The 922,746-nt window shown below is 61.8% G+C and carries 797 protein-coding genes, 17 tRNA genes, 1 other RNA gene, 21 pseudogenes and 2 riboswitches (2 of these 838 only partly in view); of the genes and pseudogenes, 415 read left to right on the top strand and 421 right to left on the bottom strand.

Going from position 1 to position 922,746, the window contains the following annotated elements; genetic code table 11:
* The 4 genes from I6L45_RS15455 to I6L45_RS15440 form a co-directional block, all read left to right on the top strand.
* Positions 1 to 801 carry the 3' portion of an ABC transporter permease subunit gene (locus I6L45_RS15455; protein WP_043761004.1) on the top strand. It extends 159 nt beyond the left edge of the window, so 801 of the gene's 960 nt are visible here — the last part of the coding sequence; its start codon lies beyond the left edge, outside the window; it ends in the stop codon at positions 799 to 801.
* An 86-nt stretch (positions 802 to 887) separates the two neighbouring features.
* Complete coding sequence (locus I6L45_RS15450) at positions 888 to 1,781, top strand: ABC transporter permease subunit (RefSeq protein WP_134694970.1); 894 nt, start codon at positions 888 to 890, stop codon at positions 1,779 to 1,781.
* 79 nt (positions 1,782 to 1,860) lie between these two features.
* Positions 1,861 to 2,859, top strand: a complete 999-nt coding sequence (locus tag I6L45_RS15445; protein WP_043761006.1) for an oligopeptide/dipeptide ABC transporter ATP-binding protein — start codon at positions 1,861 to 1,863, stop codon at positions 2,857 to 2,859.
* 82 nt (positions 2,860 to 2,941) lie between these two features.
* Complete coding sequence (locus tag I6L45_RS15440) at positions 2,942 to 3,727, top strand: ABC transporter ATP-binding protein (RefSeq protein ID WP_043761007.1); 786 nt, start codon at positions 2,942 to 2,944, stop codon at positions 3,725 to 3,727.
* A gap of 141 nt (positions 3,728 to 3,868) precedes the next feature.
* On the opposite strand, the gene miaE is transcribed toward I6L45_RS15440, so the two are convergent.
* On the bottom strand, positions 3,869 to 4,627 hold the full coding sequence (gene miaE / locus I6L45_RS15435) for a tRNA-(ms[2]io[6]A)-hydroxylase (RefSeq protein ID WP_043761008.1): 759 nt from the start codon (positions 4,625 to 4,627) through the stop codon (positions 3,869 to 3,871).
* A gap of 103 nt (positions 4,628 to 4,730) precedes the next feature.
* On the bottom strand, positions 4,731 to 5,741 hold the full coding sequence (locus I6L45_RS15430; protein WP_216982542.1) for a LacI family DNA-binding transcriptional regulator: 1,011 nt from the start codon (positions 5,739 to 5,741) through the stop codon (positions 4,731 to 4,733).
* Between the two features lie 253 nt (positions 5,742 to 5,994).
* On the opposite strand from I6L45_RS15430, the gene ascF reads away from it, so the two are divergent.
* Both ascF and I6L45_RS15420 read left to right on the top strand, forming a co-directional pair.
* The gene (gene ascF / locus I6L45_RS15425) at positions 5,995 to 7,446 is read left to right on the top strand and encodes a PTS cellobiose/arbutin/salicin transporter subunit IIBC (protein WP_216982541.1); all 1,452 of its coding nucleotides are present in this window, start codon (positions 5,995 to 5,997) and stop codon (positions 7,444 to 7,446) included.
* Between the two features lie 30 nt (positions 7,447 to 7,476).
* Positions 7,477 to 8,907, top strand: a complete 1,431-nt coding sequence (locus I6L45_RS15420) for a 6-phospho-beta-glucosidase (RefSeq protein WP_216982540.1) — start codon at positions 7,477 to 7,479, stop codon at positions 8,905 to 8,907.
* A gap of 105 nt (positions 8,908 to 9,012) precedes the next feature.
* On the opposite strand, the gene purF is transcribed toward I6L45_RS15420, so the two are convergent.
* The 7 genes from purF to lrp all read right to left on the bottom strand — a co-directional run bounded on the left by purF (position 9,013) and on the right by lrp (position 18,150).
* Complete coding sequence (gene purF / locus I6L45_RS15415; RefSeq protein ID WP_043761014.1) at positions 9,013 to 10,533, bottom strand: amidophosphoribosyltransferase; 1,521 nt, start codon at positions 10,531 to 10,533, stop codon at positions 9,013 to 9,015.
* Positions 10,534 to 10,551: 18 nt separating this feature from the next.
* A complete protein-coding gene (locus tag I6L45_RS15410; protein WP_043761016.1) occupies positions 10,552 to 11,043 on the bottom strand; it encodes a CvpA family protein in 492 nt (163 codons plus the stop codon).
* A 188-nt stretch (positions 11,044 to 11,231) separates the two neighbouring features.
* Positions 11,232 to 12,527: a serine--tRNA ligase gene (gene serS, locus I6L45_RS15405; protein WP_043761019.1), complete on the bottom strand. Its 1,296-nt coding sequence runs from the start codon at positions 12,525 to 12,527 to the stop codon at positions 11,232 to 11,234.
* Between the two features lie 342 nt (positions 12,528 to 12,869).
* Positions 12,870 to 14,213, bottom strand: coding sequence for a replication-associated recombination protein A (locus I6L45_RS15400; RefSeq protein WP_302054801.1), 1,344 nt, complete (start codon positions 14,211 to 14,213; stop codon positions 12,870 to 12,872).
* 70 nt (positions 14,214 to 14,283) lie between these two features.
* On the bottom strand, positions 14,284 to 14,892 hold the full coding sequence (lolA, locus tag I6L45_RS15395) for an outer membrane lipoprotein chaperone LolA (RefSeq protein WP_043761112.1): 609 nt from the start codon (positions 14,890 to 14,892) through the stop codon (positions 14,284 to 14,286).
* A gap of 71 nt (positions 14,893 to 14,963) precedes the next feature.
* The gene (locus tag I6L45_RS15390) at positions 14,964 to 17,468 is read right to left on the bottom strand and encodes a DNA translocase FtsK (protein ID WP_216982538.1); all 2,505 of its coding nucleotides are present in this window, start codon (positions 17,466 to 17,468) and stop codon (positions 14,964 to 14,966) included.
* A 190-nt stretch (positions 17,469 to 17,658) separates the two neighbouring features.
* A complete protein-coding gene (gene lrp, locus I6L45_RS15385; protein WP_005300047.1) occupies positions 17,659 to 18,150 on the bottom strand; it encodes a leucine-responsive transcriptional regulator Lrp in 492 nt (163 codons plus the stop codon).
* 150 nt (positions 18,151 to 18,300) lie between these two features.
* On the opposite strand from lrp, the gene ald reads away from it, so the two are divergent.
* The 3 genes from ald to I6L45_RS15370 all read left to right on the top strand — a co-directional run bounded on the left by ald (position 18,301) and on the right by I6L45_RS15370 (position 21,848).
* Positions 18,301 to 19,416 (top strand): alanine dehydrogenase, encoded by a 1,116-nt coding sequence (gene ald, locus I6L45_RS15380; protein ID WP_216982537.1) that lies wholly within the window; start codon positions 18,301 to 18,303, stop codon positions 19,414 to 19,416.
* Between the two features lie 183 nt (positions 19,417 to 19,599).
* Positions 19,600 to 20,550 (top strand): thioredoxin-disulfide reductase, encoded by a 951-nt coding sequence (trxB, locus tag I6L45_RS15375; protein WP_043761031.1) that lies wholly within the window; start codon positions 19,600 to 19,602, stop codon positions 20,548 to 20,550.
* Positions 20,551 to 20,606: 56 nt separating this feature from the next.
* Positions 20,607 to 21,848 (top strand): diguanylate cyclase, encoded by a 1,242-nt coding sequence (locus I6L45_RS15370; protein WP_216982536.1) that lies wholly within the window; start codon positions 20,607 to 20,609, stop codon positions 21,846 to 21,848.
* A 97-nt stretch (positions 21,849 to 21,945) separates the two neighbouring features.
* On the opposite strand, the gene I6L45_RS15365 is transcribed toward I6L45_RS15370, so the two are convergent.
* On the bottom strand, positions 21,946 to 22,416 hold the full coding sequence (locus tag I6L45_RS15365) for a glycine zipper 2TM domain-containing protein (RefSeq protein WP_216982535.1): 471 nt from the start codon (positions 22,414 to 22,416) through the stop codon (positions 21,946 to 21,948).
* A 17-nt stretch (positions 22,417 to 22,433) separates the two neighbouring features.
* Here I6L45_RS15365 and aat point away from each other — a divergent pair, with 17 nt between their 5' ends.
* The 3 genes from aat (at position 22,434) to infA (ending at position 24,141) form a co-directional block, all read left to right on the top strand.
* Complete coding sequence (gene aat / locus I6L45_RS15360) at positions 22,434 to 23,141, top strand: leucyl/phenylalanyl-tRNA--protein transferase (RefSeq protein ID WP_216982534.1); 708 nt, start codon at positions 22,434 to 22,436, stop codon at positions 23,139 to 23,141.
* Complete coding sequence (locus I6L45_RS15355) at positions 23,138 to 23,854, top strand: arginyltransferase (protein WP_216982533.1); 717 nt, start codon at positions 23,138 to 23,140, stop codon at positions 23,852 to 23,854. Before aat ends, I6L45_RS15355 begins: the two co-directional genes overlap by 4 nt.
* A 68-nt stretch (positions 23,855 to 23,922) precedes the next feature.
* Positions 23,923 to 24,141 carry a translation initiation factor IF-1 gene (gene infA / locus I6L45_RS15350; RefSeq protein ID WP_005300033.1) on the top strand — a complete coding sequence of 73 codons (219 nt, stop codon included), beginning with the start codon at positions 23,923 to 23,925 and terminating at the stop codon, positions 24,139 to 24,141.
* 70 nt (positions 24,142 to 24,211) lie between these two features.
* On the opposite strand, the gene clpA is transcribed toward infA, so the two are convergent.
* On the bottom strand, positions 24,212 to 26,467 hold the full coding sequence (gene clpA, locus I6L45_RS15345) for an ATP-dependent Clp protease ATP-binding subunit ClpA (protein ID WP_043761039.1): 2,256 nt from the start codon (positions 26,465 to 26,467) through the stop codon (positions 24,212 to 24,214).
* Positions 26,468 to 26,527: 60 nt separating this feature from the next.
* The gene (clpS, locus tag I6L45_RS15340) at positions 26,528 to 26,845 is read right to left on the bottom strand and encodes an ATP-dependent Clp protease adapter ClpS (protein ID WP_005325410.1); all 318 of its coding nucleotides are present in this window, start codon (positions 26,843 to 26,845) and stop codon (positions 26,528 to 26,530) included.
* 228 nt (positions 26,846 to 27,073) lie between these two features.
* Between clpS and cspD the strand changes: the two genes are divergently transcribed.
* Positions 27,074 to 27,292 (top strand): cold shock-like protein CspD, encoded by a 219-nt coding sequence (gene cspD / locus I6L45_RS15335; protein WP_010674510.1) that lies wholly within the window; start codon positions 27,074 to 27,076, stop codon positions 27,290 to 27,292.
* A 117-nt stretch (positions 27,293 to 27,409) separates the two neighbouring features.
* Here the strand turns inward: cspD and asd are convergent, their stop codons facing one another.
* A complete protein-coding gene (asd, locus tag I6L45_RS15330) occupies positions 27,410 to 28,522 on the bottom strand; it encodes an aspartate-semialdehyde dehydrogenase (protein ID WP_043761043.1) in 1,113 nt (370 codons plus the stop codon).
* A 336-nt stretch (positions 28,523 to 28,858) separates the two neighbouring features.
* Between asd and sugE the strand changes: the two are divergent.
* Positions 28,859 to 29,171, top strand: a pseudogene (gene sugE / locus I6L45_RS15325) (quaternary ammonium compound efflux SMR transporter SugE).
* A 138-nt stretch (positions 29,172 to 29,309) separates the two neighbouring features.
* Here sugE and I6L45_RS15320 read toward each other — a convergent pair.
* Positions 29,310 to 29,999 (bottom strand): B3/4 domain-containing protein, encoded by a 690-nt coding sequence (locus tag I6L45_RS15320; protein ID WP_210548529.1) that lies wholly within the window; start codon positions 29,997 to 29,999, stop codon positions 29,310 to 29,312.
* Positions 30,000 to 30,354: 355 nt separating this feature from the next.
* On the opposite strand from I6L45_RS15320, the gene ycaO reads away from it, so the two are divergent.
* From ycaO to pflB, 3 genes are all read left to right on the top strand, one after another.
* The gene (gene ycaO / locus I6L45_RS15315) at positions 30,355 to 32,115 is read left to right on the top strand and encodes a 30S ribosomal protein S12 methylthiotransferase accessory factor YcaO (RefSeq protein ID WP_216982532.1); all 1,761 of its coding nucleotides are present in this window, start codon (positions 30,355 to 30,357) and stop codon (positions 32,113 to 32,115) included.
* Positions 32,116 to 32,496: 381 nt separating this feature from the next.
* Positions 32,497 to 33,345 (top strand): formate transporter FocA, encoded by an 849-nt coding sequence (focA, locus tag I6L45_RS15310; protein ID WP_043808422.1) that lies wholly within the window; start codon positions 32,497 to 32,499, stop codon positions 33,343 to 33,345.
* Between the two features lie 41 nt (positions 33,346 to 33,386).
* Positions 33,387 to 35,669 carry a formate C-acetyltransferase gene (gene pflB / locus I6L45_RS15305; RefSeq protein ID WP_010674504.1) on the top strand — a complete coding sequence of 761 codons (2,283 nt, stop codon included), beginning with the start codon at positions 33,387 to 33,389 and terminating at the stop codon, positions 35,667 to 35,669.
* A 121-nt stretch (positions 35,670 to 35,790) separates the two neighbouring features.
* Here pflB and phnX read toward each other — a convergent pair whose 3' ends face one another.
* The 3 genes from phnX to phnW are packed head-to-tail and all read right to left on the bottom strand — an operon-like array spanning position 35,791 to position 39,186.
* Positions 35,791 to 36,630, bottom strand: coding sequence for a phosphonoacetaldehyde hydrolase (phnX, locus tag I6L45_RS15300; protein WP_216982531.1), 840 nt, complete (start codon positions 36,628 to 36,630; stop codon positions 35,791 to 35,793).
* A complete protein-coding gene (locus tag I6L45_RS15295) occupies positions 36,623 to 38,047 on the bottom strand; it encodes an aspartate aminotransferase family protein (protein WP_216982530.1) in 1,425 nt (474 codons plus the stop codon). The genes phnX and I6L45_RS15295 overlap by 8 nt, the downstream gene beginning before the upstream one ends.
* Positions 38,044 to 39,186: a 2-aminoethylphosphonate--pyruvate transaminase gene (gene phnW, locus I6L45_RS15290; RefSeq protein WP_216982529.1), complete on the bottom strand. Its 1,143-nt coding sequence runs from the start codon at positions 39,184 to 39,186 to the stop codon at positions 38,044 to 38,046. The genes I6L45_RS15295 and phnW overlap by 4 nt, the downstream gene beginning before the upstream one ends.
* A 241-nt stretch (positions 39,187 to 39,427) precedes the next feature.
* Here phnW and phnR point away from each other — a divergent pair, with 241 nt between their 5' ends.
* The 5 genes from phnR (at position 39,428) to I6L45_RS15265 (ending at position 45,784) form a co-directional block, all read left to right on the top strand.
* The gene (gene phnR, locus I6L45_RS15285; RefSeq protein WP_216982528.1) at positions 39,428 to 40,135 is read left to right on the top strand and encodes a phosphonate utilization transcriptional regulator PhnR; all 708 of its coding nucleotides are present in this window, start codon (positions 39,428 to 39,430) and stop codon (positions 40,133 to 40,135) included.
* Between the two features lie 105 nt (positions 40,136 to 40,240).
* Positions 40,241 to 41,260, top strand: coding sequence for a putative 2-aminoethylphosphonate ABC transporter substrate-binding protein (locus I6L45_RS15280; protein WP_216982527.1), 1,020 nt, complete (start codon positions 40,241 to 40,243; stop codon positions 41,258 to 41,260).
* 271 nt (positions 41,261 to 41,531) lie between these two features.
* Positions 41,532 to 42,626 carry a putative 2-aminoethylphosphonate ABC transporter ATP-binding protein gene (locus I6L45_RS15275; protein ID WP_216982526.1) on the top strand — a complete coding sequence of 365 codons (1,095 nt, stop codon included), beginning with the start codon at positions 41,532 to 41,534 and terminating at the stop codon, positions 42,624 to 42,626.
* Entirely contained in the window at positions 42,623 to 44,359 is a 1,737-nt protein-coding gene (locus I6L45_RS15270; RefSeq protein ID WP_216982525.1) for a putative 2-aminoethylphosphonate ABC transporter permease subunit, read from the top strand. The genes I6L45_RS15275 and I6L45_RS15270 overlap by 4 nt, the downstream gene beginning before the upstream one ends.
* A gap of 18 nt (positions 44,360 to 44,377) precedes the next feature.
* Positions 44,378 to 45,784, top strand: a complete 1,407-nt coding sequence (locus I6L45_RS15265) for an FAD-dependent oxidoreductase (protein WP_216982524.1) — start codon at positions 44,378 to 44,380, stop codon at positions 45,782 to 45,784.
* Between the two features lie 116 nt (positions 45,785 to 45,900).
* Here the strand turns inward: I6L45_RS15265 and I6L45_RS15260 are convergent, their stop codons facing one another.
* The 10 genes from I6L45_RS15260 to sdhC form a co-directional block, all read right to left on the bottom strand.
* On the bottom strand, positions 45,901 to 46,356 hold the full coding sequence (locus I6L45_RS15260; RefSeq protein WP_045524731.1) for a YcgN family cysteine cluster protein: 456 nt from the start codon (positions 46,354 to 46,356) through the stop codon (positions 45,901 to 45,903).
* Between the two features lie 278 nt (positions 46,357 to 46,634).
* Complete coding sequence (locus tag I6L45_RS15255) at positions 46,635 to 47,702, bottom strand: hypothetical protein (protein WP_216982523.1); 1,068 nt, start codon at positions 47,700 to 47,702, stop codon at positions 46,635 to 46,637.
* A gap of 184 nt (positions 47,703 to 47,886) precedes the next feature.
* Positions 47,887 to 48,759: a succinate--CoA ligase subunit alpha gene (sucD, locus tag I6L45_RS15250; RefSeq protein ID WP_005300222.1), complete on the bottom strand. Its 873-nt coding sequence runs from the start codon at positions 48,757 to 48,759 to the stop codon at positions 47,887 to 47,889.
* Complete coding sequence (gene sucC / locus I6L45_RS15245) at positions 48,759 to 49,925, bottom strand: ADP-forming succinate--CoA ligase subunit beta (protein WP_043761071.1); 1,167 nt, start codon at positions 49,923 to 49,925, stop codon at positions 48,759 to 48,761. The genes sucD and sucC overlap by 1 nt, the downstream gene beginning before the upstream one ends.
* A gap of 104 nt (positions 49,926 to 50,029) precedes the next feature.
* Positions 50,030 to 51,223 (bottom strand): 2-oxoglutarate dehydrogenase complex dihydrolipoyllysine-residue succinyltransferase, encoded by a 1,194-nt coding sequence (gene odhB, locus I6L45_RS15240; RefSeq protein WP_134697330.1) that lies wholly within the window; start codon positions 51,221 to 51,223, stop codon positions 50,030 to 50,032.
* A gap of 90 nt (positions 51,224 to 51,313) precedes the next feature.
* Complete coding sequence (gene sucA, locus I6L45_RS15235; protein WP_216982522.1) at positions 51,314 to 54,124, bottom strand: 2-oxoglutarate dehydrogenase E1 component; 2,811 nt, start codon at positions 54,122 to 54,124, stop codon at positions 51,314 to 51,316.
* A 119-nt stretch (positions 54,125 to 54,243) separates the two neighbouring features.
* On the bottom strand, positions 54,244 to 54,960 hold the full coding sequence (locus I6L45_RS15230; RefSeq protein ID WP_043761077.1) for a succinate dehydrogenase iron-sulfur subunit: 717 nt from the start codon (positions 54,958 to 54,960) through the stop codon (positions 54,244 to 54,246).
* Positions 54,961 to 54,977: 17 nt separating this feature from the next.
* Positions 54,978 to 56,744 (bottom strand): succinate dehydrogenase flavoprotein subunit, encoded by a 1,767-nt coding sequence (gene sdhA / locus I6L45_RS15225; RefSeq protein ID WP_043761079.1) that lies wholly within the window; start codon positions 56,742 to 56,744, stop codon positions 54,978 to 54,980.
* A gap of 1 nt (position 56,745) precedes the next feature.
* Complete coding sequence (gene sdhD / locus I6L45_RS15220) at positions 56,746 to 57,090, bottom strand: succinate dehydrogenase, hydrophobic membrane anchor protein (RefSeq protein WP_043761081.1); 345 nt, start codon at positions 57,088 to 57,090, stop codon at positions 56,746 to 56,748.
* Positions 57,084 to 57,473: a succinate dehydrogenase cytochrome b556 subunit gene (sdhC, locus tag I6L45_RS15215; protein ID WP_043761083.1), complete on the bottom strand. Its 390-nt coding sequence runs from the start codon at positions 57,471 to 57,473 to the stop codon at positions 57,084 to 57,086. The genes sdhD and sdhC overlap by 7 nt, the downstream gene beginning before the upstream one ends.
* A 423-nt stretch (positions 57,474 to 57,896) precedes the next feature.
* Here sdhC and I6L45_RS15210 point away from each other — a divergent pair, with 423 nt between their 5' ends.
* From I6L45_RS15210 to I6L45_RS15200, 3 genes are all read left to right on the top strand, one after another.
* The gene (locus tag I6L45_RS15210) at positions 57,897 to 59,183 is read left to right on the top strand and encodes a citrate synthase (RefSeq protein WP_043761085.1); all 1,287 of its coding nucleotides are present in this window, start codon (positions 57,897 to 57,899) and stop codon (positions 59,181 to 59,183) included.
* Positions 59,184 to 59,278: 95 nt separating this feature from the next.
* On the top strand, positions 59,279 to 59,602 hold the full coding sequence (locus tag I6L45_RS15205; protein WP_043761087.1) for a DUF4377 domain-containing protein: 324 nt from the start codon (positions 59,279 to 59,281) through the stop codon (positions 59,600 to 59,602).
* 53 nt (positions 59,603 to 59,655) lie between these two features.
* Positions 59,656 to 60,159 carry a GNAT family N-acetyltransferase gene (locus I6L45_RS15200; RefSeq protein ID WP_043761090.1) on the top strand — a complete coding sequence of 168 codons (504 nt, stop codon included), beginning with the start codon at positions 59,656 to 59,658 and terminating at the stop codon, positions 60,157 to 60,159.
* A 65-nt stretch (positions 60,160 to 60,224) separates the two neighbouring features.
* On the opposite strand, the gene fabB is transcribed toward I6L45_RS15200, so the two are convergent.
* On the bottom strand, positions 60,225 to 61,436 hold the full coding sequence (fabB, locus tag I6L45_RS15195) for a beta-ketoacyl-ACP synthase I (RefSeq protein ID WP_043761092.1): 1,212 nt from the start codon (positions 61,434 to 61,436) through the stop codon (positions 60,225 to 60,227).
* Between the two features lie 90 nt (positions 61,437 to 61,526).
* On the opposite strand from fabB, the gene mnmC reads away from it, so the two are divergent.
* On the top strand, positions 61,527 to 63,542 hold the full coding sequence (gene mnmC / locus I6L45_RS15190; RefSeq protein ID WP_216982521.1) for a bifunctional tRNA (5-methylaminomethyl-2-thiouridine)(34)-methyltransferase MnmD/FAD-dependent 5-carboxymethylaminomethyl-2-thiouridine(34) oxidoreductase MnmC: 2,016 nt from the start codon (positions 61,527 to 61,529) through the stop codon (positions 63,540 to 63,542).
* A gap of 69 nt (positions 63,543 to 63,611) precedes the next feature.
* Here mnmC and I6L45_RS15185 read toward each other — a convergent pair whose 3' ends face one another.
* The gene (locus I6L45_RS15185) at positions 63,612 to 64,217 is read right to left on the bottom strand and encodes a DUF922 domain-containing protein (protein WP_043761126.1); all 606 of its coding nucleotides are present in this window, start codon (positions 64,215 to 64,217) and stop codon (positions 63,612 to 63,614) included.
* Positions 64,218 to 64,536: 319 nt separating this feature from the next.
* On the opposite strand from I6L45_RS15185, the gene dcuC reads away from it, so the two are divergent.
* The 5 genes from dcuC to I6L45_RS15160 all read left to right on the top strand — a co-directional run bounded on the left by dcuC (position 64,537) and on the right by I6L45_RS15160 (position 71,074).
* Positions 64,537 to 65,889 (top strand): anaerobic C4-dicarboxylate transporter DcuC, encoded by a 1,353-nt coding sequence (dcuC, locus tag I6L45_RS15180; RefSeq protein WP_134696882.1) that lies wholly within the window; start codon positions 64,537 to 64,539, stop codon positions 65,887 to 65,889.
* A 126-nt stretch (positions 65,890 to 66,015) separates the two neighbouring features.
* Entirely contained in the window at positions 66,016 to 67,674 is a 1,659-nt protein-coding gene (locus I6L45_RS15175) for a bifunctional UDP-sugar hydrolase/5'-nucleotidase (protein ID WP_216982520.1), read from the top strand.
* A gap of 292 nt (positions 67,675 to 67,966) precedes the next feature.
* On the top strand, positions 67,967 to 69,610 hold the full coding sequence (locus I6L45_RS15170; RefSeq protein WP_216982519.1) for a hypothetical protein: 1,644 nt from the start codon (positions 67,967 to 67,969) through the stop codon (positions 69,608 to 69,610).
* A 124-nt stretch (positions 69,611 to 69,734) separates the two neighbouring features.
* Positions 69,735 to 70,238: a M48 family metallopeptidase gene (locus I6L45_RS15165; protein ID WP_216982518.1), complete on the top strand. Its 504-nt coding sequence runs from the start codon at positions 69,735 to 69,737 to the stop codon at positions 70,236 to 70,238.
* A gap of 23 nt (positions 70,239 to 70,261) precedes the next feature.
* Positions 70,262 to 71,074 (top strand): DUF2927 domain-containing protein, encoded by an 813-nt coding sequence (locus tag I6L45_RS15160; RefSeq protein ID WP_216982517.1) that lies wholly within the window; start codon positions 70,262 to 70,264, stop codon positions 71,072 to 71,074.
* A gap of 156 nt (positions 71,075 to 71,230) precedes the next feature.
* On the opposite strand, the gene I6L45_RS15155 is transcribed toward I6L45_RS15160, so the two are convergent.
* Complete coding sequence (locus tag I6L45_RS15155) at positions 71,231 to 71,485, bottom strand: DinI family protein (RefSeq protein ID WP_043761136.1); 255 nt, start codon at positions 71,483 to 71,485, stop codon at positions 71,231 to 71,233.
* Positions 71,486 to 71,719: 234 nt separating this feature from the next.
* On the opposite strand from I6L45_RS15155, the gene I6L45_RS15150 reads away from it, so the two are divergent.
* Both I6L45_RS15150 and ykgO read left to right on the top strand, forming a co-directional pair.
* Positions 71,720 to 71,989 (top strand): type B 50S ribosomal protein L31, encoded by a 270-nt coding sequence (locus I6L45_RS15150; protein WP_216982516.1) that lies wholly within the window; start codon positions 71,720 to 71,722, stop codon positions 71,987 to 71,989.
* Entirely contained in the window at positions 71,986 to 72,111 is a 126-nt protein-coding gene (ykgO, locus tag I6L45_RS15145) for a type B 50S ribosomal protein L36 (protein WP_025326720.1), read from the top strand. The genes I6L45_RS15150 and ykgO overlap by 4 nt, the downstream gene beginning before the upstream one ends.
* A 66-nt stretch (positions 72,112 to 72,177) precedes the next feature.
* Here ykgO and araC read toward each other — a convergent pair whose 3' ends face one another.
* The 4 genes from araC to I6L45_RS15125 all read right to left on the bottom strand — a co-directional run bounded on the left by araC (position 72,178) and on the right by I6L45_RS15125 (position 76,817).
* On the bottom strand, positions 72,178 to 73,089 hold the full coding sequence (gene araC / locus I6L45_RS15140; RefSeq protein ID WP_216982515.1) for an arabinose operon transcriptional regulator AraC: 912 nt from the start codon (positions 73,087 to 73,089) through the stop codon (positions 72,178 to 72,180).
* 133 nt (positions 73,090 to 73,222) lie between these two features.
* Entirely contained in the window at positions 73,223 to 74,221 is a 999-nt protein-coding gene (gene araH / locus I6L45_RS15135; protein ID WP_043761144.1) for an L-arabinose ABC transporter permease AraH, read from the bottom strand.
* Between the two features lie 49 nt (positions 74,222 to 74,270).
* A complete protein-coding gene (gene araG / locus I6L45_RS15130; protein ID WP_216982514.1) occupies positions 74,271 to 75,767 on the bottom strand; it encodes an L-arabinose ABC transporter ATP-binding protein AraG in 1,497 nt (498 codons plus the stop codon).
* Between the two features lie 66 nt (positions 75,768 to 75,833).
* The gene (locus tag I6L45_RS15125) at positions 75,834 to 76,817 is read right to left on the bottom strand and encodes an arabinose ABC transporter substrate-binding protein (RefSeq protein ID WP_043761146.1); all 984 of its coding nucleotides are present in this window, start codon (positions 76,815 to 76,817) and stop codon (positions 75,834 to 75,836) included.
* A 359-nt stretch (positions 76,818 to 77,176) separates the two neighbouring features.
* Between I6L45_RS15125 and I6L45_RS15120 the strand changes: the two genes are divergently transcribed.
* From I6L45_RS15120 to araA, 3 genes are read left to right on the top strand one after another with little or no spacing between them, the layout of a single operon-like run.
* Positions 77,177 to 78,853, top strand: a complete 1,677-nt coding sequence (locus I6L45_RS15120) for a ribulokinase (protein ID WP_216982513.1) — start codon at positions 77,177 to 77,179, stop codon at positions 78,851 to 78,853.
* Entirely contained in the window at positions 78,850 to 79,548 is a 699-nt protein-coding gene (locus tag I6L45_RS15115) for an L-ribulose-5-phosphate 4-epimerase (protein ID WP_216982512.1), read from the top strand. Before I6L45_RS15120 ends, I6L45_RS15115 begins: the two co-directional genes overlap by 4 nt.
* Before the next feature lie 15 nt (positions 79,549 to 79,563).
* Positions 79,564 to 81,063 carry an L-arabinose isomerase gene (gene araA, locus I6L45_RS15110; RefSeq protein WP_216982511.1) on the top strand — a complete coding sequence of 500 codons (1,500 nt, stop codon included), beginning with the start codon at positions 79,564 to 79,566 and terminating at the stop codon, positions 81,061 to 81,063.
* 60 nt (positions 81,064 to 81,123) lie between these two features.
* Here araA and I6L45_RS15105 read toward each other — a convergent pair whose 3' ends face one another.
* Positions 81,124 to 82,014 carry a LysR family transcriptional regulator gene (locus I6L45_RS15105; protein WP_134696873.1) on the bottom strand — a complete coding sequence of 297 codons (891 nt, stop codon included), beginning with the start codon at positions 82,012 to 82,014 and terminating at the stop codon, positions 81,124 to 81,126.
* Between the two features lie 115 nt (positions 82,015 to 82,129).
* Here I6L45_RS15105 and I6L45_RS15100 point away from each other — a divergent pair, with 115 nt between their 5' ends.
* The 4 genes from I6L45_RS15100 to I6L45_RS15085 all read left to right on the top strand — a co-directional run bounded on the left by I6L45_RS15100 (position 82,130) and on the right by I6L45_RS15085 (position 85,831).
* Positions 82,130 to 83,281, top strand: coding sequence for a methionine aminotransferase (locus I6L45_RS15100; protein WP_134696872.1), 1,152 nt, complete (start codon positions 82,130 to 82,132; stop codon positions 83,279 to 83,281).
* A gap of 8 nt (positions 83,282 to 83,289) precedes the next feature.
* Positions 83,290 to 84,105: a carbon-nitrogen hydrolase family protein gene (locus I6L45_RS15095; protein WP_216982510.1), complete on the top strand. Its 816-nt coding sequence runs from the start codon at positions 83,290 to 83,292 to the stop codon at positions 84,103 to 84,105.
* A 51-nt stretch (positions 84,106 to 84,156) separates the two neighbouring features.
* Positions 84,157 to 84,927 carry an ABC transporter substrate-binding protein gene (locus I6L45_RS15090; protein WP_134696870.1) on the top strand — a complete coding sequence of 257 codons (771 nt, stop codon included), beginning with the start codon at positions 84,157 to 84,159 and terminating at the stop codon, positions 84,925 to 84,927.
* 193 nt (positions 84,928 to 85,120) lie between these two features.
* Positions 85,121 to 85,831 carry a metallophosphoesterase gene (locus I6L45_RS15085; protein WP_216982509.1) on the top strand — a complete coding sequence of 237 codons (711 nt, stop codon included), beginning with the start codon at positions 85,121 to 85,123 and terminating at the stop codon, positions 85,829 to 85,831.
* 517 nt (positions 85,832 to 86,348) lie between these two features.
* Here the strand turns inward: I6L45_RS15085 and I6L45_RS20105 are convergent.
* A complete protein-coding gene (locus tag I6L45_RS20105) occupies positions 86,349 to 86,990 on the bottom strand; it encodes an ADP-ribosylglycohydrolase (RefSeq protein WP_254204333.1) in 642 nt (213 codons plus the stop codon).
* 6 nt (positions 86,991 to 86,996) lie between these two features.
* A complete protein-coding gene (locus I6L45_RS15075) occupies positions 86,997 to 87,287 on the bottom strand; it encodes a DUF4258 domain-containing protein (protein WP_005300164.1) in 291 nt (96 codons plus the stop codon).
* Positions 87,288 to 87,387: 100 nt separating this feature from the next.
* On the opposite strand from I6L45_RS15075, the gene I6L45_RS15070 reads away from it, so the two are divergent.
* The 3 genes and pseudogenes from I6L45_RS15070 (at position 87,388) to I6L45_RS15060 (ending at position 91,027) form a co-directional block, all read left to right on the top strand.
* Positions 87,388 to 88,311, top strand: coding sequence for a WYL domain-containing protein (locus tag I6L45_RS15070; RefSeq protein WP_216982508.1), 924 nt, complete (start codon positions 87,388 to 87,390; stop codon positions 88,309 to 88,311).
* 176 nt (positions 88,312 to 88,487) lie between these two features.
* Positions 88,488 to 89,636 (top strand): annotated as a pseudogene (locus I6L45_RS15065) (IS3 family transposase).
* 1,232 nt (positions 89,637 to 90,868) lie between these two features.
* On the top strand, positions 90,869 to 91,027 hold the full coding sequence (locus tag I6L45_RS15060; protein WP_162901958.1) for a hypothetical protein: 159 nt from the start codon (positions 90,869 to 90,871) through the stop codon (positions 91,025 to 91,027).
* A 137-nt stretch (positions 91,028 to 91,164) separates the two neighbouring features.
* Here the strand turns inward: I6L45_RS15060 and I6L45_RS15055 are convergent, their stop codons facing one another.
* The 9 genes from I6L45_RS15055 to I6L45_RS15015 form a co-directional block, all read right to left on the bottom strand.
* Positions 91,165 to 92,229: a hypothetical protein gene (locus tag I6L45_RS15055; protein WP_216982507.1), complete on the bottom strand. Its 1,065-nt coding sequence runs from the start codon at positions 92,227 to 92,229 to the stop codon at positions 91,165 to 91,167.
* Positions 92,230 to 92,943 (bottom strand): M48 family metallopeptidase, encoded by a 714-nt coding sequence (locus I6L45_RS15050; protein ID WP_216982506.1) that lies wholly within the window; start codon positions 92,941 to 92,943, stop codon positions 92,230 to 92,232. It abuts the gene before it with no gap.
* Positions 92,943 to 96,047, bottom strand: a complete 3,105-nt coding sequence (locus tag I6L45_RS15045; protein ID WP_216982505.1) for a type I restriction endonuclease subunit R — start codon at positions 96,045 to 96,047, stop codon at positions 92,943 to 92,945. Before I6L45_RS15045 ends, I6L45_RS15050 begins: the two co-directional genes overlap by 1 nt.
* Before the next feature lie 17 nt (positions 96,048 to 96,064).
* Positions 96,065 to 101,800, bottom strand: coding sequence for a DUF4011 domain-containing anti-phage protein Hhe (hhe, locus tag I6L45_RS15040; protein WP_216982504.1), 5,736 nt, complete (start codon positions 101,798 to 101,800; stop codon positions 96,065 to 96,067).
* A gap of 253 nt (positions 101,801 to 102,053) precedes the next feature.
* Positions 102,054 to 104,141 carry a DUF262 domain-containing protein gene (locus tag I6L45_RS15035; RefSeq protein ID WP_216982503.1) on the bottom strand — a complete coding sequence of 696 codons (2,088 nt, stop codon included), beginning with the start codon at positions 104,139 to 104,141 and terminating at the stop codon, positions 102,054 to 102,056.
* The gene (locus I6L45_RS15030) at positions 104,134 to 105,591 is read right to left on the bottom strand and encodes a DUF262 domain-containing protein (protein ID WP_216982502.1); all 1,458 of its coding nucleotides are present in this window, start codon (positions 105,589 to 105,591) and stop codon (positions 104,134 to 104,136) included. The genes I6L45_RS15035 and I6L45_RS15030 overlap by 8 nt, the downstream gene beginning before the upstream one ends.
* A complete protein-coding gene (locus I6L45_RS15025; RefSeq protein WP_216982501.1) occupies positions 105,591 to 106,967 on the bottom strand; it encodes a restriction endonuclease subunit S in 1,377 nt (458 codons plus the stop codon). The genes I6L45_RS15030 and I6L45_RS15025 overlap by 1 nt, the downstream gene beginning before the upstream one ends.
* A complete protein-coding gene (locus I6L45_RS15020) occupies positions 106,967 to 109,429 on the bottom strand; it encodes a class I SAM-dependent DNA methyltransferase (protein WP_216982500.1) in 2,463 nt (820 codons plus the stop codon). The genes I6L45_RS15025 and I6L45_RS15020 overlap by 1 nt, the downstream gene beginning before the upstream one ends.
* Positions 109,430 to 109,568: 139 nt before the next feature.
* Positions 109,569 to 110,015 (bottom strand): hypothetical protein, encoded by a 447-nt coding sequence (locus I6L45_RS15015; protein WP_254204332.1) that lies wholly within the window; start codon positions 110,013 to 110,015, stop codon positions 109,569 to 109,571.
* 243 nt (positions 110,016 to 110,258) lie between these two features.
* On the opposite strand from I6L45_RS15015, the gene I6L45_RS15010 reads away from it, so the two are divergent.
* The 3 genes from I6L45_RS15010 (at position 110,259) to I6L45_RS20195 (ending at position 111,919) form a co-directional block, all read left to right on the top strand.
* Positions 110,259 to 111,041: a Sir2 family NAD-dependent protein deacetylase gene (locus I6L45_RS15010; RefSeq protein ID WP_216982499.1), complete on the top strand. Its 783-nt coding sequence runs from the start codon at positions 110,259 to 110,261 to the stop codon at positions 111,039 to 111,041.
* A 29-nt stretch (positions 111,042 to 111,070) separates the two neighbouring features.
* Positions 111,071 to 111,403, top strand: coding sequence for a cyclic-phosphate processing receiver domain-containing protein (locus tag I6L45_RS15005; protein WP_216982498.1), 333 nt, complete (start codon positions 111,071 to 111,073; stop codon positions 111,401 to 111,403).
* A gap of 336 nt (positions 111,404 to 111,739) precedes the next feature.
* Positions 111,740 to 111,919 (top strand): AlpA family transcriptional regulator, encoded by a 180-nt coding sequence (locus I6L45_RS20195; protein WP_216982497.1) that lies wholly within the window; start codon positions 111,740 to 111,742, stop codon positions 111,917 to 111,919.
* A gap of 38 nt (positions 111,920 to 111,957) precedes the next feature.
* Here the strand turns inward: I6L45_RS20195 and I6L45_RS14995 are convergent, their stop codons facing one another.
* Positions 111,958 to 113,151, bottom strand: coding sequence for a site-specific integrase (locus I6L45_RS14995; protein ID WP_216982496.1), 1,194 nt, complete (start codon positions 113,149 to 113,151; stop codon positions 111,958 to 111,960).
* A gap of 188 nt (positions 113,152 to 113,339) precedes the next feature.
* Here I6L45_RS14995 and sbcB point away from each other — a divergent pair, with 188 nt between their 5' ends.
* The gene (gene sbcB / locus I6L45_RS14990; RefSeq protein WP_216982495.1) at positions 113,340 to 114,755 is read left to right on the top strand and encodes an exodeoxyribonuclease I; all 1,416 of its coding nucleotides are present in this window, start codon (positions 113,340 to 113,342) and stop codon (positions 114,753 to 114,755) included.
* A gap of 171 nt (positions 114,756 to 114,926) precedes the next feature.
* The gene (locus tag I6L45_RS14985; RefSeq protein ID WP_245155493.1) at positions 114,927 to 115,409 is read left to right on the top strand and encodes a hypothetical protein; all 483 of its coding nucleotides are present in this window, start codon (positions 114,927 to 114,929) and stop codon (positions 115,407 to 115,409) included.
* A gap of 75 nt (positions 115,410 to 115,484) precedes the next feature.
* On the opposite strand, the gene I6L45_RS14980 is transcribed toward I6L45_RS14985, so the two are convergent.
* Entirely contained in the window at positions 115,485 to 117,200 is a 1,716-nt protein-coding gene (locus tag I6L45_RS14980; protein WP_216982494.1) for a glycoside hydrolase family 36 protein, read from the bottom strand.
* 129 nt (positions 117,201 to 117,329) lie between these two features.
* Here I6L45_RS14980 and I6L45_RS14975 point away from each other — a divergent pair, with 129 nt between their 5' ends.
* From I6L45_RS14975 to cdd, 3 genes are all read left to right on the top strand, one after another.
* On the top strand, positions 117,330 to 117,689 hold the full coding sequence (locus tag I6L45_RS14975) for a CidA/LrgA family protein (protein WP_216982493.1): 360 nt from the start codon (positions 117,330 to 117,332) through the stop codon (positions 117,687 to 117,689).
* Positions 117,686 to 118,372 (top strand): LrgB family protein, encoded by a 687-nt coding sequence (locus I6L45_RS14970; protein ID WP_210548496.1) that lies wholly within the window; start codon positions 117,686 to 117,688, stop codon positions 118,370 to 118,372. Before I6L45_RS14975 ends, I6L45_RS14970 begins: the two co-directional genes overlap by 4 nt.
* Before the next feature lie 234 nt (positions 118,373 to 118,606).
* Complete coding sequence (gene cdd, locus I6L45_RS14965; RefSeq protein ID WP_216982492.1) at positions 118,607 to 119,488, top strand: cytidine deaminase; 882 nt, start codon at positions 118,607 to 118,609, stop codon at positions 119,486 to 119,488.
* Between the two features lie 72 nt (positions 119,489 to 119,560).
* Here cdd and I6L45_RS14960 read toward each other — a convergent pair whose 3' ends face one another.
* The 3 genes from I6L45_RS14960 to I6L45_RS14950 all read right to left on the bottom strand — a co-directional run bounded on the left by I6L45_RS14960 (position 119,561) and on the right by I6L45_RS14950 (position 122,827).
* Complete coding sequence (locus I6L45_RS14960) at positions 119,561 to 121,225, bottom strand: AMP-binding protein (protein WP_216982491.1); 1,665 nt, start codon at positions 121,223 to 121,225, stop codon at positions 119,561 to 119,563.
* A 99-nt stretch (positions 121,226 to 121,324) separates the two neighbouring features.
* Positions 121,325 to 121,603 carry a YfcL family protein gene (locus tag I6L45_RS14955; protein WP_043761173.1) on the bottom strand — a complete coding sequence of 93 codons (279 nt, stop codon included), beginning with the start codon at positions 121,601 to 121,603 and terminating at the stop codon, positions 121,325 to 121,327.
* Between the two features lie 108 nt (positions 121,604 to 121,711).
* Positions 121,712 to 122,827 carry an ATP-NAD kinase family protein gene (locus I6L45_RS14950; RefSeq protein ID WP_216982490.1) on the bottom strand — a complete coding sequence of 372 codons (1,116 nt, stop codon included), beginning with the start codon at positions 122,825 to 122,827 and terminating at the stop codon, positions 121,712 to 121,714.
* Between the two features lie 117 nt (positions 122,828 to 122,944).
* On the opposite strand from I6L45_RS14950, the gene I6L45_RS14945 reads away from it, so the two are divergent.
* A complete protein-coding gene (locus I6L45_RS14945; protein ID WP_210548494.1) occupies positions 122,945 to 123,667 on the top strand; it encodes a TerC family protein in 723 nt (240 codons plus the stop codon).
* Positions 123,668 to 123,753: 86 nt separating this feature from the next.
* Here I6L45_RS14945 and aroG read toward each other — a convergent pair whose 3' ends face one another.
* The 5 genes from aroG to I6L45_RS14920 all read right to left on the bottom strand — a co-directional run bounded on the left by aroG (position 123,754) and on the right by I6L45_RS14920 (position 129,558).
* A complete protein-coding gene (aroG, locus tag I6L45_RS14940; RefSeq protein ID WP_216982489.1) occupies positions 123,754 to 124,809 on the bottom strand; it encodes a 3-deoxy-7-phosphoheptulonate synthase AroG in 1,056 nt (351 codons plus the stop codon).
* Between the two features lie 199 nt (positions 124,810 to 125,008).
* Positions 125,009 to 126,292: a 3-phosphoshikimate 1-carboxyvinyltransferase gene (gene aroA / locus I6L45_RS14935; RefSeq protein ID WP_043761179.1), complete on the bottom strand. Its 1,284-nt coding sequence runs from the start codon at positions 126,290 to 126,292 to the stop codon at positions 125,009 to 125,011.
* A gap of 170 nt (positions 126,293 to 126,462) precedes the next feature.
* Positions 126,463 to 127,551 (bottom strand): 3-phosphoserine/phosphohydroxythreonine transaminase, encoded by a 1,089-nt coding sequence (gene serC / locus I6L45_RS14930; protein ID WP_216982488.1) that lies wholly within the window; start codon positions 127,549 to 127,551, stop codon positions 126,463 to 126,465.
* A 224-nt stretch (positions 127,552 to 127,775) separates the two neighbouring features.
* Positions 127,776 to 128,705, bottom strand: a complete 930-nt coding sequence (locus I6L45_RS14925) for an electron transfer flavoprotein subunit alpha/FixB family protein (RefSeq protein WP_134696193.1) — start codon at positions 128,703 to 128,705, stop codon at positions 127,776 to 127,778.
* Between the two features lie 103 nt (positions 128,706 to 128,808).
* Entirely contained in the window at positions 128,809 to 129,558 is a 750-nt protein-coding gene (locus I6L45_RS14920) for an electron transfer flavoprotein subunit beta/FixA family protein (RefSeq protein WP_043761422.1), read from the bottom strand.
* Between the two features lie 126 nt (positions 129,559 to 129,684).
* Here I6L45_RS14920 and I6L45_RS14915 point away from each other — a divergent pair, with 126 nt between their 5' ends.
* The 3 genes from I6L45_RS14915 to I6L45_RS14905 all read left to right on the top strand — a co-directional run bounded on the left by I6L45_RS14915 (position 129,685) and on the right by I6L45_RS14905 (position 133,326).
* Positions 129,685 to 131,328, top strand: a complete 1,644-nt coding sequence (locus I6L45_RS14915) for an electron transfer flavoprotein-ubiquinone oxidoreductase (RefSeq protein ID WP_216982487.1) — start codon at positions 129,685 to 129,687, stop codon at positions 131,326 to 131,328.
* A gap of 452 nt (positions 131,329 to 131,780) precedes the next feature.
* The gene (corA, locus tag I6L45_RS14910) at positions 131,781 to 132,728 is read left to right on the top strand and encodes a magnesium/cobalt transporter CorA (RefSeq protein ID WP_043761189.1); all 948 of its coding nucleotides are present in this window, start codon (positions 131,781 to 131,783) and stop codon (positions 132,726 to 132,728) included.
* Positions 132,729 to 132,864: 136 nt separating this feature from the next.
* Positions 132,865 to 133,326, top strand: a complete 462-nt coding sequence (locus tag I6L45_RS14905; RefSeq protein WP_216982486.1) for a DUF2919 domain-containing protein — start codon at positions 132,865 to 132,867, stop codon at positions 133,324 to 133,326.
* A 3-nt stretch (positions 133,327 to 133,329) separates the two neighbouring features.
* Here I6L45_RS14905 and I6L45_RS14900 read toward each other — a convergent pair whose 3' ends face one another.
* The gene (locus tag I6L45_RS14900; protein WP_216984223.1) at positions 133,330 to 134,082 is read right to left on the bottom strand and encodes a hypothetical protein; all 753 of its coding nucleotides are present in this window, start codon (positions 134,080 to 134,082) and stop codon (positions 133,330 to 133,332) included.
* A gap of 224 nt (positions 134,083 to 134,306) precedes the next feature.
* On the opposite strand from I6L45_RS14900, the gene I6L45_RS14895 reads away from it, so the two are divergent.
* From I6L45_RS14895 to I6L45_RS14875, 5 genes are all read left to right on the top strand, one after another.
* Complete coding sequence (locus tag I6L45_RS14895) at positions 134,307 to 135,542, top strand: MFS transporter (protein ID WP_216982485.1); 1,236 nt, start codon at positions 134,307 to 134,309, stop codon at positions 135,540 to 135,542.
* 59 nt (positions 135,543 to 135,601) lie between these two features.
* Positions 135,602 to 137,575, top strand: coding sequence for a siderophore amonabactin TonB-dependent receptor (locus I6L45_RS14890; RefSeq protein WP_216982484.1), 1,974 nt, complete (start codon positions 135,602 to 135,604; stop codon positions 137,573 to 137,575).
* Between the two features lie 77 nt (positions 137,576 to 137,652).
* On the top strand, positions 137,653 to 138,669 hold the full coding sequence (locus I6L45_RS14885; protein WP_216982483.1) for an amonabactin ABC transporter permease subunit 2: 1,017 nt from the start codon (positions 137,653 to 137,655) through the stop codon (positions 138,667 to 138,669).
* 11 nt (positions 138,670 to 138,680) lie between these two features.
* Entirely contained in the window at positions 138,681 to 139,751 is a 1,071-nt protein-coding gene (locus tag I6L45_RS14880) for an amonabactin ABC transporter permease subunit 1 (RefSeq protein ID WP_216982482.1), read from the top strand.
* A gap of 43 nt (positions 139,752 to 139,794) precedes the next feature.
* On the top strand, positions 139,795 to 140,619 hold the full coding sequence (locus I6L45_RS14875) for an amonabactin ABC transporter ATP-binding protein (RefSeq protein WP_216982481.1): 825 nt from the start codon (positions 139,795 to 139,797) through the stop codon (positions 140,617 to 140,619).
* A gap of 48 nt (positions 140,620 to 140,667) precedes the next feature.
* Here the strand turns inward: I6L45_RS14875 and I6L45_RS14870 are convergent, their stop codons facing one another.
* Positions 140,668 to 141,399 (bottom strand): 4'-phosphopantetheinyl transferase, encoded by a 732-nt coding sequence (locus tag I6L45_RS14870; RefSeq protein ID WP_216982480.1) that lies wholly within the window; start codon positions 141,397 to 141,399, stop codon positions 140,668 to 140,670.
* A 185-nt stretch (positions 141,400 to 141,584) separates the two neighbouring features.
* Here I6L45_RS14870 and I6L45_RS14865 point away from each other — a divergent pair, with 185 nt between their 5' ends.
* The gene (locus tag I6L45_RS14865; protein ID WP_216982479.1) at positions 141,585 to 142,523 is read left to right on the top strand and encodes an iron-siderophore ABC transporter substrate-binding protein; all 939 of its coding nucleotides are present in this window, start codon (positions 141,585 to 141,587) and stop codon (positions 142,521 to 142,523) included.
* Between the two features lie 85 nt (positions 142,524 to 142,608).
* On the opposite strand, the gene amoH is transcribed toward I6L45_RS14865, so the two are convergent.
* The 7 genes from amoH to I6L45_RS14830 form a co-directional block, all read right to left on the bottom strand.
* Positions 142,609 to 144,153 (bottom strand): amonabactin biosynthesis glycine adenylation protein AmoH, encoded by a 1,545-nt coding sequence (gene amoH / locus I6L45_RS14860; RefSeq protein ID WP_216982478.1) that lies wholly within the window; start codon positions 144,151 to 144,153, stop codon positions 142,609 to 142,611.
* Positions 144,150 to 150,485, bottom strand: a complete 6,336-nt coding sequence (amoG, locus tag I6L45_RS14855) for an amonabactin biosynthesis non-ribosomal peptide synthetase AmoG (RefSeq protein WP_216982477.1) — start codon at positions 150,483 to 150,485, stop codon at positions 144,150 to 144,152. Before amoG ends, amoH begins: the two co-directional genes overlap by 4 nt.
* Before the next feature lie 14 nt (positions 150,486 to 150,499).
* Positions 150,500 to 151,249 carry an amonabactin biosynthesis protein AmoA gene (gene amoA, locus I6L45_RS14850; RefSeq protein ID WP_216982476.1) on the bottom strand — a complete coding sequence of 250 codons (750 nt, stop codon included), beginning with the start codon at positions 151,247 to 151,249 and terminating at the stop codon, positions 150,500 to 150,502.
* Between the two features lie 20 nt (positions 151,250 to 151,269).
* On the bottom strand, positions 151,270 to 154,395 hold the full coding sequence (amoF, locus tag I6L45_RS14845) for an amonabactin biosynthesis non-ribosomal peptide synthetase AmoF (protein WP_216982475.1): 3,126 nt from the start codon (positions 154,393 to 154,395) through the stop codon (positions 151,270 to 151,272).
* Positions 154,392 to 155,309, bottom strand: coding sequence for an amonabactin biosynthesis bifunctional protein AmoB (amoB, locus tag I6L45_RS14840; RefSeq protein ID WP_216982474.1), 918 nt, complete (start codon positions 155,307 to 155,309; stop codon positions 154,392 to 154,394). The genes amoF and amoB overlap by 4 nt, the downstream gene beginning before the upstream one ends.
* Before the next feature lie 23 nt (positions 155,310 to 155,332).
* Positions 155,333 to 156,994: a (2,3-dihydroxybenzoyl)adenylate synthase gene (locus I6L45_RS14835; RefSeq protein WP_216982473.1), complete on the bottom strand. Its 1,662-nt coding sequence runs from the start codon at positions 156,992 to 156,994 to the stop codon at positions 155,333 to 155,335.
* Between the two features lie 76 nt (positions 156,995 to 157,070).
* On the bottom strand, positions 157,071 to 158,258 hold the full coding sequence (locus tag I6L45_RS14830; protein ID WP_216982472.1) for an isochorismate synthase MenF: 1,188 nt from the start codon (positions 158,256 to 158,258) through the stop codon (positions 157,071 to 157,073).
* 319 nt (positions 158,259 to 158,577) lie between these two features.
* Between I6L45_RS14830 and I6L45_RS14825 the strand changes: the two genes are divergently transcribed.
* Positions 158,578 to 159,129 carry a lipoprotein gene (locus I6L45_RS14825; protein WP_216982471.1) on the top strand — a complete coding sequence of 184 codons (552 nt, stop codon included), beginning with the start codon at positions 158,578 to 158,580 and terminating at the stop codon, positions 159,127 to 159,129.
* Between the two features lie 148 nt (positions 159,130 to 159,277).
* Positions 159,278 to 161,275, top strand: a complete 1,998-nt coding sequence (locus tag I6L45_RS14820; RefSeq protein WP_216982470.1) for a hypothetical protein — start codon at positions 159,278 to 159,280, stop codon at positions 161,273 to 161,275.
* 62 nt (positions 161,276 to 161,337) lie between these two features.
* On the opposite strand, the gene glgC is transcribed toward I6L45_RS14820, so the two are convergent.
* Positions 161,338 to 162,612 (bottom strand): glucose-1-phosphate adenylyltransferase, encoded by a 1,275-nt coding sequence (gene glgC / locus I6L45_RS14815; protein WP_043761225.1) that lies wholly within the window; start codon positions 162,610 to 162,612, stop codon positions 161,338 to 161,340.
* Positions 162,613 to 162,800: 188 nt separating this feature from the next.
* On the opposite strand from glgC, the gene I6L45_RS14810 reads away from it, so the two are divergent.
* Entirely contained in the window at positions 162,801 to 164,438 is a 1,638-nt protein-coding gene (locus tag I6L45_RS14810; RefSeq protein ID WP_216982469.1) for an EAL domain-containing protein, read from the top strand.
* Here I6L45_RS14810 and I6L45_RS14805 read toward each other — a convergent pair.
* The 9 genes from I6L45_RS14805 to recR form a co-directional block, all read right to left on the bottom strand.
* Positions 164,401 to 164,895 carry a hypothetical protein gene (locus tag I6L45_RS14805; protein ID WP_216982468.1) on the bottom strand — a complete coding sequence of 165 codons (495 nt, stop codon included), beginning with the start codon at positions 164,893 to 164,895 and terminating at the stop codon, positions 164,401 to 164,403. The genes I6L45_RS14810 and I6L45_RS14805 overlap by 38 nt on opposite strands.
* Positions 164,896 to 165,061: 166 nt before the next feature.
* A complete protein-coding gene (locus I6L45_RS14800) occupies positions 165,062 to 165,424 on the bottom strand; it encodes a DUF2750 domain-containing protein (RefSeq protein ID WP_010674427.1) in 363 nt (120 codons plus the stop codon).
* 124 nt (positions 165,425 to 165,548) lie between these two features.
* Positions 165,549 to 167,177, bottom strand: coding sequence for a methyl-accepting chemotaxis protein (locus I6L45_RS14795; protein WP_254204331.1), 1,629 nt, complete (start codon positions 167,175 to 167,177; stop codon positions 165,549 to 165,551).
* Between the two features lie 159 nt (positions 167,178 to 167,336).
* A complete protein-coding gene (locus I6L45_RS14790; RefSeq protein WP_043761234.1) occupies positions 167,337 to 168,641 on the bottom strand; it encodes an inosine/guanosine kinase in 1,305 nt (434 codons plus the stop codon).
* Positions 168,642 to 168,825: 184 nt separating this feature from the next.
* The gene (locus tag I6L45_RS14785; RefSeq protein ID WP_134696172.1) at positions 168,826 to 169,218 is read right to left on the bottom strand and encodes an MAPEG family protein; all 393 of its coding nucleotides are present in this window, start codon (positions 169,216 to 169,218) and stop codon (positions 168,826 to 168,828) included.
* A gap of 67 nt (positions 169,219 to 169,285) precedes the next feature.
* The gene (gene hemH / locus I6L45_RS14780) at positions 169,286 to 170,260 is read right to left on the bottom strand and encodes a ferrochelatase (protein ID WP_043761238.1); all 975 of its coding nucleotides are present in this window, start codon (positions 170,258 to 170,260) and stop codon (positions 169,286 to 169,288) included.
* 87 nt (positions 170,261 to 170,347) lie between these two features.
* Complete coding sequence (gene adk, locus I6L45_RS14775) at positions 170,348 to 170,992, bottom strand: adenylate kinase (protein WP_043761240.1); 645 nt, start codon at positions 170,990 to 170,992, stop codon at positions 170,348 to 170,350.
* A 237-nt stretch (positions 170,993 to 171,229) separates the two neighbouring features.
* Positions 171,230 to 173,143 carry a molecular chaperone HtpG gene (gene htpG / locus I6L45_RS14770; protein WP_210548469.1) on the bottom strand — a complete coding sequence of 638 codons (1,914 nt, stop codon included), beginning with the start codon at positions 173,141 to 173,143 and terminating at the stop codon, positions 171,230 to 171,232.
* A gap of 293 nt (positions 173,144 to 173,436) precedes the next feature.
* Complete coding sequence (recR, locus tag I6L45_RS14765; RefSeq protein WP_134696169.1) at positions 173,437 to 174,036, bottom strand: recombination mediator RecR; 600 nt, start codon at positions 174,034 to 174,036, stop codon at positions 173,437 to 173,439.
* 901 nt (positions 174,037 to 174,937) lie between these two features.
* Between recR and kup the strand changes: the two genes are divergently transcribed.
* Both kup and alr (I6L45_RS14755) read left to right on the top strand, forming a co-directional pair.
* Positions 174,938 to 176,806 carry a low affinity potassium transporter Kup gene (gene kup / locus I6L45_RS14760; protein WP_216982467.1) on the top strand — a complete coding sequence of 623 codons (1,869 nt, stop codon included), beginning with the start codon at positions 174,938 to 174,940 and terminating at the stop codon, positions 176,804 to 176,806.
* A gap of 813 nt (positions 176,807 to 177,619) precedes the next feature.
* The gene (gene alr / locus I6L45_RS14755; RefSeq protein ID WP_216982466.1) at positions 177,620 to 178,732 is read left to right on the top strand and encodes an alanine racemase; all 1,113 of its coding nucleotides are present in this window, start codon (positions 177,620 to 177,622) and stop codon (positions 178,730 to 178,732) included.
* 329 nt (positions 178,733 to 179,061) lie between these two features.
* Here alr (I6L45_RS14755) and I6L45_RS14750 read toward each other — a convergent pair.
* Positions 179,062 to 179,149: transfer RNA gene (locus I6L45_RS14750), tRNA-Ser, on the bottom strand.
* A gap of 270 nt (positions 179,150 to 179,419) precedes the next feature.
* The gene (gene dauA / locus I6L45_RS14745; protein ID WP_216982465.1) at positions 179,420 to 181,156 is read right to left on the bottom strand and encodes a C4-dicarboxylic acid transporter DauA; all 1,737 of its coding nucleotides are present in this window, start codon (positions 181,154 to 181,156) and stop codon (positions 179,420 to 179,422) included.
* Between the two features lie 515 nt (positions 181,157 to 181,671).
* On the opposite strand from dauA, the gene I6L45_RS14740 reads away from it, so the two are divergent.
* The 19 genes from I6L45_RS14740 (at position 181,672) to I6L45_RS14650 (ending at position 201,448) form a co-directional block, all read left to right on the top strand.
* A tRNA-Asn gene (locus I6L45_RS14740) sits at positions 181,672 to 181,747 on the top strand.
* A 2-nt stretch (positions 181,748 to 181,749) separates the two neighbouring features.
* A tRNA-Asn gene (locus I6L45_RS14735) sits at positions 181,750 to 181,825 on the top strand.
* Positions 181,826 to 181,998: 173 nt separating this feature from the next.
* Positions 181,999 to 183,009 carry an AraC family transcriptional regulator gene (locus tag I6L45_RS14730; protein ID WP_216982464.1) on the top strand — a complete coding sequence of 337 codons (1,011 nt, stop codon included), beginning with the start codon at positions 181,999 to 182,001 and terminating at the stop codon, positions 183,007 to 183,009.
* A 10-nt stretch (positions 183,010 to 183,019) separates the two neighbouring features.
* Positions 183,020 to 183,685, top strand: a complete 666-nt coding sequence (locus tag I6L45_RS14725; protein WP_216982463.1) for an NAD(P)H-binding protein — start codon at positions 183,020 to 183,022, stop codon at positions 183,683 to 183,685.
* A gap of 2 nt (positions 183,686 to 183,687) precedes the next feature.
* Positions 183,688 to 184,722: a patatin-like phospholipase family protein gene (locus I6L45_RS14720; protein WP_216982462.1), complete on the top strand. Its 1,035-nt coding sequence runs from the start codon at positions 183,688 to 183,690 to the stop codon at positions 184,720 to 184,722.
* 166 nt (positions 184,723 to 184,888) lie between these two features.
* Positions 184,889 to 185,728 carry an oxidoreductase gene (locus I6L45_RS14715; protein ID WP_216982461.1) on the top strand — a complete coding sequence of 280 codons (840 nt, stop codon included), beginning with the start codon at positions 184,889 to 184,891 and terminating at the stop codon, positions 185,726 to 185,728.
* Between the two features lie 359 nt (positions 185,729 to 186,087).
* Positions 186,088 to 187,524, top strand: coding sequence for a circularly permuted type 2 ATP-grasp protein (locus tag I6L45_RS14710; RefSeq protein ID WP_134696790.1), 1,437 nt, complete (start codon positions 186,088 to 186,090; stop codon positions 187,522 to 187,524).
* A complete protein-coding gene (locus I6L45_RS14705; protein WP_043761259.1) occupies positions 187,518 to 188,444 on the top strand; it encodes an alpha-E domain-containing protein in 927 nt (308 codons plus the stop codon). The genes I6L45_RS14710 and I6L45_RS14705 overlap by 7 nt, the downstream gene beginning before the upstream one ends.
* Positions 188,441 to 189,241, top strand: coding sequence for a transglutaminase family protein (locus I6L45_RS14700; protein ID WP_134696791.1), 801 nt, complete (start codon positions 188,441 to 188,443; stop codon positions 189,239 to 189,241). Before I6L45_RS14705 ends, I6L45_RS14700 begins: the two co-directional genes overlap by 4 nt.
* Positions 189,242 to 189,269: 28 nt before the next feature.
* Positions 189,270 to 189,971 (top strand): peptidase, encoded by a 702-nt coding sequence (locus I6L45_RS14695; protein WP_210548461.1) that lies wholly within the window; start codon positions 189,270 to 189,272, stop codon positions 189,969 to 189,971.
* Between the two features lie 83 nt (positions 189,972 to 190,054).
* The gene (locus I6L45_RS14690; protein ID WP_043761265.1) at positions 190,055 to 190,540 is read left to right on the top strand and encodes a YqhA family protein; all 486 of its coding nucleotides are present in this window, start codon (positions 190,055 to 190,057) and stop codon (positions 190,538 to 190,540) included.
* Positions 190,541 to 190,657: 117 nt separating this feature from the next.
* On the top strand, positions 190,658 to 191,107 hold the full coding sequence (locus I6L45_RS14685; protein WP_216982460.1) for a hypothetical protein: 450 nt from the start codon (positions 190,658 to 190,660) through the stop codon (positions 191,105 to 191,107).
* A gap of 4 nt (positions 191,108 to 191,111) precedes the next feature.
* Complete coding sequence (locus I6L45_RS14680) at positions 191,112 to 194,081, top strand: YncE family protein (RefSeq protein WP_216982459.1); 2,970 nt, start codon at positions 191,112 to 191,114, stop codon at positions 194,079 to 194,081.
* Entirely contained in the window at positions 194,081 to 194,917 is an 837-nt protein-coding gene (locus tag I6L45_RS14675; protein WP_216982458.1) for an FTR1 family protein, read from the top strand. The genes I6L45_RS14680 and I6L45_RS14675 overlap by 1 nt, the downstream gene beginning before the upstream one ends.
* 57 nt (positions 194,918 to 194,974) lie before the next feature.
* Positions 194,975 to 196,396 carry an FAD-dependent oxidoreductase gene (locus I6L45_RS14670; protein WP_216982457.1) on the top strand — a complete coding sequence of 474 codons (1,422 nt, stop codon included), beginning with the start codon at positions 194,975 to 194,977 and terminating at the stop codon, positions 196,394 to 196,396.
* Positions 196,397 to 196,444: 48 nt separating this feature from the next.
* Entirely contained in the window at positions 196,445 to 197,020 is a 576-nt protein-coding gene (locus tag I6L45_RS14665; RefSeq protein ID WP_216982456.1) for a hypothetical protein, read from the top strand.
* 179 nt (positions 197,021 to 197,199) lie between these two features.
* Positions 197,200 to 198,447 carry a hypothetical protein gene (locus I6L45_RS14660; protein WP_216984221.1) on the top strand — a complete coding sequence of 416 codons (1,248 nt, stop codon included), beginning with the start codon at positions 197,200 to 197,202 and terminating at the stop codon, positions 198,445 to 198,447.
* Positions 198,448 to 198,524: 77 nt separating this feature from the next.
* A complete protein-coding gene (locus I6L45_RS14655; RefSeq protein ID WP_254204330.1) occupies positions 198,525 to 200,201 on the top strand; it encodes a hypothetical protein in 1,677 nt (558 codons plus the stop codon).
* 50 nt (positions 200,202 to 200,251) lie between these two features.
* On the top strand, positions 200,252 to 201,448 hold the full coding sequence (locus I6L45_RS14650; RefSeq protein WP_216982455.1) for a Bcr/CflA family multidrug efflux MFS transporter: 1,197 nt from the start codon (positions 200,252 to 200,254) through the stop codon (positions 201,446 to 201,448).
* A 73-nt stretch (positions 201,449 to 201,521) separates the two neighbouring features.
* On the opposite strand, the gene I6L45_RS14645 is transcribed toward I6L45_RS14650, so the two are convergent.
* The 3 genes from I6L45_RS14645 to I6L45_RS14635 all read right to left on the bottom strand — a co-directional run bounded on the left by I6L45_RS14645 (position 201,522) and on the right by I6L45_RS14635 (position 204,149).
* Positions 201,522 to 202,088 carry a pyridoxamine 5'-phosphate oxidase family protein gene (locus I6L45_RS14645; RefSeq protein WP_216982454.1) on the bottom strand — a complete coding sequence of 189 codons (567 nt, stop codon included), beginning with the start codon at positions 202,086 to 202,088 and terminating at the stop codon, positions 201,522 to 201,524.
* 27 nt (positions 202,089 to 202,115) lie between these two features.
* Positions 202,116 to 203,543: a sodium:proton antiporter NhaD gene (nhaD, locus tag I6L45_RS14640; RefSeq protein WP_216982453.1), complete on the bottom strand. Its 1,428-nt coding sequence runs from the start codon at positions 203,541 to 203,543 to the stop codon at positions 202,116 to 202,118.
* Positions 203,544 to 203,678: 135 nt separating this feature from the next.
* Complete coding sequence (locus I6L45_RS14635; RefSeq protein WP_216982452.1) at positions 203,679 to 204,149, bottom strand: DUF4357 domain-containing protein; 471 nt, start codon at positions 204,147 to 204,149, stop codon at positions 203,679 to 203,681.
* Between the two features lie 152 nt (positions 204,150 to 204,301).
* Between I6L45_RS14635 and I6L45_RS14630 the strand changes: the two genes are divergently transcribed.
* From I6L45_RS14630 to I6L45_RS14615, 4 genes are all read left to right on the top strand, one after another.
* On the top strand, positions 204,302 to 204,982 hold the full coding sequence (locus tag I6L45_RS14630) for an ABC transporter ATP-binding protein (RefSeq protein ID WP_216982451.1): 681 nt from the start codon (positions 204,302 to 204,304) through the stop codon (positions 204,980 to 204,982).
* 21 nt (positions 204,983 to 205,003) lie between these two features.
* The gene (locus I6L45_RS14625; protein ID WP_216982450.1) at positions 205,004 to 207,460 is read left to right on the top strand and encodes an FtsX-like permease family protein; all 2,457 of its coding nucleotides are present in this window, start codon (positions 205,004 to 205,006) and stop codon (positions 207,458 to 207,460) included.
* Positions 207,457 to 208,524, top strand: coding sequence for a lipocalin-like domain-containing protein (locus I6L45_RS14620; RefSeq protein WP_216982449.1), 1,068 nt, complete (start codon positions 207,457 to 207,459; stop codon positions 208,522 to 208,524). The genes I6L45_RS14625 and I6L45_RS14620 overlap by 4 nt, the downstream gene beginning before the upstream one ends.
* A 573-nt stretch (positions 208,525 to 209,097) precedes the next feature.
* A complete protein-coding gene (locus I6L45_RS14615; RefSeq protein WP_216982448.1) occupies positions 209,098 to 209,799 on the top strand; it encodes a cold shock domain-containing protein in 702 nt (233 codons plus the stop codon).
* 128 nt (positions 209,800 to 209,927) lie between these two features.
* On the opposite strand, the gene I6L45_RS14610 is transcribed toward I6L45_RS14615, so the two are convergent.
* Genes I6L45_RS14610 through I6L45_RS14590 form a run of 5 tightly spaced genes read right to left on the bottom strand, consistent with a single transcriptional unit; the run spans position 209,928 to position 217,296 of the window.
* A complete protein-coding gene (locus tag I6L45_RS14610; RefSeq protein ID WP_216982447.1) occupies positions 209,928 to 212,720 on the bottom strand; it encodes an FAD-binding and (Fe-S)-binding domain-containing protein in 2,793 nt (930 codons plus the stop codon).
* Entirely contained in the window at positions 212,720 to 213,364 is a 645-nt protein-coding gene (locus I6L45_RS14605) for an LUD domain-containing protein (RefSeq protein ID WP_216982446.1), read from the bottom strand. The genes I6L45_RS14610 and I6L45_RS14605 overlap by 1 nt, the downstream gene beginning before the upstream one ends.
* Before the next feature lies 1 nt (position 213,365).
* Positions 213,366 to 214,802 carry a LutB/LldF family L-lactate oxidation iron-sulfur protein gene (locus I6L45_RS14600; RefSeq protein ID WP_216982445.1) on the bottom strand — a complete coding sequence of 479 codons (1,437 nt, stop codon included), beginning with the start codon at positions 214,800 to 214,802 and terminating at the stop codon, positions 213,366 to 213,368.
* On the bottom strand, positions 214,795 to 215,586 hold the full coding sequence (locus I6L45_RS14595) for a (Fe-S)-binding protein (RefSeq protein ID WP_216984220.1): 792 nt from the start codon (positions 215,584 to 215,586) through the stop codon (positions 214,795 to 214,797). Before I6L45_RS14595 ends, I6L45_RS14600 begins: the two co-directional genes overlap by 8 nt.
* Before the next feature lie 12 nt (positions 215,587 to 215,598).
* Positions 215,599 to 217,296 (bottom strand): L-lactate permease, encoded by a 1,698-nt coding sequence (locus I6L45_RS14590; RefSeq protein WP_216982444.1) that lies wholly within the window; start codon positions 217,294 to 217,296, stop codon positions 215,599 to 215,601.
* A 63-nt stretch (positions 217,297 to 217,359) separates the two neighbouring features.
* Between I6L45_RS14590 and I6L45_RS14585 the strand changes: the two genes are divergently transcribed.
* On the top strand, positions 217,360 to 218,337 hold the full coding sequence (locus I6L45_RS14585; protein ID WP_216982443.1) for a LysR family transcriptional regulator: 978 nt from the start codon (positions 217,360 to 217,362) through the stop codon (positions 218,335 to 218,337).
* Positions 218,338 to 218,361: 24 nt separating this feature from the next.
* Here I6L45_RS14585 and I6L45_RS14580 read toward each other — a convergent pair whose 3' ends face one another.
* Positions 218,362 to 219,159 carry an alpha/beta fold hydrolase gene (locus I6L45_RS14580; RefSeq protein WP_042075237.1) on the bottom strand — a complete coding sequence of 266 codons (798 nt, stop codon included), beginning with the start codon at positions 219,157 to 219,159 and terminating at the stop codon, positions 218,362 to 218,364.
* A 107-nt stretch (positions 219,160 to 219,266) separates the two neighbouring features.
* Between I6L45_RS14580 and I6L45_RS14575 the strand changes: the two genes are divergently transcribed.
* Genes I6L45_RS14575 through I6L45_RS14565 form a run of 3 tightly spaced genes read left to right on the top strand, consistent with a single transcriptional unit; the run spans position 219,267 to position 220,529 of the window.
* Positions 219,267 to 219,638, top strand: coding sequence for an MmcQ/YjbR family DNA-binding protein (locus I6L45_RS14575; protein WP_216982442.1), 372 nt, complete (start codon positions 219,267 to 219,269; stop codon positions 219,636 to 219,638).
* A gap of 3 nt (positions 219,639 to 219,641) precedes the next feature.
* A complete protein-coding gene (locus I6L45_RS14570) occupies positions 219,642 to 220,181 on the top strand; it encodes a GNAT family N-acetyltransferase (protein ID WP_216982441.1) in 540 nt (179 codons plus the stop codon).
* 12 nt (positions 220,182 to 220,193) lie between these two features.
* Positions 220,194 to 220,529: a DUF3802 family protein gene (locus tag I6L45_RS14565; RefSeq protein WP_043761304.1), complete on the top strand. Its 336-nt coding sequence runs from the start codon at positions 220,194 to 220,196 to the stop codon at positions 220,527 to 220,529.
* A 303-nt stretch (positions 220,530 to 220,832) separates the two neighbouring features.
* Here the strand turns inward: I6L45_RS14565 and msrA are convergent, their stop codons facing one another.
* On the bottom strand, positions 220,833 to 221,465 hold the full coding sequence (msrA, locus tag I6L45_RS14560; RefSeq protein WP_216982440.1) for a peptide-methionine (S)-S-oxide reductase MsrA: 633 nt from the start codon (positions 221,463 to 221,465) through the stop codon (positions 220,833 to 220,835).
* Between the two features lie 252 nt (positions 221,466 to 221,717).
* Between msrA and argA the strand changes: the two genes are divergently transcribed.
* The gene (gene argA / locus I6L45_RS14555; protein ID WP_043761436.1) at positions 221,718 to 223,046 is read left to right on the top strand and encodes an amino-acid N-acetyltransferase; all 1,329 of its coding nucleotides are present in this window, start codon (positions 221,718 to 221,720) and stop codon (positions 223,044 to 223,046) included.
* A gap of 111 nt (positions 223,047 to 223,157) precedes the next feature.
* Positions 223,158 to 223,380, top strand: a riboswitch (Lysine riboswitch).
* A gap of 86 nt (positions 223,381 to 223,466) precedes the next feature.
* On the top strand, positions 223,467 to 224,819 hold the full coding sequence (lysC, locus tag I6L45_RS14550; RefSeq protein WP_216982439.1) for a lysine-sensitive aspartokinase 3: 1,353 nt from the start codon (positions 223,467 to 223,469) through the stop codon (positions 224,817 to 224,819).
* 71 nt (positions 224,820 to 224,890) lie between these two features.
* Here the strand turns inward: lysC and I6L45_RS14545 are convergent, their stop codons facing one another.
* On the bottom strand, positions 224,891 to 225,973 hold the full coding sequence (locus I6L45_RS14545) for a hypothetical protein (RefSeq protein WP_216982438.1): 1,083 nt from the start codon (positions 225,971 to 225,973) through the stop codon (positions 224,891 to 224,893).
* Between the two features lie 250 nt (positions 225,974 to 226,223).
* Here I6L45_RS14545 and I6L45_RS14540 point away from each other — a divergent pair, with 250 nt between their 5' ends.
* Complete coding sequence (locus I6L45_RS14540) at positions 226,224 to 228,485, top strand: LTA synthase family protein (RefSeq protein WP_216982437.1); 2,262 nt, start codon at positions 226,224 to 226,226, stop codon at positions 228,483 to 228,485.
* A 75-nt stretch (positions 228,486 to 228,560) separates the two neighbouring features.
* Here the strand turns inward: I6L45_RS14540 and I6L45_RS14535 are convergent, their stop codons facing one another.
* Positions 228,561 to 229,574, bottom strand: coding sequence for a S66 peptidase family protein (locus I6L45_RS14535; RefSeq protein WP_216982436.1), 1,014 nt, complete (start codon positions 229,572 to 229,574; stop codon positions 228,561 to 228,563).
* A gap of 232 nt (positions 229,575 to 229,806) precedes the next feature.
* Positions 229,807 to 230,124 (bottom strand): heavy metal-binding domain-containing protein, encoded by a 318-nt coding sequence (locus I6L45_RS14530; RefSeq protein WP_043761315.1) that lies wholly within the window; start codon positions 230,122 to 230,124, stop codon positions 229,807 to 229,809.
* A 254-nt stretch (positions 230,125 to 230,378) separates the two neighbouring features.
* On the opposite strand from I6L45_RS14530, the gene I6L45_RS14525 reads away from it, so the two are divergent.
* Positions 230,379 to 231,569, top strand: a complete 1,191-nt coding sequence (locus tag I6L45_RS14525) for an OmpP1/FadL family transporter (protein WP_216982435.1) — start codon at positions 230,379 to 230,381, stop codon at positions 231,567 to 231,569.
* A gap of 91 nt (positions 231,570 to 231,660) precedes the next feature.
* On the opposite strand, the gene I6L45_RS14520 is transcribed toward I6L45_RS14525, so the two are convergent.
* From I6L45_RS14520 to I6L45_RS14500, 5 genes are all read right to left on the bottom strand, one after another.
* Positions 231,661 to 232,953, bottom strand: coding sequence for an NAD(P)/FAD-dependent oxidoreductase (locus I6L45_RS14520; RefSeq protein WP_043761317.1), 1,293 nt, complete (start codon positions 232,951 to 232,953; stop codon positions 231,661 to 231,663).
* Between the two features lie 74 nt (positions 232,954 to 233,027).
* Positions 233,028 to 233,567 (bottom strand): alpha/beta hydrolase YcfP, encoded by a 540-nt coding sequence (ycfP, locus tag I6L45_RS14515; RefSeq protein ID WP_010674358.1) that lies wholly within the window; start codon positions 233,565 to 233,567, stop codon positions 233,028 to 233,030.
* A 171-nt stretch (positions 233,568 to 233,738) separates the two neighbouring features.
* Positions 233,739 to 235,547: a M3 family oligoendopeptidase gene (locus tag I6L45_RS14510; protein WP_216982434.1), complete on the bottom strand. Its 1,809-nt coding sequence runs from the start codon at positions 235,545 to 235,547 to the stop codon at positions 233,739 to 233,741.
* Between the two features lie 118 nt (positions 235,548 to 235,665).
* Positions 235,666 to 237,444 (bottom strand): M3 family oligoendopeptidase, encoded by a 1,779-nt coding sequence (locus I6L45_RS14505; RefSeq protein WP_216982433.1) that lies wholly within the window; start codon positions 237,442 to 237,444, stop codon positions 235,666 to 235,668.
* Positions 237,445 to 237,606: 162 nt separating this feature from the next.
* Positions 237,607 to 238,521: a DUF808 domain-containing protein gene (locus I6L45_RS14500; RefSeq protein ID WP_216982432.1), complete on the bottom strand. Its 915-nt coding sequence runs from the start codon at positions 238,519 to 238,521 to the stop codon at positions 237,607 to 237,609.
* A gap of 191 nt (positions 238,522 to 238,712) precedes the next feature.
* On the opposite strand from I6L45_RS14500, the gene I6L45_RS14495 reads away from it, so the two are divergent.
* A complete protein-coding gene (locus I6L45_RS14495) occupies positions 238,713 to 239,315 on the top strand; it encodes a DUF924 family protein (RefSeq protein ID WP_210548429.1) in 603 nt (200 codons plus the stop codon).
* 49 nt (positions 239,316 to 239,364) lie between these two features.
* Here the strand turns inward: I6L45_RS14495 and I6L45_RS14490 are convergent, their stop codons facing one another.
* From I6L45_RS14490 to hinT, 10 genes are all read right to left on the bottom strand, one after another.
* On the bottom strand, positions 239,365 to 240,984 hold the full coding sequence (locus I6L45_RS14490; protein WP_216982431.1) for a methyl-accepting chemotaxis protein: 1,620 nt from the start codon (positions 240,982 to 240,984) through the stop codon (positions 239,365 to 239,367).
* Between the two features lie 301 nt (positions 240,985 to 241,285).
* A complete protein-coding gene (gene secF, locus I6L45_RS14485; protein WP_216982430.1) occupies positions 241,286 to 242,200 on the bottom strand; it encodes a protein translocase subunit SecF in 915 nt (304 codons plus the stop codon).
* A gap of 109 nt (positions 242,201 to 242,309) precedes the next feature.
* Positions 242,310 to 244,112 (bottom strand): protein translocase subunit SecD, encoded by a 1,803-nt coding sequence (gene secD / locus I6L45_RS14480; RefSeq protein WP_216982429.1) that lies wholly within the window; start codon positions 244,110 to 244,112, stop codon positions 242,310 to 242,312.
* 147 nt (positions 244,113 to 244,259) lie between these two features.
* Positions 244,260 to 244,754 carry a hypothetical protein gene (locus I6L45_RS14475; RefSeq protein WP_216982428.1) on the bottom strand — a complete coding sequence of 165 codons (495 nt, stop codon included), beginning with the start codon at positions 244,752 to 244,754 and terminating at the stop codon, positions 244,260 to 244,262.
* 109 nt (positions 244,755 to 244,863) lie between these two features.
* The gene (locus tag I6L45_RS14470; RefSeq protein ID WP_216982427.1) at positions 244,864 to 245,724 is read right to left on the bottom strand and encodes a DUF6279 family lipoprotein; all 861 of its coding nucleotides are present in this window, start codon (positions 245,722 to 245,724) and stop codon (positions 244,864 to 244,866) included.
* 51 nt (positions 245,725 to 245,775) lie between these two features.
* Positions 245,776 to 246,636, bottom strand: a complete 861-nt coding sequence (locus I6L45_RS14465) for a phosphotransferase (RefSeq protein WP_254204329.1) — start codon at positions 246,634 to 246,636, stop codon at positions 245,776 to 245,778.
* Positions 246,626 to 247,222, bottom strand: coding sequence for a penicillin-binding protein activator LpoB (gene lpoB, locus I6L45_RS14460; RefSeq protein WP_216982425.1), 597 nt, complete (start codon positions 247,220 to 247,222; stop codon positions 246,626 to 246,628). Before lpoB ends, I6L45_RS14465 begins: the two co-directional genes overlap by 11 nt.
* On the bottom strand, positions 247,222 to 247,620 hold the full coding sequence (locus I6L45_RS14455) for a YcfL family protein (protein ID WP_216982424.1): 399 nt from the start codon (positions 247,618 to 247,620) through the stop codon (positions 247,222 to 247,224). The genes lpoB and I6L45_RS14455 overlap by 1 nt, the downstream gene beginning before the upstream one ends.
* A gap of 69 nt (positions 247,621 to 247,689) precedes the next feature.
* Positions 247,690 to 249,114, bottom strand: a complete 1,425-nt coding sequence (locus tag I6L45_RS14450) for a COG3014 family protein (protein ID WP_216982423.1) — start codon at positions 249,112 to 249,114, stop codon at positions 247,690 to 247,692.
* A complete protein-coding gene (gene hinT / locus I6L45_RS14445) occupies positions 249,114 to 249,464 on the bottom strand; it encodes a purine nucleoside phosphoramidase (protein WP_210548419.1) in 351 nt (116 codons plus the stop codon). The genes I6L45_RS14450 and hinT overlap by 1 nt, the downstream gene beginning before the upstream one ends.
* A gap of 257 nt (positions 249,465 to 249,721) precedes the next feature.
* On the opposite strand from hinT, the gene I6L45_RS14440 reads away from it, so the two are divergent.
* Positions 249,722 to 251,734, top strand: coding sequence for a methyl-accepting chemotaxis protein (locus tag I6L45_RS14440; RefSeq protein WP_216982422.1), 2,013 nt, complete (start codon positions 249,722 to 249,724; stop codon positions 251,732 to 251,734).
* A gap of 67 nt (positions 251,735 to 251,801) precedes the next feature.
* Here the strand turns inward: I6L45_RS14440 and I6L45_RS14435 are convergent, their stop codons facing one another.
* Positions 251,802 to 252,677, bottom strand: coding sequence for a 6-carboxytetrahydropterin synthase (locus tag I6L45_RS14435; protein ID WP_216982421.1), 876 nt, complete (start codon positions 252,675 to 252,677; stop codon positions 251,802 to 251,804).
* Between the two features lie 79 nt (positions 252,678 to 252,756).
* Here I6L45_RS14435 and I6L45_RS14430 point away from each other — a divergent pair, with 79 nt between their 5' ends.
* The 4 genes from I6L45_RS14430 (at position 252,757) to I6L45_RS14415 (ending at position 256,466) form a co-directional block, all read left to right on the top strand.
* On the top strand, positions 252,757 to 254,100 hold the full coding sequence (locus I6L45_RS14430; RefSeq protein ID WP_134696008.1) for a dihydroorotase: 1,344 nt from the start codon (positions 252,757 to 252,759) through the stop codon (positions 254,098 to 254,100).
* Positions 254,101 to 254,322: 222 nt separating this feature from the next.
* A tRNA-Pro gene (locus tag I6L45_RS14425) sits at positions 254,323 to 254,399 on the top strand.
* 176 nt (positions 254,400 to 254,575) lie between these two features.
* Positions 254,576 to 255,001 carry a hypothetical protein gene (locus I6L45_RS14420; RefSeq protein ID WP_216984219.1) on the top strand — a complete coding sequence of 142 codons (426 nt, stop codon included), beginning with the start codon at positions 254,576 to 254,578 and terminating at the stop codon, positions 254,999 to 255,001.
* Between the two features lie 205 nt (positions 255,002 to 255,206).
* Positions 255,207 to 256,466 (top strand): dicarboxylate/amino acid:cation symporter, encoded by a 1,260-nt coding sequence (locus I6L45_RS14415; protein ID WP_216982420.1) that lies wholly within the window; start codon positions 255,207 to 255,209, stop codon positions 256,464 to 256,466.
* 88 nt (positions 256,467 to 256,554) lie between these two features.
* On the opposite strand, the gene I6L45_RS14410 is transcribed toward I6L45_RS14415, so the two are convergent.
* Positions 256,555 to 257,001: an isoprenylcysteine carboxylmethyltransferase family protein gene (locus I6L45_RS14410; RefSeq protein WP_216982419.1), complete on the bottom strand. Its 447-nt coding sequence runs from the start codon at positions 256,999 to 257,001 to the stop codon at positions 256,555 to 256,557.
* Positions 257,002 to 257,173: 172 nt separating this feature from the next.
* On the opposite strand from I6L45_RS14410, the gene alr (I6L45_RS14405) reads away from it, so the two are divergent.
* Positions 257,174 to 258,400 carry an alanine racemase gene (gene alr, locus I6L45_RS14405; protein WP_216982418.1) on the top strand — a complete coding sequence of 409 codons (1,227 nt, stop codon included), beginning with the start codon at positions 257,174 to 257,176 and terminating at the stop codon, positions 258,398 to 258,400.
* A 57-nt stretch (positions 258,401 to 258,457) separates the two neighbouring features.
* Here alr (I6L45_RS14405) and I6L45_RS14400 read toward each other — a convergent pair whose 3' ends face one another.
* From I6L45_RS14400 to I6L45_RS14370, 7 genes are all read right to left on the bottom strand, one after another.
* Complete coding sequence (locus I6L45_RS14400) at positions 258,458 to 259,414, bottom strand: TerC family protein (protein ID WP_216982417.1); 957 nt, start codon at positions 259,412 to 259,414, stop codon at positions 258,458 to 258,460.
* A gap of 296 nt (positions 259,415 to 259,710) precedes the next feature.
* Positions 259,711 to 260,706, bottom strand: a complete 996-nt coding sequence (gene oppF, locus I6L45_RS14395; RefSeq protein WP_043761358.1) for a murein tripeptide/oligopeptide ABC transporter ATP binding protein OppF — start codon at positions 260,704 to 260,706, stop codon at positions 259,711 to 259,713.
* The gene (locus I6L45_RS14390; protein ID WP_042863654.1) at positions 260,707 to 261,687 is read right to left on the bottom strand and encodes an ABC transporter ATP-binding protein; all 981 of its coding nucleotides are present in this window, start codon (positions 261,685 to 261,687) and stop codon (positions 260,707 to 260,709) included.
* Between the two features lie 94 nt (positions 261,688 to 261,781).
* A complete protein-coding gene (gene oppC, locus I6L45_RS14385; protein ID WP_010674331.1) occupies positions 261,782 to 262,693 on the bottom strand; it encodes an oligopeptide ABC transporter permease OppC in 912 nt (303 codons plus the stop codon).
* A gap of 14 nt (positions 262,694 to 262,707) precedes the next feature.
* The gene (gene oppB, locus I6L45_RS14380) at positions 262,708 to 263,628 is read right to left on the bottom strand and encodes an oligopeptide ABC transporter permease OppB (RefSeq protein ID WP_216982416.1); all 921 of its coding nucleotides are present in this window, start codon (positions 263,626 to 263,628) and stop codon (positions 262,708 to 262,710) included.
* Between the two features lie 97 nt (positions 263,629 to 263,725).
* Positions 263,726 to 265,345 carry an ABC transporter substrate-binding protein gene (locus I6L45_RS14375; RefSeq protein ID WP_216982415.1) on the bottom strand — a complete coding sequence of 540 codons (1,620 nt, stop codon included), beginning with the start codon at positions 265,343 to 265,345 and terminating at the stop codon, positions 263,726 to 263,728.
* A gap of 281 nt (positions 265,346 to 265,626) precedes the next feature.
* The gene (locus I6L45_RS14370) at positions 265,627 to 266,262 is read right to left on the bottom strand and encodes a YchE family NAAT transporter (RefSeq protein ID WP_043761370.1); all 636 of its coding nucleotides are present in this window, start codon (positions 266,260 to 266,262) and stop codon (positions 265,627 to 265,629) included.
* 838 nt (positions 266,263 to 267,100) lie between these two features.
* On the opposite strand from I6L45_RS14370, the gene adhE reads away from it, so the two are divergent.
* From adhE to I6L45_RS14345, 5 genes are all read left to right on the top strand, one after another.
* Positions 267,101 to 269,776 carry a bifunctional acetaldehyde-CoA/alcohol dehydrogenase gene (gene adhE / locus I6L45_RS14365; protein WP_134696015.1) on the top strand — a complete coding sequence of 892 codons (2,676 nt, stop codon included), beginning with the start codon at positions 267,101 to 267,103 and terminating at the stop codon, positions 269,774 to 269,776.
* Positions 269,777 to 269,886: 110 nt separating this feature from the next.
* Positions 269,887 to 271,119 (top strand): HD-GYP domain-containing protein, encoded by a 1,233-nt coding sequence (locus tag I6L45_RS14360; protein WP_216982414.1) that lies wholly within the window; start codon positions 269,887 to 269,889, stop codon positions 271,117 to 271,119.
* 353 nt (positions 271,120 to 271,472) lie between these two features.
* Positions 271,473 to 273,164, top strand: a complete 1,692-nt coding sequence (locus I6L45_RS14355) for a sensor histidine kinase (RefSeq protein ID WP_216982413.1) — start codon at positions 271,473 to 271,475, stop codon at positions 273,162 to 273,164.
* Positions 273,161 to 273,865 carry a two-component system response regulator BtsR gene (gene btsR / locus I6L45_RS14350; RefSeq protein ID WP_216982412.1) on the top strand — a complete coding sequence of 235 codons (705 nt, stop codon included), beginning with the start codon at positions 273,161 to 273,163 and terminating at the stop codon, positions 273,863 to 273,865. The genes I6L45_RS14355 and btsR overlap by 4 nt, the downstream gene beginning before the upstream one ends.
* Positions 273,866 to 274,005: 140 nt before the next feature.
* Positions 274,006 to 275,427: a carbon starvation protein A gene (locus I6L45_RS14345; RefSeq protein WP_134696018.1), complete on the top strand. Its 1,422-nt coding sequence runs from the start codon at positions 274,006 to 274,008 to the stop codon at positions 275,425 to 275,427.
* Between the two features lie 62 nt (positions 275,428 to 275,489).
* Here the strand turns inward: I6L45_RS14345 and I6L45_RS14340 are convergent, their stop codons facing one another.
* Entirely contained in the window at positions 275,490 to 277,115 is a 1,626-nt protein-coding gene (locus I6L45_RS14340) for a mechanosensitive ion channel family protein (RefSeq protein ID WP_216982411.1), read from the bottom strand.
* A gap of 245 nt (positions 277,116 to 277,360) precedes the next feature.
* Here I6L45_RS14340 and I6L45_RS14335 point away from each other — a divergent pair, with 245 nt between their 5' ends.
* From I6L45_RS14335 to I6L45_RS14315, 5 genes are all read left to right on the top strand, one after another.
* Positions 277,361 to 277,693 (top strand): DUF3302 domain-containing protein, encoded by a 333-nt coding sequence (locus tag I6L45_RS14335; RefSeq protein WP_216982410.1) that lies wholly within the window; start codon positions 277,361 to 277,363, stop codon positions 277,691 to 277,693.
* Positions 277,694 to 277,703: 10 nt separating this feature from the next.
* Positions 277,704 to 278,741: an HlyD family secretion protein gene (locus tag I6L45_RS14330; protein ID WP_043761388.1), complete on the top strand. Its 1,038-nt coding sequence runs from the start codon at positions 277,704 to 277,706 to the stop codon at positions 278,739 to 278,741.
* A gap of 115 nt (positions 278,742 to 278,856) precedes the next feature.
* Positions 278,857 to 280,617, top strand: coding sequence for a DEAD/DEAH box helicase (locus tag I6L45_RS14325; RefSeq protein ID WP_216982409.1), 1,761 nt, complete (start codon positions 278,857 to 278,859; stop codon positions 280,615 to 280,617).
* Between the two features lie 88 nt (positions 280,618 to 280,705).
* On the top strand, positions 280,706 to 282,139 hold the full coding sequence (dacB, locus tag I6L45_RS14320; protein ID WP_216982408.1) for a D-alanyl-D-alanine carboxypeptidase/D-alanyl-D-alanine-endopeptidase: 1,434 nt from the start codon (positions 280,706 to 280,708) through the stop codon (positions 282,137 to 282,139).
* A gap of 516 nt (positions 282,140 to 282,655) precedes the next feature.
* Complete coding sequence (locus tag I6L45_RS14315) at positions 282,656 to 282,913, top strand: GrxA family glutaredoxin (protein ID WP_216982407.1); 258 nt, start codon at positions 282,656 to 282,658, stop codon at positions 282,911 to 282,913.
* 57 nt (positions 282,914 to 282,970) lie between these two features.
* On the opposite strand, the gene I6L45_RS14310 is transcribed toward I6L45_RS14315, so the two are convergent.
* Positions 282,971 to 283,180 carry a DUF1653 domain-containing protein gene (locus I6L45_RS14310; protein WP_216982406.1) on the bottom strand — a complete coding sequence of 70 codons (210 nt, stop codon included), beginning with the start codon at positions 283,178 to 283,180 and terminating at the stop codon, positions 282,971 to 282,973.
* Between the two features lie 345 nt (positions 283,181 to 283,525).
* Between I6L45_RS14310 and I6L45_RS14305 the strand changes: the two genes are divergently transcribed.
* Positions 283,526 to 284,740, top strand: a complete 1,215-nt coding sequence (locus I6L45_RS14305; protein WP_216982405.1) for a pyridoxal phosphate-dependent aminotransferase — start codon at positions 283,526 to 283,528, stop codon at positions 284,738 to 284,740.
* Between the two features lie 61 nt (positions 284,741 to 284,801).
* On the opposite strand, the gene I6L45_RS14300 is transcribed toward I6L45_RS14305, so the two are convergent.
* Together I6L45_RS14300 and fabV are read right to left on the bottom strand one after the other, a co-directional pair.
* Positions 284,802 to 286,277, bottom strand: coding sequence for a YfcC family protein (locus I6L45_RS14300; protein WP_216982404.1), 1,476 nt, complete (start codon positions 286,275 to 286,277; stop codon positions 284,802 to 284,804).
* A gap of 162 nt (positions 286,278 to 286,439) precedes the next feature.
* Positions 286,440 to 287,633 (bottom strand): enoyl-ACP reductase FabV, encoded by a 1,194-nt coding sequence (fabV, locus tag I6L45_RS14295; protein WP_216982403.1) that lies wholly within the window; start codon positions 287,631 to 287,633, stop codon positions 286,440 to 286,442.
* 270 nt (positions 287,634 to 287,903) lie between these two features.
* On the opposite strand from fabV, the gene I6L45_RS14290 reads away from it, so the two are divergent.
* Positions 287,904 to 288,200 (top strand): DUF4124 domain-containing protein, encoded by a 297-nt coding sequence (locus I6L45_RS14290; protein WP_216982402.1) that lies wholly within the window; start codon positions 287,904 to 287,906, stop codon positions 288,198 to 288,200.
* Positions 288,201 to 288,686: 486 nt separating this feature from the next.
* Positions 288,687 to 289,985 carry a PAS domain-containing methyl-accepting chemotaxis protein gene (locus I6L45_RS14285; protein ID WP_043761405.1) on the top strand — a complete coding sequence of 433 codons (1,299 nt, stop codon included), beginning with the start codon at positions 288,687 to 288,689 and terminating at the stop codon, positions 289,983 to 289,985.
* A 72-nt stretch (positions 289,986 to 290,057) separates the two neighbouring features.
* On the opposite strand, the gene I6L45_RS14280 is transcribed toward I6L45_RS14285, so the two are convergent.
* Complete coding sequence (locus I6L45_RS14280; protein ID WP_202040978.1) at positions 290,058 to 290,255, bottom strand: hypothetical protein; 198 nt, start codon at positions 290,253 to 290,255, stop codon at positions 290,058 to 290,060.
* A gap of 57 nt (positions 290,256 to 290,312) precedes the next feature.
* On the bottom strand, positions 290,313 to 291,209 hold the full coding sequence (locus tag I6L45_RS14275; protein ID WP_134696079.1) for a DMT family transporter: 897 nt from the start codon (positions 291,207 to 291,209) through the stop codon (positions 290,313 to 290,315).
* A 111-nt stretch (positions 291,210 to 291,320) separates the two neighbouring features.
* On the opposite strand from I6L45_RS14275, the gene rsxA reads away from it, so the two are divergent.
* The 8 genes from rsxA to gloA all read left to right on the top strand — a co-directional run bounded on the left by rsxA (position 291,321) and on the right by gloA (position 298,508).
* Positions 291,321 to 291,902, top strand: coding sequence for an electron transport complex subunit RsxA (gene rsxA / locus I6L45_RS14270; RefSeq protein WP_201957128.1), 582 nt, complete (start codon positions 291,321 to 291,323; stop codon positions 291,900 to 291,902).
* Positions 291,903 to 291,906: 4 nt separating this feature from the next.
* Positions 291,907 to 292,473, top strand: coding sequence for an electron transport complex subunit RsxB (gene rsxB, locus I6L45_RS14265; protein ID WP_043761413.1), 567 nt, complete (start codon positions 291,907 to 291,909; stop codon positions 292,471 to 292,473).
* A gap of 14 nt (positions 292,474 to 292,487) precedes the next feature.
* Complete coding sequence (gene rsxC / locus I6L45_RS14260; RefSeq protein ID WP_216982401.1) at positions 292,488 to 294,845, top strand: electron transport complex subunit RsxC; 2,358 nt, start codon at positions 292,488 to 292,490, stop codon at positions 294,843 to 294,845.
* Between the two features lie 3 nt (positions 294,846 to 294,848).
* Entirely contained in the window at positions 294,849 to 295,901 is a 1,053-nt protein-coding gene (rsxD, locus tag I6L45_RS14255) for an electron transport complex subunit RsxD (protein ID WP_216982400.1), read from the top strand.
* A 34-nt stretch (positions 295,902 to 295,935) separates the two neighbouring features.
* Positions 295,936 to 296,568: an electron transport complex subunit RsxG gene (rsxG, locus tag I6L45_RS14250; protein ID WP_043808852.1), complete on the top strand. Its 633-nt coding sequence runs from the start codon at positions 295,936 to 295,938 to the stop codon at positions 296,566 to 296,568.
* A 16-nt stretch (positions 296,569 to 296,584) separates the two neighbouring features.
* Positions 296,585 to 297,343, top strand: a complete 759-nt coding sequence (locus I6L45_RS14245) for an electron transport complex subunit E (RefSeq protein WP_216982399.1) — start codon at positions 296,585 to 296,587, stop codon at positions 297,341 to 297,343.
* A 14-nt stretch (positions 297,344 to 297,357) separates the two neighbouring features.
* On the top strand, positions 297,358 to 297,999 hold the full coding sequence (nth, locus tag I6L45_RS14240; RefSeq protein ID WP_043761462.1) for an endonuclease III: 642 nt from the start codon (positions 297,358 to 297,360) through the stop codon (positions 297,997 to 297,999).
* Between the two features lie 95 nt (positions 298,000 to 298,094).
* Complete coding sequence (gloA, locus tag I6L45_RS14235; protein WP_216982398.1) at positions 298,095 to 298,508, top strand: lactoylglutathione lyase; 414 nt, start codon at positions 298,095 to 298,097, stop codon at positions 298,506 to 298,508.
* A 73-nt stretch (positions 298,509 to 298,581) separates the two neighbouring features.
* On the opposite strand, the pseudogene I6L45_RS14230 reads toward gloA, so the two are convergent.
* Positions 298,582 to 299,169 (bottom strand): annotated as a pseudogene (locus I6L45_RS14230) (methyl-accepting chemotaxis protein); the annotation flags it as partial.
* Positions 299,170 to 299,325: 156 nt separating this feature from the next.
* On the opposite strand from I6L45_RS14230, the gene I6L45_RS14225 reads away from it, so the two are divergent.
* Complete coding sequence (locus tag I6L45_RS14225) at positions 299,326 to 300,255, top strand: ZIP family metal transporter (protein ID WP_216984218.1); 930 nt, start codon at positions 299,326 to 299,328, stop codon at positions 300,253 to 300,255.
* Between the two features lie 28 nt (positions 300,256 to 300,283).
* On the opposite strand, the gene I6L45_RS14220 is transcribed toward I6L45_RS14225, so the two are convergent.
* A complete protein-coding gene (locus tag I6L45_RS14220; protein WP_216982397.1) occupies positions 300,284 to 300,439 on the bottom strand; it encodes a hypothetical protein in 156 nt (51 codons plus the stop codon).
* 46 nt (positions 300,440 to 300,485) lie between these two features.
* Here I6L45_RS14220 and mtnN point away from each other — a divergent pair, with 46 nt between their 5' ends.
* Genes mtnN through I6L45_RS14205 form a run of 3 tightly spaced genes read left to right on the top strand, consistent with a single transcriptional unit; the run spans position 300,486 to position 302,981 of the window.
* Positions 300,486 to 301,178, top strand: coding sequence for a 5'-methylthioadenosine/S-adenosylhomocysteine nucleosidase (gene mtnN / locus I6L45_RS14215; protein ID WP_043156394.1), 693 nt, complete (start codon positions 300,486 to 300,488; stop codon positions 301,176 to 301,178).
* 59 nt (positions 301,179 to 301,237) lie between these two features.
* Positions 301,238 to 302,137 carry a cobalamin biosynthesis protein gene (locus tag I6L45_RS14210; protein WP_216984217.1) on the top strand — a complete coding sequence of 300 codons (900 nt, stop codon included), beginning with the start codon at positions 301,238 to 301,240 and terminating at the stop codon, positions 302,135 to 302,137.
* Complete coding sequence (locus tag I6L45_RS14205; RefSeq protein WP_216982396.1) at positions 302,130 to 302,981, top strand: cobalamin-binding protein; 852 nt, start codon at positions 302,130 to 302,132, stop codon at positions 302,979 to 302,981. The genes I6L45_RS14210 and I6L45_RS14205 overlap by 8 nt, the downstream gene beginning before the upstream one ends.
* A gap of 69 nt (positions 302,982 to 303,050) precedes the next feature.
* Here I6L45_RS14205 and fliB read toward each other — a convergent pair whose 3' ends face one another.
* From fliB to I6L45_RS14170, 7 genes are all read right to left on the bottom strand, one after another.
* A complete protein-coding gene (gene fliB / locus I6L45_RS14200; RefSeq protein WP_216982395.1) occupies positions 303,051 to 304,226 on the bottom strand; it encodes a flagellin lysine-N-methylase in 1,176 nt (391 codons plus the stop codon).
* A gap of 151 nt (positions 304,227 to 304,377) precedes the next feature.
* Entirely contained in the window at positions 304,378 to 305,037 is a 660-nt protein-coding gene (locus tag I6L45_RS14195) for a hypothetical protein (protein ID WP_216982394.1), read from the bottom strand.
* 151 nt (positions 305,038 to 305,188) lie between these two features.
* Positions 305,189 to 305,503: a hypothetical protein gene (locus I6L45_RS14190; RefSeq protein WP_216982393.1), complete on the bottom strand. Its 315-nt coding sequence runs from the start codon at positions 305,501 to 305,503 to the stop codon at positions 305,189 to 305,191.
* On the bottom strand, positions 305,503 to 305,925 hold the full coding sequence (gene fliS / locus I6L45_RS14185) for a flagellar export chaperone FliS (protein ID WP_216982392.1): 423 nt from the start codon (positions 305,923 to 305,925) through the stop codon (positions 305,503 to 305,505). The genes I6L45_RS14190 and fliS overlap by 1 nt, the downstream gene beginning before the upstream one ends.
* 28 nt (positions 305,926 to 305,953) lie before the next feature.
* Complete coding sequence (gene fliD / locus I6L45_RS14180; RefSeq protein WP_216984216.1) at positions 305,954 to 307,339, bottom strand: flagellar filament capping protein FliD; 1,386 nt, start codon at positions 307,337 to 307,339, stop codon at positions 305,954 to 305,956.
* 25 nt (positions 307,340 to 307,364) lie between these two features.
* Positions 307,365 to 307,808 (bottom strand): flagellar protein FlaG, encoded by a 444-nt coding sequence (locus I6L45_RS14175; protein WP_254204328.1) that lies wholly within the window; start codon positions 307,806 to 307,808, stop codon positions 307,365 to 307,367.
* A 36-nt stretch (positions 307,809 to 307,844) separates the two neighbouring features.
* Positions 307,845 to 308,804 carry a flagellin gene (locus tag I6L45_RS14170; RefSeq protein WP_216982391.1) on the bottom strand — a complete coding sequence of 320 codons (960 nt, stop codon included), beginning with the start codon at positions 308,802 to 308,804 and terminating at the stop codon, positions 307,845 to 307,847.
* Positions 308,805 to 309,222: 418 nt separating this feature from the next.
* Here I6L45_RS14170 and I6L45_RS14165 point away from each other — a divergent pair, with 418 nt between their 5' ends.
* Positions 309,223 to 309,855: a trimeric intracellular cation channel family protein gene (locus I6L45_RS14165; RefSeq protein ID WP_216982390.1), complete on the top strand. Its 633-nt coding sequence runs from the start codon at positions 309,223 to 309,225 to the stop codon at positions 309,853 to 309,855.
* A 101-nt stretch (positions 309,856 to 309,956) separates the two neighbouring features.
* Positions 309,957 to 310,349, top strand: a complete 393-nt coding sequence (locus I6L45_RS14160) for a hypothetical protein (RefSeq protein ID WP_216982389.1) — start codon at positions 309,957 to 309,959, stop codon at positions 310,347 to 310,349.
* 67 nt (positions 310,350 to 310,416) lie between these two features.
* On the opposite strand, the gene thiI is transcribed toward I6L45_RS14160, so the two are convergent.
* Complete coding sequence (thiI, locus tag I6L45_RS14155; protein ID WP_216982388.1) at positions 310,417 to 311,865, bottom strand: tRNA uracil 4-sulfurtransferase ThiI; 1,449 nt, start codon at positions 311,863 to 311,865, stop codon at positions 310,417 to 310,419.
* A 164-nt stretch (positions 311,866 to 312,029) separates the two neighbouring features.
* Here thiI and I6L45_RS14150 point away from each other — a divergent pair, with 164 nt between their 5' ends.
* A complete protein-coding gene (locus tag I6L45_RS14150) occupies positions 312,030 to 312,989 on the top strand; it encodes a hypothetical protein (RefSeq protein ID WP_216982387.1) in 960 nt (319 codons plus the stop codon).
* 93 nt (positions 312,990 to 313,082) lie between these two features.
* On the opposite strand, the gene pbpC is transcribed toward I6L45_RS14150, so the two are convergent.
* Both pbpC and I6L45_RS14140 read right to left on the bottom strand, forming a co-directional pair.
* A complete protein-coding gene (gene pbpC, locus I6L45_RS14145) occupies positions 313,083 to 315,302 on the bottom strand; it encodes a penicillin-binding protein 1C (RefSeq protein WP_216984214.1) in 2,220 nt (739 codons plus the stop codon).
* A 73-nt stretch (positions 315,303 to 315,375) separates the two neighbouring features.
* Positions 315,376 to 320,232, bottom strand: a complete 4,857-nt coding sequence (locus tag I6L45_RS14140; protein WP_254204327.1) for an alpha-2-macroglobulin — start codon at positions 320,230 to 320,232, stop codon at positions 315,376 to 315,378.
* A gap of 541 nt (positions 320,233 to 320,773) precedes the next feature.
* On the opposite strand from I6L45_RS14140, the gene I6L45_RS14135 reads away from it, so the two are divergent.
* From I6L45_RS14135 to I6L45_RS14115, 5 genes are read left to right on the top strand one after another with little or no spacing between them, the layout of a single operon-like run.
* Positions 320,774 to 321,811 carry an AI-2E family transporter gene (locus I6L45_RS14135; protein WP_254204326.1) on the top strand — a complete coding sequence of 346 codons (1,038 nt, stop codon included), beginning with the start codon at positions 320,774 to 320,776 and terminating at the stop codon, positions 321,809 to 321,811.
* 4 nt (positions 321,812 to 321,815) lie between these two features.
* On the top strand, positions 321,816 to 323,327 hold the full coding sequence (locus I6L45_RS14130) for an efflux transporter outer membrane subunit (RefSeq protein WP_216982384.1): 1,512 nt from the start codon (positions 321,816 to 321,818) through the stop codon (positions 323,325 to 323,327).
* A complete protein-coding gene (locus I6L45_RS14125; protein WP_210548377.1) occupies positions 323,320 to 324,414 on the top strand; it encodes an HlyD family secretion protein in 1,095 nt (364 codons plus the stop codon). The genes I6L45_RS14130 and I6L45_RS14125 overlap by 8 nt, the downstream gene beginning before the upstream one ends.
* A 23-nt stretch (positions 324,415 to 324,437) precedes the next feature.
* Positions 324,438 to 325,466 carry a DUF2955 domain-containing protein gene (locus tag I6L45_RS14120; protein ID WP_216982383.1) on the top strand — a complete coding sequence of 343 codons (1,029 nt, stop codon included), beginning with the start codon at positions 324,438 to 324,440 and terminating at the stop codon, positions 325,464 to 325,466.
* 1 nt (position 325,467) lies between these two features.
* Entirely contained in the window at positions 325,468 to 325,896 is a 429-nt protein-coding gene (locus I6L45_RS14115; protein ID WP_043761533.1) for an ion channel, read from the top strand.
* Positions 325,897 to 325,993: 97 nt separating this feature from the next.
* Here I6L45_RS14115 and I6L45_RS14110 read toward each other — a convergent pair whose 3' ends face one another.
* Positions 325,994 to 327,679 (bottom strand): FAD-dependent oxidoreductase, encoded by a 1,686-nt coding sequence (locus I6L45_RS14110; RefSeq protein WP_216982382.1) that lies wholly within the window; start codon positions 327,677 to 327,679, stop codon positions 325,994 to 325,996.
* A gap of 134 nt (positions 327,680 to 327,813) precedes the next feature.
* Here I6L45_RS14110 and I6L45_RS14105 point away from each other — a divergent pair, with 134 nt between their 5' ends.
* From I6L45_RS14105 to I6L45_RS14095, 3 genes are all read left to right on the top strand, one after another.
* Positions 327,814 to 330,753: a GGDEF and EAL domain-containing protein gene (locus tag I6L45_RS14105; protein ID WP_216982381.1), complete on the top strand. Its 2,940-nt coding sequence runs from the start codon at positions 327,814 to 327,816 to the stop codon at positions 330,751 to 330,753.
* A 75-nt stretch (positions 330,754 to 330,828) separates the two neighbouring features.
* A complete protein-coding gene (gene pflA / locus I6L45_RS14100; protein ID WP_081843780.1) occupies positions 330,829 to 331,671 on the top strand; it encodes a pyruvate formate lyase 1-activating protein in 843 nt (280 codons plus the stop codon).
* 97 nt (positions 331,672 to 331,768) lie between these two features.
* Positions 331,769 to 332,410, top strand: a complete 642-nt coding sequence (locus I6L45_RS14095) for an energy-coupling factor ABC transporter permease (RefSeq protein ID WP_216982380.1) — start codon at positions 331,769 to 331,771, stop codon at positions 332,408 to 332,410.
* A gap of 57 nt (positions 332,411 to 332,467) precedes the next feature.
* Here the strand turns inward: I6L45_RS14095 and I6L45_RS14090 are convergent, their stop codons facing one another.
* The 4 genes from I6L45_RS14090 to I6L45_RS14075 all read right to left on the bottom strand — a co-directional run bounded on the left by I6L45_RS14090 (position 332,468) and on the right by I6L45_RS14075 (position 335,622).
* Complete coding sequence (locus I6L45_RS14090; RefSeq protein WP_216982379.1) at positions 332,468 to 333,160, bottom strand: ABC transporter permease; 693 nt, start codon at positions 333,158 to 333,160, stop codon at positions 332,468 to 332,470.
* Between the two features lie 3 nt (positions 333,161 to 333,163).
* Positions 333,164 to 333,904 (bottom strand): ABC transporter permease, encoded by a 741-nt coding sequence (locus I6L45_RS14085; RefSeq protein WP_043761556.1) that lies wholly within the window; start codon positions 333,902 to 333,904, stop codon positions 333,164 to 333,166.
* Between the two features lie 109 nt (positions 333,905 to 334,013).
* Positions 334,014 to 334,787, bottom strand: coding sequence for an ABC transporter substrate-binding protein (locus I6L45_RS14080; RefSeq protein ID WP_043808824.1), 774 nt, complete (start codon positions 334,785 to 334,787; stop codon positions 334,014 to 334,016).
* A 64-nt stretch (positions 334,788 to 334,851) separates the two neighbouring features.
* On the bottom strand, positions 334,852 to 335,622 hold the full coding sequence (locus tag I6L45_RS14075) for an ABC transporter ATP-binding protein (protein ID WP_043761558.1): 771 nt from the start codon (positions 335,620 to 335,622) through the stop codon (positions 334,852 to 334,854).
* A 532-nt stretch (positions 335,623 to 336,154) separates the two neighbouring features.
* Between I6L45_RS14075 and I6L45_RS14070 the strand changes: the two genes are divergently transcribed.
* The gene (locus I6L45_RS14070) at positions 336,155 to 337,057 is read left to right on the top strand and encodes a lysine exporter LysO family protein (protein WP_043808820.1); all 903 of its coding nucleotides are present in this window, start codon (positions 336,155 to 336,157) and stop codon (positions 337,055 to 337,057) included.
* Between the two features lie 92 nt (positions 337,058 to 337,149).
* On the opposite strand, the gene iadA is transcribed toward I6L45_RS14070, so the two are convergent.
* Together iadA and I6L45_RS14060 are read right to left on the bottom strand one after the other, a co-directional pair.
* Positions 337,150 to 338,280 (bottom strand): beta-aspartyl-peptidase, encoded by a 1,131-nt coding sequence (gene iadA, locus I6L45_RS14065; RefSeq protein ID WP_216982378.1) that lies wholly within the window; start codon positions 338,278 to 338,280, stop codon positions 337,150 to 337,152.
* 58 nt (positions 338,281 to 338,338) lie between these two features.
* Entirely contained in the window at positions 338,339 to 339,121 is a 783-nt protein-coding gene (locus I6L45_RS14060; protein ID WP_216982377.1) for an ABC transporter substrate-binding protein, read from the bottom strand.
* A 405-nt stretch (positions 339,122 to 339,526) separates the two neighbouring features.
* Between I6L45_RS14060 and I6L45_RS14055 the strand changes: the two genes are divergently transcribed.
* Complete coding sequence (locus I6L45_RS14055; RefSeq protein WP_210548352.1) at positions 339,527 to 340,126, top strand: ACP phosphodiesterase; 600 nt, start codon at positions 339,527 to 339,529, stop codon at positions 340,124 to 340,126.
* Between the two features lie 39 nt (positions 340,127 to 340,165).
* Here the strand turns inward: I6L45_RS14055 and I6L45_RS14050 are convergent, their stop codons facing one another.
* The 3 genes from I6L45_RS14050 to arsC all read right to left on the bottom strand — a co-directional run bounded on the left by I6L45_RS14050 (position 340,166) and on the right by arsC (position 342,218).
* Positions 340,166 to 341,236: a linear amide C-N hydrolase gene (locus I6L45_RS14050; RefSeq protein ID WP_216982376.1), complete on the bottom strand. Its 1,071-nt coding sequence runs from the start codon at positions 341,234 to 341,236 to the stop codon at positions 340,166 to 340,168.
* Positions 341,237 to 341,496: 260 nt separating this feature from the next.
* Positions 341,497 to 341,871: a DUF2069 domain-containing protein gene (locus I6L45_RS14045; protein ID WP_216982375.1), complete on the bottom strand. Its 375-nt coding sequence runs from the start codon at positions 341,869 to 341,871 to the stop codon at positions 341,497 to 341,499.
* The gene (arsC, locus tag I6L45_RS14040) at positions 341,868 to 342,218 is read right to left on the bottom strand and encodes an arsenate reductase (glutaredoxin) (protein WP_043761564.1); all 351 of its coding nucleotides are present in this window, start codon (positions 342,216 to 342,218) and stop codon (positions 341,868 to 341,870) included. The genes I6L45_RS14045 and arsC overlap by 4 nt, the downstream gene beginning before the upstream one ends.
* 58 nt (positions 342,219 to 342,276) lie before the next feature.
* Between arsC and I6L45_RS14035 the strand changes: the two genes are divergently transcribed.
* Positions 342,277 to 342,765: a TlpA disulfide reductase family protein gene (locus I6L45_RS14035; RefSeq protein WP_216982374.1), complete on the top strand. Its 489-nt coding sequence runs from the start codon at positions 342,277 to 342,279 to the stop codon at positions 342,763 to 342,765.
* Between the two features lie 72 nt (positions 342,766 to 342,837).
* Here the strand turns inward: I6L45_RS14035 and I6L45_RS14030 are convergent, their stop codons facing one another.
* The gene (locus tag I6L45_RS14030) at positions 342,838 to 344,292 is read right to left on the bottom strand and encodes a M48 family metalloprotease (protein ID WP_231557897.1); all 1,455 of its coding nucleotides are present in this window, start codon (positions 344,290 to 344,292) and stop codon (positions 342,838 to 342,840) included.
* A 127-nt stretch (positions 344,293 to 344,419) separates the two neighbouring features.
* Between I6L45_RS14030 and I6L45_RS14025 the strand changes: the two genes are divergently transcribed.
* From I6L45_RS14025 to I6L45_RS14015, 3 genes are all read left to right on the top strand, one after another.
* Positions 344,420 to 344,656: a sulfurtransferase TusA family protein gene (locus I6L45_RS14025; protein ID WP_043761567.1), complete on the top strand. Its 237-nt coding sequence runs from the start codon at positions 344,420 to 344,422 to the stop codon at positions 344,654 to 344,656.
* A gap of 21 nt (positions 344,657 to 344,677) precedes the next feature.
* Complete coding sequence (locus I6L45_RS14020) at positions 344,678 to 345,748, top strand: AI-2E family transporter (RefSeq protein WP_134696556.1); 1,071 nt, start codon at positions 344,678 to 344,680, stop codon at positions 345,746 to 345,748.
* Between the two features lie 230 nt (positions 345,749 to 345,978).
* Positions 345,979 to 346,788: a MipA/OmpV family protein gene (locus I6L45_RS14015; RefSeq protein ID WP_210548349.1), complete on the top strand. Its 810-nt coding sequence runs from the start codon at positions 345,979 to 345,981 to the stop codon at positions 346,786 to 346,788.
* Positions 346,789 to 346,869: 81 nt separating this feature from the next.
* On the opposite strand, the gene I6L45_RS14010 is transcribed toward I6L45_RS14015, so the two are convergent.
* Complete coding sequence (locus I6L45_RS14010; RefSeq protein WP_216982373.1) at positions 346,870 to 347,670, bottom strand: alpha/beta fold hydrolase; 801 nt, start codon at positions 347,668 to 347,670, stop codon at positions 346,870 to 346,872.
* 176 nt (positions 347,671 to 347,846) lie between these two features.
* Between I6L45_RS14010 and ppk2 the strand changes: the two genes are divergently transcribed.
* Positions 347,847 to 348,674, top strand: a complete 828-nt coding sequence (ppk2, locus tag I6L45_RS14005) for a polyphosphate kinase 2 (RefSeq protein WP_043761575.1) — start codon at positions 347,847 to 347,849, stop codon at positions 348,672 to 348,674.
* Positions 348,675 to 348,740: 66 nt separating this feature from the next.
* On the opposite strand, the gene I6L45_RS14000 is transcribed toward ppk2, so the two are convergent.
* Both I6L45_RS14000 and I6L45_RS13995 read right to left on the bottom strand, forming a co-directional pair.
* Positions 348,741 to 349,814, bottom strand: coding sequence for a succinylglutamate desuccinylase/aspartoacylase family protein (locus tag I6L45_RS14000; protein WP_216982372.1), 1,074 nt, complete (start codon positions 349,812 to 349,814; stop codon positions 348,741 to 348,743).
* Between the two features lie 9 nt (positions 349,815 to 349,823).
* The gene (locus tag I6L45_RS13995; protein ID WP_216982371.1) at positions 349,824 to 350,585 is read right to left on the bottom strand and encodes a transporter substrate-binding domain-containing protein; all 762 of its coding nucleotides are present in this window, start codon (positions 350,583 to 350,585) and stop codon (positions 349,824 to 349,826) included.
* A 111-nt stretch (positions 350,586 to 350,696) separates the two neighbouring features.
* Between I6L45_RS13995 and I6L45_RS13990 the strand changes: the two genes are divergently transcribed.
* Positions 350,697 to 352,091 carry a PLP-dependent aminotransferase family protein gene (locus I6L45_RS13990; RefSeq protein ID WP_216982370.1) on the top strand — a complete coding sequence of 465 codons (1,395 nt, stop codon included), beginning with the start codon at positions 350,697 to 350,699 and terminating at the stop codon, positions 352,089 to 352,091.
* A gap of 111 nt (positions 352,092 to 352,202) precedes the next feature.
* Here I6L45_RS13990 and I6L45_RS13985 read toward each other — a convergent pair whose 3' ends face one another.
* The 5 genes from I6L45_RS13985 to yejK all read right to left on the bottom strand — a co-directional run bounded on the left by I6L45_RS13985 (position 352,203) and on the right by yejK (position 358,681).
* On the bottom strand, positions 352,203 to 353,339 hold the full coding sequence (locus tag I6L45_RS13985; RefSeq protein WP_043761584.1) for an ABC transporter ATP-binding protein: 1,137 nt from the start codon (positions 353,337 to 353,339) through the stop codon (positions 352,203 to 352,205).
* A 69-nt stretch (positions 353,340 to 353,408) separates the two neighbouring features.
* Positions 353,409 to 354,299 carry a maltose ABC transporter permease MalG gene (malG, locus tag I6L45_RS13980; protein WP_010674251.1) on the bottom strand — a complete coding sequence of 297 codons (891 nt, stop codon included), beginning with the start codon at positions 354,297 to 354,299 and terminating at the stop codon, positions 353,409 to 353,411.
* A gap of 12 nt (positions 354,300 to 354,311) precedes the next feature.
* Positions 354,312 to 355,967, bottom strand: a complete 1,656-nt coding sequence (malF, locus tag I6L45_RS13975) for a maltose ABC transporter permease MalF (RefSeq protein ID WP_134696568.1) — start codon at positions 355,965 to 355,967, stop codon at positions 354,312 to 354,314.
* A 75-nt stretch (positions 355,968 to 356,042) separates the two neighbouring features.
* Positions 356,043 to 357,224 (bottom strand): maltose/maltodextrin ABC transporter substrate-binding protein MalE, encoded by a 1,182-nt coding sequence (gene malE / locus I6L45_RS13970; RefSeq protein WP_043761590.1) that lies wholly within the window; start codon positions 357,222 to 357,224, stop codon positions 356,043 to 356,045.
* 395 nt (positions 357,225 to 357,619) lie between these two features.
* Positions 357,620 to 358,681, bottom strand: coding sequence for a nucleoid-associated protein YejK (gene yejK, locus I6L45_RS13965; protein ID WP_043761592.1), 1,062 nt, complete (start codon positions 358,679 to 358,681; stop codon positions 357,620 to 357,622).
* Between the two features lie 73 nt (positions 358,682 to 358,754).
* Between yejK and I6L45_RS13960 the strand changes: the two genes are divergently transcribed.
* From I6L45_RS13960 to hdfR, 10 genes are all read left to right on the top strand, one after another.
* A complete protein-coding gene (locus tag I6L45_RS13960) occupies positions 358,755 to 358,982 on the top strand; it encodes a YejL family protein (protein ID WP_043761594.1) in 228 nt (75 codons plus the stop codon).
* 43 nt (positions 358,983 to 359,025) lie between these two features.
* Positions 359,026 to 360,873, top strand: coding sequence for a DUF3413 domain-containing protein (locus I6L45_RS13955; RefSeq protein ID WP_216982369.1), 1,848 nt, complete (start codon positions 359,026 to 359,028; stop codon positions 360,871 to 360,873).
* A 257-nt stretch (positions 360,874 to 361,130) separates the two neighbouring features.
* Positions 361,131 to 363,296, top strand: a complete 2,166-nt coding sequence (locus tag I6L45_RS13950) for a TonB-dependent hemoglobin/transferrin/lactoferrin family receptor (protein WP_216982368.1) — start codon at positions 361,131 to 361,133, stop codon at positions 363,294 to 363,296.
* Positions 363,296 to 365,317, top strand: coding sequence for a prolyl oligopeptidase family serine peptidase (locus I6L45_RS13945; protein WP_216982367.1), 2,022 nt, complete (start codon positions 363,296 to 363,298; stop codon positions 365,315 to 365,317). Before I6L45_RS13950 ends, I6L45_RS13945 begins: the two co-directional genes overlap by 1 nt.
* A 35-nt stretch (positions 365,318 to 365,352) precedes the next feature.
* Positions 365,353 to 367,779, top strand: coding sequence for a proprotein convertase P-domain-containing protein (locus tag I6L45_RS13940; protein ID WP_216982366.1), 2,427 nt, complete (start codon positions 365,353 to 365,355; stop codon positions 367,777 to 367,779).
* A gap of 36 nt (positions 367,780 to 367,815) precedes the next feature.
* A complete protein-coding gene (locus I6L45_RS13935) occupies positions 367,816 to 369,183 on the top strand; it encodes a DUF1566 domain-containing protein (protein WP_216982365.1) in 1,368 nt (455 codons plus the stop codon).
* Entirely contained in the window at positions 369,180 to 369,737 is a 558-nt protein-coding gene (locus tag I6L45_RS13930) for a DUF1566 domain-containing protein (protein WP_216982364.1), read from the top strand. The genes I6L45_RS13935 and I6L45_RS13930 overlap by 4 nt, the downstream gene beginning before the upstream one ends.
* 192 nt (positions 369,738 to 369,929) lie before the next feature.
* Complete coding sequence (gene eco, locus I6L45_RS13925) at positions 369,930 to 370,412, top strand: serine protease inhibitor ecotin (RefSeq protein WP_005328180.1); 483 nt, start codon at positions 369,930 to 369,932, stop codon at positions 370,410 to 370,412.
* Positions 370,413 to 370,705: 293 nt separating this feature from the next.
* On the top strand, positions 370,706 to 371,065 hold the full coding sequence (locus tag I6L45_RS13920; RefSeq protein ID WP_216982363.1) for a DUF413 domain-containing protein: 360 nt from the start codon (positions 370,706 to 370,708) through the stop codon (positions 371,063 to 371,065).
* Positions 371,065 to 371,955 (top strand): HTH-type transcriptional regulator HdfR, encoded by an 891-nt coding sequence (gene hdfR / locus I6L45_RS13915; protein ID WP_216982362.1) that lies wholly within the window; start codon positions 371,065 to 371,067, stop codon positions 371,953 to 371,955. The genes I6L45_RS13920 and hdfR overlap by 1 nt, the downstream gene beginning before the upstream one ends.
* A gap of 87 nt (positions 371,956 to 372,042) precedes the next feature.
* Here the strand turns inward: hdfR and tyrA are convergent, their stop codons facing one another.
* From tyrA to glpT, 6 genes are all read right to left on the bottom strand, one after another.
* Complete coding sequence (gene tyrA, locus I6L45_RS13910; RefSeq protein ID WP_216982361.1) at positions 372,043 to 373,182, bottom strand: bifunctional chorismate mutase/prephenate dehydrogenase; 1,140 nt, start codon at positions 373,180 to 373,182, stop codon at positions 372,043 to 372,045.
* 70 nt (positions 373,183 to 373,252) lie between these two features.
* Positions 373,253 to 374,326 (bottom strand): 3-deoxy-7-phosphoheptulonate synthase, encoded by a 1,074-nt coding sequence (locus tag I6L45_RS13905; protein WP_043761614.1) that lies wholly within the window; start codon positions 374,324 to 374,326, stop codon positions 373,253 to 373,255.
* A gap of 362 nt (positions 374,327 to 374,688) precedes the next feature.
* A complete protein-coding gene (gene glpQ / locus I6L45_RS13900; RefSeq protein WP_216982360.1) occupies positions 374,689 to 375,768 on the bottom strand; it encodes a glycerophosphodiester phosphodiesterase in 1,080 nt (359 codons plus the stop codon).
* A 102-nt stretch (positions 375,769 to 375,870) separates the two neighbouring features.
* Positions 375,871 to 377,358, bottom strand: a complete 1,488-nt coding sequence (gene glpD / locus I6L45_RS13895; RefSeq protein ID WP_216982359.1) for a glycerol-3-phosphate dehydrogenase — start codon at positions 377,356 to 377,358, stop codon at positions 375,871 to 375,873.
* Positions 377,359 to 377,796: 438 nt separating this feature from the next.
* Positions 377,797 to 378,555 (bottom strand): DeoR/GlpR family transcriptional regulator, encoded by a 759-nt coding sequence (locus I6L45_RS13890; RefSeq protein ID WP_042077039.1) that lies wholly within the window; start codon positions 378,553 to 378,555, stop codon positions 377,797 to 377,799.
* Positions 378,556 to 378,656: 101 nt separating this feature from the next.
* Complete coding sequence (gene glpT, locus I6L45_RS13885) at positions 378,657 to 380,012, bottom strand: glycerol-3-phosphate transporter (protein WP_043761624.1); 1,356 nt, start codon at positions 380,010 to 380,012, stop codon at positions 378,657 to 378,659.
* 486 nt (positions 380,013 to 380,498) lie between these two features.
* Between glpT and I6L45_RS13880 the strand changes: the two genes are divergently transcribed.
* Positions 380,499 to 381,347 carry an MIP/aquaporin family protein gene (locus I6L45_RS13880; protein WP_216982358.1) on the top strand — a complete coding sequence of 283 codons (849 nt, stop codon included), beginning with the start codon at positions 380,499 to 380,501 and terminating at the stop codon, positions 381,345 to 381,347.
* 43 nt (positions 381,348 to 381,390) lie between these two features.
* A complete protein-coding gene (glpK, locus tag I6L45_RS13875) occupies positions 381,391 to 382,893 on the top strand; it encodes a glycerol kinase GlpK (RefSeq protein ID WP_043761721.1) in 1,503 nt (500 codons plus the stop codon).
* A 178-nt stretch (positions 382,894 to 383,071) separates the two neighbouring features.
* On the opposite strand, the gene I6L45_RS13870 is transcribed toward glpK, so the two are convergent.
* Positions 383,072 to 383,974, bottom strand: coding sequence for a LysR family transcriptional regulator (locus I6L45_RS13870; RefSeq protein WP_216982357.1), 903 nt, complete (start codon positions 383,972 to 383,974; stop codon positions 383,072 to 383,074).
* A gap of 169 nt (positions 383,975 to 384,143) precedes the next feature.
* On the opposite strand from I6L45_RS13870, the gene I6L45_RS13865 reads away from it, so the two are divergent.
* From I6L45_RS13865 to I6L45_RS13845, 5 genes are all read left to right on the top strand, one after another.
* On the top strand, positions 384,144 to 384,530 hold the full coding sequence (locus I6L45_RS13865; protein WP_216982356.1) for a DUF6404 family protein: 387 nt from the start codon (positions 384,144 to 384,146) through the stop codon (positions 384,528 to 384,530).
* Between the two features lie 40 nt (positions 384,531 to 384,570).
* Positions 384,571 to 384,933 carry a VOC family protein gene (locus tag I6L45_RS13860; RefSeq protein WP_216982355.1) on the top strand — a complete coding sequence of 121 codons (363 nt, stop codon included), beginning with the start codon at positions 384,571 to 384,573 and terminating at the stop codon, positions 384,931 to 384,933.
* Positions 384,934 to 385,116: 183 nt separating this feature from the next.
* Positions 385,117 to 385,407, top strand: coding sequence for a putative quinol monooxygenase (locus I6L45_RS13855; protein WP_134695972.1), 291 nt, complete (start codon positions 385,117 to 385,119; stop codon positions 385,405 to 385,407).
* Between the two features lie 81 nt (positions 385,408 to 385,488).
* Complete coding sequence (dkgB, locus tag I6L45_RS13850) at positions 385,489 to 386,292, top strand: 2,5-didehydrogluconate reductase DkgB (protein ID WP_216982354.1); 804 nt, start codon at positions 385,489 to 385,491, stop codon at positions 386,290 to 386,292.
* 217 nt (positions 386,293 to 386,509) lie between these two features.
* On the top strand, positions 386,510 to 387,682 hold the full coding sequence (locus I6L45_RS13845; RefSeq protein ID WP_216982353.1) for an MFS transporter: 1,173 nt from the start codon (positions 386,510 to 386,512) through the stop codon (positions 387,680 to 387,682).
* A 64-nt stretch (positions 387,683 to 387,746) separates the two neighbouring features.
* On the opposite strand, the gene I6L45_RS13840 is transcribed toward I6L45_RS13845, so the two are convergent.
* The 3 genes from I6L45_RS13840 to I6L45_RS13830 are packed head-to-tail and all read right to left on the bottom strand — an operon-like array spanning position 387,747 to position 390,581.
* The gene (locus I6L45_RS13840; RefSeq protein ID WP_043761643.1) at positions 387,747 to 387,860 is read right to left on the bottom strand and encodes a CydX/CbdX family cytochrome bd oxidase small subunit; all 114 of its coding nucleotides are present in this window, start codon (positions 387,858 to 387,860) and stop codon (positions 387,747 to 387,749) included.
* Positions 387,861 to 387,882: 22 nt separating this feature from the next.
* Positions 387,883 to 389,010, bottom strand: a complete 1,128-nt coding sequence (cydB, locus tag I6L45_RS13835; RefSeq protein WP_216982352.1) for a cytochrome d ubiquinol oxidase subunit II — start codon at positions 389,008 to 389,010, stop codon at positions 387,883 to 387,885.
* Entirely contained in the window at positions 389,010 to 390,581 is a 1,572-nt protein-coding gene (locus I6L45_RS13830) for a cytochrome ubiquinol oxidase subunit I (protein ID WP_216982351.1), read from the bottom strand. Before I6L45_RS13830 ends, cydB begins: the two co-directional genes overlap by 1 nt.
* Before the next feature lie 120 nt (positions 390,582 to 390,701).
* Between I6L45_RS13830 and I6L45_RS13825 the strand changes: the two genes are divergently transcribed.
* Entirely contained in the window at positions 390,702 to 392,129 is a 1,428-nt protein-coding gene (locus I6L45_RS13825) for a PLP-dependent aminotransferase family protein (protein WP_216982350.1), read from the top strand.
* 45 nt (positions 392,130 to 392,174) lie between these two features.
* Here I6L45_RS13825 and I6L45_RS13820 read toward each other — a convergent pair whose 3' ends face one another.
* Positions 392,175 to 392,822, bottom strand: coding sequence for a tellurite resistance TerB family protein (locus I6L45_RS13820; protein ID WP_216982349.1), 648 nt, complete (start codon positions 392,820 to 392,822; stop codon positions 392,175 to 392,177).
* Between the two features lie 62 nt (positions 392,823 to 392,884).
* Here I6L45_RS13820 and I6L45_RS13815 point away from each other — a divergent pair, with 62 nt between their 5' ends.
* The 5 genes from I6L45_RS13815 to I6L45_RS13795 all read left to right on the top strand — a co-directional run bounded on the left by I6L45_RS13815 (position 392,885) and on the right by I6L45_RS13795 (position 395,250).
* Positions 392,885 to 393,739: a DMT family transporter gene (locus I6L45_RS13815; RefSeq protein ID WP_216982348.1), complete on the top strand. Its 855-nt coding sequence runs from the start codon at positions 392,885 to 392,887 to the stop codon at positions 393,737 to 393,739.
* Positions 393,736 to 394,035, top strand: a complete 300-nt coding sequence (locus tag I6L45_RS13810) for a hypothetical protein (RefSeq protein ID WP_134695964.1) — start codon at positions 393,736 to 393,738, stop codon at positions 394,033 to 394,035. The genes I6L45_RS13815 and I6L45_RS13810 overlap by 4 nt, the downstream gene beginning before the upstream one ends.
* Positions 394,036 to 394,063: 28 nt before the next feature.
* Positions 394,064 to 394,534 (top strand): acyl-CoA thioesterase, encoded by a 471-nt coding sequence (locus I6L45_RS13805; RefSeq protein WP_043761657.1) that lies wholly within the window; start codon positions 394,064 to 394,066, stop codon positions 394,532 to 394,534.
* Between the two features lie 68 nt (positions 394,535 to 394,602).
* A complete protein-coding gene (gene rsmS / locus I6L45_RS13800) occupies positions 394,603 to 394,758 on the top strand; it encodes a pleiotropic regulatory protein RsmS (protein WP_216982347.1) in 156 nt (51 codons plus the stop codon).
* A gap of 24 nt (positions 394,759 to 394,782) precedes the next feature.
* Entirely contained in the window at positions 394,783 to 395,250 is a 468-nt protein-coding gene (locus I6L45_RS13795) for a GyrI-like domain-containing protein (protein ID WP_216982346.1), read from the top strand.
* A gap of 27 nt (positions 395,251 to 395,277) precedes the next feature.
* On the opposite strand, the gene I6L45_RS13790 is transcribed toward I6L45_RS13795, so the two are convergent.
* Positions 395,278 to 396,138 carry a LysR family transcriptional regulator gene (locus I6L45_RS13790; RefSeq protein WP_134695962.1) on the bottom strand — a complete coding sequence of 287 codons (861 nt, stop codon included), beginning with the start codon at positions 396,136 to 396,138 and terminating at the stop codon, positions 395,278 to 395,280.
* A 120-nt stretch (positions 396,139 to 396,258) separates the two neighbouring features.
* Here I6L45_RS13790 and I6L45_RS13785 point away from each other — a divergent pair, with 120 nt between their 5' ends.
* Positions 396,259 to 396,762 (top strand): nucleoside deaminase, encoded by a 504-nt coding sequence (locus tag I6L45_RS13785; protein ID WP_216982345.1) that lies wholly within the window; start codon positions 396,259 to 396,261, stop codon positions 396,760 to 396,762.
* Entirely contained in the window at positions 396,755 to 397,993 is a 1,239-nt protein-coding gene (locus I6L45_RS13780; RefSeq protein ID WP_216982344.1) for a cyanate transporter, read from the top strand. Before I6L45_RS13785 ends, I6L45_RS13780 begins: the two co-directional genes overlap by 8 nt.
* Before the next feature lie 102 nt (positions 397,994 to 398,095).
* Here the strand turns inward: I6L45_RS13780 and rluF are convergent, their stop codons facing one another.
* On the bottom strand, positions 398,096 to 399,115 hold the full coding sequence (gene rluF, locus I6L45_RS13775; protein ID WP_216982343.1) for a 23S rRNA pseudouridine(2604) synthase RluF: 1,020 nt from the start codon (positions 399,113 to 399,115) through the stop codon (positions 398,096 to 398,098).
* A 528-nt stretch (positions 399,116 to 399,643) separates the two neighbouring features.
* Here rluF and gdhA point away from each other — a divergent pair.
* Entirely contained in the window at positions 399,644 to 400,990 is a 1,347-nt protein-coding gene (gene gdhA, locus I6L45_RS13770; RefSeq protein WP_216982342.1) for an NADP-specific glutamate dehydrogenase, read from the top strand.
* A 161-nt stretch (positions 400,991 to 401,151) separates the two neighbouring features.
* Here the strand turns inward: gdhA and I6L45_RS13765 are convergent, their stop codons facing one another.
* Both I6L45_RS13765 and I6L45_RS13760 read right to left on the bottom strand, forming a co-directional pair.
* Positions 401,152 to 401,520: a VOC family protein gene (locus tag I6L45_RS13765; protein WP_216982341.1), complete on the bottom strand. Its 369-nt coding sequence runs from the start codon at positions 401,518 to 401,520 to the stop codon at positions 401,152 to 401,154.
* A 109-nt stretch (positions 401,521 to 401,629) separates the two neighbouring features.
* Positions 401,630 to 402,097: a hypothetical protein gene (locus I6L45_RS13760; protein ID WP_216982340.1), complete on the bottom strand. Its 468-nt coding sequence runs from the start codon at positions 402,095 to 402,097 to the stop codon at positions 401,630 to 401,632.
* 530 nt (positions 402,098 to 402,627) lie between these two features.
* Between I6L45_RS13760 and I6L45_RS13755 the strand changes: the two genes are divergently transcribed.
* Both I6L45_RS13755 and I6L45_RS13750 read left to right on the top strand, forming a co-directional pair.
* Positions 402,628 to 404,532: a DUF3578 domain-containing protein gene (locus tag I6L45_RS13755; protein ID WP_216982339.1), complete on the top strand. Its 1,905-nt coding sequence runs from the start codon at positions 402,628 to 402,630 to the stop codon at positions 404,530 to 404,532.
* 10 nt (positions 404,533 to 404,542) lie between these two features.
* Complete coding sequence (locus I6L45_RS13750) at positions 404,543 to 406,951, top strand: DUF2357 domain-containing protein (RefSeq protein ID WP_216982338.1); 2,409 nt, start codon at positions 404,543 to 404,545, stop codon at positions 406,949 to 406,951.
* Between the two features lie 30 nt (positions 406,952 to 406,981).
* Here the strand turns inward: I6L45_RS13750 and I6L45_RS13745 are convergent, their stop codons facing one another.
* Positions 406,982 to 407,569 (bottom strand): histidine phosphatase family protein, encoded by a 588-nt coding sequence (locus tag I6L45_RS13745; RefSeq protein WP_216982337.1) that lies wholly within the window; start codon positions 407,567 to 407,569, stop codon positions 406,982 to 406,984.
* A gap of 548 nt (positions 407,570 to 408,117) precedes the next feature.
* Here I6L45_RS13745 and I6L45_RS13740 point away from each other — a divergent pair.
* Together I6L45_RS13740 and I6L45_RS13735 are read left to right on the top strand one after the other, a co-directional pair.
* A complete protein-coding gene (locus I6L45_RS13740; protein WP_254204325.1) occupies positions 408,118 to 410,220 on the top strand; it encodes a bifunctional diguanylate cyclase/phosphodiesterase in 2,103 nt (700 codons plus the stop codon).
* 164 nt (positions 410,221 to 410,384) lie between these two features.
* A complete protein-coding gene (locus I6L45_RS13735) occupies positions 410,385 to 410,675 on the top strand; it encodes a hypothetical protein (protein ID WP_216982336.1) in 291 nt (96 codons plus the stop codon).
* A gap of 257 nt (positions 410,676 to 410,932) precedes the next feature.
* Here I6L45_RS13735 and speA read toward each other — a convergent pair whose 3' ends face one another.
* Positions 410,933 to 412,834: a biosynthetic arginine decarboxylase gene (gene speA / locus I6L45_RS13730; RefSeq protein ID WP_134695952.1), complete on the bottom strand. Its 1,902-nt coding sequence runs from the start codon at positions 412,832 to 412,834 to the stop codon at positions 410,933 to 410,935.
* A 1,057-nt stretch (positions 412,835 to 413,891) separates the two neighbouring features.
* Between speA and pepT the strand changes: the two genes are divergently transcribed.
* Both pepT and I6L45_RS13720 read left to right on the top strand, forming a co-directional pair.
* Entirely contained in the window at positions 413,892 to 415,118 is a 1,227-nt protein-coding gene (gene pepT / locus I6L45_RS13725) for a peptidase T (protein WP_216982335.1), read from the top strand.
* Positions 415,119 to 415,223: 105 nt separating this feature from the next.
* Positions 415,224 to 416,969 carry a GNAT family N-acyltransferase gene (locus I6L45_RS13720; RefSeq protein ID WP_216982334.1) on the top strand — a complete coding sequence of 582 codons (1,746 nt, stop codon included), beginning with the start codon at positions 415,224 to 415,226 and terminating at the stop codon, positions 416,967 to 416,969.
* Positions 416,970 to 416,999: 30 nt separating this feature from the next.
* Here the strand turns inward: I6L45_RS13720 and I6L45_RS13715 are convergent, their stop codons facing one another.
* The 4 genes from I6L45_RS13715 to I6L45_RS13700 all read right to left on the bottom strand — a co-directional run bounded on the left by I6L45_RS13715 (position 417,000) and on the right by I6L45_RS13700 (position 419,908).
* On the bottom strand, positions 417,000 to 417,311 hold the full coding sequence (locus tag I6L45_RS13715) for a SelT/SelW/SelH family protein (protein WP_043761744.1): 312 nt from the start codon (positions 417,309 to 417,311) through the stop codon (positions 417,000 to 417,002).
* A complete protein-coding gene (locus I6L45_RS13710; RefSeq protein WP_210548292.1) occupies positions 417,308 to 418,429 on the bottom strand; it encodes an adenosylhomocysteinase in 1,122 nt (373 codons plus the stop codon). The genes I6L45_RS13715 and I6L45_RS13710 overlap by 4 nt, the downstream gene beginning before the upstream one ends.
* Positions 418,430 to 418,613: 184 nt before the next feature.
* Positions 418,614 to 419,348 carry a hypothetical protein gene (locus tag I6L45_RS13705; protein ID WP_216982333.1) on the bottom strand — a complete coding sequence of 245 codons (735 nt, stop codon included), beginning with the start codon at positions 419,346 to 419,348 and terminating at the stop codon, positions 418,614 to 418,616.
* Complete coding sequence (locus tag I6L45_RS13700; RefSeq protein WP_043761750.1) at positions 419,348 to 419,908, bottom strand: YceI family protein; 561 nt, start codon at positions 419,906 to 419,908, stop codon at positions 419,348 to 419,350. Before I6L45_RS13700 ends, I6L45_RS13705 begins: the two co-directional genes overlap by 1 nt.
* Before the next feature lie 109 nt (positions 419,909 to 420,017).
* Between I6L45_RS13700 and I6L45_RS13695 the strand changes: the two genes are divergently transcribed.
* Positions 420,018 to 420,920: a LysR family transcriptional regulator gene (locus I6L45_RS13695; protein ID WP_043761752.1), complete on the top strand. Its 903-nt coding sequence runs from the start codon at positions 420,018 to 420,020 to the stop codon at positions 420,918 to 420,920.
* Positions 420,921 to 420,942: 22 nt separating this feature from the next.
* Here the strand turns inward: I6L45_RS13695 and I6L45_RS13690 are convergent, their stop codons facing one another.
* A complete protein-coding gene (locus tag I6L45_RS13690) occupies positions 420,943 to 421,350 on the bottom strand; it encodes a hypothetical protein (protein ID WP_216982332.1) in 408 nt (135 codons plus the stop codon).
* Positions 421,351 to 421,416: 66 nt separating this feature from the next.
* Here I6L45_RS13690 and I6L45_RS13685 point away from each other — a divergent pair, with 66 nt between their 5' ends.
* Entirely contained in the window at positions 421,417 to 423,147 is a 1,731-nt protein-coding gene (locus I6L45_RS13685) for a formate--tetrahydrofolate ligase (protein WP_216982331.1), read from the top strand.
* A gap of 128 nt (positions 423,148 to 423,275) precedes the next feature.
* Here the strand turns inward: I6L45_RS13685 and I6L45_RS13680 are convergent, their stop codons facing one another.
* Together I6L45_RS13680 and folE are read right to left on the bottom strand one after the other, a co-directional pair.
* Positions 423,276 to 424,925, bottom strand: coding sequence for a methyl-accepting chemotaxis protein (locus tag I6L45_RS13680; RefSeq protein WP_043761756.1), 1,650 nt, complete (start codon positions 424,923 to 424,925; stop codon positions 423,276 to 423,278).
* Positions 424,926 to 425,206: 281 nt separating this feature from the next.
* Complete coding sequence (gene folE / locus I6L45_RS13675; RefSeq protein WP_216982330.1) at positions 425,207 to 425,863, bottom strand: GTP cyclohydrolase I FolE; 657 nt, start codon at positions 425,861 to 425,863, stop codon at positions 425,207 to 425,209.
* Between the two features lie 377 nt (positions 425,864 to 426,240).
* Between folE and moeA the strand changes: the two genes are divergently transcribed.
* Together moeA and moeB are read left to right on the top strand one after the other, a co-directional pair.
* A complete protein-coding gene (gene moeA, locus I6L45_RS13670; RefSeq protein ID WP_043761848.1) occupies positions 426,241 to 427,467 on the top strand; it encodes a molybdopterin molybdotransferase MoeA in 1,227 nt (408 codons plus the stop codon).
* Positions 427,464 to 428,219: a molybdopterin-synthase adenylyltransferase MoeB gene (gene moeB, locus I6L45_RS13665; RefSeq protein ID WP_216982329.1), complete on the top strand. Its 756-nt coding sequence runs from the start codon at positions 427,464 to 427,466 to the stop codon at positions 428,217 to 428,219. The genes moeA and moeB overlap by 4 nt, the downstream gene beginning before the upstream one ends.
* 64 nt (positions 428,220 to 428,283) lie before the next feature.
* Here the strand turns inward: moeB and I6L45_RS13660 are convergent, their stop codons facing one another.
* The 18 genes from I6L45_RS13660 to moaA form a co-directional block, all read right to left on the bottom strand.
* The gene (locus I6L45_RS13660) at positions 428,284 to 429,099 is read right to left on the bottom strand and encodes a hypothetical protein (protein ID WP_254204324.1); all 816 of its coding nucleotides are present in this window, start codon (positions 429,097 to 429,099) and stop codon (positions 428,284 to 428,286) included.
* Complete coding sequence (gene parM / locus I6L45_RS13655; RefSeq protein ID WP_254204323.1) at positions 429,092 to 430,135, bottom strand: plasmid segregation protein ParM domain-containing protein; 1,044 nt, start codon at positions 430,133 to 430,135, stop codon at positions 429,092 to 429,094. The genes I6L45_RS13660 and parM overlap by 8 nt, the downstream gene beginning before the upstream one ends.
* 113 nt (positions 430,136 to 430,248) lie before the next feature.
* A complete protein-coding gene (locus I6L45_RS13650; protein WP_042017457.1) occupies positions 430,249 to 431,025 on the bottom strand; it encodes an alpha/beta fold hydrolase in 777 nt (258 codons plus the stop codon).
* A 67-nt stretch (positions 431,026 to 431,092) separates the two neighbouring features.
* Positions 431,093 to 432,148, bottom strand: coding sequence for a molybdenum ABC transporter ATP-binding protein (modC, locus tag I6L45_RS13645; RefSeq protein ID WP_210600196.1), 1,056 nt, complete (start codon positions 432,146 to 432,148; stop codon positions 431,093 to 431,095).
* Entirely contained in the window at positions 432,145 to 432,825 is a 681-nt protein-coding gene (gene modB, locus I6L45_RS13640) for a molybdate ABC transporter permease subunit (protein WP_010674165.1), read from the bottom strand. Before modB ends, modC begins: the two co-directional genes overlap by 4 nt.
* 124 nt (positions 432,826 to 432,949) lie before the next feature.
* Positions 432,950 to 433,678, bottom strand: a complete 729-nt coding sequence (modA, locus tag I6L45_RS13635) for a molybdate ABC transporter substrate-binding protein (protein WP_216982328.1) — start codon at positions 433,676 to 433,678, stop codon at positions 432,950 to 432,952.
* Positions 433,679 to 433,738: 60 nt separating this feature from the next.
* Positions 433,739 to 434,218, bottom strand: coding sequence for a molybdopterin synthase catalytic subunit MoaE (gene moaE / locus I6L45_RS13630; protein ID WP_134695938.1), 480 nt, complete (start codon positions 434,216 to 434,218; stop codon positions 433,739 to 433,741).
* A gap of 2 nt (positions 434,219 to 434,220) precedes the next feature.
* Positions 434,221 to 434,466: a molybdopterin synthase sulfur carrier subunit gene (gene moaD / locus I6L45_RS13625; protein WP_216982327.1), complete on the bottom strand. Its 246-nt coding sequence runs from the start codon at positions 434,464 to 434,466 to the stop codon at positions 434,221 to 434,223.
* Positions 434,463 to 434,957, bottom strand: coding sequence for a cyclic pyranopterin monophosphate synthase MoaC (moaC, locus tag I6L45_RS13620; protein ID WP_043761777.1), 495 nt, complete (start codon positions 434,955 to 434,957; stop codon positions 434,463 to 434,465). Before moaC ends, moaD begins: the two co-directional genes overlap by 4 nt.
* 49 nt (positions 434,958 to 435,006) lie before the next feature.
* The gene (gene moaB / locus I6L45_RS13615) at positions 435,007 to 435,513 is read right to left on the bottom strand and encodes a molybdenum cofactor biosynthesis protein B (protein WP_134695935.1); all 507 of its coding nucleotides are present in this window, start codon (positions 435,511 to 435,513) and stop codon (positions 435,007 to 435,009) included.
* A gap of 192 nt (positions 435,514 to 435,705) precedes the next feature.
* Positions 435,706 to 436,296, bottom strand: coding sequence for a cytochrome c3 family protein (locus tag I6L45_RS13610; protein ID WP_134695934.1), 591 nt, complete (start codon positions 436,294 to 436,296; stop codon positions 435,706 to 435,708).
* Positions 436,297 to 436,307: 11 nt separating this feature from the next.
* On the bottom strand, positions 436,308 to 436,763 hold the full coding sequence (locus tag I6L45_RS13605; RefSeq protein ID WP_043761781.1) for a nitrate reductase cytochrome c-type subunit: 456 nt from the start codon (positions 436,761 to 436,763) through the stop codon (positions 436,308 to 436,310).
* Positions 436,763 to 437,638 (bottom strand): quinol dehydrogenase ferredoxin subunit NapH, encoded by an 876-nt coding sequence (gene napH / locus I6L45_RS13600; protein ID WP_216982326.1) that lies wholly within the window; start codon positions 437,636 to 437,638, stop codon positions 436,763 to 436,765. The genes I6L45_RS13605 and napH overlap by 1 nt, the downstream gene beginning before the upstream one ends.
* Complete coding sequence (gene napG, locus I6L45_RS13595; protein ID WP_216982325.1) at positions 437,635 to 438,369, bottom strand: ferredoxin-type protein NapG; 735 nt, start codon at positions 438,367 to 438,369, stop codon at positions 437,635 to 437,637. Before napG ends, napH begins: the two co-directional genes overlap by 4 nt.
* A 13-nt stretch (positions 438,370 to 438,382) precedes the next feature.
* Positions 438,383 to 440,872, bottom strand: a complete 2,490-nt coding sequence (gene napA / locus I6L45_RS13590; protein ID WP_210548266.1) for a nitrate reductase catalytic subunit NapA — start codon at positions 440,870 to 440,872, stop codon at positions 438,383 to 438,385.
* 192 nt (positions 440,873 to 441,064) lie between these two features.
* The gene (locus I6L45_RS13585) at positions 441,065 to 441,349 is read right to left on the bottom strand and encodes a chaperone NapD (protein ID WP_231557822.1); all 285 of its coding nucleotides are present in this window, start codon (positions 441,347 to 441,349) and stop codon (positions 441,065 to 441,067) included.
* A gap of 8 nt (positions 441,350 to 441,357) precedes the next feature.
* A complete protein-coding gene (gene napF, locus I6L45_RS13580) occupies positions 441,358 to 441,867 on the bottom strand; it encodes a ferredoxin-type protein NapF (protein WP_216982324.1) in 510 nt (169 codons plus the stop codon).
* A gap of 250 nt (positions 441,868 to 442,117) precedes the next feature.
* Positions 442,118 to 443,113 carry a GTP 3',8-cyclase MoaA gene (gene moaA, locus I6L45_RS13575; RefSeq protein ID WP_216982323.1) on the bottom strand — a complete coding sequence of 332 codons (996 nt, stop codon included), beginning with the start codon at positions 443,111 to 443,113 and terminating at the stop codon, positions 442,118 to 442,120.
* Positions 443,101 to 443,240: riboswitch (molybdenum cofactor riboswitch) on the bottom strand. It overlaps the preceding gene by 13 nt.
* Before the next feature lie 78 nt (positions 443,241 to 443,318).
* Between moaA and narQ the strand changes: the two genes are divergently transcribed.
* From narQ to I6L45_RS13555, 4 genes are all read left to right on the top strand, one after another.
* Positions 443,319 to 445,031, top strand: coding sequence for a nitrate/nitrite two-component system sensor histidine kinase NarQ (gene narQ, locus I6L45_RS13570; protein WP_043761788.1), 1,713 nt, complete (start codon positions 443,319 to 443,321; stop codon positions 445,029 to 445,031).
* The gene (gene narL, locus I6L45_RS13565; RefSeq protein WP_043761789.1) at positions 445,031 to 445,669 is read left to right on the top strand and encodes a two-component system response regulator NarL; all 639 of its coding nucleotides are present in this window, start codon (positions 445,031 to 445,033) and stop codon (positions 445,667 to 445,669) included. Before narQ ends, narL begins: the two co-directional genes overlap by 1 nt.
* Before the next feature lie 287 nt (positions 445,670 to 445,956).
* A complete protein-coding gene (locus I6L45_RS13560) occupies positions 445,957 to 446,382 on the top strand; it encodes a globin domain-containing protein (RefSeq protein WP_216982322.1) in 426 nt (141 codons plus the stop codon).
* Positions 446,383 to 446,693: 311 nt separating this feature from the next.
* Complete coding sequence (locus I6L45_RS13555) at positions 446,694 to 447,269, top strand: LON peptidase substrate-binding domain-containing protein (RefSeq protein WP_043761791.1); 576 nt, start codon at positions 446,694 to 446,696, stop codon at positions 447,267 to 447,269.
* A 258-nt stretch (positions 447,270 to 447,527) separates the two neighbouring features.
* On the opposite strand, the gene I6L45_RS13550 is transcribed toward I6L45_RS13555, so the two are convergent.
* Positions 447,528 to 449,609 carry a PAS domain-containing hybrid sensor histidine kinase/response regulator gene (locus I6L45_RS13550; protein WP_216982321.1) on the bottom strand — a complete coding sequence of 694 codons (2,082 nt, stop codon included), beginning with the start codon at positions 449,607 to 449,609 and terminating at the stop codon, positions 447,528 to 447,530.
* Positions 449,610 to 449,627: 18 nt separating this feature from the next.
* A complete protein-coding gene (locus I6L45_RS13545; RefSeq protein ID WP_167576731.1) occupies positions 449,628 to 450,806 on the bottom strand; it encodes an FIST signal transduction protein in 1,179 nt (392 codons plus the stop codon).
* Positions 450,807 to 450,922: 116 nt separating this feature from the next.
* Between I6L45_RS13545 and yvcK the strand changes: the two genes are divergently transcribed.
* Positions 450,923 to 451,846, top strand: a complete 924-nt coding sequence (gene yvcK / locus I6L45_RS13540) for a uridine diphosphate-N-acetylglucosamine-binding protein YvcK (protein WP_216982320.1) — start codon at positions 450,923 to 450,925, stop codon at positions 451,844 to 451,846.
* A gap of 12 nt (positions 451,847 to 451,858) precedes the next feature.
* Here yvcK and I6L45_RS13535 read toward each other — a convergent pair whose 3' ends face one another.
* From I6L45_RS13535 to lpcA, 3 genes are all read right to left on the bottom strand, one after another.
* A complete protein-coding gene (locus I6L45_RS13535) occupies positions 451,859 to 452,194 on the bottom strand; it encodes an Hpt domain-containing protein (RefSeq protein ID WP_043761795.1) in 336 nt (111 codons plus the stop codon).
* Positions 452,195 to 452,486: 292 nt separating this feature from the next.
* Positions 452,487 to 453,284 carry a class II glutamine amidotransferase gene (locus I6L45_RS13530; protein WP_216982319.1) on the bottom strand — a complete coding sequence of 266 codons (798 nt, stop codon included), beginning with the start codon at positions 453,282 to 453,284 and terminating at the stop codon, positions 452,487 to 452,489.
* A 120-nt stretch (positions 453,285 to 453,404) separates the two neighbouring features.
* On the bottom strand, positions 453,405 to 453,983 hold the full coding sequence (lpcA, locus tag I6L45_RS13525; RefSeq protein ID WP_216982318.1) for a D-sedoheptulose 7-phosphate isomerase: 579 nt from the start codon (positions 453,981 to 453,983) through the stop codon (positions 453,405 to 453,407).
* A 254-nt stretch (positions 453,984 to 454,237) separates the two neighbouring features.
* Here lpcA and fadE point away from each other — a divergent pair, with 254 nt between their 5' ends.
* Complete coding sequence (gene fadE, locus I6L45_RS13520; protein ID WP_216982317.1) at positions 454,238 to 456,694, top strand: acyl-CoA dehydrogenase FadE; 2,457 nt, start codon at positions 454,238 to 454,240, stop codon at positions 456,692 to 456,694.
* Positions 456,695 to 456,866: 172 nt separating this feature from the next.
* A complete protein-coding gene (locus tag I6L45_RS13515) occupies positions 456,867 to 458,384 on the top strand; it encodes an HD domain-containing phosphohydrolase (RefSeq protein WP_216982316.1) in 1,518 nt (505 codons plus the stop codon).
* A gap of 67 nt (positions 458,385 to 458,451) precedes the next feature.
* On the opposite strand, the gene I6L45_RS13510 is transcribed toward I6L45_RS13515, so the two are convergent.
* Entirely contained in the window at positions 458,452 to 459,708 is a 1,257-nt protein-coding gene (locus I6L45_RS13510) for a TIGR03503 family protein (protein ID WP_134695977.1), read from the bottom strand.
* Positions 459,705 to 460,439: a DNA polymerase III subunit epsilon gene (gene dnaQ / locus I6L45_RS13505; protein ID WP_216982315.1), complete on the bottom strand. Its 735-nt coding sequence runs from the start codon at positions 460,437 to 460,439 to the stop codon at positions 459,705 to 459,707. Before dnaQ ends, I6L45_RS13510 begins: the two co-directional genes overlap by 4 nt.
* A 75-nt stretch (positions 460,440 to 460,514) precedes the next feature.
* On the opposite strand from dnaQ, the gene rnhA reads away from it, so the two are divergent.
* Positions 460,515 to 460,979 carry a ribonuclease HI gene (gene rnhA / locus I6L45_RS13500; protein WP_043761804.1) on the top strand — a complete coding sequence of 155 codons (465 nt, stop codon included), beginning with the start codon at positions 460,515 to 460,517 and terminating at the stop codon, positions 460,977 to 460,979.
* Between the two features lie 6 nt (positions 460,980 to 460,985).
* Here rnhA and I6L45_RS13495 read toward each other — a convergent pair whose 3' ends face one another.
* On the bottom strand, positions 460,986 to 461,708 hold the full coding sequence (locus tag I6L45_RS13495; RefSeq protein ID WP_043761805.1) for a class I SAM-dependent methyltransferase: 723 nt from the start codon (positions 461,706 to 461,708) through the stop codon (positions 460,986 to 460,988).
* Positions 461,709 to 461,789: 81 nt separating this feature from the next.
* On the opposite strand from I6L45_RS13495, the gene gloB reads away from it, so the two are divergent.
* The gene (gene gloB, locus I6L45_RS13490) at positions 461,790 to 462,554 is read left to right on the top strand and encodes a hydroxyacylglutathione hydrolase (protein WP_216982314.1); all 765 of its coding nucleotides are present in this window, start codon (positions 461,790 to 461,792) and stop codon (positions 462,552 to 462,554) included.
* A gap of 87 nt (positions 462,555 to 462,641) precedes the next feature.
* Here gloB and I6L45_RS20100 read toward each other — a convergent pair whose 3' ends face one another.
* The gene (locus I6L45_RS20100) at positions 462,642 to 462,914 is read right to left on the bottom strand and encodes a hypothetical protein (RefSeq protein WP_231557823.1); all 273 of its coding nucleotides are present in this window, start codon (positions 462,912 to 462,914) and stop codon (positions 462,642 to 462,644) included.
* Here I6L45_RS20100 and I6L45_RS13485 point away from each other — a divergent pair, their 5' ends adjacent.
* On the top strand, positions 462,915 to 464,171 hold the full coding sequence (locus tag I6L45_RS13485) for a LysM peptidoglycan-binding domain-containing protein (protein ID WP_245155476.1): 1,257 nt from the start codon (positions 462,915 to 462,917) through the stop codon (positions 464,169 to 464,171).
* Positions 464,172 to 464,240: 69 nt separating this feature from the next.
* On the opposite strand, the gene I6L45_RS13480 is transcribed toward I6L45_RS13485, so the two are convergent.
* Complete coding sequence (locus tag I6L45_RS13480; protein ID WP_216982313.1) at positions 464,241 to 465,086, bottom strand: endonuclease/exonuclease/phosphatase family protein; 846 nt, start codon at positions 465,084 to 465,086, stop codon at positions 464,241 to 464,243.
* Between the two features lie 111 nt (positions 465,087 to 465,197).
* Here I6L45_RS13480 and I6L45_RS13475 point away from each other — a divergent pair, with 111 nt between their 5' ends.
* Positions 465,198 to 465,422: a hypothetical protein gene (locus I6L45_RS13475; RefSeq protein WP_210548255.1), complete on the top strand. Its 225-nt coding sequence runs from the start codon at positions 465,198 to 465,200 to the stop codon at positions 465,420 to 465,422.
* A 6-nt stretch (positions 465,423 to 465,428) separates the two neighbouring features.
* Here I6L45_RS13475 and yciA read toward each other — a convergent pair whose 3' ends face one another.
* The 5 genes from yciA to I6L45_RS13450 form a co-directional block, all read right to left on the bottom strand.
* The gene (gene yciA / locus I6L45_RS13470) at positions 465,429 to 465,827 is read right to left on the bottom strand and encodes an acyl-CoA thioester hydrolase YciA (RefSeq protein ID WP_029314261.1); all 399 of its coding nucleotides are present in this window, start codon (positions 465,825 to 465,827) and stop codon (positions 465,429 to 465,431) included.
* Between the two features lie 143 nt (positions 465,828 to 465,970).
* Entirely contained in the window at positions 465,971 to 466,783 is an 813-nt protein-coding gene (locus I6L45_RS13465) for an NAD-dependent epimerase/dehydratase family protein (RefSeq protein WP_216982312.1), read from the bottom strand.
* A gap of 246 nt (positions 466,784 to 467,029) precedes the next feature.
* Positions 467,030 to 468,028 (bottom strand): LacI family DNA-binding transcriptional regulator, encoded by a 999-nt coding sequence (locus tag I6L45_RS13460; protein WP_216982311.1) that lies wholly within the window; start codon positions 468,026 to 468,028, stop codon positions 467,030 to 467,032.
* Between the two features lie 178 nt (positions 468,029 to 468,206).
* The gene (locus tag I6L45_RS13455; protein ID WP_216982310.1) at positions 468,207 to 470,123 is read right to left on the bottom strand and encodes a transglycosylase SLT domain-containing protein; all 1,917 of its coding nucleotides are present in this window, start codon (positions 470,121 to 470,123) and stop codon (positions 468,207 to 468,209) included.
* 84 nt (positions 470,124 to 470,207) lie between these two features.
* A complete protein-coding gene (locus I6L45_RS13450) occupies positions 470,208 to 472,718 on the bottom strand; it encodes a bifunctional diguanylate cyclase/phosphodiesterase (RefSeq protein ID WP_216982309.1) in 2,511 nt (836 codons plus the stop codon).
* Positions 472,719 to 473,106: 388 nt separating this feature from the next.
* Here I6L45_RS13450 and raiA point away from each other — a divergent pair, with 388 nt between their 5' ends.
* Positions 473,107 to 473,445 carry a ribosome-associated translation inhibitor RaiA gene (gene raiA / locus I6L45_RS13445; RefSeq protein ID WP_134695504.1) on the top strand — a complete coding sequence of 113 codons (339 nt, stop codon included), beginning with the start codon at positions 473,107 to 473,109 and terminating at the stop codon, positions 473,443 to 473,445.
* Between the two features lie 76 nt (positions 473,446 to 473,521).
* On the opposite strand, the gene I6L45_RS13440 is transcribed toward raiA, so the two are convergent.
* Complete coding sequence (locus I6L45_RS13440) at positions 473,522 to 474,046, bottom strand: VC2046/SO_2500 family protein (RefSeq protein ID WP_216982308.1); 525 nt, start codon at positions 474,044 to 474,046, stop codon at positions 473,522 to 473,524.
* 126 nt (positions 474,047 to 474,172) lie between these two features.
* Here I6L45_RS13440 and I6L45_RS13435 point away from each other — a divergent pair.
* Both I6L45_RS13435 and I6L45_RS13430 read left to right on the top strand, forming a co-directional pair.
* Positions 474,173 to 474,257 (top strand) — tRNA-Tyr (locus tag I6L45_RS13435).
* Positions 474,258 to 474,288: 31 nt separating this feature from the next.
* Positions 474,289 to 474,373 (top strand) — tRNA-Tyr (locus I6L45_RS13430).
* Between the two features lie 132 nt (positions 474,374 to 474,505).
* On the opposite strand, the gene I6L45_RS13425 is transcribed toward I6L45_RS13430, so the two are convergent.
* On the bottom strand, positions 474,506 to 478,384 hold the full coding sequence (locus tag I6L45_RS13425) for a translocation/assembly module TamB domain-containing protein (protein WP_216982307.1): 3,879 nt from the start codon (positions 478,382 to 478,384) through the stop codon (positions 474,506 to 474,508).
* A gap of 76 nt (positions 478,385 to 478,460) precedes the next feature.
* Entirely contained in the window at positions 478,461 to 480,161 is a 1,701-nt protein-coding gene (locus I6L45_RS13420; RefSeq protein ID WP_281705668.1) for an autotransporter assembly complex family protein, read from the bottom strand.
* Between the two features lie 610 nt (positions 480,162 to 480,771).
* On the opposite strand from I6L45_RS13420, the gene I6L45_RS13415 reads away from it, so the two are divergent.
* The 10 genes from I6L45_RS13415 (at position 480,772) to mltB (I6L45_RS13370) (ending at position 490,466) form a co-directional block, all read left to right on the top strand.
* The gene (locus I6L45_RS13415; protein WP_216982306.1) at positions 480,772 to 481,146 is read left to right on the top strand and encodes a hypothetical protein; all 375 of its coding nucleotides are present in this window, start codon (positions 480,772 to 480,774) and stop codon (positions 481,144 to 481,146) included.
* Positions 481,147 to 481,224: 78 nt separating this feature from the next.
* Positions 481,225 to 481,503, top strand: a complete 279-nt coding sequence (locus I6L45_RS13410; RefSeq protein ID WP_043761819.1) for a peptidylprolyl isomerase — start codon at positions 481,225 to 481,227, stop codon at positions 481,501 to 481,503.
* Positions 481,504 to 481,675: 172 nt separating this feature from the next.
* Positions 481,676 to 482,386: a DUF1499 domain-containing protein gene (locus I6L45_RS13405; protein ID WP_216982305.1), complete on the top strand. Its 711-nt coding sequence runs from the start codon at positions 481,676 to 481,678 to the stop codon at positions 482,384 to 482,386.
* A complete protein-coding gene (locus tag I6L45_RS13400) occupies positions 482,376 to 482,963 on the top strand; it encodes a carboxymuconolactone decarboxylase family protein (protein ID WP_216982304.1) in 588 nt (195 codons plus the stop codon). Before I6L45_RS13405 ends, I6L45_RS13400 begins: the two co-directional genes overlap by 11 nt.
* Positions 482,960 to 485,110 (top strand): FAD-dependent oxidoreductase, encoded by a 2,151-nt coding sequence (locus I6L45_RS13395; protein WP_216982303.1) that lies wholly within the window; start codon positions 482,960 to 482,962, stop codon positions 485,108 to 485,110. The genes I6L45_RS13400 and I6L45_RS13395 overlap by 4 nt, the downstream gene beginning before the upstream one ends.
* Positions 485,111 to 485,127: 17 nt before the next feature.
* Entirely contained in the window at positions 485,128 to 486,312 is a 1,185-nt protein-coding gene (locus I6L45_RS13390; protein WP_216982302.1) for an ABC transporter substrate-binding protein, read from the top strand.
* Entirely contained in the window at positions 486,312 to 487,985 is a 1,674-nt protein-coding gene (locus I6L45_RS13385; RefSeq protein WP_216982301.1) for an ABC transporter permease, read from the top strand. Before I6L45_RS13390 ends, I6L45_RS13385 begins: the two co-directional genes overlap by 1 nt.
* Before the next feature lie 16 nt (positions 487,986 to 488,001).
* Positions 488,002 to 488,655 (top strand): ATP-binding cassette domain-containing protein, encoded by a 654-nt coding sequence (locus I6L45_RS13380; protein ID WP_216982300.1) that lies wholly within the window; start codon positions 488,002 to 488,004, stop codon positions 488,653 to 488,655.
* Between the two features lie 2 nt (positions 488,656 to 488,657).
* Positions 488,658 to 489,260, top strand: coding sequence for a CDP-alcohol phosphatidyltransferase family protein (locus I6L45_RS13375; RefSeq protein ID WP_134695514.1), 603 nt, complete (start codon positions 488,658 to 488,660; stop codon positions 489,258 to 489,260).
* 108 nt (positions 489,261 to 489,368) lie between these two features.
* Positions 489,369 to 490,466: a lytic murein transglycosylase B gene (gene mltB, locus I6L45_RS13370; RefSeq protein ID WP_134695515.1), complete on the top strand. Its 1,098-nt coding sequence runs from the start codon at positions 489,369 to 489,371 to the stop codon at positions 490,464 to 490,466.
* A gap of 46 nt (positions 490,467 to 490,512) precedes the next feature.
* Here mltB (I6L45_RS13370) and I6L45_RS13365 read toward each other — a convergent pair whose 3' ends face one another.
* On the bottom strand, positions 490,513 to 490,995 hold the full coding sequence (locus I6L45_RS13365) for a MarR family winged helix-turn-helix transcriptional regulator (protein ID WP_216982299.1): 483 nt from the start codon (positions 490,993 to 490,995) through the stop codon (positions 490,513 to 490,515).
* A gap of 94 nt (positions 490,996 to 491,089) precedes the next feature.
* On the opposite strand from I6L45_RS13365, the gene I6L45_RS13360 reads away from it, so the two are divergent.
* Positions 491,090 to 491,971 (top strand): DMT family transporter, encoded by an 882-nt coding sequence (locus I6L45_RS13360; RefSeq protein WP_216982298.1) that lies wholly within the window; start codon positions 491,090 to 491,092, stop codon positions 491,969 to 491,971.
* A 73-nt stretch (positions 491,972 to 492,044) separates the two neighbouring features.
* Here the strand turns inward: I6L45_RS13360 and pgm are convergent, their stop codons facing one another.
* On the bottom strand, positions 492,045 to 493,694 hold the full coding sequence (pgm, locus tag I6L45_RS13355) for a phosphoglucomutase (alpha-D-glucose-1,6-bisphosphate-dependent) (RefSeq protein ID WP_216982297.1): 1,650 nt from the start codon (positions 493,692 to 493,694) through the stop codon (positions 492,045 to 492,047).
* A 53-nt stretch (positions 493,695 to 493,747) separates the two neighbouring features.
* Positions 493,748 to 494,257: a replication initiation negative regulator SeqA gene (gene seqA, locus I6L45_RS13350; protein ID WP_216982296.1), complete on the bottom strand. Its 510-nt coding sequence runs from the start codon at positions 494,255 to 494,257 to the stop codon at positions 493,748 to 493,750.
* 290 nt (positions 494,258 to 494,547) lie between these two features.
* On the opposite strand from seqA, the gene I6L45_RS13345 reads away from it, so the two are divergent.
* The 4 genes from I6L45_RS13345 to fldA are packed head-to-tail and all read left to right on the top strand — an operon-like array spanning position 494,548 to position 496,471.
* Complete coding sequence (locus I6L45_RS13345; RefSeq protein WP_216984210.1) at positions 494,548 to 495,312, top strand: alpha/beta fold hydrolase; 765 nt, start codon at positions 494,548 to 494,550, stop codon at positions 495,310 to 495,312.
* A gap of 55 nt (positions 495,313 to 495,367) precedes the next feature.
* Complete coding sequence (locus I6L45_RS13340) at positions 495,368 to 495,589, top strand: DUF2788 domain-containing protein (protein WP_043761836.1); 222 nt, start codon at positions 495,368 to 495,370, stop codon at positions 495,587 to 495,589.
* Between the two features lie 20 nt (positions 495,590 to 495,609).
* Positions 495,610 to 495,906 carry a LexA regulated protein gene (ybfE, locus tag I6L45_RS13335; RefSeq protein WP_005325670.1) on the top strand — a complete coding sequence of 99 codons (297 nt, stop codon included), beginning with the start codon at positions 495,610 to 495,612 and terminating at the stop codon, positions 495,904 to 495,906.
* A gap of 40 nt (positions 495,907 to 495,946) precedes the next feature.
* Positions 495,947 to 496,471, top strand: a complete 525-nt coding sequence (gene fldA, locus I6L45_RS13330; RefSeq protein WP_134695517.1) for a flavodoxin FldA — start codon at positions 495,947 to 495,949, stop codon at positions 496,469 to 496,471.
* Positions 496,472 to 496,538: 67 nt separating this feature from the next.
* On the opposite strand, the gene I6L45_RS13325 is transcribed toward fldA, so the two are convergent.
* Positions 496,539 to 497,018: a DUF4442 domain-containing protein gene (locus I6L45_RS13325; protein ID WP_167576649.1), complete on the bottom strand. Its 480-nt coding sequence runs from the start codon at positions 497,016 to 497,018 to the stop codon at positions 496,539 to 496,541.
* A 232-nt stretch (positions 497,019 to 497,250) separates the two neighbouring features.
* Here I6L45_RS13325 and fur point away from each other — a divergent pair, with 232 nt between their 5' ends.
* Positions 497,251 to 497,679, top strand: a complete 429-nt coding sequence (fur, locus tag I6L45_RS13320) for a ferric iron uptake transcriptional regulator (protein ID WP_042077333.1) — start codon at positions 497,251 to 497,253, stop codon at positions 497,677 to 497,679.
* A gap of 102 nt (positions 497,680 to 497,781) precedes the next feature.
* On the opposite strand, the gene glnS is transcribed toward fur, so the two are convergent.
* The 3 genes from glnS to nagE all read right to left on the bottom strand — a co-directional run bounded on the left by glnS (position 497,782) and on the right by nagE (position 504,021).
* Positions 497,782 to 499,443, bottom strand: a complete 1,662-nt coding sequence (glnS, locus tag I6L45_RS13315) for a glutamine--tRNA ligase (RefSeq protein WP_216982295.1) — start codon at positions 499,441 to 499,443, stop codon at positions 497,782 to 497,784.
* Between the two features lie 339 nt (positions 499,444 to 499,782).
* Positions 499,783 to 502,446, bottom strand: a complete 2,664-nt coding sequence (locus I6L45_RS13310; protein ID WP_216982294.1) for a beta-N-acetylhexosaminidase — start codon at positions 502,444 to 502,446, stop codon at positions 499,783 to 499,785.
* A 120-nt stretch (positions 502,447 to 502,566) separates the two neighbouring features.
* A complete protein-coding gene (gene nagE, locus I6L45_RS13305) occupies positions 502,567 to 504,021 on the bottom strand; it encodes an N-acetylglucosamine-specific PTS transporter subunit IIBC (protein WP_043761842.1) in 1,455 nt (484 codons plus the stop codon).
* A gap of 271 nt (positions 504,022 to 504,292) precedes the next feature.
* Here nagE and nagB point away from each other — a divergent pair, with 271 nt between their 5' ends.
* From nagB to I6L45_RS13290, 3 genes are read left to right on the top strand one after another with little or no spacing between them, the layout of a single operon-like run.
* Entirely contained in the window at positions 504,293 to 505,093 is an 801-nt protein-coding gene (gene nagB, locus I6L45_RS13300; RefSeq protein ID WP_042077325.1) for a glucosamine-6-phosphate deaminase, read from the top strand.
* 9 nt (positions 505,094 to 505,102) lie between these two features.
* Positions 505,103 to 506,248 (top strand): N-acetylglucosamine-6-phosphate deacetylase, encoded by a 1,146-nt coding sequence (nagA, locus tag I6L45_RS13295; RefSeq protein WP_216982293.1) that lies wholly within the window; start codon positions 505,103 to 505,105, stop codon positions 506,246 to 506,248.
* Between the two features lie 4 nt (positions 506,249 to 506,252).
* On the top strand, positions 506,253 to 507,467 hold the full coding sequence (locus I6L45_RS13290; RefSeq protein WP_043761844.1) for an ROK family protein: 1,215 nt from the start codon (positions 506,253 to 506,255) through the stop codon (positions 507,465 to 507,467).
* Between the two features lie 71 nt (positions 507,468 to 507,538).
* On the opposite strand, the gene I6L45_RS13285 is transcribed toward I6L45_RS13290, so the two are convergent.
* From I6L45_RS13285 to aspS, 3 genes are all read right to left on the bottom strand, one after another.
* Positions 507,539 to 509,164 carry a phosphoethanolamine transferase gene (locus tag I6L45_RS13285; protein WP_216982292.1) on the bottom strand — a complete coding sequence of 542 codons (1,626 nt, stop codon included), beginning with the start codon at positions 509,162 to 509,164 and terminating at the stop codon, positions 507,539 to 507,541.
* Positions 509,165 to 509,472: 308 nt separating this feature from the next.
* Positions 509,473 to 510,213 (bottom strand): YebC/PmpR family DNA-binding transcriptional regulator, encoded by a 741-nt coding sequence (locus tag I6L45_RS13280; RefSeq protein ID WP_042077319.1) that lies wholly within the window; start codon positions 510,211 to 510,213, stop codon positions 509,473 to 509,475.
* A 104-nt stretch (positions 510,214 to 510,317) separates the two neighbouring features.
* Positions 510,318 to 512,084 carry an aspartate--tRNA ligase gene (aspS, locus tag I6L45_RS13275; protein WP_216982291.1) on the bottom strand — a complete coding sequence of 589 codons (1,767 nt, stop codon included), beginning with the start codon at positions 512,082 to 512,084 and terminating at the stop codon, positions 510,318 to 510,320.
* Positions 512,085 to 512,513: 429 nt separating this feature from the next.
* Here aspS and I6L45_RS13270 point away from each other — a divergent pair, with 429 nt between their 5' ends.
* From I6L45_RS13270 to I6L45_RS13235, 8 genes are all read left to right on the top strand, one after another.
* Complete coding sequence (locus I6L45_RS13270) at positions 512,514 to 513,362, top strand: DUF72 domain-containing protein (protein ID WP_216982290.1); 849 nt, start codon at positions 512,514 to 512,516, stop codon at positions 513,360 to 513,362.
* Between the two features lie 334 nt (positions 513,363 to 513,696).
* Positions 513,697 to 514,440 carry a carboxy-S-adenosyl-L-methionine synthase CmoA gene (gene cmoA / locus I6L45_RS13265; RefSeq protein ID WP_216982289.1) on the top strand — a complete coding sequence of 248 codons (744 nt, stop codon included), beginning with the start codon at positions 513,697 to 513,699 and terminating at the stop codon, positions 514,438 to 514,440.
* Positions 514,437 to 515,414 carry a tRNA 5-methoxyuridine(34)/uridine 5-oxyacetic acid(34) synthase CmoB gene (gene cmoB, locus I6L45_RS13260; protein ID WP_216982288.1) on the top strand — a complete coding sequence of 326 codons (978 nt, stop codon included), beginning with the start codon at positions 514,437 to 514,439 and terminating at the stop codon, positions 515,412 to 515,414. The genes cmoA and cmoB overlap by 4 nt, the downstream gene beginning before the upstream one ends.
* 82 nt (positions 515,415 to 515,496) lie before the next feature.
* Positions 515,497 to 516,255, top strand: coding sequence for an ATP-dependent zinc protease (locus tag I6L45_RS13255; protein ID WP_209279878.1), 759 nt, complete (start codon positions 515,497 to 515,499; stop codon positions 516,253 to 516,255).
* A 3-nt stretch (positions 516,256 to 516,258) separates the two neighbouring features.
* A complete protein-coding gene (locus I6L45_RS13250) occupies positions 516,259 to 517,797 on the top strand; it encodes an inactive transglutaminase family protein (protein ID WP_134695527.1) in 1,539 nt (512 codons plus the stop codon).
* A 3-nt stretch (positions 517,798 to 517,800) separates the two neighbouring features.
* On the top strand, positions 517,801 to 518,766 hold the full coding sequence (locus I6L45_RS13245; protein WP_134695528.1) for an alpha-L-glutamate ligase-like protein: 966 nt from the start codon (positions 517,801 to 517,803) through the stop codon (positions 518,764 to 518,766).
* Between the two features lie 302 nt (positions 518,767 to 519,068).
* On the top strand, positions 519,069 to 519,983 hold the full coding sequence (locus I6L45_RS13240) for a hydrogen peroxide-inducible genes activator (RefSeq protein ID WP_134695529.1): 915 nt from the start codon (positions 519,069 to 519,071) through the stop codon (positions 519,981 to 519,983).
* A gap of 110 nt (positions 519,984 to 520,093) precedes the next feature.
* Positions 520,094 to 520,543, top strand: coding sequence for a C40 family peptidase (locus I6L45_RS13235; protein ID WP_043761862.1), 450 nt, complete (start codon positions 520,094 to 520,096; stop codon positions 520,541 to 520,543).
* 51 nt (positions 520,544 to 520,594) lie between these two features.
* On the opposite strand, the gene I6L45_RS13230 is transcribed toward I6L45_RS13235, so the two are convergent.
* Complete coding sequence (locus tag I6L45_RS13230) at positions 520,595 to 520,888, bottom strand: hypothetical protein (RefSeq protein ID WP_043761953.1); 294 nt, start codon at positions 520,886 to 520,888, stop codon at positions 520,595 to 520,597.
* Positions 520,889 to 521,088: 200 nt separating this feature from the next.
* On the opposite strand from I6L45_RS13230, the gene I6L45_RS13225 reads away from it, so the two are divergent.
* From I6L45_RS13225 to I6L45_RS13210, 4 genes are read left to right on the top strand one after another with little or no spacing between them, the layout of a single operon-like run.
* A complete protein-coding gene (locus tag I6L45_RS13225) occupies positions 521,089 to 522,513 on the top strand; it encodes a coniferyl aldehyde dehydrogenase (protein WP_216982287.1) in 1,425 nt (474 codons plus the stop codon).
* 8 nt (positions 522,514 to 522,521) lie between these two features.
* Positions 522,522 to 523,112, top strand: coding sequence for a TetR/AcrR family transcriptional regulator (locus tag I6L45_RS13220; RefSeq protein ID WP_043761865.1), 591 nt, complete (start codon positions 522,522 to 522,524; stop codon positions 523,110 to 523,112).
* Complete coding sequence (locus I6L45_RS13215; RefSeq protein ID WP_216982286.1) at positions 523,102 to 523,614, top strand: SCP2 sterol-binding domain-containing protein; 513 nt, start codon at positions 523,102 to 523,104, stop codon at positions 523,612 to 523,614. The genes I6L45_RS13220 and I6L45_RS13215 overlap by 11 nt, the downstream gene beginning before the upstream one ends.
* 17 nt (positions 523,615 to 523,631) lie before the next feature.
* Positions 523,632 to 524,837: an iron-containing alcohol dehydrogenase gene (locus tag I6L45_RS13210; protein ID WP_216982285.1), complete on the top strand. Its 1,206-nt coding sequence runs from the start codon at positions 523,632 to 523,634 to the stop codon at positions 524,835 to 524,837.
* A 24-nt stretch (positions 524,838 to 524,861) separates the two neighbouring features.
* Here the strand turns inward: I6L45_RS13210 and cysM are convergent, their stop codons facing one another.
* Positions 524,862 to 525,752: a cysteine synthase CysM gene (cysM, locus tag I6L45_RS13205; protein WP_216982284.1), complete on the bottom strand. Its 891-nt coding sequence runs from the start codon at positions 525,750 to 525,752 to the stop codon at positions 524,862 to 524,864.
* A gap of 153 nt (positions 525,753 to 525,905) precedes the next feature.
* Between cysM and I6L45_RS13200 the strand changes: the two genes are divergently transcribed.
* From I6L45_RS13200 to I6L45_RS13175, 6 genes are all read left to right on the top strand, one after another.
* Positions 525,906 to 526,163, top strand: a complete 258-nt coding sequence (locus tag I6L45_RS13200; protein WP_043761869.1) for a GNAT family N-acetyltransferase — start codon at positions 525,906 to 525,908, stop codon at positions 526,161 to 526,163.
* Complete coding sequence (locus tag I6L45_RS13195; protein ID WP_216982283.1) at positions 526,153 to 526,734, top strand: nucleotidyltransferase family protein; 582 nt, start codon at positions 526,153 to 526,155, stop codon at positions 526,732 to 526,734. Before I6L45_RS13200 ends, I6L45_RS13195 begins: the two co-directional genes overlap by 11 nt.
* Positions 526,735 to 526,804: 70 nt before the next feature.
* Positions 526,805 to 528,628, top strand: a complete 1,824-nt coding sequence (locus I6L45_RS13190) for a SulP family inorganic anion transporter (RefSeq protein WP_216982282.1) — start codon at positions 526,805 to 526,807, stop codon at positions 528,626 to 528,628.
* A gap of 131 nt (positions 528,629 to 528,759) precedes the next feature.
* On the top strand, positions 528,760 to 530,106 hold the full coding sequence (locus I6L45_RS13185; protein ID WP_043761872.1) for an MATE family efflux transporter: 1,347 nt from the start codon (positions 528,760 to 528,762) through the stop codon (positions 530,104 to 530,106).
* A gap of 11 nt (positions 530,107 to 530,117) precedes the next feature.
* A complete protein-coding gene (locus tag I6L45_RS13180) occupies positions 530,118 to 530,708 on the top strand; it encodes a hypothetical protein (RefSeq protein ID WP_134695538.1) in 591 nt (196 codons plus the stop codon).
* Positions 530,709 to 530,993: 285 nt separating this feature from the next.
* On the top strand, positions 530,994 to 531,209 hold the full coding sequence (locus tag I6L45_RS13175; RefSeq protein ID WP_043761874.1) for a YdcH family protein: 216 nt from the start codon (positions 530,994 to 530,996) through the stop codon (positions 531,207 to 531,209).
* Between the two features lie 72 nt (positions 531,210 to 531,281).
* On the opposite strand, the gene I6L45_RS13170 is transcribed toward I6L45_RS13175, so the two are convergent.
* Complete coding sequence (locus tag I6L45_RS13170; protein ID WP_216982281.1) at positions 531,282 to 532,397, bottom strand: AraC family transcriptional regulator; 1,116 nt, start codon at positions 532,395 to 532,397, stop codon at positions 531,282 to 531,284.
* Between the two features lie 187 nt (positions 532,398 to 532,584).
* Here I6L45_RS13170 and I6L45_RS13165 point away from each other — a divergent pair, with 187 nt between their 5' ends.
* Together I6L45_RS13165 and I6L45_RS13160 are read left to right on the top strand one after the other, a co-directional pair.
* Positions 532,585 to 535,089: a penicillin acylase family protein gene (locus I6L45_RS13165; protein ID WP_216982280.1), complete on the top strand. Its 2,505-nt coding sequence runs from the start codon at positions 532,585 to 532,587 to the stop codon at positions 535,087 to 535,089.
* 227 nt (positions 535,090 to 535,316) lie between these two features.
* Positions 535,317 to 537,119 (top strand): hybrid-cluster NAD(P)-dependent oxidoreductase, encoded by a 1,803-nt coding sequence (locus I6L45_RS13160; protein WP_216982279.1) that lies wholly within the window; start codon positions 535,317 to 535,319, stop codon positions 537,117 to 537,119.
* An 82-nt stretch (positions 537,120 to 537,201) separates the two neighbouring features.
* On the opposite strand, the gene htpX is transcribed toward I6L45_RS13160, so the two are convergent.
* The 5 genes from htpX to bioB all read right to left on the bottom strand — a co-directional run bounded on the left by htpX (position 537,202) and on the right by bioB (position 542,072).
* Entirely contained in the window at positions 537,202 to 538,074 is an 873-nt protein-coding gene (htpX, locus tag I6L45_RS13155; RefSeq protein ID WP_043761880.1) for a protease HtpX, read from the bottom strand.
* 114 nt (positions 538,075 to 538,188) lie between these two features.
* Positions 538,189 to 538,869, bottom strand: a complete 681-nt coding sequence (gene bioD, locus I6L45_RS13150) for a dethiobiotin synthase (RefSeq protein ID WP_216982278.1) — start codon at positions 538,867 to 538,869, stop codon at positions 538,189 to 538,191.
* Between the two features lie 128 nt (positions 538,870 to 538,997).
* A complete protein-coding gene (gene bioC, locus I6L45_RS13145) occupies positions 538,998 to 539,801 on the bottom strand; it encodes a malonyl-ACP O-methyltransferase BioC (protein WP_216982277.1) in 804 nt (267 codons plus the stop codon).
* Positions 539,791 to 540,987 carry an 8-amino-7-oxononanoate synthase gene (gene bioF / locus I6L45_RS13140; RefSeq protein ID WP_216982276.1) on the bottom strand — a complete coding sequence of 399 codons (1,197 nt, stop codon included), beginning with the start codon at positions 540,985 to 540,987 and terminating at the stop codon, positions 539,791 to 539,793. Before bioF ends, bioC begins: the two co-directional genes overlap by 11 nt.
* Complete coding sequence (gene bioB, locus I6L45_RS13135; RefSeq protein WP_216982275.1) at positions 540,984 to 542,072, bottom strand: biotin synthase BioB; 1,089 nt, start codon at positions 542,070 to 542,072, stop codon at positions 540,984 to 540,986. The genes bioF and bioB overlap by 4 nt, the downstream gene beginning before the upstream one ends.
* A gap of 189 nt (positions 542,073 to 542,261) precedes the next feature.
* Between bioB and bioA the strand changes: the two genes are divergently transcribed.
* Positions 542,262 to 543,536 (top strand): adenosylmethionine--8-amino-7-oxononanoate transaminase, encoded by a 1,275-nt coding sequence (gene bioA / locus I6L45_RS13130; protein ID WP_216982274.1) that lies wholly within the window; start codon positions 542,262 to 542,264, stop codon positions 543,534 to 543,536.
* Positions 543,537 to 543,681: 145 nt separating this feature from the next.
* The gene (locus I6L45_RS13125; RefSeq protein ID WP_043761890.1) at positions 543,682 to 544,503 is read left to right on the top strand and encodes a HAMP domain-containing protein; all 822 of its coding nucleotides are present in this window, start codon (positions 543,682 to 543,684) and stop codon (positions 544,501 to 544,503) included.
* On the opposite strand, the gene I6L45_RS13120 is transcribed toward I6L45_RS13125, so the two are convergent.
* Positions 544,491 to 544,850 carry a hypothetical protein gene (locus tag I6L45_RS13120; protein WP_134695565.1) on the bottom strand — a complete coding sequence of 120 codons (360 nt, stop codon included), beginning with the start codon at positions 544,848 to 544,850 and terminating at the stop codon, positions 544,491 to 544,493. The two genes, I6L45_RS13125 and I6L45_RS13120, sit on opposite strands and share 13 nt — an antisense overlap.
* Before the next feature lie 183 nt (positions 544,851 to 545,033).
* On the opposite strand from I6L45_RS13120, the gene asnS reads away from it, so the two are divergent.
* The 8 genes from asnS (at position 545,034) to I6L45_RS13080 (ending at position 552,151) form a co-directional block, all read left to right on the top strand.
* A complete protein-coding gene (gene asnS, locus I6L45_RS13115) occupies positions 545,034 to 546,434 on the top strand; it encodes an asparagine--tRNA ligase (protein WP_043761892.1) in 1,401 nt (466 codons plus the stop codon).
* Between the two features lie 297 nt (positions 546,435 to 546,731).
* A complete protein-coding gene (locus I6L45_RS13110) occupies positions 546,732 to 548,075 on the top strand; it encodes an anaerobic C4-dicarboxylate transporter (protein WP_124813852.1) in 1,344 nt (447 codons plus the stop codon).
* A 131-nt stretch (positions 548,076 to 548,206) separates the two neighbouring features.
* Positions 548,207 to 548,863 (top strand): adenine nucleotide alpha hydrolase, encoded by a 657-nt coding sequence (locus I6L45_RS13105; RefSeq protein WP_216982273.1) that lies wholly within the window; start codon positions 548,207 to 548,209, stop codon positions 548,861 to 548,863.
* A 381-nt stretch (positions 548,864 to 549,244) separates the two neighbouring features.
* Positions 549,245 to 549,559 (top strand): hypothetical protein, encoded by a 315-nt coding sequence (locus I6L45_RS13100; RefSeq protein ID WP_197068409.1) that lies wholly within the window; start codon positions 549,245 to 549,247, stop codon positions 549,557 to 549,559.
* A 206-nt stretch (positions 549,560 to 549,765) separates the two neighbouring features.
* A complete protein-coding gene (locus I6L45_RS13095) occupies positions 549,766 to 550,116 on the top strand; it encodes an ArsC family reductase (protein ID WP_216982272.1) in 351 nt (116 codons plus the stop codon).
* 22 nt (positions 550,117 to 550,138) lie between these two features.
* Positions 550,139 to 551,266, top strand: coding sequence for a succinyl-diaminopimelate desuccinylase (dapE, locus tag I6L45_RS13090; RefSeq protein WP_216982271.1), 1,128 nt, complete (start codon positions 550,139 to 550,141; stop codon positions 551,264 to 551,266).
* A 52-nt stretch (positions 551,267 to 551,318) separates the two neighbouring features.
* Positions 551,319 to 552,005 (top strand): M15 family metallopeptidase, encoded by a 687-nt coding sequence (locus tag I6L45_RS13085; protein ID WP_216982270.1) that lies wholly within the window; start codon positions 551,319 to 551,321, stop codon positions 552,003 to 552,005.
* Positions 552,005 to 552,151, top strand: a complete 147-nt coding sequence (locus I6L45_RS13080; protein WP_010674048.1) for a hypothetical protein — start codon at positions 552,005 to 552,007, stop codon at positions 552,149 to 552,151. The genes I6L45_RS13085 and I6L45_RS13080 overlap by 1 nt, the downstream gene beginning before the upstream one ends.
* 98 nt (positions 552,152 to 552,249) lie before the next feature.
* On the opposite strand, the gene I6L45_RS13075 is transcribed toward I6L45_RS13080, so the two are convergent.
* Entirely contained in the window at positions 552,250 to 553,521 is a 1,272-nt protein-coding gene (locus I6L45_RS13075; RefSeq protein WP_254204322.1) for a GGDEF domain-containing protein, read from the bottom strand.
* 355 nt (positions 553,522 to 553,876) lie between these two features.
* On the opposite strand from I6L45_RS13075, the gene I6L45_RS13070 reads away from it, so the two are divergent.
* Genes I6L45_RS13070 through I6L45_RS13060 form a run of 3 tightly spaced genes read left to right on the top strand, consistent with a single transcriptional unit; the run spans position 553,877 to position 557,995 of the window.
* Entirely contained in the window at positions 553,877 to 555,604 is a 1,728-nt protein-coding gene (locus I6L45_RS13070) for a potassium/proton antiporter (protein WP_216982269.1), read from the top strand.
* 45 nt (positions 555,605 to 555,649) lie between these two features.
* Positions 555,650 to 556,753 (top strand): beta-N-acetylglucosaminidase domain-containing protein, encoded by a 1,104-nt coding sequence (locus I6L45_RS13065; protein ID WP_216982268.1) that lies wholly within the window; start codon positions 555,650 to 555,652, stop codon positions 556,751 to 556,753.
* Between the two features lie 36 nt (positions 556,754 to 556,789).
* On the top strand, positions 556,790 to 557,995 hold the full coding sequence (locus tag I6L45_RS13060; RefSeq protein WP_216982267.1) for a cation:proton antiporter: 1,206 nt from the start codon (positions 556,790 to 556,792) through the stop codon (positions 557,993 to 557,995).
* 62 nt (positions 557,996 to 558,057) lie between these two features.
* Here I6L45_RS13060 and I6L45_RS13055 read toward each other — a convergent pair whose 3' ends face one another.
* Positions 558,058 to 558,690, bottom strand: a complete 633-nt coding sequence (locus I6L45_RS13055; RefSeq protein WP_043761907.1) for a LysE family translocator — start codon at positions 558,688 to 558,690, stop codon at positions 558,058 to 558,060.
* A 167-nt stretch (positions 558,691 to 558,857) separates the two neighbouring features.
* Between I6L45_RS13055 and I6L45_RS13050 the strand changes: the two genes are divergently transcribed.
* From I6L45_RS13050 to I6L45_RS13040, 3 genes are all read left to right on the top strand, one after another.
* Positions 558,858 to 560,480: a methyl-accepting chemotaxis protein gene (locus I6L45_RS13050; RefSeq protein WP_216982266.1), complete on the top strand. Its 1,623-nt coding sequence runs from the start codon at positions 558,858 to 558,860 to the stop codon at positions 560,478 to 560,480.
* A 169-nt stretch (positions 560,481 to 560,649) separates the two neighbouring features.
* Positions 560,650 to 561,180: a DUF1523 family protein gene (locus I6L45_RS13045; RefSeq protein ID WP_043761911.1), complete on the top strand. Its 531-nt coding sequence runs from the start codon at positions 560,650 to 560,652 to the stop codon at positions 561,178 to 561,180.
* Positions 561,177 to 561,473, top strand: coding sequence for a helix-turn-helix domain-containing protein (locus I6L45_RS13040; RefSeq protein ID WP_043761913.1), 297 nt, complete (start codon positions 561,177 to 561,179; stop codon positions 561,471 to 561,473). Before I6L45_RS13045 ends, I6L45_RS13040 begins: the two co-directional genes overlap by 4 nt.
* Positions 561,474 to 561,565: 92 nt before the next feature.
* Here I6L45_RS13040 and I6L45_RS13035 read toward each other — a convergent pair whose 3' ends face one another.
* Positions 561,566 to 562,042: a hypothetical protein gene (locus I6L45_RS13035; protein ID WP_043761918.1), complete on the bottom strand. Its 477-nt coding sequence runs from the start codon at positions 562,040 to 562,042 to the stop codon at positions 561,566 to 561,568.
* Between the two features lie 29 nt (positions 562,043 to 562,071).
* Positions 562,072 to 563,007, bottom strand: coding sequence for a pyrimidine-specific ribonucleoside hydrolase RihA (gene rihA / locus I6L45_RS13030; RefSeq protein WP_216982265.1), 936 nt, complete (start codon positions 563,005 to 563,007; stop codon positions 562,072 to 562,074).
* A 197-nt stretch (positions 563,008 to 563,204) separates the two neighbouring features.
* Here rihA and I6L45_RS13025 point away from each other — a divergent pair, with 197 nt between their 5' ends.
* The gene (locus I6L45_RS13025; RefSeq protein WP_216982264.1) at positions 563,205 to 563,900 is read left to right on the top strand and encodes an RluA family pseudouridine synthase; all 696 of its coding nucleotides are present in this window, start codon (positions 563,205 to 563,207) and stop codon (positions 563,898 to 563,900) included.
* A gap of 127 nt (positions 563,901 to 564,027) precedes the next feature.
* On the opposite strand, the gene udp is transcribed toward I6L45_RS13025, so the two are convergent.
* Positions 564,028 to 564,783 carry a uridine phosphorylase gene (udp, locus tag I6L45_RS13020; protein WP_216982263.1) on the bottom strand — a complete coding sequence of 252 codons (756 nt, stop codon included), beginning with the start codon at positions 564,781 to 564,783 and terminating at the stop codon, positions 564,028 to 564,030.
* Positions 564,784 to 565,175: 392 nt separating this feature from the next.
* On the opposite strand from udp, the gene yiaY reads away from it, so the two are divergent.
* The 3 genes from yiaY (at position 565,176) to I6L45_RS13005 (ending at position 567,551) form a co-directional block, all read left to right on the top strand.
* On the top strand, positions 565,176 to 566,327 hold the full coding sequence (yiaY, locus tag I6L45_RS13015; RefSeq protein ID WP_216982262.1) for an L-threonine dehydrogenase: 1,152 nt from the start codon (positions 565,176 to 565,178) through the stop codon (positions 566,325 to 566,327).
* 132 nt (positions 566,328 to 566,459) lie between these two features.
* Positions 566,460 to 566,798: an outer membrane protein assembly factor BamE gene (locus I6L45_RS13010; protein WP_005325779.1), complete on the top strand. Its 339-nt coding sequence runs from the start codon at positions 566,460 to 566,462 to the stop codon at positions 566,796 to 566,798.
* A gap of 117 nt (positions 566,799 to 566,915) precedes the next feature.
* Positions 566,916 to 567,551 carry an NAD(P)H-binding protein gene (locus I6L45_RS13005; RefSeq protein ID WP_210548208.1) on the top strand — a complete coding sequence of 212 codons (636 nt, stop codon included), beginning with the start codon at positions 566,916 to 566,918 and terminating at the stop codon, positions 567,549 to 567,551.
* Positions 567,552 to 567,629: 78 nt separating this feature from the next.
* Here the strand turns inward: I6L45_RS13005 and I6L45_RS13000 are convergent, their stop codons facing one another.
* Positions 567,630 to 567,989 carry an RnfH family protein gene (locus I6L45_RS13000; protein ID WP_216982261.1) on the bottom strand — a complete coding sequence of 120 codons (360 nt, stop codon included), beginning with the start codon at positions 567,987 to 567,989 and terminating at the stop codon, positions 567,630 to 567,632.
* Positions 567,982 to 568,416, bottom strand: coding sequence for an SRPBCC family protein (locus tag I6L45_RS12995; RefSeq protein WP_043761925.1), 435 nt, complete (start codon positions 568,414 to 568,416; stop codon positions 567,982 to 567,984). Before I6L45_RS12995 ends, I6L45_RS13000 begins: the two co-directional genes overlap by 8 nt.
* A 168-nt stretch (positions 568,417 to 568,584) precedes the next feature.
* Between I6L45_RS12995 and smpB the strand changes: the two genes are divergently transcribed.
* The 3 genes from smpB (at position 568,585) to I6L45_RS12980 (ending at position 571,054) form a co-directional block, all read left to right on the top strand.
* Complete coding sequence (smpB, locus tag I6L45_RS12990; protein ID WP_017766150.1) at positions 568,585 to 569,073, top strand: SsrA-binding protein SmpB; 489 nt, start codon at positions 568,585 to 568,587, stop codon at positions 569,071 to 569,073.
* A 177-nt stretch (positions 569,074 to 569,250) separates the two neighbouring features.
* Positions 569,251 to 569,610, top strand: a transfer-messenger RNA (tmRNA) gene (gene ssrA / locus I6L45_RS12985).
* Between the two features lie 172 nt (positions 569,611 to 569,782).
* Positions 569,783 to 571,054 (top strand): integrase domain-containing protein, encoded by a 1,272-nt coding sequence (locus I6L45_RS12980; RefSeq protein WP_104452560.1) that lies wholly within the window; start codon positions 569,783 to 569,785, stop codon positions 571,052 to 571,054.
* A gap of 170 nt (positions 571,055 to 571,224) precedes the next feature.
* Here the strand turns inward: I6L45_RS12980 and I6L45_RS12975 are convergent.
* The 3 genes and pseudogenes from I6L45_RS12975 to I6L45_RS12965 all read right to left on the bottom strand — a co-directional run.
* A pseudogene (locus I6L45_RS12975) lies at positions 571,225 to 572,255 on the bottom strand (IS630 family transposase).
* Between the two features lie 570 nt (positions 572,256 to 572,825).
* Positions 572,826 to 574,184: a virulence-associated E family protein gene (locus I6L45_RS12970; protein ID WP_223931104.1), complete on the bottom strand. Its 1,359-nt coding sequence runs from the start codon at positions 574,182 to 574,184 to the stop codon at positions 572,826 to 572,828.
* 759 nt (positions 574,185 to 574,943) lie between these two features.
* Positions 574,944 to 575,888: pseudogene (locus I6L45_RS12965) on the bottom strand (IS630-like element ISAhy2 family transposase); the annotation flags it as partial.
* Between the two features lie 3 nt (positions 575,889 to 575,891).
* Here I6L45_RS12965 and istB point away from each other — a divergent pair.
* A pseudogene (gene istB / locus I6L45_RS12960) lies at positions 575,892 to 576,185 on the top strand (IS21-like element ISAs29 family helper ATPase IstB); the annotation flags it as partial.
* 179 nt (positions 576,186 to 576,364) lie between these two features.
* Here the strand turns inward: istB and I6L45_RS12955 are convergent.
* Both I6L45_RS12955 and I6L45_RS12950 read right to left on the bottom strand, forming a co-directional pair.
* Positions 576,365 to 577,630 carry a diguanylate cyclase gene (locus tag I6L45_RS12955; protein WP_059169929.1) on the bottom strand — a complete coding sequence of 422 codons (1,266 nt, stop codon included), beginning with the start codon at positions 577,628 to 577,630 and terminating at the stop codon, positions 576,365 to 576,367.
* 69 nt (positions 577,631 to 577,699) lie between these two features.
* Positions 577,700 to 578,467, bottom strand: a pseudogene (locus tag I6L45_RS12950) (IS1595-like element ISKpn3 family transposase); the annotation flags it as partial.
* 88 nt (positions 578,468 to 578,555) lie between these two features.
* Here I6L45_RS12950 and I6L45_RS12945 point away from each other — a divergent pair.
* The 3 genes and pseudogenes from I6L45_RS12945 to I6L45_RS12935 all read left to right on the top strand — a co-directional run.
* A pseudogene (locus I6L45_RS12945) lies at positions 578,556 to 579,930 on the top strand (IS1634-like element ISAs25 family transposase); the annotation flags it as partial.
* Positions 579,931 to 579,991: 61 nt separating this feature from the next.
* Positions 579,992 to 581,145, top strand: a protein-coding gene (locus I6L45_RS12940; RefSeq protein WP_216982260.1) for an IS3 family transposase whose coding sequence is annotated in 2 segments (ribosomal slippage) — positions 579,992 to 580,229 and positions 580,229 to 581,145 — 1,155 coding nt in all. Because the reading frame shifts where the segments join, the coding sequence is not laid out codon by codon here.
* 17 nt (positions 581,146 to 581,162) lie between these two features.
* Positions 581,163 to 581,408: pseudogene (locus I6L45_RS12935) on the top strand (IS1634 family transposase); the annotation flags it as partial.
* 19 nt (positions 581,409 to 581,427) lie between these two features.
* On the opposite strand, the pseudogene I6L45_RS12930 reads toward I6L45_RS12935, so the two are convergent.
* Positions 581,428 to 581,619: pseudogene (locus I6L45_RS12930) on the bottom strand (transposase); the annotation flags it as partial.
* Between the two features lie 471 nt (positions 581,620 to 582,090).
* On the bottom strand, positions 582,091 to 582,531 hold the full coding sequence (locus tag I6L45_RS12925) for an antitoxin Xre/MbcA/ParS toxin-binding domain-containing protein (protein ID WP_042019807.1): 441 nt from the start codon (positions 582,529 to 582,531) through the stop codon (positions 582,091 to 582,093).
* A 270-nt stretch (positions 582,532 to 582,801) separates the two neighbouring features.
* Here I6L45_RS12925 and I6L45_RS12920 point away from each other — a divergent pair.
* Positions 582,802 to 582,894: pseudogene (locus I6L45_RS12920) on the top strand (IS5/IS1182 family transposase); the annotation flags it as partial.
* A 94-nt stretch (positions 582,895 to 582,988) separates the two neighbouring features.
* On the opposite strand, the gene I6L45_RS12915 reads toward I6L45_RS12920, so the two are convergent.
* Complete coding sequence (locus I6L45_RS12915) at positions 582,989 to 585,145, bottom strand: bifunctional diguanylate cyclase/phosphodiesterase (protein WP_254204321.1); 2,157 nt, start codon at positions 585,143 to 585,145, stop codon at positions 582,989 to 582,991.
* Positions 585,146 to 585,600: 455 nt separating this feature from the next.
* Here I6L45_RS12915 and I6L45_RS12910 point away from each other — a divergent pair, with 455 nt between their 5' ends.
* Both I6L45_RS12910 and I6L45_RS12905 read left to right on the top strand, forming a co-directional pair.
* Positions 585,601 to 586,512: an IS5 family transposase gene (locus tag I6L45_RS12910; RefSeq protein WP_069785382.1), complete on the top strand. Its 912-nt coding sequence runs from the start codon at positions 585,601 to 585,603 to the stop codon at positions 586,510 to 586,512.
* Between the two features lie 374 nt (positions 586,513 to 586,886).
* Positions 586,887 to 587,522 (top strand): annotated as a pseudogene (locus tag I6L45_RS12905) (IS630 family transposase); the annotation flags it as partial.
* Positions 587,523 to 587,567: 45 nt separating this feature from the next.
* Here the strand turns inward: I6L45_RS12905 and katG are convergent.
* Positions 587,568 to 589,742: a catalase/peroxidase HPI gene (gene katG / locus I6L45_RS12900; protein WP_069785383.1), complete on the bottom strand. Its 2,175-nt coding sequence runs from the start codon at positions 589,740 to 589,742 to the stop codon at positions 587,568 to 587,570.
* 238 nt (positions 589,743 to 589,980) lie between these two features.
* Between katG and I6L45_RS12895 the strand changes: the two are divergent.
* Positions 589,981 to 590,895 (top strand): annotated as a pseudogene (locus I6L45_RS12895) (IS4-like element ISAeme3 family transposase); the annotation flags it as partial.
* A 57-nt stretch (positions 590,896 to 590,952) separates the two neighbouring features.
* Here I6L45_RS12895 and I6L45_RS12890 read toward each other — a convergent pair.
* On the bottom strand, positions 590,953 to 591,870 hold the full coding sequence (locus I6L45_RS12890; protein ID WP_024946304.1) for an IS5 family transposase: 918 nt from the start codon (positions 591,868 to 591,870) through the stop codon (positions 590,953 to 590,955).
* A 76-nt stretch (positions 591,871 to 591,946) separates the two neighbouring features.
* Here I6L45_RS12890 and I6L45_RS12885 point away from each other — a divergent pair.
* Positions 591,947 to 592,309: pseudogene (locus I6L45_RS12885) on the top strand (IS4 family transposase); the annotation flags it as partial.
* 33 nt (positions 592,310 to 592,342) lie between these two features.
* Here I6L45_RS12885 and I6L45_RS12880 read toward each other — a convergent pair.
* The 11 genes from I6L45_RS12880 to I6L45_RS12830 all read right to left on the bottom strand — a co-directional run bounded on the left by I6L45_RS12880 (position 592,343) and on the right by I6L45_RS12830 (position 604,317).
* Positions 592,343 to 592,831: a TIGR00645 family protein gene (locus I6L45_RS12880; protein WP_109422348.1), complete on the bottom strand. Its 489-nt coding sequence runs from the start codon at positions 592,829 to 592,831 to the stop codon at positions 592,343 to 592,345.
* Positions 592,832 to 593,083: 252 nt separating this feature from the next.
* A complete protein-coding gene (locus tag I6L45_RS12875; protein ID WP_139700491.1) occupies positions 593,084 to 594,031 on the bottom strand; it encodes an IS30-like element ISAs2 family transposase in 948 nt (315 codons plus the stop codon).
* A 313-nt stretch (positions 594,032 to 594,344) separates the two neighbouring features.
* Entirely contained in the window at positions 594,345 to 596,615 is a 2,271-nt protein-coding gene (locus tag I6L45_RS12870; protein ID WP_216982259.1) for a hypothetical protein, read from the bottom strand.
* A 963-nt stretch (positions 596,616 to 597,578) separates the two neighbouring features.
* On the bottom strand, positions 597,579 to 598,850 hold the full coding sequence (locus I6L45_RS12865) for a VWA domain-containing protein (protein ID WP_216982258.1): 1,272 nt from the start codon (positions 598,848 to 598,850) through the stop codon (positions 597,579 to 597,581).
* A gap of 27 nt (positions 598,851 to 598,877) precedes the next feature.
* Positions 598,878 to 599,531, bottom strand: a complete 654-nt coding sequence (locus tag I6L45_RS12860; RefSeq protein WP_149153937.1) for a hypothetical protein — start codon at positions 599,529 to 599,531, stop codon at positions 598,878 to 598,880.
* Between the two features lie 71 nt (positions 599,532 to 599,602).
* On the bottom strand, positions 599,603 to 600,181 hold the full coding sequence (locus tag I6L45_RS12855) for a TerD family protein (protein ID WP_113721944.1): 579 nt from the start codon (positions 600,179 to 600,181) through the stop codon (positions 599,603 to 599,605).
* 209 nt (positions 600,182 to 600,390) lie between these two features.
* On the bottom strand, positions 600,391 to 600,975 hold the full coding sequence (locus I6L45_RS12850; protein WP_113721943.1) for a TerD family protein: 585 nt from the start codon (positions 600,973 to 600,975) through the stop codon (positions 600,391 to 600,393).
* A 32-nt stretch (positions 600,976 to 601,007) separates the two neighbouring features.
* Positions 601,008 to 602,057 carry a TerC/Alx family metal homeostasis membrane protein gene (locus I6L45_RS12845; RefSeq protein WP_113721942.1) on the bottom strand — a complete coding sequence of 350 codons (1,050 nt, stop codon included), beginning with the start codon at positions 602,055 to 602,057 and terminating at the stop codon, positions 601,008 to 601,010.
* Between the two features lie 16 nt (positions 602,058 to 602,073).
* Positions 602,074 to 602,529, bottom strand: coding sequence for a tellurite resistance TerB family protein (locus I6L45_RS12840; RefSeq protein ID WP_113721941.1), 456 nt, complete (start codon positions 602,527 to 602,529; stop codon positions 602,074 to 602,076).
* Between the two features lie 25 nt (positions 602,530 to 602,554).
* Positions 602,555 to 603,718, bottom strand: a complete 1,164-nt coding sequence (locus I6L45_RS12835; RefSeq protein WP_113721940.1) for a TerD family protein — start codon at positions 603,716 to 603,718, stop codon at positions 602,555 to 602,557.
* Positions 603,718 to 604,317, bottom strand: a complete 600-nt coding sequence (locus I6L45_RS12830; RefSeq protein WP_113721939.1) for a TerD family protein — start codon at positions 604,315 to 604,317, stop codon at positions 603,718 to 603,720. The genes I6L45_RS12835 and I6L45_RS12830 overlap by 1 nt, the downstream gene beginning before the upstream one ends.
* Before the next feature lie 517 nt (positions 604,318 to 604,834).
* Here I6L45_RS12830 and I6L45_RS12825 point away from each other — a divergent pair.
* From I6L45_RS12825 to I6L45_RS12795, 7 genes are read left to right on the top strand one after another with little or no spacing between them, the layout of a single operon-like run.
* A complete protein-coding gene (locus tag I6L45_RS12825; RefSeq protein ID WP_113721938.1) occupies positions 604,835 to 605,923 on the top strand; it encodes an ATP-grasp domain-containing protein in 1,089 nt (362 codons plus the stop codon).
* Positions 605,920 to 607,053, top strand: a complete 1,134-nt coding sequence (locus I6L45_RS12820; protein ID WP_216944559.1) for a phosphoribosyltransferase domain-containing protein — start codon at positions 605,920 to 605,922, stop codon at positions 607,051 to 607,053. Before I6L45_RS12825 ends, I6L45_RS12820 begins: the two co-directional genes overlap by 4 nt.
* 7 nt (positions 607,054 to 607,060) lie before the next feature.
* Complete coding sequence (locus I6L45_RS12815) at positions 607,061 to 607,843, top strand: hypothetical protein (RefSeq protein WP_254203870.1); 783 nt, start codon at positions 607,061 to 607,063, stop codon at positions 607,841 to 607,843.
* A 3-nt stretch (positions 607,844 to 607,846) separates the two neighbouring features.
* On the top strand, positions 607,847 to 608,929 hold the full coding sequence (locus tag I6L45_RS12810) for a cysteine protease StiP family protein (protein ID WP_216982257.1): 1,083 nt from the start codon (positions 607,847 to 607,849) through the stop codon (positions 608,927 to 608,929).
* Complete coding sequence (locus I6L45_RS12805) at positions 608,930 to 609,886, top strand: HpcH/HpaI aldolase/citrate lyase family protein (RefSeq protein WP_216944562.1); 957 nt, start codon at positions 608,930 to 608,932, stop codon at positions 609,884 to 609,886. It begins immediately after the preceding gene.
* Positions 609,887 to 609,891: 5 nt separating this feature from the next.
* On the top strand, positions 609,892 to 611,106 hold the full coding sequence (locus I6L45_RS12800) for a DUF4236 domain-containing protein (protein ID WP_113721933.1): 1,215 nt from the start codon (positions 609,892 to 609,894) through the stop codon (positions 611,104 to 611,106).
* A 32-nt stretch (positions 611,107 to 611,138) separates the two neighbouring features.
* Positions 611,139 to 611,570: a helix-turn-helix domain-containing protein gene (locus I6L45_RS12795; protein WP_113721932.1), complete on the top strand. Its 432-nt coding sequence runs from the start codon at positions 611,139 to 611,141 to the stop codon at positions 611,568 to 611,570.
* Positions 611,571 to 611,673: 103 nt separating this feature from the next.
* On the opposite strand, the pseudogene I6L45_RS12790 reads toward I6L45_RS12795, so the two are convergent.
* Positions 611,674 to 612,117 (bottom strand): annotated as a pseudogene (locus I6L45_RS12790) (IS5 family transposase); the annotation flags it as partial.
* 714 nt (positions 612,118 to 612,831) lie between these two features.
* A complete protein-coding gene (gene vapB / locus I6L45_RS12785) occupies positions 612,832 to 613,059 on the bottom strand; it encodes a type II toxin-antitoxin system VapB family antitoxin (RefSeq protein ID WP_118854742.1) in 228 nt (75 codons plus the stop codon).
* A gap of 131 nt (positions 613,060 to 613,190) precedes the next feature.
* Here vapB and umuD point away from each other — a divergent pair, with 131 nt between their 5' ends.
* Positions 613,191 to 613,613 carry a translesion error-prone DNA polymerase V autoproteolytic subunit gene (umuD, locus tag I6L45_RS12780; protein WP_010676201.1) on the top strand — a complete coding sequence of 141 codons (423 nt, stop codon included), beginning with the start codon at positions 613,191 to 613,193 and terminating at the stop codon, positions 613,611 to 613,613.
* Between the two features lie 3 nt (positions 613,614 to 613,616).
* A complete protein-coding gene (umuC, locus tag I6L45_RS12775; RefSeq protein WP_180911179.1) occupies positions 613,617 to 614,888 on the top strand; it encodes a translesion error-prone DNA polymerase V subunit UmuC in 1,272 nt (423 codons plus the stop codon).
* On the opposite strand, the gene I6L45_RS12770 is transcribed toward umuC, so the two are convergent.
* The 8 genes and pseudogenes from I6L45_RS12770 to I6L45_RS12735 form a co-directional block, all read right to left on the bottom strand.
* Entirely contained in the window at positions 614,871 to 615,278 is a 408-nt protein-coding gene (locus tag I6L45_RS12770; protein ID WP_201934208.1) for a hypothetical protein, read from the bottom strand. The two genes, umuC and I6L45_RS12770, sit on opposite strands and share 18 nt — an antisense overlap.
* 42 nt (positions 615,279 to 615,320) lie before the next feature.
* Positions 615,321 to 616,040 (bottom strand): hypothetical protein, encoded by a 720-nt coding sequence (locus I6L45_RS12765; protein WP_216982256.1) that lies wholly within the window; start codon positions 616,038 to 616,040, stop codon positions 615,321 to 615,323.
* A 22-nt stretch (positions 616,041 to 616,062) separates the two neighbouring features.
* Complete coding sequence (locus I6L45_RS12760; RefSeq protein ID WP_216982255.1) at positions 616,063 to 617,430, bottom strand: relaxase/mobilization nuclease domain-containing protein; 1,368 nt, start codon at positions 617,428 to 617,430, stop codon at positions 616,063 to 616,065.
* Positions 617,427 to 617,843, bottom strand: a complete 417-nt coding sequence (locus I6L45_RS12755; protein WP_216982254.1) for a hypothetical protein — start codon at positions 617,841 to 617,843, stop codon at positions 617,427 to 617,429. The genes I6L45_RS12760 and I6L45_RS12755 overlap by 4 nt, the downstream gene beginning before the upstream one ends.
* 433 nt (positions 617,844 to 618,276) lie before the next feature.
* Positions 618,277 to 618,576, bottom strand: a complete 300-nt coding sequence (locus I6L45_RS12750; protein WP_134697308.1) for a hypothetical protein — start codon at positions 618,574 to 618,576, stop codon at positions 618,277 to 618,279.
* Between the two features lie 141 nt (positions 618,577 to 618,717).
* Positions 618,718 to 619,125, bottom strand: a complete 408-nt coding sequence (locus I6L45_RS12745) for an H-NS family nucleoid-associated regulatory protein (RefSeq protein WP_069785062.1) — start codon at positions 619,123 to 619,125, stop codon at positions 618,718 to 618,720.
* Between the two features lie 3,577 nt (positions 619,126 to 622,702).
* Positions 622,703 to 622,996 (bottom strand): AlpA family transcriptional regulator, encoded by a 294-nt coding sequence (locus I6L45_RS12740; protein ID WP_223949428.1) that lies wholly within the window; start codon positions 622,994 to 622,996, stop codon positions 622,703 to 622,705.
* Between the two features lie 439 nt (positions 622,997 to 623,435).
* Positions 623,436 to 623,787: pseudogene (locus I6L45_RS12735) on the bottom strand (transposase); the annotation flags it as partial.
* Between I6L45_RS12735 and I6L45_RS12730 the strand changes: the two are divergent.
* The 3 genes from I6L45_RS12730 (at position 623,731) to I6L45_RS12720 (ending at position 626,040) form a co-directional block, all read left to right on the top strand.
* Positions 623,731 to 623,886 (top strand): hypothetical protein, encoded by a 156-nt coding sequence (locus I6L45_RS12730; protein WP_154670442.1) that lies wholly within the window; start codon positions 623,731 to 623,733, stop codon positions 623,884 to 623,886. The pseudogene I6L45_RS12735 and the gene I6L45_RS12730 overlap by 57 nt on opposite strands.
* Before the next feature lie 200 nt (positions 623,887 to 624,086).
* A complete protein-coding gene (locus tag I6L45_RS12725) occupies positions 624,087 to 624,869 on the top strand; it encodes a hypothetical protein (RefSeq protein ID WP_216982253.1) in 783 nt (260 codons plus the stop codon).
* A gap of 8 nt (positions 624,870 to 624,877) precedes the next feature.
* Positions 624,878 to 626,040 (top strand): IS3 family transposase gene (locus I6L45_RS12720; protein WP_216982252.1). Its coding sequence is split into 2 segments (ribosomal slippage): positions 624,878 to 625,133 and positions 625,133 to 626,040, totalling 1,164 coding nucleotides; the frame shifts between segments, so codons are not numbered across the junction.
* 127 nt (positions 626,041 to 626,167) lie between these two features.
* On the opposite strand, the gene I6L45_RS12715 is transcribed toward I6L45_RS12720, so the two are convergent.
* The 5 genes from I6L45_RS12715 to I6L45_RS12695 form a co-directional block, all read right to left on the bottom strand.
* A complete protein-coding gene (locus tag I6L45_RS12715) occupies positions 626,168 to 626,473 on the bottom strand; it encodes a hypothetical protein (protein ID WP_216982251.1) in 306 nt (101 codons plus the stop codon).
* Between the two features lie 154 nt (positions 626,474 to 626,627).
* Positions 626,628 to 627,185: a recombinase family protein gene (locus I6L45_RS12710; RefSeq protein ID WP_216982250.1), complete on the bottom strand. Its 558-nt coding sequence runs from the start codon at positions 627,183 to 627,185 to the stop codon at positions 626,628 to 626,630.
* A 234-nt stretch (positions 627,186 to 627,419) separates the two neighbouring features.
* Entirely contained in the window at positions 627,420 to 628,013 is a 594-nt protein-coding gene (locus I6L45_RS12705) for a hypothetical protein (protein ID WP_216982249.1), read from the bottom strand.
* 409 nt (positions 628,014 to 628,422) lie between these two features.
* Positions 628,423 to 629,484, bottom strand: a complete 1,062-nt coding sequence (locus tag I6L45_RS12700; protein ID WP_216982248.1) for an HNH endonuclease — start codon at positions 629,482 to 629,484, stop codon at positions 628,423 to 628,425.
* Positions 629,468 to 630,094 carry a bifunctional 2-polyprenyl-6-hydroxyphenol methylase/3-demethylubiquinol 3-O-methyltransferase UbiG gene (locus I6L45_RS12695; protein ID WP_254204320.1) on the bottom strand — a complete coding sequence of 209 codons (627 nt, stop codon included), beginning with the start codon at positions 630,092 to 630,094 and terminating at the stop codon, positions 629,468 to 629,470. The genes I6L45_RS12700 and I6L45_RS12695 overlap by 17 nt, the downstream gene beginning before the upstream one ends.
* 291 nt (positions 630,095 to 630,385) lie before the next feature.
* On the opposite strand from I6L45_RS12695, the gene I6L45_RS12690 reads away from it, so the two are divergent.
* The gene (locus tag I6L45_RS12690) at positions 630,386 to 631,771 is read left to right on the top strand and encodes an FAD-binding oxidoreductase (RefSeq protein WP_216982246.1); all 1,386 of its coding nucleotides are present in this window, start codon (positions 630,386 to 630,388) and stop codon (positions 631,769 to 631,771) included.
* Positions 631,772 to 631,994: 223 nt separating this feature from the next.
* Here the strand turns inward: I6L45_RS12690 and I6L45_RS12685 are convergent, their stop codons facing one another.
* On the bottom strand, positions 631,995 to 632,435 hold the full coding sequence (locus I6L45_RS12685) for a GNAT family N-acetyltransferase (RefSeq protein ID WP_216982245.1): 441 nt from the start codon (positions 632,433 to 632,435) through the stop codon (positions 631,995 to 631,997).
* A gap of 182 nt (positions 632,436 to 632,617) precedes the next feature.
* Here I6L45_RS12685 and I6L45_RS12680 point away from each other — a divergent pair, with 182 nt between their 5' ends.
* A complete protein-coding gene (locus I6L45_RS12680; protein WP_043761930.1) occupies positions 632,618 to 633,118 on the top strand; it encodes an SRPBCC domain-containing protein in 501 nt (166 codons plus the stop codon).
* A 375-nt stretch (positions 633,119 to 633,493) separates the two neighbouring features.
* Complete coding sequence (locus tag I6L45_RS12675) at positions 633,494 to 634,534, top strand: GGDEF domain-containing protein (protein ID WP_167576852.1); 1,041 nt, start codon at positions 633,494 to 633,496, stop codon at positions 634,532 to 634,534.
* 76 nt (positions 634,535 to 634,610) lie between these two features.
* Here I6L45_RS12675 and I6L45_RS12670 read toward each other — a convergent pair whose 3' ends face one another.
* The 5 genes from I6L45_RS12670 to I6L45_RS12650 form a co-directional block, all read right to left on the bottom strand.
* Complete coding sequence (locus tag I6L45_RS12670; protein WP_043761935.1) at positions 634,611 to 635,132, bottom strand: GNAT family N-acetyltransferase; 522 nt, start codon at positions 635,130 to 635,132, stop codon at positions 634,611 to 634,613.
* Positions 635,133 to 635,276: 144 nt separating this feature from the next.
* Complete coding sequence (locus I6L45_RS12665) at positions 635,277 to 636,476, bottom strand: GNAT family N-acetyltransferase (protein WP_216982244.1); 1,200 nt, start codon at positions 636,474 to 636,476, stop codon at positions 635,277 to 635,279.
* Positions 636,477 to 636,622: 146 nt separating this feature from the next.
* Positions 636,623 to 637,261 carry a pyridoxamine 5'-phosphate oxidase gene (gene pdxH, locus I6L45_RS12660; RefSeq protein WP_210548195.1) on the bottom strand — a complete coding sequence of 213 codons (639 nt, stop codon included), beginning with the start codon at positions 637,259 to 637,261 and terminating at the stop codon, positions 636,623 to 636,625.
* Positions 637,262 to 637,414: 153 nt separating this feature from the next.
* Complete coding sequence (locus I6L45_RS12655) at positions 637,415 to 637,738, bottom strand: hypothetical protein (protein ID WP_216982243.1); 324 nt, start codon at positions 637,736 to 637,738, stop codon at positions 637,415 to 637,417.
* Complete coding sequence (locus I6L45_RS12650; RefSeq protein WP_216982242.1) at positions 637,735 to 639,723, bottom strand: reprolysin-like metallopeptidase; 1,989 nt, start codon at positions 639,721 to 639,723, stop codon at positions 637,735 to 637,737. Before I6L45_RS12650 ends, I6L45_RS12655 begins: the two co-directional genes overlap by 4 nt.
* Before the next feature lie 210 nt (positions 639,724 to 639,933).
* On the opposite strand from I6L45_RS12650, the gene I6L45_RS12645 reads away from it, so the two are divergent.
* Entirely contained in the window at positions 639,934 to 641,145 is a 1,212-nt protein-coding gene (locus I6L45_RS12645) for an RsmB/NOP family class I SAM-dependent RNA methyltransferase (protein ID WP_216982241.1), read from the top strand.
* A gap of 67 nt (positions 641,146 to 641,212) precedes the next feature.
* On the opposite strand, the gene I6L45_RS12640 is transcribed toward I6L45_RS12645, so the two are convergent.
* The gene (locus I6L45_RS12640) at positions 641,213 to 641,557 is read right to left on the bottom strand and encodes a Grx4 family monothiol glutaredoxin (protein WP_010673955.1); all 345 of its coding nucleotides are present in this window, start codon (positions 641,555 to 641,557) and stop codon (positions 641,213 to 641,215) included.
* A 287-nt stretch (positions 641,558 to 641,844) separates the two neighbouring features.
* Here I6L45_RS12640 and sodB point away from each other — a divergent pair, with 287 nt between their 5' ends.
* Complete coding sequence (sodB, locus tag I6L45_RS12635) at positions 641,845 to 642,429, top strand: superoxide dismutase [Fe] (protein WP_010673954.1); 585 nt, start codon at positions 641,845 to 641,847, stop codon at positions 642,427 to 642,429.
* 111 nt (positions 642,430 to 642,540) lie between these two features.
* On the opposite strand, the gene I6L45_RS12630 is transcribed toward sodB, so the two are convergent.
* The 42 genes and pseudogenes from I6L45_RS12630 to I6L45_RS12430 all read right to left on the bottom strand — a co-directional run bounded on the left by I6L45_RS12630 (position 642,541) and on the right by I6L45_RS12430 (position 680,424).
* Positions 642,541 to 643,350, bottom strand: coding sequence for a VacJ family lipoprotein (locus tag I6L45_RS12630; RefSeq protein WP_210548191.1), 810 nt, complete (start codon positions 643,348 to 643,350; stop codon positions 642,541 to 642,543).
* Positions 643,351 to 643,429: 79 nt separating this feature from the next.
* Entirely contained in the window at positions 643,430 to 644,728 is a 1,299-nt protein-coding gene (gene ccmI / locus I6L45_RS12625; protein ID WP_216982240.1) for a c-type cytochrome biogenesis protein CcmI, read from the bottom strand.
* Entirely contained in the window at positions 644,725 to 645,207 is a 483-nt protein-coding gene (locus tag I6L45_RS12620) for a cytochrome c-type biogenesis protein (RefSeq protein WP_043761948.1), read from the bottom strand. The genes ccmI and I6L45_RS12620 overlap by 4 nt, the downstream gene beginning before the upstream one ends.
* Positions 645,208 to 645,217: 10 nt before the next feature.
* Positions 645,218 to 645,748 (bottom strand): DsbE family thiol:disulfide interchange protein, encoded by a 531-nt coding sequence (locus I6L45_RS12615; RefSeq protein ID WP_043761950.1) that lies wholly within the window; start codon positions 645,746 to 645,748, stop codon positions 645,218 to 645,220.
* On the bottom strand, positions 645,745 to 647,700 hold the full coding sequence (locus tag I6L45_RS12610; protein WP_216982239.1) for a heme lyase CcmF/NrfE family subunit: 1,956 nt from the start codon (positions 647,698 to 647,700) through the stop codon (positions 645,745 to 645,747). The genes I6L45_RS12615 and I6L45_RS12610 overlap by 4 nt, the downstream gene beginning before the upstream one ends.
* Before the next feature lie 70 nt (positions 647,701 to 647,770).
* On the bottom strand, positions 647,771 to 648,262 hold the full coding sequence (ccmE, locus tag I6L45_RS12605) for a cytochrome c maturation protein CcmE (protein ID WP_210548187.1): 492 nt from the start codon (positions 648,260 to 648,262) through the stop codon (positions 647,771 to 647,773).
* A complete protein-coding gene (gene ccmD, locus I6L45_RS12600) occupies positions 648,259 to 648,465 on the bottom strand; it encodes a heme exporter protein CcmD (protein ID WP_043808445.1) in 207 nt (68 codons plus the stop codon). Before ccmD ends, ccmE begins: the two co-directional genes overlap by 4 nt.
* 2 nt (positions 648,466 to 648,467) lie before the next feature.
* Positions 648,468 to 649,208, bottom strand: coding sequence for a heme ABC transporter permease (locus I6L45_RS12595; RefSeq protein WP_216982238.1), 741 nt, complete (start codon positions 649,206 to 649,208; stop codon positions 648,468 to 648,470).
* A 165-nt stretch (positions 649,209 to 649,373) separates the two neighbouring features.
* Positions 649,374 to 650,042, bottom strand: coding sequence for a heme exporter protein CcmB (ccmB, locus tag I6L45_RS12590; protein WP_210548184.1), 669 nt, complete (start codon positions 650,040 to 650,042; stop codon positions 649,374 to 649,376).
* Between the two features lie 3 nt (positions 650,043 to 650,045).
* Entirely contained in the window at positions 650,046 to 650,681 is a 636-nt protein-coding gene (ccmA, locus tag I6L45_RS12585; protein WP_216982237.1) for a cytochrome c biogenesis heme-transporting ATPase CcmA, read from the bottom strand.
* 214 nt (positions 650,682 to 650,895) lie between these two features.
* Entirely contained in the window at positions 650,896 to 651,282 is a 387-nt protein-coding gene (locus I6L45_RS12580) for a DUF2802 domain-containing protein (RefSeq protein ID WP_043761963.1), read from the bottom strand.
* Between the two features lie 72 nt (positions 651,283 to 651,354).
* Positions 651,355 to 651,843: a chemotaxis protein CheW gene (locus tag I6L45_RS12575; RefSeq protein ID WP_010673942.1), complete on the bottom strand. Its 489-nt coding sequence runs from the start codon at positions 651,841 to 651,843 to the stop codon at positions 651,355 to 651,357.
* Positions 651,844 to 651,912: 69 nt separating this feature from the next.
* Positions 651,913 to 652,788, bottom strand: a complete 876-nt coding sequence (locus tag I6L45_RS12570; protein WP_216982236.1) for a chemotaxis protein CheW — start codon at positions 652,786 to 652,788, stop codon at positions 651,913 to 651,915.
* Complete coding sequence (locus tag I6L45_RS12565) at positions 652,785 to 653,579, bottom strand: ParA family protein (protein WP_134696609.1); 795 nt, start codon at positions 653,577 to 653,579, stop codon at positions 652,785 to 652,787. Before I6L45_RS12565 ends, I6L45_RS12570 begins: the two co-directional genes overlap by 4 nt.
* Before the next feature lie 4 nt (positions 653,580 to 653,583).
* Positions 653,584 to 654,492: a flagellar motor protein MotB gene (locus I6L45_RS12560; RefSeq protein ID WP_216982235.1), complete on the bottom strand. Its 909-nt coding sequence runs from the start codon at positions 654,490 to 654,492 to the stop codon at positions 653,584 to 653,586.
* A gap of 2 nt (positions 654,493 to 654,494) precedes the next feature.
* Entirely contained in the window at positions 654,495 to 655,232 is a 738-nt protein-coding gene (locus tag I6L45_RS12555; RefSeq protein ID WP_043761967.1) for a flagellar motor protein, read from the bottom strand.
* Positions 655,233 to 655,234: 2 nt separating this feature from the next.
* Entirely contained in the window at positions 655,235 to 656,347 is a 1,113-nt protein-coding gene (locus I6L45_RS12550; protein WP_043761968.1) for a chemotaxis response regulator protein-glutamate methylesterase, read from the bottom strand.
* 31 nt (positions 656,348 to 656,378) lie between these two features.
* Complete coding sequence (locus tag I6L45_RS12545; protein WP_216982234.1) at positions 656,379 to 658,532, bottom strand: chemotaxis protein CheA; 2,154 nt, start codon at positions 658,530 to 658,532, stop codon at positions 656,379 to 656,381.
* An 11-nt stretch (positions 658,533 to 658,543) separates the two neighbouring features.
* Positions 658,544 to 659,284: a protein phosphatase CheZ gene (locus tag I6L45_RS12540; protein WP_043761972.1), complete on the bottom strand. Its 741-nt coding sequence runs from the start codon at positions 659,282 to 659,284 to the stop codon at positions 658,544 to 658,546.
* Positions 659,285 to 659,296: 12 nt separating this feature from the next.
* Positions 659,297 to 659,680: a chemotaxis response regulator CheY gene (gene cheY, locus I6L45_RS12535; protein WP_010673934.1), complete on the bottom strand. Its 384-nt coding sequence runs from the start codon at positions 659,678 to 659,680 to the stop codon at positions 659,297 to 659,299.
* 110 nt (positions 659,681 to 659,790) lie between these two features.
* A complete protein-coding gene (locus tag I6L45_RS12530) occupies positions 659,791 to 660,507 on the bottom strand; it encodes an RNA polymerase sigma factor FliA (RefSeq protein WP_042076843.1) in 717 nt (238 codons plus the stop codon).
* A complete protein-coding gene (locus I6L45_RS12525; RefSeq protein WP_197068439.1) occupies positions 660,500 to 661,375 on the bottom strand; it encodes a MinD/ParA family protein in 876 nt (291 codons plus the stop codon). The genes I6L45_RS12530 and I6L45_RS12525 overlap by 8 nt, the downstream gene beginning before the upstream one ends.
* 1 nt (position 661,376) lies before the next feature.
* Positions 661,377 to 662,879 (bottom strand): flagellar biosynthesis protein FlhF, encoded by a 1,503-nt coding sequence (gene flhF, locus I6L45_RS12520; RefSeq protein ID WP_216982233.1) that lies wholly within the window; start codon positions 662,877 to 662,879, stop codon positions 661,377 to 661,379.
* A 16-nt stretch (positions 662,880 to 662,895) separates the two neighbouring features.
* Positions 662,896 to 664,998 carry a flagellar biosynthesis protein FlhA gene (gene flhA / locus I6L45_RS12515; RefSeq protein ID WP_043761979.1) on the bottom strand — a complete coding sequence of 701 codons (2,103 nt, stop codon included), beginning with the start codon at positions 664,996 to 664,998 and terminating at the stop codon, positions 662,896 to 662,898.
* A gap of 224 nt (positions 664,999 to 665,222) precedes the next feature.
* Positions 665,223 to 665,351 (bottom strand): annotated as a pseudogene (locus I6L45_RS20190) (flagellar biosynthesis protein FlhB); the annotation flags it as partial.
* A 44-nt stretch (positions 665,352 to 665,395) separates the two neighbouring features.
* A complete protein-coding gene (gene flhB / locus I6L45_RS12510; protein WP_216982232.1) occupies positions 665,396 to 666,526 on the bottom strand; it encodes a flagellar biosynthesis protein FlhB in 1,131 nt (376 codons plus the stop codon).
* Positions 666,519 to 667,316, bottom strand: a complete 798-nt coding sequence (fliR, locus tag I6L45_RS12505; RefSeq protein ID WP_043761982.1) for a flagellar biosynthetic protein FliR — start codon at positions 667,314 to 667,316, stop codon at positions 666,519 to 666,521. Before fliR ends, flhB begins: the two co-directional genes overlap by 8 nt.
* Before the next feature lie 91 nt (positions 667,317 to 667,407).
* Positions 667,408 to 667,677, bottom strand: a complete 270-nt coding sequence (gene fliQ / locus I6L45_RS12500) for a flagellar biosynthesis protein FliQ (RefSeq protein ID WP_043761984.1) — start codon at positions 667,675 to 667,677, stop codon at positions 667,408 to 667,410.
* Positions 667,678 to 667,702: 25 nt separating this feature from the next.
* Positions 667,703 to 668,458: a flagellar type III secretion system pore protein FliP gene (fliP, locus tag I6L45_RS12495; protein WP_043761985.1), complete on the bottom strand. Its 756-nt coding sequence runs from the start codon at positions 668,456 to 668,458 to the stop codon at positions 667,703 to 667,705.
* Entirely contained in the window at positions 668,445 to 668,825 is a 381-nt protein-coding gene (fliO, locus tag I6L45_RS12490) for a flagellar biosynthetic protein FliO (RefSeq protein WP_043808438.1), read from the bottom strand. Before fliO ends, fliP begins: the two co-directional genes overlap by 14 nt.
* Entirely contained in the window at positions 668,822 to 669,217 is a 396-nt protein-coding gene (gene fliN / locus I6L45_RS12485) for a flagellar motor switch protein FliN (RefSeq protein WP_043761987.1), read from the bottom strand. The genes fliO and fliN overlap by 4 nt, the downstream gene beginning before the upstream one ends.
* Positions 669,218 to 669,260: 43 nt before the next feature.
* Positions 669,261 to 670,331, bottom strand: coding sequence for a flagellar motor switch protein FliM (gene fliM, locus I6L45_RS12480; protein ID WP_043761989.1), 1,071 nt, complete (start codon positions 670,329 to 670,331; stop codon positions 669,261 to 669,263).
* A 10-nt stretch (positions 670,332 to 670,341) separates the two neighbouring features.
* Positions 670,342 to 670,848 carry a flagellar basal body-associated protein FliL gene (fliL, locus tag I6L45_RS12475; protein WP_210548175.1) on the bottom strand — a complete coding sequence of 169 codons (507 nt, stop codon included), beginning with the start codon at positions 670,846 to 670,848 and terminating at the stop codon, positions 670,342 to 670,344.
* Positions 670,849 to 670,905: 57 nt separating this feature from the next.
* Positions 670,906 to 673,053: a flagellar hook-length control protein FliK gene (locus tag I6L45_RS12470; RefSeq protein WP_216982231.1), complete on the bottom strand. Its 2,148-nt coding sequence runs from the start codon at positions 673,051 to 673,053 to the stop codon at positions 670,906 to 670,908.
* Positions 673,054 to 673,129: 76 nt separating this feature from the next.
* Complete coding sequence (fliJ, locus tag I6L45_RS12465; protein WP_216982230.1) at positions 673,130 to 673,570, bottom strand: flagellar export protein FliJ; 441 nt, start codon at positions 673,568 to 673,570, stop codon at positions 673,130 to 673,132.
* 26 nt (positions 673,571 to 673,596) lie between these two features.
* On the bottom strand, positions 673,597 to 674,928 hold the full coding sequence (gene fliI, locus I6L45_RS12460; protein WP_042076983.1) for a flagellar protein export ATPase FliI: 1,332 nt from the start codon (positions 674,926 to 674,928) through the stop codon (positions 673,597 to 673,599).
* 59 nt (positions 674,929 to 674,987) lie between these two features.
* Entirely contained in the window at positions 674,988 to 675,791 is an 804-nt protein-coding gene (fliH, locus tag I6L45_RS12455) for a flagellar assembly protein FliH (protein ID WP_216982229.1), read from the bottom strand.
* A gap of 69 nt (positions 675,792 to 675,860) precedes the next feature.
* Positions 675,861 to 676,922, bottom strand: coding sequence for a flagellar motor switch protein FliG (gene fliG / locus I6L45_RS12450; RefSeq protein WP_043761994.1), 1,062 nt, complete (start codon positions 676,920 to 676,922; stop codon positions 675,861 to 675,863).
* A complete protein-coding gene (gene fliF, locus I6L45_RS12445; RefSeq protein WP_167576850.1) occupies positions 676,915 to 678,618 on the bottom strand; it encodes a flagellar basal-body MS-ring/collar protein FliF in 1,704 nt (567 codons plus the stop codon). Before fliF ends, fliG begins: the two co-directional genes overlap by 8 nt.
* 55 nt (positions 678,619 to 678,673) lie before the next feature.
* Positions 678,674 to 678,991 (bottom strand): flagellar hook-basal body complex protein FliE, encoded by a 318-nt coding sequence (gene fliE / locus I6L45_RS12440; RefSeq protein ID WP_043761998.1) that lies wholly within the window; start codon positions 678,989 to 678,991, stop codon positions 678,674 to 678,676.
* Between the two features lie 121 nt (positions 678,992 to 679,112).
* Complete coding sequence (locus I6L45_RS12435) at positions 679,113 to 679,499, bottom strand: hypothetical protein (RefSeq protein ID WP_043761999.1); 387 nt, start codon at positions 679,497 to 679,499, stop codon at positions 679,113 to 679,115.
* Between the two features lie 148 nt (positions 679,500 to 679,647).
* A complete protein-coding gene (locus I6L45_RS12430) occupies positions 679,648 to 680,424 on the bottom strand; it encodes a hypothetical protein (RefSeq protein WP_134696592.1) in 777 nt (258 codons plus the stop codon).
* Positions 680,425 to 680,723: 299 nt separating this feature from the next.
* Between I6L45_RS12430 and rimO the strand changes: the two genes are divergently transcribed.
* From rimO to I6L45_RS12375, 11 genes are all read left to right on the top strand, one after another.
* Positions 680,724 to 682,052, top strand: coding sequence for a 30S ribosomal protein S12 methylthiotransferase RimO (gene rimO / locus I6L45_RS12425; RefSeq protein WP_216982228.1), 1,329 nt, complete (start codon positions 680,724 to 680,726; stop codon positions 682,050 to 682,052).
* A gap of 544 nt (positions 682,053 to 682,596) precedes the next feature.
* Positions 682,597 to 684,279: an ABC transporter substrate-binding protein gene (locus I6L45_RS12420; RefSeq protein WP_134696945.1), complete on the top strand. Its 1,683-nt coding sequence runs from the start codon at positions 682,597 to 682,599 to the stop codon at positions 684,277 to 684,279.
* A 117-nt stretch (positions 684,280 to 684,396) separates the two neighbouring features.
* Complete coding sequence (locus I6L45_RS12415; protein ID WP_043762006.1) at positions 684,397 to 685,380, top strand: ABC transporter permease; 984 nt, start codon at positions 684,397 to 684,399, stop codon at positions 685,378 to 685,380.
* Between the two features lies 1 nt (position 685,381).
* Positions 685,382 to 686,293, top strand: coding sequence for an ABC transporter permease (locus I6L45_RS12410; RefSeq protein WP_043762008.1), 912 nt, complete (start codon positions 685,382 to 685,384; stop codon positions 686,291 to 686,293).
* Between the two features lie 106 nt (positions 686,294 to 686,399).
* Positions 686,400 to 687,422, top strand: a complete 1,023-nt coding sequence (locus I6L45_RS12405) for an ABC transporter ATP-binding protein (protein ID WP_216982227.1) — start codon at positions 686,400 to 686,402, stop codon at positions 687,420 to 687,422.
* A gap of 11 nt (positions 687,423 to 687,433) precedes the next feature.
* The gene (locus tag I6L45_RS12400; protein ID WP_216982226.1) at positions 687,434 to 688,432 is read left to right on the top strand and encodes an ABC transporter ATP-binding protein; all 999 of its coding nucleotides are present in this window, start codon (positions 687,434 to 687,436) and stop codon (positions 688,430 to 688,432) included.
* Positions 688,433 to 688,538: 106 nt separating this feature from the next.
* Entirely contained in the window at positions 688,539 to 690,278 is a 1,740-nt protein-coding gene (locus tag I6L45_RS12395; protein WP_216982225.1) for a glycoside hydrolase family 9 protein, read from the top strand.
* On the top strand, positions 690,271 to 691,143 hold the full coding sequence (locus I6L45_RS12390) for a BadF/BadG/BcrA/BcrD ATPase family protein (RefSeq protein ID WP_216982224.1): 873 nt from the start codon (positions 690,271 to 690,273) through the stop codon (positions 691,141 to 691,143). Before I6L45_RS12395 ends, I6L45_RS12390 begins: the two co-directional genes overlap by 8 nt.
* On the top strand, positions 691,128 to 692,984 hold the full coding sequence (locus I6L45_RS12385; protein WP_216982223.1) for a beta-N-acetylhexosaminidase: 1,857 nt from the start codon (positions 691,128 to 691,130) through the stop codon (positions 692,982 to 692,984). Before I6L45_RS12390 ends, I6L45_RS12385 begins: the two co-directional genes overlap by 16 nt.
* 195 nt (positions 692,985 to 693,179) lie before the next feature.
* Positions 693,180 to 694,733, top strand: coding sequence for a PAS domain-containing methyl-accepting chemotaxis protein (locus tag I6L45_RS12380; protein ID WP_216982222.1), 1,554 nt, complete (start codon positions 693,180 to 693,182; stop codon positions 694,731 to 694,733).
* Between the two features lie 65 nt (positions 694,734 to 694,798).
* On the top strand, positions 694,799 to 695,149 hold the full coding sequence (locus I6L45_RS12375; protein WP_216982221.1) for an MGMT family protein: 351 nt from the start codon (positions 694,799 to 694,801) through the stop codon (positions 695,147 to 695,149).
* Positions 695,150 to 695,179: 30 nt separating this feature from the next.
* Here the strand turns inward: I6L45_RS12375 and I6L45_RS12370 are convergent, their stop codons facing one another.
* Both I6L45_RS12370 and topA read right to left on the bottom strand, forming a co-directional pair.
* Positions 695,180 to 695,350, bottom strand: coding sequence for a hypothetical protein (locus tag I6L45_RS12370; RefSeq protein ID WP_167332234.1), 171 nt, complete (start codon positions 695,348 to 695,350; stop codon positions 695,180 to 695,182).
* Between the two features lie 114 nt (positions 695,351 to 695,464).
* The gene (topA, locus tag I6L45_RS12365; protein WP_216982220.1) at positions 695,465 to 698,086 is read right to left on the bottom strand and encodes a type I DNA topoisomerase; all 2,622 of its coding nucleotides are present in this window, start codon (positions 698,084 to 698,086) and stop codon (positions 695,465 to 695,467) included.
* A 360-nt stretch (positions 698,087 to 698,446) separates the two neighbouring features.
* Between topA and astB the strand changes: the two genes are divergently transcribed.
* Entirely contained in the window at positions 698,447 to 699,784 is a 1,338-nt protein-coding gene (astB, locus tag I6L45_RS12360; RefSeq protein ID WP_216982219.1) for an N-succinylarginine dihydrolase, read from the top strand.
* A gap of 71 nt (positions 699,785 to 699,855) precedes the next feature.
* Here the strand turns inward: astB and sohB are convergent, their stop codons facing one another.
* Positions 699,856 to 700,863, bottom strand: a complete 1,008-nt coding sequence (gene sohB / locus I6L45_RS12355) for a protease SohB (protein ID WP_216982218.1) — start codon at positions 700,861 to 700,863, stop codon at positions 699,856 to 699,858.
* Between the two features lie 254 nt (positions 700,864 to 701,117).
* Here sohB and I6L45_RS12350 point away from each other — a divergent pair, with 254 nt between their 5' ends.
* Both I6L45_RS12350 and I6L45_RS12345 read left to right on the top strand, forming a co-directional pair.
* Positions 701,118 to 701,873 carry a YciK family oxidoreductase gene (locus tag I6L45_RS12350; RefSeq protein WP_043762022.1) on the top strand — a complete coding sequence of 252 codons (756 nt, stop codon included), beginning with the start codon at positions 701,118 to 701,120 and terminating at the stop codon, positions 701,871 to 701,873.
* An 87-nt stretch (positions 701,874 to 701,960) separates the two neighbouring features.
* Positions 701,961 to 702,845 (top strand): LysR family transcriptional regulator, encoded by an 885-nt coding sequence (locus I6L45_RS12345; RefSeq protein WP_043762023.1) that lies wholly within the window; start codon positions 701,961 to 701,963, stop codon positions 702,843 to 702,845.
* 45 nt (positions 702,846 to 702,890) lie between these two features.
* On the opposite strand, the gene I6L45_RS12340 is transcribed toward I6L45_RS12345, so the two are convergent.
* Positions 702,891 to 704,063 (bottom strand): MFS transporter, encoded by a 1,173-nt coding sequence (locus I6L45_RS12340; protein WP_043762024.1) that lies wholly within the window; start codon positions 704,061 to 704,063, stop codon positions 702,891 to 702,893.
* A gap of 164 nt (positions 704,064 to 704,227) precedes the next feature.
* Between I6L45_RS12340 and I6L45_RS12335 the strand changes: the two genes are divergently transcribed.
* Both I6L45_RS12335 and I6L45_RS12330 read left to right on the top strand, forming a co-directional pair.
* The gene (locus tag I6L45_RS12335) at positions 704,228 to 705,364 is read left to right on the top strand and encodes a MalY/PatB family protein (RefSeq protein WP_216982217.1); all 1,137 of its coding nucleotides are present in this window, start codon (positions 704,228 to 704,230) and stop codon (positions 705,362 to 705,364) included.
* A 138-nt stretch (positions 705,365 to 705,502) separates the two neighbouring features.
* Positions 705,503 to 706,822 carry a TAXI family TRAP transporter solute-binding subunit gene (locus tag I6L45_RS12330; RefSeq protein ID WP_216982216.1) on the top strand — a complete coding sequence of 440 codons (1,320 nt, stop codon included), beginning with the start codon at positions 705,503 to 705,505 and terminating at the stop codon, positions 706,820 to 706,822.
* Positions 706,823 to 706,900: 78 nt separating this feature from the next.
* Here I6L45_RS12330 and I6L45_RS12325 read toward each other — a convergent pair whose 3' ends face one another.
* The gene (locus tag I6L45_RS12325; protein WP_216982215.1) at positions 706,901 to 707,806 is read right to left on the bottom strand and encodes a LysR family transcriptional regulator; all 906 of its coding nucleotides are present in this window, start codon (positions 707,804 to 707,806) and stop codon (positions 706,901 to 706,903) included.
* 188 nt (positions 707,807 to 707,994) lie between these two features.
* Here I6L45_RS12325 and I6L45_RS12320 point away from each other — a divergent pair, with 188 nt between their 5' ends.
* Positions 707,995 to 709,251 (top strand): adenylosuccinate synthetase, encoded by a 1,257-nt coding sequence (locus I6L45_RS12320; RefSeq protein WP_134696961.1) that lies wholly within the window; start codon positions 707,995 to 707,997, stop codon positions 709,249 to 709,251.
* 427 nt (positions 709,252 to 709,678) lie between these two features.
* Positions 709,679 to 712,159, top strand: coding sequence for an alpha-glucosidase (gene ygjK, locus I6L45_RS12315; protein ID WP_216982214.1), 2,481 nt, complete (start codon positions 709,679 to 709,681; stop codon positions 712,157 to 712,159).
* Positions 712,160 to 712,237: 78 nt separating this feature from the next.
* Here ygjK and tyrS read toward each other — a convergent pair whose 3' ends face one another.
* Complete coding sequence (gene tyrS, locus I6L45_RS12310; protein WP_216982213.1) at positions 712,238 to 713,437, bottom strand: tyrosine--tRNA ligase; 1,200 nt, start codon at positions 713,435 to 713,437, stop codon at positions 712,238 to 712,240.
* Between the two features lie 114 nt (positions 713,438 to 713,551).
* Here tyrS and I6L45_RS12305 point away from each other — a divergent pair, with 114 nt between their 5' ends.
* Both I6L45_RS12305 and I6L45_RS12300 read left to right on the top strand, forming a co-directional pair.
* Complete coding sequence (locus tag I6L45_RS12305; RefSeq protein WP_043762032.1) at positions 713,552 to 714,865, top strand: peptidoglycan DD-metalloendopeptidase family protein; 1,314 nt, start codon at positions 713,552 to 713,554, stop codon at positions 714,863 to 714,865.
* A gap of 197 nt (positions 714,866 to 715,062) precedes the next feature.
* The gene (locus I6L45_RS12300) at positions 715,063 to 716,166 is read left to right on the top strand and encodes an anhydro-N-acetylmuramic acid kinase (protein ID WP_216982212.1); all 1,104 of its coding nucleotides are present in this window, start codon (positions 715,063 to 715,065) and stop codon (positions 716,164 to 716,166) included.
* A gap of 234 nt (positions 716,167 to 716,400) precedes the next feature.
* Here I6L45_RS12300 and hchA read toward each other — a convergent pair whose 3' ends face one another.
* Positions 716,401 to 717,264, bottom strand: a complete 864-nt coding sequence (gene hchA / locus I6L45_RS12295; protein ID WP_216982211.1) for a glyoxalase III HchA — start codon at positions 717,262 to 717,264, stop codon at positions 716,401 to 716,403.
* An 817-nt stretch (positions 717,265 to 718,081) separates the two neighbouring features.
* On the opposite strand from hchA, the gene I6L45_RS12290 reads away from it, so the two are divergent.
* The gene (locus I6L45_RS12290; RefSeq protein ID WP_216982210.1) at positions 718,082 to 719,347 is read left to right on the top strand and encodes a RidA family protein; all 1,266 of its coding nucleotides are present in this window, start codon (positions 718,082 to 718,084) and stop codon (positions 719,345 to 719,347) included.
* Positions 719,348 to 719,426: 79 nt separating this feature from the next.
* On the opposite strand, the gene I6L45_RS12285 is transcribed toward I6L45_RS12290, so the two are convergent.
* From I6L45_RS12285 to tkt, 3 genes are all read right to left on the bottom strand, one after another.
* On the bottom strand, positions 719,427 to 720,275 hold the full coding sequence (locus I6L45_RS12285) for a hypothetical protein (protein ID WP_216982209.1): 849 nt from the start codon (positions 720,273 to 720,275) through the stop codon (positions 719,427 to 719,429).
* 12 nt (positions 720,276 to 720,287) lie between these two features.
* The gene (locus tag I6L45_RS12280; protein ID WP_216982208.1) at positions 720,288 to 720,632 is read right to left on the bottom strand and encodes an ATP-binding protein; all 345 of its coding nucleotides are present in this window, start codon (positions 720,630 to 720,632) and stop codon (positions 720,288 to 720,290) included.
* A gap of 318 nt (positions 720,633 to 720,950) precedes the next feature.
* Positions 720,951 to 722,942, bottom strand: a complete 1,992-nt coding sequence (tkt, locus tag I6L45_RS12275; protein WP_216982207.1) for a transketolase — start codon at positions 722,940 to 722,942, stop codon at positions 720,951 to 720,953.
* Between the two features lie 340 nt (positions 722,943 to 723,282).
* On the opposite strand from tkt, the gene metK reads away from it, so the two are divergent.
* The 8 genes and pseudogenes from metK to ruvX all read left to right on the top strand — a co-directional run bounded on the left by metK (position 723,283) and on the right by ruvX (position 728,951).
* A complete protein-coding gene (gene metK / locus I6L45_RS12270) occupies positions 723,283 to 724,434 on the top strand; it encodes a methionine adenosyltransferase (protein WP_216982206.1) in 1,152 nt (383 codons plus the stop codon).
* 68 nt (positions 724,435 to 724,502) lie between these two features.
* Entirely contained in the window at positions 724,503 to 725,030 is a 528-nt protein-coding gene (locus I6L45_RS12265; RefSeq protein ID WP_216982205.1) for a SprT family zinc-dependent metalloprotease, read from the top strand.
* 73 nt (positions 725,031 to 725,103) lie between these two features.
* The gene (locus I6L45_RS12260) at positions 725,104 to 725,796 is read left to right on the top strand and encodes an endonuclease (protein ID WP_216982204.1); all 693 of its coding nucleotides are present in this window, start codon (positions 725,104 to 725,106) and stop codon (positions 725,794 to 725,796) included.
* A 62-nt stretch (positions 725,797 to 725,858) separates the two neighbouring features.
* A complete protein-coding gene (gene rsmE / locus I6L45_RS12255) occupies positions 725,859 to 726,590 on the top strand; it encodes a 16S rRNA (uracil(1498)-N(3))-methyltransferase (RefSeq protein ID WP_216982203.1) in 732 nt (243 codons plus the stop codon).
* A 51-nt stretch (positions 726,591 to 726,641) separates the two neighbouring features.
* Positions 726,642 to 727,592, top strand: coding sequence for a glutathione synthase (gene gshB, locus I6L45_RS12250; protein WP_043762046.1), 951 nt, complete (start codon positions 726,642 to 726,644; stop codon positions 727,590 to 727,592).
* Between the two features lie 205 nt (positions 727,593 to 727,797).
* Positions 727,798 to 728,352: a YqgE/AlgH family protein gene (locus tag I6L45_RS12245; RefSeq protein WP_216982202.1), complete on the top strand. Its 555-nt coding sequence runs from the start codon at positions 727,798 to 727,800 to the stop codon at positions 728,350 to 728,352.
* Positions 728,352 to 728,459: pseudogene (locus tag I6L45_RS12240) on the top strand (YqgE/AlgH family protein); the annotation flags it as partial. The gene I6L45_RS12245 and the pseudogene I6L45_RS12240, both read left to right, overlap by 1 nt.
* A gap of 69 nt (positions 728,460 to 728,528) precedes the next feature.
* Positions 728,529 to 728,951, top strand: coding sequence for a Holliday junction resolvase RuvX (gene ruvX / locus I6L45_RS12235; RefSeq protein WP_043762048.1), 423 nt, complete (start codon positions 728,529 to 728,531; stop codon positions 728,949 to 728,951).
* Positions 728,952 to 729,016: 65 nt separating this feature from the next.
* On the opposite strand, the gene ampC is transcribed toward ruvX, so the two are convergent.
* Positions 729,017 to 730,159, bottom strand: coding sequence for an FOX/MOX family class C beta-lactamase (gene ampC / locus I6L45_RS12230; RefSeq protein ID WP_216982201.1), 1,143 nt, complete (start codon positions 730,157 to 730,159; stop codon positions 729,017 to 729,019).
* A gap of 191 nt (positions 730,160 to 730,350) precedes the next feature.
* On the opposite strand from ampC, the gene I6L45_RS12225 reads away from it, so the two are divergent.
* The 3 genes from I6L45_RS12225 to I6L45_RS12215 are packed head-to-tail and all read left to right on the top strand — an operon-like array spanning position 730,351 to position 734,226.
* Complete coding sequence (locus I6L45_RS12225; RefSeq protein WP_216982200.1) at positions 730,351 to 731,271, top strand: MoxR family ATPase; 921 nt, start codon at positions 730,351 to 730,353, stop codon at positions 731,269 to 731,271.
* A complete protein-coding gene (locus tag I6L45_RS12220; RefSeq protein ID WP_216982199.1) occupies positions 731,271 to 732,260 on the top strand; it encodes a DUF58 domain-containing protein in 990 nt (329 codons plus the stop codon). The genes I6L45_RS12225 and I6L45_RS12220 overlap by 1 nt, the downstream gene beginning before the upstream one ends.
* Positions 732,247 to 734,226 (top strand): transglutaminaseTgpA domain-containing protein, encoded by a 1,980-nt coding sequence (locus tag I6L45_RS12215; RefSeq protein ID WP_216982198.1) that lies wholly within the window; start codon positions 732,247 to 732,249, stop codon positions 734,224 to 734,226. Before I6L45_RS12220 ends, I6L45_RS12215 begins: the two co-directional genes overlap by 14 nt.
* 46 nt (positions 734,227 to 734,272) lie before the next feature.
* On the opposite strand, the gene I6L45_RS12210 is transcribed toward I6L45_RS12215, so the two are convergent.
* Positions 734,273 to 735,703: a sodium:alanine symporter family protein gene (locus tag I6L45_RS12210; RefSeq protein ID WP_043762056.1), complete on the bottom strand. Its 1,431-nt coding sequence runs from the start codon at positions 735,701 to 735,703 to the stop codon at positions 734,273 to 734,275.
* A gap of 725 nt (positions 735,704 to 736,428) precedes the next feature.
* On the opposite strand from I6L45_RS12210, the gene tal reads away from it, so the two are divergent.
* Together tal and I6L45_RS12200 are read left to right on the top strand one after the other, a co-directional pair.
* A complete protein-coding gene (gene tal / locus I6L45_RS12205; RefSeq protein WP_216982197.1) occupies positions 736,429 to 737,379 on the top strand; it encodes a transaldolase in 951 nt (316 codons plus the stop codon).
* Between the two features lie 191 nt (positions 737,380 to 737,570).
* Positions 737,571 to 737,750 carry a DUF3545 family protein gene (locus tag I6L45_RS12200; protein ID WP_043762059.1) on the top strand — a complete coding sequence of 60 codons (180 nt, stop codon included), beginning with the start codon at positions 737,571 to 737,573 and terminating at the stop codon, positions 737,748 to 737,750.
* A 94-nt stretch (positions 737,751 to 737,844) separates the two neighbouring features.
* On the opposite strand, the gene I6L45_RS12195 is transcribed toward I6L45_RS12200, so the two are convergent.
* Positions 737,845 to 738,390 (bottom strand): hemerythrin domain-containing protein, encoded by a 546-nt coding sequence (locus tag I6L45_RS12195; RefSeq protein ID WP_043762060.1) that lies wholly within the window; start codon positions 738,388 to 738,390, stop codon positions 737,845 to 737,847.
* 184 nt (positions 738,391 to 738,574) lie between these two features.
* A complete protein-coding gene (ung, locus tag I6L45_RS12190) occupies positions 738,575 to 739,264 on the bottom strand; it encodes a uracil-DNA glycosylase (RefSeq protein ID WP_134696352.1) in 690 nt (229 codons plus the stop codon).
* Between the two features lie 631 nt (positions 739,265 to 739,895).
* On the opposite strand from ung, the gene grcA reads away from it, so the two are divergent.
* Entirely contained in the window at positions 739,896 to 740,276 is a 381-nt protein-coding gene (grcA, locus tag I6L45_RS12185) for an autonomous glycyl radical cofactor GrcA (protein WP_043762063.1), read from the top strand.
* A gap of 83 nt (positions 740,277 to 740,359) precedes the next feature.
* Here grcA and I6L45_RS12180 read toward each other — a convergent pair whose 3' ends face one another.
* The 7 genes from I6L45_RS12180 to hemA form a co-directional block, all read right to left on the bottom strand.
* Positions 740,360 to 741,643 carry a dicarboxylate/amino acid:cation symporter gene (locus I6L45_RS12180; RefSeq protein ID WP_216982196.1) on the bottom strand — a complete coding sequence of 428 codons (1,284 nt, stop codon included), beginning with the start codon at positions 741,641 to 741,643 and terminating at the stop codon, positions 740,360 to 740,362.
* 290 nt (positions 741,644 to 741,933) lie between these two features.
* Positions 741,934 to 742,788, bottom strand: coding sequence for a 3-deoxy-8-phosphooctulonate synthase (kdsA, locus tag I6L45_RS12175; RefSeq protein WP_043762065.1), 855 nt, complete (start codon positions 742,786 to 742,788; stop codon positions 741,934 to 741,936).
* Between the two features lie 97 nt (positions 742,789 to 742,885).
* A complete protein-coding gene (locus I6L45_RS12170) occupies positions 742,886 to 743,686 on the bottom strand; it encodes a SirB1 family protein (RefSeq protein ID WP_134696350.1) in 801 nt (266 codons plus the stop codon).
* Between the two features lie 11 nt (positions 743,687 to 743,697).
* Positions 743,698 to 744,081 carry a SirB2 family protein gene (locus tag I6L45_RS12165; protein ID WP_134696349.1) on the bottom strand — a complete coding sequence of 128 codons (384 nt, stop codon included), beginning with the start codon at positions 744,079 to 744,081 and terminating at the stop codon, positions 743,698 to 743,700.
* Between the two features lie 43 nt (positions 744,082 to 744,124).
* Positions 744,125 to 744,958, bottom strand: a complete 834-nt coding sequence (gene prmC / locus I6L45_RS12160) for a peptide chain release factor N(5)-glutamine methyltransferase (RefSeq protein WP_216982195.1) — start codon at positions 744,956 to 744,958, stop codon at positions 744,125 to 744,127.
* Positions 744,958 to 746,046 carry a peptide chain release factor 1 gene (prfA, locus tag I6L45_RS12155; protein WP_043762070.1) on the bottom strand — a complete coding sequence of 363 codons (1,089 nt, stop codon included), beginning with the start codon at positions 746,044 to 746,046 and terminating at the stop codon, positions 744,958 to 744,960. Before prfA ends, prmC begins: the two co-directional genes overlap by 1 nt.
* A 50-nt stretch (positions 746,047 to 746,096) precedes the next feature.
* The gene (gene hemA / locus I6L45_RS12150; protein WP_210550164.1) at positions 746,097 to 747,356 is read right to left on the bottom strand and encodes a glutamyl-tRNA reductase; all 1,260 of its coding nucleotides are present in this window, start codon (positions 747,354 to 747,356) and stop codon (positions 746,097 to 746,099) included.
* 125 nt (positions 747,357 to 747,481) lie between these two features.
* Between hemA and lolB the strand changes: the two genes are divergently transcribed.
* The 14 genes from lolB (at position 747,482) to I6L45_RS12080 (ending at position 754,617) form a co-directional block, all read left to right on the top strand.
* Positions 747,482 to 748,060: a lipoprotein insertase outer membrane protein LolB gene (lolB, locus tag I6L45_RS12145; RefSeq protein WP_043762073.1), complete on the top strand. Its 579-nt coding sequence runs from the start codon at positions 747,482 to 747,484 to the stop codon at positions 748,058 to 748,060.
* On the top strand, positions 748,060 to 748,959 hold the full coding sequence (gene ispE / locus I6L45_RS12140) for a 4-(cytidine 5'-diphospho)-2-C-methyl-D-erythritol kinase (RefSeq protein WP_254204319.1): 900 nt from the start codon (positions 748,060 to 748,062) through the stop codon (positions 748,957 to 748,959). Before lolB ends, ispE begins: the two co-directional genes overlap by 1 nt.
* Positions 748,939 to 749,013: transfer RNA gene (locus tag I6L45_RS12135), tRNA-Gln, on the top strand. The genes ispE and I6L45_RS12135 overlap by 21 nt, the downstream gene beginning before the upstream one ends.
* Before the next feature lie 185 nt (positions 749,014 to 749,198).
* A complete protein-coding gene (locus I6L45_RS12130; RefSeq protein WP_010673845.1) occupies positions 749,199 to 750,146 on the top strand; it encodes a ribose-phosphate pyrophosphokinase in 948 nt (315 codons plus the stop codon).
* Between the two features lie 362 nt (positions 750,147 to 750,508).
* Entirely contained in the window at positions 750,509 to 751,105 is a 597-nt protein-coding gene (pth, locus tag I6L45_RS12125) for an aminoacyl-tRNA hydrolase (protein ID WP_216982194.1), read from the top strand.
* A gap of 91 nt (positions 751,106 to 751,196) precedes the next feature.
* The gene (ychF, locus tag I6L45_RS12120; protein ID WP_043762075.1) at positions 751,197 to 752,288 is read left to right on the top strand and encodes a redox-regulated ATPase YchF; all 1,092 of its coding nucleotides are present in this window, start codon (positions 751,197 to 751,199) and stop codon (positions 752,286 to 752,288) included.
* 1,496 nt (positions 752,289 to 753,784) lie between these two features.
* Positions 753,785 to 753,861, top strand: a tRNA-Met gene (locus I6L45_RS12115).
* A gap of 8 nt (positions 753,862 to 753,869) precedes the next feature.
* Positions 753,870 to 753,944 (top strand) — tRNA-Gln (locus I6L45_RS12110).
* Between the two features lie 41 nt (positions 753,945 to 753,985).
* Positions 753,986 to 754,060, top strand: a tRNA-Gln gene (locus I6L45_RS12105).
* Between the two features lie 41 nt (positions 754,061 to 754,101).
* Positions 754,102 to 754,176: transfer RNA gene (locus I6L45_RS12100), tRNA-Gln, on the top strand.
* 38 nt (positions 754,177 to 754,214) lie between these two features.
* Positions 754,215 to 754,291 (top strand) — tRNA-Met (locus tag I6L45_RS12095).
* A gap of 46 nt (positions 754,292 to 754,337) precedes the next feature.
* Positions 754,338 to 754,412, top strand: a tRNA-Gln gene (locus tag I6L45_RS12090).
* A gap of 36 nt (positions 754,413 to 754,448) precedes the next feature.
* Positions 754,449 to 754,525: transfer RNA gene (locus tag I6L45_RS12085), tRNA-Met, on the top strand.
* A gap of 8 nt (positions 754,526 to 754,533) precedes the next feature.
* Positions 754,534 to 754,617, top strand: a tRNA-Leu gene (locus I6L45_RS12080).
* Positions 754,618 to 754,789: 172 nt separating this feature from the next.
* Here I6L45_RS12080 and I6L45_RS12075 read toward each other — a convergent pair.
* A complete protein-coding gene (locus I6L45_RS12075) occupies positions 754,790 to 756,622 on the bottom strand; it encodes an SLC13 family permease (RefSeq protein WP_210550161.1) in 1,833 nt (610 codons plus the stop codon).
* Positions 756,623 to 756,888: 266 nt separating this feature from the next.
* Here I6L45_RS12075 and pnuC point away from each other — a divergent pair, with 266 nt between their 5' ends.
* The 6 genes from pnuC to I6L45_RS12045 all read left to right on the top strand — a co-directional run bounded on the left by pnuC (position 756,889) and on the right by I6L45_RS12045 (position 760,806).
* A complete protein-coding gene (gene pnuC, locus I6L45_RS12070; RefSeq protein ID WP_216982193.1) occupies positions 756,889 to 757,611 on the top strand; it encodes a nicotinamide riboside transporter PnuC in 723 nt (240 codons plus the stop codon).
* On the top strand, positions 757,608 to 758,333 hold the full coding sequence (locus I6L45_RS12065; RefSeq protein WP_216982192.1) for a nucleoside phosphorylase: 726 nt from the start codon (positions 757,608 to 757,610) through the stop codon (positions 758,331 to 758,333). The genes pnuC and I6L45_RS12065 overlap by 4 nt, the downstream gene beginning before the upstream one ends.
* 127 nt (positions 758,334 to 758,460) lie before the next feature.
* Entirely contained in the window at positions 758,461 to 759,132 is a 672-nt protein-coding gene (locus tag I6L45_RS12060) for a Crp/Fnr family transcriptional regulator (protein ID WP_216982191.1), read from the top strand.
* Positions 759,133 to 759,175: 43 nt separating this feature from the next.
* A complete protein-coding gene (gene yqfB, locus I6L45_RS12055; protein WP_216982190.1) occupies positions 759,176 to 759,496 on the top strand; it encodes a N(4)-acetylcytidine aminohydrolase in 321 nt (106 codons plus the stop codon).
* Between the two features lie 128 nt (positions 759,497 to 759,624).
* A complete protein-coding gene (locus I6L45_RS12050; protein ID WP_216982189.1) occupies positions 759,625 to 760,047 on the top strand; it encodes a DUF1622 domain-containing protein in 423 nt (140 codons plus the stop codon).
* A 210-nt stretch (positions 760,048 to 760,257) separates the two neighbouring features.
* Positions 760,258 to 760,806 carry an HAD family phosphatase gene (locus I6L45_RS12045; RefSeq protein WP_043762086.1) on the top strand — a complete coding sequence of 183 codons (549 nt, stop codon included), beginning with the start codon at positions 760,258 to 760,260 and terminating at the stop codon, positions 760,804 to 760,806.
* A gap of 39 nt (positions 760,807 to 760,845) precedes the next feature.
* On the opposite strand, the gene I6L45_RS12040 is transcribed toward I6L45_RS12045, so the two are convergent.
* The 6 genes from I6L45_RS12040 to I6L45_RS12015 form a co-directional block, all read right to left on the bottom strand.
* The gene (locus tag I6L45_RS12040) at positions 760,846 to 761,097 is read right to left on the bottom strand and encodes a hypothetical protein (protein WP_043808550.1); all 252 of its coding nucleotides are present in this window, start codon (positions 761,095 to 761,097) and stop codon (positions 760,846 to 760,848) included.
* 181 nt (positions 761,098 to 761,278) lie between these two features.
* A complete protein-coding gene (locus I6L45_RS12035) occupies positions 761,279 to 762,076 on the bottom strand; it encodes a DUF1338 domain-containing protein (protein ID WP_043762087.1) in 798 nt (265 codons plus the stop codon).
* A gap of 68 nt (positions 762,077 to 762,144) precedes the next feature.
* The gene (gene astD / locus I6L45_RS12030) at positions 762,145 to 763,614 is read right to left on the bottom strand and encodes a succinylglutamate-semialdehyde dehydrogenase (RefSeq protein ID WP_216982188.1); all 1,470 of its coding nucleotides are present in this window, start codon (positions 763,612 to 763,614) and stop codon (positions 762,145 to 762,147) included.
* 61 nt (positions 763,615 to 763,675) lie between these two features.
* Positions 763,676 to 764,695, bottom strand: a complete 1,020-nt coding sequence (gene astA / locus I6L45_RS12025; protein ID WP_042078978.1) for an arginine N-succinyltransferase — start codon at positions 764,693 to 764,695, stop codon at positions 763,676 to 763,678.
* A gap of 75 nt (positions 764,696 to 764,770) precedes the next feature.
* Entirely contained in the window at positions 764,771 to 765,988 is a 1,218-nt protein-coding gene (locus I6L45_RS12020; RefSeq protein ID WP_134697130.1) for an aspartate aminotransferase family protein, read from the bottom strand.
* Positions 765,989 to 766,266: 278 nt separating this feature from the next.
* Entirely contained in the window at positions 766,267 to 766,848 is a 582-nt protein-coding gene (locus tag I6L45_RS12015; RefSeq protein ID WP_134697129.1) for an aminodeoxychorismate synthase component II, read from the bottom strand.
* 465 nt (positions 766,849 to 767,313) lie between these two features.
* On the opposite strand from I6L45_RS12015, the gene kduI reads away from it, so the two are divergent.
* The 3 genes from kduI (at position 767,314) to I6L45_RS12000 (ending at position 769,573) form a co-directional block, all read left to right on the top strand.
* Complete coding sequence (gene kduI, locus I6L45_RS12010) at positions 767,314 to 768,150, top strand: 5-dehydro-4-deoxy-D-glucuronate isomerase (protein ID WP_216982187.1); 837 nt, start codon at positions 767,314 to 767,316, stop codon at positions 768,148 to 768,150.
* An 82-nt stretch (positions 768,151 to 768,232) separates the two neighbouring features.
* The gene (gene kduD, locus I6L45_RS12005; RefSeq protein ID WP_043762093.1) at positions 768,233 to 768,994 is read left to right on the top strand and encodes a 2-dehydro-3-deoxy-D-gluconate 5-dehydrogenase KduD; all 762 of its coding nucleotides are present in this window, start codon (positions 768,233 to 768,235) and stop codon (positions 768,992 to 768,994) included.
* 63 nt (positions 768,995 to 769,057) lie between these two features.
* Positions 769,058 to 769,573, top strand: a complete 516-nt coding sequence (locus I6L45_RS12000; RefSeq protein ID WP_134697128.1) for a YgjV family protein — start codon at positions 769,058 to 769,060, stop codon at positions 769,571 to 769,573.
* A gap of 78 nt (positions 769,574 to 769,651) precedes the next feature.
* On the opposite strand, the gene kdgR is transcribed toward I6L45_RS12000, so the two are convergent.
* Entirely contained in the window at positions 769,652 to 770,449 is a 798-nt protein-coding gene (gene kdgR / locus I6L45_RS11995; RefSeq protein ID WP_043762096.1) for a DNA-binding transcriptional regulator KdgR, read from the bottom strand.
* A gap of 303 nt (positions 770,450 to 770,752) precedes the next feature.
* On the opposite strand from kdgR, the gene I6L45_RS11990 reads away from it, so the two are divergent.
* From I6L45_RS11990 to I6L45_RS11965, 6 genes are all read left to right on the top strand, one after another.
* Positions 770,753 to 771,724: a sugar kinase gene (locus I6L45_RS11990; RefSeq protein ID WP_216982186.1), complete on the top strand. Its 972-nt coding sequence runs from the start codon at positions 770,753 to 770,755 to the stop codon at positions 771,722 to 771,724.
* A complete protein-coding gene (locus tag I6L45_RS11985) occupies positions 771,708 to 772,328 on the top strand; it encodes a bifunctional 4-hydroxy-2-oxoglutarate aldolase/2-dehydro-3-deoxy-phosphogluconate aldolase (RefSeq protein WP_134697126.1) in 621 nt (206 codons plus the stop codon). Before I6L45_RS11990 ends, I6L45_RS11985 begins: the two co-directional genes overlap by 17 nt.
* Before the next feature lie 90 nt (positions 772,329 to 772,418).
* Entirely contained in the window at positions 772,419 to 772,892 is a 474-nt protein-coding gene (locus I6L45_RS11980) for a YhcH/YjgK/YiaL family protein (protein ID WP_216982185.1), read from the top strand.
* Between the two features lie 318 nt (positions 772,893 to 773,210).
* Complete coding sequence (locus I6L45_RS11975; protein WP_216982184.1) at positions 773,211 to 774,221, top strand: TRAP transporter substrate-binding protein; 1,011 nt, start codon at positions 773,211 to 773,213, stop codon at positions 774,219 to 774,221.
* 52 nt (positions 774,222 to 774,273) lie between these two features.
* Complete coding sequence (locus tag I6L45_RS11970) at positions 774,274 to 774,834, top strand: TRAP transporter small permease (protein WP_216982183.1); 561 nt, start codon at positions 774,274 to 774,276, stop codon at positions 774,832 to 774,834.
* Between the two features lie 2 nt (positions 774,835 to 774,836).
* On the top strand, positions 774,837 to 776,144 hold the full coding sequence (locus I6L45_RS11965) for a TRAP transporter large permease (protein WP_043762104.1): 1,308 nt from the start codon (positions 774,837 to 774,839) through the stop codon (positions 776,142 to 776,144).
* 252 nt (positions 776,145 to 776,396) lie between these two features.
* Here I6L45_RS11965 and I6L45_RS11960 read toward each other — a convergent pair whose 3' ends face one another.
* The 13 genes from I6L45_RS11960 to tapM form a co-directional block, all read right to left on the bottom strand.
* On the bottom strand, positions 776,397 to 776,612 hold the full coding sequence (locus I6L45_RS11960) for a hypothetical protein (protein WP_043762105.1): 216 nt from the start codon (positions 776,610 to 776,612) through the stop codon (positions 776,397 to 776,399).
* A gap of 123 nt (positions 776,613 to 776,735) precedes the next feature.
* Positions 776,736 to 777,740: a tryptophan--tRNA ligase gene (trpS, locus tag I6L45_RS11955; protein ID WP_210550146.1), complete on the bottom strand. Its 1,005-nt coding sequence runs from the start codon at positions 777,738 to 777,740 to the stop codon at positions 776,736 to 776,738.
* Between the two features lie 17 nt (positions 777,741 to 777,757).
* Positions 777,758 to 778,423, bottom strand: coding sequence for a phosphoglycolate phosphatase (locus I6L45_RS11950; RefSeq protein ID WP_216982182.1), 666 nt, complete (start codon positions 778,421 to 778,423; stop codon positions 777,758 to 777,760).
* Positions 778,413 to 779,084 carry a ribulose-phosphate 3-epimerase gene (gene rpe, locus I6L45_RS11945; protein ID WP_216982181.1) on the bottom strand — a complete coding sequence of 224 codons (672 nt, stop codon included), beginning with the start codon at positions 779,082 to 779,084 and terminating at the stop codon, positions 778,413 to 778,415. Before rpe ends, I6L45_RS11950 begins: the two co-directional genes overlap by 11 nt.
* A gap of 215 nt (positions 779,085 to 779,299) precedes the next feature.
* Positions 779,300 to 780,172 (bottom strand): Dam family site-specific DNA-(adenine-N6)-methyltransferase, encoded by an 873-nt coding sequence (locus I6L45_RS11940; protein WP_216982180.1) that lies wholly within the window; start codon positions 780,170 to 780,172, stop codon positions 779,300 to 779,302.
* A 70-nt stretch (positions 780,173 to 780,242) separates the two neighbouring features.
* On the bottom strand, positions 780,243 to 781,820 hold the full coding sequence (locus tag I6L45_RS11935; RefSeq protein ID WP_216982179.1) for an SPOR domain-containing protein: 1,578 nt from the start codon (positions 781,818 to 781,820) through the stop codon (positions 780,243 to 780,245).
* Positions 781,810 to 782,892, bottom strand: a complete 1,083-nt coding sequence (aroB, locus tag I6L45_RS11930) for a 3-dehydroquinate synthase (protein WP_134697118.1) — start codon at positions 782,890 to 782,892, stop codon at positions 781,810 to 781,812. Before aroB ends, I6L45_RS11935 begins: the two co-directional genes overlap by 11 nt.
* Positions 782,893 to 782,909: 17 nt before the next feature.
* Positions 782,910 to 783,428, bottom strand: a complete 519-nt coding sequence (gene aroK / locus I6L45_RS11925; protein ID WP_043762117.1) for a shikimate kinase AroK — start codon at positions 783,426 to 783,428, stop codon at positions 782,910 to 782,912.
* A 191-nt stretch (positions 783,429 to 783,619) separates the two neighbouring features.
* Positions 783,620 to 785,845: a type IV pilus secretin PilQ gene (locus tag I6L45_RS11920; protein WP_216982178.1), complete on the bottom strand. Its 2,226-nt coding sequence runs from the start codon at positions 785,843 to 785,845 to the stop codon at positions 783,620 to 783,622.
* Positions 785,846 to 785,861: 16 nt separating this feature from the next.
* Positions 785,862 to 786,389: a pilus assembly protein PilP gene (locus I6L45_RS11915; protein ID WP_043762127.1), complete on the bottom strand. Its 528-nt coding sequence runs from the start codon at positions 786,387 to 786,389 to the stop codon at positions 785,862 to 785,864.
* Between the two features lie 2 nt (positions 786,390 to 786,391).
* Positions 786,392 to 786,991, bottom strand: a complete 600-nt coding sequence (gene tapO, locus I6L45_RS11910) for a PilO family type IV pilus biogenesis protein TapO (protein WP_216982177.1) — start codon at positions 786,989 to 786,991, stop codon at positions 786,392 to 786,394.
* Complete coding sequence (gene tapN / locus I6L45_RS11905) at positions 786,988 to 787,557, bottom strand: PilN family type IV pilus biogenesis protein TapN (RefSeq protein ID WP_043762121.1); 570 nt, start codon at positions 787,555 to 787,557, stop codon at positions 786,988 to 786,990. The genes tapO and tapN overlap by 4 nt, the downstream gene beginning before the upstream one ends.
* Positions 787,545 to 788,606, bottom strand: a complete 1,062-nt coding sequence (gene tapM / locus I6L45_RS11900) for a PilM family type IVa pilus assembly protein TapM (RefSeq protein WP_043762122.1) — start codon at positions 788,604 to 788,606, stop codon at positions 787,545 to 787,547. The genes tapN and tapM overlap by 13 nt, the downstream gene beginning before the upstream one ends.
* A 298-nt stretch (positions 788,607 to 788,904) precedes the next feature.
* On the opposite strand from tapM, the gene I6L45_RS11895 reads away from it, so the two are divergent.
* On the top strand, positions 788,905 to 791,394 hold the full coding sequence (locus I6L45_RS11895) for a penicillin-binding protein 1A (protein WP_216982176.1): 2,490 nt from the start codon (positions 788,905 to 788,907) through the stop codon (positions 791,392 to 791,394).
* 64 nt (positions 791,395 to 791,458) lie between these two features.
* Here I6L45_RS11895 and oxyR read toward each other — a convergent pair whose 3' ends face one another.
* The 3 genes from oxyR to I6L45_RS11880 form a co-directional block, all read right to left on the bottom strand.
* A complete protein-coding gene (gene oxyR, locus I6L45_RS11890) occupies positions 791,459 to 792,355 on the bottom strand; it encodes a DNA-binding transcriptional regulator OxyR (RefSeq protein ID WP_216982175.1) in 897 nt (298 codons plus the stop codon).
* 144 nt (positions 792,356 to 792,499) lie between these two features.
* The gene (locus I6L45_RS11885; RefSeq protein ID WP_216982174.1) at positions 792,500 to 793,135 is read right to left on the bottom strand and encodes a DsbA family protein; all 636 of its coding nucleotides are present in this window, start codon (positions 793,133 to 793,135) and stop codon (positions 792,500 to 792,502) included.
* Positions 793,136 to 793,214: 79 nt separating this feature from the next.
* Positions 793,215 to 794,072, bottom strand: a complete 858-nt coding sequence (locus tag I6L45_RS11880) for a Vmh family MBL fold metallo-hydrolase (protein WP_216982173.1) — start codon at positions 794,070 to 794,072, stop codon at positions 793,215 to 793,217.
* Between the two features lie 121 nt (positions 794,073 to 794,193).
* Here I6L45_RS11880 and I6L45_RS11875 point away from each other — a divergent pair, with 121 nt between their 5' ends.
* Complete coding sequence (locus I6L45_RS11875) at positions 794,194 to 795,096, top strand: LysR family transcriptional regulator (RefSeq protein WP_216982172.1); 903 nt, start codon at positions 794,194 to 794,196, stop codon at positions 795,094 to 795,096.
* Positions 795,097 to 795,145: 49 nt separating this feature from the next.
* Here I6L45_RS11875 and I6L45_RS11870 read toward each other — a convergent pair whose 3' ends face one another.
* From I6L45_RS11870 to I6L45_RS11845, 6 genes are read right to left on the bottom strand one after another with little or no spacing between them, the layout of a single operon-like run.
* A complete protein-coding gene (locus I6L45_RS11870) occupies positions 795,146 to 795,925 on the bottom strand; it encodes a BPSS1780 family membrane protein (RefSeq protein WP_134695410.1) in 780 nt (259 codons plus the stop codon).
* 40 nt (positions 795,926 to 795,965) lie between these two features.
* A complete protein-coding gene (locus I6L45_RS11865) occupies positions 795,966 to 796,997 on the bottom strand; it encodes a fimbrial protein (RefSeq protein ID WP_216982171.1) in 1,032 nt (343 codons plus the stop codon).
* A complete protein-coding gene (locus tag I6L45_RS11860; protein ID WP_216982170.1) occupies positions 796,990 to 797,715 on the bottom strand; it encodes a molecular chaperone in 726 nt (241 codons plus the stop codon). Before I6L45_RS11860 ends, I6L45_RS11865 begins: the two co-directional genes overlap by 8 nt.
* The gene (locus I6L45_RS11855; RefSeq protein WP_216982169.1) at positions 797,712 to 800,258 is read right to left on the bottom strand and encodes a fimbria/pilus outer membrane usher protein; all 2,547 of its coding nucleotides are present in this window, start codon (positions 800,256 to 800,258) and stop codon (positions 797,712 to 797,714) included. The genes I6L45_RS11860 and I6L45_RS11855 overlap by 4 nt, the downstream gene beginning before the upstream one ends.
* A gap of 59 nt (positions 800,259 to 800,317) precedes the next feature.
* Positions 800,318 to 801,067: a fimbria/pilus periplasmic chaperone gene (locus I6L45_RS11850; protein ID WP_216982168.1), complete on the bottom strand. Its 750-nt coding sequence runs from the start codon at positions 801,065 to 801,067 to the stop codon at positions 800,318 to 800,320.
* 9 nt (positions 801,068 to 801,076) lie between these two features.
* Positions 801,077 to 801,616, bottom strand: coding sequence for a fimbrial protein (locus I6L45_RS11845; protein ID WP_043762134.1), 540 nt, complete (start codon positions 801,614 to 801,616; stop codon positions 801,077 to 801,079).
* 248 nt (positions 801,617 to 801,864) lie between these two features.
* Between I6L45_RS11845 and I6L45_RS11840 the strand changes: the two genes are divergently transcribed.
* Entirely contained in the window at positions 801,865 to 802,692 is an 828-nt protein-coding gene (locus I6L45_RS11840; RefSeq protein ID WP_216982167.1) for a M23 family metallopeptidase, read from the top strand.
* A gap of 162 nt (positions 802,693 to 802,854) precedes the next feature.
* Here I6L45_RS11840 and I6L45_RS11835 read toward each other — a convergent pair whose 3' ends face one another.
* Positions 802,855 to 804,192 (bottom strand): MATE family efflux transporter, encoded by a 1,338-nt coding sequence (locus I6L45_RS11835; RefSeq protein WP_216982166.1) that lies wholly within the window; start codon positions 804,190 to 804,192, stop codon positions 802,855 to 802,857.
* A gap of 153 nt (positions 804,193 to 804,345) precedes the next feature.
* On the opposite strand from I6L45_RS11835, the gene mscM reads away from it, so the two are divergent.
* The 3 genes from mscM to I6L45_RS11820 all read left to right on the top strand — a co-directional run bounded on the left by mscM (position 804,346) and on the right by I6L45_RS11820 (position 810,654).
* On the top strand, positions 804,346 to 807,621 hold the full coding sequence (gene mscM / locus I6L45_RS11830; protein WP_216982165.1) for a miniconductance mechanosensitive channel MscM: 3,276 nt from the start codon (positions 804,346 to 804,348) through the stop codon (positions 807,619 to 807,621).
* A gap of 321 nt (positions 807,622 to 807,942) precedes the next feature.
* Positions 807,943 to 808,620, top strand: a complete 678-nt coding sequence (locus I6L45_RS11825; protein ID WP_216982164.1) for a glycerophosphodiester phosphodiesterase family protein — start codon at positions 807,943 to 807,945, stop codon at positions 808,618 to 808,620.
* A 156-nt stretch (positions 808,621 to 808,776) separates the two neighbouring features.
* Positions 808,777 to 810,654: a methyl-accepting chemotaxis protein gene (locus I6L45_RS11820; RefSeq protein ID WP_043762143.1), complete on the top strand. Its 1,878-nt coding sequence runs from the start codon at positions 808,777 to 808,779 to the stop codon at positions 810,652 to 810,654.
* 149 nt (positions 810,655 to 810,803) lie between these two features.
* Here the strand turns inward: I6L45_RS11820 and I6L45_RS11815 are convergent, their stop codons facing one another.
* Positions 810,804 to 811,148, bottom strand: coding sequence for a hypothetical protein (locus I6L45_RS11815; RefSeq protein ID WP_134695404.1), 345 nt, complete (start codon positions 811,146 to 811,148; stop codon positions 810,804 to 810,806).
* Positions 811,149 to 811,170: 22 nt separating this feature from the next.
* On the opposite strand from I6L45_RS11815, the gene frdA reads away from it, so the two are divergent.
* The 4 genes from frdA to frdD are packed head-to-tail and all read left to right on the top strand — an operon-like array spanning position 811,171 to position 814,464.
* Positions 811,171 to 812,955, top strand: coding sequence for a fumarate reductase (quinol) flavoprotein subunit (gene frdA / locus I6L45_RS11810; RefSeq protein ID WP_216982163.1), 1,785 nt, complete (start codon positions 811,171 to 811,173; stop codon positions 812,953 to 812,955).
* Positions 812,948 to 813,682, top strand: coding sequence for a succinate dehydrogenase/fumarate reductase iron-sulfur subunit (locus tag I6L45_RS11805; protein ID WP_017781598.1), 735 nt, complete (start codon positions 812,948 to 812,950; stop codon positions 813,680 to 813,682). The genes frdA and I6L45_RS11805 overlap by 8 nt, the downstream gene beginning before the upstream one ends.
* 16 nt (positions 813,683 to 813,698) lie before the next feature.
* On the top strand, positions 813,699 to 814,097 hold the full coding sequence (locus tag I6L45_RS11800) for a fumarate reductase (RefSeq protein WP_043762146.1): 399 nt from the start codon (positions 813,699 to 813,701) through the stop codon (positions 814,095 to 814,097).
* 10 nt (positions 814,098 to 814,107) lie between these two features.
* Positions 814,108 to 814,464, top strand: coding sequence for a fumarate reductase subunit FrdD (gene frdD / locus I6L45_RS11795; RefSeq protein WP_043762147.1), 357 nt, complete (start codon positions 814,108 to 814,110; stop codon positions 814,462 to 814,464).
* 67 nt (positions 814,465 to 814,531) lie between these two features.
* Here the strand turns inward: frdD and I6L45_RS11790 are convergent, their stop codons facing one another.
* Both I6L45_RS11790 and I6L45_RS11785 read right to left on the bottom strand, forming a co-directional pair.
* Positions 814,532 to 815,752 (bottom strand): winged helix-turn-helix domain-containing protein, encoded by a 1,221-nt coding sequence (locus tag I6L45_RS11790; RefSeq protein ID WP_216982162.1) that lies wholly within the window; start codon positions 815,750 to 815,752, stop codon positions 814,532 to 814,534.
* A 74-nt stretch (positions 815,753 to 815,826) separates the two neighbouring features.
* Positions 815,827 to 816,468 (bottom strand): class I SAM-dependent methyltransferase, encoded by a 642-nt coding sequence (locus I6L45_RS11785; RefSeq protein ID WP_216982161.1) that lies wholly within the window; start codon positions 816,466 to 816,468, stop codon positions 815,827 to 815,829.
* A 182-nt stretch (positions 816,469 to 816,650) separates the two neighbouring features.
* On the opposite strand from I6L45_RS11785, the gene I6L45_RS11780 reads away from it, so the two are divergent.
* The 7 genes from I6L45_RS11780 (at position 816,651) to I6L45_RS11750 (ending at position 823,143) form a co-directional block, all read left to right on the top strand.
* The gene (locus I6L45_RS11780) at positions 816,651 to 817,310 is read left to right on the top strand and encodes a thermostable hemolysin (RefSeq protein ID WP_216982160.1); all 660 of its coding nucleotides are present in this window, start codon (positions 816,651 to 816,653) and stop codon (positions 817,308 to 817,310) included.
* On the top strand, positions 817,307 to 818,788 hold the full coding sequence (locus tag I6L45_RS11775) for an AMP-dependent synthetase/ligase (protein WP_216982159.1): 1,482 nt from the start codon (positions 817,307 to 817,309) through the stop codon (positions 818,786 to 818,788). The genes I6L45_RS11780 and I6L45_RS11775 overlap by 4 nt, the downstream gene beginning before the upstream one ends.
* Positions 818,785 to 819,441, top strand: a complete 657-nt coding sequence (locus I6L45_RS11770) for a TenA family transcriptional regulator (RefSeq protein ID WP_216982158.1) — start codon at positions 818,785 to 818,787, stop codon at positions 819,439 to 819,441. The genes I6L45_RS11775 and I6L45_RS11770 overlap by 4 nt, the downstream gene beginning before the upstream one ends.
* Positions 819,438 to 820,280 (top strand): SDR family oxidoreductase, encoded by an 843-nt coding sequence (locus I6L45_RS11765; RefSeq protein WP_216982157.1) that lies wholly within the window; start codon positions 819,438 to 819,440, stop codon positions 820,278 to 820,280. The genes I6L45_RS11770 and I6L45_RS11765 overlap by 4 nt, the downstream gene beginning before the upstream one ends.
* Before the next feature lies 1 nt (position 820,281).
* Positions 820,282 to 820,929 carry a tetratricopeptide repeat protein gene (locus I6L45_RS11760; RefSeq protein ID WP_216982156.1) on the top strand — a complete coding sequence of 216 codons (648 nt, stop codon included), beginning with the start codon at positions 820,282 to 820,284 and terminating at the stop codon, positions 820,927 to 820,929.
* Between the two features lie 82 nt (positions 820,930 to 821,011).
* Positions 821,012 to 821,704: a response regulator gene (locus I6L45_RS11755; protein ID WP_216982155.1), complete on the top strand. Its 693-nt coding sequence runs from the start codon at positions 821,012 to 821,014 to the stop codon at positions 821,702 to 821,704.
* A complete protein-coding gene (locus I6L45_RS11750; protein WP_216982154.1) occupies positions 821,701 to 823,143 on the top strand; it encodes an ATP-binding protein in 1,443 nt (480 codons plus the stop codon). Before I6L45_RS11755 ends, I6L45_RS11750 begins: the two co-directional genes overlap by 4 nt.
* A gap of 55 nt (positions 823,144 to 823,198) precedes the next feature.
* Here the strand turns inward: I6L45_RS11750 and I6L45_RS11745 are convergent, their stop codons facing one another.
* The gene (locus tag I6L45_RS11745) at positions 823,199 to 823,690 is read right to left on the bottom strand and encodes a RimK/LysX family protein (protein WP_216982153.1); all 492 of its coding nucleotides are present in this window, start codon (positions 823,688 to 823,690) and stop codon (positions 823,199 to 823,201) included.
* A gap of 380 nt (positions 823,691 to 824,070) precedes the next feature.
* On the opposite strand from I6L45_RS11745, the gene I6L45_RS11740 reads away from it, so the two are divergent.
* The 3 genes from I6L45_RS11740 (at position 824,071) to efp (ending at position 826,984) form a co-directional block, all read left to right on the top strand.
* Positions 824,071 to 825,114 (top strand): GMP reductase, encoded by a 1,044-nt coding sequence (locus tag I6L45_RS11740; protein WP_134695393.1) that lies wholly within the window; start codon positions 824,071 to 824,073, stop codon positions 825,112 to 825,114.
* Positions 825,115 to 825,193: 79 nt separating this feature from the next.
* The gene (gene earP, locus I6L45_RS11735) at positions 825,194 to 826,372 is read left to right on the top strand and encodes an elongation factor P maturation arginine rhamnosyltransferase EarP (RefSeq protein WP_216982152.1); all 1,179 of its coding nucleotides are present in this window, start codon (positions 825,194 to 825,196) and stop codon (positions 826,370 to 826,372) included.
* A gap of 45 nt (positions 826,373 to 826,417) precedes the next feature.
* Complete coding sequence (gene efp, locus I6L45_RS11730; protein WP_010673788.1) at positions 826,418 to 826,984, top strand: elongation factor P; 567 nt, start codon at positions 826,418 to 826,420, stop codon at positions 826,982 to 826,984.
* Between the two features lie 94 nt (positions 826,985 to 827,078).
* Here the strand turns inward: efp and I6L45_RS11725 are convergent, their stop codons facing one another.
* From I6L45_RS11725 to I6L45_RS11710, 4 genes and pseudogenes are all read right to left on the bottom strand, one after another.
* On the bottom strand, positions 827,079 to 827,750 hold the full coding sequence (locus I6L45_RS11725) for a methionine ABC transporter permease (RefSeq protein ID WP_216982151.1): 672 nt from the start codon (positions 827,748 to 827,750) through the stop codon (positions 827,079 to 827,081).
* Between the two features lie 107 nt (positions 827,751 to 827,857).
* Positions 827,858 to 828,526: pseudogene (locus I6L45_RS11720) on the bottom strand (methionine ABC transporter ATP-binding protein); the annotation flags it as partial.
* Complete coding sequence (locus tag I6L45_RS11715; RefSeq protein ID WP_134695389.1) at positions 828,523 to 829,338, bottom strand: MetQ/NlpA family ABC transporter substrate-binding protein; 816 nt, start codon at positions 829,336 to 829,338, stop codon at positions 828,523 to 828,525. The pseudogene I6L45_RS11720 and the gene I6L45_RS11715, both read right to left, overlap by 4 nt.
* Positions 829,339 to 829,360: 22 nt before the next feature.
* Entirely contained in the window at positions 829,361 to 830,398 is a 1,038-nt protein-coding gene (locus I6L45_RS11710) for an isopenicillin N synthase family oxygenase (RefSeq protein ID WP_216982149.1), read from the bottom strand.
* Between the two features lie 335 nt (positions 830,399 to 830,733).
* On the opposite strand from I6L45_RS11710, the gene I6L45_RS11705 reads away from it, so the two are divergent.
* Both I6L45_RS11705 and I6L45_RS11700 read left to right on the top strand, forming a co-directional pair.
* Positions 830,734 to 831,504, top strand: a complete 771-nt coding sequence (locus I6L45_RS11705; protein ID WP_216982148.1) for a DUF3530 family protein — start codon at positions 830,734 to 830,736, stop codon at positions 831,502 to 831,504.
* A gap of 104 nt (positions 831,505 to 831,608) precedes the next feature.
* Positions 831,609 to 832,565 (top strand): D-2-hydroxyacid dehydrogenase, encoded by a 957-nt coding sequence (locus I6L45_RS11700; protein ID WP_216982147.1) that lies wholly within the window; start codon positions 831,609 to 831,611, stop codon positions 832,563 to 832,565.
* An 81-nt stretch (positions 832,566 to 832,646) separates the two neighbouring features.
* Here the strand turns inward: I6L45_RS11700 and I6L45_RS11695 are convergent, their stop codons facing one another.
* Together I6L45_RS11695 and I6L45_RS11690 are read right to left on the bottom strand one after the other, a co-directional pair.
* The gene (locus I6L45_RS11695) at positions 832,647 to 833,129 is read right to left on the bottom strand and encodes a glycine zipper domain-containing protein (RefSeq protein ID WP_043762168.1); all 483 of its coding nucleotides are present in this window, start codon (positions 833,127 to 833,129) and stop codon (positions 832,647 to 832,649) included.
* 254 nt (positions 833,130 to 833,383) lie between these two features.
* On the bottom strand, positions 833,384 to 834,916 hold the full coding sequence (locus tag I6L45_RS11690; protein ID WP_216982146.1) for a diguanylate cyclase: 1,533 nt from the start codon (positions 834,914 to 834,916) through the stop codon (positions 833,384 to 833,386).
* 278 nt (positions 834,917 to 835,194) lie between these two features.
* Between I6L45_RS11690 and I6L45_RS11685 the strand changes: the two genes are divergently transcribed.
* Positions 835,195 to 835,797 carry a nitroreductase family protein gene (locus tag I6L45_RS11685; protein WP_134695384.1) on the top strand — a complete coding sequence of 201 codons (603 nt, stop codon included), beginning with the start codon at positions 835,195 to 835,197 and terminating at the stop codon, positions 835,795 to 835,797.
* A gap of 108 nt (positions 835,798 to 835,905) precedes the next feature.
* Entirely contained in the window at positions 835,906 to 837,369 is a 1,464-nt protein-coding gene (locus tag I6L45_RS11680; protein WP_216982145.1) for a GGDEF domain-containing protein, read from the top strand.
* A gap of 73 nt (positions 837,370 to 837,442) precedes the next feature.
* Here the strand turns inward: I6L45_RS11680 and I6L45_RS11675 are convergent, their stop codons facing one another.
* Positions 837,443 to 837,661, bottom strand: coding sequence for a hypothetical protein (locus I6L45_RS11675; RefSeq protein ID WP_216982144.1), 219 nt, complete (start codon positions 837,659 to 837,661; stop codon positions 837,443 to 837,445).
* Positions 837,662 to 837,775: 114 nt separating this feature from the next.
* On the opposite strand from I6L45_RS11675, the gene I6L45_RS11670 reads away from it, so the two are divergent.
* Both I6L45_RS11670 and I6L45_RS11665 read left to right on the top strand, forming a co-directional pair.
* Complete coding sequence (locus I6L45_RS11670) at positions 837,776 to 838,681, top strand: LysR family transcriptional regulator (RefSeq protein ID WP_216982143.1); 906 nt, start codon at positions 837,776 to 837,778, stop codon at positions 838,679 to 838,681.
* Positions 838,682 to 838,764: 83 nt separating this feature from the next.
* Positions 838,765 to 838,992 carry a DUF333 domain-containing protein gene (locus tag I6L45_RS11665; protein WP_216982142.1) on the top strand — a complete coding sequence of 76 codons (228 nt, stop codon included), beginning with the start codon at positions 838,765 to 838,767 and terminating at the stop codon, positions 838,990 to 838,992.
* A gap of 113 nt (positions 838,993 to 839,105) precedes the next feature.
* On the opposite strand, the gene I6L45_RS11660 is transcribed toward I6L45_RS11665, so the two are convergent.
* Positions 839,106 to 840,269 (bottom strand): FAD-dependent monooxygenase, encoded by a 1,164-nt coding sequence (locus I6L45_RS11660; RefSeq protein WP_043762176.1) that lies wholly within the window; start codon positions 840,267 to 840,269, stop codon positions 839,106 to 839,108.
* A gap of 256 nt (positions 840,270 to 840,525) precedes the next feature.
* Here I6L45_RS11660 and miaB point away from each other — a divergent pair, with 256 nt between their 5' ends.
* The 5 genes from miaB (at position 840,526) to lnt (ending at position 846,212) form a co-directional block, all read left to right on the top strand.
* Positions 840,526 to 841,959 (top strand): tRNA (N6-isopentenyl adenosine(37)-C2)-methylthiotransferase MiaB, encoded by a 1,434-nt coding sequence (gene miaB / locus I6L45_RS11655; RefSeq protein WP_134695378.1) that lies wholly within the window; start codon positions 840,526 to 840,528, stop codon positions 841,957 to 841,959.
* A gap of 44 nt (positions 841,960 to 842,003) precedes the next feature.
* Positions 842,004 to 843,056, top strand: coding sequence for a PhoH family protein (locus tag I6L45_RS11650; RefSeq protein WP_043762178.1), 1,053 nt, complete (start codon positions 842,004 to 842,006; stop codon positions 843,054 to 843,056).
* Entirely contained in the window at positions 843,053 to 843,520 is a 468-nt protein-coding gene (ybeY, locus tag I6L45_RS11645) for an rRNA maturation RNase YbeY (RefSeq protein WP_043762179.1), read from the top strand. The genes I6L45_RS11650 and ybeY overlap by 4 nt, the downstream gene beginning before the upstream one ends.
* Before the next feature lie 94 nt (positions 843,521 to 843,614).
* On the top strand, positions 843,615 to 844,496 hold the full coding sequence (gene corC / locus I6L45_RS11640; protein WP_043762180.1) for a CNNM family magnesium/cobalt transport protein CorC: 882 nt from the start codon (positions 843,615 to 843,617) through the stop codon (positions 844,494 to 844,496).
* Between the two features lie 186 nt (positions 844,497 to 844,682).
* Entirely contained in the window at positions 844,683 to 846,212 is a 1,530-nt protein-coding gene (lnt, locus tag I6L45_RS11635; protein WP_216982141.1) for an apolipoprotein N-acyltransferase, read from the top strand.
* Between the two features lie 228 nt (positions 846,213 to 846,440).
* Here lnt and I6L45_RS11630 read toward each other — a convergent pair whose 3' ends face one another.
* On the bottom strand, positions 846,441 to 846,923 hold the full coding sequence (locus I6L45_RS11630) for a zinc ribbon-containing protein (protein ID WP_043762182.1): 483 nt from the start codon (positions 846,921 to 846,923) through the stop codon (positions 846,441 to 846,443).
* A gap of 235 nt (positions 846,924 to 847,158) precedes the next feature.
* On the opposite strand from I6L45_RS11630, the gene leuS reads away from it, so the two are divergent.
* The 15 genes from leuS (at position 847,159) to I6L45_RS11555 (ending at position 862,440) form a co-directional block, all read left to right on the top strand.
* Positions 847,159 to 849,738: a leucine--tRNA ligase gene (gene leuS / locus I6L45_RS11625; protein WP_216982140.1), complete on the top strand. Its 2,580-nt coding sequence runs from the start codon at positions 847,159 to 847,161 to the stop codon at positions 849,736 to 849,738.
* 117 nt (positions 849,739 to 849,855) lie between these two features.
* Positions 849,856 to 850,338, top strand: a complete 483-nt coding sequence (gene lptE / locus I6L45_RS11620) for an LPS assembly lipoprotein LptE (protein WP_216982139.1) — start codon at positions 849,856 to 849,858, stop codon at positions 850,336 to 850,338.
* 73 nt (positions 850,339 to 850,411) lie between these two features.
* A complete protein-coding gene (holA, locus tag I6L45_RS11615) occupies positions 850,412 to 851,446 on the top strand; it encodes a DNA polymerase III subunit delta (RefSeq protein WP_216982138.1) in 1,035 nt (344 codons plus the stop codon).
* Positions 851,440 to 852,123 (top strand): nicotinate-nucleotide adenylyltransferase, encoded by a 684-nt coding sequence (gene nadD / locus I6L45_RS11610; RefSeq protein WP_216982137.1) that lies wholly within the window; start codon positions 851,440 to 851,442, stop codon positions 852,121 to 852,123. The genes holA and nadD overlap by 7 nt, the downstream gene beginning before the upstream one ends.
* 172 nt (positions 852,124 to 852,295) lie before the next feature.
* Positions 852,296 to 852,634, top strand: a complete 339-nt coding sequence (gene rsfS / locus I6L45_RS11605; protein ID WP_043762188.1) for a ribosome silencing factor — start codon at positions 852,296 to 852,298, stop codon at positions 852,632 to 852,634.
* A 24-nt stretch (positions 852,635 to 852,658) separates the two neighbouring features.
* A complete protein-coding gene (gene rlmH / locus I6L45_RS11600) occupies positions 852,659 to 853,126 on the top strand; it encodes a 23S rRNA (pseudouridine(1915)-N(3))-methyltransferase RlmH (protein ID WP_005298242.1) in 468 nt (155 codons plus the stop codon).
* A gap of 105 nt (positions 853,127 to 853,231) precedes the next feature.
* Positions 853,232 to 855,148, top strand: a complete 1,917-nt coding sequence (gene mrdA / locus I6L45_RS11595; protein ID WP_134695371.1) for a penicillin-binding protein 2 — start codon at positions 853,232 to 853,234, stop codon at positions 855,146 to 855,148.
* Positions 855,141 to 856,244: a rod shape-determining protein RodA gene (rodA, locus tag I6L45_RS11590; RefSeq protein ID WP_043762191.1), complete on the top strand. Its 1,104-nt coding sequence runs from the start codon at positions 855,141 to 855,143 to the stop codon at positions 856,242 to 856,244. Before mrdA ends, rodA begins: the two co-directional genes overlap by 8 nt.
* On the top strand, positions 856,244 to 857,242 hold the full coding sequence (gene mltB / locus I6L45_RS11585) for a lytic murein transglycosylase B (protein WP_216982136.1): 999 nt from the start codon (positions 856,244 to 856,246) through the stop codon (positions 857,240 to 857,242). Before rodA ends, mltB (I6L45_RS11585) begins: the two co-directional genes overlap by 1 nt.
* A complete protein-coding gene (locus tag I6L45_RS11580; RefSeq protein ID WP_043762194.1) occupies positions 857,184 to 858,107 on the top strand; it encodes a septal ring lytic transglycosylase RlpA family protein in 924 nt (307 codons plus the stop codon). The genes mltB (I6L45_RS11585) and I6L45_RS11580 overlap by 59 nt, the downstream gene beginning before the upstream one ends.
* Positions 858,108 to 858,272: 165 nt before the next feature.
* On the top strand, positions 858,273 to 859,502 hold the full coding sequence (locus I6L45_RS11575; protein ID WP_216982135.1) for a D-alanyl-D-alanine carboxypeptidase family protein: 1,230 nt from the start codon (positions 858,273 to 858,275) through the stop codon (positions 859,500 to 859,502).
* A 277-nt stretch (positions 859,503 to 859,779) separates the two neighbouring features.
* Positions 859,780 to 860,043, top strand: coding sequence for a DUF493 family protein YbeD (ybeD, locus tag I6L45_RS11570; protein WP_010673756.1), 264 nt, complete (start codon positions 859,780 to 859,782; stop codon positions 860,041 to 860,043).
* Between the two features lie 94 nt (positions 860,044 to 860,137).
* On the top strand, positions 860,138 to 860,830 hold the full coding sequence (gene lipB / locus I6L45_RS11565) for a lipoyl(octanoyl) transferase LipB (protein WP_043762197.1): 693 nt from the start codon (positions 860,138 to 860,140) through the stop codon (positions 860,828 to 860,830).
* Positions 860,827 to 861,792 carry a lipoyl synthase gene (lipA, locus tag I6L45_RS11560; protein ID WP_043762198.1) on the top strand — a complete coding sequence of 322 codons (966 nt, stop codon included), beginning with the start codon at positions 860,827 to 860,829 and terminating at the stop codon, positions 861,790 to 861,792. The genes lipB and lipA overlap by 4 nt, the downstream gene beginning before the upstream one ends.
* A 147-nt stretch (positions 861,793 to 861,939) precedes the next feature.
* Positions 861,940 to 862,440, top strand: coding sequence for a GNAT family N-acetyltransferase (locus tag I6L45_RS11555; RefSeq protein WP_216982134.1), 501 nt, complete (start codon positions 861,940 to 861,942; stop codon positions 862,438 to 862,440).
* Between the two features lie 93 nt (positions 862,441 to 862,533).
* Here the strand turns inward: I6L45_RS11555 and recJ are convergent, their stop codons facing one another.
* Complete coding sequence (gene recJ, locus I6L45_RS11550) at positions 862,534 to 864,264, bottom strand: single-stranded-DNA-specific exonuclease RecJ (protein WP_216982133.1); 1,731 nt, start codon at positions 864,262 to 864,264, stop codon at positions 862,534 to 862,536.
* Between the two features lie 102 nt (positions 864,265 to 864,366).
* A complete protein-coding gene (locus I6L45_RS11545; protein ID WP_254204318.1) occupies positions 864,367 to 865,707 on the bottom strand; it encodes a sigma-54 dependent transcriptional regulator in 1,341 nt (446 codons plus the stop codon).
* 445 nt (positions 865,708 to 866,152) lie between these two features.
* Between I6L45_RS11545 and I6L45_RS11540 the strand changes: the two genes are divergently transcribed.
* From I6L45_RS11540 to I6L45_RS11530, 3 genes are all read left to right on the top strand, one after another.
* Complete coding sequence (locus I6L45_RS11540; protein ID WP_216982132.1) at positions 866,153 to 867,841, top strand: hypothetical protein; 1,689 nt, start codon at positions 866,153 to 866,155, stop codon at positions 867,839 to 867,841.
* Between the two features lie 327 nt (positions 867,842 to 868,168).
* On the top strand, positions 868,169 to 868,579 hold the full coding sequence (gene mscL, locus I6L45_RS11535) for a large-conductance mechanosensitive channel protein MscL (RefSeq protein WP_043762205.1): 411 nt from the start codon (positions 868,169 to 868,171) through the stop codon (positions 868,577 to 868,579).
* Between the two features lie 692 nt (positions 868,580 to 869,271).
* Positions 869,272 to 871,755, top strand: a complete 2,484-nt coding sequence (locus I6L45_RS11530; protein ID WP_216982131.1) for a hypothetical protein — start codon at positions 869,272 to 869,274, stop codon at positions 871,753 to 871,755.
* 74 nt (positions 871,756 to 871,829) lie between these two features.
* On the opposite strand, the gene xerD is transcribed toward I6L45_RS11530, so the two are convergent.
* Positions 871,830 to 872,729 (bottom strand): site-specific tyrosine recombinase XerD, encoded by a 900-nt coding sequence (xerD, locus tag I6L45_RS11525; RefSeq protein WP_216982130.1) that lies wholly within the window; start codon positions 872,727 to 872,729, stop codon positions 871,830 to 871,832.
* Between the two features lie 182 nt (positions 872,730 to 872,911).
* Here xerD and fldB point away from each other — a divergent pair, with 182 nt between their 5' ends.
* From fldB to I6L45_RS11505, 4 genes are all read left to right on the top strand, one after another.
* On the top strand, positions 872,912 to 873,430 hold the full coding sequence (gene fldB / locus I6L45_RS11520; protein WP_134695363.1) for a flavodoxin FldB: 519 nt from the start codon (positions 872,912 to 872,914) through the stop codon (positions 873,428 to 873,430).
* A gap of 316 nt (positions 873,431 to 873,746) precedes the next feature.
* Positions 873,747 to 875,147, top strand: coding sequence for a TldD/PmbA family protein (locus I6L45_RS11515; protein ID WP_216982129.1), 1,401 nt, complete (start codon positions 873,747 to 873,749; stop codon positions 875,145 to 875,147).
* On the top strand, positions 875,147 to 876,487 hold the full coding sequence (locus I6L45_RS11510) for a TldD/PmbA family protein (RefSeq protein WP_216982128.1): 1,341 nt from the start codon (positions 875,147 to 875,149) through the stop codon (positions 876,485 to 876,487). The genes I6L45_RS11515 and I6L45_RS11510 overlap by 1 nt, the downstream gene beginning before the upstream one ends.
* A gap of 144 nt (positions 876,488 to 876,631) precedes the next feature.
* On the top strand, positions 876,632 to 877,009 hold the full coding sequence (locus I6L45_RS11505; protein ID WP_216982127.1) for a VOC family protein: 378 nt from the start codon (positions 876,632 to 876,634) through the stop codon (positions 877,007 to 877,009).
* Between the two features lie 67 nt (positions 877,010 to 877,076).
* Here I6L45_RS11505 and I6L45_RS11500 read toward each other — a convergent pair whose 3' ends face one another.
* Entirely contained in the window at positions 877,077 to 878,003 is a 927-nt protein-coding gene (locus I6L45_RS11500) for a L,D-transpeptidase family protein (RefSeq protein WP_043762211.1), read from the bottom strand.
* A gap of 559 nt (positions 878,004 to 878,562) precedes the next feature.
* Here I6L45_RS11500 and I6L45_RS11495 point away from each other — a divergent pair.
* The gene (locus I6L45_RS11495) at positions 878,563 to 879,810 is read left to right on the top strand and encodes a hypothetical protein (RefSeq protein WP_216982126.1); all 1,248 of its coding nucleotides are present in this window, start codon (positions 878,563 to 878,565) and stop codon (positions 879,808 to 879,810) included.
* A 631-nt stretch (positions 879,811 to 880,441) separates the two neighbouring features.
* Here the strand turns inward: I6L45_RS11495 and I6L45_RS11490 are convergent.
* A pseudogene (locus I6L45_RS11490) lies at positions 880,442 to 881,041 on the bottom strand (IS1595-like element ISKpn3 family transposase); the annotation flags it as partial.
* A 1-nt stretch (position 881,042) separates the two neighbouring features.
* On the opposite strand from I6L45_RS11490, the pseudogene I6L45_RS11485 reads away from it, so the two are divergent.
* Positions 881,043 to 881,219: pseudogene (locus I6L45_RS11485) on the top strand (transposase domain-containing protein); the annotation flags it as partial.
* A gap of 116 nt (positions 881,220 to 881,335) precedes the next feature.
* Positions 881,336 to 882,967, top strand: coding sequence for a methyl-accepting chemotaxis protein (locus I6L45_RS11480; RefSeq protein ID WP_202041380.1), 1,632 nt, complete (start codon positions 881,336 to 881,338; stop codon positions 882,965 to 882,967).
* A gap of 303 nt (positions 882,968 to 883,270) precedes the next feature.
* Here the strand turns inward: I6L45_RS11480 and repC are convergent, their stop codons facing one another.
* The 5 genes from repC to I6L45_RS11455 all read right to left on the bottom strand — a co-directional run bounded on the left by repC (position 883,271) and on the right by I6L45_RS11455 (position 888,459).
* A complete protein-coding gene (gene repC, locus I6L45_RS11475) occupies positions 883,271 to 884,170 on the bottom strand; it encodes a replication protein C, IncQ-type (RefSeq protein WP_216982125.1) in 900 nt (299 codons plus the stop codon).
* 15 nt (positions 884,171 to 884,185) lie between these two features.
* Positions 884,186 to 885,085, bottom strand: a complete 900-nt coding sequence (locus I6L45_RS11470) for a helicase RepA family protein (protein WP_216982124.1) — start codon at positions 885,083 to 885,085, stop codon at positions 884,186 to 884,188.
* Positions 885,086 to 885,129: 44 nt separating this feature from the next.
* The gene (locus tag I6L45_RS11465; protein ID WP_216982123.1) at positions 885,130 to 887,145 is read right to left on the bottom strand and encodes a relaxase/mobilization nuclease domain-containing protein; all 2,016 of its coding nucleotides are present in this window, start codon (positions 887,143 to 887,145) and stop codon (positions 885,130 to 885,132) included.
* Between the two features lie 425 nt (positions 887,146 to 887,570).
* Positions 887,571 to 888,062 carry a hypothetical protein gene (locus I6L45_RS11460; RefSeq protein ID WP_216982122.1) on the bottom strand — a complete coding sequence of 164 codons (492 nt, stop codon included), beginning with the start codon at positions 888,060 to 888,062 and terminating at the stop codon, positions 887,571 to 887,573.
* Positions 888,049 to 888,459, bottom strand: coding sequence for a hypothetical protein (locus tag I6L45_RS11455; protein WP_216982121.1), 411 nt, complete (start codon positions 888,457 to 888,459; stop codon positions 888,049 to 888,051). Before I6L45_RS11455 ends, I6L45_RS11460 begins: the two co-directional genes overlap by 14 nt.
* Before the next feature lie 1,009 nt (positions 888,460 to 889,468).
* Between I6L45_RS11455 and I6L45_RS11450 the strand changes: the two genes are divergently transcribed.
* Entirely contained in the window at positions 889,469 to 891,025 is a 1,557-nt protein-coding gene (locus tag I6L45_RS11450; protein WP_216982120.1) for an LA2681 family HEPN domain-containing protein, read from the top strand.
* A 351-nt stretch (positions 891,026 to 891,376) separates the two neighbouring features.
* On the opposite strand, the gene I6L45_RS11445 is transcribed toward I6L45_RS11450, so the two are convergent.
* From I6L45_RS11445 to I6L45_RS11435, 3 genes are all read right to left on the bottom strand, one after another.
* Complete coding sequence (locus I6L45_RS11445; protein ID WP_024946304.1) at positions 891,377 to 892,294, bottom strand: IS5 family transposase; 918 nt, start codon at positions 892,292 to 892,294, stop codon at positions 891,377 to 891,379.
* Between the two features lie 186 nt (positions 892,295 to 892,480).
* The gene (locus I6L45_RS11440) at positions 892,481 to 892,657 is read right to left on the bottom strand and encodes a hypothetical protein (RefSeq protein WP_216982119.1); all 177 of its coding nucleotides are present in this window, start codon (positions 892,655 to 892,657) and stop codon (positions 892,481 to 892,483) included.
* 161 nt (positions 892,658 to 892,818) lie between these two features.
* A complete protein-coding gene (locus tag I6L45_RS11435; protein WP_216982118.1) occupies positions 892,819 to 895,305 on the bottom strand; it encodes a BsuBI/PstI family type II restriction endonuclease in 2,487 nt (828 codons plus the stop codon).
* 520 nt (positions 895,306 to 895,825) lie between these two features.
* Here I6L45_RS11435 and yegQ point away from each other — a divergent pair.
* Positions 895,826 to 897,190 (top strand): tRNA 5-hydroxyuridine modification protein YegQ, encoded by a 1,365-nt coding sequence (gene yegQ / locus I6L45_RS11430; RefSeq protein WP_216982117.1) that lies wholly within the window; start codon positions 895,826 to 895,828, stop codon positions 897,188 to 897,190.
* 1 nt (position 897,191) lies between these two features.
* Positions 897,192 to 897,440, top strand: a complete 249-nt coding sequence (locus I6L45_RS11425; RefSeq protein ID WP_043762214.1) for a YfhL family 4Fe-4S dicluster ferredoxin — start codon at positions 897,192 to 897,194, stop codon at positions 897,438 to 897,440.
* Positions 897,441 to 897,505: 65 nt separating this feature from the next.
* On the opposite strand, the gene I6L45_RS11420 is transcribed toward I6L45_RS11425, so the two are convergent.
* Positions 897,506 to 897,898 (bottom strand): DUF1090 domain-containing protein, encoded by a 393-nt coding sequence (locus I6L45_RS11420; RefSeq protein ID WP_210549177.1) that lies wholly within the window; start codon positions 897,896 to 897,898, stop codon positions 897,506 to 897,508.
* 163 nt (positions 897,899 to 898,061) lie between these two features.
* Here I6L45_RS11420 and I6L45_RS11415 point away from each other — a divergent pair, with 163 nt between their 5' ends.
* On the top strand, positions 898,062 to 898,415 hold the full coding sequence (locus tag I6L45_RS11415; RefSeq protein WP_216982116.1) for a DsrE/DsrF/TusD sulfur relay family protein: 354 nt from the start codon (positions 898,062 to 898,064) through the stop codon (positions 898,413 to 898,415).
* Between the two features lie 3 nt (positions 898,416 to 898,418).
* Here I6L45_RS11415 and I6L45_RS11410 read toward each other — a convergent pair whose 3' ends face one another.
* From I6L45_RS11410 to rlmE, 16 genes are all read right to left on the bottom strand, one after another.
* Positions 898,419 to 899,636 carry an MFS transporter gene (locus tag I6L45_RS11410; RefSeq protein WP_216982115.1) on the bottom strand — a complete coding sequence of 406 codons (1,218 nt, stop codon included), beginning with the start codon at positions 899,634 to 899,636 and terminating at the stop codon, positions 898,419 to 898,421.
* Between the two features lie 142 nt (positions 899,637 to 899,778).
* Positions 899,779 to 901,926 carry a polyribonucleotide nucleotidyltransferase gene (gene pnp, locus I6L45_RS11405; protein ID WP_134695355.1) on the bottom strand — a complete coding sequence of 716 codons (2,148 nt, stop codon included), beginning with the start codon at positions 901,924 to 901,926 and terminating at the stop codon, positions 899,779 to 899,781.
* A 180-nt stretch (positions 901,927 to 902,106) separates the two neighbouring features.
* A complete protein-coding gene (gene rpsO / locus I6L45_RS11400; protein ID WP_043762221.1) occupies positions 902,107 to 902,376 on the bottom strand; it encodes a 30S ribosomal protein S15 in 270 nt (89 codons plus the stop codon).
* Positions 902,377 to 902,510: 134 nt separating this feature from the next.
* Positions 902,511 to 903,461, bottom strand: a complete 951-nt coding sequence (gene truB / locus I6L45_RS11395; protein ID WP_216982114.1) for a tRNA pseudouridine(55) synthase TruB — start codon at positions 903,459 to 903,461, stop codon at positions 902,511 to 902,513.
* 1 nt (position 903,462) lies between these two features.
* Positions 903,463 to 903,897 (bottom strand): 30S ribosome-binding factor RbfA, encoded by a 435-nt coding sequence (rbfA, locus tag I6L45_RS11390; protein WP_043762225.1) that lies wholly within the window; start codon positions 903,895 to 903,897, stop codon positions 903,463 to 903,465.
* A gap of 55 nt (positions 903,898 to 903,952) precedes the next feature.
* Positions 903,953 to 906,655, bottom strand: a complete 2,703-nt coding sequence (gene infB, locus I6L45_RS11385) for a translation initiation factor IF-2 (RefSeq protein WP_043762227.1) — start codon at positions 906,653 to 906,655, stop codon at positions 903,953 to 903,955.
* Positions 906,656 to 906,675: 20 nt separating this feature from the next.
* Positions 906,676 to 908,178 (bottom strand): transcription termination factor NusA, encoded by a 1,503-nt coding sequence (nusA, locus tag I6L45_RS11380; RefSeq protein WP_043762228.1) that lies wholly within the window; start codon positions 908,176 to 908,178, stop codon positions 906,676 to 906,678.
* A 14-nt stretch (positions 908,179 to 908,192) separates the two neighbouring features.
* A complete protein-coding gene (gene rimP, locus I6L45_RS11375; protein ID WP_025326064.1) occupies positions 908,193 to 908,651 on the bottom strand; it encodes a ribosome maturation factor RimP in 459 nt (152 codons plus the stop codon).
* A 166-nt stretch (positions 908,652 to 908,817) separates the two neighbouring features.
* Positions 908,818 to 908,894 (bottom strand) — tRNA-Met (locus I6L45_RS11370).
* A gap of 92 nt (positions 908,895 to 908,986) precedes the next feature.
* Positions 908,987 to 909,071 (bottom strand) — tRNA-Leu (locus I6L45_RS11365).
* A 7-nt stretch (positions 909,072 to 909,078) separates the two neighbouring features.
* Entirely contained in the window at positions 909,079 to 909,405 is a 327-nt protein-coding gene (secG, locus tag I6L45_RS11360) for a preprotein translocase subunit SecG (protein ID WP_010633113.1), read from the bottom strand.
* Positions 909,406 to 910,170 carry a triose-phosphate isomerase gene (tpiA, locus tag I6L45_RS11355; protein ID WP_216982113.1) on the bottom strand — a complete coding sequence of 255 codons (765 nt, stop codon included), beginning with the start codon at positions 910,168 to 910,170 and terminating at the stop codon, positions 909,406 to 909,408.
* A gap of 131 nt (positions 910,171 to 910,301) precedes the next feature.
* Positions 910,302 to 911,636, bottom strand: coding sequence for a phosphoglucosamine mutase (gene glmM / locus I6L45_RS11350; RefSeq protein ID WP_216982112.1), 1,335 nt, complete (start codon positions 911,634 to 911,636; stop codon positions 910,302 to 910,304).
* An 18-nt stretch (positions 911,637 to 911,654) separates the two neighbouring features.
* Positions 911,655 to 912,500, bottom strand: coding sequence for a dihydropteroate synthase (folP, locus tag I6L45_RS11345; protein ID WP_216984206.1), 846 nt, complete (start codon positions 912,498 to 912,500; stop codon positions 911,655 to 911,657).
* An 84-nt stretch (positions 912,501 to 912,584) separates the two neighbouring features.
* Positions 912,585 to 914,537, bottom strand: coding sequence for an ATP-dependent zinc metalloprotease FtsH (gene ftsH / locus I6L45_RS11340; protein WP_043808622.1), 1,953 nt, complete (start codon positions 914,535 to 914,537; stop codon positions 912,585 to 912,587).
* A 45-nt stretch (positions 914,538 to 914,582) separates the two neighbouring features.
* Positions 914,583 to 915,212, bottom strand: a complete 630-nt coding sequence (gene rlmE, locus I6L45_RS11335; protein WP_043762243.1) for a 23S rRNA (uridine(2552)-2'-O)-methyltransferase RlmE — start codon at positions 915,210 to 915,212, stop codon at positions 914,583 to 914,585.
* Positions 915,213 to 915,309: 97 nt separating this feature from the next.
* Between rlmE and yhbY the strand changes: the two genes are divergently transcribed.
* Both yhbY and I6L45_RS11325 read left to right on the top strand, forming a co-directional pair.
* Positions 915,310 to 915,606: a ribosome assembly RNA-binding protein YhbY gene (gene yhbY / locus I6L45_RS11330; protein WP_010675376.1), complete on the top strand. Its 297-nt coding sequence runs from the start codon at positions 915,310 to 915,312 to the stop codon at positions 915,604 to 915,606.
* A gap of 105 nt (positions 915,607 to 915,711) precedes the next feature.
* Complete coding sequence (locus tag I6L45_RS11325) at positions 915,712 to 916,305, top strand: PilZ domain-containing protein (RefSeq protein ID WP_216982111.1); 594 nt, start codon at positions 915,712 to 915,714, stop codon at positions 916,303 to 916,305.
* 47 nt (positions 916,306 to 916,352) lie between these two features.
* Here I6L45_RS11325 and greA read toward each other — a convergent pair whose 3' ends face one another.
* The 3 genes from greA to pomA form a co-directional block, all read right to left on the bottom strand.
* Complete coding sequence (greA, locus tag I6L45_RS11320; RefSeq protein ID WP_042078863.1) at positions 916,353 to 916,829, bottom strand: transcription elongation factor GreA; 477 nt, start codon at positions 916,827 to 916,829, stop codon at positions 916,353 to 916,355.
* A gap of 146 nt (positions 916,830 to 916,975) precedes the next feature.
* Entirely contained in the window at positions 916,976 to 917,875 is a 900-nt protein-coding gene (locus I6L45_RS11315; RefSeq protein WP_216982110.1) for a flagellar motor protein MotB, read from the bottom strand.
* Between the two features lie 10 nt (positions 917,876 to 917,885).
* A complete protein-coding gene (gene pomA, locus I6L45_RS11310; RefSeq protein WP_043762248.1) occupies positions 917,886 to 918,644 on the bottom strand; it encodes a flagellar motor protein PomA in 759 nt (252 codons plus the stop codon).
* Between the two features lie 234 nt (positions 918,645 to 918,878).
* Between pomA and xseB the strand changes: the two genes are divergently transcribed.
* The 3 genes from xseB to dxs are packed head-to-tail and all read left to right on the top strand — an operon-like array spanning position 918,879 to position 921,908.
* Positions 918,879 to 919,130: an exodeoxyribonuclease VII small subunit gene (gene xseB / locus I6L45_RS11305; RefSeq protein ID WP_043762294.1), complete on the top strand. Its 252-nt coding sequence runs from the start codon at positions 918,879 to 918,881 to the stop codon at positions 919,128 to 919,130.
* The gene (gene ispA, locus I6L45_RS11300) at positions 919,131 to 920,021 is read left to right on the top strand and encodes a (2E,6E)-farnesyl diphosphate synthase (protein WP_216982109.1); all 891 of its coding nucleotides are present in this window, start codon (positions 919,131 to 919,133) and stop codon (positions 920,019 to 920,021) included.
* Positions 920,022 to 920,042: 21 nt separating this feature from the next.
* Positions 920,043 to 921,908, top strand: coding sequence for a 1-deoxy-D-xylulose-5-phosphate synthase (dxs, locus tag I6L45_RS11295; protein WP_216982108.1), 1,866 nt, complete (start codon positions 920,043 to 920,045; stop codon positions 921,906 to 921,908).
* A gap of 132 nt (positions 921,909 to 922,040) precedes the next feature.
* On the opposite strand, the gene I6L45_RS11290 is transcribed toward dxs, so the two are convergent.
* A protein-coding gene (locus I6L45_RS11290) for an ABC transporter permease (protein ID WP_043762252.1) crosses the window boundary here: on the bottom strand, positions 922,041 to 922,746 show its 3' portion. The gene runs 236 nt beyond the window's last position; 706 of the gene's 942 nt are visible here — the last part of the coding sequence; the start codon falls outside the window, past its right edge — the gene reads right to left on this strand; its stop codon occupies positions 922,041 to 922,043.

Here is a 922,746-nt window from a genome sequence, read left to right as displayed (position 1 = left end):
GGCCTCTCCAGCGTCTCCGGCCAGCCCGTGCTGGACGAGATCCGCCGCTACTTCCCGGCAACCCTGGCGCTCTGTCTCGCGGCCTTCGCCATTTCGCTGCTGGTGGGGATCCCCCTCGGCACCCTGGCCGCCCTCTACCAGGGCCGCAGCCTGGATCTCTCCATCATGGCCGCCGGCCTCCTCGGCTACGCCGTGCCCGTCTTCTGGCTGGCGCTCCTGATGGTGATGTTCTTCTCGCTGGATCTCGGCTGGCTGCCCTCCTCCGGCCAGATCAGCCTGCTCTACGACGTCCCCTCCATCACCGGGGTCGCCATCGTCGACGTGCTGATGAGCCAGGAGCCCTGGCGGGAAGAGGCACTGCACGATGCCCTGCGCCATCTGGTACTGCCCTCCCTGGTGCTGGCCGTGGTGCCCACCACCGAGGTGATCCGCCACGTGCGCAGTTCCCTCATCGACGTGATGAAGCAGAACTACATCAAGGCAGCGGCCAGCCGCGGCCTCTCCCGCCGCCAGATCGTCTGGCGCCACGGCCTCAAGAACGCCCTGCCCCCCGTGCTGCCCCTGCTCGGGCTGCAACTGGGCAGCGTGCTCACCTCCGCCATGATCACCGAGGTGGTGTTCGACTGGCCCGGCATCGGCCGCTGGCTGGTGAGCAGCATCGCACTGCAGGACTATGCCGCCATCCGCGGTGCTTCCCTGGTGGTGGCCAGCTTCGTCATCTTCATCAGCGTCAGCACCGAGCTGCTGACCACCATCATGTACCCGGCAAGGCGCAAGGAACTCTATGCACGACAAGACTGACCGCGCGCCCCAGGCCCTTCGCGGGGTAACGTACGCCATGCAACACCCTGTTGACGACCCTCGCAATCAGGGCGGGAACCTGCATCATGCACGATAAATCGAACATCTATCCGGAGCTCAAGATCCTCTCTCCCCTGGAGCAGACCTGGGCCTCCTACCGGCGAAATCCGCTGGCCATGGCCGGGCTCTGGTGCTTCGGCCTGCTGCTGCTGATCACCCTCATCGGCCCCCTGGTGATCCCCTACGGCATCGACGATCAGCACAGCGACCACCTGCTGCTCGCCCCCTCCTGGGCCAGCATCGGCAACATCGACTACTTCCTTGGCACCGACGATCTGGGGCGTGACATCCTCTCCCGCCTCGTCGCGGGCGCCCGCCTCACCTTCGGCAACGCCCTGGTGGTGGTGGTCATTGCCCTCGTCGTCGGCTCGGCCATCGGCATCCTGGGTGGCATGAGCAAGGGGGTGAAATCGAGCGTGCTCCATCACCTGCTCGATACCCTGCTCTCCATCCCCTCTTTGCTGCTGGCCATCATCGTCGTGGCCATCCTGGGGCCCGGCCTCTTCAACACCCTGATCGCCATCACGCTGGCGCTGATCCCCCCCTTCATCCGGGCGACCTACAACGCGGTCCACGCCGAGATGCAGAAGGAGTACATTATCGCGAGCCGCCTCGACGGCTCACCGCCCTTGCGGATCATGCGCCTGGCCATACTGCCGAACATCGTCGAAACCCTGGTGACCCAGACCACCCGTACCCTCTCGGCGGCCATCCTGGACATCTCGGCGGTGGGCTTCCTCGGCCTCGGGGCCCAGTCCCCCCAGCCGGAGTGGGGCGCCATGCTGGCGGATTCGAGCGACCTCATCTACCTGGCACCCTGGACCGTGACCCTGCCGGGCATGGCCATCCTGTTCAGCGTGCTGGTCACCAATCTGGTGGGTGAAGGTATTCGCGAAGCGCTCAAAGAGGGGAATGATTGATGATGCCCCTGCTCAATACCGGCCATATCCACCAGGGCGCGCGCCGCCCTCCCCTGAGCCACCATGAGGAGCGCCACTGATGCCGTTACTCGACATACGCAACCTCACCATCGAAATCGACACGCCCCAGGGCAAGGTCAAGGCGGTGGACAGGGTCAGCCTGACCCTGAACGAGGGGGAGATCCGCGGCCTGGTGGGGGAATCGGGCTCGGGCAAGAGCCTGGTCGCCAAGGTGATCGTCGGCATCCAGAAGGACAACTGGACGGTGCGCGCCGACCGGATGCGCTTCAACGACATGGATCTGCTGACCATGGCCCCCAAGGAGCGACGCCGCATCATGGGCCGGGAGATCGCCATGATCTTCCAGGACCCCATCAGCTGTCTCGACCCCTCCGAGGAGATCGGCACCCAGCTCGAAGAGGCCATTCCCACCAGCGCCTTCGCCGGCAAGTTCTGGCAGCGCTTCCAGTGGCGCAAGAAGCGGGCCATCGCCCTGCTGCACCGGGTGGGGGTCAAGGATCACCGCAAGGTGATGCGGGCCTATCCCCACGAGCTGTCGGACGGCATGTGCCAGAAGGTGATGATCGCCATGGCCATTGCCAACCAGCCACGCCTGCTGGTGGCGGACGAACCCACCAGCGCCATGGAGTCCACCACTCACTCCCAGATCCTGCGGCTGCTGGACAAGATGAACAAGCTGGGCAACACCACCATCCTCATCATCAGCAACGACATCGCCGCCATCGCGAACCTGACCGACACCCTCAACATCATGTATTGCGGCCAGATGGTGGAGGTGGGCACCCGGGACCAGATCCTCGAATCCCCTCACCACCCCTATACGGATGCCCTGCTCAAGTCCATCCCGGACTTTGACAAGCTGGTGCGCCACAAGTCCCGGCTCGAGACCCTGCCCGGGGTGATCCCGCCGCTGCAGCACCTGCCCATCGGCTGCCGCCTCGGCCCCCGCTGCCCCTACGCCCAGAAGCAGTGCGTGCAGACGCCGCTGATGAGCAAGGTCAAGGGACATCAGTTCAGCTGCCACTTCCCGCTCAACATGGAAGACCCGAAGAAATGAACCGGCACCAGACCCTGATCCGGGGCACCTGCCCGCCCTGTCAGCCCCTTTTCCCGGCGACCACACGCAAGGAGACCACGTCGTGACCGAACCTTCCCTGTTGCAGGTCAGGGGCCTGTGCAAGACCTACCAGAACCGCACCGGCCTGTTCCGGCGCCGCGCCGTGGAGGCCATCAAGCCGCTGTCGTTCGATCTCGGGGTGGGCCAGACCCTGGCCATCGTCGGGGAGGCGGGCTCGGGCAAGAGCACCCTGGCGCGCATCCTGGCCGGCATGATAGAGCCGAGCGGCGGCGAGATCGCCATCGAGGGGCAGCCCATGGTCCACGGCGACTACCAGACCCGCTGCAAGCTGCTGCGGATGATCTTCCAGGATCCCAATACGTCTTTGAACCGCAAGATCCGGGTCGGCCAGATCCTGGAAACGCCGCTGCGGCTCAACACCGAGATGACCGAGGAGGAGCGCCGGGAGAAGGTGATCCAGACCCTGCGCATGGTGGGCATGCTGGCGGATCACGCGCTCTTCTACCCCCAGATGCTCTCCGCCGGCCAGCAGCAGCGGGTGGGGCTGGCGCGGGCGCTCATCCTCAACCCCAAGATAGTGGTGGCCGACGAGGCTCTCTCGACCCTGGACATCTCGGTGCGCTCCCAGATCATCAACCTGCTGCTGGAGATGCAGGAGACCATGGGGCTCAGCTACGTGCTGGTGGCCAACGATCTGGGCATCGTCAGCCACATCAGCGACGAGGTGCTGGTGATGCACGAGGGCCGGGTGGTGGAGCGCGGCAAGACTCTGCGGGTCTTCGCCGATCCCCAGCACGAGGTGACCCGCCGTCTCATCCAGAACTACAACAACGAATACCGCCGCTGATCCCGGCGGCATCCCTCTCCCCCTTCTCGCAGACATAAAAAAACCCGGCCTGATGTGGCATCAGTCGCCGGGGGATTGCGCTCAAAAGTGATTGCGTCGCTCGTAGTAGGAACAGGGCAATGGTAGGCAGCCCCCACTACCTCAACAACTGTCAGATCTGACAGGCAGTCCGCTATGGAACCTGAACTGCGAGTCCGGCGAACGGATGAGTTCCGCCTCCAGGCGCCCGAAGAAGGCGATGCGCTCGCTGATGTCCTCCTGTGCGAACTCCTCTGCCAGGGCCAGATAGTCCTGGTAGTGGCGCGCTTCAGAACGCAGCAGGGAGACGTAGAAGCGGCCCAGCTCCTCGTCCAGGTGGGGGGCAATCTTCGCGAAGCGCTCGCAGGATCGCGCCTCGATGTAGGCGCCGATGATCATCTTGTCCACCACGGCCGCCGGCTCGTAGGTGCGCACGTGGGTCAGCAGGCTGCGGGCATAGCGGGAGGCCGTGACGGGCCCGTAGGGGATGCCGCGCGCGGCCATGATCTCCAGCACCTGCTCGAAGTGGTGCAGCTCCTCCTGGATGAGGCGCACCATGGGAAAGAGCAGGGGGTTGCGCTCCAGCTCGGCGAACACGCTGCGCTCCGACTCCCCCATGGTCCGCTTGCCGAGGATCTCCGCCTTCTCGGGTATGGCGTCCAGCTCACGGTAAAATTCAAGCTTGGGCAGCAGGTGGCGCTTCTCCTTTGGCAGGCAGTAGCGGCGCACCAGGCTGTGGGCCGTCAGGGCCGCCTTGTTCTCGCAGTTGGCGTGATCGATGAGCAGGGTCGGCAATTGGGCGGGATCCCGCGCCATCTCCACCCACTCATCCGGGGTCTCACAATGCAGGAACTGGCGAACGGGGGCTAGCAGGTCATCCATCTGAACTCTCATCTGTTGATACAACACGCGGCGCCGGAGCGCCGGGGGCGCCTATGCTAACGGATCCCGCAAAGCCTGCCCACCTCCCCGGTGCAATTGCCGATCAGGCATTCCGCTCCCGCAGGGAGTCCCGTCGCACCAGCTCCCCGGCGAAGGGCACGCCGGCCACGGGCCTTGCCTCCTCCAGCATGGCGATGAGTCGTCCTATGGTCTCCTTGATCATCTCGGTCACCGGCATCTTGACGCTGGAGAGGGAGGGAATGGTGTAGGGAGCCACGGCGATGTTATCGAACCCGATGACGGAGATCGTCTCCGGCACCCCTATGCCCTGCTGGTGCAACTGCTTGATGGCGCCGATGGCCATGTCGTCGTTGCTGGCCACCAGGGCGCTGAAGCGTACGCCCCGCGCCAGCAGGGTCGATACCCCCTGCGCGCCGCAGGCAGGGGTCCAGCGTCCGGCGACGATCCGCTCCTCGCAAGGGGGAATACCGTGGCGCTGCAGGGCCTGGCGATAGCCGGCCAGCCGCTCGATGCCGGTGGGGGACTCCGCCGCCCCGGTGATGAAGGCGATCTCCCTGTGCCCCATCGCCACCAGGCTGTCCACCACGGCCTCGGCCGCTCCCTGCTGATCCGCATAGACGCAGTGGGCAGGGTGACGGGGCAAGCGCCGGTTGAGCACCATGATGGGCTGGTCATACTGCTCGATGATCTCGTCCATCTCCTCGACACTGAGAAAACGCGGATAGATGATGATGCCGTCGCAGCGTGAATCGAGCAGGTACTGGATGGCCTGGCGCTCCTCGTCGGCGCTGTGCTTGCCGTCCGCCAGGATCAGCTGGCGTCCCCGCGCCTCCGTCATCCGCGCAGCGTGGGAGAGCAGCTCGCCGAAGTAGCCGCCGTGATAGAGGGTGTTGGTCACCACCAGCCCCAGAGTCTGGTTGTGCCGGGTCGCCAGCTGTCTGGCCAGCAGGTTGGGGCGATAGCCGCTCTCCTGGATGGCCTGGAACACCCGATCCCGGGTCTCCTGGCTGGTGTATCCATTGCCCGACAGCACGCGGGAGACCGTCGCCTTTGACACCCCTGCCCGCTTTGCCACCTCCAGCATCGTCGTCATATGTTCCCCCTTTATTCGACGGGCCGCAGTGTACTGCACCCTCCCCCGCTTGTCGTAGCAAGAATGGCGATGCAGCCCCCCTTCAGTGATCCCATTCACGGATCTGCACAATGTCGGCCCCGGGGACTTGTGTCGCCAACGTAAAGCTCGCACTCTATGTGAAACCGGTTCCACACGCAGTTTCATCCCCCTTCTCTCGCCATCAGCTGTGGTGAACAGAAGCAGGACCCACTTGGTAAAAGGATCAACCTCGATGTCAAAGAACTATGCGGCTCTGGCCAGTACTGTCATCACCGCCCTCGGCGGCGCCGACAACGTCGTCGCCGTCACGCACTGCATGACGCGCCTGCGCTTCGTGCTGAGAGACCCGGCCCGGGTCGACGGCCCCGGGCTCAAGGCAACCCCGGGGGTGCTCGGCGTGGTACAGGCCGACAACCAGTGCCAGGTGATCATCGGCAACACCGTCTCCCACGCCTATCGCGAGGTCATCGCCCTGCTGCCGGCCGATATCCAGCCCGCACCGGTGCAAGGCAACACGGGGTTCAGCTCGCGCCGCATCGGTGCCGCCATCCTTGACGCCCTGATCGGCACCATGTCGCCGCTCATTCCGGCCATCATCGGCGGTTCCATGCTCAAGCTGCTGGCCATGGTGCTGAGCATGAGCGGTCTGGTGGAGGCCACCTCCCCCAACTACATCATCCTCAATGCCATCGGCGACGGTGCCTTCTTCTTCCTGCCCCTGATGGTGGCGGCTTCCGCCTCGATCAAGTTCAAGACCAACATGTCGCTGGCCATCGCCATCGCAGGCGTTCTGGTGCACCCGAGCTTCATCGATCTGATGGCCAGGGCCGCCCAGGGAGAGCAGGTGACCTTCGCGTTCATTCCGGTGACCGCAGTGAAATACACCTACACCGTCATCCCCGCCCTGGTGATGACCTGGTGCCTCTCCTATATCGAGCGCTGGGTCGATCGCATCACCCCGGCGGTGACCAAGAACTTCCTCAAACCCATGCTGATCGTGCTGATCGCCGCGCCGCTGGCCATCCTGTTCATCGGCCCCGTCGGCATCTGGATCGGGACCGCCATCTCCGGCCTGGTCTACACCGTCCACGACTACCTGGGCTGGCTGTCGGTGGCCATCATGGGTGCGCTCTGGCCCCTGCTGGTGATGACCGGCATGCACCGCGTCTTCACCCCGACCATCATCCAGACCATCGCCGAGACCGGCAAGGAAGGCATGGTGATGCCCTCCGAAATCGGTGCCAACCTCTCCCTCGGCGGTGCCTCCCTCGCGGTCGCCTGGAAAACCCGCAACCCGGAGCTGCGCCAGACCGCCCTGGCCGCCGCAGCCTCCGCCATCATGGCCGGGATCTCCGAGCCCGCCCTCTACGGCGTCGCCCTGCGTCTCAAGCGCCCGCTCATCGCGAGCCTCATCAGCGGCTTCATCTGCGGCGCCGTCGCCGGCATGGCGGGTCTCGCCAGCCACTCCATGGCGGCCCCCGGCCTCTTCACCAGCGTGCAGTTCTTCGATCCGGCCAACCCCATGAGCATCGCCTGGGTGTTCGGCGTGATGGCGCTCTCCGTGGTGCTCTCCTTCGTGCTGACCCTGCTGATGGGCTTCGACGACATACCGGCAGAGAACACCGAGCGCCAGACCGACGCCTCCCAGGCCCTCGCGGGCGCCCGGGCACAGGCCAGCGCGTGATCCCATTTCAGACATGACAAGAGGTAACCAATGTCGTTAGCAAGATTTCCCCAGGGCTTCCTGTGGGGGGGGGCCCTGGCCGCCAACCAGGCGGAAGGCGCCCATCTCGAGGGGGGCAAGGGGCTGACCACGGTGGACATGATCCCCCATGGCCCGAGCCGCATGGCGGTCAAACTCGGCCAGGAGACGCGCTTTTCCCTGCGGGAGGACGAGTTCTACCCGAGCCACGGGGCCATCGACTTCTATCACCGCTATCGGGAAGACATTGCCCTGATGGCCGAGATGGGCTTCACCGTGTTTCGCACCTCCATCGCCTGGGCCCGTCTCTACCCCAGGGGGGACGAGCACGAGCCCAACCCCGAGGGCATCGCCTTCTATCGCGCCCTGTTCGAGGAGTGCAAGAAGCACGGTATCGAACCCCTGGTGACCCTGTGTCACTTCGACGTGCCCATGCACCTGGTGACGGAGTACGGCTCCTGGCGAAGCCGCCAGATGGTCGGGTTCTTCACCCGCTATGCCCGCACCTGCTTCGAAGCATTCGACGGCCTGGTGAAGTACTGGCTCACCTTCAACGAGATCAACATCATGCTGCACAGTCCCTTCTCCGGGGCCGGGCTGGTGTTCGAAGAGGGGGAACACCAGGATCAGGTGAAGTACCAGGCGGCCCACCACGAACTCATCGCGAGCGCCCTGGCGACCCGGATTGCCCACGAGGTGAACCCGGCCAACCGGGTGGGCTGCATGCTGGCGGGGGGCAACTTCTACCCCTACTCCTGCAAGCCGGCCGATGTCTGGACTGCCCTTGAGAAGGATCGCGAGAACCTCTTCTTCATCGACGTGCAGGCGAGAGGCGCCTACCCGGCCTATGCGGCCCGCGTGTTTCGCGACAAGGGGGTGACCCTGGTCAAGGAGCCGGGGGATGACGAGATCCTCAAGCACACCGTCGATTTCGTCTCTTTCAGCTATTACGCCTCCCGCTGCGCCGCCGCCGACATGAACCAGGGCAACACCAGCGAGGCCAACGTGGTCAAGTCCCTGCGCAACCCCCACATCGAGGTCAGCGAATGGGGCTGGGGCATCGATCCCCTGGGCCTGCGCATCACCATCAACACCCTGCACGATCGCTACCAGAAGCCGCTGTTTCTGGTGGAGAACGGCCTGGGGGCGGTGGACGAGGTGAACGAACAGGGGGAGATCGAGGACGACTACCGCATCGCCTACCTGCGGGAACACATCCAGGCCATGGGGGACGCCATCGCCGACGGCATACCGCTCATGGGCTACACCAGCTGGGGCTGCATCGATCTCGTCTCCGCCTCCACTGGCGAGATGAGCAAGCGCTACGGCTTCGTTCATGTGGACAGGGACGACGCCGGCCATGGCACCCTGGCCCGCAGGCGCAAGAAGTCGTTCTGGTGGTACAAGAAGGTGATCGCGAGCAACGGGGAGGATCTGGCCTGAGCGCCCCTTGCCCGGGTTATCACCAGGCACTGCGCCGGGTGCACAAACACAAGATGGGGGCCTAGGCCCCCATCTTGTTTCATCGCGATGACAATCTGAAAACGTTTAACTGCCTTCGTTGAAAATTTCCAGGTTGCTGGTCCCTTCCTGCCACTCGCGCACCGCCTTGTTGTCGTCGCTGCGCAGGGCGTTCAGGTGGTCCAGGTAGCCCTGATCCACGTCGGAGGTCACGTAGTGGCCGTTGAACACCGAGGTCTCGAAGTGGCGCAGCTCGGGGTTGATCTCCCGCACCGCCGCTTCCAGATCTTCCAGATCCTGGAAGATGAGACCGTCGGCCCCGATCAGCTTGCACACCTCCTCCACTTCACGGCCATGGGCGATCAGCTCGTTGGCGGTGGGCATGTCGATGCCGTAGACGTTGGGGAAGCGAATTTCCGGCGCCGCCGAGGCGAAATAGACCTTGGCAGCACCCGCTTCGCGGGCCATCTGGATGATCTGCTCGGACGTGGTACCACGCACGATGGAGTCGTCCACCAGCAACACCTTCTTGCCCTTGAATTCGGAGCTGATGGCGTTGAGCTTGCGGCGCACCGACTTCTTGCGCTGGGTCTGGCCCGGCATGATGAAGGTACGGCCGATGTAGCGGTTCTTCACGAAGCCCTGGCGATACGGCAGGCCCAGGGTGTGAGCGATCTCCAGCGCCACGTCGCAGGAGGTCTCGGGGATGGGGATGACCACGTCCACATCGAGATCGTCCCACTCGCGGGCAATTTTCTGGCCCAGCTTGCGACCCATGTTGAGGCGGGCGGCGTAGACGGAGACCTTGTCGATGAAGGAGTCGGGACGGGCGAAGTAGACGTACTCGAAGATGCAGGGGCTCATCTGCGGGTTGTCCGCACACTGCTCGGAGAAGAGCTGGCCCTGCTCGGTGATGTAGATGGCCTCGCCCGGCGCGACGTCACGCACCGTCTCGAAACCGATGGCGTCGAGGGCCACGCTCTCGGAGGCGAGCATGTACTCCACCTGGCCCTGCTCGTCCTGACGACGGCCCAGGATCAGCGGGCGGATGCCGTTCGGGTCACGGAAACCGATGAGACCGTGGCCGATCACCAGGGAGACCACGGCGTAGGCGCCGCGGATCTGCTGATGCACCTTGCGCACCGCGGCGAAGATGTCCTCCGGACGCAGCGCCATCTTGTCGCACAGATCCAGCTCGTGGGCCAGCACGTTCAGCAGCACCTCGGAGTCCGAGGTGGTGTTGATGTGGCGACGGGCCACCTTGAACTGCTGCTCCTTGAGCTCCTTGGCGTTGGTGAGGTTGCCGTTGTGGGCCAGCACCATGCCGTAGGGGGAGTTGACGTAAAAAGGCTGGGCCTCTGCGGCGCTGGAGCTGCCGGCGGTGGGATAGCGGACGTGTCCGATGCCGATATTCCCTTTCAGCCGCTGCATGTGGCGCACTTCAAACACATCCTTCACCAGACCGTTGGCCTTGCGTTGCCGGAAGTTTCCACTGTCAATGGTCACGATCCCGGCGGCATCCTGTCCCCTGTGCTGCAACACCGTCAAGGCGTCGTAGAGGGCCTGATTGACGGGGGTGGTGCCAACTATACCGACAATACCGCACATGTCTTTGCTACCTCGATGTCACTGTACCTGTTGAAGAAAACTGGACGAGTTCATCATGAACCCGAAGAACCACTGGATCACCGGCTTGAACTCGGGAACCAGTCTGGATGCCGCCCACCAGTCGCTCTGGGAGAGACTGGTGAAGGTATCCATGAAAAACAGCAGGGCGCTGACGATCAGCACCCCGCGGATCGCACCGAAGCAGACCCCCAGCACCCGATCGGTACCGGACAGCCCCGTCTTTTCCACCAGCAGGCCCACCACGTAGTTGACCACGCTGCCGAGGATCAGGGTCGCCACGAACAGGGCTGCGATGGCGAGACCATTGCGCACCATGGCGTCGGAGAAGGAGGTGAAATAGACGGCGAGATCGGAATAGAAATGGCTGGCGATGAAGAAGGCGACGAACCAGGTGACGAGTGACATGGCTTCCTTGAGGAAGCCGCGCACCAGGCTGATGAGGGCGGAAAAACCAACGATGCCCATGATGGCGTAATCAATCCAGACCATAGAAAAAGATGTCCTGCGAAATTGCGGCGCAGTCTAACAAAAACGATTGCGCAATGCTTGATAAAATTGTGTTAAACGCGGAACCGGCGTGCCGAGGGAGACGATTCGGCCCCCCTTGTCACCCCGTGACCGGCGCCAGAATGCACAACGCCATGGCATGCCATGGCGTTGTCGTCTGCAACAAAGGCTTACCCGATGTGGGTCAGTCCGCCCATGTAGGATTGCAGCGCCGCCGGGATGGCGATGCGGCCGTCTGCCTGCTGGTAGTTCTCCAGCACGGCCACCAGGGTGCGACCCACCGCGAGACCGGAGCCGTTCAGGGTGTGCAGCAGCTGCGGCTTGCCGTCGACCCGCACGCGAGCCTGCATGCGGCGCGCCTGGAAGTCGGTGCAGTTGGAGACGGAGGAGATCTCGCGGTAGGTGTTCTGGGCCGGCAGCCACACTTCCAGATCGTAGGTCTTGGCGGCGCAGAAGCCCATGTCACCGGTAGAGAGCGCCATCACGCGGTACGGCAGCTCCAGCAGCTGCAGCACCTTCTCGGCGTGACCGACCATCTCTTCCAGGGCGTCCCAGGATTTCTCCGGGTGTACCAGCTGCACCATCTCGACCTTGTCGAACTGGTGCATGCGGATGAGACCGCGGGTGTCACGACCGTAGGAGCCCGCCTCGGAGCGGAAGCAGGGGCTGTGGGCGGTCATCTTGATGGGCAGGTCCTGCTCGTCGAAGATCTCGTCCCGGGCCATGTTGGTGAGCGGGACTTCGGAGGTCGGGATCAGGGAGAACTTGCGCACCTTGCCCTCTTCTTCCCCTTCTCCTTCGATACCGGTGTTGAAGAGATCCTGGGAGAACTTGGGCAGCTGGCCGGTACCGTACAGGCTGTCCGGGTTCACCAGATAGGGCACGTAGCACTCGGTGTAGCCGTGCTGCAGGGTGTGCAGGTCCAGCATGAACTGGGCCAGGGCGCGGTGCAGGCGGGCAATCTGCCCCTTCATCACCACAAAGCGGGAACCGGAGAGCTTGACGCCGTTCTTGAAGTCGATGCCCTTGGCCGCTTCACCCAGATCGATGTGATCGCGCACCTGGAAGTCGAATTCGCGCGGGGTGCCCCAGCGGCGCACTTCAACGTTGTCGTTCTCGTCGCGGCCCACCGGGGTGGAGTCGCTCGGCAGGTTGGGGATCATGTCGGCGATGGTCTTGAGCTCGGCCAGCAGGGCCTCCAGCTCGACCTTGCTGGTCTCCAGCTCCTCGTTGATCTTGGTCACTTGTGCCTTGAGGGGGGCCACATCTTCACCGCGGCGGGCCGCCTCACCGATGGACTTGGAGCGGGCATTACGCTCGGCCTGCAGCTCCTGGGTACGGGACTGCAGATCCTTGCGTTTCTCTTCCAGAGCGTTGACAGCCGCTACGTCCAGAACGTAGCCACGTGTCGCCAGACGAGCGGCGGCATCGTCGATGTCGCTGCGCAGATATTTGGGATCCAGCATGGTTTACCTACTTTTTTAATGGGATCTGGGCCCGGGTCATCGTGACAGGGCTGAAGAACAGATCCGGAAGTTAACATCGGTTGGCACACCCCTGCCCTCTTTTGCATCGGGCCGACAAGATCGAGCCTTCGAAATCAAGAAGATGGCGCCAGGCCAAGACGAGCGGGGTCAGACGGGCAGTGTAGCAGACCGCCCCCCCGCCCGAACAGGGAGTAATGCGCCCGTTTTGCCCTGTTTTCCGGGCGGTGACGACCAGGATCAAATCCGCTGGCCAATTAACGCGCAATCGACCCGGATTGGTCTGGCAGGGGGGGCACCATGGCGCTCCCCTGCCCCGTCCGGTTATTTCTCCCGACGGCGCGGGCCCTGTCTGTCCAGTTCGCGCAGATAGTCGAGCTTCTGGCCGATCTGCTTCTCAAGGCCGCGATCGGTGGGCTGATAGTACTGCTTGCCGGCCAGCTCCGGCGGGAAGTACTCCTCACCAGCGGCATAGGCCCCCGGCTCGTCGTGGGCGTAGCGGTACTCGGCGCCGTAGCCGAGCTCGCTCATGAGCCTGGTCGGGGCGTTGCGAAGGTGGGGCGGCACCTCGAAATCCGGCAGGTTCTTGGCGTCCGCCAGCGCCGCCTTCCAGGCGGTGTAGACCGCATTGCTCTTGGGGGCGCAGGCGAGGTAGACGATCGCCTGGGCGATGGCCCGCTCCCCTTCCGCCGGGCCGACCCGGTGGAAGCAGTCCCAGGCCGACAGGGCCACCTGCATGGCGCGCGGATCGGCGTTGCCCACGTCTTCCGAGGCGATGGCCAGCAACCGGCGGGCGATGTAGAGAGGATCGCAACCGGCGCTCACCATGCGGGCATACCAGTAGAGGGCCGCATCCGGCGCAGAGCCGCGAATGGACTTGTGCACCGCCGAGATGAGGTCGTAGAAGTGATCGCCCCCCTTGTCGAAGCGCGCCACGTGCTCCCCCACCACGGCGGCGAGCAGGGCGCTGTCGATCTGCTTGTGGCCGCTGCCGTCGAGCTGGGCCATGTCGGCCAGGAGCTCCAGGTAGTTGAGGGACTTGCGCCCGTCCCCGTCCACGGCTTTTGCCAGCGCTTCCTTGACCCCGGGGGCAAAGGCGAGGGCCGGATCATTGAGACCGCGGGCGTCCGTCATCGCCTGATCGATCATGGCGAGGATGTCGCTCTCCTCCAGCCGTTTGAGCAGATAGACCCGGGCCCGGGAGAGCAGCGCGTTGTTGAGTTCGAACGAGGGGTTCTCGGTGGTGGCGCCGATGAAGGTGATGGTGCCATCTTCGATGTGGGGCAGGAAGACATCCTGCTGGCTCTTGTTGAAGCGGTGCACCTCGTCCACGAAGAGGATGGTGCGTACCCCGCGCCAGCTGTTCTCCTTCGCCTTGTCGATGGCGGCGCGGATCTCCTTGATGCCGGAGGTGACGGCGGAGACCCGCTCCACCTCCGCCTGGCAGTAGTGGGCCACCAGTTCTGCGAGCGTGGTCTTGCCGGTACCGGGTGGCCCCCACAGGATCATGGAGTGGCAGTGGCCGGCCAGAATAGCCTTGCGAAGGGGCTTGTCGGGCCCGAGGATATGCTGCTGACCGATGTACTGGTCGAGGGTTTGCGGCCGCATCCGGGCCGCCAGCGGACGAAAGTCCGACGAGAAATCCAGCGATAAATTGCTCATCTGCATTGACCGTCAGGAAGGATGCGGGCCGCCGTTGCCGGGCGGCCCGCCAACAAGGTCAGCGCCTGCCCGGGCATCAGCGCTGATCGTCCAGCTCGACCCCCTTGGGGATCTTGAACACGAACTCGTTGCCCTTGAGCACCGGCTTGCGGTTGAAGCTGCCCAGGGTGAACTCGCTCCACTGCCCCTGTGCCTCTTTCACGTCGAAGCGGCTGATGTTGTTCTGCCTGTCGAAGGTGATGCGGAAGGAGGCGATGAGCTCGTCCTTGTTGCGGCTGGTGACGGTGTAGACATCCCCTTCCTGGGTCACGTCGTAGTTCTTCCAGAGGCTGTTGTCGTTACCGGCGATGAGCACGAAGGGGGTGTTGAGCACCGCATCCTTCATCTTGAGGGCGGTGACCTGCTCGACGAAGGGGTCATACACCCAGACATCCTTGCCATCGGCCACGATCAGGCTCTCGTCCGGGGAGGTGGTGTGCCAGTTGAAACGATTCGGGCGCTGCACCACCAGGGAGCCGCTCGCCTTCTGCAGCTCCTTGCCCTTGCTGTCATAGACGGTCTGGGCAAACTTGGCGGAGAAGAGGCTGACGCCCGCCAGTTTCTGCTTGAGATCGCTGGCTGCATCGGCCCACACCTGGCTGCTGGCGACCAGCAGCATGGAACCCATCAACAGTTGTTTTTTCATCAGGCTCTTCATAGGGAGGTTCTCGATAAAAGGCCACGCCCGCAGAGGGCATGGCCAGGATGATGTGAGGCTCAGTCACGCACCGGGGGCGGTGCCAGCACGTCGCGCTGGCCGTTGCCGCCCGGGGAACTGACGATGCCCTGGTTTTCCATCTGCTCGATGAGACGGGCCGCCCGGTTGTAACCGATCTTGAACTTGCGCTGCACGCTGGAAGTGGAGCCGCGGCGGGATTCCACCACGAAGGCGACCGCCTCGTCGAACAGGGGGTCGAGCTCCTCGTCACCGCCGCCGCCGTATTCACCGCCGCTCCCCTCGCCGTCCGACTCGCCGGAGAGGATCTCCTCGATGTAATCCGGCTCGCCACGCAGTTTCCAGTCCGCCACCACCTTGTGTACCTCGTGGTCATCCACGAAGGCACCGTGGACCCGGGTGGGGTTGGAGGTGCCGGCCGGCATGTAGAGCATGTCACCCATGCCGAGCAGGGATTCTGCGCCCCCCTGATCCAGGATGGTGCGCGAGTCGATCTTGCTCGACACCTGGAAGGAGATCCGGGTCGGGATGTTGGCCTTGATGAGGCCGGTGATCACATCCACCGACGGACGCTGGGTCGCGAGAATGAGGTGAATACCGGCCGCCCGCGCCTTCTGGGCGATACGGGCAATGAGCTCTTCCACCTTCTTGCCGACGATCATCATCATGTCGGCGAACTCGTCCACCACCACGACTATGTGGGGCAGTTTTTCCAGCTCCGGCGGCATCTGATCCATGGAGTCGCTCGGGCGCCACAGGGGATCCAGCAGGGGATCACCGGCCTCGATGGCGGCCAATACCTTGTCGTTATACCCCTTGAGGTTGCGCACCCCGACCGCGGACATCAGCTTGTAGCGGCGCTCCATCTCGCCCACGCACCAGCGCAGGGCGTTGGCTGCGTCCTTCATGTCGGTGACCACCTCGGTCAACAGGTGCGGAATGCCTTCGTAGACCGAGAGCTCCAGCATCTTGGGGTCAATCATGATGAAGCGCAGGTCTTCGGGCGAGGACTTGTAGAGCATGGAGATGATCATGGTGTTCACCCCCACCGACTTGCCCGAGCCCGTGGTACCGGCCACCAGCAGGTGGGGCATCTTGGCGAGGTTCACTACCACGGGTTCGCCGGCGATGTCCTGGCCCAGCCCCATGGTCAGCGGGTTGCGGCTATCACGGAACGCCTCGCAGTCCAGGGTCTCACGCAGGTAGACGGTCTGGCGCACCCGGTTGGGCAGCTCGATGCCGACATAGGTCTTGCCGGGGATCACTTCCACCACCCGCACGCTGCTGGCGGAGAGGGAACGGGCGAGATCCCGCGACAGGTTGGTGATCTTGCTCGCCTTCATGCCCGGTGCCAGATCCAGCTCGAAACGGGTGATGACGGGGCCCGGATAGACGCCGACCACCTTGGCCTGCACGTTGTAGTCGGCGAGTTTCGCCTCCACCAGCCGGCCCATGCGCTCCAGCTCGTCCTTGCTCATCATCTGGGTCTTGGCGGGCGGCCTGTCCAGCAGTTCGATGCTCGGCAGGGGGGCCAGATCGGCCTGGGGACGGCGCTTCGCCTTGACCGGCGCCGGGGCGACCGGGGCCTCGGGAGCCTCCTCCCCTTCCGCCCAGGGCAGATCGAGATCGTCCTCTTCCTGGCTCACCACGGGGCGCTGACGGCCATTGGCCACGCGCTTGCCCTTGGCGGCAGGCGCCGGGGCGTCGTCATCCTCATCGTCAAACTGCGGATCGAACTGGAAGGTGTCTTCGTCAAGCTCCGGCAGCCATTCGTCAGATTTTGTCTTCTGAGCCCGATTTTTAGCCTTGGGATTGCGTGTCCAGCTGCTGTGGGGCTCGTCTTCGTCCTCCTCCTGGTCGAAGCTGCCCACCCCACCTTCCAGCAGGGGATCCGGCCCCTCGTAGCGGGGCTGGCGCCAGCCGCCGGTCAGCCAGCGACCCAGGGTGGTGGGGAAATGGTAGATGGCGCTGATGCTACCGGTGCAGGCGGCACCGATACGCTCGACGATGGTGAGCCAGGACCAGCCGGTAAACAGGGTGATGCCGGTCGCCACGAAGCAGAGCAGCATCAGGTTGGCCCCCACGCCACCAAACAGGGGCACCACGGCGGAGGCGATCACGTCTCCGACCAGGCCACCGGCGGAGAAGTTCTGCAGATCGTTGAAGTTCATGCTGGCGATGGCGGACATGCCGAGCACGGTGAGGATGAAACCGATGATCCGCACCGACAGGGTGAGATAGTCCACTTCCAGCAGCTTGCTCGGGCGCCAGAACAGGCTCCAGCCGAGCAGGACCACCAGGGGGGGCACCAGGTAGGAGAAGGCCCCGAAGGTAAACATGGTGATGTCCGCGAGCCAGGCCCCCGCGCTACCAGCGAGGTTCTTTACCTCTCCCTGCCAGGAGGTCTGGGACCAGCCGGGATCGGCGGGGTGATAGGTCAAGAGGGCAAGCAAGAGATAGGCAGCCATCAGGGTGATGGCAATCAAGACGGCCTCGAAGATCCGTTGTGTACCTGATAAAGGAGTAAACAGCTTTTTATCGGCCAAACTCCGGCTCCTTTCTGAAAACATGAATGCGGGGATAGGGGGCCTAGTATCCCTGAAAAGCCCACCGATTGTCAGCCAGTGCCTGAAGGCGGGCCATGAAACAGTAAATAAGAAGAAACGAGCGGACCGGCCGCTCGTTTCTGACTATCGTGACTCGTCATGGTACTTGCAAGTCACAGCACAACCCCGCTTATCGGGTGCTGATCACCAGACGACTGCTCTGTTTGACCTCTTCCATCACCACATAGGTGCGGGTGTCATTGACGCCCGGCAGACGCAGCAGGGTTTCACCCAGCAGTCGGCGGTAGGCGGACATGTCGCTGACGCGGGTCTTGAGCAGATAGTCGAAATCACCGGATACCAGATGGCACTCCTGGATCTCTTCGAGTACCTGAACAGCCTTGTTGAACTGCTCGAACACGTCGGGTGCGCCACGATTGAGGGTAATTTCCACGAATACCAGCAGAGACGCGTCAAGATAATGAGGATTCAGAATGGCGGCATACCCTTCGATATACCCTTGTCGCTCCAGGCGACGAACCCGTTCCAGACACGGTGTGGGACTCAGGCCAACTCGTTTGGACAACTCAACGTTCGAAATCCTGCCATCCTTTTGCAGTTCATTAAGAATGTTGCGGTCAATCCTGTCCAAATCCTTTAGCCGACTCTTAGCTTCCATCATTTAATTCCATCCTTTGGCTATTTTTTGGTAAGAATCACCAGTCATTTTATAATAATGGTCACAAATCCTGTCAATACCTGAATATACTAGGCGCATATGTCGCTTAACAATTAGGCAACATAAACCACCAATCGATAGACGAGGGATAGCATGATTATCGGTGTACCTAAGGAAATAAAAAACCATGAATATCGCGTAGGCATGGTTCCGGCCAGTGTACGTGAACTGACAGCACGAAACCATACTGTTTTCGTCCAAAGCGGCGCAGGAAATGGCATTGGCTTCAGTGATGCAGATTATCTGGCTGCCGGAGCCGAGATCCTGGCCTCTGCGGCAGACGTTTTCGCCAAGGCGGAGATGATCGTCAAGGTCAAGGAGCCGCAGGCGGTCGAACGCGCCATGCTGCGCCCGGGCCAGACCCTCTTTACCTACCTGCACCTGGCGCCAGACCTGGCCCAGACCCGGGAACTGGTGGACAGCGGCGCCATCTGCATCGCCTACGAAACCGTCACCGACGGTCGTGGCGGCCTGCCCCTGCTGGCCCCGATGTCGGAAGTGGCTGGACGCATGTCTATTCAGGCGGGAGCCCAGGCGCTGGAGAAGTCCCGCGGTGGTAGCGGTGTGCTGCTCGGCGGTGTTCCGGGTGTGGAACCGGCCAAGGTGGTGATCATCGGTGGCGGTGTGGTGGGTTCCAACGCTGCCCGCATGGCCATCGGTCTGCGCGCCGACGTCACCATCCTCGACAACAACATCGATACCCTGCGTCGTCTCGACAGCGAGTTCCAGGGCGCAGCCAAGGTGGTCTACTCCAATCGCGAGACCCTGGAGCGTCACCTGCTGGCAGCGGACCTGGTCATCGGCGGTGTGCTGGTGCCCGGCGCCACTGCGCCAAAACTTGTCAGCCGTGACCACATTGCCCGCATGAAGCCGGGGGCGGCCATCGTGGACGTGGCCATCGATCAGGGCGGCTGCGTCGAGACTTCCCATGCGACCACCCACGAGGATCCCACCTTTATCGTCGATGACGTGGTGCACTACTGTGTCGCCAACATGCCTGGCGCCGTGGCCCGCACCTCCACTGTGGCCCTCAACAACGCCACCCTCCCCTTCATCATCAAGCTGGCGGAACAGGGCTATCGCAAGGCACTGCTGAGCGACCCCCACCTGTTGCACGGCCTGAACGTGATGGAGGGCAAGATCACCTGCAAGGAGGTCGCCGTGGCCCACAACCTGGCCTACACGGACCCCCTGACCCTGCTGAACTGATCGCTCCCCCGCAAGGGGGGCAGATGAGTGAAAATCCGCCCGCGATGGGCGGTTTTTTTTATCCCGCCTTCGGGGCTCCCGTCCCCGCCTGCGGCGATTGTGACAATCGAGGCGCTGGCCTTTGACCGCGGATCACGAATTACCTACAATCGCGCAAACTCATCACGTCTCGGAAATCACATCATGAGCCAAGTTACTCACAGCAAACTGCTGATCCTGGGATCCGGCCCCGCAGGCTACACCGCGGCCGTCTATGCCGCCCGCGCCAACCTCAATCCCCTGCTCATCACCGGCATGCAGCAAGGTGGCCAGCTGACCACCACCACCGAAGTGGAAAACTGGCCTGGCGATGCGGAAGGGTTGACCGGCCCGGCCCTGATGGAGCGCATGAAAGAGCATGCGGAGAAGTTTGATACCCGCATCCTCTTCGATCACATCAATGAAGTGACGCTGACCGAGCGCCCCTTCCGCCTCAAGGGCGACAACGGGGAATACACCTGCGACGCGCTGATCCTCGCCACCGGTGCCTCAGCCAAATACCTGGGCCTGCCCTCCGAAGAGGCCTTCAAGGGCCGCGGCGTCTCCGCCTGCGCTACCTGTGACGGCTTCTTCTACCGCAATCAGGAAGTGGCCGTGGTCGGCGGCGGCAACACCGCCGTGGAAGAGGCGCTCTATCTGGCCAACATCGCCAAGAAGGTACACCTCATCCATCGCCGCGACGAGTTCCGTGCCGAGAAGATCCTGATCAAGCGCCTGCACGACAAGGTCGAGAGCGGCAACATAGTGCTGCACACCCACCAGACCCTGGACGAAGTGCTGGGGGACGACATGGGCGTCACCGGCGTGCGCCTGCGCAGCACCCAGGACCAGTCCACCTCCGAGCTGCCGCTGATGGGGGTCTTTATCGCCATCGGTCATCAGCCCAACACCCAGATCTTCGAGGGTCAGCTGGCGATGGAAAACGGCTACCTCAAGGTGCGCGGCGGCCTGGAAGGGTTCGCGACCCAGACCAGCATCCCGGGCGTGTTTGCCGCCGGTGACGTGGCAGACCACGTCTATCGTCAGGCGATCACCTCCGCCGGTACCGGCTGCATGGCGGCCCTCGATGCCGAGCGATATCTGGACGCCCAGTAACCCTGAGGATATAAAGGGCATGCCAATCGGCATGCCCTTTTCTTTTGAGGAGAAGAATGAAACGGAAAATCATGATTGTGGAAGACAGCCTGACGGTTCGTCGCATGCTGACCCAGGCCATTGCCCAGCAGACCGGACTGGAAATCGATGCCTTTGATAGCCTTGAAGCTGCGCGCGACTGCCAGGGTGAGGAGTATGTGGTCGCCCTGGTGGATCTCACCCTGCCGGACGCCCCCTGTGGAGAGGCCGTCAATGTGCTGATGGAGCGCGGCTTGCCTGTGGTGATCCTCACCGCCGACATCAGCGAGGAGAAACGGGAAGCCTGGCTGGATGCAGGGGTGCTGGACTACGTGATGAAGGATTCGCGTCACTCCCTGCAGTATGCCGTCAGCCTGGTGCACCGCCTCTATTTGAACCAGGCCATCGAAGTGCTGGTGGTCGATGACTCGCGCACCTCCCGCCATCGCACTGCGGCCCAGCTACGCAAGCAGCTGCTGCAGGTACACGAGGCTGCCTGTGCCCGCGATGCCCTGGCCCTGCTCGAGCAGCACCCCGCCATCCGGCTCATGCTGGTGGACTACTACATGCCGGAGATCGACGGCATCAGTCTGGTGCGGATGCTGCGGGAGCGCTACAGCAAGCAGCAGCTCGCCATCATCGGCATCTCGGTGTCGGACAAGCACGGCCTCTCGGCCCGCTACCTCAAGCAAGGGGCGAACGACTTCCTCAACCAGCCCTTTGAGCCCGAGGAGCTGCAGTGCCGGGTCAGCCACAACCTGGAAGCGCTGGAGCAGTTCAACAGCATCCAGGAGTCGGCCAACCGGGACTACCTGACCGGACTCTACAACCGGCGCTACTGGTTCAACGAGGGACAGAAGTGGTTCGAGGAGCACCAGCACCAGCAGGCGCCGCTCTCCCTGTGCGTGCTCGACGTGGATCATTTCAAACACATCAACGATCACTGGGGTCATGCCATCGGCGATCAGCTGCTCTGCCACCTGACACGGCTGCTTACCCAGTTTTTCCCGGATGCCATGATAGCCCGCTTCGGTGGGGAAGAGTTTGCACTTATGGTGGCCCATTGCCCCGTCCCCGTGCTGCTCAAGCGACTGGAAGGGCTGCGCCAGCAGTTGCGCCAGCAGCCCTTGTCACGGGAGATACCGCTGTTTGTGCGCGCCAGTTTTGGCGTCATCAACGTTGGGCGGCTCTCCATGGACGAAGCGCTCTGCGAGGCAGATCGCCAGCTTTATCAGGCCAAGAACACCGGACGCGACAAAATCGTCGCCCAGGGCGCCTGACCGAGTCTCGCACAAGACACTCCGTGTAGTACCGCCCGGCGCCACCTTGGGTCAGCGCCGGGTTACTTTCCTTCTCCAGCCCCTCTGCCAGCCGGTCTCAGTACGTCTTGTCGACCCGCACGCCATCGTTGAAATAGAGAATGCGCACCTTGTCTCCCTGCGCGAACACCATGGCCGGATCGAAATCCTGGATCACGTTGATGAGCTTGTCCTGATCGCTCCTGATCAAAAGCTCCACCAATTTGCTTTCCACCACGCTGCCCCCCGACTGGTAATGCTGCACCGCAGCCGCCCCCGCCAGCGCCCCCACGGCCGTGGCGATTTCCCGCCCGTGACCGCCGCCAAACTGGTTGCCGAGCAACCCGCCGAGCACGGCGCCTCCCAGCGTCTTCCAGCCGCTCTGCTCGGACTCCACCATCTGGCTCTGGGTGATGTTGCGCACCGTGTCGACCTGGCCAAAGACCACCTGCTCCACGGGGCGCGCCGTGTTGCGCTCATACACGGCGCCCCAGGCGGGCGCCGTGACAAAGCCAAGCAAGCTGGATACTATCAGGATAATGGCCTTCATCTATGAACCTCTGCCTTATGTCTCGCTATCTTACCGAACTGGATGATGAGCTGTGTTGGTTTCCCTCCCCCAACCATGCGCTGGAAGAACCCAACGGACTGCTGGCGATAGGGGGGGATCTCTCCCCCGCTCGACTGCTGGCAGCTTATCACAGCGGGATCTTTCCATGGAATGAGCCGCACCAGCCGCTGCTGTGGTGGTCACCGGATCCCAGGGGGGTCATCGTGCCCGACAAACTCCATATTGGCCGCAGCCTGCAGAAAGCCATCCGCCGCACCCCGGTCGAGGTGTTCATCAATCGCGCCTTCGATGAGGTGATCGCGGCCTGCGCCGCCCCTCGTCGCAGTGCCAGCGGAACCTGGATCAGCCCCCCAATGATCGACGCCTACCGGCAGCTGCATCGCCTTGGCCATGCACACTCCGTCGAAATCTGGCAGGATGACCAGCTACAGGCAGGTCTCTACGGCCTCTCCCTCGGCCGCGTCTTCTGCGGCGAGTCCATGTTCAGTCGCATCGACAACGGCGCCAAGCTGGCCATGGTGGAGCTCTGTCGCCATTTCGCCCACCATGGTGGCGCCCTCATCGACTGCCAGATGCAAAACCCCTTTCTGGCTACCCTGGGTATCCAGGAGTGGCCAAGACAGCAATTCCTGAGTGCATTGACCACCCTGAGCCGGCAGCCCCTGCAGGATGGCTGCTGGCAGGCGAGGAGGATCAGCCCATGAGCGAAGAAGTGATCCTCAAGGTGGGGCTGACCCCCAGGCACCCGTGCAGCTATCTTGGCCACGAGCAGGAGCAGTTGCTGGTACTGATGGATCACGACCTGCTCAACGCCGCAGGGTATGAGCGGCTGCTGACCGCCGGGTTTAGGCGCAGCGGCAACGACATCTATCGTCCCCACTGCCCCGCCTGCAGCGCCTGCCAGTCCCTGCGCATCCACAGCGAGCGGTTCATACCGAGCCGCAGCCAGAAGCGCATTCGCCATCTCAACCGCGATCTCGAGCTGGTGCTGAGCTACGACGACAAGCCGGAGTACTACCAGCTCTACGAGCGCTATATCCGCGAGCGCCACCGGGATGGCAGCATGTATCCACCGAGCCGTACCCAGTACAAGGGATTCCTGCACTGCGACTGGATGCCGCCCCTCTACTTGGAAATACGCAAGGAGGGACGCCTCATCGGGGTCGCGACCACGGACCTGCTTCCCCATTCGATGAGCGCCATGTACACCTTCTTCGACCCGGACCACGCCGACCGCTCCCTCGGCACCTTTGCCATCATGAGCCAGTTGGAACTCGCCCGGCGCACCGGTCGCCAGTGGCTCTATCTGGGGTATCTGGTGGAGGAGTGCCGCAAGATGAATTACAAACGCCAATACCTGCCCCACGAGCTGCTGGTGCAGGGAGAATGGAAAAAATTCGACGCCAGGCCCGAGTAAACTTTACACATAGCCTTAAATCCGGCATGATCCAGCGGTTTTTTGTTGTGGCTTATCAAGAGGATTCAATGGCTAAAGAAGACAGTATTGAGATGCAGGGTACCATTCTCGAAACCTTGCCCAATACCATGTTCCGTGTGGAACTGGAAAATGGTCACGTGGTTATCGCTCATATTTCCGGCAAGATGCGCAAAAACTACATCCGTATCCTGACTGGAGACAAAGTAACGGTGGCTCTGACTCCGTACGATCTCTCCAAGGGACGTATTGTTTTCCGCTCTCGCTAAGCCAGGAATTCAGCAAAAAACCCCAGCCTCTCGGTTGGGGTTTTTTGTCATTGCTGGCATTCATGACCCATCAGTGGGAGACAGCTTCAACGTTGACCTGAAAATCAAAGCTGAGGCTGTTATTCACCAGCTCGACCCGCACCACGCCGCCATCGACCAGTGAACCAAACAGGATCTCGTTGGCCAGCGGCTTCTTGAGCTGTTCCTGGATCACCCGCCCCATGGGTCTGGCCCCCATAGCCCTGTCATACCCCTTCTCGGCCAGCCAGTGGCGCGCCTCTTCGGAGACTTCGAGCGATACCCCTTTCGCATCCAGCTGTACCTGCAGCTCGACGATGAACTTGTCGACGACCTGATGGATGATCGCCATGTCCAGGTGGTTGAACCAGATGATGTGATCCAGCCGGTTGCGAAACTCCGGGCTGAAGGTCTTGTTGATCACCGCCATGGCATCGTGGCTCATGTCCTGTTGCTGGAAGCCGATGGACTTGCGCTGTGTCTCCTGTACCCCCGCGTTGGTGGTCATCACCAGGATCACATTGCGAAAATCGGCCTTGCGCCCGTTGTTGTCGGTCAGGGTGCCGTTGTCCATCACCTGCAGCAGCAGGTTGAAGACATCCGGGTGTGCCTTCTCGATCTCGTCGAGCAGCACCACGGAGTGCGGATGCTTGAGGACGGAATCGGTCAGCAGCCCGCCCTGCTCGAACCCCACATAGCCGGGAGGAGCACCAATCAGGCGGGAGACGGTGTGACGCTCCATGTATTCGGACATGTCAAAGCGCAGAACCTCCACCCCGAGCGCCTTGCCCAGTTGCTGGGTAACTTCTGTCTTGCCCACCCCGGTCGGGCCGGCAAACAGGAAGCACCCGACGGGGCGACGCTCGTTGCCAAGGCCGGAGCGTGACAGCCGAATGGCATCCGTGAGCACAGTGATAGCCTTGTCCTGACCGAACACCACCATCTTGAGATTGCGCTCCAGATTCTTCAGCACCTCCTTGTCGGAAGAGGAGACGGATTTCTCCGGGATACGGGCGATCTTGGCGACAATGGCCTCGATTTCCGGCACATTGATCACTTTCTTGCGCTTGCTGGCCGGCAACAACCGCTGCCCCGCCCCAGCTTCGTCGATCACGTCGATAGCCTTGTCCGGCAGGTGGCGGTCGTTGATGTATTTGGCTGAGAGCTCCACCGCGGCACGAATGGCCTTGACGGTGTAGCGCACGCCATGGTGAGACTCATAGCGGCTCTTGAGCCCCATCAGAATACGCGTCGTGTCATCCACACTCGGCTCGACGATATCGATCTTCTGGAAGCGGCGAGCCAGGGCCCGGTCTTTTTCAAAGATCTGGGAATATTCCTGATAGGTCGTGGAGCCGACGCAGCGTAGCAACCCGTTGGAAAGCAGCGGCTTGATGAGGTTTGCGGCATCGAGCTGGCCACCGGACGCGGCCCCCGCCCCGATGATGGTGTGGATCTCGTCGATGAAGAGGATGGCCCCCTCCTGACGCTCGATCTGCTTGAGCAGCACCTTGAGGCGTTTCTCGAAGTCGCCGCGATATTTGGTCCCCGCCAACAGGGAACCCATGTCGAGGGAGTAGATGGTGCTGTTAGCGATCACCTCGGGCACATCGCCCTTGACGATGCGATAGGCCAGCCCCTCGGCGATGGCGGTCTTGCCGACCCCCGCCTCCCCCACCAGCAGCGGGTTGTTCTTGCGGCGGCGGCACAGCACCTGGATGGTACGGCTCAGCTCCTGATCGCGCCCGATGAGCGGGTCGATCCGTCCCTCCAACACCAGCTGGTTGAGGTTGGTGGCAAAGCTCTCTATCTGGGCGGAAGAGACCTCATCATCGGACTCTGCGTTATTGCCGCCGCCACTCTCGGGCTTGCTGTCTTTGCGCACCCCGTGGGAGAGGAAATTCACCACGTCCAGCCGGCTGACTTCCGCCTTTTTCAGGAAGTAGGCGGCCTGGGACTCCTGCTCGCTGAAGATGGCGACCAGGACATTGGCACCGCTGACCTCGGTATTGCCCGACGACTGGACATGGAAGACGGCGCGTTGCAGCACGCGCTGGAAACCAAGGGTCGGCTGGGTCTCTCTGTCTTCGTCATCACGGGGAATCAGCGGGGTTGTTTGATCGATGAATGCGCGGATCTCCTTGCGCATCTGCTCCACATCCGCACCACACGAACTCAGCGCCTCATGGGCTGAGCTGTTATCCAACAGGGCTAACAACAGGTGCTCGACGGTCATGAATTCGTGACGCTCGTCACGGGCCAGCTTGAAAGCCTCGTTCAGCGTCTTTTCTAGATCTTTGTTCAACATAGGCACCTCCCCTCAGTACAGCAACAATGCGGTGTCGTTATCGCCATCAAGTCATCAGCTTCAAGCCTTTTCCATGGTACATAGCAGTGGATGTTCGTTGTTACGTGAATAGGTGTTGACCTGGACCACCTTGGTTTCGGCAATCTCGGCGGTGAATGTGCCGCAGACTCCCTTACCACTATAATGCACGCTCAGCATCACCTGAGTGGCCTTCTCCAGATCCATACCAAAGAACCTTTGCAGCACCTCCACCACGAACTCCATCGGTGTATAGTCGTCGTTGTTCAGGACGACCTTGTACATGGGTGGCGGTTGCAGCTTCGTTTTCTCTGCTTCTGCAATCTCTTCATTAGCAAAGAGTTCTTTCTGCTTGCTCATAATTGCGCTTTGGTACCTCTAGATTACTACCGTCTCGTTCTCGATTGTCAATAGACTTGTTAACCAGATCACATCGGTTGTTAACAACTTCTTGACTCGCTTAAAAGTTGGACTAGATTGGTTACTTGCTAATCGGCGCCCGTCTGCTATGGGGTCATGCCCTAGTTATATAAGGCCGGCGCAGGTTACTCAACGACTTCAGGGTAATCAATAAAAGGATGTAGATGTATGGCAACCGGAACAGTCAAGTGGTTCAACAACGCAAAAGGATTTGGGTTTATCTGTCCGGAAGGCGGTGGTGAAGATATCTTCGCTCACTACTCCACGATTCAAATGGAAGGTTACAAGACCTTGAAAGCAGGTCAGGCAGTCAATTTTGAACTGCAACAGGGGCCGAAAGGAAATCATGCCTCTGTCATCGTGCCAAACGAAGCACAGAACATCTAAGAGTCAGACTGGATAAATTAAAAAACGGCATCCTGCAGGGATGCCGTTTTTTTATTGGGTTTGCAGCCCCGCAGAACAGGGAAGGCCAGACCTTCCCTGTTCTTTCGCAATATGCGCTCAGCGGGCCAGCAGGATGTTTAGCATGCGGCGCAGCGGCTCGGCGGCGCCCCACAACAGCTGATCGCCCACGGTGAAGGCGGCCAGGTACTCCGGACCCATGTTGAGCTTGCGCAGACGACCCACCGGGATGCTGAGAGTGCCGGTGACGGCCGCCGGGGTCAGCTCGCGGGCGGTGATGTCGCGATCGTTGGGGATCACTTTCACCCAGTCATTGTGGGCAGCCAGCAGGGCCTCGATTTCGGGGAGCGGCACGTCTTTTTTCAGCTTGATGGTGAAGGCCTGGCTGTGGCAGCGCAGGGCACCGATGCGCACACACAGACCATCCACCGGAATGGCGGCGCTTTCTAGCCCAAGGATCTTGTTGGTCTCGGCCTGACCCTTCCACTCTTCACGGCTCTGGCCATTGTCGAGTTTGGTGTCGATCCAGGGGATCAGGCCACCGGCCAGGGGCACGCCGAAGTTATCCACCGGCAGAGTGCCGGAGCGGGTCTTCTCGGTTATCTTGCGCTCGATGTCGAGAATGGCAGAGGCGGGATCCGCCAGCTCCACCGCCACTTCATCGCGCAGTATGCCCATCTGGGTGACCAGCTCGCGCATATGGCGCGCACCGCCACCGGACGCTGCCTGATAGGTGGCCACGCTCACCCACTCCACCAGATCGGCCTTGAACAGGCCGCCCAGAGCCAGCAACATCAGGCTGACGGTGCAGTTGCCGCCGACGAAGGTTTTGATGCCGTCATTCAGTGCCCGCTCGATGACGTCACCGTTGACCGGATCCAGAATAATGACCGCGTCCTTCTCCATGCGCAGGGAGGAGGCCGCATCTATCCAGTAACCCTGCCAGCCAGTGGCTTTCAGGCGCGGATAGACATCTTTGGTGTAATCGCCGCCCTGGGCGGTGATGATGATCTCCTGTGCGGCCAGCGCCTCGATGTCGAAGGCATCCTGCAGGGTGCCGGCATCGACGCCGAAGTTGGGGGCGGCCTCACCGGCCTGGGAGGTGGTGAAGAAGGTGGGTTGAATATGGGCGAAATCCTTCTCTTCCTGCATCCGGCTCATCAGGACCGAACCCACCATGCCACGCCAACCGACCAAACCTACTTTTTTCATAATGTCCTACCCTGGATAGCTGCTATAGAAACCGTGTGTTGCACCCGCCCCCCCTGTCCGGCAGCCGCCATTTACAAGGGGTTCACAATATGTGGGTTGCGAAGAATGTGTCTGTCCACATTACGGATTGTGGCGGCCGGTGCAAGTCGAATTGCGCAATATTCTGTGCCATTCGTTGCAATATCCGCCAGCCTGGCGTGTGGCCGAGCAAGCCGCTGGCATCCCGTATCGGCTTGGGGCATCATTGAGACCACTCGGCAGCCCTCTGCCCCTTGGGGACGACCTCAAGGACTCCCGATGTGCAGGGACGACCCTGCTTCCTGCGGAACCTTCTCTATGTCCTGGTTACTCCTGCTGCTGGCCGGTCTGTTCGAGGTCGCCTGGGCCATCGGCCTCAAGTACACCAACGGTTTCAGCCGTCCCCTCCCCACCCTGCTTACCCTGAGTGCCATGGCCGTGAGCGTGCTGCTGATCGCCATGGCAGTCAAGCAACTGCCCCTTGGCACCGCCTACGCAGTCTGGACCGGTATCGGTGCGGTAGGCACCGTGTTGATGGGGATCTGGCTGTTCAACGAACCGGCCACCCTGGCCCGGGTGCTCCCTGCTGCTGATCATCGGCGGCATCCTGGGGTTGAAAGTAATAGGTTAGCCACTTCCCTGAGTGGTCGGCCCACGACCTGCTGACTGGCAAGTGACAAAACAACCAATAAGACGTGAAAATCCCTTAAGATCGCTCGCGGCTTTCCAATCCTTCGCTCTTGCACGCCAGCGGCAAGCGTGCATGTCGTCATGCCCCGTCAGACGCCCCTATCAGGGTCGTCTCAATCCGGGCCTCCGGCATCATCTGCAACAGACCCGCCACCAGCCGATCGCCAGCCTCGTGCAGCGCCGCCAGCGGCATGGGAGGCAAGCTCTCCAGAATGAACCACATCTGGGTACACTCCACGCTGAGCCGGGTCCGGATCCCCTGACGCCAGTTCCAGCGGCGGCAGGTCACCCCCCTGTCATCCCGCCACACCACTTCCCCGGGTTCAGGCGCCTCGTGGGCCGGCTCCCCTTCCTTTATGGTGTCAAAAAGCTCGCTGCCATCGGCGATCACCAGGCGTGGCGCGCCCTCATAGGCCGTCAGATTTTCCCCACCCACGGGAATAGCGTACTCAATGCTGACGGCATTGTAGAGATCGACCACGGGGTCGATGCTGGGCATGGTGCCATCGCGCAGCACCCGTTTACGCAGGGCCTCTGCCGAGCAGGGGGTGCGCTGTGGCTTGGCGCCAAAGCGTTTGAACACCTCGCCCCACGCGGCCAGATGGGCATGAGCCCAGGGCGCAGGCTCGGTGTCGCACGCTCGTACCAGCGCTTCGGCGCCCACATGCGGGTTCGTCACGGGGGCCGCCGCCACCAGAATGCTGAGGGCTCTGAAACCGGGAGCCAGAGTGGCGATGTCGGGGTCAATACGGGGGATCATGAAGGGCATAACAACTCCCGGTCAGCCAGGGATGACCAATGTCAGTAATAAGGAGGGGTGAAGAGGCCAGATAAAGGCCGTGCAGCCGGCTTGGGCACGCGCTCTTCATCGAGCAGGGGCCATGATGGAAGAAGCCTTGGCACAATGACATCGACATTCTCTTAAGGGGGTTAAGCAAAACTGATACCCAGCCCTTCTCGCCCGCGTCGCAAGTTGCCCGAAATGCTCCTCTCTTTGCAAAGACCGAATCCCGGCCCCGGGTCTTTTCAAATACCTGCGCCGCCGTATTGCCCTGGCCGCTTTCCCCGTCACTCATGCTATTATCTGCGACCAAACATGAGCCCATTAAAATCAGGACATTGTGATGACCGACCACACCTTTATTCCCGGCAAGGACGCGGCGCTGGAAGACTCCATCGAACGCTTCCAGACCAAGCTGCAAGCCCTGGGGTTTGATATCGAAGAGGCCTCCTGGCTCAACCCCGTGCCGAACGTCTGGTCCGTGCACATCCGGGACAAGGATTGCGCCCTCTGCTTTACCAACGGCAAGGGTGCCAGCAAGAAGGCGGCGCTCGCCTCCGCTCTTGGCGAATATTTCGAGCGTCTCTCCACCAACTACTTCTTCGCCGACTTCTATCTGGGCGAGCAGGTAGCAAACGGCGACTTCGTGCACTACCCGAACGAGAAGTGGTTCCCTATCGAGGGGGATCAACTGCCGGCCGGTCTGCTCGACTCCTTCACCCGCAAGTTCTACAACCCGGACGGTGAAGTGACCGCCGACATGCTGGTGGATTTGCAATCCGGCAACGAGGAGCGTGGCATCGTCGCCCTGCCCTTCGAGCGCCAGTCCGACCACCAGACCGTCTATATCCCGATGAACATCGTCGGCAACCTCTACGTTTCCAACGGCATGAGCGCCGGCAACACCCGCACCGAAGCCCGCACCCAAGGCCTGTCCGAGGTGTTCGAGCGCCACGTGAAGAACAAGATCATTGCCGAGGCCATCAGCCTGCCGGAGATCCCGACCGAGGTCATCGCCCGCTACCCCGGCATCAAGGCCTCCATCGATGCGCTGGAGGCCGAAGGCTTCCCCATCTACAGCTTCGATGCGTCGCTCGGCGGCCGTTATCCGGTCATCTGCGTGGTGCTGCTCAACCCGAGCAACGGCACCTGCTTTGCCTCCTTCGGCGCCCACCCGCGCTTCGAAGTGGCCTTCGAGCGTACCGTCACCGAGCTGCTGCAAGGCCGTAGCCTCAAGGATCTGGACGTCTTCGTGCCGCCGTCGTTTGACAACGAGCAGGTGGCGGATCACCACAACCTGGAGACCCACTTCATCGACTCCTCCGGCCTCATCAGCTGGGATCTGTTCAAGCAGGAGTCCGACTTCGAATTTGCCGACTGGGACTTCCGCGGCACCTCGCAAGAAGAGTTCGACCACCTGATCGGCATCTTCCACGAGCTGGAGCAGCCGGTCTACATCGCCGACTACGAGCACCTGGGCGTCTACGCCTGCCGCATCCTGGTACCCGGCATGTCCGACATCTATCCGGTGGAAGATCTGCTGCTGGCCAACAACACCATGGGGGCCCACCTGCGGGAGACCATACTGGCGCTGCCATCCCTGGAGTGGGACGCAGAGCAGTACATGGCGCTGTTCGACCAGCTGGATGAAGAGGGTCACGACGAGCGGACCCGGGTGCGCGAGCTGCTCGGCATCGCCGCCGCCAAGGGCAGCGCCCTGCACACCCTGCGGGTCGGTGAGCTCAAAGCCATGCTGGCCCTGGCCGCAGGCGAGCTGGAGAGCGCGCTCGATCTCATCGACTGGACCATGGAGTTCAACCAGTCGGTGTTCCCGGCCGATCGCGCCGCGTACTACCGCGCCCTGCGCGCCTGCGTCGAGCTCTTCCTGGACGAGGATCGCGACCCAGAGCAATACCGTCCGGTGTTCGCCCGCATGTTCGGGGAGGAAACCCTGGCACAGGCCTGGGCCAACGCCCGCGGCGAGGCGCGCTTCCACGGTCTGGAGGCGGCTGATCTGTCACTCGAGCAGTTCCCGCTGCACCAGAAACTGCTGGCGGCCTACGAAAAGCTACAAAAAGCCAAACGAATCCATACGTGGAACTGATATGCTAGTGTGACGAAGGGGCCTTATGGCCCCTTCTGTTTTATGGTCTACGCTTTGGCTGGCCGTGCCACAAAGATGAAATAAAAGACAAAAAATACCTCTTAGGGGGTTGTTAATTTGGCACTCATGGTGCAGCGCCGCCGCAAAGATGCTTTGCCGGTACTTTTTTAGGGGCGCTCTTTATAAGTTCTTAAAAATCATGAAATTAATAACAGACCTATTTATGTTTCACCTGAAACCTGGTGTAAAGAAACGCTTCCGGATAGCAAAAAATCCTGTAGTAAAATTACATTCACAATCTGTAATTCTTGATCGGTGTCAATTTTGGGGATCTGCCCCTTTGTTATGATTTCCACAGGCAAAATATGCAGGTAACGAGAATTGAAAGCAGAATCTCCCTTTGATTGTCTGAAGCCCGAAGCCATCGCCGCACTGGCCGAAGACATTACCTATGCCAAGGCCACCAAGCCCGCATACAAGACTATCCCTCTGGCCATCACGGCAGGCGCCTTCATCGCCATCGCCTTCGTCTTCTACATCACCGTCACTACCGGCTCGAGCGGCATGTCCTGGGGCATGGCCAAGCTGGTCGGTGGTCTCTGCTTCTCCCTCGGCCTCATCCTCTGTGTGCTGCTCGGCGCCGAGCTGTTCACCTCCACCACCCTGACCCTGGTGGCCAAGGCGGCCAATCGAATCAGCTGGGCCCAGCTGCTCAAGAACTGGGGACTCGTCTACTTCGGCAACCTCATCGGCGGGCTCATCATCGTCGGCCTCATCATCATGTCGGCGGAATACATGGCGGCAGATGGTCAGTGGGGACTGAACGCCATGAAAGTGGCCCAGCACAAGATCCATCACACCTTCTTCGAAGCCGTGGCCCTTGGCATCCTCTGCAACCTCATGGTGTGCCTCGCCGTGTGGATGGCCTTCGGTGCCCGCAGTGCCACCGACAAGGTGATGGTGATGCTGCTCCCCGTCGCCATGTTCGTGGCCTCCGGTTTCGAGCACAGCATCGCAAACATGTTTATGATCCCGGTCGGTATCGCCATTCACAGCGTCGCGGGCCCGGAATTCTGGCAGGCCATCGGCCAGGACCCGGCGACCTTTGCCGACCTGACCGTATCCAATTTCGTCTTGCACAACCTGATCCCTGTCACCATTGGCAATATCATTGGTGGTGGCGTCATGGTAGGACTGACTTACTGGTTTATCTTCCGTCGCCATCATTAAGGATGGCGGCAGACACATAAATACCTTGAGAGGTAATGAAAATGGCAGAACTTAACGAACAGTTCCAAAAAGCATGGGAAGGCTTCGCAGCCGGTGAATGGCAGACCTCTGTCAACACCCGTGACTTCATCCAGAAGAACTACACCCCGTATGAAGGTGACGAGTCCTTCCTGGCTGGCGCGACCGAAGCCACCACCAAGCTGTGGGACAAGGTCATGGAAGGCATCAAGATCGAAAACCGCACTCACGCGCCTGTCGATTTTGATACCGACCTGCCCTCCACCATTACCGCTCACGATGCCGGCTATATCGACCAGAGCCTGGAGCAAATCGTCGGTCTGCAGACCGACAAACCGCTCAAGCGCGCCATCATCGCCAACGGCGGTATCAAGATGGTCAAGACCTCTTGCGAAGTGTACGGTCGCCAGCTTGACCCCATGGTCGAGAAGATCTTCACCGAGTACCGCAAGACTCACAACCAGGGCGTGTTCGACGTCTACACCAAAGACATCCTGAACTGCCGCAAGTCCGGCGTCATCACCGGTCTGCCGGATGCCTACGGCCGTGGCCGCATCATCGGTGACTACCGCCGTGTTGCCCTGTACGGTATCGACTTCCTGATGGCCGACAAACTGGCCCAGTTCAAGTCCCTGCAGGCTGACCTGGAAAACGGTGTCAACCTGGAAGCCACCATCCGCCTGCGCGAAGAGATCTCCGAGCAACACCGTGCCCTGGCCCAGATGAAGGTGATGGCTGCCAAATATGGCTGCGACATCTCCGTACCGGCCAAAACCGCGAAAGAAGCCGTACAGTGGACCTACTTCGCCTACCTGGCGGCCGTCAAGTCCCAGAACGGCGCGGCCATGTCCTTCGGTCGTACCTCCAGCTTCCTGGACATCTACATCGAGCGTGACCTGCAAAAAGGCCTGATCACCGAGCAAGAAGCCCAGGAGCTGATGGACCACATGGTCATGAAGCTGCGCATGGTTCGCTTCCTGCGTACCCCGGAATACGATTCACTGTTCTCCGGCGACCCGATGTGGGCTACCGAGACCCTGGCTGGTATGGGCGTTGACGGCCGTACTCTGGTCACCAAGAACAGCTTCCGTATGCTGAACACCCTGTACACCATGGGCCCGTCCCCCGAGCCGAACCTGACCATCCTGTGGTCCGAGAAGCTGCCGGTCGGTTTCAAGAAGTACTGCGCCAAGGTATCCATCGAGACCTCTTCCGTTCAGTACGAGAACGACGACCTGATGCGCCCGGACTTCAACAACGATGACTACGCCATCGCTTGCTGTGTGTCCCCGATGATCGTCGGCAAACAGATGCAGTTCTTCGGTGCCCGTGCCAACCTGGCCAAGACCATGCTGTACGCCATCAACGGCGGTATGGACGAGAAGCTCAAGATCCAGGTCGGTCCGAAAACCGAAATGGTCACCTCCGAGTACCTCGACTACAACGACGTGATGGACAGACTGGATCACTTCATGGACTGGCTGGCCAAGCAGTACGTCGCCGCCCTGAACATCATCCACTACATGCACGACAAGTACAGCTACGAAGCCTCCCTGATGGCGCTGCACGACCGTGACGTCTATCGCACCATGGCTTGCGGCATCGCCGGTTTGTCTGTTGCGGCTGACTCCCTGTCTGCCATCAAGTACGCCAAGGTCAAGCCGGTACGTGATGCCGATGGCGTCTCCATCGACTTCGAGATCGAAGGCGAGTACCCGCAGTTCGGTAACAACGACGCTCGCGTCGATGACATCGCCTGCGACCTGGTCGAGCGCTTCATGAAGAAGATTCAGAAGCTGAACACCTACCGTGGTGCCGTGGCTACCCAGTCCGTGCTGACCATCACTTCCAACGTGGTGTACGGCAAGAAGACCGGTAACACTCCGGATGGCCGTCGCGCCGGTGCGCCGTTCGGCCCGGGTGCCAACCCGATGCACGGTCGTGACCAGAAGGGTGCCGTTGCTTCCCTGACGTCCGTCGCCAAGCTGCCGTTCGCCTACGCCAAAGATGGTATCTCCTATACCTTCTCCATCGTACCGAACGCCCTGGGTAAAGACATGGAAGCCCAGAAAGCCAACCTGGCCGGCCTGATGGATGGTTACTTCCACCACGAAGCCAACCTGGAAGGTGGTCAGCACCTGAACGTCAACGTGATGAACCGTGAAATGCTGCTGGACGCCATGGAAAACCCGGAGAAATATCCGCAGTTGACCATCCGCGTATCCGGTTATGCCGTTCGCTTCAACTCCTTGACCAAGGAGCAACAGCAAGACGTCATCACCCGTACCTTCACCGCCTCTCTGTAATAGAGTCTCGGTGAACAAAAACCGGCGCCCAGGCGCCGGTTTTTTTATGCCTGATAGTCAGGGAGCATGGCCTGAAAACCTGCAGGCAAGGCCGGCACTCCCCTCCTCTCACCCGCCTTGTTCAGGGTCGCTCACCCGCAGTCAGACGGCGGTTGATATCGGCGATGACCGGGGCGATGTCGGCCAGGGTGTCGATGACGTAATGCGCTCCCGCCGCCCGCAGTTTGGCCTCCGCTGGTGCGCGCCTCTCGGCGATTTCGGCTTCGCTCATGGCGGCGAACGCCTCCCAGGTGGCGCCAAATTCGTTGCCGGAAACCGACAATCCCACGGTCCACATGCCCGCGTTCAACCCTTCGCTGATGCCGGGCACGGCATCATCCACCTTGATGCAGCGATGCACCGCGCTGATTCCGAGCTCAATCACATTGGCCTGTGCCATCCAGGGGCCGGGGCGGCCACCCGCCTTGAGGTCATCGGTGGCGACCCAGTGATCCGGCCGATAGCCATGCTCGGCCGCCGCCGGTACCAGCGCCTCCATCACCGGACGGGGGTAACCGGAGCAGGAGCCGATCCGCAGCCCTTGAGCTCGCAGAGCCTCCAGCACCGGCAGCACACCCGGGATGGGGGCGGCGAAGCGGGTCACGGCGGCAATCTGCAGCGGCATAAAGGTGTGATAGAGGTGGTCCACCTCGGCGTGGCTCATGGGGTGGCCAAAGCGAGCCTGCCAGCGCGCATCCACCGAAGGCAGACGGCCCAGCGCGGCGATATGATCCCACTTGCCCAACCCCATGGGCTGGCGCGCCTCATCCAGAGTAACGGGGAAGTCATAGGCGCGGGCGAACGCCTCGACGAAGATGGAGGTGGGGGCGAAGGAGCCGAAATCGACGACGGTGCCGGCCCAGTCGAGGATCAGCGCCTCCACGTCGGTGGTCGGGTCGATGGCAGTCTGCAAGTCAGTCATGGTGGTGTTCCTGTTCCGGTGAAAGCGCGATCTCGCCAAGGGCTCGATCAAGAATGGTGATGGCCCGCACCAGATCGGCGCGGGCGATATTGAGCGGTGGCGAGAGCTGGATAACGTTGCCCTGGGAGACCTTGAAGCTGAGCCCCAGTTCCAGACAGCGGTAGAGCAGCCGCTCGGCAGCCTGGCTATTGCGGGTACGACTCTGGTGATCGACCACCAGATCCAGCGCCCAGAGCAAACCAATACCACGCACCTGCCCGATCAGCGGGTGACGCTCGGCAAGCGACGCGAGCTCTACCGCCATAAAACGGCCATCCTCCCGCACCTTGGCCAGCAACCCCTCTTCACGGATGGTACTGATGGTGGCGAGGGCCGCAGCGCAGCCGATGGGGCTCTTCTCGTGGGTGTAGTGACCGAGCGAAATAGCTGCAGCCTGATTGAAACGGTCGCGGGTGATGAGCGCCGCAAACGGCACCACCCCACCCCCCAGCCCCTTGCCCAGGCAGATGATGTCGGGCTCGATGCCAAACGCCTCGAAGCTGAACCAGTGGCCGGTGCGACCCAGGGCGTTGGGGATCTCGTCGACGATCAGCAGCACCTGGTGGCGATCGCAGATCTCCCGCACCCGCTGCCAGTAGGCCTTCGAGGGCACCTGCACGTCGGTGTTGCGAATGGGCTCGGCGATAAAGGCACCGATTCCTCCCTCCTTCTCGATGACGTACTCCAGATAATCGGCGTAGTGCAGGTCATCCCCTTCCCCGCGATACCAGACGCCGCGATAACGGGTGGGGGGCGGGATGCGCTCCACTCCGGCCATCAGCGGGCCCATGCCGGCGCGAAAACAGGCCTCGCCACCGACCGAGATGGCGTCGAGGGAAGCGCCGTGAAAAGCATCCCAGAGGGATACTACCTTGCTGTTGCCGGTAATGAAGCGGGCGAGTTTCAGGGCAATGCCCACCACCTCGCTGCCACCGGGGGCAAACAGCACCCGGTTGAGATCGCCGGGGGCGAGTTCGGCCAAGGTGCGGGCGCAGTCGATGGCAACCCGATGGGTGTAGCGGCGTGGCGCAAACGGCAGATCCGCGAGTTGCTGCTGCACTGCGGCCACCACCCTGGGGTGGCCGTGGCCCAGCTGATGGACGCTGTTGCCGTGAAAATCGAGGTAACGCGCGCCCGATACGCTGGTCAACCAGCTCCCCTGCGCCCCCTCAATCAGATCCAGACAGGGGGTGGAGAGCGCCTGATGGAGGAAGTAGCGGCTATCTTCCGCCAATCCCGCCTGCACCGCCTCGCTCTGGTCGGCCCACCAGCGCGCCCGCCCCTCGCCGAGGTTGATATCCCCTTCGCTATCGGCGCGGCCGCTGCCGTGCAGCTTATGGTCATGCAGATCGCGACCGTGAAGCGCTTGGCTCGTCATCGTGCTTCCCCTTGCCAATAGCAGGCGCTGGCCATGGCGGCGAGCAGATCTCGCACCCGTTCTGGGGTCACATCACCGATATTGCCAATCCGGAAGCAGTCGGCCTGGGAGACCTTGCCCGGATAGATGACAAAGCCCTGCCCCTTGAGCCGCTGGTAGAAGTCGGCGAAGCGGTAGTCAGGGTGGGCCGGCGAGTAGAAGGCGGTGATGATGGGGGATTGCCACTCCTCTGGCAGCAACGGCGCAAAGCCGAGCTCGGCCATCCCAGCTACCAGGGTACGCTGGTTTTCGCTATAGCGCTGATGGCGGGCGGCGATGCCCCCCTCTTCATCCAGCTCGCGCAGGGCCTGGGCAAAGGCGAGCACGGTATGGGTGGGCGAGGTAAAGCGCCACTTGCCCCCCTGCTGCTCCATGGTCTGCCACTGGGCATGCAGGTCGAGGGAGACCGAGCGGGCACGACCGGCGCAGGCCGTGAGCGCGGCGCGGCGGGCGATGACAAAGCCAAAGCCCGGCACCCCCTGAATGCACTTGTTGGCGGAGCTGATGAGAAACTCGATGCCAAGGCGGCCCATGTCGATGGGGATGCCGCCAAAGCTGCTCATGGCATCGACGATCAGGCGAATACCGCGGCGCTGGCAGAGTGCTGCCACCTCCTCAAGCGGGTTGAGCATGCCGGTGGTGGTCTCGCAGTGCACCATGGCCAGATGGGTGATCTCGGGGTGACGTGCCAACATCGCCTCGATGGCAGCGGGTTCCGGGCGGGTTGTCTCGCCGCAGTCGAGCTCATGGTGGCGCAAGCCGAGACAGCGAGCCATCTCTCCCATGCGGGCACCGTAGGCGCCGTTGTTGATGATCAACAGACACTCATCGACACCTATCGCCGAGCCCAGCACGCTCTCCACCACATAGCTGCCGCTCCCCTGCAGCAATACTGCGCTGTAGTCACGTTCATATTCTGGGCCAGTGGCCAGGCGCACCAGCTCGCGGCGGATGGGCTCCACCACGCCCTGGTTGTAGTCCGCATCCCAGGTGCAGCTGTCTTGCAGCATGGCGGCACGCACCGTGGCGGTGGTCGAGAGGGGGCCCGGGGTCAGCAGCAGGTAATCGACGGCGGCAGGGGCCGCAGGAATATGGGTCATGACTTCGCTCCTTTTGGTATATACCAGAATGAGCGCATTGTGGGTAACAGCCCAGCCGAGGTCAAAGGGGTGCCCTTACGTGCAACAAAAAATTCATTTTCGGCGCCGTGATCGCGATAATCTAGGAAGCCAGAACCACAGGGGCAACACTGGTCTTTACCAATGTACTTTGACACCTCTGTTTAGCGACCGGATCGACGACCAGACCTGTGCCCAACCCATTGCACAACCAGGGACTTTCATGAGCAAACCCCAATACCTGCAGATCAAGGATGCCCTCGCCAACCAGATCCTGGCGGGGGGCCTGGCCCCCAACGACAAGCTCCCCTCCGAGCGGCTGCTGGGGGAACTCTACGGCACCACCCGGGTCACCATCCGCGAGGCCCTGGTGCAGCTGGAGGCCAACGGCCTTATCTATCGGGAGGATCGCCGCGGCTGGTTCGTCACGCCGCCGCGCTTTCGCCTCAATCCCAGACGCACCTCCAACTTTCACCAGATAGTGCGCGAACAAGGGGGTGAGCCACGCACCGAGCTGCTGGAAAAAAGCCGCCAGGCGGTGCCGCCGGCGCTGATGGCACGGCTGCAGCTCAAGCCATTTGACAGCCTGTTTCTGCTCAAGCGGCTGCGCTATGCCAACGGGCGCGCCATCTGCTATTGCGAGAACCATTGCCTGCCAGAGCGCGTACCCGGCCTGCTGGAGCTGGATCTCAACGGCAGCCTGACCGAGATCTATCAGGCCCATTACGATCTGCACTACGCCCGTATGCAGGTGCGCTTCTTCCCCACCGCCCTGCCGGACGAGGTGGCCAAGGCACTGGGGGCCACCGCGGGTCTGCCCGCCCTGCGCCTCGAGCGTCTCAACTTCGATCAGCACGGCCGGGTGCTCGACTTCGATCTGGAGTACTGGCGCCACGACAGCCTGGAGATCGAGGTGGATACTCAGGAGTGACGTAGGCAAAACGTCACGGGGCCGTCACAGGATCGTCATAAAGCTCCCCTAGCCTCTGCTTCGACCAATCTGGTTTATACCAATCCAACTTATATGGAGAAGAGGATGAAACAGGGAACCCATTTGCTGGCCGCCGCCGTGCTGGCCGCCATGACAGCCCCGGCACTGGCCGCGACCGATCTCACCGTCTACACCGCCTTCGAGCCGGAGCAGCTCGGCGAGCTGAAAACCGCGTTCGAGCGCCAACATCCGGACATCAACATCAAGTGGGTGCGCGACTCCACCGGCGTGGTCACCGCCCGCTTGCTGGCGGAAAAAGCCCAGCCCAAAGCGGATGTGGTGTGGGGACTGGCGGCTACCAGCCTGATGCAGCTCGATCAGCAGCAGATGCTCAATGCCTATGCACCGAAAGGGCTGGATAAACTCGACAGCCGCTTTCGCGACAGCAAGGCCGAGCCGCACTGGATAGGTCTGGATGCCTTCTTCAGCGCCATCTGCTTCAACAAGGTAGAAGCGGAGAAACAGGGGATCCCGGCCCCCACCAGCTGGGCCGATCTCACCAAGCCCGTCTACAAGGGCAAGGTGATCATGCCCAACCCCAGCTCCTCCGGCACCGGCTACCTGAGCGTCGCTGGCTGGCTGCAAACCATGGGCGAGCAGCAGGGCTGGCAATTCATGAACGGTCTGCACCAGAACATCGACCGTTACACCCACTCGGGCTCTGCCCCCTGCAAGCTGGCCGCCAGCGGCGAGACGGTGATCGGCATCTCCTTTGACTTCCCGGCCACCAGCCTCAAGGCCAAGGGCGCCCCCATCGAGGTGGTGTTCCCGAGCGAAGGTTCGGGCTGGGACATGGAGGCGGCCGCCATCATCAAGGGCACCCCCAAGCTCGAAGCCGCCAAGCAGCTACTCGACTTTGCCGCCACCGAGCAGGCCAATGCCCTCTACAACAAGTCGTTTGCAGTGGTCGCCATTCCCGAGGTCGCCCAACCGAGAGCGGGTTATCCGACGGACATCAAGAGCCAGATGATCGACAACGACTTTGGCTGGGCAGCCCGCGAGCGCAACGCCATCCTGGCCCAGTGGAGCGCCAGCTTCGACGGCAAGACCGAAGCCAAGCAGTAATCCCGCTGGGGGCTGGTTTGAGCAATGCCAATGCACCCAGGGCGATAAACAAACTGCCGAAGGCCAACCCAGGTTGGCCTTCTCTTTTTGGCATCGCCTCACTTGTTTGTGTCGTCCTCAATGGGTGGCACCTAACTCATCCACAAGCGACCAAGCTAGCTGCTGGCGACCCGATGTCATCTGACTGTCATCAAGCCGTCATCCCCCGATCACCTGACCGTCACACTTCACCCGCAAACTGGTATATACCAAATCAGTAGCGAGTCGCACCATGACCCAGCCCTATCTGGACATCCAACACCTCAACAAGCAGTTCGGCGCTTTTCAGGCCCTCAAGGGGATCTCCCTGACCATTGAGCCGGGAGAGTTTATCTGTTTTCTCGGCCCCTCCGGCTGCGGCAAGACCACCCTGCTCAGAGCCATCGCCGGGCTGGATCTGCCGGACAGCGGCGAGATCTGGCAAGGGGGGCGCAATATCTCCCAACTGCCGCCCCAGCAGCGCGATTTTGGCATCGTGTTCCAGTCCTACGCCCTCTTCCCCAACCTGACGGTGGCCCAGAACATCGCCTTCGGCCTCGAGAATCAGAGGCTGGCGCGGGATCTCATCAAGGAGCGGGTCGATCACTGGCTCGCTCTGGTGGGTCTCACGGCCCAGTCCCACAAGTACCCGAGCCAGATCTCCGGCGGCCAGCAGCAGCGGGTGGCGCTGGCCCGCGCGCTCGCCCTCTCCCCCGGTCTGTTGTTGCTGGACGAACCCCTCAGCGCGCTGGATGCGCTGGTGCGCACCCACCTTCGCAGCGAGATCCGCGCCCTGCAGCAGCGCCTTGGCATCACCACCATCATGGTGACCCACGATCAGGAAGAGGCGCTGACCATGGCCGACCGCATCGTGGTGATGGAGGGCGGTCGCATCGTCCAGGTGGGCACCCCGCAGGAGATCTACCACAGGCCTTCGAGCCGCTTCGTGGCAAGCTTTGTCGGCACCATGGACTTCCTCGAGACCCTGGTGCTGAGCCCCACCCAGGTGCGCCTCAATGAACACCCCCTGCCGCTCGCCAACCAGGCCAACCCTGGCAGCAAATTGCAGGTGGCGATCCGCCCCGAGGCGATCACTCTGGGTACGCCGAGCGAGCCCTGTCTTGGGCAACATGGCGTTGAAGCAACCATCGATCAGGTGGAGTTTCTCGGCGCCGCCCAGCGCCTTATCTGCATCGCCGACACCTATCTGGGCCCGCAGCAAATTCTGGTGGAGCGCCCCACCCACGAGCTGCCCAAACACGAGCAGGGTGGCTGGCGCAGCGGCATGCGCTGCTCCCTGCATTGGCCCGTCGCGGCGATGCAACTGTTTGAAGGAGAGCGCCCATGACTGCCCCCCTTGCGACCTCCTCCCTGTTGCCGCCAACGACAACCCGGCAAGACGCCCGCTGGCAGCGCCTCTGTTTCGGCTGGAGCCGGGATCAGCTGCTGCAACTGATCCTGCTGGTGCTCGGCATCGCCCTGCTGGTAGGGGGCCTCTTGCTGCCCCTGCTCACCATGCTGCAAAAGAGCCTGCAGGATGAGAACGGGCTCTGGGTGGGGCTTGCCAACTTCAGCGCCTACTTCGACTCCCCTCATCTGGGGCGTACCATCGGCAACACCCTCTGGCTCGGGGTGCTGATCACCGCGCTGGTGGTGACCATCGCCTTCGGCTACGCCTACGCCCTCACCCGTACCTGCATGCCGGGCAAGCCCCTGTTTCGCCTCATCGGCCTTATTCCGCTCCTTATGCCCTCCCTGCTGCCCGCCATCAGTCTGGTCTACTGGTTCGGCAATCAGGGAGTTGCCAAGGGGCTGCTCGGCGGCGAGAGCATCTACGGCCCCATCGGCATCGTCATTGGTCTGGGCTTCTGGTGCTTCCCCCACGCCCTGATGATCCTTATCACGGCGCTCGGTCAGAGCGATGCCCGCCTCTATGAAGCCTCCCGGGTGCTGGGCAGCAGCGGCTGGCGCACCTTTGTCACCGTCACCTTGCCCACCGCCCGTTATGGCCTTTTAAGCGCCGCCATCGCGGTCTTCACCCTCACCATCTGCGACTTCGGAGTGGCCAAGGTGATTGGCGGCCAGTACAGCGTGCTGGCCACCGACATCTACCGGCAGGTGATCGGGATGCAGAACTTCTCGCTGGGCGCCGTTGCCAGCGTCACCCTGCTGCTACCGGCACTGTTGAGCTTTGCCCTGGAGCACAGGGTGCGCAGCAAGATGCAGGAGCAGAGCAGCACCAAGGCGGTGCCCTATCAGCCCAAACCCCATCGGCTGCGGGATCTGCTGGCGCTCGGCTGGTGCACACTCTGGGCCCTGCTGTTTCTGGCGCTGGTGGGGATGGCGGTTTACGGCTCCCTGGTGCAGTTCTGGCCCTACAACCTCGGGCTGACGCTGGATCACTACGCCTTTGACAGCAACAGCGTCTATGGCTGGCAGCCCTTTACCAACACCTTGCAACTGGGCCTCTATACCGCGCTTATCGGCACCGCGCTGGTGATGGTGCTGGCCTGGGCACAGGAGAAGGGGCTCCACTTTGCGCCGCTGCGCCAATTGCTACATCTGCTTGCCATGCTGTCGCTGGCGGTGCCCGGCATGGTGCTGGGGCTGGGTTACATCTTCTTTTTCAACGGCAATCCGCTCTTTGGCACTCTCTATGGCACTCTGCCGCTGATGGTGCTCTCCTGCATCATCCACTACTACACCGTGGGTCATATGACCGCGCTGACCAGCCTCAAGCAATTGCCCAAGGAGCTGGAGCTGGTGGCCATCTCATTGCGAATCCCGCTCTGGAAGGCATTCTGGCGGGTCACCCTGCCCGCCTCCCTGCCCGCACTGCTGGAGATCTTCATCTATCTGTTCGTCAACGCCATGACCACCACCTCGGCGGTGATCTTCCTCTATTCCAGCGACAGCGTGCTCGCCTCCATCGCCGTGCTCAATATGGAGGATTCTGGCGATACCGCTGCAGCCGCCGCCATGGCCACCCTGATCCTGCTGGCCGCCGCCACCGTCAAGCTGGCTCAGCTTTTCCTTAGCCGCGCCCTGTTGGCCCGCACCCAGCGCTGGCGCCACCCATAACCATTTCGAGGAGTCACCATGTCCATTCTCCCCTTCTGGCTGGCCGAGGCCCTGGCCGCCGAACAGCCCGCGCCACCCACGCCCCTCGTCGGCCACCACGAGGCCGATGTCTGTATCGTCGGCGGCGGCTTTACCGGGCTGTGGAGCGCCATCGCCCTTAAACAGGCCGAGCCACAATTGCGCATCATGGTGCTGGAAAAAGATCGCTGCGGCAGCGGCGCCTCCGGGCGCAACGGCGGCTGCCTGCTCACCTGGTCGGCCAAATACCTGACCTTAAAGCGTCTCTTTGGCGAAGATCAGGCCGCCTGGCTGGTACAAAGATCCGAGCAGGCGGTACACGAGATCGCCCGCTTCTGCGAAACGCACCACATAGAGGCAGAGCTGAGGGTCGAGGGCACCTGTTACACCGCCACCAGCGAGGCCCAGCGCGGCCTGATGGAGCCGGTATTGCAGGAACTCAAGCGAGCCGGTCTTAACCAGTGGCAGGCTATTGAAGAGGGTGAACTGGCGAGCCAGAGCGGCTCCCACGTCCATCTGGAAGGGCTCTACAGCCCCCACGCGGGCTCGGTGCAACCGGCGCTCTTGGTGCGTGGCCTGATGCGGGTGGCGCGGGAGCTGGGGATCGAGGTCTATGAAGGCTCGCCGATGCAGCGCCTTGAGGCGGGTCAGCCTGCGCGGGTGCAAACACCACAAGGTGAGGTGCGTGCCCGCAAGGTGGTGCTGGCGCTTAACAGCGCCATGGTGCAGCACTTTCGCGAGTTTCGCCGCAGTATCGTGCTGGTCTCCTCCGACATGGTGATAACCGACCCGGCGCCACAGGCGCTTGCCGCCCAGCAGCTTGCGCACGGCCGCACCGTGGTGGATGGCCGCACCTTTGTCCACTACTACCGCTCCACCCCACAAGGGCGGCTGATGCTCGGCAAGGGGGGTAACACCTTCGCCTTTGCCAACCGCCATCTGGCCGAGTTTGATGCACCGAGCCGTTATCTTGCCCCCCTCACCCGCACCCTGCGCCGCTTCTTTCCGGCGCTCAAGGATGTGCCCATCGCCGCCAGCTGGTGCGGTGCCTCCGACCGCTCGGTGGATGGCCTTCCCTTCTTCGGCCACTGGCGAGGGCAGCCCAACGTTGTCTATGGCCTCGGCTACTCCGGCAACGGGGTGGCCCAGAGCTGGATGGGTGGCCAAATTCTGGCGGCCTTGGTGCGCGATGAAGTGCGGGAGGAGGACAAGCCGTGGCGCGAATGCGCCCTGGTGAGCGGCCCGCGCGGCTACTTTCCGCACGAGCCATTTCGCTGGCTGGGGGCCATGGTGGTGCGCAACGCTATCCGGCGCAAGGAGCGGGCGGAAGATGAAAACCGCCCGGTGGCCTGGTATGACAAACAACTGGCCAAACTCGCCGATGCGGCGGGCAAGGCGGATAAATAGGCGCCTTCGCAGCGCTTAGGGAAAAGCCAGAAAGCCGAAGGGGCAGGAGAGTGATGACTCCCCTGCCCCTTCGCAGTTGATACGGCTCGCGGCTGGCCCGATAGACGGGTCTGACGTTAGCTGGCCCAGGTGATGATATGGTCGGCCCAGTCGCCGGCATGTACCTCATGGATCACCTTGCCGCGCACCGACTGACCCGCCTGATGCATGGCGGAGCGACTGCCGGTGATCAGCGGATGCCATTCGGGCAGGGTCTGCCCCTCCGCCAGCAGGCGATAGGCGCAGGTGGAGGGCAGCCAGTTGAACTCGGCAATCTTGTCGTGGGTGATCTGCAGGCAGTCCGGCTCTTTCTTGAAGCGGTTGCCGTAATCGGAGCACTGGCAGGTCTTGGTATTGAGCAGGTTGCAGGCGACATTGGTGAACACCAACTCCTCAGTGTCCTCGTCAATGAGCTTGTTCAGGCAGCACTTGCCGCAGCCGTCGCACAGGGACTCCCACTCGGCCGTGGTCATCTGTTGCAGGCTCTTCACCTGCCAAAAGGGGGCGGTCTGCACGGGTTCACTCTGCTGCATAAAAGTTGGCTCACTCAACACACTGACAAGCGCGTGGTTATACGCCCTATGGCCCGATTTTTCAAGGTTGGTGGCTGTCTACGATAAGCGTTTGGCTTCGCATGCTCAGCACCAACCGACAACGCCTATAGGTTGTGGCTGGACTTGCGAAGCCCAACATACGAGATGATTTGACATACGCGGACAATGATCATAGGTGCCCCTCTCGACAGAGATCTCTCAAACCAAATTAATGTTTACACTACAGTCAAAAGGTGGTTCCCCAGATTTCCTACAACCTAGGATTTAATCGATTTTATGAAGTTTCCTATTTGTTCAACTCCATCAAACGTAGACGGCAGGTTTCCATCCTCGGTCACTATTCCAGAGAATATAATTCGTTCAAATTTATCCAACACATCGGCATCTTGGCTCTTTATCTTGCTAGCGTACTCAGAATAACTTTGAATAAACCTGCATAATGTTTTTCTAAGGTCTATTTGCAATAATTGTGACTTAACTGATTTGTAGTTAAAAAGAAGCACTCTAAAATAATAAATGGAAATTGCGACTAAAGAAAGTGTTGGAAAAATAGACGCTAACAAACCATCTCTGATGGCAGATATATTGTCGATGCTTCTGTAAATTACCAAAAACTCTGTAATGATTGGTAAGAAAATTATCACAGACAACAATTTCAACCAGAATAAAATCCCATCTCGCTCACTTTTCTTTTCATTTGCTAGATCATCAAAACCTTGATACAGACCAACAAAATTAAATCCATTCTCATATCTAGATAGAGATGCCTCTATTGCTTTTACTCTACCTTCCCTCTCATTTAAATCATGCTCCCATTCTTCTTTCAATTTTTTGGCTTTCGCTGCAACAGTCTCGAAATTCTTTAGCGTTTCGATTTCATCACTGTTTGCGACCTCTTTAAAAATACTGATAGGTAGGTCACGAATAGCGAATTCAATCTGTTCCCTTGCCATATCCTCAAATAAATTTACATTATCAAAAACGAAGCGCTTAGCAACTTCGAACTCCATTGAAAGATCATTTTTGTTTGAAAGGTACAACTCAAAAAGAAATCGAAAGCACATCGAGCAAATATCATCTAACCTATCTTTTGTCAGCTCTTTCTCATCAGCAAGCCTACTAATAAATTGATCTCCTATCCATTGTATATTTATCTGACAGAATGTATTCCATTCATCAGGTCTTTTCTCCATAGCATTCACAACTAAACGTATAAGACTATTCCTCTGTTTCTCGAAGTCGTTCGAAGGAATTAAGCTATCAATTTTGCTCTTAAACTTAGCAAGTACAGTTTTACTCTGATTTGTATCAAATAATTCCATCATAAATATTGCCGCCCACGAAATATTAAAAAATTATCATTTAGCCAACCGCTATCCTACGCAGGGATTTATTCAAGATCTAGCGGTAAATAGAAAAACTATTTTCAATATGCCAATCATCATATTCCATCCATAAAAAAGCCGCCCATTGGGCGGCTTTTTATCAGAGATAACGGGCTGAAAGGACTTACCAACCGGTTACTTCACGCAGGGCTTTGCCGATATCGGCCAAGGAGCGCACGGTTTTCACGCCAGCATCTTCCAGGGCGGCAAATTTCTCGGCCGCGGTGCCTTTGCCACCGGCGATGATGGCGCCCGCATGACCCATACGCTTGCCAGCCGGGGCGGTGACGCCCGCGATGTAGGAGACCACCGGCTTGGTGACGTGGGCCTTGATGTAGGCCGCTGCGTCTTCCTCGGCGTTGCCGCCGATCTCGCCGATCATCACGATGGCTTCGGTCTGCGGGTCGTTCTGGAACATCTCCAGGATGTCGATGAAGTTGGAGCCCGGGATGGGGTCGCCACCGATACCGACGCAGGTGGACTGGCCGAAGCCCTCGTCCGTGGTCTGCTTGACCGCTTCATAGGTCAGGGTGCCGGAGCGGGAGACGATGCCCACCTTGCCCGGCTTGTGGATGTGGCCGGGCATGATGCCGATCTTGCACTCACCCGGGGTGATGACGCCCGGGCAGTTGGGGCCGATCATGCGCACGCCGGTTTCCTGCAGCTTCACCTTGACGTCCAGCATGTCCAGGGTCGGGATGCCTTCGGTGATGGTGACGATGAGCTTGATGCCGGCATCGATGGCTTCCAGGATGGCGTCCTTGCAGAACGGGGCCGGCACATAGATGACGGAGGCGGTGGCGCCGGTGGCTTCCACGGCGTCACGGACGGTGTTGAACACCGGCAGACCCAGGTGAGTGGTGCCGCCCTTGCCCGGGGAGACGCCGCCGACCATCTGGGTACCGTAAGCAATCGCCTGTTCGGAGTGGAAGGTACCCTGACCGCCGGTAAAGCCCTGGCAGATCACCTTGGTGTCTTTGTTGATCAGAACGCTCATTATTTGGCCTCCGCTGCTTTTACCACTTGCTGAGCTGCGTCAGTCAGACTCGTTGCGGCGATGATATTGAGGCCGCTGTCGGCCAGTTTACGGGCACCCAGTTCGGCATTGTTGCCTTCCAGACGCACCACCACGGGCACTTTCACCCCGACTTCCTTCACGGCACCGATGATGCCTTCCGCGATCATGTCGCAGCGCACGATGCCACCGAAGATGTTGACCAGCACGGCTTGTACCTTGCTGTCGGACAGGATGATCTTGAAGGCCTCGGTCACGCGCTCCTTGGTGGCGCCGCCGCCGACGTCCAGGAAGTTGGCAGGGGAACCACCGTGCAGGTTGACGATGTCCATGGTACCCATGGCCAGGCCCGCGCCGTTGACCATGCAGCCGATGTTGCCGTCGAGGGCCACGTAGTTCAGCTCCCACTGGGCGGCGTGCGCTTCGCGGGGGTCATCCTGGGACGGGTCGTGCATCTCGCGCAGCTTCGGCTGGCGATACAGGGCATTGGCGTCGATGTTGATCTTGCCGTCGAGGCAGTGCAGGTTGCCCTTGTCGGTGATGACCAGGGGATTGATCTCCAGCAGGGCGAAGTCGCAGTCCAGGAACATCTGACCCAGGCCCATGAAGATCTTGGTGAACTGCTTGATCTGATCGCCGACCAGACCCAGCTTGAAGGCCAGCTCGCGCGCCTGGTAAGGCTGCGGGCCCACCAGCGGATCGATGGCGGCCTTGTGAATGAGTTCCGGGGTTTCGTGGGCGACCTTCTCGATCTCCACGCCACCTTCGGTGGAGGCCATGAAGACCACGCGGCGAGAGCCACGGTCCACGACGGCGCCCAGGTAGAGCTCCTTGGCGATGTCGGTGCAGGATTCCACCAGGATCTTGGTGACAGGCTGACCGTTGGCGTCAGTCTGGTAGGTTACCAGGTTCTTGCCGAGCCACTGCTGGGCAAAGGCGCGGATCTCGTCCTTGCTCTTGGCCAGCTTGACGCCGCCCGCCTTGCCACGGCCACCGGCGTGGACCTGGCACTTGACGACCCAGGTGTTGCCGCCAATCTTGTCGGCCGCTTCGGCCGCTTCCTGCGGAGTGGCGCAGGCATAACCTTCGGAGACCGGCAGGCCATACTCGGCAAACAGCTGTTTTGCCTGATATTCATGCAGATTCATAGATGCTCTATCCGTGTTGTAGGTATTTCCGTCCGGGGCTCGTGTTTCTCAATCCCCTGTGAATGGGGGCCTGGGCGGCCCCTCGTTATCTTTCAGTCAGTCGCTCAGACATCCAGCAGCAGACGGGTCGGGTCTTCCAGCAGCTCCTTGACGGAGACCAGGAATCCCACGGACTCGCGGCCGTCGATGATGCGGTGATCGTAGGAAAGCGCCAGGTACATCATCGGCAGGATCTCGACCTTGCCGTCGACGGCCATGGGGCGGTCCTGGATCTTGTGCATGCCCAGAATGGCGCTCTGGGGCGGGTTGATGATGGGGGTGGACATCAGGGAGCCGAACACACCACCGTTGGTGATGGTGAAGTTGCCACCGGTCAGTTCGTCCACGGTCAGCTTGCCGTCACGGCCCTTGCCGGCCAGATCCTTGATGGCCTTCTCGATGTCCGCCAGGCTCATGCTGTCGCAGTCGCGCAGGACCGGGGTCACCAGACCACGGGGGGTGGAGACGGCGATGCTGACGTCGAAGTAGTTGTGATAGACGATGTCGTCACCGTCCAGCGCCGCGTTCACTTCCGGGTAGCGCTTGAGGGATTCGACAACGGCCTTCACGTAGAAGGACATGAAGCCGAGCTTGATGCCGTGCTTCTTCTCGAAGATCTCGCCGTACTGCTTGCGCAGCTTCATGATGGGCGCCATGTTGATCTCGTTGAAGGTAGTCAGCATGGCGGTGGTGTTCTTGGCCTCCAGCAGACGCTCGGCGATGCGCTTGCGCAGACGGGTCATGGGCACGCGCTTGTCGGTGCGACCGGCCAGGGTCGCCACGGGCGCGGCAGCCACAGGGGCGGCGGCAGCCGGCGCAGCCACGGGGGCCTTGCCCAGGTTCTTGATGAAGGCATCCACGTCTTCCTTGGTGACGCGACCACCCTTGCCGGTGCCGGTCAGCTTGGCGACGTCGATGTCGTGCTCGGCCACCAGGCGGCGCACGGAGGGGCTCAGGCCCTCGGTCGCGTCATCGGCAACGACCTCTGCCGGCTTCTCGCTGGTCGCTTCACCGGCCACCGGAGCCGGCTTGAGCATGGCGATCAGCTGACGGGAGAGCACGGTGGCCCCTTCGCTTTGCAGGATATCGCCAAGCACGCCGGCTTCCGGCGCCGGCACTTCCAGCACGACTTTATCGGTTTCGATGTCAACCAGTACTTCGTCACGGGCAACCAGATCACCCGGTTTCTTGTGCCAGGTCGCGATGGTGGCGTCCGCCACGGATTCCGGCAGGTCCGGTACCTTGATCTCGATAGTCATGTAATCAGTTCCTTGTTACTTCTTGGCCAGCGGGCTGGTTCCAGGTCAGAGAGGGCCCGCCATCCGGCGCCCCTCTCATCCACAACTCGTTTATTCCAGGGTAAGCGCGTCTTCCACCAGGGCTTTTTGCTGCTTGGTGTGGACGGACATGTAACCGACGGCGGGTGAGGCCGAGGCCGGACGGCCGGCATAACGCAGGCGGGCATGGCTCGGCAGCACGCTGTCATAGTGATGACGGGTGCTGTACCAGGCGCCCTGGTTCTGCGGCTCTTCCTGACACCAGACGAAGTCGGTGACGTGGGCATAGTCGGCCAGGATGGCGCGCACTTCCTCTTCCGGGAAGGGGTAGAGCTGCTCGATCCGCACCAGGGCCACGTCCTGCTGCTCCGCCTTGCGACGGGCATCGAGCAGGTCGTAGTAGACCTTGCCGGAGCAGAAGACCACGCGCTTCACGCCCTTCGGATCCAGCGCATCGATCTCGCCGATGGCGTTCTGGAAGGTGCCTTCCGCCAGCTCTTCGAGCTTGCTCACCGCCAGCGGGTGGCGCAGCAGGGACTTGGGCGTCATCACGATGAGCGGACGGCGCATCGGACGCACCACCTGACGGCGCAGCATGTGGAACACCTGGGCCGGAGTGGAGGGCACGCACACCTGCATGTTGTGCTGGGCGCACATCTGCAGATAACGCTCCAGACGGGCGGAGGAGTGCTCCGGACCCTGCCCCTCGTAACCGTGAGGCAGCAGCATGGTCAGGCCGCACATCCGGCCCCACTTCTGCTCGCCGGAGGAGAGGAACTGGTCGACCACGACCTGGGCACAGTTGGCGAAGTCGCCGAACTGGGCTTCCCAGATGGTGAGGCCGGCAGGCTCCGCGGTGGCGTAGCCGTATTCAAACGCCAGCACCGCGTTCTCGGTCAGCACGGAGTCGTAGACTTCAAACGGACCTTGCTCGTCGTGCAGGTTGCACAGCGGGGTGTAGGTGCTGGCATCGCTCTGGTTGTGCAGCACGGCGTGGCGGTGGAAGAAGGTGCCACGGCCGGAGTCTTCCCCGGTGAAGCGGATGCGGGAGCCCTTGTCCACCAGGGTGGCGTAGGCCAGGGTCTCGGCAAAGCCCCAGTCCACCAGCTTCTCGCCGGCGGCCATCAGGCGGCGGTCTTCGTAGATCTTCTCGACCTGGCGCTGCAGCACGTGGGTAGCCGGGTACTGGCTCACCCGCTCGCCCAGGGCCTTCAGGTGATCCATCGGCACTGTGCTGTCATAGGGCATGGCCCAGTCGTGGCCCAGATACGGAGTCCAGTCGACGGAGTGCAGCTCCATCGGGCGCCACTCCTTGCTCACGCGCTCGCCCCGATCCAGGGTGTCGCGGTAGTCGTTGACCAGGGTGGTGGCCAGCTCCGGCGTGATGGTGCCTTCGGCGATCAGCTGATCGGCGTAGATCTTGCGCGGGGTCGGGTGCTGCTTGATCTTCTGGTACATCAGCGGCTGGGTGGCGCTCGGCTCGTCGGCCTCGTTGTGGCCGTGACGACGGTAGCAGACCAGTTCGATCACCACGTCGCGCTTGAAGGTGTTGCGGTAATCCAGGGCAATCTGGGTCACCAGCACCACGGCTTCCGGGTCGTCCCCGTTGACGTGCAGCACGGGCGCCTGCACCGCCTTGGCGATGTCGGTGCAATATTCGGTGGAGCGCAGGTCACGGATGTAGGAGGTGGTGAAACCGACCTGGTTGTTGATGACGATGCGCACCGTCCCTCCCACGCCATAGGCACGGGTCTGGGACATGTTGAAGGTCTCGGCAACGACCCCTTGCCCCGCGATGGCGGAGTCACCGTGGATGGTGATGGGCAGGACGCTGGAGCCGTCCTTGTCGCCACGACGATCCATACGGGCACGCACGGAGCCGATGACCACGGGGTTGACGATCTCGAGGTGAGACGGGTTGAAGGCGAGCGCCAGGTGGACGTTGCCACCCGGGGTGGCGAAGTCGGAGGAGAAGCCCATGTGGTACTTCACGTCACCCGTGCCCCAGGACTCGCCGTGCTTGCCGGCAAACTCGTCGAACAGATCCTGGGCGCGTTTGCCCAGCACGTTGATGAGCACGTTCAGGCGACCGCGGTGGGCCATCCCGATGACGGCCTCCTTGCAGCCCTGCTCACCGGCGCGACGGATCAACTCCTTGAGCATGGGCACCATGGCATCGCCCCCTTCCAGGGAGAAACGCTTGGCCCCCGGGAACTTGGCACCCAGGTATTTTTCCAGCCCTTCCGCAGCGGTCAGGCTCTCGAGGAAGCGGGTCTTCTCTTCGAGGCTGTAGGTCCCCTTCCCTTCGATGGATTCGAGCCTGTCTTGCAGCCAGCGCTTCTCCTCGGTGGAGGTGAGATGCATGTAGTCAGCGCCTATGCTGCTGCAGTAGGTCTTCTTCAGGGAGGTGTAGAGATCGGAGAGCACCATGGTCTCGCGACCGATGGCATAGGAGCCCACGTTGAAGGTGGCCTCCATGTCGGCCCCCTGCAGATTGTGAAACGCGGGGTCGAGCTCGGCGACCGGTTCACGCTGCCACAGGCCCAGAGGGTCGAGGTTGGCATTCTGGTGGCCACGGAAGCGGAAGGCGTTGATCAGTTGCAGTACGCGAACCTGCTTGGCATCCACCTGGGGATCGGAAACGGGGGCGCTGTAACGGGAGGGGTCCTTGGCCAGGCGGCGGAAATAGTCGCGAACCTGGGAATGGGGTTGTTCTACTGCATGTCCATTGACCTGGGGCAGCGACTGGAACAGATTGCGCCATTCGTCGGCCACGGACTCGGGGTTTTCCAGGAAGGATTCGTACAAATCCTCAATGTAGCTTGCATTCGCACCAGCCAGGTGAGATGACTCCAACCAGGCCTTCATCACGCCGTTATGCATTTCTATCCCTTTGTACATCTTGTTCGCTGCAGTGCAGCTTGTAGGGTCATAGCCATCCCACCAGAGACGGGATGGCTATCCAGAGGTCGGGCCCGGCGCGAGGCGTCCTGGCCCTGATACTAAACAGCCCGGTTGAGCAGCATCGACTTGATCTGGCCGATGGCCTTGGTCGGGTTCAAGCCCTTGGGACAGACGTTCACGCAGTTCATGATGCCGTGGCAACGGAACACGCTGAAGGCGTCGTCCAGGTTACCCAGGCGTTCGGCAGCCGCGGTGTCGCGGCTGTCCGCCAGCCAGCGGTAAGCGGCGAGCAGCCCGGCCGGGCCGATGAACTTGTCCGGGTTCCACCAGAAGGAGGGGCAAGAGGTGGAGCAGCAGGCACAGAGTATGCACTCGTACAGGCCATCCAGCTTGGCGCGCTCTTCGGGGGATTGCAGGTGCTCACGCACGGGCGGCAGTTTTTCCTCGTTGATGAGGAAGGGTTTGACCTTCTCCCACTGGGTGTAGAACTGGGTCATGTCGATCACCAGATCCCGGATCACCGGCAGACCGGGCAAGGGTCGAATGACGACCTTGCTGCCCTTCTTCAAGAGATCGGAGAGCGGGGTGATGCAGGCCAGACCGTTCTTGCCATTCATGTTGAGACCGTCGGATCCACAGACCCCTTCGCGGCAGGAGCGGCGGAAGGCAAGCGTGGGATCCAGCTCCTTGAGCTGGATCAGTGCGTCGAGCACCATCATGTCGGAACCTTCAGGAATATCAAGACGATAATCCTTCATATACGGGACGTTATCAACGTCCGGATTGTATCTGTAGACAGAGAATGTGACGTTCATTGTGCTTGGCTCCGCAATCAGTAAGTCCGGACCTTGGGCGGGAACGCCTCACGGGTCTTGGGTGACATGTTGACAGCGCGACGGGTCATGGACTCGGTGTCCGGATGATAGAGGCTGTGGCACAGCCAGCTCTCATCGTCACGCTCCGGGAAGTCGAAGCGGCTGTGGGCGCCACGACTCTCGGTACGGAAGTTCGCCGCCACCGCGGTGGCATAGGCGGTCTCCATCAGGTTGTCCAGCTCCAGGCACTCGATGCGCTGGGTGTTGAACTCCTTGGAGGTGTCGTCCAGACGGGCGTTCTTGAGGCGCTCGCGGATGAGTTTCAGCTCGGCCAGCCCTTCTGCCATGGCATCCCCTTCCCGGAACACGGAGAAGTTGTTCTGCATGCAGCGCTGCAGGTCCTTGCGGATCTGGGCCGGGTCTTCCCCGTCACGGTTGTTTTCCCAGCGGTTGAAGCGCTCGAGCGCCTTGGCGATGTCGGCGTCGGTGGCTTCCACGCCGTGCTCCATCGAGCCAAGGGTCTCCACCAGGTGCATGCCGGCGGCACGACCGAACACCACCAGATCCAACAGGGAGTTGCCACCGAGGCGGTTGGCGCCGTGCACGGAGACGCAGGCGATCTCGCCCACCGCGAACAGGCCGACCACCGGCACGTCGTTGCCATCCTTGTCCTGGGTCAGACACTGGCCGTTCACGCTGGTCGGCACGCCGCCCATCATGTAGTGGCAGGTCGGGATGATGGGAATGGGTTCCTTGACCGGATCCACGTGGGCGAAGGTGCGAGAGAGCTCGCAGATGCCCGGCAGGCGGGATTCCAGGACCTCTTTGCCCAGGTGATCCAGCTTGAGCTTGATGTGCGGGCCCCAGGGACCGTCACAGCCACGGCCTTCGCGGATCTCGATCATGATGGAACGAGCCACCACGTCGCGACCGGCCAGGTCCTTGGCATTCGGCGCATAACGCTCCATGAAGCGCTCGCCGTCTTTATTCAGCAGGTAGCCGCCTTCACCGCGGCAACCCTCGGTCACCAGCACCCCTGCCCCGGCGATGCCGGTCGGGTGGAACTGCCAGAACTCCATGTCCTGCACGCCGACCCCGGCGCGCAGCGCCATGCCGACGCCGTCACCGGTGTTGATGTGGGCGTTGGTGGTGGACTGGTAGATGCGACCGGCGCCGCCGGTGGCCAGCACGGTGGCCTTGGCCTTGAAGTAGACGACCTCGCCGCTCTCCATGTCGATGGCGGTACAACCGACGATGTGGCCGTCCTGGTTCTTCACCAGATCCAGCGCATACCACTCGGAGAAGACGGTGGTCTGGTTCTTGACGTTCTGTTGGTACAGGGTGTGCAGCAGGGCGTGGCCGGTACGGTCGGCAGCCGCCGCGGTACGGGCAGCCTGCTCGCCACCGAAGTTCTTGGACTGGCCGCCAAACGGACGCTGATACACGGTACCGTTCTCAAAACGGGAGAAGGGCAAGCCCATGTTCTCCAGTTCATAGATGGCCTCGGGGCCGGTCTTGCACATGTACTCGATGGCTTCCTGATCACCGATGTAATCGGAGCCCTTGACGGTGTCATACATGTGCCACTGCCAGTTGTCGTCGTGGGCATTGCCCAGGGCGACCGTGATCCCGCCCTGGGCGGAAACGGTATGGGAACGAGTCGGGAAAACCTTGGATAACAGGGCGCAGCTCTTGCCGGACTGGGCAATCTGCAGCGCGGCGCGCATGCCGGCACCACCGGCACCGATCACGACCGCATCAAATTCACGAGTTGGAATAGTCACCTTACACACCCCACAGCACGACGAAACCAGTCATCACATAGACAAACAGCACCACGATCAGCAGGAACTGCAGCGCACCGCGCAGCCCGACCGGCTTGATATAGTCGGTCAGCACCTGCCACAGACCGATCCAGGCGTGGATCAGGACGCACACGAGCGTCAGCAGGGTAAAGACCTTGGTGAAGGTTTTGGCGAAGAAGCCGGTCCACACCTCGTAGGTGATGTCATTGAAGGCGACAAAGCCCACCAGATAGAGGACGTAGCACGTCATGATGAGGGCGGTGGCGCGGATCAGGATGTAATCGTGAACGCCGCTACGCCCGAAAGTTGCAGAATTGGTTACCATACCAGCACCCCCGCCAAAACCGCCAGAACCGCAGTGATCACGAAGGCCACGCGGGCGCTCTGATTACCGGATTCCAGCTCTTCCCAATAGCCCATGTCCATGACCAGGTGACGCAGCCCGCCCACAATGTGGTAAGCCAGCGCGGTCAGGATCCCCCACAGCACGAATTTGACCAGGAAGTTGTCCATGATGGACACCACGGTTTCAAATCCTTCGGGAGAGGCGAGTGAAGTACCAAGCATCCACAGCAAGATGGCCAATGCCACAAAGGTGATGACCCCTGAGACACGATGCAAGATGGAAGCGATGGCGGTGACAGGAAAGCTGATCGTCTGTAGGTCGAGGTTTACAGGTCTCTGTTTGTTTTTCACGGCTTTGCCCACTCAGCTCCATTGAGCACGTTAGTTATTGTTTTCACACGCTTTGAGGGCTAGGAGTGGCATTTGTTAGGTTTTTGTTACCAAAACAACTCGGGAAAGCCAAAAATAGCATTTTTGATGTCACATCTGGCTTTGCGAAAGCGTTTCAAACACCGACGACCATCACCCACGTGGCGCAGTATATCGGCGGCCTTAACCAATGACAATCAAATAGCTACACAGAAAACCCAAAACCGTAAACCAGATCCCACAACAGCTTTAACAAGTCATTAATGATCATCCAGCAAAATTGACAAAGCTGTGAATCTCTGGTTCAAATAGGGCGCTCCAGCCGCCGTGGTACGGGTAAGAACCTTTGCCAGCGTTATGAAAGTCGTAATAAAGTAGGACTGGAACCAAATTATAAAAGAGCAAAGGAGACGTGCTATGGCTGATAAGATAGCCACCCTACACCTGCCCGGAAAAGAGCCGGTTGAACTACCGATCCTCTCCGGTACCGTTGGACCCGACGTGATCGATGTCAGAAAGCTGGGCACGCAAGGATATTTCACCTTCGACCCCGGTTTCATGGCCACCGGTTCTTGCAAATCATCCATTACCTACATCGATGGCGACCAGGGTGTCTTGCTGCACCGCGGTTACCCCATCGCCCAGTTGGCCACCCAGGCCAGCTACCTCGAAGTCTGTTACATCCTGCTGTACGGCGAAGCCCCGACCAAGACCCAATACGCGGAGTTCGAGCGTCTGGTGACTCGTCACACCATGGTGCACGAGCAGATCGCCTTCTTCTTCCGCGGCTTCCGTCGTGACGCCCACCCCATGGCCGTCATGTGCGGCGTGGTCAGCGCCCTGTCTGCCTTCTACCACGATGCCCTCGACATCAACAACGAGGAGCACCGCGAGATCTGCGCCTTCCGTCTGCTCTCCAAGATGCCGACCCTGGCCGCCATGTGTTACAAGTACTCCATCGGCCAGCCCTTCATGCAGCCGCGCAACGCCCTCTCCTATGCCGGCAACTTCCTGCACATGATGTTTGGCGTGCCGACCGAAGAGTACAAGGTCAACCCCATCGTCGAGCGCGCCATGGACCGCATCTTCACCCTGCATGCGGATCACGAGCAGAACGCCTCCACCTCCACCGTGCGTCTGGCGGGCTCCTCCGGTGCCAACCCGTTCGCCTGTATCGCCGCGGGGATCGCCTCCCTGTGGGGTCCGGCCCACGGCGGTGCCAACGAAGCCTGCCTCAAGATGCTCGAGGAGATCGGCTCCGTGGATCGCATCCCCGAGTACATTGCCAAGGCCAAGGACAAGAACGATCCGTTCCGTCTGATGGGCTTTGGTCACCGGGTCTACAAGAACCACGATCCCCGTGCCACCGTGATGCGCGAAACCTGCCACGAGGTACTGACCGAGCTGCAGATCAAGGATCCGCTGCTGGACGTGGCCATGGAGCTGGAGCGCATCGCGCTGTCCGACCCCTACTTCATCGAGAAGAAGCTCTACCCGAACGTGGACTTCTACTCCGGCATCATCATGAAGGCCATCGGCATCCCCATGTCCATGTTCACCGTGATCTTCGCCATCTCCCGCACCATCGGCTGGATCGCCCACTGGAACGAAATGCACTCGGATCCGGACCAGAAGATCGGTCGCCCGCGTCAGCTCTATACCGGTCAGGCGCAGCGTGAATTCACGCCCCTCGACCAGCGTTGATTGAAAGGGTCGACATGGTTTGTTACAAAGGCGGTCATTGACCGCCTTTTCATTTGCGGGTTTAATCGCGCCCCTTTACGCCAAGGACACCCATCATGAAATCTCCCCTGCTCCTCAGCACCGCCCTCCTGCTCAGCGCCTGCCAGAGCGCCCCGGCCCCCACGGCGGGCGAGACCCTCTACGTCAACAGCCAGCTGGTACACTGCGTCGGCGTCGGCCCCATGCAGTGCATGCAGGTGCGCAGCCAGCCAGGCGAGAGCTGGAGCCTCTTCTATCAGCAGATTGAAGGCTTCACCTTCGAACCCGGTTTCCGCTACCAGCTGGAAGTCAGCAAGGAGCGGCTCACCAATGTGCCGGCGGATGCGCCCTCCCTGCGCTACCAGCTGATCAAGGTGGTCAGCAAAGAGGCCGCTCGCTGAGCACGGCGCCAGTTTTTGTCACAGATTGACCCGGGGCCAGTCCCCTGAACACGATGATCACGATCCGAACCATCCGGGCCCCCGACTGGCCCGCCATCATGGCCATCCAGCGCGAGTGTTATCACCAGCTGGAGCCCGAGCCCCTCGAGGTGATGCAGAACAAGTCCGAGCTGGCCCCGGCCTCCTGCTGGGTGGCCGAACGCCGGGGCCGGGTGCTGGGCTACCTGCTCTGCCACCCCTGGCGTGCCCACCAGCCTCCGCCCCTCTCGGTGCCCATGCAGGTACTGGCCGGGCGTGACGAGTTCTATCTGCATGATCTCGCGGTCTCTGGCGAGGCCCGGGGCCTCGGGCTGGGTCGGCGGCTCCTGGCCAAGGCGCTGGATTTCGCGAGTCGCGAGGGGTATCGCCATGCCGGTCTGGTGGCGGTGCAGGATGCCCCCGCCTTCTGGCGCAAGCAGGGATTCCTCGTGGCGGAGACCCGCAAGTCGCTGGCGGAGTATGGGGATGGCGCCGTCTATATGCGCCTGCCTCTTGCCGAACCCGTTCAGGCTCAATGACATAGTCCAATAAAAAAGGCGCCTTGCGGCGCCTTTTTCTATTTCGCTTGTCTATCCCGAGGGCATCAAGCCTTGAACTTGCTGAACACCAGGGAGGCGTTGGTGCCGCCGAAACCGAAGCTGTTGGACATGACGGTATTGAGGTCAGCCTCTTCGTACTCGCGCACGATGGGCAGGCCTACCGCCTTCTCGTCCAGGTTCTCGATGTTGATGCTGGGGGCGATGAAGCCGTGTTCCATCATCAGCAGGGAGTAGACGGCCTCGTGCACGCCGGCAGCGCCCAGGGCGTGACCGGTCATCGCCTTGGTGGCAGACAGCTTGGGCGCATCCGCACCGAACAGGGTCTGGATGGCTTCCAGCTCCTTGGTATCACCGACCGGGGTGGAGGTGCCGTGGGTGTTGATGTAGTCCACCTTGCCGACACCCTGCATCGCCATCTTCATGCAACGCACGGCGCCTTCACCGCTCGGAGCCACCATGTCATAGCCATCGGAGGTCGCACCGTAACCGGTGATCTCGGCATAGATGTGGGCACCACGGGCCAGGGCATGTTCCAGCTCCTCGACCACCAGGATACCGCCGCCACCGGAGATGACGAAACCGTCGCGGTCGGCGTCATAGGTGCGGGACGCTTTTTCCGGGTTGTCATTGTACTTGGTGGACAGGGCGCCCATGGCGTCGAACTGAATGGTGGAGGACCAGTCCAGCTCCTCGCCGCCGCCGGCGAAGACGATGTCCTGCTTGCCAAGCTGGATCAGTTCCAGTGCGTGACCGATGCAATGGGCAGAGGTGGCGCAGGCGGAGCTGATGGTGTAGTTGACACCCTTGATCTTGAACGGGGTGGCCAGGCAGGCGGAGGTGGTGGAGGACATGGTGCGCGGCACCATGTAGGGACCCACGCGCTTGACCCCTTTCTCACGGGCGATGTCCGCGGACTCGGAGGTGTTCTTGCCGGAGGCGCCGCCGGAACCGGTCACGATGCCGGTACGCTCGTTGGAGACCTGATCTTCCGGCAGGCCGGCGTCTTCGATGGCCTGCTGCATGGAGAGGTAGGCATAGGCCGCAGCGTCACCCATGAAACGCATGACTTTACGGTCGATCAGTTCAGACGGATCGAGTTTGATGTTACCCCAGACACGGCTGCGCAGGTTGTACTGTTCAAACTGCTCGGAATAGGTGATGCCGGATTTGCCTGCTTTCAGGGAGGCCAGCACCTCTTCCTTGTTGTTGCCGATACTGGAGATGACGCCGATACCGGTGATCACTGCTCTTCTCATTAATTCATCTCGTCTGGAAAAACTGGCACCGAGTCTACCCGCTTTCGGCTGCCAAACTGGTCTGCTTTCACGTAGAATGCCCGCGATTTTGTGACGCGAGCCGAGGAAAACGTGAGTCAAACATCCTTACATCATGCCCGATTGGACTGGAATGAAGCGGGAACTCCAGTCTCCAGTGAGTTCGGGGATGTGTACTTTTCCAATGATAACGGTCTAAGTGAAACCCGCTACGTCTTTTTGCAGCAAAATCGGCTGCCAGCGCGATTTTCACACCATGATAGTGACAGTTTCGTGATAGGTGAGACAGGTTTCGGCACAGGTCTTAACTTTCTGGCGACAATGGCCGCCTTTCTGGAACAGGCGCCCCAAACTGGCAACGGCTCCCGGCTGCACTTCATCAGTTTCGAAAAATACCCCCTCACCCAGGCCGATCTGCGCAAGGCGCTCGCGGCCTGGCCCGAGCTCGCGCCCTTGAGCCAGCCTCTCATCGACCAATGGCCGCTGCCGGTCTCCGGCTGCCACCGCCTGCTGTTTGCTGGCGGTCGCATCCACCTCGACCTCTGGTTTGGCGATATCAAGGAGATGCTGCCCCAGGTGCCCCATCAGGCCGACGGTCTGGTGGACGCCTGGTATCTGGACGGCTTCTCGCCGGCCAAGAATCCCGAGATGTGGACCCAGGATCTGTTTGACGGCCTCGCCCGTCTCGCCCGCCCCAGTGCGACCCTCTCCACCTTTACCTGCGCCGGTTTCGTGCGCCGGGGGCTGATTGCCGCGGGCTTTGCCATGAAGAAGGTGAAGGGCCACGGCAGCAAGCGGGAGATGCTGGCGGGCGAGCGCGCAGACAAGCTGCCCCAGCAGACCATAGCCCCCTGGTATGCCCGCCCCGCCGGGCGGGAGGGTGAGGTGCTCATCATCGGCGGTGGCATCGCCTCGGCCATGACGGCGCTCTCCCTGGTGGAGCGGGGCCGCAAGGTTTGGCTGCTGTGCGAAGATGGTGAGCCGGCCGGCGGCGCCTCCGGCAACCGCCAGGGGGCGCTCTATCCCCTGCTCAACGGCGAGCACGACGCGCTCTCGCGCTTCTATGCGCTGGCCTTCGGCTTTGCCAGAAGCCGGTTGCTGGCCCTGGCCGAGCGCCACCCCGTCGCCTTCTCGCTGTGTGGCGTCACCCAGCTCGGGTATGACGACAAGTCCGCCGCCAAGCTGGCCAAGATGAGCCTGGGCCCCTTCCCCTCGGACCTGATGCGCCCCCTGAGTGCCGACGAGGTCGAGCAGGTGGTCGGCCTGCCTTGCGGCGTGGGGGGCGTCAGCTATCCGCTGGGAGGCTGGCTCTGTCCGGCGGATCTCACCCGCGCCGCCATCAAGGAGGCCCAGGCCAGCGGGCGACTGGAAGTGGAGTTCAATGCTTCTGTGACCCACATAGCCGAGCAGGACGGCGGCTGGCGGGTGGAGAGTCAGGACGGCCGCCACTGGCAGGCCCCCAATCTGGTGGTGGCCGCCGGGCACAGATTGCCCGCCCTCCTCCCCTTCGCCGAGCTGCCGCTCTACCCGGTGCGCGGCCAGGTGAGCCATGTGCCGACCACGGCTGGCTTGAGCCAGCTCAAGACCGTGCTCTGCTACGACGGCTACCTCACCCCGGCCCACAATGGCGCGCACTGCATCGGCGCCAGCTATGGCCGCAACCAGACCAGCCAGACATTCAATGCCGAGGAACAGGCCCAGAACCGGGCGCGGCTGCAAGCCTGTCTGCCAGCGCAGGCCTGGCCCGCCGAGGTGGATGTAAGTGGCGCTCAGGCCCGCGTCGGGGTGCGCTGCGCGAGCCGTGATCACCTGCCGGTGGCGGGGCCAATCGCCCGGTTGGCGGCGCTGGCGGATCACGACGTCAACGCCCCCGCAGATCAGCAGAGCGCCCTGCCCCTCTACCCCGGCCTCTATGTGCTGGGCGCCCTCGGCTCCCGGGGTCTGTGCTCGGCGCCGCTGTGCGGGGAGCTGGTCGCCAGCGAGATCTGCGGGGAGCCGCTGCCCCTGTCCAGCGATCTGCTGGAGGCGCTCCACCCGGCTCGCTACTGGGTGCGCAGGCTGCTCAAGGGCAAGCCCCTGCGCGACTAGGTTCGCCAGACCCAAACAAAAACGGGCTGCCCACAGGGGCAGCCCGTTTTTGTTGTCAGCCAGGGGGGATCAGCTGCGCATTGGCCAGATGACTCCCAGCTTGCGCCCCTGCTCGGTCTGTTTTGCCAGGGTGGCAAAGCGCTCACGGGTCGCCTCCAGGGCTGCCTGCCCCTCCTGCCAGCCCTGATGCTGCAAGGCCTCGCAGCTCGTGGTCACCGGCATCTGGGCGAGCCGGATACCGAGCTGGCTGACGCTCTCCAGCAGGATATCCTTGTGACGGCTCTCGTAGTCGAACATGGCCGCCACCAGCTTGTCCCACTTCTGCCGCTCCTTCTCGGGCGCTCTGGCCTTGTCCATCCAGTTCGGCACCCGGACCTTGATGCGGACCGTCACGTCGGCCTGATCCAGCTCGCAACGCGCCGGTGTCGGCCTGGTCTGCAGTTGCCAGGAGAGCTGGTAGCTGGCCCTGCCGATGTGTCCGTCCGCCTGGGCGGGAGACAGGGCGGTGATCTGGCGCATCACGGCGGCCACATCGGCCCCGGAGACCCGATAAAACTGAAAGTCGACCTTGATGTCGGGCACCACCCGAATACCGCTATAGTGAGATGGCGCTGCCCCGATTGAGGCGGCATACATGAGGGCCGCCACCACCCCTGTCTTGCTAAAGAGTCCCATCTGCTTGTGGCCTTGCCCCTTGTGAGTCCCAGCTTAATTTCAATTAATAATCAATGAATTAATAGTCAGAATGGAGAGTAACCGCGATCCCGGGCGCTGTCACCTGCTGTCGGTATCCGGGCGCGGCAAGCGTGCGAAATATCACACGGGCCGCATCGGGATTTGCAGGCGAGATCACAGGCAGCCATCGATGTCGTGGTTAAATACTCCTTATGAGGTAATAATCCTGGCGTTTTTGTTGGTGCATGTCGACCTAACCAGTGCAATCCCCGGTTATCCCGTGCAAGCCCAGCGTCACTACACACTCAGGAACCTGTTTATGATGGAACTCCTTATTGGCACCCTGGTCACCCTGGCCGTGGGTCGCTACATCTTCAAGGGCTATTCGGCCACCGGGGTATTGCTCAGCGGCGGTCTGCTGCTGCTGGCCATCACCGCCCTGATGGGCAAGGCCGTGCTGCCCGCCAGCGTCACCTCCACCGGCCACGTTGCCACCGACGTGTTCGAATACGTGCGCTTCCTGCTGGTGGATCGGGGCGGCGGCCTCGGCATGCTGATCATGGTGCTGTGCGGCTTCGCCGGCTACATGAGCCACATCGGAGCCAACACCATACTGGTGAAGCTCGCCAGCAAACCCCTTGGCATCATCAAGTCCCCCTACATCCTGCTGGTGGCCGCCTACCTGGTGGCCTGCGCCATGTCGCTCGCGGTCAGCTCCGCCACCGGCCTCGGGGTACTGCTGATGGCGACCCTGTTCCCGCTGATGGTCAACATGGGGATCTCCCGTGGCGCCGCGGCCGCAGTGTGCGCCTCCCCGGCCGCCATCATCCTCTCCCCCACCTCGGGCGACGTGGTGATGGCCGCCCAGGCCGCCAACATGGAACTCATCGAGTTTGCCTTCAAGCTGACCCTGCCCATCTCGCTGACTGCCATCGCCGCCATGGCGGTGACCCACTTCTTCTGGCAGCGCTATCTGGATCGGAAATCAGGTGAACACAACGCCGCTGTCGCCCCGAGCGATCTCGTCACCGATGCCCCCAGCTTCTACGCCATCCTGCCCTTCACCCCCATCATCGGCGTGCTGCTGTTTGACGGCAAGCTGGGCCCCAAACTCGACATCGTCACCATCATCGTCATCTGCCTGGTGCTGGCAGCCCTGCTGGAGCTGGTACGCAAACGCAACGGCCGCGAGCTGCTGGACGGACTGCAGGTGTGCTGGCGCAGCATGGCCGACGCCTTCGCCGGCGTCGTCATGCTGCTGGTGGGGGCCGGGGTATTCGCCCAGGGCCTGATGGGGCTCGGCTTCATCGCCAACCTCCTGGATCTGGCCCAGAGCTTTGGCACCGGCGGCATCGTCATCATGCTGATGCTGGTGGTCATCACCACCCTGGCCGCCTTCACCACGGGCTCGGGCAATGCCCCTTTCTACGCCTTTGTGGAGCTCATCCCCCACCTGGCCACCAGCCTTGGCGTCAACCCCGCCTACCTGGTGATCCCCATGCTGCAGGCCTCGAACCTCGGCCGGACCATCTCGCCGGTCTCCGGGGTGGTGGTCGCCTGTGCGGGCATGGGCAACCTCTCCCCGTTCGAGGTGGTCAAGCGCACCTCACTGCCGGTCGCCGTGGGCCTGCTGGTGGTGATCCTCGCCACCCAGATCATGGTGCCCGCCTGAGGCAACGGGCACCCGACCGGGTGCCCGTCCCTCTTTTCTCCCCTGTCGGCCCGGTGTTCGCCGGGCTGGCATCCCCCCCGCCCCATGCAGTAGACTCGGTGCTCTTTTTCTCTAAGGAGGACCGAAATGAGTATTACGGTTCAACTTGCCCACTTCAGCGATTGCCACTCCCATTTCGATGGCGCCCCCATGCGCTTCTCCCCCGTCGGCGAATCCGAGTGGCGTACCCAGTGCGGCGGCTATGGGCGCATCCTGAGCCGGCTCACCGCCCTGCGCCGGCAGGCCGGGGCGGCGGGCCAGACCTGCCTGTTCCTGCACGGCGGCGACACCTTCCAGGGCTCGCTCTATTTCAACCGCTTCAAGGGGCGGGCCAACGCCGATCTGCTCGGTCTGCTCAAGCCCGATGCCATGGTGATCGGCAACCACGAGTTCGATCTGGGCAACGGTCCCCTGGTGGAGTTCCTGCGCCAGCTCGATTTTCCCGTGCTGGCCGCCAACATCGACAGCCACCTGGAGCCCGCCGATACCCCGCTGCGGCTGCAGGGTCTGCCGCAGCTGTTTGACGCGAGCCGCCCCTGGCACAGGCGCGTCATCGACGGCGTCCCCTTCGCCCTGCTCGGCATCACGCTGCCACAGATGGCCGCCATCGCGAGCCCCGATCCCCACACCCGTTTCCACGGCATCGAGGAGACCCTCGGTGCCGCCCTCGCCGAGATCAAGGCTGCGGGGATCCACCACATCATCCTGCTCAGCCACCTGGGGCTCGAGCAGGACAAGCGGCTGGCCGCACGCTTCCCCGAGATCAGCCTCATCGTCGGCGGCCATACCCACAGCATGCTGGGGGATCTGGCGCCCCTCGGACTCGAGAGCGAGGGGGACTACCCCCTGATGGTGAACGGCGTCGCCATCCTGCACGCCGCCCACAGTGCCCTCTGTCTCGGGGTGTGCGAGCTGGAGTTTGATGCCCTCGGCCGGGTCAGCCGCAGCCGTGGCCAGCTGGAGTGGCTGCCCTGGCAGCCCTGGCCCTTTGCCTCCCAGCCGCCTGCGGGCCTGCACTTCTGCGAGCCGGCCCCCGAACTGGAGCAGCACCTGGCCAGGCGTTACCGACCCGAACTCGAGACCATGACCCGACGCGTGGTGACCCAGCTTGGCGGGCCCCTGCACCACCAGCGACTACCCGATGCCAGCCTGCCCGCCGGCAGCCAGGTCGCCCCCCTGGTGGCCGGCGCCATGCTGGCCGCCGCCCGCGAACAGGTCGGTCAGGTGGACTTCGCCCTGCACAACGCCGGCGGCGTGCGCTGCTCCCTCGAACCCGGGCCGCTGAGCGAAGCGGACATCGCCGGGCGCCTGCTGCCCTTTGCCATCCCCCTCACCCTCTACCGGGTGCACGGCCACGAGCTCGCCGAGGCGCTGGAGGGCGCCATCGACAACGCCACCAACAACGGCGTGGTCGGCAATGGCAGCGGCAGCTTCCCCTACACCGCCGGGGTGCGCTTCTGCTATTGCGCCGATCTGCCCAAGGGCAGCCGGATCACCCGCCTGGAGTGGGAGGCCAGCCCGGATAACTGGCAAGCGGTCGAGCCAGAGGCCATCTATCGTGGCGTCTCCAGCGCCTATACTGCCTCCGGCAAGGAGGGCTACACGGCCCTGGCCCGCACCCTGACCCAGCACAACCAGGAGCTCGGCATCACCCTGGCGGATGCCTTCATCCGCTGGGCCCGCCACCTGCCCGAGCTCGCCCCCCTGCCGCCGCTGGTGGAGTACCAGGGGCAGCCCGCCCACTGAGGGGGTGCCGGGGCCGCATCGGCACCGGGCATTCTCTTGTCAGAACACGGGCCGCACCTTCCCAAAGGCGCGGCCCGTCTGCCAGATCCGCCGGCCTGCACAGATCGCACAGTGGCACAAGGCATCAGGCCGGGACTCGGCAACCGGCCCCGCTGTTTCAGCGTGCCAGGCGTCTGAAAACGTTACTTTTACGAATTATTTCAAGCCCCTTCCCTTGCCCCATTGCATCATGGGGCCAGGGTCGGCAAGATAAGCCCGCTTTTTCAGTCTTTCCCGCAGGAACAGGTCACCCATGAATCACGCCATCCGTTTTACCCCGCAGCGCCACAATCCCGGGCTCAGGCCGCTGGTTATCCTGCTCACCGCCCTGATGGCGTTGTTGTTCTGCCTGCGCAACCCGCTATTTCACGGCATGGCGCCGGGATTCGATGCCTCACTGTTCGCGGTGATGGGCAAGATGTGGAGCGAGGGGGGCGTGCTCTACCGGGACATGATCGACATCAAGGGGCCCATGATCTTCGCCCTCGATGCCCTCGGTTACTCCCTCGGCGGCTTCTTCGGGATCTGGCTGCTGGAGTGGGGGCTCTGCTGGCTGGGGCTGCTGGCAAGCTGGCAGGCCTTCGCCCAGCTCGGGCTATCCCTGCGCGCCCGCCTCGGCAGCATGCTGGCGTTGCTGGCGCTCTACAGCACCCGCTACTACTACGGCAACATGACCGAGGACTGGACATTCCATCTCGCCCTCATCGCCCAGTGGGCCTTCATCACCCTGCTGCTGGACAAGCGTTTCAGTTGGGGGCCGGCCCTGGTGGCCGCGCTCACCTTCGCCATCGTGGCCTGGATGCGCACCAACAATGGCGCCTTCTGGGGCGCCTGGTATCTGGTGCTGTTCTGTCACTGGTGCCTGCGCGAGCAGTGGCGCGCAGCCTTCGCCCTGCTCTTCTCCAGCCTGCTGGGGCTGGCCCTCGTCGGCGGCCCCCTGCTCGCCTACTTCCAGCACCACGGGCTGCTGGAAGAGTTCAAGTACTATGCCTTCGGCATCTTCTTCGAAGGAAGCTACGGCAACGGCTTCTCACCGGAGGTGGGGGCCGTCGGCCTGCTGCGCACCGGCCTCATCATGCTGCTGCCCCCCTTCATCGTGCTGATGCTGGGCCGCCGCCAGGAGTGGTACCTGCCCGCCCTGTGCGCCACCCTGTTCGGTGTGCTGTTCACCCTGATCGCCAACTCGGTTTCGGGCCATGTGTTCGATCACTATGACGTGCTCTATCTGCAGCTGGCCCTGCTGCCGCTCGCCTGCCTGCTGGACAGAAGCGAACAGCGCTCCGATGCGCTGGGTCTGTTCTGCATCTCCCTGGTGGTGCTGACCGCCAGCTGGCTGCTGGCCCAGCAGCTCGGTTACGGCTGGAGTACCAAGGAGTGGTCCCTTGAGCGGGTGCGCGAGGTACTCGGCAACAGCCTGCTATGGGCCTTGCCTGTGCTGATCCTGGTGCCGCTCTGGCGCGCCTGGGACGTGCGCAGCGCCACCCCCTGGCTCGCCTCGCTGGCCATGCTGGCACTGCTGGTCAACAACGCCTGGGAGGGCAACCTCAAGGGCAGGCCGTTCAATCCGCCGGCCCAGGTGCGGGTGGACAGGATCAAGGCCGAGACGGCGCCGACCGACAGGATCTGGGTCGACGGCATCCAGCCCCAGTACTATCTGTGGACCGATCGCCAGCCGGCCTCTGCCTACCTGTTCTTTGCCAACGTCAACCCGCCCTATGACGTGCGTGAACGGGTGCTGGCGGATGTAAAACGTCAAGCTCCCAAGTTCATCATCGCCAAGCCGGAGCGGGTGGCAGAGGGGCTGAAGCAGCCGGCCTCCCCCTCCACCCTCGCCTTCTACCAGTATCTGACCGAGCACTATGAAGAGGTGGATCCCGGCCTCTATCGCCTGCGCTGAGCCAGAGGGTAATACTCATCGGGGCCGCCATGGATGACCATGGCGGCCCCGAACGTTTCGACGGTGTTCAAAGAGGCGCATCCTCTCTACAATGGCGCTCTTTTTCGTGGAGGAGGGAGCAATCATGGCGGAACTGACCTATCTGGGGGGCTACCCAGATCCGCTCAAGGCCCAGGTGCAGCAGTTGATCGCGGCGGGCAAACTCGGCGAGATGCTGGCCAAACGCTACCCGGAGACCCACCTCGTCCAGAACGACAAGGCGCTCCTGGCCTACACCATGGAGCTGAAGAACCGCTATCTCAAAAGCTCGGCACCGCTCTCAAAGGTGATCTTCGACGGCAAGATCAACATCATCAAGGATGCCCTCGGTCTGCACACCTACGTCAGCCGGGTACAGGGCAGCAAGCTCAAGGCCAAGAACGAGATCCGCATCGCCGCCCTGTTCAAGGAGGCCCACCCCGCCTTCCTCAAGATGATAGTGGTGCACGAGCTGGCCCACTTGCGGGAGAAGGAGCACAACAAGGCCTTCTACCAGCTCTGCCTGCACATGGAACCTGACTATCATCAACTGGAGTTCGATCTCCGGCTCTGGCTCACCTGGCGCGACCTCGAGCGCACCCGCCGCTGATCCCGCGTTTGCAAGGAGGCAACATGCGCCCATGGCAAAGCCGTTCCCGCTCTGCTCGCCCCCGGACTTGGCTCGTCCGGGGGCTGGCGCTCTGGCTCTTGTCCCTGCCGATTTGCGCGGCGGAGCGCTGGCAGCGCGAGGAGTACCTGATCCAGAGCTTCATGGAGATCGCCATGAAGCGGGAGTATGGCCACGAAAAGACGGTGCGTTTCTCCCGCTGGCATGCCCCCATCCGCTTGAAGCTCATCAACGAATTTGGCGACAAGCCGCTGCAGGCCGAGATGGTCAGGGTGCAGAGCCGGCACCTGGCCCGGATCACCGGGCATCCCATCGAGATGGTCAGCAGCAACCCCAATCTCACCCTCATCATGACCCGGCACCAGCAGATGCCGGAGTGGGCCCGCCGCACCATGCGCCAGGACGAATCGGTAAGCATCGCCCTCAAAGAGGGGATCTGCCTGGCCAACTTCGCCACCAATGATCGCCACGAGATAGCCCGTGCCACCATCATCATCCCGGTGGATTACAGTCGGGCCAAGGGCCGTTTCCTCGACTGCGTGGTGGAAGAGCTCACCCAGGTGATGGGGCTGCCCAATGACTCGGACAAGGTGTTCCCTTCCATCTTCAACGATCGCAGCATCGACAGCTTCCCGACCGGACTCGATTACCTGCTGCTCAAGCTTGCCTATCACCCTGCCCTCCATAGCGGCATGACGGCCGACGAGATACGCAAGGCCCTGCCTGCCGCCCTCAAGACGCTGCGCGCCAACGGTGACATCGCACAGGCCAGTCAGCGGGTCCAGGTCGACAGCCTCAGGCGCTGGGCAGGGCTGTGAATCCGGCCTTTACGCCCCACTTCCCCTAAACACAAGACGCAGCCTCTGGCTGCGTCTTGTTCATTATTCCACTCTTCAACTCTCTCCCCTCTCTTTCCACCCTGCTCGCTGGTGCGAAGCCCGGGGCCGAGGTGGACACTCATGGGGTGAGGCCGGTCAGGCTTCCTCGGTTTCCGCCTCCGGCATCCAGCTGTCGGCGTTCTCCCACACCTCCTGCACCATGGCTTCGGCCAGATCCTTGTCTTCCTTGCTGGCGCGGCTGACCGTCAGGGCCATGGCACTGCCCGGCGCCACCCGCACATGCAGATCGGGGAAACGCTCGCCCAGTTGCTTGAGCAACTCCTGGCGCAGCGCCTCCATGGTCGAGGTGGGGATCTGATGTTTTCTGTCGATGATGATTTCCAGGCGCATAGGGTACTTCTCCGTGACATTTACTGTATTTTTATACAGTAAAATTAAAAAGTAAAGACGGGTCCGCGCTTTGTCTGCCGCAACATCGCAGCCCCTCCCGACTTGTACCATCCCACTTTCCTGATGAGCCGGTGCTTTCGGCCTCTTCGCACGGTCAGGCGAGAAAAACAGTTGATATTGATTCTCATCCATTGCATCATTTGGTTATGTTACAACATAACAAACAAGGTCATCATGCGTCCCCATATTCACCCTGAATACCGCAAGGTTCTGTTCCACGATCTCGCCAGCAACACCTACTTTCTGATCGGCTCCACGCTGGCCACCGACCGCACCAAGGAGTGGGAAGATGGCAACACCTACCCCTATGTGACGCTGGATGTCTCCAGCGCTTCTCACCCCTTCTACACCGGCAAGCAGAAGCAGGTCGGCAAGGAGGGACAAGTCGCCCGCTTCGGCCAGCGATTCGGTCAATTCTTCAGCAAAGGAAAAGAGCAAAAATGAAGGTTCTCGCCTCCCTGAAATCCGCCAAGTCACGCCACCCGGACTGCCAGGTCGTGCGCCGGCGCGGCAAGCTGTTCGTCATCTGCAAGAGCAACCCCAGGTTCAAGGCCCGTCAGGGCTGATAGCCTCCCTCTGTCCCGAAACAACAAAGCCCTCATCACGAGGGCTTTGTTGTCTGAATGGCCGCCTCACAGCAGGGTGGCGCATTTGCGATATTCGGTGGGGCTGACCCCGACCCGCTTTCGGAACACCCTGGAGAAGTAGAGCTGATCGTCATAACCCACCTGCTGGCCTATGGTGGCCACCGACAGCGGCGTGGTCTGCAACAGCAGCTTGGCCCGCATGATGCGCTGATCCTCGCGCCAGCGCACTATGCTCACCCCCACCTGCTCGCGAAACAGGTGTGCCAGTCGCGAGGGGGACAAAAACACCTGCTCCGCCAGGGCCTCCACCGAGATCTCGGCCGAGAGCGACTCGCTCAGGATCTGGCACGCCTCGTGAACCCGGTGATCGATGGCGGGATAAGCGTCCTGGGAGGAGGCCTCGTAGCAGCGAATGAGCAGCCGCTCAAGCAGGTTCATGGCCAGCTGCTCCGACATGGGCCTCAGCTGCTTGTGGGTCTCCTCGATGTCGAGGAAAAGGGCATCGAACTCGGCGAGCAGCTGGCTGTCTGGCAGTTGCAAGCGCCCCACCCGCTCCGTCACCTGGGGCCACTTGAGCCAGTCTGCCCAATAGGCCCGCGGCCGGAAATAGACCCAGCGGTGATACCACTCCCGGGCATCCGGCGCCCGGCCGTAATGGTGCACGGCGGCGGGCGGGAACAGCAGCAGGTCGCCAGGCTCCACGGTGAAGGCCTGGCCCCCCTGGAAGATCTGCCCCTTGCCCCTGATGGTCAGATTGACGATGAACCCCTTCATGCCGTGGGGCCTGTCGATGGTGAAATCGAGCGCACTCCCCTGCTCGATGGGGGTCATGCCCGACACCAGAAAGACATCGAACGCGTAACCGGGCAGCAGGGGATTGAGTTGTTTCGGCTTCTCTTTTTGCATCGAGGACATGGCGGAAAACAGGGTTTCGGTAAAAAAGTCGACATGGGCCATTGTAGAGATCCGGGGTAGGAACCCCCTAAGTTCGCACGCAGCCTGTTGTGAAATTGTTGAACTGGCTCACAGCTTGCCCGAGGGGAGCACCAGGCCGGCGCACATCCGGCCTGGTGAGGAGGAGAAAAACCACTCAGAGACGGGCCTTGCGCACCTGCTTGTAGCGGTCGAACAGCACGGCGGCGAGCAGGATGAGACCGCGCACCACGTACTGGGCAAACGGGGAGATGTTGAGCAGGTTCATGGCGTTTTCCATTAGCCCCAAAATCAGCACCCCGGCGATGATGTAGGAGATCTTGCCGATGCCCCCCTTCATGGAGACGCCACCCAGCACGCAGGCCGAAATCACCACCAGCTCGAAGCCGATGGAGGTCATGGGCTGGCCCGAGGTCATGCGCGACGCGAGTATGATGCCCGCGATGGAGGCAATCAGCCCGGTCATGGTGAAGATGATGATCTTGGTGCGTACCACGTTGACCCCGGCAAGGCGTGCCGCCTCCTCGTTGCCCCCCATGGCCAGGGTATTGCGGCCGAAGGTGGTCTTGTTGAGCAGCAAGCCGAAGAGCACGAAGCAGACGGCGGTCAGCCAGATGGGCGTCGGGATGCCGAGCAGGGCGGAGTTGCCGAGCTCGAAGAAGCCCTCCTCGACGATGCCCACCGCCTTGCCGTCGGAGATGATGTAGCCCACCCCGCGCGCCATCTGCATGGTGGCGAGGGTGGTGATGAGGGCGTTGATCTTGAACTTGGCCACCACGATGCCGTTGATGAGGCCAAAGAAGACCCCCACGAAGAGGCCGGCCAGGATGCCGAGGGTGATGCTCTCGGTGGCGTTGATGCCCACCGCGCAGGCGACGCCGGAGCAGGCCACCACGGAGCCGACGGACATGTCGAACTCGCCGGAGGCGAGGCAGAACAGCATGCCGCAGGCCACCATGCCCGACATGGAGACGGCGAGCCCGAGCCCTCGCATGTTGATCAGGCTGGCAAAGTTGGGGACCAGCACGCAGGCCAGCAGGAACAGGATGGCGAAGATCACCAGCATGCCGTACTGATCCCAGATGCGGGCCAGTTGCAGCCGGGAGCCGCTGGCTGCCGCGGTGCCGACCTGGCCGGCAGAAGTCGTTGTAGTCATGGTATTTCTCCTGAAAATTCCGGGTGCTATCTCGTTGCGGTCAGAGGGGTCAACGGGCCGGCATGGCCAGATTGAGCGCCTTGACCTCGTTGGCGTCGTCGTGGGAAAGCTCGCCCGCGATCTCCCCCTCCCGCATGACCATGATCCGATCCGCGATGCCCAGCACCTCCGGCAACTCGCTGGAGACCACCACCACGGCGATGCCGACCCTGGCCAGATCGTAAATCACGTTGTAAATCTCGTTTTTCGCCCCGACGTCGATGCCGCGGGTCGGCTCGTCGAGCAAAATGACCTTCATGTCCTCCGACAGCCAGCGCCCCAGAATGGCCTTCTGCTGGTTGCCGCCGGAGAGATTCATGATGGCCTGATGGGGGGACGGGGTCTTGACCCTCATGTCGCGGATCCGCAGCCGCGCGTTCTCGTCCTCCCATTTCTGGTTGATCCAGAAGCCCCCCCACGCCTGGTGGCGGCGGGCGCTGATGTTGATGTTCTCCTGCACCGAGTGGATGGGGATGATGCCGAGGGCCTTGCGGTCTTCGGTGCAGAGCATGATGCCGCTGCGAATGGCGTCGATGGGGTTGCGAACGACCACCTCCTTGCCAAACACCGAAATCTCGCCGCCACGGGGCGTCTCGGCGCCGAAGATGAGCTTCATCAGCTCGCTGCGCCCGGCCCCCACCAGGCCGAAGATGCCGAGGATCTCCCCGCGCTTGACCTCAAGCGACACCGGCGCCTTGAGGCCGGGTCCCATCAGGTTCTTCACCCTAAGGCCCACCTCCCCGTGTGCTCTGGGGCTGTAGCCATAGATGTCGGTGAGCTCGCGCCCCACCATGGTCTTGACCAGCAGATCCCGGTCCACCTCGGCCATGGAGGCGAAGGTGCGCACGAACTGGCCATCCTTGAACACCGTGATGGCGTCGCACAGGGCGAAGATCTCGTCCATGCGGTGAGAGACGTAGAGGATGACCTTGCCCTCGTCCCGCAGCTGGCGGATGACCCGGAACAGCTGCTCAATCTCGCGCGACGACAGGCTGCTGGTCGGCTCGTCGAAGGCGATGACGCTGGCATCCCGGGTCAGGGCCTTGGCGATCTCCACCATCTGCCACTGGCCCAGGGACAGGTACTTGAGCGGCGTCTCGGGGGAGACGTCCATCCCCAGGCGCGCAAGCTGCTTCGTCGCATCCTGGTAGAGCTTCTCCCGATCGATGACGCCGCGCCGGGTCGGCAGCTGGCCGAGGTAGATGTTCTCGGCCACCGTCATCTCGGGCACCAGGTGCAGCTCCTGATAGATGATGGCGATCCCGCTCTCCAGGGCGTCGACCGTGTTCTGGAACACCTTCTCCTGGCCGGCCAGCTTCACCACCCCGCGGGTGGGCGCCTGAAAACCGCTCAGGATCTTGAGCAGGGTGGACTTGCCGGCACCGTTTTCCCCCATCAGGGCGTGCACCGTGCCCCGCTGGCAGGAGAAGGAGACGTTCTGCAGCGCCTTGACGCCGGGAAACTCCTTGCTGATGCCGCAAAACTCCAGATATGGAACGTGATTCATGGAATGACTCCAGTCAGCCGGCATGACGCGGGGCGCCATGCCGGCATGGGTACCAGGGGTGGGCGATTACAACCCTTTCTTCTGCAGCTCGGCCTTGAAGTTGTCGCGGGTGATGAGCACCACGTCGGTCACCTCGGTGAATTTGGCGGGCTCGGCGTCGTTGACAACCCAGTCATGAAGCATCTGGATGCTCTTGTAACCGTGCACGTCCGGGCTTGGCAGCAGGGAGCCGAGGAAGCCGGTGGCGCTGGACTTGGAGAGCTCGTTCACCGCATCCACCCCGTTGATGCCGATGCCGATGACGTTCTCCGGCTTGAAGCCCTGCCCTTCGGTGGCGCGCACGCCGCCGAGCACTGTGTTGTCATTCATGCCGACGATGAGCCAGTTCTTGACCTCGGGGTGCTGCACCAGCATGGAGTTGGCGGCATCCAGGGCCCCCGGAATGTCGTTGCTCTTGGTGGGGGCGCGGTGGATCTGGCCTTCGGGGAAGCCGGCGGCCTTCAGGGCACCGAGGGAGCCTTCAACCCGGCGACGGGCGGTATCCAGCTCGTCAGCGGTGATGGCGAGCACGGCGCTGCTCTTCGGATCCCACTGGCGCTTCTGCATCTCCTTGTAGAGCTCCTGACCCTGACGCTCGCCAATCTTGGTGGCGGCCATCATCACCAGGGGCACCTGCTCCATGGGCTGGCCCTTGGCATTGACGAACTGGTCATCCACGGTGATGACCTTCAGATCCATGCTCCTGGCCTTGGCCATGATGGCCGCACCCAGCTTGGGATCAGGGGTACAGATGACGAAGCCCTTGGCCCCGTTGGCCGCCAGGCTGTCGATGGCGTTGAGGGTCTTCTCCCCATCGGGCACGGCTATCTTGATCACCTCGAAGCCGAGATCCTTGCCCGCCTTGTCGGCGAAGTTCCACTCGGTCTGGAACCAGGGCTCTTCCGGCTGCTTGACCAGGTAGCCCAGCTTCAGCGTCTCGGCGGCGAAAGCAGAATTTGCCATACCAAGGGCGACGCCCATCGCGATCATGCCTTTAACGATTTTGTTCATGCGAATGTCTCCAACGGTTCTATCAATCCATGTATCCACGCAGTGCCACTCATTGAGCCAGTCAACTCGCAGCCTATAAAAACATGCTTAAACAGGACGTTATTGTTGTTGCTATGTAAGCGAACCAAGTTGTAATCGTTTTCACCATCAAAAATGGAGAGCAGGATCACGCCATGAAATTGCAGCCATTTCGTCCATGGAATTAGCAATTTCGTCACATATTGAATTTTCGATGGTCGTCACCCTCTCTTGCTGACAGCGTTAAAATCCATATTTACAGCAGCCGATGGCTAACCGCCCCTCCCCCCCATCTCCTATGGTTCCTCCCCAGTTACCCCCATTGATGGTCAGGAGCACTTATGTCTGAGCACATCGTCATCGGACTCGATTTCGGCAGCGACTCGGTCAGGGCACTCGCCGTGCGCTGCCAGGATGGCGCCGAGCTGGCGACCCACGTCGTCTATTACCCCCGCTGGCAGGCAGGTCTCTACTGCCAGCCGGTCAACAACCAGTTCCGCCACCACCCCCTCGACTACCTGGAATCCATGGAGCAGGCGGTGGTGGCGGTGGTGAGCCAGCTCACCCCGGGCCAGCGCGCCGCCGTGCGCGGCATCGGGGTGGACAGCACGGGCTCCACCCCCGCCCCCATCGATGAGGAGGGCCGGGTGCTGGCCCTGCGTCCGGAGTTTGCCGACAACCCCAACGCCATGTTCGTGCTGTGGAAGGATCACACCGCCATTGAGGAGGCGGAGGCCATCACCGCCCTGTGCCACGGCGGCCAGTTCCCCGACTACAGCCGCTACATCGGCGGCATCTACTCCTCCGAGTGGTTCTGGGCCAAGCTCCTGCACGTCTCTCGAGCCGATGCCGCCGTGCGCGCCGCCGCCTGCAACTGGGTCGAACTGTGCGACTGGGTGCCCGCCATCCTGAGCGGCACCCAGGCTCCGGCCACCCTCAAGCGCGGTCGCTGCGCCGCCGGCCACAAGTCCCTCTGGCACCCGAGCTGGGGCGGCCTGCCCCCCGCCGACTTCCTCAACGCCCTGGATCCGTTGTTGACCGAGGATCTCGACTATCCCCTCTTTACCGACAGCTGGACCGCCGATCTGCCGGTCGGCACCCTGACGCCCGAATGGGCGGAGCGGCTGCACCTCTCCTGCGAGGTGGTGATCGCCGGCGGCGCCTTCGACTGCCACATGGGGGCGGTGGGAGCCGGGGCCGGCAACAATGCCCTGGTCAAGGTGATAGGCACCTCCACCTGCGACATTCTGATCGCCGACGAAGCCACCATAGGCGATCGGGCCATTGCCGGGATCTGCGGCCAGGTGGATGGCAGCGTGGTGCCGGGCATGGTGGGGCTGGAGGCGGGACAATCGGCGTTCGGTGACATCTATGCCTGGTATCAGCGCCAGCTCGGCTGGCCCCTTGACAGCCTCGCCGCCCAGTATCCGGAGCTTCGCACCGCCATCGAGGCCCACAAGCGGGAGCTGCTACCCAGCCTCGCCGCCGCCTGGGAGCAGCAGCGCGATCTCGCCCACCTCCCGGTGGTGCTCGACTGGTTCAACGGCCGCCGCACCCCTTATGCCAACCAGCGCCTGCAGGGCACCCTCACGGGGATCAACCTCGGCACCGATGCCCCCGATCTCTTCGGCGCCCTGGTGGCCTCCACCGCCTTCGGCGCCCGCAGCATCATGGAGTGTTTGACCCACCAGCAGGTGCCGGTGGAGCAGGTGATCGCGCTCGGCGGCATCGCCCGCAAGTCCACCACCGTGATGCAGACCTGCGCCGACGTCATGAACAGGCCCATCCAGGTAGTGGCCTCGGATCAGTGCTGCGCCCTGGGGGCGGCCATCTTCGCCGCCGTGGCGGCCGGGATCCATCCCGATGTGGCCGAGGCCCAGCGCCACATGGCGAGCGCCGTGGAGCGCACCCACCAACCGCAGCCCGAGCGGGTCGCCGAGTACGAGCGCCTCTACCAGCGCTACCTCGCCTGGGGCGCCGCCGCCGAGCCCCTCTACAACCGGGGGGGACAGGCATGAACCTCAAGATCCTCAAGGAGCAGGTGCTCGCCGCCAACCTGGATCTGCCGCGCCACGGCCTGGTGACCTTCACCTGGGGCAACGTGAGCGGCATAGACCGGGAACAAGGCCTGGTGGTGATAAAACCGAGCGGCGTCAGCTACGAGCGGATGCGAGTCGAGGACATGGTGGTGCTGGATCTCGCCGGCAAGCAGGTTGAGGGGGACCTTCGCCCCTCCTCCGACACCGCCACCCACCTGGTGCTCTATCGCGCCTATCCCGAGCTTGGCGGCGTGGTGCACACCCACTCCACCCATGCCACCGCCTGGGCCCAGGCGGGGCGCCCCATCCCCATTTTCGGCACCACCCAGGCCGACTACTTTCACGGCGAGATCCCCTGCTCCCGCCTGCTCACCCCGGGAGAGGTCGAGGAGGACTACGAGGGGCTGACCGGTCATCTCATCGTCGAAACCCTCAAACAGACCCCCATCCTCACCATGCCGGGGGTGCTGGTGGCCAACCACGGCCCCTTCAGCTGGGGCAAGAGCGCCGAGGACGCGGTACACAATGCCGTGGTGCTGGAAGAGGTGGCCCGCATGGCCTGGCTCACCGGCCAGATCAACCCGGGAGCCCGCCCCCTGCCCGATTACCTGCTGGAGAAGCACTACCAGCGCAAGCATGGCAAACACGCCTATTACGGCCAGACAAAAGCCTAACGAGAGGACACCAAGATGGAATTGATGAAACAGCTGGAAGTGTGGTTCCTGGTCGGCAGCCAGCACCTATATGGCGCCACCACATTGAAGCAGGTGGCCGATCACGCCCACACCATCACCAGCCAGCTCAACGAGGGGGCGGGTTTGCCCCTCAAGATAGTGCTCAAACCCACCGGCACCACACTGGATGAAATCAGCGCGGTGGCCCGGGATGCGAACCACGACGAGCGCTGCGTCGGGCTCATGGTGTGGATGCACACCTTCTCCCCCGCCAAGATGTGGATCCCGGCCCTCAGCCAGCTGCAAAAGCCCCTGCTGCAGTTCCACACCCAGTTCAACCGGGATCTCCCTTGGAGCGAGATCGACATGGACTTCATGAACCTGAACCAGACCGCCCACGGCGGGCGCGAGTTCGGCTTCATGGGGGCCCGCCTGCGCCTGCCCCGCACCGTGGTGGTGGGTCACTGGCAGGAGGAAGAGGCCAGGCAGAAGATAGGCAACTGGATGCGGGTCGCCGCCGCCATCCACGACAGCCGCCACCTCAAGATCGCCCGATTTGGCGACAACATGCGCAACGTGGCGGTCACCGAGGGCGACAAGATTGAGGCCCAGATCCAGTTCGGCTATCAGGTGAACTACCACCCGGTGGGGGATCTGGTGAAGGTGATCGACGCCGTGCCCGACAGCGACATCGAGGCGCTGCTGGCCGAATATGAGGCGACCTACACCCTGACCGAGGCGGTGCAGGCGGGCGGCCCGCTGCGTGCCTCCCTGTATGAGGCGGCGCGCCAGGAGCTGGGGATGAAGAAGTTCCTCACCGACGGCGGCTTCGGCGCCTTCACCACCACCTTCGAGGATCTCTATGGCCTGCACCAGCTGCCGGGCCTCGCCTGCCAGCGCCTGATGCAGCAAGGCTTCGGCTTCGGGGCGGAAGGGGACTGGAAGACGGCGGCCCTGCTGCGCACCCTCAAGGTGATGGGGGCTGGCCTGCCGGGGGGCACCTCCTTCATGGAGGACTACACCTACCACCTGGAGACGGGCAACAACCTGGTGCTGGGGGCCCACATGCTGGAGGTCTGCCCCTCCATTGCCGCCGGCAAACCCGTGCTGGACGCCCAGCACCTGGGGATTGGCAAGAAGGCCGATCCGGCCCGCCTGCTGTTTGCGGCGCCAGCCGGCAAGGCGGTCAACGCCAGCCTCATCGACATGGGCAACCGCTTCCGTCTGGTGGTCAATCAGCTGGAGGTGGTGGACTTGCCACAGGCCATGCCGAAACTCCCGGTGGCCAGCGCCCTGTGGAAACCCCTGCCTGATCTGCAGACCAGCGCCGAAGCCTGGATCCTGGCGGGCGCGGCCCACCACGCCGTCTTCACCCAGGCGGTGGACATCGAGCAGCTGCGCACCTTCGCCGACATCCTGGGCATCGAGTTCGTGGTGATCGACGAGCACACTCGCATCCCCGTGCTCAAGGAGCAGCTGCGCTGGAACGAGGTCTACTACAAGATCTGCAACTGACCCCTTCCCGTCACCCCACGAAACAGCCCCGCCCGCGGGGCTGTCTCTTTTTCTGGCCTGTCAGGGCTGGGCGCCCCCCGCCAGCAGCCAGTGACAGACCCTCTCCACCCCGTGGCGCTGGCTGTCGGGGCGGGCGATCAGGGCGTATTCGTGATCCGTCTCCAGCACGGGGGCGAAGGGGGCCACCAGGGCGCCACTCTCCAGCTCCTCGGCCACTATGGTGGGATCCCCGAGGGAGAGGCCAAACCCCTGCAACGCGGCATTCATCGCCAAGTCCAGGGTATCGAACAGCTGCCCTCCCTGAGGCTGCCAGGGGGTCGCGATGAAGGTGGCAAACCAGTTGCGCCAGTCCCGGCGATCCACGCTGGCATGGATCAGGGGGAGCAAGGGGAGCTCCTCTAGGGAGCGCTCGAACAGACGGTGCTTGGCGGCAAACGCCGGGGCGCAGACCGGGGTCAACCGCTCCCGAAACAGAGGCTGGCTGTTGGGATAACGCCCCAGGCAGGGCTGGTAGACAATGGCGAGATCGAACGGCTCCCGGGAGAAGTCGATGCCGTGGTGGTGGCTGCCGCGCACCTCCACCGCCTCCCCCTCGAACGCCTGCAGCCGCCGCAGCAGCCAGCGGCTGGCGCAGGAGGGCACCTTGATGCTGATGGCCTGCTCGTGGGGCAGGGCCTGCAGGGCGCTGAGCCCCTCCCCCATGCGCACCAGCCCCTCCCGGATGAAGGGCAGCAGGCGCTCGGCGGCCGGGGTCAGGGTCAGGCTGCGGGTGCCGCGCACGAACAGCAGGTGTCCCAGTCGCGCCTCCAGCTGGGCGATCTGCTTGCTCACGGCCCCCTGGCTGACGCACAGCTCGTCGGCGGCCAGGGTGAAGCTCAAGTGACGGGCGGCGCACTCGAAGACCTGCAAACCGTAGAGGGGCAGCTGGGTGCGCGGCGGGGTGAACAACATGACAAGCCTCCATGCTTGAGAAAAACTCATGCATACCATGCCGAATAATCCGTTGTCCGGCAAGCGCTCAGGGGGCTAAAAAAGGACCTCATTCCCACACTCAGGTGACGGCGCCATGTCCATCCCCCAGGTTTCCAGCAAACTGCCCCAGGTGGGCACCACCATCTTCACCGTGATCGGGGATCTGGCCGCCCGCCACCCCAGCATCAACCTCTCCCAGGGGGCGCCGAGTTTCCCCTGCGATCCCGAGCTCATCCGGGTGACCCACGAGGCCATGCTGGCCGGCGAGAACCAGTACGCCCCCATGACCGGGCTGCCCGCCCTGCGCGAACAACTGGTGGCCAAGATTGCGACCAGCTACGGCCACCACTATGACGCGGGCGAGGAGATCACCATCACCGCCAGCGCCAGCGAGGCCCTGTTCTGCGCCATCACCGCCCTGGTTCACCCCGGTGACGAGGTGATCATGTTCGAGCCGGCGTTCGACAGCTACCGCCCCATGATCCAGCTGCAGGGAGCCACCCCTGTGGTGATCGCCCTCAAGGCACCGGACTTTGCCATCCCCTGGGACGAGGTGGCCGCCCGCATCACTCCGCGCACCCGCATGATAGTGCTCAACACTCCCCACAATCCGACCGGCACCGTCTGGCAGGCAGGGGATCAGGAGCACCTTGCCCGCCTGGTGCGCGGCACCGACATCCTGATCCTCTCGGACGAGGTCTACGAGCACGTGGTGTTCGACGGCGCCCTGCACCAGAGCGTCATCCGTTACCCGGAGCTGGTGGAGCGCTCGGTCGCCGTCTTCTCCTTCGGCAAGACCTTCCACGTCACCGGCTGGCGCGTGGGGTACTGCGTGGCCCCCCGTCCCCTGATGGAGGAGATCCGCAAGGTGCACCAGTTCGCCATGTTCGCCGCCGACACCCCCATGCAGTACGGCTTCGCCCACCTGTTGCAGCAACCGGCCCACTACCAGGGGCTGGCGGCCTTCTACCAGCGCAAGCGCGACTTGCTGGCCTCGGCCCTGGCGGATTCGCGCCTGACCCTGCTCCCCTCGGCGGGCAGCTTCTTCATGCTGGCCAGCTACGAGCGCATCAGCGACGAGCCGGACAGCCTGTTCGTGCAGCGGCTGATCCGCGATCACGGGGTCGCCACCATCCCCGTCTCCGCCTTCTATCACGACGGCACGGATCAACGTGTCATCCGCCTCTCCTTCTCCAAGGATGACGACACCCTGCTGGCGGGCGCCGAGCGCCTGTGCCGCGTCTAGGAGGCCACATGGACAGCGTACGCGTCGCCGTGCTGCAGATGGTCTCCGGGGATGACCTCGACCACAACCTGACCCAGGCCGAGGTGCTGCTGCGCCAGGCGGCGGCCGAGGGAGCCGAGTTCGCCCAGTTGCCCGAGTACTTCTACCTGATGCCAGAAGATGAGCGGGCACGGGTCGCCCTGGCCGCCCCCGTCGGCGATCACCCCCTGCTGGCCTGGGTACAGGGGCTGGCCCGGGAACTCGGGATCTGGATCCTGGCCGGCACATTGCCGCTGGCCAGCCACGAGCCCGGCAAGATGCACAACAGCAGCCTGCTCGTCGACCCCGAGGGCAACCTGGCCTGCCGCTACGACAAGCTGCATCTGTTTGGCTTTTGCACCGGGCAGGAGCAGTATGACGAGGCCGCGACCATGACCCCGGGGGAGGCGGTGGTGAGCCATCCCCTGCCCTGGGGGCTGCTGCGCCTCGGGATCTGCTACGACCTGCGCTTCCCGGAGCTGTTCCGGCTGGGGCCGGCCCCCGATCTCATCGCCCTGCCCGCCGCCTTCACCCACACCACGGGGCTCGCGCACTGGGAGCTGCTGCTGCGGGCCCGGGCAGTGGAGAACCTGGCCTTCGTGCTGGCCTCGGCTCAGGGGGGACACCACCCCGGTGGGCGGCGCACCTTCGGCCACAGCATGATCATCGATCCCTGGGGCCGGGTATTGGCCCGGGTCGAGGAGGGTCAGGGCATGGCCATCGCCACCCTGGATCTGGCGGCCCAGCGCACGGTGCGCAGCCAGCTGCCGGCTCTCGCCCATCGCAAGATAGCCGTCGGCCCCTAGGCCGACATCCGTTACGACCATCGACATGACGCCACACTCAAGGGACTGACTATGAAACTCAACACCGCAATGATGCTGGTGGCCCTGGCCACCACAGGCCAGGCCGCCGCCAAACCCCTGGTGATCGCCACCGACGCCACCTATCCCCCCTTCGAAATGGTCGACAGCAGCGGCAAGCTCGGCGGCTTCGAGGTCGAGCTGGCCTACGCCCTGTGCGAGGCCATGAAGACCGAGTGCGAGGTGATCAACCAGCCCTGGGATGCCCTGCTCCCCGGCCTGCAGGTGCGCAAGTACGACGCCATCATGTCCTCCATGAACATCACCGACGAGCGGCGCCAGAAGGTGGACTTCAGCCAGGTCTACTACATGATGCAGAACCGCTTCGTGGGGCGCAGCGACAAGGCCGCCGACTTCGCCGACGAGCCGGCGCACTTCAAGGACAAGGTGATCGCGGTGCAGGAGGGCACGCCCCAGGACAACTTCGTCACCGCCCGCTACGGCGACGTGGCCAAGATCAAGCGCTACGTCAACGCCCAGTCCCCCATGCTGGATCTGCAGTCCGGCCGCGCCGACTACACCTTCGGCAACATGGTGCAGTTGAAGGTCGGCTTCCTCGACAAGGAGATGGGCAAGCAGTTCGCCTTCGTCGGTCCCCAGTTCAACGGCACCCAGGACAAGATCCTGGGCGAAGGGGTCGCGGTGGCCCTGCGCAAGCACGACGACAAGCTCAAGGCTCGCTTCGATGCCGCCATCGACAGCGTCAAGGCCGACGGCACCTTCGACACCCTGCTCAAGAAGTACCAGCTCGAAGACCTGCTCTGATCCCGGAATCCGTCGTCCATCAAAAATGCCAGTCGACATCGACTGGCATTTTTTATCCCGGGTGTTCCGCTGACACAGGCCCCCCTCCCCTTCAAGGTTCTGGCAGAGCGTGCCATGCTCCCTGTATTCCTGCGCCGTTCACGCCGCGTCGCGCATCCGCGCTCCACACACTGCGCAGGCAAGGAGGCAAGCCATGACCCCGTCCCCCCTCATCCGCCGCTTTTCCCCCAATCTTCTGGGGCGCGATCTGGCGGTGGGCGATATCCACGGCTACTTTGCGCTGTTGCAGCAGGCACTGGACAGCATCGACTTCAACCCCGAGCGGGATCGCCTCTTCAGTGTGGGAGATCTGACCGATCGCGGGCCCGAGTGCGCCAAGGCCCTGGACTGGCTGGCACGCCCCTGGTTCCACCCGGTGTGCGGCAATCACGACGACTACGTCTGCCGCCATGAGAGCTGCGATCGGGAAAACTGGATCCAGAATGGCGGAGGGTGGTTTGCGCAGCTGAGCCAGGACAAGCAGGCCCTGTTCGCCGCCTGCTACCGCACCCTGCCCCTCGCCATCGAGGTGCAGACCCGCCGCGGGCCCGTCGGCCTGCTCCACGCCGATTGCCCCTTCCCCACCTGGCAAGGCCTGCTGGACCGGCTGGAGGCGGGGGTCGGCGGCGGGACGCTTCGGGCCATCAAGAACGTCAGCCTCTGGTCACGGCGCCGCATCGAGCTGCTGGACGAGAGCGGCATCGAGGATCTGGTCGCCCTGGTGGTGGGCCACACCCCGGTGAGCGTCCCGGTGCGCCTTGGCAATGTCTACTACATCGACACCGGCGGCTGGTATCCCCACGCGGGCGGCTATTTCACCCTGCTGGACCTGGACAGCCTGACCCCCCTCTTTCCCGAGCGGTAGAGGCCGGACCATCGCCAGGTCGCGCCACGCTGCTCGTTAAACCGCCAGGCAGGCGTACCGGACTTCGCTCTGCCTGCGCTATGGTTTACCATGCTAGCAACTGCGGTGCATGGCACCCCCACCTTGGCGCCTGACGCCTCCGTCACCGGATACCCCATCTCGAACAACATGAGCAACACAGCGCACCCGGGCAGCGGGCCCACCTTCTACTTCCATGTTTTGCAATATGTGTTTTTTAATGAACTGATTTATAAAGGTTTATGGTTCTTACGCTGATGAGCGCGGTACACAATTGGGACATGATGAAATTTGAGGACCATTGCTACAGATAGTAACGGTGTTCGTTTGAGCAACTGAACAGCCAGGACTTCATCCACTTTGGCCGCAAAAAACAAGTAAGGCCAGTCCAGCTGTTTCATGTGTGAAACACAACATGCAGAAGTTCGTGGTCATAAACTGCATAAGTTCAATTTACAGTTATATTTCAATACCTTGAAATAACATTCAAACAGCCTAATCAGCACCCAGCTGACTTGTTCATGTAGAAAGCCCCGGCCAGCAAACCATAGACCCCCCTTACTCGCTCATCCCGACCCAACAGCACGCCGAGCAATACTTCGCCGCTTTCCAAGGCGTCACCATGCCAGAAACACCAAAGGGCCGCTTCCACCACATCCAACCAACTGGCATGACCCAACTGATTACGTGACTTGCGCCGCCAGCTGCCGCGCACTACGGAACCGGTATTCGGGGATATGGCCGCCAGTGCCCGCTGCTCCATCACGCTAGGTGTGAGTCCATCCAGTTTGGTCTGACGGCTGTCACCCCCTCCCCGCAGCAATTTGTCGAGCAGCAGTGCCAGCAGGCGAAACGCGTCTTGATCTTCAAAACTTGCCTCTCTCCCCAGCAAGTCAGCAGCTCCGGCCATCAGTTGCTCACGCCCCTGGTATATGGGCAGTAACGTGCGATCCAGCCGATGTTGCTCGATATGGATCGCCAATGCGGTCACAACCGCCAGCGGTGATGCCCCACGAACTTGGTGAGCCCCCCTCTTGCCAAGTAAAGAGGTCAGTTCCGTGACTCGCTCAGCTGACAGCAGGCAAGCAATCCCCTTGATCAGGGGGGCATCCCCCTGACCCGGTACCAGATGTTGGTTCATAGTGCCTCAGTGGCGATCGCGTTTGAAATGGGTGGTTTTGTGGCCAACGGTGACAATCTCGCCGCCCTGCAGCACCAGATAGTGACGACGCAGACGCTGGCAGAATTCCGCTGGCAAGCCCCAGCTGGCTTGCAGCATTGCCAATCCTTTGCGATCGAGATAAACCAGTTCGCGCCCCTTGTGATAAGTAGAGCATCCGATGTTCAGGAGCACTTCTACAAGCTCGGGTGCGATGCCACGTTGCTGCATCCGGCATGACGCATGATGGCTATAGGTAGTATCCAGTTTACCGTTCATGACATTCTCCTTTGGTGCCGCTTTAGATGGACTCATTATATGTATCCTGTATACTCATGCCGATACTGGTTACATACACATGTCGCATTTTGGAGCACATATGACACCCAAAGAGCTCACCTGGGATCAAACCCTGCGTTTTCGCCTGCTGGAGATCGTCTTGTTGTGGGAAGGACGACTCACCACCAACCACCTGACAACCGTTTTCAATATCGGTCGCCAGCAAGCCTCGCGAGACATCAACCTCTACCTCAACGAATACGCACCTGACGGGCTGGTTTATGACAAGAGCCTGAAGGGATACAAACCAACCGACCAGTTTGTGCCCCGCTTTAGTGAAGGCAAGGTTGACGAGTATCTGATGCTGCTGCACCGGGAGAAGCAGCATCAGCGCCAGCACGAATCCGGGGTTCTGACCCTACCCTTGATGGATCTGCGCTACGGCCACATAGAGATCCTGGATGTGCCAAACCGACATATTGACCCGAAGATCGTACGTGGTTTGGTGCAAGCGGCTCGAGGCCAGTTACGGGTAGATGTGGACTATGTGTCACTGAGCTCAGAAGAGCAGAGCGGCCGCAATATCGTGCCTCATACCCTGGTTTATGACGGGATCCGCTGGCATGTGCGGGCCTATTGCGAGAAGAAAGGAGAATATCTGGACTTCGTGATGAGCCGCTTTCGTGGCGAACCTGACCTGCTGGATGCGTCACCCCATGGCAGGGAACTGGATCTGGAGTGGAACACCCAAGTCAGCGGCGTAGTCGTTCCCAATCCAAGTCTTAGTCAAGGTCAGCAAGCCATCATCGCCAGCGACTACGCCATGTCAGATGGCAAGTTATTGATCAGCCAGCGCATCCCTTTGATGCACTACGCATTGGAGCGGATGCAGGTGAGCTATAACGGCGAACACCAACAACATCCCCTGCTCTACCCGCTGGTGCTGGCCAATCGGGAGGAGCTCATCCAGCAAGGCTGTACCTTCAAACTCAAGAGTGCGGATTTGCAAGTGCTGCCACACTAGTGGCACTCCCTGTACTCATCACATCCGGCAAAGAGAACTCAACAAGAAGTGCTCCCGCCATGGCGGGAGCCTTTTCCAATCAAAGGCCCCAAACTACATAGTGCCAAGTGTAGTGGTCTAATCATCACGGACACCATTTTAGGTGGTACAGTCGCCACCATGACCAGAGGTGTTCAATGACAAGATTACGCCGCTCATTTACTGCTGAATTCAAACTCGAAGCCGCATCTCTGGTGCTCGACCAGGGATACTCCGTTCCCGAAGCGAGTCGTTCACTGGATGTCGGTGAAACCATACTTCGCCGCTGGGTTCAGCAGCTTCAATCCGAACGAACCGGCACCACCCCAATCAGCAAAGCGCTGATCCCGGAGCAGCAGAAAATCCAGGAGCTTGAAGCCCGCATCAATCGGCTCGAGCGCGAGAAGGACATTCTAAAAAAGGCTACGGCTCTCTTGATGACGGACGAGTTCACACGTACGTGCTGATAGACCGATTAAGAGAGCAAGCCCCCATCACTCTGGTCTGCTGCGCTTTCGATGTTCCAACATCCTGTTTTTACGACTATCTGACCTGCAAGCGGACGATTAACCGTGAGCGGATGCAGCAACGCAGCGAGTTGCGCCGTTTGTTAAAAGAAAGCCGCAACTCAGCGGGCAGCCGCGCCTTGATGTCGATGATGCGAGAGCTGGGGCATTAGATTGGCCGATTCAAAGTGCGCAGTCTGATGAAGGAAGCCGGTCTGGTATCCAAGCAACCGGGCGCTCATCGCTATCAGGTCGCCCGGTCTGAGCGACCGGATATCCCCAATCTGCTGGCCCGTGAATTTGATGTTCAGCAAGCCAATCAGGCGTGGTGTTGTGATATCACCTACGTCTGGGCCGCGTGTCGCTGGTATTACCTGGCTGCAGTGCTCGACCTACATACCCGGAGGGTCGTGGGCTGGGCGATGTCTGATAAGCCTGATGCAGAGCTGGCCATCAAAGCACTGGAGATGGCCTATCAGCAGCGGGGTTGCCCATCAGGCGTGCTGTGTCACTACGACCAGGGCAGCCAATATGGCAACTGGGCATTTCGGCAACGACTGTGGCGCTATCGCATGACCCAGAGCATGAGTCGGCGTGGCAACTGCTGGGATAACGCGCCGATGAGAGCCTGAAGTCAGAGTGGCTCCCGACAACGGGATATATGAACCTGCGGAAGACGAAGCGGAATATCAGCTATTACCTGATGGATGACTACAACTAGCGGCGACCGCATCAACACAATAAGGGGTATCGCCAGTGAAGGCCGAAAATAGGCTTAACCACGTGTCCGGATTTAGTTGACCACTACACATCCCTCTAAAAAAATATAACCAGACTACCAACCAATAAATATAAACAAGAAAATCGTGGGCTCCCTTCCCCATCGTGGACAAAATATTACGCAGCAATATAAAATCCATAAGCCACGCCATGACCATTAAAATACCATCCTCAATGCTGGCTAATGACAAGGTTTGCGTGATGGCATATGAAGGGGCATTGCCATAATATGGCAATTTTTATCGGAAATTTTTCTATGTTTTTGCATTCTTACATCTATGATTTTATCATGTACACAAACCCTACTAATTAAAAAATAGAACCTTAAAAAAACAATCTGTTAGGTTAATGAAACCACTATCTCAATGTCAAGAATCCGTGCCACAATATGGCAATTAGCATTTGGCGCTGCCATATAATGGCAGACACTTCTACACAACGCCTTGCTGAAGCTGCCTGCTACACAGATAACTCACGAAACCTATTAAAAGATGAGGTTAAAGTGAGTGTTTATGCAAAATACACCACTCCAACACTCACCTCCAAGCATTGTCCAACGAGAGTACAATGGGATACCATTAATTATAACCAGGCCACCCTGAAGGGTCTCAATGGAACCTTGTCATCATGGATGCTTTGCTATGCATAAGATGAAGTCTTCGACACCACCTTGATAGATGCTCAAAAAGCACATTTTTTCACTCCCCCCTTCATTTACGGCTTATACATCTTTATTTCAGGGTGATTAATCACCATATAGATAACCATATTAAATAATATTGAGAGATGGCTCACATGAACTTATTTGTTACAACCCGGCGGATAAGCATTTTATTTATCCATCAGATTAACGCTGACAGTTAAATAAAGTTAAGCTGGTTAGAAAACATAAATTCAACCTCTCTTTTTATTTTTAATAAAAATATAAACAAAACATAGTCATACCATGGAAAATAGATACGAAATTCATCAATACTGCATTCCCGTGAACACATTATCCAGACCTGTTAAACCTGGCGAACTCTTACGTAAACAGGCAAAAAGGTGGTGAACACAGGCCGCACAGATCTAGTTATCACCTGACATAGGCTAAACACATAGTCAATTTTTCGGCCACTACATCTCGGCATTCCAACTCCCCTCTGCACCATACCCTACAGAAATTTCCATTTTTTGCCCCCTGTCAGATGGCTTCATTTTTCATACATTGTCGTTATCCAGTACACCCACTGGAGATGACAAGGAGATCTATGATGAGCAACAGCAAAAAACCAATGACCACAGAAGCCGTATCTCGTATCCATAGTGCTGAAGCGCGGAGTAACGGAGGTGGTGTGAGTAAAGACAGTTTCACCGCTCGTGCACAAAAAACCGCTGCAGTCACCCCGCCAAAACCGGAAACTAAAAAGTAAGGAAACAACATGTCTAAAAAAGATGACGACGATAACCGCTCGCGTCAATTAAACCCCGAGCACGATGCCTACTGGCAGAGTCGGGGCTACGATGAGCACCCTGATGATGAAGATGATGAATGACTTTTTCAGGGAGCCTATGGCTCCCTGCTGCCTATAGCTTCATTATAAAATCGATTGTAATGGCTAAAACATGTAACAACTTCATGATCCAGTTCTGGATCACCCGTTACATGAATCCATCCAGATAATATATCCGCTACGCCCCACATCGGCTCACAATAGTGGAGAACTTCCTCGACATCAAAATCTTCTGTCTTGGCTAACTCTTCAAGTGCTCCACGTAACCATTCTCTAACCGTTTTAAATTTTATATTTCGTTTTCTTGCATAAAACTGACGTAAACTGGTTGCGATAGAATCTTCATTGCAACCCGCGTACTTGGCAAAAGCCTGATAGCCTATTGACTTGGATACAAAACGTTTCAGAAGAGGTTCAAACAATCCAGACCTATGAGGCACCCACTTATCTAGTGGGGATGTGGGCATCATTTTAAGAAATATCGATTGTTTGTGTTCCATCGACACATGGCGGTTAAAATCAGCATCAAACGCCGCTAGCATCTTAATAAAAAGATATATATTGAAATAATGTAGAGTTCTAAACAGGATCCTGTTTTGTTCAGGCCCCATGTTAAAATCTATATCATTGACTCGCAACTCTACATTCAACTCCATTAGACTAGTTCTCAGCCAGTCGTTCTCTAAAACTTTCTTGGCTCGACTTCTCCCACCAAGACCATCTAGGCTATCCAATAAAATCTGCAACTCACATAGGAAACATTCTGCTTGCGCACACGTTTGTGGGTAATAGCCTGTAATTTGAAGACCTTTGAATATGCTTGGCCATTTATAACGAATGGCAAATTGCGATATTAGTATGGGTTCAGATGGCGTATCAAAAAAATCAGCACTAACACCCCTAGCTACTGAGATATCCTTCAATCTTTGGATGAATTTTTCTGACTGAGTACTGTGGCACTCATCCCCTGATGATAAAAAATACTTGTTTAGTGTTTTGGCACATGGAGGATACAGCTTGTCTTTATTTATGCTAGGGGAAGTAAACACGCCTCGAAAAAATTCCCCTTGTGAAGGAAAACCAAGCCATTCGATAAACTGCGATGGGTCATAAAGAAACATTTAATACCCCCACCGGTTAAACGCCAGCGGCATTTTGTTTAGCTTCTCTCGGTGCTCTCTCCAATTTGGCAAGTGCAAATCCATCAGGGAGATAAATCGCTGGTTATGTTTTCGCTCTAAAAGATGCACCATCTCGTGAACAACAATAAATTCCAGACATTCAGGGGGCTTCTTGACCAACTCGAGGTTGATCCAGATGCGAGCAGTATCTGTTTTGCAGCTACCCCACATGGTCTTCATGCGTTTGATACCCACAAAGGAAGGTGACACCTTTAACGTCTCCTTCCACTTGGCGATAAGATCTGGCAAGCGCTGGCGTAGCAACTGGCGGTACCACTCAAGGAGCAACACCTCGCGGCGGTCTGCGTCATAGTGTGCAGGCACCCGCATACGGATCCAGCCACCCTGCAGCTTCACGCTGTGGGTGCCCTCGGTCGGGATCACATCCAATCGGTAGCCTCGCCCCCAAAGATAGTGAGTCTCTCCGCTACACATCTTGCGCTCGCTCTGACGCGGCTGTGCAACAAACGCAGCCTGCTGCTGCCGAATCCAGGCCAGTCTTCTCACCACTGCAACTCGAATGGCGGTATCTGACAAAGAAGCAGGAGCGGATACACGCACCCGTCCATCAGGGGGCAGCACATTGATGTGCAGATTTTTGATGCCTTTGCGCTGCAACTCGACAGTCAGCTCACCAAAGGTAACCAACGCCATCAATGGTACTCCGGCTGGGCTTTTACCAGAGTCATCACGTCTGCGACGGTCACATTGTACTCTTTGATCTCTTCGGCAATAGCAAAGGCAACCTCCCGCTCTTTGAAGCGATCACCGAGCCAGTCCGCCTTTTTGGTGTATCTGACGGCAGTATCGATCTTGGTCACCAGCACTTCATCACGGCCCAAATTGTCATATAGCGCACGCTTGGCCGAAGTATCGACACTCGCAGGATAGGTCTGTGCCCCCCCGCTGGCTGGACGTTTCACCTTCATGGCCAGCTCGCGCACCTTTTCCAGATACTCCTGGTAAGAGATAGCCTGAGAGCGACGCAGCTCAATCAGCTCATCGAGCAGCACCGACATCTTTTCGTAGTACTTGGGGTTAACCGGATTCTCGTCGACGATGGTCCGTCGCACGTTGTTTTCAATCGCCTCAGCCATGGCCTCGGGGTCTTTACGCAGCCCCTCGGGTGCCCCCTCAAGCCCTTCAGCACCCCGTTCGATGATCAGCTCCAACAGTCCCAGCTCTTCAAAGTCCATCAGGGTTTCACTGGGGTCGGCATCGATATAGAGATCCAGCATCTGCCGCATTGCCGGCTCGAACTGCTTCATATCGACGTGATCACTACTGGCTACTTTGATCATGTCGCGCACTTTGCTGTAGTGCTCCACCTCACGACGGATTGCAGCAACCTGGCTCGCGCTATAACCGGCCTCTTCCATCTCCCCCGCCAGCGCGGTAAACGCACGGATAAGCTTGGCGACGTATTGATAAAGGGTTAAACGCAGAGCCTCTTTGTCGAGCAGTTCATCCTCATCGGCTCCCGGAGCACAGCAGAAGTAATGCTGATAATCCAACTCTTCGCGGGGTGCCTTGACCGGTTCGCAGAGCGTTCGCACCGCCTCCAAGGCATCGTCAAGGTCTTGCTTCCCTTGTGCCAAGCGATCTTTCAGCAACCCAGCCACATCCTCCTTGTCATAACCCTCAAACGCCTCGGCCGTATAATCCTTGACGGTTTTCTCAAGAGAGCGGAACAAGTCCTTGTAATCGACGATATAGCCATACTCCTTATCGGCACCATCGAGCCGGTTGACCCGACAGATAGCTTGAAAAAGGTTGTGATCGGCCATCTTTTTATCGATGTAAAGGTAGGTCGCCGACGGCGCATCGAAACCGGTCAACAGCTTGTCCACGACAATCAGCAGCCGCATCCGACCAGGCTCCTTGATAAAGCGCTGTTTGACCGTTTTCTCAAACTCCTCCACCCGCTTGCCGGCCTCATCCTCGCTCTGGCTGAAAAAGTTCGCCAGCATCTTGCGATAGATATGGTATTTCGCCAGCTTTTCGGTCAACCCCGCACCGGTCGTCTGTCCTTTGATGTTACTGGCATTGGGCTGATAGCTGGTGATGATGGCACACTTGTCAGCAAATCCTGCCTGACTGAACAGCTCATAGCTTTTGCAAGCCTGATAGACACTGGAGCACACCAGCATGGCATTGCCACGACCATCCGCCAGGCGCTGTTTTCGGTCAAAATCGAGCAGGATATCGGCCACGATCTGCTCGAGTCGTGAGCGGCTCGAGAGCAGCTTCTGCATCGAGGCCCACTTCTCTTTTAACTGCTGGCGACCAAGTCGGGAGAGCGCCTTGGTCTTCACCTCGAACCATTCATCCACCTTGGCCTGGGACTTGACCCGTTGGTCAATGTCGCGGGCCTCATAACGCAAGTCCAGCACCACCCCATCGCTCACAGCCTCGTCAAACTTGTAGGTGTGGATGAAGGGGCCAAACACCTCTACCGACTTCTTCTTATCCTTCTTCATCAGGGGTGTGCCGGTGAAGCCAATAAAAAGTGCCTCGGGCAATATGCTCTTCATGGCCCCATGCAACTTGCCCGACTGGGTACGGTGGCACTCATCCACAAACACAAAGAGTTTGCCCTTGGCCGCAAAATCAGCCGGCAGGCTGGCTTTGAGCTCGGCGATAAATTCATCGTCATCTCGCTCAGCCGTCTCATCTTCTTCTTCCGTGTGTCGGCCAAATTTGTGTACCAAAGAGCAAAGCAGCCAAGGGTGTGCCTCGTTAAGACGGCGAACCAGATCGGCCCCACTCTTGGTACGCAGGATCTCCTCTTCAACCCCGGCAAATACCTTCTCTATCTGCTCGTCGAGCTCGGTACGGTCAGTGATGATCAAGACCCGACTGTCAGCGACATTCTCTCGGATCCACTTGGCCAGCCACACCATGGTCAGGCTTTTACCGCTGCCCTGGGTATGCCAGATGATCCCGCCCTCATGACGTTCAATAAACCGCTTGGCTGCCGTGATCCCGAAATACTGGTTATGGCGACAGGTTTTCTTAACCCCACTATCGAAGACAATAAAGTTGTGAATTAACTCAAGAAATCGCCCCTTCTCGCAGAGCTGGACCAGGTGGCGATCCAACGGATTTCCATCCTGCGAAGAGCCGGCCTCTTTCCACTCCAGATAATATTTCTCGGGGGTTTCGATGGTGCCGTACCGCAGGCCTTGGCTGTCGTTGCCTGCCATGAGCAACTGTTGGGTGGTGAAAAAATTGCGAATGAAATCCTGTTGCTGGTTATCGAGGTTTTGCCGGATCCCTTCACCGATAGAGACGGTGGATCGCTTGAGCTCGATCACCCCTAGCGCAATACCGTTGACGTAGAGCACCAGATCCGGCCGCTTGGTATTCTCCCCCGCGACCGTCACCTCCTCGGCGATGGCAAAGTCGTTAGCCTCAGGATTGGCCCAATCTACCAGCCAGACGGTCTGATTCTGCTCACCCGCCCCGACCTTCTCCTTCACGCCATAGCGCAACAGGCGGTAGACCTCTTTATTGGCATCATAGAGCTGACGCCCCTCCCCCAGGCTGGCCGCCCGCTCCAGCTGGCGCAGGACTCGGGGAATGAGCGCTTCATCCACCCCACTGCCCATCAACCAGTCAGTCAGCAGAGCAGGTTCGACATTGCGATTGTTGGGGCGGGTGTGCCAGTTACCCAAATAGCGATAGCCCAGATCCTCAATAAAAAACCTGACTACTCGTTGTTGGGTGGCGCGTTCACGTTGACCGACAGCTGTCACTGTTTAATTACCTCTGCTTATGCCAATCCAGGCTCGAACGTAGCATCATCAGCTTCAACATCAGCACCATCGATTAATGCCAGCACCTGATCAAGAAAACGTTGTGCTTCATGTACATCTGTTGCTTGCCGTAAGTAGTGTGGTATCCGCTCAACAAATTCGGAGCGTGATAGAGGCTGATGCTCAAGCAATGCCTCGAGCATGGCTGGCCGCAACAAACGGCGATCATCATCAACATCCGGTAGCGCAACAGCGATGACATGCTTGGCAAAATACCGAAGCTGTTCCTTGAGTCCCAGCTCTGGTATAGGAGATGTCTCTTGGTGATCCTCTGCCTCTGCAGAAGGCTCGCTCTCCTCCATATACTCATATGAAGGCATTGTAACCTCAGGCTCCAACGTCTTGAGCTGATGGAGTTTCCGGATAATCGGGGAGAGCACCTCGTCAGGATTACTGAACCAGTCTGTGGACCAGATGCGGCTAATTTTCCAACCTAAACGCTCCAGAACCTCCTGACGCAGCCGATCTCTGTCTCGGGCAGACTTGGCCGAGTGATAGGTAGCACCATCACACTCGATACCCATCAAGTACCGACCCGGACAGCCAGGGTCTTTCACCGCCAAATCAATAAAGAATCCGGCCACCCCGACCTGAGGCTCACACTCGAACCCGGCTTTCCTAAGCGCCGCCATTACGGCAACTTCGAAGTCGCTATCTGGTGCCTTCCCTGTATGGGTGATTTGTGAGTCCAGTGTTCCTTTTTCAGCAAACTGGAGGAAACCTCGCAAAGAAACGACTCCAAGTTTACTGGTCTCACTCGTCAGCACATCCTCTGAGCGCATCGAGCTGAAGACATGCATCCGCTTCTTCGAACGCGTGAAGAGTACGTTCAGACGGCGCCAGCCTACATCGGAATTTATTGGCCCAAAACGTTGATAAACCTTCCCACCATGTTCGGCAGGTCCATAGGTAAAGGAAATAAAGATCACATCGCGCTCGTCCCCCTGCACGTTCTCAAGGTTTTTAATGAAAAGCGGCTCTTCCATGGCATACAAACCATCGATAACACGATCGACTTCCGGCCTACTGCGGCGCAGTTCATCAATAGCACGTTCGATCTGGTCGCGCTGTTTTGAACTCATCGCAACTACACCGAGTGATTCACCCGGTCTGTGCTGCGCATGATGAAGCACAGCCTCTGCCACGGCCTGTGCCTCTTCGATGTTATGCTGGTTGGAGAAACGTCCTTTCGAAACATAGGTAAATTTGATCCCATACTCCGGAGACTCCGCATAAGGAGAGGGGAATATCACCAGATCGCTGTTATAAAAATGGCGGTTGGAGTAGGCGATCAGCTTCTCGTGCCGGGAACGATAGTGCCAACGCAAACGCCGCATGGGGAACAGCGGCAATGCGGCATCCAGGATACTGTCCGTATCGCTGAGCGCGGCGGCATCATCGTCATCCTCACTCTCCACACTTCGATCAAAGAAACTGGTTGGCGGCAACTGCTTGGGATCCCCCACCACCACCAATTGCTTGCCCCTGGCGATAACTCCCAACGCATCCTCTGGCTTTACCTGGGATGCTTCATCCATTACCACCAAGTCGAATTCCATCCGTCCAGGTTCAAGGTAATGAGCTGCGGACATTGGCCCCATCATGAAACAGGGCTTTATAGCAACCAGAGCACTACAGGCTCGGTTGACCAACTGCCGAATTGGAATATGTCTTGCTTTTTTGCCCAGCTCATTCTTGATCAGTGCCAGTTCGGTGTATTCACTCTTCTTACCTCCCGCGTTTCCCTCCGGGACATGGCGACGAGCAATCTGCGCAGCAATGCGCTGACGCTGCAACGTAATCAGCTTTTTGTCGTACTCCTTGAATGATGCTTGCAAGGCATTGCGTTGGGTACCAGAGATCCTCATCAATTCAGGATGGGCCTGAATAACCTCGCGGGCCAACTGGTCATGGAGTGCCAAGGCCAAACCCAGTTCAATTTTTTCCACAGGGAGCGTTCCGGCAAGGACTGCAGACCAGATCCGTTGCAATCCACGTTCCTGCATCTGTTCGTAGCAACGAATAAAGTTGACCCACCCATTCAACCAGCGAGGCTGTTGAATCGCCTTTTCGTTCCGCTCCAGCAATGCGTTCAGTGAACAGTCTGTCGACTTGAGCCACTGACCGTTATCCAACATTGTTTCTTGTGCAAATCGCACAGCATGCTGCTCCTGGTCATGCCATTTCAGGCCAACTTCAGCACCATCACGGCAAAGTAACGCATACTCGCTCGCATTATCCAGATGCCTGATCCTGGTGGCCAAAGAGGCACACTTTATGTCTCCAACCAGTTGATCAGCCAGATTCAGCGTGTCGCCGATAATGGTTAGTGCCTGTCGATTATCTTTATTCAACCCAAAAGCCAACGGGACTGATTGCGCAAAGACACCCAACTCCGGTTTCTTATTTTCAAGGTCAATCTGCAAGGCAGACATTTTTTGCAAGAGATCGGAGAAATGTGTCATCTGACCCAGTGATACATCCGTATTGACAAACCACCCCTGTAAAGCAGTCAGCGTCGCTTGCACTTGTTGGCAAGCCTGTCTCAATGCTCCTTGTTCACCTAGCCAGACAGGATGATCTTTCAGTTGGTGGGCAATGCGCGGCAGCAACTTGGTCTCATTTTCTGCCTGCTTCACCAAGGCCATTATTTTCGTGCTGAACTGTGACTTCTCAATCTGATGGACGCCTTTAATGATTTCGCCATCCAGAGCCATCACATCAGAGCCTATCGCAACCCGCTTTCCAAAGCCGATGCCGTAACAAGCGCGGACCTGCTTGTACCAATCGCGCAATTGCATCAACTGCACGCAATCCGTGTCCAGTCCACGGTATGCGCTGCCGAGTTGATTACCGAAGGCTCTTTGCTCAAACCGCTGCAGTAACTCCGTGTACTTCACCAGGTTAGTTGACCAACGTTTCAACTCGGTAAACTTGGTTCCTGGCTGTCGAGACAACCCTGTGAGCAAGGCCTTGGCATTACGCCAATCACTCTTGAACCATGAGAAGAAACCACCCTGCTGAATAATCGCAACAGCACGAGCAAGTTGCTCTTGGGACGGTAGTCTGTCCAACTGATACAGCTCGGACAAGTTATCCCTGAGGGGACGCAACTCTTCAATCTGCTGAACCAGCTCGAGCAGTACAGCATCGAGGCCATCATCATCAAACAGTGGATCACGTACCCTGATGAGCTCTGCCGGCAAGGCCCCCACAATAGACAGCAATTCTGCACAGAATACCAAGCCAGGTTGGGTATCATTGATGTGTGCAGAGAGGCTGCCAGGTAACGCACTCTTGAAGTCGCTCAGCTGACCAGAGAGGGATGACAACTCATCTTCGATGCATCGAACAGACTCGAGCCACTTGATCAAGTCACGAAGAGAGAAATGTTCAGCAACACCGTACTTTGCCAACTCCTCACTGGGAAAGTCGCATTGCTCCCCTCGCTCTAATAGACGGAGTTTCTCGGGTTCAATGGCTTGACTCAAGGTGTCATAGTAGCCTTGAAGGGTGTCAAATCTCGCCAGATAGTGACGAACGCGTGCTATCGCATCCGAGGTATCCATCCCGGGAAGTGCGGCGAATAATTCCGATCCGCTCAAGCTAGGTAGATGCTTCTGATCCTGTACCAGTTGCTCAATATGGGAGAGCGTATCGAGCCCCTCACCTTCCAGAGCCCATTTGTCTAAAAAACCTTGATAATGATGATGAAAATGGAGGATAGACGCCTGCCAAGCTTGTAACAAATCAACTATACGAGCGCTGTCAAACAGCTGGATTTGGGTGTTATTCACACCACTCCAAGGGTGCTCATATATTTCTGCATCGGCCCCCACCTGCTCCCGCACCTCCTTGTAGATACGGCTAAACTCCACCACTTGGTCGCTCAGTCGTAGCTGAGCCACCTTGTCCAGTTTTTTACCAGATAAGTTCTCAATATGGAGTGCTGTTGCATCTATATCCAATTTGTGGCGATAGCGCGTCGCACCACTCAGGATCTGATGGATAGTCCTTCCCGTGAGCTCCCAAGGGGTGTTTATCAATGCTGCATATTCATTGAGCTGCCTCTTGAGCTCTTCATAACGCGTAATCTGGGCGTCAATTTCTTCCGTCGTCGGCATTGTTGCCTGACGCATCATGCGGGCTTCAATATCCTCCAGCACCTTACGCTTATGCGTCTTGTGGCTGTGCAACTCCAAGCAGAACTCACCCAGACCGGCGCGATCCAGACGACGCTTGACGACCTCCAAGGCCGCCATTTTCTCTGCCACGAACAGCACCTTCTTGCCATTGAGCAGGGCCGCAGCAATCAAGTTGGTAATCGTCTGTGATTTGCCGCTGCCGGGAGGGCCTTCAATGACCAGATTCTTCCCATGGATGGCATCGATCAACGCACTGTGTTGCGAACTATCCGCATCATCGATCAGCGGGATCTTGTCATGGATCCCAGGGTAACTATCGATGCAATACTCATGTTGGCTTAATCCACCTGTTGAGTCGGCATTGTTTTCGCCGCCCCCCTGACTGGTGAAAAAGCGACGGATCACCTCATGAGACAAAATGTTGCGTTTGTCCTGAGGCCAACGAGCAGGATCGAGATCCAGATACATCATCATCTTGCCAAAGTTGAGCAAGCTCAGCGCCCCGTAGCGTTTCACCGACCACCTGGGTTTATGCTTCCCAACGACTTTGGTCACCGCTGCGAGATAGGACTCAGGTGTCTGCTCTTCGTCAAACATAGGAAGAGCCAGCCCAAAGTCAGCCTGTAATTTCTCCTTCAAGGAGAGATTGGGCAGGATATCTTCACCCGTGTAATGGATCTGGTATTTGTAGAGGCCATCCTTGGGATCCAGCTTGCCACGCTCACATCGCACAGGAATAGTGAACAATGGGGCAAAGCGTGCTTTATCCGAAGTATCGCTCTCGTACCATTCGAGGAATCCCAGCGCCAGATACAGGATATTGGCGCCACTCTCTTCTATGGCCGTTTGAGCCTTGTTGTGGATGGCCCGCAGACGCGCCTCGAGCTCTCCGGGGAAGAGCAGAACCTGTATCCGCTTATCGTCATGACCGGGGTAGGATGGCGATATAGTGAGCGCCTTACCTATCTTGGCCTGACGTTCAAACTCCTCAAGCCCTTCATAACCCGCCAGATTGCAGGCTGTGGTCAGTTCTGACAAATTGAGGCCTTGTTTAATGTACTGGGTCCGAATACCGGTCAGTTTTCCATCTCTGGCCTGGCCATATTGATAGATAAACTCATGGGCCTGCTCCAGCAGTGGCCGGTTTACTTCTGAGGTAGGCACCCGCTGGCCAGTGGGTAAATCGAATTCGGTGCTGACCCCCAAAACCTGTGCCCAATCCTTGGCCGTCGGAAGGGCCCTTAGCTGGACATCCTTACCATCCTCACCAACCTTCAGATAGCCATGCTCCAACAGTTGTTGGCGGGTTGGTTCAGGGACTGGCGCAAACTCCATTGCGACTTCCGCGCAGAGTGTTTCATAGAGCTGCTCTGGCAGCTCATCAACAATACGCAGTGCGGAACCTTTATTGGTGAGGGGAAAGTTGAGCAGACGATTGCGAGAGGTGAGATCCAATAACTTCTTTCGCATCGCCTCAAGGGAGGTTAATACAAAAGGATCCACCCCCTCTATAACTCCACCTGTGGATGATGCTTCTACAACCGACATACAGCTCTCCAATTATTTTTTGAACTCTCAACCCAGGTCAACAAAAAGGCCACATTGAGTCCTCACAAAATCTATTTTTCAGTAATACTTAGCGGCGCATGATCGCCACTGATAATACAACCATCAACAACAAGGTCTCGATATTGCGGTTTTTCTGAATGGCGTTCCAGTGCCACAGACAGTGACCCCCATACCGCTCACATAAACCGGACCATCCAATCTTGGGCAGCATGTTCTCGCTGTCCAACCGTACTCATGGTTGTTCCCTCATCTTGGCAGCCTCTGCAGCCAGCACGGCCAGCATCTGCTCCTGGTGTTCTTCGATCTCGGTTTCCTGCCAGCGACCTTTCTCTTTCATCAGCCGGACCATGGCGAGCAACTTGAGGCTATCAATCTGGTTGTTGGCAAGGCTCGCTTCGAAGTGCTCCTGCTTCTGTTGGGGCTGGAAGTTACTCAGGCGCGAGTTCTTGCTGTGGCTGATGAGGCAAAGGTTGCCAAACGAATGGAGTGCACTCTGCTCGACCAATTTATAACCATCCATCGGATGCTGGGGTGAGAAGTGTTCCACCGAACTGCGGAATGTAAACTCGAAACGGCGATACAACTCCATATCACGATCTTTATCTTGATTTCGATTCGTAACCCACAGCAGGTAGTCGAGGAAATTGAAGACAAAGTTGTTCACGATATGACCGAAACGCAGTCTGGTTTTAATCACCTCATGCCAGCTCTCATCCACATTGATGGCGGGCAACAGGGCGTTATCAAGGGAGAGCATCTGGTAATAGGAAGCCCCTTCACCAGGCGCCAAAAAGCGCTGGAAGACAAAGCGGCGAGCCTGACTCTCCAGATAGGACAGATAAGCCCCAGCCTCCACCGGTTGCTCAGGGTGACAATTGTCGAACAGATATCGTAGTGCACCATTCAGCCAGTGTTTGTAAACCAGAGTCGGGGTCGACACATGAAACGCCGATAGCAACATCAAGATCCGCCGGTTCACACCATCAAACCCGCCTTCGTTCTCATCGAAGGTATTGAGGTAGCCAACGGTATAGATTTTTTGGGTATCGCCTTTTGAGTACCCACGAAGTCGTTTCAAACTCCAGCCATCTTTACGATCGTAAAATTCGCGTTTGATGATGAAGTGATCAAACAGATACTTGCTCTTTAACAGGCCATAGATAAAACGCTGAACTGCCGCCACTGGGTCCGTCTGCCCGATCACCCGCAGCTCAAACTGATCGACCAGTTGTTTATCATCGAGCGGCACCCCTTCTGTATTCATGGGGTCGCGGCTAACGAGTCGCAGCACATGGAGCAAGAAGTTGGAGAAGTTGATGACGCTGTTAAAGCGCTCGGAGCCTGCACTCTCCTCCTCCACCTTCTGCTCTCCATCGAGATTGTCATCCTGCAAAATGGCCAACAAGGTGCGCCCCTGGCCGGCGTCAATCACATCACCATCGCTTTTATCTGCAGAAGGGGGGCAATAAGAGGGTGCCAGCAGATCAAGTAGATGGGCAAAATCCCGGGGAACAAACTGACCCCAGTCTTTCTCACCGAACAGGCGATGACGCTCATCCGGGGTAAAACCGTACTGGATATAGCGCTCCATATTGGCGCAGGCATCCCATACCCGGGTAAGTACATGAAGACTTTGGCGACGCGTCTCATCCTCGGGGATCTTGTTTAGCGTCGCCATCAGCTTCGCCTTGATCACCTCATGCTTTTCCAGCTGTTCACCGCGATTGTTCATCGCTTCGAAGAAGTGATTGAGATCGGTATCCTTGGGTACCTCGATACGAGAGATCTGCACATGCGTGAAGAGGTAGTCACAAAAGGCCGTCAGTTTAGCCCCCACCAAACCAAGATCAGCCAATGCCTTGCCAATCAGTTCAAAACCGTTCACCAGACCTTCATTGAAGGCACTTCCCCGCAAGTCGTGGGGTGCCACCCCCTGCCATAAGCGCTCGAAGGTATAACGCGATACCGGGCGACTTTCAAAATCGAGGTTGACAGCACGATACCAGCTCATATCCACTTCATTTTTTGTGTGGTGTTTGAGCCAATTCGCCAGCAGAGAGAGGGTAGTAAAGCGCTGCTGGCCGTCGATCACCTCGAAGCTGCTATCGCCCCGGGCAAAGACCACCAGGGTGCCGATATAGTAGGGCTGGTGTTTATCTTTGCTGTTTCGCTTGCCCTGATAATCCAGCACATCCTGCAGCAGTTGGGTGATCTCTCCCTCGCCCCAGGCATAGTTGCGCTGGTACATGGGCACCAGATAGCGGGCGCTGTCTTCGAGCAGTGCACGGATGGAAAAGGGGAAAACGCCTGCATCACTCATAGTATTTCATCTCCCGGAACAGCCCGACCAGTTCATCTTCGGCGCCGTTGCGATTGTTCTTGTTCTCTCGACTGCTCATGCTAGGCAAAGGGAAGCCGTGCAGGTCTCCCGGCAGACGGGCATCACGAATGGCACGGATCAGATTGTGCTCCAGCACGTAGTTATCCATGGTCGCGAGTTGCACCACCTGCTGGCGAATGCGGCAGCGATAGGCCCAGATAAAGCACTTCTCGATGGCCAGTGACAGCCCCTGGCTGCCGAACTTGTCGATATAGAAGATCAGGGCGCAGTCGAACATGGCCCGCACATAACGATCCCCGGTGCGGTGGCGGCGCTCGTAGCTGCCCAGGGTCGAGAGCACCTTGCTGGCCATCGGTGTCAGCGTTTCACCAAGCAGGGTGGCAGATGGCGTTTTGCCGGAATCAGACTCCTCGGCCACGATGGCGGCCACCCGCGTCTGGTAGTACTCGGCCATCTCGAAAAAGCGCCGGCCATTGATGATCATCTGGTCGAGATGAAAGGGAAACGTCATGCGTTGACCATCTATCTTGCGCTGGTACTGGCTGTTGTACTCATCGACAAAGTGGTGCGCGATACGCAGCGACTCCACGTAAGGGAAGTGCCCCACCCGGTCGAGGTTGACCCCCTTGAAGAGATCCACCTCCCCCTTGCCAAAGTAGCGGGCCGACTTGCCCTCGGCCCACTGGCGTACCCGGTAGAGATAGAGGGCGAACAGATTGGCCAGCTTATCGCTGGGCAGGCGCTCCCAATGGGCAACCGCTTCGGCCTTGAGGTTGGCCTCATGACCGGCAAACTCGCGCAGGTGAAATGCCTTGAGCAGATCGTGAGGAGCCAGATCGCGCCCCCGGGCATTTTGTGAATCGAAGAACTGGAACGCCTCCGAGATATCCTGCAGCACAAAGCAGACTACCTGACAGCGGTTGAGCAGAAAGTCGATTTGCTGCTCGTCAAACTCAGGACGGGCCACCAGCCGGCGCAACTCCAGATAGTTGCTCCTGAGGTTGTGCTCCGAATCCCGGCTGGGAAAGCATTGGCGTGCCATAAAGACATGGATGGGCTCCCTTAAGGCAGCCAGTTGTTGCCGCAGATCCTGGCGTTGAAAGCGGGTTGCTTTTTCCTTGCTCTCGCCGCTGCGGCTTTCGTCATCCAGCACCTCGATCAGCGCCTTGACGGTCAACATCAGGGTCAGGGTACGTTGCTGACCATCGACAATATCGAGGGTCTCGCCCCGCTTGCTATCGGTGTGCTGATGAAACACCACGGAGCCCAACCGGTAGGCACTCTTGTCCTGATGGGTCGCCAGATCGGTGAAGAGGTCCGAGATATTCTTGGCGCCCCAGCGATAGGGGCGCTGATAGCTTGGGATGGCCAGTTGGGGGATGGCCAGCAACTGGCGTACCGACCTTACCTGATTATTGATGCTCTCCATCACGCCTCCTTCGGCAGCGGCAGACGGATACGGCCGGTCAGCAACTGCTGCATCATTCCCTGTTTCAGGGAGCGGGCCTTGGCCAGCTTTTGCTCCAGCGCGGCGAGCTCGCTATCCATATCGGAGAGGATGGTGGCGATTGCAGTTTGTTCTTCAAGGCAAGAGGGGACCGCTACAAACATTTTCTCAAATGTTGCTCTTTTAATACCTTGTGCTGTTGAACCTGTCGCACTTTCTGAAATGTAGGATTGAAACATATCAGACAGAAAAACTTGAATAATGAACATTGGTAAAAATTTAGAGCATTCAAGCTGAAGCAATATGGTTCTTTGGCTAAGAATGTATTTATCCTCATTAGGAATCAAAGCGGCATTCCCTAGTGGAGCCTCCATGGTAAAAACAATATCACCTTTGCTTGCATCGCCAGATGTCATCCATTTTTTATATAGTTCATCTGAGCCGAAATAGCATTCAGCTTCATAATCAATGAAACCTTTCTTTACGTTACCTGCTGATAGTGCAAGAATATTACCACCGCCCCACTCTAATCCCAGCTTCCTTGGCGTACGCCCACGATAGTCAATGATATTACTCGTAATATCTTTAAGCGTTGGGGTAATCCAATCCTCTGGAATTTGTCCCAGCTCGCTGGTTTTATAACCTTTTGGGGTGCCATCAGCGCGCAGGGCGAACTGCGGCAGGCGGGTACGGCCAGTCAACAATTGCTGCATGGCGGCGGTCTTGATGGCCTGCTTCTTGGCAATCAACTGCTCTAGCGCATCGATCAGCGCATCGCTATCTGACAGTACATTGCCAATAGCAGTTTGCTCTTTAACATCAATGGGTAAAGCAATACTGAATCGCCTTAACGTCTCAATGGTTATTTCTTGGAGTGCCGAACCATTCATAGATGAGAGCAATCTATCTGCAGAACTACGATTAGATAGATATTGTTTTATGAATTCAGACGCATAGTCTTTTTGGGGAGCAATTAGTGCAACACCCCTTGTTAAATTCGCACCAACAAGATCGCCATCGACCAAGCCGACTTCACCAACTTTACCTCTAAGAGGGATAATCAGATCACCGTCTTTCAAAATAGTTCTTCGATATGAATCACTAATTTCTTTAGTGGTAGTAATCAGGTTGTCTTTTTTTATTTTTCCGTCAGATATATCAACAACTCTTATACATGGTACACCATTAACAATTAATGGTCCGGTTTGAACGATCCCATATGATATCGGCCGAGAATGTTCTGTTATTGCTGATAAATTGGCAACAGTCCAATCCTCGGGAATAATCCCCACCTCGGTCTGCTTATAGCCTGCCGGGATCACCTTGCCTGCTGCCTCTTGCATCATCTGCTCCGTCATTATGCCCACTCCAACCCCATAGCCTTCAGATGGCGAGCAACTTTAATCTCCAATTTACAGACATCTTTGGTCAGCTGTGGCAGAGAGCGGCTATAGCGCGCCTCCAGCTCCTTGACCCGGTTAGCCAGTTGCTGGGTAACCCGCTCAATCTCGGCTTCCAGCGCGCCGCGCAGGCTCGCCTGCCACTTGTCTTCCACCAGCAGGGTTTTAATCTCGTTATCCTGCAGCTTGGGGTAGTGGGCAAATACCGCTTTATCGAGGGCGTCGCTGGCCTCTTTGTGGGCCTTCTTGGCACGGGTCTCGGCGTCGAACAGCTGCTGCGCCTGCTTGAGCACAACCAGCTCCTCCTTGTCGGTGGCGACCTTGATGCGGGCCTTGACGCTGGCGGCGGTCACCTTCTCCTTGTCGTTCATGGCATCGACCAGTCCGCCCTCTTCCCCGCTCTGCTCCTCGATAAAGCTCTCCAATGCCTGGCTCGCTTCATCCAGTGCGACTTGCAGGTTATCGAGCTCTTTTTGCTCATTGGCAAAGAAGCGGGCCACCAGCAAGGCGGGGGGGATCAGCTCGGCCTTGTACTTGGCCTTGCCAATCACCAGATCCGGGCTCTCTTTGATTTTTTCGCCCTTGTCGGCAATCAGCTCGCACAGCACCCGACCCGCTGGCCAGCCATCCTGGGATAGGACATAGAGATCGTCTTGCAGTTGGTTCTGCCAGTAGTCCATCAGCAGCTGATAGATGGCGTAGGGGTCGAGCAGCTCACCGGTCGCCTCGGCAGCGGTGCGGTAGTGCTCCAGCAGTGCTTCACTCACCTCGTCAATCAACGCCTTGGGCGAGTCACCCTTGGCAAACTCGCCGAACTGGCACTCGCTAAACCACTGGGCGAACGGCGCCAGCGCCGCCTGTTTGAAGCGGGCAAACTCCTCACAGGCCAGTATGGTGCCTTTGACCTTGGCGGCGGCTACCCGCGCCTCACTGTAGCCGGGTCGCAGCGGTGCAAACAGGGTCGCCTTGAGGGTCGGGAATACCCGCCAGTAGGGGCCAAGCGCCGCGATATCGCGCTCGGGGATGCCCCCTTGCAGGTGACCGGCCAGATCGTGCAGATCTTCCCCTTCGCTGCCATCGATATAACGCGGGATATTGAGGTTGTAGTCGTTGCGGGCGATCTCGCTAAGTGGCACCCAGCGGCTGTAACCCTCCAGGGTCAGGCCACGGGTGAAGGTGTCGACAATCTTGTGGATGTCCTGCTCGCGCAGCCGGTTCTTGTTGCCATCTTTGATAAAGCCTTTACTGGCATCGATCATAAACAGCCCTTGCTCATTGCCAGCCAGAGCATTGAAGGCCCTGGTGTGGGCGCTCTCTTTGTCGATAACGATGATGCAGGCGGGAATACCGGTGCCGTAGAAGAGGTTGGCAGGCAGACCGATGATCCCCTTGATGTAACCTTGCTTCAGCAGGTTCTCGCGAATACGCGCCTCGGCATTGCCGCGAAACAGCACGCCGTGGGGCAGGATCACCGCCCCCTTGCCGGTGCTCTTCAGGCTCTTGATGATGTGCAGCAAGAAGGCGTAATCGCCATTTTTCTCTGGCGGCACGCCCCAGACAAAGCGCTCGAACTCGTCGTGTTCGGCATCGAGACCGCTGGTCCAGTTCTTGTTGGAGAAGGGCGGGTTGGCTACGGCGAAGTCAAAGGTCTTGAGCTGGTTGTTGCCCTCCTTCCATTGGGGGGCGGCCAGGGTGTTGCCCTTCCAGATCTTGGCGGTGGGATTGTCGTGCAGGATCATGTTCATCCTCGCCAACGCACTGGTGGCGTTGTCCATCTCCTGCCCGTAGATGGTCAGCCCCTTGGGACCGGCCTCGTCGCTCGCTTTGAGCAGCAAGGAGCCCGAGCCACAGGTGGGGTCGTAGACAGTGGCATCTTGCGGGGTCTGACGGCTGATGCCGATCACCTTGGCCAGAATGCGCGACACCTCGGCCGGGGTGTAGAACTGCCCCTTGGATTTGCCCGACTCGGTGGCGAAGTGGCGCATCAGGTATTCGTAGGCATCCCCCAGCAGGTCATCCCCTTCGGTGCGGTTGGCCGACAGATCCAGCCCCTCGAAGATGGCCACCAGCTTGGAGAGGCGGTCGATCATCTCCTTGCCCTTGCCGAGTTTGTCCTCGTCGTTGAAGTCGGCAATGGTGATCACCCCTTGCAGATCGTTGGCGGTCGCCAGCGCGCTGATGATGCGGTTGATCCCCTCGCCTATCTCCTTGCTGCCCTTGAGCGTCACCATGTCGTCAAAACTCGCCCCGGCTGGTACCTCGATCATGGCGTACGGGTTGCCCTTGGCCTTGTCGGAGACGTATTTCACAAACAGCAGGGTCAGCACATAGTCCTTGTACTGGGAGGCATCCATCCCGCCGCGCAGCTCATCGCAGCCAGCCCAGAGGGAGGAGTAGAGTTCGTTCTTCTTGATAGCCATGGAAAATCCGGTCTTTGAAACGGTAAAGGTGGCGCTAAAGCAGCGTGTTAATGCGGGTTAGTGTATCCAGTTGAGATTGGGCAGACTATGGCTTGCGCCTCAGAACCGTCGTCTGATGGTGCAGTTGCCTATAAAACCCTCACTCGGATTTAAAAACGGCGGGCGGCGTGCTGCCACCATCGCAACGCAGCGTGCCTAATGAATCGCTGCGGCACAGGGTGCCATCGGAGGCATGCAAGTTGCCGAGGCTGTCTTTGCGCCAGGTGACGTTCAGGCCACTCTTGCCGTTGCTGGCGCGCACATTGCCCAGGCTATCTTGCCGATAGGTGGTGCCGTCACTGCTTCTGACATTGCCCAACGAGTCTTTACGCCAGCTGGTGCCAGAACCTGAATCCCTGACGGTGCCAAGGCTGTCGATGCGCAGCGAACCATGGCGGCCATCCTGGCATTGATAGCGGGTGTGGCCGAGGCTGTCCTTGCGGTAGGTGCAATCCCCCGCGATTCCAAGTTGGGGGAACGCCCCGAGCAAGAGAACGGCTAGACAGGGCGAGCGGAACATTGACCAAAAGCTGGGGCGGACACTCATCGCATCTCTCCTCTGGATGTGAGCTCGACTGACTATACCGAGCGGACTGTACAGGTTCGATACTGGGGTTTTGCACATGTCGTGTTTTCAGGCGGATACAGTAGCAAACTGCCCACATCCCATCACAGCTCCCCTTTGTTGCCCAAACAGGCGTTGTCGCAAGGCTTCTAAATCGTCCTTACCCGAGTGGTATGGCGTCAACTAATTTGTCAATTTCAGCCGATGCTGACCAAAGGTAATCTTATGCAACCAATTTCTTCCCGTGCACGAAGACATCAGCGCCGTCATCGAAAAAAACGAGCGCAAGCCCTTACTACAGGCCAAGGTTATCGCCCCAATATCATCTTCTTCACCGGGGCTGGCTTGTCAGCGGAAAGTGGAGTACCCACGTTCAGAGGCAAGGAGGGTATTTGGCATCACGATGAAAACTGGCGCTATTCACACGCGAGCAGCCTGGACACGGATCTGGCTGGTTTCCTGGCCTTTCACAACCAGCGGCGTCAAACCATGTTGGAAGCCTCCCCCTCGCAAGCCCACTATCTGATCGCCCAGTTACAGCCGAAATATCGTGTCGGGATCATCACCCAGAATATTGATGACTTACATGAGAGGGCCGGTAGCCATGGTGTTATTCATCTGCATGGTTCAATCCGGTTTTTGGTACCCAAAGGCTTTCGTAATTCAAAATACCGGCAGCCGTGGTACAAGGATGTAAAGATGGGCGAGTGCTGCCCATGTACCCGCTCACAATTGCGCCCTGATATCGTGCTGTTTGGTGAGACGGTTTATGAGTATCAATACGCTCGTCGCTGGCTCTGCGAGGCCGATATTGTGATAATTATAGGCACCAGTTTACTGGTTGAACCTGCATTCTCTTTGCTGCAAAACATCAACCCAGGCGCATCTGTCTATTACATCGATCCCGACCCTGGGTTGTCATCCCGACTGCCGTTTCCCGGTGAGCAGATTGTTGATGGGGCTAATCGCGGTGTTGTTCGCCTATTGCAGAAAATATGTCATGACTGATGAGTCTGTAGTGACCAAGAGGAAGCAACATGAAATTGTATCTGGACGATGAGAGAGAAACACCGGCAGGGTGCGTTCGCGTATTCTGGCCAGACGAAGCGATTGCATGGCTAAAAACAGGAGCAGTGACAGAAATTAGCCTCGACCATGACCTAGGTGATGATAATAGAGGAACAGGCTACGACGTTATTCTTTGGATAGAAAAAGAGGTAATGACCAATCACTTCATCCCACCCCTTATTCGTGTTCACTCAGCGAATGTCTCCGCACGAAGAAAAATGGAATTGGGTATTATGGCTATTAATGATTTTCTGGCTAAGCCATCACGGATCGCCCCAGATGATACAAATTGTGCTCGCTGACTCAGTGACATGAGGGAGGGCCAATTGAATAAAGCAGTAGGGGTGCATGTTAGGCTGCGGTGGATTCAACTCTGAAGCAAAACCCTACCCTAAAGGCAACCAAGGAGATAGAACGAGCACTTCCGCCATTGAAATTTACATATCATGACCATGAGTCATATTGATACACGACCATTTTCATTGCTTTTATAATATACGAAAACAGTTTTAAAGTTCATTTTTATAGTATGAGCATGGCGACTTGCTTTTATATATCACAAAAGCAAGCCGCCTAAGAACAGAGCAAATTGACACATTCACCAATGATGTTTAACCTCCTAAAAAACAGGAGGCTATATGAATAAGAATGAACCAGCACTAATAAAAACCAAAGCACTATTAAAACAACTTGGCATATCCAGATCGACTCTGTACAGGTGGATTAAAGAACACAAGTTTCCACCGCCACACAATAAAGGTTTTTATTCTACCGCAGAGGTCAGTAGTTGGATATCAAGGGGAAATCGCTCATCTTAGATGATGAATTACACCACTATTTTATGACTCCATTATATTTACATTTCCTGAAAGGATTTCACTGCCTCCATTAATTTTTTATCCCATAACTCATATGCCTCACGTTGCTCATTGGTCCAATCATGAAGATTGTAGATGGCCATGACACCGGCCATCCTGTGACCAAGCATTTTCTCGGTTACCTGTGGCATGATGCGCTCTTCCGATAGACGCGTACTCAGCGTCCGACGCATATCGTGCATACGCCAATACGGAAGATCCAGTTTATCTCGCACCCGCTCTGCAAGCTGGATAAGAGACGCACTACTTAATGACATTTTTGGATTCACAGGTGAGCGACATACTGGGCCGCCCTTTAGCCGAGATTTCGCCGCCGCTTCTTGCAACAACATCATCACCCGGGTAGGAATAGGCCGACGTATTGGCGCCCCGCTTTTGGCTCGAGCAGCGGGAACCGTCCAAATTTGCTCCTCCAGATTAAACTCACTCCACTGCGCCCCCAATGCCTCGCCACTGCGACAGCCCAGCAGGATCACCAGTTTGGCGGCCAATTTTAATCCGCAGCTGGCCCTGCTCTGTTCAAATGCAATCCAAATCTGAGCGAGTTCACGCATGGTCAGCACACGAGTACCTCTCTCAGGTTGAGAACCCACATCCTCCGTGCGTAATTGCAACACCGGGGAGCCGCCAATGAGATTACGCCGAATACAAAAACTAAGAATGGACTTTAACCTGCGTAATAAATGACCGGCATTTTTGGGCTTTTTCTTGCCAATTTTATCAAACCACTCCAGCCAGCTGGAAAACGGGATCTGTTCAACCGGAATACCAATAAACAGAGGTTCGAAATAGCGCTGCATGGTATGCTCATAGAGCATGACCGTACGAGGCCGCAGCTTGGGCAGATGGTGCTCACGAAAATGCTCGCAGCACTGTTTAAGTGTGACATCATGCTTCTGGTGGAGCTTATCCCAGAAAACTCTGGGATGTTCATTACGCTCAAGTGCACCACGGATAGCAGGAATCAAAGCCCTGGCATCAGCGAGTTTAAGGTCGGGATAGCGTCCAATTTTGAGTCTCGCCGCTTTTCCTTGCCAGCGATAGCGATATTGCCATGAGATGGTGCCACGCTCGGTGACCCGAGCTGACAATCCATCACGATCTGACAATTCCGTCTTACCAAAGTAGGGCTTACCATACAGGGCACGTAGCTTCGCATCAGTAAGTGGCATATGACTCTCCTGTGATTGGCCATCTGATTTTTCACTGACACATTAACGCGCCCAGACGTGTACACAGATACGTACCAAACTGGTCTGAAACGGACTGAATCAAGATCGGACAAAGTGAGACAATCTGAGATAACACTCCGTATAACGACTTGTTTTTCAAGCATATAAACACAATTCAGAACCACGAAATGAGCCAGCAGACAAAGCCTACCTTCTATTTCCACGACTACGAAACCTTCGGCATCAGCCCGGCCAGAGACAGACCGGCGCAGTTCGCGGGCATTCGCACCGACGCGGATTTCAACGTCATCGGCGAGCCGCTGGTCATCTACTGCAAGCCGCCGGCGGACTATCTGCCGGAGCCGGAGGCCTGTCTCATCACCGGTATCACGCCGCAGAAGGCGATGAAGGACGGGCTGTGCGAGGCGGATTTCATCCGCCAGATCCACGGGGAGTTCGCCACCCCGGGTACTTGTGTGCTCGGCTACAACAGCATCCGTTTCGATGACGAGGTGACCCGCTATACCCTGTATCGCAACTTCTACGACCCCTACGCCTACGCCTGGCAGAACGGCAACTCCCGCTGGGACATCCTCGACATGCTGCGGGCCTGCTATGCCCTGCGCCCTGAGGGGATAGAGTGGGCCTTTGACGAGGAGGGCAAGCCGAGTTTCAGGCTGGAGAAGCTCACCGTCGCCAACGGCGTATCTCACGCCAACGCCCACGATGCGCTCTCCGACGTCCTGGCCACCATAGAGATGGCCAAACTGGTGAAAAAGGCCCAGCCCAAGCTGTTCGGGTATCTGTTTGACCTTCGCAACAAGAACAAGGTCAAGGCGCTCATCGACGTGGTGACCATGAAACCCCTGGTGCACGTCTCCGGCATGTTCTCCCCCTGGCAGGGCTGCGCAAGCTGGGTGTCACCGCTGGCCTGGCACCCCACCAACCAGAACGCGGTGATCATGGTGGATCTCACCCGCGACCCCACCCCGCTCATCGAGCTGTCCTGCGAGGAGATCAGAGAGCGCCTCTACACCAAAAAAGAGGAGCTGGGGGATCTGGCGGGCATTCCGGTGAAGCTGGTGCACATCAACAAGTGCCCCGTGCTGGCCCCGGCGGCCACCCTGACGGCGGAGCGCGCCGACGAGCTCGGCATCAATCGGGAGCAGTGCCGCAAGAGCCTGGATCTGCTGCGCGCCCACCCCGAGGTGCGGGAAAAGCTGGTGGAGGTGTTCAACCAGGAGTTTGCGGGCAACAACGAGAGCGACCCCGATACCCAGCTCTACGCCGGTTTCTTCGGTCACGGCGACAAGGCCACCATGGATCTGGTGCGCGCCACGCCGCCGGATCTGCTGGGGGAGCGGGAGTTTGCCTTCAGTGACCCCCGTCTGCCCGAGATGCTGTTCCGCTACCGTGCCCGCAACTGGCCCCACACCCTGAGCGAGGCGGAGCAGAAGCGCTGGCGCCTGCACTGCAGCGACTACTTCAGCAGCCGCCTGCCCGACTACGCTCCCCGCCTCGAGGCGCTGGCAGAGCAGAATCAGGGTAACGAACGAAACTTTGCGATTCTAAAGAGTCTCTACCACTACCTGGAAGATCTGTGAGATGTGAGCCGTTTCACAGTTAAACTCCTGTGCCCGCCCCGCGGGCACGACATAATGAGCAGGGAGCCTATGCTCCTGATAGTTTGATAATTATTCGCGCTATCGGCATGGATGCCGTGCTCTCGACTGTTGGGGATCTCTCGTCTTATGCGTTTAGCACTGCCTGCTGTCATGCTTGCCGCCGCTGCCTTGCTGCCTTCGCTCGCCCAGGCCGGTGTGCGTTTCGAGGTGCCGGACTATCTGCTGCGTCTGCCGGAGCAGACCTATCAGCTCATCGAACGCAATTTCAACACCCTCTACCAGCAGACCGACTTCACCCCCCAGATCACCAACAGTTACTTCAACCACTCGGATCTCTACCGCTTCGCCGGCATCCCCCTCGCCATCACGCCGCAGAACGGCTTCCAGATGGAGGTGTTCGGCCAGCTCTACAACAAGTCGTCCCAGATCTATGCCCAGATGAGCCAGGATCTCTCCCTCTACCGCACCCTGCGGGTCGACATGATGGGGGATCAGAGCGATGCCATCGCCATCGGCATGGGGCTCGGCATTCCCCTCAGCAACCGCCTGACCGTCAAGGCGCTGGCCTCCAGCAACGAGATACCGGGCTACGGCTCCGCCAACTACGCCGTCGGCGTGGAGTGGCACTTCTAACGAAGCACGCCCAGCTAGCTCCCTGCATACGACAAGGCTCCCGATGGGAGCCTTGTCGTTTTTGGCGAGGGAGGATCAACCGTAGCGGATCACTCGCCCCTGGCCCGCCTGCAGCACCAGCGCCTCTCCCAGGGGGGCGTCATTCCAGAAATCCGCGCCCCCCGCCGGCAGCGCGACCCGGGCCTCCTGCTCGCCCCAATTGAACAGGCAGAGCAACTCGCCGCCCCCGGGCAGGGCCACCCGCCCGCGCGCAAAGCCCATGTCGTCGAAGCGGGCCGCCGGGGCACGCCCCTCGCACAGGGCCAGCAGCTTGCGCAGCCTCCCGCCCTGACTCTCGTCCAGATCCTGCAGCCTGTCGCCGGCCAGCACCATGCCCCCGCTCGCCACCAGGGCGGCCAGGTGGAAGTCGTAGTCCGCGCGGCTGGCGTGCTGGCCAGGAATATCCCGCAGGCAGACGCAGTCGGGATCCAGCGCCCAGAGCCGGTCGTTCTGCCAGGCACGGCAGAACGCTTCCCTCGCTATCTGGCGAAAACGCGGGCCATGGCGCTCCACGTCATCGCTCACCCGCATGCCATGCACCAGGCCGAGGCTCGGCCAGATGGGCGCGTTGCAACCGAGCAGGAAGACCCCCTTCCCGGCACCGCGCAGGATGGCGGCCATGCCCCGGCGATAGGCCTCCACCCGGGTGGCGTCAGGGTCGTGGAAGCGGCCGCCGTGGATGGCCCCCCAGAAGTTGGCGTCCAGCTTGAAGTAGTGGATGCCCCACTGCTCGCGCAGGGTACGGAACAGCTGCTCGAAGTGCGCCTGCACCTCGGGGTGGGTACCGTCCAGCACGTACCAGGGGGTGCAGCGCCAGCCGCCATAGGTGACCCGCTCCGAGGGGAGCGGCAGGCCGTCCTCCCCCTTTACGAACCACTCCGGGTGCTGCTGGAACACTTGCGAGCCGGGCTCGGCGATAAAGGGGGCGACCCAGAGCGCGGGCTCGCAGCCGGCGGTGCGGATCTCCCGGGCAAGGGCCGCCACCCCCTCCTCGAACTTGGGAGACGGGGTGAGCCAGTCCCCCATCCTGGCCTGATAGCCGTCGTCTATCTGCACGTAGCGCAGGACGGGGAAGCGCTCGGCCCGCACCGCCAGGTTTTCGCGAATGTCGTCCGCGCTCACCTGGGCATAGTAGTGATACCAGGAGCACCAGCCGCTCGGACGCGCCGCCATCTGGTCCACCAGGGTGCCGTGCTCCCTCTCGATGAGGCGGGCCAGTTCGGCCAGCAGGGCCTCCCTGTCTGGCCCCTCCAGGCAGATCAGCGCCTCGCTCTGCCAGTGCGCCTGTGGTGCCAGCACCCGCCCCTCGGTGTTCATCACTATGGCCAGGCGACCATCCGGGTAGAGGCGAAACTCGCCGCCAAAGCGGTGGCAGCTCGCAAACGCCAGGAGCAGCCAGCCCCCCTCCTGTTCCACCAGCAAGAGGTTGTGGACGGTGTGATAGCCCTCGTCCTCGGTGATGCGATAGACACCGGCATCGGGGCAGCGCCCCACCGGCTGCGGCGATTGCCAGCTGCCCATGGTCTGGGCCAGCATCTGGAACCCCTCGCCATAGATGGCGGCGGCGGGCGAGAGGCCGAGAACCCCCTCGAACAGCCGCCAGTGGTGTACCGGCGCTGGTGTGCTCCCGGTGTTGTCGAGCCTCACCCGGCACAGGGGGCCGTCCCACTGGCGGGTCTGCAGCAGCTGGGGAGAGAGGGCGGGATCGGCGGGCAGCTGGCGCAGCCTGGCCAGGAGAGAGGGGTACGACATGGGATCTCCTACTTGTGGGGGAACGACGGGAAGCGCCATTGTATCCCCTGCGGGCCAGTTGACCCTGTTCCGTGCCCCCCGTGCCTGTTAAACTGCGACCTCGCTCACAGTTGCCAAGATGAGGCCCCCGTGCTGCTCCGACGCACTCTGCTCTACCTTCGTGATTTTCTGGTCATCATCGCCTGCCTGCTGGCGGGCAAGGCCCTGGCCGCCATCCTGCCTTTCGCCTTCCCCGGCAGCATCCTCGGCATGCTGCTGCTGTTCGTGCTGCTCTCCCTGCAGCTGATCCGTTTCTCCTGGGTCGAGCTGGGGGGCGGCCTGCTGCTGCGCCACATGGGGGTGCTGTTCGTGCCGGTGGCGGTCGGCCTGGTGGCCTGGCTCGAGCCCCTGCGCCAATCCTTCGGCCTCATCATGCTCTGCGTCGTGCTCGGCATCGTGCTCATTCTGGGTGCGGTCGGCCACCTCTATCAAAGGATGAACAAGCCATGATGTTCTGGTTTGCCCTGCCCCTGACCCTGACGCTCTATTTCATGACCCGGGCCCTCTATCGTCGCCTGCCCTGGCCCGTCATCAACCCCGTGCTGATCCCCACCGCCGCCATCATCGGCCTGCTGCTCTGGCTGGATCTGCCGCTGGATCAGTACCAAGGGGGCACTGCCCCCCTCACCGCCCTGCTGGAGCCGGCCGTGGTGGCCCTGGCCCTGCCCCTCTACCAGCAGGCGCGCCAGATCCGGGACAAGCTCAAGCCTATTCTGATCTGCACCCTCAGCGCGGTGTTCATCTCGGTCTGCACCACCCTGGGCATAGGGCACCTGATGGGGGCGGATCCGGCCCTGCTGGCCTCCATCGCCACCAAATCCATCACCACCCCGCTCGCCATGAGCGTCAGCCAGTCCCTCGGCGGCATTCCCGCCATCGCCGCCGCCGTGGTGGTGGTGGTGGGGATCCTGGGGGCCCTGGTGGGCTTTCCCCTGCTACGGCTGATGCGGGTGACCGACCCCGAAGCCCAGGGGCTCGCCATGGGGGCCTGCGCCCACGCCATCGGCACCGCCGCCTCCGCCGAACAGGGGATCACCCAGGGGGCCTTCTCGTCGCTCGCCATGGTGGTGTGCGGCGTGCTGACCGCCGCCGTCGCCCCCCTGCTGTTCGCCCTCTACCACTGGCTGACCTGAGCCTCGGCACACCCGGCCATGGCCCTCTGGGCCATGGCACCTTCCTTCCCTCTTCAATCATACCCAGGCGACACCGACGGTCCCGTCACGCTGCGAGCCCGCGCACAGATTGCGAAAGACAAACGTTTCCTTTACCATCCCCGGCCCTTTGCCCATCAAGGCGTGAGCGCGCTCACACATTTCACCGCGCTTGCTCCCTACAATGGCCCCCCAATTGGCCTTTGAGGACACAGTATGCATCCCCGCTTTGCCAAGCCATTCGAGACCCTTTCTGCCCCACTCCAGGACGCCCTGCGCCCCATGCTGGGGGACGATTTCCAGGCCCGTTTCACCCCCGCACAGGTGGCGACCCTGAAAGCCGCCACCGGGCTGGATGACAGGGCCCTGCGCCTGGCCCTGCTGCCGCTGGCGGCCGCCTGCTCGGTCGCCCCCATCTCCAAATTCTTCGTCGGTGCCATCGCCTGCGGCCTGAGCGGCACCTGGTACTTTGGCGCCAATATGGAGTTCGCAGGCCAGGGGCTGTTCCACTCGGTGCACGCCGAGCAGTCCGCCATCTCCAACGCCTGGCTCGACGGCGAGACCGGGATCTCCGAGATCACCGTGAACTACACCCCCTGCGGCCACTGCCGCCAGTTCATGAACGAGCTGAGCACCGCCAAGACGCTCAAGGTCTCCCTGCCGGACGACCTGAGCGAGCTGCAGGCCTTCCTGCCTCACTCCTTCGGCCCCGCCGATCTCGAGATCACGGACGCCCTGATGAGCCCGCAGGCCCACGACGAGCTGGTGCTCGAGAGCGACGATCCCCTGTGGCAGGCCGCCCTCGCCGCCGCCCGCCAGAGCTATGCCCCCTACAGTCAGGGCTATGCCGCGGTGGCGCTGCAGTTCGAAGATGGCCGCATTTTCTGCGGTCGCTACGCCGAGAACGCCGCCTTCAACCCGAGCCTCCCCCCCATGCAGATGGCCTGCGCCCATGCGGTGCTGAATGGCGAGGATCTCGCCACCGTCCGCCGCGCCGTGCTGCTGGAGAGCAAGGATGGCCAGATCAGCCAACGGGACTCCGCCCAGTCCACCCTGAGGGCCCTGGGCTCGGTCGAACTGGAATACAACGCCGTCTAACGCCGTGCAACGACCATAAAAAGGGGAGCCATCGGCTCCCCTTTTTCATCTGTCTTGCAACCCAGTCCCCTCTCAGGACTCCCACAGAATGCGTTGACTGCCTGACCAGCGCTCGCCGATGTCCGCATACTTCTGCTCCAGCAGGTGGCGACGGATCTTCATGGTGGGGGTCAGCACCCCGTTCTCGATGTTCCAGGGCGTCTTGACCACCAGGATGCCGCGCAGGCGGGCATGGGACTCCAGCTTGTCGTTGACCCGATTGAGGGCGCTCTCCAGCTGGGCGTCCACCCCGGCCCTGTCGGCCTTCATGGCGCTCTCGGCAAGCTGCACCAGGGCGACCGGCTGCGGCATGCCGTAGCCGATGACGCACAGCTGCTCGATGATGGGCTCCTGCCCGAGCATCCCCTCGATGGGCACCGGGGCCACGTACTTGCCCTTGGCGGTCTTGAAGACGTCCTTCATGCGGCCGGTGATGGTGAGGTAGCCCTCCCTGTCCAGCTTGCCCATGTCGCCGGTATGGAGCCAGCCGTCGGCGTCGATGGCCTCGCGGCTGTGCTCGGGATCCTTGTAATAACCCACCATCATGCCCTCGCAGCGACAGAGGATCTCCCCCTCGTCGGAGATGCGAATGGTCACCCCGGGCCCCGCCTTGCCGACGGTGCCAATCTTGTCGACCCTAAACGGGAAGTTCAGGGTGGAGAAGGCGTGGTTCTCGGTCATGCCCCAGGCCTCGGTGATCTCGAGGCCGATGCTGTGGTACCACTCCAGCAACGCCGGGGCCACGGGGGCCGAGCCGCAGCCCAGCACCCGCGCCTGATCCAGCCCCAGCCCCTGCTGCAGCTTGCGTTTGATGAGGCCGGAGACGAGGGGGATCTTGAGCAGCAGCGCCAGCTTCTTCTGGGGCAGCTTCTCGTGGATCTTGATGCGGAACATGGCCCAGAGCCGCGGCACCGAGATGAAGACGGTGGGCCGGCAGCGTTTGACGTCCTCGATGAAGGTGTCGAGGGACTCGGGGAAGGCGATGGTGGCGCCGCTGAACAGGCTGCCGCCGTAGATGTAGACCCGCTCCGTGATATGGGCGAGCGGCAGGTAGGAGAAACCGCGATCCTCCGCCGTGAGGGCAACCGCCTCCACCAGCTTCTCGCAAGACCAGGCGTAGCGCTCCACGCTCAGCATGGCCCCCTTGGGCTTGCCGGTGCTGCCGGAGGTGTAGACCAGGCTCAGCAGGGCATCCGGCGCCTGCACCGGGCTATCCGGAATGGGGTCGTATTGCGCCAGCAGATCGTCCCACTGGTGCGCCGCCGGCATGGTCTCATAGGGCAAGGCGATGCGCAGCAGATCGCCGGGCACCCCCGCCTCCTGGCTCTTCCAGTCGTCCAGCTTGCCCACGAAGATCGCCTTCGCCTCGCTGTGGCGCAGCACGTACTCTATGGTGTCGACGTTGGCGGTGGGATAGATGGGAACGCTCACGTAGCCCCCCATCTGCATCGCCAGATCGGCGATGAACCACTGGGCACAGTTCTTGGAGAGCAGGGCTACCTTGTCGCCGGAGACCAGTCCCAGCGCACGCAGTGCCGCCACCATGCGCCGCGCCTCGTCGGCGACCTCACCCCAAGTGAAGTCGACGTATTCGCGGTGAATGGTCTGACGAAGATAGATTCGGTCGGGACACTGCCGCTCCCAGTGATAGAGCATCTCGAGCGGCAGTCTGGTGGCAATGCGTGAGGAGGAGGCCATGGTTTAATCCCTGAAACAAAAGGCGAGCCTCATTATTAACCTTTTGATAACACTCAGGGAAGCAGAATACTTAAACTTGTGTTTGAACTGCGAATGGGATCAAGCTTCCGCCTCTTGCTGCAGACGCTTCCACATCTCCTGCACCAGGGCCTCGTCCTGCTCCGAGAGCTCTCCCTGCAGGATGGCCTCGTTCAGGCTGCGCAGCACATAGCTCTTCACGTCCCGCACCAGGGTCTTGCCCTCCAGCTCGGCCCGGGCGACCGCCAGCGAGATATGGCCACGCAGATAGCCGCCCGCAAACAGTTCGTCTTCGCTGGCCGTGGCGACCATGGCGTCGATCAGTCCCAACAACTTGTGTTCAAAATCGTGAATCGTCATTTAACGCAGCCTCATTTCCGGGGTTGCCGGCAAAAAATTCGGGGGAGTGGAACCGCGATCCGGTTGATCGCGGCTCTCTGGCGCCAGGCCAGCCGCATCCTTGATGTCCTATTCCGGGTTGGCCACCGGGTAGATGACCTGGTCCTTGTATCCCGTGGTTATGCGCAGATAACCACTTAACGACCGGTTCAGTGCAGGATCGTCGGTATCCACCAGCAGTGGACGGCCTTCTAGTGCCGCCAGCTTGGTCTTGGTGGCGAGCACCTGGATATGCTCTCGCCCGACGGCCCGGATCACGTCTGGACTCAATTGCTGATTTCCGCGCCCGAACAGATGTCCCTGACCGCCGATCAGGGTGATGATCAGCCGGCAGCGACGGCCGCGGATCCGGGTCAGGATCTCGGCGGCGGACAGATCCTGCCCGATAAGCCGGCCATTTTCCACCAGATCCACACCGAGCAATGTATTTTCGAGACCGAGCTCCGCCATGCAGGCCGCCACCGTGCTCCCCGACCCCATCAGGTAGAGGGTATCGGGTTCCATCTGCTCCACCACGCCGGCGGCGAGATCCGCCAGCACCAGCTCCTCGGACTCCTTGCCCCCCTGCTTGACCGCCTGTACATAGCGCAGATCCCCGGGCACCAGGAGCTGGCCGTAATGGCGGGCACGGACCTTGCCTGCCCGAAACGCCTCTTCGTCGATGTCCATCACCTCCGCATCCACCAGGCTCAGGAGCTCGCCGGCGATCATCCTGGCCGCCACCCGGCCGCTCGCCGCCGGCGTCACCCCATAGACCCCGGAGTGGATCTTGCACCCCGCCGGAATGCCGAGCACATGGCAGGACTCCCCCACGGCGGCGCAGATGTCACGGGCTGTGCCGTCGCCGCCGGCAAAGAGCAGCAGATCCACCCCGGCATCGCGCAGGGCCAGGGCGGCGGCACGGGTGTCCTCGGCGCTCGTCTGCACTGCGGCGGGTTGATGAACGATGCGGTGGGGCAGCGCCAGCTCGGCGGCAAGGTCGGCCCCCATCTCCCCGGCCACCGTCAGCAGCTCGAACGGCGTGGTCAGCTCGCACAGGGGCGCCAGCGCCTGACGGGCCCGCTCCCGAGACCTGGCCACGCCCCCTCGTGCCAGCGCTTCGGCCACCATGCCGTCGCTGCCCTTGAGACCGACGGCCCCGCCGATACCGGCGATGGGGTTGATGATAAGCCCTAATCGAAACATGTTGTCCTCCCGTTGACTGGTCACCATTTTTATCTTTTCCCGCCACTGGGACAAGGCATGACCCCCTGCTAAAATGCGCGACTTCAACCTCAACCAATGTTCAACCAAGGTTCAATCATGCTGGAATGGATTGCGGACCCCTCCGCCTGGGTCGCGCTCGCCACCCTGACCCTGCTCGAGATCGTGCTGGGTATCGACAACATCATCTTCATCTCCATCCTGGTGGGGCGACTGCCGGAAGCACAACGCCAGAAGGCGCGCATCCTGGGACTCGGCCTCGCCATGGGTACCCGCATCCTGCTGCTGCTCTCCCTGGCCTGGGTGATGCGCCTCACCGAGCCGCTGTTCAGCGTGCTGGGGGAAGCCATCTCGGGACGGGACCTGATCCTGCTGGTGGGGGGCCTGTTCCTCATCGCCAAGAGTACCCACGAGATCCACCAGAGCCTGGAAGGGGCCGCCGATGAGCAGAGCACGGTGAGCAAGACCGCCGGCTTCCTGTCGACCCTGGTGCAGATCGCCATCCTCGACATCATCTTCAGCCTGGACTCCGTCATCACCGCGGTCGGCATGGCGGATCACGTGCCCGTCATGGTGCTGGCCATCGTCATCGCCGTGGGCGTCATGATGTTTGCCGCCAAGGCGATCGGCGATTTCGTCGACACCCACCCCACCATCAAGATGCTGGCCCTCTCCTTCCTCATCCTGGTCGGGGTCGCCTTGATGGCCGAGGGGCTTGATCTGCACATTCCGAAGGGTTACATCTACTTCGCCATGGCCTTCTCGCTGGTGGTGGAGATGATCAACATCCGCCTGCGTGGCCACCAGGAGCGGGCCAAGTAAGCCCCCTCTTCAAGAGCCAACAAAAAGCGCGACCCCGGGTCGCGCTTTTTTATTGTGTTCATTGCCTGGGCGCACCGCCCATAGGCTCAGAGTGCGTTGCGGGTGGCCACCGCATCGGCCAGGTTGCGCAGCAACACTTCGGTATCGGCCCAGCCGATGCAGGCATCGGTGATGCTCTGACCGAAGGTGAGTTCGCACCCTTCCACCAGATCCTGACGCCCTTCCACCAGATGGCTCTCCACCATGACGCCGAACACCGCCTTGCTGCCGGCGCGCAGCTGACCGGCCACGTCCTCGGCCACCAGCATCTGGTTCTTGAACTGCTTGCTGCTGTTGGCGTGGCTGAAGTCGATCATCACCTTCTGGGGCAGACCGGCCTTCTCCAACCCCTTCACCACCTCACCCACGTGGGCTGCGCTGTAGTTCGGCTCGCGGCCACCGCGCAGGATGATGTGACAGTCCGGGTTGCCGGCGGTCGAGACGATGGCGGAGTGACCGTACTTGGTCACCGACAGGAAGTGGTGCGGCGCGCTGGCGGCACCGATGGCATCGATGGCCACCTTGATGGTGCCGTCGGTGCCGTTCTTGAAGCCCACCGGGCAGGAGAGACCGGAGGCCAGCTCGCGGTGTACCTGGGATTCGGTGGTACGGGCGCCGATGGCCCCCCAGCTCATCAGATCCGCCACGTATTGCGGGGTGATCATGTCGAGGAATTCGGAGGCGGTCGGCAGCCCCATGTCGTTGAGATCCAGCAAGAGCTTGCGCCCCAGGCGCAGGCCGTCGTTGATCTGGCAGCTGTTGTCGAGGTAGGGGTCGTTGATGAGCCCCTTCCAGCCCACCGTGGTGCGCGGCTTCTCGAAGTAGACCCGCATCACGATCTCCAGCTGATCTTTCAGCTCGTCGCGCAGCACCTTGAGGCGCTTGCCGTATTCCAGGGCGGCAACCGGATCGTGGATGGAGCAGGGGCCGATCACCACCAGCAGGCGCTGATCCTCACCGGCCAGGATGTTATGGATGGCCTGACGGGACTCAAACACGGTATTTGATGCGGTCTCGGTCGCCGGAAACTTCTCAAGCACCGCAACCGGGGGCAATAACTCTTTGATTTCACTGATACGTACGTCGTCGGTTTGATGCTGCATGACAAGATTTCCTGCTAGATGACTGCGATGAAGAGATCCCAATCTAGCCCTCTGCCGGGACGGTGTAAATAGAAAATTACATCATCATTAAAAGAATTTTGTTACTCGACCTTGCAAGTTTAAACAATGCTGCTAGTAGGGCGGGAGACAGGCGGGGAGCAGAAACGAAAAGGCCCGCACCAAGGCGGGCCCGACGGGCTTAAACGGCCTGGCTGATACTGGCCAGTTTGTCGAAGTAGTCCGGGAAGGTCTTGGAGGTACAACCCGGATCATTGATGGTGACCGGGGTGTCCGACAGCGCCACCAGGGAGAAGCACATGGCGATGCGGTGATCGTTGTAGGTGTCGATGGCCGCATGCTTGAGCTGCTCTGGCGGGGTGACGGTAATGAAGTCGTGCCCCTCCTCCACTTCCACACCCAGCTTGCGCAGCTCGGTCGCCATGGCGTGCAGGCGATCGGTCTCCTTCACCCGCCAGTTGTAGATGTTGCGAATGGAGGTGGTCCCCTTGGCAAACAGCGCCGTGGTGGCGATGGTCATGGCCGCATCCGGGATGTGGTTCATGTCCATGTCGATGCCCTTGAGCGGCCCCTGCTCCGCCTCGATAAAGTCGTCACCCCAGGTGATGCGGGCGCCCATCTTCTCCAGCACGTCGGCGAAGTGGATGTCCCCCTGGATGCTGTGCTTGCCGATGCCGGTGACCCGCACCTTGCCCTTGATGGCGCCCGCCGCGAGGAAGTAGGAGGCGCTGGAGGCATCCCCTTCCACCAGGAAGTCGCCCGGGCTGACATAGGTCTGGTTGCCCTTGATGTAGAACACCTTGTAGTCGTCGTGTTCGATGACCACCCCAAACTGCTTCATGATGTGCAGGGTGATGTCGATGTAGGGCTTGGAGACCAGCTCACCCTTGATGTGGATGCGGGTGTCGCCGGCCGCCATGGGGGCCGCCATCAAAAACGCCGTCAGGAACTGGCTGGAGACGGAGCCGTCCACGTGCACGTCACCACCCCAGAGACCCTTGGCATCCACCACCAGGGGCGGATAGCCGTCTTTCTTCAGATACTGGATATGGGCACCCGCTTCGCGCAAGGCATCCACCAGATGGCCGATGGGGCGCTCTTCCATGCGCGGCTCGCCGCCCAGGGTGTACTCGCCCGAGCCCAGGCAAAGGGCGGCGCAGAGGGGGCGCATGGCGGTGCCGGCGTTGCCGAGGAACAGATTGACCGGCTCTTTCACCGCGAAGCTGCGACCCAGTCCGTGCACGGTGCACTCGGTCTTGTCGGCGGAGAGCTTGTACTTCACGCCGAGCTGGGTCAGCGCCGCCAGCATGTGGCGGATGTCATCGCTGTCGAGCAGGTTGGTCAGCCGGGTGGTGCCGCGCGCCAGGGCGGCCAGCAGCAGGGCCCGGTTAGAGACACTCTTGGAGCCAGGCAGATTGACTACCCCGGCCACGCTAGAAATGGGTTCCAAACGCAACGAATTCATAGACTTCCTGTACGATCTCAAGTAAATCACCTGACCGGACGTTAACAGCCCGCGCCCCGCACGGCAAGTTCGGCGGTGGCACAACTGCGGGACCCGGGCGCCGGGGTCAGGATAGGCCTGAAAAACAGACGCCGGGGAGTCCCCGGCGTCTGGCAATGGGGAGACACGCCTCAACCGTGGCGTTTGGCAAACTCATCCATGAAGCTGACCAGCGCCTTGACCCCTTCCAGGGGCATGGCGTTGTAGAGGCTGGCACGCATGCCGCCGACGATGCGGTGTCCCTTGAGCGCCAGCAGACCGGCCGCTTCCGATTCCGCCAGGAACAGCTTGTCCAGGGCCTCGTTCTTCAACTGGAACGGCACGTTCATGCGGGAGCGGCAGGCCGCGTCCACCTTGTTGCCATAGAAGCTCGACTGATCGAGGTAGCCGTAGAGGAAGTCGGCCTTCTCCTTGTTGCGCGCTTCCATGGCCGCCAGGCCCCCCTGCTCTTTCAGCCACTCGAACACCAGGCCGGCCAGATACCAGGCGTAGGTGGGCGGGGTGTTGAACATGGAATCGTTCTTGGCGGTGAGCTGGTAATCGAAGATGGACGGCACGTCGGCACGAGCCTGGCTCAGCAGGTCGTCGCGCACGATGGCGATGGCCAGGCCCGAGGGGCCGATGTTTTTCTGGGCGCCGGCATAGAGGATGCCGAAGCGGCTCACGTCGAGGGGGCGGGAGAGGATGGTGGAGGAGAGATCCGCCACCAGGGGCACGTCGCCGGTGGCCGGGATGTCGAACATCTCGATGCCGTCGATGGTTTCGTTCGGGCAGTAGTGCACATAGGCCGCGTCGGCGCGAAACGCCGGGGTCGGCAACAGGTGGGAGACCCCCTGCTCGTTCTTGGCAACCCCTTGATAGGTCTGGATGTCACCATATTTCTGTGCCTCATCCACGGCGCTCTGGGCCCAGACGCCGGTCACAAGGTAATCGGCCTTCTTGTTGGCGCCACCCAGCAGGTTCATGGGCACGGCGGAGAACTGGCCGCGGCCGCCACCGTGCATGAAGAGCACCTTGTAGTTGTCCGGCACCGCCAGCAGATCCCGCAGATCGGCTTCGGCCTTCTCGGCGACCGCCATGTAGGGCTTGCCGCGGTGGGACAGCTCCATGACCGAGGCTCCCAGCCCCTGGAAATTACAAAATTCGCGCTGGGCGCGCTCCATGACTTCAACCGGCAACATGGCGGGGCCGGCGCAGAAGTTGTAAATCTGTTTGCTCATGACGCTTTCCGTGAATGGATGTGTGTGATCGGTGACTCGAACGTTTTTACACGACAGGCCCCCGTGGGGGCAAAGGCTTTTTGGGATCTGGCGCAAGCTTTTGCCCCGGTGCCACCGGGCACCATTCAGACAAAAGCCCTGAACGGGTCAGGGCTTGCAGAGAATATGCATGGAAACGGGGGAGAGACAGCACGGACGGCTTTCTTCGCCCCTTTGTAGCAAATTTACAGCTTGGCGGTGAGCTCAGGCAGCAGGGTGAAGAGATCCCCCACCAGGCCGTAGTCTGCCACCTGGAAGATGGGGGCCTCGGCGTCCTTGTTGATGGCGACGATCACCTTGGACTCCTTCATGCCCGCCAGATGCTGGATGGCCCCCGAGATGCCGACCGCGATGTAGAGCTCGGGTGCCACCACCTTGCCGGTCTGCCCCACCTGCAGATCGTTGGCCACAAAGCCCGCATCCACCGCCGCCCGCGATGCGCCGACCGCGGCCCCCAGCTTGTCGGCCAGGGCGTCAATCAGGGCGAACTGCTCTCTGGAACCGAGCGCCCGTCCGCCGGAGACTACCACCCGGGCCGCCGCGAGGTCGGGCCGTGCCGAGCGCACCGCGCGCCGCTCGATGAGCCGGGTGCGACACGCCACCTCGCTCACCGGCAGCCGCTCTATCTGTGCCTGTGTGCTGCCGGACGCCGCCTTGGCGAAGGCGGTGGACCGCACGGTGAGCACCTTGATGGGGGCCGAGCTCGCCACCCGGGCAATGGCGTTGCCCGCATAGATGGGGCGCAGGAAGGTGTCGGGCCCCTCGATGCCGGTCACCTCGGCGATCATCTCCACCCCGAGCCTGGCCGCCACCCGCGGTAGCAGATCCTTGCCCTGGCTGCTGGCCGCCATCAGGCAGTGCCGGTAGTCCTGCACCACGCTGACCAGCAGCTTGTCGACCCCGTCGTTCAACTCTTCCGCGAGCATGGGGTGTTCGGCCAGGAGCACCCGGCTCACCCCCTCGAGGGAGGCGGCCTGCTCCCCTGCCTCCGTCAGCCCCTGCCCCAGCAGCAAGACATGCACCTCGCCCCCCAGCAGACCCGCCGCCGTAACCAGCTGGGCCAGGTTGTCGGCGATCCGCCCCTGATGATGTTCCGCAATCACGAGTACGCTCATGGCAGCACCTTGATGTCATCCATTGATCCTGTCCCTCTCTGGGCCCTTGTTCCGCCCACGGCGGCGTTCCCTGTGGAGAGTTTCCTCTTCCAGCCCGTCCCCATCAGATCACCCCGGCTTCGTGCTTGAGCTTGTCCAGCAGCTCGTCCACCGAGCCGACCTTGATGCCGGCCCGGCGCACCGGCGGGGCCATCACCCCGAGCAGCCGGGTCTGGCCGGCCGGCTCGACCCCGAGGGCCACAAACGGCTGGCTCTCCAGCGGCTTGCGTTTGGCCTTCATGATGTTGGGGAGCGAGGCAAAGCGCGGCTCGTTGAGGCGCAGGTCCACGGTCACCACGGCAGGCAGTGCCATGCCGAGGGTCTCGAGGCCGCCGTCTATCTCGCGAGTCACCTGCAACTCCCCCTCCACCAGCCTGACAGCGGAGGCGAAGGTGGCGAGGGGCCAGTCATTGAGGGCCGCGAGCATCTGCCCCACCTGGTTGTTGTCAGAATCGATGGACTGCTTGCCGAGCAGCACCAGATCGGGCTGCTCCTGCCCGCACACCGTTTGCAGGGCCCGGGCCACAGTGAGCGGAGTCAGGGTTTCGTCGGTGATATAGTGCAGCGCCCGATCCGCCCCCAGGGCCAGGGCGTGGCGCAGCTGCTCGGCCGCGGCCTCGGGGCCGAAGGTCACCACCACCAGCTCGCTCGCCACCCCGGCTTCCCGCAGCCTGACCCCCTCCTCCACCGCGATTTCACAAAACGGGTTGATGCCCATCTTCACGTTGGCGAGCTCCACATCGGAGCCATCGCCCTTGACCCGGATCCTGACGTTGTAATCAACGACCCGTTTGACTGCGACCAGCAGCTTCATGGCGGTCATCCCTCGTACCTGTTGTGTGGGTCCACTTTGTCACCACTCACTTTTCTGCTGACAAAGTGGTTTACGTTTACGTAAACTACCGACACTACCCTAGGCCAAGTCGAGCGCAGAGGCAAGATGGAACGCGAAGCAATGGAATTTGATGTCGTCATCGTCGGTGGCGGCCCGGCAGGCCTGAGTGCCGCCATCGCATTGAAGCAGCAGGCCCCGGCCCTCTCGGTCTGTCTGCTGGAGAAGGGGGCCGAGATCGGCGCCCACCTGCTCTCCGGCGCCCTGCTCGACCCCGTCGCCCTCAAGGAGCTGCTGCCGGACAGCTGGCAGGAGGCACCCCTCGGCGTGCCGGTAACGGATGATCAGGTGCATCTGCTGCAAAGCGGCAGCCGCGCCCTGCAACTGCCCCACTGGGCGGTGCCGCCGCGCATGCACAACGACGGCAGCCATATCATCAGTCTCGGCAACCTCTGTCGCTGGCTCGGCAAGCAGGCCGAGGCCCTCGGCGTCGAGATCTACCCGGGCTTCGCCGCGAGCGAGCTGATCGTGGAAGCGAACAGGATAAGAGGGGTGGTGACCGGCGATCTTGGCCTCGACAAGGAGGGCAACCCCAAGCCGGATCACGTGCCCGGCATGGCGCTATATGGTCGCTACACCCTGTTTGCCGAGGGGGCCCGCGGCCACCTCGGCAAGCAGCTGATCGCCCGCTTCGACCTGGAGAGCGCCATCCAGCCCCAGCACTACGCCATCGGGTTCAAGGAGCTGTGGCAGGTACCCGCCGGCCAGTCCCACCCCGGCCGGGTGCTGCACGGCAGCGGCTGGCCCCTGGGAGAGGATAGGGGCAACAAGAGCCAGGGAGGCTTCTATCTCTACCACCTGGCGGAGGATCAGGTGGCGGTCGGCCTTATCGTCGATCTCAACTACCAGAATCCCTGGCTCAGCCCCTTTGACGAGTTCCAGCGCCTCAAGCATCACCCCCTGATCGCCCAGACCCTGCAGGGGGGCGAGCGCATCAGCTACGGCGCCCGCGCCATCGCCAAGGGGGGCTGGCACTCCCTGCCGCGCATGCACTTCCCCGGCGGCCTGCTCATCGGCTGCGACGCTGGCACCCTGGATTTCTCCCGCATCAAGGGGATCCACACCGCCATGAAGTCCGGCATGCTGGCAGCGAGCACGGTCGCCATGGCTTTGCGCGGCGGGGACGAGGGGGGACGGGATCTGGCCGAATTCAATGACGCGCTGCACCAGAGCTGGCTGGCGAGCGAGCTGAAGGCGGCCCGCAACTTCGGCGCGGCCCTGCACCGCTTCGGCCCCTGGCTGGGCGGTGCCTTCAACTGGCTGGAGCAGCGCCTCTTTGCCCGCACCTCCCCCTTCACCCTGAAGGATCGGGAGCCGGACTATCGCCAGCTGCGCATGGCAAGCCGCTGCGAGCCCATCGACTATCCCAAGCCGGACGGGCGGCTCAGCTTTGACAAGCTCTCTTCGGTCTATCTGGCCAACACCAGCCACGACGAGGATCAACCCTGCCACCTCACACTCCAGGACGCGCGCATTCCGGTCGAGGTCAACCTGCCCACCTGGGCCGAACCCGCCCAGCGCTACTGTCCGGCCGGGGTGTTCGAGATCCTGGATGGGGAGACGCGGCCAAGGCTGCAGATCAACGCCGCCAACTGCATTCACTGCAAGACCTGCGACATCAAGGATCCCAGCCAGAACATCGTCTGGACGCCTCCCCAGGGCGGCTCGGGCCCCAACTATCCCAATATGTAAAAGCACTGGGCCGGCCTGAGGCATCAGGGAGGGGGTCGGCCCTGTCAAGCATGCGCAGCCCCGGAACATCGTCTGGACCTCGCCCCAGGGCGGCTTCGGCCGCAACTATCCCAATCTGTGAAAGCAACTGGGCCCCGCGCCGTCCCGGGGTCTGGACTCAACCACGCCGCAGGCTGATGGTGGCGGCCAGGGAAGTGGAGAAAAGCGAGGGAAAGATCCGCGCTTTCGGGGCCGGATCCGCTGCTCCGACCTCGCCGCTTTTTTGAGCAAACAGGCTGAACCCCCGATGAATAGGCCCTGACAAGCGAGGCCCGCCCCTGTATAGTTCGCCGCATTCAGGTTGTCCATCGGCCTCGTTATGCTATTTCATGGGATCGCTTTCCGTGCGATCTAAGGCCGCATGAACCTGTGCAACCATCCCTGATTACCCATGACTTCTTAAGGGGGGACAGATGATCACCGCCTACATTCTCAACAACAAGGTGCTGGACATAGTCACGCTCGGGCCGGACGACATCGTCCCCGACAACACCGTCTGGCTGGACGCCTACAAGCCGGATACAGCGGAGCGAGAATGGTTGACGGGCCTGTTCCTGGAAGAGGTCCCCGACAAGGAAGAGCTGGATGACATCGAGGCATCCGCCCGTTTCTACTGGGACACCGACGGTCTGCACATTCACTCCCTGTTCCCCCAGCGCATCGGCCGCGACACCAAGGGTGTGCACGTCTCCTTTACCCTGCGCAACAACCTGCTGATCAGCATCCGCGAGGATGACATCGGTCTGGTGCGCCTGTTGCGCCACTACATGCGCCAGGACAGGCTGGAAGTCGAAGATGCCCTGGACATCCTGCTGGAGGTGCAGAACCTCAAGGTCGAATACCTCTCCGACCTTATCGAGGATGGGTACAAGACGCTGGAAAACACCGCCGATCAGATCTTCGAGCCGGACCAGATCAACCCCATGCTCAAGGAGTTGATGGCCCAGGAAGAGGCCAACGGCCAGATCCGCCTCTCCCTGCACGATACCCGCCGCGCCCTGCGGTTCTTGAAGCGCAGCCTGCGCCAGCGCATGACGAGCGAGCAGAACAAGTGGATCGACGAGATGCTGCACGACGTGGAGTCCCTGCTGCCCCACACCCAGTTCCTGTTCGACAAGATCAACTTCCAGCTGGAGGCCTCCATGGGGGTAACCAACCTGGAGCAGAACAAGGTGATCAAGATCTTCTCGGTAGCCGCCGTCATCTTCCTGCCGCCGACCCTGATCGCCAGCATCTACGGCATGAACTTCGGCCGCATGCCGGAGCTCGCCTGGGAGTACGGCTATCCGCTCTCCCTGGTGCTGATGGTGATGTCCTCCCTCGGTACCGGCCTCTTCTTCAAGCGCAGGGGCTGGCTGTAACGACCGCAACAGATATCCGGATTGGGGGGCTAAGCCCCCCGATTAATTCCCCTCTCCCCCCACGCCTTGCAAAGGGCCCGCTCCCGCCCCATATCCTTCCCACCACTTGCACTATCCAGGCGAAGACCGGGCAACCATGACTCTCTATCCCGAACACCGCTACGACGATCACGGCCAGCTGCGCCCGCCGATCTGGTTCTGGCCCATCGCCCTGCTGCTGACCCGCTCGGTATGGCTCTTCCTGATGGCCGGCGTCACTCGCGAGAGCGGCAGCGCCATCCTGACCCTCTTCTACCCGGACAGGATCACCCTCTACCTCAGCCTGCTGACCGACGTGCCCGCCATGCTGGCCCTGCTCGCCTGCGGTGGCACCTATCGCCAGACCCGAAGCCCGCGTGCCTGGCTCAGGCGCCACAGCCGCGCCCTGCTGCTCTGCTCCACCGCGAGCGGCCTGGTGATGCAGCTCCACAGCCTCAACGTGCAACACTGGTCGTTCAGCTGGCCCACCGCCCTGGTGCTCATCGCCAGCCTCTGGGCACTCTGGTACCTGCTAAGAAGCCGCCAGCTGCGTGACTACGCCGTGGACCAACCCCATTGAGGTTCACTGGCGCGTGACCCGGATCTGCAGGGTCTGGCGCTCGCTGTCACGGCTCACCCCGATGCCTGATGGATTGGAGAGCCCAGCTTCCTGATTTCCTCCGGTGGTGGAAAGCTCCCCCACCGTCAACCACTGGCCCGGCGCACCGCTCACCTCGGTGGCGCTCTGGCCGGTGCGTATGTTGCCCCGCTCCAGCCTCGCCTGCTCGCTGCTGAGCGCCACCAGCACCCTGTCTCCTATCAGGGTGGCGGTGGCGTAGAGACCGCTCACCAGCGGCATCATGCCTACCACCCGCCCCCCCTGCCACTGGTAGAAGGTGACCGGCTGATAAGAGCCCATCTGCAACAGCACGGGCCGCCCCGAGAGACCGCGCACCTGCCAGTTGTCCTGCTGGGTGCGCTGGTAATCCCGGGCCCCTCCCTCTATCAGCCACTGGCGTTTGCGATTGTCGTTGCCAATGCCTAACCCCGCCTGCCCGCTGCTGGAGGCACCGTCAACCCGCCATTCGATCAGCAGGCTCTGGGGGGGCTGGTTGAGCTGGTTCAGGGTCGCTTCCGCCTCCTGCAACTGAGCCGCGCTGCCGCTCAGCACCAGCTGGTTGCCCATGGCGCTCACCCCCAGATCCGGATACAGCTCCTTCAGGGTCTGCACCATGGCCTCGGCCTCGAAGACAGGCACCACCTTCACCTCGGCCCGCAGGGGCAGTGCCCAGAGCCCGCAGCAGTAAAGCACCCAGCACCCTCGCCAGACTCTCATCATCACCTCTCCCTCTTCGTCGTGATCGTTGCACCTTGCCATCATGGGCCATGACACCGCGAATGCAATGAGCGGTTCGAGAGCCCCTTCTTTGGGCCCTGAAGCAGCCCCGTGCGAAAGACTCATTGAGAAATCATTCAATACAAATAAAAATGGTTATCATTTGTTGTCACATCAAAAACCCTCGGATACAATTCGGACTCATTTTTTCGAGTCAGCCTCTGATGAAGCCAGAATCCGTCGTCTCCACCCCTGCAGCCATCCATCTGGCGCTGCTGATCAACATGCTCTCCATGGGCAGCATGATGATGGTGATGCCCCTTGGGCCGGATCTGGTGACGAGCCTGGGGATGCTGCCGGAGCAGACCGGAGACTTCAGCGGCGGCGCCACCCTGGCCGCGGCCCTGATGGGGCTCATCGCCGCCCCCTGGCTCGATCGGGTCAATCGCAAACCCGCCCTGCTGGCGCTGCTCACCCTGCGCTTCGTGCTCTTGATGGCCTGCGCCTGGGCAGAGGAGAGCCAGACCCTGCTGGTGCTCTTCATCCTGTCAGGCTGCGTGGCCGGGCCGCTCTCCGCCATCCTGATGGCGGCAGTGCTGGACCTGGTCCCCCCAAGCGAGCGCGGACGCCGCCTCGCCTACGTGGGCATGGCCTTCTCCCTGGCCGCCATCCTGGTGGTGCCCGTCGCCCTGACCCTGGCCCAGTGGCTCGGCTGGCAGAGCCCCTTCCTGCTGTTTGGCGCCTGCGGCCTGCTGCTGGCCCTGCTCTGCGCCATCTGGCTGCCGTCCCTGCCGGTCAGCCGCGCCCCCCAGGGCCAGGGGCTGCGCCAGCTGCTGGGTTCGCCGCTCTGCCAGGGCGCCCTCGTCATCCTCTGCTTGCAGATGTTTGGCCACTTCCTGCTGATCCCGCATTTTGCGAACTATTTCCAGTTCAACCTCGCCTTCCCCCGCGAGCAGATCGCCGCCCTCTATCTGTGCGGCGGCCTCGCCAGCATGGGGACCATGCGCCTGTGCGGCGGCTGGATTGACAGCGGCCGGGCCCAGGGGGCCATCCTCATCACCAGCCTGCTGCTGGCCCTGGTCACCCTGCTTGGCTTCGCCCTGCCGGCGGGCCTGCCCGTCTACCTGCTGTTCACCCTTTTCATGGCGCTGAGCTCGGCCCGCGCCAGCACCACCCTCGCGATCACGGCGGCCATTCCGGCCCCCCATCAGCGCGCCGCCTTCATGTCATTCCAGGGCACGGTCACCAATGTGGCGGCCGGGCTCGGCAGCCTGCTCTCCGCCCGATACCTGGTGTCGGACGAACATGGCGCCCTTCACGGCTTCGCCACCCTGGCCTGGACCAACATCGCCTGCGGCCTGCTGGCCTGCGCCGGCGTCTGGCTCCTCATCCGGGGTCTGAAGAGCACAAGAGATAACAACAATCCTGCCTCTGGCACTGCCAGACAAGGAAGTCAGTGAGCACCCGGGCCCACCTTGCCCAACCCCATAACCTCGGTTTTATTCATGGAGTTTTGACAATGCAGTTGCAGCATGGCGTATTTCGCTTGAACCCGATCCTGCTCTCCCTCGGCCTGATGGCCGCCCCGGGCCTGGCCCAGGCCGAATCGGTCAAGGCCAACGAGACTGTGGTGGTCACCGCCACCCAGACCAAGCACACCGAGCTCTCCGCCCCGGCCAGCGTCTCCGTGGTGACCCGCGCCGATCTGGACAAGATGAACGTCAACAACATCGGCGATGCCCTCAAGCACGTGCCGGGTGTCAACATCATTGCCACCAACCCCACCGGTCGCAACGAGATCAAGATCCGCGGCATGGGCGGTGACTACACCCTGTTGCTGGTGAACGGCAAGCGGGTCAACGCCCGCGAGACCCTGGGCAGCGCCTACGGCAACGACTTCGATCTCAGCTCCATCCCCATGGCCGCCATCGAGCGCATCGAGGTGATCCGCGGTCCCGTCTCCTCCCTGTACGGTGCCGATGCCCTGGGGGGCGTGGTCAACGTGATCCTGCGCCAGGCCAGGGAGAAGACCGAGGCGGCCGTCGGCTACACCCACACCATGCCCACCAAGGGGGATGGCGGTGACGCCAACCAGGGCAGCGCCTTCGTCTCCGGCGCCCTGATCGACAATACCCTGCTCGGCAGCGTGGTGGTGGAAGGCTATCAGCGCGACCGCTGGCACAGCGATCAGTCCAACAACCCGGACGCCGATGCCCTGGAGAAACGGGAAGTGGTCAACGTGCTCTCCAGCCTGAAGTGGCTGGTGGCCGACAACCAGGACATCGATTTCGATCTGGGCTACAACCAGAACGACATGGACAGCTACTTCAACAACGTGCCCCGCGCCGCGACCGCACCGGCCACTCCCCACAACGTGCAGAAGCTGGATCGCCTGAGCCTGGGGGTCACCCACAACGGCCGCTGGGAGCACTTCGACAGCCGGGCCCGCTACTACTTCGAGCAGACCGACCTGATGGACGACTCCCAGCTCAACGGTGGCGCCGCCGACATCACCCAGACCAACCACACCGTGGATGGCCAGGTCAGCGGCTACCTCGGGGATCACCTGCTCACCTCAGGCGCAGAGCTGCGCAAGACCGAGCTGGAGCACAGCCGCAACATCACGAGCGGCAGCGTGGATGCGAGCCAGAGCGCTCTCTACCTGCAGGACGAGTTCGGCTTCGGCGATCTGGCCCTGACCCTCTCCGGCCGCCTCGACCACCACGAGACCTATGGCAACGAGTTCAGCCCGCGCGCCTATGCCCTCTACACCCTGACCGACGAGTGGGTGCTCAAGGGTGGCGTCGGCAAGGCGTTCAAGGCACCGACCCTGGCCCAGTCCAGCGAAGGCTTCGCCACCACCGCCTGCCGCGGCGCCTGCAAGGTGATCGGCAACCCGGAGCTCAAGCCGGAAACCGCCGTCAGCTACGAGCTCGGCACCGCCTACGAGGCCGATCGCTTCGGCGCCGGGGTGACCGGCTTCCACAACGACATCGAGGATCTGATCCAGAGCGATCAGTGGGGCCCGGGCTACCGTCCGAGCGTGATGACCTACCTCAACGTCAAGAAGGCCCGCATCAAGGGGCTGGAGCTGACCGGCTGGGTCGACGTGCTGGACAACGTGCAGCTGACCGGCAACCTGACCCTGCTGGACTCCGAGGACAAGAGCACAGGCGACGATCTGGCCAAGACCCCGGATCACACCGGCAACCTCGGCCTGGACTGGCAGGCGAGCGACCTGGTCAGCGCCAACCTGGCCTGGCAGTACGTGGGCAGCCAAGTGATCAAGGTGCCGGCCCGCAACGCCCAGGCATTCACCTCCAAGCACTACCAGACCCTGGACGTGAACACCAAGTGGACCGTCACGCCGGCCCTGGACTTCAAGCTCGGCATCACCAACCTCACCAACACCCAGCGTGACGAGGTGGCCACCGACGCCGACTTCATCCTGGAAGGTCGTACCGTCTACGCCGGGGTCGATTACAAGCTGTAATCCCCCCCTGTACGGGAGCTCCGGCAACGGGGCTCCCTTTTTGCGTTTCTGCCTCCCCAAATTCAAGGAGTCATTGAGTGCTCGGATACCAAGCTCGGCTGTTCTGGCTCGGCATGCTGCTTCTCCTCCTGCTGATTTGTCTGTCACTGGCCACCGGGGCCGGTGTCTATGGTGGCCGCGAGGTCGCCGGTTTCCTGCTGGGCGACCCCGCCCTCGTGGCCGATGAAAAACTCGCCATGATAGTCCACACCCTGAGACTGCCGCGCACCCTGGCAGCCCTGGTGGTGGGGGTCTGCCTCGCGCTCGCCGCCTCCATGCTGCAGAGCGCCACCCGCAACCCCCTGGCCGAGCCCGGCCTGCTCGGGGTCAACGCCGGCGCCGTCTTCGCCCTGGTGATCGGCCTCACCTGGTTCGGGGTCGAGTCCGCCTATGGCTACCTGCTCTGGTCCGGCATGGGGGCCCTGCTCGGCAACCTCATCGTGCTCGGCCTCGGCCTCATGGTGGGGCGCTCCAACCCCCTCAAGCTCATCCTGGTGGGGGTCGCCCTCTCCGCCACCTTCGGTGGCCTCTCCAACTTCCTGCTGCTCTCCAACCGGGTGGTGCTGGAGCAGTTCCGCTTCTGGAACCTGGGGTCGCTGGCTGCCTCCAGCCTGGATTCGGTGCTGACCGTGGTGCCCTTCGCGCTGGCCGCCCTGCTGCTGACCCTGGCCCTGTGCCGCCAGCTCACCCTGATGCAGATGGGGGACAACCAGGCCCAGGCGCTCGGCATCCGGCCGACCCGGGTGCGCATCGGCGTGCTCCTGGCCGCCACCCTGTTCACCGCCTGCGCCATCGCCATCGCCGGTCCCATCGGCTTCGTCGGCTTCCTCGCCGCCTACTGCGCCCGCCTGGTGGAGCCGGTGCGCCTCACCATCCAGGTGCGCTTCTCCGCCCTGTTCGGGGTGCTCTTCCTGCTCGGTGCCGACATCCTGGCGCGCTGGCTGATCCAGCCGTTCGAGTTGCCCAACGGCGTCATTCTGGCGCTCATCGGCGCCCCCGTGCTCATCCTGGTGGTGCGCAGCGGCGGCTTCCGCTCCCTGCTGGCCGTCAAATAAGGTGACTTTCCATGCATGACTCCCAGATCCGTGCCCCTCATCATGACGCCCCCCCCAGCGGCACCCTCTGCCTGCGCCTCGGCCGCCACAGCCTGCTGCTGGAGCGCCGCGCCTGGTGGCTCACACTCGGGCTCATGGTCGCCCTCACCCTGCTCTCCCTGCTGGCCCTCACCCTGGGCTCGGGCAAGCTCACCATGGCCGGGGTGATCCAGACCCTGCTCGGGGAGGGGAGCCGCCTCGACCAGGTGACCGTGTTCAAGATCCGCTTGCCGCGCATCGTCGCCGTGCTGGTGGCGGGGGCCGCCATGGGCCTCTCCGGCTGCCTGGTACAGACCCTAGTGCGAAACCGCCTCGCCACCCCGGACATGATCGGGGTCAACGAGGGGGCCTCCTTGGCCATCATCGTCTTCTCCCTCTACCTGACCCTGGGCACCTGGCCCTGGTGGGCTGCCCCCTTCGGCGCCCTGTTTGCCGCCGCCGTGCTCTACGCCCTGTGCAACAAGCCGGGGGAGCAGGGCTACCTGTTCGTGGTGATCGGCATCGGCGTCTCGGAGCTGATGAACGCCGTCGGCCAGTTCGTCATGTCCACCCAGTCCCTGGTGCACCTCACCAGCCTCTACCTGTGGAACATGGGCAACTTCGTCGGCCAGGGCTACAACACTGTGCTGCCGGTGGGGATCCTGATCCTGCTGGTCTGCCCCTGGATCCTCTATCTCTCCCGCGCCCTCGGGGTGCTGCGCCTCGGCCCCGTCACCGCCAGGACCCTCGGGGTCAATGTGAACCGGGTACAGCTCGGGGTGCTGGCCCAGGCCATCGTCGTGGCGGCGCTCGGCACCGCCATCGGCGGCCCCGTGGTCTTCATCGCCATGGCCGCCCCCATCCTCGCCTCCTGGCTCAGCCGGGATCGCATCGTGCCGCTCTGGATTGCGGCCCTGTGCGGCGCCCTGATGCTGCTGGCCAGCGACACCCTGGTGCGGGTGCTGGCCAGCCCCCACGAGGTGGCCACCGGCATCATGACCCGCATTCTCGGCGGTCTGCTGCTGCTCTTCATCCTGGTCAAAGACCGCCAGAAGGCCGACTGACCATGCCATTTTTCCTTTTTCATCACAGACCGAGGGCCGCCTGATGACGCTCACCGTGAATCGCCTCCATTTCGGCTACCAGCACAAGACCATCTTCGAGGAGATCTCCTTCTCCCTCCCCCGGGGCAAGCTGGTGGGGATCGTCGGTCCCAACGGGGGTGGCAAGTCCACCCTGCTCAAACTGCTGGCGGGCCAGGAGCAGCCCAAATCCGGGGAGATCCTGCTCAAGGGCAAGCCCCTGTCGAGCTACGGCATGAAGGCCCTGGCCCGGGAGCTCGCCTACCTGCCCCAGCGCCCCCTGGTCCCCCCCGGCATCCGGGTCGAGCAGCTGGTGCAGTACGGTCGCCACCCCCACCAGGGCTGGTTCAATCAGTGGAGCGACGAGGATGCCCGCATGGTGCGCTGGGCCCGGGAGCGGATGCAGCTCGATGCCATCTGGCACCAGAGCGCCAGCTCGCTGTCCGGCGGCCAGGCCCAGCGGGTCTGGCTCGCCATGGTGCTGGCCCAGGACGCGGACATCATCTTGCTGGATGAACCCACCAGCGCGCTCGACATCGGCCACCAGACCGAGGTGATGGAGGCCATCCACAGAGTCGCCGCCGAAGGCAAGACGGTGCTGATCGTCATCCACGATCTCGCCACCGCCGCCCGCTACTGCGACGAGCTGATTGCCCTGGGGGATGGGGGCATCCAGGCCATGGGCCCGGCCCGGGAGGTGGTGACCAAGCCGTTGATTGACCGCCTCTACCAGACCGACGTGGACATACTGCACGCCCCCGGCGACGGGGCCCCGGTCATCGTGCCCCGCCGGCGCCATGGCCAAGAGGTGCACCTGGCGCACACCGGGGCGGACAGGCAACGGGCCTGAGACAGGCAGTAAAAAACCGCCATCAGGGCGGTTTTTTCTTTTGATGGCTCAGAGCGCCAGCAGGCTGATCACCCCTCCCGGCAGGGCTTGCCAGTGCAGGGTGGCGCGCCAACGGGCGGGCAGGGCCGGCGTCAGCGGGGTTTTTAGCTCCAGAGTGAGGGTCTGCGCCGTCATGGCGAGCCAGCGGGCGTCGAGAAAGTCAAAGTAGCGCCCCACCCGGGGATAGAGCCCCTTAAAGAGGCTCTCCTTGGCGGAGAACACCAGGGTGAGTCCCTCCGCCCTGCTCAGACCAACGGCGCGGGCGCTGGCCTCCAGCCTCCCCCACTCCTCCTCATCGACGATGCCGGGCCAGAGCGTGCATGCCTGCGCGTCCTCGAGCCAGGCTTCCAGATCCAGGCCCAGCCCGTCCTTGCCCGGGCGCACCGCGCACAGGGCCACCCCCTCCCCCGAAAGCACGCTGTGGCTGATGCTCCCCTCCAGCCCCGCGGGCCAGAGTGGCTCGCGGGCCGCCCCGATGGCCACGGGATGCTCCGCCAGATCAAAGGGGCGCAAGGCCTCCCGGGCCGCGAGACGCCCCGCCAGAAACTCCCCGAGGCGCTTGGGGGCGGCTCCCTGCAATGAAGGCGGCAGGGGGATGCCCTGCACCCCAAAGCCGTCCGGCGAGAAGGCGGCGGGATCGAAGCAGACGCGATGGAGAGTCAGCCCCTCCAGGCCTGGCAGGAAGAACCTATCGGTATGACGGATAAAATGCCTGACAGCAGGCGGCGAAGAGGGGGGCATAACGGGCTCCTGACAGGGGCCTGCGATGGTACCAAAGCTGTGCCCGCCGACGCCACAAATACAAATGACAACGCTTCTCACTTGCTTTGTGGTAGCATGTCCCCGCCCATTTGGGGCTGGCCGGGCGGCGCTCAGGCACTTTCCACAGGCTCCGGCCCACCGATTTCACCCATAAGGATGTCACCATGAAGATCTTCTCCCCGCTGGCCACCTTGCTGATGTTGGCCAGCCTGACGGGCTTCCAGGCCCAGGCGGACAGCCGCCAGGTCATCGATGCCAACGGCCAGCCCCAGACCGTCCCCGATGCGCCCCGGCGGGTCGTGGTGTTGAGCGAACTGGATCTCGACAGCGCCCTGACCCTGGGGCTGCAGCCGGTGGGCACCGTCAATGGCCGCGGCCAGCCCACCCTGCCCCGCTACCTGCTGGACAAGGCGGGCAAGGAGATCGCCGTGGTCGGGGATCTGGACAACCCCAACCTGGAGAAGCTGATCGATCTCGCGCCCGACCTCATCCTCACCGGCCAGACCAAGCCCGAGCTCCTGGCCCTGCTCAAGGAGATCGCCCCCACCGTCGTCACCGGCAACTGGGGCGAGCCCTGGAAAACCGTGTTTGGCCGCAGCGCCGACGCGATGAACCGCAGCGCCGAGGCCAAGGCCTTCCTCGCCCGGTATGACGCCCGCCTGGCGGAGGCCCGCAGCAAGCTTGCCCAGCATCAGGGGGAGCAGATGAGCATAGTGCGCTGGAACCCCAAGGGGCCGAGCTACATGCACGGCGGCACCTTCGCCAGCAGCGTGGTCACCGAGATGGGGCTCACCCGCCCGGCCCACCAGATTGGCGACCGTAGCCCCCACTCCCCGGCCCTGAGCCTGGAATCCCTCAACCTGCTGGATGGCGACTGGCTCGTGATCGGCACCCTCAGCACCAGCGGGGATGCGGTGGATGCCATGACACAGGCCGAGCAGACCCCGGCCTTCCAGCAGCTCGGCGCCATCAAGGGCAAGCGCTTCGGCGCCGTGGACGGGTCGCTCTGGACCTCCACCGGCGGCCCCCAGGCGGCCCTCAAGGTGATCGACGACGTCGAGCAGCTGCTGGCCAAACCGGATGCCGCCCCCATCGCTCACTAAGCCCCCCCTCGGTTGACGGCCAACAAGAAGCCCGCATGATGCGGGCTTCTTTTTTATCCATGGTTTTTACCGTCCGGCAAGGCGCCTACTCGGGCAAGGGCAACGCCTTTCTGTCCAGCTTGCCGCTGCCGGTCTTGGGTAGGGCATCCAGCAGCATGAGCCGCGCCGGCACCATGTAGTGCGGCAGCGTCGCCTGCAGCCCTTTGCGCAGGGCCAGCCGGTTGAGGGTCACCCCGCTTTTCGCCTCCACGTAGCCCACCAGCATGGCCTCATCCCCTTCGCCCACCAGACGCACCGCCGCCTCCTGCACCCCGGCCTGGCGGCGCAGTCCCGCCTCCACCTCGCCGAGCTCGATGCGAAAACCGCGTAGCTTGACCTGATCGTCGCGCCGTCCCAGATAAAGGAAGCAGTCCGCACCCAGTTGCCGCACTCGATCACCGGTGCGATAGAGGCGATGGGTGGCAAGGCGCAGGAAGGCCGCGCTGGTCAAGGCCGGCTTGCGCCAGTACCCCTCGCACAGGGCCGGGCTCTCGATGCAGAGCTCGCCGCACTCCCCCTCTGCCACCGGCTGCCCCGCCTCGTCCAGCACCCAGTGCCGATAGCCGGGCAGGCTGTGGCTGATGGTGATCTGGCCATCAGTCGGTGGCCAGCGCACCTCGCTCACCAGGGACCAGACGGTGGCCTCGGTCGGCCCGTAGCAGTTCCACAGCCGCCGGGTGCGGGCACAGAGCTGCTCGGCCAACCCTGGGTCCAGCGCCTCGCCGCCGCACAGGGCAGTGAGGGTATTGCGCCCCTGCCAGCCAGCCTTGAGCAGCATGCGCCAGCAGGCCGGGGTGGCCTGCAGCCAGTTGATGGAGGGGTCGGCCTCGAGTAGGGCCTGCATCCCCAGCGGATCCTTGTTGTGCTCGCCGCCGGCCACCGTCAAGCGGCCACCGCCCCAGAGCGGCCCCAACATCTCCAGCAGGGAGATGTCGAAGGCCGGGGTGGTGATAAAGAGCCAGTGGCAGCTCGGTGAGAGCCCGAGCCGCTCGCGGATCCCGTCGAGAAAGCAGAGCAGGGCCCGCCGGCTGATGACCACCCCCTTGGGCTCGCCGGTGGAGCCCGAGGTGAACATCATGTAGGCAGCCAGGGCGTCATCCACCTGGGGCCAGGAGACGGCCCCTGCCGCTGCGGGCCCATTGAGGGTGCGCAGCGGACAGCCGAAAGCGGGAGCCGGCCTGTCGCCGTCGCAGATCACCGCCGACAGGCGCGCCTGGCGGGCGATCCCCTGCAGCCGCTCCACCGGAAAATCCGGCTCAAGGGGCACGAAGGTGAGACCGAGGCGCAGGCAGGCCAGCAGGCTGGCCACCAGATCGGGGCTGCGGGAGAGATAGAGGCCGACCCGCTCACCCACCGCCAGCCCCTGCAACTGGGCGGCAATCCGGGTCACCCGATCATTGAGCACACCGTAGCTAAGCCACTGCTCATCTGAGCCGCCCTCACTGATGCCCTCCCCGCCCATACGGATGGCGGGGGCCAGCGGGGTGGCAGCGAGACAAGCCGCCAGCCGCGCCCCCAGGTTGGCCGCCCCCTTGGGGGTACCTCTCGGTGGTGACACGGCCGGGGCCTTATGCTTGATGGCCACCGTCATAGCGCGGCCTCCATTTGGCGCACCAGCCAGTGCCGATAGAGCCGGCTGGGGGATGGATGGGCCTTGAGGGTCTGCAGGGTGAGTGGCGCCCGCTCCTGGCCAAACGCCTCGTTGAGGGCCGCCAGCAGGGCGAGCTGCTGCACCGAATCCACCCCGAGTTCACACAGGGTCTGCTGCCAGATGCCGGGCACGCCGCACTGGCGCTCCCACAGGGCCACCAACGCGCGGGCCTCGGCCGGCGGCTGAGCCAGGCCGGACTCAGCCTTGGTGGCGGCCACCTGTGTGACAGTAGATGGTGTGGCTGTCGATGCTGTGGCTGCCGATAGTGTGGCAGCCCCTTGCGCTGGGAACGGCGCGGCCGCCGCCACGCTGGCCGGCTGGCCCAGATCCGCCTGCGCCAGCCAGTCGAGCTCGGCCAGCCAGTCAGCCAGCACCGCCTCTGCCCGGGCCTCGGGGATCTGCTCGCCGTCGAATTCGAGGCGCAACTGGAGCGTCTCTCCCCGGCTGCTGACTACGAGCGACAGAGGAAGCTCCACCTTCTCCACCACGGCGCCAAAGCGCGGCACCAGCTGGTGGGGTTCGGGGGCGACAGGGGCCACCGGCATGGGGTAGTTCTCGAACACGAACAGACTCTGGAACAGACGCGCCCGGCCTTTGGTCAGTGCCGCCAGCGACTGGGTGCCGTGCTCGTTGAGCGCCATCAGGTCGGCCTGCAACCGGGCGATATGCTCGGCCAGGCTCAGCTCAGTGCGCCACGCCAGAGCCAATGGCAGGCTGTTGATGTAGAGCCCGACGCTCGCGGTGATCCCCTCGATGGGATAGTCCCGGCCAGGGGTCACGTTGCCCACCAGGGTGACGGCATCGCCAGAGCGGCGAGCCAGCAGACGGTGCCAAGCATATTGGGCCAACAGTCCTGCGGTCACGCCAAGGTCGCGGGCACGATGGGCGAGCAAGGTCGCCACCTCGGCCGGCAGCGCCGTGGCGCACAGCGCCGGTCGCTGCTGGGTATGGCGCCCGCTTGCACCTACGTCCAGCGTCACCCCGAACAGGCAGGCGAGATCGTTGGGCTTGGCCAAGAGATCGCCCCGCCCCTGCCAGTAGGCGTCGGCGCTGCGGGTTTGGCTCGCGATATGGCGGCCAAATTCGAGCCAGGCGGTATCCGACTCGCCCTGCGGCAACAGGCCGTTCATCAGCGCCTGATAGCCGCGATGCAAGGAACCTAGCAACACGGGGCCGCTCCAGCCATCCAGCACGCCGTGATGGGCACTGAAGATCACCTTGTGGTGATCGGGGGCCAATTTGAAACAGGCAAGGCGCAGCAGGGGGGCCTGCTCCAGCGGGATCGGGCGGGCCAGATCCTGCTGGCGATAGGCCTGGACCCGTGTCTCTGCATTTTCCACTTCAGACAAATCCTCATAGAGGAATGGCAACTCGGCGCGCTTGAGGATGCGCTGCAGCGCTACCCCGTCAGCCAGCACCAGTTCGCTGCGAAGGGCCGGCCAGCGGGCGATCTGCCCCTGCCAGGCCTGACGGTAGACCGCCACGTCCAGCGGCTGGTGATAGTCAATCTCGGTCTGCAGGTGATAGGCGTGATCCCGGGGCAGCAACGCCCTATGATGGAACATGCTCTGCTGCAGCGAGGTCATCGGCAGCAGGGTCTCCACCTCGCGCCCGGCCAGCACCCCATCGAGCGCAGCTTGCGAGAGGTCAAGCCCCGGGAAGTCGCTCGGGGTATGGCGCGGAGCCTTCAGGTTGCAGCAGTGCTCCACCAGCGCCGTCAGGTTGTCCGCCAGCCGCGCCATCAGGGCATCGCTCGCCTGCTGGTTGAGGGCGCCGACCTGACGCAGGGTGAGGCGGCCATCAAACACGCCCCCGTGCAGGCTGACCAGCTCCCGCGGCAGGTTGTCAGGGGACGTGGGTGCCCCCGGTGCCATCGGCAGGGGCTGCCAGGGCTGAGCGGCCTCGCCCTGATGGCTGACCCCCAGGTAGTTGAAGACCACCAGGGCTTCGGGTAGTGCCCAGCCACGGGGGTGGTGCAGCCGCAAGGCGTTGAAGCCCACCCCCTTGTCCGGCACGGCGCGCAGCTGCTCCTTGGTGGCGCAGACCAGTGCATCCCACGCCCCGGCATCTTCCAGCGCCAGCGGATAGGTGCTGGTGAACCAACCCAGGGTGCGGCTCACGTCCAGTTCCGCATCGATGACCTCACGGCCGTGTCCTTCCAGCATCACGCAGTGACGGCTGCCGTAACCCTGCTCGCTCAGGGTACGGGTCAGGGCCGCCAGCAGCAGGTCGGGCACCCGGGTAAAGTAGGCCTGGTTGGCGGTGTCGATAAGACGGGCCGTGGTCTCCTGACTCAGTTGCAGCAGGCTGGCGGCCGCGCGGCCATCGGTGGCACGTCGCTCCTCCAGCAAGCCTGGCTTGCTGGCCTCCCCCTGAGCCAGCCAGAAGCCAAGCTGATCCTCTTCCCGTTTGGCGTAGGCCGCGAGCCCCTCGCCCCACTGGCGATAGCTGCTGCCCTTGGCGGGCAGCGGCTCGCCCCTGCTCACCCGTGCCAGATCCTCGGCCAGAATGCGCCAGGAGACCGCATCGATCACTAGGTGATGGAAGGCGAGGAAGAGCCCCTCCACCGTCTCGCGCTCGCCCTCCCGCTCACCTTCCAGGGAAAGATTGCGCAGGCGGGCCCAGGCCAGGGTGTGGCCGCTGGCAGGGTCGAAATCTCCCTGCAGCGCAGTCAGGCGTGCCTGCAGCTCGGCCTCATCGAGGCTGCCGGCATCCAGGGTCGGCAGCGGCGGCAATGGCAGTTCGGCCAGGTAGCGCTGGCCGGTCGGGGTCACCGCCAGGCGCAGGGCATCGTGGTGCTGGCGCAGGGCATTCAGCCAGCCGCGCAGAGCCTCATCGTCCACCCCGGCTGGCAGGCGCAGGATCACCCCCTGGTTCCAGTGACCGGGCTTGGCAAAGCCCTGCTCGAAGAACCAGTGCTGAATGGGGTGGAGCGGGAAGTCGCCGGTCAGGCTGCCCTGCTCGCTCCTGTGGCTGACCGCCTGCTGCTGGCCGAGCTGGCGACAGAGGCGGCGCACCGTCTTGGCTTCGAACACGTCCTTCACGCTGCAGTGCAGTCCCGCATCCCGCAGCCTAGTGGTGAGCTGGATGCTGAGGATGGAGTCACCCCCTAAGCGGAAGAAGTCATCCTCCACCCCGAGCGGCTGCTTGAGCACCCCTTGCCAGATGGCAAGCACGGTCTGCTCCAGTTCGTTTTGCGGCTCGCCCTTGCTCTGCTGCCAGACGGTAGCGGGCAGGCGGCGCAAGTCCAGCTTGCCGTTGGGGGTGAGCGGCATCTCGGGCAGCCAGCACAGGCGCGCCGGCACCATGTATTCGGGCAGACACTCGCCGGCTCGCTGCAGCAGGGCATCGCCGTCGGGCTCCCTTGCCCCGGCCTGCAAACAGGCGTAAGCCAGCAGACGACCCTCCTGCACCACCACCTTGATCTGGCGGATGACCGGGCACAATTCGGCGAGCCGGGTCTCTATCTCCCCCGGCTCGATACGATAGCCGCGCAGCTTGATCTGCTCGTCTATCCGGCCCAGATACTGGATGTTGCCGTTGCGGCGCAGCAGGGCCCGATCGCCGGTGCGATAGAGGCGATGGGTACGTTCCGCCAGCGCCAGTTCGATAAAGGCCTCCTGGGTGCGCTCTGGCAGATTGAGGTAGCCACGGGCCAGCCCCAGCCCTGCCAGGCAGAGCTCGCCGGGGACCCCCACCGGGCAGAGGTTGCCCGCCTCGTCCAGGATCAGCGCCTTCAGGTGGTTGATCGGTCGGCCGATTGTGATGGGCGCCCCCGGGGTGAGCCGCGCGCAGAGCGCGGTGACGGTGCACTCGGTCGGGCCGTACATGTTAAACAGCGCCACCCGCTCCCCCCAACGCTCCACCAGGCTGCTCGGGCACGCCTCGCCGCCAAAACCGATGGCCTTGAGGGAGCCGAGCTCCACCGGTGGCAGCAGGTTCGCGAGCAGGGCGGTCGGCAAAATCATATGGCTGGCACCGCAAGCGATGGCGGCGTCGATCACCCCCTCGCCCGGCTCGCCGAAGTGCAGGGCCGCGCCGCAGTAGAGGGGCAGCAAGCTGGTCATGTTGCCGGCATCAAACGAGAGGGACATGCAGTTGAACATGGCGCCACTCTGATCAAGGGTGATCCGCTCGCCATGATCCGCCATCAGGTTGACCAGGCTGCCCTGCTCCACCATGACCCCCTTGGGCAGGCCGGTGCTGCCGGAGGTATAGATGATCTGGGCCAGCATGGCGGCGTCCCGGGGCAGTGCGGGCGTGCTGGCTGGCATCTTGTCCAGCGCAAGCTGGTGCAGATCGTGATACGCGGCAGTCGTGCCCGCCAGCGCCTCGCCAAGCCGCGGGTCCGGCACGCCACCCAGCACCAGGCTGATGCCAGCATCGGTGAGGATATGGGCCAGCCGCTCGGCGGGATAGGCAGGGTCGAGGGGCACATAGGCAGCTCCCGCCTTCCAGCAGGCGAGCAGGGCGATGACGAAGGCGACATCGCGTCTGGCCTGGATGCCGATGGCGGCGCCCGGGGTGACCCCCTGAGCCTGCAGCCAGTGGGCCAGCCGGTTGGCTCGCACCTCCAGCTCGCCATAGGTCAACGATTGCGCGCCGTCGCTGACCGCCAGCGCGTCCGGCAACTGCGTGGCCCGCCGCTCGATATGACAGAGCAGGGTGTCGCGACTCGGGTAGCCCCGCGGCAAGTCGGCAAGCTGTGCGGCCAGCGCCGCCTGGTCGGTGCCCGCCTCCAGCGGCAGTTGCCAGATATCGGTCTCGGGGGCCGCCACCACGGCGCGCATCAGGTGCAGCAGGCGATCGGCATAGGCCTGGATGGTCTCTCGCTCGAACAGGGCGGTGGCAAACAGCCAGTCCACCCTGACGGAGTCCATCAGCTCGGTCACCTTGACCGAGATGTCGGTCTTGGCCGGCAGCACAGGCGAGGTCTCCTCCACCAGCTGGCAACCGGGGATGAGATCGTTGAAGTCCACCTTGGCCTGATAGACCAGCATGATCTGGAAGATGGGGTTGATGGCGGTGGTGCGATCGGCGCCGATGGCCTCGGCCAGCGCCTCGAAGCGGTAGAGCTGGTGATCGAAAGCCGCCAGATCTTCCTCCCGGCACTGCTGCAGATAGTCGACAAAGCTGGGCTTGCCGCTGAGTTGAGTGCGCAGCACCAGGGTATTGACGAAAAAGCCCACCAGGGACTCGATCTCGTGGCGCTCGCGATAGGCGAGCGGGGTGCCGATCACCACCTCCTTCTCGCCGCTCTGGCGCACCATCAGCAGGGCAAACAGGGCGTGCAGACCGATGAAGTTGGAGGTGCTGTGGCGCTGACAGAGGCGCTTGAAGCTCTCCCACAGCTCATTGTCGATGGTGGAGAAGACCAGCTCGCCGCCGCTGTCCTGATGGGCCGGGCGCGGCTTGTCGAGCGGCAGGCCGTGCACCTCGGGGCTGCCACCGAGCCGGTCGACCCAGAACGGTTTGAACTCGGCGTGATAATCGAGAAAACGCGGTGAGTTGAACCAGCGGGCATAGTCGATATAGGTGAGCGGCAGCTCGCTCACCTGCAGGGGTTCGCGGTTCTGATGAGCAAGAAAGGCGCGCTTGAGATCCGCGAACATGTTCTTGACCGACCAGCCGTCGGAGATGATGTGGTGCTGGGTGATCAGCAGCACGTGCTCGCGGCTGCCCAGCCGAATAAGATGCACCCGGCTCAGATCCCCCTGGGTCAGGGAGAAGGGGCGCCCTATCTCCTCGCGCACCCGCCTGGCCACATAAGCCTCCCGCTCGGCAATGGGCTCTGCGCTCACGTCCTCAATCTGCAGCGTGAAGGGCGTGTGGGGCAGGATCTCCTGCGCCCCCCTGCCCGCCTCGTCCTTGATGAAGCGGGTGCGCATGCTGGGGTGGCGGGCAAACAGGTGGTCGAAGGCAAACTCCAGCGCCGCCGTGTCCAGCTCTCCCTTGACGCGAAAATAGACCGGCATGTTGTAGAGGTGGGAGGACTCCTCGTACTGCTCGATAAACCAGAGTCCGCTCTGGGAGGACGAGAGCGGCCCCTGCCGGGCGCCCTCGGCATCACGTTGCGCAAGAATGGGCGCCTCGAAGGCGGCGCGGGCCGCCAGGCAGCGCACCAGCTCATCCTTGTGGGCCTTGATGGTGGCGCCGATGGCCGGCGTCACCGCCTCCTTGCTCGACTGGGAGATAAGCTGGCCCTTGTCGTTCAGCCCAAGCTTCACTCCCTGCCGCTCCAGCTGTTTCAACAGCAAAATCATATTGTTCATCTGTTTCTCAAGCCTCAGGCACTCAGGGTGGCGCCGCCGTCGACGACCAGATCCTGCAGCGTGATGTGGCTGGCCAGATCCGAGGCCAGGAAGAGGACGGTATGGGCGATCTCCGCCGGGGTGGCTACCTTGCGCAGGGGGATGCCGAGCTTGAACTGCTCCGGCAACCCGGCGATGGTGCGGGCCATGGCCTCCTCGCTTGGCAGCATGCCGCGCAGCATGGGGGTATCCGTCGAGCCCGGCGACACCAGGTTGGCGCGCACACCGAAGGGGGCCAGCTCCAGCCCCACCGTCTGGGTCAGGCTGGTGACCGCCGCCTTGGAGGCGCAATAGGCCGCCATCTGCATGCGCGGCACATGGGCGGCATTGGAGCCGATGGTGACGATGGCGCCGCGCTGTTGCCCCTTGAAGTGGGGCACCAGGGCTCGCAGCAGATAGAAGACACCGCTGGCGTTGACCGTCATGCAGTCGTGCCAGTCGTCATCGCTTAAGGTCTCGGTGGGGCCGAGGCGCAGCACCCCGGCCCCGTTGACCAGCACATCGAGCCCGCCGTCCGCCAGCAGCGCTGCGCAGCAGGCGTTGACCGCCTTCGAGTCGCCGATATCGAGCAGCCGGGTGGCATAGGGGTAATCGGCTTCGGGAAACGCCAGATCCAGCCCCACCACGGATGCGCCGGCCGCCACGAACTGCGTCGCCACCTCGCGGCCGATGCCGCGCCCGGCCCCGGTCACCCAGACCCGCTTACCAGTGAAATCAAAGGCCATTGCTTGTTGCTCCTTATCCATCACCACACCATCTCCACGCTCTCTTCGTCCTCGGCAAGCAGGCCGTCGAGGAAACGGCAGAAGTCGTCGAGGCGCGGGTGATCGAACACGTCGGAGACCTTGACCTGCACCCCGAACTCGGCGCCGAGCCGGTTGACGATCTGGATGGTCTGCAGGGACTGGCCCCCCAGTTCGAAGAAGTTGTCGGCGGGCGCCATGGTGGCCAGCCCCAGGATCTGCTGCCAGATGGTGCCGACCCGGTTCTCGGTCTCGCTGCCCAGGGTCAACGCCTCGCCGCCCGCCTGGTAGGCGGCCAGCAGGCCCTTGCGATCCAGCTTGTTGGAGCCGGTGCGGGGCAGTTGGTCATAGTGGCGATAGTCGGTGGGGATCATGGCGGCAGGCAGCACCCTGGCCAGCTGCGCCTTGATGACCCGGCTGTCGCGCTCCGGCCCCGCCACGAAGGCCACCAGCCGGCGCACGCTGCCGATGCTCACCCCCTGTACGCAGGCCTCGTCCACCCCCGGCAGGGCCAGCAGCTGGGCCTCCACCTCGCCGGGCTGGATGCGATAGCCGCTTATCTTGAATTCGTTGTCGCGCCGGCCGAGGTAGACCAGCCGGCCGGCCACCAGGCGCACCCGATCGCCGGTGCGATAGACGGGCAGATCCTCTTCGCCGATCCGCAGGGTGCCGAAACCGCCCTGCGCACTCTGCACATTCGCGCTCTGCGCGCTGCCCACATAGCCGTTGGCCAGTTGCGGGCCGAGCAGCACCAGCTCCCCCTCGCTGGCGGGTTGCTCCCCCGATCCCAGGATCAGCGCCTGCATGCCGGACAGCGGCAGACCGATGGGCAACTGGGCCTGACTCGGGTCTTCCTGCTGCAGCTCCTGGGTGGTCACCACCACGGTCGTTTCGGTGGGGCCATAGGTGTTGAACAGGCGCACATCGGAGCGGCCCTGACGCTGCCACTGGGCCAGCTGCTCGGGATAGACCGCCTCGCCGCCGATGATGACGGTGGTAAGCCCGGCAGGGATGTGGGCCTGACCCGCCGTCAGCGCCACCACCCACTCGTTCCAGAACGCGGTGGGCAGGTCGAGGTGGGTGATCCCCATCTGCTCCACCCCGGCCGCAAAGGCGGGCATGGATTCGAGCAGGGCGTCGGTGCGCAACACCAGGGTGGCGCCGGCGCTCAGGGTGGCGAACACCTCCTCGATGCTGGCGTCGAAGTTGAAGGGGGCGAATTGCAGCATCCGCGCCTCTTCATCCAGGTGATAACGGCAACGGGCGGCGGCGGCGAAGTGATCCAGCGCGCCGTGGCTCACTGCCACTCCCTTGGGCAGACCGGTCGAGCCAGAGGTGAACATCAGGTAGGCGACGGCGCGACCGGCGGCCGGCTGGTTCAAGCGGTTATCGCTTACCAGATCCCCCGCCAGCAGCGTGCGCCCCTCAAACAGGCTGGCCAGCTTGTGACGGTACTCGGCCTGGGTGATCAGGGTCTTGACCTCCCCCAGCCGCAGGATATGGCCCTGACGCTCCAGCGGCTGCTCGGGATCGAGCGGCACATAGACGGCGCCGGCCAGCAGCACCGCCAGCTGGGCGAAAATGGCCTGGGGGGTGCGGGCCAGCATGACCCCCACCTTGTCGCCGGGGGCGACGCCTGCTGCCTGCAGGGCGGCCGCCATCTGTTCGGCTCTGGCCAGCAGCGCCTCGTAGCTGAAGCGGGCCTCTCCCTGCGCCGTGCTCTGAATCAAGGCGATCTTGTCCGGGGTCTGGGCGGCGAAGTGACAGAGCGCGTCCAGCACCGGCCGCACCTGGAGAGCTTCATGGGCGGGGCCGGCGATCAGGGCGCTGGCCCGCTGCTCGGCCAGCCAGTCGGCCTTGAGCGTCCCCAGGGTCTGGGCGGGCTCGGTCAGCCAGCGGCCCAGCAGGGCAAACAGGGTATCGGCGATGGCCGCCAGATCTGCCTGACAGTAGCAGCCGGGGTTGGCGTCCAGATCCAGTCTGGGCTGGCCATCGACGCCGACCTGCACCTCGATGGTGAGATCCTCCACCGGGCCGGCGCTGATGTTGAGAATATGGGCAGATAGCGGCCCGAAGCGGCGAGCGTGATCAAACGGCATGATGTTGACCAGGGGGCCGAACAGGCGTTTGTCGCCCCCCACCAGGCCAAGGTCGCGGCGCAGCAGCTCGTAGCGGTAGTGCTGGTGTTTGCGCACCCCGCGCTTGGCCTTGGCCACGGCGCCGGCGGCGCCTGCCAGATCCAGTTCTTCACCCAGTGTCAGCGCCAGGGGGGTGATGTTCATCTGCATGCAGGGCACGGTCAACGATGCCGAGCCGATGCGGTTCATCATCATCAGGCCGAGCAGGGTCTTATCCTGACCGCTCGAAAGCGACAGCTGGGCAGAGAGGCCGGCCAGCAGCAGATCGGGCCAGCCCAGCTTGTGCTCGTCGGCAAAGCCGGCCAGGGATTGCCACAGCGCCGCCGGCAGAGGGCGGCTCTCGCGGATAAAGTCGGCGGCAATTGGGGCGCGGGTCTCGCCAAAGGATTTTACCTCGGGCCAGCCTTGCAGCTGCTCCTGCCAGAAGGCGCGGGCGGCGGCGTTCTTGCCGCTTAGCTCGCGGCTCGCCTCTTCGGCCAGCACATCCGCCAACGAGCCGAAGGGGGATGGGGAGTTCATCTCACCGGCCAGCCCCTCTGCATAGAGCTCGGCGATGCGCTGGAACAGCAGGGTGGTGCCAAAGCCGTCGAGGGCGATGTGGTGCACGCAGCTGTAGAGGTAATCGCGGCCAGGGCCGCGCAGCAGGGCAAAGCGGCAGGGCGCCTCTTGGGTCAGCTCGAACGGGCGGCGCAGATCGGCCCGGGCCCAGGCGCGGGCCAGCGTCTCGTCATCGCGCTCGAGGGTGACCTCTTCATAGGCCAGGGGCAGCTCGGCCGGGACAAAGCAGACCGCCTCCTTATCGTCTTCGAAGTGGCCCTTGAGCGCCTCGCACTCCCCCACCGCCTTGGCAAGGGCTGCGGCCAGCACGGCCGCCTCGACCTTGCCGTCGAAGGCGATGCACTCGGCGGTATTGAACATCGCCTTGTCGTCGTTGAGCAGATGTCCGGACCAGAGCCCCTGCTGGGGGATGGTCAAGGGGAAGCGGTTCATGGGGTCACCTCCAGCGCCTGGGCTGCCAGCCTGGCCTCGATGAGGCGCCACCAGCCGTTGAGGGTCGGCAGCTTGGCGAGATCCACGAAGCCCAGCTCCACCCCGGCGGCGCGCCACTCGGTGAGCAGAGCCATGATCCGCACCGAATCCAGACCGTAGTCGATGAGGTTCTCGTCGGGGTCAAACTCCCCTTCGTCCTCGTCGATGTGGCTCAGCAGCCGCGTCTTGAGCCCCTCATACGTCAGCAACGGATTGGCGGACAACGAATTGCTCTGGGCGGCAGAAGCCGGGGCGAGGGCCAGTACCTCCTCGCAGCGGATCACCTTGCCGCAGCGGGTCGCCACGTAGTCGAGCGCCATCTGGTGGTCGGCCAGGGAGAAGTCCGCCACCCCGTCCGCCAGGAAGAAGGGCTGGATGTCGCGCATGAAGGCGTCGCAGGCGGTCATCATGCAGCCGATATGGCCGTAGATGCCGCCGATGATCAGCTGATCCCGTCCCAGCGCTTTGAGCATCTGCTCCAGCTCGGAGCGCTGGAAGGCGCTGTAACGCCACTTGACCAGCACGGTGTCGTCACGCTCTGGGCAGAGCGCTGCCACCACCTGCTGCTGCTCGGGCCGTTTGTTGAGACCCGGGCCCCACATGTCGTTGAGCAGGGCGCGATCCTCAGGGGACTGATCCTTGGGCTGGGCGGTGTAGAAGACCGGGATGCCGAGGGCCTTGCACTGCTTGCGCACGGCGGCCAGGCGCTCGGTTAGGGCCGCGATCAACGGGCTGTTTTCGCCATAGAAGGCGGTGAAGTACTCCTGCATGTCGTGGATCAGCAGGGCGGCGCGTTTGGGATCCAGAGACCAGTTGACCTTGTTGGCCTTCCACTGGCTGGGCATGGCGTAATTGTTCAGGGTTGGGATAGCCATAACGTCATGATTCCTTTTTAGTTTTATGCTCTTGTCAGGGACTGGTTGGCGGCGATGGCGTGCGCAATGCGCGCCCGCAGCCCCTGCTTGTCAATCTTGCCCACCGCCGTCATGGGCAGGGCGTCCAGGGTTTCGAAACGGTCGGGCAGCTTGAAGTCCGCCACCCCGCGCTCGCGCAGAAACTTGCGCAAGGCCAGCGGCTTGAGCCCCGGCTCGGTGGTGACGATAAAGGCGCAGCTCTTCTCCCCCATGGCGCTGTCGGGCATGGAGACCAGGGCCGCATGGGTGATGGCCGGGTGGTGCAGCAGCTGGTTTTCCACCTCTTCCGCCGCGATCTTCTCGCCGCCCCGGTTGATCTGATCCTTCTGCCGCCCGACCACAGTCAGGTAGCCATCATGGTCTTGCACCACCAGATCGCCGGAGCAGTAGAAGCCCTCGGCATCGAACACCCGGGCGTTGTGGGCCGGGCTCTGGTAATAGCCGCGGAAGGTATAGGGGCCGCGGGTGTACAGGGCGCCAGGCTCCCCGGGGGCGACCGGATTGCCCGCCTCATCGAGGATGCGCACCTCGTCGTCCGGGCTCATGGGGCGGCCCTGGGTGTGAATGACCTTCTCGTCGGGATCAGAGAGCCGGGTATAGTTGACCAGCCCCTCCGCCATGCCGAACACCTGCTGCAACCGGCAGCCGAGCAGCGGCCCAATCTTGCTGGCCACCGCCTCCCCCAGCTTGGCGCCACCCACCTGCAGCAAGTCGAGGCTCTCGAGTTGGGTGCCCGCAGTGGGGTCCGCTTCCGCTGCCTGCAGCCAGAGCGAGACCGCCGGCGGCACCAGCGAGGTGAGATTGACCCGGTGGCGGGCGATCAGCGGGAAACAGCTGATGGGGCTGGGATCCGGCGCCAGCACCACTGTGCCGCCCGCCTCGAATACCCCCAGGGCGCCAGGGGAGCTCAGGGGGAAGTTGTGGGGCGCCGGCAGGGCGCACAGATAACGGGTGTGGGAGCCTAGGCCGCAGATCTCATTGCTGCGGCGCACGCTGTAGAGGTAGTCATCGTGGGTGCGGGGGATGAGCTTGGGGGTGCCTGTGCTGCCACCGGAGAGCTGGAAGAAGGCCACCTCGTTCGCCGGGGTCGGGCCAGATTTCATCGGTTCACTCTCAGCCACCTTCGTCAACCAGCGGGTCAGCCCCAGTGCCCCCCCATCGCCATCCAGCAGCACCAGCTCGGCGCCCATGGTTGTCAGCAGCTCGCTCTCACGACCCTTGGTCGCAAACAGCGGATGGGCCAGCGAGCCGATAAAGAGGCGCGGAGTGATCTGCTCGGCATAAGAGAGGAGCTCCAGCCGGTTGTGGCTAAAGAGCGCATTGACCGGTGCTATGCCGGCCTTGAGCAAGGCGAAGAACACCAGATAGAACTCGGCCACGTTGGGGAGCTGCACCAGCGCGGTATCTCCCACCCCCAGGCCGTGGCGGGCCAGATTTGCGGCCAGCCGGCTCGAGGCGGCGTCCAGCTCGCCATAGCTGAAGCGGCGCTCGCCGCAGAGAATGGCCTCGGCGTCTGGGGCAAGCTCGCACTGGCGCGCCAGCATGGCGGTCAACGGCTCGCCGCGCCAATAGCCCTTGGCACGGTACAGCTCCGCCAACTCTTCGGGCCAGCGGGTATAGGGCAGGAAGCGGTTGGTATCGCTCATTGCGCGACCTCCGGACTCAGGCCCAGGGCTTCCAGATTCGACTGCCCACTCTGCCAGCCCAGATATTGAAGCTGCGTCATTGCGCTACCTCCAAATCCAGGCCCAGCGCTTTGAGCATGGTCCCCAGCTTGGTGCCGGTCTCAGCCCACTCCATGGCGGGATCCGAGCCCGCAACGATGCCGGCGCCGGCGAACAGCTCCACCTGATGGCCATCGAGCACGCCGCAGCGGATCACCACGGCCCACTCGCCGTTGCCCTGGCTGTCGCACCAGCCAACGATGCCGCTGAACAGGGCGCGCCGGAAGGGCTCCTGCTCGCGGATGAACTGGCGGGCCAGATCGGTGGGATAGCCACACAGGGCCGGGGTGGGATGCAGCTGGCAGGCCAAGGAGAGCACCGACGCCTCGCCGCCATTGAGCCGGCCAGCGATGGGAGTGCCCAGATGCCAGAGGGTATCCGTGCTCATCAGCGAGGGATGAGCGGGGATCGCCAGCTCGCGGCAGTGGGGCGTCAACACCCGGCGGATCTCGTCGATCACCAGGCGGTGCTCATGCTGATCCTTGCGAGAGGCCAGCAGCTCCCGGGCGACCATTTCGTCTTGCGCTGGCTCGCTCGCCCGTCTGGCGGAGCCCGCCAACGGATGGGTGAACACCTCTCCCCCGCTGACCCGCAGCAGCAGCTCGGGGCTTGCGCCCAGCAGGCGGCGGTCCTGGCCGAGCGGCAGGGAGAAGTGGAAGGCGTGGGGATTCTGGGCCATCAAACGGGCCATCACCTGCTTAGGATCGGCAGGCTGGTGCAGGGTAAGGGTGAGTTTGCGCGACAACACCACCTTGGCGAGCCGGCCTTGTGCAAACGCATCCAGCGCCGCGCTGACCGAGGCCTGAAATTCGCTGGCCGGCGGGGTGCTCTGCACCGAGATGACCCGGTTGGCCTCGGGGGCCTGCTCAGCCGCTGTCACCGATGACGGCTCTGTCGGGGCCAGTTTCTCGCCCCGCTCATAGCGGCCGGGCACATAGAGGCAGGAGGCCTCCGCCGGGTCGAACGCAAAAGCACCGATCAGCAGAGGATTGCTCTGGCCGGCGGCGCTGGCCGCGGCTAAGGCGCTGGCAATCTGTTGTTCCAGCAGGGGCCATTCACAGGCGGGGGTGGTGATGGGTTGCCCCAGGTCAGTGGCACTGATCGTGCCCTGACCCGAGGTAAACAAGAAATCAGGCGACATCTTCGCCTCGGCAGGTGTGCCATTGTCCATTACTCGAGTATTCACGTTACACCCTCAAAGAAGATTCAAAATGATAATGATTATCAATTTGACTTTGTGCGGCGGTAAAATACTCGCTTTGAAATCACGGGGTCAATGGGATTTTACATCGATAAAACAGGATCTTGTCTGTGGATATACCCTTGAGGGCGCCAACGCTGGCTTGCTGGCGGTGGGCAGCAAAACCTACTCGAATGAAAACACATGTCCATCCCCATACGGGGATGCGACAGAAACGGGAGAAAAGCACTCCACTGGCGGCCAACCCGCTTTGCCTCTAAGATGGCGCCATCTCTTGTGACAGCCCCGATAACGGAACCCTCCCATGTTGAAACACCTGCTTCTGCTCCCCTTCGCCCTGCTGCTGGCGGCCTGCTCGCTCACCCAGTACAACGTCAGCGAGAGGGAGATCAACCAGTACCTCCAAGAGAGGGTCGCCTTCGAGAAACAGCTGGGGATCCCCGGCATCATGTCGAGCAAGATCCGCCTCGATGACATGGTGAGCCGCATCGGCCGCACCCAGGCCGACAAGGTCGAGCTGGATGCCGCCGGCGATCTGCAGGTGGCGAGCCCGCTCGGCAGCCAGCAGATGAAGATCCGCCTCTCCCTGCGCGCCCGCCCGGACTACGTGGCCGAGCAGGGGGCCATCTACCTGCGCGATCTGGAACTTCTCTCCGTCAAGACAGAGCCGGCCGACGTGGGCGCCGCCCTCACCCCGCTGCTGCCCACCTTCAACCAGTCCCTCTCCCTCTTCCTCTCTCAGACCCCCGTCTATCGTCTTGATGGCGCCCGCCAGAACGAGGCGCGGATCAAGGACAAGGTCGAGGCCCTCAAGGTAGAGCCGGGTCGTCTGGTGATCCCCTTCAAACTGATGTGATACCTGCCGCCGCGTCCCCCTCTCCCCCAACTCCCCGGGGCGCGGTTTTTTCTTCTCAAGCTTCCCCCTTTGCCCCATAATGCACACCATTCTCATTTAGATTCATGAGAAGCGTCATAATAAAATCAGATATATGGGTGAAAAGGACATGAGAAAAACCGTTCTGGTGCAGGCGATCGCCTGTGCGTTGCTTGGCAGTGCCGCGCACGCTGCCGTCAAAGTGGAAGACAAGACCTTCAACACCGCCGCCAACATGCTGGCCTACACCGAATTCGAGCTCTCCGGCGAGCCGCTGGCCGAGGCTCTCGGTCTGGATCTGGATGTGCTGGATGCCAACCGCGCCGACGAGCCGACGCCGTTCGACTTCGCCGCCGGCATCGAATCCTACGAATACTCCGAAGAGGCGATGTACGCCCTCAACTACCAGTCCGGCATGGGCCCGCACCTGGTGAACGGGCCGCAAAACCTGGCCCGTGGCGGCACCCTGGCCGACCTGGGCAAGCGGGTACTGGCCATGGCCGAGGCCGTCGGCTTCCCGGCCGATGAAGTGCCCCAGGGCATGTATCCCCTCTCCCTGCCGTACGCCTCCGCCAACCCCGAGTTTGCCCAGGCCGTGAACGCAGCCCCGGTCAATGGCGACCAGATCACCATCAAGACCGCCAAGGGCACCGAGAAGAGCGTCAAGACCCAGGTCCCTGCCTACTTCCGCGACTACGCCACCCTGCGCTGGAGCGGCAGTGACAACCTGCTGGTCCCTGCGGCCGTGGGCGGCATCCTGCTCAAGGAAGTGATGTGGTCCCAGGACTTCCTCGGCGGCATGCACGTGGCCGAGACAGATGAAGAGGTAGAGGCCGCGTCCGCCACCATGGATCAGGACGGCAAGCACAAGCTGGGCGTCTCCGCCGCCGACGGCTTCAACGGCATGATGCTGACCGAGCAGTCCATCGACAAGCTGGCCATCCTGCAGGGCCAGCTCGGCTTTGACGGCAAGACCCTGGGCGCCAAAATCACCCCGCAATACGATCCGGCCAAGGGCGTCGTCTACTTCCCCCATCAGGTGAAAGTGACCGAGACAGCCAAAAACGACGTCGGTGCCATCGGCAAGCTGGACGTGGTGGATGGCTCAGCCCAGTTGCGTGACGCCTGGATGCTGCTGTGGCCACTCTCCGAGTTCTACGCCTTCAGCGATCAGCGCAGCGCCAACACCAACCAGAACCCGGCCTTCCACGCCGTGTTTGACGGTGCCCCCTTCGCAGCAGCACCGGCCGCCAACAAGGGCAACGATCTGGGCAAGGCGGTGGCGGGCAGCGATGCCTTCTCCCTGGCCCTGAACCTCTCCAACCTGACCTTCAAGAACCTGCAGGCCCTGCACTTCGAGCCCAAGGCCGGCACCCTGGTGGACAGCTGGCAGGATGGCAAACAGGCCAAGCACGTCACCGCCTTCGACGCCGCCTACGCCCTGGTCGCCCTGCAGATCTTCCAGCGCGCCCAGGACGCCCTGCCGGTGGGCTACGCCGCCGGTGACAATGGCGAGCTGAACCTCAAGACCAGGCAGGGACAGGAGGCGCTGGCGCTCATCACAAGACAGGCCGACTTCATCCTGGGTCAGCTCAAGGGTAGCAATGGCCTCATCCATGACGGTATCACCCTGGGCGGCAAGCCCGATGCCGGCCAGTCGGTCGAGACCCAGTTCGCCGCCATCCGCGGCCTGACCGCCGCCTTCCTGGCCACCTCGGATACCAAGTACCGCACCGCGGCGCGCGAGCTGTTCATCGCCACCGACAAGGCCTACTTCAACCAGAAGGCCGGTACCTGGCTGGCGGGCAAGCAGGGTGAATACACCCCCTGGACCCAGGCCGCCATCTCCGGCGCCCTGCGCTCTGCCATGCTGAACCTGCGCAACGAAGGGGCCGAGAAGGCGCCCGAACTGGAACTCGCCACTCTGACCAAGCAGTACGTGAGCTGGTTCCGCGGCACCGTGAACGGCGGCATGCAGATGGCCGAATGGGTTGGCGACTCCGGCGAGAACCTGGTGGAAGGCGCAGGCCATGACACCGACGAAGACGGCGTGCCCCAGGTGACCGCCGCCGGTGGCAAGCACGGCACCGCCATGGTGATGGCTGGCAAGGCCGTGATCGGCGAGTGAACCCTGTAATACCCCATGAAAAAGGGAGCCTTTGGCTCCCTTTTTTTATCCTGCCGTCAAGCTCACACCAGCTTGGCCAGCATCGGCTTGGTCACCAGCACTATGCCCTGCTCGGAGCGGTAGAAGCGGCGTGCATCTTCGTCCGCATTCTCCCCCACCACCAGGCCATCCGGCAGCTTGCAGCCCTTGTCCACCACCACCCTGCGCAAGCGGCAACCGGCCCCGATCTCGACCCCGGGGAAGATCACCGCCTGATCCAGGGTGCAGAAGGAGTGCACCCGCACATTGGTGAACAACACCGAGTTCAGCACGAAGGAGCCGCTGACGATGGAGCCCCCCGCGAACATGGAGTTGATGGTCATGCCGTGCTGGCCGTTTCTGTCCTGCACGAACTTGGCGGGCGGCGACATGTTCTGGCTGGTCCAGATGGGCCAGCTCTCATCGTAGATGTCGAGCTCGGGCACCACGGACGCGAGATCCATGTTCGCCTCCCAGAACGAGTCCAGGGTCCCCACATCGCGCCAGTAGGGTTTCTGCCCCTCCTTGGCACCGACGCAGGACATGTTGAACGGGTGGGCGAATGCCTTGCCCTCTCCCACGATGCGCGGGATCACGTCCATGCCGAAGTCATGCTTGGACTCCTGGTTGTGAATGTCCTCCTCCAGCAGCTGGTAGAGGTAATCCGCCTCGAAGATATAGATACCCATGGAGGCCAGGGAAACGTTCTCGTTACCCGGCATGGCGGGGGGGTTGGCCGGTTTCTCCACGAAGGCGCGGATCTTGCGCTGATCGTCGATGTCCATCACACCGAAGGCGGAGGCCTCACAGCGCGGCACCTCGATGCAGGCCACCGTCACCTTGGCGCCGAGGCGCACGTGATCGAGCAGCATGGCGGCGTAGTCCATCTTGTAGATGTGGTCACCCGCCAGCACCACTATGTATTTGGGGCCGTAGTCGCGAATGATATCCACGTTCTGGTAGATGGCGTCTGCTGTCCCGCGATACCAGTGCACTTCGTCCACCCGCTGCTGGGCGGGCAGCAAGTCGATGAACTCGTTCATCTGGTAGCGCAGGAAGGACCACCCTGACTGCAGGTGGCGCAACAGACTGTGAGACTTGTACTGGGTCACCACACCCACCCGGCGGATGCCGGAGTTGATGCAGTTTGAGAGCACGAAGTCGATGATGCGGAATTTACCGCCAAAATGGACGGCGGGTTTGGCACGGTTGTCGGTCAGTTGCTTCAGGCGACTGCCTCGTCCCCCTGCGAGCACCAAGGCCATACTCTGATTCAATAGCTGCCGCGCTTTGGCTGTGTTTACGGGTTCTAGCGACATATCTACCTCTGCTCTGTTGGGGCTGTTTTCAACCCATCTTCGCTTTTTTTTTTTGCTGTGAAAGTGGTTTCACTCACATTTAATCGCATTCCTCACCCCCCTTTTCAAGGAGTTGCGTGAGCACAGATGTCATACGACAACGAGTTGGTTAGAATTTCTACATCACAAACATCATCAAGGATGAAACGATGTTGAATAAACATGAGGGGAACCTGCTGCTGGTCAGCGCTCTGGTCTGCATCCCCATGCTGTTGCTGCAGGGGATATTGCTCGCGCCCCCCGTCTCGCCGCTCACCCTGCTGCTGGTCATGCTGACCACGATAACGGGGTTTGCCCTGCTGCTTTTTCTCTCACGCAGCCTGCACCGGGGCGAACGAGAGAGACAGGAGCAGCGCTGGCTGCAAGCATTGCAGCAGCGGGATCCCGCCATGCTGGACAGCCTGCAGGCACAAACGACTCTGCGCCAGCTGCTCGCCTCCTTCAATGAGGCCGAGCTCGATGCCCACCGCCAGATCACCGAGCTGCACAACCAGGCAACCCGTGACGAGATGACGGGGCTGTGCAATCGCCACGCCTTCCGGCGCGATCTGACCGAGCTGCTGCAGCAGGAGAACACCCAGACCGCCATCCTGGTGCTGATCCGCGCCACCGAGCTCGGCAAGCTCAACGCCCAGCGCGGCTTCCAGTCCGGTGACGCCTATATCCGGGACATCGCCGCCCTCATCACCCAGACGGTGGGCCGCTTCCCCGGTCATCAGGTCTATCGCATCTCGGGGGCCGACTTCGCCGTCCTGATGCCGCCCCTGGCCCAGCTCCCCCCCCATCTGCTGGGGCGTGACCTGAAACTCGCCTTCGACAACTATCAGCACAACAACGGGCTGGAGAGTGCCGCCTACTCGGGCATGACCCGGCTCAGCAGCGAACAAAAGATAGAAGCCATTCTGGCCCGGGCGGACATGGCGCTGGCGCGCGCCCAGACGGAAGCGGTCAACGGCTGGGCCATCCAGCAGAGTGACGAGGTGGTCGAGGTGCAGGGCCAGCGCCACTGGACCCAGGTGCTGACCGAGCTGCTGGAGCAGGAGAACATCAGCTTCACCTGCCAGTCCATCCAGTCACTGCATCGCGGCATGATCACCTATCACGAGATCTACCCCCGCTTTCACAGCGCCGACGGCACCGTGCTGCCGAGCGACACCCTGCTCGCCATGGCGCAGCGTCTGGACATGGTGCTGCGCCTGGCGCAGATGGTGGTTCGCCACGCCATTCGCCAGTACCGGGCCTTCGGCGGCCAGAGCAGCCGCTGGGGCCTCAACCTCCCGGGCACCTTGCTGCAGAGCAGCGCCTTCCTGATCTGGCTCGACCATCAGTTGCAAAAGGATCCCGATATCAGCGCCAACCTAGTGTTCGAGATGGATGAAGATCATCTGGAGCGCAACCTGACGGGGGCCAAACGGCTGTTCGAGCTGCTCAGACGCCATGGCAGCCGCTCGGCCATCTGCAACTTCGGCAAGGGAATCGGCTCCTTCAGCCTGTTTCGCGAGCTCAAGCCCGACTACATCAAGCTGGATCCCGGCCTCATCACCGAGCTGGAGCAGGATCTCACCAATCAGCAGTTCGTGCGGATGATCGTCGACGTGTCACACCGCATGGGCTGCCTGGTGATCGCGGAAGGGGTGGAGCAGGTCGGGCAGAAGCAGATGCTGCAGAGCATGTATGTGGATGGCTTGCAGGGCTATCTGATCGCCCAGCCCCAGGAGATGGGGCCGGAGATGGGTCAGCAGACGCTCCTCACGGAGCACGCTTCAGTTTCAGCAGGGTCAGAATGATGTCGTTGAGCTGGCGATAGCGCTCCAGCTCCTTCTGGTCGTAACGGGTCGCCAGCATGGTCGGGTTGTGGCGATGCTTGAGGTAACGGTTGATCTGCAGGCGGTTGAAGCCGGCCACCTTGTAGACCTGACCCAACAGCGCGTTGAGCTCCTCGTCGTCCAACCCGGCCTTGGCCAGGTAATCGGCCTGGGAGGGGCTCTCCAGTCGGCAGCTCTGCTTGTCGAGGTGACCGCACTCCTGCAGGTAGGCGAGCCACTGCTCCACATAAAGCGGCTTGCAGCCGGCCAGCAGGTTGAAATACCCCACCGCATCGCAGCGACACCCCGACAGCAGCACCAGGGCCAGCTCGTCGCTGTCGCACTGGAAGCTCACCGGGCCGCTCTGGCTCCAGTCCAGCGCCTGCACCCGGATTTGGGCCCGTGCCCCCGCTCGTGTGGTCACGTCAAAGACAAACATGTCACCTCCCGATCGGCAAAGGGATCATGATGGCCCATCCCAGTCACGGGTGCAAAGCCAAATCACCCTTTCATACAGCGGCCGGCAAGCCCCATAAAAAAACCGACGGCCTTGCGGCTGTCGGTTTTCGGGGTGCTCGGGCCGACAGGCCCTCGCGACGAGAGGATCAGGCGTCCAGCTCCACCAGCGCCTTGGCCAACTCGATGGGTTCGAGCTCCTGACCTTCCAGATCGGCGTTCCAGTTCGGGCCGACCAGCACGTCGTCCTCGTCCAGATCGTTGATCCAGATGTCGAGAAACTCTTCCAGCTCGATCACTTCCGGCTCGTAGTCCGCCCACTCGTCCACGCAGTGCAGACGGGCATCCCCCTCGGCAGACCAGAGCGGCATCACGTCGGCGTCTTCGAACTCGGCGGAGCGGCACACCACCCAATCTTCACCGTAGCGCAGACCCCACACCTGACCCGACTCGCGGACTTCTTCGATAAACAGCTGGAAATTGGCGTCAAGATTGTCAGTTAGTTTGCTCATGGGGTCTCTCTCTTGCAAAGCAATGGCAGGCAGTCGGCCAAGTCTGGCCGAGAATGGGGCAGATGGTGTCCCAAAAGCCCCCCAGACTCAAGCCTTATCCCCAAAAAGGCGGGGATAAAGGCCGTCAGATGCGATATTGCGCCACCAGGGCGCTCAATTCGTCGCAGGCGAGCGCCAGTTGTCCGGACGCTTGCTCGGTGAGCCGGTTCTGGGCCAGGGCATCCGCCGCCAGCTGGGTGATGGCCACCAGCCGCAGGTTGATCTCCTCCGCCGCCCGGCTCTGCTCCGCCGCCGCCGTGGCGATCTGGCCGTTCATGGCGGTGATGGTGTGCACCGAACCATCGATGGCATGGATGGCTGCGTCCGCATCACCGGCCTTGTCCGCCGTCGAGCGGGAGAGCTGCTGCAACTGGGTGATCCCGCTCACCACCTTGCCCGCCCCCTCCTGCAGCCGCTGGATCATCTGCCGGATCTCGTCAGTGGAGCTGTGGGTGCGGGTGGCCAGGGTGCGCACCTCGTCGGCCACCACGGCAAAGCCGCGGCCCTGCTCGCCAGCCCGGGCGGCCTCGATGGCGGCGTTGAGGGCCAGCAGGTTGGTCTGCTCCGCTACCCCGCGAATGACGTCGAGCACGGAGCCTATCTGCTGGGTCTCCTCTTCGAGACGGCTCACCGCCTGCACCGTCTCCACCATCTCGTCCGCCAGCTGACCTATGGTCTCCCGGGTCCGGGCCACCACCTCGCGGCCATGCTGGGCGAGATTGAGCGCCGAGTCCGCCGCCTCCGCGGCCTGGGCCGCGTGCTGGCCCACTTCGCGGCTGCTCACCGTCATCTGCTCCATGGCGCTGGCCACCCGCAGGGTATCCTGCTCCTGACCGGTGACGATGGCGCCGGTACGCTCCACCACCTCGGCCAGTTGATGGGCGTGCGCCCTGTTCTGCTCCGCAATCTGCTGGCTGCGCGCCACCAGCTGCGCCATCTGGCCGGCAAAGAGGTTGAAGTTGACGCTGAGCTGGCTCAGCTCGTCACGCCCCGATTCGGGCAGGCGAACACGCAGATCCCCCTCCCCCCTGGCGATGTTGCCAAGGGCCGACACCGACCGGGAGAGCGGCACGACTATGCTGCGCACGATGAGACCGACCACGGCAAACAGCAGCAGCGCCAGCACCAGCCCGATCCCGAGCAGGGTGTGCAACACCTCCCGGTACTGGGCCTCCACGTCGTCCACATAGATACCGGTGCCGATGATCCAGTCCCAGGGGGCGAAACGCTTGACGTAGGAGATCTTGCGCACCGGCTCGTCCACTCCCGGCTTGGGCCAGTAGTAGGCGACCTCCCCCGCCCCCTGCGCCCGCGCCAGATCGGCGAAGGCGACGAACAGCTTGAGCCCCTGCTTGTCCTCCACCCCGGAGAGATCCTTGCCATCCAGCTCGGGTTTCATGGGGTGCATCACCATGGTGGGGTGGCTGTCGTTGATCCAGAAGTAGTCGTCATTGCCATAGCGCAGCCCCTTGAGCAGGGCCAGCGCCTCGGCCTTGGCGCGCGCCTCGTCGAGCTCCCCCTTGCGCACCCTGGCCTCCAGCCCCGCCACCAGGCTGTAGGCGGTCTCGACCTGGGCCCGGGTCTGGCGGCTCTTCTCCCCCATCAGCCCCTGGTGGTAGATCTGCAGGCTGAAGAACAGCAACAGCCCCAGAAGGACCAGCACCATCAGGGTCACCAGCGACAGGCGCCGGCCGATACTCCATTGTCTCAACATACCCTCATCCCGCAGCGGCTACATATCCTTAACACTATGTTGTTGCGGCGCGGGCTGTCCACGATGTCAGCAAAAGGGATGCCAAAAACATGATCCAGCCCCAAAAACAAGAAAGGGTGCCCAGTGGCACCCTTTCTTGTTGTCGACCGAATGACGGCATCACCGCTCCCAGTACACCTCTTCCAGGCTGTCTTCCTTCTCCGGCAGACCGCGGGAGAGGCGCGGGCTGCTCTGGGCCAGCACCTCGTAGCTGACCCGGTTGGCGTATTTGCACACCTGAGCGAGGGAGGAGTAGGTCAGGAATTCGGAGAGGTGCTTGGCGGAGTTCGGCACGTTCATGCGGTGGTAGGCGTTGGCCACCATGTCGTGCAGCACGGCGGACAGCGCCCCGTCACCCGCGCCGTTGGTGTTCTTGATCTTCTCGGGCCCGCCCATGTAGGGGGAGATATGGGAGTAGATCCGCGCAGGCTTGCGGCACTTGTCCCGGGCCATGGGGCGGCTGAACTCATACATGTTGAATTCGGGGATGACACCGGGCAGCAGGGTATGGGTGGTCTCGCGCTTGTAATCCTCGTCGGTGTAGCTCGCCATGTAGAGGCCGATGGGGCCCGCGGTGCAGAGCACCATGTCGGCCCAGTCCAGCGCCTTGTCGGCGGCACCCAGCGGATCCTTGATCCCGGTCAGGGCCTCCGCCTCGTCCTCGTTCATGGCGAGCACGGTCACGTTCTCGCTGATAAAGTCGCGCCACCACTGGGGGTTCTCGTCGATGACGAAACGGGTGCCCAGGGTCAGCACCACGGGCACGCCAGCCTCGCGGGCATAGCGCACGGCGGCCATGGCCGCCTCCTTCATGGGGGTGCCGTCGGCACCGCGCACCAGGTAGGCGGTGATGACCAGGGCCGAGGCCTCCTTGATGATGGACTCGGGGATGTGATCCACGTCCAGGTGGTCCATCTTGCCGGCATTGATGCCAAAGCTGCGCTCGCCCCCTTCGGTGATGAAGGTGAAGCAGCGGCCCACGGGGCCATCCACCGGCTGCAGGTAGTCGAGGTTGACCCGGGAGGAGGTGTTGCACAGATAGCGGTAGGCGTAGCTGCCGATGCGGATGTCCTTGCTCATGACGCCGAGCAGGATGGAGTGGGAGTCCGCCAGCACGGAGTAGTTGTGCATGGTGTTGCCTATGGTGCCGCCGGCAAACTCGCTCACCACCATGTTGTTGCTCTTGAGCTCGTCGTAGACCAGCTCCGCCACCTCGTCGGAGATGAGCATGGAGTGGCCCTTGCTCAGGCCATACCGGTTCAGGAAGTCTTCGTCCACATGGGCTTCGATGTCCACCAGGGTCTGATCGATACCCACCACATAGGCCTTGCCCAGTTCGGTGAGCTGGGAATTTTGCGGGATCAGGGGATCACGTCTGTCGACCGGGAAGTAGTGTTTGGACTTGCGCTGACCGGGAAATTTCATGGCAATCTTCTGTGCTCTGGGGAAAAGAGGGGCGGGATTTTAACACAATCCTCCACGCCGAAAAGTCGCATGATTAAAATATGGGGTCAGTATAGACAAGGGTTTGCGGGGCAAACGTTTGATTTTTGACCTTGAAAAAAACCACCCCGTCGCGGGGTGGTCGTGGGATCCTGTGACGTCACTCTCACGCCAGCGAGAGACCCTGCACCAGCGCCAGCACCGAGAAAATCCCCAGCGACAGCCAGAAGAAGAGGGTACCAAAGAGGCGCGGCTTGTTCGGCGCCTTGGGGATCTGGATCCCGATAGCGTGCAGGATGCGCCCCACCAGCAGCAAGGTACCGCCCAGGTGCAGCCAGAACGCGCCGACCCCGGCCAGCTCGCACAGGGCCATCAGCAACAGGGTGAGGGGCACGTACTCGGCGAAGTTGCCGTGGGCACGGATGGCGGCGAGCATCTCGGGCGCCTCCCCTTCCCCAATCATCACCCTGAACTGGGCGCGGCGCTTGACCACCCAGAACGAAAGCAGCAGGAACAGAAGACCCAAGAGACCTGCGTAGATCAGCGTGATCTGCATCATCAAGACACTCCTTTATCGTTGAAGCCGGGCATCCCCGCGCCCAGGCACGGACGGATGCACATGGCCATCATGCCAGCTCGCGGCAGATGAGGGACACCATCATGCGGATGTGGGCCTGATCGCTGTTGAGGGCGGGCACATAATGGAACGCCTCCCCACCCGCGGCCAGGAAGTGCTCGCGGTTCTCGACCTGGATCTCCTCCAGGGTCTCGAGGCAGTCTGCCGAGAAGGCCGGGCAGATGACGTCGAGCCGCTTGATCCCCTGCTCCGCCAGCGCGGTGATGGTGGCATCGGTATAGGGCTTGAGCCACTCCTGCTTGCCGAAGCGGGACTGGAAGCTGGCGCTCCACTGCTCGGGGGCAAGACCGAGGGCTTCGGCCAGCAGGGCCGCGGTGCGGCGACACTGGTGACCATAGGGATCCCCCTCGTCCTCGCTGCGCTGGGGAATGCCGTGGAACGACATCAACAGGTGCTCCCCCTGCCCCTGCTGCTCCCACTGGCGACGCACGCTCATGGCCAGCGCCTGGATGTACTCCGGGTGGGCATGGTAATCACGGATGAGGCGCATCACCGGCAGGTGGCGCTCCTTCTTCATCGCCCTGGCCCAGCCATCGAACACGGCGGCCGTGGTGCTGGCGGCGTACTGGGGATAGAGGGGCAGCAGGATCACCCGGTTGACCCCCTGAGCCTTGAGGGCCTGCCAGCCCTCGGCCAGGGAGGGAGAGCCGTAGGTCATGGCCAGCTGCACCGGCACGTCCACCCCTTCCCGCTTGAGCTCCTGCTCAAGGGCCGCACGCTGGCGCCGGCTGATGGCCATCAGGGGCGAGCCCTCTTCGGTCCAGATCTGCTGGTAGAGCTTGGCGACCCTGGGGGCCCGCAGCGGCAGGATGACGAAGTTGAGCAGGGGTGACCAGAGCAGACGGGGGATCTCGACCACCCGCGGATCGCTGAGGAATTGGCCGAGGAAGGATCGGACGGCGGAGGCGGTCGGTGCGGCTGGGGTCCCCAGATTGACGAGCAAGATCCCGGTTTTCGTGGTCACGTTAGCGTCCTGTCGTTATGGTCATGAAGCAAGAAAGGGCCCTGGATGGACCCTTTATCTCGAACTCGTTGTCGATCGCAGGCGGGATCAGCCCAGGATGGCAGCCAGCTGCTGGCTGACCAGATCCACCGGCTGGGTGCCGTCGATCTTGACGTAACGGGTGTTGCCCGCTTCCGCTTCCTTGCCGTAGAAGCCGATGAGCGGTGCAGTCTGCTGATGGTACACATCCAGACGCTTGCGAACCGTGGTCTCTTCGTCGTCGGCACGGATCACCAGATCCTCGCCGGTCACGTCATCCTTGCCTTCCACCTTCGGCGGGTTGAACACCACGTGGTAGGTACGGCCGGAGCCGGAGTGCACGCGACGGCCGCTCATGCGCTTGACGATCTCTTCGTCCGGCACGTCGAATTCCAGCACGAAGTCCACCGCCACGCCGGCATCCTTCATGGCTTGCGCCTGGGGAATGGTGCGGGGGAAGCCGTCCAGCAGGAAGCCGTTGGCGCAATCCGGTTGCGCAATGCGTTCTTTGACCAGGCCGATGATGATGTCGTCGGAGACGAGCTGACCTGCGTCCATCACGGCCTTGGCCTTGAGGCCCAGCTCGGTGCCCGCCTTGATCGCCGCACGCAGCATGTCGCCGGTGGAGATCTGCGGAATACCGTGTTTTTCCATGATGAACTGAGCCTGGGTACCCTTGCCGGCGCCCGGAGCTCCCAACAGAACAATGCGCATACACGCTCCTAGTTGATTGGTTATTCAATTCTTGAGAAGGCAAAAAACTACACGTTTTCGCCCGTATTAACAAGCTCACCCCGTGTGAGTGGCCAGATTATCACCACACTCCCGCCCCGTCTCTGCGACCAAAGACGCAGACGACGACCACGAAAAATGATTGAAAATGCAGCAACTCACCACGAGGGAGCGGCCAGAAAAAAGCCCACTGCATGCAGTGGGCCTTGGGTCAGGGGATCACGCCTGCAACAGCAGACGGTTGATTCGGGAGACAAAGCTCGCCGGGTCGTTCAGACCGCCCTGCTCCGCCAGCTGGGCCTGTTCGTGCAAGAGGGCCACCCACTCGCCAAACAGGCTGTCGTCTTCGATGGTGCCGAGCTTCTTCACCAGGGCGTGGTCGGGGTTGAGCTCCAGGATGTACTTCTGCTCCGGCACCGGCTGACCGGCGGCGCGCATCAGCTTGATCATCTGGGTGCTCATGCCGTGGGCGTCGGTGACGATGCAGGACGGCGAGTCGGTCAGACGGTGGGTGACACGCACCTCTTTCACCGCTTCGCCCAGGCTCGTTTTCACCCGCTCAACCAGACCGGCGTTGGCCTTCTCGGCCTCTTCTTGCGCCTGCTTGGAGGCCTCGTCTTCCAGATCACCGAGGTCCAGCTCGCCACGGGTGACGGAGACCAGCTGCTTGCCGTCGAACTCGGTGAGGTGGCTCATCAGCCACTCGTCGACCCGCTCCCACATCAGCAGCACTTCGACGCCCTTCTTGCGGAAGATCTCGAGGTGCGGGCTGTTCTTGGCCGCGGCATAGGAGTCGGCGGTGATGTAGTAGATCTTCTGCTGGCCTTCCTTCATGCGGCCAACGTAATCCTCCAGCGACACGGTCTGGGCCTCGCCCTCGCCGGCGGTGCTGGCAAAGCGCAGCAGTTTGGCGATCTCCTCGCGGTTGGCGTAATCCTCGGCCGGGCCCTCTTTGAGCACATTGCCGAACTCGCTCCAGAACTTGGCGTACTTCTCGCCGTCATCCTTGGCCAGCTTGTTCAGCATGGTGAGCACGCGCTTGGAGCAGGCCTTGCGCAGGGAGGCGGTCACCTTGTTGTCTTGCAGAATTTCACGGCTGACGTTCAGCGGCAGATCGTTGGAGTCCAGCACCCCTTTCACGAAGCGCAGGTAGGTCGGCATGAACTGCTCGGCGTCATCCATGATGAAGACGCGCTGCACGTAGAGCTTCAGGCCGTGCTTCTGCTCGCGGTTGTAGAGATCGAACGGCGCGCGGGCGGGGATGTAGAGCAGGCTGGTGTATTCCTGGGCCCCTTCCACCCGGTTGTGACCCCACAGCAGCGGATCCTCGAAGTCGTGGGCGACGTGCTTGTAGAACTCCTGATACTCCTCGTCCTTGATGTCTTTCGGGTTGCGGGTCCAGAGCGCGGTGGCGCGGTTGACCTGCTCCCACTCGCCCGGGGTGCCGACGATGGTTTCACCGTCCTCTTCCCGATCCGGGGTCCCCTCTTTATACATCTCCACCGGCACGCTGATGTGGTCGGAATACTTGGCGACCACGGAGCGCAGGCGCCAGTCGTCCAGGAACTCCTCCTCATCGCTGCGCAGGTGCAGGATGACGTCGGTGCCGCGGCCCTCTTTGGTCACGTCGGCCACAGTGAAGGAGCCTTCCCCTTCCGATTCCCACTGCACGCCCTGACCCGGCTCGGTGCCGGCGGCGCGGGAGATGACAGTCACCTTGTCGGCGACGATGAAGGCGGAGTAGAAGCCCACCCCGAACTGGCCGATCAGCTGGGAATCCTTGCCCTGATCGCCGGAGAGGTGCTTGAAGAATTCGGCGGTGCCGGATTTCGCGATGGTGCCCAGGTGCTCGATCACCTGGTCACGGGTCATGCCGATGCCGTTGTCCGAAATGGTCAACGTCTTGTTCTCTTTGTCCACCACCAGGCGCACGCGCAGCTGGCCGTCGTTTTCGAACAAAGAGGCATCGGAAAGCGCCTTGAAGCGCAGCTTGTCCGCCGCATCGGAGGCGTTGGAGATCAGCTCGCGCAGGAATACTTCTTTGTTGGAGTAGAGGCTGTGAGCCATCAGGCTCAGCAATTGTTTGACTTCAGTCTGAAAGCCGTGGGTTTCGGCGTGAACACTTTGGGTCATCGACCAATCCTCAAAACGTCGGGTTGAACAGATTCCCAAGCTAGATGGGGGTGGCCTCTCAAATATCAAGGGGCTTGCGTGCAAACTTGAGAGCAAACTTGCACACAGGCCCCTGGTGGCAGGCTTGGCTGCCCATTTCTTGTACCATCCAGCCAAACCTGTTTATGAGCCGTCGCGAGAAGCCGTCAGCAAGGTGAAGAGCAGCGCAGGAACCGGAGTTTATAGGCATAAATGAGGATTCCGAGCAGCACATGAGCCTTGATCACGGCTTCGCAGCAGGCTCATAAGCAGGTTTAGATGCGCTGGCGCCCCATCAGGGAGTGGGACAGGGTAGTGCCATCCACCAGCTCCAGCTCCCCGCCCACCGGCACCCCGTGGGCGATGCGGCTCACGGCCACCCCGGCGGCACGGGCCATGTCGGCGATGTACCAAGCGGTGGCATCCCCCTCTATGGTAGGGTTGGTGGCGAGGATCAGCTCCTTGATGTGCTCATCCTTCAGCCGCCGCTCCAGGATCTCCAGACCCAGCTCCTCCGGGCCTATGCCGTCGAGCGGCGACAGGTGCCCCATCAGCACGAAGTAGCGGCCGGAGAACTGGCCGGTCTGCTCGATGGCGGCCACGTCCGCCGGGCTCTCCACCACGCAGAGCAGGCCGTTCTCCTCGCGCTTGGGATTGGCGCAGATCTCGCAGCGATCGTTCTCGGTAAAGGTGCGGCAGTGGCTGCAGTGACCGATTTCGGTCAGCGCCCGACTGAGCAACTGGGCCAACCGCAAGCCACCGCTGCGCTCGCGCTCCAGCAGGGTGAACGCCATGCGCTGGGCCGATTTCGGGCCCACGCCCGGCAAGACCTGCAGCGCCTTCATCATCTCATCGAGCAGGGGACTGAATTTCATGGGGATATCCTTTAAAGCCGCGCCGAAGGAGTGATTCGGCCCGCATGCCTGACGCGGCGCCGACTCCTCCATCCGAACCTATCTTGTTGGCGCAGGACTATACCCGAGCCGACCCCAAGCGCCAATGACTCAGGCGCCTGACGGGTAGAAGAAGAGGCTTCTCTGGTGCAGCGTGTTGGGACTCATGGCAGGGGGATACAAATCAAACAGATAGGTGGCTCTATTCGGTCGATTAATTGCGCTAGAGCTGACGTTTAATACTGCACGTGGTGAAAAAATTCGTCTGCTGCTAGCCATTGGGATGGCGGTCCGCCACTCAACAATTAAATACTACCCTGTTGTGCGCCCTTACTCTTGTTAATTACTGATGCAATTTACCTCGTCAATTGAACCCTGAATTTATATACCACTCTTATTATTCCGGCATATTTATAGAAACCACCCTTACCGCCCTGCCACCTCCTGAACAGCCATCAAAAATAGGACACTATCGCCACCTGACCCCTTCTACGCCGAGCGAGAGCCTGCGATTTATTGGTCAGCATTTTATCATTTATTTTATGAGCAGATTAACAGGAAACACCGGGTAAAATAGAGCCATAGCTAAAATAACCGATTACCTGTTGTTAGCTGAGTCACGTCAATCGACGAGTAATTAATAAACCCATCCGATATCCCTTTTTGATTATTTATACCTGAGCATAAACCCGCTCACTCTGTGTCATTATTCACCGAATGGCAGATAAACAGACTGTGCTTCATGATCAGCCCCCTATTTATATCCAGTTGACCCCCAACCCCACCATTACCCCGGAATTCCCCTGAACGGAGCGCCGAGACCCTCGCGTGTTCGGGCCCCTGTGGTGACAACCTTGTCATCCTCACACAGACAGACAACGTTATGAACTGTACTAACAAACCCGCCCTCTCCGGCGTCATGCTGGCGGCGATCGGCGTGGTCTATGGCGACATCGGTACCAGCCCGCTCTATACCCTGCGCGAGTGCCTCTCCGGCCAGTTCGGTTTCGGGGTGGAGCCCGCCTCCATCCTGGGCTTTCTTTCGCTTATCTTCTGGCTGCTGATCCTGGTGGTCTCGGTCAAGTACCTCTCCTTCGTGATGCGGGCGGACAACGCCGGCGAAGGGGGCATACTCACCCTGATGTCGCTCGCGACCCGCAATACCCCGCAGACGTGGACGCCGGTGCTGATCATCCTGGGGCTCATCGGCGGCAGCTTCTTCTATGGCGAGGTGGTGATCACCCCGGCCATGTCGGTGATGTCAGCCATCGAGGGCTTGAAGATAGCGGCCCCCTCCCTGGATCCCTACATAGTGCCGCTCTCGGTGCTGGTGCTGACCCTGTTGTTCGCCATCCAGAAACACGGCACCGCCACCGTGGGCAAGCTGTTTGCCCCCATCATGCTGATCTGGTTCCTGACCCTGGCGGTGCTTGGGCTTCGCAGCATCCTCCAGCACCCCGAGGTGCTGGGGGCGCTCAACCCTGTCTGGGCGCTGCGCTTCTTCATGACCTACCAGAGCGCCTCCTTCTTTGCCCTGGGCGCCGTGGTGCTGGCCATCACGGGGGTGGAGGCGCTCTATGCGGACATGGGGCATTTTGGCAAGAGCCCTATTCGCCGCGCCTGGTTCATGGTGGTGCTGCCGTCCCTGGTACTCAACTACTTCGGCCAGGGGGCCCTGCTGCTCGGCAATCCCGAAGCCATCGCCAACCCCTTCTTCCTGCTCGCACCGAAATGGGCCCTGCTGCCCCTGCTGCTGCTGGCGACGCTCGCGACGGTCATCGCCTCGCAGGCGGTGATCTCCGGGGTCTTCTCCCTCACACGTCAGGCGGTGCGGCTCGGCTATCTCTCCCCCATCCGCATCGTGCACACCTCGGAGCAGGAGTCCGGCCAGATCTATATTCCGGTCATCAACTGGCTGCTCTATCTCTCTGTGGTGATCGTCATCATGAGCTTCGAGCACTCCAGCAACCTGGCGGCGGCCTATGGCATCGCCGTGACCGGCACCATGGTGCTCACCTCCATCCTCTCCTACTCGGTGGCCCGCCACAGCTGGCACTGGCGCAAGCCGCTGGTGGTCACCCTCTTCGCCCTGCTGCTCGCCATCGACGTGCCGCTCTTTGCCGCGAACCTCGCCAAGGTCTTTTCCGGCGGCTGGTTGCCGCTGACCCTGGGGGCCGTCATGTTCACCCTGATGACCAGCTGGAAGAGCGAGCGCTGCCAGCTTATCCGCCGCCTGAACGAGCACGGCAACTCCCTGGAGCCCATGATCGCCTCCCTGGAAAAATCCCCGCCGACCCGGGTGGCGGGCACCGCCGTCTATCTGTCGCGGGTGGTCAACGTCATCCCCCATGCGCTCCTGCACAACCTCAAGCACAACAAGGTCCTGCACGAGCGCGTCATCCTGCTCACCCTGAAGGTGGAGGATGTGCCCTATGTCCACAACGTGCGCCGGGTCTGCATCGAGCAGCTCTCCCCCACCTTCTGGCGGGTGGTGGCGAGCTATGGCTGGCGCGAGACCCCGAACGTGGAGGAGATCTTCCACCGCTGCAACCTGGAGGGCTTAAGCTGCCGTATGATGGAGGCCTCCTTCTTCATGGCCCACGAGTCGCTGATCATGAAGGAGCGCCCCTGGTATCTCTACCTGCGCGGCAAGCTCTTTATGCTGCTGCAGCGCAACGCCCTGCGCGCGCCGGATCAGTTCGAGATCCCGCCCAACCGGGTCGTCGAGCTCGGCTCCCAGGTGGATATCTGACCGGGGCCGATACCCGAGCCCCGGGGAGACAGACCAGCCCTCGTGGTGGCCAGGCCCCCATGCCCTGTTGCATAGGGCGCCCTGGCGCCTCATGCAAGCACATCTTGTGTGTTTACCCCCTTCCATGACGCTGCGCCCCTCACCCCTATCCGGGTGATGCTTCAGGCAGGACGCCGCGACACCGAAACATTGCGCCATCCATTCCTTTAGCCTGCGGTGATACCCGTTCACATGTTGAATGTGGCAGGCACCCCGCCATGGTGCGCAGGAGCGATGGCGTCACATCCTGCAGACCCCATGGCGCAGGGCGGATCTGTCCGTGCATGACAATGGGGCAGGCAGGGCAATCTGTTTACAGAGGGCATTCATGGGAGGGGGAATGGCGAAGGAGATGAGAAAAGGCTCGGGTATCCATGATGGAGGCCCTCAGGGTGAGTTCCGGCTCCACGATAAGCCTTCCAACGCGTAAGGGGAACGATGCCAAAAAACCGGCCAGATATGGCTAAAAAGGGCCCAATTCCCCTTCAGTCTGGAGGGAGAAAAGCAGTGATAAATATTGCCCCTATAGGGAGCCAGAGAAAGCGTCGGCAGGCGAATTTATACAGAGGAATATCCCGTATTTTACCCATTTAAACATTCTCATTCGCCACATAATTTACCACCAGCAAAACAACTGATAACATCTTTTTACAATTCAAAGCACATAAAACAACATGATTCGGTCACCCCCTGCACACTCGCCGTGGCAGCCAGAATCACCGGATCAGGATTGAAACCAGCAGCCAACTTCTCATCGAGCAGACACCCGACACCATGATGAACACAGTTACGGCCAGCATCGATCTCGATGCACTCCAGCACAACTTCGCCGTGGTGCGCCGCCACGCCCCCCACAGCAAGATCATCGCGGTGCTCAAGGCCAATGCCTATGGCCACGGGCTGCTGCCGGTCGCCCATGCCCTCGCCCAGGCCGATGCCTATGCCGTGGCCAGGGTCGAGGAGGCGCTGGTATTGCGCGCCAACGCCATCACCAAGCCCATTCTGGTGCTGGGGGGCTTCTTCAGTGCCGAGGCGCTGCCGCTGCTGGCCAAACACGATCTGCAGACCACCCTGCATACCTGGGAGCAGTTGGCGCTGCTCGAACAGGCCCATCTGCCCGCCCCCATCAAGGTGTGGCTCAAGCTCGATACCGGGATGAACCGGCTCGGGCTGCGCGCCCAGGAGCTGCCCGCCTTCATCGAGCGGCTGAGCCATTGCCGCAACGTGGTGCAGCCGTTCCAGCTGATGACCCACTTCAGCCAGTCCGATGAACAGGATACCCAGGCCACCCTGCTGCAGATCGAAGAGTTCAACCGCCTCAGTGCCCATCTGCCGGGCGAGCGGGCCATGGCCAACTCCGCCGGCATCCTCGCCTGGCCGGCCTCCCGCAGCGACTGGATCCGGCCCGGCCTCATGCTCTATGGCGCCTCCCCCTTTACCGGCCAGCTCGCCGCCGACCATGATCTGCGTCCGGTCATGACCCTCAAGAGCAAACTCATCGCCACCCGCGCCTGCCAGCAGGGCGAGGCGGTCGGCTATGGCGGTCACTGGGTGGCGAGTCGGGACACCACCCTCGGGGTGGTGGCGGCGGGTTACGGGGATGGCTACCCCCGCATGGCCCCCGAAGGGACCCCCATGCTGATCAATGGTCGCCGGGTGCCCATCGTGGGCCGGGTCTCCATGGACATGATCACCGTCGATCTGGGCCCGGCGGCCAGCGACAAGGTGGGGGATGCGGTCACCCTGTGGGGAGAGGGGCTGCCGGTGGAGCAGGTGGCCGAGAAGATAGGCACCATCCCCTACGAGCTGCTCACCCGCCTGACCAGCCGGGTTCATCTCGCGCACTGCGACAGCCGCGAACAGATGCCGATGTTGAAGCTGGCCTGAGCAATCGGGCTAAAGCCGGCCGCATCGAGGTGGCAACCGGCCCCTGACAAACAAAAGGCCCCGTCTTGCGACGGGGCCTTTGCCAAGGGGTTAAGAGCACGAATGTTGCCGCTGTGCCCCAAGCAAAAAACCGACCTTGAGGTCGGTTTTTTATAATTTGACGATGAGTCTGGATTGACTCGCGCCGTCCCTGGCGCTCGCCCTGCGGGCGGTCTCTGGCCATCCAGGCGGGCTATCCTGCCCGCCTGTCGAACCAGGGCCCGAACCGAGCCGCCCATCATCGGATAACGCAAAAGGCCCCGTCTTGCGACGGGGCCTTTTGCTTTATTTGGCGGTGAGGGAGGGATTCGAACCCTCGATACGTTGCCGTATACACACTTTCCAGGCGTGCTCCTTCAGCCACTCGGACACCTCACCAAATTTTTACTTCTTGAAGTGGCTTTCGGAGCACGCTGCGCGTGCATCTTGCCGACTTCGTCGGTGGGCAGCCTCTCGGTCACCTCACCAAATTTGGGTCTGTGGTTTAACGTGTTCAGCCAACACGAGTTCGCTGCGCCGTTGCGCTGGAACGGGGCGTAATGTAAGGGATAGGAGCGGGCCGGTCAATCCTATTTTTTATCTTTTGCCACTGATTGCTCAATTAGCGAACCAAGTGACTAAAAAGGTGCCGTTTTCTATCCCTTTCCATCAATTTTCAACCGCTTCGTGCAAATGTTCCCCTCGCATGGCCTCTTCCAGCGAACCGTAGAATTCCAGTTCCCCCGCGACCGGGCGCACCTTGGCCCGCGCCAGGGTCTTGAGGGGCTGGAACTGCAGCTCGGCCACCTTGAGCCGGACCCCTGCCTTGGCCATCCGTCTGGCAAACTGCTGGAATGCAGACAGCCCCCCCGCATCCAGGATGGAGACCGCCTCCATCTGCAGGATCAACTCGTCGTGATCCCGCACCTGGGCCAGCAGCTCGTCGAAGACCCGCTCGGCGGCGGCAAAGAACAGCGGACCGTTGATCTTGTAGATCAGGGTCCCCGCCTGAACCTCACCGGCGTAACGCTTGTGATCCGCCAGATTGTGCAGCCGCGTCATCTTGGCGATCTCCCGCATGAACAGCAGGGAGGCCAGGATCACCCCGAAAGTAATGGCGATGACCATGTCGAAGATGACGGTGAGTGACAGGCAGACCAGCAGCACCAGCACATCCGATTTGGGGGCGCGGCGCACCAGATCCACCACCTTGTGCGCCTCACTCATGTTCCAGGCCACCAGCAGCAGCAGGGCAGCCATGGCGGAGAGCGGCAACCAGGAGAGCCAGGGCGCCAGCACCAGGATGGCGGCCAGCACCACCAGCGCATGGACGATACCGGAGATGGGAGAGGTGGCCCCGGCCCGCACGTTGGCGGCGGAGCGGGCGATGGCGGCCGTCGCCGTGATGCCACCGAAGAAGGGCGCCAGTATGTTGCCGAGCCCCTGCCCCAACAGCTCGCCGTTGGAGCTGTGCTTGCGACCCGTCATGCCGTCCAGCACCACGGCGCAGAGCAGGGATTCGATGGCCCCCAGCATGGCCATGGAGAAGGCGGCAGGCAGGAGTCGCTGGATGGCGGCCAGGTTCCACTCCACCGGCGCCCCGTCCGGCCCGGGCAGGGCCCAGGGCATCACCAGGGTCGGGGCGATGGGGGGGATCCCCATGCCCTGGGTACCGTCGGCCAGGGTATAGCTGAACTTGCTGCCGATGGTGGCCACGTCCACCCCGAACTGGTGCAGGCCAAAGCCCAGGCCCACCCCCACCAGCACGGCGGGCAGGTGGCCGGGGACCGGCAGACGCAGCCTCGGCCAGAGCAGCAGCACCGCCAAGGTCGCCACCCCCACCAGGGTGTCCCCCCACTGCCAGCTGGGCAGGGCATGGGCCAGCGCCTGCACCTTGCCGAGGTAGGTCTCCGGCATCTCGGGCACCTGCAGGCCGAAGAAGTCCTTGATCTGCAGGGTGGCGATCACGATGGCGATACCGCCAGTAAAGCCCAGGGTCACCGAGGGCGGAATGTATTCGATGAGGCGGCCGAGGCGCGCCATCCCCATGGCCACCAGGAAGCAGCCCGAGATCAGGGTGGCCATCAAGAGCCCCCCCACCCCGAACTGCTGGGCCACCGGGTAGAGGATCACCACGAAGGCGGCGGTGGGCCCCGAGATGGAAAAGCGGGAGCCCCCGGTCACGGCGATCACGATACCGGCGATGATGGCGGTGTAGAGGCCGTGCTGGGGTGGCACGCCGCTGGCGATGGCCAGCGCCATCGCGAGCGGGATGGCGATGATGCCGACCGTGATGCCGGCGATGAGGTCTCGCCCGAAGCGGGCAGCACTGTAGGGTTCGTCTATGCAGGATTGGCGCAATGCGATAGCCAGCTTCACGCCTTGTAAGGAAGCTTGATTGTGCATGTCTAGGGTAATACCAGAAGAAGGAGACAAAGGCCGGGGTGAACCGGCACCCGATCATCATCAAGGGCCGGCAGAGCTGTCGACGCGGCGATGGTATCCTGAGCAACCATACCCGAGCCGGCCCGATAATTCGATGGGCGGGATCAAGAAATGGCCATGAACCCGCAATAATGTCCCCTATCCCCGGCATTTACGCGCCATTTCCTGCATATTGCGCCCCAGGGCCGCCCCGCCCCTCACCTCCCGGTGAGAAAGCAAGCCGATGGCAGGCAAGGTGGCCCCGAGCCCCCTCCCCGCCCAAATGCCGCAAGAAGAGAGCTGCAAGAGAGGTGTGGCAGAGCGACGTCGTATTCCTGTCAGAAGGGGCATGCCAAGCCGCTGATTGTGCTGAAAACAGTCCGCAGAGACCAAGTTTTGGGCAAACAGTCCGAAAAGCCATTTATTACCCAGGCCATCGGGTTGACACCCGTCAGCGAGGCCATTAATATCCGCCCCGTCTCGACGAGACAGGCAATTCCTCCTTAGTTCAGTCGGTAGAACGGCGGACTGTTAATCCGTATGTCACTGGTTCAAGTCCAGTAGGAGGAGCCAATTCCCTCGTAGTTCAGTCGGTAGAACGGCGGACTGTTAATCCGTATGTCACAGGTTCAAGTCCTGTCGAGGGAGCCATATTCCATGCCTCAAAGGCCCGATCGCAAGATCGGGCCTTTTTGTTTTGCCTGTCTCTGGCGCCGGATGCCACCACATTGGCGCCTTTTGCATGTCAATGCGCTCGCCCTGTCCCCTATACTGACCCTCATTCCGATCGCACTGACTTCACCTCCCACGGCAAAGGCGCACGCATGGCACACAAATCTCACTTTTCCCTGGACGTCGGATGGCAGCTGTTGCTCAAAGACCTTGGCCTGCAATCCAGGCATGTCTTGCGCAGGGCCCTGCTGCCGGAAGACACGTTGTCGCGTGAAAATCACGGGTTGACCACGGATGAGTACTTCCGTTTCTGGCGGGCGCTGGAGCAGGAAGCCAATGACGTCCTGTTTCCCTTGCGACTCATCGAGACGGTTTCAAGCGAAGTCTTCAGCCCCCCCTTGTTTGCCGCCCTGTGCAGCCCGGATCTGATGCGGGCGGTTCAGCGGCTGGCCAAGTACAAGGCGCTCATCGCCCCCATGAGCCTCGAGATCACGGTGGGCTCCGGGGGGGAGATGACGCTCTCCCCCCGCTGGCAAGGAGGGCACACAGAGGTGCCGCTCTCCCTGCAGGTGGTGGAACTTGCCTTCTTTGTCCGGCTGGCCCAGATCGCCACACGTGAAGCGATCCATGCCGTGCGAGTGACACTGCCGGCGCTCCCTGGCGGAAAGTCACTGCAGCGCTACGAGCGCTTTTTCGGCACCGCCATCACGCCAGGAGCCCCTGCCAGTATTACGTTTTCTGCCATGGACGTGCTGCGCCCCTTTCTCACGAGCAACGAAGGAATGTGGCGAGCCTTCGAGCCCGAGCTGCGTCGTCAGCTGTGCGAAATGGACCCTGCCGCCACCACGGCGGAGCGGGTGCATGCCGTCCTGCTCGAACTCTTGCCAAGCAACTCGGCCACCATTGAGGTGGCAGCAAGCCGCCTGGGCATGAGCAAGAGAACCCTGCAACGCCGACTGGAAGAGGAGGGGGAAAACTTTCGAGCCCTGGTCAGCGAGACGCGAAGAAGGCTCGCCTGCCACTACCTTGAGCACACCACGCTGTCTGGAGGGGAGATAGCCTTTCTGCTGGGTTTCGAAGATCCCAACTCCTTCTACCGCGCATTCCAGGATTGGACCGGGCGGACGCTGGAAAGCACTCGCCAGTCATATCGATTCAACTGAGGTCAACCCCATGTCCACCCATCTCAATCCCCGTCGTGTGCTGCTCGCCGGGGCCACAGGGCTCGTCGGAGGCGAACTGCTTGACGCCCTGCTGCGTGACGAGACCGTCTGCGAGGTGCATGCCTTGAGTCGACGCGCCTTGACTGTCACCCACCCCAAACTCCAGACCCATCTCGTGGAGATGAACAACCTGCCCGATCTGCCCCGGATAGATGAAGCCTATCTGGCACTGGGGACCACCATCGCCGTCGCTGGCAGCCGGGAGGCATTTCGCGCCGTCGACTTCACGGCCAATCTGGCCGTCGCCAGGGCCGCGGTCAAGGCCGGTGCTCGCCGCATTGGGCTGGTCAGTGCCGCCGCCGCAGACCCGGGCTCTCGCCTCTTCTATCAGCGCGTGAAGGGGGAGCTCGAGGACGCCCTCAAGGCGCTGGATCTGACCACACTGGTCATCGCCCGCCCCTCCTTGCTGCTGGATAAACGCACGCACCTGATGCAACCGTTCCGGCTGGGAGAGTGGATGGCCATTCCCCTTGCCAGGCTGCTGGCACCCATACTGCCGGACACCTATCAACCCGTCTTCGCCCGGCAAGTCGCCCTTGCGCTGGTAAGCAAGGTGCCAACCGCGCAGGGTGTGGTGTCCCTGCCCTCCCACCTCATCGCCACGTTGACACCTTGAGGATGCAAGCCCTGTTGTTGGCCATGAAAGGCATGCTGCTGTGGGCAGGCCTGCTGTCTGGCGTCACGTTGTCAGCCGCCTGCGTGCAGATGCCCGAGCGCCCCCGGACCTTCACTGGCACCTGGCTGGTCGATGGCTCCCTGGGGAAGACGCCGGTCACGCCCAGTCACCTCACCGCCCAGCCACCCCGCGTGGCTGTGGTGCTGGGAGGCGGTGGTCTGCGTGGCTATGCCCACATTGGCGTGCTGCAAGCCCTTGATGATGCAGGTATTCACCCTGACCTGATCGTGGGAACCTCCGTCGGCGCCATCATCGGGGCCGCGTACGCCTCTGGTTCATCAGCAGACCGGCTTTGGGAGCAGGCCAGTGATTTTGCCGTCTTCTCCCTGGCCGATCCGACTCTGGACGGCCCCGGATTCATCGAGGGGAAGGCTCTCTCGGACTGGGTCAATACCCTGGTGAGACAGTTGCCGATCGAAGACTTCCCTGTGCCATTTGCCGCGGTGGCAACGGATATCAACCTCGCCCTGCCCTATGTCATCACGGGCGGCAACACGGGAGAAGCCGTACGCGCCTCTGCGGCCATCCCCGGCATCTTTCTTCCGGTGAGCGCTGCGGGGCAGCCGCTCATCGACGGGGGTGTCACCTCCCTGGTTCCGGTGTTCGCCGCTCGCGCCCTGGGAGCCGACGTCGTCATCGCCGTGGATGTCTATTGCCATGGGCCGCGAGCTTTTCCCCGCACCGCCACGGCCATGTGGCTCAACGTCGCCCGGTTGCAGAGTTGCCTGCTCGCCGCCCCGGAAACCGCCTCCGCCGACGTGCTGATTGCCCCCGCAGTCACCCCCGCCGGCATGAACAGTCGCCAGGACAGGGAGACCCTCAGACGCCTGGGGTATGACGCCGCCGTCGCACTCCTGCCGTCAATGCGAGACAGGCTGGCGCAAAAGCAGTCAGCCTCGCTCAATGGCACGCCCCCTGGCCGCACTGACGCCGCCACGCGCCTCACCGCAGCAGCCATGGGCCCCTCACCGCCGTGAGCGCCCGCCCCACAGACTGACGCGAATCAGAAGGGATGGCGCAGTTCGATGGCGTCATGGCGCCGTTTGCCAGAACCATGGCATCCCGAGTCGGATAAGGTATCGATACCGCAGGCAAGCCGCTTCTGGACACGCATGCGATTCATTTTGCTCGAGGATCTTCCATATGAACTCAAACGTTGTGCTCGTCACCGGCGCCTCCTCCGGTATCGGAGCGGCCACCGCCATGAAACTGAAGGCACTCGGGTTCACCGTGTATGCCGCGGCGCGGCGCATCGAACGCATGCAATCCCTGACCGACGCGGGGATCCGCGTCATCGCCATGGATGTGACCCAGGATGCGTCTATGCAGGCAGGAGTGGAGAGGATCATCGCCGAAGCCGGCCAGATCGACGTACTGGTCAACAATGCCGGGTATGGCTCCTACGGCTCGGTTGAAGACGTCTCCCTCGAGGAGGGCCGTGCCCAGTTCGACGTCAATGTGTTTGGCGCCGTCCGCCTCATCCAGCTGGTGCTGCCCCACATGCGTGCCCGACAGTCTGGCACCATAGTCAACATCACCTCCATGGGCGGCAAGATCCACACTCCGCTGGGCGCCTGGTACCACGGAACCAAGTTCGCGCTGGAGGCCATCAGCGATTGCCTTCGCATGGAGGTGGAACCCTTCGGCATCAAGGTGGTGGTGGTAGAGCCGGGTGGCATCAAGACCGAGTGGGCCGACATTGCCGCGCAGAAACTGCGCGAGGTCTCCGGCGACGGGCCATATGGCCACCAGGCCCTCCCCATGGCGGAGTCCATGATCGGACGCGCCAGCCGCGAGCGCCAGTCCCCGCCGGAACTCATCGCGGATACCATCGCCAAGGCGGTTCAGGCCCGCCGCCCCAAGACTCGCTATGCCGTTGGTTTTGGGGCCAGACCGATGATCTTCCTGCGCCGTTTGTTGCCGGATCGCGCATTTGACCGCTTCATGCGCCTTGCCACAGGGATCCCGCGCCAGCGCGGCTGACGCCTGTCGACCACACATCCGCCCCCATGCCTGCCGGTTGCACGGGCGAGAGATGGGCAACAAAAGGCCCGGCCGTCAGGCCGGGCCTTTTCCTCCCCTTGCCCCCTGATGGGGCAAGGGAGGCCCCTCTGCCCGCGCGCCCTTCCCCTGAGCCCCCGGGTCCGTTGCCACAAAATGGCGCAGCGCTGCCCACCACGGGGTACCAGTCTGGTGCAAGGCGCCAACGCCCCTGATGACAGATATGTCATCCATATGATTTTTCTGCAAAAAATTACTGACACCCTCCTCGATAGCGACTCATTTGACTGGCACATCCCTTGCAAATCCAGATCCCAGGGACGTCACAAGGAGAGGTGCCTATGCTACCCATCAAGCCACCCGGACCCGGTTGCTACGACGAGATGCTGCTCGCCGACAGCCAGTTTCGCGATCACTACCACGCCTACCTGTCGTGGCTGCACCAGACCGACGAGAAGAGCATAGAACGCAAGCGCGAGGAGGCCGACCTGCTGTTTCGCCGGGTCGGCATCACCTTCAACGTCTACGGGGATGGGGACGGCGCCGAGCGCCTCATCCCGTTTGACAGCATTCCCCGCATCATTCCCGCCCGGGAGTGGCAACACCTGGATCTGGGGATCCGCCAGCGGGTCACCGCCCTCAACGCCTTCCTGCACGACATCTATCACGATCAGCGCATCCTGAAGGCGGGGGTGATCCCGGCCGCCCAGATCCTCGCCAACGCCCAGTACCAGCCCTGCATGCAGGGGGTCGACCTGCACCGGGACACCTATGTCCACATCACGGGGGTCGACATCATCCGCAACCACGACGGGGAGTACTATGTGCTGGAGGACAACCTGCGCACCCCCTCCGGGGTCTCCTACATGCTGGAGAACCGCAAGATGATGATGCGCCTCTTCCCGGAGCTGTTTCACAACCAGCCCATCGCCCCGGTGGAGCGCTACCCGGCCCTGTTGCTGCAGACCCTGCGCGAGAGCAGCCCGGTGGACAACCCCTGCGTGGTGGTGATGACCCCGGGCCGCTTCAACAGCGCCTACTTCGAGCACAGCTTCCTCGCCCAGCAGATGGGGGTGGAGCTGGTGGAGAGCGCGGATCTCGTGGTCAAGGATGGCCAGGTGCTGATGCGCACCACCACGGGGCTGAAAAGGGTGGATGTCATCTATCGCCGCATCGACGACGACTTCCTCGATCCCCTCGCCTTCAACCCGGACTCCCTCATCGGCGTGCCCGGGCTGCTCTCGGTCTACCGCGCCGGAGGCGTGGTGCTGGCCAACGCCATCGGCACCGGGGTGGCGGACGACAAGTCCATCTACCCCTATGTGCCCGAGATGATCCGCTTCTATCTGGGGGAGGAGCCCATCCTCAACAACGTGCCTACCTGGCAGTGCCGCGAGCCGGCGGCCCTCTCCCACGTGCTGGCCAATCTGGAGGAGCTGGTGGTCAAGGAGGTACACGGCGCCGGCGGCTACGGCATGCTCATCGGCCCCTGTGCCAGCCGCGAGGAGCTGGCCCGTTTTCGCGAGCTGCTCAAGGCGCGCCCGGACAACTACATCGCCCAGCCGACCCTCTCACTCTCCACCTGCCCGACCTTCGTCGACGCGGGCATCGCCCCCCGCCACATCGATCTGCGCCCCTTCGTCCTCACCGGGCAGGAGCTGCGTCTGGTGCCGGGCGGCCTGACCCGGGTCGCCCTGACCGAAGGCTCCCTGGTGGTCAACTCCTCCCAGGGCGGCGGCACCAAGGACACCTGGGTCATGGAGGGCAACCCATGCTGAGTCGCACCGCAAGCGAACTTTACTGGATGTCCCGCCACCTGGAGCGGGCGGAGAACACGGCGCGCATGCTGGACGTCACCCAGACCATGTCGCTCATGCCCTCCATCGACGCCGATCACAGCGAGCTGGTGGCCCCCCTCACCATCAGCGGCACCCACGAACCCTTCCTGGCCCGCTACGGCCAGGTGAACATGGAGAACCTGCTGCAGTTTTTCTGTTTCGACGAGGAGAACCCGGTCAGCATCTTCAGCTGCCTGCGCATGGCCAGGGACAACGCCCACGCGGTGCGGGGCAAGATCCCGGGGGAGGTGTGGGAGAGCATCAACGCCGCCTGGCTGGAGATCCGCCGGCGCCGCCAGGCGGGCCTCACCAGCGGCCAGGCCCAGGAGTTCTTCGACTGGATCAAGGAGCGCTCCCACCAGTTCCGCGGCGCCACCTACGGCACCATGATGCGCGGTGACGTGCTCTGGTTCCTGCGCCTTGGCACCTTTATCGAGCGGGCCGACAACACGGCGCGCATCCTCACCGTCAAGTACCAGGTGATCCGGGAGGACGAGGACAGCGTGCGCGAGTTCTACCGCTGGAACGCCCTGCTGCGTTCGGTCGGCGCCTATGAGGCACACCAGACCCTCTACAAGACCCTCTCCCACGCCTCCATCGCCGAGCTGCTGATCCTGCGCAACGAGGTGCCCCGTTCCCTGCGCGCCTGCCTCGACGAGATGGAGCTCATCCTGGCCCAGATTGAGGGCAACGCCGGCCAGACGCCGCGCCGCCTCACCACCATACTCAACGCCCAGCTGACCTATGGCGCCATCGACGATGTCTTTGCCCGCGGCATGCAGGCCTATCTGAGGGATTTTCTCAGCGACATCGGCGCCATCGGCCAGAGCATTCACGCCGCCTACCTGGAGGTATTATGAGACTCATCATCGATCACCAGACCCGTTACCACTATGCCGACGTGGTACGCCACAGCACCCAGTATCTGCGCCTGACCCCCCACAGCTCCCCCCGCCAGCAGATCCTCTCCTGGCAACTGGAGCTGCCGGGGGAGGCGACCTGCACCACGGACGGCTACGGCAACATACTGCACGTGCTGAGCCTGGAGTCCCCTCATGAGGGGATCCTGATCCGCGCCCGGGGCGAGGTGGAGATCCGCGACGACGCCCCGGACGGGGAAGAGCACTCCCTCATCTCCCCTCTGAGCTACCTGAGGCCCACCGCCCTCACCCACCCGACCCAGGCCCTGCGGGACCTCGCCCAATCCTGTCTGCCAGAGGAGCCCACCCTGGCCGATTTGCAAACCTTGATGGAGCGCATCCTGGCGCTGATGCCCTATCAGCCCGGCAGCACGGACGCCACCTTCAGCGCCGACGAGGCCCTCGCCTCCGGCAGCGGTGTCTGTCAGGATCACACCCATGTGTTCCTGACCTGCTGCCGTCACGCCGGCCTGCCGGCCCGGTACGTGAGCGGCTACCTCTACAGTCAGGACAACAGCCACGTGGCCATGCACGCCTGGGCCGAGGTGTGGATCGAGGCGCGCTGGCACACCTTTGACGTCACCAACCAGGCCTGCTCCCCCAGCGAGCATCTCAAGCTCGCGGTCGGCATGGACTATCTGGATGCATGCCCGGTGCGCGGCGTGCGTTACGGCGGCGGGTGCGAGCAGTTGCAAAGTCACGCCAGCGTGACCCGCCTGGATGGGCAACAGCAATGAGACGCACAGTTCAGGCGGGAGCACTGCCATGACCTACTGTGTCGCCATGTGCCTGCAAGACGGCATGGTGTTCGCGTCCGATTCGCGCACCAATGCGGGGGTGGATCACATCGCCACCTTCCGCAAACTGCACCTCTTCACCGGGGAAGACAGGGTGATCGTGCTGCAAAGCGCGGGCAACCTGGCCACCACCCAGAGTGTCATCAGCCTGCTGACACAGGGGCAGGAGCTGCTCACCCTCCCCAGCCTCTACGAAGCCGCCGCCCTTATCGGCCAGACCATACGCGCCGTCATCAGCCGGGATGGGGGCCAGCAGCAGGGCCATGTCAACTTCGGTTGCAACATCCTGTTGGGGGGGCAGATCCGGGGGGAGCGCCACCGCCTGTTCCACATCTACCCGGAGGGCAACTTCATCGAGGCGAGCGCCGACACCCCCTACTTCCAGATAGGGGAGAGCAAGTACGGCAAACCCATCATCGATCGCATCATCACCTTCGAGACGCCGCTCCAGACCGCCATGCAGTGCGCCCTCATCTCCATCGACTCGACCCTGCGCAGCAACCTCTCGGTGGGGCTGCCCCTGGATGCCATGGTCTATCCCGAAGGGAGTTTCTCGGCGGCCAGCCTGCACCGCATCACGGAGCACAACCCCCACTTCCTGGCCTTGCGCAAGGCCTGGGGCGAGGGGCTGCAGCACCTGTTCCGGGGCCTGCCCCCCTTCCCTCTCTGACCCGTCCGGGCAGGCGCCAAGGCGCTTTCCCGGCCCCCTCTTTCCGGATATTCTTGCCTCCTTCCCCCTCGATGGAGTTTCCCATGCGCCGCTTCAACGTCATGCTCAATGGCAGCCGGTTGATGATGTTCCCCTTCTATGTCTGCATCCTTGTCTGTGTCGCCCTCCTGATGGTGAAGTTCGCCATGCAGCTCTATGCCCTGTGCCGCGACATCATCGACATTCACTACCTGGATCTCATCACCGGGGTGCTGACCCTGGTGGACTTCGTGCTGGTGGCCCAGATGCTGATCCTGGTGGCCATCTGCGGCTATGTGCAGTTCATCAAGACGCCGGAGCAGCGGGCGGCCCTCGGCGACAACTGGCTCAGCAAGATCAACTTCGCGTCCCTCAAACTCATCGTCATCAACTCCCTGGTCACCATCGCCGGCATCGAGGTGCTCAAGGCCTTCCTGACCGACGGTACCGGCAACGAGATCGAGATGAAGTGGTCGGTCATCGTCTTCCTGGCGTTCTCGGTGGCAGCCCTCATCTATGCGGTCACCGAACGGCTGGCGGATCACAAATAGCCCCCTTTTCATTCAGGATCTATTCATCAAGCGCCGAATTGATAACTCTTTTCATTACCCTTTCCCCATTGTAAACTTGCTCGCCCCGGGCGGAACTGCCCGGGTGCTGGAGCACCCATGACAAGCCTCTCCCTCTCACCGCGACATGTCTGGCACTGGCTGGCCTATCACCATCAGGCCGCCGAGGGCGCACTCTACCTGATGTTTTTCTCCGGCCTGCTGCTGTGGGAGCCCCTGACCCCGACCTGGTCCCTGGCGCGCTGGAACCTGTTTCTCCACCTGGTGCTCTCGCTCTCCCTGTTTCCCCTGCTGTTCGGTGTCTTCTGGCTCTCCCATCGCAGCCTGCTGCGCAAGAGCCGCAAGCCTTTCCTGCGCACCACGGGGCGCATCATCGAAGGCCTGCTGCTGGTGTGCCTCGCCAGCGGCCTGCTGCTGGTGCTGCACGGCACCCCGGGCGACAGCCTCGGCAACCTCGCCAGCTGGGCCCACTGGCTGAGCGCCCTCGCCCTCACTCCCCTGGTGCTGCGCCACGCCTGGCGCTGGACCATTTTGAAATGGCGCACCTGATCTTATGTTGAAGCTGCTGTTCTCCCTGATGTTCGCCGTCCTCTTGGTGGGGACCGCCTCGGCCCGGGAGATGGGCTCGGCCATGATTGCCTATGACGAGGGGCAGGCCCCTCGCCTGCTGGTGGCCAACCTGGGCGCGGGCTCCGTCACTCTGCTGGAGCGAGACACCGGCAAGCGCCTCAAGGAGGCCAGCTTCGGGGGCGATCTACGCCAGCTCGCCCGCGCCGAAGGTGGCACCCTGCTGGTGACCGACTACAGCGGCGATCGCCTGCTGCTGCTGGACGAAGATCTTGACCTCAAGAAGGCGATCCCTACCGGGCACAGACCCTACGGCGTCATCTTCGATCCCAGGCGGCAGTGGTTCTGGGTCACGCTGTTCGAGGGGGGGCGCCTTCAGGCCTATGACACCGCGGGCAAGCTGCTGCTGGATGCAGAAACCGCCGAGACACCCCGCGGGCTGGCCTTGACCGACAACGATCGCCTGCTGCTCACCCACGCCATGACCGGCCAGCTCGCCATCTACGATCTCGCCAAGCTGGAGGGCGGCGCCAAGCAAGCCGTCCTGCCCACACCGCGCCTGATCACCCTGGCCGAGACCCACAGCGACACCCCGAGCGACTCTCAAGGTTTGCCGCGCCTGCTGGATGGCATCGCCCTCTCCCCCGATGGTCGTGAAGCCTGGCTGCCCCATGTGCTCTGGAGCTTCGACCACCCCTTCCAGTTTCAGAGCACCGTCTTCCCCGCGGTCTCCATCATCGATCTGGATGAGGAGAAAGAACGGGTCGATGAAAGAAAACAGCTCTTCTTGCAGATCAATTTGCCGAACGTCGGCAACCGCAGCCAGATCGTCTCCAATCCGTTCGCGGCGCGCTTCGCTGCCGACGGCAAGCGGGTCTACCTGACCCTGGCGGGCTCCGAAGATCTGCTGGTGTTCGACCTCTCCCGCAGCGGCAAATCCAACAGCAACCGCCACAGACGCAAGAAATTCCAGGGGGGCGCCAAGGCGACCCAGCTCCTGCGCCACCTGCCGGGACAGAATCCGCGCGACTTGCTTGTCGACGGCGAGCACATCCTGGTGCACAACGCCATGGGGCAGGATCTCACCCGCCTCAGCACAGGCGGCAGCAGCCCCTTCGCCCGGGTCACCGTGGATCTGCCCCACTTCGCCAGGCTGGTGGCAGCCGATCCCCGACCCGAGCCCCTCAGGCGCGGCGAACGGCTGTTCAATCTCGGCAACACCGCGGCCAATAGCCGCTTCCCCATGGCCGGGGACAACTGGATGAGCTGCAACTCCTGCCACCTGGACGGGTTCAACTTCACCAACCGCCATCTGATGGCGGCCCATCGCCAGAAGAGCGGCGACAACGCCATCAACGGCCACGCCAACCTCGCCAACATGGTGGCGGGGGACTTTATCGGCGAATACCTGCGCATGACCCAGCAGACCCAGGGGGGCATGGGCCACGACGGGCGCGATGGCGCCGAGCCGGTCGACCCCGCGAGGCCCCAGCCCGAGGTGAAGGCGATGATGGAGGAGCTGCACGCCTTCGTGACCAGTGATGGCAACCTCCCCTATCTCGCCAACTGGCTGCGCCTCGACGCCCCGCGCACGGATCCTGCCAAGGCGCCCACCACCCACCCGAAAGAGTGGCTCAACTCCGCCTCCTGCCAGAACTGCCACCAACAGGCGTTTGCAGACTGGAGCGAGAGCAACCACCGGCTGATGGGCAACTCCCACCCCTACTACAAGGTGGTGCAGGCGCTTGCGCGCGAAACAGAGGGCGAAGCCTTCGGTCAATGGTGCCAGGGGTGTCACATGCCCCAGCAGGTGCTGACCGGCCAGATGGATCTGCCCAAGGGTTCCCACATGTTCGAGCAAGGCGGCGCCTCGCTCATTGCCGCACACAAAGCAGGCGAGCCCGTGGTGGAAGAAGGGACCGGCTGCGTGCTCTGCCATCGCATCACCAAAGTGGAAGATGCGGGCGGCAACAGCGCCTTTACCGTGAATCTGAAAGACAGGGAGAGCTATGTGTTCGAGGATGCCCCGGGGGGCAGTCTCAAGCACTGGCTGGCAGAGCGGCAGATCAACGCCCGCCCCGCCATGCACAAGGCCTCCTACCAGAAGGATTTCTACCGGGACGCGGCCCTGTGCAAGTCGTGCCACAACGAGTTTGCCCCGGGCACCGGCGCCAACATCGTCAACACCTGGGACGAGTGGGAGAGCTCCAGCTTCGCCAAGGCGGAGGATCCCGCCAAGCGGCGCACCTGCATCGACTGCCATATGAACCCAACTCCGGGTAATGGTGGAGATGCGGTGGCCGGCCAGTCCACCGAAAACGGCACCATGAAAGAGCGGCTCTATCGCCACAACTTCACCGGCGCCCAGCACCAGCTGGTGGGGCTGCGCAATCCCGCGCTCGAGCAGGAGAGCCTGGCGCTCTTGCGCTCAAGCGCCACCCTCTCCGCCCGCATTGAAAACCAGAGCGGCCAGCCCGCGCTGGTGGTGCGGGTCACCAATGTTGGCGCGGGCCACGCCCTGCCCACCGGGGTTGCGGATTTCCGTGAACTCTGGCTGGAACTGACCGTCACCGACGCCAGGGGCCGCGTGGTGCTTGCCAGCGGCCAGCCGGTGGATGGCGCCGTGCCCGATGATGCGCGACTGTTCAGGAAGGTGTTCGGCGATGCCGAGGGCAAGCCGGTGGGGCTCAAGTTCTGGCGCTACGCCAAACTGCTGGAAGACACCCGCATCCCGGCCGATGGCTGGCGCGATGAAGCCTGGCCGCTGCCAGCGGATGCCCAGGGGCCCTTCAAGACCGATATCAGACTCAATTTCCGCACCTACCCCAAGTGGGTCAGTGATGCGGTGCGTGCCGCCGAGCCGAGCTTGCCGGCGCCACCCATAGTGCAGCTCAACCGATTGCAGCTCACCCTGCAATCCCTTCCCGTTACGCCCGACACGGAGCCTCGAACCTGATGTTTGCAAGTTTTCTCATTACCCTGCGCGAGGGGCTGGAAGCCTTCCTGCTGGTGGGCATCTGCCTCTCCTACCTCGCCAAGCTGGGGGCGAGCCGCCACAACAAGTTCATCTATCTGGGGGTCGTGCTCGGCCTCATCGCCTCCCTGGCCGTGGCCTTCCTGTTCCAGGTGGTGGTGAGCCAGTTCGAGAGTGAGCGCTACAACCACCTCTTGATGGCGGGGATCCTTATCTTCGCCACCCTGGTGCTCAGCTACATGGCGGTCTGGATGCAGAAGCAGGCCAAGTCCCAGGTGGGGGCCATGACGGCGCGCATCGACGCCGCCATCGACACCGGCAACCTGTTCGGTCTCGCCCTGCTCGCCTTCCTCGCCGTGATGCGCGAGGGGTTCGAGACGGTGCTCTTCTTCTCCGCCCTGGTCTACTCCGGGCAGGGGGTAGATCTGCACGAGGGGCTGATGGGAGCGCTGGGGGGCCTGCTGCTCTCCATGGTGCTGGTGTGGGGGCTGCTACGCTCCACCCGCAAGGTGGCCCTGGCCCCCTTCTTCCGCTGGACCGGCCTGCTCATCATCATCATCGCCGCCGGCCTGCTCTCCTCCGCCGTCAACATGCTGCAGGCAGCCGGCGTCATCACCCTCTGGACCGAGCCTGTGTTCAACATCAGCCATGTTCTCGACGATCAGGGCGTCTTCGGCACCTTCCTGCGGGCCCTGTTCGGCTACAATGCCTCACCGGCCGGCCTGCAGCTGGCGACCTGGCTGATCTATCTGGCGGTCTTCGTCACCCTCTGGCATCGCAACTACAGCCCAAAGCCTGCGCCGGTCGCCCAAGCTTGAGCCACCTTTTCAACATGGGGCCGGCAGGCCCCTTTTCTCGTTTGTGGATAGATATCGATGGCCGATAACAACAAGAAAATTGCGGTGCTGGGGGCCGGTCCCGCCGGTCTGATGGCCGCCTGGCGCCTCTGCCAGGCCGGTTTTGCGGTCACCCTGTTCGAGCAGGAGGCGGTCGTGGGCGGCATGTGCGCCACCCAGACCTTCCAGGGGCGCGACGGTGAATATCGTTTCGACTACGGCGGTCACCGCTTCATCACCAAGAACCCCGAGCTGCTCGCCTTCATCGACGAGCTGATGGGGGATGATCTGCTCCACGCCGAGCGAAAGAGCGTGATCCGCTTTGGCGGGCGCACCTATGACTACCCCCTCAATCTGCCGAACCTGCTGAAGACGGCGCCGCTGGCCCTGATGGCCGGTGCGGTGAAGGATCTGCTGCTTCTGCCCTTTGCCAAAAAGCCAGAGGATTTCGCGAAAGCCAGCTTTGCCGAGTGGATCCAGAGCCATTTCGGGCGCACCCTCTACCGCCAGTTCTTCGAGGGCTACACCGCCAAGCTCTGGGGCATCAACCCGGACAAGCTCTCCGCCGACTGGGCCGGCCAGCGCATCAGCCTGATCGATCTCAAAGACGTGGCGCGTCGCCTGCTGCCAAGGCGCAACGGCAGCCTCTCGGTGCGCACCTATGCCCGCAAGTACCGCTACCCCAAGTACGGCTTTGGCCAGATCTTCACCACCCTGGGGGAGCGGCTGATGGCAGAGGGCGTGGCGCTCAAGACCGGCGCCACCATCACCCGCCTCGAGCAGGTCGATGGCCGCGTTGAACGGGTCTATTGGCAACAGGAGGGCCTTGAGCAGAGCGAGCGATTTGATCAGGTCATCTCCACTCTCCCGCTGCCGCTCACCTGCCGGCATCTGGGCTTGCCGTGCGATCTCCAATACCGGTCGCTGCGCTTCGTCAACATGCCGCTTAAAACAGAGAACCTGTCGGACAACACCTGGCAGTACCTCTCTGACCCCCATATCCTGGCCACCCGCTTGCAGGAGCCGCGCCGGCGCAGCCCCTTTATGGCGCCAATGGGGCAAACATCCGTGATGCTGGAGATCCCCTGCAATCCGGGGGATGCCACCTGGCAGGCACCGCTCTCTGATCTGCGCGGCCGGGTCACTCAGGATCTGGCGAGCCTGGGCGTCGATACCGCCAGGCTGGGTGACGAAACCTTCGAGGCGCGAAGCGAATACGCCTACCCCCTGATGGATCTCGGCTACCAGGCCCGCCGCAATGAAGCCATCCAGGCGCTGATGCCGATCACCAACCTCATCATGACCGGCCGCCAGGGGACATTTCGCTACATCTTCACCGACACCGCCATGGAGATGGGGCTGATGGCCGCGGACATGGTGATCGACGGGGTAGACAGACGCCACGCCATCTATAACCATCGCAACGAAAATACCGTGATCGAGACCCAGAGCGTGGCCTGAACGGCCGCGCCATTGGCATAACCTCTTGGCATAAGTAAGGAGAACAGGATGACCATACGCCCGGGTTTACTCGCCCTCACCCTGCTGTTGACCCTCAGCGGACTGACCCTCAGCGGACAAGCACAGGCTTACTCCTACGCCGCGGCCGGCAAGGAGCCGCTGATCGACGCCCGCGAGCAGTTGCTGACCGCCGCCAGTGACGGCCAGGATGCCAGCGAGACCCTCAAGGGGATCGCCGAGGAGCTGGCCTATCTGGAGGAGCATCACAAGGTCGATCTGCAACAGCCCCTGGCCGCCGCCATCCAGGCCAAGGATGCCGACGCCACCGCCGCCCTGCTCAACCGCGCCTACAAGGCGGAGATCGAGCGCCGCCTCGAGGGGGCGGCCCAGAACCTCGGCGACTACCAGACCGCCAAGGTACTGGTGGTCAAGAGCAAGCGCTTCCTGGACCTTATCCTCCCCTCCCTCAATGAAGGGGATCGCAAGGCCGCGGACCAGGCGCTGGCCAGGGTGCTCGATGCCATCGGCAACCCGGGAGTGTTCGGGGTGGGCGCCAAGCCCGCCGATGCAGCCGCCTTTAGCGATGCAGAAAACGCGCTGATGGCCGTGCTGGCGCCGCTCTGATGGCCACCAGCCAATCACTGCGCCACCTCGCTTTGACAAACGGCGGGTTTCGCTGCGCGCTACCCACCCTACGCACGGCCTGCCGATAGATGCACCCGGACGCCGGTTTGCCCCCTTCCCCCCTGGCGGGAGAAGGGGGGCGTCATCAGGGTCTATTACGCTTCGCTAATGGACCCTACCTGCTGATCCTGCTGCAACTGGCCTGGCTTGGCTGGCTGCTGGCCTTCCCGGTGGCCCTCGATTCCGACGATGCCCTGAACTTCGCCCACGGGGTGGTGCGCTTCAGCGTGCTGGAGTTCTCCCCCCACTTCCCGGGCTACCCCGCCTTTATCTGGCTGGCGCGCCTGATCAACCTGCTGGTAGACGATCCGGCCCGCGCGGTGCAGTGGGCCAGCCTAATGGGCACAACGCTGATAGCACCCCTCGCCGCCTGGCTTGCGGTGAGGCAGTGGCAACGGCCAAGCCTGCTGGCGCCGGTCTGGGTGCTGGTGCTGGCCCTGCCGCTCACCCCGACATTGGCGCTTTCCGGCCTCTCGGACGGGCCGGCACTCGCCGCCTGGCTCGGGACGCTGCTGGCCTTGCAGCATCGTAAAACGGCGCTGGCCGGTCTGCTGCTGGGCCTGATGCTGGCCCTGCGCCCCTCCTACTTCGTGCTGGCCCTGCTGCCGCTCTGGCTCGGGATGGCGCAGAAGGGGGAACGGTTCAAGTTTTTGCTCCCCGTTGTCCTAGTAGGTCTAGCCTGCCTGCTGTTTGTCTGGCAGGCCGATGGCTGGGCCTATTTTGCCGAGGGGCGGCGCTTTACCGGCGGCCACTTTACCCTCTGGGGCAACACGGCGGCGGCCCACGGGGATAGGCTGCTTAGCTGGGCGCGCACTTTCAACTCTCAGCTCACCCCCCTCTGGCCCCTGGCGTTTGGGTTGCTGCTGGTCCCGCTCTGGCACACAGAGAAAAAGCACCAGCCTGTCTGGACGTTGGGCTGGCTTGCCCTGCTGCTCTGGACCCTGCTTGGCCAGAATCCGGACAACCCCCGTCACCTGGCGCCCATCACCCTGCTCGGCCTGGTGCTGCTGGCGGGGAAATTGCCGCGCCGGGGCGAGCTGGCGGCCCTGCTCTGCGCCCTCTTGCTGCTGCTGACGACCCTGACCCCGCCGGCGCCCCCCGCCATGACCCGGGCTACCCGGCTGGCGGAGCAGGCATGCCCGGCGCTGGTGACCCAGTGGGGAGTGCGGCTGCTGCGAGAAACCACGGCCCTGCCCGTCACCGACGGCTGGTACGGGGGAGATGCCAGGCTCGCGCAGGCCAAGGGGGCATGCCGCCTCAGTCGGCGCCCCCTCGATGCCCATGAGTGGCCCGCCCCGAGCCGCCAGATCTGGTTCGCCCCCCGATTTCACGCCGAACCCGGCCTCTGGCTCGCCCTGCCCCGCTGACCCCCGCCATGGGGCGTTCCAGGGGGCCAGCCGCCTCGGCTACACTCACTGCGCGGACGCTGACAGGGAGAAGAGGCATGAAGGGCGACAAGGAGTGGGTGTGGGTACCCCTGGTGCTGACGCTGGCCAGCGCACTGCTGGTGCTGCCGCTCTGGTTGCAGGGGGGCAGCCGGGGACACGATCTCTTCCACCACCTGCTCTCCGGCCACTACTTTGCCCAGCAGCTGTGGCAGGGGGAGCTCTACCCCCGCTGGCTGATGGCCATGAACGGTGGCTTTGGCAGCCCCACCTTTTTCTTCTATCCCCCGCTTCCCTACTATGTCAGCGCCCTGCTTGCAGGACCCGGCGCCCCGGCCCAGCAGGCCATCTATCCCCTGCTCGGTAGCGCCACCCTGGCCCTGGTGCTCTCCGGCGGGTTTGCCTATCTGTGGCTGCGCAGCCTAGCCCCGCCCGGCCGGGCTCTCGCGGTCAGCCTGCTCTACCTGGCCCTGCCCTATCACCTCGCCATGGATCTCTACGCCCGCTTCGCCCTGGCGGAGTTCTGGGCCTTCGTCTGGGCCCCCCTCATCCTGCTCGGCCAGGATCTTGCCCACCGCGGTCGGCGCCCGGGGCTGCCACTGCTGATCTTCGCCCTGGCGCTGCTCGCCTTCTCCCACCTGCCCAGCCTGCTGCTGATGATGGGATTGGTGAGCCTGCGAGCCCTCTGGTTCGCCTGGCGCGGTCGCACCCTGCGCCCCTGCTGGCAGGCCCTCGGCGCCCAGGGGCTGGGGCTCTGCATGGCGGCCGCCCTGCTGCTGCCCGCCCTTGCGGATCAGGGGGCCATCTCCATGGAGATGATGCGCAGCGGCATGTTCGACTATCAGCGCAACTTCCTCGACCGCCTGCCCACCGCCTGGGACGACTGGCGCTTTCGCGGCCATCTGGCGTGGCTGAGCGTGCTCACCATGGCCCTGCTGCTGCTCGCCTGGGCCGCCGCCCGCGAGCCACGCCACCCCGAGCTCCTCTGCTGGGGAGCCATCGGGGTCGCCGCCTTCCTGATGATGCTGCCCCCGAGCCAACCGATCTGGAGCCTGCTGCCCCCCTTGCAGCGGGTGCAGTTTCCCTGGCGGCTCAACCTCCTCCTGGCCCTCGCCACGGTCGCCGTGGTGGCCCTGGGCACCCCGCCCCAACGCCTCTGGCAGGGGCTCTGGTGGGGTGTGCTCCTGCTGACGCTGCTCTCCAGCCTGGTCTATGTGCGCCACGCCCCCCTCACCCAGTCCCCCACCCGGGAGGCCATGGCGTTCGAGTTCGACAGCAAGCGCAGTGCCCGGGAATACCGGCCACGGCAGGTGCCCGGCGGCATCTTCGCCCCCAGCCTGCTGGCCTGGAAGGAGGAGTTCCAGCCCCCGGTGAGCGCCGATCCCCCCGGCGCACGCTGGACCCTGACCCACTGGCAACCCAGGGCGCTGGCCCTGGCGGTGAGCACCCGGGTCCCGACCCGGATCGTGCTGCACCAGTACCACTATCCCGGCTGGCAGGCCTGGCTCGACGAGAGCCTGAAGTTGACGGTGAGCGCCACCCCCCAGGGGCTGATGCAGGTCTGGGTACCGGCGGGCAGCCACACCCTCACCCTGAGGCTCGCCCCACGCTGGCCCGAGCGGGCGGGCAATGCCCTCTCGCTGCTCGGGTGGCTGGCCTGGCTCCTGCTGCTTCGTCGCCCCGCCACCGGAGCTTCACCCTGGCAGGATGAACCTGCCCAGACCCGCCAAAGCTGATAGACTGATCTCCTGCTCCCTTGGCCTCTTGCCCACGACACGGAAACCCTATGCCTCAAGCCAGTCCCCTCTCCCCCCGTTTCCTCTTCATTCTGCTCGGTGCCCTGGCGGGGCTGACCCCGCTCGCGGTGGACATGTACCTGCCCGCCATTCCCGCCATCGCCCGGGACCTGGCCACCAGCATCGACGGCGCCCAGCTCACCATCAGCGCCTTCCTGGGGGGCTTTGCCATCGGCCAGCTCTTCTACGGCCCGCTCGCCGACAGCTTCGGCCGCAAGCCGGTGATCCTGGCGGGGCTGGTGATGTTTGCCGTGGCCTCTGTGGGGTGCGCCATGGCGGACTCCCTGCCGGAGCTCCTGGCCTGGCGCATGCTGCAGGCCGCCGGCGGCGCGGCCGGCTCCGTGGTGGTCAACGCCCTGCTGCGGGACCTTTTCGAGAAAGATGCGTTCTCCCGCGCCATGTCCTTCGTCATCCTGGTGATGACGCTGGCGCCCCTGGTCGCCCCCGTGGTGGGCGGCTACATCAGCGCTCACGCCGACTGGCGGGTGATCTTCTGGCTGCTGGTGGGGATCAGCCTGCTCATCTGCGTGGTGATGCAGTGGAAGATCAAGGAGACCCTCAAGCCCGAGCACAAGCAGCCCCTGCGGCTCGGCCAGGTGCTTGGCAACTACTGGGGCGTGCTCTCCCACCGCGGCGCCATGGGCTATGTGCTGTGCGGGGCCCTGTCGAGCTCGGGCATGTTCGCCTTCCTGAGCGCCTCCCCTTACGTCTATATCGAGTATTTCAAGGTGCCGACCGAGCACTACGGCTGGTTGTTCGGCCTCAACATCCTGCTGATGATGGTGGTCACCTTCGTCAACAGCCGCCTGGTGAAGGGGGTAGGCGCCGAGCGCATGCTGCAATACGGTCTGACGGTGCTGCCGCTGGCCGGGGCCCTGCTCATCTACAACGCCTGGAGCCAGACCGGGGGCCTGTGGGGCATCGTCATCCCCGTGGTGCTGTTCGTCGGTCACATCAGCCTGGTGGGGGCCAACGCCATGACCGGCCTGATGGGCCACTTCCCCCAGTCTGCGGGCACCGCCTCGGCGCTGGCGGGCACCCTGCGCTTCGGCATCGGCGCCCTGGTGGGCGTGCTGGTCAACCTCAATCCCCCTGAATCCCCCCTGCCCATGGCCGTCGCCATCGCCGGCTGCGGTCTGGGCTCGGCGCTCTGCTACTGGCTGCTGACCGGCAAGCGCGCCGCCTGAGAGCCCCATGAATGACAAAGCCCTGTCCATGGACAGGGCTTTTTTGTGTTCGCTTTCGTGTGCGTGGCGACCCTCAGGGATCCGGTGAGAGTCCACTTCGCACCAGGATCTCGCTCTCCAGCCCATCCAGGCTCCACTGATTCTTCTTGCGCCAGTAGGCTTCAATCCCCTCCCGACCCTGACGCGCGGACCAGTTGGCGAGATCCGCTCTGTCCCCCTGGTACTCAAACAGGGGCACCGACATGCCGCAGGAAGCCTGGACGCGTTCGATATCCAGCAGGAAGATCTGGCGGGCCGCGACGCTTGGGGGGAACAGCGCCAGCGACGACGCCCACTCCGGGTCCCCCCGGTGCAGCACCCGCGCCCGGCCATAGGCCCGCAAAATCAGCGGCGCCCCCTCGAAGGCGCAGAACATCACCGTCATGCGCGGGTGTTGCAGCACCTGGGCCGCCGACTCGTTGCCGCTGCCGGTCAGGTTGAGCCAGGCCAGGGTGTGGGCATCGATGACGCGCAGCGAGTCCCCGCCCTTGGGGGAGACATTGACCGTCCCCTCCGCGGCCGCCGTGCCGACGAAAAAGATCTTCTGCGCCTCGATGAAGGCCACATGGCGCGGCGAGAGCGCCTCGAACAGTTGTCCCATCTTCCCTTTCTCTCCCTGGTCACGACATCAGAACAGGGCGCTGTTGAGCCACAGATGCGCCCCTATGCCGACCATATAGCCAAGCAGTATGGCGGGCAACCACTTGAGGTGGCCGACAAAGGTATACATGCCCCTGGCCTGCCCCATCAGGGCCACCCCGGCGGCGGAGCCGATGGAGAGCAGGCTGCCCCCCACCCCGGTGGTCAGGGTCACCAGCAGCCACTGCCCCGTGCTCATCTGCGGCTCCATGGACAGGACCGCATACATCACGGGGATATTGTCGATGAGGGAGGAGAGCAGGCCGATGGTGATGTTCGCCAGGGTTGGATCCCCTGCGTAGAGCAGCTGGGAGGCGAGCGCCAGATAGCCCATGAAGCCGAGCCCGCCGACACACATCACCACCCCGTAGAAGAAGAGCAGGGTGTCCCACTCCGCCTTGGCTATCTTGTTGAACACATCGAACGGCACGATGGAGCCCAGGCGCAGCAACCGGGCCTCGTCACCGGTGCGCGCATAGAGCGCCCGCTCCCGGGCCAGGGTGACGGGCTGTGTCTTGCGCAGGTAAAAGCCGAAGAACTGCAGGTAACCGAGCCCCATCATCATGCCGAGCACGGGGGGCAGCGCCAGAAAATGATGGCAGGCGACCGCGGTCATGATGGTGAGCACAAAGAGCAGCACTATGGTGAAGGCCCCGCGCCTTGGCACCACCACGTCGCCCGACATCTCGGGGACGTGACGCGGCACCATCAGACTCATCAGGGTGGCCGGTACCAGGAAGTTGAGCAGTGCCGGCACGAACAGCAACAGAAACTGCTCGAAGGGCACCTTGCCCGCCTGCCACACCATCAGGGTGGTGATGTCGCCAAAGGGGCTGAAGGCCCCGCCAGCATTGGCCGCCACCACGATGTTGATGCAGGCCAGGTTGATGAAGCGGCGATCGCCGTTGGCCACGTTGAGCACCACGGAGCACATCAAGAGCGCCGTGGTCAGGTTGTCCACCACGGGGGAGATGAAGAAGGCCAGGATCCCCGTGAGCCAGAACAGGGACCGCAGGCTGAGCCTGGCTCGCACCAGGCGGGCGCGCAGGGCGTCGAACAGCAGCCTGTCCTCCATGGCATTGACATAGGTCATGGCCACCAGCAGGAAGAGCATCAGCTCGGCGTACTCCAGCAGCGTCTGGCGAAACCCCGCCTGCGCCAGTGGACTCTCCCCCTGCCCGGCATAGACCATGCCGATGACGATCCAGATGATGCCGGCCGCCACCAGCACGGGTTTGGACTTGCGCAGCTTCAGGTACTCCTCCGCCATCACCAGGGCATAGGCCAGGGCGAAGATGGCGAGGGCGAAGAGGCCGGCGCCGGTGTGCGTCAGGGGCAGAGGGCCGCCGTCGGCAAGCGCGGGGCCACAGAACAGGGCAAACCCGGAGAGGGGGGAGAGGCGCAGGAGTCCAGACATGGGTGCTTCTCTTGAGAACCGTCTGGCATTGAGGCTAGCAGCGAAGAGGGAAGACGCCCTCCCCGCCATGGTGGTGGCCCGCGCGGGGTGGGCGCTCACACAAAGGAATGCCGGGCCCGGCGACGGGCCCCGTCATCAGGGCGACTTCTTGCCGAACCCGGATTGCTTGAGGGTGTAGCCGGCGCTGTTCTGCCAGGCATCCAGGCCGCTTCGGTTGTTGCCCGCTACCAGGCTGGCGGCCAGGCTCGGGCTGTTGAACAGCTGATCGGCAGTGAAGAGGAAGCCCGGGCCGTGGGGAGTGAGCACCCCCTTGCCCAGCAGCTCCTGGCGCAGCTCGATCACCGCCTCGCGCAGGGAGGCGGCATCCTCGCCGTTGGCGGTGGAGCCCGCCTGCACCATGAAGCCCGGGTTCTGGCGCTTGCCCACCGGATAACCGTGGGCCTCGGCCCCCTTGCCGTTGAAGTGGTAGAGCTCGCGCTCGCCGGGCTTGTTGTCGGAGAGCGCCTTTTGCAGGGTCATCAGCTCGTTGTAGATATCGATGGGGACCACGGCAGCCTGCTTGGCGCCCTTGCTGTCGACGATAAAACTGACTTGCTTGTGTAACATCCTTGCTCATCCTGTGACCCATGGAAGGCCCTATTCTAACCACCACAGGCGAGCGGGATCCAGCAAGGATCCGCTTCCCTTTTGCAGGCGCGATCACTAACTGGCATAGTGACTGACATTGTGAAAGCCATTGGCCATCAAACGGTTATCCCATGCTCAGCCTGCGTAATCTCAGTAAATGCTTCGACAACGGCGGCGAGACGCTCCCCCTGTTTGCGGGGCTGGATCTCCAGCTCGCCCCGGGGGAGACCTGCCTGCTTCTGGGGCAGAGCGGCTGTGGCAAGTCCACCCTGCTGAGCCTCATCGCAGGCCTGCTGCCCCCCGACGAGGGGGAGGTCTGGCTGGGGGAGACCCGCCTCGACACTCAACCGGCGGACGAGCGGGCCCGGCTGCGCGGCCGACACTTTGGCATCGTCTATCAGGACTTCAACCTGCTGCCGACCCTGACGGTGGAGGAAAATCTCTGTCTGCCGCTCGCCATCAACCAGCTCCCTCGCCATCAGCCAGAGATTGACGCCCTGCTGGCACGGCTCGATCTCGTCCACAAGCGCCACGCCTGGCCGGAGCAGCTCTCCGGCGGTCAGCGCCAGCGAGTCGCCCTGGCCCGCGCCCTCATTCACAAGCCCCGGTGGCTGCTCGCGGACGAGCCCACCGGGAGTCTCGACGAGCACAACGCCGAGCAGGTGATGGCCCTGATGATGGCGGTGGTGCGGGGCACCGGCGCCGGCCTCCTGCTGGTGAGCCACAACCCCGCCTATGGCGCCCTGGCGGACAGGGTGCTGCGCCTGGAAGGGGGCCGCCTGGTCGAGCTCAAGGGGCGCCGCCATGACTGACGCCCGCCACGGAGCGCTGTGATGTTGCCGCTGCCGCTAAAAGCGTTGCTGCGCCTCTATCGCGCCCACCCCTGGCTGCTCTTGATGAGCCTGACCGGGCTCACCCTGGGGGTCACCCTGGTGGTGGCCATCGAGCTCTTGAACCACAGCGCCCGCACCAACTTCGTCGCCGCCCGCAGCCAGCTCGCCGGGGAGGCCAACTATCGGCTGGCGCCGAGCGGCGGGCTGGATGAACAGCTCTATGTGACGCTGGTGCGAAGCCAGCACGACCTCAACGCCATGCCAGAGCTGCACGCCTGGCTCAAGGACGAGCAGGGGCGCAGCTTCCAGCTACTCGGGATGGATCTCTTCAACCCCGGCCCCCTGCGCCGCCTCTTTGACGCAGAGCCAGACAGCCAACCCGATTTCTCGTTGAGCCGCGCCGACAGCGTCTGGCTCGCGGCCCCCGAGGCCAAGCGCCTGGGCTGGCAGCCGGGCCAGCCCCGCACATTTCTCCTAAGCGAAACCTCGCCTCATGGCCAACGGGGCAAGCGAGCGCTGACCCTCACCCTGGCCGGCACCTTCGAGCCCGGCGCCGTGCCCATGGAGCGGCTGCTGGTGACCGACATCGGCCTCGCCCAGCCCCTGCTTGGCAAGGAAGGACGGCTCGATCGCATCGTCTTCAAACTCAGCGAGCAAGAGGCCAATACCTTGCAAAGAGCCTTGCAGGCGGCCCTGCAATCCTATGCCCCCCATCAGCCCCTCTGGCTTGAGCCCATCAGCCCGGCGCTCGATGCCAGCCAGCTCGGGGATGCGCTGGCGCTGAACCTCACCGCCCTCTCCCTGCTCGCCATGGCGGTGGGGCTCTTTCTGGTGTTCAACGCCCAGCGCTTCGTGCAGAGCGTGCGCCGTCCCCAGCTGGCCCAGCTCATCATCCTCGGGATGCCGCCGCGTCGGGTGCTTGGCTGGCTCATCCTGGAGCTTGTGATCCTCGCCAGCATCGGCACCCTGCTCGGGCTGCTGCTGGGAAGCCTCCTGGCCCTGGCTCTGATGGGGCAGCTCACCCAGGCGCTGGCCGACCTTTATGGCCCCAACCCCATCGATCTGCTGCGCCTCTCCCCTGCGAGCCTTGGCAAGGCGATGGTCATCGGCATTTTGGGGACGCTCGCCGCCAACCTGCCCGGCTGGTGGCAACTGCTGCGCCAATCCCCCCTTGAACTGCGAGAGGGCAACAGCCGCCCGCCGGCTCATCCCTGGCGCAGGCGAGCCTTGGCCATCGCCATCCTGCTGCTCTGCGTGCTCTGTCTGTGGCGGCCAGAAACCGGTCTCACCGGCGCCCTCTTCGTCGCCGGCGGCTGGCTGCTGGCCATGGCGCTCGCCCTGCCCGATGTGCTGCGCGCCGTGCTGGGGCGACTGAGATCGCGCCCCGGTGGCCCCCTCACCGCCCGGCTGGCAGTGGCCGAGACCCAATACCATCTGGATCGCACCGCCATCGCGGTAATGGCGCTGCAACTGGCCATCGCGGCGGCCATCGGCATCGGGGTCATGGTGTCGAGCTTTCGCTCGAGCGTGGAGATCTGGCTCGGCCAGCGTCTGGCCGCCGATCTCTATGTCAGCGCCCCCAGAGGGGTGGCGGGCAACCGCGGCGCCCTGAGCGAGCAGACTCTCAACACCATTCTTGCTGCGCCGGACGTGCGCGCCGCCTCCCGCCGCGCCGTGCATCCCGCCCGCTGGCAGGGGCAGCCCATCGAGTGGGCGCAGATGGACTTTATTCCCGAGCTCAAAGCCGCCTACCCGCTGCTGGCCGGGCGCTGGCCCGCCGCCCCCGACGAGGTGCTGGCGAGCGAACCGCTGACGGTGCGCCTAGGGGTCTGGGTGGGGCAGACACTCGAAGTCACCGGCGAACAGGGCCCAAGGGCACTCACCGTCACCGGTGTCTATCAGGATTACGGCAGCGACAAGGGGCAGATACTGCACGCCTTCGAGGGCGGGGCCGTGCAATCCCTGGCCCTCTTTAGCAACCAACCGGAGCGCCTCGCCGATCGCCTGCGCGCCCGCCTTGGCGAGGGGGTGAACCTCCTGCCCGCCCCCGCCATCCACGCCGCCGCCCTCAGGGTGTTCGACCAGACTTTCGTGGTGACCGAGCTATTGAAGTTGCTGATCCTGGGGATCGCCTTCGTCGGCATCGGGTCGGCCTTTATGGTGCTGGGGCTGGCCCGGCGCGGCGAGTTGCAGACCCTGCAGAGCTTGGGCGTAGGCCCGCGCCACTGCCGCCGGCTGCTGGTGTGGCAAGGGGCAGGCCTCGGGCTGCTCACCGCGCTGCTGGCCCTGCCGGTGGGCTATGGCCTTGCCTGGGTGCTGATCGAGGTGGTCAACCCCCGCGCCTTCGGCTGGCGGCTGGCCTTCGAGGCCGCCCCCCTGCACGCCGTCACGGCGCTTCTGCTGGCGCCGGTATGCGGCGCGATTGCCTCCTGGTACGCCGCAAGGAGAGTGGTATGAAAACATTCAATATCTGGTGGCTGGCGCTGCTCTGCACCCTGTATGGCACCGGGATCCGTGCCAGCGATCTGGGCGCAATCCTGGGTGGCGATAGCGATCACTTTAGAAAGGCTCTGCCGAGTCAGTCCATCCGCCTGCCCGTGGATCACGGTGCCCACCCCGACTACCGCTCCGAGTGGTGGTATCTCACCGGCAACCTGAAAGATGAGCAGGGACGCGATTACGGCATGCAGTGGACCCTGTTTCGCCAGGGTATCGAGCAAAACATCAAATCGGATAACCCTTGGCTTGTCCCCCAGCTCTGGCTGGCCCAGTTCGCCATCACGGACTTGAGCAAAGGCAGCCACCAGCAGGACGAGCGCACCAGCCGCCAGGGGCCAGGGCTCGCCGGTGCCAGCGGCGGTCAGTATTGGCTGAAAGAGTGGGTGCTGGCCTCTCAAGGGGAATCGCTTTTTCCCGCCACCCTCAAGGTGCAGAGCAAGGCGGGGGATCTTGATTTGCAGGTGAGCGCCGCCAAGCCGGCGGTACTGCAGGGCAAAGCGGGTTACAGCGAGAAGAGCCCGGGCAACGCCTCCTTCTACTACTCCTACCCGCGCCTGACCATCAGCGGCACCCTGACCCTGGATGGCGAGACCCGCAACGTCAGCGGTGAGGGCTGGTTTGATCACGAGTGGAGCAGCTCGGTATTGGCCCAGTGGCAATCGGGCTGGGACTGGTTTTCCCTCCAGTTTGACGATGGCCGCGAGCTGATGCTGTTTCGCCTGCGCACCAAGGCAGGACGCACTGAGCCGGAGAACCGCTACGGCATCCTGATTGAGCGGGACGGCAGCAGCCGGGTGCTAAGCCCTGAGCAGATCCACCTTACCCCCGGCAAGACCTGGCACGGCCCCAAGGGGCAACCCTATCCCATCGAGTGGCAGCTTAAGGCCGAGGATATCAACCTCCGTATTCAGGCTCGACAGCCCAATCAGGCCATGACGGGGCGTTTTGACTACTGGGAAGGGGCAGTTTCCGTCTCGGGAGATGCCAAGGGCGTCGGTTATCTGGAGATGACGGGGTATTGAGCCCAAGGCCTCCCCCATTTTCTCGCCGCGTCTCTTTATTGTGTTGCGGGGCGAAGTCTACGCCCCGTTACCATCTCTACGGTTTGGTTCTGAGACAGCCTCCCAATAACAGCCAGCACCAAATTTCCTGCCCCCTCCAATTTCTGATCCCCATCAAAAATACTCACCAAACCACACCCAAAGTAAAACGTTTTGCTCAACATAGACTGCTGCACTTGGTACCCTGTCCATGCGACCCTCATAGCCCTAAAGGCAGCCAGGGAGCGGCGATGGTTCGTACCTCCTCAATCGGTTAACCGCAGCACAACGGAGGCTATATTCCGTGCGGTAGCCGTGTGATTTAATGAGTAATGAAATAGGACTGGACACCAGTAAACATCTTTGTCTGATAGTTAGGCAGGGGGTCATATATCCACAACATCAAGATTGAATGTGGTATACGATATAAAAATCACAGTGAGACCTTTCTCTATATAGAAAGCATCTAGGGACACAAGAATAAAAAATCACTTTCTTTGTCAATCCCTCGAACATTAACACAGTCAATTCAACATTCGACACCCAGGGAAGAAAATGAAAGGAAAAATTACTCAATGGAATGATGACAAGGGCTTTGGATTTATTACGCCAGAAGATGGTTCAGAAAAAACATTCTTTCATATTTCTGCTGTAAGCCCCAAAGACAGAAGGCCACAGATTAATGACGAGGTATTGTTTGAGACTGAAACCGATAGTCAGCGACGAGTGAGAGCTACAGAAGTTTACTATGAAGGTTGGACTCTTCGTCCTATCACACAGCCTTCCAAACAAAGCCATCGTGCTAAGGGAGGGTCAAGTGATAAAAAAATCATCCTTGAATCAGTCAGAAAAACACCTCTGGATTATGTTTTTTTAATCCTGGCTATAGTTTTGATAACTTTAGCTGGCTTTAACTATTTTAAAGAAAAAGACCTTGCAACGTCACTTCCAATTGCATTTTTTGCAATAATATCACTGGCTCTATTTAGTCGCCCCAAAAAACCTTCAAACAAATTTTTTACCTGTTCTCGCTGTCGCTGCAATGCTCCGTTTGACAATCGCACCATTCGTGCTTGGAATACGGGCACAATAAAACTCTATTGTTCAAATTGCCATGCTGCATGGTTGAATAACCGAGAAAACACAAGCAATGATTTCCACTCATCATCAAGCCGGGGTAGCGGCTGCCTTGGTGTTCTAGCAATGATGATCGTTATTCCAGTAGGGTTAGTGTCTATTGCATCCTGGCTGAGTTGAACATTACATAATGAGAACTTGGTGTGAAGCAGCTAGCGGTCATAGGCGTTAAAAATAAACGTCAGACTCTTGCTCCTATTTTTCCAACAAAGAAAGCCCCGTCAGAACTTGTTCTGCCGGGGCTTTCTTTATCTCGCCGCCTGATCCACCAGATAAAGGATGCTGTGATAGGGAATGCCGGCGTGCTGGCTGAGCCCCATTTCGCAGGTGCGGCTATTGCTGAATCCCTGACGGCAATCCCTGGGGACCTGTGCAGGCAGGCTGGCGAGGGCGGCGGCGTTGAGCTCAGGGGTCATCAGCCCCTTGTCGCCGGCGAAGCCGCAGCACTGAATATGCTCTGGCACGATCACTTCGCGGGCACAGGCGCGGGCCACCGCCAGCATCGTATCCCCCAGCCCCATGCGCCGACTGCTGCAGGTGATATGAAGCATGACGGTCTCATCGATGGGGGTCAGCTCAAGGTGGGGCAGCAGGTGTTCCAGCACAAAGGCAGAGGGCTCGAACACCCGCAGCCCCTTGCCGAGCGCACCCGAGAGCAGCCGCTGCACGCAGGGGCTGGTGTCGAGCAGCACGGGCCAGCGCCCCTGCTCGCTTGCCTGCCACAGGGCCTCGGCCAGCTCACTGCGCTTGGCTTCCGCTACCTCACTCAACCCCTTGCTGTCATAGGGCATGCCGCAGCAGAGCCCCTCAACTCTCGCCGGCACTATGACCCGGCAACCCGCCTTCTTGAGCAGGGATAACACCACCTCCGGCAGTGACGGAGCCTCTTCCTGCTGGCCGAATACCCGGCTGGCACAGGACGGCAGATAGACCACGGCGCGCTCGCTGGATCCGCCATGGGTCCCCTCCCCTTGCGGCCAGTGATAGCGGCTCGGCCCCGGCAGGGTCGGCAACCAGGCGGGTGTGCGCTGGCCGCTCAGATGGCGAACCCCGTTCACCAATCCTGCCAGCGCTTTTTCTCCCAGCAGCTTGCCGGCAATCCCTTTGAGGCCGAGAGCCCCACGGGCCGTGCGGGTAACGCCGGCGAAGTGATCGGCGCTCCAGCGGGCGATGGGCACGAAGCGCCGGTATTTGTCAGTGCGCAGCTTCTTGATGAGCGATCCGGTGTTGATGCCGACCGGGCAGCGATCGGCACAAAGCCCGGTCGCGGCGCAGGTGTCGATGCCCTGATAGTCAAACAGCCGGGCCAGCTGGTTGGAGGGCTCATCGGCACGATTGCGGCGGGCCAGTTCGCGATAGAGCACGATGCGCTGGCGCGGCGAGAGCGACAGGGTGCGCGAGGGGCAGACCGCCTCGCAAAAGCCGCACTCGATGCAGGGATCGACGATGGCATCGCTCGCCGGCATGGGCTTGAGATGGGCCAGGTGGGCGTTGGGGTCATCGTTGATGATAACGCCGGGATTGAGCAGGCCATCCGGGTCGAGCAGCGCCTTGATGCGGCGCATCAGCGCCATCCCCTCCGGCCCCCATTCGAGCTCCACATAAGGGGCCATGTTGCGGCCGGTGCCGTGCTCGGCCTTCAGCGACCCGCCAAAGCGCACTGCGACCAGCTCCGCCACCGCATCCATAAAGGCACCGTAGCGGGCCACCTGCGCCGGATCGTCGAACCCCTGGGTAAAGACGAAGTGCAGGTTCCCCTCCAGCGCGTGGCCGAAGATGATGGCCTCGTGATACTCAAACTCGTCGAACAGTTGCTGCAGCCCCGCCACCCCTTGCGCCAGACGCTCGATGGGAAAGGCGACATCCTCGATGATGACGGTGGTGCCGGTGGTGCGCACCGCCCCCACCGCCGGGAAAAGCCCCTTGCGAATGGCCCAGAGCCCGGCGCTGTCGCTGGTAAAGGGCACAGAGGCGACCTGGGCGAACTCGGCAGCCATGGCCGTCACCTGCTCGCAGCGATCCACCAGCTCCTCTTTCGACTCCCCATGCACCTCGACAAGCAGGGCGCAGGCGGTTAAGTCCAGCGCCTTGATAAAGTCCGGCAGACCGGGCTTGCCCGCCACCGAGCGAAGGGAGCGCCCATCCATCAGCTCCACCGCCGCCACCGGGGCGCTTTTCAGGCGCGAGGTGGCCAGACAGGCCTGCTCGGCGTCCCGAAACACCAGCAGGGCCGAGGCCTTGTGGGGGTATTCGGGCACGGTGTCGAGCACCACCTCGGCGATAAAGCCGAGGGTCCCCTCCGAGCCGATCATCAGGTGGGTGAGGATATCGATAGGGTCATCATGGTCGAGCAGGGCATTGATGGCGTAGCCGGTGGTGTTCTTGAGCCGGTACTTGTGGCGAATTTTGGCGGCAAGCTCGGCATTCGCCAGCACCTCGGCGCGCAGGGCGGCGAGCCCGGCCAGCAGCTCCGGGCGCCTGGTCGCCAAGGCGGCGCGGCTGTGGGGATCGCTGCTGTCCAGCACGGTGCCATCGGCCAGCAACAGGGTCATGGCGTGCAATGTGTGATAGCTGTTGTGGGCGGTGCCGCAACACATGCCGCTCGCGTTGTTGGCGGCGATGCCGCCCAGCTTGCAGGCGTTGATGGAGGCGGGATCCGGCCCAATCTTGCGGCCCAAGGGCGCCAGATAGCGGTTGGCATCGGCACCGATCACCCCGGGTTGCAGGGCGATGCGGGCGCCCTCGTCCAGAATGTGGTGGCCACGCCAACTGTCGGTCAGGGTAATGAGTACCGAATCGCTCAGGGCCTGGCCCGAGAGGCTGGTGCCGGCGGCGCGAAAGGTGCACGGCAGGCCCAATTCGCGGCACACCCCCAGCACGAAGCGCACCTCATCCAAAGAGTCGAGGCGCACGATGCGCTCGGGCACCAGCCGGTAGAAGCTGGCATCCGTGCCATGGGCCAATCGCAAGTCCGGGTCGCTCACCAGCCGCTCCGGCGGAATGCGCGCGAGCACGGCGGCGTCAAACTGGTTCCAACGCATCAGCAATCCTCCACCAGCACTACCAGCAGGCGGCTCGGACCGTGGGCACCGTAGGCCAGGGTCTGCTGGATGTCGGCGGTCTTGGAGGGGCCGGAGACCAGCAACAGATTGGTGGGCATGGCCTGCTGCCAGCGCCCGGCGTCCACCAGTCCCGCCAAGTTGTCGGCGATGGTGGAGGCCGCCAGCAGGGCGATATGGCAGGGGGGCACAAGGGACAAGGTGCGCGGCTCGCCGCCATCGGGCAGCAACACCAGGGTGCCGGTATCGGCGATGGCGCCCGCGCAGTGGGTGATGCCCGCCTGACAAACGTCGAACAGCTCGTCTTTCCAGCCGGCGAACTCCCCCGTCGGGGTCAACACAGAGCGCCCGGCGCAGGCGGCCGCGACCGCTTTCTGCCAACGGCCGCCATGGCCACAAGCCAGATGCGTTATTGCTTCTCCATCCAGCCAGGCGGTCAGATCCCGGGCAAGATTTGCCTCCTTGACGGTGAGGATCTCGGCGTGGCTGGCGGTGATCATGCCAAGAAAGCGCTCGCGCCGCGCCTGCTCATCCTCCCCGCGCCAGGGCTGCCAGGAGTGCGGTGCCTGGGCAATGGGGGTGGCGGCGCCGCGCAGGCGGTTCAAGATAGCCTCTTTGCTCGACATCTCAGGACTCCTTCTTCTTCTGGCGCAGCAGGGCGTGCAGGCTCTGGGGGGCGGGTTTGGGGGCCTCGCGGCACTGGGTCCAGGGGCCAAGGTGTTTAGGCATCAAGCCCCGCAGGCGACCGGCCACACCGGTCGCGGCGTGATAGAGACGCGGGTGGGTGGCGGCGAAGGCAAAGCCCTGCATGGCGAGGGATTCGAGCCGGCTCTTGGCCGCCCCCTGCCCCGCCAGCGGTTCGTGGCCGGGCTGTGCGTCGTGTTTGGCCTCCCGGCGCAGGCGCTGCAACAGGTCGGGAATGGGGATGCGCACCGGGCACACCTCGCCACAGGCGCCGCACAGGCTGGACGCCGTTACCAGATCCTGGGTGCTGTCCAGCCCCAGCAGGTGGGGGGAGATGATCTTGCCGATGGGGCCCGGGTAGATGGTGCCGTAGGCGTGGCCGCCGATGCGGGTGTAGACCGGGCAGTGATTCATGCAGGCGCCGCAGCGGATGCACTGCAATGTCTTGCGCAGCTCCTCGTCCCGGTAGGCCTGACTGCGGCCGTTGTCGAGCAGCACCAGGTGCACCTCGTCCGGGCCGTCCAGCTCCCCTGCCCGGCGCGGGCCGCTGATGACGTTGAAGTAGGTGGTGATGGCCTGGCCGGTGGCCGAGCGGGTCAGGGCACTGTAAAGGGGCGGCACGTCGGAGAGGAACTCCACCACCTTCTCGATGCCGGTGATGGCCACGTGCACTTTCGGCACAGTCGTGCACATGCGCCCGTTGCCCTCGTTCTCGACGAGACAGAGGCTGCCAGTCTCCGCCACCGCGAAGTTGACGCCGGAGAGCCCCATGCCGGCGCGGCGAAACTCTTCGCGAAGGGCCCGCCGTCCGGTCTGGATCAGGGCGTCCACGTCGGTGGTGGGGGTGAAGCCTTCCAGGTTGCTTGCGAAGGTGTCGCTCACCTCCTGCTTGTTCTTGTGGATGGCGGGCATGATGATGTGGGACGGGGTGTCGCCATCGAGCTGGACGATAAACTCCCCCATGTCGCTCTCAAGGCAGCGGATGCCGTGACGCGCCATCTCGTGGTTGAAGCCCACCTCCTCGCTCACCATGGACTTGCCCTTGACGATGGAACTTACCCCGTGCTGCTGGGCGATGCCGAGGATGATGGTGTTGGCCTCGGCCGGCGTCTGGGCCCAGTGCACCCGGATGCCGTTGCGCTCGCAGTTGGCTTCGAGCTGCTCCAGGAGTTCCGGCAGGCGCGAGAGACAGCGCTGACGGATCTGCTCCGCCGCATCGCGCACCGCCGCTTCTTCCTGCGGATCGGCGAAGGCGTCCCGCCGCTTGCCTCGCAGGTAATCCATGGCGCCGCGAAAGTTCTGGCGCAGCACGGGGTCGGCCAGGGCCGCCTCGGCCTGGGGGTGGAAGCGGCGCGGCGAATACTTGGCGTGATCACTCATGATTAGCCCCCTGTTTTTGCGCTTGTAAGCCCTGAGCCACCGGCTCGCTATGGGCGAGCAGGAAGCTGGCCAGATGGGTGGCGGGGAGTGTCTTGCCCTGATAGGCCAGGGATCCCTTGATGTTTAGGAGGCACCCCCAGTCGGCGCTCACCAGGGTGTCCGCGCCGGTGGCCAGCAGGTGGCGAGTCTTGTCCTCCACCATGGCCTGGCTGATGTGGGGATGGCGCACCGAGAAGGTGCCGCCAAAGCCGCAGCACTCGCTCTCGTAGGCCTGCTCGTGCAAGGTGACGCCCTCGAGCTGCCCCAGCAGGCTGCGGGCCGTGGTGTGCACCTGCATCTCGCGCCGGGCCGAGCAGGAGGTGTGCATGACGATGCTCGCCTCCCCCACGGCGCGCCAGCGCACCCGGCAGACCCGGGCCAGAAACTCGGTGAGCTCGAACACCCGCTCGCAAAACGCTGCCACCTCGGGGCTCTTCGGGAAGAGGCGGGCATAGTGATGGTGCATCATGCCGCCACAGGAGCCCGACAGCACCACTACGGGCCAGGGCTCGGGGAAGAGCGCCATCTGGCTTTTAGCCACCTTGCGCGCCTCCTCCACGTGACCCGAGGTGTAGGCCGGCTGGCCGCAGCAGGTCTGCTTCTCGACAAAGTGCACCCTTATCCCCTCCCGCTCGATCAGGGCGATGGCATCGAGCCCCGCCACCGGGTCGAACAGGTCCACCAGACAGGTGGCGTAGAGATAGACATCGGCCGGCTTGGCCGGATAGACCCGCATTACCTTCATCACTTGCTCTCCTTACTTCAACTGCAGCAGTGCGTCCGAGACGTGGAAGCTGTACATGAGCGCCAACCCGATAAGGCCGGTGGCCAGCAGGTAGTAGAGGGTCGGCAGCGCGGTCTTGCGCAGCGTCGCCCCCTCGCGGCCCAGGAGGCCCACGGTGGCCGAGGCCGCCACCACGTTGTGGATGGCAATCATGTTGCCAGCCGCCGCGCCAACGGCCTGCAGCGCCAGCATGGCGGCGGTGGAGACCCCCAGGGTCTGCGCCACCTCGAACTGGAACTGGCTGAACATCATGTTCGACACCGTGTTGGAGCCGGCGATAAAGGCCCCCAGCGCGCCTATAGTGGCGCTCAGGGCCGGGAAGAACTCCCCGACGAGCCCGGCGGCAAAGTTGGCCGTGGTCACCGGCATGCTGGCGAGATCCGCCCCGTTGACGCCGGAGTTGATGAAGATGCGCACCATGGGCACGGTGAAAATCAGCACGAAGCCGGCGCCGATCAGGGTGCGGCTCGACTCGCTCACGGCGCGGCCGAGGGGGGCCAGGGCGCGGGCCTGAATGAGGGTGGCGAGCAGGGCGCAGAGCACCAGCAGGCCCCCCGGCAGGTAGAGCGGCTCAATCGACGCGCTGACCCCCTTCTCACCCAGGAGATCCGTGAAGGCGAGGCTCACCGACAACAGGCTTGCCTTGAACTCCGGGCTCACCCGGCTCGCCACCAGCAAGAGCGCCAGCGCCACATAGGGGAGCCAGGCCAGCATGAGCGACATGGGGCGGCCGGCGGCCTCTTTGAGATCGAGCTTCAAGGAGCCTAACCACTCGGCAGGCCACTCTTTCTCGGGGGCGAAATCCCAGGTGTTCTTGGGCACCAGAAAACCATGGCGCGCCGCCGTCACCACCAGGGCCAGCCCCACCAGGCCGCCGATAAGGGACGGGAACTCGGGGCCGAGCAGCATGCCGGTGAGGGCGTAAGGCACGGTGAAGGCGAGCCCCGCGAAAATCGCGAACGGCAGGATGGAGAGCCCCTCGGTCCAGCTGCGGTTGCGGCCAAAGAAGCGGGTCAGCATCATCACCATCAGCACCGGCATCAGGGTGCCGACGGTGGCGTGAATGAGGGCCACGTTGGTGGTCACCTGTTGCAGGTAGATGTCCCAACTGCTGCCACCGGCGCTCAGGGTGTGGCCGATAGCCTGGTTATCCAGCCCCTTGTTGATCCCCACCAGGATGGGAGTGCCCACCGCACCGAAAGAGACCGGAGTGGACTGGATCATCATGCCGAGCAGCACGGCGGCGAGCGCCGGGAAGCCGATGGCCACCAGCAGGGGGGCGGCGATGGCGGCCGGTGTGCCAAACCCCGAGGCTCCTTCGATAAAGGCGCCGAAGCACCAGGCGATGATGATGGCCTGGATGCGCCGGTCCGGCGAGATGTTGGTGAAACCGCCGCGAATGGCGGTGATGGCGCCTGTGTGTTTCAGGGTATTGAGCATCAGGATGGCGCCGAACACGATCCAGAGCACGGTCACCGTGATGATGAGCCCCTGCAAGCTGGAGGCGAGCACCCGGGTCGGGCTCATCTGCCAGCCCCACAGGGCGATGAATACGGTCAGGATAAAGGCGATGGGCATGGCGCGCTTGGCGGGCCAGTTGAAGCCGACCAGCAGCACGGCGGCCACCACGATCGGCGAGAAGGCCACCAGGGCCAACAGGGTGTCTGTCATCATTGCATCCTTGTCCAGAGGTCGTGCGACGGGCGCACCTTGTTGTTGTTTTGTTAAGCGAACGTGACCTTACCCTGTTCCTTTTTCGCGATATATGGAAATAATGAACAACATTCATTCCTAAAATCGACAAATATGGCCAGTACCGACGACCTCATTCTCTTCGCCCAGGTGGTGGAGGCCGGCTCCTTCAGCAAGGTAGCCGAGCAAAATTCCCTGACAAATTCAGTGGTTAGCAAGCGGATTGGGCGTCTGGAAGAGGAGCTCGGGGTGCAGCTGCTCTATCGCACCACCCGCCGGCTCACCCTGAGCGAGGCGGGCAAGGAGCTCTATCAGGGTGCCAAAAATGTGAAGGCCGCCGCACTGGACGCCTTCGATGCGGTGGCGGGATTCGGTGAAAAGGTGAGCGGCCATGTGCGGATGTCGGTGCCCACCATCTCGGGGGAGCTGCTGCTCGCCGACGCCGTGGCCGATTTTTGCCAGCAGCACCCCGGGCTCACGGTGGAGATGTCGCTCGACAACCGCTTCGTCAATCTGGTGGAAGAGGGGTTCGATCTGGTCATTCGCACCGGCTATCTGGATGATTCGAGCCTGATTGCCCGCCACATTCTCGACTCCCAGTGGGTGATCTGCGCCGCCCCTGCCTACGTGCGCCGCTTCGGGGCGCCGCGCGAGCCGTCAGACTTGCTCACCCACAACTGCCTGCGCTACGCCTACCAGAGTACGGGGGCCTCGGAGTGGGCCTTCAAGGGGGAAGAGGGCAACTACCTGGTGTCGGTGTCGGGGAGCTTTTGCACCGACAACGCGGGGGCCCTGCGCAAGGCGGCGCTGGGGGGGCGCGGCATCGTCTATGTGCCGCGCTGCCTGGTCTATCACGACCTGATGAACGGAGATCTGGTGGATTTGTTTCCGGACCGGGTGGGCAAGAAGCTCGGGATCTACGCCGTCTACCCCTTCACCCGCCAACCGCCGCGCAAGATAAGGTTGCTTATCGAGCACATCCGCCAGCGCTACCTCGACATCGCCCACTACTTCGTGTGAGCAGGCTCGCGGCAACGCCTGGAGTCAGGTGGCAGGCTGTGTCCCCGCCTGGCGGGAGAGAAACGCCAGGGACTGGCGGTTGAAGAGCTCCGGCTGCTCCACGTTGCAGACGTGGCCGCACTTCTCGATGATCTCGAGCCGGCTGAAGGGGTCCCGGGCCACCTGCTCGCGCACCGGGGCGAGGAACATGTGATCCTCCTCCCCCATCACGTAGAGGGTGGGAATGGGCAGGGCCCGCTCGCGAAAATAACGCATAAGAGGATTCACCTCGGTGGCGAGGCGGAACCAGCGCTTGAACTCTTTCTGGCACAGCTTGCGGGCTTCGCGCACGAAGAGGTTGCGGGACTCCTGATGGTGCTGGCGCGGCATGATGATGAAGGCGAACAGGCGGTAGAGCCACATGTAGGGCAGGATGTGCTGGCCGAGGCGACCGAGCTGCACCAGCACCCGGGAGCGGATGTCGAGGCGCAGGATGGCGCCGCCCAGCACCATGCTCTTGACCCGCTCCGGGCAGAGCTCCGCCAGGTGGCGGATGAGGATGGTGCCGAGCGAAATGCCGACGAAGTGGGCATGGGGGATGCGCAGGTGATCCAGCAGACGCAGGATGTCCTCGGTCACCGCCCGGAAGCTGTAATGGCCCTTCACCACCTGCTGCAGCTGGTTCGACTGGCCGTGGCCGCGCAAGTCCAGCAACAGCACGTTGAAGTGCTCCCGGTAGGCGCGCAGCTGCTTGAACCAGATGGAGGAGCTGCCGCCCGCTCCGTGCACGAACACCACCCAATCCCGATCGGGACCCAGTTCAAAGGTCTTGTGGTACAACATCTCATGGGCTCCCGGGGTGATGGGGGGTATACTCGCCGCGCATATTAACAGATGGCTCACCCCGGTGAACATGCTTCCTCCATGATCGGACCAGAGCGGAGTCCTCCATGACACTCGTGCAATTGCGTGAATTTTTGCTCAGCCAGCCCGGCGCCACCGAGGACACCCCCTTCGGCCCGGAGATCCTGGTCTATCGCATCGCCGGCAAGATGTTCGCCCTGGTGGACTGGCAGGCCGAGCCGCTCTCCATCAACTTGAAGTGCGAACCCGAGTTCGCCCTGCTGCTGCGGGAGATCCACCCCGAGGTCAAACCGGGCTGGCACATGAACAAGCAGCACTGGAACACCGTGACCCTGAGTGAAGGCCTGTCTGACGATCTCTGGCAGGGCTGGATAGTCCACTCCTATGAGCGGGTGGTGGCGGGTCTGCCCAGGGCGAAGCGGCCCCAGGCCCCCCGCTCGACCATCAGGGAGGGTTGACCCATGCCGTCTCCTTCTTCTCCTCGCATCGTCCCCCTCAAGGAGGCGCACATACCAAGGCTGCTGGATCTGTTCGAGCAGTCGGTGCGCCGCCTGGGCCCCGAACACTACAGCCCGGAGCAGGTAGAGCAATGGGCCCTGGGAGCCCATCATCCGGGGCTGGTGAGCCAGCTGCGCGAGCATCACGGCTGGGTCATCGAAGAGCTCACCCAGACAGGCCCCCTCCCCCTCGGCTTTGCTACCCTGAGCGATGACGGCCATCTCAGCCTGCTCTACGTGAGCGCGGATCACCAGCGCCAGGGGCTCGGCACCCAACTGCTGGAAACGGTACTCCAGGGCGCCGTCCGGCTTGGGTTGTCTCTTCTGACCACGGAGGCGAGCGCCTTCAGCCTCGCCCTCTTCCTGCGCCACGGCTTCGAGCTGGCCGGATTGGAAACCGTGGAGCGAGGCGGCGTCCGTTTTATCCGCCATCGCCTCTACTGCCGCTTGCCAAGCGGGGGGCAGCCACTAAAATACGCACCATTTCCTCAAGGCAATGGATAGAAGGCAGCCATCATGGTGGTAGAGAGCGACGGCTACATAGCGCTGGTCGAGTATCTGGTAGAGAGTCTGGGTCTGTTCGAGAGCCAGCAGCAGGGCAGCGGCACCCAGACCATCGAGGATCTGGTGAGCGGCCGGGTGGCCGAGAACCTGATGACCATCTGCGAGCAGAATCCCCAGCTCGATCCCAAGGTACGCTTCATGATCATGCAGGAAGCCGACGCCGTGGTGGCCGATCTGGAGGAGGTGCTTTCCGCCGTCTGGCTGCGCGCCCCCACCCAGGAGCAGCACACCTTCCTGATGGAGTTCATCGATCTCATCAAGAACCTGTTCGACAGCACCATAGGCTAATCCCTTCCCGCTATCGCCCCGAGGCGGGCCCCCCAGATGACCCGATATGAAAAGGGCCGCCTCATCGGGCAGCCCTGCTTGCATTGTCAATTCATCGCGCTTGTGGGTGTAATGAATATCTGAGCAAAAAGTGTCTGGTCTTGGCTTCCATCCTTGGTAGCTACCTGTTGGTCAGCCAGGGTTCAGTTTAGTTCCCCGCAAAGGGACCTTTTTTTCCTTTTTCTTTCACACTTCTTTCAAAAATATGTCACGGGGTCCGGTTGGACCCCGTGCTGCACTATCACGCCTCAATACGACCACGCCTTAGCGATTGAGGCTGGGAGGCAGGCAGACGCCGATGCCCCCCAGGCCGCAATACCCTTCCGGGTTCTTCTCCAGATATTGCTGGTGATAATCCTCGGCGTAGTAGAAGGGTGCCAGTGGCAGGACCCGGGTAGTGATGGTGCGCCCGTCACCGCTCGAGGTCATGGCCTGCTGGTAGGCGGCCAGGCTCTGCTGGGCGATCGCCTCCTGGGCGTCGTCCCCGAAGAAGATGACGGAGCGGTACTGGGTGCCGATGTCGCCGCCCTGGCGCATGCCCTGGGCCGGATCATGGTGCTCCCAGAACAGCTTGACGAGATCCCCATAGCTGATGACCCTGGGATCGAACACCACCTGCACCGTCTCGGCGTGACCGGTCAGCCCGCTGCACACCTCCTTGTAGGTGGGGTTGGGGGTCAGCCCCCCCTGATAACCGGCGGCGGTGGAGTAGACGCCCGGTTGCTGCCAGAACAGGCGCTCCACGCCCCAGAAACAGCCCATGCCAAACCAGGCCAGCTCCATTCCCTCGGGCCAGGGCCCCTGGGTAGGATGACCGTTGACCGCGTGCTGCTGGCCAATTTCCATCGCCTCGCGACGTCCCGGCAGCGCGTCTGCCGGTGAAATAATCTGCTCCATATGCCCTGTCCTTGTATAAAACCCCGCGCAATGCGGCTGACGAAAAGGAACACCGAAGATAACAGGTTCTTAGCCCGGATCAACCGAGGGCGCCAGCTTGCCGGCGGGAGCACAGTCCCGAGCCTCTCATCCCGCTCTCCGGCGCCCTGGTCAAAATCGCATCAAAAAAACACGGCGGCAATATTTAGTCTTGATTTGTGAATTTATTTTCATATATTGAGCGAATTGCTGCTTTTTTATGGAATGACATACGTGCGTGAACGCGAACCCAGCCTGGTCCATGCCTTTCGGCAATCCACCCCCTATGTCAATGTGCATCGGGGTGCCACCTTCGTGCTGATGATCGGCGGGGAAGCCATCTGCCACCCCAATTTTGCCAACATCGTCAGCGACATCGCCCTGCTGCAGACCCTCGGCATTCGCTTGGTGCTGGTGTTTGGCTCCCGCCCGCAAAATGACGAGGCCCTGGCCCGCGCCGGCATCCAGGCCCAGTACCACAGACGGGTCCGGGTCACCGACGACGAGAGCTTCGCCATCATCAAGCAGGTGTGCGGCGGTCTGCAATACGACATTACCGCCCAGCTCTCCATGGGGCTGGCCAACACCCCCATGCAGGGGGCGCGCATCAGCGTGGTGAGCGGCAACTTCGTCACCGCCCAGCCCCTCGGGGTGGATGAAGGCATCGATTTTTGCCACAGCGGCCGGGTGCGGCGCATCGACGTGGAAGGGATCACCCGCCAGCTGGATCAGCACGGCCTGGTGCTCATCTCCCCCATCGGCTGCTCGGTCACCGGCGAGAGCTTCAACCTGAGCTCGGAAGAGGTGGCCCGCCGGGTCGCGGTGGATCTCAAAGCCGACAAGCTCATCTGCTTCAGCAGCACCCAGGGGGTCATGGACAGGCACGGCGAGGCCATCTCCGAGCTCTTCCCCGAGCAGGCCGAGGAGCTGCTGGTGGAGCTGGAGCAGGCGGGCGAGGAGATGTCCGGCACCGCCCGCTACCTGCGCGCGGCCATCGCCTCCTGCCGGGGCGGTGTGCCCCGCTCCCACCTGGTGAGCTATCAGGATGACGGCGCCATGCTGCAGGAGCTCTTCAGCCGGGAGGGGCTTGGCACCCAGATCGTGCGGGAAAGCGCCGAGCGGGCACGGGCCGCCACCATAGAGGACATCGGGGGCATCCTGGATCTCATCCGCCCCCTGGAGGAGGAAGGGATCCTGGTGCGCCGCTCCCGGGAACAGCTGGAGATGGAGATCGACAAGTTCACCATCATAGAGCGCGACGGCCTCATCATCGGCTGCGCGGCGCTCTACTGCTTCATGGAGGAGGCCATGGCCGAGATGGCCTGCGTCGCCATCCACCCGGAGTATCGCAACTCCAACCGGGGTGACACCCTGATCGCCAAGGTGGCCGAGCGGGCCAAGCGGCTCGGCATCCGCCGGCTGTTCGTGCTCACCACCCGCTCCATCCACTGGTTCCGGGAACGGGGCTTCGATCCCCTGGAGGTGGAGGATCTGCCGGTGGCGCGCCAACGGCTCTACAACTGGCAGCGTCGCTCCAAGGTTTTGTCCAAGACCATTTCGTAACTTGTTGATCTTGTGTCTAGTTGCCGTCAATTTTGTTCTTTTTTACAAACTCGATTGACAGTGCAATCCAGTGCAGGGTATTTCTACATGCACGCCACCTTCCCAGAAGGTGGCACCAGAAGAGGAGCGCTGCCCAGGCAGCCCAAGGGAGGACACCAGCGTCCGGTGAACTTGGGTCAGGGGGAGCAGCGCCGAGATGGGGCGGGTGACTGGACACCGCCACGTCGGCTGCGGGGGCTGAATCCCCCGGGTTGTCATCGGTAGTGGTCATCCCACAGGCATCCAGCCAGGATCCTTGCGGGATGGGCACCACGGGTGGAGTGCTTCTGGCCGGGATCCTTCGCCATTCCTGCCATTTTTTGCCTCCTCCTCTCTTTTGCCCGATGAAACCGGATTTTCACCTTGAGACAGGAGTATGCAATGAACCCGATCAACGTCGCCAAGTTTGGCGGAACCAGCGTCGCCGATGCCGCGGCCATGAACCACTGCGCCGACGTGGTGCTGGCCAATCCGGCGACCCGGGTGGTGGTGCTGAGCGCTAGCGCCGGCGTCACCAACCTGCTGGTGAGCCTGGCCCAGGGTGAACTGGACGAAGCCGAGCAGGATGCCCAGCTCGACAAGCTGGCCGGGATCCAGCACGCCATCCTGGCCGCCCTTGGCAATCCGGCCGAGGTGAGCGCCCTCATTCACGCCCAGCTCGGCGACATTCGCACCATGGCCCGTCAGGCCTGCCAGCACACCGACGCCGAACTGGCGGACAGGCTCATCGCCTGCGGCGAGCTGATGTCCACCCGCCTCTTCACCGAGCTCCTGCACCAGCGCGGCGTCAAGGCCCGGTGGCAGGATGCGCGCCAGCTGCTGCGCACCGACAGCCGCTTTGGCAAGGCGACCGTGGATCTGGCCGCCACCCGCGCCCTCTGCCAGCAGGCACTGGGCCCGGTTCTGGGGGAGAGCCTGGTCATCACCCAGGGCTTCATCGGTGCCGACGGCGATGGCCGCACCACCACCCTGGGCCGTGGCGGCTCCGACTACAGCGCAGCCCTGCTCGCCGAGGCGCTGGACGCAGGCAGCATCGAGATCTGGACCGACGTCCCCGGCATCTACACCACGGATCCCCGCCTCGTCACCCGGGCCCGCCCCATCCCCGAAATCAGCTTCGTGGAGGCGGCCGAGATGGCCACCTTCGGCGCCAAGGTACTGCACCCGGCCACCCTGCAACCGGCCCTGCGCCAGGACATCCCGGTGTTCGTCGGCTCCGCCAAGGATCCCGCCGCTGGCGGCACCTGGATCCGCGCCACCACCAGCAGCACCCCGCTGTTCCGGGCCGTGGCCCTGCGCCGCCAGCAGGTGCTGGTGACCCTGCACAGCCTCAACATGTTCCACGCTTACGGCTTCCTGGCCGAGGTGTTCAGCATCCTGGCCCGTCACCGCATCTCGGTGGACCTCATCACCACCTCCGAGGTGAGCGTGTCCCTGACCCTGGATCACACCGGCAGCCAGAGCAACGGCGAGCCCATCCTCAACGACAAGGTGCTGGCGGAGCTCGGCCAGCTGTGCAAGGTGGAGGTGGAGACCGGCTTCGCCCTGGTGGCGCTCATCGGCAACCGCATGAGCGAGGCGACCGGGGTCGGCAGCCAGGTGTTCGACGCCATCCGCGAACACAACATCCGGATGATCTGCTACGGCGCCAGCGCCCACAACCTCTGCTTCCTGGTGAAGGAGAGCGAAGCGGGCCACATCGTCAACTGCCTCCACCGGGAGCTGCTCGACTGACTCAGCCCTGCGGGGTGACGGGATAAATGAAAAGAGGGGCGCCGATGCGCCCCTCTTTCATATTGCCAGCCCTATGATCGCGAGGACGGCAGCAGGTTGGCCCGGATCTGCTCGCGCAGGTCCCCCAGCCGCAGTAGCAAGCCGGCCTGATCCAGCCCCGCCTCGTCGGGCCCCAGGTTCTCGGCAAGCGCCGGGAAGTAATCTTGCACCGCCTGCTCCAGCCAGTCGAGGCGGCGCAGGGTCAGCGGGCCGCAGCTCTTGCCGCCCAGATCGTCCAGGATGTCGAGCCGGTGGCTGCGGTACATGTCCCGCCACCAGTTTGCGGCAAGCGCCTCGTCGCTCGCGAGCGCCGCACTCCACTCCCCCACCAGCCCCTGGATGCGGGCCAGCACGGGGGCACTCGCCCCCTCCCGGTTCAGATACTGCAGCTCCCCCCTGGCCCAGGCGAGGCAGAGCTCGCGCCAGTGGCGAAACAGCGGCAGGGGATCGGCCTCGTCCAGCCAGAGCCCGGACAGGGTGCGGGTCTCCAGCCGTTCGGGCACATGAAACTCGGGGTCGGCCAGGCCGTTGGAGTTGAACTCGTGCAGGGGATCGAAGGGCCACATGTAGCCAAAGTCGAACACCGAGACCTGCTGGCCGTCGTCGAGCAGATTGCCCGGGCTCGGATCCCAGTCAAACCAGCCCCAGCGGGCCAGCTCTGCCTCCACCGCCAGCATCTGCGCCAGATTGCGCTTGCAGAGCTGGCGCACCGGCTCCCCCCTCAGCCAGGGAGAGACCAGCACCCCGGCCCGGGCGGAGCCGAAGCTGGTGCAGACCACGTTGGAGAGGATGGTAGGATGCAGCTCCCGCAGGCTCTCTATCTCGCGGCGGCGCTCCAGCTCGGTGAGAAAGGCGGTCTTGCCGTCCACATTGGCCACCAGGGAGTCCTTTCTACGCCGCTTCAGACACCAGTGATGGCCCTCCACCTTGAGGTGAAACACCTCGGCGGTCAGTCCGTGACCATAGCACTTGATCACATCCGGGTGATCCCCGGTCAGCCTGATGAGCTGGGCCAGGGGCAGGGGACAGTCCCGCTCACGCCCGATCCGGATCTCTTCCTTGCTCTCCAGCATCTGGAGCAACCTGGCCTGACGCGCCTCAACCTTGGGATTCATACATGTACCTCCAACCGTTGTTGAGAGACTAAACAGCACAACGGCGGCAAACCAGCGACAAAGCATCATGATGACGCTTTCATCACAGAATGAGTGCCCCTGCCGGATCGGGATCACAATTTGCAAGGTCTCACCTTCACGGAATATTCATCCCGTTGTCATTAAATTGACATCGCGGAACAAGCCCAGCACCATCGGGTCAAAATAGAGGCAGCCATTGCTGCCATGACAGCTCCAAGGATGAGCCCTTATGAATGCCCTCGTCTCCGGTCGCAGCCCCTCCCCTTCCCGGCCCCTGGCCGGGTGGCTGCTTGGTGTGCTGAGCACCCTGCTGCTGCTGACCCTCGCCCTCCCCGTGCTCAGCCCCGTCAGCTGGCTCGGGCGCGCGCAACCCCTGATCCTGGGTCCGGCGGATCAGCCGCTGGCCACCCTCAACCGCTACAGCCTGCTCTACAAGAGCGACAGCCGGGGTCTCTATCTGGTGGTGCGCAGCCAGTGGCAGCTGCTCAAGCCCCTGCAGGAGGGGGACAAGGTCCGGGTCGAGCTGCTCAACGACAGGGGCGTGCGCATCGATCAGCTGAGCCAGGCGGTGGCGAAACGCCAGAAGTGTCGCCAGAACCGCTGCACCCTGGAGCTCAACAGCGCCCTGCGCGCCCCCGACGATGCCCTGGACAGCCGCTACCAGCTGCGCATCGGCCTGCTGCTCACCGACCGGCCAGATAGCGCCGAGTACAGCCAGATCCTGCAGACTCTGCCGGAGCGCGGGTTCAACCTGACCTATCTGATGACCAGCCTGCTGCTGGTGTTGCTGATCAGCGCCGCCGTGCTCAGGGTGCTGATGCCACGACTGCGCCGCAGCTACCGCTCCCGGATCTTTGGCAGCCTGCTGCTCGGCAACCTCACCTTCGTGCTGCTGCACGGCTTCGTGGTGTTCAAGCTGGGGGAATTCCTGTTCTGGTCGGGCTTTCGTCCCGAGCACTACTACCTCGCCTGGGGCAGCATGGTGCTGGGCTGGAGCCTCTGCGCCCTGGCGGGCTTCAACCTCTACATGGGGCTGGTGTTCACGGCCCTGTCGGGCATAGGCCTGCTCGCCAACTTCATGAAGATCGCCATCTACGGGGTGCCGCTCGGTGGAGACGATCTCGGCAACCTGATGGCCCTGCTCCACATCCTGCTCGATCAGCACCCCGTGTTGCCGGTGCTCGCCGTGCTGGGGCTCCTGTTCTTGTGCTGGCGTTTCGCCCTGTCGCGCTGGCTTCTTCGCACGGCCGCCGCCACCGCGGCCTTCTTCGCCCTGTGCGTGTTCGCGACCCAGACCAGCAACAAGCTGCTGGGCGCCAACATCCGTTACGTGGACAGGGCGGTGAACTACCACAGAGACATCATCCGTGCCGGCCCCGGACTCTATCTCTTCAATCTGGTGGACGAGATGCTGCAAAGCGGCAACGTCTTTCGCTACCCCCTGCAGATCAACGAGCGCACTCCCGAGCTGAGCCAGCCGGCCCAGAGCGAGCCGCCCCGCTTCGATCTGGTGATCGTGCTGCAATACGAATCCCTCTGGCTCGACTGGCAGGGCAAGATCTGCGCCCCCGCCCCCACCCTGGCCCTGCCCGCCGGGGTCGCCCAGTGGCACAAGACCATCCACTCCCCCACCACGGGGGGCATGACGGTGCTGGCGGAGTTCGAGATGAACACCGGCCTGCCCGTGGGCCTGCTCAAGCAGGGGGTGGTGCCCTACTACTACCTCTCCGACAAGGTGCCGGGCCTGGCCCAGAGCGCGAAGCAGAGCGGCTACCAGACCCTGTTCGCCCACCCCTATGTGGAGAAGTTCTGGGGGCGCGCCAAGGCGATTCCGGCGCTCGGCTATGAGGAGCGCTGGTTCGACACCCGCTTCACCACCCTCGAACACAAGGGGCTCTACATCTCCGACGATGCCCTCATCGATCACCTGCTAAAACGCACGGCCCAGGACAACGGCCCCCTCTTTGCCTACGCCGTTACCATGCAGGGGCACGGCCCCTTCGACGGGGATCGCTACCGGGCCCAGCAGATCGACAGAGCCTGCCCGGATCAGAGCCCGGCCGACCGGCAACTGCTCAACACCTACTACACCGGGGTGGTGGATGCCATGGCCTCCCTCGAGCGCCTGCTCAAGACCCTGGACAGCTCCGGCAAGCGCTATCTGGTGGTGGCCTTCGGCGATCACCAGCCCTTCCTGATGTCGGCGGGCAAGGGCATTCACGGCGCCAAGCCGCCCCGCGACGCCGCCTACCAGATCCCCATGATGGCCTTCACCCGCGCCGATGGGGGGCTGGACCTGGCCCGCCAGTTCGCCCCGGTGCGCCAGCTCTACCAGATGGGACAGGCCACGAGGCAACTGCTGGCGGGCGACCTCGCCCCCATCCAGGATCAACCCCTGCTCCACCCCGTGCTCGGGGAGGAGAAGGGCTTCGACCCCTCCCCCCTGGTGCCCCAGATCCGCGCCAGCTTCCGGGCCGACGCCCTGCCCTGATCCGTTTTCACTGGAACAGAGACAAAAAGAGGTCGCCAAGGCGACCTCTTTGCATATTGAGCGCGGCTTGGCGGCTCAGTCACCAAGCCAGGACTCGCACAGGGTGAGGCACTGGGCATCGAGATCCAGCTCGGCCTCGATGCCAAGTGGCAGGGTCAGCATGGGGTGGGTATGGGCGCAGTCAAACTCCGCCAATATGGGGAAGGTCGGCGTCCCCACCACCTCCAGCAGGATATCCAGCGGCCGTCTGCCACTGCCCTGGCTATCGAACAGTTCGTGCTTGCCGAGAATAAGGCCCCCGATACGTTCGAATACGCCGCACAGCTTGAGGTGGGAAAAAGATCGCTCCACCGTCTCCGCCGACTTGAGGCTGTCTTCCAGCAGCAGAATGTCACCCCTCCCTATCGCCGGCATGTAAGGAGAGCCCCAGATCCCCGCCAGAGTGTTGAGGTTGCCGCCGATGAGCCGGCCCCGTACCCGACCCCTTCCCACAGAGATCAGCCGGTTGGGCCGGCACTGCTTGGCCCGGGTCTGGTTTTCCCAGTCGAGCCGCTCGTCAGTCCAGTGCGCCGGGGTCGGCAAGGTGTGGGGCAAGGACGCGACCCCCGCCAGACAGATCTGGTGAAACCCGGCCAGGGTTTCGTCCACCAGCGGCGATAGCTCGCCAAAGGAGGCCACCAGGGCTGGACCATAAAAGGTAACCAACCCGGTCCGGGCGTGGATGCCAAGCAGCAGTGCCGTCACGTCCGAGTAACCGACGATGATCTTGGGATCCCGTCGCAGCGCCTCGAAGTCGAGATAAGGAAGCAGCGAGTTCGAGTTGCTGCCGCCGATCACCGACATGATGGCGCGCACCTCGGGATCCCGGATGAGGGCGTTGAGTTCCTCGGCCCGCGCGGCGATGGCGCCGGAACGCCAGTGATCGCGCTGCCCGGTGAGGCTCCCCGCCTTGAGTCTGAAGCCCTGCCCTTCCAGAAACGCCCTGGCACGGGCAAAGCGATGGGGAGCCCAGGCAGTGGCCGCACTGGAAGGGGAGAAAAAGCCCAGGGTGTCACCGGGTTTGAGCCCGGCGGGTTTGAGAAGGTCCATGGCTGACAATCGGTCCTGATGATCTGGTCGCCGGCATCCTCATGACCCGGCATAGGGTTTCATCCTAATCCAGATACTTTCTTCCCAACAAGGGACAGCGCCCCATGTCAGGCGCTCTCGGGGCTGGACGAGGCCCCCTTGCTCCCAGCGCGAGACAGGGAGCCCCCGGAGGTTCGCCACCATCAAAAAAGCCGATCATCCGATCGGCTTTGCGGGTTGGCCGGCGGCGCCGTCATACCACCACGGCGGTGCCGCTGATGCTCACCATCAGCATGCTGCCGTTCTGCCCCACCACCTCGTAGTCGAGGTCGATGCCGACCACGGCGTTGGCCCCCAGGGCCCGTGCACGATCCTTGAGCTCCTCGAAGGCAATTTCCCGGGCCCGGGCCAGCTCCTTCTCATAGGCGCCGGAGCGCCCGCCGATGATGTCGCGAATGCCGGCGAACAGGTCCTTGAACACGTTGGCGCCGAGGATGGCCTCGCCCACGACGATGCCGCGATACTCGCGAATGGGCTTGCCCTCGAGGGCGGGGGTGGTGGAAAGAATCATGGGATCTCCTGTGGTTTCATCGGCACGCACGGGGCGCATTGAACTGCATGCTAGCAGGGGTGGCGCACCGGGATAAGTCCTCCCCCCCACCCGGCCTCCCCCATAATGGGCAAATTTGGAAACAAGTGCTTGATTCAGCGCTCAAAAGAGTACCTATAATCCCATGTCACGCATTTTTTCTATCCATGTCACCACGCCATGGTCACACAGGGAGTACGACACAGATGAACAAGAACGATGCAAAAAAATTCAGGATGAGACGACCCCTGTGGCTGTTGCCACTGGGCATGGTCGTGACGACCGCCAGCCAGGCTGGCGGCCTCTATCTGTACGAGACGGGAACGGACGATGTCGGCCTTGCCTCTGCGGGCATGGCCGCGAGGGCGCAGGATGCCACCGTGCAGTTCATGAACCCGGCGGGCCTGAGCCACCTGCAGGGGCGTCATCTTACCATGGGGGGGCAGCTCCTCTACGGGGACGTTCCCTACGATCTCGATGACCCTGCCTACGATGATGTCGACACCGTGGTGGGCTGGTTCCCCTCCGCCTCCCTCTACTACAGCCAGCAGCTCGACGACCGCTGGACGCTGGGCCTGGCCACCTATGGCAACTACGGCATGGGGCTCGACTTCGGAGGCTGGGAGGGGCAACAGCTGGTGAAGGAGGCCACCCTGATGGCCCTGACGATGCAGCCTGGCGTCGCCTACCGCATCGATGATCACTGGTCCCTGGGGGCGGCCATGGGCATCAACTACGGCCTGTTCGCCCTCAAGCGCGAGACGGGTTCCGGTGAGCAGAAGCTGGATGACACCGACTGGGCGCTCAATGGCAAGTTCGGGATCCTCTATGAACTCGACCAGCGCACCCGCTTCGGCCTCGCCTACAGCAGTCGGGTCAAGTATCACTTCGACGTCCAGACCCGAGTTACCCTGCAGCGACCCAACCTGCCCGACGTCTCGACCGAGCTGCCCCTCTCCGGCATGGTCAACACCCCGCAGCAGGTGATGCTGAGCGGCTACCACGAGTTCGCCCCCGACTGGGCCATCATGGGGAATCTGGGCTGGCAGGACTGGAGCGAGTACAACAAGAATCACGTCACCCTCTTTGGCCGCGACACCGCGGACAAGGCGCTCTTCCAGGATACCTATCACGTCGCCCTGGGGCTGCAGCACGTACTGACGCCCCAGTGGACGCTCAATGGCGGCGTCGCCTATGACACCAGCGTCTATGAGGATCAGGGTGACACCACCCTCACCATCCCGAGCGGCGCCGCCATCCGCCTCGGGGTCGGGGCCAGGTATGCCCTCAGTGCCCAGGAGAGCATAGGGGCCTCTATGGAGTACCTCACCCAGGAGGATTCCTATGTGCAGGGCAACGATCTCTCCGGCCGCTATGACGACGGGCGGTTCTACTTCTTCGCGGTCAACTACAGCAAGACATTCTGAACCCGCCTAGCCCGTTCCGGCAGGGCGCCAATAGCAAGAGGGAGGCATAACGCCTCCCTCTTTTTTCTTCTTGTCCCAGGCCGCTCGCGGCTCAGTGCAGCTTCATGCTCGGGCGCAGCACCCGGTTGATGCGGCCCACCAGCATGATGAGGCCGGTCTTGATGTAGCCGTGCAGGGCCACCTGGTGCATCCGGTACAGGCTGATGTAGACGATGCGGGCGATGTAGCCTTCCACCATCATGGAGCCACGCATCAGGTTGCCCATCAGGCTGCCCACGGTGGAGAAGCGGCTCAAGGAGACCAGGGAGCCGTGATCGTGATAGCGGTAGGGCTTCATCTCGCCGCCGTTCATCTTGGCCAGGATGTTCTTGAACGCCTGGGTCGCCATCTGGTGGGCGGACTGGGCGCGCGGCGGCACGAACTTGCCGTCCGGCTGCGGGCAGGCGGCGCAGTCACCGATGACGAAGATGTTCTCGTCACGGGTGGTCTGCAGGGTCTCGTGCACCACCAGCTGGTTGATGCGGTTGGTCTCGAGGCCCGCGATCTCCTTCATGAAGTCCGGCGCCTTGATGCCCGCGGCCCACACCATGAGATCTGCTTCGATGAGCTCCCCATCCTTGGTGTGCAGACCCTCGGCGGTCGCTTCGGTGATCATGGTGGCGGTACGCACGTCCACGCCCAGCTTGACCAGTTCCTGGTGGGCGGAGCCGCTGATGCGCTCCGGCAGGGCCGGCAGGATGCGGGGGCCCGCTTCCACCAGGGTCACCTTGAGGCTGTCGGTGGTGAGGTTCTTGAAGCCATAGGCGTAGAGCTGCTCCACCGCGTTGTAGAGCTCGGCGGAGAGCTCGACGCCGGTGGCGCCGCCACCCACGATGGCGATCTTCACCTTGTCACCGGGCTGGTATTCGGTGGCGAACTGCAGGAAGCGGTTCATCATGCTGTTGTAGAAGCGGTGCGCCTGGGAGGGGCTGTCCAGGAAGATGCAGTGATCCTTGATGCCCTTGGTATTGAAGTCGTTGGAGACGGAGCCGATGGCCATCACCAGGATGTCGTAAGGGACTTCCCGCTCGTTGACCACCAGGGCGCCACTGTCGTCGTGGATGGGGGCCAGCACGATGCGCTTCTCGTCGCGCTTGATGTCGGTCAGGCTGCCGAGCTGGAATTCGAAGCCGTGGTTCTTGGCGTGGGACTGGTAGCTCAGGGCGTCGATGCCCGCATCCATGGAGCCGGTGGCCACTTCGTGCAGCAGGGGTTTCCACAGGTGGGTGCGGTTGCGATCCACCAGGGTGATCCTGGCCTTGTTCTTCTTGCCCAGCTTGCGGCCCAGGCTGGTCGCAAGTTCGAGACCGCCGGCGCCACCGCCTACAACGACAATATTCATCATGATGATTTTCCTTGGTTCCTCAAAACGAAAGGGAGCCATTGGCTCCCTAAAACGAAATCGGTCGACGTGATGGCTCAGGCTTCCTTGAAGGCCTTCATCCGTTGCAGATGGTGCGAGATGTTCTTGAACTTATGGGTCTCGCGCTCATCCCATACGATGTCGTAATAGTTCTTCAATTCACGTTCAGTGTCCCGATTATCGCGGATTTCATCCTGAACGGAAAGGATGCACAGGCAGTTTCCTGAATTTTTATTACGAAATTCGGTTACACACTTGGTACCGATGTCTTCGTACTCTTCCGGCCTGTCTATCTTGCCCTGCATGTTCTCTTCCGGGTGCAGGTTGGGGTTGAAGATCACCTGCTTGATGCCGCACAGGAAGCCTATTCGCTCGCTCCAGTAGCCGCCGAGCCCCACGCCGCAGATGAGGGGCTTGGGGTCCGTGCTCATGTCCAGCTGCTTCTTCACCTCCTTGAGCAGGTGGCTCATGTCGTGGCGGGGGTGAACCGTGCTGTAGTGCACGAAGCGCACATCATCATCGATAAACTGCAACTGCAGCACTTTCTCATGATTGCCGGGGCTGGTGGCATCAAAGCCATGCAGATAGATGATCATGGACAAGACCTCAAAAACTGTGTCGGTTCCATCGAAACTACCCCAGCGACAGGACCTTGCGCCACCAAAACATATGACTTTCTTGCTTTGGATCACGCCCGATGCAGGCAGATCCCCGGCATGCATCACGGGTAGTGCGTGACAGGGGACGCCTGCCACGGACCGCCGTGCTTACCCCAGGCTGCGCTCGAAGCGCGCCACCGCCGCGCCCACCAGGGCCAGACTCCCCTGCCAGAAGGCGGGCTCGCGAATGTCCTGACCCAGGTGTTTCTCGACCAGATCCTCGGCGCTCATGCGGCCGGTGTCCCGCAGCAGGGCGCGGTAAGCCCCGGCTACGTTCGCCTCCCCCGCCTCCTGGCGGCTCATCAGCTGCTGGTAGACCCCGAGGCTGAACAGGTAGCCGAACAGATAGGGGTAGTTGTAAAAACCGAAGCCCGCGATGGAGAAGTGCGCCTTGGCCGCCCAGAACATGGGGTGGTAGCGGCAGAGGCTCCCCTCGTACCAGCGCCCCCAGGCCTCGTCGGTGAGCGCCTTGAGGCGGGATGGCGACACATAACCCTGCGCGCGCGCGGCCACCAGGGCCTGCTCGAAGTCGAAGCGGGCCGGGATATTGACCAGGAAGGTGGCGGCGCCGTCCGCGTCGGCCCAGGCGATGGCCATGCGCTCCTCGGAGCTCTGCGCCTGCTCGAACAGGGCGCTGCGCACCAGGGTCTCGGCGAAGATGGAGGCGGTCTCCGCGAGCGTCATGGGGTAGCTGCGCTGGCTCATGGGCAGATCCCGGATGAGCCAGTTGTGCCAGGCGTGGCCGAGCTCGTGGGCGAGCGTGATGACGTTGTCCATGGTGCCCGCGTAGGTGATGAAGACCCGCGGCTCCACCGGCTCGGCAAACTTGGTGCAGTAGGCTCCGGTGCGCCGGTTCGGGGTGGGCGCCGCATCGATCCATCCTCTTTCGGCCATCATGCGGGCAAACTCGCCCATCTCGGGATCGAAGCGGGCGAACGCCTCGGCGATGATGGCGATGGCCTCCTCGAACGGGATGGCCCGGCTGTCGGCCACCGGGGGCGGCGCGAACAGATCCTCGGGCCCGAGATCGTCGATACCGAGCTTGCCGGCCATCAGGGCCAGTGCTCGCTGGCCGAGCCCCCGGGCCTGCCAGGTCTCCTGCATCAGAGTATCCAGGGTGGCACGCTCGATGTGGCTCTGATGGCAGGAGAGATCCAGGGCATCCAGGGTCCGGATCTTGCCGCGCTGGCGCGATAGCTCCAGGCGCCAGCCGTTGAGGGCGTTCAGGATGGCAGCCACCGTCTCCTGCTCCCCCTCCCAGCCGGCGCTGATGGCATCGAACGCCTCCCGGCGCAGGGCCCGCAGCGGGCTGGAGAGCAGGTTGCTCGCCTCCGCCAGTCCCATGTCACGGCCATCGATCACCAGGCGGATCTTGCCCACCAGATCGTTGTAGAGGTTGCCCCAGGCGTGCAGGCCATCGGTGCCAAGGCCGATCACCAGCTGCTCCGCCGCCACCGGCAGGCGCTGATCCTGCAATCGGCGCTCGTGGCGCAGGCGATACGCCTCCTCCCCGAGCAGGGGATCGGCCATCAGCTGCTCGAACGCGGCCTCGGGCAGCCCCAGCATCAGGTCCTCCACCGGCGCCAGAGCCTTGAAGAGATCGGCGTTGAGGGCCCGGGCCCGGGAGGCCAGCTGCTTGGCCAGCACGTCACGGGCATCCTGGCTGCCACGGCAGGCCGCCAGCACGGCGATGTTCCAGCCGATCTCGCGGATGCGCCGGGCGCGCAGGCGCACCTCTCGCAGGAAATCCTGCAGGGCCTGCGGGCTCCCCTGCACCCCGGCCAGCCCCGCCATGAAACCGCTCAACTCCGTCAGGCTGGCGCGGGCCAGGCTCATGTCCGCCTCCAGGACGCTGCTGTCGAGGGAGGGGTAGATATGCTCATTTTGCCACTGCTGTGGATAGACTCGTTGTTGCATCGCACGCTCATTGTCAAAGACGGGCCCGGCCCGCCGTGAAACAGGGTGGCCCCGGGGCCACGAAACAGGGTCGGGCGGCCTGACCGCCACGCCCCGTCAACACAGAGAAAGGCCGGTGCTACACCAGCCGCTCGAGACGTTCCACCGCCTCTTCCACATAATTCAGGCTCTCCTGCCAGAACCCGGGTTCGCGGATATCGACTCCCAGGTGTTTCTCCACCAGATCCTCGGCGCTCATGCGACCGGTGTCGGTGAGCAGCGCGCGATAGGCGGGCACAAATTCGCGCCCGGCCCGCGCCTGCTGGGCATAGAGCCCCAGGCTGAAGAGGTAGCCAAACAGATAGGGGTAGTTGTAGAACCCGAGCTCGGCGATGGAGAAGTGGCCCTTGCTGGCCCAGAACAGCTCGTCATGCTGGCTGAGGGCGTCACCATACCACTGCTGCTGCGCCGACTTCATCATCTCCCGCAGCTGGCCCGCCCCCACGTAACCCTGCTCCCGGGCCGCCACCAGGGCCCGTTCGAAGGTGAAGCGGGCGGGGATGTCGAGCAGCATGCTCGCGGCGTGCTCCCCGTCCAGCCAGGCGATGGCCCGACGTTGCTCCACCTTGTCGTTGGCCGCCAGCAGGGCGTCGCGCACCAGGGTCTCGGCGAAGAGGGAGGCGGTCTCCGCCAGCGTCCTGGGGTAGTCCCGCTGCTCCAGGGGCAGGTCTCGCAACAACCAGCTGTGCCAGGCGTGGCCGAGTTCGTGGGCGAGCGTGATGACGTTGTCCAGGGTCCCCTCGAAGGTGAGAAAGATCCGTGGCTCCGGCGGGTCGGCATACTCGGTGCTGTAGGCGCCACTTCGCCTGTGCTCGCTCGGGGCGGCATCGATCCACCCCTTGTCGGCCATCATGCGGGCGAAGGCACCCATCTCGGGATCGAAGGCCGCGAAGGCCTCCACCACCAGAGTCAGCGCCTGATCGAAACCGAGCGTGCTGCACGTGGCCAGCGGCGCCGGGGCATAGAGATCCCAGGGGGCGAAGTCGCTGATCTGCCGGGCGCAGGCCATGGCCCGCAGGGCGCGGCGCCCCAGCTCCTTGTGCTCCCCGGCCGCCGCTATCAGGGTTTCCAGGGTGGTACGCGTGAGGTGGCCCTGATGGCAGGAGACATCGAGGGCATCCAGCCTGCGTCCCCTGCCGCGCTGACGGAAGAGCTCGTTACGCCAACCGTTGATGGCGTTGAGGATGGCGGCCACCGTCTCCTGCTCCCCCTCCCAGGCGGCCTGAATGGCGTGCCAGGCGCTGGCACGCCGCGCCCGGTCCGGGTGGGCGAGCAGGTTGTCCGCCTGGGCCAGCCCCATGGGCACGCCTTCCACCACCGGCAGCAGGCGCCCCACCAGGTTGTCATAGAGATCACCCCACCCCTGCAGGCCGTCCACCGCCAGTCCCTCGATGAGCTGCTCACTCTCCAGAGAGAGCCACTGCTCCTGCTGCCCCCTGTCGTGGTGGATGAGGTAGGCGAGCTCGAACAGCTCGGGGTCCTGCAGCAGGGTGCGCACCAGAGACTCGGGGGCACGCACCCAGAACAGGGCCACCGGCTTGCTGCGCTGGGCCAGGGTCGCCTGCAACTGCTGGCCGCGAGAGAGCAGCGCCCGGGCCGGCTCGTCGCGACCATCCCGGCTCAGGCGGTTGTAACCGTAGACCTGGCAGTTCCAGGCCAGCCTCTTCACCCCGTTGGCCTGGCGGCGAATGGCCCGCAACAGGTGGCGCAGGGCGTTGGGATCCTGGGTGTCAGGCAGGGTGGCCAGCAAGGCGTCGAGCTCGTTCAGGGCGTGGGCGGCTTGCTGGAAGGCAGCGTCGATGGCCGGATCGTCGGGGGCGGCATAGATGTGATCATCTCGCCAAACGGGTGGGTTCATGGTTGTCCTTGTCTGTTTGCATCCATATGGGCTGACCCTGCCTCTTTGGGCGGGTGTCAGCCCGGATAGTACGAAGGGGGCCAGGCACTTGCCTAGCCCCCATTCGAGGCAACCGGTGTCACAAGGAGGACGGGCGCGACGGCCCCTGTCGGCGGGGGGCGCCTACTTGGCGGGCTGGAGTTTGCCCACTAGTGTCATGACCAGCACCAGCACCAGACCCGCCACCACCCCGACCAGGGCGTTGAGCAGGGTGGGCGTCACCACGGCAAGGACGGCGCCCATGGCGGGCAGGGTGGCCACGGCCGCACCGGCCCCCTCGATGAGGTGGTGAGCAAAGGGCCAGCCGTGCACCAGGATGCCGCCCCCCACCATGAACATGGCGATGGTGCCGACCAGCGCCAGCAGGTGCATCAGCTTGGGCGCCGTCACCAGCAACCCCTGCCCCACTGCCCGGCGCAGTGCGCCGCCATCGGGCTTTTGCAGCAGGTGCAGGCCGATGTCGTCAAGCTTGACGATAAGCCCCACCAGGCCGTAGACCCCGACGGTCATCAGCAGGGCGATGCCCGCCACCACGGCGATCTGCAGGCCCAGGCTGGAGCCCTGTACCGTGCCGAGGGCAATGACGATGATCTCCGCCGACAGGATGAAGTCGGTACGAATGGCTCCCTTCACCTTTTGGCGCTCATAGGCCGCCAGATCGTCGGGGATCGCCTCCACCGTGGCGGTGCTCTCCTCCTCGTGAGGCAGAAACTTGTGGGCCAGCTTCTCGGCCCCCTCGAAACAGAGGTAGGCACCCCCCAACATCAGGAGCGGGGTGATGAGCCAGGGCACCAGAGCGCTGATGGCAATGGCGGCCGGCACCAGGATGAGCTTGTTGCGCAGCGACCCCTTGGCCACCGCCCACACCACGGGCAGCTCCCGCTCCGCGCGCACTCCGCTCACCTGCTCCGCGTTGAGGGCGAGATCGTCCCCCAGCACCCCGGCGGTCTTCTTCGCCGCCACCTTGGTCATCAGCGCCACGTCATCGAGTACGGTGGCAATATCGTCGAGCAGGGCCAACAGACTGGTTCCGGCCATATCAGAAATTCCTTCTTGCTGCGGTAGGCCCCCACCGGCCACCAGACACCGGGGGGCGGTGCCAGCCAGAGGGGGCTCCCTATTTCGGGAAAAGATGGCACAGTGTAACGAGAAGCCGCCATTTCGGCAGCCCCCATGACAGGGTCCCCGGACCCTGTTTCACCTCAAGGCCCCAGGCCCAAGGAGTCTCCATGCAACCCTGGCAACCTCTGCTCGACCTCTGGTTTGGTGACGACGCCGACGACGTCACCCGTGCCACGCGCCAAGCCCCCCTCTGGTGGGGCAAGAGCAGCGACACCGACGCCCTGCTGACGAGCCGCTTCGGCGAGCTGGCCAAGGCGGCAGCGGCGGGCGAGCTCGCCCACTGGGCGGACAACCCCGCCGGTCGCCTGGCACTCATCCTGCTGCTCGACCAGCTGCCGCGCAACCTCCACCGCGGCACCCCGGCCGCCTTTGCCCAGGATGCCAGGGCACGGGAGCTCTGCCTCAAGGGGTTGTCGCTCGGGGTGGACAAGGGGCTATCGCCGCTGGCCCGGGTCTTCTTCTACCTGCCCCTGGAGCATGCAGAGTCCCGGGAGCAGCAGGCCAGAAGCGTGGCCCTGTTCGAGGCGCTGGCCGACGAGGAGGCGGCAGGCCCTGCCCAGTCCACCTTCGCGGGCTTCGCCGATTTCGCCCGCCGCCATCAGGTGATCATCGAGCGCTTCGGTCGCTTCCCCCACCGCAACGCCATCCTGGGCCGCGCGAGCACAGAAGAAGAAGCCGCCTTCCTGCTGCAACCGGGTTCAGGTTTCTGACCCATAAAAAAATCCCCGCCAAGTGGCGGGGTGCTGGCACCCATGGTGATCACTGGATGCGATAACGAGAGATCTGCTGGTGAATATTCTCGGTGGTCACATTCAACTCTTCCGCCGCAGCCGATGTCTCTTCCGCCGTGCTGCTGGTCTGCTGGACCACCTGGGCGATCTGCTCCACCTGATGGGCAATGGACTCCGCCGCCGAGCTCTGCTCGCGAATCGCGATGGTGATCTCACCGACCTGATCCATGACGCGATGGGAGGCCTGGCGGATCTGGGTAATGATCTCCCCGCTTTCAGTGGCCATGGCCACCCCCTGCGCCACTTTCTCCTCCACCTGAACCATCTTGGTCACCGTGAGCTGGGAGCCCTGTTGAATCGCCTCCACCGTCTCCGAGATCTCTCTGGTCGATTGGGCCGTCCGCTCCGCCAGTTTGCGTACCTCGTCAGCCACCACGGCAAAACCTCGACCCTGTTCACCCGCTCGCGCGGCTTCAATGGCCGCATTCAACGCCAGCAAATTGGTCTGCCCCGCCACATCGCTTATCACGTTCACCACGCCACCAATGCGGGAAATGCCATCGCCCAATGCCGACACTTCGCTGGAAGCCTGACGAATGGCCTCTGCGATCTCGTTGATGGCTTTCACCGTTCTGTCTATCGTGGTCCCCCCATCGCTGGCGAGCTTGCCGGATTCATTGGTGATGCGACTGGCTTCCTGGGTTCGCTGGGAAATATCCGTGATGCTCACCGTCATCTCCTCCACCCCGGCGGCAATGAGACTGGTGGCATCGTTGGCCTGGCTCGCCGACGAGGCAAGGTGATGGGCCGCCTGGGAGAGCGACTCGGCAGTGCTCTTTATCTGCAGACTGCCCACTGAAAACTCGGTAAAAGTTTGCTGCAAGGTGTCCAGCAGACGGTTGACGGCCGAGAGTGTCAAACCGATTTCATCTTGCTGGGCCACCTTGGCCCGCAAGGTAAAGTTCAAATTGTGCTGAATATCGAATAGCGTCGCCATCGCCAGCCGCAGTGGATTGGCGACCTGTCTGAATAACCAGATAAACAGCACCAGGGTCAATATTCCGGTACCTACAGAAATAAACAGCATGGTCTGGAGGCTATTGTCGTAGTTCTTTTCACCCTGCTGTTTGACTGCCTCACCCAATTTGACATTGAAGTGAACATGTTTATCTATGGCCTTGGAAAACTGCTCGAACAGTGGCATGACATTATTGGCGATAATGTCTCTGGCCTCGGTGTTTTTATTATCACGAGACAATATCAGGACCTTTTCTATCTCCTGATAATATTGCTCAATGATGCGCTGATCATCCGTCGTCAGTTGCCGGTCCTCTTCGTTGGAGAGCATATCGGCTTCATATTTTTGCAAGAGAGCGCGGATTTCAGTACGCAGGTCAGCAATGCCCGCCTCAATCTGATTCATCTTGCTGCTGTCGGTATTGAGCACATGGGTCTGGATCAGGGCATGCAATTCGTAAAAATCGGCTTGTACCTGTTTGATGAGGGAGATGCTGGGCACCGTATTGTCGGTGACATAACCGAGGTCGTTATTGGCAGCAGAGAGTCGGTTGATGCTGAACCAACTGAGAAACGCCAGGGCCAGCATAACCAGCAGGGCAATGAGTTGAAGCCGGCGAGCAATGTTCATAAAGGCATACTCCGTTAATAAACTCCATTGCAGTGTAGACGATGGGCAACCCCCAGATGGCCCGTGAAATATGCTCTGGCTTGCACATCTGTCACTGCTGCCAGCACTCGCTATTCCCCACCGCCAATGGTCAGATCAAAGCCCGAAATTAGCCTAGCTGGCTGAATGTGAATGCGATAAAGAGTCGACTACGACTGCGCCGGCCAATAAAAAAGAAGGAAGACTGTCGTCTTCCTTCTCGCTATTCATCTCCGCTCGGGATGACCCGGCCGGCCCGCAGTGTGGCGGCAGTCGATGGCGGTCACGCCGCCTCTGCCAGCTCCTCTTCTTTCTTCTGGTAAGCCTGGGGCGAGAGCCCCAGCAGCTCCTGCACGGTGGAGGCCACCGTGATGGAGGAGAGGGTGCCCACCAGGATGCCGGCGAACAGGGTGAAGGAGAAACCGTAGAGGGCATCGCCGCCGAACAGGAGCAGGGCCCCCACGGTGAAGAGGGTGGTGCCCGAGGTGATCATGGTGCGGCTGAAGGTCGCCTTGATGGCCACATCGGAACACTCATGGATCCCCATGCGGGTGCGCGAGCCCAGCAAGTCCCGCAGCCGGTCGGAGATGACGATGCTGTCGTTGAGGGAGTAGCCGATCACCGCCATCAGGCCGGCGATGACGTTGAGGTCGAACTCGATGTCAAAGAGCGCGAGAAGCCCGATCGCCACCAGGCCGTCGTGCAGCACCGACACCAGGATGCCGATGGCCTGACGCCACTCGAAGCGCACTGCCAGGTAGGCGGAGATGGCGAGCGAGGCCACCAGCACCGCCAGCATCCCCTGCTGGAACAGCTCGGCGCCCACCTGGGGCCCGACTATGGTGGTGCGCAAGAGCTCCACCGGCAGGGCCAGCTGCTGCCCCAGCATGGTGGCCAGATCCTCCGCCGCCCAGGGCAGCGCGTGGGGGGGCAGCTTGATGAGCCACTCTCCGGGTACGCCGGCGCCGTGCAGCTCCACGGCCCCCGCGAGGGGGGCCGTCAGCAGGGCGTTGAGCTCGTGGGCCTCCTTCAGGGTCTGGATGCGAAACTCCAGCAAAATGCCGCCGGTGAAGTCGAGGCCGAGGGCCAGCCCCTTGGTGGCCAGCACGGCCACGCAGGCCAGGGTCAGCAGCACGGAGGTCCACAGACCGATATAGCGCCAGCGGGTCAGCCCCATGGCAAAGATCATTCTCAGCATTGTTCTTCCCTCGACGTCAGATGGTTCAGGCTTCCCGGCAGGAAGCGGTCGGCGCGCAGGCCAGATGGGCTCACAGGCGCGGCGTCATGGTGATGAGGTCGGGTCATGGTCATACCCTCAGCAGCCTGGCGCGGCTGTTGCCCCACAGGGGGTTGATGATGGCGCGGGTGCCCCAGATGCCGGTCACCATGCTGGAGATGAGCCCCAGGATCAGGGTGATGGAGAAGCCCTGCAGCGGTCCGGAGCCGATGGCATAGAGCACCACGGCGCAGATGAGCGTCGTGATGTTGGCGTCGAAGATGGTGCTGAAGGCGGAGCGGTAGCCAAAGTCGATGGCATTGGCGAGACTCCCCCCCTCCCGCAGGCGATCCTTGATCCGCTCAAAAATCAGCACATGGGTATCCACCGCCATGCCCACGGTGAGCACCAGACCGGCGATGCCGGGCAGAGTCAGCACGGCCCCCGGCAGCACCGCCAGCATCCCCACCTGCATCAAGAGGTTGGCGACCAGCGCCGTGATGGCGACCCAGCCGAACTTGCGATACCAGGCCATCATGAACAGCATCATGCCCGCCATGCCGAACGCCAGGGCGGTGAAGCCCGCCTCGATGTTCTGCAGACCCAGGGTCGGACCAATAGAGCGCTCCTCCAGGATCTTCAGCGGCGCGGTGAGAGCGCCGGCCCGCAGCAACATGGCGAGCTCCTGGGCCTCCGGCAGACTGCCGATGCCGGTGATGCGGAACTGGTTGCCCAGGGCGGTCTGGATGGTGGCGACGTTGATCACCTCGCTGCGGGCACGCAGCCGCCCCTCGGCATTGGTCTTGTACTCGGTGAAGACGGTGGCCATGGGCTTGCCCACGTGCTGGCGGCTGAACTGGTTCATCTTGCTGCCCCCCAGGGTGTCCAGCACGATGTTGACCTGGGGCTGGCCCATCTCCCCCATGTTGGCGCGGGCATCGACGATGTGCTCGCCGGTCAGCACCGGCTGGCGGGCGAGTCCCACCGCCTGGCCGCTGCGATCCGCCATGAAGAAGCGGCTGTCCGCCTTGGCCTCGTAGAAGGCGAGCGACGCGGTGGCGCCGATCACCTCCTTCGCCTGCCTGGGGTTGTGCACCCCTGGCAGCTCGATGCGGATGCCGTCCTGCCCCTGGCGCTGGACCGAGGCCTCGACGATGCCCAGCTCGTTGATCCGTTTTTTGAGGATCGACAGGTTCTGGGTCACGGCGTTGTTGACCAGCAGGGTGCGCTCAGATTCGCTCAGCACCAGGGTCAATGCATTGCCGGCACGGGTCAGCGTCCACTGATCCTGACGGGTGCCCGCGCTCTCCTTGATGATGGAGAGCCAGCGCTCCTGCTCCGCCACCTCGGGCAGGGTGACCGCCACGGCTCCCTGCGCCGTGCGGGTCACGCTGGCCCCGCGCAGGTTCGCCTCGCGAAAGCGGGTGCGCAGGGTGTCCACCAGGTTCTTGGTCTGGGTGTCGATGACAAAATCCACGTCCACCCCGATCAGCAGCTGGGAGCCGCCGCGCAGGTCCAGGCCGAGCTTGATGGGGTCGGCGCCGAGCCGGCTGATCCAGGTAGGGGCGTTGGAGTGAAACTCCAGGGTCAGGGCGGCGCTGTCCACCCCCTGTTGCTCCAGCAACTGCTTGGCCAGTTGCTGCTCCCCCTGGGTGGCGAACACCAGCTCCACCCGCTCTTTCTGGGCAACCAGCTTCTGGGGGGCGATCCGGTTCTCCTCCAGCAGGCGCTGCTGCGCCTGCGTCAGCCGGGTCTGGCCATGCAGGCCCAGGGAGGGCTGCTCACCGAAAAAGGTGGGCAGGGAATAAAACGCGAAGGTGACCAGCATCAGCAGCAGCAGGGCGTACTGCCACAGGCTCATGCGGTTCATGATGGTATGACTCTTTCTTCTCATGAAATCGGCCTCTGTCAGGCGATGGCAAGGGGCGACGCATTGCCGCTCCGTGCGAAAAAATGAAACAAGGCAGCCTGGCCGTTCACGGGACGTGAGCGGCCACAAAGAGAGGATGAGGCAACAGTTGGCTATCTGACCCCATCGGGATCAGGCGGGCTGCAGGCCCTGGGTGAAGCGGTACTGCAGGTGCCGGCGCTGCAGGCGGCGCCGGTGAATGGTGGCAAAGTGGTCGAGGAAGCTGCTCCTCGGGTAGCCGAGGGCGGCGTAAAGCAAGAGGCCGCACAGCAGCAGCAGGATGGCCTGCTGGGACCAGCTCATCACCAGCTCGTAGACCACACTGCCGGGCTGGTGATCGCGGTTCAGGGAGTGCTCGAGACGCAGCAGGTGATTCTGGTGGGCACCGATGAACTTGACGGCCCCATCGTCCCCCTGGCTGGCGCCATGGTCCGGGATGGCGTGCTGATCCACACTCTGGGCAGAGGTCGGCCGGGCATCGACGAGCTGGCCCTGGGAAACCTGGGAAACCTGGGAAACCTGGGAAACGGGCAGCCTGAGCCCCTCCACCTGGACGGCGCAGAGCAACAGAGTGAGTGCGATGAGCAGGGCCATCGCCGCAAGTTTCACTTTGTCCAGCAGGCTCAAATAGTTAATTCCCGAAAAATAGAAAGGGCAAGCTACCACAGCCGCCCCCACAAGAACAAGGGCGGCGACCCCGTCGGTCGCCGCCCTGGCGTTGCCCGGTGCCCTCCCCTCAGCGGCCTCGGGTCATCTCCTCGAAGTCATCGGCATAGTCCTTGAGCAGGGTATAGAGATGGGCCCGCTGGGAGAGATCCATGGACTGGCTCAAATCGCTGAGCCACTGGATGGTGCGCTGGCGGGACTTGTCCGTGTAGCCGGTGAAACGGCCATCCATCAGGCCATCCCCCTGCTGCAGCAGGCGGGTCAGCTCCTGGCCGAAATTCGGGCTCTGGCGCTGCTTCATCAGCCGGTCGAGCTCCCTGGTCCAGGCCTCCTGGAAATCGAGCCAGGGGGCCATCATCTCGTATTGCCACTCGGCCCACTGGTTGACGAGGGGCGCCTGGGCGGGCTTCACCTTGCCTATCCAGAACACCAGGCGCTCGTTCATCTTCTCCCGAAAGCCCTTCATCATCTCGGCCTTCGACTGGGTGGCAAAGTCATGCTGACGCTCCTGCTGGCGCTTCACCCTGTCGGTCATGAAGTGCGCCACCTGGGCGTCGGTCAGGGTACTGGCAAGGCGCACCGTACGGGGAATCGCGTTCTCCAGGGTGCGTGTCAGGCTCGCCTGGGTTCTGTCCAGGTGCTCAGTCACCTGGGCCGGCGTCATGGGGCTGGCCACCGCCTTGGCCAAAGCGTCAAGATCCCGGGCATAGAGGGGCAGCTCGTGCTGCCGGTGCCAGGCCATCAATCCCTTCACCTCCTTGTCCAGCAGCGTCTTCTGGCTGCGGTTCAGGGAGAAGTAGTCGTCCAGTTGCCAGACGATGGCCGAGTCGAGCCAGTAATAGATCACCCGGGTGGCGCAACCCGTCAGCAGCAGGCAGAGCAGCAACAGGCTCCAGCTACGAGGTTGACGCCATGAGAATGTGGTCACCATGCATGCCTCCCATTCATTGAATACAAGCGTCTCTCACACCCTTGCCAGGATTCACTCCAGGCGCTGGCGGTTCGTGTCGATCAGGGCCTGATACTCGGGCCCCGGTTGTTGCTCGGCCATCAGCAGCGCCCACAACAGGCCGATGTAATCGACCCATGGCAGGAAGGCGTCGGCCTGAAATCCTTTGTCATTGAGCAGCTTATGCGCTCCTACGCCTTCAAGATAGCAGCTCTCCAACTGACGCCGCTGCTCTTCGCTCCAGCCATGGGTACGCTGGATGCTGGCGACCTCGAAGCCCGGATGACCGGCGGCGCCATACTCCCAGTCGATGACCCAGGGACGCGGTCCCAACAAGTTAGCCGGATTGAGATCGTGATGGCAAGGGAGCCAGCAATCGGTGGGCTCCCGGCTCGCGAGCAGCCCCCGCTCCAGCGCAGGCAGCCAGCCGGGCACTCGCGCCAGGCGGTCACGATACCCGGCGCTGTGGGCCCGCACCGCCATCACCACCCCGGGGACCGGCAGGCGATGCAGCCGTGCCAGTACCTCCGCCAGCAGGCGGGGCTGCTCGGCGGGCGGCGGCGCCTGCTCGGCCCAGTTCGGCTCGTCGCACCACGCCAGCAGCATCAGGCCGCTGGCGGGGTCGCCGTGATGGCAGGGCAGTGCCAGCCCCTGCTCCACGGCCCCCTGATAGAGCTGCCATTCGGTGGCCCGGTCGATGCCGAGGCGCACCGGATCCGGGTGGCCGCACCGCAGGAAGGCGCACTGCCCCGAGGGGAGGCTGAGTCGATAGTTGCCGTTGGTCAGGCCACGGCCAAGCGGCGCCAGCCGTCCGTTGCACCAGGGCGCTGGCAGACTGGCGAGCAGCGCCAGATCCGTCAGCGCCCCCTGGCACGCTACGTGGTCACCAGCCAAAGGTGGACTTCTTGGCCTGCTTGCGGATCTCTTTCTGGTCGGCCCACAAGAGCTCGCCATTCTCCAGATCCATCAGGTTCATGGTCATCTGGTAGTAGACATCCTTCACCTTGCCGTTGTCCTTGACGATGCTGGCGAGGTTGCCATAGACCATGTAGCGGGCACCGGTCTGCTTGCCCAGGCGCACCATGGTGGCGGGATCCACCATGCCGCTGCTCTGCTGGTAGTCGAGTTGCTGCTTGACCGCCGCCACCTTGCTCATGTCGACGAAGCGGAACTTGCCGGCGCGCAGCAGCTTGGTGCGCAGGGTGTCGGTGATGGCCTCGGTGTCGATGTGCTCCGAGGTCTTGTTACGGATGGAATCCATGTACATCACGGGACGACCGCCCGCAGTGATCTCGCTGGTGGCCGGCGAGGCGAGCAGGGAGTCCGCCATCTTGTCGGCGATGGCCTGCAGGTCGCTGGAGCCGTAATCCACGGTGACCGTCTCGGTCTCGGTGGGATCGCCATAGCTGACGGTGGTGCTGGAGCAGCCGCCCAGCAGCAGGGCGCCAGTCAGGATCAGCAGGGCATGATTCATTTTCATCAGTAGGATTCCTCAATCACTTCGCGAACGTAAATCCGGTAACCCCGGGCGGCCGGGCTCGGCGCCAGGGCAGACAGGGTGCGGGTCTGGTAGCCGTGCAGCTTGAGGGGCGTCCAGCCACGGCCATCGCTGGCCAGCTCCTGCCCCGCCTCGTCATACCAGTAGAAGAGATATTGCAGCTTGTTGTCGCCGCGCTGGGTGCTGGCGGCCGCCACATTGACCTGCAGCAGGCCGTTCTGCTGACGGCGGCTCAGCTCGGTCAGGGTGACGTTGACGTTCTGGTGCTGCTCCGCCACCGCCGCGGCGCCCGCCGCGCCATAGAGCGCCACGCCAGAGGTATTGGTGGCGCAGCCTGCCAGCAGCAGAACCAGGCCCAGAGCCAACCCTTGTGCTTTCATCTTGTTCTCCTCGCCGGCGGCCTGGGGCCGAACCGGTCGTTCATGTGGATTGCCATTGCCCGGACGCCCTCACAGGGGCATCACCCGGGTCGTGAGCCCACTCCCCAGGCGCTGCACCCACACCAGCGTGGTGCGCCCGCCGTGGACGGTGAGCGGCAGGGTGCGCATGGCGCTGCCCGCCCCCAGGGTCAGGCTGACCTCCCCCGCCGGCACCATCCCCTGCCAGCTCGACGCCTGGGCAGGCAGCGTCAACCAGCTGCGGGTATCCGCCCGCTCCGAGAGGGTGTTGAAGATCCCCACCAGGATGTTGCCCACATCGCCCCCCTCCTTGGCGGCGCTGCGTCTCAACTGCTCCTTGGCCACCAGCCTGAGGGCCTGGCGGGTCAGCATGCCCGGCAACCGCTCCTGCAGATCCTTGGCGGCCAGCGCCTCCAGCCTGACCAGTTCGCTGGTCTGCTCCACCCGCGTGCCCAGGGTGACCGCGAGCGGGCCGCTGGCGCTTGCCCGGTTGTCGTAATAGGGCACCGTCACGGTAAAGGTACGAAAATCGCCGCCCGAGGTGGAGAGGGGCAGCGGCAGGAAGAACTCCCGCCGCGCCGGGATGAGCCCATCTTCAAACAGCACCACCAGCTGGCCCTGATCCTTGACCGGCTGCGGTGCCTTGCGGCCGATCTTCTGCTCGGTCTCCTTGATCTCCTCGGGGGAGCCGCGAAGCCTGGCCAGGCGCAGCAGGGCATCCTGCAGGCTCCTGTTGTCCGGTGCTATCTGGTAGCCGCGCTGATAGTCGACCCAGGCGTCGTTGATATCCCCGGCCGCCTCGTAGAGCACGCCGGAGAAATAGAAGGTGTAGGCGTTCTGAAAACCGTTCTTCACCTTGCCGATCAGGCGATCCAGCTCGGGAGCCGACCGCGACATCCGTTGGCGCATCTCCCCGTCGGTGTCGTCCTGCGTCCCCTCCTGCGCGGCCTTGCGCACCTCGTCGGCCCGGCGGGCGAGTGCCCGCTCCTGCACCTGGTTGGCCCGGCGCACCTCCACCAGGGCGCCGCCGGCATCTCCCCGCTGCAGGTAACCCAGGGCCAGATAGTGGTGCAGCATGGTGCGCTCGTAGTCCGGCGCCCGGTAGGCCATGGTCTGATCGTTGGTCATCAGGCTCCCCGCCTGGGCCAGCCCCCGGCTCAGGCGGTATTCGGCCTGATTGTCCTCCCAGGTGAGCCGGCTGTCGGCGGCGGTCAGGGCCTGCTTGCTGGCGCCGTCCTGCCCCGCCAGCCAGGCGATGCGCCCTTTCTCCAGCTGGTCCAGCACATAGGTGTCGTCCCCCGGGGTCGACTCGCGCACCTCGGGCAGGGCCTCGGCGGCATGGCCCAGCAGCAACTGGTTGCGCAGGGGGACCATCTGATCGGAATAGGAGACGAACATGTCCTGCCAGAAGGAGGCACAGCCCCCCAGCAGAAGACTGGCCAGCAGCGGGCCGGCCAGTCGAAGAGGCGAAGGCATCACAGGCTGAGCAGGGGTCCCAGGGGCTGGCCACCGACCAGGTGCAGGTGGATGTGGTAGACCTCCTGCCCGCCGTGGCGGTTGCAGTTCATGATGAGGCGGTAGCCGTCCTCGGCGATCCCGGCATCGGCCGCCAGCTTGCGGGCCACGGTGAACATGCGGCCGAGCGCCAGCTCGTGATCGGGCTCCACGTCGTTGACGGTGGGGATCAGCACGTTGGGCACGATCAGGATATGGGTCTTGGCCTTGGGCTGGATGTCGCGAAAGGCGGTCACCAGCTCGTCTTGATAAAGGATGTCGGCGGGGATCTCTTTGCGGATGATTTTGCTGAAAATGGTTTCTTGCGCCATGGGTAACTCCTTTATAGGAAAAAGAAAATTCAACACAAAACTCAAGCGGCTCCCAAATATGCCGCCTTGGTCCGCCAAGTGTGACACAAGCCGACATTTGACACAGCCGTTGTCCCAATCCCTTCAGTTATTGTGAAGAATACCGATAGCGAGGATGACGTCCCGCGTACCTGGGCGACATCCCCTTCGGGGCATGCAGGGTATCAAAGGGACGGGGTACTCAGGCAAGGGACTTTTGCACAGACAGCGGGACAATAATGAAACAAACTATGTCAGACCTCTCGATTTTACAGAGAGTCTATCTGGGCTTTGCCATCCTGGTCGCCGTCATGGTCGCCAGCGCGGTACTGACCTTTCGCGGCCAGAACGAACTCGGCAGCGCCCTCCATCAGGTGACCCAGGAGTCCATGCCCCTGGTGCTTGCCAGCAGCCAGACCCAGATCAGCCTCCTCAGCGCCAACAAGTGGCTCACCGACGTGCTGACCGAACAGGATATCAAGCGTCTGCCGGAAGAGGTGGCGGAACTGCAGCAGGCCAAGGGACAGGTGGACAAGATGCTGGCCAGCCTCAAGCAGCAGCTGGCGCCCCATCCCCAGCTGCAGGGTGACATGCAGGCCCTCGGCAAACTGGTGGATGACTACCTGCAACTCACCCAGACCCTGCCCGGCGAACACGAGGCCCTGCTCACCCGACTGCACAAGGTCAATCTGGCCAAGGGCCAGTTCCAGGTCAGCCTGCCCCAGTTCAAGAAGAACCTCGGCGACATGATGGTCACCGTGGACGACAGCTTCATCAAGATGCTCTCCGAGACCCTGACCACCAAGCTTTCCGCCATCGAGCTCTCCACCATGGATGCCCTGAACCAGAGCATCCCCGCCCCCATTGAGGCGGCGCTCAAGCGCAACAAGATGCAGATCGAGGGGTTCAACAGCACCATCAAGGATCTCCAGGGGGAGCTCAAGGACTTCGACAACAACATGGGCCACTACGTCCATGGCTTTGTGCGTGATACCACGGGCAACGACGGTGTGCTGTTCCAGTACCTGGCCCTGATGAAACAGCAGCAGGCCATGCGGGAGCGGAGCAAGGAGGCGAGCCAGCTCATCCTCGGCATCCAGAACAAGCTCGAAGGGATCACGGCCCAGAGCCAGCAGCTCATGAACGCCAGCATCAAGGCCTCCGACCGGGTACAGACCCAGAGCACCCTCACCCAGGGGATCAGCATCGTCATCGCCATCGTCGTCGCCATCCTGGTGGCTTTCACCCTGGGCAAAGCCATCCGCCTCCCCCTTAAAGAGCTGCTGCGGGTGCTGACCGAAGTGACCCAGGGCGACATGACCCAGCGGGTCGGCTTCAAGAGCCAGAACGAGTTCGGCCAGATCGGCGGCCAGATCAACCTGCTGATCCAGCAGATGGGGGATGTGCTCAGGCAGCTCTCCCAGGCCTCCAACCAGCTCAACAGCGCCGCCCACGACAACCGCCACACCACGGAATCGGTGCGGGCGGATCTGGAGAAACAGCGCCAGGAGACCGCCTCGGTCGCCGCCGCCATGACCCAGATGGAGGCCTCGGTACGGGAGGTGGCCCAGGCCGCCAACCAGACCCTGGAGCGGGTGATGGACGTGGAGAAGGCCTCCGAGATGGGCCGCAAGGTGATGGCCGGCAACATCACCACCACCCACCAGCTGGCGGGCAAGCTGCAGCAGACCGGCAAGGTGATCGGCGATGTGAGCGCCATGAGCGGCCAGATTGGCAACATCCTCGACGTCATCCGCGGCATCGCCGAGCAGACCAATCTGCTGGCCCTCAACGCCGCCATCGAGGCAGCCCGGGCCGGCGAGCAGGGCCGAGGGTTTGCAGTAGTAGCGGACGAGGTGCGCAACCTCGCCGGTCGCACCGCCCAGTCCACCAGCGAAATCCAGACCATGATCGAGAACCTGCAGCAGGGGGTCGCCCGGGCGGTCAACGTGATGCAGGAGTGCTCCCGCGAGATGGACAGCTGCGTGGATCAGAGCTCCCAGGCCAACAATGCCATGGAGGAGGTGCAGGGCATCGTCGTGCTCATCAGCGACATGTCGAGCCAGATAGCCTCCGCTGCCGAGCAGCAGCAGGCCACCAGCGCGGATATCGCCACCAACCTCAACCGCATCTCCGACATCTCGGATCTCAACTATCAGGGGATAGAGCGGGTCGCCGAGACCAGCCAGCAGCTCGACACCCTGGCCGAGCAGCAGGAAGGGCTGGTCCAGCGCTTCCGCCTCAGCGCCTGATGGTCGTGAGCCCAAACGACAAGGCCCCGCATCGGCGGGGCCTTTTTATTGCCAGGAGGGGGCGGGATCAGGCGTAGGCGATGGCGCCCTTGCCGACCCCTTCATAGGCCACGATCTTGACGAACTTGTCCCCTACCTGCTTCTTCACCTCGCGGGCGATGTAGTGGGCCAGCAGCTCTATGGTCGTGTCGGTATCGATCATCTCCACCTCTGCCGCCGGCATGGCGAGCTGGAACAGCCCCTGGGGCGCCAGGTACTTGAAGCCCTGGTGGTGCTCACCCAGATGGGCCCTGGCCTGCTCGCTCAGCGCCAGTTCGGACAGGGCCACCCTGTCCTCTTCGGTGCCGAGGTAGATATCGGCCCAGCGCTCGGCCCAGTTCAGCTCCAGCTCCTCGTCACGCTCGCCATCCACCAGGATCTCGATGGGGGAGCGGTGGCCGTGGGCGATGCGCTGGCAGTTGCCGTCGTGCTTCTTCAGGCCGTGGCTGTAGTGGTAGAAGGCACCGTCGATGCGCTCCTGGCGCAACGTCAGGGTCAAATCCTTGATGTTGCCCGGCAGCCGCTTGGCCAGCACCGCCAGCAGATAACGGGTGACGGACTCCTTGTCCACCTGGGGCGCGGGAATGAAGGCGAAGCCCTGGCTCGGACAGCGCAGGTGGATGGAGCGGCCCGGACGCAGCAGATCCACGGTGCACTCGTCGTTGTCCAGTGGGTGGATATGCACCAGGGGGCTCTCGGTCGGCACCAGCAGCTTGTGATCCACCTCTTCATCGATGATGGACTTGATGAGCTTCTTCACCCGGCCGAAGTCCAGCAGCATGCTCATCTCGTTGAGCTCGCCGCTCATCTCGATGTCCACCAGCCAACTCTCGCCCACCATACCGCGGCGTTCACACAGATAGCTGGAATCGATCACAGTCAAATCTCTAACAAATAACTTCATTACTCAGGCCTTGCTACAGAGAAAGTGCAGTTTGCGATATTATGACCCCGGATTATCGGCAAAGGAACTGGAACCCCCCATGAACAAATTGCTTATCAAGAATGCCACCCTGGTCAACGAAGGCCGCATCTATGCCTCCGACGTGTTGATCGAGGGGGAGCGGATCGCCCGCATCGCCCCGGACATCAGCGCCCCCGATGCCGTGGTGATCGATGCGACCGGCCGTCACCTCATCCCCGGGATGATCGACGATCAGGTCCATTTCCGGGAGCCCGGCCTGACCCACAAGGGAACCATCGCCAGTGAATCCCGGGCCGCCGTGGCCGGTGGCACCACCAGCTTCATGGAAATGCCCAACGTCAATCCCCAGACCACCACCATCGACGCCCTCGAAGCCAAATACCAGATAGCCGCCAACTCCGCCGCCGCCAATTACAGCTTCTACCTCGGTGCCACCAACGACAACCTGGAAGAGATCAAGAAGCTCGATCCCAAGCAGTCCTGCGGCATCAAGATCTTCATGGGGGCCTCCACCGGCAACATGCTGGTGGACAACCAGGAGACCCTGGCGGCCATCTTCCGCGAGAGCCCGGTGATGATCGTCACCCACTGTGAGGACACCCCCAGCATCAAGGTGCTGGAAGACGAAGCCCGCGCCAAGTGGGGCGAGGATGTGCCCATGCGCGAGCACGGCCGCATCCGCAGCGCCGACGCCTGCTACAAGTCTTCCAGCATGGCGGTCTCTCTGGCCAAACAGTACGGCGCCAAGCTGCACGTGCTGCACCTGACCACGGCGAAAGAGCTGTCGCTCTTTACCGCCACCCCGGACCTGAAGGATCTCAAGGACAAGAACATCACCGCCGAGGTGTGCGTTCACCATCTGTTCTTCAACGAGGCGGACTACGACACCCTGGGCAGCCAGATCAAGTGCAACCCGGCGGTGAAAAGCGCCGCCGACCAGCACGCCCTGCTGGATGCGGTACGCAACGACGTGCTGGACATCATCGCCACGGACCACGCCCCCCACACCTGGGAGGAGAAGCAGAACAGCTACTTCAAGGCGCCGTCCGGCGTGCCCCTGGTGCAGCACTCCCTGCAGGCGCTGCTGGAGCTCTACCACAACGGGGTCTTCAGCCTGGAGACCATCGTCAAGAAGACCTCCCACGCGGTGGCCGAGCGCTTCCAGGTGCAGGATCGCGGCTACATCCGGGAAGGCTACTTCGCCGACCTGGTGCTGCTGGATCTGGGCAAGCCCTACGTGGTCACCGACAGCAACCTGCTCTACCTGTGCGGCTGGTCCCCGTTCAACGGCTACCGCTTCCAGAGCACCATCGACATGACCCTGGTCAATGGCCAGATCGCCTGGCAGAACGGTCAGGTCACCGACAAGGTGCTGGGCAAGCGCTTGACCTTCAACCGCTGATCCGTCACCACGGGTAAACATGGCCGCCTCCGGGCGGCCATTTTCATGGTCGCCAGAAACACCCGAAAACAGGCATCACCAGGTCAAATTTCCCACACGCGGCGGTACTTTGAGCGCCATTTGCTCGCAAAGCAGGCAAACGATCGCAACCCTGTATTTCCCCTGTTGACAGGGCGGGTCCATCTCCATAAACTCAGCCCCCGTCAGCCGAGCTGACTCCGTCGGTGTGTAGCGCAGCCAGGTAGCGCATCTGCATGGGGTGTAGAGGGTCGGAGGTTCGAATCCTCTCACACCGACCAAATTCCCCGAGAAAGGCCTTGTCGAACGACAAGGCCTTTTCTTTTATGGGCAGCCCTCGCCCCGCGATTGTCTGGCCTCCCCCTTTGTGCTGTAGTGAAATCCCGTTCGCCAACCGGTCCGCATCATGTCGCCTCCCCGCCACTCCCTTCCCGTCCTCGCCCTGTGCTGCCTGCTGATGGGGCAACTCGCGGGCTGCGCCACCGCCTATGACAGCGAGAAGTCCTTCTGGAACGGCCAGACCGGCTTCTCCCAGACACGGCTCGGGCCGGAGAAGTGGCAGCTGGAGTTTGTCGGCAACGAGCTGGTGGACAGGGAAACCGCCCGCAAATACGTGCTCAAGCGGGCCGGAGAGATGGCGCTGGCCCGGGGTTTCCCCTGGGTGCATGTACAGGAGCTGACCCTGTCGCGGGATGCGGTCAGGGTGAGGCCAGAACGCCCCCGTTTCGGCTTTGATGAGTACGAACCCGATACCTTCATGGAGGAGATGCACGTGGAGCATCGCACGTCGGCGCTGCTCATCTTTACCCTGGAGCCTCACCGGTTGAACGAACAGAGCCTGGAAGCGATTTATCTTGATAAAATCAAAATAAACAGCGATTAATATAATTAATTAACAGCATTTACATCTAATTTCACCAATAACCACATAAAGTTCTGCGATAAGCCACTGGATTTCCCCTCCACGATTAGGCATGCTCCAGCACACCGGCTGTCTGAATTCCACGGCCCGGCTCACAAAAAAGGACTGAGGTGGCACCCTGCCCACCCGCACAGGCACTGCACATATCGAGACTGGGACACCCCCCATGAAAATGAATAAATTAACCGTTGCCATCCTCATCGCGATGTTGCTTGGCATTGTTATCGGGCAGGGTTATCGCCTGCTGGCCCCCGCTCAGGCCGCCGGCTTTGCCAGCGACATCACCCTGCTGACCGACATCTTCCTGCGGCTCATCAAGATGATCATCGCCCCCCTGGTGTTCACCACCCTGGTGGTCGGTATCGCCAAGATGGGGGACACCCGCACCGTGGGCCGCATCGGCGTCAAGACCCTGGGCTGGTTCATGCTCGCCTCCCTGCTGTCACTGACCCTGGGGCTGGTGATGGTCCATCTGATGCAACCGGGGGTGGGGCTCTCCCTCTCCCTGCCCGATAACTCCGCCAGCTCGGGCGTGACGGCAACCGCCATCTCTCTCAAGGACTTCATCACCCACGCCATCCCCAAGAGCGTGGTCGAGGCCATGGCCACCAACGAGATCCTGCAGATCGTGGTGTTCTCCCTCTTCTTCGGACTGGCCGCCGCCGCCCTGGGGGATGCCGCCAAACCGGTGGTCATGCTGATGGCCAGCGGTGCCGAGATCATGCTGAAGGTGACCGGCTACGTGATGAACTTCGCCCCCTTCGCGGTATTTGGCGCCATCGCCGCCATGGTCGCCAAGGAGGGGCTCGGCATCCTCGCCACCTACGGCACCTTCATGGCCCAGTTCTACCTGGCGCTGGCTTGCCTCTGGCTGCTGCTCATCGCCATGGGCAGCCTCTTCATCCGCCGCCGCATCCTGAGCCTGCTGGCCCTGATCCGCGAGCCCATCCTGCTGGCTTTCTCCACCGCCAGCTCCGAGGCCGCCTATCCCAAGACCCTGGACAGGCTGGAGAAGTTCGGTTGTGACAAGCGCATCGCCAGCTTCGTGCTGCCCATGGGCTACTCCTTCAACCTGGATGGCTCCATGATGTACTGCACCTTCGCGGTCATGTTCATCGCCCAGGCCTACGGCATCGAGCTCTCCATGGCCCAGCAGATCACCATGCTGCTGCTGCTGATGGTCACCTCCAAGGGGATGGCCGGCGTGCCGCGCGCCTCCCTGGTGGTGATTGCCGCCACCCTCAACCAGTTCCAGATCCCGGAAGCGGGCATCCTGCTGCTGCTCGGCATCGATCACTTCCTCGACATGGGTCGCTCCGCCACCAACGTGCTGGGCAACGCCATCGCCGCGAGCGTGGTCGCCAAGAGCGAGGACAGCCTGGGTGAAACCGCACCGCTTGGCGAGGTGGATACCGCCAAGGCGTGATCCCTTAATCGCCACCTCATCAAAACGGCCCGCATCTGCGGGCCGTTTTTTTATCTCCATCGCCTGGCTCTGCACGCGGGAGAGCGGTTCAGCACCAGCGCCGTACCCGGCGGCAGTAGTTCGCATATGCCTCGCCAAAGCGCCTTTGCAGCGCCTGCTCTTCCGGCACTATCTGAAAGCGGCTGAGCCAGCCCCACAACAGCAGCGGGACGAGCCAGACGGCCAGCCCGCCCAGATAACAGGCCAGCGCCATCGTCCAGCAGAGCAGACCCAGGTACATGGGATTGCGGCTGACACGATAGACGCCCTCCGTCACCAGCACCCGGCTCTCATCCAGGCGCAGGGGATGCACAGTGGTGCCCTGGCGCCTGAAGCGCAGGAGCGCCCCGCCCCCCAGCAGACCTCCCGCCACCCACAGCACTGCGGCAGGCACGAGCAGGAGCGGCGCCCCCCTCGCCTCCCCCCGTCCCAGCCACATGACGAGCACGATGACCACAAACAACAGCAAAGGTGGGATCCGCACCGCTAAACGCATATTTTCTTCCCGTTCCCCGTGCCACGAATGGCGCCGTTAAGTTACACTCCCAACGCTGACACCTTGGAAAAAATGGATAAATATCATCCACATACGAATAAATCCCCAAGATGCAGACACACGCGCCCACACAGGGCGCACCTCAACTGAGACAATAAGAAGGTAACATCCCATGCACAAGAAAACGCTGCTCGCGACCCTGATCTTCGGTCTGCTGGCCGGCCAGGCGGTTGCCGCCCCCTATCTGCCGCTCGCGAGCGACCACCGCAACGGTCAGGAGCAGACCGCCACCAACGCCTGGCTGGAAGTGGATCTCGGCGCCTTCGAGCAAAACATCCAGACCCTGAAAAATCGCCTGGGTGACAAGGGCCCGCAGATCTGCGCCATCATGAAGGCCGACGCCTACGGTCACGGCATCGATCTGCTGGTGCCCTCCGTGGTCAAGGCAGGCATCCCCTGCATCGGCATCGCCAGCAACGAAGAGGCCCGCGTGGCCCGCGAGAAGGGCTTCGAGGGTCGTCTGATGCGGGTGCGCGCCGCCACCCCGGATGAAGTTGAGCAGGCCCTGCCCTACAAGATGGAAGAGCTGGTCGGCAGCCTGGCCAGTGCCCAGGGGATCGCCGACATCGCCCAGCGCCACAACACCAATATTCCGGTGCACATCGGTCTGAACTCCGCCGGCATGAGCCGCAACGGCATCGACCTGCGCCAGGCAGATGCCAAGGAAGACGCCCTGGCCATGATCAAGCTCAAGGGGATCACCCCGGTCGGCATCATGACCCACTTCCCGGTGGAGGAGAAAGAAGACGTCAAGATGGGGCTGGCCCAGTTCAAGCTGGACTACCAGTGGCTGATCGACGCCGGCAAGCTGGATCGCAGCAAGCTCACCATCCACGCCGCCAACTCCTTCGCCACCCTGGAAGTGCCGGAAGCCTACTTTGACATGGTGCGCCCAGGCGGCATCATCTATGGCGACACCATCCCCTCCTACACCGAGTACAAGAAGGTGATGGCGTTCAAGACCCAGGTCGCCTCCGTCAACCACTACCCGGCGGGCAACACCGTCGGTTATGACCGTACCTTCACCCTCAAGCGCGACTCCCTGCTCGCCAACCTGCCGATGGGTTACTCCGACGGCTACCGCCGCGCCATGAGCAACAAGGCCTATGTGCTGATCCATGGCCAGAAGGCTCCTGTCGTGGGCAAGACCTCCATGAACACCACCATGGTGGACGTGACCGACATCAAGGGGATCAAGCCCGGTGACGAGGTGGTCCTGTTCGGCCGCCAGGGGGATGCCGAGGTGAAGCAGTCTGATCTGGAGGAGTACAACGGCGCCCTGCTGGCGGACATGTACACCGTCTGGGGTTACACCAACCCCAAGAAGATCAAGCGCTAAGCAAATCGCTGATATGAAAAAGGGCTCCCTGGGGAGCCCTTTTCAGTAGGTTGGCAATCACGCCGCTTTCACGCCCTCTTTCTTGCGGGTCACCCAGAGGCTCAGCCCCATGGAGGCCAGCAGGATCAATGCTACTACTCCGAGTGCGATGCCGGTCGGGATCTTGAACACATCCAGCAGCAACATCTTGACCCCGATGAACATCAGGATCAGCGCCAGGCCGTATTTGAGCAGGGCGAAGCGCTCGGCCACACCGGCCAGCAGGAAGTACATGGCGCGCAGCCCCATGATGGCGAAGATGTTGGAGGTCAGCACGATGAAGGGATCCGTGGTCACCGCGAAGATGGCCGGGATGCTGTCCACCGCGAAGATGAGATCGCTCACCTCCACCAGCACCAGAATGAGCAGCAGCGGGGTCGCGTAGCGCACACCGTCACGCCAGACGAAGAAGTTCTCCCCCTCCAGGGTCTCGGTCACCTTGAAGCGGCGACGCATCCAGCCGAGCAGGGCGTTGTTCTCGAGATCCGGCTCCTTGTCGGCCGCCCACAGCATCTTGGCACCGGTCAGCAGCAGGAAGGCGCCGAACAGGTAGAGGATCCAGTGGAACTGCTCGATGAGCCAGCTGCCCGCGAACACCATGCCGGCACGCATGACGATGGCACCCAGTACCCCGTAGAGCAGCACCCGACGCTGCAGCTCGGCGGGAATGGCAAAGTAACCGAACAGCATCAGCCAGACGAAGACGTTGTCCACCGCCAGCGCCTTCTCGATGAGGTAGCCGGTGAGGAACTCCAGTCCCTTCTCGTTGGCTATTTCGCGCCCGGCGCTGTGATCCAGCCAGAGCCAGATGGCCAGGTTGAACAGGAGCGCCACACTGACCCAGATGAGGGACCAGATCCCCGCCTCTTTCAGCGACACCTTGTGCGCCTTGCCGCCGCCGACAAAGCGGATATCAATCCACAACAGGACCAGCACTATGCTGAAGAAGCCGGCCCACATCCACCATTCACCCATTTTCCTTGCTCCCAAAACGACAAAACCCACGGCCGGGAGGCGGTGGGTTTGCGTTTGGAGCAGATACACCTTGCCTCTCGGCAAGGTCTCACTTACAGCCGATTTGCATCGACTGCCCGGCTGCCGGGTGCACTGCAGGAAAAGGTGTGCACCGTAATGACGACAAACCGGCGAGAAGTTACTCCCCTTGTTGCGGCGGATAGTAACAGCCCCGAAAGGTAACGCCAAGAGGCATCTTCTCCCTGAGTAAAAATAAAAAAGGGCGCCACACGGGCGCCCTCGTTCTCAGGCTCTCGTCAGAGCGGATCCACCTTGAGGCAGGAGACCGCGTGATCGAAGTTCCCCTCCAGCATGGGCCGGGTCTTGGCACATTCGGGGCCGGCCACCGGGCAACGGGTACGGAACACGCAACCGGACGGCGGGTTCATGGGGGACGGCAGATCCCCTTCCAGGATCTGGATGGTCTTGCTGCGCTCCACGTCCGGATCCGGGATGGGCACTGCCGACATCAGCGCCTTGGTATAGGGGTGCAAGGGGTTCGCGAAGATCTCCTTGCCGGTGCCGAGTTCCACCGCGTTGCCCAGGTACATCACCAGCACCCGATCCGAGATGTGCTTCACCACGGAGAGGTCGTGGGCGATGAAGATGAGGGAGAGCCCCATCTCCTTTTGCAGGGATTTCAGCAGGTTCACCACCTGGGCCTGGATGGACACATCCAGCGCCGAGACCGGCTCGTCGCAGATGATCATCTTGGGTTCCAGGATGAGCGCCCGGGCGATGCCGATGCGCTGACACTGGCCGCCGGAGAACTCGTGGGGGTAGCGGTTCACCAGGTTCGGCAACAGGCCCACCTTGGTCATCATGGTGCGCACCTTCTCCTTCACCTCCTCCTTGCCCAGAGCCGGGTAGAAGGTGATGAGGGGCTCGGCAATGATGTCGCCTATGGTCATGCGCGGGTTGAGCGACGCCAGCGGGTCCTGGAAGATCATCTGGATCTCCTTGCGCTTCTCCCGCAGCGCCCCCTGCTCGAGCTTGGTCAGATCCTGCCCGAGCCACACCACCTTGCCGTCGGTGGCCGGCACCAGGCCGATGAGGGCGCGGGCGAAGGTGGACTTGCCACAGCCGGACTCCCCCACCACGCCCAGGGTTTCCCCTTCGTAGAGGCGCAGGGTCACCCCGTCCACCGCCTTCAGGGCGGAGGGCTTGGCCCAGGGCCAGGCCTTGTCACTCTTGATTTGGAAGTGAACCTTGAGGTCGGACACTTCCAGCAGCAGTTTCTTGTCAGTACCCATTTAGTTCACTCCCTTGATGATGGCATCCGACACCCAGTGGCAGGCCCGCTCCCGCCCGTCATTGAACGGGGTGAGGATGGGGGACTGCTGGCCGCAAATCTCGTGTACCCGGTGGCAGCGCTCCTGGAAGGGGCAACCGGTAGGCAGACGCAGCAGGTTGGGCGGATTGCCCGGGATGGTGGGCAGCACTTCCCCTTCGGTGTCGAGACGGGGAATGGCGCGCAGCAGACCCTCGGTGTAGGGGTGGCTCGGCCGATAGAAGATGTCGTTCACCTTGCCGTACTCCATGGTACGGCCGGCGTACATCACCAGCACCTTGTCGCAGATGCCGGCCACCACGCCCAAGTCGTGGGTGATCATGATGATGGCGGTGTTGAACTCGCGCTTGAGCTCGTTCATCAGGGTCATGATCTGGGCCTGCACCGTCACGTCCAGCGCCGTGGTCGGCTCGTCGGCGATGAGCAGCTGCGGGCGGCACAGGAGCGCCATGGCGATCATCACCCGCTGGCGCATGCCGCCGGAGAACTCGTGGGGATACATGTTCATCCGCTTGCGCGACTCGGGGATCTTCACCGCGTCCAGCATGCGCACCGACTCCTCGAAGGCGGCGGCCTTGGTCATCCCCTTGTGCAGCATCAGCACTTCCATCAGCTGATCCTTCACCTTCATGTAGGGGTTCAGGGAGGTCATGGGATCCTGGAAGATCATGGCGATCTTCTCGGAGCGGATACGGTTGAGCTTGGACTCCGGCAGGTTCAGGATCTCCTCCCCCTGGAACTTGGCCGAGCCCGTGATGACGCCGTTCTTGGCGAGCAGCCCCATGATGGCAAAGGCGGTCTGGGACTTGCCGGAGCCGGACTCCCCGACGATCCCGAGGGTCTCGCCGGCGGAGAGGGAGAAGTTGAGGTCGTTCACGGCCACCACGTTGCCGTCCGGGGTCTTGAACTCGACCCGCAGATCTTTCACATCCAGTAATTTCATATAAACACTCCTTATCGATCTGTCGTGAGGCAGGCCTGCCCATCCCGCTGGCGCTATGTGTCCAGCGGACGGGTCCTACGGCATTGCTTGCGTCTTACCGATCCTTGGGATCGAGGGCATCACGCAGACCATCCCCGAGGAAGTTGAAGCAGAACAGGGTCACCACCATGAAACCGGCGGGGAACAGGAGTTGCCAGATGGCCACTTCCATCGACTTGGAGCCTTCATCCAGCAGGGCGCCCCAGCTGGTCATGGGCTCTTGTACCCCGAGCCCCAAGAAGCTCAGGAAGGATTCGAACATGATCATGCCCGGCACCAGCAGGGTGGCGTAGACAGCGACGATGCCGAGCACGTTCGGCACTATGTGGCGGGTGATGATCTTCCACTTGGAGACGCCGCAGACGTGGGCCGCCTCGATGAACTCCTTGCTCTTGAGACTCAGGGTCTGGCCGCGGACGATCCGCGCCATGTCGAGCCAGCTCACCGCGCCGATGGCGAGGAAGATGAGGGCCAGATTGCGACCGAAGAAGGTCACCAGCATGATCACGAAGAACATGAAGGGGAAGGCGTTGAGGATCTCCAGCACCCGCATCATCAGGCTGTCGACCCGACCGCCGATGAAGCCGGAGGCCGCACCGTACAAGGTGCCGATGATGACGGCCACCAGGGCACCCATGATGCCGACCATGAGGGAGATGCGGCCACCGAGCAGGGTGCGCACGAACAGATCGCGCCCCAGGCTGTCGGTCCCGAACCAGTGGCCGGTCTCCATGTCAGGGGCGCTCTGCATGGCGCCCCAGTCCGGATCGTCGAAGGTGTACTGGGACAGGTGCGGCCCCACGATCACCGCCAGACCGATGATGGTCAGGATGATGAGGCTGGTGAGCGCCGCCTTGTTGCGCAGGAAACGGCGGCGGGCATCCTTCCACAGGGAGCGTCCTTCCACCACTTCCACTTTCTGGGCGAACGCCTCGACGGCTTCGCGCTTTTCAGTTGTGACTACCATGATGTACTCCCGGCTTAATAACGGATCTTGGGGTCGATGACGGCATAGAGGATATCGACCACGGCGTTAAAGGTGATGGTCAGCGCCCCGACCAGAATGGTCAGGCCGAGCACCATGGAGTAATCACGGTTCAGCGCACCGTTCACGAACAGCTGACCGATCCCCGGCAGACCGAAGATGGTCTCGATGACCACGGAGCCGGTGATGATGCCGACGAAGGCCGGCCCCAGGTAGGAGACCACCGGCAGCATGGCCGGGCGCAGCGCGTGTTTCTGGATGATGTGGCGCAGCGGCAGCCCCTTGGCACGGGCGGTACGGATGAAGTTGGAGTTCATGGTCTCGATCATGCTGCCCCGCATGATGCGGGAGATGGCCGAGATGTAATACATCATCATGCCGAACACCGGCAGCACCATGAACTGGGCCCCGCCCCCCTGCCAGCCCCCCGCCGGGAACCAGCCGAGATAGATACTGAAGAAGAGCACCAGCAAGGGCGCCAATACGAAGCCGGGTATCACCACCCCGGCCATGGCCGACGACATCAGCAGATAGTCGATGAGGGTGTTCTGTTTCAAGGCCGCAATGGTGCCGAAGGTGACCCCCAGGGTCACCGCCAGCAGGAAGGCGACCGAGCCTATCTTGGCGGAAACCGGCAGGGCCTGGCTCACCAGATCATTGACGGTGAAGTCCTTGTACTTGAAGGAGGGCCCCAGATCCCCCTGGACCAGGTTGCCCAGATAGGTGAGGTATTGCATGCCGATGGGCTTGTCCAGGCCATATTTGGCCTCGATGTTGGCCAGGACTTCCGGCGGCAGGGCGCGTTCGCTGGTGAAGGGGTTCCCCGGGGCGAAACGCATCATGAAGAAGGAGACGGTGATCAAGACCAGCAGAGTCGGGATCGCTTCCAGTAGACGTTTAAGGATGAATTTCAACATAGACATTTCCTGTCCTGTACTGCTTCCAAAGGGTCGCGGTTGTAATAAAGGCCCGCCGTCCGGCCGGCCCTGCTTGTTATGCGACTTGTTTCTTTACTCAGTGAGCAATGATGTACATGTCTTTGCTGTAGATGTTGTCCAGCGGGTTGGCCGGGTAGCCGCCCACGTAGGGCTTGACCATGCGGGAGGTCACGTACTGATAGATGGGGGCGATCGGCATGTCCTTGGCCAGGATCTCTTCGGCCTGGACATAGAGGTTGTTGCGCGCCTGCGCATCCACCTGGTTGCGGGACTCGCTCATCAGCTTGTCGAACGCCGTGTTGGAGTACTTGCCATCGTTGTTGCCGTGAGTGGTCTGCATCAGATCCAGCATGGAGGAGGCTTCGTTGTAGTCGGCGATCCAGCCGGCACGACCCACGTCGAAGTTACCCTGCTTCTTGGTCTCCAGATAGGTCTTCCACTCCTGGTTCACCAGGCTCACTTCCACGCCCAGCTTCTTCCACATGGAGGCGACGGCCACGGCCACCTTCTTGTGGTTGTCGTCGGTGTTGTAGAGCAGCTCGAACTTGAGCGGCTTGCCCGGGCCATAACCGGCTTCGGTCAGCAGCTCTTTCGCCTTGGCATCACGCTCTGCCTGGCTAAGCTTGGACCAGGCCGGGGCTACCGGCTTGAAGCCGTCCACGAAGTCGGGCACCAGGGTATAACCCGGGGTCTCGCCCTTGCCCATCACCTTGTCGGCGATCACGTTGCGGTCGATGGCATAGGAGAGCGCGGTACGCACGCGCACGTCATCAAACGGCTTGTGCTTGAAGTTGTACTGGTAGTAGTAGGTACCCACATAGCCGCTCACCTGCACTTCCTTGGGCAGCTCTTTCTTCATCTGCTTGAAGCGCTCGATGGGCATGTTGTAGGTCAGATCCACTTCACCGGCCAGGTAGCGGTTCAGCTCGGCGTTGGTGGACTGGATCGGCAGGTAGGTCACCTTCTCGATGACGGTCTTGGCGTTGTTCCAGTAGTTGGGGTTGCGCTCCACGTCGACGCGCTCGTTGACCACCCAGTCCTTCAGCACATAGGCGCCGTTGGAAACCATGTTGCCGGGTTGGGTCCACTTGTCACCGAACTTCTCGATCACCTTCTTCGGTACCGGGTAAGTGGTGGTGTGGGAGAGCATGCTGACGAAGTAAGGCACCGCCTTCTCCAGCTGCACCTCGAAGGTGTGATCGTCCACCGCCTTCACACCCAGGGTGTCGGACGGCTTCTTGCCCGCGATGATGTCGGTGGCGTTGACGATGGTCGGGATCTCCATGTACCAGGAGTACGGAGAAGCCGTTTTGGGATCCACCGCGCGCTTGAAGGCAAATTCGAAATCGTGAGCGGTGACGGGATCCCCGTTGGACCACTTGGCATCCTTGCGCAGGTGGAACACGTAGTGTTTGTTGTCCTTGGTTTCCCAGGACTCGGCGACGCCGGGCAGGGTCTCACCTTTGGGGCCGGAGGTGACGAGACCTTCGAACAGGTCGCGCAGGATGTTGGATTCTACCGTACCTTCGGTCTTGTGCGGATCCAGGGTAGCGGGTTCGGAGCCATTGCCTTTCACCAGGGTTTGCTCGGAGGCGAGCTTGGTGCCGGCGGGGACATCGGCGGCGTGAGCCAGAGTGGCGCCACCAAAGAGTGCGGTCAATAAAAGGGTATTAATAATTGTTTTTCTATGAGTCATTTCCATACTCCAACAAGAACATTCCATGCATTTGTTATCCACGAGATAAAAACCTCGCTGCCCGCATAATTCCCTGACAAATCTGATAATGCAATAGATATCATCAGCACCAGGGTACTTTCATGGTCAAAAAAACAACTTCAAACCATTTATTCAGCAATTAAATATGGCGAGCCGGTCAGTTTCTATACAGGGACGGTCGATTCTAGGAAATGACCAACAAAAAAGAAACAATAAAAAGCCGGTCACAAGGACCGGCTACGACAAAACATAGAGCTGGCTCACACCAGACCGGGGAAGACCCCTTTGATGCCCGCGACGATGATCTCGATGCCGAGGGACATCATGATGAGGCCCATGATACGGGTGACCACGTTGATGCCGGTGTTGCCCATCAGCTTGAACAGCAAGGGGGCGGCGCGGAAGATGAGCCAGGAGCAGCAGGCAAAGGCCACCACCACCAGGAACATGCCGGCCATCTGGGGCAGGGTCTTCTGGCTGGCATAGACGATGGAGGAAGAGATGGCGCCGGGTCCGGCCATCAGGGGCAGTGCCAGGGGCACCACGGCGATGGATTCGCGCGCAGCCAGTTCACCCTTCTCCTGCTTGTTGTGCTTCACCTCCCCCAGCTTGCCCTGCAGCATGGACCAGGCGATCAGGGTGATCAGCGAGCCCCCGGCGATACGAAACGACGCCAGTGAGATGCCGAAGCTATCGAGGATCAGCTGCCCCATGCACATGGAAACAATCAGGATGATCATCACGGCAATATGGGCGGTGGTATTGGTCTTCCTGCGCTCATCCGGCTGCATGTGACCGGTCAGGCTCACGAAGACCGGCAACAACCCCAGCGGGTTGATGATTGCAAACAGGCCGACGAAAAATTTCAGGTATAAAGAGAAGTCTATTGCTGCCATAGGCGCCATCCAGAACCAAACCGGGCCACAGGGGTCATCCCCATCCAATTGCGCGTAAATTTACACCATGATTTTTCCCTTCACCAATCAAATAATCTCACCCTTTTCGGGGCTTTTCAGTTAGTTCCTCTAATGTATCGACAAAATTCAACATTTCGAGTTGTTAATCCGCGTCAGTGATGGTTAACAATATGATCAAACGCATCGACATTTAATTCTGCAAGACCATCTCAGTTCAATATTCACCATCAACAAACCACCCTGTTGGTGGCGTAATGACGCTTTTCCCTGAACCCACAGCGACGAGCAACACCTGTCGTGTCCACTCATTCGACTGCACGTATCCCCATCTTCTCTGCCATCGTCGGCAACGAGCCATCGCTCCCGCCCCGAATTCTGCCGCGCCAGCGCCGTGACTGGATAAAAGCAACAAGCCACTGGCTCAACAAAAATGAAACCCTCGCCAACTGGCTGGAGAAAGCCACCGCCAAGCCCCTCCCCTGCCTGATCGCCTCCCCTCGGTGCCCCTGGGGGAAACAACGCTGAATTCAGGTGCCATGCCCCTTGCACCGCCGGCAACCCGTACCGAGTTTCAGGCAACAGGTTAGCAACATTCGGCCTGCCGGGTGGCTGAAACAAAATTTCTTTTGTTCTTTTGTTACATATGATCCAGATCAATTTTTTCTGACACATCCCGGCCCTATAATCGAGCCAGAAAACAGTTTACTAAGACATGTAAATACCCCGTTGTGGTGATTCTCTCCTTGACAGGGCGGCTATAATTGCCGGGCATTGCCAAGGTCTTACTAAACAGTTTTCAAATCATCAGGAGATAAACATGGCAGTAACCAATTTGGCTGAACTGGATGCACTGGTTGCCCGCGTCAAAGAAGCGCAGCGTCAATTCGCCAGCTTCTCGCAAGAGCAGGTAGACAAGGTTTTCCGTGCCGCCGCCCTCGCCGCCAGCAACGCCCGTATCCCCCTGGCCCAGATGGCCGTGGCCGAATCCGGTATGGGTATCATCGAAGACAAGGTTATCAAGAACCACTTCGCCTCCGAATACATCTATAACGCCTACAAAGACGAAAAGACCTGCGGCATTCTGAGCCAGGACGACGAGATGGGCACCATCACCATCGCCGAACCGGTAGGCATCATCTGCGGTATCGTACCGACCACCAACCCGACTTCCACCGCGATCTTCAAGGCTCTTATCTCCCTGAAGACCCGTAACGCCATCATCTTCTCCCCGCACCCCCGTGCCAAGAACTCCACCAATACCGCTGCCAAGCTGGTACTGGATGCCGCCATTGCCGCCGGTGCCCCGAAAGACATCATCGGCTGGATTGACCAACCCTCCGTCGAACTCTCCAACGCCCTGATGCGTCACGACGACATCAACCTGATCCTGGCCACCGGTGGCCCGGGCATGGTGAAGGCCGCCTACTCCTCCGGCAAACCCGCCATCGGCGTGGGTGCGGGCAACGTGCCCATCGTCATCGACGAGACTGCCGACGTGAAGCGTGCCGTCGCCTCCATCCTGATGTCCAAGACCTTCGACAACGGCGTGGTTTGTGCCTCCGAGCAGGCGGTCATCGTGGTTGACTCCATCTATAACCAGGTCAAGGAGCGTTTCGCGACCCACGCCGGCTATATCCTCTCCAAGGAAGAGGCCGACAAGGTGCGTAAAGTGCTGCTGATCAACGGCGCCCTGAACGCCGACATCGTGGGCCAGCCTGCCACCAAGATCGCCGCCATGGCCGGTGTCACCGTTCCCGCGACCACCAAGATCCTCATCGGTGAAGGCCTGGAGCTCTGCGCAGAAGACGAATTCGCTCACGAGAAACTCTCCCCGACGCTGGGTATGTTCCGTGCCAAGAACTTCGAAGAAGCTGTCGAGATGGCCTGTGACATGGTCAACATCGGTGGTATCGGCCACACCTCCGGTCTGTATACCGACCAGGATCGCAATGCCGACCGCATCAAGTACTTCGGCGACAAGATGAAGACTGCCCGTATCCTCATCAACACCCCCTCCACCCAGGGTGGTATCGGTGACCTGTACAACTTCGCGCTGGCCCCGTCCCTGACCCTGGGTTGCGGCTCCTGGAGTGGTAACTCCATCTCCGAGAACGTCGGTCCCAAGCACTTGATCAACAAGAAGACAGTCGCAAAACGGGCAGAAAATATGCTGTGGCACAAACTTCCGAAATCCATCTACTTCCGTCGTGGTTCCCTGCCTATCGCCCTGAGCGACCTGGAAGGCAAGAAGCGTGCACTGGTAGTGACCGACCGCTTCCTGTTCAACAACGGCTACGCCGATGAAGTGGTCCGTCTGCTCAAGAAGCTGAACATGGAAGTGGAGATCTTCTACGAAGTGGAAGCCGACCCCACCCTGTCCGTGGTACGCAAGGGCGCCGAAATGGCCAACTCCTTCAAGCCGGACGTGATCGTCGCACTGGGCGGTGGTTCTCCGATGGATGCCGCCAAGATCATGTGGGTGATGTACGAGCATCCGGACACCGCGTTCGAAGATCTGGCCATGCGCTTCATGGACATCCGCAAGCGTATCTACAAGTTCCCGAAAATGGGCGTGAAGGCCGAACTGGTCTGTATCACCACCACGTCCGGTACCGGTTCTGAAGTGACCCCGTTTGCGGTCGTGACCGACGACGCCACCGGCATGAAGTACCCGCTGGCCGACTACGAGCTGACCCCGAACATGGCCATCGTGGACGCCAACCTGGTCATGGGCATGCCGAAATCCCTGTGCGCCTTCGGTGGTATCGACGCCGTGACCCACGCCATGGAAGCCTATGTCTCCGTGCTGGCGAACGAGTACTCCGATGGCCAGGCGCTGCAAGCCCTGAAGCTGCTGAAGGACTACCTGCCCTCCAGCTACATCAACGGCGCCAACGACCCGGTTGCCCGCGAGAAGGTGCACAACGCCGCCACCATCGCCGGTATCGCGTTTGCCAACGCCTTCCTGGGCGTGTGCCACTCCATGGCCCACAAACTGGGTGCGGAGTTCCACATCCCCCACGGTCTGGCCAACGCCCTGCTGATCAGCAACGTCATCCGCTACAACGCGAACGACAACCCGACCAAGCAGACCGCGTTCTCCCAGTACGACCGTCCGCAGGCTCGTCGTCGCTACGCCGAAGTGGCTGACCATCTGGGTCTGACCGCTGCCGGTGACCGCACCGCGGCCAAGATCGAGAAGCTGCTGGCCTGGCTGGACGAGCTGAAGGCAACCCTGGGCATTCCGGCCTCCATCCGTGAAGCTGGCGTGAACGAGGCGGACTTCCTGGCCAAGGTTGACCAGCTGGCCCTGGAAGCCTTCGATGACCAGTGCACCGGCGCCAACCCGCGCTACCCGCTGATCACCGAGCTGAAAGCCATCCTGATGGACACCTACTACGGCCGTCCCTTCATCGAGGAAGCCCAGGTGGCGACCAAGGTAGAAGCCAAAGTCGAAGCCAAGGTAGACACCAAGAAAAAATCCAAGGCCTGATAAGTCCCCTGGATGATGAAAGCCCGCGCAGATGCGCGGGCTTTTTTATTTGTCTATCTGTTTAATTTTGCTAGCTTATTGATAGGCAAATTCGACAGAAGAGCTAATCCATGGCGCTGATCCAGGCCTCCATCGAGCAGTTGAGAGTCGGCCACTACATCCATCTCCCCACGGGATGGACGAGTCACCCTTTTATGTTCAATGCCTTCAAGATCCGCGACCAGCAACAGCTTGATATCATCCGACACCTCGAACTCACCCTGCTGATGGTGGATCCCGACAAGAGCGATCTGCCCGTCGAACCCCTGTTGCGCGCCGACCCGGCCCCCTCTCCCGAGCGGGAGAGAGCGCAGGACACACCGCCCCCCACTGAGCCCGGCTTTGACGAGAAGGCGTTCAGACGCTCCCTGCGCACCGCCGACAAGGCCTTCGGCCAGTCCCTCTCGGATTTGCGCGATGCGCTCGGCGCCCTTAACCTCAAGCCTGACGAGGGGCTCGCCAATACCGCCCAGCTAGTGCGCAGCACCGCCAGCCGTCTTGCCAGCCATCAGGGGCCACTCGGGTTGCACCTCATCCGCAGCCAGCACACGGATAGCCTGCTGCAACACAGCCTGAGCGTGGCCTTCATCGCCATGCTGATGGCGCGGGAACTCGGCATGACCCCGATCGACATCGAGGAGGCGGGGCTGGCCGGCCTGCTGCACGACATCGGCGAACTCAGGATCCCGAGCCAGATCACCCAGAAACGGGGGGATCTCAACAAGGCGGAGCAGAATTTTCTCAACATGCACCCCCAGTACGGGCTTGAGATGCTCAATCAGCTGCAGGCCTTCGAACCCAGGATCCGCGAGGTGGCCCACCTGCACCATGAGCGCCTCGACGGCAGCGGCTTCCCTCTTGGCATCGGTGGCGACAAGATCCCTCCCCTCGTCCGCCTCATCGGACTGGTGGATCACTACGACGAATCGCTCCACCCCCGCAACGGCATCAACCCGGTGGGGCCGAGCCAGGTCATCGGCCAGCTCTTCAAGCTGTCCCAGAAGAAATTCGATCAGGATCTGGTCAGGTTGCTGATAAAGGTGCTGGGGGTCTATCCCCCCGGCTCCCTGGTGCGCCTCGACGACGACTCCGTGGCCCTGGTGCTGTCAACAGAACCCACCATGCCCCTCAAACCCAAGGTGCAGCCCTATATCAAGGGGCAGCGCCCGGAAGGGGTGGCCATGATCGACTTGCGGGAGGATGCGAGAAGCATAGTGGCCACCCTCAGGCCGGAAGAGCTGGATGAAGGACAACGGCCATTTTTCAGCCTGGGCCGGCGGGTCTGTTACTATTTCGCCTTCTGAGTTATCCCCAGAAGCTGGGGATAACTCATTGGACAAACCTGAATAATTGCTCCATCCCCCTCAAAATCGTCTGCCATTGAAGCTGAATAAAAAACGCCCAACCAAGGGGTCGGGCGGAGCATGCCACCTCCGTGTGGGGTATCCTGCGGATACCTTCATGCTCTCTTCAGCAATATCAAGCGCAGGCAGGTTATACAAATATCAATTTAACATGCTGATTTTATATGGTTTTATTTTTCAATTCTGGCAAACTGCCCCCGCCACCCGGCACCGGCCCGTGTCAAGACGAGATCTGGCTCACAGTGTGCCAGGGCGGCGCACAGACCAGGCATGATTGTTGAGGAAGGTTTTTTATGCAGTTAGTCCTCTCCCTGCTCCAGCAGATGAGCGTCAGCCTGGTCATCGCCTACCTCTTTTCCAAGAGCCCCCTGCTGCGCCCCCTGGCCAACTACTCCGTCAGAGTGCCCCACAAGGTGCTGATATACGTCATCTTCTCCAGCTTCTGCATCCTCGGCACCTACGTGGGCCTCGACATCGACGAGGCCATCGCCAACACCCGTGCCGTCGGCGCCGTGCTTGGCGGTTTGCTGGGCGGCCCCCTGGTCGGCTTTCTGGTCGGCCTGACCGGTGGCCTGCACCGCTACACACTGGGAGGCTTTACGGATCTGGCCTGCGCTATCTCCACCACCTGCGAGGGGCTCCTGGGGGGTCTGGTGCACTGGCGGCTGATGCGGGCGGGCAGGGTGAATGACCTCTTCGAGCCCAGAGTCGCCTTCTTCACGACCTTCGTGGCCGAGATCATGCAGATGGTGATCATCCTGCTGGTCGCCACCCCGTTCGACAAGTCCCTGCTCCTGGTGCGCACCATCGCCACCCCCATGATCCTGGCCAACTCCTGCGGGGCGGCCCTCTTCATCAGCATGATCCGCGACCAGCAGCGGATGTACGAGAAGTTCTCCCGGGTCTTCTCCGCCAAGGCCCTCACCATCGCCAACCGTACCGTCGGCATCATGAGCCAGGGGTTCACCCCCGAGGCCAGCACCCGCATCGCCCAGATAGTGCAGGAGGAGACCGGGGTCGGTGCGGTCGCCATCACGGATACCGACAAGATCCTCGCCTTCATCGGCACCGGGGAGGATCACCACAAGCCGGGTACCCCCATCACCTCCGCCATCACCCTGCAGGCCATCGCCCAGAACAAGGTGCTCTTTGCCGACGGCAACAGCCAGCCCTATCGCTGCAGCCTCTCCCCCCAGTGCGAGCTGGGCTCGGTGCTGGTGATCCCCCTGCAGGGGGATCAGGGGGTGATCGGCACCATCAAGCTGTATGAACCCAAGAAGCGATTGTTTCTCAAGATCAACCACACCCTGGGGGAAGGGATCGCCAACCTGCTCTCCCAGCAACTGCTGAGCGGACGGCTTGAGCAGCAGCAGCGCCTGCTGGTGCAGTCCGAGCTCAAGCTGGTACAGGCGCAGATCAACCCCCACTTCCTGTTCAACACCCTCAATACCATCAGCGCCATCACCCGCCGCGACCCGGGCAGGGCGCGGGAGCTGTTGCTGCATCTCTCCCGCTTCTTTCGCAACAATCTCAAGCGTCAGCACGGCATGGCCACCTTGCGGGAGGAGCAGGAGCACTGCCTCTCCTACCTGGAGATTGAGCAGGCCCGCTTTGGCGAGCGGCTGACCGTCATCAACGAGATCCCGCCCCACCTGGCCGATCTGCAGCTGCCGAGCTTCACCCTGCAGCCCCTCATCGAGAATGCCATCAAGCACGGCATCTGCTCCCTGCTGGGCCAGGGACGGATCCGCCTCTTCGCAGAGGAGGGGCCGGAGCGGGTCACCCTCTGCGTCGAGGACAACGCCGGCTCCTGGCAACCCCAGCCGGCCGGCGATGGCCTTGGCATGAGCCTGGTGGACAAGCGCCTCAAGAGCGCCTTCGGCGAGCGCTTTGGCCTCGATGTGCAGTGGGAGCCAGAGCAGTGGACCCGGGTCTGCCTCACCCTCCCCAGACAGCCCCCCTTCCCTTCCAAGGAGACGAGATGATCCGCATCCTGATCGTCGATGATGAACCCTATGCCCGCGAGGAGCTGACCGAGCTGCTCGGCGGCGAACCCGACATCGAGATCCTGGACATGGCCACCAACGCCATCGAGGCACTGCCCATGATCCAGCGACTCAAACCCGACGTGGTGTTTCTCGACATCCAGATGCCCAAGCTCAGCGGCATGGAGCTGGTAGCCATGCTGGACCCCCTGCCCCGCATCGTCTTTGTCACCGCGTTCGACGATTACGCCATCCAGGCCTTCGAGGAAAACGCCTTCGACTACCTGCTAAAACCGGTGGAGCCGGCGCGCCTCGCCAAGACGCTTGGGCGACTCAGGCAGGACCTCACGCCGCAACCGGTCGGGAACCTGGCCCCGACCATCCGCCATATTCCCGGATACCTGCACAACCGGGTGCGGCTGCTGCCCACCTCGCAGGTGGAGTACGCCTTCTCGGATCTTGGCGGCGTCCATGTGGCCTGCCAGGGCGAGCTGTTTCACACCCAGCTCACCCTCAAGTCCCTGGAGGAGAAGACGCCGCTGCTGCGCTGCCACCGCCAGTATCTGGTGGCGCCAGCCGCCATCTTCGAGATCCAGCTGCTGGAGAACCAGCTGGCGGAGATAGTGACCCCGAGCGGGGCCCGGGTGCCGGTCAGCCGCCGCTACCTCAAGGAGCTCAAGGAGGAGCTGGGGCTGGAATAAGCCCCGGGATGTGCGCGAGATCACAACGGGCGACCGCTCGGGTCGCCATGTCGCCGCTCAGCCCGTTTACCTGCCGTTAACAGAAAGACCCACCTACACTGGCCGCGCACACCAAAAAATAACAAGGCAGGAGCGTAACAATGATCTGGTTCTTCCTCTGTGTCGGCTTGCTGATAGCCGGCTACTTCCTATACGGCAAATTCATCGAACGGATATTTGGCCCGAAACCCGAGCTGAAGACCCCCGCCATCACCATGGCGGACGGGGTGGACTATGTCCCCATGTCGGACAAGAAGGTCTATCTGGTTCAACTGCTCAACATCGCCGGCGTCGGCCCCATCTTCGGCCCCATCCTGGGCGCCCTCTATGGCCCGGTCGCCATGCTCTGGATCGTGTTCGGCTGCATCTTCGCCGGTGCGGTGCATGACTACTTCTCCGGTATGCTGTCGGTGCGCGCCAAGGGCGCCTCGGTGCCGACCGTGGTCGGTGAGCACCTGGGTACCGCCGCCAAGCACTTCATGAACCTGTTCGCCGTGGTGCTCTTGATGCTGGTGGGCGTGGTCTTCGTGCTGAGCCCGGCGGGCCTCTTGGCCAACCTCACCTCCACCGATCTGGTCTACTGGATTGCGGCCATCTTCGCCTACTACATCCTCGCGACCATAGTCCCCATCGACAAGATCATCGGCCGCTTCTACCCCATCTTCGGCGCCCTGCTGGTCTTCATGTCGGTCGGCCTCATCATCGGCCTCATCGTCTCCGGCAAGGGCTTCTACAACACCGGGATGGACTTCTCCAACCTGCACCCGACCGACCTGCCGCTCTGGCCGCTCCTGTTCATCACCATCGCCTGTGGCGCGGTCTCCGGCTTCCACGCCACCCAGTCCCCGCTGATGGCGCGCTGCATGCAGAACGAAAGTTCCGGCCGCTTCATCTTCTACGGCGCCATGATCGGTGAAGGCATCATCGCCCTCATCTGGTGCACCCTGGGTCTCTCCTTCTACGACAGTACTGAAGCGCTCAACGCCACCCTGGCAAGCGGCGGTCCCTCTGCCGTGGTACACGAAGTCTCCACCAGCCTGCTCGGCACCGTTGGCGGCATCCTGGCCATCCTGGGCGTGGTGATCCTGCCCATCACCTCTGGTGACACGGCGTTTCGCAGTGCCCGTCTCATCGTGGCGGACTTCCTGAACCTGACCCAGAAGCCCATGGCCAAGCGCCTGCTGATCGCCATCCCCATGTTCATCCTCGGTTTCATCATCTCCAAGGCCGAGTTCGGGGTGATCTGGCGCTACTTCGGCTGGGCCAACCAGACCACCGCCGTCATCATGCTGTGGGCCGCCGCCGCCTACCTCATCAAGGAAGGCAAGCTGCACTGGGTGTGCACCATTCCCGCCATCTTCATGACGGCCGTGGTGATCACCTACCTGGCCAACGCCCCCATCGGCTTTGGTCTGGAGATGGGTGTCTCCACCATCATCGGCCTGGTGGGCACCGCCCTCATCACCCTGGCCTTCCTGGTGAAATTCAGGCCCTCGCAACTGAGGGAAGCCAAGGAGAGTTGAGGATTGACCCTCTCTCCATGACAAGAGGCCCGGCATTGCTGCCGGGCCTCTTTCTTTTGGGGTCACTTCCTGGCAGGTGTCTCCGGGGCGTCGGGGGCCTCGGCGGGTGCCTGATACCAGTGCTCCCTTGCCACCAGCACCGCCTGCTCCGGCTGGGCAATGAAGTTGGGGGACATGATCTGCACCCCGAACTCGTTGAAGACATCCTGGATGTGGCCGTGCAGTTCCGTCCGGACCACGGCGGGCAGCTGGTCCGCCTTCATGCGCACCTGCAGCTCGTACTCCACATACCAGTCCTGCAGGTTCAGCTGCCTCACCAGGGGCGCCTCCGCCTGATTGAGCATGGTGCAGCGCCGCGCCGCCAGCTCCAGCATGGCGTGTACCTGGCGCCAGGGGGCATCGTAACCTATGGTCACCTTGGTCAGGAGTGCGACCCCCTTCTCGCCGGCCAGCCGCGTCAGGTTGACCACCTTGCCCCCCACCACCACTGCATTGGGCAGCGTGACCTCGTGATCCTGGCGCGTCACCAGCTTGGTGGAGAGGGCGTTGAGCTCGCTCACCATCCCCTCGACCTCGCCGATCTGCACCAGATCGCCGGGCCGCAGCGCACGGGAATAGATGAGCACCAGGCCGCTCATGGCGTGGTTCATGATGCCCGCCGACCCCAGGGTCACCATCAGACCGAAGAAGACGCTGATCCCCTTGAAGGCGTCGGAGTCGGCGCCGGGCAGGTAGGGGTAGGCCACGGTCAGGGCAAACAGCCAGATCCCCACGGAGAGCAGGCGCCGGGTCGCTCCTATGGTCTCCGCGTGCAGCCCCTGCACCCGCAGCTGGCCGTGTTCGATGCGATCGAACAGGATGGCCAGCATCCGGATGAAGAAACGGGTGATGAGCACGATGAGCAGCACGGTCACCAGCCCCGGCATGGCCGCTATCATCCCCTCCAGCATGTCGCCGCACAGCTCGAACAGGGAGTCCCCCAGGCGCTCGCTCCAGGCCCGGGTCTGGGGGAAGAGGGCGAGCACATAGGTCAACCAGCCATAGGTGAGCATGAAGATCACCAGCAGGGTGACGAGGCCTATCAATCGGGCCTCCACGTTTCCCGCCACCTGGCGCCACTGGTGTGGAATAAGCCCCTTCTGCTGCAGGAGACGGTTGGCGAGCCAGCGTCTGACCCGTCTGTGGCCCCGCTGCAGCAGCCAGGTCAGACCGAAGAAGAGCAGGCTGGCCAGCAGCGCCATGCCACCGGCCTTGAGCAGATAGGGGGTCGAATGCAGTTCAAGGTACTTGAGGCGCACCTTGTCCAGCCGCGCCCGCACCAGCTCGCTCGCCTGATCCAGACTCAGTTCGTCGAGGGTTTCCAGATCCCCTTCCACCAGCACCAGGATCCGCTTGCCGTTGACCAGAAACTCGCGCGTCTCCTGGCCAAAGCGCCTGGCGCTCACCAGGGTCACCGGCTCCTCCAGATCGGAGGCCTTCATCTGCATGAGCCGCTCCTTGACCAGACGAACCCGGGCCGCCCCGTCCAGACGGCCAAATTTTGCCTGCAACATGACGATGGGCTCGTGGAGCAATACCAGGGTTCTGGCCTTCTCCTGTTCGGTCGGCTCCATCCTGGGCTCGGCAGCCCATGACTGACTCACCGACAACACATTGAACAATAGCAACAGCGCCAACCAGCGGCTCATTTTGCATCCCCTCTCCATCCTGCCCCCAATTTTCCCTGCGAGACCATATAGTCCCGTTCCTGTTTGATTTTATAGAAGTAAATGTCTGGTGTGTGATAAATAGTCAAGCGATTAACCAGGCCTGTACCACAAGTTCAACACCAAGCTTGGGTCCTTGCGCTACGGCAATATACTGTCATCATGAGCTGGATACTGTGAAGGCGAGTGTCCGGATATGGCCTCGCGATTTGAGATGGGAGAAACCGATGGTACTTGACTACATTGCCCTGGGAATATTGGTGTTTGTCGTCTTGGTCATCTTCTATGGCGTTATCGTCATTCACGATATTCCGTATGAAATAGCCAAGCACCGCAATCACCCCCACCAGGACGCCATTCACGTGGCAGGCTGGGTCAGCCTGTTTACCCTACATGTGCTCTGGCCCTTCCTCTGGATCTGGGCCACGGTCTACCGCCCCGATCGCGGCTGGGGGTTCAGCCAGCGGCTGCAAAACGACGAAGACGAGATCACCGCACTCAAAAAAGAACTGGCCGTACTGCAGGCCCGCATGAACACGCTCGAACAGACCGATAAATAGGTAACTCCCCATGGACCTGCTACTGATCCTCACCTATGCAGCCCTCTGCATAGGCGTTTTCAAGATCTTCAAGATCCCGCTCAACAAGTGGAGCGTCCCGACGGCCGTGCTGGGGGGGATCGTCCTCATCGGCACCCTCATCATGCTGATGAACTACAACCACCCCTACTCGGAGCTGGCCCGCAACTACTACGTCTCCACCCCTGTCGTGCCTCTGGTAAAGGGACGCGTCACCGAGGTGCCGGTCACCCCCAACCAGCTGGTCAAGCAGGGGGACGTACTGTTTCGTATCGATGCCGAGCCCTTCCAGGAGAAGGTCGCCAGCCTGACGGCGAGGCTTTCCTCCAACCAGGACTACCTCAAGTCCCTCGATGCCCGGCTGCGCTCTGCCAGCCTGGACCGGGATCGCGCCCAGGAACTGATGCGACGTGGCATCGGCAAGCAGCGTGATCTGGACGTGACCCAGGCCAACGTGGACGACATCGTCGCCCAGATCGACCAGCAGAAGGCCACGCTGGATGACCTGAAAGCCCAGCTCAACATCGCCAAGTACGATCTGGAGCAGACCGTGGTCTACGCTCCGAGCGATGGCCATGTGGTGCAGCTGGCGCTGCGCCCGGGCATGATTGCAGCCCCCTTCATGTTCCGCCCCGTAATGACCTTCATCCACGAAGACGCCAACTCCTACGTCGGCTGGTTCTGGCAGAACAGCATGCAGCGGCTCAAGGATGGGGATGAGGCCGAGGTGGTACTGGACGGCATCCCCGGCCGGATCTTCAAGGCCAGAGTGAAGAAAGTGATCCCCGCCATGGCAGCGGGCAACGTCCAGGCTCAGGCGGGCCTGATCGATCAGACTACGGCCCAGGTGCCCGGCCGTTTGCCGATCATCCTGGAGATCACCGACCCCGAGTGGGCCAAGTATCAGGTGATCGCGGGCTCCAGCGGCCAGGCCGCCATCTACACCGAGCATTTCCATCACGTGGCCATCATGCGAAAGATCCTGATGCGCATGGGCAGCTGGCTCAACTACCTGTTCCCCTTCCACTAAGCTTCGTTACCACCTCCTGTTTCGAGGGCCGCGCTTGCCGGCCCTCTGTTTTTAAGCCAGACATTTAAAAACCGAATCCCTATAATGGCGCCATCTTGCAGCAGCCAGTCTCCCCATGTTCGTTCTAAGACCCTATCAAACCGACGCCGTCAACGCCGTCATCAGCCACTTTCGCAAACATCCTGATCCCGCCGTCATCGTGCTGCCCACCGGGGCCGGCAAGAGTCTGGTGATCGCCGAGCTGGCGCGAAAAGCCCGCGGCCGGGTGCTGGTGCTGGCCCACGTCAAGGAGCTGGTGGAGCAGAACCACGCCAAGTACGAGGCCTGGGGGCTCAAGGCCGACATCTTCGCCGCCGGACTGTCCCGCAAGGAGGCCAGCGCCCAGGTGGTGTTTGGCTCGGTGCAGTCGGTAGCCCGCAATCTGGATGCCTTCGACGGGGCCTTTTCCCTGCTTATCATCGACGAGTGCCATCGGGTGTCGCTCGACGATGACAGCCAGTACCATCAGGTGATCGACCATCTCAAGGCCGCCAATCTGGCCCTCAAGATATTGGGCCTCACCGCCACTCCCTACCGGCTGGGGCTGGGCTGGATTTACCGGCGTCACTACCACGGCATGGTGAAGAGCCACGGCGAGCGGCTGTTCGGCGACTGCGTGTTCGAGTTGCCCCTGCGCTTCATGGTGAAAAACGGCTACCTGACCCCGCCCCGTCTCGTCGATGCCCCCGTCGTCCACTACGACTTCAGCCGGCTGGTGCCGCGCGAGAACGGCCTGTTCAGCGAGGCGGACCTCAACGGCGAACTCAGGCGCCAGGAGCGGGTCACCCCCCACATCATCAATCAGGTACTGGAGTACGCCGCCGAACGCCTGGGGGTGATGATCTTCGCCGCCACCGTCGAGCACGCCCGGGAAATTCACGGTCTGCTCGGCGCGCAAGGAGAAAAAGCGGCGCTGATCACCGGTGAAACCCCGGGTCCGGAGCGCGACGCCCTCATCAGCGCCTTCAAGGCCCGCGAGCTCAAATTCCTGGTCAACGTGGCGGTGCTCACCACCGGCTTTGATGCCCCCCACGTCGATCTTATCGTGATGCTCAGACCCACAGAGTCGGTGTCGCTCTACCAGCAGATCGTCGGGCGCGGCCTGCGCCTGTCGCCTGGCAAGACCGATTGCCTGGTACTGGACTATGCCGGCAACAACTTCAACCTGTTTGCCCCCGAGGTGGGGGAACCCAGACCCCACGCCGACACCGAGCCGGTCCAGGTGCCCTGCCCCGCCTGCGGCTTTGCCAACACCTTCTGGGGAAAGACGGACGAGGACGGCAAGGTGATTGAACACTACGGCCGCCGCTGCCAGGGACTGTTCGAGGATGACGAGGGCCATCGCGAGGAGTGCGACTATCGCTTTCGCGCCAAAATATGTCCCGCCTGCGGTGCCGAAAACGACATCGCAGCCCGCCGCTGCCAGTCCTGCGATCACCTCCTGGTGGATCCTGACGACAAGCTCAAGGAGGCGCTCAATCTCAAGGACTGCATGGTCATCCGCTGCGCCGGTCTCACCCTGGCGGCTGGGCGCGGCAAGCAGGGGGAGCGGCTGGAGGTGACCTACCACGACGAGGACGGACTCACCCTGACGGAGTACTTCGGTTTCCACTCGCCGGGCGCACGGCGCTTGTTTCAACAGGTCTTTGTGCGTCATCATTGGCCCGCCCCGGGGCTGGAGCCCGAATTTGCCACCCTGGCGAGCGTGCTGGCCGCCAGCGGCCAGTTCCGTCACCCGGATTTCGTCATCGCCCGCAAGTCGGGCCGTTTCTGGCAGGTGAAGGAAAAAATATTCGATTACGAGGGGCGTTACCGGACTGCCAACGCCCCGGCCTGACCACACGTCCGGCCACATCAGGCAGTCACCCGGTTTGATTAGCAGGGCGGTATTGCATTGCCGCCCTTTCGTTCAGTTAGAGGATCCTATGCAGCGGCTGTTGATTGGTTTTTGTGCTCTCTTTTCCCTGGTGGCCCAGGCCACCCCGCTGACCCCGCCCAAGGGGGGCCAGTATGCCGTCATCGTGCAGGGCAACAACGGCATCGAGTTTTCCCGCAATGCGGATGACATGATAGCGCCCGCCTCCACCATGAAGGTGCTGACCGCGCTCGCCGCCCGCCTGGAGCTTGGCGCCGACTTCCGCTTCGCCACCGACCTCCAGGCCCAGCCCGGCGCCAAGCAGGGGGATGCCATCAACGGTGACATCTGGATCAACTTCGTCGGCGACCCCACCCTGTCGCGGATGGATCTGGTCGCCCTGTTCAAGCAGCTCGGCGTCAGCCAGATCAAGGGCAACGTCTACGTCAACACCGGTGCCTACAACGGCTATGAGCGCGGTAACGGCTGGTCCTGGGGGGATCAGACCCTCTGCTTCGCCGCCCCGGTCTCCTCCGTCATCATCGACAAGAACTGCGCCTACGGCACCGTTACCGCCACCCAGATCGGCAAGCCCGCAGTGGGCAATGTCGCCACCGGCGTCCCCATCGGCATCGGTGCCGACAATGTCGAGGTGATGAGCTATGGCGACATGGCGCGCCAGTTCTGCGCCCTGGAAGTAGACATGGCCAAGGGCAACTTCTACGAGCTCAAGGGCTGCATCACCCCGAACAAGGAGCCACAAGGGCTGCGCTTCGCCATCCACGACGTGGAAGCCTGGGGTTGGGACAACATCCGCTGGGCCATGAACCGTGCCGGGATCCGCCACGACGGCCTGCTGCGCGTCACCCACAAGGCTCCGGTGGGAGCCCAGACCCTGGCCACCCACTACTCCGTCTCCCTGCCGGTGATGCTCGCCAAGATGTTGAAGAAGTCCGACAACCTCTACGCCGACACCTTCCTCAAAACCGTGGGCCGCCACTACTACAACAAGCCGGGGAGCTATCGCAGTGGCACCATGGCGGTGCGCGCCATCCTGACCAAGCACGGCATTGACCTTGGCAACGCCACCCTGGCCGACGGCTCCGGCCTCTCCGCCCACAACCTCATCAGCGCCCGCCAGATGCTTTCGGTGCTGACCTTCATCCAGAAGAACGACGCCGAGCTCGATTTCATCAAGCTGCTGCCGAGCTCCCAGGTGGACGGCACCCTGGCCTGGCGCCGCAGCGTCACCGCCCCCATGATGAAGAACAAGGTGCACGCCAAGACGGGGACCATCACGGGCACCTCGAACCTCGCCGGCTTCATCGACACCGCCGGCGGCCAGCGCAAGGCGTTCGTGATGTTCCAGCGCGGTCTGTCCCAGGATCCGGCGACCCACGATCGCTACCGCGCCAGCAAGGCGCCCTGGCCCTGGACCGTGTTCGAGAAGGGCGTGCTGGAGAGCATCTACCAGCAGCAGCCCATCCAGATCACCGCGCAGTAAAGAGTCTGGGCAGCCTTGCCTGCAAGGCTGCCTCCCTGCCCTGGACCGTCTTCGAGAAGGGCGTGCTGGAAAGCATCTACCAGCAGCAGCCCATCCAGATCGCCGCGCAGTAAAGAGTCTGGGCAGCCTTGCCTGCAAGGCTGCCTCCCTGCCCTGGATCGTGTTCGAGAAGGGCATGCTGGAGAGCATTTACCAGCAGCAACCCATCCAGATCGCCGCGCAGTAAAGAGTCTGGGTAGCCTTGCCAGCAAGGCTGCCTCCCTGCCCTGGACCGTCTTCGAGAAGGGCATGCTGGAGAGCATTTACCAGCAGCAGCCCATCCAGATCGCCGCGCAGTAAAGAGTCTGGGTAGCCTTGCCACGAGCCCGGTGATCCGGGTGCCATCGAACAGGGTGAACAGGGGCATCGCAATTTTCAGCTTTGACTGGCCCGGCGCCGAGGCTATGCTGTGCCCAGCCTCGCCTTAATGGCCTGCGTGAACGGCTTGTGTAACGGCTTGTATAACGGAGAGAAAAGATGTTTGTAGAGATTTTTGGTCGTCCGGGTTGCCCCTATTGCGTGCGTGCCCAGCAGATTGCCGAGCAGCTGACCGAGGAGCGCGATGACTTCGAGTTCCGCTACGTGGATATCAACGTCGCCGGGCTGACCAAGGACGATCTGGCTGCCAAAGCCGGCAAGCCCGTAACCACGGTGCCGCAGATCTTCCTGGAGGAGCAGCACATCGGCGGCTGCACCGACTTCGAGGCCTATGCCCGAGCCAATCTGGGTCTGTAAGCCCAACCCCATTGCAAAAGGCGCCCAGGGCGCCTTTTTTCATGCCGCACGCCTGCCTTACCCCACCGGCGTGAAACGACTCACCACCTCCCCCTGATGCTCAATCCACTCCATGAACATGGCCACGGGGCGGGCATAGACCTGGCCGTCCTGCTCCGATTGGTAGACGACCAGCTGCTCCCCGGTCTCGGTGTGCAGGGCCAGGGCGAGCACCTGGTAGTAACCCCCCTTGAAATGACGATAACGACCGGTGGCGGGTGCATGCATGACAGAGCCTCGATGGTGAAAGAGAAAGGAGCCCGGCCTGCCGGACAGGCGGGGTGAAAGCGGATTTTCACCCCAGCCAATCGTGCCAGATGGGCGGGATATTTCAATACACTCCCGTGGCTTTGTGCGCCCTCCCCTCATCTTTCACTGGTCTCTTGGACACGGGCAAACGATCATGCTGAATTTAACAAGTTGGCAACCCTGTTTTAGGGGTAAATATCAGGGATTTATTCCATAAATTAGATTGTTCTAGCATTCAATTCTGTGAAGAATAGGGGCAGAGAAATTTGATACTAAAAACAGCTTTTCTGCCAACGCGCCCCACGGGGAAGGAATTACGCTCACATGTTCACCATCGACAAGTCGCACAAGCTCGACGATGTCTGCTATGACATCCGCGGCCCGGTGCATAAAGAAGCCCGCCGTCTCGAGGACGAAGGGCACCGCATCATCAAGCTCAACATCGGCAATCCGGCCCCGTTTGGCTTCGAAGCACCGGAGGAGATCATCAAGGATGTGATCCTCAATATGCCCCAGAGCCAGGGCTACTGCGACTCCAAGGGGCTCTTCTCGGCCCGCAAGGCGGTGATGCAGTACTACCAGCAGAAAGGGATGCGCAAGGTCGACATCGACGACATCTACATCGGCAACGGCGCGAGCGAGCTCATCGTGATGGCGATGCAGGCGCTGCTCAACAACGGCGACGAGATGCTGGTCCCCTCCCCCGACTACCCGCTCTGGACCGCGGCCGTCACCCTCTCCGGTGGCCATGCGGTGCACTACCGCTGCGACGAAGGGGCCGACTGGTACCCGGATCTCGACGACATCCGGGCCCGCATCACCCCGCGCACCCGCGGCCTGGTGCTGATCAACCCCAACAACCCGACTGGCGCCGTCTACGGCAGCGAGTTTTTGCTGGAGGTGATCGAGATCGCCCGCCAGCACAACCTCATCATCTTCGCCGACGAGATTTACGACAAGATCCTTTACGACGACATCTCCCACACCAGCGTCTGCACCCTGTGTGACGATGTGATTGTAGTGACCTTCAACGGCCTCTCCAAGGCCTACCGCGCCTGCGGCTTCCGCCAGGGCTGGATGGTCATCACCGGACCAAAGGGCCGTGCCAAGGGCTACATCGAGGGGCTGGAGATGCTGGCCTCCATGCGCCTGTGTGCCAACGTGCCCATGCAGCACGCCATCCAGACGGCGCTGGGCGGCTACCAGAGCATCAACGAGCTGATCCTGCCGGGCGGCCGCCTGCGTCGCCAGCGGGACAAGGCGTGGGAGCTGCTCAACGACATTCCGGGGGTCTCCTGCGTCAAGCCCAAGGGGGCGCTCTACATGTTCCCGCGCCTGGACCCCAAGGTGTACGACATTCGCGACGACCAGAAGATGGTGTTCGACCTGCTGCAGCAGGAGAAACTGCTGCTGGTGCAGGGCACCGGCTTCAACTGGCCGGCGCCGGATCACTTCCGCCTGGTCTTCCTGCCCCGGGAAGAGGAGCTCGAAGAGGCCATCGGCCGTCTCGCCCGTTTCCTCAAGGGCTACAAGCAGTAAGCCCTGAACATGAAAAAGGCTCCTTCGGGAGCCTTTTTTCTATCTGTCGTGTGACGTCCCATCAGCCGTGCAGCAGGGCCCCGGCCACCAGCACCCCCATGGTGATGAGCCCTACCCCGATGATGAAGGGCAAGACCCAGCGCACGAAGCGGTCGTAGGGGATCCTGGCGAGCGCCAGCCCCGCCACCAGGTGGGCAGCGGTGGGGGCAAACAGGTTGATCCAGCCGGAGGCGGACTGGTAGGCGGTGATCACCAGATCCCGGGAGATGCCAGAGAAGTCCGCCAGCGGCCCCATCAGCGGCATGGAGACGGTCGCGAGCCCCGAGGTGGAGGGGATGAAGAAGCTCAGGATGATGTGCACCAGATAGGTCATCAGGATAAAGACCGACGACGACAGACCGCTCACCAGCCCCTCGGCCCAGTGCAAGATGGTGTCGATGATGACGCCCTGCTCCATCACCACATAGATGCCACGCGCCACCGCCACCACCAGGGCCACCCCGATGAGATCCCGAGCCCCGTTCAGGAAGGTCGCCACATAGTTGGACTCGGGCATCCGGTTGATGAGCGCGATCAGGATGGAGGCGCTGAAGAAGAGGGTGGAGAGCTCGTCAAACCACCAGCCCAGGGTGGGCAACAGGTCGATGCCCAGATCCGACCAGGGCACCACCGCATAGATCATCAGCAGGAAGGTACCGAAGAAGACCAGCATGGTGAGCTTCTGCCTGCCGCTGAAGGCGTGGTTGTCGCTCTTCATCTGGGAGAACTCGTCGTCGTAGACGATGTCCGCCAGCACGGAGCGGGCGCTGTCCTGCTGCACCTGCCTGGCGTAACGCATCACGAACCAGGAGGCGAAGATCACCAGCAGCAGCCACTGCACGACCCTAAGACCAATCCCCTCGCCGATGGGGATGCCGGCAAAGCCGGAGGCGATGCCGGTGGCGAACGGGTTGACGGTGGAGGCGAGCACCCCGACCCCGGAGCCAAGCAAAATGATGCCCGCCGCCACCATGCGATCGAAGCCTGCCGCCATCATGACGGGCACGATGAGCGCCCAGAAGGCCACCGTCTCCTCCGCCATGCCGAAGGTGGAGCCGCCGAGGGCAAACAGGGCGATGAGCACGGGGATGAGCAGCCGCTCGCGCCCGGCGAAGGTGCGCACGATTGCCCCCACCCCGGCATCGAGCGCCCCGCTCTGCATGGTCACCGCCAGAAAACCGCCGATGATGAGCACGAAGAGCGCCACATCCGCCGCCTTGTGGAACCCCTGAATGGGGGCCTTGAGCACCTCGAACACCCCCTGCGGCCGGGAGGGAAGCTCGGTGTAGCTGCCGGGCACCGGCAGCAGGCGCTCGCCGCCGCTGTAATCCGCCACGGCCGCCGCCGCCACCGGCTGCTGGGTCTTGGCCGTCACATAGTTGTATTTGCCCGCAGGCAGCACCCAGGTGAGGGCCGCCACCAGGGCGATGATGAGAAAGAGCAGGGTGTAAACCGTGGGGAGTTGGCGCTTCTTGGGCGCATCGTGTGGAGTGGTCATAGCTTCCGTACCTCGGCAGTGCCGTCATGTTATCCAGACTGCGCAAGCCTAGCGGGTTTGATATGGAAATAAGGTGATCGCGGATAATAAAATTCTGTCATCAGAGAAATGCTTGCCAAAAAAACAGGGCCCCGCGGGGCCCTGTCTGCACTGACAACCGGCTTACAGCTCGACCACGTCGAACTGCACGTCCGGGTTCACGTCCGCATCATAGTCCACCTCGTCCAGACCGAAGCCGAACAGGCTCAGGAACTCCTGCTTGTAGCCGGTGTAGTCGGTCAGTTCACAGAGGTTCTCGGTGGTGATGGAGGGCCACAGATCGCGGCAGGTCTGCTGCACGTCGTCACGCAGTTCCCAGTCATCCATGCGGATACGGGCCTGCTCGTCCAGCGCCAGGGAGGCGCCGTACAGACGGGTGCGCATCATGCGGTCCACCTGCTCCATGCAGCCCTCGTGAATGCCCTTCTCCTTCATGATCTTGAACGCCATGGAGATGTAGAGCGGCATCACCGGAATGGCGCTGGAGGCCTGGGTCACCACGGATTTGAGCACGGCCACGTGGGCGGTGCCGCCCTTGGCAGCCAGATCGCCACGGATGGCGGTGGCGGCGCGGTCCAGATCTTCCTTGGCGCGGCCCAGGGTACCATGCCAGTAGATGGGCCAGGTCAGATCGGTACCGATGTAGGAGTAGGCCACGGACTTGGCGCCGTCAGCCAGCACGCCCGCATCGCGCAGGGCCGCCATCCACAGCTCCCAGTCCTGACCGCCCATGACGGTGATGGTGCTCTGGATCTCTTCCTCGTTCGCCGGCTCGACGGTGGCGGTAATGATCTGATCCTTGTTGGTGTCGATGGCGGTGGAGGTGTAGACCTCGCCGATGGGTTTCAGGGCGGAGCGCACCACTTCGCCGGTGTCCGGCAGCTTGCGCACCGGGGAGGCCAGGGAGTAGACCACCAGGTCGATCTGCCCCAGATCCTGCTTGATAAGCTCGATCACCTTGGCGCGGCACTCGTGGGAGAAGGCATCGCCGTTGACGCTCTTGGCGTAGAGACCCGCCTCTTTGGCGGCCTTGTCAAAGGCGGCGGAGTTGTACCAGCCGGCGGTGGCCGTCTTGGTCTCGCTGCCCGCTTTTTCGAAGAAGACACCGATGGTGGCGGCACCGCTACCGAAGGCGGCGGCAATGCGGGAGGCCAGGCCATAACCGGTGGAAGCGCCGATCACCAGCACCTTCTTGGGGCCATTCTCGATGGCGCCCTTGGCTTTTGTATAAGCGATCTGGCGACGAACATTGGCTTCACAACCGACCGGATGAGTGGTGGTGCAGATAAAACCGCGAACCTTGGGTTTGATGATCATATGGGGTCTCGGATCCGTTAAATGGATGAAATCGGGGCATAAGATACCTCATTGTGGCCCGCTATGGTGCTCTGATGTGTTGAACGGCGGGGAAAATAGGCCGAGATCCGCCGTTTTGCACGACAACTGGCTACCCCCTGCACAGGGGATGACCCCGTGCGGATTAGCCGGAACGCCGCTGCCCTGACCGCTCGCCTTGCGAGGGACGGCGCCATTGTCTGACCCGACGCCATGTACTAGTGTGCAAAGGGAGGATTCAAGGAGGAGTCTATGTCACGCACCCTGGTCATCTCTCTCGTCTGCCTGGTGATCACCGCCCCCCCCGTTGCCCGGGCCGACGTCTATCAATGTTCCCGCAATGGCCGCATCACCTTCAGCGACATCCCCTGCAGCAGCGACGCCAAGCCCCTGCCGCTCCACATCTATACTCCCCCGCCCGAAGAGGTGGAAAAGGCCATCAAGCAGACCCGGGACATTGAGGAGAGCCTGGCCAACAGCCTGAAGCAGCGCGAGCAGGAGGCCGCCAGGAAAGAGGAAGAGCGGCGGGCGGGCCAGCTTCAGAAGTAGGTGAGGAAAACAACCTGGGCCCCGAGCCCCGCCACAGACACCGCTCTCCCGCCCACCGCAGGGCCCATCCGAGGAAATCCGGCTGAACACACAGAACACAGACGAGCGGCAGCCCCTCTCCTCGCTGCCACTCTGTCTGTCAGGCGCCCCTCGCCTACAAAGACCCATAAGACACCGCATTATCGGCAGCGCCACGGTAGACTGGCCCGTATGGCGCCTTCTCAGCGGAAATTCCTCTCCTGATGCGGCCTGGCCAAGTGTCAGTCAGCATGAGATGGACTGCGCCACAAAAAGATCCGTTTGATAACCACTCGAATGAGGTTTTGATGAAAATCGGGGGCATTGGTTAATTAATCTGGAATTCAGCAGCAAAAACAACGAAGTTTCGTGGCCGGGCCGTTCAGCTTTGTCAAAAATTGCCGCTATTGTTAATGAGCTCAAATGACCGTCGTCACATACCCAAGGATCTCATGGAGGAGCTCCGTTATGTTCTGGAATCAAAAAGCAAGCAAGGAAGTCAGCGAGCAAGCGGCGAGGATGGTGGAACTGGGAGCGTTCGAGCAGGCCATCCAGTCCCGGGTGCCCTTCATCCAGTTCACCCCGGCGGGCATGGTCACCTTCGTCAACGACCTCTTCCTGGACATCGTGGGATTCACCCGTGAAGAGGTGATCGGCAGGCACCACAGCACGCTCTGTTTCCCGGAAGACGTCAAGACCCGCGAATACGAAGGGCTGTGGCAGGATCTGCGGGGTGGCGTCTCCCGCAATGGCCGCTTCATTCGCCAGTCAAAATCGGGCAAGGCCATCTGGCTGGAGGCCACCTATTTCCCCATCGTCATCGACGGCAAGGTGGAGCGGATCGCCAAGGTCGCCTCGGACGTTACCCAGCAGCAATCCACCCTGGAGCGCACCCAGGCTCTGCTCGCGGCCCTCGACAAGTCACTGGCGGTCATCGACTTCCACCCCGATGGCACCGTCATCACCGCCAACCAGAACTTCCTCAACTGCTTCGGCTACCGGCTGGACGAAGTGGTCGGCAAGCATCATCGCCTCTTCTGCGATCCCGAGTTCTACCAGAAAAATCCCAACTTCTGGCACGATCTCGGCTCGGGGGACATCAAGTCCGGGCTCTTCATGCGCCTGGGTCACCGCGGAGAGAAAATCTGGCTGGAGGCCACCTACAACCCCATCTTCAACCACGAGGGCAAGGTGGTAAAAATCATCAAGCTGGCCAGCGACATCACGGAGCGGGTGGAAAAATCCATCTCCACCCGGGAGGCGGCCCACAAGGCCTGCGCCATTGCCAGCGAGACAGTCGCGAGCGCCGCCAAGGGGCGGGAGGTGATCGACCGGGTGCTGGAAACCTCCTCCCACATCAACCTCTCGGTCAACACGGTCAGCAAGCAGATAGAGCAGCTCAACCAGCAATCCCGGAGCATCGAGTCCATCATCTCCACCATCAGCGGCATCGCGGATCAGACCAACCTGCTGGCCCTCAACGCCGCCATCGAGGCGGCCCGGGCCGGCGAGCAGGGCCGCGGCTTTGCGGTGGTGGCGGACGAGGTGAGGCAGCTGGCGGCGCGGACCTCCAGCTCCACCAACGAGATCGTCTCCGTCATCAAGCACAACTCGGAGATCACCTCCAAGATCACCCAGACCGTCTCCGTCGTCTCCGACAAGGCGGTGGCCGGGCAGGATCAGGCCAACATCATCGCCAACGTCATCAAGGAGATCATCGAGGACGCCAACTCGGTCTCGGACACCGTCAAGAGCCTCTCCATCTGAGCGAAAGCCGCCAATGACAACGGGGGGCCAGCCCCCCCGTTGTCATTGCTATCCGTAGAACCGCAAACCGGCTCAGCCATCCCCGAGGAGATAGTGTCTGGCCTCCTCGTCGGCCTGGCCGAGGGCCGCCTCCCACAGCTCGGCGATGCAGAGCCCCTCCTCCCCCACGGCCTCCTCTTCCAGCGCCTCCAGCGCCTGGGCATCGGCCAGGGTAAAGGGGTGGTGGCTCAGCAGCCTCTGCGCTTCGTCCAGCAAATGCATGTCGCTCATCATTGGCTCCTTTCTCGTCAGGGGTTCCTGTCCAGACTGTAGCCCAGTGGCGGCGACTCATCCCCCGGTGGCGACCGCCTCCGCCCGCTTCCTGCCGGACGGCAGCTGACCCACGGCGATGCCGGCCAGCACGGCGGCGCAGGCGAGCCATTGCAGCGGCGTCAGGGTTTCACCCAGCAGCAGATAGGCGAGCAACAGGGTAAAGACGGGAATGAGGTTCACATAGGCCGCCGCCAGGGTCACCTTCACCTGGGTCACCGACCAGTTGTAGAGCAGGTAGGCCCCGAGCGTCACGAAGGCGCCGAGGAAGACGATGACTGCCATGTCCTGCCAGGCCCAGCTCGCGGGCCAGGGCGCACTGAAGGCGAAGGGGGCGAAGAAGAGGGTGCCGACGAAGGCCTGCAGCGCCGTCAGCGTCATCACGCCGTAGCGGCTGGAGAGCTTCTTGAACACCACGGAGTAGGTGGCGGCGCAGAGCATGGCCCCCATCTCCAGGCTGTTGCCGAGCAGGGCGTTGGGGGCAAACTCGTCAGCCCCCTCCCCCAGCCCCAGCAGGGCGATGCCGAAGATGGCGATGGCAAATCCCAGGAGCTGGCGGCGGCTCACCCGCTCTTTGAGCAGCACGAAGGCCACCAGGGCCACCATCAGGGGCAGGAGCGCGCAGACCATGCCGGCCTGACCGGCGCTGGTGTAGCGCAGGGCATTGACCTCCAGCAGGAAGTAGAGGCAGGGCTCCAGCGCGCCCATCAGCGCCAGCCAGCGCCAGTCCCCCTTCTGGTACTGAACCCGGCCGAGCTGGCGGTAGCAGAGCAGCCAGCAGCCCGAGGCCACCAGCATCCGCATGAAGAGCACCTGGCCGAAGGACCAGACTTCCAGCACATGTTTTAAAGCGATAAAGGAGCTGGACCAGAGCAGCATGGCCAGGGTCAGCGTCAGGATGGGTAAAGGGCGCACAATGCCTCCATGAATTGGGCATTCGAATAATAACCATACGGCCTTGCGGTTGTCTAAAGGCACCTAACATCAGATAATGTGGCCGCCTTCACACCGGATAACCCATCGTCAATGACTGAGTACCTGCTTTTACTGGTCGGCACAGTGCTGATCAACAACTTCGTGCTGGTGAAGTTTCTCGGCCTTTGCCCCTTCATGGGCGTCTCTGGCAAGCTGGAAACCGCCATCGGCATGGGACTGGCCACCACCTTCGTGATGACCCTTGCCAGTGCCTGCTCCTACCTGATGGAGCACTACATCCTGATCCCGCTGGAGATCGCCTACCTGCGCACCCTGGGCTTCATCCTGGTGATCGCCGTGGTGGTGCAGTTTACCGAGATGGTCATCCGCAAGAGCAGCCCGACCCTCTATCGCCTGCTCGGCATCTTCCTGCCGCTCATCACCACCAACTGCGCCGTGCTCGGCGTGGCGCTGCTCAGCATCAACGAGCGCCACAACTTCATCCAGAGCATCATCTACGGTTTCGGGGCGGCCTGCGGCTTCTCCCTGGTGCTGATCCTGTTTGCCGCCATGCGTGAGCGCCTGGTGGCTGCCGACGTGCCGGCCCCCTTCCGCGGCGTCTCCATCGCCATGGTCACCGCCGGCCTGATGTCGCTGGCCTTCATGGGCTTTACCGGCCTCATCAAGATATAGCGCTATGACTCACATACTCTTTGCCATTCTGGTGCTGGCCCTGCTGGCCCTGGCCTTCGGCATCATTCTTGGCTTTGCCGCCGTCAAGTTTCATGTGCAGGCCGATCCCGTCGTCGATCAGCTCGATGCCCTGCTGCCCCAGACCCAGTGCGGCCAGTGCGGCTACCCGGGCTGCAAGCCCTATGCGGAGGCGGTGGCCAACGGTGACAAGATCAACAAGTGCGTGCCCGGTGGCGATGCCACCATGCGCAAGATAGCGGATCTGATGGGGGTCGAGCCCCAGCCCCTGGACGGCGGTGAGCAAGCGGCTACCCCCGTCAAGAAGGTGGCCTTCATCCACGAGGACATGTGCATCGGTTGCACCAAGTGCATCCAGGCCTGCCCGGTCGATGCCATCCTCGGCGCCACCAAGGCGATGCACACCGTCATCGCGGCCGAGTGCACGGGGTGCGATCTCTGCGTCGATCCCTGCCCGACCGACTGTATTGAAATGATCCCGGTGCCGACCACGGTCGACAACTGGAAATGGGATCTGGCCAAGGTCGCCATTCCGGTCAAGATAGTGGAATAAACAGCGGAGTAACCATGCAGCATCTGCTCGAACGCATCAAAGCCGGCACCCTCTGGGATTTCCACGGCGGCATTCATCCCCCCGAGAACAAGCACCAGTCCAGCCTGACCCCTGTAGTGGACGCAGGCCTGCCTCCCCAGCTCATCATCCCGGTGCGCCAGCACGCGGGTCCCGCCGGCGAACTGCTGGTACAGGTGGGAGACAAGGTACAAAAAGGCCAGCCGCTCACCCGTTTTGACAAGGGGCGCATCGTGCCGGTGCACGCCTCCACCTCCGGCACCATCACTGCCATCGAGCAGCACACGGTGGCGCACCCCTCCGGTCTCGATGATCTCTGCATCATCCTCACCCCGGACGGCGAAGATGCCTGGGGCGAGCGCAAACCCCAACCGGACTACTGGAACCTGGAGCGGGGCGAGCTGCTGGAGCGCATCCAGCAGGCGGGGATCGCCGGCCTCGGCGGCGCCGTCTTTCCGACCCACAGCAAGCTCGACGGCCGCGGCCAGCTCACCGAGATCCTGATCGTCAACGGCCTGGAGTGCGAGCCCTACATCACCACCGACGACAGGCTGATGCAGGAGTATGCCGACGAGATCATGGACGGCATCCGGGTGCTCAAGCACCTGCTCAAGCCGAAGCTCACCCTGATCGGGGTGGAAGACAACAAGCCCGCGGCCATCTCGGCCCTGACCCGGCACGCGACCGACGCCGATGTGCTGGTCAAGTCGGTGCCGACCAAGTACCCCTCGGGCGGTGCCAAGCAGACCATAGAGCTGCTCACCGGACGCCAGGTCGCCAAGGGCGGCCGCGCGGTGGACATGGGTATCATGGTGCTCAACGTCGCCACCGTGTTCGCCATCAAGCGTGCCATCATCGACGGCGAGCCGCTCATCGAGCGCATCGTCACCCTCACCGGCGACGCCTTCAAGAAGCCCGGCAATGCCTGGGTGCGCCTCGGCACACCGGTACGCTGGCTGTTGCAGCGCTTCGAACTGCAACCGGAAGCGGATCAGCGGGTCATCATGGGGGGGCCCATGATGGGCTTCACCCTGCCCCACGCCATGGTGCCCGTGGTCAAGGCCACCAACTGCCTGCTCTCCCCCACCCGCGCCGAGCTGCCCCCCCCCGGCCCCGAGCAGGCCTGCATCCGCTGCAGCGCCTGCGCCGACGCCTGCCCGGCCACCCTGCTGCCCCAGGAGCTCTACTGGTACAGCCGGGTCAAGGAATACGACAAGGCCGAGAAGCTCAACCTGTTCGACTGCATCGAGTGCGGGGCCTGCGCCTGGGTCTGCCCGAGCGAGATCCCCCTGGTGCAGTACTACAAGATCGCCAAGGACGACATCCGCGAGGCCCGCGCCGAGGCCGAGAAGGCCGAGCGCGCCAAGCAGCGCTTCGAGGCCAAGCAGGCCCGCTTCGAGCGGGACAAGGCGGCGCGCGAGGCGCGCCATGCCGAGGCCGCGGCCCAGCGCCGTCAGGCCATGACGGCAGCCGGGGGAGAAGATCCCGTCGCCGCCGCCCTCGCCCGCCTCAAGGCCAAGCAGGAGGCCGCCGCCACCGAGACGCCGGTGGACAACGCCGCCATGGCGGCGGCGCGCGAGGCACGCAAGCAGGAGGCGCTGGCACGCCGTGCCGCCAAGGCGGCCGATGAGGCTGCCGCCCCCTGTGCAGAACCCGCTGCCGAGGTCGATCCCAAGAAGGCGGCCATCGCCGCTGCCATCGCCCGCGCCAAGGCCAAGAAAGCTGCCCAGGCCACCGGTGACGGTGCGGTGAGCGAGGCCGAAAGCAGCGCAGAGACAGCCCCGAGCGTGGCCGAGCCCGCCGCCGAGGTCGATCCCAAGAAGGCGGCCATCGCCGCCGCCATCGCCCGCGCCAAGGCCAAAAAGGCTGCCCAGGCTGTCGGTGACGGCGCGGTGAGCGAGGCAGAAAGCAACGCAGAGACCGCCCCGAGCGTGGCCGAGCCCGCCGCCGAGGTCGATCCCAAGAAGGCGGCCATCGCCGCCGCCATCGCCCGCGCCAAGGCCAAGAAAGCCGCCCAGGCCACCGGTGACGGCGTGGTGAGCGAGACAGAAAACAGCGCAGAGACCGCCCCGAGCGTGGCCGAACCCGCCGCCGAGGTCGATCCCAAGAAGGCGGCCATCGCCGCTGCCATCGCCCGCGCCAAGGCCAAAAAAGCCGCCCAGGCCGCCGGTGACGGCGCGGTGAACGAGGCAGAAAGCAACACAGAGACCGCCCCGCGCGTGGCCGAACCCGTCGCCGAGGTCGACCCCAAGAAGGCGGCCATCGCCGCCGCCATCGCCCGCGCCAAGGCCAAGAAGCTGGCCGCCGAGGCCGCGGCGTCCTCCCCTTCCTCTTCGACCGACAAGAGCCACTGACCCATGTTCAATATCGCGAGTGCGCCCTTTGCCCACAACCGCAAACAGACCCAGACCCTGATGGTGCTGGTGATCCTGGCCTGCCTGCCCGGTTTCCTGGCGCAGACCTGGTTCTTTGGCTGGGGCACCCTGATCCAGATCCTGCTGGCGCTGGTCACCGCGCTGGGCTGCGAGGCGCTGGTGCTCAGACTGCGTGGCCGGGCCATCAAGCCCGCCCTGCTGGACGGCAGCGCGGCGCTCACCGCCGTGCTGATCGGCCTCTCCCTGCCCCCCTTGCTGCCCTGGTGGATGCTGGTGATCGGCACTGCCTTTGCCGTCATCATCGCCAAGCACCTCTACGGCGGGCTCGGCCAGAACCTGTTCAACCCCGCCATGGTGGCCTATGTGCTGCTGCTGGTCTCCTTCCCGGTCCAGATGACGAGCTGGTTACCCGCCTCCGGCATCGCCGCCTATGACATCGGCTTCGGCGATGCGGCCTCCGTCATCTTCACCGGCTTCAGCCTGGACGGCTACAGCATGGCCCAGCTCAAGCAGGGGGTGGACGGCCTGACCATGGCCACGCCGCTCGATACCCTGAAGACCGGGCTGACCCAGGGGCTAACCGCCAGCGAGGTGATGACCAACAAGGTGTTCGAGGGCTGGGGCGGCATCGGCTGGAGCTGGGTCAACCTCGGCTACTTGCTGGGGGGCCTCTTCCTGCTGCAGCAGAAGGTGATCAACTGGCGCATCCCGGCCGCCGTGCTGGGCTCCCTGCTGCTCTGTGCCACCCTGGGCTATCTGGCCACGCCGGACAGCACCGCCACCCCCATGCTGCATCTGTTCAGCGGGGCCACCATGCTGGGCGCCTTCTTCATCGCCACCGATCCGGTGAGTGCGAGCACCACGGCGAAAGGCCGTCTGTTCTATGGTGCCCTCATCGGCCTGCTGGTCTATCTCATCCGCCGCTTTGGTGGCTACCCGGATGCCTTCGCCTTCGCCGTGCTGCTGGCCAACCTCTGCGTACCCCTCATCGACAGCCTGACACGGCCCAAAGTCTACGGGGCCCGCCGCAAATGATCCGGATGCCACTCCCACTCTCAGGAACCATGCAATGTTAAAGAGCATGCGCAAGAACGGCCTGACCCTGGCCCTGTTCGCCCTCGGTTGTACCGCCATGGTGGTGCTGACCTACGAGCTGACCCGGGATCGCATCGCCCACCAGCAGGAGCTGGAGAAGCTGCGTACCCTGGAGGCCCTGTTGCCGCCGGGCAGCTATGACAACGATCTGGTAGCCAGCTGCAAGCTGGTCAGAAGCCCGGCCTATCTGGGTAGCGACCAACCCATGCCGCTCTATACCGCCACCCTCAAGGGGGAGCACACCGGCTATGCACTGGAAACCGTGGCCCCCGACGGCTACAGTGGGGCCATTCGTCTGGTGGTCGGCACCGATGCCAAGGGCGCCGTCAGCGCGGTCCGGGTGCTGACCCACAAGGAGACTCCCGGCCTTGGGGACAAGATCGAGCTGAAGAAGTCCAACTGGATAGACAGCTTCGCCGGCAAGTTCCTCACCGCCGATAACGACGCCACCTGGGCGGTCAAGAAGGATGGCGGCGAGTTCGACGCCTTCACCGGGGCCACCATCACCCCGCGGGCTGTGGTCAAGGCGGTGAAAAATCTGCTGAGGCTGCAACAGGAGCACCCCGAGCTGCTGCGGGATGCCCCCTCCTGTGACCCCACCCCCTAACGCCGGAGCACAAGCAATGGAACAAGTCGACGTGATTGACGGGCAGAGCCCGGTCAGCGAGAGCCAGGGCCGCCGCGAAGAGCTCAAGGAGCTGATGCTGCAGGGGCTGTGGAAGAACAACCCGTCCCTGGTGCAGGTGCTGGGGCTCTGCCCCACCCTGGCGGTCTCCTCCACCTTCACCAACGCGCTGGGACTCGGCCTTGCCACCATGGCAGTGCTGGTCTGCTCCAACCTGGCCGTCTCTCTGGTGCGCAACTGGGTGCCGAAAGACATCCGCATCCCGGTCTACGTGATGATCATCGCGGCCCTGGTGACCAGCGTGCAGCTCTTGATGAACGCCTATACCTACGGCCTCTATCAGGCGCTCGGCATCTTCATCGCCCTCATCGTCACCAACTGCGTCATCATCGGCCGGGCCGAGGCCTATGCCTCCAAGAACCCGCCCCTGCTGGCCGCCATCGACGGCTTCATGATGGGGCTGGGTTTCACCCTGGTGCTGCTGGTACTGGGGGGCCTTCGCGAGATCATCGGCATGGGCACCCTGTTTGACGGTGCCGAGCTGCTGCTGGGGGACTGGGCCAGGTCCCTGCGCGTCGAGCTGTTCCACGCCGACGCCAGCCTGTTGCTGGCGATCCTGCCCCCCGGCGGTTTCATCGGCCTTGGCCTGATGATCGCCGGCAAGAATGCCATCAACGACTGGATGGGCCGCAAGCAGCGCACCGAGAAGGCGCACTGCAGCGTGCCGGCCGCGGGTGCCCGCGCCACCCAGCTCTGAGACAAGAGAGAGTCATGAACAACCAGAAGCGCAGGCAGATCCTGGAGCGACTGCGGGACGACAATCCGCACCCCACCACAGAGCTCAACTTCACCACGCCGTTCGAGCTGCTCATCGCCGTGCTGCTCTCGGCCCAGGCCACCGACGTGAGCGTCAACAAGGCCACCGACAAGCTCTACGCCGTGGCCAACACCCCGCAGGCCATGCTGGCGCTCGGGGTGGACGGGGTGAAGGAGTACATCAAGACCATCGGCCTGTTCAACACCAAGGCCGAGAACGTCATCAAGACCTGCACCATCCTGCTGGAGCGCCATGGCGGCGAGGTACCGGAGAACCGCGAGGCCCTCGAGGCCCTGCCCGGGGTTGGCCGCAAGACCGCCAACGTGGTGCTCAACACCGCCTTCGGCTGGCCCACTATCGCCGTCGACACCCATATCTTCCGGGTGTCGAACCGCACCGGTTTCGCGGTGGGCAAGAACGTGGATCTGGTGGAGGAGAAGCTGCTCAAGGTGGTGCCGGCGGAGTTCAAGCTGGACGTGCACCACTGGCTGATCCTGCACGGGCGCTACACCTGCCTGGCCCGCAAGCCACGCTGTGGCTCCTGCATCATTGAAGACTTGTGCGAATACAAAGAGAAGGTCTATCCCGAGAGCTGATCCGCAAGGCGCGCCTGACGTGCAGACATTTGCGGACCCGGGCCTCGGGCCATGGATTCAAGGCAGTACCAATCACCAACCCGGAGAATTGAGCAATGAGAATTCTGCATACCATGTTGCGCGTCGGCGATCTGCAACGTTCCATCGACTTCTACACCCGTGTGCTGGGCATGAAACTGCTGCGCAAGAGCGAGAACAGCGAGTACAAGTACACCCTGGCCTTCGTCGGCTACGGCGACGAGAAGGATGAGACCGTCATCGAGCTCACCTACAACTGGGGCGTGAGCGAGTACGACCTGGGATCGGCCTACGGCCACATCGCCCTGGAAGCGGACGACATCTACGGCACCTGCGAGGCCCTGCGCGCTGCCGGCGCCAAGATCACCCGCGAGCCGGGCCCGGTCAAGGGCGGCACTACCGTCATCGCCTTCGTCGAAGATCCGGACGGTTACAAGATTGAGCTGATCGCCAAGAAAGATGCCGGCGCCGGCCTTGGCACCAGCGTCTGAAGACGCTCTGCCGCCCAGGCGGTGAGACAAGAAAACGGGGCCATTGGCCCCGTTTTCGTTGCTGAATCTGGCCTCAGGCCAGACGGAAACGCCCCATGGTCCGGTGCAGCCCCGCCGCCAGCTGGCTCAGCTCCAGGCAGGCGCGGGCGGTGTGATCCGCCCCGGTCGCCACCTCGTTGGAGGAGTCATTGATCCGCGCCACGTTGCGGCCCAGCTCATCGGAGACTGCATCCTGCTCGCCACAGGCGCTCGCGATCTGGATCGCCATGTCGGCAATCTGGGCGACCGCCTCCTCGATCTGCTGGATCCCCGTGCCGGTCCGCTCGCTCTGGCTCACGCACTGGCGGATCATCTCGCAGCTCTGGCCGGTCACCGTCTTCGCCTGGTTGGCACGGGACTGCAGGGTCTCGATGATGGCGACGATCTCGCCGGTGGAGGCCTGGGTGCGGCCCGCCAGGGTGCGCACCTCGTCGGCCACCACCGCAAAGCCGCGGCCCTGCTCCCCGGCCCGAGCCGCCTCGATGGCGGCGTTGAGCGCCAGTAGGTTGGTCTGATCGGCAATGCCGCGGATCACGTCCACCACCAGGTTGATCTGGGCCGACTCGCGCGCCAGCTCGGCCACCAGGGTGCCCGCCTGCTCCATCTCCTCGGCGCACCTGGTCGAGGCGGCTCGGCGCGGGGTGCCCGTCAGCAGAGCGACCACATTGCCAACGAACTTGAGCCGATTGCCGCAATCGCCCCCACGCCATGGACAAACGGGGGGCCAGGTTATGTAATGACCCTCTCGTCTTCCTCCATCACCGTATTCCGAGGCACCATGGACAACGCATCGACCCTCAGTCCCTCCTGGTCCGTTCAACTGCGCGAGCAGATCCAGGCCCGTCCCCTCATCGCCCTGGGGCTGCTGCTCGCCCTGGCTGCCGTCCTGCTGCTCCTGCTGCAGAGCCTCAGACTGCTAGCGACCGGCGAGATCACGGCGGGCATGCGCTATGGCCTCCTCGGCGGTGCCGCCGGTTTTGCCGCCACGGCGCTGGGCGCACTGCCAGCCCTGTTTCTGCGCGCCGTCCCCCAGCGGGTGGAAGACGCCATGCTGGGCTTTGCGGCCGGCATGATGCTGGCCGCCAGCGCCTTCTCCCTGCTGCTGCCTGGCCTGGAGGCGGCCGAGGGGATCACCGGCAACGGCTTTCTCGCCGCCGCCGTGGTGGTGACCGGCATGACCCTCGGGGTGCTGCTGATGCTGGGGCTGGATCAGTTCACCCCCCACGAGCACGACAAGACGGGCCCCTGCGGCCCCGGCCACGAGAGCTGCGCCCGGGTCTGGCTGTTCGTGTTCGCCATCGCCCTGCACAACCTGCCGGAGGGCATGGCCATCGGCGTCAGCTTCTCCCAGGGGGACATGACGGTGGGGTTGCCGCTCACCACCGCCATCGCCCTGCAGGACATTCCCGAAGGGCTGGCGGTGGCGCTCGCCATGTGCGCCGCCGGTTTCCGCCCTTCGGTCGCCGTGCTGGTGGCCATCGCCAGCGGCCTGCTGGAGCCCCTCGGAGCCCTGCTCGGGGTGGGACTCGCCAGCGGCATGGCCATCGCCTACCCCGTGGGGCTCGGGCTCGCCGCCGGCGCCATGCTGTTCGTGGTCTCCCACGAGGTGATCCCCGAAACCCACCGCAATGGCCATCAGACCCACGCCACTCTGGGCCTCATGGTCGGCTTCGCCCTGATGATGACGCTGGATACCGCGCTGGGATAACGGGTCGGCCCCCGTGCACGCGTTGTTCTCACACGGATCGTTCCCCGAGCCGCTGGCCCTGTTCACCCGCCCCCTGCAACGGCTGGCGGAAAAGGGCGAGTTGGCGGCTCTGGTCGAGTACCATCCCTGCCCCCCTATCCCCCCCCTCGCAATGCTCGGCGCCACCGCCAAGTTTTGTTATCATCCCCGCCAACTTTTCCGGCCCAGCGGCCATCGAGACGAGGTAGATGATGAAAGTAGGTATTATCGGCGCCATGGAGCAGGAAGTAGCCCTGCTGCGCAGCCAGCTGAGCGAGCCCACCACCCTGCAACTGGGCGGCTGCGAGTTCTACCAGGGCCGCCTGGCCGGTAAAGAGGTGATCCTGACCCGCTCCGGCATCGGCAAGGTCGCCGCCAGTGTCGCCACCAGCCTGCTGCTGGAGAAATTCGCCCCCGACTGCGTCATCAACACCGGCTCCGCCGGCGGCTTCGCCCAGGATCTGCACATCGGTGACGTGGTCATCGCGAGCGAGATGCGCTTCCACGACGTGGACGTGACCGCCTTCGGTTACGAGATGGGCCAGATGGCCCAGCAGCCCGCCGCCTTCCCCTGCGATGAAAAACTGATCGCCCTGGCCCAGACCTGCATCGCCGAGCAGGGCAAGCACCAGACCAAGGTCGGCCTCATCTGCACCGGTGACCAGTTCATGTGCAAGCCGGACGCCATCGCGAAAGCGCGCGCCGACTTCCCGCAGATGCTGGCGGTGGAGATGGAAGGGGCCGCCATCGGCCAGGTCTGCCACATGTTCAAGGTGCCCTACCTGGTGGTGCGCGCCATGTCCGACATCGCCGGCAAGGAGCAGGTAGAGTCCTTCGATGCCTTCATCGAGGTGGCGGGCCAGCACTCCGCCGAAGTGATCATCGCGCTGCTCGGCAAGCTGTGATCGACGCCCCCGCCTGGGATGCCCAGTTGACCGCCCTCGCCTCGACGACGGCGGCCATCATGGTGGGTGCCGCCCTGCTGGAAGCCGTGCTGCCCTGGCCTGCCCGCTTTCGGCCTGGCGCCACCGTGCCCCTGCTGGCCCGTCTCGGCCAGAAGGTGTATCGCCCCGACGGCTCGCCCCGCCAGCAGGCCCAGGCGGGGCTGCTGGCCCTGCTGGTGGTCTGGGTACCCTGCGCCGCCGGGCTCTGGGCGGTGCGCAACCTCTCCCTGTCGGAGCCCCTGTTCGATCTCCTGTTCCTGCTGTTGATGCTCGAATCAAGGCCCCTGCGTCAACTCGCCCAGGCGAACCAGTCCCTGGCGACCCAGGAGAGCCTGGTCGTGGCGCGGCTGCAGGCGACCCCCTGGCTCCAGCGGGAGACGGGCAAGCTGTCGGTGATGGGGCTGAACAAGGCGATCGGCGAGACCTGCGTGGTGCGCCTCGTGGGCCAGTGGGCCGGTCCCTTGCTGGGCTTTGCCCTGGCTGGCGTGCAGGGGGCCCTGCTCTGGCGCCTCGCCCAGCTGATGAACCAGGCCTGGAGCCCCAAGCAAGCGGCGTTCGTCCACTTCGGCCGCGCCGCTTCGGCGCTCTATCAGGGGCTCTGCGCCCCCGCGACCCTGTTGCTGGCGCTCCCCCTGTGCCTGCCCCGGCTGCGCCAGCTTGGCAGCACGCTGCGCCCGGCCCTGCAGTGGCCCTATCCGGCCATGGGTTGCCTGCTCAGCCTACTGGCCCGGGTCACGGGCAGCCGGCTCGGCGGGCCGCGCTACTATCGGGGCCAGCTGGTGCGCTTCCCGGTGCTGGGGGAAGGCTGCGAACCCGACGCCGCGCTGCCCCGGCGCCTGCTTCGCTGTCTGCTGCTGGCGGGCTGGGGCTGGCTGGCCCTGGCGCTGCTCCTGACCCTGCTGGTACTGCACCATGGCTAATCCCTTGCACTGGCGGGCACTCTGCCTGCTGCTCTGCCTGCTGAGCGGCCCCCTGCTGGCCGCGACGCCCCCTGCGCCACAGCGCGTCATCAGCCTCACCCCCCATCTGACCGAGCTGCTGTATGACATCGGCGCCGGGGATCGCATCGTCGCCACCGACGATGCCTCCGATTATCCCGCCGAGGTGGCGGCCCTGCCGCGCGTGGCAAACTATCGCAGCATCAACCTCGAGGCCCTGCTGGCCCTGAAACCGGATCTGGTGGTGGCCTGGCGCTCGGCCCAGGCTCGCATGCTGGCGCCGGTCGAGCGGCTCGGCATCCCGGTCTTCTATTCGGAGCCCACCGACTTTGCCTCCCTGGCCACCGAGATGCGCAGCCTCGGGCGCCTCCTCGGCGTCTCTCAGAAGGCCGACGAGCAGGCCGACGCCTATCTCGCCAGGCTGAACACCCTGGCGTCGCGCTATGGCGAGCCCAAGTCCGTCTCCGTCTTCTACCAGCTCTGGTACCCGCCGCTCACCAGCGTCAACGATTCGACCTGGCCGGGCCAGGCCATCGCCCTCTGCGGGGCCCGCAACATCATGGCGCAGGCGGCCACGCCCTATCCCCAGGTCGGACTGGAGCAGGTGATCAAGGCCAACCCCGGGCTCATCCTGGCTGGCGGACGGGATCCCAAGGTGCTGGACCACTGGCGGCAGTGGCCCATGCTGGATGCGGTCAAGCACCGCCGTCTCGCCCTCATCAACGCCGACGAGCTGCACCGCTTCACCCCCCGCGCCCTCAACGCGGTGGAGCAGATATGCGAGGCGATCGGCGCTAGCGCGATCAAGAGCCGCAGCGGAGGGTAACATCACCCTTGCACACAATCGCAACCGAATTACTCAAAAAAAAACGTATCAGGCTATATATGGGCGGCATCAACCTCGCTCATTGCCCGTTTTCAATAGGGCATACAGGGTGATATCACTTGCCAGACCTGACTGCTGCAACCCTTGCTCCAATACAGTCGCAAATTTTGCGTTATGCTGGCGGAGTGTATGGTAGCTATAAAACAGATCCGTGATATCCCGCTCGGTGAGTGGCGCCTCATCCATCGCAATCAAGGATAGATAACTGCGTAGCAGGAAATAATCTGCAATAAGAAGCTGGTACGCTATTTGGGGAGTACCTGATCCTGATGGAAACTGATTATGGTAGACATGATAAAGCAGATAGTTCTGTTGAATATGGGGGCGTTCCGTTAAAAAGGGCACTACTTTCTGGTGCCAGCTTTGGTGTATCAGCAGCAGCTTGTCCTCATTAAACTCCCCCTCTAACACCTGATTGATCTTATTCAGACAGCGGACTATCGTTGCTCTCCCTCGACGCTGCTGATTTTGTATTAACAGATGCGTCAGAGTACGCAAGGCCCACCACTGAACTTTACCAATGAACGGAATTTGAGAGAAAGCCGCGCTCAACTGACCATCATTGATCATGGGAGCCAATTGTTCGATAAATGCCTGATGCGACCCCTTGCTTTCGTCCCTGTGTACCAGCATACCGATCAGCCAAAGCTTGTCTTCAATCGTCATACCATCGGCAAGCAGCACATCGATGCTCAATGAATGCAGCGTGTCGAGAGAACTGGAAACAGGGGAGGTCTTGGCCTGCCCCTTGAAGGGGGTAACGTCAACCATCATGGCATCTGGATTCAAGAGCACCTGTCGGCTCACCTCCGGGCAGGAGAGCACCAGGCTTCGCCTGTGCTGGGTACCAAATTGCCGCAACTGCCTGGGGTAGGTCTTACAGGTGTGACTCAGTGCCTCGGCCCCCATCTTCTTATGTACATTGCATAATCCGACACCATCCAGAAAGGGGCAGGCGCCAGACTCATCCATGCGGATAGTCCCCCAGTGAGCGTCTGAGTTTTTCACCTTCTCAATATGCTGCCTGGCAGTGCTTTGAATCAGCTGATCCGGGTGACTGACATAATGACGATAGGTCTTCTTGTCGATGGATATCGTCCATCCATGGCAGCAATTATCCTCACATTGATCGCCGATACAGTGAAAGTCCGTGTAGTATCTGGGGGTTACCAGGGTATGGGCCATGACGGTGTCCTCAAGAAAATAATTCGGATTCACCTACCCCTTTCAAGAACGTAGGTTTCATTAAGACGCAAAGTGCATGCCTACATAACAGGCAATCATCACCTAATGGGTATTAGGGCAGAGCTAACATCCTTATTGACTCCCCCCTTAGTTACTGGCTATCGTTGGAACTTTCCATTTGTTTCATTTCTACGAGATCACGTGTCTTCGGTGCAGGTATCAAGCTAATAAATCTGGCCAGACTTAGCAGTGTCATGAAGAGACCAACGGTCGCGTGAAAAAGCAGTACAGAGGCAGCCATAGTGCTTTTTGGCAATAAGTCGAAATCACCAAATGATGTCATCGTGATAAAACTGCTATAAATACCACCAAAGACAGTTCCCGTTCCCGGCTGCCATTTGTGATCAAAGTCAGCGGCCATCACCGTATAGGTGCACGCCAACCAAAGTATGATTTCGAAGTAATTGTGCAGTAGCAACAATACGATACGACGGTAACCCTCTAATCTGTATTCCCCCCCTGCTTTTACGACCCGATACTCATCGAATAACAAGACATTCGTCTGGTATACGACGATCTCAAAGGTTCGAAGAAAACCATACCCCATAAAAAAATATCCCATCACAGGATAGGGTGAGTAAACAGCGACCACGACTGCCACCATGGAAAGGACAAGGTGACTCAGCACCCAGCAATCGACAAATCGAGCAGTGATGGCTGAGGGGAACAGTTTCCTTACCAGGGTAAATACTGAAACTTTTGCCAGTACGCCAAAAATACTCGACCAGAACTCAACAATAAATGAAGGCATATAACGACCTAAGCGCTTGCATACGGCTCATGTTCACTTTATGTCAGAAAAGCAAAGTGAACGCTCGACAATGTAAAAAGAGAGATAATCCATCACTGCCGCTCGTGACACCTATCACACCAAGCGAAAAACAACCTTGGCTATCTAGATCTTACCTATTCCCATGATAGGTAGACTTTGCCTTGTTGGCCCTGCCGAGGGCCACTATCTGCATGGCGATCTCATTCTTGAACATATCAACCTGGCTTCTCAGCTCCTGCTCTTTTGCTAATTGATCTCTGATCAAGGTAGCTATGTCCGCTGGCGCCAGCTTCTTCTGCTGGGACAATGCTGTCAGTGCCGCGATGATCGTCAGGCGCTCATCCATACAAGTCAAGGCCTCTTCATATTGATGGCCCGCCAACAATCGCTGCAGTGTCGCGATATTATTGGTCAGGGCATCCCCATAAGCGTTCAGCTCATCCACTACACACTCCCTGAGGCTTGTCTTAGCTGAAAGCCCTGCTGCTTATCTGCGTCGGTGATTTGATCCCAAGCCGATTTGATCGTCACCATCAGTGTCATGACCTCGTCGAGAGGCTGAACGTCACGTCGCACGCTGGCCTCCCAGATACGCTCATCCATGTAGGCATAGAGCGCAAACAGATCCTCTGCGATCTGCCCCTGCGTCATGTCCAGCCCATCCTGAAGGCCATGCACCAACCCCTGTGCCTTGGAGATGGTCCTGGCCTTTTCCTCCATGTCCTTGCGCTCTATGGCTCCCTTCGCCTGTGCAAGACTCTCCAGCAGCCCTTGCATCATCAGTTGAATGACGCGATGAGGATCCGCAACCACCAGATCCGCTTCAATACTGGTTGCCTTATAGGCTTTCAGATTTCTGTGGTACATATCATCAATTCCCGAAAAAACGTCACACTCAATCACTGCTTATTTGCAATGCAGACAGCGCTGCCGCTGAATTATTCATTTTCACAAGCAGAGCATCCAGACTGCCGTATTGGGCGCGCAGGGCCGCCTCATATTTAACCAGCTGTTCATTGGTGGTGGCCTGCTTCTGGCTCAGGCTGCGCAGATCCGCATTAAGGGTATCTGTACGCTGCGCCAGCAGGCCACCGGTCTTGGTATATTCCTTCAAGCCAGTCGTCAGTTTGGCCGCCAGACCATTCTCACCGCCAAACAGGCCCGCCACCTGGTCGAAGTTCTTGTCGACCACCTCGCCAAACTTCTCTTTGTCCAGGGAGAGCTGACCCTTGTTATCCATTTTGATGCCCATCTCGAAGATGGTGGAATAGATGGTACTGGTATCAGAGGGGGTGGTAATTAAATTGGACATGAAGTTGCTGATGGCCCGCGTGGTGGAGTCCCCCGCCAGCGCACCGCCATCGTCCTGACTCACCCCGCCGACGATGCTGTTGCGTTTGCCAAGGCTTGTTAACTTGCTCTGCAGGGCGTTATAGCCATCGATAAACTTCTGTACCGTCTCCTGCACAGAGGTCTTGTCGGTAGTGATATCCACCTTGTTGGACTTGAGATCGCCATTGCTGTCGGTATCGGAGAGCCGCAGCACGGTGATCTTCAGATCCTGGATGACGTCATCGAAGACATTGGTATCGCTCTTGAGTTCATTGCCATCCACCAGGATCTTGGCGCTGGAGGCCTGTTGCGTCTGTGCCATCTTATTTGTGAACTCATTCTGCAACTCGGTCGTGCTGCCCGAGATGACCAGATCCTTGCCATCTCCCGAGACCCCAGAATCGATGACAAGCTTCGCCTTGCCATCGGCGGTATTGACGATGTTGGCACTGAGCCCGAAGTTGTCGCCATCATTGTTGATGCGCTTGCGGATAGTTTGCAGGGTATCCCCCGCCTTGACATCGACCGTGAACTCCTTGTCCCCCGCCTTGAAGGTCAGCTGGCCGTCCTGGGTAACAAGCACCGCCGTCGAACTGTCAAAGATGCCCTCCTGGCGGCTAGAAGTTGCCAACTTGTTGACGGTGATATTGTACTGACCGTTGGAGGTGCCACTCTTGCTCTCCACTGCCAGCACAGGGTCATCTTTACTCTGGGTGATATTGATGGCTCGCTTGTTGAAAGCGCCGGGCTTGCTCAAGGTATCCAGGATATCGGTGAAGGCAGAGAGGGAGGACTTGAGCTGGCCTATGCCAGACAAGGTGATATTGGTGCTGTTCTGCTTGATGGTGATGGGCTGCTGCAACTGCGCCTTCCTGGCGGCCACGCTCGCCGAGATCACGCTCTCGAGATCGATGCCAGACCCCGCCCCGGCGGAGGTAATCGCCATAATATGCTCCTCTTATCTCGTTAAAAACCTATACCTGACCGTCGAACAGCAACCCGGATAGGCCGGAACCATCGCCCTGATTCTGCCCCATCTCCTGTAGCCGCTTGTTCATCTGGAGGATCTCCTCGCTCGGGATCTGGCGGATCACCTGCTTGGTCTCGGCATCGATTACCTTGATCACCGGTCGATCAAACTCGGGCACCAGGCTGAAATGGATAGCCCACCCCTTCAGTTTGCCCAAGCTGGCCAATTTTTCCTGCAATTCTTGGGCCTGCTTTTCAGTTTCATCATTATTCTTGGATGATGACGCTGTGGCCTTCGAAGGCTCTTCCTTCGCAGTCTTGTTTGCCAGGTCGGCGCTTCCCTGCTCGACGGTTTGCTCCTCAGGCGCAGAAACAGGCATGGCGGCCCGAGGGCCGCCATGGGAAGTGAGCGTCGAGGTAGAAGCCATGACGATGGGTTCATTGGCCATCTGCCGCTCCTTATTCAGAGGTTAACCTGGACCGTCTTAGCGACCCAGCAGCGACAGGGCCGACTGCGGGCGCTGGTTGGCCTGGGCCAGGATGCTGGAGGCCGCCTGCTGCAGGATATTCTGCTTGGTCATATTGGCGGTTTCGGTGGCGAAGTCCGCGTCGCGGATGCGGGAACGGGCGGCGCTGACGTTTTCCGAGATATTGGACTGGTTGCGGATGGTGGAATCCAGCCGGTTTTGCACCGCACCCAGTTCGGCGCGCTTATCGTCCACCACACCTATCATGGCATCGGCCGCTGCCAGTACTTTTTGTGCCTCTGCCGCTGTTGAAATATTGATTTCCCCCGCAGCACCGCCCACAAAAATAGCGCTTACGTTGGTATCTGTTAGCACGTCTGGAGTCAAGGGATCACTATCATCATCAGTAAATACTTTCACTTGACCCGCAGCCGACGCAATCCCGGCAATACTGAACCCCGTCGACGAAATATCCGTCTGAGCAGCACCAGCCTTGGTCATATCAAAGCCGATGGTCTGATTGGCATCAGCACCCACTTGGAAAGTGCCTGTATATTTTCCATCGAGCAGCTTGGTGCCCGCAAAGGTGGTGTCCTTGGAGATACGATCGATCTCTGCGCCCAGTTGATTGACCTCTTTTTGCAAGGCTTTGCGATCATCATCGGAGTTGGACCCGTTGGCGGACTGCTGGGCCAGGGTACGGATACGCTGCAGCATGCCGGTCACCTCGTCCATGGCCCCTTCCGCGGTCTGGGCCAGGGAGATGCCGTCGTTGGCGTTGCGGTTGCCCTGGTCCAGGCCGTTGATCTGGGAGGTCAGACGGTTGGAGATCTGCAGACCGGCCGCATCGTCCTTGGCGCTGTTGATACGCAGGCCGGAAGCGAGGCGGGTGTAGGAGGTATCCAGCGACTTGCTGGAGTTCATCAAGTTGCGCTGGGCGTTGAGGGACGAGACGTTGGTGTTGATGTACATGGACATATTGAATTCTCCTGATAAGTCTAAAACTGCGGATCCCAGGGCGCGTTGCGATTGAGATCCATCGTCAGTCCGCAGGGCCAAACCGCTCCCGGTGACTGAGGCAGACCTGATTCAACGTGGTGATGACCAGATCCGCAGCACTGCAAAAAGTTGGACTTCCTGACACCCTTCCATTTGCTTCCCTTTTAGTAACGGCACCACCGCCCGATGCTTTAGAACATTTTTCGCCTCCAAGAGGATAAATCTGTACTGAATCCCACCATGACCGTATTGCGGCCTGATGCTGCCCGCTTGCCTACCTCAACCCCTTATCCAGAAACCGGCGCTGGCTCCCACTTTTGCACTCCCGCATTGCTCATCCCCACGGCTTGCCCCTAAAATCGCCGCCCCATCATCTATTGGACGTGAGTTGTTCTCCATGCAGACTCTGGTTGAGCAGATCGTTTACATCAGCGACATGTTTGGTACTGCGGTATTCGCGTTTTCGGGAGTATTGGTGGCAGGACGCCTTCGAATGGACGGCTTTGGCGTCATGGTGCTGGCGGCGGTGACCGCCATCGGCGGTGGCACCATCCGTGACATGATCCTGGGGGCTACCCCCGTCTTCTGGGTTCGCGACCCCCTCTACATCTGGGTAGTGATCGCCACGGCCCTCGTCGGCATGTGGATGGTCAAGTTGCCTCGCCGCATGCCCTGGTATGTGCTGCCGGTGGCGGACGCCTTCGGTCTCGCACTCTTTACCGTGATCGGCGCCCAGAAGGCGCTCAATTTCGGCACACCCGGGCTGATTGCCGTCCTCATGGGGACCATGACAGGGGTGGCGGGTGGCATGATCCGGGACGTCCTGGCCCGGGAGGTACCCATGGTGCTGCAAAAGGAGATCTACGCCACCGCCTGCATACTTGGAGGCATCCTCTATACCCTGTCACTGGAGGTCGGGGTGGAGAGGGTGAGCGCCATGCTCATCAGCATGCTGGGGGTATTCGGCCTGCGCGTGGCGGCCATCTACTGGCATCTCTCCCTGCCCACCTTCTCGCTGCAGCGCAACTGAGAAGCCTCAGAGTGGGCGAGATCCCATCCCGACAGGGACAAGATTGAACCAAGTCGGCTTTTCTGTTGTCATACAGGGGTCGTTTCAAGCCGGAAAACCTCATGCAAAAACTTGGGCTCATTACCACACTTGTTCTGATGATGGTGGCAGCGGCTCATGCGGGGGCACAGGCCCTGTTCGGGCGTCTGGCATCCACCCCGGTGCAGCAGTTCAACCAGCAAATCCGTCAGGCGAGCAGCAGCCAGCAAAGCTGGGTCAACGACTATCGTGAGGTGGCTCGCCGGTTCGTCGGCCATGAAGACGTGCCTACCCGTATCCATGCCCAGCAGCTGGACAACGATCTGGTGCTCTCGGTGGCCCTCGACGGCCAAAGGAGCGACATCCTCTATATCCTGACCCTGTTTCGCAGCAACAATCTGTGGCAGATGCGTCAGGCCGAAATGGGCTGGCGCTGCCAGGGGCAACCCACCTTTACGCCCGTCCCCTGCCCCTGACGTCATTCCGAGTGAAATAAAAAAATCCGGCACATGGCCGGATTTTTATGGGCGGAGGTTCACCGGATCAGGGGCGATAGACCTTGACGTTGGCAAAGCCCTTCTCCTTGAGGTAAAGCGCCTGCAGCTTGCTCATCACGCCGCGATCGCAATAGAGCAGATAGGTCTTCTCCTGGGGCAGATCGCCAAAGGCGGTGGCCAGCTTGAAGAAGGGGATATGCATAACCTCACGCCCTTCCACCACCAGCGGTTTCTCGTCGTGCTCGTCCATGGAGCGGATATCCAGGATCACCTCGCTGTCGGTGGTATCGCTAGTGGTCTCGACTTCCTGCACTTCGGCGGCAGTCTCTTCACCGATACGACGGATGTCGAGGTAACGGGCCTCGGCCACTACCTTGTCCAGAATGGCGAAATCGAAGTTCTCCTCTTCCGCCTCGATGCGGGCCAGATCCGCCTTTACAGTCGGCTTCTTGGAGATGACGCCGCAATACTCCGGCATGGTCTCGGCAAACTCCAGGGTGCCGATGCGGCGGGCTTCGCTGATGATGTCCGGCTTGTCCCAGGTGATGAGGGGGCGCAGGATCACCTTGTCGGTCACCCGGTCGATGACGTTCAGGTTGGTCAGGGTCTGGCTGGAGACCTGGCCCACACACTCGCCGGTCACCAGGGCCGGGATCTGGAACTCGTCAGCCACCTTGGCGGCGGCACGCATCATCATCCGCTTGAGCACCACCCCCATCTGGCCGTTGTCGATCTTCTCGAGGATCTCGGCCACCACGGGCTCGAAGTCCACCGCGGTGAAACGCACCCGGTGGGAAGAGCCGAAGCGGTTCCACAGGTGATAGGCCACCTGCTTGACACCGATCTCGTGGGCGGCACCGCCCAGATTGAAGAAGCAGTAGTGCACCCGGCAGCCGCGCTTGATGAACTGGAAGGAGGCCACACCAGAGTCAAACCCGCCGGAGAGCAGGCTCAGCACATCTTCCTGGGTAGCGATGGGCATGCCGCTCAGGCCCTGGTGGATGGCGCTGACGATGAACAGCTCCTCGCCGTCGATCTCGAGGTTGATCTTCACGTCCGGGTTCTTGAGGCGCACGCCGTTGCTCACGCAGTGCTGGTTCAGGCCACCACCCACATAGCGTTCGATCTCGAGCGACGAGAACTCGTGCTTGCCGTGGCGCTTGGCGCGCACGCAGAAGGTTTTCCCCTCGAGCTGGTCACCCCAGACGGCTTTCACCTGCTCGAAGATGTCGTGCAGGTCGGTAAACTTGCTCGCCTGCACCTCGAGGAAGGCCTGAATGCCGGGAATACAGGCCAGGGCTTCGATGGCCTGTTCACGGAACTGGTCATTGCGGGAGCTCACGATCAGCTTGTCCCAGTCCATCCGCACCCGGGCGTCGTCGTCGAAGCGTCGCAGGACGTTGCGGATGTTGCCCTGCAGTATCTTGATGAAACGCTGGCGAACCGACTTGCTCTTGATGGTGATTTCCGGGAACAGCTTGATAATGAACTTCATGGTATTGACTCGGGTGACCTTGATTTAAGGGCGCGAATTATATCAGAACTTTGTGCCCAGCGCCTACTGGATGAGCGGTTGCTCACATTCCCCCACGCAATGTTTGCCGCACCCTGGCCATCTTGCGTATATTCCCCAACCTGCGCCCCGGCAACACGACACCCATGAAAACCCATATCTACTACCCCGGCATGGAAGTGCGGGATGAACTCTGGCTCAAGTTTGCCCTGCTCTACCTGGAACGGCTCGCCTTCGTCTTCACCGTGAGCGAAAAAAGCGGTCTCACCGCGCTGCTGGAGACCCTGCGCCGGCAGACCGACCTGCTGGCCGAACCGCCCGAGCCTGCCTTCTTTGCCGCCATCACCCCCCAGATAGAGAGTCAGATTGCCGGCCTGGTCACCCCCGACTTCGTCCGCCATAAGGTGTTTGGCAACAAAGAACTCATCGCCCGCTGGCGCATGCCAGCCAACCACGACTGCTTCTGCCCCGCCCAGGCCGGCCTTGAGCAGTTGCACGGGTTTTGCCTCGCCCACGGCTTTGCCAGCCGGGACGAGGGGGGGATCAGGATGGCGCGGCGCTTCGCGAATCTGCTCTCCATGCGGCTCGCCCGCGAGTGGGCACTCGCCAATGAGGGGGCGCTCATCACAGATCACGACTATCTGGACCGGCTGCTCCATCTGCTCGAGTCCCGCTACCACAATCGCGGCGGCCAGGATTGCTTCCATCTCGAGATCCCGCTGCGAGTGCCCGCCAACTTAAGCGAGATCCCCTTTGCAGAGCTTATTGCCCTGCGCAGCCGCAGTGGCTTTCGCCAGCGCCTGGCCGAGTTCCATCAGGCCCTCGACGCCCTGCTCGCCATGCTGGGCAGCGGCTACGCCGAGCCCGCCGTGCTGACCCGCTTCGAGCAGGCCCAGCAGGGGCTCAACCCGCTGCTGGGGCCCGAGACGGTCAGCCTGCCGCTCACCACGCTCGTCAGTACAGGCTTACCAGCCATGGCAATGATCCACCGCCTCAAGGAGAGCCATCCTGGCTGCAACCTGGTGTTTCACCCCATCAAGAAGAGCCACTTCCACCAGCGCAAGAGTCAGCACTTCTTCACCCGGCTGGGTCAGGTCAAACCCTGACTCCCCGCCCCCTGCCGGGGAATCGGCAATCAGCTGGCGGCATCGGAGCCATTCCCGATGCCGTCAATATTCTGGCGCTCACCACCACGCCCCTCAGGAGGGGGTTTCCAGCCGAAATTCGATGCGATCGCTGTTGCCCGCCTCGTCCACCACCACCAGCTGGTAGCGACCCGCCTCGCTCAGCACCTGATCCCCGTCCCAGCGCAGCCGCTGGCCGTTGAGAAACCAGGCCGGCTTGCCGACGCCCCCCAGCACCCTGGGCTGCAATCGGTAGCGCTCGCTGCGAACAAGGTTGCCCTCCCCCAGCGCCAGGATGCGGATGGGGGCCTGCTGCTCGGCGCTCTGCCCCTCCCCCGCACAGCCCCTGGCAAGCAGCGCCTGACGCCGCTCGCTGGGGTTGCGCCAAGGTTCCAGCGACAGCGGCCAGAGGGCCCGAAAACCGGATTGTGCTGCATCGTGGCAGCGGGTCAGCGTCGGCTTGCCCCCGGCAGTGAGCGCAACCTGGCGCAGCGGCGATGGCCAGTCCATGGGATCCGGCAAGGTGGGGGGATCGCGCCCTTCCAGCAACCAGGCGCTCTGGCGCTGCAAACAGGTCTCAGGCAGGGTCGCGCTCACCCTGCGCCCCAGCGGCCAGCAAACTTCGGCCTCGCTCACCGTGTTGGGCTGCATCGGCAGAGGGCTGTTGTCAGCCAGTCGCGAGTAGACGGAGAGCAGCAGCGGCACCGCCGCGCTCTGGCCGTAAAAACCGGGCATGGGGGTGCCGTCGGGGCGCCCCAGCCAGACGCCGATGGTCCAGCGACCGGAGACCCCCATGGCCCAGCTGTCGCGATAGCCGTAGCTGGTGCCGGTCTTCCAGGCCAGCCGGTTGACCCGGCCGGTCGCCTCGCTGGCAAAGGGCTGATCCGCCCGCCCCTGCGCGCTCAATATTTGCCAGATGATCCAGGCCGCCCCAGGGCTCAGCAAGGGGCGCGATACCGCCTGCTGCCCCGCCAGCCAGACCGGCATTGCCACCTGTCCCTGCCGGGTCAGTGCGCTGTAGAGCGCCACCAGTTGCTCGAGTCGGATCCCCGCCGCACCCAGCGCGATGGCCGGGTTGGGCTTGTCGGAGAGCGCCAGCCGCACTCCGGCATTGTCGAGGCGGCTGACCAGCTTGTCGGGCCCGAGCGCCTCCAGCACCTGCACCGCCGGCACGTTGAGGGATTGCTGCAGCGCCTGGGCAAGCGTCACCGGCCCCTGAAAGGCGCCGGAAAAGTTGGCGGGGCGATAATCAGACCCCAGTCTCGGCGCATCGGAGAGCAGGGAGGCCGAATGCACCAACCCCTCGTCCATGGCCAGACCGTAGATGAAGGGCTTGAGGGTGGAGCCGGGAGAGCGGATCGCCTGCACCATGTCGAGGTAACCGTGGCGGCGCAAATTGCCATACTCGGCGCTGCCCACATAGGCGCGCACCGCCATGGTTTTGTTGTCTACCAGGAGCAACGCTGCTGAGGTCTGCTCGGGGAAGCGGCGGATATAGCTCGCCACCCGCCCCTCCAGCCAGCGCTGCAGATCGCCGTCTATGGTGGTATGCACCAGCGCCCCGGCCTGATTGTCGGCGGCGAGGCGGGCAAAGAGCGGCGCCTCCATCGGCGTGAAGTGACCACGGGCCAGCACCGGTTCGATGCGCCCCTCCAACCACACCTGCTCGGGCCAGACACCCTGCGCCACCAGCCGCTGCATCACCTTGTCGCGGGCGGTGCGGGCCCGCTCGGGATGCCGGTCCGGCCGGTTGCGGCTGGGGGCCTGCGGCAGCACCGCCAAGAGCGCAGCCTCGGCATGGGTCAGCCTGGCGGCACTCTTGCCGAGATAGGCAAAACTTGCCGCCTGCACCCCCTCCAGGTTGCCGCCAAACGGCGCCCGGTTGAGGTAGACGGTGAGCAGGGTGCGCTTGTCATGGTGCCACTCCAGCTGCAGCGCGCGCGCCATCTGGCGCAGCTTGCCGGGCACGCTCCTGTGATAGGGCTCGATAAGGCGGGCCACCTGCATGGTGAGGGTCGAGCCGCCCGACACGGCCCGCCCGTAGCGCAGCCACTGCCAGACCCCGCGCACCATGGCCACCGGATTGACCCCGGGATGACGCCAGAAGTAGCGATCCTCGTAGCCCAGCAGCGCCTCGATATAGCGGGGGGAGACCTGCTCCAGGGTCACGGGGTAACGCCACACGCCGCTGGTATCGGCAAAGGCGCGCAGCGGTCGCCCCTTCATGTCGAGCACCACCCGCGCATAGGCCGGGTCGAGTGGCGGCGGCGGGAACATACGATCCAGCGCCAGCAATGACAGGAGCAGTGCTACAACGCCCAGCACCGAAAAGCGCAGCCAGCGTGGCAGGCCACCAAGCCAGCGCCAGCTACTCAGAAATCGTTACCTCGTGGATATCCTCACCCACAGCCCTCAGCTCTGGCCGGTACATATCCTCCACCTGGGTCGGCGGCACATGATAGCGACCCGGCGTCACCGCTCGCATCAGGTAGACCAGCTGCTGGTTGCTCCCCTCGCTCAGATCCAGCGCCGCCGTGTAGCGGTCATCGCGAAACTCCTGATGCTTGAGATAGTCGTTCCACTCGCTCTGCCACGCAGCTTTCCCCTCAATGGAGAGCTCTTCCAGCTTGATGCTGTTGCCAAGGGCCGGGTTCTCCAGCTCGAAGCCGGCAGGCACCATCTCCACCAGCAGGGCATCGGGCACCGCCTGCTCGCTGCTGACATTGAGCCGCACCACCACCAGATCGCCGACCTTTACCTTGGTCGGATCAAACGGTTGACCGTCGCTGTTGAACCAGCTGCGGGTCACGCTTATCCCCTGACTCAACCGAGCAGGAGCCTGTTCGGGGTAACCGACCAGAGTGCGCTGCACATAGAGGGATCCCTTGCCCTCGTTGGTGACGGCGCTCACCGCCAGCGCCTCGGGAGCGCCCAGCTGCAACGGAGCCGAACCGCTCAGGGATCCACTGCCAAGAGAGGAAGTCACCCTGGCCTGCCAGTCGACGGCCGGATCGAAGCGGGCGAGTCGCAGCAGGGCGAGCCGCTCCTGAGTGCTGAGCCACTGACGATGGGCCAGGGTATCGGCCACCTTGGCACTGAGAGCTGGCCAACGATCCATCGCCAGCTTGTGCTGGCGCAGCAAGGCGAGCTCAAGGGCCTGATCGCGTAGCGGCGAGCCGTAATCCCCGAGATAGTCATCACCGCGCTCGATCGTCTGCGCCCGGCTGAGGGCCTTGGCTGCGTTCTGCTCATCCCCCATGGCCGAGAGGGCCAGGGAGAGGTGCAAGAGCGGCAAACCGGAGCGAGCGTGATCGGCCTGCTGCTCCCAGACAAGGCGCAGGGTAGCGAGCGGCGCCTTGCCCACCCGGGCCAGCACATAGGCACTGTAGGCCTGATAGGCAAGACGGCTGTGCTCGGGGGCACTGCTCCAGCGCTCGCCGTACTGACTGTCGGTGAGATAGCTTTGCAGCCGGTTCAGCGCCTGGTTGAGCATGGCCTCCGGCACGGCATCGCCCGCCTCCTTGCGCGCCAGCAGATAGTCGGCGGCATAGGCGGTGAGCCACTGCTCCTCGTCGGAGCGGCCATCCCAGAGGCCAAAACCGCCGCTTGGCAGTTGCAACCGCTGCAGCCGTTGCAGCAGGGCACGCTGCACATCCGCCTCGCTCGCCGCCTTCTTGCCCTCTGCGGGTTTGCGCCAGGCGGCCCGCTCATCGGCCGTGGTCAGCAAGTAAGGCCAGGCACGGGACAAGGTCTGCTCCAGACAGGCGTAGGGGTAGTCGGCCAGCGCCTGCCACTGGGCTGCCGGATCCCAGGGCGGGGTGCCGGAGAGGCTGAGCAGCCCCTGCAGATTGGCGCGATCCAGCCCGGTCAGCTCAGCTGGCGCAAAAGCCATCTCTTGGCCGGGGGACAGCATCTGATGGCGCTGGCGAGTCTCGGCCGGCCAGGGGGAGCGCAGCGGCAAAGTCCAGTCGCGGCTGATGGCAAAATCCTTGCCGCTGGCCGCCAGCTGCAGGCTTGCCACGCCGCTCGCCCCGGTCACGGTGAGCGGCAGGGTCAGCCACTGCTCCTCGCCATTTTTAAGGGACAGGGTGCCGGGCAACTCGCCGTTTGCTTTCAGCCCGCCATTGAGGGTCCAGGCAAGGGAGAGGGTCTGATCCTCACCGCTCATGTTGCGCAGCTGCACCAGCGCCCGGGTCTCATCCCCTCTGGCGCCAAAGCGCGGCCAGCCAATCTCGGCCACCAGGGGAGCCACCACCTTGACGGCACGCTCGGCCTCACCCACTTGCTGTTCGTTCCAGGCCAGCGCCATCAGCGCCAGCTCGCCGTTGAAGTTGGGCAGATCGAGCGGGATCACCGCCTTGCCCTGCTCGTCGAAACTCACCTCGCCACTCCAGAGCGCGGCGATCTCGACCCGGCTCTCCAGCGCGCCGCCCTTTTTCAGCGGCGCCCGGTCCCCCCCGTAGTTGAGGCGGGCCAGCTTGCCATCTTGCGGCGGGATCACCTGGCCATAGTTGTCGAACAAATCCTGGGCGAAGCGCTTGCGGCCAAAGAAGATCTCGAACGGGTCGAGGGGCTGGTAATCGCTGATGTTGAGCACGCCCCGATCCACCGCCGCCAGCACCACCCGCCCCTGACTGTTGGGGGTGGAGGTCGCTGTCACTTCCAGTCGGGTGAGCGGCACCGCTTTGTCCGGCGCGCTCAGGGTGAGCGGCAGACGGCGCGCTTCCCGATCCAGGGTGAGCGGCACCAGGCCGACCGAACGCAGGCTCTGCCCCTGCTGCTTGCCAGCCGGTTTGGAGGCGCTGTCTGGCGCTGCGATCTGGGCCGAGATATGCAGGTCATGACGCTGCCACTCGGGGCTGACCGGGATCTCGAACTCGCCGCGGGCATCCTTGGCATCACCGCCGGCGACTTCAAGCTCGATGCGCTGCCACCAGCGCAGACCGTCACCATCCTCCACCAGCAGCAACCCCTTGCCGGGTCGCGGCGCCACCAGGGTCACCTTGGCCTTGTCACCCGCCTGATAGGCGCGTTTGTCGAGGGTGATGGCAATCTTGTCGGGCCGAGCCTGCTCGCCACCACCGCCCCAGGCGTAACTGCCGATCTCCACCCGCAGGCTGGATTGATGGCCCTGACTGTTCTCCACCTCCAACCGATACCAGCCCACCGCCAGTTGCAGCGTGAGCGGGGTCGGCCCCTTGCCGTCCAGCTGCAGGGTTTGCTCCTGCTCCAGATAGGGCTGGCTGTTGAACTCGTACTTCCACCCCTCGCCATCGGCGTAGTGCCAGTAGTAGTCGCGGTACTCGTTGATAAGGCGCACCTTCACCGCCCCCGCCACTGGCTGCCCCTTGTCATCGAGGTTGAGGATCTGGAAGGGGAGCGGCTTGCCCCCCTCTACCCGATCCGCCACAAAATCGGCCTTGAGCGCCGGCCACTGGCTGCCTGCAGGCCAGCCATACTGGGTGCGGCTGCGATTGACGGCGCGGCCACCGGGCTCGGCGAGCGACACCCGATAGGCCACCTCCAGCGGCCCGAGGGCACGCACCCCGTCGAGCTCATCAGCCAGCGAAAAAGCCCCCTGCCCCTGCGCATCTAGGGTGAGATTGAGGGGTTCAAGATCCTTGGCCTGCTCGGCGAGCAGTACATCCCCCAGGGTGAACTCCTGCCACTGGGTAAAGGGCATGGTGGCGCGGCTGATTTTCACCTCCGCCTTCGCCTTGGTGGCGCTCGCTGGCGCGCCGTAGAGATAGTCCCCCTGCAGCGGCAGGGTGAGGGCAGCGTCCAGACTCGTCACTTCCCCATCCGGCCCCTTGCCGAGCTGCAGCTTGAGCCGCTCCGGCAAGAACTCCTCCACCAGGAAGGGCCACTCGAAGCGGCTGCCAGCGGCGGTCTTGAGGTTGATGGTCCAGCGCCCGAGCGGTGCATCGTCCGGCAGACGCAGGCCGTAGTGGGCGGCGCCTAGGCTGTCCGGCAGCAGCCGTTTTTGCTCCAGCAGCTGACCATCCGGCTGCTTCACCTCCAGCTCCACCGCCATGCCCGGCAGAAGCTGGCCATCCTGGCCCTTGAGCAGGATCTCGCTGTCGAGACGCTCGCCGGGGCGATAGAGGTCACGCCCGCTGAACAGATAGAGCTGCTGGGCCTGCCAGGGCTGGGTGCCGAGATCGAAGGTGGAGAGATCGAGCGCCGCCCCGTCGAGGCGCAGCACCGCCAGATGGCTTCCCTGCTCGGCCAGCAGCAGGCGGGCCCCTTGCACCTGATCGAAGCGGCGGTGACCGCGGTTGTCAGTCTGCTGCACCTGCAGCCGGTTGCCCTTCTCGTCGAGCAGGGAGAGCTGCACATCCTTGAGGGGATCGGCGCTCGCCAGGGAGCTCACGAACACCTCCAGCTGATCCCGGTAGCGGCGGGCACTGAGGCCCATGTCGCTCACCGCGAAATAGGTGGTCTCCTTGCGCCAGTCGTAGTTGCCAAGGGGGGACATCACCGCAAAGTAGACGCCGGCCTCCGCCAGCTGCGGCTCCTTCACGTTGATGAGGCGGGTCTCCCGCCGGTTGGGATCCAGCGACAAGGCATAGCGACCGCTGAACACCCGCTTGGCCCGCTTGGTGATCTGCTCGAGATCCCAGTTGCCCATGCCGGCGCCGGGGCGATACTCGGCCAGAAAGCGGGGCAGATATTCCGCATCCACCCGGAAGAAGTCGATATTGACCTCGTCCACGTTGACCGCGCTGATGGGCAGACGCAGATCGTCGCGCAGCGGCAACACCATGCCGCTCGCGGTAAACGAGGCCCCCGCCTCCAGCGGCCGGGTTTGGAGAGTCCAGCGCTGGGGAGATGGGCCCAGCCCCGCCTTGAGGCTCACCTCATAGCGCTTGTCGGGCTGAACGTTCGGGAAATAGAGGGTGCGGCCATCGTCGGCGAGGATCCACTCCCCCTGCACCTGCTTGCCCCCTTCACTGACCCCGAGCCAGCTCTGCCAGCTTGCCTTGGGGGTCAGGGGACCGGAGAAGACCAGCGCCAGCGCCGGGGCATCCCGATACTGGCGGGCATTGGCCTGTACCACGGCGTTCGGCGCCCCGTCGACCGGCTGCGCGGTCGTGTCCGTGGTCGATGCCTTGTCTGCGGGCTTGTCCTGGCCGCAGCCGGTCAGCAGCAGGGCGATCAATCCGACCAGCCACCAGGAGAGACGAGGAACACGAGAGTGAAGGCAGGGTATGAGGGGGCGCATAGATTCCATCCCAGATTGAGTCGCCACCAGCGCAGCGCAGGAGCCAATAGGATAAACCCCCATCCCGTGAACACCAAATGCCCGGACAGATCATGGATACAAGCCGGATGAACACACATTTTTCACACCCTGCACTCATCGTGTCCACTCTGACCGGTTCGGCCTCTGGCATTTCATTTTATATATGCAAACTTGTTCCTCTTTTCTGAACGCAGGCTAGACTGGCAACAATTGTTCACTTGTACTACGCAAGGGCATTACATATTATTTGTCCTAGCAGGATCTTTGAACAATCTAACCAATATCAATTAGTTAAATATTTTTTAAACATTAAACATCTGTACCGGAAATAACGTGCAGATGACGTCAATGCCTCTTCTTGAGGTAGACAGGCGTTTCATTTATTACAGTAAAAACCATGTTTTCTGACCCGGCGTCCCGTGGCCGAGCCCCTATCCCTTGTTCTTGTTGGAGTCATACCAGAATGGAAAATAACGATCTGTCTGTCGTTGAAAAGAGAGTGGTTGCCAGATTCCTGGATATGTTCATCAAGTTTGGCCTGATCCTGGCGCTGGGCTCCTTCTGCTTCACCGTCTTCTCCCCCTTCATGAACATGATGCTGTGGGCCCTGATCCTGGCCGTGACCCTCTACCCCCTCCACCAGCGTCTCGCCGCACGTCTGGGCGGAAAGCAGGGCCGGACCTCCACCCTGCTGACGCTGCTGGGCATCCTGTTGCTCGTGGTGCCCACGATCGCCATGTTCAGCTCCCTGGGTGACAGCGTCAGCGTCCTGGTCGACAAGGTGAACAACGATACCCTGGTGATCCCGGCCCCCTCCGCCGAGATTGCCAACATCCCGCTGATCGGCACCAAGCTGCATGCCCTCTGGACCAAGGCGTCGATGGACCTGTCCAGCTTCATCGTCAGCTACAAACCGCAGATTGGGGAGCTAACCAAACGGGCCCTCGGCCTGCTGGCCAGCATGGGGGGCGACCTGCTGGGCTTCGTGTTCTCCTTCATCGTGGCCGGCATCATCATGGCCTTTGGTGCCTCGGGCGCCAACAGCGCCGATCGCATCTTCATGCGCATCACCAATGAGAAGAAAGGGCTGGAGCTGACCAAGCTGTGCACCAGCACCATCCGGGCCGTCGCCATGGGGGTCATCGGGGTTGCCTTCATCCAGGCCTTGCTGGCCGGCATCATCATGTCCATCGCCGGGATCCCGGCGGTCGGTGTCCTGTTCGTGCTGGCCTTGATCCTGGGGATCGCCCAGGTCCCCGTCCTTCTGGTCACAGGGCCGGTCATCGCCTACATGTGGATGTCGGGGGATCACGGCACCCTGCTCAACATCGTCTACACCGTGCTGCTGCTCGTGGCCGGCATGGCCGACAACGTGCTCAAGCCGCTGCTGCTGGGACGCGGTGTCGATGCCCCCATGCCGGTGGTCCTGCTGGGCGCCCTGGGCGGCATGGCGACCAATGGCATCCTCGGCATGTTCATCGGCGCCACCATGCTCTCCATCGGGTATCTCATCTTCATGGCCTGGGTCGACGACGGTCTGGCCAACCCGGAAAAATAACCCCATGGCCGAACGACCCGTCATTCGCCCCCTGCTTGTCGGGGGGTCTTGCCTGTTGCTGAGCGCCTGTACCCTGCTTGGTCCCGACTATCAGCCCCCCCGGGTCGAGGAGATAAGCAGCTGGCAGGGCGCCCGCGAAAGCCAGCAGGCGGCGACCACGGCCGACTACCGCCAGTGGTGGGACAAGCTGCACGATCCCGTGCTCAGCGCCCTGGTGCAGGAGGCGCTGCAAAAGAACCCGGATGTCCGGATTGCAGGGCTTCGCATCCTCGAGGCCCAGGCCCAGCTCGGCATCGCCGAGAGCCTGCTGGGCCCCCAGGCGACGGTGGGCACGGCAGAGTTCCTGCAGGCCGGCCAGAGCCGCAACGGCCACAGCAGCGCGGGCAGCAGCTACGGCGCCGGGTTCAATCTCGGCTGGGAGCTCGACTTCTGGGGCAAGTTCCAGCGCGGGGTCGAGGCGGCGGACGCCAGCTACTTTGCGACCCTGGCCCAGTATGATGACGTCCAGGTGCTGATGGCAGCCCAGGTGGCCCAGCTCTACGTGAGCATCCGCACCCTGGAGGCCAGGCTCATCATCGCCCGCGAAAACGCCCGCATCCAGGAGCGCAGCCTGCAGATCACCGAGCGGCAGTTCAAGAGCGGCAACACTGCCGAGCTGGACGTGCAGCAGGCCAAGACTCAGTACCTGGGCACCCTCTCCAGCATTCCCCAGCTCGCGACCACGCTGCGCCAAAGCCAGAATGCCCTCTCCGCTCTGCTCGCACGATCCCCCGGGCCCCTGCCCGAGATGCAGGAAGGCACAGGCGTCATTCCCAAGGGCGAGCTGGCGCTGGTTGCCGAGATGCCCGCCGATCTGCTGCGCCGTCGTCCCGACGTGCGGGCGGCAGAGCGACAGCTGGCCGCCCAGTCGGCCCTGATCGGCGTGGCCGAGAGCGATCTCTATCCCTCCATCACCCTGCTCGGCACCCTCGGGATCAACGCCGCCGGCGGTGAGAGCGGCACCTACTCCTGGGGGATTGGCCCCTCGCTGAGCTGGAACCTGTTCGATCAGGGGCGTCTTGGCAACCAGATCCTGGTGCAGGATGCCCGCTTCCAGCAGCTTCACGAACGTTATCGCGACAGCGTGCTCCAGGCGGCCCGCGAGGTGGACGACGCCGCCGTGGCCTATGCCAACGGCCAGGAGGAGATCACCCTGCTGACCCAGACCGGCGAGGCGGCCCGCCGCTCACTCGAGATCGCCAACACCCAGTATCGCGAGGGCATGGCGGACTTCCAGCGCGTGCTCGACTCCCAGCGCGCCCTGTTCAGCCAGCAGGAGCGGCTGGTCAACAGCCGGGGCGCCCGGATGCGCGACCTCATCACGCTCTACAAGGCACTGGGCGGCGGCTGGGAGCAGGGGCGCGAACGCCCCCTGGTCACCTCCGAAGTGGATGCCCAGCTGCGCAAGCGCGCCGACTGGGTTCCCCTGCTCGACGCCGCCCGCCCCATGACTCAGAAGGCAAGCGCCCATGACTGACAACACCACCTCTCCCGGCCAGTCCAGCCGTCGGGCCACCCTAGGGCTGCTGGGGATCATCCTGCTGCTGCTCGGCTGGTATCTGCTGGCCGACAGGCTCACCCCCTACAGCTCCCAGGCCCGCGTGCAGGCCTTTGTGGTGCCCATCGCCGCCGAGGTCTCCGGCCAGATCCAGAAGGTCCATGTACGCGACAACCAGGACGTGGATGCCGGCACCCCCCTGTTCGAGATCGATCCCGAGCCCTATGACATCGCTCTCGCCAAGGCGAGATCCGACTATCAGACGGTCCTGAGCGGCGTCAAGGCGAGCACCGAAGGGGTCAAGGCGGCGGAAGCCTCCCTGATGGCCATGCGCGCCGCCTATGACAACGCCGCCAAGGATGCCCAGCGCCAGGAGCGGCTCTATCGCGAAGATCCGGGGGCCATCTCGGTGCGCCGCCTCGAGGTGGCCCAGGCCAACCGCGAGACCGCGAAGAGCCAGGTGGCGGCGGCCGAGGCCGACGTCCGGCGCGCCATCGAGGCGGCTGGCGCCACCGGGGAGGACAACTCCCAGCTGCTCAGTGCCCGCTCGGCGGTCAACAAGGCCGAGCTGGATCGCCAGAACACTCACGTGGTGGCGCCGGGGCGCGGCCTCATCACCGATCTACGCACGGACACCGGCCAGTTTATCGGTGCCGGCTCCCCGGCCATGACCCTGATCGCCATCCACGACGTCTGGGTCTCGGTGGACATGACGGAGAACAACCTGGGCAACATTCGGCCCGGTGACAAGGCCGCCATTTTGCTCGACAGCCTGCCCGGCCAGCTGTTCGAGGGAGAGGTGCTCAGCATCGGCTACGGGGTCAGCACCGGCAAGAGCCAGCCCGCCGGCACCCTGCCCACCGTGGACAACAGCCGCGACTGGCTGCGCCAGGCCCAGCGTTTCCCGGTCAAGATCGCCTTTCGGGCCGACGATCAGCCCCCGGTCGACGCGCTGCGGGTCGGCGGGCAGGCCGACGTGCTGGTCTACACCGGCGGCAACTGGGTGATGCACTGGCTGGGGGGGCTCTACATCCGGTTGATGAGCCTCTTCTCCTTCCTCTATTGAGGTCCATGACGTGGAGCCGTCCCATGCATAACCTCGACCGGGCAGTGCTGCGCATCGGCACCGGCATCGGGCTCTCGGCAGGCCTCTGTTACGGCATGGGCCTGCCCATGCCCCACCTCGGCGTCATCATCGCCTGGGTCGTGCTGTGCCAGCCCGGCGAGCCGATCGGCCTCAAGAAGGGGGCCCTGGGCGGACTCCTGCTGCTGGGGATCATGGTTTCCGGGGTGCTGCTGGTGCCCCTGCTGACCCACTACGCCCTGGCCAGCATTCTGCTCGTCGCCCTGATGCTTTATCTGCTGATGCAACAGGGGATGGCTGGCAAAGGCACCGCCGCCATGCTGCTCACCATGGCCATCACGGTGATCCCGATAGCCGGTCTCATCGAACAGCGACTGGCCATCGCCATCGCCCAGATGATGGGGGTGGGGATCCTGGTGGGCGTCCTGGTCAACCGCATGGCGCATGCACTCTTTCCCCCCATGGCGGTGGCGGCCTCCCAGAAAAACCCCACACACCAGCCCCCCGAGCATCCCGAGCGGCTCGCCCTGCGCGCCGTGGCCATCGTGCTGCCGGTCTGGCTGCTGGCACTCGGCAATCCGGCGTTCTACATCCCCGCCGTCATGAAGACGGTGGCCCTGGCCCAGCAGAGCACCTCCCTCAATGCCAGACTGGCGGGTCAGGAGCTGGTGCTCTCCACCCTGATGGGGGCCCTGCTGGCGCTCGCACTCTGGATGGGGCTCAGCCTCTGGCCGTCCCTGTTGATGCTGGTGCTGATGCTGGTGCTGATGACGCTCTGGGTGGCGCGACGCCTGGTGCCGCTGGCGGCAAGCCGCTTCCCGCCCTCGTTCTGGAGCAACGCCTGGATCACGGCACTCATCCTGTTTGGCCCGGCCATCGAGGACAGCGCCAACGGCAAGGATGTCTGGATGGCGGCCGCCATGCGGTGCGGCCTCTATCTGCTGGTGGCCGGCTACGGCTGGTTGTGTATCTTGCTGCTGGAGCAGTGGTGGCCGGTCGGTCGCCCCCTGGCAAAAGCCAAATTAGGAGAGTGACATGTTCCTCATTTTTATGGTCGGCATCCCGGTGATCCTGGTCAACATGCTGCTGCAATCCCTGGTCTCCGTCTGGTGTGTTCGCTTCTATATCAAACACTTCAAGGAGCAGGAAGGGGCCCTGGCCGGCATACTGGCCCTGTTTGGCATCATCACTCTGGTGATGCTGGGCAACCTGACGCAGATCGGGGTCTGGGGGGCGCTTTTCCTCTGGCTTGGGGAGTTCAGCACCCTGCACGAGGCCATCTACCACTCCGGTGTCAACTTCGCCACCCTGGGGTATGGGGACATCGTCATGAGTGACAAGTGGAAGCTGCTTGGCCCGCTGGAAGCCGTCAACGGTGCCCTGATGGTAGGTCTCTCCGGTGCCTGCATGCTGACCGTGCTGCAGCAGCATATCGGCAAGCAGCTGAAGAACAGAGGCCACTGACCCTCCCCCGCCTGGAAGAAGAAAAGCAAGGGGGCCACTCTGTCGAGTGGCCCCCTTGTCATTGCGAGCGGACTGATCGGCCAGCGATGGCCCTCCCCTATTCGGCGATCGCCATCTGCCAGGTCTTGAAGCCGCCGGAGAGGTTCTTCACCTTGAAGCCGTGCTGGCTCAGCAGCCGGCAGGCCACATGGCCGCGCAGCCCCACCTGGCAGCTGATGAGCAGCTCCTTGTCCCTGGGCAGCTCATCGAGGCGGCTGCGCAGCTCATCCAGCGGAATATGCATCGCCCCCGGGATGCGGCCCAGCTTGTCGAGCTCCGGGGTGTTGCGCACATCCAGCACCACCTGATGGGGATGGCGGGCCTGCACCTCGGCCGCGTGGCAGAGGATGGTATCTCCTTTCAGATGGTTGCTCGCCACGAACCCCGCCATGTTGATCACGTCCTTGGCCGAGCCAAAGGGGGGGGCATAGGTGAGCTCCAGATCCTGCAGATCGAACACGGTGAGGCCGGCACGCTGGGCCACCGCCAGCACGTCGATGCGCTTGTCGACGCCATCCTTGCCGATGGCCTGGGCGCCGTAAATCTTGCCATCCGGGGCAAACAGCAGCTTGAGGCTGACCGGGTGGGCGCCGGGGTAGTAGCCGGCGTGGCTGCCCGGGTGGACATAGGCCTTCTCGAACGGCAAGCCCAGCTGGACCAGCCGCTTCTCGTTCAGGCCGGTGCTCGCCACCGCCAGATCGAACAGCTTGCAGATGGCGGTCCCCTGGGTCTTCTTGTAGGTTTCGCTTCGCCCCAGCATGTTGTCGGCGGCGATGCGGCCCTGACGGTTGGCCGGGCCCGCCAGGGGAATGAGCACCGCCTCGCCGGTCACGAAGTCGGTCTCCTCCACCGCATCCCCCACCGCATAGATGAAGGGATCCGAGGTGCGCATGCCCGCATCCACCTTGATGCCGCCCCGCGGGCCCAGCTCCAGTCCGGCCTGGGCGGCGAGCAGGGTCTCGGGTTTGACCCCGATGGCGAGGATCAGCAGACCGGTGTCGAGATGGGTGCCATCGCTCAGGGTCAGACGCAGACCACCCCGTCGTTCGGCAGTCACGGTGGCGGTGTCCGCCAGCACATCCAGGCTCTCGATGGCCGAGAGGCCGGTACGCAGGCGCAGATCCACCCCCTCCTCGCGGATGCGGGCGTGAAGCATGTTGGCCATCTCTTTATCGACCGGCGCCATCACCTGCTCGGAGAGCTCCAGCAGGGTCACTTCCAGCTTGCGCTGGTGCAGGGCCTCCATCATCTCCAGGCCGATGAAACCGCCCCCCACCACGGTGACGTGGCGAGGCTTGTCCTGCTCAAGGGCCGCCAGGATGCGGTCCATGTCCGGGATGTTGCGCAGGGTATGCACGCCCGGGCTGTCGATGCCGGGGAAGGGCGGGCGAATGGGGGCCGCCCCGGGGCTTAGCAACAGGGCATCATAGGATTCGTGCAGCACCTCCCCGCTTTGCAGGTTGCGCACCAGCAGATTCTTGCCTGCCTTGTCTATCTCGATGACCTCGTGGAAGACCCGCACATCGACGTTGAAGCGGCGCTTGAAGCTCTGCGGTGTCTGCAGCAAGAGAGCATCACGGCCAGGAATGTCCCCCCCGATGTGATAGGGCAAGCCGCAGTTGGCAAAACTGACGAACTCCCCCCGCTCGAACACCACTATCTCGGCCTCTTCATTCAAGCGCCGCGCTCTGGCCGCCGCCGATGCTCCCCCGGCCACGCCGCCCACGATCAGGATCCGTTTCATCTGCAAGACTCCACTCAACTGGAAATGAACAATAAATTAGATCTTTCTAATTTAGACTTCAATGAAATTTTGTTTGCCACGGTTTTGCAGTATTCTTGGCCTCCGGCAATTGCTCAACAGGATAGTGTCCGTTCATGTCGTCTACCGCGCTCAGTCATCTTCCGACCGCCAGCCAGGCCCCGCTGTTCTTTCGCCTGGATACCCGTAGTCAACGGCTGGTTGCCCTGACCGATGTGATGCAGACGCCGCTTCACTGGCTCGATGAGCCCCGCAGTGCCTGGCCTGCCCAGTTGCCTGACGCCCTGCGCCAACCCATCGAGCAACGGCTCGCCAGCGGCAAGGGGGGCAAGCTCCTGCTGCGTTTCGCCTCCCAGCAGTGGCACATCTCCCTCTCCCGCGAGCAGGACGCCTTCTGGCTCATCTGTCTCCAGACCCAGTCCCAGGAGAGCGCGGCCAACCTGTCGCTGCAACTGCCTCGCCTGAGCCAGATGGCCAGCCAGCAGCAGTACGCCGCCATGCTGGAGAGCCTCAAGGAGGCGCTGGGGGCAGATCGCCTGATCCTCTGGCACTACCAGGCCAACGGGCCTCTTGGCAGCGAACAGCTGACCCCCGTCTTCACCCTGAATGTCGAGTCCCTCGGCGCCATTCGTGGCGACAGTCGCTATATCCGGGCCCTGCGTACCCGGGGCGCCCTGAGCTTCTCGGAGGCGGCCCACCAGCCCATGCTGAGCCAGCACTATTACCTGTCCGATGCCAACGTCTGCTCCCGCCTGGACGGTGCCCTGCTGGAACAGGAGAAGCTTATCGGCGTGCTCAGCCTCGAATATGCCGAGAGCACCCTGATTGGCGACGAGGCCCTGCAGCTGGTGCGCCAGTGCGCCCAGTTGCTGGGTCACTGGCAACCGGAACCCGTGGAGGCGGAGTCCCCCTCCATGGCCCCTCCCGCCGACTTGGCTGGCAAGACCGGCAATGACTACTGCCGCACCCTGCTTCGCTGGGCCATGCAAGCCTGTGGGGCCCCCCTCGGCTGGATCGGCGAGTTCCAGCCCCGCGGCCAGGATCTCTGGTTCATTCCTCGCTGCGTGCTGGATGGAGACAGCTTCTCCACTTTCAAGGCCATGCGCATGGAATTTGGCCCGGGCCAGGAGATCTTCCAGCACGGCCAGAGCCTCTATGTGGAAGATCTCGCCCTGCGCTACCCCCAGGCCGGCCAGTTGCTGGCCCTCAATGCCAAAGCCTACCTCGGCATTCCGCTGCCTGGCCCGAACGGTGTTCCTCTGGGCCAGCTTACCCTGTTGCTCGGCGGGCCTCTGGCCGACCCCATGCCCCTGCTCGACGCCCTCTACGAACAGCGTGAACGGGCCGCCGTCGAGCTAGGACGCCTTGCCAACGACGATGCCCTGCGCCTGGCCGAGGTGGCCTTCAACACCCACGATGGCCTGCTGGTGATGGATCACGGAGGCATCATCCTCAAGGTCAACGCCTCCTTCAGCCGCATCACCGGCTTCGTGGGCGAGGAGATGATCGGCCAGCACATCGAGGCCCTGAGACCCACCTACTATGGCGACAGCCTGAAAGAGGACGTGATCACCGCCGTCAACCGCCAGGGATACTGGCTGGGAGAGGAGCAGTGCCTGCACAAGGAGGGTCGTCTCTTCCCGGTACGGCTCATGGTGAGCGGTGTCAGGGATGAGGCAGAGGAGTTCAGCCACTTCGTCTGCAGCTTCCACGACATCACCCAGGAGAAGGAGGCGGCCCGCCACATCGAGCGCCTCGCCTATTACGACGACCTGTGCGATCTCTACAACAGGCGCAGCCTGAACGACATCATGCAGCGCACCCTGCAGGCCCCAAACGGTCAGTGGGGGGCCCTGCTGCTGCTGGATCTGGACAACTTCAAGTCGATCAACGACTCCCTCGGCCATGCCAGCGGCGACCTGCTGCTCCAGGCCGTGGTGGTGCGCCTCAAGTCCCTGCCCCAGGAGAACCTGGTGCTGGCCCGCACCTCGGGGGACGAGTTTGCCCTGCTGTTCACGGCGCTCGGCCAGGGCTATGTTACCGCCAAGATCCTGGCGGAGCATTTCGCCCGGGAGCTGATGGGGCTCTTCCGTGCCCCCTTTGACATCGGCGAGCACAAACTGCACTGCAGCGCCTCCGTGGGGATCAGCCTGTTCAGCGATGACGACAAGGATCATCTGGCCCTGATGCAGCAGGCCGATACGGCGGTACACATGGCCAAGCGCGCCGGCCAGGGTAACCACATCTTCTTCAGCGAGGCCATGGCGGAGAGGGAGAAGAGCAAGCTGGCCCTCAACAACCAGTTGCGCGATGCCCTGCGCAACAACGAGCTGGTGCTGCACTACCAGCCCCAGTACAGGGTCGACAATGGCAGCCTCTCCGGGGTGGAGGCCCTGCTGCGCTGGCAGAAGGCCGACGGCACCATGGTCCCCCCCGGCGAGTTCATCCCCATCGCCGAAGAGACCACCCTGATCCAGGAAATTGGCTACTGGGTGATAAAGACCGCCTGTGCCCAGTACAGCTACTGGCTCAACAACGGCCTCATCATTCCTCACCTGTCGGTCAACGTCAGCGCTCGCCAGTTCCACACCGCCGGCTTCGTGCAACAGGTGGAGTACATACTGCGGGACACCGGCGTGCCCCCGTCGCGTCTGCTGCTGGAGATCACCGAGTCCGTGGTGCTGGAAAACCGGCTGGAGAGCATCGCCAGGATCCGCCAGCTCAAGGCCATCGGCCTGCTCATCTCCATCGACGACTTCGGCACAGGCTATTCTTCCCTCGCCTATCTGCGCGATCTGCCCGCCGACGAGGTCAAACTTGATAGAAGCTTCATCCAGACGCTGGTGCACAGCGAGCAGGACAAGGCCATCGTCAAGGCCATCCTGGATCTCGCCCGGGTATTTCGCTTCACCGTCACCGCGGAGGGGGTGGAGGAAGAGGAACAGCTGGCCGTGCTTAAAACTCTGGGGTGCCAGCATTATCAAGGCTTCCTCACCAGCCGGCCACTCCCCGTCAAGGCGCTGGAGAGCCTGCTGTGTACTGCCGCCTCGGGCTAAACATGTAGGATTTATAGGGCTTTTTGTCATAAAATAACGACCGCTCGAACCTTGTCCGAACCATTGGAGTCGTCTATGTCAGTCATTAACCGGATCCCTGCCGTTGAACCCAAGGGGCCTGCCGACCAGGGCTCGCGGCAGATCGCCGCCGTTGAAGCCAGCGACACCAGCAGCACCGACGTCATTGGCCGGATCCACTCCGTCGAGACCTGCGGCACCGTCGACGGCCCCGGCATCCGCTTCATCGTCTTCATGCAGGGCTGCCTGATGCGCTGCAAGTACTGCCACAACCGGGACACCTGGGACACCCAGGGTGGCCGCGAGGTCACCGTGCCCGAGCTGATGAAGGACCTCACCAGCTATCGCCACTTCATGAATGCTTCGGGCGGCGGCGTCACCGCCTCCGGGGGAGAAGCCATGCTGCAGCAAGGCTTCATCGCCGAGCTGTTCGCCGCCTGCAAGGCACAAGGGATCCACACCTGCCTGGACACCAACGGCTTCGTGCGTCACTACGACGAGCTGCTCGATCGGGTGCTCGACAACACCGATCTGGTGCTGCTCGACATCAAGCAGATCAACGACGAGAAGCACATTCCGCTTACCCACGTCAGCAACAAGTACACCCTGGAATTCGCCCGATATCTGGCGTCCCGCGGCCAGACCATGTGGATCCGCTACGTAGTGGTGCCCACCTGGTCCGACGATGACGAGAGTGCCGAAGGGCTCGGCCAGTTCATCGCCGAGCTGGGGGAGTGCGTCGAGAAGGTGGAACTGCTGCCCTACCACGAGCTCGGCAAACACAAGTGGGACGTGCTGGGAGACACTTACGATCTGGTCGGCATCAAGCCCCCCAGCAAGGAGACCATGGACAGGATCCAGGGCATCCTCGGCAAGTATCACCCCAACGTGAAGTATTGAGACAGGAGGCCGCCCGGCAAAGGGCGGCCTCTTTGCATTGCGCCGCAGGCGCCCGCCACGGCGTCATCACTAGCAGCGACACCCGAGGGAACAGGTCATGAGTGAAGGACAAGTCGCCGCCCTCCTGCTCTGGCTGGTGCTGCTCGCCTTCAGCCTGAACGCTTCCCTGCTGCGCACCCTCCACGCCAACCCGCTCTACCAGCACCTCTGCCTGGGAAGCGCCATCGTCCTAGTACCGCTCTGGACCCTGCGGGCCGGGCTGCACGAGGGGCTGGAGATCCACTTTCTCGGCCTCACCAGCCTGACCCTGCTGCTGGGCTGGCGCCTCGCCCTGCTCGCCCCCTGCCTCACCCTGCTGATCCTCTCAGCCTTCGATGTCACCGAACTAGCGGACATCGGCTGGCAGGCCCTGATCGGCGTTGCCCTGCCGGTGGCCACCAGCTGGCTGCTGTTTCTGGCGAGCTGGGCCTGGCTGCCCCGCCACCTCTTCGTCTACCTGTTCGTGGCCGCCTTCCTCGGAGGGGCCCTCAGCATCTCGGTCAAGATCCTCGCCAGCGCCCTGCTGATGGGGATGAGCGGCACCTACCCATGGCACATCATCAGTGCCGACTACCTCTCCATCTGGCCGCTGCTGCTCTTTCCCGAGGCCCTGCTCAACGGCATGACCATGACCCTGCTAGCCGTCTACCGCCCTCACTGGGTCAATACCTTCTTCGATCGGGAGTATCTGGGGCGCTGATCCTGCCCCGTTGTTCATAAAAAAGCCCGCTATCGCGGGCTTTGTTGTCTTAGTACATCACACGCTGCGGGGGCGCAGGTGGGCGTGCCAGCGTGCCTCCCACTTCTTGAACAGCCAGACGATGGCGAAGGTGAGCAGCATGTAGAGCAGGCCGGCGGTCAGGAAGGCCTCGAACGGGCTGTAGTAGCGGGAGTTGATGATCCGCGCGGCCCCCGTCAGGTCGACGATGGTGATGATGCCCGCCACCGCCGAGCCCTGCAGCATGAAGATCACCTCGTTGCTGTAGGCAGGCAGCGCACGGCGGAACGAGTTCGGCAGGATGATCCGGGTGAGCGTCTGCCAGCGGGTCATGCCGAAGGCGCTCGCCGCTTCAATCTGCCCTTTGGGCATGTTCAGCACGGCGCCCCGCACTATCTCGGCGGTGTAGGCGCCGGTATTGAGGGTGAACGCCAGCAGGGCACAGAACCAGGCCTCGGAGAAGAGGGACCAGGCCGCGCTGTTCTTCAGCCACTCCCACTGGGCGGCGCCGTAGTAGATGATGAAGAGCTGCACCAGCAGCGGGGTGCCGCGGAAGAAGTAGATATAGGCCCAGATTGGCCCCTTGATCAGCCAGTTGCGGCTGTTGCGCAGGATACCCATGGGCACCGCCAGCATGAGCCCCAGCATGAGGGAGGCCGCCACCAGCCAGATGGTGGTGTAGAAGCCCTCCCAATAGGTGGGCCACTCCGTGAGAATGATCGAGAAGTCCATGGCTTACCTCGTCTTGATGGCGTAGTGACGCTCGGCCCACTTGAGCGCCGAGGTAGAGACTGCGGTGAAGATCAGGAAGATCAGCGCCACCGCCATGTAGAAGGTGAAGGGCTGCTGGGTCGAACCCGCCGCCAGCGACGCCTTGCGCACCATGTCATCGAGCCCGATGATGGAGACCAGGGCCGTGGTCTTGAGCAGCACCAGCCAGTTATTGCCAAAGCCCGGCAGGGCGTGGCGCATCATCTGGGGGAAGAGGATCCGCACAAACACCTGACTCGCCCGCATGCCAAAGGCGCGCGCGGCCTCGAGCTCTCCCTTGTCCACCGCCAGGATGGCGCCGCGGAAGGTCTCGGTCATGTAGGCGCCGAAGATGAAGCCGATGGTGGCCACCCCGGCCGCAAACGGGCTAATGTCGATGTAATCCGGCAACAGCGAGACCCACTCCTGGTTCGGATTGCTCTCGAGCAGGTAGTTGTTGTAGGCCTCGTTGACCCAGGTGCAGACCCCGTTGATGAGCACCTGGCCGCCGAAGAACAGCAGCATCATCAGCACCAGGTCGGGAATGCCGCGAATGACGGTGGTATAGCCCGCCGCCACGCCGCGCGCCCACTTGTAGGGTGAGAGCTTGGCCAGGGCCCCCAGCATGCCGAGCACCAGAGCCAGCAGCAGGGAGGCGAGCGCCACCTCCAGGGTGATCCATGCCCCTTCCAGCAGGGAAGTTTCGTATCCTTTCAAATCAAACATATGCAATGCAGCTCCATCGCAATCGGGCCCGTCACTCCCAGCGGAAGGCAACGGGCCCGATGACTACTGACGGGATCAACCTGTCGTTGTTCGCCTGACGTTTTGCGGCTTATTCGCCGTACACGTCGAAGTCGAAGTACTTGTCGTTGATTTCCTTGTACTTGCCGTTGGCACGCAGGGCCAGGATGGCGGCATTGAATTTCTCTTTCAGATCCTTGTCAGCCTTGCGCACCGCGATACCGGCACCCTCGCCAAACCACTTGGGATCGGTCAGTTTCGGGCCGATGAACTCGTAGGCATCGCCCCCTTCCTTCTTCAGCAGGCCGTCGCTGATGGCGGCGGAGTCGGCCATCACATAGTCGACACGGCCGGATTTCAGGTCGAGGTAGGCCTCGTCAGCGGTGCCATAACGCTTGATGGTGGCGTTGGGGAAGTTGTCCGTGATGTAGGTGTCCATGGAGGTGGCGCGCTGCACGGCGATGGTCTTACCATCCATGAAGGCCTTGTCCAGCTGGATTTCGGTGCCCTTCTTGGCGGCGAAGCGGGCCGGAATGTGCTGGTACTTCTGGGTGAAGTCCACCTTCTTCTTGCGCTCTTCGGTGATGTCCATGGTGGCGATGATGGCGTCATACTTGCGCGACAGCAGCGCCGGGATGATGCCGTCCCAATCCTGCTTGATCAGGGTGCACTTCACCTTCATCTCTTCGCACAGGGCGTTGGCGATGTCGATGTCAAAACCCTTCACCTCGCCGCTCGGCTCGGTCCAGGAGAAGGGGGGGTAGGCCCCTTCCACCCCGATACGCACCTCTTTCCACTCCTTGGCCATCAGGCTACCGGAACACAGGGCCGTCATCACGGCGGTCGCCAGCATCAGCTTGTTCATGTATCTCTCCTTGATAAACACGTCGATCGTTGAAAGTACGGATTGTGAAATTGACTCCCGTCCATCAATAGATGGAGGAGATGAATTGTTTGAATCGCTCCGACTTGGGATGGGCAAAGATCTCCTTGGGATTGCCCTCCTCCTCCACCCGCCCCTGGTGCAGGAACATCACCTTGTTCGACACGTCGCGGGCAAACGACATCTCGTGGGTCACCACCATCATGGTGCGCCCCTCTTCCGCCAGCTCGCGCATCAGGCCGAGGACCTCCCCCACCAGCTCGGGGTCGAGGGCCGAGGTGGGCTCGTCGAACAGCATCACCTCGGGATCCACCGCAAGCGCACGGGCGATGGCCGCCCGCTGCTGCTGACCGCCGGAAAGGTGACCGGGGTAGTAGTCGCGACGCTCCCACAGGCCAACCCGGTTGAGCAGGTGTTCCGCCTTGGCGATGGCCTCGGCACGGGGCACCTTGAGCACCTGGATGGGCACTTCGATGATGTTCTGCATGATGGTCATGTGCGACCAGAGATTGAAGCTTTGAAACACCATGGCCAGCCGGCTGCGGATACGCTCCACCTGGCGCATGTCCTCCGGCAACCGCTCGCCGGAACGGCTGGTCTTCATCCGGATCAGTTCTCCGTGCAGGGAGACGCTACCCGATGAAGGGGTTTCCAGCAGATTGATACAGCGTAGAAAGGTCGACTTCCCCGAACCCGAGGAGCCGATCAGGGAGATAACATCCCCCTTGTGGGCCGTCATATCGATGCCCTTGAGCACTTCGTGGGTGCCAAAGTACTTGTGCAGATCACGAACTTCCAGTGCGGCAACGTCGCTCATCCATTACAACCTTGTCTGTCCCTAGACGCCGCTTCGGCGTGACACCGCCATCGTTCATTTAACAAAACGTTAACCGATGGCAACCTTCAGCGAAAATATCATTCAGATAGTTAAAAAACAATACAGAACCGAGGTATTTGGTGTTTTATCTGTATTTTTATTGGTCAGCTTGGTATTTTTCAGCACTTTGTCTGCATAAAATTCGTTTTCAACCTGACCTGTCACACCGACCTTTTATACCCGTAACGCACTGGTAGCAAGAATATTCCACCATTCCCCCAAGATGTCACTCAAAACGACTTTATTCACCCAAGGCGGCCTGGGCTAGCGCGTGATTTTATGGGGATGGAATTGATTTCACTGGCGATGTCCCCTGCTTTCCTGTCTCCTGTCCCTCTCCTCGTTCGTCAAGAAAACATAACAATGTGATAAAAAAGCCCCGCACGGGGCATGCAAACTCACTGATATGTGACACAGATGCAACAAGTCGTGATAATGTGCCGTTTCTCCCAGTTTTGTGACCGAGGCCCCAATGTTGCTCAATGTGTTGCTGATCCTGCTGCCGCTCGTGATCGGCTATCTGGTTCCCCTCTCCTCCCCCCGACTGATCAAGCTGGTCAACCAGTCTCTGGGCAAGATGGTCTATCTCATCCTGTTTCTCATGGGGCTGGGGCTCGCCTACGTGGAGAACCTGGGCAGCAACCTGGCGGTGATCTTCAAGGTGGCCGGCGTGATGCTGGCCGCCATTACCCTGTGCAACCTGCTGGCCCTCTGGTGGCTGGACAGGCGCTCCCCCCCCACCCACGAGACCATCGACGGCAAGATGCCGAGCAAGCTGCACCTGCTGTGGGAATCCCTCCAGCTCTGCTTCGTGGTGCTGGGGGGCGTTCTGCTGGGGCTGCTGGTCGACCTGCGCGCCCTGCCCATCGACAAGTTGAGCGAGTGGGCCCTGATGCTGCTCCTGCTGCTCATCGGCATCCAGATGCGCAACTCCGGCATGCACCTGCGCCAGATCCTGCTCAACCCCTGGGGCATGAAGATCGCCGCCACCGTCATCCTCAGCAGCTGGCTTGGCAGCCTGCTGGCCGCCCAACTGCTGGGCATGCCCTTTGCCCACGGGCTGGCCATGAGCTCCAGCTTCGGCTGGTATTCGCTCTCCGGCATCCTGGTGGCGGACAAGCTGGGCCCAGTGCTGGGCTCGGCCGCCTTCATCAACGATCTGGGGCGCGAGCTCATCGCCATCCTCATCATCCCGGTGCTGATGCGTCGCCACCCCAGCGCGGCCATCGGCTACGGCGGGGCCACGGCGCTGGACTTCACCCTGCCGGTGATCCAGAAATCCGGCGGCATCCAGGTGGTGCCGGTGGCCATCGTCTCCGGCTTCATCCTGAGCCTGCTCGGTCCCATTCTGATCCTGGGGTTCCTGGCCATCTGACCGGGGCATGCACAGCAAAAAACAAAGCCCGGCAGCAGTGCCGGGCTTTTTGTATGTGAGCGGGAATGGAGAGACCCGGTTGGTGCGGCCACTCAGGCTCGCCACTGGCCGCCGCTCATCACCCGCGCTATGACGAGCGTCTCGGGGTCGATGAGCAGCAGATCCGCATCCTGCCCCACACCCAGGGTCCCCTTGCCGGTCAACCCCAGCGCCCTGGCCGGGTTGGCCGTGACCACCGCCAGCGCGCTGGCAAGGGGCACGCCGAGGGCACAGGCCCGGCTGAATTGCTGCCACAGGCTCCCTATCTGGCCGCAACGCAGCTCGATAAGGCGCCCCTCGCCGTCGAAACGTGGCAGGCTGGCATTGGCGTCCGAGCTGAAGCTGATGCGCTCTCTGGGCACACCGGCGGCCAGCAGCGCCACCAGGGCATCCGCCGCCAGCTGCTCGCCATCGTCCAGCAGATCGGGGAAGCTGGAGGCGGTGAGATCGACCCAGCCGCCGGCCCGCCCCCACTCGATGGCCTCGGCAAAGAGCCAGGGGTTGCGGTTGCAGTGGGTGGGGTAGAGCTGGCGCAGCGGGATGTCGGTGCCGTCTCGCAGAGCCCGCAGCGGCGCCAGCGCCCCCCGGCCATCCCCCAGATGGAAGAAGCTCACCCCGCTCTTGCCCGCGAGCAGCCCGGCCACCCGCGCCTCGCTCGCCAGCCGCGCCAGCTCGTCATGGGTCGGCGCGCTGGATCTGTGGTCGCTGATGGCCACCTCCCCCACCCCCAGCACCTCGGGAATGAGCATGATGTCCGACTCCACCGAGCCGGTGAGGGTCTTGACCGGCAGGTGGTAGGAACCGGTGTACATGAAGGCGCTCACCCCGGCGGCGCGAAACTCCCGCACCTTGCCGAGCACCTGGGCCGGCGTGCGGGTCAGGCTGTCGGTGCCGAGCGCCGCCACCAGGGTCGTGACCCCGGCTTGCAGGGCCTCGCTCGCCGCGAGCTCCGGGGTACGAAAGGCAAAGCCCCCTTCGCCTCCGCCCCCCGTGATGTGAGCGAGCGGGTCCACCAGCCCCGGCACCAGGTAGCGGCCACGGCCGTCGATGCGGGCCAGCGGCCAGTCAGCTGGCACCGTCAACCCCTTGCCCATCCAGGCGATGCGACCATCGGCCATCAGCAGATCCTGCTGGCCGAGGGGGGCCGGACTGAATACCTCGGCCCCCTCGATCAGTGTCAACATGGGGTATCTCCTTGCTGCATGAAAAAAGAGGGAGCAAGCTCGCTCTGCCTGTTACCCATCAACCGCCATAGATATCGTACTTGAAGTACTTCTGGTTGATCTCCTGATACTTGCCGTTGGCGCGCAGGGCCTTGATCGCCTCGTTCAGCTTGGCCCTGAGATCCTGATCCCCCTTGCGCACCGCGATCCCCATGCCGTCGCCAAACCACTGGCGATCGGTCAGGGCCGGCCCCACGTACTCGAACTTGTCGCCTCCCTCCTTGCTGAGCAGCCCCTGATCGATGGCCGAGGCATCCGCCAGCAGGGCCAGCACCCGACCCGCCTTCAGATCGAGGTAGGCCTCATCGGCACTGCCATAGCGCACTATGGTGACGTTGGAGCCAAAGTTGTCGGTCAGATACTTGTCGTGGGTGGTGGCACGCTGCACCCCGATGCGCTTGCCCGCCATGCCCTCCGGCGTCAGCGTCAGCTCGGTGCCCTTGGCCGCCACGAAGCGGTTCGGAATGCGGGCGTATTTCTCGGTGAAGTCGACCTTCTTGCGCCGCTCGTCGGTGATCGACATGGCGGCGATGATCCCGTCGTATTTGCGCGACAGCAGCGCCGGGATCATGCCGTCCCAATCCTGGGCCACCAGCTCGCACTTGACGGCCATCTGCAGGCACAGGGCGTTGGCCAGATCGATGTCGAAGCCTTTAATCTCCCCCGACGCGTCGGTCCAGGAGAAGGGAGGGTAGGCCCCCTCCACGCCGAAACGAACGGTCTTCCACTCCTTGGCGGTGACGGGGGTGGTCAGCAGGCAGGCAGCAAACAGGGCTGACAGAGTCAGTGTGGTCTTCATCATGAGTACTCCATTACATAGAAAGCGCACAGGCGCGGTCAAGGCATCGCAAGCGCGGGCAAGCGATGGCCAAAAAACGGCAAATTGCAGATGAGCAGGATTACGCCGCCAGGGGCATCATTCGATTGGCAGGCGTCAATGAACTGCTCCGGGGCCTCGACTTATTCGTCGAACCACTCGGAGAGATAGAAAGGCTTGAAGTAGAAGGCCAGAAAAAAGCCTCTGGCATTGCGCATCATGGTGATTTGTCGCGTCCTGTGACAAAGATGACATGCACCTTAACACGCCCCAAATTTTCCCCGCAAGGGGGCGCTGGGGGCGCGATGAAAAATCCTGCCCATGGTCAATCCCGCCGGCATCCGTTAGGCTCGGATCATCCCGTCAACACCCTGCTCGTGAGCCCCATCCATGAATTTTCTGGCCCATCTCCATCTGGCGGCCCATACCCGGAGCTCCCTCACCGGCAACCTGCTGGGGGACTTCATCAAGGGCCCGCTGCCCACGGGCCTGCCTGCCCCCTTCGACGAGGGGATCTGGCTGCACCGCAAGATAGATGCCTTCACCGACGCCCACCCCAGCCACCGGGCGGCAGTCGCCGGGTTCGAGGCCCCCTGGCGCCGCTTTGGCGGCATCCTGGTGGACATGCTCTACGATCACTGGCTCTCCCTGCATTGGCAGCAATTCAGTGGCGCCCCCCTGCCCCGCTTCCTGCAGCAGAGCTATGCCCAGCTGCTCGAAGATCATCACCGCCTGCCCCAGGGGCTGCCGATGGCCCTGCGGCGCATGGCCGAGCAGGACTGGCTAGCCTCCTACCAATATCGGGAAGGGGTGGGTGCGGCCCTCGACGGCATCGGGCGCCGCCTGCGTCGCCCCCTGCCCCTCGGGGAGGCGCTCCTGACCCTGGATGAACCGCGCTGGCGCGAGGCGGAGCACGGCTTCCTGCACTTCTATCCTGAGTTGATGCGCTTTTGCGAAGAGCAGATCGCCGCACGCCGCGATCTGCCATGAAAAACGCCCCTGGCGGGGCGTTGTCGTGAGGGCGGGGCTTCAGGCCTTCGGGCTGGCCGGCAGGAACGTAAACGCCTTGGCCGGGACGAATTTGTCCGCCGTCTCGCCGGCATAGAGCTGCTGCTCGGTCAGCGGCAGCTTCCTGACCGGTGCCCCCGGGCGAAGATCCAGTTTGTCCATGCTCACCCAGAAGGTGTTGGGGAGGTGGGTCAGCTCGAAGAAGTAGCGCCGATGCTGCTGATCCGCCACGCTGCGCCACAGGGTGGTGGAGATGTTTGGCTGATCCGGGGTGCTGATCCCCATGGGCACGGAGACGTTGCGCATCACGCTCATCACCCCGGCCACCGCCTCGTTGGCCTGCTCCGTCCTCGGCAGGGTCTTGATGTAGAAGGAGGCGCGGGCGAAGCGATCCGCCGAGCGATTGGTGCCGGGCAGCATGGTGAGACCGCCTATCTCCTCCCAGTACTCGTTGAGGGCGAGCTGCTTGTCGAAGGTCGGCGAGTTGGTCATCACCTGGTAGCTGCGGTCGTGGTAGATCTGCAGCTTGCCCCCCACGTACTGAAAGATGGCGGAGTCCCCGCTCGCGTCCGAGAGGGAGAGGTGCAGCTGGCCCGGTTTGCCATCCGGGGTCAGGGTGGTCACCACATAGAACTCGTCCCGGGAGAGCGCCGCCACCGCCTCCGCCACGGTGGCGAAGTTGTCCAGGGCATACTGGGCCCACAGGGAGATGGAGAGGGTCTTGCGGGGATCCCTGTCACTCGGGGTCACGTACTGGGATTCGGTCAGATAGAGCAGATTGGCCACCAGCCCCTTCTCGTTCATGCCGTCGGCGGTGCCCGCATCGAAGCCCGCCGCCACCACGGAGCCGTAGCGAGCCGTCCACGTCATGGAGTGTGCACCGGCCGCCCCCTCCCGTTCGATGCCGCCGGGCAGAGCCCAGAGGTTGGTGGGCATGGCGCTGCGCCAGTCCATGGTCCGGCCGGTCACCACCAAAGCGCCCTCCCCCTGATAGACGGCGCGGGTACAGGCATCGGCCAGGGAGCTGACGGAGAGGGAGACGGTCAGGGCCAACAGGGTCTTCTGGAACAGGGGGGAAAACGGCATTTTCATATGAATCACTCGAGTCTGGTGAAAACCCAAGCATACCCCTTTAGGATTAAAGGTGTTCGATGGAGGCCGATTTATCTGCCGGGCCGCGCCGCCAAGAAAAACGGACATCTCCCAGGCAAAGAGGGTTATTTACACATTAATCAGATAGATAGGGGGAGTGAACCGGGCGACACCTGGCCGGCACCGCACTTCTCCCCCCGAAGGGGCTGCGACGGTTTCAGACATGTCCCGCCCGCGACCAGAGTGCGGGCGGGCCGGGCTCAGCCCTTCTTCTTGCGAATGCTCAGCCCCAGCTCCCGGCCGCGCAGCCGGGCGTAATAGATAGTGCCCACGAAGGCGAGCGTGGTGAAAACCAGCTCCACCACTGCGAGCCAGCGTTCCCCCTCATCCGTGGTGATGAGCGTCAGGGCATGGAGGAAGTAGGGCATCAGCACGAAGTTGCCCCAGGCATGGGTGTAGGGGTTGCCCTGCACTATCCCCTTCAAGGGGAAGAGCAGCGGCACCGTCCAGATCACCGGCAACAGCCATGGGGCAAGACCCGAGTGGGGCGAGAGCCACAGATGCCACAGCAGGACCCAGCCCAGCAGGCCGAAGAAGCCGACCAGGGTCAGCAGGCGGGCGAAGCGGGTGCTCACTTGAGGATCTCCAGCACCTGCTCCGGCGGGCGACCGATGCGGGCCTGACCGTTCTTGATGACGATGGGGCGCTCGATGAGCTTGGGATGCTGGTGCATGGCGGTGATCAGGGCATCCCCCTCTTGCTCGGCCAGTCCCAGCTCCTTGTAGAGATCTTCCTTGGTGCGCATCAGCTGGCGCGGGTCGCTGAAACCCAGCTGGCTCAGCAGGGTGCGGATGGCCTCCTCGCTCGGCGCCTGTTCCAGATAGAGCACCACCTCAGGGACGACCCCCTGCTGTTCCAGCAGGGCCAGGGTTTCGCGGCTCTTGGAGCAGCGCGGATTGTGGTAGATTTGGGTCTCGCTCATGGTAACTCCCTGATATTGCAAGATGGGACAACAAATGGCGCTATTGTAGGGGAAACGGATGGGCAGGGTAAGCGGGAAGGCTATGGAAATGAAACGGATCTGTTGGCTGATTGTGGCAACCCTGCTGACGGCCTGCTCGCCAGCGCCGCACTTCACCGACAGTGCGGGCCAGCGGGTCAGCCTGACGGCGTTCGAGGGCAAGCCGCTGCTGGTCAACTACTTCGCCCCCTGGTGCGCCCCCTGCCTGCGGGAGATGCCCCTGCTCGCGGCGCTGCACCGGGAGGGGCGGATCGGGGTGATCGCCATTCACTATGATCCCGCCACCCCCGCCGAGCTGACCGAGCTGGGCCGGCGCCATGGGATAACCGTGCCCCTGATGATCCCCGAGGACGACGCCCGCCTCCCCTTCCCCAAACCAGGGGCCCTGCCCACCAGCTACCTGCTCGACCGTGAGGGGCGACTGCAGGAGACCCTGGTGGGAGAGCTCGATGACGCCAAACTGGCCGCCCTCAAGGCGCGGGCCCTGGCCCCCTCCACGGCGCCGTGAGCGAACGCCCACAACGAAACGGGGCGCCCCTCGCCGGTGCGCCCCGTCTTGCCAGACCCTGTGCGGGGCCGATTAGCCCTTCAGGCTGTCCAGATCCTTCTTGGCCCGCTCCAGCTGGGTGATGCGCGCCTCGATGCGGGCCAGGGTCAGCTTGTCGGTGGTGGTGCCGCGGGCCACGATCAGCTCGTCGATGGCCGCCTGGTAGTCCCCGCGCAGGGAGAGGGTCTCCGCCCGCGCCATGTGCAGATCCGTCATCCTGCCCGCCTTGCGATAGGCATCCGACAGCAGGCTCCAGGCCAGGCTGTTCTCATCGTGCTCCCGGGCATAGGGGTCCAGAATGGCGATGGACTTCTTGTAGTTGCCTCCTTCCAGATAGGCGTTGCCGAGGTTCACCACCACCACCTCGTTGTCCGGCATCCGGGTGCGGAAGCGTTCCAGCCTGGCGATGGCCTGGGCGCTGCGCCCCTTGGCGAGATCGATGTCGGTCAGGGCGTCCACCACGAAGAGATCCTCCGGGTGGCGGCCGGCCAGCTCCTGCATCAGGGCGTCGGCCTCGTCGGTGCGCTTGAGCTGCAGCAGAGCCAGCGCCTTGCCATAGATGGCGGCGTCCTTGAGAGGGTAATCCCCCTTCTGCAGGCGGCTGTCGAAGTAGGTGAGCAGCCCCTGGGGAGTCTCGGTGCCGTAACGCACCTGGATGCGCACCTTGGCCAGCCAGAAGTCAAGGCTCGGCGCCAGGGCGCGGCGGCCATAGCTGCCGGCACGGGCGCGGGCCTCGCTGATCCGGGTCTCCGGCAGGGGGTGGGTCAGCAACATCTCCGGCGGCTTGCTGGCGTAGCGGTACTCCGCCGCCAGCTTCTGGAAGAAGTTGGCCATGCCCATGGGATCGAACCCGGCGTCATACAGCGTCTTCATACCGATGCGATCCGCTTCGTATTCGTTGTCCCGGGTGTAGTTGATGGCCGACTGCATCGACAAGCCCAGCGTGGTCTGCAGGGCGGCGATGCCGGCGGTGGGGTTGATCACCGCCAGCGCGATGGAGCCCACCAGGCCGGCCAGGGTCATGGCGGAGCTGCTCGCCTGCGCCTCCATGTAGCGGGCGATGTGGCGCTGGGTCACGTGGGTGATTTCGTGGGCCAGCACCGAGGCCAGCTCGCTCTCGCTCTCCGCGTAGAGGAAGAGACCGGTGTGCACCTTGACCCGGCCACCGAGGAAGGCGGCCGCGTTGATGCTGGGATCGTTGATGAGGAAGAAGGTGAACGGGAAACGTACCCCGTCGGCATTGGTCAGCAACCGCTGGCCCAGATCGTCGATGTATTCGTTCAACACGGGATCATCGATGATGGGCAGCCCGGCCCTGGCAAAGCGCATGAAGGCGTTGCCATAGCGCACCTCCTGCTCGATGGGGAGGGCGGCGACGCCGGCGGTACCGATGTCGGGCAACTGGTTGCTCCCCTGGGCATGGAAGGTCGCACCCATCAGGGTGACCAGCAGGGGAAGCGATGCTATCAGGGGGGAAAAACGTGCCACGTTATCTCTATCTCCAATCAGACCCCAGCGGGCATCGGCAGAATACCCTTGCCATTCAAGGCCCACAAGCGTTGTTTCATCCTGCCATCACGGCCATAATGACGACCACCCACGCGATGGAAATCTCATGGAACAGCTCGACCTGACCCCCTGGCGTTGTCCCGAGCCGCTCATTCGGCTCAAGCTCTGGTTGCGCCAGGCTCGGCCCGGTCAGTCTCTGCTCATTCTTCTGGCGGATCCCGGCTCAAGGCAAGACATTCCTGCCTATCTGCGCCGCCAGGGCCACAGCGTCCAGTCGCTGGAGGAGTCCCCCACCCGTCTCTCCCTGCGGCTCGAGGTTGCCATGAGGCCGCCCTCGTCCTGACCGTCATTCAAGGAAGCCTCGATGTTAGATGTATTGAAGCGCTGGTATCAGACCCGTTTTTCCGACCCTGACGCCGTCACCCTCTTCCTGCTGCTGGTGTTCTGCTTTGCCGTCATCTGGCTGTTTGGCGATCTGCTGGCACCGCTTCTGGTGGCGCTGGTGATGGCCTATCTGCTGGAGTGGCCGGTCAGCCGCCTGCAACGCACCGGCCTCTCCCGCACCCTGGCCACCAGCCTGGTACTGCTGCTGTTCATCGCGGTGACGGCCACGCTGCTGCTGGGGCTCATCCCGACGCTGGTGAGCCAGGGGGTCAACCTGGCCAAGGAGGCGCCCGCCATGCTGGCCCATGCCCAGGACTATGTGCGCACCCTGCCGGAAAAATACCCCGAGATCATCGACGTCAGCCTGGTCGAGACCATCATCGACAACATCCGCCAGCGCATCCTGACCGGTGGCGAACAGCTGGTGAGCGCCTCTTTGAGCTCCCTCATCAACGTGGTGGCCATCCTTATCTACGCCATCCTGGTGCCCCTGATGGTCTTCTTCATGCTCAAGGACAAGCAGGTGCTGATGGCCGGTCTGCGCCGCTTCCTGCCCCGCAACCGCACCCTGGTCAACCGGGTCTGGGTGGAGATGAACGACCAGATCATCAACTATATCCGCGGCAAGGTGATCGAGATCCTCATCGTCGGTGTGGCCACCTACATCCCCTTCGCCCTGATGGGGCTGCGCTACTCCGTGCTGCTGGCGGTGGCGGTCGGCTTCTCCGTGCTCATCCCCTACATAGGGGCGGTGGCGGTGACCGTGCCCGTCGCCATGGTGGCCCTGTTCCAGTGGGGCCTGACCCCCGACTTCGCCTGGCTGATGGTGGCCTATCTGGTCATCCAGGCCCTGGACGGCAACCTGCTGGTCCCCCTGCTCTTCTCCGAGGCGGTCAACCTGCACCCGGTGGCCATCATCATCGCCGTCCTGGTGTTTGGCGGCCTGTGGGGTTTCTGGGGGGTCTTCTTCGCCATTCCCCTGGCGACCCTGGTCAAGGCGGTGCTCAACGCCTGGCCCAAGCGGGAAGAGCTCCCCCGCCCCGCCCCCTGACGACGCCACGGCAAGGGGCGAGGCCGGACTTCGCCCCTTGCCGGTGGTGGCCCATCCCCGTGCGGGGAGGCCGTCCACGCCCGCCCAAAAGCTCCGAACGAAAACCACTCCGGGCACAATGTACTCTTTTTGCTCTATCGGTTTGAATCCAAAACAAAAATCGGCTTAACTGGCTACGCCACCATATTCAGTCATCACTGTTCAGGTCAGCGACCAATAAGGATGTTGCCATGCTCCCAGCCCCGGCCCTGCGTCATGCCTCTCTTGGTGCCCTTCTGGCACTGCTGCTCTCATCCCCCGTCCGGGCCGAGATCGATCTCGGTTCCCTCGACATCTTCGTGCAGGACAGCCCGACCAGCCCGGTGCCCAAGGGGCTGGTACTGGGGGGCGCCGTCATCGGTGGGGATGCCCGCTACCAGGGGCAGGATGACACCGCCCTGGTCCTGCCCGGTGCCGTCTACTTCGGCGATCAGTTCATGTTCCTCGGGGACAGGGCTCGCTACTACTTCCACAAGGATGACAGCTTCGCCGCCTACGGCTTTGGCCGGGTCCGCTTCGGCAACCTGGATCCCGACGATGCTCCCGAGCTGGCCGGCATGGAGAAGCGCGAATGGGAGCTGGAGGGGGGCGTCGGTGCCAGCCTCATCACCCCCTACGCCCTGCTCAGCACCCGCCTCAGCACGGACGTGACCGGCACCAGCAAGGGCCAGGAGTGGCTGCTGTGGGCCGACTTCCCCATCATTCGTGACAAGCTGCTCATCATGCCCGGCATGGGGGTGATGATCCGCAGTGACAAGATGGCGAACTACTACTTCGGCGGCGTCTCCGGGAACGAAGCCAGGGCACAGCGTCCCGAGTGGGACACCGGCACCACCTTCTCCCCCATGGCTGCCATCATTACCAGCTACCGCTTCACCCCCCACTGGATCGGCATGTTTGCCGCCAACTACGAGCTGTACGACAACGACACCGCGAACAGCCCCATCGTCCAGCACGATGGCGAACTCTATGCAGGCGTCGGAGTCGGTTATATCTGGTAAGCCGGCACTGTCGTCAGCAGGCATCAACAACAGGAAGGGAGCCCATGGCTCCCTTCTTTGCTATCCGGCAAGACGTCTCCCTCACAGCCCGGCCAGAAACGCCCCCAGCGCGGTGTTGACGAAGGCGGGATTCTCCAGGGTCGAGATGTGGCCTGCGGCCGGGATCTCCCTGAACGGGCAACCCAGCACCTCGGCCATCAGATAGCCCTCCAGCACCGGCCTGGCCTTGTCCTCGCACCCCGTCATCACAAGCGCGGGCAGCGTCATCTCTTCGAGCCAGTCGATGCGATCCTCCCGGGTCACGAAGCTGCGCCCTACCGCCACCAGGCTCGCCACCTTGTCGGCAGGCCATTGCGCCAAGCGGGCCTTGAAATCGGCCATCAGAGCTGCGTCCGGCGCATTGGCGAAGAAGAGCGGCGCCACCTGTTCGGCGATGGGCGCAGGCACGGCGCCGAGCTGCTCGATCATGGCCAGCATGCCGAGGTAGCGCTCGCAGGTGATCTGGGGCTCGAGGCCGACGAAGCTGTCCATCAGCACCAGGCCCTTGAGGCGCTCAGGCGCCATGCGCGCGAGCTCCACGCCCCACATGCCGCCGATGGAGAGCCCCACCAGCACGCACTCCTGGATGCCGAGGCCGTCGAGCAGCGCCAGATGATCCCGGGCCAGGGTCGCCAGGGTGCAGGGGCCGGGCGGCAGCGCATCGGAATCCCCGTGCCCCCAGAGCTCGGGCACGATGCAGCGGTACTGCCCCTTGAGAGCCTCGATCTGGGGCGCCCACATGGCGCTGTCCCACAGGTAGCTGTGACCAAACAGCAGCGCCGGGCCCTGCCCCTCGTCCAGATAGGCCATGCGGCGGCCCGCTATCTCCATAAACTGCTTCATGTTTTCTCCTGTTGCCAACTGTGATGAGACGGCAGCGCGACTCACCATCAATGGCTTCATCTGTTTTCTGTTGCCAGCGGCTGACGGAGCGGCAGTGTATCACGCCCCTCTTGGCAGTGGTGCCTGCCTGGTGCAAGCTGGGGTGACTCACAAGAGGACTCATCAAGGAGAGGCAGATGGCCAAGGAAAAGAGCAAGAAACGCCCCCGTCTGGACAAGAAGACCTATGAGCATCACCTCGGCCACCTGCAGGAGGAGCTGGTCAAGTTGCAGGAGTGGGTCAAGCAGGAGGGGCTCAAAGTCGTGGTGTTGTTCGAGGGGCGGGACGCCGCTGGCAAGGGGGGCGTCATCAAGGCGATCACCGAGCCCCTCAACCCCCGGGTCTGCCGGGTCACCGCCCTGCCCGCACCGTCGGACAGGGAGCGTACCCAGTGGTATTTCCAGCGCTACGTGGCCCACCTGCCCGCCGCCGGGGAGATGGTGCTGTTCGACCGCTCCTGGTACAACCGGGCCGGAGTCGAGCGGGTGATGGGCTTTTGCACCGACGGGGAGTACCGCGAGTTCCTGCGTGCCTGCCCCGAGTTCGAGCGGATGCTGACCCGCTCCGGCATCACCCTCATCAAGTACTGGTTCTCGGTCAGTGACGAGGAGCAGGAGAAGCGCTTCAAGGAGCGCATCAACACCCCCATCAAGCGCTGGAAGTTCAGCCCCATGGACCTGCAGTCCCGCTCGCGCTGGGTAGAGTACTCCCGCGCCAAGGACGACATGTTCACCTACACGGACACCGAGGACTGCCCCTGGTTCGTGGTGGAAGCCGACGACAAGCGCCGTGCCCGCCTCAACTGCATCTCCCACCTGCTGGGCAAGGTGCCCTACGAGGCGATCCACTACGAACCCATCAAGCTGCCCCCCATCAAGACCGAGGGCTACGAGCGCCCGCCGCTCTCCAGCCAGCATTTCGTGCCGGACGTCACCGCCGAGTTCGACACCAAGGACGCTCACTGAGACACACCGGCCTGGCCCGCCGCTCTGGCTGGCCAGCCAATCTGACCCAACGTCTCTGCCGGCGACTCACAGACTCAGCAAGTCTCCTTCCCGGTGGGGCACCTCACCGGCCAGGAAGATCACCTCATCCCCGGCGCAGGCCAGCCGGTTGAGCACCCTGGCGTAACAGAGGCCACCGTGATGTGCGCTGAGCGCAATGCGCTCCCCGGTCTGTGCATCCGTCAGCCAGCCTACCCGCTGCCCCGCCAGTACCCGATCCCCGGGGGCGACCTCGTAGCTCAGGATCCCCGCCGCCGGGGCCGGGATCACCTCCACGGCCGAGAGTGGCGTCACCACGCCTTCGATCGCCGCGAAGTGATCGACAGGCGCGCTGAAATCAGGGTCAATCCAGCCCCGCTCCTGCAGGCAGGCCAGCAGCCGCCGGGCATCCTGTTCGGCCAGATGTTCGGCCACATCCTGTTGTCCCCTCAGCTCCACCGTCACCGCGACCGGCACCTGTGGTCCCTCCATCAGGGCATACCAGTTCTGCAGCAGGGCATCATCGAAGGACATGCCCCCCGCCTGCTCGCTGAGCAGCATTACCTCGGCCCCGAGACAGGCCCCGAGGCGCGCTATCTGGCTGCGCTGGCGAGCGTGGCCATAGAGGTACAGCAGGGCGTCGCTGTCGCAATGGATGTCCAGTACCAGCTCGGCCTCCAGCGCCCAGCCAAACAGGGTGTGCTGCAGCCACGCCAGTTCGCCGCGGGGACGCCGTTCGGCCAGCCTGGCCAGCAGCAGTTCCCGCGCCGTCAGGTGGGGTGGGATCGCCTCCCCCTTCGCCACCAGCAGAGGATATCCCCGGTTGAAGTTCTGCCCGGTGGCGGCCAGGAAGCGCCCCTGATGCAACCCCAGGTGCCACTGGGACAGACCGATGGGATTGGCCTGGGGCACCAGACGGATGCGTCCCAGCAGGGCTCCCTGCTGCTCCAGGGCCATCAGATGCCGGCGCAGGTGATGCAGGGCCAGCACCCCGGGCAACTCGTCGGCATGCAGACCCGCCTGCAGATAGGCAAGGGGCCCGCAGCTGCCAAATTCCCAGGCCTGCAACACTCGTTGACTGCCCGGCGTGCCACCGGGCAGGGGGAGCTTGAGTTCGTGCATCTCGCCCCCTTACTCGTACTGGTCGTAATCGAAGTACTTGTCGTTGATCTGCTTGTAGGTGCCGTTGGCCAGCAGGGTACCGAGCGCCTTGTTGACCTCCCCCAGCAACCGGGCGTCCTGCTTGCGCACCGCGATACCTGAGCCGGTGCCGAAGTAGGCGGGGTCATTCATCCTGGGGCCGAAAAAGTCGAACCCGGCCGCCCCTTCCCGCTTCCTGAACTCCATGCCGACGCCGATTTCCACCACGATGGCATCCAGCCGACCCGCCATCAGATCCAGCCAGGCCTGCTCTGCCGAACCATAGGTGCGCACCTCGGCCCCCGCCTTGCCATAGACATCCTTGGCATAGTTCTCCTGGATGGAGCCAAGCTGCACGCCGATCCGCTTGCCGACCATGGCGGCGGGCTCACCGCTCAGGGTCGTCTCCCGAGGCCCCATGAAACGGGAGTAACCCCCCTGGTACTTGTCGCTGAAGGCTATCTGGCGCAGGCGCTCCTCGGTGATCGCCATGGAGGCGACGATCATGTCGAATTTTCTGGCCTTGAGCCCGGCTATCATGCCGTCGAAGTCGTATTGCCTCAGCTCGCAGGTCACCTTCATCTCGGCACACAACGCATTGGCGATATCGACATCGAACCCGGCCAGCGAACCGTCCGGATTGACCGTGCTGTAGGGCGGGAAGGTCCCGTCGGTCGCGATGCGAAGGACGGGAGCGGCCAGAACGGACTGGGCAAACAGCAGGCCGGTGAGTAATAACAGGGCTCGTTTCATGGTGTCACTCCTCTGGGTAGATGGCTCGACACTATTGCATTTGCCCTATACGTTACATATACAATCCATTAACAACCGCCCCAACCGTATAGGTCAAAGAGCCACTACAGTATGCCCTTCCTCTCTCTCGACCCGACCCAGGGCTCCCTGATCCAGCAGGTGATGCACGCCATCCGGCAGGCCATCGCCGGGCACCAGCTTGCGCCTGGCCAGCGCCTGCCCTCGGTACGCCAGCTCGCCACTACCCTTGGCATCAGCACCTTCACCGTTGCCGACAGTTACAGCCGGCTGGTACAGCAGGGGGTGATCCTCGCCAGACGGGGGGATGGCTACTATGTGGCCCGCACGCCGCTGGCCCCGCCCATGGCACCGCCCCCCGTCCCCGATGCCCGCTGGCTGACCGACCACAGGATCACCCCGGGCCCCGAGGTGGTGCAGCCGGGCTGTGGCTGGCTTCCCAGCCAGTGGTACCCGACCCAGATCCTGCAACGCGCCCTGCGCCAGCAGGGGCGAGAGGCCGACGGCGGCATCGCCTACGGCCACTCGGCAGGCTGGCAGCCGCTGCGCCAGCACCTCTGGCAACACCACGAGGCGCTCGGCATCCCGGTGGATCCGCAGGGGGTGTTGCTGACCCAGGGGGCCAGCCAGGCCCTGGCGCTGGTGGTGCAATCGGAACTTCGCGCTGGCGACACCGTGCTGGTGGACGATCCGGGCTACTGCAACCTCATCGCCCTGCTGCAACACGCCGGCATGAGGGTGATGGGCGTCCCCTGGACGGCCCAGGGCCCTGATTGCACCGCGCTGGCCGAGCAGCTGCACCTGGCACGGCCCAAGGCCTTCTTCACCAACCCGCGCCAGCACAATCCCACCGGCGCCAGCTACTCGGCCGCCACCGCGTTCCGGGTCTTGCAGCTCACGGCGCAGCACCACTGCCTGATCGTCGAGGACGACGTGAGCGCGGCCCTGACCCAGAGCGCCACCCCGACCCTGGCGGCGCTGGCGGGTCTGGAGCACATCATCTACATCGGCAGCTTTGCCAAGGCACTGGCACCGGGCCTGAGAGTGGGTTATCTGCTGGCAAGTGCAGAGCGTACCGACCGCCTGCTGCGCTACAAGGTGATGAACGCCATCGCCTCCTCCGAGCTGGCGGAGCGCCTGGTGCTGCGGATGCTCAAGGATCCCGACACCCCGAAAGAGCAGCAGCGACTGCGGGATAGGCTGATGCGGGCCGGAGAACGCTGGCAACAGGGGCTGGAGCGGATCCGCTGGCAGAGTTTCTGTCCTCCCCAAGGCGGGCTCTTCTCCTGGGTCAGGCTGCCGGCACCCCATCAGGATGCCCTGTCCCTGAGCGAGGCCGCATTGGCCGAGGGGCTGTTGCTGGCCCCGGGCAGCCAGTTTCGGGTCGATGCCCCGCCCACGCCCTGGCTGAGGTGCAACCTGGCATACAGCCACCAGCCCCTGCTCGACTTTCTGCAAGGCTGGGCCCGCCGACAGGAGGGGGCATGATGGCGCACCGCGCGATGGGCATCCTGGATGACAGGCAATAAAAAGCCGGTCTTGCGACCGGCAAAAGGCATTGAACGTGAAGAAGGGAAAACCCCGGCATCCTGATCCCGATCAGGTGCGGATATATTTGGCCGTGCGCGGGAACGCCTGCTCCTTGGCATCGAACAGGTAGCACGCCTCGGCCGGGATGCCGACGCTGTACTCCTGACCGGTGGCCACGTCCACGTCGGAGCTCGCCTTGACGGTGAAGTCGTGGCCGCCCACGTCCATGTAGACGAAGGATTCCGCCCCCAGGTGCTCGGCAACCTGTACCACGCCGCTCACCCGGCTGTCGGCATGGGCGTGGCCCAGCGGCACCAGGTGTTCCGGGCGAATACCCAGCTCCACCTTGTCACCGACCGCGCCGCGGCGCGCATCGACCCGCACCCGCACGTTGTCGCCCGTGGTCAGCTTGACCAGACACTCCCGCTCGCCGATCTCCACCAGCTCGCCCGCCAGGAAGTTCATCTTGGGGGAGCCGATGAAGCCCGCCACGAACTTGTTGTCCGGGTTGTGGTAGAGCTCGAGCGGGGTGCCGAACTGTTCCAGGTTGGTGGCCGCCTCGCCCTTGAGGGGGCTCAGCACCACGATGCGGTTGGCCAGGGTCATGGCCTCCACCTGGTCGTGGGTCACGTAGATGATGGTGGAGTTGAGCTCCTTGTGCAGCTTGGCGATCTCGATGCGCATCTTGACCCGCAGGGCGGCGTCGAGGTTCGACAGCGGTTCGTCAAACAGGAACACCTGGGGCTGCTGCACAATGGAGCGGCCGATGGCGACCCGCTGGCGTTGACCGCCGGAGAGCGCCTTGGGTTTGCGGTCCAGCAGAGGCTCCAGGCCCAGAATTTCAGCTGCGCGCATCACCCGCTTGTGGATGCTCTCCTTGTCCATCTTCTTGAGCTTGAGGCCGAAGGCCATGTTCTCGTAGATGTTCATGTGCGGGTAGAGGGCGTAGGACTGGAACACCATGCCGACGTTGCGCTCCACCGGCGGCACGTCGTTCATGTAGCGCCCGCCGATGGTCAGCTCGCCGCTGGTGATGTCTTCCAGACCGGCGATCATCCGAAGCAAAGTGGACTTGCCGCAACCGGACGGGCCGACGAAGACGATGAACTCCCCTTCCTTGATGGCCAGGTTGATATTGCGCAGGGTGTCCTTGTGGACAGCCGGATCGTAATTTTTGCGAACGTTGTTGAGTACTACTTCAGCCATGTCGAGCTCCGCTCTTGAATCTTTGCAAATCGTGACGGCGGGGGGAGTCGGCTCCCCCGGCCATGAACCTTAACCTTTCACGCCACCGGCGGTGAGACCGCCCACCAGCCAGCGCTGGGCGAGCAGGAAGACGACCGTGATGGGGAAGCCGGACAGCACGGCGGCCGCGGCGAAGTCACCCCACAGGTAGTTCTGCGGATAGAGGTACTGCTGGGCACCGACCGCCAGAGTCAGGTTGTTCACATCCTGCAGCAGGATGGAGGCCATGGGCACCTCGGTGATGGAACCGATGAAGGCCAGGATGAACACCACCGCCAGGATGGGCACCGACAGGGGCAGCAGGATCAACCGGAACGCCTGCCATGGAGTGGCACCGTCGATGGCCGCCGCCTCTTCGAGGGATGAGTCGATGGTCTCGAAGTAGCCCTTGATGGTCCAGACGTGCAGGGCGATACCCCCCATGTAGGCCAGGATCAGGCCGCCGTGGGTGTTGAGACCCAGCCAGGGGATGTAGTCACCGATCTTGTTGAACAGCGCATAGATGGCCACCAGGGCCAGCACCGCCGGGAACATCTGGAAGATCAGCATGCCCTGCAGGATGGTGGACTTGCCACGGAACCGCAGACGGGCGAAGGCGTAGGCACAGGTGGTGGAGAGCACCACTATCATCAGGGCGGTGATGCCCGCGACCTTGATGGAGTTCCACAGCCAGGTCAGCACCGGGAACGGCGGCGGCGTGATGCTGCCGTCGGCGTTGGTGATGGACATGCCGAGCGCCAGCTTCCAGTGATCCAGGGTCGGATTGGTGGGGATGATCTCCCCCACCGAGAAGTTGCCGTTACGGAACGAGATGGCGATGACCATGATCAGCGGGAAGATGATCAGTGCCAGGAAGCCCCACATCACCAGGTGGGTTGCCCACACCCGGTATTTGACAGACTTGGGTTGTACGATTGCCATGTTGAAGCCTCCTTACAGTTGCTTGTCGGCTTTGGACAATTTCAGGTTGAGCAAGGCCAGCGCACCCACGATGAGGAAGATGGCAGTGGCGATGGCACTGGCCAGACCGTAGTCCTGACCACCCGAGCCCTGGAACGCAATCCGGTAGGTGTAGCTCACCAGCAGGTCGGTGGTCCCGGCCGGCGTGGTGGCCCCTATGATGTCCGGTGCCCCGTTCGTCAACAGCTGGATAAGTACGAAGTTGTTGAAGTTGAAGGCAAAGGATGCGATCAGCAGCGGTGTCAGCGGCTTCATCAGGAGCGGTACGGTGATCTTGAAGAAGTTCTGTACCGGACCGGCCCCATCCATGGCGGACGCCTCGTAGAGATCTTCCGGGATAGCCTTGAGCAGGCCCATGCAGAGGATCATCATGTAGGGGTAGCCGAGCCAGGTGTTGACGATGAGGATCATCACCTTGGCCAGGAAGGGGTTGGTGTACCAGTCAGGCTTGATGCCGAACGCCGCTTCCAGGAACAGGTTGATCTCGCCGAAGTTCTGGTTGAACAGGCCCTTGAACACCAGGATGGAGATGAACGCCGGAATGGCATAGGGCAGGATCAGCATGACCCGGTAGAAACCGCGCCCCTTGAGCTGTTCCCACTGCACCAGACAGGCCAGCACCATGCCGATCGCCAGGGTGAACGCCACCGAGCAGGCGGAGAAGATCACGGTCCAGACGAAGATCTGCATGAAGGGACCCTGGATGCCCGGGTCGGTCATGATGCGCATGAAGTTTTTCCAACCCACGCTCACCACGAAACCGGGGGCAACGCCCTTGCCGACGAAGTGGCCTTCTGCATCGATGTACTGGTAGAAGCCGGTGTCACCGTTGGGCAGCATCAGCTCGCCGCTCTGGTTGTCACGCAGCAGGTTGCTGTCCTTGATCATCACGCCCGACTTGAGCACGACGCCGTCGACCAGCTGGGTATAGAGCGGCTTCTGGGCGGCGAACTTGCGCAGGCTGCTCAGGGTCAGGTGGATGTTGCCCTCGGGCAGCACCACATCCAGCGCGCTCAGGTGAGTGCGGTGATCGACGATGGCACGGATGGGTGCCGCCTTGTCGGTCGCCTCCCCAGCCAGAGGTTGCAGCTGAACCACCTGGGGCTCGTCATGGACTCGCCCTTCACGGACAGCCAGTTCACGGGCCTTGTTGTTCAGCAGAGTAAGAGGTTGACTGATAAAGGATTGCTCGTCCTGTTGCAGCAGAAGCTGAAACTGATTGTTCTCACCACCCAGGAGGGTGAAATCGAATTCACCGCCCGCCACCTTGTAGGTTTTTTTAAGATGGTAATCCCGTGCCTGCTCGATGGAGAGCAGGTTGGACCCCGAATAGTTGGTGAAGGCGATGCCGATGGTGTAGGCAAGAGGGAAGATGATAAAAACAACCATGCCTGCCACACCGGGGAAAATATAGCGGTGGGCATAGGTCTTCTTGTTCATGAAGACATAGAGACCGACGGAGACGACCACCAGATCGAGCAGGGCAAACACCCACTCACCGCTGGCATACATCATCACGGCCGCATAACCATTAAGCACTGCGATCAGTGCCGCCATGGTCCACTTTAGCCAGACGTACTTGTCTTTCTTCGGACCGGCATAGGATTCGAGAGCAGGTACTACTTCCATGCCAATTAACCTTTATTGCGCCAAGAGAGATTTGAGAGAGTGGGAGGCCGTGGCGGCCTCCCGGATAGTGCGTGCTTACTGAACGATACGCTTGGCAGCGGTATCCAGCGCTTCGTCAACGCTCTGACGGCCAGAGGTGACGTTCTTGAGGGCAGTTTCGAAGGAAGACCAGAAACGGCTCATCTCGGGCACGGACGGCATCGGTTCGCCATTCTGGGCGTTCTGCATGGTGGCCTTGATGTTAGGGTCAGCTTCCAGGGTCTTCTGGAAGGACTTCAGGGCCACGGCGCCCAGCGGCTTGTCGGCGTTCACCGGCGCCAGACCGGCGTCGGTCAGCAGGTAGTTCTCGAGGAACTCGATGGCCAAATCCTTGTTCGGGCTGGCGGCGTTGATGGTGGCACCGAGCACGCCGACGAAGGCCTTGGCCGGCTGACCCTTCAGGGTCGGCAGCGGCGCGACGCCGTACTTGATGCCGCTCTTGTCCAGGTTGCTCCAGGCCCAGGGACCATTGATCATCATGGCCACTTCGCCCTTGTTGAACTTGGCATCCATCACACCGTAGTCGATGCCCTTCTCCAGGTGACCGGACTTGATCATCTCGGAGATGTAGCCCACGCCAGCCTTGGCACCAGCGTTGGCCACGCCGGTATCTTTCACGTCATAGCCGGTGGCGGTCTTCTTGAAGGCGTAGCCACCGTTGGCAGCCACCAGGGGGTAGCTGAAGTAGGGGGTGTCATAGGCCCACATGATGGCGCGCTTGCCATTCTTCTTCAGCTCTTCGTCGATCTTGGCGATCTCTTCGAAGGTCTTCGGCGGGTTGGGCAACAGATCCTTGTTGTAAATCAGGCTGACGGCTTCAACCGCGACCGGGTAACCGTAGGTCTTGCCATCGACGGTCATGGCATCCCAGGCGAACTGCTCGAACTTGGCCTTGGTGGCGGCGTTCGGGGTCACGGGCACCAGCAGACCGGACTTGACCCACTCACCGTAACGGTCGTGAGCCCAGAAGAAGATGTCCGGGCCGTTGCCGGTAGCGGCGGCTTGCTGGAATTTCACTTCAACCTGATCCGGGTGAGCGACGGTCACCTTGATGCCGGTCTCGGCTTCGAATTTCTTGCCGACTTCGGCCAGGCCGTTGTAGCCCTTGTCACCGTTGATCCAGATGGTCAGCTGACCTTCGTCAATCGCAGCAGTGGCAGAGCAAGCCACGCCCAGGGTAGCCAGACCGATCAGGGATGACAGCAATTTCTTTTTCATGAGCCTTTCCTTGTATTAGTTCCGCGCTGTAAGAGCATTGTGTGCAAGGTGAATATTATCCCAAGCGGTCAACGCCTCACATGACACGCCTCGCATTTTTGAAATGCAATTACGTATTTTCTTCCAGAAAGTTATGAAAACATTTTCTTATTTCAGCGACTTAGCGAGAGTCACCCCCATATTTTTGCCAAGATTCGGAAATTAAATTACCGAAAAGAAATATATTTACACCAATGAAAGGGATTTCATCACATTGAAAACCCTTTCATCCGCATTATTTTGATTTATGTGTTAGCAAAAGTACCGCACCGGTTTCCAACTTCATCACCCCTTAAATAAAAAGGCACCGGAGGGCGCTCCGGTGCCTTTTTGCAAAATTTGATGCCTGGATCACATTACGACTGGCGCAGCAATTGATCCTTGAGATTGGGCGGCACCCCCTTGATGGTCAGGGTGTCGGTCTGGGGATCGTAGAAAATCCGGCTGTTGAGCAGCTTCTGCTCGAAACTCAGGGTCAGACCGCCCCCCGAGCCCACAAACTTGGTCAGACCCCGCAGGGTGGAGCGGTCGGCCGGGAAGCGCTCCTCCAGCTCGTATTCCTGACCGATGAAGCTGTAGAAATCGAGATCCCCTTCCCCCGCCTCTTTCGACGCGAGTTCGGCAGAGAGCTCCCTGATTTCGATCTCTTCGCCGGCGCTCGCCTGCTCGGTGCAATATTTGAAGACCTGCTTCTTGTAATCATTGCGCTCGGCGGGCTCGAGCTGGCGGCTGTCGCAATAATCGTCCACCGCCTGCAGCAGCCCCTTGTTCTGGATCTTGGCATCCATCCCCTCGCGGGCCCCCAGCAGATCCATGAAGAAGTCCCCCAGCTTGCGGCCGACCCGTCCCTTGCTGAAGGTGATGTAGCGGCGCGAATCGCCCTGGGTCTTCCACTCGGTGAGATCGATGCGGGCCACCAGATTGAGCTTGCCGATATCCAGATACTGGATGTGACGCAGCTCCAGCGCCTCGCTGACGGTGACGCTCTCCTTGCCCTCCAGCAGGGCAATCATCAGGTAGTCGACCCCGACGTAGTTGTACTTGGCGATGAGCAGCACCCCCTGTTCGTCGAGGGCATGCTCCACCAGCTGTTTGACCAGCATCTGGGTCAGATTGACAGAGAAGGGGACGAACTCGCTCTGCTCGGCCAGCAGCTGCTCCAGGGCGATGCGAAAAGCGGGGGAAGGCTGCTTGGGGGCGTCTTCCCCCTCCGCCAGCTCGGCGACGGCGGCCTCGGGATCGGCGAAGAAGCCGAAACCCTTGCCCCCCTTGCCGTTGTAGATGCGATGCAGCTCGGCCATCAGCCCCTGTACCGCCTCGTCGGCAGGCAGGGTCTGACTGCGGGTATCGGCGTGGGGCTGGCCATCGGGGCCGGGCCGCAGGGAGTGAAGAATGATCTTGTCGATATCGAGACTCATGTCACAAAGCCATAGTGTTAGCCGAAAGGGTGAAGTATTATAAGGCGCTTTGAACCGAGATGAACCCAAGATTATGCCCATCGTATCAAAGTACAATAACGAGCAGTTTGACGCCCTGATGAACGACCTGATCACCGCCCTGGAGAAACACAAGGCCCCGGTGGATCTCAGTCTGATGGTGCTCGGCAACCTGACCACCAACATCATCAACGGCATGGCTCCGGCCCAACGCCAGGCGATCACCGAGAAGTTCGTCCAGGCGCTCACCGCCTCGGTAGATCATCGCCACGATGCTCACTGAGTTTCTTCGCATTCTTTGATGTTTTTCAAGCAGATGGATCACTATGGTCGAAACCGGCAACCCCTATCGTGATAATGTCTCTCGCCTGATCACCTGGGGGCATTGGTTCTCCTTCTTCAACATCATCCTGGCCATGCTGATCGCGACCCGCTACCTGGGCTCCATCAGCTGGCCGTCGACCACGCTCGGCGTGACCTATCTCATCATCAGCTGGATAGGTCATTTCTCGTTTCTGAGCTTCGTCACCTATCTGCTGACCATCTTCCCCCTGAGCTTCATCCTGCCAAGGGAGAAACCCCTGCGCTTCGTGTCGTCCATCATCGCTACCCTGGCGCTGGTGTTGCTGCTCATCGACACCCAGGTGTTCCAGCTGTTCAAGTTCCACCTCAATGGTCAGGTATGGCAACTCTTGCTGGATCAGGCGCAGACCGAGGAGGGCTCAATCTGGAGCATCATCTTCGTCGCCGTGCCCGCCATCTTCCTGCTGCAGCTGCTGCTGTCGGCCTATGTGTGGCGCAAGATCAACAAGCGCAAGCGGCGCCAGTACGGCAACCAGGTGGGCCTGGCCCTGCTGGTCTGCTTCATTCTGACCCACCTGGTCAACAGCTGGGCGGATGCCACCCTGTATCAGCCCATCACCATGCAGCGCGCCAACTTCCCCCTCTCCTACCCCATGACCGCCAGAAGCTTCCTGGCCAAGCATGGCTGGCTCGATCTCGAACAGTATGAGAAGAAGGCCGAGGATCAGGGCAGCGCGGAGCATCGTCTCCTCTATCCGCTGCGCCCCCTCAGCGTGAGCGCCCCGAGCGATCACAAGAACCTGCTGGTGGTGGTGGTCGACTCCCTGCGGGCCGACATGCTCAACAACATCAACATGCCCAATCTGCAGCGCTATGCGGATCAGCACTTCAACTTCCGCAACCACATGAGTGGCGGCAACGACGAAGCCATGGGGATGTTCAGCCTCTTCTACGGGCTGCCCGGCCACTATTACGGTGACATCCGTGCCGACAAGCGCCCGCCGGTGCTGTTCGACGAGATGCTGCGCCAGGATTACCAGTTCGGCCTGTTCGGCGCCCTCGAGGATGCCAAGCAGTACAAACAGAGCCTGCTCGCCGGCCTGCGCAAGCAGGTCTTCGTCTCCCGCCAGACCGACGACAGCCTGCTGATCGACGACTGGCAGCAGTGGCTCGACACCCGCACGACGGACAGGCCCTGGTTCTCCCTGGTCTATCTGTCGAGCCCGGGGGACTATCAGGTGCCGGCCAGCATCAAGGGGCCCTTCCAGCCCGAGCTGACCCGGTTCAACCCGGCCACCGCCTACCGCCCCGAGAACCTGGCGAAGCTGGAGAACCGCTACAAGAATGCGGTCTTCTACACCGACCAGCTGCTGGAGCAGATGGTGACCCGGTTGCAGCAGCAGGGGCTCGACGATCAGACCATAGTCGTCATCACCTCCAACCACGGTCAGGAGTTCAACGAGACCCAGAGCAACAGCTGGGGCTATGGCAGCAACTACTCGACCTATCAGGTGCAGGTGCCTATGGTGCTGGCCTGGCCGGGCGCCGAGACACCGCCCCCGGCCCAGGCGAGCAGCCACCTGGATCTGGTGCCGACCCTGATGAAGGGCATGCTGGGGGTGCGCAACCCGTCCCGCGACTACAGCACGGGACGCAGCCTGTTCGACGCCAGTCCGCGTACCTGGCTGCTGGCCGGGGATCAGAACGACTTCGCCATCTATCAGGGCAACACCATCACCCAGTTCAACAAGCAGGGTGACTTCGAGCTGCTGGACAGCGAGACCTATCGCCCCATCAAGCACGGCACCCCGGACATGGGGACCCTGATCCAGGTGATGAACGAGCTGAACCGTTTCTATCGCGCCCCCTGAGCGCCGTCAGCCTGACCCGAGAGCCCGCCCTTTGGCGGGCTTTTTCTTGCTCCCTTCCCCGCCCTGGCACCCGCTCTCGCCCCTATTAGGGTGCCATTCGCAAACGCATTACGTTTCCCTACTGAGATACCCATCAAAAAACTTCAATTTGATCAATGCCATAAAAACAAAATGATAATGATTATCAATAATTGATCTATTTGGGTCTCTCTGCAATAATCCGCGCCCTTCAGGCTCAAATAATAATTATTCTCAACATGAAAAATTTGCTTCACTACTGGCCCATGCTGCTGTCCGGTACGGCACTGGCCGCCAGCGATCCCGCCAGCACAGATCTCGCCGGCCATCCGCCCGCTCTCCGGGAACACGAGACCATAGTGGTCAAGGGACAGCGCATCGAACAGAAGCTGTCCGATGTCGCCGGCTCCATCACCGTCATCACGGAGGAGGATCTGGAACGCCAGGTCGCCACCGAACTCACCGACGTGTTCAAGAACGAGCCCGGCGTCTCGGTGACCGGCTCCGCCGGACGGCCGCAGAACATCATAGTGCGCGGCATGGGCGGCAACCGGGTGCTGATCATCAAGGACGGGGTCCGGGTCAGCGACGGCTTCGGCGCCGACGACCTCAACGACAAGGTGGGCCGCTTCAGCTTCGATCTCGACGACGTCAAGCAGATCGAGGTGGCCAAGGGCGCCGGCTCCTCCCTCCATGGTTCGGATGCCATCGGCGGCACCATCGTCATCAGCACCAAGCAACCGGAAGACTACCTGCAGGGCCAGGATGCCTACCTCAGCAGCAAGGTGCTGCAGGATGGCGGCAGCGACAAGCAGAAGCTGAGCGCCACCGGTGCCGCCAGGGTATGGGAGAGCGAACACCTGCTGCGCCTCTCCGGCTGGCAGGGGCACGAAACCGCCAACTACGACGAGAGCCGCATCCCGGCGGATCTGGACGGCCTCAGCGCCTCCACCAGCTCCCGCTTCCCGCTGAACGACCATCACCAGCTGCGCCTGGAATTCGACTACTTCGAGGACAACGCCGAGCGGGATCAGGGGCCGCGCGAGGTGCCCCAGCCCGACGGCAAGTGGCAGGTGCGCCAGTACCACGAACAGGGCAGCCAGCGCACCCAGGGGGGCAAGCTCGCCTGGGAGGCAAGCCACCTGGACAGCACCCTCGCGGATCAATTCACCTGGAGCCTCTATGGCAACCACTCGAAGAACACCGCCAACAAGCGCAGCCTGCTGCAAAACGACCTGCTGAGCGGCTACCCCCGCTATCGCAGCGAGCGTGAGCTCGCCACCTTCACCGAGGAGCGGATCGGTACCGAGCTGGACGTGCGCCGAGATCTCGCCACCGGCAACCTGCTCCACAAGCTGAGCTACGGCGTCGAGCTGGAGCGCACCACCCACGAACGGCCGGTGGAGAAGCTGAGCCTGGAGGCCGGCATCCCCCAGCCCACCCAGTCCGCCCCCTTCAGCCGCGCCCGCACCGACCGTGCCGGGGTCTGGCTCGGCGACGTGGCGACCCTGGGGCAGTGGCAGTTCACCCCGACCCTGCGCATGGATCACCAGTGGCTGCAGCCGCTCGATGGCAGCAATGGCGAGAACCATAGCTGGCACCTCTCCCCGAGCCTGGCCACCAGCTACCGCTTCAACGAGCAGTGGCGCAGCTGGCTGAGCTACGCCAACGGCTTTCGCGCTCCCTCCTATGACAAGGTGTACGGCAACATCCCCCACTACTTCGCCCTGCCGCCGTTCGAGATCATCGCCAACACCGGCCTCAAGGAGGAGACCAGCCACAGTTTCGAGTGGGGGGTGAGCGGTGAAGGGGATGAGTGGAGCATCAAGCCCGCCCTCTTCTACAACCGCTACTACAACTTCATCGACTGGCGCGAGGTGGGGCTGCGCCTGAGCGATGGCGTCATCCTGCGCCAGTACCGCAACGTGGCCAGGGCCGAGACCTGGGGGGCGGAGATCGCCGCCAGCTACTGGCTCACCCCGACCTGGGAGCTGGCCACCAAGCTCGGCTGGGTCGACGGGGAAGACAGCCAAGGCGAGGCGCTGCGCACCCTCACCCCGCTGGAGGGCAACACCCGCCTGAGCTACCAGGCCAGCGACTGGAGCGTCGGGGTACAGGCAGACTACGCCGCCGCCATGAGCCGGGTGCCCAGCTGCGGCAACAGCCTGAGCGGCCGCCAGGGGGACTGCCTCAAGAGCGCCGGCTGGTTCAGCCTGGGTCTGACGGGAGACTGGCTCGTCACCGACGCCCTCAAGGTCAACCTCAAGCTCGACAACCTGTTCGACTCCCGCTACACCCGCTACCAGGATGTGGCCGGGCTGGAAGCCGGCACCGATGCCTCCCTCTTCACCCAGAGCGGCCGCACCCTGAGTGCCAGCCTGCGCTACACCTTCGTGGGGTTATGATGCAGGCACTCTTGATCCTGGCCAGCCTGCTGGCCACCCCGGCACCGACGGCCGCGCCGGCCCCCCGGATCCCCGAACGCCCCCTGATGATGAAGGGGGAGATAGCCCGTCTCGACCCCTACGGCGGCTGGCGCGACGACAGTCGCCAGGATCCCGCCCTGCTGGCGCTGCTGGGGGAGCAGAACCGCTGGACCGAGCAACAGCTCGCCAGCCAGGCCCCCCTGGCGCAGGCCCTGCAGGCGGAGTGGCAGGCCCGTCCCCGCGGCGAGCCCATGCCACAAGAGTGGCTGAGCGAGGCAGACAGCCAGTGGCGGATGGAAGCCGACGGCAGCCTGTGGCAGCGCAACAGCGAACAGGCTGAGCCCCGCCAACGGCTGGCGGCCCGCCAGCCTGCCGAGGGCTACTACGAGCTCGCCGCCTGGGCCCTGCACCCGGACGGGCACCTGCTTGCCCTGGCCGAGGATCGCAGGGGAGATCGGGACTACCGCATCACCCTGCTGGATCTGGCGAGCGGCGAGACGGTCGCAACCCTGAAGCACCGCGCCGCCGATCTGCTCTGGAGCCGGGACGGCAAGACCCTCTACACCATTGCCAACGAACCCCGCACCCTGCGCCCCTGGCAGCTCTGGGCCTGGCGTGATGGCAAGGAGGATCAGGTACACGAGGAGGCCGACCCCGCCTGGCTGCTCAGCCTCTATCGCACCACGGATCGGCGCCACCTGATCCTGCAGAGCAACAACCACGACAGCGCGGAGCAGTACCTGCTGGAGGATGGCAAGGCGAGCCTCGTCAAGGGGCGCCAGCGCGGGCTCGAGTACTACCTGGATACGCAGGGGGAGCGGGTGCTGCTCAAGAGCAACCGGGATGGCGCCATGGGTCTCTACCAGGCCGCCAGCCTGGGAGAGGTGGCCAGCGGGCCCTGGCGTCCGCTCTGGTCAGGCGAGGGCAAGGATCTCGAGAAGTGGCGCCTGTTTGCCGACTACACGGTCCTGCAGTATCGCCACAATGGGGACGACTGGCTCGATGTGCTGGATGGGGCTGGCCACCTCACCTACCGCCTTCCCCTGACCGAGGGGGCCGGCACGGCCTGGATCCAGGGCAGCCAGGATCCGGCCGGTGCGCGGGTACTCATCCGCCGTCAGGGCATGGCCGAGGCACCGCACCAGCGCTGGCTGGATCTGGCCTCGGGCCAGTGGCAGGCCGATGACCGGCCCGCCGAAGAGTCCCCCTATCAGAGCGAGCGGCGCTGGGTAGCGGGCAAGGACGGCGTCAAGGTGCCCGTCTCCCTGGTGTGGCGCAAGGAGATCCACACGCCCAGGGCACTGCTGCTCTATGGCTATGGCGCCTACGGCACCCCCATGCGCCCCTACTACCAGCCCCAGGTGCTGAGCCTGCTGGATCGCGGCTTCGTCTACGCCATCGCCCACGTGCGCGGTGGCGGTCTGCTCGGGGACGAGTGGTATCGGGCGGGGCGCGGCCGGCACAAGCAGCAGAGCGTGGACGACTTCCTGGCGGTGGCCGATGCCCTGGCCCGGGATCCCGCCATCGATCCCGCCCGGCTGTTCGCCATGGGGGGCAGTGCCGGCGGCCTGCTGGTGGCGGCCGCCCTCAACCAGGCACCGACCCGCTTCGCCGGGGCCGTGTTGCAGGTGCCCTTCGTCGATCTGCTCGGCACCATGAGCGATCCCGAGCTCCCCCTCACCCGCCAGGAGTATGCCGAGTGGGGCAACCCGGCCGTGGCCGCCGACTATCAAGCCATGCGCCGCCTGAGCCCCTATGACAACCTGCACGCGGCGCCCTATCCCCCCGTCCTTGTGACGGCCGGGCTGCACGACAGTCAGGTGCCCTATTGGGAGCCCCTCAAGTGGGTGGCCCGTCTGCGGGAACGCAGCACGGCGGCCGGCCCCTATCTGCTGCGCACCGAGCTTGACGGCGGCCACCTCGCCACGCCCCGAACGGCCCAGCAGCGCGCGGCGCAGGAGTATGCCTTCCTGCTCACCCTGGCCGGCGTCGACCACTGATGCCAGCCCTATTTTCTTCTGTCTTGGAGTCACTCATGAAATCGTCCTCCCCGGCCCTCTGGCTGGCGGCTACCCTGCTCTCCCAGCCGCTGCTGGCGGCCGAGCTGCAGTTTGTCGATGAACCGCCCCTCTCCACCACGCCCCGGGCCTGGCTCGAGGCACGCCTCGGCGTGAGCCTGGTCCCCGATTACGACAGGGCCAGCCTGCTCGGCCACCACCACAGCTTCCTCCAGCAGGTCAACGGACTGCCGGTGGCCGCCACCCAGGCCGCCGTCAGCGTCAACGCGGCTGGCAGCCCCTGGCGCCTCTATCACAACCTGCGCCCCTTGCAGAGCAGTGAGCCCGGCTGCGACGCCTCCGGCAATCTGGATCCCCTGCTAACCCAACTGCGCGATGGCGGCAGCGAGATAGACACCCTGGGCCCGGTCGAGGCCTGGTACTGGCGTGACGGCGACACCCTGGTGCCCGCCCTGCGCCAGCGGGTGCGCGAACACCAGGCGGGCAACGCCAAGGCCAGCCAGGTGCAGCTGTTTGCCAGTTGCGACGGCGAGCGCGAGCTCGGCCGCCTCGGGGATCAGGCGACCACCCAGGCCCTGCGGGCCCCTGATGCGGGGGATCACCTCGTCCAGGCCCGGGTGTTCGACCCCGACCCCCGCACCCAGTTGCAGGACGCCAGCCTGGTCTGGCACGAATCCCTGCAACTGGCGGATGCCGCCTATCAGGACCGGGTGCCCCTGCCGGTCAGCCTGATAGACGGGCACTATGTGCTGAGCAGCCCCAATGCCCGGGTGGTGGACGCCATGGCCCCCGAGTCGGTTCCCTACAGTGCCGACAATGCACAGGCGTTTCGCCTGATCCGGGACGATCGCGGCTTTGCCGACATCAACGCCTACTACCACCTGGATCTCGCCCAGCGCCACCTCAAGGGACTGGGTTTTGGCGAGCTCATTCCCGGTGCCCTCGACATCGACACCGATGCCGGCTATCAGGACAACTCCCTCTACGACCCGTTCGAGCGCAGGCTGGAGCTCGGTCGCAGCGGCGTGCCCGATGCCGAGGATCCCATGGTCATCTGGCACGAGTTCGGTCACGGGGTGCAGCACCACATACTGCCGGATCTCGGGGAAGAGGGGGACTGGGGCGCCATCGGCGAGGGCTTTGCCGACTATCTGGCCGCCAGCCACCGCCAGCGCAGCGAGGCGGGCCGCCAGTTCGAGCCGGCCATGGTGTTCAACTGGGATGCCCGCTTCACCGACCGCACCCCGCGCCAGCTCGACGATCTGCGCGCCCGCTACCACCCGGACTATACCTACCCGGCCCATCGCACCATCAACGGCAGCAACGGGGATCAGCTCTGGGGCACCCCGCTGTTCCAGGCCCTGCTGGCGGCGGTGGCCGCGCACGGCGACGAGGCCAGAGACGAGTTTGACCGCCTCGTCATCGAGTCCCACTTCGGCCTGGGCCCGGCCATCCGCATGCCGCAGCTGGCCCGCGTCACCGTGGATACCGCGGCCCGCCTCTACCCGACCCGCCAGTATGCCCGGCTGCTGGAGCAGGCTTTCCGCCAGCACAGCCTGCTCCAGGCCCCCATCCAGGTCGCCCTGGCAGAGGGCAGCGCCATCGAGCTCGGCCAGCGCCAGTCGGTGCAACTGAGCCTCAGCAACCCGGGCAAGGCCCCGGTGACCCTGAACGCCCTGGCCCTCCAGCTGCCAACCGGGCTGCAGGCCGATCCCTATGCCTGGCAACCGGCAACCCTGGCCGCTGGCGCCACCATGACCACCACCTTGCGTCTGCTGGCCGAGAGCCCGCTCGCCTGTGGCGACGAGGTGGCACTGCCGGTGAGCCTCGCCATGAGCGGCACCAGCCCGACCGAGCGCCAGTGGCAGCAGTCCCTGACCCTGCCCATCGGCACCCCCGTCATCCGCCGGGCCAGCGGTCAGTCGCTCACCTTGAGCGACGCCACAAGCGACGAAGTGCGGGGGCTGAGCGAAACCAGCCTGCTGCTGGAGAGCCGTGACGCCCGTGTGAGCGACAGGCTGCAACTGACCCTGGATCTGCAGCACGAGGCGCTGGACGAGCTGGAGATCTGGCTCAACTCCCCCGCCGGGACCCGCGTCCAGATCTGGGACAAGGGCTACAGCCCGCTGCCGCGGCTCAAGGGGGTATTCCCCACCGAGCTGCTGCCCCTGCAACCCTTCAGCGCCTTTGAAGGAGAACCCCTGGCCGGTCGCTGGACCCTGGAGATAGTGGACAGCAAGCCGGGCCACCGGGGCCGCCTCAACGGCTGGAGCATCAGCCAGCGCATCGGCGCCCAATGTGGTGAGCCCGTCCCCGTGCCCGACGACGGCATCATCCACTTCGACACCTCGGACAGCAGCGGCGGCGGCACTTTCAGCCTGCTCTGGCTGCTGCCGCTGGCCCTCTGGCGCCGCCTTCGCCGCCACGGCGCCACCCATATATAAGGAAGAGAGGGGCCAAGGCCCCTCCAAGGACACCCCATGACCATGAGAATGACCCCGATCGCCTGCCTGCTGGCCCCCCTGCTCAGCGCCTGTGGCGGCGGCTCGGACGAAGCCCCCCTGGCCGCGCCGGACTACCGCCTGACGGTCAACCTGCCCGCCGCGGGCACCCTGTGCGTGAACCTGAATCAGAACGATCGCTGCGAGGCCGAAGAGCCCGGCGCCAGTGGCGACGCAGGCCCCCGCCCCCTGAGCGGAGGCAGCCCCGCCCTGCTGACCAGCCCCTTGCTGTTCCTCCCGGCGGATCCGGCCGCCCTGACCTTAAGCCACCCGGCGGCGCGTCAGGGCAACCAGACGCTCACCCCCAGCCCCCTGAGCACCCTGCTGCAGACCCGCATCGCGGACGGGCTGCCGCCAGCGCAGGCCCTGGCCGAACTGCTGCTCGCCCTGGCGCCCCTTCACCCCGGCACGGATCTGGCCGCCCTGACACAACTGCAGGACTTCAATGCGGCCCTCGGCGAGCTCGCCCTATCCGTCCTCGATGACGACACCGTATTGCCCGGGCTCGCGGCCAACGAACGTCAACGCCAGGTGTGGCAGGGGTTGCTCACCCTGCTGCCCGCGCTCGGCCAGCATTTTGCCACCAGCCCCGAGTTGCTGAGCCTTCAGGCCGAGCTCGGCGCCGTGTTGCAGCAACAGCAACCCGGGGCGTTGGTCACCGCAGGCGGCGTCACTACCTACAGCGACGGTGTCGACTACCTGCTCGAACACGAACCCGCCGATCACCCGGGCCAGGAGGCCGGCCTTGGCCAGGCGCCGCTGCGCTATCGCAAACTGGACGACCGGGGTCGGCCCCTGCCGGACAGCGCGGCTCAGTGGGCCTGCGTGGAGGATCTCAATACCGGCCTCGTCTGGGAGAAGAAGCTGGCGGATCCGGACAGTCCGCGGGATCTGCACCGCACCTTCGCCTGGGAGTTCGATCATTACCACCCGACCCAGGAGGAGCGGGATTACGCCTGTCCCGAGGGGGAGGCCATCTGCACCACGGAGCAGTACCGTCAGTGGCTCAACGCCCAACAGCTGTGCGGCATCACTCACTGGCGTCTGCCCCACGCCCGCGAGCTGATGAGCCTGCAGCACTACGGCTCCCTCGCCCGCCAGGATGGCCAGCGCGTCACCCTGGATGTGCGCTACTTCCCCGATGTCGGCACCACCACCAAGGACTTCAGCGGCTACTACTGGAGCCAGACCCTGACACCGTCCCGCCGGCTGGAGAGCGCCCCTCTGAGCGCCATCGCCCACATCTTCCTTGGGGACGACGCCGGCACCGACTATCCCACCACAGTTCAAAACAGCGACGATGCCAACGGTCTGCAACTGCGACTGGTGGCCGAGGTAACCCGATGAACAAGTATCTTCTGACCCTGCTGCTCACCCTCGGCAGCCCCCTGGCCCAGGCCATCGCCATCTGCGACGACACCCTGCCCCGCACCAGCCCCACCTCCCGCTTCCTCGACCACGGCAACGGCACCGTCACCGACAGGAGCACAGGTCTCACCTGGATGCGTTGCCAGCTCGGCCAGACCTGGCGCAACCAGAGCTGCAGCGGTGAGCCGACCCGGCTTTACTGGCAACAGGCCCTGCTGACGGCCGAGCGGATCCGCACCGAACCGAGTCACGCGCTCCATGGTTTCGGCGGCCACAACGACTGGCGCCTGCCCACCATCAAGGAGCTCGCCAGCCTGCTGGAGTCCGCCTGCTACAAGCCCGCATTGAACGAGACCATCTTCCCCCGCGCCATGGCCGGAGACGGCAAGGAGGTGAACGACGGTTACGTCTATCTCTGGTCTTCCACCCCCTTCCCCGCAGACAAGACGGTAGCCTACCTCGACATCACCAGCGGTTCCGTTGCCCTGCGCGCCCCCGGTGCCTGGGCGAAACAGGTCTTGCTGGTGAGATGAAGGCGTCAGACGGGGATCTCTTGGGCCCCCGTCAGCATTGCGGCACCGGGCCCGTTGTGACCCGAGCCGTCAAAAAAGCATCAAATTGCGTCACTGCATGCCGGTTAGGGCCGGTTTTGCGCCCCTGAGCGCTGGCGCGAAACCGGCAGAGCGGTTAGTCTAGCGGCGTTGAACCAATCCCAAGAGGTACAGATGAAAACCGTGTTGCGTTTTAGCCTGCTGGGCGCCTTGCTTTTGGGCGGCCATGCCTTCGCCGCCGAACCGAAAAAATTTGATATCAGCATGTTCCCTGCCGCCGAGGTGAACCAGGAACGTGTCGTGATCCGCCTGCCGGAAGTCGAGAACGAAGCCGACATGATGGTCGAGCTGCAAGTGGGCAAGAAGATGCTGGTCGACTGCAACCTGCCCCGCTTCGCCGGCAACCTGGAACAGCACAGCGTCAAGGGCTGGGGCTACAACTACCTGACCCTGGGTCAGGTCTCCGGCCCCGTCAGCACCCTGATGGCCTGCCCGGACGGCCAGAAGAAAGAGAGCTTCGTTCAGATCTATGGCCAGGGCTTCTTCGTGAACTACAACTCCAAGCTGCCCTTCGTCATCTATGTGCCCCAGGAGTATGAAGTGCGTTATCGCCTGTGGCGCGCCGACAACCTGGCCCAGCCAGCCATGATTGAATGAGTCCACGACTCTCAGGTTCAGCTCCGTCATGAAGTCAAAATAAGGCGCCATTTGGCGCCTTATTTTTATCCTGCAGACCCTGTCATGGCCGTTTTCCGCTGTACAAAAAGTGTCATAACTCCACTATTTTTCAGGCTTTTTTGTGCTGCTCCCCGCAAATTTCCGGTACGGGATGGGACAAACCCAGTTCGATAAAAGATATTTATTAACATAGTAAGAAAATTGATTTTGCACTCTGCGACGGCCTGATGATACTTGCCCGCAAAGGTCAAACTAACCAGAACAAGAGCACTATGAGCTTCGAATCAGACAAGCGTTTCAACGACTTCAAACATTTTCCCCGTGGCCTGCGTCGCAGTGGCGAATTCACCGTGGCCGAAGCGGACAGTCTGGAAAAATACGGCACCGTGATGCTGGCGCTCTATCAGGGCAACCAGGCCCCCCGCGATGACGTAGAAAGTGCCTTTATCGAACAGGTCAAATCCGGCGCAGCCGGCAGCAACCCCCACGCCAAGGTGTGGTTCAAGTACCTGAAGGTGATTGGTCCCAAGCGCGTGCACCGTCTGTGCACCGTCGCCGGCGGCGCCAATGAAGATGCGGGTGGCAGCTATGAGGGCGGCGGCGGTGGCGGCAGCGACGAGTCCCTCGATTAATGGATACCGAGCTGCTTCGGACTTTCATCGAGGTCAGCAAGACCCGGCACTTTGGCCGGGCTGCTGAGAATCTCTACCTGACCCAGTCGGCGGTAAGCTTTCGGATCCGCCAGCTCGAGCAGCAACTCGGGGTCAGCCTGTTTGCCCGCCATCGCAACAACATCCGCCTGACGGCCTCCGGTGAGCGTCTGCTACCCTACGCAGACGCCATCCTGCACACCCTGGGCCGTGCCAAGCAGGACGTGGCCCTCTCCCCCGGTTTCAGCCAGCAGCTCGCCATCGGTGCCCCCGCCGTGTTCTGGGAGCTCGATTTCAACGACTGGCTCAATCATGTCTATGCCCTGGCACCCGGCCTTGCGGTGCGGCTCGAAACTGCCTCCCGCGAGCACTTGTGCCGCCAGTTGCTGGAGCGCTCCCTCGATCTCGCCCTGCTCTCCGAGCCCACCAAGATCGACGAGATCGCCCTGCACCCCATCGGCGAGCTGGTGTTCGAGCTGGTGAGCCGGGAGCCGGCCGCGAGTGCCGACAGCCTGATGCAGATGCCCCACATCCACCTCGACTGGGGCACCAGCTTCGAGCCGCCATCGAGCCGGCTGCAGAGCCTGCAGAAGACCCCGGTGCTGCATTCGAGCTCCGCCAGCATGGCGCTGCAGTTCGTGCTGGCCAACGGCGGCGCCGCCTATCTGCCGCGGCGCATGGTGAGCCCCTTCCTGGAGCAGGGACGGCTTCACCTGGTGGAGGGAGGCCAGGCGCTGAGCCGTCCGCTCTACCTCGCCTATCTGGAGAAATCCGATCGCCGGGAGCTGATCGATCAGCTGCTCACCCAGCCCCTTGGCTGGGATGACGCCGATCTGCGCCTGCCCGTCGCCGAGCCGAGCCCGTCGCTCTGACAGGACCAGCGTCTCCCTACCGGGTACGACGCAAAACACATGAAAAAAGGGGCCGACAGGCCCCTTTTGCATGAATCCGGCACGGCCTCAGCCGTGATGACGACGATCGTTGGCCTGAGCCAGCAGGGTGCGGCTCTCCCGCAGGAACTCGTCCGCCCGCGCCCCGAAGAAGCCGGAGACCTGGGAGAACGCCTCGATGAAGCCCTCCCTGTCCCCCCGCTCCAGCAGCCCCAGCGCCTCGCCGAAGTTCTGGTAGTAGCGGCGGATCATCGCGAGGTTCTGCGGCGACGACAGAATGATGTCGGCGTAGAGGTGCGGATCCTGGGCGAACAGCCGTCCCACCATGGCCAGCTCCAGCCGGTAGATGGGGGAACTCAAGGCCAGCAGGCGGTCGAGGTTGGCCTGCTCCCGGGAGAGGTGCCAGCCGTAGGCGAAGGTGGCGAAGTGGCGCAGCGCCTGGATGAAGGTCATCGCCTCGTCGTGGGCCCTGGCTTCCACCTGCTGCAGGCGGGCGCCCCAGATGGTCATCTGATCCAGCAGCCACTGGCTGGCTTCCCCGTCGCGCCCCTGACAGCAGACGATCACCTGCTTAGCAAGGCTCGCCACGTCCGGCCCGAACATGGGGTGCAGCCCCAGCACGGGGCCCTTGTGGACCGCCAGCATGTGCTCGAGCGGCGCCGCCTTCACGCTGGTCACGTCCACCAGCAGGCAGTCCGCCGGCAGGTTGCCGAGCCGGTCGATCACCTCGCAGGTGACGTCGATGGGCACGGCCACCATCACCAGCCCGGCACCGCGCAGGATCTCGTCGGCGCGCGGCCAGTCGGCCTGACCCAGGGTCTCGACCCGGTAGCCCGAAAGGCTGAACAGGTTGCCGAACAGGCGGCCGAGCTGGCCCTGACCGCCGATGATCACCACCTTGCCAAGGTCCGGCTTCATGCACTTGAAGTGGTGCTCCTTGTCGCTGGCGGACTCCAGGATATAGGACTCGCGCATCACACGGCGCAGCACGTCTTCGATGAGATCGCCGGGTACCCCCAGGACTTCTGCCTCCGCACGGCGGCGGGCCAGCATGCTCGCCTCCCGATCCGGCGCGTAGATGGGCAGGCCGTGCCGGCTCTTCACTTCCCCCACTTCTCCCACCAGGGCGAGACGGGCGGCCAGCAGATCGATCAGCTGCTTGTCCACCGCATCTATCTTGTCCCTGAGGGCATTCAACTCTTCAGCCATGTCCAGTCCCTGCCGGCGCCGCCCGTGGCGGCGCCCTGTGAATCAATACGTTGCCACAAGATACCACGGCTTATGCCGATGTTCTGGCCAAAAGTGGTGCCGCCAGCTGGCTGTGGCAGCGGGCCAGCAGCGCGTCCGTGGTCTCCCAGTCGATGCAGGCATCGGTGATGGAGACACCGTAGCGCATGTCGCACTTGGGCTGCTCGCTGGACTGGTTGCCTTCGAACAGGTTGGATTCGAGCATCACCCCTATGATGGAGCGGTTGCCCTCCTGGATCTGGTGGATGACGTTGTCGGCCACCTTGGGCTGCAGGCGGTGATCCTTGCTGGAGTTGCCGTGGCTGCAATCCACCACCAGGCCGGGCAGCAGGCCCGCTTTCTCCAGCGCCTCTTCCGCCAGCGACACGTTGACCGAATCGTAGTTCGGGTGCTTGCCGCCGCGCAGGATCACGTGACCATCCGGGTTGCCCTGGGTCTGCAGCAGCGCAACCTGGCCCTGCTGGTTGATCCCCATGAAGGCGTGGGGGCTGGAGGCCGCCTGCAACGCATTGATGGCGGTACCCAGGTTGCCGTCGGTGCCGTTCTTGAAGCCGACCGGCATGGAGAGGCCGGACGCCATCTCCCTGTGGGTCTGGGATTCGGTGGTGCGGGCACCGATGGCCGACCAGGAGAAGAGCTCCGCCAGGTATTGGGGGCTGATGGGGTCGAGCGCCTCGGTGGCCAGGGGCAGCTCCAGCTCGGCGAGCCAGCAGAGCAGCTCGCGGGCCCGGTGCAGCCCCAGCTCCACGTCGAAGGTGCCGTCCAGGTTCGGGTCGTTGATAAAGCCCTTCCAGCCGACCGTGGTGCGCGGCTTCTCAAAGTAGACCCGCATGACAATGTAGAGAGAATCCTGATAGGCATCATGCAGCGCTTTGAGTCTGGTTGCGTACTCTTTGGCGGCGTCCATGTCGTGGATGGAGCAGGGACCACAGATCACCAGCAGACGGTGATCGCGACGGTGGATGATGTCGGCGATGGTGTTGCGGGCCCCTTGCACGAATGCCAGCGCACGATCGGAGATGGGCAGTTTCTCCTTGAGCTGGGCAGGCGTGATCATCACTTGTTCGGACTGGATATGGATGTTGTTCAGGGGATCTCTTTGCATTTTCTCATTCTCTCTACTGTATTAAGCCAAGGGCACTGACCGTACACTTTAATTTACACAAGTCAGCACTTTGTTACGCAACCGCCCCCACCTTACCAAGGAAAAACAAACAATCAAGTGAAACCAGCGGCAGTATGTGCCAACAGATGGATAAATGACCACTGCGGCGCGCGCAAATGCCAGAAAATAGCGCCTAGAAGTCCACTGCCAACCACAATTCGTAAACATTTATTTCCACCCATCTGCAACAAGGCTTTATCCAACGGCCACGCGTCCTGCCGATGAGCCCCCCATGACAACGGCAGGGCATAAAAAAGCGGGGCACCTGGCCCCGCTTGCATTCCCGTGTCGCTCTTCTTTTATTATTTGCCGTGCGCCTTGATCACCTCGACCGCCTTGTCGGGGAAGTCGCTGAACACCCCGTCCACATCCGCCTGATAGAGGAAGATGTTGAGCAGGTCGGTGAAGTCTTTCGCATAGGCCGGGATCTGTCCCTCGTCCTGACGGAAGGTGTAGGGGTGTACCTTGAGACCCGCCGCGTGGGCCTCTTTCACCATGGCGGTGAAGACAGGCTTGCCAGGAGTACCCGGCTCGGTCACCACCATGGGCTTCCAGGGGCCGATCCCCTCGGCGTAGGTGGCGATGGTCTTCATGGCGCCCGGTTTGAACATCCAGTCGTAGTCATAGGGGGTCGCCCTGCCCTTGGCGTCGTAGACCATGGTCTCGTTCCAGTCGGTCTCGGCCATCAGCTGCACCAGCTTGAGATCCATCCCCATGGCAGGCATCAGCTCGCTGTTGATGCGCTTGAGCTCGTCGGCATCGAAGCACTGCAGGTAGACCTTGTCGTCCTTGCCGGTGTAGCCGTACTCCTTCAATACCTTGAGCACCGCCCTGGAGATGTCCTTGCCTTCGTGGCGGAACAGCCAGGGGGCCTTGATCTCCGGGTAGATGCCGATGTTCTTGCCGGTACTCTTGTTGAGCCCCTGGATCATCTCGATCTCTTCCTGGAAGGTGTGGATCTTGAAGCTGGACTTCCAGAGCGGGAAGCGGGCGGGATAGACGGGCACCTGCTTGCCGTCCACCAGCTGGAACGGCTCGGTCATGCGCAGGGAGCGCACCTCGTCCAGGGTGAAGTCCACCACATAGTAGCGGCCGTCCGGGCGAGCCCGGCCGGGGAAGCGCTCGGCCACGTCGGTGATGCCGTCGAGGAAGTGATCGTGCATCACCACCAGCTGGTCATCCTTGGTCATCACCAGATCCTGCTCCAGGTAGTCCACCCCCATGGCGTAGGCCATGGCCTTGGACTCCAGGGTGTGCTCGGGCAGGTAACCGGAGGCGCCGCGGTGGGCAATGACAATCTTGCCTTCATCGGCGGCAAGTGCGGGCAATGCGAGGGCGATCCCGAGGCCAAGGGCCACCAGGGTACGGTGAGTTTGTTTCATCAAGGGTTCTCTTTGTTATTGTTTATTTGGTGTAGGTGATTGTTATAGCAGAGGTTTATTGCAGTTTTACGGCGAGCGACAAAGGCCGCCCGCCGTCATTCATCAGCTGGCCTTGGGCAGGGCGTTGTGGTGCTCGGCCAGCCAGGCGGCGAGCTGCTGTTGCTCGGCCTCGGAGAGGCGCAGCCCCAGTTTGCTGCGCCGCCACAGGATGTCTTCCAGGGAGTGGGCCCACTCCCGCGCGATGAGGTAGCGCACTTCAGATTCGTACAGACCGGCACCGAAGTGCTGGCCACGCTCCTCCTTCAGCCAGAGCCGGGCATGGCTGCCGTAGGCTTCGGCGATGCGGCGGGCGCTGCGCTCATCCAGCCACTCGAATTCGAGCATGTAGGCCCGGGCCAGCTCGGTGGTGGAGCAGTCAAACTCGCCCCCAGGCAGCCGGCAGCTAGCGGTCCAGTCCTCCCCCATCTGGCTGAACCAGGGTTTGAGCTTGTGGCAGGCGGCCTGGGCCAGCTTGCGGTAGGTGGTGAGCTTGCCGCCAAAGACCGACAGCAGCGGCGCGCCGTCGGACTCGCCACTGAGCTCCAGCGTGTAGTCCCGGGTCACCGCCTGCGGTGAATCGGACTCGTCATCGCACAGGGGACGCACGCCGGCATAGGTCCAGATCACGTCCTTGGGGGCGATCTGGCGGGTGAAGTGGGCGTTGACCACCTTGCACAGGTAGTCGATCTCGGCGTCGCTGATCTTGGCCTCCCGCGGGCTGCCCTTGTGCTCCACGTCCGTGGTGCCGATGAGGGAGTAGTCCTGCTGATAGGGGATAACGAAGACGATGCGGTTGTCCTCGTTTTGCAGGATGTAGGCCTCTTCGCGCTCGTGGATGCGCGGCACTATCATGTGGCTCCCCTTGATGAGGCGAATACCGCGCGGGGATGTCTCGTGCAGGCTCTCGTCATAGAAGGTCTTGACCCAGGGGCCGGCCGCATTGACCAGACCGCGGCAGCTGACGGTGAACTGCTCCCCCCCTTCCCGCTCGAGCGTCAGGGTCCAGTGTTTGGAGCCGCGCACCGCCTTCACACAGCGGGTGCGGGTCTGTACCTCGGCGCCCTTGTCCCGGGCCAGCATGGCGTTGAGCACCACCAGGCGGGCGTCGTCGACCCAGGCGTCCGAGTATTCGAACCCCTTGCTGATGCCGTTCTTGAGGCCGTCTTGCGGCAGGAAGCGCACGCCGCAGCTCCCCTTGAGCTTGTCGCGCTTGGCCAGGTTGTCATAGAGGAAGAGGCCGGCGCGGATCATCCAGGCCGGGCGCAGGTGCGGGCGATGAGGCAGGCGAAATCGCATGGGACGGGCGATGTGAGGCGCCATGCCGAGCAGCACCTCCCGCTCCGCCAGCGCCTCTTTCACCAGCCGGAATTCGTAATGTTCGAGATAGCGCAGGCCGCCGTGGATCAGCTTGCTGGAGTTGGACGAGGTGGCAGAGGCGAGATCGCTCGCCTCGAACAGCGCCACCTTCAGCCCCCGCCCCGCCGCATCTGCCGCAATGCCGACCCCGTTGATGCCGCCGCCGACGACGACCAGATCATAATGTTCGCTCATGTTCACCTACTTTCTTATTTTGTGTTTGCCATGACAGCAATGTTTGATTTCGCTCATATTAGAGCATGAAAAAACATTAAACGAACATTTCATGAGAGAAATGTGATCGCGATTGTTTTGGCAATGCTAAAAATGCTGCCAGTCGGTGACGAGATCCCGTGTCGCACCGCGCCCACGGGAAGCCGGGGTATGGCGTGCGACTCGGTGCGTAGGGAAAGTCGTGGGGAAAGTGGAGCGTTCAACGCTGCGGGTGGCAGCCGCAACTCGATGAGCGGCAGTCCGTCAGTCGGGCTTGGTAGCGGGAGCCGGTGCGCGGGGGGGATCGGGCGTTCAGCGCCGCGAGCGGCCATCAGTCAGCCGTGAAACGGCGGCGAGACGTGCAATGGGGAGGAAAAAGCGGCCGCCACAGGGCGGCCTGATGCTAGAGCAGTGGAAATATCAGCAGATATGGCAGGCGATCTGGTGCTGGGACATCAGCCGCATCAGCTTCTCCGGCGGCTCCTGATCGGTGAACAGGGCGTGGATCTGACTGAGGTTGCCGAGGTTGACCATGGCGTTGCGGCCGAACTTGGTGTGGTCGGCGGCCAGGAATACCTGGCGGGAGTGGGCGATGATGGCCTGGGCGATCTTCACCTCGTGGTAGTCGAAATCGAGCAGGGAGCCGTCGCTGTCGATGCCCGAGATGCCGATGACGCCATAGTCCATACGAAACTGGCCGATGAAGTCGCGGGTCGCCTCCCCGACGATGCCGCCATCCCGGTTGCGGATCTCGCCGCCGGCGATGATGACGGTGAAATCATCCTTGGCGGTCAGGATGCTGGCGACGTTGAGGTTGTTGGTCACGATGCGCAGCTCGCGGTGATCCAGCAGGGCACGGGCGATGGCCTCCGTGGTGGTGCCGATGTCGATGAAGAGGGACGAGCCGTCCGGGATGTTGGCGGCCACTTCCCGGGCGATGCGCTCCTTCTCCTTGAGCTGCATCACCTTGCGGGCGCTGTAGGCGGTGTTGACGGTACTCGAATGGAGGGAGGCCCCGCCGTGATGACGCCGGATCTTGTTCTGCTCGGCGAGATCGTTCAGATCACGACGAATGGTCTGGGGGCTGACGTCAAAATGGGTCACCAGATCGTCGGTCGAGACAAAACCCTGTCGGGTCAGCACGTCCAGGATCTCCAGGTGTCGTTGGGTTTGCTTCACGCTTGCACTCCGCAGATGAGACGAAAAAAGGCCCCGGCAGGTGCGGGGCCCTTGGCAGTTTACCTGATCCCTTTTCCAATCGATAAGGGCAGGATCACGTTTTATGCCTTATCGGCAGCGGCCTTGTGCGCGATCGAGAGGTTCTCGTGCTTGAGGGTCATGGCCAGCAGCACGATGGAGAGCACGCAGGAGACGGTCAAGACCATGAAGCCGCCGTCCCAGCCGAAGTGGTCGACGGTGTAGCCCAGCATGGCGTTGGCGGCAACGGCGCCCCCCAGGTAACCGAACAGCCCGGTGAAGCCTGCCGCAGTACCGGCCGCCTTCTTCGGCGCCAGCTCCAGGGCATAGAGGCCGATCAGCATGACGGGACCATAGATGAGGAAGCCGATGGCGACCAGGGCCATCATGTCGATGGTCGGGTTGCCCGCCGGGTTGAACCAGTAGACCAGCACGGCCAGGGTCACCAGCACCATGAACAGGATGCCGGCCGGGGCGCGGCGGCCCTTGAACATCTTGTCCGAGATCCAGCCGCACAGCAGGGTGCCCGGGATGCCCGCCCACTCATAGAGGAAGTAGGCCCAGGAGGAGTGATCCACGCTGAAGTCCTTGGCCTCTTTCAGGTAGGTCGGTGCCCAGTCCAGCACGCCGTAACGGATGAGGTAGACGAAGGCGTTGGCGATGGCGATATACCAGAGCAGCTTGTTGTGCAGCACGTACTTCATGAAGATCTCCTTGGCGGAGAACTCCTGCTCGTGGCTGGCGTCATAGTCCTTCGGGTAGTCGTTCTTGTACTCCTCGATGGGGGGCAGACCGACGGATTGCGGAGTGTCGCGCATCACGAAGAAGGCGATCACCGCGATGGCGGCAGCGGCGGCGGCCGGCACATAGAAGGCGCTGCGCCAGTCGTTGAACCAGCCCATGCCGAGGATGAACAGCGGGCCTATCATGCCGCCACCCACGTTGTGGGCCACGTTCCAGACCGAGACGATTTCGCCCCGCTCCTTCTGTGACCACCAGTGCACCATGGTGCGACCACAGGGGGGCCAGCCCATGCCCTGTACCCAGCCGTTCAGGAACAGAAGCACGAACATGATGGCGATGCTGGAGGTGGCCCAGTGCATGGTGCCCATCATGAACATGATGCCGGCCGAGAGCAGCAGGCCGGCGGAGAGGAAGTAGCGCGCGTTGGATCTGTCCGACACGTTCCCCATCAGGAACTTGGAGAGACCGTAGGCGATGGAGACCCCGGAGAGGGCCAGACCCAGATCTCCACGGGAGAAGCCCTGCTCGATGAGATAGGGCATGGCCAGACTGAAGTTTTTCCGTACCAGATAGTAACCGGCATAGCCGAAGAAGATCCCGAAGAACACCTGCCAGCGCAGGCGCTTGTAGAAGGGATCTATCTTGTCTGCCGGTAGCCTGTCTATGTGGGGTGCAGGCTTGAAGAGACTAAGCATGTTCTGCTTCCTTGTTGTTGTTATGGGCGTAGAGGGTGCCCCGGTCACGCTGCGATCAGATGAGTCCCCATTCGCAAGCGAGCCAATTGTGCTCATATGTGAGCATTTAATCTGTGATGGGAACGGAATTATTGCAGTTTTATTACAAAATAAATCACTAAATGAGTGATCGCTCATTGCGTGCCAGCCCGCGTCGAACAAGGGATTTGACTACTCCCTAAGTAGTATTTGGTGCGATGTCAGTTGCTTTTCGTCACATTTTCTTAGCAATGAATGGGATCTTGCCCACATTTCCGGTGGCGGGGATCTGGTGAATTGGCACAGAAGGTTTATTTTCTCTCTCGTCCAAGAACGAGCGCAAACGAGCATAACGTTTGCGCAGGCTCAAACAACAAGAAGAAACGTTTTCGGACGCAATAAATGGGACTGCAAGATAACGAAACGGAACATCAAACCTACTGTGGGTGGATATAAGGAATAACAACTATGAGCATACAAAGACCCAATACCCTGCTTGGCGAGTGCCTCGCCGAGTTCATCGGCACCGGCCTGCTGATCTTCTTCGGCGTCGGCTGCGTGGCCGCCCTGGTGCTGGCTGGCGCCAACTTCGGGCAATGGGAAATTTCCATTACCTGGGGCCTGGGCGTCGCCATCGCCATCTATGTGACCGGTGGCATCTCCGGTGCCCACCTCAACCCTGCCGTGACCTTGGCCCTGATGACCTTCTGCGGCTTCGACAAGCGCAAGGTGGTGCCCTTCATCATCGCCCAGATCGCCGGTGCCTTCGCCTCCGCCGCCCTGGTCTACGCCCTCTACAGCAACCTGTTCACCCAGTGGGAACTGACCCACAACGTGGTACGCGGCAGCATCGAGAGCCTCGGCACCGCCGGCATCTTCTCCACCTACCCCAATGCCCTGCTCTCCAACATGCAGGCCTTCGCGGTCGAGATGGTGATCACCGCCGTGCTGATGCTTGGCATCATGGCCCTGGGTGACAACAACAACGGCGCCCCCAAAGGCTTCGCCGCTGCCCTGCTGATCGGTATCCTGATCGCGGTGATCGGTGCCTCCCTCGGCCCCTTGACCGGCTTTGCCATGAACCCGGCCCGGGATTTCGGTCCCAAACTGTTTGCCTTCGTCGCAGGCTGGGGTGATGTTGCCCTGACCGGTGGTCGCGACAACCCCTACTTCTGGGTCCCCATCCTCGGCCCCATCGTCGGCGCCCAGATCGGTACCGCCCTGTACGTGAAAGTGCTGGCTCCCTGCGTCCCGGGCAACCGCGTCGCCGCCATCGACGCCACCAAGCTGTCTAACAAAGAAGAGGCCGCCGCCTGAAAGCGGTCCCCCCAACGTGGAAAACAAGAACGTGGAGAACATCATGTCTGCTGATAAAAAATATGTCGTCGCGCTGGATCAAGGCACCACCTCCTCCCGTGCCATCGTCTTCGATCAGGATGCCAACATAGTCGCGACCTCCCAGCGCGAATTCACCCAGCACTACCCGAAAGCGGGTTGGGTGGAGCACGACCCCATGGAGATCTGGGCGACCCAGTCCTCCGTCTTCACCGAAGTGCTGGCCAAAAGCGGCCTGCACAGCGAGCAGATCGCCGCCATCGGCATCACCAACCAGCGTGAAACCACAGTGGTGTGGGAAAAAGCCACCGGCAAGCCCATCTACAACGCCATCGTCTGGCAGTGCCGCCGCACCGCGGCCATCTGCGAGGAGCTCAAGGCCCGCGGCCTGGAAGAGTACGTGCGTGAAAACACCGGTCTGGTGCTGGATGCCTACTTCTCCGGCACCAAGGTGAAGTGGATCCTGGACAACGTGGAAGGGGCCCGCGAGAAGGCGATGAACGGCGAGCTGCTGTTTGGCACCATCGACACCTGGCTGGTGTGGAAGATGACCAACGGCGAGGTGCACGTCACCGACCCGACCAACGCGTCGCGCACCATGCTCTACAACATCCGCGATCTGAAGTGGGACGAGCGCATGCTGGACGAGCTGGGCATCCCCATGTCCATGCTGCCACAAGTCAAACCCTCCTCCGAGGTCTATGGCTACACTACCCGTGGCGGCGGCTCCCGCATCCCCATCGCCGGCATCGCCGGTGACCAGCAGTCCGCCCTGTTCGGCCAGCTCTGCTTCGAGAAAGGCATGGCCAAGAACACCTACGGCACCGGCTGCTTCATGCTGATGAACACCGGCACCGAGCCGGTCCGCTCCAGCAACGGCCTGCTGACCACGGTCGCCATCGGCCCGAAAGGGGAAGTGAACTACGCGCTGGAAGGGGCCGTGTTTATGGGCGGCGCCACCATCCAGTGGCTGCGTGACGAGCTCAAGATCATCCACGATGCTCGCGACACCGACTACTTCGCCTCCAAGGTGGGCGACACCAACGGCGTCTATCTGGTGCCGGCCTTCGTGGGCCTGGGCGCCCCCTACTGGGATCCGTACGCTCGCGGCACCATGGTCGGCCTGACCCGGGGCGCCAACCGCAACCACATCATCCGTGCGGCGCTCGAATCCATCGCCTACCAGAGCCGCGACGTGCTGGATGCGATGCAGCAGGACTCCGGCATCAAGCTGGCGGCCCTGAAGGTGGATGGCGGCGCGGTCGCCAACGACTTCCTGATGCAGTTCCAGGCCGACATGATGCACACCCCTGTGGTGCGTCCGACCCGGATCGAGACCACCGCCATGGGCGCCGCCTTCCTGGCCGGCCTCGCCGTCGGCTTCTGGAAGAGCTCGGAAGAGCTGGAAGACAAGTTCAGCGTGGACCGCGAATTCATCCCGCAGATGGACCGCGACGATCGCGCCAAGCGCTACAACGGCTGGAAGAAGGCGGTCGAGCGTTCACGCCGCTGGGCAGAAGAGGAGTGATCGGGTCACCGATATCCTTGAAATGAAAACAGAAGAGGCCGACAGCGATGTCGGCCTCTTTTTATTGGCGCTCGCAAGCCCCCTCGGTTCCCTCCCCTTGCCAAGGGGTGGGAGAAATTGACCCCTCCCCCTCGTGGAGGGGGAGGCCGGAAGGGGGTTGGAACTGTCGGCATGCCCTCTATAACGCCTCAGCGCCGAGCTGCTCTTTGAGAAAATCCAGCCAGACCCGCAACCGGATGTCCCGCTGGGCATCGGAATAGAAGACCGCATTGATGGGGCGCGAGGCACCGCTGTTGCTGCGGGCCAGCACCTCCACCAGCGCCCCGCTCGCCTTGTCCTCCCCCGTCATGAAGTCCGACAGGCAGACGATCCCCTGCCCCGCCAGCGCCAGCTGACGCAATGTCTCGCCGCTGCTGGCCCGCAGGGTCGGGGTGATGGCGAACCTGTCCCCCTGCTCCGTACTCAGCAGCGGCCAGTGGTTCAGGTGATCGGGGTGCAAAAAACCGAGCAGCTCGTGGCCCGTCAGCAGATCCGCCGGCTGGCGCGGGGTGCCGCGCGCCTCCAGATAGGCCGGGGATGCCAGCAGCCGCAGCTTGGATCGCCCGAGCGGCAGGGCGCGCAGGGAGGAGTCGGTCAGCTCGCCGATGCGAATGGCCATGTCCACCCGCCGCTCCATCAGGTTGATAAAGCCCTCGGAGCTGTGCAGTTGCAGCTCGATCCCCGGATAACGGCGGCGAAACTCCCCGATGATGGGCACCAGCCGGTGCAGGATGAAGGGGGTGGCGGCATCGACCCGCAGCACGCCCTCCGGCTGCTCCCGACGCATCAGCAGCAGCCCCTCCGCCTCGCTCATCTCGGTCAGGATCTTCACCGCCCGCTGATAGAACCAGCTCCCCTCCTCCGTCAGGCTGACCCGGCGGGTGGTGCGATTGAGCAGCACGGTGGCGAGCTTCTCTTCGAGGCGCTTGATGCCCCGGCTCACCACCGAGTTGTCCATGCCGAGGTTCTCCGCCGCCTGGCGAAAGCTGCCCGCCTCCACCACGGCCACGAACAGGGTCAGTTCATCGGAATGGGTCTTCATTGCTGTCATCCTGGCAAGAGTGATGGGCCTTTATAGGTGCAATGGCCGGGAGTTGGCAAGGCAGGCGTCACTTCGTATCGTGACACTCCGCCTGTTTTATCTTCTCCCATGTCTGTACAATGCTGCCTGATGGCACCGTATGGCGCCGCACCATGACAGGGACGATCATATGACATTCGAATACAGGCTGGCCGCCGCCCATCGTGAGCTGGCAGAGAAGGGCGTGCAGGAACTCAACTACAACCCGCCGATCATCTGGCTGCTGCGCAAGGCGGGACTCACCGTCAGGCCGCCCCACTACGAGCGCTTTCTGGTCAACATCCCTGCTCTGGGTCTGCCCATCGGCGCTATCTGGGGGGTGTTGATGTGGTTCTTCGGTTGGCAGCATGAGGTGAGCCTGGGGTATGCCCTGCGCCAGAGCCTGCTGTTTGGCATCGGGGTGGGCCTGCTGATGGCGACCTGGCTCTGGTTTCGGCGCAAGCAGCTCAAGCTGACCCCCTGGGACGCCTTGCCCCACTCCACGATCCGCACGCAAAAACGCTGGCAGCCCAGATAGATGACACCCGGCCTCACTCATCAGCAGGGAGCTGTACCTTATGAAAGCCCATGAAAAACTGAACTATGTGGAGTTTGCGGCCAGGGATCTCGCCGCCACCCAGGCCTTCTTCACCGCCGCCTTTGGCTGGCAATTCGCCGACTACGGCCCCGATTATTGCGCCTTCGAGGGAGAAGGGCTGGATGGCGGCTTCTATCGCGCCGATCTGTGCAACCAGAGCGCGCAAGGCGGCGCTCTCCTGGTGTTTTACAGCGCCGATATCGAGGCGACCCTGGCCAAGGTGAGCCAGCATGGCGGCACCATAGTGCGCCCCCTGTTCGACTTCCCCGGTGGCCGCCGTTTCCACTTTATCGAGCCCAGCGGCAACGAGTTTGCCGTCTGGTCGGAGCCGGCCCAGGCCTGATGACGAAGGCAGCCCGGCTGCCCCCGGCTTAAAGTCACCTTCACTTAGCGTGCCACCTTCCTGCATTGGCTGGCGTCGCCCCCCTGATTGCTGCGCTTATCCCAATAGTGTTTTGCTACTGCTGCCCTGTATCCCCCAGTCTAGGGCGGGCATACTGGCCTTCGACATTGCAAGGAGGTCCAGATGCCATCCCCCATCACAGTGATTGCCCGGCTTGACGCCAAACCCGAATTTGCCGACCGGTTTCGCGCCGCCTTGAACCCCTTGATTGCCGCTACCCTGCAAGAGCCGGGGTGCCTTCGCTACCAGCTGCACCAAAGCCTGGAGAGCCCCCATGGCTGGATGCTGCACGAGGAGTGGGAGAGCGAGGCCGCCCTCGACGCCCACCAGCAGCAGCCCCACTTTATCGCCTTCGCCAGCCTCGCCTCCCCCTGGTTTGCCAACCGGGTCGTGAGCCGCTACCGGCGCGTCTGATATCCCTGCGGCCCACCCCCTGTCCGCCTAGGGGCGGGTCGGCACAAGATTGAGCGTAAAAACAATAACCTGAGGAATTGAATGATGAAGATGCCCAACCTGGGTCTTGGAACCTTCCGCCTGAAAGATCAGCCCCTGCGCGACTCCCTGCTCCAGGGCCTTGAACTTGGCTATCGCCATATCGACACCGCCCAGATCTATGACAACGAGGCTGAAGTGGGCCAGCTCATGAGCGAAAGCGGCGTGCCCCGCCAGGATATCTACCTGACCACCAAGGTGTGGACCAGCGAGTTCGGCCCGGGCAAGGTGATCCCGAGCCTGGAGGTGAGCCTCGAAAAACTCGGCACCGACTATCTGGACCTGGCGCTCATTCACTGGCCCTCCCCCCAGAATGAGGTGCCGATGGCGGTCTATCTGGCGCAGCTGGCCGAGGCCAAGGCCCGGGGCCTGACCCGGGAGATCGGAGTTTCCAACTTCACCGTGGCCCAGCTTGAACAGGCCATCGAGATCCTGGGGCCGGGCGCCATCGCCCACCAGCAGGTGGAGATCCACCCCCTGCTGCAAAACCGCAAGGTGGTGGAGTTCTGCAAAGATCACGGCATCGCCATCACCGCCTATATGCCGCTCGCCTATGGCAAGGTGCTGAGCGAACCGCTGCTGATGGAGATCGGCAAGCGTCACGGCGTCTCTGCGGCCCAGGTGTCGCTCGCCTGGCTGCTGGCCCAGGGCATGACGGTGATCCCGAGCTCCACCAAGCGGGAAAACCTGGCCGCCAACCTGGCGGCGCTGAAGGTGCAACTCAGCCCCGAGGAGATGACGGCCATCGCCACCCTGGACAGAGGCGAGCGCTGCGCCAACCCGGACTTCGCACCGGCTTGGGACTGATCCTGGGCGATCACGCAACACCACACACAACGACAAGCGGGAGGCACTGGGCCTCCCGCTTTTTTATTTGGCGCCATGCATCATTCGCCCTATCCCCCCGTCGCGATTGCTGCAAATTTACCAAAAGTCATTTGATATCGCCGTCATTTTTGCCAACAAACTGTCTCGGCATACTGGCGCCATTCTCCCGTCGGGAGTCACCATCCAAGGAGTTGTTATGCCACTGGCGTTATTTGCCCTCACCTTAAGTGCCTTTGCGATCGGCACCACCGAATTCGTGATCGTGGGGCTCATTCCCACCATCGCGGAGCAGCTCAATGTCTCGCTCCCCTCGGCAGGCCTCCTGGTCAGCCTCTATGCCCTGGGGGTGGCCATCGGCGCCCCCGTGCTCACGGCACTCACCGGCAAGGTGCCGCGCAAGTGGCTGCTGGTGGGGCTGATGGCCCTCTTCACCGCCGGCAACCTGCTCGCCTGGCAGGCCCCCGGTTACGAGAGCCTGATCGTCGCCCGCATCCTCACCGGGCTGGCCCACGGGGTCTTCTTCTCGGTGGGCAGCACCATCGCCACCGGCCTCGTGGCCAAAGAGAAGGCGGCCAGCGCCATCGCCATCATGTTCAGCGGCCTCACCGTGGCCCTGGTGACCGGCGTGCCGCTCGGTACCTGGATTGGCCAGGAGTTCGGCTGGCGCGACACCTTCCTGGTGGTGAGCCTGCTCGGGGTCGTCGCCATGGTGGGCAGCCTGCTGCTGATCCCGAGCAACCTCCCCCAGGGCGCGGCCTCTACCCTCCGCGAGCAGCTCTCGGTGCTCACCAAGAAGCCGCTGCTGCTGGTCTACGCCAAGACGGCGCTCGGTTACGGCGGCGCCTTCACGGCCTTTACCTTCCTCGCCCCCATACTGCAGCAGGTGAGCGGTTTCGGGGCCAACGCGGTGAGCCTCATTCTGCTGGTGTACGGAGTGTCGGTCGCCGTCGGTAATATCTGGGGCGGCAAGCTCGCCGACAAGATGGGCCCATTGCCCGCGCTGAAGCTGCTGTTTGCCGGCCTCGCCATGGTGCTGCTGGTGCTCACCTTCACCGCGCCCCATCCGGTGCTGGCGGTACTCACCGTGCTGGTGTGGGGCGCCTTCGCCTTTGGCAACGTGCCCGGTCTGCAGGTGCTGGTGGTGAAACAGGCAGAGCACCATGCTCCAAACGCGGTAGACGTGGCCTCCGGCCTCAACATCGCCGCCTTCAACGTCGGCATTGCCCTGGGCTCCGTGGTCGGCGGCCTGGTGGTGGAACACCTCGGCCTGATGCACACCCCCTGGATTGGCGCCCTTATCGTGCTCTTGGCTTATGGTCTGACCCATCTGAGCGAACGCCAGGCCACCCGCCTAGCCCCTGCGATCTAGGAAAGAACGCAACAAAAAGGCCGACACTGGGTGTCGGCCTTTGTCATATCCAGCGGCGGGGGGCTCAAGACTCCTTGAGATCCTCATCGGCGGCCCAGCGCGCCTCCAGCCAGAGCAGGTTGACCAGGCCGCAGAGCAGGGCGAAGCCCAGCCCCAGCATCCAGGTGAAATACCACATATCAAATACTCCCAAGTTCGTGTCAGTAGAGGCTATGGCCGTGCTGGCGCACCTGCTCGGTGCTCATCTTGCCGCGCACCACCCGGTAGACCCAGAGGGTGTAGCCGATGTTGACCGGCATCAGCACCCCGACGATCCCCAGCATGATGAAGAGGGTGCGCTCGCTCGAGGTGCCGTCCCACAGGGTCAGGCTGCTCGACGGATCCAGGGACGAGGGCAGCACGAAGGGGAAGAGCGCGATGGCCACGGTCAGCATCATGGCGGCGCAGGCTCCGCCGCTCGCGAGGATGGCCAGGCGCGGCCTGCCAGAGGCACTTGCCAGGGCGCTCAAGAGCGGCAGCAAGAGGCCCGAAGATGGCACGGCCCAGAGCCCGGGGTGCGCTGCGAAGTTGCCAAGCCAGCCATCCGGCGCCGTCGTCACCTGCTTCATCAGGGGCGTGAGGGCACTGTTGAGAGCCCCAATTTCGGCTATCTGGTAACCGCGCATCTGGCTAAGCCAGAAGCCGCCCAGGGCAAACAGGGCGCTGGCCAGGGGGCCGAGCCAGCGGCTCTGGCGGGCGCAGCGTTCGGCGATCACCCCTTGAGTCTTGCACTGCAGGAAGCTGCAGCCGTGCAGCATCAGCAGGGCCAGCGCCGTCCCCATGCAGGTGAAGAGCAGCGGCCAGTTGAAATCGAAGGCGCCATAGTGGATGCGAAGGGCCGAGTCGAAGCGAAACGGCAGCCCCTGCAGCAAGAAGCCCAGAGTGGCGCCAAACACCAGGGTCGGCAGCAGACCGCCCACCACCAGGGCGCGGTCCCACCAGCGGCGCCAGACCGGGTCCGCCAGCTTGCTGCGATAGTCAAAGCCCACCGGGCGCAGGAAGAGACCGAATAACAGGAACATGAAGGGGACGTAGAGCGCCGAGAAGGCGGCGGCATAGACCAGCGGCCAGGCAGCGAACAGGGCGCCGGCCCCGGCGATGAGCCACACCTGGTTGCCCTCCCACACCGGCCCCACGCTGTTGAGCAACACCCGCCGCTCCTCGTCGTTCTTGGCCACCACCGGCAGCAGCATGGCCACGCCGAGATCGAAGCCGTCCATCACCACGAAGCCGACGAGCATGAAGAGCACCAGCCCCCACCAGATCAATTTCAGGGTTTCGTAATCCATCAGGCAGGACTCCCGTTTTGCAACACTTCACCTTGATAGCGACCCGTCTGCAGGCTGGCAGGCCCTTTGCGGATCACATGACGCAACAAGAACAGCTCCACCACCAGCAGGCTGGTGTAGATAAGGAAGATGGAGAGGAGGCTGAACCAGAGCTGGCCCGGCTGCAGCAACGACACCGAGGCCGACACCGGCAGCACGTCGCTGATGGTCCAGGGCTGGCGACCGAACTCGGCCACAAACCAGCCCGCCTCGATGGCTATCCAGGGCAGCGGAATAGACCAGAACAGGGCCTTGAGCAGGCGCGGGGATTGCACCAGCCGGCCCCGGCACAGTTGCAGGAAGGCGGCGGTAAAGAGCAGCAGCAACACCACCCCTATGCCCACCATCAACCTGAAGCTCCAGAACAGCGGCGCCACCTGAGGGATGGAGTCATCCACCGCCCGGGCGATGGCCGCCTCGTCGGCCTTGCCAATCTCCTTGGCATAGGGGGTGAGCAGCAGGCCATAGCCGAGATCCTGGCGATGACGCTCGAAGGTCGCCCGCGCGTCCTGGTTGCCGCCATCTGCCCGCATCGCTTCGAGTGCCTCGTGGGCCAGCATGCCGCTGCGGATGCGTTTCTCGTGCTGCGCTTTCAGATCTTTTAAGCCCGTCACCTGCTCATCCAGGGAGCGGGTGGCGATGAGGCCCATCAGATAGGGGATCTTGACCGCCGCATGGGTGGTCTCGGCGGCCTGATCCGGGAAGCCGAACAGGGTGAAGGAGGCGGGCGCCGGCTCGGTGTGCCACTCCGACTCGATGGCGGCCAGCTTCACCTGCTGCACCTCGCCGGTGCGGTAGCCCGACTCGTCCCCGAGCACGATGACAGAGAGGATGGCCGCCAGACCAAAGCCCGAGGCGATGGCGAAGGAGCGCAGGGCGAAGCGCACCTCCATGCGCCGCATCAGATACCAGCTGCTCACCCCCATCACGAACAGGGAGGCGGCCACATAGCCCGCCGCCACCGTGTGCACGAACTTGACCTGGGCCACCGGGTTGAAGATGACCGCGGCCACGTCCACCAGCTCCATGCGCATCGTCATGGGGTTGAACTCGGCACCGACCGGGTTCTGCATCCAGCCGTTGGCGATGAGGATCCAGAGGGCGGAGAGGTTGGAGCCGAGCGCCACCAGCATGGTCACCAGCAGGTGTTGACCGCGGGAGAGCCTGTCCCAGCCGAAGAAGAACAGACCCACCAGGGTGGACTCGAGGAAGAAGGCCATCAGCCCCTCCACCGCCAGCGGCGTGCCGAAGATGTCGCCGACGTAGTGGGAGTAATAGGCCCAGTTGGTCCCGAACTGGAACTCCAGGGTGATGCCGGTGGTCACCCCCATCACGAAGTTGATGCCAAACAGCTTGCCCCAGAAACGGGTGATGTCCTTGTAGATCACCTTGCCGGTCATCACGTAGGCCGACTCGGCGATCACCAGGATCCAGGACAGCCCCAGGGTGAGGGGCACAAACAGAAAGTGGAACATCGCCGTCGCCCCGAACTGCATTCGGGAGAGGCTGACCACATCATCCAGGCTTATCATGCATGACTCTCTATGTTGCATTTAACGGGCAGGTTTTCGCCCGCCAAGTACAACACGTGCCATGACACCTATAACAGATGCAGTTATAGTGAAAAGCACCTATAACAGTTTGGGTGCACCATGTCCCGCTACGGCCAACTGGCAGACCAGCTGCAACAACAGATAGCGCGCGGGCTCTGGCAACCCGGGGAACGCATCCCCTCCATCCGCCAGAGCTGCAAGACCCACAACCTCAGCCCCATGACGGTGCTGCAGGCCTATCAGCTGCTGGAGAGCCGCGGCCTCATCCTGGCGCGGCCCCAGTCCGGCTATTACGTCAAGGCCGCCGCCTCCCCTCAGCGCATCAGCGCTCCCCAGCAGGCCAGCTACAGCGGCTCGGTGGACATCAATGACCTGGTGTTCGAGGTGTTGCAGGCGAGCAAGTCCCGCGCCCTGGTGCCCCTTGGCATGGCGGTGGCGGACCCCGCCCTCTTCCCCCACCCCCAGCTTGGCCGGGCGCTGGCCAGCTGCATGCGCCGGCTCGACCCCTTCAGCACGGTGGCAGACCTGCCCCCCGGCAACGAGGCGCTGCGCCGAGCCATCGCCCAGCGTTACGCCGGCGAGGGGCTGGCGGTCAGTCCCGGGGAGATCATCATCACCACGGGGGCCATGGAGGCGCTCACCCTCAGCCTGCAGGTGCTGACCGAGCCCGGTGACTGGGTGGTGGTGGAGTCCCCCACCTTCTACGGCGCCCTGCAGGCCATCGAGCGGCTCAAGCTCAAGGTGGTGGAGGTGCCGGTCATCCCCGGCGTCGGCATCGATCTCGCGCTGCTGGAAGAGGTCCTCGACCAGCGCCCCGTCAAGGCATGCTGGCTGATGGGCAATGTCCAGCACCCGCTGGGCCACACCATGCCGGACGACCACAAGCAGGCACTGATGGCGCTGCTCAACCGCCACCGGGTCCCCCTGGTGGAGGACGACGTCTATGCCGAGCTCTACTTCGGCCGCGAGCGGCCCAGGCCCATCAAGTATTGGGATGCCCGGGGAGAGAGCCTGCTGTGCGGCTCCTGGACCAAGTGCCTGGCGCCGGGATTTCGGGTCGGCTGGGTGGTGGCCGGCCCCCACGCCGAGCGGGTGCAGCGGCTGCAGCTGATGTCGACCCTCTCCACCAATGTGCCGAGCCAGCTCGCGCTCGCCGACATGCTGCGCCAGGGCGGGGTGGATGCCCACTTTCGCCGCCTGCGCCACACCCTGGCCCAGCGCCAGCAGCAGATGCGGGCGGCCCTGCTGCGCCTGCTGCCCGAGGTGCGTATCTCCTCCCCCGACGGTGGCTACTTCCTCTGGCTCGAGGGCGATCCCCGCCTCGACGGCCGGGCGCTCTACGCCCAGGCGATCGCCAGCGGCTTTTCGCTGGCCCCCGGGGCCCTCTTCTCCAGCCAGGGCCGGCACAACCACTGCCTGCGCCTCAACAGCTCCCATCCCTGGAGCCCGGAGTTGGAGGCCGCCCTCACCCGGCTGGCCGAGCTTATCCACCAGCAGCTGGACACCGCACCCGCCAAAGACGACTAGGCCCCATAGCGGGGCCTAGTCGACACTCCATGGATTAACCCGGGATCAACCCGGCCCCAGCTGGGCCACCTGGCGTTCTATGCTGCCTTTGAGGTTGTCATCGAGCTTGAGGGCCCGAGCCAGCTCGTCCAGATAACCGCGCTCCATGAAGTGGTCCACCTCGATGGCGAGCAGGGAGGCGAGGTAGACCTCGGTCGCCAGCTCCATATCGGTCACTTCCCGCGCCAGGGCCTGGGGATCCAGCGGGCGGGACAGCTCGCCGTCAATCCAGCGGGCCGCGTCCCCCTGACCCTGTTCGGTCAGGTAGTCCTGGATCTTCTGGCGCTCGGCGGCATCGATGTGACCGTCGGCCCGGGCCGCCGCCACCATGGCCCGCACCAGCAGGTTGGCGCGGGCATCCAGGGCGTTGCCCTCCAGGGTGCCGAGGGGCTGGGTCGGCTGCGCCGGGGTGGACTGCTGGGCCTGCCAGTCCTGATAGAGTTTGTAGGCGAGCCCGCCGAGGGCGGCCGCCCCGCCCACCGCCGCTACCTTGGTGCCATACTTGCGCATCTTCTTGTTGCCAAGCAGCAGCGCCATGGCCCCGGCCGCCAGCCCGCCCTGGGCCATGCCCTTCATCTGGGCCTTGCGCGTGTCGCCACCGTCGTTGAGCCAGCCCTTGCCGCTACTCAGCAGTTGATCAAGTATTTGTTTCATAGGCCCTCCTCATTGCATGTTGCCTCATGCTGGTGCGCGGCCACTGAACTCAAGGTGAATAAATGCCACTGCCACGCCTGCTCTTCCTGACCCTGCTGACGCTGGTGGCCTTCGCCGCCAACTCGGTGCTCTGCCGCCTGGCGCTGTTTGAAGAGCAGATGGATCCGGCGCTGTTCACCCTGCTGCGCCTGACCAGCGGCGCCCTGGGGCTGATCCTGCTCTGCTCGGCCCGCCGCCCCCAGCCGCCCCGCCAGGGGGACTGGGGCGGCGCCCTGGCCCTCGTCACCTATGGCGCCGCATTCTCCTTTGCCTACCTGACCCTGACCGCAGGCACCGGGGCCCTCCTGCTGTTCGCCGCCGTCCAGCTCAGCATGCTGGCCCCGCCCCTGCTGCGCGGGGAGCGACTGCCTCCCCTCCAGTGGACAGGCCTGCTCATCGCCGCCGCCGGGCTGATCCTGCTGCTGCTGCCCGGCATCACGGCCCCCGACCCCCTGGGGGCCGTCCTGATGATCGCCGCCGGCATCGCCTGGGCCTGCTATACCCTGCGCGCGCCGCGCTTTGCCGACGCCCTCGCCGCCAACGCAGGTCACTTCCTGCGGGCCAGCCTGCCCGCAGCCCTGATCTACCTGCTGCTGGGCCGGCTCGAGGCCAGCCCGACCGCCATCGGCTACGCCCTGGCCTCGGGGGCGCTGGCTTCAGGCCTTGGCTATGCGCTCTGGTATCGGGTATTGCCCCAGCTGGGGCGTACCCTGGCCGCCAGCGTACAACTGCTGGTGCCACTGCTCGCCGCCATGGCCGGCCTCCTCTTGCTGGATGAGTCCTGGTCCTGGCGGCTGTCACTGTCATCGCTGGGCATCCTGGGGGGAATAGCCCTGGTCATCGCAGGACGCCCCCCAACGGGAGACAAACCATCATGAAGATTGTCATACTGCTGTTCGCCTGCGGCCTGTCGGGCGGCCTGCTCGCCGCCGAACAGGACAGGGAAACCCACCAGGCCGGACTGGATCGCGCCTGCCTCAACGCCCAGCAGCAGCTGATCGTGCAGGGCAGGCAGCAGCGCATCGACGCCTGCATCAAGGAGGGGGGCAAGGCGACCCGCTGCCAGCAGGAATTCGCCAGCTTTGGCCAGCGGGAGGGCAACAAGCGCCCCGACTTTTCGAACCTGCCCCCCTGCCAGCAGGCCGAGGCCTACCGCAAGAGTTACCGGCAGTGATGCCTGGACAACCCCCAGAGGAGAACACATGACCCCACCCCGCGAGCTGACCCTGCAGTTTCTGGCCGAGCCCGCCGACGTGAATTTCGGCGGCAAGGTGCACGGCGGCATGGTGATGAAGTGGATCGATCAGGCCGGCTATGCTTGCGCCGCTGGCTGGTGCAGCGGCTATGCCGTCACCGTCTACGTGGGGGGCATCCGCTTCCTGCGGCCCATCCAGATAGGCCAGCTGGTGGAGGTACACGCCCAGGTGATCCACACCGGCACCACCAGCATGCACCTGGCGGTGGACGTCTACAGCCGCCACCCCACCGACCCCGAGCGCCGCAAGACCACCCACTGCATCATCATCTTCGTGGCCATGGACGAGCACGGCAAGCCCACCCCAGTGCCCCAGTGGCAGCCGGTGAGCGAGAGCGATCGGCAGTTGCAGCTCTACGCCAAAAAGCTGATGGCCCTGCGCGAGGAGCTCGACAAGGAGATGCGCCAGCACCTGTGACGGGCGGGGCGTGTGTCCCGGGTCATCGAGGGTATAATGGCGCCTTTGCCATCCCATGGGAGAACACGATGTCACTGGAAACCGCCCCCGCCGAGGTGCAGCTCGCCGTCGATCTGATCGAGCTGCTGGAGACCAACAAAATCGCCCCCGAGCTCGCCCTCGCGGCGCTCGCCATCGTCCGCCAGGACTATGAGCGCAAGCTGAGGGAAGGCCGGGAGCACTGATCCTTTCACCTGCCAGGAGGCGCCATGTCAGACCCCATTCGTTTCGAGACCGGCAGCGCCATGCTGCTTGGCGGTCTGCGCCGTCACCACGCATTCCAGCGCGCCGACTTCGGCGGCCAGTGGCGTGAGTTCGATGCCTTCGGCCCCCTGCCCGGCCAGCTCGGGGAGCACGCCTACGGCGTCATCTGCGGCGCCAGTGCAACGGCCTGCGAATACATGTGCGCGGTGGAGGTGAGCGCCCTGGAGGTGCTGCCCACCGGGCTCGGCCGGATGCGCATCACGCCCCAGCACTACGCCGTCTTCCTCCATCAGGGTCATGTCTCCACCCTGCCCCGGACCTGGCAGGCCGCCCTCGACTGGCTGGCCCGGTCCAGCTGGGAGTCCGCCCACAAGCCGGACTTCGAGCGCTACGGCGCCGGGTTCGACCCCGCCACGGGCAGCGGCGAGGTGGAGATCTGGCTCGCCATCGTCCCCAGGCAGGGCCTGGCCTGAGGATCCAGCCCGAGCATCAGCCCGGCATCAACGGGGCCTGAGGGCGCCCCCCTCTCCCATGACCTCGTCACACAGGGCGATCAGGGCCTCCCCCAGCCTAGCGAGCGGCTCGCTCGCCCCCGGCCCCTGATGCAGGGCCAGCTCCACCGCCGTCACCGTCGGCCAGTCCTTCAGCACCACCTGATCCGGTTGTACCAGGCGGGCGGGCAGCAGGCTGACGCCGATGCCCGCACTCACAGCCCCCTGCAAACTGGCGAGGCTGGCACTCACATAGGCGATGCGCCAGGGGATCCCCTCCCCGTCCAGGGCGTCGGTGATCTGGCGCCGATATAGCCCCTCGTTCGGAAACACAGCCAGGGGCAGCGGCCTGCGCCCGGCGGCGGGCCAGTCGCGGCTGTCGACCCAGGCGAGCGGCTCGCGCCAGCGGGCGAGGGGCTCCCCCTGGCCGCGCCCCTGCTTGATCAGGGCCAGATCCAGCCCCCCGGCCTCGAAGGCCTGCCACAGGCTGTGGCTCAGACCGCTTTGCACCTCCAGCCTGACCTCGGGATGCTGGCGGGCGAAGGCGGCCAGCACCTGGGTCATGGCGCCGGCGGCAAAGTCCTCCGGCACCCCGAGGCGCAGGGGCAGGCTCGCCTCCCTCACCCGCTCACTCGCCCGAGCCAGCAGGCCCAGGATCTGGCGCGCCAGCCCGAGCAGGGTCTCCCCCTGGGCCGTGGTCACCACCCGGCGGCCGGAGCGATCGAGCAGGGTGCAGCCGAGCTGCTCCTCCAGGCGGCGCATCTGCTGGCTGAGGGTGGACTGGGTCAGATGGACGCGCTCGCCGGCACGGGTGAAGCTGCCGGTCTCGACGATGGCGACAAAGCTTTGCAGCAGTTGGGGATCCAGCATGGGCCTCTCCACGGGTCACTCCATTTATAAAATCACTGAAAGTCATTTTATCATTTAATTTCCAAATGGAATGGCGACCCTCTAGGCTGCGGCCATCCCCCATTTTGCCAGGATGACCCCATGCCACTCTCGACCCAATCCGGAGCCCGCCTCGTCAACTCCCTCAGCGCCCTCTCGGCCCCCAGCCATCAAGAGTGGCTGGAACAGGCCCTGCATCTGGCCCTGACTCATCGCCAGCAGGGGGGCCGCCCCTTCGCCGCCCTGCTGGTGCGGGACAACCAGCTGGTGGCGAGCGCCGTCAACCGCATGCTGGAAGCCGGCGACCCCACCCGCCACGCCGAGCTGGAAGCGCTACGGGAAGGGAGCCGCCAGGGCCCGCTTGCGGGGGCCATCGTCTATGCCAGCGGCCACCCCTGCCCCATGTGCCTGAGCGCTCTGGTGATGAACGGCATCCAGGCGGTCTATTACGCCTTCGATAACGAGGATGCAGCCCCGTTTGGCTTTGACAGCACAGCCGCCTACGCCGCCCTGCGCCTGCCCCTGGCCCCACCGCCCCTGCCCCTCATCAAGCTGGCGAGCCCCATCCCGGCCGAGGCCCTCTACGGCCCCCAGCCCCATGAATAAGCGCCTCATCGCTCCTGGCAGCGGCGCCCTGCTGGTGCTGGTGGTGCTGATCGCCCTCAACCTGCGCCCCTTTCTCACCGCCATCGGCCCCCTGGCGCCCCAGATAGACGCCCGTCTGGCCCTCGGCATGGATGCGCTGGCCTGGGTCACCCTGCTGCCGCTCTGGCTTATCGGGGTCGGCGTGCTGCTCACCCCGGCACTCCTTGGCCGCACTGGCCCGCGCCCCCTGCTCGCGGCGGCCCTGCTGCTGCTGACTCTCGGCAGCGCCCTGCGCGCCGATCTGACGAGCGGCGCCCTGCTCATCGCCAGCGCCGCCCTGTGCGGCCTGGGCTCGGCCCTGGTGCAGGGGGTGCTGCCCGGCCTGATCAAGCAGTGTTTCGCCCAGAGGGTGCCCCTGGTGATGGGGATCTTCTCCGCCTGCATGATGGGGGGCGGGGCGCTCGGGGCCGTGCTCACCCCACGACTCGCCGTGCACCTCGACTGGTCCCGGGCCCTGGCGCTCTGGAGCCTGCCGGTGCTGCTGGCCCTCGCCTGGCTCGCCTGGCGGGTGCGCCTGCCCGCCACGGCCAGACCTGCCGCCAGCGGGGGGGAGCAGCGCCTCATCACCCTGCCCCGCAGCTGGCTGCTCATCGCCTGCTTTGGCATCATCAACAGCGGCTATGGCATCGTCGTGGCCTGGCTGGCACCGGCCTACATGGCCGCGGGCTGGAGTGCCCAGCAGGGGGGCGAGCTGGTGGCCTGGCTGGCCCTGGCCCAGACCGCGAGTGGCCTCGGCCTGCCGCTGCTGGCGGCCCGCAGGCTCGACCGCCGCCCCTGGATGGCGCTCGCCATCGCCATGCAGATGGGCGGCTTTGCCGGTCTCTGGATAGCACCGACCAGCGCCCCCATCCTCTGGTGCCTGCTGTGCGGTGCAGGGCTTGGGGGCAGCTTCTCCCTCATCATGGTGATGGCCCTGGATCACCTGCCCGACCCGCGCCGGGCAGGCGCCCTCTGCGCCCTGATGCAGGGGGTGGGCTTCATGGTGGCGGCCACCGGCCCCTGGGTCGCGGCGCGCCTGCACCACGTAAGCGGTGACTTCGCCGCCGCCTGGCAGTGGCAGCTGGGGGGCCTGCTGGTGATGGGCCTGCTGGTGATGCGCCTCGACCCTCGCCGCTACCCCGGGGCGATGGGCCTGCCCCAGAGCGAGGCAGAGAGTACGGCACCACTGGCCCGCAGCCAGGGGGTTGCCTGACCCCCAGCGAGGCCGCAAGCCCTCGCGGGAGACAAAGCCCAAAAGCAACACACCGGCCAGAGGCCGGTGTGTTCAATGCTGATGCGGGGAAGGGCGGGGCGCTTAGCGCCCCTTCTTCTGCCGCCCACCCTGGCCGGCGCGCGGCTTGCCCGGGGCGGGTTTGCCCCCCTTGCTCGGGGCGCCTTTGCCAGCACCGCCTTTGCCGGCTGCCCCCTTGCCTGCGGGGATCTTCTTCTCGAACGCTTCCGGGCCCGGCACATTGGGGCGGCCGCCGATCTCGTGATCGTCGCTCCGGCGCGGCTTCTTGCCCGGTGCAGCCTTGCCGGCTGAGGCCGCCTGCGCCTTGGGTTTGCCCCCCTGGGTGTTGGCGGATTGCGCTCCCTTGACCGGCTTCACCTCGGAGGAGGAGTCCTCAATGAGCTTGAACAGCTCGATCAGCTCGTCGTCGGTGAGATCCCGCCACTCCCCCACCGGCAGCCCCTTGAGGCTGACGTTCATGATACGAATGCGCTCGAGCTTGGTTACCTCGAAGCCGAAGTGTTCGCACATGCGGCGGATCTGGCGATTCAGCCCCTGCACCAGGGTGATGCGGAACACAAACGGGGCTTCCTTCTTCACCTTGCACTTCTTGGTGACGGCGCCGAGGATGGGCACCCCGGCCGCCATCCCCCTGACGAACTCGTCCGTCACCGGCTTGTCGACGGTCACCAGGTACTCTTTCTCGTGATCGTTGCCCGCCCGCAGGATCTTGTTCACCAGATCCCCGTGGTTGGTGAGGAAGATGAGCCCCTGGGAATCCTTGTCGAGGCGGCCGATGGGAAAGATGCGGGTGCTGTGGTTGACGAAGTCGACGATGTTGTCCTTCTCCCCCGCCTCCGTGGTGCTGACGATACCCACCGGCTTGTTGAGGGCGATGAAGACCAGGCTGTCCGCCTCCCTCGGCTCGATCACCTGACCGTTCACCTTGACCAGATCCCCGGCAAACACCTGATCCCCCACCCCGGCCCGCTTGCCGTTGATGAAGACGTTGCCCTGCTCGATGAAACGATCGGCCTCCCGGCGCGAGCAGATGCCGCTCTCGCTGATGTACTTGTTCAGGCGCATGGATTCATCGGCCAGCATGGGGCACCTCCCGGGTCGCAAGGGCTGTCAGGATGGCTGGCTGGCGTGTGGTCGGGTTCGTCTGCATACAACTCCATGGAAAAAAGGGCCTGTGCCCTGCATGTTCGGCAAAAAACGCCGCTACAGTAGCACATTGCCCTCCTCCTTGCCCGGTCACCATTGCCGGACTGTGCCTCCTGCCCCCTGTCCGCCACTTCGCCGTGGCCTCGCGGCCCTCCCGCGAGGTGGTATCGGCGCTGTGCCAAACCGCGTACCGAATGGCGCTATACCACAACGGCGCCGACGCCTCCCCCTGCCGCCGGCGACAATGCTGCCAACAAGATCCAAAAGAGACAAACCAATCCTTGATATTTATCTAGCAAAAATGCATAAAAAGATTTTAGTCATCGCGAATTATCTTTTCCCCGCCGATGACGGGAGACGACACGAGCCGCCGGGCAGGACGAGATCCCCTCTTTCCTGCTCGCCACGGCCAGACTCCCCTCGCAGGCAGGACGCCAATTTCATCGTTCACGACAGGAGTCAAAGATGCATCACCCTCTCTCCCAGGAAGCTTTCCTGGCCCAGGTGGCCAGTCGCAACCCACACCAGCCCGAGTTCATCCAGGCCGTGAGCGAGGTGATCGCCTCCATCTGGCCCTATGTGGAGCGTCATCCCCGCTACCTGCAGCACGGTCTGCTGGAGCGCCTGGTGGAGCCCGAGCGCCTCGTGCAGTTCCGGGTGAGCTGGGTGGATGACCGGGGACAGGTGCAGGTGAACCGCGGCTACCGGGTGCAGCACAACAGCGCCATCGGCCCCTTCAAGGGCGGGATGCGCTTCCACCCCTCGGTGGATCTCTCGGTGCTGAAGTTCCTCGCCTTCGAGCAGACCTTCAAGAACGCCCTCACCACCCTGCCCATGGGGGGCGGCAAGGGGGGGAGCGACTTCGATCCCAAGGGCAAGAGCGAGGGCGAGGTGATGCGCTTCTGTCAGGCGCTGATGCTGGAGCTGCACCGCCACCTGGGGGCCAACACCGACGTACCGGCTGGCGACATCGGCGTCGGTGGGCGCGAGGTGAGCTACATGGCGGGCATGATGAAGAAGCTCACCAACAGCGCCGAGTGCGTCTTCACCGGCAAGGGGCTCTCCTTTGGCGGCAGCCTTATCCGCCCGGAAGCCACCGGCTACGGCCTGCTCTACTTCGTAGAGGCCATGCTGGCCCAGCGCGGCGAGTCCCTCGACGGCATGCGGGTCTCGGTATCGGGTTCGGGCAACGTGGCCCAGTACGCCATCGAGAAGGCGATGGCCCTCGGCGCCCGGGTCATCACCGCCTCCGACTCCGGCGGCACCGTCTATGACCCCGAGGGCTTCACCCCCCAGAAGCTGGCCCGGTTGATGGCACTCAAGAACGAAGAGCGCAAGCGGGTGGCGGATTACGCCCATGAGCTCGGGCTGGAATTTTTCAATGGCCGCACTCCCTGGCATCTGGCGACCGACGTCGCCCTGCCCTGCGCCACCCAGAACGAGCTGGGGGAAGAGGACGCCAGGCTGCTGGTCGAGCACGGCGTACGGCTCGTGGCCGAGGGGGCCAACATGCCAAGCAGTGCCGCCGCCATCCGGGTCTTCCACGAGGCCCAAGTGCTGTTTGCCCCGGGCAAGGCCGCCAATGCCGGGGGCGTCGCCACCTCGGGCCTCGAGATGAGCCAGAACGCCCAGCGCCTCTCCTGGACCCGGGAGGAGGTGGACGCCCGCCTCAAGGGGATCATGACGAGCATCCACGCCACCTGCGTGCGCTATGGCGAGGACGAGGCGGGTCATGTGAACTACGAGAGTGGCGCCAACATCGCCGGCTTCGTGAAGGTGGCCGACGCCATGCTGGCGCAAGGGGTCTGCTAGGCTCTCCGTCACGCCGCCTGCAACAGCGGCAACAAGCACAACGGCAGCCTTGGCTGCCGTTGTGTTGGGGACCCTCCATCCCGCCCCCTTGCCCAGCGCCTCGCCTGTCGCGATTGCGGCTAAGCCCCCTTCAACGGGAAAACGCGTCTGAGCGGCGGGACTCAGCGATAGCGGCTGATCTCGATAAGGTTCTGATCCGGGTCCAGGCAATAGACCGACTCGATGGGACCGCAGGCGCCGCTCTTCATCACAGGCCCCTCCACGATCTCGACCCCCTGACTCGCGAGCTGGGCCATCACCTGATCCAGGGGCCAGCGGGTGATGAGGCAGAGATCCCCCGACCCCACCTGCGCCCGATTGCGCGCCTCCTCCCCCAGCAACTGCAGATTGATCTTCTGGTTGCCAAAGCGCAGTGCCCGGCGTCCCTCGCCAAAGGTGATGGGCTCCATCTTGAAGGCGCCGCTGTAAAACGCCACCGCCCGCTCTATGTCGCTGACCGTCAATACCAGATGGTCGATATGGCTTATCATGCTTGCTCCCTGTCATGTTGATTGCCGCACCATCATACCCACCCGCCTCAATAGAAACTGTGGCATGGTGCACAGGGGGCTAACCACTTATTTTGACTAGGGAAATACCTTAACGCACGGCGGCACACGCCTTGTCACGCTGGGCCAGCAGGGTTTCGTCATCACTGCCCATGGCCGCCAGAATGGCCTGATTACAGGCCCGCTCCGCGAGTTTGGCCGGGCTCTGCTTGGCATCGGCGATCTCCGCAATCATGGGGCGATAACCGACAGCCGCCGAGCAGTACATGGTGCGGTACTTGGGAAGCTGCCAACTGCTGTCGTCTTGCCGTGTCAGGTCATCGCACAGTTTGCCAAACAGTGCCTGCGCCTTGACTGTGCACTGACTGAAGCGCCGCACATCTTGCTCGTAGGGACGGCAGACACTTTGCTGTTTTATCTGCCAGAGCTGGAAAGAGAAGGGAACCTGCTCTCCCTCATAGGGCACCACCAGCGTTTTTAGCTCGGTGCCATAGATATCCGTCACCTGCTGCTGCACCAGATTGAGATAAGCCGAAAAAAGATAAGATATTGGATCCATCACCACCTCCCTGTGGTTGCCTTCTCTATCTTCGCCGCCCACGGCTAGATAGATCTTCAAATGGGCAAAATTAGATAACAGCTTACTGATTTAGCTAAAAAAAATGATACCCTGCCTACTCCCCCTATGCACAAGATTCAAGGTCAGTCACCATGCAGCAATGTGGTATTTATGAACAACTTATTACTCAACTGCTGACATCTCGACTTGGCCATGAGCTCTTTTACGTAGGGGGGCACACACTAGCACGCTCATCGACCAATAGCATAAAGCTCCCCTCAACATGAGTGTGCGAATGCCTTTTGAATAATCATTCAAAAACAAATGATGACAATAAAACTATCGCACTAAGCAAACATCTCTTTATCAGTTATCCCTGATCAAACTTACCGATAAATCACACTTCTCTAATTCCCCTAAGAGAAATGTAAAGGGGGAGTGAATCAATCAACATAAAAATCTCATTGGTAACAACCCCATCTGATGTTAACATTGCGTTCTTTAGATAAAATCATTCTGTGGTGTTTTAAATGAGCAATATTCAAAGTTTATTTAAAAAAATACTGTCAAATTGGGTGCGCGCAACCACTGAACAATTTACCAATCACCCAACAGCAGTTATTTTTAGGGCAGACCTAAAAAAGTCCATCGAAAATATAGCTCATCGTTCTAACAAAAAATTAAAAGTCAAGGCTAGCGTTGGAGCTGGAAATTGGGCTAATGTGCCCTGGATTTCCATCCTTGATACAAGGATTACTACCACAACACAGTCTGGAATATATCCTGTTTATTTATTCTGCGCCGATGGTTCTGGATTTTACCTTTCTTTAAATCAAGGAACGACAGCGCCCACCCGGGAATTAGGCACGGGAAATGCCCAAAGACAAGCAATTGAGTTAAAATTACAACTTCTGAACAATATCCCTGAGCTCTCCACATGGGATAACGAATCTCTAAACCTACATGCAACAACAAACTTGGGGAAATCATATGAACCAACAAATATTTCAGCAAAATATTACCCGGCTGATGACATACCTTCAGATGAAGAGCTAATAAAAGATCTTGAGTGGCTGCTTAGTTTATATGATAAGTGTGTTAGTTTTTTATCTAACAAAGAACATCCTATATTAGACATCAAGAATATACCTAAATTCAACCCCTCAAGCCTTTACAAACCGTTTCTCCTCCTCGCTGGCATTTCTGGTACTGGTAAAACCCGTTTTATTCGTGAGCAGGTCTATCACTATCCAGACCAGAAAAATTACTGTCTGATACCTGTTCGGCCAGACTGGCACGAGCCTTCTGATCTACTGGGCTATATCTCCAGGATCAGTGGTAAAAAGGAGTATGTATCAACTCCGGTGCTGCATTTTATTACTCAAGCCTGGATTCATATTTTCGAGTGTGTTGGCGAAGTCAGAGCCGATGGCAAGATTGGTCTGAGCCAGGAACAACTGGACCATATCCCCCCCTTCTGGCTCTGTCTCGACGAAATGAACCTGGCTCCGGTTGAACAATATTTCGCCGACTATCTCTCGGTACTGGAGACACGCCACTGGTATACCTCATCCGAGCTGACCGCATTTAACGGCATAGAAGGGGTCGAATACGACTATCTATACCAGTGCGATCCCCTGCTCAAAGCAGATACGCTTCGCCAGCAACTGGATGAGAATGCGCGTACCGAACTGACGGAAAAACTGGGACTGGACCTAAATATTGCCCTACATCAGGAGATCTGGGCCAGCTTCTGCCAGCACGGTATCGCAATCCCCTTCAATCTGATGGTGGCCGGTACCGTCAATATGGACGAGACCACCCACGGCTTTTCCCGCAAAGTGATCGACAGGGCCCTCACCTTCGACTTTAACGAGTTCTTCCCCAACGATTTCGATGCCTACTTTGCACCGGCATTGCAGCCAAAACGGCTTGGTTATCCGACCTGGTCAGACGGACGTGCCATTACTGACATCCCCGAGCTGGAGCAACTCAGTAAAGAGAGCGTCACCTTCCTGAAGGCAGTCAACGGGATACTTCAACAGAGCCCGTTCGAACTGGCCTATCGCGCCCTGAACGAGCTGATGCTGGCCCTGCTGGCCCATCGCCCCGCCAATACCGCAGAGTTGGTCGCCATCTGGGATGACTTTATGATGTGCAAGGTATTACCGCGCATTGAGGGGGATAGCGACAAGTTGCGCAGCCATCAGGCTGCTGATAGCGACCTGCTGACTGACCTGGAAAAGGTGTTGGCAGAACAATTTGGTAGTCACTGGGATAACACACGCCCTGACCTGTTTAACTGCAAGGTGACTGCCGCCGGTGAAGATTCCGCCCCCGCAGAACCGCCGCACGTCCCCTGCCGCAGCAAGAAGAAACTGGCCTGGATGAAAGAGCGGCTGGCACGGCAGTGCTTTACCAGCTTCTGGCCGTAAGGGGGTTGTGATGGAGTGCCTGTTTACCCTGCAGAGCCGTGACTGGATTTTGCGGATCTACGCCAATGAAAAGACGGTTGGGGATCGTTATCGGCAGTTACAAGCTACCCGCGCCCATCATCAACAGGAGAGCGACAAATCGGGCCTGCCAGCGAGCGCGGGCAGATACGAACCGCCAGTTGTGCGCTTCTCGCAGCCCCTTTCCATCACTCTGGCTGAGGCTGATGGCTGCCCGCTGGAGCTGCCTGATGATCAGGCTCTCACCTCTCTGGTACTGCCAACCCCTCTGTTGTATGAGAACTGCTTTTACGAATTCGAATGGGAGTTTCTTAACGGCGTTAGCGAGGGGAGTGATGCGCCGCGGCTGGAGCATCATCTGCAGCGGATCTGCGAGTCGTTTCGCTTCAAAAGCAGGCATGGATCGCAGGAGCTGCTGGGGGGATTCAATACCGGCAACGAAGTAGGCACACTTGCACTCCCCTTCTCTTATCAACCGAAATCGGCTGCAGGAAAAGCTGCTCGCATTCAGCTGACGCTCTGGTTCGAGGTCTATCCGGTCAAGCTGGATATCCGCCGGGATGTCCCCCTGATCCATCAGGTGCTGGATGAGCAGTACCCCTACTGGCGTTTTACCCTGAACAGCGCGACCAGTCAGCAAGGGGGCCACAGCCAGCGCAAGGCCGAACCGTTCCCTCTGCTCTGGCTTGCCCATTTCGAAGCCCTGCACAAGGAACTTGAGCGGGGGACCCGCCAGATCATCAATGCGCCCCACAGCAGGCTGCAAAGCAAGACCGAGTATCTGCTGGCCGCCAGAATGAAGCGCCCGCCACGCCCGAAGCAAGCCGAACAGATCCGCCAGGATCTGGATAACGGTATCGAACGCAGGTACCGGGTGGAGCGTAAACAACTGACCACGGATACCCCGGAAAACCGCTTTATCAAATTTGTGCTGGAGCGCACCGGAAGGATGCTGCAACAGCTGACACAACAGGGCGATCGCACCCTGCTGTCCAGGGCCTTTTTTGACCGCCTCAAGGCGTGGAGCAAACCGCTGGATCAGGCGCTGGCTCACCCCCTGATGCAGGAGATCGGTCCGGCGGCGGTGTTGCACCGCGAGTCTCTGGTACTGCAGCAAAAGAGCGGATACAGTGCGGTTTACCGCATCTGGCAGCAACTGCGCCTCTATCTCGATGCGTTGGGTAATGATGCCGTGGCCGGCGTGCGCAGCATGGATCAGCTCTACGAGCTCTGGTGCGTGATCGAGGTGCGCCGGATTATCCTGACGCTGGGATTTACCGAGGTGAAAACACCTGCATTTAACTTCACCCGCGATGGCTGGGATACCCGGCTGGCCGAGGGAATGAAGTACTGCTGGGAGTACCTTCGTGCAGCAGACGGTGTAAAGATCAAGCTGGCCCATGAACCGAGATTTCACAAGACCAACAAGCCGGTTCACTCCCTGCTGGTTCCCCAGAAGCCAGACATTCTGATCGAAGCCACCACTGGCAGTGGCGACACCTTTATCTGGCTGTTTGATGCCAAGTACCGAGTCGATAATGGCACTCAAGATGATCCGAGAGACAGGGTACCCGATGATGCCGTCAACCAGATGCATCGTTATCGGGACGCCCTGCTCTATCAGCAACAGGATGACCCAATACCCAGCCGCCCCACCTTCGGCGCTTTTGCGCTCTATCCTGGCTTTATGAGCCAGCAACCCGGAACGGAAAATCCCTATCAGGAGGAGATCGAGCGGATTGGTATCGGTGCCTTTGCCCTGTTGCCAGCAGAAGATCACAGCGGCTCTTGCTGGCTGCAAACCTTCCTTGAGCAAAAGCTGGGTAAATCGGTGGAAGAGTTCCGCTATCCAGCCATCCACTCGGGCCACTTCTATCTGGAAGAGCCCAGCCGGATTGCCACCCTGGGGATGCAGCAGGTCCGCCACCATGATCTCACTCTGATTATTCCGACTGCACCGGAAAACAGTCGCCCAGCGAGTTACTTCAATGCATTTCGTGATGGTTCTGCCCGCTGGTATCACACCCCTGCCGAAACCATTGCCACCCGTTACGATGATCAGCTGATGAACGAAATCAGCTATCTGGCCGTAGCTACCCTTGCAGCAGATGGCCAGACACGGGAGGTCACCCATGTCTGGCCCGTGCTGACATGTCGGAAGCGGCGAAGGGAACAACTGACCGAAGAACAGACAGGTACACCGCTGGCCGAGGGGAATGTGGAACCTTACTGGTTGCTGGAGCTGGGACCATGTATTGAACTGGCTAACCCTCTCACAGAGCTGGATGCAAACAGTTTCAGAGCCGCCATGAAACTGACCAGACTGACTGAGCTGCAAGGTAATGTGACCAAAATTTCTGCACTTTCAGATTATTATGGGTCCTTACTTCAGACGATATAGTGCTGCCCACGGCGGGCCGCCTTCGTGTGGTCAGCAGGCAATCCGCTCGATGCGGCCGCCGCTCAGTTTGAAGAAGGCATCTTGCGGCAGCTCCTGCAGCCAGGTGGTGGTGTAGTCCAGATCCGCATAGGCGCCGCGCAACATGGCGCCAAACAGACCGTGGGAGACCACAATGGCCTGCTCGGCAATGCGCGCATCCTGGAGCCAGCTTAGCGCCCGGCGCTGTATGCTCTGGAAGCTCTCGCCACCGGGGGCCTGCAGATACCAGTCCGGCTCCTCCAGATCGAGTTCGGGGTGGGCCGCCAGCAGCTCGGGTACCCGGCAGCTCTCCCACTCCCCCATCCCTAATTCCACCAGCCGCTCGTCCCAGACGATGCGATCCTTCTCCAGCCCAAGCTGCTGACACACTCGCTCTGCCGTCTGCCGGGCCCGGCCGAGGGGGCTGGCGTAGAGGGTCCAGCTTGCGGGATCAGCCAGCAATTCACTCAACCGGTTCCCCATGGCGAGGGCCTGGGCTTCCCCCCTGGGGGTCAGCTCGGAGTTGCAGCGCCCCTGCAGACGCAATTCGGCGTTATAGCGGGTCTGGCCGTGGCGCAGCAGATAGAGGATACGGGGCATGATTTCTCCAGCAGGCTCAATGAGATAACAAGAATGAGGTGGCATGATAACAGATGTGCCGGGGTAGCAAAGCCTCATACGGGGCAGACGACCATCCGCCGCCAGGCGGTGGCCCGCCTTGGTGGTTCCCCGGCGCGTCATGGCGGCGTCCAGCAAGAGGGCACGATAGGGAGGGATCATCGCGCTGAGAACAGATCTGCCTGGCCCCATGAGCAACAACGTCCCCGGCCCATGGGTATCGAACCCCATCTCACGTCCTCTGGTACCTGGCGTCAGGAGTCCTGTGCCGGGAATCAAGGCGTCGCGGGACCGCCCATCAGCCCCCCTCGCCTAACCCCTGCCTTTAGAGCGGGAATGTTTGGAACCCAAACCGCCCTGAACACAGAGGAAGGCCGCCAATACGGCAGAAAAACGGCCTTTTCGCCGCCATATCGCGGCCATTTCACCAGGTATCGCTGGCTCCTCCCGGGGGGCCCTGGTGTACAATCGCCAACCCGATGCGATCCTCTATCCGGCCATGGTACAGGCCGTTTTTCACCCCAGAGTAGATGAATGTGACCGCGACCCACCCCATGCTCGACAGTTATTACAGCCACGACCTGGTGTTCTTCTCCATCCTGGTGGCGGTGCTCGCCTCCTACACGGCGCTGAACATGACGAGCCGGGTGAGCCAGAGCCAGGGAAGGGCCGCCGTTCTGTGGCTCACGGGGGGCGCCTTTGCCATGGGGTTCGGTATCTGGTCCATGCACTTCATCGGCATGCTCGCCTTCAACTTGCCCATCGCGCTCGGCTACGATCTCCCCCTCACCGGTCTCTCCCTGGTGGCGGCCATCGGCTCGTCGGCCTTCGCCCTCTGGCTGGTGAGCCGCCCCCAGCTCCCCTGGGGCCGGATCCTGTTCGGAGCCGTGCTGATGGGGGCCGGGATCGCCACCATGCACTACATCGGCATGGCGGCGATGAAGATAATGCCCGGCATCCACTACCAGAGGGGGCTCTTCGTCCTCTCCATCCTCATCGCCGTGCTCGCCTCGGGGGCCGCCCTCTGGATTGCGTTCAGGCTGCGCAACAGCAGCCCACGCGCCTTCTTCAGCAAGGCTTGCGCCTCCCTCGTCATGGGGGCCGCCATCATCGGCATGCATTACACCGGCATGGCAGCGGCCCAGTTTCCGGAAGGGAGCCTGTGCGGCGCCCTCTACACCGGGCTCGATACCCAGTGGCTGGCGACCGTGGTCATCATCGTGACCCTGGCGGTGTTCGCCATCGCCCTGGTCCTCTCCATGCTGGATGCCCACGCAGCGCGCCTCTCGACCTCCCTCCACCAGGCCCACAACGAGCTGCTCAAGCTGGCGCTGCACGACAGCCTGACCCGGCTGCCCAACCGGTTGCTGTTCGCCGACCGCCTGGAGCAGCGCATTCAGGAGTGCCAGCACAGCCAGCGCAGCTTCTCCCTGCTGTTTCTCGATCTCGACGGCTTCAAGATCATCAACGATGCCCACGGCCACCACACCGGAGATCTGCTGCTGGTCGAAGTGGCGGAGCGGATCTCCGCGCTCCTTGGCCCCAATGACACCGCCTCGCGCTTCGGGGGGGATGAGTTCGTGCTGGCCCTGGCGCCGGGGGATGTCGGCCAGACCACGGCCTTCGCCGAGCGCCTGCTGGCCGCCCTGGCACAGCCCTATCAGTGGGAGCACCACAGCCTGCACATCACCGCCAGCATCGGCATTGCGGTCTATCCCCAGGACGGCACCAGCCTGCACGAGCTGACCCTCAACGCCGACGCCGCCATGTACTACGCCAAGGAGCGGGGGCACAACGACTACTACTACTTCGACAGCGCCATGAACGCCAACGCCCACCAGCAGTTCCTGCTGCAACAGGAGCTCCAACACGCCCTGGAGCGGGGGGAGCTCGCCCTGCACTACCAGCCCAAATACGCCGCCCGCAGCGGCGAGGTGGTCGGTGCCGAGGCCCTGCTGCGCTGGCAACACCCGCAGCAGGGGGCCATCTCGCCGGCCCGCTTCCTGCCCCTGGCGGAGAAGAGCCGACTCATCATTCCCATCGGCAACTGGGTCATCGACGAGGCCTGCCGCCAGATGAGCCGGTGGCGGGATGCAGGGCACCCGGACTGGAGCGTGGCCGTCAACCTCTCCACCATACAGCTGGCCAGCCCTGGCCTTTTGGAAGAGGTAGAATCCGCCCTCGCCCGCCATCGGCTGGAGGCCCGTCACCTGACCCTGGAGATCACCGAAACCACCGCCATGGAGAACGCCGAGGAGAGCCTGGCCATCCTCAGCCGCCTGGCCGAGCTCGGGCTTGGCATCTCCATCGACGACTTCGGCACCGGCTACTCCAGCCTGCTCTACCTCAAGCGCTTCCCCGCCAACGAGCTCAAGATAGACAGGGGCTTCGTCACCACGCTGGCGCCACAGGGGGACGATGCCACCATCATCGGCGCCATCATCGCCCTGGGCCAGGCCCTGGAGATGCGCATAGTGGCCGAAGGGGTGGAAACCGAGGAGCAGCGCGCCCTGCTGACCCTGCTCGGTTGTGACACCCTGCAGGGGTATCTACTCGGGCGTCCCATGACGGGCGACCAGCTGCTGGCGCACTGCCGCGCCGAGGCGGCAATCCCAGACAGCGTGCCCGCCTGAACCTCCCCCCTATCTGCGCCCATCCCGTGTTCACCGATTGCGCCTTGCCTTGACTCTGGGTAGGCTGCGACAGGACGACTCAAATGCTGCCCAAAATCCCGTCAAACGGGGCAGCCTGCGCGTTCTCCCTATCGCAACAAGGCAGTTCACATCAGGAGCAACAGATGGCCAGATACCAGTTCTTCAGCGTGCCGGCCTCCAATCGGCAGCAATACACCTATATCGACATGGCATCCCCCAGCTTTCTGACCGAGAAGTCGGCGCTGCTCGCGCAAGGGTTCGAGGTGCAGGAGGACTTTATCGATGCCGCCAACCCGACGGAGGCGGTAGAGAAGTACAAGTCAGACTTTCTCTATGTCGCCGATGAGGTGGGCAAGTCCGATGCCAGCTACGGCGCCATGGTCGCCCTGCAGGAGCTGGGCAAGACGCTTCTGGGCAACAAGCGGGGCAACTGAATACACCGAGAAACCCTGGCCGTCGGCAGCGCGTCTATGGCTACGAGAGACGCCCCCTGGCGGCGGGCGAGCTGGCGGAACATGGCAATCAGCTCCTCTTTGCTGGCGGGTTCCAAGGGCAGAGACGCCTGGTGCGAGGGCACATCCCGTGCGCAAGCCCTTCGCCCCCTTAACGCCGCACAACAAAAACGGCGCCCTAAGGCGCCGTTTTTATTCCCGTCTTTGTGTGTTCACCGACGGGGCGAACAAGCCAGGGCTTATTCGTCTTCCAGGTAGGCGTAGCCTTGCAGACCCAGCTCCAGCTCTTCGAGCAGGGCCTTGCGGGTCGCGTCGTCCAGCGCCGGGTGGGAGACGATCCGCTGGTAGTTCTCGCGGATGACGGACGGGTCGATGTTGACGTAACGCAGCAGCTGGTCGACGGTGTCGCCGCGCACCACGTTGCGGATGTCCATCCTGCCTTCCTCGTCCAGCCACACTTCCGCACAGTGAGTGTCACCGAACAGGTTGTGCAGATCGCCGAGGATCTCCTGATAGGCACCCACCAGGAAGAAGCCGACGTGGCACTCTTCGTTCTCACCGTACTCCGGCATCGGCAGGGTGCTTTCCACCCCCAGACCGTCGACGTAGTGCTCCACCTGACCGTCGGAGTCACAGGTGATGTCCATCAGGATGCCGCGGCGGGTGAGCGGGCGCTCGAGGCCGGAGAGCGGCATCACCGGGAACACCTGACCGATGCCCCAGGCATCCGGCAGGGACTGGAACAGAGAAAAGTTCGCAAAGCACTTGTCCGCCAGCTTCTCGGAGAGCTCGTCAGCCAGGGCGCGGTGGTTGCGGTTGACCGGGTTGAGCAGCTCTTTCAGCGCCAGACAGGTGTTCTGGTGCAGCATCTCGGCCCAGGCGCGCTGCTCCAGGTTCAGCAGGCCCATGGTGTACTGGGTGTTGACGTCAGCCAGATCCGCCACGGAGTCGTGGAAGATCTCCAGCAGGGAGGGATCTTCCCCGCGCAGGTCCAGCCAGCCCTTCCACATGTTCTGCAGAATGGTGGGCGCGTCTTCATCCGGCGCGCTGATGTCGTTCACCTCGACCCCTTCGGCACCGATGATGTTGGTGACAAGGACGGCGTGGTGCGCGGTCAGGGCACGGCCGGACTCGCTGATGATGGTCGGGTGCGGCAGGTCGAACTCGCGGCACACGTCACCGATGCCCCAGACCACGTTGTTGGCGTACTCGGACAGGCTGTAGTTGGCGGAGCAGTGGCTCTGGGAGCGGGTGCCCTCATAGTCCACGCCCAGGCCACCGCCCACGTCCACCACCTCGACCTTGGCGCCCAGACGGCACAGCTCGGCGTAGAAGCGGCCGCACTCGCGGATGCCGCCCTGGATGTCGCGAATGTTGGCGATCTGGGAGCCCAGGTGGAAGTGCAGCAGTTGCAGGCAGTCCAGCTTGCCCAGGCTGCGCAGGCGCTCGACCAGCGCCAGGATCTGGGAGGCGGAGAGGCCGAACTTGGACATGGAGCCGCCGCTCGACTCCCACATGCCGGAGCCGGTGGAGGCGAGTCGGGCGCGGACCCCGATATTGGGCTTGATGTTCAGGCGAGCTGACTCGTCCAGCACCATTTCCAGCTCGGAGGGCTTCTCCACCACGATGTAGACCTTGTGGCCCATCAGGTTGCCGAGCAGGGCGTGGCGGATGTATTCCCGGTCCTTGTAACCGTTGCAGACGATCACCGAGCCCTGGCTATGGTGATGGGACAGCACGGCCAGCAGCTCCGGTTTGGAGCCTGCTTCCAGCCCAAGCCGGGGCTTGTCGCTGTAGGACTGACTGATGGTCTCGATGACGCGACGCTGCTGGTTCACCTTGATGGGGTAAACACACAGGTAGTCCCCTTCATAGCCGGACTTCTCGATGGCCTGACCGAAGGCGTTGAACAGCGCGTCGACCCGGCTCTTGAGGATGTCGGGGAAGCGCAGCAACACAGGGGTGGTCAGCCCGGACTGGCGCAGCTGCTCGATGGCTTCGGACAGCACGATCTGCGCCTCGGGACGAGACTTGTCGGGGGAAACGGTCACATGACCGGCGTCATTGATATTGAAAAAACCCGCACCCCAGTAGGGAACGTTGTAGACCTTCAAGGAGTCCTTGCTGGACCAGTTAGTCATGGGCTATGCCTCGCAAATGAGCGGCCGTGGGCCGCCTTCGTTACCCTCAATCACATCCAGACCATCGATGGCAACATGGGGCGGGCCAGCGTGGCCTGCCTGCCCGGTGCGTGACGGCACACTCGGCGGCGGCCTGTCTGCCTCGCCGTGGCCCGGTCACCCCGGTTAATCTGTTGCACATCGCGGCAAGCCAAGGCTGCCTGGTGGATCTTGGGAAGTAACGAGTCTTGATGTGGGGCTGGTGGCTTTACATCAAGCTCAACGGTATGCGGTGCCACCTTAACGGGGCGCCGCGGTACTTTGATGACAATCGGCATCAGCCACGCCGTTTGTTCATCATTCGGCAGCGTTCCCGACGGACAGGAGAGGGTTCCAAGGAAGAGAAGGGAAGACGTCAGCACGCAAGGTGTTGATAGACGACGACCACCACAGCCAGCTCAACGTCAGTGACCGCCCATGACAAGGGAAGATGATGAGCCGTTGGCTCACTCGGTCAGCCGAAAGATGAGAGTCCGTTGTTCTCCCTGATACCGGAGCCTAACCGGTATTAAAGAAACCATTCCCCAGCAGTGTCTGTCGTTTCTGCGTGCCTCGCCCTATAGGCGTGTGACCCTCCGGGTGTCTGGCGGCCTCTGCCTGCTCAGGGTTACCCTCGGATCGGCGCGGAGTGTACACACTTACCGCCGCCAGTGACAATAAAAAATCGTGTTAAAAAACGGGTTTTCGTCGGGGGGGCAGATCTCGCTGCCAGCGAGGCGGGCTCTGGGATGGCGGGGTATGAGTCCGGTCTGGATAAGCCCTGAAAATAACGGGTGATCCGCCCTTTTTCCCCTACCCCTCGCCAATGCTGGGCCAGGGGCAAATTCAGGGCTTTCGCATATGCTTAACCAGTTTTTATTTTGGAATTTTTATTCATCCAGATACCCAAAAGCCCTCGCCGGTTCCGCCCTCCCCCCTCTCCTGCTTCCGATAAAGTCATCAAAAGCTGCGCTGACGCAATAAGCGTCGTGAGCATCTTGGCCACAATGGCTCCTCTTCCGTGACCCGAGGCCTGCCCATGACCACCCTGCTTGAGCGTTTTCTCCATTACCTGACCTTCCACACCCGCTCCGACGCTACCAACCCCGCCTGCCCCAGCAGCGAGGGGCAGCTCGTCTTCGCCCGCGCCCTCTTCGACGAGATGACCGCCATGGGGCTGGCCCAGGTCACCCTGGACGAGCACGGCTACCTCACCGCCTGCCTGCCGGGCAACCAGCCGGATGCACCGGCCATCGGGCTCATCGCCCACATGGATACCGCCGACTACGAGGCCCGGCAGGTGGTGCCCCAGATTGTCGAGAACTACCAGGGGGGTGACATCTGCCTCGGCAAGGGGGACGAGGTGCTGGCCATCCGCCAGTACCGTTTCCTGAAAAACTACCTGGGGCAGGATCTCATCACCACGGACGGCACCACCCTGCTGGGCGCCGACGACAAGGCGGGGATCGCCGAGATCCTCACCGCCGTCCAGCACCTCCAGGCCCACCCCGAGATCCCCCGCGGCGATCTCTGGATTGGCTTCACCCCGGACGAGGAAATAGGCCGCGGCGCCGACCGCTTCCCCCTGGAGCGCTTCCCGGCCAAGTGGGCCTACACGGTGGACGGCGGCGAGCTCGGGGAGCTCGAATACGAGAACTTCAACGCCGCCAGCGCCACCGTGCGCATCGTCGGCAACAACGTCCACCCCGGCACCGCCAAGGGCAGCATGATCAACAGCCAGACCCTGGCCGCCCGCTTCCACGCTGCCATGCCGCCCCAGCAGACCCCGGAGTGTACCGAGGGCTACGAGGGCTTCTTCCACCTGGCCCGGATGGAGGGCACCGTGGAGGAGAGCACCCTGCACTACCTCATCCGCGACTTCGACGACGAGGGCTTCGCCGCCCGCCAGGCCCAGCTCAAGGAGCGGGTCGCCTCCCTGCAGCTCGACGCCCCCAAGGCGCGCATCACCCTGGAGATAGCGGAAAGCTACCGCAACATGGGCAGCCAGATAGCGCCCCATCCCCACATCGTCGAACTGGCGAGGGCCGCCATGGAGGCTGCCGACGTGACCCCGAAGATCAAGCCCATTCGCGGCGGCACCGACGGCGCCCGCCTCTCCTTTATGGGGCTGCCCTGCCCGAATATTTTCACGGGGGGCCATAACTTCCACGGCAAGCACGAGTTCATCCCCCTGCAATCCATGGAGAAGGCAGTCGCCACCCTGGTGGCGCTGGTGCGCCTCACCTCGGCCTGGCGGGCAGAGTAAGGGATTGAGGACGGGGTTCGCCCCGTCATCAAACCGTCACGGCGCTGCCACACGGCGGGAACGCAGGGAAGGGAAGCTTGAGCAAAGTTCAGCGGAGCCTTGCCCATGTTCGACGTCGATACCCTGCTGGGGCAACACCTGCCCCGGCTCGCCACCCAACCCCTCCTCCGTCCCCTGCTCCGGCAAGGGCTGCGCTGGCTGCTCCACGAGGAGGCCTTCGCCCGCTTTGCCCAGCGCCATCCCCACCTTCGCGGCCTCGACTTCGTCGAGCAGGCGCTCACCGAGCTCGACTTCGATTATCGGGTGAGCGAGGCGCAGCTCGAGAACGTCCCCGCCAGCGGCAGGGTCATCCTGGTCGCGAACCACCCCATCGGCTCCCTGGACGGCCTCGCCCTGCTGCGCCTGCTCGGGCGCATTCGCCCGGACGTCAAGATAGTGGCCAACCGGCTGCTGGCAGAGCTCGCCCCCCTGCGCCCCCTGCTATTGCCGGTGGACAACCTGGGGGGCAAGACGGACAGGCGCGCCATCCTGGCCATGGGGGAGCACCTGGCCCGGGAGGGGGCCCTCATCATCTTCCCCGCCGGCGAGGTGTCACGGCTCGGCCCCAAGGGGGTGAAGGACGGCCCCTGGCAGGGAGGTTTCATCAAGCTGGCCAGGCGCACCCGCACCCCCCTGGTGCCGGTGCACCTGGACGGGCGCAACGGCCTCTCCTTCTATCTCGCCGCCTGGCTCAACAACGACTGGGCCGGCCTGCTGCTGGTCAAGCAGCTGTTTCGCCAGCAGGGGCGGCGCCTCTCCCTCACCCTGGGGGAGCGCATTCCGCCCCAGAGCCTCGGGGATCTCGCCCCCAAGAGCGCCGCCGCCCTGGTGCGCAGCCACCTCTATCGCCTCGGGAAGGGGAAGAAGGGGCGACTGCAGACCGAAGCCCCCATCGCCCTGCCGGAGGATCGCCGCCAGCTGAAGCAGGCCATCGACGGGTGCGAGCTGCTCGGACAGACCCCGGACGGCCAGCGCATCCTGCTCTATCGCCGCCACGAGCAGAGCCACTCGACCATATTGCGCGAGCTCGGCCGGCTGCGGGAGATCGCCTTTCGCGCCGTGGGGGAAGGCTCGGGGCGGCGGCGGGATCTCGACGCCTTCGACGATGACTACCACCACCTCCTTCTCTGGGATCCGGCCCGGCTCGACATCGTGGGAGCCTATCGCTTCGCCCCGGTGGCCGAGCGGCTCGCGAGCAAGGGGCTGGACGGCCTCTACAGCCACACCCTGTTCGGTTTCGAGGAGAAGCTGCTGCCCCGCCTGGAGCAGGCCATCGAGCTCGGCCGCAGCTTCATCCAGCCCGCCTACTGGGGCAAGCGGGGGCTCGATTATCTCTGGTTCGGCATCGGTGCCTATCTGGCCCGTTATCCCCAGTACCGCTACCTGTTCGGGCCCGTGACCCTCTCCGGCAGCCTGCCCCCGGCGGCCAAGGATCTGCTGGTGGGCTTTTACCGCCAGCACTTCGCCCCCGAGCTGGCGCTCGCCCCCTCCCGCCGCCCCTACCCCCAGACCCCGCCCCTGTTCGAGGGGCGCGACTACGGGGACGACCTCAAGGTGCTCAAGGCGGGGCTCGACAACCTGGGCTGCGCCATTCCCACCCTCTACAAGCAGTACGCCGAGCTGTGCGAGCCGGGGGGCGTGCAGTTCATGGACTTTGGCATCGACCCCGACTTCAACCACTGCATCGACGGCCTGGTCTGGGTGGACGTGCACTGCATCAAGCCCCACAAGCGGGCGCGCTATATCGGCGCCCCCGTCCAGGCTGACGTCGCCAGCCAGCCGTCACGGCAACAAAAAGAAGAGGGAGGCTGATGCCTCCCTCTTCTTTTTCATCTTCACGCCTCATTCGGTTGCGGGCTTGCGATCCGCGTGGCCGAGGTCGCGCTCGGGGGCGATGACATCGCGCACCCGCTGCTTGATCTCCTTGGCCTCCGGGAAGCCCTCGTCCGCCACCCGATCCCACACCAGCACCCCGTCCACCAGGATGCGGAACTCCCCCTTGCTGGCGGGCACCAGCGCCACCTCGCCGAGTTCGCTGTCGAAGGTGGAGAGCAGCTCCTGGGCCAGCCAGGCCGCCCGCAGCATCCAGCGGCAGAGGGTGCAGTAACGGATTTCAATGCGCGGTTTGTTCATCGGAATTTGTGTCTCTGTCATGGGGTGACTCCGTGAAAATCGGTTAACCAGTGGCGGGCGATGCGCTGCATGGTGGCTTCGGGCAGTTCGTGCAGGCCTGCGTCAGATGCCTGCCGGGCCAGCAGGTGCACCCCTTCGATGATCTCCGCCAGCACCAGATAGACATATTCGCCGATGACGGCGCCGTGCACGAAGTTGACCGCCTCACCCCGGTTGAGCAGGAAGATGGTGCTGCCGTCCGGGCGGCTCAGCGCCAGCACGTGGGGGCACACCTCCTCGCTCGGCCAGGGCAGCTGGGAGAGGCAGAACGCGAACTCGTCGTCGGCGGAGGTGACGGACGCCAGCATGGCGCCGGGGCGCAGGGCCTGCAGATCCGCCAGGTCCAGGGAGCCGTTGCCGGTGGAGCAGATCACCAGCTCGGCCCGCGCCAGGGCCTCGGCCTTGTTCACCAGCTTGAAGCCGTGGGAGAGCGCCTCCACCTGGCGCAGGGCATCCGTCTCCACCAGCTCCAGGTGCAGGTTGCGGCAGCGCAGCTCGCGGGCGATGCTGCGCCCCACCTTGCCATAGCCAAACAGGGCGGCCTGACAGACGTTGAAGGTGCGTCGCAGTGTGCGCGCCAGGGACTCGGCGGAGTAGACCACGCTCAGGCCGATCTGGATATCTTCCGCCTGCTTGAGAGGGCTGCGGGCCACCGAGATGACGGGGGCCGCCAGGTGCTCCTGCTCGTAACGCTGATGGCCGTTCTCGGTCATCTCCACCACCCCGATGAAGCGTTCGCCAAAGTGCTCGGCCAGCACCGCCTGGCTCTTGGCAAAGTAGCCACCGATGTCGAGGATGATGAGCCGCTCATGCTCCCGCACCAGGGGGGCAATCTGGTCGATGACCCCCTCGGGATCCGAGGTCCAGTGACGATTGAGGGGCAATACGGGGTAGTGCTGCTGTGCCCAGGCCAGGGTGGGTCCGTGCACGGACTTGGGTTTGGGCAGGATGGCGCCGACCCGCCCCACCTGGTCGAGCACCTGGATGAAGTGGGGTCTGTCGGGCAGCAAATGGGTCACCAGCAGGATGCAGAGATCCCCGAGGCGTCCCTGTTCGGTGAAATGGCTAAAAAACAGATGCTCAGATCCCTGACTGTGCAACTGTGGCCTCCTTAGCGTGCCGCGGGAAAGCAGGCAAACAGAACCCGGCAAAGCCGGGTTCTGTGTGTGTCCAGATAATGAAAATCCTTTTTATCTGAAAGCACCATGGGTCTCAATCTTTATCTACACAGACTATGACAAGCCCGTCAATTTATACGGTAATAGCCTGTTTTTTATACTTAAATCAATAAAGAGAGGCCTCTGGCCACACCCACCACAGGCTCACGCCTGCCCCTATCCCCGCCACCAGGATGAGAAGGCCCCAACGGGTCAGTCCCGGGCGACTGTGCAGCGCCCGCTCAAGCAGGGGCAGCAACCAGACAGGCAGCAGCACCAAGAGCGGCACTTCCACGTATTGCCAGGCGAGCATCTGCACGAAGGCGAGCGCCAGTCCCAGGCTACTTGGCGACACCTTGACGCCGGCAAAGGCGCCGAGCAGGGCGCGGAACCCGGCGAAGGCGGCCAGGGCCCCCGCGAGCTGGGCGATGAGCAGGCTGCCGTCGATACCGATGACCAGCGCCAGCCAGATGAAGCCGAGAGCGAAACCGAGCCCCTCCTCGCTGTCAGCGTACCTGCACGTCCAGCCAGACCAGGCGATGGCGGGCAGCAGGGCCAGCCAGATCCCGGGTTCGCTGCCGAGCACGGAGGAGAGTCCCAGCCACCACACCAGGGCGCCCAGCAGGGCGAAGATCGCGAGGGCAACGCGCTTGTCGGCCTGCTGCGCCAGGGCGGGCACCAGCAGGGTGAGCGGCAGCCACTGCCATGCCTTGGCCGGCACACCATAGGCGCCCCCCAGCAGGCAGCCCAGCAGCCAGAGGGCCAGCGCCCCCCACAGATACCCCAGCCGCGGCCAGCGCCATGACAGCAAAGCGGCCCCCAAAGGGGCCGCCAGGGTTTGAAGCAGAAGTGCTGCGCCCATTACTTGCGCACGCCTTCGACAAACAGGTTGATGCTCATCTCGTCCGGGATGTTCGGCACCATGTAGTTCACGCCAAAGTCGCTGCGCTTGATGGTGGTGGTGGCGTTGAAGCCGCTGCGGTAGCCACCCCAGGGATCCTTGCCTTCACCGATGTGGACCATGTCGAAGGCCACTTCCTTGGAGACGCCGTGCAGGGTCAAAGTCCCCTTGAGCACGCCCTTCTCCTTGGTGCCTTCATAACCGGAGCTGACGAAGGTCATCTTGGGGAATTGCTTCACGTCCAGGAAATCCGGGCTGCGCAGGTGCTTGTCACGGGCTTCGTGGTTGGAGTCCACGCTGGCGGCATCGATCTCGAAGCTCGCCTTGGCCGCCGCCGGGTTGGCGTCGTCCATGCTGAAGGTACCGCTGAAGGTGTTGAACCGGCCGATGAGCTCGGAGAAGCCGAGGTGGCCCACCTTGAACTGGACAGTGGTGTGTGCCGCGTCGACGTCGTAATCGGCCGCCATCAGGGGAGCCGCCATAAACAGGCAGGAGGCCAGCAGGGCCTTGGTCATTTTCATTCCGATCGTTCCTTCATTAGGGGTTCACATCTGTGAACGAGATGCTAACCTCCAAGTAGTAATAGATAATCATCGATTTATTAAAATAATTATCAACCGAGAGTGGAATATGGATCAGATAGCCGCCATGCGTACCTTCATCAAGGTGGTGGAGTGCCAGAGCTTTACCCGGGCTGCCCACCAGCTTGGCATCTCGGTCGCCATGACCTCCAAGCTGATGCAGCAGCTGGAGGAGTCCCTGTCGACCCGGCTGCTGTCGCGCACCACCCGCCAAGTCAACCCCACCGAGGCGGGCCTCTTCTATTACCAGCGCTCCCAGGCCCTGCTGGCGGAGCTCGAGGAGACCCACAGCCAGCTCACCCGCAACAACCAGCAGCCCCAGGGCACCCTCAAGCTGTCGGTGCCCATGGACTTTGGCTACCTGCACCTCTCCCCCGCCCTGCCGCTGTTTCGCGAGCGCTTTCCCGAGCTCAAGCTGGAGATAGAGTACAGCGACCGGCGGGTCGCCCTGGTGGAGGAGGGCTTCGATCTGGCGCTGCGCATCGGCAACCTGCCGGACTCCTCCCTGGTGGCCAAGCCGCTCGCCATGATGAGGCTGGTGGTGTGTGCCAGCCCCGACTACCTCGCCCGCCGGGGCACCCCCAGGACCCCGGAGGATCTCAAGCAGCACGACTGCCTCATCTACACCCTGACCCAGCCGGACTGGGTCTTCAAGCGGGATGGGGAGCAGCTGAGCGTGCGCCCCCAGGGGCCCCTGCGAGCCAACAACGGCGTGGCCCTGACCCGGGCGGCCTGCGACCACCAGGGCATCATACTGCAGCCCACCTTCATCGTCGGCGATGCGCTGCGCTCGGGGGAGCTGGTGCCCTTGCTGCCGGAGTGGGAGAAGGGACAGGTGGGGCTCTATGCCCTCTACCCACATCGCCGCTTCATTTCCGCCAAGGTACGCTGCTTCATCGAGTTCGTGCAGGAGCGCTACCTCGCGCCCCACTACTGGGACAGGGAGACCTGAGGCGCCGGAGCGGGAGAGAAGATCAGGCCTTGGGAGGGAGCGGCAGATCGGCCAGCAGCAGGGTCTCCTGCTGCACTATCTGCCAGCGTGGCAGGCGCTGCTGCAAGGCGACGAGCTGCGCCTCGCCCAGGGTGTAAGGCAGGGTAATGCGCAGGCAGTGGCAGTCCAGCATGGCCGCGAGCTGCAGGATGAGGGCAAGGTTGGCCTCGTCACTCTTGTGCCTGTTGATGCGCTTGCCGAGCTCATGGCGAAAGTGGGTCTCGGGATCCTGGGTCATCGCCTGCCAGCCGTAGCCGAACAGCGGGATGAAGGCGCTGATGATGCCAAGGGCGGTCAGCGGCTGCTTGGGCGGGTGATAGAGGGCGTTGAGATCCAGCAGGATGGGGCTTTGATGGGGCTCACGACTGCCGGATAAAATAGCATTGCTCATTGGATAACCTTGTTGATTCCTCTAGACTTCGCCGCATATTTGACCCGACATGCCAACGAGGTGCTGATGCTAAGCGATATCGAGATCTCCCGCCAGTCCCCCCGTCTCCCCGTCCACGCGCTGGCCGAGCGCCTCGCCATCCCGCCGCACCTGCTCCACCCCCATGGCCACTACAAGGGCAAGCTGGACCTGGATCTGCTCAAGCAGGCCCCCCCACACGCCGGCAAGCTGGTGCTGGTGAGCGCCATCACCCCGACTCCCCTCGGCGAGGGCAAGACGGTCACCACGATCGGGCTCGCCATGGGGCTCAATCACATCGGCCACCCCAGCATCGCCACCATACGCCAGCCGAGTCTCGGCCCCGTGTTCGGGGTCAAGGGGGGCGCCGCCGGGGGCGGCATGGCCCAGGTGGTGCCGATGGAGGAGATGAATCTCCACCTCACCGGGGATTTTCACGCCCTCAGTGCCGCCCATAACCTGGCGGCCGCCGCCCTGGATGCCCGCCTGTTCCACGAACAGAAGCTGGGCGACCAGTTCACCACCAGAACCGGCCTGACCCGGCTCGATATCGACCCGGCCAACATCCTCTGGCCGCGCACCCTCGACATGAACGACCGCGCCCTGCGCCACCTCACCATAGGCCAGGGTGGCACCGCCGACGGTGTCGAGCGCCCCGATCGCTTCGTCATCACCGCCGCCTCCGAGCTGATGGCCATCCTGGCGCTGGCGAGCGACCTGAAAGACTTGCGCGCGCGCATCGGTCGCATCCAGCTGGCACTCGATCTGCACGGCAACCCCGTCACCGCCGAGCAGCTCGAGGTCGCGGGCGCCATGACGGTCCTGCTGAAGGATGCCCTGCAGCCCACCCTGATGCAAACCACGGAGCAGACCCCGGTGCTGGTGCACGCGGGCCCCTTTGCCAACATCGCCCACGGTAATTCCTCGGTCATCGCGGATCGCATGGCCCTGGGCCTCGCCGACTATGTGGTGACCGAAGCGGGCTTCGGCTCCGACATGGGGCTGGAGAAGTTCTTCAACATCAAGGGCCGCCAGTCCGGTCTCACCCCTGCCTGCGTGGTGCTGGTGGCCACAGTGCGTGGCCTCAAGGCCAACAGCGGCCTGCTCGACATCCGCCCGGGCCAGCCCCTGCCCGAGAGCCTGTTGGGAGAAGATCTCGCCACCCTGCGCCAGGGCTGCGCCAATCTCGCCTGGCACATCGCCAACGCCCGCCGCTACGGGGTGCCCGTGGTGGTCGCCATCAACCGCTTCCCCACCGACAGCGAGGCCGAGCTGGCCCTGCTGGAGCAGGAGGCGCGCCAGGCGGGGGCCCAGGGAGTCGCCCTCTCCCAGGCCTTCACCCAGGGGGGGGCCGGCGCCGCCGAGCTCGCCCGGGCCGTAGTCAGCGCCTGCGCACAGCCGAGCGAGCCCCGCCTGCTCTACCCCGACGAAATGAGCCTGGCGGCCAAGCTCGCCACCCTGGTGGAGTGCGGCTATGGCGGCCGTGGCGTCACCCTCTCGGACAAGGCCCGCCAGCAGCTTGCCCGACTCTCGGCGGCGGGCTGGGATCACCTGCCCATCTGCATGGCCAAGACGCCCCTCTCCATCAGCCATGACCCCGCCAGGAAGGGGGTGCCGACGGACTTCGAGGTGCCCGTCGAGGAGGTGAGGCTCTGCGCCGGTGCCGGCTTCGTCTACGCCCTGGCGGGCCCCATCATGACCATGCCGGGCCTTGGCAGCCTGCCGGCCTATCGTCATATCGATATCGATGATAACGGAGAGATCATTGGGTTGAGCTAAATGGCCGGGTAAGGGGTCTGGCGTCGGCCGATTACGCTTCGCTAATCGACCCTACGGTCAAAAAAACTGCCAGAAACGACAAGGCCCCGCCAATTGGCGGGGCCTTTCGTTATCACGCCAGCAAGGCTTTAGAGGGTGAAGCGCTGGGTCATATGGTGCAGGGTATTAGCCAGCTTGCTCAGCTCGACACAGGCCTGGGCCGTCTGCTGCGCCCCCAGGGCATTCTCGTCGGCGGCGGCGTGGATGTTGACGATGCTGCGGTTGAGCTCCTCGGTCACCGCATTCTGTTGCTCGGTGGCGGTGGCGATCAGGGTGTTCATGTCGGTGATCTGGGTGACGGCACCGTTGATGCTGTCGATGCTGCCCCCCGCCTCCCGCGCCAGCTCGACGCTGCTCTGCATCTGCTGACGGCTCAGCTGCATGGCGTTGCCCGCCTCGGCGGTGCGCTCCTGCAGCACCTCGATCATCTTGCTGATCTCGGCGGTGGAGGCCTGGGTGCGCTGGGCCAGGGAGCGGACTTCGTCCGCGACGACCGCAAAGCCACGGCCCTGCTCGCCGGCCCGGGCCGCCTCGATGGCCGCATTCAGCGCCAGCAGGTTGGTCTGCTCCGCGATGCCGCGAATGACGTCCAGCACCATGCTGATGCTGGCGCTGTCGGTCTCCAGCTGCTGCACCACGGCGCCCGCCTGCTCTATCTGCTGGGATACCTGTTCGATGCTGCCGATGGCGCTGCGCACCACCTCATTGCCCATGGTCGAGGTGCGGGAGGCCTGCTTGGCCGCACTCATGGCGTCCGTGGTGTTGCGGGCGACCTCGTTGACGGTGGACTGCATCTCGTTCATGGCGGTAGCCACCTGGGAGACCTCGCTCTGCTGGCTGGCCATGCCCTTGGCGGACTGCTCGGAGATGGCGCTCACCTCCTCCACCGCGCTGCTGAGCTGGCTCACCGAGCCGGCGATCTCGCTCACGAGATCCGCCAGCGCCCCCTGCATCCGGTCGATGGCCGAGCCCAGCTGACCCAGCTCGTCACGGTTGAAGCGGTTGCCGCGGATCCACTCCTGCAGCTCCCCCTTGCCGAGATCGCCGCTCGCGATGCGCTGGGCCTGGCGCGCCAGCATGATGAGCGGGTCGCGGATCTGGCGGGTCAGCACCACGGAGAGCACGGTGACCAACCCCAGCCCCAGTACCAAGGCGATGATGATGCTCAGCTTGGCGCTGTCGAAGGCGCCGACGACCTCGGCACGGGAGCCCACGGAGTAGCCGTGGTTGATGCGGATGAGATCACCCACCGACTTGGTCAGGTTGGTGTAGAGGGTGATCCCCTCCCCCATGAAGAGGTGCTGGGCCTCAATCAGCTGGCCTGCGTCCTGCATTTGCCGGATGCGCTGGTGCAGGGCGATGTACCTCTCCCAGTCCGCCTTGACGGTGTCGAAGGTGCGACGCTCCTCCAGATCCTCTGCCCAGATGGTGGCATCGTGGGCCACTATCTGGCGTGCGACCTCCTGCAGGCTCTTCTCGCTCTCGTTGCGATAATGGGCTCTTTGCTGGGGATCGTCCGCCACCAGGAAGACATCCAGCTCATAGCGGCGCAGGGCATTGATGGTCTCGCCCAGGGTGCTGGTGCGCACGACCGCGGGCAGGATGCTGTCGGTAAACCCGATGGCGGCCCGGTTCATCTTGCTGAATTCAAACAGTGAGAAGCCGCCGATAAAGGCCATCATCAGGCCGAGAACGGCAAAGCCGGCGGTAAGTTTCTTGCCTATCGTCATGGTGTTCATGGCATGTCCTGCATGGGGAAAACAAGTGGCATTGGTCGGCGCCGGGCCTGGGAGCTCGACCACCGTCACCGCCATCCATAGCAGTACATAAAGCCTCGCCCGCGTCGGTACCCGCGAAAGAGGCGCCGCGCCCTGGCGTCCCCCGGGGCGATATCACTCGCCGCAAGGGAGCCGGCTGACCAGTGGTCAGCCGACGGCACGAAGAGCCATATCGGCCGACGCGGACATGGCTTTAGGGATTTTCAGAAAATAATGGGATCAGGGGGCAAGCCCCCTGCGACTTAGTCCTTCAGGCCACCGAGAAACTCGGCACGGGTGTCGGGCTGGGTCTTGAACACGCCACCCAGGGAGGTGGTGGTAGTGTAGGAGGTGGAGTCCATCACGCCGCGAGCCTTCACGCAGAAGTGGGTCGCCTTGATGCTGATGGCCACGTCCTGGGTGCCGAGCAGGGTCTGCAACGCCAGCAGGATCTGCTGGGTGAGCCGCTCCTGCACCTGGGGCCGGCGGGCGAAGAACTGCACGATGCGGTTGATCTTCGAGAGGCCAATCACCTTGCCGCGGGGAATGTAGGCCACGTGGGCAAAGCCGTCTATGGTGACGAAATGGTGTTCGCAGGTGCTGGTCAGGCTGATGTCCCGCACCATGATCATCTCGTCCACCTTCATCTTGTTCTCGATCACCGTCACCTTGGGGAAGGTGGCATAGTCGAGGCCGGAGAAGATCTCGTTCACGTACATCTTGGCGATGCGGTGCGGCGTCTCTGCCAGACTGTCGTCGGCCAGATCCAGCCCCAGCGTCTCCATGATGGCGCGCATATGGCCTTCGATTTTTTCCTTCTTCTGCTGGCCGTTCAGTGCATTGGCCACCAGAGGTGTCTCGAGGCCCTGGGCCTCCAGCGCTGCCCTGACCAACAGGGCTTCCTGGCTTAAGCTCGTCATCGTGTTTCTCTCCCACGCTCAGGGACTGTGTTGGCCTTCGGCATGGTGCCATGGCGCAATCTTACAGGGCGATTATTGTCATAATTCTGACTAACTCAAGCCCGTTCCCTGACTTTATGCCAAACCGTGCCCTTTTCCCTGCCCCGGCCTGCCCATCCGGGGGGCGCAGTGGTGACCCGGTCGGCACTGCCGTCGCGGCATGGAACGCCGCCCCAGCCTGCGATGCCCTCTCTCTATCGGGTGGCCATGCAAGGGGATAGTCGGACCACCCTTCCCCCGCCCGGGAGTGCCTTTCCCGCATTCCTTGGCGATCAGCCTGCCCATCCGGGCGGATTTTTGGGATAATCCGCCCCCTACACACCAGAGAGGTCATGATGATGGGATTCGATACCGGTGCACTCCTCCCCTTGGACAAGGCGCTGCAAGGGATGCTGGAACAACTCACCTGCTGCTGCGAGACGGAGCAACTGCCGCTGCCCCAGGCGCTGGATCGGATACTGGCCGAGGAGATCAGCTCCCCCCTCTCGGTCCCCCCCTTCGACAATGCCGCCATGGACGGCTATGCCGTGCGCCTGGCAGATCTCGCCGCCGGCACCCCGCTTCCCGTGGCGGGCAAGGCCTTCGCCGGCCAGCCCTATGACGGCGAATGGCCAGCCGGCCATTGCATCCGCATCATGACCGGGGCCCCCGTGCCCGCGGGCACTGAGGCGGTGGTGATGCAGGAAGAAACGCAGGCCGGCAACGACGGGATCACTTTTCTGACCAATCCCGCCCCCGGCCAGAATATCCGCCGCCGTGGCGAGGACATGGCACAAGGCTCCCGGGTGCTCGCGAGCGGTCTGCGCCTGAGCCCCCGGGAGCTGCCGCTGCTGGCCTCCCTTGGCATCGCCAGCGTCTCGGTGCGCCGGCCGCTGAAGGTGGCCATCTTCAGCACTGGCGATGAGCTCAAGCCCCTGGGCACCCCGCTCCGGCATGGGGACATCTACGATTCCAACCGCTACGGGGTCAAGGCGATGCTGACCCGCATGGGCATAGACTGCCTGGACCTTGGCATCATCCCCGACGATCCGGCCGCCCTGCGCGCCGCCTTCCTGCAGGCCGACCGCGAGGCCGATGCCCTGATCACCACCGGCGGCGTCTCGGTCGGCGAGGCGGACTTCACCAAGCAGCTGCTCGAAGAGCTCGGGGAGATCGGCTTCTGGAAGCTCGCCATCAAGCCGGGCAAGCCCTTTGCCTTCGGCCGGCTGCCTCACGCCTGGTTCTTCGGCCTGCCGGGCAACCCGGTCTCCGCCATGGTTACCTTCGATCAGCTGGTGCAGCCGGCGCTGGCCCGCCTCGCCGGCCAGCAGTTCGAGCGCCCCATCCTCCTCAAGGCGACAGTCACCGAGTCGCTTAAAAAGAGCCCGGGACGACTCGACTTCCAGCGCGGCATATTGAGCGCGGGCCCAGACGGCCTGGAGGTGCGCAGCACCGGCTCCCAGGATTCCGGGGTATTCAGCTCCCTGTCCCGGGCCAACTGCTACATCGTGCTCGAGCAGGAGCGCGGCAAGGTGGCCGCCGGCGAGACGGTGACCGTCGAGCCCTTCTCGGGGCTGCTGCTGTGAGCGAGATCCTGAGCGACGCGGAGCTCCTGCGCTACAACCGCCAGATAGTGCTCAAGTCCTTCGACTTCGAGGGGCAGGAGGCACTCAAACAGGCTAGCGTACTGGTGATCGGCGCCGGGGGCCTCGGCTGCGCCGCCAGCCAGTATCTGGCGGTGGCCGGGGTCGGCCGGCTGACCCTGGTGGATTTCGATCGGGTGGAACTCTCCAACCTGCAGCGCCAGGTGCTGCACACCGATGAGCGCATCGGCCAGTACAAGGTGGACTCCGCCGCCCTGGCGCTAAGGGCACTCAATCCCTGGCTCAGGGTCGAGACCCACGCGGTTATCGCCGACGAGGCCCTGCTCGATGCCCTGCTGCCGAGCCATCAGCTGGTGCTCGACTGCACCGACAACGTCGCCATCCGCAACCTGCTCAACCTATGCGCGCGCCGGCACAAGGTGCCCCTGGTCAGCGGCGCCGCCATCCGGCTCGAAGGGCAGCTCTGCAGCTTCACCTGGCAGGAGGACGAGCCCTGCTACACCTGCCTCAGCGCCCTGTTTGGCGAGCAGTCCCTCAGCTGCGTCGAGGCCGGAGTGCTGGCCCCCGTGGTCGGCCTGGTGGGCAGCCTGCAGGCCCTCGAAGCCATCAAGCTACTGGCCGGCACGGGCAAGAGCTACAGCGGCCGCCTGCTGATGATTGACGGCCTCCAGGGCAGTTTTCGCGAGATGAAGCTGCCCAAACGGCCAGACTGTCCGGTCTGCTCCAAGCCCTGAGCGGCCCCCACAAAAAAGCCGAACCCCGGGGTTCGGCTTTTTGCATGGCGGTGTCGACAGGGCCCTAGAAGATCCCCTTCGCCTTGACCTTCTTCATGCTCGCCACCTGGTCCGAGAGATCCTCGATCAGCGGCTCCGCCGCCTGTGCGGCCCCTGGCCCGTGAACAGGTTGGCTGGCCAGGCGCTGGATCAGGCGGTGCTGCTCACGGATGAGGCTGGACTGCTCCTCCAGCTGGCGGGAGAGCAGCTCGATGCTGCTGGCCAGGGGGGACAGGTCCGGCTCCCCCACTGCCGCCGCAGGCAGCCTGCCCGCGATGGCCTCGGCGAGCTGATCATGATCGAGCGGGGCCGGCAGCCCCTGCTTCAGTTCGTCCCACAGCTCGACGGGTTGCTGCTCGCCGATGCGGCTTACTATCTCGTCCACCAGACTGTCCGGAAGCGGCGCCGCGGCCTGCTGGCCCAGACGCTGAACTATCTCGTCCGCCAGCCCCCGGTTATCCCCCTGCCCCAGCCGGGGAGCCAGCCTGGCCACTATCTCGTCGATCAGGGTGTCGGGCAGCGCGGGCGCCCTGCCCTCCCCCAGATCGAACCCGCAGCTGGCGAAGACGTGGCGCAGGGTCGCGAGGTTCACCTGCTCGGGGCCGAAGGCATTGGCCACCGCCTTGCACAGGCTCGGGGCCAGCACGTACAGGAACATCCCGGAGAGGTAGATGTCCTTGTGAAAACGGCTCCTGGAGAAGTCGAACTCCTCCACATCGTCCTGGATCTTGCGCGCCCGCTGATACCAGCTTTGCAAGATCCCGGCCGCGTAGCGATCAGACTCCAGCGCACCCGGATCCATGAAGATGGAGAAGGTCATGCGCTTGAGTTGATTACTCATCGCCAACCTCGGCCATCACGGGCGATTCCCGGTACACCTCTTCCTCTTCCGTGGTGTAGAGGCAGATCTCCCGCGCCAGAGCGGACTGGGCGTCGTCCAGCAGCTCCACCCGCTCACCCAGGGTCGGGTAGGCGGCCTTGATGGCATCGAAGATAAGGGACGCCCCGCCACCGACCAGGTAGACCCGGTTCGGGTTCTTCGCGAACTTCTTCGCCTCGTGGGCCACCTGGGAACCGAGCTCGTCGATCTTGTTCTGCATCTTCTCGAGGATCTTCGGGATTTGGCTCTCGTCGTTGACCACGTCCCGCACAAAGCTCATGTCGTGGCGACGCTTGATGAACTCGTTGGCCACCAGATAGCTCGAATCGCTGTCTGCCGCCGCCAGCGCCTTGCGGGTCGCGTCGGTTACCATGGAGACGCCGATCTCGTTGTTGCCATACACATCGGAAACGTCGTCAAACTCGCCGACGATGATCCCCATGTCCAGGGTGGTGCCACCGCAGTCGATCACTAGCGTCTTGGTGAACTCGTTGCAGCCCGAGCCAATCAGGCGGGAGAGCGCCGCCGGCAGGCTTTCCGGCATCACCTCCACGCTGACGATGTTGAACAGCTCACCCTTGTTGAGGCTGATGGCCCGCATCAGGTTGCGGCGCTTCTTCTCGATCTTCTCCTCATTGCGCTGGCAGTCATCCGGGTTGTAGAACTCGGTGATGGGCAGGGTCACGGTGATGGCCACATCGCAGGGGGTCACGCCGGTCTGCAACAGGGCATGGTGCACGGAGAGCAGGTTGAGATCGTCGTACTGGTACTCCACGTGGGTGGTGGCCAGGGACTTGTCGGAGGTGGCGTCGTAGGTGTACTTGGTGTTGCCTATCTCGTAGTTGTAGATCTTCTTGTCCTTGCGCAAGGCGGCACTCTTCCAATCCTTGCGAAAGGAGTTGGGGGAGATGATGGTCTTGAGCACCTTGTTCTCAATCCAGCTCACCTTGACGTTGGTTGAACCATCGTCGATGGCCATTTTCATTACTTCAGACATGAGGAAATACCTGTTCAATAGGGCAAGATGGGTCCGATTGCCTTGCCATCTGCCACTGGCAAGGCGATCGGACCAATACATACACGGGGGATCAAGGTCAAAAGGCGACAAGTCTAATGGGTTTCTAAAATCCGGTGAAGCAAATGATTGAACCCGGCGGGATCTTCCGCCGGCCAGGCGTGGTGACCATCCGGGGTGTGGATGGTGGCATTGGGCAGGGAGGCGAACTGCTCCACCCGCCGCGCCAGGGGCAGATAGTCGTGACTGGTGGAGATGATGGCCACCGGCTGCCAGAGGGTGCCGAGACGAGCCCGCACCGACCAGCCGGGCAGCGCCTCCAGCAGCGCCTTGTAGGTCTTCTTTTTGTTGCGCACGAAGCGCCCCCGGAAGGTGTGGCGCACCTGGGCGAGATCGGGGCCGGGAAAGAGCTCGCGACCGAGCCACCACGCCAGCGGCCGCATGCCGAACCAGCGCAGCCACTTGAGACGCATGGCATAGCGCTCCTGCTCCTTTGGCGTCTCCAGCAGAAATTCGCTGAAGCCGTTGACCAGCACCAGCCCCTGCACCTTGTGGGGCAGTTGCAGCGCCAGCTCCAGCGCCACCATGGCACCGAGCGACAACCCCACTACCCAGGCAGGCTCGGGCTGCTCGTCGAGCCAGCGGGCCACGTCCGCCGCCAGGGTGGGCACGTCAAAGGGCCCCTCCTGCATGCTCTGGCCGTGGCCGCGCAAGTCGATGGCCACCACCCGGTAACGCTCGGAAAAACGCTCGATCTGCGCCTGCCAATCGAGGCTGGAAGAGCCCAGCCCGTGCAGCAAGAGCAGCAAGGGCCCCTCCCCCGCACTGCGCAGGGCCAAGCCATGGGATTTCATTACCTGATTGCGACGCACCCGTCCCCCCTTTCTCGACGCCATGCCGGCCACTCAGGGCCAGCCAATCCGTACTCCGGTCCCCTGTCTACCCCTCTCCCACCAGGCTCACCGCCTTGATGTAGGCGTAGAGGCGCATGGCCGGCGTCAGGGCGAGCCGCTGCGCAGAGCGGCTGGTGATCCGGGCCAGCAGTATCTGCTGCCCGAGAGCCAACTGCAACAGGGTCTGCCCGGGTCGCACCTCCCGCACCTCCAGCAGCCGGGTCTCGAGGCAGTTGGAGAGGCTGGAGTGCACGATGGGCTCGGTGGCGATCACCAGATCCCGCGCCGCCACCTTGATCTGCAAGGGGCCTGCTTCATCGGGGGCATGCTCCATGGTCACCATCAGGGTCTGCTCCCCGAGTCGCAGGGTCGCCATCTGCTCGTGCTCGTCGTAGTGGGACAGGGTCGCCGAGAGCATGACCCCGACGTCGTCGCGACTGGCCAGCGACAGGTCGGTGCGGGCGAAGATCTCCTCGGGGGTGCCCTGGGCCTCCACCCGTCCCTCTGCCAGCAGCACCAGTCCATCGCAGAGCAGGCTCACCTCCTCCATGGCGTGGCTGACGAAGATCATGGGGATGCCGCTCTCCTGCTGCAAGCCCTTGAGCACGTGGGCCTGATGGATGCGGCTGCGCCTGTCCAGCGCCGAGAAGGGTTCATCCAGCAGCAGCAAGTCGGGCTCGGCCAGCAAGGCCCTGGCCAGTGCCACCCGCTGACGCTGACCGCCGGAGAGGCCGTGGGCCGGTTGCCCCAGCAGCTCGGCAAAGCCGAGGCGCGCAGCCAGATCCTCTGGCTGCCAGCGCCCCCTCCCCTTGCGAGCCGCCAGTTGCAGGTTGCCGAGCACGCTCAGGTGGGGGAAGAGACGAGCATCCTGAAACACCAGCCCGATGCGCCGCGCCTCGGGGGGCAGGGCTGCAAGCTCGCGCCCCTGCCAGCGCAGGGCATCGCCCGGGGCCTTGTCGAGCCCGGCGATGATGCGCAGCAGGGTGCTCTTGCCACAGCCCGAAGGACCGAACAGGCCGAGGATGCGGCTGGGGGGCAGTGCCAGATCGCACGCCAGGGTGAAGGGGCCGAAATCACGTCTGGCCTTGAGGTAGAGGTTCATCCGAACAGCCTCCGTTGCCGACGTTGCAGCACGCCGTAGACCAGCACCAGCATCACCAGGGAGAAGCCCATCAGGCCGCCTGCCAGAATATGGGCATTCTGGTAATCCATCGCCTCCACGTGATCAAACAGGGCGATGGAGAGCACCTGGGTCTCCCCGGGAATGTTGCCGCCAATCATCAGCACCACCCCGAACTCCCCCAGGGTGTGGGCAAAGCCCAGCGCCGCCGCCATCACGAAGCTGGGCAGCGTCATGGGCAGGATGATGCGAAAGAAACGCTCAAACGGGCCCATCCCCAGGGTGGCGGCAGCCTCCAGCTCCTTGTTGCCCATGTTGACGAAGGCGGAGGTGAGGGGCTGTACCACGAAGGGGAGCGAATAGATGACGGAGGCGATGAGCAGGCCGAGAAAGCTGAAGGCGAGCGGGGCCCCGAAGGTCTCCCGCCACCAGCCACCCAGGCCGTACTCCGGGGAGAAGGCCAGCAGCAGATAGAAACCGAGCACGGTAGGCGGCAGCACCAGCGGCAGGGCCACCATGGCCTCCACCAGGGGCCGCAGCCGGTGCTGGCTGCGAGACAGCCACCAGGCGAGCGGCGGCGACAGCAGCAGCAGGATGGCAGTGGTGCTGGCCGCCAGTTTCAGGGTCAGCCAGACCGCCAGCAGATCCCCTTCACTCATAGGGTCCCCTCTCGGGTGTCGATAAAAAAACAGGGCGCCATCATGACGGGCGCCGCCTTGGGACACGTCAGGCACCGGATCTGGCCAGCACGGGGCTGGCCGGCCCCCGGCAGACGCCGGGCGCTTACTGTGGCAGGGCGTAACCCGCCGCCTTGATCTGCGCCTGTCCCGGCCCCTTGAGCCAGGCCACCAGGGCATCCACCGCCGCCCCTTTCTTCAGCACCAGGGCCTGCTGCTCGATGGGGGGATAGAAGCTGGCCGGCACCGCCCAGGCTTCGCCGGTCTTGCCCGCCTCCACCAGGTTGGCCCAGGCGACGAAGCCCAGCTTCGCATTGCCGGTGTCGACGAACTGCCAGGTCTGGCTGATGTTGGTGCCGGTCAGCACCCGATACTGCTTGGGATCGATCTTGAGATGGGCCAGGGTCGCCATGGCGGCAGCGCCATAGGGCGCTGTCTTGGGGTTGGCGATGGCCAGCTCCCCCTGCCAGTGGCGCAAGGTGGCCTCGTCGGGAGCTGGCCCCCCCTTCTGCCAGAGGCCGAGCTGACCGATGGCATAGGTGAAGCGTTCGCTCCCCTTGCCTTCCGACTCCAGCTTTTGAGGGGTCGCCACGTCGGCGGAGAGGAAGAGATCGAAGGGGGCGCCGTGGGTGATCTGGGTATAGAGCACGCCGGTGGCCGCCGAGCTGATGACAACGCTGTGCCCCGTCTTGGCGGTGAACTCCTTGCCGATGCGCTCCATGGTGCCCTTGAAGTTGGCCGCCACGGCCACCTTGACCTCATCGGCCCGGGCCGCACCACTGAATATCGCGCCGGCACAGGCCCCCAGCAACACCACGGTTACGAACGCTTTCATTCCCTTACTCCCTTGACGGTCGGCACAGGGCCGACACCCGGATTGAGACGAGCCCTGGGCTCACTCCCCTTGTCGCCAGCGGGCCGCGGCGGCGTCATCGCTCGCCCTGGCCTCGACCCAGCGTTGCTCCCCGTCGGCGGTCAGCTCTTTTTTCCAGAACGGTGCCCGGGTCTTCAAAAAATCCATGATGAAATGGCAGGCCTCGAAAGCGGCCTCGCGGTGGGCACTGCTCACCGCCACCAGCACGATCTGATCCCCGAGCAGCAGCTCGCCGATGCGGTGAATAAGGGTGCACTCCTGCAGCGGCCAACGGCGGCGTGCCTCGGCGACGATGTCCGCCAGCGCCTTCTCGGTCATGCCGGGGTAGTGCTCAAGGGCCAGCCCCTTGACCGCGTCCCCCTGGTTGAAATCCCGCACCTTGCCCACGAAGGTGACGATGGCGCCGCTGTCATGGCGGACGGCGAGCCGTTCGTACTCCTCGGCCAGCGAGAAGTCCGCCCGCTGCACCAGGATGCGATCGGTCATGGTTGCCTCGCTCATCGTCAGCCTCCAGTGACCGGGGGGAAGAAAGCGACCTCATCCCCGTCGTTGAGGGCCGTCTCCAGCGGCACCAGGGTCTGGTTCACCGCCACCAGCAGTTTGCCGGCTTCGAGTGCCAGGGCCCACTTGTCACCCCGCTCGCTCAGGGCACTGCGAAGCGCCTCGGCGGTGGCATGCTCGCAGGGCAGGCTCAGCTCGTCGCAGCCCACCAGCTCCCTGACCTGCGCAAAAAACAGTACCTTGATCATGCGTTCTCTCCTGCACCGGCATTCAACTGGAAGTGACCGGACTTGCCGCCCTTTTTCTCCACCAGCCGCAGCTGTTCGATCACCATGTCCTTTTGCACCGCCTTGCACATGTCGTAGATGGTGAGCGCCGCCACGGAGGCTGCGGTGAGGGCTTCCATCTCCACCCCCGTCTTGCCCGAGAGCTTGCACAGGGTGCGGATGTGGACCCTATTCTGCGCCGCCAGCGGCTCTATCTCTACCTCCACCTTGGTGAGGGCCAGGGGGTGGCAGAGGGGAATGAGGTCGGCGGTCTTCTTGGCCGCCATGATGCCGGCGATGCGGGCGGTGGCAAAGACGTCCCCCTTGTGGTGCTGGCCGCCGAGGATCAGGGCCAGGGTTTCCGGCGCCATGGTGACGAATGCCTCGGCACGGGCCTCGCGCTCGGTCACCTGCTTGTCGGTCACGTCCACCATGTGGGCCTCACCGCTCTGGTTGAGATGGGTCAGGTTCATGTATGCCCTTATCGAAGAATAAGACGGATGATCCGGGGAACCCCCGGGATCACAGATGGGACACGAAGTTGCACGGCCGGGTGCGGGCGTCGAGCTGATCCCGGATCAGCTGCTCCCACCCGAGCTGGCAGGCGCCGGTCGAGCCAGGCAGGCAGCAGACGAGGGTACGATTGGCGAGCCCTGCCAGCGCCCGGCTCTGCATGGCCGAGCCCTTGATCTCCGCAAAGGAGAGCTGGCGGAACATCTCGCCGAAACCCTGGACTGTGCGCTCGAACAGCACGCCGACCGCCTCGGGTACCCGGTTCTGTTCGTTGAACCCCGTCCCGCCGTTGACCAGCACCACCTGGACGCCCTCGTCGGCAATCCAGTCGCTCACCCGGGCCCGGATGCGAAACAGGTTGTCCGGGCAGAGCGCCCGGTCCGCGAGCTGGTGCCCGGCCTCGGTCAGTGCCGACACCAGGTAGTCGCCGGAGCTGTCGTCGGCGGCGGTGCGGCTGTCGGAGACCGTCAGGACGGCGATCTTGAGGGGGATGAATTCGCTGTGTTTGGGGGCCATGGGGCATTTCCTGTCAATGATTGACCACGAGAGGATGGGATGAACGCGCCGCCCGGTCGGGTCGACCGAAGCAGGGCAACCCGGGCGTCGCGCTACCGGGGCGGGATTCTATCAAAAGTTGTCGGGCAGAGGGGGTCATGGCCCCATAAAAATCGCGGGCCACCGGATCCGCGAGATCCGGTGGCCCGGCTATCAGAAGCCTGCGACGCCTTTCATGTCAGGCAGTTGATGCGCAATCCCCTTGTGGCAGTCGATGCAGGTATTGGCCCCGCTTGCCAGGTTGGTGGAGTGCATCTGGGACGCTCGCCGCCCCTGCAGGGAGAAGTCCATGTACTCGAAGTTGTGGCAGTTTCGACACTCGCGCGAGTCCGTATCCTTCATCCGCTTCCATTCCCGCTCTGCCATCTCGCGCCGGTGCGACTCGAACTTCTCGCGGGTATCCACCTTGCCGGTGATCATGCCCCACAGCTCCTTGGAGGCCTGCACCTTGCGAATGATCTTGTAGGTCCACTCGTGGGGTACGTGGCAATCCGGGCAGCTGGCGCGCACGCCGGAACGGTTGGCGTAGTGGATGGTATCGCGGTACTCCACGAACACGTTGTCCTTCATCTCGTGACAGCCGGTACAGAACTTCTCGGTGTTGGAGGCTTCCATGGCGGTGTTGAAGCCACCCCAGAAGATGACGCCGCCGAAGAAGCCCATCAGCAGGATGACCCAGAGGGCTGCCTTGGATGGCGACTTGAAGGTGGTCCACAGACGCTGGATAAAACCGGGTAATTTCATCTATGGGTTCCTCAGTTCAAGGCTTCAACTGGTTTAAACGTATTTTCCACCAGGGGCTTGGCATCCGCTTGCGGCACGTGGCACTGCAGGCAGAAATAGCGGCGGGGAGAGACTTCCCCCAGGGTCTGGCCATCGCGGGTCTCGAAGTGGGTCGGGCTTATCTTGGGCGCCTTCATCTTGCTGGCGTTCTTGAAGCTGTGACAGGCCAGGCACTTGTTGACCTTGTTGTCCACCTCGTAGTTGCGAGTGTCGTGGGGGATCAGCGGGGGCTGATGCATGTACTGGCGATCATAGGTGTCGCCGTCCTTGCGGTAGTTCTTGAGCGGGGCCGCGTCCGCCTCGGTCACGAGATCCGTGCTTCCCCGTTCCGACTTGATCCCCCCCGTGCTGTTGGTGATCTCGGGGACGGCCGCCATCAAGGAACCCGCCATCAGACAGGCCAGCATTGCTCCAATCAGCTTTTTCATTATTTGTTCTCCGACGTTTTCTCTGCCTTGACGGCAAAACCTGTAGTGATTTCGAAAACTTGCTCCGCGCAGACATCGATGCAACGGCCGCAGTTGGTACACTCCTGGGCCACAATCAAGGGCCCGTGACCGCGTTTGGCCCCGTGAACCGGGCCGCGCAGTATGGGTCGCTCCGAGCAGACTGCATAACAATCCATGCAGTTGCTGCACCGCTCGCGCCCATTGGCTGCAATCTTGATAAAACCGACCCGGTTGACCAGGGCATAGAAGGCCCCCACCGGACAGAGATGACCACACCAGCCCCGCTCCACCACGAAGAGGTCGAACAGGAACAGGGCCGCCAGCAGGCCCCAGCCCGCTCCCATGCCAAACAGCAGGCCCCGAAGGGTGAGCGACACCGGGTTGACCAGCTCCCACACCAGCACGCCAGTGATGGCGGGTGCCACCAGCACCATGGCCAGCAGCCAGTAGCGGGTGTGGCGATTGAACTGGCCGTTGCCCTTGAGGCCGAGCCTGGCCCGAACCCAGGCGGCGGCGTCCGTCACCAGGTTGACCGGGCAGACCCAGGAGCAGAACACCCGTCCCCCGACCAGCCAGTACCCGGCGAGCACCAGACCCGCACCGAGCCAGAGGGTGGTGAGGGGCCAATGGCCCGCCGCCACCGACTGCAGCAGGGTCAGGGGATCCGTGAGGGGCACCGTCTCCAGCAACAGGGAGCTGGAGAGGTTACCCTTGAGGATCCAGATGCCCGCCAGCGGCCCCAGCAGGAACAGCGCAAGCACGCCGACCTGGCTGAGCCGGCGCAGCACCAGAAAGCGGTGGGCGCGCCACCAGCCCAGCCTGGCACTGGCCTCGGCCCCCGGATAACGACTCATAGCCCCTCCGGTTTGCGGGTGGGCAGGGTGAGCCTGTCGCCGATGAGGGACTTGCCCGCCTTCGCCTTCTCTTCCCAGCCGAGCCGGTAGTGATGGCCCAGCTCCCCCTTGGCGAGCCGATGGGGCACCACCTTGATGGCCGCCTCCTCCAGCACGCAGGCGTGCTCGCACTTGCCGCAGCCGGTGCAGGACTCGCTATGCACGGTCGGCAGGAACATGGCGTGCTTGCCGGTGCGCGGGTTGCGTACCAGTTCGAGCGAGATCGCCTTGTCGATGAGCGGGCAGACCCGGTAGCAGACATCGCAGCGCAGCCCCAGGTAGTTGAGGCAGGTCTCGTGGTCGATGAGCACCGCCACCCCCATGCGCGCCTGATCGATGTCTGTCATCCCCTGATCCAGGGCACCGCTCGGGCAGGCCGCCACGCAGGGAATGTCGTCACACATCTCGCAGGGGACGCTGCGCGCCTCGAAGTAGGGGGTGCCCGTGGTCACGGGGTCCAGCAGCCGGGCGAGCTTGAGGGTGTCGTAGGGACAGGCCTCGACACAGAGCCCGCAGCGAACGCAGGCACCGAGGAACATGTCCTCCCCCAGAGCCGCCGGCGGGCGCAATGCCTGGGCCGGCACCGCCTGGGCCTGCTGACGCGCCACGCCGCCGAGCCCCATGCCAAGCAGGCCCACTGAGCAAGCCCCCTTGGCGAGGTCGGTCAGGAACTGGCGACGACTACGGCTCATCCCGGATCCCGCCTCAGGCCTTCATGACCTTGACGGCGCACTTCTTGTAATCCGTCTCCTTGGAGAGCGGATCCGTCGCGTCCAGGGTCAGCTTGTTGACCAGCTGGCTCGCATCGAAGAAGGGCATGAACACCAGACCTTTGGGCGGACGGTTGCGGCCGCGGGTCTCGACCCGGGTCTTCACCTCACCACGGCGGGAGGAGACGATCACCTCCTCGCCACGGCGCACGCCACGGGCCTTGGCGTCTTCCGGGTGCATGAAGAGCACCGCATCCGGGAAGGCGCGATAGAGTTCGGGCACGCGGCGGGTCATGGTGCCGGTGTGCCAGTGTTCCAGTACGCGGCCGGTGGAGAGCCAGAGATCATACTCCTTGTCCGGCGACTCGGCGGCCGGCTCGTAGGGCAGTGCGAAGATCACCGCCTTGCCGTCGGGCTTGCCGTAGAAACGCACCCCTTCACCCGCCTTCACGTACGGGTCGAACCCTTCGCGATAGCGCCACAGGGTCTCCTTGCCGTCCACCACGGGCCAGCGCAGGCCGCGGGCCTCGTGATACTGATCGAACGGTGCCAGATCGTGACCGTGGCCGCGACCGAAGATGGCGTACTCCTCGAACAAGCCCTTCTGCACGTAGAAGCCGAAGTGATCCGCTTCGTCATTGAGCGCGCCCTTGCTCTGCTCTTTCGGGAACTGGTTGACCTGGCCGTTGGCATAGAGCACGTCGAACAGGGTCTTGCCCTTGAGCTCCGGCATCTTGGCGATGAGTTCGGCCGGCCACACCTCTTCCACGGTGAAACGCTTGGAGAACTCCATCAGCTGCCACAGGTCGGACTTGGCCCCTTCCGGTGCCTTTACCTGCTGGTGCCAGAACTGGGTGCGGCGCTCGGCGTTGCCGTAGGCCCCCTCCTTCTCCACCCACATGGCGGTGGGCAGGATGAGGTCGGCTGCCTGGGCGGTCACGGTCGGGTAAGGATCGGAAACCACGATGAAGTTGGCCGGGTTGCGATAGCCGGGCAGCCCCTCCTCGTTCATGTTGGGACCGGCCTGCATGTTGTTGTTGCACATCACCCAGTAGGCGTTGAGCTTGCCGTCTTTGAGCATGCGGTTTTGCAGCACGGCGTGGTAACCCACCTTGTCGGGGATGGTGCCTTCCGGCAGCTTCCAGACTTTTTCAGCGATGGCGCGGTGCTTGGGCTCGGTCACCACCATGTCGGCCGGCAGGCGGTGGGCGAAGGTGCCCACTTCCCGGGCGGTGCCGCAGGCGGAGGGCTGGCCGGTCAGGGAGAAGGGGCCCGAACCCGGCTGGGAGATCTTGCCGGTCAGCAGGTGGATGTTGTAGCAGAGGTTGTTGGCCCAGACGCCACGGGTGTGCTGGTTGAAGCCCATGGTCCAGTAGGAAACCACCTTCTTGCTCGGGTCGGCATAGAGCTGGGCCAGCTTCTCGAGCTTGTCCTTGGGCACGCCGGAGAGCTTGGAGACGGACTCCAGATCGTAATCCGCCACGAATTTCGCGAAGTCGTCGAAGCTCATGGGGGTGGAGTCGCCGTTGTCCGGGTTCTTGGCCTTCTGCTGCAGCGGGTTGGTGGGGCGCAGGCCGTAGCCGATATCGGTGGTGCCCTTGCGGAACTGGGTGTGCTTGTTGACGAACTCCCAGTTCACCTTGTCGTTCTGGATGATGTAGTTGGCGATGTAGTTGAGGATCGCCAAGTCGGTCTGCGGGGTGAACACCATGCCGTTGTCCGCCAGCTCGAAGCTGCGGTGCTCGAAGGTGGAGAGCACGTGCACCTGCACGTCCTGATGGGACAGGCGGCGATCGGAGATGCGTGACCAGAGGATGGGGTGCATCTCGGCCATGTTGGAGCCCCACAGCACGAAGGCGTCGGCCTGCTCGATGTCGTCATAGCAGCCCATGGGCTCGTCCATGCCGAAGGTACGCATGAAGCCCACCACCGCGGACGCCATGCAGTGGCGCGCGTTGGGGTCCAGGTTGTTGGAGCGGAAGCCCGCCTTCATCAGCTTGGCGGCGGCATAGCCTTCCCACACGGTCCACTGGCCGGAGCCGAACATGCCGACGGCGGTCGGGCCCTTCTCTTTGAGGGTCGTCTTGAACTTCTCGGCCATGATGTCGAAGGCCTGATCCCAGCTGATGGGGGTGAAGTCGCCGTTCTTGTCAAACTTGCCGTTGGTCATGCGCAGCATGGGCTGGGTCAGGCGATCCTCGCCATACATGATCTTGGACAGGAAGTAGCCCTTGATGCAGTTGAGGCCGCGGTTCACCGGTGCGTCGGGATCGCCCTGGGTCGCGACGACGCGGCCTGCCTGGGAGCCCACCAGCACGGAGCAGCCGGTCCCGCAGAAGCGGCACGGCGCCTTGTCCCAGGTGATGGCGGTCTTGTCGGTACTGGTGATCAGGTTCGCCGCCAGGGTGGGGGCGCTGACACCGGCCACGGCAGCGGCTGCCGCCACCGCATTGGCCTTCATAAAGTCGCGTCGACTCAGCTTCATGACATATCCTCGCATTGCTTAATCACATCAATGACAGCCATTGTGACGAGCCGCGCTGGCTCAGCTCCATGGCGCTTATTCCTTGCACTGGGCATCAAGTTCATCGAACTAGTGGTAACAATAGACCCGGCATCGTTTTTTTCATCCGTGGCGACCATCGGGGGCCTCTCGCCGGCCCGACCTCATGGCTCGCTACTCCTCGACTTCGCCTTCATCGAACTGGTGATAGATGAGGGAGGCGGAGAGCACCCCCGGCATCGCCGAGATGGCGTCGATGGCCGCCATGATGGGCCGCTGGCTTGCTCCCTCCAGGGTCACCACCAGCTTGCCCTCCTCGCTGACGGCGTGGATCTCGGCCCCTTCCAGGGTGGCGATCCGCTCTGCAAGCTGGTGACGCTGGGCCGGCTGGGCCAGCACCACCAGGCTCGATACATGGAACTCTTCTCGCTTCATCTCGCTGCTTTCCAAGGTGCTCATCTCATGGGTCATGTCGCCTCCCCGCCGTGGGCGAGGCCAATCCTGATACTGCCGACCGGACAATCCGCCACACAGGCACCACAGCCATTGCACGACTCGGTCTGGATGCTGGGGGTCGGTACTCGCCCCAGCTGGGGGGAAAAACGGATGGCCTGCTGCTCGCAGCTGTCCTGGCAGCGCTGGCAGAAGACCTGGGCGCTGGCCAGACAACCGGCCTCGATATGGGCCACATACTCCCAGGGCGTCTGGGTTGTCGGTCGAAAGACAGGCGCCTGGCAGGCGTCGACACACTCGGCGCAGAAGGTGCATTCGCCACGCAAAAAATCCACGGTGGGGAAGCCACCGTCGCCCTTGACCAGGATCTGTTCCGGGCAGGCCGTCAGGCAGTCACCGCAACGGGTGCAATCGGTAATGAACTCGTCCCAGGAGACGGACCAGGGCAGCTGGACTCCGGGTTTGGGCGTCGTCAGGCGTCCTCGCAGCAGGCCGCGGCGTGACAGATTGATCCCATCGGCCATATCGACTCCTCTTCACAGGGACAGAACCCTGCGTGGATCCCGTGAGTAGCATTTTCAATACCAATTATAAGCGTGGGTGTATATTGCGACTCTGACAAGTCCAGCGATATACCACCAGGGAGATAAACAGGGGGGATTCTTGCGCTGGATCAAACCCTTGGCGCAATTAGGCGAAAGAGGGGCAAGGCAAATTACCCCTATGGGAGGATTGCTAATTAATCGATGACGATTCGGGGGGAGCGACCCGGCGTCAGCCGCCGATGGACGCCAGGTGAGGGGTCATGCCGGCATTGCCTTCGTGCAGACGGTGGGTGGCGGCCTTGCCGGTCAACGCCTGGCGGATCCGCGCTTGCAGCGCATCCTGCTGGTCGTCGTCAGTGAGCAGGTCACGCAGTTCCACCCCGTTGTCACCAAAGAGGCAGAGGTGCAGCTTGCCCATGGAGGAGACCCGCAGCCGGTTGCAACCGGCGCAGAAGTCCTTGCTGTAGGGCATGATAAGCCCGACCCCGCCACGCGATTCCGGGTGCATAAACACCTGGGCAGGGCCGTCGTCCAGCCCGCGCAGCTGCTGCACCCAGCCCGTCTCCAGCAGTCGCTGCTTGATGAGATCGCCGCTGGTGTGGCGGTCACGAAACAGGGTGTCCATCTCGCCGGTCTGCATCAGCTCGATGAAGCGCAGCTCGATGGGCTTGTCCTGGATCCAGGCCAGAAAGGTGCCCAGCTCATGGTCATTGAGTCCCTTGAGCAACACGGCATTGATCTTCACCGATTTGAAACCGGCAGCCAGCGCGGCGTCTATCCCCGCCATCACGTCGGCCAGCTTGTTCTCGCCGGTGATCTGGTGAAACTGCCGGGGATCCAGGCTGTCGACGCTGACGTTGAGGGCCGTCAGCCCCGCATCGAACCATTCGCGGGCACGCTCTTTCAGGCGATAGCCGTTGGTGGTCATGGCCACCTTCTCGATGCCAGGGGTATTGGCAACCGTCTCTATGATGGCGGTAAAGTCACGGCGCAGGGAGGGCTCACCGCCGGTCAGGCGCACCTTGCGCGTCCCCATGGCGGCAAAACCGGAGACGACGCGGCGTATCTCCTCCAGGGAGAGGAAGGACTTGCGCCCCTCTGTGCCCCCTTTCGGAGGGTGATACCCATCCGGCAGACAGTAGGTACAGCGAAAATTGCACACGTCGGTAACCGACAGGCGCAAATAGTAAAAGCGACGGGAAAAACCATCTTCAAGTGGCAACATAAACACCTTTCCAAATACGGGAGGCCAGGGCATTTCTTTCCTGACCCTTTCAGCTCGAACAACGGCTGACGGCGATCTCCCCCTATCTCAATGACTTAGGCAAAATCGCTCGGAGTTCATCTAGTTTTTCGATGCTAGCACAACTTGGAGTACACTCCCATGCTACTTTGTGGGGTCTTTATGGCTGTGAGGGGAGCCTGTCGGCATGGGAAAATGGTTCAGAGTGCACTCGGTCAGCAGCGCCATCGGTCGTTCCATGGTGCTGATCCTGTTCATGGCCAGCCTGATCGCCGTGGTGGCCATGGTCACCCTCTTCTATTCGGTGCCGGACGCCAAGGCCATCAACCTGTCTGGCTCCTTGCGCATGCAGGCCTACCGGATGGCCTACGAAATCGAGAAAGACCAGCCCGTCCTGGGTCGGCTCGCCCAGTTCGAGCAGACCCTCAACGCCCCCGAACTGCAGGAGACCCAGCGCTGGATCACCCCCGCCTCCCTGCGCCGCACCTATGGCGAGGTGTTGCTGCAGTGGCAGATGATGCGCGAGCACATCGAGAACGCCACTCCCAGCCGTTATACCGACAATACCGAGCAGTTCGTCGCTGCCATCGATGATTTCGTCAACCAGATGCAGTACCACGTCGAGTTCAAGGTGCGCATGCTGGCCCTGGCCGAGGGGCTCGGCCTGCTCGCCATCATCACCATCGCCTGGTGCACAGTCCGCTTTACCCGCCAGCAGGTGGTAGCACCGCTCAATCAGCTGGTCTTGTGCGCCCGCCAGATCCAGCGCCAGGAGTTCGATCTCACCCTGCCCCCCCACTGTGAGAACGAACTGGGAGAGCTGTCGGGGGCGTTTGCCACCATGGCCGCAGAACTCGGCAAGCTCTATCGGGAGCTGGAGAGCAAGGTAGAGGAGAAGACCGCCAAGTTGCAGCAGGCCAACGACACCCTCTCCTTCCTTTATTCCACCGCCCAGAAACTGCACGCGGCACCGCTGAGCCGGCGCACCCTGCAAAAACTGCTGGAACGAGCGGCCGCCCACCAGCACATCGATTACATCCGCCTCACCCGCTTCGAGCACAATGCCATGCCCGTCTATATCACGGGACGCAAAGGGTGGCCCGGCGATCTCGAGGCCGTGGTGAGTTTCTACCTGCAGATGGATGACGAGGAGTACGGCCGGCTAGACATGATAAGCACACATCCCGTCGACGAGCGCCTGATGAAGAACTTCTCCATGCTGCTGGCCCAGGTGCTGCACAAGGATCAGACCCTGCTGCAGCATCAGCGCCTGCTGTTGATGGAGGAGCGGGCCGTCATCGCCCGCGAGCTACACGACTCGCTGGCGCAGGCACTCTCCTATCTCAAGATCCAGGCCACCCTGCTCAAGCGATCTTTTGCCAAGGGGGATACCGCCAAGACCGAGGCCGCCATGCAGCAGATCGACGAGGGGCTTGGCAACGCCTATACCCAGCTACGCGAGCTGCTCGGCACCTTCCGCCTCAGCATCGGCGACGCCAATCTGGGCGAGGCCATCGGTGTCATGCTGGAGCAGCTCAAGCCCCAGACCCGGGCCGAGATAGGGCTTCAATACGGTCTGACCGATACCGATCTCGAGGCGGGACAACATATCCACATCCTGCAGCTGATCCGTGAGGCAGTCCTCAATGCCATCAAGCATGCCAACGCCGAGCGCATTGACGTTAGCTGTGAGACCCTGGCTGATGGTAACATTCTGGTTCAGATTGCAGATGATGGTGTCGGAATAAGGGGTGCAAGCTCGGCAGTGAATCACTACGGTCTCAGCATCATGAATGAACGAGCCAGCAAATTGCACGGCCAGTTGACCATCAGTGAGCCGCCTTGTGGAGGCACCCGCGTACACCTGACCTTTCCCACCAGCCTAACAAGAGATGCCTGATGGACGAGATGAAATACAGTGTTCTGGTCGTAGATGATCACCCCCTGATGCGCAAAGGAATTGTGCAGTTGCTGGAATTGGAAGAGAACATCGAGGTCGTCGGCGAGGCGTCCAACGGCACTGACGCCGTGGCCATGGCCAAGGAGTCCGAGCCGGACCTCATCCTGCTCGACCTCAATATGAAGGGCCTGTCGGGCCTCGATACCCTCAAGGCACTGCGGGCCGAAGAGGTCACCTCCCGCGTGGTGATCCTGACCGTCTCCGATGCCCGCCAGGACGTGGTGGCCCTGCTCAAGGCAGGTGCCGATGGCTACCTGCTCAAGGACACCGAGCCCGACATGCTGCTCGCCCAGCTGGCCGATGTCATGACCGGCAAGCAGATCCTGAGCGAGCCGCTGCGCCCCTACCTCGAGAACATCTACGAGCTGGATCACCTGCAGCAGAAGCTGGAGAGCCTGACCCGACGCGAGATGCAGATCATGCGCGAGATAGCCAAGGGCCTCTCCAACAAGCAGGTGGCTTCCGTTCTTCACATCTCGGAAGGCACGGTCAAGGTGCACGTCAAGAGCCTGCTCAAGAAGCTCGAGGCCCAGAGCCGCGTGGAGGCGGCTGTGATGTATCTGGAACAACGCAACTAGGCAACCGGCCCCCGCGCCAGCAAGCTCGCCCCCCGGCGCCTTGCTGGCGTGCCCCCTTTGGGCCCTCTCTGGTTCATGGGTGTAACAACCCTCTGCGTGAAGCGGCTGCCGTCTCTTTGGAACAACAGTGCCAGGCAACCCGCCCGCAGCAGCAAACATGGCCTCCCCGGCACTTATCTGACCGGCCTCTCCCCTTCGTCCTTGTGGTTCATAGGTGTAACAGCACTTTACTGAGTAAATGCATTATTATCTTCAGGATGTCGTTCACTGGCCTGAGGAGAAAACGCATGACTGCCGAACAGATAGAACTGGTGCAAAGGGCATGGGGCAAGGTCACCGCCCTGAGCACCACCTATGTCGAAGAGGTATATGAAGAGCTGTTTCGCCTGTCACCGGAGCTGCGCACTCTCTTTCCCAGTAATCCGGAAATGCCCGTCACCAAGGTTGCCGACACCCTGAATACCGTCATTACCAGTCTGGATCAGCTGGATGCACTGAGCTTCATCATTCGGGATCTCGGCAAACGGCACCAGAAATTCAATGTGCAGCCAGACCAGTTCGTACCCCTCAAGCAGGCGTTAACCCTGGTCTTGGCACGGCGCCTGGGGGAGTACTTCACACCCGCGCTGGCTGACGCCTGGTCGCAGATGTACGACGAAATCGCCGTCCTGATGAAGGAGGGACTGACTCGGAACACCGAATCCATTCACTGATCCGGCCCTATCCATCGACTGCCAGCAGGCGGCTAGCAGTGCCTCCTCCCAGGCAATTTGCGTGTTCCATTTTTGCAATATGCGAAAATAGCCCCATTCTGCAGATGGGGCATATTCGAGCCCCTTAAACCTCACCTGAATCCTGCCTGTTTCGTGCTTCACCACATCAACCAGGAAAAATTCAATATATTGATTTTAAAGCCATTAAAGGATTTCACGCGCCATTTCCCGGTCATATTCTCCCCACTTCCCACTCTCTGGCACGGTCACTGCATTGTCACATTCAGATACGACTCATCGGAGGATGGAACATGAAACTTCAACATCTGGCACTGTTCCCCTTGCCTTCACACATACTGCCTGGCGGAAAACTTCCCCTGCGCCTGTTCGAGCCGCGCCACCTCCAGATGCTCAAGGAGTCCTTCATCGAAGATCGGGGCTTTGGCATCGTCATGGAGGAGACGACCAGCACGGGCACTTGCGGGCGGATCCTGCCGGTCGGCACCCGCGTCAAGGTGACGGACTTCTATACGCTCAACGATGGTTTGCTCGGGGTAACCGTGCTAGGTCTGGAACGGTTCTGCATCCACGAGATGGAGACTGACGCCTCGGGTCTGCGACATGCGCAGGTCGAGACGCTGCCCAACTGGCCCAGCGCCCACTCCGACTTCAGCGACGAGCAGTTGGTCAGCAGATTGAGGGAGGTGTTTGAGCAGTATCCGGAACTCGATGAGCTCTATCCGGACAAGCAGTTCGACGATGCGTCCTGGCTCTGCCAGCGCTGGCTCGAGATCCTGCCCATGCCGATCTATGAAAAGCAGATGTTGATTGCCAAACAGAACAGTGAAGCGGCGCGCCAGTTTTTACGCCGACTGATCGCACAGTGAGTCAAGAAGCGGTTTGCAAAACGCGAATTTACTGACCGAAAATTCTTATAATGAAAGTAGTAATTTGCATTTTGCAACCAAGCGTAGCGATAAATAACACCTAACTCGGCTACAAACCGCAAAAAAACAGGTCATAAAAAGTTGGCACGACTTTTTCATATAAGACCGTACAACCCGATTTATCCCGTGCTCTCTTCAGTATTTGCTGAAGAATTGGTCAACTACCCAGTTGACCATTTTTTTTACCCAAAAATCGGCTCACCGGGTCCGGCAGTGCCGCAATAGACAATTGCGCAGCCGCGCCAGGCTGATGGGCTTGGCCAGAAAGTCGTCCATGCCCTGCGCAAGGCAGCGGGCCCTGTCCTCCATCATCGCATTGGCCGTCAGCGCCACTATGGGCACCTGGCACCCCATTTCACGCAGACGACGGGTGGCTTCCAGCCCGTCCATCTGGGGCATCCGCATATCCATCAGGATAAGATCCGGTCGCCGTTCACCAACCAGTGTCAGCGCCTCCAGGCCGTTGTTTGCCACCCTCACCCTGCACGCCAGTTTTTGCAGCATGAGCGACACCACCAGCTGATTGACCGGGCTGTCCTCCACCACCAGCACGTCCAGATCGAGCGCCCCCACCCCCTCGCTGGCTGGATCCGCTACCGGGGAACAGGGGGTGGCCATCCCGGGCAACTCGAACCAGAAGCAGCTCCCCTGCCCCGGCGAGCTCTGCACGCGAATGTCCCCGCCCATCAGTTGTACCAGTCGCCGGCAGATGGCGAGCCCGAGTCCGGAACCGGAGAAGCGCCGGGTCGCCGAACTGTCGACCTGATAGAAGGGTTCGAACAGCTGCGCCTGATCCTCGGGGGAGATACCGATCCCCGTGTCGCTGACCGATACCCTGAGCCTGTCGTCCTGCCAGGTGAGTGCGAGTCGCACGCAGCCCTCTGCCGTGAATTTCACCGCATTGCCGAGCAGGTTGCCGATCACCTGGGAGAGGCGCACCGCATCCCCTTGCAGACGGGACGGCACCGTCTCATCGAGGTGCCAGTACAACCCGATGCCCTTGGCGCTGGCTTGTGCCTGCAGGGGGCCAACCAGAGCCCGGCACAATTCGGCGGGCTGGAAGGACTCACAGTGCAGCGTCAGGGTATGGGACTCGATTTTCGAGAAGTCGAGCACATCGTCGATGATGGTCTGCAACAGGTGTGCGGAGTGGGTGGCATGACCGATAAGGGTCTGCTGCGGGGCGTCGAGCTGCCCGTGCTGCAGCAGATCCAGCATCCCCAGCACGGCATTCATGGGGGAGCGGATCTCGTGGGTCATCATGGCCAGGAACTGGGACTTGGCGCGGTTCGCCGTCTCGGCCTCGTCCCGCGCACGCGCCAGCTCCTGTTCGCGGCGGATCTGGTTGCCTATCTCCCGCGCCGTCCCCCGATAGCCGATGAAGGCCCCCTGGGGGTCGTGACAAGGCTCGGCGTTGATCTCCATCCAGCAGGGGCCGTTGGCCAGCAACACCTGGACGCGGATCCCCCGCACCGACAGATGGCGGTCGATAAGACGCCGGTAACTGCTCCAGGCGGGATCCTGCTTGTCATGGGCAAAATCGTAGAGGCTGCGTCCGGCATGGCGGGCCAGCAGCTCCCTCTGGTAGCCAGGCGCAGAGACATAGCTGAGCCTGTGCTCGGGATCCGTCTCCCAGAACCAGTCCGACGCCATGGCGGCGAAGCTGCGAAAGCGCTGCTCGCTGGCCTTCAGGGCCAGGGTCTTGAGCTCAACCTGCTCCTGCAGACGGGCCCGGTAGGCAATGTTGACCAGCGCCTGGGAGATGAGCGGCTGGCAGCGCTGCATCGCCGCCTTGCTCTTGAGATCGAAGGTGCCTGCGGCACTGTGCCGACAGACCAGCACACCGGAGAAACCTGGCCCTTTCAGCCCGGTCAGCATGATGCTGGCCCAGCCAGCCTGCCCCACCAGAGGGGCCAGCTCCGGCAACTGGGCAGGATCATAGATGATCAGGGTGTCCCCATCGATGGCCCGGGAGAAGAGCGGAGAGAGCAACCAGGTGTGACCGACCTCTTCCGGCTGGGTGCTGAGATGGGTAGTGCCACTCGCCCCCTCCCAGGCGATTACGTCTGCCTCTTCAAACCCGATGAAGGTTTTGAGCGCGAGAATGAGGCTCTCCAGCACCTGCTCCAGGCTCTGGGCCTGTGCCAGCGTCGCCACACCACACAGCAGAGCCTGCGACTCCTCGCGGTATCTGGCCTCCCGTTCCCGGCAACGCATCAGCTCCACCAGCGTGGTCTGCAGCTTGTCGCCCAGGGTTTCGAGTTCGCTATTGCCTGTCATCTTGGATCCAGCTGAGTGTCAATTCTCGAGGAAGATTACGCTCGATACCATGAGGTTGCCATGCGCCAGCTCACCATGGGGCAATCTCCCCTGCTCGCCGAACGTAAATGGCGTGATGAAGGGGATCTCCCCCAGTCGCAGGCAAAATTGCGTCACCACGTCGTCAAACCGCTCCTCCAGGGCCAGGCGGCAGCCAGCGCAGAATATCACCAAGGCCCCCAGGGGTCGCATGCTCCCCGCCATGCCGTATTCGGGTTCGATGCGCACCGCATTCAGGCTGCGCTGCAACAACCCGTCCTGACTGCAGTACATGAGTTGCAGGCGCTCCCCCAGCCGGGCTTCGGTAAAGAGGCGAAGCCCTTCCCGCACGGTCACCGCTTCGGGGTGCGAGAGCTTGTAGTAGGGGATGTCATCGAGCATGCCGACCTGGCGTGCCAGCGGGGAGAGCGTTGTCTCCCTGAGGATGGGGCCCACCGGCCAGGGTTTATCCCGTTCAGTCCAGCGGGCGTAGACCCGGGCCGCCGGCTCATGGTCTATGGTCAGCACCTCGCGACCGTCGAGGGCAGTGATGATGCCCTGGCGCTCGGTTGGCACATAACCGGAATGAAACTGGAACGCCAGCTGGCAGTCGGGGTAGAGCACCGCCAGCACACAGCCCTCCCCCCCTGCTCCCTCATCCCAGCAGAGTTGCCATTCGCCGCGCACGCCGTCATCCGCTGCGGATCCGCCGACGACGGGAACGGTCGCGCCAAATTCGCTCTCGATGCCCGCCAGCATGGCCTCTTCCAGACCCGGACTGGCGTGCAGCAAGACCAGCTGGGGCAGCTCGCCAGGGCGGCCGCCATCGGCGATGGCACGGCGCAGCAGAGTCCGCACATCCGGTGTCTGGCCAACCTGGCCGGCCACGCCGTACGCGCCCTTGTCATCGTAAAGGGCTGCGACCGCCAGACCCCGGCCCGCCAGGGCATGGTGCCCGGCCTGGGTCAGGATACCGCCGCAGGAGCTGCAGCCGATAAGCCGGCTGTCGGGAAAGTGCTCCTTGAGTGCATGGCGCAGTACCGCAGCGTCGTGCGCTTGGGTAAAATAGACCAGCAACAATGATGGGGCGTGGGGAGATTGGGCAAGCAACCGCTCTGCTATTTGTTGGGCAGCCAGTGGGGTCGTCTCGGCAAGCGAGTGAGCCGTCAGGAAGTTCAACACCGTCTCCTACAGGTATGGGATGCTGCTCTTAAGCAAAAATCATACCTTTATCAAACAATTACCTGGCCACAGAGACTAGAATGAAGCTCACTGGCCTCCCACGGGATCACTGCATGTGGCAGAAAAATATCAATGACTTCGAGCGGGTCGTCGCCATCGGCGGTGGACACGGCATGGGCCGCGTGCTCTCTTCCCTCTCGTTTTTAGGCTCCCGGCTAACGGGGATAGTGACCACCACGGATGACGGCGGCTCCACCGGACGCCTGCGCAAAAGCCAGGAGTGCATCGCCTGGGGTGATCTGCGCAACTGCCTCAACCAGCTGGTGACCACCCCCAGCATCGGCAGCCAGCTGTTCGAGTACCGCTTCACCGGCCGCGGCGAGCTGGCGGGTCACAACCTCGGCAACCTGATGCTGCTGGCCCTCGACAACCTCTGTGTCCGCCCTCTTGATGCCATCCGGCTCATCAGCGACATGCTGGAGATCGAGCCGACGCTGCTGCCCATGTCCGAACACCCCACCGACTTGTGCGCACATACCGTCTGCGGCGACCAGATCCTGGGAGAGGTCTCCATCGACCAGCTCACTACACCGCCGCAGGCCCTGAGCCTGAAACCGGCCGTACCGGCCACCCGAGAGGCCGCCCAGGCCTTGAGTCAGGCCGACATGATCATCCTGGGTCCCGGCAGCTTTCTCACCTCCGTCATGCCTCCCCTGCTGCTGTGCGACATTGCCGAGGCGATCCGCAGCAGCGGCGCCATCGTTGTCTTCATCAGCAATCTGGTCGCCGAAGAGGGGCCTGCGGGTCAGTTGACTCTACTCGATCAGCATCGCTGGCTGGAAGAGAGGATAGGCATGGGCCGGATCGATGCCATCCTGGCCCCCGAGGGTCATGAGGACCCCGAGCTGCAGCATTGCCTCGTTCGAGCCAACCTGGGTGAGGCTGCCCTGCCCCATCGCCACGACCGCCTCAAGCTCAGGCAGGCGCTAGATAACGTCATCCTGAACTGGCATAGGACGCATGACAAGGCGGGCTGAGCCGCCCGGGGATCAGTGAAATTGGGCCAGGTGGGTGAAGACCTGAGGCAGGGAATATTCCAGCTCGCTCAGCAGACGCCCGGCTTCTTGCGCGTCTTCCCGCCGACAGGCTGCTTCCAGGGCCATGACTTGTTGATAGCTGGGTTGGGCGCCATAACTGCCACAAGAAGATTTCATGCTGTGGGCAAGACGGGCCAGGGCGGACCAGTCCCGCTGATCATAGAGTGGCCTTAACTGGGCCAGCTGTTCCCCTACCTCTTCGACAAACACCGAGATGACGACCGGCATCATCTCGTGACCGATGTCATCTGCCAGTTGCCGCAGCACTTTCTGATCCAGCCATTCCATCTTCTCTTCCCTATGATGGTATCCAAACAGACCACAATATAGCCGATTGGTACAGCGGCTGTCATCCACCCTCCGGCGGCGTGCGGGTCGCCAAGGCGGCGTCGGAGTGTGAGCGGGTTCAAGTTATCGACATGTCCCCCATGGAGGGGAGAGATAAAGGTTGTCACAAAATTAACATTAAAGTAACAATGCAGCCCATGAGAATGATGCGGCTCAGCAACACCTCTCTCATCCCTTTTTGCCTGTATGGCTGCTGCGAAGAACCAGGGTAGGATTCTACCCTGGTATTTTTTTATTGCCGGGCAGGCAATATGGCTGCGTTGCCGTACTCCAGCTCGCCCAGACGGAACAGGCAGAACTCCCCGGGTACCATCTTCACCCAGCTTTCATTGCCTGTGAGCGGCCGGGTAGCGATCAGGGTCACCACGTCGTTCGGGGTGGTTTCGCTCTGAAAGTCGATGACCACATCCTCATCCAGCAGGCTCGCCTCGCCAAACGGCGCCCTGCGTGTCAGCCAGTAGAGGTTGTTGCTGCAATAGGTCATCACGAACTCCCCATCCGACAGCAGCATGTTGAATACCCCGAGCCCGCGCAACTCGTCACACAGGGTCGCCAGATAGCGGAACATGGCGGGAAAATTTGCCGGACGCTTGGGGTATTTCTGCTCCAGCCTGTCGAGCAGCCAGCAGAAGGCGTGCTCGCTGTCTGTGTCCCCCACCGGACGATGCCGCCCGGTCGGCAGCTTCTTGTAACCGGTCAGCTGGCCGTTGTGGGCGAAGGTCCAGTAGCGCCCCCACAGCTCACGGGTGAAGGGGTGGGTGTTCTCGAGCGACACGCAGCCCCGGTTCGCCTGCCGGATGTGGCTGACCACGGCGCGGCTCTTGATGGGCAACGCCTGCACCAGCTTGGCGATGGGGGACTGGGCACTCGGCTCGGGATCCTTGAAGGTGCGAAACCCCTTCCCCTCGTAGAAGGTGATCCCCCAGCCATCCTTGTGAGGGCCCGTCTTGCCGCCCCGCAGCATCAGCCCGGTGAAGCTGAAGCAGATGTCGGTCGGCACATTGGCGCTCATGCCGAGCAGTTCGCACATATCCCGTCAACCCCCTGAATTACATGATTCTCTCTGCTTTCATCAGACCTGTCGGCAGGCTACGAGGCGTCCGGATCTGTCGTCCAGCCGGGCGCCTCTCCACCTTCGATGCCCGCCCGATTACTTGGCCATCTCTTTTTCGACCAGCTGGATCAGGATGTGGATCACCTTGATGTGCACTTCCTGGATGCGATCGGCATAGCCGAAGTGCGGCACCCGGATTTCGACATCGGCCAGACCGGCCATCTTGCCACCATCCTTGCCGGTCAGGGCGATCACCTTCATGCCTTTGGCATGGGCCGCTTCGATGGCCTTGAGGATGTTGCCGGAGTTGCCACTGGTGGAGATGCCGAGCAGCACGTCGCCACTACGGCCGACGGCCTCCACGTAGCGGGAGAAGACATAGTCGTAGCCAAAGTCGTTGGAAACGCAGGAGAGGTGGCTGGGATCGGAGATGGCGATGCCGGCATAGCCGGGACGATTCTCGCGATAACGGCCGGTCAGCTCCTCGGCGAAGTGCATGGCATCACAGTGGGAACCGCCGTTGCCACAGGAGAGTACCTTGCCTTCCTCTTTGAAGGAGGCGGCCAGCAGTTTGGCGGCGGCCTCGATGTTCTTCAGATTCTGCTCGTCGGCCAGAAACGCCTGGAGCACGCCGGCAGCTTCAGTCAATTCGTTGCGGATCAGTTCTTGGTACATGGTCTTTGAGATCTCGTGGTCCAACATAGGGTGGCCGCATTGTCGCACAAGCCGGCCCAGTCGTCGCCCCCCGCCCGCCAAGATGCGGCGGACCGTGCGTTATGCCGATCACAGAGCCAAGGTAACAAGCTTGTAAACAGCTTGATAAGTTTGTGCGTATGAATTACAACAGGGACCACGACCAACAGGTCAGACCTCTGGATCAGTTAGTCCACGATTCTCCAACTTCGGCTACTCATTGCAAGGAGCGAAAAATGACGACGACCCTCACTCTGCTCGGGGTGATCCTGGTGATCGGCGCCATGGCATACCGCCGGGCGTCCCTGTTCACCGCCACGCTTGCCACGGCCGCCGCCCTGGTCGCCGGCACCCTCTATGGCCACGTGCCCCTGCTGGTGTGGGTACTGTTCGCGGTGCTTGCCATCCCCCTCAACCTGGTGGAGTTTCGCCGCAACCAGCTGACCAGGCCGCTGTTCAAGATCTACAAGTCCATCATGCCGGAGATGTCCCGTACTGAGAAGGAAGCCATCGAAGCGGGCACCACCTGGTGGGAGGCCGACCTCTTTGCCGGCAACCCGGACTGGAAGAAGCTGCACGCCATTCCGGTCAGCACCCTCAGCGCCGAGGAGCAGGCCTTCATGGACGGGCCGGTAGAAGAGGTGTGCCGCATGGTCAACGACTGGGAAGTGACCCACGAGCGCGCCGATCTCTCCCCCGAGGTGTGGCAATACCTGAAGGACAACAAGTTCTTCGCCATGATCATCAAGAAGAAGTACGGCGGCCTGGAGTTCTCCGCCTACGCCCAGTCCTGCGTACTGCAAAAGCTGTGTGGCGCCAGCGCCGTGCTCGCCTCCACCGTCGGCGTGCCCAACTCCCTCGGCCCGGGTGAGCTGCTGCAACACTACGGCACCGAGGAGCAGAAAGACCACTATCTGCCCCGCCTGGCTGTCGGCAAGGAGATCCCCTGTTTCGCCCTGACCAGCCCGGAAGCGGGATCGGATGCGGGCTCCATCCCCGACTTCGGCATCGTTTGCAAAGGGGAGTGGGAAGGGGAAGAGGTGCTCGGCATGCGCCTGACCTGGAACAAGCGCTATATCACGCTTGCCCCCATCGCCACCGTCCTGGGGCTGGCCTTCAAGCTGCGTGACCCGGATCACCTGCTGGGTGACGAAGAGGAGCTCGGCATCACCTGCGCCCTCATCCCCACCGACATCGACGGGGTCGAGATCGGTCGTCGTCACTTCCCCCTCAACGTGCCGTTCCAGAACGGTCCGACCCGTGGCAACGAGGTGTTCGTGCCGCTCGACTTCATCATCGGCGGCCCTGCCATGGCCGGCCAGGGCTGGCGCATGCTGGTGGAGTGTCTCTCCGTCGGTCGCGGCATCACCCTGCCCTCCAACAGCACCGGCGGCGTCAAGATGCTGGCCCTGGCCACCGGCGCCTACAGCCGCATCCGTCGCCAGTTCAAGCTGCCCATCGGCAAGATGGAAGGGATTGAAGAGCCGCTGGCCCGCCTCGGCGGCAACGCCTACATCATGGGCGCCGCCGCCAAGCTGACGGTGACCGGCATCGATCTCGGCGAGAAACCCTCTGTCATCTCCGCCATCGTCAAGTACCACCTCACCGACCGTGCCCAGAAGTGCATCATCGACGCCATGGACATCCACGGCGGCAAGGCCATCTGCATGGGCCCGAACAACTACCTGGCCCGCGGCTATCAGGGCGCCCCCATCGCGGTCACCGTCGAGGGAGCCAACATCCTGACCCGCAGCATGATCATCTACGGTCAGGGGGCCATCCGCTGCCACCCCTACGTGCTGCCCGAGATGCTGGCCGCCAGCCACCCGGACAAGGAGCAGGCCCTCAAGGACTTCGACAAGGCGGTGTTCAGCCACGTGGGCTTTGCCATCAGCAACCTGGTGCGCAGCTTCTGGCTGGGCCTCACCGGCGCCCGTTTCGCTGCCGCGCCGTACAAGGATCAGACCAAGGGCTACTATCAGCAGCTCTCCCGCCTCTCCGCCAACCTGGCGTTCCTGTCGGACATGGCGATGGGTACCCTGGGCGGCGAGCTCAAGCGCAAGGAGCGGGTTTCCGCTCGCCTCGGTGACGTGCTGAGCCAGCTCTATCTGGCCTCCAGCGCCCTCAAGCGCTATCAGGACGAGGGACGCCAGCAGGCAGACCTGCCGCTCTTGCACTGGGCACTGCAAGACGCCCTGTTCAAGGCACAGGAAGCCATCGACGAGCTGCTGCGCAACTTCCCGAACCGCTGGATTGGGCTGGCGCTGCGCGCCATCGTGCTGCCGCTGGGTCGCGACCTGAAACGTCCCTCCGACAAGCTCGACAGCCAGGTGGCCCGCCTGCTGCAGACGCCGAGTGCGACCCGCAGCCGTCTGGCCGAAGGCCAGTACCTCACCCGCGAGGAGGGCAACCCCTTCGGGCTGCTGGAACAGGCCCTCGACGACGTGCTGACCGCCGAGCCGCTATTTGACAAGGTGTGCAAGGCCGAAGGCACCAGACGTCCCTTCACCCAGCTCGACAAGGTGGCGGAGGCCGGTCTGACTCTCGGCGTCATCAACCAGACCGAAGCTGAGCTGTTGCGCCGCGCCGAGGCGAGTCGCCTGCGCACCATCAACGTCGATGACTTCGACCCTGTCGATCTGGTGGCAAACAAGGCGCTCTTTGAAGCCTCAGCCTACCACCGCGCAGCCTGATCCAGAGCCTGTCAAAACGCCTCCCTCGTGGAGGCGTTTTTCATGAAGAGATCGACCTTTGACCTTTCGGGGTGCAGGAGAAAACGACTGGATCATATTTTGAATACCAATCCATTTCCTATATTGAATGAAGCGGTTAAGGTAAACACAGTATCACTCACAGGATTGCGTAATGGATGATCAAATCCTGATTATCGACGATGAAGATCTTCCCCCGTCAGCGCAGCAGACCGCAGGCTGGAAGGTGATGATAGTGGACGATGAGCCCGAAGTGCACCGCATCACCAAGATCACCCTGAGCAAGTTCGAGTTCGACGGCAAACCCATAGATTTCCTGCACGCCTATTCCGCCGCCGAAGCCAAGGCGCTGCTCGCCATCACCCCGGATGTCGCACTGCTGCTTCTCGACGTCGTCATGGAGGCCGATCACGCCGGCCTCGAGGTTGTTAAATTCGTGCGCGACGAGCTGCAAAACAAGATGGTGCGCATCGTGTTGCGTACCGGTCAGCCCGGCCAGGCCCCGGAAGATGACGTCGTCACCAACTACGACATCAACGACTACAAGGACAAGACCGAACTCACCTCCCAGAAGCTGCGCACCCTGCTGCGCGCCAGCCTGCGCTCCTATCGCGACATCCGCACCCTGGAGAGCAATCGCCAGGGGCTGGAGAAAGTCATCGAAGCCTCCAGAGGGATCTTCGAGCAGCGCGCCCTGCGCCAGTTTGTCGAGGGGGCCCAGACCCAGCTCAGCGCCCTGCTGAACCTGGAGGGGTCCCAGATCTACGATGTGAAGCATCTGGCCTACGAGGTCCGGGACCAGGTGCTGGAGCCCCTGCTCAGCGACGGCCCTGCACTGCGGCTCACCGAGGCCCCGGCCATCCTGCGCAGCGCCATGGCCAGGGGAGGCAACGTCTACGATGGCAACCAGATGGTGCTCTACTGCAAGAATGCCCGCCATCACCTGCTGTTCCACATCGAGACCACTCGCCCCCTCAGCCAGATGGATACCGGCCTGCTGAGCCTGTTTACCGAAAACATCATAGTGGCGCTGGAGAACATCCGGCTCAACGAGGTGATCGGCGACAACCAGCGGGAGATCATCTACCGCATCGGCGAGCTGGTAGAAAGCCGCTCCAAGGAGTCCGGCCTGCACGTCAAGCGGGTGGCACTCTACACCGAGCTGTTCTGCCAGTTGCTCGGCATGAACGAAGACAGGTGCGAGCTCATCAAGCGCGCCTCCCCCCTGCATGACATCGGCAAGGTGGGGATCCCGGACGCCATCTTGCACAAGCCGGGCAAGCTCACCCCCGAGGAGTGGGAGATCATGAAGACCCACGCCCAACTCGGACACGACATGCTCTCCGGCAGCGATCTGGCGCTATTCCAGATAGGCGCCACCATCGCCGGCAATCATCACGAGAAGTGGAACGGCACCGGCTACCCTCGCGGACTCAAGGGGGATGCCATCCCTCTGGAGGGGCGCATCGTCGCCCTGGCGGACGTGTTCGATGCCCTGGGCTCGGATCGCTGCTACAAGCGGGCCTGGCCCCTTGAAGAGGTACTGTCGCTGATCAGGGAAGAGAGGGCGCAACACTTCGATCCCCAGCTGGTGGATCTGATGCTGGCCAATCTGGAGAAGTTTCTCGACATCCGCGAACAGTACAAGGACATCTACATCGGCGCCCACTGATTCATCGTGCGAGCCACAGCAAGAAGCCGCCTCATGGGCGGCTTCTTCATATGCGGATGAAGGCGGGCTATTGCTCCGGCAGATTGAGATCCAGCTTGGGGGCCGGGGCGGGCTCGCTCTGCTGCGCCTTCTGTGCCGCCATCGCCTTGTGCAAGGTGCGGCGCTTCTGCAGCAGGATGAAACCCACGGCGCCCAGCAGGAGCAGCACCACGCCTCCCCCGCCCAGTGCCCAGGGCAGCCAGACCGGGCTCTCACGCTCCTCAAACTTGGCCTTGGCCGGCTTGGCCGCCGAGGTGGCTGGCGCTGCGGAGGGAACCGGCGCCGGTGGCGGCGCTATGGTGAACGACTTGGCAGGCAGTTGCAGCCGCACTTCCCGGCCGAGCCGGGTCGTGCCGAACAGGGTGGCCTCCACCTGGTACTGGCCCGCCGCCTCGAGGGCGGAGAGATCGACGCCGAAGCGAAGCTCCTTCGCCACCTCGCTGAAGTCCAGGCTGTGACCGGTGCCGTCGCTGGCCTTGCCCTGGATCACCACGGAAGCCGGATCCAGCTCCTCCCCATCGATGACCAGGGAGAGCTTGGCCCCCGCCTCTCCCGAGGGAGCGACAAGGGTGTAGCTCACCGGCCAGGGGTAGAGCAGTACCTGCTGCGACTCGGCGCGAGAGAACACCTCGTTGCCGGTACTGTAGAGGGCGCGATACTTGCCTGCCGGCACGTCCAGCACCGCCTCGGCGGTCAGCACCCCATCCCCTGGCACCTCGTCCAGCCCCTTGCCATCGTCCAGATAATGGCCGAGCGTCTCCTCGAAGATGGGCTCTCCGCTCTGGGCCTCATCGTTGAACTGCTGCAGCCTCACCGTCATGCCCAGATCGGTAAGGTAGTACCCCGCTCCCGGCGCCGCCCCGTCGATCAGCAGGCGGGATTGCAACTTGACCCGCTCCCCCTGGTAGAGACGGGCCGGCAGCGGTTCGCTCACGACCCGGATATCGGAGAGCAGGCGCACCCGGTTGTCGGGATCGACCTCGCCGATGGCCTGCCAGGGACCCGGCATGGGATCGCGCACCGTGATGAGATCCTGATCCTGCAGCGCCTGCCAGCCCACCTCCGGCGGCCTGACCTTGCCGACATAGAGCTTGCTGCCGTCGGGTCGCACCAGGATCACCGAGGGGGTCCCCGGCTTGCGCTTGATGATGAAGGTGACCTCCTTCACGCCGTAATCGATGCGAAAGCGGTTGTCGAGCAGGGGAATATCGGAAGGACCGAACACCTCGTTGGCCGAGGCAGAGAGCGAGGCCAGCAGCAACAGGCCGCCCCAGAGCGAACTCATTGCCGCCACAGGCAGGCACCTCCTTTCTTCTGCACCAGATCCAGCCTGGCCTCATGGGCGGCCACCACCTCCTCGCTGGCGCGCACCACCCTGAGGGGGGCCCGGTTGCTCTCCAGGCGGCGAATGCCGGTGTCCTGGTTGCTGTCGCTCTCGTTGCTCTCGCTGGCCAGGTTGAGCTTGGTCTGGCCACCCGTCATCAGCAGGTAGACGTCTGCCAGGATCTCCGCATCGAGCAAAGCCCCGTGCAGGGTACGGTGGGAGTTGTCGATACCGTAGCGATCGCACAGCACATCCAGGTTGTTGCGCTTGCCCGGGAAAAGATCCCGCGCCATCGCCAGGGTATCCGTGATGCCGCAGATATCCGCCGTCTTGAAGTCGAGGCCGAGCTTGCTGAACTCGTAGTCCATGAAGCTCACGTCAAAGGGCGCGTTGTGGGCGATGAGCTCGGCGCCACGGATAAACTCGATGAAGTCGTCCGCTATCTGGTTGAAGGAGGGCTTGTCCGCCAGGAAGGCATCCGTGATGCCATGCACCGCGATGGCTTGAGGGTCCACCAGCCGGTCCGGCTTGATATAGACGTGGAAATGGTTGCCGGTCAGTTTGCGGTTGATCACCTCCACACAGCCGATCTCGATGATGCGGTGCCCAAGGTAGACGGGACCGCCCGCAGTATTCATGCCGGTGGTTTCGGTATCCAGAATGATCTGGCGGTTCAGTTGGGGTGTGCTCATGATCAAATCCATGTCAAACTTCGGTTTTACTCGCTAGTTTACCCCAAGCCTTCGGCTAAAACAGATTGATTGCTCATGTTAAAACAGATTGATTTATTTACGGATGGCTCCTGCCTCGGCAACCCGGGCCCCGGCGGTTATGGCGCCGTCATGGTCTATGGCAAGCATCGCAAGGAGATCTCGGCCGGTTTCAGACTGACCACCAACAACCGGATGGAGCTGATGGCGGCCATCATGGGACTGCGCACCCTGAACGAATCCTGCCAGGTACGGCTCACCACCGACAGCCAGTATGTGCGCCAGGGCATCACCCAGTGGATCATCGGCTGGAAGAAAAAGGGATGGATGACCGCCAACCGCCAGCCGGTCAAGAACGTCGATCTCTGGCAGGCCCTGGATGCGGAGGTGGCACGCCATCAGATCGAGTGGCTCTGGGTCAAGGGTCACTCCGGTCACCCGGAGAACGAACGCTGCGACGAGCTGGCCCGGGACGCCGCCAGCGGCAAGCAGCTTGCCGAAGACGAAGGCTACCAGCCCTGAGGGCCGCTAGCCGCCCTGGCGCGCCATCCCAGGCGCGGCCATCGACTCCGGCAACCGCCAGCGGCGGCGCACCGGGGTGACAGGAAAACGCCGCTTGCGGGCGGCAATCACATAGACGGATGCCAGGGATCGGCAATAGTCCCGTCCCAGACTCTCCCGCCACCAGCCGATCCGGCTCTGCCTGCCCATGAAGGAGAAGCCGAATCGCTCGTCGAACATCACCTCGCACCCGAGCAGCTGCAGCCAGTCCGTCACCCGGGCGGGCGTGAACATGCGGGCTGACCAGGGCAGATGTCGTCGCATGAAAGGCAGATAGTGGCCCAGACCGACCAGGCTGACAGGATTGTAGCCGCTGACGATGAGCCAGCCATCGTCGGTCAGCACCCGCTCCGCCTCGCGCAGCACCTGATGGGGATCCGGCGAGAAATCGAGACAATGGGCGAGCAGGCAGGCATCCACACTGCCGGAGCGGACCGGCAAGGCCAGGGGATCCCCCACCAGGTCCAGCAGTCGCCCACCGGGAGCGACCCCGATTTGATGGCGGATGGTGGAGCAGCCGCAGGAGAGTTCGGCGCTCAGGGCGCCGATTTTCAGCAAATGATAACCAAACAGATGGGGGCACCAGCTGTCGAGCCGCTCCTGCAGCTCGGCGGCCACCCAGTCCCCCATGGGCAGTGCCGACCAGCTGGTCGGGATCGCGATCTGTTGTTCGGTACGTGCCAGCTGCATAATGGAACCAACTCGGGGGTGCGAATGCCATCCAGTTATATAAGATCCCATCCCTAAAGAACACTAAAGAGAAGCCGACCCATGTATACCGTCATCACAGTTCCCGCCTTTAACGACAACTACATCTGGTTGATCCGACACGAGAATCACTGCCTTGTCGTCGATCCGGGCGAAGCCGCTCCAGTGCTGGAACGGCTCGAGATCCTGGGGCTGGAGCTCGACGCCATCCTGCTGACCCATCACCATCGCGACCACGTCGGGGGGGTATCCGAGCTGCTGCACCATTTCCCCCACGCCCGCCTCTATGGCCCCAAGCATGACCCCATGCCCGATCATCACGGCCAGTGGCTCGATGACGGGGACAGGATCGACTGGCACGGCCTGAGCCTGGACGTCTTCCATCTTCCCGGCCATACCCTGGGTCACATCGCCTATTACGGCCAGGGCATGCTGTTTTGCGGCGACACCCTATTCAGTGCCGGCTGCGGGCGCCTGTTCGAAGGCACCCCGGCCCAGATGTACGGCTCCCTGCAACGGCTCGCGGCCCTGCCCGACGACACCCTCCTTTATTGTGCCCATGAGTACACCCTCTCCAACCTGCGTTTCGCCCATGCGGTCGAGCCGGACAACCCGGCGATCCAGCAGCAGATCGGGGTGATCAGCAAGCTGCGCCAGCAGGGCCTGCCGAGTCTCCCCTCCCGGCTGGGGGATGAGCGGCATTTCAATGTTTTTCTGCGCTGCGAGCAGGACTCAGTGAAATTTTCTGCTGAGAAATACGCCCTTAAATGCTTGGAAAATCCAGAGGATACCTTCACTGTCTTGCGGGCCTGGAAGGACGTTTTTTGAACAAACCTTGATCAGGGGGGGATTGCCCCTTATGATGCGAGCTGTTTTTCCATAGATGACCTGAGCGAGATGAAGCTACGAACGGCCTTATTGGCAGCGCTGTTTCTCAGCGGCTGCCAAAACCTGAGCCATCAGGATGACCGGGCGATAACGGCAATCGAGCCGATCAAATCCCCCCAAGTCAGCAAGAAAACGTACAAGAAACACTCTTCCCGATTGCTGTTCGGTGACGAACAGATAGAAGAGATGGATGACACTGATAACCTGTGGGTGCGTATCAGCGATGATATGCAGCTGGACTCGCATGATAATGCCCGTGTCCGGCAGCAGCGTGATTGGTTGTTGCGTAATGATAAGCATATGGCGACCATTGCCAGCCGGGCTGAGCCCTACCTGTATCTGATGGTAGAGGAAATCGAACGGCGTGAGCTGCCAATGGAGCTTATTACCATCCCCATGATCGAGAGCATGTTCGATCCCAACGCCCGCTCCCGCAGCAATGCGGTCGGCCTTTGGCAATTCGTTCCTGCGACCGGCAAGAATTTCGGCTTGCGCCACGACAACTGGTATGACGGCCGACGCGACGTCCTGGCATCCACCAATGCCGCACTGGACTACCTGGAATACCTGAACCGTTTCTTCGACGGTGACTGGCTCCAGACTCTGGCCGCCTACAACGCGGGTGAGGGCCGGGTGCGGAACGCCATCGTCCGCAACGAGCGGGCCGGCCGGCCGACCGACTACTGGTCGCTGGATCTGCCCCGTGAAACCCGGATGTATGTGCCCAAGATCCTGGCCATGGCCGACATGATCCGCAATGCGGACCAGTACAATGTCACCCTGCCGGTGCTGGCCAACAAGCCGCAGCTGCGGACCATCAACACCGGTGGCCAGATCGATCTGAACGTGGCGGCGCAGCTGGCGGGGATTTCCGCCTCCCAGCTCAAGGCGCTCAATCCGGCGCTCAAGCGTGGCGTGACCTCACCGCGGGGTCCCTACAACCTGCTGGTGCCCGTCGAGTATGCCGATACCCTGGAGCTGGCCCTGGCCGATCTGCCCCAGCGTGAGCGGACCCGTGGCGTGCGCTCCTATCAGGTCACCCGGGGCGACACCCTGTCCCGTATCGCCCAGAATCACGGGGTGAGCGTGCAGCAGCTCAAGCTGGCGAACAATCTGCGCGGCAACAACCTGCGTCGTGGCCAGAGCCTGATCATCCCCAATGGTGGCAACGCCATGGTGAGCCAGGCCGCCAAGAGCAAGCCGCAACAACTCGCCAGCAACAGCGGCAACAAGATCCAGTATCAGGTGCGTTCCGGCGACAACCTGTGGAGCATCAGCCAGGCACACGGCGTCAGCCACGCCGACCTGGCCAAGTGGAACGGACTGAGCGCCAAGTCGGCCCTGAAACCTGGTATGAAGCTGGTGGTCTGGCCCAAGCAGGGCAAGGGCAGCAACAAGTCCATGGTCTATCAGGTGCGCCGAGGGGACTCCCTCTCCTCCATCGCCGCCCGATTCCAGGTCGGCGTCAACGACGTGATGCGCTGGAACCAGCTCGGCAAGAGCGACTACCTCAAGCCCGGTCAGGAACTGACCCTGTTCGTGAAGAACAACAGCTGATCGCTCATCACAATCCAAAAAAATACCCCGCCTGGTGCGGGGTATTTTTTTACCTGCCATCCGGCCCCGTCAGGGGGTGATGGCCTGGGCCGCGAATCGCGCCAGTATGGGGTTGTGATCCGAGGCGTCGGTGGCCGGCGAGCTCACCTCCACCAGATCCAGATTGCGGTAATAGAGGTGATCCAGCGGACGGCCGAAGGCGGTACGGCGCAAGTCAGGCACCGGGATGGCCTCCTGCAGGCCGAGCTCCCCCACCAGCTTGTTCAGCCAGAATTCGCGTTTGTCGCTCCAGGTGTTGAAATCCCCGGCCAGGATGACGGGCCCCTGATGGCGATGGACCAGGGCGGTCAGATCGTTGAGCTGCTCCCGGAAGGTGGCCATCCCCAACTCGAAGTTGACCGCGTGGAGGTTCACCACCAGCACGCCATCGGGGTCACCCTGCAGGGGGTAGAGGCTGACCAGACCAGATTTGGGGATGCGCAGCAGCGGCTCGGGGGAGCGCACGCCACAGACAAAGGCCTGAGGCGTTTTGGCGACCGTCATGACGCCGAAGGAGACGCCCCCCTGGGTGAAGGCCTGCAGCTGCTGCCACTGGAAGTCGCCTCGCCTCAGCCAGTCCAGCATCTCGGGTCGGGTCGCCGACTCCTGCAACAGCACCAGATCCCGGGATTTGGCGTACTCGTCCAGCCCCTCCTGCCAGTTCTTGCGCTGTCCCTTGTAAAGATTCCAGACGGTGATGCCGAACTCCCGGGGCAAGGCGGTGGTGGCGAGCGCCACCAGCGGAGGACGGTCGCAGTGAGCGCCGGGCACTATGCCCGCGGCCGTGACCAGATGGTCCTGATCCGGCACCTCGAAACAACCGACCAGTCCCAATGTCAGCAGGGAGGTCCCCAGAATCCGATAACTATTTTTCATTGGCTAACAACCACCTGCCTCTGCAAGACGCCATGATCCGCACAGAGATCATGATCGCCAACTAGTCTCATTATTCGTGTCCGGCCCGACTCATCCACGAGGGATCCCGCCATGGCGAGACAGCATCAGTACCGCGTGACATTTTACGATCAACAAGGAACTTGTCATCAAGTGGAGCTCTCCACCGTCTATCAGATCAGGCGGGATCCCCAGTGCGATCTCTGCCTGTTTGACACCAAGCAGTGTGTCGGCTCGGAAGAGATGCTGGAGCGCATGATACGGCAAAAAACCGGGCTTGAGCAGGAAATATCCATCATCAATGCCCGGCTGATCTAAGCCGCCTCAGACCGGGACAGGACGGGATTTACCCTGATCGTCGATGGCCACGTAGGTAAATACCCCCTCGGTCACGCAGTATCGCTGGGCTTCGTTCTCCCGCAGTACCGGCTTGACCCAGACCTCCAGCTTGAGGCGCATGGAGCTGCGACCAATCTTGAGGCAGCGTCCGTAGCAGCACACCACGTCCCCCACCTTGACCGGACTGTGGAAGGTCATCCCCTCCACCGAGACGGTACAGATGCGTCCTTTTGCCAGCTCCTTGGCCATGATGCCCCCCCCTATATCCATCTGGGACATGATCCACCCGCCGAAGATATCGCCATTGGGGTTGGTATCGGCTGGCATCGCCAGGGTTCTCAGCAACAGTTCCCCATCGGGGTGACGCTTGGTCTCTTCCATCATTACCGCTCTCTTTATCATGGATGGCGGCATGATAGGGGGCGATCCCGCCCTTGGCAAACCTCAATTCCCCCCGAAGCCCGCACCCCGCCTGGCTCGCGTCCTCCTGCACCGGAAAAATGGGATCACATTGGAGCCCACTCTATTCAACCCTGCCGGGTCCCCTGTTCGGCAAACCAGTGGGCCGGATCCGGCCAGCGGTAGACGAAACCGCGCCGCTGGCAGATGTGCTGCCCCTCGATGGGGAGAAAGTCCCCCGCCGGCTCGATGAACTGCGGTGGTACAAGCCCAAGCAGACGGCTTGCGAAGGGATAAAGCTGCTCCCGGCGCGGGTGGACAGGGGCGCTCAGGTTATAGGCCTCCCCATCCTGCCCCTTTGCCAGCATCAGCTGGCAGGCGGCCACCACATCGTCCAGGTGCACCAGATTGACCGCCTGACCGCCTCCCGTCAGCGTCTTGCCGGCGAGAAACCGCCCCGGATGGCGCTCCGGGCCATAGAGACCGGCCGGGCGCAGTATCATGGCGCAGGCAAAGCCCCCGCCCAGCACCGCGAGCTCGGCCGCACGCATCCGCGCGCCCCGCTCATGCGAAGGCTCGGGGGTCTCCTCTTCGGTCTGGCCGGGCGACCACACCGAGGTGGCGCTGATGAACAGCACCCGCCGAATGCCCGCCTCCCTCGCCTGCTGACACAGACGGGCCACCGAGGCCGGATAATCCGGAGTCTTGCTCGGCGGTACGCAGATCACCAGATCATGGCAGCGAAAAGGCAGCGCCCCCATCTCGGGGGCAAGCAGCAGCGGCCAGGCCGCGATACCCTCCCCTCGCAGCTGCTCGGCCTTTTCGGCGGAGCTGACCGTCACCACGACCCGCTGGCCCGACGCCTGAAGCGCCCTTGCCAGCGGCAGCCCCAGCCAGCCGGCCCCCAGGATCCCCGTCTGGTACTCATGTTCGTTCGTCATTGCAAAATCCTGACAAAAAAAAACGGCCATCCTATGATGACCGTCGAAAGTAACGAAGGAAATAGCCGGATAAACCGGTTACCTCCCACAGCGGGAAAATCGGGAGCGCACGCTCCTAATTCGTGGGCCTATCCTAGTGGCAGCGCTGGTAAAAAGCTTTGAAGCGGATCACAGTTGAAAAGGATTTCTGAAAGCGCTTTCACTCTTTAGCAAAAAAGCCGACCCGCCCGGGGCCAACTTGATGGCTCAGGCCACCGATTCCCGCCGAACCAGTTCTGCCTCGAACTTGAGTGCCAACCCCTCGACCGGCTTGTGATCCAGCAGGCGCAGGGCCAGCTCGGCCGCCCGCTCCCCCATCTCTTCGATGGGGTAGCGCACCGTGGTGAGCTTGGGATAGATGTAACGGGCATAGGGGATGTCATCGAACCCCACCACCGACACCTGCTGGGGGATCTTGTAACCGCGTTCCAGCAGACAGGAGATGGCACCCGCCACCATGGCGTCGTTGAAGCCCAGAACGGCGGTGAACTCGACGCCGCGCGACAGCAGTTCGCTCATGGCCACATAACCGCCCTTCTCGTCGGCGTAGGCGCGACCGATGAGAGCTTGATCCAGTTCGATACCTGCCCGTTTCAGGGCGAAGCGATAACCGGCCATCCGCTGCTGACCATCGACGAACTCCTCGTCATCGGACGTGACAAAGGCGATCTTGCGATGGCCCGCATCCAGCAGATGCTGGCAAGCCGTGGTGATGCCCGCCTGGTTGTCCAGCCAGACACAGCGATCTTCGCAGCCCGGTACCTGGCGGTTGATGAAGACGATGGGGGTCGTGCCCGATGCCAGCTCGCTGAGCTCTTCGTCAGGCAGCGCCTTGCTGTGCAGGATCAGGGCGTCGCACTGGCGTTGCAGCAGCGCATGGATGGCGTGACGTTCCCTCGCGGCATCGTGGTTGCCGGAGACGACGATGGTGAACTTGTTCGCCTTGTCGACCATGCTCTCGATGCCACGCATCATCTGGGCGAAGAAGGGGCCACCACACAGATCCCCGACCAGCACGCCGATGCAGTTGGAACGTTTGCTCACCAGGGCCTGGGCGAAGCTGTTCGGACGAAAGCTGAGCTCCTTCATGGCCGCGAGTACGGCCTCGCGCTTCTCTGGCGCTACCTGTGCCGTGTTGTTGATCACTCGAGACACTGTCGAAATGGAGACATTCGCCAGCTGAGACACATCTTTGATCGTTGCCACTCTCGATTCCTTTGTTGGACAAGCCTGTCTGTGTTAATCGGGCATTGTATCGAACCTGCCAGCCCAAGACGCGGTGCCCGATCACCCGGCAGGTTTCTTTTTGTAACAAAATCTTAGGGGATAATAACCATTCTGAAGCCAGAATGGGAGGCAGCCGCGACAACGGCTGCCTCCGAACTCAATAGGCGTGATTCAGCTCGCGTTCCGACATGAAGCGCAGGGGCTGCTGCAGCTTGTGCTGATAGATAAGGTCGAAGGAGAGCACGTTCTGGACATAGTTGCGCGTCTCCCGATAGGGAATGCTCTCCACCCAGACATCCATCGGCTTGTTGTCGCTCTGCTCGCGCCAGCGCTTCACCCGACCGGGGCCGGCGTTGTAGGCCGCCGCCGCCAGGATCCGGTTGCCGTCATACACGTCCAGCAGGCGCTTGAGGTAGGCGCTGCCGAGGCGAATGTTCATGGCCGGATCGAACAGTTGCTGCTCGTTGCGATAGGGGACCCCCAGCTTGCTCGCGGTCTCCCTGGCGGTGGCCGGCATCAGCTGCATCAGGCCACGCGCCCCGACCGGCGACTGCGCCAGCGGGTAGAGCGCGCTCTCCTGGCGGGAGATGGCGTAGAGCAGGCTGGTGTTCATGGTCCGCTCCTGAGCCATCTGGGAGAAGGTACGCTTGAGCGGCAGCGGGAAACGCAGGTCCAGCGCATCCCAGGCTTCCGCCCGGATGCTGGAGAGGATCGCCAGCTCGTGCCACCCCTGGTTGAGGGCGATGTGGCCGAATTCGAGGCGCTGGGGCACGCTGTTGCGATCCATGTTGTGAATCCACTCCGAGCGGGCCGCCGTGATCTCGTTCATCGCCAGCAGCTCGCGCACCCGCAGCAGGAAGGGCCAGCGGTGGCTGGCGGTGCGCCAGTCCGGCACCTTGTGCGCCACGCTCTGGTTCTTGATGCGATAGGGCACGCCGGTGCGCTGGGCCGCCATGAAGCCATAGAAACCACGCAGATTGGCGGTCTCGAGATAGAGATCCCGTGCCGGTTTCTGCCGCCCCTGTTTCTCCAGCGAGCGCGCCATCCAGTAGCGCCAGCGATCTTCCTTCTGCAGCCCCATGGGCAGCCGTTTGACCCAGCCCTCGAGCCCGCGCCAGTCCTGCTCCCAGACAGCCAGGCGCGCACGCAGCTCCATCAGCTCGGCATCGTTGAAGCGCACCAGGGCACCATCCAGCCAGTTGCGCTGGACAATGGCCCGGTCGAGCAGCAGGCGGCGAGCGGCTGCCTTCTCCACCCGGGTCACCTCTGCGTGGTTCAGGCCGAAGCGGCGGGTCATCTCCCCCAGCTGGCGCAGGACCGCCTCGGGCTCCTGGTTCGCATAGCGCGCCAGCCCCAGGGAGAGCAGTTGCCGCGATGGCGCCGTTGCACTGAAGTTGGCCGGGTTCATCGCCCTCGCGGGTTGGTCAAACAGGGCGATCATCTGATCACCGTACGCCTTCATGCCGCTGCCGAGCTGGGCCCCCAGGTGGCGGATCAAATTCGCATTCTGTGCCTCAAAAGCCAGGTTCATGCGCTGCCAGATCTTCTCCTGGGTCTTCAACCCCGACTGCTGCCAGAGCTGGAACAGGGGATCGCAGGCATCGGGCCTGGACTGGCCGCTCAGCCAGAGCTTGCCGGCCTCCTGCAGCGCTTCACTCTTGTGTCCCGTGTAGTAGCGGGCCTGATAATGCTGGCAGAGCAGATCGGTGGAGCTCGGCTTGGCCGGGTAGAAGCGCAGGAACTGGGACCACTGCTGGCTCTGGGCCAGGTAGGTGAGATAGCTGCGCTCCAGCCGGTTGGACTGGGGCGTGTCTCCGTGCTGGCGGATGAAACGGGTCACGTCGTTGTAGTCTGCCGCCCCCGGCCGGAAGGCGAGCTGGTAGTAATCCAGATAGGGCAGCAGCGGATAGTGAGTCAGACGGGCGCGGATCTGGTTGAAGGCGGCCTGATCGTTGGCACGCACCGCGTCATAGGCCTGGCGATAGAGGGACTGCTCCATGGTCTGCGCAAAGACGGGTGCCACGAGCCCTGGCACGCACAGTGCCGATAAGATGATTCCCTGCACGGCTTTCACGAATGGCATTCTCCCTTACAAAGGCACGACCACCGCCCGCTGGCGGTGGTGACATACCTTCATTCTACCCGCTAAGCCCCGGGGCTACGCCACACTATTTTTGTCGACAACCGCGAGGCGTTCGCTGCGGGTCAGCCGGCTGACATAGCGCTCCAGATAGGGGACGGGTAGCGGCTTGGAGGCAAGGTATCCCTGGTAGAAATGGCAGCCCTGCGCCTGCAGGAACTCCAGCTGCTGGCGCGACTCCACCCCCTCCGCCGTCACGTTGAAGCCCATGTGACGGGCCATGGCGATCACCGCCTCCACGATGGCCATGTTGTCGCCATCCTTGGGGATGTCCTGGATGAAGGATCGGTCGATCTTGAGCTCATCGGCCGGCAGTCGCTTGAGATAGCTCAGGGAAGAGTAGCCCGCGCCGAAGTCGTCGATGGCGAAGCTGATGCCCAGGGTCTTGAGCTCGGCCATCTTGCTGATGGTGTCCTCCGCGTGGCCGAGCACCACGGATTCGGTGATCTCCAGGTTCAGGCTCGCCGGATCCATGCCGGTGGAGGCTAGTACATCATGGATGCGATCGACGAAATCCGGGGCATGGAACTGCTTGGCGCTGACGTTGACCGACAGCTGGGGGACGTGGATCCCGTTCTCCTCCCAGGAGACATACTGGGTGCAGGCCTCGTGCAGCACCCAGTTGCCGATATCGACGATGAGATCCGTCTCTTCGGCGATGGGGATGAACTCCGCGGGGGAGACCAGGGCCCGGCCCGGCGGCTGCCAGCGGATCAGGGCCTCGACACCGATGATGTCCCCTCCCTCCACCATGTGCTGGGGCTGGTAGTGAAGGGTCAGTTCATGGTTGTCCAGTGCGCTGCGCAGCTCGTTGTGAATGAGCAGGCGCCGGTCCGCCTGCAGCTGCATGGAGGCATCGAAGAAGCGCCGGGTCTTGCGCCCCGCCGACTTGGCCTGGTACATGGCGGTATCGGCCTGCTTGAGCAGATCCCCCGCCTCCTGCTCCCGGCCTGGGAAGAGCGTGATGCCCACGCTGGCCCCGATGTGCAGCACCTGCCCCCCATAGCTGTAGGGAGCGGCAATCTCCCCGATGAGCCGCTCCGCGATGAGGTCGGCCTGCATCTCTGCCTGGGGCGGGCTGATGGAGAGCGCCGGCAACAGCAGCACGAACTCGTCCCCCCCCAGCCTGGCGAGGCAATCCCCCTGGCGCACCAGCCGCTTGAGCCGGCTGGCCACCTCCTTGAGCAGCCAGTCGCCAGTGGCGTGGCCGAGGGAGTCGTTGATGGTCTTGAAGTGGTCGAGATCGATGAACAGCAGGGCGCCGATGAGGTGATCCCGGCTCGCCTCCGCAAACGCCTGCGCCAGGGTTTCGTGCAGCTGGCGCCGGTTGGGCAGGCCGGTCAGTTCGTCGTAGTAGGCGAGATCCTGGATGCGACGCTCCGCCGCCTTACGCTCGGAGATGTCTTCGAAGAAGATGACGTAGTGGCTGATGCCCCCCTTGTCGTCCTGAACCGGGGTGACTATCTCCCACTGGGGATAGCTGCGGCCATCGGCGTGCAGACGCAGGGTCTCCCCCTGCCAGCGGTCGAGGGCATTGAGCTCGTAGCCCAACCCGGACCAGAGGTCATTGCCCAGGTGCAGGCCGATCACCCCTTGGCTGTCGAAGCCGGTGATCTGGCTGAAGGCGTAATTGACCCGCAGGATCTTGAAGTCGGGGTCCGTGATGATGATGCCTTCATGGGTCTCGAACGCCACAGCCGACAACCGCATCAGGGCATCGCTCTGCAGCCGCTCCAGCTCCGCCACCATGCGCACCGAGAAGATGGTCAGCACGGAGCCCAGATCGGCGGTCCGGGTCTGGCTCGGAAACAGCAGGGCAAGGTGCCCCAGGATCTGGCCACCGCGATCCAGCAGAGGCTGGGCGTAATAGTGCTGGCCGGGCGGCAGGCAATAGCCCTCGCCCATGGGCTCGCTAAGGGGGGAAGTACTCGCGGCCCCCTGACGATAGAGCTGCTGGCAGGGCATGTCGGCCAGGGCGTACTCCTTGACATCCATGCCGTGGCTCGCCAGCACACGCAGCCGGTCGAGGCCGACCCGCTCCGTCAGCCAGACCGCATCGGCCCCCAGGATATGAGCGAGTTCATTGACCAGGGTCTGGCAGAAGTCGAGCCCGGTCTTGGCGGAGAGCGCCTGTGCCAGCTTGGCCAGCAGGGGGGCCTGCAGCTGGGGCATCGGCGGGGCCATCCCGGCGGCAGGCTCGGCACGGTTCATCTCGCGATGAAGCATCTCGAGCGGGGCCAGCCAGCCACAGCAAAGCCGCTGGGTCGGCACATACTGACCATACCAGAGCACATGGTGCACATTGCCAGCGTCGTCACAGAGGTGGCCGATAAACTGGCCGGGTTGACCGGAGTCGTGGAGTCTGGCGAGAAAATCGGTAAAACCCGCGTCATCTTCCCGCAGTAGCTGTCCGGCCCAGGGATGAGACCCCTCACCAGTCCAGGGCTCACAAGAGAGATGATCCGACAGGCTCCACTGCTCATGCTGCCGATCATAAAACCACATCATCTGGGTGGCTTGTTGCTTCATTGACGACTCCGACACTACAACCACGTCATCCCCCCGACACGTGCAGGAAAGCATATCCGTTCACGGGCATATCTCCACGGGCGCATGGCAATCTTCTGCGATGGGATAATGCGATGTGGGTCGAGAAAATGCGAGACGGTGCGGCTAAAACCAGATATCGGGTCGACACAAGGCGCTGCCAGGGGGGACAGAAACGATCCTATTCACTGATACTGCCTGCCTGTTTCACTGAGCTCAAGCGGTTTTTGGCATGAAACGGGAAAAGCTCACAATTTGGGTGGTGCGGGATCCTCTGGGGAATATTTCGTGACACAGATCACACTTTGATTTGGCCACATAGGTAATCTGAGGGTGAAGACACAAGCAAGACGACCCGAAGGGGGCCAATATGAAAATTGAAATGACCAGCAAAATCATTGACATCACCCCAGCCATCCGCGAGCGCATTGAATCCCGTTTTGAAAAGCTCGAGCGTCTTCAGGTGCCTCTTATCACACCCCATGTGATCATCTCCAAAGAGCGTTTGATGTATATCGTCGAAGCCACCGCCGGCATTCCCAACGGCAAACTGTTTGCCCAGGCAGAGCATGAGGATCTCTATGCCGCCATCACGGATCTGGGCCAGAAGCTGGAACGCCAGCTCAACCGTCACACGGAGAAACCCCTCGCCCGCCGTGCCACCGGCAAGGAAGTCCCTCAGACCGAACCGGATGAAGCGGACGCCTGATCCCTCTCCATCACAGCATTCATCGAGCAAAAGGCGGGTTATCCCGCCTTTTTGCATCCTGCCATCCTGGCCTCCCTCATCCCAACCAGCGCAGCCGGGCATCTACCCCGCGCGAGAGCTCATCGAGCAGTGGCAACATGAGCAGGGGCGCCTCCCCCCTGGGCTCGGCATTCATCGGGCTTGCCGCCTGCCTTCCCTGCCAGCGTGCACGCCCCAGCGCCGAGAGGTTGTCATAGACGGCGGGGGCCAGCGCCGGCGTCTTGCTCACCAGCGGAGGCGTTCGCAGCGCCAGCCACAGCCTGACATCCACCATGCTCCCCCCCTGCTGCAATCGCTCGTTGATGGCGCCGGCTCCGCTCTCGTCCCCTGCCCCTTCCAGGGCCGCTTGCGGCATCAGGCCGAAGCGGGCGCGCCACGACTTCTCTGCGGCCTGCGCCCTGGGCGTGTCGTCAAACCAGGGTTGCTCCTCCACCGCATCGGTCAGCAGCGCCAGGTGCAGCCTGAAGTCGGCCCTGTCCCCCAGGCGGAGATCCTGGTTGAGCCGTTGCCCCAACTGGGTTTCATCGACGAGCCATCGGTCACGGATTGCACTGGGCAGCATAAGATAAATCTTGGAAATAAGGGTTTCATTGCTTATCGGCCATCAACCCGATCCTTTAAGCATTAAAAATCCTTGCCCGGGGGTTCACAAGCGCGACAGATCTGTTAGTATGCGCCTCGCACTTGGGGAGGGGTTCCCGAGCGGCCAAAGGGATCAGACTGTAAATCTGACGGCTCTGCCTTCGAAGGTTCGAATCCTTCTCCCTCCACCATTCAAGTGCGCACAATCAGGCAATACCCCGTGGAGGGGTTCCCGAGCGGCCAAAGGGATCAGACTGTAAATCTGACGGCTCTGCCTTCGAAGGTTCGAATCCTTCTCCCTCCACCATCATTCAAGAAAACCCGGCCTCGTGCCGGGTTTTCGCTTTTTCGCTTCCCTGGCTTGTTCCCCATGTACCGGCCTTCGCGCCCGGGACATAAAAAAACGGGAGGCCAGGCCTCCCGTCTCGTCATGACTCGCTCACAGGGTGAAGCGATAGAAGATGTCCACCGCCTGGGCCACCCCGCTCATGGCCTGCAGGTAGAGCCTGGGCATCAGCTCGTAGCGCAGCTTGAACTCGGCGATGGGGCTGAACACCCCGACCCCGTACTGGAACTGCAGGCCGGGCAGCAGGTAGGCCGACAATGTCACCTGGGTGTCATCCCCGCTCCCGGCGGTGTCGAGCGACACATCGCTCATGCCGAGGGACTCCCCGATACTGGAGACGACCCCGCTCGCCTGGCTCACGGCCCCCGCCACCAGCAGACCGTTGAAGCCGCCATCCTCACCGCTGGTCTGCAACCCCTTGCCCCGCAACAGGTAGGAGAGCTGCTCGGACTGCGCCATCTGCGGCTCGGAATAGACGGTGATCTTCGGCTTGGCGGCCGGTCCGGTCACCCGCACCCCCACGGTCACGTTGTCCTCTATGGTGTCAGGATCCCGGTAGGTCTCGATGTTGAGATAGGGCTGATCGATGGGGCCGGAGAAGGTGATCCTGCCTTCCTTGATGATGAGGTTCTGGCCGTAGGCCTTGAAGCGCCCGTCCTTTAGCTCCAGCTGACCGTTGCCGGAGAGTGGTTTGGACGGATCCTGGCGAATATTGAGCGCCCCCGTCACCTTGGTCTTGAGCCCCATGGCCTCCAGCCGGACATCGTCGCCGAGGCGAATGGCCAGCTTGATCTCCATGGGCAGCGGCTCCGCCTTGGGCAGCGGCGGCATGTCCTCGTAGATGACGGTCACGTCATCGGAGACCGCCACCGCGCTCTCGGGCAGAGTCTTGACCAGGATGCGCGACCAGGGAATGTCCACCTGACCGCTGATCCGGGTCTCCTCACCCAGGGTGATGGCGATGTCGGGGGTCACCCTGACGCGACCCATGCCCGGATACTGGGCCTCCAGATCCTTGCCCTGGATGGTGAGACTGCCGGTGACGGGCTGCTTGGCCCAGCTCAGCCAGCCCCCCAGCGCCAGCGGCCCCTTGCCGACCATCATGGAGCCGTCGAGCTCAGCCCGGTTGCCGTTTATCTTGAGACGGGTCACCAGCTTTGAGAGGGTCACCATGTCGGAGTGGGTTTGCACCTCCCCCTCCCGCAGGTTCAGCTCCCCGAACAGCAGCGGGGTGGCCAGGGTGCCGTCGAAGCGGGCATCCGCCGAGATGATCCCCTGCAGGGAGCGCACCTCGGGGATGAGAGGGGCGAAGGTAGTCAGCTTGAGGTCATCGAACCTGAGTTGTCCCGAGAGGTTGCCGCGCCCGGCGGGATCCCGGATGAGCAGATCGGTGTCGATGTTGCCGATCTGCTGGGACGCGAAATCGACCCGGATGGCGGCCTGCTGGCGCTCGAAGTCCACCCCCAGCTCCAGGCGCTGGTAATCGGTCTTGAGATCGTCAGCCACGAAGGTGCCCGGCGTGGTGCGCACGGTGGCGTGCAGGGTTGGCTGGCTGCCGCGCCAGCTGGCACGCCCATCGGCGGAGAGCACCGCCTGCCAGCGGAAGTTGTCAGGCAACCAGGGACGCAGCCGCTTGAGATCGAACGCGCTCAGGGCAAACTCCAGGCTGCCCTGGGCCGGTGCTACCCGGCTGCCCTTGACGCACAGGCTGGCCCCCTGGGAGCCGAGGCAGAGATCCCCCATGGTCAGCTGCTGCTTCGGCAAATCCAGGTCCAGGGCCCAGGGCGCCGTCAGCGACCAGCGCTTGAGCGGGGTCTTCAGCTTGAGCTCGGAGAGGGAGCCACGCCAGCGATCCCCGCGCAGGCTGCCGCTCAGGCGCAGATCGGCGGCCACCGGATCCCCCTTCATGGTCAAGGTGAGCCCGTGACGGTCGAGATCGCCATTCAGGTTCAGGGCCATCTGGGAGAGGGCGGTGCTGCCCTGCACCAGGCTCGCCACCGTCACCGCCAGCTCGCCCGCAGGCTTGTCCCCCACCAGGGCATTGCCCTTGATGGCCGTCTCCTTGAGCACTGTCCCCGCATAGGAGAGGCGGCTCGACGCCAGATCCACATTCACCCGCGGCGCCTGCTGGCTGCCGGTGACCCGCACCTGGCCCTTGATGTCCCCGCCAAGACCGGGGTAGATGCCCCCGAGCTTGGGCGCATCCAGATCCGCATCCAGCTTCCAGGCCTGGGCCGTGAGCGACCCCCTGGCCTGCAGCCGGTTGGGGCCGCTTTGCAGCGCCAGGGCCGGGATGATCCACTCCATCTTGTCGTTGCCGCTGAGCTGCCCCTGCAGGGCCAGGGGATACTGATTGAGCTTGCCATCGACCTTGAGCTCGGGCAGTGCCAGCTGCCAGTGACCCGTCTCGTCAAGCTCGAAGCGGCTCGCTATCTTGCCCGCCAGCGCCCCTTCGGTCTCGGGCACCAGCTCGGCCGGGTTGATCCCCTTGAATTCGGCGTTGCCCTGCCACTGGACTCCCTTGCTCCAGGCCAGCTTGCCGTCCAGCTTGAGCTCCCCCTTGAGGGCATTGAGCCGCAAGGCGATCTTGCTGAGTCGCTCCAGATCCCCCTTCCCTTCCAGCGCGATCTTGAAGGGCGGCACATCGGTGCCCTTGCCCGCGGTCTCGAGGGCAAACCGGTAGCCGGAGAGCTTGCCCTTGGCGCTCAGGGTCCCCTTGTCCAGCCGGTAGCTGGGTTCATCCTTGGCCGGCTTGTGCAGCGGCCAGGATAGGCGCTTCCAGTCGAGGGCCAGATCGAAGGGCAGCTCGGGATCCAGCGCTGCCAGCGTGCCCTTGATATTCGCACTCACCGGCCCCTTGGCTTGCAGGGCCAGCGCCAGCTTGCCCACTGAGCCATCCAGCTGGAGGGTCGCCTGCTCGGTATCGAGCTCCCACGGCTTGAGTCCCTTGCGGCCCTTGGCATCCAGGGTCAGGGAAAGGGGATAGTCATCGACCAGGCGCACATGACCGCTCAGGGCCAGATCCGCCATGGCATGGCGCAGGGAGAGCTCCCGGATGTCGATGCGCTCCTCCAGGGCACTGGCCGACAGCAGCAGCTTGTCGAGCCCCTCCACCAGCTCTCCTTGCTGGTAGCGCACCCGGGTCAGCGCCACCCCTTCCAGCTGGACGGGGAAAGGCAGGCGGATGGCGGGCAGGGCTATGGCTTCGGGCGTGCTGGGCTCGGGCTTGGCAGGGAGAGCCTTCCCCTTGTAGTCAGCTTGGCTGGGCTTGCCCTCTGTGGGCGAGCTCCTGGCCACCCTGGTCTCGTCCTTGGAAGGCGCGGTGCTCGCGGCGCCCGAGACGGCCGGTGTGGCTTGCTGTGGCGCCTTGCTATCGGCTGGCTTGCTATCGGCTGGCTTGCTCTCTGCCGCCTTGTTTTCGGCAACCGCGCTCTCTGCCAGGGCCACGCTAAGGCCATCGAGCACGGGCCCGCGCACGATCAGTCCCTTGCGATCCAGGGTGGCGCCTATCTCCAGATCCTTGAGGGCCACCGCCACGCCGGGCACGGCCAGATCGAGGTCGGCCACCTGGAGGCTGTCTATCTGGATCTTGAGCGGCAACGGGCGCCAGACGAAGGGTTCTGACGGCTCTTCCGGCGCAGGTTCCGAGTCGGCGACCTTGACCACGGGGTGGGTGACCGCCAGGGACTTGATCCAGAGCTTGCCCTGCAAGAGCTTGCCCAGATCCCAGTCGAGCACGGCACGCTCGACCGTGACGTCCACCAGTTCGTCCTGCCAGCCGACCCCTTCCAGGGTCCAGCCATAGCCGAGCTGGCCCGCCACCAGCTCCCCCTTGAGGGAAGGGAGTGCGGATCTGGCCTGCTGCCATAGCCACTTGTTGCCCTGGTGGGTGAAGCCCAGCAGGCTGACGCCGATGAGCAGCAGGAAGATGAGGCCCATGAGCCACAAGACGATGCGTTTTACCCAGATCACGATGCAGACCCCAGCAAGAAGCTCAGCCGCAGCGGCCAGAAAAGAGAATGAAGAGAAGAAGCGCGTTCACACCGGATCATAATTCAGGCCCCAGTGCGAAGTGCAGCCGCAGCGGCTTGTCTTCTTCGGAGATGCCCACCGCCAAGTCCAGCCTGACCTGGCCGATGGGGGTCACCCAGCGCACCCCGACCCCGGTGCCTATCTTCCAGGCCTCGCTGTAGTCGACGGTGGCGGTCCCCCCATCCACGAACAGGGCGCCGAGCCACTTGTCGCTGAAGCGGTAGTTGTATTCCAGGCTGCCCACGCTGGTGTAGCGGCCCCCGGTGAGCTTGCCCTCCTCGTCCCGCGGCGAGACGGTCTCGTAGCCGTAGCCGCGGATGGTCTGGTCGCCACCGGTGAAGAAACGCAATGAAGGGGGCACCAGGGAGAAGTCATCCCCGACGATGGCCCCCTGCTCGACCCGCATCAGGAAGCGGTGATCCTCCCCCAGGGTGCGCAGCCACTTGCTGCGCCCCCACACCCGCATGAAGTTGATGTCGGACCCCCAATAGGGGCTGGAGAACTCCACCGTCAGCTGCTGGCGATCCCCCCAGTCCGGCACCAGGCCGCCGCGCACCCGCAGCCGCGACCAGGAGACACCGGGGATCAGCAGCAGACTGTTCCCCTCGTCGGTGCCCTGCACATAGCGCTCGTTCTCCAGCCGCACGAACACGTCCCTGTCCCAGCTGTCAGGCCGCCGCTTCCAGCGGTGCACGCCGAAGGTGGCCAGATCGGAGCGGGTATCGTTGTTGTCGGTGTATTGGTAGCCAGCCTGCAGGGAGTAGTAGTCCCGCAGCGGGTTGCCCACCGGGATCTGGTAGTCGAAGCTCAGCTCCGCCTCCGGGGCCGAGATCTTGGCGGTGCTGGAGAGGCTGTGGCCGTAACGGTTGACCCAGGGTTTCTCCCAGGTGGCGCTCAGGCGCGGCCCCACGTCGGTGGCGTAGCCGATACCCGTCTCAATCTCGTGGTCGACCCGGTTGCTGAGGGTCACCTGCACCGGCACCAGGTTGTTCTCGGCCTGGCTGATGAGGGGCTTGATGTCCACCTGCTTGAACAACTTGGTGGAGGAGACATCCTGGGACATCTCCGCCAGCCGGATCGCCAGGTAGGGGTCACCACTCTTGATGTTGACGAGCGGCCGGATCAGGCGCAGGGCCTCCGGCGTCGCGTCGTAGTGGATCTCGCCAAAGTGGTAGCGCGGGCCGGAGCGGAACAGGATATAGATCTCCGCCTTGCCCTGCTCCGGGAAGACCTTGACCTGGCTCTTGCTGATCTTGGCGTCAAAGTAGCCCCGTGCCAGCCCCAGGCTGCCCAGATCCGCCTTGATGGATTCGTACTTGCCGTGGTTGAGGGGATCCCCCTCTTTTAATGGCAGCTTGTCCAGCAGCTCGCTGTAGACCTCGTCGCTGCCCGCCTGCCCCTCCAGCAGAATGTCGAGGCGCGAGACAATCACCGGCTCTCCCCGCTCGATCTCGATCACGACCCTGGCCGGGGATTTCTTGTCGCGGTTGAGGGTGATCTTGGGCTGGTAGTAGCCATAGACCTGGAGGGCTTTCTGCACGCTCTCGGTAATCTTGACCCGGGCGGGTCTGAACTGGCGCTCCTGATAGACGGGCAGGGCGTTGAGGTAGGCCTCGACGTTGTCCTTCTGCTCCCCCTTTACCCCCTTGACCTGATAGGTCAGTTTGGCCGCCAGGGCGGGGGTTGCCAGCAGCCAGAGGCAGAGGGCGAGCAGCAAGGCGCCGGCCCCGTAACGGCGGGATGGCCGGAATGCGGTGCTCCCGGCAGGAGAAGTAGGATAGCATCCTGTCAAACGTCTATTTCCCCGAATAACATGATTAAAAGAGTGTTAACTTCAGAACTATAGCGGGACTCACCCCGACCAAACTCGCCCATCCTAGCACAACCGGGGTCGCGAAATCCCCCGGGAGGGCCCCAACAAGGCCTCGGCCCTCTCCCCGGGATCGCGGCCTAAACGGCGGCGCGCTAGGCGCTTCCCCGGCCGGGCCGAGCCGATTGCACACGCTTGCGGCAAGGAGCGTATAAAAAACACGCTTATCCTGTGCACACCGCCCGCGTTCATGCACGGCTATCCCACCTTCGCCGTCCTCAGTAGCGCGACAATTCCTGTCGAAGCGCCCCGGACTTTGCGAGGGGACGTCGCCTCCCCGACTTGACATCATCGTCTGACGCCAGTGCCATCATGCCTGCTATTGAACCGGAAAATAAGTGTAAATCAATAACTTGATGGGTGGCACTAAAGCTTCGTTCAATCCAATCGATTTATCCCGCTGCCACTGCTCTGCCGCCTGCCTCACACTGATCCCATTCATCGCAGGAGAGACACCATGACCTTACGCAGCGAACAACTGGCTGACTACATCGCCGACCGACTCGAATTCATCACCTTCCTGGCCTGTTGCAGCGCCCTGCTGGCCCTGCTGACCGGCATGAACGGTCAACAGGCGCTGGCCTTCACCGCCCTCAACCTGCCCTTCGGCCTCGCCCTGCTGCTGGGCATGGCCCTGCTGGCGCCACTGCCCGCCCACTGGCGCCTGCCCGGGGTGTCGCTGCTGCTGGTCGGCGGCGCCCTGCTCACCCTGCAGATGGGTGGCGAGTGGCTCAATCCCCTGGCCATCTGGAGCCTCTATGCCCTGCTGGGGCTGGAGATTATCTGGCAGTCCCGACCCAGGGCACGCCTGACGGCCGGGGCCCGGGGCTGAGCCCGAACACCGAGGGCTGACGCGGGCGCACATTTGGAGTAATCTTGCGCCCCTTTACCGCCACCGAGGAGCCTCCCGATGAAAAAAGCCTGTGCCCAGCACATCCTGGTCAAGACAGAGAAACAGTGTCTGGAGATCAAGGAGAAGATCGAGAAGGGTGCCGACTTCGGCCAGATGGCCAAGCGTTTCTCCACCTGCCCGTCCGGCAAGCGCTTCGGGGATCTGGGGGAGTTCTCCAAGGGGGACATGGTCAAATCCTTCGACGACGCCGTCTTCAAGGGGGAGCTGCTCAAGGTCCTGGGGCCGGTGCGCACCAAGTTCGGCTTTCACCTGATCAAGGTGCTCTACCGCAGCTGAGACCGTGCCCGAGCATCGCTCCAGCCCACGCCGGCTTGCTGGCGCCCCGCCCCCAGACGTGCCCCGTCCCGGGGCGGCAACATGCCGCAGCAATATGATAATTTACTAACGTTATCAGTCAATTAAGTTTATCCTCTGGGCATAGTTCCATCCTGACCAGTGGATCCTTCTTATGCACAGCTCTTTGTGGTGGCCCCTGCTGGCCTGGTTGCTGCCCCTTGGGGGCGCCCTTGGCAGTCGTGCCCACCTCTGGCCCTGGTGGCTCGGTTTCACCCTCTGCCTCGCGAGCGCCCTGATCAGCCTGTGGCTGCTGCTGCGCCTGCCCTGGCGCTATCGCCGTACCGCCAACCTGTGGCCCGATGCCTGGGGCATCGCCCCCCTGCTGTTGCCCCTGCTGTTCATTGTTCAGGCCTTGCGCTCGCCGCTCACCAACGACGTCAGCACGGATCCCTACCACCCTCCCCGCCTCCAGTGGGCCGCGCAGCTGAGAACGGCGCAGGATCTCCCCGTCAGCGTCCCTCCCCTGCAAGTTTTTCCCGGCAACCCCGGTCCTCTCTATACCCGCGCCTCTCCCGCCGAGGTGATCGCCGAGGCGGATGAGCTGATGACGGAGCTCGGCTGGCAGGTGCACCCGAGTCCGGACGGCCTGGATGCCGTCGTCACCACGAGCTGGTTCGGTTTTCAGGATGACGTGGCGCTGCGGGTCTTCGCCGGACCGAAAGAGACCCGCATCGACATGCGCTCCGCCTCCCGTCAGGGGCGCAGCGATCTAGGGGCCAACCGGGCACGGATCCTGGACTTCCTGAACCGGCTCAACGAACGGCTGGGGGGCGCCTACAAGCCCAAGATGCAAAAACTTCAAGAGGAACAAAATGCGCATTGAGGTCAAGCCGGACAGTGCCTATGCCTGGTTCATCCGCCCCTTCTTCTGGCTGCAGAAGCGCAACTACGGCCAGGTGCTGATCCCCGGCAAGTGCTGGGGCCGCTCCCCCCGCCTGTTCGCCGCCGTGGCGACCCTCTATGGCGTCATCAACCGCAAACGCTCTCCCATCGATCCCGTGCTGCGCTCCCTGGTGACGGTGCGGGTCTCCCAGCTCAACTGGTGCCGTTTCTGCGTCGACATCAACGCCATGACCCTCATCAAGCGAGCCGGCTCCAGCGACAAGGTGGAAGCCCTGGCCGAGTGGCGAGAAAGCCCCTTGTTCGACGAGCGAGAAAGAGCCGTGCTCGACTACGCCGAGGCCATGACCGGGCTGGACGGGGTAAGCGATGCGCAGGTTGCCCGCCTCAAGCCCTGGTTCGATGACGACGCCATGGTGGAGCTCACCGGCCTCATCGCCTTCCAGAACATGTCGGCCAAGTTCAACGCCGCCCTCGACATCGCTCCCCAGGGCTTCTGCCAGCTGCCGGTGCAGCCCGTGCGCCCGACCGATGCCAACGCCGACAAGGACGCCAAATGACGCGAGCCCGTCTGCTGCTTCTGCTGGTGATGGGCTGCCTCATCGGCGCCTTTTTCGCGTTCGATCTCGGCCACTATCTGAGTCTCTCCCAGTTGCAGGCTCGCCAGGAGAGCCTGGCGCTCTGGGTCGACCGCCATTTTGTCGCGGCCAGCCTGCTGTTTCTGGTGATCTATGTGCTCAGCACCGCCCTCTCCCTGCCGGGGGCCAGCCTGCTCACCCTGGCGGGCAGCGCGGTCTTTGGCGTGGCGTGGGGGCTCTTGCTGGTCTCCTTTGCCAGCTCGCTCGGCGCCACCCTGGCGTTTCTCAGTGCCCGGTTCCTGCTGCGGGACTGGGTCAGCGCGCGCTTTGGTGACAAGCTGGCCACCTTTCAGACCGGCATGGCAAAGGATGGCCCCTTCTATCTGCTGAGCCTGCGCCTCATCCCCCTCTTCCCCTTCTTCCTGGTCAACCTGGTGATGGGGCTGACCCCCATCAGAGTCAGTACCTACTACTGGGTGAGCCAGCTCGGCATGCTGCCGGGCACCTTCGTCTATGTGCTGGCGGGCAGCGAGCTGGCCACCCTCACCAGCACGGGCAACATCCTCTCCCCCGGCCTGGTGGCGGCCCTGACCCTGCTCGGCCTCATGCCCTGGCTGATGCGGGGGCTGCAACGCAGGCTCGCCCTGCGCCGCCTGCACGCCCCTTATCAAAAGCCGATCCGCTACGACTACAACCTGGTGGTGATCGGTGCCGGCGCCGGCGGCCTGGTCACCAGCTATATCGCCGCGGCGGTGAAGGCCAAAGTGGCCCTGATTGAAAAACACAAAATGGGGGGAGATTGCCTCAACACCGGCTGTGTCCCCTCCAAGGCGCTGATCCGTGCCGCCCGCTTTGCTGCCGAGCAGCGCAAGGCGGGCGAGCTCGGCTTTAGCCCGAGCCGGAGCGAGGCCGATTTTGCCGCCGTGATGGCGCGGGTCGCCCGGGTGATCAGAGAGGTCGAGCCTCACGACTCCGTCGAGCGTTACCAGGGGCTGGGGGTGGAGTGCATCGAGGGGGCGGCGCGGCTGGTCTCCCCCTGGGAGGTCGACGTCAACGGCCGGCGCCTCACCACCCGCCACGTGGTCATCGCCACCGGCGCCAGACCGCTGGTACCCGATGTGCCTGGCCTTGGCGACGTCCCCTATCTCACCTCGGACACTCTCTGGCAGCTGCGCACCCCGCCGCGCCGCCTGCTGGTGCTCGGCGGCGGCCCCATCGGCTGCGAGCTGGCCCAGAGCTTCGCCCTGCTCGGCATCCCCGTCACTTTGGTGGAGCTGGCCGATCAGCTGTTGCCGCGAGAGGAGCGGGAAGTGGCCGAGGCGCTGCGCCACCAGATGGAACGGGACGGCGTCACCCTTCTCACCGGCTGGCGCGCCGAGCGGGCGCAATACCAAGCCATGGAGGATGGGCTGCCCATCCGGCTGCACCTGCGCCGGGGGGACGAGACCCAAGTAATCGAAGGGGATCAGCTGCTGCTGGCCCTCGGCCGGGTTGCCAACGTGAGCGGCTTCGGGCTGGAGGAGCTGGGGGTCACGCTGGCGCCGCGCGGCACAGTCGCGGTCGATGGCTTTCTGGCCACCAACTACCCCAGCATTCTGGCGGTGGGGGACGTGGCCGGCCCCTACCAGTTCACCCACTTTGCCGCCCATCAGGCCTGGTATGCCGCCGTCAACGCCCTGTTCGGCCAGTTCAAGCGCTTTCGCGCCGACTACCGGGTGATCCCGGCGGCTACCTACACCACGCCAGAAATTGCCCGTGTTGGCCTCAATCGCAAGGAGGCCGAGGCGCAGGGCATTGCATTCGAGGCGACCCGCTTCGACCTGGCCGAGCTCGATCGCGCCATCGCCGACGGTGAGCGCGAAGGCTTTGTCGAGGTGCTGACCGTGCCGGGCAACGACAAGATCCTGGGTGCCACCATAGTGGGCACTCACGCCGGCGAGCGGATCGCCGAGTTCGTCCTCGCCATGCGCCACAAGCTGGGGCTTGGCAAGATCCTCGCAACCATCCACGCCTATCCCACCCTGATGGAGGGGAACAAATACGTGGCCGGCGAGTGGAAACGGGCCCACCAGCCCACCCGCATCCTGGCCCTGCTGGCCCGTTATCACAGCTGGCGCCGCGGCGCCTGATCCCTTAGGTGACATTCATGTTCAAGACCCTGCCCCTGCTCAAAACCCTGGTCTGCGCCCTGCCCCTGCTGGCAAGCGGCTCCCTGCTTGCCGGCGAGAACCCGGCCCCCGATGCCCGCTGGCAGCAGACGCTGGACGAGGCCAAGGGCCAGACTGTTTACTTCAACGCCTGGGGCGGCAGCCCGGAGATCAACGGCTATCTGGTCTGGGCCGGGCAGGAGCTCGAGCGTCAGTACGGGGTCAGGCTGGTGCAGGTCAAGGTGGATGATATCGCCCAGAGCGTCAGCCAGCTGCTTGCCAATAAACAGGCGGGCAAGCTCGCAGGCGGCCCCATCGATCTGCTCTGGGTCAATGGCGAGAATTTCAAGGCGCTCAAGGAACAGGGGCTGCTGGGGGTGCCGTTCACCGGGGAGCTGCCCAACATGGCGTTAGTGGATATGAATCTGCCGGTGAGTGAGGACTTCACCGTGCCGGTAGCGGGGCTCGAGGCCCCCTGGGGCATAGGCCAGCTCAACCTGATGGTCAACGGAGAGGAGGTCGCCACGCCCCCCACCTCGGCCGCCGCCCTGCTCGCCTGGGCCAGGGCCAACCCCGGCCGCTTCACCTATCCCAAGCCACCCCAGTTCCACGGCTCGAGCTTTCTCAAGCAAATCCTGCTGGAGCTCACCCCGGATTCCGCCCCCCTCTATCGGGAGGCGACTGATGCCGCGTTTGAGCGTCTGACGGCGCCCCTCTGGACCTGGCTCGATGCCCTGCACCCGGCTCTCTGGCGCAAGGGCAAGCTGTTTCCTGCCAGCGCCGCCGAGACCCGCCAGCTGCTGGATGACGGCGAGCTGGCCATGGCCATCAGCTTCAACCCGGGAGAGGCCCAGAGCGCGGTGCAAAACGGTGCCCTGCCACCTGGCGTGGTCGCGGTGGCCATGGCAAAGGGGGCGCTCACCAACAGCCACTTTCTCGCCATTCCGTTCAACGCTAGCGCCCGTGCCGGGGCCAAGGTGGCGGTCAATTTTCTGCTAAGCCCGGCAGCCCAGGCACGCAAGGCCGATCCCGCCTTCTGGGGCGATCCCAGCGTGCTGCGGACCGACGCCCTGCCCGCCTCGGCCAGCCAGACGCCGGCCCTGCGCTTCAAGGCGGTGGCAGAGCCCCACCCCAGCTGGCAACTCAGGCTTGAAGCAGCCTGGGCCGAACGTTACGGCCACTGATGCCATCAACCACCGACAACCGGCTGCCAGGCTGGCGTCCCCTCTTCACCTGCGCTTGCGCCCTCCTGCTGGCGGCGCCCGTGCTGGCGGGGCTGTGGCAACTGCTGGGCAGCGGGCTAAGCCAGCTAAACCTTCATCGCCTGCTGGCCCAGCCCGGACTCTGGCACTCGGCGGCCCTGAGCCTGTGGATTGGCACGGCCTCGACCCTCGGCAGCCTGCTGCTGACCGCCCTGCTGCTGGCGCAAAGCGGTCAGCAGGGTGACGAGCGCCCCTGTTTTCGCTGGCTGCGCCGCCTGCTCTCCCCCCTGCTGGCCCTGCCCCACGTCGCCTTCGCCATCGGCTTTGCCTTTCTGCTCGCCCCCTCCGGCTGGCTGCTACGCCTCGTCTCTCCCTCCCTGACCGGGTTCGAGTTTCCCCCCGATTGGCAGACCATCCGGGATCCCTGGGGGCTTGGCCTGATCCTGGCCCTCATCATGAAGGAGACGCCGTTTCTGCTGTTGATGGCGCTGGCGGCCCTGGAGCCCGCCAAACTGGCGCGCCAGCAGTGGCTCGGGGCGAGCCTGGGCTTCAGCGCCCCCCAGATCTGGTGGCGTCTGCTGCTGCCCGCCCTCTGGCCCGCCCTGCGCCTGCCCCTCTATGCGGTCGCCGCCTACGGGGTGGCGGTGGTGGATCTCGCCCAGCTGCTGGGCCCGGATGCCCCCGCTCCGCTGGCAGTCAGGCTGTGGCTCTGGTATCAGGATCCGGATCTTGGCTGGCGCGGCGTCACCGCCAGCGGCGCCCTGCTGCTGCTGGCCATCAGCCTGTTGCTGCTGGCGGCGTTGCGCCTGCTGGAGTGGGCTCATCAGCGGTATGGCAAGCAGCTCTGGCTCGACGGACAGCGCCGCGGATCGCGCCCCCTGGCGGCCAGGCTGGCCGGCCTCTGTGTGGCCGCCCTGTTTGCCATCAACCTGGCGGTGCTGGCGGCCCTGCTGCTCTGGTCGCTGGCGCGGCGCTGGTCCTTCCCTGATCTGTGGCCAAGCCAGTGGAGCGGCCAGCACTGGCTGGAGCTGCTGCCGGACCTGATGCCCCTGCTCGTCGACAGCGCCCTGCTGGCCCTGGCGGGCGCGGCGCTGGCCCTGCTGCTGGTGGTATTGAGTCTGGAGGCGCAGCAGGGGCGTCGCCCCTGGCCGCTCTGGCTCATCTGCCTGCCGTTGCTGCTGCCCCAGGCCAGCCTGCTGTTTGGCATCCGGCTCGGGCTCGACTGGCTGGGTGGCGGGATTGGCTGGGGCTGGGTGCTCTGGAGCCAGCTGCTGTTCGTGTTTCCCTACGTCTATCTCTGTTTGCACGGTCCCTATCGCCAGTTCGATCCCCGTCTCACCCAGACGGCGCTCTTGCTCGGCGCCAGCCCCTGGCGCACCTGGTGGCGGGTGAAGGGGCCCCTGCTGGCCCGTCCGCTGCTTTTCTCGTTCGCGGTGGGAGCGGCAGTGAGCCTCGCCCAATATCTGCCGACCCTGTTGTTTGGCGCAGGCCGGGTGGTCACCATCACCACGGAGGCGGTGGCCATCGGCAGCGGCCTCAACCGGCGGCTGGCCGGGCTCTACGGCCTGTTGCAACTGCTCCTGCCACTGGCAATCTATCTGCTGGCGCTCTGGCTGCCAGGTCGCCTCAACCCGGCGCTCAAGGGCGCCCGATAAACACGGGAACGTCTCGATGCTAAGCACCACACCCCTTCACCTCTACCTTGGGCAAGCGCCCTTGCTGTCGTTACCCGCGCTCGCCATCGCCCCCGGCGAGGTGCTGACCCTGATGGGACCCAGTGGCTGCGGCAAGAGCTCGTTGCTGGCGGCGCTGGCGGGCATCCTGCCCCCCGGGGGGCCCCTTCGGCTGGAGGGGGAGATCCGGCTCGGCGAGCGACGGCTCACCCCGCTGCCCCCGCAGGCGAGGCGCATCGGCATGCTGTTTCAGGATGACCTGCTGTTTGCCCACCTGACGGTGGCCGAGAACCTGATGTTCGGCATGCCCGCCTCCCTCAAGGGAAGCGGCGCCCGGCGGGCGAAAGCGCTGGAGGCCCTGGCACAGGTGGCGCTGGCGGATCAGGCAGACAAGCTGCCGGGGTCGCTCTCCGGCGGCCAGAAGGCACGCGTCAGCCTGCTGCGGGCCCTGCTGGCCGAACCGCAAGCCCTGCTGCTGGACGAGCCTTTCTCCCGCCTCGACAAGCCGCTGCGGGCGGCATTTCGCGCCCTGGTGTTCGAGCAGATAAGGATGCTGGCGATCCCCGCCATCCTGGTCACTCACGACGAAGAGGATGCGCCCGGCACCATCCTCGACCTCACCCTTTCCATCCCTGTTTCCCGAGGATCCTGACCTTGTTCGATCGCTACCTCATCCCCGTCATTCGCAGCCCCCTCACCCGGCTGGCCAGACCCTTGCGGCGCATGGGGATCAGCGCCAACCAGGTGAGTCTCACCGGCTTTGCCATCGGCATGCTGGCGCTGCCGCTGCTGGCCTTCAACCTTTATCTCTGGGCACTGCTCGCCATCCTGCTCAATCGCATGCTGGACGGGCTGGATGGCGCCGTGGCACGGGAGACGGGGATCACCGACTGCGGCGGCTTTCTCGACATCACCCTCGACTTCATCTTTTACGCCGCCGTGGTGCTGGGGTTCGCCCTCGCCGACCCCGCCAACGCCCTGCCCGCTGCCACCCTGCTGTTTGCCTTCATGGGCACGGGCTCGAGTTTTCTCGCCTTCGCCATCATGGCGGGCAAGCGGGGGATCGATAACCCCGTCTATCACCACAAGTCGCTCTATTACCTCGGAGGGTTGACCGAGGGGAGCGAGACCATCGCCCTGTTCGTCTTGATGTGTCTGTGGCCCACCGGTTTTGCGTCCCTCGCTTACGGCTTTGCCCTGCTCTGCCTCATCACCACCCTGACCCGGCTCTGGAGCGGCTATCACACCCTGCGTTGAGGAGGCGGGAGACAGTGGGAAAGAGGGTGTGCCACTGCACGGAGCACTTGCGCATGGACGCCAATGTTTTACCATGACGGCACTCTTTTTCAGGCTCACGAGAACCTTATGCGTCGCCTTGTCTGTCTCCTCTCCCTGTTTCCCCTGCTCTATGGCTGCAGCAGCACCCCGGCCCCCAAGCCCGTGGTCAAACCCCAGCCCAACAGCGCTTTCATCAACCAGACACCGCCGAGCAAACCCTTCTACGGGCAGGTGAGCCAGCCGGGCGTCAGCAGGGGGGACTTCGCCAACCGCAGCAATGTGGACAACTTCGTGCAGCGCATGGTCTCCAAGCACGGCTTCAACGGCGCCGAGCTGCACCAGTTGCTGGCGCAGGCGCAGCGCTATGACTGGATCATCAAGCTGATGGACGCCCAGGCGCCTACCACCACGCCGCCTACCGGCCCGACCGGCGCCTGGAATCGCTACCGCGCCAAGTTCATCACCCCGGACAACGTGCAAAACGGCGTCAGCTTCTGGCGCGAATACGAGAGCGAGCTCAACCGCGCCCAGCAGATCTACGGCGTGCCGCCGGAGATCATCGTCGGCATCATCGGGGTGGAGACCCGCTGGGGTCGAGTAATGGGCAAGACCCGCATCCTGGATGCCCTGGCGACCCTGGCGTTCGACTATCCGCGCCGCGCCGACTTCTTCACGAGCGAGCTGGAGGCCTTCCTGGTGATGGCCCGGGACGAGGGGATAGACCCCACCGAGCCCCAGGGCTCCTACGCCGGAGCCATGGGCTACGGCCAGTTCATGCCCTCCAGCTTCCAGCGCTATGCGGTGGACTTTGACGGCAACGGCCACACCAACCTCTGGGATCCGGTGGATGCCATCGGCAGCGTGGCCAACTACTTCAAGGCCCATGGCTGGGAGAAGGGGCAGCCGGTGGCGGTGCGCGGTCAGGGCCAGCTGCCCGGCTATGAACACGGCTTCCAGACCCGCTACCCCGTGGCCACCCTGCGTGGCGCCGGCCTGGCGCCGACCGGCAATCTGGGCAACCACAAGGAGGCGAGCCTGCTGCGTCTGGACGTGGGCACCGGCTACCAGTACTGGTACGGTCTGCCGAACTTCTACGCCATCACCCGCTACAACCACAGCACCCACTACGCCATGGCGGTCTGGCAGCTGGGGCTGGCGGCCAAGGAGGCCAGGGGCGGCTATTGAGGCCCCCCCTTGCCGATGTGAAAACGGGCCCCATGGGCCCGTTTTGCTATTCGTTCTCCAGCAGCCAGCGTTTGAGCAGGGCTGCCAGTTGCACCTGTTCGCCCTCGCTCAGGGGAGCCAGCAGGCGGCGCTCGTTGGCGACGTGCCGCGCCACCGCCACATCGATGAGCTCCCGCCCCTCTGCCGTCAGGCAGACCAAGAGGCTTCGCCTGTCGCTCGGAGCGGCCTGACGCTCGATGAGGCCCCGCTCGGCCAGCTTGTCGAGCCGGGCCGTCATGGCCCCCGAGGTGAGCATGGCGGACTGGTAGAGCGCCGTGGGAGTGAGTGCCTCATCGGCCCGGCGCAGGGTCGCCAGAATGTCGAAGTCCGACCCCAGCAGGCCGCACTCCTTCAGCTCGTCATTGATCTCGCGCCCGGCGATGGCCGCCATGCGCGCCACCCGCCCAAACACCCCCATGGGGCTGCAGTCGAGATCCGGCCGCTGCCGGGCCCACTGCCCCAACAGCTGGTCTACGTGATCTGTCTCCATCTTGGCTCCATTATCTTTTCATGAAGATACTTGATAATAAACCAACTCGCGGCTAGTTTATCTTTCCTTAAAGATACTTTTTTGTGAGGCAACCATGCCGCTGCTGATCGCCCTGCTCGCCCCCCTGCTGTGGGGCAGCACCTATGCCGTCGTCAGTCTCTACCTGACCGACTACTCGCCCTACTGGGTGGCCGTGTGGCGAGCCCTGCCCGCCGGTGTGTTGCTGCTGATGCTGCATCCGCGCTGGCCGCCCCTCAGCTGGAACCGCCAGTTCCTGCTGGCGTTTTGCAACATCACCGCCTTCTTCGCCCTGCTGTTCGTGGCTGCCTTCCGCCTACCCGGCGCCGTGGCGGGCACCCTGGGCGCCACCCTGCCCCTCATCCTGATGGCGCTGGCCTGGCTGCAGGATGGCAAGCGGCCGACCCTCAAGTGGCTGCTGCTGGGCCTGATGGGGCTGGTCGGTGTACTCCTGCTGCTCAACCCCTCCGCCAATCTGGATCCCGTCGGCGTGGCCTGCGCCCTGCTCGCCACCGTTCTCATCGGTCAGTCCAGCCGCTGGATGCAACGCTGGCCGGTGAGCGATCTGCTGGCACTGACCGCCTGGCAGCTGCTGCTGGGCGGCCTGATGCTGATCCCGCTCGCCTGGTGGCTGGCGGGCCCCATGCCCCTGCCCCATGCCGCCAGCACCCCGGGACTGCTCTGGCTGGTGCTGCTCAATACGGCGCTCGCCTACTGGGCCTGGCTCTGGGGGCTCAAGCGCCACGGCCCCGAGGTGATGGGCATGCTGGCCCTCACCAACCCCATGGTGGCGGTCTCAGGCGGCGTGCTGCTGGTGGGCGAGACACTGGACGGCCGGCAGTGGCTCGGCATCGCGGTGATCCTGCTCTCTCTCTTCCTGATGAAGCTGCCTGCCCGTCCCTTCCTCAAGCGCTGGCAGAACCGCAAGGCCGCCACCGGCGGCGTCGACAACGGCTGATCTGCGATCAACCCGACATAAAAAAAGAGGAGCCACCGGGGCTCCTCTTTCACTTGGGTTGATGCCAGAAGGGTCAGACGCCGGCCTTGGCCAGGGCAGCGGAGACAATCTGCTGGGCCTCCTGCTGGATGAGATCCAGGTGTGCCTCCCCCTTGAAGCTTTCCATGTAGATCTTGTAGATGGACTCGGTGCCGGAGGGGCGCGCCGCGAACCAACCATGCTCGGTCACGACCTTGAGACCGCCGATGGCGGCGTCGTTGCCGGGGGCCTTGGTCAGCTTGGCGGTGATGGGGTCACCCGCCAGCATGGAAGCCTCCACCAGCGCCGGATCCAGCTTGGAGAGCACCGCCTTCTGGGCACTGTTGGCCGGGGCGTCGATGCGGCGGTAGCTGGAACGGCCAAACTTGGCTTCCAGGGCGTCGTAATGGGCCTGGGGATCCTTGCCGGTGACGGCCAGGATCTCGGCGGCCAGCAGCGCCAGGATGAAACCATCCTTGTCGGTGGTCCAGACGGTGCCGTCCTTGCGCAGGAAGGAAGCGCCCGCGCTCTCCTCGCCGCCAAAGCCGAACTCGCCGCTGTAGAGACCGTCCACGAACCACTTGAAGCCGACCGGCACCTCTTTCAGGGTGCGGCCAATCTCGCCGGCGACCCGGTCGATCATGGAAGAGGAGACCAGCGTCTTGCCGACGGCCGCCTCCTTCGCCCAACCGGTTCTGTGGGTGAACAGATACTGGATGGCCACCGCCAGGTAGTGGTTCGGGTTCATCAGCCCAGCCTGGGTGACGATGCCGTGACGGTCGTAGTCCGGATCGTTGCCAAGGGCAATGTCGAACTTGTCCTTGAGGGCGATCAGACCCGCCATGGCGAACGGACTGGAGCAGTCCATCCGGATCTTGCCATCCTTGTCCAGGGTCATGAAGGAGAAGGTCGGATCCACCTTGTAGTTCACCACCTCGATGTCGAGATCGTAACGCTTGGCAATGACGTCCCAGTAGGCGACGCCGGAGCCACCGAGCGGGTCCACCCCGATCTTGATGCCGGCCTGCTTGATGGCGGCCAGGTCCAGCACGTTCTCCAGATCATCCACATAGGGGGTGACATAGTCGTGTTCCACCACGAACTCGCTCGCCAAGGCCTCGGCGAACGGCATGCGCTTCACGCCGGCCAGGTTCGCTTCCAGAATCGCGTTGGCGCGATCCTCCACCCACTTGGTGATCTCCCCTTCCGCGGGGCCGCCGTGGGGCGGGTTGTACTTGAAGCCACCGTCTTCCGGCGGGTTGTGGGACGGGGTGATCACCACGCCGTCCGCCAGGGCCGCCGGTTTGCCTGCATTGTGGCGCAGGATGGCGTGAGAGATGACCGGGGTCGGCGTGAAGCCGAGGCCGGCCTGGATGCGGGTCTCGACACCGTTGGCCGCCAGCACTTCCACCGCGCTGGCAAAGGCGGACTCGGACAGAGCGTGGGTATCCATGCCCACAAACAGCGGCCCAGTGATACCGGCCTGCTGGCGGTACTCCACCAGGGCCTGGGTCACCGCCAGGATATGGGATTCGGTAAAGGCACTGTGCAGGGCACTGCCACGGTGGCCTGAGGTACCGAAGGCGACCCGCTGCTCGGGGCGGCTCATGTCCGGCTTGTTGAGGTAGTAGGCGCTGACCAGACGGGGGATGTTGGTCAGATCGCAAAGACGAGCCGGCTGACCGGCGTGAGGATGCTGTGCCATGGGGTTTTCCTTGTGCTGAGCCTTGCCCGGCAAGGCCTTGAGTCGTTGATGCGTTAAACGGCGCCGCACACCCGAGCCGTCAGATCCTCGTCATACCCCATGCTGCTCATCAGCTGGGCCACCATGTTCTGCTTGCGACTGGTATTGGTGTTGGTGATCACCCAGAACGGGGTTTGTGGCACCTGCTTGGGCTTGGTGGTGCTGCCACTGGCTCGCAGCGCCTCGGGGTCACGGGAGAAATAGACGCGCTTGCGCCCCTTTATCTCGGTCGCCTGGGTGAAGCCCTCCGGGTTGTCCCGGTAGAGGGTGCTCAATACCAGCATGAAGCGGTTGATGGACTTCTCTTCTTTCTGCAACGCTCCGGAATCCAGCAGGGCCTCCAGTCCCATGGCATCGGCCACGGGCTGCGGCTGGACTGCGGGGGCCGCCGTCACGGTCGCCGTCCGGGTCTGGGCCGGTTGCTCCAGCAGGCGACGCAGGATATCGGACGCACTCTCGCCGATGTGCCGGGTCTGGCTCGCGATAAAGAAGTAGAGATCGTCATCAAGCTCGATGGTTTTCATAAGGATGCGCTGGACTCGTCGAAATTCGGATGCGGCGATTATACATAGGCAGACCCGGCAGCCCAAGGGAGGGGCTGGCAGATGTGCATGAATCTCCCCGAGAATACGGCATAATGACGGGCCAAGTGTGTGATCCCCCGCACTGATAACCGATCTTGGAGGATTTTTTTGAAAAAAAACCACAAAAAATATCCCCATGTCGGAGTGAAATCCTTTTCTTTCAGTATGTTAAAAAATATGGCGACATCGCCCACGACCGACAAGGTGTCATTTTGCAACAACATTCACGATTGAACTTCAAGGATCAGGGAGAGGGTCCTGCCGTCGTTCTGATCCACGGCCTGTTCGGCAGCCTGGACAATCTGGGCCTGCTGGCGCGCCCGCTCGGCGAGCAATACAGGGTCATCAGCGTCGATCTGCGCAACCATGGCGCCTCCTTCCACAACGACGAGATGAGCTACCCGGCCCAGGCGGCAGACGTCCTCGCCCTGCTGGACTTCCTGGGGCTCGATAAGGTCGCCCTGGTGGGCCACTCCATGGGCGGCAAGGTCGCCATGCAGCTCGCCAAGCAGGCGACGACGCGCGTCGCCAAGCTGGTGGTGGCCGACATCGCCCCCGTGGCCTATCCCCACGCCCGCCACAAGGATGTCTTCGCCGGTCTCAACGCCACGCTCGAGCATGCTCCTCAAAGCCGCAGGGAGGCGGAAGCCATCCTGGCCGAGCACATCGGGATCCCCGGGGTACGCCAGTTCCTGCTCAAGTCCTTCGCCAAAGGGGAGTCAGGCTGGGGTTGGCGCTTCAATGTGCCGGCCCTTGAGCGCAACTACGCCAACATCATGGGCTGGCCCGACGATGAACGCCGCTTCGAAGGCCCGACGCTCTTCATCAAGGGGGGAGAGTCCGACTATATGCAGCCCGAATACACCGGGACCGCGATGGCCCAGTTCCCCGCCGCCAAGGCCCGCATCATCGCCGGCACCGGTCACTGGCTGCACGCGGAAAAGCCGGTTTTGTTTAACAAACTGGTTGTGGATTTCCTGTCGACAGGCGGTTAACAGTTTCAAATCCTTTGTGATATAGTGCGCCCGTCATTAGGAGTGCGCGCAATCCATGCTGAGTGAACACATCGATCTCATCGAGAGTCTGGGCCTGAAACTGTTCTTCGTGGCCATCTTCCTGCTGATTGGTCTGGCCATTCACGATGTGCTCAAACGCGGCAACGTGCCCCGGTTTGGCCGCTTCGTCGTCTGGCTGGTGCTGTTTCTGGGTTGCGCGGGTTTTGTCGCCAAGGGGCTGATCGAAATGGGCTGGGAAGGCTCAGGGATCGGCTAACTACTTTTCATCTGTGATGTATGGCCAAACAGCAAACTGATCGAACAACACTGGATCTGTTCGCAACTGAGAAGCGCCCCGGCAGGCCAAAGACCAACCCACTCCCCCGTGAGACCCAGCTCAAGATCAACAAGCGCAACCAGCTCAAGCGCGATCGGGAGAACGGGCTGAAGCGGGTCGAGTTGAAGGTGGAAGCCGAGTTGCTGGAGCGCCTGAACCAACTTGCGCTGCAACAGAACGTCAGCCGAGCCGAGCTGATCCAATCTATCCTGAAGCAACAGATTGAGTCTGCTCACGCAGCAGGCATCGCAATCTGAACCGTTAAGAATCAACACCAGATACGGGTAACTAAACACTATGGCTAGTGTAGGTCTGTTTTTCGGCAGCGATACCGGTAATACCGAAGCTGTCGCCAAGATGATCCAGAAAGAACTGGGCAAGCAACTGATTGAAGTCCGTGACATTGCCAAGAGCAGCAAGGCCGACATCGACAGCTTCGATCTGCTGATGTTCGGTATCCCGACTTGGTACTACGGCGAGGCCCAGGCCGATTGGGACGACTTCTTCCCCGAGCTCGAAGAGATCGACTTCACCAACAAGCTGGTCGCCATCTTCGGGTGCGGCGATCAGGAAGACTATGCCGAGTACTTCCTCGACGCCATGGGCACCCTGCGTGACATCGTCGAAGCCAAGGGCGCCATCATCATCGGTAACTGGCCGACCGCCGGTTACGAGTTCGAAGCCTCCAAGGCCCTGGTGGATGACAAGCACTTCGTCGGCCTCGGCATCGACGAGGATCGCCAGCCGGAGCTGACCGCCGAGCGCGTCAAGGGCTGGTGCAAGCAGCTGCACGAAGAGATGTGCCTGAGCGAGCTGGAGTGATCTCCCTCCCCTTCCATGCAACAAGGGCCCCGTCGGGGCCCTTGTTGTTTCTGTCTCTGCATCGGCGTCACTCTGCGCCTTGCCTGTGCTCCGGCCTGGCCCGCACGTAGAGCGTCCGCTTGACCTGGGCAACCAGCTCGCCTTGGCTGTCCTGCACCGTCACCTCGAACTCGGGGAAGTGCTTGTCGCCCCCCTCAGTCGCGGCCACGATGGCGGCCAGCTTGCCGTCGGTCAGGGTGAACTCCGCCACCAGCTTGCCCTTGCCGGGCTTGATGAAGTTGATGCTGCCCGCCTTGTCCCAGACGTAGTAGCGGTTCTTGAAATGGCCCATCAGCATCAGCGGATAGATGGGATCCGTCATGGCAAACATGCTGCCGCCGAACTGGGTCCGGTTGGCATTCTTGTTCCACCAGCGGGACTTGAGCGTCACCCGGCAGAAGCGAAAATCGGGGCTCAGGGTCTCTATCTTGATGCCGGCGCCCCAGAAGGGGGGCCAGGCGTTGAGGGCGCAGCGCACCCAGGCTGCGTTGCCAAAAAGCCAATCCATGGATCTCATCCGACCAGATTATAAAGAGATCACATAGTATCAACATTCTCTGGCGGAGCAAGCGGGCCGGATTAATCTCCCGGCGGGGGAAATGTGCTAAACCCATTGAATTGCTGGGTTTATTTTTAACTTGGCTACGACCTATAATGACAGGCCATACGAGTTCGTGGTTGCCATTCCCTCGGCAGTCAATCAGAATAACCACACCTTCGAGAATGCGAATACATAGAATATGGCAGACAACAACCAAGCGTTAAAAAAGGCCGGGCTCAAGATCACCCTGCCCCGCGTCAAGATCCTGGAAATCCTGCAACAGCCGGACTGCCAGCACACCAGTGCGGAAGATCTGTACAAACGGCTGATCGATCAGGGTGAGGAGATTGGTCTCGCTACCGTCTATCGCGTTCTCAACCAGTTTGATGATGCCGGTATCGTCACCCGCCACCACTTCGAAGGGGGCAAGTCGGTGTTCGAGCTGGCCACCCAGGAGCACCACGACCACCTGGTCTGCCTCGACTGCGGCAAGGTGATCGAGTTCTCCGACGAGGTGATCGAGCAACGTCAACGCGACATCGCCAAGGCGCACAACATCCGCCTGACCAACCACAGCCTCTACCTGTACGGCCACTGCGCCAACGGAGACTGCAAGCACGACGAGTGATCGCCCCGGTTAGCGCAATATAAAAAAGCCAGCATCACGCTGGCTTTTTTGTGTCCGCAATCCGGATCAGAAGTGGCAGGGTCTCCCCTGCCCTTTCGTCTATCAGGCTTCGGCCTTGCCCCAGACGTCGCGCAGGGCGACGGTACGGTTGAACACCAGGTGTTCCGGGCTGGAGAGCTTGTTGTCGGCGCAGAAGTAGCCTTCACGCTCGAACTGGTAGGCAGACTCCGGCTTGGCGTCCTTGAGGGAGGCTTCCACGCGTGCACCGGCGATGATCACCAGGGACTCGGGGTTGAGAGCCGCCTCGAAGTCCTCTTCGGCACCCGGGTTCGGCACCTTGAACAGGCGATCGTAGAGGCGCACTTCGGCCGGCAGGGAGTGAGTGGCGCTGACCCAGTGGATCACCCCTTTCACCTTGCGACCGTCCGCCGGATCCTTGCCCAGGGTGTCGGCATCGTAAGAGCAGTAGATGCAGGTGACCTTGCCGTCGGCGTCCTTCTCGATGCGCTCGGCCTTGATGACATAGGCGTTGCGCAGGCGCACTTCCTTGCCCAGCACCAGACGCTTGAACTGCTTGTTGGCTTCCTCTTTGAAGTCCGCCTCGTCGATGAAGATCTCGCGGGAGAAGTGCAGCTCACGGGTCCCCATCTCCGGCTTGTTCGGGTGCGCCGGCGCGGTCAGCACCTCGTCGGCCGCCAGGTTCTCGATCACCACCTTCACCGGGTGCAGCACGGCCATGGCGCGCGGCGCGTTCTCGTTGAGATCGTCGCGGATGCAGGCTTCCAGCATGCTCATCTCGACGATGTTGTCCTGCTTGGTCACGCCGATGCGCTTGCAGAACTCGCGGATGGAGGCCGGGGTATAGCCGCGGCGACGCAGCCCGGAAACGGTCAGCATGCGCGGATCGTCCCAACCGCTCACGTGCCCCTCGGTCACCAGCAGATTCAGCTTGCGCTTGGACATGACGGTGTATTCGAGGTTCAGACGGGAGAACTCGTACTGACGGGGGTGGCACTCGATGGAGATATTGTCCAGCACCCAGTCATAGAGACGGCGGTTGTCCTGGAATTCCAGGGTGCACAGGGAGTGGGTGATCCCCTCCAGGGCGTCCGAGATGCAGTGGGTAAAGTCGTACATCGGGTAGATGCACCACTCGTCACCGGTCTGGTGGTGGTGGGCAAACTTGATGCGATAGATGACGGGGTCGCGCATCACCATGAAGGGGGATGCCATGTCGATCTTGGCGCGCAGGCAGGCGCTGCCCTCGGCCATCTCGCCGCTCTTCATCTTGGCGAACAGGGCCAGGTTCTCTTCCACGCTGCGATCGCGGAACGGGCTGTTCTTGCCCGGGGCGGTCAGGGTGCCACGGTATTCGCGCATCTGCTCCGGGGTCAGTTCGTCCACATAGGCCAGCCCCTTCTCGATGAGCTCGATGGCGTAACCGTGCAGCTTGTGGAAATAGTCGGAGGAGTAGCAGATCTCGCCGCTCCACTGGAAGCCGAGCCACTGGACGTCCTGCTTGATGGACTCCACGAACTCGATGTCCTCCTTCGCCGGGTTGGTGTCGTCGAAGCGCAGGTTGCACTGGCCCTGATAGTCACGGGCGATGCCGAAGTTCAGGCAGATGGATTTGGCGTGGCCGATATGGAGATAACCGTTCGGCTCCGGCGGAAAACGGGTATGCACATGGGTGTGCTTACCGCTGGCCAGATCTTCATCAATGATCTGACGAATAAAGTTAGTTGGGCTGTTCGCCTGACTCATGGCTCACCTCAAAAAAGCGTCACTGGCGGAAGTTGTGCCGGCTGGCACCCTCAACCCCCCGCCGTCAAGCCGGGTATGATCCCTCATTACGCGCCCTGCCTCAACCTGAATTTGGTCGATCCGGGGCATTGGCGCACCAAAAACGGCGAAGCGGGCAAACGGGCAGGGATCCGGGTCAAAAAAAGCCCGCACGAGGCGGGGCAACAAGTGATGAAAAACAGACAAAACACACACACAACAAAGGCTCACATGCACAGTCAACCTTTCCCAAGCCCGATGCTTATCGCCCTTGGGAAAGGCGGGTCTTGCGACCCGCCCTGTGTCAATGACCCGAGGTAATCAGTTCAGCTCGGTGACGCGGCTGGTGCGCTTGCCATCGAAGCTGACTGTGCGCAGGTAGACCTTGCCGATGACGCTCGGCTTGGCCGCGGCGTCGTAGGCGCTCCAGCTCTTGCCATCCAGGCTGTACTGGATGGGCAGGCCCGGCAGATCCACGTTCGCTTCAAGCACACCGTTCACCACCTTGGCACCCGGTACGGAGAGGCGGTACTCGACACCGGCCTGGTCAAGCTTGGGCAGCACGCGCTGGCCCAGCACGTTGGCAAACTGGTTCCACTCCTTGTTGAGGGTGGCCTTGTTCACGTGCTTGGTCTCACCGGAGAACTCGCGTCCCTTCACGTAGTCCAGCTCGAAGCCGCCCTTGTGCCAGGCGCGCTCGGCCACGGAGAAGATACGCGGGTAGACCATGTACTCGTACTGGGCGTCGGTGCGCACGGTTTCGCTCCACTGCTGACCGGAGATCCCCTTGAACTTGACCGGGTCCTGGTCACCCTTGGCCACGAAGGCGTTGCCGTCGCGGTCAACCGAGGTCTCGGCGTTCTGCGGCAGGTTTTCCGGGGCGAAGGCGAACACCTTGCGGGTGTCGTTGAAGCGGGTGGCCCAGTAGTAGCCGCGCTCGGCCGGGTGTACCTCGTTCGGGAAGTCGAAGTAGAGGTAATCCGGGTTGGAGAGCACCACGTCATAGCCCTTGTGCGCCCACTTCATCGCCTCGTTGAAACCACCCCAGTAGAGGGTTTCCCAGAAGTTGACCCGGGTCTTGTCGGTGGCGAACACGCTGGCATCCGTGGCGTACTTCAGACCATCTTCCCACGCCTGCAGGGTGGAGAAGCCATGGCCCTTGACCATCTCGCTCACTTCCTTGGCAAAATGGACCGGCAGCTCGGCCACGTCCTTGATCTTGCCCTCATCGATCATCTTCTGACACATGGGGGACTTGCCAAACGGCTTGTCCTGCTTGCTGGAGTCGACGTTGCCCTTCCAGGCCACCAGTTCTTCTTTCTTGGTGACGGCCGGATCCTGGTAACCACCACCCTGCATGATGTTCTTCGCCTCGTCACCACCGTAGTGCCAGGCGGTCAGCGGCTGGCCGGCGGCCTGGTGCATCTGGGCCACTTCGTCCATCACCTTGGCCACGAAGGTGGCGGCGCCCGGCTGGCAGGGGTTGATGAAGGACATCTTGTCGTAGAACTGGACCGAGGTGACGTTGGAGGTATCGGCCGGGTCGGTCAGGCGGAACTGGTTGGCTTCAGCCTCTTTGCCCTCTGCCATCAGACGCTTGTAGCGCGCCTCCATGGAGACCACGGCGGCACGGGCGTGGGCCGGCATGTTGATCTCGGGGATCACGGTCACGCCGCGGGCCTTGGCATAGCGCACCAGGTCGATGTAGTCCGCCTTGCTGTAGAAGCCGGTGCCCATGTTGTCGCTGGTGGGGCCTGAGCCGAGCTGCGGCAGCAGGCACTGGGTTTCGGACAGATCATGACAGCGTTTGCTGCCGACGTCGGTCAGCTCCGGCAGGCCCGGGATCTCGATGCGCCAGCCTTCATCGTTGGTCAATCCCAGGTGCAGCACGTTGAGCTTCATGGCGGACATCTGGTCCACCAGCTTCTTCATGGTTTCCTGGCTTCTGAAGTGACGGGCCACGTCGGTCTGCATGCCGCGGTATTCAAAGCGCGGGGCATCCTCGACACTCATCTGGCTCACCAACTTGTCGTCAACTCCCAGGAGGGAGATCAGGGACTGGGCCCCCCAGAAGGCGCCGTAAACGTCGTGACCCTGAATGACGGTCCCCTTCTGGCCTATGGTCATGTCGTAGCCTTCGGCCTGCTTGAGCTTGCTGCCGAGCTTGATGGTGACCGGGTAGCCGGTGTCGGAGAGGGTAACACCCAGCTTGGTCAGTTGCGCCTTCAGGGCCTCGGCGCGATCGCTCGGCAGATCCAGGGCATTGAGCTTGATGGTGGAGAAGTCGACCTGGGGACCGGCTTTCACCACCTGCTTCATCGGGCTCGGCAGGATCTGGTCGTCAATCTTGCCAGCCGGCAGCAGGGTGCTGGTCTGGTTGGCGGCGAAGCGGGTCTCGCTGTTCATCAGGATGTTGTTGTCATCCTTGGTGCGCTTCCAGCCGTCGGCCGGCATCGGCTTCTCGTAGGTGGTGGCGTCGTCGATGTTGCTCATGCTGGCCAGCACTTTCGGCTCGGCCCCTTCGCTGGCGACATACCAGTTCGGCATGATGTCAGATTCGAAGAGTACCCAGTATTCCACCACCAGGGGCACCTCGACCGTGGCGTCCTTGGCAAAGCCCTGGAACTTCTCGGTCGGCGTCAAACGATAGAGGTCGCCGGTCAGGTGCGTGATGGTGAACTGGTCGTTGTCCACCCGCTGGATGCGGCGGATGGAGGAGACATAGATGCTCCAGTCCTTGGAGGTGACGTCGGCACCGGTATTGGTCAGGTGCAGCTTGGCCACACCGCAGCTCGCCCACTCGGAGCCCAGCGCCTGGCAGTCGAGACCGGCGCCGGCACCGTCATTGGTGACGACTTCGTACTTGACGACGAGGTTGCTGGCGAGGGAATCGACCACGGCTTGCTTGGCGGCATCGGCTGCCTGTACCTGGGCGGCACAAACGGTAGACATGGCAATGGCTAACAGAGAATGTTTGAAGTTCATAACTGCTGCTCTCGTTTGAAGTAAAGGTTGGATTTTCTTGGCTTTTTTTATATGGGCCCCGAGGCGGGGCCCTTAGTTATGTCAACAATGGACTTAGACTTGAGGTGAGCTCACGCTCGATTAACGCAGGGCTTTCATCTCACCGGCAATGATCTCGGCCAAGGGGCCCAGAATCACCTGCAGGTTCTGCTCACCGAGTTTGACCACACCGGCCGCGCCCAGGGCTTTGAGCTTGCGCTCGTCAACGATGCTGCGATCTTTCAGGGTCAGACGCAGACGGGTGATGCAGGCATCGATGGTCACCAGGTTTTCCTGGCCGCCCAGCACTTCCAGATACTGCTTGGCCAGCTCGGTGCGGTCGGTGGTCTGAGCCTGTACCGGCACGGCTTCGTCGTCTTCACGACCCGGGGTTTTCAGGTTGAACTTGGCGATCACGGCACGGAAGACCACGTAGTAGAGGCCGAAGAACACCAGGCCCTGTACCAGCAGCATGTACCACTGGGTGGCCAGCGGGTTGCGGCTGGAGAGCACCATATCCACCAGACCTGCGCTGAAACCGAAGCCGGCGATCCAGTGCATGCTGGAGGCGATGAACACGGACAGGCCGGTCAGCAGGGCGTGGATGACATACAGCACCGGCGCCACGAACATGAAGGAGAACTCGAGCGGCTCGGTCACCCCGGTGAAGAAGGCGGCAAAGGCGGCGGCGATCATGATGGACGCAACCTTCTCTTTGTTCTCTTTCTTCGCGGCGTGGTAGATGGCCAGCGCGGCACCCGGCAGACCGAACATCATGATGGGGAAGAAGCCGGCCTGGTACATGCCGGTCACGCCCACGACCGCTTTACCGGCGTCGATGGAGGTTTGGCCACCCAGGAAGTTCGGGATGTCGTTGATGCCAGCCACGTCGAACCAGAACACGGAGTTCAGGGCGTGGTGCAGACCGACCGGGATCAGCAGACGGTTGAAGAAGGCATAGATGCCGGCACCGGTGGAGCCCATGCTGACGATGGATTCCCCGAAGCTCACCAGGCCACCGTAGATGACCGGCCAGACGGCCATCAGGATGAAGGAGACCACGATCATCACCACGGAGGTCACGATCGGCACCAGACGACGGCCGGAGAAGAAGGCCAGTGCCTTGTGCAGCTCCACGCTGCTGAAGCGGTTGTACAGCTCGGCGGCGATGACACCGCACAGGATGCCGACGAACTGGTTGCTGATCTTGGCAAAGGCTGCCGGTACCTGGTCGGCCGGGATCCCCTTGATCTGGGCAACGGCGCCCGGGCTCAGCAGGGTGGTGACGACCAGGAAGCCGACCAGACCGGCCAGCGCGGCGGAGCCGTCTTTATCCTTGGACATGCCATACGCCACGCCCACGGCGAACAGAATGGGCATGCTGTCGATGATGGCGGCGCCCGCCTTGATCAGAAACGCAGCCAGAGGGCTTCCGCCACCCCAACCGTTCGGGTCAATCCAGTAGCCAATCCCCATCAGGATCGCGGCGGCAGGCAATACCGCTACCGGCACCATCAGGGCGCGGCCGATCTTTTGCAAATAACCGAGAATGTTCACGGTTCCTCTCCTTAGTTGATGATTTTCTAGAAATTAAGTGCTTATCACGTTCGACGCATAAGCCATCAAGGCTTGATTGGCAGTCTAGGGCTTTTATTTCGCTGCGCAAATTAATAAACCCGCATTCGTGATCATTATCACTCATCAGACATAAAGGTAGTGGATTGATGTGGCTTAGTTCGCAATCTTTATTTACGCTATAAAACAACTTAGATGTGTCTTTTAGCCTTGCCGTCAATAGACAGCTGCAACCCGTGTAGAGGTATAGATAATGCGCCTGATCCCGTTGAAGTCTGCCAGCCAGGTGGGTCTCTGGTCCGCCCGTTACATCGTTGACCGCATCAATGCGTTCAAGCCGACAGCCGAGCGCCCCTTCGTACTGGGCCTGCCCACCGGCGGCACGCCGCTCAATACCTACAAGCGCCTGATTGAACTGCATAAAGCCGGCGAGGTGAGCTTCCAGAACGTGGTCACCTTCAACATGGACGAGTACGTGGGGCTGCCGAAGGAGCACCCGGAGAGCTACCACAGCTTCATGTACAACAACTTCTTCAACCACGTGGACATCCGCCCGGAAAACATCAACATCCTCAACGGCAACGCGCCGGATCTGGTGGCCGAGTGCCAGCGCTACGAGGACAAGATCAAGTCCTACGGCAAGATCAACCTGTTCATGGGCGGGGTCGGCAACGACGGCCACATCGCCTTCAACGAGCCGGCCTCTTCCCTGGCTTCCCGCACCCGGGTCAAGACCCTGACCGAGGACACCCGCATCGCGAACTCCCGCTTCTTCGGTGGCGACATGGAGCAGGTGCCCAAGCTGGCGCTGACCGTGGGCGTGGGTACCCTGATGGACGCCGAAGAGATCCTGATCCTGGTGATCGGTCATGCCAAGGCCCAGGCCCTGCAGGCCACGGTGGAAGGCAGCGTCAACCACATGTGGACCATCTCCACCCTGCAGCTGCACCCGAAAGGCATCGTCGTGTGCGACGAGCCCTCCACCATGGAGCTGAAGGTCAAGACGGTGCGTTACTTCCAGCAGCTGGAAGCCGACAACATCAAGCACCTCTGAGGAGCCCCCATGTACGCACTGACCCATTGCACTCTCTACACCGGCAGCTGCGTGCTGACTGGTTATGGTGTGGTCATCGATGGCGACAAGATTGTCGCCATCTCCCGCGAGGCGGAGCTGCCTGCGAACCTCGAGCGGATTGACCTCCAGGGCGCCAACCTCAGCGCCGGCTTCATCGACGTCCAGCTCAACGGCTGCGGCGGCGTCATGTTCAACGGCCACATCACCACCCAGACCCTGGCCACCATGCAGGCGGCCAACCTGAAATCCGGCACCACCAGCTTCCTGCCGACCCTGATCACCAGCCCGGATGCGGACATGAAGCAGGCGGTGTCGGTTACCCGCGACTACATGGCGGCGCATCCCAACGAAGTCTTGGGCGTGCATCTGGAAGGCCCCTACACCAACCTCAAGCGCAAGGGGATCCACCCGGCCGAGCAGATCCGTCAGCCCGCCGACGAGATGATCGACTTCTTCTGCGCCAATGCGGATGCCATCGCCAAGATCACCCTGGCGCCGGAGCGCAACAAGCCCGAGCACATCCGCCGCCTGGTGGAGGCCGGTATTCTGGTGAGTGCCGGCCACACCGCCGCCAACTACGACCAGGCCATGGCGGGCTTTGACAACGGCATGCGCTTTGCGACCCACCTCTACAACGCCATGACTCCGACCCTGAACGGGCGCGAGCCCGGCGTGGTCGGCGCCATCTACGATCGCAAGGATGTCTATGCGGGCATCATCGTCGACGGCCACCACGTGCACTGGGCCAACGTGCGCCTGGCGCACCGGATGCTGGGGGAGAAACTGGTGCTGGTCACCGACGCCACCGCGGCGGCCGGGGCACCGGAAGGCTTTGAGAAATTTGATTTTTGCGGCGCAACCGTCTATTTCCGCGATGGTCAGTGCGTCGACGAGAATGGTACACTCGGCGGCTCCGCCCTCACCATGATCGAAGGGGTGGAGAATCTGGTCAAACAGGTCGGTTTGCCGCTCGACGAAGCACTGAGAATGGCCACTCTTTACCCCGCGCGCGCCATTGGATGGGACTCACGTCTCGGTAGTATCCAGGTCGGAAAAATTGCCAACCTCACCGTCTTTGATCAGGCCTTCACGGTCTGCGGGACCGTGGTTAACGGACACTACACAACACAGTGACACTATGACTGGCGGACAAATAGCAAACGTAGATCTCATCAAGCAGGTGAACAGTGCAGTCGTCTATCGGCTCATCGACCTGCAGGGCCCCATCTCGCGGGTCAAAATTGCCGAGTTGAGTCAGCTGGCCCCGGCCAGCGTGACCAAGATAACCCGGCAACTGATCGAGCATGGGCTGATCAGGGAAACATCACCGCAAGCCTCCACCGGCGGGCGCCGCGCCATCTCCCTGACCACCATCAAGCATCGCTTCCAGTTTGTCTCCGCCAAGCTTGGCCGCGGCTATCTGCAGCTCTCCCTGTACGATCTCGACGGCAAGGAGCTCGATCAGCACGTCACCCAGGTGACCGAGATCGAACAGCAACCCGTGGTCGACATGCTGCTGCGGGAGATTGGCGCCTTCATCGACGCCAATCAGGATCGCAGCCGCAACCTCATCAGCATCGCACTCACCATGCCGGGCCTGGTCAACCCGGAATCCGGCATGGTCATCTACACCCCCACCTACCAGATCCGAAACCTGGGGCTCGCCAAGCTCCTGGAGCACCACTTCAACCTCCCCTGCTACGTGGGCAACGACACCCGCTCGCTGGCGCTGGCCGAACACTTCTTCGGCGAGTCCCGCGACTGCATGGACTCCATCCTGGTGAGCGTCCACCAGGGGACGGGCTCCGGGATCATCACCAAGGGCAAGGTGTTCCTCGGCCAGAACCGCAACGTCGGCGAGATCGGGCACATCCAGGTCGAGCCCCTCGGCAAGCGTTGCCACTGCGGCAACTTCGGCTGCCTCGAGACCATCGCCTCCAACGAGGCCATCGTCGACAAGGTGAAGGAGCTCATCAGCCGCGGCCACCTGAGCTCGCTGCAGGAGAAGCACATCACCATCCAGGAGGTGTGCAAGGCGGCCCTGGCCGGCGACGAACTGGCCCGCAGCGTGATCGAAAACGTGGGGGAACATCTTGGCCGCGCCATCGCCATCACGGTCAACCTGTTCAACCCCCAGAAGGTGCTGATCGCCGGTGAAATCACCGCCGCCGAGGAGATCCTGATCCCGGCCATCCGCCGCTGCGTCGAGCACCAGTCCCTGCCAAGCTTCCACCGTGGCCTGCCCATCGTGAAGGCACGCTTCCAGAACCAGCCCACCATAGGCGGCTTCGCCCTGGTCAAGCGCTCCCTGCTGGAGGGAGACCTGCTGCAGATCATCATGGAGCAGAAGTAAGGCCAAAGCCTTGAGAAACAAAAACGGCAGCCTCTTGGCTGCCGTTTTTTATTGTGTGGGTTTTTGCCGCACTACCCTGCACGGCAGGGTTTGAACACATCCAGCTTGCCGTCATACACCCGGGTCTGCACATCCATGATCCCCAGAATTGAATGGAACAGGTTGTCGTGGGAGAAGCGCTTGGCGGTCGCCTCCTGTTGCAGGCAGCCCAGACTCAACTGGCGATCCTCCTGCAGCTGGGGGGAGAACCAGGTCAGGAGCGGTACCCGGGTCTGATCGTCCGGCGCGAACTTGTAGGGGGTACCGTGCAGGTAGAGCCCCATGGCCCCGAGGGATTCCCCGTGGTCGGAGAGGTAGATCAACCCCACGTTGTACTCCTTCTCCAGGGTCTTGAGCTTGCCGATGAGCTCGGACAGCACCTTGTCCGTGTAGCGGATGGTGTTGTCATAGGTGTTGACCAGCTCTTCATTGGTGCAGTTTTCGATGTCGCTGCGAGGGCAGTCCGGCAGGAAGGCGCGATCGGCTGCCGGGTAGCGGCGATAATAGGTCGGACCGTGGCTGCCCATCAGGTGGAAAGCCACCAGCTTGCCGCCCTGCCCGCCCCGCATTCCGGCGATCTGCTCATCCAGTCCCTGCAACAGGACCTCGTCATGGCAGGCTTCCCCCTCGCAATATTGCGGGAACGCCTTGGGCTCGATCTCGATGGTGGGCACGTGCTTGCACACCCCCTTGCAGCCGCCGTCATTCTCTTTCCAGAGCACGGAGACACCGGCGTGTTGCAGCACGTCCAGCAGGCCGTCCCTGGACTTGGCCAGGGTCTCGTCATAGCCGCGACGGGTCAGGTTGGAGAACATGCAGGGCACCGAGACTGCGGTGGCGGTGCCGCAGGAGCGCACGTCCCTGAAGGAGACCAGCCCCGGCTCCCTGGCGGTGAACCCGTTGGTCTCCTTGCCATAGCCGTTGAGGGAGTAGTTCTGGCTGCGGGCCGTCTCCCCCACCACCAGGAACATCAGGGTCGGCTTGTCGCTCTTGGCCACTATCCTGGCGTCGGTGCCAATCTGCTCATAGGGGATGGGAGTGGCGAAGACGATGTCCCGGAAGTAGCGATAGACGCCGCGCACATAGTTGGAGGGCACTATCTCTTTGACGATGTTGTGGTTGTTGCGCCCGACCGAGGCGTAATCCTGGTAGTAGAGGGCGGCAACCCCGAGCAGGAACAGCAGGGAGAAGGCGATGCCGCCGAGGCGCAGACCCAGCCCCTTGTACCAGGGGCTCGGGTAGTCAATGCGGATCCAGAGCAGGCAGAGCACGGGCAGCACGCCGGTCAGCAGGAACCAGAGCATGACAGACCCGTTGAGGTAGGAGCCCGCTTCCCCGCTGTTGGTCTCGATGATGTTCTGCACCATGCCCACGTCGAAGATGACCCCGTATTTGAGCATGGCGTAGCTGGCCAGCGAGCCGGTCAGGATCAACAGGGTGAAGAAGGGCTTGAGCAGGTATCGGAAGGTAAACGGCAGAAAGACCGCGTTGAGGGCGGCGATCAACACGAAGGGGATGGAGAGCACGAACCCCGCCTTCACATGCTCGAGAGCGGTGAGGATGCGGTAAAAGTGCAGAAAAATGGGCCAGTTGAACACCAGTGCAAAGAGCAGCACCAGCAACAGATTGACCTTCATCACTCCCAGAGTGAGACGCATAGAGAGACTCCGACAAACCAGTGATTTCTGAAGCCTTGCAAGGAGGCTCCGTTGTGCGCATTCCCTCCCTCTTCCCGAGCGGAGCGATGACCGTAGCGGCCAGGATGCAAGCTGATCCTAGAGGGGCAAACTTAAGCGGACATTAAGGGAGGTGGCGCGCAGAAAAGCGGGAGCAGGCAGAGTCTGGCGAATAAAAAAAACGGCAGCCTGTGGCTGCCGTTGTTGGTGCGGGTTGCGAGGTGGACGCTCAGGGATGTTGCCGCCTCGCCGAAGGGGGATGCCGCCATTGCGGCCCCTCCAGGGCGGGATTACAGAGTCGCCGCCACTTCGTCGGAGATGGAGCCGTTGTGGTACACCTCCTGCACGTCGTCCAGATCTTCCAGCATGTCGATGAGGCGCATCAGCTTGGGGGCGGTCTCGGCATCCAGCTCCGCCTCGGTGGAGGCGATCATGGTCACTTCGGCGCTCTCGGGCTTGAAGCCGGCGGCTTCCAGACCGTCCAGCACGGTGCCGAAGTCGTTCGGGGTGGTGTACACCTCGATGGTGCCGTCTTCTTCGGTCACCACGTCGTCGGCACCCGCTTCCAGGGCGGCGTCCATCAGGGCATCTTCATCGGCACCCACGAAGGTCAGTACACCCTTCTTGGTGAACAGGTAGGCCACGGAGCCATCGGTCCCCAGGTTGCCGCCGCACTTGCTGAAGGCGTGACGCACTTCGGCCACGGTGCGGTTGCGGTTGTCGGTCAGGCACTCCACCATGACGGCGGAACCGGCCGGGCCGTAACCTTCGTACACGATGGTCTCGAGCTGTTCGCCGTCACCACCGCCGGCGCCACGCTGGATGGCACGGTTGATGGTGTCACGGGTCATGTTGCTGGTCAGGGCGGCGGCCACCGCGGCACGCAGGCGCGGGTTGTTGGCCGGGTCGGCATCACCCAGACGCGCGGAGGTGGTGATTTCGCGGATCAGCTTGGTGAAGATCTTGCCGCGCTTGGCGTCTTGCGCCGCCTTGCGGTGTTTGATGTTGGCCCATTTACTGTGACCTGCCATAGGGACTCTCCGTTATAGTTTGAAATTTCAGTAACACAGGTTGCGGCTGCGCGAGGGGAAACGGGAAAGGCCGCATTGCTGCGGCCTTCGGTGCCTGTGAAGGCTTATTCGTCACCCTTGACGGTGGTCGCAATCGCCAGCTCGCCCAGTTGGGCCGGGTTGGCAAAACTCGGGGCATCTGTCATCAGACAGGCGGCCGCAGTGGTTTTCGGGAAGGCGATGACATCCCGGATGTTGTCGGTACCGGTCAGCAGCATGCTGAGGCGGTCCAGACCGAACGCCAGGCCGGCGTGGGGCGGGGTGCCGTATTTGAGGGCATCCAGCAGGAAGCCGAACTTCAGGCGCTGCTCGTCCGGGGTGATCCCCAGGATATCGAACACGGTGGACTGCATCTCGCTGTTGTGGATACGGACAGAACCGCCGCCCACTTCGTAGCCGTTGATCACCATGTCGTAGGCGTTGGCGTAGGCACCCAGAGGGTTGGCCTTGAGCTCGCCCGGGCCGAGGTTGCTCGGCGCGGTGAAGGGGTGGTGCATGGCTGCCAGACCGCCTTCGCCATCTTCCTCGAACATGGGGAAGTCGATGACCCACAGGGGCTTCCAGACGTTCTCCAGCAGGCCCAGATCACGGCCCACCTTCAGACGCAGGGCGCCCATGGCGTCGCACACGACCTTCTTGGAGTCGGCGCCGAAGAAGATGATGTCACCGTCGGCCGCACCGGTGCGGGCCAGGATCTCGCGCACGATGGCGTCGGAGAGGAACTTGGCCACCGGGGACTGCACGCCCTCGATGCCGTTGGCCGCTTCGTTGACCTTCATCCAGGCCAGGCCCTTGGCACCGTAGATGCCGACAAACTTGGTGTACTCGTCGATCTGCTTGCGAGAGAGCTCGGCGCCGCCCGGCACTTTCAGAGCCGCCACGCGGCCTTTCGGATCGTTGGCGGGGCCCGCGAACACGGCGAACTCGACGGAGGTCAGCAGATCAGCCACATCCACCAGTTCCATCGGCAGGCGCAGGTCCGGCTTGTCGGAGCCGAAACGACGCATGGCTTCGTCGAAGGTCATGATGGGGAAGTCGCCCAGATCCACGTTCAGGATGTGCAGCCACAGCTTGCGGATCATCTCTTCCATGATTTCACGCACCTGGGGCGCGGTCATGAAGGAGGTCTCCACGTCGATCTGGGTGAATTCCGGCTGGCGGTCGGCACGCAGGTCTTCGTCGCGGAAGCACTTGACGATCTGGTAGTAGCGGTCGAAGCCGGACATCATCAGCAGCTGCTTGAACAGCTGGGGGGACTGCGGCAGGGCGTAGAACTTGCCCTTGTGCACACGGCTCGGCACCAGGTAGTCACGGGCCCCTTCCGGGGTCGCCTTGGTCAGCATCGGGGTCTCGATATCGAGGAAACCGTGCTCGTCCATGAAGCGACGCACGAAGGCACTGGCCTTGGCGCGGGTCTTCAGGTACTTGGCCATCTCGGGACGGCGCAGATCCAGGTAGCGGTACTTGAGGCTCACCTCTTCGCTGTTGACCTGGTTGAAGTCCAGCGGCAGCGGCTCGGCACGGTTGATGATGGTGAGCTCGTGGGCGAACACCTCGATGGCGCCGGTGGCCATGTCGCTGTTGCGCTGTGATTCCGGACGGGTGCGCACCACACCGGTCACCTGGATGCAGAACTCGCCGCGCAGCTCGGAGGCCAGGGCAAAGGCGTCCGGCTTGTCCGGATCGAAGAACACCTGCACGATGCCTTCACGATCGCGCATGTCGATAAAGATGAGGCCGCCGAGATCACGACGACGATGGACCCAACCGCACAATGTAATGGTCTGCCCGGCATGGGCCTCATTGACCTGTCCGCAATAGATAGAGCGCATGGACTTCTTCCTTCGAAATGGTAGAGAGACGGTTCATCCTGGGTCGCCGGGCACGACTGGCAAGCACCGTCTGTCTCACAGCTGGCCAGATCCTGCTTCTTGCCCGGTTTGAAATCTGTCTCGGGTCGTCCGGCTCCCCGAGCCGGACTCTTGCCGCCAATGCCGGCGCGTCCCCGCGATCCCGGCGGGATGACGAATGGGGGCGAAGGCGTTGGCAAGCGTCGTTGTCTGGCAACTGCCGGGCCGCGATCATCGCCACTCGGGGTGGACGGCCGCGCGCGTCACAACAATTTGGCAAACAAAAGGGTTGGCATTATAGAGGAAAACCTCCATTTGGGTAAAATGGCCCGCAGCCTCCTTTGCCCTGTTTTTTGTTGTTCTCGCGCAAAAATGAGGAGAAAAACCCTCACCACGCAGACAGGAACCGTCATGAGCCTCTATTTGGGCCTGCCCCAGTGGTCACATCCGGCCTGGCCCGGTCAACTTCTGGGCATGAATGCCAAACCCGCCGAACATCTCGCCCACTACGCCCGGGTGTTCAACACCGTGGAGGGCAACACCACCTTCTACGCCTCGCCGACCCCGGAGACGGTGCAGCGCTGGGCCGATGCGGTCCCCGACCACTTTCGCTTCAGCTTCAAGTTTCCGCAAACCATCAGCCACCAGAGCGATCTGGTGAGCGCGGACAAACAGGTCAGCGACTTTATCCGCCTGCTGGCCCCCCTGCACGACAAGCTGGGGCTGCTCAAGCTGCAACTGCCCGCCCGCTTCGGCCCCGACGGGCTGCCACGCCTGCAGGCCTTCTTCGAGCGCCTGCCGGGGGAGTTTCGCTACGCTCTCGAGGTGCGCCACCCCGACTTCTTCGCCAAGGGGGAGGCCGAGCGCGCCCTCAACCGGATGCTGATGGAGAAGGGGGTGAACCGCATCATGCTCGACAGCCGGCCGCTCTTCTCGGTGCCCGCCACCTCGGCCGCCCTGGTGGATGCCCAGGGCAAGAAGCCGAGGCTGCCGGTGCACCTGCTGGCCACCGCCAGCGCCCCCGTGGTGCGCCTGATCGGCCTGCCGGATCCCGCCGCCAACCACCCCTTCCTGCCGGGCTGGCTCCCCCGCTGGCAGCAGTGGCTGGCAGAGGGGAAGGATCTCTACCTCTTCATCCACACCGCCGACAACGTCCAGGCCCCCGAACTGGCCCGCCAGGTGACCCGTCTGCTGGGGCAAGAGATGGCCCCCTGGCCGGGGGAAAACGATCGCGCGCGCCAGGGCGTGCTGCCCTTTTGAGCACCAGCTTCCCCACCCCTGCTTTCATGCTAAAAAAAGCCGTTTTTTTGTGGCCCCACGGGGCTTGGCGTCAAGACAAACGCCCGCCTTTCCTCTACACTAGCGCCCCAAGAAAGGTCCCGGGCCTGCGGGCATGGCAATCCGTTGCTCACGAGCGCCCGGCACCGACAGAGGGCCCGGACCATGGCCCGTTGCGAGCAGGGCAAGCCCGAAGGATCCCGGAGCAAGCCACCCCGTTCGTCAACCGGTGACGACGCCATTTCGATGCCCGTCTACCCAAGATTCAATTGAACAAAGCAGCCGTGCACCACCCCGGCTGCCAGGTTGCGCCAGCATGCACGATCAGATTTTTGCCGCCCCCATCGCGCGTTTGGGAGACTTCTGCTTTGACGAGCAGGTCGTCGACGTCTTCCCCGACATGATCCAGCGGTCGGTACCCGGTTACAGCAACATCATCTCCGCCATCGGCATGATGGCAGCCCGCTACGCCCAACCCGAGAGCCGTCTCTATGACCTCGGCTGTTCGCTCGGCGCCGCGACCCAGGCGATGCGTCGCCACGTCACCCAGCCCGGCTGCCGCATCACCGCAGTGGATCTCTCCCACCCCATGATCGAGCGAGCCCGCGCCCACCTCTCCGGCTTCAAGTCCGAGGTGCCGGTGGAGCTGATGGAGGCGGACATCTGCGACATCACCATCGAGAACGCCTCCGTGGTGGTGCTCAACTTCACCCTGCAGTTCGTCGCCCCCGAGAAGCGGGCCGCCCTCATCCAGCGCATCTTCGATGGCCTGCGCCCGGGCGGCATCCTCATCCTGAGCGAGAAGTTCCGCTTCGAGGACGAGCAGGTCAACGAGCTGCTCATCGACCTGCACCTCGACTTCAAACGGGCCAACGGCTACAGCGAGCTGGAGATCAGCCAGAAGCGCACGGCGCTGGAGAACGTGATGCGCACCGACACCCTGCCGGTACACCAGGCCCGGCTACGGGACGCCGGCTTCGCCCATCAGGATCTCTGGTTCCAGTGCTTCAACTTCGGCTCCATGATCGCCATCAAAGCCAGCGAGCCTGCCAAGCCATGATCGACTTTGCCAACTTCTATCAACTGATCGCCAAGAACCGGTTGAGCCACTGGCTGCACACCCTGCCGGCCCAGCTGCACGCCTGGCAGCACGACAACCAGCACGGGGATCTGCCGCGCTGGAGCCGGGCCCTCAACAAGCTGCCGAGCGTCGTCCCCAGCCAGGTCGAGCTGAAGAGCCGGGTCGAGATAGGCGGCCCAGAGAGCCTTGGCGAGGGGGAGCGCAAGAAGACCGAGAGCCTGCTGCGCCAGCTCATGCCCTGGCGCAAGGGCCCCTTCCACGTCCACGGCATCCACATCGACACCGAGTGGCGTTCCGACTGGAAGTGGGATCGGGTGCTGCCCCATATCAGCCCCCTCGAGGGGCGCTATGTGCTGGACGTGGGCTGCGGCAGCGGCTATCACCTCTGGCGCATGGTGGGAGAAGGGGCCAGGCTGGCGGTCGGCATCGATCCCAGCCCGCTGTTTCTCTGCCAGTTCGAGGCCATCCGCCACTTCATGGGTGGCGACCAGCGTGCACACCTGCTGCCCCTCGGCATTCAGGAGTTGCCGGAGCTGCGCGCGTTTGACACCGTCTTCTCCATGGGTGTGCTCTATCACCGCAAGTCCCCCATCGAGCACATCGAGCAGCTGCGCAACCAGCTCAAAGACGATGGCGAACTGGTGCTGGAGACGCTGGTGGTCGACGGCGGCCCGAACGAGGTGCTGGTCCCCACCGATCGCTATGGCAAGATGCGCAACGTCTGGTTTATTCCCTCAAGCCAGGCGCTCAAGCTGTGGGTAGAACGCTGCGGGTTCACCGAGGTGCGCATCGTCGACGAGAATATGACCAGCACGGACGAACAGCGTCGTACCGACTGGATGATCAACGAATCCCTGAGTGACTATCTGGACCCAAACAATCCCGCACTCACGGTCGAAGGACACCCGGCACCCAAGCGTGCCGTACTGATCGCCAGAAAGGCCAAAGACTAGCCGATGGCGGCTGTGGAAGTTACACTGACCCAATTCCAGGAAGCACAGTTAAATGAATGACATGAAAAGCAAATTAAAAGGAATGACCCTGCTCTCCCTGCTCAGTCTCGGCGGGTGTGTCAGTATGGAAAAAGCCCCCCAGGTCCCGACCCTGACGCTGGCCGAGCTGCGCAACGAGATTGCCCTGAGCGAGCAACGCCTGCAAACATCCATGGAACAGCAACAGAAGCAGTACGTGCAGCAACAGCACCTGCTGGTTCAGCTCAACACCGATGTCACCAACATGAAAGAGTCCGTGAACAAAGTCGACAGCAAGCTGGCTCATATGCCGCCAGAACCGCCCAAGGCCATGCCCATTCCGACCGAGAAGTGCCCGGCTCCGAACCAGGGCCACACGGTCGACGGCAAGCTGCTGGTGGGCGAAGCGGAGTGGATCTGGGTTGATGCCGCCAACGACGCCTTCCAGGCCCGGGTCGATACCGGTGCCACCACCTCCTCCATCAGCGCCCAGGAGATCACCATCTTCGAACGCAACGGCAAGAACTGGGTGCGCTTCTTCCTGAGCCACCAGGAGATGGACGACAAGATCCAGATCGAGGCGCCCCTGGTACGCCACGTGCGCGTGCGTCAGGCCTCTGCCGACGATCTCGACCGTCGTCCCGTGGTGCGCCTCACCGTGCGCATCGGTGACATGACCGAGAAGGCCGAATTTACCCTGAAGGACCGCAGCGACATGACCTTCCCCGTGCTGCTGGGCCGTGAGTTCCTCAAAGACATCGCCGTGGTCGACGTGGCCCGCGAATATATCCAACCAAAACCCAAGCTCAAGGATGTGAAATAATCCATGGTTTCCCGTAAGCCGTTCTATCTGCTGGTCGCCCTGCTCTACATCGTCGGCCTGGGAATGACGTTTTATCACCATATCGCCCTGGACGTGCCCCTCACGCCCGGTGAGAAACGCCAAATCTGGTCCATCGAGGCCAAGCTCGAGTTCGAGGCGACCGGCGAACCCGTCATCGCCTCCCTGGCCATTCCGGGCACCCAGCCCGGCTTTACCCTGATGAACGAGAATGCCGCAAGCCCGGGCTATGGCCTCTCCTTCGTGGAGAAAGACGGGGACGCCCGTGCCGAGTGGTCGATCCGCGCCGCCTCCGGCCGTCAGGAGCTCTACTACCGCGTCGACATGATGGCGGATGCCCACGCCAAGCCGGCGGCCAACCCGCAGCCGCCCGCCATCGAGAAGCAGATCGAGAGCGAGCCTTACGCCACCGCCATGAAGCAGATCCTGGAGCGCGCCCAGGAGCGTTCCGCCGACGGCTACACCCTGACCCGCGAGATCATCAAGGAGATCGAGAAGCAGGAGCAGAACGCCGAGCTGCTGAAATCCCACAAGAGCCGCGCCAACCTGATCGCCGAGCTGCTGAACAACGCCGACGTCCCGGCGCGGGTGGTGCACGCCCTGAGCCTGGAGGACGGTCGTCGTCGCCAGGAGCTGGTGGACTACCTGCAGGTGTTCAACAGCCCGACCGACTACAAGCTGTTCAACCCGCAGAGCGGTGAACAGGGCCAGCCGGCCAACCTGCTGCTGTGGGAGTACAACTCCGGCGCCCTGCTGGACGTCACCGGCGGTCACAACTCTCGCGTCACCTTCTCCATGATCGAGCAGGAGCAACCGGTGAACGTGGCCCTGGCCCAGAAGTTCGAGAAGTCCGAGATGATGAACTTCTCCATCCACAGCCTGCCCCTGGAAGAGCAAGCCCTGTTCAAGGGGCTGCTGCTGATCCCCATCGGCGTGCTGATGGTGGTCTTCCTGCGGGTGCTGGTGGGGATCAAGACTTCCGGTACCTTCATGCCGGTGCTGATCGCGGTCGCCTTCATCCAGACCTCCCTGGTCACCGGTCTCATCGGCTTCCTGCTCATCGTGGGCACCGGCCTCATCATCCGGTCTTACCTGTCGCGGCTCAACCTGCTGCTGGTCGCGCGAATATCGGCGATCATCATCATGGTGATCTCGATGATCGGCATCTTCTCCGCCTTTGCCTTCAAGCTGGGGCTGACCGACGGCATGAAGATCACCTTCTTCCCGATGATCATCCTCTCCTGGACCATCGAGCGGATGTCCATCCTGTGGGAAGAAGAGGGTCCCAAAGAGGTGTTCCGCCAGGGTGGCGGCTCCCTGCTGGTGGCGGTCATCGCCTACCTCGCCATGGACAACGAGCTCATTCGTCACCTCACCTTCAACTTCCTCGGCCTGCAGCTGGTGCTGATGGCGACCGTGCTGTTGATGGGTAACTACACCGGCTACAAGCTGAGCGAGCTCAAGCGCTTCAAGCCGCTGGTGGACGAGATGAAGTCTGGTGCCACCCCGGGTAAGGACAAGTAACAGATGTGGTTCTGGCAGAAATACACCAGCCCGTGGAGCCTGTCCCAGTCAGGCATCCTCGGCATGAACAAGCGCAACCACTCCTACATCAGCCGCTACAACCCGCGCCGTCTCTACCCGCTGGTGGATGACAAGCTCAAGACCAAGCGCATCGCGCTGGATGCGGGGGTGACGGTGCCGGAGCTCATCGGCACCATCCGCGAGCAGCACGACGTGACCCGCATCACCGAGCTGGTCAAGGAGTGGCCGGGCTTCTGCATCAAGCCGGCCCGCGGCTCCGGCGGCAAGGGGATCCTGGTGATCCTGCGCCAGGAAGACGGCCTCTTCTACAAGCCCAACGGCAGCGCCTGCAATGGCCAGGATCTGGAGCGCCATGTCTCCAACATCCTGGCGGGGCTCTATTCCCTCGGCGGCAAGCCGGACGTGGCGCTGGTGGAAGGGCTCATCAACTTCGACGACGTGTTCGACGGTTACTCCTTCGAAGGGGTGCCCGATGCCCGGGTCATCATCTTCAAGGGGTTCCCGGTGATGGCCATGATGCGCCTCTCCACCTCTGCCTCGGACGGCAAGGCGAACCTGCACCAGGGCGCCGTGGGGGTGGGTCTGTGCCTGCGTACCGGCCGCGCCCTGCGGGCGGTGCAGTTTGGCGCCCCCTTGCGCCATCACCCGGACACCGGCCTGGATCTCTACGATCTCAAGGTACCCCACTGGGACACCCTGCTGACCCTGGCGGCCTCCTGCTACGAGATGTCGGGCCTCGGCTACATCGGCACCGACATGGTGCTGGACAAGTTCCGCGGCCCCATGCTGCTGGAGCTCAACGCCCGCCCGGGCCTCGCCATCCAGATCGCCAACGGTCGCGGCCTGGTGCCCAACCTCAAGACCATCGAGAAGCTGGGCCAGGTCAAGATGAGCGTGGAGCAGCGGGTCAACTTCGCCAAGGATCACTTCGGCATCTTCGAGGAGTGAGCGGCCCCGCCCGTCACCAGAAACGCGCCAACCGGCGCGTTTTTTTATGGCCGGCCCGCACCGGGAGCATGGCCCCGCCAGGAAGGCCGATCCCCGTCACATCCCCTGGCGGCGCCCCTTCAACGGCGCGCTACAAGGGGATAAGCTCCAGACGAATGAGGGGTCGCCAGCCCATCGGCGCAGGCCACCCCATGTGCATGAGGCAGTGCGCCTGCCAGGGGGCACCGATTTGTCGGCGACAACGGGGTCTCTCGATGGTAGATTAATCAAATCAAATAGATAGCATCGATCGGGTTTCTCCTATGCAACGTTGGCCCAGCCTGAAACAGCTCCAGTATCTGGTCGCTCTGGACGAGCACAAGAATTTCAACCGCGCCGCCAAGGCCTGCCATGTCAGCCAGTCCACCCTGAGTACCGGGATCCAGACCCTGGAAGACATGATGAACCTGCAGCTGGTAGAGCGGGATCACAAGAGTTTCATCATGACGCCGGTCGGCATGGAAATCGTCGCGCGGGCGCGCAACCTGCTCTCCGATGCCCGGGATCTGATGGAGATGGGTCAGCAGCAAGGGGGGGTCATGCACGGCACCGTCCGCCTCGGCTGCATCCCCACCATAGCCCCCTTCCTGCTCAGCAAGCTGCTGCAGGTGTGCGGCAAGGCCTATCCCGAGCTGGAGTTGCTGCTGCGGGAAGACACCACCACCAATTTGCTCAAGCAGCTGGAGCAGGGGCAGCTCGATCTGCTGATCCTCGCCCTGCCGGTGGAGATCGGCGGCTTCCACAGCAAGACCGTCGGCCAGGATCCCTTCCACATGGTGATGCCCTCCCACATGGCGGCAGGGCTGCACATGCCGTTCGACTACAAGGAGCTGCCCAACCAGAGCATCTTCCTGCTGGAGCGGGAGCACTGCCTGACCGAGCACGCGGTGAGCGCCTGCCGGCTGAGGGACAAGAGCAAGATCAACCCCTTCGCCGCCACCAGCCTGCACACCCTGGTGCAGATGGTGGGCGCCGGCCTTGGCACCACCTTCCTGCCCCAGATGGCCATAGATGCCGGCATCCTCGACAACTCGGATCTGGTGGCCATTCCCCTGCCCGGGGAGAAGCCCTATCGGGAGATTGGCCTGGTGTGGCGCCCCAGCACCACCCGGGTGCAGACCTTCTACAAGATTGCCGAGCTGCTCGCGCCGCTCATCAACCCCAAGGGGGACGACTAAGACCCGCTTGCCGTGCGCAGTTGTGCGTGCGGCAAGCCGTTATGCTCTCATTCAGGTACCAGGCAGGATCATCGTCTATGATGAATCCCGAGCCCTATCAAGGAGTTGAGATGTTCCGCACCTTGCTGCTGCCCCTTCTGGCCCTGCTTGTCACCGCCTGCTCCAGCACACCGGAGCCGCCACCCCCCGTGCGCCAGAGCAGCGCCTTCGACAGCTTCTATCAACAGTGGCGCGGCGTCCCCTATCGCATCGGCGGCACCAGCCGTGCCGGCCTCGACTGCTCCGCCTTCACCCAGCTCGCCTACAGCCAGGTGCTGGGGTTCAGCCTCCCCCGCACCACGGAATCCCAGGCCAGCCTCGGCCGCCCGGTGGACAGATACCGGTTGCAACACGGGGATCTGGTCTTCTTCAAGACCGGCTGGCAGCAGTACCACGTCGGGGTCTACACCGGAGCCGGGGAATTCATCCACGCCTCCACCAGCAAGGGGGTGATCCGCTCGCGCCTCGACAACGTCTACTGGAACAGTCGCTACTGGCAGGCCCGCAGGCTCATCCAGTAGAAAAACCCTGAAAAACAAAAAGGCTCCAGGGGCCTTTTTGTCATCCGCACCTCAGTGCTTGCGGTGCCAGCGGGGGGAGGTGGCGCGCTCCCCCCAGGGGGTCGTGCAGGGCAGCAGGGCTCCCTCGATCACCCCGTCATGGCTCGCCAGCGCCAGGGCTATCTTCTCGTGGAGCAGGCGAAGCAGGTTCTTCTCCTGATCAGCCAGGGAGTGCCCCGCGGCGAAATACTCCCGCTGATGCTGCAACGCCAGTTTCTGGGCAAATTCATAGGTGGTGAAGCTGTCCGGCATCCGTGCGATGACGTCGTCCAGCCTGGCCAGCAGACTGTGCAATTCCCTGGTCATGTCCAGTTCTCCCTCTGAGTTGAAGCTCAAAATTACCCCTTATTGGATAGACAACCAATCTGCATGCCCCAGAAGTGAGAGCCCGAGCACAGTTCCAGGCAAAGCCTCCCCCCTGTTCCACCACCCTGTTTACACGGGGCTGACGAGCCGCTAGATTTGGACCGACTAATCAGTCGGTTGTTTTCTGTGCGGAGATCATCATGAATACCACCCTCACCCCATCGGACAAGTTCTCCCTGCCCGATCAGCTGATCCGCCTCAGGCAGGCTTGCCTGTCACACCCCATGCCGAGCCTGGCGGAGCGCCGTACCAGGCTCACCCAACTCAAGGGCGCCCTGCTGGCCCACAAGCAGGCCCTGTGCGACGCCCTGGCCCTGGACTACGGCCAGCGCAGCGGCTATGACAGCCTGATTGCCGACATCCTTCCCTGCGTCATGCAGATCAACTACAGCCTGAAGCGGCTCAAGGGCTGGATGAGACCGGAGCGCCGCCACCCAGGTCTGCTGCTGGCCCCCGCCAGAGTCGAAGTGCACTACCAGCCCCTCGGCGTGGTCGGCATCATGGTCCCCTGGAACTTCCCGGTGATGCTGAGCCTCGGCCCCCTCATTGGTGCCATCGGCGCCGGCAACCGCGCCATGATCAAGCTCTCCGAGTTCACGCCCCGCACCAATGCCGTGCTGCGTACCCTGCTGGGGGAGGTCTTTGCTGACGACGAAGTGATGGTCATCGAGGGGGATGCCGAGCTTGCGGCCGCCTTCAGCGCCCTCCCCTTCGATCACCTGGTGTTCACCGGTTCCACCGCCGTGGGCCGGCGGGTAATGGCTGCCGCCGCCCCCCACCTCACCCCCCTCACCCTGGAACTCGGTGGCAAGAGCCCCTGCCTCATCGCCCCCGACATGCCCATGGCGCTGGCGGTGGAGCGGATGATCTTCGGCAAGAGCCTCAACGCCGGCCAGATCTGCGTGGCCCCCGACTATGTGCTGCTGCCGCGCGGCCAGGAGCAGGCCTTTGTCGAGGCCTACCGCAGCCACTTCACGCGCCTCTATCCCAAGGGGCTGGCGAGCCCGGACTACGGCTCCGTCGTCAATGCGCAGCAGTATGCCCGGCTCACGGCCTGGCTGGATGAAGCCAGGCAGGCAGGGGCCCAGGTACACCCCTGCACTTCGCCTGCCCGGGATGACGGCGCCCACCGCCTGGCGCCCCACCTCCTGACCGAGGTGCCCGACCATTGCCAGGTGATGCAACAGGAGATCTTCGGCCCCCTGCTGCCGATCGTGCCTTATGACTCGCTGGACGAGGCGATCGCCTATGTGGCGGCGCGGCCCCGCCCGCTGGCACTCTATCTGATGAGCCTGGATGAGACCCTGCAGCGCCGTCTCATCCGGGAGACCCATGCCGGCGGCATGGCCATCAACGAGAGCCTGTTCCAGGCCGCGGCGGACGACGCGCCCTTCGGCGGCATCGGCCCCTCCGGCATGGGTCACTACCACGGCCGCGAAGGCTTTCTCACCTTCTCCAAGGCGAAAACCGTGCTGCGCCGCGGGCGTTTCAGCCCAGGGGGGCTTATCCACCCGCCTTATCGACGCTGGTATCAGCGGCTGATGATGGCCCTGTTCCTGCGCTAGGAGGCAAGATGCGAGAGACCATGACCGACAAACGCCGCCAGATCCTGGATGCCGCCCTGGCCCTGTGCGCCGAAGACGGCCTGCAGGGCGCCGCCACCGCCCGCATCGCCAAGGCGGCCGGGGTGGCCAACGGCACCCTGTTTCACCACTTTCCCAGCAAGGAGGTGCTGATCCAGCAGCTCTATCAGGAGATCAAGGGGCGCCTGGGCGCCGCCATCAGCGAGGCGGATCCGACCCTCTCTCTCGAGGAGCAGACCCGCCACTACTGGCAGCAGGCAATGGCCTGGATGCAGGCCCATCCCCACGAGCTCAAGTTCGTGCTGGGCTTCTTCCACTCCCCCCTGCTGGCCCGCTCCCTGCGCAGCCAGATCCTGGGGGAGACCCTGCCCTTTCTGCCGCACCTGCTGGCCCAAGGCCAGGCCAGTGGCGAGCTGATGCAGGGGCCGCCCCTGCTGATGCTGGAGGTGTGCCAGAGCCAGTTTCTGACCTGCGCCTCCCTGTTCGTCGACCAGCCGGAGCTTGGCGAGGATCCCCACTGGCGGGAGAGCGCCTTCTCACTCTTCTGGTCCGCCATCGCGGGAGGGCGCCATGCACGCTGACTCCCTGCTCGCCACCGGCAGACGCCTCTGGATCGGGAGCCTGCTCTGGGTCATCGGCCGCACCCTGTGCCGCGCCGCCCGGGTCGACGAGGCGGTGCGCCGCGAGCTCGCCCCCTTGCCAGACGGCCTCAGCATCCAGCTGGCGGTGAACGGTCTGGCGGGCGGGCTGACCATTCACAAGGCGGGGGGGCGCTGGCGCACGGGCGCGGCACCGCAGCCGGATGAGGCCGCCCCCCACCCGCTGCGGGTGCACTTCAAGCACCCCGCCATCGCGTTTCGCACCTTGAGCTTTCGCCTCGGCATCAACCAGGCGTTTTGCGAAAACCGCCTGCAGGTGGAGGGGGATCTCAGCGCGGCCATGCACCTGGTGCGGGCGCTGGAGCAGTTGCAGAGCCTGATCCTGCCCGCCGTCATCGCGCGGCCGTTGCTGCGCCACTATCCGAGTCCGCGCCACAAGCTGGCACGGGCCTGCCACATCTACCTGGGTCTGCTGACCGGTTGAACACCAAGAGGAACACCATGAGCCGCTATTACGATTTTTTCTGCCCGGTCAAGCTGATGGCGGGGGAGCAGGCGCTGGAACAACTCCCTGACGAGCTGATGGCGCTGGGGGCGCGCCGCCCGCTGCTGCTCACCGACAAGGGGGTCGCCGGCACCGGGCTCGCCACCCTGCTGGCCGGGGTGATGGCCGAGGGGGGGCTCGCAGTCGCCGCCATCTGGGACGAGATCCCGGCCGACTCCTCCACCGCCGTGGTGGAGCGGATCGCCCGCCACTACCGGGAGCTGGATTGCGACAGCCTGGTGGCGCTCGGGGGCGGTTCTGTCATCGACACCGCCAAGGCGGTCAATATCCTGGCCACCCTGGCGCCGCGCGACGGTGAGACCGGGGGCGGGAGGTTGCTGGACTATGCCGGGGCGGGCTGCCTGACCCGCCCCCTCAATCCCCTGGCGGTGGTGCCCACCACGGCGGGCACCGGCTCCGAGGTGACCCTGGTGGCGGTGATCAAGGACGAGGCGAGCGGGCGCAAGGTGCCCTTTACCTCCCCCTTCCTGCTGCCCCGGCTGGCGGTACTGGACCCGCGCCTCACCCGGGGGCTGCCGCTCAACATCACCGCCGCCACCGCCATGGATGCCATGACCCACGCCATCGAGGCCTTCATCGGCAACGCCAGGAACCCGGTCAGCGACGCCCTGGCCCTGATGGCGGTGGAGAAGATAGCCACCGCCCTGCCCAAGGTGCTGGAGCAGCCCCGGGATCCACACCTGCGCCTGCAGCTCGCGGAGGGTTCCACCCTGGCGGGCATGGCCTTCTCCAACTCCATGGTGGGGCTGGTGCACGCCCTCGGCCACAGCCTGGGGGCCCGCTGCCACCTGCCCCACGGCCTGTGCATGAACCTCTTCCTGCCTGCGGTGCTCGACTACAACAGGCCGGAGATCGATGACGCCCTCGCCCGCCTGCTGCTGCCGCTCGCGGGGGCCGAGCGCTTTGCGGCGACCCCGGCCCCTCAGCGGGCCCAGGCCACCCTGGATGCCCTCCATGCCCTGCGCGACACCCTGTGGCAGGCGGTCGGGCTGCCACGCACCCTGCGGGAGGCGGGCCTCACCGACAGGGGACTGCTGCCCGAGATCCGGGATCTCGCCATCAACGACGGCGCCCTGCTCTATAACCGCAAGGATGCAGACAGGGCGCAGCTGCTGGCGCTGCTGGAACGGGTGTGGGAATAGCGGGCCCCAGGGCCCGCCCGGAGGTCAGGACGCGGGGGTGAAGACCTCGGTGGAGAGGTAGCGATCCCCCCGATCGCAGATGATGGCCACCACCACCCCTTCGCCAATCCCGGCGGCGACCCGCAGGGCGCCGGCCACGGCGCCCCCCGAGCTGACGCCGCAGCAGATCCCCTCCTCCCGGGCCAGGCGGCGCATCGTGGTGAGGGACTCCTCCAGCGTCACATCCAGCACCCGGTCGACCCGGGCGGGCTCGAAGATGGCGGGCAGGTAGGCCTCGGGCCAGCGGCGAATGCCCGGGATCTGACTCCCCTCGGCCGGTTGCAGGCCGATCACCTCTACCGCCGGGTTCTGCTCCTTGAGATAGCGGGAGACCCCCATGATGGTGCCCGTGGTGCCCATGGCCGACACGAAGTGAGTGACCGCCCCGCCGCTCTGGCGCCAGATCTCGGGGCCGGTGGAGAGGTAGTGGGCATCCGGGTTGGCCGGGTTGTTGAACTGATCGAGCACCAGCCCCTCCCCGCGCCCCTGCATGGCCAGGGCGAGGTCGCGCGCCGCCTCCATGCCGCCCTCCACCAGCACCAGCTCGGCGCCATAGGCCTGCATGGCGTCGCGCCGCTCCTGGCTCATGGTGTCGGGCATGATGAGGCGCATCCGGTAGCCTCTGGCCGCCGCCACCATGGCCAGCGCGATGCCGGTGTTGCCGGAGGTGGCCTCGATGAGTCGTGCCCCTGGCGCTAAGTGACCGCTAGCCTCCGCGCACCGGATTAGGTTCAGGGCCGGCCTGTCCTTGACCGAGCCGGCGGGGTTGTTGCCCTCCAGCTTCACCAGCAGGGTCACACCGGGGTAGGGATTGATGCGGCGCAGCGCCAGCAGGGGGGTGTTGCCTATCAGATCTTCCAGAGTGGCGAAGGCCATGGGGATCCATCCTCTGTCTGTGTTCTATACCTTGCCATGCGACCATTCGCAGGCCGGCCAGTGTAAGCGAGCCCGCCACGGCGGCAAAGAATGACGTTGGCAAAGCGTGCCCGCCATGTTCTGATCACCCCATTCACCCAGAGAGGATCCCAGATGAGCGACATTCTTCACCAGCCGGAACAGCAGCAGTTCGTCTGCACCGTGGACGGCAAGCTCGCCCGTCTCGCCTATCGCAGGCTGGACGCCACCACCGTCGACGCCTACAGCACCCAGGTCCCTGCCGAGCTGCGCGGACAGGGCATCGCCGACCGGCTGGCCCGCAGCTTCTACAACTGGACTCTGGCAGAGGGGCTAACCATAGTGCCGACCTGCAGCTATATCGACGTCTGGCTTCGCCGCAATGCCGGCTGAGCAGGCTAATCAGGACGCCGCTTTGCAGGCGTGCACCGAGGCCCTGCTGCGGGCGGATGACCGGCGCATGGATTGCCTGCGGGCCGCGCGAACGCTGGCCCTGCCCGAGTGGGCGCTGGGGGCGGGGTTTGTGCGCAACCTAATCTGGGATCACCTGCACCGCAAGCCGGCGCCGACCCCCCTCAACGACATCGATCTTATCTATCTGGACAGTGCTGATCCGACTGGATTGAAGGAGGCCGATCACGAGGCCTGGCTGAATACCCGACTGCCTGACCAGCGCTGGGAGGTGCGCAACCAGACCCGCATGCATCTGCGCCAGCAAGTGCCCCCCTTTGGCAGCACTCTGGAGGCCCTCGGACACTGGGTGGAGGTGCCCACCTGCATCGGGGTCAGATTGCTGGCAGACGACGGGTTCGAGTGGCTGGCCCCCTACGGTTTTGCCCCCAACTGGTCCCTGCGGGTGGACCCCAACCCGCGCTGTCGCCAGGAGAGCCGGGTCTTTACCGAGCGCGTCAAGGCCAAGGGGTGGCTGCAGATCTGGCCTGACCTTGTCGTGAACTGGCCATGACCGGATTGCAATGTTTCGGCAACCTTGGGCACACTACGAAAAAGCTGTTTGTAACTCAATGGGTTAAATAATGCGCGACTTCTTCTCTCTCGAACGCTGGCTGCCGGGGCTCGCCGCCCTGCTGCAATATCAGCGGGCCTGGCTGATGCCGGATCTTCGCGCTGGCCTCTCGGTCGCGGCCGTGGCGCTCCCCGTGGCCATCGCCTACTCGGAGCTCACCGGGGTGGGGGCCATCGTCGGCCTCTACTCCTGCATCCTGCCCATGGTGGTCTACGCACTGTTCGGTACCTCCCGTCAGCTCATCGTCGGCCCGGACGCCGCCACCTGCGCCGTCATCGCCGCCGTGGTCACCCCCCTTGCCGCCGGGGACCCCACCCGCCACTGGCAGCTGGTGATGACCATGACCGCCATGACCGGCTTCTGGTGCCTCATCGCCAGCCGCTTCAAGCTGGGGGTGCTGGCGGACTTTCTCTCCCGCCCCATTCTGATGGGGCTGCTCAACGGGGTGGCCATCACCATCATGGTGGGCCAGCTCTCCAAGATCTTCGGCTTCACCTTCAGCGAACGCTATCTGATAGAGCGGATCCTGAACGGCACCAACTACCTTACCCAGACCCATCTGCCCACCCTGGCCATGAGTCTGGCCGCCCTGCTCACCCTGCTGCTGGCCAAGCGCTACAAGCCGGCCTGGCCCTCTTCCATGGTGGCCATGGTGGTGACGGCGGCGCTGGTGTGGCTGTTCAACCTCGGCAGTGTCGACATCGCCACCCTGGGGGCCATCGGCTCGGGCCTGCCCGCCTTCCAGATGCCGGAATTCCCCCCCGGCCTGATGCGGGAGCTGGTGCTGCCGGCCCTCAACCTCGCCATGGTGAGCTTCGTCTCCATGATGCTCACCGCCCGCAGCTTCGCCGCCAAGAACGGCTACGAGATAGACGCGGACAAGGAATTCCGGGCGCTGGGCATGGCCAACCTGGCGGCGGCGGCCTCCCAGGGCTTTGCCATCAGCGGAGCGGATTCGCGCACCGCGGTCAACGACGCCAACGGCGGCAAGAGCCAGCTGGTCTCCATCATCGCCGCCGCCGTCATCGCCCTGGTCACCTTCTACCTGACGGGGCCGCTGCAATACATCCCCACCGCCGCCCTCGGGGTGGTGCTGGTCATGGCCTCCCTCTCGCTGACCGACTTTCGCGGCCTCTGGGCCCTGCGCGACTCGGACCGCGCCGCCTTCTGGCTGGCCCTCATCACCTTCATCAGCGTGCTGACCATGGGGGTCATTCCGGGCATCACTCTCGCGGTCTTGCTGGGCCTGTTCCAGTTCCTGCGCAACGTGATGCGCCCCACCGACCAGCTGCTCGGCATGGATGACGAAGGGGTGGTGCGCACCCTGGGGGACAACGAGCAGGCCAAGGCGATTCCCGGCATCCTGGTCTATCGCTTCAACTCGCCGCTGACCTACTTCAACGCCCCCTATTTCAAGCGGCGGGTGCTGGCGCTGCTGGTGCAGGACCCCCACAGTCCCCAGTGCCTGGTGGTGGACGCTGTGGCCTGCTTCACCCACCAGGACATCAGCGTCATGAGCATGGTGGGAGAGCTGCACAAGGAGCTCAAGCGGCGCGGCATCCACATGGTGATGGCCGGTCGCCACGGCCAGTTGAGCCAGTGGTTCAGGCAGGCGGGGATCCGGGTCGGCGAGGATGGCATCATTCTCTGCCCCGACATGTATCAGGCCCTGCGCATGACCCGCTGCTACCGGGAGCCGGTGTTCAAGGATGACGAGGTGGTGGAGAGCACCACGGACGCCCTGATCACCCGCTGGCCCCAGGACGAGGCCCTGCCCGATTCGGCGCGTCTCACCCACCCCTGCGAGCAGGAGGCCGGCACGACCCCGGTGTGAGGCGCCACGGCCGGCGGCCCCAACCCGCCGGCCCTCTTCTCTGCCACCAGGATTGCGCCCCGCACCCGCTTGGTGTTAAATGCCCGTCCAGCTGGCCCTGACGAGGGCCACCACCAGCATCTGGATATTCCATGCAGACTCAATCCCACGCCGGGCCGGGCTCCCTCTTTTCCCTGACCTGGCCACTGTTCATCGATCTCGCCCTGCATTTTCTGACCGGGGCCCTCAATACCTTCATGGTGGGTCACGTCTCCTACCAGGGGGTGGCGGCGCTCGCGGTCGGCAACCAGGTGTTCGATCTGGCCATCACCCTGTTCAGCTTCGTCAGCATCGGCACCAGCGTGGTGATCACCCAGTATCTGGGGGCGGGGGACAAGGAGAAGGCCCGGGTCGTCATTCACACCGCCATCGGCTTCAACCTGCTGGTGGGGCTGGTGGCCGCCGTCGGGGTCATGGCCGGGGCCGGCACCATGCTGGCGCTGATGAACCTGCCCGCCCACCTGATGAGCGACGGCAGCCTCTATCTGCAGATCATCGGCCTGTGCCTGCTGCCGGAGGCGGCTGCCCTCTGTCTGGCCGCCACCCTGCGCGCTCACGGCCACACCCGCCAGGCCATGTACGTGACCCTCATCGTCAACCTCATCACCTTCGTCGGCAACCTGCTGCTGCTCTACGGCTGGTTCGGCCTGCCCCAGCTCGGGGTCGCCGGGGTCGCCATCAGCACGGTGGCGGGTCGCATCGTCGGGGTCGTGCTGCTGGTGTGGCTGGTGGCCCGCAAGACCGGCATCCGGCTGCGTCTGCCGGAAATCGTCCGCCCGAGCCGCGCCATGCTGGACAAGGTGCTGCACATCGGCCTGCCCGCGGCGGGGGAGAACCTCTCCTGGATGCTGCAGTTCATGGTGGTGACCGCCTTTGTCGGCCTGCTCGGCGACAAGGCGCTGGCGACCCAGTCCTACTTCTTCCAGATCTGCCTGTTCATCCTGCTGTTCGGCCTCTCCATCGGCCTTGGCAACGAGATCATCATCGGCCATCTGGCGGGAGCCAGACGCTTCGATCAGGCCTATCGCCAGCTGATGAAGAGCCTGAAACTCGGCCTCATCGTCACCGCCGTCATCGCCGTCGCCGCCGCCCTGAACGGCCGAGCCATCATCAGCCTGTTCACCGACGACGCGGACATCATCACCCAGGTGGCCCAGCTGTTCCTCATCAGCCTCATTCTGGAACCCGGCCGCACCTTCAACCTGGTGGTGATCAACGCCCTGCGCGCCACCGGGGATGCCCGTTTCCCGCTCTACATGGCGCTCGTCTCCATGTGGGGCATTGCCGTTCCCCTCTCCTATTTCCTTGGTATCATGCAGGGCTACGGCCTGGTAGGCATCTGGCTGGCCCTCGCCTGCGACGAGTGGGTGCGCGGTCTGGCCATGTTCTGGCGCTGGCGCAGTCGTCGCTGGCAAAACAAAATTCTTGTCGAAACATAAGCGGAATCATCATGAAGAAAATCGGACTCTTGTTGACGGCCATCCTGCTCAGCCCGCTCGCCATGGCGCAAACCGCCCCGGCAGCGCCCAAGGCGCAGGCTCCCCAGACCTGGTATGTGGCCCCCATCGTCATCGACGAGACCAGCGAAGCCCAGAAGGCCCTGACCAAGGAGTTCATGGCCCAGATGATCAAGACCATCAAGATCAACGAGTATCAGACCGGCAAGGCGGTGGGCAAGACCAAGGAGCCCAAGTGGCTGATCCGCACCAAGCTGATGCCCGCAAGCACAGAGCCGCTGGTCGGCAAGAAGCATGCCCAGGGCCTCACCTACGGCAAGGGCATTCCCACCCAGGAGATCGTCGGCGAGCTCATCATGAACGGCACCCTGGTGGCTCATGTGGGTCAGGGTTGGCGCGAGCCCATCGTCCCGGGCACGCCGGTGGCGGAGAAGATCACCATCGCCAACTACCAGTACGCCATCGGCAACGAGGCCAAGGCGCCGGATCTGGAAGAACTGGCGGCACAAATAGGTTTCGAGGTAGGCAAGGTGATCGCCCGGGACGGCAAGCCCCTGCCCGAGAAGAAAAAGAAAAAAGAGTAAACACCACGCTCGTTATCCGGAAGGGGCCTCGCGCCCCTTCTTGCTGTCCGCCGCCCGTCCTTTCCCCGTTTTCCCCAGTGCAATAATGTGAACAGGATCCCGGTTTTATCCTCTCCTGCCCACCATTTATCCGCCAATCTGCTTGTGATTCAAACAGTTAAAAATCGTCGCCCCCATGGTGCAAAATGATGTCCCCGAATTGGATCCGGATCACGTTTATCTCCCGGGGGAAGGCGTAGCTTGAAGGTCAAGGCACATCAAACGACAACAAGGAGGCTTCATTACATGTTTCCAGAGTACAGAGATCTCATCTCGAAACTGAAGGTCAGTGATGCCCATTTTCAGAAGAAGTTTGACTTGCACAACGACCTGGATGCGGAGATCCAGAAGCTGGAAAAGCACCACGCCAGCGACTACAGCGCCGAGGTGAAGGATCTGAAAAAACAGAAACTTAAACTGAAAGAGGAGATATACGACATCCTCAGACAACATCCAAACTAGACGCCTTGACGAATGCCCGGATAAGCAATTTATCCTCCAGCCCGGCCCGACGCCGGGCTTTTTGTTGTCCGCTCACGAGGATGTGGCACAGAGCTCATCCGGCCGCCTGCGCCGGAACTCGCTGGGCGTCTGGCCGGTGTGGCGCCGGAAAGCCGTGTTGAAGGTGGATTTGCTGTTGAAGCCGGCCCGATAGCAGACAGTGGCCACCGTCTCGTCACTCTCCTGCAGCAGCCGCTTGGCCTCTTCCACCCGATGGCGGTTGAGCCAGTCGTAGAAGTTGCCCCCCGAACAAGCATTGATGGCGCTGGAGGCCTGATGGGTACTCAGGCCGCACAGCTGTGCCAGCTTGCCAAGGGAGAGGGCCGGATCCCGGAAGGCTCCTCGCCCGAGCTCCCCCTCCAGCGCCTCGAACAGGGGTTGCAGCGACTCATCCTGCACCGGCGCCGGCATCCCCTCGGCACCGCGCTCGCGACCCTCCCCCATGGCGTCCTGCTGGGGCAGCCGGGCGTGGGCCAGCACCAGCAGCAACAGATAGGCGGTGACGGGGGCCTGCAAATACACCGTTGAGAGCGGCCAGCCAAGCCAGCTCAGGGCGATACGGCCGAGCAGCAGGAGGGCGACCAGCAGTTGCAGGCCCTGCAACTGGTTGACCCAGGCGCGCAGCGCCGGCTTGCGGCTGACGACCCCGAGGCGCTGCTGCTGCCACCAGTAGGCCAGCCCCAGCAGGGCAATGCAGGCCAGATAGCGGTTGCCATAGAGAGTCATGCCTGGCCACAGGGCCTCCTCCTGGCTGCCAAGCAGGATCCAGCGAACCTTCTCGTCGCCAGGCAACAGCCAGTAGGGCAATGCCAGGGCAGCCACCAGCAGCAGGGGCAACCCGTGCACCAGCCGATCGCGCCAGCGAGCGAGCACCCCCTCCCCCTGCACGGCCCTGATATAGCCATAGAGACAGAACGGCAGCATCACCACCAGGGGATCGATCAGCTTGAGCAGATGGGGCCGGGCCAGAAACCACTGCTGCTGGTGATAGAGATACTCCAGCGCCTGCAGGCCGCTCAGGGCCAGCAGGGCCAGCAGATAGCCGGCGGCGGAATCCCGACGCGTGCGCCGCAACCATCCCACGTTCGCCAGCACCAGCATGCCGGCCAGACCCAGACTGAGCACGGCGGCCATATTTTCCCACTGCATAACACTCCTCCTGCAGGTACGGCTCCATCGAGACACACCTGTTCATCCTTGTTTTTATTTGGTTTTTCATTCCATGACCGATTCCATCCAGTCGGGCGACCCGAGGGGAGGGCTGCGCTTGAATAGCTGCTGCATCGACCGAAAGGAAACAAAACATTAACAAATCAACACCACAGAAGGAATCAAGATGCGAACCCCTCTTCCTCTTTCCCTTTCCCTGCTCGGCACTCTGGTACTGGCCGGCTGTCAGGATAACGACAGCCAGCCGGATCCCGCCCGCCACTACGACGTCACGCTCACCTACACGGAGCAGGGAGTGCCCCACATCAAGGCGACCAACTATGCCAGCCTCGGTTTCGGATCCGGATACGCCCACGCCGAGGAGAACCTCTGCACCCTGAGCGAGCAGATCATGAAGCTGCGGGGAGAAAAATCCCGCTGGCTGGGCGCCGGTGAGCAGCAGCGCAACCTGCTCTCGGACCTGGGCTATCGCTCCCTGGATCTGCAGACTCAAGCCGCCACCCTGTATGAGAAGCTGGCCCCGGAGGCGAAGGACCTCATCGAGGGCTATGTGGCGGGCTTCAATCACTCGCTCACCGAGCGGGCCGGTCCGGCGGACTACCCCTCCCCCTGCCGCGGGGCCGAGTGGGTCGAACCCATCACCCCGGTCCAGCTGCTGGCCTATCACCTGGATCTCGCCCAGCTGGCCAGCGGCCGCAGCTTCATCAGCGCCATGGCCAGTGCCCAGCCCCCCGTCGGCGCACAGGCGCGTGCCACCCTGCCGGCCCCCTCACAGGATCCCGTCTCGCTGCTGACCTCGGAGGGGATCGGCAGCAACGGCTGGGCGCTGGGAGCGGATCGCACCAGCAACGCCACCAGCCTGCTGCTCGGCAATCCCCATTTCCCCTGGGATGGCGAACTCAGGTTCTATGAACAGCATCTGCAGATCCCGGGCGAGCTCAACGTGACCGGTGCCACCATGATGGGCTTTCCCGCCATCCTGATCGGCTTCAACGAGCGGCTCGGCTGGACTCATACCGTCTCTCAGTCCAAGCGGTTCACCCTCTATCAGCTCACCCTGGACCCCGCCAATCCGCTGCGCTACCGCTATGGCGACCAGTGGCGCGAGATGAGCCAGAAAGAGATCACCGTACAGGTACGGCAGGCCGACGGCAGCCTGCAGCCTTATGTCCAGACGCTCTATGCCAGCCATTTCGGCCCCATGGTCAACCTCGCCTCCCTCTCTCCCGCTCTGGGCTGGACCAGCAGCAGCGCCATCAGCTTGCGCGATGCCAACGTCGGCAACTACCGGATGCTGGAGCAGTGGCTGGCCATGGCCAAGGCACAAAGCACCCCGGCCTTCTTCGATGCGCTGGCCGAGCATCAGGGCGTGCCCTGGGTCAATACTCTGCTCATCGACAAGGCGGGCCAGGCCAGCTACGTGGACGCGACCCAGGTTCCCCGCCTCGGCGCCAAGGCCGAAGCCTGGTGGCGCGCGGCCTCCCAAAGCCCTCAACTGGCTCCCGTCTGGCTGGATGGCGAGGGCAGCGTGCTGCTGCCAGGCAACGACCCCGACTTCGAGTGGGTGGACAGCGGCCTGACCCGCACCCCCGGACTGATCCCGCTGAGCCAGGCCCCGCGCCAGACCCGAAGCGATTACGTCTACAACGCCAACAGCAGCCACTGGCTGACCAACCTGACTGAACCGCTGGAAGGCTATTCCATCCTCTACGGGCCGGAGCAGACGGTGCGCAGCCCGCGTACCCGCTACAACGCCCAGCTCATCAGCACCCCCGAGAGCATGGGGCTGACCGGTGCCGATCGCCGCTTCACCCTGCAGACCCTGCAGGGTGTGGTGACCCACAACGGCGCCCTGTTTGCCCGTGAGCTCAGGGAGCCTCTGCTGGCCCGCTGCCAGGCGCACCCGCTGATCCAGCTGGACGCTGGTCCCCTGGATCTGACCCCGAGTTGCAAGGCACTCGCCAACTGGGATGGCGAGTATCAGCTGGAGAGCCGGGGCGCCCACCTGATGCGCGAATGGCTGACAGCGTTTCGCACCAGCGGGCACAGAGACATCCAGGATGCCCTGTTTGCCATCCCCTTCGATCCGGCCAGGGCCGCCACCACCCCAAGCGGACTGGCCCCCTGGAACGGCGCCCCTGATCAGGATCCCGCTCTGCTGGCGCTGGCTCGGGCCCAGCAGCGCTTGCAGGCAGCCGGTATCGCGCCGGATGCCGAACTCGGTGCGCTGCAGTTTGTGCAAAAGGCCGCCGGCTTGACCCCGATCCCGCTGCCTGGGGGCAATTCGTTCGAGGGGCTGTTCAACATGGTGCAAACCAACATGCCTTCGCGCAGCACCTCGGATTTTGCCAACATTGTGACCGGCAAGAGTGTGGCAGGCACCACGCTACGCAGCCTGGATGACGACGGTGACGGCCAGCCCGAGCTGCGCTATCGCGCCAACTACGGCTCCAGCTTCGTGCTGGCCCTGCAGTTCGATGCCACGGGACCCAGAGCGGAACGCTTCCTGAGCTATGGCCAGTCTCACGATCCCGAAAGCCCCCACTTCACCGATCAGACCGAGCTGTTCGCCCGCCAGCAGTGGCAGCCCATGCGCTTTACCGATGAAGAGATAGCGGCCCATCAGGAACGTACCCTGCACCTCAAGGTGCCGCGTGCGGCCCAGCCCTGATCCCGACGTCCTTGTTCATGCCATCCAAAGCGGGCCATTGGGCCCGCTTTTCTATCCGGTCATCCCCCTGATCTGATGATCTGACCGCGAGCAGCCTCTGTTCTGCGTTCACCACGCCAGCGGCATCGACCACCCCCATCATGGGAGACAAGAGAGGATTGCCGCACGGGGCAGGAATCGTTATCTTGCCCTCTTCACAGGAATCGCCACAGCACAAGGACCCGGACATGCCGACTCTCGCCAGCATACATCTCTACCCCATCAAGTCGACGGCAGGCATGCCACTGGCCCGCGCCCTGGTGACCCAGGAGGGGCTCGCCGGGGATCGCCGCTACATGGTGGTCAAACCGGATGGCAGCTTCATCACCGCACGTACCCACCCCCAGCTGCAACTGGTCGTCGCCACCCCGGTGGAGGGCGGCCTCCTGCTGCGCTATCCGGGGTGCGAGCCGCTGACACTGCTGGAGCACGAATTCAGTCTCACCCCGCAGGCCACCGGCGTCTGGAGCGACAGCTTCAACGCCCTGCACACCCACACCCACGCCGATGAGTGGTTGAGCCGGGTGGCGGGGGAGCCAGTTCAGCTGCTCTGGCTCGGCGAGGAGTCGGACCGCTATCGGGAGAAGACCGGTACCCGGGTGAGCTTTGCCGACGGCTATCCCCTGCTGCTGATCAGTCAGGGTTCCCTTGAGGATCTCAATCTGAGATCCGATGCCCTGCACCAGATGAGCCAGTTTCGTACCAATCTGGTGGCGAGTGGCACCAGGCCGTTCGAGGAGGACGGCTGGAGGCGGATCCGCATCGGCGAGGTGGAGTTTCTGGTGGCCAAGCCGTGCAGCCGCTGCATCATGACCACGGTGGAGGCGGGCACGGATCGCTTCAATGCCCTGAAAGAGCCGCTCGCCACCCTCACCCGCTATCGCCGTGGCGAGGATGGGGAGGTCTATTTCGGCCAGAACCTGGTAGCCCTGAACGAGGGGTGGATCGAGGCGGGCAGCGAGATCGAAGTGCTGGAGCGGGTACGCCCGCCGATCTACCCCAACGCGGCGCCCAAGAAACGGGCGCTGGTGTGTGTAGCCCGGGAACCCCTGGCACGGGACCTGGAGACCTTCTGGTTCGAGGCGGCCGACGGCGAGCCCCTGCCCGACTACCTGCCGGGCCAGCACCTGCCCATCAGCCTGGACGCCAAGGGAGAGCGGGTGCAGCGCCGCTACACCCTGAGTTCCACCCCGGAAAAGCCCGAGCGTTACGCCATCAGCGTCAAGAAGCTGGCCGATGGCCGCCTCTCCCCCTGGCTGCACCATGAGCTGAGCGTGGGTGATCGTCTGCTGGCCGCCTCCCCGGCCGGCGAATTTCATCTGGGGTCCGAGCGCAAGCTGCTGCTGCTCTCGGCGGGCTCCGGCGTCACCCCCATGCTCTCCATTGCCCGCACCCTGCACCTTCGCGGTGAACTCGACGAGGTCCATTTCATGCACCTGTGTCGCAGCGAGGCGGACATTCCCGCCGCCCGCGAGCTGCACGCCATGGCGCAGCTGGGGATGACCCTCACCCTGATCCTGAGCCAGCCCGAGGCTCACTGGCAGGGGCTCAGGGGGCGACTGGATGACAGCCACCTCGGCCAGGTCAAGGGGCTGGCCGAGCGAGAGGTGTTTATCTGCGGCCCCCTGGGCTTTATGGCCGATGCTGCCAACCGGCTGACCGCCCTCGGCGTACCGGCTGGGCGCATCCGCCAGGAGAGCTTTGGCGGCGCCATCCTCTCGGTGGCCCGTCCCCACAAAGCGGTAAAACTGCGCATCGGGGAGCAGGAGTTTGCCGGCAACAACCAGGGTACAGTACTGGATCAGGCCAACAAGCAGGGGGTGGAGATGCCCTGGAGCTGCCGCGCCGGCATCTGCGGCAGCTGCAAGCGCACCCTGATCACAGGTGAGGTGGATCACCCGGATGCCCCCGCCATCACCGCCGCCGAGCGGGCCGAGGGCAAGTTCCTCGCCTGCTGCGCCGTGCCTCTTACGGATCTCGTGGTCGAATAGGGTGATCGGGGGCAAGAATGCCCCGTTCCATAATGCAAAACGGCTGCCCAGGGGCAGCCGTTTTTGCTATCGCGTCTTGCTATCAGCCACGCAGGGCGGCGATACGCTGCTCGATGGGCGGGTGGCTCATGAACAGCTCGCTCATGGAACGCTTGCCGTTGATGCCAAACGCCATCATGGAGCCCTCCATCTGCGGTTCGGCACCGCGGGAGAGACGTTCCAGCGCGGCAATCATCTTGTCGCGGCCGGCCAGTTTGGCGGCACCGGCGTCGGCGCGGAATTCACGCTGACGGCTGAACCACATGACGATGATGGAGGCCAGCACACCGAACACCATCTCCAGCACGAACACGGTGATCATGTAGGCAAAGCCGCCGGTGCTGCTGCTCTCTTCCTCGTTGTTGGAGCTGAAGAAGTTGCTGATGACGCCGGCCACGATGCGGGCGAAGAACATCACGAAGGTGTTCACCACCCCCTGGATCAGGGTCAGGGTCACCATGTCGCCGTTGGCCACGTGGCTCACCTCGTGGGCCAGCACGGCTTCCGCCTCGTCGCGGCTCATGCTGTAGAGCAGACCGGACGACACGGCGACGAGGGAGTCGTCGCGACGGGCGCCGGTGGCGAAGGCGTTCATCTCGGGGGAGTCGTAGATCCCCACTTCCGGCATCTTGATGCCCGCTTCACGGGCCTGGCGGGCAACGGTGCTCACCAGCCAGTGTTCGGTCTCGTTGCGGGGCTGCTCGATGACCTGGACGCCATAGCTGCGCTTGGCCATCCACTTGGACATCAGCAAGGAGATGAAGGAACCCCCAAAACCGAACACGGCGCAGAACACCAACAGACCGGAAATGCTGGACTTGTTGATCCCCAGAACCGAGAACAGGATGTTGAGCACCACCCCCAGCACCAGCATGACGGCCAGGTTGGTCACCAGGAATAGCATAATTCGCTTCATATTGACTCCTTGTGAGATATGGATGCATGGTTCGGGCCACCCCGGAGGGAAACCCAGCCCATACTTGCCCCCGATAATAGACAGACTCGATGAATGTTTGCTGAATGTCTGGCGTCAGAGCAGGGGTTCAACGTCTAGATACCCGCACAAGTCCGCCTCGTGCACGGCCTCGACAAAGGGTATCTCACCCAAAAATGGGGCCGGCAGCAAGGCTTTCAAGGTCCCCAGGTTCTCTTCATAACGGCTCATGTGCGGATCCACCCGGTTGACCACCCAGCCGGCGATCCTCAACCCCTGTTGGCGGATGGCGGCGACGGTGAGCAGGGCATGGTTGAGGCACCCCAGCCTGGCCCCCACCACCAGGATCACCGGCAGCTCTTCCCGGGCCACCCAGTCCGAGAGCAGATGCTGGTGATCCAGCGGCAGGCACCAGCCCCCCGCCCCCTCGACGATCACGAGTTCGGCACCGCTTGCCTCTATCTCCCGCAGTCCCGCCGACAACCCGGCAAAGGAGATGCTCTCCCCCACCTCCTGGGCGGCGATATGGGGGGCGATGGGGGGCTCGAAGGCATAGGGGTTGACCCGCTCATAGGGCAGCGGGAGGCTGGCGGCCTGCTGCAGCAGCAAGGCATCCAGGTTGCGCAGCCCTTCCGGAGTCGGGGTGCAGCCCGCCGACACGGGCTTGTATCCGGCGCAGCGAATGCCCCGGGCGGCGAACGCCTGCAGCAGGGTGCGGGCAACCTGCGTCTTGCCGACGTCGGTGTCCGTGCCCGTGACGAAATAGGATCTGGTCATGATGACTCCTTGATGCAATGCAGGGGCGCGCCATCACGCCCCGTTTCGAGATGGGATAAGGGCGACCCTGCGCCCGTCACCGATGGCGGCCAGCCCCGGCCAGTGACCGAGGCGCCGGGCCTTTCGGGTCAGCAGCGCACCAGGTGCCCGAGGCAGACCTCATAGGTGGCGGCCAGCAGGCCGTCCGGCTGGCGGTACCGCTCGTAGGCCTCTCCCAGGCGCACCAGGCGCTGGCGATGGCCGAGGCCGGTATTGCGCGCGTCGTTGACCTGGCTCGCGCCTATGCCCTTGAGGTCGCGCAGCAGGCCGCCGATCTCCGGGTAGGCGAGGGACCAGGTGACGGGACAGAGCTCGGACGCCGTGAAGCCCGCGGCGTCGACGGCATGCTGCAGCTGAGGCAGCGTCAGGAAACGGTTGACATGGGCACGGCCATCGACGGCGCGCCAGGCCTCCCGCAGTTGCCACAAAGACCCCGCCAGCAGGGTCGAGAAGAAGATCTGGCCGCCGGGCCGGAGCACCCTGTGCAGCTCGGCAAAGGCCTGGGCGGGGCGCTCGCACCACTGCAGGGCCAGGCTGGAGAAGACCCAGTCCAGGCTCTGGTCGGCAAAGGGCAGCGCCTCCGCATCGCCGCACACCAGGCGGGCGCCGCTGCCGCGCAATGCGGCCTGGGCCAGCATGCCGGGAGCGAGATCCAGCCCCGTCAGTCCATTGCAGCGAGAGGCCAGCTGGGGCAGAAAGAAGCCGGTGCCACAGCCCAGATCCAGTCCCTGACCCCGGTGCTCCTCCGCTATGCCCCCCTCGCTCATCCGCCCCAACAACGCCTGCCCCACCTCCTGCTGGAAGCGGGCATGGGCGTCGTAGTGGCGGGCCGCCGCCCCGAAGCGGCGGGCGAGCAGGGTCTTGTCCACCGACTGGAAACGCTCATGGAGCATGGGCGCCTCCTCTCTCGTCGGTGGCCGGACGCAGACCCAGCGCCTCGAGCAGGCGATCCACGTCGTCCTCGCCGTGGGCGGCGCACAGGGTGATGCGAAGGCGCGCCGTGCCGACCGGCACCGTCGGCGGGCGGATGGCGCCGGCCCAGACGCCGCGCCCACGCAGCCGCTCGGCCAGTTGCAGGGCGGCACTGCTCTCCCCCACCAGCAGCGGCTGGATGGGGGTGTCGCTTGCCCCAAGCTGCCAGCCCAATGCCTGCGCCCCCTGCCGAAAGCGGGCGACAAGGCGAGCCAGGTGGGCACGGGCCTCATCGGCCCCACGCACCAGCTCTATGCTCCTAGTGACCGCGCAGGCCTGGGCGGGGGGCATATGGGTGCTGTAGACGTAATGACGGGCGAAATTGACGAGATACTCCACCAGCTCGCGGCTGCCACCCACAAACGCGCCGGCCACCCCGAGCGCCTTGCCAAAGGTGCCCATCTGGATGTGTACGCTGCCCGGACTGACTCCTTGCGCCGCCAGGGTGCCACGCCCCTCCGGCCCCAGCACCCCGAGGCCGTGGGCATCGTCGATCATCAGCCAGTTGCCGCTCCGGGCGGCCAGGCGGCTCAGTTCACCCCAGGGGCCCTGATCCCCGTCCATGCTGAAAACCCCCTCCGAGACGATCAGGCCCCGGCTTGGCTCAAGCAGCCGTTCAAGAGCGGCCATGTCGTTGTGGCCAAAGCGCTTCATCTTGCAGGGCAATTGGCTCCCCATCTCCTGCAGGGAGGCGTGGTTGAGCCTGTCCTGCCACAGCAGATGCTCCTTGCCGAGCAGGGCCTTGAGCACCGCCTGATTGGCGGAAAAGCCGCAGTTGAACAGCAGCACCGCCTCCACCCCGAGCCACTCGGCCAGCGTCTCCTCCAGCTGCTGATGAGCACGGCTGTAGCCGGTCACCAGGGGGGAGGCGCCGGCGCCCGCACCATATTGCGCCACGCCTGCCGCGAAGGCGGCCTTGATGGCAGGATGACCGGCGAGCCCCAGGTAGTCGTTGCCGGAAACGTTGAGGCAGTCGCGCCCCCCGACCCGGATCCGCCCGCCGCTCGCGGCCTCCACCGGGGTGCGGCGGCGCAGCAGGGCGGCCTGCTCACGCTCGGCCAGGGCCTGCCCCAGTGCAAAGGGACCGGTGACAACAGGGGTCATCATGTGCGGACGGCTTCTGCGCGGGGGCGAGTGGCATCGTAGAAGAGCTCGCTCGGTTCGCGCTGGCGGTTCACCTCGGCCAGCAGCTCCTCTTCTTGAACCTGATCCGGCTTCTGGGCCCGCTGGGCGGGGCGAATGCCGAGCCGCTTGAAGAGCTGCATGTCGCTGTTCTCGTCCGGGTTGGGGGTGGTCAGCAGCTTGCAGCCGTAGAAGATGGAGTTGGCCCCCGCCATAAAGCACATGGCCTGCATCTGCTCGTTCATCTTCTCCCGCCCGGCGGAGAGGCGCACGTGGGAGGCCGGCATCATGATGCGCGCCACGGCGATGGTGCGGATAAATTCGAACGGGTCCAGATTTTCCTGATTTTCCAGGGGCGTCCCCTTCACCTTGACCAGCATGTTGATGGGCACGCTCTCCGGGTGGCGCGGCAGGTTGGCGAGCGCCATCAGCAGGCCCGCCCGATCCTTTGCCTGCTCCCCCATGCCGACGATGCCGCCGGAGCAGACCTTCATGCCGGCGCCGCGCACGTGCTCCAGGGTATCCAGGCGGTCCTGGTAGGTGCGGGTGGTGATGATGTCGCCGTAAAACTCCGGCGAGGTGTCGAGGTTGTGGTTGTAGTAATCGAGCCCCGCCGCCCCGAGGCGCGCCGCCTGATCGGCGGTGAGCATCCCTAGCGTCATGCAGGTCTCCATGCCGAGCCCGCGCACCTCTTCGATCATCCGCAGGATGTAGGGCATGTCCTTCTCTTTGGGGTTGCGCCAGGCGGCCCCCATGCAGAAGCGGGACGAGCCGTTGGCCTTGGCCTCACGGGCCCGCTCCAGCACTTTTTCCACCTCCATCAGCCGCTCGGCCTCAAGGCCGGTGTGATAACGAGCGCTCTGGGGGCAGTACTTGCAGTCCTCCGGGCAGGCGCCGGTCTTGATGGAGAGCAATGTGCTCACCTGCACCTCGTTCGGGTCGAAATGGGCGCGGTGCACCGTCTGGGCCTGGAACAGCAGATCGTTGAATGGCAGGGCAAAGAGGGCCTGAACCTCGGACAGGGTCCAGTCGTGACGAAGGGCGTGACCGCCCGCGGTGAGAGCATTCATACATGGCTTCCGGTTGTTATAAGTGGGATCCTGCGCCACCTGGTGGAATGCGCGGCCGCTGAACCCGCCGCCAGGCCGTGCGCAGAACGGGTGCACGATGCCAAGTGGCTGAAATTGTTGGCTAGTGTAGAGAGCACGCGTAGACTGTCAACACCGACCAGATCAAATCAATTGACAACAGAATACAAAATGACCAATCAAGAATTCGACCTGCACCACGTCTGGCATCCCTATACCTCCCTCACCCATCCCCTGCCCTGCTACGAAGTGGCCAGCGCCAAAGGGGTGACCCTCACCCTCAGCGACGGGCGCGAGCTGGTGGACGGCATGAGCTCCTGGTGGGCCTGCGTCCACGGCTATCAGGTGCCGGAGCTCGACGCCGCCGCCACTGCCCAGCTCGGCAGGATGTCCCACGTGATGTTTGGCGGCCTGACCCATGCCCCGGCAGTGGAGCTATGTCGCAAGCTGGTGGAGATCACCCCAAAGGGGCTGGACAGGGTGTTTCTGGCGGATTCCGGCTCGGTGGCGGTGGAGGTGGCCCTCAAGATGGCCCAGCAGTACTGGCACGCCAGGGGCACACCCCGCACCAAATTCGTTGCCCTGCGGGGGGGCTATCACGGTGACACCTTCGGCGCCATGAGCGTGTGCGATCCGGATAGCGGCATGCACGAGCTCTACAAGGGCTTCCTGCCCGAGCACCATTTCGTGGCCGCCCCGAGCTGCCGCTTCCACGCCGAGTGGGACGAGCGTTGCGTGGTGGAGCTCGCCACCCTGATGGCGGATCATCACGAGGACATCGCCGCCATCGTGCTCGAGCCCATCGTCCAGGGGGCGGGGGGCATGCGCTTCTATCACCCCCGCTACCTGCAGTGGGTGCGCGCCCTGTGCGACGAGTTCGGCGTGCTCTTGATTGCCGACGAGATTGCCACCGGCTTTGGCCGCACCGGTCAGCTGTTTGCCTGTGACTGGGCCGGCATCAGCCCCGACATCATGTGTCTGGGCAAGGCCCTCACCGGGGGCTACCTCACCCTGTCGGCTACCCTGACCACAGAGCAGGTTGCCCGCACCATCTGCGACGGCAAGGCGGGCGTCTTTATGCACGGACCCACCTTTATGGGTAATCCATTGGCATGTGCGGTGGCCAACGCCTCCATCGACCTGCTGCTCGCCTCCCCGTGGCAGGAACGGGTCCGCGCCATCGAACACCAGCTGCGCACCGAGCTGGTGGCGCTGACCCTGCACCCGGCGGTGGCCGACGTGCGGGTGCTCGGCGCCATTGGTGTGGTGGAGATGAAGGAGCGGGTGGACGTGGCACGCATCCAGCGCAAGTTCGTGGCGCTCGGGGCCTGGATCCGCCCGTTTGGCAAGCTTATCTACCTGATGCCCCCCTTCGTCATCACCCCAGAGGAGCTGCGGGTATTGACCTGCGCCATCCGCGAGGCCATCACCACCGGCGAGTTCTGAATCCGGCTGCGCTGATCTGGCATGGGCCCCGCCACTACGACGGGGCCCTTTGGCTCTTTTTCATCATAATGTGAGCAAACTATCAAAAGACCCTGACCCGGCAAGGTACACTGCGCGGGTTTTACCCAACAGATGTACCAGTCCCATGCGCCTCTCCATTGCTGCCAAGTTCAACTTCTTCCTGCTCTTCATCTTTTCCATGGTATTGGTGTTCTCCGCGGCCTATCAGGCGGTGCGCGAGCGGGATCTCATCCTGGGCCTCATCAAGGAGCAGAGCCACGAGCAGACCGAGGCCTACTTCGACGGCCTCAACATGCTGATGCTGACCGGCAAGATGGATGCCCGCGACACCCTGCGCGCCAAGTTTCTCGATCACGCCCACGTGGAGGATGCCCGCATCGTACGTGGGGCCGCGGTCAACAAGCAGTACGGGCCGGGACGCGACATTGAGGCCCCCAAAGACAGATACGATGCCCTGGCGCTGGCGGGCAAGGGCAGCCTGGAGGTAGAGCACGACGGCATGCACAGCCGCCTGGTGGTGACCCGCCCGCTGCTGGCCAGGAAGGATTTTCGCGGCACCGACTGCACCAGTTGCCACCAGGTGCCGGAGAATACCGTGCTGGGGGCGGTGCGTTTTGACTACTCCCTCGACACCCTGTTCACCCGGGTCGAACAGAACATCCTCACCTCGGCCCTGAGCCTCACCCTCATCTTCGGCCTGGGGCTGCTGCTCACCCTCTGGGTCATCCGCACCTGGATAGTCCGCCCCCTCAACCAGCTGACCCGCTCCATGGAAGAGGCCACCGATCGCAACGACTTCGGCCATCGGCTGGAAGTGGATGAGGGAGACGAAATCGGCCGGGTGGCGATCGCCTACAACCAGATGCTCGACAGCGTGGAGCGAAGGCTCGGCAAGCGCACCGCAACCCCGCCCCGGGACGAGGCGTCCGGCGATCACCCCCGGTAGTAGAACAGCAGGCAGGCGAGCAGGATCAGCAGCAGGATGAGCAGGTTGACGTGCAGGGCGTCATCCTGGCGGCGACTGCGCCTGCGCTCCAGCAGCAGGACCGCCAGAGTCAGCAGGGAGCAGGCCCAGAGCCCGTGCTCCAGCCAGGGAGTGAGCAGGGGATCCCAGCTCTGGCGCACCCTGACCCCGCCATAGACCAGAAAGCCATAGGCCACCTGTGGCCGTGCGAAATGGTAGAGGGAGAGCAGGGCGATGAACCCGCCCCAGCAGAGGATCACCAGCCCCTGCAGTACCCGTATCCAGCCATCCGGCCCGCGCCTGCGTTCCTTCACCCTCACCCCCGCCATACCGTCAGGATCCATGCAGGATGCATGGGGAAATCCCCGCAAGGGTCCGACATTTTTGCTTGTTTATCAAACCCGCGCGGGTAAGATGAACGGCTTAGTCTGCCATGGTGGGCCAACTGCGCCCGGGCCAGACCCCAAGTGTTGCAAATAGCGCTGCAAGAACAAGCTGGAGACAATATTTCGATGACGCACGCATCCGTAGTAGATGTGCTGGCCGGTAAGTATTCGGTCGGCACCACCCAGACAGTGAAAGGGTGGATCCGGACCCGCCGCGATTCCAAGGCGGGGATCTCATTTTTGGCCATTTCCGATGGCTCCTGCTTCCATCCGGTGCAGGCAGTCGTCCCCAATACCCTGGCCAATTACGAGGATGAAGTGCTGCGTCTGACCACCGCCTGCTCCGTCGAAGTGACCGGCCTGGTGGTGGAATCCCAGGGCAGTGGCCAGGCGTTTGAGCTGCAGGCCACCGACGTCAAGGTGGTGGGCTGGGTCGAAGATCCGGACACCTACCCCATGTCTGCCAAGCGCCACAGCATCGAGTACCTGCGCGAGCAGGGCCACCTGCGTGCCCGCACCAACATCGTCGGCGCCGTGACCCGGGTGCGCAACTGCCTCTCCCAGGCCATTCACCGCTTCTTCCACGAACAGGGCTACCTCTGGATCGCAGCCCCGCTCATCACCGCCTCCGACACCGAAGGGGCCGGCGAGATGTTCCGCGTCTCCACCCTGGACATGGAAAACCTGCCGCGCACCCCCGAAGGCAAGGTGGACTATGACAAGGACTTCTTCGGCAAGGAGACCTTCCTGACCGTGTCCGGCCAGCTGAACGTCGAGACCTACGCCTGTGCCCTGTCCAAGGTCTACACCTTCGGGCCGACCTTCCGCGCCGAAAACTCCAACACCAGCCGCCACCTGGCCGAGTTCTGGATGGTGGAGCCGGAAGTGGCCTTCGCCAACCTGGAAGACAACGCCGCCCTGGCCGAAGCCATGCTGAAGTACGTCTTCAACGCCGTGCTGGCGGAACGCCGCGACGATCTGGAGTTCTTCGCCCAGCACGTGGACAAGGACGCCATCGGCCGTCTGGAGCGCTTCGTTGCCTCCGACTTCGCCCAGATTGACTACACCGACGCCATCGAAGTGCTGAAGAACTGCGGCAAGAGCTTCGAGTTCCCGGTCTCCTGGGGCATCGACCTCTCCTCCGAGCACGAGCGCTATCTGGCCGAGGAGCACTTCAAGTCCCCGGTGGTGGTGAAGAACTACCCGAAAGACATCAAGGCCTTCTACATGCGCCTCAACGACGACGGCAAGACCGTTGCCGCCATGGACGTGCTGGCCCCGGGCATCGGCGAGATCATCGGCGGCTCCCAGCGTGAAGAGCGTCTCGAGGTGCTGGATGCCCGTCTGGCCGAGATGGGCCTGAACAAGGAAGACTACTGGTGGTACCGCGACCTGCGCCGCTACGGCACAGTGCCGCACTCCGGTTTCGGTCTGGGCTTCGAGCGTCTGGTGGTCTACGTGACCGGCATGGGCAACGTGCGCGACGTGATCCCCTTCCCGCGTACCCCCCGTACCGCCGAGTTCTGATCGCGGACAACACGCGAATCGCAAAAAGCCGACCCCTGGGTCGGCTTTTTTGTGCCCGTCGTTTCCCCTTCGTATCCCCATTGCCCCTGAAGCGGGACCAGATCTCGCCCCGGTAAAGCGAGTCTGCCGTAGTTTTTATGCACTTAAATCGGAAAAAGGCGAGTTGTTGAAGCAACGCAAATTTTTACCCCTTTAGGGAGGGCAGAATGACATCACTCCCTAAAGGGGTAAATAACGGCAGATGATCCCGGGGCCCTGGCCGATGGGGACATGGATTCAACCACACGAGGTAATGGAATGATCTTGATGGAATTTTTGGTGGTACTCGGCTGCTTGCTGCTGGGAACCCGCTTTGGTGGCATGGGGCTGGGTCTCATCAGCGGCATCGGTCTCTTCCTGCTGACCTTCGTCTTCGGCCTGGTGCCGGGCGAACCGCCGGTGCAGGTGATGCTGACCATACTCGCGGTGATCGGTTGCGCCGCCACCCTGCAGACCGCCGGTGGCCTCAACCTGATGATGCAGGTGGCCGAGCGCCTGCTGCGCCGCCACCCCCAGTACATCACCCTGCTGGCGCCGCTCACCACCTGGACCCTCACCTTCCTGTGCGGTACCGGCCACGTGGTCTACACCATGTTCCCCATCATCGCCGACATCGCGCTGCAAAAGAACATTCGCCCCGAGCGCCCCATGGCGGTGGCCTCCGTTGCCTCCCAGATGGCCATCTGCGCCTCGCCGGTCTCGGTGGCCGTGGTCTCCATGGTCTCCATCCTGGCGGCGGCCCACGGCGTGGGTCAGGCCTACGGTCTGCTCGACATCCTGATGGTGGCCATCCCCTCCTCCCTGACCGGCGTCATGGTCGCGGCCCTGTGGAGCCTGCGCCGCGGCAAGGATCTGGACAAGGACGAGGAGTTCCAGGCCAAGATCAAGGACCCCGCCCAGCGCGACTTCATCTACGGCGGTGGCGAGACCCTGCTCAATACCAAGTTCCCGAAAGAGGCCTACTGGTCGACCTGGATCTTCTTCGCCGCCATCGCCGCCGTGGTGCTGCTGGGGGCTGATGAGGCACTGCGCCCCGTCTTTACCATCAAGGACAAGACGGGCCCCCTCTCCATGAACCTGGTGATCCAGATGATGATGCTGATCGCCGGCGCCATCATACTGATGCGCTGCAAGGTCAAGCCGGGGGAGATCGCCAACGGCGCCGTCTTCAAGGCGGGCATGGTCGCCATCTTCTCCGTGTTCGGGGTCGCATGGATGAGCGAAACCTTCTTCCAGGCCCACATGCCGCTGCTCAAAGAGACCCTGGCCCACGTGGTGCAGGCCCAGCCCTGGACCTACGCCCTGGTGCTCTTCCTCATCTCCAAGCTGGTGAACAGCCAGGCCGCGGCGCTGACCGCCATCGCCCCCATGGGGCTGGCGCTGGGGGTCGAACCCAAGCTGCTGATCGCCTTCCTGCCGGCGAGCTACGGCTACTTCGTGCTGCCGACCTACCCGAGCGATCTCGCCTGCATCGGCTTCGACCGCTCCGGCACCACCCGCATCGGCAAGTTCATCATCAACCACAGCTTCATCATTCCCGGCCTCATCGGGGTGGTGACCTCCTGTACCCTGGGCTTTATCCTGACCAGCATCCTGCTCTGACGGTGTCACGCCGCTCAATCGGTTCCACAGGCCCCCGCTCGGGGGCCTGTGCTTTTCGCTCACCTTCCCGCTTTGCCAACCGCCCGCACACTGGGTAGCATGCTTCCTCCCTCATCAACGGAACCGTCCCCATGTCTCGCGTCATCGTGCTCTGGAGCGGCGGCAAGGATGCCATGCAGGCCCTCTGCCATGCCCGCGAAGCGGGTCATCAGGTGGTGGCCCTGGTCACCTTTGCCCCCCCTTCGCCCCGCTTTCTCGCCCATCCCCTGTCACAAGTGCGTCGACAGGCCGCGGCCCTCGGGCTGCCCCACCGGCTGGTCACCATCGAGGCGCCGTTCGATCAGGGCTATGAGCTAGCCCTGGCAGAGTTGAAGGATGAGTGGCGCCTCGATGGGGTCGTCACCGGCGATATCGACAGCGTGGGCGGTGCGCCGAACTGGATCCGCGAGCGCTGCCGGCCGCAGGGGATCGCCGTGCATACCCCGCTCTGGCAGCTCCCCCGCGAGGCGCTGCTGGCGGATCTGCTGGCCCGGGGCATCGTCGCCCACCTCTCCTGCGTCGATACCCGGGTGCTGGCCCCCGACTGGGTGGGGCGGGTGCTGGACAGGGCCACCCTCGCCGAGCTGCAGCAGCTGGCGTCAACCCGGGGCTTCGATGCCTGCGGCGAGCAGGGGGAGTACCACACCATGGTGACCGACGGCCCTGGCTTTGCGGCGCCCGTGATCCTAGGCCACTGGCAGGTCGCCCGTCAGGATCACCTCGCCTACCTGGCGGAGACGGAGGGCTGACACGCCGGCCAGTCCCTGCGAGCCGCCGTCCCACGGGACCCCATCCCCCATGACGCCGGCGGGTGCGCCACAGAGGACAGCCCCCTCTCGTGGCGTGCCTTTGCGTCGCTCCCCCTCCGACCGTCTCAGCCTCCATTCTCTTGCTCTCTCTGCTTCCCCTGCTACCACAGTTAAGACCAATAAAAGCAAACGATTTTAGTTTTAAAGGCCAGCAATGAGTTAAATAACGACATTTAACTCTGATGAAGGCGTACTAGAATGCCTCCCGAGGCATAGAGGCCGACAACCTCCACTTTGTTTGCGTTGGATCAACGTCCATCGGGCATGAAGTGGCCAAGATGCCCGTCGACACAGAGCGACCATTTCGCACCGGAGAGAGTTATGACAAACCAAGCCACCGCGGGCACCTCGACCTGCGACTACAAGCTGTGGGACATCCTCGTCGAGTCTGCAAAGGAACGCACCACCATTCGTTACTCCAAGCTGGCCAGGCAGGCCGGGCTGGAGCAGTGCCAGGACGAGCTGCGTACCTTGCTGCAACGCATCCGCATGTACTGCACCGAAAACCATCTGCCGATCCTCTCCGCCATCGTGGTGGATGACGTGGGCAAATACGCCGGCCTCTCCTCCAGCCTGCCGGACGCGCCCTGGGAGCGGGCCCGGGTCTTCGACCACGAGTGGACCACGCTGCACTGATCCTGCCGCCTCTTTTCTTGTCAAAACGCGCCCTCTGGCGCGTTTTGACCCTCTGCACTCCATCTCCCCCTCCCCTTTGTCACTGGTAAAACCAGCGAGTCTGGCCGCGAGCGTTGCCATGGGATCGCCACAATGCCAGAATCGGGCCCTTGCATGATTCCACCTTCGGATTTCAGGGCCCAAGGCCCCCAGACAAAGGATCCCTCATGGCCACCACCCTCTATGGCATCAAGAACTGCGACACCATCAAGAAGGCCCGCAAGTGGCTGGATGAGGCGGGTATCGACTACCGCTTTCACGACCACAGGGCCGACGGCCTGACCCCGGAGCAGCTCGATCTCTGGCTGGAGCGCCTCGGCTGGGAAGCCCTGCTCAACACCCGTGGCACCACCTTCCGCGCCCTGCCGGAGGAGGCCAAACAGGGGCTCGACACCGCCAGGGCCCGCGACCTGCTGCTGGCTCACCCGGCCATGATCAAGCGCCCGCTGCTGGACAAGGATGGCGAGCTGACCCTGGGCTTCAAGGCCGACCACTACCAATCCCTCTTCTCTCGTTAACTATTTCTGTTAAGGAACACCGATGTCGGACGTCATCACACTGGCCAAGGATCTGATCAGCCGCCCCTCCGTGACCCCCCTGGACGAAGGGTGCCAAACCCTGATGGCAGAGCGCCTCAAGCGCCTCGGCTTCGTCATCGAACCCATGGTGTTTGAAGACACCACCAACCTCTGGGCACGCCGTGGCAGTGAAGGACCGCTCTTCTGCTTCGCCGGCCACACCGACGTGGTGCCCGCCGGTCCGCTGGAGAAGTGGCACACCCCGCCGTTCGAGCCGACCATCCTGGATGGCATGCTCTATGGCCGGGGCGCCGCCGACATGAAGGGGTCGCTGGCCGCCATGGTGGTGGCCACCGAGCGCTTCGTGGCCGAGCATCCGGATCACGCTGGGTCGATTGCTTTCCTCATCACCTCCGATGAAGAGGGGCCCTTCATCAACGGCACCGTGCGCGTCATCGACACCCTGGAGGCGCGCAACGAGAAGATCACCTGGTGCATCGTCGGCGAGCCCTCCTCCACCGCCCTGGTGGGTGACGTGGTGAAAAACGGCCGGCGCGGCTCCATCACCGGCGATCTGGTGGTGCGCGGGGTCCAGGGCCACGTCGCCTATCCCCACCTGGCGGACAACCCCATCCACAAGGCGGCACCGGCGCTGGCGGAACTCGCCGCCACCGTCTGGGATGAAGGCAACGCCTACTTCCCCCCGACCAGCTTCCAGATCGCCAACATCCAGGGCGGGACAGGCGCCTCCAACGTCATCCCGGGGGAGCTGCACGTGCAGTTCAACTTCCGCTTCAGCACCGAGCTCACCGACACGGATATCCGCGAGCGGGTCGAGGCGCTGCTGACCCGCCACGGCCTGGACTTCGACCTGAAGTGGACCCTCTCCGGCCAGCCCTTCCTCACCGACACCGGCGCCCTGCTGGAGGCCGCCGTCGCCGCCATCGCGCAGGTCAACGGTCAGCAGCCGGCCCTGCTCACCACGGGGGGAACGTCCGATGGACGCTTTATTGCCCCGACCGGCGCGGAAGTCATCGAGCTCGGTCCGGTCAACGCCACCATCCACAAGGTGAACGAGTGCGTGAAGGCGGACGATCTGGATCTCCTGGCGGACATGTACCAAGGGGTGCTGGCGCGGTTGCTGGCATGAGGACCTTTCGCCTGCCAATGGCGCCACCGCTGACACGGGAGACCATGCAACCATGACCCAGGATCAACTGCTGGGGCTCGACGAGAGCCACCTCATCCTGGTGGGGCGCGGGCCCCATCGTCTGACCGCCGCCACCGCGGCGGCCTTCAACGACATGCAGGTGGCCGCCGCCCACGACGGCTTCAACCTGCAGGCGGCCTCCAGCTGGCGCAGCTTCGAGCGTCAGCTCGCCATCTGGAACGGCAAGTGGCGCGGGGAGCGGCCGCTGCTGGATGCCGCCAGCCAGCCCATCGACGCCCTGCAGCTGAGCGACGAGGCCCGGCTGCACGCCATCCTGCGCTGGAGTGCCCTGCCTGGCACCAGCCGTCACCACTGGGGCACGGATCTCGACATCTATGATCCGGACTGCCTGCCCTCTGGCACCCGGCTCGCACTGGAACCCTGGGAGTATGAGGCGGACGGCTGGTTTGCCGACTTGAGCGAATGGCTCGGCGATCGGATGAACGACTTCGGCTTCTTCCTGCCCTACGCCAGGCCGGCCGGGGCCGCTCAGGGGGTCGCCTACGAGCCCTGGCATCTGAGCTTCGCGCCCGAGTCGGACGAGCTCATGCTCGATCCGGCGGCGCTGGCACTTTGCCTGCAACAGGCGGATATTGAAGGCAAGGGGTGCATACTGGCCCATCTCGACGAGATACTGGCCCGTTACGTCACCCCGGGTCACAGCGAAAGGAGAATCTGATGAGTCTGTGGTTATGGATAGGCCTGCCGCTGCTGTTCCTGCTCGGGTTGTTTCTCAACGCCATCAAGGACATGAAGCAGCTCGAGAAGCAGTTGCCCAAGTACAAGGACAAGATACGGGAAGTGAAGGACGACGAGGACGACTGACAGCCCGAATACACCTGGCCCGATGGATACCCGCATCCCGAGCCACCACGACGCACACAGGCGGCCAGCAGAGACTGGCCGCGGCTTTTTCATCCGTCTCAGTCAGCGACCTCTACCCGGTTGCGCCCTGCCCCCTTGGCACGATAGAGCGCCATGTCGGCGCGCTGCAGCGTCTTGGACATCGGCTCGTCAGGCTGGCGGCTCGCCACCCCGAACGAGGCGGTGACCGCCACTCCGTTCGGCCAGTTGCGACTCCCGGCCACCGCGAGGCGCAGACGCTCGGCCAGTGCCTGGCCCCAAACCAATGAACGTCCGGGTAGCAACAGCACGAACTCCTCCCCGCCCCAGCGGCAGAGCATGTCTCCTTCCTCCAGTTGCAGCAACAGCTCGCTCACCAGACACTTGAGCACCTCGTCACCTACCGGATGGCCCTGGCTGTCGTTGATCTGCTTGAAGTGGTCGATGTCGATAAACACCAGGGTCATCTCGCCATCGTGGTGCACCAGTCGGGACTCCCCTTCATAACGGCTCAGGGCCCCTGTCAAAGGGTCATAACGCACCTGATTGCTGGCCATGCGGTACTCCAGCTCCAGATCCCGGTTGCGCGCCATGGTCTGCCTGGCCTGCCTGCTCATCTTCGCCAGGCGCCGCCGCATCCCGAGATAATCCATCAGCAGCAGGGAGATCACCGCCAGACTCCAGCCGATGAAGAGGGCACGATAGAAGAGGCTGGGCGGCATCCAGGGTCCCTCGAAGAGCAGCGTCTCCACCTTCAGCCGGTAGTGCCCAGGGGCCGCCCCCGACCCCGTCGCCAGTTCGATGGCGAAGACCCGGCTCAGGTCCTGGCCCTGCTGCATCAGGGGAATGTCGTAGTCGGTCAGCCACCAGGTGGCAGGAGTAAAGAGCTTGAGAGGCACTTCGACCCGCCCCGGGTACTGCCCGGGATCGAACAAGATGGCGTTGACCTTGTGGGAGACAGGATCCCCGTCCCGCGAGTAGTCCGGGTGGTAGTTGCGCAGATAGATCCGCCAGGCGGCGTTACTCGGCCCTTCCCCTGCCAACTGCAAGATCAGGTTATCGTAGTCAGACAGATCGATCCCCAGCTCGGGGGAGGCCAGGGTGATCGCCAGTTCGCAATAGGGCCAGCGATACTTGCTCCCCAGTTCGCATGTCATGCCGGTACCTTGCGACGCCAGGGTCGCCACCGAGTCGCCTCCTGCGGGGCGATCGTCGATGGTCGCGACCTCCCACTGGTCACTCGGGACTATCACCAGATGACGTCTGGGGCCCCACTCAAACAGTGCGACCAGGAGCAGCGAGGCCACCATCAAGAGGGAGAGAAGCCACCATAACCGTCTGAGTTGTAACATTATTATTCCAATTCAAGGGGCTATTTCATCATGGGTGGAATATACCCAAATTCCGGCTGGAAAACGGCTCTTTATTAACATTTCAAGCAATAGCGATCTTGAAAACCGGACGGGGGTCGCAGAACGGGCGGGCGATGCGAATCGAGCGGGGTAAGCAACAGGACAACAACCGCTGGCGGGATGGCAGTATATCGGCGGCGTCGGAGGAAGGGCTTCATAGGTGTACCGACAAACGGCGTCCGGCCAGAGGCGGAGAAGTGTAATAAATTGCAAATTCAAGACACAAAATCGCCACTTTGTCACATTTCCTGCATATAATGTGCCTACTTTACACCAGCCAGGAAGGAGTTCGCCCTTGGATGCCGTCACCATCAACAGTTTCTTCTTTATCGGTGCCCTGTTGGTGGGAGCCAGTGTTCTGTTGAGCACACTCTCGTCCCGGGTCGGCATCCCCATCCTGGTCATCTTCCTCGCCGTCGGCATGCTGGCCGGTGAGGATGGCCCGGGGGGCATCCACTTCGCCAACTACTCGGTCGCCTATCTGGTGGGCAACCTGGCGCTCGCCATCATTCTGCTCGATGGCGGCATGCGCACCCGGGTCTCCTCGTTTCGGGTGGCACTCTGGCCCGCCCTGTCGCTCGCCACCGTCGGGGTGGCCATCACCACCGGCCTCACGGGCCTCGCCGCCGCCTGGCTGTTCGACCTCAACCTGCTGCAGGGGATGCTCATCGGTGCCATCGTCGGCTCCACCGACGCGGCGGCGGTCTTCTCCCTGCTCGGCGGGCGCAGCCTCAACGAGCGGGTCAGCGCCACCCTGGAGATAGAGTCCGGCAGCAACGACCCCATGGCGGTCTTTCTCACCGTCACCCTGATCGAGGTGCTGGCCAGCGCCCAGCAGGGGCTGGACGCCGGCTTCCTGCTGCTGCAACTCATCAAGCAGTTCGGCCTCGGCGCCGGCATCGGCCTCTCGGGGGGCTGGCTGCTGTGGAAACTCATCAACACGGCCCGCCTGGCGCCCGGTCTCTACCCCCTGCTCACGGTGAGCGGCGGCCTGCTCATCTTCGCCATCACCACGGCGGTGGGGGGCAGCGGCATCCTCGCCATCTATCTCACGGGGCTGCTGCTTGGCAACCTCTCCCTGCGTAGCCGCAGCACCACGCTGTCGGTGCTGGACGGCCTGACCTGGCTCAGCCAGATCGGCATGTTCCTGGTGCTGGGGCTGCTCGCCACCCCGAGCAACCTGCTGCCCATCGCCCTGCCGGCGCTGGCGCTGGCGACCTGGATGATCCTGTTTGCCCGTCCGGTGTCGGTGTGGATCGGCTTGCTGCCGTTCAAGAACTTCGCCCCCCGGGAGCGCTGGTTCATCTCCTGGGTGGGGCTGCGTGGCGCCGTGCCCATCATCCTGGCGGTCTTCCCCATGATGGCGGGGCTGCCCAACGCCCAGCTCTATTTCAACGTCGCCTTCTTCGTGGTACTGGTCTCCCTCATCCTGCAGGGCAGCTCGCTGCCGCTCGCCTCCCGCCTGGCGCGGGTCGAGGTGCCGGCGCCCCCCTCCCCCATCAACCGCTCCGGCCTCGAGATCGATCTCGACAGCCAGTGGGAGACCTTCGTCTATCGCCTGAGCGCCGAGAAGTGGTGCATCGGCTCCCCCTTGCGGGAGCTGCGCATGCCCCAGGGTACCCGCATCTGCGCCCTGTTCCGCGGTCAGGAGCTGCTGCACCCCTCGGGCAGTACCCGGCTGCAATCGGACGACATCCTCTGCGTCATCGGCCACGAACGGGATCTCCCCGCCCTCGGCCAGCTGTTCAGCCAGGCGCCAGAACAGGATCTGGGCCCCCGCTTCTTCGGCGACTTCCTGCTGGAGGCGACCGCCAGACTGGTGGATCTCGCCCCCCTGTACGGCCTGGATGTGAGCGAGGTGGCGGATCAGACTCTCGGCGATTTTATTGCCCATCAGTTGGGCGATAATCTGGTTGTCGGTGACCATGTCGCCTGGCAGGGCCTGCTCTGGACCGTGGCGGAGATGGAGGATGGCGAACCCCGCAAGATAGGGGTGCGCTTCCTGGAAGAAGACCCCGTCTAGGCACCGGCCCTGCGCCGCCATTACTCAGTGAGAAGGGAGTGACCCATGCCTTATCAAACCCAGTTGTCTGGTCTGTATCCTCCCTCGCCCAAGCTGGGCCTCATCGAGGGATTCTTCGGCAAGGGCTGGAGCTGGGAGGCCCGCGCCCGCTATGCCCAGTGGCTGCCCCGCCACGGCTACGGCTTCTACCTCTATGCCCCCAAGGAAGATGGCTACCTGCGCAAGCACTGGGCCAAGCCCTGGCCCGCCGCCCAGCTCGAGGCCCTGCGCCAGCTCGCCCAGCAGTGCCGGGACAACGGCCTCGCCTTCGGGGTGGGCCTGAGCCCCATGGGAGCGCATCACGACTATGAGCGCCAGCGCCCCGCCTTGCTGGAGAAGGTGAGGGTCATCGAGGAGGTGCTCAAACCCGACATCCTGGCGGTGCTGTTTGACGATATGAAGGGAGACACCCCGGATCTCGCCCACTGGCAGCTCACCATAGCCCACGACATCGCGGCCCACACCAGCGCCGGGCGACTGCTGTTCTGCCCCAGCTACTACTCCACGGATCCCGTGCTGGAGAAGGTGTTCGGCCCCATGCCCCCCCACTACCTCACCGATCTCGGTCAGGGGCTGGACAGGCGCATCGACATCTTCTGGACCGGCCCCAGGGTCTGCTCCACCGAGTACCCGGCCGCCCATCTGCGCCAGGCCGCCGACTGGCTGCACCGCAAGCCCTTCCTCTGGGACAACTACCCGGTCAACGACGGCAGCAAGGCGAGCAGCTTCCTGCACCTGCGCGCCTTCGAGAACCGCCCGGCGGAGCTTGCGGATCTCGTGAGCGGCCACGCGGTCAACCCCATGAAGCAGGCCGCGCTATCGGCCCTGCCGCTCGCCACCCTGCCCATGAGCTACAGGCTCGGCCGCCAGTACGATCCGGACAAGGCGCTGCACGCCTCCCTCAACGCCACCTGCGGGCCGCAGATCTCCGCCATGATCCAGGCCGACCTGCCCCTGTTCCAGGACATCGGCCTGGCCCAGCTCACCCCGGAGCAGATAGGCCACCTCAGGAGCCGTTACCAGCCGTTCCATGACCAGTCCTGCGTAGACGAAATCCTGCGCTGGCTGGATGGCGAATACGTGTTCGATCCGGACTGTCTGACCGATTGAGGTCCCCCGAGAGGGGGGTGACGAGGAGAAGCGCCCGTGGATGCGTCGCTGATCTACCAGAACCTGGCGGTGCTCGCCGCCTTTTTGCTGCTCTACAGCCTGATTGCCGGGCGCTTCGAATCCAGGCTCATCAATGGCCCCCTGCTGTTTCTGCTGGTGGGGGGCGTGCTGGGTGACGGCGGCCTCGGCCTGCTCTCCCTCAACATCGACGGCGAGGGGCTCAAGCTGCTGGCCGAACTGGCCCTGGTCATCGTGCTGTTCAACGACGCCGCCAACACCAACTGGCAGGTGCTGCTGGCCAACCGCCAGCTCCCCGTCCGGCTGTTGCTCATCGGCCTGCCCCTGACCCTGCTGGCGGGCACCCTGTTCGGTCGCCTGCTGTTTCCCGAGCTGCCGCTGCTGGAGGTGGCCATCCTCGCCACCATACTGGCCCCCACCGATGCGGCGCTTGGCAAGGCGGTGGTGAGCAACCCGGCGGTACCGGCCCCGGTGCGGGAAGGGCTCAACCAGGAGAGTGGCCTCAACGACGGCATCTGCGTGCCCGTCCTGCTCCTGCTGCTCGCCCTTGTCGCCCCCACCGAGCAGCATGCGGGCACCGCCACCCTGGCCGTGACCCTGCTGCTGGAGGAGATCGGCATAGGGATGCTGGTGGCCTTCGTGCTCAGCACCCTGACCATCCGATTGCTCAGGCTCTCCTACCTCAACGGCTGGCAGCTGCCGCTCTGGCGCCAGCTCACCATGCCGGGGCTCGCCCTGCTCTGCTTTGCCCTGGCCCAGACCCTGGGGGGCAGCGGCTTTATCGCCGCCTTTGTGGGGGGACTGCTCATCGGCCACCGGCTGGGGGAGCACAAGCACGCCTACATGGACAGCTGCGAGGGGTACGGGGATCTGCTCTCCGTGGTGATCTGGATGGTGTTCGGCGCCATCATGGTACCCCTGCTGCCCACCCTGCTGCACTGGCAGTTCTGGCTCTATGGGGCCGCCAGCCTCACCGTGCTGCGCATGGTGCCGGTCTGGCTGAGCCTGCTGGGCACGGGTCAATCCCCGGAACTCAAGCTCTTCATCGGCTGGTTCGGCCCGAGGGGGCTCGCCAGCATCGTCTTCGCCGTCATGGTGCTGCAGCACCAGCCGGCCCTCACGGGCCAGCACCCTGTCATTGCCACCGTGCTCTGCACCATCATCTTGAGCGTCATACTGCACGGGGTGAGCGCCAATCCCTGGGTCAGGCGCCTCAGGCCCTGACGCCGCCCACAAAAAAGCCCCCCTCCCTGACCAGGAGGGGGGCTTTTTTCATCACCAGCCGATCAGCCCAGCGCCAGCCAGACGCCCACGAACAACATCAGGGAACCCGCGATGCGGTTCATCAGGGTGACGTTGCCGCTCTTGGCGAGGAAGTGGCGCAGGGTGCGGCCACCACTCGCGTAGAGCAGCAGGCAGGAGAACTCGATGATCAGGATGAGGGCCACCAGGGCACTTATCTGGGGTGTCATCGGCTTGGCCGCGTTGATGAAGGGAGGCAGCAGGGAGACCATGAAGGCCCATCCCTTGGGATTCGCGATGGCGGTGACGAAGCCTTGCAGCGCCAGCCCGAGCGGCCTGGTCTCCTGAGCGGCCGAGAGATCCGCCGGAATGGCCATCTTGCCCTTGGCCTGCCACATCTGGATGCCGAGCCAGACCAGGTAGGCCCCTCCCACGTACTTGAATGCCGAGAACAGGGCCGGGTAGTTGAGCATGACTGCCGCCACCCCGACTACGGACAACACGGAAACCAGGCCGACGCCGATGAGTTCACCCCACATCATGTGCAGGGTGCGACGCACCCCCAGGCTCATCCCCAGAGTCATCGCCAGGGTCATGCACATGCCGGGAGTCACAGAGACAAAAAAGAACGTAGGAACAAAGAGCGCCAAGATGGCGGGATCAATCCAGTCGGACACACTACACCTCCATGGTAACAAGCAGACGATCTTGCCCAGCACACCCTTTTAACACAAGAAAAACCTTTTCATTCAGCACGGATTCAGACTTAAAAACTCTGTGACAAGAGCTGTCGCGCCTGTGTAAGATGCCGCATTCCTCCTCTTTAGGGTTAGTAGGCAGCCTCATGTCGTTGAATAATCTCTCCATCCGCCTTCAAGTGCTCATTCCCCTGCTCCTCGCCAGCCTGTTGATGCTGCTGATGGCCGTGATCAGCAAGCAAGAGATCGACGGGGCAATCCAGGACATGAACGAAACCACCGCCAGCGTCACCCGCCACAAGGACGATATCGCCGCCCTGATCCACGCCACCTACCGGCTGCGCACCAACGCCATCTACGGCCTCTACGATCAGGCCCGCTTCCCCCAGCTGCCGGCGCAGCTCTCCGCCGCCGAGCAGGAGATTGGCACCATCCTGACCAGGCTGGCCATCACCGGCGCCGAGCAGGACAACCGCCAGGTGGCGGCCGCCCTGCAGGCCTATCTCGGCCACACGCGCAGCAACATGCTGCCCTTGCTGGCCCAGAAGTACAGTGACGGGGTCGAGCCCGCCGCCTACGAGCAGGCCCGGCTACAGTTTCGCGATCTGGGTGAAGCGCTCATCAAACAGATCGATGCCATGTCCGGCCACATCAACCAGCTGATCCAGGCCGAGATAGCCCTGGAGCAGTCCCACTACCACGCCACCCTGCTGCGTACCCTGCTGATGATGGCGGTCACCCTGATCGCGGCCCTGGCGGGGGGCTGGTGGATCTCCGGGCGCATCGTCCAGCCCATCGGCCAGTTGCAGGAGGTGATGCACGCCGTCGCCCTGGGCCGCTTCAACGTGCGGGCCAGCGCCGAAGGCAGCAACGAGCTGGGCCAGCTCGCCAGGGACATCAACCAGACCCTGGGCCAGCTTGGCAGCACCATCCAGACCCTGACCGGCATCAGCGGCAACGTGGCCTCCGCCGCCACCGAGCTCGCCGCCGTCATGACCCAGGCCGAGGTCAATGCCCAGCAGCAGCGCAGCGAGACAGAGCAGGTGGCCTCGGCGGTTACCGAGCTGGCCAGCACTGCCGACAACGTCAACCACAACGCCGCCCTGGCCGACGAGCTGGCACGGGATGCCAACAGCCGGGTCGAACAGGGGCTGGCGCTCTTCACCGAGAGTATCCAGGCCAACAGCCGCATGGCGGGCAGCCTCGAACATGCCGCCACCGTGGTGGCCAGGCTCAAGTCCCAGTCCGAGCAGATCGGCAAGGTGATTGAGGTGATCCAGGGCATCTCGGAGCAGACCAACCTGCTGGCCCTGAACGCCGCCATCGAAGCGGCCCGCGCCGGGGAGAGCGGACGCGGCTTCGCCGTGGTGGCCGACGAGGTGCGCCAGCTGGCCGCCCGTACCCAGGATTCCACCAAGGAGATCCAGGCCATCATCGAACAGCTGCAGAGTCAGTCCCTCTCCGCCAACAGCGGCGTGCAGGAGACCCTGGAGATCCTCGGTCACAACCAGCGCCTCTCCGCCGAGGTGCAGGATCTGCTGGGGGGCATCACGGAGGCGGTCAACCAGATCAACGGGGCCAACGCCCAGGTGGCGACCGCGGCGGAGGAGCAGTCCTGCGTCACCGCCGACATCAGCCGCAACCTCGGCAACATCCACGAGATAGTGAACCAGAATGCGGCCGGCATCAGCCAGAGTGCCGCCGCCAGTCACGAACTGTCACAGCTCGCCGAGCAGCAGCGCAAGCAGCTCGCCCAGTTCCAGCTCTGATCCCGCCACTCGGCACACCGGGGCCCGCCACGGGCCCCGTGAGCGTCACCCTCCCATAGTTCGCTGTTTAAAACGGGTTTTTGCCATCAAGGTGTCATTGGGGGCTGGGCTGTGTCCGCAAATATGGGTATGGTAGAGGCACGTCATTCCCCCTCACCTAGAGACCATCATGAGCCTGAAGTTCAAGAAACCTGCTTTTGTCACGCTCGGCCTCATCGCCCTGCTCTCCGCGATCTGGCTCGATTTCTATCTGCCGGAACACACCATCGCTACCATCACAGGGGTGGAGGTAAAACGCACCGACAAGGATGGCCCCATCAGCCAGAAGAACCCGGCTGACGGCCCCACCGTGGATGTCTATTACATCTATACCGAGCGCCCCGGCGAGAAGATCCGGGTGTTCCGCAACGAGGACACGCTCTGGGGCTGGCCCTTCTACTTCAAGTTCAACGCCGCCGACGTCCAGGCCAAGGCCAAGTCCATGGAGTTCGAGAAGCGCCTGGCCATGATCACCTCCTACGGCTGGCGCGTGAACATGTTCTCCCTCTTCCCCAACGTCACCAAGATAGAGAGCGCCGAACCCGATGCCTCCACCTGGAGCTTCTTCCGCTGGTTCTGGTTTGGCGTCTGGGCCCTGGTGATGGGCAAGGCCGCCATCGCCACCTGGCGCTACTTCGATCGTCTCGAGGACGAGATATGAGCGAGCCGAGCAAGACGCGCACCAGCTTCTATCGCCGGCTCTATGTGGCTCACCTCATCAGCCAGGGCACGGACACCGTGCCCGCCATCATGGCGGCCACCGGCATGCCTCGCCGCACCGCCCAGGACACCCTGAGCGCCCTGGCAGAACTCGACATTTGCTGTGGCTTCGAGCAGACCGAGGGTGCCCGCCACCTGCAGGGACACTATCGCATCAGCGACTGGGGGCCCATCAACCCGGCCTGGATCAACGCGCAGTTGCCCGTCATCAAGGAGACCCTGGGTTATCCCTGACTCCCCCGTCCGCATCCCATGACGAAGGGGCCAGCCTTGCGGCTGGCCCCTCTCTTGTCTGGCCGGTTATCCCTTCTGCAAATGCCGGACGCTCATTCCCCTTCGTCAAAGGACTCTTCCGACGGCGGTTCCGCCGACTCCGCCCGGGTGCAGTCGATGATGGAACGCTTGGGGTTGTTGGGGTCGCGCAGCAGCAGGGGAGCCTCCCCCTCGTCGTGCAGCGCCTCGTCGGCAAACTCGCTGCCATAGGCGTTGTGGGTCAGCCGGCGCGCGTTGGCGATGGGGGTATCCACGAAGAGGGCGTGCACCTCGAAGGTGGAGGCAGGCACCAGGAAGCCGACGATGGGCAGGCCGTGCAGCTCTTCATGGACCTTGTACCAGGCAAAACCGTCGCTCACCTTGTCCGGGGTGTACTTCGCGAGCTGCGGATGCACCGGGGCCCCGCTCTCGCTGTCGAGATGGAGGTCGTCCAGCTCGCAGGTCGCCAGCCCCTGCCACATGGTCTCGAACGGGCTGGCGCAGCCCGCCAGTTGCATACATGTCAGCAGTGCCAACGTCCCTTTCCACATTCCCAGCCCCTTATTCGATGTCCAAGATGTCAGCCAAATGATCGCAGCCGCTGCACCAGCAGGTCGATGAACCCGGTCCTGTCCAGCCCCAGCAACACCAGCGCATTGGCGGGCTTGCCGGTGAGACCGTAGCGGTCCACCACCGTCATGCCGCTAGTATGTGCCCCCTGCGTCTCGATATCGACCCGGCACTCCACCCCGTGGAACAGCGCGGGGGCCAGCAGCCAGGCGATGGTGCAGGGATCGTGCAGCGGGGCACCGGCAAATCCCCACTTGGAATCCCGGTGGTAGATCATGAAGAAGTCCAGCAGTTCCGCCACGCACCGGGCCACCGGATTGGCGATGGCGCGCACCCGTTCGATGTCTTCGTCCATTACCTGGGCCTCGTGGGTCACGTCCAGCCCGCACATGGTGATGGGGACTCCCGACTTGAACACCATATCGGCCGCCTCGGGATCCACATAAATATTGAATTCCGCCGCCGGGGTCCAGTTCCCCGCCCCCGCCGCGCCCCCCATCAACACGATGCGAGCGATCCTGGGCTTGAGCTCGGGGTGGGCCGCCAGCAACAGGGCGATGTTGGTGAGCGGACCGGTCGGCACCAGGGTGACCGGCTCCGGGCTCTCGCGCAGGCACTTGGCCATCAACTCGAGGCCCGTCATGACCTGGGGCGCAAAGGCGGGATCCGGTAGTGCGGGGCCGTCTAGTCCCGACTCCCCGTGTACGTTGTCGGCGATGATGAGCTCCCGGGCCAGGGGCTTGGGGGCTCCCGCCGCCACCGGGATATCGCGGCGCCCCAGCAGGGTCAGGATGCGCAGGGCGTTGTTGAGGGTCTTGTCCGGCGTCTGGTTGCCGGCGCTGGTGGTGACCGCCAGCACCTGCAATTCGGGGCTCGCCAGCGCCAGGATGAGGGCGATGGCATCATCGTGGCCGGGATCGCAATCGAGAATAACGGGCAGCGCCATGGACGGACTCCTTGCAACATGACAGGGAGCCATACCTTAGCAAGCGGCGGCCCCATTAACTCGGGAGGGAGTCACAAAACGGACTCACCCTGTCAGATCAATCACTTGACCTCTTCCACTGACCTCATACATCCCGATTCGCCGCGCCTCCACCGTTCGGGTATGATCCCTTCCCCCTTTTCCAGCCTGCGTGCCCTATGTCCGTCATCGTCGACACCTTTGTTGCCCCGCCCTGCGACGCCACCATCGAGATCCTCTTTGCAGACGAACACCTGCTGCTCATCAACAAGCCGAGCGGCCTGCTGAGCCTCTCGGGCAAGAACCCGCAGAACCTCGATTCGGTGCACCATCGGCTGGTGCAGGCGTACCCCGGTTGCACCCTGGTGCACCGCCTCGACTTTGGCACCTCGGGGATCATGGTGGTGGCCAGGAACAAGGGCATCAATGCCCTTCTCTGCCACCAGTTCAGCCAGCGCACCGTGAGCAAGGCTTACGAGGCCCTGCTGTGCGGCCATCTGGCGGCGGACGAGGGGGTGATCGACGCCCCCATCGCCAAGGATCCGGCCCTCTTCCCCCTGATGAGCATCTGCGCCGTCCGCGGCAAGCCGGCCCGCTCCCGCTTTCAGGTGCTGGAGCGCCTGGTGAGCCGGGAGGCGCAGGGTGACATCCCATTGACCCGGGTCAGGCTGGTCCCCGAGACGGGCCGCACCCACCAGCTGCGCATCCACAGCCAGTGGCTGGGGCACCCCATCCTCGGCTGCGATCTCTATGGCGGCCTGCGGTTGCCCGGCACCGAGCTGACGCCGCGGTTGATGCTGCACGCGAGCGCCCTGGACCTTGTCCATCCGGTGAGCGGGGAGCCCATGAGGGTGCGGTGCGATGCGCCCTTCTAGGGGCGGTGGGGATTCGACGGGGGGAGAACGCAGAGAAGGAGAGGCGGTGGAGAATGGCGAATACGGCGGATAAAGATAGGGGCCGCGCTTTCGCAACGGCCCCCACCCCCCACGCGGTGTGGTGCTATCAGATCAGCTTGCGGGCAGCGCCCAGCACGATCTTGATGGCATCAGATTCGGTTTTCGCCATGGTTTCGGCGTTCGGGATTTCCTGCTGGGTACGGTTCACGATGACACCGGCCACCATGCCGGCGCGCAGGCCCTGGCTGGTGCACATGGTCAGCAGGGTGGCGGACTCCATCTCGTAGTTCAGCACGCCCATGGCTTGCCACTCTTTCATGGAACCCTGGAAGCGTTGTACCACGCGACCGGATACGGTGTCGTAACGCTCCTGACCCGGGTAGAAGGTGTCGGAGGAAGCGGTCACGCCCACGTGCAGCCTGGAGCCCAGCTCCTTGGCAGTCTCGACCAGTGCGGTGGTGCACTCGAAGTCGGCCACGGCCGGGAATTCCATCGGGGCAAAGTGCAGGCTGGCACCGTCGAGGCGCACAGAGCCGGTGGTGACGATGACGTCGCCCACGTTCAGGTGCGGCTGGATGGCGCCAGTGGTGCCGATGCGCAGGAAGGTGCGGATCCCCAGCTGGGCCAGCTCTTCCACGGCGATGGAGGTAGAGGGGCCACCGATGCCGGTGGAGCAGACGATGACGGCCTTGCCGTCCATCTCGCCGCGCCAGGTGGTGAACTCGCGGTGGCTGGCCAGCAACACAGGATTGTCCATCAGCTCGGCGATGCGCTTCACACGCTCGGGATCACCGGGAACGATCGCCAGGGTGGCGCCTTGCAGATCCGCTTTCTTCAAACCCAAGTGAAATACGTCAGACATAGTGGACTCCTGATTGCGCCCCGCCGCCTCGCGACCGAGTGCAGTGAAGGTGATTCTTTATGGTACTTTCAAGCCTGTTTCCCCTCGTTCGGGGAGGGGCCAACTATGGTCGAAACCCTTTTCCAATTCCTTGATGCGCTTCACACTTCTGCGCATCAAAGATGACAAAAACGGCGCGAAACGTTTTCTAACGTGATGAATTTATTGAAAAACGTTTTTATGCTCTCCCGTAATCAACCTCCCTTGTCAAGCCCCTCTCCACCCCGCATAACCAGAGCGCGATCGAGTCCACAAACTTGCAAACAAGATACTATTGAACCCTGTTCATCCCCTTTGACGCTGCTATGTTGGCGCCCGTATACCACTTAATGGCTAAGCAAACGGAGTCCATCATGGCAACATTCAAGTTCTACATTCCCGCTATCAACCTGATGGGGGCGGGCTGCCTGCAAGAAGCGGCGGCCGATATCCAGGGCCATGGGCATCGCAAGGCGCTGATCGTCACCGATCGCGTGCTCAACCAGATTGGGGTGGTCGCCAGGCTCGGCGCCCTGCTGGCGGAACACGGCATCGACAGCGTGGTGTTTGACGAGACCAAGCCGAACCCCACCGTGGCCAACGTGGAAGCGGGTCTTGCGATGATCCAGGCCCATGGCTGCGACTGCGTCATCTCCTTGGGTGGCGGCTCTCCCCACGACTGCGCCAAGGGGATCGCCCTGGTGGCCGCCAATGGCGGCGGCATCAAGGACTACGAAGGGGTGGACCGCTCCGCCAGGCCGCAGCTGCCGCTCATCGCCATCAACACCACCGCTGGCACCGCCTCCGAGATGACCCGCTTCTGCATCATCACCGACGAGGCTCGTCACGTGAAGATGGCCATCATCGACAAGCACGTCACCCCCCTGATGTCGGTCAACGACCCCGAGCTGATGCTGGCCAAGCCCGCCGGCCTCACCGCCGCCACCGGCATGGATGCCCTGACCCACGCCATCGAGGCCTATGTCTCCACCGCCGCCACCCCGGTGACCGATGCCAGCGCCGTCATGGCGATCCAGCTGATTGCCAGGCACCTGCGCACCGCCGTCGATCAGGGGGATGATCTGCACGCTCGCGAGCAGATGGCCTACGCCCAGTTCCTGGCCGGCATGGCGTTCAACAACGCAAGCCTGGGCTACGTGCACGCCATGGCCCACCAGCTCGGCGGCTTCTACGACCTGCCCCACGGGGTCTGCAACGCCGTGCTGCTGCCCCACGTCCAGGCCTACAACGCCCAGGTGAGCGCGGGCCGCCTCAAGGACGTGGCCGGTTTCATGGGCGTGGACGTGAGCGCCATGAGCGACGAGCAGGGCGCCGCCGCCGCCATCGAGGCCATCAAGGCACTGGCCCGCGACGTCAAGATCCCCGCCGGCCTGGAGCAGCTCGGGGTCAGGGCCGACGACTTCGACGTGCTGGCGGACAACGCCCTCAAGGACGCCTGCGGGTTCACCAACCCCAAGCAGGCGAGCCACGCCGAGATTGTCGCCATCTTCCGCGCCGCCATGTGACGGACACCAGATTGCCAGGGCCGCCTTGCGGCCCTTTTTATTGGCTGATGGATCAATGGCTTTTTACTTCCGCACGGGGAGTGGGTATGATTTGGCGAGCTAAAAAGACTGTATGGATGATCTGAACCCGATATGCGGATGAAACACCTGATTGCCGCGGCCCTGACCGCCCTCACCCTGTCCGGTTGCAGCCTGGTCTATCGCATCGATATTCCCCAGGGCAACTACGTGGAACAAAAGCAGGTCGACAAGCTGCGCCAGGGCATGACCCGCGAGCAGGTCGAGTTCGTCCTGGGCTCCCCCATGCTGCGCGACGGCTTCGACCCCAACACCTGGTACTATCTCTACGAGTTCCAGCCCGGTCGTGGCGACAAGGAGCGCAAGGAGCTGACCCTGAACTTCGTGGGTGACAGGCTGGCCACCGCCACGGGAGACTTCCCCCTCCCCGCCGCCTTCACGACCCCGCTCTGATTTCCATGACAAAACCGGCCCAGGCCGGTTTTGTTTTATCCGGGGACAAGCTAGCCAGGGCGCCGCTGCCGGGCCATGCTCGAGACACATCGCCCGTATCGTTCCAAGGAGGTCGTCATGAGCCAGATCCTGATCGCGGGGGCGACCGGCCTCATTGGCCGGGCCCTGCTCCGCGAGCTGGGCCCCGAACACCGGCTCACCCTGCTCTGCCGCACGCCCGGTGACCCCGCCCCCCATCGCACCTGGTTACCGGTCCCGTTCGACGCGCTGGACGCCGTGCAGCTGCCCAATCCCGTCGATCTCGCCTTCTGCTGCCTCGGCACCACCCGCAGGGAGGCAGGCTCCGCCGAGGCCTTTCGCCGGGTCGACCTCGACTATGTGCTGGCCTTCGCCGCCCTCGCCCGCCGCCACGGCTGCCGACGCCTGCTGGTCATCTCCAGCCTGGGGGCCAATCCCCGCTCCTTCGCCCTCTATCCCCGCACCAAGGGGGAGATGGAGCAGGCCCTGCTGGCACAGGAGTGGCAGCGGCTCGTCATCCTGCGCCCCGCCATGCTGCTGGGCGATCGCCAGCCACCGCGCCTGTCGGAGCAAATCACCCAGGCCATCTACCCGCTGATAAGGCCGTTGCTGCGCGGACGTCTGCGGCGCTGGCGAGCCATAGAGGCCAGCCAGGTGGCCCACTCCATGGCGCTGCTGGCGCAGCAGGAGCGCGGCATCGAGACCGTGGAGAACGAGCGCCTGCTCGCGCTGTAAATGCCCAGCCTCGGCGGTGTCATGACCAGGAGAGATCAACAAGGGGCGCCGCAGCGCCCCTTGTCATTGCATCCTTCGTCAGGCTGACTCGCCGTCGTCCCGCTTGCGGTGGACGTCGGGTCGCCCGCCGGTGACCACATCGGCCCGCCCCTCTTCCTTGGCCTTCTCCGCCCGCTTCTTGCGCATCTCCTTGGGATCGGCGATGAGGGGGCGGTAGATCTCGATGCGATCCCCGTCCTGCACCGGCTCGCTTCCCTTGACCGGGCGGCTGTAGACGCCGAACTTGTTGAGCGCCAGATCGATCTCCGGGTGCTTCTGCACTATGCCGGACGCCTCGATGGCAGCCAGCACGCTGGTGCCCGGGGCGACGCGCAGGCTGAGCACAGTTTGCCGCTCGGGCAAGGCATAGGCCACTTCGATATTGAGCAGCTCAGACACCGTACACCACCTTGGCGCGATTGGAGAAGGCGAGCACCATGGAGCCCACCAGTTCACGGAAGATCTGGCCAAATGCCAGCTCGATGAGCTTGGAGGTGAACTCGAAGTCCAGATCGAACTCCACCTTGCAGGCGTCCTCGTCCAGGGGCGTGAAGGTCCACCACCCCGCCAGCTTGCTGAAGGGGCCCTCGACCAGCTCCATCTTGATGGTGCGGTTGACGTCCAGCTGATTGCGCGTGGTGAAGGTCTTGGCGATGCCCGCCTTGGCCACGTCGACCGAGGCCATCATGTAGTCCTCCCCCGACTCGTGCACGCGGCTGCCGACACAGCCGGGCAGAAACTCGGGATAGGCGTGAACATCATTGACCAGCCGGAACATCTGTTCCGCGCTGAACATCACCAGGGCACTGCGAGTAATACGGGGCATGGGTTTTCCTCATCAATCGGGCCGATTTTATCACCATGAACGCACTTTTGGAGGTAAAACCTCGGTCAAACTGTTCAGAAAGCGGCCACTCGAGCCGCTGCGCGTTTTACAGCCGTCCCCGCCTACGTATAATACGAGCCTCCCAGTCATTGCCGGAAATCGCCCGTCATGAGCAAAAAGAACAGTAAAAACAAAGCCGGGTCCAACACCATTGCACTCAACAGAACCGCGCGCCACGAGTACTTCATCGAAGAGAAGATCGAGGCCGGCCTGTCCCTGCAAGGGTGGGAGGTCAAATCCCTGCGGGCGGGCAAGGCCAACATCAGCGAGGCCTACGTCATTTTCCGTGATGGCGAAGCCTACCTGTTCGGTTCCAGCTTCCTGCCGCTGCAGGCAGCCTCCAGCCACGTGGTGTGTGACCCGACCCGCACCCGCAAACTGCTGCTGAGCCGTCGCGAACTCGACAAGCTCGAGAGCCTGATCGCCCGCCAGGGCTACACCATAGTGCCGCTCGCCCTCTACTGGAAACAGTGCTGGGTCAAGGTCGAGATTGGCCTGGTGAAAGGCAAGAAAGAACACGACAAGCGCGAGGACACCAAGGCCCGCGAATGGGATCGGGAAAAAGCCCGCATCATGAAGAACAAGAACCGCGGCTAATCCGATAGCGCAGCAAGGTCCGGGTCACAGCCCGGACTTTTTCTTTTCCGGCCCGCAGCTTGCGTTCTCCATCCCTCTTGCGCCCAATAAATCAGCAGTCGAATGGCCATGACCGATCGATTGCCATCAACGCCTTGCCATGGCAGCATTTTTGCGTACAATCCCTCTTAACAACTTGGGGCTGATTCTGGATTCGACAAGATTCACGAAACCCAAGGTGCATGCCGAGGTGCGGTAGGCCTCGTTAATAAACCGCAAAAAAATAGTCGCAAACGACGAAAACTACGCACTCGCAGCTTAATAACCTGCGCTGAGCCCTTCTCCCCTAGCTTGCCTGTGTCCTAGGGAATTGGAAGGTCATCCTTCACAGGATCGTGTGGAAGTCCTGCTCGGGGCGGAAGCATTAAAACCAATCGAGCTAGTCAATGCGTGGCGTGTCTCTCCGCAGCGGGTTGGCGAATGTAAAGAGTGACTAAGCATGTAGTGCCAAGGATGTAGTAATTTTGGACGGGGGTTCAAATCCCCCCAGCTCCACCAAATCATGTTCCGGCCGGGAACGAAGAAGTACAGAAACCCGCATTGCCAAAGGCTTTGCGGGTTTTTTGTTGTCCTCAGTAGTCCGAGGAAGTCGCCAGAAACCAGCTCATTTAGTACCATTACTAGTACCACAAGGGCGATGGTACTAAATTCAGTGGTACTAAGAGGCGGCATGGACAAGAAGACGCGTAAGACAGGAACAAACCGGCTTTCTGACACTAAAGTGAAAACAGCCAAAGCAGACATCAAAGAGTTAACCTTGCCTGATGGGGAAGGGTTAGAGCTGAGAGTTAAGCCTAACGGAGGGAAAAGATGGGTTTTCAAGTACCAAAAACCAGCCGATAAAAAGCGCACCAACATGGGATTTGGTACTTATCCAGAAGTCTCCCTTGCCGCTGCTAGAGAGCGGCGGCGAGAAGTCCGCACCCTACTGGCCCAAGGCATTGATCCCAAGCTCCATAAAGAAGAACAGATCGCCACAGCTCAAGCCAAGCAAGAAGCTAGTGCTAACACGTTCGAACGCATGGCGTGCAAATGGCTGGAATTGAAACGCCACAATGTGACAGACGCCTATGCCACCGATTCGTGGCGCTCCCTTGAACTCTATGTGTTGCCCTTCATTGGCTCAATGCCCATAGACCAGATACGTGCGCCTAAAGTTATTGAAATTCTTCGCCCAATTGAAGCAGATGGCAAACATGAGACTGTACGTCGCCTCTGCCAGAGGATTAACGAAATTCTCGACTATAGCGTCAATCATGGCCTTCTCCAGGCTAATCCTTGCTCTGCCATTCGTAAGGTATTCAAGAAACCCACCAAAAAGCACATGCCGACCCTCAAGCCAGCAGAGTTGCCACATCTGATGGCAGACATTGCAAATGGGAGGTTAGACCTCACAACACGCTGCCAAATTGAATGGAGCTTGCATACCTTGGTTCGCCCAGGCGAATCCGCAGGTACTCGCTGGGATGAGATCGATATCGATGCCAAAGTCTGGAACATCCCTGAAGATCGGATGAAGAAGGAACGCCCGCACCGAGTCCCTCTGACACCACAAGCAATATCCCTGCTGGAACGGATGAAACCGATTAGTGGCCACCGCCCCTTCGTGTTCCCCGGCTACCGTGATCCACTCGGCCACATCAACGACCAGAGCGCGAATGCCGCCCTCAAGCGACTGGGCTATGGCGGACGACTGGTGGCCCACGGTTTGCGCTCGCTGGGTAGCACCACTCTAAACGAACAGGGATTCAACCCTGATGCCATCGAGGCAGCACTGTCTCACGCAGACGAGAACGAGATCCGCCGTGCCTATAATCGTGCAGATTACTTTGAGCAACGAGTGATAATGATGATGTGGTGGAGCAACCACATTGAACAGGCTAGCCAAGGGAACCTCTCTCTGGCTAGCGGTTTTAGAGCATTGACAGTTGTGGGCGAGTAGCCCACATCTGACTAATTGCCCGGACTATATGGAATTTGGACGTAAAGAAATATTGAAGGCCCTATCCACCTACCGATATTCAGCTCACAAAAGTCAAAGATATGGAGATTTGCAGACCGACACATTGTATTGACTGTGACTGCCACTCTAAATAACTGATCCCAATAGTGCTACACCTTCGCTGTACCATAGCCATTCCCCGGGAAAGGAGACACGGTATCCATGAAGTGTTTCACTCGGGCCAGCAGGCTGGCCATTCCTCTGCATTGATGATTGCGCGTGATGGTTTCATGTAACTTGTGCCACAGCCGTTCGATGTGATTAACCCAAGGGCTGTAAACTGGCTGGAACACCAGGCAGAACTTGGGGTTCTTCTTCAACCATCGCTCGGTCTGTTTGCTTTTGTGAATGATGTAGTTATCGAGGATCAGTGTGATGGTTTTGGCTCGTCGGTAGTGGCGACGCAGCTTTTCCAGCATGGCGATAAACAGCGATGAGTTTTTCTTTATCCCGCTGACGTAAAGTACTCTTCCATTGCCTGCATGGAGAACGCCTGCCAGGTAATGTTTGGCGTTCTTTCCAGGTGTGACAACCCGCTTTTGCTGCGCTCTGAACATCCAGTCGGCCCCTAATTTGGGATTAAGGTCTATATCGACTTCATCCTCATAAAACACCGGATTATCTGCATCACAGCGGGCCAGTGCCGCGTCGATATTAGCCATTTTCTCCTGATAGGCAGGGTCTTTTATCCGCAAGGTCGGCACGGGCCTTCGCCAGACAATGCCCATACGCGGTAACCATCGGCGGAGCGTGGAGGCTGCCATATTGAGCCCCATTAACGATTGATTTTGATAGCCAATAGTTCGGTACACCAACGGCTGCGCTGATAACCAAAATCTTGCGGAGAAAACTGCATGAGCAGCACCAGTAAGGTGACAATCTTGGCGACAGGTAAGATCGGGGCACGGCCAGCCGGTAAGGCTTCTAACGCCCCCACACCTTCATCCCGATACCACCGAAGCCAACGGCCGATGGTCGAGCGAGCAGCGCCGGTAAGGTGATGAACATCAGTGATCGTGCGTCCTTCATGTAACAGCAAGATGGCCATCAAGCGACGAGCATGCCCTTTATCACGCGTGGCATGGATGATTTTGTGAATGCGGCGCCGTTGTGGTCGTGGCAGGGGTGGTAGGATAGGCATCAACTCAGTCCTTTTGGTGTGGCTTGTTTTGTTTCGCGCCTAATGAGATCGCACAAACTGGACTGAGTTCCCTTCCTCCTGTGATCTACTATTCGGAACAGCTATTTAGAGTACTCGTACCGCTTCTACAGGTGACATGGAGCACACGTCGTCGATAAACCTTGTCTATTCAGGTGTTGGATGTTAATCAGAATATACCAAGGGTGTGACTGTGGATCGTTTGCCGTTGAATAACGGCAATTAAAAATAATTGGTTAATCATTGTTTAAACCACCTAATCAACCTAAAGCACCACATTCGTAGGTTTATTTTCGCTAATGGTTAGATGGTTAATTAGGTTCGCTATAAAGGATAAGTATATTGACAGTTTTGAATTATACTCACCCATACTTCACAATTTTATTTTCATTAAAATTACTTAACTACCTAACCATAACTATCACTCAATCAGTAATAATGTGGTTTATGGATGGTTAGCAACATTGTAATGTTCACTTAACCAGAATCTAATTCATTAACCATTAGCAGCATCTTTTGATAAAAAACACCCGCCTCAGTGGCGGGTGTTTTTTACTTTGTCACTTTATCTATCCTATTTGTTCCAATCATTGGCAAACAGTACAGTGTTTGATTAGCTCGGCCTTTTTTGCTCTGTATTTTCCCCTCGCTTGCGAGCATCTTGAGTGCTTTACCACAAGAAGCTGCCATATTGGCCTTCTCTCCATGCAGCTTGCACAACTCACTCGCAATAATCCATTTGGTATTATTATTTTCCCCTGAAAGATAATGATGGCAAATAAGGTCGTACCAAGTTCCCTTATCAGTGTGGGCATCGTTTATAGACGCAGCTTGAATGACTGTCGTTTCATCCAGATACCAAGAGGCCCCATCATCATATTTTGCCTTCACCTCCAACCAAAACTGCCGTAACCTCTCGGGTTCGGTGTGACGCACTCGCCCCTCATCCCAACTCCAGCCAAGAATTTCATTTAGAGCATCCATATTTGCTGGTGACGCCAACTCGATCACCGCAAACCGCGAACTCCCTGTAGCATCTCTCAGGAAACCAGTGCCGTTAACCGTGCCAATAAAACTAGTTTGACGTCGCTTAACAGTGAAATTGCGCCCATATGGCACTCGAAAACGGTCATGATCTCTCGTTAAAAACGCTTTCAAACTGCCAGCCTCATGCCTAGTGGTACTCTCAAGTTCGGCCAATTCTACCACCCACGCGGAAACTGCGCGTCTCACATCATCAGGCACATCGGGATTGATGGAGCAATCCAGTGTTGACCCAGGCACCACAGTGGCAATATGGCGTATCCATGCAGATTTTTTGAATGATTGGCCACCCGCGAGGACCGGAACCAATTTTGATATCCAATTGGGTTCATATAATGCAGCAATACATCCAATCAACCATGGATAAATTACCTGAGCTGCATACCTTGGGTTGACCGCACCTAGGGTGGCTATAACCTTATCCACTCGTAATTTACCGTCCCACGGCATCCCGTTCTCCAGCCAACTACGTACAGGATGATAACTATGCTGTTCACAAATCGCGGTCAAATGATCATCAATTGCCCTGTCTGACAGATGTGCATGCTGGCAGGCATCAACCAGCGCAGATCGCTGACCTGCATCAGAGAGACCTAGGCGCTGATTATCAGAATTAGCGACCTCTGGTTCAGCCGTCATCTGGTTGAAACGCGGGATCCAGTTATTGTGTAAAATAATAGCATGCAGATTACGGCTGGTCCTCATCGGTCGACTATTTGGCAAAAGGTCCGGCAACGTCAATTGCTCGCTTTTGTCCATGACTTTCGCGAAAACTACATTTTTGTCCTGCTGCTCATTATTTCTCTGATCTTGCTGGTCGTACGTCAGGAGTTCACACTCAAATATTGTTTCATTTCTTTGTCTCATTGTTATTATCCTCGGCCTTATAGACCTGCTTTTTATATATAATATGCATTACCACTTGGATTTAATTTTAATTATAACCAAAATCAGCCTGTTATAAATCGCGCGTGAAATATCAAAAGATGCTTTACCTTTAGTTTATTCCTATGAGACCAGACATGCTTAAACTGTGCTTCGTGTACAATGTCACTTGTAACGACCATACGAGTATAGTGCACAGGAATTCAGAGATAACATTTCAACAAAACCAGTAGAATACGTTATATCTACATAGGCCAACCTGTCTATGTGCCGATGAAGATATGACTATTCCCATCAAAGATCAATAGGACGAAAAAAATAAATTGACATTTTGTGGGATTTATTTATCAAGCCTAATAATTGCACCTAGAATTACAACGAATATATATAAACACTAATTCCTAGTGACGAAACATGGCTATTTAAACTGCTAGGTTATCGATAAATTTCCGGACGTCGCAGTAGTTATGGCCGCACAGCTAGAGCAGTTCTCGGCATGTCGCATACTGTCCAAAATTGCAGCGGCTAAAACAACTACAGAGGAGAGACCAATCGCCAGCATTGTAGATACAGAACTGGATCACATGCACCACGACCAGTGGTGCAACCTAGAAAAAGAAAAAAATGGCTACTGAGCCTATCTTGCCTGGGGGCGAGAACCGACAGATCTATGAGCAATCCTCGCTACGCGAGAATGATGTAGCCACATCGTTATCTTCTAAATAACTGATCCCAATAGTGCTACACCTTCGCTGTGCCATAGCCATTCCCCGGGAAAGGAGACACGGTATCCATGAAGTGTTTCACTCGGGCCAGCAGGTTTGCCATCCCTCTGCATTGATGATTGCGCGTGATGGTTTCATGTAACTTGTGCCATAGCCGTTCTATGTGATTAACCCAAGGGCTGTAAACTGGCTGGAACACCAGGCAGAACTTGGGATTCTTCTTCAACCATCGCTCGGTCTGTTTGCTTTTGTGAATGATGTAGTTATCGAGGATCAACGTGATGGTTTTGGCTCGTCGGTAGTGGTGGCGCAGCTTTTCCAGCATGGCAATAAACAGCGATGAGTTTTTCTTGATCCCGCTGACGTAAAGTACCCTTCCGTTGCCTGCGTGGAGAACGCCTGCCAGATAATGCTTGGCATTCTGCCCCGGTGTGACAACCCGCTTTTGCTGCGCTCTGAACATCCAGTCGGCTCCTAATTTGGGATTGAGGTCTAAATCGACTTCATCCTCATAAAACACCGGATTATCGGCATCACAGCGGGCCAGCGCGGCGTCGATATTCGCCATTTTTTCCTGATAGGCTGGGTCTTTTATCCGCAAGGTCGGCACGGGCCTGCGCCAGACAATGCCCATACGAGGTAACCATCGGCGGAGCGTGGAGGCTGCCACATTGAGCCCTGTTAATCGATTGATTTTTATAGCCAATAGTTCAGTACACCAACGGCTGCGCTGATAACCAAAATCTTGCGGAGAAAACTGCATGAGCAGCACCAGTAAGGTGACAATCTTGGCGATAGGTAAGACTGGGGCACGGCCAGCCGGTAAGGCTTCTAGCGCATCTATGCCTTCATCTCGATACCACCGAAGCCAATGACCGATGGTCGAGCGCGCAGCGCCGGTAAGGTGATGAACATCGGTGATCGTGCGTCCTTCATGTAACAGCAAGATGGCCATCAAGCGACATTGGGTCAACTGGCAAGGATAGAGCTGCTGATCCTGGATGACTGGGGACTGGAGGCGGTGAATGCCGAACAGCGCAACGCACTGCTGGAGATCATGGATGATCGGTATGGGAAATACTCGACGATAGTGGTCAGTCACCTGCCAACTGAAGAGTGGTACGCGAGCTTGGGTGACAACACCCTGGCAGATGCGATCCTGGACCGGCTGATGCACAACGCTCACCGGCTGCCACTGAAGGGAGAATCGATGAGGAAGAGGAGAAGTGAGTTGACCCAATCTGAACAGTCGAGTTAGAAACGAGATGACGTGAGCGCGTTAAGGATCAGGGTGTTCACGTTGGCCGGAGTGGCTGTTCAACTTCGCCGGAATACGCACTGACGGCGCTTACTGCTGAATTCACTGTCGGCGAAGGTGAGCTGATGACTCATGATGAACCCTTTTTCATGGCTCCAGATGACAAACATGATCTCATATCAGGGACTTGTTCGCACCTTCCCTAACGTTAGTTGGTTTCGACCATTACGTTTTGACTTATACAAGGCTTCATCGCAACGGCTGATCAGCTGCTCTAAACTTTCTTTCTGAAATAATGATGCAACTCCCAGTGACACGGTGACCTTGCCTACATTCTGAAACTGCTCTGAAGCAATTCGCAATCGCAAACGTTCAGCTAATTCTGCCGCGACCATATCAGTGCAATTCTCAAGCAGGATCAAAAACTCCTCGCCGCCCCAACGAATTATCCGATCATTACCCCGAACCGACTTTCGAAGCAGACCCGATACTTGAGCTAAAATCTGATCACCAACAGGATGCCCAAAGCTATCATTAATCTGCTTAAAGTGGTCAATATCGCAAAGAATGAGACTCATGGACTCTTCCCGGCTAAGAGTAAAGCTATAAGCCTCACTTAACAACGCCTTACCATGATTGCGGTTAAACAAACCAGTTAGTTGATCCACTGTTGCCGATTCACGAAGCGCCTGCTCTTCAAGAAGTCGCTCAGTGACATCTTTTCCAACACTAACATAGTTAGTAATGTTACCAGCTTGGTCTTTGATAGCGGAGATACTCTGCTCAGAATGATACAAGGTACCGTCTTTACGTTTATTAATGAAAATTGCCTGGAACGTCTTTGCTGTCATTAAAGACGCTTTTAAGTTCTTATAAAAGTCATCGTCGTGTAAGCCTGACTTGAAAAGTGTTGGTGTATTGCCGATTAATTCTGATTCTTCGTAACCGCTAACCTGGATAAACGATTGATTAGCATAGATTATCTTTGCATGCGCATCGGTAACGAGTATCGGCTCTGCTGCGGCATCCAGTGCCTGACCAAGAATTTTACTGGTATCTTCTACCTTGGCATAAGCAGTCATATCTTGCTGCACTGAAACAAAGTGCGTGATGTCACCCACCTCATCTCGTACCGGTGAGATATTCCAGCGCACCAAATATGGCGAACCGTCTTTGCGGTAATTAGTAGTCATACCCTCGAAGTATTCACCACTGGTAAGACAACTTCTAAGCCGGTTAATCACCTCCTGATCTGTAGCAGGGCCTTGTAACATCTTCAATGACTGACCATACAACTCATCAATTGCGTAACCTGTCATCTGACAAAAAGCAGGGTTCGCAATTTTTACAGGATATCCTGCTGCCCTGTCAGCACTGGTAATCACAACCGCGTTCCAAGACTGCATAATCGCCATTTTCAGCAAGCTAAGTTCAGAACTTCCCATCGAATTTTTCTCTTCCGCTGAAAACAAAAGACTGACATGAACAGCTTATATAATCAAGGCCTTACCTGATTACCCATGACCCTCAGCCAGCTTCAAGAGCCGATATGGCATCGGAGGGCTTGCCACGACTGCATGCCCCAATTCAACCAACATGCTCTTGAGGTCAAAACGATGATTAAACCGGAAGCAGTATTCCGCAAGATGCCTTGGTAAATGCTTCGCTCCGAGCGTATGGCAACTGCCCCGCAGCGAGTTTTTCACATTTCCTATCATCGTGTTTACCCAGTTGAATGCCGGATGATCCAGCCAGTCCAGGTTGCCCCCGGTGACAACACCCAGGTGCTCACAATTGGCCTCCTTGACCGCTTTGAAACAGGCCAATCCATCGGATATCACCGCGCTACCACTGGCAATATGCCGTTTTGCCCAATCAGCAACGGACTTGGTTTTGAAACCATCGACCACCGTCATCCGCATCTTGATTGGATGTCCTTCCTTGTTCAGGGCCACTGCTGCCACAAACGGCGTCTTGCCTGCCGCGCCCCGACCCCGTTTGCCACCACGGCGCTCGCCACCCCAGTAGACATCATCGAGCTGAATGATGCCGCTGATGGGCTGCTTGTCATCGGATTCTTTCGTGGCTTGCAGCAGCAGCTTGTGCTTGAGCATCCAGGCGGTGTCATATTTGACGCCCAACTGGCGCTTTAGCTCCATCGCTGACAAGCCTGTTTTGGTTTGTGACAACAGGTGCATTGCCAGAAACCACTTGGTCAGTGGGAGCTTGGTGTTTGCGAAAATCGTGTTTCCAGTCAATGACATCTGGTGACGGCAGTGATCCGTCATTCCGCACCTGATTTTGCTATTTTCAGTGCTTGACGGCGATCGGCCGTTCTGATCTATTACTCTCTTTTGCAGGTAGATCATCATGGCCGCACCCGCTATCTCGATCCGTAACCTCGATCACCTTGGTTTGGTCGCCGCACTCTGCCAGGAACTGGGCATTGCCCGCATGATCGATGCCTTGCTCCCCAAAACCCCGCCTTTCAAGGTCTCACATGGTGAAGCCTTGGTCGCCATGATAGTGAACGGCCTCGGCTTTCACAGCAGCACCCTGCACATGTTCCCGCAATTCTTCGCTAACAAGCCGGTTGAGCGCCTGATTGGCCCCGGGATCTGTGCTGATGACCTCAATGATGATGTGCTCGGTCGCTGTCTCGATGCCCTCTTTGAGGCCGATGTCAGCGCCTTGTATCAGGTGATGGCGGCGCAAGTTGTCGAGCGGCTGGGGCTCAAAAGCACCGCAGTGCACCTCGATATTACCAGCTTCCACGTCGATGGCGCCTATGACTGTGCCGATGGGGATCTGGTCGGTAAGCTGCAACTGGTGCGTGGTTATAGTCGTGATCACCGGCCAGAGCTGAATCAAGTGATCCTTGAGCTCATCTGTGAAAATCAGGCCGGCCTACCTGTCTATATGCAGGCCCTGAGCGGCAATAGTAATGACACCAAAGCCTTTGCCCAGACCGTTCGTCGCCATTTGAGCAGTCTCAAGGCCGCGCAGGAGTGCCGTTATCTGGTCGGCGATGCCGCACTGTACTGCGCCGATACCTTGCAATTACTGGCGCAACAGCAGCAACTATTTGTGACCCGGGTGCCCGTCACTCTCAATGAGGCAAAGCAGGCCGTGGCAACCATAGGTGCACAACCGCTGACCGCTCTGGGCAATGGCTATCATGGCCGTTGGCAACACGCGAATTATGCCGGGGTCGCGCAACGTTGGTTGCTGGTGCGCAGCGAACAAGCCAGCCACCGCGAGCAGCAGACATTGGCCAAAAACCTGCTCAAAGACAGTACCCGCGAGCTCAAAGCCTTCGCCAAATTGTGTGCCCGACGCTTTGCTTGTGAGGCGGATGCCCAAGCTGAGTTGAGCTGTTTTACCGCCAGCTTGATGCTGCTGCAACTGGATGCCGAAGTGGTAGGTGAACCCGTTTATACAGGACGTGGCAGACCCAAGCGTGGCGAAGAGCCAATTGGCCATCAGTTTCAAATCACTGGGTTGGCGGCAACTAGCCTGGCTTGCGTTGAAGAGGCCCGCAACCAGACCGGGGTGTTCATCCTGGCGACCAATGACCACAGCGATACGCTGAACCATGGCCGAACTTTTGGCCACCTATAAAGCGCAGCAGAATGTCGAACGGGGCTTTCGTTTTCTCAAGAGCCCGGAGTTTTTAACCTCCTCACTGTACCTGAAAAAGCCGGAGCGGATTGAAGCGTTGCTCATGGTGATGACCTGTAGCCTGAATCGCCCCTACTTTCCTAGACACCCCAAGAGCCTCAAACTGAGGTCATTCAGGAGGTGTTATGAGCAAACAGCAACGTTACACGGAAGAATTCAAATTGGCCGCCGTCAAGCAAGTGACTGAGCGGAATTACCCAGTGGCAGAGGTTGCTGAGCGGCTTGGTGTTTCCAGCCATAGTCTTTACGCCTGGATCAGGCGCTACAGCCAACCCGACGTGCAGCAACAGCATGACTCCAGCCAGCAAGCCGAAATTAGGCGCCTCAAGGCTGAACTGCGCCGCGTCACCGATGAGCGAGATATCTTAAAAAAGGCCGCCGCGTACTTTGCCAAGCTGTCAGGGTAAGGTACGCCTTCATCCGGGAGCACGCGTCCACATATCCCATCCGCAGACTGTGTCGAATGATGAATGTCCACCCGAGCGGTTATTACGCCTGGCAGCTCCAGCCTTTATCTGCCCGAGCCCTGGAAGACCAACGCCTCCTGGGCCAGATCAAGCAATGTTGGCTAGAAAGCGGGGGCGTCTATGGTTATCGTAAGATCCGGGATGACCTGCGAGAGATGGGAGAGACCTGCGGGAAACACCGGGTGGCGCGATTAATGCGTCATGAGGGTTTACGTTCACAAACCGGTTATCGTCGCCGTCCCGGTCATTATGGTGGCCAGCCGGCAGTGGTTGCACCGAATCATCTTGAGCGCCAGTTCGATGTGACTGAGCCAAATAAGGTCTGGGTAACGGACATCACTTATATCCGAACCCATGAAGGCTGGCTCTATCTGGCCGCAGTATTGGATTTGTTTTCACGACAAGTCATTGGTTGGTCAATGAGGCCAAGGATCGACCGAGAGCTAGCCATCAGCGCGTTACTGATGGCGGTGTGGCGACGGCGACCTGAGCAGGAAGTGTTGGTTCATTCCGACCAAGGTAGCCAGTTTAGCAGCTATGACTGGCAGGATTTTTTGCGGGAGCACCGGCTCAAGGCCAGCATGAGCAGACGTGGTAACTGTCATGATAACGCGGTGGCGGAGAGTTTCTTCCAGCTCCTAAAACGCGAGCGGATCCGACGTAAAACCTATGCGGATCGCGAGGAGGCCCGGCGGGATGTGTTCGATTACATTGAAATGTTTTACAACCCCAAGCGTCGGCACAGTTTCAACAACGGGCTATCGCCAGTAGAGTGTGAAAAGCAATATTTCGAACGGCTCAAAAGTGTCTAGAGAAGCCGGGGCGATTCAGCCTGATGATTTACGCAGCGTTGGAGCACCGGATCCGGCAGGGATTAGTGGAGCAGAATCGCAGTGTGGCGGATATGAAAAAGAAACCGACCCAGCAGCCGACGGCCCGTTGGATCTTTTTGCGCTTTGGTGGCATCCATGAATATCGACTGGGAGAAGCTCCGCCACAAGTAACGGAGCTAACAGGAGACCAGCAGATCATTTTGGAGGTATTGGGTGAGCGCTATCGGCAAATTTATTCCTAAATCAGGTGCGGAATGTCGGGTGATTGCATTGCCACACACGTGGCCGCCTTCTCAGGCGACAACAGGTCTTGTTGGCACATTCAGGGCAGACAAAGCCGTTAGGAAAACGCCAAGTGAACAGCGCGTTTTCGCACTGAGCCTCAGTGCCATAGTCCTTGAGAAACTCAAACAGGCTGTAGCCTTTCTGGAATTGGATTTTGCTTTTGGCCATGATCTCGCACCTCGATAACTGTACGTAAGATCAGTATAGTTCGTGGTAACTGACTGCTAATCATGGGTAATCAGGTATTTTATTGATACTATGTTTTCTATTTTCTATTTTCTATTTTCTATTTTCTATTTTCTATTTTCTATTTTCTATTTTCTGTCAGATCATAGAAAAACCATTACCAAGTGATGGTGCATTGATTTTCAAGCTAACTTAATGAATTTTAATTCATCAACACCAACTCACTGATTGAATAAAAATAAGGTGTGGGTTTGTAAAACTGGTCTCTCTTCGCTGCGCAGCAGCGGAATGTTGAAATGGAAAAAATTTATTTATAGCTCTCATAATTAGTAAATGGACAGTTTTCCAATTTTTTCAAGTGGGGGGATGTGAAAAAATCTTCAAAATCAATCTGGTTGATCAAATTTCAATCTATTATGCTAGTTTTAGCATATAAGCCAGCCGACTTATTACTTATTGACAAACCCCATGCTCAATCCGCCCTACAAGCTCGACAACAGCCTGGACTCCCATCTGTGTAGTCAACAACGTGGCTGGAGCCACGCCACCGAGCCCCCAGGCTGTGCGGTTTAACCATGACACAGCCTTGATGGCATCGTTCCTGTGGAAGAGGAGTACCACATCGAGGGCCTGTGCAACTCCGTATACCCTGGCACCCTGCGATATTGATAGGGGAACCTCAATCCGAAGCTTTCGGGCCAGTGCACTCCGGCTAATACCAGCCCATTGGCAAACCGTCCCCACATCCGTCTTCATCAATTCAGCGAGCCGATAGAGTATGTCCGGTGATACGCCAGCCACGATCCATAGATGTGCTCCTAGTGGGTCACGAGGAATACCAAGAGCTTCTAGGAGAAAGTTCGCAGTAGCTGCTTGATAGGTTGCATAGGGCATCATGTAGCATTCCTCATTATACAAACACGACCTCTCATGAGCTATCCTACCCCAAACTGTCGTTTTCAGTAGAAGATTAGCAACAAAACGCCCCTGCATTGAGGAGGGCTGATGACCGAGTTGGTCTGTACTGAATCAGGTTTAGGCATTGAACTTGGATAGGGAGATAATAAGAATAATATGGCGTTGTTTCCCAAATCGATGCAGCTTGAATGGAACTAACTGAGGACTTGGTGATCTGATCACCACCATCCTTTTCAAGTCTGCATCATGGGCACGTCGCTTCACTCCATCATCAACTGGCCTAAATACAACAAATCTTTGATTAATCGTGGTTCACTCACCTTCTGGGTTGATGCCGATCTGGCCATCTGTTGCTCCTGGTGTGAACTGCCTTGTTGCGATAGGGAGAACGTGCAGGCTGCACCGTTTGACGGGACGGGTGGCAGCATTTGAGTCATGTTGTCGCAGCGTACCCAGAGCCAAGGCAAGGCGCAATCGGTGAATGCGTGATGGGCGCAGATAGGGGGCAGGTTAAGGCGGACACGCTGTCTGGGATTGCCACCTCGGCGCAGCAGTGCGCCAGCAGTTGGTCACCCGTCATGGGACGCCCGAGCAGATACCCCTGTAGGGTGTCGCAACCGAGCAGGGTCAGCAGGGCGCGCTGTTCCTCGGTTTCTACCCCTTCGGCCACGATGCGCATCTCTAGGGCTTGGCCCAGGGCGATGATGGCACCGATGATGGTGGCATCGTCCCCCTGTGGCGCCAGCGTGGTGACGAAGCCCCTGTCTATCTTGAGCTCGTTGGCGGGAAAGCGCTTGAGGTAGAGCAGGCTGGAGTAGCCGGTGCCGAAGTCGTCGATGGAGATGCCAAGGCCGAGCTCGGCCAGACGGTTGAGGATGGCGAGGCTCTCCTCGGCCTTCTGCATGGCGGTGGATTCGGTGATCTCCAGGGTCAGGTGACGGGCCTCTAGCCGATGGCGGGCGAGGGCGCCCTGCACCTCCTCCAGCAGCCCGGGGCTGGCGAGCTGGATGGTGGAGAGATTGACTGCCACGCTCCAGTCGTGATGACCCGCCGCCCGCCAGGCGCTCATCTGGCGGCACGCCTCGTCGATGACCCAGTTGCCGATGGGGATGATGAGCCGGCTCTTCTCCGCCAGCGGCAGGAAGCTGGCCGGCGAGACGGCACCATGCTCCGGGTGCTGCCAGCGCAGCAGGGCCTCGGCGCCGACCACCTGGCCGCTGCGGGCACAGTATTTGGGCTGGTAGTGCAGGGCCAGCTCCCCCCGCTCCAGGGCGTGTTGCAGCTCCTTGTGCAGCAGGAACTGCTGGTGGGCGTTGGCGTTCATGGCGCTGTCGAAGTAGTAGTAGTCGTTGCGCCCCTGCTCCTTGGCGTAATACATGGCGGCATCGGCGTTGAGGGTCAGCTCGTGCAGGCTGGTGCCATCCTGGGGATAGACGGCAATGCCGATGCTGGCGGTGATGTGCAGGCTGTGGTGCTCCCACTCATAGGGCTGTGCCAGCGTGGCCAGCAGACGCTCGGCGAAGGCTGTGGTCTGGCCGATGTCCCCCGGCGCCAGGGCCAGTACGAACTCATCCCCCCCGAAGCGCGAGGCGGTATCATTGGGGCCAAGCAGAGCAGTGATCCGCTCCGCCACTTCGACCAGCAGCAGATCCCCGGTGTGGTGGCCGTGGGCATCGTTGATGATCTTGAAGCCGTCGAGATCGAGAAACAGCAGGGAGAAGCTGCGCTGGCTGTGCTGACACTCCTGAATGCGCTGCTCCAGGCGGTCGGCGAACAGCAATCGGTTGGGCAGCCGGGTCAGGCTGTCGTGCAGCGCCAGCTTGAGCAGCTCGTTGTGAGCCTGGTGGAGGGAGGTCGAGAGGCGCGCGGCGTGGGCATCCAGCATGGAGAGGACCAGGGCGATGGCGAACACCGCCAGGGTCACTATGATGACCACGGTCGCCAGCCACTGGGTGTCGAGCCCGGTGTAGAGGGCGCCGCACAGGCTCCCTTCCGGAAACTGGGCCGCCGCCATGCCGGTGTAGTGCATGCCGATGATGGCGCAGCCCATGACGAGGGAGGCGCAAGCCTTGCTGAAGAAGGCGCGCGGGCTGCTGTTGCGCAGCCTGAACGCAATCCAGAGGGCGGCCCCGGAGGCGAGCACTGCGATGAGGATGGAGAGGACGAAGAGCCCCCTCTGGTAGTGGATGCCGGGTATTATCTTCATCGCCGCCATGCCGATGTAGTGCATGGTGGCGATCCCGGCCCCCATCAGCACGGCTCCGAACAGGATCCGGCCCCAGGGGAGCTGGGGGCGGCTCACCAGCCAGAGGGCGAAAGCCGAGGAGCCGATGGCCGCGACCAGGGAGAGGCCGGTGAGGGGGAGATCGTAGCCGAGCGCGATGGGCAGGTTGAAGGCGAGCATGCCGATGAAGTGCATGGACCAGATACCGAACCCCATGGCAAAGGCACCCCCCGTGAGCCAGAGGGCGGCGCCCCATCCCTGGCTTTGGCTCACCCGGCTCGTCATGTTCAGCGCCGTGTAGGAGGCGAGCACCGCCAGCAGGATGGAGAAGAACACCAGGTCGTTGCTGTAATAACTGTCGAGCATGGGGTGGGTCGCGGTCACTTGATTCACTCTGGGATGGATAACGGTCCGAGCCATGGCCTGGCTGGAGATAAAAATCGGGCTGAGGATTGTACACAAGAGGTGTCACAAACCGTACAGAGATACGCACCAAAATGAGCCCAGGATCAGAGTAAAAACACTGAATTTACCCCTTGATGGCAATTTCCTCCGCCCCTTGTCCGAAGGCGGGTTCCAAATTTTCCCGCGTGAAAAGCAGGGGTAAAGATGAATGTGAAGTTCCCGCTCAGTGACACTCGCTAGCCCACTGCCAGCTTGGCGACCTCTTTCCACATGAAGGAAGGCATTGGTGTCATCAGGCGTCATTTAATGTTCAAAAATGATACGCGAAGGGCGTTGTTCCCAAATCGATGCAGCGTGAATGGAACTAACTGAGGACGCAGTGATCTGATCACTACCATTCCCTTCAAGTCTGCATCATGGGCGCGTCGCTTCACTCCATCACTAACTGGCCTCAATACAACAAATCTTTGATTAAGCGTGGCTCGCTCACCTTCTGGGTTGATGCCGAGGTCATGAACAACTGGTTCCACCACGACCATCACGGACGACGGGGCCGCAGCCAGCTCTACACCGACCAGACCATCTCAACCTTCCTGATGCTCAAGGGGATTTTTAACCTCACGCTTCGCGCAACTCAGGGGCTACTCGACTCCTTGTTCGAGTTGATGAATGTGCCGCTGTGCGCACCGGACTATAGCTGCGTAAGCAAGCGGGCCCGCACGGTAACGGTGGCCTATCGGCAGCCGGCCAAGGGGCGTATCACCGACCTGGTCATCGACTCGACCGGTCTGAAGGTATTTGGTGAAGGCGAGTGGAAGGTCAGAAAACACGGCGCCGAGAAACGGCGAGTGTGGCGCAAGCTGCATCTGGCGGTGGACCCGGCAACCCACGATATCGTGGCAGCAGAAGTGTCACTGGAGAATGTCCATGATGCCGAGGTGCTGCCAACCTTACTCAATCCACTGCGGCGTAAGCTGGGCCGGGTTTATGCGGATGGCGCCTACGACAGCAAAGCCAGCCATCAGCTTATCTCGTACAAAGGGGCGACAGCCTGTATCCCACCTCGCAAGAACGCTGGCCTATGGGAAAAGGGACATCCAAGAAATGAGGCTGTGCAGGTAATGCGCAAGGAAGGGCTGGCGCACTGGAAGAAGATATCGGGGTATCACCGTCGCTCGCTGGCGGAAACAGCGATGTATCGGTTCAATCAGTTGCTGGCGGGGAAAATCAGTCTGCGAACATACAACGGTCAGGTAGGGGAAGTGATGGCGTATGTTGGAGCAATAAACAAACTGAACAGCCTTGGTCTGCCCGTCAGACAGCCCTGAGTGTAGCGGTCACTTGGGGCTGGGGAAGCTGTGCTCTTACAACTGATTTGGGCAACAACGCCGAATAATATGCTTCCATACTCTAGTTTGTGTGGAGAGAAATATTTCTTATCATCGACTCATTCTGTGAGCCAATGATATTGTCCTATCGGCTCATTTCGTGAGCCGAACAAGATCCTTCATCGGCTCATCTGGTGAGGTGGTCTCAACGCTCACTACTACCTAGATTTAATTTTTGGTTACATAGTTTCATTGCAGGTTGGAGCTAAATAGCTGTTCCGAATAGTAGATCACAGGAGGAAGGGAACTCAGTCCAGTTTGTGCGATCTCATTAGGCGCGAAACAAAACAAGCCACACCAAAAGGACTGAGTTGATGCCTATCCTACCACCCCTGCCACGACCACAACGGCGCCGCATTCACAAAATCATCCATGCCACGCGTGATAAAGGGCATGCTCGTCGCTTGATGGCCATCTTGCTGTTACATGAAGGACGCACGATCACCGATGTTCATCACCTTACCGGCGCTGCTCGCTCGACCATCGGCCGTTGGCTTCGGTGGTATCGGGATGAAGGTGTGGGGGCGTTAGAAGCCTTACCGGCTGGCCGTGCCCCGATCTTACCTGTCGCCAAGATTGTCACCTTACTGGTGCTGCTCATGCAGTTTTCTCCGCAAGATTTTGGTTATCAGCGCAGCCGTTGGTGTACCGAACTATTGGCTATCAAAATCAATCGGTTAATGGGGCTCAATATGGCAGCCTCCACGCTCCGCCGATGGTTACCGCGTATGGGCATTGTCTGGCGAAGGCCCGTGCCGACCTTGCGGATAAAAGACCCTGCCTATCAGGAGAAAATGGCTAATATCGACGCGGCACTGGCCCGCTGTGATGCAGATAATCCGGTGTTTTATGAGGATGAAGTCGATATAGACCTAAATCCCAAATTAGGGGCCGACTGGATGTTCAGAGCGCAGCAAAAGCGGGTTGTCACACCTGGAAAGAACGCCAAACGCCCCGTTCCCGGGGCGTCGGGAACGGGGCACCTGCCAGCGTCATCAGGCGAGATCGAAGCGATCCAGGTTCATCACCTTGGTCCAGGCCGCCACGAAGTCCTTCACGAACTTCTCCTTGGCATCGGCACTGGCGTAGACCTCTGCCAGGGCGCGCAGCTGGGAGTTGGAACCGAACACCAGATCGACCCGGGTTCCGGTCCACTTCACCTTGCCGTTCTTGCGATCACGGCCTTCATAGACTCCCTGGCTGCCCGCCGCCAGCTTCCACTCCGTGCCCATGTCGAGCAGGTTGACGAAGAAGTCGTTGGAGAGGGTACCCGGGGCGGCGGTAAAGACCCCGTGGCAGTTGCCCGCGTTGGTGCCGAGCACCCGCATGCCGCCCACCAGTACCGTCATCTCGGGGGCACTCAGGGTGAGCAGTTGCGCCTTGTCGATCAGCATGGTCTCCGCGAAGCCCGCGCACTCACCCGCGTAGTTGCGAAATCCATCGGCGAGGGGCTCGAGCACCGCGAAGGAGTCCACATCGGTCTGGGCCTGGGAGGCATCCATTCGGCCCGGAGTGAAGGGCACGGTCACGGCGACACCGGCTCTCTTCGCGGCCTGCTCGACCCCCACGCCGCCCGCCAGCACGATGAGGTCGGCGAGGGATACCCGCTTGCCGCCGGTGGCGGAAGCGCTGAAGGTCTGCTGTATCCCGTCGAGGGCCTGAAGCACTTTCGCAAGCTGGGCAGGCTGGTTCACGGCCCACTCCTTTTGCGGAGCCAGGCGGATGCGGGCACCGTTGGCGCCACCGCGTTTGTCAGAGCCACGGAAGGTGGACGCGGAAGCCCAGGCGGTCGACACCAGCTCAGCCACGGACAGGGAGGTCGCCAGGATCTGCTCCTTGAGCAGGGCCACGTCCTTGTCATCGATCAGGGGATGATTGACGGCGGGGATGGGGTCTTGCCAGATCAGCTCCTCTTTGGGTACTTCCGGCCCCAGGTAGCGGGCAATGGGGCCCATGTCGCGGTGGGTCAGCTTGAACCAGGCGCGGGCGAAGGCATCGGCAAAGGCCTGCGGATCCTCGTAGAAGTGGCGGGAGATCTTGCCAAACTCGGGGTCAAAGCGCAGGGTCAGGTCGGTAGTGAGCATGGTCGGCTTGTGGAACTTGCCCGGGATGTGCGCATCGGGAATGATCTCCGGGGCATCCTTGGCCACCCACTGCTTGGCGCCGGCTGGCGATTTGGTCAGCTCCCACTCGTAGTTGAACAGATTTTCAAAGAAGTTGTTGCTCCACAGGGCCGGTGTCTTGGTCCAGGTCACTTCGAGCCCGCTCGAGACGGTATCCTTGCCATAGCCGCTGCCGTAGTCGCTCATCCAGCCGAGGCCCTGGGCCTCCAGAGGCGCGGCTTCCGGCTCTGGCCCCTTGTGGGATTCGGGCGCGGCGCCGTGGGCCTTGCCGAAGGTGTGGCCGCCGGCGATAAGGGCGACCGTCTCTTCATCGTTCATGGCCATGCGACCGAAGGTGGAACGGATGTCCTTGGCCGCCTCCATGTAGTCACCGCTGGCGTTGGGCCCTTCCGGGTTGACGTAGATGAGGCCCATGTGGGTGGCCCCGAAGGGAGCCGTAAGCTCGCGATCGCCCTTGACCCGATCGGGATCGACCCCGAGCCAGGCAATTTCATCCCCCCAGTTGACGTCCTGATCCGGCTCCCACACGTCGGGCCGCCCACCGCCAAAGCCGAAGGTGCGAAAGCCCATGGTCTCCAGGGCGACGTTGCCGGCGAGGATCAGCAGATCGGCCCAGGAGATCTTGTTGCCGTATTTCTGCTTGATGGGCCAGAGCAGGCGACGGGACTTGTCGATGTTGACGTTGTCAGGCCAGCTGTTGAGGGGGGCGAAGCGCTGTTGGCCACGGCCGCCGCCACCGCGACCGTCGGTGGTGCGATAGGTGCCCGCAGCATGCCAGGTCATGCGGATGAACTGGGGGCCGTAGTGACCGAAGTCCGCCGGCCACCACTCCTGGGAATCCGTCATCAGCTTGACCAGATCTTTCTTGAGTGCCTTGTAATCCAGGCTCGCGAAGGCCTTGGCGTAGTCAAAGTCCTTGTCCATGGGATCGGCGCCGGGGGAATGCTGATGCAGCAGATCCAGCCGCAACTGGTTCGGCCACCAATCACGATTGGTTCTGCCGACGCCGGCGGTGTGGTTGAAGGGGCATTTGCTTTCTTCACTCATCTCTGTCTCTCCTTGGCAGTCATGTGCAATGCAGACAACTCAGTATGGGAACTTTTCCTGCAACCGGCGGGGCATGTGACAGGTTAGGCCTTGGACCGGCATCGGGGGGTTATCAATAACTCCTTATATTTCAGCTCATGTACAGGATCTTTAGCGCCAACCAATTGAAATAGATATAAAAAAGGCTTCGTTTGTGATCTAATTTTATCGCCAAACAAAATCAACACGCGCGAAGCCTATGACCATTATTAATGCTAATCACTATCTGGAGCAACTCCTGGCTCCCGCCGCACTCGAGCGCATTGCTCGGCTCTGCAAGTTTTGTCTGCGTCAGCGCGCCATTACCCCTGCCATGCTCGTACCTGCACTGTTGCGGGCCATGGGGGGCGACCAGGTCAATGACATTGCCAGCTTACACCGTCATTTCAATGCCTTGCAGCTGACGAAAGAGCATCAGGTTTCTTACAAACCGTTTCACAATCAGCTGCGTAAAGAGAGCTTTGCCCTGTTTATGAAAGCGCTGGTCGAACGGGCCATCGCCTTGCGTATCGACCATCAACTCAAATCGGCCTCCCTCGGCGCGTTCAAGCAGGTGTTATTGCACGATGGCACCTCCTTCGCGGTGCACCGGCGTCTGGCGGCTGACTTTCCCGGCCGGTTCAAGACCATCAGTCCGGCGGCTATCGAGTGCCATATGACCATGTCTCTGTCGGAGCAGAGCCCACTGTGCATGAGTGTGTCTGCCGATACCGCAGGGGAGGGGCAATTTCTCCCTGAGGCTCACAAGCTGGCCAACTGCCTGCTGCTGGCTGACGCGGGTTACATTGACAGGGCCTGGTTTGAGCAGGTGAACGACGCTGGCGGATTTTATCTGGTGCGAGGAACGCAAAGCCTGAACCCCAAGATAATCCAGGCCTGGCGCGGTGATGGACGGGAAGTGCCAAAACTGGCGGGACTGTCACTGAAAGAGGCAGGACGGCGGCGCTGTCGGGCCGAGGTGCTGGATATGGTGGTGAAGTCCGGCAAGGTCGAGTACCGCTTGATCCGACGCTGGTTTGCCGAGGAAAAGCGGTTCTGCTTGTGGATGACCAACCTGCCGCGAGCGGCATGGTCAGCAGAGCAGGTGATGAGCCTGTATCGCTGCCGTTGGCAGGGGCGTTGTTGATCAAATCCGTCGCTGGATGGCCGTTCCCCAACCCGTTGATACCACTCAATTCACTGGCTGGCGAACAGGCATACCAAGCCCTATCAGCTTGTTCATCACCTTCACGCCAGCCAGGATTTCGCCCACCTGGGCGTTGTAGTTCCGCAGGCTCAGCGTTGGCCCGATGAGTTGCTTGAACCGGTACATGGCGGTCTCGGCTATCGAGCGCTGGTGATAGCCGGAGTCTTTCTTCCATTGCTTCAGTTCACCGGCCTTGAGCGCCGTCACCGCCTCGTTGCGGGGATGGTCTTCCTCCCACGGTGCCGCATTTTTTCTCGGCGGTATGGTGGCTTTCGCCCCCTTCTTCTTCAGTAGCGCATGACAGGCCTTGGTGTCATACGCACCATCGGCGCTGACCTGTTTTATCTTGCGTCGTAAGGGGTTGAGCAACGTCGGTAACACCTCGTTATCCGCCACCGTCTCCAGGCTGACTTCGGCAGCGATGACCGCATGGGTTGTGGCATCCACCGCCAAGTGGAGCTTGCGCCACACTCGTCGCTTCTCCTTGCCGTGTTTGCGAATTTTCCATTCGCCTTCGCCATAGACCTTGAGGCCGGTGGCATCAATGACCAAGTGAGCCACCGGGCCTTGGCTGGGGAGGCGGTACTTGATGTCGACGGTCTTGGCGCGCTTGCTGATACAGCTATAGTCCGGCGACTGCAAAGGCACCGCCATCAGTTGGAACAACGAGTTAATGAAGCCTTCTAGCGCCCGCAGCGGCAACTTGAACAAGCCTTTTAGCATCAGGGCCGTCTCAATGGCGGTGTCACTGTAGTGGAAACCTCTCCCTCGGCGGCCATGGTGGACCAGGCAATGCCACTGCTTAATGGCTTGTTCGTCCATCCAGATGGTCAACGAACCGCGTTGCACCAAGGCTTGGTTGTACTGCTGCCAGTTGCTGATCTTGTGCTTGGACTTGCCCATCTGATGCTCTCGGAGACTGCGCTACAGGATCAGATCACCGAGATGACAGATAGTTCCCCGATTTGAGCAACAAGGCCGTTGGCAGGTGGAGTTGTTATTTAAAGAGTGGAAATCGCACAACCGGCTCAAGGGGTTTGTGACGGGGGAGAAAGCCATCGCCGAGGGATTGGTGTGGACGAGTTTGCTGTCGCTGGTGATGAAAAGGCGGGTCGCGCAGAGTGTGATGACAGGGAAGCTATCGATGTTGAAAGCGTCAAAGAACAGTACGACATGGTGGTTGCCGCTATTGGAAGCAGTGGCCCATAGAGCGCTGACAGAAATAAGGGAAAGACTGGAATGGGCAGCTGATTATTTGGCCAAGAACGCTTGCCGAACCAAGCAGAGAAAATCGATACAGAACAGGACCTTGGAAGGAGTTTTAAAGGGACTCAACGCTTAAGGTCCTGTACATGTATCACTATTAATAGCAGAACTATTTTCTGGTTATTTTATCGAGATAACCCATGGCGAATGCAGACAAAACAAAAGTGATATGAATCAAAAGATACCATTTTATTTTATCATTAGGAATATTCTCTGTATTCATAAACACTTTTAATAGGTGAATAGATGATATTGCCACAATAGATGCAGCTACTTTATTCTTGAGAGAACCTGCATCTAGCTTACCCAACCAGCCTAACTTATCGTCGTTATCCCCTACGTCTAACCTTGATACGAAGTTCTCATAGCCAGAAAACATCACCATAACTATTAGCCCACCAACAAGAGCAATATCTATAAGTGATAGCGTGACTAGCACTAACTCAACCTCTTTTATCTTCCATATGTTTGGGATTATATGGAATATTTCTTGGAAAAACTTCACTCCAAGTGCTACTAGTACCAGGCTGAGACCTAGATATATAGGAGCCATAATCCAGCGAGATGAATACATTAATTTCTCGAATGCTTTTTCCATACAGTTCGCCAAGCCTATTTTCTTTTTAACAAGTTAGATAACTATAAGCATTAATTCTACAGCCACCCCAAGTATTTTTATAAAGCCATTATTACATCTATGAAAACTTAATTCACATCAAAAGCCCCATCACAATATAAAACAATCTCGTTTCTATGTAGGATATACCATGAATAATCCTAGATAGATTATTGCCATAAAGATACTAACTTAGTATGAACCGCGAATTCAACTTCGAAGTGCGACACTCGCCTATGCCGCCTGACGGTACTCTTCGAATACCTTGACAGGCTGCCTGAATCCGAAACATTTCCGAGGTCGTAGGTTGAGCCACTGCTCCGCTCTCCTGACATCCTCGTCCGTGACCTCTCTAAGGTCTGTTCCCTTTGGGATAAACTGCCTCAACAGCCCATTGCTGTTCTCGTTCAGACCGCGCTCCCACGAAGAGTAAGGGTGCGCAAAGTAAGTCTCGGCACCCAGCGCTTCCTCTATCGCCTTGTGTTCGGCAAACTCGCCGCCGTTGTCAAAGGTGATGGTATGCACCTGTTCGATGTAGGGCGTTAACATCTCGATTATCGCATCCCGCACCACCCCAGCCTGTTTGCTCGCGACCCGCTTAACCAGATAGAGCCGGCTCTTGCGCTCCACCAGGGTGACCAGTGCACCTGTGCCTTGCTTGCCCAGCACCGTGTCCGCCTCCCAATCACCGAGCCGCTCCCGGCTATCGACGATAGCCGGCCGTTCATCAATAGAGCGGGCTTCCTTGATGGGAGAACGCAGGCTGCTCGCCCCCTTGCGGTAGCGCTTGTGGCCCTGGCGCAGATGGCGGTACAACTGGCCACCCCGGGCTTTGTCGGCGGCCACATGGCGGTATATCCACTCGTGACTCACCATGAGGCCTATCTGCTTGCCCACCGCGCTTATCTGCTCCGGGCTCCACCACCAGGCGAGTGTCAGCTCGACAAACTGGATGACATCGGCAGATAGCCGAGATTTGGCCGCACTGGCCCGTCGGTGGGTGGCGTGCTGATGCGCATTGTCTGGCTGGTAGCCCTGCGGCCCGGCGTTACGACGCAGCTCCCGGTAGAGGGTGGAGCGATGAACGCCAATGGCGCGTGCGGTGGCAAGGATGGACATCCCCTGTGCGCGAAGCACCGATAACTGGTATCGTTGCCCCTCGGTCAACTGCTGATAGCTCATGGTGATACTGCTTTTACTTTGGCGAGCAGAAGGGTACCACCAATCAGCAGTTGGCCACCTCTCGCCATTCATCCATGAGTGTCGCACTTATTATCTGAATTCCCGAAATAACTGTTAGGGAAGGTGCGAATAAGTACCCTATGAGCCAAAACTAAAAAGTTTAGCCATTTAATATCAATAATTTAGAATGGTGTGTTTTTGTGCCAAGTGACTTGTTAGCACCTTCCCTAACAAATAGACTGGATAAGCGTACAAAACACCGGTTCAAGACCGGTGTTTTTGATAGTAACAGCAATACCAATAGCGATCTATTTTAGTAACGGCTCATAATTTTAGCAACCCACTCTCTAATATCATTTGACAGACGCGCTTTTTTTACAGTTCTTTTTGAACGACCCGCCCCTGGTCCATCACGATAGTAATTTTGTTCCTGACTCATATAAGTTTCATAGCCAAAATTATTTTTAAGAAATGACTCTAAAAACTTAATTGGAATTTTCCTGTTAGATGGAATGATAAAATAGTCATTATTAAAGAATTTTTTTACTGCAATGAGTTCATGACCAAACTTAAATTTTCCATTCTCAATCCACTCTAGGAATTTATCGGCTTCATAACCACTGAAGGAATAATTGCCACTGAGATTTAATTCATTGGCGAGCGATCTTATCATTGCAAATGTTACGGATTCTTGACTATTAGAATCGTCAGCCAATCTATGTAATGGGATGTTATTCGTAATTATTCTGCGAGTATTTCCTCTATCATCAAATTTTATCAACTCCTCACTTAATTCCTCACCGTAAAAACGCTCAATATCAAAAGCTTCCTGAGCATAAAATTCACTTCTATTTAATAACCCGAAAATTCGCTCCTCCTCAGTTTTCAGCTCAGCCAACTCAAGCATTTTTTTATCTGAATTTTTCAGCTCAGGTAAAAGATAGCTAATTTTATACCCCTGTTGTTCCAGCATTGTTAGTAGGGTGAAATTATAATCCAAACACAATTTATGTTGAATAAACAATCGGTTAACCATATGCATTAATGTGGGGTTGTGGCAATACTCATGCAAACGTTCAATAGAATAATCACACCCCAACGCTGACATCACCAACTCTGTAATGATATGATCGCTATTTTTATATACCCTATTTTTGCCACCAAGAAGCGCTAAAAATGCATTATTAGCATTCCTCGCTCGGTGGACAAACTGCATAATATCATTAGGCTGAACGAGCCCATTTGAAAAAATTGCAGTAAATGTTAGATCCTTATCTGTGAAACTAAATCCATTTTTCACAACCGGTGTAAAAATTGACACCAGTTTACTGCTAACATTTTTGTTTATAGCACCATTAGGGAATTTACGAGCAGTGTCAGCATCGATTAATATTTTTTTTGGTGTATTTATTGCATTTACCAATACGTTAACATTTGATTTTTTTGCATTGTGTGCCTCGTCGCTAAATACAATACATTTTTTGCCACTTGATGCACGCTCATTGATCTTGTTTATAATATCTGGTTTAGTTGTTAAAAAGATTTCTGGCATATTCCTAGGTTTGGATGATCTATATACGAACACTTTTTTATTACTGAGCGTAGCTAAATCTGAAATAAAATCAAATGAGTCCTGACTTAAAAATGCATCGGCAATAACAACAGTGCTGGCATCAGCAATAATTTTTTTGAAATTATCCATCCTTTCAATATATTCATCAACTGAGACTCTCATGCCCAATTCTGAGTGCATTAAATTAAAAACATCCTCAAATTCATCTATAATTAAAGCTTGGCACTTATCCCGTACATGCTTATATTTTTTATTATATAAAATGCTCAGAGCAACACCATAGACACCGGTTTTATTTTTGGGAGTATCTGTCTGATAGTTTCGATTATCCAGATTGTGATACAGAGAATTATTGAAAGCTCGAGATGGATTTAAAAAAATAGGATGCATACCATTATTCCCAGCCTCGTCGAATGTGGGTATTAGGCAATTAGTTGTTTTACCAGTCCCTGGCGGAGTGACAACTATGTGAATCCCAGGGAAACGATCTAGACACAATCTTTCGTGACAAAGATCGATATTAGTTTCAGTAATATTATCATTCTTAGTATAGAAATTGTGCGCCAAAGATACCGCGCTCTTTTTAGCAAACAAGTGTTTGTTTATAGCCTCGGCGATTCTAGTATGGAATCGATTACTAGTTTGAGACCAAACATGATCAATTAGAGACGTCTGAGACATTATTTCTGGGCAAAAATGATGAGAGTTTAGCGCCACAAAATCAATTGCTTCTTGCTCCTCCACCTCATTTTTAGCATACCCGAGAAGCAGCAACCCTAGATTGACCTTGTTCGAACAAGTCTTAAACTCATGCCCATCAAGCACGACTGTGATCTTATAATCGAATGCAATTTTCACTGCATCAAATCCCGATTTATTGTCACTGATTAATCTTACTGAATTCCTAGACTCACCATCGCCAATAATTTCTACGATTTTATCCCTCAGCGCGTTAGATTCATCAACCCCAAATTTCAACTGGCAGTTATCGCCACAACTCAACACAATCATATCCACCTCATTTAGTTTTTATAATAATATGGTGGCGTTTTTCAACGCTACACTTTTATTATAGTTATTAAATATTTAAATACTTCTCTAGCATTCACACCCAAAATTTTGCGTAGGTATGCCCCTTAGAGATTTTTTAATCTCTTGGAAAAATTCATAAATATAAATTATGTATCTACATACACTGACTGGTATGTACGAAAAGAACGATATGCTTATTCCAAAGCGTTTGCAATAGGGTAAAGAAAAATATCTTGACTTTCTTCTTGAATTATTAGTTAAACATTATAATTGAGCCCTAAAATGGCAAAAATATCTATAAACTCTAATAATTTTGAGGGGATGAGTGTTCTATCTCAACAGTCAACTCGATTCAGAATCAGTCGTTCAATACAAAGTGGACAAGAACGATGTATGAGGTGCTTGTGACAAGGGCGGTCTTTGAGGTGATTTATTGTAACTGGTGTAAATGCACCACAGTGGTGCAAAACTCAAAATTGTAGCCCGAACTACGATTGATTTATAGATAGGTAATAAGTAGGCGAATTCCTCGCTCCGCGAGAAGCAGGCCATACTTATCATCTGAGGCTCATAAGATATTTCATAATTGTCACTATTCAAATGTACGGTTTCTTTGTCTTATTATTCATGATACCTCTCCGTGTGCAATAGAAAGCATTTTTAACAACCATAGTCACATAGATTTATGCAACAAATATTTTCGTCCCATCACGGGACCTTGCTCAGAGAGAGTTATAGGGAAGGTGCTAACAAGTCACTTGGCACAAAAACACACCATTCTAACTTATTGATATTAAATGGCTAAACTTTTTAGTTTTGGCACATAGGGTACTTATTCGCACCTTCCCTTGTACCTTTGCACTTTGCACTTTGCACTTTGCAATTAGTACCAACTGATAACAAAAAAAGCGCCCTTCAGCGCTTTTTTGCTTAATATACCGACTAGACAATAATCAACTTGCGCTTTGCCTCACTCAGCCATCCGGCGAACTCCGTAAGCAGATTGTCATACAAGACATCATCTGACATGCTCTTGAAGTCGTCTATCGGGAAAAAGTCCGTATTGTCGATCACCCGGTCGGTAAAATCATCGAGATTTTCCAGAATACCGTAATTCCGCCCGCCTAACCCGACAAACTTCCAGAATATTGGATAGTTGGCAGATTCACGAATTGCCTCTTTTATTGCCCGAGTTTTACTGATGCCACCATCGGTGATGAAGACGATGTAGACAGGCTCCTTACTACCCTTGAAGGTGTCCACGATTTCATTCATTACTGGTGGCTCATTGTTCGTTCCACCCAATGCTGGGAGTAGTTCAAACATGCCTCTCTTGCCAGAGGTCTGAATGCCTGAAATATACCCCTTCAGATTACTGAGAGAGACATCGGGGTATTTTTTGTGTCGTTCAGCAAATCCCCAAACATCCATTTGCCCGTCATCGTCAAACTGGGCTGCCAGCACGGCGATCCTTTCCAAAACCGCTTGAACATTGCCGTCTCGGAACTGGCCCGACATAGAGCCAGAAGCGTCGAGCACAAAGGCGACTTTGGCTTTCACTTGCTCAAGCTTGTGCTTCGCCAGACTCACACCAACAGGCTTTGCCAGACTGACAAGGTAAGGGGCTTGCTCAGCCAGCTTCTTCTCAAGGCTCACGCCTACAGGGGGTTTGCTGGGTGCAGGGATAGGGGCTGGTGCCGGGGTTGTCGGCTCATCATCAACCACCACGCCATAGTTGGTTGCCAGAGCGGCCAGACCGCCGTTAAATCCCATCCCAAGGGCCTTGAACTTCCATGCACCGTTGTGACGGTAAATCTGGCCTACGATCAGAGCCTTCTCGCTGCGATCCACCAGCGGCACTTGATAAGTAACCTGACCGGCAATGCTCAGCCCCAGAGAGGAAAGATCGGAGACGGTACTACTGCCGTCAATTACCATCGTCAGAGCGATCTTCTGAATTGCCTCATCTACCTTTGAGGTGTTCACCGTATAGCGGCCCCCGGTGGCAGTCTTCGCGTAGCTGACTGCGCTATCCGGTGACTCGGGCTGATTGTAGAAGATAAAGTCGCTGTCGCTACGCACCTTATCAGCATTTGTTAATAAAAATGCCGATGTATCAATGTCGCCACTGAACTGACCACCTTGCTGATGAGTTACCTCGATAACAAGCTCATGACCCGACAACTGCACGTTCTGACCAGAAATCAATTCCATATCACACCCCGCATAGCTATTAATAAATCAATACCCGAGATCTCGCCCAAACCTTACAGAAGTTCTGGCCTGCAAGGCAGATAGACATTCATCGCGCTTCTGTTTATTGCTGAAGTTGATTTTTCTCGAACCAAAGTGCCCATGAATATAAAAGTTCACGCCTTTCTCTCTCGTGACGCTAGAAATATCTTTAATATAAATCTCCTCATAATCCCCCATCTTCCTGATGAAGTTCAAACGAAGATTTTCGCCAAAACTTGAATTTTCAAGATCAGCCGGGATTACCATCTTCTTGTCATTGTCGTCGAAGATAACCCCGAAATATCGTACTGCCACTCGCTCTGCCATCTTTTTAATTGGATACAAAGAGGCAATCACAACCAATATGTCAACGCCAAAAAGCACCTTCGCATATTCAGGAGGGATAGCCGAAAGCAAATAGCTATTGGTGTAAAACATGGCAATAAGGCCAGTGGTGATAATGCCTGAGCTGAATATGATACTTCTCCACAGCAAACCAACATCATACACCCGCTGGGTGCAGGAGCCCTTTATGTGGCGTTTTTTAATGCTGCTATAGTGAAGATATGAAAACAACATGAACGGGAGAAATAAAATCACTCCAAGAGCTATGAATGCATATTTCATCATCTCTTCATTAGCTCGATTATTCCTTGCCATAAGTTTCCCCTGAAATTAAATATAAAAAAGGGCAACATATGGTTGCCCCTGAATAATTCTTTTTTGGCCTATTAAGCCAGATTTACGCCATGGGCAGTCGCCAGAGCAGGCAGGCCACCAGCAAAACCTTGACCAACGGCCTTGAACTTCCATTCGCCGTTGTTCAGGTACAGCTCGCCGAAGATCATGGCGGTTTCCACGGACGCATCTTCGGACAGATCGAAGCGGGCCAGTTCTACTTGGCTTTCGTTGTTGGACATGCGGATGTAGGCATTGGAGACCATGCCGAAGTTTTGCTTGCGCTGTTCAGCTTCGTGGATGGTGACGGCGAAGACCAGCTTCTTGACGTCGGCAGGCACCTTGGAGAGGTCGATCTTGACTTGCTCATCGTCGCCAGCGCCTTCGCCAGTACGGTTGTCACCTTGGTGTTCGACAGAGCCACAGGGGCTGGTTTTTTGGCCGTAGAAGATGAAGTTTGCATCTGACAGAACTTTGCCGTTTTCGCCAACCATGAAGACGGAGGCGTCCAAGTCGAACGCAGAGCCGTCAGTTACACGTTGATCCCAACCCAGACCAGTCATTACCACTTTCAGACCGGCATCAGCTTTGGTCAGAGAAACGTTACCGCCTTTTTGCAGAGATACACCCATTTTAAAACTCCCGATTTGATTTGGGGAAAGTCCCCTGATTTAGGGGGGAGCCCCCCCCTTCTATTTATTGCATTTTTAAACGATTTTTAGCGCACTGATATTGCTACTTGAATTCATGCCCAAACAACAACACGCGCCACACCAAAAGCAATACGTGAAAGAAGATAGGTGGAAAAAACATTTACATCATTTTCTGATTCACATATTTATCAGGCTGCGCTGACGCCATACTCGGCACAGACCGAAGACAGACCGCCTTTGTAGCCTTGACCGATTGCCTTGAACTTCCATTCACCGTTGTGACGATACAGCTCTGCGAACAGCATGGCGGTTTCGGTGGAAGCATCCTCAGAGAGGTCATAGCGAGTGACCTCTTTTTGGGTGTCTTCGTTGACCAGACGGATGAAGGCACCACTGACCTGACCGAAGTTCTGACCACGAGCAGCAGCATCATGGATGGTGACGACAAACACGATCTTGGCGACATCGGCGGGCACCAGATCCAAGTTGATCTTCAGGCTTTCATCGTCGCCATCCCCCTCACCAGTACGGTTGTCACCAGTGTGTTTCACCGAACCTTCAACACTCGCAAGGTTGTTGTAGAAGATGAAGTCAGCCGGAGAGCGAACCTTACCCGATGCACTCAGCAGGAACGCCGAAGCATCAAGGTCGAAATCCTGACCGTCGGTGGAACGAGCGTCCCAGCCCAGCCCGACCAGCACTCGTTTGATGGACGGGTCAGTTTTGGTCAGAGATACGTTGGCGCCTTTTGAAAGAGAAACAACAGTAGTCATCGAAATTACCCTCTTTTGATGTTTTAAAAAAATCAGTTTTGCTGTTTTACTTCTTCCGCCTCATCTTTCTTTTCGGGGAAGATGAAACTCGCAAACACACCACAGAAAAGCACTACCAGAACAACACCCAAGCTTGCCATAGCAGAGATCGTGTAGTCGTGGTGGAAGATATGTGCTGTCGCATTCAGGCCAAGTTTGATGGCAATGAAGAACAGAAGCACGATTACCGCTTTCTCCAAATGCACCAAGTATTGCTTGAGCGCTTCCAGCACAAAGTACAGGGTTCTCAGGCCGAGGATGGCGAACATCATGGCGCTGTAGACGATCAGAGGCTCACGGCTTACTGCAATGACGGCAGGTACGGAGTCGAAGGCAAACATGACGTCCGACAGTTCCACCACAGCCAAGCAGAGCATCAGGGGGGTTGCGTAAAATGCTGCCTTACCGACACGACCGACCTGAATTCCCGCATTTTCCGGCTTAGCCAGCTCAGCATCAACTTCAGACTGCTTCAGCAGGAAAGCGTGACCACTGAGTTTCGGCCAGATGGGGAAGAAGCGCTTCACCATCCGATATGCCAGATGCTGGGAATAGTCCTCGATCTCGTCCTCGTCATCGCCACTGCGCAGCATCATGACAGCCGTCCAGCCTACGATGGCAGCAAAGACCAGTTCCACCCAAGGGCCGAGCGCCAGCAGGCCAGTACCGATGGCAACAAAGATGCCACGGAACACGATTGCACCAATCACCCCCCAGTACAGTACCCGGTGACGATAACCGTCCGGCACAGAGAACCAAGAGAAGATCGCCATCATGACAAACAGGTTATCAACGGAAAGCACTTTTTCGAGGGCATAACCGGTGACGAACAAACTTGCCACTTCCGCGCCGTGATGCACGTACAGGAAGCCTGCGAACGCAAACGCGATGGCTACCCAGAAAAGTGACCACAGTACAGCACTCTTCAACGGGATGGGTTTGTCATCACGGTGCATGAACAGATCGATGAGGATTGCCCCAACAGATAGCAGCACGAACACTGCAACTGTTTCAAGCGGGAAGCCAATATGCGTAGAACCCATGTTTTCTTTTCCTTAATTACTGTTGATAGTCGTTCGGGTCAAACCCGAGGGCCATGCAAATTTCTTTGACAGCCTGCTTTTCTGCGCTGTCGAAGTCACCATCACTTTTGGCAACAGCAACACCTACCCGGAGCGCCAATTGCGCAGCGCCTTCATCACCCTTCAGCGCGAGGATATATTTCATCATCTCGCCCTTGCCGATATCGGCGTCGAATTGATGACCGTCTTCCAGTTTTTTGAAAAACGCGATCACTTCGCTGGTATCAAAGACTTTCAGCTCATCAGAATTCTTGATGAACCCCATCATCTTCTGCTTTTCACCGCTATCAGCGCCTTTGGATGCCGTGGCGATGTAAGCACAGACGGCGACAGTGCCCTCCATAAACTTCTTATTTTTAAAACGCCCTACTTGTGCGACCAATTCGGCGCGACCTTCGGAAAAGGTCTTGCGAACCTTATCAAAAAACGACATACGACCCCCATTAAGGATTGGTGGATTATTTGCTTCCGGCAGTCCAGCGAAATCGCCAGCCAAAGGCATCATCCATATTCTTGTGACCATTGAAGTAACGGTTTATCCGTTCAACCTTAATAGTCCCGCGATCATTTACCAGCCTTGCAATGGCACACATTCCGCGCCCTGAATCCCCCTCTGTCAGGTGTGTTTCGATAGGCGGCTGACCTTGAATATGCAGCGTGACCACACCATCGGTATTTTCCCAGCTCGGTACACCTTCATAAATAAAGGCGTAGATCAGGACTTCCTTGATGTTGTCCCATTGTGCCCCATTGACGAACATCCATTCGCCATCAGCGCTGTCACCCGTCCGATCATCTGCTTGCAGTTCAACAAAGGGTGAGCGATTCAGACTTCCGAAGGCATTACCAAGGGCTTGCACCACATGACGATTGCCATCTTGGGTTTCAACAAACGCCCCCAAATCAAGATCGATCTGATTGCTTCTGCCGAACATCCCCAAGCCGAACCCACTCTTTTTGGTGCCGCGATGCCAGTTCAAGTTGATGCGGATATTGCCGAACTTGTCCCCCTGCTTGGTCAGGCTCACGGTTGGCTTCTCTTTGCTCAACGTGACCTTTTGCAGGCTGATGGTTGGGGCCGGGGCCGGGGCCGGGGCCGGTTTTGGAGCAGGAGGCGGCGCTTGATCATCCGATACCACTACGCCAAAGTGCTCAGCCAGCGGCTTGAGGCCACCATTGAACCCTTGCGAAACGAAGCGGAACTTCCACTCGTTGTTTCGGCGGTACAGCTCACCCAAGATCAGGGCCGCTTCATTACGACCGACCATCGGCACTTCGCCAGAGAGCAGCACTGTGCCCCCTTGCTCAACCTGAATTTTCAGGGTGCGCAGACTGGCAATCACCATCCCGGCATCTACCGTGGCGGAAAAAGCGATCTTCTGCACTGACGGTTGAATAGCGCCGAGGTTGATGTTGAATGAGGTATTTTGCGCCCCACCAGCCAACACAATGGCCCCATCATCACTCCGAGGTTGACCGTAGAAGATCATGTCCACGCCATCCTGCACCTTGCCATTGGCATAGAGGCGGAAAGCCGAGACATCCACGTCAGCGCCCGAGAGCACCCGCACGATCAGCGGTTGGGTTGGAACGGGGGCGTTGCCCCCTTGGATGAGTTCCATTACTGCACCAGTTGCGCGAGGATCTGGGTGTACATGTCATCGATGGTGCGGCCAGTACAGGCCATACCTTGAGCGGTAAAGGCCCACTCGCCGCCCTTGCGTTCGAGCGAGGCGATCAGAACCCCAGTGTGGCTACCTTGTTCGGTCAACTTGAACTTCGCCAGCTCTTTGCCATTCTGGTCAACGACGCGGCAGTAGGCATTTTCAACCTCATTAAAGGTTTGACCACGGAAGCTGTTCACGGTGAATGCGAGGTGTTCCACATTGCTCGGCAGCTTGGTCAGGTCAACGTAGATGGTTTCATCGTCGCCATCCCCCTCACCTGTCAGGTTGTCACCGCTGTGCTTGATAGAGCCGCACTTGGACTTGGTTTGACGGAACCAGACGGTATCGATTTTGTTGCCACGCGCATCCAGCAGCACGACGCTGGCATCCAGATCGATTGAGTCGCTGCTACCGCCACCGAACATCTTTCCGAAGAAGCCGCTCTTTGCCTTGGCCGGATCCCAGCCCAAACCGAATTCGAGCTTGGTGAGCGCCGCGCCAGACTGCTTTGCCAGCGAGATGGTTTGGTGTTTTGCAAGAGATACTGAATTCATCTGTTACTCTTCCTTATCTGATTTAAAAATATCGTCATTGTTCACAAGACGACATACCGAGCTTCGAGCAATACCTTTTAACACTTGCAGCAACTCTTGTCTCGGATGGGTATGAACCGAATGCGTCTATTGTTAGCCATCCCACAGATTGAGGTCAATCATAATCTGACCGAGTTTTTTGCAATTTTTCACGTTTTGAATTCATTTTTTTTAATTTTACAACTTGATGAATTTTTAAAAAAAATGCGTTACTCAAGCTGATATATCAAGCGAACGGCAAGTTTACTTAAGCTTTCACTAATAAATGGCTGGACATCATCTTTAGGAAGTAAGGCATGTTGCACCATCGTCAACATTAAAACCTAACGCCCTACCATCTGCCCTTCCTCTGCTTTATATAGTCGTCATGTCTCCAAGATGAAGTCAATCAAAATATGATTGACCTTAATCATCAGCGAGCATACAGTAACCCCACGAAAAGAACTTTCTTACTTTCTGCTTTTTAAAGGTCAACGCAATGCTCAAGTCTATTTGGTTCATGGAGGGATTGTCCTCCCAGCGAGATATTGTCCTTGCTGTAACGGATATGCGTGAAAAACTAGGTCATGCATTTAAGGTGATCGCTTCACATCGAGGCAATCGTCCCGAAATCACCTCGGTAGCCGATGTTTCTTTGACTGAGCCAAAACAGGATTCAGAGCGTCTGGAGTTTATTAAAAATGTAGTGGCGAAGTTTAACGTCGCTGCAATTCATACTGGCCGTAATTGCCATTGGTTTGAAGAGCGCCGTCAGGAGATCGAATCTCTGGGGGTTTCTCTCACCACTGGCTCGATGGATCTCGATATGATTTCACTGGCCGACGACAAAGTACGTTACGCCCATTTCATGGAGCAATATAAGCTGCCTGTCGTGCCATCCGTGCAGATCAATGACGTCTCCGAGCTGGAAAGCCAAATCAGCTCGAAGCTCGTTGAGGGGGAGCTGTCCTGTATCAAGCCGGTCGTCGGCATTTACGGGATTGGTTTCTGGATCCTTGACCCTTCGGTTGGCCCGATGGCCGCTTTCAGCAACCCTGACAATCGTCGTGTTCATCCTCACACCTATGTCTCGGCGATGCGCAGTGAAACCCCGAACAAGCTGCCCGAGTCCATGGTGATGATGCCCTATCTGGTCGGCCCGGAGCGCTCGGTCGATATGTTGGTCGAGCAGGGCAAAGTCATTGCGGCGGTAAGTCGTCGTAAAGAAGGCCCCCTGCAATACATTGAGCAATCCGGCGAAGCTTTCGAGTTAGCTAAAGCCTGTGCCGAACTGATGCGAGCTGATGGGCTGGTCAACGTCCAAACTCGCAACAACAGCGAGGGCAAGCCCTTGCTGCTTGAAATCAACATGCGCCCATCTGGCGGGATCTGCTATTCCCGCTCCTGCGGAATCAACCTGCCCGGCATCTTTGCCCTGCGCAAACTGGGGCTGATTGACCAAGAGACTGCGATTGCCATGGGCAAAGACGGCTTTACTCCTACGGTCGTGCGCTCTGTGAGCAGCGTTATTGCGCTCCCTGTGCAACAGGGTTCCGAAATTAAAGAAATCGAAGGCACTCAGGCATGAGTAATCACGAGCAAGTTTTCCAGCGCAAACTGTCAACTGGCACAGTGACCGTTGTCAGTCAGCAATCTGCGCCGCTGGACGATTTATTTGAAATTGCCGAGCGTCGTAATCCGAAGCGGGCGTTTCTGTTTGTCAGCAAATTGCTGGGTCGCCATATCCCCATCAAGCCAAACGTGATGCGAGACAGCTACAAGACGCTCGCGTCTCAAATGCCTGATGATCTGCCTGAGCCTGTCCTGTTTATCGGGATGGCCGAAACCGCTGTCGGCCTTGCTGCCGGGGTATATCAGGAAGCCAGCGCTTCCCTGTCTGAATCTGTGTTTCTGACATCAACCCGCCATCCGGTTGACGGTGATCTGCTGTGCGAGTTTAAAGAAAATCACTCTCATGCGACCGATCACCTTATCTACTGGCCGGAAGACCCGACACTGGCTGAACGTGTAGAAGAAGCGAAAACGCTGGTACTGATCGACGACGAGGCTACGACGGGCAACACCTTTGCCAACCTCTATGCCGCACTGGTGGATGCGGGACTGGATGGCATTGAACATCTGGTAGCCGTCACCCTGACCGACTGGAGTCAGGATGCCCTGATGGATAAAGTCGATGTACCTGCACTCACTTCCATCTCTCTCACTCAAGGCAAATGGTCGTGGGAAGCAGATCCGCAAGCCAGCAGTCCTGTCATGCCGAGCGTGAATGTAACAGCCAAGGGAGCTGTTGATATCGTCGGCCCTCAGTGTTGGGGCCGTTTGGGAATGGATGAGACCTTCTGCCGGATTGGTTTGCATATCGAAGCCTCCCCGACTGACAAGGTGTTGGTACTTGGCACCAGCGAATTTGTCTGGCAGCCCTTCTTGCTGGCTGAAAAGCTGGAAAAACAGGGTGCTGACGTCTATTTCAGCTCAACCTCGCGTTCCCCTATTGCGATTGGTCACGCCATCAAATCTGCAATCACTTTCACCGATAACTACGGTCTGGGGATCCCGAATTTTGCCTACAACATCGCCCACCAGCGATTTGACCGAATTTATCTGTGTTGCGAGACACCTGCCTACAGCCTCGATCCGCTGCTGCTGACAGAACTGAAGGCTATCGCAAACCACGTTGAGATCATTACCTATGAGTAACCCAGCCATGACCAATACCATCGTTCGACCTGTTGTTCTTCCCGATCTGGACGACACACTGTTTCAGACCAAACGCAAAATGGTCAATGAGCTGGCACAAGAGCCCTTCCGTGTCGGGGCACTGGATCGCAGCTTGAGCCCGCGCAGCTACATGAACGAAGAGCAAGCCATGCTGGTCGATTGGCTGCTGGCAAATGCCGAAGTTATCCCCGTCACTGCCCGTGGTACTGAAGAATTTTCGCGTGTGCAGATCCCCTTTACCTCTTGGGCGATCACCACCCACGGCGCGGTCATCCTGACCCCGGATGGCAAGTGCGATCCAGAGTGGCAAGAGCACATCACAACCGCTCTACAACCCTATCGTCAGCGCCTGCTGGACATGCAGGAGGCCATTACGGAATTGATGGCTGAGCGCGGCATCGCAGCATGGGCACGTATCAATTATGAATACGACGATATGCCCATCTATCTGGTAATGAAGCATACCGACAGTACAAAGCTGCATGAACTCAACGCCATTGGCGATGAGGTTGAAGAAATTCTCGGGACAGATGGTTTCTATGTCCACCGCAATAGCAACAACATCGCGTGGCTACCGACTTGCATTGAAAAAGGACTCGCAGCTCAACACCTGTTGACCAAGTTGCGGGCAGAGCGCGGCACCTTCCCCACCATCGGCCTTGGCGACAGCCTGACCGATTTCAGCTTCCTTCGCCTCTGTTCTTGGTTTGGTATGCCGAAGCAAAGCCAGTTTGTTGATGCCATCAAGACCAACGTTTTTGGAGAGTAACCTGTGACCACTAAACCCGTTTTTACCGGCTCTTACCGTGAAGGTGATGTCGAATTCCTGTTGACTCCTGTCACCATCGAACTGACCTCCGTTGAGGAAAAAGAGGCCCTGATCCAGTCGGGCAAGAAGCACTACTCAGACATGCTGAGTCAAGAGCCTGCCCCGACCGCCTACCACCTCGATCTGTTCAGCAAGGCGACCACCATCGGAGCCAAGCGTCTGGCGACCGAAGTGATGATGCTGGCTGTTTCGCTAATCAAAGAGTACGGTAACACCCCGATTGTACTGGCAAGTCTGGTGCGAGCAGGTGTGCCGCTCGGGGTCATGCTGCAACGCGCTCTGACCATGCTGGGTAAGGAGTCTTATCACTACGGCATCAGCATCATCCGTGATCGCGGGATTGACGAAGCGGCCCTCTCTGTTATCGAGCAGCGCCATGGCACTGAAGGCATCGTCTGGGTCGATGGCTGGACAGGCAAAGGCGCCATCACCAAAGAGCTGACCAAGGCCCTGTCTGGCCGCGCTGGCTATCCAGCTCAACCCCGGCTTGTGGTACTGGCCGATCCGTGCGGCTGCGCGTGGATGTCTGCCACTGAAGACGATTGGCTGATCCCGTTCGGTATCATGGGGGCGCCCGTATCTGGCATGATCTCCCGCTCTCTCTTCAGCGAAGAAGGGTTCCATCAGTGCATGGTGTGCAACCATCTGACCGAGTATGAATGCGGTCTGGCGCTGGCTGATGCGGTTGAGGAATGCTGCCGCTCTGACAAGATGCTCGTCTCCCCTATCGATGTCGCTGCACTGGCCCCGGTGAAGGCTCAACTTTGGGAGCAGAGCAAGGCCGTCATTGCAATGCTGGCCGACCGATTCGAAATTTCCAGCATAAACCGCATCAAGCCGGGGATCGCCGAAGCGACCCGTGCTGTCCTGCGCCGAGTACCAGACCATGTGCTCGTGCGTTCCATCAATGACCCCGATGTCTCTCTGTTGGTCTATCTCGCCAAAGAGAAAGGCATTGAAATCACAGAAGTCGGTGATCTGATTGGTCAGTATCGCGCCGTGACCATTATTAAAAAGGTGATCTGAATGAAAAAAGGAATCTCTGCTTATGGTCTTGGGGCGACGCTGTACATGCCCGCGACCCGCCATGACATCGTTGATACCATCGTGACCGGTAAAATTGTCGGACTGCGTTCACTGGTTATCTGTCTTGAGGATGCTGTGACCGAGCAGGACTTAGCTGCTGCCATGGAAAACCTCAAGGGGATGCTGGTGGCCCTGTCGAAGGAAAAGCAGTGCCACAGCCTGATCGGTTGGCCGCTGATCTTCATCCGGCCTCGTAACGAGAAAATCGGTCAGCAGTTGGTCGATGAATACGATCTGAGCGCTGTAGATGGCTTTGTGCTGCCCAAGTTCACCCTTGCTAGCTTGGCAGACTGGTCAGCCATGCTGGCGAATACTCACCTTCACTGGATGCCGACACTGGAAACTGAAGATGTTTTTGATGTCAATGCCATGCAAGAGCTGGTGGCTGCACTGGAAACCCATGAATGCCGTGACAAGATCATCGCATTGCGTATCGGCGGCAACGACCTGATGAACTGTGTATCGCTGCGTCGGTCTCGCGAGTTCACCCTCTATGACGGCCCCATGGGGTATGTCATCAAAATGCTCGTCGCGGTATTTGGCCCCAAAGGGTTTGCCCTGACTGCACCTGTTTGCGAGCACATTGATGACCACCGTCTCTTGGAGAAAGAGCTGGCCCTTGATGTCGCCCATGGCTTGGTCGGGAAGACTGCTATTCATCCGAATCAGATCGGGATTATTCAAAAAGCCCTGATGGTCAGCTCCCTTGACCACGAGGACGCTTTGCGTATTAATAATTCCTCCAAGGCCGTCTTCAAAGCTGGTGGTGCCATGTGTGAACCGGCGACACATCGCCGTTGGGCACAAAGCATTTTGGATCGCGTCCACTACTTCGGTGTGGCTCAAGCACCTTCACCTGCCGCAGCTTCACCCTCGATGCAGGCTCAACACGGGTAACATCAATGGGCTTTCGATTTCGTCGCAGCATTACCATTATTCCGGGCGTTCGACTGAACCTCAGTAATGGTAGCCCTAGCTTAAGTGTCGGCCCGAGGGGAGCGTCCATCTCCTTTGGTAGTCGCGGCACCTACGCAAACATAGGGCTAGCTGGCACGGGTCTGAGTTATCGAACCAGACTTGATAAAGCTGCTGCCTCATCAAACAACGCGGCAAGAGCTAGTGCCGAAACGAAAGAACAGTTACGTAGTTCGCTGCTGGCCTCTGCCGAGCAGATGAATACCGTGATTGAGCAGGTGATCAATGTCCATACCATGACCCCGGATCCGACACTTGGGCATAGCATGGACGAGCTGCGCGAACATTATTTAAAAGCAGCCAGTCAGCCATACTCCGTCGAGGCTCCTATCCGGCCAGCAAAGCCGGAGATCCCCCCTCCCCCTGTTCAACCGACAGGCGAAGAGGGAGCTGGTTTTTTTAAAAAGCTTTTCGAGTCCGATGCGGATAGACAAGAGAGGCAGACGCTTGCTCTCGCAAACTGGGAGCGAGCTGTACAGGACTGGGAAAGAGAGAAAAAGCTGACAGAGCAGCGCTATCAAAGCCAACGCGCTGCATGGGCCGAGCAGTATGCACTTTGGCAGAGTGAATCAACCCGTCACCAAGAAACGATGAGTGCATCCGTAGCGCAGGCAGGTATTCGCTTCGCCAGTGACACAGCCTTTTTTGAGGCGATTTTGGATGAAGTATTGAAGCAGATGGATTGGCCTCGGGAGACCGTCATCTCTTTCGAAGTAAATCCAGAAGAGTCCCTGACCCGGATCGATGTTGACCTGCCAGAGATTGAAGATCTGCCGCAAGCGACCTTTGCTCTGAATCGCCAAGGTACTCAGATTGTCGAGAAGGAAATGACTCAGAAGGCAATCAGGGAGGCTTATGCCCGTCATGTGCATGGCATTTTACTTCGGCTGATTGGAGCGACCCTGTACGCACTACCTTTCGAGAACGTCAGCATCTGTGGATTTACTCAGCGGATCAGCAAAGCCACCGGTTACTTGGTCGATGACTACATTATCGAATGCATGGCAGACCGGGCTCGTTTTTTAAATATTAATTTTTCTGCACTGGACTCGATAGATCCGATAGAGGCAATAAATGCATTCAGCCCAAACCGGAAAATGACAGCAACATTTATTTTTCAGTCAATCATCACAACACAGTGATCCTCAAGCTATTTTAAAACGGTAATTTACGAATGATGTTAAGCGCAAAACAGAAACGGGCATTCACTTTAGCGATATCGCTTTTTTCAGAAAAACATGTTTCTGCAACAAAAATCATTGAAGATCTTGGATGTTCTGAGGCGACGCTAACCCGCAGCCTTCGAGATCTGCGCGAAACCTACAATGTTACTATCAAGTACAGCAAAAGCACCCACTCATATCAGCTTACAGACACGGGGAACTTAACAAAGAAAGATATCTCCCATATGAAAACGGCTATCGAAAAACACGATGCATCTGATATAAACGATGAAACAGTCAGCCTCACGAAAATCAGGAAACGAGCAGTTACCCTCTCCCTGACCAACGCTGCAATTTCCGAGCTGGATAAGCGAGCTGCTGCCGAGGGGAAAACACGCAGCGATATTGTTGAATCGTTGATAAAAAATTCTGCAATCATCTAAGGAAGGTGCGAATAAGTCACCAAACGCAAAAAAACGCCTATGTAAGTGATTGAATTTAATTGACTAAAAGTTTCATTTTCGTTGCAGAGGGTACTTATTCGCACCCTCCCTTGGTCTGATGCATCTGCGGATCGCGTTGCTGCTCTTTGTTCTTGGTCGAGCTGGGAGCCTCAATGATGGTGGCATCGACCAAGGTGCCTTGAGTCATCATGACGCCTGCTTCGGCCAGCCAGCGATTGATGGTCTTGAACAATTGGCGGGCCAGTTGATGCTGCTCCAGCAGGTGGCGGAAATTCATGATGGTGGTGCGGTCCGGCAAGGCGCTATCCAGGGATAACCGGGCAAACAGACGCATGGAGGCGATTTCGTACAGAGCATCTTCCATCGCGCCATCGCTCAGGTTGTACCAATGCTGCATGCAGTGAATGCGTAGCATGGTTTCCAGCGGATAAGGTCGCCGGCCATTACCAGCCTTGGGGTAAAACGGCTCGATGACTTCCACCATGTTTTGCCATGGCAGAATCTGCTCCATGCGGGACAAGAAAATCTCTTTTCTGGTCTGACGGCGCTTACTGCTGAATTCACTGTCGGCGAAGGGAAGGTGCTAACAAGTCACTTGGCACAAAAACACACCATTCTAAATTATTGATATTAAATGGCTAAACTTTTTAGTTTTGGCACATAGGGTACTTATTCGCACCTTCCCCAGGTAGTCCGAGGATTGCAGCAAGTGGAATACCCCATTTGACAAGTTCCTGGTGGAATACTTGGCCAGATAACTAACTGGATGAGATGCACCACGCCAGTGGTGCAACATAGAAAATTGCTATCGAGCTATCCTGTCTACCAGGGAGAGCAAGCGCCGACAGCTCTATGGACAATCCTCGCTATGCGAGAATGATGTAGCCACATCGTTACCTGTTAGGTGAGAGGGGTGCGCTTTATCTATATATATAAAAACAATCCCTCTCAGCTGTGCACCTCAGCTCTAGTGCCACCAAAACACCTTCAACGAATGGTCCAATGGAAACCACAGGTAGATAACTGGATCACATGCACCACGACCAGTGGTGCAACCTAGAAAAAATGGCTACTGAGCTATCCTGCCTGGGGAGCGAGTACCGACAGATCTATGAACAATCCTCGCTACGCGAGAATGATAGCCATAGCTATTCACCTTTTCAGGTGAGAGGGATACGCTTTATCTATATATATAAAAACAATCCCTCTCAGCTACGCAACTCAGTTACCGTGCTGGACCTCAGAGTTTCTCTCGCTCCTGGGCGGTTGGCTGCTCACATTCGGCCATGAAGTCGGCGCTCATACAAGGCTCATCAAACCACCTATCCCAGGACTCACCTACAGGTGTGATTATGCGAGTACGACCAACCACGACGATCTCAACATGCGTGACCTCATCTGGCAGGGCCACGGCCTCGGGCAGGTATACCCCCTGGCCACGACCACACCTAAAAACTGTTGATTCCATCACGCGTCCTATGAACACAGTACCATGTGAACCGAACATAGCTAATGGGCCCGGTATGTCAACTGACACCGGATGCACACGTTATGCAATACGGCTATACTGTATATAAAAACAGTAACCAGTGAGCCACCATGTTCGCCATCCCACATCCAACCCCGGACGCTCTAGAGCTGCCGCTTTTTCTGTCCCCTGTGGTTTGCGGCTTTCCTAGCCCAGCACAGGACTATATTGAGCAAACCATAGATCTGAACCAGATCTGTATTGAGCATCCCGCTGCCACCTTCTATGTCAGGGCCAGTGGCCACAGCATGGTGGAAAAGGGCATCAATGACGGGGATCTTTTGATCGTAGATAGGGCGCTCAAGGCCCGCCACGGCGCTATCGTTCTAGCCTGCCTTGATGGAGAATTCACTGTCAAACAGCTGCAAGAACGCCCGTTCCCTGCCCTGCTACCCGCCAATCCGGATTTCCAGCCCATCCATCTATTGGACGGGCAAGAACTAGAGATTTTTGGCGTCGTAACCTATGTACTCCACAAGACCAAACTAGGCTAAACCATGCCCAACGCCATTGCCCTCGTCGATGTGAACAACTTCTATGCGTCCTGCGAGCGCCTGTTTAGGCCAGACCTCAAGGGGCGCCCGATCGTGGTGCTATCGAACAACGACGGCTGCGTTGTGGCTCGCTCGGCAGAAGCCAAGGCGCTTGGCATCAAGATGGGTGTTCCCTACTTCCAGATCCGTCAGTTCTTCGAGGCCGTAGGCGGTGTTTGGTTCTCGAGCAACTACGCCCTCTATGGTGATATGTCACAGCGCGTAATGACCACGCTGGAAGGCATGGTGCCAACTGTCGAGGTGTACAGTGTTGATGAGGCGTTTATTGAACTGAACGAATCATGGGCGGGAGACCTGACAGCATATGGTCGTCAGATCCGTGAACGAATACAGCAATGGACTGGACTCACAGTCGGCGTCGGGATCGGGCCAACCAAAACACTCGCCAAGCTGGCAAACTACGCCGCGAAGAAGTGGCCTGCTACTGGTGGAGTGGTTGATTTGCGTGATGAGGCACGTCGAGCGCGTTTGATGGCTATCACTCCGGTCGGGGAAATATGGGGAATAGGTAGAAAACTGACCACCAGGCTCGAAGCGCACGGGATCAATAGTGTGGCGGACCTAGTCGCTGTCGATGGTAAAAACCTACGGCATCGTTATGGGGTCGTTGTTGAGCGAACCGTGCTAGAGCTACGCGGCTATCCATGCGCCAGCCTGGAGCAGGACACACAAGCCAAACAGCAGATCATCTGCTCCCGATCATTCGGTGAACGGATCACACACATGAATTCCATGCATCAAGCACTCGCAGGATATATGGAACGTGCAGCTGAAAAACTCCGGGCAGAGGGAATGTGCTGTCGCCATGTCACCTTATTCATTCGTACCAGCCCCTTCAATGACAAAGAACCCTACTACGGCAACCAAGTGAGCACCACGCTGGCTGTGCCTACAAACGATACCAGGGAGCTGCTGGGAGTGATCCACTCACTGCTCTCTCGTATCTGGCGGGATGGGCGCCGCTACCAAAAAGGGGGCGTGATGCTAGCCGACTTCACTCCTATCGGCAGCCAGCAGGGAGATTTGTTCGACCATCATCAACATAAGCCCCGCAGCCAGGACCTAATGCAGATGATCGACCGAATCAACCAGGGACGATTAGGAAAAATTCATTTTGGATCTTGTGGGAGAGACAACAGTGATTGGATGATGAAGCGTGAAAAACTCAGTCCCCGCTATACAACCGCATTGGATGAATTACCCATTGCAAAGTGACAACCCGGATTTGCACTCAGCAAGGCGCTCTTGCGCCAACATCAATTCGCAACCGGTGATTCGGTCAACGCCTTTCACATCACGCATTGGTGGTTTAATCTCATGTCCGTTGAGCATTCCAGTTAGCATCCACTGCCGCAGTTGGCCCAATGAGAGCCCCAATTGCCTGGCAGCATCCAGCATTCGCCATGACAACTTGAATTGCAGATCGTCGGACACAGGGTCAAAGTTTCCAGCCTGCAATCTTAACAAAGCCCGGTGGGCAAGGGTCTCTGCCATTGCTCCAAACCGTGCTTCGCTATAGGTGACTTTCTGCCCTAAGTAGCTGGCCTGCCACAGGCCACGAGATGGTTGAACTGTAACGCTGCCGGAACCAAATGGTTTACTCATTACACACTCTATCCTATATAAAGGCCCAGTATGAGGCGGGGATTACCCCTCGATCAATAAGTTAGCTGGATATTTATCTTTAATAGCCTTCTTTATCAGCGACAATCTTACTGCTCTATGGTTATCTGGAAGCATTTTTTCAAAATCATTCTGTTTATAACCAGAAGCTGCTGTAATCAATAAATAACAATCTTTATTTCCCAAGAAAAGAGAAAACCATTCCTTCATTGTGAAAGGGTTTTTTTTATGAATTTCAATTAGCGTGTTTAAAATGTTATTAAACACTTCAGACAAACGACCTTTCTTTCTCAACCCAATAATACTTTCATATAACGAGTGGTTAGACTCAACAGATTGTATGGGTGACGAAAGTGGGATTTGATTGATGATTACACCAATAAATTCACCAATCCTGCAATCTGGAATATACCCATAATGATCTCGATACTTATCATCGTCGCTCTTATTGCGTTTGATAACAGGACACCCGCCAATTAGTCCTTTTTTCTGATTTTCCATGTAAGCATACTGGACCAGTCGTTGCTGCTCCTGGACCCATAGCTTTGCATTTTTTGCGTCAGCTTCGGTTAACTCTTTTATAAGAGAAAAATCAGAGTTTACATCAACAGTGCCCAGGTGAACGTTTACAGCCTTATACCTACGCACAGATATACCAGAACTGAGCTCCAGTTCTTCCAGTACACTCACGGTTTTGCTAAATGATACGGTTCTCAGATTTGCATTCAACCTCATATTAGCCATGCCACACCTCTCATTATTATTGTTATTTTATGTTTTTTTCTTTGGTTTGTTCGTGTGATATGGGATCCCCACACCAATCAGCAATCCATTCATTGTTCTTCAAAATTTCATTTTTAAGTTTTTCTCTGTCTAAGAAAAACATGTTTGGCTTATCAATAGTATCTTTCCCTGAGTTAATATCTGGGACATATCCATCAGGAATCAATGCGTTTGATCCTACATGAACGCCCTCCAGCCCTTTCCTAAAAATTGTAGCCAAAACGTCTTTCAACAGTGCTAATGCATTTGATATAAAACTGTCTGTCGGTTCCTCGACTGATAGCAAAACAAAATCCAGTCTTAGAAGCCGGAAAAAGAATGACGATGTACCATATGTTTTTTTATCCACAAATGACTGCACTGATCTTTTCATCTTGGCATATTGTTTTTTAGTACAACGAATCAATGCAGTAAACGGTATCACTCTAAGATCGCTTAATTCATTTAATTCATTTAATTCATTTGAAACACCCAAGTTCAGACTGTAATCATCTCGTCTAGGTGAATATTCAATACCTTGCTCGATCAGCTTAAACCAAGTAGCCCGTGATTTTTTAACTTTCGTCCCTGATATCCATCGCTGACCATCTATACTGTAACAGATCCCCTGTGGCTCACGATTATCAGCTCTCCACGGCTTGACCATTACATTATGCTCGCGCAACCCAGTGACAAATTTAGTCATGTTGTTCGGCTGGTTTTTAAAAACCACGTCCATTGCATCCCTAATTATACAGGCGGGATCATGCATAGCATGAAAGCTCCCTCTACCACGGCCATTTTTAATATTGACTATGCTATACTCATGACCGAAATTTGCTTCAGGACTTTTACAGTTCGCCAATCCCAATTCAATTTCTATTTTTCGAGCAGCGTCAACACCCAGAGCGTAGTCATTACTATCATCAACTAAGGTTCTGTCAAGTTTTACTCTACATGCCACTACATGTACATGTAGAGACCTTGTATCGCGGTGTATAACAGATGTCCATCGAGTATCGCTACCATATCCCAGTTCAATCATTAGCAACCTAGCTGCAACTAAACATTGAAATGGCGTTAATGATTCATTGGGGCTTAATGATAGTGAATAATGTGCACATAGTTGGTTTCCTGTGCCTGCATACAATGATGCCTGCATATTCAACTCCGTGAGTAGTGGCCCGATGTCATAATCAGAGATTTCACCTATTTGATTACGTTCAACGTTTGGTATATTAATTACACCACCACCGAGATGAATAACTTGTGATGGCCTTGACTTTCGCTTCTTACCAATTTGTATCGAACGATAAATATAAGACAGTCTGTACTGGAAATTCTGGCTATTCCGATGCTTTTCAAAGTTCATTTCAAAATCCCTCCAATGAGGGCTTTTTCAAAGCTAGCTAGCCTAGAATTGATAGATGATAAATAAAACATCAAACGCGAGTCTTCACTACTGTCAGTAATATAGCTAGAAATATCATTGCCAGCTTCAATCTGTTGAATGAATAAAATTACTTCATTTAAAGTCAAGGATACTTTGTATAGATCCTCTAGCAATCTCACACGATCATCATATGAAAAATCTGGTGAGATATTACTGTCTGGTTCCCGGAGAGCCAAAAACCGAATCAGGCTAGACTTTTTGGGAATACCATAGGTTTTACTATGCTTAGTTAAAACACGTTGCTCAGCTGCATTAAATGAGATTCGGAGCATTAAACTGCGTTTTTCGTCAGCTGGTTTTTGGGGTCTACCTGAGCGTGGTTTTATGTTCATTACGTGCACCTTTATAATAATTATTAGTAGTGTTATGCGTTTTATTTTTCCAACCAACCTATTTAATAGACATTAAAACATAGCTGGTTTAGAGTTTTTTCAAAAAATATACAATAAATTTATACGAAGTCACATTCAGAAATGAGCTAAATTATTCGGTGATATTTAATGCTCACTCTAATTATAGTATTGCAAACACTAAATATAATATCAACAATTTTTTGAGTTAAATTATTAATTTAACGACTAACGTTATCAATGGCATTGGCGAAAGTTAATATTTAAAATATGAAATTAACTAGACTTATATGGTGATTTTAATTTTCTTCCGTGAAATTAAAACTATGACATAGGCTGATTAAAGTTATATAAAAAGGCATGCTCTCATCCTATGACAGACATACCTTTTCTAGATCTAGCCGAACCAATGATGTCATATAAGCTCAAGACTGTGAGATAAAATCCTCCCAAATGATTGATCATCAACATAACCCGCATGATCATTTTTACGCATATTTTTTATCTGACTCAGCACAGTAAAAAAGCACTCCTCACATAGATGCACCTCATATGCCGCACCATCATTTTTCGAACCATAACCCCATTTTGCAGTCAGGGCTCCAAACTGAGGATTATACAAATTTGGGTTCATATGTGGGGTTGTGCTTTTATGGCATACGTCACACTGAATATCAGCTATAACCTCAACCTCTTTTGTGGTCATTATTTTCATCGAACACTCGCGATACATGTAGAGTAATGGACGAATAGCATTAACAAAAATGTCTCATGCCACCCTAAACAAAATTTATTATAGTAGAATGAATAAAAAAAGCAGCCTTACGGCTGCTTTCAATACCACTATAATTGTGGATTAGATCAGATAATCCTCTAAGGACTTTCCGCTAGCAACGCCCTCAGCGATGGCTTTCGGCATACGGCCCTGACCAGTCCAGGTTTTTTCCTGGCCATCTTCGTGATACTTGTACTTTGCGGGGCGCGGCGCTCGCTTGGACTTTTCCATTCCGTCAGCTTTCGACGGAGCAGCACTACCAACCAGTTCGCTGGGGTCAATCCCTGCGTTTTTCAGCATCTCGCTGAACTCCGCCAGCTTACGCAGACGTTCAGCGTTTTCTTCCTGATATCGGAGCTCAGCAGCCTCACGCTCTGCAAACACCTCATCAAATTTGCTCTTAATCTCGACCAGTTGTTCGAATGGCAGTTCACGCAGAGCAGCCCGGAGACTACGAATGTTCAGCAGTGTTTTGATAAAATCATTCATGGATATCACGCCTAAAAAGTTATTTGTTTATCGCCTAGCATTATCTCCTAGCTGTTGTTTGGTGCCAATATTTTTCGATAAATTATTTGAGTTGCACAGGGAGGGTATGTTTGTTCGTTCAATGTGTACTGTATGCAATCCTCTCACCGGAGATCGACCTTCAACGGGTTCCATTAGTTACTGCTAGACTAGTTTATTCATGCTGGCAGGGACCTGGTGATGACGACAATCATTCTGCTAAGGAAGGTGCGAATAAGTACCCTATGTGCCAAAACTAAAAAGTTTAGCCATTTAATATCAATAATTTAGAATGGTGTGTTTTTGTGCCAAGTGACTTGTTAGCACCTTCCTTAGCGTTATCGGTAGCGTGAAATGAAATCCTGGCTGCTGGCTGGCAACGATTGTCAGCTGACAACGGGGTGATCAGCTCATCAGAACCATCAGGCATTAGCGTTATCGGTAGCGTGAAATGGAAATCTGGCTCCAGCGAACTCGATTGTCAGCTGACAACGGGGTGAGCAGCTCATCAGAACCATCAGGCATTGGCGTTATCGGTAATGTGAAATGAAGTCCTGGCCGCTGCCCGATAATCTGCTCGGCACTCTCTGTCAGCCGCATTATAGGTATCGTGAAATGGAAATCTGGCTCCAGCGAGCTCGATTGTCAGCTGACAGCGGGGTGATCAGCTCATCAGAACCATCAGGCATTGGCGTTATCGGTAGTGTGAAATGATGTCCTGGCCGCTGCCCGATAATCTCTCTGTCAGCCGCATTATAGGTATCGTGAAATGGAAATCTGGCTCCAGCGAGCTCGATTGTCAGCTGACAACGGGGCGATCAGCTCATCAGAACCATCAGGCATTAGCGTTATCGGTAGCGTGAAATGGAAATCTGGCTCCAGCGAACTCGATTGTCAGCTGACAACGGGGTGAGCAGCTCATCAGAACCATCAGGCATTGGCGTTATCGGTAATGTGAAATGAAGTCCTGGCCGCTGCCCGATAATCTGCTCGGCACTCTCTGTCAGCCGCATTATAGGTATCGTGAAATGGAAATCTGGCTCCAGCGAGCTCGATTGTCAGCTGACAACGGGGTGATCAGCTCATCAGAACCATCAGGCATTAGCGTTATCGGTAGCGTGAAATGAAATCCTGGCTGCTGGCTGGCAACGATTGTCAGCTGACAACGGGGTGAGCAGCTCATCAGAACCATCAGGCATTGGCGTTATCGGTAATGTGAAATGAAGTCCTGGCCGCTGCCCGATAATCTGCTCGGCACTCTCTGTCAGCCGCATTATAGGTATCGTGAAATGGAAATCTGGCTCCAGCGAGCTCGATTGTCAGCTGACAGCGGGGTGATCAGCTCATCAGAACCATCAGGCATTAGCGTTATCGGTAGCGTGAAATGGAAATCTGGCTCCAGCGAACTCGATTGTCAGCTGACAACGGGGTGATCAGCTCATCAGAACCATCAGGCATTGGCGTTATCGGTAGTGTGAAATGATGTCCTGGCCGCTGCCCGATAATCTCTCTGTCAGCCGCATTATAGGTATCGTGAAATGGAAATCTGGCTCCAGCGAGCTCGATTGTCAGCTGACAACGGGGCGATCAGCTCATCAGAACCATCAGGCATTAGCGTTATCGGTAGCGTGAAATGGAAATCTGGCTCCAGCGAACTCGATTGTCAGCTGACAACGGGGTGAGCAGCTCATCAGAACCATCAGGCATTGGCGTTATCGGTAATGTGAAATGAAGTCCTGGCCGCTGCCCGATAATCTGCTCGGCACTCTCTGTCAGCCGCATTATAGGTATCGTGAAATGGAAATCTGGCTCCAGCGAGCTCGATTGTCAGCTGACAGCGGGGTGATCAGCTCATCAGAACCATCAGGCATTAGCGTTATCGGTAGCGTGAAATGGAAATCTGGCTCCAGCGAACTCGATTGTCAGCTGACAACGGGGTGATCAGCTCATCAGAACCATCAGGCATTGGCGTTATCGGTAGTGTGAAATGATGTCCTGGCCGCTGCCCGATAATCTCTCTGTCAGCCGCATTATAGGTATCGTGAAATGGAAATCTGGCTCCAGCGAGCTCGATTGTCAGCTGACAACGGGGCGATCAGCTCATCAGAACCATCAGGCATTAGCGTTATCGGTAGCGTGAAATGGAAATCTGGCTCCAGCGAACTCGATTGTCAGCTGACAACGGGGTGATCAGCTCATCAGAACCATCAGGCATTGGCGTTATCGGTAATGTGAAATGAAGTCCTGGCCGCTGCCCGATAATCTGCTCGGCACTCTCTGTCAGCCGCATTATAGGTATCGTGAAATGGAAATCTGGCTCCAGCGAGCTCGATTGTCAGCTGACAACGGGGTGAGCAGCTCATCAGAACCATCAGGCATTGGCGTTATCGGTAATGTGAAATGAAGTCCTGGCCGCTGCCCGATAATCTGCTCGGCACTCTCTGTCAGCCGCATTATAGGTATCGTGAAATGGAAATCTGGCTCCAGCGAGCTCGATTGTCAGCTGACAGCGGGGTGATCAGCTCATCAGAACCATCAGGCATTAGCGTTATCGGTAGCGTGAAATGGAAATCTGGCTCCAGCGAACTCGATTGTCAGCTGACAACGGGGTGATCAGCTCATCAGAACCATCAGGCATTGGCGTTATCGGTAGTGTGAAATGATGTCCTGGCCGCTGCCCGATAATCTCTCTGTCAGCCGCATTATAGGTATCGTGAAATGGAAATCTGGCTCCAGCGAGCTCTATTGTCAGCTGACAACGGGGCGATCAGCTCATCAGAACCATCAGGCATTAGCGTTATCGGTAGCGTGAAATGGAAATCTGGCTCCAGCGAACTCGATTGTCAGCTGACAACGGGGCGATCAGCTCATCAGAACCATCAGGCATTAGCGTTATCGGTAGCGTGAAATGGAAATCTGGCTCCAGCGAACTCGATTGTCAGCTGACAACGGGGTGAGCAGCTCATCAGAACCATCAGGCATTGGCGTTATCGGTAGTGTGAAATGGAACCAAGCCCCTCTGCGAGTGTGATTGTCAGCTGACAACAGGGTGTTCTGCGCATCAGTGGCCGCTGGCAATCGCATTATCGGTATCATGAAATGGAAACCTCGATGCTGACTGGCAGCGATTGTCGGCTGACAACGCATCTAAACAGTCATCGACATAAGTACACACTAACAACAGTTCAAAATGAACCATCAACATGCTCTGAAATGTAGAGCTTAGACTGTACAGTGACGGTTGTATCGAATTCTCAGTCGAGTTAGTTTAACAAATGGAATTTTGTTAGAGATAACAAACCACCTTCAAATATTTTGTGGACAGAATTGTCCCATGATGTAACTTGAGTAGCTCAACGCCCCTTTAAAATTACGAAAATTTTATAATAAAACCCCAAGCGTTATTATATATAAATTAAAGTATATGGTCATAAAAATAAATAACCACTGTTACTCATCATAGGAACCACAAGTCATTCAAATTGTGGCTCAACATTCCATTCTATAAATACATAGATAACCCTTATAGTTAGGTTTTATCTGTATATCTATAAGTGTTTCAACGATTTCTATTGGCGATTTTATTTCTAATCCAAGCATCAACTTCCGCCTCTACAAATGCAACTGAGCGAATACCCAAGCTTACCTGTTGTGGAAACATTCCGTGGCTTATTAAGCTGTAAACTGTGGACTTAGACATTCCTGTTTTTTTTAACACCTCAGTCATCTTAATCAAACGAATATCTTGCTCGTATACCATATATACCTCACCTTCCAACTTGAGAAGGATTAAATCACATATAATAAAATACACAAGAGAAAAATCATAAAAATAATAAAAAAACATTGACATTATTAGACTTCATAAATAACCCCCGTTAAAATGACAGAAAAATATTACTTCTTATAAATAACCGCTAGTATTTTATATGATTTTATAAATAACTCCGCTCCTGTCAGTTTACGATTAACATCGTATCCGAAATCAATACAAATCGTTCGATTCCAAATTGGCGCCGTGTTTTATGACTTTCCACTCGCCTTCGTCAAGCACCTTCAGGCCAATTAAATCGATAACCAGGTCGGTAATCGTCCAATGCTGTTCACTTAAGAGAATTTGAGTTCCAGTCTACGTAGTATCAGGACAAAAAATCGAGGGAGGCATGATGCCTCCCTCTTTCTATTGCAAGCCCCGCTGGATAAAGGCTGGAGGAAGATCGACTGGACACAGCCTTGCCCCCTCAACTCAAATCCAATTTATGAATAATCAGTCAAAAAAGTGCTTATCTGAACAGCATTGCGGTAATCGTCCCTTTAGATGGCTGCCTATAGGCACCTTCACCGTACGGGTTCGCTTGCTGGCACAGCTGTAATCGGGGGCGCACAGAGGAAACATTCATCAACTAAATCAGAGAGTCGAGTAGCCCTTGGGTCACTCGCAGGGAGAGGCTGAAAATCCCCTTGAGAATCCAGAAGGTAGAGATGGTCTGGCCAGTGAAAGCTGGCTACGTCCCCGTCGCCCGTGATGGTCGGGGTGGAACCATTTTCCATTGCATCTGCATCAACCCAGAAGGCGAGGGAGCCACAGTGGATCAGGAACTTGATGTATTGAGACCAGTTGGTGATGGGGTGAAGCGACTTGATGCAAACATGAAGGGAATGGTGATGATCACCACTCCCTCAGTTAGTTCAATTCAAACGCTCGATTTGGGAAACAATCACACGGCAACCAAATATTCTTGATTTTCCTTGAGACAAGATGGTTTTACAGCATGTACCACTGCATGTACCACCAAAGCTTAGCCTTAAATAATTAATCACATAAAATCAATCAGTTAAAAGCTAAATTCAGACTCCCCCAGCTCCACCACCTTCTAAAGCCCTGATTCGTCAGGGCTTTTTCTTTATGGCTGGTCAGGGAGTGACACACTGAGGTGTCACATATGCTCTATCCCGGTCTCATCAAAAACCGCTGTGGTGTCTACTGCTACCGCCTGATCTTCCCCCCTTCCCTCCGCCAGTACGGCGCTCCTCGTGAGACCCGTTTCTCACTTGGCACAAAAAGTCGCGCTAAAACGGGAGAATTGTGGATCCATGCTTTCCAACTTGGCAGGCTCCTGCTCGACGAATTATTGGCATTAGTTCAGGAAGTCGATCAGGAAGTAGACATGGCTGAAATCTCAGAAATCATGAAGGCGAAGGAACTGGCCCGTACTGCGGTTGGCATTGCCCAACGGACACAAGGCCAGCTCATTGAAGCCCGGCGGACGGCGGACGCTCTCGCCACATTGCCAACAACGATCAACGCCAAGCCTTTACCCGTCGGTAGTGCCTTGGTTGCCCCTTATGCGCCCGGTCAATCGTTGGAATGGCTGGTGGCCCGATTCAACGAGCACAGCGAACATGTGGAGAAGCTCAAACCCAAGACCCTGAGCCAGCGCAAAAGCAATCTTGCGCGTTTTCTCGATGTTCTCGGCCCGCTGAACAGCGCGGCGCTTGTTGCTGCCGATATTACCCACTATCGAGAGGTTATCCGCACGATCCCTAAGAATCTCCCGAAATTGTCAATCTGGAAAGAGCGCCCTGAGGATCCCTTGCTGCGGCGTAACTGGTATCTGGGCTTAGGCAAGCAGGGCCTGCCATCCCTGTCCGAGCAGGGACAGATGTGTAGTGGTCTAATCATCCCGGACACCATTTTAGGTGGTAGAGTCGCCACCATAATCTGAGGTGTTCAATGACAAGATTGCGTCGCTCATTTACTGCCGAGTTCAAACTGGAAGCCGCATCCCTGGTGGTCGACCAGGGGTATTCAGTCCCCGAAGCCAGCCGTTCGCTGGATGTCGGTGAAACCGTACTTCGCCGCTGGGTTCAGCAGCTTCAATCCGAACGCAGTGGCACTACCCCAATCAGCAAAGCGCTGACTCCGGAGCAGCAGAAAATCCAGGAGCTGGAAGCCCGTATCAACCGGCTCGAGCGCGAAAAGGACATACTAAAAAAGGCTACTGCTCTCTTGATGGCGGACGAGTTCACACGTACGCGCTGATAGACCGATTAAGGGAGCAAGCCCCCATCACCTTGGTCTGCTGCGCTTTTGATGTTCCCACCTCCTGTTTTTACGACTATTTAACCCGCAAGCGGACGATTAACCGTGAGCGGATGAAACAACGCAGCGAGTTGCGCCGTTTGTTCAAAGAGAGCCGGGATTCCGCAGGCAGCCGCGCCTTGATGTGGATGATGCGAGAGCTGGGGTATCAGATTGGCCGATTCAAAGTCCGTAACCTGATGAAGGAAGCTGGGCTGGCATCCAAACAGCCGGGCGCACACCGTTATAAGGTTGCATGCTCTGAACGACCGGATATTCCGAATCTGCTGGCCCGCGAATTTGATGTTCCGCAACCCAATCAGGTGTGGTGTGGCGATATCACCTACGTCTGGGCGGGTGGTCGTTGGCATTACTTAGCAGTGGTGCTTGACCTTCATACCCGGCGAGTCGTGGGCTGGGCGATGTCTGACAAGCCTGATGCAGAGCTGGCAATCAGAGCACTGGAGATGGCCTATCAGCAGCGGGGTTGCCCATCCGGTGTGCTGTTTCACTCCGACCAGGGCAGCCAATATAGCAGCCGGGCATTTCGGCAACGGCTGTGGCGCTATCGCATGACCCAGAGTATGAGCCGGCGTGGCAACTGCTGGGACAATGCGCCGATGGAGCGACTGTTCAGGAGCCTCAAGACGGAATGGCTTCCGACCACGGGGTACATGAGCCTGCGGGAAGCAAAGCGGGATATCAGTTACTACCTGATGGATTACTACAACTGGCGGCGCCCACATCAACACAATGATGGGATAGCGCCAGCAGAAGCCGAAAAGCGGCTTAACTATGTGTCCGGATTTAGTTGACCACTACATTGAACCTCAAGGATTACATCGCGAGCCGCCACAACATCCCCCTTATCCATCAGTTCCAAAGCGTATGAGAGCTTGCCCGCTGTCACACCATGCGCCTGTTCGAAACGCGTTTCCGGGATCATGCTTTACCTCCATTGCGGGCCAATGCCGCCGCTATACGATACGAGCCGCCAAGGCTTCCACGCTCAATAGTGCGCTGACGCTGCTTCTCGATTTCCTCCTTAACTTCCATGCGCATCCTGTCCGCCAAATCTAGATGGGTCTCACGCTCTTCAATCCAGCCGGTTTCCCCTTCACCAGTGATGATCTTGTCGTCTTCAATCTGCTCAACCGGTATACCGGCAAGCTCTGCTAAGAACGCTTTGTCCCTACCTTCCAGATAGTGCGCATCCTCACCCATCCGCTCTGCGAGCTGACGCTTCAATATTGAAACCTTCATGTATAAGCCTATAAATCTCAATAAGTTACAATAACTTCATGTTACACAAACAGATGACCGATCACCATATTTAAGACAAAAAAATACCGGCGCTTGGCCGGTATGTTGTTGCTTTATTCGCGTGCTATTTGGGTCGTCATTACGCTGCTTTGCAGGCTCGCTTCACACTGGCGGGTGAAATCCCAAAATGTTCGGCGGTCGCCTGGATGCTTGCGCTGTTTTCCTTCCGCCAGATAGCAACGGCGGTATCGTCGATGGTCTTCTCACGCCCTAATGCTTTGCCCTCTGCCTTGGCCTTAGCGATCCCGGCCATCTGACGGGCCTTGATATTTGAGCGTTCCAGCTCTGCGACAGCGGCCAGCATAGTCAGCATTGCCTTACCGATTGGCGTGGATAGGTCGAACCCCTCCCGCAAGCTGATAATCGACACGCCCTTGGCTTGCAGCGCTTCAACCGTGTGCTGAACGTCGATGGTGTCACGCCCAAGACGGTCAACGGCGGGAACAATTAGCGTATCCCCCTTCCGCACAAACTTGAACAGCTCGGAGAATTCCGGGCGCTCTAATGCCCTCACTGCGCCAGATATGCCCTCGTCTGCGAACCACGTTTCTACCTTGTGGATCTGCTCAATGCTGTGTCGCTGAGCCTCTACGCTCTGCTCGCCAGTGCTCACCCTCAGATACCCGATAACCGCCATGACAATCCCCCACAAGTGGCTCACAAACTATAGCTCACAATATAGGGATGGCTCATAACTAAATCAACACTTTTGAGCCACTCTTTTCGATGGGGTGTTTGGGTGGCTCAAAAGGTACACATTTTGCGCCAAAGCAAGAAAGGGATTAGTCTCGGATTAACAACAGCCACACAATGTTCAACGTTCGTTGTGATTGTAAATTATGGTAATAACCAACGATTGTAACCTCTAAGGTTAAGCGTCAGGTCCGCCAAAGGAAGAGCTACCCGTTTGAGCACCTTTTGTAGTATCAATCAACTCGCTCAACATTGCTGCCGGGACCAAGTATTTCTTAAGTGCCATTGAGGCTGGCGAAGTGGCTGCTGCGAGTCGGGTAGTGATTTGAGCTTGGCTGCCTATAGCCTTCCCACGAGTGATGATCTCTGATATTTGAGCTTTGGGGATGAGAAAGAATACGTAAGGCGATTGATCTAAATATTGCTCTGGGTATCGCCAATCTTTTTCACCAACCAGAACGAGAAAGTCATAGTCCTTGCCCTTATCTTTCCAGCCAAGAAGCTTGCTCCAATTCCACCGCCGTGTATCTCTCCCTTTATTCGGTGTATTGAGTTTACTGAACTTGACCTCGACTTTTACTGTGCTGCCGATCTTAAGGTCATGGCTGGCTGCAAACTCAGTGAATGCGCCTCCTGTCAGTTTTGAGACTATTGATTCGCCTTTCAGACCCTGTAGAAATACAGGGTGCGTGCGCAAAAAAGCAATCTCATTTTCAAGCTGCTTCACACGCTCTCGCAGCATTCTATTTTCGTTTTCCAGGCTCATCGCCATATGTGCTACTCAGCTTGATGGCTCAACAATTATTTACGTGCACACCCATTAAACTCAGCCGTCCTGAGTAGGCGGCACTTGGTAGTTCTCAACAGTTAATTCTGTTCAACCAACATGCCTCGTTCGAGGCTTCATTGCACGAAGTATGCATGAATATTACCGGCCAGTAAGAGGTACACATCTCAATTCACTGCTGAAGGAGTTGAAGTGGCGTCCAAGTTTTGGTGTCATGGAAAAGGGTCACAACGTGAACCGCTGGTACAAATCAATTTAACGTGTTGATTTATAATGACAAGCTGAACAATGGTTGTCACTTCCCCCCAGCTCCACCAAACGTTTGGAAAGGGCCACCTCGCAAGAGGTGGCCCTTTTTGTATCCGGCTTCTGGCCGGCGGAAGATATTCCCGCCTCACAAAGAGTGCAGGGGAATGCTCAGGCCGGAGGCGGCCACGTCCACAAACTCATCGATACCACGCCACAACCGTGCGTGTTCACGGACGGCCTGCTGATAGGCCCAGGCGGCAATGGCGGTGGAGCGTTCGGCATCCACGTTCACCAGAGGGGCCAGCTCGCGGGTAAGCAGGGCGCCGTGGGTCAGAATGTTCTGCTCATACCAGGCATCCCTGTGCTCGGGGGCGGCCAGAAAGTCCCGCTTGTTGTTATTGCACTTGGCGTGGGCCAGCACGAAGTTGTGGCCCAGATCCAGGGGGTAGCGACGCCAGGGGATGAAGTGATCCACTTCGCCTGCCCCCTGAATCGCCTTGCGGCAATAAAAACAGGTACCTTCCTGCAGCTCCCTTAACACCTTCCCCACTCCCCCCAGCCCCTGACGGTGTGAGCCAAACAAGAATGCCTCTAGCCCCGCGCTCTGCCCTATCAGGGGCTGGTTTCCCTTCATATCGACGACAAGCTGCAGCCAGTGCTGACGGGCAAGGGAGACCACCAGATCGTGGAAACGGTGCAGGCAGAAGAGGATGCCCGGTTGCAGGCGGATATGATCGCTCCCCCTCTGGTGGGGATAGAGATGGCACTCCTCCCTCCCCCCCAGGACCTGCAGCCGCCACAGAGGGCCGTCGATGAGGATACGTTTCACCTGAGCCAGTAGCGGCTGCCAGGCGCTGTGGCGACGCAGGGCCGTCACAGAGCGAACACCTTCCTCCCGCAGCCTGGCAAGCTCGGTCAGCATGCTGGCCTGGCGCCCGCTGCTCTGCTTGAGCAGGGTCGCCGTCTCGGCGGTCGCCGAATAGGGCAGAGAGTGCTGCCAGTAGAGCTCCACAAACTTGGCAGCCAGCTCATCGAGGGTGATGGTGCGCGCCGCGTCCAGCTCGTGGGTACCGGCGCTGCGTTCGATGGCGATATCGGCGATCCCGTGGAGCAGGGCGCACTTATAGGTGGCCACGAAGTTCCCCTCGGTGAAGATGCGCTGCAGGTAGGCGATAAAGGCGAGCTGCTGCTCAGGGGAGGCGTGCATGCTTGCCTCCCAGGATCAGGCTCTGCCAGCTGAGCTCGACACGTGCCATGGCATCCCTCTGGGGCGCCGAGGCATGCAGCACCACCATCCCCTCCTCCGCCGCCAGCCGCACCACCTCCTCGACACTGACCGGGAACATGGCCCGTTCCCGCGCCTCCTGCTCCGATATCACCAGGCGCAGGCTCAGCACCAGGTAGCCCTCTGGCGAAAGCAGCGCACCAAGGCGAGCCAGGGCCCGTGGGCGATCCGCCGGAGGCAGGTGCATCCAGACGGCGCTGAGCAGGATCAGATCGAATTGCCCGGTCACATGCGAGAGGGCAGGCAAGGCGTCGTTGACCCACGTCACACTATGCCCTCGGGTATGGGCTTCACCCAGTTGGGCGAGAGCCTGACAGGGTTCGGCCGCCACCAGGGTATGGCCGGGGTGAAGACCCGCCAGAAACGCGGCATCCCGACCACTGCCCGCCCCCACATCCAGCAACTGGCGCGGCGCCGCCACCAGCCAGGGTTCCAGCACTGTCAGCCAGTCGCCGTGAACGGCACGCGGCGACACCAGCTGATAGCGGGCCGCCAGCTCGGGGGCATGACGTTGGTAGTAGTCGAGGGACACGATGCGTTCCAATCGGGAAAGATAGGAAAATAGTCTCACAGGATCAGTGAGTTGGCTATCACCATCCTGCCAGACCTGACGCCGTCTGGTGCCGCGATTGGATACTCAGGCTTATGCACAGGAGGGGACCGGTCCGGCACAACCGCCATCAGAACATGAACAGCACCTAGTTGAACGACTCAGGCACTGCGCCATTCGCTACTGATGGACCAAACACGCTCCCGCCTCATAAGCACCCTTGGTGAATCGCACCATAATCAGTGGTCAGGTGTACACAAAAAGGGCAGTGCCATGAAACCGTTACAAGATGCAGATATCCAGGCGCTCAAAGCGCACTTCCGGGGTGACGTACTGCGTTCTGACGACACAGGTTACGACGAGGTGCGCCAGATCTGGAACGCCATGATAGACCGTCGACCCGCGCTCATCGCCCGCTGCACGTCCACCGGCGATGTCGTGCAAGCCGTCACGTTCGCCCACAAGCACAGCCTCCTCGTCTCCATCCGGGGGGGCGGACACAACATCGCGGGCAATGCCGTGTGCGACGACGGCCTGATGATAGATCTCTCGCCGATGAACGGCGTGCAGGTGGACCCGGCAACCCGCCGGGCCAGCGTCGGGCCAGGCTGCACCCTGGCCGATGTGGATGCGGCCGCCCAGCGTCATGGCCTCGCCACGCCGCTGGGCATCAACTCCACCACAGGGGTAGCCGGCCTGACCCTCGGCGGAGGCTTTGGCTGGCTGAGCCGCAAGTTCGGCATGACCATCGACAATCTGATCGCCGCCGAGGTCGTCACCGCCGATGGCAGCCTGTTGCACGCCAGCGACGCGGAACACGCGGATCTCTTCTGGGGGCTGCGCGGTGGCGGCGGCAACTTCGGTATCGTCACCCGCTTCGAGTTCCAGCTCCATACCATCGGGCCGGATGTGCTGAGCGGGCTCATCGTCTTTCCATTCGACCAGGCGAAGTCCGTGATCACGCAGTTCGCCCGCTTCACCGAGACCATGCCGGATGAACTCAGCGTCTGGATGGTCACGCGCAAGGCGCCGCCCCTCCCCTTCCTGCCCGCCGAGGCACACGGCAAGGAGATGGTCGCCCTCGCCCTGTGTTACGCGGGGGATCCCAAGGAGGGCGAAAAGCTGATCGCACCGCTGCGCGGGTTCGGCACCGTGCTAGGCGAACACGTCGGGGTGCAGCCATACGTCGCCTGGCAACAGGCGTTCGATCCCCTCCTGACGAAGGGGGCACGCAACTACTGGAAGTCGCACAACTTTGCGCGGCTGAGCGACGGCGCCATTGACGCCATCATCGAGTACGCCGGCAAGTTGCCCTCACCCCAGTGCGAGATCTTCATCGGCACGATCGGTGGCCAGACGGCCCGCGTCTCCCCTGAGGCGATGGCCTACTCGAGCCGGGATGCCCACTATGTGATGAACGTGCACGGCCGCTGGGAGTCGGCCGGCGAGGATGCCCATTGCATCGCCTGGGCGCGCGAATTTTTCGCCGCGTCACAACCCTTTGCCAGCAGCGGCGCCTACATCAACTTCCTGACCCAGGACGAGACGGATCGCATCTCCTTCGCCTACGGTGCGACCTACGATCGCCTGGTGGCGCTCAAGAAGAAGTACGATCCCGCCAACTTCTTTCGCATGAACCAGAACATCAAGCCGGTGTGAGAAAGGGGAGGTACTGACGCCGAGTAGGCGACGGCGCGAGGACACCCTGGGTCAAGGCTAGGCAGGCTCCCGCCAGCGGGGGTCAGGCGCGGCAATGCGCCATCAGAGCCTGACCCTACCCCGGATGTCCTGTAGAGTCACTTCCCGCGAAGTGGCTTTTTTATGTCCCGCCCGGGCAGGAGGTTAATGCGCGGTGTGCCGGTTGCCGCAGCAGGTCAGCGGCTCATTCCCCTTCGGCATCGGGCGTCAGGACCAGTCTGCGCCAGGGCCCGGTGATCTCGCAGTGGCCGGTCTCCTCCGTGTTTTCCCAGCCCAGGCGGTGATAGAAGGCCATCGCCGTCGTGTTGCGCGTGGCCACCTTGAGTGACGCGGGGGACGGGTATCCGGCCAAACCAGTCGCCAGCAAGGCACGCCCCATGCCCTGTCCGTGCCAGTCCGCCACCACATAGAGGTGATGCACGAAGCTCTCGGCCCCCCAGATGGAGACAAAGCCACAGGGATTACCCCCCTTCTCCGCCACCCAGATCTGCTCGCCCCGGGTCTGCTCGGCAAAATCTTCCAGCCGGAACAGGGAGGGATCGACCCAGTGAAAAGCCTGGCGCCGTCCTTTCAGAAACAGTTGCGCCAGCAGGGGTTCGTCTGCATCTCTCATCATTCGGATCATGAAGCCATCCTTGAAGTGGGTCGTCACGCTTTCCCACTCTCGATGGATCCCGCCGTGGTGTCAACTCGGCAGCATGGACCCTATTGAAGACAAAACCCTGTGACACAGGGCTGCCTATTTTCTCATCCGAGGGGCTATACTGCCCAAGTCCCGTCCTTGGCTGGTTTGAGGTTCATTGATTTATGGATAACAAGCAGATAGAAGGCAGTATTCTGATACCCGCCCACATTGACGATGTCTGGCATGCCTGGACCACGGAGAGCGGCCTGCGCAGCTTCCTGGCACCGGAGTGCCTCATGGTGCCGGAACCCAATGGACCGTTCGAAATCTATTTCAGACCCGACGCCCCCCTGGGGGAGCGTGGCAGCGAAGGGTGCCGCGTGATGGCGGTCATGCCCCATGATCTGTTGAGTTTCAGCTGGAATTTCCCCCCGAGTTTCCCCCATATCCGCCAGCAGAAGACCCAGGTCAGCTTGCGCTTCGTGCCGGAAGGCCAGGGCACCCGACTTCACTTCCTGCAGACCGGCTGGGCCAACGATCCTGACTGGGATCTGGGCTATGCCTACTTCCGGGAGGAGTGGCTGGAGCTCAGCCTGCCAAGGCTGCAGTACCGCTTCACCCACGGCCCCATCGACTGGGACAACCCGCCCACCAAGCAGCAGCTCAAGTCGCTGGCGCAGTGATCCGTGGTGAGGCCCGGCGCACCCGGGCCCCCTATCCTGTCACCTTGAGGCTGACAAGCGGGACGGAGGCAGACCCTTCTTGTCATGGCGTGTTGCCGGGCAAGAGGCTCGATTGACAGCAGCAGAAGGGGGCACGCCGCTTCTGCGAGGCGAGGAGAATTGACAAGCACATGACTTGTGCGCCCCCGGGGACACATTCCTCATACGGCATATTGTTTTTTAATAAAAACAGCTAGATAGTATTAGTGTGCTGCTTCATTCGACACATTTTGCAGGACCATGGGCATCGGTGGACGCCGGCTTCCACCAGGCAATGACCAGAAGAAGACGATAATCGCCATCCCCCGGCACCCGGCCCGGAGACATGAGGTAACCATGTTGATTGAGAAAACATTGCTTGAGCAATTCAACATCAATGAGGTCGAGATCCAGCACAGGATGGATCTCTTCAAGCTGACCCAGGCCGAGCTGGATCTTCTCGCGCAGCAGCAGCCCATCATCGAGCAGCATCTCGACAGCATCGTCGAGAAGTTTTACGAGAAACAGACGGAGTTTGATGAGATTGCCCTGCTGATCGGCGACTCCGACACCTTGCGGCGACTGCGCAGTGCCCAGCGACGCTACATTCAGGATCTCTTCTCCGGCCACTACGATCACACCTATGTCAACAGCCGACTTCGCATCGGCCTGGTGCACAAGCGGATCGGTGTGGAACCCAAGCTCTACCTCTCCGCCAGCTGCACTCTCAAATATCTGGTGGAAGACGTGCTGATCGCCCACATGCCCGATCAGACAGAGTTGCCGCAGGTGTTGCGCGCCCTCGACAAGCTCATCAGCTTCGACACGGCGCTGGTGTTTGATACCTATATCGGCACCCTGCTCAGCGCCGTCGAGAATGCCAAGAAACGGATGGAAGCCTATGCCCGCGAGCTGGAGGAGAAGTCCAAGATCCTGAGTGCCCATGCGGAGCGCGATCCCCTCACCGAGCTTTACAACAAGCGGGCCATGCTGCGCGCCATCGTTCGCGAGCTCAATACAGCCGTCCGTCGCAAGACCTACCTGTCGGTGATCTATATCGACGTCAACAAGTTCAAGTTCATCAATGACACCTTTGGCCATGCCAAGGGGGATGAAGTCCTGCAGACCCTGGGGCGGGCCATCTCGGATAGCTGCCGCAACACGGACTTCCCCTGCCGGATCGGAGGGGACGAGTTCTGTGTCATCCTGCCCGAGGCCAGCAAGGCCACCGCCCTGCACATCAGCGATCGCATCGAGGCGGCCTTCAGCACCTCCTACCCCGAGTACTCCATCAGCATCGGCATCTGCGTGACCGGCAACGAGAGTTTCCTCACGGCCGAACAACTCATCGGGGCGGCCGACAAGGCGATGTACGAGGCCAAGCAGCAGTCCATTTAAGCCCCGTGGCGTGTATCCACCGGCCATAAAAACAGATGCCGCCCCTGGGGGCGGCATCGTTTCATCACCTTCTTGTTCACTCGTCCGATGCCGGCTCTTCTTCCAGCTCGTCAAACAAGGGGTGATAGAGCACCTCGCCGCGCACGCCATCGAGGCCGCCAGGTTGCAGCTCCATCGCCATGAAGCAGTCGGCGGGCACCTCGTAGATGCAGTGCAGCCCGAAGTCGCTCGCGGGCCTGAATCCGAAACGGCGGTAGTAAGCGGGATCGCCGAGCACGACCACCGCCTTCCAGTCCATCTCCAGCGCCGTGTCCAGCCCCTCTCGTACCAGATCCGAGCCGATGCCCTGCCCCTGCCAGTCGGGATGGACGGCCACCGGGGCCAGCCCGAGCCAGGGCCCTTCCTGCCCGGCAATGGTGATCGGGCTCAGCATCAGGTGCCCCATGAACTCGTACTCTTCCTCTTCGACCATGGTGACCACGGCGGCCCCACACTCGCGCAGGCGGTTGACCAGCTCGGCCTCGTCGGGACGACCAAAGGCGGCACTCACCAGCTCATAGACTGGCAACATGTCGCCGGGACGCTCGGTTCTCAACATACAGCGTTACTCCTCGTACAGCAGGGCGGCCATTATTTCACAGAAATTGCCCGCCACTTGAGTGCCATTGTCTGAAAATGGGAGGACGGACTCAGGAAAATCACGGGCACCCGCGCCCTGACAACTCTCTCCCCCACTAGCCCCTCACAGGCCTCCCGGTTGGCCGGCACAGCGCAGCAGATAGGCAAGGCCGAGCCTTCCCTGCTCCTTGAGCAGTACGCCGCCCCCATGTTCCGGCATTGCGGGGGCGTCCGGCTCCAGCCTGGCGAGGGGATAGCGACGCACCCTGAGCCCGCAGAGTGTCAGCTCGCCTTCCGTGACCTTCCCTGCCATGAAGAGCGCCAGGGCCGCGCCCCCGCCGCTCTCGTCGTGCAGTATGGCCACCACCACCTGCTCGTCCGCAAGCAAGGGGGCCAGCCTTGCCATCAGATCCGCCGGCAGGGAGGGGGCCCTGTCCAGCCGCCAGTGATCGAGCTCGATGGCTTCTCGCACCGAGTCGGGCCAGCGCCCGCAATGGTGCATGCCAAGCCTGGCCATCACCCGGCCGGAGGCGAGGTTGCCCGGCATGTGGCGGGCGGTCAGGGCAGGCAGGTGCAACTGCTCGAAGGCAAACTGCCTGACCAGGTGCCCGGCCCGGGTGGCCAGCCCCCTGCGCTGCCAGGGCACGCCCAGCCACCAGGCCAGCTCCCCGTGCCAGTGCAGGGAGATGGCCCCGATCAGCGGGGCCGACGCCTCCCCCTCCGGCAGGGTCAAAGCCCAGGTTCGCCCCAGCCCCAGGGCCGTCTTGCGCCCGCTCATGGCGAGCCAGTCCCGGGCACTCTCCGGCGGATAGGGATGGGGGATATTGAGGGTATAGCGGGCGATCGCCTCGTCCGAGCAATAGCACAGGATGGCGCTCTCATCGCCGGGCTGCAGGGGTCGCAGCACCAGCGCCGGAGAATCCTGGGTGCCGGCGTCACGCAGCACAGGCGTGGTCAGGCGCCGGGCGAGCAGGCGTTGCAGGGCGTGCCCAAGGTCATCATCGGATCTCAGTGGGTGGTCGGCTCCTGCGGGCCCCAGAGTGCGCAGGCCATGCTCCCTGGCCAGGGTCAGCAGGGTGCCGGAGGCGGCGATCAGGATCTGTTGACTGGGATCCGCCGCCATCACGGGGGATGCCGCGTCCCCGAGCCAGGCGCTGAGCAGGGCGCTGGCCGAGAGGATCTTGTCCGGCGGGCAGGCCCCCCACGGCGCTGGCACCTCCCCCTTGCCGAGCAGCAAGCACCAGCGATGCCCCTGGCGCTGCCAGTCCAGCAGCGCCCCCTGCCAGTGAGGTCGCCAGAGCGCCCCCTCGATCAACAGATCCATACATCCCCCTGTGGTGACGGGAGGTTGGCACGGGTTAAAACCGTGCAGATCACCGGGTACGGATCACGCGCCATGGCACGGCTCCGCCGCTCAACCGCGCTCGCCGATGCACAGCTGCGCTTTCAGGAGGAGCCTGGCGACCTGCATCAGGGAGCCAGCCGCTCGATGTGCCAGCCTTCCCCTTCGCGGGTGTAGTAGAAGCGATCGTGCAGGCGATGCTCCCCCCCCTGCCAGAACTCGACGGTGTCGATCTTCACCCTGAAACCGCCCCAGAAGCTCGGCAGCGGCACCTCGCCACTGGCAAACTTCTGCTTGAGTTCGAGGAACTTGGCTTCCAGCACACCGCGTGCCGAGATGCGGCTGGACTGCTTGGAGACCCAGGCGGCAATCTGGCTGTCCTTGGGGCGGCTGTGGAAATACTTCATCACCTCGAGGGGGCCGAGCTTCTCCACCCGGCCGGTGACATGGACCTGGCGATCGAGGGTATGCCAGGGGAAGAGCAGGCTGATGCGGGGATTGCCCTCTAGCTGGTGCGCCTTGCGGCTGCCCATGTTGGTGTAGAAGACCATGCCCTGGGCATCGTAGTGCTTGAGCAGCACGGTACGCTGCCAGGGCTGTCCGTCAGCGTCCACGGTGGCCACCACCATGGCAGTGGGATCGGTCAGCCTGGCTTCGCACGCCTGGGCCAGCCACTTCTCGAACAGTGCGAGGGGCTCGGCCGGCAGATCGGCCCGGTGTAATCCGCCCCGGGTGTATTCACGACGCAGATCAGCCACATCCATCATCTTGATTTTCCTTCTCTCTTTGCCGCCCATGCGGCGATGCGTGGAGGCATTGTGCGACGAGCACGCCATGGGTACAAGCCTCGTCTCGGCCAAATGGCGGCAAAGACAAAGGGAGGCATCAGCCTCCCTTTTCCTACCACAGGACAACAATGCCTAGGGTTTGCCGCCCTCGGGCGGACAATGGGCCAGCATGCGCTGGTTGTATTGCGCCGCATAGGCGCTCAGCCTGGCATGCGCCTCCTTCTGGTCCGGCTTGATCACATCGCCGAACCCCTCGAGATAGCGCACGCCGCAGCGCGCCTTGGCCGAAGCTTGCTCGTCTGCCCCGATACCGGGAGCCACTTCACCGCGCCCGGCCCGCACGATGAGCCGGTAATCCTGCTTGTCCAGGCTGGCGTTGACCGCCTGATCCAGGGTATCGGCGTCGGCCTGACAGCCGCCTAGCAGGGTGAGCAGCAATACGCTGGCCAGCCTCATGCCCGCCTCCGCTGCCAGCCCAGCAGGCCCAGAGCCAGGGCCCAGAAACCGAGGGAGCCGCCGCCACCACCGCCGCTCTCTTCCACCCGCTGGGTCACCGACAGCTTGACCGGGCTGATGGCGAAGAAGAGGTTGTCGCTGCAGGCCACCTTCAACCTGGCGGTACCGTCGCTGCCGGCAGGGATGGTGACGCTCGCAGAGCCCGAGTTGGGCTGGCCGCTGGCCAGCAGGGTCCAGTTCGTCCCCTCGTCCCGGGTCATGAAGAGATCCACCTTGCTGCAGTTGATGGGGGCGGCACTGGTGCCCGCCACCTCCCAGCCGATGGTCTGCTTCTGGCCCGCCGCAATCGGCGTGATCAGGGGGCTGGTCAGGGCGAAGGCCTTGCCGGTGTCGACCACCTGCACCTTGATGTCATCACTGCTGACGCCCCCCTGGCCATCCCGCGCCGTGAGGCGGAAATGGAGATCCCGGTTGGTGGCAGGCCAGGCCTCCCCCTTCGCCAGGGTGTTGGTGAGCAGGGAGGTGAGGCTCGGCAGGGTGCGCTCCGGCACGCTGGTCGGCGCCACGAAGCGGAACAGCGGGCGAGAGCCGTCGTCCACCATGCTGGCGGCACTGAAGGACTCGGTGCCGAGATCGATCTGCTCCCAGGTGTAGCTCAGGGCGTCGTTATCCAGATCGGTGCCGCTCCCCTTGAGCACGAAGGGGGTGTTGGCCGGGATCACATGATCGTTGCCTGCCGCCACCTGGGGTGCATTGTTGGTGCGCGCCTGCGTGGTGCCACAGCTCGACACCGTGGCCATGTGGGCCCGCATCTGCTCGATGGACTTGCTGTGGAAATAGGGCACGCTGTTGGCCTGCAGATCCTCTTCCCCGCAGATCCCCGCGTAGGCCATGATGGAGCTGCCGCTGCCGGGCTCCCAGGCCTGGCTCGCCTCCCGGTTGCCACCGCCGCAGCTGCCGGTGGTGCCGTTGAAGGTGTGCTCGGCACCGAACTGGTGGCCGATCTCGTGGGCCACGTAGTCGATGAAGAAGGCGTCTCCCACCGGGTTGGGGGAGCCGGTCATCCCCGCCGACTTCCCGTCGGTACAGAGCACGCCGAGCCCCGCCAAACCGCCGCCTCCGGTGTTGACCACATGACCGATATCGAACGCCCCCAAGCCCTTGGTCAGGGCATCGGCCTGCACCTGCACGTTGACGTCGACATCGTTCAGGCCAGACCCGGACGGGTCATCGCCGTTGAAGAAGGGATCCGTGGCCGCGTCGGTGAAGATGATGGTGTCATTGCCGCTGGCCAGCTGGAACTCGGCGGCGACATCGCGCCGATACACCTCGTTGACCCGGTTGAGCAGGGTGGCGATGGCGCCAAGGGCCCCCTCGACGGTGCCCCCGTGAAACTGGGTGTACTCCCCCGCCGCCGAGATGGCGATGACATAGCGCTTGAGCTCGTTGCCATCCACCAGCACCTGACGGGCCAGCTTTTTGGCCTCACCACCGATGACCTTGTCCGCCTCCTCTTCCAGCCTGCTATGGGCATCCTGCTGGTAGTAGACCGCATAGCCCTCACCATTGCGCAGGGGATCGATGAACACCATCTTGCCCTGGTGGCTGAACATGGCGTGGAAACCCTGGGGACCGAGATCGAAGCGGCCAGTCTCGACGGGATTGGCTTCGTCATGCCCCTTGAAGGCCTGGATAGCGGGGTACTTGGCGGCCAGATCCGCCGGCAGCAGATCATAGGGCTGCAGGCTGAAGGTGACCTCCTGACCATCCGGCAGCGGCAGGGTCAGCCGACGCTCCCCCTCCTTCAGGGCGGCCAGGTCATCGGCGGGAGCGGTAACGACGCGATACTGATGCGCCCGCACCTCGTAACCATCGGCGGCGGTGGCCCGTGCCGCCACCGTCTGCCACTGCGCCGCCAGCAAACTGCCAGAGCTCATCAACCCGGCCACCAGCAAGGCCAGCGGAGAAAATTTCATCAAATGCATCTTATTATTCCTTTTTAAATGCGTTCGCCTGAACTGCCACGGCATCATTTGTCTGCTGGTCCGATTAGTCCAGCAAGATCCACTGTACATTCCCCGGATGGGGAAGGTTGCACCAAGACACACTAGCCCCTATCATTGCGCGGATTTGTCCGTTCCAGAACCCCTCTTCGACGGGGCCGGTTCACCCTTTCTTTGGCCAAGGTTAATCTCATGCTCAAGTCCCCACTGTTGCCCCGTTTCGGGGATCTGATCGTTGCCATCGTTGACGATGTGCTGGGTCAGGGTCTTACCCTCGACCGCGCCTATGCCCGTCACTTCTCCGGCATCGAACTCAAACCGCAAGAACAGGCAAGGATTGCCCTGGTCACCGGCGATCTGCTGCGCCGCCTCAGCCTCTACTGCTTCCTGACCGGCATTCAGGTTCGTCAGGCCGAGAAGAACGTCTGGCCGCTGCTGCACAGCTGGCACGCCTTCCACAAGATAGACCAGCCGAACCACCCGACCCTGGATCGCTTCAACGAGGAGGCGTTCCGTCGCCGCCTGACCGAGGCGAAGAAGAACCCGGTGCTGATGGATGGCTGCCCTGCCTGGCTGGAAAAACTCGGCAGCGAGCAGCTGGGTGAGGCCTGGCCTGCCGAGCGCGCCGCCCTGGCCTGGATGCCCAAGCGCTACCTGCGGACCAACACCCTCAAGTGCACCCGGGACGAGCTGCAGGCCATCCTGGCCAAGGAGCATGTCACCACGGTGCCCGTCGACGGCGTGGAAACCGCCCTGCAGGTCACCACGGATGCCGCCCTGTTCCGCACCCAGGCCTTCGCCGATGGCTGCTTCGAGCAGCAGGATGCGGGTTCCCAGCTGGTGGCGGCCGCTCTCGACGTCAAACCCGGCATGCGGGTGATCGATGCCTGCGCCGGCGCTGGCGGCAAGACCCTGCACCTGGCCGCCATGATGCAGGGCAAGGGCCGCCTGCTGGCCATGGACGTGGAAGAGTGGAAGCTCGAAAACCTCAAGCAGCGCGCCCGCCGCGCCGGGGCCCACAACGTGGAGACCCGGGTCATCACCAGCAGCAAGACCGTCAAGCGCCTGAAAGAGAGCGCGGATCGGGTGCTGCTTGACGTGCCCTGCTCCGGCCTTGGCGTGCTCAAGCGCAACCCGGATGCCAAGTGGCGCGACACCGCCGAGCGTCTGCCGGTGCTGGTCGCCCTGCAGGAAGAGATCCTGCAGCGCTACAGCCAGATGGTGAAGGTGGGCGGCATGCTGGTCTACGCGACCTGCTCCATCCTGCCCGAGGAGAACCGCCAGCAGGTGGACAAGTTCCTCGCCGCCAACGAGCACTTCCGCCTGCTGGACGATCACACCGTGAGCCCGGCGGAGACCGGCTTCGACGGCTTCTACATGGCGCGCCTCGAACGCATCGCCTGATGCCTGTCGTGGGAGCAAAGAAAAGGGGAGCCAATGGCTCCCCTTTTTGCATGATGTGGATGCGGCCTTATTCGGCAGCAGCGTCATCCTGCTTGTGCTTGGCGGCAGTTTCCTTGATCAGGGTCTGCAGCTCGCCGGCCTGGAACATCTCGATCATGATGTCGCAGCCACCGACCAGCTCCCCCTCGACCCACAGCTGCGGGAAGGTGGGCCAGTTGGCGAATTTCGGCAGCTCGGCGCGGATGTCCGGGTTTTGCAGGATGTCGACGTAGGCGAAGGGCTCGCCGCAGGACATCAGGGCCTGGGAGGCCTGGGCAGAGAAACCGCAGCTGGGAAGCTTGGGGGATCCCTTCATGTACAGGATGATGGGATTCTCAGCCAGCTGCTGTTTGATCTTTTCGATAGTTTCCATAAATGCCTCACTGGAGCGATTTCGGCGGCCATTCTACTGCAATCCGGGCAGACCACAAACTGGCAAACCGTTCAGAACGAAAGAAGTCATGCATCAATACGACGCAGCTTGATCCGGATCATGGCGAGAATCAAGAGTTGTTCGCCCATCTTTGATGCTGCTACAATCGACGGGCTTTGGGCCGCCAGGCCCCCTCATTTCAAGAACAATTCTTTTCGAGACAGAAAAGAGTACGCAATGTCTTGCAACCGTCGCCTTCGCACGGACCAGCCAATGGAGAGTAGAAAATGGCTTTCGAACTTCCCGCTCTGCCCTATGCAATCAATGCTCTGGAACCGCACATCTCCCAGGAAACCCTGGAATACCACCACGGCAAGCACCACAACACCTACGTGGTCAACCTGAACAACCTGGTGCCGGGTACCGAGTTTGAAGGCAAGTCTCTGGAAGAGATCATCAAGACCTCCACTGGCGGTGTGTTCAACAACGCCGCCCAGATCTGGAACCACACCTTCTACTGGCACTGCCTCTCCCCGAACGGTGGTGGCGAGCCTACCGGCGCCCTGGCCGATGCCATCACCAAGGCGTTCGGCTCCTTCGCCGAGTTCAAGGATGCGTTCACCAAGTCTGCCATCGGCAACTTCGGCTCCAGCTGGACCTGGCTGGTGAAGAAGGCTGACGGCTCCCTGGCCATCGTCAACACCTCCAACGCGGGCTGCCCGCTGACCGAAGCCGGTACCACTCCGCTGCTGACCGTCGACCTGTGGGAACACGCCTACTACATCGATTTCCGCAACCTGCGTCCGAAGTACATGGAAACCTTCTGGGCCCTGGTCAACTGGGAATTCGTGGCCAAGAACCTGGCTGCCTGATAGCACAGCGCTCTTGCCAAATCGCCCCGCCCTTGCGGGGCGTTTTTTATGGTTGGCGTTTCCCGCCCATGAAAAAGGCGCCCGCAGGCGCCTCGTCGAACCGGGGAGGCCTTACTGGTCGATCTCGTCCATGTAGTCGTCCAGGTTGCCTTCATCCTCTTGCGGCTTCTGCTCCTGAAGCTCGGGCTTGCGACCCGTCACCTTGCCGTCGTTGTACTGGAGGTAGAAGTCCTTGGTCAGGGCATACGGATCCAGGGCGTTATCGATGATCCGCTCCTGATCGATGAGCTTGGAGCGCGTGCCGAGGCCGTCCAGCGCCCAGTGCACCACCCGCAGCGGGAAGGTCAGCAAGGCATAGGGGAAATAGATGGTATCGATGGTATCCCCCACCAGCTCCCGGGTCGTGGTCGGGCCGTAGACCGGCATCATCAGATAGGCGCCATCCCCGATGTCGGCCTTGCCGAGCACGGTGTCCATCTCCAGCATGTTGCGCTCGAGGCCCGCATGCCTGGCCACGTCGAACAGACCCAGCAGACCCACTGTGGTGTTGAGGGTGAAACGGCCCAGGTTGGTGCCGGCCCCTTTCAGGTCACCCACCAGCAGGTGGTTCACCATGCTGCTCGGCTCGTCGAAGTTGTCCACGAAATTCTCGATGCTGTCCCTCATCCCTTGCGGGACATAGCGGGCATAGCCGTGCACCACAGGACGGGCTACATAGGGCTCCAGTACGTCGTAGTTGACGGCCCACATGGCCCGGTTCGCCCCCTGGAAGGGGTCACGGGGGTCGCTGGCCGTGCTGGTTGCTCCGGGATGGCTGGGGGTTTCGCCGATATTCAGGCTCTCTGGGCCCGCCTTGGGAGGGCCGCCCGCACAGCCTCCAAGCAGCAATGCCACCGCCAATGCTCCTGAACGCAGATACATATGAAAGTCCTAAGATTTTTATTGGGTATTGGTATGAATTATATGATGGCCCGCCCCTTCCGGGCGGACCAAAGACGTATTAGAGGGCGTGATCGATGCGGATGTCAATCGGCGCTGCAGGAAGAGTGCCTGTCGGCACGGTGACGGAGACTCCCTCGAAGGCGCCCTCCTTGTTCATGACGTTGCCGCCGCGGGAGAGACGCGCCTTGAACTGCAGTTCGGCATGGGCTGCCAGCTTGCTGCCCTCCATCATGGCGTCCCCGTCACCCAGGGACAGAGTGAGCGGGAAGTGCGGACCCGGGATACGCTTGACCGCGATGGGCATCGGCGGCCCGTTGGGGATCACCGCAAACACGAACAGGTGGGCATCCTCAGGCAGCTGAATACCCGGCGCCAGGGTGATGTGAAGCGGGAATTCCCCCTCCTTCATCGCCAGCACCTGGGCCTCCTCTGCTTGGGCCTCCTGCGCCTGGGCAGGCGCCTCCCCTTCCTGTGCGGCAGGGGCGGCGTTCACCGCCAGTCCGCGCTGACGCAGTTGCTGCTTCGCATAGTCGATGGAGCGCTCCACCATGGTGTGACGGGTCGAGCCCTTCTCCAGCAGCGGCAGCATGGCCTGCCAGCGAGCGAGGGCGGTCTGGAAATCCTCTTTTTGCAGCGCCATGAAGGCGTGGACGGAACGGGCCTCGATGTTGGCGGGATCCTCGGCGATGACGGTCTGCAACAGCTGATCCGCCCTGGCCTCCTCTCCCGTCATCATCAGGGCCTGGGCATAGGGCACCGCCACCATGGCCTTCTGGGGCGCGAGGGCGTAGGCACGCTCCAGCGCCTCGCGGGCCATCTCCGGGTCATTGCCATCCAGGGTCAGGCGACCCAGCAGCAGCCAGCCACGATAGTCGTTCGGTTCCTCTTTCAGTCGGGTGCGCAGCCCCAGGGTGAAGTCCAGCAGATCCTGCTCGGTCACCTGGGCGTCCCGCTCCACCAGGATGCGGTTGCTGAGCTCTCCCAGCCGGCTGCTGGCATCCTGCCAGCGGCTCACTTCCTGCCAGGCGCCGAGCTTGGCGTAGAGGCCGACGCTCACCGCAGCAAGCACCAGCACCCCGGGGATCCAGATCAGGCTCTTGCCGCCACGGGCGCTCTGCTCCACGTCGGGGATGTCGTCCAGCAGGCTGCGCTGCAGCTCCACCAAAGACTCAGGATCCTCCGCCAGGACGCCCTGTTCACGCTCCTCGCCAATCTCCAGCAGGCGCTGGCGATAGAGCTGCTTGTTGAGGGCCGAGCGGCTGATGCTCTGCCGGCCCTCGCCGCGCCAGAGCGGCACGATCAGCGCCAGGCTTGCCAGCACCAGCAGGGCGGCACCCAGTATCCAGAATGGGGTCATGGTTTCTCTTCCTCTTTGAGCAGGGCGGAAAGCCGTGCCTGCTCCTCTGCGCTCAGGGCGCCTTCAGGCTGTTGTGCGGTGACGGGGGCATGGCGGCGACTGCGTACCACCACGGTGACGGCGCCGATGACGATGACCAGCAGGGGGCCGAGCCAGAGGATCAGGGTCGAGGCCATCAGGGGGGGATCATAGAGGATGAAGTTGCCGTAGCGGGCCACCATGTAGTCCACCACTTCCTGCTTGTCCTTGCCTTCCCGCACCATCTGGTAGGTCTTGTCCCGCAGATCCTTGGCGAGTCCGGCGTTGGAGTCCGCGATGTCCTGGTTCTGGCACTTGGGGCAGCGCAGCTCCTTGGTCAGCTCGCGAAAGGTCTGCTCCTGGGCGTCGCTGTCGAAGGTGTAGACATCGATGGCGGCGCTGGCCTGGCCGGCGCCGAACAGGCCCGCCAGCAGCAACAGGGATGCGATCAGTGTTTTCATCGGGGAGGCCTCACTTCATGGCATCGAAGATGGGTTTGAGGGTGCTGGCCCAGACTTCCGGGTTCACGTCCCCCACGTGGCGATAGCGGATGATGCCCTGGCTGTCGATGAAGAAGGTCTCGGGCGCGCCATAGACCCCCAGATCCAGCCCCAGCATGCCGTCGGGGTCATAGAGGTTGATCTGGTAGGGGTTGCCGAGCTCCGCCAGCCACTTGATGGCCTTGTCCCGCTCATCCTTGTAGTTCATGCCGACGATGTAGATCCCCTGCCCCGCCAGCTCCTTGAGGTAGGTGTGTTCCCCGTAGCAGGTCGGGCACCAGGTGGCCCAGACGTTGAGCAGCATGGGGCGCCCCTTGAGGATGCTCCTGTCGTGCTGCTTGTCGAGATCGTAGATATCCTGCAGGGTGAACACGGGCACCTCCTTGTCCACCATCACGGATTCGAGCTTGGTGGGATCGGAGTAGAGCCCCTTGAACAGGAACAGGGCCCCCAGCAGGAAGATGATGAAGGGCAGCAGATAGAGCCAGGTCTTCTTGTTCATGCCTTGGCCTCCTCGTCACGACGGCCGAACCGGTAGCGCTTGTCCAGCATGGCCAGCACACCGCCGATGGCCATGAAGACGCCGCCGAACCAGATCCAGCGCACGAAGGGTTTGTAGTAGATCCGCACCGCCCAGGCGCCGTTGTCGAGCTGCTCGCCGAGCGCGGCGTAGAGATCCCGGGTGAGACCGGCGTCGATGGCGGCCTCGGTCATCGGCATCCGGCTGACGGTATACATCCGCTTCTCGGGCTTGAGCAGGGCCACCTGCTTGCCATCCCGGTGCACTTCCAGCACGCCCTTGAAGCCCTCATAGTTGGGGCCGTCCTTCTCGGCAATGCCGGTGAACACGAACTCGTAATCGGCAAACTGGACGCGATCGCCGGCCTGCATGCGCAAGTCCTTCTCGATACTGTAGTTCTGGGTGCAGGCGATGCCGATGATGCTGACCGCGAGCCCCACGTGGCCCAGGATCATGGCCCAGTGGCTGTTGCCGAGCTTGCGTACCCCGGTGGCGAAGCCGTGCTTGTGGGTGGCACGCACCCAGGTTTCCTGCACGCTGGTGACGATGATCCAGGTCCCGAGGCCGATGCCGAGCGCGGCCCAGGGCTTGAACGCCTCGGCGAAGGCGAGCGGCAGCAGGAAGGCGGCGGCCAGGCTCAGCACCAGGGCGAGGATCACCTTGCCCTTGAGCTCACCCAGCTCCTGCCGACGCCAGCGGAACAGGGGGCCCACCCCCAGCAACACGGCGAAGGGGATGATGAGCCAGCTGTAGATGTGGTTGAAGAAGGGGGTGCCGATGGAGATGCTGCCGAGCCCCAGCTCCTTGTGTACCAGGGGCAACAGGGTGCCGAGCAGCACGGTGAGCAGGCCCGCCACCAAGAGGATATTGTTGCCAAGCAGCAGGGTCTCCCGGCTCCACAGCTCGTGCTTGCCGTGGCTCTTGACCTGGGAGCCCTTGAAGGCAAACAGCAGGAGCGAGCTGCCGATCACCGCCAGCAGGAAGCCCAGGATGAAGAGGCCCCGGGTCGGGTCGGAGGCAAATGCATGGACCGACACCAGCACGCCGGAGCGCACCAGGAAGGTGCCAAGCAGGCTCAGGGAGAACGCCGAGAGCGCCAGCAGCACTGTCCAGGCCTTGAAGGTGGCGCGCTTCTCGCTCACCGCCAGGGAGTGCAGCAGGGCCGTGCCCGCCAGCCAGGGCATGAAGGAGGCGTTTTCCACCGGATCCCAGAACCACCAACCCCCCCAGCCGAGCTCGTAATAGGCCCACCAGGAGCCCAGCACTATGCCCAGGGTCAGGAAGACCCAGGCGGCCATGGTCCAGGGACGGGACCAGCGCGCCCAGGTGGCGTCGAGCCGCCCCGTCATCAGGGAGGCGATGGCAAACGCGAAGGCCACCGAGAAGCCCACATAGCCCATGTAGAGCATGGGCGGGTGGAAGATGAGGCCGGGATCCTGCAGCAGGGGGTTGAGGTCGCGCCCGTCCACCGGGAAGTACGGCAGGGTGCGGGTGAAGGGATCCGAGGTGAACAGCACGAAGGCGGTGAACCCCACGGAGATGAGGCCGAGCACCCCCAGCACCCGCGCCACCGCATCCAGCGGCAGGCGGCGGCTGAACAGGGCGACGGCCGCGGTCCAGCCCCCCAGGGTCAGTACCCAGAGCAGCAGGGACCCCTCGTGGGCCCCCCACACCGCAGAGATGCGGTACTGCAGCGGCAGCAGGCTGTTGGAGTTGGTGGCCACGTACTGCACGGTGAAGTCGTTGTCGATAAAGGCCCAGGTGAGGCAGAGGAACGACAGCAGCAGCAGCAGGAACTGGCTATAGGCGAGCGGCCGGGCCGCCGACATCATGCCGAGGCGGCCGAGATGGGCTCCGATCAGCGGGTAACTCCCCAGCAGCAGGGCGGTGGCGAAGGCCAGGATCAGTGAAAACTGCCCTAATTCCGGGATCATTGGCTATTTCCTTTCGATGACACGCAGACGCCGGCCGGGCCGGCGGTGAAACGGGGGAGATGGACGGGACTCATTGCTTGGCCCCCTTCAGCTGCGCCTCTGTGTACTCGGGCTTGAAGTGCATGCCGTTGGTGGCATCCGCCACTTCCGGCGGCATGTAGTTCTCGTCGTGCTTGGCCAGCACTTCGAACGCGCTGACGGTGCTGGCATCCTTGAGGCTGCCCTGGGCAACGATGCCCTGCCCCTCGCGGAACAGATCCGGCAGGATGCCGTCAAATTCCACCGTCACCATGTGGCCACCGTTGTCCACCAGCTTGAAGGAGACCTTGAGGCTCTTGGGATCCCGCACCACAGACCCCGGCACCACCAGGCCGCCGATGCGCAGGCGCTGCCCCTCTTCCGGCTTGATCTTGTCCGGCCCCTTGCCCTCCACCAGCTCGCTCGGGGTGTAGAAGAGGTCGATATTCTGGCTGAGGGCGTAGAGCACCAGGCCGATCACGCTGGCGAGGCCCAGGCTGATGGCCAGTATGATGGTGAGGCGTTTCTTGCGGCGCGGGTTCATAGGGTGTTCTCCATCTGCTGGGCCGCCTTGCGGCGGGCCTCCCGCGCCTGCTTGTTGCGCAGTTCGCCCATGAGGCTGCGGGTCTTCAACCGGGTAGAAATGACGATGCCGACCAGGCAGAGCACGGTCAGACCGAAGGAGAGCCAGACGTAGAAGGCGTAGCCCCCCATGGCCATGAAATCACTGAACGAGGCAAAGTGCATGCTTACTTCTCCTGCCTGGCGATGTCGGCGACCCAGGGACGGTGCCACTCCCGCATCAGGAGCTCATTGCGAAAACGCATCAGGGTCAGGGCTCCCAGGAAGGCGGCAAACGCCAGGATCATGATCAGCAGCGGCCACAGCATCTCGGGGGAGATGGAAGGCTTGTCAAACTTGGTGATGGTGGCGCCCTGGTGCAGGGTGTTCCACCACTCCACCGAGTAGTGGATGATGGGCAGGTTGATCACCCCCACCAGCGCCAGGATACCGGCGGCGCGTCCCGCCACCACCTTGTCGCTGAAGGCGTTGTAGAGGGCGATGACACCGAGATAGAGGAACAGCAGGATGAGCTCCGAGGTGAGACGCGCGTCCCACACCCACCAGGTGCCCCACATGGGCTTGCCCCAGGCGGCGCCGGTAAAGAGCGCGATGAAGGTGAACACGGCGCCCACCGGGGCGATGGCCGCCACCGTCATGTCCGCCATGCGCAGCTGCCACACCAGGCCGATGAAGGCCGCCACCGCCATGGTGGAGTAGGCCCCCATGGAGAGAATGGCGGAGGGCACATGGATGTAGATGATCCTGAAAGAGTCTCCCTGCTGGTAGTCAGCGGGAGCAAAAGCCAGCCCCCAGACGGTGCCTACGATGAAGGCGAGCAGACTTGTCGCGGCAAACCAGGGCAGCAGGGTACCAGCCAGCGCATAGGCGCGCTCGGGTTTGGCATAAGGGTGCAACCATTTCCACATAGCTCACAGAACCTTTCAGTTATTAATTCTTAAGTGGCGGTGCCTACCATACCCATGGGGGGAAAACATCATATCCCCCGAAAGCAATAAGCAGCCATCCCCTTGATCTATCTCAACAATATCACCCAAAAACCGGCCTCAAAAAAGGACCTTTCAACAAATTAATCAGTTGACGCTGACCCGCAGCGCCGCCGATATGGCCAGGGGAGTCAGGGTCAGGGCCCCCACCAGCATGGCTCCCAGGATGGCGAGCTGCCCGGCGTAGGGCAACCCCATGCTCGCCGCCTCGATGGCGGAGGTGGCGAAAATCAGCACCGGGATATAGAGCGGCAGCAACAGCAGGCTGAGCAGCACCCCGCCCTTGCGCAGCCCCGCCGTCAGCGCCACCCCGACCGCCCCGAGCAGGCTCAGCACCGGGGTTCCCAGCGCCAGGGTGGCCACCACGGCCAGATAGGTCTTCAGGTCCAGAGAGAGCAGGATGGCGAGCAAGGGGGAGATCAGCAGCAGCGGCAGCCCCGTCAGCAACCAGTGAGCGATCACTTTGGCCAGGGCCAGCAGCCCGAGGGGATGGGGCATCAACATCATCTGCTCCAGGGCGCCGTCGCTGAAGTCATCGCGAAACAGCCGCTCCAGGGAGAGCATGGCCGCCAGCAGGGCCGCCACCCAGATGATGCCGGGGGCGATGCGGGCCAGCAGCTGGGGCTCGGGCCCGACGCCGAGGGGAAAGAGGGTGATGACGATCAGGAAGAACCAGAGCGGATTGAAGATCTCGGCCCGCTGGCGCAGGGCCATCAGCAATTCACGGTGAATAAGGTGTATGACGGCACGCAGCATGGGCTACTCCTGCAACGGCGAGGACAGGGAGAGGGTCTTGAGGCGCCCCTGCATCAGGGTGAGATCCTGGTGGGTGGTGAGAAGCACCATGCCCCCCCGATCCGCGTGGGTCAGGAACAACCGCTCCAGCACCCGGACCCCTTGCTTGTCGATGGCAGTGAAGGGCTCGTCCAGGATCCAGAGCGCCGGCTTGTCGCTCAGCCAGAGCCTGGCCAGCGCCACCCGCCGCTGCTGCCCGGCGGAGAGCTGGCCCGCGGGATAGTCCTCGAAACCAGCGAGGCCGACCTGGGCCAGCACCTGCCAGAGATCCACGTCGCCCCCGGCCGTGCCGTGCAGCTTCTGGTAGAAGGAGAGGTTCTCGAGGGGAGTCAGGGTCGCCTTGACGCCAGGCTGATGGCCCAGATAGAGCAGGCTGGCATGGTACTCGTCCCGGCAGCGGCGGATATCCTCGCCGTTCCAGCACACCTCCCCGGCGAAGGGCTGGGAGAGGCCGGTCAGCAGGCGCAACAGGCTGGTCTTGCCCACCCCGTTGGGCCCCTCAATCTGCATCAGATCCCCGGAGCGCACCGCGAAGGAGAGATGTTCAAACAGGGTGCGATCTTCACGTACGCAGCTCAGATTGTTCGCTTGAAGCAGCATGAGGATTGAATCGTTGAAAATGAGGCGGCCTGCATCTTAACACAGGATCCGGAGGCGTCTTTTCAAAGATGCCGATAATCAACAAGATTTGTGGGGAAGATCGCGCCCGTGCCAGGCGCGATATGCAGGGGGAAAGGGCGACACCCCCTCCCGGATCGAGTCATCAACTCGGGGGATGCGGGAGCGCCCTTGCCCCGCGTTCACGGCACCGGGATCAGCTTCGCCCCTTGCGCAGGGAGATGAGCAGCTCCGCCTCGGCCTGAGGCAGCTCGCACTCGCTCATCACCTCGTCGAGATCGGCGCCGAGCTCCACCATCTTGGCAGCGCGGCTGTAGAGGCGGCGCTCCGGATCCTGCAGGGTGAGCTCCTGCTGGCTGTCCTGGATCTTCTGCATGGCGCCCTCTGCGCTCTGCAGACGCTGGCCCATGCCGATGGCGCCGGTGTGCAGCTCCATCATCTGCTTGCGCAGGCTCTCCAGCTGCCCCTGCAGCGCCTCCATCCTGGCCTCGGACTCTCGCTGGCGACGACGGTGCCCCAAGACCCCGTAGAGGGCCAGCACCAGTGCGAGCAAGGACAACCCCAAGGCTGCGAATTCAATCATCAAACCATCACCTTCCTATCAAAAGGGCGCCGGGCATGGGCCATTCGCCCCGCCCGGCGCCTTCTCGTTCCGTTACAGGGAACCGATGTCTTCCCACTCTTCGTCGGAGAGCAGCTTGTTGAGATCCACCAGGATCAGCAGCTGGCCGTCGCGGTTGCTGACGCCCTGGATGAACTTGGCGCTCTCCTCGGTGCCCACCGCCGGGGCGGCATCGATCTCGGAGGAACGCAGATAGACCACCTCGGCCACGCTGTCCACCATGATGCCGATCACCTGCTTCTCCGCCTCGATGATCACGATGCGGGAGTTCTCGCTCACGTCCCCGGCCGGCAGGCCGAAGCGGGAGCGGGTGTCGATGACGGTCACCACGTTGCCGCGCAGGTTGATGATGCCCAGCACATAGTCCGGCGCGCCCGGGACCGGGGCGATCTCGGTGTAGCGCAACACCTCCTGGACCTGCATCACGTTGATGCCATAGGTCTCGTTTTCCAACTGGAAGGTCACCCACTGCAGCACTTCGTCTTCGGCCAGATTTTGTGCGATGTTGCGCTTCTCTGTCATCTTCTTGATCCTTGTATGAACCCGTCAACGGGTAAAATTAGCAATAAAACCATGGCTGTGCCGATCTTGTCAGCGGCCTTCAATGTTCACGCCGCGGCCAAGCAGCACCAGCAGCTCCCTGACGTGGAGCAGGGCACACATCTTCTCCTTGACCATGCCCGCCAGCCAGGGGCGCTTGCCCTCCTGATGGCGCCACTTCACCTGATCCCGATGCAGCAGTTCGGTGCCCTTCAACTGATGACAGGCCAGTCCCCAGGGTGATTCCCCCAGCATAATCAGATATTTGTAATCTTCCATCTCCAGATGCTGCCCCGGCATGACCCACTGGGCCGTGTCCACCACGTTCATCTTCTGCTCGCGGGAGGTCATGATCCCCTTGTACCAGCCCGGCTGGCCGAACAGGGAGGTCACCTCCCCCAGCTGGTGAATGCCGCCGAGCTCGGTCAGGGGCACCGCGAAGGTCACGCCGGCCACGTCGAAGAAGAGCGCCTGAAACTCGTTGCCGGTGTCCAGGTTCTCCCAGGTCGAGGGGGCGGGAGCGGGCTGGGCCGCAGGCTCGGGCGCCGTCAGTGTCAGGGCGACGGGTTCGGCCTCCTCCACCACGACCTCGGGCGGTGCCAGGACCACCTCGGGCTCGACCACCTCCGGCTCCGGCTCAACGACCTCGGCCTCCAGCTGGAATGGCTCGACATGGGTCTCTTCGTGGCTCAGGGCATCCATCTCGAACTGCACCTGCCCCACCTGGGCCAGCAGCTCGCTCAGCTGGGCCAGCCGGTTGTCCGCCTCCAGATAGGGGACGGCGGGCACCTCCGGTGAGGCGGCAGGCTGACGCTGCAGCGCCGGAGCCGGAACCTCGTCGTCCGGATCCTCCCGCAGCAGGGCATCGTCCAGCAGCAGGGAGTGGAAATAGTCGTCCATGGCCCGAACCTGGGTGTTTTCTCTCATGACGTCACCTCCTGGGTTCGTTGACGCTCCAGGGCGTCGAGATGGTTGAGCAGGGTCTCATAGGCATAGGTGCCGCGGCTGCCCGGCGCATAGATGGACGGGGGGATGTGCACCAGGCTGGCATCCCGGAACTTGGTGTCGATGGGAATGACCGCATTCCACACCGCCTCGCCATACTGCTCCTTGATGGACTGCAGCGTCATCAGGGAGGCGCGGGTACGCTTGTCAAACATGGTCGGAATGACGGTGTAGCGGAACTTGTCCCGCTTGGATCGCTGCATGATCTCGAAGGTCTTCATCATCCGCTCCAGCCCTTTCAGGGCGAGGAATTCGGTCTGCACCGGCACCAGGATGCGATCGCAGGCCGCCAGCGCGTTCACCATCATCACCCCCAGCACCGGCGGGCAGTCGATCAGCACATAGTCGAACTGATCCTGCACCCGCAACAGGGCGCGCTTGAGCACCAGCCCCATCCCCTCCCGGTTGCCCATCACCCGATCCAGGGTGGCCAGGGTGATGGAGGCGGGCAGCAGGCTGATGTTCTCGAACCGGGTCTTGAGGGTCATCCGGTTGACCAGCTCGGCGCTGGGTTTGGCCGCCTGGAACAGCTCGTACAGGGTGCCCTCCAGCCTGTCCGAGTCGAAGTCGAGATAGGAGGTCAGGGAGGCGTGGGGGTCGGTGTCGATCAGCAGCACCCGCTGGCCACGCTGGGCCAGAATGCCCGCCAGGGAGACGACCGTGGTGGTTTTACCGACTCCACCCTTCTGATTGGCAACCGTCCAAACAATCACTGTATCAATCCTGCCTTGTTGTTATGCGTATCCCGCCACCGGGCAAGGAGATCACCCTGATGTTGTCACTGTCGACGCTCTGTGGCGTTGTCTGTGCCGGCACCACCGTCAGCGGTTTGACGGGGGGCGGCGGCACCCAGGCGAACCTGGATATGGCGACCACCACCTTGCGATTCTGTAACCGCCCCTGCTCGGTGCCATTGTCGGCGAAGGGGGAGAACTCCCCGTACGCCTCGTAAGCGAGCCGCCCGGGGGCGATGCCCTTGCCTACCAGAGCGCTCAGCACCGCCTCGGCGCGGGCGGCGGACAGCGTCCAGTTGGAGCTGAAAATTTCGTTGTTTATCGGCTGGTTATCCGTGTAACCCCGCACCCTGACATAGTTATCGACCGGTTTCAGAATACCTGAAAGCGTATCGAGCACAGGGCCGGCATTGACCCCCAGAAAGGCGCTGCCGCTGCTGAACAAGAGGCCTGAACTCAGCTCCACCGTCAGCCAGTTGTCGTCCTGCGCCAGCTTGACCACGCCGGCATCGACCAGGGTACCCATGGCCTGCTGGAGCTGCACGTCTATCGTGGCAAGGGCCGTGCCATCTTGCTGAACTGGCGTGCCCGTGATGGGGGCCTGCGAAGGAGATGGCGAGGCATCGCTCTCCAGCAGGGAGGGGGCAGCCGACACGGGGTTGTTCAACAGGGAGCTGCCCTGCCCTTCCAGCAGCCCGTCACTGCGCGGTGCCTGGCTGAATGCCTGGGTCATGCCCTCGATGACGGCGCGATACTCCTCCTTGTTGACGATGGCCACGGAGTAGAGCACCACGAAGAGGGCGAAGATGAGCGTCATGTAGTCGGCGTAGGAGACCAGCCAGCGATCGAGATGCTCTCGCCCTTGCAGGTGCAAACGATAGCGCTTGCGCATGGCTATTCCCCTTTCAGATAGGCCCGCAGCCGTCGTTCAACCTGCTGACCGTTCTCCCCGTGGGCGATGGCCAGCAGCCCCTCCAGGGTCATCTCCTGATAGAGACCGTAATGGTAATGGAAGGCCCGCAGGCGGTTCGCGATGGGCAGATAGAGCAGGTTGGCAAACCCGACCCCGTAGATGGTGGCGACGAAGGCCACGGCGATGCCGGCCCCCAGGACGCCCGGCTCCTCCAGATGGAACATGGCCTGGATGAGCCCGATCACCGCCCCTATGATACCGATGGTCGGACTGTACCCCCCCATGGCCTCGAACACCCTGGCAGAGTGCTCGTTGCGCTCCTGCTCGATGTCGATGTCCGCCTCCAGCAGGCGGCGAATATCCTCGATGGAGACCCCGTCCACTATCATGGTGAGTCCCTGGCGGGTGAAGGGGTCGGGCTCGGCGTCCGCCTGATCCTCCAGCGCGAGCAGCCCCTGCTGGCGGGCAAACTGGGCCCAGGCTTGCAGACGTTCTGCCTGCTGCGCCAGATCCCGCTGCGGCGGGAACAGCATCCAGGCCGCCTGCCTGAGGGCGGAGAGCATGTATTTGCGGGGGGTCTGCAGGATCACCGCCCCCCAGGTTCCCCCGACCACGATGACAAATGCCGGACCGTCCAGCAGGGTCAGCAGGCTGCCACCGTGCCACCACTGGGCGACGGCGACGGCCGCCAGTGCCAGCACCAGGCCGAGGATGCCCATGATCAGCGACCCAGCTCGACCAGGATGCGCTGGGCCACCCGATCCAGCGGCAGGGATTCGCTCGCGATGCCCGCCTTGGCCACTGCCTGGGGCATGCCGTAGACGACGCAGGAGGCTTCATCCTGCGCCCAGATGGTGGCGCCCTGCTCCTTGAGCAGGCGGGCGCCGTCCCGGCCATCGGCCCCCATGCCGGTCAGCACGATGGCCAGCACCTTGTCGCCATAGGTCTTGGCGGCGGAGGCGAAGGTGATGTCGACGCAGGGTTTGTAGTTGACCTTGTCGTTGCCCTCGATGATGCGCAGGCGCGCACCGGGCCCGCGCCCTTCCAGCAGCATCTGCTTGCCGCCGGGGGCAAGGTAGGCATGACCCGGCCGCAGCACGTCGCCGTCCTCTGCCTCCTTGACCCCGATCTGGCACAGGCCGTTGAGGCGGGCGGCGAAGGCGGCGGTAAAGGTGCCGGGCATGTGCTGGATCAGCAGGATGGGATGAGGGAAATCCCCGGGCAGCTTGGTCAGCACGTTCTGCAGGGCCACCGGTCCGCCAGTGGAGGTGCCGATCGCCACCAGCTGGTAGCTCTTGCCGCTGCGCTTGAAGCTGGCGGGTGCCACCGGCGTGCGCACCGCCTCGGGCTGGCGCTCGGTAGCGCGGCTCAGGGCCGTCTCGACGGCAGGGCGCGCCAGGGGCTCCGGCGCACGGGGTCTGGCCGCCATCAGGAAACGCTTGCGGGCGATCTCCTTGACCCGCTGCTGCAGCAGGCGGACTGCCTCGTCCTTGTCGCGGGCGATGTCTTCGAACTTCTTGGGCAGAAAATCGAGGGCACCGGCATCCAGCGCATCCAGGGTCGCCTTGGCCCCTTCGTGAGTCAGGGAGGAGAACATCAGGATGGGGGTCGGACACTTGGCCATGATCTCGCGCACGGCGCTGATGCCGTCGAGCACCGGCATTTCGATGTCCATGGTGATGACGTCTGGCCGCAGCTGCTGCGCCTTGTCTACCGCCTCCCGCCCGTTCTGGGCCGTGTCGATCACCGTCATCAGGGGATCCTGATTGATGATCTCGCTGACCCGACGGCGGAAGAAACTCGAATCGTCGACCACTAATACCTTGACTGCCATTGTTATTCTTTTAACTCCTTGAGCCAGACGCTCAGTGGCGGCGGGCATAGGCCTTGAGCAGGCTGGGTACATCCAGAATGAGGGCGATGCCGCCGTCGCTGGTGATGGTAGCGCCGGCCATGCCCGGGGTTCCCTGCAGCAGGTTGTCGAGGGGCTTGATCACCACCTCTTCCTGGCCGATGAGGTTGTCCACGACGAACCCCACCTGCTGGGTGCCGATCTGGACGATGACCACGTGGCCCTGATCCTGACGGGCCGTTCTGCCGGCACCGCGCACCAGCCACTTGTGCAGGTAGAAGAGCGGGATCGCCTTGTCACGGACGATGATGGTGAGCTGACCGTCCACCATATTGGCCTTTTTCAGGTCCAGGTGGAAAATCTCGTTCACGCAGCCGAGCGGCAGGGCGAAGGTCTGCTGGCCCACCTCCACCATCAGGGTCGGCAGTATGGCCAGGGTCAGGGGCACCTTGATCTCGAGGCGGGTGCCCTTGCCCCAGGTCGAATCGATGTGCACCGAGCCATTGAGGCTGACGATGCTGGTCTTCACCACGTCCATGCCGACACCGCGGCCGGAGATGTCGGAGATCTCGGACTTGGTCGAGAAGCCGGGGGCGAAGATCAGGTTATAGGCATCGTTATCGCTCATCCGTGCCGCACTGTCGGCATCCAGCACGCCGCGGCTGATGGCGATGGACTTGAGCTTCTCCGGATCCATGCCGGCGCCGTCATCCTCGATGCAGAGCAGGATGTGATCCCCCTGCTGGGAGGCGCTCAGGGTGATGGTGCCCTGACGGGGCTTGCCCGCCTTTTCCCGCACGTCCGGCATCTCGACGCCGTGGTCACAGGAGTTGCGCACCAGGTGCACCAGGGGATCGGCCAGGGCCTCGACCAGGTTCTTGTCGAGATCCGTCTCCTCCCCCACCATCACCAGCTCGATCTCTTTCTTGAGAGTGCGGGCCAGATCGCGCACGACCCGCGGGAAGCGGCCGAACACCTTCTTGATAGGTTGCATGCGGGTCTTCATGACCGCACCTTGCAGGTCGGCGGTCACCACGTCCAGGTTGGCCACCGCCTTGGACATCTCTTCGTCGTTGCTGGCGATGCCGAGGCTCACCAGGCGGTTTCGGACGAGCACCAGCTCGCCCACCATGTTCATGATGACGTCCAGGGTCTTGGTATCCACCCGCACCGTGGTGTCGCTCTGCACCGCGCTGCTCTCGGCGGGGGCGGCCTGCTTGGCAGGGGCTGCCTTGGCCGGTGTAGCGGCAGGTTCGGGGGCGGGTTTGGCAGCCACCGGCGCCTTGGGGGGCGTCACGGGGGCAGCGGCCGCAGGCGCCCTGGTCTCGGCGACCGGGGCCTTGGGCTCGGCAGCGGGGGCGGCCATGGTGTGCTGGGGGCCCTGGCCACGACCGTGCAGCTCGTCCAGCAGACGCTCGAACTCGTCGTCGTCGATGAGCTCGTCCACCTCTTTCTGGACCGACTGCAGCGGCGCGAGATCCGGCTTGCCGCCGTGCTGACCCTGACCGTGAAGCTGGTCGAGCAGGGCTTCGAATTCGTCGTCGGTGATGTCGCCCGAGTCACTCAACACGGGGGCGGCCGAGATGGTCGGCGCCTTGCCGACACCGTGCAGCTCATCGAGCAGGCGCTCGAACTCGTCGGCGGAGATCTCGTCGATGGAGCCACCGCCATTGACGGCAGCAGGCGCCACCTCGGCGATGGTCTCGGGTTCGGGGATGGGTTCTGGCTCAGGCTCGGGCTGGGCGGCCACGCTGGCGGTGCGCAGCTGCTCCTGCCCTTCCGGCTTGCACAGCTCGTGCAGATCGTGGAGCAGATCGGGAGAGGCGGGGCTGATCTCTTCGCGGTTCTGAACCTGGGCGAACATGACGTTGATGGCATCCAGCGCCTGCAGGATGACGTCCATCAGTTCGGCGCTGAGGGTTCGCTTGCCGTTGCGCAGCATGTCGAACAGGTTCTCGGCACCGTGACAGACGTCCACCAGCTCGGTCAGGGAGAGGAAGCCCGCTCCCCCCTTGACGGTATGGAAGCCGCGGAAGATGGCATTCAACAGATTCTTGTCATCGGGTCGCTTTTCCAGGTCGACCAGTTGTTCAGACAACTGTTCCAATATTTCTGATGCTTCGACCAAAAAGTCTTGCAGTATGTCTTCATCAACTTCGAAGGCCATGCGTCACTCCATTAGAATCCCAGGCTAGACAGCAGATCGTCCACATCATCTTGACCATTGACCACATCTGATCGGGTCTGCGGGTTCATGATGGGCCCTTCCGCCTCGATGCCGCTCGCCGGCAGGCTGCGCGCCGAATGATCGCTCACGCCCTCACCGAACATGGTCAGCATCTCTATCAACTTCGTTTCAACTTCCTGCACCAGCTTGATCACCTTGCGGATCATCTGACCGGTCAGGTCCTGGAAATCCTGAGCCATCAGGATCTCCGTCAGCAGTTGTCGTAACTTATCGGCATCCGTCTCAGAAGCCTTAATGAAATCATTCAGTTGATGACAGAGCGCCTTGAATTGACCCAGCTCCAGATCCCGGCTCATCAGGGCATTCCAGTTGGGCATGACCAGCTGGATGCTGTCGTTGAGTCGATCGGCGATGGGGAGACTGGCCTCCACCGCATCCATGGTGCGGTTGGCCGCCTTGTCCGTCATGTCGATGACATAACTCAGGCGCTCCCTGGCATCCGGGATCTCGTGGGTCGCGAGGTCAGGGATCCGCGGATCCAGGCGAAAGTCCTGCAAGGAGTTGTGTAGCTGGCGGGTCAGTTGCCCCACCTTGTCGAACAGGGCCGCCGCATTGGGGGCGCACACATCGGCGAGGATGGTATCGGCCTGTTCAAACTCTTCTCGCTCCAGATGGGCAACCAGCATCCTTGCCTGTTCAAGGGAGATCATGGCATTCGTTTTGGCCTTCATCCCAGCCGCTCCTTAGCCGATGCGTTCAAAGATCTTGTCGAGCTTCTCTTTGAGGGTGGCGGCGGTGAACGGCTTGACGATATAGCCATTGACCCCGGCCTGGGCGGCTTCGATGATCTGCTCGCGCTTGGCCTCTGCAGTCACCATCAGTACCGGCAGGTGCTTGAGTTTGTCGTCCAGACGGATCGCCTTGAGCAGGTCGATGCCCTGCATGCCGGGCATGTTCCAGTCGGTCACCACGAACTGGAAGTCACCGTTCTTGAGCATCGGCAATGCCGTGTTGCCATCGTCTGCTTCATGGGTGTTGTTGTATCCCAGGTCACGCAGCAAGTTCTTGATAATCCGGCGCATCGTTGAAAAGTCATCGACGATGAGGATTTTCATGTTCTTGTCCAAAGTTCCTCCTAAAGAGCCGCCACGACGGCTCGCTTACATGATGCAGATCGCAGGTTTAACGGTGCGGATTATGCCTTAGAGTGGCGTTCCAGTGTAGCCAGTACAACGACTTATACATTCCAATCTCGCAAACGGGCGCGCAATCTGTGCATGGCCTGGCTGTGGATCTGGCTCACCCGAGACTCGCTCACACTCAAGACTTCACCGATCTCGCGCAGGTTCAGCTCTTCATCGTAATAAAGGGATAGCACCAATGCCTCCCGTTCGGGCAGGCGGGCGATGTGTTCGGCCAGGGCCCCCTGGAAACGCTCGGCCGCGAGATCGTCGTAGCCACCGTGGCTCGCGTCATCGGGATGCCCGATCACGTCCTCGCTGACCCCCAGATCCTCGATGCCGATGATCTTGCCGCAGGAGACATCCTGCAGCATGGCGTGGTACTCCCCGAGGGAGACCCCCATGTTGGCGGCCACCTCGGTGTCCCTGGCGTCCCGGCCATGAGCCTGCTCCACGTTCTCGATGGCCTCGGCGATGGCGCGGCTGTTGCGGTGCACCGAGCGGGGCACCCAGTCCCCGCGGCGAATTTCGTCCAGCATGGCGCCGCGAATGCGGATGCCGGCATAGGTTTCAAAGCTGGCCCCCTTGCTCCCGTCAAAGTTGCGGGAGGCTTCGAGCAGCCCAATCATACCTGCCTGGATCAGGTCATCCAGCAAGACACTGCTTGGCAGGCGAGCCAATAGATGCTGGGCAATCCGCTTGACCAGCGGAGCGTGACGCTCGACCAGCACGTAGGAATCCTGATGACGCAAGTATGCTTGGGCTTTATTCACGGGAGTCTTCCTGTGTGATGACCGGCTTTTGCAACAAGTTTTCCAGGAAAAATTCGAGGTGACCGCCCGGCTGGTTCGGGATGGCCCAGCTCGCCGCCTTGTTGGCCAGGGCACGGAATGCCAGGGCGGCGGGCGACTTGGGAAACGCCTCGACGATCAGCTTCTGCTTGCGCACCGCAGCACGCAGGTTGGTGTCGTAAGGGACGCAGGCCACCAGCTCCAGGGAGGTGTCCAGGAAGCGGTCGGTGACCCGGGTCAACTTGGCGAACAGCTCCTGCCCCTCGCGCAGGGAGCGGACCATGTTGGCCACCACCTTGAAGCGGAACACACCGTGATCCTTGGAGAGGATCTTGATGAGAGCATAGGCATCCGTGATGGAGGTGGGTTCGTCACACACCACCACCATGATGTCCTGGGCCGCACGGGTGAAGCTCAGCACCATGTCGGAGATCCCCGCCGCCGTGTCCACCAGCAGCACGTCCACCGGGGTTTTCATCTCGCCAAACGCCCGGATGAGCTCGGCATGCTGCACGGGGGAGAGCTCGACCATGGACTGGGTACCCGAGGTGGCCGGCACTATCATCATGCCGTAGGGCCCCTCGACGATGATGTCGTCTATGGTGCACTCCCCAGCCAGTACGTGGGAGAGGTTGCGATGCACCCGCAGCCCCAGCATGACGTCGACGTTGGCCAGACCCAGGTCGGCATCCAGCACCATCACCCGCTTGCCCTGGGCAGCCATGGCTCCCGCCACGTTCAGGGTCACGTTGGTCTTGCCAACCCCCCCCTTGCCTCCGGACACGGCGATCACTTTTACTCGATTGTTTTGACGCATTTTGCGCAGACCACTCGCCTGATCCATATACATGTTACTCATAAAACTCCGAATCTTCGGTCTCGCCGAAACCCGATCCCCAGAAATAGGGATCCTCTGCTTCCCGCTCCAGCGACCCCATGGCGGCGCCGACCAGCAGCGCTGCGTTGGCAACTTGAATATCTTCCGGCACCCGTTGCCCGTCGGTGATGTAGCTGATGGGCAGGGCGTTCTGAATGCAGACGTTGATCACTTCCCCCAGATTCAGGCTCTCGTCGAGCTTGGTCAGGATGCAGCCGGAGAGCGGAATACGCCGGAAGTGATCCACCGCCTCCTGCATCACCCGCCGCTGGGAGGTGGCCGACATGACCAGGTAGCTGCGGATGCGCACCTTGGCGTTCTTGACCAGGGTGTCGAGCTGCTCGGTCAGGCGGATGTCCCGCTGACCCACACCGGCGGTATCGATGAGCACCAGCCGGCGGTGGCGGAACTGATAGAGCGCATTGGCCAGCTCCTCGGCATCGCGCACCTGGCGCACCGGGCAGCCCATGATGCGGCCATAGGTCTGCAGCTGTTCGTGGGCGCCGATACGGTAGTTGTCCGTGGTGATGAGCGCCACCTGCTCGGCCCCGTACTTCATGGCAAAGCGGGCCGCCAGCTTGGCGATGGTGGTGGTCTTGCCCACCCCGGTCGGTCCGAGCAGGGCCACCGCCCCCCCCTGACGCAGGATCTCGTCCTCGCTGATCTTGAGCTGGGCGGTCAGGACCTCGGCCAGCTGGGCCATGGCCTGGTGAATGGGCATGTCTTCCGGGATGAGCCCCGCCAGCTGATCGGCAAAGGCGTCGTCGAAGCCCATCTTCTTGAGCTCCTTGATGAGCAGGGCGCGCATGGGCTCGCGGCGCTCCACCTCCTGCCACATCAGGCCGGAGATCTGGTGCTCCAGCAGCTTGCGGATGCTGGCCATCTCCTTGCGCATCCCTTCCATCTCCTGATCCCGCGGGGCGGACTGGGCGGGGCGTGCGGCAGCCGGGCGAGCCTTGGGTTTGGCGGGCTCGGGCGCGGCGCCCCACTGGCCCTGTTCAGCCAGGGTTCTGGGCGCTCCACCGGCGGCGGCCGGCCCGGCGGACTGGGTGCCGGCACCATTGGCGGACCACGACGGCGAAGCGCCATTGCCATTGCCATTGCCTGGCGCACCGGCGGACCAGGAGGGCGAGGCACCATTGCCGTTGCCCGCCGGATTGCCCGGATTGAGCTTCTGCTGGCGTGCCAGCAGGGCCGCCAGGGTATCGGCGTAGTATTCGTTCTGTTCCTTGGCCGGCGCCGTGCGCGTCATCTGCTTGCCCGCAGACGAGATATTGACGCTCTCTTCATTCAACTGACGGCGAACCGGCGCGTCCTTGGGTCCCGGTACCTGGGACTGATAATCGACGGCCGCGACTATCTCCACCCCACCGGTGACCTTTTTGTTGGACATGATGACGGCATCGGGCCCGAGAGTCTCCTTGACCTCGGCCAGCGCCGTGCGCATGTCTTTGGCAAAAAACCGCTTAATCTTCACCCGTCGTCTCCGCTAACTAGCCCTGTCCTACCGCACTGACGATGCGGATCTGCTTGTCGTCAGGCACTTCCTGATAAGACAGCACGCGTAATCCAGGAATGGCATTCTTGACAAACTTCGCCAGGGTATTGCGCAATATCCCCGATGTCAGAAGCACGGCCGGCTGGCCTTCCAGTTCTTGTCGTTGAGTGGCTTCCACCAGAGAGCGCTGCATCCGCTCCGCCAGTCCCGGCTCGATGCCGGCGCCATCTCCCCCACCTGCTTGCAGGGATTGATGCAATATGCGTTCCAACTCCGGTGACAAGGTGATCACCGGCAGCTCGGGTTCGGGGCCCGCAATCTCCTGCACGATGAGTCTGCGCAGGGCGATACGGCAGGCCGCGGTCAGCACTTCCGGATCCGGGCTGCGGGGCGCATATTCCACGAGGGTCTGCAGGATAGTGCGCATGTCGCGAATTGGCACGCCCTCATTGAGGAGATTTTGCAATACCTTCACCAGGTTGCCCATGCTGATCACCTCGGGAACCAACCCTTCCACCAGCTTGCTCTGGTGCTTCCCTATCATGTCGAGCAATTGCTGCACCTCGTCGTGACCCAGCAGCAGGGCCGCGTGGTTGGAGAGGATCTGGCTGAGGTGGGTGGCCACCACGGTGGCCGCATCGACCACTGTGTAGCCCAGGGTCTGCGCCTGGGAAACCTGCTCCTTGGCCACCCAGACCGCCTCCAGCCCGAAGGCGGGATCCTGGGTCGCAATACCCTGGATCTGGCCAAACACCTGGCCCGGGTTGATGGCCATCTCCTTGTCGTGATAGACGGTGGCCTCCCCCGTGCTCACCCCCATCAGGGTGATGCGGTACTGATTGGGGGCGAGATCCAGGTTGTCACGAATGTGTACGGCAGGTACCAGGAAGCCGAACTCCTGGGAGAGCTTCTTGCGCACCCCCTTGATGCGGTTGAGCAGTTCACCCCCCTGGTTCTTGTCCACCAGCGGAATGAGCTGATAGCCCACCTCCAGCCCGATGATGTCCACGGGCATGACGTCGTCCCAGCTCAGATCCTTCTGCTCCACCGGGGCATCCCCCTGGGCCGGCAGCAGTTCGCCGCTCGCCGCCCGCGCCTTGTTCTGCTTCTCGCGGCGCAGCAGCCACCAGGCACCGGCGGCCGCCACGGCCCCCAGGCTCAGGAAGGCCAGGTGCGGCATGCCGGGCACACTGCCCATCATCAGCAGGATGCCGGCGGAGATCACCAGGGCCTTGGGGTTCTCGAACAGCTGGCCGAGCACCGCCGTGCCCATGTCCTGGTCGGTATTCTGACGGGTGACGATGATGGCCGCGGCGATGGAGAGCAGGAGCGACGGGATCTGGGCGACCAGGCCGTCACCGATGGCCAGCAGGGTGTAGACCTGGGCCGCTTCGCCGAAGGTGAGCTGGTGCTGCATCATGCCGATGATGAAGCCGCCGATGATGTTGATGAAGAGGATCATGATGCCTGCGATGGCATCCCCCTTCACGAATTTGGACGCACCGTCCATGGAGCCGTAGAAGTCCGCTTCCTGGGTGACCTCCTGACGGCGCTTCTTGGCTTCTTCCTGGTTGATGAGGCCGGCATTCAGGTCCGCGTCGATGGCCATCTGTTTGCCGGGCATGGCGTCCAGGGTGAAGCGGGCGCTCACCTCGGAGATCCGGCCCGCCCCCTTGGTGACGACCACGAAGTTGATGATCACCAGGATCATGAAGACGATGATGCCCACCGCATAGTTGCCGCCGATCACCACGTTGCCGAAGGCCTCGATCACGTGACCGGCCGCCGCACTGCCGTTGTGGCCTTCCAGCAGCACCACCCGGGTAGAGGCGACGTTGAGCGCAAGGCGCAGCAGGGTGGCGATCAGCAGGACGGTGGGGAAGGCGGCAAACTCCAGGGGGCGGCGGGTATAGACGGCCACCAGCAGCACCACGATGGAGAGGGCGATGTTGAAGGAGAAGAGGATATCCAGCATCAGGGGCGGAATGGGGAGCACCACCATGCCCAGGGACGCCAGCACCAGCAGCGGGGTCCCTACCCCTCTGCTCAGCAACCACTTGTACTCTTTGAAACGGCCCAGTCCCGCCTTGAATCCCATCGTGCTTCTCGATTATCAACCGCCAGTGCCGGATTAAAGCAAATATCAAGCCAACGATTCAATTCATTGATCTAAATGACTTTTATTTTACAGCTGTCAGAAGTCCGTCGGGCTTGGCGGCGGGTCGCTGGGCAACAAGCAGAAAAGGGAATCAATGAGGTCCTATGGCAGTGCTTGGCGCAGAGCGGCACCTGACAAGATGATACCATCCAATTCAGGCGCCGCTATCCAGGGCCTTGCTTTCGGAACTCCGGCGGAATGGGCAGATCCTTGGCGCTCGGCGTCGGGCGTCGGCCGCGGCGGAACGTCTTGAGCTGGTATACACAGGCCAACCCTTAGACCACGGCGGCAAATTGCAGGATGACGAAACCCCGTTCAGGCGCCGCTATCCAGGGCCTTACTTGCGAAATTCCGGCGGGATGGGCAGATCCTTGGCGATCGGGGTCGGGCGCCGGCCGCGGCCACGGCGGAACTTCTTGAGCTGGTAGACGTAGGCCAGCACCTGGGCCACGGCGGCAAAGAGCCCCTCCGGGATCTCCTGACCAATCTCGGTGGCGTGGTAGATGGCCCGGGTCAGCGGCGGGGAGGACATGACGGGAATGTCGTACTCGCGGCCAATCTCCCGGATCTTCATCGCCACCTCGTCGACCCCCTTGGCCAGCACCTTGGGTGCAGCCCCCGGCTTGCCCGCGTCGTACTTCAGGGCCACCGAGTAGTGGGTAGGGTTGGTGATGATGACGTCCGCCTTGGGCACGTCCCCCATCATGCGGCGCATGGCCATCTGCATCTGCAGCTGGCGGATCCGCCCCTTGACCTCGGGCTTGCCCTCGCTGTCCTTGAACTCGTCCTTGACCTCCTGCTTGGTCATCTTGAGCTGGCGGTTGTGGTTCCAGGTCTGGAACGGCACGTCGATGGCGACGATGGGGATCAGGGCGCAGCAGAGGATGATTAGCATCCACAGCAGCAGGTCCAGCGCGTCTATGATGCCGCCGGGGAAGCCCTCCAGGGAGAGATTGAGCAGGTGGTCGAACTGGCTGGAGAGCATCCACCAGGCGAACAGGGAGATGAAGACCACCTTGGCGATGGACTTGACCAGCTCCACCAGGGATTGCACCCCGAACATCCTCTTCAAACCACTCAAGGGGCTCAGCTTGCTCCATTTGGGCAGCATGGCCTCGGAGGAGAAGTTCATCCCGCCGAGCAGGGTGTTGCCGACGAAGGCGGCGATGATCACCAGCAGAAACAGCAGCCCCAGGGGCTGGATCAGCGTCCCCAGCAGGGCCGGCACCATGACCCCCATGGCATTGGGGTCGAAGGCCTGCTCCCGCTCCAGGGTAAAACCCATGGTCAGCACCCTGACCATGGCGTCCGCCAGGCTCTCCTTGATCATCAGGAGGCCGAACACGGTCGCCAGCAAGACGCTGGCGGTGCCCAGCTCCTTGGATCGTGCAATCTGCCCTTTTTCCCGGGCTTGTTGCAGTCGTTTGCCCGTGGGTTGTTCTGTGCGTTCCTGATCGGTATCAGCCATGCTGACCCCCGAGGCACTGAACGTTGATCAGTTCACAACTGGTCTCCTGCACCCGCTCCCAGAGGGCGTCGAAGTGCCCCATGAAGCCGCCGATGGTGAGCCAGAGGATGAAGAGGCCCGACATCATGCTCACCGCGAAGCCGATGCTGAAGATGTTGAGCTGGGGGGCCGCCCGGGTCATGACCCCGAACGCGAAGTTGATGAGCAGCAGGGCGATGATGGCGGACAGCGCCATCACCAGGGAGGCCTGGTACATGACCCCGAGGAAGCTCACCAGGCTGCGGATGGCCGGCAGGGTGAGGCCGCTGTCCGACACCGGCAGGGTCTCGAAGCTCAGCACCACCATGCGCAGCATCAGCAGGTGACCGTCCACCGCCAGGAACACCAGGGTCGCCAGCATCAGGTAGAACTGGCCGACCACGGGGGCGGACTGGCCGTTCATGGGATCCACCAGGGTGGCAAAGCCCAGACTGGTCTGCATGGCGATGACCTGGCCCGCCATGACGAAGGTTTCCAGCAGAAACTGGGTCATGAGGCCGAGCGCGATGCCGATGAGCAACTGCTGTGCCAATACCAGGAAGCTGCCCACGGAGAAGAGCTCAATCTTTGGCATGGGGGGCAGCAGGGGCGCGATGATGAGGGTGATGGCGAGGGAGAGGCCGATGCGGATGTGGGCCGGTGCCAGCCGGCTGCCAAACACCGCCATCACCATCAGCAGGCTGCTCACCCGGGCGAGCGGCCAGAGGATGGACGACAGCCACTCCATGATGAGCGCTGTGGTATAGGTCATGGTGCCACTGGCCCCGCCAGGCCATGCAGCCCATTCCCCCACAGGTCCCCGCCCACGGTAGCGCGGGGGAGCAGGTTCCCCTTGGCAAGCATCAGCCGACGACCTCGGGGATCTGGCTGACCATCAGCTGGAAGAAGTCCATCAGGCTCTGCAGCCCCCAGTGGGCACCGGCCCCCAGGGCCAGCAGGGTGACCACGAGGCGGGGCAGGAAGCTCAGGGTCTGCTCGTTGATGGAGGTGGCGGCCTGGAAGATGGCGACGATGAGGCCCACCATCAGGCTCGGCAGGATCACGGCGCACACCATGATGGTCACCAGCCAGAGTGCCTCGCGAAAGACGTCGACAAAGGTTTCAGGGCTCATCTATCGGCTCCTCTCTATTGGCTGGCTAGCCTGTGCCCAGCCCGAAGCTGTTGGCGAGCGACCCCAGGATCAGGTTCCAGCCGTCCACCATGACGAACAGCATCAGCTTGAACGGCAGGGAGACCAGCATCGGGGAGAGCATCATCATCCCCATGGCCATCAGGATACTCGCCACCACCAGGTCGATGACCAGGAAAGGCAGGAACAGCATGAAGCCTATCTGGAAGGCGGTCTTGAGCTCGCTCGTCACGAAAGCCGGGATAAGCACCCGCAGGGGCACCTCCTCCGGGGTTGCCACCTGGACGTTGGCAATCTCCATGAAGGTGTTGAGATCCTTGACCCGGGTCTGGGCCAGCATGAACTGGTGGATGGGCAGCTCGGCCTTCTCCAGCGCCTCCTTGGCCCCTATGGTCTCGGCCAGATAGGGTTGCAGCGCCTCGTTGTTGATGCGATCCAGCACCGGGGACATGATGAAAAACGACATGAAGAGGGCGATACCGATCAGCACCTGGTTCGAGGGGCTCTGCTGCAGGCCGATGGCCTGGCGCAGGATGCCGAGCACCACGATGATCCGGGTGAAGGAGGTCATCATGATGACCATGGCCGGCAGGAAGGAGAGCGCGGTCATGAGCGCCAACACCTGCAGGGTCAGGCTGTACTCCTGACTGCCGTCCGCCATGGTCTTGACGGTGACCGCCGACATGCCGTCCTGGGCCATCGCCAGGGGCGAGAGCACCATGGCGAGCAGGCCCAGGCCCCCTATCCAGTTAACTTTTTTCATGCTTGCCCATCAATTTGCCGAGCTGCTGGGAGAACGCCTGGGGCTGGCTCTCGTCCAGCGGCTCCTCCAGGCGGTAGAGGAAGTTGACCTGCTGCGGCGTCACCCCGACGAGCAGCTGCTGACCGCCCACCTTGACCACCATCAGCTTCTCCTTGTAGCCGAGCGGCAGGGTGGCGATGACCTTCATCTGGCCGCCCCCCATCACCTGGGTGAGCTTGCTCTTCTTGAGCAGGAAGCCCAGCACCAGAATGAGGCCGATGACCATCAGGCTGGAGAGCAGCCAGGAGGTGATGCTGGGGGGATTGGCCGCCCCCGGGTTGGCCAGCACGGGCAGGGTGAACAGCCACAACGAGAGCGCGCGGATCATTTGAGCTTCTTGATCCTTTCGATTTGACTGATGACGTCGGTCAGACGGATGCCGAACTTGTCGTTCACCACCACTACCTCGCCGTGGGCGATCAGGGTGCCGTTGACCAGCACGTCCAGGGGCTCGCCCGCCACCCGATCCAGCTCCACGACGGAACCCTGGTTCAGCTGCAGCAGGTTGCGGATGCTGATCTGGCTGCGCCCCACTTCCATGGCGATGGTCACCGGGATGTCCAGAATGGTGTCCAGCTTGCGCCGCTCTTCGGCGCTGATGGGGGATTCGTCCTTGAGCTCCTCCAGGGGGGCGGGTCTGGCTTCGGCCGTGACCTGTTCCTCCAGCGCGGCCGCCCAGGCGTCAGCCATCAGATCCTGCTCGTCATCGGTGTCGCTCATCTTCAATTCCTCAGTGTTGCAAGCTCCCCGCAGGGAGGGTCAATCAGGGGTGTCTGTCTGCGATGCTGCGCTCGAGCTCTTCCAGCTCGGCTTCGCCATCAATGCGCACGCCCCCCCGGGTCACCAGATGCATCTCTGTCTTGACCCCGTCAGGGCGTTTGATTTTGTCGGTGATCTTGAGCGCCACGTTCTCCTTGGTCCGCCCCATCTTGGCGTGGAAGGTGGGCAGATCCTCCACAAAGACCAGCAGGTTCTCCGGCATCTCCACCGGGATGATGTCGCCGGGTCTGAGCTCCATCAGCTCCCGCAAGGAGAGCTCGGTCTCCAGCAGCTTGGCCTTGAGCTCCACCTTGACGTCCATGATCTCGTCGCGCAGGGCCTTGCTCCAGCGCACGTCGGTGTCCCCCTTGTCGCTCTGGACACCGGCATCCAGCAGCTCGCGGATGGGCTCCAGCATGGAGTAGGGCATGGCCACGTGGAAGTCGCCGCCGCCGCCGTCCAGCTCGATGTGGAAGGAGCTTACCACGATGACCTCGGTGGGGCTGACGATGTTCGCCATGGCCGGGTTCACCTCGGAGTCGAGGTACTCGAAGCCCACGTCCATCACGGGGGCCCAGGCATCCTTGTAGTCCTCGAACACCAGCTTGAGCAGCATCTGGATGATGCGCCGCTCGGTGGGGGTGAACTCGCGCCCCTCGATCTTGGCGTGGTAACGGCCGTCACCACCGAAGAAGTTCTCCACCAGGATGAAGACCAGACGGGCCTCCATGGTGATGAGCGCCGTGCCCTTGAGGGGACGGAAGCGCACCATGTTCAGGCTGGTCGGCACGAACAGGGTGTGGACGTATTCGCCGAATTTCAGCATCTGCACGCCGTTGATCGACACCTCGGCGGTGCGCCGCATCATGTTGAACAGGCTGATGCGCATGTGGCGGGCAAACCGTTCGTTCACCAGCTCCAGGGTCGGCATGCGGCCGCGGACGATGCGGTCCTGGGAGGAGAAGTCAAACTGGGTGATACCGGGATCCCCGGCCGCCCCCAACTCCTCCTCTTCGACATCATCGACACCGTGCAGCAGGGCATCAATCTCGTCCTGACTTAACAGATCGCTCACGCTTCACCTTTCATTGCATGACAAAGCCGGTAAACAGCACTTGTTCGATTACGGGGGAAGAGACCAGATCATTGAGGACCCGACGGCACTCTTCCAGCGAATCCTGACGCAGCTTCTCCTTGCCCTCGAAGGTCATCAGCTGCTCGGCGGTCGCCGCGCTGAAGACCCGCAGCAGGGTGCCTTCGATCAGGGGAATATTCTGTTTGGCCAGGGTCTCGTCGGCGCTGCCCCGCACCAGCAACTGGATCTTGATCTGCACCAGCCGATCCCGCTGCCCCCCCGCCACATTGAACACGAAGGGACGCGGCATGCCCACATAGAGCGAGGGCTTGGGCGTGTTGGCTTCAGGCTTGGCCTCGGCCTCCTCGGCCGCTGGCGCATCCGAGCCGGCAAACATGAACCAGGCCCCCGCCCCGCCGCCACCCAGCAGCAGGACGACCAGGGCGACTATCATGATCAACTTCTTTTTCTTGGCCGCCGCGGGGTCTTTCAGCGTCAGCTCGTTATCGTCTGCCATCCCTTGTCCACCCTAGTCTTAAACTTGTTCGGTATCATAAACTTACTTATGAATGCATCAAGCATAGAAATCGATCCCGGCATCGTTTGCCGATTCCACCAGCAGGCTGAGGCTGCGGGCCGTCCCTTCCCCTTCCTGTGACTGGCCGCCATTGAAACCGCCCCCCTGCTGTCCCTGACCGCCGAAGGCTGACTGCCCCTGCTGCTGTGCCTGTTGCTGCGACTGCTGTTGCGGTTGTTGTTGCACCAGGGTCTGACCGAGCTGGATCCCCTGCCCCGCCAGCATGTCACGCAGTCTCGGCATGGCCTGCTCCAGCATCTCCCGGGTCTGGCCATGCTGCACCACGAAGTGGACGCTGGCCTGGCTGGAGGCGTCGAGCTGGATCTGGATCTTCATCTTGCCAAGCCCCAGGGGATCGAGCTGGATCTCCGCCTGTTGCAGCTGGTCCGTCAGCATCAGATTCACCTTCTGGTGCAGCTGGACCGGTGCCTCCGGCGTGGCCAGCTTGAGGTGCGGCAGGCTCTGGGGCTCTCGCCGTGCGGCGAGCTCGGCCGCGGGCTTGCTCTCGCCAGCCGCCGTCTGGGCAGGCTGCAGGGAGGCCGTGGCGTCGGTCTGTCCCGCCCCCTTGGTCTCAACCCCGCCAGGCTTGCCCACGTCGTCCAGAGACCCCTTCATATCGCTCTTCTTGAACTCGGCGGCAACCTTGACCATCGCGGGGGCCGACTCCATCTGCTGGATGCCGGCCGACAAGGCCGTCAGGGAGGCCTGGGGCCCCTGGGACTCCTGGCGGGCCAGAATCTGTTGCGGCGCCGCCAGCGTCGGCTCCGGGGTGCTCACGGGGGCGGCTGCCGGGCTGGAGCTGCCGGTCTGAGCCGTATTCTGTTCCGGCTTGGTCGTATTCTGTTCGAGCCTGGCTGTCTGCACCGGCTTGCTCTCCGGTGCGTCCTGAGCCGAGCCGGGCTTGCCGTCCCCGGTCGTGCCCGTCAGCCCGTCCCGGGTGCTGGCCTCACGGGGCTGATTCCCTGCGGCATTGGGCGCGTCACCCTGGGCTGCCACCTGGCTGTCCAGGCCAACCTTGACCAGCCCCTCGCCGAAGGACCTGGCCGCACCGGCCTGCGCCGTTGGGGCTTCGAGCTGTACCGTGGTGCCGGTACCCTTGTCAGCAGCGGCCTCCGGGCTCGGGATCACTTTTGATAGCAAAGCCGCCCGCTCCGCGCCGGACAGGGGGGATGGCCCCTCGGTCTTGGCCCGTGTGGCGCCAGTGTCGGCGGCCTTCTCTGTTCCCTTGTCTGTGCCTTTCTCTGCAACCTGGTCGGGAGCAGCGGATCCAAGCTCTGCGTCACTCGCCACAAGGGCGTCTGCCAGGGCCGCGTTTCCTCCCTTGCTTGCGCCGGCCTCGGCCGTAGCAGATTTATCCACGCCCTGGACATCGCCGCGCATCGCGGTTTGCGTCGTCTCGCCGTCCGCTGCTGGTGCTGGCTCAGCCTTTGCCAATCCGGTCTGAGCCAGGGCGTCTCTGGCAAGGTTGCTTTGTGTCACGTCGCCCAGGGCCAGACCGCTCTGCAGCGGGCCATGGGCTGTCGCCCCGGTTTGTACCGGATCGGTCTGTGCCTGCTCTGTTTGTGTCAGGCCGGCTTGTGCCGACTCAGTCAGTCCTGCGCTGCCCGGCACGGGGCCGCCCGGCGGCATCGGTGCAGGCTTTGCGGTAACGCCCTTGCCTTCGGCACCGGGCCCGGACAGGGCACGGGACTCGACCAGCGGCTGCGACTCGGGCGGCAAGTCATTGCCGTCGACGGGCGCACTCTCTCCCTGAGGTGAAGGAGGCACGGCGGGGTGCACCAGGCTCACGTCCTGACGCAGGGAGGCCTGCAACTGCTGAAGGAAATCGTCGGGGGGCAGACCCGGCTCGTCACCTGAGGCCTTGGCGGCTTGGGTCTCCTCCCCAGCCAGCTCGCCAGACGCCAAAGATTTGGCATCGGCGCCGTTCGTCTGCGGGTTATCGTCACTCACCCGAGGAGCCAGAGCGGCCTGACTGGCGGGGGCCTTGCCCATCAGCTGGGCCCTGACCATGGCGTCCGAGAAGGCAACCTTGCCATCGACCGGCAGCTGACCCCCCTCAACTCCCCCGATGGGAAGCGCCGAGGACGCACTGCTGTCGCTGGAAAGCACCTGAGCGGGCGTTTTAATCAACTGGGTCTGTATCATGCTGGGGTCCCTGGCGACGATTCGGTGATGACCGCGCGAGGGGTCGGCCCCGCTCGTTCAGGCTATAGAAAGCAAATTACAGGCCAGATTGGTGGTAACGACGCTGGATGGTGTAATCGTCCAGCATCTTCTGCTCCTGACGCTGGGCCTTCTGGCGCACCTTGTCCGCCTTCTTCTCCAGCAGCAGCTCCACCGCCTTGCGCCGCTGCTGGGCCTCAAGCCACTGGGTACGGCACTGGGCCAGCGCCTCGCGCACCTGAAGCACCCCCTGGTACTGCTGGGTGGCCGCATTCTCGAGCTTGTTGATGAAGGCGTGATACTGGCTGTTCTGCTGGGGGCTGATCCCTTGCAGACCGCGATCCGTCCACTGCTGGTGGTAGATCTGGCGGTACTGGTTGAGGGCATTCTGCTGATCCATGAACAGCTTCAAGTCCTGCTGCGCCTTGGCCAGCGCCATGGCGGCCTGATTCTCGGCCTCCACCAGTCGGGTCGCCAGCAACTCCAATCCTTTACTCATCTCGGCACTCCAGCGGCATTATCGGCTCAACGCATCAATGGCATGGCGACCATGTGCAGGGATTGCAGGCCTTCGTCGTAGGGAATGACCTCGCGCATTTTCTGCTGCAAGAACTGATCCAGATAGGGTTTCTGGATGATGGCCCGGTCGATCCTGGGATCCGATCCCTGGCTGTAGGCGCCTATGGTGATGAGATCCCGGTTCTGCTGGTAGAGGGAATAGAACTGCTTGAAGGTGCGCGCCAGCTCCATGTGCTCGGGGGAGGTCACCATGGGCATGACCCGGCTGATGGATTTCTCGATGTCGATGGCCGGGTAGTGGCCCGCATCCGCCAGCTCCCGCGCCAGCACGATGTGGCCGTCGAGGATGGCCCGCGCCGCATCGGCGATGGGATCCTGCAAATCGTCCCCCTCCGTCAGCACGGTGAAAAACGCCGTGATGGAGCCCTGACCGTCGCTGCCGTTGCCGGCCCGCTCCACCAGTGCCGGCAATTTGGCAAACACCGAGGGCGGGTAGCCCTTGGTAGCCGGCGGCTCCCCCACCGCCAGGGCGATTTCGCGCTGGGCCTGGGCGTAGCGGGTGAGGGAGTCCATCAGCAGCAGCACGTTGAGCCCCTGATCCCGGAAGTATTCTGCGATGGCGAGCGCCGTCTCGCACCCCTTGAGCCGCATCAGCGGCGAGGCGTCGGCGGGGGCCGCCACCACCACGGCGCGCTCGCGCCCCTCGGCGCCGAGGATCTCCTCGATGAACTCCTTCACCTCCCGGCCCCGCTCGCCGATGAGGCCCACCACCACCACGTCCGCCACCGAGCCCCGGGTCATCATGCCGAGCAGCACGGACTTGCCGACGCCGGAGCCGGCGAACAGCCCCATCCGCTGACCCTGGCCCACGGTGAGCACGGCGTTGATGGCGCGCACCCCCACGTCCATGGGTTGATGGATGGGGCGGCGGGCCAGCGGATTGATGCGGTGCTGGGCGAACTGCACCGTCTGGGAGGAGATGATGGGGCCCATGCCGTCCAGGGGCTGGCCGATGCCGTCGATGACGCGCCCGAGCAGGTTCATGCCCACCGGGATGCCGTGATCCTCGGTGACGGGCACCACGCGGGCGCCGGGAATGACCCCCTTGAGCTGTTCGCTCGGCATCAGGAACAGGCGATCGCCGGAGAAGCCCACCACCTCGGCCTCCAGGGCCCCATCCTGGGTGTCGATGCGGCACAGGGAACCGATGGCGGCGCGGCAGCCGATGGCTTCCAGGGTCAGCCCCACCACCCGGGTGAGCTTGCCCGCCACCGGCGGTATGGGGGCCTGATCGCGCACCCGGTAGCCTTGCAGCCGGTTGAGCAGGGATGCGGTCATGTTGCCTCCGAAGGGCGAGATGGGGAGAGGCCGTGCGGGTTAAAAAACCAGGTCACGGCTCAGCTCGCGTTGTCGCGCAAGAAATTGCGCAGCAGTTGATCGATGCGCCCGGAGAGGGCGAGATCGATGCTGGAAAGTTCGGTGGCGAGTTGCAGATCCCCGGGGGAGAGGGTGGGATCGCTCTGCAGCCGCCAGTGCCTCTTGACGCACTCTTCGGCACCAAAGGCCTCCTCAATCCGGGCCAGATCCTCCGGGTGCAGCATCAGGGTGACCCCCTGCTCGGCGGCAGGCAGCAGGGCCAGCCCCTGCTTGAGCGCTTCGAGCAGCAACCGGGGCGAGGTCTCGGCCTCGTGGCGGATAAGGGCACGGGCGAGCTGCTGCACCAGGGTGATGAGCTGCTGCTCCACCGCGTCATCCAGCTCGCTGAGCGGTGTGGCGAGGCGGGAGGCGAGTGCCTGCCAGCGGGCCACCTCCTGCTCCACCTGGTCGCGGCCCATGGCGAGCCCCTCTTCCCGGCCCTGCTCCAGGCCCGCCTGATGGCCCTGTTGCAAGCCTTCCAGCTTGCCCTCCTCGAGCCCCTTGGCGAAGCCGGCCTCGCGCCCCTCGCGCATCCCCTCCTCCCAGGCGGCCTGGCGGATTGCCTCCAGCTCCTCGGCGGTGATGCTGGGGGCGGGCTCTTCCACCGGCTCCTCCGGCGGCGCCTCTTGCACCTGCTCCTGGCGATACCAGTCGGGGGAGAGCCCCAGGGCATTGCTCTCGATCTCGCTCTCGGTCTCCATCTCGGGCCAGCCCCAGGCCTCGACCCTGGCCTCGTCATCCTCGGGTCTGAGATAACCGCGCAGCTTGTTGTTCTTGTTATTCATGGGCTGAAGACACTCCTATCGAGAGCCGGATGCAGGGGCCGGTATCATCGCACATTTATGACCCTGGGCTTAGAGGAACTCTTCGCCACCGCCGGAACCCAGCATGATCTCGCCCGCATCCGCCAGACGGCGCGCGGTGGAGAGGATCTCCTTCTGGGCGGCTTCCACTTCGGAGACCCGGATAGGGCCCATGGCCTCCAGATCGTCCGCCAGCATCTCGGCGGCCCGTTTGGACATGTTCTTGAAGACTTTTTCCCGCATCTGGTCGTCCGAGCCCTTGAGGGCGCGCTGCAGCAGATCGCCGGGCACTTCCCGCAGCAGGGTCTGGATGCCACGGTCGTCCACGTCGATGAGGTTCTCGAACACGAACATCAGATCCTGGATCTGCTGGCTCATCTCCTCGTCCGACTCGCGGATGGAGTCCATCAGCTGGCCTTCGATGTTGGTGTCCAGGTAGTTCATGATGTTGGCGGCAGCCTTGAGGCCCCCCATCTTCGCGGCCTGGGCACCGGCCGCACCGGCGAACTGTTTCTCCATGATGTCGTTGAGCTCCTGCAGCGCCGCCGGTTGCACCTCTTCCAGGTTGGCGATACGCATCACCAGATCCAGGCGCACCTGCTCCGGGAACTGGCTCAGGATCTCGGCGGACTGCTCGGGTTCCAGGTAGGAGAGGACGATGGTCTGGATCTGCGGGTGCTCGTTCTGGATGATGCTGGCCACCTGGCGCGCATCCATCCACTTGAGGGAGTCGAGGCCGCGGGCACCTGATCCCAGGATGATCTGGTCCACCAGGTTGCTGGCCTTGTCCTCCCCGAGCGCCGCCACCAGGGCCTTGCGCACGAAGTCTTCGCTGCCGATGCCGATGTTGGTGTACTTCTGGATGTCGTCGATAAATTGACGATGCACCGCCGCCACCCGGTCGTGACTGAAATCCGACATCGAGGCCATGGACATGCCGAGCCGCTGCACCTGTTTGGGCTCGAGGTGGCGGAAGATCTGGGCCGCGTCCTCCTCGTTGAGGCTCAGCATCAGCACCGCCGCCATCTCCATGCCACCCATCTGGTCCAGGATCAGGCGCTGGCTTTCGGTGATGTCGTTGCCGGTGACCTGGCTTTTATTCTCTTCAGGCATCTTTGGTTACCCACTCTTTGATGACCTGGGCGGCCAGGTCAGGTTCATTCGCTACCAGGGCGCGCACGGCCTTCAGCAGATCCTCGTCACGGTGCAGATCCGGCAGCTTGAGCTGGCCATCCCGCAGACCGAACACCGGCTCGGCCTCGGCCTGGGCAGCCAGCAGGCTCAGCTCGTCGTCGCCACCCAGCACGGTGTGGTTGTCGAAGTCCAGCTCCCCTTCCGGCTTGGCATCCGGGTAGAGCAGGCGCTTGAGCATGGGGCGCACCACGGTGACGATGAGCACTATGATGACCAGCACGGAGGCGGCGATGCGCACCGCGCGCCAGAACCAGGGCTGCTCGTAGACGGGAATGTCGGCCACGGTCTCCAGCTCGGGGCGGTTGAACGGGATGGCGACCACCTCCAGGGTGTCCCCCCGGGTCACGTCAAACCCGAGACCACCGCTCAGCAGACGGCGCAGGGTGTCAAGCTCGGCCTGGCTGCGGGCCTCACGGGTCACGGCGCCGTCGGCGCCGGGCACCGCCTTGTAGTCCACCGCCACCGACACCGTCATGCGACGAATGCCGCCCTGTTGGCGCCGGATATGGCTGACGGTGGTGTCCAGTTCGAAGTTGCGGGTCGCCTCCTTGCGGGAGCGGCCGGAAGAGGTGGTTCCCCCCTCCCCGCCAGCGGCCTGCTCGGGAATGTTGGAGGCGGCGGGGGGCTGGTTGGAGAGCGCGCCAGGCACGCCGCCATTGCTGCCGTTGGCGCTGTTCTCTTCCACCGTCATCTCGGAGCGCACGGCCGGCAGGTCCGGGTTGTAGGTCTTGCGGGTCTGCTCCTGCTGGGAGAAGTCGAGGGAGAGATCCACCTCGGCGGTATAGTTGTCGGCCCCGAGCACCGGGATCAGGATGGCGTCAATTTTTTGTTTGTATTCCAGCTCCTGCTTCTGCTGCATCGCAAACTCCTTGCGAGTCTGGGCAGAGAGGGGATCCTGGGAGCCGGAGTTGAGCAGGCGACCGTTCTGATCGGTCACGGTGACACGGGTCGGCTCCAGACCGTGGACGGCGGAGGCCACCATGTCGACGATGGAGTCCACCTCCCCCTGGCCGAGGGCGGTGCCCTTGAGGCTCAGCACCACGGTGGCGCTCGGTTTGCGCTCGTTGCGGGCGAACACGTTGTCTTTGGGAATGGCCAGCAGCACCTGGGCCTTGGCCACATTCTGGAACTGCTCGATGGCGCTCGCCAGCTGGCGCTCGCGGCTCAGTTTGAGGCGCTCGCTCTCCATGCGCTGGCTCACGCCGAAGCTGGAGTCCTTGAGCAGGATGGCCTCGCCGTCGTTGCTGGCGTCACTGCTGCTGGCCAGACCGGCACGGGTCAGGCGCAGACGGATATCCGCATAGTTCTCGGCGCTGACCAGCACGCTCTTGCCATCCACCTGGTAGGGGATCTTCTGCTGATCGAGGTAATCCAGGGTGGAGACCAGCTCCTGGGTGTTGAAGGTGCCGAGGGGACGCATCTCCGGCTCCTTGCCCCACAAGAGGATGAAGACGGCGATGGCGAGGCAGATGGTCAACCCCAGGATCAGGGTGATCTGGCGCAGCACATCGGTGTTGGACAGGAAGCCCAGCGCCGAGCTCTTCTGCTCTTGCTCGTCGAGGGCGGCGCCCCCCTCGTTGTTCATCAGCAGATCGCCGTTTTGATCAGTTGCCACGGTTTATGTCCTTGTTGCTGACATCGTCATGATGCTCGGTCGCCATGAGCCTGGGTCAGACCGGCATGTTCATGATGGTCTTGTAGGCATCGACCATCTTGTTGCGCACCTGCACCGTCGCCTCGAAGGCGATGGAGGATTTCTGCCCGGCGATCATCACCTCGGAGAGGTCCACCGACTTGTCACCCAGATCGAAACGGGTGCGCAGATCGTTGGCGGCGCCCTGCAGTTCGTTGACGTTGTCGAGGGCCTGCTGCAACATCTGGCCAAAGTCGGAGCTGACCTGGCGACCGGGTTGGGTCAGCGGCGTGGCACCGGCTTCGACCCTGAGAGCCTGCATCTCTTGCATCAGGCTGCTTGCGCTTATTTCCATCTTCCCTTCCCAGACAAATCATTGACACTGACACTCCCCAAGCAATAAGAATGCCAATTAGGGAAGAGTGCCCTCACATCGGGGCACAGGGTGATCGCAGGGAAGAGGACGAACCGGTCACTCAGGGGCGCGGCACCGCCCCTTCTCCCAGCAGCAGTCTGAGATAGCTGAGGTGCAGATCGTAGTGCTCCCCGGCGGGCAGCTTGACCAGCACCTCGTCATGCAGATAGCCCGCACGGCTCACCGCCAGCTCGGGAGGAACCAGCCCCACCGCCACCAGCCGGGTGACGATGGCCTGTGCCAGCGCCATGGTCGCCTCGTCGGCACGCCCCCAGCCGAAGTGGCCCCGGTATGTCGACCCCTCGTCGGGCTCGAGCGGGGAGATCTGATCCCCCCAGACCCAGAAGGCCGTGGGGATCCCCTCCTGCAGACGCAGAAAAATGCTCTGCTTGTCCCACTCCCTGCTCTGGACTGCGTCCGCCCCGTCCTGTGCTGATGCTTGTGTCATACCCATTTCCTTGTCCTGCTGACGAACCTGGTTGCGCCCATGAAAAAGAGGGCCGAAGGCCCTCTTTTTACTGCAATTCACGCCATTTAAACAGACGGCAACGCACCCTGTTCGAAGAAAAACCGGCGGCTGCTCAAGGCCTGTACAATCACGGGTTCAGATCCCCGTCCAGCCAGTACTTGGAACCCGAAATATTGGCGTCCAGCAACAGCCCCTTCTCGCCAATCTGGTAGATGGCCATGCCGCCATTGTACTTGGCGGTGAGCTCGGCGCTCTCCTTGCCGGCCACGGCCCCCACTTCGGAGGTGGCTTCCCAGCCCTTGTTGACGAAGGCATCGAAGCGGGCCTGGTCCTCAAACAGGATCACCTGCTGATAGAACTTGCCGCCGAGCCCGGCCGCGAGGCCGGCACCGAACATCTTCATATAGGTGTGCTTGCCGGTCGTGCGGTTGACGGCCACCCCGGAGCCCTGATTGGTGTGGATCATCAGGGAGAACTTGCGAGAGTCGAAGACCGCATAGCCATAAGCCTGGTCAAACAGCAACTTGGCGGAAGGCTGCTCGTTGAACAGCCGTACCAGGGCGGTATCGGCCATGGTATCGAGCGCGGCTCTGGCCTCGTCCGGAGTCTTGGGTTCGAGCATGGTGTCGAGCTTCTTGTCCGCGGCGTCGAGCCACTCCTTGCCGGTGGCCGCACTCTCCGCCGTCCAGGCGCCGGCCTTGCTGTAGGTTTCGGCCCCCCAGTTGGACACCGACTCCCAGGTCTGCTTGGAAAAATCGGTGATGTCCTTCCACGCCTCCTTGCTGGTGTCGCTCACCGCGGTGCCAAGCTCCGAGGCTGCCTCCTTCACCTTCGCCCAGTCGGCGTGGCCCGGGGTCGATGCCAGCACCAGGGCCGCGGCAATCACAGTCAATCGAATCTTCATTCTCTCCTCCAGCGTCCACAATGGGTCGAGGGTCACAGTAGCAGATTGGCAGGGCTTCCGGTCAAGGTCACGGCAGGAAAAAGAGTCAATCGGTGACGTATGCCGGGGCGATGCCGCTCCTCTCCCCTCTGCTGGTCGGGGTCCGTCCCGCCATTCCCCTTGGCGTGGCACGGCCCCCGGACCATCCTGCCCCGCCGTAAATATTGTTCGGGCCACCAGCGCCGGTTGTATAGTTTTTGGTTAGCCATTCCGGTAAAATCCGCGCCCTTGAATAAGAGCCACCTAAGAGTGATTGAGCGATGTCCAACACAAAACAGGCCCCCAAAGTAGGATTCGTCTCCTTGGGTTGCCCCAAAAACCTGGTCGATTCCGAGCGCATCCTGACCCAGCTGCGTACCGAAGGGTACGACGTGGTGCCCAGCTATGACGATGCGGAGCTGGTGGTGGTCAACACCTGCGGCTTCATCGACAGTGCGGTGCAGGAGTCCCTGGAAGCCATCGGCGAGGCCCTGGCCGAAAACGGCAAGGTGATTGTCACCGGCTGCCTTGGCGCCAAAGAGAACCAGATCCGCGAGATCCACCCCAAGGTGCTCGAGATCACCGGTCCCCACGCCTATGAAGAGGTGCTGGGCCACGTTCACAAGTACGTGGAAAAGCCGACCCACAACCCCTTCACCAGCCTGGTGCCGGCCCAGGGCGTCAAGCTGACCCCCCGTCACTACGCCTATCTGAAGATTTCCGAAGGCTGCAACCACCGCTGCACCTTCTGCATCATCCCCTCCATGCGCGGGGATCTGGTGAGCCGCCCCATCGGCGAGGTACTGGCCGAAGCCAAGCGCCTGAAAGAGGCCGGCGTGAAGGAGATCCTGGTCATCTCCCAGGACACCTCCGCCTACGGCGTGGACGTCAAGCACCGCACCGGCTTCTACGACGGCATGCCGGTCAAGACCAGCATGGTGGCCCTGTGCGAGGAGCTGGCCAAGCTCGGCATGTGGGTGCGCCTGCACTACGTCTACCCGTACCCGCACGTGGATGACGTCATCCCGCTGATGCGCGACGGCAAGATCCTCCCCTACCTGGACATCCCGCTGCAGCACGCCAGCCCGCGCATCCTGAAGTTGATGAAGCGTCCCGGCTCCGTCGAGCGCACCCTGGAGCGCATCCAGAAGTGGCGCGAGATCTGCCCCGAGATCACCCTGCGCTCCACCTTCATTGTCGGCTTCCCCGGCGAGACCGAAGAAGAGTTCCAGATGCTGCTGGACTTCATCGACAAGGCGGAGCTGGATCGGGTCGGCTGCTTCAAGTACAGCCCGGTCGAGGGCGCCAAGGCCAACGAACTGCCGGATCCGGTGCCGGCCGAGGTGCAGGAGGAGCGCTTCCAGCGCTTCATGGAGCTGCAACAGCAGGTCTCCATCCGCAAGCTCGCCCGCAAGGTCGGCAAGGAGATGCTGGTGCTGATCGACGAAGTGGACGAAGAGGGAGCCACCGGCCGCTCCGCCGCCGATGCCCCCGAGATCGACGGCCTGGTCTACCTGAACGGTGAAACCGGCCTCAAGCCCGGCGACATGGTCAAGGTTCGCATCGACGAGGCGGACGAGTACGACCTCTGGGCCAGCCTGATCGCGTAATCACGCCAGCATGCCCCACAAAGCCAGTCGGTCGCACCGACTGGCTTTTTTATTGCCGGCAGGAAAACGCCTCCCTGTCAGTGATGCCTCTTCACGCACCGCCCCCGTACCTTTCCGTCGGCCCTGCTCGCCATCCCCCTTCCCACCCGTGAGCCAGCGCACAGTTCCGCCCGGTCGCAGATATCCCTTCTTTCCTGCTCAAAAAAAAGCGCCGAATGTGGATAAAAAACGTGCACGATCCACCTCACATTATCGCCCTTGCCTCGTCATTCAGGGTCACTTTGTGCTTCGTGAGAATTAATGTAACTGTATAATTCAAAAGGATTAATAATACATTTTGACGATAATGACGAGAACACTCGAGTTTTTACGATATCGACGAAATGAAGAGTTGTTGTTTTCCTGTTAACTCTGCTTTTCTAAGGGCGTTGGATGACACAACTACAAGGGTGAAAAACCTGACCAACATTGAGGGCCGGTATCCAAGCATGGGATCCGGTGCTCCATTCCAAAACCATGGAAGACCAATAAGAAAGGAAAAAATATGCTTGCCAAAGTATCCAAAATCGCTACCTCGGTCATGCTGGGGACTCTGCTTGCCGGTGCCACCGGCGCTGCCATGGCCGCCGACAACAAGACGGTGCTGACCCTGGTTGCCCAGCAGGAAACCGCATGGGTCAAAAACTTCAACCCCTTCCTGCAGGCGGGTCTGCTGCACACCACCCGTCACTTCATCTATGAGCCCCTGGTGATCTTCAACGATATGCAGGGTGGCAAACCCGTCTATCGCCTGGCCACCAACTACGCGTTCAGCGATGACCTGACATCCGTCACCTTCGATCTCCGTGAAGGGGTCAAGTGGTCTGACGGCGAAGGCTTCGACGCCGATGACGTGCTATTCTCCTTCAACCTGGTCAAGGCCAACAAGGCGCTGGATGAGCGCTCCATCTGGACCCAGGTGAAGAATGTCGAGAAGCTGGGCCAGTACAAGGTCAAGTTCGATCTGGCCGCCGTCAACACCAACGTGGTGAACGACATCGTACTGGTGCCCATCGTGCCCGAGCACCAGTGGAAGTCGGTAAAAGACCCGGTTGCCTTCACCAACGACAAGCCGGTCGGGACCGGTCCCTTCACCGAAGTGGACAACTTCTCCGCCCAGCTCTATACCCAGTGCCGCAACCCGCACTACTGGGACAACGCCAACCTCGCCATCGACTGCCTGCGCATGCCGCAGATGGCCACCAACGATCAGGTGCTGGCCGCCGTGATGAAGGGTGACGTGGACTGGTTCGGTTCCTTCGTGCCGGACATCGAGCGTCTCTATGTCGGCAACGATCCGAAGAACAACAAGTACTGGTTCCCCGCCTCCGGCACAGTGGCGTTCAACGTCAACTTCCAGAGCAAGAACCCGGGCAACAACGAGGCCTTCAACGACATCAACTTCCGCCGCGCCTTCTCCATGGCCATGGACCGTCAGTCCATGGTGGACATCGCGGGCTACGGCTACCCGACCGTCAACGAGTACCCATCGGGCCTGGGCAAGGCATTCGCCTCCTGGGACAACCCGGAAGTCGAGAAGAAATACGGCAAATACAACAAGTTCGACCTGGAAGGGGCCAAGGCCCTGCTGAAGGAAGCGGGCTACAAGGACTGTGACGGCGACAAGTTCCTCGACACCCCGAGCTGCAAGAAGATCGAGTTCAAGGTGCTGGTACCGAACGGCTGGACCGACTGGGTCAACACCGTCCAGATCGGCGTGGAAGGCCTGCAGGCCCTGGGCCTGAATGCCAAGACCGCCACCCCGGAAGCCACCGTCTGGACCGAGTCCCTGATCACCGGTGATTTCGACGTCGCCCTGCAGGGGTACTTTGCCGGTGCCAACCCGCACAAGTACTTCGAGACCGCCTTCCACTCCCGCAACATGGGTGAGCGCGGCAACCGCTTCGCGGCGCCCCGCTACAAGGATCCCGAGCTCGACAAGCTGATCGACGACTTCACCCAGACCGCCGATGCCGCCAAGCAGAAGGAGATCATGTTCGCCATCCAGGAGCGTGTCGGGGCCAACCAGACCATCATCCCGGTGTTCAACAACCCGACCTGGTACGAATACAGCACCAAGCGCTTCAATGGCTGGTTCAGTGCCGACAACCCGGTCGCCAAGCCGCAGGTACACCCGGACACCCCGGAACGTCTGCTGCACGTGCTGTCACTCAAGCCAAACAGCTAATCACCCCGGCCCCCTGCGGGGGGCCCTCTTCCCCGCCATGTCTTTCATCCCCCGCACTCGCCGGGGTTGGGGGAGCTTTGCCCGGCGCGGGGCAGGCTTGCAGTAAAAGGTATCACCATGGGATTTATACTTAGACGCTTCTCCTTCTATCTGGTCGCCTTCCTGGTGGCCGCCACCATCAACTTCCTGTTGCCCAGAGCCATGCCGGGGGATCCCGTCTCCGTCATGTTTGCCCGGGCCGGCGCCATGATGGAGCCCGCCGCGCTGGAGGCCCTCAAGGCCACCTTCGGCTTCGTGGACGGCCCCATCGGCACCCAGTTTCTCGCCTATGTGAAGAGTGTCTTCACCTGGGACCTCGGCACCTCGGTGCGCTACTACCCCCAACCGGTCGCCGACGTGCTCGGACGCGCCATCGGCTGGACCCTGTTCCTGGTGGGCACCTCCACCATACTGAGCTTCTCCATCGGCTCCATCGTCGGCATCTTCGCCGCCTGGTACCGGGGCGGACGCATGGACAGCATCCTCTCCCCGCTCACCCTGGTGATGCAGGCCATCCCTCCCGTGGTGGTCTCCCTGCTCGCCCTCTTCCTGTTCGGGGTGAGCCTCGGCTGGCTGCCCATCGGCTACGCCTACAGCCCTGAAATAAAGGCCGATTTCGGCTGGGAGCACATCAAGAGCATCCTGCTGCACGCCATCATGCCGGTGGGCACCCTGGCCATCGTCCAGGTGGGCGGCTTCCTCATCACCATGCGCAACAACATGATCAACCTGCTGGGCGAGGACTACATCACCATGGCCAAGGCCAAGGGACTCTCCAGCAACCGGGTGATATTCAACTACGGCGCCCGCAACGCCGTGTTGCCCAGCGTCACCGCCCTCTCCATGGCGCTCGGTTTCGTCATCGGCGGCTCCCTCATCACCGAGGTGATCTTCAACTATCCCGGCCTGGGCCTGACTCTCTATCAGGGCATCCTGGCCCGTGACTATCCCCTCATCCAGGGGCAACTGCTCATCATGACCATCACCATGCTCAGCTTCAACTTCCTGGCCGACGTGCTCTACGTCTTCCTGGATCCCCGTCTGCGTACAGGAGGCAAATAAGATGCGTATGCCGACCATTCTCAAGATATTGCTGGGCAACAAGAAGGCTGCCTTCGGCCTCGCCATCGTCGTCACCTTCGTGCTGATGGCGCTGTTTGCCCCCCTGCTCGCCAGCAACGAGCCCACCAAGCGGGTGGCCCGCCCCCACCAGCCCCCCGGCGTGGAGCTGGTGATGGGGTCGAACCGCATGGGCCACGATCTCTGGTCCCAGTTCACCCACGGCGCCCGCATCTCCCTGCTGGTGGGCTTCGGGGCGGGTCTGCTTGTGTGTGCGCTGGCCATCACGGTCGGCATCACCGCTGGTTACTTCGGCGGCGTGGTGGACGAGTGCCTCACCTTCCTGATGAACGTGGTGCTGGTGATCCCCAACCTCCCCTTGCTACTGGTGTTGGCGAGCTTTATCGGGGAGGCGTCACCCATGGTGATCGCCCTCATCATCGGATTTACCTCCTGGGCCTATGGCGCCCGCGTCATCCGCGCCCAGACCCTGGCCCTGCGGGAGAAGGAGTTCGTCATCGCCGCCGAGGTACTGGGTGAGCCGGCCTGGCGCATCATCCTGGTGGAGATACTGCCGAACCTCATCTCCATCATCGGCGTGAGCTTCATCGGCTCCATCATCTACGCCATCGTCACCGAGGCGACCCTGGAGTTCCTGGGTCTTGGCGACCCGACCGTGGTGAGCTGGGGCATCATGCTCTACAACGCCCAGACCTCGAGCGCCATCCTGGTGGGCGCCTGGTGGGAGATCCTGGCCCCCTGCTTCGCCATCGCCACCCTGGGCGCGGGTCTGGCCATGCTCAACTTCGCCATCGACGAGATAGCGAACCCGCAGCTGCGCTCCCACAAGGGGTTGAACCGCTGGAAGAAACTCAGTGCCCCTGCCCCGCTCAACGCTCAGGAGAAGACAGCATGATCCTGCAACAACCCCTGTTACAGCTTCGCACTCTCCATGAGAAGGGCCTGTGCCGCTGGAAGCAGCTCGCCGCCCCGGCACCAGTCAACGCTCAGGAGAAGACAGCATGACCCTGCAACAACCCCTGCTGTCGGTTCGCAATCTCTGCGTCGACTACATCACCGAAAACGGCGACGTGCGCGCCGTCAACTCGGTCAGTTTTGACATCATGCCGGGGGAGGTCTTCGGCCTCGCCGGCGAGTCGGGCTGCGGCAAGTCCACCGTCGCCTTCTCGGTGGCCAGGCTGCACAAGCCGCCCGCCTACATCAGCGGCGGCGAGATCCGCTTCAAGGGGGAGAACATCCTCTCCTTCGACGACGAGCGGCTGCGCAGCTACCGCTGGCGCCAGGCGAGCGTGGTGTTCCAGTCCGCCATGAACGCGCTCAACCCCGTGCTGCGCATGGAGGAGCAGTTCTGCGACGTCTTGCTGGTCCACAACCCGGGGCTGACCCGCTATGAGGCGATCAAGCGCGCCCAGGAGCTGCTCGCCATCGTCGACATCCACCCGAGCCGGCTCAAGGACTACCCGCACCAGTTCTCCGGCGGCATGCGCCAGCGGCTGGTGATCGCCATCGCCATGGCGCTCAACCCCGAGCTGCTCATCATGGACGAGCCCACCACGGCGCTGGACGTGGTGGTGCAGCGGGAGATCCTGCAGAAGGTCTATGCGCTCAAAGAGAAGTTCAACTTCTCCATCCTCTTCATCACCCACGACCTCTCGCTGATGGTCGAGTTCTGCGATCGCATCGGCATCATGTACGCGGGGGAGCTGGTGGAGGTGGCGCCGGCCAAGGCGATCCTGACCGCGCCCCTGCACCCCTACACCCGAGGGCTCGGCAACTCCTTCCCGCCCCTGCACGGCCCGAAGACGGTGCTGGAGGGGATCCCCGGCACCCCGCTCAACCTGCTGGAGGTGCCGGTCGGCTGCCGCTTCCAGGCCCGCTGCGCCAAGGTGCACGACCGCTGCCGCCAGGAGTACACCGCCCTGACCGAGATCCGGCCCGGGCAACAGGCTGCCTGCCATCTCTATGAGGCAGCAGAGGAACAACAGGATCTCCCGATCCATCTGGACAAGGCCGCTGGCTGTTAAGGATGTCTGTCATGCAAATCGCCCAAACCGATGCGCCCATCATCGAGGTCCAGCACCTCTACAAGGATTTTCCCGTCAACTCCAACTCCATCAAGAGCGGCAAGATGCGGGCGCTGTCCGACATCACCTTCAACCTGCACCGGGGCCGCGCCCTGGCGGTGGTAGGGGAGTCCGGCTCCGGCAAGAGCACCATCGCCAAGATCATCGCCAAGATGTACAAGCTCTCCAACGGCCGCATCCTCTATCGCGGCCGGGATCTGGAGGAGTTCAACAAGGGCACCGCCCTGCTGGACTACCGCCAGAGCGTGCAGATGGTGTGGCAGGACCCGTTCGGTTCATTGAACCCGACCCACACCATCTACCACCACATCGCCCGCCCCCTGCTGCTGCACAGCAAGGTGAACGACAAGCGGGATCTGCCCGACATGGTCTACGGCCTGCTGGAGAAGGTGGGGCTGACCCCCGCCAAGGCGACCGCGGCCAAGTACCCCCACCAGCTCTCCGGCGGCCAGCGCCAGCGGGTCAATATCGCCCGCAACCTGGCGGTAGAAGCCGAGGTGGTGCTGGCGGACGAGCCCACCTCCATGCTCGACGTCTCCATTCGCATCGGCATCCTCAACCTGATGGAGCAGATGAAGAACGAGCTCGGCGTCTCCATGCTCTACATCACCCACGACATCGCCACCGCCCGCTACGTAGCGGAGGATCTGGCGGTCATGTACGTGGGCCACATGGTGGAGTGGGGCGAGGTGGACGAGATCCTGCACCACCCTCAGCACCCCTACACCCAGCTGCTCATCTCAGCGGTGCCGGATCCCGAGAAGAGCATCCACGCCGAGCTGGAGGGGGGACGCAAGGGGGAGATCCCGCTCTGGACCCCGGAATCCCGCGGCTGCCCGTTTGCCGGACGCTGCCACCAGGCAATGCCCCGCTGCAAGGAGAGCCTGCCCCCCGTGACCCGACTCGCCGACAACCACTTCGTGCGCTGCTACCTGCACGAACAGGGATGAGTTGGCCCGCGGCCGGAGGCACCTCCGGCCACGCCTCGAGCCGGGGCCGGCCGCGCCCCGCTATCTGCCTCACTCGCCACGGGTGAGCCACCGGAGTAATGCCTTGATGGAACTCTTGATCAACCAGGTGGGCTATGAGTGCGACGGGGAGAAGATCGCCCTGCTGCAGACCCCCTCCGACCTCCCCCTCCACGGCCATGTCAGGCTGCTGCGCCAGGGGGACGACCAAGCCCTGCTGGAGGTGCCGCTGCAGCCCGCCGGCCGGGTCGACGGCTGGCAGGGCCGCGCCTACTGGCGCGCCGACCTGTCCGCCTGCCGGGAGCACGGCCACTACCGGCTGGAGGCCGTCATCCGCGTCGCCACAGAGGCCGGCCCACGCGAGCACCTCGTCCGCTCCGCTCCCTTTGCCATCGGCCGTGGGCTGCTGGCCGAGCGCTGCCTCTCCGACGTCATCCACTACTTCAAGGGCCAGCGTGCGAGCGGTGCCTTCGATCGGGCCGATCGCAACGCCCGCCTCGTGGGCACCGACCGGCGCCGGGACGTGCACGGCGGCTGGTTTGACGCCAGCGGCGATGTGAGCAAGTACCTGAGCCACCTCTCCTACGCCAACTACCTCAACCCCCAGCAGACCCCATTGGTGGTCTGGGCCCTGCTCAAGAGCCGCGAGCTGCTGGCGACCCGCGGCGACATCGACGGCATCAACCTGTGCAAGCGGCTCAACGACGAGGGGCTGCACGGCGCCGATTTCCTCTGCCGCATGCAGGACGAGAGCGGCTTCTTCTACATGACCCTGTTCGACAAGTGGAGCAAGGATCCCGAGCAGCGGGAGCTGTGCACCTACGCCACCCAGCAGGGGCTCAAGTCCGCCAGCTGGCAGGCGGGCTTCAGGCAGGGGGGCGGCATGGCCATCGCCGCCCTGGCCCGCGCCGCCCGCGAGCGCGTCGGCGGTGACTTCGACACCGGCCACTATGCCGAGGCGGCCAGGCGCGGCTACCTGCACCTGCGCGAGCGCAACCTCGCCTATCTGGACGACGGAGCCGAGAACATCATCGACGACTACTGCGCCCTGCTGGCGGCGGTCGAGCTGACCAAAACATTGGGCCCCGAGTGGCTCGGCGAGGCGCGGGATCGGGCCGGCAAGCTGTGCGCCCGCCAGCGTCCCCACCCCGAGCTCGGCCACCATTGGGCCGCCAACGACGATGGCTCGCGCCCCTACTACCACGCCGCCGAGGCGGGCCTGCCGGTGCTGGCCCTGCTGGAATACGTGGGAATCGAGCCGGATCCGGCCCGCAAGGCCGCCGTCCAGACCGTGGTGGAGCAGGCCCTGGCCGCCGAGCTGGCGCTCTGTGCCCGGGCAGGCAACCCCTTCGCCCTCGCTCGCCAGTATGTGAAAGGGGTCGATGAGGCTCCACGCATCAGCTTCTTTATGCCCCACCACAACGAGTCCGGTTACTGGTGGCAGGGGGAGAACGCCAGGCTGGCGTCCCTTGCGACCATGGCCTTTGCCGCCGCCGCGCAGCTGCCGCGCCAGCGCCGCTTGCTGCGCACCTTCGGCCAGCACCAGCTCGACTGGATCCTGGGGCAGAACCCCTTCAACGCCTGCATGCTGGCGGGCCACGGCAGCAACAACCCGGCCTACACCGCCGGCTATCCCAATGCCCTGGGGGGGATCTGCAACGGCATCACCGCCGGCTTCGACGACGAGGCCGACGTGGCCTTTATTCCAGAGGAGTACAAAGACCGGCTGGATCAGAACTGGCGCTGGGGGGAGCAGTGGATCCCACACGGCGCCTGGTTCGCCCTGGCCATCAGCTGGCAGAGCGTACAGGGAGGCTCCCATGATTGAGTTCTGGGTTGGCGTGGACGGCGGCGGCACCCACACCCGGGCCCGCATTCGGGATCGGACCGGCAATCTGCTCGGCGAGGGGCGCGCCGCCGGCTCCAATCTGGAGCTCGGCATTCCCTTTGCCCACGGCAACGTGCTGACGGCCATCGCCAGCGCCCGGCAGGCGGCCGGACTTGACCAGGAGTGCGAACAGCAGATGGGAGTGGGCCTCGCCCTCGCCTCCGCCGAGCTCGCCGACTGCTATCACGCCCTGCTGACCATGCCTTTCCCGTTTGCGAGGGTGAAGCTCACCTCCGATGCCTTCGGTGCCTGTCTGGGCGCCTTCGGCGGTGAGGAGGGGGCCATCCTCATCGCCGGCACCGGCTCGGCTGGGCTCATCTACCGGGATGGCCGGCTGCACACCTGTTCCGGGCGCGGCTTCCCCATCTCGGATCTCGGCAGCGGCGCCTGGCTGGGGCTTCGCGCCATCCAGCAATCCCTGCTCTGTCACGACGGCATTCTGCCCCCCAGCGCCCTGGCGGTGCGACTGATGGATCACTTCAGGCGGGATCAGGCCGAGGTGGTGCGCTGGGCCGCTCGCGCCCTGCCTGCCGACTACGGTCGCTTCGCCCCCTGGGTGTTCGATGCCGCCAGCGACGGGGACGAGCTTGCCAGCCAGCTGCTGGAGGAGACCTGCGCCCAGCTGCAGACGCTGCTGGCGGGGATGCAGCAGCAGGGCGCCCGGCAGATAGCCCTGCTGGGGGGAGTCGGCATGCGCCTCGCCCCCCGCCTTGCCCGTTTCAACCTGGTGACCCCCAAGGCCGATGCCCTTGACGGCGCCATCCTGTTTGCCCAATCAGAGGAATACCCATGTCTGCACCCCTGATCCATACCCAGGTCGATCACCGCGACGGTGAAGACGTCTGGTTCCGCTTCACCCTGAGCCAGCTTCCGGCCACCCCGTGGAAGCTTCACTTCTGCCTCGCCCGCCATATCGATCCCCAGTCCATCGAAGGGGGGACCCTGGAGCGCCAGAGCGGCAGCTACAAGGTGCTGGTGCCCGAGGAGGGGGTCAGCGAGCTGCGTTTCTGCTGTCGCCACACCCCCATCAAGCGCCACTCCGATCTGCCCCAGGGCTTCTTCCTGAGCCTGGACGCCAAGGGGCAGTTGCTGCCCGTGACGCTGGCCGGTGAGGAGCTGGGCCTGCCGGTCCCGCCGCCCGCCGGCCCCGATCTGCCCGAGGTGGAGGCCGCCAACGGCATAGTGCCCCACCCCACCCATCTGATTTACACCGATGGCAACTTCCGGCTGGCGGAGCGGGCCCATGTCAGCGGCCCCGTTCCCCTCGCCCCCCTGCTCGCCCATTTCAACGAGCTGACGGGCCTCGCCCTGACCCAGGATCACGACGCCGAGATCCACCTCGTGGAGGCAGCGCTCGCCCCCGAGGGGTACGAGCTCTCCATCACCACGGAGGGGATCACCATCCGGGCCGCCGGCGAGGCGGGCTGGCGCCACGGGCTGGTGAGCCTGGCCCAGTGGGCCCTGCAGCACGGCGAGAGCCTGCCCTGCCTCGAGCTGACGGACGAACCCCGCTTCGGTTTTCGCGGCATCTTCCTCGACTGTGCCCGCCACTTCCATCCCGTCGCCACCCTCAAGCGCCTGCTCAAGCAGATGAGCCTCTACAAGTTCAACCGCTTCCACTGGCACCTGACCGATGACGAGGGCTGGCGCCTCGAAATCAAGGCCTTCCCCCAGCTGACCGAGGTGGCGGCCTGGCGCGGCCACGGCCTGGCCGTCGGGCCCCAGCTGAGCGGGGGCCCCGACCCTTACGGCGGCTACTACACCCAGAGCGAGGTCCGTGAACTGGTGACCTATGCCGCCGGGCTCGGCATCACCATAGTGCCGGAGATCGACATCCCGGGGCACTGCCACGCCGCCATCAAGGCGCTGCCCGGGCTGCTGGTGGAGGAAGCCGATCACTCCCGCTACCTCTCGGTACAATATTTCGATGACAACGTGCTCAACCCGGCGCTGCCCGGCACCTACCAGTTCCTGGAGACGGTGATGGACGAGGTGTGCGAGCTCTTCCCGGGCTCCCAGATCCACATGGGGGGGGACGAGGTACCGACCGGTGTCTGGACCGACAGCCCCGCCTGTCGCCAGCTGATGGCAAAGGAGGGTTATCAGGATTGCCGCGAGCTGCAGGGCCACCTGCTGCGCCACTGCCAGCGGTACCTGGCTGCCAGAGGCAAGCAGATGCTGGGCTGGGAAGAGATACTGCACGGCGACAAGGTGAGCCGGGAGGCGGCCATCTGTGCCTGGACCAGCTTCCAGGCGGGGCTCGATGCCGCGGCGGCGGGCTATCCCGTGGTGATGGCCCCGGCCCAGTCCCTCTATCTGGACATGGCCTGGAATCAGGACATCCACGAACCCGGCCTCTACTGGGCGGGCACCCTCAATCTGGCACAGGTCTACGCCTGCGATCCCGCGCCAGCCGATTTCCATGCCAACGATAACATCCTGGGGGTGCTCAGCCCCTTGTGGTCGGAACTGATCACCTCTCGCGATCGTCTCGACTACATGTTGTTCCCGCGCCTGCTGGCCACCGCAGAGGTGGCGTGGAGCGATCCCGCCCGCAAGGAGTGGACGCACTTCGCCGCCCGCCTGCCCGGCCAGCTGCAGATCCTCGACACGTTGCAGGTGCGTTACCGGGTGCCACAAAGGTAGTGTTATCTTTCTCTTTTCGGCGACCTTTCGGTCGCCGTTTTTTTACCCTGCAACAACAAAAATCCAACCTAGCCCCTACTTTTTATCCGCCTTTGTTGGCAAAATAAGGCCCCCGATGAAGCCGGGCAAGGCGCCCCGCGCGAGGCTTCGGCTCATCCACAATAACAACCAGCCAGAAGATCGGAGCTTACCCCTATGGCCCGCAAACACGCACAGGTCGTGGACAGTGAAGTGGAGTTCCCCGCCGACGAACAACTCGTCTCCACCACGGACCTGCGCGGCGTCATCACCTACGCCAACCCCGCTTTCTGCCGCATCGCCGGCTACCATGTCGACGAGCTGGTCGGCCACAACCACAACCTGGTGCGCCACCCCGACATGCCCAAGGCCGCCTTCGCCGATCTCTGGGATCGCCTCAAGGAGGGCAACCCCTGGCGCGGCGTGGTCAAGAACCGTTGCAAGGATGGCCGTTACTACTGGGTCGACGCCTATGTCACCCCCATCTACGAGAACGGCAAGATAAGCGGCTACCAGTCGGTTCGCTGCAAGCCGGAGCCCGCCCTCAAGCAGGTGGCAAGCCAGACCTACCAGGCCCTGCTCAAGGCCGAACGGGGGGAGGCTCGCAAGCTCCCCTCCCTGCGCCCCTATCGCCCCCTGCTGCTGGGCTTGCCGCTGCTGGCGCTGTTTGGCTGGGCCGCCCTCACCCAGGGGGCCCTGACCGTGCTGTTGATGCTGCTGCCCCTGCTGGCCATCGCCAGCACCTACTGGCGCGAGCTCATCGCCCTGCCCCGCTATCTCAAACAGCTCGGCCAGCAATACGACAGCCTGACCCGGCTGGTCTATTCGGGGGATGAACCGGGGGCCATCGCCGACTTCCACCTGAAGATGCTGCAGGCCCGCATCCGCACCGTGCTGGGGCGGGTCAACGATGCCACCAACCCGCTGCAGGCCCTGGCGACCGACCTGCAGGACTCTTCCCACCGGGCCTTCCTCGACATCAATGAACAGGATGCCCAGACCCAGCAGATGGCCACCGCCATGACCCAGATGGCCAGCACGGCCCACGAAATAGCCCGCAACATCCAGGACACCAATGGCCAGGTGACCGAGGCCCGCAGCAGCTGCCAGAGCACGGTCGTGCAGCTGGATCAGACCCAGCTGCAGATGGCCCAGCTGGCGCAGCAGGCGGAGCAGGCCTTCCACTCCGCCGTCGAGCTGGCCAGCGAGTCGGAGCGCATCGGCAGCGTCATGGGGGAGATCCAGGGCATTGCCGAGCAGACCAACCTGCTGGCGCTGAACGCCGCCATCGAGGCGGCCCGGGCCGGCGAGCAGGGTCGCGGCTTCGCCGTGGTGGCGGACGAGGTGCGCACCCTCTCCACCCGCACCCACAAGGCGACCGAGCAGATCCAGGGCAGCATCCGCCAGATCCAGCACACCCTGGAACGCTGGCAGGGCATGATGCAGGACAACCTGGCCCAGACCCGGGAGTGCGTCGAGATGACGAGACAAGGTTCGGGCAACCTGCACCTGGTCCTGGAGGAGATCGATCAGGTGACCGAGTTCTCCACCCAGATCGCCGCCGCCGCGGAGCAGCAGCAGGTGGTGGTGGAGGAGATCAGCCGCAACATCCACCAGATCTCCGAATACTCCCGCGCCAACAGCCAGAAGATCCGGGCGGTGGACGACTCCAGCCAGGAGCTCCTCAAGCGGGCGAGCGAGCTCAGGGGACTGAGCCAGACCTTCGGCTGAGCATTGCCAGCCAGGTGACAGAAGCGCCACAATGGCGCTTCTGTTGTTTCTGACGAGTCAACTTCATGAGAACGGAATCGACCCCGCTGGACAAGGTGGCCCGCATCGAGGCGATCCTAGCCCTGATCCCCCCAGGCCGTGTGGTGAGCTATGGCCAGGTGGCGGATCTGGCGGGCCTGCCCGGACGAGCTCGCCTGGTGGGCAAGGTGCTGCGGGAAACGAGCAAGATGCTGCCCTGGCACCGGGTGCTGGGCGCGGCGGGCACCATCTCGTTGCCCAGGGGATCGTCGGGGTTCGACCGGCAGACGGGATTGTTGCAGGAAGAGGGGGTGCCCGTCATCAACGGGCGGGTCAGGATGCGGGAGTGGCAGTGGCAGCCCGACCTTGCCGAGCTGCTCTTTCTGCTCCCCTTCTAGGGGGCTCCCAGCCAGGGATCCCCCGAGGGGCTAGTCGTTGGCCAGAGGCCCCAGGATGTCGTCGCTGCGTACCTGCACCGGGATGGTTTCATCCTCCCGTTGCAGCAACACCAGCAGGCTCTGCCTGTCCACCTCCAGCACATAGGCGGTGCCTTCCCGCGTCAGGCAGGTCATGCCTGGCCGAATTTCATGTATCTCCATGACCACTCCCTGTCTTTCGCTGCCATCCATGCAGCCCTTCCAGTATACCGCCATCGCCAACAAAAAGGCCCCTCGCAAGGGGCCTCTTTCATCATGCTGTGAGCGACATCGCCGTCAGGCTTTCTTCGCCTTGGGCAGGCTCTCCTGCCACTTGCCGTTGTCGTAGTGGGCCGTCCAGCCGGTTGCCTTGCCGTTGACCTCGGTCATCACGTACTGCTCCTTGCTCTTGCGGCTGAAGCGCACCACGGAGGCGTTTCCGTCAGGATCTGACGCCGGGGCGTCGGCCAGGTACTGGTGCTTGGGCGACAGCCGGTCACGGAAGCGTTTGAGCTCCTCAACCAGAGGCGCACGAGTCTCACGGGACTTCGGGAAGTTGCTGGCGGCCAGGAACAGGCCGGCGGCACCGTCCCGCAGCACGAAGTGGGCGTCGGACTGGGTGCACTTCAGCTCGGGCAGGGGTACCGGATCTTCCTTCGGCGGTGCGATGTCACCGTTTTTCAGGATCTTGCGAGTATTCTTGCAAGTGTCGTTGGTGCAACCCATGTACTTGCCGAAGCGGCCGTTCTTGAGTTGCATCTCGGATCCGCAGCGATCGCACTCGATGCTCGGCCCTTCGTAGCCCTTGAGCTTGAACTGGCCCTGCTCGATCTCGTAGCCGTCGCAATCGGGGTTGCGGCCGCAGACGTGCAACTTGCGGCTGTCGTCGATGATGTAGGCATCCATGGCGGTGCCGCACACGCCACAGCGGTGCTTGGCGCGCAGGGCCTCGGTTTCCGCCTCGTCACCGTCGGTGGCGGAGACGAACTCGTCGGCGCTGACCAGGTTGATGGTCTTCTTGCAGCGCTCTTTGGGTGGCAGGGCGTAGCCGGAGCAGCCGAGGAAGACACCGGTGGTGGCGGTGCGAATGCCCATCTTGCGGCCGCAGTCGGGGCAGTCGATGTCGGTCAGCACCATCTGGTTGGCGCGCATGCCCCCCTCTTCATGGGGCTTGTCGGCCTGCTCCAGCTCCTGGGTAAACTCGGCGTAGAAGGCGTCCAGCACCTTCTTCCACTCCAGGCTCCCCTCGGCGATGCCATCGAGCTTGTCCTCCATCTTGGCGGTGAACTCGTAGTTCATCAGCTCGACGAAGTTCTCTACCAGGCGGTCGGTGACGATCTCCCCCATCTTCTCGGCGAAGAAACGGCGGCTCTCGACCCGCACATAACCGCGATCGACGATGGTGGAGATGATGGAGGCATAGGTGGAGGGACGGCCGATGCCGCGCTTCTCCAGCTCGCGCACCAGGGCCGCTTCGGTGAAGCGGGCGGGCGGCTTGGTGAAATGCTGGCGCGGATCCAGCTTGACCAGTTTGAGCACCTCGCCCACGGTCACCGCCGGCAGCTGGCTGTCGTCGCCCTTGCGACCCATGGGCGGCAGCGCCTTGGTCCAACCGGCGAAGCGCAGGGTGCGGCCACGGGCCTTGAGCTCGAACTCCCCTGCCTTGACGGTCAGGGTGGAGGAGTCGTACTGGGCCGGCGTCATCTGGCAGGCGACGAACTGGCGCCAGATGAGGTCATAGAGCCGCATGGCATCGGGCTCCATCCCTTCCAGCATCTCGGCAGTGACCTGCACGCTGGAGGGGCGGATCGCCTCGTGGGCCTCCTGGGCGTTGGCCTTGGCACCGTACAAGTTCGGCTCGGCCGGCAGGTAGGCAGCGCCATACTGCTCGCCGATGTATTCGCGCACCGCCTCGACCGCCTCTTTGCTGAGGTTGGTGGAGTCGGTACGCATATAGGTGATGTAACCCGCCTCGTAGAGACGCTGGGCCATCATCATGGTCTTCTTGACCCCGAAGCTCAGGCGGGTGGAGGCCGCCTGCTGCAGGGTGGAGGTGATGAAGGGAGCGGACGGCTTGGAGCCGGTCGGCTTGTCTTCCCGGTTCACCACCTTGTAGTCGACCCCTTCCAGAGCCGCCACGGCGGCGAAGGTCTCGGCCTGGGTCACCGGCTTGAAGTCCGCCCCGTTGCGGCTGACCACCTCCATGCGCAGCTCGCTCTTCTCGGCGGTCAGCAGATCGGCGTTCAGATCCCAGAACTCCACCGGCACGAACGCCTTGATCTCGCGCTCCTTGTCGACGATGAGGCGCACCGCGACGGATTGCACCCGACCGGCGGAGAGGCCGCGGGCCAGCTTCTTCCAGAGCAGCGGGGAGACCATGTAACCCACCACCCGGTCGAGGAAGCGACGGGCCTGCTGGGCGTTGACACGATGGATGTTCAGCTCGGACGGCTGGGCAAACGCCTCCTGGATGGCGGTCTTGGTGATCTCGTTGAACACCACGCGCTTGTAGCGGCTGTCGTCGCCGCCGATGATCTCGCGCAGGTGCCAGGCGATCGCTTCCCCCTCTCTATCCAAGTCGGTTGCGAGATAGATGGTGTCGGCCTTGGCGGCCAGACTCTGCAACTCGCTGACCACTTTTTCCTTGCCGGGCAAAACCTGGTAGTTGGCCTGCCAGCCTGCGGTCGGGTTGATCCCCATCCGTGAGAACAGGGCGTTGCGATCCTTGGCCGCCTTCTCGGATTCGCTGAGCTTGACGCCGCGAATGACAGGTTTTTTGGGCTCGGTGCTGGCACTGCCGCTGGTCGGCAGGTCGCGCACGTGACCGACGCTGGATTTCACCACGTAGTCCTTGCCCAAATATTTGTTGATGGTCTTGGCCTTGGCCGGAGACTCCACTATGACCAGTGATTTGCCCATGCTGTAACTATTATCCTCGTTGCACCCGACGGGGTTGGCGTGCGGTTTTGTGGGGCTGTATAAGAGATTTGACGGGAAAAAGCAATCTTGTGAACAAATTTGCCAGACAGCCCGAACCGCTCTGATTCTTTATTTATTAATGCGAAGCCAGCGTGCCGGACGCAACCGCTTTTTTGTTTTTATGCTATATCCCCCCCTTTTTTAGATTGGAAATGACATATCCAGCCACCCTTGTGACATAAAAACCCATTCTGGTTATCAGCTTGTTACAAAGGATGAAATCTCTTTATAATGGCCGCACGCCGCAGCTTTGTGCGCGGAAGGAACCGCTCCCCATATAAAAATCGAAAGGATGTGATCATGAAGCACTTCGAGGTGAACTTCGACGGCCTGGTCGGCCCCACCCACAACTACGCCGGCCTCTCCTATGGCAACGTCGCCTCCCAGAACAATGCCAAGGAGGCGTCAAATCCGAAGGAGGCCGCCAAGCAGGGGCTGCGCAAGATGAAGGCGCTGACCGAGCTCGGCATGGTGCAAGGGGTGCTGGCACCCCAGGAGCGACCGGATCTCGCGACCCTGCGTCGCCTCGGCTTCACCGGCAACGATGCAAGCGTGCTGGCCCAGGCCGCGAAACAGGCCCCCGCCGTGCTGGCCGCCTGCTACTCCGCCTCCAGCATGTGGACCGCCAACGCCGCCACCGTCTCCCCCAGTGCCGATACCCAGGATGGCCGCATCCACTTCACCCCCGCCAACCTGACCAACAAGTTCCACCGCTCCCTCGAGCCCGAGGTGACCGGTCGCATCCTGCGCGCCGTGTTCAACAACGATCGTCACTTCAGCCACCATCAGCACCTGCCGGAGAACGACCACTTCGGTGACGAGGGCGCCGCCAACCACACCCGTCTGTGCCGCGCCTATGGCGAGGCCGGGGTCGAGCTGTTCGTCTATGGCCGCAGCGCCTTCGACGTCTCCCGCCCTGCGCCCAAGCGCTACCCGGCCCGCCAGACCCTGGAAGCCAGCCAGGCCATCGCCCGTCTGCACGGCCTGGGGGACGAGAGCGCCGTCTTTATCCAGCAGAACCCGGACGTGATCGATCAGGGGGTATTCCACAACGACGTGATCGCGGTGGGCAACCAGAACGTGCTCTTCTTCCACCAGCAGGCCTTCCTCAACACCGCGTCGGCCCTGGCCGAGGTGCGTACCAAGTTTGGCGAGGGTGAGCTGCACTTCATCGAGGTGCCGACGGCGGAAGTCTCCGTGGTGGATGCGGTGAAGTCCTATCTGTTCAACACCCAGATCCTGACCCTGCCGTCCGGCGAGATGGCCATCATCGCCCCCACCGAGTGCCGCGACAACCCGGCGGTGGCCGCCTACCTGGCCAAGCTGGTGACCCAGGGCACCCCGATCAAGGGAGTGCACTACATGGATGTGAAGCAGAGCATGAAGAACGGCGGCGGCCCCGCCTGCCTGCGCCTGCGGGTGGCCATGAACGACACCGAACTCGCCGCGGTCAACCCGGCCTGCCTGATCAACGATGCCCAGTTCACCCGCCTGGACAACTGGGTGGATCGCCACTACCGTGACAGCCTGACCCTGGACGATCTGCGCGACCCCTCCCTGGTGCTGGAGACCCGCACCGCCCTGGACGAGCTGACCCAGATCCTGAAACTCGGCTCCGTCTACCCCTTCCAGCGCTAAGGCGCTCCGACGCTACAAAAAAAGAGCCGGGCAAGTGCCCGGCTCTCTTTATTCCACCCCTGAACAGCGCCTCAGCGCCAGGGGCTCTGCTGCCACAGCCGACCAAGGCCGGACTCCAGCCCCAGCGCCGCCTGTTTCCCCAGCTTCTGGGTCAGGCTCTTGGGCTTGCTGAAGCGAATGCCGACCACCTTGTGGTGGCTGGCCTGGGCCAGCAGGTAGTCATCGCTGGTGCAGAGCGCGTCCACCAGGCCAAGCTGCTTGGCCTCGCTCGCCAGCCAGTGCTCCCCCGTGGTGACCTTGTCGATGTCGAGCGCCGGCCTGTGTTCGGCCACAAACGCCTTGAAGCGCTCGTGGATGGCCCCCAGCTCCTCGCGAAACTTCTCCCGCCCCAGATCGTCGTTCTCGCCGAACATGGTGATGGTGCGCTTGTACTGGCCTGCGGTGTGCATCTCGAACTCGATGTCGTGCTTTTTCAGCAGCTTGTTGAAGTTCGGCATCTGGGCGATCACGCCGATGGAGCCGACAATGGCAAAGGGGGCCGCCAGGATCTTGTCCGCCACGCAGGCCATCATGTAGCCGCCGCTCGCCGCCACCTTGTCGATGGCCACGGTGAGGGTGATGTCCTTGTCCCGCAGGCGCTGCAGCTGGGAGGCGGCCAGGCCATAGCCATGCACCACGCCGCCGCCGGACTCGAGGCGCAGCAGCACCTCGTCCCCCGGCCGGGCAACGCCGATCACCGCGCTCACCTCTTCACGCAGGGAGGCTACCTCCCTGGCATCCATGCTGCCGTGAAAATCGAGCACGAAGAGCCGGCTGCGCTCATCCTCGCCCTTGGCGCGGGCCTTGTGGTCGGCCTTGCGCGCCTTCTCCATCTGCTTGCGCTCGGCCTTGCCGGCCAGCGCCGCCTGCAACTGATGACGCCCCTGCTCCAGCTCGCTGGAGAGATCGGTCACCACCAGCTCCCCCTTGCGCGCCTTCGGCTGGCGGCTGCTCGCGATCATCAGGATGACGGCGCCGATGGCCAGCAGGAAGGTGAGGGTCTTGGCCAGAAACAGGCCGTACTCGGTCAGAAATGCCACTTGATGCTCCACTGGTGTCCCCCCGATGGGTCGGGTGGGGGTCGATTTTGTTACATAGTAAGGAGTTTGCCGGCATCAGGCAAAAACTCTGCCGCGACCCGGTTCCATCCTGCACCGATCCGCGCTAGCTCCCTGTTTTATTCACATTTTTGCCATCTCATACTGGTCAACTGCCGGGCCCGGTCAGTACACTTGCCTCCTCTATTTGCTGGCGTGTCCATCCGCCAGGCCAAGGATTGTTAACAGGAGTTCACATGCTCGATTATCAGGCCCCCCAGGACCTGCTCAAGGACAAGGTCATTCTGGTGACGGGCGCCGGTGACGGCATCGGCCGCGAGGCGGCACTCACTTACGCGGCCCACGGCGCCACCGTGATCCTGCTCGGGCGCACCAGTGCCAAGCTCGAGGCCGTGTATGACCAGATTGAAGCGGCCGGCCATCCCCTGCCCGCCATCGTGCCGGTGGATCTCAAGGGGGCGACCGCCGCCCACTACCGCGGCATGGCCGAGACCTTCGCCCAGCAGTTCGGGCGCCTCGACGGCGTGCTCTTCAACGCCGGGCTGCTCGGCACCCTGTCGCCGTTCGAGCACATCCAGGAGCAGGAGTGGGACGAAGTGATGCAGGTCAACGTCAAGTCCGAATTCCTGCTGACCCAGGCGCTGCTGCCCCTCGTTCGCCAGACCGCGAAAGAGCACGGCGAGGCCTCCATCGTCTACACCTCTTCCAGCGTGGGTCGCAAGGGGCGCGCCTACTGGGGCACCTATGCCATCTCCAAGTTTGCCGTCGAGGGGATGATGGAAGTGCTGGCTGACGAGCTGGAGAACACCAGGGTGCGGGTCAACACCCTCAACCCGGGCGGCACCCGTACCAGGATGCGGGCCAGCGCCTTCCCGGCGGAGGATCCCCAGACCCTGAAGACCCCGGCCGACCTGATGCCGCTCTATCTCTATCTGATGGGGCGGGACAGCCAGGGCCAGACCGGTCGGACCTTTGTGGCCCAGCCCAAATAAATCAACGATCCCAGCGGATGGGGTTACAGTGAAGAGGGGCGCCCAGGCGCGCCCCTTTGAATCTCATTTGCCCTGACAGGTTGCACTATGTTTCGTCCCAAGAGCACGTTTGAGCAATGGCGGATCTTTCAGGCCGTGGTGGACTGTGGCGGCTACGCCCAGGCCGCCGAGGCGCTGAACAAGAGCCAATCCTCCCTCAATCATGCGGTCGCCAAGCTGCAGCAGAGTCTGGGTGTAGCCCTGCTGGAGGTGCGGGGACGCAAGGCGGTGCTGACGCCGGCGGGGGAGATCTTTCTCAAGCGGGCCCGCCAGCTCAGTCAGCAGGTGGAAGAGCTGGAGAACCTGGCCAACAACCTGGAACGCCAGTGGGAGCCGCAGATCAACCTCTATGTCTCCGTGCTGCAGCCGCGTGAGCGGCTTTACCGGGCGCTGGCCCACTTCTATCCCCGCAGCCGGGGTTGCCGCATCAACCTGCACGAGCGGATCCACTGCCATTTCAATGCGCTGCAACCGGGGGATCTGATGCTCTCCGAGCACCTGCCCCAGGATCGCACCGGCCTGCCCCTGGACGAGGTGTGCCTGCTGCCCCTGTGCGCGTCGGGCCATCCCCTCGCAGAACAGGAGGAGCCCGTCACCACCGAGCAGCTCGCCACCTACAACCAGATCAGCCTGCATCCCCCCATCCACCGCTCGGTGGACTGGAACGATGCGGACGACACCGGCTGGAAGGCGACCCACTATCACGAGGTGCTCAGCATGGTACGCCTTGGCCTCGGTTACGCCTGGGTGCCCCGTCACCTGGTGCAGGAGGAGCTCGCCAGTGGCGCCCTGGTGCAGCTCGAACTGGCCGGCGGCAACGAACGCTACCTCTACACCTACCTGCTCACCCCGGCGGTCGACGCCCTGGGTCCGGCAGCCGAGCTGCTGCTGCGCTGCCTGCGCAACGAATACCAGAGCGACGACGACAAATAACCCCCAGCGCCCTCCCCCGGGAGCGGGTGCCTGAGCCCCCCTCCACTAGACGTTAGGCACCCGCCAGCAGGCGGCCAGCGCCATCAAGGCCAGCGCCATGGCCACCATGAAGACCCCGTGAAAACTCCAGATCTCGGCCACGGTGCCGGCGATGGCTCCCGCCATGATGGAGCCGGTGCGGATGCTGTTGGAAAACAGGGTGGTCGCCACCCCGGCGCGGCCCGGCATCAGATCCTGGAAGTAGGACATGCCGATGCCGGCGACGATGCCGATGAAGATGGCGTTCAGCAGTTGCAGCGCGATCAGCGCCGTCTGGCTGGAGAGGGTGGCCAGGCCGACGTAGAAGCCGACGCCGGCCAGCACCGCCAGCAGCATCATGGGCCGCTTGCCAAAGCGCCGGGTGTAGTAGCCCGCCAGCAGCATGAAGGGGATCTCCAGCGCCGCCGCCGTTCCCATCAGCACCCCGGCCAGCTTCTCGTCCAGCCCCAGCTCGCGGGTGATGTAGAGCGGCATGTTGATGAGGTACATGCTGTTGCAGGTCCACATCAGGGTGGAGGCGATGAAGAGCGCCCGCACCGAAGGGGTGCGCCAGCTGCTCACCCGCACCTCTCCCTCGGCAGGCCTGGCCAGCGGCAGGGAGGGGAGCCAGCGCCACACCACGAAGGCGCAGACAAGATAGGCCAGGGCCGAGGCGAGGTACATCACCTCGAAGCCGTAGCCGATGGCCAGTGCGAAGGCAGCCGGCGGCCCTATCACCCAGGCCAGGGAGAACTGGGCCCGCAACACGGAGCTGAACATGTCGGCCTGCTTGTTGCGGCTGTCGGCGTATTCCCGCGCCAGGGCGAACAGCTGGGGGCTGGCGGTGGCGGTCAGGCTCGCCAGCAGCACCCCCAGGCTCACCAGCAACCAGTATTGGCGGTTCCAGGCGAACAGCAGGGAGAGCACGATGCCGGCAAAACAGCAGCGCAGGATCAGTTGTTTGCGATCCCCCTTGTTGTCGGAGCGATGGCCGAGCCACTGGCTGATGAGGATGCCGATCACCGCGTTGACCGTATAGAAGAGCCCCACCAGGAAGGGACGGACCTGCACCTCCTCTGCCAGGAACAGGCTCAGGGTCGGCACCTGGAGCGCCACCGCCACCCCGGTCATGAAGGTCACGGCAAGAAAGGAGAGAGAGACGGGATCCGGCCTCTTGCGGGCTGCACTCAGCAAACTCATAGAGATACCATTGATATGGAAGAGAAAAGGGAGCCAGGAACGGGCAGGCGTACGATTTGACGGCGATTATCTTATGCCATTGTCAACAGCGACCTCAAGGCTTGCGGGGGCGCGGCCAAGTCCGTACATTGGTAGCCCATCTCTGGCCAGTACAAGGATTTAACATGTTTGATTTTGACCGGGAAATTGACCGCAGCGGCACCATGAGCCTGAAATGGGACAAGTACAAGGGCCAGGATGTGCTGCCCATGTGGGTGGCAGACACCGACTTCGTCTCCCCCCCCGCCATCCTGGAGGCGCTCACCCAGCGGGTCGCCCACGGCGTCTTCGGCTATTCCCGCCCCTCCCCCCGGCTGATCGAACTCATCAAGACCCGCATGCAGGCGCGCTATGGCTGGGAGATCCAGTCCGAGTGGCTGGTCTTCCTGCCCGGCGTGGTGCCCGGCCTCAACCTCGCCTGCAAGGCCTGGAGCCAGCACGGGCGCGGCATCATCACCCCCAAGCCCGTCTACTACCCCTTCCTGCAGGCGCCGGGCTTCAACGACCGCCCCCTGCTCACCGTCCCCATGGTGGAGGAGGCCGGCCGCTGGGTGCTGGATCTCGAGGAGCTGGAGCGCCAAGCGCCGTCGGCGGATCTGCTGCTGCTGTGCAACCCTCACAACCCGGGCGGCACCGTCTTCACCCGCGAGGAGCTCCTGGCCATCGACGCCATCGCCGAACGCCACAACCTGGTGATCTGCTCCGATGAAATCCACTGCGATCTGCTGCTGGACAAGGATGCCCGCCACATCCCCTACGGTGCCCTGAGCCCGGCGGCGGCCGAGCGTTCTGCCGTCATGATGGCGCCGAGCAAGACCTTCAACATCGCGGGCCTGTGCTGCTCCTTCGCCGTGATCCCCAACGCCAGGCTGCGCCTGAAATTGCAGCAGGCGATGCGCGGCATCAGTGCCGACGTCAACCTGCTGGGCTATGTGGCGGCCGAGGCGGCCTACGAAGGGGGCGATCCCTGGCTGACCGAGCAGCTCGACTACCTGGCGGGCAACCTGGCCCTGATCGAGCAGGCCGTTGCCCGCTGGCCCGGCATCAAACTGGCCAGGCACCAGGCTACCTACCTCGCCTGGATCGACGTGAGCGCCCTGGGGCTGGACGATCCCATCGCCTTCTTCGAGCAGGCCGGGGTCGGCCTCTCCCCCGGCGCCCAGTTTGGCGACGGCCAGTTCGTGCGGCTCAACTTCGGTTGCCCCCGGGCGCGGCTCGCCAAGGCGCTGGCCCGCATGGAGAAGGCCATCCTCCAGCGCTGACAGGGAGCGCCGCGGCTGCCGGTCAGCCGCGGCCAGATGGCAAAAATCATTCAGGTTCCCATCCGATGCAGATAAGATGAGACCTATGACGGGATGAGCCTGGCTCATCCTTTTTTTCAGCCACGGTTTTGGTTCACTATGCGCCCATTCGCCCTCTTTCCCCTGCTGCGCCTGTCACGCATCGCCCTCCCCTGGCTGGCGGCCATGCTGGCCCAGCCCCTTCTGGCCGCCCCCGCCTATGTCACCATAGGCACGGGGGCGCTCAATGGCGTCTACTACCCCACGGGTGGCGCCATCTGCCGCCTGCTCAACGAAGAGAGCGATCGTCACGGCCTGCACTGCACGGTGCAGAGCACCTCGGGCTCCCTCGCCAATCTGGCCGAACTCACCAAGGGGGATATTCAAATGGCCCTGGTGCAGTCGGATGTGCTCCATCACGCGGTACAGGGCAGCGGCCCCTTCACGGGTCAGGCTCCTGACGATCGGCTGCGCAGCCTGTTGCGACTCCATCAGGAGTCCCTGACCCTGCTCGCCAGCGCCACCAGCAACATCACCACCCTGGCAGACATCGAAGGCAAGCGGGTCGAACTCGGCGCCCCCAACTCGGGGGACAAGGTCACCAGCCTGGCACTCCTGGACGCCATGGGCTGGCAGCCGGCCAGCTTCATGCCGCCCCCCCCGAGCACGCCCGGCAACCGGCTAGAAGGGCTCTGCAACGGTACCCTGGACGCCGCCTTCGTGGTCGCCGGCCATCCCAACCAGGCCATCGGCGACCTGACCGGTCGCTGCAAGGCACGCCTCATCCCCATCGAGGGGGAGCAGATAGACAGGCTGCTCAAGCAGTATCCCTACTATGAGCGCAGCCGCATCGGCGCCAACCTCTATCCGGGGCAGACCAGCGCGGTCAGCACCTTCGCCGTCACCGCCGAGCTGGTGGCGCTGGCCAGCCTGCCCGAGACCGAGGTGCGCACCCTGCGCGACGTGCTGAACGATCGCCTCAAGCAGTTCACCCGTTTGCACCCGGCCCTCACGACCCTCACCTGGGAGGGAATGCAGGCCGGGAAACTCGCCCCGCTCCACCCGGGCATGCTGGACGCCGCGCCGGCGTCCATGTTGCAGCCGGATGCTCTCACGGCATCCGGAGCCCAGGCCACCTCGGGAGCCCTGCCCACCGAGTCCCTGGCCCCCACCAGTGCGGCCACCCCGCAGGAAGGGGCCGAGACCCGGCCGGAGCAACCCGCCGGCGCCACCCTGCCGGCGAGCTCGGCCGCGGTGGCCACAGAGACGGCACCGGCCCTGACCGGGAGCCCGGCCCGGGGCAGCGCCGTGCTGACGCCGGGTGCCTTGCCCGCCGCCGAAGGCCAGACCCCGTCGGCGGCAGGCGCGGCCGGCCAGACGGCGCCACTTCCCTCCACGCCCAGCGGCGCCGTCGAGGTGAAGGAAACGCCCGCCCAGTGACGGACACCCGAAACGAAAAGAGAAGAGGCCACCCCTGGGTGGCCTCTTCTCTTTTCGGCGACGAGCCGGGCTGCAGCGTCAATTGGCGGCTGGCAGCAGGGCCGGGCTCTGGATCTCCTCCTCCACCCAGTGCAGCAACTGCTTGATGGCCCGCGACAGCACCTGGTTCTGGCGCACCACATACCCCAGGCTGGTACCGGGAAAGTCGGTGAGGCGAGTCACGGGGGCGGTCAGCTTGAGCCTGGGGTGGAGGGAGAAGTCCGGCACGATGGCCACCCCGAAACCCGCCTCCGCCCAGTCGAGCTGGGCGTCCACGCTGCCCACCTCCATGATGCGGCAGCTCGGCAAGCCGAGCAGGGGCAATGAAGGGTCGATGAGTGCCCGGGTCCGGGTGTCGTGCCCCAGCAGGATCAGGGTCGGCTCGTCCAGGGGATCGCTCTCCCCCGAGCTCGCCCGCGCCTGCCAGCGGCCGAGACCGTGGCCCAGGGCGCACCAGGTCACCTGCTGCAGCTCGGTGTAGAAGAGCGGTTCGCTGCGCTTTTGCGCCATCACGAAACCGAGATCCGCCTTGCCCGCCCGCACCAGATCCGCCGCCTGATCCGAGGTGGTGTTGAACAGGGTGAGGTCGATGCCGGGAAAGGCCTGCTTGAAGCGCTGGAACGGCTGGATGAGCAGCAGGCGCGAGATGATGTCGCTGGCGGCGATGGCGAGCGTCCCCTGGCTCAGCTGGCTCAGGGCATTGAGATCGGACTGGCAGAGCTGCAACTCGTTGATGGCGCGCTCGGCGCTTTGCAGCAGCCGCTCCCCCGCCTGGGTCAGACGAAACGGGCTGCGTTCCACCAGCTTGACCCGGGTCGCCTGCTCCAGGTTCTTGAGGTGCAGGCTGACGTTGGGCTGGGTCATGTGCAGCTCGGTGGCGGTCTGGCCGAAGTGCTGCAACCGGGCCAGGGTGACGAAGGTGTGCAGCCAGTGAATGTCCAGCATGGGGATCCTCTTCTACCCCGGCTCCCGGAGCGCCGCCCTGTGGGGAGGGACGCCTCCCGAAGCGGGCCTGGTGTCGATAAATGCGCCATGATTATATGGCTCTCTTATCGGAATTATAAAGATAATTAATTTTTCTAATCCTCACGGGGCTCCTAGGATGAACGCCTAACGTCTTAGGAGAAAGAGTCATGTCGTCTATCGTAGTCGTAGGTGCTAACTGGGGTGATGAAGGCAAGGGCCGCATCGTCGATTATCTGGCAGGCCAGGCTGGCGCCAGCATTCGTTTCCAGGGCGGCAACAACGCCGGCCACACCGTGGTCAACGATCTGGGCACCTTCAAGCTGCACCAGGTGCCGAGCGGCGTCTTCAACCCGGACTGCCTGGTCGTGCTGGGCCCCGGCATGGTGATCAGCCCCGAGAAGCTGACCGTCGAGCTGGAAGAGGTCAAGGCCTCCGGCGTCACGCCCAAGCTCGCCATCTCTGACCGCGCCACCCTGTGCCTGCCGCTGCACGCACTGGAAGACACCCTGGAAGAGCAACGCCTGGGCGACGGCGCCTACGGCTCCACCCGTCAGGGCATTGCCCCGGCTTACGGTGATCGGGTCATGAAAAAGGCGATCCTGGTGGGCTGGCTCAAACAGCCGGACGTGCTGGTCGAGCGCATCCAGTTCATGCTGGACTGGAAACTGCCGCAGATGAAGGCTCTCTATCCCGACTTCGAATTCACCCAGACCGCCCAGGAGATGGCCGACTGGCTGCTGGAAGTGTCCGCTCCCTGGCTGGACGCCGTCTGCAACGTCAGCATGCCCCTCAAGGCCCTGCAGGCCGAAGGCAAGACCCTGCTGTTCGAAGCCCAGCTGGGCGCCGGCCGTGACCTCATCTACGGCGAATACCCCTGGGTCACCTCCTCCCACGTGTCTGGCGCCTACGCCGGCATCGGTGGCGGTCTGCCGGGCCTGCGCCCGGAGCGCGTCATCGCCGTGGCCAAGGCATTCAGCTCCTCCGTCGGTACCGGCACCCTGCTGACCGCCATGGAGAACCAGGACGAGTTCCGCAAGATCACCAACGAGTTCGGCGCCACCACCGGCCGTCCCCGTGACGTCGGCTACTTCGACGCCGTCGCCACCAAGAATGGCGTCGAGCTGCAGGCCGCCACCGAAGTGGCCCTGACCAAGCTGGACTGCCTGACCGGTCTGCCGGATCTGAAGATCTGCGTGGCCTACCAAGGCGCTCACACCGAGAACCCGATCTGGCCGCAGACCGCCGCCCTCACCCCCGTCTACGAGAAGATGGAGAGCTGGAGCGAAGACATCAGCGGCTGCCGCACCTTCGCCGAGCTGCCCAAGGCGGCCCAGGACTACGTACTGCGCATCGAAGCCCTGCTGGGCGTGCCGGTGCCCATGGTCTCCGTCGGCCCGGGCCGTGACGAGATGATCCTGCGCTAAGCCGCCCGATCCTCTCTCTGCTACACCAAGACCGGCATCCCTGATGCCGGTTTTTTTATGCCCGCCTTTTTGCCGCCGGCCCCCGCTCGCAGTGACGACCTCCCAAGCCCTTCACTGCACAGCTATCCGCGTCAAGCCAGGAGCGGCCAGCTCCCTTGTCCATGCCGGCACACCGGCCCCCCTGCCCCGCTCACCGCTCACCGCTCACTGCTCACTGCTCACTGCCAAAGTAAATAGTTACTAAAATAAAAATCCATGTAACCCCGTGTAACCGGGTGATCCGGCTCACACCACGGCTCTGAATACCGTGATGCAGCTCCCAAACACCCCGTGAAATTGCCCTAAAATGGCTCACGAAAATCGTTTTCACTAAAACAGAACTAAAAAAACACCTTCCTTAACCTACAAACGATCATTGGAGCGAGTAATGTTTCGTAAAAGTTTACTTTCGGTCGCCCTGGGCGTTGCCCTGTTTGGCCTCACCGCCTGCAACGGCAATGACTCCAGCAGCCCGGCCGCCCCCAGCGCCACCCTGGCGAACCAGTACAAGGACGTGATCGACCGCAGCGGCACCCCGCGCCAGTTCCGTGACTTTGACAGCTACTCCAACCTCAAATACAACCCGCTGCTGGACCTCGGTGCCTGGCACGGCTTCCTGCTGCCCGCCAGCGACAGCGAGTGGGGCGGCTTCACCGGCCCCATGGTCATCTCGGAGGAGTACAGCCTCTTCTTCGCCAGCGAGCTGGACAAGCTGACCCTGAGCGACGAGAGCGGCCGCGCCTTCCCGCTCACCAGCGCCAGCAGCCACGACATCCATGCCATCCCGGGGGCCCTGGTGCAACGCTTCGAGTTCGAGCCCTTCACCCTGGAGCTGGAGCTGCGCTACGGCGATGCCCGCACCGCCATCATCCGTACCCGCCTCATCAACCACCAGGATGCGCCGCTCACTCTGACCCTCAACTGGCAGGGGGCTCTGCTCAACCAGTGGGATGCCAAGAATACGGTCGCCAGCAAGTACCCCGACTGGACCCGCACCATCAGCCAGAGCGAACGCGGTGTGGCGTTCCAGTTTGGCGAGCTGCGCAGCACCTGGAACATCATGCAAGGCGGCAGCGCCAGCTACCGCATCGATCGCACCCTGCCGAGCCGCACCACCCTGGACGAGAAGGGGCTCGGCTACGTGAGCGAGGCCAGCCTCACCCTGGCCGCCAAGGGGCAGCAGGACATCTACACCCTGCAGAGCTATGTCCACAGCAGCGAGGAGGCCGACCGCTTCGAGCAGAGCCGCCAGGCACTGCTGGTCAGGCCAGCCGACTATTTCGATGACTCCATCCGCCGCTGGGAGGATTACCTCGAGCGCGGCCTCTCCAACCAGGGGATCCCGGAGTCCGAACGTCGCATCGCGGTCAAGGCGATGGAGACCCTCAACGGCAACTGGCGCTCGCCGGCAGGTGCCATCCTGCACGACGGGGTGACCCCCTCCAACACTGCCCGCTGGTTCGACGGGGTCTGGGCCTGGGACAGCTGGAAGCACGCCTACGCCATGGCCCACTTCAACCCCGAGGTAGCCAAGAACAACGTGCGCGCCATGTATGACTACCAGATCCAGGCCGATGACCCGGTGCGCCCCCAGGACGCCGGCATGGTGATCGACGCCGTCTTCTACAACAAGCTCGCCGATCGGGGTGGTGACGGCGGCAACTGGAACGAGCGGGACACCAAGCCGCCCCTCTCCGCCTGGGCCATCTGGGAGATCTACAGCGCCACCAAGGACAAGGCCTTCATCGCCGAGATGTATCCGAAGATCCGGGCCTATCACGACTGGTGGTACCGGGCCCGGGACAACAACCGCAACGGCATCATCGAATACGGCGCCACCCGCCACGTCGAGCACAACGACGAGTTCGGCAACATCACCTTCAAGGTGCAGTACCCGGCGGGGGTGCCGGCCGGGCTGGATCTGTCGAGCTGTACCAATGAAGGAGATGGCTGGTATGGCTGCGCCGGCATGGCGCTCTACCAGCAGGTTCTGAGTGTCGGTGGCTACGCCGACATGGATATCGGTGCCCAGCACGGCGCCGGCTGGGAGTCAGGCATGGACAACGCCGCCCGCTTCGGCTTTATCGAGCAGGATCAGTTGCAGCGTTACGCCGACAAGACCTATGGCGGCGACCTGGCCCGTGCGCGTCAGGACTGGAACGTCTTCTTCTTCGAAAACCACCAGGATGACGGCGAACTCATCGGCTTCTCCATCGATCAGGAGTCGGTGGAGCTCAACGCCTTCCTTGCGAAAGAGAAGCGCATCCTGGCGGACATGGCCGAGCTGCTCGGCAAGCCGGACGAGGCGAGCCGCTACCGCGAAGGAGCGACCCAGCTGGCGGGCTATATCAACAGCTGCCTGTTCGACGAGGCCTCCGGCTTCTATTACGACCGCCAGATAGCCCAGGGGGATCTGCCCGACGCCAACGGCTGCGTCGGCAAGCTGTTGACCGCCCGCGGCCGTGGCCCGGAAGGGTGGAGCCCGCTCTGGGCCGAGGTGGCGGACAAGGAGAAGGCGGCGCGGGTGCGCGAGGTGATGCTCAATGCCCGGGAGTTCAACACCAGGGTGCCGCTCGGCACGGCGGCGCTGACCAACCCGGCCTACGACCCCGACATCTACTGGCGCGGCCGGGTCTGGCTGGATCAGTTCTACTTCGGGGTGAAGGGGCTGGAGAACTACGGCTATCGCAGCGATGCCCAGCAGCTCGTCAACAAGCTGTTTGCCAACGCCGAGGGGCTGGCGGGCAGCGGCCCCATCCGCGAGAACTACAACCCGGAGACCGGCGCCATGCAGGGGGCCAGCAACTTCAGCTGGAGCTCGGCCCACCTCTACATGCTCTATCGCAACTTCCTGAAAACAGAGGGCTGATCCCTATCAGCAGCAATGAGCCAACAAAAAGGCCTCCGCAAGGGAGGCCTTTCTTATGGCGGCGCCAGAGGTGGCGACTTACTTGACGGTCACCCGGGCAAACTTGCGCTTGCCGACCTGGTAGACGGCGGTACCGGCACCGATGAGTGCCTTGCCATCGTCCAGCTTCTCGCCATCAACCTTCACCGCGCCCTGCTTGATCATGCGCAGCGCTTCGGAGGTGGTGTCCACGAGACCTGCGTCTTTGAGCAGGTTGGCGATGGCCAGCCCTTCCCCTTCCAGGGCCAGCTCGACCTCCGGCATCTCGTCCGGAATGGCGTTCTTGGAGAAGCGCTGGGTGAAGTCTTCGTGGGCCGCCTCGGCTGCCGCCTCGTCGTGGTAGCGGGCGATGATCTCTTTGGCCAGCCAGATCTTCACGTCGCGGGGGTTCAGGGTACCGGCGGCGATGCCGGCCTTGAACTCTTCGATTTCAGCCAGCGGACGGAAGGAGAGCAGCTCGTAGTAGTTCCACATCAGATCGTCGGTGATGGACATGATCTTGCCGAACATCTCCCCCGGGGCGTCGTGCACGCCGATGTAGTTGGCAGCGGACTTGGACATCTTCTTGACGCCGTCCAGACCCACCAGCAGCGGCATCATCAGCACACACTGGGTCGCCATGCCGGCATCTTTTTGCAGCTCGCGGCCCATCAGCAGGTTGAACTTCTGGTCGGTGCCGCCGAGCTCGACGTCCGCCTTGAGCGCGACCGAGTCATAGCCTTGCAGCAGCGGATAGAGGAATTCGTGAATGGCGATGGACTGGCCGTTGCTGTAGCGCTTCTTGAAATCGTCGCGCTCCATCATGCGGGCCACGGTCTGCTTGGCCGCCAGCTTGATCATGCCGGTCGCGCCCAGCTCGCTCAGCCAGGTGGAGTTGTACTCGATGCGGGTCTTGGCCGGGTCGAGGATCTTGAACGCCTGCTCCGCATAGGTGAGGGCGTTGTGCTTGATGGCCTCTTCGGACAGGGGCGGACGGGTGGCGTTCTTGCCGGAGGGATCCCCCACCATGGCGGTGAAGTCGCCGATCAGCAGGATGATCTCGTGGCCCAGATCCTGGAAGGTCTTCAGCTTGTTCAGGATCACGGTATGACCCAGGTGGATGTCGGGAGCGGTCGGGTCCATCCCCAGCTTGATGCGCAGCGGGCGCCCTTCCTTCAACTTGGCGACAAGTTCTTCTTCTACCAGAATTTCTTCCGCTCCGCGCTTGATCTCGGCTAGCGCCACCTCGAGCTGGGACATTTTTTGACTCTCCAATCACGATTCCACAGGGCCAGACATATTACTGGAATGGCAGGCCAATTGGAAAGGCGGTAAACTCCGACCTTCTTATGGATTCAACGTCGTCTGCTTCTCATGGTCCTTTGGCACGCCTTCAACTCTCTTCCCACCTGGCACCGCAAGATGGTGCTTATCCTGAGCATTCTGATCATGATGCTGGCGGCCTGGCCGAGCGAACAGGCGGTCGCCACCCGGGTCGATGACAACGGCAACGAGCTGGCCGTCGAACAGCAGGTCGACGAAGAGGCGCTGCTGGCCCGCGCCGAGCCCGTGGCCACCCCGCCCAAGCCGAGCTACCTCACCAGACAGGTGAAGGTGCGCAGCGGCGACAACATGGGGGTCATCTTCCAGCGCCTTGGCCTCAGCACCACGGATCTGCACCTCATTGATCAGCTCGAGGGCACCGATCCCCTGCGCATGCTCAAACCCGGCCAGGAGCTCACCTTCAAGCTCACCAAGGGCGGCGAGCTGCACAGCCTCTACTATCCCCACAGTCTGGAGCAGGCGCTCAAGGTGAGCCGCAAGGACGAGGGCTTCGTGGCCAGACCCGTGCGGCTCGAACTCGACACCCGCGAACAGGTGGCCAAGGGGGAGATCCGCTCCAGCTTCTGGGGGGCCGCAGTGGACGCTGGCATGACCGAGGATCAGATCATGGATCTCGCCGCCATCTTCGGCTGGGACATCGACTTCGCCCAGGACCTGCAGCCGGGGGACAGCTTCCGGGTGGTCTACGAAGAGAAATACCAGGATGACGAGCGGGTCGCCTCCGGCGATATCCTGGCCGCCGAGTTCGTCAACCAGGGTGCCACCTACCGCGCCGTGCTGAACGGGGATGGCAACTACTACACGCCGGAAGGCAAGGCGATGCGCAAGAGCTTCCTGCGCGCGCCGGTCAACTTCAAATACATCAGCTCCAACTTCAACCCTCGCCGGCTGCATCCGGTCACCGGCAAGGTGCGCCCCCACAACGGCATCGACTACGTGGCGCCGGTGGGCACCCCCATCATGGCGGCGGGTGGCGGCAGCGTGGTGGCCGCCGGCTACAACCAGTTCAACGGCAACTACGTCTTCATCAAGCACGCCGGCAACTACGTGACCAAGTACCTGCACCTCTCCAAACGCACCGTCAACAAGGGGCAGCGGGTGAAGCAGGGGCAGACCATAGGCCTGCTCGGCGGCACCGGACGGGTCACCGGGCCGCACCTGCACTATGAATTCGTGGTGGGCGGCGTGCACAAGAATCCCCGCACCCTCACCCTGCCCCAGGCAGAGTCCCTCGGCGGACGGGAACTGGCCAGCTTCAAGGCCCAGGCCATGCCCCAGCTCGCCAAGCTCGACGGCGCAGAGCTGCATCTGGCCCAGAACAAACGGGACAGCAACGGCAGTTGAGCCCAGGCTGGGTGGCCTGGAACCAGGATACCGGGGGCAAGGCCCCCGGATTGTTATCTCGCGTCTTGGGCAGCTGGCTGAAGACGACACAGGGGAGATGAGATGAGCGAGCGTTATATCGGATTGATGTCGGGGACCAGGACTGGGACAGAGCATGGTATCGCCTGTGCTCCCTGCACCACTGAAGGGGTTAAGCCATGAGTGAGCGCTATATCGGACTGATGTCAGGCACCAGCATGGATGGCATTGACGCCGTGCTGGTGGTCATCGACGGAGAGCACCTCAAGGTCGAAGCGGCCCTCAGCCACCCCTGGCTCACCGTTCACGAGCTGCACGCCCTCTGCACCCCGGGGGACAACGAGATCGACCGCATGGGGGTGGCCGACAACCTGGTCGCCCGCGAGTTTGCCGCCGCCACTCAGGCCCTGCTCGCCAAGGCCGGCCTCGTGCCTGCCGATATTCGTGCCATCGGCAGCCACGGCCAGACCATACGCCACCGCCCCCAGCTCGGCTTTACCCTGCAGATCGGCAACGCGGCTCTGCTGGCGGTCTTGACCGGCATCGACGTGGTGGCCGATTTTCGCACCATGGACATGGCCCTCGGCGGCCAGGGGGCGCCGCTGGTGCCCGCCTTCCATCAGGCCTTCTTCGCCCGCCCCGGTGCCCTGCGGGTGGTGCTGAACCTCGGCGGTATCGCCAATATCTCGGTATTGCCGGGCCAGGCGGACGGCGTCTATGGCTTTGATACCGGCCCGGCCAATACCCTGCTCGACGGCTGGTATCGCCGCCACCACCCCAAGGGTGCCGGCTATGATGCCGGTGGTCAGTGGGCCGCCAGCGGCAAGCTGATCCCTGCGCTGCTGGAGCAGCTGCTGGCCCACCCCTACTTCGCCGCCCCCCACCCCAAGAGTACGGGGCGCGAGATGTTTACCCTCGACTGGCTCGATGGCGAGCTGGCCGGTGACGCTCATGCCCCGGCGGATGTGCAGCGCACCCTGCAGGCGCTCACCTGCCACAGCATCGCCCGCCAGCTGCCCGCACTGGCGGATGCACAAAGCCGGCCCGAGCTCTATGTCTGTGGCGGCGGCGCCCATAACGCGCCGCTGCTGGCGGAGCTCGCCACCCTGCTGCCCCGCTGGCACATCGCCAACACGGCCGAGCTGGGGATTGCCCCCGACTGGATGGAAGGGGCGGCCTTTGCCTGGCTGGCACAGCGCTTTATCCACCGCCAACCCGGCAACCTGCCGGCTGTCACCGGTGCCAGCCGCCCCGCCGTACTGGGCGCCCTCTATCCCGCCTGAGCCAGGACTAGCCCAAGGCGCCGCCTGAACAAGAGGGGCAACCTGCCCTCCCATACGCCGGTGCCAGCCGCCCCGCCGTGCTGGGCGCCCTCTATCCCGCCTGACGGCCATATCCGCCTGAATACCAAACGGCGGGGCCGTCCATCGACGGCCCCGCTGTGTCTCTGTTTCCCCAGTTTTTCTGTTTCTCACTCTTTAGCCTGCGCGGCTGCCGCCTCGCTGTGAGCCAGCAACCTATCCCTTGCCCACCGCCTCCAGCAGGGTGGTGGCGGCCAGCTTGCCGAGGGGATTGCCCGCCAGCGGGCTGTCACCGGTCAGCAGATTGCGATCCCGACACACCTCCCCCGAGATGCCGCTGTTGACTATCTCGAACCCCATCCACTTGAGCCGCTCGCCAAAACGCCAGGTGAGGTGGCCCGGCATGTAGCCGATCGCCGGGGTCTGCGCATCCAGCTCGTCGGGGAAGGCGCAGATCTTGTAGCCGGCAAAGGTCTGCGGGTTGGCCACCGCCAGCAGGGCCGCCGGCCCATGGCACAGGGTGATGATGAAGCGCTCGTTGGCCATGGCCCACTCCAGCAGCGCCTTCATCTCGCGGCTCTCGGGCAGTCCCATCAGGGCGCCGTGCCCGCCGGGGATAAACACGCCGAGATAGTCTGAATCGGGGCCCAGCGCTCGCACCAGCAGGTCGGCCAGTCTGGCCGGCTGGCGAAACTGCTTCTGGTATTTGCCATAGAGCCCCACGACCGCCTCATCCTCCGTCGGCATGGCCCACCACTCGAACTTGACCGGGTTACCCGACAGGGTGGCGATGTCAAAGGCAAAACCGGCCTTGTCGAGGTGATACATGGGCAGCAGGGTTTCGACCGGATGGTTGCCGGTAGAGAACAGGGTGCCGTTGTCGGTGGGCAGGTAGCGCTCATCGGCCCCGATCAGCAGGATCTTCCAGCGGCCGCCACGGTAAGGCGCGGGATAGTCGGCCCCCTCGAGGTCCGACGTGGTCGAGGTGAACTGGCTCAATGAATAGGGTGAGGGGAAAAAGGCATTCTGTTCAGCCGGATCCGGGGTCGGCTGCTTGTCGTCGTTCGGCTTGTCGGTCATGGGACTGCTCTCCATCCTGGGTTGACTCGTTCACACAGTATTGACCCTCGGAGGCCTGGCAACCGAGAGGATCCCCTCACTCCTGCCATTCTCCGGCGCCCTCTGCCGGTGCCTTCAGGGTGCATTCGCGCCGCTGAAAATATATGGCATAACCCGGGCGGCAACCTGACTGGCTTGCCACGGCAACAGGCGATAAACGGCCCCTCTTCTTGCCATGTCGGTTTGCTGTCATGCAGAGGGGCTGAATGTTATTTCAATGCAGGCAAGGCAGCCCCCAAAAGGCATATTTTTGCCATCATGGAAAGCCCCCCGAAAGACCCGAAAATAAATAGCTATGCAAAACAGAGTGAATAACCTGCATTTACATCAGGGGGGTTAACCTGGTATTTACACGCTGTAACCGTAATCGGTAAAAATAAGAGGCCATCTGCCTCCTAACGGACATAAAAATGGGATAGCCGTCACCTTAAATTGTGTTCCCTGCCATGAATTGAATAGCAAAATGAATATATTTCACTCTATTGAGCCACCTCATAGAAACCGGATCCCGGTTTGCATCCCCGGATAATCGCCCCCTAGAATCCCCCTGTCTGAAATATCAAGCCAATGTTTCCCCATCGTCCGTTCGCCCGCGCTGGTGACGCCGAATTCAGACTCGACATTGTGATCTCCACGTTTCCTTTTCCCCGTCGTGTTACGCCGGGTACGGGCAACGGTTGCCGCAAGAAAACGAGTCGGATTCGCCGCCAGTCGGGTATCCGGCAATGCAGAAAAGCATGGCCTGACCCTACATCAAAAACGAAAAAGGAGTATCGCCATGAGTGGTACCATCATCAAATCCGCCAGAAATACCCCCAACGCCCCACAGGATCTTGGCCCCTATACCCAGAGCGTGGCCTTCTCCCACTACAACAATATTGCCGCCCAGCTCCCCGTCGATCCCAGGACGGGCAAGGTGATCGAGGGGGATATCCAGGCCCAGGCCAGACAGTGCCTCACCAATATCCAGGCCATCGTCCAGAGCATCGGCCACGGCATGGAGGACATGGTGAAGGTGACCCTGTTCCTGACGGATATCGCCGATCTGGAGGCAGTCAACGCCGTCTATCGCGAGTTCTTCCCCCACCATCTGCCGACCCGCACCGTGCTCGCCGTCGCCGCCCTGCCGCTGGGTGCCAGGGTGCAGATGGACGCCCTGCTCTCCAACGGCGAAGGCACCTTCCCGCAGGCTCCCTGCCCCCTGCTCAAGCTTGCCCGAAACAGCGATCGCGTGCCGCAGGACCCGCTCTCCAGCCAGAGCGTCGCCTTCTCCCATTACAACAATATCGGCGCCCAGCTGCCCCTCGACCCCGCCTCCGGCGCCCTGGTTGACGGCGGCATCCGCGAACAGGCCGCCCAGTGTCTTCGCAATATCAGGGCGGTGCTGGAGAGCATCGACGTCCCCTTCGACGACATCGTCAAGGTGACCGTCTATCTGACCAGCCTCTCGGATCTGGAGGCCGTCAACGAGGTCTACACCACCTTCTTCCCCGACTCCGCCATCGCCCGCGCCGCCGCCTACCTGCCGGCCCGCAGCGTGATCACGGCCTCCGCCCTGCCGCTGGGAGCCCGGGTGCAGATGGATGCGGTCATCTCCCACGGTGACGGCACCCCGCCGCAACTGGTGGAAGACAGACACAACCTGGTGATCCGTGCCCGCAATACCGACAAGGCGCCGAGAAGCCCGCTGCACACCCAGACCGTCGCCTTCTCCCACTACAACCATATCGCGGGCCAGCTGCCGCTCGACATGACCACCGGCAAGGTGCTGACCGGCTGCGTCCGTGAGCAGACCGCCCAGTGCCTCGGCCATATCAAGACCATCGTCGAGAGCATCGGCCATATGATGGACGATATCGTCAAGGTCAATATCCAGCTGGCCAACATCGCGGATCTGGACGCAGTAAACGCCATCTACACCAAATACTTCCCGGCCTATCTGCCCGCCCGCACCGTGATTGGCGTGAGCGAGCTGCCCGCCGGCGCCCTGGTGCAGATGGATGCGGTGATGTCCAATGCGGAAAGCACCCCGCCGCAGGTGTAAAGCATTTCTCTAGCAATAAAAAGACACCGGTTTATGGCCGGTGTCTTTTAAATAACTAAATGCAATGATTACTTTGAAATTACTCATCCAAAGCCAAAACACCATTAATCTTTATATACTCCTTAAGCATCGGATCGGTAAATGCATAAAGCCCAATTGCTGGCTTGAATATAATTTCCCTGTCAACCAACGTAGCCATATTAGTACTAAATTGGCTTTGTTCTTGACCAATTTGTTTAGCTATAAACTCTAATGGAACAATCTTTTTTTCATTGTTAGCCATGGCTTCAACTATTTTCTGATATTTTCCCCCACCCGCTTTCTTGAGGAGAGAAGCTAATTTATTTTTCCGAACATCCGTAACTATTTTTTTAATTGCATTTTCAAAATCCATCTCGGTAATTGTACCATCCAGATTCACTGATAGTATTTCACTGCCTAGCAAATGAATTGGTTCTGGAAGACCTACAGTTACCTCATGTGCCCGGCTAGACAAATCAGCCATAGTACACAGATGTTTTGCTATATTAAATCCATCCACAAGAATCTGGAATGCCTCATTTTCTTCAAATCTTGGCAGAGGGACATCCCGAAATGTTCTAAGAATTGAAGCATGCTCTTCTTCTAACTTCTGAACTGCACCAGTGATTCCTGCGCAAATAAACCCAACCTTTTTAACACCCTCACGAGCCAACCTTTCTGAGGTCAGCTTGAAAAAAGATGAAATCATAGAATCAGACTTAATCCTATCTAACTCATCTATGAAAATCAAAACTCCATCTTTTTTATTTCTTTCGGCCTCCATAGCGACCTTTGCTATCCGAGAAACAAAAGCCTCTATGAGTTGAGTCATATTTACTGGGTTGCGTTTATCAACACCCAGCTTACCAAAGCCAGCAAGATCTATTTCAAAGCTGACACTCCCCAATATCCGTTTGAATTAATTTTCAAATTTACCAAGAATTGCATGTGCAAGATCAAATGCATTTTGAGTTGCATCAACATCGTGCCAAACAGTAACAAATTGATAGTTATCTACTCCACGATCAATACCCAGCTTATCGGTAAGTGAGTTATTGCCACCAGCGGTAAGATGAACTTGCGTGAGTAAGGATGATTTACCTACCCCTCGATCACCTGTAACAATAGTATGTTTAGGATTTCCATTTTTGATCTGGTAGAGGGAATCAATCATCTCATTTACCGGTTCTGCCCTACCAAAAAAGCGGTTAGGATCATCAATAGGGCGATTGGGGGTAAATGGGTCAATAAAACGTGGTTTCATGGCTAATACATTCCTGATGATATAAATATTTGTAAAAATGGATAATGTATGTTTCACATAGCTTCACATCAAAATTACAGCTGAAAGAGCCTCGAGCATTTGCTTAATACGTTTTTATTCATTCTTCAATGCTAACCATATCATGGTACCGGATGGCACTAAAAATGGAAGATTAGCATCGCAGATCATCTACGGAGATCAATTTATTACTCATTTTCCACTTACTAAGAACAACCTATAAAAAAACGCCCCCCATCTTGCGATGGAGGGCGTTTTGTTGTTCCGGCTATTGGGCCAAGACGGCCCAATGGTCAGCGATTACAGGGACTCAGCGGTCGCAACCAGGTTTTCCACGGTAAAGCCGAATTCCTTGAACAGCAGCTCGGCCGGGGCGGACTCACCGAAGGTGCGCATGCCGATGATCTTGCCGCCGAAACCGACGTACTTGTACCAGTAGTCGGCGATGCCCGCTTCGATGGCCACACGCTTGGTGACGGCGGCTGGCAGGACGGACTCTTTGTACTCGGCAGATTGAGCGTCGAACACGTCGGTAGACGGGATGGAGACCACGCGCACGGCACGGTCCTTGGCAGTCAGCTGCTCATAGGCGGCCACGGCCAGCTCCACTTCGGAACCGGTGGCGATCAGGATCAGCTCCGGGGTACCGGCGCAATCCTTCAGCACATAACCACCCTTGGCGGCATCGGCCAGTTGCTGGGCGGTGCGGTCCATCTGGGCCAGGTTCTGACGGGAGAAGATCAGGGAGGTCGGGCCGTCGGTACGCTCGATGGCGTGTTTCCAGGCGATGGCGGACTCTACCTGGTCACAGGGACGCCAGGTGCTCATGTTCGGGGTCAGACGCAGGGAGGCGATCTGCTCCACCGGCTGGTGAGTCGGGCCATCTTCACCCAGACCGATGGAGTCGTGGGTGTAGACGAAGATGGCGCGCTGCTTCATCAGGGCGGCCATACGCAGGGCGTTGCGGGCGTACTCCATGAACATCAGGAAGGTGGCGCCGTAGGGGATGAAACCACCGTGCAGGGCGATGCCGTTCATGATGGCGGACATGCCGAACTCGCGCACGCCGTAGTGGATGTAGTTGCCTGCGGCGCTCTCGGGAGTCAGGGACTTGGAGCCGGACCACATGGTCAGGTTGGACGGAGCGAGGTCGGCGGAGCCGCCCATGAATTCCGGCAGCAGCTTGCCGAACGCTTCCAGGGAGTTCTGGGACGCTTTACGGGTCGCGATCTTGGCCGGGTTGGCCTGCAGGGTTTCGATGATCTTGGCGGATTCGGCAGCCCAGTTGGCCGGCAGCTCGCCAGTGGTGCGACGCTTGAACTCGGCAGCCAGGGCCGGGTGAGCGGCTTCATAGGCGGCGAACTTGGCAGCCCAGTCGGATTCGAGCTTGGCACCCTTCTCCTGACCGTTCCACTCGGCTGCGATGTCGGACGGGATGACGAACGGCGCGTGGTCCCACTTCAGGAAGGCACGGGCGGCGGCGATCTCGTCGTTGCCCAGCGGTGCGCCGTGGCAGTCGTGGGAGCCGGACTTGTTCGGGGAACCGTAACCGATGATGGTGCGGCAGCAGATCAGGGTCGGCTTGCCAGTCTCGGCCTTGGCAGCTTCGATGGCAGCGTTGATCGCTTCCGGGTTGTGACCGTCGACGGCCGGGATGACGTGCCAGCCGTAGGCTTCGAAGCGCTTGGGAGTGTCGTCGGTGAACCAGCCTTCCACGTGACCGTCGATGGAGATGCCGTTGTCATCCCAGAACGCGATCAGCTTGCCCAGGCCCAGGGTGCCGGCCAGGGAGCAGGCTTCGTGGGAGATACCTTCCATCAGGCAGCCGTCGCCCATGAAGGCGTAGGTGTAGTGGTCAACGATGTCGTGACCCGGCTGGTTGAACTGCTCGGCCATGGCCTTCTCGGCGATCGCCATGCCCACGGCGTTGGTGATGCCCTGACCCAGCGGACCCGTGGTGGTCTCGACGCCCGGCGCATAACCGTACTCCGGGTGACCCGGGGTGCGAGAGTGCAGTTGGCGGAAGTTTTTCAGATCGTCGATGGAGAGGTCATAACCGGAGAGGTGCAGCAGGGAGTACAGCAGCATGGAGCCGTGGCCGTTGGAGAGAATGAAACGGTCGCGGTCGGCCCACTTGGGGTTGTTCGGGTTATGTTTCAGGTGGCTGCGCCACAGCACTTCAGCGATATCCGCCATTCCCATGGGGGCGCCCGGGTGACCGGAGTTGGCTTTTTGAACGGCATCCATACTCAATGCACGAATGGCATTGGCAAGCTCTTTACGAGAAGGCATCTGTATCTCCTGCGATTGCTTCATTTGATGGCCAAGATTAAGGCGCGTTATTGTCCCAGCAGGGGGCGCGGCGTGCAAATATTATCTGGGTGAATAAAGTGGCTTTGAGAGCACAATCGCTTTTCTGCTGCGGGAAAACGATTCAATCCGCCCCCTCGTTTACCCCCATGGGGGTGGATCCACCCCGAACCTTGGCCCGGTCGGCTCCAATCCCAAATAGTGCTGGCAATCACTGGGTGACCTCACTAAAATAGACGTCCAGATGTAGATACCTCTACAGTCATCCTGTCATTATCCGGTTATGGCCAAGGCGATAACCCTTACGAATTGAGAACCAAACATGGCAAAGCTGTTTACTTCCGAGTCGGTCTCCGAAGGCCATCCCGATAAAATCGCCGACCAGATCTCCGATGCGGTGCTGGACGCCATCCTGGAGCAGGACACCAAGGCGCGCGTCGCCTGTGAAACCCTGGTCAAGACCGGCATGGTGATGGTCGCCGGTGAAGTGACCACCTCTGCCTGGGTCGACATCGAACAGATCGTGCGCGACACCGTGCGCGAGATCGGCTACACCCACTCCGACATGGGCTTCGACGCCGACTCCTGCGCCGTGCTGAACGCCATCGGTAAACAGTCCCCGGACATCAACCAGGGCGTCGACCGTACCGACCCGCTGGAGCAAGGTGCCGGTGACCAGGGCCTGATGTTCGGCTACGCCACCAACGAAACCGACGTGCTGATGCCCGCGCCCATCACCTACTCCCACCTGCTGGTGAAGCGTCAGGCCGAAGTGCGCAAGAACGGCACCCTGCCGTGGCTGCGTCCGGATGCCAAGAGCCAGCTGACCTTCGCCTACGACGACGCAGGCAAGATCCTGGGCGTGGACGCCGTGGTCCTCTCCACCCAGCACTGTGACTCCATCAGCCACAGCGACCTGGTGGAAGCAGTGCGCGAGGAGATCATCAAGCCGGTGCTGCCGGCAGAGTGGATCACCAAAGACACCAAGTACTTCATCAACCCGACCGGCCGTTTCGTCATCGGCGGCCCCATGGGTGACTGCGGTCTGACCGGTCGCAAGATCATCGTCGACACCTACGGCGGCATGGCCCGTCATGGTGGTGGCGCCTTCTCTGGCAAAGACCCCTCCAAAGTGGACCGCTCCGCTGCCTACGCCGCCCGCTACGTGGCCAAGAACATCGTCGCCGCCGGCCTGGCCGATCGCTGTGAAGTGCAGGCCTCCTACGCCATCGGCGTGGCCGAGCCGACCTCCATCAGCGTCGAAACCTTCGGCACCGGCAAGGTGGCCGAGGAGCTGCTGGTCAAGCTGGTGCGCGAGTTCTTCGAACTGCGCCCGTACGGCCTCATCGAGATGCTGGATCTGAAGCGTCCCATCTACCAGGCAACCGCCGCTTACGGCCACTTCGGCCGCGACGAGTTCCCCTGGGAGAAGACCGACAAGGCCGAGCTGCTGCGCGCTGCCGCTGGCCTGTAAGGCACGCTGTCGTGATGAAAGGGGAGCCTGGCTCCCCTTTTGCTTGTCCGCCATCTGCCGAGAACCCGATGCCCGCCATCCCTGTCCAGCTTGAATCCCTGTTGCATCAACGCGTCGATGCCTGCTTCGCCCAGGCCGAGGCGCGTCTCGGCCGCTCCTTCCCGCGCCCGCAGATCCACTGCAACATGCGGGGCCGAGCGGCGGGGTCGGCGCGGCTGCAGACCTGGGAGCTGCGCTTCAACCCCGCCCTCTATCAGGCCAACCAGCAGGCCTTTCTGGCCGAGGTGGTGCCCCACGAGGTGGCCCACCTGCTGGTCTATGCCCTGTGGGGAGAGGGTCGTGGCAAGAGCCGGGTGCTGCCCCACGGCAGACAGTGGCAGTCGGTGATGCGGGAAGTGTTCGGCCTTGAGCCCAGGACCACCCACAGCTTCGATCTCGGCGTGCTGGCCCAGCGCACCTTCGTTTACGCCTGCGCCTGCCAGCAACATCCCCTCTCGGTGCGCCGCCACAACAAGGTGATGCGCGGCGAGGCCCGCTATCACTGCCGTCGCTGCCGCCAGCCCCTGGTGTGGCAGAGCGACGCCCCGGCGGATTGAGTCACCCCGTGTCGCGCACCTGTGATAGTGTGCGCATCTTCTTCACTCAACTGTTTCATTGCCAAGGATATTCATGTTTCGCCCTCTGCTCTCCCTCTGCCTGGCCCTGCTGGTCAGCACCCCTGCCCTTGCCGACAACATCCAGACCTTCCGCGCCGCCAAGCAGGACTTGAACAAGCTCTACCAGAGCCATCCCACCACCTTCTATTGCGGCTGCAACATCAAGTTCAGCGGCAAGAAGATGGCCCCCGACTGGGAGAGCTGCGGCTACCTGCCACGCAAGCAGGCCGAGCGCGCCGCCCGCATCGAGTGGGAGCACGTGGTGCCCGCCTGGGAGTTCGGCCACCAGCTGCAGTGCTGGCAGGACGGGGGCCGCAAGAACTGCGGCAAGAGCGACGAGTTCAACAGGATGGAGGGGGACATGCACAACCTCTTCCCCGCCATCGGCGAGGTGAACGGCGATCGGGCGAACTTCCGCTTCTCCGACTGGAACGGCAAACCGAACCAGTACGGCAAGTGCCAGATGCTGGTGGACTTCAAGGATCGCCAGGTGCAGCCGCCCAAGGGGCCGGTGCGCGGCCAGATCGCCCGCGCCTATCTCTACATGAGCCAGCAGTACGGGCTGCGTCTCGCCGCCCAACAGCGTAAACTCTTCGAAGCCTGGGATCGCCTGTACCCGGCCGATCGCTGGGAGTGCGAGCGCAACCGCCGCATCGGCAAGCTGCAGGGCAATACCAATCCCTTCATTGAAAAGCAGTGCCAATAACCCCATCTGGGAGACAAGGGAGTGAATCTCCCTTTTCCCGAACAAGAGACTGATATTGAGCCATGCGCATCCCACGTATCTATGAACCGGCCCCCCTGCAGGCGGGCCAGACCCTCGCCCTGTCGGAAGACGGTGCCAACCACATCGGCCGGGTACTGCGCATGCAGCCGGGCCAGCAGCTCGAACTGTTCAACGGCGACGGCCACCAGTACCCCGCCACCATCGCCGCCGTCGGCAAGAAGTCGGTGGAGGTGCGCATCGACGGCTGCGAGCCGCGCTCGGTGGAGTCGCCGCTCGCCATCCACCTGGGCCAGGTGATCAGCCGTGGCGACAAGATGGACTTCACCATCCAGAAATCCGTGGAGCTCGGCGTCACCTGCATCACCCCGCTCTTCTCCGAGCGCTGCGGCGTCAAGCTGCCGGCAGACCGGCTGGAGAAGAAGCGCGAGCAGTGGCAGAAGGTGGTGATCAGCGCCTGCGAACAGTGCGGCCGCAACACCGTGCCCGAGGTGCGCATGCCCATGGAGCTGGACGCCTGGCTGGCGGAAGAGACCAAAGAGCTCAAGCTCAACCTGCACCCACGCGCCCCTTACAGCATCAACACCCTGCCGGTCCCCGAGCACGGCGTGCGCCTGCTGATCGGCCCGGAAGGGGGCTTGTCCAGCGACGAGATCGCCCGTACCGTGCAGGAAGATTTCAAGGAGATGCTGCTGGGGCCGCGGGTGCTGCGCACCGAAACCGCCGCCCTGACCGCCATCACGGCGCTGCAGTGCCGCTTCGGCGATCTGGCCTGACACAGGTCTTGATCATCTCAAACGCAATCGAGCCACCAGAAGGAATCTCGGATGACCATTAAACTCGGCATCGTGATGGACCCCATCTCGTCCATCAACATCAAGAAAGACTCCAGCTTCGCCATGCTCGAAGAGGCGCAGAAGCGCGGCTACGAGCTCTTCTATCTGGAGATGAAGGATCTCTACATGCAGGCTGGCCGGGCGTTTGGCACCATGCGCCCGCTGACGGTCAAGCATGACTACGCCCACTGGTTCACCCTGGGCGAGGTGGTCGATCAGCCCCTCTCCAATCTGGACGTGATCCTGATGCGCAAGGATCCGCCGTTCGACACCGAGTTCATCTACGCCACCTACATGCTGGAGCGCGCCGAGGACGAGGGCTGCCTCATCGTCAACAAGCCCCAGAGCCTGCGCGACGCCAACGAGAAGCTCTACACCGCCTGGTTCGCCGAGCACACCCCGACCACCCTGGTGACCCGCCGTGCCGACAAGTTGCGCGCCTTCCACGCCGAGCACAGGGACGTCATCCTCAAGCCGCTGGACGGCATGGGTGGCGCCTCCATCTTCCGCATGAAGGAGGATGACGCCAACGTCGGCGTCATCATCGAGACATTGACCGAGCACGGCCAGCGCTACTGCATGGCCCAGACCTATCTGCCCGCCATCAAGGATGGCGACAAGCGGGTGCTGGTGGTGGATGGCGAACCGGTGCCCTACTGCCTGGCGCGCATCCCGGCCCAGGGCGAGACCCGCGGCAACCTGGCCGCCGGCGGCCGTGGCGAGGCGCGTCCCCTGAGCGAGGCGGACTGGGCCATCGCCCGCGCGGTGGGGCCGACCCTGAAGGAGAAGGGGCTCATCTTCGTTGGGCTCGACATCATTGGGGATCGCCTGACCGAGATCAACGTCACCAGTCCGACCTGCATCCGCGAGATCGAGGCGGCCTTCCCGGTGCACATCACCGGCATGCTGATGGACGCCATCGAGCGCCGCCTGGGACGCTGAGCACGCCCAGCCGGGACGGCCGCAAAGCCTTCCCGGTCGGGAAGAGGAGTACGCAGGGGCCTTTTGGCCCCTTTCGTTCTCTTCACCGGGCCAGGGCCCGGCTCAGCGCCAGGGCCGTAAAAAGCGGTTTTGCCCGCCGCCATCAACTGCCATAATCACCCCAATACCTTTGTACGCTTTGAGATCCATGCGCTCCATGCACTCTATGCAAACACTGCAAAACCACTTCCTGCTCGCCATGCCGAGCCTCACGGACGCCTACTTCCAGCGCTCCCTCGTCTACCTGTGCGAGCACAACAGCGAAGGAGCCATGGGGTTGGTGGTCAACATCCCGGTCGACATGACCCTGGACAACATGCTGGCCAAGCTCAAGCTGAACCCGCCCGATACGACCGAGATGAAGCAGCCGGTGTTGCAGGGCGGCCCTGTGCATGCCGATCGCGGCTTCGTGCTGCACAGCTTCAGACCCGGCTTCAACTCCACCCTGCAGGTGAGCGACGAGATGATGGTCACCACCTCCAAGGACATCCTCGAGACCCTGGGCACCGACGACGCGCCGAGCCACTGGCTGGTCGCCCTGGGCTATGCAGGCTGGAGCGCCGGTCAGCTCGAGCAGGAGCTGGCGGACGGCTCCTGGCTGGTGATCCCCCCCAACCCCAAGCTGGTCTTTGACACCCCCATCCACCAGCGCTGGCAGCAGGCCGCCGCCAGCATAGGCGTCAATCCCCTGCACCTATCCAGCCAGGTGGGGCACAGCTGATGACTTTTAATACGCACATGCGTCACCCGCGCTGGCAGCAGGCCACGAGCGTCATCAGCATAGGCGTCAACCCCCTGCACCTCTCCAGCCAGGTGGGACACAGCTAGTCCCGGGGCGCTTGCGTCCAGGGGCGCGGTTGCAGCGCCCCTCCTTTACCCCATTTCGAGGAAATCCCCATGTCATCACGCAGCATCATGGGCTTTGATTACGGCACCAAGAGCATAGGTGTCGCCATCGGCCAGGAGCTCACGGGCAGCGCCCGCCCCCTTCGTTCCCTCAAGGCCAACGACGGCATTCCCAACTGGGACGAGATAGAGAAGCTGCTCAAGGAGTGGCAACCGGATCTGCTCATCGTCGGCCTGCCGCTCAACATGGACGGCACCGATCAGGAGATCACGGTGCGGGCCCGCAAGTTCGGCAATCGTCTGCACGGCCGTTTCGGCAAGCCGGTGGAGTTCAAGGACGAGCGGCTCACCACCACGGACGCCCGCGCCCGCCTGTTCGAGCGCGGCGGCTACAAGGCGCTGGACAAGGGGAGCGTGGATGGCGTCTCCGCCCAGCTCATCGTCGAAGCCTGGATGGAAGAGCAGTACGACTGACAGGGCATGCTAACAAGAACCCACGAGAGGGCGGCCATTTGCGCAATGGACCGCCCTCTTTCATATTACTCGGCCAGCCGGGTCAGGATGGCGTGGGCCGCCTTGATGCGAGCCTCGTTGGGATAGTTGCGATTGGCCAGCATGACGATGCCGATCCCCTTGGCCGGCACGAAGGCCACATAGGCGCCAAAGCCGTTGGTCGAGCCGGTCTTGTTGAAGAGCACAGGGAGTCCCGCCGCCGCGGGTGCAGGCGCCGCCGGGTTGGCCTCGAGGATCATCCGGGTCGAATTGCCTCCGAGCAGGGTCGCTTCGCTGATGGGATAGGCGTAGCGCTCCCAGCCGAGCCCCTGAGTCATCTCCCCCACCGCGTACTGGCCCTGGTGGGTCAGGTCGATGGCCTGCTGCATGGCCCCGTCTTCCACCCCGCTGATGTTAGCCTTCACATAGCGCAGCAGATCCGCCGAGCTGGTCTTGATACCGTAGGCCTCGTCCGCCAGCATGCCGGGAGTGACCCGGATGGGCTTGTCCTCTTTCGAGTAGCCGTAGGCGTAGTGCCCCATGGCCTGCTGGGGCACATCGAGATAGGTGTGGTGCAGACCCAGCCCCGGCAGGATCGTCTGCTCCATCAAGCGCTCAAACGGCTGCTTCATGCTGCTCGCCGCCAGATAACCGAACAGGCCGATGCTGGGGTTGGAGTACTGGCGATGGGATCCCGGCGAGTAGACAGGGGTCCACTGACGGTAGTACTCCTGCATCTTCTCGTGTGAATCCACCTCTTCGGGGAATTGCAGCGGCAGGCCTCCGGCACTGTAAGTGGCCAGCTCCCCCATGGTGATGTCGTCAAAAGCGGAGCCCTTGAGCCAGGGCGCATGCTGGCTCACCTTGTCATCCAGGGCCATCGCCCCCTGCACCACGGCATAGGCCCCCAGGGTCGCGGTCAGGGTCTTGCTGACCGACCCTATCTCGAACAGGGTCAGCTCGCTGACGGGAATCCCTCTCTCCCGATCGGCCATGCCGTAGTTGAAGTAGCGGGCCTGGCCATCCTTGACCACGGCCACTGCCATGCCCGGGATCCTGTGCTCCTTGAGCAGGGGACGGATGACCCCGCCCACCATCCCATCCAGCGGATCCACGGAGGAGGCCAGGGAAAGAGGAGACATCAGCAGGGTGCCGAGGGCGAGCAGAGGCAGGGTTGTCGTGTGTTTCATGGCAAGTTCTCAATGTATTCAGGAGGCGCCAGCCTAACCGCTTAGCGTGTGCCAGGCATGAACCCGGGTGAAGTCTGTGTGAAGTCGGCTCTCAAAACCAGCCTGTTTCAATGAGTTATCTTCTTGGTTCCCCCCTTGCCCTGCAGCTGGCGTATAAGCTGTAGGGGCGGCAACGAAGAGGGGATACGCCCGTGCAGACACAACCACTGATCACCCGGCTGCTGACGGCCCTGGAGCAGGTGATCCTCGGCAAGCCGCTGCAGCTCAGGGTAGCCCTGGTCACCCTGCTGGCCCGCGGCCACCTGCTGATCGAGGATCTGCCCGGCATGGGCAAGACCACCCTGGCCCACGCCTTGGCCCAGGTACTGGGTCTCGATTGCCGGCGTGTGCAGTTCACCGCCGATCTGCTCCCCGCCGACCTGCTGGGGCTGCAGATCTTCGACAAGGCCGAGCAGCAGTTTCGCTTTCACCCCGGCCCCGTCTTCACCCAGGTGTTGCTGGCCGACGAGATCAACCGCGCCAGCCCCAAGGTGCAGAGCGCCCTGCTGGAGGCCATGGCCGAGCACAGGGTGAGCATGGAGGGGCAGAGTTATCCGCTACCCTCCCCCTTCTTCGTCATCGCCACCCAGAATCCGGCGGATCAGGCGGGCACCTACCCCCTGCCGGAGTCCCAGCTCGACCGCTTCGCCGTGCGCCTGTCGCTGGGTTTTCCCTCGCCGGAGGCCGAACGTCGGCTGCTGCGTGGTGCCAGCCAGCCCCTCACCCTGAGCCGCCAGCTGGACACCGCCGCCCTGGCCACCCTGCAGGCCGAGGCGGAGGAAATCCACCTCTCCGAGGCCACCCTCGACTACCTGCTGGCGCTGGTCCACCAGAGCCGCATCGATGAGGCGTTGCCCCAGCCCCTCTCCCCCCGGGCCGCCCGTACCCTGCTGGCGGTCAGCCGCGCCTGGGCTCTGGTCGCGGGGCGCCGCTTCGTGACGACAGAGGATGTGCAGGCCGTCTTCCCCTACGTGGCCGAGCACAGGCTCCGGGGGAGCTTCGGCGTGCAGCGCGGCGAGGCCTGCCCCCTGAGCCAGCGCCTGCTGGCCCGGGTCGATCCGGATCACCCCTGATGGGCTGGCGGCAACGCAGGGCGTTGTGGCAGCGGCGCTGGCTGACCCGCCGCATTCCCCCCGCCCGCCACATCACCCTGGGGCCGCGCAGCCTGTTCATCCTGCCCACCCGCCTGGGACTTGGCTACCTGCTGGTGATGATCGCCATCTACCTGCTCGGCACCAACTACCAGAACAACCTGGTGATGCTGGTTGCCTACTGCCTCGCCAGCCTGTTCATGGTCGCCATGTGGCTCACCCATCGCAACCTGCTTGGGCTCTCCCTGTTCGGCGGCCCCATGGCCCTCGGCGAGGCGGGCCAGTCCCTGCCCATCCGGGTGACGGTACACGCACGCCGCCCGGCCCGGGCACTGCTGCTGACCCTGAACGAGGGAACCCTCTGGCTGGCCCAGGCCGATTCGGCCCCTGCCAGTTTGCTGCTGGCGATCAAGGGAGGCAGGCGCGGCCGGGTGGCCCTGAGCCGGCTGCGGGTGGAGAGCCGCTATCCCCTGGGGCTGTTTCGCTGCTGGTCGCTGCTGGATCTGCAACTGGAGGCCTGGCTCGCGCCCGCCCCCCTTCATGGGAACCTGCTCGCGGGCTCGTCGCAGGGGGAACGAGAAGGCCGGGGACAGGCCATGCCGGCCACCCTGGGAGACTTTGACGCCCTGCGGCCCCATCGCCCGGGAGAACCGCCGAGCCGGATCGCCTGGAAACAGCTCGCCCAGGGACGCGGTCTCCTGATCAAGCAGTTCGAAGAGCCCCTGCTGGATGATTCCCACCTCTCCCTCTCCCGGGTCGGCGGTCAGGATCTCGAAGCTCGGCTGGCGGTGCTGGCCTGGTGGTGCGCCGACTATGCGAGGCGGGGCCTTCCCTTCACCCTGACCCTGGCGGGCCAGACGCTCGGCCCCGAGAGCGGACCGGCCTTCCTCCAGCGCTGCCGGCTGGCGCTGGCACGCCTTGGCGACAGGGGGGAAACGACGGCAGAGAGGGGAAGGGATGCTGCTCGATAACCGTCGCCTGCTGCCCCTCATCGCCTTGCAGCAGCTGCTGCTGGCCACGGCGCTCTGGCCCCAGTTGCAGCTCTGGGTGCTGGCAGTGGGTGCGCTCACCCTGAGTGCCCGCGCCATGATGCTGTGGCGGGGCTGGCGCCCGCCCCCGGCCCGACAACTGGCTGTTCTGGCCATCATCGGCATTCTGATCCTGGTGTGGCAATGGCGGGCGCTCGGCACCTTGCCCGCCCTCATCAACCTGCTCTGGCTTGGCTACGGCCTGAAGGTAATCGAGGTACGGCGAGAGCGGGACATAGAGCAGGTGCTGCTGCTCGCCTTCTTCCTCATCGCGCTGGCGCTGGTACATCGCCAGAGCATCGGCTGGGCAATGGCGATGGTGCTGGCCCTCTGGCTGTCGGTCACCGCCCTGGTGACTGCGGTGGCACCGACCCGGCAACAGCCCTGGCGCCAGGCGGGTTTTGCGCTGCTGCTGGCCCTGCCCCTGCTCGTGAGCCTCTTCTTGCTGCTGCCAAGGCTGCCGCCGCTCTGGCAGATGCCCTCCACCAGTCGCGCCCTGTCGGGACTCTCGGAGACGGTGTCGCCAGGAGACATCAGCGAGCTGGCAAACTCGTCCGAGCTCGCCTTTCGCGTCACCTTCGCAGGCGACCCACCCCCCGCGAGGGAGCGCTACTTTCCGGTGATGCGTCAGGAGTATTTCGACGGCCGCCGCTGGCAGCTGAGCGCCGAGGTCAAGGCCTGGCAGGGCAGGGTGCCACCCAGGGAGACCCCATCGCCCCCCCTCTTCGGCACGCCCCTGCCGGCTGGCACCTACGAGGTGATCGCCGAGCCCCAGCGCCATCGCTGGGCCTTTGCCCTGACCGCCCCAGGGGCGCTGGAGGGCCCGGTGCAGCTGACCCCCCTTGCCACCCTCTATCGCCAGGGACGCGGCGAGACCACCATCCGTTATCGGGTAAGCGGCCTTCAGGCGGAACAAGGTGTCGCCCCGTCATCGCGCCAGCGCAACCTGCAACTGCCCGCAACGGGCAACCCTAGGGCGCGCGCCTTCGCCCTCGACTTGCGCGAGCGATACCCCGAGCGGGATGCCATGGTGGCCGCCTTGCTGGCGACCTTTCGCCGCGAGCCCTACGCCTACACCCTGACCCCCCCGCCGCTCGCAGACCATGGGGTGGATGAGTTTCTGTTCGATACCCGGCGCGGCTTTTGCGGCCATTACGCCATGGCCACCGCCTTCGTGCTGCGCGCAGCCGGAGTGCCCGCCCGGCTGGTGACCGGCTATCTTGGCGGCGAGTGGAATCCCAGCGGCAACTATCTCGCCGTCCACCAGTTCGATGCCCACGCCTGGGTGGAGTACCTCGATGCGCGCGGACACTGGCGGCGTATCGACCCCACGGCGGTGGTCGCGCCAAATCGCATCGAGGAAGGCATCCCCGAGGCGTTGAACGCGGAGTTTACCGCCGCCGATCCCCTCTCCCTGCAGCGCTATCGCGACTGGGCACTGCTCAACCAGCTGCGCTGGTGGGGCAGCAACATCGACTATCAATGGAGCCGCTGGGTGCTGGGTCACGATGCCAGCCAAATATGGCAACGGCTCGGCCAACGCTGGCCCGTGCTGGCCGGCCAGACACCCTGGCTCATCCTCGCCAGCCTGATGCTGGTCACCCTGCTGGTGAGCCTGCCCCTGCTCTGGCCCGGCCGCCAGCCACCGCAGCGGCGGATCTGGTCGCCCCTGCTGAAGCGAGGCCAGCGCATCGGCTGCGTCCCCGCCCCGGGGGAGGCCATGACCGCCTGGTGCGAACGGCTGGCACAGCAGCGCCCCGAGCTGGCCCATCCCCTCAGGCGGAGTGCCTGGCTCTATCGCAGATGGCGCTATGCCCCGCTAGACCGGCGTCAACAACGGCGCTGCTGGCGCCAGTTGCAGCGGCGGCTGGCCCAGGTCTGCCACCGCTGGGACCGCCCGGAGCGATAAAAAAGGGGAGCCACTGGCTCCCCTTGTCGGTCTGACTCACTCGTTCTTATTTTTTGGGCGGGTTGTCCCAGATCCCTTCTTCCAGCTGGCTGCGCAGCTCGGGGTACTTGTTGGCATCGAAGGTGGGCACACGACCCACCTTGAGCTGGTCGTTGTAATCCTTGGCCAGCTTGATGGCGACGCCCGAGAGCAGCAGGATGGCGATCAGGTTGACGATGGCCATCAGCCCCATGGAGACATCCGCCAGGGCCCACACGGTCGGCAGCTCGCCCACGGAACCGAACATCACCATGCCCAGCACGAACATCCGGAACAGCATCAGGCCGCCCTTGTGGTTGTGCTCGAGGAACACCAGGTTGGTCTCGGCGTAGGAGTAGTTCGCCACGATGGAGGTGAAGGCGAAGAAGAAGATGGCCGCCGCGATGAAGATGTTGCCACCGCCACCAACCTGGGAGGAGAGCGCACGCTGGGTCAGCTCGACCCCGGTCACGCCGGAGCCCGGCTCGAACTGGCCGGACATCAGGATGATGGCCGCAGTACAGGTACAGATGACGATGGTGTCGAGGAAGACACCCAGCATCTGCACATAGCCCTGGGAAGCCGGGTGCGGCGGATAGGGGGTGGCGGTCGCGGCGGCGTTGGGGGCAGAGCCCATGCCCGCCTCGTTGGAGAAGAGACCGCGCTTGATGCCGTTGATCATCGCCTGGGAGATGGCATAGCCCATGGCACCGGAACCCGCCTGCTCGATACCGAAGGCAGACTTGACGATGAGAGCCAGAACCCCGGGCAGCTCACCGATGTTCATGATCACCACGAACAGCGCCATCAGGATGTAAGCCAGCGCCATGAAGGGCACCACCAGCTCGGCGAAACGGGCGATGCCGCGGATGCCGCCGAAGATGATGAGGCCGGAGAGCACCACCAGGGCCAGACCACTCACCCAGTCGGGGATGCCGAAGGCGACGTTCATGGCCAGGCTGATGGAGTTAGCCTGCACCGCGTTGAACACCAGGCCGAAGGCCAGCAGCAGGCAGAGGGAGAAGACCACCCCCATCCAGCGCATGCCAAGCCCCTTCTCCATGTAATAGGCGGGGCCACCACGGTAGTTGCCGTCCTCATCCTTGACCTTGTAGAGCTGGGCCAGGGTGCTTTCGACGAAGGCGGTGGCCATGCCGATGAAGGCGATCAGCCACATCCAGAACACGGCACCAGGACCACCCAGATAGATGGCGACGGCCACACCGGCCAGGTTGCCCGTGCCGACGCGGGCGGCCAGGCTGGTACACAGGGCCTGGAAGGAGGAGATGCCGGCGCTGTCGGATTTGCGGCTATTGCGCAGAACCGAGAACATGTGGCCGAAGTGGCGGACCTGGATAAAACCCAGGCGGAAGGTAAAGAAGAGTCCGACCCCGATGAGCAGGTAAATGAGCACGGCTCCCCACATCAGGTCGTTAATCATTGCAATCAAGGTGTCCATAAATCTCTCGTTGTTATCACATCCATGGTCAGTCTGCGCTGACCGCTCTCTGTCAATTTCCGAATTAGCATTGCGCCGAAGGGGCGGAATCTAGCATAGCGAGGGAATTCAGAATAGTGATGCAGCTCACTATGGAGGCAAAAAACGAGCGATTTGACGCAAAAAAGCTTCATTAAGCACGCAAAAAATCAACAAAAATTGATTCAGCATGGGGGCGACCCCAAGTGGGGGTCAATAGAGAACCATGTGTGCACGCGCCCCGGGGTGGCCAAACGGGCAGACCCGGGGGTCGGCAAGAAGACAAGCGTTTGCCTTTCGGTGCGTACTTTTCGGGGCTGAAAACGCAAAACGTTTTACACGTAATTAAATTTCAAGTAGCTGACAATAATATTTGTGTGACGTATCGCACAAAACTGACAGCCCATGAAAAAAACTGTGTTTGCCCAAGCCGCCATCCATTCCCAGCAAAATCAATAAAAGTCTTTTTTATCAAATACTTTTATCTTAGCCTCCCCTCCCTTTCCCACGCCTGGATGATTCCCATACAAGCGCCCCTATTGCAGGAAGCGCCACATCCGTATTAATTAGGCAGGCAATGACGATGGGTCGCCCCCATCGTGCCTTTCTGAGCCTGAGCCGCCGGGATTTTGTAATTTTATTTCAGAACTGTCGTCTCATGCCCGCAACCCCTGGGATTGCTCCCTCATAAAGAGATGATATTTGCTATGGCCGATAAATTGACCCAGCTGAAAGCCCTGACCACGGTAGTTGCCGATACCGGTGATATCGAAGCCATCAAGCGTTACCAGCCCATCGATGCCACCACCAACCCCTCCCTGGTGTTGAAGGCATCCGAGATCCCCGAGTATGCCCCCCTGATCGAAGACGCCATCAACTGGGCCAAATCCCAGAGCGAGGACAAGGCACAGCAAGTCATCGACGCGGGCGACAAGCTGGCGGTCAACATCGGTCTGGAAGTGCTGAAAATCGTCCCGGGCCGCATCTCCACCGAAGTTGACGCACGTCTCTCCTTCGACACCGACGCCAGCATCGCCAAGGCTCGCAAATTGATCCGCCTCTACAACGAAGCAGGTATCAGCAACGATCGCATCCTGATCAAGCTGGCCTCCACCTGGGAAGGGATCCGCGCCGCCGAGGTGCTGGAGAAAGAGGGCATCCAGTGCAACCTGACCCTGCTGTTCTCCTTCGCCCAGGCCCGCGCCTGTGCCGAAGCCGGTGCCTTCCTGATCTCCCCGTTCGTGGGCCGCATCCTCGACTGGTACAAAGCCAAGCACAACCGTGACTACACCGCGAGCGAAGATCCGGGCGTGGTCTCCGTCACCGCCATCTACAACTACTACAAGCAGCATGACTACCCGACCGTGGTCATGGGTGCGAGCTTCCGCAACACCGGCGAGATCCTGGAACTGGCCGGCTGCGACCGCCTGACCATTGGCCCTGCCCTGCTGGAAGAGCTGAGCAAGGCCGAAGGCGCCGTGGTGCGCAAGCTGGACTACACCGGCGAGCGTCAGGCCAAACCGACTCCGATGAGCGAAGCCGAATTCCGCTGGGAGCTGAACCAGGACGCCATGGCCGTCGAGAAACTGGCCGAAGGCATCCGCATGTTCGCCGTCGACCAGGGCAAGCTGGAAACCATGCTGGCCAGCCGTCTCTGACAGACGCCATAGCGGCCATCTGATCCGTCATCAGCCACCGCTGTCGGGTCGATAACAACCGGGCTCCCGCAAGGGCAGCCCGGTTTTTTTATCCCCGTTCCCGCTTGTCACAACTCCGTCATAAAAACGTTTTATTTTCAAAGGCGTCGTGTTATACGGATGGTGAAAACCATAAAACCAAGGAGGGAGCCATGGACATGTTCAACTTCGATTTTGACGAGGTCGTTGAGCTGGGTTCACGTAGCCGCGGGACAACGGGAAAAAAACGCAAATGGCGTGAGATTGAGGCGCTTAAAGACAAGCACCGCCTGCAAAAGGAGCTGCAGGCCATCGACATCGCCTACGAGGGGTCGGACGAACTGGAACTCTGATCGCAGCAAGCTCGCCCCTGTCATGCTCGGATGAGCGGACACCTGAAAACAACGCCCCGGCTTGGCCGGGGCGTTGTTTTCAGGTGTCGGGAACTCAGGAGGCAGGCAGCGAGAGCTGTTTGGCCAGCGCCTGGAAGTGCTGGCTCACCTCGGCCCCGAACAGGGGATCATTGATGGCCCGGTTCTGCCAGAGCTGTTCGAGGTGGCGCCAGTCATCTTCTGTCAGGGAGTCGCGCAGATGGGGGAAGATCACCCCTTCCTCATAGTTCATGTGCGCCTCCTGCTGCGCGATGAACTGCTCCAGCCTGTCGGTGAACTGATCCAGCGGGATGACCGCATCCATCAGGATCATCTCCACCATCTCCTTGAGCTCGGTGCCCGCATCCAGCAGGCGGGCGTGCTCCTCATGCAGGCGGTTCGCCACCTCCCCCTCCACGACCCTGTACTTCAGGTAGTAGTCGTAAATCATGTCCTCTTTCGGATGGTGGTACTTGTCGGATACCTCCCTGAGATAGTCCACCACATCCCTGAGCAGGAAATAACTCACCGGCTGCTCGTTGCGAATGGCGACCAGCTTCTGCCTGAGCAGCGTCAGCAACCGGGTGATGTTGATATGGTCCTTGTGCAGACTCGATAACATGGGCACTCCTTGCACTGAATTGAGAAGAATACTCTCTCGAGTATACGGTCATTTATTACGTGAACTTTGCACTCAATCAAGTCGACAGCAGACAATGGACGCCCGGATTCCTGCACGGATCCCCTGACACCGGCCATCACGGGGGCGCGATGACGCCTTGTCGGCGCCCCCTTACACAGGGTTATCAGGCAGTAGGTACGGCGGTGTCGCGGCAGACCGAGAGCCAGTCGATGGGGCTCATCCCCTGCTGGGTCAGCAGGCGGTTTGCCTCGGAGAAATGACCGCAGCCGATGAAGCCGCGATGGGCGGAGAGCGGGCTGGGATGAGGAGCACTCAGCACATGGTGGCGCGACCTGTCGATAAAGCGGCCCTTCTTCTGGGCGTGGGCCCCCCACAGCAGGAACACGACCCCCTCGCGGCTCGCGTTGATCTGCTCGATGACCCTGTCGGTGAAGGTCTCCCAACCCAGGTGGGCGTGGGAGTGGGCCATGCCCGCCTGCACCGTCAGCACCGTATTGAGCAGCAGCACCCCCTGCCTGGCCCAGGACTCCAGAAAACCGTGGCCGGGTGTGACAAAACCGGGCAGATCCCGCTGCATCTCCTTGTAGATGTTGACCAGGGAAGGAGGCGTGCGCACGCCGGGCAGCACGGAGAAGCAGAGGCCGTGAGCCTGATCCGGGCCGTGATAGGGATCCTGCCCCAGGATCACCACCTTGACCTCGTCCAGCTCGGTCAGCTTGAAGGCGTTGAAGACCTCGGTCGCCGGCGGATAGATCACCTTGCCAGCCTCCCGCTCGGCCCTGACCGTCGCCAGGGTCGCCTTGAAGTACTCCTGCTCTTTCTCCGAACCAATCACATCTTTCCAGGTCAGCACGCCCGTCTCCTCTCTTCGCAAATCACACCGACAACCCAGGCTGGCGCACCAGCCTCCCCTGCTCCGACGCCACCTTTCTGTCCAGGCCGGCGCCGCGTCACCCCGGTCAACGAAGCAAGGGGCTCAGGATAGGGGCCCGGGCGGCAAGACGCAACCGCAGCCCGGCCAGGGCTGCCCGCCATGGGTGCGGCTCGCGCAGCCTGCTTTCAGTGTATGAAGACGAGCATTCGACCAGGGGGGATAGCCCGGGAGACGGCTCCCTCCTGCCACGGGCAGGGGGGGAGTTCATGCCTTCCCCCTCAGCCATCCCGTGACATGAAAAAAGGACCAAAGGTGTAGTTAATTTACTAGATATGAATATTAAAAAATGCATAATTTATATATCTTACGAAATCGCAAAAATGATCTCTTTTTGATTAAACTCAATAAATTAATATCTTGCTGCGCCGAAAAAACGCGCATTTATTGATTTGGATCAATTTTCGTATTATTACCATCATGATATATATGACCCCAACGAAGTAAAGGTGTAAGGCAAGGCCCCGTTAAATCATCCCGTCATCCAGGTGGTTTAAAAACATCAGGGTAATGTGCTTACCGTTGAATCCGCTTTCCTATGAGGAGTCATACCATGATCAAGGGCATCCAAATCACCCAGTCCGCCAATACCGCACTGCTGAACTCTTTCTGGCTGCTGGACGAAGAGAAGCAGCAAGCTCGTTGCATCTGCGCCAAGGGCGACAGCTTCGCCGCCGATCAGGAAGTCAACCTGGCTGATCTCGGCCAGTTCGAATACCGTGAACTGCCGGTCCAGAGCGAGCCGGTGGTCGAAGGGGGTCAGCACCTGAACGTCAACGTGCTGCGCCGCGAGACCCTGGAAGACGCCATCGCCAACCCGGAGAAGTACCCGCAGCTGACCATCCGAGTCTCCGGCTACGCCGTGCGCTTCAATGCACTGACTCCGGAACAGCAGCGTGACGTGGTCACCCGTACCTTCACCCAGAGCCTGTAAATCACTCTGCGTAAGAAACGAATGAAAAAAACGGCCCGCGCGGGCCGTTTTTTTATGGGTAACCGTCATGATCAAAGGGCGATTCAGCCCCGCAGATCCACCGGCTTGGCCGTCACGGGTTTCGCCAGGGCCTCCTGCATCTTCTCCTCATCAAGCTGATCGCAGTAGCGGGCCACCACCAGGGTCGCGACGCCATTGCCGATGAGGTTGGTCAGGGCGCGGGCCTCCGACATGAAGCGATCGATCCCGAGGATCAGCGCCAGCCCCGCCAGCGGCAGGTGCCCCACCGCCGAGATGGTGGCCGCCAGCACGATGAAGCCGCTCCCGGTCACCCCGGCCGCCCCCTTGGAGGAGATGAGCAGCACCACCAGCAGGGTGAGTTGATGGAACAAGTCCAGCGGGGTATTGGTCGCCTGTGCGATGAAGACGGCGGCCATGGTCAGGTAGATGGAGGTGCCGTCCAAGTTGAAGGAGTAACCGGTCGGGATCACCAGACCCACCACCGACTTCTTGCAGCCGAGCGCCTCCATCTTCACCAGCATGCGCGGCAAGACAGATTCGGAGGAGGAGGTTCCCAGCACGATCAACAACTCTTCCCGGATATAGGCAATAAAGCGCACAATGCTGAAGCCATTGGCTTTGGCGATACTGCCGAGCACCAGGAAAATAAACAGCAGGCAGGTCAGATAGAAGCTAGCAATTAATTGCCCCAGCTGCACCAGGGAGCCGATGCCATATTTTCCTATGGTGAAGGCCATGGCACCAAATGCCCCGATCGGTGCCAATTTCATGATCATGTTGATGATGCCAAAAATAACATGGGAGAAGCCATCAATAATATTGAAGATGGTTTTTCCCTTCTCCCCGATATGATGCAGGGAGAAGCCGAACAGGACAGCAAATAACAGCACCTGGAGGATATTGCCACCGGCGAAGGCCCCGATCACGCTAGCCGGGATCACGTCCAGCAGGAAGGCGACGATGCCCTGTGACTGGGCCTGATCCGCATAGACCGAGATGGCGCTGGCGTCGAGCGAAGAGGGGTCAACATTCATGCCGGCCCCGGGCTGCAGCAGGTTGACCACGCACAGGCCGATGATGAGGGCCAGGGTGCTCACCACCTCGAAATAGATCAGCGCGATGGCCCCCGTCTTGCCCACCGCCTTCATGCTCTCCATGCCGGCGATCCCCGTCACCACGGTGCAGAAAATAACGGGGGCGATGATCATCTTGATTAATTTCACGAAGCCATCACCGAGGGGTTTCATATCGGCGCCCAGGCTTGGATAAAAATGCCCCAACAATATGCCGATGGTGATTGCCAATATCACCTGAAAGTAGAGGCTGCTGACTATTTTCTTGTGCATGCTCAACGTCCTGTTAATTAATTGACTCGGGTGATGGCAAAAAATGCATGCAGCGATCCGCGGCGAGATAGTTGGCTATCCCACCCGCTTCATACCTTTCACCATCCAGACGGTCGCTACTCTTGCACGTCAAAAAGGGCAATTAAGAGACATCAATCACACAACATATTTAACATCATTAACACCACGGAAACATGGGTGTTATATGACAACAACAAGTGCCATTCGAATATTTAAAATAAAAAAATGCCCCGCATGGCGGGGCATTGTTGTCCGGGAAGGCTGAGGGATCAGACGGAGGTGTCGAGGGGCTCGAAGCCCTTGACCAGATCGTCGATGGCTTTCATCTGCTTGAGGAAGCCTTCCAGCTTCTCCAGCGGCAGGGCGCTCGGGCCGTCGCAACGGGCCACCTTGGGGTCAGGGTGGGATTCGATAAACAGACCCGCCAGGCCCACCGCCATGCCGGCACGGGCCAGCTCTGCCACCTGCTCGCGGCGACCGCCGGAGGCGGCGCCCATGGGGTCACGGCACTGCAGGGAGTGGGTCACATCGAAGATGACGGGGTAGCCGCCCGTGCTCTTCTTCATGACGCCCAGGCCCAGCATGTCGACCACCAGGTTGTCATAACCGAAGTTGACGCCGCGCTCGCACAGGATCAATCGATCGTTGCCGCACTCCTCGAACTTGTCGGTGATGTTCTTCATCTGGCTCGGGCTCAGGAACTGCGGCTTCTTGATATTGATGACGTTGCCGGTGCGGGCCATGGCCTCCACCAGGTCGGTCTGGCGCGCCAGGAAGGCGGGCAGCTGGATGACGTCCACCACTTCCGCGACTGCCTTGGCCTGGTGCGGTTCATGCAGATCGGAGATGACCGGCATGCCGAAGGTCGCTTTCAGCTCCTGGAAGATCTTCATCCCCTCTTCCAGACCCGGGCCGCGGTAGGAGTGGATGGAGGAGCGGTTGGCCTTGTCCCAACTCGCCTTGAACACGAACGGGATGCCCAGCCGGCTGGTCACTTCCACGTACTTCTCGCACACCGCCATTGCCATGTCGCGGGATTCCAGCACGTTCATGCCACCAAACAGCACGAAGGGCTTGTCGTTGGCGACGTCGATGCCATTGACCTTGATATTCTTCTGTTCCATCTCAGGCTTCCTCAGTGAAGGGACTTGGAGTTCGAATCCAAGCTAAGCCGCTGTGCCTGGGCACGTCGACCTTGATACGTTTCATCTCGCCCCTTCCTCAATGGAGGGGCTTGGGGGTCAGATCCAGCGTGGCCAGCTGGGTTTTCAGCACATCGGCCACAGGGTCATCCGGGCATTGCTCGATAAAATATTCGAAATCGTCGGCGGCGAAGCGCGGGCAATCGAGCTGTTCATAGATAAAGCCCCGATCCCGCGTCTCCAGCGGATCGCCGGGCTTCATGCGCAGCAGCAGTTCGCTGCAACGCAGCGCCTCTGTCATCCGTTCCTCCCGCAGCAGGGCGCCCTTGCTGACGTTGAGCAGGCGCTCGATGATCTCCCACTGGCCCGCAGGCTGCAAATGATCGTCGCTCAGGATGGCCAGGTTGCCGAGGGCACCGCGCAGCAACAGCTCGATGCGGTGCCGGCTCAGCTCGTCACCGTTGAAGGGGTCCACATAGACCTCCCCGTCCAGGCCGGCGAAGCTCAGCAGGAAGTGGCCGGGGAAGCAGATCCCCTCCACATCCAGGCCAATCTTGCGGCCCAGCTGGATGATGAGAATGCCAAGGCTCACCGGTATGCCCTTGCGTCTGGTCAGCACCTGGTTCAGGTCGCAATTGGCCGCAGAGAAGTAATCCTGCCAGTCGCCACGAAACCCCAGGGTCTGGTAGAACCCCTGCAGCAACTGACGGCGCACCTCGTCGCAGTCCCCCTCGGCAATCGCCTCGTCCAGCCAGGCGTCGAGGCGGGCCAGTTCGGCCTCCCCGCTCCCACCCTGTCCCCGGATCTCGTCGCTCACCGACAGCGCCAGCTCGGCGATGTCATGGGCTTCGAAATCGGTCCATTCGTCCACGCGTATCATCGTCGTCATCCCTAACCGAACAGGCTGGCCTGTTTCAGGACAGCAAGCTTGGCGATAAAGAAGATCCACCCCAGGGCCCCCAGGAAGGCAAACCAGCGAATGCCGTTGCTGCGCGCCAGGCGCAGGGCCATCATGGCCAGGAACACCACCACCAGCACCGAGGTCAGCTTCTCCGCGAGCCAGGGGATGGCGTTGTTCAAGGGGTTGAGGCCCAGCAACATGCAGAGCAGCACGCCGGTGAGCACCACCAGGCCGTTGAGCCAGCCGCTCACCTTGAGAGTGCGGGCGCCCCCTGCCAGAGCGGAGCCGGTCTGCAACCAGTAAAAGCGCAGTATGAACATCAGCACGGCCCCGGCTATCAGGGCGAGGTGCAGATGCTTGAGAGCAACATACATAACAGTTCCTTGCACCAGGGCGGGAGCCTCCCGCCCGTCATCATCACCGAGCCAGCCGCCCCAGGGTCACTCGCTCGTTATCACCGTAATCGCGCACGGTTTCCACCTGGTCGTAGCCCTGCTGCAGCAGGAGTTGACGCACTGCGGCCCCCTGATCCCAGCCGTGCTCCAGCAGTAGCCAGCCACCGGACACCAGGTGGGCAGGTGCGCCTGCCACGATAAGGCGGATATCCGCCAGTCCCTGCTCGTCCGCCACCAGAGCGGAGCGGGGCTCGAAGCGCACGTCCCCCTGATCGAGGTGCGGGTCCGCTCCGTCGATGTAGGGGGGGTTGGAGACGATCATCGCAAAGCGCGGGGCGCCCGAGAGCGGCTCGAACCAGCTGCCGTCCCGCACGGTGACGGGCAAACCCAGCGCGGCGCTGTTGGCGCGGGCCAGGGCGGCGGCCTCCGGCATCCTGTCCACGGCCCATACATCGGCATCGGGTCGCTCGGACTTGAGCGCCAGCGCGATGGCGCCGGTACCTGTACCGAGATCCAGCAGGGCGCAGGGGCCTGCAGGCAGCCGCACCAGCGCTTGCTCCACCAGCACCTCGGTATCCGGGCGCGGGATCAGGGTCGCCGGACTCACTTTCAGCGGCAGCGACCAGAACTCCCGCTCCCCGATGAGGTGAGCGATGGGCTCGCCGTTCAGACGGCGAGCCAGCCAGCCCTGCAGGGTCGCCTGCTGGGCCGCATCGAGCTCGCGCTCCGGCCAGGTCATCAGGTAGCTGCGCCGGCAGTCCAGCAGATGGCACAGCAGGGCATCGGCATCGGCGCGGGGGGACTCCCCGGAGGCCAACGTCGCCATGATGTGGGCGCGGGCCTGCTGGATCTGCATCAGTTGCTCTCGGCCAGGGAGGCGAGCTGGTCGGCCTGATACTCCTGCACCAGGGGGGTGATCACGCAGTCCAGATCCCCCTCCAGGATCTCGCCGAGGCGATACAGGGTGAGGTTGATGCGGTGCTCGGAGAGGCGCCCCTGGGGGTAGTTGTAGGTGCGGATACGCTCGGAGCGATCGCCGGATCCCACCAGGTTGCGGCGGGTGCTCTGCTCGGCGGCGCGGTGGCGCTCATCCTCGGCCGCCTGCAGGCGGGCGGAGAGCACCGACATCGCCTTGGCGCGGTTCTTGTGCTGGGAGCGCTCGTCCTGGCACTCCACCACCAGGCCGGTGGGCAGGTGGGTGATGCGGATGGCGGAGTCGGTCTTGTTGACGTGCTGGCCGCCCGCCCCGGAGGCGCGGAAGGTGTCGATCTTCAGCTCGGAGGGGTTGATCTCGATCTGCTCGGCTTCCGGCACTTCCGGCAACACGGCGACGGTGCAAGCGGAGGTGTGGACCCGCCCCTGGGACTCGGTTTCCGGCACTCGCTGTACCCGGTGACCACCGGACTCAAACTTGAGGCGGCCGTAGACGTGCTCGCCGTCCACCTTGGCGATCACCTCCTTGTATCCACCGTGTTCGCCGTCATTGCAGCTGACGATGGAGACGCGCCAGCCCTGGCGTTCGGCGTAGCGCGAATACATGCGGAACAGATCCCCCGCGAAGATGGCCGCCTCGTCGCCACCGGCGCCAGCGCGGATTTCCAGATAGCAGTTGTTGTCATCCTTGGGGTCGCGGGGCAGCAACATCACCTGCAGCGCCTGCTCCTGCGCCTCGAACTCGGCCTTGGCCAGCGGCAGCTCCTCCTGCGCCATCTCGCGCAGGTCGGCATCCTCCTCTTCCAGCATCAGCCGGGTGGTCTCGAGGTTCTCCTCCGCCTGACGGAAGCGCTGGAAGCCGTGAACGATGTCTTCCAGCTGGGCATATTCCCGGGTCAGGGCGCGGTATCTGTCCTGATCCGAGGCGACCCCGGGCTCCCCGAGCAGGGCCTGTACTTCTTCGTGGCGCTCGATGAGGCCTTCCAGCTTTCTGATCAATGACGGGTTCATAACTCTTGGATTCTCGATGGAGGACGGGACGGCAAAAGGCCGCCCCAACACTATGACTCTTGTGACAACCCCAGCACCTGACGCAGCTGGGCCAGCTTGTGGGTATCCCCCTGGGCGGCGGCCTGGCGCAGGGCCTGGGTCGGTGCGTGGATCAATTTGTTGGTGAGACGGTGCGCCAGCGCCTTGAGGGCCTGCTCGGCATGCTCGCCCTGTTGCAGGGCCAGCAGGGCGCGTTGCAGCTCTTCGTCGGCCACCTGCTGGGACTGGTGGCGATAATCGCGGATGAGATCCACCGAGTGCTGGCTGCGATACCAGCCCATGAAGTCGTCGCGCTCTTCCTGGACGATGAGCTCCGCCTCGGCGGCCGCCCGTTTGCGGGTCTCGAGGTTCTGCTCGATGATGCCCTGCAGATCGTCCACCGTGTAGAGATAGGCGTCGGAGAGCTCGTCCACCTCGGCCTCGATGTCGCGGGGCACGGCGATGTCCACCAGGAACATAGGCCTGAAGCGGCGGGCCTTCAGCGCCCGCTCCACCATGCCCTTGCCGAGGATGGGCAAGGGGCTCGCGGTGGAGCTGATGACGATATCCGCCTCGTGCAGGTAGTCCGGGATCTCCTCCAGGGTCATCACCTGGGCGCCGAACTCCTCGGCCAGCAGCTGGGCCCGCTGCAGGGTGCGGTTCGCCACCATCATGCGGGTGACGTTCTGCTCGCGCAGGTGACGGGCCACCAGTTCGATGGTCTCGCCGGCACCGACCAGCAGCACCTTGGTCTGGGAGAGATCGGAGAAGATGCGCCGGGCCAGGCTCACGGCGGCGAAGGCCACCGAGACCGCGCTGGCGCCGATCTCGGTGTCGGTCCGCACCCGTTTGGCCACCGAGAAGGACTTCTGGAACAGCCGCTCCAGGGATCCCTTCACCGCTTCCGCCTGCTGGGCATGGGCGTAGGACTGCTTGATCTGCCCCAGGATCTGTGGCTCCCCCAGCACCAGGGAGTCGAGGCCGCAGGCGACCCGCATCAGGTGGCGCACCGCCTCCTCGTCCCTGTGCTGGTAGATGGCGGAGAGCACCTCGCTCGCCTCCAGTTCGTGGAAGCGCTGCAACCAGTTCAGGACCTGCTCCCCCTGCCCCTGCTCCAGGCTGCAGTAGAGCTCGGTGCGGTTGCAGGTGGAGACGATCACCGCCTCGCTGACGCCAGGCTGCTCCACCAGCTCACGCAGGGCGCGATCGATGCGGTCCGGGCCAAAGGCGACCCGCTCCCGCAAGGCGACACTGGCGGTGTTGTGGTTGATTCCGAGGGCAAGCAGACTCATGGATGGGTGATGATCGTTTCATGCACAGGGTGTAAAGGCCGACAATTGTACGAGAAAGGGTAAGTCTTTAAAAGCGATACGGCCGCCCCGTATACTGTGGCAAACCTTTTGTTCGGAGCACGACCTTGTTCTTGCGTATCTTCTCCCTCGCCTGCCTGCTGGTGCTGGCGGGCTGTACCACCACTCAACCCCAGCGGGATCAGGTCAACTGGCAGCAGGAGCGAGCCCGTCTCGAGCGCCTCACCCACTGGCAGCTGTCGGGCAAGATGGCCATCATCACCGCCCGGCAGAAGGGCAGCGCGCGCCTCAACTGGCAACAGGATGGCGACGACTACCGCCTCAACCTCACCAGCCTCATCGGCACCCACATCCTGGAGCTCTCCCGCAGCAAGGGGGAGGTGAGCCTGCTCGACAACGACGGCAAGCTGCACCAGAGCCAGGATGCCGAGGCGCTCGTCTACCAGCTCACTGGCTGGCACATCCCGGTGGCCGGGCTGCCGGAGTGGATCAAGGGGCTGCCGGGCAACGCCGAGTTCGAGCTCAACCCCGACGCCAGCCTCGCCAGCGTGCGCGATGGCCAGTGGCAGATCGTCTATGGCGACTATCGGGATCAGGACGGTTACCGCCTGCCCCACCTGCTGACCATGACGGGTCAGGAGAGCCGCCTCAAGCTGCAGATCAACCAGTGGACGCTGGCACAGTGATGACCCAGGAGCACAGCACCATGATGAGCCCGGGCCAGATCCGCTGGCCCGCACCGGCCAAGCTCAACCTCTTCCTGCACGTCAACAGTCGCCGCCCCGACGGCTACCACGAGCTGCAGACCCTGTTCATCTTCCTCAATCACGGCGACTGGCTCGCGTTCGAGCCGATCCCGGCCAGCGACCAGCTCACCCTGAGCCCCGCGATCCCCGGCGTGCCCGATGAGCAGAACCTCATCATCCGCGCCGCCCGCCTGCTGCAGGCCAGGTTGCCGAGCCCGCAGGGGGCCCACATCCGGCTGGAGAAGGTGCTGCCCATGGGTGGCGGCATCGGCGGCGGCTCGTCCGATGCGGCCACCACCCTCGTGGCCTTGAACCACCTCTGGCAGGCCGGCTTGAGTGAAGACGAGCTGGCCGAACTCGGCGTGCAACTCGGCGCCGACGTGCCGGTGTTCGTGCGCGGCAAGGCCGCCTTTGCCGAGGGGGTGGGTGAGCGATTGCAGCCGGTCGAGGTGCCTTCTGCCTGGTATCTGGTGCTCAAGCCAGACTGCCATGTCGCAACGGCGGCCGTGTTCCAGGATCCGGATCTGCCGAGAAATACCCCGAAAATGGCATTGCACAACCTGCTGGACGGAGAGTGGAAAAACGATTGCGAATTGCTGGTGAAAAAGCGCCACCCCGAGGTTGCCAATGCGCTCGGCTGGTTGCTAGAATACGCGCCGTCAAGAATGACGGGCACTGGCGCCTGCGTCTTTGCTCAATTTGAAGACGAAATGGCTGCTCGGAAGGTGTTGGCCAAAGTGCCGGAAGGCTGGGATGGGTTTGTCGCCAAGGGCGAGAACATATCACCACTCTTCGCCACTTTGCAACAAGTCAGTGATTGGGGTATCGCCAAGCGGTAAGGCAGCGGGTTTTGATCTCGCCATTCCTAGGTTCGAATCCTAGTACCCCAGCCAAACTGGCATGATGACGCATCAGAGGTGGACGCCCCCCTGTCCACCCACCCTGTAGGGGGTGATGCGGGGCCATTTTTCCTTTGCTGTGACCTTGTCCGTCATCTTGCTGAATCGTTTGCCCCCAAACGATCCGGGTCTGGAATCAGACTCCCCACATACTGGATGCAACCCCGAGGTTTCAAACCGTGCCTGACATGAAGCTGTTTGCTGGTAACGCAACGCCGGAACTAGCCCAGAAGATCGCAGATCGCCTGTTTATCAAACTCGGCAATGCTGCCGTAGGTCGCTTTAGCGACGGCGAGATCAGCGTACAGATCAACGAGAATGTACGCGGTGGCGATATCTTCATCATTCAATCCACCTGTGCCCCGACCAACGACAATTTGATGGAATTGATCGTCATGGTGGACGCACTGCGTCGTGCTTCAGCTGGCCGTATCACTGCCGTTATCCCCTACTTTGGTTATGCCCGTCAGGACCGCCGCGTCCGCTCCGCCCGTGTGCCCATCACCGCCAAGGTCGTCGCCGACTTCCTCTCCAGCGTGGGTGTGGACCGTGTGCTGACCGTTGACCTGCATGCCGAGCAGATCCAGGGCTTCTTCGACGTCCCCGTCGACAACGTGTTCGGCAGCCCGGTGCTGCTGGAAGACATGAAGGCCAAGAACCTCGAATCCCCCGTGGTCGTGTCGCCGGACATCGGCGGCGTGGTCCGTGCCCGTGCCATCGCCAAGCTGCTGGACGACACCGACATCGCCATCATCGACAAGCGTCGTCCCCGCCCGAACGTCTCCCAGGTCATGCACCTGATCGGCGACGTGGCCGGCCGTGACTGCGTCATCGTCGACGACATGATCGACACCGGTGGCACCCTGTGCAAGGCGGCCGAAGCGCTGAAAGAGCGCGGTGCCAAGCGCGTGTTCGCCTATGCGACCCACCCTGTCTTCTCCGGCACTGCCGTTGAAAACATCAAGAACTCCGTGATCGACGAGCTGATCATCACCGACTCCATCCCGCTCACCCCGGAGATGAAGGCAGTCGGCAAGGTCAAGCAGCTGACCCTCTCTTCCGTACTGGCAGAGGCCATCCGTCGTATCAGCAACGAAGAGTCCATCTCTGCCATGTTCGAGCATTGATAGACCCCGTTGTGACAAAAACCGCCGAACGGCGGTTTTTGTTTTTTGGTCTCCTGCACACCGCAACCTCCCGGGATCCCGCACCGACCTGAGCGGCCACACCTGCGCCCGCAAAGCTGACCCCGGCTTCCCGCTTCACGCTTGATGCCACGGCGCTTGCGCTTCGCCCCCAGGCCGCCGGGCAGACACCAACATGTCGACGTGAAAAACCATCAGGGGCCAGCCCCATGACCACAGGATCCCGGCTTTTCGCTGACCGTTGCCGCACTTTGGTTGAGTGATCGCCAGTCGGCGGCTAGAATATTGCGTCCCATTGCCCCGGGCCATCCGCTCATGGCAAGTAGCGAGTGAAGACATCAAGCGTGACAAGTCAAATCAAACTGATTGTCGGGCTGGGAAATCCCGGCCCCGAATATGCCAAGACCCGCCACAATGCGGGGGCCTGGTATGTGGAGCAGCTGGCCCGCTGGCACAATGTCAGCCTGCGCGAAGAGCCCAAGTTCTTCGGCCACACCGCCCGCATCCTGGTGGACGGGCAGGATGTACGCCTGCTCATCCCGAACACCTACATGAACCTCTCCGGCAAGGCCGTGGCAGCGCTCGCGCGTTTCTACCAGATAGTCCCGGAAGAGATCCTGGTGGCCCACGACGAGCTGGACCTGCCCCCCGGCATCGCCAAGTTCAAGCAGGGTGGTGGCCACGGTGGCCACAACGGCCTCAAGGACATCATCGCCAGGATGGGCAACAACAATAACTTTTTCCGGCTGCGTCTGGGGATAGGTCATCCCGGTGCCAAGGAGCTGGTCGCCGGCTTCGTGCTCACCAAGGCGCCCAGCAGTGAACAGAGCCTGATCGAAGCCGCACTGGACGAGTCCCTGCGCGCCACCGACATCCTGTTCAAGCAGGACATGACCAAGGCCATGAACCGCCTGCACAGTTTCAAGGCCGAGAAAGTCTGAACACGAAGCCTGGCAAGATGCCAGGCGCGAACAACACGACGGGTCGCCCGCGCGGCCCTCAAACAGCATCCATCAAGTAAGGTAACAATCCATGGGTTTTAAATGCGGTATCGTGGGCCTGCCCAATGTAGGCAAATCCACCCTGTTCAATGCGCTGACCAAGGCCGGCATCGAAGCCGCCAACTTCCCGTTCTGCACCATTGAGCCGAACACGGGTGTGGTCCCCATGCCGGATCCCCGTCTCGACCAGCTGGCGGCCATCATCAATCCGCAGCGTGTCGTGCCGACCACCATGGAATTCGTGGACATCGCCGGCCTGGTCGCCGGTGCCTCCAAGGGCGAGGGCCTGGGCAACCAGTTCCTGGCCAACATCCGCGAGACCGAGGCCATCGGTCACGTGGTGCGCTGCTTCGAAGACGAGAACATCGTTCACGTCGCAGGCAAGGTCTCCCCGGCCGACGACATCGAGGTGATCAACACCGAGCTGGCCCTCTCCGACCTGGACGCCTGCGAGCGCGCCATCAACCGCCAGTCCAAGCGTGCCAAGGGCGGCGACAAGGATGCCAAGCTGGAAGTGGAAGTGCTGGAGAAGATCAAGGTGGCACTGGAAAACGGCCAGATGATCCGTGGCATGAAGCTGGACAAGGAGGAGCTGGACGCCGTTGCCCACCTCAACTTCCTGACCCTCAAGCCCACCATGTACATCGCCAACGTGGCGGAAGACGGCTTCGAGAACAACCCCTTCCTGGACAAGGTGCGTGAGATCGCCGCCGCCGAGAACGCCGTGGTAGTCGTGGTCTGCTGCGCCATCGAGGCGGATATCGCCGAGCTGGACGACGAGGATCGCGCCGAGTTCATGGCGGATCTGGGCATCGAGGAGCCGGGCCTGAACCGGGTGATCCGCTCCGGTTACGAGCTGCTGAACCTGCAAACCTACTTCACCGCCGGGGTGAAGGAAGTACGCGCCTGGACCATTCCGGTCGGCGCCACTGCCCCGCAGGCGGCAGGCAAGATCCACACCGACTTCGAGAAAGGCTTCATCCGCGCCCAGACCATCGCCTTCGACGACTTCATCACCTACAAGGGTGAGCAAGGCGCCAAGGAAGCGGGCAAGATGCGCGCCGAAGGGAAGGACTACATCGTCAAAGATGGCGACATCATGAACTTCCTGTTCAACGTGTAATCGCCTGCGCCATCAAAGCGCATTGATGGCGGGGTTGCTCCCTGAGCTCGGCACCGTTCGAGCCAGGAAGCAACCCCGCTTGCTGTCAGGCTGCGATCATAGTCCCGCCCTCATCTGTCACCCCGGCCAGCCGGCCTTCCATCTCCCCCACCAATCACCATCCCCTGCAACGGCTCTCTTCTGTACGTCATCGGGATTGCTCACCCCCTTCTCTTAATTCCTTTTCTTGCTCCCTTTTTGCCGCTTCCAGTGTACAAGGAGAGATCGCCGCTTTGTGGCATGCGTGGAGCAGGTCTTGATAAACGAATGTCCACGAAACAGACGGATCCTGAAGAGAGCACTCTGGGTGATCTCTTCAGATATCGGGATGGGAGAGAGCGGGCTTTTCGCTGGGGAAGAGTATGCCGAGATGGGGAAGAACAACGGGTGTAGGCCCCGGGGAAGCGAGCCAGGGCTGTACACTTATCTTGTTACAACAACGACTTCTCTCTGATCAACCTGTGGCGTGATGGCCACAAAGTAATTTCGACCCCCTCCTTTGCCATAAGGACTTCTCATCTCTTCCCAGGAAGCCCCCCCCGATGAAGTGGGATCATCGGGAATGGGCGAGGAGGAACAGGCGGCGAGAAATAGCGGTGCTGCTATTAGCAAGGCAAGCTTTAACGTTTTCATATCAACGTCCTCTGTCCAGCCAATGGGCTGGACTTGCGAGTATCATTTTAGTTCAGTCGCTCGCACAGGACTCCTTATGGCCAAGGTCCACATTGACCCTCGCTGGCCTGCCAACCAAAATCTTTTTTGAATTCAATACGCAGGCGCTCTCAACTCATTATCAAAAGAGTTTCTACAAATAATTAACATTCAAACTACTGTACAAGACATTGCCTCCACTCATCCTCTCTTATCGAGGCCAGCATGCAGGAAGATGCCCACGCACTCACGATGACAAAGACAGCTGGCACGTTGCCGGCCCTCAGCGCGTAGAGAAGATCGCGGTTTCTGCCAAAAGCAGGACGCCATCGTTGAAAACCACTGTCATCGCCAGTCAGAGAGGAGGTGGCAGGCCGGGTTGGCCCCTGATTCAGGCGTTTTCTTCTCTTGTCGTCAAAGACCACCCCACCTAGCAGGTTTGGTGACCACCTCTGGCAGGCCGGAATGCAGCAGCTCGGGTGACGGCGCGAAAAACAGGCAACAAATGAAAGCAACGGCATGATTTCGCTGATATTAACTCCCCATATCCCGCCACGCCCTCATCCGGTTCCATGCTGCCGGGGTCCTTTATCGACCTGCCGCCCCCGGGTGACACTCACCCGAAAATGCCTCGGCAAGGGCTGAAAATGCGAGAATTGTTGGGCTTTTGTGCAGCACGGGCGAAGAAGTCGCCAAACTCACCGCTTTTGCGTTTTTCTGGGGAAAAAAGGGTTGACGCCCCAGAGCCAGATACGCATAATTCCGGCCGCACAGTGATGAGGCAACGAAGCACTGGAAGCAAGGTTGGCTATGTAGCTCAGTTGGTTAGAGCATCGCACTCATAATGCGGGGGTCACAGGTTCGAATCCCGTCATAGCCACCATCTCTAGTTGGGGTATCGCCAAGCGGTAAGGCAGCGGGTTTTGATCTCGCCATCCCTAGGTTCGAATCCTAGTACCCCAGCCATTTTTAAAAGATGTTTGATAGTATCTGTCAGGCATCCTTGTTGGGGCATCGCCAAGCGGTAAGGCAGCGGGTTTTGATCTCGCCATACCTAGGTTCGAATCCTAGTGCCCCAGCCATTTTTAAAAGATGTTTGATAGTCTCTGTCAGGCATCGCTGTTGGGGTATCGCCAAGCGGTAAGGCAGCGGGTTTTGATCTCGCCATCCCTAGGTTCGAATCCTAGTACCCCAGCCATTTTTCTGTTCTCTTCCACTCCGGTGGTTGATAACAATGGCTATGTAGCTCAGTTGGTTAGAGCATCGCACTCATAATGCGGGGGTCACAGGTTCGAATCCCGTCATAGCCACCATTTTTGAAAAACGTTCCTTCAATCAACTGATTGCAAAGAACACTGTTGGGGCATCGCCAAGCGGTAAGGCAGCGGGTTTTGATCTCGCCATACCTAGGTTCGAATCCTAGTGCCCCAGCCATTTTTGCTTGTATTCGACGAAAGTCCTGCACAAGACGGCTATGTAGCTCAGTTGGTTAGAGCATCGCACTCATAATGCGGGGGTCACAGGTTCGAATCCCGTCATAGCCACCATTATTCTTGCGGAAGTGGCGAAATTGGTAGACGCACCAGATTTAGGTTCTGGCGCCCTAGGCGTGAGAGTTCGAGTCTCTCCTTCCGCACCATCGAAAGCAGTACCAAACAGACCAGCCTAGGCTGGTTTTTTTGTATCCAGCGTTTGCCTCCCGATGTTTCTCTTCCCCCGTTCACACGCCAGCACATTCCCTGTAACCCCTCTGCCCCTGTGAGTCAGGCAACAAAAAGACGGCCCGCAGGCCGCCTTGCCGTTTGATGCCGTCAGAACGGGAAGAACCAGGGGATGGCGATGACGCTCACCACCATCACCAGCGCCGTGAAGGGCACGCCGATGCGCACGAAATCCACGAACCTGTAGTTGCCGGGCCCGAGCACCAGGGTGTTGACCGGCGAGGAGACCGGTGTCATGAAGGCCGCCGAGGCGGCGATGGCAATGGTCATGGCAAAGGGATAGGGCGAGATGCCCATCTGCTGCGCCGTGCCGAGCGCAATGGGCGCCATCAGCACCGCCGTCGCCGTGTTGGAGATGAAGAGGCCGATGACGGCGCACAGCACAAACAGACTGGCCAGCATCACCCGCGGCCCCATCTCCCCCACCGCCGAGATCAGCGCGCCGACGATGAGATCCACCCCGCCGGTCTGCTGCAGCGCCAGGGCGAAGGGGAGCATGCCCACGATGAGGATCAGGGTCGGCCAGTGGATGGACTTGTAGGCGCTCTCCAGATCGATGCAGCGGAACTTGCCCATCATCAGGCAGGCGATGAGCGCCGCGATGACGTTGGGCACGGGGTCCGTCACCATCAGCACTATCATGACCCCGAGTGCGATCAGGGCATGAATGGCCTGGCTGCGGGCCGGCGCCATCTCGTCTACCTCGGCGGGCAGGCCCAGCAGCAGGAAGTCGCGATGATGGGTCTGCAGCTGGCGAATGAGGCTCCAGTTCCCCACCACCAGCAAGGTGTCCCCCATCTGCAGGGCGTCGTCCACCAGCTTGCCGGTCAGCGCCTCGCCAGCGCGACGGATCCCCACCACGTTGAGGCCGTAGTGGGAGCGAAACGCCACCTCGCGGATGCTCTTGCCGAGCAGACGGGAGCCGGGGATGAGGGACACCTCGGCCATGCCCACCTCCCGCGCCTGATCGGAGAAGTACTCCCCGCGCAGTATCATGGGTTCGAGCCGCGCCTCGCTGCAGAACTCCCGCACATCCACCTCGGGATCGGACATGTCGATGAGCAGCACGTCCTTGGCCTGGAACTCGGTGACACCGGAGACGGTCACCATCACTCGCCGGAACTTGCGCCAGCGCTCCACCCCGATGACGTTGGCACCGTAGCGGGCCCGCAGCTGCAGCTCGTCCAGGGTCTGGCCGATCAGGGGGGAGTCGGGCCGCAGTGCCAGGCGACGCGCCCGCCCGGCCAGCCGGTAGTCGCGAATGAGATCGCGCATGGTGCTGCGCCCGCTCTGCTTGTGCTTCCCCTCCTCCTCGTCACGCACCAGGGAGGTGCGCATCAGCAGCATGTAGAGGATCCCCATCACCAGGATGATGACCCCCATGGGGGTGAAGCTGAAGAAGCCGAAGCCGTGAATGTCGTGGCGCATCAGCTCGCTGTTCACCACCATGTTGGGCGGCGTTGCCACCAGGGTCATCATGCCGCTGATGAGGCCGGCAAAACCCAGCGGCATCATCAGTCGCCCGGGCGGGATCCCCATCCGGTTCGCCACGCTCAGCACCACGGGGATGAAGATGGCCACCACGCCGGTTGAGCTCATGACGGCGCCCAGGGTGGCCACCGCCACCATCAGCAGCACCAGCATGCGGGTCTCGCTGCTGCCGGCCACCTTCACCAGCGCGTCCCCCACCTGGTAGGCGATGCCGGTGCGCACCAGTCCCTCCCCCACCACGAACAGGGCGGCGATCAGGATGACGTTGGGATCGCTGAAGCCTGCCAGGGCCTGCGGCAGGGTCAGGGTGCCGCTCACCACGAACAGTATGATGATCAGCAAGGCCACCACATCCATGCGTACCTTGTTGGTAATAAACAGGAAGATGGCGCCCACCAGCATGCTGAGCACCCAGATCAACTCGGAATTCACACTCGCTCCTTTCGTTCCTCGCCACCCCGAGCGCACCGGGGCGGATCCCATCAGACCACAGCCAGCTCATCCCCCTTTTGTGACATATCAATAAAGGGGCAGGGCATCATCGCATATCAGGGTGTCATCGGGGGCCTAAAGTTGCCCTTCTCTTTGCTCATTCTTTGAGGTGGCTCGGCCCGGGGCGGACAAAAGTCCTGCAAGCGCCCTCGCGTCGCCCCTAGAATACGCCCGGTTCACGCCCCCAATTTTCAAAGGAATCGAAAATGAGCATATTCGAGTGGTTCAGCATCAATCACACCCTGGTGACCATCCCCCTGGGCGGTGGCTACGCCATGTCGTGGATCGAGGCCATCGGCACCCTGTTCGGGCTGGCCTGCATCTGGTGCGCCAGCCAGGAGAAGACCATCAACTACCTGTTCGGTCTCATCAACATCAGCCTGTTCGCCATCATCTTCTTCCAGATCCAGCTCTACGGCCTGTTGCTGCTGCAGCTGTTCTTCTTCTGCGCCAACCTCTACGGCTGGTACGCCTGGACCCGTCCGGCCAACGCCCAGGGGGATACCCTGCAGATCCGCTGGCTCAGCAAGTCCAAACTCGTCGCCACCGCCGCCGTGAGCGTACTGGCCATCGCCCTGTTGACCCTCTATATCGACCCGGTCTTCGCCGCCCTGGCGCGCACCTCGGTCGCCCTGCTCAACTTGTTTGGCGCCCATCTCGCCACGCCCGAGCCCTCCCCCGATGCCTTCCCCTTCTGGGATGCCAGCATGACGGTGCTCTCCGTGGTGGCCCAGATCCTGATGACCCGCAAGTACGTGGAGAACTGGATCCTCTGGGTGGTCATCAACATCATCAGCATCGGTGTCTATGCCGCCCAGGGGGTCTATGCCATGTCCCTGGAGTACCTGATCCTGCTGTTTATCGCCGCCAACGGTACTCGCCTGTGGATGCTCAGTGCCAAACGTCCGCAACAGGAAGCGATCGCATGAGCCTGCTGCCCCACCTGCAATGCCGCCCGGACCAGATCGCCGAACGGGTGGTGCTGTGCGGCGACCCGGCCCGGGTCCAGCGCATCGCCAGCCAGCTAGAGGAGTGCGAGAGTCTCGGCCAGCACCGGGAGTTTCGCCTCATCAACGGCCGCCATCAGGGGCTGCCCGTCACGGTGTGCAGCACCGGCATCGGCGGCGCCTCTGCCGTCATCGCGCTGGAGGAGCTGGTGCAGGCGGGCGCCCGCACCCTCATCCGGGTCGGCTCCGCCGGCGCCCTGCAGCATGAGATCGCGCTGGGGGATCTTATCGTGGTGGAGGGAGCGGTGCGCAGCGAAGGCGCCTCGCTGGCCTATTTGCCGCCCGAGTACCCCGCCTGCGCCGACATCCGCCTGCAGGCCCTCCTGCTCGCCCATCTCGGCACCTGCGAGCATCCCCACTGGCACGGGCTGGTGCGCTCCCACGACAGCTTCTACCGGGATGACGAGAAGGAAGTCTGTCGCTACTGGCACGAGCGGGGGGTGCTCGGGGCAGACATGGAAACCGCCTCCCTGCTCGCCGTGGGGCGCCTGCGCAAGGTGCGGGTGGCCGCCGTGCTCTGCAACGTGGTGGCCTTCGAGCAGGACGTGCAGGAGGGGGTGAGCGACTACGCCGCCAGCGAGGCCGCCATGATGGTCGGCGAGCGGCTGGCCATCGCCGCCGCCCTCCACGCCCTGACGCAATAGCCGGTTCTGCCGGGGCCCGTTGCGGCTCCGGCAAAACGTTAAGCCCGGCACATTCAAGGGCGCCAGCGCTGGCATCCCGCCCCCGCCCTTGCTAGCCTCATGACCCTCGTCAAGCCGGGCCTTCTCCATGCAGCAACAACCCTATCCCCTCGGCCGCTTTCACGCCGAGCTTGCCGCACTCGAGCCGCGCTTCGCCGCAGCGCTGGCGGCCTGCACCCTCCATTCGCGCCGCTACCTGCCGGGCGAGCCCATCATGCGCCAGGGGGAGCAGTGCGAGCACCTCTATCTGGTGGCCCAAGGCCGGGTCTCCCTCAACAGTGCGGTGCACTCGGGGCGGCTGTTTCAACTCGGCGAGATCGAGTGCCACCAGCAGATCTTCGGCGAGATGGAGTTCTTCAGCGCCACCCCTGTGCAGTGGAGCGTGGTGGCCGAGACAGAGCTGGATGCCGCCGTCATCTGCGCAGGCAAGCTGGCCAAGCGGCTGCTGGTCGAGCCCGAGCTGACCCTCTTCTTCGCCGCGGCGCTCGCCAGCGACTACCTGGACACCCTGGACATCACCACCAGCCGGCTGCTGCCCCCCATCGCCTACAACATCGCCTTCGAGCTGTGGCGCGAGCGCCAGCGCACCCCCATGCTGGGTTCGCGCAAGCGGGCCCACGAGGCGGCGCGCTTCGGCACCACGGAGCGGGTCTACCGGCGCGCCCTCAAGGAGCTGATCGAACAGGGCATCGTCGCCGATGGCAGCGACGGCCCCGTCATCGCCGATCTGGCCAGGCTGCGCGCCTATCTCGACCTTTGATTTCCATTCATCCCATTTCGATTCATCCTGTCAGGAGAGTGCCATGTCGACCCACCCCGAGTTCACCTTCTTCAGCCGCTTCGTCGCCGACATCCAGGCTGGGCGCAAGACCATCACCATCCGCGACGAGAGCGAGGCCGACTGGCAGCCCGGCCAGCGGCTGGCCCTGTTCACCAACCCGGAGCATCAGCCCTTTGGCACCATAGAGGTGCTGTCGGTCAAGGCCGTCGCCTTCGAGGATCTGAACGACGAGCACGCCCGCCAGGAGAACATGGCCCTCCCTGAGCTCAAACAGGTCATCCGCGATATCTACCCCACCCTGCCGCCGCTCTATGTGATTGAATTCGCGCTGATTGAAGCCTGATTTTGTGAACCGCCGCATGCCAGCGCCAGCTCATCGGCCAGATCGCCACCCTGCTCAGGGGGATCTGAGTTGGCCCGGGCCCGACGCCGTGCTAAAAGTGTCTCTTTTGAATCAGGGAGGTGCCAAGCGTGTTTGAGATAGCGAACCTGAGAGAGGCCATGATGCACGGGGTCGAGCTGTTCCAGTTGCTGCTGGAACTCATCTCCATCGCCTGCGTGGTGATGGGGCTCGGCAAGACCCTCTGGCTGGCGGTGCGGGTGCGGGATCACGAGCCCGGCTTTCCCCGCATCCGGCTCTGTTTCGGCAGCTGGCTCATCCTGGCGCTGGAGTTCCAGCTCGCCGCCGACATCCTGGCCACCACGGTGGCGCCGAGCAAGGAGGAGCTGGTCCGCCTCGCCATCATCGCGGTGATCCGCACTTTCCTGAACTACTTCCTCGGCAAGGAGCTGGACGCCCAGACCGAACGCCAGCAGGGGCAAGGGGCCCTGGCGCGCCAGGATGCTCGGCGCCAAAAAGCGGCGCCCTGTACCGCGACAACCGAAACCAAGTGAACGCGAGCGCCCCTGATCGAATGGGCCTCTGGCCTGGGTCACAGCCTATTGTGACCCGGGATACGGCATCTGCGGCCCGGATCTGGTAGGGTGGGCCTTTGCCACAGAGGACGCCCCATGCCTGAACATGCCCCGCTTGAACACTCGCAGCCTGAACACGCGCCATTTGAACGCGCTCAATGTGCAGACTACGACGCCCTGATCTTCGACATGGATGGGACCCTGGTGGACTCCATGCCCCTGCACCTGGATGCCTGGGAGGCGACCAGCGCCGAGTTCGGCCTGCCGTTCGATCGCGTCCAGCTCAACGAGTACGGTGGCATCCCCACCCGCAAGATAGTGGCCATGCTGGCAGAGCAGCACGGGCTGGAGATCGACGTGGAGGCCTTCGCCCAACGCAAGGTTGCTCTCTATCTGGCACGGATCGACGACGTCCGGGTGTTTCCCGCCATGTGGGATCTGGTCAGGCAGTACCACGGCAAGGTACCCATGGGCATAGGCACGGGTTCATCCCGGGAGCATGCGGCGCACATCTTGCGCCAGACCGGGCTCGATGCCTTCATCCCCGTGCTGGTGAGCGCCGACGACGTCGACAACCACAAGCCCCATCCCGATACCTTCCTCAGGGTGGCCGAGCTGCTCGGCGCCAACCCGGCCAACTGCCTGGTGTTCGAAGACACCCGGATCGGCATTCAGGCGGGCAAGGCCGCGGGTATGACCACCTTGCTGGCCACTGAAGGGGCGCTGCAACGGGTATGACTGACGCGGGCCCGGCCTGACCGGCGGGTCCGCACCAGCTTACTCGGCCTCAGGTTCCCCTTCTTTTCCACCCGTCGGGGCCGGGCCATCCGGCCGCTCAAACCCCAGATCTGACATGCAGTTGTCAAATTCCGACTCCCCCGGTTTGCCATGCTCCTTGCAACTCTCGAACGCCGCCTTCATCTCGGCCGACATCTCGCGCGGGGGCTTGGGCGGGGTACGGCTGCCCTGATCGCCCGCGGCGGCAGTCAGGGTGGTGAGGGATAGCAGCAAGGGCAGAACAATCTTCATGACATGACTCCAAAACAGGTGGCATACGCCGCCACGGTGCGGCGATGGCCCACGGCAGCGGGCGGCATCATGCTAGCGGCTCGCCGCGGGCTGATGGGTCAAGGGGAGGTAAAGATCGTGTCAGGCCGGCGAAAATCCATAAAAAAACGCCCCGGGCGGGGCGTTTTGCTCACGGCAGCCATCACATGGCATTGGTGGATTCGAAGATCTTGTCGGCCGAGGCCTCGACGAAGCCCGGGTAGAGCACGCCGTCCGCCTGGGGGTAGCGCAGGGCGAATTCGTAGAAGCAGCTCGGGATGGCGCGCACGCCGTCGCTGAAGGCCACCTCGGCCTTGTCCGCCATGGTGGAGGATTGCTCCAGCATCACCTCGGGATCCCCCTTCACCTCGCCGCCGACGGTGTTGAGCACGAAGCCCGCCGCCTTGAGCGCGGCGTTGACCTGCTCGATGGTGTCGAAGTCAGCCAGGCGGTTGATGTTGACGGTGAAGTGGTTGGCACGGTAGCCCCAGGCCGCCATCCAGGCCGCGTACTCGCTCTCCGCCAGCAGGGTCTGGTAGTCGGAGTGGGAGACCTGCCAGGGCGCGCCGGCATAGAGGAAGGCGGCGGTATCGGTCAGGTGCTCCGGCACCTGATCCACCAGCTTGTGGATGATGGCCTGGGCCGTCTCGGAGAGCTCTTCCACCTTCAGCTCGCTGATGAACACCTTGGGAGCGTCCGGGTCAGCGTGCTCGAAGTGCTTGGCATAGAGCTTCTTGGCCTTGAACACGTACTCCCCCTTCTCCTCATACCCCAGGGCACGGAAGTGGGCCGCCAGCTTCTCGAGACCGAGCTTGGGCAGGTTGTAGGTCCGGAATGCCACGTGATCGTTGATGATGGGCGCGCCGCCCCCAAGCAGTTGATGTACCTTGTGGGCACTGGGGGTGACCCGAATGTAGTTGTCCCACAGATGGCCAAACAGGGTATCGATATCCTTTTGCATCTCTCTTTCCTTTGATTGCGGGTACAGACAGGGGCACCTCTGGGTGCCCCTCTTTTATTTTCTTGTTATCAGAAGGTCAGGCCGGGAGACAGCTGCTCCGGCATGGCGGCCTTGCTGTCTTCGACGGAGGCAACCGGGTAGGCACAGTAGTCGGCGGCGTAGTAGGCGCTCGCCCTGTGGTTGCCGGAGGCCCCGATGCCGCCGAACGGCGCGGCGCTGGAGGCGCCCGTGATGGGCTTGTTCCAGTTGACGATGCCGGCACGGATCCGCTTGAAGAAGTGGTTCCAGTCCGCCTCGTTGTCACCGAGCAGGCCGGCCGAGAGGCCGAAGCTGGTGGCATTCGCCTTCTCGATGGCGGCGTCGAAGTCGTCGTAGCGAATGAGCTGCAGCAGCGGGCCGAAGTACTCTTCGTCCGGCAGCGCCTTGACCGCGGTCACGTCGATGATGCCCGGGGAGACGAAGCCGGTGCCCGCTTCCAGGTGCTTGAGGGTGAGCAGACTCTGGCCACCGAGGCGCTGCAGGTTGGCCTGGGCCTCGACCATGCCCAGTGCTGCGCGCTCGCTTATCATGGCGCCCATGAAGGGTTGCTCGGCGGCATCATAGAGACCAACCTTGATCTGGCCTACCACGTCCACCAGCCGCTTGACTAGGGCATCGCCCCGCTCGCCGCGCTCGACGAACAGGCGACGGGAACAGGTGCAGCGCTGGCCCGAGGTGATGAAGGCGGATTGCACGATGGCGTGCACGGCACCGTCGATGTCGCTCACGTCCTTGACGATGAGGGGGTTGTTGCCGCCCATCTCCAGGGCCAGGATCTTGCCCGGCTGACCGGCAAACTGCTGGTGCAGGAAGTGGCCGGTGCGGGACGAGCCGGTGAAGAAGAGGCCGTCGATGTCCGGATTGCCGGCCAGCGCCTTGCCGGTGTCCACTTCCCCTTGCACCAGGTTGAGCACGCCCTTGGGCAGCCCCGCCTCCTGCCACACCTTGACCATGGCCTCGGCGACCATGGGGGTCAGCTCGGAGGGTTTGAACACCACGGTATTGCCGGCGATCAGCGCCGGAACGATGTGACCGTTGGGCAGGTGGCCCGGGAAGTTGTAGGGGCCGAACACGGCGACCACGCCGTGGGGCTTGTGGCGCACGAACGCCTTGGCGCCCGGCATGGGGTTCTCGACCGTGCCGGTGCGCTCGTCATGGGCGCGGATGGAAATGGCGATCTTGCCCTGCATGGCGGCGACCTCGGTGCGGGTCTCCCACAGGGGCTTGCCGGTTTCGCGAGCGATGGTCAGGGCCAGCGCCTCCTTGTGCTCGCCGAGCAGATCGGCGTAGCGGCGCACGATGGCCAGACGCTCCTCGAGGACCAGATCGGACCAATGGTAGAAGGCGCTGCGGGCGGCCTTGACGGCGGCATCGACCTGGGTCTGGCTGGCGGCTTCCCCGTGCCAGATCACTTCATTCCTGGCCGGATCTTTTGATTCGAACGGCTTGCCTTCACCGGCCAGCCACTGGCCATCGATAAACTGGACTAAAGACATCATCAATTCACTCCCTGTGGTGCACAGGCCGCCTCGGCAGCCTGTCTCAATGCGGATTTACCCGTTATTCCAGATCGACGACCCGTACCATGTCGCCATTTTCCACCTTGAGGGCGGCCGCCATCTTGGGCGGAATGATGGCTTCGTGCTTGTCCAGATCGACCCGGATGTTGCCGTAGCAGGCACGGTACTGTTCGAACCTGGCGTTGCAGATGAGGTAGGTGTGGCCGCCGATGGGCTCGCCCACCAGCACCGCCAGCTTCTGGCTGCGGCGCACGCTGCGAATGTTCTTCACCTCGCACTCGACGGTGGGGCCGGCATCGAAGATGTCGACATAGCCGCGGTTCACGAAGCCTTCGTCCTGCAGCATCTTGATGGCCGGACGGGTCTTTTCATGGGTCTGGCCGATGACGGCGCGCGCCTCGTTGCTCAGCAGGTTCACGTAAATGGGGTACTTGGGCATCAGTTCGGCGATGAAGCGCTTCTTGCCGATGCCGGTCAGATAGTCGACGGTGGGGAAATCCATCGAGAAGAAATGCTTTTGCAGCCACTCGTAGAAGGGGCTGTGACCGTTGCCATCGGAGACGCCACGCATCTCGGCAAAGACGGTACTGTCAAACAGCTCGGGGTGCTCGGCCATGAACAGGAAACGGTGCTTGGAAAGCAGGCGGCCATTGAGCCCCTCGCGGGCACATTCACGCAGGAACAGGGTGCAGAGCTCGGAATTGCCGGTGTAGTCGTTGGAGAGGGTGAGTGTCTCCACCACGTTGTAGATGCCGAGCTTGGGTGACGAGTGCACCACCTTGCCGATGTGATAGTTGTAAAACGGTTGGGACAGGCCGACGGCGGCGTCGATGGCGCAGGTGCCGACCATCTCGCCCGTTTCCAGATCCTCGGCCACGAAGAAGTAGAGACAATCTCCCTTGCCGGCCGGTTTGTCCAGGAAGGTCTGGGTCGAGGCATCGATCTTGCGTTGCAGCAACTCATCGTTGACCGGCAGTGAAGTCATGCCGGTGCCGGATTCGATGGCACAGGTTTTGAGGCCGGCGAAGTCGCGCTGCTCGATAGGACGGATAACCAACATAAATGACAACTCCCTTTCATTGACGACAGGTGGGGGCCCGGCTCCTGCCGGGCGGGTTCCCCACCTCAACTAGCCTCAGGCGTTGACCACCTGGGCGACTGCTTTCTCGAACCGGGCCAGACCTTCCTTGATGTCCGCTTCCGGGATCACCAGGGACGGTGTGAAGCGCACCACGTTGGTGCCCGCTACCAGCGCCAGCAGGCCCTGATCGACGGAGGCCAGCAGGAAGTCGCGGGAGCGGCCCTTGAAGTCATCGTTCAGCACGGCGCCCAGCAGCAGACCCTGGCCGCGCACTTCGCTGAAGCAGTGGTACTTGGCGTTGATGGCTTCCAGACCCTGACGGAACAGCTGCTCGCGCTGCTTGATGCCGCTCAGCACTTCCGGGGTGTTGACCACGTCCAGCACCGCTTCGGCTACGGCGCAGGCCAGCGGGTTGCCGCCGTAGGTAGAGCCGTGAGTACCCACTTTCAGGTGAGCCGCGATCTCGGTGGTGGTCAGCATGGCGCCGATGGGGAAGCCGCCGCCCAGCGCCTTGGCGCTGGTGAGGATGTCCGGCGTGACGCCCAGACCCATATAGGCATAGAGCTCGCCGGTACGGCCGACACCGGACTGCACTTCGTCATAGATCAGCAGGGCGTTGTGCTTGGTGCACAGCTCGCGCACGCCACGGGCAAACTCGTCGGTGGGACGAATGATGCCACCTTCCCCCTGCAGCGGCTCCATCACCACGGCACAGGTATTGTCGGAGATGACGGAGGCCAACTCTTCCAGGTTGTTGTAGGTCACGTGGGTGATATCGGCCGGCTTCGGACCGAAGCCATCGGAGTAGGCTGCCTGACCGCCGACGCTGACGGTGAAGAAGGTACGGCCGTGGAAGCCCTGGTGGAAGGCGATGATCTGGGTCTTGTGGGCCCCGAACTTCTCGATGGCGTAGCGGCGGGCCAGCTTGAGGGCGGCTTCGTTCGCTTCGGCACCGGAGTTGCAGAAATAGACCTTCTCGGCGAAGGTGGCGGCGACCAGCTTCTTGGCCAGGCGCAGGGCCGGCTCGTTGGTCATCACGTTGGAGAGGTGCCACAGCTTCTCACCCTGGGTTTTCAGGGCTTCGACCAGCTTGGGATGGCAATGGCCCAGGCCATTGACCGCGATCCCGCCCGCGAAGTCGACATACTCGCGGCCTTCCTGATCCCAGACACGTGATCCCTCGCCGCGGACCGGAATGATCTTGGCCGGCGCATAGTTGGGAACCATCACTTCATCAAACACTTCACGTGTCACTGCCAACAACTCTGACATATTGCTCTCCTGCTATCCCGCGGCAGAATAATCCACCGCCCAAAAGTTAAATCCGTGTAAACGTGGCGGAATTATCACAGAAAAAAAGTAAAAAGTCTGTAACTTGACCGCCTATGAGGAACATTGTTCGATTGCCCGTGAGATTTTAGGCAACCGCATTGCATAACGGCTCAGGGGGTGTTGGCAAGAGATAATTTGGACAGGGAGGAGGGTGAATAAAGTGTCAGGGAAAATTTTTTTCGCCTCATCTCTGTTTTGAGGCGCATGTCACAATTTTTTCAGGAAATGGCCAAAAAATTGGCCAATAACTGGTGGCCCTGCTCGCTCAAGATGCTCTCCGGATGGAACTGAACCCCTTCCAGCGCCAGTGTTTTATGTCGCAGCCCCATGATCTCGTCCCGACTGCCATCGGCGTGCTCGCTCCAGGCGGTGACCTCGAAACAATCCGGCAACGTCTGCGCCTCCACCACCAGGGAGTGGTAGCGGGTCACCCGCAGCGGATTGTTGAGCCCCCTGAACACCCCCTCCCCCCTGTGACGGATGAGAGAAGTCTTGCCGTGCATCACCTGACGGGCACGCACCACCCTGGCGCCGAACGCCTGGGCCAGGGACTGGTGGCCGAGGCAGACGCCGAGAATGGGGATCTCGCCGGCAAAACGGGAGATGGCCGCCAGCGAAATGCCCGCCTCGTTCGGCGTGCAGGGGCCGGGGGAGATCACCAGATGGCGGGGGGCAAGCCGGGCTATCTCCTCCAGGCTCAGCTCGTCGTTGCGCTTCACCAGCACCTCCTGCCCCAGGGCACCAAAATATTGCACCAGGTTCCAGGTAAAGGAGTCGTAGTTGTCGATGAGTAGCAGCATGCAAAAACCCTGGGAGTAAACAGAGACGGTGATCGGACAGCCCATTGCGAGCGTCGGCAGACAAACGCCGCGCATTCTGGCACGTCTGCCCCGGTTAATAAACGCCTTCGGCCCGATAACCGCCGACAGGGCCGCCCTGGGTGGCCGGCCCCCTGCGGCCGGGATCGCCCCTCCTCTTCCTTGTCATGATGGCCACACCTCGTCCCGGTCAGGGACCTCCCTGCGGCGACGACGGGGCGAGGCGCTGCGGCCTGACAAGGATCGGCGACGAGCCGGCCCGCATGCCATCGTGAACTGAGAGCCGCCCCCTTGAAATTCAAAACTGCAACCTTCATCGCAAAAACATAAAACGAAGTTTCATTTTAATTTGATCGCAGTTTTTCATTTTGCTATCGTGCCTTCAACGACAGGATTTCCCGACATATCGTCACCCATGCCGCTTGCGGCCAGGCACTGAGGTTCAACATGCAAACTCGTCAAAGCATCCACAGCGATCACGCCAAACAGCTCGACACCCAGGGCCTGCGCCGTGAGTTTCTGGTGGAGGAGATCTTCACCCCGAACCAGCTGACCATGACCTACAGCCACATCGATCGCATCGTGTTCGGCGGCATCATGCCCATCGATGCACCGCTCACCTTCTCCGACGAGCTCGGCAAGGCATTCGGGGTCACCTATTTCCTGGAGCGGCGCGAGCTCGGCCTCATCAACATCGGCGGACCCGGTCTGGTGGTGGTGGATGGCACAACCTATGAAGTGGGCAAGGCCGAGGCCCTCTACGTCGGCCAGGGCGCCCGCGAGCTGAGCTTCGCCAGCGTGGATGCCGCCCAGCCGGCCAAGTTCTACTACAACAGCGCCCCGGCCCACACCCGCTACCCGACCCGCAAGGTCACCCAGGATCAGGCCTCTCCGGCCACCCTGGGGGATGCGGCCACCAGCAACCGTCGCACCATCTACAAGTATCTGGTGCCGGATGTGCTGCCGACCTGCCAGCTCGTCATGGGCATGACCCAGCTCGAAGAGGGTAGCCTGTGGAACACCATGCCCTGCCACACCCACGAGCGCCGCATGGAGGTCTACTTCTACTTCAACATGAAGGAAGACGCCGCCGTCTTCCACATGATGGGCAAGCCGGACGAGACCCGTCACCTGCTGGTGCACAACGAACAGGCCGTCATCTCCCCGAGCTGGTCCATTCATTCCGGCGTCGGCACCCAGGCCTACACCTTCATCTGGGGCATGGTGGGCGAGAACCAGGTGTTCGGTGACATGGACCATGTCGCCGTCCAGGACCTGCGCTGACCGGCTTCCCCCTCGCGAGCCGCCCAGGCGGCTCCTGCGAGACACTTAATCCCACGCCCTCCCGTGGCTTAGAGGTAACAACATGATTCTCAATGCATTCGATCTGAAAGGTAAGGTCGCCATCGTCACCGGTTGCGACACCGGTCTGGGCCAGGGCATGGCTCTGGGACTCGCCGAGGCGGGTTGTGACATCGTCGGCATCAACATCGTCGAGCCCACCGACACCATCGCCAAGGTCGAGGCCATCGGTCGCCGCTTCCTGAGCCTGAAGGCGGATGTCAGCAAGGTAGACACCCTGCCGGCGCTGGTGGATCAGGCGGTCTCCCACTTCGGTCGCGTCGACGTGCTGGTGAACAACGCCGGCATCATCCGCCGGGAAGACGCCATCAACTTCAGCGAGAAGGACTGGGACGACGTGATGAACATCAACATCAAGAGCGTCTTCTTCATGTCCCAGGCGGTGGCCAGGCAGTTCATGGCCCAGGGCGAGGGTGGCAAGATCGTCAACATCGCCTCCATGCTCTCCTACCAGGGTGGCATCCGGGTGCCCTCCTACACCGCCTCCAAGAGCGGCGTCATGGGCATCACCCGCCTGCTGGCCAACGAGTGGGCGAGCAAGGGCATCAACGTCAATGCCATCGCCCCCGGCTACATGGCCACCAACAACACCGCCGCCCTGCGTGCCGACGATGACCGCAACGCCGCCATCCTGGAGCGGATCCCGGCGGGTCGCTGGGGTGTGCCGGACGACATGATGGGCCCCGTGGTGTTCCTGGCCTCCTCCGCCTCGGACTACATCAACGGCTACACCGTCGCCGTGGACGGTGGCTGGCTGGCCCGTTGATCCCCGCTTCATAGACAAGGCGCCACCCGGCGCCTTTTGTCGTTGCTCTGACAGGAAGACACCATGTTCCTCGACAGTCTCTGGTTTGCCCAGGGGGTCGGCCTGCTGGCCTGCCTGGTGGGTGCCACGGCGTTCATGCAGCGCCAGGACAGCAAGCTTCGGCTCCACCTCACCCTCAATGGCACCCTGATGGGGCTGCACTTTCTGCTGCTGGGATCCTCGGTGGCCGCCATCAACTGCCTGCTCTGTGCGGTGCGCAACTGGGTGTCCGGTTACTACCGCGGCCTCGGTGTCATGGTGCTGTTTCTGGCGCTGGCCTGGCTGCTGGTCATTCCCCAGATTGGCCACCCGGTCCAGATACTGACCCTGATCGGCACGACCCTCAGCACCTATGCCCTGTTTCGCCTGAACGGCGTCGCCATGAGGTTGTGCATGCTGTGCAGCACCGTCTGCTGGTTGACCCACAATATCTGGGCAGGCTCCATCGGCGGCATCCTGCAGGAGAGCATCTTCTTCGTCATCAACAGCCACACCATCTTCCGGCTCTACAAGACAGCCCCCCAGGACGCCCGGGGATAAGCCCCGCAGCCCGTGACCGGGGGCAGAAACAAAAAGAGCAGGCCGGAGCCTGCTCTTTTGCATTGCGATGAAGCCGCTTCAGCCGCGATGGCCGAAGGGGTAGTCGTGGAAGCCGAGACCGGCGGAGATCCTGGCCGCAGCCTCGTGCAGCTGGGCCACCAGAGAGGCCTTGTCCTCCTCGTGGAAGCGCACCAGGGGCAGGGACAGGGAGAGCCCCGCGATGATCCGTCCCATGCGGCTGTAAATGGGCACCGCAAAACAGCGCAGCCCGTGTTCCATCTCTTCCCTGTCTTCCGCATAGCCTTGCTCGCGCACCTGGGCCAGCTCCACCAGCAGGGCATCGACGTCCGCCAGGGTGTGCTCGGTGAAGCGCTCGAAGGTGACGCCCGCCAGCATGGCGCGCACCTCGGTCTCCGGCAGCCAGGCCATCATCACCTTGCCAAGGCCGGTGCTGTAGAGCGGGCGGCGGCGGCCGATGCGGGAGTACATCCGCAGGTTGTATTCGGAGTCGATCTTGTGCAGGTAGACGATGCTGTCTTCGTCCAGCATCCCCAGGTGCAGGGTCTCTTTGGTCTGCTTGCCGAGACGGTACATCTGCTCGTCGGCAATCTGCACCAGATCCTGGTGCTCCAGTGCCTTGGCGCCGAGCTCGAACAGCTTCAGGCTGAGGGCATACTTGTCCGTTTCCCCCTCCTGGGAGACGTACCCCAGGGTCTTCATGGTCTGCAAGAAGCGGTAGACGGTGCTCTTGGACATCATGATCCGCTGGGAGAGCTCGGTCACCCCGATCTCTTTCTGTTCCCCGAGCGCCTGCAGTATGCCGAACACCTTGAGTACCGATGACACCGATTCTGGTGAGTTGTCTATCATCGACATGATTCATTTCCAAAAAAAATGGTTGGCCGTTTCATTGTATTTAAAATGAATCTGGCATCATAGGGATGCTGACAATTATCCAGCCAAATCCATCATTTATAGGTAGAGAATGTGGTCTTGCTCACGCAGGGTCCCACCGCGTCCCGCTCCTCCCGCTGCCTCGCCTCCCCCTGGACAACCTCTCTCCCGCCAGACACAAGACCAATGTCACAAATTTAATGAAATTACGTTTCAATAGTTTTTTATTGAAGCGCCATTAAATAAAATGGCCAGGTCACCAACGCGGATTACGCGGGAGGAGTTATGTCAGTCAAGGTCGCCGTCATCGGCGAGTGCATGATCGAGCTGTCGGAAAACCAGTCAGGCATCGTGCGCCATTTCGGAGGGGATACCCTCAATACCGCCGTCTACCTGGTGCGGGCCAATCCACAGGTCTCGGTGCACTATGTCAGCGCCCTCGGCACCGATCCCATGAGCGAGGCCATGCTGGCGCAGTGGCAACAGGAGGGGGTGCACACCGCTCTGGTGCAGCGCCTCGACCACAAGCTGCCGGGCCTCTACCTCATCGAAACCGACGACAGGGGGGAGCGCACCTTCCACTACTGGCGCAGCGATGCGGCGGCACGCTACTGGCTGCAGACCCCGCAAGCCGTCGCCATCTGCCAGCAACTGCACGATGTGGACTACATCTACCTGAGCGGGATCAGTCTCGCCATCCTGTCACCGGATGACAGGCTGACCCTGCTGCGGCTGCTGGCCGACTGCCGCGCCACCGGCGTCAGGATCGCCTTTGACAACAACTATCGCCCGCGCCTGTGGGAGAGCCGGGAAGCCGCGCAACAGACCTATGGCGCCATGCTGGCCCTGACCGATCTCGCCTTCCTGACCCTGGATGACGACGTGGCGCTCTGGGGCGACAGCGATGAAGACCAGTGCCTGGCCCGGACCCGGGCTCTTGGCGTGGACGAGATCGTCATCAAGCGCGGCGCCGAGCCCTGCCTCATTGTCCGCCAGGCGGAGCGCTGCGAGGTGCCGGCCGTGGCCCTGCCCAAGGCGCGCGTGATCGACACGACCGCGGCCGGCGACTCCTTCAGCGCCGGTTACCTCGCCACCCGGCTGGCCGGGCAATCCGTGGCCGAATCGGCCCGCTACGCCCATCAACTCGCCAGCACCGTCATCCAGCATAGGGGGGCCATCATCCCCCTGGCAGCCATGCCGCAATCCGTCACGACAGACCAACACTCCAACGAGGTTTCCCATGCCCACACTGCTTGAACAACTCGCCCTGCTGAAAGTCATTCCCGTCATCGCCATCCAGGACGCCGACGATGCCGTCGCCCTCGGCCGCACCCTGATGGAGAACGGCATGCCCAGCGCCGAGATCACCTTCCGCACCCCGGCCGCCGCCGAGGCCATTCGCCGCATGCGCCAGGCCTTCCCCCAGATGCTGATCGGTGCCGGCACCGTGCTGACCACGGCCCAGGTCGACCAGGCCATCGAGGCGGGTGCCGACTTCATCGTGAGCCCGGGGCTCAATCCGCGCATCGTGCAATACTGCCAGGCTCGCGGGGCGACCATCATCCCCGGCGTCAACAACCCCAGCCAGGTCGAGCAGGCCATGGAACTCGGGTTGAACACCCTCAAGTTCTTCCCGGCCGAATCCTCCGGCGGGCTCGGCATGCTCAAGGCCATGAGCGCCGTCTACCCGGTCTCCTTCATGCCCACCGGCGGCATCAGCCCGAGCAACGTGAAGGACTACCTCGCCCTGCCCGCAGTCTTCGCCTGCGGCGGCACCTGGATGGTGCCCGCCAACCTCATCGACAACCGTGAATGGGACAAGATTGGTGCCCTCACCAAGCAGGCCATGATGGCCCTCTGATCCCTGCCGGGCCCGCCGCAACGGGCCCGCCTTCCCTGTTTCCCGACGCCATCCCCACCGCGGCGATGGCCCCATCCAAGGACATTGCCCATGATCGTTGGCAACCTGAAGCAGCTCGACATCGCCATGCTCCCCCCCGCCCTGCACCGGCTCCTCTCCCGTCCCGAGCTCTCCCTGCAGCGCCTGCTGCAGCAGGAAGAGGGCAGGCACGAGGTCATCGACGACGCCGTCTTCTATCTCGTCTCCACCCCCACCACAAACGAGGAGGCGAATCTGAGGAGCGAGTTTCACGACCGCTACCTGGATATCCAGATAGTGCTGTCCGGGCAGGAGGGGATCGCCCTCAGTCCCGCCGTTTCCTCCCCTCACACCTATCAGGAGACCGGTCCCGACCTTATTTTTTTGGACAACCCGGCGATCACCAGCCGGCTGCAGCTGGCGGCCGGCGACTTCGCCGTCTTCTACCCCGGCGAGGTACACAGGCCCACCTGCCAGATCGGCGCCCCGGCCAGGATCCGCAAGGTCGTGTTCAAGATCTGCAAGGAGTGGCTCGCCGCCCAGTGAGGCGCCCCTCTGCTCCCAAGTTCTAGGGGAGTTCGGTGTTCCCGACCGCCCCAGAGCCGAACGCCGGTCAGCCGGCCTCCCCTCTTTCCGTTGTCCCTTGGGAGCCCAGGCTCCCCTTTTTCTCCCCCGAGAAAAGCCATCTAAAGCCCAAATGAATCGCCCTTCAATATCGGCAGCAATCTGCAATCACAAATTTTGATTTTTGATTTCCACAAATCCGGAACGCCATTTCATTAACTTGAGTTTGATCACTGAAATGGCACCGGATTCGCGTAGCATGAGCATCATCAAAATAACCAAACCCAGAAGGGGTCACACATGCGTACAATGAATGCTCTGCCCAAGTTGTCTCTGATTGGCACAGTGGTCGCCGCGAGTCTGCTGCTGGCGGGATGTGGTGAAGACAGCAAGGCTGCTGGTCCCGTGATCTTGAAGACGGCGTTCAACCAGTCCGAACACAACCCCCAGTTCAAGGCGCTCGAAGACTTCAGCCAGAAACTGGAAGCCGCCACCGGCGGCAAGTACAAGCTGGAGATCCACCCGAACGAGCTGCTGGGTGATCAGCGTGCCGCGCTGGAGCTGGTGCAGTCCGGCGCCATCCAGCTGGCGGTGGTCGCCAACCCCCTGGTCGAGAACTTCAACAAGAACTTCTCCGTCCTCGCCATGCCCTACATCTATGACAACCCGGAGCACCAGCGCAGAGTGTTTACCGGCGATACCCTGAGCGCCCTGTTCAGCTCCACCAAGGGCAACGGCTTCGAGGTGCTGACCGCCTATACCGCAGGCGCCCGCAGCATGTACGTCAAGGGTGCCCCCATCCAGACGCCCGAAGACATGAAAGGGAAGAAGATCCGCGTCATGCAGTCCGACACCATGGTCAAGATGCTGGGCTGCATGGGTGGCACCGGCGTGCCCATGGGTCAGGGGGAGGTCTACTCCGCCATCCAGCAAGGGGTACTGGACGGGGCTGAAAACAACGAGATCACCTACGCCGATCTAAAGCAGTACGAAGTGGCACCCCACTTCTCCTACACCCGTCACGTGATGGTGGCCGATCTGCTGGTGGTCAACGAGAACTTCCTGGAACAGATGGATGCCGCCGATCAGGCCACCTTCCGCAAGCTGGCCAAGGAGAGTACGGCGACCGAGTTCGACCTCTTCGCCCAGGCGCTGGAGACGGCCAAGCAGACCGCCACCAGCCAGGGGGCCACCTTCACCGAAGTGGACATCGCCCCCTTCCAGGCGCGCTGCAAGCCGCTGCAAGAGACCCTGCTGACCACCCCGGAGCAGAAAGACATCTTCACCAAGATCCGCGCATTAGCCAACTGATGCCTGCTGCTGTCAGGGGCTGCCATGGTGGCCCCTCCTATAAGGATCCATCATGACATCCCCTCGCCCATCGGCTTCTCACCCTGCACCTCATGAGCACCCCCTTCAGGGCGGTTTCTGCGCCGCCCTGGCCAGGTTCAAGCAGAGGGTGGATCTCGCCGTCGCCTATTTCTGCATCACCCTCGTGGGGGTGATGACGATGCTGGTCACCTACCAGGTCGTGACCCGCTATCTGTTCAACAGCCCGAGCGCGGTGAGCGAAGTGCTCTCCCGCTACCTCTTCATCTGGCTGGTGCTGATCGGGAGCGCCTATGTCTTCGGCTTGCGCGAGCACATGGCCATCACCTTCATGCGCGATCGCATGCCCCACAATGTCCGCATCCTGATGGAGATGCTCGGCGAGCTGGCCACCGCGGCCTTTGCCCTGCTGGTCCTGACGGTGGGCGGCTACATCGGCATGAATCGCCAGATGGGGCAGCTCGACTCCGCGCTGCAGATCCCCGTCGGGGTCATCTACGCCGCCATCCCCCTGTGCGGCGCGCTGACCCTCTTCTATTGCCTGTACAACCAGTACGGGCTGGCCAAGCAATTCTCCTTCAAGCAAAAGGTGTAACCATGGATATTGCGGTTGTTGTTGCGCTGGTGATGTTCATCGGTGCCTTTTTCCTGCTGTTCATCGGCGCCCCCATCAGTATCAGCATCGGGCTCTCCTCCTTCCTGGCGATGGCGCTGATCCTGCCGTTTGACGGCGCCATCCTGACCTCGGCCCAGCGGGTCTTCGTCGGTCTGGACTCCTTCGCCCTGCTGGCCATTCCCTTCTTCATCCTGGCCGGCAACCTGATGAACAACGGCGGCATCGCCATCCGCCTGATCAACTGCGCCAAGATCCTCAGCAACTTCCTGCCCGGCCCCCTGGCCCAGACCAATGTGGTGGCCAACATGCTGTTCGGCTCCATCAGCGGCTCCGGCGTCGCCTCCGCGGCGGCCATCGGCGGCATCATGTCCCCGATCCAGAAGAAGGATAACTACGACCCCGCCTTCAGCGCCGCAGTGAACATCGCCTCGGCTCCGACCGGCATGCTGATCCCCCCCAGCAACTCCCTGATCGTCTATGCCACAGTGGCAGGCAGCGTCTCCATTACCGCCCTGTTCATGGGGGGCTACATTCCCGGCATCCTGTGGGGTCTGGGGGTCATGCTGGTGGCCGGCTTCATCGCCAAGCGCCGCGGCTACGTGGCAGACAAGGGCTCCCTCAAGGGGCAGCACCTCAAGTTGCTGCTGGATGCGGTGCCCAGCCTGATGATGATAGTGGTGGTCATCGGCGGCATTCTGGGCGGGATCTTCACCGCCACCGAAGCGTCCGCCATCGCCGTGGTCTACTCCCTGGCCCTGGGCATCTGCTACCGCAACATCAAGGCGGCCGACCTGCCCGCCATCTTCCTCGCGACCGCCAAGATGACGGCCATCGTGATCCTGATGCTGGCGGCTTCCTCCATCATGTCCTGGGTGATGGCCTTCACCAAGATCCCGGCGCTGATCGCCTCGGGCCTGCTCTCCTTCACCGACAGCTTCCTGCTCATCCTGCTCATCATGAACCTGGTGCTGCTGCTGGTGGGCACCTTCATGGACCCGACCCCGGCGGTGCTGATCTTCACCCCTATCTTCCTGCCGATCTGCACCCAGTTCGGCATGGATCCGGTGCAGTTCGGCATCATGATGATCTTCAACCTCTCCCTCGGCACCATCACGCCACCGGTCGGCCCCATCCTGTTCACCGGCTGCAAGATAGGGGAGATCAAGATTGAGGGGGTCATCAAGCCGCTGCTGCCCTTCTTTGCGGTCATCGCGCTGGTGCTGCTGCTGGTCACCTATGTGCCAGCCATCTCCATGGCACTGCCCCAGGCGATGGGACTGGTCAACTGACGCCAGAGCACGGCACGGCGGCGAGGTGTCGCCGACCCAGATCGGAAATCAACCGGGTGCACCATGCACCCGGTTTTTTCATGATGGTGCTGGCAGTAAGAGAGAACAGGCAGGGAATATGGACGGGCGCTGGCGCATGCACACGGCACACGGCACACGGCACACGGCACACGGCACACGGAAGAGGATAAGGCAGAAAACTGAGCGGCGGGGAGAGACGCCCGCCACGGAGGATGCTCGGTCAGGCAGACCTCAACGGTCCAGCAGGCGTCCCTGTTCCAGCTCGCGCTCGCGCTGGCACTCGGCCAGGTAGATGGCTGCCGCGATGGCCGGGGTCTTGTGGTGCTTGTCGATGGCGTTGGAGACCATCAGCTGCAGGGTGTTGAGGTTCTTGGCCTTGCGAAACTTGCGTAGCCAGTGGCCCTTGTCACCCAGCTCTTCAGTCAGGATATGTGATTCGACAGACATGCTTTCTCTTGGGGCGATCGCCCGTGTGTGACGCTGAAAAATGTACCGACAGACCGGGGGACGGGTAAAACAAAGAAAGCCAGGCAAATACCCGGCTCTCTACGACTACACCTTCCCAGTATGTCAGGCTCGAGGAACGAAGCCGACGACATCATATACACTGGCCAGGGTTTTTTCAGCCCTTTCCCGTGCCTTTTGTGCGCCAGCCGCCAAAATGGCCTGCAGGTGAGCCTCATCCTGACGCAGCTCGCGGAAGCGGGCCTGGATGGGCTCCAGCAAGGCGACTACGGCATCCGCCGTCTCGCTCTTGAGGTGGCCGTACATCTTGCCTTCGAAGTGCTGCTCGAGCTCGGGGATGGAGCGACCGGTCACCCCGGACATCAGGGTCAGCAGGTTGGAGACCCCTGGCTTGTTCTCGGGATCGAAGCGCACCACAGCCGGCTCGTCGGAGTCGGTCATCGCCCGCTTGATCTTCTTGACGATCTGCTTGGGATCTTCCAGCAGGCCGATGAAGTTCGCCTCGTTGTCGTCGGACTTGGACATCTTCTTGGTAGGATCCTGCAGGCTCATCACCCGGGCCCCTTCGGTCGGGATGAAGGGCTCCGGCAGGGTGAACACCTCGCCGTACAGGTTGTTGAAGCGGGTGCAGATGTCGCGGGTCAGCTCCAGATGCTGCTTCTGGTCGTTGCCGACCGGCACCTGATTGGCCTGGTAGAGCAGGATATCCGCTGCCATCAGCACCGGATAGCCGAACAGACCGACGTTGACGTTGTTCTCGAAGCGGGCGGACTTGTCCTTGAACTGGGTCATGCGGGACAGTTCACCCATCTGGGTGTAGCAGTTCAGGATCCAGCCGAGCTCCGCGTGCTGGGGCACGTGGGACTGGATGAAGACGGTGCTCTTGGCCGGGTCGATGCCGACCGCCAGATAGAGGGCGGCGGCGTCGAGGCAGGCCTTGCGCAGGGCGGCGGGCTCCTGGCGGGTGGTGATGGCGTGCAGATCGACGATGCAGTAGAGGCAGTCGTACTCGTCCTGCATGCTGACCCACTGGCGCAGGGCGCCCATGTAGTTGCCTATGGTCAGCTGGCCCGAGGGTTGGGCCCCGCTCAATACGATTGGTTTAGCCATGAATGTGTTGATCCTTGTTATTCGGCCAGCAGGGCATCGAGCTGTGCAAACTGCTCGCAAACCCAGTCCGGGCGGGAATCTGCAATGGGACGGCCATAGTTGTAGCCATAGGTGAGCCCCACCACCTTCATGCCGGCAGCCTGGGCGGCCAGCACGTCATTTTCGGAGTCCCCCACCATCAGGGTGCGGAAGGGGCTGACGCCGAGCTCGTGGCAGGCGTGCAGCAGCGGCTCCGGGCTCGGCTTCTTGACGGGCACGCAGTTGCCCCCCAGCCAGAGGGCGAAGCAGTCGCCGATGCCGAGGGCATCGAGGATGGGCTGCACGAAGTGGCTCGGCTTGTTGGTCACCACGGCCTGTTGGTAACCCAGGGTCTGCAGGCGACGCAGGCTCTGCTCGACCCCCTCATACATGGACAGCCCTTCCAGCAGGCAGGCCTGGTAGTGCTGGTCAAACAGGGCGCGGGCGCGGGCAAACAGCGTGGGCGCCTCGCGGTAATCCAGCGCACGCTGGATCAGCTTGTCGGCGCCATTGCCGACCCAGGTGCGCACCACGGCCTCGTCGGCCTCGGCCAGACCCAGATCCGCCAGGGTACGGTTGACCGCCAGCGCCAACTGGGGGGCGCTGTCGATCAGGGTGCCGTCGAGGTCGAACAGCACCAGGTCAAAGGGACGCTCAACGGACATGGGACAGCTCCGCTCGCATCTCGTCGATCACCGCCTTGTAGTCCGGCTTGCCGAAGATGGCGGAGCCCGCCACGAACATGTCCGCACCGGCGGCCGCGATCTCGCGGATGTTCTCGACCTTGACGCCACCGTCGATCTCCAGACGGATGTCGCGGCCACTCTCGTCGATCAGACGGCGCACCTGGCGCAGCTTGGCGAGGGTGCCGGGGATGAAGCTCTGGCCACCGAAGCCCGGGTTGACCGACATCAGCAGGATCACGTCCAGCTTGTCCATCACGTATTCGAGGCAGGTGAGCGGCGTGGCGGGGTTCAGCACCAGACCAGCCTGGCAGCCCTGCTCCTTGATGAGGCCCAGGGTGCGATCCACGTGATCGGAGGCTTCCGGATGGAAGGTGATCAGATTGGCTCCCGCCTTGGCGAAGTCGGGCACGATGCGATCCACCGGCTTGACCATGAGGTGCACGTCGATGGGGGCCTGGATGCCGTAGTCGCGCAGGGCCTGGCACACCATGGGGCCTATGGTCAGGTTGGGGACATAATGGTTGTCCATCACGTCGAAGTGCACCACGTCGGCTCCGGCGGCCAGCACCTTGGCCACCTCCTCGCCCAGGCGGGCAAAGTCGGCGGAGAGGATAGAGGGGGCAATCAGAAAGTCTTTCATCAGCGTCATCCATTGGCAGCGTGGCAGAAAAAACGGCGCAATTTTATCGCAAAAGGGCGATGAAAACGACCCGCATCTACAACGGAAACAGGCCGCCGTGCTTGCCGCCGGCAGACAGGGCCCACGAATGAGGCAGACAACGCCCCTGCCGCACACACGCCACCCCCGCCCGCGCCACCGATACGACAACGGTCCCCTCAGGGACCGTTGATGACTCAGCCGACGGCGACCAGTTCCGCCTCGCCGGGATAATAGCCCTGCTCGGGCTCGATGCCGGGAGGGTAGAGCGCCAGCAACTCGGCCACCTTGTTACGCCCGCCGCCGTTGCGGCTGATGGTGCGCTTGACCAGGATCTCGTCCAGCCGGGCCCCGCGATAGAGCTCCCGGGTCAGTTCGATGTCGTGGTTGCTGATGAGCACCGGCACCCCCTTCTGGGCGGCGGTATGGCGCGCCAGCCTGGCCAGCAGGGCCTGATCGTCCAGGGTAAAGCCGCCCGCCGAGTAGGTGGTGAAACTCGCCGTGGTGGAGAGGGGGGCATAGGGGGGATCGCAGTAGATCACCCAGTCTTCCTCGGCGCGCGCCATGGCATCGGCATAGCTTTCGCAGATGAAGGTCGCCTTCTGTGCCTTCTCGGCGAAGGCCCACAGCTCCTTCTCCGGGAAGTAGGGCTTCTTGTAAGAGCCGAAAGGAACGTTGAACCCGCCCTTCTTGTTGTAACGACACAAGCCGTTGAAACCGTGCCGGTTCAGGAACAGGAACAGCTGGGCACGCTCGAACCCGGCCTCGGCCTGGTTGAACTGGGTGCGCAGACGGTAGTAGGCGGTCTTGTGGTTGTGCTCGGCCACGAACAGCTTGCGTGCCTCGGCGATGAAGCGGTCAGGCTGCTGCTTGAGATGGTTGTAGAGACCGATGAGATCCGGATTGATGTCGTTGAGCACATAGGCATCGTAATCCGTGTTGAGGAACACGGACCCCGCCCCGACGAAGGGCTCCAGCAACACACGCCCGGCCGGCAAGCGCTCGGCGATCTCTTCGACCAGGGAGTATTTTCCCCCGGCCCATTTTAAAAACGCGCGTGTTTTTTTCATGGATATCCGGTGTTGACAAGGCAATGCCCAAAAAAGGGGGGTGATTCTACCCCCTTCTCCGGGCGGCTGGCTATTGCTTCAGTTCTTTTTGTATCTGGGCAAATGACTTGGGCCAGGGTTGCCCCTTCAGCAAGGCGGGGGTGAGTTTGCGAATAGCCGCCTTGGCCTGGGTGCTGCTGGCGTAGTCTCCCTGTACCACCACATACCAGGGACTGCCACGGAAACTCGTCTTGTAGACCCAGACCTTGCCCGCCAGCCCGTGTTCCGCCACGAAGCTGTCGACGGCCTTGGTGTTGCTCGCCCCCATCAGCTGAATGCTGTAGTGACTCTTCGACTTCTGGTTGAGGGCCGCGACCGGCGTCAAGGCCACTCTGGGGGCCGGCGCCGCAGCCGTCGTGCCGGAAGCTGGCTTGGCCACACTCCCCTGCTCGGCCGGTTTGGCTGGCGGCGTGCTGCCTTGCGCCTTGGTCTGCGCCTTGGTCTGCATATTGGGCTGCGTCGTCTGGGTCGGCACCGCCCGGGAGCCCCCCACCAGCTCGTCCACCACCGTCGTGGGCAGGGCGCCGCTGACGCTCGGCTGCTTCATCAGTTTCTCGACCACTTCGTCGGAGATGACGACACGACGCCCCTCGTAATTGGTCGATTCCGTGGTGACCGTCTCGCTCTCGACCTTCTTGGGCAAAGGCTTGGCATCGGACTGCCAATCCCGGGCGACCTGATTGCTTGTCGAGGTGCCGGTGCTGGCGCCGCTCTCCTGGGTGCCTTGGGCTGCACTCGCCGTGCCGACGTTCAGCGGATCCGTCGTGACGGGGTCAGGCAACGCCATCCCCTGGGACGATGCCTGGGTGTCATCCTTGCTCCCTTCATCGAACAGGGGCAGGTAACTCAGGGCCAGCAAGCCGGCCGCTACCAGGGCAAGCACGGTTGCCATCTTCTTGACGGGCAATGGGGCCGGACGTTTCTTGGGCCTTCTGTCGGTCATGATATCCTCCAGTAACTGCATGATGGCGGAAGGGTGTCCGCCCGCCCCACTCAGGATCTCTTCCACTTTCGGCTTGGGCAAGAGGGCCGTCGGTATCTTGAGCTCCTTGGCCTTTTCATACAAGAAGATGCGCTGCTCCGGCGCGCTCAGTGGCGCGACCTCCAGCTCTAGGGCGGGCATGGCTCGTCCCTTGAGGCCGCTCTTCTGGGTACGACACCAGTCGTCACCGCCGGAGAGCAGGATGGCCAGTTTATGGGGAGAAGCCAGGGTGTCATTGTGACGACAGAGCGCCCACAACTCCCCCACCAGCTCGGCAGGCAGCGTGTCGGCGCGCTCGATGATGAGCAGCAGGCTGGCGGGCTTGTCGCCCAGCATGCGAAAGAAGCTGTCGGCCAGTGCGTCCTGAGGGTTGAACAAGGGACGCACCACCACCTGCTGCAGCAGCAGCTGGCGCACATCCGCCATCTTCATGGCAGGGCTGCCGATGAGGCTCGCTACCCGCATCGACTCGGGCAGCTGGGCAAGCAGTGACTCGCAGAGCGTGCCACGACCGCTGCCCGGTTTGCCAGAGAGGAAGATGAAGGGGTGATTGAACTCAATCAGGTGCAGCAGCCGGTCGACCAGCTGCCGCTGGGAAGGCAGTTTGAGCAGTTTGTTAGTGGTCACGACCAGACTCGATCACCGCCATCAATTGCGCATCCGTCACATCGGCCACGACCTGTGCACGTCCGATCCCGACCGGCAGCACCAGTCGCAGCTTGCCTTCCAGCACCTTCTTGTCGCGGCGCATATGGCGAATGAAGGCGGCAAAGTCCATCTCGGGCGGCGCCGTCACTGGCAGATTGGCCGCCAGCAACAGGGCGCGGACCCGCGCCACTTCCTCTGCGGTCATGTCGCCACGGGCCAGGGCAGTGTCCGCCGCCAGCATGGTGCCCGCCGCCACGGCTTCGCCGTGCAGCCAGTTGCCATAACCCTGCTCTGCCTCGATGGCATGGCCAAAGGTATGGCCCAGATTCAGCAGGGCACGTACCCCCTGCTCGGTCTCGTCCTGCCCGACCACCTCGGCCTTGATCTCGCAGCAACGGCGAATGGCGTAGGAGAGTGCATCGGCATCGAGCTCTTGCAGGCGCGTCATGTTGGCTTCGAGCCAGGAGAAGAAGGGCTCATCCCAGATGATGCCGTACTTGATCACCTCGGCCATGCCGGCGGCAAACTCACGGGCCGGCAATGTCTTGAGGCAGTCGGTGTCGATGATCACATGCTTGGGCTGATAGAAGGCGCCCACCATGTTTTTGCCGAGGGGATGGTTGACGGCGGTCTTGCCGCCGACGGAAGAGTCGACCTGGGAGAGCAGCGTGGTCGGCACCTGGATAAACGGAATGCCTCGTTGATAGCTTGCCGCAGCAAAGCCCACAACGTCGCCTATCACGCCGCCCCCCAGAGCGATGAGGGTGGTGTCACGGCCATGGCTGGTTTCCAGCAAAGCGGACATGATCCGCTCGAAGGTCGCCAGAGTCTTGTAGGCCTCGCCGTCCGGCAGTATCAGGTGTTCCACCTGAAAGCCGGGCAACAACTGGATGATCTGCTCGAGATACAGGGGCGCGACCACGGTGTTGGTCACTATCATGACCCGCTTACCCCTGATCGTCTGCGCCAGTACCTCGGGACGTTGCAACAGACCAGCAGCTATCTCAATCGGGTAGCTGCGTTCACCCAGTTCGACCTTCAACCTTTCCATGGACGTCCTCTAATGGATTACATGCCGATCAACTTGACGATTTGATTGGCGACAACTTTTGCACTCTGATCATCTGTCTGGATGACAAAGTCGGCGACTTCTTCATACAGGGCGTTGCGCTCGAGAGCCAGACGCTCCAGCACTTCCCGGGGCGGCTCTTCGGTTTGCAGCAGGGGGCGACGCTTGTCTCTCTGGGTCCGCGCCAATTGCTTTTCAATGGTGGTTTCGAGGTAGACAACGATGCCACGGGCAGAGAGCTTGTTGCGGGTCTCGCGGCTCTTGATGGCACCGCCACCCGTTGCCAGCACGATACCCTGATGCTCGGCAAGTTCACCGATCACCTTCTCTTCGCGGATCCGGAAACCCTCTTCACCCTCAACATCGAACACCCAGCCGATATCGGCACCACTGCGGCGCTCAATTTCATGATCCGAGTCGAAAAACTCCATGTGCAGTTGTTCTGCCAGATGTCTACCTATGGTGCTCTTGCCCGCACCCATGGGACCTATCAGGAAAATATTGCGTTTCTCAGCCATGTCTTTTCGTTAGTAATTACAAACTGTATGGCCCCGGTAAACTCTCGACCGGGGTACCTATGAACCTTATCTTGCGATGGATCAGGAGGGGGATTATCTCAATAGAAACCAGGACTGGCAACCGCAGCCCTTACGCCCCAGCCTCATCGGGGCGTAAGGTTATATGTGTTTTGCTCTCACATGTAAAGTTTTCAGAGGGCGTCGGTGACTATCCTCGGCGTCACGAAAATCAGCAGTTCACGCTTCTTGTTTTCACTGGTGGTTTTCTTGAACAGATAGCCGAGGCCGGGGATGTCGCCCAGCAGCGGCACCTTGCTGACGTCGCTCTTGATGGTCTGTTGATAGATGCCCCCCAGCACCAGGGTCTCGCCATTGTTGACCAGCACCTGGGTGGTGATCGACTGGGCGTTGATGGAAACCGCATCTCCGGTACCGGTCGGCACGGTTTCCCCCTTGGTGTCCTGGGTCACGGTCAAGTCGAGGATGACCCTGTTGTCCGGGGTGATCTGCGGAGTGACCTTGAGACTCAAGACCGCCTTCTTGAAGGTAACCGAGGTCGCCCCGCTGGAAGAAGACTCCACATAGGGGATCTCGGTCCCCTGCTCGATCAGGGCCGGCTTCTGGTTGGCTGTGGTGACCCTGGGGCTTGCAATGATCTCGGCCTTGCTCTCCTTCTCGAGGGCGGAGAGTTCCAGGTCCAGCAGGGTACCATTGGCCAGACGGGCGACCTGGAACGCCAGGGTGCCGGCGGCATTGGTCACCGGCAGGTTGACGTTCAGCCTGTCTTCCACACCTGGACGGGTGATGGTGGAGCTGCCGTCATTGTTGCCGGCTCCATCATTCCCCTCTATGGTGCCCGAGGTGCCGTTGCCGTGGCCGTCCGTCTTGGTCACGCCCCAGCGCACCCCCAGCGCCTCATCGAAGCCGTCGTCTATGGTCACCATGCGCGCCTCGATCACCACCTGCTTGACCGGGATGTCGAGGATGTCCAGCATCCGTTTGACGTTGCCGATGACGTCCGCGGTGTCCTTGACCACCAGCACGTTGGTACGCTCATCCACACTCACCGCCCCTCTGGGAGAGAGCAGCTTGGTGCTCTCGGAGGAGAGCAAGGCAGCCACTTCGGATGCCTTGGCATAGTTGATCTGCAGGTATTCGGTGTAGAGCGGCGCGAGATCGGCCACCTGGTTGCGGCTCTCCAGCTGCTGCTTCTCGCGGGCAGCGATCTCGTCTGCCGGTGCCACCAGCAGGATGTTGTTGTCCAGCCGCTTGTCCAACCCCCTCACCTTGAGGATGATGTCGAGCGCCTGCTCCCAGGGCACGCCGTCGAGACGCAAGGTAATGTTGCCGGAGACGGAGTCAGTGGTCACCAGGTTGAGATTGTTGAAATCGGCGATGATCTGCAACACGGTTCTCACCGGAATATCCTGGAAGTTGAGCGAGATTGGCTTGCCCTGATACTGCCTGGCCGCCGTGGTGGCCACCCGCTTCTTCACCTCGATGATGAACATCTTGTCGGCCTGATCGTAACGGTAATCGAACTGGCCGTTGACCGAGAGTTCAAACAGGGTGTCGTTGCCCTGGCGGAACACCTCCACCTGGGAGACCGGGGTGGCAAAGTCCTGCACATTGATGAGATTGAGCTGATCGTCCGGAACCCGGGTGCCGTGGAACTTGGCAAACACCTTCTGACCGCGGCTGCTGACGTCCACGGCGGCCGAGCTGTTATCCAGGGTCACGAGGAACTCCCCCTGCCCCTCCTTGCCACGACGAAAATCAACGCCCTTGACCGAGTTGAAATAGGCGCCTCCCGCGCTGGCGGGCGAGACGGACAACACGGGCTTGCTGGCAGTGGCAGGAGCCGGCACCACGGCCGGGGTCTGTGCTACAACAGGTTGTGCCTGATACTGGGCCTGGTTCTGGGCGACCCGCTGGGTGTCGATCAACGCGGATTGGGTCACCGGCTGACTTCTGACGAGCGCAGACTGGCTGGTCGCTGCAGGGGGGGCCGCAGAAGCCACCGGCTGACCAGCCTTCTCCCCCAGCGACACCAGCAGTTTGTTACCCTGCTGATGAACCTGATAAGGGGTCAGCTGATCGAGCGCTATCCTGATGTCGAGCCCCTGCCCCTTTCCCTCGACCTTGAGGTTGTTCACCCCTTGTTGCTTGATGGGCAGCGGGTTGACCGTCAATGCCCCGACCGCTCCGGGCACATGCAACAGCAGCTGATTGGGTTCATACGATAGCCTGTCGGTAAAACCGCTCACGGGCTCGCTGAAACTGAGCTCCAGCAAGAGCTGATCGGCCAGCAGGGGGTTCACCTTGACCTCCTGCAACGCGGGTACCGCCCATACCTGAGTGCATCCGCCCAGACACAACAGCGCCACACCGGTCATCCTTCTTATTGTTGTTCTCATCTCTGCTCATCCCTGATCATAGTTTTGCGTCGAGATTGGCCATGGCCAGCTGGGTTTCTCGGGTGACCCAACATCCTTTGCCATCCGGTACTGTCTCCATCAAGTCAACATGCGTATTCGTTATCTTGATGACTCTCCCCTGATCCAGCCCCATGTGCTGATTGAGCCCGACACGCACGGCCTGCCCATCCGGGGTATTGATCAATGCCCATAGCTGCCCTTGCTTGCCGATGGATCCCTTCATGCTCAGGCTGGCCAGCGAATAACGTTCCAGCACTTCCTTCTCCCGATTGGCCACTATCTGGGCACAATCAGGCTTGGCCTTGGCATCCATCCTGGAGCTGGTCTCCGGCTGGGGGGCAATGAAGGGGCTGCGCTGATCGTTGCGCTGATAGGCCATGGGCGAAAACGGCTTTATCTCCGGCAAGGGTTCGATCGGAATGGGCTTCCTTGCCTTGGTCTGTCTGACGTATTCATCCATGTCCTCCTGCCCGCCGCAAGCCGTCAACAACAGCGCCGACAAGAGGAGTGCGCTCACTCTCATGCTCATGGCTTCTGCTCCACGCTTTTACCGTTGTATTTGTAGGTTTTGGCCTGCATGGACATGCCGATCACGTCGTCCTGTCCCTTGCCCTGACTGAGCTGAAACGAATCCAGGATCACGATGCGCGGCAACGCGGCCATGTCCGCCGTGAACTTGCCGAGCTCGTGATAGGTGCCCACCACTTCGATGCGCATGGGCAACTCGGTCGAAAATTCATGCTTGATCTCCGGCTCCCAGTTGATCCTGTTCAATGTGAGACCGTTGTCGGTGGCAATGAAACTGATGTCATCCAGCAATCCAGCCACTTCATGGGTGTTGGGCAACTGTTTGAGCTGGGCGTCCACCAGCTGCTCCAGCTGCACCATCTGCTTCCTGTATGCCTCCAGATTGGCGGCCAGCATCGCCTTGCTCTCGAATTGGGCTTTTAGCGACGTCTCTTTTTCCGCCTCCTGGTTCAAGGCAGTCAGGGAGCTGGCAATCACATAGTAGTAAATGGCCCCTCCCAGCAGCGCACAGCAGAAGAAAATGAACCCGCCCTGGGCGACCCTGGGCCAGCGCGCGATGTCATTGAGCTCCAGTTGGTTGAACTGCTGCAGATTCATTTTTGCCCCTTAGCCGCGCTCGGCATCGTCGTGGCAATCTGGAACATCATGGAAAACTGGCTCAGCGCGATGGGGGCCAACTCCGCCGTGAAGATGGTGCTGAGCTGCGATTGCATCAGCCAGCCCGAACCATCGATGCGCCTCATCATGTTGGCCACCCTGCCATAGGCTTCGGTCTTGCCCATGACATCTATCCTGTTGCTTTGCAGGGCGAGGGTATCAAGGTAGACGCCGTTGGGCACCAAGACGGGCAACTGGTTGAAGAGACGCACCGGGATGTTGCGACGTGTCTGCAACTGCTCGATGAGCTGCATGCGATCGAGCAGCTCCTTGCGCCGCTCCTTGAGCAGCCGGATTTCGCCGAGCTGGGTGTCCAGCATCGCCATCTCCTGCAACAACCGCTGGTTGCGCTGCTGCTGATTCCCAATCTGCTGCTGGACCAGCCAGTCGGCGGCAAAGGCGATCGCGGCGGTCCCGGCCAGGAAAAGGCCGAACACGATGCCAAACTGCTTCTTCTGGCGCTGGGCCCTGGCCACCCGCCAGGGCAGGAGGTTTATATTTGACATGGTGTGAAACTCCGCAGTGCCAGCCCGAGTGCCGTCATGTACTTGGCCCCGTGGGCCTGATCCGCTTCCCCCTTGGGTTTGCCAAAGAGCACAAAGGGATCGGGATGCAGCACTTCACAGTTGAGCTCGCTGCCTAGCTGTGCGGCGAGACCGGGCAGCAGACTCCCCCCTCCCGTCAGCACCAGCCTGGAGAGCTCCTTGTTGCCCGATGAGCTGCAAAACAGCTGCACATTGCGCTTGATTTGCAGCACCAGGGTAGCGATATGCGGCAAGAGCACATCCACCTCGTAATCCACGGGCAGGGAGCCCTGGATCTTGGCCTGTTCCGCCTCCTCCAGACTCATGCTGTAGAACGAGGCCAGGGCCTGGCTGTATTGATCGCCACCGAAATTCTGCAGGCGGGAATAGATCACCTGCCCCCTGAGCAGGGCGGCAAAGGTCATGGCAGTGGCACCGATGTCGACGATGCCGACCGGGGTCTCCCACGTCTGCAGCTCGGGCAGGCAGGCCAGCACGGCACGCCCGAGGGCGTGGGATCCCACATCCACCACCATGGTACTCATGTCCGCCTCGGCCAGGGCGCTGACCCGGCCGTTGACGCTCTCGGTACGCGCTGCGCTCAGCAAGACTTCCTGACGGCTGTTGTCGGCGGTCATGCCGAGGATCTCGAAATCCAGGCTGACTTCGTCGAGAGGAAACGGAATGATCTGCTCCGCCTCCAGATAAACCTGACTCTCCAGCTCGTTCTCGTTGATGCCGGTGTCGACCTGGATGATTTTGGTGATGACATTGGAGCCCGTCACGGCCGTGGCCACGTGCTGGCAATCCCCTTGCACCAGTCGCCTGAGCGACTTGAGGGACTGACCGACCCGTTCAATGTCCTGCAGTTGATAGTCGACCAGGGTGCCCCTGGGCATGGGGATCTCGGCAACCGAGCCCAGATGCACCTTGCCGGGACGTCCACTGATGGTGACGGCCTTGATGGTTTGACTGCCAAAATCGATACCCGCCAAGGAGAGGAGGGATCCTTTACTTAGTAGCCCAAACATATACACATCCATGCGTTATTGGGTTTTCGGACTTATTGTAGGACAGCATGTCGCTGTCTGATGTTTTAACTCAATATAATGCCCTATCTATCAATGTCATAAAGTTTATGCCAAAAGTTGACCGCCCTCTCCTTTCGCCCTCGATTGCGGCCCCCTTGGTAATTGCGTCATGGAGTGCTACCCTCCCGCCTCTTCTCGAGGTCCCCCGTCCGCGGACAGGAAAACCTCGAATCCGCGAGGGTAAAAAGGCTATACTCTGCGCCCGTTGGCTAATTTTAAGACGATTGGTAGTTCTTCCATGCTGAAATGGCTCGTTCGCCTGTTTATTGTCATGATGCTGGGTGCTGTGCTGGGTGTTGCCAGCCTCATCGGCATCTACTTCTACATCAAGCCCCAGTTGCCGGATGTGAGCGCCCTGCGCGATGTCAAACTGGCTACCCCCATGAAGGTCTATAGCCGGGACGGCGAACTGATCTCCCAGTTTGGCGAAATTCGTCGCATCCCCCTGCGGCTGGATGAAATCCCCCAGTCCATGATCGATGCCGTGCTCGCCACCGAGGATGCCCGTTTCTATGAACACCCGGGCATAGACCCCATCGGCATCATCCGTGCCGCCACCGTCTGGGCCGTGTCCGGTCAGGCGCGTCAGGGGGCCAGTACCATCACCCAGCAGGTGGCCCGCAACTTCTTCCTGAGCAACGAGAAGACCCTGGTGCGCAAGATCAAGGAGGTGTTCCTCGCCTGGCGCATCGAGCAGAACCTCTCCAAGGACGAGATCCTCACGCTCTACCTCAACAAGATCCCCCTCGGCTACCGGGCATTCGGGGTCGGCGCCGCCGCCCAGGTCTACTTCGGCAAGGAGGTCAAGGACCTGACCCTGGACGAGATCGCCATCATCGCGGGTCTCCCCAAGGCGCCCTCCATGCTGAACCCCATCCGATCCCCGGAGCGCGCCTTCGCACGCCGCAACGTGGTGCTCGGCCGCATGCTGGAGACCGGCAAGATCACCCAGGCCCAGTTTGACGAAGCCTCCAAGATGCCGGTCAAGGCCCGCTACCACGGGGCGGAAACCACCCTGAACGCCCCCTACCTGAGCGAGATGGTGCGCCAGAAGATGGTGGAGCAATTTGGTGAAGATGCCTACACCATGGGGCTGCACGTCTATACCACCGTCACCGCCAAGCGCCAGCGCGCCGCTCGTCAGGCTCTGCTCGACGGCGTCTTCGACTACGACACCCGCCACGGCTATCGCGGCCCGACCGCCCTGCTGTGGAAGGCCGGCGAAACGGCCTGGGATTACGACCAGATCATGGCCCACCTGGCCAAGCAGCCCGGCTACCAGCCGCTGATGGCCGCCGTGGTCACCAAGCTGGGTGACCGGAGCGCCACCCTGGTGCTGCGCAATGGCAAGCAGGCCGAGCTGGATTGGGACGGCATCAAGTGGGCACGCGCCTTCATCACCGACGATCGCCAGGGCTTCGCCCCGAAATCGGCGCGGGACGTGCTCAAGGTCGGTGCCCAGATCTGGGTGAGGGAGAAAGGGGAAGCACTGATGCTCTCCCAGATCCCCGACGTCAACGCCGCCCTGGTCGCCATGAACCCGCAGGATGGTGCCATCGAGGCCCTGGTCGGCGGTTTCAGCTTCGAGCTCTCCAAGTTCAACCGGGTCGATCAGGCGCGTCGCCAGGTCGGCTCCAACATCAAGCCCTTCCTCTATGCCACCGCGCTGGAGCAGGGGTACACCCTGGCGTCCCTCATCAACGACGCGCCGATCAACCAGTGGGATCCCGCCAAGGGCCCCATGTGGCAGCCCAAGAACTCGCCGGCCATCTATGAGGGGCCGACCACACTACGCCTTGGCCTCGCCAAGTCCAAGAACGTCATGTCGGTCCGCCTGATGCGCGCCATCGGGCTGGACACCTATATCGACGGTCTGACCCGCTTCGGCTTTGCCCGCGACAACATCTCCGCCAACGAATCCCTGGCGCTCGGCGCCGCCGAGTTCACCCCGATGGAAGTGGTGCGCGGCTATTCGGTGCTGGCCAATGGTGGTTTCCAGGTCACCCCCTACTTCATCAGTGCGGTGACAGACAGCTTCGGCACCCCCCTGTTCGAGGCCAATCCGGCCGCCGCCTGCCGCGACTGCGGCGTGCTGGCCGCCGCCGGGCTCGACAGCGCCGATGCCTACGTCAATACCGCTCCTGACTGGCAGGCCCAGTGCCCGATCGATCCCGTCGTGCCCAACAACATGGCGCCGCAGACCATCAGTGCCCAGAGCGCCTTCCTGATCACCGACACCCTGACCACCGCCATCTGGGGTGGCAATGGCTGGCGTGGCACCGGCTGGCGTGCGGCGCGGGATCTCAAGCGCCACGACATCTCGGGCAAGACAGGGACCACCAACGAATCCCGCGACGCCTGGTTCTCCGGCTACACCCCGAACCTGGTGGCCACCTCCTGGATCGGATTTGACAACCACCAGCGTGGCCTGGGTCGGGGCGAGTTCGGTGGCGGCGCCGCCCAGCCCATCTGGATCGACTTCATGAAGACGGCCCTGCACCAGGTGCCCGAGCGCAAGATGCCGGTGCCCGAGGGGATCATGCAGGTACGCATCGATCGCGAGACCGGTCTGCTGACCAATCGCACCGATGGCAGCACCACAGAGGAGTTCTTCAAGGAAGGCACAGAGCCGACCCGTTACGCGAGCCAGCTCTCCGATGGCAACCAGGTGTACGGCGGCGACGGCCTGGCCACCGATGGCCCCGTCTCGACCGACGACATCTTCTAACACAGAAACGAAAAAACCGGCGCCAAGGCGCCGGTTTTCTTTTGTGGTGCCTGGCGGCGTTCGCTCAGCCCAGCAGGCTCTTTATCAGGCTCGAGATCCGGCCCGCCAGCTCGTTGAAGCAGGGGCGGCGCACCGAGTAGTGGCGATAGAGCAGGGAGATGGTGCGCCCCGGCACGGGGTCAACCACGGGGCGGTAGCTCACGCCCCCCTCCTCCGGGTTGGCGGGCACGGCAAGTCTCGGTACCAGCGTCATGCCGCTGCCGGCCGCCACCATGTTGCGCAGCGTCTCCAGACTGGTGCCCTTGAAGCGCTGATCCTCGCCGATGCCGGCGGCAAAGCAGAACCCCATCGCCTGGTCCCGCAGACAGTGGCCATCGGCCAGCATCAGCAGTTTCTTGCCCTTGAGGTTGTGCAGGGGCACAGCCCTGGCGCTGGCCTCGGGATGATGCTGCGGGACCGCGAGCCACATGGGCTCCTGATAGAGGGGAATGGCGCCAAAACCCTCCATTCCCTCCAGCTCGGCGAGCACGAGACAGTCCAGCTCCCCCTCCTCCAGCCGTTTGAGCAGCACCTGGGTCTGCTCCTCGTAGAGGTAGAACTCCAGCTTGGGAAAATGTTCGCGCAGATCCTGAATGATGTGGGGCAGCAGATAGGGGCCCACGGTGGGAATGAAGCCGATGTGGATCTCGCCGGACATGGGCTCGGCGAAGTGCTGGCCTATGCTCTTGAGCTCGCGCACCTCTTTAAGTACCTTGCGGGCCTGGCTGGCCATGGCGTCGCCGGCCGGGGTGAACAACACCTTGCGGGAGGTACGTTCGATGAGGATCACCCCCAGTTCATCTTCCAGCTTGCGCAGCTGGCCGCTCAGGGTCGGCTGGCTGACGAAGCAGCGCTCCGCCGCCTTGCGAAAGTGTTTCTCCTCTTCCAGCGCTACCAGGTACTCGAGATCGCGAAGGTTCATAGGTACTGCATCCTGCCAATCAATGAGGCCGATAGCATGCACAAGAATGGTGAGGGGAACAAGGGAGGCTCGCTGGCTGGCGCGCATTGCGCAGATCATCAGCAATCGGGCCGCCACGGCGAGAGGACAGTGGCGGCCGGGGGATCAACCCGCCATCAGGGAAGCAAGATGATCCACAAAGGCGGTCGGCTCCCCCAGGAAGGTGGAGACGGAGACGGGCAGCAGGCTCCCCCCACGCATCAGCCCCAGGGTCGGGAATCCCTGACCGCCGAGTCGCTGCAACCACGCCTGGCTTGTTGCAAGGTGGCCGGAAAGATCGGCCCGGCCAAAGGCCAGGGCGAATGCCTCCGGTGTCACCCCCTGCTCCAGCGCGAGCGCCGCCAGCCGCGTCGGGGAACCGACCCACTCCCCATCCCGGTAGTGGGTCTCCTGGATGCGGTGCAACAAGGTAAGGCCGTCGCCACCAAGCTCGCTCACGGCCAGAACGGCGCGAATGGGCGGCTCGGAGTCGAGGAGCCGCGATTCATCGAGCAGAAGCTCGTCGAAGTAGGCCTTCCCGAAGGGCTGGCCAGTCAGTGCGTGGATGCGCTCGTCATGGGGACGGACATAGTCCCGCAGCGCCTGGCCCATCTGCTGACGCCGTGCCCCCAGCCAGAGACCGCCCGCATGCAGGACGACTCGCAGATCCGGTATTCCAGCCGCGGCCTGCAGCAGGGGGGCGGCGCCGTAGCACCAGCCACACAGGGGGTCATACACGTAATGCAGGGTGGTGTCGTTCATCGGTTTGCTCCGGGCAGATTGCATGAAAAAAACCGGGCAGCCTCTGCCCGGAAAAACACAGGGAAAGGGGCTTGGCCCATCACCATTTCATCTCGCCCGTGTTGACCTTGGCACCGATGTCCAGGCCGTCGTCCACCGGCAGGGAGGGGTAGGCTTGCTTCAGCGCATCGATCAGCGGCCCGGACCCCTTGGTGCTCGCCAGCGCCTGCTCAAAGCGCAGGACATAGTCACGGGTGAAGGTCACAGCCTGGGTCCCCTTGGGGGCCTCTCCCAGGAAATGGCCGGGAATGACCCGCTTTGGCTTGAGGGCCAGCATGCGATCCAGGGCGTTCACCCACTCGGTTCGCGCCGCCTTGCTCTGGCTGTCCGCCATCCAGACATGCACGCCGCTGTAAACCGGCACGCCGCCAAACGCCGTCTTGATGGCCGGCGCCCAGAGGTAGGCATTGGGCGTGTTCATCTCCTTGATCTCGATCCGCTCCCCCTCCAGGGTGAGGTGGCTGGCGGTCATCACCTGCGGCACTATCAGGGTCTTGGGTGCCTGTTTACCCAGGATGGGGCCCCAGTACGCCAGCTTGGCATCCTTGGTCTGCTTGATGTGATCCACCACGTGCTGGCTGGCCAGTACCTTCACGTCCGGGAAGGCAGCCTTGATGGGCTCCAGCCCGAAGTAGAAATCCGGATCCCCGCCGCTGATGTAGACGGTGGTCAGCTTCTTGCCGCTCTGCTTGATCAGCTCCACCAGCGCCTGGCCGTCGTTGACCCCGAACTGGGCGTCGATGAGGATGGCCTCCTTCTCGCCGCTCACCAGCTCGGAGGAGACCGGGAAGATGGCCTTGTCGCCGGGGTTGTAGAGGGTCACGGTCAGGGGCGCCGCTAGGGCGGTGCCCGCGATCAGGGTGGTGGCCAGGGTCAGGGTGCGCAGTGCTGTGTGCATGGTATCTGTCTCGTCAGGTCGTGTGTTCATGGAATGGACACAGTTTATTGCAAGATTTTTAGCGCAAATACCGCATAATAAGCGCATCACTGTTGCACAAATCGAGCATATAGAGGCATGCATGGATAGGTTGGCCGCATTGCGGGTCTTCGTCTGCGTGGTCGAGCAGGGCAGCCTGAGCGGGGCAGGCGAAAAGCTGGAGATGTCTCGCGCCATGGTCTCGCGCTACCTGGCCGAGCTGGAGCGCTGGATGGGAGCCCGCCTGCTGCACCGCACCACCCGCAGGCTGAGCCTGACCGGCCCGGGGGAAGAGGCGCTTAACCGTGCCAGGGCCATGCTGGCACTGGGGGATGAGATGGAACAGCTGGCCGTGCGCGGCGACGACGCCCCCAAGGGACAGCTGCGCGTCACCAGCAGCTACTCCCTCTCCGACGCCCTGCTGGTCAAGGCGGCGAACGACTATCTGGGCCACTACCCCGGCACGGCGATCGACATCCTTCTGCTGGACAGGACGGTCAACCTGGTGGAGGAGCGGATCGATCTCGCCCTGCGCATCACCAACGACCTGGATCCCAACCTGGTGGCACGCCGTCTCGGCACTTGCCACTCCGTGGTCTGTGCCAGCCCAGCCTACCTGGCCCGCCATGCACCGCCTCAGCGGGTGCAGGATCTGGCGCTGCACAACTGCCTGACCTACACCTACTTCGGCAAGAGCCTGTGGGAGTTTCAGGGGCCACATGGCCCCGAGTCCGTGCCGGTGAGCGGCAACCTCAGCGCCAACATCTCCAATCTGCTGCTCTCGGCCACCTTGGACGGGGCGGGGATCAGCCTGCAGCCCCGCTACTCGGTACAATCCCATCTGGAGAGCGGCGCCCTGGTGCCCCTGTTGAGTCAGTGGCAACCCAAGCGACTCGGCGTCTACGCCGTCTACGGTACCCGCAAGCAGATGTCCCCCCTGCTGCGCAGCTTCCTCGATTTTCTCGTCGCCCGGATGGCGAACGACCCTCTGTGGCAGGAGCAGTGAGTGCCCATGAAAAAGGGGCCTCACGGCCCCTTGCTCTTTGGATGATGAATCAGGCTTCGAAGCCAAACTCCCTGGGCGGCTCGCCCTCGGCACTCCCCTGCTCCTCCAGATAGATGTCGCGATAGGCGGCATAGATGGAGTAGTTGATGGCGGGCAGTACCACCAGCAGGCCCACCAGCATCAGGAGCGCCCCGAAGAAGATCAGCACGGCCCCGAGCAGCCCCCACCAGAGGAAGGGCCACATGTTGCACAGGCACCCCTTGAAGCTGAGCCTGGCCGCCTGCAAGACGCCGACCCCATGGAAGAAGATCAGGGCGGGGGCGAAGGTGATGGCCATCAGCACGGGCACCAGCAGGGCCAGCCCCAGCAGCATACAGAGCAGGAAGCCCTGTGCCTGGCCGGGGGTCAGACTCAGGGTTTCCGGATCCTGGGACAGCAGGCCGGTCAGCCCCCAGAGATGCAACAGGAAGGCGCAGATCATCAGGATCCCCATGAACAGGGCGAGCACCAGCAGGCCACCCAGCATCAGCGGGGTCAGCCGCTGACGGAAACCGGCGAAGAAATCGGCAAACTGCAGTGCGCCCCCCTGGTACCCCCGATGCGCCACCGCCACCCAACCCGCGCCCCACACCATATAGAGCAACTGGGAGATGAAGCCCCCTGCCGGCAGTTGGTCCAGCAGCATGCCCACCAGAAACCAGACCACTATCATGGCCACACTGGCCCCCATCCCCTTGTTGAAGATGTCGAATCCCGTGCGGACCCAGATCCAGCCCTGTCCGATGGAGTGGCGCTTGGGTTCGCGGCGCAGGACGCTGTCGCTTTGCATCATTGACCTCGTAGAAAAATAGGAGCGGGGAAACCTCGCATCAGGGCACGCTCACCGTGACCATGATGGTTCCCGTATAGGCACCGGTACGCACCACCTGTCCCGGCAACCGGGTCGGATAGAGCCTCACCCTGTAACTGGTGTCATGGGTAGCCGCCGAGTAGGGTACCGCGATGGCGGTATCGAATGGAATAGGGGTCAGGGTATCCTGCGCCACCATGCCCACCCCCACACCGGCCAGGCTGGTGGTGACGAAACGGTTCTGGCTGCTGAGCGCCCCCCCGAAGCTGTAGCTCAGCGGCACTACGTAGTCGCTCGGGATCTGGCTGCAGGTCACACTCACGTCGACGCTGCGTGGCGCATAGCCCCTGGGAATGTCCCCTTCGACGAAGGCGCTCTGGGCCACGGCGCCGAGATCGATGGGGATGCTGGTCCCGGCGGGAAACTGGCAGGTCGGCGTCGAGGTGACGCTGATGTTCATCGCCAGGGTGCTGAACGCATTGAACGGGCTGGTATCCGGGACACTCGCGCGGCGCACGAAGAGATAGGCGACGGTCCCGCTGAAGGTCTGGGTGCCCGTCACCCCCTTGAGCAGCTTCAGGGTGACCCGTCCCCCGTTCACGCTGATCCCCCCCAGCAGGGAGACGTTCAGCAGGCCGCCGACACAGGCGCTGAGCAGCCCTGTGGTGGTCGTGCTGAAGGGAACCGTCTGGTATCCCCCTCCCGCGTTGAACTCCACCTTGAGTCCGAAATAGGGGGTGAGCTTGATGAGGGTGCCGATGGGGTCGGTCACGGTCGGCAGGCTGGTGGAGCCCTGATAATAGGCGGTCACCAGCAGGCCGACCGAGATCCCGGTGCAGTCGCAGGTGGCCGTGTCCGTGGTCGAGAAGGTCGCACTGCGGGTGTCGCCGGGCTGGTAGAAACCGCTGTTGACGCTGATTGGCAGAGTCGCCACGAAGGGGCTGGTGCATTGGCCGTTGACGGCCCGCCCCTCCCTGGGCCAGATCCCCGCCAGTAGCAGAAGCCCCGCCAGCAGGCACCAGAGGCCACGACGGCCGGTCAGTTCACTCATGTCGCTCTCCTTCCCCTTGGCCCGGCACAAAGGCCTGCTCGTGGTAGATGCCGTCGTCGTCTATCCAGCGCAGCCTCCCAGTGGCGCCCGTTGGCACCGTCCCTGCCATGGGCACGGACAGGGCGCCATAGGGTGGCAACACACCTCCCTCCTGCCAGGCGAGTCGCCCTTTGCCCACCGTCAGCAGCACTTCGCTCAGGCTGATGTGGAAGGGGCCCGGGTTCGTCACTCGAAGCCCCCCGGGGCGGACCTGCCAACCCAGCCCGGAGACGGTCTGGGCCACCGAGCCCGTCAGCCCGGGCGGCCGGTAGAACAGCTTGATGCGGGTGCGGTACGCCAGCTGCACGCTCCCCTGGGAGGCCTGTTGCTGCGGGGGCAGGCCCAGCACGTTGAGCCAGAACAGGGACTCCCTGTCCCGGGGCAACCGGCCCAGATCCGCGCCGAGGATCCGCAGCGTCTGCCCCCGCCCGGGCCCCAGCCGCATCACTGGCGGCACCACCAGGAAGGGGGTCGCGACCTCCGTCGGCCCCTGGTGCTCGTTCCCCGCATCGACCCAGGCCTGCAGCAGGCTAGGTGCGGTGCCGTCGTTGCGTACCAGCAGGCTGGACTCACCCCCTTCATGGACGATCCGGGTGCGCATCAGGTTGAGGGCCCCCTCCCCGTCCGTCACCCACAACAGGGCCGCCAGCCCAATCCCCAGACACCCGAACCACCTCATGAGCCCCCCTCCACACCAATACAGCGGGCCGCCACCTGTTGATAGGGCAGCTCGGGATCCGGCCGGGGAGCTTGGTAATCCAGTCGACACCGCTCGCCTCGCTCCGCCCCCCACTGGACGTAGAGCGTCCCCTGCTCGCCACGCACGAAGATGAGCCCCCCCTGGCCGACCACGGCCACCGAGCCACCGCTGCCGTCGACCACCTCGGCCCCGAACGGAGGCGTGCTGCCATCCTGCCGTTCGGCCTTGATCAGCAGAGGCTGGCCGACGTGAGTCTCGTAGGCCAGCTTGACGATGGCTCCTCGTCGGGGGGCCACCATGCGGGCACTGCCGTCGATCTCCACATCCAGCGGCAAGCCGCTCGGATCCAGCCCGATGATGTTGGTGCGATAAGGATTGAGCCCGGCCAGCACCGCATACCCATCGCCATCCACCTCGCTGCCGATGCCGTGACTCACCCTGGCCCCCTGGGCTCCCTTTGCCTCCACCAGCGCCATGGTCTCCCCCTGCGTCTGCCCCAGCACCCAGCCCTCACCATGGACCAGCAGGGTGCCCTTGGCCGACGCCACATACTGGGCGTAGCCCTCCCCCTGACTGGTGCTGAGCCCCAGCTGGGTGGACGCCGTCTGGTACTGCAGGTTGGCACCATAGCCCCGGGGACTGCCCTCCCTGGTGCCGTGACTGCCATAAAGGCCGTAATAGAAGCGCCCATCCTGGGTACCGCCGTTGAGATCCAGCCTGGCGCTGGCACCCTGCCCCTCCTGGTAGGAGAGGGTGCTGCCGAGGCGCGGCGCCCCCAGTTTGTCGCCGATGGGGATGCTGAGGCTCAGCACATATTGATCGCCGACCCCCTCCTCCAGCGAGTGGCTGGCCGACAGGGTCACACTGCCCCAGTCAAATCCCCGGTTGTAGCCGAGCTGGAAGCTGCTGCTCTCCCCCTGGCCGCCCCAGTAGTCGCGGCGGATGCCGTTGAAATAGAGATCCCCCCACTCCCCCACCGGCTGATTAACATTGAGCTGGAAGCGATTGCGCTCACGCTGCAGACGGTCCAGCGCCTGGGCCTGCATCGCCGCCACGTCATCGAGATCCAGATAGCCTTCGCTGGAGAAGCGATAGGCGGCCAGGGTGAAGTAGGTCCGGGTCATCTCCATCTGCTTGCTGTAGGTGAGGCGGTAGCTCTGGCCGGAAAGGGAGGGCGGCAAGTCGGTGCTGGCCGGCAAGGCCCGCGCCCAGGAGCCGGTGACATCGAGGGCCAGGGCGCCATAGTCCGACCCGACGGCGGCGCCCCCCAGTAACGCGGTGTAATCCTCGGCGGCAATGGCCCCGCCATAGAGGGTCAGGGCATCCGACAGGCCGCGCCTGTAGGTGCCTTGCGCAAAGTCCGGGCCATCGGGACCCACTTCATTGCGATAACGCCCCAAAGTCAGGCTGAAACGGGAAGTGTCGTCGCGCAGCATCTGCACCACGGAGGAGAACGGCAGGGTGAAGCGCTGCTCGCTGCCATCCGCCTCCGTGATGGTCACATCCAGATCGCCGGCAAAGCTGGTGGCATAGAGATCGTCGATGGCAAAGGCGCCGGGCGCAACCTGGGTCTCGTAGATGAGGGCGCTGCCCTGGCGAATGGTGACCCTGGCATTGCTCTGGGCCACCCCGCGCACCACGGGGGCAAACCCCCGCTCGAAGTCGGGCAGCATGGCGTCGTCGCTGGCGATCTGCACGCCGGTAAAGGGCACGCTGTCGAAGCTGTCCCCCGGGGTGAAATACTCCCCCAGCGTCAGCTGGGCAGTCTGTGAGGTGATGTCCCGCTGCGCATAACTGTTGAGGGCCTGATAGCCGCTATGGCTGCCTCCCTGATAGGAGCCGTTGTGGCGCAGGCGCCAGGCACCGAGATTGAGGCCGGTGTTGAGGTTGACGCTGCCACTCAACGGATCGCTGCCCTTATCCTGCTCGCTGTAGTAGAGGTTGGCGTTATAGCTGACGAAGGCGGCATTGATCCCCTGCACCCACTGCTCTGGCCCCACATAGTCGCGCCTGATCTGGCCGAGGTAAGCCTGGGGCAGGCTGAGGGCGCCGCTCAGGCTGGCGAGATCGAACGTGAAGCTGGCTCCCGGCACCAGTTCTCCCACCTCGATGCAATCGAGGCTCAGCTGCCGCTTCACCTCGGCCTGATCGGGCAGCTTGTCCAGAAGCAGCCCCCACTGTTGCATCTGGCCCGGCTGGAAACAGAACCTGGGGGTTCCCGGGTCTTCCCCCGCTCTCACCTCCACCTGCTGGCTCAGTCTCTCCTTGCCATTGATGGTGATATCGAGCTGATAGTGCCCGGGGGGAATGAAATCGGCACGGGAGAAACGGGCCAGATCGATGTCGACCCCCAGGCTGTCGAGCAGCCGGCTGTCGAACTGTACCTCGGCAGACTCGTCGCCAGTCAGCTCCGCATTTTCGGCGATTGCCGACCCTCCCCAGAGCAGGAGAGCGAGGCTCCAACTACCTTGCCAAACAGCAGGGCCAGGGAAAGGGCAATGGAGGGAGGGGGGGATGGCCATGACCTGACGCCCTTCGGCAATGACGCCAGCACCGGGCGAGCCACCGGCCTGTTCGAGGATCAGCGGAAAACGAATTGCCCCACCTCACGAGCGCCGTAGTCGTTGAGCCAGTAGAAGGTCAGCTCCCTGGCCTGGGCATTTCCCGACAACTGAGCGACGGGAAAATCAAAGAAACCGCCTGGCGCCACCATGCCACCGCTCAGGTTGTGGTAGCGCTTCGACTGGGTCGTCTGCAGATCCAGGTTGCTGATGCTGACATGATAGAGGCTCGGGTTGCTGGCTCGCAGCGCATAACCGGCGCCCTGGCGGATCAGGCGCCAGCTGAGCTGGTGGGCGGAGCGTTCGACATTGCCGGGCAACCCGGTCGGCCGATAGAACATCTTGATGCGGGAGCGAAAGGCGAGCTGGACCATGTTCTGCCCCGGCTGGACAGCTTTGACACTCGGCGGCACCTCCAGCACGTTGAGCCAGAACACGGATTCCCGATCCTGAGGCAGCCCCTGCCCCACATAAGCCAGGCGCAGGGACTGGCCGCGCTGGGGTTCGATGCGGGTGATGGGAGGGGTGATCAGGAAAGGAAGGGCCTCCGCACCGGGACGGATACGGCGATCACCGGCATCCAGCCACACCTGCACCAGAGAGGGGGTGTTCCCCTTGTTGGTCAGCTCCAGCGTAACCTCTCGCGCATTGGCAGGGTAGATGACCCGGGTGCCCGAGATCTGGACATGACCCCAGGCCAGCCAGGGCAGGAACCAGAGCCCGCACCAGAGGAGGCCCCCTAAGCGTCGCTGAAGCACCAGAAGGTTCATCAGGCGAACTCAGTGGTAGTCCAGGGAATAGATGAGATCTGCAGAGACCAGGCCGGCTCCCACGGCACCGGTGGCGATGTACTGGGCGCTGTAGTAGAGGGTCGCCCCACCGGTGGCGCTGAAGTCGACCAGCACATCATTGCCGGTGTTGGTGCGCAGATCGATGGGGGTGCTGTTGGCCGAGAGGATCTGCACCTCCACGTTCTGCGCCGGGTTCTTGCCGCCCGAGGCGACGGCCTTGTTGCTGAGGTTGCCCGTTGTCTGCTCCACCCCGATGTTCTCGAAGTAGGCGCGCACCGACCCCGTGGTCGGGCAGCTGGTGAGGGCGAGATTGAAGCCGGTCGCCCCCGCCGTCTGGCCTATGCTGCCCAGGGCATTGGTGCTGACGGTGGGCAGGGTCACTGTGGCCGATGCTGTGCCCCCGTTGACCGCGATGGCACAAGTCCCCGCAGTCACTTCCCCATTGATGGTGATGACCCCGTTGAAAGCGGCAACGGGGGCCGCCATCCCCATGGTGAGTCCGAATAACAAGAGAGCCTTCGTCTTCATCACAACCTCCACTGTCTCTGGATGTCACTGACGACTGCCGCCCCTCCTGCCAGTGTCTATTTGCTTGCCGCTATGGGTGTCATCCAAACACCTCACTAGTGACACATTAGTAAATAGCACAGAGTATTCAATCCTGCTCTGCTCGGGGCAGTCCCTGACGTTGCCAGGCGCCGGGTGACGGACAGCCCCGGCAAAATGTGGCATCATTTTCCCCCTCACATCTCACCGTCCTACTCGATGGAGTTGCCATGCGCCCCCTGCTCTTCCTTCTCCTGCTGCTCGGCAGCAGTGCCCTTCATGCCGAATCGGGCTTTATCAGCCGCCTGCTCAACCACCCGGTGCCGGGGGGCGTAGCCGTGGTGCCGCTAGGAGACGGGCCCAAGGCACCCGCCGCTCGCTACCAGGACAAGCCCGTCCTGGTGGTGCAGGAAGAGGGCAAACGCTGGATCGCCATCGTCGGCATTCCCCTGAAGAGCAAGCCGGGCTCCCACCAGCTGACCACGAGCGATGGCCGCACCCTCGCCTTCACGGTCGGCAACAAGCACTACCGGGAGCAGCACATCAAGCTCAAGAACGGTCGCCAGGTCAATCCGCTGGCCGAGGACATGGCCCGCATCAACCGTGAACTGGCGGAGCAGACCCGGGCCTACCAGACCTTCAGCCCGGCCCAGCCCAGCAACCTGTTGTTCGACAAACCGGTCGAGGGCCCCCTTTCCAGCCCGTTCGGGCTGCGCCGCTTCTTCAACGGCGAGGAGCGCAACCCCCACTCCGGCCTCGACTTCGCGGTCGGTGCCGGCACGCCCATCAAGGCTCCGGCGGCGGGCAAGGTGATCCTGATCGGCAACTACTTCTTCAACGGCAATACGGTCTTCGTCGACCACGGCCAGGGGCTCATCAGCATGTTCTGCCACATGTCGAAAGTCGATGTGAAGCTGGGCCAGAGCCTGCCCCGGGGCGGCATCGTCGGCCGGGTCGGCGCCACCGGCCGAGCCACCGGCCCCCATATGCACTGGAACGTGAGCCTCAACGACGCCCGCGTCGATCCCGCCATCTTTATCGGCGCCTTCAAACCCTGAGTCAGTCAAGGGTGGCCCTGAGCCGGGCCAGATGAAATGAAAAAGGCAGCCAAGGCTGCCTTTTTCGTCGAAGAACGGGCCTGGATCCGGCGGCCGCATCATGGCGCCGCACTATCCGATGCATTATCCAACCGCACTATGTCGCCGCACTATGTCGCCGCACTATGTCACCACTCTATGCAGCCGCGCCTCCCGGCCCATGGCCCGCCACATCACCAGTACCAGCAGGGTGCTGCAGGCGGGCAGCGCCAGCCAGACGCCGGGCACGCCCCACAGGGAGGAGAAGCCCCACAGAAATCCCCCGATCAGCACCAGCTTGCCGCCGGTCAGCAGGGAGGCGATGCGGGCCCGGTTGATGGCCTGGAAGTAGGTGGCCCCCACCAGCAGCAGCCCCTCCATGGGCAGCCCCCAGAAGTAGAGCCAGATGCCCAGGGTCGCCACCGGCAGCAGGGCCGCGTTGTCGCCGGCAAACAGATAGACCACCCCCTCCGGCCAGAGATAGAGCGGCACCATGCCGCACAGCGCCACCGCCAGGGTGACCCCCAGCGCCAGGTTGCGCACACGCAGCACCCGCGCCCAGTTGCCCGCCCCGGCGTTGAAGCTGGCAATGGGCTGGATGCCCATGGCGATCCCCTCGAAGATGAGATAGAAGAAGGCCTCGCTGTAGCTGATGACGCCGTAGGCGGCCACGTGCAACGAAGTGCCGACCGAGAGCAGCGCCTTGTTGTGCAGCGCCAGCACCACAGACAGGTAGAGGTACATCAGGAAGCTCGACACCCCGAGTCGCAGGGTCTCCCCCATCAGGCGCCAGTCCGGCATCAGGGTGTCCAGGCGAATGCGCAGCTGGCTGCGCGGGGTGAAGAAGTGCCACAGGCACAGCCCTCCGGTCACCGCCTGGGAGAGCATGGTGGCGATGGCCGCCCCTGCCAACCCCCAGGGGATCACCGCCATCAGCAGGTAGTCGAGCAGCACGTTGAGCACGCCGCCCCCCACCAGGATCCAGGTGGTGAGGCCGGGTCGCCCGTCGTTGCGCAGCAATGCGGTAAACGCCATGGAGAGCACCGCGAAGACCCCGAGCCAGGCGTACCACTGCAGATAGGCGAGGCCGGCGTCGAAGATGACCCCCTCCGCCCCCATCCAGGCCAGCATCTCGTCGCCATAGCGAATACCGACAAAGGCGAGCAGTGCCGAGGCGATGATCACCATCACCAGCGCATTGCCGACGATGTGGCGCGCCTTTGCCTGCTCCCCCTTGCCGAGATAGAAAGAGGCCAGCGACGAGGAGCCCATGCCGATCAGCGCCCCCACCGCGTAGAGCACGGCGCAGATGGGGTAGGCCAGCATCATGCCGGCCAGGCCGTCCTGACCCAGGATATGACCGACGAAGATGCCGTCTATGGTGACATAGATGCCGGTGACCAGCATGGCGGCCACCGTCGGGGTCACGTAGCGCAGGAAGAGGCGGGAAAGGGGGGCAGTGCCCAGATCGACAGTGGACATAGGGTGCTCAACGAGGGAAAACGGCCAGAATAATAGCCAAACAAAGCCCGGATCACCCGTTATTTATGTTGTGAATCATTAGGATGGAAGACTTTACCCGCCCCAGCCCCTGCTTTAGGCTAGGGCGACTTCTCATGAACGGAAACGTGCGCCATGTTGCAACGCCTGCTCTGTCTGATGCTCTGTCTCAGCCTGCTCCCCTTCTCCACCGCCCAGGCCGATGATGCCATCACCCAGGTCGAGGAGCTGCTGCAGAGCGTGCCCAAGACGGAGAGCCCGGAAAACCAGCAGCTGCGAGAGAGCTATCAACAGGCGCTGCAATATGCCCGCGACGCCCAGCGCTACCGGGAGCAGGGCAAGGCCTACCAGCAGATCCTCATCGACTACCCCAAGGAGTCCGCCCGCCTCAAGGAGGCGCTGCACAACTACCAGCCCCAGCCCCGCCCATCCCTCTCCTCCCTGAAAGAGGAGGCACTGCGCCAGGCCATCAGCCTGAGCAGCAACCGCCAGATGAATCTGCGCAAGGAGCGCCAGGCGGTGACCGACAGCCTGAACCAGCTGGAGAGCACGGGGCAGGAGTATCACCAGAGGGTCGACGAGTTGCGCAAGCAGTTGCTGCAGACCCGCTCCCTGCTCGATCGGCTCAGCTTCAGCAACGAGTCGGACAGGCTGCAGGAGGCCCAGCAGCTGGCGACCCGCCTCAAGGAGCAGAGCCTGTCGGACCGGATCCAGATGCTGGAACTCGAACAGCTCTCCGCCCAGCAGCGCAACGATCTCGGCAAGCTGAAACTGCAGGAGCTCAACCTCGCCATCACCGACGAGGACGAGTGGCAGGCCAGTTTGCTCGCCCAGCAGAACCAGCTGCGCCGTGACAAGACCGAGCTGGCCCTGGCCGAGAGTGAACGCCTGCGCCGCCAGCTCACCTCGGATCTCCCCCTGCTGCAGGAGCAGCAACAGCAAAACCAGGCACTCTCCCTGCAGCTCGGCGCCCTGGAAGATCAGATTGAACGGGTTCAAGACGAGCAGCGCACCATAGACAGCGCCCTCTCCGGGCTCAACGACCTGGTCAACTCGGTGCGCGAGCAACTGGAATGGCTGCAGATCAGCAACGCCTACGGCGAGAACCTGCGCAGCAAGCTCGCCGACCTGCCTGCCTACTTCCCGCTGGAGAGACTGGAGTCCGCCATCGTCAAGGCGCGCATGGCGAAGTACCAGTACGAGACCGAGCAGGACGCCTTGAAGGATCCTGAACAGGTCCGCAACCACCTGCTGAGCGGAGATGGCATCACCCTGGACAGGGCCCAGCGCGCCGTGCTCGACAACCTGCTCAAGGCGAGACGACAACTGCTGACCCGGCTCAACGATGCCTCCGACACCCTGATCCAGGAACAGACCCGTCTCAAGCTGCTCTACAGCCGCCAGAACAGCAAGATCGACGAGATCCGCGAGCTCAGCGCCAGCCACCTCTTCTGGATGCCGGACGTGCGCCCCCTGAGCCCCGCCGTGCTGCTCGGCGTGCCCGCCGCCCTGGCGCTGGTCTTCAATCCGGTCAACTGGCTGCAGATCCCCAAAGCGATCGCCGAGAACAGCCCCCTGACCCTCACCCTGGCCGGGCTCGCCCTGCTGGGGCTGGCCTGGTGCTGGCTGAAACTGGCTCGCCACCTCGTCCACTACAGCCACTACATAGCTCCCAGCATCGGCAAGGTGACCCAGGACAAGTTCAGCCTCACCAGCCGATTGCTGCTGCGCTCCGTGCTTGCCGCACTGCCGCTGCCCGCCATGGTGATCATGGTGCATGGCCTGCTCGACGGCGCCTGGCAATATCCCTTCGCGGTGGCGGTGGCCCGGGGACTGGGGGAAATCTGGTTCCTGCTGCTGGCCCTGCTGGTGGCCCGTCACCTCTCTCTGGAGAAGGGGATCCTGATCCTGCATTTCCGCTGGCAGAAGGAGCGGGTCCAGAAGGTATGGGGCCAGTTCCGCACCCTGCTGCTGGTACTGATCCCGAGCTTCTTCGTCCAGGGCATGGCGAGCAGCTATCAGGAGCACGCCTTCTATGACTCCCTCGGCCGCCTCGCCTTCATCGTCGGCGCCCTCTGGCTGCTGCTCTTCTTCGCCCGCCTCAACCGGGAGAAGCTGCCCCTCACCTGGGGCCAGGCCGACATGAGCAAGCCCCACCTGCTGCACCACTTTATCTGGAACAGCCTGATGCTGGCCCCCCTGCTGGCGGTACTGGGCACCCTGTTTGGCTACTTCTATACCTCCCGCATCCTGCTTCGCCAGCTGGAACTGAGCCTGCTGATGGGGCTGGGCTGCCTGCTCGCCTATTACCTGGCCCACCGCTGGATGCTGATCCAGCGCCGCCGCCTCGCCTTCGATCGCGCCAAGCAGAAGCGGGCCGAGATCCTGGCCCAGCGGGAACGGGACGAGGACGATCTCAGCTCCGAGATCCCCGACGTGGTCGAGGAGCCCGAGCTGGATCTGGACACCATCAGCGCCCAGTCCCTCGGCCTGGTGCGCACTCTGCTGATGCTGGGCTTCACCATGCTGGTGGTGGTGCAATGGTCGGATCTCAACTCGGCGTTCAGCTTCCTCAGCAGCATCGAGGTATGGCAGGTGAGCAGCAAGGTGGCGGGGATCGAGCAGCTATCCGCCATCACCCTGCAGGATCTGATGCTGACCGCCTTTGCCTTCATCCTGACCGTGGTCACCGCCCGAAACCTGCCGGGGCTGATGGAGCTCACCCTGCTCCAGCACCTGAGCCTCTCCCCCGGTACCGGCTTCGCGCTCACCACCGTCAGCAAGTACCTGGTGCTGCTGATCGGCGCCCTCACCGGCTTCTCCATGCTCGGCATCGACTGGTCCAAGACCCAGTGGCTGGTGGCGGCCCTATCGGTGGGGCTGGGCTTCGGGTTGCAGGAGATCTTCGCGAACTTCGTCTCCGGCCTCATCATCCTGTTCGAGAAGCCGATCCGGCTCGGTGACACCGTCACCATCCGTGATCTGACCGGCACCGTCACCAAGATCAAGACCCGGGCCACCACCATAGTGGACTGGGACCGAAAGGAGATCATCGTCCCCAACAAGGCCTTCATCACGGAGCAGTTCATCAACTGGTCCCTGTCCGACGCCATTACCCGGGTCAAGCTGCGCATCCGCATCGGCCTGACCCAGAATCCCAAGCAGGTGCAGCAGTTGCTGGAACAGTGCGTGCAGGAGTCCACTCTGGTGCTGGATACCCCCACCCCGGAGGTGTTCCTGGTCGAGTTCACCGACTCGGCCCTCATCTACGAGATCCGCCTCTACGTGAACAACATGGATCACCGGATGCCCATCACCCACGAGGTGCACTCGTTGATCCTGGAGAAACTCCACCAGATAGGCATGCACCTGCCTCACCAGCAGATCGATATCCGGATGAGCCGGGGTTGAGCATGACACGCAGGGATCACCGGATGTCCCTGTGCACCCACGAAGTGCACTCGCTGATCCTGGAGAAACGCCACCAGATAGGCATGCACCTGCCTCACCAGCAGATCGATATCCGGATGAGCCGGGGTTGAGCATGACACGCAGGGATCACCGGATGTCCCCGTGCACCCACGAAGTGCACTCGCTGATCCTGGAGAAACGCCACCAGATAGGCATGCACCTGCCTCACCAGCAGATCGATATCCGGATGAGCCGGGGTTGAGCTAGCCTCGTAGGGTGCAACAAGCGCAGCGCCGTGCACCGACAACAACAGGAGCAAGCATGCAGATCATTGCCCATCGCGGTGCCAGCGGCCTGGCACCGGAGAACACCCTCAAGGCGATGGCCGTCGCGCTGGAGCTTGGCGTCGGCGCCATCGAGCTCGACGTACAGTGGGCAGACGGCGAGCTCTGGGTCTTCCACGACCGCCGGCTGGAGCGCTGCACCGACGGGCACGGGGTTCTGACCGGGCAGTCCCGGGACTACCTGGCGAGCCTGGATGCGGGCCAGGGGGAGCGGATCCCGACCCTGTGGCAGGTGATGGCGCTGGTGGCGGGGCGCTGCGAACTGCATATCGAGCTCAAGGGGGCTGGCACCGCCGAGCCGGTGGCCGCCCTGACCCGTCGGGCCGAGGCCGAACTTGGCTTCACCCCGGCGCACTGGGTCATCTCCTCTTTCCACCATCCCGAGCTGGCGCACTTTGCCAGCCTGAGGCCCGATCTGCGCCTCGGCGCCCTGACCGCCAGCCTGCCGCTGCACGGGGCCCGCTTCGCCGAAGAGCTGGGGGCCTGGTCCCTCAACTGCGACGTGGATTTTGTCGACCAGACCCTGGTGGCGGATGCCCATCGCCGGGGGCTCAAGATCCTGGTCTACACGGTCGACGAAGTGAGTGATGAGAGAGCCCTCGCCAGCATGGGTGTCGATGGCATCTTTACCAACCGGCCAGATCGATTCAGCTGAGTATCGGCGCGGCCTGGCGGGCCGTCGGGAGGTGAAAAAAGTCGAAAAATTGCTGTGCACCGGGATACATAAAGTCCACAGCCAGCCGATACAGAGTTGGCTCATAACAATAACAAACACCATGGATCTCAGACTGACGCTCACAAGGATGTAAACATGAACCTATCCATCAAGAACAAGCTGGTCCTCGCCATCGGGGCCATCATTCTGGTCATTACCGGCCTGCAGGTCTGGTACAACACCTCCCAGTTGCGCAGCGAGACACAGCGACTGATCTGGAGCTTCATCGACGACAGCTCGATCGCCAACGTCAAGGGGATCTCCCGCTGGCTCGACGCCCGCATCAATCTCGTCACCGCCACCAAGGAAGCCTTCGCCAAGGAAGACGAGCCCCTCAGCCACCTGGCCCAGTCCATGAATGCGGGAAACTTCGATCTCGTCTACGTGGGCACCAAGGATGGCCGGATGATCCAGAGCAAGCCCACCGATCTGCCGGCCGGCTATGACCCGCGCCAGCGCCCCTGGTACAAGGACGCCATGGCCGCCGGCAAGCTCGCCATCACGGCCCCTTACGCCGACATCACCACGGGCCAGCTCATCATCACCATCGCCGAGCCCTTCAGCCGCGGCAACACCGACGGCGTCATCGCCGGTGACGTCTCCATCGACGGTCTGGTGAAAGACGTGCTCGCCATGAACTCGGAAGGCACCTACGCCATCCTGGTGGACAGCAACGGCACCATCATCGCCCACCCGGACAAGGCGCTGACCCTCAAACCCGCCACCGCCATCTCCCCGGAGCTGACAGCGGCCAAGGTCAACGAACTGGCCCATGACAACACCATCTCCGAGATGGAGATCAGCGGCAAGGCGAGCATCTTCGATCTCACCGAGATCCCCAATACCAACTGGTACTTCGGCATCGTCGTTGACGAGGCGGTCGCCTATCAGTCCGTGTCGCGCATGGTGACCTCCGCCCTGCTGCAGGGGCTGCTGACCATCCTCATCGTCGCGGGCTTCTCCTACGTAGCCATCAACCGCTCCCTGGCTCCGCTCAAGACCCTCGGCGACGCCATCGCGGATCTCTCCCGCGGCAACGGCGACCTGACCCGCCGCATCAAGATCGAGCGGGAAGACGAGGTCGGCGCCGTCGCCAAACACGTCAACACCTTCATCGAGCGCATCCACGTGATGGTGCAGGACATCTCCAACTCCTCCAGCCAGCTCAATCAGCAGGCCAGGTCCTCCCACGACATGGCGGAGAAATCCAACCAGGGGCTGGCCCGCCAGCAGAACGAGATCTCCCAGATCGCGACCGCGGTGCACGAGATGTCCGCCACCGCCGTCGAGGTCGCCAGCAATGCCGAGCAGACCGCGGAAGCGGCCCGCAGCTCCTCCAGCAGCTGTGAGCACGGCAAGCAGGTGATCGCACGCAACCAGCGCTCCATCACGGATCTCGCCACCCAGGTCAAGCAGGCCTCCGGCATCATCCAGGAGCTGGAGAAGAACGCCCAGGAGATCAACACCATCCTCTCCACCATCCAGGGCATCGCCGAGCAGACCAACCTGCTGGCGCTCAACGCCGCCATCGAGGCGGCCCGGGCCGGCGAGCAGGGTCGCGGCTTTGCGGTGGTGGCCGACGAGGTACGGGTGCTGTCCCAGCGCACCCACAGCTCCACCGTCGAGATCCGCAGCATGATCGAGACCCTGCAGCGCAATACCCAGGGGGCCGTCAGCACCATGCACGAGGGTCAGCTGCTGGCCCAGAACAGCGTGGAGGATGCGAACGACGCCACTCAGGCCCTGGAACAGATCACCACCTCCATCAACCAGATCTCCGACATGGCGACCCAGATCTCCAGCGCCGCCGAGGAGCAGCGGGCGGTCACCGACGAGGTCAGCCGCAACATCCAGGCGGTCAAGGACGTCTCCGACGAGCTGGCGGTCGATGCGGACAGCTCCCGCAATCTGTCGGCCCAGCTTAAAAATATCTCAGGCGAACTGAACAATCAGGTGGGCATGTTCCGCATCTGAGACCACCCTATTCAGGGGGCCGTACAGGCCCCTTTTTTTTCGTAAAATCCCTTTTGTTTCAGTAGTTATTACCCGGGAGCCTCACGGGCCATTTTTGTGACGCGCCTCCCCATTCAGCTCGCATCCAGCCCGCCCTTGGCGCATGCAGTCTATATTCGCATTACTTTTTTGAAGTCTATTTTCGGTGGGAAACGCTGAGAATAATTCTTACTAAATAATTTTGATAAAAAACTTAAAAACTTTAAGGGTAATACCCAAAAAGAGAGGCATTTCTCATTTTCCTGAAAGAAAACTACATATAATCTGGGGGTTAAAACAACCGGACTCATGGTTGCGGCTGATCCTGATGACTGACGGATGGCGATAAATACGGCGTTTTCATCCATGGAATGGGGTGGTTGTACTAAAAACCACCATTGCCACGCACTAAAACAGAGCAGTTTGACTTGCATCAAGCCTGAATTTTTTTCATAGAGCAAAATCGTGCCCAGCAAATCTATCCCTAAGGAGGCAGATGTGGATATTATCAAGACCGATGTCGCCATCATCGGTGCCGGTGGCGGTGGCCTGCGTGCCGCAATCGCCATTGCAGAAGCCCACCCCGACCTGGACATCGCCCTGATTTCCAAGGTTTACCCCATGCGCAGCCACACCGTCGCTGCCGAAGGTGGTGCCGCCGGCGTCGTCCGCGATGACGACTCCCTCGAAAACCACTTCAACGACACCGTCTCCGGCGGCGACTGGTTGTGCGAGCAGGACGTGGTCGAGTACTTCGTCGAGAACGCCACCAACGAGATGATCCAGCTGGAGCACTGGGGCTGCCCCTGGAGCCGCAAGCCCGATGGCAAGGCCAACGTGCGCCGTTTCGGCGGGATGAAGATCCCCCGCACCTGGTTCGCCGCCGACAAGTCCGGCTTCCACATCCTGCACACCCTGTTCCAGACCTCCATCAAGTACCCGAGCATCAAGCGCTTCGACGAGCACTTCTGCCTGGATCTCATCGTGGAAGACGGTCGCGTCCAGGGTGTCGTCACCTTTGACATCCAGAACGGCATCACCCGCTTCATCCAGGCCAAGTCCGTGGTGCTGGCCACCGGCGGCGCCGGCCGCGTCTACCGCTACAACACCAACGGCGGCATCGTCACCGGTGACGGCATGGCCCTGGCCTACCGCCACGGCGTGCCCCTGCGGGACATGGAGTTCGTCCAGTACCACCCGACCGGTCTGCCGGGCACCGGCATCCTGATGACCGAGGGTTGTCGCGGTGAGGGCGGCATCCTGTTGAACAAGGATGGCTACCGCTACCTGCAAGACTACGGTCTGGGCCCGGAAACCCCGGTCGGCCAGCCGAAGAACAAGCACATGGAGCTGGGCCCTCGCGATCGCCTTTCCCAGGCCTTCTGGCAGGAGCAGCAGAAAGGCCGCGTGATCCAGGGCCCCATGGGCGACGTGGTTCACCTCGACCTGCGCCACCTCGGCGAGAAATACCTGAAGGAACGTCTGCCTTTCATCTGCGAACTGGCCAAGGCCTACGTGGGTGTGGATCCGGTGAAAGAACCGATCCCGGTGCGTCCGACTGCCCACTACACCATGGGCGGCATCGAGACCAACGGCCAGTGCGCCACCCGTCTGCCGGGCCTCTATGCCCTGGGCGAGTGTGCCTCCGTCGGTCTGCACGGCGCGAACCGTCTGGGTTCCAACTCCCTGTCCGAGATCGTGGTCTTCGGCAAAGTGGCCGGTGAACACGCCGGTGAATTCGCCAAGACCCAGGCTCACGGCGACACCGCCGCCCTGGCCGCCAAGGCCGAGGCGCTCATCAAGCAGCACCTCTCCCTGCTCGACATCGACGGCACCGAAAACCCGGCGGATATCCGCAATGAACTCGGCATGTCCATGGAATCCGGCGTCGGTATCTACCGTACCGAAGAGCTGATGCAGGGCACCATCGACAAGATCAACGAGCTGAAGGCCCGTTACAAGAAGATCAAGATCAACGACAAGTCCTCCGTCTTCAACACCGATCTGCTATACGCCATCGAGCTGGGCTACATGCTGGACGTGGCCGAAGCCATGGCGCACTCCGCCATCAACCGGAAAGAGTCCCGCGGTTCCCACCAGCGTCTGGACGGTTACGAAGAGCGTGATGACGTGAACTTCCTCAAGCACTCTCTCTCCTTCTACAACGGCGAAGGGGCCCCGACCATCGACTATTCCGATGTGAAGATCACTAAATCCCAACCGGCCAAGCGCGTGTACGGTTCCGAGGGTGAGAAACAAGACGAGGCTAAGAAGAATGGCTGAGATGATCGAAATTGAAATCCTGCGCTACCGTCCGGAGCAGGATAACGAGCCCTGGATGCAGACCTTCCAGGTGCCCTACCTCAAAGAGATGTCCCTGCTGGATGCCCTGCAGTACATCAAGGATCAACTGGACTCCACCCTGAGCTTCCGCTGGTCCTGCCGGATGGCGATCTGCGGCTCCTGCGGCATGATGGTCAACGGCATTCCGAAACTCGGCTGCAAGACCTTCCTGCGCGACTACCTGCCGGGCAAGATGACCATAGAGCCGCTCAACAACTTCCCGATCGAGCGCGATCTGGTGGTGGACATGTCCGACTTCATCGAGAAGCTGGAGAGCATCAAGCCCTACATCATCCCGTCTGAGCCGCGCAACCTGTGCGATGGCGAGTACACCCAGACCCCGGCTGACATGGCGAAGTATCACCAGTTCTCCATGTGCATCAACTGCGGTCTGTGCTACGCCGCCTGCCCGCAGTACGGCATCAACAAGAAGTTCACCGGTCCCGCGGCCCTGGCACTGGCCTACCGCTACAACGCCGACAACCGCGACAGCGCGTCCAAGGAGCGGATGAAGATCATCAGCCAGGACGAAGGCGTCTGGGGTTGCACCTTCGTGGGCTACTGCTCCGAAGTGTGCCCGAAAGGCGTGGATCCGGCCGCCGCCATCCAGCTTGGCAAGGTCGAGAGCGCCAAGGACTACATGATCGCCATGTTCAAGCCGGATTGAGACCAGGAGTGAGACCATGAACAACACTGAGAGCAAACGTAAGCCCTACGTGCGCGAGATGAAGAAAGACTGGTGGCTGAAGAATGCCTTCTACACCGGCTACATGATCCGCGAAGGCACCAGCATCTTCGTCTCCATCTATGCCGTGGTGCTGATGTGGGGTCTGATGCGCCTGGTCCAGGGTCAGGAGGCGTTCAACGGCTGGCTGGAATCCCTGCAGAGCCCCATCGCCATCCTGTTCCACGTCGTCGCCCTGGCAGCCTGCCTGTTCCACGCCAAGACCTGGTTCGCCCTGGCCCCGAAAGCCATGCGCATCTTCCGTGGTGAAGACCTGGTGCCGGAGAAGCCGATCGTCATCGCCCAGTATGTGGCGCTGGCGGTGGTATCCCTGCTTGTCCTGATCATCGTGGCCTGAGGAGAAAACAATGAGACGTTCTGACGAGCCAATTTACTGGGGTCTGTTTGGTGCGGGTGGCATGGTCGTTGCCATGCTGCTGCCGGTCATTGTCCTCATCACAGGTCTGCTGGTGCCCATGGGCATCATGGACGTGGAGACCATGAGCTACGAGCGCGTGCTGGAATTCGCCAGCTCCTGGTGGGGTGCCTGCATCCTGCTGGTGATCATCGCCCTGCCCGTCTGGCACGGCATGCACCGCATCTACCACGGCCTGCACGACCTCGGGATCCACACCACCAAGCTGCACCATTACGTGTTCTATGGCTTCGCCTTCCTGGTGTCCGCCATCACCGTCGGCCTGCTGATGGTGCTGGTGTTCCAGTAAGCGGTTCCGATCGCCATCAAAAAACCGGGCCTGGTGCCCGGTTTTTCTTTGTCTGGGAGTCGGCGAATCACGCCACCTCGTTTTGCCACAGTCCCAGCAAGGGGGCGGGCACGGCGCCGTATCTCAGTTGCGGGGTCTGGTGCCAGTCGGCCAGCCTTTGCAGCGCCTTGAGCAAGTCCTGCGCCAGGGTGCGCGTCACCCTGACCCCTGCCTCCAGATAGAGGCTCTTCACCTCAAACACCCCCTCCTTGCGGTGGGCTTTGGCGTCCATCCTGGCCACCAGCTTGCCGCGATGCAGCAGGGGCAGCACGAAGTAGCCGTACTGACGCTTGGGGGCCGGGGTATAGCACTCGATGCGGTAGTCAAAGCCAAACAACTCGCTGGCCCGCTTGCGATCCCACACCAGAGGATCAAACGGTGACAGGGCCGTGGTATGGGTCGCCTTTAGGGTGCCGGCCTGCGCCTGGGCCAGCTCGCCGGCCAGGGATGCGTGCACGAAGGCGCCGTGCTGCCACCCCTCCACCCGCACCGGCAACAGCTCCCCCTCGTCCGCCAGCTGATGGAGCAAGGCATCGTACTTGCCGCGGCGCAGCCGGTAGTAATCCGCCACCCAGCCGGTCTTGACCAGCCCCAGCGCCCGGCAGCTGGCCCGCACCATGTCCCGCTGTGCCAGCTCCCGGCTCGGCAGATCCCGCTCGTCGTTCCACTCGGGGAGGATCCGCTCGGCGAGATCGTAGACCCGCTGGAAGTTGCGCCGCTCGCGCACCATCAGGCGCCCCGCGGTGAACAGCACCTCCAGGTGGCGCTTCTCGGGCTTCCAGTCCCACCAGCCGTTACCCTTGCCCCCCTTGCGCTCGAAGTCCGCCGCCCGCACCGGTCCCTCCTCGCGGATGCGCGCCACGATCTGCTCTATCTCGCCGCCGTGGGTCTTGAGCCACTGTGCCGAGAACTTCCACCCCATGGCGGCGGGATCCAGCATGCGGTGGCGCAGCAGCCGGTAATCCTCCCGGGGGACGAAGCAGGCCTCGTGGGCCCAGTACTCAAAGATGTCGCCCCCGGCCAGCAGCTGCTCCAGCCAGCGGGGGTCATACTGGCCGAGGCGGCTGAACAGCACCAGATAGGGACTGCGGGCCACCACCGAGATGGTGTCTATCTGCAGCAGCGCCATGCGGCGGATGCAGGCCAGCACGTCGGCCTGACTCGCCTTGCGCCTGGGGGGCGTCAGCAGCCCCTGGGCCGCGAGCTGCAGGTGGCGGGCGTCTTGCAGTGAGAGGTGGGGAGTCGACATGACGATAGGGGCATCCGTTCCTGGGGTTCAAACCACCAGCATGCCCAACTCATGGCCAAATGAAAACGCCCCACTCAGGGTTTGGTGAAGACCGCCACATCGGCATGGGGAAATTCGACCTCTGCCTGCCAGCACGCGGCCAGGGCGCGAAACGACGCCTCGGCAAAGAAGACGATGTGTGTCGGGTCGTGGCGGTAGCGCCAGGTCTTGAAGCGCTCGTCCCCGAGCACCCGCTGGGTCTGCAGAACCAGCACACCGCCGGGGTTTAGGCGGGCCCAGAGCCCGTCCAGCACGGCGCGTGGCTCGGCCAGGTGCTCCACCACCTCGGTGCTGGTGATAAAGTCATACTGTCTCGTCAGCAGCTCGGGCTCATCGGCATAGAACTTGTCGTAGCCCGCCATCTCATAGCCCGCCTCCCGCCCCATGGCGACCAGCGCCGGGCCCGGGCCACAGCCAAAGTCGAGGCCGCGGGCCGGGGGCGACACCCGCGCCAGCACCTCCCCGAACGCGCGCATCAGAAAGCGCCGATAACCGGGATCGTCCACCCGGTTGTCGTGCCCGTCATAGACCGCCTTTTCGGCCGCCTCGTCCAGGTGGTCCGCCTCGTCCAGCCAGACCAGCTCACACGCCAGACAGCGGTGATAGCCCTTGCCTGCCACCGGCAGGGGGTAGTGTTGGCTGGATGAGCAGAGGGGACAGCGAACTGGGGATGACATGGGGACTCCTCGGGTGGCGACAGCGGGGCAGAGTGCCTGCCACGCCCGCCGCTGGCAACTGTTTTGTCTGTCTGCCCATGGTCGGCGCGGCCCCCTCTCCCGTTCGCCTCTTTTTTCATGCCTTAAGGGTTTCTTAAGTTTGCCCTTTTACTCTCAACCCATCGCAAAAGAAGGAGCCAACCATGACCACAGAGATCCAAGCCCCCTACAGGTTGATCCTGGCCGAGTCCCCGCAGCAGGTCATGGCGCTGCAGACCTATATCCAGGCCGCCTACACCCTGGAGTTCAACGCCCGCATTCCCCACTTTCTCCCCTGCCTGCTCGGGCTCTACCGGGCCGACGGCGTGCTGGTCGGGGCCTGTGGGCTCAAGCTGGCCAGCGGCGAGCGCCTCTATCTGGAGCAGTATCTGGAGCAGCCCGTGGAGGCCGCCATCGAGACCTGCCTCGGGGTGCGCCCGGCCCGCAACCGCATCATAGAGGTGGGCAACTTTGCCTGCAGCCAGCCGGGCAATGCCCGCCTGATGTTTGCCGCCCTCTGCCGGCTGCTGTGCGACAACGCCCTCGACTACGTGGTCTTCACCGGCACCGCCAAACTGCGCAACAGCTTTACCCGTCTGCGCCTCAACCCGGTGGAGCTGGCCCCCGCCCAGGCTCACCAGGTGGGGGACGACGCCAGCGCCTGGGGGGAATACTACCGCTGCCAGCCCAGGGTGATGGTGGGCGACATCAATCAGGGACGCGAGGTGCTGGCCCAGAACAGCCTGCTGCTCAACCTGCTGGAAACCATGCCCACCCTGTTCAGCCAGCACTGTCTCGACCATCACATGAGGTGCGCTCAATGAGCCTGTTCGACGCCATCGCCCGCCACGCCAGCCAGACACCGCACCAGCCGGCCCTGCAAGGCAGCCAGGGGGCGCTGGACTACCAGACCCTGTGGCAGCAGATCCAGCAGCTGGCCGACCGCCTGCAACAGGCCGGCATTGAACGCCTGGCCCTGCACCTCGACAACGGCCTGCCCTGGGCGCTGCTCGATCTGGCCTGCACCCGGGCGGGCATAGTCGTCATCCCGGTGCCCCACTTCTTCAGCCCGGCCCAACAATCCTGGCTGCTGGAGAGCAGCGGCGCCGATGCCCTGGTGGGCCCCAAGCACGAGGGCTGGCAGGCCGCCGCCCCCCTGCAACTGTTGACGGGCACTCCGGCTGCGCAGGCGCTCCCCCTGTGGCGGCGCACCCCGGCCAGACGCCCGGCACTGCCCGACGGCACCGCCAAGATCACCTATACCTCCGGCACAACGGGCCAGCCCAAGGGGGTCTGCCTCTCACTGGCACAGATGACTGCCGTCTGCACCTCCCTGGCAGAGCGGGTCGCCCCGGCCCGGGTTGAGCAGCACCTGACCCTGCTGCCGCTGGCCACCCTGCTGGAGAATCTGACCGGCCTCTATGTGCCGCTGCTGACCGGCGCCTGCAGTCGCATTCCTTCGCTGGCGGAGCTCGGCTTCTCCGGCTCCAGCGCCCTGGACCCGGCCACCCTGGCCCAGGCCCTGCTACGCTGGCCCAGCCACAGCCTGGTGCTGGTGCCCGAACTGCTGCGCCTGCTGCTGGCCCTGTGCCGCACCACCCCGGCCCTGACCGAGCCACTCAAGAGGCTGCGCTTCATCGCCGTCGGCGGGGGCAAGGTCGCCCCCGAGCTCATCGCCCACGCCCGCTCACTGGGGCTGCCGGTCTACGAGGGCTATGGCCTGTCGGAGTGCGGCTCCGTCGTGGCCCTCAACGGCCCGCTGGGGGATCGCCCCGGCAGCGTCGGCCTGCCCCTGCCCCACTGTCAGGTAGCGATCGCCGCCGACGGCGAGGTCATGGTGAGCGGCAGCGCCATGCTGGGCTATCTGGGGGAAGAGGCCCCCCTCGCCGGAACCATCGCCACCGGGGATCTGGGCCACCTGGATGCCGAGGGCTTCCTGCACATCACCGGGCGCAAGAAGAACGTGCAGATCACCGCCTTCGGCCGCAACTTCTCGCCGGAGTGGGTGGAGGCCCAGGCCCAGCTCTGTCCGGCCATCGCCCGCATCGTGGTCTTCGGCGACGGCCAGCCCGCCAACGTGGCCCTGATCCAGCCGCTGCCGGGCACCCAGCCCCAGTTGCCGGAGCAGATAGCCAGGCTCAACCAGCAGCTGCCCGACTACGCCCGCATTCATCACTGGCTGCCGGTGGCCCTGGATCAACACCCCGGCCTGCTGACCGCCAACGGTCGCCCCCGTCGCGACGAGATTTATCAGCACTTTTCCCGGCAGATACGCCAATGCCTCACAGGAGAAACCTCATGAGCTTCTACCAGACCCTGCAACAGGCCACCGCCACCGAGCGCGAGCGCCTGTTCAACGCCCCCATCATCGAGGCATGTCGCCGTGGCGACATTCATCGCGACACCTACCTTGCCTTCCTCGCGCAGGCCTATTATCACGTGCGCCACACGGTGCCCCTCCTGATGGCGACCGGCGGCAAGCTGGGCCAGGAGTACGAGTGGGTGCGCGGCGCCATCCGGGAGTACATCGACGAGGAGTACGGCCATCAGGAGTGGATCCTCAATGACATCCGCGCCTGTGGCGGCGATGCCGAGGCGGTGCGCCACGGCCAGCCCGGCCTGCCCATCGAGCTGATGGTGGCCTTCCTCTACGACCAGATCCAGCGCGGCAATCCCATGGGCTTCTTCGGCATGGTCCAGGTGCTGGAAGGCACCAGCGTCGCCATCGCCCTGACCGTCGCAGACCAGCTCAAGAGCGGCCTCGGCCTGCCCCCCCAGGCCATGAGCTACCTGAGCTCCCACGGCGCCCTGGATCAGGAGCATCTCAAGTTCTTCGAGTCCCTGATGGACCGGGTGGAGAACCCCGCCGACCAGACCGCCATCATTCACGCCGCCAAGGTGGTCTACCGCCTCTACGGCGACATGCTCTATCAGCTCACGGGATCCGCTCAATGAAGTTAGAAGGGAAACGCATACTGCTCACCGGTGCCAGCGGCGGCATCGGTGAAGCCCTGGCCATGGAGCTGGCGGCCCAGGGCGCTCACCTGCTGCTGCACGGGCGCCGGGCGGGCGCACTGGAGCGCCTGCGCAAGGAGCTGCCCCACCCGGAGCGCCACCAGACGGTGAGCGCCGATCTCGGCTCGCCCCAGGAGCGTGCCCGGTTGCTGCAACACCCGGCCCTGGACGAGGGGCTGGACGTGCTGATCAACAGCGCGGGCTGCAACCAGTTCGCCTGGCTGGAAGATCAGAGCGGCGAGCAGGTGACGCGCCAGGTGCTGCTCAACATAGAAGCGCCCATCCAGCTCACCCGCGCCCTGCTGCCAAGGCTGCGCAAGCCCGCCATCATCATGAACGTGGGTTCCAGCCTCGGGGCCATCGGCTTTGCCGGCTACAGCGTCTATTGCGCCAGCAAGTTCGCCCTGCGCGGCTTCAGCGAGGCGCTGGGACGGGAGCTGGAAGGGAGCGGCATCAAGGTGATCCACTTCGCCCCCCGTGCCACCCGCACCCTGCTTAACTCCGAGGCGGCCTACGCCATGAATGCCGAGCTCGGCACCCACACCGACAGCCCCCAGGACGTGGCCGAGGAAGCCGTCATCGCCCTGTGCAACGAGACGCGACGCTACTGGCTCGGCTGGCCAGAGAAGCTGTTCGTGCGCCTCAACGCCCTGCTGCCCGCCGTGGTGGATCTGGCGCTGGCCAGGCAGCTCCCCATCATAGAACGCCATGCCCGCCGCTCCCACGCCCTGGGTCACCCTCCCCACGGGTCCTCCGCTACGAACGAGAAGGAACATTGAGATGAAACACGCCACATTCCGTCCCCGCGTCGCCCACGGCCTCCTGCTGCTCACTCTGGCAGGTACGCTGGTCAGCCCCCTGGCCCGGGCCGCCGATGCCCTGCCCGCCATCCAGCAGCAATGGGCCCACTGCCAGTACCAGCAGACCGGCAAGGCCAAGGAGAGCTGCCTGGAGACCCTGAGTGCAAAGGCCGATGAGGCGAGTGCCAAGGAGGCGTTTCGCACCGATCTGCTGATCTGGTCCGCCATCGTCAAGAGCACCTGGGCTGGCGCCAAGGGCGGGCTGGGGGCCCTGAGTCTGGTGAAGGAGGCCAAAGCCAGGCTGGAGATCGCCATCAAGCAGGATCCCAAGGCGCTCGACGGCTCGGCCTACACCAGCCTGGGTTCGCTCTATTACCAGGTGCCGGGCTGGCCGGTAGGCTTTGGCGATGACGAGAAGGCGGAGCAACTGCTCAAGCAGGCGCTCGCCATCAACCCCACCGGCATCGACCCCAACTTCTTCTACGGCGACTTCCTGCTGGATCAGGGGGACAAGGCCCAGGCGAAGGTCTACCTGGACAAGGCCCTGGCCGCCCCTGCCCGCCCGGGACGCGAGCTGGCGGACGAGGGCCGCAGACAGGAGATCCGCGAGCGTCTCGCCAAGCTGTAAACACAAGCAGAACAGTGCGCTATTTAAACTCTGCCCACCAGCTTGCATACTGGTGGGCAGTGCCGTTTGAGGGGAGAAGAGAATGCGGATCCTGTTGGTGGAAGATGATGTGATGCTGGGGGACGGCATGGTGGATGCCCTGCGCAGCAGCGGCTACACGGTGGACTGGCTGCAGCAGGGACTGCCCGCCCTGTCGGCGCTCAAGAGCGAGGAGTTCGCCGCCCTCATTCTGGACCTCAACCTGCCCGACATCGACGGCATCAGCCTGCTGCGCAAGCTGCGCCGGGAAGGACAGAGTCTGCCGGTGCTCATCCTCACCGCCCGGGATGCCCTGGACGACCGGGTATTGGGGCTGGATGCAGGCTCCGACGACTACATGGTCAAACCCTTCGCCCTGCAGGAGCTCAACGCCCGCCTGCGCGCCCTGGTGCGGCGCAGCAAGGGGCAGGCCCAGGCGGTGCTGGAGTACGGGGAGTTGCAGCTCTTCCCCGCGTCACAGCAGGTCACCTATCGGGGCGAGCCGGTCAGGCTCACCCCCCACGAGTACAAGCTGTTGCAAGAGCTCATCACCCAGAGCGGCCGGGTATTGAGCCGGGATCAACTACAGCAGAGCCTCTACGGCTGGGACGAGGGGGCAGAGAGCAACGCGGTGGAGGTGCACATTCACCACCTGCGCAAGAAATTCTTCCCCGAGCTCATCCGCAACATACGCGGGGTCGGCTACATAGTGCCCCAGCTCGACAGCCAGGCTGGCAAGGGAGCCCTGGCACCATGAGTCGCGTCCGCTCCATCCGCCGCTTCCTGCTCTCCGGCATCCTGGCCCTGGTCAGCGTCAGCCTCGCCGTCAGCGGCCTCATCGGCTATCTGGAGGCCAACCACGAGATGGAGGAGCTGTTCGATGCCCGCCTGGCCCAGTCCGCCCGCATCACCAACCAGCTGCTCAACCGCTATCTGCAGCAGAGCGGCGATCTGCCGAGCAACGGCGCCATCTACCAGGAGTGGGAGCAGGCCGAGCCGAACGCCCCCCACCAGGAGCCGAGCGGCTTCGGCCAGATCGGGGAGGACAACGAGTTCACCCCCTATGGCCACGAGTTCGAGCGCAACCTCACCTTCCAGATGACGGATGAGGAGGGCAACATACTGCTGCGCTCCCCCAGCGCCCCGCGCCAGCTGTTCGGCAAGCCGGAACTGGGTTTTGGCGCCGTGCACCGCGACGGCCACGACTGGCGCACCTTCACCCTCTACAACAAGGACGAGCAGACCTGGCTCATCGTGGCGGAGCGGGACGACGAGCGGGGGGAGCTGGCAAGCAAGATGGCCACCCTCACCATGCTGCCGCTCTTCATCACCTTGCCCTTCCTGCTCGGCCTGCTGTGGTGGCTGATCACCCGTGGCCTGGCCCCGCTGCACCAGCTGGCCCAGGCCATCGGCGAGCGCCACCCCGCCAACCTGAGCCCCCTCAACCTGGCCATCAAGGCCGAGGAGCTGACGCCCCTGGTGGGGGAGATCAACCGGCTGATGCACGCCCTGGCGGACACCCTTGAGCGGGAGAAACAGTTCACCAACGAGGCGGCCCACGAGCTGCGCACCCCGCTGGCGGTGCTGCGCATCCACAGCGAGAATGCCATGGCGGCCGAAGACGAGGCGAGCCGCGAACAGGCGCTGCGCAAGATGCTCCTGGCCCTGGATCGCAGCGATCGCCTGATCCGCCAGCTGCTGACCCAGGCCCGCATCGACAACCAGCAGACGCCGGCGCTCACCGCCCTCCCCCTGATCCCCCTGCTGCAGGGCACCTTGGCCACCCTGGCCCCCATCGCCCTGAAGAAGGATCAGCAGCTCTCCCTGGAGGGGGGCGAGCATCTGCAGGTGATGGGGCAGGCCATGCTGCTGGACCTGATGTTCGGCAACCTCATCGACAATGCGCTGCGCTACACCCAGGCGGGTGGCGAGATCGCCGTGATCGTCAGCCAGGAGGGCAACCGGGTCCGGGTGGATGTGCGGGACAACGGCCCCGGCATCCCCACCGCCGCCCTGTCGCGGCTGTGCGAGCGCTTCTTCCGGGTCAACCCCCAGCAGGGGGACGGCGTGGGGCTCGGCATGGCCATCGTCTCGCGCATCGCCCAGCTGCACGGCGCGGATCTCGACATCCACAACCGGCCGCAGGGGGGGCTGGAGGTGAGCGTGCTGCTGCCCGCCCCGCCACGTTCGGCCTGAAGAGTGTTCAGCCATGAAAAACGGGGGCCAGGCCCCCGTTTTTTCTCCACGCCCCTCAGCGGCAGCTGGGCTGTACCGTGAAGGTACGCCTCGCATCCACCGGCCCCAGTTCGGCCAGCAAACGGCGGCCAATCAGCACGGGATAGATCATCTTGCTGCGATCCCGCAGGGTGAACCACTCCTCATAGATCTTGTCGCCGACGCAGATGCTCATGGTCACCGTGGGGCGTTGTTCCATGCCGCCCGCCCCCCGCACCGTGACGCTGCGCTCCACCGGCCGCTCCAGGGTCTGACGCACCACCTTGTCGGTATTGGCGTCGGTCAGCTCCAGGTTGAAGCGCACCCAGGGCTTGCCGTCGCGTTTGAAGTGCCGCAGATCCCGGGCATCCAGAGAGGATGTGAGGGCGCCGGTATCCAGCTTCATCTTGACCGCCACCCCGGAGGGCATGAGCAGCCCCTTCTCGATCCAGCCGTAGCTGGCCGGCGCCGCCATCGCGCCACCGCACAACGCCAGCAGCATGGCCGCGCCCACCATCGTCTTGCCCATCTCGCTTTCTCGCCTTGTGTAACCTGGGCCCAGATCTATCACAGCCGCCCGGCGGGTCAACCGGATTCTCGGCCTCCGGCGAACAGCCCATGGCGATCCCGCCAGCAGGCGACAATCCGTGCCGGCAGCGCAAGGGGAGAAGCGACAAAAGGGTGGAAAACGGGGGGGAGAAAAAGGTGCTGGATGACACTGTTTGCCATCCTCAGGTTGTGACGCCAAAGGCTACCACAGCGGGGCACGAATTATCAGTCTTGTTCTGGCGGGATTTTTGCCTACACTGCTGTAAACCGGAGGCCCTGAAAACCCCCGGTTTTTTTGTGCCTGCCGACAATCTGCCACTGCAAAAGTGACGTTCAACAAGGCTCAATAAGGAATTCGTAATGCGTATCGAAGAAGACTTGAAGCTGGGTTTCAAGGATGTCCTGTTTCGCCCCAAGCGCTCTACTCTCAAGAGCCGTTCCCAAGTCAGCCTGACCCGCCAGTTCACCTTCAAGCACACCCAGACCCAGTGGCAGGGGGTGCCCGTCATCGCCGCCAACATGGACACCGTCGGCAGCTTCGCCATGGCCCGTGCCCTGGCTGGCTTCGAGATGATGACGGCGGTACACAAGCACTACAGCCTCGCGCAGTGGCAAACCTTCGTCGATGAGACAGACCCGGCCGTGCTAGGCCATGTGATGGTATCGACCGGCACCTCGGACGAGGACTTCGTCAAGACCCGCCAGATCCTCGCCATGTCCGAGGCGCTGCGTTTCATCTGCGTGGACGTGGCCAACGGCTACTCCCAGCACTTCGTCGAATTCCTGCGCAAGATCCGCGAGGCCTGCCCTAACCACGTCATCCTGGCGGGCAACGTGGTGACCGGCGAGATGGTGGAGGAGCTGATCCTCTCCGGCGCCGACATCGTCAAGGTGGGCATAGGCCCGGGCTCGGTCTGCACCACCCGGGTCAAGACCGGCGTCGGCTATCCCCAGCTCTCCGCCATCATCGAATGCGCCGATGCGGCCCACGGTCTGGGCGGCCAGATCGTCGGGGACGGCGGCTGCACCTGCCCGGGGGACGTGGCCAAGGCCTTCGGCGGCGGCGCCGACTTCGTGATGCTGGGGGGCATGCTGGCGGCCCACGAGGAGTGCGGCGGCGAGATCGTCGACGTGGATGGCGCCCCCTTCATGAAGTTCTACGGCATGAGCTCGTCCAGCGCCATGGACAAGCACGCCGGCGGCGTCGCCGAGTACCGCGCCTCCGAGGGCAAGACGGTGCTGCTGCCCTATCGCGGCCCGGTGGAAAACGCCGTGCGCGACATCCTGGGGGGCGTGCGATCCACCTGCACCTACGTGGGGGCCAGCCAGCTCAAGGAACTCACCAAGCGCACCACCTTTATCCGGGTGCGCGAGCAGGAGAACAACGTCTACGGCAAGGAGTGATCCGCAAGCCTGACGGTTAGAAGCCAAGTCACCGGTGTGCTACCCTGCGCACCGGTTTTTTTTGCATCTGGACCCCGACATGACAAGCCCTCTCCCCCCGTTCGACTGGGACATCTTCTGCGCCGTGGTGGACAACTTCGGCGACATCGGCGTCACCTGGCGGCTCGCCCGCCAGTTGCAGCAGGAGGCCGGGGGCACCGGCGTGCGGCTCTGGGTGGACGATCTGGCGAGCTTCGCCCGCATCTGCCCGGGCCTGGACCCCGCCCTGGACGGCCAGTGGCAGCAGGGGGTCTATGTCCAGCGCTGGCACGACGCTCTGCCCCCGGAGGCCATCCCGGCCCGGGTGGTGATCGAGGCGTTCGCCTGCACGCTGCCCCCCACCTTCATCCAGCGCATGGCGGCGCAGTCCCCTGCCCCCTGCTGGATCAACCTGGAGTACCTCTCCGCCGAAGCCTGGGTCGAGGATTGCCACGGCCTCGCCTCCCCCCAGCGGGCGGGCAACCGCAGCCTCGACAAGTACTTCTTCTTCCCGGGCTTCACGCAGAAAACGGGCGGCCTGTTGTGCGAGCGGGGGCTTATCGCCGAGCGGGAGCGCTGGCAGCAGGACGAGGCGGGGCTCGATGTTTACTGGGCGAGTCTGGGCCTGCCACCTAAACGAGAAGACGAGCTGCGGGTCAGCCTCTTTACCTACGAGAGCGCGGCGCTCAGAAGTCTGATGGCGAGCTGGTGCCAGGGCGCCACGCCGGTCACCCTGCTGCTGCCGCTCGGCCGCTCCCTCAACGACGTGCTCACCGGCGCCGGGCTGGCAGAGGCCATCCCCACTGCCCGGGCGGGAGATCTGTTGCGCTCGGGCAACCTCGCCATCAAGCTGCTGCCGATGACGGATCAGGCCGGTTACGATCGCCTGCTGTGGAGCTGCGACCTCAACCTGGTGCGCGGGGAGGACTCCTTCGTGCGGGCCCAGTGGGCGGCGCGCCCCTTCCTGTGGCACATCTACCCCCAGGACGATGAGGCCCACATCGCCAAGCTGGAGGACTTCCTCGACCACTATCTGGCGGACTTGCCCGCCGAGTGCGGCCAGTGGCTGCGCGACGTCAATCTTGCCCTCAACCATGGGCAGGATGTCGGCGAACTCTGGGCCCAATGGCCGCGATACGGCGCCATCTGGCAGCAACATGGGGGAGCCTGGTCACAGAAGTTGCTTGCCGGCGGGGATCTCGTCACGAGGTTGGTGAAATTTTTAGAAAGCCGTATATAATCTGGCAGTTTTTATCCGTCCGTTTCACGAACAGGAATTTTTTACATGAAAACCGCACAGGAAATCCGCGCTGGCAACGTAGTCATGATCGGCACCGAGCCGATGGTGGTCCAGAAGGCTGAATTCAACAAATCCGGCCGTAACTCCGCCGTGGTCAAGATGAAGCTGAAAGGCCTGCTGAACGGCAGCGCCACCGAAACCGTCTTCAAGGCCGACGACAAGCTGGAAGTCGTTCAGCTGGAGCGTAAAGAGTGCACCTACTCCTACTACTCCGACCCGCTGTATGTCTTCATGGACACCGAGTACAACCAGTACGACGTCGAGAAAGACAACCTGGGTGACGCGCTGAACTACCTGGTAGACGGCATGGAAGATCTGTGTGAAGTGACTTTCTACAACGAGAAAGCCATCTCCGTAGAGCTGCCGACCACCATCGTTCGCGAAGTCGAGTACACCGAGCCGGCCGCCCGTGGCGACACCTCCGGTAAAGTGACCAAGCCTGCCCGCCTGAAGGGTACCTCCTACGAGCTGGCCGTTGCCGCCTTCGTGGAGATCGGTGACAAGATCGAAATCGACACCCGTACCGGTGAATTCAAGCGTCGCGTCAACTAAGTTGACCCCTTGATGTCATTGCAAAAAAGCGAGCCTCGGGCTCGCTTTTTTATTGGCTGGCACCTTGCTGGCAGCCTGATGAAGGGAGATGCCCCTAGCGGCGATGGGCCAGTGCCCGCACCACCCGATCCCCCACTCCCTGCACCAGCTGCACCAACAGCAGCAAAATGACGACGGTCCCCGCCATCACCTGATCGTCGAAGCGCTGATACCCGTAGCGAATGGCCAGATCCCCAAGCCCCCCACCACCGATCACCCCCGCCATGGAGGAGAAGCCAATCAGCATCACCACCGTCAGGGTCAGCCCGGCCAGCAGGGCTGGCAGCGCCTCGGGCAACAACGCCTTGGCCACCACGTGCCAGCCGCTCCCCCCCATGGCGAGCACCGCTTCGACACGCCCCTTGTCCACTTCATCGAGGGCATTTTCCACCACCCTGGCAAAGAAGGGAAAGGCCCCCAGAGTGATGGGCACGATCGCCGCCGTGCTGCCAAGGGTGGTACCGACCAGCAGCCGGGTCAGGGGGATCAGCGCGATCAAGAGCACCACGAAGGGGAGCGAGCGCCCGATGTTGATAAGCAGCCCCAGCACCATGTTGACGCGGGGCAGCGGCAGCACGCCCTCCTTGCGGGTCACCACCAGCAGCACACCGATCGGCAACCCCAGCAACAGGGTGAAGAGGGCCGCGACCCCGACCATATAAAGGGTCTCGGCAGTCCCCTGATACATCAGGTCGAGCAGGGCATCCAGGTTCAGGCGACTCTGCATAGACGCGCCTCCTCCACCCCGTGACGCCGCAAGAAGCGGCGCTGGGCCTCGGGATCCGGCAGCAGGGCCTGCCGCACGCGAGAGCCGGGATCCGCCAGCAGGGTGCCCAGGTCCCCGCTCTCGACCAGCACGCCCCGCTCGAGCAGCGCCGCGTGATCGCAGATGGCCTTGACCACGTCCAGCTCGTGGGTGATGAGCACTATGGTGAGCCCGAGTCGGAGGTTGATGTCGGCAAGCAGCGCCAGCACCGACTCCGTGGTCTCCGGGTCCAGCGCGCTGGTCGCCTCGTCACACAGCAGATGGGACGGGTTGCCGGCCAGGGCGCGGGCGATGCCGACCCGCTGTTTCTGCCCGCCCGAGAGCCGGGAGGGGAAGGCCTGCGCGTGCTCCGAGAGCCCCACCCATTCGAGCAGCTCGGCGACCCTGGCTGAGCGCTCGCGGCGCGCCACCCCGGCGATCTCCAGCGGCACCGCCACATTGTCTGCCACGTTGCGGGCATGCAACAGGTTGAAATGCTGAAAGATCATGCCGCAAGCCTGGCGATGGCGGCGCAGGGCCGCCCCCTCCAATGCCGTGATGTCACGCCCGTCCACCAGAATGCGGCCGCTGGTCGGCCGCTCCAGCAGATTGAGGCAACGGATGAGGGTGCTCTTGCCCGCCCCGCTGCGCCCGAGGATGCCATAGATGGCCCCGTCCGGGATTGCCAGCGACACCCCGTCCAGGGCTGGCTGAGAATGCCCGGGGTAGCGCTTGCCCAGCCCCTCGAGCGCTATCATGACTGCTGCCCCGCCACCGGGATCACCGACCCCTTGTAGCTCTTGCGAATGAACTCGGCGATCGCCCTGGACTCCAGCTCCCGCGCCAGCTTGCGGATCCGCGGATCATCCTTGAGCGCCGGAGTGGTCACCAGGATGTTGGCGTAAGGGTTATGCTCGGCACTCTCCAGCCCCAGGGCATCCCGAGCCGGCTCCAGCCCCGCCTCTAGGGCATAGTTGCCATTGATCACCGCCAGATCCACATCATCCAGCGAACGGGGCAGCTGGGGTGACTCGATCTCCAGGATCTTGAGCTCCCTGGGATTCGTGGCAATGTCTTGCACCGTGGCCAGATCCCGGGCCGGATCCTGATAGCCCGCCTTGAGGGTGATGAGCCCCTTGCTCTGCAACAGGTAGAGCGCCCGGCTCAGATTGGTGACGTTGTTGGGCAAGGCGATCACCGATTTGGCCGGCACCTCCTCGAGCCGCTTGAACTTCTTCGAATAGATGCCGAGCGGCTCCACATGCACGGTGGCGGCCACCACCAGCTCGGTGCCGAGCGCCTTCTCCTGATCCTTGAGGTAGGGAACGTGCTGGAAGTAGTTGGCATCCACATCCCCCGCCACCAGGAGTTCATTGGCATTGATGCCACCGCTGAGCTCGATCACCTGCAGGTCCAGGGTGGGATCCTGGCGTTTCACCTCGCCAAGGATTTCGGCATGGGGCAGGGGATCGGCGGCCACCCGCAGCGCCTGGGCCGCCTGGGAGGAAAAGGAGAGCCCGAGGGCCAGTACCACGCCGGTCAGGGAAAACAGTCGTCTGTTCTGCTTCATCTTGAGATTCCTTTCGATGCAATCAGTAGGCTTCGCCGACCGCCAGCGCCCGGGGCGCCGGCAGCAGATCGGCATGATGGCGCTGGGCCACATCCGGGTGGGAACGCAGTCGCCCCTTGAGGTAATTCCACCCCACCTCCCGCAAAAGCGGGTTGTCCGGGTCTGTGGCCGGCCCCCTCGCCTCGCGGGCCAGGGCGTCGGGCAGCGGGTAGACGGGCACCACGGCATCTAGCTGGGCCCCCAGGAAGAAGGCGATGGAATGGCGCTCATGCCCAGGCGCCGACGGCACCACCCGGTGCACGGTCGCCCGCAGATAACCATTGCTGGCCAACTCCAGCAGCTCACCGATGTTGACGACAAAGGTGCCGGGACGGGGGAGTGCATCGAGCCAGCGCCCGGGCTCCACCTCCACCTGCAGGCCGGGTTGGTCATCCTGCAGCAGGAAGCTCAGGAACCCCGAGTCCTTGTGAGGTCCCACCCCCTGGGTCGCACCGCGCTCACCGGGATAGCGGATCAGCTTGATGTGCTCGTTGGGGCGCTCTCCGTGCAAGGCATCGAAGGCATCCGGCGGCAGCGCGAGCGCCTCGGCAAAGGCGCCGAGCAGGGTGCGGGACATCCGGGTCATCGCCTGCTGCCAGCCCAGCAGCACGGGCTTGAGCTCAGGCAGCCCATCGGGCCACTGATTCGGCCCCTGCAACCGCCACCAGGGCGGATCGCCCGCAGCCAGTGGCAAGGCGCTGCGCTCGGCGCCGATATCGAACTGCTCGCGCCAGTCGGGCTGGCCACGGGTCAGCTCGGCCCCCGGCCGGTTATAGCCTCGAAAGTGGGGGGAATGGATCATGGCGACCTGCTGCTTGGCGGCGGCAGGCAAAGCAAAGAAGGCGCGCGACAGCTGCTGCAACTGCCGCTGCAGCTCGGGATCGATGCCGTGGCCGGTCAGGTAGAAGAATCCCACCTCCCGGGCGGCATTGCGCAAGGCGGTCAGGAATTGCGCCCGTTGCCTGGGCGAGGCATCGAGCTGCCCGAGATCGAGTTCAGGCAAGTGGGTCAAGGTGCTCATGGCGATAGCGCTCCCGGTCGGTGAACAGATGGGTCAAGGTCAGAGCCAGGTCGCCGTAACAGTGGAACAGATACATGGTGTTTCTCCTGATGAGGGGGGTGGCCAGCTGCGGGGGAGCCCCGCCTCTGCATGCCCTTACTGAAACACGTGGGAATGGGATGAGGGAACGATCAAATCCGGCATTGCTTTGCCATATGAAGCCATAGCCCCCCGCCATCAGGCCGCGCTTCCACGAGCCCCGCTCTTGTTATCTCGCGGGAGGTGGCAAGCCCCTTTGCGAAGCTCTCAAGAAAACGCCGCCACAGCCGCTATCAGGGAGTAATGGAGGATTTCCCATGTCGTTTCGCCCCTGCCTACTGCTGGCCTTGCTAGCCTTCGCCGCCCACGGCGCCGGGCAGACGCCCCCTTCCTCCCCCCTCGATCTCGCCCCGCCGCCGCCCGCCGACTATTGGCAGAATACGGACTGGCAAGGGGTGCCTGACAGCACCCGAGTCGACAAGCAGCGGGTGCTGTTCGCGAAGCACGACGGCGACAACTACGTGGGGCTCGCGATCCTGCTGCCCGACTGGCAGCGCAGCGGCCAGCTGTGGCAACTGACCCGGGATCTGGGACGGCTCGGGTTCGATACCCTGCTGCTGCTCCCCTCCCCCCGCCAGGCCGAGCTGGACCCGGCTGCCGAGAAGAAACAGCAGGCCATCGACGACTTTCGCAAACAGTTTGCCACCCGCATCAGCGAGATCGGCGACGCCAAGCTGCAGGAGGGCGGCTTCAGGCTGTTGCTGGCACAGGGCACCAGCGCGGCCTGGGCCGCGAACCTCATCGCGAGCGAGCAGCTGCCCGCCCCCGACGCCCTGGTGCTGCTGGACGGTTTCTTCCCCAACCAGCAGAGCAACCAGACCCTTGCCAAGCAGGTAGCCCAGGCCAGCGTGCCCACCCTCGACCTCTACCAGGAGGAGGGCAACCGCTGGCCCCTGCTGGCCGCCGAGGCGCGCAGGCACGAGAGTCGTCGCAGCCACAAGCTCAACTACCGCCCCTATGCCCTGATGGATCTCGAGGAGACCCCCGGACGCATCCAGGGCTGGCTGACCCACCTGGGCTGGATCTGACCCCGTGACGAGGCAGGAGCGGTCCTCCTGCCGCCGCTCATGACCGGGCTGGTCAGCCGCCCTCCCTCTTTGGCATCATGTCTCTTCCATTGGCAGGAGGCTTCATGCAGCAAATCGTGTTTCTCGACAGCGACACCCTGGACGCCGGCATCAATCTGCGTCGCCCCGATTTTCCCCATCACTGGCAGAGCTATCCGGCCACGGCGCCGGATCAGGTGGTTGAGCGCCTCGCATGCGCCAGCATCGCCATCATCAACAAGGTCCGCATCGGTGCCGACGAACTGGCCAGGTTGCCCGAGCTCAAGCTGATTGCCCTGGCGGCCACCGGCAGCGACAACCTGGATCTGGAGGCGTGCCGCGCCGCCGGTGTCGCCGTGTGCAACATCCGCAACTACTCGGGCCCCTCCGTCCCCGAGCACGCCATGGCACTGATGCTGGCCCTGTCACGCAACCTGTTCGCCTGGCGCCAATCCTTGCTGGAGGGACGCTGGCAACAGAGCGGCCAGTTCTGCTTCTTCGATCACCCCATCGCGGATCTGCACGGCAAGCGCCTCGGCATCATCGGCAAGGGGACGCTGGGGCAGGCGCTGGGGCAGCGGGCCCAGGCCATCGGCATGGAGGTTCGCTATGCCCAGAGCCAGATAGGGACGAGTGGCGATGACGACCGACTGCCCCTGGACGCCCTGCTGGAGAGCTCGGACGTGATCAGCCTGCACTGCCCGCTGACCCCCTATACCCGCCACCTGATAGGCGAGCGGGAGCTGGCCATGATGAAACCGGGTGCCCTGCTCATCAACGTGGGACGCGGCGGCCTGGTGGACGAGCAGGCCCTGCTGGAGGCCCTCGGCAATGGGCGCCTCGGCGGCGCCGGCTTCGATGTGGCGAGCCAGGAGCCGCCGCCTCCGGATCATCCCCTGATGCAGGCCCTGCGCTACCCCAACTTCATCCTGACCCCCCATGTCGCCTGGGCCAGCGAGGAGTCGATGCAGCGACTCGCGGATCAGCTGATCGACAACATCAACGCCTTCGCCCTCGGCAGGCGCCAGCACCGGCTGGTCTAGCCCGGCGCACACCGTCCCCGGGCCTCGGCTGCGGGATCAAAAAAAGGGGCCAGTGGCCCCTTCTTGCATCCTGCAGTGGCATCAATCGTCGTGCCATTTGTGCTTGCGGTGTTTCTTGTGCTTCTTGTAGTAGTGGCGATGATCATGATAGTGCCGGTCACCGTAGTAACGGCCACCCCGGCTCTCGTGAGTGTCGCCGGTCTTGGCGCCGATGGCGGAACCGCCTGCACCGCCGATGCCGGCCCCGATCAGGCGACCGGTGTCGCCCCCGACGCTCTTGCCGATGGCGGCGCCACCCAGGGCACCGACGGCGCCTCCGAGGGCAGCTTCATTCTTGTTGCCCCGGTTGGCCGTGGCCGCACCACCTGCCGCACCGCCGATCGCCGCCCCGACCAGGGCGCCCGTGTCGCCGCCCAGCTCCTTGCCGATCATGGTCCCGGCCACCCCGCCGGCACCGCCGCCGAGTATGGTATTGAGGGTCTCGGACGCCTGCACCTGACCCGTTCCCAACAGCAGCGACCCCAGCAATGCCACCGTACTCATGCCAAACTGTTTCATTTTCATGGGATACTCCCGTCAAGCCTGATGACTGGTGATTTTTCCCAGCACTATACAAAGCGACATGCCCCGCGCTACTGCGGCAACAGGGAGAGCGGCGGCAACCCGGTTGTCTCCTGTTCGCGACAGGTTCCATTGGAGCAGGCTAAACACATGAAAATTAATTAAAAAAAAAGGTCACATAGGAAATTATCTCCGCTGTGACCCGATTCTTGCCCCAGAGCATTATTTTTCCCACTGCAATGCTCTGACAGATACTGTCACATACCCCCGCAGAAGGACGTTTCAGGGGAGGAGAGATGCCAGCAGTCGCGCCCCTGCCGCTTGCTCTCGTAGAGGCATTCATCGGCCCGCTCGAACGGGTCAGGGGAGTCCTCCGGATAGTGCGCGCCTCCGGCGCTCAGGGTGATGGACGCCTCGAACTCGCGCCATTGCAGCGTCCGTACCCTCCCCAGCAGGTGGGTCAGGCCATACTCCACCTCCTCCCGCTCCCAGGGCAGCAGGGCCGCAAATTCGTCCCCGCCGATCCGGTAGACCCCCCCTTCCCCCAGGGTTCTCGCCAGGATGGTCGCCACCCGAAACAGCACGGCATCCCCTACCCCGTGTCCCCAGCTGTCATTGACGCCCTTGAAGTTGTCCACATCGAACAGGACCAGCCAGTAGGGGGTGCCCTCCTGCTCCAGCCCGGCTCTGTCCTGCTCGAAGGCCCGCCGGTTCATGATGCCGGTGAGGGGATCGTGGAGCAGGGCATCCAGCCCCTGTTGCAAACTGGTTCTGACCTGGTTTATCTCCCCCAGGCTGCCATGCACGAACCAGGTGCGCTGGCGCCGCTGGATCTCCAGCAAGGCCTCATCCCGAATGAGGCCGTTGAGGGAGCCCTGCACCAGCGCCTGTTCCTGGCGGAAGATCCGCACCAGAAACAGCAGGCTGCACAGCCAGATGCAGAGCAGCGCCAGCGCGGGCAGCACCACCATCAGCAGGGTGCCCTGCAGGTTCTCGTAAAAATGGCCGGGGGGCAGGTAGAGGTTGAGATCCCAGTCCATGTCGGTGAGCCCGTGCCTGAGGTGGCGCCCCTCCCAGAGCACATCCAGCCCGCCGACCTGACGCTCCCGGTCGAGGGCGCTCGGCAGCAGCTGCAGATTGTGCCCCACCACCCGCTGTCCCCCCTGGCGCTCCGTGATGTAGAGGGCGGCCTGGTCCCCTCCCAGTGCCCGTCCCAACGCCGCCTGCAGCGTGTTGAACGACATGTCCACCATCAGCAGCCCCAGCAGTTGCCCCTCGTCATCCCTGACCCGCTTGATCAGAGTCAGTACCTGGTTGGCGGAAGCAAACTCATCGTAGGGGCCAAACCAGATGAGGTCGTCACCGCCGCTGGCGATCGCCTGGTACCAGGGGCGATCCCGCGCCTCATAGCCTGCCGGCGCACGCCAGTCGGGATAGCCGTCGAGGTGGTTGGTGCGCACATTGTAGAAAAAGAGGTAGTGGGCGTCGTGCTTGAACTGATGGGCGATGGGCCAGATCGGGTTGATGGCCGTCCCCCCCCTCGCGATGGCCCGCTTGTCCAGGGAAGACTCCAGCACGCCGAGCTGCCGCTGGTTGTCCTGCGCCAGCTCGTGGATCAGGGTGGCATCGATGGTGGTGAGCATGTGACCGTAACCCGCCATGGTCTTGTCGATGCTCTGCAGGTAGCTGGCCGCCGCCAGCAACAGGGTGGCGATCAGCACCAGGGCGCCAAGCACAAACGACAACGGGGTCAGGATGTAATAGCGTTCCTTGATGATCGCAGCAGCCACTCCACTACCCATAAAATGTCGTTAAAAACTCATTTTATGGTGAAATCAACCAAGCCATCATTGATTGAAATCATCAGTGGCTACTGTTGGGGGTCGAAAAGGGAACATTGGGTCCACTCTTATATATGCGTTCCCGAGCAGTGAATATCCATAAAAAGTAGAAACACTCCTCACCCCGTGTTGACGGTTTCTTGTGCAGAAGGTGTTATAGTCGATGACTCGAGAAATCGGAGCCAGATGAACTTTGTCGGCGATGATCCATCAACCAAGGAGATGTTATGAGCAGTCCGTTTATCGAACAGATCAAAGTACGTCGTACCATCTATGCCCTGGGCAACCGGGTGACCCATTCCGAGCCCCAGCTGACGGCCCTTATCAAGGATGCCATCAAGCACAGCCCCTCCTCCTTCAACTCCCAGAGCTCCCGCGCCGTCATTCTGTTTGGCGAGGAGCACCACAAGCTGTGGGACATCGTCAAGGCCGAGCTCAAGAAGATAGTTCCGCCGGAGGCCTATCCCCAGAGTGAGGCCAAGATCAACGGCAGCTTCCGGGCCGGTTTCGGAACCGTTCTCTTCTTTGAGGACACCGCCGTCATCCAGGATCTGCAGCAGAAGTTCGCCCTCTATGCCGACAACTTCCCCATCTGGTCCGAACACGGCACCGGGATCGCCCAGTTCGCGGTCTGGACCACCCTGGCCCAGGAAGGCATCGGCGCCTCCCTGCAACACTACAATCCGCTGATCGACGAGGCGGTGCGCCAGACGTGGAACCTGCCCGCTAGTTGGCTCCTGCGTGCCCAGATGCCCTTCGGCAGCATAGAACAGCCCGCCGGTGACAAGACCTTCATCGAGGACGATGTCCGCTTCCGGGTCTTCGGCTAATCCCCCGGCCCCCTCTCGCAGGGGGCCTCTTCCCGCCTCTCCTCTGTCCTTTTCCCGTCAACCCCCCTACTCTGTGACAACATTATCAGTCATGACGAGGACAACCTCATGAGGGAGGCCAGACGCCAGCAGATCCCGCCCAGACTCTATCCGCTGTTTGCCTTTCTCTGTGTCACCACCCTGATCCTCCTGTTCTCCCTGATGGGCATCTTCACCCGCCCCCCGAACCTGCTGGCCGCCTTCTGGCCGGCCAACGCCGTGCTGCTCGGCATCATGCTGCGCTACCCACGCCTCGCCTCCCTGCCGGGGTGGCTGGGAAGCATTGCAGGCTACCTGCTCGCCGCCCAGTTCACCCAGGACGACCTCCAGAAGACGCTGCTGCTGACCCTGGGCAACCTGGCGGGCGTCTGCGTCGGCTTTGTGCTGTTTCGCTGCCTGAGCTCGCAAGAGAGGCGTCTGAGGCGACCCACCTCCCTGGTGTTTTTGCTACTGATATCCATGGCGGCCTCCCTGGCTGCCGGCCTCGTCGGGGCCTTCATCAATCCCCTGCTGTTTCAGGGCACCATGCTCTACGGGCTCGGCTTCTGGTTTGCCAGCGAGCTCGTCAACTACATGGCCATACTGCCGGTGATCCTCACGCTGCCTCCCCCCGGGGAGATCTCGGCCTGGCTAGCCCGCCTGTTCCGGCCCCAGCTCTCCTGGCCCAGGCTGATGCCACTGCTGAGCCTGCTCTGCACCATGATGCTCTCCCTGCTGATCGCTGGTCCCGGCTCCATCGCCTTCCCGGTGCCCGCCCTGCTGTGGTGCGCCGTCAGCTATTCCCTCTTTACCACCTGCCTGCTCTCCCTGGGTTTCAGCACCCTGACCCTGCTGGCCCTCTCCAACGGCTATCTCGTCATCAGCCAAGATGCCCAGACCCAGTACTGGATGTTTTCGGTCAGGATCGGCGTCATGCTGATCGCCCTCACCCCCCTCACCGCCGCCAGCATCATGGCCGTGCGCAACAACCTGCTGAGCAGGATGGAGCATCTGGCCCATCATGATCACCTCACCGGCGTGCTCAATCGCACCGGCTTCTGGCCGATGGCCCAGTCCATGCTAGCCACCCAGGAGCTGCGCCAGCTCCCCGTCGCCGTCGGCATGCTGGATCTGGACCACTTCAAGCGCGTCAATGACAGTCATGGCCACGAGTCCGGCGATCACCTGCTCAGGGCCTTCACCGATACAGTGCGTCACCAGCTGCGCCAGGGGGATCTCTTCGTGCGTCTGGGAGGGGAGGAGTTCGCCATCGTGCTGCCGGCGACCACCCAGTCCCAGGCCCTGGAGGTGGTCGAGCGACTGCGGGAGAAGGTGGCCGGGATGAGCATGATGGATGCGTCCGGTCAACCCATCGTCGCCACCGTCAGCATAGGGCTCGCCTGCCAGCAACACGGTGCCTACAACCTGGACAGGCTGCTCTCCCGCGCCGATCAGGCGCTCTATCAGGCCAAGCGCCATGGTCGCAACCGGGTGGAGCTGCACCGGGAAGACGCGCCGGATGACCGGGATGGCAGCCCGTCGGCCAACCCATGAGCCCTCGCCATCCGGCGATCCCGTTCGAGCTCAGCGACCAGATACCCCGGTCGGCCGATGCGGCTCGCGCCCTTCAGCGCCCCGCCAGCGTGTCGATGAAGACCTGCCGCTGGGTCGCGGCCTCATAGCAGGCGAGCGCCTGCTCGGCATTGCTCGCCCACACCGGCTGGGGGCCCACCGCAAATCCCTGCTGCAGCAGGCTGGTCAGCAGTTCCCCCGTCTCCTGGGCCGCCAGTGGCTGTGCCAGTACTAGGCTTCCCTTGATCAAGAACAGATAGCGTTCGGTTGACATGACATGACTCCTTGTGGCTGGTCGGCAGGCAGAATGGCCCGTTTCGAGACCATTAGAACAAGGTAGTTAGATAATTTATAATCAATAAATCGCCACATTGGATAACCAAATGGAATGAAATTCGACCTCAGGCAACTGCAAGCCTTCGTCATGCTGGCGGAGACCGCCAACTACCGCGAGGCGGCGCAGCGGCTGTTCGTGACCCAGCCAGCCCTCACCAAGCAGATCCAGGGACTGGAGCTCGCCCTCGGCAGCACCCTGTTCAACCGGGGCCGCCACGGCGCCGAGCTGACCGCCATCGGCCAGCAGCTGCTCCCCCAGGCCCTTGCCCTGGTCGAACACGGCAAGGGGTTCGAACATCACGCCCTGGCGCTGGCGAGCGGCGCCGCGGGGCGCCTCAGGATAGGGTTCGGGCTCTCCAGCTTCGCACTCGCCCCCTCCCTGGTGGCCGCCTTCAAGCAGCAGGCCCCGGACGTGCTGGTGCATCTGCAGGACATGACCTCCGCCATTCAGCAGGAGCAGCTGTTGACCGGACGCCTGCAGGCAGGCTTCATGCGCCGGCCAGAGGCGCCGCAACTGCGCGAGCACAGGCTGCTGACGGACAGGCTGGTGCTGGCCGTCCCCACCCGGATAACGCTGCCGGATCCGGCGGCCTTCGACGTGGAGCAGGCCCTGACTCGCCAGCCGCTGCTGCAGATGGTGGGTCACCGCTGCCCCGGTCTCACCCGGCAGATAGCCCGCTTTCTCGGCGCCAACCGCCTGAGCGGCATGATCCAGGAGGCAGAAGATATCCAGACTCTGGTGGCCCTGGTGGCCGCCGGCATCGGCAACGCCATCCTGCCCCGCAGCGTCGGCTTTATCGCAGGCCAGGAGGTAACCCTCTACCCTCTCTCCGGCCCCTGGTCGGAATGGGACATAAGCCTGGTGTGGAACCCGGAGTTTGCGGACCCTATCCGGGATCGCTTCCTGCAACGGGTGCTGGCGGCCCACCCGGCAGCCAGCCCCGCGACCGAAGGATGAAATGGACTCATTTTTGCCTTTTTCATGAGAGGGGCAGTAAGATGGGTAGCAAGAATCCAGCCACCATCTGAAGGGAGATCCCCATGATCAAACCACTTATTGCGCTCTTGCCCGCCCTGTTGCTGACCGCCTGCGCCAGCGAAAAAGCGCCGACGCCAGTCGGCATGGCCAACCCGGCCTCGGTCTACTGTGGCGAACAGGGAGGCAAAGTGATCATCAAGCAGGAAGCCGATGGCGCCGTGGGTTACTGCCATCTGCCAGACGGCCAGGTGGTGGAGGAGTGGGCCTTCTATCGCTCGACTCATCCCTGATCTTGGCGCGACTGCAGGCCTGATGCACAAGGGGGCGATTCATCAGAACCGCCCCCTTGTTGTTACGCTCACGGGAGCTGCGCCCGCCTCTCTCATGGCGACCGGCGGCAACCTCAGACCAGCCCCAGGGCATAACGCAGCGCCATCTCCTTGAGGGGGCCCGCCTTGTCCGCCAGGTTCAGCGCCAGGTTGCGGGCAAGCTTGAGGGGGCCTATCTCGTTGCTGAACGCCCCGTAGAAGAGATCCATCCCCGACTGCATCAGCAGGTTGTCCGGGCGCCGACGGCGCTCGTAGCGCGCGGCCAGCCCCAGCCCATGCCAGTCAGCCCCCGCCTTGGCCAGAGCCTCGGCCCAGCAGGCCACGTCCTTGAAGCCGAGGTTGACCCCCTGCCCGGCGAGCGGGTTGATGGTGTGGGCGGCATCGCCGAGCAGCACCACCCGGCCGGCGTGGTAGTCGTTGGCGTGACGACGCACCAGGGGGAAGCTCCCCTTGCCGGTCACGCGAAAGCCGCCGAGCCGGCTCGGGAAGTGGCGGCGCACCTCGGCGGCCAGCCCCTCGTTGTCCATGGCGGTCAGGGCCCGGATGCGGGCCGGGCTGTCGTACCACACCAGGGAGCCGTGACGACCCGGCAGCGGCAGGAAGGCGCGGGGGCCCTGCGGAGTGAACTGCTGCCAGGTGATGTCCTCCTGCTCGAAGTCGGTGTCGATGTTGATCAGCATGCAGTGCTGGCGGTACTCGAAGCGCGAGACGCCGATCCCGGCGAGCCTGCGGGTGTGGGATTCGGCGCCGTCGCAGGCCAGCACCCAGCGTGCCTGCAGCTCGGTGCCGTCATCCAGCAGCAGGGTGGCGTGTTCCCTGTCCTGACGCAGACTCTGCACCGCCGCCGGGGTATGGGTCTGGATGTTGGGGAAATCCTCCATACGCCTCAAGAGAGCGAGCTGCACCAGCCGGTTCTCGATGATGTAGCCGAGCTGGGGCAGGCCCAGGTCGGCCGCATCGAAGCGGGTGGCAAAGCCGTCCAGCTCCCAGGTCTCCAGCCGGCGATAGGGGCACAGCCGCATCTGCCGCAGGTATTGCCAGGCGCCTGCCTGCTCCAGCAGGGCCACCGACGCCAGGCTGATGGCGGAGACCCGCAGATCCAGTGGCTGCTCCGGCGCATAGGGTCCCGGCAACCGGGTCTCGATGACCCGCACCGAGCGGCCCTGGCTCGCCAGCAGGCAGGCGGTGGCGGCGCCCACCATGCCGGCGCCGACGATGGCAATATCGCAATGTTCCATGACGTACTTCCTGAAATGGGCGCCCCGCACAGGCAGAGAGGGGCCAAACCGAATGAGGGCATGATAGCGCAAGGAAGGGGGATAAACAGTGAGAGAAGCGGCGAATTGCCTTGCCCAATCAAGGACAAAACCCCTGTTGACGCGGCCAGCCAGCCCATGGGGGCCGCCGGATATTAACTAGTCAGCCCCGCCATTGCGGAGTAAAATGCCCGGTCCTTTGACCCTGTCGATAGCAAAAACCGTCATTAGAGTAGCGATGAGCAAGAAACTTCATATCAAGACCTGGGGCTGCCAGATGAACGAGTACGACTCGTCCAAGATGGCGGACCTGTTGGACGCCAGCCATGGTTATCAGCTGACCGAAGAGCCCGAAGAGGCCGACGTCCTGTTGCTGAACACCTGTTCCATCCGCGAGAAGGCCCAGGAGAAGGTGTTCCACCTGCTCGGTCGCTGGAAGAAGCTCAAGGCCAAGAAGCCGGGTCTGGTGATCGGGGTGGGCGGCTGCGTCGCCTCCCAGGAAGGGGACAACCTGAGAAAGCGCGCCCCCTATGTGGACATCGTCTTCGGCCCCCAGACCCTCCATCGCCTGCCCGCCATGATCAAGCAGGTGCAGGAGGGCCACGGCGCCCAGGTGGACATCGCCTTCCCCGAAATCGAGAAGTTCGACAACCTGCCGGAGCCGCGCGCCGAGGGCGCCACCGCCTTCGTCTCCATCATGGAAGGCTGCTCCAAATACTGCTCCTTCTGCGTGGTGCCCTACACCCGCGGCGAAGAGGTGAGCCGCCCGCTCGACGACGTGCTTTACGAAATCGCCCAGCTCGCCCAGCAGGGGGTGCGCGAGGTCAACCTGCTCGGCCAGAACGTCAACGCCTATCGCGGCCCGACCTTCGAGGGGGATGACTGTACCTTCGCCGAGCTGCTGCGCCTGGTGGCCGCCATCGACGGCATCGACCGCATTCGCTACACCACCAGCCACCCCATCGAGTTCACCGACGACATCATCGAGGTCTATCGGGACACCCCCGAGGTGGTCAGCTTCCTGCACCTGCCGGTACAAAGCGGCTCGGATCGCATCCTGACCATGATGAAGCGGCCCCATACCGTGCTGGAGTACAAGTCCAAGATCCGCCGCCTGCGCGCCGTGCGCCCCGACATCACCATGAGCTCGGACTTCATCGTCGGCTTCCCGAACGAGACGGACGAGGACTTCGAGGCCACCATGAAGCTGATCGAGGAGATCAACTTCGACATGAGCTTCAGCTTCATCTACAGCCCCCGCCCCGGCACTCCGGCCGCGGACCTGCCTGACGATGTGGACATGGAGGTGAAGAAGGCCCGCCTCACCCGGCTGCAGAACCAGATCAATCACCAGTCCATGCTCATCGGCCGCGCCATGCTGGGCTCGGTACAGCGCATCCTGGTGGAAGGCCCCTCCAAGCTGGATCCCATGCAGCTCAGTGGCCGCACCGAGAACAACCGGGTGGTCAACTTCGAGGGCTCCCACCGCCTCATCGGTGGCTTCGCCGACGTGGAGATCATCGACGTGCGCCCCTTCTCCCTGCGCGGTCGTTTCATCCGCGGCGAGGACGAGATGAACCTGCGCATCGCCACGGCGCCGAGCGAGATCCTGGCCCGCCGCCCCGACAACGTGCCCGATCCCCTGGGCGTTGCGGCCTTCACCCCCCATTAATTGCGCTTCCCTCCCGGAGGGAAGTGCCTTGAAACGAGGTCAACTTGAGCCGACATATCGCGACCCTGAACCTGCACCTGGAGCCCGCCGACAACCTGCGCCTCGCCAGCCTGTGCGGCCCCTTTGACGACAACCTCAAGCAGCTGGAGCGCCGCCTCGGCATCGAGGTGAGCTACCGGAACAACCATTTCCAGGTGATCGGCAAGCAGGCCCAGGTGGATGCCGCGGCCGTCATCCTCAAGCACCTCTATGTGGAGACCCAGCCGCTCAAGGGCGGCAAGGTGACCGACATCACCCCCGACATGGTGCACCTGGCGGTGCAGGAGTCCCGGGTGCTGGAGCAGGACGAGGACGAGGCTCCCAGCCTGCCTTATGGCAAGGAGGTGACGGTCAAAACCAAACGCGGCCTCATCAAGCCCCGCAGCCCGAACCAGGCCCAGTACATCGCCAATATCGTGCGCCACGACATCAGCTTCGGCATAGGCCCGGCCGGTACCGGCAAGACCTATCTGGCGGTGGCCGCCGCCGTGGACGCCCTGGAGCGCCAGGAGATCCGCCGCATCCTGCTGACCCGTCCGGCGGTGGAAGCAGGGGAGAAGCTCGGCTTCCTGCCCGGGGATCTCTCCCAGAAGGTCGACCCCTACCTGCGCCCGCTCTACGACGCCCTGTTCGAGATGCTGGGCTTCGAGCGCGTGGAGAAGCTGATGGAGCGCAACATCATCGAGGTGGCGCCGCTCGCTTATATGCGAGGCAGAACCTTGAATGACGCCTTTATCATCCTGGACGAGGCCCAGAACACCACCACGGAGCAGATGAAGATGTTCCTGACCCGCATCGGCTTCAACTCCAAGGCGGTGGTCACCGGCGACATCACCCAGGTGGACCTGCCCCGCAGCACCAAGTCCGGCCTGCGCCACGCCCTGGAGGTACTGCAGGGGGTCGATGGCCTCTCCTTCAACTTCTTCGAGTCCAAGGACGTGGTGCGCCACCCCGTGGTCGCCCGCATCGTCCAGGCCTACGAGGCATTTGACGCCCAGCAGGCGGCCGAGAAGGCCGCCACCAACAAAGCAAACACCAGCAAAGAGAGTGCCCAATGAGCGTGACCCTGGATCTGCAACTGGCCTGCGCCAGCAACGACGGCCTGCCGAGCGAGGCCCAGCTGCAGGGCTGGCTCGACGGCACCATCCTGGGCTTCCAGGAGGAGGCCGAGGTGACGGTGCGCCTGGTGGACGAGGCGGAGAGCCGCGAGCTCAACCACACCTACCGTGGCAAGGACAAACCCACCAACGTGCTCTCCTTCCCGTTCGAGGCGCCCCCGGGTCTCGAGCTGCCCCTGCTCGGCGATCTGGTGATCTGCCGCCAGGTGGTGGAGGCCGAGGCCATCGAGCAGGGCAAACCGCTCATGGCCCACTGGGCCCACATGGTTGTGCACGGCAGTCTGCATCTGCTAGGTTATGACCATATCGAGGACGAGGAAGCCGAGGAGATGGAGCAGCTCGAGCGCGACATCATGCAAGAACTGGGCTTTGCAGACCCCTATTTGGACGACGACGAAGAGTAAAGGGCCGGGCTGTCATCGCCTTGAAACAGCCGATGACCACCCTTATATCTCCCAACGATTTCACGTGTGTTTTAGCGAGTAACCAAGAGAGAAAATGACCGACGATCACCCTAGTACCGGCTCGCCGAAGAAAACCTGGCTCGACAAGCTCAGCCAACTCTTCCAGGGCGAGCCCAAAGACCGCAACGATCTGGTGGAAGTCATCGCCGATGCCGAAGAGCGGGACCTCATCGATCAGGACACCAAGGACATGATCGAGGGCGTGCTCGAAATTGCCGAGCTGCGCGTGCGCGACATCATGATCCCTCGCTCCCAGATGGTGACCATCGAGAAGTCCCAACCGGTGGACGAGTTCCTGCCCGTCATCATCGAATCCGGCCACTCCCGTTTCCCTGTTATCAACGAAGACAAGGATCACGTGGAGGGCATACTGCTCGCCAAGGATCTGCTGCCATTCGGCTTTGGCGGCCATCACGCCAGCGAACCGCTGCAGCTCGAGAAGATCCTGCGCCCCACCGTCATCGTGCCGGAGAGCAAGCGGGTCGATCGCCTGCTCAAGGAGTTCCGGGAAGAGCGCTACCACATGGCCATAGTGGTGGACGAGTTTGGCGGTGTCTCTGGCCTCGTGACCATCGAGGACATCCTGGAGCTCATCGTCGGCGAAATCGACGACGAGTTCGACGACATCGAGGACGAGCCCGAAGAGATACGCCGCATCAGCAAACGGGTCTTCTCCATCAGCGCTCTCACCGAGATCGAGGACTTCAACGACTTCTTCGGCACCCAGTTCAGCGATGAAGAGGTGGATACCGTGGGCGGTCTGGTGATGCACGCCTTCAGCCACCTGCCCAAGAAGGGCGAGGAGATCGAGCTCGACGGCTACCTGTTCAAGGTGATGCACGCGGACCGTCGCCGCCTGCAGCAGCTGCAGGTGAAGATCCCGGAACATCACGCGGCGGCCCAGCCGGAGTCCTGATCCCGCGCTACCCGCTTCGTCAATCAACGCCCCTCTGACCAGGGGCGTTTGTTTTTTGTCTCCCTTGCCGATTCCCTGCACGCTCCTCACGGCGTCCGCCGCCGCGAGGCTCGCCGTTGGCGCGCTTTGCGGTTAAGATGTCGGCCATTCCACATTCATTCAGCCCAATTCGAGCCCCGATCTCCCGTGAAATCGAAACTCCTGACAAGCCTGTGCGCCCTGGCCTCTGGCGCCATCGCCGTGCTGGCCTTCTCCCCCTTCGGCTACTGGCCTCTGGTGATCCCCTCCCTGCTCGGTCTCTACGCCCTGCTGGACAAGGCCACCCCCAAACAGGCTGCCTGGCGCGGCTTCGGCTACGCCATGGGCCTGTTCCTGCCCGGGCAGTGGTGGATCCACGTCAGCATGACGGAGTTTGGCGGCATCCCGCTGCCGGCCGCCTTCGTGCTGCTGGCCGGGCTCTGCGCCTATCTGTCCCTCTATCCGACCCTGGCCTGCTGGCTCTTCGCCCGCTTCTTCACGGGTCGCCACTGGAGCCGCTGGCTGCTTGCCTTCCCGGCGCTCTGGCTGATGGCTGACTGGCTGCGGGGCTGGGTGATGACGGGCTATCCCTGGCTCTGGTTTGGCTATACCCAGATAGACGGCCCCCTCAAGGGGTTCGCCCCCATCCTCGGGGTGCAGGGCATCACCCTCGCCCTGCTGCTCACCGCCTCAGCCCTCTGGCTGACCTGGCAGAGCCGCAAGCCGGCCTGGCTGCTGCTGCCGGTCGCCCTGGTGGGCGGAGCCCAGGGGCTGATGCAGCTCAACTGGGTGACCCGGGGAGAACCGGTCAAGGTCGCCCTGGTGCAGGGCAACATCGCCCAGTCCCTCAAGTGGGATCCGGAGGCCCTGGTGCCGACGGTGCGCACCTATCAGGATCTCAGCCGCGAGAACCAGGACGCCGACATCATCGTCTGGCCCGAATCGGCGATCCCGGCCATCGAGAAGGAGATGGGTACCTATCTGGAGAGCCTGGACAAGGCGATGAAGGTGAACGACACCGGCCTGCTGGCGGGCATCATCCATTACGATCTGAAACAGCAGCGCTTCTACAATACCGTGCTCGGCATGGGGGTGCAGGATGCCGAGGGCAAGGAGTCCTACTACTACGAGCACAAGAACCGCTACTACAAGTACCACCTGCTGCCCATCGGCGAGTTCGTGCCCTTTGAAGATCTGCTGCGCCCCATCGCCCCCTTCTTCAACCTGCCCATGTCCTCCTTCAGCCGGGGTGACGAGGTGCAGCCGAACCTGATCGCCAAGGGGCTCAAGTTCGCCGCCGCCATCTGCTACGAGATCATCTTCCCGGACGAGGTGCGCCGCAACGTGCAGCCGGACACCGACTTCCTGCTGACCGTCTCCAACGATGCCTGGTTCGGCACCAGTATCGGCCCCTGGCAGCACATGGAGATCGCCCGCATGCGCGCCCTCGAACTCGCCCGCCCGCTGCTGCGCGACACCAACACCGGCATCACCATCGTCACCGAGATCGACGGCAGCATCATCGCCCAGCTGCCGCAGTTCGAGGCCGGGGTGCTGCGCGCCGAGGTGCGCCCGGCCCACGGCGCGACCCCCTATCTGCGCTTTGGCAGCTGGCCCATGTATGGCATCGCCACCCTGCTGCTGGGGCTGGGGCTGGTCCTGCGCCCCCGCGCCCATCCCTGGGCACGCAAGGGCTGAGGCAACACAAGGCAGATAAACAAGAGAGGCGCCCAGGGGCGCCTCTCTTCTGTTCAGTCTGATACCCGCTCAGAACCTGTTCAGGCTCTGCAACGAGAGGTCGTCAGCAAGCTAAAGAGCAGCGCAGGAACCGGAGCGTATAGATATACGTGAGCACTCTCGGTTACAGACAAGCGAGCAGCACATGAGCCTTGATCACGGCCTCGCAGTAAGAGTGTGGACAGGTTCTCAGGGCGAGAGCGGCTCACGGTGATACTCGTCGGCCCCGCACTCGGGGCAGGTGCCGAGCTGTTCCGGGTGCAGCACGGTATGGCGCCACTCGCAGTGATCGCACACCAGCACGCCGAGCCCCACCCAGTCGCCTGCCCGGTAGACGCCTTTGTGCTCCAGCTCGTCCGCGAGCTCCTGCCACTCCACCTGGGCCCGATCGGTCACGTCCGCCAGCCAGGACCAGACGGTGTCTTTGAGCGCCAGCATAAAGGCGGATTCCGGGGCCTCTTGCTTGCCCTCGTCGTAGTTGCCGAGATCCCGTTTCACATATTCGGCGATGAGCGCCAGTTCATCCTTGGTCAGATCCCCCGCCGCCTCCAGATAGGCCTGCACCCTGGCGATCATCCGGTTGAGACGCTCACCCTGGAACTCCTCCGTCTCCTCCCACTGCTTCCTGAGCTGGGCGATGAAGTCTTCATACCCTTGTCGACGTTTGTCCATGACCATCACTCCTCTGCTGAACCCCGTTCGTGCCCGGCCTGAACCGGAGACTGAGCGGATACGGGCGGTGGTTGTCGCCCTCGCTCCCCAAGCTCCCCGGCTAAACCGCCAAGGTGCCGGGACCGGGCCTGACACCGGGCGGATGCTGGCGGTTGTTGCCGCCGCAGGATATGGGTATTCTATTGCGATTTCCCAGCCGTTTTATCTATTCATTTCACAGATCCGGATGTCACCAATGCAAGAGCAATACGTTCCCCAATCCATAGAACCAGCAGTGCAGCAGCACTGGGATGCCAAGAAAACCTTCAAGGCCGTGGAAAAAGTAGACAAAGAGAAGTTCTACTGCCTCTCCATGTTCCCCTATCCGTCTGGTCGACTGCACATGGGGCACGTGCGTAACTACACCATAGGTGATGTGATCTCCCGTTATCAACGCCTCAATGGCAAGAACGTGCTGCAACCCATCGGCTGGGACGCCTTCGGCCTGCCGGCGGAAAACGCCGCCATCAAAAACAGCACTGCGCCGGCTCCGTGGACCTACGAAAACATCGAATACATGAAGAACCAGCTGAAGATGCTGGGTCTGGGCTATGACTGGGACAGAGAACTCGCCACCTGCAAGCCGGACTACTACCGCTGGGAGCAGTGGTTCTTCACCAAGCTCTACGAGAAGGGCCTGGTCTACAAGAAGACCTCCTCCGTCAACTGGTGCCCGAACGACATGACGGTGCTGGCCAACGAGCAGGTGATCGACAACTGCTGCTGGCGCTGTGACACCCCGGTCGAGCAGAAAGAGATCCCCCAGTGGTTCATCAAGATCACCGACTACGCCGAAGAGCTGTTGAACGACATCGACAACCTGGAAGGCTGGCCGGAGATGGTCAAGACCATGCAGCGCAACTGGATTGGCCGCTCCGAAGGGGTCAACATCAGCTTCGCCGTCGATGGCCAGGATGATCACCTGGAGGTCTACACCACCCGTCCGGACACCTTCATGGGCGTGACCTATGTGGGCATCGCCGCCGGCCACCCGCTGGCCGCCCTGGCAGCCGAAGGCAACCCCGAGCTCGCCGCCTTCATCGAGGAGTGCAAGCACACCAAGGTGGCCGAGGCAGACATGGCCACCATGGAGAAGAAGGGCATGGCCACCGGCCTCTACGCCATTCACCCCCTGGATGGCCGCAAGGTGCCGGTCTGGGTCGCCAACTTCGTGCTGATGAACTACGGCACCGGCGCCGTCATGGCAGTGCCCGGCCACGATCTGCGCGACCACGAATTCGCCACCAAGTACGGCCTCGAGATCAAGCCGGTCATCAAGCCGGCCGTCGGTGACGCCCCGGATGTGATCGCCGCCGCCTACACCGACAAGGGCGTGCTGTTCAACTCCGGCGAGTTCGACGGTCTCGAGTTCCAGGCCGCCTTCGATGCCATCGCCAACAAGCTGGAATCCCTCGGCCGCGGCAAGCGCACCGTCAACTACCGCCTGCGCGACTGGGGTGTCTCCCGTCAGCGCTACTGGGGCGCCCCCATCCCTATGCTGACCCTGGCGGACGGCACCGTCGTGCCGACCCCGGAAGAGCAGCTGCCGGTTCTGCTGCCGGAAGACGTGGTGATGGACGGCATCCAGAGCCCCATCAAGGCCGACCCCGAGTGGGCCAAGACCACCTACAACGGCCAGGAAGCGTTCCGCGAGACTGATACCTTCGACACCTTTATGGAGTCCTCCTGGTACTACGCCCGCTACTGCTCCCCGGACTACGACAAGGGCATGCTGGATCCGGCAGCTGCCAACCACTGGCTGCCGGTGGATCAGTACATCGGCGGCATCGAGCACGCCTGTATGCACCTGCTCTACGCCCGCTTCTTCCACAAGCTGCTGCGTGACGCTGGCCTCGTGAACAGCGACGAGCCGTTCAAGCGCCTGCTCTGCCAGGGCATGGTGCTGGCCGATGCCTTCTACTACAAGGACGAGAAGGGCGGCAATGTCTGGGTCAGCCCCCTCGACGTCAAGGTGGAGCGCGACGACAAGGGCCGCATCACCAAGTCCGTGGACAACGAGGGCCGCGAGGTGATCCACTCCGGCATGACCAAGATGTCCAAGTCCAAGAACAACGGCATCGACCCCCAGCTGATGGTGGAGCGTTACGGCGCCGACACCGTCCGTCTGTTCATGATGTTCGCCTCCCCGGCCGACATGACCCTGGAGTGGTCCGACTCCGGCGTCGAGGGGGCCCAGCGCTTCCTGCGCCGCCTGTGGCGCATCACCTTCGAGCACGTCTCCGGTGGTGCTGTACCGGCGCTGGACGTGGCCGCCCTCTCCAGCGAGCAGAAGGCCGTTCGCCGCGAGCTGCACAAGACCATCGCCAAGGTGAGCGACGACGTGGGTCGCCGCCAGACTTTCAACACCGCCATCGCTGCGGTCATGGAGCTGATGAACAACCTCTCCAAGCTGGGCAGCGACGCCCAGGATCGCGCCCTGATGCAGGAAGCGCTGGAAGCGGTCGTGGTCATGCTCTACCCCATCACCCCGCATATCGGCTTCGAGCTGTGGAAGATGCTGGGCAAGGGCGAGGACATCGACCACGCCACCTGGCCGGTGGCCGACGAGGCTGCCATGATCGAGACCGAGAAGCTGGTGGTGGTGCAGATCAACGGCAAGATGCGCGGCAAGCTGACCGTGCCGGCCGAGATCAGCCAGGCGGACGTCGAGAAGCTGGCCATGGCCGATGCCTCGGTGCAGAAGTTCACCGAGGGGCTGACCGTGCGCAAGGTCGTCTATGTGCCGGGCAAGCTGCTCAACATCGTGGCCAACTGATGCCATACCGCCTGGCCATGCAGGCTGACTGTCTGGTTGCCAAGCGGTAACAGCAAACGGATGATAACGGCGGGCCCTGCGCCCGCCGCTCTTCCCTTCATGCAAAGAGGATTTTTTATGGGCACCATCTTCACTCGCTGGATGGCCATCCTGATGGCAGGTCTGCTGCTGCAGGCCTGCGGTTTTCAGATGCGGGGCACCGCCATTCCCCCCGAGTTGATGACCATGAAAGTGGTCGGTGACAACAAGAGCGACTTCTACCGGCTGGTCACTACCCGCCTCAAGGCGGCCGGCGTGCAGCTCGCCGACAAGGAGGGCATTCCGGTGCTGACCCTGGGCAGTGTGAGCAGCAGCAGTCAGGTCGCCTCCGTCGACTCCATCGGCCAGGATCGCGAATACCTGCTGGGCTACAGCACCCAGTTCACCGTGGTCGTGCCGGGCCAGCCGACCCAGGTCTTCCCCATCACCTTCAACCGCAGCTTCCTGAACAAGCCGGATGCGGCGCTCGCCTCCTCCCGCGAGCAGGAGCAGCTCGGCAAGGAGATGCAGGAACAGGCTGCCAACCTGGTGATCCGCCAGCTCAGCCAGGTCAAGTTCTGATGGGGATCTATCCGACCATCGGACTGGTGATCCATCAACCTCAGCCAGGTCCAGTTCTGATGAAGGTATCTTGATGAGAGTCTATCCGGAGCAGTTCGCGGATCACCTCAAGGCAGGGCTCAAGCCCTGCTATCTCATTTTTGGAGACGAGCCCCTGCTCAAGCTCGAAGCCATCGACGCCGTGCGTCAGGCGGCCCGCAAACAGGGCTTCGATGAGCGCCACAGCTTCGTGGTGGAAGCCGGCCTGGACTGGAACCAGGTCCATGACGCCTGCCAGGCCATGAGCCTCTTCTCCGCCCGCCAGATCATCGAGCTGGAGCTGCCGGCCAAGGTCGACAAGGACTTGGCCGCCCGCATCAGCGAGATCGGCAAGCAGCTCCACCCCGATCTGCTGCTGGTGCTCAGCGGCGGTCGCCTCAACCAGACCCAGATGAAGGCAGCCTGGTTCGACAAGCTGAGCCAGAGCGGCACCTATGTCCCGGTCAACCACCCCGAGCCCCGCTTCTTCCCGCGCTGGATGAGCGCACGGTTTCAACGCTTCGGTCTCAAGGCGATGCCGGATGCGGTCAACTTCATGTGTCACGCTTACGAGGGCAACCTGCTGGCCGCGAGCCAGGAGATCGAGAAGCTGACCCTGCTCTCGCCCCCCCAGCCCATCACGGTCGCCTACCTGCAGGAAACCATCATCCGCCACGCCCACTTCACCCCGTTCCAGCTGGTCGATACCCTGCTGGAGGGCAAGGTGAACCGGGCCCAGCGCATCCTGCTGGCCCTGCGCGCCGAGGGCACCGAGCCCGGCATGCTGGCCTGGACCCTGTGCCGCGAGCTGGAACAGCTCACCGAGCTGGCGCTGGCCGCCCGCGCCGGGCAACCCCTGGTGGAACACTTCACCCGGTTACGCATCTGGCAGAGCCGCCAGCAGCTCATCCAGCAGGCCCTGACCCGGCTCCCCTTTGCCAAGCTGCAGCAGCTGTGGCAACTGATGGCGCAACTGGACGACGCCCAGCGCCGCTTCGATACCGAAGGGGCCTGGCTGATGCTGCAGACCATCGCCCTCGGTTTTCGCGATGGCGCCCCCCTGCCTTTGCTGGAGGCGGATCCATGCTGAAAGCGCCCATCGGCATCCTCGGCGGCACCTTCGATCCCATCCACATCGGCCACCTGAGGCCTGCCATCGAGGCCCGCGAGGCCCTGGGCCTGGCCGAGGTGAGGCTGCTCCCGAACCACATCCCGCCCCACCGCGCCAATCCGTTCTGCTCCAGCGAGCAGCGCCTGGCCATGGTCAGGCTGGCGGCGGCGGAGAACCCGGGCTTCGTGGTGGACGAACGGGAGCTCAAGCGGGACACCCCCTCCTGGACCATCGACACCCTCATCGAGCTGCGGCGCGATCTGCCGGACACCCCGATCTGCTTCCTGATGGGGATGGACTCCCTGCTCGGCTTGCCGGGCTGGCACCGCTGGCGGGAGCTGCTAGATTACGCCCACCTGGTGGTGAGTACCCGCCCCGGCTGGCAGCCGGACTACCCGGCCCCCATCGCCGAGTTGCTGGCCCGTCACCAGACCCGCGAGGTGGCAGATCTGCACCGGCTGCGCCACGGCCGCATCTGCCTGGCAGACAACCTGCCCATCGAGCTGTCGGCCACGGGGCTGCGGGCTCTGCTGGCGGCGGGGCGGGATCCCCGCTATCTGCTGCCCGCCCCGGTCGCCGACTACATCCGGCAGCACGGGCTCTATCAACCGTCGGCGGGGTCATCCGCAGGAGAAGGCGTCGAGCCGACACCTTGAGGCGTAGCCGGCACAGACCCGACTATTGTCAGGACAGGTTGCGCACTATAGTGATCCTTGAGGGGCTGCCCTTGCGACATGGCGGCCCGCACCTTCCCGTTGCCAGGCTGGGAAACGGGAGTGACCATGATATAATCCGCCGCCCTCTGGCGCCGGAAGACAGGAGAAGACATTGCAAGGCCAAGAATTACTCGCCTTTATCGTCGACAAGATCGATGACATGAAAGGCCGCGACATCATCACCCTCGATGTGCGCGGCAAATCCAGCATCACGGACACCATGATCATCTGCTCCGGCAACTCCAATCGTCATGTCAGTGCCATCGCCCACAACCTCGCCAGCGAGGCGCGCCACGCAGGCCTCGATCTGCTGAGCGTGGAAGGGGAACTCACCGGCGAATGGGTGCTGGTGGACATGGGGTCGGTCATCGTCCACGTGATGCAGGATGAGTACCGCGACTTCTACCAACTGGAAAAACTCTGGAGCGGCGCCGCTCAGATGAATTCGTAATAAAGGGCGACAGCGTAACCAAAGATGAAAATCCAGTTGATTGCCGTGGGCACCAAGATGCCTGCCTGGGTAGAGCATGGCTTCGAAGAGTACCGTCGCCGCTTCCCCAAAGACATGCCGTTCGAGCTCGTCGAGATAGGCGCAGGCAAGCGCGGCAAGAATGCCGACATTCCCCGCATCCTGCAGAAGGAGGGGGAAGCCATGCTGGCGGCCGCCGGGCGCTCGCGCATCGTGACCCTGGACATTCCCGGCAAGCCCTGGACCACGGAGCAGCTCGCCGTGCAACTGGAAGCCTGGAAGCTCGATGGCCGGGACGTGGCGCTGCTGGTGGGCGGCCCGGAAGGGCTCTCCCCCGAGTGCAAGGCCGCCGCCGAACAGAGCTGGTCCCTGTCGCCCCTGACCCTGCCCCATCCGCTGGTGCGGGTACTGGTGGCCGAGAGCCTCTATCGCGCCTGGAGCATCACCACCAATCACCCGTATCACAGAGAGTGAGCCATGCAGAGCCTATGCATTCCGCTCACCCGCCCGGCCCCCGGAGCCTGAGCATGCCTATCCGCACCGTCACTCTCCATCACACGTCAGCCATAAGGTAACGGCATGCTGAAGAATCGCATCGAAATGCGCGATCACAGTGCCGAGGGACGTCTGTTCTTCCGGCGCACCCTGGTCGCCTACATCGGCATGGTCGTGCTCATGCTGGTGCTGCTGGGCAACCTCTACTACCTGCAGGTGGAGTCCTACGACACCTATCAGACCCGTTCCAACGACAACCGCATCCGCGTCGTGCCGGTGGCACCGCCCCGCGGCCTGATCTACGACGCCAACGGCGTGTTGCTGGCGGAAAACCGCCCCGTCTACAGCCTGGAAATCGTACCGGAAGAGACCGAGAACCTGGAGAAGACCGCCGACGCGCTCATCACCCTGCTGGCCCTGCCGGAAGGGACCAAGGAGAAGTTCCTGGCGGAGGTCAAGCGCCAGCGCCGCTTCAAGCCCGTGCCCCTGTACGAGAAGCTGAGCGAGTACCAGGTCGCCCTCTTCTCGGTCAACCAGCACAACTACCCGGGAGCCAGCATCGAGGCCTACCTCAAGCGCTACTACCCGTTTGGCGACACCCTGACCCATGCCCTGGGCTACGTGGCCAAGATCAACACCCGCGACGTGGAGCGCCTCGAGAAGGAGGAGAAGCTCGCCAACTACGCCGCCACCAAGGATATCGGCAAGCAGGGGGTGGAGAAGTTCTACGAGGATCAGCTGCACGGCGTGGCGGGCTACCAGGAGGTCGAGGTGAACAACCGCGGCCGGGTGGTGCGCACCCTCAAGTTCCAGCCCCCCGAGCCCGGCAAGGACATCTACCTCAACATCGACATCCGCCTGCAGTTGAAGGCGCAGGAGCTGCTGGCCGGTCGCCGGGGTGCCATCGTGATGATGGAGCCCAACACCGGCGCCATCCTCGCCATGGAGTCGAGCCCGAGCTACGACCCCAACCTGTTCGTGACCGGTATCTCCAGCACCAACTACTCGGCGCTGCTCAACGATCCCGCCCGGCCTCTGGTGAACCGCACCACCCAGGGCATCTATGCCCCCGCCTCCACCGTCAAGCCCATGATGGCGGTGATGGGGCTGAACGAGGGGGCCATCACCCCCAACTATCGCTACTTCGGCGGGCCCAGCTTCTCCATCCCGGGCACCACCAAGAAGTTCCGCGACTGGCGTCGCTGGGGTCATGGCTGGCTCGACGTCTACCGCGCCATCGAGGTATCGGCTGACACCTACTTCTACGATCTCGCCTACCGGGTCGGCATCGACAAGATCAACAGCTACATGACCCGCTTCGGTTTCGGTCAGTACAGCGGCGTCGATCTCTACGAGGAGACCAAGGGGGTCATGCCGTCCCGGGACTGGAAGATGGCGCGCTGGCGCCAGCCCTGGTACCAGGGTGACACCATCTCCATCGGCATCGGCCAGGGCTACTGGAGCGCCACCCCGATCCAGCTCGCCAAGGCCATCAGCATCCTGACCCAGAACGGTCACGATGTGACACCGCACCTGCTCAAGAGCACCGCCTCGTCGGACGGCGTGGTCAACGCCCCCATCAACCCGAACGTGGCCATCGCCGCCAAGAGCGACACCTACTGGCAGGTGGCCAAGGACGGCATGTGGCGCGTCATCAACGGCCACGAGGGAACGGGGCGCCGCGCCTTCGCCAACACCCCCTACAAGGCGGCGGGCAAGTCCGGCACCGCCCAGGTGGTGGGCCTCAAGGAGAACCAGGTCTACAACGCGGCCACCACCAAGGTGGAGCACCGCGACAACGCCCTGTTCGTCGCCTTCGCCCCCTTCGAGGCGCCCAAGGCCGTGGTCGCCCTGGTGCTGGAGAACGCAGGAGGTGGCAGCGCCATGGCGGCGCCGGTCGCCCGCCACATGCTGGACGCCTACCTGCTTCCGCCCGAGCCCCAGCTGCCACCGGCACCGGAAAAGCCGTCCCAACCGAGCGAGGTCGTTCCCAATGAGTAATTCTGCCCGCCAGCAGAGCATCTGGTACAAGCTGCACATCGATCTGCCGCTGCTGCTCGGCCTGCTGGCCCTCATGACCCTCTCCATGGTCGTGCTCTACTCGGCGTCGGGGCAGAGTGTTGACGCCATCGTGCGCCAGCTGGTGCGCGGCGGTCTGGCCTTCGCCCTGATGATCGGCATGGCCCAGCTACCCCCCTCCCTCTACGCCCGCTGGTCAGTGCCCCTGTTCGCCGTGGTGGTGCTGCTGCTCATCGCGGTGGACGTGTTCGGTCACATCGGCAAGGGGGCCCAGCGCTGGCTGGACCTCGGCTTCATGAAGTTCCAGCCCTCCGAGGTGATGAAGCTCTCCATGCCCATCATGGTGGCCGCCTGGCTCAGCCGCCATTCGCTGCCCCCCAAGTTCAGCCACGTGATGATCGCCCTGGTGATGGTGCTGCTGCCCACCCTGCTCATCGCGGCCCAGCCGGACCTTGGCACCTCCATCCTGGTGGCGGCCTCCGGCTTCTTCGTCATCTTCCTGGCGGGGATCAGCTGGTGGCTCATCGGGCTCGCGGTGCTGCTCATCTGCGCCTTCATGCCGGTGCTCTGGTTCTTCCTGATGCACGACTACCAGCGTCAGCGGGTGCTGATGCTGCTGGATCCCGAGAAGGACCCGCTCGGGCGCGGCTACCACATCATCCAGTCCAAGATTGCCATCGGCTCAGGGGGCGTGTTCGGCAAGGGCTGGCTGCAAGGCACCCAGTCCCAGCTGGAGTTTCTGCCCGAACGCCACACCGACTTTATCTTCGCGGTGTTCAGCGAGGAGTTCGGTCTGGTAGGGGTGGCCCTCCTGCTGGTGATCTACCTCTATATCATCAGCCGCTGCCTCTTCATCTCCATGCAGGCCCAGAACAGCTTCGAACGCCTGCTGGGGGGCGCCCTGACCCTCACCTTCTTCGTCTATGTGTTCGTCAACATGGGCATGGTGAGCGGCATTCTACCGGTGGTGGGGGTGCCCCTGCCGCTGGTGAGCTACGGCGGCACCTCCATGGTGACCCTGATGGCGGGCTTCGGCGTCCTGATGTCCATCCAGACCCACAGGCGCCTGCTCGCCTGATGAAGCGCGGCTGGCTGGCGCTCTGCGTCTGCTCCCTGACGGCGGGCGCCACCGTCTCGCCAGCAGGGCTCGCCCTGCTGGCCGAACAGCAGCAGGTGCCGCTGGCCGAGTTGCAGGCCGCCATCGGCGAGGCCAGTCTGCGTCAGGAGGTGCTCGACACCATCAGCCGCCCCTGGGAGGCCAAGCCCTGGCACCGCTACCGGCCGCTGTTCGTCACCCCGGAGCGGATCCGGGGCGGAGTCGACTTCTGGCAGCGCCATGCCGCCACCCTGGCCCGGGCCGAGCAGACCTACCAGGTGCCCGCCGCCCTCATCGTCGCCATCATCGGCATCGAAACCTTCTATGGCCGCCAGATGGGCCGCCATCCGGTGCTCGACAGCCTCTACACCCTGGGATTCCACTACCCCGAGCGGGCCGACTTCTTTGCCAAGGAGTTTGCCCAGCTGGTGCTGCTTGCCCGGGAGGAGAAGTGGCCGCTCACCACCCTCAAGGGATCCTATGCCGGCGCCATGGGCATGGGCCAGTTCATGCCCTCCAGCTACCGTCACTACGCGGTCGATTTTGACGGCGACGGCAAGCGGGATCTCTTCGCCAACCCGGCGGATGCCATCGGCAGCGTGGCCAACTACTTCGCCCTGCACCGCTGGCGCTGGGGGGAGTCGGTGGTCGAACCCGCCTTGATCGGATTGGCTCCAGTAGGTACCCTGCTTGCACCCGAGCCCGAGCTCAAGCAGCGCTGGGCCGAGCTGGCGGCCGCAGGCATCGAACTCGCCACCCCGCTGGCACCCGACACGCCGGTAAAACTGCTGGCATTGGAGCAGGCCGAAGGACCGGAATACTGGGTCGCGCGCCACAATTTTTACGTGATCACCCGCTACAACCGCAGCCCTCTCTATGCGATGGCGGTGCATCAACTCAGTCAAGCCATCCAGGACGCTTATGCATTACAGCCACAAACTTCTCCCCCTCAGCCTGACCTTGTTGCTGGCCGCCTGTAGCAGCCAGCCGGAGCCCCAGCCGCTGCCGCCAGAGCCCGTCCCCCAGGAGAAGCCTCAGGTCATCGAGATCCCCCAGGCGACCGGCGCCATTCCACGACCCGAACCCATGAGCCAGAGCGGCAACCGGGATTACTGGATTGGCAAGCAGAAATACGAGGTGTGGCGCGACATCAAGCACTACAGCGAGGAGGGGACAGCGAGCTGGCTCGCCAGGGATCTGGACGGCAACAAGACCGCCAATGGCGACGTGCTGGACAGCACCCTGTTCAGCGCCGCCCACCGCAACCTGCCGCTGCCAAGCTACGTGCGGGTCACCAACCTGGACAACGGGCTGGAGACGATCGTGCGGGTCAACGACCGCGGCCCCTTCGGCAGCGACCGCCTGATCGACCTCTCCCACGCCGCCGCCACACAGCTGGAGATGGTGGAAGGTGGCGAGGCCAGGGTACGCCTCGAGCTCATCACCGATCAGCCGGACCAGATGGTGGAGATGGTGCCCATGGCCCCCATGACACCGATGGCGCCTGCGGCGCCGGCCGCCGACACCTTCGTCAACGAGACGCCGGCCCCGACTGCACCGGCCAAGGCCGCTCCGGCACCAGCCGAGACGGCGACCAGCACCGTCTCCGCCCCCAAGACCGGCACGGCCGAGGGCAAGATGATCCAGGTGCTGGCGAGCGGCTCCGAGGCCCGGGCCCAGGCCATGGGCAAGGTGATGACCCAGCGCTACGGCGTGCCCTATCAGGTGGTGACCCATGGCGCCGTCTTCCGCGTCCTGATGGGGCCGGTGGCGGCCGATCAGCAGGCTGCCCTGCTGGATCAGATCCGCCAGGGCGGGCTGGAGCAGGCCTTCATCGTGCCCTGAGCGCAGCCCCGACCTCACGCCGGGATACGACGTGAGGTCGGGGGAAAACCCATAAAATCCCGTCCAGATCGCAACTCGGGCTATGACCGACGAGCACATCTGGTATAGTGAAGCCCGCTTTTTTTCAACTTGGGTACACCCCATCCAGGCACCAGGAATTTCAAGATGTCCAAATTTGCCCGTTCCGTTATTCTGGCCTCCCTGTTAAGCGCCACCGCTCAGGCCAACCAGCCTGTTCCGACGCCGGATTCGGCACTGCCGACCGCCCAGCCGGTCCCCACTTTGAACAGCGCCCCCATGGTGGTCCCCGCCGCACCGGAGATCTCCGCCAAGGCCCACATCCTGATCGACTACTACTCCGGTCAGGTGCTGGCCGAACAGAACGCCGAAGAGCGTCTGCCCCCCGCCAGTCTGACCAAGATGATGACTTCCTACATCATTGGCCAGGAGCTGGCCAAGGGGAACATCAAGCGCACCGACATGGTGACCATCAGCCAGAACGCCTGGTCCAAGAACTACTCCGACTCCTCCAAGATGTTCATCGAGGTGGGCAAGCAGGTCTCCGTCGATGATCTCAACAAGGGCATCATCATCCAGTCCGGCAACGACGCCTGCGTCGCCATGGCCGAACACCTGGCAGGCAGCACCGACTCCTTCGCCAGCCTGATGAACAGCTGGGCCGCCAAGCTCGGCATGAACGACAGCCACTTCATGAACCCGCACGGCCTGGATGCCGAGGGTCACTACAGTACCGCTCACGACATGGCGCGCCTGGGCCAGGCCCTGATCCGCGACCTGCCGGAGGAGTACAAGATCTACGCCCAGAAGTCCTTCATCTTCAACGGCATCACCCAGCACAACCGCAACCGTCTGCTGTGGGACCAGTCCCTGCAGGTTGACGGCATCAAGACCGGCCACGTCAGCCAGGTCGGCTACAACCTGGTCTCCTCCGCCACCAACAACGAAGGCATGCGCCTGATCGCCGTGGTGCTGGGCGCGAGCAGCGAAGCCACCCGCGCTGCAGAGAGCAAGAAGCTGCTCACCTACGGCTTCCGCTTCTTCCAGAGCCTGACCCCGTACAAGGCCGGTACCGAGCTGGTGACCCAGAAGATCTGGATGGGCGACAAGTCCGAGGTGAAACTGGGCGTCGACCAGGACGTCTCCGTGCTGGTCACCCGCGGCCAGGGCAACAACCTCAAGGCCGACTTCCAGCTCGAGAGCGAGCTGAAGGCCCCGCTGGCCAAGGGTCAGCGCGTCGGTACCGTGTTCCTGAAGCAAGGGGACAAGGAGATCAAGCAGGTGCCGCTGGTTGCCCTGGAAGAGGTGCAGGAAGGTGGCCTGATGAGCCGTCTGTGGGACTACCTGGTGATGCTGGTTTCCAGCTGGTTCAAGTAATACTCCCCTCCTCAAACAGCGGCGCCAACAGGCGCCGCTGCTGTCTTTTGCGGTCAGTCCAGTCAATAACCCTGTAATCTGCAGGTTCCGCCGACTGACGATTTGTGGTAAAAAGCAGCATTTCCACGTCTTGCCAAATCACCGGGTCTTGATCCCGGTGCGGACAATGCCCATATAGACCAGGGTGATGCCCCTACAGGCGCATGCCGACGGCCTCCGTCGGCCCTGCAAGATGAAAGATGAAGTCGCTTCCCGGCGACGCAGAAAGGTGAAGTAGATGAATACCAAGTTTGATGAACTGCTGGAGTTCCCCTGCAAGTTCCCGTTCAAGGTGCTCGGCGTGGCCGATCCCGCCCTGCCCGACATGGTGGTGGAAGTGCTGCAGCAACACGCCCCCGGCACCTACAGCCCGACCGTTCAGCCGAGCTCCAAGGGTAACTATCACTCGGTACGAGTGACGGTCACCGCCCAGAGCAAGGAACATATCGAGGCCATGTACACCGCCCTCGGCAAGATCGAGCTGGTTCGCTACGTCCTGTAAGTCACCTCTCTCGCCCCGTCACCGGGGCGACTGATTATCTGCCACCCGGTTGCACCGACTATCGTACCGGCCCTGCGCCTGTCAGTGAGGAAAGATGTCACCCGAAACGCCCGCCGAGCCACACTCGCCTCCCAGTCAGCTGATCGTCAGACAACTGGGCCGTCGCCCCTACCAGCCGGTATGGGACGCCATGAAGGCCTTCACGGACAGCCGTACCAGCGACACCCCGGACGAGTTCTGGGTGGTGGAGCACGACCCCGTCTACACCCAGGGGCAGGCCGGCAAGGCCGAACACCTGCTCGCCCCCGGCGACATTCCTGTGGTGCAGAGCGATCGCGGCGGCCAGGTGACCTATCACGGTCCCGGCCAGCTGGTGCTCTACGTATTGGTGGACGTGCGCCGCAGCAAGCTGTCGGTGCGCGAGCTGGTAACCTGCCTGGAAACCGCCATCATCAACACCCTGGCCAAGAGCGACATTGCGGCCTATGCCAAGGCCGATGCCCCCGGGGTCTACGTGAAGAACGAGCTTGGCATGGAGGCCAAGCTGGCCTCCCTTGGCCTGCGCATCCGCAAGGGCTGCTCGTTCCACGGGCTGGCACTCAATATCGACATGGACATGACCCCCTTCCTGCGCATCAATCCGTGCGGCTATGCGGGCATGGCCATGACCCAGACCAGCGCCCTGGGCGGCCCGCAAAGCGTGGCCGAGGCGCAATCCATCCTGGTGGCCGAACTGGCCAGCCTGATTGGTTATCACACAATAACAAACACCGAGAGTGAATCATGAGCAAACCCGTTCGTATGGAGCCGGGCGTCAAGCTGCGCGATGGCGACAAGATGGCCCTGATCCCGGTGAAATTCATGCCGGATCCCAACGAGGAAGTGCTGCGCAAGCCGGACTGGATGCGGATCAAGCTGCCGCCGTCAAGCCAGAAGATCGAGCACATCAAGAGCACCCTGCGCAAGAACAAGCTGCACTCTGTGTGTGAGGAAGCCTCCTGCCCCAACCTGGCGGAGTGCTTCAACCACGGTACCGCCACCTTCATGATCATGGGCGCCATCTGTACTCGTCGCTGCCCCTTCTGCGACGTGGCCCACGGCCGTCCGCTGCCGCTGGATCCGGAAGAGCCTAAGAAGCTGGCGCTCACCATCAAGGAAATGAACCTCAAGTACGTGGTGATCACCTCGGTGGACCGCGACGATCTGCGCGACGGCGGTGCCCAGCACTTCGCCGACTGCATCCGCGAGATCCGCGAGCACAGCCCGCAGACCCGCATCGAGATCCTGACCCCGGACTTCCGCGGCCGGATGGAGCAGGCGCTGGAGGTGTTCCGCGAGACCCCGCCGGACGTCTTCAACCACAACCTGGAAACCGCCCCGCGCATGTACCGGGTCGCCCGCCCGGGCGCCGACTACAAGTGGTCCCTGGAGCTCTTGCGCCGCATCAAGGAGATGCACCCCCACGTGCCGACCAAGTCCGGTCTGATGATGGGCCTTGGCGAGACCAACGAGGAGATCGTGGAGGTGCTCAAGGACCTGCGCGAGCACGGCGTCAACATGCTGACCCTGGGTCAGTACCTGCAGCCGAGCCGCCACCACCTGCCGGTGAAGCGCTATGTGCCGCCTGCAGAGTTCGACGAGCTCAAGGACGTGGCGATGGAGCTCGGCTTCAGCCACGCAGCCTGCGGCCCCTTCGTGCGTTCCTCCTACCACGCGGATCTGCAGGCCAAGGGGGAAGAGGTCAAATAAGCCTCTTTTTCTGCCAGCAGGAAAAAAGAGCGCCCCTGGGCGCTCTTTTTTTATCGCCGTCACCTAACAGGCAACGGTTGTCCCTTTGTGCTTGGCGCCATCCTGGCGTAACGTGGCCCCTCCCCCTTCTCTGGAGTGATGTGCCGGATGCCGACTCTCACCATTCGCCTGATCCCCCTGCGTGACGCAGACTTTCCCGCCTATCGCGACTACTTCATCGAGGATTACGCCCGGGATCTTGCCAGCAATCACGGGATGGCGCTGCCTGACGCCCGCCGTCAGGCCGACGCCTCGTTGCAACAGCTCCTGCCACAAGGCGTCGCCACCCCGGGTCACCATCTACTCGCCCTGGTGCCTGAGGACGGTAGCGGCGCCTCGAACACACCGGGTGAGCCCCTGGGCTATCTCTGGCATGCCCTCGACAGCGCCGCCGGCACCACCTTCATCTACGACTTCTATGTGACGCCACCCCATCGTGGCCAGGGCTTCGGCAAGGCGGCCATGGCCGCCCTGGAGGCGCAGCTCGCCTCCCTCGGCATCCACCAGATCAAGCTGCGGGTCGCCCACGACAACCCGAGGGCCCTGGCGCTCTATCAGGAGCTGGGTTTCACCATCACCGGCTACAACATGGCGAAGCACCTGGGGTGATAACAGCTCCGGTGCGCCCGCTTCCGGCCCGGATAGCGTGGCCCGCCAACGAAAACGGCCACCCCGGGGTGGCCATTGTCGATGTTCGCCGAGTCAGAGGCCGGCGGCCTCCAGATGCTCCACCAGCAGCTGCACGCTGCGGTTGCCGCGCCACTCGTTGACATCGAGCCGATAGACCAGCCGCACCCGTTTGACCGAGGCGTCGGGCCAGCGCTTGAGGTCGACCCCGAAGGCGATGGCATCCACCGCGTGGCCGGAATCCGTGGTCAGCATCATCTTGAGGTGCTTCTCCCCCACCAGCCGCTGCTGCACCAGCACGAACTCGCCGTCGAACAATGGCTCGGGGAAGGCCTGACCCCAGGGACCGGAGGCGCGGATCAGCTCCGCCAGCTCGAGGGTGAGCTCGTCCGGCAGCAGTTCGCCGTCGGTGAGCAGCACCCCGGTCAAGAGCTCAGGGGTCACCAGCTCGCCGATGACCGCCTCGAAGGCCCGGCCGAAAGCCTCGATATTGGCCTTGGGCAGGGTCAGCCCCGCCGCCATGGCGTGGCCGCCAAACTTGCCCATCAGGCCGGGGTGACGGGTATCGAGCAGTTCCAGCGCATCGCGCAGGTGCACCCCCGGAATGGAACGCCCGGAGCCCTTGAGCTCGGTGTCGCTGCTCTCGGCAAACGCGATGACGGGACGGTAGTACTTCTCCTTGATCTTGGAGGCCACCAGCCCCACCACCCCCTGGTGCCACTCGTCCCGGTGCAGCACGATACCGGAGGGCACCTCGCCGTCACGAAAACGGATCTGCTCCAGGGTGGCCAAGGCCTCCTGCTGCATCCCCTGCTCGATCTCCTTGCGCTCCTGGTTGAGGCTGTCCATCTCGGATGCCAGCTGGCGCGCCAGGTTGAGGTCGTCGCAGAGCAGGCAGGCGACCCCGAGGGACATGTCATCGAGGCGCCCCACCGCGTTGAGGCGCGGCCCCAGCGCAAAGCCCAGATCGGCGGCGCACAGGCGACGACCGTCGCGGCCCGACACATCCACCAGCGCCTGGATGCCGGGACGGCAGCGCCCTGCCCGGATCCGCTGCAGGCCCTGGTGCACCAGGATGCGGTTGTTGCCATCGAGCGCCACCACGTCGGCCACGGTGCCAAGCGCCACCAGGTCCAGATAATCCGCCACGTTGGGGGCGCGCAGCCCCTGGCGCTCATACCAGCCGCTCTGACGCAGGTGGGTGTTGAGGGCCGCCATCAGGTAGAAGGCGACCCCGACCCCGGCCAGCGATTTGGAGGGGAAGTCGCAGCCATGCTGGTTGGGGTTCACTATCGCATCGGCGTCAGGCACTTCCTGGCCTGGCAGATGGTGATCGGTAACCAGTACCTGCATACCGGCCGCCTTGGCCGCCGCCACCCCGGCGATGCTGGAGATGCCGTTGTCCACCGTGATGAGAAACTCGGCGCCGCGGGCCACCGCCAGTTCGACGATCTCCGGGGTGAGGCCGTAACCGAACTCGAAGCGGTTGGGCACCAGAAAATCGATGTAGCGGCCCCCCATGGCGCGCAGGGCCAGCACGCACAGGGCCGAGCTGGTGGCGCCGTCGCAGTCGAAGTCGCCGACAATGAGAATGCGCTTTTGCGCCGCCAGGGCGTCGGCCAGCAGGGGCACCGCCTGCGCCATGCCAAACAGACGCTGGGGTGGCAGCAGCTGATTGGCGCTGCGCTCCAGCAGGGCAGGGTCTTCGACCCCACGGCTGGCGAAGATCTGGCGAAGCAGCGGGTGCAGAGTGGCGGGCAGATGGGAATCATCCACGCGCGGGCGACGACGGATTTGCAGGGACATCGATTCTATCCTGTCTTCTGGGGCGATTAAGGCGATGAGCCAGGGCAGGCCGTATGATACACGCCTTGAGCGGATCGGCGATGGTTCAGTTTGCAGGACGGTCTAGGCGAGGCGATCTTCGGAGGAAGCGGAGCGTTCCAGCACCCGGTAGAGGGTCAGCCTGGAGATCCCGAGGTGACGGGCGGCTTCGGTCACGTTGTTGCCGCACAGGACCAGGGCCCGACGCACCGCTTCACACTCCGCCTCCGCCCTCACCAGGTTCAGGGGACGGATCCCCCCCTCCGCCTTTGGCAGCGCCAGCCCCAGGTCCTGATGATCGATGCGGCATCCCTCACACAGGACCAGCGCCCGCTCAAGCCGGTTCTTGAGCTCCCGCACATTGCCGGGCCAGTGGTAGCTCATCATCTGGTGAATGGCGCCAGCCGTGAAGCCGTGTACCTTGGGGTTCAGGCTCTCCCTCATCTTGCCCAGGAAATACTGGGCCAGCAGCATGACGTCCTCCCCCCGCTCTCGCAGCGGTGGCAGCTCCAGATCCAGCACGCAGAGGCGGTAAAAGAGATCCGACCGGAAGTTCCCCTGCGCCACCTCCTTGTCCAGCACCCGGTTGGTCGCCGCGATCACACGGATATCCACCTCGATGGGCTCGGTGCCCCCCACCCTCATGATGGTGCGCTCCTGCAAAAACCTCAGCAGGTTGACTTGCATCTGCACCGGCAGCTCCCCTATCTCGTCGAGGAAGAGCACCCCCTTGTGCGCCCGCTCCACACAGCCGATATGGCGGCGCCAGGCATCGGTAAAGGCCCCCTTTTCATGACCAAACAACTCTGACTGGATCAGGGTGGCGGGAATGGCGCCGCAATTGATCGCGATGAAGGGGCCAGTTGCTCGCGACGAATGGCGATGGATCAGGCGTGCCACCAGCTCCTTGCCCGTGCCGCTCTCCCCTTGCAACACGACCGACGAATCCGCCTTGGCGAGGCGCTCCACCCGGCCCATGAGCTGTCGCATGACGGGACTCTCCCCGATGAGCCCCCCTTCCTCCTTGTCCTGCCCGCAGGGGCGTGGCACACGGCCCCGCAAACAGGCAATGCCGAAGGCATGCCCCAGTATGGCCAGCAGACGATCGTCCTCGACCGGCAGGCTATGATAGTCAAAGCAATAATTCAGAAGCTGCTCCTGCATCCTGGGGAGCGCGAGCAGGTGAGGAGGGGCAAGTGCAACCCAGACCATGGTGCCGCAGGTCTGGCGAAAGAGCGCTTCCACGGCCTCGGCCGCACCTTCGCTCAACAGCACTACCCCCACTTTGGGAGCCTTCTTGACATAATGACTGAAAGCCTCCTGGGGCGATGACGCCAGGCAGGCACTCCAGCCCAGTGCGGCAACCTGTGATGGGGGCGACCACACTTCGTCCGTGTTGACACACAGCAGCGTACGCATTTCCATCAACAGCCCCCTCCACCACATGGCGGCCAAACACTGTGCAAAGTATTGGATAGAAGGCCGACTTGTGCCACTAATGGAACAGGGGAGGAAACGGTTCTCAAAGGAAGATTTAAAACATGATAAACCCTTTAAAAACAATGTATTGAATTCAATGTTCGCTCATGTCTCCGGCCGTGTCCGATACGCTTTATCTGTTCTCTGTTCCACCCTGGAGACAGCGCCAAAAGTTCCCACTCCTTGCCCTGCCTGCACGTAGACCGTCCCCTCTGCAAGACACCTCCTCACAGGGTTAACAACCGCCTAGCCAAAGGGGCAATAACGCTATTATTTTTATTTATTTTCAATTGGTTAAGTTGATGGAATAAAGCCTGCATTCCCACAGCGCCTCCGGCCGTCCACGCATAACCGGACGACATGGAAAACTAACAAGCAGAAGGAATGCAACATGGATACCCGAGCAACGCAACTCTGGCCACGCTGTTGGCAGCATGGTCTCCTCGCTCTGGGCTTGCTGCTGGCGCTTTGCGGGCCGGCACTGGCTGCCACGGCGGAGTCACCATTCGAGCTGGATGCCAACCCGCAAGATGACAACCCCGCCCTCAACAGCGATGACTGGGCTACCCCTCCCGACAGCGGGGCAGCCACCAAGTTCACCGGTATCATCCAGGATACCGCCCCCAAGACCATCTTCGGGGGAGGCGACAAAGACATACTGGATATCGATAAATGGAGCTGGAAGGATGGCTCGGTGCCCGACAAGGATGATCTGACCCACGCCTATGCCGCCGCCTATAACGAAAACAGCGACCTGTTGCTCTACTTTGGTGCCGACAGGCTCTCCAATGTTGGGGATGCCTTCATGGGCTTCTGGTTCTTCAAGCAGAAGGTCACCGCCCTGCCCAACGGCAAATTCAGCGGCATGCACACCGTGGGGGACACCCTGGTACTCATCAACTTCCCGCAGGCGAGCAATGCCGTCCCTTACCTGGCCGTGGTGACCTGGGATCCGACCTGCAGCAAGGCGACCAACAACGACCCGCAACCGGGCCAATGCGCCGCTACCAACCTGAGGCTGAAGCTGCAAGGCTCGGGAGCCAATGATGTCGTCTGTGCCAGCCAGGGCGGCACCACTCTCGCCTGCGCCCTGACCAACACGGGTAACGTGCCCGTCCCCCCGAACTCTCTGGCAAATGGCGTCAGCGGTCTGTGGAGCGATTACACCCCCAAGAGCGGAACTCAGGGCACCTTCCCCTTCGAGAGCTTCTTCGAGGGGGGGATCAATCTCAGCCAGATCGTCGGCAGCAGTGACGGCTGTTTCAGCAGCTTCATGGCCGAGACCCGCTCTTCCAGCTCTTTCACGGCAGCCTTGAAAGACTTCGTGCTGGATAACTTCGAGCTGTGCAAAGTCTCGATCACCAAGACATGTACAGACGGTGACCTCAATGCCGCCGAAACCGGCTTTACCTACAACTTCAACGGTACTGTCAGCAACGACGGCTTTGGCGCCATCTTCGACGTCGTCGTCACCGACGACAACGGTACCCCGGCCGACACCAACGATGACTTCGTCGTCGCGACATTTGATTCCATACCGAAAGGCGGTTCGGAGAACTACAGCGGTAGCTTTGATTCCGTCGGTAACGCTCCCACCAACGGTGTCAGTGTCAAGGCCGCCTCCAGCGATGGCGGGCAACAGACGATCACGGATTCCACGACGGCAGACTGCCCCACCGTCGTCAAAACCCCCGGGATAGATGTCACCAAGTCCTGTGAGACCAAGGTCATCACGGACTCGAACCAATTGGTGGTGAGAGTCGACTTCAGCGGTGAAGTCTGCAACACCACGAATGTGGGCCTGCATGACGTCGTGGTCACGGATGAGGTGCAGGATGGCTCGAATTCGTCGACGATGGTCAAGCAGATCTCGTCTCTCCCGGCGAACACCTGTGAATCCTATTCTGGATCCTACTTCCCGAGCGCAGCCGGATCGATAAACCCCGGCGAGATATCCTTCAGCGATGTCGTCACCGCCACAGGGAAGCCGCCAGCCGTCCTCGGTCTGGATCCGGTTTCAGACACGGCAACCGCTACCTGCCCGCTCTGCCCAAGCTGCCCGGATTGCCCGACTCCTTAGGCATGACAGGCACCTGTCGCGAGTGAACCACAGGGCCATGGTGCAGACCATGGCCCTTTTTCATGACATCGACGACGCTGGGTGCCTGCTGCCCCCATCCTGCCCCTCACAAGCGCCACCGGCCACAGAGGCCGCCCTGCAGTGAGCGAAGCATTAATAGCGGTAGAGGCAAAAATTTCCCCTTCAATTGGTTGCCAATCGGGCTTGAGCCCCGCAAGCTAAACATGAGGACGGGAGGCATCATAGTCATCCCTCTGTTTTACAGATGTTTTATTGTTCAAACCCAGCGGTGGTCACGCCACACGCCGTCCATTTCCAGGGGGAAAAATGAGTCTGATTCAAGAGTTCAAGGCCTTTGCATCCAGAGGCAACGTGATCGACATGGCGGTCGGTATCATCATCGGTGCCGCCTTCGGCAAGATCGTCTCCTCCTTCGTGGGAGATGTCATCATGCCTCCCATCGGCCTGATCCTGGGCGGGGTGGATTTCAGCGATCTGGCCATCACCCTGAAGGCGGCCGAAGGGGATGCCCCCGCAGTGGTCATCGCCTATGGCAAGTTCATCCAGACCTGTATCGACTTCCTCATCATCTCTTTCGCCATCTTCATGGGTCTCAAGGCCATCAACACCCTCAAGAAGAAACAGGAAGAGGAAGCCGCCGCCCCCGCCGGCCCCACCAAGGATCAGGAACTGCTGACCGAGATCCGCGATCTGCTCAAGTCCCGCCAGGACCAGTAAGCCCGCTCGCGGCACCGCGTCCATCCTGTGTGCAGCCTTGCCATGAAGGGGAGCCCAGAGCCCCCTTCATGGCTGCTTTTACAGGATGGGTGAACGCACTTCCCCCCTTGCCGGCACGGGGTCCCGCAGTTGTGCCCTTGACGGGCTAGCCCCCCACTGTCTCAACCTTGATACACAGGCCAGCCCCCAGGCCGCCAGCCCCAAATCATGGTGCCAGCCGGATTCTGACCCGCTTGCAGCCATGAATACCGCAGCCACTTCCTCTTTTACCGCTCGTCCTCCTTCAGGCACACCCGGGAACATGACGGCTGGCAGCCCCCATTCCGACGAACCCCTGTTTCATCCTCGTAACGCGCTAATCAATTAAAAGTTGTTACGTATCAATGCCATAAATGCCTATCGCGTTTATCCCCCCCATAACCGTTACACCTCTCACCTCTTCCCTGGCCTCGTCCGCCGGAAAGTAAATAAAAAACATTACTTTTCAATTAATTGCATGCCTGGTACGCGCCTTGCGATTACAGCAGGCTGCCTCTTGATACCCGTCCTGAGGGCAGAGCCTGTTCCCCTGTCATCGAGACAGGGAGACGCCTCTGCCGGATCAGCCCCGGGCCCGGGGCACCGTTCGGTTAACGCAGTCGCAGCCGAGCGAAATGGAGCAAGAAACCACAGGATAGGAAGAGGAAAGCGTCATGAAACCAAACAAGCGCAACCGCCTGTTTAGCCCACTGCGGACGGCCTGTGCCGCTGCACTGCTGCTATGTCAGCCAGCCATCGCAGATATATGGCAAAACTCGGATGGGCCGGTACAGGCGGCAGGAGTCGATCTCAATAAACAGTACTGTATGGCCGACGCCTATATAAAGGCCGGTGGCAAGGGGATGTCCAATACGCTGGGCGAGTCTCTCAACTGTACGGCCAACGATGTCGAGATCACCCAGGTAATCCCCAACAACCCCAATGAGGCGTGTGATCTGGGAGACACATTCACCTTCTATGCCGATGTCACCATCAGGACAAATGCAGCTGAGCGCTGGGATACCACCTTCTATCTGCCGCTCAATGATTTGAGCCCCCAGGTCATCCAGGGGGCAAATGCCCAGAACTGTAGCCTGTTGATACCCAAACCTGGTGAAGAACAGGCTGCCAATCTCGATGGCGACCAGTGTGGTGACATCAAGAAGAGCCTGCTGACCAATGACCAGTATGTGTTGCATGACGAACCCATCACCATGCTGTGCGCAGATGCGGATCGCGATGGTCGTGCCGATTTCAACTACTGTGCAGCCTGGGACAACATCAGCCGTAACAACTGCGATGTCGATGACAATCCCGTGGTAGGCCAGGTACCCAACAACAAATCCAAATGCAATTGCGGCAAGTTCAATATCAATGTCGTCGTCAATCCCAATCCACCCACTCTGAGCAAGGAGCTATTAAGCGCCGATCAGGCGAACGAACCGGAAGGCATCTTCAAGTACAGGCTGACCATTACCAAGGATGCAGTGCCGGCAGATGTCATCATCCAGTCGCTGCGTGACATTGTGCGTTCCAGCACGGATAACACTGTGCTTGCCAATTTCGATCTGAACAGCAACACCGATCAGACCATTGGCAACCTGACCCTGCTTGGCAGTGATACCGACAATACCTGCGACAGCGATGATCTCGCGCTGCCCCAGACCCTTACCACTGCATCTCCTACTCTCTCCTGCCAGCTGGTGATGAAGATAGAGGACGAAGATCTGCCGGACGATGGTAGCCCCGAGCTCTATCAGGACTTCATCCGGGCGACCGCCACAAGGGTCGATGGCACCACGGCAGTGGGCAATGATCAATGTGATCCCACCGATGACGATCCAAACAATAATGCAGGCAACTGCACGAATGTGGTCACCGTCAAGATGGCCAACGTGAATCCTGTCCTCGAGATAACCAAAGAGGCCGAATCTGGCCCGGGCCTGCACAAGATTGGTGATGTCTGGTTCATTGAGGCATCAGGGAATGTCACCTATGTGGTGACCATTACCAATAACAGTACTGTCGATGCCGTCTTGCTGACCTCTCTGACAGATACCGCCATCGCCGATTTGCTGAAAGATAACACGGGCTCACCGGCCTGTAGTCTGGCTGACGGCATGACGCTCGCCAAGGATGGAGGATCCTTCACCTGCCGATACGTAGCCAATGTCAGTCTCGGACAAGGGCAGACCTATACCAATACGGTGGAAGTCGGTGGCAAGGACAATGAGGATAGACCGGCAAGTGACGTTGCGAGTGAGTCCGTCACTCTGGGAACCCCCTCTATCGTGCTGTCCAAGGAGGTCGCCGCAGTAAACGGCTCAGACCCCAATACGGTGATGGACGCAGACTTTGGCGAAGAAGCCAATGTGAACGAACCCGGTGGCATGGTGGTGTATCGCTTTACCATTACCAATAACAATTCCGTTACCGAGGAGGATCTGACCCTTAGCGACTTTATCGACGATGTGCTGTTTGCCAGTCCCCGTGCTACCAAGTCGAGCACCCAACGAGCGGATGAGTGTATCTTCACCACAACGATCGCCTATGGCACCCCGTACGTCTGTACCCTGGTGGCGGATGTCACTGGCAATGCCCTTGACCCAGATCCGGAGACAGAGGTGAATGAAGGTCGCCTGGTGAATACCGCCCAGGTCAAGGCAACGACCCCCCAAAATACTGAGGTGACATCCAACGAAGATCTGGCAACGGTCAACTTCGATGATGTCCCGCCCAGCATTGAAGGTGGTTTCGCCCTCAAGGCAACCGTGTTCCTCAATGTGAAGAACAAGAGCCTCGAAAAAATCTACCTGAAATCCCTCAGGATACTGGGCATGACAGTCAGAAACGCGGCTAACCTCCCTGGCAACTTTGCCATCGCCAATGAGGGAGGTTCTTTCGGCAGCTTCAACCTGCCCTCCTGCGTGGAACCGGCTGATTTAGATGAGCCTCCAACCTACACTCTGTCGCTGGATCCGGATGCAGATTACAGTTGCGCCTTCAGTGTCGAGTTTGCCCCGAACTTCACAGCGGATCAGTTCAACCTGTTCACCAGCAGTATCACCAGCGGTGATGCGGTTGTGGTTGAATTTGTCGACGAGGAGGATAGCTCGGCCAGTGCCGATGCCTCTGTCACTATCAGTACCGCTCCTTAATCATTTTTCCCGTATTGTTTTACGCCCCGGCAACGCCGGGGCTTTTTTTGATTGATGGAGTCGATGAAACCCGCTCAGGCGCGGGGGTGGTGCTGGCCGTGCAGTGCCTTGAGGCGCTCGTTGGCCACGTGGGTGTAGATCTGGGTGGTGGAGAGATCCGCATGGCCCAGCAGCATCTGCACCACCCGCAGGTCGGCGCCGTGGTTGAGCAGATGGGTGGCGAAGGCGTGCCGCAGGGTGTGGGGAGATAGCTCCCCGCTGATCCCGGCCCGCAGGGCATAGAGCTTGATGCGGTGCCAGAAGGTCTGGCGCGTCATCATCTGGGCCCGCTTGGAAGGAAACACCACGTCCGAGCTGGTGCCCCCCAGCAGCAGGGTGCGCCCCTCCCGGTAGTAACGCTCCAGCCAGTGCACCGCCTCCTCCCCCATGGGGACCAGCCGCTCCTTGTTGCCCTTGCCCACTACCCGCACCAGCCCCTGACGCAGGCTGACATGCTCGGCAGTGAGCCCCACCAGCTCGGAGACCCGCAGCCCGGTGGCATAGAGCAGCTCGAGCATCGCCTTGTCCCGCAGCTCCAGAGGATCATCCACCAGAGGCGCCGTGAGCAGCGCCTCCACCTCGTCCTCGCTCAAGTCGGCGGGGAGCTTCTTGGGGAGCTTGGGCCCCTCCAGCAACACGGTGGGATCGTCGCTGCGCAGCTTCTCCCGGTTGAGGTACTGGTAGAAGCGGCGCAGGGCCGACAGGAAGCGGGCCGTGCTGCTGGCCGCAAACTGGTGGTCCACCCGCCAGGCGAGGTAGTGCTGGATGTCGTCTAGTCCGGCCAGCAACAGGGAGCCGCCCTGCTCATCGAGCCAGAGGGAGAACTTTTCCAGATCGGTGCGATAGGAGCTGACCGTGTTGTCGGAGAGCCCCCGCTCCAGCCAGAGGGCATCGAGGAATGGCTCGATCAGGGGATGGGATTCAGCTTTGCTCATGGTGCGCCGCGCTCGGGGAAACAGATCGCCATTGTAACGTGCCGACCCACCCGGGCCGCAAGGCAAGGCTGCACATCCCTCAGGCGGTGAAGAGCCCGGCGCAATCTGCTAGACTGGCGCCCTCCCCCCGGGCGCCGCTGTGCCGGTCACGCCCCTTGCCGACTGCGATCAAGAGAAGAGCGATGAAGATAGGTTTGTTTTACGGCTCCACCACCTGCTACACCGAGATGGCGGCCGAGAAGATCCGCGCCCTCATTGGCCCCGAGCTGGTCGATCTCCACAACATCAAGGATGTGCCCCTCGCCCGCATGCAGGAGTACGACATCCTGATCCTGGGCATCTCCACCTGGGACTTCGGCGAGCTCCAGGAAGATTGGGAGTCCCGCTGGGAAGACATTGCCGACCTGCAGCTGGAGGGACGCATCATCGCCCTGTTTGGCCTCGGCGATCAGCTGGGTTATGGGGAGTGGTATCAGGATGCCCTAGGCCTCTTGCACGACCAGCTGGTGCCCAAGGGGGTCAAGCTGGTGGGCTACTGGCCCAACGAGGGGTACGAGTTCGACGCCTCCAAGGCGCTCATCGACGATGGCCGTCACTTCGTCGGCCTGGCCCTCGACGACGCCAACCAGTACGACCAGACCGAATCCCGTATCGAACAGTGGGTCGACCAGATCCTGGGGGAAATCCACGAGCTGCTGTGACCCCCTGCCGGGCCGCCTCACGAGAGACGGCCCGGCGATGCTCCTCGCCGCTCGTTCCCCATGTCCCACGCCCTGAGGACATGATGCCTTGCGCCGAACCCGCTTTGAGCGACTCGATCCCCGACAGAACGCTCCCCCTGTCCGCGACTCAAATCCGGCTGACGGGCGCATAAACCGCACCGATTTTCTCGTTTGGTATCATCGCCTGACGCTATAGCGACTTTTTGCTGCTGGTCTGCAACAATGGGTTCGACACCCTATAACAACCTAAAGCCGGGTGTCGGAAGCAAACGGACAGACCAGAAAAGGAAATTCTATGACTTCACTCTCCCTGTTGGCCCCCGCCATCGCCCGCGACGTGCTCGATCACGCGCTGGCGCTGGGTGCCGACTTCGCCGAGCTGTTTGTGGAGCGCAAGCGCCGCAGCCAGCTCAGCCTGCTCTCCAGCCAGATGGAGAACATCAGCGGTGGCCTCGATTTCGGCATCGGCGTGCGCCTGTGCTACGGCCACAAGGTGCTCTACGGCTACACCAACCTGGCCGATCGCAACGAGCTCTTGCGCATCGTCACCCTGCTGGCGGCCAAGGACAGGCGTGACCCCGTAGTGACCGCCACCGCCTTCGATTTCACCCGGTTGACCGATCGCAACCCGATCGCCCTGCCCCTGTCAGCCGACAAGCTGCTGGAGCAGAAGATCGCCTACCTGCACGCCATGGACGCCGCGGCCCGCGCCGAGAGCGACAAGGTGAGCCAGTTCTCCGGCAACGTGCTGGGCTGGGAGCAGGAGGTGGAGATCTTCAACAGCGAAGGGGTGCAGGTGAGTGATCGCCGCCACTACAACCGCATCATGGCCCAGACCATCGCCGTGGACGGGTGCGAGCAGAGCGTGGGCTATGAAGCCCCCGGCGCCATGATGGGCTGGGAACACGCCGAACGCATCGATCCCCGCGAGCTGGCCCTCATCGCTACCCGCCAGGCACTGGTGAAGCTGGGGGCGGCCCCCTGTCCGAGCGGCAAGCTGCCGGTCATCATGGAGAGCGGTTTTGGCGGCGTCATCTTCCACGAGGCGTGCGGCCACCTGCTCGAGACCACCTCGGTAGCCAAGAAGGCATCCGTGTTCCACGACAAGATGGGCCAGCTCATCGCCAACCCCGCGGTCAGCGCGGTGGACGAAGGCCTGCAGGGCAACGCCTGGGGCTCCATCAACGTCGATGACGAGGGGATGGCGACCCAGCACACCCAGCTCATCAAGGACGGCGTGCTGACCGGCTTCCTGGTGGACAGAATGGGCGCCCTTCGCACCGGCTACGCCCGCACCGGCTCCGGGCGGCGCGAATCCTACAAGTTCGCCCCGGCCTCGCGCATGCGCAACACCTACATCGAGCCGGGCAACCACAGCCTGGACGACATGCTGGCAACCGTGGAGCACGGCATCTATGCCAAGCGGATGGGGGGCGGCTCGGTGCAGCCCGGCACCGGCGAGTTCAACTTCAACGTGCAGGAGGCCTACCTTATCGAGGGGGGTAAAATAACCAGACCGCTGAAGTCGGCCACCCTGATCGGCACCGGTCCGCAAGTGCTCAAGGAGATCTCCATGGTGGGGCGCGATCTGGCCCTCTCCGCCGGCATGTGCGGCTCGGTCTCCGGCTCCATTCCCGCCTCGGTCGGCCAGCCGCCGCTCAAGGTTGACAGCATTCTGGTGGGGGGGAACGCCTGATGAGCCAGCTCGACATGAACCAACTGCTCACCCGTCTGCTGGACAAGGTCGCCGATCTGGGTGCCGAGGCGGACGTCATTGCCAACCAGGACAAGGCCTTCTCCCTCAAGGCCGACAAGGGGGAGCTCAGCGAATACAAGGTCACCAGCAGCCAGCAGATCGGCATTCGCCTGATAAAGGAAGGCCGGGTCGGCATCGCCTACTCGGAGTCCCTGGATGCATCGGCGCTGGACGCCATGGTGCAGGATGCGCTCGATGCCAGCCGCTTCGCCAAGGTAGATGCGGATCAGGCCATCTCGGTCGCCAACAGCCGCCTCACCACAGACTGCGCCGAGATCAACCAGCCCGACACCACGCCAGTGGAGGAGAAGATTGCCCTGGCCCTGCGCCTCGAATCGGACATGCTGGCGCTGCCGGACGTGACCGGCGCCCCCTACAACGGCTTCTTCGAGGGGGAGAGCCGCCTCTGGCTCGCCAACAGCCAGGGCACCTTCTGCGAGCATCAGGAATTCAGCGTCGGTTGCCACAGCTCGGCCCTCATCGAGCGAGACGGCCGCCAGTCCATGCACTATCAGGGGCAATATGGCCGTCGTTTCGACGAGCTGGCGAGCCAGCCCCTCATCCGCCAGATCCATGCCGTGGCCGATGGCCTGCTGATGGGTGAGGCGGTGCCGAGCGGTCGCTACAGCGTCATCTTCAGCACCAACTGTCTGGCCAGCCTGTTCGGCTGCTTCCAGGCGGTGCTGTCGGGCAAGTGGGCCCAGCAGGGGATCAACCCCTGGCGCGACAAGCTCGGCCAGAGCGTGGCGTTCCGCTGGCTCACCCTGGAGAGCCGGGTCCATATGCCGGGGGGGATGAAGATCAAGGCCTTCGACGGTGAAGGGGCCCCGACGTCGGATCTGCTGCTCATCGGTGAGGGGGAGCTCAAGACCCTGCTGCACAACAGCGCCACCGCCCGCCACTTCGGCGTGACCGGCAACGGTGCGGCGGCCCGCAGTGCCCGCAGCGCCCTTGACGTGAGCCCGCGCCACCTGGTGTTCGGACTCGGCCCCCACAGCGAGCGTGAGGTACAGGGTGGCGAGTACCTGGAGCTGGTCAAGCTGGACGGCCTGCACTCCGGCGCCGACGCGGTGAGCGGCGACTTCTCGTTCGGCGCCTCCGGCTTCCTGTGCCGGGATGGCGAGCGCGTGGCACCGGTGCGCGGCATCACGGTGGCGGGCAACTTCTACCGCCTGCTCGGCGAGCTGGAAGCGGTCGGCGACCTGCTGCATCATGACGATGGCAAGGACTTCTATGCCCCGCTCATCCGCTTCGGTGGCCTCAGCATCGCGGGCAAGTAAGGCGATTCCGGGCTCGTCCCTGCACTCTCAAAACGGCGCCATCAGGCGCCGTTTTTTATCCTCCATGGCGCCTCCCGATGGCCACTTCTAACCTCAAAGAGCCACCGGCCGCATGTTGGCCGGAAACCTCTGGAGAACACGAAGATGGACAACACCCTGGTCTGGGCCGACATTCCGACACGGGATCTGGATCGTGCCATGGACTTCTACTCTGCCCTGCTCGATGTGCAGGTCACCCCCATCCAGGAGGAAGAGATGCGCTTCGCCATGTTGCGCCACGATGGCAACAACGCGGCGGCCTGCCTCGGCCCCATGGACAAGTACCACCAGCCCGGCGGCGCCGGCCCCCTCATCTACCTCGCCCTGGGCGATCGGCTGCAAGAGGCGGAGCAGCTGGTCCCCCACCTCGGCGGGCGCGTGCTGGAGCCTCTGCACAGTATCGGCAGCGGCCATGGCTCACGGGTCATCATCGAAGATACCGAAGGGAACTGGCTGGCCCTCTATGCCCCGCCAGCCCCCTAGGAAACACGCAGAAACGACAACGGCGACCAGAGGGTCGCCGTTGTTCATTAATAACCCTTCCGGGCCATCACGTCTGCGGATTGAGGCGGGTCGGCATGCCGGTACGCTGTTCCAGCACCTGCTTGACCACGTTGGAGTCAGAGTCGGCGTGAGCGATGAAGCGGGTCGTGGCCTGGGTCATGGGCAGGGGGACGGCGGCGGTGGAGTTGAACTCCTCTTCGGTGCGCGACAGCGGCTCGTGCACCTCCATGTAGCGGCTGCCATCCGGTTCTACCGTGGTCTTGATCGGCTGATTGACGAACTGGACGCGGGTACCGACCGGCACGTTGTCGAACAGGTACTTGATGTCGTCCGCGCGCAGACGCACGCAGCCGCTGCTCACCCGCAGACCAATGCCGAAGGTGGCGTTGGTGCCGTGGATGGCGTAGAGGTTGCCGATATAGAGGGCATGCAGACCCATGGGGTTGTCCGGGCCGGCCGGCCAGACCGCAGGCAGGGTCTTGCCCTGGGCGGCATAACGGCGACGGATGTTCTCGGTCGGGGTCCAGGTCGGGTTGGCACGCTTGCGCTCCACCTTGGTGATCCAGTTCTCCGGGGTGTTCACCCCCAGCTGGCCGATGCCGATGGGCAGCACCTGCACCACGTTCTTGCCCTTGGGGTAGTAGTAGAGACGCATCTCCGCCACGTTGATGACGATCCCTTCGCGGGGCGCATTCGGCAGGATCAGCTGATGGGGGATGATCAGCTTGCTGCCCGGGGTGGGCAGATAGGGGTCAACGCCCGGGTTGGCCTCCATGATGTTGGTCAGGCCCAGCTGGAAGTCAGAGGCGATCTGTTCCAGCGGACGGTTGTCTGCAGGCACCACGTACTCCTGGTTCTCGCCGATCAGGCGGCTGTTGGCGGCGGGCAGCACGTATTCAACGGCGGCAGCCTGCTGGCTGACCAGGGTCAGAGTGCAAATAAGGGCCGAAGCGGCAATGCGAAGGGGATTCATAAAATTCCTGTATGGTTTCCTGTACCTGTGGGCCTTTGGCCTGCTCATCCTCGGTCGCTCCTGTGACGTGTCACCCGAGCCCAATCACCGAGCGCGCATTCTTTCCCGAGTAGGGCAAAATTTCAACTTGGAGATGGACTTTTTCGCGGAAAAGATCCATTCCTTCGCCAACTCTCGGGCATCCCGGGTAGATGGCACCCTAGCATCCACAGTCTGAGCGTAAAATGAACATGTCGGCGGTCTGATAGCCCCACCCCAAATTGCATGATGCTGCGGTCGCGAGTACAATCTCGCACCCCGTATCTCCAGAGTATCGAGCCATCTCCTGCTCTGGGTGCACTCCATCGGGTGGCCCTGCGGCGAGTACGGTCGCACCCAGTCCGATGAACCCTTACGACGCCATCAGGTGGCGCCGTCCTGATTTGCAATCAGGCTAAGACCACAAAAAAAATCTAAAAATCAAGCACTTACATACCAGAATCAATTTTTAACCACAAAACTATACATGATGATAGTATAGGTTCTTCGTGCTTTTAGCGACGGTGATTAGAGATCCTTCATGAGCGAACTTGCTGAAATTTTGTCCAAATTACCCCATGCGGACCTAGCCAGAATGCTGGCAGAACGAATGCAGGCAGATAACAGTAGTCCAGCTACCCAGAATCGCCATGACCTCGGAGGTGGAATATCCCTATACAAGCAAAAGTATAGCTCCAAATGGTACTGTAGGATTCATCAACCTGAAATCATGATTATTGATTATCGTCAAAGCACAAGAAAGGTGAACCTACAGGAAGCAAGGTCCGAAGCTTTTCAAATTGCCGCTATGTTAAAATTAAAAGCATCTAGCGGTATTCCGCTTAAAAAAGGAATAACCCTTAAAACAATAGCAAATGATGTCATAGCTTATTATACAAACAGAGCAAAAACTAATGACAAATACTGTATTAGTATAATAAACAATCACATCCTCCCATATTTTGGTGGCATGGAAATAGCAAAAGTAAATGACAGAACCATCAGGCTATTCTGGATTAAATACTGTCAGGAACAAGGAACCCCAAGTAAAACATTTGTAGTTACTATGAATGTAGTATTAAGGAAAATACTGCTTGAGGCGAAAGAACAGGGACTAATAACAGTTTTGCCAGATTTAAATAAAAAAGTTGACACTCGAAAACAAATTAAAGGCGAATTCTGGGAGGCGGATGAAATAAACATTATTTTTGAAAAATTAAAAAAATGGCATTCAAATACACCTCATCTACAAGATAGATATTTTTTGACTCTCTATTGCAAACTACTTCTTTTAACTGGCATTAGGACTGGAGAAGAGGCTCTTAATATAACATGGGGCGATATAATTAGACGTAATGATATGGGAAAAGTTGATTATTATTGCATAATCCGCAAGGGAAAAATGGAAAACACTAGAAAAGCAAAACGCGAGGTTCTAATTGCTAAGGGGGGAGAGTCGAGCAAAGTCATTACTGATGTATTATCACCGTTAGCATCATCCCTTGGTTTTGAAAGCTTGAAAGATGCGATGGAAAATGCTCAAGATATGCCATTATTTAAATTTGAAGACCCAGCTAAGCTCTGGAGAGACTTCACCAAGGACATGGGTTTAAAGGGCAACTTGTATTGGTTTAGACATACATATATCACAAATGAAATTATCAGTGGAAAACCTTTAGCACACATAGCCGCTCAGGTAGGGAATAGTGTAAAAGTTATTGAGGAACATTATGCCCATGCGACAATGCGACTAGTTCGGACAGCTGAACTAAAAGGACACGGCGCCTAGCTTCGCGCGCCTCTCCGTGCGTTGCACCTGAGACGGCATTTTTTTGATCGCTTCGCGGACATTTTATATTTTATTAGAATGGCTTCGCCTAGATCGAGGACAGGGAAAAACGATGTTGCATCATTCATCCCTCCTCTGGCCCTCTGTAGCTGCTTACGCAAGGCCCCCCAACCCTATTATATGCCTGACACTCAAAATTGCGTAGATAGCCTTCCAATACGCTAAAACCCTCCCCAATCAGTCAGTTAAACACGTGTGGGCCACCTGCACGCGTAAGCGTGCAATATCAGCAAAAATCAAATGTTAGATTGGGCCCCCTTCGGGGAGCCCACGTCTAACATTTGTTGTCCATGTTAGCGGCTTTCAAGTACAACCAGACTCACTACTAGCTACAGCTTAGTGCCCATTCTATGATTTTTAATACTTACTAGTATTACTTGTGTAATACTAGTCGGGTAGTGCATTAAAATCTGCCAACCGTAGTAATTACATGGCGTGCAGAGAGATTAGGTAAGCAACAAACGCTCACGAAAATACGGGCCAACGTTCATGAAAATACGAACCATGATGTTCATTAAATGAGCACCTTAGCATTCAGGCATGTGAAACGCTTTCCTGATTACCCATGACCCTAAGCCAGCTTCAAGAGCCGATATGGCATCGGAGGGCTTGCCACGACTGCATGCCCCAATTCAACCAACATGCTCTTGAGGTCAAAACGATGATTAAACCGGAAGCAGTATTCCGCAAGATGCCTTGGTAAATGCTTCGCTCCGAGCGTATGGCAACTGCCCCGCAGCGAGTTTTTCACATTTCCTATCATCGTGTTTACCCAGTTGAATGCCGGATGATCCAGCCAGTCCAGGTTGCCCCCGGTGACAACACCCAGGTGCTCACAATTGGCCTCCTTGACCGCTTTGAAACAGGCCAATCCATCGGATATCACCGCGCTACCACTGGCAATATGCCGTTTTGCCCAATCAGCAACGGACTTGGTTTTGAAACCATCGACCACCGTCATCCGCATCTTGATTGGATGTCCTTCCTTGTTCAGAGCCACTGCTGCCACAAACGGCGTCTTGCCTGCCGCGCCCCGACCCCGTTTGCCACCACGGCGCTCGCCACCTCAGTAGACATCATCGAGCTGAATGATGCCGCTGATGGGCTGCTTGTCATCGGACTCTTTCATGGCTTGCAGCAGCTTGTGCTTGAGCATCCAGGCGGTGTCATATTACTCGTTGCTGGAGACCGCCAAAGCCAATCAACTGGAGCCGTCAGCGTATATCAATTATGTGCTGGCGCGGATCGGCGAAGCGGACAGCCTGGAAAAGCTGGAAGCGCTGCTACCGTGGAATGTGGCGCTGGAGCCGATTTCAAAAAAAGTGGTGCAATACAACGAAGGCAAGTAGGTCGATTTAACGGCGCTTACGGTGTATGCTACGCCGCCCCCGGTGACGACACCATTACGGTGTCAGGCTCCATGGGTCGCTATATAGGTACAGATTCAGGTCATGAAGGGGCAAGTATGTCCATACAAGGTTCGTTGAGAGCACAGTTACTGGCGTTGTTGGGCGGAAGTATTCTTCTCCTCGTCATCATCTCGTTGTTATGTTTCCGTCTGCTGGAGCACGGGGTCGAAGATTATCAATCCCTGGTTAACAGCACGCTGCAAGAGTCGACGCTGGTTGAGCGGGCCAATCTGGAGTTCAAGAGCCAGGTTCAGGAGTGGAAAAATGTCCTGCTGCGCGGCAAGGATCCGGAGGCTCTGACCAAGTATTGGACCCGGTTTGAAGAGCAGGAGCGTGCGGTCAACCAGACGCTGGCGCAACTGAGCCAGTTGGCCGGGCAGTGGCAGGATCAGGAGTTGGTTGCCCAGGTGCGGAGCCTGAGTGATGAACATCAGAAACTCGGGCTGGCCTATCGTCAGGGCAAAGAGAAGTTTGTTGCCGCTCAGGGCGACCCGACTGTGGGGGATCAGGCGGTGAAGGGTATCGATCGGGCAACCAGCGAGCAGATGGAGGCTCTGGTCAAGCATCTGCATGAAGAAGGCAATCGTCAGGCCCAAGCCATTAGTGAGGAGACCCACAGCCAAGCCATTCTCGGCGTGGTATTCCTGATTGTGGCGTCATTACTGGTGGGGGTGCTCAGTCTCTGGTTGGTGAATCGCCAACTGCTGGTGCCGATCAAGGCGCTCACCGACTTCATTATCCAGTTGAGCCATGGCAAGTTTGATCGACCCTTTGCGCTGCAACGGCAGGATGAACTGGGTGCCCTGGCCAAGGCCGCCAATACCCTGCGCGATTTCTTGGGGACGACCTTTTCCCAGCTCAAGTTGAGTGGCGAGCAGCTGGATAGTGCCAGCCATGAACTCAAGGAAATCTCCGGGTTGATGGCCAAGGGCACCCAGGATCAATTCTCCCGCACCGATATGGTGGCTACCGCGATGCACGAGATGTCGGCGACGGCGCAGAATGTCGCGGAGAATGCCGCATCGGCCGCCCAGGCGACGGATCAGGCGGACCATACGGCTCACGAAGGCGAGCAAGTGATGCAGGACACCATAGGCGGCATTGCCCAGATGGGTAAAGAAATTGACAACACGGCTGGCGTTATAAAACAACTGGATGAAGATAGCCGCCGCATCAGTACCGTGCTGGAGGTGATCCGTTCCATTGCCGAGCAGACCAACCTGCTGGCCTTGAATGCGGCGATTGAAGCGGCGCGGGCCGGTGAGCAGGGTCGCGGCTTCGCCGTGGTCGCGGACGAGGTTCGTACCCTGGCCAAGCGCACGGCGGACTCTACGGCGGAGATCAACCAGATCATCGCCAAGGTACAGCGTGGCACCCAGGAAGCGGTACAGGCGATTGGTAGTAGCCAGCAACTCAGCCAGCAGAGTATCGAACAGGTGACGGTCGCGGGTCGCAAGTTGCAGAGCATCACGAGCTCCATCAGCCAGATCCACGGCATGAACCAGCAGATCGCCACCGCCGCCGAGGAGCAGACGCTGGTGGTGGAAGATATCGCCCGCAACCTGGTGGATATCAAAACCATCGCCACCGAGAACGAAGAGAACGCCCACCGCACCCAGGGTGCCAGCGACCAGTTGCATCAAACCGCGGTCGACCTCAACCGCGCCATGCAAAAGCTGATGGCCTAAATCAAAACCGGGCCCCGCGGATAGCGGGGCCCGGTTTTTCCTAAACAGATGCAAACGGCTTCCCCTAGCGCATCCCAGGGCGGGATCGCACTTTGTTAATGAAATTTCTGATTACCCATGACCCTCAGCCAGCTTCAAGAGCCGATATGGCATCGGCGGGCTTGCCACGACTGCATGCCTCAATTCAACAAACATAAAAATCAAACAGGCTGTAGCCTTTCTGGAATTGGACTTTGCTTTTGGCCATGATCTCGTACCTCAGTAACTGTACGTAAGATCAGTATAGCTCGTGGTGACTGCTAATCATGGGTAATCAGGAACGCTTTTATGATGGCTCTTTTTCATTGGCTTTTTAATCTGCACCATCTCCCGAATTCCGCGAGAACCATTATTTTTCACCATCCATCCCAGGGCTACAAGCTGTTCTAGGGCGTCCCGAACAAGCATTCGTCGTCGTCGGTGCGTTGACGTTGATGTATCGTATGAATTCTCCTGTTCACACCAAATTTTTATTATCAACGTATCAATTTTTGTCAAAGGCGACCATTGATTTTTATGAATCTGAGCTGAGAGACGAGCATGCAAAAGCTGTGTCACATCACCTGTTAACTTCCTACGCTCAGCAAGATTAATGATTACTTTTTGCCCACCCATTAGGGCTGATGCAAATCGAGAATTCATTGCAATATGAATGTTATCGCAACCAGGATTTTTAATAAGACGATATGAGAGCAAATTCATGCTCCAATCGACAGTCGCTTTTTTTACTCGGCAGCCGACTTGAGATAGACGATATAACGAATCAGCTAGCCTACCATAATTATCTCCCGCATCAGACAATCCTGCTGCTAGTAGAATTTCACGTCGCGTTGTTTCAAACACAATGCCCTGATCTTGGGATGCGTCATCACTTGGCTGTAAATCTCGCCATAGAGCCTTCCCTACCGCACCACTCATTCCGGCATGAATATCACTATTTTGTAGCGCCGCTATGCCAACTATTCCTAGTAGGATACTCTGATCTACAACATCCAATAATTCAAAACACGTGAATTGATATATATTTCCAAGATGGGGTACTTCAATATTTATAGACCCACGCCTATCACCATTCACTAGCGGTCGAAAAAGTTGCGCCATCGCAGTTACAGGGTCATGCTGCGCAAATATAATTTTAGATATCTTATCTGTTGAGCTCTTCATTGTTGGCACACTGTATTAGTTTGTATACTCATTGCGATGGCGCCCCTTGGTTTTTGGCTTTATTTTTTGAGGTTCTGAGGTGATCTTAACTCGTTGAAATCCATAACCCATATCAACATTTTCATTTGTGCAACTGATTCGATTGAGCCATCTTGGACTCAATTTTGAGCCTTGGTTTTGTTTACTAATTCCAAATTCAACGTAACGCCACACAATGTCCTGATCGATATTATAATTTTCAGCTTCTTCATTAGTCATGCTGCGCACATATGCCTGCCAACGAACGTTTGTCGTCAATACCGACGAACCACGAGATGCCCCCGCACTACGGCTGCCATCACGTTCACCTTGTTTGCTGGTATGATGTAGGAAAATAACTGCACAACCAGTGCGGGCAGCTAAGGTTTGCAATCGATTGAGTACACGAGCCATCCCCGTACTGTCATTCTCGTCCTCGGTGTGGATCTGGCGTAACGTATCAATGATTAACAGCTGCCTACCCTCAGCGCGAGCTGTTATAAAATCCATCCATTGCTCATCCATCACATCCACACGCTCGCTATCGAGATAATCGATCACTAAATTTTCGGCAATGGCTGCCCGCTCGGCGGGGGAACAATGCTCTCCGAGCGCAAAAAGCCTATGATGAATTGAAAGCGGAGAATCCTCGCAAACCAGATAAGCGACCCTACCACGGGCAGGTTCAATTTCTAACCTATCAGGGCCTCCAGCTACCGTTGCGGCGATCTGAAGTGCCAAAGCGCTTTTACCACACCCTCCAGCCGCGACAATGGAGCCCAGAGCCCCTAAAGGAAGCCCTTGCAGGATATACTCGGCCTTAGGCGGAACTGTCTCAAAAAGTGGCAATAAATTATTTTTCCTTTCCAAGAGCGCCTTTATAGTTTTATCTGTCATGAAGTCTCCATCCACGCTGTATTTTATACTCGTTACATAGCAAATTAATTTATGCTCAAAGTATCATCACTAACTTTATATTTAATCGTGCTACTATTTTCACGATTATACTTATCTAACGCAATGTGTCCCACCATAATTTTTGGTGACTCCCCCATAAATGTATGATTTTCACAATCATATTCGCGTATTTTTTCAACAACTAGAGTTCGAGTAAGAGTGCACTCAGTATTCTCATTCATATGGATAGATTTAACAGTAAAGTCGCCATTTTTAAAACCTGCTAATTTAATAGCGTAAATATCTTCATTACTTTTAACTACACCATACTTATGGTTAAGGTCTTTAGCCACCGCATTGATGAACTCCCTTCTTTCGAATTTTGTTTTTAATACAACCTGATAAATCCCTACACTTTTTTCCACTACAATACATGGTTTAAAACAGACCGTTCTTTTCTCAGTAGTATCTCCTAAAAAAACATTTAAATTTTCACGTCCGACATTATCAATTACGATATAGCTATACTGCTCCCGTAATACTGCGCACTCATCAGGGACCAGATTGACCTCATACCCTTTTTTATTTAAATTTACTATATCTGGGATCGAGCATATCATTTCTTTGAAATTCATTTTTTCGTGAATTGTCTTAATCCCATATGGAGAGATTGTTTCCCAATGACCAAATATCATATTCAATATTTTTAGAACAGCATTAATTAGTTTCAACAGTACTGGATCCACTCCTAGCGGCTTAACCAATGAAAGATGTGTACGGCACATACTATCGCTATAGAGACGGCTATGACGTTCAAGTAAAATCTCTGCTGAACCTCTGTTTTTACTGCTGTTACTCTGAGAGATTTTTGTGTCTTTTCCATCGTCGTCCTTGATCTTGTTAACGCTGCTGCGGCTGTATGTATCGCTTCGAGTGATGGACTTATCTGCATCATCAACTCCGGTCCCATTTGTGCTGCTAGGTCTGCACGGAGCGTTGCTATCTCTGATGCGACCATCCTGCGTTGTTCGATCATCTGATGGATTTGCTTCTCCTGCGCGGTTCGTGAGTCGCGGAGTTGATGTGTCGCATCCTGAGCGAATTCTTGCATCATCTTGTATGTCTCTGACGCCAGCTGACCCAATGCTGTCACTGTTGACAGCATATCCTGCATCTGCTGATGCATCTCTGCCTGCGCTTGTGTTGTCGATAAGATTTTTGTTTCCATCGTTGTAGTATGCTCGGCAGCTAAGCTCCTCAAACTCTCTAGTTTTCTCATATCTGAAACCTCGTTTTTCAATACCTGACAATGTATATTTTTTCCCCAAGTCGCTTCCTTTAAATGGGACTCCATTTACCTCAAATGAGAATCCATTTAATTTTCCTGTACTGGACAAACTAGCTCTTGCATTTACGCCCAAAATTTCTAATTGCTCACAAAATGCTAGTGAGGATATCTCAAGCCCAGTTGATAATACTTGGTCTATTGCATGTTGCAGAATAAGACGGTTTGGAACCTTTTTTAAACGATCAGCCATTTGAATCTCGGATGATTTTAGATTTGTTTTTTCTGCTCTTTTTATTCCTCGTGACAATCCCTTAGTAAGAGTTAGTTTAAACTCCACTTCTATTTCGCTAGTAGCCTGTATTAATCTTAGGGCTGAAAAAGAGTCCTTCCACAAATTACCATTATAATCATACTTTGATACAGCGATATGAATATGCTGATTAGGTTCCTCATGTTTATATGCAACCCATGGTCGTACATCTGGATTAAGACCCATTTTATTTAATAGACTATAGGCTATCTCCTCCCATTTTTTATCATCATTAATTTCACTAGGTGGCAGAGATAATGATATGTGCGCCATAAAATTTTTTGCACGACGACTACCACCTACCATCTGAAACTCGTCAGCCTGCTCTGCTGGGACTTGTGATGATATATTACCACCAATGAAGCTAGAATTTTTTCCACTAGCCAGGGAGCTACGGTCAGAACAGGATATATATCTAATTAGTGGCGCAGGTGTTGAACCCGTAGTGAGCTTTCCTTTCAATTTATTATTACCTCTACCTGACTATCATGCCGAGCCCCATAGTTTCATTACATCATGAACAATTATGTTTAATAAAAAACAAATCAGTATACTTGTAGTTATAAAAAATCAATTATCTTATCATCACCCCATAATCGTTTTTTTAATTGCAGCTATGTCTGCCGACATTGCAGCAAGGTCAGCCACATTTAGCACACCTCTTCCATGAGCTATAATTAGAGCCTGATTAAGATTTCGTGATATACCTGATAGTGCACGTGATGTTTCATCACTGATATTTACAGGGGGACGGATTGTTCGTCCCAAAGCTGCATCACGCAGAAAACATGCAACCCTGTTACGCCTTCCACCACATTTCCCTAGAATGCTTATTAACTCATCAGGAGTGAGGTATACATTAAACCGTTCTGTTCTAAATCTAGCCATTATAAAAAACCTAAATTCGCCAATTCTGAACGCCAATCAAAAGAATTAGAAATGTCTAATACAAACTTACCTTTGGATTGCAACTCAAGGTCCTTATGTACTAGTCTTTTCGTAAAACACCTATTGATTGAGTACATATCACTTACAGCATCAGTATAATTACGAGCAGCTTTATAGAGCTTTATCATGCTGGCTGATGCGTGTGTATCATCCTGCAAGAAGCCAGTTAAATTAATAGCGTGATTTTCTGCCATGCATGTAAGGTAAATTTCCATTTGGTAATAAAAACCCTCTTCAAGCGAAATAATTTTTTTGTTATTTTTTTGAAAGTCATCCTTCCTTTGATTAATTAATTCAATCGCTAACTCTAGATAACATGTCAATTTACGTTTCAAGAAGTTACGTTGTTTTTTTCGTTTTTCAATTTCAGAAGAAATGATAATAGGACGAATATATCTTGTAGAGTGAAAGTCAGATTTAGTGTGGTTCATAGCAAACCTCTTTGCTCTGAAGCATACTGATCTCACGGAACAGAGCACACACTGCATCACGGTACACAAAAAAATCTGGTTGAATATTAAAATCATAATGATGGTCAATTCTCATAAAATGAAAATTGTTTTTTTGCAAATGTACCAGTCTATCTACTAAGCAAGAAATCTTATAAGACAATAATCTATCGTTGAACTGCTCATCTACTTTCTTTAAAATCTCAATGTAATCGATCTGACAGTTAATAGTATAGATATAGTCAAGTAATGCATTGATACGCATGATCACACTGTCAACCTCTGACCACCTCTCTAAAAAAACCAGGTCATTACAGATTAATTGCATTTTACAAATATCATTTAGTGCGGCATAGACAGCACGAATTTTCTCTAGCATAAATTGAACTCCGAATTATTATTATTGTTATTATTTTCAAGCAACCACTCGTGAGTGGCATCAACCGAAGGGCGATGGGTATAGTCAAAGCGCAGCTTTGACACACCTTGCTGATTTATAATTAATATTGAATCATAAAAATAATTTTGTCTATAACTTATTTATCTTTTTTGTATTAAAGTTCAAATATAACAAACCATTTAAACTTGTAATAATGACATGTCTTTTTAATTTATATATATTCCACTCTAAAAACATGACATTGCGTGGCATTCAAAGGAAAGTTTTATATAGTTAAATGAGGAAGACGGAAAATAGTGATTAAAAGTTACTGAGTGTAATCAGAATTTTCATTAGAACTCTTTAATGTCTCTGTGTGAACTCAAGAGTTAAAAAAGCCGCCGATAGGTTATATATAGTGCATAAGAGAGTGTAATTTTGATAAAAAGCCACTTCCTAGTGGCTTTTTATTGCTCTTTTTTCATGTAGGTAAATAGTATAATCCATGTGATTTGTGTAGGGAGAAGAGGGGGATGGCTTCGGTTAGCGTCGTCGCAAAAATCGTGGAGGACAACACAGGGGTCGCAAGCGAGATCCCTTTGCTGCTAACAGAGGATGGGGTGCTTTCTCCTCTGACCGACTACCTCTTCATAACGGGCCTGCGCAAGCTTGTCGGGGAGGTTGACTCCGATGTGTAGTTATCGGGTTTGATTCAGATTCAAACTAATCCAACCAAATGTGGAAATTTCAAAATAGAATCGTCGGACGGCAGATAAGCCGAGTAAAACGACTTACAAAATGAGACATCATACCCTAGAGGCCATTTACCTCTTGGATGCAGACTCTGCATTCGTTGAATGCCCACGGTTCTCTAGGTGGCTGGGGCTGCTTCCGGCCAGAAGCAGTCACAAGTTGGCGACCTCGCTTGGCAAGGATGTTTGCTCATTTATGTCACAACGAGCCTCAGTGGTGTTTGTGCAACTAGGGGCGATTAATAAGGGGTCACATTATGTCATCAATGCGGGACAGATTTTACGAGCTGTCCGATCATCTCAATAGCTTGCTGGATAGAGATCCCGCTGAGGCTGTAAAACAGGCTCGGGCGATCGACCTTGATACACCAGAACGCTTCAATTTGATGAGCCTGCGTGGGGCAGTCCTAGTGGATGGCGGTGCGTTGACTCAGCAAAAAGACGCGATTGAAGAGGGCCTCGATTTTTTTCGAGAACTAGAAAGTCATTTTCCGACTGTGGCAGATATCGCCTACAACCTAGCAAATGGGCTTGTCGCAGCGGTAGGCAACCCGCCGGATGATCAGAGTTGGTTGGATCATCAAGAGCGTACCCGTGAGTATCGCGCTGAAGCACGCAGATGCTATTGGAGAGTGACTCAGAATTTGGAAGCTGATCCTGCACTGAAAACTCAATCTTGGACAAACCTCGCAAATCAGCTGGGCAACAGTTTTAGGCTTGGTGAAGCACATGATGCACGGCTTGCTGCACTTGAAATCGATCCGGGGAATGGTGTTGCTGCATATGCTGCTGCCCGGAATTTAATTTGGCTTTTTGATCAAGGTGGTTGCTCAGAACTAACGCTAATTGAAGCTGCTATGTTGGCCAAGATTGCACGTCACCAGCAGGGGCGAGTTGCCGAATACGCAGGGGCACAGGCCGCCGAACAGATAGCCGCGTTCGCTAATGAGTTCGAAGATCCACCACCGCGCCCGCGACATAAAGACCCATTCATTAGGTGGGTTGAGCGCGAACGTCTGACGCTTGCCCCTGTGGTCGAACTCATCGATCCCGCCCTGGGTAAGCTGGACTGGCTCATGCTTCCCGGGATTCTAGAGCGTGATTCAGGCGCACGCGGCATGCCTCCCCCTGTATTCGCCATGTTCAATGTATTGAAGAGCGACTTCATCCTCGCGCGTAACTTGGCATGGCGCGCGCTCGACGAAAACGAGTGGCCAGCGACAGGGAGATTTGCGGACACCCTTGACTACGCTAACTACGGCCCCAACGTATCTGCGCTTATTTTGGCGCATCGTACGGCACTCGATTTGCTCGATAAGGTCGCTGTAACGGCGAACCATTACTTTGAATTCGGACACGCGCCCGATAAAGTCTACTTTGGCAAGCTATGGCGAGGGAGCCCTGACAAGACGACGGGAGTACGTGCACTTGCCGAAAGGGTTGAGAAGGCGATTCGTGGCGGTGCCAGGGCCCTCTATGGCCTTGTGGAGCTTGCTGAAGATTATGACAGCAGCACGGGTATTCTGCGTTCTCAAAAGGATCTTCGTAACGCAGGTACACACCGATTCGTGGTGCTGCATGACCTTGGGGAACCAACGCACAGCAGACAGGCGCCTGAGGTCGAACATCACAGTTTGGATATGTTTACTCAGGAGGCGATGCGCGCTTTACGCATTGCGAGGTCAGCCATCCAGATGCTTGCGCTCGCCATATCTCAGCATGAGCGTGGCATGGCACAGCGGGAAAACGGCTTAGTTGGATCGTTGACCGTTCCAGACCATGATTGGATCAGGGGACGCGATGAAGAAATCTAAAAATTGCAGCTCTTGGCCGATAGCAGCCGAATCTGGATAGACTCAAAGCCCGGCATTGCTTGGCCTGGCTTCTTTCGCATATCGCCCATGGATATAAAACGGGCACAGGCCTCGGAAGTCGTCCGAGGTGTAGGAGAGGGATAAAGGGGGGAAGCGATCACCCAAAGGATAGATACTTTATTCCTCTCCTACACGAGGAACCCTACCCGACGGGAATCCCACGATCCAGCGCCCCTGGCGGCTCGGCTCTGCCGCCACTGTCAGATTACACACCGTGTAATTTCTACCAAAAAGGGGCGTTGTTGATCAAATCCGTCGCTGGATGGCCGTTCCCCAACCCGTTGATACCACTCAATTCACTGGCTGGCGAACAGGCATACCAAGCCCTATCAGCTTGTTCATCACCTTCACGCCAGCCAGGATTTCGCCCACCTGGGCGTTGTAGTTCCGCAGGCTCAGCGTTGGCCCGATGAGTTGCTTGAACCGGTACATGGCGGTCTCGGCTATCGAGCGCTGGTGATAGCCGGAGTCTTTCTTCCATTGCTTCAGTTCACCGGCCTTGAGCGCCGTCACCGCCTCGTTGCGGGGATGGTCTTCCTCCCACGGTGCCGCATTTTTTCTCGGCGGTATGGTGGCTTTCGCCCCCTTCTTCTTCAGTAGCGCATGACAGGCCTTGGTGTCATACGCACCATCGGCGCTGACCTGTTTTATCTTGCGTCGTAAGGGGTTGAGCAACGTCGGTAACACCTCGTTATCCGCCACCGTCTCCAGGCTGACTTCGGCAGCGATGACCGCATGGGTTGTGGCATCCACCGCCAAGTGGAGCTTGCGCCACACTCGTCGCTTCTCCTTGCCGTGTTTGCGAATTTTCCATTCGCCTTCGCCATAGACCTTGAGGCCGGTGGCATCAATGACCAAGTGAGCCACCGGGCCTTGGCTGGGGAGGCGGTACTTGATGTCGACGGTCTTGGCGCGCTTGCTGATACAGCTATAGTCCGGCGACTGCAAAGGCACCGCCATCAGTTGGAACAACGAGTTAATGAAGCCTTCTAGCGCCCGCAGCGGCAACTTGAACAAGCCTTTTAGCATCAGGGCCGTCTCAATGGCGGTGTCACTGTAGTGGAAACCTCTCCCTCGGCGGCCATGGTGGACCAGGCAATGCCACTGCTTAATGGCTTGTTCGTCCATCCAGATGGTCAACGAACCGCGTTGCACCAAGGCTTGGTTGTACTGCTGCCAGTTGCTGATCTTGTGCTTGGACTTGCCCATCTGATGCTCTCGGAGACTGCGCTACAGGATCAGATCACCGAGATGACAGATAGTTCCCCGATTTGAGCAACAAGGCCCCAAAAAGGCAAAAGTCCACACTGCTTGTAGGGCTTTGCTCACTCTTTTACTCAATTACACAGCATCTGCTATAAAGAATCGATGAGCGGCTAAGGACAGATTGAGAACTTAATCATCATCTGAGGCATGATCGATTGCCGCCGCAGCAGTCCCTGTCACGGTAGCAACAATAACACCAGCGGTACTAATAGTACCAACAGCACCAAGAACCGGCAGAGCAGTGATACCAGCAGCAACAACAAGTGTGCCCTCTACTGCATCCGATAAAAAATCCATAAAAGACATAAAAAATCCCTCTCTTTGATATGTCTATTCAACTATAGAATATAACCAAGAGAGGGGTGTTTATTTTTTAAACAACTGATTTGGAACGATTTTTCCACTAGCGAACTATTGAATTTACCAATCAGTTTTCTTTAACAATACATGATAAACATAGCCAACCTTTAATCATGCGGGCCAAGGAATCGATCCCCATTGAAATGGATCATATGAGTTGGAGCCTCAGCAACCCATACCTCTGTCTCCCAAGATATATCAGCTAAATATTTACCCATCGTTTTACGATCAGGGAATGCAGTAACATAAACTAATCCAGGAGTAGCGTCTTGGAATAGCTTTGCTAGTTCACTATGGCGCTTACCATCTACAGGCCCATGACTTGTCACAGACTCGATTAATATTAACCAGTCACGCTCAGGCCAATACAGTACAACATCAGGCAGCTTTCCCTTTCTATCAACTTTTACCCCAAGTTCAGCAAGACGTTCCTTCCTAAAAAAGTCCTCCTTTGCACCAGTATCACCAAGATAGATTACTTGTGAGCCAGGGACAAAACGAGGTCCAAATTCAGAAACAATGTCGTGAATCAGCTTACTGTGATCACCTGCGCTCAATTTAATTTCAGTACCATCATCGAGACGCAATGGGATCATGTGCATATCACGCACCATTGCATATTGAGCAGCCAATGTTTTACGGCATTTAAGCCAGTTTTCAATTTCTTTTTTCCAAATTGGCGTATTGTAAGTACACAGAACAGCATGAAGCTCTGGTGTAATTTGATAGCAGGCCTTGGGAGAGTTTACAGCCCTATCTGGTTTGTCAGGATTGTAAAGCACTAATCCACCATCAACGAACTGATGTAAAGTTTGTCTACGGAATGTTTCACGAGTGTTGGGTGCATATTCTTTACCATAAATATCACGCGCCCAATCCATGATCGGAGTGACACCGATCATCGGCCTGCCAAGCTCCTGCCAAGAACCAGTAGGAGACAAATCTAATAATGCGAGAAGAGTCAATGCAGATCTCTCATTCTGTTGCGCACGGGGCATTCCGAGTAATGCTAGAATTTCAATTGCTTGATCAATTTTCTCTTGTGCATTTAAAGGATTTGTTCCATTTTCACCTGTCATATCGAATAACTCCTTATCTAGAATTCCGTCTATATCCTTCTGAGTTAAATCTAAATTTTCTACCTGAGAGCCCATTCGGCGTAATGAGTTAATACTTGGGTAATGAATATTTCTCAGGTCTGTAGCGTTTACTTGTGTATGACCACCAAAAAGTCTGTAATATTTATCTAAGAGTGTAGAATTCAAATAAATCGTTAAACCAAAGGCCAAATCTCGGTCTATTCCACTCTTATTGGCATGAAATACATTAAGCTTATTTTCAAACCCAATAAGTTCACCAGGAAGACAACTATCGTAGTTTGTAGCAACGATTCTACGCTTTTCTTCTTTTGAGCTAAATCTGCGGACAATGACAAAATGTCCATGATGTTTCCAAAGCCAAGATTTAGACTGCTCAGATACCATTATCGCGTTAGGTTTTTTTGAATCTTTAGGCCAGTTCAAACCATTATTAAGATGAACGGGATAGATTAATGGCACCGCTCCAGGCTCAATATTTTGCCGCAAGTCTTCTTTTAACCTAAAATCAACAACAGGGCCAGTACTGACTTGGATATTAAGATCTTCAAGTGTTGCGCTGAATGAATTAAGGCGATCTATAATCTCTTGATCACGATTATTTGCTGCGATATGAATAAACTTTTGTTTATCACTCGCAGACACAATCTTAGAAAAAGGGACTGTGCGTATAGTCATATCAGAAGCAGTAACACTTCCAGTATCATCATCTATATGAAAATCTGCTATTGGACTAGATGTTATGGTTACATCACTTTGATTTTTATTTTTAATGAGATGAATTATAATGTTTTCTTGTAAAACATCATCGTCAGAAAATGCGTTATTTCTACTTTCAAATATATGAATATGCTTTATAGACGTTTCGCGAAGGATTAACTCTCTGAATGGCTGATAATATGGGCCATTACAGAATGATCTGGGAATGATAGCAACAAGCTCACCACCGCTCTCAAGATTTTGTACAGACAATGCAACAAATGCCGCATACAAATTCACCGTTTCTATACCAGCTAAATGAAGCCTTTTTCTATGCTCACTTGAACTGGCTATTTTTTTATAAGGCGGATTCATAATACAATGTGTATATTTTTCTACACTAACATTTTTTGAGTCAGATGTTTTATTTAGAATAAAATCATTCAAGTAAAATTTATGAGTAGCATCAATCCCTGCATTAGTACATGCTTGTAAGCACATACCAAGAGTCTTATCAATGAAAGGAGTGATCCTTTCCTCAATATCATGAGCATGGATACTAAGTGAGGTAGTTAATCCTCTTCTAATGGCCTCATCAACAAAAGCCGCAGTCAATGAGCCTGGCCCACACCCAGGATCTAACAGGTTAACATGCCCCTTGATATTCTCAAATAATGATGACATGAATAAGCAAATCTGAGCATTTGTAAAAAACTGCCCAAGCGCTCCTTTTTTGCTCTGGTCTAAGGCTTCATTTGCTTTAATTCTGATGGAATCAGCATCATATAATACTGTCAAAATTATTCCTTAATTATCATCTGGAACATTGATATATATTTTTTCTACTTAATTAAATTTAAGCTCACAAGTATTGTGTTTATTATATACTGCTGTTGTACATCAAGTAAAACTAACTAATAGCATTTACCACTATTACCCATAAGAGTTACAACGAAAAAAAAGCCCCAAACGACACCACTCATGGTAACACAAACTAATTTTGGGTTAGATACTCTATAAAGCAATGTTATTGATACGTGTGATTTTACCTCAAGACACTGAATTTACTCGACTTTATGTCTTCAACAAACGCTCAATAAACAACCAATCCATCATTAATCCACAAAGCGATTCTGCGCATCCCGAACCGCACACGAATCATCAATAGGATGAACACACCTCTTCTGTTAAAATATCTATGTTTTCTGATACCGTGATTATACACAACTATACACGGCGAAGAATGAGCATAACCTATTGATTTAACAGCAATACATTGTATTTGCTACTGATTTGCAATCAGATAGAAGAGTCCAACATGTTCAGACCAGAATTGCTCTCCCCCGCCGGGACCCTCAAGAACATGCGTTACGCCTATGCCTATGGCGCCGACGCCGTCTATGCGGGCCAACCCCGCTACAGTCTGCGGGTACGCAACAACGAATTCGATCACGAGAACCTGCAACTCGGCATCAACGAGGCCCATGCGCTGGGCAAGCAGTTCTATGTGGTGGCCAACATCCAGCCCCACAACTCCAAGCTCAAGACCTTCATCCGCGACATGCGCCCCGTGGTGGAGATGAAGCCGGACGCGCTGATCATGTCCGATCCCGGTCTCATCATGATGATGCGCGAAGCCTTCCCCGACATGCCCATCCACCTCTCGGTGCAGGCCAACGCGGTCAACTGGGCCACGGTGAAGTTCTGGCATCAGATGGGCCTGACCCGGGCCATCCTCTCCCGCGAGCTCTCCCTGGACGAGATCGAGGAGATCCGCATGCAGGTGCCGGAGATGGAGCTGGAAGTCTTCGTCCACGGCGCCCTGTGCATGGCCTACTCCGGCCGCTGCCTGCTCTCCGGCTACATCAACAAGCGCGACCCCAACCAGGGCACCTGCACCAACTCCTGCCGCTGGGAGTACAAGGTGCACGAGGGCAAGGAAGACGAGGTGGGCCAGATCGTCCACCGTCAGGAGCCCATCGCCGTACAGAAGGTCGACCCGACCCTGGGCGCCGGCAAGCCGAGCGATGCCCTGGTGCTGCTGGAAGAGTCCAACCGCCCTGGCGAGTTCATGACCGCGTTCGAGGACGAGCACGGCACCTACATCATGAACTCCAAGGATCTGCGCGCCGTCGAGCACGTGGAGCGCCTGACCAGGATGGGCGTGCATTCCCTGAAGATCGAAGGCCGTACCAAGTCCTTCTACTACTGCGCCCGCACCGCCCAGGTCTATCGCAAGGCCATCGACGATGCGGTGGCCGGCCGGCCGTTCGATCCGACCCTGATGGGCACCCTCGAGAACCTGGCCCACCGCGGCTACACCGAGGGCTTCCTGCGCCGTCACAACCACAGCGAGTACCAGAACTACGACTACGGTTACTCGGTCTCCGATACCCAGCAGTTCGTCGGCGAGATCACCGGTCGCAACGGCGACATGGTCGAGGTCGAGGTGAAGAACAAGTTCCTGCTGGGCAACAGCCTGGAGCTGATGACCCCGCAAGGCAACCTCAGCTTCAACCTGGAGCAGATGCAGAACCGCAAGGGCGAGCTCATCGACACCGCGCCGGGCAACGGCCACGTGGTCTATGTGCCGGTGCCCAAGGAGATCGACGTGAACTACGGCATCCTGCTGCGCAACCTGGGCGAGCGTCAGGATACCCGCCAGCCTCACTCGGCCGCCTGAGATGTCCCTGCTCATCACCGACAAGTGCATCAACTGTGACATGTGCGATCCCGAGTGTCCGAACCAGGCCATCAGCCTGGGGGACAAGATCTACGAGATAGATCCGGATCGCTGCACCGAATGTGTCGGTCACTACGAGAAGCCGACCTGCATCAGCGTCTGCCCCATCGACTGCATCATCTGGGATCCCGCCCATGTGGAGACGGAAGATCAGCTGATGGAGAAGTTCGTGCGGATGCACAGGCAGTAACTAGACAGACAGTAAATAAAAAAGCCGGGATTGCCCCGGCTTTTTTATGCGCGTCGATACGCGCTTCAGGATTTGACCAGCTTCTGCAACGCCTCGAGTTCGCGCTGGGCCTCCAGCAGTTCGGTCTGGGAGGCTTCGAGTTTCGCCTGCTTCCTGGCTATCTTGTCCGGCTTGCCCGCCACCCGCGCACTCTGCAGATCCGCGAGGCGCGCCTCCACCTCCTCCTGCAGTTTGGCGACCCGCTGCCGCTGCTCCTCGAGGAGCCCCGCGTCGGTACAGTGCGCTTCTATGTTGCGCAGGGCCTGCTCCAGGCCGGCCACCCGCTCTGCGTTGTCATGCGCCCTGGCAAACGCGAGCTGCTCCGTCACCGCCTGGTGCTTCGCCTTGCAGCCGACGCTCTCACTGCCATAGGCCTGTCCGGCCAACAGCAGCAAGCCGATCCCGGCAATCTTCCACATAACGACCTCTTTGTTCTGTGATACTGGATGGCCGCCCATGAGACCTGACTCCCCCTTGCAGGTCAAGGCGCGGGCGCCGGGGTTACGACAGGGTCTTGCATTGCATCAAAGCCTGCGCCACGTCGGTGACGCTACAATGCCCTTTTCAACCAGGAGCCCTTCCATGACCCCACAGATCCTCATTGTCGCCAACGGCGCCCCCTATGGCAGCGAGTCCCTGTTCAACGCCCTGCGCCTCGGGATAGCCCTCCACGAGCAGGAGAAGATAGCGCTCAACCTCTTCCTGATGTCGGATGCCGTCTGCGCCGCCCTCCCGGGGCAGGCCCCCGCCGAAGGCTACCACCTGCGCCAGATGCTGGAGATCCTGCTGGCCCAGGGCACCCGGATCCGGCTGTGCAAGAGCTGCACCGATGCCCGCGGCATCACCTCCCTGCCCCTCATCGAGGGCATCGAGATAGGTACCCTGCCCCTGCTGGCCCAGTGGACCCTGGCCGCAGACAAGGTGCTGACCTTCTAGCCATCAGGATCCAGCTCTGGCACTGGCCAGCGTGGGGCGCGGGATCCGGGTGCTCAGGCCATAGAGCATCAGGATCATCAGGCAGAGCAGCGCCATCATGGTGTAGAGGATGGCGCCCCCCCCATGGGCCAGGAGCCAGCCTCCCAACAGGGCCCCCATGGCGATCCCGAGCCCGGAAATGGAAGCCGCGCCGAAGTAGCTGCCCTTCAGGTGGCTCGGCGCCATCTGATCGACCAGCACGTTGAGCAGAGGAAAGAGGATGCACTCCCCGACGCTCAAGAGGACCACCGCCACTATCCAGTGCCACCAGATGGTGGTATCCCCGAGCGCAAACTGCAGCTGGGCGCTGAAAAAGAAGGCCACCCCGAGTTGCAGCCTGCGCCGGGTCGGCCAGGCCGCCGTCAGGTGCAGCAGGGGGAACTGCAGGATCACTATGGTCAACGCATTGGTCGTGACCAGCCAACCGATGAGTCGTTCCACTTCCGGCGTCCCCGAGCGGGTCAGATACTGGATGAGCGGCGACTCGAACTGGGCATAGACCAGCATCAGCAAGAGGTTTGCCATCGTCAGCAGCAGGAAGCCCCTGTCCTGCGAGAGCACCCGCAACACGGCGCGCATGCCGGGCCCGGCTGCCTGGCTTGCCTGGCAGCGGGCCAGTCGGAAGCCGATGGCGAAGACGATCGCGAGCAGCAGATAGCTGGCACTGAGCAGCAGGAAGGTTTCCTGCCGCGCGCTCAGGCCATAGGTGACCCCGAGCAGGGGGCCGATGGCCGCCCCCAGGTTCAGCAGGAAGTAACGCAGATGCAGCGCCAGCTCGCGGGCCTTGGGCGCGGCCAGGTTGTCGGCCATCAGCGCCTTGCCCGGCGAGTCGATGAGCCCGTAGGAGAGACCGCTGCCGATCACCCCGATGGCCAGCCAGGTCACCTGATGGGAGAGGCCGAGCAGCGCCACGCTTGCGGCGGAGATGACGCAGCCAAACAGCAGGATATTGCGCCTTCCCCACTTGTCCGACAGCCAGCCCCCGTAGAAGCTCACCAGGGTGGAGAGCGCCGCCGTGGCCCCCAGGATGGCGCCGATCAGGGTTGCCGACAGGCCATAGTCACGGTAGAGCAGGATGGAGAGAAAGGGCCAGACCATGAAGAAGGTGGTGCGCACCATGAAAGTGCCCAGGATGACGATCCAGACCAGGGGGGTAAACAGCCTGAGAGAGGCCCACGACATGTTGCACGTCCTTATGACAACCGGAGGAGAGTCGTCCCTTATAACAATTGGCGCCAAAAGGAACAAGCCATCCCATTCCAGGGGCATGGCGCAGACATAAAAAAAGCCGACCCTGAGGTCGGCTTTTTCAGCGAGCAGCGGCTTATTCAGCAGCAGGCGCTTCGGCAGCAACCGGAGCGGCATCGGCAGCCGGAGCAGCGGCTTCGGTCGGGGCGTTCGCTTCCTTGATGGAGAGGCGTACGCGGCCCTGACGGTCCACTTCCAGTACCTTCACCTTCACCACGTCACCGATCTTCAGGTAGTCGGCCACGTTCTGCACGCGTGCATCGGTGATCTGGGAGATGTGTACCAGACCGTCTTTGCCCGGCAGGATGTTGACGAAGGCGCCGAAGTCGGCCAGACGAACAACCTTGCCTTCGTAGATGCGGTTCACTTCGATCTCGGCGGTAATGGCCTCGATGCGGCGGATCGCTTCCTTGGCGGCGTCACCGTCAACGGCGGCGATGCGGACGGTACCGTCATCATCCAGCTCGATGTTGGTGCCGGTCTCTTCGGTCAGGGCGCGGATCACGGAACCACCCTTGCCGATGACATCCTTGATCTTCTCCGGGTTGATCTTGATGGTGTGGATGCGCGGGGCGAAATCGGAGATCTCGGCACGCGGAGCCTGGATGGCTTCGTCCATCACTTTCAGGATGTGCAGGCGAGCACCACGAGCTTGCTTCAGGGCAATCTCCATGATCTCTTTGGTGATGCCTTCGATCTTGATGTCCATCTGCAGGGCAGTTACACCCTCGGTGGTACCGGCTACCTTGAAGTCCATGTCGCCCAGGTGATCTTCGTCACCCAGGATGTCGGACAGCACGACGAAACCTTCTTCTTCCTTCACCAGACCCATGGCGATACCGGCGACGGAGGCCTTGATCGGCACACCGGCGTCCATCAGCGCCAGGGAGGAACCACAGACGGAGGCCATGGAGGAGGAGCCGTTGGATTCGGTGATTTCAGAGACCACGCGCACCACGTACGGGAACTCGTCGGCGCTCGGCATCACGGCGGCAACGCCGCGCTTGGCCAGACGGCCGTGACCGATTTCGCGGCGCTTCGGGCTGCCCATCATGCCGGTCTCACCGACGCAGTATGGCGGGAAGTTGTAGTGCAGCATGAAGCGATCGGCGCGGTTGCCGGTCAGTTCGTCGATGTTCTGGGCGTCACGCTCGGTACCCAGGGTCGCAACGACCATGGCCTGGGTTTCACCACGGGTGAACAGGGCAGAGCCGTGGGCACGCGGCAGTACGCCGGTGGCGACGGACAGGGCGCGGATCATTTCCGGATCGCGACCATCGATACGCGGCTCGCCACGAACGACGCGACCACGGACGATGCGGCTTTCCAGGCTGTGGAACTCTTCGCCGATCTTCTTGGCATCTTCTTCAACGCCGGAAGCGATGACTTGCTCAACCACGCGAGCCTTGATGGCACCGATGGTTTCGTAACGCACGGCCTTCTCGGTGATGCGGTAGGCTTCACCCAGCTCGGCGGTAGCCAGCTCGGCAACCTTGGCTTTCAGCGCTTCGTTGACAGCAGGCGCAGTCCAGTTCCACGGCTTGGTGCCGACGTCGGCAGCAAATTCGTTGATGGCGTTGATGACGGCTTGCATCTGCTCGTGACCGTAGACCACGGCACCCAGCATCACCTCTTCGGAGAGGATGGCCGCTTCGGATTCCACCATCAGCACGGCGTTGGCGGTACCGGCAACCACCAGGTCCAGATCGCTCTGGGGCAGTTCGGTGGTGGTCGGGTTCAGCACGTACTGGCCGTTCATGTAACCCACGCGGGCTGCACCGATCGGGCCGCCGAACGGGATGCCGGAGATGGCCAGCGCCGCGGAGGCACCGATCATGGCAACGATGTCGGGAGAGACGGCCGGGTTCACGGACATGACGGTGGCAACCACCTGAACCTCATTGAGGAAGCCTTCCGGGAACAGCGGACGAATGGGACGGTCGATCAGACGGGAGATCAGGGTCTCGCCTTCGCTCGGACGGCCTTCACGACGGAAGAAACCACCCGGGATGCGACCAGCAGCATAGGTACGCTCCTGGTAGTTGACGGTCAGCGGGAAGAAATCACGGCCGTGATCGGCCTCTTTCTTGCCAACGACGGTCACGAAGACACAGGTATCGTCCATGCTGACCATGACGGCCGCAGTGGCTTGACGGGCCATCACACCGGTTTCCAGTGTGACGGTGTGTTGACCGTACTGGAATGACTTTACAATAGGATTCACGTGAATTTCCTTTTTACAATTTGGCGCTTTAAATTCGCGTGCAAGTATACTTGATTCGCATCAAAAGGTAAGCGGAGACGTTAATTCTGTGAGGCAGGCAACGGCCCGCATCCCGTTTGAAAGGAGCAATAAAAAAGGGGAACCCGGAGGTTCCCCTTTTTCGCGAAATCTGATGGTCGATTAACGACGCAGACCCAGCTTGGCGATCAGAGCAGCATAACGCTCGGTATCTTTACGCTTCAGGTAGTCCAGCAGCTTACGACGCTGGGAAACCATGCGCAGCAGACCACGACGACCGTGGTGATCCTTGGCGTGCTCCTTGAAGTGACCTTGCAGATGGTTGATCTGGGCAGTCAGCAGGGCAACCTGCACTTCGGGGGAACCGGTGTCGTTGGCGCCACGAGCGTTGTCGGCAACGATTTGCGCTTTGATCTCAGCATTTAGAGACATGATGTTACTCCAGTAGAGTGTTTAAAGGTTCACAGCCAATCTCTAATTCAGCCGTGAAATGAGGGCGGTATCATAATCGCAGCCGCCCCTTTTCGCAACGAGAAAAAGGGCGGCTGTCCATGACCGCCGGAGGATCACTCCTCGTCGTGGTAGCGCACCAGACGCTTGGGCGCGACGCGCCCCTCGTCATCGATCTCGCCCACCCCGATGAACTCGCGCTCCGGGCCGACCGTCATGCGGACCTGGCCGCTCTGCGGGCTACCGGCCACCTGCACGGCCTGACCCTGGTTCACATAGGCGGCCACGGCCACCTGCATGTTCACCTCGGGCAGGGACGCCACGGCGGTGTCCATCGGCAGCAATAGGGGATCCAGCTGCTCCCGCGGCGGGATGCTCTCGGCCTTGGCCTGCTCGAAGATGCACTCGAGCTGCTCCAGGGTCAGCATCCGATCGTACGGATAGCTGGCCACCTGGGTACGGCGCAGCTGGGTGACATGGGCGCCACAGCCCAGCACTTCACCGAGGTCGTCCACCAGGGAGCGGATATAGGTGCCCTTGCTGCAGTGCACTTCCAGCTTCACCTCGTTCCCTTCAAACCCGAGCAGCTTGAGCTCGAAGATGGTGATGGGACGGGCTTCCCGCTCGATCTCGATGCCTTCACGGGCGTACTCGTAGAGCGGGCGGCCGTTGTGCTTGAGGGCGGAGTACATGGACGGCACCTGCATGATGGGGCCGCGGAACTGGTCCAGCGCCTCGATCAGGGTGCCCACGGCCACGTCCACCGGGCGGGTGGAAACCACTTCGCCATCGGAGTCGCTGGTGTTGGTACGCTCGCCGAGCTTGGCGGTCACCTCATAGCGCTTGTCCGCCTCCAGCAGGTACTGGGAGAACTTGGTGGCTTCGCCCAGGCAGATCGGCAGCATGCCGGTCGCCAGGGGATCCAGGGCACCGGTGTGGCCGGCCTTGGCGGCGTTGTAGATCCGCTTGACCCTCTGCAACACATCGTTGGAAGTCAGGCCGGTGGGTTTGTCCAGCAGCAGGATGCCGTGTACGTCACGGCCCTTGAAACGACGTCTTCGGGACATCTCAGGCTTTGTCCTCAGTAGTGTCATCCGGCGCGGCTTGCTCCTCGTCACGACCGGCTTCGGTCATGCGGCGCTGGTCCTCACGGATGGTATTGGTCACCAGGTTGGAGAGACGCATCCCCTCCACCAGGGTCTGATCGTAGAAGAAGCGCAGCTCCGGTACCACGCGCAGACGCATGGCACTGCCCAGCAGGCTGCGGATGTAACCGGCCGCTTCGGTCAGCGCCTTGAGCCCTTCCTTGATGCGCTCGGCATCGTTTTCCAGCTGCAAGAAGGTGACATACACCTTGGCATAATTGAGGTCACGGGACACTTCCACATCGGAAACGGTCACCATGCCGATACGCGGGTCTTTCACCTCGCGCTGCAGAATGAGCGCGATTTCGCGCTGGATCTGCTGTCCGACCCGACGGGTCCGGCTAAATTCTCTGGCCATATTCTATCCTGCGATAAAAGGGGGCCGCAGCCCCCTATTTAATCTGACTCTTGGCTTACAGAGTCCGTTGAATTTCAACGGTCTCGTAAACTTCGATCTGGTCGCCTTCACGCACGTCGTTGTAGTTCTTGACCGCGATACCACACTCGTAGCCGTTCTTGACTTCGTTGACGTCATCCTTGAAGCGACGCAGGGATTCCAGCTCGCCTTCATAGATAACCACGTTGTCGCGCAGAACGCGAATGCGGTTGGAACGCTTGACCACACCTTCGGTGACCATACAGCCGGCCACGGCGCCAAACTTCGGCGACTTGAAGACGCTGCGCACTTCCGCCAGACCGATGATCTCCTGACGGTACTCGGGGGCCAGCATGCCGCTCATGGCCTGCTTCACTTCGTCCAGCAGGTCATAGATGACGGAGTAGTAACGCAGATCCAGGCTCTCGGCCTCGATGACCTTGCGGGCAGAGGCGTCGGCACGGACGTTGAAGCCCACCAGGATGGCGCTGGAAGCGGCAGCCAGGGTCGCGTCGGTCTCGGTGATACCACCGACACCGGAGCCGACGATCTTCACCTTCACCTCTTCGGTGGAGAGCTTGACCAGGGCATCGCAGATCGCTTCCACGGAACCCTGTACGTCGGCCTTGATCACCACGTTCACTTCGGACACTTCGCCCTCGGTCATGTTGGCGAACATGTTCTCCAGCTTGGCCTTCTGCTGGCGAGCCAGCTTGACTTCGCGGAACTTGCCCTGACGATAGAGTGCCACTTCGCGGGCCTTCTTCTCGTCACGTACGACGGTGGCTTCGTCACCGGCAGAGGGAACACCGGACAGGCCGAGGATTTCCACCGGCAGGGACGGACCCGCTTCCTTGATCTCGCGACCCAGTTCGTCACGCATGGCGCGCACACGGCCGTACTCCAGACCGCACAGAACGATGTCGCCCTGACGCAGGGTACCTTCTTGTACCAGCACGGTAGCAACCGGGCCACGGCCCTTGTCCAGGAAGGACTCGATCACGACGCCGCTGGCCATGCCGTCAACCACGGCCTTCAGCTCCAGCACTTCAGCCTGGATCAGGATGGCTTCCAGCAGGTCGTCGATGCCTTCACCGGACTTGGCGGAGACGTGCACGAACTGGCAATCGCCACCCCAGTCTTCGGACATGACGTTGTAACGGGCCAGCTCGGTCTTGACGCGATCGGGATCCGCTTCCGGCTTGTCGATCTTGTTGACCGCCACGACCAGGGGCACTTCGGCAGCCTTGGCGTGCTGGATGGCTTCGATGGTCTGCGGCATGACGCCGTCATCGGCAGCCACGACCAGTACCACGATGTCGGTCGCCTTGGCACCACGGGCACGCATGGAGGTAAACGCCGCGTGACCCGGGGTATCCAGGAAGGTGATCATGCCACTGTCGGTTTCGACGTGGTAAGCACCGATGTGCTGGGTAATGCCACCGGCTTCGCCCGCGGCAACCTTGGCCTTGCGGATGTAGTCCAGCAGAGACGTCTTGCCGTGGTCGACGTGACCCATGATGGTCACGACCGGCGCGCGCGGCTTGGCTTCGGAGGTCTCGTCACGGTCGGACAGCACCGCCTCTTCCAGCTCGTTCTCGCGACGCAGCACCACCTTGTGGCCCATCTCCTCGGCGACCAGCTGAGCAGTTTCCTGATCGATCACCTGGTTGATGGTGGCCATGGCGCCCATCTTCATCATCACCTTGATGACTTCGACACCCTTGACGGCCATCTTGTTGGCAAGCTCAGCCACAGTGATGGTCTCGCCGATGACGACGTCACGGTTGACCACGGCCGCCGGCTTGTTGAAGCCGTGCTTCATGGCGTTCGGCATGGCCATCTTGCCACGCTTGCCCTTGCGAGCGCGCGGATCGCGGGAGTTGCGATCATTGCGGTCATCTTCACGACGGCCGACCTTCTTCGGAGCCTTGGCAGCGGCAGCCGTGCGGCGGCTGCTCTCTTCCTTGCGATCCAGCTCATCTTCCGCCGCTTGCGCGTGCTTGTTGGTGGTCAGATGGTAATCGCTGCTCTCTTTGGCACGAGCCGCCTCTTCCTCGGCCCAACGGGCCGCGTTCTGTTCCGCCATGAGACGAGCCTCTTCGGCTTTCTTCGCGGCGAGTTCTTCAGCTTTTTGCAAAGCTGTCTGTTCCTGCTGGCGCTTCAGTTCTTCTGCTTCGCGCTTGGCCATCTTTTCTGCCTCTTGCTGAGCTGTGCTACTGGCTGCTTTGGCGGGCTGTTGAGCCTGTCGAGCCTTTTGTTGTGCCTCGATCCGCGCCTTTTCCTCAGCTTCACGACGAGCCTGCTCAGCCTCACGGCGAGCCTTCTCTTCAGCGTCGAGACGGGCCTTCTCTTCGGCCTCGCGACGAGCTGTTTCTTCTGCTTCCAAACGCGCTTTTTCCTCGGCTTCCGCCTGACGCTGTTCATCTTCCAGCGCCGAGCGTCTTACATAGGTGCGAGACTTGCGCACTTCTACCTGCACTTCCTTGTTCTTGCCGCCAGTACCTTGAACACTCAGGGTGCTCTTGGTCTTGCGCTGCAAGGTCATGCGGGCAGGGGCGGCAACCTCGTCACCTCCATGCTGTTTCTTCAGATGGGCCAGCAGAGTCTGCTTTTCAGACTCGCTGACCATGTCGTCGGCCTTGCTCTTGCTGATACCGGCATCGACAAACTGCTGGAGAAGACGATCAACCGGTGTGTCGATGTCAGTGGCAAGTTGTTTGACTGATACTTCTGCCATTCATTTTCCTCCGTTTGATCTTAACTAGACTGCTCTTCTCCGAACCAACAGATATTGCGAGCAGCCATAATCAGCTCACCTGCCTTCTCGGCGGTCAGCCCTTCGATGTCGGCAAGGTCATCAATGCCTTGCTCTGCCAAATCTTCCAGGGTGCCGATGCCGCGAGCGGCCAGGGCGTACGCCATGTCACGGCCGAGGCCGTTCAGATTGAGCAGGTCTTCGGAAGGTTCAACACCTTCAAAGGATTCTTCTTTGGCCAGGGCCTTGGTGGTCAGGGCATCCTTGGCACGCTTGCGCAGCTCTTCGACCATGTCTTCATCCAGACCGTCGATGGCCAGCAGTTCGTTGACCGGCACGAAGGCGATCTCTTCCAGGGTGGAGAAGCCTTCTTCCATCAGCAGGCCGGCGAAATCGTCGTCGATGTCCAGGGTGCTGGTGAACAGGGTCATGATGCGGTCGTTTTCGGCCTGGTGCTTGGCACGCATGTCCTCGACGGTCATCACGTTCAGCTCCCAACCGGTCAGCTGGGAGGCCAGACGCACGTTCTGACCATTGCGACCGATGGCCTGGGCCAGGTTGGCGGCCTCCACGGCGATGTCCATGGTGTGGTTGTCTTCATCGACGATGATGGAGGCCACATCGGCCGGGGCCATGGCGTTGATCACGTACTGGGCCGGGTTGTCATCGTACAGCACGATGTCGGCGCGCTCGCCGCTCAGCTCGGCGGAAACCGCCTGAACGCGGGCACCGCGCATGCCGATACAGGCACCGATCGGGTCGATGCGGCGATCGTTGGTCTTCACCGCGATCTTGGCGCGGGAACCCGGATCACGGGCAGCGCCCATGATTTCGATCATCTCTTCGCCGATCTCCGGCACTTCGATGCGGAACAGCTCTTTGAGGAAGTCCGGGCTGGAGCGGCTGACGAACAGCTGGGAACCACGGGCTTCCGGGCGCACTGCGTACAGCAGACCGCGAATACGGTCACCCGGGCGGAAGGTTTCGCGCGGCAGCATGTCGTCGCGGAAGATCACGGCCTCGGCATTGCTGCCCAGATCCAGGATCACGTTGTCGCGGTTGCTCTTCTTGACCACGCCGCTGATGATGGTGCCTTCCTTGTCCTTGAACTGATCAACGACCTGGGAACGCTCGGCCTCGCGCACTTTCTGCACGATGACCTGCTTGGCAGTCTGGGTGGTGATGCGATCGAAGGTCACGGAATCGATCTGATCTTCCACATAGTCACCGATCTGGATGTCCGGCTGCTCGATCTGGGCCGCTTCCAGGGTGATTTCGGCGTAGGGGTTCTCCATGGCGGCCTGATCCGCGATGACGACCCAGCGGCGGAAGGTGTCGTAGTCGCCGGTCTTGCGATCGATTTCGACACGTACTTCAATCTCGCCTTCATATTTTTTCTTGGTCGCAGTCGCCAGCGCAGTCTCCAGAGCCTGGAAGATCTTCTCGCGGGGGACAGCCTTCTCGTTGGACACAGCGTCAACGACCAGCAAAATCTCTTTATTCATATCCGATAGCCTCGTTAACCAAAGTTCGGCACTATGTTCGCTTTTTGGATATTGGTGAAAGCCAACACCTCGTCCTTACCATCTACCGTCAGGGTGATCATGTCGCCCTGCACGGCTTTGATTACGCCTTTGAACTTGCGGCGGTTGTTTGTTGCCATCCGAAGCGAAACCGCCGCCTCTTGGCCAACGTATTTTTCGAACTGGGCGACCTTGAACAGCGGACGATCCAGACCCGGGGAAGACACCTCGAGGTAGTACTCCTCGGTGATGGGGTCTTCGACGTCCATGATGGCGCCAACCTGGCGGCTCACCTCGGCACAGTCTTCCACCGTCACGCCTTGTTCCGAGTCGATGAAAACGCGCAGGGTCGAATGCTTACCCGCACGGATAAACTCGACACCCCACAGTTCAAAACCCAAGGCAACGACAGGAGCCTCGAGCAGATCGGTCAAACGTTGTTCCAACGTAGCCAAAGTCACCCTCCGAAAAACAAAAAAAGGGCATAAAGCCCAGATAGAGATGGAAACAGAGTAAATTACACATAACAAAAAGCCCCGATGTCAAATCGGGGCTTGGCGCTTTACCCTGATTGTCGCCTCGCAGCGACCGCCTTCCTGAGCGTAGGAAATGCGTGAAATTTGGTTGCGGGGGCCGGATTTGAACCGACGACCTTCGGGTTATGAGCCCGACGAGCTACCATGCTGCTCCACCCCGCGTCCGAAATCGTGCGAGATTATAGCCATTTCATTCTCGTCACACAAGACTGACTGGCTATAACACACCCGGTCACCCGGGCTTACTGCTTAATTGGTGCCGTGGGCGGGACTCGAACCCGCACACCCTAGAGCACTACCCCCTCAAGATAGCGTGTCTACCAATTCCACCACCACGGCAAAACTCTTACTCGGGAACGTCAGTATCTTTCTTCACTGGCGCTTTGCTCTGCTCAACCTGTTGAGTCTGTTGCAGATTTTCCCATTCACTACCCTGTTTGACCTTGTTGCTGGACATGGAACCCAGAACCAGACTAATCAAGAAGAACAGAGTAGCCAAAATCGCTGTTGTGCGGGTCAGGAAGCTGCCTGAACCACCGGAGCCGAATACGGTATTCGATGCCCCTGCGCCGAAGGAGGCGCCCATATCAGCCCCTTTACCTTGCTGAATCATCACCAGACCAATCAGAGCCAGCGATACCAGCAGATAAACGACCAAAAGAATCTCGTACATTTAACTTGCACCCTTTGCCGCTTCAACGATTCCTAAAAACGCTTTGTCATCAAGACTCGCCCCGCCTATCAGACCGCCATCGATGTCGGGCTGGGCAAACAAATCTCGTGCATTGGCCGGCGTCACGCTCCCACCATAGATGATTCTAACTTTCTCACCTATTACCGGAGTATCCTCCGCCAAGCGACCACGTATAAAGGAATGAACCTCTTGTGCCTGCTCGGGTGTGGCGCATTTACCTGTACCTACAGCCCAAATCGGCTCGTAGGCGATGATAGCATTATCGAAAGCCATCGCGCCATTTTTCTCTATGACGATATCCAGTTCTTCGGCAATCACCTCGAAGGTTCTTCTTGCCTGTCTCGCCGCTCCTGACTCCCCCAAACAGAGGATGGGTATCAGGCCTGCTGCTCTGACTGCCGCGAACTTCTCCGCGACGATAAAACTGGTCTCACCAAAGAGACGCCTGCGCTCGGAGTGGCCAACCAATACATATTGGCACCCTGCCTCGACCAACATCTCACACGAGACTTCCCCCGTATAAGCGCCCTGTCTGTGCTGGCTCACATTCTGAGCCCCCAACTTCATCACCACCTGCTCACCGAGCAAAGCGGCCGTGAAGTCGAGATGCACATGGGATGGACACAAGACCACATCTACTCGTTCATCTGTGTGCGCTAGGCACTGACCGGCAAACTGCTCCAACCGTGACCTACTACCGTGTAACTTCCAGTTGGCTGCTACAAACGGCTTGCGATGTCCCATCGGCAACTCCCTTGCGAAAGCGGGGCTGATAATATCCAGAGGATGTTCAGCTGACAAGTGCTATTTTCAAATTTTCGAATCGTTTGAACAAGATACAACCAAGGCGACTAAAAAGCCGCCTTGGCTGCTCATTAAAACGCCGATTCGACCCGTTGGGCGATGCGCTCTGCCATGTCACGCACCTGCTGCTCGTGTTCACCTTCCACCATGACCCGGATCAGGGGCTCGGTGCCGGATTTGCGCAGCAAGACGCGACCTCGGCCCGCGAGCTCCTCCTCCACTTTGGCCACTTCCTGCTGAACGGCTTCTGCCGCCAGGGGATCCTTGCCTTCGGCAAAGCGGACGTTCACCAGTACCTGTGGGAACTTGCTCATGCCGGAGCGCAATTTGGCCAGCGGCATCTCCGCGGTGCAGATGGCGGTCAGCACCTGCAGGGCGGCGACGATGCCATCCCCCGTGGTGGTCTGATCCAGGCAGATGATGTGACCGGAGTTCTCGCCACCGATGCGCCACCCCTTCTCGTTCATCATCTCCAGCACGTAGCGGTCACCGACCTTGGCGCGGGCGAACGGAATGCCGAGGGTCTGCAGCGCCAGCTCCAGACCCATGTTGGCCATCAGGGTGCCGACAACCCCCCCCTTGAGGCGGCCGTTGCGCAGGGCATCGCGCGCGATGATATAGAGGATCTCGTCCCCGTCGATGATGTAGCCGGTGCTGTCCACCATTACCAGGCGATCGCCGTCACCATCGAAGGCGACACCGAGGTCGGCCTTGCACTCCAGCACCTTGGCCGCCAGCGCCTCCGGGGCGGTGGAGCCGACGCCATCGTTGATGTTGAGACCATCCGGGCTGCAACCGATGGCGATGACCTCGGCTCCCAGCTCGCGGAACACGGAAGGAGCGATGTGATAGGTGGCGCCATGACCGCAGTCCACCACCATCTTCAGACCTTTCAGGCTCAGGTTGCTCGGGAAGGTGCTCTTGCAGAACTCGATGTAGCGGCCGGCCGCATCGTCGATGCGCTGTGCCTTGCCAAGCTCCGCTGACTCCACGCACTTGAGCTCGCTGTCCAGCTCGGCTTCGATGGCCAGCTCGACATCATCGGGCAGCTTGGTGCCATCTGCGGAGAAAAACTTGATGCCGTTGTCGTAATAGGGATTGTGGGAGGCGCTGATGACGATGCCTGCCTCGGCACGGAAGGTACGGGTCAGATAGGCAACGGCGGGAGTGGGCATGGGGCCCATCAGTATGGCCTTGAGACCGGCGGCGGAGAGACCCGCTTCCAGTGCAGACTCCAGCATGTAACCGGAGATCCGAGTGTCCTTGCCGATCAGTACCTTTCGGGTCCCCTTCTGGGAGAGCACCTTGCCTGCGGCCCAGCCCAGCTTCATCACGAAATCCGGGGTGATCGGGTATTCCCCTACCTTGCCGCGTACACCGTCGGTGCCGAAATACTTTCTGGTCATCGTCTGTTTCTCGTTTTTCTATTTGGATATGAAATCTTGTCCCGTCATGGTCATCCAGCCGACACGCAGCGCATCCATGGTGGCGCGCACGTCGTGTACCCGGATGATCCTGGCCCCTTGCTGCAACCCGATCAAGGCGCAGGCCAGGCTGCCTGCCAGTCGCTCATCCACCGGGCGAGCGAGCAGGTTGCCTATCATAGACTTTCGCGACATGCCCACCAAGAGTGGCAAACCGTAATCAAGCAACTTGTGCTGCTCGGCCAGCAGCTGGTAGTTGTGCGCCAGTGTCTTGCCAAAGCCGTAGCCCGGGTCCAGCAGCAGCTGCTCGCGCGGGATCCCTGCCGCCAGACAGGCGGCGATCCGCTCGTCAAAAAAAGCCCTCACCTCCCCCAGCAGGTCGTCGTAATGGGGTTCGGCCTGCATGGTTCTGGGTTGGCCCTGCATGTGCATCAGGCACACGGGTACCCCTGCCTCTGCGGCGACGTGCAAGGCGCCCGGCTCCAGCAGGGCACGAACGTCGTTGATCAGGTGCCCGCCAGCGGCGCAGCCCTCCTTCATCACCACGGCCTTGGAGGTATCGAGGGAGATCATCACGTCGAGCTCACGCGCCATGCGCTCGACAACGGGGATGACCCTGTCCAGCTCCTCCTGCTCACTCACGTCGGGCGCTCCGGGGCGGGTCGACTCGCCACCGATATCGATGAGGGTGGCCCCCTCCAGGACCATACGGTGGGCGTGGGCCAATGCCTGATCGATCAGCTTGAATCGGCCGCCATCGGAGAAGGAGTCTGGCGTCACGTTGAGAATGCCCATGACATGAGGGCGTTCCAGTGAAAGGCTGCGCCCCTTGCTGCTTAGTTGCATCATTTCATCTACCTGTAACAAGAACGTCTGACCGTCCGTACAAAGAAAAACCCCGGGCAAGCCCGGGGTTTCAATCATGACAATTTATTTGGCCGGGACATCGTTCGCCTTGTCGATGTCGTTGAGCGGCGCATTGCTCTCATCGGCCGGAGCCTTGGCTTCGGGTCCGCTGCTCGCGCTGGCACCACCCTGCGGGGTGTCACCGTGCTCATCGTGCCAGTTGCTGGGGGCACGCACTTCGCGGCGAGCCATCAGATCGTCGATCTGCTTGGCATCGATGGTCTCGTACTTCATCAACGCATCTTTCATGGTGTGCAGCACGTCCATGTTGTCCAGCAGGATCTGCTTGGCACGGTCGTAGTTGCGGTCGATGACCTGCTTGACCTCGGCATCGATGATGCGGGCAGTATCGTCGGACATGTGTTTGGCCTTGGCCATGCTGCGGCCGAGGAAGACTTCACCGTCTTCTTCCGCGTAGAGCATGGGGCCGAGACGCTCGGACATGCCCCACTGGGTTACCATCTTGCGGGCGATGTCGGTGGCACGCTCGATGTCGTTGGACGCACCGGTCGATACCTTCTCGGCACCGTAAATCAGCTCTTCCGCCAGGCGACCACCGTACAGGCTGGAGATCATGGACTCCAGGTGCTGCTTGGAGTGGCTCCAGCGATCCTGCTCCGGCAGATACATGGTTACACCCAGCGCACGACCGCGCGGAATGATGGAGACCTTGTAGACAGGGTCATGATCCGGCACCACGCGACCGATGATGGCGTGACCCGCTTCATGATAAGCCGTCATCTCTTTCTCGGACTCTTTCATCACCATGGAGCGGCGTTCTGCGCCCATCATGATCTTGTCCTTGGCCTTCTCGAACTCCAGCATGGAGACCACGCGGCGGCTTTCACGGGCGGAGAAGAGGGCGGCTTCGTTGACCAGGTTAGCCAGGTCGGCGCCGGAGAAACCAGGGGTACCACGAGCAATCAGGGCCGGGTTGACGTCATCCGCCAGCGGCACCTTGCGCATGTGTACCTTCAGGATCTGCTCGCGACCACGGACATCCGGCAGACCGACCACGACCTGACGGTCGAAGCGACCCGGACGCAGCAGCGCGGGGTCCAGCACGTCTGGGCGGTTGGTGGCAGCGATGACGATGATGCCCTCGTTGCCTTCAAAGCCATCCATCTCGACCAGCATCTGGTTCAGAGTCTGCTCGCGCTCATCGTGACCACCACCCAGACCGGCGCCACGCTGGCGACCGACCGCATCGATCTCGTCGATGAAGATGATGCAGGGGGAGGACTTCTTGGCCTGCTCGAACATGTCGCGCACCCGGGAAGCACCGACACCCACGAACATCTCGACGAAATCGGAACCCGAGATGGTGAAGAAGGGCACCTTGGCTTCGCCAGCGATGGCCTTGGCCAGCAGGGTCTTACCGGTACCGGGAGGACCTACCAGCAGTACGCCGGTCGGGATCTTGCCGCCCAGTTTCTGGAATTTGGTCGGGTCGCGCAGATAGTCAACCAGCTCCTTGACCTCTTCCTTCGCCTCGTCACAACCGGCAACGTCGGCGAAAGTGGTCTTGATCTGATCTTCGCTCATCAGGCGAGCCTTGCTCTTGCCGAACGACATGGCACCCTTGCCACCGCCGCCCTGCATCTGACGCATGAAGAACACCCAGACGCCGATCAGCAACAGCATCGGGAACCAGGAGATGAAGATGGAGGTGATCAGAGACGGCTCTTCCGGCTTCTCACCCATCACCTTGACGTTGTGGTTGAGCATGTCGTTGAGCAGCTGGGGATCCGGCGCAGGGATGATGGTGGTGAAACGTTCACCGGTGCGCTTGACGCCATTGATGACCTTGCCGTCCATCCGCACTTCACGGATCTGCTCCTGGGTCACTTCTTTCACGAAGCTGGAATAGTCCAGCTGGCGACTGGTGGTATCGCTGGGGCTGAAGCTATTGAACACCGACATCAACACGACGGCGATGACCAGCCACAGGATTAGGTTTTTCGCCATGTCACTCAAATCAATGACCTCGCAGACTGACAGTTAACGATGAGGGTTAGGGTACTACAGTTTAAAACCGGTAGCCACAATGTAGACTTCTCGTGAACGGGCACGGGACGAGTCTGGTTTTCGAATCTTGACGACAGAGAAAAGTCTACGTATTTCATTGAGATAGGCATCAAACCCCTCCCCTTGGAATACCTTGACCACGAAACTGCCATTGCTGCTCAGGACCTGATTGCACATATCCAGTGCCAGCTCGACCAGATACATGGCGCGGGCCTGATCCACCTGCTGGGTGCCACTCATGTTGGGCGCCATATCAGACATGACCACGTCCACCTTGCCCGGACCGACTCGCTCCAGCAAGGCGCCGAGCACAGTTTCCTCCCGAAAGTCCCCTTGCAGGAAATCGACACCGGCGATGGAATCCATCGGCAAAATGTCGCAAGCGATCACTCGCCCCTTTTCGCCAACCTGATCGATGGCAAATTGGGACCAGCCGCCAGGGGCCGCCCCCAGATCAACCACCGTCATGCCGGGCTTGAGCAGTCTGTCCTTGCCCTGGATCTCGTCAATCTTGAACACGGCACGGGAGCGCAGCCCCAGCTTCTGGGCTTTCTTGACGTATTGGTCGTCGAAATGTTCTTTTAACCAGCGGGTTGAACTGGGGGAACGTTTTTTCTGGGTCATGATTGTCGACTTTAAAAAACCACAAGGGTTATTAGTATTAAGGGCTAAGTGGGGGTAGAATACGCCCCTTTCAACCCTGACTTATGAAGAAATTGCCATGATTCTCAACAATAAACAGAAACAGTACCTCAAGGGCCTTGCCCACAGTCTGAAGCCGGTCGTCCTCCTGGGACAACACGGTCTGACCGAAGGGGTGCTGGCCGAGATCGATCTGGCGCTGAACCACCACGAACTGATCAAGGTTAAGGTTGCGTCTGAAGATCGTGAGATGAAACAGCTGGTTATGGATGCCATTGTCCGTGAGACCGGCGCCATCAAGGTACAGAGCATGGGCCATGTCCTGACCATCTATCGTCAGGCCAAAGAACCCAAAATCCAGTTGCCGCGCAAGTAACAGGAAAGAGCATTCGCTCTTTCCTTCATTTCCCCTCTTCCCAAGTCGCTTGCCAACATAGCGGTCAGGCCCTTAACCTGCGATGAATAGTCGCGGACACCCACTATGGACAAGCATCAGCTCCTCACCGATGAAGAACTGGCCATGCTGCGGGACTTGGGCAACGCCGAGGACATGACTGCCAGCCAGTTTCTGCACGGCAATCTGTCCCTTCCTCTGCAAAGCCTGCTGCAACGCGCCATCCCGTTGACGCTCGAGGCCCGCATCGCCGGCCACCAGCTGCGTTTCCCGCTGCACTGTACCCTGGCTGCGGAGGGCCTCACCGAACTGCGCATCGCCGCGCCGACCATTACTGAACTGGGTTCGCCCCATCTACGCGCCTGGCGACTCGACGAGAAGGCCGTGCTCTGTACCGAAGACGCAGAGTACGAGGTATACAGCCTCTCCCTTGGCGGCCTCATCGTGGCCGGCTTGCCCGTGTCCATGATCAAGGGCGATACCCTGAACGGCACCCTCTGCATCGAGGGACTCCCCCACCTGACGATGGCGGGAACCCTGATCCGGCATGTGGAGGCCAACCAGAGCCTTCACGACTGGGCCGTCCAAATCCGGCTGAACAAGGAGGATCAGGAGCTACTGCGGGACTGGCTCTTCCAGCGCCATCAGGACGCCTTCATCCAGGCTTATCAGGGAGAGTAAAAGCAACAGGGGAGCCCGGCTCCCCTGTCTCTTCCCCGCCCCTGCGATCAGAGGTAGGCGACTTCCAGGATCTCGTACTCCACGTCGCCGCCAGGGGTCTTGACGATGGCGACGTCATCCACTTCCTTGCCGATCAGCGCACGGGCAATGGGGGAGTTCACGGAGATCATGTTCTGTTTGATGTCCGCCTCGTCGTCACCCACGATGCGATACACCACTTCTTCTTCCGTTTCGCTTTTGAGCAGGGTCACGGTCGCTCCGAAGATCACGCGACCATTATTGGCAATCTTGGTGACATCGATCACCTGGGCGTTGGAGAGCTTGCCTTCGATTTCCTGAATGCGGCCTTCACAAAAACCTTGCTGCTCACGGGCGGCATGGTATTCGGCATTTTCTTTCAGATCACCATGTTCACGGGCATCAGCAATCGCTTCGATAATCTGGGGACGCAGCTCGGTCTTGAGATAGTCGAGCTCCTGACGCAGCTTTTCGGCGCCACGAACAGTCATCGGAGTATGATTCATAGTCGAAACCTGGGTTGCTTTATAAAGAGAAGCTGCGGCAATCAAAAGATAGCCGCAGCTGTCGGTTCGGATGGGGCATCTTAATATGAAGCCGCCACAAAATCCATGTCAGCCCCTGCGAGGGGGATCCCGCTTCCCGGCAAAGACTACTTGGGTTCGGATACCCCGATGGGGGCCGACACCGTCGGTTTGCCCTGCATGATGGCGATCTCGACTCGCCGGTTCATGCGCCGGTTTTCCGGGCTGTTGTTGGGCACCAGCGGCTGGCTATCCGCCATGCCCTGCACCACCAGTCGATTGCCGTCAAAACCGGGCACCTTGATCATCTGATGGGCCACCGCCACCGCGCGCTGGGACGAGAGCTCCCAGTTGGACTGGAACAGCTCGTCTTCGGTCGCGACATTGTCGGTGTGGCCGGAGACGGTGATCTCCCCGGGCACGTCCTTGAGCAGGGTCGCCACCTTGCGGATCACCGGCCAGAACTGGGGCTGGAGGAAGGCAGATCCCGCCGGGAAGGCCGCCTTCTCACGAATACGGATGATGATCTGCTGGCCCAGCGCCTCTATCTCGATGGCCCCATCCTGGATCTGGGCCTGCATCTGCTCCGCCAGCGCTTTCGCCAGGGTGTTGGACTGCTCCTGCACCTTCTGCGCCTGGGCCTGTTGGGTGCTGTCGCCGCCACTCTGCTGGCCATCGGTCTTGTCATGCCCCCCCGCCTTGTCCGCATCCCCGGGCTGAAAATCCAGCTCGGTCTGGGTCATGTCGATGGTCTGCTGCATGATGGTGTCGATAGGAGTCGGCTCAGGGCGACCAGGCCGGAACTCCTGGGCGATGACCGAGGTTCCCTTTGGAATATCCTTGACCTCCAGGATGTTCTGCACCCCGAACGCCTTCTCCATGGAGCCGGCGATCTGCTTGAACTTCTGCACATCCATCTCGGCAAAGGAGAGCAAGAGTACGAAGAAGCACATCAACAGGGACATGAGATCCGCGAAGGTTCCCATGTAACCGGGCAATCCGGGAGGCGGGCACTTGCACTTTGCCATCTGTGCGCTCCTATTCGGTCCCGTTGTTGCGTTTGGACTGATTCAGGTAGTTTTGCAACATGGCCTGGATCACTCTCGGGTTCTGTCCATCCTGGATCCCCATGATGGCGTCGAGGATCAAGGTGCGACTCAGTTGTTCCTCGCCGCTGCGCAGTTCCAGCTTGTCCGCGATGGGGATGGCGATCATGTTTGCCTCGATGGCACCATACAAGGTCGTCAGCAAGGCAACCGCCATGGCCGGACCGATGGATTTGGGGTCACTCATGTTGGCCAGCATGGCCACCAGGCCCACAAGGGTACCTATCATGCCCATGGCAGGACCGAGGTCACCGAGGGAACGGAACACCTTGATGGCGATGGCATGGCGCTCTGCGGTCAGCTCGATGTCTTTCTCCATCACGGCGCGCACCACGTCAGCATCGTGGCCGTCCACCAGCATGTCGATCCCCTTCTTCATGAAAGTGTTGGGGATCTCCGCCGCCTCCAGGGCCAGGAAGCCCCCCTTGCGGGCCGCATCCGCCAGCTCCACCGCCTTCGCAATCAGGTCATCGAGCTTGTCCCCCTTGTACATGAAGGCCTTGCCCGCCACCTTGAAGGCCATCAGAAACTGGCCGAGGTTGAATTTCATCATGCAGATGAACACAGACCCCAGAATGGTGATATAGACCGACGGCATGTCCACGTACATGCTCATGGGGCCGCCCAGTAGCATGCCGTACACCACGACCCCGAACCCCAGCACTATGCCTATCAGACTCCCTAAATCCACACCCCTACTCCTGTCGCCGAACGTGCCGTCTAATTATATTGCGTTGAATTTTCTGCTATTGCGTCCCCGGCAGCAAGCCCGGTACGCCTCAATCGCCGATCGGCAATACATGGTTGCATGCCGGTTCTTATCGGCCAGGGTCAGGATAGTTTGAGGAGGCCGCGTTTTTCTGCCTCCCCCCTGTGGCCGGTCGATGTTAAGATGAGCCGTTTTTTTCAATCCCCGAGGATGGACATGGCCAGTAAAAAAATCGACCGTCTGAGTTTTGATGCCACCCTAGAAGAGCTGGAAAGCATAGTGCATCAACTGGAACAGGGTTCGCTCCCCCTCGAGGAGGCACTCAAACAATTCGAACAGGGCATCCATCTGGTGCGTGCCGGCCAGCAGAAGCTGGAGCAGGCCGAACAGAAGATCCAGATCCTGCTGACCCAGGCCGACGGCAGCGAGCAGGCGGTCCCCTTTCAGTCAGAGCAAGGAGAGGAGTGAGTGACCCTGGACGATTTCTCCCGCCAGCATCGACAGCGTATCGACGCCTGCCTCTCGGCACAGCTTGAAGCCCTGCCCGCCATGGCGCCGCGCCTGCGGGACGCGATGAAATATGGTCTGCTGCTCGGCGGCAAACGGGTTCGCCCCTTCCTGGTCTACGCCGTGGGCGAGATGCTGGGCGTCAAGAGCGAGCTGCTGGACGGTCCGGCCGCCGCGGTGGAGTGTATCCACGCCTACTCCCTGCTGCACGACGACCTGCCCGCCATGGACAACGACGACCTGCGTCGCGGTCAACCTACAGTGCACAAGGCCTTTGACGAAGGCACCGCCATCCTGGCCGGCGATGCCCTGCAGACTCTGGCGTTCTCCATCCTGGCCGATCACCCGCTGCCCGACGAATTGATGGCCAACAGGGTCAAGATGCTGAGCGCCCTGGCCCGCGCCTCCGGGTATCTGGGCATGTGCGGCGGACAGGCGCTGGATCTGGAGGCCGAGGGCCGCCAGATCAGCCTCGCCGAGCTGGAGCAGGTGCACCGCCACAAGACAGGAGCGCTCATCGAGTGCGCCGTCACCCTGGGCGCCCTGTGCAAGGCTGACGTGGAACACGCCACCCTGGCCGCCCTGCAGACCTATGCCGCCGCCATCGGGCTGGCCTTCCAGGTGCAGGATGACATCCTCGACATCACCGGCGATACCGCCACCCTGGGCAAGCCGCAAGGCTCGGATCTGGCGCAGGAGAAGAGCACCTATCCGGCCCTGCTCGGACTCGACAATGCCCGTGAGCTGGCTCGCGAACTGCATGACAAGGCCTTAACAGCCCTGCAATCCTTGCCCTACAATACCGACATTCTGGAAGCGTTTGCCGATTACATCATCGAGCGAACCCACTAAACGCTGGATAACAGTAACAAAATGAGCGTTGATATTAGCGATTTCCCCAACCTGGCCCTCGCGGACACGCCGGTCGAGTTGCGATCCCTCCCCTTTGAGCGGCTGCCTGTGCTGTGCAACGAGCTGCGTGAGTACTTGCTGCGCTCCGTGAGCCGCTCCAGCGGCCACTTCGCCTCGGGCCTTGGTACCGTCGAGCTGACGGTCGCCCTGCACTACGTCTACAACACCCCGTTCGATCGCCTGGTGTGGGACGTGGGCCATCAGGCCTATCCCCACAAGATCCTGACCGGACGGCGGGATCGCATTCACACCATTCGCCAGAAAGATGGCCTGCACCCCTTCCCCTGGCGGGAAGAGAGCGAGTATGACGTGCTCAGCGTGGGCCACTCCAGCACCTCCATCGGGGCGGCGCTCGGCATGGCGGTGGCCGCCGAGAGCGAAGGCCTTGGCCGCAAGGTGGTCGCGGTCATCGGTGACGGCGCCATCACCGCCGGCATGGCGTTCGAGGCCCTCAACCACGCTGGCGACGTCCACAAGGACATGCTGGTGATCCTCAACGACAACGAGATGTCCATCTCCGAGAACGTGGGGGCCCTGAACAACCACCTCGCCAGGCTGATGTCCGGCAAGCTCTACACCACCATCCGCGAGGGCGGCAAGAAGGTGCTGGCGGGTCTGCCGCCGGTCAAGGAGCTGGCCAAGCGGGCCGAGGAGCACCTCAAGGGCATGGTGGTGCCGGGTACCTTGTTCGAGGAGTTCGGCTTCAACTACATCGGCCCCATCGACGGTCACGACATCCATGCCCTGGTCGAAACCCTGCGCAACATGCGCAATCTCAAGGGTCCCCAGCTGCTGCACGTCAAGACCAAGAAGGGCAAGGGCTACGAGCCGGCTGAAAAAGACCCCATTGGCTATCATGCCGTGCCCAAATTCAACCCGGACGACTGCGCCCTGCCCAAGAGCGCCGGTGGCAAGCCGACCTTCTCCGCCATCTTCGGCCAGTGGCTGTGCGACATGGCAGCCAGGGACGAGCGCGTGGTCGGCATCACTCCCGCCATGCGTGAGGGCTCAGGTCTGGTGAAGTTCAGCCAGCAGTATCCGGATCGCTACTTCGACGTGGCCATCGCCGAGCAGCATGCGGTCACCTTCGCCGCCGGCCTCGCCATCGCCGACAAGAAGCCGGTAGTCGCCATCTATTCGAGCTTCCTGCAGCGGGCCTATGACCAGCTGATCCACGACGTGGCACTGCAGAACCTGCCGGTGCTGTTCGCCATCGACCGGGCCGGCCTGGTGGGGGCCGACGGCCCCACCCACCAGGGTGCATTTGACATCAGCTTCCTGCGCACCGTGCCGAACATGGTGGTGATGACCCCGTCCGACGAGAACGAGTGCCGCCAGATGCTCTACACCGGCTACCTGTGCAACGGGCCTGCGGCGGTGCGCTATCCCCGTGGCAGCGGCACCGGCATCCAGGCCGAGAGCGAGATGCAGGCGCTGGCGCTCGGCAAGGGCCGGATCGTGCGTCAGGGCAAGGGTACCGCCATCCTGGCGTTCGGCACCCTGTTGCAACAGGCCAGAGCGGCCGCCGAGGCCCTCGATGCCACCCTGGTGGACATGCGCTTCGTCAAGCCGATCGATGAAGAGCTGGTGCTCTCCCTGGCCGCCACCCACGATCACTTCGTCACCCTGGAAGACAACGCCATCATGGGCGGGGCCGGCTCCGCGGTGAACGAACTGCTGATGCGCAACAAGCAGTGCAAGCCGGTGCTGAACCTGGGCCTGCCCGACCGCTTCATCGAGCAGGGTACCCAGGAAGAGATCTACGCCCAGCTGGGGCTGGACGGCGCAGGCATCCTGGCCAGCATCGAAGGCTGGCTAAAAGCCTGACGCACGGCCGGCAACACGCCAGACCGAGAATTGCGAGCAATAAAGAAGGGCGCCATAGTGGCGCCCTTCTTGTCATTCATCCTCTGATGCCTGTTCCCCCATGGCCGCTGCGGCCCGGTGAACAGGAGACCATCAGCCCTTGTAGATCTTCGGGTTGAACACATCCCGCAGCCAGTCACCCAGGAGGTTGATGACCAGCACCAGCACCACCAGGCAGATGCCCGGGAAGGCGGTGATCCACCAGGAGCCGGAGAAGATGTAGTTGAAGCCGACACTGATCAGCGACCCCAGGGACGGCTGGTCTACCGGCATCCCCAGACCGAGGAATGAGAGCGCCGCCTCGCTCATGATGGCGTTCGCCACCTGCACCGTGGAGATGACCAGGATGGGCGACAGGCAGTTCGGCAGAATGTGGCGGAACATGATGCGCGGGGCACGAAAGCCCATCACCTTGGCCGCTTCTACATACTCCTTCTTCTTCTCGGCCAGCACGGAGGCGCGCACGGTCCGGGCATACTGCGGCCACTCGGCGATGCCGATGATCACCACCAGCATCACGATGGCAAATTTCGAGTAGAACTCGGAGCCAAAGGTCGCCTGGAAGATGGCGGAGATGATGATGGCCACCATCATGGTGGAGAACGACAGCTGCACATCGGCGAAACGCATCAGCAGGTTGTCGATGCGGCCGCCGAAGTAGCCGGCCATCAGGCCGATGACGATGCCGAGCACCAGCTGCAACCCCACCGCAAACAGGCCGATGGTGAGGGAGATGCGGGCGCCATAGAGGATGGTGCTCCAGATGTCGCGGCCCTGGTTGTCGGTGCCGAGCCAGAAG

The sequence above is a fragment of the Aeromonas sp. FDAARGOS 1415 genome (assembly GCF_019048365.1).
Classification (GTDB): Bacteria; Pseudomonadota; Gammaproteobacteria; order Enterobacterales; family Aeromonadaceae; genus Aeromonas; species Aeromonas taiwanensis.
This window is presented reverse-complemented; position numbering and strand designations above follow the sequence as displayed.

Coding starts and splice junctions, on each gene's coding strand:
- I6L45_RS15450 (WP_134694970.1), top strand. CDS start 888: ATGCACGATAAATCGAACATCTATCCGGAGCTCAAGATCCTCTCTCCC.
- I6L45_RS15445 (WP_043761006.1), top strand. CDS start 1,861: ATGCCGTTACTCGACATACGCAACCTCACCATCGAAATCGACACGCCC.
- miaE (WP_043761008.1), bottom strand. CDS start 4,627: ATGGATGACCTGCTAGCCCCCGTTCGCCAGTTCCTGCATTGTGAGACC.
- I6L45_RS15430 (WP_216982542.1), bottom strand. CDS start 5,741: ATGACGACGATGCTGGAGGTGGCAAAGCGGGCAGGGGTGTCAAAGGCG.
- ascF (WP_216982541.1), top strand. CDS start 5,995: ATGTCAAAGAACTATGCGGCTCTGGCCAGTACTGTCATCACCGCCCTC.
- I6L45_RS15420 (WP_216982540.1), top strand. CDS start 7,477: ATGTCGTTAGCAAGATTTCCCCAGGGCTTCCTGTGGGGGGGGGCCCTG.
- purF (WP_043761014.1), bottom strand. CDS start 10,533: ATGTGCGGTATTGTCGGTATAGTTGGCACCACCCCCGTCAATCAGGCC.
- I6L45_RS15410 (WP_043761016.1), bottom strand. CDS start 11,043: ATGGTCTGGATTGATTACGCCATCATGGGCATCGTTGGTTTTTCCGCC.
- serS (WP_043761019.1), bottom strand. CDS start 12,527: ATGCTGGATCCCAAATATCTGCGCAGCGACATCGACGATGCCGCCGCT.
- I6L45_RS15400 (WP_302054801.1), bottom strand. CDS start 14,213: ATGCAGATGAGCAATTTATCGCTGGATTTCTCGTCGGACTTTCGTCCG.
- lolA (WP_043761112.1), bottom strand. CDS start 14,892: ATGAAAAAACAACTGTTGATGGGTTCCATGCTGCTGGTCGCCAGCAGC.
- lrp (WP_005300047.1), bottom strand. CDS start 18,150: ATGATGGAAGCTAAGAGTCGGCTAAAGGATTTGGACAGGATTGACCGC.
- ald (WP_216982537.1), top strand. CDS start 18,301: ATGATTATCGGTGTACCTAAGGAAATAAAAAACCATGAATATCGCGTA.
- trxB (WP_043761031.1), top strand. CDS start 19,600: ATGAGCCAAGTTACTCACAGCAAACTGCTGATCCTGGGATCCGGCCCC.
- I6L45_RS15370 (WP_216982536.1), top strand. CDS start 20,607: ATGAAACGGAAAATCATGATTGTGGAAGACAGCCTGACGGTTCGTCGC.
- I6L45_RS15365 (WP_216982535.1), bottom strand. CDS start 22,416: ATGAAGGCCATTATCCTGATAGTATCCAGCTTGCTTGGCTTTGTCACG.
- aat (WP_216982534.1), top strand. CDS start 22,434: ATGTCTCGCTATCTTACCGAACTGGATGATGAGCTGTGTTGGTTTCCC.
- I6L45_RS15355 (WP_216982533.1), top strand. CDS start 23,138: ATGAGCGAAGAAGTGATCCTCAAGGTGGGGCTGACCCCCAGGCACCCG.
- infA (WP_005300033.1), top strand. CDS start 23,923: ATGGCTAAAGAAGACAGTATTGAGATGCAGGGTACCATTCTCGAAACC.
- clpA (WP_043761039.1), bottom strand. CDS start 26,467: ATGTTGAACAAAGATCTAGAAAAGACGCTGAACGAGGCTTTCAAGCTG.
- clpS (WP_005325410.1), bottom strand. CDS start 26,845: ATGAGCAAGCAGAAAGAACTCTTTGCTAATGAAGAGATTGCAGAAGCA.
- cspD (WP_010674510.1), top strand. CDS start 27,074: ATGGCAACCGGAACAGTCAAGTGGTTCAACAACGCAAAAGGATTTGGG.
- asd (WP_043761043.1), bottom strand. CDS start 28,522: ATGAAAAAAGTAGGTTTGGTCGGTTGGCGTGGCATGGTGGGTTCGGTC.
- I6L45_RS15320 (WP_210548529.1), bottom strand. CDS start 29,999: ATGCCCTTCATGATCCCCCGTATTGACCCCGACATCGCCACTCTGGCT.
- ycaO (WP_216982532.1), top strand. CDS start 30,355: ATGACCGACCACACCTTTATTCCCGGCAAGGACGCGGCGCTGGAAGAC.
- pflB (WP_010674504.1), top strand. CDS start 33,387: ATGGCAGAACTTAACGAACAGTTCCAAAAAGCATGGGAAGGCTTCGCA.
- phnX (WP_216982531.1), bottom strand. CDS start 36,630: ATGACTGACTTGCAGACTGCCATCGACCCGACCACCGACGTGGAGGCG.
- I6L45_RS15295 (WP_216982530.1), bottom strand. CDS start 38,047: ATGACGAGCCAAGCGCTTCACGGTCGCGATCTGCATGACCATAAGCTG.
- phnW (WP_216982529.1), bottom strand. CDS start 39,186: ATGACCCATATTCCTGCGGCCCCTGCCGCCGTCGATTACCTGCTGCTG.
- phnR (WP_216982528.1), top strand. CDS start 39,428: ATGAGCAAACCCCAATACCTGCAGATCAAGGATGCCCTCGCCAACCAG.
- I6L45_RS15280 (WP_216982527.1), top strand. CDS start 40,241: ATGAAACAGGGAACCCATTTGCTGGCCGCCGCCGTGCTGGCCGCCATG.
- I6L45_RS15275 (WP_216982526.1), top strand. CDS start 41,532: ATGACCCAGCCCTATCTGGACATCCAACACCTCAACAAGCAGTTCGGC.
- I6L45_RS15270 (WP_216982525.1), top strand. CDS start 42,623: ATGACTGCCCCCCTTGCGACCTCCTCCCTGTTGCCGCCAACGACAACC.
- I6L45_RS15265 (WP_216982524.1), top strand. CDS start 44,378: ATGTCCATTCTCCCCTTCTGGCTGGCCGAGGCCCTGGCCGCCGAACAG.
- I6L45_RS15260 (WP_045524731.1), bottom strand. CDS start 46,356: ATGCAGCAGAGTGAACCCGTGCAGACCGCCCCCTTTTGGCAGGTGAAG.
- I6L45_RS15255 (WP_216982523.1), bottom strand. CDS start 47,702: ATGATGGAATTATTTGATACAAATCAGAGTAAAACTGTACTTGCTAAG.
- sucD (WP_005300222.1), bottom strand. CDS start 48,759: ATGAGCGTTCTGATCAACAAAGACACCAAGGTGATCTGCCAGGGCTTT.
- sucC (WP_043761071.1), bottom strand. CDS start 49,925: ATGAATCTGCATGAATATCAGGCAAAACAGCTGTTTGCCGAGTATGGC.
- odhB (WP_134697330.1), bottom strand. CDS start 51,223: ATGACTATCGAGATCAAGGTACCGGACCTGCCGGAATCCGTGGCGGAC.
- sucA (WP_216982522.1), bottom strand. CDS start 54,124: ATGCATAACGGCGTGATGAAGGCCTGGTTGGAGTCATCTCACCTGGCT.
- I6L45_RS15230 (WP_043761077.1), bottom strand. CDS start 54,960: ATGAACGTCACATTCTCTGTCTACAGATACAATCCGGACGTTGATAAC.
- sdhD (WP_043761081.1), bottom strand. CDS start 57,090: ATGGTAACCAATTCTGCAACTTTCGGGCGTAGCGGCGTTCACGATTAC.
- I6L45_RS15210 (WP_043761085.1), top strand. CDS start 57,897: ATGGCTGATAAGATAGCCACCCTACACCTGCCCGGAAAAGAGCCGGTT.
- I6L45_RS15205 (WP_043761087.1), top strand. CDS start 59,279: ATGAAATCTCCCCTGCTCCTCAGCACCGCCCTCCTGCTCAGCGCCTGC.
- I6L45_RS15200 (WP_043761090.1), top strand. CDS start 59,656: ATGATCACGATCCGAACCATCCGGGCCCCCGACTGGCCCGCCATCATG.
- fabB (WP_043761092.1), bottom strand. CDS start 61,436: ATGAGAAGAGCAGTGATCACCGGTATCGGCGTCATCTCCAGTATCGGC.
- I6L45_RS15185 (WP_043761126.1), bottom strand. CDS start 64,217: ATGGGACTCTTTAGCAAGACAGGGGTGGTGGCGGCCCTCATGTATGCC.
- dcuC (WP_134696882.1), top strand. CDS start 64,537: ATGATGGAACTCCTTATTGGCACCCTGGTCACCCTGGCCGTGGGTCGC.
- I6L45_RS15175 (WP_216982520.1), top strand. CDS start 66,016: ATGAGTATTACGGTTCAACTTGCCCACTTCAGCGATTGCCACTCCCAT.
- I6L45_RS15170 (WP_216982519.1), top strand. CDS start 67,967: ATGAATCACGCCATCCGTTTTACCCCGCAGCGCCACAATCCCGGGCTC.
- I6L45_RS15165 (WP_216982518.1), top strand. CDS start 69,735: ATGGCGGAACTGACCTATCTGGGGGGCTACCCAGATCCGCTCAAGGCC.
- I6L45_RS15160 (WP_216982517.1), top strand. CDS start 70,262: ATGCGCCCATGGCAAAGCCGTTCCCGCTCTGCTCGCCCCCGGACTTGG.
- I6L45_RS15155 (WP_043761136.1), bottom strand. CDS start 71,485: ATGCGCCTGGAAATCATCATCGACAGAAAACATCAGATCCCCACCTCG.
- I6L45_RS15150 (WP_216982516.1), top strand. CDS start 71,720: ATGCGTCCCCATATTCACCCTGAATACCGCAAGGTTCTGTTCCACGAT.
- ykgO (WP_025326720.1), top strand. CDS start 71,986: ATGAAGGTTCTCGCCTCCCTGAAATCCGCCAAGTCACGCCACCCGGAC.
- araC (WP_216982515.1), bottom strand. CDS start 73,089: ATGGCCCATGTCGACTTTTTTACCGAAACCCTGTTTTCCGCCATGTCC.
- araH (WP_043761144.1), bottom strand. CDS start 74,221: ATGACTACAACGACTTCTGCCGGCCAGGTCGGCACCGCGGCAGCCAGC.
- araG (WP_216982514.1), bottom strand. CDS start 75,767: ATGAATCACGTTCCATATCTGGAGTTTTGCGGCATCAGCAAGGAGTTT.
- I6L45_RS15125 (WP_043761146.1), bottom strand. CDS start 76,817: ATGAACAAAATCGTTAAAGGCATGATCGCGATGGGCGTCGCCCTTGGT.
- I6L45_RS15120 (WP_216982513.1), top strand. CDS start 77,177: ATGTCTGAGCACATCGTCATCGGACTCGATTTCGGCAGCGACTCGGTC.
- I6L45_RS15115 (WP_216982512.1), top strand. CDS start 78,850: ATGAACCTCAAGATCCTCAAGGAGCAGGTGCTCGCCGCCAACCTGGAT.
- araA (WP_216982511.1), top strand. CDS start 79,564: ATGGAATTGATGAAACAGCTGGAAGTGTGGTTCCTGGTCGGCAGCCAG.
- I6L45_RS15105 (WP_134696873.1), bottom strand. CDS start 82,014: ATGTTGTTCACCCCGCCGCGCACCCAGCTGCCCCTCTACGGTTTGCAG.
- I6L45_RS15100 (WP_134696872.1), top strand. CDS start 82,130: ATGTCCATCCCCCAGGTTTCCAGCAAACTGCCCCAGGTGGGCACCACC.
- I6L45_RS15095 (WP_216982510.1), top strand. CDS start 83,290: ATGGACAGCGTACGCGTCGCCGTGCTGCAGATGGTCTCCGGGGATGAC.
- I6L45_RS15090 (WP_134696870.1), top strand. CDS start 84,157: ATGAAACTCAACACCGCAATGATGCTGGTGGCCCTGGCCACCACAGGC.
- I6L45_RS15085 (WP_216982509.1), top strand. CDS start 85,121: ATGACCCCGTCCCCCCTCATCCGCCGCTTTTCCCCCAATCTTCTGGGG.
- I6L45_RS20105 (WP_254204333.1), bottom strand. CDS start 86,990: ATGAACCAACATCTGGTACCGGGTCAGGGGGATGCCCCCCTGATCAAG.
- I6L45_RS15075 (WP_005300164.1), bottom strand. CDS start 87,287: ATGAACGGTAAACTGGATACTACCTATAGCCATCATGCGTCATGCCGG.
- I6L45_RS15070 (WP_216982508.1), top strand. CDS start 87,388: ATGACACCCAAAGAGCTCACCTGGGATCAAACCCTGCGTTTTCGCCTG.
- I6L45_RS15060 (WP_162901958.1), top strand. CDS start 90,869: ATGAGCAACAGCAAAAAACCAATGACCACAGAAGCCGTATCTCGTATC.
- I6L45_RS15055 (WP_216982507.1), bottom strand. CDS start 92,229: ATGTTTCTTTATGACCCATCGCAGTTTATCGAATGGCTTGGTTTTCCT.
- I6L45_RS15050 (WP_216982506.1), bottom strand. CDS start 92,943: ATGGCGTTGGTTACCTTTGGTGAGCTGACTGTCGAGTTGCAGCGCAAA.
- hhe (WP_216982504.1), bottom strand. CDS start 101,800: ATGTCGGTTGTAGAAGCATCATCCACAGGTGGAGTTATAGAGGGGGTG.
- I6L45_RS15035 (WP_216982503.1), bottom strand. CDS start 104,141: ATGAGTGATGCAGGCGTTTTCCCCTTTTCCATCCGTGCACTGCTCGAA.
- I6L45_RS15030 (WP_216982502.1), bottom strand. CDS start 105,591: ATGGAGAGCATCAATAATCAGGTAAGGTCGGTACGCCAGTTGCTGGCC.
- I6L45_RS15025 (WP_216982501.1), bottom strand. CDS start 106,967: ATGACGGAGCAGATGATGCAAGAGGCAGCAGGCAAGGTGATCCCGGCA.
- I6L45_RS15020 (WP_216982500.1), bottom strand. CDS start 109,429: ATGGCTATCAAGAAGAACGAACTCTACTCCTCCCTCTGGGCTGGCTGC.
- I6L45_RS15015 (WP_254204332.1), bottom strand. CDS start 110,015: ATGAGTGTCCGCCCCAGCTTTTGGTCAATGTTCCGCTCGCCCTGTCTA.
- I6L45_RS15010 (WP_216982499.1), top strand. CDS start 110,259: ATGCAACCAATTTCTTCCCGTGCACGAAGACATCAGCGCCGTCATCGA.
- I6L45_RS15005 (WP_216982498.1), top strand. CDS start 111,071: ATGAAATTGTATCTGGACGATGAGAGAGAAACACCGGCAGGGTGCGTT.
- I6L45_RS20195 (WP_216982497.1), top strand. CDS start 111,740: ATGAATAAGAATGAACCAGCACTAATAAAAACCAAAGCACTATTAAAA.
- I6L45_RS14995 (WP_216982496.1), bottom strand. CDS start 113,151: ATGCCACTTACTGATGCGAAGCTACGTGCCCTGTATGGTAAGCCCTAC.
- sbcB (WP_216982495.1), top strand. CDS start 113,340: ATGAGCCAGCAGACAAAGCCTACCTTCTATTTCCACGACTACGAAACC.
- I6L45_RS14985 (WP_245155493.1), top strand. CDS start 114,927: ATGCTTGCCGCCGCTGCCTTGCTGCCTTCGCTCGCCCAGGCCGGTGTG.
- I6L45_RS14980 (WP_216982494.1), bottom strand. CDS start 117,200: ATGTCGTACCCCTCTCTCCTGGCCAGGCTGCGCCAGCTGCCCGCCGAT.
- I6L45_RS14970 (WP_210548496.1), top strand. CDS start 117,686: ATGATGTTCTGGTTTGCCCTGCCCCTGACCCTGACGCTCTATTTCATG.
- cdd (WP_216982492.1), top strand. CDS start 118,607: ATGCATCCCCGCTTTGCCAAGCCATTCGAGACCCTTTCTGCCCCACTC.
- I6L45_RS14960 (WP_216982491.1), bottom strand. CDS start 121,225: ATGGCCTCCTCCTCACGCATTGCCACCAGACTGCCGCTCGAGATGCTC.
- I6L45_RS14955 (WP_043761173.1), bottom strand. CDS start 121,603: ATGACGATTCACGATTTTGAACACAAGTTGTTGGGACTGATCGACGCC.
- I6L45_RS14950 (WP_216982490.1), bottom strand. CDS start 122,827: ATGTTTCGATTAGGGCTTATCATCAACCCCATCGCCGGTATCGGCGGG.
- I6L45_RS14945 (WP_210548494.1), top strand. CDS start 122,945: ATGCTGGAATGGATTGCGGACCCCTCCGCCTGGGTCGCGCTCGCCACC.
- aroG (WP_216982489.1), bottom strand. CDS start 124,809: ATGCAGCATCAAACCGACGACGTACGTATCAGTGAAATCAAAGAGTTA.
- aroA (WP_043761179.1), bottom strand. CDS start 126,292: ATGAATTCGTTGCGTTTGGAACCCATTTCTAGCGTGGCCGGGGTAGTC.
- serC (WP_216982488.1), bottom strand. CDS start 127,551: ATGAGCAAACAGATTTACAACTTCTGCGCCGGCCCCGCCATGTTGCCG.
- I6L45_RS14925 (WP_134696193.1), bottom strand. CDS start 128,705: ATGAGCGTACTCGTGATTGCGGAACATCATCAGGGGCGGATCGCCGAC.
- I6L45_RS14920 (WP_043761422.1), bottom strand. CDS start 129,558: ATGAAGCTGCTGGTCGCAGTCAAACGGGTCGTTGATTACAACGTCAGG.
- I6L45_RS14915 (WP_216982487.1), top strand. CDS start 129,685: ATGGAACGCGAAGCAATGGAATTTGATGTCGTCATCGTCGGTGGCGGC.
- corA (WP_043761189.1), top strand. CDS start 131,781: ATGATCACCGCCTACATTCTCAACAACAAGGTGCTGGACATAGTCACG.
- I6L45_RS14905 (WP_216982486.1), top strand. CDS start 132,865: ATGACTCTCTATCCCGAACACCGCTACGACGATCACGGCCAGCTGCGC.
- I6L45_RS14900 (WP_216984223.1), bottom strand. CDS start 134,082: ATGAGAGTCTGGCGAGGGTGCTGGGTGCTTTACTGCTGCGGGCTCTGG.
- I6L45_RS14895 (WP_216982485.1), top strand. CDS start 134,307: ATGAAGCCAGAATCCGTCGTCTCCACCCCTGCAGCCATCCATCTGGCG.
- I6L45_RS14890 (WP_216982484.1), top strand. CDS start 135,602: ATGCAGTTGCAGCATGGCGTATTTCGCTTGAACCCGATCCTGCTCTCC.
- I6L45_RS14880 (WP_216982482.1), top strand. CDS start 138,681: ATGCATGACTCCCAGATCCGTGCCCCTCATCATGACGCCCCCCCCAGC.
- I6L45_RS14875 (WP_216982481.1), top strand. CDS start 139,795: ATGACGCTCACCGTGAATCGCCTCCATTTCGGCTACCAGCACAAGACC.
- I6L45_RS14870 (WP_216982480.1), bottom strand. CDS start 141,399: ATGCCCCCCTCTTCGCCGCCTGCTGTCAGGCATTTTATCCGTCATACC.
- I6L45_RS14865 (WP_216982479.1), top strand. CDS start 141,585: ATGAAGATCTTCTCCCCGCTGGCCACCTTGCTGATGTTGGCCAGCCTG.
- amoH (WP_216982478.1), bottom strand. CDS start 144,153: ATGACGGTGGCCATCAAGCATAAGGCCCCGGCCGTGTCACCACCGAGA.
- amoG (WP_216982477.1), bottom strand. CDS start 150,485: ATGAACAATATGATTTTGCTGTTGAAACAGCTGGAGCGGCAGGGAGTG.
- amoA (WP_216982476.1), bottom strand. CDS start 151,249: ATGGCCTTTGATTTCACTGGTAAGCGGGTCTGGGTGACCGGGGCCGGG.
- amoF (WP_216982475.1), bottom strand. CDS start 154,395: ATGAACCGCTTCCCCTTGACCATCCCCCAGCAGGGGCTCTGGTCCGGA.
- amoB (WP_216982474.1), bottom strand. CDS start 155,309: ATGGCTATCCCAACCCTGAACAATTACGCCATGCCCAGCCAGTGGAAG.
- I6L45_RS14835 (WP_216982473.1), bottom strand. CDS start 156,994: ATGAGCGATACCAACCGCTTCCTGCCCTATACCCGCTGGCCCGAAGAG.
- I6L45_RS14825 (WP_216982471.1), top strand. CDS start 158,578: ATGTTGAAACACCTGCTTCTGCTCCCCTTCGCCCTGCTGCTGGCGGCC.
- I6L45_RS14820 (WP_216982470.1), top strand. CDS start 159,278: ATGAGAAAAACCGTTCTGGTGCAGGCGATCGCCTGTGCGTTGCTTGGC.
- glgC (WP_043761225.1), bottom strand. CDS start 162,612: ATGTCGCTAGAACCCGTAAACACAGCCAAAGCGCGGCAGCTATTGAAT.
- I6L45_RS14810 (WP_216982469.1), top strand. CDS start 162,801: ATGTTGAATAAACATGAGGGGAACCTGCTGCTGGTCAGCGCTCTGGTC.
- I6L45_RS14805 (WP_216982468.1), bottom strand. CDS start 164,895: ATGTTTGTCTTTGACGTGACCACACGAGCGGGGGCACGGGCCCAAATC.
- I6L45_RS14800 (WP_010674427.1), bottom strand. CDS start 165,424: ATGAGCAAACTAACTGACAATCTTGACGCCAATTTCCAGCTGTTTATC.
- I6L45_RS14795 (WP_254204331.1), bottom strand. CDS start 167,177: ATGTTGAGACAATGGAGTATCGGCCGGCGCCTGTCGCTGGTGACCCTG.
- I6L45_RS14790 (WP_043761234.1), bottom strand. CDS start 168,641: ATGAAATTTCCCGGTCAGCGCAAGTCCAAACACTACTTCCCGGTCGAC.
- I6L45_RS14785 (WP_134696172.1), bottom strand. CDS start 169,218: ATGATGCAGATCACGCTGATCTACGCAGGTCTCTTGGGTCTTCTGTTC.
- adk (WP_043761240.1), bottom strand. CDS start 170,992: ATGCGCATTGTTCTGTTGGGAGCTCCGGGCGCCGGCAAGGGTACCCAG.
- htpG (WP_210548469.1), bottom strand. CDS start 173,143: ATGACCCAAAGTGTTCACGCCGAAACCCACGGCTTTCAGACTGAAGTC.
- recR (WP_134696169.1), bottom strand. CDS start 174,036: ATGAAATTCAGTCCCCTGCTCGATGAGATGATGAAGGCGCTGCAGGTC.
- kup (WP_216982467.1), top strand. CDS start 174,938: ATGAACTGTACTAACAAACCCGCCCTCTCCGGCGTCATGCTGGCGGCG.
- alr (WP_216982466.1), top strand. CDS start 177,620: ATGATGAACACAGTTACGGCCAGCATCGATCTCGATGCACTCCAGCAC.
- dauA (WP_216982465.1), bottom strand. CDS start 181,156: ATGCACAATCAAGCTTCCTTACAAGGCGTGAAGCTGGCTATCGCATTG.
- I6L45_RS14730 (WP_216982464.1), top strand. CDS start 181,999: ATGGCACACAAATCTCACTTTTCCCTGGACGTCGGATGGCAGCTGTTG.
- I6L45_RS14725 (WP_216982463.1), top strand. CDS start 183,020: ATGTCCACCCATCTCAATCCCCGTCGTGTGCTGCTCGCCGGGGCCACA.
- I6L45_RS14720 (WP_216982462.1), top strand. CDS start 183,688: ATGCAAGCCCTGTTGTTGGCCATGAAAGGCATGCTGCTGTGGGCAGGC.
- I6L45_RS14715 (WP_216982461.1), top strand. CDS start 184,889: ATGAACTCAAACGTTGTGCTCGTCACCGGCGCCTCCTCCGGTATCGGA.
- I6L45_RS14710 (WP_134696790.1), top strand. CDS start 186,088: ATGCTACCCATCAAGCCACCCGGACCCGGTTGCTACGACGAGATGCTG.
- I6L45_RS14705 (WP_043761259.1), top strand. CDS start 187,518: ATGCTGAGTCGCACCGCAAGCGAACTTTACTGGATGTCCCGCCACCTG.
- I6L45_RS14700 (WP_134696791.1), top strand. CDS start 188,441: ATGAGACTCATCATCGATCACCAGACCCGTTACCACTATGCCGACGTG.
- I6L45_RS14695 (WP_210548461.1), top strand. CDS start 189,270: ATGACCTACTGTGTCGCCATGTGCCTGCAAGACGGCATGGTGTTCGCG.
- I6L45_RS14690 (WP_043761265.1), top strand. CDS start 190,055: ATGCGCCGCTTCAACGTCATGCTCAATGGCAGCCGGTTGATGATGTTC.
- I6L45_RS14685 (WP_216982460.1), top strand. CDS start 190,658: ATGACAAGCCTCTCCCTCTCACCGCGACATGTCTGGCACTGGCTGGCC.
- I6L45_RS14680 (WP_216982459.1), top strand. CDS start 191,112: ATGTTGAAGCTGCTGTTCTCCCTGATGTTCGCCGTCCTCTTGGTGGGG.
- I6L45_RS14675 (WP_216982458.1), top strand. CDS start 194,081: ATGTTTGCAAGTTTTCTCATTACCCTGCGCGAGGGGCTGGAAGCCTTC.
- I6L45_RS14670 (WP_216982457.1), top strand. CDS start 194,975: ATGGCCGATAACAACAAGAAAATTGCGGTGCTGGGGGCCGGTCCCGCC.
- I6L45_RS14665 (WP_216982456.1), top strand. CDS start 196,445: ATGACCATACGCCCGGGTTTACTCGCCCTCACCCTGCTGTTGACCCTC.
- I6L45_RS14655 (WP_254204330.1), top strand. CDS start 198,525: ATGAAGGGCGACAAGGAGTGGGTGTGGGTACCCCTGGTGCTGACGCTG.
- I6L45_RS14650 (WP_216982455.1), top strand. CDS start 200,252: ATGCCTCAAGCCAGTCCCCTCTCCCCCCGTTTCCTCTTCATTCTGCTC.
- I6L45_RS14645 (WP_216982454.1), bottom strand. CDS start 202,088: ATGGGACAACTGTTCGAGGCGCTCTCGCCGCGCCATGTGGCCTTCATC.
- nhaD (WP_216982453.1), bottom strand. CDS start 203,543: ATGTCTGGACTCCTGCGCCTCTCCCCCCTCTCCGGGTTTGCCCTGTTC.
- I6L45_RS14635 (WP_216982452.1), bottom strand. CDS start 204,149: ATGTTACACAAGCAAGTCAGTTTTATCGTCGACAGCAAGGGCGCCAAG.
- I6L45_RS14630 (WP_216982451.1), top strand. CDS start 204,302: ATGCTCAGCCTGCGTAATCTCAGTAAATGCTTCGACAACGGCGGCGAG.
- I6L45_RS14625 (WP_216982450.1), top strand. CDS start 205,004: ATGTTGCCGCTGCCGCTAAAAGCGTTGCTGCGCCTCTATCGCGCCCAC.
- I6L45_RS14620 (WP_216982449.1), top strand. CDS start 207,457: ATGAAAACATTCAATATCTGGTGGCTGGCGCTGCTCTGCACCCTGTAT.
- I6L45_RS14615 (WP_216982448.1), top strand. CDS start 209,098: ATGAAAGGAAAAATTACTCAATGGAATGATGACAAGGGCTTTGGATTT.
- I6L45_RS14610 (WP_216982447.1), bottom strand. CDS start 212,720: ATGCGTTGGAACCAGTTTGACGCCGCCGTGCTCGCGCGCATTCCGCCG.
- I6L45_RS14605 (WP_216982446.1), bottom strand. CDS start 213,364: ATGTCGAGCAAAGAGGCTATCTTGAACCGCCTGCGCGGCGCCGCCACC.
- I6L45_RS14600 (WP_216982445.1), bottom strand. CDS start 214,802: ATGAGTGATCACGCCAAGTATTCGCCGCGCCGCTTCCACCCCCAGGCC.
- I6L45_RS14595 (WP_216984220.1), bottom strand. CDS start 215,586: ATGAAGGTAATGCGGGTCTATCCGGCCAAGCCGGCCGATGTCTATCTC.
- I6L45_RS14590 (WP_216982444.1), bottom strand. CDS start 217,296: ATGACAGACACCCTGTTGGCCCTGGTGGCCTTCTCGCCGATCGTGGTG.
- I6L45_RS14580 (WP_042075237.1), bottom strand. CDS start 219,159: ATGTTGTACCACAAGACCTTTGAACTGGGTCCCGATCGGGATTGGGTG.
- I6L45_RS14575 (WP_216982442.1), top strand. CDS start 219,267: ATGACACTCGTGCAATTGCGTGAATTTTTGCTCAGCCAGCCCGGCGCC.
- I6L45_RS14570 (WP_216982441.1), top strand. CDS start 219,642: ATGCCGTCTCCTTCTTCTCCTCGCATCGTCCCCCTCAAGGAGGCGCAC.
- I6L45_RS14565 (WP_043761304.1), top strand. CDS start 220,194: ATGGTGGTAGAGAGCGACGGCTACATAGCGCTGGTCGAGTATCTGGTA.
- msrA (WP_216982440.1), bottom strand. CDS start 221,465: ATGGAGCAGATTATTTCACCGGCAGACGCGCTGCCGGGACGTCGCGAG.
- lysC (WP_216982439.1), top strand. CDS start 223,467: ATGAACCCGATCAACGTCGCCAAGTTTGGCGGAACCAGCGTCGCCGAT.
- I6L45_RS14545 (WP_216982438.1), bottom strand. CDS start 225,973: ATGAATCCCAAGGTTGAGGCGCGTCAGGCCAGGTTGCTCCAGATGCTG.
- I6L45_RS14540 (WP_216982437.1), top strand. CDS start 226,224: ATGAATGCCCTCGTCTCCGGTCGCAGCCCCTCCCCTTCCCGGCCCCTG.
- I6L45_RS14535 (WP_216982436.1), bottom strand. CDS start 229,574: ATGGACCTTCTCAAACCCGCCGGGCTCAAACCCGGTGACACCCTGGGC.
- I6L45_RS14530 (WP_043761315.1), bottom strand. CDS start 230,124: ATGATTCTTTCCACCACCCCCGCCCTCGAGGGCAAGCCCATTCGCGAG.
- I6L45_RS14525 (WP_216982435.1), top strand. CDS start 230,379: ATGAGACGACCCCTGTGGCTGTTGCCACTGGGCATGGTCGTGACGACC.
- I6L45_RS14520 (WP_043761317.1), bottom strand. CDS start 232,953: ATGATGAATATTGTCGTTGTAGGCGGTGGCGCCGGCGGTCTCGAACTT.
- ycfP (WP_010674358.1), bottom strand. CDS start 233,567: ATGATCATCTATCTGCATGGCTTTGATGCCACCAGCCCCGGCAATCAT.
- I6L45_RS14510 (WP_216982434.1), bottom strand. CDS start 235,547: ATGCAACAACGAGTCTATCCACAGCAGTGGCAAAATGAGCATATCTAC.
- I6L45_RS14505 (WP_216982433.1), bottom strand. CDS start 237,444: ATGAACCCACCCGTTTGGCGAGATGATCACATCTATGCCGCCCCCGAC.
- I6L45_RS14500 (WP_216982432.1), bottom strand. CDS start 238,521: ATGGCCGGAACCAGTCTGTTGGCCCTGCTCGACGATATTGCCACCGTA.
- I6L45_RS14495 (WP_210548429.1), top strand. CDS start 238,713: ATGCAACCCTGGCAACCTCTGCTCGACCTCTGGTTTGGTGACGACGCC.
- I6L45_RS14490 (WP_216982431.1), bottom strand. CDS start 240,984: ATGAACATTGCTCGCCGGCTTCAACTCATTGCCCTGCTGGTTATGCTG.
- secF (WP_216982430.1), bottom strand. CDS start 242,200: ATGCTGAGAATGATCTTTGCCATGGGGCTGACCCGCTGGCGCTATATC.
- secD (WP_216982429.1), bottom strand. CDS start 244,112: ATGAGAAGAAAGAGTCATACCATCATGAACCGCATGAGCCTGTGGCAG.
- I6L45_RS14470 (WP_216982427.1), bottom strand. CDS start 245,724: ATGGTGACCACATTCTCATGGCGTCAACCTCGTAGCTGGAGCCTGTTG.
- lpoB (WP_216982425.1), bottom strand. CDS start 247,222: ATGAAAATGAATCATGCCCTGCTGATCCTGACTGGCGCCCTGCTGCTG.
- I6L45_RS14455 (WP_216982424.1), bottom strand. CDS start 247,620: ATGAAAGCACAAGGGTTGGCTCTGGGCCTGGTTCTGCTGCTGGCAGGC.
- I6L45_RS14450 (WP_216982423.1), bottom strand. CDS start 249,114: ATGCCTTCGCCTCTTCGACTGGCCGGCCCGCTGCTGGCCAGTCTTCTG.
- hinT (WP_210548419.1), bottom strand. CDS start 249,464: ATGGCGCAAGAAACCATTTTCAGCAAAATCATCCGCAAAGAGATCCCC.
- I6L45_RS14440 (WP_216982422.1), top strand. CDS start 249,722: ATGAAACAAACTATGTCAGACCTCTCGATTTTACAGAGAGTCTATCTG.
- I6L45_RS14435 (WP_216982421.1), bottom strand. CDS start 252,677: ATGAAGTTATTTGTTAGAGATTTGACTGTGATCGATTCCAGCTATCTG.
- I6L45_RS14430 (WP_134696008.1), top strand. CDS start 252,757: ATGAACAAATTGCTTATCAAGAATGCCACCCTGGTCAACGAAGGCCGC.
- I6L45_RS14420 (WP_216984219.1), top strand. CDS start 254,576: ATGGGGCAACTCGCGGGCTGCGCCACCGCCTATGACAGCGAGAAGTCC.
- I6L45_RS14415 (WP_216982420.1), top strand. CDS start 255,207: ATGAAAATGAATAAATTAACCGTTGCCATCCTCATCGCGATGTTGCTT.
- I6L45_RS14410 (WP_216982419.1), bottom strand. CDS start 257,001: ATGCGTTTAGCGGTGCGGATCCCACCTTTGCTGTTGTTTGTGGTCATC.
- alr (WP_216982418.1), top strand. CDS start 257,174: ATGCACAAGAAAACGCTGCTCGCGACCCTGATCTTCGGTCTGCTGGCC.
- I6L45_RS14400 (WP_216982417.1), bottom strand. CDS start 259,414: ATGGGTGAATGGTGGATGTGGGCCGGCTTCTTCAGCATAGTGCTGGTC.
- oppF (WP_043761358.1), bottom strand. CDS start 260,706: ATGGGTACTGACAAGAAACTGCTGCTGGAAGTGTCCGACCTCAAGGTT.
- I6L45_RS14390 (WP_042863654.1), bottom strand. CDS start 261,687: ATGAAATTACTGGATGTGAAAGATCTGCGGGTCGAGTTCAAGACCCCG.
- oppC (WP_010674331.1), bottom strand. CDS start 262,693: ATGGTAGTCACAACTGAAAAGCGCGAAGCCGTCGAGGCGTTCGCCCAG.
- oppB (WP_216982416.1), bottom strand. CDS start 263,628: ATGTTGAAATTCATCCTTAAACGTCTACTGGAAGCGATCCCGACTCTG.
- I6L45_RS14375 (WP_216982415.1), bottom strand. CDS start 265,345: ATGACTCATAGAAAAACAATTATTAATACCCTTTTATTGACCGCACTC.
- I6L45_RS14370 (WP_043761370.1), bottom strand. CDS start 266,262: ATGGCAGCAATAGACTTCTCTTTATACCTGAAATTTTTCGTCGGCCTG.
- adhE (WP_134696015.1), top strand. CDS start 267,101: ATGGCAGTAACCAATTTGGCTGAACTGGATGCACTGGTTGCCCGCGTC.
- I6L45_RS14360 (WP_216982414.1), top strand. CDS start 269,887: ATGGCGCTGATCCAGGCCTCCATCGAGCAGTTGAGAGTCGGCCACTAC.
- I6L45_RS14355 (WP_216982413.1), top strand. CDS start 271,473: ATGCAGTTAGTCCTCTCCCTGCTCCAGCAGATGAGCGTCAGCCTGGTC.
- btsR (WP_216982412.1), top strand. CDS start 273,161: ATGATCCGCATCCTGATCGTCGATGATGAACCCTATGCCCGCGAGGAG.
- I6L45_RS14345 (WP_134696018.1), top strand. CDS start 274,006: ATGATCTGGTTCTTCCTCTGTGTCGGCTTGCTGATAGCCGGCTACTTC.
- I6L45_RS14340 (WP_216982411.1), bottom strand. CDS start 277,115: ATGAGCCGCTGGTTGGCGCTGTTGCTATTGTTCAATGTGTTGTCGGTG.
- I6L45_RS14335 (WP_216982410.1), top strand. CDS start 277,361: ATGGTACTTGACTACATTGCCCTGGGAATATTGGTGTTTGTCGTCTTG.
- I6L45_RS14330 (WP_043761388.1), top strand. CDS start 277,704: ATGGACCTGCTACTGATCCTCACCTATGCAGCCCTCTGCATAGGCGTT.
- I6L45_RS14325 (WP_216982409.1), top strand. CDS start 278,857: ATGTTCGTTCTAAGACCCTATCAAACCGACGCCGTCAACGCCGTCATC.
- dacB (WP_216982408.1), top strand. CDS start 280,706: ATGCAGCGGCTGTTGATTGGTTTTTGTGCTCTCTTTTCCCTGGTGGCC.
- I6L45_RS14315 (WP_216982407.1), top strand. CDS start 282,656: ATGTTTGTAGAGATTTTTGGTCGTCCGGGTTGCCCCTATTGCGTGCGT.
- I6L45_RS14310 (WP_216982406.1), bottom strand. CDS start 283,180: ATGCATGCACCCGCCACCGGTCGTTATCGTCATTTCAAGGGGGGTTAC.
- I6L45_RS14305 (WP_216982405.1), top strand. CDS start 283,526: ATGTTCACCATCGACAAGTCGCACAAGCTCGACGATGTCTGCTATGAC.
- I6L45_RS14300 (WP_216982404.1), bottom strand. CDS start 286,277: ATGACCACTCCACACGATGCGCCCAAGAAGCGCCAACTCCCCACGGTT.
- fabV (WP_216982403.1), bottom strand. CDS start 287,633: ATGATCATCAAACCCAAGGTTCGCGGTTTTATCTGCACCACCACTCAT.
- I6L45_RS14290 (WP_216982402.1), top strand. CDS start 287,904: ATGTCACGCACCCTGGTCATCTCTCTCGTCTGCCTGGTGATCACCGCC.
- I6L45_RS14285 (WP_043761405.1), top strand. CDS start 288,687: ATGTTCTGGAATCAAAAAGCAAGCAAGGAAGTCAGCGAGCAAGCGGCG.
- I6L45_RS14280 (WP_202040978.1), bottom strand. CDS start 290,255: ATGAGCGACATGCATTTGCTGGACGAAGCGCAGAGGCTGCTGAGCCAC.
- rsxA (WP_201957128.1), top strand. CDS start 291,321: ATGACTGAGTACCTGCTTTTACTGGTCGGCACAGTGCTGATCAACAAC.
- rsxB (WP_043761413.1), top strand. CDS start 291,907: ATGACTCACATACTCTTTGCCATTCTGGTGCTGGCCCTGCTGGCCCTG.
- rsxC (WP_216982401.1), top strand. CDS start 292,488: ATGCAGCATCTGCTCGAACGCATCAAAGCCGGCACCCTCTGGGATTTC.
- rsxD (WP_216982400.1), top strand. CDS start 294,849: ATGTTCAATATCGCGAGTGCGCCCTTTGCCCACAACCGCAAACAGACC.
- rsxG (WP_043808852.1), top strand. CDS start 295,936: ATGTTAAAGAGCATGCGCAAGAACGGCCTGACCCTGGCCCTGTTCGCC.
- I6L45_RS14245 (WP_216982399.1), top strand. CDS start 296,585: ATGGAACAAGTCGACGTGATTGACGGGCAGAGCCCGGTCAGCGAGAGC.
- nth (WP_043761462.1), top strand. CDS start 297,358: ATGAACAACCAGAAGCGCAGGCAGATCCTGGAGCGACTGCGGGACGAC.
- gloA (WP_216982398.1), top strand. CDS start 298,095: ATGAGAATTCTGCATACCATGTTGCGCGTCGGCGATCTGCAACGTTCC.
- I6L45_RS14225 (WP_216984218.1), top strand. CDS start 299,326: ATGGACAACGCATCGACCCTCAGTCCCTCCTGGTCCGTTCAACTGCGC.
- I6L45_RS14220 (WP_216982397.1), bottom strand. CDS start 300,439: ATGATAACAAAACTTGGCGGTGGCGCCGAGCATTGCGAGGGGGGGGAT.
- mtnN (WP_043156394.1), top strand. CDS start 300,486: ATGAAAGTAGGTATTATCGGCGCCATGGAGCAGGAAGTAGCCCTGCTG.
- I6L45_RS14210 (WP_216984217.1), top strand. CDS start 301,238: ATGGTGGGTGCCGCCCTGCTGGAAGCCGTGCTGCCCTGGCCTGCCCGC.
- I6L45_RS14205 (WP_216982396.1), top strand. CDS start 302,130: ATGGCTAATCCCTTGCACTGGCGGGCACTCTGCCTGCTGCTCTGCCTG.
- fliB (WP_216982395.1), bottom strand. CDS start 304,226: ATGGCCCATACCCTGGTAACCCCCAGATACTACACGGACTTTCACTGT.
- I6L45_RS14195 (WP_216982394.1), bottom strand. CDS start 305,037: ATGCCTTCATTTATTGTTGAGTTCTGGTCGAGTATTTTTGGCGTACTG.
- fliS (WP_216982392.1), bottom strand. CDS start 305,925: ATGTACCACAGAAATCTGAAAGCCTATAAGGCAACCAGTATTGAAGCG.
- I6L45_RS14175 (WP_254204328.1), bottom strand. CDS start 307,808: ATGGCCAATGAACCCATCGTCATGGCTTCTACCTCGACGCTCACTTCC.
- I6L45_RS14170 (WP_216982391.1), bottom strand. CDS start 308,804: ATGTCCATGTACATCAACACCAACGTCTCGTCCCTCAACGCCCAGCGC.
- I6L45_RS14165 (WP_216982390.1), top strand. CDS start 309,223: ATGCAGACTCTGGTTGAGCAGATCGTTTACATCAGCGACATGTTTGGT.
- I6L45_RS14160 (WP_216982389.1), top strand. CDS start 309,957: ATGCAAAAACTTGGGCTCATTACCACACTTGTTCTGATGATGGTGGCA.
- thiI (WP_216982388.1), bottom strand. CDS start 311,865: ATGAAGTTCATTATCAAGCTGTTCCCGGAAATCACCATCAAGAGCAAG.
- I6L45_RS14150 (WP_216982387.1), top strand. CDS start 312,030: ATGAAAACCCATATCTACTACCCCGGCATGGAAGTGCGGGATGAACTC.
- I6L45_RS14140 (WP_254204327.1), bottom strand. CDS start 320,232: ATGCGCCCCCTCATACCCTGCCTTCACTCTCGTGTTCCTCGTCTCTCC.
- I6L45_RS14135 (WP_254204326.1), top strand. CDS start 320,774: ATGTTCATCAAGTTTGGCCTGATCCTGGCGCTGGGCTCCTTCTGCTTC.
- I6L45_RS14130 (WP_216982384.1), top strand. CDS start 321,816: ATGGCCGAACGACCCGTCATTCGCCCCCTGCTTGTCGGGGGGTCTTGC.
- I6L45_RS14125 (WP_210548377.1), top strand. CDS start 323,320: ATGACTGACAACACCACCTCTCCCGGCCAGTCCAGCCGTCGGGCCACC.
- I6L45_RS14120 (WP_216982383.1), top strand. CDS start 324,438: ATGCATAACCTCGACCGGGCAGTGCTGCGCATCGGCACCGGCATCGGG.
- I6L45_RS14115 (WP_043761533.1), top strand. CDS start 325,468: ATGTTCCTCATTTTTATGGTCGGCATCCCGGTGATCCTGGTCAACATG.
- I6L45_RS14110 (WP_216982382.1), bottom strand. CDS start 327,679: ATGAAACGGATCCTGATCGTGGGCGGCGTGGCCGGGGGAGCATCGGCG.
- I6L45_RS14105 (WP_216982381.1), top strand. CDS start 327,814: ATGTCGTCTACCGCGCTCAGTCATCTTCCGACCGCCAGCCAGGCCCCG.
- pflA (WP_081843780.1), top strand. CDS start 330,829: ATGTCAGTCATTAACCGGATCCCTGCCGTTGAACCCAAGGGGCCTGCC.
- I6L45_RS14095 (WP_216982380.1), top strand. CDS start 331,769: ATGAGTGAAGGACAAGTCGCCGCCCTCCTGCTCTGGCTGGTGCTGCTC.
- I6L45_RS14090 (WP_216982379.1), bottom strand. CDS start 333,160: ATGGACTTCTCGATCATTCTCACGGAGTGGCCCACCTATTGGGAGGGC.
- I6L45_RS14085 (WP_043761556.1), bottom strand. CDS start 333,904: ATGTTTGATTTGAAAGGATACGAAACTTCCCTGCTGGAAGGGGCATGG.
- I6L45_RS14080 (WP_043808824.1), bottom strand. CDS start 334,787: ATGAACAAGCTGATGCTGGCGACCGCCGTGATGACGGCCCTGTGTTCC.
- I6L45_RS14075 (WP_043761558.1), bottom strand. CDS start 335,622: ATGAGCGACGTTGCCGCACTGGAAGTTCGTGATCTGCACAAGTACTTT.
- I6L45_RS14070 (WP_043808820.1), top strand. CDS start 336,155: ATGTTGCTCAATGTGTTGCTGATCCTGCTGCCGCTCGTGATCGGCTAT.
- iadA (WP_216982378.1), bottom strand. CDS start 338,280: ATGTTGACACTGATCGAGGGGGCCGAGGTATTCAGTCCGGCCCCCCTC.
- I6L45_RS14060 (WP_216982377.1), bottom strand. CDS start 339,121: ATGATGAAGACCACACTGACTCTGTCAGCCCTGTTTGCTGCCTGCCTG.
- I6L45_RS14055 (WP_210548352.1), top strand. CDS start 339,527: ATGAATTTTCTGGCCCATCTCCATCTGGCGGCCCATACCCGGAGCTCC.
- I6L45_RS14050 (WP_216982376.1), bottom strand. CDS start 341,236: ATGAAAATGCCGTTTTCCCCCCTGTTCCAGAAGACCCTGTTGGCCCTG.
- arsC (WP_043761564.1), bottom strand. CDS start 342,218: ATGAGCGAGACCCAAATCTACCACAATCCGCGCTGCTCCAAGAGCCGC.
- I6L45_RS14035 (WP_216982374.1), top strand. CDS start 342,277: ATGGGCAGGGTAAGCGGGAAGGCTATGGAAATGAAACGGATCTGTTGG.
- I6L45_RS14025 (WP_043761567.1), top strand. CDS start 344,420: ATGGAACAGCTCGACCTGACCCCCTGGCGTTGTCCCGAGCCGCTCATT.
- I6L45_RS14020 (WP_134696556.1), top strand. CDS start 344,678: ATGTTAGATGTATTGAAGCGCTGGTATCAGACCCGTTTTTCCGACCCT.
- I6L45_RS14015 (WP_210548349.1), top strand. CDS start 345,979: ATGCTCCCAGCCCCGGCCCTGCGTCATGCCTCTCTTGGTGCCCTTCTG.
- I6L45_RS14010 (WP_216982373.1), bottom strand. CDS start 347,670: ATGAAGCAGTTTATGGAGATAGCGGGCCGCCGCATGGCCTATCTGGAC.
- ppk2 (WP_043761575.1), top strand. CDS start 347,847: ATGGCCAAGGAAAAGAGCAAGAAACGCCCCCGTCTGGACAAGAAGACC.
- I6L45_RS14000 (WP_216982372.1), bottom strand. CDS start 349,814: ATGCACGAACTCAAGCTCCCCCTGCCCGGTGGCACGCCGGGCAGTCAA.
- I6L45_RS13995 (WP_216982371.1), bottom strand. CDS start 350,585: ATGAAACGAGCCCTGTTATTACTCACCGGCCTGCTGTTTGCCCAGTCC.
- I6L45_RS13990 (WP_216982370.1), top strand. CDS start 350,697: ATGCCCTTCCTCTCTCTCGACCCGACCCAGGGCTCCCTGATCCAGCAG.
- I6L45_RS13985 (WP_043761584.1), bottom strand. CDS start 353,339: ATGGCTGAAGTAGTACTCAACAACGTTCGCAAAAATTACGATCCGGCT.
- malG (WP_010674251.1), bottom strand. CDS start 354,299: ATGGCAATCGTACAACCCAAGTCTGTCAAATACCGGGTGTGGGCAACC.
- malF (WP_134696568.1), bottom strand. CDS start 355,967: ATGGAAGTAGTACCTGCTCTCGAATCCTATGCCGGTCCGAAGAAAGAC.
- malE (WP_043761590.1), bottom strand. CDS start 357,224: ATGAAAAAGAAATTGCTGTCATCCCTGATCGGTCTGGCTACCCTGGGC.
- yejK (WP_043761592.1), bottom strand. CDS start 358,681: ATGAGTCTCGATATCGACAAGATCATTCTTCACTCCCTGCGGCCCGGC.
- I6L45_RS13960 (WP_043761594.1), top strand. CDS start 358,755: ATGCCCATCGTATCAAAGTACAATAACGAGCAGTTTGACGCCCTGATG.
- I6L45_RS13955 (WP_216982369.1), top strand. CDS start 359,026: ATGGTCGAAACCGGCAACCCCTATCGTGATAATGTCTCTCGCCTGATC.
- I6L45_RS13950 (WP_216982368.1), top strand. CDS start 361,131: ATGAAAAATTTGCTTCACTACTGGCCCATGCTGCTGTCCGGTACGGCA.
- I6L45_RS13945 (WP_216982367.1), top strand. CDS start 363,296: ATGCAGGCACTCTTGATCCTGGCCAGCCTGCTGGCCACCCCGGCACCG.
- I6L45_RS13940 (WP_216982366.1), top strand. CDS start 365,353: ATGAAATCGTCCTCCCCGGCCCTCTGGCTGGCGGCTACCCTGCTCTCC.
- I6L45_RS13935 (WP_216982365.1), top strand. CDS start 367,816: ATGACCATGAGAATGACCCCGATCGCCTGCCTGCTGGCCCCCCTGCTC.
- I6L45_RS13930 (WP_216982364.1), top strand. CDS start 369,180: ATGAACAAGTATCTTCTGACCCTGCTGCTCACCCTCGGCAGCCCCCTG.
- eco (WP_005328180.1), top strand. CDS start 369,930: ATGAAAACCGTGTTGCGTTTTAGCCTGCTGGGCGCCTTGCTTTTGGGC.
- I6L45_RS13920 (WP_216982363.1), top strand. CDS start 370,706: ATGAGCTTCGAATCAGACAAGCGTTTCAACGACTTCAAACATTTTCCC.
- hdfR (WP_216982362.1), top strand. CDS start 371,065: ATGGATACCGAGCTGCTTCGGACTTTCATCGAGGTCAGCAAGACCCGG.
- tyrA (WP_216982361.1), bottom strand. CDS start 373,182: ATGGCTGAAGAGTTGAATGCCCTCAGGGACAAGATAGATGCGGTGGAC.
- I6L45_RS13905 (WP_043761614.1), bottom strand. CDS start 374,326: ATGCAAAGAGATCCCCTGAACAACATCCATATCCAGTCCGAACAAGTG.
- glpQ (WP_216982360.1), bottom strand. CDS start 375,768: ATGAAACAAACTCACCGTACCCTGGTGGCCCTTGGCCTCGGGATCGCC.
- glpD (WP_216982359.1), bottom strand. CDS start 377,358: ATGAGCGAACATTATGATCTGGTCGTCGTCGGCGGCGGCATCAACGGG.
- glpT (WP_043761624.1), bottom strand. CDS start 380,012: ATGCTTAGTCTCTTCAAGCCTGCACCCCACATAGACAGGCTACCGGCA.
- I6L45_RS13880 (WP_216982358.1), top strand. CDS start 380,499: ATGAGCATACAAAGACCCAATACCCTGCTTGGCGAGTGCCTCGCCGAG.
- glpK (WP_043761721.1), top strand. CDS start 381,391: ATGTCTGCTGATAAAAAATATGTCGTCGCGCTGGATCAAGGCACCACC.
- I6L45_RS13870 (WP_216982357.1), bottom strand. CDS start 383,974: ATGAAGACCCATTCCGATGAACTGACCCTGTTCGTGGCCGTGGTGGAG.
- I6L45_RS13865 (WP_216982356.1), top strand. CDS start 384,144: ATGACATTCGAATACAGGCTGGCCGCCGCCCATCGTGAGCTGGCAGAG.
- I6L45_RS13860 (WP_216982355.1), top strand. CDS start 384,571: ATGAAAGCCCATGAAAAACTGAACTATGTGGAGTTTGCGGCCAGGGAT.
- I6L45_RS13855 (WP_134695972.1), top strand. CDS start 385,117: ATGCCATCCCCCATCACAGTGATTGCCCGGCTTGACGCCAAACCCGAA.
- dkgB (WP_216982354.1), top strand. CDS start 385,489: ATGATGAAGATGCCCAACCTGGGTCTTGGAACCTTCCGCCTGAAAGAT.
- I6L45_RS13845 (WP_216982353.1), top strand. CDS start 386,510: ATGCCACTGGCGTTATTTGCCCTCACCTTAAGTGCCTTTGCGATCGGC.
- I6L45_RS13840 (WP_043761643.1), bottom strand. CDS start 387,860: ATGTGGTATTTCACCTGGATGCTGGGGCTGGGCTTCGCCCTGCTCTGC.
- cydB (WP_216982352.1), bottom strand. CDS start 389,010: ATGGATTACGAAACCCTGAAATTGATCTGGTGGGGGCTGGTGCTCTTC.
- I6L45_RS13830 (WP_216982351.1), bottom strand. CDS start 390,581: ATGATAAGCCTGGATGATGTGGTCAGCCTCTCCCGAATGCAGTTCGGG.
- I6L45_RS13825 (WP_216982350.1), top strand. CDS start 390,702: ATGTCCCGCTACGGCCAACTGGCAGACCAGCTGCAACAACAGATAGCG.
- I6L45_RS13820 (WP_216982349.1), bottom strand. CDS start 392,822: ATGAAACAAATACTTGATCAACTGCTGAGTAGCGGCAAGGGCTGGCTC.
- I6L45_RS13815 (WP_216982348.1), top strand. CDS start 392,885: ATGCCACTGCCACGCCTGCTCTTCCTGACCCTGCTGACGCTGGTGGCC.
- I6L45_RS13810 (WP_134695964.1), top strand. CDS start 393,736: ATGAAGATTGTCATACTGCTGTTCGCCTGCGGCCTGTCGGGCGGCCTG.
- I6L45_RS13805 (WP_043761657.1), top strand. CDS start 394,064: ATGACCCCACCCCGCGAGCTGACCCTGCAGTTTCTGGCCGAGCCCGCC.
- rsmS (WP_216982347.1), top strand. CDS start 394,603: ATGTCACTGGAAACCGCCCCCGCCGAGGTGCAGCTCGCCGTCGATCTG.
- I6L45_RS13795 (WP_216982346.1), top strand. CDS start 394,783: ATGTCAGACCCCATTCGTTTCGAGACCGGCAGCGCCATGCTGCTTGGC.
- I6L45_RS13790 (WP_134695962.1), bottom strand. CDS start 396,138: ATGCTGGATCCCCAACTGCTGCAAAGCTTTGTCGCCATCGTCGAGACC.
- I6L45_RS13785 (WP_216982345.1), top strand. CDS start 396,259: ATGCCACTCTCGACCCAATCCGGAGCCCGCCTCGTCAACTCCCTCAGC.
- I6L45_RS13780 (WP_216982344.1), top strand. CDS start 396,755: ATGAATAAGCGCCTCATCGCTCCTGGCAGCGGCGCCCTGCTGGTGCTG.
- rluF (WP_216982343.1), bottom strand. CDS start 399,115: ATGCTGGCCGATGAATCCATGCGCCTGAACAAGTACATCAGCGAGAGC.
- gdhA (WP_216982342.1), top strand. CDS start 399,644: ATGCATCACCCTCTCTCCCAGGAAGCTTTCCTGGCCCAGGTGGCCAGT.
- I6L45_RS13765 (WP_216982341.1), bottom strand. CDS start 401,520: ATGATAAGCCATATCGACCATCTGGTATTGACGGTCAGCGACATAGAG.
- I6L45_RS13760 (WP_216982340.1), bottom strand. CDS start 402,097: ATGGATCCAATATCTTATCTTTTTTCGGCTTATCTCAATCTGGTGCAG.
- I6L45_RS13755 (WP_216982339.1), top strand. CDS start 402,628: ATGAGCAATATTCAAAGTTTATTTAAAAAAATACTGTCAAATTGGGTG.
- I6L45_RS13750 (WP_216982338.1), top strand. CDS start 404,543: ATGGAGTGCCTGTTTACCCTGCAGAGCCGTGACTGGATTTTGCGGATC.
- I6L45_RS13745 (WP_216982337.1), bottom strand. CDS start 407,569: ATGCCCCGTATCCTCTATCTGCTGCGCCACGGCCAGACCCGCTATAAC.
- I6L45_RS13740 (WP_254204325.1), top strand. CDS start 408,118: ATGAATGTGACCGCGACCCACCCCATGCTCGACAGTTATTACAGCCAC.
- I6L45_RS13735 (WP_216982336.1), top strand. CDS start 410,385: ATGGCCAGATACCAGTTCTTCAGCGTGCCGGCCTCCAATCGGCAGCAA.
- speA (WP_134695952.1), bottom strand. CDS start 412,834: ATGACTAACTGGTCCAGCAAGGACTCCTTGAAGGTCTACAACGTTCCC.
- pepT (WP_216982335.1), top strand. CDS start 413,892: ATGACCACCCTGCTTGAGCGTTTTCTCCATTACCTGACCTTCCACACC.
- I6L45_RS13720 (WP_216982334.1), top strand. CDS start 415,224: ATGTTCGACGTCGATACCCTGCTGGGGCAACACCTGCCCCGGCTCGCC.
- I6L45_RS13715 (WP_043761744.1), bottom strand. CDS start 417,311: ATGACAGAGACACAAATTCCGATGAACAAACCGCGCATTGAAATCCGT.
- I6L45_RS13705 (WP_216982333.1), bottom strand. CDS start 419,348: ATGGGCGCAGCACTTCTGCTTCAAACCCTGGCGGCCCCTTTGGGGGCC.
- I6L45_RS13700 (WP_043761750.1), bottom strand. CDS start 419,908: ATGAAAATGACCAAGGCCCTGCTGGCCTCCTGCCTGTTTATGGCGGCT.
- I6L45_RS13695 (WP_043761752.1), top strand. CDS start 420,018: ATGGATCAGATAGCCGCCATGCGTACCTTCATCAAGGTGGTGGAGTGC.
- I6L45_RS13690 (WP_216982332.1), bottom strand. CDS start 421,350: ATGAGCAATGCTATTTTATCCGGCAGTCGTGAGCCCCATCAAAGCCCC.
- I6L45_RS13685 (WP_216982331.1), top strand. CDS start 421,417: ATGCTAAGCGATATCGAGATCTCCCGCCAGTCCCCCCGTCTCCCCGTC.
- I6L45_RS13680 (WP_043761756.1), bottom strand. CDS start 424,925: ATGAACACCATGACGATAGGCAAGAAACTTACCGCCGGCTTTGCCGTT.
- folE (WP_216982330.1), bottom strand. CDS start 425,863: ATGACGAGCTTAAGCCAGGAAGCCCTGTTGGTCAGGGCAGCGCTGGAG.
- moeA (WP_043761848.1), top strand. CDS start 426,241: ATGGGATTCGATACCGGTGCACTCCTCCCCTTGGACAAGGCGCTGCAA.
- I6L45_RS13660 (WP_254204324.1), bottom strand. CDS start 429,099: ATGAGTAATCAACTCAAGCGCATGACCTTCTCCATCTTCATGGATCCG.
- parM (WP_254204323.1), bottom strand. CDS start 430,135: ATGTCTGAAGTAATGAAAATGGCCATCGACGATGGTTCAACCAACGTC.
- modC (WP_210600196.1), bottom strand. CDS start 432,148: ATGAACCTCTACCTCAAGGCCAGACGTGATTTCGGCCCCTTCACCCTG.
- modB (WP_010674165.1), bottom strand. CDS start 432,825: ATGAGTGAAGGGGATCTGCTGGCGGTCTGGCTGACCCTGAAACTGGCG.
- modA (WP_216982328.1), bottom strand. CDS start 433,678: ATGAAAGCGTTCGTAACCGTGGTGTTGCTGGGGGCCTGTGCCGGCGCG.
- moaE (WP_134695938.1), bottom strand. CDS start 434,218: ATGAGCGAGGCAACCATGACCGATCGCATCCTGGTGCAGCGGGCGGAC.
- moaD (WP_216982327.1), bottom strand. CDS start 434,466: ATGATCAAGGTACTGTTTTTTGCGCAGGTCAGGGAGCTGGTGGGCTGC.
- moaC (WP_043761777.1), bottom strand. CDS start 434,957: ATGAACCTGACCCATCTCAACCAGAGCGGTGAGGCCCACATGGTGGAC.
- moaB (WP_134695935.1), bottom strand. CDS start 435,513: ATGGCCCCCAAACACAGCGAATTCATCCCCCTCAAGATCGCCGTCCTG.
- I6L45_RS13610 (WP_134695934.1), bottom strand. CDS start 436,296: ATGAAATTACCCGGTTTTATCCAGCGTCTGTGGACCACCTTCAAGTCG.
- I6L45_RS13605 (WP_043761781.1), bottom strand. CDS start 436,763: ATGAAAAAGCTGATTGGAGCAATGCTGGCCTGTCTGATGGCGGGTTCC.
- napH (WP_216982326.1), bottom strand. CDS start 437,638: ATGAGTCGTTATCCGGGGGCCGAGGCCAGTGCCAGGCTGGGCTGGTGG.
- napG (WP_216982325.1), bottom strand. CDS start 438,369: ATGAGCCGTAGTCGTCGCCAGTTCCTGACCGACCTCGCCAAGGGGGCT.
- napA (WP_210548266.1), bottom strand. CDS start 440,872: ATGAAGCTGAGTCGACGCGACTTTATGAAGGCCAATGCGGTGGCGGCA.
- I6L45_RS13585 (WP_231557822.1), bottom strand. CDS start 441,349: ATGAGCACCTTGGAAAGCAGCGAGATGAAGCGAGAAGAGTTCCATGTA.
- napF (WP_216982324.1), bottom strand. CDS start 441,867: ATGGCCGATGGGATCAATCTGTCACGCCGCGGCCTGCTGCGAGGACGC.
- moaA (WP_216982323.1), bottom strand. CDS start 443,113: ATGTTGCCACTTGAAGATGGTTTTTCCCGTCGCTTTTACTATTTGCGC.
- narQ (WP_043761788.1), top strand. CDS start 443,319: ATGGGAAAATGGTTCAGAGTGCACTCGGTCAGCAGCGCCATCGGTCGT.
- narL (WP_043761789.1), top strand. CDS start 445,031: ATGGACGAGATGAAATACAGTGTTCTGGTCGTAGATGATCACCCCCTG.
- I6L45_RS13560 (WP_216982322.1), top strand. CDS start 445,957: ATGACTGCCGAACAGATAGAACTGGTGCAAAGGGCATGGGGCAAGGTC.
- I6L45_RS13555 (WP_043761791.1), top strand. CDS start 446,694: ATGAAACTTCAACATCTGGCACTGTTCCCCTTGCCTTCACACATACTG.
- I6L45_RS13550 (WP_216982321.1), bottom strand. CDS start 449,609: ATGACAGGCAATAGCGAACTCGAAACCCTGGGCGACAAGCTGCAGACC.
- yvcK (WP_216982320.1), top strand. CDS start 450,923: ATGTGGCAGAAAAATATCAATGACTTCGAGCGGGTCGTCGCCATCGGC.
- I6L45_RS13535 (WP_043761795.1), bottom strand. CDS start 452,194: ATGGAATGGCTGGATCAGAAAGTGCTGCGGCAACTGGCAGATGACATC.
- I6L45_RS13530 (WP_216982319.1), bottom strand. CDS start 453,284: ATGTGCGAACTGCTCGGCATGAGCGCCAATGTGCCGACCGACATCTGC.
- lpcA (WP_216982318.1), bottom strand. CDS start 453,983: ATGTACCAAGAACTGATCCGCAACGAATTGACTGAAGCTGCCGGCGTG.
- fadE (WP_216982317.1), top strand. CDS start 454,238: ATGACGACGACCCTCACTCTGCTCGGGGTGATCCTGGTGATCGGCGCC.
- I6L45_RS13515 (WP_216982316.1), top strand. CDS start 456,867: ATGGATGATCAAATCCTGATTATCGACGATGAAGATCTTCCCCCGTCA.
- I6L45_RS13510 (WP_134695977.1), bottom strand. CDS start 459,708: ATGAGTTCGCTCTGGGGCGGCCTGTTGCTGCTGGCCTCGCTCTCTGCC.
- dnaQ (WP_216982315.1), bottom strand. CDS start 460,439: ATGAGCACACCCCAACTGAACCGCCAGATCATTCTGGATACCGAAACC.
- rnhA (WP_043761804.1), top strand. CDS start 460,515: ATGTTAAAACAGATTGATTTATTTACGGATGGCTCCTGCCTCGGCAAC.
- I6L45_RS13495 (WP_043761805.1), bottom strand. CDS start 461,708: ATGCAGCTGGCACGTACCGAACAACAGATCGCGATCCCGACCAGCTGG.
- gloB (WP_216982314.1), top strand. CDS start 461,790: ATGTATACCGTCATCACAGTTCCCGCCTTTAACGACAACTACATCTGG.
- I6L45_RS20100 (WP_231557823.1), bottom strand. CDS start 462,914: ATGCTTATCATTACGCAACAACCAATCACGCTGCTGCCGGACACGGGC.
- I6L45_RS13485 (WP_245155476.1), top strand. CDS start 462,915: ATGGCGACCATTGCCAGCCGGGCTGAGCCCTACCTGTATCTGATGGTA.
- I6L45_RS13480 (WP_216982313.1), bottom strand. CDS start 465,086: ATGAAAAATAGTTATCGGATTCTGGGGACCTCCCTGCTGACATTGGGA.
- I6L45_RS13475 (WP_210548255.1), top strand. CDS start 465,198: ATGGCGAGACAGCATCAGTACCGCGTGACATTTTACGATCAACAAGGA.
- yciA (WP_029314261.1), bottom strand. CDS start 465,827: ATGATGGAAGAGACCAAGCGTCACCCCGATGGGGAACTGTTGCTGAGA.
- I6L45_RS13465 (WP_216982312.1), bottom strand. CDS start 466,783: ATGACGAACGAACATGAGTACCAGACGGGGATCCTGGGGGCCGGCTGG.
- I6L45_RS13450 (WP_216982309.1), bottom strand. CDS start 472,718: ATGAAGCAACAAGCCACCCAGATGATGTGGTTTTATGATCGGCAGCAT.
- raiA (WP_134695504.1), top strand. CDS start 473,107: ATGAAAATTGAAATGACCAGCAAAATCATTGACATCACCCCAGCCATC.
- I6L45_RS13440 (WP_216982308.1), bottom strand. CDS start 474,046: ATGCTGCCCAGTGCAATCCGTGACCGATGGCTCGTCGATGAAACCCAG.
- I6L45_RS13415 (WP_216982306.1), top strand. CDS start 480,772: ATGACCTTACGCAGCGAACAACTGGCTGACTACATCGCCGACCGACTC.
- I6L45_RS13410 (WP_043761819.1), top strand. CDS start 481,225: ATGAAAAAAGCCTGTGCCCAGCACATCCTGGTCAAGACAGAGAAACAG.
- I6L45_RS13405 (WP_216982305.1), top strand. CDS start 481,676: ATGCACAGCTCTTTGTGGTGGCCCCTGCTGGCCTGGTTGCTGCCCCTT.
- I6L45_RS13400 (WP_216982304.1), top strand. CDS start 482,376: ATGCGCATTGAGGTCAAGCCGGACAGTGCCTATGCCTGGTTCATCCGC.
- I6L45_RS13395 (WP_216982303.1), top strand. CDS start 482,960: ATGACGCGAGCCCGTCTGCTGCTTCTGCTGGTGATGGGCTGCCTCATC.
- I6L45_RS13390 (WP_216982302.1), top strand. CDS start 485,128: ATGTTCAAGACCCTGCCCCTGCTCAAAACCCTGGTCTGCGCCCTGCCC.
- I6L45_RS13385 (WP_216982301.1), top strand. CDS start 486,312: ATGCCATCAACCACCGACAACCGGCTGCCAGGCTGGCGTCCCCTCTTC.
- I6L45_RS13380 (WP_216982300.1), top strand. CDS start 488,002: ATGCTAAGCACCACACCCCTTCACCTCTACCTTGGGCAAGCGCCCTTG.
- mltB (WP_134695515.1), top strand. CDS start 489,369: ATGCGTCGCCTTGTCTGTCTCCTCTCCCTGTTTCCCCTGCTCTATGGC.
- I6L45_RS13365 (WP_216982299.1), bottom strand. CDS start 490,995: ATGGAGACAGATCACGTAGACCAGCTGTTGGGGCAGTGGGCCCGGCAG.
- I6L45_RS13360 (WP_216982298.1), top strand. CDS start 491,090: ATGCCGCTGCTGATCGCCCTGCTCGCCCCCCTGCTGTGGGGCAGCACC.
- pgm (WP_216982297.1), bottom strand. CDS start 493,694: ATGGCACAGCATCCTCACGCCGGTCAGCCGGCTCGTCTTTGCGATCTG.
- seqA (WP_216982296.1), bottom strand. CDS start 494,257: ATGAAAACCATCGAGCTTGATGACGATCTCTACTTCTTTATCGCGAGC.
- I6L45_RS13340 (WP_043761836.1), top strand. CDS start 495,368: ATGCTGAGTGAACACATCGATCTCATCGAGAGTCTGGGCCTGAAACTG.
- ybfE (WP_005325670.1), top strand. CDS start 495,610: ATGGCCAAACAGCAAACTGATCGAACAACACTGGATCTGTTCGCAACT.
- fldA (WP_134695517.1), top strand. CDS start 495,947: ATGGCTAGTGTAGGTCTGTTTTTCGGCAGCGATACCGGTAATACCGAA.
- I6L45_RS13325 (WP_167576649.1), bottom strand. CDS start 497,018: ATGGATTGGCTTTTTGGCAACGCAGCCTGGGTGCGCTGCGCCCTCAAC.
- fur (WP_042077333.1), top strand. CDS start 497,251: ATGGCAGACAACAACCAAGCGTTAAAAAAGGCCGGGCTCAAGATCACC.
- glnS (WP_216982295.1), bottom strand. CDS start 499,443: ATGAGTCAGGCGAACAGCCCAACTAACTTTATTCGTCAGATCATTGAT.
- I6L45_RS13310 (WP_216982294.1), bottom strand. CDS start 502,446: ATGAACTTCAAACATTCTCTGTTAGCCATTGCCATGTCTACCGTTTGT.
- nagB (WP_042077325.1), top strand. CDS start 504,293: ATGCGCCTGATCCCGTTGAAGTCTGCCAGCCAGGTGGGTCTCTGGTCC.
- nagA (WP_216982293.1), top strand. CDS start 505,103: ATGTACGCACTGACCCATTGCACTCTCTACACCGGCAGCTGCGTGCTG.
- I6L45_RS13290 (WP_043761844.1), top strand. CDS start 506,253: ATGACTGGCGGACAAATAGCAAACGTAGATCTCATCAAGCAGGTGAAC.
- I6L45_RS13285 (WP_216982292.1), bottom strand. CDS start 509,164: ATGCGTCTCACTCTGGGAGTGATGAAGGTCAATCTGTTGCTGGTGCTG.
- I6L45_RS13280 (WP_042077319.1), bottom strand. CDS start 510,213: ATGGCAGGTCACAGTAAATGGGCCAACATCAAACACCGCAAGGCGGCG.
- aspS (WP_216982291.1), bottom strand. CDS start 512,084: ATGCGCTCTATCTATTGCGGACAGGTCAATGAGGCCCATGCCGGGCAG.
- I6L45_RS13270 (WP_216982290.1), top strand. CDS start 512,514: ATGAGCCTCTATTTGGGCCTGCCCCAGTGGTCACATCCGGCCTGGCCC.
- cmoA (WP_216982289.1), top strand. CDS start 513,697: ATGCACGATCAGATTTTTGCCGCCCCCATCGCGCGTTTGGGAGACTTC.
- cmoB (WP_216982288.1), top strand. CDS start 514,437: ATGATCGACTTTGCCAACTTCTATCAACTGATCGCCAAGAACCGGTTG.
- I6L45_RS13255 (WP_209279878.1), top strand. CDS start 515,497: ATGACCCTGCTCTCCCTGCTCAGTCTCGGCGGGTGTGTCAGTATGGAA.
- I6L45_RS13250 (WP_134695527.1), top strand. CDS start 516,259: ATGGTTTCCCGTAAGCCGTTCTATCTGCTGGTCGCCCTGCTCTACATC.
- I6L45_RS13245 (WP_134695528.1), top strand. CDS start 517,801: ATGTGGTTCTGGCAGAAATACACCAGCCCGTGGAGCCTGTCCCAGTCA.
- I6L45_RS13240 (WP_134695529.1), top strand. CDS start 519,069: ATGCAACGTTGGCCCAGCCTGAAACAGCTCCAGTATCTGGTCGCTCTG.
- I6L45_RS13235 (WP_043761862.1), top strand. CDS start 520,094: ATGTTCCGCACCTTGCTGCTGCCCCTTCTGGCCCTGCTTGTCACCGCC.
- I6L45_RS13230 (WP_043761953.1), bottom strand. CDS start 520,888: ATGACCAGGGAATTGCACAGTCTGCTGGCCAGGCTGGACGACGTCATC.
- I6L45_RS13225 (WP_216982287.1), top strand. CDS start 521,089: ATGAATACCACCCTCACCCCATCGGACAAGTTCTCCCTGCCCGATCAG.
- I6L45_RS13220 (WP_043761865.1), top strand. CDS start 522,522: ATGCGAGAGACCATGACCGACAAACGCCGCCAGATCCTGGATGCCGCC.
- I6L45_RS13215 (WP_216982286.1), top strand. CDS start 523,102: ATGCACGCTGACTCCCTGCTCGCCACCGGCAGACGCCTCTGGATCGGG.
- I6L45_RS13210 (WP_216982285.1), top strand. CDS start 523,632: ATGAGCCGCTATTACGATTTTTTCTGCCCGGTCAAGCTGATGGCGGGG.
- cysM (WP_216982284.1), bottom strand. CDS start 525,752: ATGGCCTTCGCCACTCTGGAAGATCTGATAGGCAACACCCCCCTGCTG.
- I6L45_RS13200 (WP_043761869.1), top strand. CDS start 525,906: ATGAGCGACATTCTTCACCAGCCGGAACAGCAGCAGTTCGTCTGCACC.
- I6L45_RS13195 (WP_216982283.1), top strand. CDS start 526,153: ATGCCGGCTGAGCAGGCTAATCAGGACGCCGCTTTGCAGGCGTGCACC.
- I6L45_RS13190 (WP_216982282.1), top strand. CDS start 526,805: ATGCGCGACTTCTTCTCTCTCGAACGCTGGCTGCCGGGGCTCGCCGCC.
- I6L45_RS13185 (WP_043761872.1), top strand. CDS start 528,760: ATGCAGACTCAATCCCACGCCGGGCCGGGCTCCCTCTTTTCCCTGACC.
- I6L45_RS13180 (WP_134695538.1), top strand. CDS start 530,118: ATGAAGAAAATCGGACTCTTGTTGACGGCCATCCTGCTCAGCCCGCTC.
- I6L45_RS13175 (WP_043761874.1), top strand. CDS start 530,994: ATGTTTCCAGAGTACAGAGATCTCATCTCGAAACTGAAGGTCAGTGAT.
- I6L45_RS13170 (WP_216982281.1), bottom strand. CDS start 532,397: ATGCAGTGGGAAAATATGGCCGCCGTGCTCAGTCTGGGTCTGGCCGGC.
- I6L45_RS13165 (WP_216982280.1), top strand. CDS start 532,585: ATGCGAACCCCTCTTCCTCTTTCCCTTTCCCTGCTCGGCACTCTGGTA.
- I6L45_RS13160 (WP_216982279.1), top strand. CDS start 535,317: ATGCCGACTCTCGCCAGCATACATCTCTACCCCATCAAGTCGACGGCA.
- htpX (WP_043761880.1), bottom strand. CDS start 538,074: ATGAAGCGAATTATGCTATTCCTGGTGACCAACCTGGCCGTCATGCTG.
- bioD (WP_216982278.1), bottom strand. CDS start 538,869: ATGACCAGATCCTATTTCGTCACGGGCACGGACACCGACGTCGGCAAG.
- bioC (WP_216982277.1), bottom strand. CDS start 539,801: ATGCTCCATGAGCGTTTCCAGTCGGTGGACAAGACCCTGCTCGCCCGC.
- bioF (WP_216982276.1), bottom strand. CDS start 540,987: ATGATGACCCCTGTTGTCACCGGTCCCTTTGCACTGGGGCAGGCCCTG.
- bioB (WP_216982275.1), bottom strand. CDS start 542,072: ATGAATGCTCTCACCGCGGGCGGTCACGCCCTTCGTCACGACTGGACC.
- bioA (WP_216982274.1), top strand. CDS start 542,262: ATGACCAATCAAGAATTCGACCTGCACCACGTCTGGCATCCCTATACC.
- I6L45_RS13125 (WP_043761890.1), top strand. CDS start 543,682: ATGCGCCTCTCCATTGCTGCCAAGTTCAACTTCTTCCTGCTCTTCATC.
- I6L45_RS13120 (WP_134695565.1), bottom strand. CDS start 544,850: ATGGCGGGGGTGAGGGTGAAGGAACGCAGGCGCGGGCCGGATGGCTGG.
- asnS (WP_043761892.1), top strand. CDS start 545,034: ATGACGCACGCATCCGTAGTAGATGTGCTGGCCGGTAAGTATTCGGTC.
- I6L45_RS13110 (WP_124813852.1), top strand. CDS start 546,732: ATGATCTTGATGGAATTTTTGGTGGTACTCGGCTGCTTGCTGCTGGGA.
- I6L45_RS13105 (WP_216982273.1), top strand. CDS start 548,207: ATGTCTCGCGTCATCGTGCTCTGGAGCGGCGGCAAGGATGCCATGCAG.
- I6L45_RS13100 (WP_197068409.1), top strand. CDS start 549,245: ATGACAAACCAAGCCACCGCGGGCACCTCGACCTGCGACTACAAGCTG.
- I6L45_RS13095 (WP_216982272.1), top strand. CDS start 549,766: ATGGCCACCACCCTCTATGGCATCAAGAACTGCGACACCATCAAGAAG.
- dapE (WP_216982271.1), top strand. CDS start 550,139: ATGTCGGACGTCATCACACTGGCCAAGGATCTGATCAGCCGCCCCTCC.
- I6L45_RS13085 (WP_216982270.1), top strand. CDS start 551,319: ATGACCCAGGATCAACTGCTGGGGCTCGACGAGAGCCACCTCATCCTG.
- I6L45_RS13080 (WP_010674048.1), top strand. CDS start 552,005: ATGAGTCTGTGGTTATGGATAGGCCTGCCGCTGCTGTTCCTGCTCGGG.
- I6L45_RS13075 (WP_254204322.1), bottom strand. CDS start 553,521: ATGTTACAACTCAGACGGTTATGGTGGCTTCTCTCCCTCTTGATGGTG.
- I6L45_RS13065 (WP_216982268.1), top strand. CDS start 555,650: ATGCCTTATCAAACCCAGTTGTCTGGTCTGTATCCTCCCTCGCCCAAG.
- I6L45_RS13050 (WP_216982266.1), top strand. CDS start 558,858: ATGTCGTTGAATAATCTCTCCATCCGCCTTCAAGTGCTCATTCCCCTG.
- I6L45_RS13045 (WP_043761911.1), top strand. CDS start 560,650: ATGAGCCTGAAGTTCAAGAAACCTGCTTTTGTCACGCTCGGCCTCATC.
- I6L45_RS13040 (WP_043761913.1), top strand. CDS start 561,177: ATGAGCGAGCCGAGCAAGACGCGCACCAGCTTCTATCGCCGGCTCTAT.
- I6L45_RS13035 (WP_043761918.1), bottom strand. CDS start 562,042: ATGTGGAAAGGGACGTTGGCACTGCTGACATGTATGCAACTGGCGGGC.
- rihA (WP_216982265.1), bottom strand. CDS start 563,007: ATGGCGCTGCCCGTTATTCTCGATTGCGATCCCGGCCACGATGATGCC.
- I6L45_RS13025 (WP_216982264.1), top strand. CDS start 563,205: ATGTCCGTCATCGTCGACACCTTTGTTGCCCCGCCCTGCGACGCCACC.
- udp (WP_216982263.1), bottom strand. CDS start 564,783: ATGTCTGACGTATTTCACTTGGGTTTGAAGAAAGCGGATCTGCAAGGC.
- yiaY (WP_216982262.1), top strand. CDS start 565,176: ATGGCAACATTCAAGTTCTACATTCCCGCTATCAACCTGATGGGGGCG.
- I6L45_RS13010 (WP_005325779.1), top strand. CDS start 566,460: ATGCGGATGAAACACCTGATTGCCGCGGCCCTGACCGCCCTCACCCTG.
- I6L45_RS13005 (WP_210548208.1), top strand. CDS start 566,916: ATGAGCCAGATCCTGATCGCGGGGGCGACCGGCCTCATTGGCCGGGCC.
- I6L45_RS12995 (WP_043761925.1), bottom strand. CDS start 568,416: ATGCCCCGTATTACTCGCAGTGCCCTGGTGATGTTCAGCGCGGAACAG.
- smpB (WP_017766150.1), top strand. CDS start 568,585: ATGAGCAAAAAGAACAGTAAAAACAAAGCCGGGTCCAACACCATTGCA.
- I6L45_RS12980 (WP_104452560.1), top strand. CDS start 569,783: ATGGACAAGAAGACGCGTAAGACAGGAACAAACCGGCTTTCTGACACT.
- I6L45_RS12970 (WP_223931104.1), bottom strand. CDS start 574,184: ATGAGACAAAGAAATGAAACAATATTTGAGTGTGAACTCCTGACGTAC.
- I6L45_RS12955 (WP_059169929.1), bottom strand. CDS start 577,630: ATGGGAAGTTCTGAACTTAGCTTGCTGAAAATGGCGATTATGCAGTCT.
- I6L45_RS12925 (WP_042019807.1), bottom strand. CDS start 582,531: ATGCCCTATGCAACCTATCAAGCAGCTACTGCGAACTTTCTCCTAGAA.
- I6L45_RS12915 (WP_254204321.1), bottom strand. CDS start 585,145: ATGCTCGACAGTTATTACAGCAACGACCTGGTGTTCTTCTCCATCCTG.
- I6L45_RS12910 (WP_069785382.1), top strand. CDS start 585,601: ATGGGCGCGTCGCTTCACTCCATCACTAACTGGCCTCAATACAACAAA.
- katG (WP_069785383.1), bottom strand. CDS start 589,742: ATGAGTGAAGAAAGCAAATGCCCCTTCAACCACACCGCCGGCGTCGGC.
- I6L45_RS12890 (WP_024946304.1), bottom strand. CDS start 591,870: ATGGGCAAGTCCAAGCACAAGATCAGCAACTGGCAGCAGTACAACCAA.
- I6L45_RS12880 (WP_109422348.1), bottom strand. CDS start 592,831: ATGGAAAAAGCATTCGAGAAATTAATGTATTCATCTCGCTGGATTATG.
- I6L45_RS12875 (WP_139700491.1), bottom strand. CDS start 594,031: ATGAGCTATCAGCAGTTGACCGAGGGGCAACGATACCAGTTATCGGTG.
- I6L45_RS12870 (WP_216982259.1), bottom strand. CDS start 596,615: ATGATTGTGTTGAGTTGTGGCGATAACTGCCAGTTGAAATTTGGGGTT.
- I6L45_RS12865 (WP_216982258.1), bottom strand. CDS start 598,850: ATGGAATTGATTTCTGGTCAGAACGTGCAGTTGTCGGGTCATGAGCTT.
- I6L45_RS12860 (WP_149153937.1), bottom strand. CDS start 599,531: ATGGCAAGGAATAATCGAGCTAATGAAGAGATGATGAAATATGCATTC.
- I6L45_RS12855 (WP_113721944.1), bottom strand. CDS start 600,181: ATGGGTGTATCTCTGCAAAAAGGCGGTAACGTTTCTCTGACCAAAGCT.
- I6L45_RS12850 (WP_113721943.1), bottom strand. CDS start 600,975: ATGACTACTGTTGTTTCTCTTTCAAAAGGCGCCAACGTATCTCTGACC.
- I6L45_RS12845 (WP_113721942.1), bottom strand. CDS start 602,057: ATGGGTTCTACGCATATTGGCTTCCCGCTTGAAACAGTTGCAGTGTTC.
- I6L45_RS12840 (WP_113721941.1), bottom strand. CDS start 602,529: ATGTCGTTTTTTGATAAGGTTCGCAAGACCTTTTCCGAAGGTCGCGCC.
- I6L45_RS12835 (WP_113721940.1), bottom strand. CDS start 603,718: ATGGAACTCATCCAAGGGGGCAACGCCCCCGTTCCAACCCAACCGCTG.
- I6L45_RS12830 (WP_113721939.1), bottom strand. CDS start 604,317: ATGAATTCAGTATCTCTTGCAAAACACCAAACCATCTCGCTGGCAAAG.
- I6L45_RS12825 (WP_113721938.1), top strand. CDS start 604,835: ATGCTCAAGTCTATTTGGTTCATGGAGGGATTGTCCTCCCAGCGAGAT.
- I6L45_RS12820 (WP_216944559.1), top strand. CDS start 605,920: ATGAGTAATCACGAGCAAGTTTTCCAGCGCAAACTGTCAACTGGCACA.
- I6L45_RS12815 (WP_254203870.1), top strand. CDS start 607,061: ATGACCAATACCATCGTTCGACCTGTTGTTCTTCCCGATCTGGACGAC.
- I6L45_RS12805 (WP_216944562.1), top strand. CDS start 608,930: ATGAAAAAAGGAATCTCTGCTTATGGTCTTGGGGCGACGCTGTACATG.
- I6L45_RS12800 (WP_113721933.1), top strand. CDS start 609,892: ATGGGCTTTCGATTTCGTCGCAGCATTACCATTATTCCGGGCGTTCGA.
- I6L45_RS12795 (WP_113721932.1), top strand. CDS start 611,139: ATGATGTTAAGCGCAAAACAGAAACGGGCATTCACTTTAGCGATATCG.
- vapB (WP_118854742.1), bottom strand. CDS start 613,059: ATGGAATCAACAGTTTTTAGGTGTGGTCGTGGCCAGGGGGTATACCTG.
- umuD (WP_010676201.1), top strand. CDS start 613,191: ATGTTCGCCATCCCACATCCAACCCCGGACGCTCTAGAGCTGCCGCTT.
- umuC (WP_180911179.1), top strand. CDS start 613,617: ATGCCCAACGCCATTGCCCTCGTCGATGTGAACAACTTCTATGCGTCC.
- I6L45_RS12770 (WP_201934208.1), bottom strand. CDS start 615,278: ATGAGTAAACCATTTGGTTCCGGCAGCGTTACAGTTCAACCATCTCGT.
- I6L45_RS12765 (WP_216982256.1), bottom strand. CDS start 616,040: ATGGCTAATATGAGGTTGAATGCAAATCTGAGAACCGTATCATTTAGC.
- I6L45_RS12760 (WP_216982255.1), bottom strand. CDS start 617,430: ATGAACTTTGAAAAGCATCGGAATAGCCAGAATTTCCAGTACAGACTG.
- I6L45_RS12755 (WP_216982254.1), bottom strand. CDS start 617,843: ATGAACATAAAACCACGCTCAGGTAGACCCCAAAAACCAGCTGACGAA.
- I6L45_RS12750 (WP_134697308.1), bottom strand. CDS start 618,576: ATGAAAATAATGACCACAAAAGAGGTTGAGGTTATAGCTGATATTCAG.
- I6L45_RS12745 (WP_069785062.1), bottom strand. CDS start 619,125: ATGAATGATTTTATCAAAACACTGCTGAACATTCGTAGTCTCCGGGCT.
- I6L45_RS12740 (WP_223949428.1), bottom strand. CDS start 622,996: ATGTCAATGTTTTTTTATTATTTTTATGATTTTTCTCTTGTGTATTTT.
- I6L45_RS12725 (WP_216982253.1), top strand. CDS start 624,087: ATGCTCTATCCCGGTCTCATCAAAAACCGCTGTGGTGTCTACTGCTAC.
- I6L45_RS12710 (WP_216982250.1), bottom strand. CDS start 627,185: ATGGCGGTTATCGGGTATCTGAGGGTGAGCACTGGCGAGCAGAGCGTA.
- I6L45_RS12705 (WP_216982249.1), bottom strand. CDS start 628,013: ATGGCGATGAGCCTGGAAAACGAAAATAGAATGCTGCGAGAGCGTGTG.
- I6L45_RS12700 (WP_216982248.1), bottom strand. CDS start 629,484: ATGCACGCCTCCCCTGAGCAGCAGCTCGCCTTTATCGCCTACCTGCAG.
- I6L45_RS12690 (WP_216982246.1), top strand. CDS start 630,386: ATGAAACCGTTACAAGATGCAGATATCCAGGCGCTCAAAGCGCACTTC.
- I6L45_RS12685 (WP_216982245.1), bottom strand. CDS start 632,435: ATGATCCGAATGATGAGAGATGCAGACGAACCCCTGCTGGCGCAACTG.
- I6L45_RS12680 (WP_043761930.1), top strand. CDS start 632,618: ATGGATAACAAGCAGATAGAAGGCAGTATTCTGATACCCGCCCACATT.
- I6L45_RS12675 (WP_167576852.1), top strand. CDS start 633,494: ATGTTGATTGAGAAAACATTGCTTGAGCAATTCAACATCAATGAGGTC.
- I6L45_RS12670 (WP_043761935.1), bottom strand. CDS start 635,132: ATGTTGAGAACCGAGCGTCCCGGCGACATGTTGCCAGTCTATGAGCTG.
- I6L45_RS12665 (WP_216982244.1), bottom strand. CDS start 636,476: ATGGATCTGTTGATCGAGGGGGCGCTCTGGCGACCTCACTGGCAGGGG.
- pdxH (WP_210548195.1), bottom strand. CDS start 637,261: ATGATGGATGTGGCTGATCTGCGTCGTGAATACACCCGGGGCGGATTA.
- I6L45_RS12655 (WP_216982243.1), bottom strand. CDS start 637,738: ATGAGGCTGGCCAGCGTATTGCTGCTCACCCTGCTAGGCGGCTGTCAG.
- I6L45_RS12650 (WP_216982242.1), bottom strand. CDS start 639,723: ATGCATTTGATGAAATTTTCTCCGCTGGCCTTGCTGGTGGCCGGGTTG.
- I6L45_RS12645 (WP_216982241.1), top strand. CDS start 639,934: ATGCTCAAGTCCCCACTGTTGCCCCGTTTCGGGGATCTGATCGTTGCC.
- I6L45_RS12640 (WP_010673955.1), bottom strand. CDS start 641,557: ATGGAAACTATCGAAAAGATCAAACAGCAGCTGGCTGAGAATCCCATC.
- sodB (WP_010673954.1), top strand. CDS start 641,845: ATGGCTTTCGAACTTCCCGCTCTGCCCTATGCAATCAATGCTCTGGAA.
- I6L45_RS12630 (WP_210548191.1), bottom strand. CDS start 643,350: ATGTATCTGCGTTCAGGAGCATTGGCGGTGGCATTGCTGCTTGGAGGC.
- ccmI (WP_216982240.1), bottom strand. CDS start 644,728: ATGACCCCATTCTGGATACTGGGTGCCGCCCTGCTGGTGCTGGCAAGC.
- I6L45_RS12620 (WP_043761948.1), bottom strand. CDS start 645,207: ATGAAAACACTGATCGCATCCCTGTTGCTGCTGGCGGGCCTGTTCGGC.
- I6L45_RS12615 (WP_043761950.1), bottom strand. CDS start 645,748: ATGAACAAGAAGACCTGGCTCTATCTGCTGCCCTTCATCATCTTCCTG.
- I6L45_RS12610 (WP_216982239.1), bottom strand. CDS start 647,700: ATGATCCCGGAATTAGGGCAGTTTTCACTGATCCTGGCCTTCGCCACC.
- ccmE (WP_210548187.1), bottom strand. CDS start 648,262: ATGAACCCGCGCCGCAAGAAACGCCTCACCATCATACTGGCCATCAGC.
- ccmD (WP_043808445.1), bottom strand. CDS start 648,465: ATGCACTTTGCCTCGTTCAGTGATTTCATGGCCATGGGGGGCTACGCC.
- I6L45_RS12595 (WP_216982238.1), bottom strand. CDS start 649,208: ATGTGGAAATGGTTGCACCCTTATGCCAAACCCGAGCGCGCCTATGCG.
- ccmB (WP_210548184.1), bottom strand. CDS start 650,042: ATGCTGCGTGCCGTCATACACCTTATTCACCGTGAATTGCTGATGGCC.
- ccmA (WP_216982237.1), bottom strand. CDS start 650,681: ATGCTGCTTCAAGCGAACAATCTGAGCTGCGTACGTGAAGATCGCACC.
- I6L45_RS12580 (WP_043761963.1), bottom strand. CDS start 651,282: ATGATTGAATTCGCAGCCTTGGGGTTGTCCTTGCTCGCACTGGTGCTG.
- I6L45_RS12575 (WP_010673942.1), bottom strand. CDS start 651,843: ATGACAGAGAAGCGCAACATCGCACAAAATCTGGCCGAAGACGAAGTG.
- I6L45_RS12570 (WP_216982236.1), bottom strand. CDS start 652,788: ATGAGAGAAAACACCCAGGTTCGGGCCATGGACGACTATTTCCACTCC.
- I6L45_RS12560 (WP_216982235.1), bottom strand. CDS start 654,492: ATGCGCAAGCGCTATCGTTTGCACCTGCAAGGGCGAGAGCATCTCGAT.
- I6L45_RS12555 (WP_043761967.1), bottom strand. CDS start 655,232: ATGGGCATCCTCGGCCTGGTGCTGGCACTGGCGGCCGTCGCCGTCGCC.
- I6L45_RS12550 (WP_043761968.1), bottom strand. CDS start 656,347: ATGGCAGTCAAGGTATTAGTGGTCGACGATTCGAGTTTCTTCCGCCGT.
- I6L45_RS12545 (WP_216982234.1), bottom strand. CDS start 658,532: ATGGCCTTCGAAGTTGATGAAGACATACTGCAAGACTTTTTGGTCGAA.
- I6L45_RS12540 (WP_043761972.1), bottom strand. CDS start 659,284: ATGAAGGCCAAAACGAATGCCATGATCTCCCTTGAACAGGCAAGGATG.
- I6L45_RS12525 (WP_197068439.1), bottom strand. CDS start 661,375: ATGTATATGGATCAGGCGAGTGGTCTGCGCAAAATGCGTCAAAACAAT.
- flhA (WP_043761979.1), bottom strand. CDS start 664,998: ATGGGATTCAAGGCGGGACTGGGCCGTTTCAAAGAGTACAAGTGGTTG.
- flhB (WP_216982232.1), bottom strand. CDS start 666,526: ATGGCTGATACCGATCAGGAACGCACAGAACAACCCACGGGCAAACGA.
- fliR (WP_043761982.1), bottom strand. CDS start 667,316: ATGACCTATACCACAGCGCTCATCATGGAGTGGCTGTCGTCCATCCTC.
- fliQ (WP_043761984.1), bottom strand. CDS start 667,677: ATGAGCCCTGAAACCTTTGTCGACGTCTTTCGCGAGGCACTCTGGCTG.
- fliP (WP_043761985.1), bottom strand. CDS start 668,458: ATGAAAAAAGTTAACTGGATAGGGGGCCTGGGCCTGCTCGCCATGGTG.
- fliO (WP_043808438.1), bottom strand. CDS start 668,825: ATGATCCGCGCGCTCTCGTTGTGGCTGTTCACCCTGCCCGTGCTGGCC.
- fliN (WP_043761987.1), bottom strand. CDS start 669,217: ATGAGCGACACCGATGACGAGCAGGATCTGATGGCTGACGCCTGGGCG.
- fliL (WP_210548175.1), bottom strand. CDS start 670,848: ATGGCAGACGATAACGAGCTGACGCTGAAAGACCCCGCGGCGGCCAAG.
- I6L45_RS12470 (WP_216982231.1), bottom strand. CDS start 673,053: ATGATACAGACCCAGTTGATTAAAACGCCCGCTCAGGTGCTTTCCAGC.
- fliJ (WP_216982230.1), bottom strand. CDS start 673,570: ATGAGTAAAGGATTGGAGTTGCTGGCGACCCGACTGGTGGAGGCCGAG.
- fliI (WP_042076983.1), bottom strand. CDS start 674,928: ATGACCGCATCCCTGCTCAACCGGCTGCAAGGCTACCGGGTGCGCGAT.
- fliH (WP_216982229.1), bottom strand. CDS start 675,791: ATGAATAACAAGAACAACAAGCTGCGCGGTTATCTCAGACCCGAGGAT.
- fliG (WP_043761994.1), bottom strand. CDS start 676,922: ATGCCTGAAGAGAATAAAAGCCAGGTCACCGGCAACGACATCACCGAA.
- fliE (WP_043761998.1), bottom strand. CDS start 678,991: ATGGAAATAAGCGCAAGCAGCCTGATGCAAGAGATGCAGGCTCTCAGG.
- I6L45_RS12435 (WP_043761999.1), bottom strand. CDS start 679,499: ATGACACAAGCATCAGCACAGGACGGGGCGGACGCAGTCCAGAGCAGG.
- I6L45_RS12430 (WP_134696592.1), bottom strand. CDS start 680,424: ATGAAGATTCGATTGACTGTGATTGCCGCGGCCCTGGTGCTGGCATCG.
- rimO (WP_216982228.1), top strand. CDS start 680,724: ATGTCCAACACAAAACAGGCCCCCAAAGTAGGATTCGTCTCCTTGGGT.
- I6L45_RS12420 (WP_134696945.1), top strand. CDS start 682,597: ATGCTTGCCAAAGTATCCAAAATCGCTACCTCGGTCATGCTGGGGACT.
- I6L45_RS12415 (WP_043762006.1), top strand. CDS start 684,397: ATGGGATTTATACTTAGACGCTTCTCCTTCTATCTGGTCGCCTTCCTG.
- I6L45_RS12410 (WP_043762008.1), top strand. CDS start 685,382: ATGCGTATGCCGACCATTCTCAAGATATTGCTGGGCAACAAGAAGGCT.
- I6L45_RS12405 (WP_216982227.1), top strand. CDS start 686,400: ATGACCCTGCAACAACCCCTGCTGTCGGTTCGCAATCTCTGCGTCGAC.
- I6L45_RS12400 (WP_216982226.1), top strand. CDS start 687,434: ATGCAAATCGCCCAAACCGATGCGCCCATCATCGAGGTCCAGCACCTC.
- I6L45_RS12395 (WP_216982225.1), top strand. CDS start 688,539: ATGGAACTCTTGATCAACCAGGTGGGCTATGAGTGCGACGGGGAGAAG.
- I6L45_RS12390 (WP_216982224.1), top strand. CDS start 690,271: ATGATTGAGTTCTGGGTTGGCGTGGACGGCGGCGGCACCCACACCCGG.
- I6L45_RS12385 (WP_216982223.1), top strand. CDS start 691,128: ATGTCTGCACCCCTGATCCATACCCAGGTCGATCACCGCGACGGTGAA.
- I6L45_RS12380 (WP_216982222.1), top strand. CDS start 693,180: ATGGCCCGCAAACACGCACAGGTCGTGGACAGTGAAGTGGAGTTCCCC.
- I6L45_RS12375 (WP_216982221.1), top strand. CDS start 694,799: ATGAGAACGGAATCGACCCCGCTGGACAAGGTGGCCCGCATCGAGGCG.
- I6L45_RS12370 (WP_167332234.1), bottom strand. CDS start 695,350: ATGGAGATACATGAAATTCGGCCAGGCATGACCTGCCTGACGCGGGAA.
- topA (WP_216982220.1), bottom strand. CDS start 698,086: ATGGGCAAATCACTGGTCATAGTGGAGTCTCCGGCCAAGGCCAAGACC.
- astB (WP_216982219.1), top strand. CDS start 698,447: ATGAAGCACTTCGAGGTGAACTTCGACGGCCTGGTCGGCCCCACCCAC.
- I6L45_RS12350 (WP_043762022.1), top strand. CDS start 701,118: ATGCTCGATTATCAGGCCCCCCAGGACCTGCTCAAGGACAAGGTCATT.
- I6L45_RS12345 (WP_043762023.1), top strand. CDS start 701,961: ATGTTTCGTCCCAAGAGCACGTTTGAGCAATGGCGGATCTTTCAGGCC.
- I6L45_RS12340 (WP_043762024.1), bottom strand. CDS start 704,063: ATGAGTTTGCTGAGTGCAGCCCGCAAGAGGCCGGATCCCGTCTCTCTC.
- I6L45_RS12335 (WP_216982217.1), top strand. CDS start 704,228: ATGTTTGATTTTGACCGGGAAATTGACCGCAGCGGCACCATGAGCCTG.
- I6L45_RS12330 (WP_216982216.1), top strand. CDS start 705,503: ATGCGCCCATTCGCCCTCTTTCCCCTGCTGCGCCTGTCACGCATCGCC.
- I6L45_RS12325 (WP_216982215.1), bottom strand. CDS start 707,806: ATGCTGGACATTCACTGGCTGCACACCTTCGTCACCCTGGCCCGGTTG.
- I6L45_RS12320 (WP_134696961.1), top strand. CDS start 707,995: ATGTCGTCTATCGTAGTCGTAGGTGCTAACTGGGGTGATGAAGGCAAG.
- ygjK (WP_216982214.1), top strand. CDS start 709,679: ATGTTTCGTAAAAGTTTACTTTCGGTCGCCCTGGGCGTTGCCCTGTTT.
- tyrS (WP_216982213.1), bottom strand. CDS start 713,437: ATGTCCCAGCTCGAGGTGGCGCTAGCCGAGATCAAGCGCGGAGCGGAA.
- I6L45_RS12305 (WP_043762032.1), top strand. CDS start 713,552: ATGGTCCTTTGGCACGCCTTCAACTCTCTTCCCACCTGGCACCGCAAG.
- I6L45_RS12300 (WP_216982212.1), top strand. CDS start 715,063: ATGAGTGAGCGCTATATCGGACTGATGTCAGGCACCAGCATGGATGGC.
- hchA (WP_216982211.1), bottom strand. CDS start 717,264: ATGACCGACAAGCCGAACGACGACAAGCAGCCGACCCCGGATCCGGCT.
- I6L45_RS12290 (WP_216982210.1), top strand. CDS start 718,082: ATGAGTGGTACCATCATCAAATCCGCCAGAAATACCCCCAACGCCCCA.
- I6L45_RS12280 (WP_216982208.1), bottom strand. CDS start 720,632: ATGAAACCACGTTTTATTGACCCATTTACCCCCAATCGCCCTATTGAT.
- tkt (WP_216982207.1), bottom strand. CDS start 722,942: ATGCCTTCTCGTAAAGAGCTTGCCAATGCCATTCGTGCATTGAGTATG.
- metK (WP_216982206.1), top strand. CDS start 723,283: ATGGCAAAGCTGTTTACTTCCGAGTCGGTCTCCGAAGGCCATCCCGAT.
- I6L45_RS12265 (WP_216982205.1), top strand. CDS start 724,503: ATGCCCGCCATCCCTGTCCAGCTTGAATCCCTGTTGCATCAACGCGTC.
- I6L45_RS12260 (WP_216982204.1), top strand. CDS start 725,104: ATGTTTCGCCCTCTGCTCTCCCTCTGCCTGGCCCTGCTGGTCAGCACC.
- rsmE (WP_216982203.1), top strand. CDS start 725,859: ATGCGCATCCCACGTATCTATGAACCGGCCCCCCTGCAGGCGGGCCAG.
- gshB (WP_043762046.1), top strand. CDS start 726,642: ATGACCATTAAACTCGGCATCGTGATGGACCCCATCTCGTCCATCAAC.
- I6L45_RS12245 (WP_216982202.1), top strand. CDS start 727,798: ATGCAAACACTGCAAAACCACTTCCTGCTCGCCATGCCGAGCCTCACG.
- ruvX (WP_043762048.1), top strand. CDS start 728,529: ATGTCATCACGCAGCATCATGGGCTTTGATTACGGCACCAAGAGCATA.
- ampC (WP_216982201.1), bottom strand. CDS start 730,159: ATGAAACACACGACAACCCTGCCTCTGCTCGCCCTCGGCACCCTGCTG.
- I6L45_RS12220 (WP_216982199.1), top strand. CDS start 731,271: ATGGGCTGGCGGCAACGCAGGGCGTTGTGGCAGCGGCGCTGGCTGACC.
- I6L45_RS12215 (WP_216982198.1), top strand. CDS start 732,247: ATGCTGCTCGATAACCGTCGCCTGCTGCCCCTCATCGCCTTGCAGCAG.
- I6L45_RS12210 (WP_043762056.1), bottom strand. CDS start 735,703: ATGGACACCTTGATTGCAATGATTAACGACCTGATGTGGGGAGCCGTG.
- tal (WP_216982197.1), top strand. CDS start 736,429: ATGGCCGATAAATTGACCCAGCTGAAAGCCCTGACCACGGTAGTTGCC.
- I6L45_RS12200 (WP_043762059.1), top strand. CDS start 737,571: ATGGACATGTTCAACTTCGATTTTGACGAGGTCGTTGAGCTGGGTTCA.
- I6L45_RS12195 (WP_043762060.1), bottom strand. CDS start 738,390: ATGTTATCGAGTCTGCACAAGGACCATATCAACATCACCCGGTTGCTG.
- grcA (WP_043762063.1), top strand. CDS start 739,896: ATGATCAAGGGCATCCAAATCACCCAGTCCGCCAATACCGCACTGCTG.
- I6L45_RS12180 (WP_216982196.1), bottom strand. CDS start 741,643: ATGCACAAGAAAATAGTCAGCAGCCTCTACTTTCAGGTGATATTGGCA.
- kdsA (WP_043762065.1), bottom strand. CDS start 742,788: ATGGAACAGAAGAATATCAAGGTCAATGGCATCGACGTCGCCAACGAC.
- I6L45_RS12170 (WP_134696350.1), bottom strand. CDS start 743,686: ATGATACGCGTGGACGAATGGACCGATTTCGAAGCCCATGACATCGCC.
- I6L45_RS12165 (WP_134696349.1), bottom strand. CDS start 744,081: ATGTATGTTGCTCTCAAGCATCTGCACCTCGCCCTGATAGCCGGGGCC.
- prmC (WP_216982195.1), bottom strand. CDS start 744,958: ATGCAGATCCAGCAGGCCCGCGCCCACATCATGGCGACGTTGGCCTCC.
- prfA (WP_043762070.1), bottom strand. CDS start 746,046: ATGAACCCGTCATTGATCAGAAAGCTGGAAGGCCTCATCGAGCGCCAC.
- hemA (WP_210550164.1), bottom strand. CDS start 747,356: ATGAGTCTGCTTGCCCTCGGAATCAACCACAACACCGCCAGTGTCGCC.
- ispE (WP_254204319.1), top strand. CDS start 748,060: ATGACCCAGGAGCACAGCACCATGATGAGCCCGGGCCAGATCCGCTGG.
- ychF (WP_043762075.1), top strand. CDS start 751,197: ATGGGTTTTAAATGCGGTATCGTGGGCCTGCCCAATGTAGGCAAATCC.
- pnuC (WP_216982193.1), top strand. CDS start 756,889: ATGAGCATATTCGAGTGGTTCAGCATCAATCACACCCTGGTGACCATC.
- I6L45_RS12065 (WP_216982192.1), top strand. CDS start 757,608: ATGAGCCTGCTGCCCCACCTGCAATGCCGCCCGGACCAGATCGCCGAA.
- I6L45_RS12060 (WP_216982191.1), top strand. CDS start 758,461: ATGCAGCAACAACCCTATCCCCTCGGCCGCTTTCACGCCGAGCTTGCC.
- yqfB (WP_216982190.1), top strand. CDS start 759,176: ATGTCGACCCACCCCGAGTTCACCTTCTTCAGCCGCTTCGTCGCCGAC.
- I6L45_RS12045 (WP_043762086.1), top strand. CDS start 760,258: ATGGATGGGACCCTGGTGGACTCCATGCCCCTGCACCTGGATGCCTGG.
- I6L45_RS12040 (WP_043808550.1), bottom strand. CDS start 761,097: ATGAAGATTGTTCTGCCCTTGCTGCTATCCCTCACCACCCTGACTGCC.
- I6L45_RS12035 (WP_043762087.1), bottom strand. CDS start 762,076: ATGCAAAAGGATATCGATACCCTGTTTGGCCATCTGTGGGACAACTAC.
- astD (WP_216982188.1), bottom strand. CDS start 763,614: ATGATGTCTTTAGTCCAGTTTATCGATGGCCAGTGGCTGGCCGGTGAA.
- astA (WP_042078978.1), bottom strand. CDS start 764,695: ATGTTGGTTATCCGTCCTATCGAGCAGCGCGACTTCGCCGGCCTCAAA.
- I6L45_RS12020 (WP_134697130.1), bottom strand. CDS start 765,988: ATGTCAGAGTTGTTGGCAGTGACACGTGAAGTGTTTGATGAAGTGATG.
- I6L45_RS12015 (WP_134697129.1), bottom strand. CDS start 766,848: ATGCTGCTACTCATCGACAACTACGACTCCTTTACCTGGAACCTGGTG.
- kduI (WP_216982187.1), top strand. CDS start 767,314: ATGCAAACTCGTCAAAGCATCCACAGCGATCACGCCAAACAGCTCGAC.
- kduD (WP_043762093.1), top strand. CDS start 768,233: ATGATTCTCAATGCATTCGATCTGAAAGGTAAGGTCGCCATCGTCACC.
- I6L45_RS12000 (WP_134697128.1), top strand. CDS start 769,058: ATGTTCCTCGACAGTCTCTGGTTTGCCCAGGGGGTCGGCCTGCTGGCC.
- kdgR (WP_043762096.1), bottom strand. CDS start 770,449: ATGTCGATGATAGACAACTCACCAGAATCGGTGTCATCGGTACTCAAG.
- I6L45_RS11990 (WP_216982186.1), top strand. CDS start 770,753: ATGTCAGTCAAGGTCGCCGTCATCGGCGAGTGCATGATCGAGCTGTCG.
- I6L45_RS11985 (WP_134697126.1), top strand. CDS start 771,708: ATGCCCACACTGCTTGAACAACTCGCCCTGCTGAAAGTCATTCCCGTC.
- I6L45_RS11980 (WP_216982185.1), top strand. CDS start 772,419: ATGATCGTTGGCAACCTGAAGCAGCTCGACATCGCCATGCTCCCCCCC.
- I6L45_RS11975 (WP_216982184.1), top strand. CDS start 773,211: ATGCGTACAATGAATGCTCTGCCCAAGTTGTCTCTGATTGGCACAGTG.
- I6L45_RS11970 (WP_216982183.1), top strand. CDS start 774,274: ATGACATCCCCTCGCCCATCGGCTTCTCACCCTGCACCTCATGAGCAC.
- I6L45_RS11965 (WP_043762104.1), top strand. CDS start 774,837: ATGGATATTGCGGTTGTTGTTGCGCTGGTGATGTTCATCGGTGCCTTT.
- I6L45_RS11960 (WP_043762105.1), bottom strand. CDS start 776,612: ATGTCTGTCGAATCACATATCCTGACTGAAGAGCTGGGTGACAAGGGC.
- trpS (WP_210550146.1), bottom strand. CDS start 777,740: ATGGCTAAACCAATCGTATTGAGCGGGGCCCAACCCTCGGGCCAGCTG.
- I6L45_RS11950 (WP_216982182.1), bottom strand. CDS start 778,423: ATGTCCGTTGAGCGTCCCTTTGACCTGGTGCTGTTCGACCTCGACGGC.
- rpe (WP_216982181.1), bottom strand. CDS start 779,084: ATGAAAGACTTTCTGATTGCCCCCTCTATCCTCTCCGCCGACTTTGCC.
- I6L45_RS11940 (WP_216982180.1), bottom strand. CDS start 780,172: ATGAAAAAAACACGCGCGTTTTTAAAATGGGCCGGGGGAAAATACTCC.
- aroB (WP_134697118.1), bottom strand. CDS start 782,892: ATGGAAAGGTTGAAGGTCGAACTGGGTGAACGCAGCTACCCGATTGAG.
- aroK (WP_043762117.1), bottom strand. CDS start 783,428: ATGGCTGAGAAACGCAATATTTTCCTGATAGGTCCCATGGGTGCGGGC.
- I6L45_RS11920 (WP_216982178.1), bottom strand. CDS start 785,845: ATGAGAACAACAATAAGAAGGATGACCGGTGTGGCGCTGTTGTGTCTG.
- I6L45_RS11915 (WP_043762127.1), bottom strand. CDS start 786,389: ATGAGAGTGAGCGCACTCCTCTTGTCGGCGCTGTTGTTGACGGCTTGC.
- tapO (WP_216982177.1), bottom strand. CDS start 786,991: ATGAATCTGCAGCAGTTCAACCAACTGGAGCTCAATGACATCGCGCGC.
- tapN (WP_043762121.1), bottom strand. CDS start 787,557: ATGTCAAATATAAACCTCCTGCCCTGGCGGGTGGCCAGGGCCCAGCGC.
- tapM (WP_043762122.1), bottom strand. CDS start 788,606: ATGTTTGGGCTACTAAGTAAAGGATCCCTCCTCTCCTTGGCGGGTATC.
- I6L45_RS11895 (WP_216982176.1), top strand. CDS start 788,905: ATGCTGAAATGGCTCGTTCGCCTGTTTATTGTCATGATGCTGGGTGCT.
- oxyR (WP_216982175.1), bottom strand. CDS start 792,355: ATGAACCTTCGCGATCTCGAGTACCTGGTAGCGCTGGAAGAGGAGAAA.
- I6L45_RS11885 (WP_216982174.1), bottom strand. CDS start 793,135: ATGAACGACACCACCCTGCATTACGTGTATGACCCCCTGTGTGGCTGG.
- I6L45_RS11880 (WP_216982173.1), bottom strand. CDS start 794,072: ATGCACACAGCACTGCGCACCCTGACCCTGGCCACCACCCTGATCGCG.
- I6L45_RS11875 (WP_216982172.1), top strand. CDS start 794,194: ATGGATAGGTTGGCCGCATTGCGGGTCTTCGTCTGCGTGGTCGAGCAG.
- I6L45_RS11870 (WP_134695410.1), bottom strand. CDS start 795,925: ATGCAAAGCGACAGCGTCCTGCGCCGCGAACCCAAGCGCCACTCCATC.
- I6L45_RS11865 (WP_216982171.1), bottom strand. CDS start 796,997: ATGAGTGAACTGACCGGCCGTCGTGGCCTCTGGTGCCTGCTGGCGGGG.
- I6L45_RS11860 (WP_216982170.1), bottom strand. CDS start 797,715: ATGAGGTGGTTCGGGTGTCTGGGGATTGGGCTGGCGGCCCTGTTGTGG.
- I6L45_RS11855 (WP_216982169.1), bottom strand. CDS start 800,258: ATGGCCATCCCCCCCTCCCTCCATTGCCCTTTCCCTGGCCCTGCTGTT.
- I6L45_RS11850 (WP_216982168.1), bottom strand. CDS start 801,067: ATGAACCTTCTGGTGCTTCAGCGACGCTTAGGGGGCCTCCTCTGGTGC.
- I6L45_RS11845 (WP_043762134.1), bottom strand. CDS start 801,616: ATGAAGACGAAGGCTCTCTTGTTATTCGGACTCACCATGGGGATGGCG.
- I6L45_RS11840 (WP_216982167.1), top strand. CDS start 801,865: ATGCGCCCCCTGCTCTTCCTTCTCCTGCTGCTCGGCAGCAGTGCCCTT.
- I6L45_RS11835 (WP_216982166.1), bottom strand. CDS start 804,192: ATGTCCACTGTCGATCTGGGCACTGCCCCCCTTTCCCGCCTCTTCCTG.
- mscM (WP_216982165.1), top strand. CDS start 804,346: ATGTTGCAACGCCTGCTCTGTCTGATGCTCTGTCTCAGCCTGCTCCCC.
- I6L45_RS11825 (WP_216982164.1), top strand. CDS start 807,943: ATGCAGATCATTGCCCATCGCGGTGCCAGCGGCCTGGCACCGGAGAAC.
- I6L45_RS11820 (WP_043762143.1), top strand. CDS start 808,777: ATGAACCTATCCATCAAGAACAAGCTGGTCCTCGCCATCGGGGCCATC.
- I6L45_RS11805 (WP_017781598.1), top strand. CDS start 812,948: ATGGCTGAGATGATCGAAATTGAAATCCTGCGCTACCGTCCGGAGCAG.
- I6L45_RS11800 (WP_043762146.1), top strand. CDS start 813,699: ATGAACAACACTGAGAGCAAACGTAAGCCCTACGTGCGCGAGATGAAG.
- frdD (WP_043762147.1), top strand. CDS start 814,108: ATGAGACGTTCTGACGAGCCAATTTACTGGGGTCTGTTTGGTGCGGGT.
- I6L45_RS11790 (WP_216982162.1), bottom strand. CDS start 815,752: ATGTCGACTCCCCACCTCTCACTGCAAGACGCCCGCCACCTGCAGCTC.
- I6L45_RS11785 (WP_216982161.1), bottom strand. CDS start 816,468: ATGTCATCCCCAGTTCGCTGTCCCCTCTGCTCATCCAGCCAACACTAC.
- I6L45_RS11780 (WP_216982160.1), top strand. CDS start 816,651: ATGACCACAGAGATCCAAGCCCCCTACAGGTTGATCCTGGCCGAGTCC.
- I6L45_RS11775 (WP_216982159.1), top strand. CDS start 817,307: ATGAGCCTGTTCGACGCCATCGCCCGCCACGCCAGCCAGACACCGCAC.
- I6L45_RS11770 (WP_216982158.1), top strand. CDS start 818,785: ATGAGCTTCTACCAGACCCTGCAACAGGCCACCGCCACCGAGCGCGAG.
- I6L45_RS11765 (WP_216982157.1), top strand. CDS start 819,438: ATGAAGTTAGAAGGGAAACGCATACTGCTCACCGGTGCCAGCGGCGGC.
- I6L45_RS11760 (WP_216982156.1), top strand. CDS start 820,282: ATGAAACACGCCACATTCCGTCCCCGCGTCGCCCACGGCCTCCTGCTG.
- I6L45_RS11755 (WP_216982155.1), top strand. CDS start 821,012: ATGCGGATCCTGTTGGTGGAAGATGATGTGATGCTGGGGGACGGCATG.
- I6L45_RS11750 (WP_216982154.1), top strand. CDS start 821,701: ATGAGTCGCGTCCGCTCCATCCGCCGCTTCCTGCTCTCCGGCATCCTG.
- I6L45_RS11745 (WP_216982153.1), bottom strand. CDS start 823,690: ATGGGCAAGACGATGGTGGGCGCGGCCATGCTGCTGGCGTTGTGCGGT.
- I6L45_RS11740 (WP_134695393.1), top strand. CDS start 824,071: ATGCGTATCGAAGAAGACTTGAAGCTGGGTTTCAAGGATGTCCTGTTT.
- earP (WP_216982152.1), top strand. CDS start 825,194: ATGACAAGCCCTCTCCCCCCGTTCGACTGGGACATCTTCTGCGCCGTG.
- efp (WP_010673788.1), top strand. CDS start 826,418: ATGAAAACCGCACAGGAAATCCGCGCTGGCAACGTAGTCATGATCGGC.
- I6L45_RS11725 (WP_216982151.1), bottom strand. CDS start 827,750: ATGCAGAGTCGCCTGAACCTGGATGCCCTGCTCGACCTGATGTATCAG.
- I6L45_RS11715 (WP_134695389.1), bottom strand. CDS start 829,338: ATGAAGCAGAACAGACGACTGTTTTCCCTGACCGGCGTGGTACTGGCC.
- I6L45_RS11710 (WP_216982149.1), bottom strand. CDS start 830,398: ATGAGCACCTTGACCCACTTGCCTGAACTCGATCTCGGGCAGCTCGAT.
- I6L45_RS11705 (WP_216982148.1), top strand. CDS start 830,734: ATGTCGTTTCGCCCCTGCCTACTGCTGGCCTTGCTAGCCTTCGCCGCC.
- I6L45_RS11700 (WP_216982147.1), top strand. CDS start 831,609: ATGCAGCAAATCGTGTTTCTCGACAGCGACACCCTGGACGCCGGCATC.
- I6L45_RS11695 (WP_043762168.1), bottom strand. CDS start 833,129: ATGAAAATGAAACAGTTTGGCATGAGTACGGTGGCATTGCTGGGGTCG.
- I6L45_RS11685 (WP_134695384.1), top strand. CDS start 835,195: ATGAGCAGTCCGTTTATCGAACAGATCAAAGTACGTCGTACCATCTAT.
- I6L45_RS11680 (WP_216982145.1), top strand. CDS start 835,906: ATGAGGGAGGCCAGACGCCAGCAGATCCCGCCCAGACTCTATCCGCTG.
- I6L45_RS11675 (WP_216982144.1), bottom strand. CDS start 837,661: ATGTCAACCGAACGCTATCTGTTCTTGATCAAGGGAAGCCTAGTACTG.
- I6L45_RS11670 (WP_216982143.1), top strand. CDS start 837,776: ATGAAATTCGACCTCAGGCAACTGCAAGCCTTCGTCATGCTGGCGGAG.
- I6L45_RS11665 (WP_216982142.1), top strand. CDS start 838,765: ATGATCAAACCACTTATTGCGCTCTTGCCCGCCCTGTTGCTGACCGCC.
- I6L45_RS11660 (WP_043762176.1), bottom strand. CDS start 840,269: ATGGAACATTGCGATATTGCCATCGTCGGCGCCGGCATGGTGGGCGCC.
- miaB (WP_134695378.1), top strand. CDS start 840,526: ATGAGCAAGAAACTTCATATCAAGACCTGGGGCTGCCAGATGAACGAG.
- ybeY (WP_043762179.1), top strand. CDS start 843,053: ATGAGCGTGACCCTGGATCTGCAACTGGCCTGCGCCAGCAACGACGGC.
- corC (WP_043762180.1), top strand. CDS start 843,615: ATGACCGACGATCACCCTAGTACCGGCTCGCCGAAGAAAACCTGGCTC.
- I6L45_RS11630 (WP_043762182.1), bottom strand. CDS start 846,923: ATGGACAAACGTCGACAAGGGTATGAAGACTTCATCGCCCAGCTCAGG.
- leuS (WP_216982140.1), top strand. CDS start 847,159: ATGCAAGAGCAATACGTTCCCCAATCCATAGAACCAGCAGTGCAGCAG.
- lptE (WP_216982139.1), top strand. CDS start 849,856: ATGGGCACCATCTTCACTCGCTGGATGGCCATCCTGATGGCAGGTCTG.
- holA (WP_216982138.1), top strand. CDS start 850,412: ATGAGAGTCTATCCGGAGCAGTTCGCGGATCACCTCAAGGCAGGGCTC.
- nadD (WP_216982137.1), top strand. CDS start 851,440: ATGCTGAAAGCGCCCATCGGCATCCTCGGCGGCACCTTCGATCCCATC.
- rlmH (WP_005298242.1), top strand. CDS start 852,659: ATGAAAATCCAGTTGATTGCCGTGGGCACCAAGATGCCTGCCTGGGTA.
- mrdA (WP_134695371.1), top strand. CDS start 853,232: ATGCTGAAGAATCGCATCGAAATGCGCGATCACAGTGCCGAGGGACGT.
- rodA (WP_043762191.1), top strand. CDS start 855,141: ATGAGTAATTCTGCCCGCCAGCAGAGCATCTGGTACAAGCTGCACATC.
- mltB (WP_216982136.1), top strand. CDS start 856,244: ATGAAGCGCGGCTGGCTGGCGCTCTGCGTCTGCTCCCTGACGGCGGGC.
- I6L45_RS11580 (WP_043762194.1), top strand. CDS start 857,184: ATGCATTACAGCCACAAACTTCTCCCCCTCAGCCTGACCTTGTTGCTG.
- I6L45_RS11575 (WP_216982135.1), top strand. CDS start 858,273: ATGTCCAAATTTGCCCGTTCCGTTATTCTGGCCTCCCTGTTAAGCGCC.
- ybeD (WP_010673756.1), top strand. CDS start 859,780: ATGAATACCAAGTTTGATGAACTGCTGGAGTTCCCCTGCAAGTTCCCG.
- lipB (WP_043762197.1), top strand. CDS start 860,138: ATGTCACCCGAAACGCCCGCCGAGCCACACTCGCCTCCCAGTCAGCTG.
- lipA (WP_043762198.1), top strand. CDS start 860,827: ATGAGCAAACCCGTTCGTATGGAGCCGGGCGTCAAGCTGCGCGATGGC.
- I6L45_RS11555 (WP_216982134.1), top strand. CDS start 861,940: ATGCCGACTCTCACCATTCGCCTGATCCCCCTGCGTGACGCAGACTTT.
- recJ (WP_216982133.1), bottom strand. CDS start 864,264: ATGTCCCTGCAAATCCGTCGTCGCCCGCGCGTGGATGATTCCCATCTG.
- I6L45_RS11545 (WP_254204318.1), bottom strand. CDS start 865,707: ATGGAAATGCGTACGCTGCTGTGTGTCAACACGGACGAAGTGTGGTCG.
- I6L45_RS11540 (WP_216982132.1), top strand. CDS start 866,153: ATGGATACCCGAGCAACGCAACTCTGGCCACGCTGTTGGCAGCATGGT.
- mscL (WP_043762205.1), top strand. CDS start 868,169: ATGAGTCTGATTCAAGAGTTCAAGGCCTTTGCATCCAGAGGCAACGTG.
- I6L45_RS11530 (WP_216982131.1), top strand. CDS start 869,272: ATGAAACCAAACAAGCGCAACCGCCTGTTTAGCCCACTGCGGACGGCC.
- xerD (WP_216982130.1), bottom strand. CDS start 872,729: ATGAGCAAAGCTGAATCCCATCCCCTGATCGAGCCATTCCTCGATGCC.
- fldB (WP_134695363.1), top strand. CDS start 872,912: ATGAAGATAGGTTTGTTTTACGGCTCCACCACCTGCTACACCGAGATG.
- I6L45_RS11515 (WP_216982129.1), top strand. CDS start 873,747: ATGACTTCACTCTCCCTGTTGGCCCCCGCCATCGCCCGCGACGTGCTC.
- I6L45_RS11510 (WP_216982128.1), top strand. CDS start 875,147: ATGAGCCAGCTCGACATGAACCAACTGCTCACCCGTCTGCTGGACAAG.
- I6L45_RS11505 (WP_216982127.1), top strand. CDS start 876,632: ATGGACAACACCCTGGTCTGGGCCGACATTCCGACACGGGATCTGGAT.
- I6L45_RS11500 (WP_043762211.1), bottom strand. CDS start 878,003: ATGAATCCCCTTCGCATTGCCGCTTCGGCCCTTATTTGCACTCTGACC.
- I6L45_RS11495 (WP_216982126.1), top strand. CDS start 878,563: ATGAGCGAACTTGCTGAAATTTTGTCCAAATTACCCCATGCGGACCTA.
- I6L45_RS11480 (WP_202041380.1), top strand. CDS start 881,336: ATGTCCATACAAGGTTCGTTGAGAGCACAGTTACTGGCGTTGTTGGGC.
- repC (WP_216982125.1), bottom strand. CDS start 884,170: ATGAAGAGCTCAACAGATAAGATATCTAAAATTATATTTGCGCAGCAT.
- I6L45_RS11470 (WP_216982124.1), bottom strand. CDS start 885,085: ATGACAGATAAAACTATAAAGGCGCTCTTGGAAAGGAAAAATAATTTA.
- I6L45_RS11460 (WP_216982122.1), bottom strand. CDS start 888,062: ATGAACCACACTAAATCTGACTTTCACTCTACAAGATATATTCGTCCT.
- I6L45_RS11455 (WP_216982121.1), bottom strand. CDS start 888,459: ATGCTAGAGAAAATTCGTGCTGTCTATGCCGCACTAAATGATATTTGT.
- I6L45_RS11450 (WP_216982120.1), top strand. CDS start 889,469: ATGTCATCAATGCGGGACAGATTTTACGAGCTGTCCGATCATCTCAAT.
- I6L45_RS11445 (WP_024946304.1), bottom strand. CDS start 892,294: ATGGGCAAGTCCAAGCACAAGATCAGCAACTGGCAGCAGTACAACCAA.
- I6L45_RS11440 (WP_216982119.1), bottom strand. CDS start 892,657: ATGTCTTTTATGGATTTTTTATCGGATGCAGTAGAGGGCACACTTGTT.
- yegQ (WP_216982117.1), top strand. CDS start 895,826: ATGTTCAGACCAGAATTGCTCTCCCCCGCCGGGACCCTCAAGAACATG.
- I6L45_RS11425 (WP_043762214.1), top strand. CDS start 897,192: ATGTCCCTGCTCATCACCGACAAGTGCATCAACTGTGACATGTGCGAT.
- I6L45_RS11420 (WP_210549177.1), bottom strand. CDS start 897,898: ATGTGGAAGATTGCCGGGATCGGCTTGCTGCTGTTGGCCGGACAGGCC.
- I6L45_RS11415 (WP_216982116.1), top strand. CDS start 898,062: ATGACCCCACAGATCCTCATTGTCGCCAACGGCGCCCCCTATGGCAGC.
- I6L45_RS11410 (WP_216982115.1), bottom strand. CDS start 899,636: ATGTCGTGGGCCTCTCTCAGGCTGTTTACCCCCCTGGTCTGGATCGTC.
- rpsO (WP_043762221.1), bottom strand. CDS start 902,376: ATGTCTCTAAATGCTGAGATCAAAGCGCAAATCGTTGCCGACAACGCT.
- truB (WP_216982114.1), bottom strand. CDS start 903,461: ATGTCCCGAAGACGTCGTTTCAAGGGCCGTGACGTACACGGCATCCTG.
- rbfA (WP_043762225.1), bottom strand. CDS start 903,897: ATGGCCAGAGAATTTAGCCGGACCCGTCGGGTCGGACAGCAGATCCAG.
- infB (WP_043762227.1), bottom strand. CDS start 906,655: ATGGCAGAAGTATCAGTCAAACAACTTGCCACTGACATCGACACACCG.
- nusA (WP_043762228.1), bottom strand. CDS start 908,178: ATGAATAAAGAGATTTTGCTGGTCGTTGACGCTGTGTCCAACGAGAAG.
- secG (WP_010633113.1), bottom strand. CDS start 909,405: ATGTACGAGATTCTTTTGGTCGTTTATCTGCTGGTATCGCTGGCTCTG.
- tpiA (WP_216982113.1), bottom strand. CDS start 910,170: ATGGGACATCGCAAGCCGTTTGTAGCAGCCAACTGGAAGTTACACGGT.
- glmM (WP_216982112.1), bottom strand. CDS start 911,636: ATGACCAGAAAGTATTTCGGCACCGACGGTGTACGCGGCAAGGTAGGG.
- folP (WP_216984206.1), bottom strand. CDS start 912,500: ATGCAACTAAGCAGCAAGGGGCGCAGCCTTTCACTGGAACGCCCTCAT.
- rlmE (WP_043762243.1), bottom strand. CDS start 915,212: ATGACCCAGAAAAAACGTTCCCCCAGTTCAACCCGCTGGTTAAAAGAA.
- yhbY (WP_010675376.1), top strand. CDS start 915,310: ATGATTCTCAACAATAAACAGAAACAGTACCTCAAGGGCCTTGCCCAC.
- I6L45_RS11325 (WP_216982111.1), top strand. CDS start 915,712: ATGGACAAGCATCAGCTCCTCACCGATGAAGAACTGGCCATGCTGCGG.
- greA (WP_042078863.1), bottom strand. CDS start 916,829: ATGAATCATACTCCGATGACTGTTCGTGGCGCCGAAAAGCTGCGTCAG.
- I6L45_RS11315 (WP_216982110.1), bottom strand. CDS start 917,875: ATGGCAAAGTGCAAGTGCCCGCCTCCCGGATTGCCCGGTTACATGGGA.
- xseB (WP_043762294.1), top strand. CDS start 918,879: ATGGCCAGTAAAAAAATCGACCGTCTGAGTTTTGATGCCACCCTAGAA.
- dxs (WP_216982108.1), top strand. CDS start 920,043: ATGAGCGTTGATATTAGCGATTTCCCCAACCTGGCCCTCGCGGACACG.